The sequence below is a fragment of the Pedobacter sp. KH_004 genome (assembly GCF_057840755.1).
Genome location: NZ_CM174519.1, coordinates 979,326 through 1,902,071, shown reverse-complemented (window position 1 = coordinate 1,902,071; position 922,746 = coordinate 979,326). Strand labels below are relative to the sequence as shown.

Sequence of the window (922,746 nt, the reverse complement as noted above, 5' to 3'; positions counted from 1 at the left end):
ATTTATGTACTGCAAAATCTATTCAGCTTTTTAAGAATGGAAATTATAACATCAACCAAATCAAGGAAAACTTAAGGTTACCCTATTTTGTAAAACCAAATAGTGGTGGAAGTAGTATCGGAATGAGCAAGGTGAAACATGCTGATGATCTGGAAACGGCACTTGAAAAAGCATTCGCCGAAGATACACAAGTGCTAATAGAAGAATTTGTGAGCGGCAGGGAATTTTCGATCGGTGTGTATAGCGCTAAAGGCGAAATCACGGTTTTACCTACTACAGAAGTGATTCCAGCAAACGAATTTTTTGATTTTGAAGCCAAATATACGCCAGGCGCAACTCAGGAAATCACGCCAGGAAATATGAACGAAGAAGAATATGATCGAGTTCATCAAATCGTAAAAAGCGTTTATTCAAAATTAAATTGTAGGGGAGTAGTGCGGATCGATTATTTTTTGGAAAACGAAACAGGAAATTTTTATTTTATTGAAATCAACACTATTCCGGGGCAAACTGCTACCAGTTTTATTCCGCAACAGGTTGCTGCCATGGGCATATCGTTGAAGCAGTTTTACACTAATTTAATGAAAGAAACATTGGGTTAGTGCTTCATGAATATTCAACAACTTATTGATGACGGTTTTGCAATAAAGGTCTATCCGAAAGATGCACCTATTTATGAACCAGGAATGTTACCACGATATGTATATTTTATTAAATCTGGCGAAGTTAGGATGGTCACGGTAAGCGAAGATGGGAAGGAATTTATTCAGGGGATTTTTAAAACGGGACAATATTTTGGTGAACCTGCTCTAATCATAAATAGGAAGTATTTAGCTTACACCATTGCAAATAAACAATCGGAGATTATTCTGGTTGGAAGGAAGCAATTTTTCGACTTAATTGAAACGACACCGGGCTTCGGCATCAACCTTATTCAAACGCTAAGCAACAGGTTGTTTTACAAATCAATGATGCTGGAAGAACTGGCCAATGAAAAAGCAGAACACCGGTTATTAACCGTCATAAATTACCTTCTAAACGATATTGAAGTTGGTGATAGTTTGAAAGTAACCAGACAAGATCTAGCCGATATGACTGGCTTGAGGGTAGAAACGGTTATAAGAGAAATCAAAGCACTGTCCGGCAAAGGATTAATTGAAGTTAAGCGGGGAAAGATCATTCGCCCTAATAAAAAATAGGTTCGCAATCTAATTTCAAAACATGATGTAGATCATAATTTGCATATTTATTAAAATGTAAATTTGTACATTAATAATATTCAATATGGCAGAGTTATCTAAATTTCAGGCATTTATAAATTGTAAATGCCCTCGTTGCCGACAAGGTGATATATTTACCGGAAGCGCTTACTCGTTTAAGTTGCAAAAAACAAATATCAACTGCCCGGTTTGTAACTTAAAATTTGAGCGTGAGCCTGGTTTTTTTTATGTCGCAATGTTTGTGAGCTACGCTATGAATGTAGCTGAGATTATTACTATTGGAGTTGCAGCCTATGTTTTAGGTCTAGAACTTATTTATGAAAACCTCTGGTATTATGTTGGCGTAATTTTATTTGGCGTGTTTTTATGCTCTCCTATAAACTATAGATATTCAAGAGTAATTTTACTCCATTATTTAACACCGGGTTTGCATTATGTTCCCGGAAGCGGAAATAAATAGTCATAAAAAAGCTCCAATTTTTTTGGAGCTTTTTTGTTACATTTTCATAGGGTGCGGCACATATTCTGATAAACCTTGTACCTTCCCATCTTTAATTTTGAAATCGTTATACAATTGAATGGTATCGATTTTTCCATCTTTTGTGGCAGTTACTTGTTTATACCATAAGCTCACCCATTCTTCTGTCTTGTCTTTATTGATTACAGATGCCATATCCTCCATCTCAATTTTGAAGCTGCTCATTTTGGCAAATTCTCCTTGGATTTGATCTAGAAACTGTGTTTTCGTTCTTTTAAATTTGTAGCCATCCAAATTAAACCAAACACTATCTGCAAGCAGTTTCCCCATCGCAGTAGTATCCATATTTTCAAAAGATTTAATCGTACTAAGGGCAATGACACCATTTTTACTGTCTTTATTCTTTCCCCACCCTTGTTCTTTCTTAAAGGTATAGGGATATTTCATAGTGTCTGCTGAGTCAGCTTCAGTAGTTTTTGCGTCTTTATTTTGGCATGCTGCAATAAATAAAGCCATTAACAATAGAGATGAGATTTTTTTATAACAAATTAATTTAGGTATTTAAAATATACTAAATATCTGAACTAAATGATTGAAATTGAATTTTGTAAAACAGTATTACACTTTTGCAATAGAATATTTCATTCTGATTAAACTAACCAACACATTAATAAGAGGAAGGGTTTGAATGACAATGAAAGTCAGTATAATTTGGTTCAGCTTCTTCTGATGATTCAATATATAATCCATCGATCCAGCATCAGTCATTTCTATTAATGCTAATGATTTGTGGAATGAATGGCTAATCCACACGGCAAAAAATGGTAATACTATTGATAGTATGATATGTAGCCATGTTAAGAGTTTGATGGAAAAATATTTCTTTAGATACTTATAAAGTATGGCGAATATGAGCAGAAGCCCACAAACGAATGTCACAATCAATGTGTAATCAATAAAAAAATAAGTGTCGGCTAAATTGATTTCTGTCTTTTGATCTACAAAAACAATCGAAATTAAATATAGCAATGCTGCATACAATAAAACTTTATATGGTTTAAAACTTGCTGCCATTTAATTTCTGTTGATTTCGTCAACCAGCTCTTTCACTTTCTTCACTGAAGTTAATTCGTATTGATATTCGTCTGCAATGCTTCCCATTTTTGTTTCTGTGTTACGAAATTGCATTTTGCTAGGTACATAACTTTTGCATGAAGCGTGGAACTGTTTCGCCCCGGAACTTTGGATTAACTCCTGAATATTAGTGATGTTAATTCCCGCTCCGGGCATAATCGAAATTCTGCCATTTGCTTGTTTAACTAAATTTGCCAAAGTTTCTGCACCCGCCATCGCTGATGTAACGCCACCCGAAGAAAGCACACGGACAATTCGCAGATCAATTAAATCCTCCAGTGCCTGGTGCATATCGTTACACATATCAAAAGCCCTATGGAAAGCCACGGGAAGCGGATTAGCCAGGGCAATTAGTTCGCTGCATCTTTCCTTATCAATGCTTCCATCAGGTTGAAGTATTCCAATCACAACACCATCACAACCTAATGATTTACAAATTTTTATATCTTCTTTCATTAATTCAAACTCGAAGTCAGAATAGAAAAAATCGCCTCCGCGAGGGCGGATGATTGGCCAGATTTCAATTTGCAGAGTTTTTTTGGCAAAAGCAATTTGAGCATAACTAGGTGTTGTGCCACCTTCGGCAAGGTTATCACACAATTCTACTCTTATTGCACCACCAAGTTGTGCGTTAAATGCCGATTCGTATCCGTTAGCACAAACTTCAAGACCCCAAATGTCTACAGGGTGATTTGAAAATTCATTTTTAAACTCATCAATTCCTGAAATGGAACTTGAATTTATATCGTTCATAATAAGTGTCAATTTATTTAGGTGAGCAAAAAATGTCTGCTAGTCCTCTTGTTGTTCCCCATCAGCAGGTTTGGTGCTTACTGGCCCTAATACTTTCCATCCATTGGATGATTTGTAAGTACTCAGCTGTTGAAAAGATTTTCCGTTATCCGGATACCAGCATATTTCTGTGATGATCCAATGCGTTTCACTTACTTTCTGTCTTTCTGGGAAAGCGTTTTTAATTTGCGAAAAATCGGGAAAAACGTGTTCTTCGATGCCTTTGATAAAGGACAACTTTAAAACCTCAGCCGTTTTTTCGATGATTTCTTCGTCAAGTTCAATATTTATTCCACCAAGCATAGTTCTTGCTTCTTCATAAAAATCTTTACAATCAATGGCAGCGTCTATATCTTTGTTACTGTATGCTTTTTCAAGAGATAGGATTGCGCCTTCGGGTGTGTCTCTATTAATTTTGAAGTAATCAACGCCTTCATCTATATATAAACCGATACTCTGATCAAATGCAGGCTGTTCATTTGCTGGAATACCTTCTCGAATTGCCCGAATGGTGTAGCCGCCGATTAGCTTTTCACCTTCGATTATCATCCAATCAGAAATCAAATCACGCTCAATTCCAATTTTCTGATTTAGCTTTACCGTGCTCACATCAACAGGTTCATTTCCAACCGTACCATACAAATTTCCTTCGGCATCAAAATGTGGATCAATTAACCAGATGTGTTCACCCTTATCACCATCAACAATCTTCACTTTAATAGAGAAATACGCTTGTTCAGGTTTTGGATTTTCTAAGCTGTCTTCGAAGTACCAAAGTGTTAAATTGGCCTTTTCAATGGCCCAGTTCATGCGCTCATCTTCATTAGCCACATAAACCAAATCAGGTTCGCCTTTACGTTCCTCGACATTCTTTCTGCCGAATATTTTAGAGAGTAATCCCATAATATATTTTTAGATTTATAATATTTGTTTTGGGATGATTTTAAATTGTTAGTAATAGCTTTTTCCTTTGATTAACAAATCTTGCTTTTCGGCGTTGCAAACCGCATAACTAAATCCTTGCTGAATAGCGTAAGCGCCATATTCACCTTTTTTATTTATGGCCAGGAACCCTACCTGAATATTTTTTGCAGTCTCGGGTTTCTTTTTGATAATACGCATCACGGCCTCTTTACAAGCGGCTTCGGGTGTGTAACCCTGTCGCATTAACTCAACCACCAAAAAAGAACCAACATTTCTTACTACTTCTTCTCCAACACCTGTTGAAGTGGCACCCCCAACCTCATTATCTACATAGAGGCCAGCTCCAATAATCGGGCTATCGCCAATTCTACCATGTAATTTATAAGCCATGCCGCTTGTTGTGCAGGCACCAGAAATATTGCCTTTGCTGTCAATGGCCAACATTCCAATGGTATCGTGATTGTACTGGTTTCCTGGTAATTTTTGTGGTGCTGCCTTTTCGTACAGCATATTTTCGATATTCATTACTGGCTCGTACTTCGCCGTCTTTAACCAATCTTTCCAGGCCTTTTCGCCCGATGGGGTAAGCAAATTTTCTTTTTTAAAACCTTGCTCCAAAGCAAACTGTAAAGCACCATCACCAGCGAGCATTACATGAGGCGTTTTTTCCATAACTTTTCTAGCAACAGAAATTGGATGTTTGATATGCTCCAGTGCTAAAACAGCTCCACAGTTGCCATTTTCGTCCATAATACAAGCGTCGAGCGTTACTTTGCCATCTCTATCGGGCAAGCCACCATAACCTACAGATTGATTTTTTTCATCGGCCTCTGGTACCCAAACGCCCTGTTCTACTGCGTCTAATGCTTTGCCACCTTTAGATAATACCTTCCAGGCATCAGCATTTGCTGCAATTCCAAAATCCCAGGTCGAGATTACAATAGGGAGATTAGCAACTTTATCTTTATGAGACGGAATGGCATCAGCCATGCTGGTTTTATCGAGAACGAGTAAACCTGCAGAAAGGGTAGATGCTTTTATAAATTTGCGACGGTTGAACATGTTGAGGTTAATTATTAATGATTGATTTTTGACGAGTTATTTTTTTGTAAACTAATTAACTAATAGAAAATTGATCAGCGTCCTTTAGGAAAGGAAATTGCCTTCTAATTTTTACCAATTCCTCATAATTAATGGTTACCGTATACATGTCTTCATCCTCTGGTTTGTAATATACGGTGCTGCCATAAGGATCGATTACCATGGAATGTCCGCCGTGATAAATCTGATTTCCATCATGACCAACACGGTTAACGCCAATTACATAACTTTGATTTTCAATGGCTCGAGCCGGAATTAATGCCCTCCAGTGGGCCGAACGTTTATCTGGCCAGCTGGCCACAATAAGTAATATATCATATTCCTCATTAACGTTGCGTAACCAAACAGGGAACCGCAAATCGTAGCAAACCGCTAATCTAATTTTCCAGCCCTTAAGTTCAACAATAAGTTTATCCTTGCCAGCAGTAAAATTTTTATCCTCTTCGCCTAAACCAAATAAATGCCGCTTATCATAATATTTATAATCGCCATTCTGTTCCATCCAAATTAACCTATTATAGTAATTTCCATTCTCTTTAATGATAAGACTTCCCGTAATCACACAATTGTATTGATAGGCTGTTTTTTGCATCCATTGCATGGTAAAACCGTCCATTTCCTCGGCCAGGGCCTCCGAGTTCATGCTAAAACCACTATTAAACATTTCGGGTAAAATGATTAAATCGGTTTTTTCCCGAACGCCCATTGATAATCTCAGGGCAAGGTTTTGAAGGTTTTTTTCGATGTTTTCCCAAAATAGATAAGCCTGGAAAATAGTGATTTTCAGGTTTTCTATTTGAGTGTAAACAGGTGTATCCATATATGTTTATTTTACGGGATGATTAAACATTTTTTAACTTTTCTGCAGCCGAAGCTAGCGTAGCATTTTCTTTTGCAAAACAAAATCTAATAATCTTGTGATCGGTTGATTTTTGATAGAACGCTGAAACAGGGATGGTGGCAACGCCAAACTCCTTAATTAGCCTCATGCTGAAATCTACATCCTTTTCATCGCTGATATTATTATAACTTACACATTGAAAATAGGAACCGTTGCAAGGAAGTAACTGCAATCGGCTAGAAGCCAGTAGCTTTCTAAAGTAATCTCTCTTTTCCTGAAAAAATTTGCCAATACCTAAATAATGTTGGGGTTTTTGAAGGTAGTTAGCGATAGCTTGTTGCATAGGGCTATTAACGCTGAAAACATTAAATTGGTGTACTTTCCTGAATTCTTTTGTAAGTACCTCGGGCGCTAAGCAGTAACCTAATTTCCAGCCGGTAGCATGTAAAAGTTTACCGAAAGACGCGATAACGAAGCTCCGCTCACGCAATTCCGGAAAAAGCATTACGCTTTGATGTTTCTGCCCATCATAAATTAAATGTTCATAAACCTCGTCGCTCAAAATCAGAATATCCGTTCCGTTAATTAATTTGATCAACGATTTCATATCATCCGCTGATAAAATGCTGCCAGTTGGATTATGAGGCGAATTTAAAATAATCATTCTGGTACTCGAAGTGAACAGCTTCTTCACCATTTCCCAATCAATAGTATAATTAGGTGGATCCAGTTCGTAAGTTTTTACTAATCCTCCCAAGAGTTTAATAGTAGGAGCATAGCTGTCATAAGCGGGCTCAAAAATAATTACCTCATCACCAGTATTGATTATTGCTGCAAGCGCAGTAAATATAGCTTGCGTACCGCCAGCGGTAACGGTTATTTCTGTATCAGGGTTATATTTAATATTGTATAGGGTCTCGACTTTTTCAGCAATAGTTTCTTTAAGTAAATTATTGCCAGGCATTGGGGCATATTGGTTGAAACCATCTTTCATAGCTTTGTTAACCAAGTCTGTCAGTTCTGGGTCGCAAGTATAATCAGGAAAACCTTGTGATAAATTAATGGCATTATGTTCCGCTGCAAGTTTAGACATTACCGAGAAAATGGTAGTGCTTACACCAGGAAGTTTCGATTGTATATTCAACATGTTATAAGCGAAAATAGTAAAAAAAACATTAACTGTGTTAAATGGTATAGGGTAGGTAAAACTTAAAACCTTTGATTGGTGTCATCAAACGTTTCCGATAATAACAATCCTTTAAACAACAGGAGGATGTTTTATCGCAATGTCTAAGAAAATTCTATTCGTTTTAGATTAAGGGTAAACATCGTCTTTGCAAATTGCCAAAACAGCAATAAATCAGCTTATTTGGCTCAATTTTTTAACAAAATGTGATTTTTTTGGATAAGATTTTTTAGGCATAACTGCTTTAAAAATTTTACATTTACCGCCATAATCATTTATATAATAAGATGAAGCATAATTTCGGCGCAGGCCCTTGTATTTTACCTCAAGAAGTGTTTAAACAAGCTGCACAGGCAGTTTTAGATTTTAACGATGGATTATCAATTTTAGAAATTTCGCACAGAACAACTGAATTTGAGGCAGTTGTTGCTGAAGCTGATAAGTTGGTTAAAGAGTTATTAAATGTGCCATCGGGTTATTCCGTTTTATTTTTGCAAGGCGGTGCAAGTTTGCAATTTGCAATGGTACCCATGAATTTATTGGGCGATGGACAAACAGCAAGTTATTTAGATTCGGGTGTTTGGGCTACCAAAGCGCTAAAAGAAGCTAAATTTGTTGGTAATGTGAATGTTGTTGCATCATCCAAAGATTCGAATTATACTTTTATTCCAAAAGATTTCGAAATCCCTGCTGATAGTGCTTACTTTCACTATACTTCTAATAATACCATTTACGGAACTGAGCTATTTAATGTTCCTGAAACGAGTGTTCCAATCGTTTGTGATATGTCATCGGATATTATGAGCCGCGTAATTGATGTATCGAAGTTCGATTTAATTTATGCGGGTGCACAAAAAAATGTCGGTCCTGCAGGTTTAACCATTGTGATTGTTAAAGATGAGATTTTAGGCAAAATCGATCGTAAAATTCCGTCGATGTTAAACTATCAATCGCATATTGATAATGGTTCGATGTACAATACGCCTCCAGTTTTTTCAGTGTACGTTTCATTATTAAACCTTCGTTGGTTAAAATCGAAGGGTGGCGTTGCAGAGATCGAAAAAGAGAACAAGCAAAAAGCCGAAGCACTCTACAGAGAAATTGACAGAAACCCATTGTTTAAAGGTACCTGTGCTGTAGAAGATCGTTCTAAAATGAATATTTGTTTCGTAATGGAAAACCCTGAACTGGAAAAACCATTCCTAAAGTTTGCAGAAGAACAAGGGATTATTGGTATTAAAGGACACAGAAGTGTTGGTGGTTTCCGAGCATCGATGTATAACGCACTTCCTATTACCAGCGTTCACGCTTTAATTGATGCAATGCAATCATTTGAAGAAAAACAAGCAAAATCAAATTAAGATTTAAATTATACCGCAGATAAGCTAGGGTAAGTACATTTCTGTTATTAAGATCTGTGTAATCTAAAAATCTGTGTAATCATAGAAGTAACAATGATTAAAATATTAGCAAACGATGGGATAGACCCAATCGGAAAAGAACTACTGGAGAAAGCAGGTTTTCAGGTTGATACCGAAACCATTCCTCAAGATCAATTGGCTGAAGCTTTAAAAAACTATGATGCCATTACGGTTCGTAGTGCAACGAAAGTTAGAAAAGAGTTAATTGATGCTGTTCCAAATATCAAATTGATTGGTAGAGGTGGCGTTGGTATGGATAATATTGATGTTGACTATGCCCGTAGTCAAGGTGTCGCGGTGGTAAATACGCCAGCCGCATCTTCATTATCAGTTGCCGAACTGGTTTTTTCTCACTTATTCACAGGCATAAGATTTTTACAGGATGCCAACCGTAAAATGCCTGTTGAAGGATCTACTCAGTTTAACAACCTTAAAAAAGCATATGCTAAAGGAACTGAGTTAAGCGGAAAAACAATCGGAATTATAGGTTTTGGCCGCATTGGTCGTGCTACGGCAAAAGTGGCTTTAGGTTTAGGGATGAATGTTTTAGCTTACGATTTGTTTCCATCAGAATCTGAAATTACTTTGGAGTTTCAGGGCGGAAAATCGGTAAGTATTCCAATAAAAACAGTTTCACTAGATGAAGTAATTGCTGGTAGTGATTTCTTAAGCTTGCACACCCCATTTGCTGACAAACCAATTTTAGGTACAGAAGAGTTCGCTAAGATGAAAAATGGTGTTGGAATCGTAAACTGCTCTCGTGGCGGAACTATCGATGAGCCAGCTTTAATCGAAGCCTTAAATTCAGGTAAAGTTTCTTTCGCTGGTTTAGATGTTTTTAATAACGAACCGACACCTTTAGCAGAAATTTTAACTCATCCAAAAATCTCATTAACACCGCATATCGGTGCATCAACTAACGAAGCTCAAGAACGTATTGGTACGGAATTGGCGACTTTGATTATTGAGCATTTTAAGAAGTAATACAGTTTGCAGAGTTACTAACTTTTAAAAGTTAGTAACTCTACTCTATTTCTCAATCCAAAGCTTTGGTTAACACCCAATAGCGGTAACTCAGTATCGCTTTTTGAAAAGTGGTCAACTTATTCGGATCCTTTTTTATTAAACTTGGCAAGATTGCATTATTTATCTTTACCAAAACTTTAAATACTGCCTTTCTCATACTTTTTATATCGCTGTAGTTTCTTATTGAAGAAGTAAAATCCGCCAGCCATTATCAGAATTAAGAATATGATAAAATAGGTTGATAAGCCTCCACCATTTTTTTTGGACAGATCGCTGTTTAGTTTTTCGTTTTGATCTTGAAGTTTCTTAATGGTTAACATATAGTTTTCAATTCTTTCTTGCGAATTGTCGGCTACAGCAACCTTCTTTTGATTCTCCAGATCCTTGTAATCCATTAAAACCTTCAGCTCTTTGAAAATATTATTATCCGTTAGTACAACCTGGCGTAGAATTTCATTCGAGTTTTTTATATCCTTTTTAGTTTGCCAGCCGAATATTCCTGTGCGTTGATTTAAGCTTTCATCATATTGACCAAATTTCGCACTTCTTTCTGCAAGCAGTGAATTAACTTTAACACGTTGGGCCGCATAAGATGCTGTATCTTGTTGAGCAAAAGTTTGAAAACTTATGAATAGGATGGAGAGTAAATAAAAATATTTCTTCATGTGGTAATAAACGTGAAAAGAGTAGAAGTTGTTTGAACGCTTTGGTTATTGGTTCATTTGTCATTAGTTCATTGGTTTGCAACGTGGTATTTTGCTTTCGTCATTGCGAGGCACGAAGCAATCTTACAACAATGGTTACAGAAAACGTATTTAGATTGCTTCGTTCCTCGCAATGACGGCCATTCAGGTATGGCGTGCGTGCTAACTTCAGCTTCGTTCTTTAATCTTTCATCTCTTTAAGGATGGAATTCAACCCTAACGATATCGCCTAGGTGCAAACCGAGCAAACCGCTGGCTTTGCCTTTGTTTATTGCAATTTCTAAGTGGTTGCTAATTCCAAACAAGCATAGCTTTTCGCCTTCCTGAACTTCGTTGTAATGCCAGCTTAACTGGGTGATGGTTTCGCTTTTTCTAAAATACAATGTAAAATCGCGATTCTTCTGAATTCTGGTAAAAAGGTCTTTGGTGATGTTAGTAATTACGTTACAAAAAGTATCGATGTAAACTACACTCCCACGAATGATATCACGCTCAATAACAGGATGTAAAAGCATCTTTTGCTCAATTTCTGCTACAGGTAAACCGATGTCCTTCAGTTTCCCGCCTTTTGCCAAATGGGTTGCAGCTTTCACAAAGATATCAACCAATGGGAAGTGAAGATATTTCAAATCCTGCATAATATTTAATTCTACAACATCTTCCGGAACATCATCAAAAAGCAATGAAAAAATACCATTATCAGCGCCAACGAAATAATGATCACGGTGTTTAACTGCAATATACTTGGTGTTTTCACTGTACACTGAATCTATTCCAATCAAGTGTACCGTATTCTTCGGGAAATATGGATAAGCATTCTTTAAAACGAATGCAGCATAAGAAATATTAAAAGATGGAACTTCATGGGTAATATCAACTAAGTTAACGTTAGGCATAAGACTTAACAGACTACCTTTAAGGGCGCTCTGGTAAAAATCTTTTGAACCTAAATCTGTTGTTAAAGTAATTATACCCATTAAAAATTCGTTATTATTGCTTATTCTTGTGTAGAGGCGTAAGCGTCTGCAAATATTCAAATTTTAATTAATATACCCCGATAACTTTTTAAAATACTACAGTTTGAACGAATTAAAATTAACTCTGGATACCGTAAATCCTGCTCACTTTTGGGGGGCAAATAACGAGAATTACGAAATGATTAAAGGTGCTTTCGCGAAATTAAAACTGGTAGCGAGAGGGAGCGATGTTAAGGTTCTCGGTGATGAACAGGAACTTAAGGCATTCGAAGATAAGTTTAACCAGCTGGTGGCTCACCTTGAAAAATATAGCTCATTAACCAATAATGATGTTGAGTCTATTCTAGGCGCAAAGGCTGCCGGCGTTGCAAAAAAAGATGTAGAGCAACCAACTGGTGGCGGTGGAGAAGTAATAGTTTTCGGCACTAACGGCTTGTTGGTGAAAGCAAGAACAGCCAATCAGCGTAGAATGGTAAGCAGTATTGCTAAAAACGATATTCTTTTTGCAATCGGTCCGGCGGGAACTGGTAAAACCTACACTGCGGTTGCGCTAGCTGTAAGAGCGCTAAAAAACAAAGAAATTAAGCGGATCATTTTAACTCGACCGGCGGTTGAGGCAGGAGAGAATCTCGGTTTCTTACCTGGAGATTTAAAAGAGAAAATCGATCCTTATTTACGTCCACTTTACGATGCCTTGGATGATATGATTCCGGCAGAAAAGCTAAAGTTTTATATTGAAAATAGAACCATCGAGATTGCGCCATTAGCTTTTATGCGTGGTCGTACATTAGATAATTGCTTTGTGATTCTGGATGAAGCGCAAAATGCGACAGACATGCAGTTGAAGATGTTTTTAACGCGTATGGGGCCGACGGCTAAATTTATTGTTACAGGTGATGTTACACAAGTCGATTTGCCAAAAAAACAAATGTCTGGCTTGTTTAATGGATTAAGGATTCTTGAAGATATTAAAGGCATCGACATCATTTACCTAAGCGGTGAGGATGTTGTCCGTCATAAATTGGTTAAAGATATATTGAAAGCTTACGGCGATATTCAGTAAGATAGCGGTTGCGAAGGTGGTTGTCCCTTTGGATTTGTTTCAGGGAGTTGATAGCATGAAAGGTGCTGAAATAAATTCAGCATGACGATGAGGAAAAGCTAGATATTATTTATTGTTCTTCAATAAAACTTCAGTTAGATTAATTTTATGGAAACTATTAGCCTTCAAAATGATTTAAAATTTTCGCTTGAGAAATTGCCTCACACCATAAGACTAATCATTTCAAAAGATGACGAAGAATGGGTATGTCGAAAGGAAAAGCTTAAAAAGCTATTTGAATTTACAGAAACTCAGGATGAGTATCTTTTCAAAGGAAGACTGCAACTATTCAAATCAGAAGATAAAGTTAATATTAAAGTTAAAAACGAATTTGTCGCAACGGTTTTAAAAGACGACTTTATCAGAATATTAAACAGATTGAAATAATTTTAACCTGATAGCCAACCGAGCTATCAGGTTTTTTAGTGACTATATTTTTAACTCTTGACTCCAGACTTTCCGACTTCGGACTCCAGACTTTCAAGACTTTTTTACTATTTTTATCGCCTCATGAAAGCACAAAAAGAAACAAACTTCAAATTTCCAAATCAGAGCAATTTTTATAAAGGTAAAGTACGCGATGTGTACACCATAGCTGATAAATTAATGGTGATGGTCGTTTCAGATCGGATCTCTGCATTTGATGTAGTTTTACCAGAAGCCATTCCATTCAAAGGCCAGGTTCTAAACCAAATTGCAGCCAAATTCTTATCTGCAACCCAGGATATCGTTCCAAATTGGGTTTTAGCTGTTCCAGATCCGATGGTAACTATTGGCCGTATTTGCGAACCTTTTAAAGTGGAAATGGTAATAAGAGGCTATTTGGCAGGGCATGCGTGGCGTGAATACAGTGCAGGAAAACGTTCTGTTTGTGGCGTTTCTTTGCCCGATGGCTTAAAGGAAAATGATAAACTACCTCAGCCAATCATCACCCCAACAACTAAAGCATCTGTTGGTCACGATGAAGATATTTCAAGAGAAGATATCCTTGCAAAGGGAATTGTTTCATTGGCTGACTATGAAAAGCTGGAAGAATATACTTACGCTCTATATCAGCGTGGAACAGAAATTGCTGCGAAAAGCGGATTAATTTTAGTTGATACTAAATATGAATTCGGTAAAGCCGATGGTGTAATCTATTTAATTGATGAAATTCATACTCCAGATTCGTCCCGTTATTTTTACGCCGATGGTTACGAAGATCGTCAAAAAGCCGACGAACCTCAAAAACAACTTTCTAAAGAGTTTGTACGGAAATGGTTGATCGAAAATGGCTTTCAAGGCAAAGATGGTCAGGTTATTCCAGAAATGACTCCTGAGATTGTAAATTCAATTTCAGAACGATACATAGAACTTTATGAGCATATTGTTGGAGAAAAATTTGTGAAAGCTGATGCTGATTCCATTTCAAGTCGCATAGAGAGCAATGTTACAAAGGCTTTGGAAACGCTTTAAATTTTTATACATTAGTAAAATAAAGATTAGAAGAGATGAAATTTTCAGTTGACAAACACGATAAATACGTAACCTTAAAGTTAAAAGAACCTAAGTTTACAAATGATAATTCGCCAGGTTTAAAATCTGAATTGTATTTACTTAATGCAGAGGGTTTTAAGAATATTATTGTTGATTTGAGCCATGTTAAAGAATGCACTGATGCGCAGGATTTAAGTTGCTTATTAGTAGGTGACAGACTTTGCAAATCCGCTGGTGGATTATTTATCGTAACTGGTATTAATGATGAAATTGCACCAATTATAGAATTATCAAACATATTTCAATCTGTAACGTTTGTTAATACATTAGAGGAAGCTACTGATTTCATCTTTATGGATGAATTGGAAAAAGAGTTCAGAGGCGCAAAATAACATACTTATAAATACAACACTGGCCTCGTAGTTTTCAAAAACCTACGAGGCTTTTTATATCACTAGAATATGAAATTTGAGGTTACAATTCTTGGAAGCAGTTCGGCAACTCCTGTTTTTAATAGGAATCCATCGGCGCAGCTTTTAAATTGTAATGAAAAATTTTATTTAATTGATTGTGGTGAAGGTACACAACAGCAGCTCACCAAGTATAACTTAAAAGCCGCAAGAATTGACCATATTTTCATTAGCCATTTGCATGGCGATCATTATTTCGGTTTGATTGGTTTGCTTTCCAGTTTACATTTAAACGGTCGAACAAAGTCCATGCAAATTTTTGGACCGAAACCACTTTTAGAAATTCTAGAGATCCAGTTTAAATATTCGGATACGATTTTAAGATACCCGCTGGAATTTTTTGCCATCGGAGCAGACGTATCAAAGCAAATATTTGAAAATCAGGATTTGATTGTGGAAACGATTGTACTCAATCATCGCATTCCTACAACAGGTTTTATTTTTAAGCAAAAGCCAAGACAACGTAAGCTGATAAAGGAAAAAACTGATGAGATTCCGATGGCTTATTACACTGCCTTGAAAAAAGGAGTTGATGTTGAATTGCCTGATGGACAGGTTTTAAAAAGTGAAGACTATACTACGCCTGCAGATCGGCCCAGATCTTATGCTTACTGTTCGGACACGCGGTATGATGAACGCTACTTTTCAAGCATCAAAGACTGTGATACCTTATATCATGAAGCTACCTTTATGCATGAGCTTTTAGATAGGGCAAATGAAACTCACCATACTACTGCGTTACAAGCAGGAGAGGTGGCTAAAATTAATGGCGTGGAGAAATTACTGATTGGTCATTTTTCATCTCGATATAAAACGCTTCAAATGTTATTGGAAGAAACCCAATCTGTTTTCGAAAATACTGAGCTAGCCATTGAGGGAAGAACCTTCCAGTTGTAAACCAAAAGAATTTTTAAACCTTATTTCAGCGGTATCCTTTTAACTTTTTCTGTTAAAAGATTTAGCGGAAAGAAGGAACGAGCTTAAGTATTTGAACTTCAATTGCTTTTCTTAATATTTTAAACGAAAAAAGCCTTTCAACTTAAAATTGCAAGGCTTCTCACTTTTATAGAATAGACTATTTGTCCTTTTTGTTTCCACCGCCAAATACAGAGAAATGAACGTAGCGCTTAGGATTTGCTTTCAAATCTATCATCAACTCATCCAGATTTTTAGATGCATTATTTAGGTTCTGATACATTTTATCATCATTTAATAATAATCCCAAACTTCCTTTTCCATCTTTGATACCGGAAATTACACTTTGTAAATCGGCGATGGCATTATTGGCATTATCTAAAGTTTGTTTAAAATTAGCAGCAGCAAACTTATCTGTAACTGTATTTATGTTTGTTAGGATGTCGCTAATTTTTTGATTGTTATTGTTTAAGTTGGCAGTAATACCTTCAACATTTTTAAAAATAGCCTCTATGCGGGCACTTTCTGATCCTACTAAACCATCAACTTTTTTAGATGTTGTTTCTAATGATGCCAATGTTCCTGCAATACTATTAAAGCTCTTGTCAACATTTTTCTGGAAATTTGGATTTAAGATAGAATTCACGCTACTTAAAATAGAGTCCATTTTTCCAATAATTAATTCCGCTTTCTTCTGTACAGGTTGAACTTGTTCCATCAAGCCTTTTTCTACGTTGGCATTTAATGTGTAGCCATCTTCAGCCATTTTTTTTGAGTTACCTAACGACATTACAATCGCCTTGCTACCTAAAAGGTCAGTTCCCTCTAATCGAGCAATACTATTTTCTGGAATATCATATTTGCTATTGATGCTCAAGGTAGCCAAAATAGTTCCACCAGGTTCTAGCTGCAGTTTTGCAACCCGGCCGATCTGGTATCCGTTAATTAAAACAGGTTTAGAAACGGATAATCCGTCCACTCTGGTATACCTTGCAAACAAGGTAGTTTCGCTAGAAAAAATGGAATTACCTTTTAAAAAATTGTATCCTATAATGAGTAAAGCGATGGCAAATGCTGCTAAAATACCTACTTTGGTTTCGTTTTTAATCTTCATGAGTGTTTATCTTTGACGGATACAAGCGGTAAAATTAGTAATTATTACTTGTCCGAGGCGTAATTCTTTAATTTATAGTGCAAATATATGTTGTTATTACATAATGCTTACACAGTTATTTTTGTTTGGTGAATAAGTGGTTTTATACCACTTAAAAACTAATTCTACTATTATTTTACCTCAACAGATTTTTTGTAGCTCTTAATTGCAGCCAATATCGAATCTGCAATTTCATTCTGACCTTTTTCAGAGTTGATGTATTTCTCTTCTTCTTTATTCGATATGAACCCAACCTCAGTTAACACGGCTGGCATTCCACATCTTTGAAGCACCAAAACCCCCTGTTCTTTAACCCCCCGGCTTGCCCTTTTATCTCTGCTGATGTAACTTGTTTGAATGAGTTTCGCAAATTTAATGCTTTTATCGCGAAACGTATTTTTTAGTAATGATAAAAGAATGAACGTTCCCGGATTATTTGGATCGTAACCATCGTATTTGCTTTTATAGTTTTTCTCCAGTTTAATATCGGCATTTTCTCTAATCGCAGCATCTTGTTCCTTTAATCTATGGGATCCTGCAACAAGTGTTTCGGCACCTTTTATGTGTTTATTTCCGGGAGGCATCGAATTGCAATGAATGGAGATAAAAAGATCAGCATTGGCATCATTGGCTATTTCAGCCCGTTTATATAAGTCCACATCAACATCCTTCGTTCGGGTGTAGATTACTTTAACGTCTGGTAATTCTGCCCTTAACTTTGCGCCTAATTTAAGGGCAACTTTTAATGCAATCGCTTTTTCGGTAGAAAAACTCCCAGATGCACCGGGCTTTTTACCTCCATGGCCAGGGTCGATAACAATTGTCTTAATTTTATATCCTTGAGCAATAGAGTGGCTTGGGATGAAAGGAAATATTAAAAGTAGAAAGGCTAGAAGTTTGATCTTCATTTTGATAGGGATGGGGTAGATTAGAAAGATGTTTCGGCAATACGTTTATAGTTTTTAATCGCTTTAATTATTCCATTAACAATTTCTGTTTGACCTTCTGCGGAGTTCATATAATCTTCCTCATCGGGATTACTTACAAAACCAATTTCAGTTAAAACTGCAGGCATTGATGCTCTCGCTAATACTGCCAAACTTTTTTCCTGCACGCCGCGGTTAATTCTGCCAGCATTGATATATTCTTGCTGTAAAAGCGACGCAAATTTTAAACTTCTTTCTCTATTGGTTTGTTTCATCAAAGAAAGCATAATGTCATTCTCAGGTGTATTGGCAATAAAACCTTCATAGTTTTTCTGATAATTATCCTCTAAAAACATCGAAGCATTTTCCCTTTTGATTACTTCATCTTGCTCTCCTAAACGGCCTGTACCAGATACAAAGGTTTCCGTGCCCCGTGTAGAGGTACTTTTCGAAACGACAGAACGGTAAACAGGAACTTTTCTACCCTTAACTTTTTTATAATAATCAACCACTTTCGATACCCTTACCGGCATATCATTCAAGTGAATAGATATAAATAAATCAGCTTTTGCATTATTAGCGATGTTGATGCGTTCGTACAAGGGAATGAAAACGTCAGTTTGCCTCGTGTAAATTACTTTAATATCTTTTATACTATCTTGAAGTGCTTTACCCAAGTTAAGTGCTGTTTTTAAAGCAACATCTTTTTCTTTAGAATAAACACCATGCGTGGCGCCATCCTTTCCTCCATGACCAGCGTCGATTACGATTGTTTTAATTTTATATTCTTGCGCAAAGGCTTGATTATCAATTGTATTGAATAAAGTAATACAAATAATAAATGTTAAAATGGTTTTAAGATACATCAATGGTATATTTTTCACTAATTTTGAACGTTTTTGATTAAACATTTGTGCAAAAATAACATTCAAATACGAATTTGAAACTTCTTACTAGCTCTATTTTACTAATTTCTGTCATTTTATTAACACATGGTGTTGGTAAAGCTAACGCATTTTCTTCTTTTTCATTGCAACAAATAATCCAGCAAGACACATCAAAAAGAGATACATCGAAAAAAGCATCTCCAAATAATAGTGGTTTGGATCAAAAAGTAGAGTACCGGGCCGATTCAGTTCGTTTCAGCAAGAACAAGAGTATTATATACATGTATGGAAACGCCAGGGTAAATTATGGCGACTTCGAACTCGATGCAGATTATATCCGTTACGATTCGCAAAATAAACTGATTTTTGCCAGTGGAAGAACGGATTCTAAAACCAATAGATACGTTGGTAAACCGATATTTAAATCGGGAACCGATGGTTCTGCAATAGCCGATTCACTTTATTATAATTCTGAAACTACTAAGGCAAAAGTTTACGGTGTATTTTCTGAGCAGGAGGGTGGCTTTTTCTCCGGCGGACAAAGTAAAAAACAAATTGATGATGAGTTGCACATTAAAAATGTGATGTACAGTACCTGTAATTTGCCTCATCCTCACTTCGGGATTTTGATTACAAAAGGTATTGCCACGGAAAAGCAGATTATAAGTGGACCAATGTACATGGTTTTTGAAGGTGTACCTACGCCTATAGGTTTACCATTTGCATTTTTTCCTAAACCTAATAAAAGAACTTCAGGCATAATTTTACCAAGTCCTGGCGAGGATGCAACACGTGGTTTCTTTTTACAAAATGGGGGTTATTATCTTGGTTTAAACGATTACTGGGACGCTAAATTGCTGGGAAGTATTTACACGAATGGTTCTTACGAGACCAATTTGACCAGTAACTACATCAAAAGATATAAATTTAGCGGAAACGTAGGTATTAGCTACAACAGTGTGAAAAACGGTTTAGAGGGCACTGAAGCTTTCGAAAATCCGAATAAGGATTTTAGCATTAGGTGGTCGCACTCGCAAAACGCAAACGCCAACCCCGGAACAACTTTTAGTGCCAGTGTTAACGTTACTTCAAGTAGCTATTACACCAATAGTCCTGCTAATTTGAACTACGATTTAAATGCGATTGCAAACAATACCACCAATAGTAGTATCAGTTATTCCAAAACTTTTTCCAACAATATGAATTATTCGTTATCGATGACGAGTAATCAGACCTTGCGCACAAGGGATGTATCGATTAGGTTACCCGATGCAACTTTTAACGTGCCAACTTTTAGTCCATTCGATTCAAAAACTCGCGTGGGGGAGCAAAAATGGTATCAGAAAATTACCATTGGATATGCTTTACAAGGAACGAATGCCATAGATACAAAGGATAGTTTACTGTTTCAAAACGACGGTTTAAAGCGACTGAGATCTGGTTTCAGTCACAGCATTCCCATCAACATGTCGTTTACAGCCCTAAAATATCTAAACTTCTCTTTGGGTGGTAGCTATAACGAGGTTTGGAATTTTCAACATATCAATAAAAGATTTACAAGTTTCGATGATGGAACCTATACAGAAAGGATAGATACTTTAAGCGGTTTTAAAAGAGCCGGAAGTTATAGTCTTTCTACCAGTATGTCTACCAAAATTTATGGTCAAAAGAAGTTTAAGAATCTGGGGAACATTATGGCTATGCGCCATGTAATTACACCTAACGTTTCATTTAATTATTCGCCAGATTTTACTAAAGCAGGTAGAGGTCCGTTTTTGGCGGCAATTGATCAAAATGGTAAAGAAATAAGAGATACTTATCAGCAGCCGTTAACCTATTCTGTTTTCCAGGGGATGGCTTATCAAGGTTCTTTTCCAGGCAAGGCTGCCGCTATCGGTTTCGGTGTAGATAATACGGTGGAATTAAAAGTTAAATCGAGCAAAGATACCACTGGTACCGGAGAGCGAAAAATTCCAATTATTCAAGGTTTAAGTATTTCTGGTTCTTATAATTTTCTGGCTCCGAGAAATAAACTTTCTACCTTGAGTTTTAACGGTCGTTCTCAGTTTACAGATAAATTAGGAATTAACTACAATGGTACGTTCGATCCTTATGATTTAGATGAAAGTGTAGATCCTGTTACCGGACAAAGAACTTTTACGCGAAGCAATAATTTCACCCTGAGGAGAGGTGGCCGCTTAGCCCGACTAACTAACATCGGATTTTCATTCGATTACAGCTTAAATCCGGATGCCTTGAAAAAGAAAAATGAAGCCAATGATAAATTGAGCGAAACTGCAAAGGAAAAAGGCTTATCGCCATTGCAATCAGAACAATTGGCTGCCATCAGCAGAGATCCAAATGCTTTTGTAGATTTCAATATTCCATGGAATTTCTCATTCTCTTACAGTTTTCAATACAGTAACGATTTTGGCGTAAGTACAACAAGTAATACGCTAAACTTTAATGGAGATTTTAATCTGACACCTAAGTGGAAATTTACTTTCAATTCGGGTTACGATTTTCAAAATAATGGGTTAACACCAATGAACATAGGAATTTACCGCGACTTACATTGTTGGGATATGAGTGTGAATTGGGTTCCTTATGGTGCTTATAAGAGTTATTCTGTAACATTAAAAGTTAAGGCCTCAATTCTTCAAGATTTAAAATTGAGCAAAAGACAAGGTTTCTACAATACATACCAGTAAATTATGCTAGCTGAAATTATAACCATTGGCGATGAAATTCTCATCGGTCAAATTGTTGATACCAATTCGGCCTGGATGGCTAAACAATTAAATTTAATTGGCGTTTCGGTTAAACAGATTACATCAGTTTCTGATGATGAACAACATATTTTATCTGCATTAGCTGATGCTGAAACCAGAGCAGATATCATTTTAATAACCGGCGGTCTAGGTCCGACGAAAGATGATATTACCAAGAAAACTTTGGCTAAATATTTCAATATGGGTTTCAGAAACGATGCAGGAGCCTTAGAAATGGTTCGTCAGATTTTCGAGAAATTCAAACGCCCTTTGTTAGATATTAACATTCAGCAAGCTGATGTACCAGATGGTTGCGAAGTGATCGTTAATAAAAACGGAACCGCTCCATGCATGTGGTTTGAGGAGCACGATAAGATTTTTGTGTCAATGCCTGGAGTTCCGTACGAAATGATGTATTTAATGGACGATGAAGTACTGCCAAGAATTAAATCCCGGTTTAAGTTACCGTCAATTGTACACAAAACTATTCTTACTGCTAATATTGGCGAATCTTTTTTAGCGAAGGAAATTGAAGAAATCGAAGATAGTTTGCCGCCGCATATTAAGCTTGCATATTTACCTAAATTAGGCCAGGTACGTTTGCGTTTATCTGCCAAGGGCGATAATGAATTGACCTTGAAGGCTGAAGTTGAAGTTTATGCTCAACAGATTATCACAAAAGTTAAAAAGTTTGTTGTAATTGATGAAGATCTCCCGCTCGAGCAGGCCATTCTCAATCTAATGAAATCGAAAGGTTTAACCTTATCTACTGCAGAAAGTTGCACCGGTGGATATATTGCCCATTTGATTACTCAACATCCTGGCTGTTCATCTGTGTATTGGGGTGGAGCTGTGGCCTATGCCTACGAACTGAAAGAATCGATTCTGGGCGTGAAAGAAGTTACCTTATCTAAATTTGGTGCGGTGAGTGAAGAAACGGTTACCGAAATGGCCGAAGGCGCAATTAAACATTTCAAAACTGATTATGCTATTGCAGTAAGTGGTATAGCCGGACCCGATGGTGGTACCGAAGATAAGCCTGTTGGAACCGTGTGGATTGCGATTTCATCAACGAATAAAACAGTTGCTAAAGTGTTTAATTTCAGTAACAAACGCCTTCAAAACATCGAACGTTCGGCTGCATCAGCATTAATGATGTTATTAAATCTACTTAGGGAAGACTTTTACAACGAATAAAAACTGTATTTTTGTCGCAATACCAATATATAATACTGTAATTTAATATGGCTCAATACGAACTATTGTTACCAAAAATGGGTGAAAGTGTTGCCGAAGCAACCGTAATTAAATGGGTAAAACAAATTGGAGATTCAATTGATTTGGATGACACAATTTTGGAAATTGCAACAGATAAAGTAGATTCTGAAGTACCTTCACCTGTTGCCGGTAAATTGGTAAAGCAAATATTTAGGGAAGATGAAGTTGCGCAAGTTGGTGATGTAATTGCTATTATAGAAACTGCGGGTGGCGGCGACGCTAAAACCGAAGAACCTGCTCAACAAATCGCTGTCATTGAAGAAGAACAACCTCAAGACATTCCGGGCTTAGCAGAATTACAGCAAGAAAAAACATCTGAAGTGCAAGCTGATTTTGCTTCTCCAAACCGTTTTTATTCTCCTCTGGTCAAAAGCATTGCTTCTCAAGAAAATATTTCCATTGAAGAACTCGATTCAATAAAAGGCTCTGGTGCAGATGGCAGGCTCAACAAAGATGATTTATTAAATTATATTTCAAGCAGAAATGGTGGGCAAGCGAATGCCTCACCAACCATTTCAAATGTTCCCAATCAGCCAGCTGCTGAACCTATTGCCGCATCAACACAAGCACCGGTTGCAACTAAAACATCGACAACATCAGTTTCTGGTGGCGATGAAATTATTGAAATGGATAGAATGCGTAAACTTATTGCCGACCATATGGTGATGAGCAAAACGACATCTCCACATGTAACTTCATTTGTTGAGGCAGATGTGACGAATATGGTTTTATGGCGCAACAAAGTGAAAAATAGCTTTGAGAAACGTGAAAATGAGAAAATAACATTTACGCCAATTTTTGTTGAAGCAGTAGCAAAGGCCATTAAAGATTTCCCAATGATTAACGTTTCTGTTAACGGAACGCAAATTATCAAGAAACGAGATATCAATATTGGTATGGCAGCGGCTTTGCCAAGCGGAAACCTCATTGTTCCTGTGATAAAAAATGCCGATCAGTTAAATTTAGTTGGTTTAACAAAAGCCGTTAACGATCTAGCTGCAAGAGCCAGGATTTCAAAACTTAAACCGGATGAAACACAAGGTGGGACTTTCACATTAACAAATGTTGGTTCATTTGGAAACGTGATGGGTACACCCATTATAAACCAACCGCAAGTTGCTATTTTAGCTGTAGGCGCCATTAAAAAGAAGCCTGCAGTTTTAGAAACTGAACATGGTGATGTTATTGCAATTCGCCACATGATGTTCCTTTCATTGTCTTACGACCATAGAGTTGTGGATGGTTCGTTAGGAGGGATGTTTATTAGAAGAGTGGCTGATTACCTGGAAAACTGGGATTTTAACAGAGAGATTTAATTAGAACAAAAAGAAGTCAAGTTTTGAAAAACTTGACTTCTTTAGTTTAAAACCAAATCACGTTAATGCTGTTTTTTGACTAACGACTAACGACTAACGACTAACGACTAACGACTAACAACTAACGACTAACGACTAACGACTTAAATTATGGCTAAGTTTTCAGAATTAATAAATGGAGAGAAACCAGTTTTGGTAGATTTTTTTGCTGAGTGGTGTGGACCTTGCAAAATGATGAAGCCCATTTTAGAACAATTGAAATCCCAGGTTGGCGACTCCGTTTCGATTATTAAGGTTGATATCGATAAAAATCAGGCTGCAGCGGCTGCATATTCTGTTCAAAGTGTACCTACTCTAATGTTATTTAAACAAGGAAAACAAGTTTGGCGTCAAAGTGGTGTTTTGCAAGCTTCGCAATTGAAACAGATCATCGATTCTCATTCTTAATTATACTTCGACTACTTTATTGGGCGTAACCGCAAATATTTGCTCATTAGTCTTCGGGTAAATGTTATAAAGGCCTGTAAACGTACTGAATGCTGGCAAAACTGCGTACTCTTTTCCAAAGAAGAAACATGGAAATTTTAAACGCTGTTTTGCTTTACCCACCACAGTAACACCAGGATGAATGTGGCCACTTATCGGATACAATTCTTCTTCGGTACATTTTGGAGCATCATGAATAAAGCAAAAAGGCCCTAAACAAAAACTTGGTTCATGTATTTCAATTTGCATTGATTCATAATCAGCATTTGCTAACCTATCATGGTTTCCTTTTACAAGCAAGAAAGTGAGTTCGCTAAATTGCTTTTTCCATGCTGCAAACTCATCGATATCGGTATTTAAACCATGATGAAACATATCACCATTAATCAATAACGTTTTGGGTTTGTACTTTTCAACGAGCAAACCTAATCGCTGTAAATCATTTTGAGCGATGGTAGATGGTACTTGTACACCAGCAGAACGGAAATGTGCAGATTTACCCAAATGCAAATCGCTAATGGCTAAAAGTTGATGTTGTGGTAAGTATAAAGCCCTTTCTTTATCTAAAATCAGTTCTTCTCCGTGGCTTGTGATTGTCATTATTTTTATCTAATATAGTCTGTCATTGCGTACCTCGCAATCACGAAACAGTAAAAGGGTAATTTACTTAAATTTCTCCGATTCAGCTTTCATCCTTGCAATTCGTTGTTCCAATTCTTCCGAACTCATATTTTCCCGTAAACTATCAACCTTAATCGGAAATGATAATGGTGTAAAACTCTGAGGATGGGTAATGATTACCTCACTATTTTGAATTCTTTCTAACGCGGCAGCCAATCTTGGCTCTTCCAACTGCTGATAAAAAACTTCATCGTATGCCTGGCGCAAAAGTAAATTATGTTTATCGTAATCGCTAAAAACATTAAAAAATAAACCTGCAGATGACTGGAGATGTTTATTGGCAACATATTTACCAGGATACCCCTGAAAAACCAAACCTGAAATGCAGGCAATATCGCGGAACTTTCTTCGAGCCATTTCTGTTGAATTGATACTTAGCGTAATGTCTTCTGTTAAATTTTTTGGCGAGAAAACTTCGTAAGCGATAGATTCATCCATAGGAATTTCGGTTTCGCTTAAGAGCTCAAAACCATAATCGTTCATTGCAATAGAAAAACTTATCGGCAAAAGCTTGCTCAAACGGTAGGCTACCAAAGCCGCCAAAACTTCATGAACTAAACGCCCTTCAAATGGGTAAGCAAAAAGATGAAAACCTTCTTTGTTATTAATCAATTCAATTAACAATTCATCATTGCGTGGTACATGAGAACGCTTTTCTTGCAAAAGAAATAATGGATACACAGAATCCAATTCTTCATCGTTATGGGTTTTATCCAATGCCTCATTATATTTTTTCCGCAATACCGAACCCAAGTTTGAAGACAAAGGCAAACGGCCACCATTCCAACTTGGAGAAATGGCATTTTTTTGTTTACTCACGCGAACAATTACCGTCATATCTTTAACATGAACAAACTCCAGAACCCGACCGGCCAAACGGAAATTATCGCCGGCTTTTAAGCGGGTAACAAAATATTCTTCTACCATGCCGATATACCCGCCGGAAAGAAATTTTACCTTTAACATCGCATCACTTACTATAGTACCGATATGCAAACGATGTCGCATAGCCAGCTGTCGGCTCTTAACTTTCCACAATCCGTCTTCATCTTTCGTTACCTTTTTAAACTCATTATAAGCACCTAAGCTATCGCCACCTGAAGTAATAAATTGCATTACCCAAGACCATTCCTCTGGCAAGATTAATTTAAAAGCGTGGGTATTTTTGATTTCCTCATAAATGATCTTGTCATCAAAGCCATCTCCAATAGCTAAAGTAACCAGGTACTGAACCAGAGTATCGAAAACCATAATGAACGGCTCACGGCTTTCTATATTATTGGTTTTGGCCGCTTCTTTAATTGCTGCTGCTTCTACTAATTCTAAAGCATGTGTCGGCAAAAAATAGATCTTCGAAACCTCATGGGGTGAATGCCCCGAACGGCCGGCACGTTGTAAAAACCTGGCAACACCTTTAGGCGAACCCACCTGAACAACGGTATCAACAGGTTTAAAATCTACACCTAAATCCAAGGATGAAGTCGCAATAACAGCCTTCAGTTGCCCCGTATGTAATGCGTCCTCAATCCAGTTTCTGAGTTCAAAATCTATTGAACCGTGGTGAATAGCAATCCTTCCTGCCAATTCGGGTTCGATATTTAGCAAGTGCTGGTACCACATTTCCGATTGCCCGCGGGTATTGATAAAAATAAGAGTGGTTTTGCTTTTCTCAATAATAGGCAGAAGTTTGTAAGCCAGTTTTAAACCCAAATGCCCGGCCCAAGGCAGGGTTTCAATATCATCGGGAAGAATGGATTTAATGATGATTTTCTTTTCTAGGTCGGCCTTGATAATGATTCTTTTCGCCGTTTCATCAGGCTCCAAAACATCCAAAGCCTCTTCAATATTTCCAATGGTCGCCGAAATTCCCCATACTCTTAAAAACTGATTTTTTTCCAATTTTTGCAAACCTTTAATCCGGGAAATAGCAAGTTCTACCAATACACCACGTTTACTTCCCAACAATTCATGCCATTCATCTGCTACTATGCATTTCAGGTTTTTAAATAAAGTTGAAGAGCCTTTTTGTGCCAGCAAAAGATGCAAACTTTCAGGTGTAATCAATAAAATTTCGGGCATCGATTTCTTTTGTTGAACTTTCTCTGCCTGCGATGTATCGCCGTTTCTTACTCCAACATGCCAATCTAATTCAAGTTCGGTAAGTGTTTCACGCATCGCTCTTGCAATATCTTTAGCCAGGGAGCGAAGTGGGGTAATCCAAATGAGTTGCAAACGGTCTTTTGCTTTTTTATTGCTTAATTCTGATGCATTTAGCGCCTCTATGGCTATGGCCAAAAACAACGAAAATGTTTTACCAAATCCTGTTGGAGCATTCACCAATCCGCTGTAACCGTTTAAGTAGTTTTGCCAGGCATCTTCCTGAAATTTAAATGGTTTACGACCATTGGCTTTAAGCCATTGCTTAATTTTTTTGTAGCCTTTGGTTTTCGTTTGGTCCATGTATAATTGTAATTCTAAATTTTTAACTTGAAAAGCAATTTCAGTAATTCTTTGGTAGCATTAGTCCCGCCATTTGCTACAATTCCCGATGAAAAATCGGGATAATTTTCGCTTCTGTCGGGTTTAAAATAGTAAGGTAAACCTAAGTAAAATAAACCTGACAGGAGCGAGCACGAAACCCGATTCTTTTAATCGGGTGAGTAAAGTGTATGGCAGGGCTTTCGGTTCCGATAAACACAGAAACCTGATTTTCTAATCATTTATAAACGTTGATGCTAACAACTGTCGCAAATCATCTAATGTGTTAATTTCAGCAGCTTTTTTATCTTTCCGCCATCTTAAAATCCGTGGAAAACGGAGTGCCAAACCAGCTTTGTGTCTTTTACTTTCTGCAATTCCCTCAAATGCAATTTCGAAAACAAGTTCCGGTTTTACGGTTCTCACTGGTCCAAATTTTTCTATTGCATTTTTGGTTACAAAAGAATTCACTTCTTTAATTTCCTTATCGGTTAGGCCAGAATAAGCCTTTGCAATAGTAACCAGGTTTTCGCCATCGCGAACGGCAAAGGTATAATCGGTGAAAAAATTTGCTCTTCTGCCACTACCTTTTTGGGCATAAATCATCACTGCATCAACGGTATAAGGATTTATTTTCCACTTCCACCAATCGCCACGTTTACGACCACTGTGGTAATGTGAACTCAGTTTTTTAAGCATAATTCCCTCACTGTTAATTGAACGTGAGGTTTGTCTTAACTCCGCTAATTCCTCCCAGGTTTTACACTTTATAACTGGTGATAGAATTACAGCACTTTCATCTAAACTACCAATTAACTGCTCTAATATTTTTCTTCTTTCACTAAGAGGATGTTCGCGAAAATCATTTGCCTCAAACTCCAGAATATCGTAAACGAAGAAACCAATAGGGGCGTCTTCCAGTTGTTTTTTACTGATCGTTTTGCGGTTCAAACGTTGCTGTAAAGTACTAAAAGATAAAACCTGCTTGTCCTGTACCGCTAGTATTTCACCATCTAAAACTGCACCATCTGGCAAAATATTAATTAAAAAATGTAGTTCTGGGAATTGCTCTGTTACCAATTCTTCGCCTCTGCTCCATATAAATAATTCACCATTTCTTTTAACAATTTGTCCGCGGATACCATCCCATTTCCATTCGGCTTGCCATTCGGCAATATCGCCTAACTTTTCTGGCTCTTGCTCCAAAGCATAAGCAAGGCAAAAGGGATACGGCCAGGAGTTATCTGTATTTACATGTGCCCCATTAATCAGCTCGGTAAAAGTAATTTCATAAGGATTCCACTTGCCCATAATGCTATGCATAATTTGGGCACTATCCAAACTACTTTGCTTGGCCAGGGCATTCACCAGCATCTTATTGGAAACCCCAATTCTGAAATTGCCTGAAATAAGTTTATTGAAAATGAATCGTTCTTGTGTTTCTAAGGTATTCCAGGCATTTAAGATGAAATCTTTTTTAGTTTCATCATCTTTACCTTCCAAATCGTGCAAATTTTCAATCCATTTATGTAATTGAATATCTGAAGTTTTCTCTGCAGGCGGGAGGAGCAGGGCAATGGTTTCACTTAAATCGCCCACGTTCGAGTAACTTTCAGAAAATAACCATTCGGGTGTTTGTGTAATTTCTATTGCCCAATATTTAAGCAATGCTGATTTAATTGGTCGACGGGGCTTTTTACCTGTGAACAGGGCGATGACCCAAATCTTATCTTTATCATCGGCAAAATTAAAATAATCTACTAATGCAGCAATTTTGTCATTGGTTTTATTGCTCAATTCAAGCTGCTGAATGAGTTTTGCAAATCTTTTCATTCTGCGCTTATGTTTTCAGTTTCTTTCTTTTGATTCTCTCCGTCAGCAAGATCAACTTTATTTTCTTCATCGTCTTCTTGCCCAAACTTGGTCATTACTTCTTCTGATTCAATGCCCTCATCATTTAAAAACCGACTAAAAGCGGCCGTGAAACCATGGGTAACATAAACTTTTTCTGCGCCGGTTGCAGTAATGGCATCCATTAGCCCTGTCCAATCGGCGTGGTCACTGAGGGCGAAACCCGCATCGGCACTTTGCCAGCGACGGTGTGCCCGAACCTGCATCCAACCTGAGCAAATACCAGTAACCGGATGGGATAAATTCTTAATCCATCGGCTATCACGCATGGCTGGTGGCACAATTACAATTCCCCTCTGTAATTCATCCTTGGTAGTTTCGGGTGTAATTCTAATCGTTTCTGGCAAGTTTACACCAGCATTGATAATTACTTCATTTAGGTTTGCGATACTATTGTGAACATAGATAGGAACACTGCCCGCAAGATTTTTAATTAAACGTTGTGCTTTTCCTAAACTATATGCAATTAATACACTTGTTTTTTGTTGTGGAATATTATCGCTAACCCAACTTTTAATTTTATCGAAAACGAGATCTTGTTTTTGCCATTTATACACAGGTAAACCAAAAGTGCTTTCAGATACAAATGAATGGCATTTTATGGGTTCAAAAATATCACTGATCCCATCATCTTCAGTTTTATAATCGCCGGAAATAACACAGATTTCCCCTTTATATTCTAATCTAACTTGTGCCGAACCAATGATATGGCCTGCAGGATAAAATGAAATATTTACACCGTTACGAACGATGCTTTCGCCATAATTAAGGGTTTCTACATTTAAATCTTCGCTAATGCGGCGTTTAATTATAGGCTTTGTTAAGGTGTGGCAGAGGTAATGTTTATTTCCAAAACGTACATGGTCGCTATGGCCATGTGTGGTTACGGCGTAATCTACAGGCCACCAAGGATCTACATAAAAATCTCCTTGCTTGCAGTAAATACCTCTTTTTGTAAATTCTATTAATGCCATGAGTACTAAACAATAAATCATGCTATAAGTTTTAAATCAATATCGGGTAATTAGCCGATAATTTAAAATATCGGGTAATTAGCCGATAAATAGAAATATCGGGTAATTAGCCGATAATTTTTGGAATATGATTTAATAATCCGATATTGTATTATGATTTGTATTATAACAGGTGATATAATAGGTTCAAGAAAGATAAAGGATAGCTGGTTATTGAGCTTAAAAAATGCTTTAAAAGTAGTTTCAAAGCAGAATAATAAGTGGGAGATTTATCGTGGGGATAGCTTCCAGGTAGAGGTAGAGACAGAAAATGCTATCAAAACTGCAGCTTATCTAAAAGCTTGTATCAGAATAAATAAACCTGCAGATGTGAGGATGGGCATTGGAATCGGTGATATAAAAAGCAAGCGTAAAAAACTTTCAGAATCAAGTGGAGATGCATTTGTAAACTCTGGAGCAGCTTTTGATAGCTTAAAACAAGCAAAAGTTAATCTGGCTATTAAAACTGACTTCCCTGATTTCGATGAAGAAATTAATGTTATGATTAAGCTGTCTTTAATTGCAATGGATAGTTGGGGAATAGTTGCTGCAGAAATGGTCAAACTGGCATTAGAAAACGAAAATGTGTTGCAAAGTGAGCTAGCCGTGCTTTCAGGCAGAACCCAATCTTTGGTAAGTGAGGCTTTAAAACGTGCTCATTATTCTGAATTGATGGAGATGGATAAATTATACCGTAAAAAATTGAACCAAACGCTTTCGAAATAATGGAGATCTATTTAATTAAAATCATTATAGCGCATTTAGTTGGAGATTTTTTTCTGCAACCTAATTCATGGGTGAAAGATAAGGAAAGAAAGAAGCTAAAATCAAGCAAATTATATCTACATGTCCTGGTTCATATAGGATTAATTTTTGTTGTTTTTTTAAGCTTTAATGTTTGGAAAATAGCTTTATCAATCGGTGCCTTGCATCTCATAATTGATGCCTTAAAATCGATCTTTCAAACAAATAAAAATGCCAGAATCTTATTTTTTGTTGACCAGCTTTTGCACTTCAGCTCTATTGTATTAGTATGGAATTTTTTCTATAATGGTTATTTAAATATCAGTTTTATAAATGAAACGCACACGTGGATTATAATTTCGGGCGTTTTATTTTTGACTATGCCAACATCCATCATTATGAAAGTAATTATTGCCAAGTGGTTACCAGAAAGCGACGATGAGAGTCCGAAATCTTTGCAGAATGCAGGGAAATATATTGGTATTTTAGAGCGGACATTGATTTTTGTTTTCATCCTCACCAATCACTTTGAGGCTGTAGGTTTTCTGTTGGCGGCTAAATCTATTTTCCGCTTTGGCGATTTAAAAGAAGCACACGATTTAAAATTAACCGAATATGTACTAATTGGTACCTTGCTGAGTTTCGGAATCGCCATAGTAGTTTCACTAATAATTATGGGATTGATAAAATAAATTTTCCCTGCCGGATGTTAAGCTTTATGCTAAGCTAACATTAAGGAGAATGCAGAACATTGCATTTTAAATCCGATTGAAATGTAATACTTTTTTGAGAAACCTCGCAGGTTTTTAAAACCTGCGAGGTTGTTTTTACAAAAAAGATTAAAATGAAAAGCGGGGCTATCGAAACCGATTCCCCGCTAAATTGCTTTTCAAATATCAATTCTATTTTGCGCCTGGAGGGCAGTTATCTTTCAAAAACCTAGTATAAGTGAGCGATAAATGTTCACTCGTTCCATCGCCCTCAGAAATACTGTGCGTACGATTTGGATAGCTCATTAATTGGAAAACCTTTCTGTTTTTAATCAATTCGTTAATTAACATTTCGGCATTTTGATAATGAACATTATCATCGCCAGTACCGTGAATGTAAAGTAAATTACCCTTCAGGTTTTTGGCATAAGTAATAGGAGAGCCCTTAACATAAGCTTCTTTGCTTGGAAAAGGAGTGCCCATATAACGTTCCTGATAAATATTATCGTAAGTTAATTGGTTACCAACAGCTGCAATGGAGATACCTGTTTTGTAAATTTCAGGATATTGAAACATTAAGTTTAAAGTGGATGAACCACCGCCACTCCAGCCCCAAACGGCAACACGATCTTTATCCATAAATGCATTTGTAGCCAGCAGTTTTTTTGCGGCCATGGCCTGATCGCGGATATTAATTACGCCAATGTTTTTGTAAATACCCTTTCTCCAGGCTGCACCTTTAGGAACAGGCGCACCACGATTATCCATAGAAATATAGATATAACCATCTTTGGCCATATCGCCGGCATACAGCGGATTTCTACCCGCTCCATAAGTATCAGAGGCTGTTGGAGAAGCAGGTTCGCCATAAACATAAAATACTACAGGGTATTTTTTATCGGGATTAAAATTATCTGGTTTTTTCATCCAACCATCCAATTCAACACCATCTTCTGTAGTTACTTTAAAGAATTCTACTTTATTTTTAGGTGCTTCTTGTTTTGATAATTGGTTAGTAATGCTACCATCCATGGTGAATGGATTGCCTGTAGTAAAATTCATCCATTCGGTTACCGGCCTTACTGTAGCGCTATTGTAGGTATGACGAGCGAAAGCTGCATTAGGGGAAATATCATAGCTGTGCGTGCCAGGAAGCAGGATAGATGGCGTAACTTGTTCTAACTTGCCCTTACCATCAAGCTTGGTTTTATACAAATAACGTTGTGTGGCATTATTAGGCGAAGCGATGAAATACAAATAGTTATTCTTATCGTCGATTAATTTTACATCGACAACATCGTAATTTCCTTTTGTTACCAGCGTTTCTTTTTTTCCATCACGACTAATTCTATAAAGGTGTGCCCATCCATCTTTATCAGATAAAATGGTAAACTCCTTATTGTCATTTAACCATTTCCACTCATCTTGGGCATCAATCCATGCTTTTGCTTTTTCGGTATAAATGGCTTTAGCAGCGCCACTGGTTGCATCGCAAATAAATACAATACTTTCATTTTGCTCGCGATTTAATTGTTGGAGAATTACCTCATTGCTATTTGGAACCCATTGCATCCGAGGAATATAATGTTGAATATTATCGCCAGGGATATTTAACCAATTGGTTTTAGCAGTATTTACATCGACAATACCAACTTTACAAGCTGATGGATTTTCGCCCACTTTCGGATATTCTACAGGAATGGTGAAGGGATAAATCGAATCGGTATTATTAATCATTAAAAAATTCTTGATTTTAGTAGCGTCGATTTGCCAATAAGCAATAGATTTTCCATCAGGACTCCATCTAAAACCATCTCTGCAATCGAATTCTTCCTCGTAAACCCAATCAAAAGTGCCGTTAATCATTCGGTCTGTTCCATCGATTGTTAAGGCCTTCATGTTAGTCCCGTCAGTATTTTCCACATACAAATTGTGTTTGCTTACATAAGCAACCTTACTACCATCGGGCGATAACTTTGCAAACATCAACGATGATGCAGGCTTGTCTTTACCTATTTGAGTGATCTTATTCGCTGTTAAATCAGCCAACCAATAATCGCCACGTGTATCGTAACGCCAAACTTTTTTACTATTGGTGTAAATCAAAGCTTTAGTTCCATCGGCAGAAAGTTGAAAACTACGAACTGCAATAGGGGCATCTTTTCCAGAAGGCGTTAAAAGTGCCCGGGAAATAATCGTTTTTTTCTCACTTTTAGGTAGCGTAACAGAAACAATTTCTCCGCTGGTAATTTGATAATAAGAATTGCCATCTTTTGCCCAATTTATGCCTTGAGCTTTTGCATCAACAAGTGCACAAACGGCAATGCAAACAATTGAAAGTTTGAGTAATAAGTTTTTTATCATAGAAAATTAGTCATAAAAAAAGCTTTTTAACTTTTGGGCTAATTTAAATAAAAGCCGGCAGTTAAAAAGCCTTTGATTGTAAGATATAAGTTAGTTATTCTCCGCCACCTTGCATTTTCATTAATTCGTCCATAGTTACTACTTCGTAACCTGCCGGAACGTCTTTCGAAATTGCACCCACTTTACCTTCAGCAATTGATTTTAATGTTGTTGTAGTTTCGATACCGCGTTGAACCATTGTAAACTTTACTGGAAATGCACCTAAACCTGGGAAATAGTTTTGAGAACCTACGTTCGGAAGTTCTACATCTTTTGTTGCCCATAATTCGTGAGCGCCACCTTTATCATCTTTAAATGTATATTTTTCAGCATTGTAACCACCTACAGATTGTTTTTCGCCAGTTGCTTTGAAATCTGAAAACTTAGCGATTGCACCCATAGCTTTTTCTACATCTTCTTTTGATTGTTTTACGGCGAATTGTTTTTGAGCGATAGGCACATCAATTAATAATAAACCAGTTTTTTCGTTGTTATCAGAAACGATACCAATTAAAGCAGGACCTTGTTCCATTTCAATTTTAGTTAAACCATTATTGAATTTAACTTTCATTTCTGCAGGTGGTTCCTGACCACCCATTGCAGCTTTTTGCTCATCAGTTAATTTATATTCCAAGCCGTAAGTAATCGTACCTTCAGCAATTTTTTTTTGCGCATGTGCGATTATTGCACCACTAACTAAGATTAAAGCGACAACGCTTGTTTTGATTGATTTTAACATGTTTTTATTTAAGTTTAGTTTTTTACCAGTTAATTTTTTCTTTATTTAAAAATGAAGCAATTCCTTTTTTAAAATCTTCACTTTCCCTCACTCTAGCATTTATTTGTACTGCAAATTCCAAGCTTTTCTCCAGTAAGGGATTTGTTGTTTGGTTAATTAGCTGTTTTGTGATCATCAACGAATTACCAGAACTCCCGCTACACAAACGTAGTGCAAATTCTTTAACACTTCGATTAATTTCTGCTGAATTTGTTACATAATTTATCAATTTATATTCCAAAGCTTCCTGAGCTGTGAAGGTTTTTCCAGTTAGCAATAATTCTTTAGCTATAGTTTCGTTTACCTTTTGCTTCAAAAAACAAGAAACGATAGCCGGTACGAAGCCGATTTTAACTTCTGTATAGCCAAAACTGCTTTCAGGGGTGGCGAAAATAATATCGCATATTGTGGCTAATCCGCATCCTCCGGCGATTGCATGTCCCTCTACCTGTGCAATAACGATTTTCGGAAGATAATAAATGGTTGTAAAAAGCTTTTTTAAGTTGTTCGAATCTATAACATTTTCTTCAAAGGTATTTTGTTGTAATTGTTGAAGATACTCTAAATCTGCACCCGCACTGAATGAACCTCCATTGGCGTTTAATACGATTACTTTAACCGCATCATCTTCTGATGCGTGAATAAATTTCTCAGTTAATTCCAAAATTAATTGAGGATTTAGTGCGTTTCTTTTTTCGGGTCTGTTGAGGGTTATGGTGGCAATTCTTTCTTCCACACGGTACAAAACCAGGTTTTCCATGTTATTGGGTTAGGTAAACCAAATATGCAGGATTTTTCTTTAAAATATGAGCTTCTATTTTATTATTCTCCGCAAATTTTTTAAAGATTGCTATTTTATAATCTTTATTTGTAGCGTCGATAATTAAATGTCTAAATGTTAATTCTTTAGGAAGATTTTGCAAATTGTATTTGTTATTAGCTGTTAACCAAACGCTTGAAAATTTACTATCGATTACTATCTTTTTATAATTAAGGTGTTCATCAATCAGTAGAATATTGTACTTATAAAATACAATTTGGTTATCTTTTTTAATGAAATTCTTCGAAACGGTGTCTCTTTCCAAATTGGTAAATCTAATTGCATTAATCTGAGATTGTTGCAGTGCGGGCTCAATAAAGAATTCGTAATTTCTATCGTCTGAGCTTAAATCGGTAAGTAAAATTGCGGTTTTACCATCAATAAATGCAGCTGCATAATTTTTTCTTAAGGTGAAAAAGATAATTTTCTTCTGATGGATAGCCGTCCAATCATTATAAAGGGTAATTGCAGAACAGGCGACATAAATCAACGCGGAAAAGATATAAAATTTAGCACTCTTACCGACAAGCCCGTAAATCAATAAGCCCAAAGCAATACTCATCAAGATTAATTCTGGAAGAGTAATCCATACCGATGAAAAAGTAGAAAATGGTAAATCGGCAATCCGTTTTAAAACGGTGTTTGTAGTAACGATTATCCATTCAAAAATTGGGGAAATTTTATCTATAAATGGAACTAGAATAGCAATTCCTAAAACCATAATAAAAATAAGCGGAATAGAGATAAACAAATTCCCTATTAAAAAATAGACAGGAAACTGATGGAAATAATAAATACAAAGCGGAAATGTAACCAATTGTGCCGATAGAGAAAGTGCAATCAATTGCCAGACTTTATTCAGCCATTTATTTTTAACGTAAATCCATTTGTAAATCTTTGGTTGAAGATAAATTAAACCAAAAACGGACAGGTATGACAGTTGAAAACCAACATCCCAAATTAAGAATGGATTGTAAATCAGCTGGCAAAATGCCGCAAATGCTAAAGTGTTATATCCGTTTTTATTTCTGGCGAAAGTTTTAGCTGTGATGAAAATTGTGATCATAATCGTCGCCCGGACGACAGATGGAGATAAACCTGTAATTAATGAATAGCCGCAAATCAGACTACAGATGAGGATAAACTTTAGAATTTTAAGTGAACGTTTTTTGTCCAGAAAAGCTAAACAAAAATCTAGCACAAAGAAAATTATCTCCACATGACTACCGGAAACAGAGAGTGCATGTATCGTTCCAGTTTTAGAATAAGCTGCTAGCGTTTCCTTACTTAAATCAGCCCGATATCCTAAAATGAGTGTCGATGCAACTGCAAAAGCTTCATCATCTTTTATTAGTTTTCGGTATTTTGCCACCTGCTTTTCCCTCAAATCCAAGGCAAACTTTATAATCGGATTTCCAGTATTTCTATTAGTTTTAAGCAAGTGCTTTTGGTTGATAAATGTTTGTTCGTAAACGTTTTTGCTGGCCAGCCACCTTTTAAAATCAAATTCAGCGGGATTATATGGGGGTTCAACTTCCAGATATTTTGCGGACACTATCAACTCATCACCATATTTTAATTTTACTGGGCTTAGGCTATCTACCTTCAAAGCCAGCAATAATTGTCCGCTCAGCTTAACGTGGCTCGAATTCTCGTAACCCGAAACTACGTTTGCCGTAAACCTTAAAATATCATTTGTTTGCTCGGGTTCATCATTTATCCAAATTTTTAAGTAAGTATATTTCTTTTTGGCGAAGTAATCTTGCCTCAGCTTGTGATTATTTAAGAGGCATAGTAATCCTCCCAGTATAAAAAAGAAAATAAAATTAAAGATCCTGTTATGCCTTTAAACTTATAGCCCTTAGCCTTTTTGTAAATTATGTTAATAGTTAATAAAAAAATGAAAATCACTACCAACGTAATCTCAGTAATCAAAATCATTCTTTGCGTTGCGATGAAGTAAAAAATGCCAATCCCAATTAAAAAAGGAATTAGAATCCTTGCGAAAATATATTCTGCTTTAAACATATTTTAAAATTGATACCTCAACTGAATTTTTATCTCTGATTTTTTATTGCCTTGTATTTCGTCCAAATATGAACCAACTGTTTCTTTATTTTTATAAACAAACATGGCGTATCTTGCCCAAATATTTAATTTTTTAGCAAGGTTATATTTCAGGTTTAAGTAAGTCCTGAAACCTTTTCCACTGTACATTCCGAAGGCAAAACTATATAGCACATCATCTTCGTAGGCATAAATCCGGCTGTTGTAACTTGGTGTGTTGAAATATGCAATTCTTAGATTTCCGGTGACTTTAGAAAACATCGGAGAGTAATCTACATCCTGGTAAATCAGATAGCCAAATTCACGATTTGCTTCGCCTTTTTTATATTGAGAAACTTCCATTCGGTTTTGAAAGCTCCATTTTTTATTGAGTTGCCAACTCACTTCTATGCGGTAGCCTTCTTTCTTAACATCATCCAAAAAGTTAATCGGGACATCCAAATCGGTGTTTTGTTGTTTGTGTTCAGTTTTAAATCTTGCTAAAAATTTAAAGGTTTGCTCGGGGTGTAAACCGCCTGACTTAAGATTTCGTAGCCTTTCGATGGTGCATCTACACGATATTTTAACCAAGGAAATTGGAAGTAATCGCCATAAATGGCGAACGCCCATTTTTTGTTTGGAGTGATGTTTAAGCCTGCATACAATCCTTTTTCGTTTATCGCTTCGCTTGCCTCAGCCAATGCCTGATTAAAAAAATTATGATAATCCTTTTCATAATTCCGATACGTTATTGCAGCAGAAACTATAGGAGAAAGACTGATTAAAGCACCATTAACATCAGCTAAACCGCTATTTAAACTTTTTCCAACTTCACCAAAGAAGTAAATATTTTCGTAGGTATAATTATAATAGGCACCTAAATTTGTTAATGAATTTCCTGTAAAACTAAACCGATCGTAAACCGCAGTTTGTGTAATGAAACTATTTCCGTATTTACTATGATAAGCAATGGCACCAAATCCAAATTCATTTTTGGTATATTGAAGTGCTGCTCCATAAACCTGTTGAGTCAAAGAATTTTTGTTTTCGATTTCTGTCGGTGTTCTGTGGTAACCACTTTGATTAATTGTTGCTTGAACTAGATTGCCATCAAAATCTAGCTCCTGACTTGCATCAAGATTTCTAAAAGAGACGAAAGGAGTAATGTCAATATTTTTGTAAAGATTAATTGTCGCGGATGCACCTCTTAAAAATGAATATTCATTAGCTGAAGTATAAGGACGCAAGCCCAAATCTTTTTTTGCCACGCTGGTAACATCTGGCCCTTTACCAAAGGCAAACCCCGACCACATGGTAACACCTTGTCCGAATTGTAAGGTGTAATCTCCAATTACTAACTTTTTAACTTTACCTAATTTAAATAATGCAATATTTCCAGAGTAGAAATCAAATGGTTTACCAACGAATTTTTCACCAGCATCTTTATCCAGGGTGATGGCGGCTGAAACAATTGTTCCATAATGGTAACGATAGCGGGCTTGAAACTTTTCTGGAGATCCTAAATATCGGTTTCCGGGTAAATCTGTAAAACCTTTTTGCGTCTGCAAAGTTTGTGCAAAACGCATCACTAAATCATTCTCTCCTAAAGTTAAGATATTTTTAAAGCTAAGTTTTTCGTATTCTGTTGCAACACTCAAAGTAACAAAGGGTAACAAACTCTCTACAGTTTTGATATCAAATGCATCAATACTTTGAAGCTCCAATACATTAACAAAATCTCCGTTATCTTTTAAATAGGAAAAGAAGTTACTGATTTGAAGAGGAGACAAAAACACAAGCGTCTTCAATTCTTCCGGCGAAGTTTTGTTAAGATTAATTGGATGCTTTTTATATCTCGTCAGCACCTCAATTAGTTCAGTCATATCATAATCGTCAGGAAGATTTTCTGCTACACTTTCCAAAATATCTCGAACATCAACTTCTTGCTCAGCAATTTGAGCGTTTGCAATGAAACCCGTCACTACAAATACCAATGTTATAAGTCTAAAACGCATAAGCAATTGCAATTTGGGGTGCATAACCAAGGTTGGCATCATAGGTAGTTGCCATATCAAACAAGAACTTTTTATAGTTTAAACCGAATCCAGCATATTGCTTAAAAGGTTTTGCACTTAAACCACCGCGTAGGCTCAATAAACTGATAATTTTATAATCGATACCCAAGCTAACATCAATCGATTCATCAAGTTTTTTACTGATAGATGTAGCAATTAATACCTTATCAGAGGCCAGATAACTTGCACCAACATTAATCGATGTTGGAATTTCTATTAATATTTCAGTGTTGCTGAATTTTTGTTTTGATGGATTACTTAAAAATGCTCCGAAAGTAAATTCATTATTAAAATGGTAAAGCGCCCCAACATCTAATGAAAAACCTGTTGAAGCATCATAATTCGCAATTTTAAGTTGATGATAGTTTGCGTTAAGGCCGATTGATAGTTTGTTGCCAAATTTTTTGGCATAAGCAAAACCAATTTTGCTCTCATTGTATTCTGAAAATCCGTAGCGTTGGAAACTAAGTCCAACAAAATTGTTTTTTAAAGGTAGAACAGCAACTAGCGCTTGTGTACTAATTTCATCACTAAAAAGAAGTTTAATGTAGTTTAAGGCAATGGTTGGCTGCTCGAGCGAGGTTATTCCCGATGGATTTGACTGTAGCGCCCAAACATCGGTAACGGCGGTGCCACTGTTGCCCATGGCAGTAAGCCGAGGACCCAGACTGTTTTGACCGAATAAATAAAAAGGCGTAAGGGAGATTAACAATACATTCCATATTTTCATTTGAGGGCGTTAAACCAGTAAATAAAAAATAGGGAGGATTGTGTTTGGTTATTTCAATTTAGTGAAATTAAATTAGAATTGATAACTATAATATTTTTAAAATTCTCAGTAAAAATAAAAACCTCGACTGTTTTCACAATCGAGGCTCTTTTATAATCATTTAATTATTTTTTTGCCTGTTGTTGCTGACGCATGTAATCATCTAAACGTTGTTGAAACTTAGATTTCTTCTTTTTCTCATCAGCTGGTCTTGCTTTATTCTGTTGAATTAAAGCATGGATTTTATCATCATCTACCATTTTACGAATTAAGAACTGCTGTCCGAAAGTCATTAAGTTGGCCAAGAAATAATAATAATTCAAACCTGCCGGATAGCTGTTTAAAACGCCTAAGAAAATGATTGGCATGATGTAACCAATGTATTTCATTTGGCCAGTTGCACCTGAAACCTGATTGTTGAAGTAAGTCATGATTAATGTTGAAACCGTCATCAAAACACACATTAAACTCAAGTGATCGCCAATAAATGGAACTTTAAATCCGAATTTAATAAACTCATCATAAGTTGATAAATCTTTCATCCATAAGAAACTTTCTCCACGTAATTCGAAAAGGTTAGGGAAGAAGAAGAAGAAAGCCATTACCAACGGTAATTGTAAAACCATTGGTAAGCAACCACCAAGTGGATTTACACCAGCCTTTTTGTAAAGTTTTAAATATTCTTGTTGAACCAAGGTTGGATTATCCTCACCTACTTTGGCTTTAATTTCATCCATTTCTGGTTTCAATACCCTCATTTTAGCCATTGATAGGTATGACTTGTAAGTTAATGGAGATAACGCAACTTTTAATAAAATGGTTAATACCAAAATAATTAAACCGAAATTCCAGCCGAAGTTGTTAAGAAAATTAAATACAGGCAATACGATAAAACGGTTGATGTATTTTAACGGCCAGTAACCTAAATCTACTTGTTTCTCTAAATCGTAACCTTGATCTTTTAAAGCAGAGAATTTGTTGGTACCAAAGTAGAATTCCATGCTGTATGCCTGGTTTGCAAGATGCGCATAAGGTAATTGCATATTAGCATCATAAAATTTAACCTGACCAGGAGCTGTTGGGATTTTTACTTCTAAACTTCCTTTTTCGAAACCATCCTTCGAAATTAGCGTTGCAGAGAAAAAATGTTGTTTAAATGAAAACCACTGAATTTTTCCTTTTCCTAAATCTTCTTTTTCATCTTTTGATACACTTAAGTGATCAACATCACCATCTACATATTTATAGTATGGAGCCGAATAACGGTGCTCGCTTTCCAAAGATTTTTCTTGTTGTAGTAAGATAGTTTGCCAGTTTAAAGAAATGTTATTTCCGGCAATTACTTGTTGTAAGCCAACCAGGTTGATGTTAAAGCCAACTTTATTACTTGCAGCTTTTAAATCGTAAACATACTCAACATAAGCATTTGCGCCATAATTAGCACGCATGGTTACGGTATTACCAGCTTTAGTAGGAGTGAAGTATAAATCGTTAGTGTTGATTACTTTGCCAGCAGCATTTAAAGTTAAGCCAAATTTATTGGCATTTCCGTCAAATAATATTAGCGGCTTGCCAGCATAGGTTTTTTGTCCTTTAACTTCTACCGAGATAATTCTACCACCTTTATTACTTAGGTTGATTAATAATTTCTCATTCTCTAAAACTGTTTTTGCATCTATTCCTGTTATTGCAGAACCGAAAGGACCTTTTAAAGCCAAAGAATCTACAGTTGGTGTAGTTGCTACAGCAGTTGTGTCTTTTAAAACTGGTTTAATTCCAGCGTTTTTTAGTGAATCAGCTCTCTTTATAGAGTCGATTCTGGCATTTTCTTTTTTTATTTCAGCATCTTTTGGCCCAAAAAAGTAGAATGATCCCGCCAAGATGATCATAATCAGGAATAATCCTGTAAAGGTATTTCTATCCATTATATTTGTTTGTACTGCTTTTAATTCGTTTTCTTTTTCGCAAACTCCATCGCAGCGGCGACAAATTTAACAAAAAGTGGGTGAGGATTAGCAACTGTTGATTTTAATTCTGGGTGAAACTGTCCTCCAACGAAAAAAGGATGGTTTTTTAACTCTACAATTTCCACCAGATTTGTTTGTGGATTAATTCCAGAAGCAATCATTCCAGCATCTTCGTACTGCTTTAAATAATCGTTGTTAAATTCGTAACGATGACGGTGACGCTCATTTATGTGTGCTTTGCCGTAGATAGCAAATGCTTTCGTTCCTTTCTTAATGTCGCAAGGATATGAACCTAAACGCATGGTACCGCCCATGTTGACAATATTTTTCTGTTCTTCCATCATGTTAATCACAGGATTTTTAGAATCAGCTTCAATTTCGGTAGTATGCGCATCTTTTAAGCCCAAAACATTCCGCCCGAACTCAATAACAGCACATTGCATACCTAAACATATTCCGAAAAATGGAATATTATTTTCGCGGACGTATTTAATGGTATCAATTTTCCCTTCAATACCACGACTTCCGAAACCTGGTGCTACTAAAACGCCATGTAAGTGACCTAATTTTTCTTTTACGTTATCAGGAAAAATGCCTTCAGAGTGGATATATTCAACGCGAACTTTACATTCGTTTTTAGAACCAGCATGCACAAAAGATTCGATAATCGATTTGTAAGCATCTGGTAACTCCACATATTTACCAACCAAACCAATAGTTACATCAGCTGTGGGATTTTTTAAATGTCCTAAAAACTCTTTCCAGCTTTCCATATCTGGTTCGTTTTTAGTTGGGAGTTTTAATTTAGCTAAAACCGTTTTATCCAACTGTTCTTTCATCATCAACAACGGAACATCATAAATAGTAGACGCATCCATAGATTCGACTACGGCGTTGATGTTAACGTTACAAAAAAGAGCAATTTTTTTTCTCAAATCAGAACCTAAGTGATGTTCAGTACGACAAACTAAGATGTCTGGCTGGATACCGTATTCCAATAATGCCTTAACCGAATGTTGTGTTGGTTTAGTTTTTAATTCGCCCGCAGCAGCTAAATAAGGCACTAATGTTAAGTGAATTACAATCGCATTTGAACTTCCTTCTTCCCATTTAAACTGACGAACAGCCTCAATAAATGGTAGAGATTCAATATCACCAACGGTTCCGCCTAGTTCAGTAATAACGATATCGTAATCACCACTATCGCCCAAAATACGCATGTTGCGCTTAATTTCATCGGTTATGTGGGGCACAACCTGAACAGTTTTACCCAGATATTCACCTTTACGTTCTTTGTTAATTACGTTTTGGTAAATACGGCCAGTAGTAATGTTGTTTGCTTGTGAAGTTGGAACGTTCAAGAAACGCTCATAGTGACCAAGATCCAGATCGGTTTCGGCACCATCTTCAGTAACAAAACATTCGCCATGTTCATAAGGATTCAGTGTTCCTGGATCGATATTGATATAAGGATCGAATTTTTGAATGGTTACACGGTAGCCACGTGCCTGTAAAAGTTTAGCTAAAGATGCGGAAATGATGCCCTTACCCAATGAGGAAGTAACACCGCCCGTAACAAAAATATACTTAGTCATGTTTGTGATTTTTTACGGCAAATGGTAAATATTGCCGCTTTTTGTACGGGATACAAAGGTAGGAAAATTCCTTGTTTCTGCTGATTTAAAATTTAGATATTTTAAAAATGATAATGTGATGTTTATCAGAAAATTAGAGATGACTCATCTTCAATTTTTTATAATATGGAAAGCGAATCCTACGTTATTAGTTATTCTTAGCCGTGTTTTTCCTGACTATCCAGTAGGCAATTTTCATATTTTTTAGTTTTTAGCAAGATCAGTTAGATCTATCGATAGCGCTGTTTACAAATGTGAAAGTTTGATAACATTCCAATAAGCTAAAAAAGATTGGTAATTGGGATGTTAACTGTTTTACAACATCCGTTGACCTTTACAAGCAGCGTATTACACTTACGCTTGTCAATTTATTATCCTTATCATAAGAATAGGTTTTCGTCGATCCATCTTTAGCAGTGTAAGTTACAGATATGAAATTCAAGCCTCCAGTTCCATTTCTCCCAATAAAGGTTTGCTTGTTCTTTTCTCTAATAATTTCATTTTGAAGATCAAGCCTTCGGGGATTTAGGCTGTAGGATTTGAAGCCAGAGAAAATAGCATCAGAATCATTTTTATAACTATAAATCATTTCGCTATCTACTTTTCCTTCTCGAATGATACGTCCAAATTTGTCATAAATGTAAGTGATGTCCCAAATGATGGATTGATCGGATCTTTTGGATAACCTACGAACGCATTGCATTTGATCATTTAAAAAGAACGTCTCTAAAGAATAAGGCCTTGAACCACTGAAGCTAATGGTGTGGTATTTATCTTTCTCATAAATAAAAACGGTCGAATCGGTACTTTTTTCATCACCACTAACAATCTTTTTGATTAAGCCATTTTGATCTCTCAAATACTTCGAATATCCACTCGGCTTACCGTTCATTGTATTGTCCATCGATTGCATGATGTTATTTTTATCATAAACATAGTTGCGCCATAAGGAGATTTAGTCGTCATTAAACTATCGCCAAACATTTCAAACACACTATTTGTACAAGTCATTTTGGGACTTCCGTCTTCATAAGTATTACTGTAGTGTACTGAACTCGCATTTTTAATTAGCCTTTGAGCATACGATTGATCGGTTACGAATTTTATTTTTAAAACACCTTGCATTTCTTTAACCGCATCTTTTTGATCTCGTTCATCGAGCGTTTTAGGAACCAAATCATCAGCACTACCAATATTGAGGTAAGTTTTTATAGTTTTCAAATATTGGTCTGGATTGAGAACAAGTATTGGCTTGTCTTTCCCATTGGAAACAATCATTCCAAATTGTCGTTTAGTATTTGGTCTGTAAAAAACAAATTTTCCATTGGAGTTACTATATTCTACAACATGCTCTTTTCCAATGTCCAAGATCGGGAAGTTGCTATAAACCGAACCAAAATAGGCGTTGACTTCTTTTTCTTTTTGCTTATGATTTTTCCAACTATCACTTCCATCATTTACACCAAAAAACATCACACTTGGCGCATGGTCATTGATACTAACTGCAGCTTTTTCGTTAGCTGGTTTTTCTTTTAAAAATACACTTTGCGCATTACTAAGCACAGCACAAAAAACAAAATAGCACAACAAAACAGCTCTTCTCATATTAGATTAGTTTAATAGGACATAGGGATGTTGTACGAAGAATAGGGAGTTTTTTAACAGCAGTTATAGTAGATTTTTACCTTTTTTTCTTTTTCGCTCCAGGCGATATAGAGATTTTTTTCTTTACCTAAACGGTACTTGAAGCCATTTAAGCCAGATTTTTTAAGCTCTTCGTAGAGCGCTTTATCCGGAACATACTTGTCAGGCTTGTCTTCCGGCATCACTGCAGGCTCGAGAAAATTATCTTCAGCAAAAAAATCATCTGCGATGGTTTTTAAGAATACAATCTGCGCTTTTTCTTTTGATAAATCAAGGTTTGGATCTGTATTTCCTAACAAATCCGTTCCTTTTAGTTTTACGTTATAAATTTCTTTTCCATCAAAATTTTTAATGGTAAAGGTTAAAACCATTTCTTCCGGTTTCCTGCCAGTCAGCTCAATTTTAAAAGTATCGAGCTTATTTAGATCAGAAAATGATTGAGCTATACTTTGATTTACATTCTTAAACTCTATAGAATCGTTGTTTTTCTGTTTGTCAGTTTGGCAAGCATATAACAATAAGGCAACGGAAAGTAGGAGCAGCAATTTTCTCATTTCCGAAAATACAAATTTTAAGTTTTTATAAACAATTAAATTATAATTAGAAGCTATAGCCTACTGATAACCATAATTGGAAATCCAAATAACCTTTCGGAGCAGCTCTATCTTGAAATGTTTCTAAGTTGAAATATTTGCCATAACCTAAGCCTGTAGTGGTTTCTATTAAAAATCTTTTGGTTGGGAGATATAAAAAGCCCAAATTCATCCCTGAACGAATTGAATTCGCCTTGAAATTTCTGTTGTTTCCAAACGATAAAAATCCTGTAGGATGAACATAGGCATTGTTTGAAACGATGGTTTTGTTCAGGTTTCCAACATACAATCCCCAAAAGGGAGTGATCTCTTTGACCTCAATATCATAAGCATACATTTTCCCTCTGAGCAAAAAACCACTAAACTTGTAGTCTCTACCCCAGTTTAATTCGCCTGATGAATAGGAAAGCTCCAGACCGTATCTCTGGCGAAAGGTTTTCTCAATAGAAAAAGATGGCTTTTTAGCCAATAAATTTAACAAATTGGATTTTATGGAGATACCGATAGGTTCTTGAGAACTAGCCGTTTGAATAATTAGAAATGATATAAAAATGATTACAATCTTTTTCAACGATTCAAATTTTGAGGGTATTAAATCATATTTAAGTGTAATTTAAGAATATTATTTTATTCTCGCTTCAAAGCCGCTAATAAGTTATTCAACTTTAATAAATCCTCTGGAGTATCTATTGCAACCGTTTCTAAATCTGTAACTTTTGTTTGAATATAAAAACCATTTTCAATCCACCGCAATTGCTCCAGGCTCTCTGCAATTTCTAATGATGATGGTGGTAGTTTGGTAATTTCTTTCAATGATTCTGTTCTATATCCGTAGATACCAATATGCTTATAAAACTGATGTTTCTCTGCCCAAACGCCTGGCTCGCCATTTCTAATAAATGGTATCGGACTTCGGCTAAAGTACATTGCTCTGCCGTTTACATCAATCACCACTTTCGGGCTATTTGGATTGTAAATGCTTTCCTGGCTTTGGATGGGTTTAATGAGCGTGGCCAACTGAACTTTATCCTCAATAAAACAACTTGCTAATAAATCTATTTGGCTAGGCTCTATAAAAGGTTCATCGCCTTGTATGTTGATTACAATATCGAACCCGGGAATTTTATCAATCACCTCGGCACATCGATCGGTACCGCTTTGATGCTGAGCAGATGTAAACACAAACTCACCGCCAAATCTCTTAACCTCATCCGCTATACGCTCATCATCTGTAGCAATGACTACTTTCGATAAACTTTTTGCTTTCAGCGCTTGCTCATATACACGTTGAATCATGCTTTTTCCTGCGATATCCACTAAAGGCTTCCCCGGAAATCGGGTAGAAGCAAACCGGGCAGGAATAATACCTATGGCTAAATTTGCACTATCAATCATGTTTATGGTAGGTTACTTAAGATATATGCTAAAATAAAAATTAGCGTCAACACAACGTAAGACAATGGATGAGCAAAATTCAGTGTCCAACCTAAAATTCTGATCCGCTTGTGCACAAACAAACGTTTATCATTTCGATTGAAATAAAAAATGCCAAGTTTCCAATTCGAATAGTTCTCGTGTGCAAAATTTTTTTCCGTCATCTTTATAATATAACTAAAGCGATAAACAAAAACAAATTTTAAGCAAAAAATGGCTTGTTCCTCAATACATCAGGGTGAAGATGTATTTGAAAATTCAATCTAAAAAACAAAATTAAAACAGACCGTTTATTTCAGCTTCAATTGACTGAATAACAGCACCTAAATCTTCTGGATTGTTGGTGAAGTCCAGTTTGTCTTTATCCAGAATTAATAGTTTACCCAAGTTATAATTTTTGATCCACGCTTCGTATTTTTCATTTAATTTAGATAAATAGTCAATCCGAATGCCTGCCTCGTACTCGCGGCCACGACGTTGGATGTTATTTACCAACGTAGGAACCGACGCTCGTAAGTAGACCAGTAAATCAGGTGGCTTGATGAAAGAAGTGATGTTATCAAATATCGCACGATAGTTGTCATGATCACGAGTGGTCATCAGCGCCATATCATGCAGGTTTTCTGCAAAAATATGTGCATCCTCATAAATGGTTCTATCTTGAATCACATTACGTTTATTTACTTCAATATCAGTAATTTGTTGAAAACGACTGTTGAGGAAATAAATTTGAAGATTAAAGCTCCAACGTTTCATGTCACTATAAAAATCTTCCAGGTAGGGGTTGTTGTCAACCGCTTCATACAAAGCTTCCCATCCATAATTCTTGGCGAGTAAACCCGTTAAAGTCGTTTTTCCGGCGCCTATATTTCCTACAATTGCTATGTGCATATATGTCTAGATATGAGATATGAGATATCAGATATGGAGTCGAGCATTGTCTCAAATCTCATATCAATCTTCTCAAATCTATTTAAAATTACTAAAAACTTTTAAAACCGATTAAACTACGAACCTCTCTGATGGTTTTCTGAGCACTTTCCCGGGCTTTTAATGCACCGTGTTTAGCAACCTGCCTTAAATAAGTTTCGTCTTTCGAAAGTTCTTCAATACGTTCTCTTATAGGGGAGTTAAATACAATCATATCTTCAGCCAGTTGCTTCTTCATATCTCCATAACGGATTTGCATTTTATTGTACAATCCATCAAAATGCTCAATAGTATCAGGCGTAGAGACAATTTTCATCAAATCAAAAAGATTTTGAATCGCTTCTGGTTTTTCCTGATTTTCTTCTGTTGGTCCGCTATCGCTCACTGCTCTGGCTACTTTCTTACGGATAATTTCAGGGCTATCAGATAGATAGATACAGTTTCCATCACCATCTGATTTACTCATTTTGCCTTTTCCTTCCAAACCAGGTACTTTAACTAAATTTTCAGCATAATTAAACGCAAAAGATTCAGGGAAAAAATCGGCGTTATACATCCTGTTAAAACGGTTGCCGAAGTTACGGGTCATTTCTAGATGTTGTTCCTGGTCTTTTCCAACCGGCACTTTAGTAGCTCTGTGAATAAGAATATCTGCAGCCATCAAAGTAGGATAGGTTAATAAACCAGCATTTACATTATCCGGATTAGATCTTATCTTTTCTTTAAAGGAGGCGCTTCGTTCTAATTCTCCTAAATATGCATTCATATTCAGATATAAATAAAGCTCCGAGACTTCTGGAACATCAGATTGAACATATATGGTGGTCTCTTCTGGATTAATTCCGCAAGCTAAATATTCTACTAATACATGGCGAACATAACCATGCAAATCACCCGGAGTAGGATGAGTTGTTAATGAATGTAGATCGGCAATAAAAAAGTAGCAGTTATAATCATACTGCATTTTTACAAAATTGGTTACTGCACCAAAATAATTTCCTAAATGTAGCTTTCCAGTTGGCCTAATGCCACTCACCACTGTTTCTTTCATAATGGCACGAAATTAAAAATAAAAAGCAAGCAACGTATACGATATAATCAATTTTATATGAATAGATTTTTTCGGCTTAATTTGATGGATCAACCTTTTGCTATTCATATTATAAAATAACCAATCATTTAATTGGTGGTGGCTAATCAGTATTTGAAATGATAAAGTATTTTATATTTTTGATTATCTATGATTCACTTTCTAAGGCAAGTACACCGAGTATGGTTTTTATTTTGGATAATTTTCTTCTTTATCCTTTTTTATCCAATGTATTACCTCACATCTCGTAATCCAAAATATTACTCCATTTTAAATCTTTGCAGAAAAGCCAATAGTTTCTGTTGCAGTTTGCTTTCCGGTGTTTGGTACAACTATTATTACGAGGAAAAACTAAATTACAAGCAAACGTATATTTATTGTGCCAACCACTCTTCGAATTTGGATATTATGGTGTTTTGTATCATGTGTCATGGTAAATTCCATTTTATGGGCAAAGATGAATTGTTAAATAATCCTGTTTTAGGAATTTTCTTTAAAACAATTGATATTTCGGTAAACCGTGATAGTAAAATTTCTGCCTTTCGGGCATTTAAAAAAGCTGGTGAAAATTTAGAAAAAGGAATGAGCTTAATTATTTTTCCCGAAGGAAAAATAGATGATCATTATCCGCCACGGTTGGGCGAATTTAAAAATGGTCCTTTTCGTTTAGCCATAGATAAAAACATTTCGCTTGTGCCGGTCAGCATTACCAATGTTTGGAAAATTAACTGGGATGACGGCGCCAAATATGGAAGTAAGCCAGGAATTTGCGATATTTACGTCCACAAACCGATAGACACATCAAAGTTGGCAGACGTTGATTCTGATTTGTTAAAGGAAAAGGTATTCCAACTCATTGAAAGTGAACTAGTAAAATGAATTTAGACGCAAAAACCATTTATAAAATTGCCGATTTGGCCAGAATTCATATTGATGAAAAGGAAGTTGAAACCCTAATTCCTGAAATGAACAAGATACTTTCGTTTATGGAAAAACTCAACGAACTCGATACCTCAACCGTTAAGCCTTTAGTTTATATGAATGAAACGACTAACGCTTGGCGAGAAGACGTTGTGAAACAAGAGATATCGACGGCAGATGGACTTAAGAATGCCGCAAAACATACTGAGCAATTTTTTATGGTTCCAAAAATTATCGAAAAGTAATTTTGTTACTATTGTAACATCTTACCCTTTACGCTTGTCTAAAAACGAAAAAACATGGAGAAACCACTTATTACCATAAAAGAAATTGGCCGTAAATATGTAATCGGATCAGAAGTTATCCATGCTTTAAAATCAGTTTCTTTAGACATTAATAAAGGCGAATTTGTTGCGCTTATGGGCCCTTCAGGTTCGGGAAAATCAACCTTGATGAACATATTAGGCTGCTTGGATACGCCATCAAGTGGCACTTACATCTTAAACGGAACGAATGTGAGCCAAATGACTGATGATGCATTGGCCGAAGTTCGTAATAAAGAGATAGGATTCGTTTTTCAAACTTTTAATCTTTTACCTCGTTCTACAGCGCTGGATAACGTGGCTTTACCTCTAATTTATGCTGGAAGTAGCAAAAAGGACCGCGAGGCTAGGGCGGCAAAGGCATTAGAAAATGTAAATTTAGGTAACCGTATGGATCATAAACCGAACGAGTTATCTGGAGGTCAACGCCAACGTGTGGCTGTAGCACGAGCTTTAATAAACAATCCATCTATTATTCTGGCCGATGAACCAACCGGTAACCTGGATACCAAAACCTCAATAGAGATCATGGGTCTTCTGGAAGAAATACACAGTAAAGGGAACACGATTATCTTGGTTACTCACGAAGAGGATATTGCGCAACATGCTCACAGGATCGTAAGAATGCGTGATGGTTTAATTGAGAACGATTACGTGAATACTGATATCAAAAATGTTTCTCCACGCCTGCAAGCTTTAAATGATAGTGGCAGCGATTGGGAAAAAATAAATTAACCCCTAAATCCCCTAATGGGGACTTTTAGGATTTTGTATAATAATTCCCCTGTAGGGGCTAGGGGTATGAAAATCTACACTAAAACTGGCGATAAAGGACAAACCTCATTAATTGGTGGTACTCGTGTCCCGAAATATCATTTACGCATAGAAACTTATGGAACAGTTGATGAGCTAAACTCTCACATAGGGTTAATCATGTGTCAGGATATCGCTCCCGAATACAAGAAATTATTGAAAGAAATTCAGGATAGGTTATTCACAATAGGGGCAACGTTAGCGGCAGATCCAGAAAAATCGAAGATGAAAATTCCTGATCTACATGAAACTGATATTATTTTATTAGAACAGGAAATGGATTTAATGAATGAAGTGCTGCCTCCTTTAAAGCACTTTGTTTTGCCAGGCGGAAATACTACTGTTTCTTACTGCCACATTGCCAGATGCGTTTGCAGAAGGGCAGAACGCTTAACTGTTGAGCTTGCAGAAAAAAGCTTTGTAGACGAAAAAGTTAGCGTTTATCTAAATCGCTTGAGTGATTATTTGTTTGTTTTGGCACGAAAACTGAACATGGATTTTAGCGCAGAAGAAAACATCTGGATACCTCGTATTTAATGGTGGAAAAATAAGTTTGTTTTGCTCAAAAATTTTAATATACTTTGCGCATTGTTAAGAACAAGAATTTAATTGAATTGAAGATATGTATTGGACATTAGAACTAGCATCGCACTTGGAAGACGCACCTTGGCCTGCAACTAAAGATGAATTAATTGATTATGGTATCCGTTCTGGCGCACCAGTAGAAGTTATTGAGAACTTGCAAGCGTTAGAGGATGATGGCGAACCTTACGAAACTATTGAGGAAATTTGGCCAGATTATCCAACTAAAGAAGACTTCTTCTTTAATGAGGATGAATACTAAATTTTATAAAGCATAAAGAAACCTTTCGCAAAAACGAGAGGTTTTTTTATGACTTCTTTACAACGAAAAGGAGTTTGATTATCAACCAATTAAAAATATAATTTACATTTTTTAAACAAAAGTATTCTAGCTGTGTTAATACATCAACATTTACTTAAAAAATTAACACTATGGGAAATTTATTGTATTTAGTCGCAGTAGTATTGGTTATACTATGGGTGATCGGCTTCGTGTTCCACGGCTTTGGCGATGTGGGTAACATCATTCACGTTTTATTGGTAATCGCAATTATTGCAATCTTGCTTAAAGTTATAGGCAGAGCAACATAAAATATGTTAAGCGAACATTCATCAATTTGTAGCGTAAAATCTTAAATATTGATGAATTAGAAAGGGTGTTTCATTATTATGAAACACCCTTTCTTTTATTAACGCTTTAACAAAAGTTCTGCTAACTCTAAATCAACAGGATAGGTTATCTTAATATTATTTCTTTCGCCTTCCAAAATGTGAATAGCTTCACCAATAGCCTCAACAACGCTGGCGTCATCAGTAAAACTCACCGAATAATCTTGTCGGTAAGCCTCTTTTAAAATTTTTAAACTAAAGGTTTGAGGCGTTTGTACCAGGAAGATTTCATTTCGTTTCAATGCCGATGTTTTATCGTCTTTAAACATTCTTACACTGTCGCTCGATTGAACAGCAGCAATAACGTTACCATGCAGTTCAGCCTCCTTAAAACACCCGTCAATCAATTTTTTCGAAACTAACGGACGAACGGCATCATGAATGGCAACAAAAGATTCTTCATTAATGGAGTTAATTGCATTTTTAACCGAATAAAAGCGTTCGGCGCCACCATCAATCACTTGGTGCGGTATCCTAAAATTGAACTCTTCGCAAAGCCTTTTCCAGTAGCCCTGTTGTTCTTTGTTTAAAACTAATAAAATTTTAGGTTGAGTATCGCTTTGCGCAAAAGCTTTTATGGTGTGCATTAAAACCGGGAGGTTTTTTAGCAACAAAAATTGTTTTGGGGTTTCCGTCTGCATCCGATTGCCAGAACCGCCTGCTACAATTATAGCGTAGTATTTCATTCGAGTATCTAGAGATTAGTATTTAGTACTTAGACCAATTTATCTAAATACTAAATACTAAGTACTAAAATCTATATAATTAGCATGGCATCACCATAACTATAAAATTTATATTTTTCTTTAACTGCTACTTCGTAAGCATTCATTACATTTTCATAACCACCAAATGCACTTACCATCATCAATAATGTTGATTCTGGCGTGTGGAAGTTTGTAATCATTGAATTAGCAATGTTAAACTCGTAAGGAGGGAAGATAAACTTGCTTGTCCAGTCATTTGCAGCCTTTAATGTTCTGTTTGCTGATACCGCAGATTCTATTGAACGCATTGAAGTCGTTCCAACTGCACAAATTCTTCTTTTTTCCTCTATGGCTTTATTTACAATATTAGCATCTTTTTGTTCGATGATAAATTGCTCTGAATCCATTTTATGTTTAGTCAAATCCTCTACCTCAACAGTCCTAAAGGTTCCTAACCCAACATGTAAGGTTACTTCCGCAAATTCTACACCTTTAAGCTCAAGGCGTTTCATCAACTCGCGACTAAAGTGTAGACCCGCAGTTGGAGCTGCTACAGCACCTTCGTGTTTAGCGAAAATGGTTTGGTAACGTTCTTTATCTTCAGCAGTTGCTTTACGTTTAATGTATTTCGGAAGCGGGGTTTCACCTAAAATTTCTACGTTTTTTCTAAATTCTTCGTCTGTTCCTTCAAATAAGAAGCGAATGGTACGCCCACGAGAAGTAGTATTATCAACAACTTCAGCAACCAATAAGTCATCGTCGCCGAAATATAATTTATTACCTACCCGAATTTTACGAGCCGGATCTACTAAAACATCCCATAAACGTAACTCTTTATTTAATTCGCGAAGCAAAAAAACCTCGATAGTAGCGCCAGTTTTCTCTTTATTACCGTATAAACGAGCAGGAAAAACTTTTGTGTTATTCAATATCATTACGTCTTTGTCATCGAAATAACCAAGCACGTCTTTGAAAATTTTATGTTCAATTTTACCACTGTCTTTGTGTAAAACCATCAAACGTGCTTCATCGCGTTGTTCGGCTGGATTGTTTGCAATTAGTGACTCTGGTAGATTGAATTTGAATTGTGATAATTTCATTCTTGATGAATTTTTTGAGGTGCAAAAATACGAATTTAATTTTTCTTTTTCGTATTTTATCAAACGTAATTACAGTATACAATGTTTTGGTTAATTAAATATTGAAAAATAAGTCGCTTAACTCAGAAACGCCACAAAATTAACTAGTTTTGAAAATGAGTTGTAACCTTTTTATATGCTGTGCATCTAACCATTAATTATGATAATCTTTAGGCTAATAGGGGAAAGTTTTCGTTTTGCTTTTGATGCACTACGCCAAAATAAAATGCGTACCATGTTATCGCTTCTTGCGATCACAATAGGGATTTTTACCATCATCGCTGTTTTCTCAGCAGTAGATACCTTTCGTGGTAAACTTCAGTCAAGTGTAGATAAATTGGGATCGAATACGATTTATGTTCAAAAATGGCCTTGGAGTTTTGGCGATAACTACCCTTGGTGGAAATACATGAACAGACCACAGCCTTCGCTTCGTGATTTTGCTGCTTTAAGAGAACGAATGGGGAACGCCCAGGGAATCACCTTTGAAATTTCGACGAGTGATAGGACAATAAAATACAGGAGTAATTCTGTTGAAGGGATAAATGTTTCTGCAGCTTCGCATGATTTTGATAAAACCTGGAATTTCGAACTTCAAGCCGGTCGTTATTTTACTGAAACCGAAAGCAATAACGGCTCACCTGTGTTGTTGATGGGTGCAGATGTCGCTGACGGATTATTTGGTGGAGATGACCCAATAGGTAAACAAGTACAAGTTTTAGGCAGGAGATTAACAGTTATTGGTGTATTTAAAAAAGAAGGTGAGGATATGTTGGGTACTTCTTTGGATAAAAATGTGAATATCCCTATAAATTTTGCCAAGAGCATTCTTGATATTCAAAATGAACGATATGGGCCACAAATTACAGTGCGTGGAAATGATAATGTTTCGCTTGAAGAAGTAGAAAGCGAATTGAAAGGTTTAATGCGATCTATCCATAGAATCAGACCTGGACAGGAAGAAGATTTCGCCCTGAATAAAACAACCATACTTTCCAATCAACTAGATTCGATGTTTACCATGGTAAATTGGGCAGGTTGGATTATTGGAGGTTTCTCAATATTGGTTGGAGGCTTTAGTATTGCAAATATCATGTTCGTGTCCGTTAAAGAGCGAACAAACATTATTGGTATTCAAAAATCATTGGGAGCAAAAAACTATTTTATTCTATTGCAATTTATCTTCGAATCTATCTCCCTATGTATTTTGGGAGGGCTGCTCGGACTTTTGCTGGTCTATTTGATTGCACTATTACTCGGAGCACTTACAGGATTTTATATTATACTGGGAGTAAACAACATATTACTCGGCATTTGGATATCTGTAATTATTGGAACGATATCGGGATTCTGGCCGGCATATTCCGCATCAAGATTAGATCCGGTTGAGGCCATCAGAAGCTAAAATGTTATTCGTCTTGAAGGAATTAGCCAAGACGGATCTTTACTGTCAGTTTCGACCTTTGCTATTTGTTATTCATATTATAATACGAAAACTCTAAAATTAAAAACCCTTCGCCAGATCATTTCTAGCGAAGGGTTTTATATATAAACTGAAAATTCCGAATTACTAACTGCAAATAACTATGCTAGCTTGCCTAGTGCTTCTTTAATTCGTCTTAAAGCTTCTACTAAACTTTCATCCGAAGCTGCATAGGATAAACGGATATAATTATTGTTTCCAAAAGAATCACCACCAACGGTAGCTACGTGGCCAACGTTTAGCAGATACAGCGCTAAATCAGAAGAGTCTTTGATGATATTTCCGTCCGCATCTTGCTTGCCGAAAAATGAACTGATTTCTGGAAAGAAATAGAATGCGCCATCCGGAAGGTTCGTTTTAACACCAGGGATTTCGTTTAGTAAATTGTAAACCAATTCTCTACGACGAAGAAATGCCTCTTTCATGGCTAAAACACTGTCCAGACCCTGCTCATAAGCTACGATGCCCGCTCTTTGTGCGATTGAACAAGTTCCTGAAGTGGTTTGTCCTTGTAATTTATCATTTGCAGCAGCAATTTCTTTGTTTGCTGCAATATAACCCAATCTCCAACCGGTCATTGCGAATGCTTTCGAAAAGCCATTAACGATTATTACTCTATCTTTAATACTCTCAAATTGTGCGATAGATTCGTGCTGATCAACGAAATTGATATGCTCATAAATCTCATCCGACAGGATATAAATGTTAGGATGTTTCTCAAAAACCTCAACTAAAGCTGCCAATTCATCCTTGCTGTAAACTGAACCAGTAGGGTTACATGGCGATGAAAACATAAACAACTTCGATTTTGGCGTTATGGCAGCTTCTAATTGTTCGGGCGTAATTTTGAAATTGCTCTCGATATCTGTATCGATGAAAACTGATTTTCCTTCCGCTAAAACAACCATTTCGGAGTAAGAAACCCAATATGGCGTAGGAATAATCACTTCATCATTTGGATCTATTAATGTTAAAATTACATTCGATAGCGATTGTTTTGCGCCGGTAGAAACTACAATTTGCGAAATATCGTAATCAAGATTATTTTCGGTTTTTAATTTGTTAACAATAGCTTGACGTAAGTCTGGGTATCCTGGTACCGGAGAGTAACGGGTGTAGTTATCATCTAAAGCCTTTTTTGCAGCATTTTTAACGTGATCAGGTGTATTGAAATCGGGTTCGCCAACACTTAAACTTATAATATTAACACCTTTTGAGGCCAATTCACGGCCTAATTTGGTCATTTTAAGTGTCGCAGATTCTGATAGATTGTTGATTCTTTTGGATAAGATGCTCATGGTTAATTACTTTGAACGCAAATATATAAACCAAATATTATTCTGCACTAAAAAAGGCATAGTTTTTCTCATTTAATTTGAGTGATAAGCGTATTTTTGTAAAAAAATCCCGTGACGATTAAAAAACAAGCGATTATCATTTCATTAGTGGTTAGTATTTTTTTAATGCTAGCCAAATTTGTGGCTTATTTCATCACGGGCTCAAATGCCATTTTAACCGATGCAGCCGAAAGCATTGTGAACGTAATTGCTGGCAGTTTTGCGTTCTACAGCATCTATTTAAGTACGCAACCGCGAGATGAAAACCACCCTTATGGCCACGGAAAAGTAGAATTTTTTTCTGTCTTTGTTGAAGGAATTTTGATTCTACTAGCAGGTATAATCATTATATTCAAATCATCTTACAATTTAATTTATCCCCATGCTGTCGGGCAGCTTTTACAGGGAACCATAATTATAGGAATTACTGGTTTGGTAAATATGATCGTTGGTTTGTACCTGGTTAAAGTCGGGAAAGAGCAGCATTCTATAACGCTACAGGCTGACGGAAAGCACTTACTTACAGATACTTATACTAGTGTGGCTATAGTTCTCGGCTTAGTGCTTATTCAAATGACAAATATAATTTGGTTGGATAGTCTGCTTTCTATTATTGTTGGTTTTTACATTGTTTATTCCGGATATAAGTTAACCAGAAGTTCAGTTGGTGGCTTAATGGATGAAAGCGATTTTACCTTAGTGGAAGAAGTTGTTGATGTACTGCAGAATAATAGGCATAATCCCTGGATTGATGTTCACAATCTTCGTACGCAACAATACGGCCCTGATTTTCACATAGATTGCCACGTTACACTGCCTTACTATTTCGACCTGAATCAAGTTCATAGAGAAATCTCACAGATTGATGAACTCATTAATAAAAACGGAATTAGAAAAGCAGAACTATTTATACATGCAGACCCGTGTTTGCCTGCGTGCTGCCATTATTGCCACATGAGCGAATGCCCAGTGAGGGCAGAAGCCTTTAAAAAGGAAATTATCTGGACGCCTGAAATTGTGATCAAGAACAAAAAGCATTACGAAAATGAGTTACTTTAATGTACGAGTTTATGGTTTGCTAATTAATGCTAACCAACAGGTTCTAATTAGCGATGAAGAGGAGCATGGCTTTCGTTTCAGCAAATTCCCTGGTGGTGGTTTAGAAATTGGAGAAGGTCTTATTGATGGGCTGAAGCGAGAATTTATGGAAGAATGTAATGCTGAGATAGAGGTTTTATCACATTTTTACACGACTGATTTTTACGAGAAATCTTCTTTTAACGATAGTCAGGTGATAAGTGTGTATTACCTGGTTAAAGAAAAGGCACCTTTACAACTTGCATTTAAGACCAAAATTTACGATTTCGATGCAGAAGGAGAAATTCTTCAAGCCTTTCGTTGGGTTGCGATAAGTGAACTGGATGTGAACGCAATTACCTTCAAAACGGACAAAACTGTTGCTGAACTACTAAAGAAAGCATTAAAATAGCAAGCAATTATTTATAGAGCTTGTAAGAAATTTTTTAAGGCATCCTTTACAAAGTAATTCCATCCAGCTTTAAAACTTTCTTTTTGAAAATCTTTACCATTGTCGGCAAAGGTTTCAACGCCTGTGTGGGTTAGTTTTAGCCTGGTATTGTTTCCCTGTTCAAAGATTTCCCATTTCACTATAGAGTTGCCCGGGTAGTTATCATATTTCCATGAATAAGCAATTAAAGCTCCTTCATCTACTTCGATGATCTCACAAAGATGTAGGTATTTTGGTCCTTCGTCGCCACCACCAATAAAGTCGAACTTGAATCCAATCCTCGGTTCGAACTGATCCAATTGAAAATACCATTGTTTAAGTTGGTTATTATCCGTTAATGCTTGCCAAACTTTATCAATTGGCACATTGTAAATGCATTCGACTATTAGCGGTTTAGCATCCATATGTTAAGATTTTATGACTTAAATTAACCCAAAGGCATTTTGCTGAAATCCATAAACAAAATGCTCCACCTTTGTCCATCAAGATCTATGAATCCACAGCCGTACATCCAACCATCTTTATAACCAGGTTCGCCATAAATAGAACCACCCGCTTCCACCACTTTTTTAGCCAAATCATCTACTTCCTCCGGACTCTCGGCATCGAATGAAAATAATACCTCGTTTCCAGAAAAATTTTCTGAAACTGCGCTACCGGCAAAACCCTCGTATAACGATTTCTTAAAAAGCATTAAAACCAGACCTGCATCACCAACCAGGAAGCTCGCACTATCTTCGCGAACACCATATTGCAAGTTTAATTTGAAACCCAGTTTAGTAAAAAATTCTTTCGATTTTTTTACATCTTTTACTGGAAGGTTTATCCATAGTGATTTGATCATAGCTATAAAATTTTATTAAACTTAATCAGTTTTTCAAAAGAAAAAGAATGGTATTTAGGAAAATTTACCGGGTGAATTGAGACAATTTGTTACTTCTTAACAGCTTTCTTCTTATATTTCTTAGCTAAATCTTCTGGCGCTACGGCGCAATAAGAAAGTCGAACCGCATCATTAAGAACTTCGTCTTCTATAAAACTTAATTCAAAAATTGTCCATCCTTGTTTGCCCCAGCCTGCCTGTGCAGGATAGATTGCTGATGGGTCTAAATCCGAAAATTTGTTTTGATCTTTTGGCGATAATCTAAAAACTGCTTTTAAGTTTGAATTATCAATTGTAATAAAGATTTTATCGGCAACTTTAAATGAGTTTTTGTTGGCATTTGGTGTTTCTACTACGTCTTCAAAAGACAAGGCAAGTTCTCTAAAAGAATCTGGAGATATCATAATATGTGTTTTTAAAATAACCTTCAATCGAGTTACCATGAAGGATTTGATTTAGCAAACTTACATCAATTTAAGCTTTTAGATCTTTTTATATCTAAATCAAAAGGTAACGGATTGAAAGATAACTGATAAAATTAGCTCGTAAATTTCGAGAGCCTAAATTACAATTTATATAGTTTCTGCGGAAATTCCGCAGCATGATTAAGAATTAAATTAAGAATATAACTGTTGGATTGATAAATTGGCAAGTCGTTTTTGATAGGAGCTAGGCCATCTGCTAAATAGGTTTTATCTTTAAAATATCCCATTCCATAGAATCTTCCATTTTCTACCACAAGACAGCTGAGTTCTTCTGCCTCACGTCCGTCATCAACCAATGCGAAGCTGGGCTGTAAACTCTGGAGGTCAGCTAGCGCATTATTTAAACGTTTATTGTAAACGGCAACTGTTTCTATGCCGCTACAAACGCCAAAGCATTGTCCATTATCATGTGCCGTACATTTTGTAGCCGTTTTTTGAAGATAGCAGAGCTTAGCACAAAGTTGATATTTTTCAATTAGTTGATTCAAAAAATTGTAACCTTCTAACAAGCTATTAAAACTTTGAAGAGATTTATTGTTTGTCTTGTGCTTATCTATCGCCAACCTTAAATAACCATTCTGGTCTTCAAAAACATAAAGATCATACTTATGCTCATAACGTTTCATGGCTCTGTTATTTTCTGGCCAAAGTCTTTTAATCTCGTTCGCTTCTAAAATTAAAGCCATCAACTCGGTGCCGCAAACTACATAATCAACATTATAAATAGTACGTAAAAAATCTTGTCTTTGCTTATTTGGTTTGTTGCCAGTAAAGTGGCTTATCACTCGTTTTTTTAAGTTTTTAGCTTTTCCAACATAAACTATCTTTCCCTTGTTATCCTTGAAATAATATACGCCGGGTTGATTTGGCAACCTTAAAATTGAAGCACGATCTAGATGTGGAGGCAAAACCTGTTCTTTTGAACTCTTCTTTAACATTTCAGCAATAACACCTTCGTGATCGGTTTCTAAAAGCATATTAAACAATATACTGGTTGCATCGGCATCTCCTCCGGCACGGTGTCGATTTTGAATGGAGATATTTAACGCACTGCATAGTTTGCCCAAACTATATGAAGCCTTTCCTGGGATAAGTTTTCTACTTAGCCTTACAGTGCAAAGTTTACGGCAGTTTAAATCATAACCCGCAGCCGCTAAATGATGTTTAAGAAAAGAATAATCGAAATTAACATTATGGGCTACAAAAACTTTTTCATTCAAAAGCTGGTAGATTTGCAATGCGACATCCTCAAAGTAGGGTGCTTCTGCTACCATATCGTTATCTATTCCTGTTAAAGCGGTGATATAAGCAGGTATAAATTGCCTTGGATTGATTAAGGTTGTATAGGATTCTACCACCTGATTTTCATCATGAATATTTATGGCTACCTCAGTAATTCCATTTGCAGAGGCGTGGCCTCCCGTGGTTTCTATATCTACAATTGCGTACAACATCGGCAAATTTTCAAAGACAAATCTATACTAAAATACTTAGTAATGAAAATAATTTTGAGGTATTTTTTGATCGTTTTTTTAGCGTCTTTCCATTTTTAGTAATGCTTTAAAACAAAACCAGCGACTACGTAATAACGCAATCGCTGATTAACTATTATTATATTTTATTAAAGCTTACTCAATAATTTACTCAAATTAGGCTTAATACCCACGCTAACAGGAACGGTATTAAATACGCGATTTTGAATTTTACCAAAGCCATACATATAACTAGCCTCTACGAATAAGTTGGCGCCGCCGATATTGTATTCGATTCCACCGCCACCTTCAGCAATACCTAAGCTATTGGTTTTATTTTCCATATTTACCTGCAATGTATTGGCATTAACACCAGCTTGAGGAGTCAAAATAAAGCCGCCACCTGCACCAGCGAATCCATAAAAAGCCCATTTATCTACTATTTTACGATACCCTAAGGCAATGTTTAATAAATAAGTAGTTGATCTGCCTTTCTGAATGGTATAAGTGTAACCGGGGTCGGCGATCTGTTGGTTAAATGTAAAAGCATGTAAACTCACCTTTGGATAAACGAAAAAGCCTCCGTTACCTACCGCTAAATTTACCCCAAGGGAAGTTGAGAATTTAGGTTTAAAGTAATCTGCTGTTTCGCCCATCGGGAATGCAAAACCAATTCCACTCATAGAATAAAGTTTATCAGGACGGTTACTTTGTGCGCTAGCTTTCATTGATATTGCGGCGCAAAGCAATATAATCGGGGTTAGTAATCTTGAGTTCATATATGGTTTTTTAATTAGCAATTAGCTTATTTACTTTTCGCAGTAAATCTGAAATGTTAAAAGGTTTAACTAAATAATCATCCGGATTTAGTTTTTGCGAGACGATGTAATTTTCATCATAACGGGCAGAGGCCATTATTACCGGGATATTTTCTGTTTCAGGATTTAGTCTTAGCTCTTTGAAAACTGCTCTGCCATCCATTCCGTTCAGCATAATATCCAGAATAATTAAATCTGGCATAAACTCTTTTATTGTTTTAAATATAAATCTTGGAGATAATAAAGGGTAAACGCTGTAATGCTCGGTTTCTAGTGCCATCTGAAAAACCTCCAAAATATCGGGATCATCATCAACAACTAATATTCTTTTCAAAACGGATCTTCAATTAATAAAAAATAGACTATCCCTAATACAAAGAAACATCAGGAATGTTTTAACCGCTATTAAAAACTTAAATTAAATTTCCCGATGGAATCAATTATCAGCTATCTTTCAAAGAATTGTTATTTGCAAATTCGGTAAAAAGCAATTTGTGCGAATCTTCAATTGTGTACAAAACGCCGCTAGCAAGCAAAATCTGGTTACCTAAAACACTTTTAATGTGCTTTTTAGAAATGATTGTATCGGTACTAATCTGAATAAAACCTGGGTGCGATCGCAACATATTAATCATCTTCGCGAAGTTTATTTTTGCACTTGATATAGATAGCTCCGTAGTAATAAAATTAATATCGTGTTTATGATCCTCGACAGCAATCAAATCCTCAAAATTTACTCTTACTAATTCGTCATTTTCATTATGTAATGGAATGTAAAAGTAATGGTCATTAAATATGGATAAAGTTTGATGGTCGGTTTTACCAGTAGGAAATAAGTTGTTAATGGTTTTGGTGAAGTTAAGAATAGAGTAGGGCTTCAATAGGTAAGCGTCTGCCTCAACTCGAAAAGCATCTAATGCATATCTCGGATGAGCTGTTGTAAAGATAAGATGCTTAGCCTTTTGCCTCAATAAGCCAGCGAGCTCAATACCAGAAAGTGCCGGCATCTCTACGTCTATGAAAATAATATCAACAGGATTTGCCATAGATATTTCTGCCAATGCCTGCAGCGGTTCAGTAAAAGTTTGAACTAACTCCAGTTCGGGCAACTTTTCCATGTAAGCAATTAGATTTTCTAAGGAATGGGGATCGTCATCAATGGCGATGCAACTTATAGACATTTTGTGAGTTTTAGATGCTGCAAAATACAATTTAGAGTGATAAAATCGAAAAATAATTTATAATGTATTGGCAAGTAGTAGATTTAATTGTGTAGTGTTAATTTCACGGATATGAATTAATAAACTGCAAGCACATAAATTTTATTAGAGGTATAAATATGCGATTAATAATAATAAATATGTAGTTTTAACATAAATGATTGATGTGATTTACAATTTATTGACCATTTGATAATATTTCGGATTTAAAACCGTAATAATCTTAAGATGATTTCTAAATAAAAATCAGTAATTATCTGCCTAAAATACATTTCTATGAAAAACAGAACCGCCATCACTACTACGTTGAATAAATCTATCACCAGAAAAGTGATTGAATTGCAAGAGTTAGGGTATGATTGTGATTTCCTTTTGCTTGCTAATGGTAATTTACTGTGTATTCAAACCAATCGGAAATACCCAATTAAATCGGTTTCGATAGAAACAATGGAACATGGTTATGATTTTTTTAGTCAAACATATAAACATGTTCACACCATTGTTACGGGAAATGGAGAGAGTGGGGTTCTGCTAACTGAGCGAGCCTACAATTGAGTTTTAATTAGCGTTTCGAGTGCTAAAATTCGCTAGTTTCGACTGAGCATTTCAACGGAGTTGCCTTGCCATTCTTGTGCTTCCAAATTGTAAATTTTGTTTTGGATAGAAAAAAACTATTCGACTTTCTTTTTGTTTAGATTTTATTGAATATATTTAAACAAAAATGACTTATACCATTTCAGATCTAGAGCAGCTTTCGGGCGTACAATCCCACACCATCAGGATTTGGGAACAAAGGTATAATGCTCTGAAGCCTATGCGATCGCAAGGCAATACTAGATTGTATGATGATGAACAGCTTGTAAAGCTATTAAACATCGTTAGCTTAAATCAAGTTGGTTTAAAAATTTCAAAAATCTGTAGTCTCTCCAATGAAGAAATAGAAGATCTTTTGGATCAACAATACGAGCATCAATCTGACGATGATCTGGCCGAGTTCTATCTTTCAAGGTTAATCAAGTTTGGTTTAGAATTTAATCACTTAGCTTTTAACAATCTACTCAACGATTGCCTGCAGATAATGGGTATTACCAATACCTACCGAAGGGTAACATACCCTTTACTTGTTCGTTTAGGATTGATGTGGAGAAAAGATGATATTTGTCCTGCCCACGAACATTTTATCAGCAACATCATTAGACAAAAACTCTTTTCCCAAATCGATAAAATAAGTACCACTAACCAGGATACTGCTACCTGGCTACTTTTTCTACCGGAAGATGAAGACCATGACATCGGTTTAATTTTCGCTTACTACCTGCTAAAACTAAATAATCACAATGTTATTTTTTTAGGCAATAGAACACCATTAGATTCTGTAAGCGCTGTAATTTCTACGATAAATATTGATCATGTTTTGCTTTTCATGGTTAAATCAAGAGCAGAAGAATCAACAAATAAATATATCCTTAACCTCACTAATAAGTGCAAAACTGCTAAAATTCATCTGGCAGGAAATGCAACAGTTATAGAAAAACTAAAAAATATTGATCATATCAATTGGTTTAAATCGCTTGATGAGTTCGAAAAATCAATACAAATCCCTATTTAACATGAAAGAAATTTTCGATCAACTATCGGCCAATTGTAGTAAACTCACCACCACTAGTTATAGTACCAGTTTTTCTTTTGGAATCTATTTTTTAGGTAAAGAGTTGCGCCAACCCATTTATGCTATATATGGTTTCGTTCGTTTAGCGGATGAAATTGTTGACAGCTTTCATAATTTTGATAAAAAGTATTTACTTGAAAAATTTAAACAGGACACCTTCGAATCTATCCAGTTAGGCATCAGCTTAAATCCTGTGATTAATTCTTTTCAGAAAGTAGTTAATGAGTTTAAGATTGATCATGAACTCATTCGTCTTTTTCTAAGAAGTATGGAAATGGATTTAGAGGACAAATTATACACGCAAGATTTATATGATGAATATATTTTGGGTTCAGCGGAAGTAGTAGGGCTTATGTGCTTAAAAGTGTTTACCAATGGCGATGAAAACGAGTATAATAGACTTAAGCCTTATGCGATGAAGCTTGGTTCTGCCTTTCAAAAAGTTAATTTTTTGAGGGATGTGAAAGCAGATCATCAGGCTTTGAACAGGAATTATTTTCCTAATGTGAATTTAGCGGCGTTCTGTGATAACGAGAAACGAAAAATTGAGCAAGAAATAGAGGAGGAGTTTAATGAGTCTTTGGTTGGCATTAAGATGCTCCCATTAAGTTCGAGAAATGGCGTTTATTTATCATATATCTATTATAAAAAGTTATTTAACAAAATAAAGGGATTGAGCGCAGAGAAAATTATGACTGAAAGAATAAGAATACCTAACCACCATAAGATTGGTTTAATGTTCGATTCTATGATTCGCCATAAATTAAATGTGATTTAGTTTAATGGAAGAACACGTAATCTTAGTTGATCAAAATGATATATCGCAAGGTAAAATGGAGAAATTAGAAGCCCATCAAAAAGGTGCTCTGCATAGGGCGTTTTCCATATTTATCTTTAATGATAACAATGAGCTTTTATTGCAGCAACGGGCCGAGGGAAAATACCATTCCGGTGGGTTGTGGACTAACACTTGCTGCAGTCACCCTCGGGAAGGCGAGAGCAATCTCGAAGCCACGCAAAGAAGGTTAGGTGAAGAAATGGGAATGAGCTGTGATTTGAGTTATGCTTTTAACTTTCTTTATAAAGTTAAATTCGAAGATGGATTGACTGAACATGAACTTGATCATGTTTTTTTTGGCAGATCTAATGAGAAGCCCGTAATCAATCTGGAAGAGGTGATGGATTTTAAATACATGAACCTCGATCTGTTGAAAAAAGATATTGAATATAACCCAGAAAACTATACGATTTGGCTGAAAATATGCCTAGAAAAAGTAATTCAGCATATGGAATTCGCTGAAAATAAAAACGGGCATACAGCCTAAGCCATATACCCGTATCTAAATTAACGCTCTCGAGGACAAATATAGAAGTAGTTTATATAATTCCTAAAAGTTTAACAATTCTTTTACTTTAAGATTATAGTTCGCTGTCGTTCTTAAGAAATACAAAGAGAAGCATCTGTATTTTGTCAGAGAAATTATTTTTTAGAATAATTTCTCTGACAAAAATCGCATACATAACATTGCCTGTGTGTCTTCCCGAGTTCTTGTTTAGTAACCTGATGATCTGCAGCGCACTTCTTCTGCAGATACACCTCCCAATGTTTACTCAATGTATTTTCCTTTTTCCAATCCAGAAAATCAAAGCTATATCGCTGGCTTTCATTAATAATCTCTTTAAGTTTAGTTAGAGGAATATCTTCAATTTTACTAAGCGGATGAACTTTAGTTCTGTATAACACTTCGTTTTTTATGATATTGCCAACGCCTCCAAAAATCTTTTGATTTAATAATACATCGCAGATATAGGAAGATGCGGTTTCTTTCAACTTTTTTAGTGCCAGTTTGGGATCCCATGATTTAGACATAACATCAGATTTCCAATCGTAATGTTCGTTAATATCGCCCTCAAGTAGGTCAATTTTACATGTGTAGAAATTTAGCTGATCATTTTTAAAGGAGAGTCCCAGTTTAACTGGTGTTTTTTTACTATCATTTATTAAATATGTTCCGAAAAGCATGAAGTGAATACGGACAGTAAAATCATCAAAACAAATTAAAAAGTGTTTTCCCCAGCTCTTGAAATCATTAACCTTTCGATGCAAAAGCCGGTCTTTATCAATAGTCGCCACATTTCCTATCACTTCCAAAACCTCAGGTTTTCTTAAGTGCAGTCCAGCTACTAAATCTTTTAATATCACAATTGATGGTCCTTCAGGCATTTGCTAGTTTTTTAAATGAGTAATGTTCTTTGATATAATAATTGAAATATTTGCCTTTTGATCTGGCGGCCTTGAACATTTCGAATACCTTCTGCGGCACACCTTCATATTGATAAACCATTCCAGAGACAAAAGTGATATTGAGTGCTTTCGCTTCTGGATTATAACTAAGATGATCTATAACGGATGATGGCATAAAAAGTATTTTCTTAACCCAAATTTTTACTCTCCCTTAAGTTCTGATTCTTCTTTGGCTGCTCGAATTTTCTCTTTCTTTAAGTCAATTCTTATAATATTGTATAGGCTCATGTATACATTTGCAATCCAAACAATTGCAAAGAACGCTATGATATATCCTCTCCAATCTGGATAGATAAGCGTGTATTTGGTAATCAACAGGATAATCAAGGTGATATAGTGGCTGAAACAATATTCGCAAGTGAACACATAAAAAAATTTCCGCTTGATTAGCTTGTCGCAATTTTTAGATCGATCAACACAAAATTCTCTCGCCTCTCTAAAAATTTCTTCTTTGGTAACCGTCCAGGCGATGCAAGCTACGGGGAGCGCTAAAACAAAAATGTAATAGATGTGTGGTTCCATGAAATTGAATTAATTTTAAATACAACCTTCAACCATCGAAAATGTTTAGATCCCGAAGTAAACATTTTCATGCTACAACTGTTTATTAATTCAAAAACCATAATTATGGAAAGATCAGAAATTGTATCTCTATTAGAGGTTATCAATCAGCAAGTAAGTTCTCCAATTTTAGGCGGGATGGAAGATGATTATGAGGTATTGGAAAGTATGGGCTTAGTTAAAATTAACAGGGAAGCTATACAATGGACAGCCGTGATGACGCCGGCAGGCAATGCTTATCTAGGGCATGATTAATTGACCATATAGGTTAATGATATTAATATAAATCTTCTAAATTTGTGGCGAGGGTTAGCACGTGACCTATTTATATATTGTTACGCTAATTAAGCTTATGAATGAAATTCAACTAAGAACGGTTAGTGTTACGCGGTATGTTACGCCTTTGCGAGAGGGCGGATCAATGCCCGCAATTGCTGAAGCCGACGATAATTTCTTATACGTATTAAAATTTCGTGGCGCCGGCCAGGGCACCAGGGCATTAATAGCCGAGCTAATTGGTGGCGAAATAGCAAGAATTTTGGGCTTACGGGTTCCGGAATTAGTTTTTGCTAATCTGGATGAGGCATTTGGAAGAACCGAGCCGGATGAAGAAATTCAAGATTTACTAAAAGCAAGTGTCGGTTTAAATCTCGCACTTCATTACTTATCAGGTGCCGTAACTTTTGATCCAACAGTTACCACTGTTGATGCCAAACTGGCCTCGCAAATTGTGTGGTTAGATTGTTTTTTAACCAATATGGATCGTACATGCCGCAACACCAATATGCTTATTTGGCACAAGGAACTCTGGCTCATCGATCATGGCGCATCGCTATATTTTCATCATTCATGGCAAAACTGGAAAGAACAGGCTACGAGGCCGTTTTTTCTGGTAAAAGACCATGTTTTATTGCCTTGGGCATCTGAGTTAGATGTTGTTGATCAGGAATTTAAATCAATCTTAAATCCAGAAAAAATTCAGGCAGTTATCAACTTAATTCCGGATGATTGGTTGGAAGGGGAGACTAACTTTGAAAGCAATACAGCACACAGGAATGCCTACTCGTATTTTCTGGAAACCCGTTTAGCAAATTCTGAACTATTTTTAAAAGAAGCGCAGCATGCAAGAGAAATTCTTATTTGAGTATGCCGTGATTCGTGTTATGCCTAGGGTAGAGCGTGAAGAATTTATTAATGTGGGCATTATTCTTTTCTGTGCAAAAAAGAAATTCTTGCAAAGCGTTTTCATTGTTGATAAAGTTAAATTAATTGCTTTTTCAGCTAAAATCGATATTGACGAAGTACAGGCAAATCTTTCTGCGTTTGAACGAATTAGCATAGGCGCAAAAAATGCTGGTCCGATTGGTCAATATGATCAGGCCTCCCGTTTTAGATGGCTTACTGCCACAAGAAGTACTGTAATTCAATGCTCAAAGGTACACCCTGGTTTTGCCACAGACCCTTATGAAACGATGATGAGGCTCCATCATGAATTGGTGTTGTAATTGCAAATTAGCCTCATTAATTATATATTCACTTATTTTCTTTAATCTTATCCGTTGCTAAAAGACTATTTTAAAAAGCTTCAAGATCTCCTTAATACAGAGCGTGAGGCAGATCTGCAATCCTATCTAAAGCTTACAGAAAATACTTCGCCTGCCGATCGCCGCTCCCTTGGGCTTACCTGGTATCCAATTGCTATCCGACATAATGAGATCGGAAGGGGCGATTATTTAACTGTGGAGGTAGAACGTACAACACATCAAGATTTTTCTCATCAATTTAGATTTGGATCTTCTGTTGTGTTATTCTCCAATCATGATCCAAAGGTAGATCAGCTAGAAGGAATAATTACCCACCAAACGGGCACTAGAATGAAAATCAACTTTCGGGTTGATGAATTACCAGATTGGACAAGAGATGGTAAACTCGGTGTCGATTTATTATTCGACAACAATAGCTACGATGAAATGCAAAACGCATTGAAACGAGCTTCAGTCCTTGCCGAAGATGACTCAGAAAATAAGCTGATCAGGATATTGATTACAGCTGAGAAACCATCGTTTCAGATTGAGGAAGAGTTTGTCATCCCTAGCACCTTAAATGGTTCGCAAAGGCTTGCGGTAAATAAAATTGTCACCGCTAATCATTTAGCAATTGTTCACGGTCCTCCTGGTACAGGAAAAACGACTACACTAGTTCATGCTATAAAATCATTAATCAAGCATAATAATCAAAAGATTTTAGTAGTTGCCCCTAGCAATACTGCCGTTGATTTATTAACAGAGAAACTTGCGCTGGAGGGGTTAAATACCATCCGTATAGGTAACCCAGCTCGGGTTTCAGAACGACTATTAACCTCGACTCTAGAACACAAAATGGCTGATCATCCGGATATGAAAACCATTAAATCGCTAAAAAAACAGGCCAACGAATATAAGAACATGGCCCATAAGTATAAGCGAAGTTTCGGAAAGGCTGAAAGAGAACAACGAAAAGCTTTATTTAATGAGGCGCATAAAATAGGGAAAGAAGTAGAAAAAATAGAACAGTATATTAGTGATCATTTGTTTGATAAGGCACAAATTATCACTGCAACCTTAGTTGGTGCAAACCATTACAGCGTCCGCAATTTAAAGTATAATACTGTAGTGATTGACGAGGCTGGCCAGGCATTAGAACCCGCCTGCTGGATACCAATTTTAAAAGCAGAGAAGATAATCTTTGCAGGAGATCACTTTCAGCTTTCACCGACAATAAAATCCCAAGAAGCCGGAAGTAATGGCTTAAGAAAAACTTTATTAGAAAAGTTGATCAACATTCACCCTGAGTCAGTTGTGCTTTTGAAAGAACAATATCGAATGCATCAGAACATTATGGGTTATTCCTCTAAAGTTTTTTATCAGAACCAATTAAATGCTCATCATTCTGTTGCAAATCATTTAATTTTTGACGATGACGAACCGCTTATTTATGTCGACACTGCGGGCTGCAGTTTTGATGAAAAACTAGATGGCACAAGTACCATAAATCCTGATGAAGCTGCTTTTTTAGTTAATCATCTCACCTCATTTGTGCAAGAAGTCACTTCCAAAAAGATTGATAATTTTCCATCAATAGCAATTATCTCACCTTATAAACAACAGGTACAATTTATAAAGACCTTAGTTGAAGAAAATCAAGCTTTAATTCCCCTAAAAAATAACATTTCGGTAAATACAATAGACAGTTTTCAGGGGCAGGAAAGAGACATTATTTATATCAGTTTAACCAGAAGCAATTCCGATGCAATAATTGGGTTTTTATCAGATACCAGAAGAATGAATGTGGCTATGACCAGGGCCAGAAAGAAATTGGTAGTAATAGGAGATAGTGCAACATTATCAAAGGCCAAATTTTATGCAGACTTTATTGAATATGCCGACAAATTGGGTGCCTACCATAGCGCTTGGGAATTTATAAATAGCTAACATGTTAGGTAATTTATTTTGCGTATAAATTATTACATTTGAGTAAATCATCCTGGATTTATTTTATCGCTTTAAAATTCCCTCAAACCATCAAGGTAGAAGACTGTGTTATATAAATCTCATTGTAAAAGATGATGGTTTAATAATTAATGGAAATGAAAGTAGGAATTAAAGTTTTAATTGCAGATGATAGTGATTTGATGAGGACGGTTATGAAAGATCTTTTTAAAAAATTTCTTGATAACCCAACTATCACTGAAACTACTAATTTACCAGATACATTTGAGCTGCTAAATCAAACCCAGTTCGATTTCTTGCTTTTGGATATCAATATGCCAAGAGGACATAGTAACCCTGAAACCATAGGAAAAGTTCATGCCATCTAACCTCAAATTAAGGTATGCATGTTTACAGGTAACGATAAGGCTACTTTACAGCAACAATATAAAGATGCAGGGGCGATAGGTTTCATCCAAAAAGATGAAAACATGGGTATCTCGTTTGAGCAAGTGTTAAAAAGCTTTCAATTAAGCTTTCTCTAGTTTTTTATCGTCTAGCTTTCCAGAAATACTGGCTCCCGCAATTAATAATTCGTTGGTAATCATTTTAGTGTATTCCGTAATTTCCGACTTAAAATCAGCCACAGAAGATCCCGATCGAATTTCTTCCAATCGCTTTTCCCATTGTCCGGTTAATTCAGCTTGTGCAATTTGCTTGTCTTTTACCACTTCGTAAACTGCTAAGCCTTTATTAGTGGGCAACAAATTACGTTTTTCGCGTACAATATATTCTCTGGTAATTAAAGTTTCAATAATTGAAGCCCGTGTTGCTGGGGTACCCAAGCCACTGTCTTTCATGGCATAACGCAATTCCTCATCCTCAATTTCTTTTCCACAGGTTTCAAGTGCCTTTAATAACGAAGCTTCGTTGTACATGGCTTTTGGTTTAGTCTGTTTTTCGAGCAAAGACTTTTCTAAAATAGGCAATTGCTCACCTACAACAACTTTAGGCAGCGCCGCATTGTCTTCATCTTTTTTATCTTCATCGGTTTCGTTAAAAACCGAGCGCCATCCTGCAGAGCGGATAACGGTTCCATTAGCAATGAAAGTTAAACCCGACTGGATAGTAATTTTGGTAATTTCCTTAAGGCATTCCTGGTGAAAGGCTTCAATCATCCTCCCAACAACCATATCGTAAACCGCTTGTTTATCACTGCTTAAACCATAGGCTTCTTCGCCGGTGGGCAATACGGCATGGTGATCGGTTACCTTTTTAGCGTTTACACTTCTTTTATTTAGGCTAGCCGTTTGAAGAAACTGTGCTTGTTTACCAAAATCAGGATGATTAGTAAATTTCGAAATTAACGTTGGAACACCAGCAAAAACATCATCGCCAATATACCTTGATCCGGTACGTGGATAGGATACCAATTTACTCTCGTATAAATTTTGCAAAATATTTAAGGTTTGGTCGGCGGTAAATCCCTTCTTCTTATTTGCTTCCTGTTGCAGGCTACTCAAATCGTGCAAAAGGGGCGGTGGTTCTTTACGGGGTTTAGCTTCCACGGCTGTGATGTTTCCTCCCGTGGCAAAATCAGAAGCTACATCTTCTACCAATGCAAAAAGTTTTTCGGCTTCTTCTTTATCCTTATAGTTTGAGGTAGATACCGCCTTAAATTGCTGCTCATCCTTGATCAGTTGGATGGCTATTTGGTAATAAGTTTGGGGAACAAAATTTTTAATTTCCAGGAACCGGGCACAAATCATTGCCAGCGTTGGGGTTTGTACTCTGCCCAAAGATAATACGCTTCTGTTCCCGGCCGAGATGCTTAAAGCCTGTGTGGCGTTCATCCCCACCAACCAGTCAGATTCTGAGCGACAATGTGCCGAATTAAATAAGGTATCGTAATCTGTGCCAGGCTTTAGGTTTCTAAAGCCGTCTTTTATAGCTTCATCCGTTTGAGATGATATCCAGAGTCGTTTGAAAGGCTTTTTACATTTCAGATAATAATAAATATATCTAAAAATTAATTCGCCTTCCCGCCCGGCATCGGTTGCAACAATAATTTCGGTCGCTTCATCAAACAGGCGCTTAATGGTGTCCAACTGTTTTCTAACTGCCGGATCTTCTATAAAACCGTCTTTGGTTTTTACCTTTCTTACCGCTAACTTAAATTTAGCTGGCAACATCGGTAAATGTTGTTTTCTCCAACCAATAAAACCATAATCTTGGGGAGGTGCCAATTGAAGCAGGTGTCCGAAAGCCCAGGTAAATGAATATCCTTTACCTTCGATATATCCATCTTTACGGGTTGTTGCTCCGAAAACTTTAGCAAGTTCACGACCAACAGAGGGCTTTTCGGCAATAACTATCTTCATTAATTAGGCATATTTTTCAAGCTCAAAGATGACTAAAATATTCCTTTCAACCGCTAAAATTTTACTCACAGGGTAACCAGCTGAACTTAAACATTTTCGGCGTCAAGCTGTTTGGAATACATCGTTTAGTAACAATAAATCAATTTTTAAATCCAATATTAAAAAATGGAACAGATTTACGAATTAGTAGCATGCAGGATAAAAGTTGATTTGCAACCGGGCATAATTCGCGTATATAGTGATGCTGAATTGTGGCGCTTTTTGAATGGAAACGTTAACGAAAGATTTAATTTATTAGCACAAACGATTAAGAGTAATTACAAAAATCTGTTTCATAAGGATTTAATCATTTCCAATGACTCGCTAATTGTTGAAATATTGGTACATGTTTACTGCGATTATGTAGGGTTAAAGTTTAATAGCGTTATTAAAATAAAACCTCTGAACAATTTTGTAAAGAAGTTACTGGTGAGAGCAGAAATTGTAGACTGCGGCGAAAAGGAAAAAGACAGCAACCGTTGGGTATGGGATTTTTTGGCCCGGTTTAAACCAATATTTGTTAAGATGCTCCCTAAAAATTTAAATAACACCAACCTCAAAATGTACTAATCCATTTGGGCAGCCATCATATTATTTTGATTTAAAGCTGCATTAGCCGCTAGTGTTTCGTTTAAAAGAGAAGACTGATAAGTGTGTTCTGAACTATTTATAAATAAAACTGTCCGATCTGAAATGGCGTCAATTACTTTATTGGCGAGTTTAGTGGGCACAGCAGGACAGCCTTGACTTCTTCCTAATCTACCCAGTTTATTTATGGTTTCTTGCGACACATAATCTGCCCCATGTATAACAATCGCTCTATCTCTGGCTTTGCTATTAAAACCCTGATCCATTCCGTCTAACTTTAAAGATCTGCCATGTTTCCCAAAATATATTTCTCCAGTAAGATAAAAACCTAAACTACTTTGGTTCGAATTCTGAATATTCGAAAAATTAGAGGGTTTATCCCCACCGCTATTCTGGCCGTGCGCCACCCATGTATTTAAAATTAGTTTCTTTTTATCTATATCAATAATATACAAGCGCTTTTTACGACTTTCCTGATCAAAATCTGCGATGGTTAGCACTGATTTGTCATGCAATAAGCCAGAATATTTCATATTATAATAACCGGTCAATGCTTTCTCAAATACCTGCTCACTCAAACCAGCCGAATCCAAATCGGCCGTTTGATATAAATCCAAAATGTACTGGTTATAAACGCTATCTGCTGCAAAGTTTATTAAAGGTTGAGATTGGGATTGATCAGCTGCTTTAAAACTTGTTCCAATAAGAGCAACACATACTAAAATTATGGAAACAAAGCATAAAATGTATTTATTCATACAGGGATGTTTGGTTTAATACTACATATACGATAGATTAAACCAAATGTTGTCCAAAAAACAGTGTAGCTTTAATAATACAGATTGTTTGACCTTCAAATGACTTATGTATTTATTTTATAGCTTAGTGGAATACAAATTCTTTTAAATCAATTGGAAAAGAAATAACAAAACAGTTTTTAAGGTGTTGTGAAATAAATAATCACTTGATGAAAATACTGCTCACTGGCGCAAACGGATACATTGGTACACGATTACTCCCTTTATTATTGGATGCGAAGCATCAGGTTGTTTGCATGGTGCGTGATAGCAGAAGATTTGCGGCACAATCTGACTTGGTGGATCAGGTTCAGATTATCAATGGTGATTTATTAAATCCAGATTCTTTAAATGAGATTCCGGATGATGTTGATGCAGCTTATTACCTGGTTCACTCCATGTCGTCAAGCGACGAAGGGTTTTCTGATTTAGAGAAAAAATCTTCAGAAAATTTCGCTAACGCAATAAAAAAAACAAAGTGTAAGCAGATCATTTATCTTACTGGTATTGCAAACGATGAACATTTATCCAAACATTTAGGCTCACGCCTGGCGGTAGAAGACGAATTGAAATCTTCAGGTATTGCGTGTACCATACTACGAGCTGCAATTATTATCGGTTCTGGCAGTGCATCTTTCGAAATTATCAGAGATCTAACAGAGAAAATTCCTGTAATGGTGGCTCCAAAATGGGTAAAAACAAAATGCCAGCCTATCGGTATTCGCGACGTATTGGGCTATTTAACAGGTGTTCTCCATAACCAAGAAGCATTTAATGAAACGTTTGATATCGGTGGTCCGGATATTTTAACTTATAAAAATATGTTGTTGGGTTATGCAAAGGAACGCGGCCTCAAAAGGTGGATTATCACCGTACCGGTACTTACTCCACGATTATCATCTTTATGGTTGAATTTAATTACACCTGTACCTTACTCACTGGCAAAAAGCTTGGTTGATAGCATGAAAAACGAAGTCATTTGTAAAGATGACCGGATTAAAGATGTGGTGCCGCGGCAATGCTTAACCTATGCCCAGGCTTTGCATTTGGCTTTTGAAAAAATCGATCAAAATTCTATAGTTTCAAGCTGGAAAGATGCCTTAAATAGAGGCTACCTGCAAACCGATTTTATGGATCAAATTAAAGTTCCACAAAACGGCACGTTGGAATATAAGGTAAAAATGCCTTTTGAACGCAAGGCGGAAGAGGTTTTTGATAATATTTGGAGCATCGGCGGGAGTAGAGGATGGTATTTTATGGACTGGCTTTGGCAGCTAAGAGGCTTTTTAGATAAAATTTTCGGCGGCGTAGGCACACGCAGAGGCAGAACCAGTAATATTGATCTTCAAGCTGGTGATGTGCTTGATTTCTGGCGGGTGCTTTTAGCCGACAAAAAGAATAAACGATTATTACTTTATGCCGAAATGAAAGTGCCTGGTGAAGCTTGGCTAGAATTCAAACTGGTAGAATTTCATGGCCAGGCGTTTCTATCGCAAATTGCTACCTTCAGGCCGAAAGGTTTATGGGGAAGAATGTATTGGTACGCCATGTGGCCATTTCATATTGTATTGTTTAAGGGCATGGCTAAACAGATTACTACTTTTCAACCTGAATCTTAATCCAATTTGTTAGTTTTGCTGCTTAAATGAAAAAAATGCAGAATCAAGACCACGATTATTCCTTCTGGACAAAGTATAAACGCTTTGCAAGTACAGAAATTCTAATGTACTTAATTATGATTGTTGGGATCGCCTTGGGTATTATTTTTTTAAGTTAAGGATCAACTTCAAATTATCGAAAGTATTTACGTCGGTCATAAACTTTGCGAATAAGCTATATTTTTCGGAAGGAAATGTTCCGTCGTTAATTTTGATTTTTCTGTAGTAAATGATTTTTCTACCCTCAACAGTTACCTTCGATTCATAAGACCCAAAATCACTTTCCAGTTTTTTATTCATCGGTAAAATAAAATCAGCTAATACGTTTTCTGGAATCGAATAAGTGATAGTGTCTTCATCAGTATAGCCTCTATTTATATAAACAGGAAGCTTTCTTATTTTTATTTCCGGAACACCTCTCGATATATTAAAAGTATTTAATTGTAGATACATCTTATTGTTTTCGACTGGCGCATATTGACGGATTTTAACTTTAACATCTTCTGTAATCTTCGGGTTATCAGTTTTATCTCTTAAGTAAGTGATGTTTTGGAAATCTATATGATCAAGATTATACCAAATTTTAAGTGCTTTCAGTTGCTCGGTTATTGATTTTTCGATGTTGGATTCATGATTATCGTATTGGGCGCCCGAAAAAACAGTCTGCATATTTCCTAGAGCTGTACCATCATCACTAAGACTCAAATTTACTTTTCTTATCTGAAGATTATTTTGTGCACTTAGTTTAGGTGTTCTAAGTAATTTTCCGCCTTCAGGAGTACAGGCAAATACCAGCCGGTCATCCGTAAAATCTCCTAAAAACCCAAAGGGAATTTTTTGATTCGTACATTCCAGCCAGGTCGTATCGCCTTTAAGTGGTAAACAGAGAATGATGTGATTACCCTGAGCCATATCGGCAAATTGAGGGTCAAGACTAATCTTTTCGCTTCCAGCTTCCACTACGCAATAATAGGATTCAATATCAATAGCTTTCAACATACTTTGCATGTAGTTTACAAGTGCTTTACAATCTCCATATCCTAAACGATCGACCTCACTTACTGCAATAGGCTGCAAACCACCAATACCAATTTGAACACTGATGTATCGTGTTTTATCCTGCAAATACTGATAAATTTTTCTGGCTTTATCTTTATCAGTTTTTTTATCCTTTACCAAATCTTTCACCATGGTTATGGTAGCTGGCGGCAAGGTATTTCGCTGTTTAATCAAATCATCATAAACCCATTTCCCCAACTCCACCCAATTTTGATAACTACCCTTGTGGTTGTAATAAGTAAACTGTTTGGGTGCAACTTGAATGCTTGTTCTATAAGTTTCGGGGTTAGGACTAAAAGGTTCACTTTTAACAGCTAAGATATTGCTGGTTTTCCATACCATTTTTTTTTGCTTTTCATCTGTAAAAACCTCTGGTTCCATAGCATAATTTACAGTTTTTATGCGCACCTCATCAGTTGGTTTACAGATAAATGTGTATGAACTTTTTTCCACCGAAACATCATCGCCAGGCTTTGGGACCCATCTGGGAATAATTAAATTCTGTTTATTACGAATTTCATAATTGTAAACGATGGTATACGGATATTGATTCACATTCGGCAGATAATGCTTTACGCGGCTATCTACAAACAAGGAAAACCCATCTGCTGCACTTACATCACTAAAGTTATTTTGCGTAAACTTGCTTATTGGTTTACCAACAGCATTGTAAACTTCACCCTTTATTGTTTTTATAGCGGTATTTTTATCATAATTTAATACCAGCCTTGCTTCATCTTCTCCATTTTCGTTAAATACAGTAATCGCTTTCTTTACGGTTAACAATACGTTTTCCGGCGAACGCATATCAACTAATATTTCCTCATTTCTGATACAAGAGTTAGCTCTGTTTTTGAGTGTTCCGGGGATTAAATCAACATCGTAATTATCCTGTGAAAAAGCAGCATTAATAAAGGTAATAAGGTATAGTATACTAAGTTTGCATTTCATATTATTCGCCTTTCCTTAATAAATATTCTACCTTTTGATTTTGGATTATTTTACTATAAAATTCCCTTAGAAAGGGATACTCATCAGGTTGATAAACAGCATTGTTAAATTGCAAAATCTGGCTCAATGACAAGTTGTTGTTATCCAATTGTGTTTGCAGCAAATACTTACCACCGCCGTTGGGTAAGGCAATAGCCAGATTTTTTGGTTTCTCTACTAAATTATACTTTGCTGGCAGTTCGATATTGATGATAATCCTTTCATCAGATGCTGCACCCAAATCAACAGGATAAGTTCTAATATTTAAATTAAAAGGGTTTTTAGAAATAGCGTTAATAAAAAACGGACTTAAATAAAACTCATTTTTATTTATTCCATCGTTCATGGTAAACTCTATTTCGTACTTTTCTGTGAGTGGATTTTCTACACTGTCTAAATTGCTAATTACAGGGTCGGAAATCTTTATTTTAACCAACCGTTCGTCCAGTTTTTCTACAAATTCATCAGTGGAGGTGTATCTTTTAATTTCTTTCCTTTTGGCAAAAGCGGCGTAACCTTGATAAATGGTAGTAAGTGTACCCGCTATTTTACCCTCGTTAGTCAGTTTTCCATTTAAAATGTAATTGGTCACCGTTTTCTGGCTAGCCTTTAAATCGATCCAATAAGATGGTTTTTTCAAGTTAATAACCCTGCCTTGATCGTTCATACAGCGCAAAGGCAACAAACCGAAAGGCAGAAGCGGTTCCGTAGCATCAAGAAGGTAACTTTTGTCGCCAATGTTTAATTTGGCAACTACATAATTAAAATCGCTGATTACAGGATAGAGTTTATTTATCGTGCCGTTCTCACGGGTAGATAAAATAACGGCTTCAGCATCAAGGTTTGCAGCAGAAAGTGCAGCAATTAGATTTAAATTCAAATCAGCGACGTTTCCCGATCTGTTATCGAAGGATTTCTTGATGTTTTCCGCACAATAAATTCCGTAATAGTTATCCCACTTAATTTGTTTTTTAATGTAGTTTAAAATGGCTTTCGCTTTAGTCAAATCGTCTGGCGAATCTTTAATTATAGAAGGGATAAGGTCTTTATACATATCCTTACGCTTCATTTGTGATCCAAACGATTTATCACTGGAAAGCTCGTAATCAATATCTTTCCATGTTTTCGTGTATGATGTTTTGCCCCCGGACGGATTGGTAACATCAGAAAGTTCGAAATAAATAGCCGATTTAAAATTACTTGGAGCGGTCATGTTATCTTCCTCAATGAATGCGGGTATATCTTTCATCAGGTAAGTAATTTTGGAGCAATCTATATTTGCCCCATTAATGCGCAAACATTCTTTAGCTAACTCGACCTTTTGATCGCTTAGCTTTTGATAACCCCTAAGGGAAACATTGTAATTGTAAATACCAGGAATGTAAACCAGATACTCACTGATGACCTTTGGTATTTTCCACTGAAACTCCCATGTTTTGAAATTAAACAGGTTTGGAGATTTTAACCTGTAGCTATATTCTATTATTGATCCTTCCTTCAAATTTGGTAACGTAAATTTCAAAAGCTTCGTATACTTCGATCGGTTCTCGAAAAATATAGCTTTTTTATCCATAGGTGTTGCAACAAACTTACCGTCAGTATAGTTAAAGGTCGATGCGGTTAAATCGTTGATGGTTTCTTCCCGAGAATCATCCTTATATAAAGGCACTACGACATTTGCGTTTTCAAACCCTTCTTTGTTATAAATCTTTATTTTTACATGGTAATCGAAAATAAGTTCAAGCCTTCCTGTAGCATCATCAATCTCTATCCTTGCTGTACCAAATTCTTTGAGTACGATTGCATTTGCATTACTATCAAGCTTGTTTCGGTCAAATTCGTAATCATCATAGGTAATGGCTCCAAAATTAAAGTTCTGAGCAAAAACCGGTATATATGCGGAAAATAGTAAGAGAAAAAGTATTAGTTTTTTCATAGAGTGCGTCTTTAAATTTTGCAGCAATTTAAAGCTAGCATTTAATATTCAGAAATAATTTGAAAATTATATTTCGAATTTAATACGGTGTTTTACAAACAAATCAATCCTTTTTAGCACTTTTGGATAAACATAATTTTCGATGCAGTAAGACGCTGTATTCTTTCTCTTATTCAATAAAATGAAATTAAATTTAAAACGTCCATTAGCATTTTTCGATTTAGAAGCTACTGGTATAAATGTAGGTGCTGATAGAATAGTAGAAATTGCGATTTTAAAAGCATATCCAGACGGTAAAGAAGAGGTTAAAACCTGGCGTGTAAATCCAGAAATGCCAATTCCATTACAAACTTCTTTAATTCATGGCATTTACGATGAAGACATTGCAAACGAGCCAACGTTTAAAGTGTTAGCAAAAGAAATTGCCGAATTTATCGGAGAAAGTGATTTGGCGGGCTACAACTCAAATAAGTTTGATATTCCGATGTTGTTGGAAGAATTTTTAAGAGCTGATGTAGATTTTGATATGAACCAACGCAAATTCGTTGACGTTCAGAATATTTTCCACCAGATGGAGCAACGTACATTAAAAGCAGCTTATAAATTTTATTGCCAGGAAGATTTAATAAACGCTCATGCTGCAGAGGCAGATGTAATAGCAACTTATAAAGTTTTGCTTGGTCAGCTAGAGATGTACAAGGAAAAAGAATTTGAAGATAAACAGGGCAACAAAAGCATTCCTGTTGTGAATGATGTAGATGCCTTACACGTATTTACTAACATACATAAGCCAGTAGATTTTGCTGGCAGAATGGTTTATAATGATAAAAATGAGGTTTGTTTTAACTTCGGAAAACACAAAGGAAAAACGACCGAACAAGTTTTTGCTGTTGAACCAAGTTATTATGCCTGGATGAAACAAGGTGATTTTCCTTTATACACGAAGAAAAAACTGGATGAGGAATGGGCAAAATTTAATGCCAAGAAAAACGAAAACCGCACCCCAAAACCACAACCAACGGCTGCTGCGCAAAAGCCACAATATCAACAAAAGCCTCAGCAAAAACCAGATAAGCCTGCACAACCTATTAATAACGATATGCTTGAGCAGCTAAAGATGAAATTTGGTAAGTAAGCAGACGGTATTAAGGTTTGATTTAAAATGAAAGTGATTAAAATATTTAGCATTATACTTTTTTCTGTAGTATATGCAAAGGCTCAGGTTCAATTGCCTATTGAACCGGTTTTTCAGAATACATACAACAAAGAGACCCGTAGTGTTAGTGGAAAACCAGGGAAAAACTATTGGCAAAACTCTTCAAAATACGATTTAAAGGTTGATTTTAATCCCTCAACACGGTTGTTAAAGGGTAAGGTGGATGTAGTTTATACCAACAACAGCCCCGATACACTAAAAGAAATTTGGTTCAAAATCTACCCAAATTTGTATAAAAAGGGTTCGATCAGAAAATCAAAAATAGCAGATTCTGATTTGGGTGAGGGCGTACAAATTACAGCCGCAGCCCTAAACAATAGTCAGTTAGCGTTAGGGAGTTTGCAAATTGACGGCACGAATATGCATATCATGATTCAACCGCTTTTACCTGGTAAAAGCATCAAGTTTAACTTCGACTACAATTATACTTTAAACAAGGGCTCACACATTCGTACCGGACAAGTGGATGATGGCTCGCATTTTATAGCTTATTTCTTTCCTAGAATTGCCGTTTACGATGATGTGGATGGCTGGAACAAATATCCTTATACAGGAGCAGAAGAATTTTACAACGATTTCGATCAGTTTAATGCAGAGATTAAAGTTCCTGGTGGGTATGCCGTTTGGGCTACAGGCGATTTAAAAAATGCTAATGAAGTATTCTATAAAGAGATTGCCGCTAGAATCGCTTCAGCAGAAAAAAATGATGGAATTGTAGATGTGATTACAGAAAAGGATTTGGCAATGAAACAGGTAACTAAGCCCAATACTTTTAACACCTTTAAATTCGAAGCCAAAAATGTTACCGATTTTGTGTTTGCTTTAAGTGATCACTATCTATGGAAATCAACCAGCTTGATGGTTGATCCAAAAACAAAAAGGAGAACCAGGGTTGATGCTGTTTTTAACGCTAAGCACAAAGACTATTATGAAGTGATTGATTTTGCTCGTAAAACTGTTGAATCAATGAGTTACAAATTTCCGAAATGGCCATTTCCATATAATCATGAAACGATTTTCGATGGTTTAGACCAAATGGAATATCCGATGATGGTTAATGATAAGCCAGTTGATAATAGGGAAGATGCGATTACTTTAACAGATCACGAAATTTTCCACACCATGTTCCCATTTTATATGGGTATAAATGAGACCAAATATGGTTGGATGGATGAAGGCTGGGCCACGATAGGTGAGTGGCTAATTTCACCAATGATCGATTCCACCATCGTTGATGAATATGGTATTCAGCCAACAGCAGCTTCATCAGGAAATAAAGATGATTCTCCCATCATGACATTAACACCTGACTTAAAAGGATCTGGAAGTTTTACCAATTCTTATCCGAAACCTGGTTTAGCGTATTTGTATGTTAAAGATTATCTTGGCGAGGAGTTGTTTACTAAAGCGCTTCACAACTACATCAACAATTGGAACGGGAAACACCCAATGCCTTACGATTTCTTTAACAGTATGAATGAAGGAAGTGGAAAAAATTTAAACTGGTTTTGGAAGTCATGGTTTTTTGAGGGCGGCGTTTTGGATATGGCAATTAAATCGGTGGATAAAACAGACACTGGTTATTCAATAAAAATTGAAAATAAAGGGATTAAAGCGTTACCGATTGATTTGGTGTTAAACTATGCAGATGGATCAAAAGAAACCAATCATAGTACGATCGCTGTATGGCAGGATGGCGCAAAGGAAGTGCAAATCGAAATTAAAACTTCGAAAAAACTGAATAAAGTAACAATGGGCAGTAGTCATGTTCCAGACAAAGTGAAAAGTGATAATACTTATAATGTAAACTAATCATAAAAAAAGAGGCTTAAAGCCTCTTTTTTTATTTAACGTCTACCATGTTTTTCTCTATGTCCTCTAGAAAATAAACTAGCATTAACTCTTTGATCGTGACGTCTATAATCTACGCGTTGTGGCCTGTAATGGTTTCGCGGTGCGTTATAACGACCCCTGTTTCCGCCGCCATATGATGAACGAAATACATTCTTATGGTTAGAATATCTAACTCTATGCGTATTGTAACTGCGATATGGGCTGTTTCCATATACAACCACTTTTCTTCCACGGTGTAAATCATAGCCTCTATATCTAGCTGGTAAATATCTAGATCGAGTCCAGCGATTTCCATTTAAATAAACAAACTGGCGTTGCGGAACATAATAATAAGACTGTACTTCAGGTAAGTAATAGTAATTTACGTTTTGATAACCAACAGGAACCCAAGCCGGTTGCGCACCAATGTTAACATTAATACTTACCTGGGCGTTAGATTGATTTGATGTTAAAGCCACGATACCTACAATCGCGGAGATGATAAATAACTTTTTCATAATCGGTTCTATTTGTGTGTTTAATACAAATTCAAACGCTATGCCAAAAAATCTATTGTAACAGAGATATAAAAAAAGAGCTTCTTCGAAGCCCTTCCTTAATCACTTAACAATTATTTGTGTTTTCCCTTTCCGTTTCCTTTGCCATGGTTACCATTTCCTTTGTTCGCTTTACCGTATATTTTTTTCGCTTGTCCAGGTGGCATTCCATGTGGATGACCTTTTACCACGTAGTATTTGCTGTCGCGGCTATCTCTTATGACCAACTGACCTTTGTTACCTTTGAATTTTCCGTATTTAACCTTATCATTCTTAAAATTTAGATAAGGTTTTGGAGAGTTAATTACCACTTTATACCCATTGTATAAATCGTAATTTCCGTATCTCGATGGTAGATTGTTCGCAAAAACCCAGTCGTTTCCATTTAAATATACAAATTGCTTTTTCGGAACATAGTAGTAACTTTCCACATCTGGAAGATAATAGTAATCAACGTGATCATAACCAGTGGGTCCCCAAAGCGGCTGTGAACCAATATTTACATTCAAATTTACTTGAGCCTTTGCCGGCATGCTGAGGAACGAAATCATCATTACTACAGCTACTAAAAATAATCTTTTCATAATCGATTTAATTTGTGTTGATAGACCCATATTTCCAAAAGGCGTGCCACAAAAAAAGGGAGCTTCTTTCGAAACTCCCTAATCACAACTAAATCACGCTATTTACTTCTACCATTTGCTTTATTCCTATTTGGACGATCATTTTCTAGTCTTCTATCGTTGCCACGATTGGCATTTTGAGCTGTTCTTGAGTTTTGATTTATTTTTACAACAGTTTTTTGTGTACGATTTTGGCGATTGCAATTATTACTCACCGCAACAGCTTTATAGTTGGGGTGGTTTTTCACCACATCATATTTACTATCGCGACTATCTCTAATCACCAATTGGCGGCCATTAAAGTTTTTAAATCTACTGTATTTAGCTACATAGACGTTATTTCTTAAATATGGTTTGGGTTCGTTTACAACAACTTTGTATGCTCGGTATAAGTTAAAATTTCTGAATTGACCTGGCAAACTGTTTGTCCAGACCCAATTGCCTTGATTCGAATAGATATATTGTTTGGATGGGACATTGTAATATGCATTGATATCCGGCAGGTAATAGTAATCTACATGATCATAACCTGTAGGCCCCCAAACTGGTTGTTGGCTAATATTAACGTTTAAATTAATTTGAGCTTTTGAATCATCTATGCTGAATAATGAAACCATCAAAACTGCAGCAAATAAAATTAACTTTTTCATAATGTTTTTTAATTAAAGGTTCCTTGTGTGTGTTAATTATTGAAATAGACAAAAGCATTTTCGCGTAGTTTAATTGAGGCAATTCGTTTTAACATTCTTTAACTATATTTGCCAGCTCAATAACATTTAAAGGCATCATTTATCTATGGGTTTAGGGACAACCGAAAACAATTACGAACTAGTTTCAGGACTGGAAATTCACGTTCAATTAAACACCAATACCAAAATATTCTCGGCCGATAGTGCATCTTTCGGGGCTTCGCCTAATCATAATATTTCAACTGTTTCATTGGCGTTACCGGGTGCTTTGCCTAAGCTAAATAAAGAGGTGGTAGCCAAAGCGGTTAGGATTGGCCTGGCCTTAAATTGTACAATCAATCAAACCAATCACTTTGATAGAAAAAATTATTTCTATGCCGACTTACCAAAAGGTTATCAAATTACACAGGACAATCAGCCAATCTGTGTACATGGCTTCCTTGAAGTTGAATTAGCTGATGGCTCAACGAAGAAAATAGGAATCAACAGAATCCATTTAGAAGAAGATGCAGGAAAAAGTATTCACGATCAGGATGATAACTATTCTTTAGTTGATTTAAATCGTGCGGGAGTTCCTTTGATAGAAATTGTGACGGAGCCTGATATTCGTAGCGCCGAAGAAGCATCAGCACTGCTTACTGAAATTAGAAAGTTGGTCCGCCATTTAAATGTGAGTGATGGAAACATGGAGGAGGGGAGTTTGCGTTGCGATGCAAATATTTCTATCCGACCGAATGGTTCCACAGAATTTGGTACCCGTTGCGAAGTAAAAAACCTAAATTCTATGCGTAACGTACGTAGAGCAATGGATTTTGAATTTGGCAGACAAGTGGAGGTAATTGAGAATGGCGGCAAAATCATCCAAAGCACATTAAATTTTGATGCTGATAAAGGCACAACATCGCCAATGCGAACAAAAGAGGAGGCAAACGACTACCGGTATTTCGCTGATCCGGATTTGCAGCCTATTTTTATTTCTGATGATTGGCTGGCAGAAATCACATCGGCCATGCCCGCTTTACCAAATGAAATTTCGAAGCAAATGGTTGCCGAATTTGGTATTACAAAAGCAGACGCAGCTTTATTTGCAGAGGATTTGGATCTGTTAAATTATTTTAATGAAGCTTTACCAATTGTTAATACTAAAAAAACACTTATTAACTGGTTAATTGGCCCGGTTAGGGCTGTATTAAGCGAAAAGGGAATAACTATTAATGATTATAATGTTAAACCAGAACAATTAGCTGCTGCAATTAATTTGGTAGATGATAAAAAGCTTACACAACAAATCGCCATTCAGCAATTATTACCGGCTATTGAAACGGAACCAAAAGCTGATGTGACTAAACTTGCACAATCATTAAATTTACTGATTTCAGAAAACAGCGATGAATTAGGTGCATTTATTGATGAAGTGTTAGCCAAATATCCACAACAAGTTGAGGCATATAAAAAAGGTAAAAAAGGCGTTTTAGGCTTGTTTGTTGGCGATGTAATGAAGTTGGCAAAAGGTAAAGCAGATGCTAAAAAATTGAATGAATTAATACTAGAAAAATTAAAATAATGAGATTAAAAAATTTAAGTCTGATCGTATTAATTGCGATTGCTTTTACAGCATGTAAACCGAAAGATAGTTTTACAATTGACGGAACATTCCAGAACCCTGGAACAGAGAAGAAAGTTTTCCTATACGGGATGCAAAGCAGTCAAATGGTCGCCATCGATTCGACTAATTTATCCGAAAAAGGCGAATTTAAATTTATTCGTAAAACTCCATCTGTAGATTTTTTCCGTGTTTCAATAGGCAATCATGAATTTATGCTAATTGCCAAAAATGGTGATCAAATTAAATTAGAAGCTGATTTAACTGATAAATCAATGGCTTACAAAATATCTGGAGCCAATGAGGTTGAAAAACTATCAGAGTTAAATACCATTCGAAATAATTTCTCAAAACAAGCTGAAAAGTTGCAGGCGGATTTTGAGGCTAAAGTGGCTACTCAACCACAAAACAGAGCTGCGATATTAGAGGAGATGAAGCCTCAGTATCAGTCGTATATTAATCAATTGAACACGCAGATCATCAAGTTTGCTAAAGACAATAAAGGTACGCTTGCTAGCTTTTACGCGATGAATACGCTTAGTCCGCAAGAATATGAGGCGGAACTTGTACAATTTGCAGATGAAGTTAAAGATGAAATTAAAGGTAATGCTACGGTAGATACTTTTGTAAAACAGATGGCGTTATTGAAGGCTGTTCAGGTTGGACAGGTGGCTCCAGATTTTACTATGAATACGGCCGACGGGAAAGCAATTAGTTTAGCAGATTATAAGGGTAAATATGTTCTTTTGGATTTTTGGGCTTCCTGGTGTCAACCATGTCGTCAGGAAAATCCGAATGTGGTAAAAGCTTACAATAAATACAAAGTTAAAAACTTCGACATTTTAGGAATATCCCTAGATACTGATAAAGCTGCATGGTTAGGTGCTGTCAAGGCAGATGGTTTAGCCTGGAATCAGGTGTCTGAATTGAAAGATTTTAACGGAGAAACAGTTAAAAAATATCAGGTTCAGGCAATTCCTACTTCTTATATTATCGACCCGACAGGAAAGATTGCTGCTAAAAACCTCCGTGGAGAGGAGCTGGAAGCTTTTCTAGCTAAAACGTTACGTTAAAAGAAACTAAATGTTAAACTAATTTGAGTCGTTAACAATTTATTAACTTAGGCTTAACTAGAAATTACATCAGAGACAGTACTTTCGTAACAAATATTTAACTATGAACAACGCAGGTCAGAAAATATTAATTGTTGATGATGAACCAGATATTCTGGAACTGATTGAGTACAACCTAAAAAAAGAAGGTTACCAGGTTTTTACCGCTACTAATGGTCAGGAAGGAATTACTGTTGCTAAAAAAGTTCATCCAGATTTAATCATTTTAGATATCATGATGCCTAAAATGGATGGAATTGAGGCTTGCAGACTGATGAGGGCAATTCCAGAGTTTAAAAACACTTTTATGGTTTTCTTAACTGCCAGAAGTGAGGAATATTCAGAAATTGCGGGTTTTAATGTAGGTGCCGATGATTATATTGCAAAACCAATCAAACCTCGGGCTTTAGTAAGTCGCATTAATGCAATTTTAAGAAGGAACACAGGAACTGAAGAAGTATCAGAAAACAAATTAGAAATTGGCGATTTAGTGATCGACCGTGAAGCTTATTTAGTTTTTCAAGGCGGAAATAAAGTTGTTCTTGCCAAAAAAGAATTTGAGTTATTATATCTCTTGGCCTCTAAACCTGGTAAGGTTTACACCCGTGAATCAATCCTTAAAAATATTTGGGAAGATTCTGTTGTGGTTACCAATAGAACCATTGATGTTCACATCCGCAAACTTCGCGAAAAATTAGGCGAAACTTATGTATCAACTGTAAAAGGTGTTGGTTATAAGTTCGAGCTTTCTTAATAAAATATTAACCATAGATGGACACAGATTAACACAGATTCTTGCTGGTGATTAATCTGTGTCTTTTTGTTTGCATCATTTTGAGGCATGAAGCAATTATACCCTGCACTTACTAATCCAGAGCATTAAGATTACTCCATTACTGGCTATAAGGTGAAGTTTAATACGGCTTCCTTATCCGGGTTTATCCTTTTTATCTGTGGTTAAATTCTGAACCAATAAAATAAAATCCGTATTTTTGCGGCTCATTAATAGCACACAGTTTGAAGTACCCGAATTTTAAAGACCTTATTCTTTTTGAAGACAACGATTTTATTGTAATCAATAAACCACCATTCTTAGCCTCTCTCGATGAAAGAGGTGGTTCTGGGGAAACTAATGTATTGCGTTTGGCTAAACAATATAGCGATGATGCACAGGTTTGTCACCGTTTAGATAAGGAAACTTCTGGTGCTTTGATTATTGCTAAAAATCCTGAAGCCTATCGCCATGCATCCATGCAATTCGAACGCAGGAAAGTTGACAAAACCTACCATGCAGTAGTTGATGGCCACGTAATATTCGACAAGTTATTGGTTGATCTACCTATTCTGAATGATGGAAATAAAAACGTAACCATCGACAGAGCAGAAGGAAAAAGAGCAGAGACTGTGTTCGATTCATTAAAATATTATAAACATTATACGTTAGTAGAATGTAAACCGATTACCGGTCGTATGCACCAAATCCGTATCCACCTGGCTACGCAACGTGCTGCTATCGTGGGTGATGACATGTACAAAGGAAAACCTGTATTTTTATCATCAATTAAAAGAGGCTATAGATTATCAAAAGGTGAGGAGGAGCAACCGATTATGAAACGTTTTGCGCTCCATGCCCGACATTTAATTTTTAAAGGTTTAGATGATAAAGACATTGTAATCGATGCACCTTATCCGAAAGATTTTGCCACATTAATCAAACAGCTGGATAAATTTGACGCTTAAAATCAATAACCAGAAAATATAATAACATGTATATCAGATTTGTAAATTACCTTGATAAGATTAACCAATATAGAAAGTCAAAAATATCAAACCGTAATTTCCTAATCATACTTGCTGTTATTGTTGGTATTCTCGCTGGTCTGGCGGCCGCGGCGTTAAAGAGTTTAACACACCATATCGAAGAGTTTCTTCAATCAGACTGGCACTGGAAATATAAGTACTACTTATATTTCATTTTTCCGATGATTGGAATCCTGTTAACTGTTTTATACATCAAATATTTCATCAGAAAAAGCAAGTTTGAAACTGGCTTAACCCCGTTGCTCTACGCTATCTCCAAAAAATCAAGCAGGATAGAGGCGCATAATATTTATTCTCAAATCATCACTGCTGCAGTAACGGTAGGTTTCGGTGGATCAACAGGCTTAGAGGCACCAATTGTTACTAGTGGCTCGGCAATTGGATCTAACTTAGCACGTGTTTTAGGTTTATCCTATCGGGAAATTACCATGCTTGTGGCTTGTGGAGCGGCAGCCGGTATTGCCGGCGCTTTTAATAGTCCTGTTGCCGGAATCGTATTCGCAATCGAAATATTACTTCCTGAATTCACCATACCGGCGTTTATCCCATTGTTGTTGTCGGCTGCAACCGCCGCAGTAGTTGCACGTATATTTTACACCCAACAGTTATTTTTCCTGGTTACAGAAGGATGGCAAATTAACGCCTTATTTTACTATGTACTTCTGGCGGGATTAATTGGTTTGTTTTCAATTTATTTTACCAAGGCAAACTATGCTGTTAAAGGCCTTTTTTATAAAATTAAACATCCTTACACCAAAGTTATTATGGGTGGTTTGATGTTAGGAGCGCTAGTTTTTCTTTTCCCAACGCTTTATGGTGAAGGCTATATTACCATTAAAGGCCTCTTGAAAGGCGACTATTTAACGGTAATTAACAACAGTATCTTTTCCGATTACAGCAGCATTCCGGCAGTGGTTATACTTTTCACAATTGTAACCATATTTATGAAATCGATTGCTACCCTGGTTACTTTGGGTGCAGGAGGCAACGGGGGTACTTTTGCGCCGAGTTTAATCATGGGGGGATTAATTGGTTTTATTTTCGCTTACATGGTCAACTTATCGGGAATTGCCCATTTGAACGTTTCGAATTTCATAGTTGCAGGTATGGCAGCTGCTTTGGGAGCGATCATGCATGCACCATTAACAGGCATTTTTCTGATTGCCGAAATTACCGGGGGTTATATATTAATGGTCCCCTTAATGATAACTACTGCGATTTCCTATGCTATTAACCGTAGTGCGCAGAAACATTCTATCTATACGAAGGTATTAGCGGATAAAGGCGAACTGTTATCACACGAAGATAAAGACACAACAGTTTTGAATCAGATGAAACTAAAATATCTGATAGAGAAAAATTATCCTGCTCTCTATCTTAATGATTTAATTTCCATGAAGATGAACGAAATTGTTCAGTCGCATAAAAATATTTGTGCAGTTATTGATGAGTTAGGAGATTTTAAAGGGATTATCTACGTGGAAGAAATTTTCGGAGAGATGATTAAAGAGGAGCAGAAGGAAAGCCTGACTGTTTCACACTTAGTTCAGCAAGCTCCACTTACCATTAATATTGCTGATGATTTGAAAACAGTTCTGAAGAAAATGGAACAAGAAAATGCGTGGATTTTGCCGGTGATCAATAACGAAAACCAATATCAGGGTTTCGTTTCTAAAACAGCAATTTTCAATAAATACAGGGCTTTATTGATGAGACAGAATGATTATATGGGTTAATTTAAGTTGTAAGTTTTAAGCCCTAAAGCTCATCACTTACAACCTATAATTTTTTGAATTATTCTCTCTTCAAACCAAATTTTTCAATCTTGCTATATAAATGACTTCTTTGAATATCGATTTCATCCGCAGTTTTTGATACGTTCCAATTGTTTTTTTCCAGTTTAAATTTGATAAATTCCTTCTCCGCATGATCTTTATAATCTTGGAAATTATTAAAGCTATCGAAAGAAGAAGACATCCCTGAACCATTCGCAGAACTAGCAATTTGTGTACTTGTTGCCGCACCAATGTTCGTTCCGCCGCCTGGATTGGCGAAAGCACGTACATCATTTTCGGTAATCACCTTATCACTCAAAATAATCAAACGCTCAATCATATTGTGTAACTCACGAACATTACCTGTCCAGGGCAAAGCTTGTAATGCCGCCATACCTCCTTCGTTAATTTTTTTAACAGGCATGCCATAGTCATTGCAAATACTTTCCAGAAAATTCTGTGCAATCACTGGAATATCATCGGTACGTTCTGTTAAGTGAGGCACGTGGATGTTGATTACATTCAAACGGTGGTACAAATCCATACGGAAATTGCCGTCTTCAATCTCTTTTAATAAATCTTTATTGGTTGCCGCTAAAACACGAACATTGACTTCGATTTCCTTTTCGCCACCAACACGAGAAATCTTATGCTCCTGTAAAGCACGAAGCACTTTAGCTTGTGCAGAAAGGCTCATGTCGCCAATTTCATCTAAAAATAATGTTCCGCCATTTGCCAGTTCGAATTTACCAATACGTTGTTTAACAGCCGAAGTAAATGAACCTTTTTCGTGGCCAAACAACTCACTTTCAATTAATTCTGATGGAATTGCAGCGCAGTTCACCTCAATTAGCGGGCTATCAGCACGATTTGATTTTTCATGTAGCCAACGGGCAACCAGTTCTTTACCACTACCATTTGCACCTGTAATTAAAACTCGTGCTTCAGTAGGGGCAACTCGTTCAATCGTTTCTTTAATCTTTGAGATACTTTCAGATTCACCTAAAATTTCGCGGGTTTTACTTGCTTTACGCTTTAAAACTTTTGTTTCAGTAACTAAATTTCCACGATCTAAACCATTACGAACGGTAATTAGTAAACGATTTAGATCTGGTGGTTTCGAAATGAAATCGAAGGCACCTTTTTTACTGGCCTCAATGGCTGTTTCTACAGTTCCGTGACCAGAAATCATGATGAAAGGTAAGTCTGGTTTGATGATTTGTGCCTGTTCAAGCACTTCCATACCGTCCATTTTATTCATCTTGATATCGCAAAGAACCAAGTCGAAATTGGTTTTCTTGATCATTTCAAGGCCGTCGATACCATTATCGATATCTTCAACATCGTAATTTTCGTATTCTAAGATTTCGCGTAGGGTGCTTCGAATTGCCCGCTCATCATCAATAATTAATAGTTTGGCCATTTGGTATTCTTATTCTAATTGAAGTGCTAATATATAATTTTAAATTTATGTATAGTTTATTATACATTCAATTTAGCCTATAAACGAGAAATAGTGAAAAAGGTTTTAAGTTTTTTAGCGGAAAATAGTAGGTAGAATTTGATTAGATAATCCAATCAGATTAAACTTTTTAGGGGATGATAAATATGAATATTGTCAGTTCCGTTAGGTTATTAACGCAATGATGTCTAGTAAACAGCGAATTCTAACTCAATAATTTTTCACACTGCATTAAATAAACTTTTGTATTATACAATTGATAGTATTTTTCCGTGAATTCCGTGTCTCCGTGGCAACCGATAGAAATTTATGATTAGAAAATTCAGAGTTTTGGAGCGTCACCTTGAACATATTGCTTTCAAAAACGAAAAAAATGCAGGTCTATAAGCCGGGTTCTGTTTCCTGATTGCTCAGGATTTCTATCATTAATCCACTATAAACGTTGCCGTTTATCTCTAACGACCTACCCACTAACATCGGACGGGCAGCCCTACATGCGTTAGCCTATTTGGTCTTTCAACTCTCGGGGTTTACAAACCACTGCAGTCGCCTGCAATGCTCGTACGCTCTTACCGCACGTTTTCACCCTTACCTCGATTGCTCGGGGCGGTATATTTTCTGTTGCACTGATCCGTAATTCAGGTTTTCATTCCTGAATTCCTTTCCGTTAGAAAGCGAGATGCCCTGCGTTGCCCGGACTTTCCTCTCTTCCGATAAATCGAAACAGCGATAGAACAACCTGCATTTTGCGCAAATATGGGCTTTTTAAGTCAAATTATTTGAAGAAGTTTGATTATTTACAATTTTGCAATTGGGTAGAAACCTGTGAGTAGGGAACAAAACCCTGATTATTCCCGAACGAATTGGTAACAAAAACCATTACCTGAGCCACATCGATATCTGCCAATTCAGGGAAGCCCGGCATTTTTTCGTTGTAATCTTTACCGTGAATGGTCATTTTTTCATCCGTTCCATTTCTAATAATGCAAGCCAGACGTGCTTTATTGGCTTTCAAAAATACTGAATCGGTAAGTGGAGGAGCGAGCTGACCTAAACCTTCGCCATTTTCACCATGACAGTTCTGGCATTTTGCTTTGTAAATATCTTTTCCATTAGACATGTAGTTCTGCAAGTCGATCGTTTCCTGGTTCTGGCAAGAAACAATGATGGCAACAATCGAAAGTAAACAAATGGAATTAATGATGTATTTGCGCATGGATTTTTATTTAATATCAACCACAGATAAGGAAAGATGAACACAGATTTTGTGTTGTTATCTGTGCTTATCCTTTTCATCTGCGGTTAAAATTTATTTTTTATACTCTGCTAATAAAACCGGAATATCTTTTTTCAACTGTTCAACCTGTTCTTCCTTTGTGCCGTCATAAGCGCCGCGAATCCTTCGGTCTTTATCAACCAGGACTAAATATCCCTGGTGAATATAACCATCTTTTGCTGTGCTATCTTCGCCAACTGCTACCAGGTAGTTTTTCTCCGCAAGCGTGTACACGCTGTCTTTGCTTCCATAAAGAAATTGCCATTTTGGACCATCAACACCGAGTTTCTTTGCATATTTTTTAAGTGCCGAAGGTTTATCGTATTTAAAGTCGATGGTGTGTGATACAAACATCACATCAGGGTTGGTTTTAAATTCGTTGTAAACCGTCATCAAATTACGATGCATGGTTGGGCAGATGGTGGTACAAGAGGTGAAGAAAAAATCGGCTACATAAACTTTTCCGTCAGTAACTTTATTTGTCGTAATCACACTATCTTGATTAAGGAAAGACCAATTTGGAATGGTTTGATAAACCGTGTCTATCTTTTCAACACCTTCAGCATCTCTAACGGTTTCCGCATGTCGTTCGCCATAAAACGGAAGTTTCTTTTCTTGCTGACAAGATGAAAATAAGGTGATTGATAGCATACAAACGGCTATCGAAGAAATCAATTTATTCATGATGATTTTATTAAAATGTAAATATACAACCTCTAGTATAAAGGATGGGATTAATTGTTCTTTTGTTGCCAGTTCAAATCGTTTCCCGCCGATTGAATGAAATGCTGGGTGATTTTTTAAATGGTTTTTGCAAATCTTTCCATCAGCGGGAAAACAATTAGTGCTTATGATTTTTCATTTCTGTGGTTTCTACAGACTTGACATTGTAATTTTTTAGAACAGAATCTGATAACTTTGTTACTTGGATATACTGGTCTTCAATGGCTCTGACTTTAATCATCTGCAATTTGTAGTACGCCATGTTTTCTTGCTCATTTTTACCTTTAAAATCATCTTTAAAGAAATGCATCCAATCCATCATGCGCTCATCCGCTTTGTTTAATTGATTAATCAGGGTAGACATTTTAAGCGAATCTACCGCAGATTTGATTTTTCCACTTTTCAGAATAGAATCTAATTTGATTCTGTTCTTCACTACTTTCTCCCCATCTATCATCAGTTTGTCGTGAATGTTTAGTACTTCTTTCTTTACCGCATTTGCATCTGGTTCGGTTTTACAAGCAGCGAAAAAAAGAAGCGCTAGGCCCAATTGTATTATTATGAAGTTTTTCATTTTCGTTTTTTAAAAATTGTAAGTTATTCCTAAATGAACGCGTCCAGCGCTCATCGGGTGATCAGTTTTGGCTTCCCAAACGTTTTTCTGTAACCCAGCATTTAAGGCCATGTTTTTGTAGAAAACATCTAAACCTACGCCACCCATTAAATTATTCATTACATGTTCGCCGGTTTTAATACCCTGGTATTTTTCTCCGCCAGAATATTCATAGAAGAACTGTGCTGAAGGCATTACCTGTACATCTTTTCCAACTCTTTGGGTATAAAAAATATTCAGAAAACTGGTTGTGCTGTTTGCAATCCCCTCATCACGGCTATTGGTTCCATTCACTTTGTAGGAGGTGTTTAAACTTGCCCCAAACTTTCCTAAACCAACAATATAATTTAGGTATACAAATCCATCTGTACTGCCCGTTCCAGCCTGCATCAGAGATGAATATCGAATTCCTTCGTTATTTTTGAAATCGTTTTTCCCTGTGGGAAGTTTTACACCTATACCGGCAATTAACTGCTGCTTAAAGTTATTTTCCAATTGCTGTACAAGGTGATACCCTGCGTAAAGGTTTACATCACCTATGCCAGAAATAGTTGAGGTATAACCATTGTATCTTTCGCTATTGGAAACATATGGTAAAATTGCATTAATTTCCAGGCGACTAATAATGAAATATCTCCCTCTAATTTCCATTGAACGATATAACTCATAATCTGCCTGATTTCCGGCGTGGCCAGTTATCGGTGAATTTTGTTCCCTTGCGGGGATAAAGAATTTACCTCCTGTAGGAAATAAAGAATGATTTTGACCATCATAACCGTTAAAAGAACGATAGCGATAAAGAAGACTAATGCTATTGCGGTTAAAATAGGGGGTAATCCCCATAAAACAGCCACAAATGTCGCAGGCGAATGTTTGGCTACCTACCAAAACAAATAGTAGAATTAATATTTTACGATTCACTATATAATGTATTTTTAATAAACTCATTGTCTGTTAATGTTTTTAGAAATGATTTGATTTGATCTTTTTCAGTATCATTTAACCTGATTCCGCCTCTCAAACTTTTATCTAGATTCGGGGAATTCTTCACTCCAGAATTATAATGTTCAAGCACCTCATCCAGATTATAAAATCGGCCATCATGCATATACGGACCCGTGTATTCAATGTTACGTAACGTTGGAACGCGAAATGTTCCAAAGTCGGCAGCCGCACCGGTTATATGCGAACGCCCTTCATCTAGACTAACCAAATCCAGCCCATTGCTTCGGTAAGAAAAATCGGTAAAGAGTGGCTCTGCATGGCAGGATGAACATTTTTCTTTAAATAAATTGTAACCTGCCAACTCCGTTGTTGTAAAAGTGAAGCCTTTTTCTTTTCGCATTATCTTATCATATTTGGAATTTCCTGATACCAAAACCCCCATAAAATGAGCAATCGATTTTAGTACTTTTTGCGAATTGATATCGCTAGAACCGAACGCTTTTTTGAATAATTCGGGATAAGGCTGTGTGTTTTGCAAAAACGATACAACTGTTTCTAAATCGGTCTTCATCTCACAGGCATCTGTAAAAGCATTTAAGGGAGATGTTTCGAGGTTTTTTACCCCACCATCCCAAAAGAAAGCCTTTTGCCAGGCCAGGTTGAAAAGAGGTGGAGCATTCCTTTTGCCCTGACAATTATCTACACCATGGCTCACTTTGTGATCAAGATTTGCAAATGCAGCAAACTGCTGGTGGCAACTTCCACATGAAATACTTTTGTTAGCAGATAACCGGGCGTCGTAGAATAATTTTTTACCCAATGCAAAACCCGCATTAGTCAGCTGGTTTTCTTCGAAATTGTATGCCGGCTCAGGAAAATTAGCAGGAATAGAAAATATTATTTTTTCCTCTTCTGGAGATATCCCTGCTTCTTTTTTGCTGCAGGCGTACATTAATGCAATGCTTAAGAAAAGCATTGCAAAAACGTTTAATTTACGCCTCATATTAATTGTGTATGTGGTCTAAACGGAATAACCCTTTCGCATAATTATTTGCTACTACAACGGAGTTGGCGCCGCCCATTGTAAAATTTAAGGTTGCAAAACTAACATCACTAACGCCTGTAAATAGGGATGCAGCATTTACAATAAAGTGCATATTGGGTTTGGCATCAGTTCGAATTCTTAACGGATTTGCTGCGTTAATTTCTGCTGAAAAAGTTCTAATGGTGTTATTTGGATCGATAACACCACCAATATGGAAGGTGATGGCATTGTTCGTAGCTGTCGATTGTGGCGAAGTTCCTTCTAATTTTACAAAAATATAACCGCTATTCCAGGTCCAGAACATGCCGTTAATTGGATCCAATGCACCGGTTTGAGCACCAGCAAAATTTCTGGCATAATCAATGCCGATTGTATATTCGATTTTATCATAATCTCCAGTCGGAACATTATTTAAGGTGATCATCTTTGAGTCACTTTTCGATTCATCAATAAGAAAATAACTTTCTGGTATCAGATAAGTAGTTCCATCAGCTTTGCTTAACTTAATATTGCTGACATAATATTTGAATACGTTGATTTTGAAATCTTCGCCCTTAGCATTTTTGTAGTTTTTTGTATTTAGAGCTAATTCAGCACCATTAACCTGATGTTCGAATTCGATTGTAAAGCTTGACTTTGTATCTGCTGTTATTTCATCGCCGCTTTTTTTACAAGAGGATAAAAGCATAATTGGGCATAATAATGCCAATAGATATTGATGTAATTTCATTGTTTGAAAACTGGAATAAGTAATTAAATAATTGCTGTCATTCTGAATGCAATGAAGAATCTCTAACGTTTTAGCAGAAAACCAGCATTACAGCAGAAGAAAATAATTGTTATTAGCAATGAGATTCTTCGCAATGCTCGGAATGACAATAGACTAAACCTACGATGGCAAAGCCGCCGCATAGAAAAATAAAATTTACTTAAACCGTTTTCGGTGGATGAAAAATAGAAACAGAAAGGTCTTTAATTGGTTTTTCGAGATAACCCCGTTCTGATTTGATAATGAAGTATGGAATTTGATGATTGATAGCGGTAATCTGAAATTTTGGTTCAGCTTCTACAATTCGTTTGAGATTTTCTTGAGCTTGTTTGTTTTTGCTATCTAAGTCCTTTAGTTTTTTTGCTAAAAAACACTGTCCATCGCAATGTAATTCAGGATGTTCTTTATTAATACAGAATACACTCGTGATGTACTCTTTGTTCATTTTGTACCCAGAATAAACCACCAGTTGCATCGCTCCGTTTGAAACCGAGCAAATCACTAAAAGGTATATCAGGATTTTTTTGAACATTATATTTGCTGCAAAAGTATTAAAGAAAATGATTGAAGCAAAGAAAAGAAAGTCATTTTTAAAAAACGTTGATTGAAATCAACAGCAATGAATACCTAATAAAATTGGAATCCAGTGGAGAATCTTTTAATTACCAATAGTAAGATTATACTAAATGCCATTTATACCCGCCAGTTTCAACTGACGGGTATAAAAAAACACAGATGAAATTCTTCATCTGTGTTCATCTTTTTTATCTGTGGCTAAAAACCTAAGCCTGCAAATCGGCCATTACAGCTTTAATTTTATCACCCAGCTCTTCATTTACTTTAGCAAAATCCGATCGATCAGCCAATGGTGCATTTACGCTGCAGTAAAATTTAATTTTTGGCTCGGTACCACTCGGGCGAGCAGAAACGATACTTCCATCTTCAGTTATAAACTGTAAAACATCAGAAGTTGGATAATCCAATTTCGTTATTTTTCCGGTAGTTAAATCAGTTTCCTTGCTCAATTCATAATCTTTTAATACTGAGACTTTAGAACCACCTAGGGTTGCAGGTGGATTCTCACGGAATTTCACCATCATGGCTTTAATTTCTTCAGCACCGGTTTTACCTTTTTTAGTCAATGAAACTAAATCTTCTTTATACAAGCCATATTCAACATACATATCTAACAAAGCATTGTACAAACTTGCTCCCTTATCTTTATAGTAGGCCGTCATTTCTGAAATGAAAGCAGCAGAAACAACCGCATCTTTATCACGAACTAAATCGCCAATCAGGTAGCCATAACTTTCTTCACCACCGCCAATAAAATACTTTTTACCTTCTAATTCAGTCATTAACTGACCAATGTATTTAAATCCAGTTAAGGTATTGTAATAAGTAACATCCTTTTTCTTAGCGATCTCTTCAATAAGGTTCGAGGTCACAATTGTTTTCACAATAAACTGATTACCATCTAATTTACCGCTTTCTTCCCATGCAGATAAAAGATAATTGATCAATAAACTTCCAGTTTGATTTCCATTCAATAATACCCATTCGCCATCATTATCTTTAACAGCTATACCCACGCGATCTGCATCTGGATCAGTTGCCAAAACCAAATCAGCATCAATCTCTTTAGCTTTGTTCATAGCTAAAGTCAAGGCATCTTTTTCTTCAGGATTTGGATACACGACAGTAGGAAAATTACCATCAGGTTTACTTTGCTCTTCAACAATGGTTACGTTAGTAAAGCCAAATTGTTCCAATGCTTTTGGCACCAATGTAATTCCGGTACCATGGATAGGAGAGTAAACAATTTTTAAATCGTGCTGTCTTTTAATCGCTTCGGGTGAAATGGAAAGCGCAGTAATTCCATCTAAGTAAAGTTTATCTACAGCCTCGCCAATTAACTCAACATTGGCATCAACGCGATCAAATTTAACTTCGTCGATGCTTTTGATTTTATTTACTTCATCGATAACCAATTTATCATCAGGAGAGGTGAACTGTCCCCCATCTGCTCCATAAGCTTTGTATCCATTATATTCTTTAGGATTATGGGAAGCGGTAAGCATTACTCCACTTTTGCACCCGAAATGACGGACGGCAAAAGATAACTCGGGAGTTGGTCTTAATGCCTCAAAAAAGTATACGTGAATACCATTTGCTGAAAAAACATCAGCCGTAATTCCTGCAAAATAATCAGAATTATTTCTGCTATCATGAGCAATGGCTACGCTGATTTTCTCACCCGGGTATTTATTATTCAAATAATTTGCTAAACCTTGAGTGGCTGTACCAATAGTATATTTATTGATTCGGTTAGAACCGGCGCCCATTATGCCCCGCAAGCCACCTGTACCAAATTCAAGGCTTTTATAAAAAGCATCGGTAAGTTCTGTAGTTGCATTTTTATCTACAAGTTCCTGAATTTCAGACTTTGTTTTATCGTCGTAGTTTCCGCTTAACCACTGATTTATTGTGGTTTGTGTTGATTGATCAATTGATTGCATTGAGCTCTATTTTTAATTTAATATCTGGTGTTGAACAAATTTAATTGGATGAAGTTTTGTTAAAATATCGAAATTTTAACTAATCCAAATTTTATTTTGTTGAGGATGTTGCTTTTAAGCTGCTTTTGTTTATTTTCACGCCCCGATACAATTATAAGAAAATCCAGTATTATAAATGGGCCGATTGTAACTTTTTCACAATAATTGTAAAGTTCAGGCGGCTCATCCGGTTAACCAATTTATAAATAGATGAAAATATTAAAATTTGGGGGTACTTCTGTAGGTAGTCCCGAGCGCATGACGAAATTATTGGATATCATTAATCCAAATGAAGAACAGATTGTGGTTTTATCAGCAGTGTCTGGTACTACAAATAGTTTGGTAGAAATTTCTAATTATTTTTTAGCTGGGGATAAGAAGAAGGGGAGCGAATGTGTTGAAAATTTATATCAAAAATATAAGGATTTTGTAATTGAGTTATTGCCCGCTGCCGATTTTCAGGAGATGGGCAATGAGGTAATTGATTATCATTTCAGCTTTCTAGCTGTTTTAACCAACGATATTTTTACTTCAATTGAAGAGAAAGTAGTTTTGGCGCAAGGCGAATTATTATCTACTACTTTATATCATATTTATTTAAAGTCAATCGGTGTCGAATCAGTGTTACTTCCAGCATTAGATTTCATGAAGACTGATGAAGACAATGAACCTGATATTCCATTTACAACCAAACATTTAACGCCATTATTAGAAGCAAACAAAGGCAATAAATTGTTCATTACTCAGGGATTTATTTGCCGCAACAGTTTTGGCGAAGTGGATAATTTACGTCGTGGAGGAAGCGATTATACTGCTTCTTTACTTGGAGCAGCAATTTTAGCCGAAGAAGTTCAAATTTGGACAGACATCGACGGGATGCATAACAATGATCCCCGAATTGTAAAAGGGACAAAACCAATTGCGCAACTATCTTTTGATGAGGCTGCAGAATTAGCTTATTTTGGAGCGAAAATTTTGCATCCGCAATCTGTTTTTCCGGCACAGAAATATAAAATTCCTGTTCGTTTGTTAAATACCATGGAGCCTTCTGCCGCTGGTACTTTGATCACGCATAACAGCGAAAAGGGTAAAATCAAATCAATTGCAGCAAAAGATGGCATCACTGCTATTCGCATTCAATCTAGTCGGATGCTTTTAGCTTACGGTTTTTTACGTCGCGTGTTTGAAGTATTTGAGCGTTACAAAACACCGATTGATATGATCACCACCTCTGAGGTTGCGGTATCGTTAACTATCGATGAGACAGGAAATCTTTCAAAAATCATTAAAGAATTAGAGAGCTTCGGCACCGTTGAAGTGGATACTAACCACAGTATTGTTTGCGTTGTTGGCGATTTTGGCTCAGAAAAGCATGGTTTTGCAAGTCGGGTTTTGGAAGGGTTGAAACATATTCCTATTCGTATGATTTCTTATGGAGGAAGCAATTATAATGTTTCGCTACTCATATTGAGCGAGTACAAAACTGAAGCTTTAAGAAGTTTGCACAATAGATTATTTGAATAGCAAATAAAATGCACCCATAATCACCAGCAGGCCGATAAGGAAGTGAAAACCTAAAAAGTTTACTGGTAACAATTGATTTTTGTATTTCTTGTAAGAATTAAATAATCCTAACGAGATAATTAAAATGACAAAAATGGCTGCAATTATTTTCATTTTCTAATAAAGAATAAGAACAATACAATTAAAATAAGAACAAGAGAAAATCTAATTTTTCCATTGTATTGTTTTCGGGTGATGCGTCCATGCTTCAAATCAAGATAGTTGCCCCAGTAAATGAGTACAAAAAATAAAATTAAAACGATTATAAGGAATTTGAACATGTTCGCCGATAAAGATATATCAAAGTTTAACAATATAGAAACGCCTTTTTACTATTACGATACGGATTTATTGCAAAAAACGCTAAGCACTTGTGCTGAAGCCGCCGCACCCTACAAATTTCACATCCATTATGCTTTAAAAGCCAACTTCAATTCTGTTTTACTCGAGCAAATTAAACAGATTGGCTTTGGTGCAGATTGTGTAAGTGCCGGAGAGGTGAGAAGAGCTGTTGAAGTCGGTTTCGATCACAAAAAAATTGTGTTCGCTGGTGTCGGTAAATCCGATAAGGAAATAAATGAGGCTTTGGATTTGGATATCTTCTGCTTCAATGTAGAATCTATTCAAGAGTTGGAAGTTCTGAATGAGTTAGCAGCTGCAAAAGGCAAGACTGCACAGGTAGCTATCCGTATCAACCCTAATGTTGATGCCCATACCCACCACAACATTACTACAGGTTTAGACGAAAATAAGTTTGGAATCAATTCATGGGATTTACCACAATGTGCGGAAACCTTGAAGTTATCTAAAAACCTAAAATTTATTGGGATTCACTTCCATATCGGTTCTCAAATTACCAACCTCGATGTTTATAAAAACCTTTGTGTTCGCGTAAACGAATTCTGTAGTTGGTTTGAAGATAAAGGTTTCGTTGTCGAGATTTTAAACGTCGGTGGTGGTTTAGGTATTGACTATTATAATCCTGATAATCAAATCCCTGACTTCAACTCTTACTTTAAGATATTTAACGATTTCCTGGACGTAAAACCTAATCAGGAAGTTCATTTTGAATTAGGAAGAGCATTGGTTGGCCAATCGGCAGCTTTAATCACCAAAGCATTATATATCAAAAAAGGTAAGAAGAAGAACTTTGTGGTTTTAGATGCCGGAATGACTGAGTTGATGCGTCCTGCCTTATACCAGGCCTACCATAAAATTGAGAATTTAACTCGGGGTAACGGAAATGAAATCAAGTATGATATTGTAGGACCCATTTGCGAAAGCACCGATTGCTTCGGCAAAGAAGTGGAGCAACCAGAATCATTTAGAGGTGACGTTTTCGCCATCCGCAGTGCTGGTGCTTATGGTGAAGTAATGGCATCTAAATATAATTTAAGAGATGCGATAAGATCTGTTTACAGTAACGAACTATAGTTTCAAATTCATCATTGCGAGGCACGAAGCGATCTTAATCAGCAAGATAGATTGCTTCGTACCTCACAATGACATTTAACATTATTTCTTTTTCGAGGCCACAAGTACAACTACACCCGCAACTAAAACTATTCCACCAACATACGGCGGCCAGTTTACCGATTTTTCTTTGTCAGCTGACATCTGAATGGGTCCGGCATCAACTATCTTTTCTTTTTGAGTATATGAAAAACCCGTCCAAACGAGCATAATCACTCCAATTACAATTAAGATAAGTCCTATAGATTTGTTCATGATATTTTTAGTTTTAATAGCTGAACAGCAAACCTGAAATTATGTTTTATTAAAATGAATAGCCCAGTGTAATCTTACCAGAGTTGTTCATTAAATTGGTTCCTGAACCTAGAATTCCGTAAACATTTTTAATCTTGATAAAAAACGACAGGTCAGTTGCTAAGCCAGTAATTTTATCTTCGCTGTAATTAATGTTATTTCTTAAATCAATAGTGCTACCCACAAATAGGCGGAAACCATATTGTCTATCTGTATTTTTACGGCCAGACCAAATAATTTCTGTTGAACCACCCGTTGTAAAAAGTGCAGTTTTATCAGAAGCTATCGATAATGGATCGTTTTTACTTCGCACATCTTTTCTGAATGAAGCATAGCTACCTGCCTCATAAACAAAAGCACTTTCCCAATTCAAAATCCGAAATTCTGTATTTCCAGATTTTTCAGCTATTCCAATTGATGTGCGTAAACCAAAACCATAAAATCCTTGATCATGATATGCTTCGATAATCTTTCTTTGCGTGTTTTCGTAACCTCTGGAAGTGCCTCCAAAATATCCGAACCCGCCATAGGCGAAATTGAAATTCTTAACTACGTGAGACCGGTTATAGTTCAAATAGCCCATGGCCATGTCGCCAACATTATAAGGCAGACTGTTGTTGGCGAAACTAGCGCTAACGTAATTTTTTACTTTAACACTATCTTCCATCATCGGTTTTGGAAGGTAGGACATGTGGTTTGAACTAGCGGGAGGGGTATAAAAAACCGGCAGATTATTTACAACAACGCCACATGAAGATAATAATATGGTTGAAAGTATCGCAATAAAAATTATGGGATGTTTAGAGAGCAGCATAATTAGTTTGAAAATGGTTGATATGTATTTACAATTTATAAAGTTTAGTTTTATTCATCAAAAAAATCAACTAATCCGCCGATAAAATATTCTTCAATTCCTTCTGTGAAATCTTTATAATCTTCTTCTGGGATGTTTGTTTGTTTAAATTCCAACGACGTTCCTTTTTTATCTTCGTGAAGTTTAATCGTTACGATTGACGGTTCGGCATCTTCACCGAAATACCATTGCTGCACAATTTTTTTGTTTTGCTCAAACTCAAGGTTTTTTCCCACAATGTCGCCATCCCAAAATGAAAATTCTGTATCGGGCTTTTCTTCGAATTCAACTTCCGCACCCGTCCATAGTTTGATGCTAATATCTTTTGTAAGTGCTAAATAAACTTCTTCAGGTGAAGCGGGGATGTAAGTGTATTTTTTGTAATCTCTCATTAACTTATATATTGTATCTGCATTATTTAAAAGCATTCAATCCGGTCACATCCATACCTGTAACTAATAAATGGATATCATGCGTTCCTTCATAGGTTACTACCGATTCCAGATTCATCATGTGGCGCATAATAGAATATTCTCCTGTGATTCCCATTCCTCCAAGCATCTGGCGAGCGTTTCTAGCAATATCCAAAGCAATCTCTACGCTATTTCTTTTTGCCATTGATATTTGTTCGGCTGTTGCTCTGTTTTCACTTTTAAGCACACCTAAACGCCAAACCAAAAGCTGACCTTTGGTTATCTCAGTAACCATCTCGGCTAATTTCTTCTGTTGCAATTGAAAACCTCCGATTGGCTTCCCGAACTGGATTCTTTCCTTTGAATAACGAAGAGCAGTATCGTAACAATCCATTGCTGCCCCTAAGGCACCCCAGGCAATACCATAACGTGCTTGATTTAAGCAACCGAGCGGACCTTTCAAACCACTTATTTCTGGAAAAACATTTTCTTTTGGAATTTGGACATTATCAAAAACCAACTCGCCAGTAGCTGAAGCTCTCAAGCTCCATTTGTTGTGTGTTTCAGGAGTTGAAAATCCATCCATTCCACGTTCTACAACCATGCCTCGAATTTTACCAGACTCATCTTTTGCCCAAACCACAGCGATATCGGCAAAAGGAGCATTGCTGATCCACATTTTGGCACCATTTAAAATATAGTGAGATCCCGCATCTTTAATATTGGTGACCATGCCACCAGGATTTGATCCATGATCAGGCTCTGTCAAACCAAAACATCCCATCATTTCGCCACTGGCTAATTTTGGTAAATATTTTTTTCGTTGCTCTTCACTTCCGTAGGCATAAATAGGATACATCACCAGCGATCCTTGAACAGATGCGGTAGAACGTATTCCAGAATCGCCGCGTTCAATCTCTTGCATTAATATTCCATAAGCCGTATAATCTAGGCCAGCGCCACCATATTCTACTGGAATTGTTGGCCCGAAAGCTCCTATATCAGCCAATCCTTTTATCAAATGTTTTGGAAATTCTGCCTTTTGAGCGTAATCTTCGATAATTGGGCTCACTTCCTTCTTAACCCATTCTCTAGCCGATGCTCTAATCAGTTTGTGCTCATCAGTAAGCAACTCATCCAATAGATAATAATCTGGAGCCTCATAAAGGTCTTTTTTCGACGATATACTCATTTAAAATTCTATTATTTGGTTAAGAAATCCGTTCATTTCAAAGGTAACAATTTACCGCAAGGGGCATTATATTCCTGAATAAAAAATTAATTTTGCTACATACAGAAACACACCTATATGAGTCATTTCAAACAAACCGTAGCATTAAAGGAAGTTAGTTGTTTTGCATTGCATGGCTGGTATCCGGAAGAACAAGTAATTGGAAATCATTTTATTCTTGATCTTGAAACTGAATTTACTCCATTGGTTATTGATGATGAGCTTGCCAACACAGTTAATTACGAAGATTTGAATACCATTATATTGGATGAGATGAAGAATACTCAAAAGCTCTTAGAGACAGTTTTAAACAACATCATATTAAAAGTAATCAAGCTTTACCCTTTTGTTGAAACTATAAATGTAAGTATCAAAAAACTTAATCCACCAATGGAAGGGCAAATTGGGCATTCTTTTGTAAAGCTGACTTACAATGCATAAAGCACAGTAACGTAGTTAATCATTTATCGGTGCTAGCCTATTAGTCTAGCTACTAAAAAGTTAGGCTATCCATCGCGGATAGCCTTTGCTAACAACAAAACAAATATAAGATAACCAAATCTTGCCTGATTGAGCAGAATCAGGTTTAAGTGCTATGAGATACACTTAGCGGCCTAGTGTTGGATTCGAACCAACATTTCAAAGTTTATAAAACCTCAACCTTCCCATCGGTCAACTGGCCAATTTCGTTAAACTGGTTTTAAGGATAAAAAATCTTTCATTACAATAATCTCTTCACGATTAATTTTATCTTCATCCTTTATTTGCTTAGCATCGACTGCCGTGATTTCGCTATAATAGCTAAAACTTGGATAGTCGCTGATTGCGGGATATTGAAAATATATTGACATATTCTTTGCCTTTAGTAGTTTAACATATTTTAGTTATCGATTCAACGTTCAACAAATATATAAATAAGTATATAATATCTATAGATTTAGTAGTTATTTTATTCGATAAAATTATAACTATTTGATATAGAATCATTTATTTTATTTCTCCTATGATTTATTCCGTTTTAGGATATACAAACTGAAAGAAAAGATTCCATTTTTAATCTTAAAGCCATAGCTTACAGGGCGGACTTAGCTTTACATATAATACATTCATTACTAAAGCCTGAATTCAATTCTCAAAAGCTAATTATTTTAAGGATATTTGCATTTTCAAATATTAAAACGATAAGCGTGTCATTAGAGAAATTAAAGCTTAGTAAGCCACTTGTTGCAGCCATGACTGATGCAGGATTTTTAACTCCAAAAGAGATTCAAATCAGAACCATGAGCAGAATTTTAGGTGGACAAGATGTTATTGCGATAGCACCAGAAGGAGCAGGAAAAACAACAACTTATGTTTTAGCTACCTTAATGAAGTTGAAATATGCTTTCGAAGAAGCGCCAAGAGCTTTAATTTTGGTTCCAGATGCTGAACATGTTGATCATGTATTAGAACAATTCAAGTTATTAAACCGGAATAATACGTTCAGAATTCTCGGAATCGACAGTCGTGGGGCTGTTGAAACACAAATGAATGAGATTACCGATGGCTGCGATATTATTGTTGCTGTGCCCGATAGGGCTCGTGCCTTGTATTTGAAACTTGCCCTAAACACCAATAAAATTCAATTATTTATCGTAGATAATGCGGAACTGATTGTTAAAAAAGGCTTACAGCTTCCTGTAGTTGAATTAGCAAACAGTGCTTATAAGTCTCAACATGTTGTTTTTACAGAAGTATTCCACGAGAAATTGAATCACATGATTTCTCCCTTTATGAAAGATTCTGCAACAACCATAGAGGTTGATGAAATTGGTGAGCAGCAAGCAGAAGTTTATCCGCAGATGTTATATCAGGTTCCGAACTTCCGTACGAAATTGAATTTGTTAACACTTTTACTAAATGATGCTGAGTTTTTTGATAAAGTAGTTGTGTTTGTAAATACCAGATTAACAGCACAAACGGTTTATAAAAACTTCAATAATCCAAAAGAAGGCGAAATTAGTATTTACCGTTCTTTGTTTTTCGATGATAAGGGTTACGATGACATTGAAGACTTTAAGGAAAATCCTGATGCGAGAGTTCTTATTGTAGCTAATGAGAACCTAGGGGAGCTAGATATTCAGGGAATTCCATTTATCCTTCATTTAGAATTGCCTGAGCAAAAGGAAACGTTAATTCAACGTATTGTTAAAACAGGAGAAGAGGAAGTAGTTGCGATTACATTTTCTACTGATATAGAACTTGTTGAGGTTAAGAAGATCGAACAAGCCATTGGGCAGCGGATGGATGTTATGGAGCTCCCTGAAGATCTAAAAATAATGGATGCCGCCGCAAAACCAAAGAAAAAGAAAAAAGAGGAAGAAGAGGATGTTACCGAACGTGGTGCCGCATTCCATGAGAAAAAAGCAAGTAATTTAAAGAATTACAACTACAGTGCGGGTACGAAAGCCAAAATGACTTATAAGAATAAAAAAGGTTTATCTTAATTGTAAATCGTCATTGCCAGAGATCAGTTGCCTGTGTGATAGCATAGATTGCTTCGTGCCTCTCATTAACGAAAAATTTTAAACGCAAAAAGCCCCGATTTTCATCGGGGCTTTTTCGTATCATTTTACTATTGACTAGTATAATGTAAATTCTACACGACGGTTTTCTTGACGACCCGCTGCAGTTTTGTTTGTTGAAATTGGTTGATCAGGTCCGTAACCAGTAGCTTCAATTCTTGATGCGTTAGCACCTTGAGATACTAAATAAGCTTTAACTGATTCTGCTCTTTCTTTAGATAAACGTAAGTTTAACTCTCTACCACCAGTGTTATCTGTGTGACCAGCTAATTTTAAGCTAAAGTTTTTCTCTACTAATAAACCAGCAACTCTGTTTAATGAAGCATAAGATTTAGAACGGATAGTAGACTTACCTAAATCAAACTCTAAGTTTGAAATCGCATCTTTAACAACTTTACGATCTTCTTCAGTTATTACTTTAGTTTCTCTGATAATTTCGCGTTGAACTTTGATTGGGCAACCTGAACCATCAACTACAGTACCTGTTGGAGTTCCTGGGCATTTATCAAATTTGTTAGCTACACCATCATTATCATCATCAGCTAAATCTTTAGCATATTGCTCTCTGTCTCTGGCTGCATTTTGTTCTGCTGTAGATAATGCTCTTCTTAATTCAGCACTTTCTTCTGCACTTTGCTTACGTAAATCGGCAACAGCGCTATAGTTCTGCAATTGAGAATTTTCTTTGTTTCCTAAAGCAAACTCTAAACCTGCGTGAGCGTAAGAGAATCTGCTTTCATTATAAGCAGCTTTAACTGTTGGTGAAGATTTGATAAAATTGATATCATAACCTAAATCGATGTTAATACCTTTAGAAACACCAATTTTAAATCCAACTCCAGTCGGGATAAACCAACCTTCTCTATCAGCAAATACTTCTGTAGTTCCAATTTGTGAATCAGATGACATGTAACCAGCACCAGCTTTTACGTATGGAATTAACACTGCATTTTCAGTATTTAAACTAAAGTTTGCAATGTTTAAAACTGCTGTTAATGATCCAGACCAGTTAATGCTATTTTTTTGCTCTAAGTTTCCGAAAGCGTTAGCTGTTTTAACCTCGCCACGCAAGAAATCTGCTTGCAAGCCTAAAGCTGGTAAAATTTGTTTCTTAACAAATGCACCATAACCAATACTTTTAAATTCTCTTGCATCTACGCTTCCGCCACCTAAGAAAGTGTTTTGGCTTAAGATACCACCATGAGCACCAACGCTCCAGGTTCTTAATGATTGTTTACCAAATCTACTTGTTGTAGTTGGCGTTTCTTGTGCAAATAATTGTGATGATAGTCCTAATAAGGCAACCAACATTGTTGATTTTGTAATTCTCGAATTCATTTTTATTAATTTATAAATAATAGTCTCTTAACAGTTTTTTTATAATACTGTTTGGTTGCCTCTAAGAAAAAACCTTGCCAAAAAAGAGAAAATCCATTCAACCATCATTAAATCAGATGATTATAATTGATAAAATAATTCACAAAAATGTTACCTAAGAGCCCTTAGCGGGTTAAAAACTGTCTGTAATTGTATACATAGATTAGATTTTGATTAAAAATTAACTTTGCGATGCGCTAGTTTTACCAATAATTATAGTCTTAACTTCGCAAAGAAATCCCAGAATACAATACCTGCAGATATTACAATATTAAAAGAGTGTTTGGTTCCAAACTGAGGAATTTCGATACATTCATCAATGGTTGCCATCACTTCATCACTCACGCCATCAACTTCATTGCCAAAAATTAACGCATATTTTTTGTTGGGATCTGGCCGAAAACTATTTAGCATAGTACTATTTTCTGCCTGCTCAATGGCAACAATTTCATAGTCTTCAATACGTAAGGCATTGATTGCAGATAAAGTGTCAGGATAATAAATCCATTCTACAGATTGTGTTGCCCCTAAAGCAGTTTTTTCGATTTCACGATGTGGAGGTCGTGCGGTAATTCCACACAAAACAACCTTTTCCAGTGCAAAACCATCTGCTGTACGAAAAACAGAACCGACATTATGCATGCTGCGAACATTATCTAAAACCACCACGACTGGAAGTTTCTCTTGCGCTTTAAACGCTGCTATATCTGGACGATTGAGTTCGTCTAATTTTAATTTTTTCATTGTATTAACCGCAAATTTGCAGTTTATCTGGAAGATTATTATTATTGGCTATCTTAAATATTTCAGAGCCTCTTGGGGCCATCTCCAATCTCACTAATGTAAATCGCTGCAGGATAGCCGATTTTCCCCACATAATACGCTGTTAAGTGTTTGGCAAAATCTTCCTCATAACCTTTTTCAAGCAAAGCGATAGCACAACCGCCAAATCCAGCGCCAGTCATTCGGGCACCAATTACATGATCGTAAGTCAAACAAAAATCAACAACTGCATCCAACTCATCTCCGCTAACCTCGTAAAGCTCCTTCAATGATTTATGCGATGCATACATCAAACGGCCGAATTCTTCTAAGTTGCCGTTATTAAGTGCTTTAGCCGCAAGATGAACGCGGTCGTTTTCCTTTACCACATGTGTAGCTCTGTTCAGAATTGTCTCATCATGAATCAAATGACTATGTAGCGCAAACTTCTCTGCGTTTAGTTCACACAAATTGTGAAGCGTAATTTCCTCATTCAACAATCTTAAAGCTTCCTGGCATTCTGCAACACGTTCATTATATTTAGAATCAGCCAATTCTCGGGGCTTATTAGTATTGATAATAGCTAAAGAATATTTACCTAAGTTAACATCAACCATTTTGTATCTCAGCGTTTCGCAATCAAGTACAATGGCTTTGTCCTTTTCACCAATTGCTACTGCAAACTGATCCATAATACCTGAGTTCAAACCGATAAAATCATTTTCAACCTTTTTGGCAATTTTGATTAGCTCCAGTTTATCATAGCCCAAATTCAAGTAATCGTTCAATGCAAATGCCGTAGCGATTTCAATTGATGCTGAAGAAGATAGGCCGGATCCGATTGGAATGTTACCGAAAAACAGAAAATCAAATCCATTGATTTCTTTTCCGTCCTTTAAAAACTCATTGATTATTCCGATAGGATAATTGGCCCACAAACTACCGTTTTTATCATGGATCTTATTGCTCTCTACGTCAACCTGAGCTTCAAAATTTAAACTTTTAAACCTGAATTTGCCATCGTTATTTGAGGCAATAGCAACCCAGGTTCCTAATGTGATGGCGCAAGGCATTACTAGTCCACCATTATAATCTATATGCTCGCCAATCAGGTTGATCCTTCCAGGAGTGAAGTAAACTGCATCAGAATTACGATTATAATTTGCTAAAAAATTTTGCTCAAGTTCGATTTTCATTTGGTTAAAAATATTTATAAAAGCATTAATAATGCTATGTTTGTTACGAAACAAAAATCCTAAGTTACAATTTATGAGCGTTCAGCAAACATCAACAGGAAAATTTATTGATGGCGAAGAAGTTTTCGCACTCGAACTAACCAATAGCAAAGGCACTTACGTTAAGATTTTTAATTACGGTGCTATCATTAATAAATTTATAGTTCAAAATGCCAAAGGTGAGATGCAGGATATTGTATTAGGCTTTGATACTTTTGAGCAATATCTTGATCGTGAATATTTGAAGAACTATCCTTACTTCGGAGCGGTAATTGGTCGTTATGCAAATCGCATCAGAGATGGTCGTTTCAGCATTGGCGATGAGCTTTTCCAATTGGTTCAAAATGCTGGTGCAGCAACGTTGCATGGCGGCACAGTAGGTTTCGATAGAAAAGTTTGGGATATTGTTGAAGTTGAGGAAAATCAAAACTTGGTTACGTTAGAATATGAAAGTGAAGATGGCGAGGAAAATTTTCCAGGCAATTTAGTGATCTCTCTAACTTTTGAATTGACTGAGAATAATGAACTTATTTTAAGCTACGAAGCTGAAACAGATAAAGCTACTCCCATTAATTTAACCCACCATGGCTATTTTAACCTATCTCCTGATGGTGGAAATGTTGCTAATCATCAACTTCAAATTTTTGGGTCGAATTATTTAGAGCAAGATGATAATTATTCAGTAACTGGAAAATTAATTCCGGTAGCTGGAACACCGCTCGATTTTACACACTTAAAGGAAATTGGAAAAGATTGGGACCCTGAAGAAGGTTATGATCAAAGCTTTGTTCTTGATAAAATTTATGGTGATTTATCTCTGGCAAGTGAAACGAGCGAGTCAGAGAGTGGTTTAACTTTAAGTGTTTACACCACCGAGCCTGTTGCACATTTATACACCGCAAAATACGTTGATGTAAAAAATGGCAAAGGCGGAAAAGACTATCAAGCTTACAGCGCTTTTTGCATTGAAACCCAGCACCATCCAAATGGAATCAATATTCCTGAATTTCCAAGTACAATATTACAGCCTGAGGATTTATACACACAAACTACAATTTATAAATTATCACTAGCCAAATAAATATGTTTAGCCTTCAAGATATTAAAACCGCAGAAGCAAAAATAAAAACCGGTGCTGATTTCCCTCAGTTTATTAAAGAAATTAAAGAAATGGGGGTAGTCAGAAATGATGTTTATGTCGCTAACGGACTTTCCATTTATTTTGATGATAAAGACAATGCACAGCAGGCAAGTCCGCCGGAATATCCAGCGCTTATCATTAACGATGAGTCATCTGCAGATAAATTGGCGCATGCTTTAAAAATACATCAAAAGGGAGAAACCGATTATTTGACCTTCTGTAAGCAAGCTGCAGATGCTGGCGTAGAAAAATGGGTGATTGATTTGGGAGCAATGACTTGTACTTATCTAGATAGTGAGGGCAATGAATTGGTACAGGAGAAAATTCCAACTATTTGAAGGCTGGAAATAAAAATGGTGAGTTGCTATTTCGAGGAAAATAAATAATGCTATAAAACAGAATAAGCTAGCGTGACTAAATTCTTTCTAGCACCAGTTTAATAGCCTGCTCTACAATTTTATTAGGTTCTTTACTAAATTCAAAGTTTACGCGGCTTGCCAAAATTGCATTGATCGACAAGGCTTTATGTCCTAGTATTTTAGCCAATGCATAAATACCCGCTGTTTCCATTTCCAAATTGGTAATGCGATATTGATTGCTCTTGAAATTATTTATTAAACTTATGAAGTTAGGGACAGCATTCTCCGCTCTCACTACCCGTCCCTGTGGCGCATAAAATCCAGGAGCAGTAATGGTGATTCCTCGTGGTAAATCTTTTCCAATTGTATTTAGTAAAGTATCATTAGCAGCAGTCAAATAAGGATTGACGTTTTTCAAATGCTCAAAATATCTATTTATATCAGCCATTAAAGTTCTATCATCATTAGCAACTTCCTGAATATAATAGTTCATTAGGGCATCCATTCCCAAACCATAATTCGAAGCCAATATGGTACCCATCGGGATATCGGCCTGAACGGCACCAGAAGTACCTACACGAATAATATTCAGTGACTTAAGATCTTTTTTAACCAATCTGGTTTCAAAATCTATATTGACCAAAGCATCTAATTCGTTAAAAACGATATCTATGTTATCCGTACCAATACCGGTAGAAAGCACCGTTACCCTCTTTTTACCTACATAACCGGTATGCGTGATGAATTCTCTTTTCCCCTTTTTTAATTCTACTTCATCAAAATACTTACTTACTTCAGCCACCCGATCCGGATCGCCAACAGTAATTACTGTTTCTGCAACGTCTTCTGGCAATAAATTCAAATGATAAATGCTCCCGTCTGGATTGATAATTAAGTCGCTTTCGGATATTTTCATAATTGCATAGCTTAAAGTAAATTTTGTTTAGGCACTTAAGTGGTTTGGAGATATTTCAGTTTTACGTTACTTATCTTATCAAACTTACTTAAAACTTGATTCAATTGTGCCTTTCTCACCTCAAGTTTTAAAATGCAATTGGCATCGAAGTGTTGTTGTAGAATAATCAGGTTTTCCTCTTTAACCAGTTTCATCACATCATTCATCTGGAGATAATCAAAATATGCTTCGTACAAATCATTTATTGTTCTAGTAACAATTTTTGCAGAGGTAATCGCCTCTAAACTGGCATTTTTATAAGCATTTATTAAACCAGGAACACCTAGTAATGTACCACCAAAATAACGGACTACCACGATCACTACGTTTGTAAGATCGGCAGATAGTAAGCAATTCAAAATCGGTCTGCCAGCAGTGCCTGAGGGTTCGCCATCATCGTTAATACGAAAAACAGAACGATCGGGAGTTAAACGATAGGCATAACACCAATGTCTAGCCTTGGAATGTTCATTACGAAGATTTGCAATAATAGGCTTTACCTCATCTTCATTGCGGATAGGATAGGAGTAAGCGATGAATTTACTGCCTTTATCACGAAAAATTCCTTCTGAAGGATTTTCTATCGTTTTATAAGAATCATCGAACAGCATTTTGCGACAAGGTAATAAAGATGACAGCAGCAAGGGCTAACACGATTCCGAGGTAATTTATTTTTGTTAATTTCTCCTTGAATATGATTATTCCAATTAAACTTCCTACTACGATTACCCCCATATTCATTGCTGCAAAAACTGTTGATGGATTGCTGGACAAGGCTTTATGGGCTTTCATATAAAACAAAATGTTACCAAAATTAAATAATCCTAAAACCAAGCCGCAAGCCAAATTAACCAGCTGAGTTTTGATTTTTCTACTGATCACTAATACGATTACAATGATGAGCGAAACGATAAACGCTAGGCAAAAAATAACGAAGAGCGAGGTTGTGTATGGAAGTAATTTATATAAGGCAATTTGTTTGAAGAGTACATCTATAACACCAAAACCTATAAAAACCATTAATGGATAAATCCAATTTCCCTGGTTTTCCTTCTGATCAGTTTTTCGAAGGAAAGTTAAAACGATAGCGGGAAACCCGACTAATAAACCAATTATTTTTAGTTGATTAAAATCTTCACGGAATATAAAATAAGCAGCCAAGATGGGGATAAAAAGAGATAATCGCTGGGCGATATCGGTTTTTACGATACCGAGGTTTCTTATTGATGCAGCCAAAAGCAAAAATACCGAAGGCAATAATACTGCTAGCGATAAGTAAATTGACCAGGGAGCACTGGAATTTACAACAGCAACATCTGGCTTAAAGAAAATATAACATAAGATTAAAGCAGCAAAATAATTTACTGTAACTGCCTGAATGATATTGATTTGATAGCGTTTTGCCAATTTTAGCAATACGGCAACTGTAACGCTGCAGCAAATGCTTAATAGTATGTAAATCATTTAGTTGTGCTGATTAATATAGATGGATAGTTGATCAGAACCAACCCGGATTTGCTCTTGTAAACGACCGTTGATCACTGGCGAGGGAATGCCGTTGTTCCAACTGCCCTGAGAACTAAAAATTCTGGCTTCATCCCAGATATTAGCCTCCAGGAATTGCTTTAAAATATTCGCCCCACCTTCAACAATTACCGATTGCATATCCATCAAATAAAGTTGAAAGGCTATTTTTTGAGCCAGATAGAAGTGCATATCTTCCATTTGAATGTAGTGAACATTTCCAACCACATCTGTTTTAATTTCATTGAAGATGATGGTCTTAGCTTCATCATTAAAAATGTAGTTGTTTTGTGGAACGTCGAGATTCTTATCAATTACAAGGCGCGTGGGATTTTTTCCTGGCCACTCTCGTGCTGTGAGTTGAGGATTATCGATGATGGCCGTTTGCTTGCCAATTAAAATGGCATCCTCCTCTGTCCGCCATTGATGGGCCATTCTTTTGGCTAAAGCGCCACTAATCCATTTCTGGTGCCCATCATTGGTTGCAAAATACCCGTTTGCGGTTTCTGCCCATTTAAGGGTGATATACGGTCGCTGCTGCAGAATTCTTGTGAAAAATCTGCGGTTAAAATATTTGCACTCTTCCTCTAAAACACCACTTACTACTTCTATACCCGCATTTCTTAACTTCTCAATCCCTTTGCCATCTACCCCCGAAAACGGATCACGATTGCCAATTACAACTTTTTTCAACTGATGCTTTACAAATAAATCGGCACAGGGAGGGGTTTTACCAAAATGCGCACAGGGTTCTAAGTTTACATAAGCAATGGCTTGCTTTAATAATTCATCACTGTCATCGCCGTACTGATCGAAAACCGATTTTATAGCATTCGGTTCTGCATGGGCCTTACCAAATTCTTGATGATAACCTTCACCGATAAGTTTCCCATTATGAACAATTACGCAGCCAACCATGGGGTTAGGACTTACATTTCCAATTGCTAAGGCCGCCAGCTCTAAGCAGCGTTTCATGTAAAATTCGTCGGTCATTTGCGCAAAAATACTAAAAAATGAGCCATTAGCCTTACAAACATCATCGATATGGTTTCAAAAATATTAATTTTACAACGATGAAATTAGGAGAGTTAGAAGAGCATTTCAAAGAAGAATTAAGTCAACAATATGATGGTGATGAAGCCAGAGCGATGTTTAGTCTGGCTGCAGAACATGTTTTGAAATTTTCACCGGGTAAATTGCGCATGATGGGCGATAGTGTAATGGACTTCGTTCATCTCCAAAAAATGCTAAGTATCTTAAACGATTTGATCATTGGAAAGCCCATTCAATATATATTGGGCGAAGCCCATTTTTATGGTTTAGTCTTTATCGTGAATGAAAATGTACTCATTCCAAGGCCCGAAACAGAAGAGTTGGTAGATTGGATTATTTCAGACCTTAAGCTTAAGCCAACTGACTCGATTAAAATTTTCGATATTGGTACGGGCTCGGGTTGCATTCCAATTACCCTAAAAAAGCACCTGTCGGAAGCATCAGTTTCATCCTTAGATGTTTCTACTGATGCACTCGAAGTAGCGCAAAAAAATGCGGTTCAGCTGAATACACCACTATCATTCATTCATGCGGATATCCTGAAATATTCAAGTGAAGAAAAATATGATGTAATTGTGAGTAACCCACCTTACATCAGAGACTTAGAAAAAGCAGGCATGCATGCTAATGTTTTAGATTATGAGCCACAACTGGCCTTGTTTGTTGATGATAATAATCCATTGATTTTTTATAATGCCATTGCAGATTTTGCCAAAACCAACTTAAAACCAACTGGTAATTTGTACCTCGAAATTAATGAATTTTTATCATCTGAAACTATAGAAATGCTTTCAGCTAAAGGATTTACAAGTATCGATTTGAGAAAAGATATGCAGTTCAAAAACCGAATGATTAAAGCGAGCTTTGATCAGGCAACTACGATCTCGGATGAAACTGTGTAATTACTTCCCGCAAGTAATCCCTGTCGATATGGGTGTAAATTTCAGTTGTTGTAATGCTTGAGTGTCCCAGCATTTCTTGTACTGCTCGTAAATCGGCGCCACCTTCTATTAAATGTGTTGCAAAAGAATGGCGCAAAGTGTGCGGACTAATTGTTTTCTTGAGGCCAGTAGCTACAGCAAGGCTTTTAACGAGATTAAAAACAGAAATACGGGAAAGTTTTGCGCCAAAGCGATTAAGGAAAATAAAATCTTCATTTCCCTTTTTTATCGTCATGTGATTGCGAACTTGATTTAAGTAGATATCCAGTAGTTTTAAAGCAACTCCACCAATAGGAACCAATCGCTCTTTGTTCCCTTTGCCAATAACTTTTATAAATTCAATCTGTGGATATAAGTTCGAAATTTTCAAATCCGTTAATTCAGATACCCTCAATCCGCAACCATAAAGCACTTCTATAATAGCTTTGTTGCGCATTCCTTCTGGTTTCGAAGCATCAATAGCCTCAATAAGACCATTGATTTCGTGAATATTCAGCATATCAGGCAACTTTCGACTAAGTTTTGGCGCTTCGATCAATGCCATCGGATCGATCTGAATGACCTCTTCCAACATTAAATAGGTAAAAAATGCTTTCATACCTGAAATTACCCGGGCTTGCGTACTGGCTAGCATACCCAGGTTATTTAACCAGCTGATAAATGATTTGATATCAGAGGCCTTTATATCCGTTAATTTGGGCTCCTCTTCCATAGCTTCGAAATACTGGCTCAACTTAGCGATATCATTCAGATATGCATGCACAGAATGGTCAGAAAGCGATCTCTCTAATTTCAAGTAAGCTCTAAATCCTTTAATATATGATTGCCAAAGCATGCTTTTATTTAAGATTTTTTATAACATTGCAACGTTACAACATAAAACCATTAATTGATCATGAAAATTCAAATAATTAACGGCCCAAATTTAAATTTACTTGGCGTTCGTGAACCTTCTATTTATGGCAATATCAGCATTGAAGATTATGTGAAGGAGCTTAAATTATTATATCCCAACATAGAAATAGCGTATTTTCAAAGCAATGTAGAAGGCGAATTAATTAATAAATTACATGAAGTTGGCTTTAGTTATGATGGGGTGGTGCTAAATGCAGGCGGTTATACACATACTTCTGTAGCCATTGCTGATGCCATTGCTGCAATTAAAACCCCAGTTGTTGAGGTACACGTATCGAACATTTATGCCCGTGAAGAATATAGACATGTATCTTTAACCGGAAAAAATTGCCAGGGTGTGTTAACCGGGTTTGGAATGAAAGGTTATCGTTTAGCTATTGAAAGTTTAATAACAAGATAATACATCTCAAAATGAAAAAGTCAATCCTGTCACTTTTGTTTTTATTATTTATAAATTTTGGATATGCCCAAAACAAGTCCGTATCAAATTTGCAACCTGATGAAAAATCAATTGTGAAAGGGGAGGATGGCAAATTATATAGTTTTGATGATTGGAAACTGATGTGGTTCTCGGGTAGATACTCAGTAAAATCAACGAATACGACAGATAGTAATGGGAAGCCTGAATTTTTATTGTATAAATTAACTGAAGATCAAACAAAAGCAATGCTTTTCAGCATGCCTAAACCAAACGAAAGTTTGAGTTTCCCTGCTGGAAAACTTTTTAAGGGATTTAAGGTAACCGATTTGAACGGAAACCATTACGACTTATCAGAAATGAAAAATAAAATTATAGTTTTAAATTTTTGGTTTATAAATTGTCCACCCTGTAAGATAGAAATACCCTTTTTAAATGAAATGGTAGATTCTTATAAAACAGACAATAATATTGTATTTCTGGCAGTGGCATTAGATGATAAAAATAAACTGCAAGAATTTTTGAAAAATAATCCCTATAAATATTCAATTATAGACAATGGCAGAGCTATAAGTAATCAACAGACTGTTAATTCATATCCAACGCATGTTGTAATTGATAAGACTGGAAAAATTAAATTTAGCACTAACGGTTTAGCAGCAAATACAGTTTTATGGATTAAGAAATCTATAGACGAAGCGTTGGTGGCAAATTAAAGTTTACTAAAATATTTTATTTTCTTGATGAAGAATGCCCAAACTACGCTATTGTTATATACACCAGCGTGTGCAGCATAAGGCTTCTGTACAGAAGTTCGTTTTTTATTTGTTTTAGCAATCGATTTTATGAAATGCCAATGTCCTTTTGTTACAGCCAATGTAAATTTAGGTTTCCCCGATAATAGGAAGTGCCACCAGGCCACAAAATCTATCCACATTCTAATGCCTATTCTAAAAAAGGCATCACCTGCAGGCAAATTTTTCTGCATAATAATCAGGTTGTTCCTGAAATTTAGATAAGTTTTAAAAGGGTTTTCAGTTTGTAATGTACCGCCACCAACATGAAAAACTTCCGAGGTTGGACAGTACATAATTTTGTAATTTAAATTTTTCAATCGCCAGCACAAATCTATTTCTTCCATGTGGGCAAACAAGTCGGCATCCAGGCCTCCTGTTTCTATCCAGCATCTGCTTTTAATAAAAAACGCTGCACCACTTGCCCAAAATATTTCTTTTTGATCGTTGTATTGGCCCTCATCCGACTCGTAAACATTAAACAAACGACCACGGCAAAATGGATAGGCATAAATATCCAGATAACCACCGGCAGCACCTGCATATTCAAAGTCGCTTTTCTTTAACTGTGATTTGATTTTTGGCTGAGCTGCCGCGATAGAATCATCGCTTTCCATTAAATCGATAACGGGCTTAATCCAGTTGGATGTCACTTCAACATCCGAATTTAAGAGCACAAAATACTCCGCTTCAACCCGCTCCAAAACCTTATTGTAACCACCAGCAAAACCATAATTTAAATCGTTTTTAATGATTTTAACTGTAGGGAAGTTAATTTCTAAAAATGCCACAGAATCATCTGTAGATGCATTATCACCTACAAAAATTTGCAGGTTATCGTATTGGGTAAGTAATATTCCTGGTAAAAATTGTTGTAGAAAAGCCTTTCCATTCCAGTTTAATATGACAACGGCTACTGAAGGATTCATGTTGTTATTCGGGTTTAAATTTCCAGCGTTTATGGCTCCATAACCAATACTGAGGCTGTTCTTTTATAATATCTTCTAAAAATTTAAAGTGCAAGTTAGTAATTTCGTATTCATCCATTAATGACGGATTTAAACACATAGGCAAAACCTCAACATGGTAATAACCTTTCTTCACTACCGTAACTTTAAAATAATAAATTGGTCTGTTGGTTGATTTGGCGATTTTTTCTAATCCCAATAATGCTGCTGTAGGCTGATTTAAAAAATCAACAAAATATTTGGTTTCCTGACGGGTAGGAGCTTGATCAGTTGCAAAACAAAATAATGTAGGTTCGTTTTTATAAGCAGCCAAGCCTCTTAAAGTTTGGCGCATAGCGATAAAAATATTCCCATATTTTGTTCTGAAACCATTAAACCAGGTCTCAACAATTTTATTGCCTAACGGTTTATAGATAACCATCGTTTTAGCCGATATATTTAGACCTAATGCCAAGGTTCCTAATTCCCAATTGCCATAATGCCCGGTACAGGCCAAAACACTTTCGCCAGCATTAAAATGTTTCTCCAATTGTTCCAAGCCAGAAAATTTCACCCTTTTTAAAGTTTCTTGTTCCGAAATGGTGGTCATTTTTATGATCTCAAAAATGAGTTGTGATAAGAAAAGAAAAAACTTTTTCTCTATAGCAATAATTTCATCACTTGATTTTTCAGGAAAAGAGTTCACTAAATTCTGGCGAACAACTTTTTTTCGATAACCGATTACATAATAAAGAAGATAATATAGTAATCTTGCAAAAAAAAATAAGACAGGCAGTGGTAGTAGCGACACGAGGTATAAAAAAAATACGCCAATGTGCGCCATTACTCTTTTAATCATTATTTTTATTGGTTTCAGCTACAAACATAAATTTTCAAATGCAGAATACAGCTATACTACCATTATTTTATCTTCCTCCTGTAGGTTATTTTAGCTTGATACAGCAATTTGGTAATGATTTTTTAATAGAAAAACATGAACATTTAGCAAAGCAAACCTATCGCAATCGAGCAAGTATCTATTCTCCAAATGGTAAATTAGATCTAACAGTTCCTCTGGTAAAAGGATCAAAAACGCATAAAAAAATGAAAGATGTTCGCATCAGCTATGATTTTAATTGGCAACGTTTACATTGGTTGAGTTTAGAAACCTGCTACCGCAGCTCGGCTTATTTTGAATATTATGAGGATGAACTATCGAGATTTTACCAAAATAGGTTTGAATTCCTTTTTGATTATAATATGGAGTTGATGGAATGGCTATTGCAAAAACTCAAGCTAAAAATTGCCTTAGTCACAACAACTTCTTATGAAGATCAAATTGCTCCAGAGTTAGACTTTAGAGGGATGATGAATCCTAAAAAAAATGGCGATATTGTAAACAGTAAGCCATATTATCAGGTTTTTGAAGACAGGTATCAATTTTTAAACAACTTAAGTATAGTTGATTTGTTGTTCAACCAAGGTCCACAAGCCAAGTTGTATTTATAAAATGGGAAAAAACAAACCTCGCAGTCGCCACAAGCATTATAAAGTTCCAGCGCCAGGAACAAGCCCAGGGCTTTATGCAATCGATGATGAGGCTTTGAAGCCCGTGATCGTTCTTCATACTTATAATGATAAATCTCATAAAAAAGAGGAACTGAAAAACATCAATAATATCGAAAAGCTGATTCAGGATAAGAGCTATAATTATTGGTTCGATATAAAAGGTTTGGCAGATCCAACTATGTTCGAAACGCTTTATTCGAAATTCGACATTAGCAGGTTAGTTTTGGAAGACATTACAAGTTCTTATCAAAGGCCAAAACTGGATGAATATGACAACGATAATTATATTTTTTCTGTAAGCAGACATCTTTATTTAGGTGAGGACGGCGTTTTATGTAATGATCAAATCTCTTTTATCTTATCAGAAAGAACCTTAATTACCTTTCAGGAAACCTATTCTGATTGCTTTGAGCCAGTTAGAAAACGATTGGAGATTGGCAAGGGAAATATTCGCATCGGTGGAAGCAGTTATTTGATGTATGCAATAATGGATGTAATTGTCGACAATTATTTTTCACTGTTGAACTTTTGGGGAGAAGAGCTTGACGCTATTGAAGATAGACTTTATGATCGGCCTGATAAGAGAATCATGTACGATACCCAAGCCATTAAACGATCATTAATCACCATTAGGAAAATTGCCTGGCCAGAACGAGATAAGCTGAACGACATTATTAGAACAGACAGCCCGCTGATTTCTGATCTGACCAAAACATATATGAAAGACGCCTACGATCATTGCATCCAAATCATTGATTTTATTGAGTCGTTAAAGGAAATTGCATCAGCAAATATTGATATGAACCTTTCAATCATCAGCAACAGGATGAACGAGATTATGAAAGTGCTGACCATCATTTCTTCTATATTCATTCCTTTAACATTCATTGCAGGTATTTATGGAATGAATTTTAGCCGGGAAGATCCCGTAACTGGCAAAGTAATGCCAGACAATATGCCTGAACTTTACAGCCCGCATGGTTACATCTATACCTGGATTGTGATGGGTATAATTGCTGTGGTACAAGTGATTTATTTTTGGCGCAAGGGCTGGTTTAAGTAAGTAAATTCTATTTGCTTTTTATACCTTAGTAGCTTTAAACACATATTGGTTAGGTCAAAGGAGCGATGCAGTCATTCGAGATAGATAAAAGCGATGTACTAAAGGTAAAAAATGCCATTTTAGCTGGTGATGAAACCTTAAAAGAGGTTTTAGAGGAATACCATGCTTCGGAAATTGCTATTTTATTCGAAAGATTAGACAAATCTGAACAAAGACATATCATCAATATCCTTCCTGCAGAAATTGCATCAGAAATTATTTCTGAAATGGATGAAGAATCACATCCAGAAGACTTGCTATTTGAACTTCATCCTGATAAGCGTACAGAAATTGTAGAAGAACTAGACTATGATGATGCAACCGATATTATTTCTCAACTCGAAGATCACGAGCAGGCAGAAATTCTGGAAGATTTGCAGGATGAACATGCAACAGAGATTAGGAATCTTTTAACCTACGACGAAAAAACTGCAGGTGGTTTAATGAACACAGAAATTATCTGTGTTAATATTAATCTCACTAAAAAAGATGCCATTGAGGAAATCATTCGCCAGAGTGAAGAAATGGAAGAGTTTTACACCATTTATGTAGTAGACGACGAAAAAATATTCAAAGGAATTGTATCATTAAAAGATATCATTAAAGCGAAACATAACGCTCAAATTACCGAGCTGGTTAAAATGGATGCCGTTTATGTTCATCCGGATACTGACCAGGAGGAGGTAGCATATCTAATTTCGCAGTATAACTTAACCAGTATTCCGGTAATTGATGACAACCAAAAATTATTAGGCAGGGTTACATTCGATGACGTGATCGACGTGATGGAAGCAGAGAGCACTGAAGATATCTTGAAAATTTCCGGGGTATCCGAAGATGAAGAACTAAGCGGTAATTGGGTAGAGGCAGTAAAATCACGTTTGCCTTGGTTAATCATTAACCTCGGCACGGCATTTCTAGCTTCTTCTGTTGTACGGTATTTCGACCCAACCATTAAATTGATTCCATCGCTGGCCGCTTACATGACTATTATTGCCGGGATGGGCGGGAACGCAGCAACACAGGCGCTTGCGGTAACCGTTAGGCGTATCTCACTTTACGATTTAACGGATAAGCAGGCTTACAGAACGGTTTTAAAAGAATTTACTGTAGGTTTAATTAATGGAGCTGTAAACGGAATAATCGTATTTATTTTTGCTTTTTTCTTTGATGGAAACCCTATGTTAGGTTTGGTCATATTTTTAGCCATGACAGGAAATCTTTTAATAGCCGGGGTAACAGGAGCGGGGATTCCGTTGATATTAAAACGTGTTGGGATTGATCCAGCTATTGCGTCATCCATCATTATAACCACCTTTACCGATGTTTTTGGTTTTCTCCTCATTCTCGGTTTAGCCAGCAAGTTATTATTACTCTAACACTATTAAATAAAAAAGTCGGAAGAATTTAATCCGCCGACTTATAATCAAAATTGCAGTTGCTTAAACTGCCGTTACTCTAACCTCTATATTGCCTTTAACAGCTTTCGAATAAGGGCAAGCTCTGTGTGCTTTATCAGCAATAGCCTGCGCTTCTTCATGAGATATTCCAGGAATGTGTACATCTAAATCCGCAGATAATACAAATGAATTTCCATCCTTATTGAAAGAAACCAACACTTTAACATTTGCTTCACTCACATCAACGCCTTCACGTTCTGCAACCGAACCTAAAGCACCTAGATAACAAGGTCCCCAAGCCGCAGCAAATAATTCTTCGGGATTAGTAGCTCCGCCTTGCCCACCAAGTTCTTTTGGCTTTCTAAGTTCGAAATCTAAAATTCCATCGCTCGATTTAATGTGTCCATCTCTTCCTCCAGTAGCTGTAACTTCAGCTGTATATAGCTTTTCCATAATAATTTATTTAACTAGATAAACAAACACTATCCGGCATTGTTTGCAACCACGACACGCTTAAAATTATCGCAGTTAAACGTAATTAAAACCTTTTTTAAGCTAAAAATAGATGGGCAAAAATATTTTGTGTAAAAAAGCACAAAAAAACCAAGGTTTTAATAGAGGTGAGTAAGGTACCCGCAACTGGTACAAAAATCGTTATATGGGTTTAAGATTCTATTTATCAATGAGTTATATCTGGTCTTTTATCAATACCGATGGAGATAAAAATCTATTCCAAATAGTGAGCGTCAAATTTCGTGTAATAAAAGGCATTGTAAGGGGTGCTGAAATGTTAAGCAGATACTAAAATAATATTTTTACAATATCACTTTTTAATTATCGTCCCGTTGATTAATAAATTGTTGTTGATGTTGCTGATAGCAGTAGTTGCTATTCCATCAAAATTAAGTGCTCAAACCTGTCCGGAGAATATCGGTTTCGAAAATGGAAATTTTTCGAATTGGAAGCTTTTTACCGGGCTTGCAAGTATCGACAAAAACAAGAATGTAATTTATACCAATGAAGTTAACAGTCCGGCTTCTGGCAGACATACGCTAATCTCTGCTAAAACGGAGAAAGACTTTTATGGAGGCTTTTCGCTGATCCCAAAAAATGGCGGCAACTTTACCGTAAAGTTGGAAAACAATGGTACAGGAGCCCAAGCAGATGGCATATCTTATTTATTAAACGCGCCTGCAGATAGACCAGAATTTACACTATCAGTATGCCGTCGTTTTGGAAGATCCAAATCACCCTTTGGAGGAGCAGCCTAGATTTATAGCCAGAGTTAAAGACTTTGAAAAAAACGCTTATATCCCATGTGCATCCTTTGAGTATGTAGCAACATCATCATTGCCTGGCTTTACAAGATCGAAAGTCAACAACTCAGTAATTTATAAAGAATGGACACCAGTTGCCATTAACTTATCTGGCTATCAGGGCAAAAAATTATTGATGGAATCTATTAGTGCAGATTGTGCGCTAGGTGGTCATTTCGGCTACGCTTATGTAGATGTAAATAATCTTCGTGGCGATTTAATTGTAGGCAATACCTATTGTAAAAGTGCCGACGAGCTAAATATATCTGGACCTAGCGGCTTCAAAAATTACAATTGGTATAATGCAGATAGATCTGTGAAATATGGTTCAGGCCAATCAATTACGTTAAAACCCACACCGGCTGAAGGATCAAAAATTATTCTGGATTTAATGCCATATGATGGATTTGGATGTCCTAGCTCCGTAGAAGCTGTAGTGCATAGTGTCGATTACCAGGTTCTGGTCCAAGAAAAATACACAGTATGCGAAAACACTGAAATTGATTTGACCAGCGCTAATTATATTCTGAATAAAAATGAGGGCTTTACTTATCTGGTTTATCAGGATAGGGATTTAACGCAACAGGTTACTGGCTTAGTTAAGATAACACAAAACAGTAAATATTTCATTAAGGCCACTAATTATAAAGGCTGTGAAAGCTTTGCGACGATTGATGTTGCTGTATTCGATATTGCTAATATCACTGTTAAAAATCCTCCGGCAGTTTGTTATAACGAAACCGTTGATATTACAAACAATCTCCTGTATTCAAACCTAGATGGTATTTCCAGAACTTATTTTAAAGATGAGAAAGCAACTAAAGTTTTGCCAAATCCTAATGCCGTAAACGTCTCTGGTATTTATTATGTTAATTTTTCCAATAATTTAGGTTGCAATAAAATTCTCCCGATTGAAGTTGAAATCAGTTCAAAACCTTTATTAAAGATTAGTAATCCCACTGCAGTATGTTTTCCAGATAAGGTTAACATTTCATCTCCAAGTATTTTTGCCGGTAGCGATGATTCCTTCCAATACAAATTTTTCGAAGATGCAGCCCTAACAATCCCCCTTGCTAATCCAGAAAACGTAACTAAAACCGGAACTTACTACGTCACTGCTACTAATGCACAAGGTTGTTCGGTAAACGGTAAAGTTAACGTGGTAATTAATGATCTACCTGTTTTGGTCGTTAAAGATCCATCTGAAGTGTGTTATCCCGAAAAAATCGATTTAACTAACCCCAATCTTTTCGAAGGAAGTTCTGAGCAATTAAGTTATTCATTCTATACAAACGAGGGGATGACTGAGAAACTGGTGAATCCAAAAACGGTATCTAAATCGGGGATTTACTTTGTTAAGGCTACAAACCCATCTGGTTGCTTCGTTTATAGTAGGCTAAAAGTAACCGTTAATCCATTGCCAACCATTGTTCTTAATAAACCAAGACCTATTTTTGATAACGATTTTATTGATCTTACATCTGCAGAAAATATAAAGGGGAGCAAAGATTATCTGAAGGCTGGGTATTTTCATGATGCATCGTTAAGTCGGCCAATTGTTGATCCTACGAGAATTAATAAAGCTGGCATTTATTATATTTCCCTTCAAAATGACAAGGGATGTTCGGTTTCGGCATCGATAGAACTTAACATTTTACCTCAGCCGAAAATTGTTGTTCCTACAGCGTTTACACCAAATAAGGATACAAATAACCGATTGTATCCATTTCTGGTAAGTATTCAAAAGTTCACAAGTTTCAAGGTCTTCAATAAATGGGGAATTCTCGTTTTTCAGACTGATTTAGCCGCAAATGGTTGGGATGGTCAATTCAAAAGCAAAATGCAACCATTAGAAACATTTTCATGGTTTGCAGAAGGGATTGACACCTTTGGCGGAAAATTTCAAACTACAGGTAAAACCATATTGATATTATAATGTACAAATCGCTTCTCCTTTCATTTTTGTGCTTGGTTACATTATGTTGTTCTGCACAGGATCCAAAGTTTTCACAATACTTTGCGGCTCCTCTATCTTTGAACCCAGCTTTTACAGGTTTTTTTGATGGAGAGTATCGCCTCGCAGTAAACACACGCCAGCAATGGGGAAATTTAGGCGATCCTTACAATACTTATAGTGTTTCTGGCGATGTTAAGCTTGTGGAAGACGAAAATTTCACTAACAGCGTATTCAGTTTAGGTTTAAGCGGGTTGTTTGATGAATCGTTTAACAAGGCGCTAAAGTCGCAGTATATCAGTGCAAGCATGTCTTATTATCAATATCTTGATGTAGATCACCGGTTTAAGTTCGGTTTGGCGCCACAAGTGTCTTATGTTTCTAGATTTTTAGACTATAACAAACTAACTTTTGCATCGCAATATACTGATGGGGGCTTCGACAATTCGCTACCGAATTACCTAGATTTAAAGAACGATAAAACCTCTTACTTCGACGTCAATATCGGCGGTAATTTCTCAGCCACTTTTGATCATGTTAGTTTCGTTTTGGGATATGCGCATTATCATTTAACAAAACCTCAGGAAACACTCTTGAATAATACAAACGAATATGTTCCTTCCAGGCAAACGGTAAATTTTGGGATGCTTTATTTGCTTAGTAATTATCTCGATTTAAATGTAACTGGCGTTTATAATGTTCAGCGAAATAATAAAGACACTATCTTGGGTACTGTCGTGGGATTAAAACCCAATGATGAAACTCGATTGAAATTAAATTTCGGAATGTGGTTCAAGTTTAACGAGGCCTCATTTTATCCTTACTTGGGCGTTACAATGGGCGATGTGAGCGCTGGCTTAAATTACACCGTTTACGGAAACAAATTGATGAGTGCAACGCCACGCACTTATGAATTGTCGCTCATTTACCGCCATAACAATTTCAAAGGCTTCAAGGTTCCTTGTCCAAAATTTTAAATGATGAAAAAATTCTTTCTAATAGTTGTTTTTATTCTGCTAGGCGGATGGGCTTATAGCCAACAAACCAAGCGCACAATAGATTATCAATATTTTCGCAACGAGAATAGTTATTACGCTTATGAATTATTCAAAAACACAGATGCTGCACAGGATAATCAATTAATGATTAATTTTTCTGTCAATGTTAACTATAAAAAAGTCGATAAAATCTACATTAAATCGAAAGAGGTTGAGTTTAAATTAAAATTTAAAGAAAGAGAAGAAACTGTCAAAACGGATAATCCAGAACAGAAATTTTTCCCAATTATTTTTAATGGAGATGATCTGGCGGCTATGAAGTTATCCTGTGAAACGCAAATCATTTTTAAACTCGACAACGGACTTCAATATACATTGCCTTTAAATACTTGTAATATCATCGAGCTTATGAAAAAGAATTAGATTTTGACTTTTAAAGTTAGTTTATAAATATCATAAGCCACTTTTTGTATCAAATCAAATTGTTCGGGAACTAGATCTTTACCTTCGTTAATCGTTACGCCGGTATCAGCCAACCTAATTAACGGAACGTTTCCTATAGCATCCTTTCCCTCAACTAAATTATTGATCGAAGTATCGAGCAAATAATTAGTGTTTTGTGCCATTGGTTTTAATGCATCAAAATTCTCAAATATAAATTCATGCTCTTTATTATACAAAGAAAGCGTAGCTACATACGAAGACAATAAATGACTTAATGCAGTAAATTGATGCACTTCTTTTATGTAAAGCTGCTTGCTCTTTGGCTCAGAAAACATTCTTTGAAATAAGGAAGCTAGATTAGCTGTGGCTACATACACTTCCTTTCTGGCCAATTTATAATCCGTTCTGTTATATACTTTTTCGAAATACAATTTTACCACTTGCTCATAGTAGGCTTTGTTAGCTTTTATAATATCAGTCATGGCTTCTTTTAATTTTTCATGTTCCCATGTGGGAAATAGAGAATAACTGGCTAATAATGCAATGCCTGATCCAATGAAAGTATCATAAATCCTTTCTCGAGCCAATGCAATAGAACCCATACCCAGAAAATCGAAAAGGATAAGAATATAAGGGGTCATAAAGAGCACGCTTACTACGTAATTTTTACGTTGGAAACTATAACTGCCAATCATGCAGATGAGCAAAATAGTAAATAAGGCGTTTTTATCATGAATATAACTTACCACAGCCATCCCTATAAAAGCGCCTACCGTAGTTCCAATTAAGCGCTGATAGTTACGCTCTTTGGTTAAACTGAAACCAGGCTTTGAAATCACCAGTATGGTTAATAAAATCCAATAGCTATGCGAAAAATCAAGTATTTGCGAAACGATAAATCCTAACGTCATTACAACAGTAACCCGTAAGGAGTGCCTAAAAGTAGAAGAACTGTAGGTTAAATTTTCTTTAAAAAGATCAAAATCAAATTTCTGGCGCTTAATAAACTTCTCTGTATCAACTTCCGCTCTTCTAAGATCTTTGTTGGTACGAACTTTAAAATAACTAAATATTGTTTTCACTCTTGCCAGAATATTCTCAATATTCACTTCAATGTTCTTCAAAGCGATGATGCCAATAGTACTATATTCCTGATTGACATTATTTTTTTCCAGATTGTTGATTTTAATTTTTAAACGCTCAATTTCTATTAATAACCTTTTCGAGATTACGGGCTTGCCACCACTTTTTAAGGCGAAAGCAATATCATCCAGGGCGTAAGAAATCCGTTTAATGGCCATTTCGTAATCTGATAGAATTCCTGCCTTGTCAAATTGATCGTGCAACTGTTGATAATTGTAATAGGTAGACATTACCTGCTCAAATAAATCAACCATATCTACAAAAACCAGTAAAAGAAAACGCCCCTCCGGACTAGAATCCCTTACAATTTCCCTTGTTCTGAAAAGTAATTCCCTTACTGCGTCTTGTTTTTCATGAACAGAGACCTGGAGCTGCAGTAAATCCGCATAAGTTTTATCATAATTATTATTCTGGTGATAAAATTTAGCCTTCTCTCTTAAAAACTCCGCTACTTCTAAAATTGAATCGCTTAACGATTGCTGTACAAGCCTGAAGGGGCGAAGGCGGTACACGAAATAACTTAAGCCCGTATACCATAAACTGCCGGCCAAAACCATTAATGCGTGAATAATCACATCCTGCCATGGGCGAACATCATCAATACTCAACACCATGATTAATAAAACTGCAGTTCCAACCGACGCTGCCCGAACGCCATAGATATAAAACATGGAGAATATGAAACTCGAAATCGCCAGTAAAAAGCCAATAAAATAATGACTTTTGTTTGTTAAGCCAGTAATGATGGAAAAAAGAAATATCAATACAGTTGTAACCAACATGGCGTTTCGCCTGTGAACCATTGGCCCCGGACTATCCACTACGCTTACGCACAAAGCACCAAGAGAAAGTGTCATGCCGTAAGTTAACAGGCTAAATTGTGCCAGAATAAGAGAGGGGAGAAGCACGCCAATGGTAATGCGTAAACCATCAGCAAAATAGGTACTCAATAAAAAGTCTTGAATATTTCTGATGGGTTGCCTAATCTGCATGTACAAAAATAACATAATACAGAGGTTTTTTGTTGCCTGTAAAATTAAGTTTTCACAAAAAAAAATAATTTTTAAGCAGAATATCCTTAGTCTGCTGGTTCTCAAATATTTGCCTAGTGTTGATAAACTAGATTTTTATAAATGTTCATAAATCCTCTAATCGTCGTTATTATAGGTAAAATCGCCAATTTATTTAGCTAAAAATGTTGATAATCAGCTGTATTAAGTTGATAATTTTGTTGATAATTTATTTCAGATTTCTCTTGACAAGAATGTGTTTCCCTACTAAATTAGATCATATCAAATACGAAGTACTTTGAATTCTGACAAAACAATCCAAAAGAGACAAGGAACTGAAAAGGGAATTGTTTCGGATAAGTTTACAGGGAAAACAATTAATTTCAGAAAGGGTTAAACTGAGTATGAATATGTAATAACCTGATCGAAAGATCGCTATTATGAAAATTGCACAGGCCCAAACAGAGCTTATTGAAAACTAAGAAGTTTACGGACAGAATAGTTGGAAATAAATTTTCACGAATCGTAAAAGTTGCAAAACCTAGCGAAAACGGAAAAATCAAGGTAACAAGAATTAGATGCTTTAAATTACAACTACGGTTGATTTTAAGGTTAAAACGGGGAACTGAATCGAAAGAAGAAGGACCCCGTTTTTATTTGGCTTCATTTTTAAAATCATTTAAAAAGAATGATCAATCTTTCGGCTATTATTTGCTAAAACAGTAAATTTACCAAATGGCCACAAAAGGTAAATTAACTTCTGACCCCAAGAAAAAGATTTTTGTTTTAGATACATCTGTCATTTTATATGATCATGATGCAATCAATAACTTTCACGAACACGACGTGGCTATTCCTATCCAAGTTTTAGAAGAACTCGATAATTTTAAAAGTGGTAACGACACAAGAAATTTTGAAGCCCGAAGTTTTATCCGATTGATCGATCAAACATCTAAGGAAAAACTGATTAGCGATTGGGTGGCACTAAAAGCTCAAAACGCAGGAAAGTTCAAAGTAATACTGAACGAACAGCCGCTAAAAATAAATGCAGAAGAAATTTTTGGAAAGGGTAAAACCGACCATAAAATCTTGAATGCAGCTTTAAGCTTACGCGAAGAAAATCCGGAGAAAAAAGTAGTATTGGTTTCGAAAGATATCTGCTTACGCTTAAAAGCAAAAGCTCTTGATTTATTTGCTGAGGACTACGAAACAGGTAAAATCAAGAATGTAGATGAGCTTTATGCTGGTAAAACAGAGCTTCTTAACTTCGATGAATCAATAATTGAATCCGTAAAAAAAGATAAAATCTTAAGATCAGCAAATATTGGCCTGCCAGCTAAAGAAGGAAATCATTTCTTCGTTTTAAAAAATAAAAGAAAAACCGCCAACGTTTTTTTTAACCATAATAATCAAACCATTTCTTTAGTTTCAACAGATCCGATTTTTAAAATAAAGCCTAAAAACATTGAACAGGCGTTTGCCATTCACGCTTTATTAGATGAAAATATTAAGCTCGTTAGCATCCAGGGGAATGCCGGCACAGGCAAAACACTTTTAGCACTTGCCAGTGCACTTGAACAGCGCAGAGATTTTAGACAAATTTATATTACCCGTCCCATTGTATCTCTTAGTAATAAGGATATTGGTTTTTTACCTGGAGATGCAAAATCGAAAACAGACCCATTCATGGCCCCAATTTGGGATAACCTACGCTTTATTAAAGATCAGTTTGTTAGCGATGATAAAATGTCGGCGAAAATTGATGAACTGATTACTACAGAAAAGATTGCCATAGCCCCACTGGCGTTTATTAGAGGGAGAACGCTAACCAAAATCTTCTTCATTATTGATGAGGCCCAGAACTTAACGCCTCATGAAGTTAAAACCATTATTTCGAGAGCTGGCGAAAATACAAAAATCGTCTTTACAGGCGATATCTATCAAATAGACACGCCTTACCTGGACTCAGAAAGTAATGGATTATCCTACCTCATCGAGAATGCAAAAAACCATCCTCTTTATGCGCACATTACCCTCCAAAAGGGCGAACGCAGTGAATTGGCAAACTTAGCAAACGTGTTACTCTAACTTAACTAAAACAACAATGTTCTCCATCTTCGTTCTCTTTTTTGGCATCCAGTGGTTAAACAGATACCTTGATAGTGATTCCAATAAACCAACTATCCCCGAAAATCCTGGAATAGAAAATAATCCAATTCAAAACTATTACCCACTATTTTTTCACTCTGTGATTATTCTATTAATCCTAATATCCTTTTTCTCCCCAGCTGTTTTAGATCAAGAGAAAGTGCATGTCTTGATCTCAGATGGTATTTTCCAGTTTGTTAGTACCGTTCTAATTTTGATTATTACCATCATAAATCCTTTTGTAAATCTATCGCCTGAATTGAAAATGAAGATTGAAGATGGGGCGGAAGCCACTAAAGCACGCTGGTTATTCTGGCTCACAAAAGGAAAAAACTGGCAGCTGCTTAAGGCACTCGCGTGTATACTCATTGTTGCCTATTTTATTTATCAAGACTATCTGGTTATTCCTAATTTCAATCAAGGCACAGTTTCGGGTGTCGCTGTAATTTTGATCTTATTTTTCGTGTTCGGAAATATTTTCGAGTTGATCAAAGATCCTGTGCTTTTTAAAAAGAAGACCGTTTTCAGGTTATCAATGCTTTATCGGTCCATCAAATTATCGTTTTTCATATCAATCGTATTAATTATTCTCGGACTAATCATTTCATCAGCCTTTAACAAAGCGCTCGAAAAAGTAGCTAACATCGAAGCTGTTGTACTGCTGATATATAACGTTGTGATGGCAGTTAATGAATTTAAAGTGATACAGGCTCGTAACTAATGATATTTCTGTAGGGACCGAAGTGCAATAAAAAACCCAATTAGGGTAAGCACTGCACTTAAAATGAATGGCGCACCAGGAAAATATACCGGAGCATTTCCTTCAATAAAATAAGCAAAAATATGGGTCATCACCCACGGAGCAATAATGGCAGCCAAACTTTGCAATCCAGTTAAAACACCTTGCATTTCTCCCTGAGCATTTCCCGCCACCTGATTGGAAATAATCCCCTGCATTGCCGGTCCGCCAATCCCTGCCAATCCGTACGGAAGCATAAAAGCAAACATCATCCAACCTTTAGAGGCGAATGCAAAAGCCGTAAATCCGACTACGTAAAGTAATAAACCTATATAAACCGCCCGCTTTTCACCAATTTTCGGAAGGATAATTCTAATCAGGCCTCCCTGAACAATCCCGATGACAAGACCAACAAAGCCCAGTGAGTAGCCAACCCAGGCGGCATCCCAATTGAATTTTTCCATCGTATAAAATGTCCAGTTAGATTGAACTGAATGACTCGAAAAATACAAAAGGAATAATGTAACCATCAAACCGAGTAAGGCAGGATATTTCCCAATGCTGATGAGAGACCCAACTGGGTTCGCTCTTTTCCATTCAAACGGCCTTCTTTTATCCACTGGTAAAGATTCTGGCAATATGAAATATCCATAAAGCCAATTAATGAGCGACAAACCCGCCGCAATCATAAATGGAACCCGTGTTCCAAAATGGCTAAAGATACCACCTAAAACAGGCCCCAGAATGAAACCAACGCCGAAAGCTGCACCTACCAAACCAAAATTCTGAGCTCTTTTTTCGGGTGAAGATATGTCTGCAATGTAAGCTTGTGCTGTGGTAAAACTCGCACCAGTAATTCCAGCGATAATTCTTCCAACAAATAACCAAACGATTGATGGTGCAAAGGCCAGAAAAATATAGTCAATCCCTAACCCGAATAACGAACTTAATAAAATTGGCCTCCTACCAAAACGATCACTCAAGGCCCCGATAATAGGAGAGGATATAAACTGTACCGATGCATATGCCAGTGTAAGCCATCCACCATATTCTGCTGCTAAACCATAGCCACCACCTGTAAAATCCTGAATTAATTTTGGCAAAACGGGAATAATTATTCCAAAACCCGTAAAATCAATGAGTAAGGTAATCATATTAAAACTCATTGCAGATTTTCTTTCCTTGGCCATGTTAAGATTGATTTACCACAAAAATATAATTTTGAACGCAGTATCTCCGCTTAAAATTAAGTAAAAACCGACCGGGCAGGTTAAATGGATGAGCTGTTGAGATTATCTGTAGATAAGACAATTGATTTAATCAAAGACAAATCAATTTAAACTACGCTTAAAAGAATCAAAAACATTTAATGACTTGATGAGCCGAACTAAAGGCCAAAACTTTTCCACAATGCCTTATTTCGGCATATTTTTGCTAAATTCGCAAGGTTATAATAATAGCTTTTTTAAATATCGTTTTTGATAACGAGAATAATAATTTATGGCAGAAGATTTAGAGAATCAACAAAACGACAAAATCATCCAAATTAATATAGAGGAGCAGATGAAATCGGCCTACATTGACTATTCAATGTCGGTAATCGTATCAAGGGCTTTGCCTGATGTACGCGATGGATTGAAACCGGTTCACCGCAGGGTGCTTTACGGTATGCTTGATCTTGGCGTAACCAGTAATAAACCACATAAAAAATCTGCCCGTATTGTGGGTGAGGTTTTGGGTAAGTATCACCCACATGGTGATGCATCTGTATATTTTACTATGGTTCGTATGGCTCAAGATTGGAGCTTACGTTATCCAATGGTAGATGGACAAGGAAACTTTGGCCACATCGATGGAGATTCACCTGCAGCAATGCGTTATACGGAGGCACGTTTTTCAAAAATTGCCGAAGAAATGCTTGCTGATATCAACAAAGATACGGTAGATTTTCAGTTGAACTTTGATGATACGTTACAAGAACCAACAGTTTTACCAGCAAAAATCCCTAACCTTTTGGTTAACGGATCTAGTGGTATTGCGGTGGGTATGGCCACTAACATGGCGCCACATAACTTAACCGAATGTATTGAAGGTATTGTAAACTACATTGATAACAGAGATATTACCATTGAGGAATTAATGAAGTTTGTCAAAGCTCCTGATTTCCCGACAGGTGGTATTATTTATGGCTACACTGGTGTTAAAGAGGCTTTTGAAACCGGTCGTGGACGTATTGTAATGCGTGCTAAAGCTGACATTGAGAACCTTCGAGACCGCGAAGTAATTATTGTTACCGAAATTCCTTACCAGGTTAATAAGGCCCAAATGATTGAGCGTACAGCTGAATTAGTGGGTGAGAAAAAATTGGAAGGTATTTCGAACATTAAAGATGAATCTAACAAAGATGGTATCCGGATCGTTTACGAGATAAAACGCGATGCAAATGCATCGATTGTTTTGAACAATCTATACAAGTACACCGCTCTACAAACATCTTTCAGTGTAAATAATATTGCGTTGGTAAAAGGTCGTCCGCAGATGCTCAATCTGAAAGACCTGATTGTACATTTTGTAGATCACCGCCATGATGTTGTTGTTCGCCGTACGAGATATGAACTAGCAGAAGCTGAAAAACGTGCCCATATCTTGGAAGGTTATTTAATTGCTTTAGACCATTTAGATGAAGTAATTAAATTAATTCGTGCATCAGAAACTCCGGAAGAAGCCCGCGTAGGTTTAATGGAGAAATTTGGCTTAAGCGATATTCAAGCACGTGCTATTCTGGATATGACATTGCGTCGTTTAACAGGACTAGAGCGTGATAAGATTAAAGAAGAGTATGCTGAATTGATGAAAACCATCGAATATTTGCAATCTATTTTAGCTGATGAAGGTTTGCGTATGCAAATTATCAAGGATGAATTGGAAGAAGTAAAACAGAAATTTGGTGATGAACGCAAAACGACCATTGTTCACTCTGCGGAGGATATGAGCATGGAAGATTTCATCGATGATGAGGAAGTGGTGATCACAATCTCTCACGAAGGCTATGTTAAACGTACACCAGCAACCGAATTTAGAGCGCAGGGTAGAGGTGGAAAAGGATCAAAAGGCAGTACCTCGAGAAATGAAGATTTCATTGAGCACATGCTGGTAGCTACTAACCACAACTATATGTTATTCTTTACCGAAGCCGGAAGATGTTTCTGGCTGAGGGTTTACGAAATTCCTGAAGGCTCAAGAACCAGTAAAGGAAGAGCCATTCAAAACATCATCAATATTCCAAAAGATGAAAAAATTAAGGCTTATATCAAAGTTAAGAACCTTAAAGATCAGGAATACCTAGAGAATAACTTCATCATCATGTGTACTAAAAAAGGTACCATTAAGAAAACTTCTCTTGAGGCATATTCTCGTCCGCGTGTTAACGGTATTAATGCAATAAACATTAACGAAGGTGATGTTTTACTAGAAGCATGTTTAACCAACGGCCAAAGCGAAATTGTTATGGCTTTACGTTCAGGAAGAGCAATTCGCTTTAACGAAAGTACTGTTCGTCCGATGGGTAGAACGGCAACCGGTGTACGCGGTGTTAGATTGGCTCACGACAAAGATGAAGTTGTTGGCATGATTGCTGTAAACAATCCAGAGGTTACGGTGTTAGTAGTATCAGAAAAAGGATACGGAAAACGGACTGATATTGAAGATTATCGTGTAACTAACCGTGGCGGTAAAGGAGTTAAAACCATTAACGTTACTGAAAAAACAGGACAATTAGTATCAATTAAAGACGTTACTGATAGCGAAGATTTGATGATCATCAACAGATCTGGAATAGTAATCAGAATCCCTGTTTCTGCATTGAGGGTGATGGGTAGAGCTACTCAAGGCGTTCGTTTAATTTCACTTAAAGGTGATGATGAGATAGCGTCTGTAACAAAAATCGACCACGAAGAAGATGAGGAAGAAACAGTAGATTTAGCTGATGTAGTGGTAACTGACGGTGAAGAAATAGAGCCAGATACTGCCGAAGCTGAAGAAACTGATGATGATGAAACAGACTCAGAGGACGAAACGGAAGAAGAAAATTAACTAAATAACGATTAGAATAAATATTATGAAAAGAGTATTTCTAGGTATAATTTTAGCAGGAGCAGTAAGCTCTGCATTTGCTCAGAAAAGCGAAGTTAACGAAGCAAAAAAGAAGTGGGGTATTTTCCAGTTAACCTCGCAAGGAGCTAGCACGCCATTACCAAAAAAGATGGAAGCGATTAAGGCTGGGTTAGCGCATACAGATAAAGCGATAGCTGATGAAAAGTCTAAAATAATGCCGGAAGCTTGGTCTTACCGTGCTTTATTTGCTTCATCTGCAGCGATTATCGATACTGTTGATGCTGCTAACGCAGATGCTAATCTAAAGATAGCTCAAGATGCTATTGTTGAAGGTAAGAAGATCGATACTAAAGGCGCTGAGAAAGATAATTTTGCTTTGGCAGAAACCAACATCGCTAATGCAGTTAGAAATGCCGGCGTGATGGCTTATAACAAAAAAGATTACAAAACTGCATACACTAAATTTGTTCAAGCTACAGAAATCAATCCACAGGATACAGCAATGTATCTAAATGCTGGTATTGCAGCAAGAAATACTGAAAACTGGCCTGCGACAATTCAACAATTTAAGAAAGTAATTTCATTAAATTCACCACAGTCATCAGACTTGTATAACGAATTGGTTGACATTACGTTGCGTAAGCAAAAAGATACCACTGCTGCTTTAGCTATAATTAAAGAAGCAGCTGCTAAATATCCTGAAAATGTAGAGCTGATTAAAACTGAAACTCAAATTTATATTGATAGGGGTGATGCAGCAAAATCTGAGCAAATGTTAAATTCTTTGGCCGCGAAGGAGCCAAATAATGCAAGTTATCAGGTTTTGTTAGGAAACATTTATTTCTCTCAGGCATTGAAGCTTCAAAATGATAGAAATAAAATTGATGCTAAAAAAGTAAAAGAATTTAATGAGGTAACTGCCAAAATGAACGGTTTGTTAGATAAGTCGTTACCTTATTACAAAAAAGCTTTAGAAATTGATTCCAAAAATGTTGGTGCTTTAGAGACCTTAAAAACCATTTATGGATTTAGAAATGATACCAAAAATTATGAGGATATTAAGAAACGTTTAGATGCGCTTCCAAAACAATAAAAATCTCATAATTCTAAAAAAGAGTCCCGATTTTATCGAGACTCTTTTTTTTTGTTTATTTTTACAGCATTCGCAGTTTTTAATCAATCATTACACAACAATTATCCTATGCAAAGCGGTTCAAAGTTATTATTAGTGCTCTTAATATTTACTTCACTTAATGCTTTAGCTCAAAAAAGTCAAATATTAATCGCCAGGAATTCTGTTGGAAAATTGCAGGCTTCAATTGCAAATAAAGAAGACGAAAAAAAACAATTGGCCATAATTACTGAGGGATTAAAATCAATAGAATCTGCAGAAAAAGACAATAAAACAAAAAATTGGGCAGAAACCTGGGCAATAAAATCTTACCTCACATCTTACGCATCGTTAATCGACACAGATAAAGCAAATGCTGATAAATTTTACGATGCCGCCAATAGCGCAATCAAGCAGGCGAGGGGCTTGGATAAGTATGAAGACAATTCAGGCTTAATAAAGGCATCACATCATAATATTTTAATTAAAAAACAAGAGAAAGCTAATGCATCTTTTTTTAATAACGATTTTACCGAAGCCTATACGGATTTGAAGGAAGTAAGCGATGCTTTTCCCGCTGACACGACCTTAGCGTTAAACACCGGAATTTGTGCTTTGAATATCCAGAATTATGATGAAGCTATCAACTACTTCAAAAGAGCTAAAGAAAACGGAATTCAAAATGCAGCCATGTTTCAAAAACTTGCGCAACTTTATGTAGGCAAATATGATAATGAAACTGCCATTAAAACTTTAGAAGATGGTTTAGTAAAAAATCCTTTTCAAAAAAATTTAACCAACGATTACATCAATCTTTTACTAGATACCGAAAATTACACCAGAGCTGCAACGCTTATTGAAGGTAATTTGAAAGTTGAGAAAGGAAATAAGCTTTTATATTTTCTTTACGGTTATTTGCAACAAATAGGTGGAAATAACTCTACTGCAATTTTAGCTTACGACAAAGCCCTTGATACAGATCAAAATTATTTTGATGCTTTGTATCAGATGAGTTTAGCATACATTAATAGTGCAAATGAAACATTAAGCAAGAACGAAGCAGATAAAACTGCAAAATATAATAACTTAATTAACCGAGCACAGTTTGCTTTGCAACGTGCTAATGAAATAAATCCTAACGATAAAAAGACGGTTCAGCTTTTGGTTGATATCTATACCAAAAAGAATGCAACTGATAAAGTGCAGGAACTAAATCGTAAACTTCAAGAACTTTAATTTCCTAATTAGATTCATAGAAGAGTAGGATGTTCAAAATTATCAACTTAACATAATATTAATTATAAGACAAATGCAGATATCTGTAATAGACTAATTTTACACTTTTATTGTATTGTTAAATTTGAAAATCAATTAGATAAAAAGAATGCGGAATGTATATTCTAAAGAAGTTGCGTAACGCTAATAGTTGGCTAGCATTAATTGCTGAAAATCTGGCGACCATATACAATTTTTCATTTGAGGATTTTCTTAACGCTTAACGAATTTTCCTAAGTTTTAAACCCATTGAATGCCTTTTTTTAGAAATTGCTGTGTTTTATACTCATCTGAATCTACCTCGGGTTGAACATTGTAGCCCCAGTTAGCCTGTGGTGGCAAACTCATTAGTATCGATTCTATTCTACCATTGGTTTCCAAACCGAATTTCGTTCCTGAATCGTAAACCAGGTTAAATTCCACATACCGGCTTCGACGCTGATATTGCCAGTTTTTCTGTGCTTCTGTAAAATCCTTGTCCCTATTTCTATCGATCAATTCTGTGTAGATTGGCAAAAAAGTTTCACCCACATTAGCCGAAAAATCTAAAATTTCTTCCCAGGATAGATTTGTATTCTCTGGCTTCAAACGATCGTAAAAAATACCACCTATACCGCGTGTTTCTTCTCGATGTTTGATGAAAAAGTAATCATCAGCATGATTTCTGAATTTTGGATAAAAATCTGTGCTAAATTCGTCGCAGGCCTGCTTTAGTTTATGGTGAAAAAATCGGGCGTCATTTTCGAAAACATAATGTGGAGTTAAATCTATTCCGCCACCAAACCAACGTGTTTCTTCATTGAGCTCAAAATAGCGAATATTCATGTGAATAATCGGCACTAAAGGGTGATTTGGGTGGATGACGATCGAAACGCCGGTAGCAAAAAAATCATCTTCTGTAACTTGGAAGGCTTTTTTGACCGCTTCAGGAAGTTTTCCGTAGACGGCCGAAAAATTAACACCACCTTTTTCGATAATAGCGCCATTTTGCATAATTCGGGTACGGCCACCTCCCCCACCATTTCTTTCCCAAAGCTCTTCTGCAAATTTCCCTTTGCCATCTGCAATTTCCAAACCTCTACAAATCTCATCCTGTATTTGCTTATAACGTTCTGCTACTTCTTCTTTAAACATGGTGGAATTATTAAGTACACAAATTTAACCCTATTGAAATAGCTAAAGGGATTTATCTTTAGATAGTACATTTTGTTGACATTAACTATTAGAAGCTCTCCAATTGGCTTTAAAGATTTACTCTTCCAGGTAATCCAAATCTTTGCTGAAACTCTCTTTCAACTGACTTAAGCCAAAAACTGCTATAATGGTTAAGATAGCCATCACTAAATATCCAGCAGTGATTAAGCTGTATCTTTTGGCTAAAAATTCAAACAGAAAAGTGATTGGAATAAGTGCCCCACGCACAAAATTCGGTGCGGTAGTGGTTACTGTTGCTCTGATATTTGTTCCGAATTGTTCTGAAGCTATAGTTACAAAAGTAGCCCAGTATCCAACGGAAAAACCCAAAAATAAACTGATCCAAATAAATGTGCTACTGGTTAAACCAAAACTAGTTAAATACACCACTACGCTGATAACTGATAATAAATGAAAAATAAACACAGTCTTTTTTCGCGACTTAAGTGCCTGCGAGAGTAATCCGGTAACTACATCTCCGATGGCGATGCCGAAATAAGTAAACATAATCCCTGTCCCAGCTTTTAATGGTTCTGTAGCGCCTAAAGCTTTGCCAAATTCCGGAGCTAGCGTAACCAGTATGCCTACAACAAACCACAATGGAATACCAATTAATATACAGTACAAATACTTTAAAAACCTCTTCTTGTTATTAAAGAGCATGAAGATGTTTCCTTTAGAGACATCTGTATTGGCTGCATGTTTAAACATCCCAGATTCAAAAGTGCCAACACGTAGTAGAAGAAGGATTAAGCCCATGCCCCCACCAACAAAATAAGAAGTTTGCCAGGTATATTTTGAAGCTACTGTTGCTGCTACCGCTGCTCCAAGTAAACCAATCGCACCAACTATCATCGTTCCATACCCACGTTTTTCCTTATCCATTGTCTCTGCTACAAGGGTAATGCCAGCGCCAAGTTCTCCAGCCAGACCTATACCCGCAATAAACCTAATGATTGCATAACTATTAACCGTGGTTACAAAGCCATTAGCTATGTTCGCTAAAGAATATAAAAGTATCGAGCCAAAAAGAACTTTGATTCTGCCCAGCTTATCTCCCAGAACCCCCCATAGTATTCCGCCAAGCAATAGCCCGAACATTTGTGAGTTAATAATCAAAAAACCGTCGGACTGCATATTTTCTGCAGAAACACCAATTTCAGTTAAACTTTGAACGCGTACCACGGAAAATAAAACAAGATCGTAGATATCTACAAAATAGCCAAGAGCAGCTACAATAACTAAAAAAACTACATTACGATTGTTGGCTTTTGATTCAGGTTTCATTTAATATTTGGTTTATCTGCTGAAAGTACAAATAAGCACAAATAAATAAAATAGTTTATAAAAATAAAAGCCGCTCTATTGGAGCGGCTTTTTATTCTTCTACATAGGAGGCATTTTTTTTGTCGTATCTGGTGGCATCGTTTTGGATGTATCCGTCGGCGTGGTTGTCGAGGTTGTATCCATTGGAGCTGTTGTTGTAGAATCCATCGTAGTACTGTCTGAAGATCCAGCCATGTTTTTAGATGAATTGCATGCTGATGTGGCAATCATTATCGTACCAGCAAAAGCAAGACTTAAAATTATTTTTTTCATAGTTTTTTAATGTTATCTGTAATCTTAACAACCTTGAAATCATTTGGTTTTATTTTTTTCTTCAGAAATATTAAGATGCAATTTTATGTTGCTTATTTACAAGCTCTTCAATCGAAAAAGTATATGACTAGCAGCGTAAATCTCGTGCCAGATGGCAGTGATATCTAACTAAAATGCTGCGAAATCGTGAAATAGCGTCTTTTTTTTAAAGTTGACGAACTTCGTTGTATTGCAAAATCGATTATAGCAACGCAGTCCGATTGTAGCAGCATATATTTTATCAACCTAAACTTGTGCCGCCTTAATTTACCTAATAATTACCAAAACATGCACAGTAAAACTTTAAAAGCTGCCAAATCTTTCTGATATTAGGAAGTATGATTATTTCTCAAAATACCTTGAAATGGGTAATGCGCTTTTATCCCCCTTTATTTTTTCAGCGCATTTGGGTTCAAAAATTTGAAAATGATTTTAGAAGCTGTACCGTTAAATTGAGTAAAAGCTTTTTAAATAAAAACTATAATGGTTCCATCTTTGGAGGAACAATATATGCCGCAACCGATCCATTTTATGCACTGTTATTTGATCAATTAATGCAGCGTAGAGGCTTAAAAGTTAGAGTTTGGTTAAAAAGTGCGTCCATTCAATATCTAAAACCTGGGCGTAGCAATCTCTATTTCACAATCCGTGTTAACAATGAAATGATTGCCGAGGCGGAACACGCTTTAAAAACCATAGGGAAGTTTGTAAAAGCATATCCTATGGAAATTACAAACAAAAACGGAGAGCTTTGTGCTACCGTGATGAATGAAGTTTATATCAGAAACCTGCACCAAGGCGAAACGCCAAGAGTTGCTTACTAATTGTTGACATGCCGAGTATAAAAAGTTTAATTCTACAGGGTGAGGGCGTTATGCTCGATTTTAAAAAAACAATTACCAACACTCAAAAAATTGCTAAAAGCTTAGTTGCTTTTGCTAACAATAAAGGCGGAAAATTATTAATTGGTGTGGCTGATGATGGCACCATCAAGGGCGTAAAATCAGAAGAAGAAGAGAAATATATGATTTTAACTGCTGCTCATCAGTTTTGCAAACCAGCAATAGAACCTTTTTTTGAAGAGATTTACGTTGATGATAAATTGGTTTTAATTGTCAATATTCCAGAGAGTGATCTTAAACCACATTACGCCCTGGATGATCAGAACAAATGGTGGGCCTATATTCGTATAGACGATAAAACTGTTTTGGCAAGTAAAATAATTGTCGAAGTATTAAAAAATGACCATAAAGATCAGGGCGTCCTCATTTCTTATTCTGATAACGAAAAAGTCCTGTTACAATATTTAGCTGATCATGACAGGATTACACTGAAAGAATTTAGCAAACTTTTGAGGTGCTCCTATCGAAAGGCGCAGAAAATTCTAGTGAACCTGATACTCACGAATGTGATAAAACCTTACACGTCAGAAAAAGAAGAATATTTTGTAGCGGTATAAAAGCGTATCCGGAAACTTTCAATTTGTTCCTTCAACATTATCTCTTATTAAATTTCGCTGTTATCGCAGAGCAAATCTTATAAATTAACCTCTTATAGATCTCTTTTTAAAGTTTAAAAAGCCGACCTTTGCAAACTTATGTTTTCTAAAATTTACGCCAGATACAAACCTTACTATAAAGAAAATGTCCATTTGGCCCTCCCAATTGTGGGTTCCCAAGTTGGCCATACTTTGGTACACATGGCCGATAGTGTTATTGTTGGGCACTTTACTGATACAACCCAGCTTGCTGCTGTATCATTGGTAAACAGCATTTTTATTTTGATCATGGTGATAGGCTTAGGAATATCTTATGGCTTAACGCCTTTAATTGCTCAGGAAAATGGTCGCAAGAATGAAGAAGAGTGTGGAAAGTTATTATCCAATAGCTTAATCATCAATATAATTGTCGGTATAGTACTTTATATATTGGTGCATTTCGGTGTTTTGCTTGTCATCGATCATTTGAATCAAACTCCGGAGGTTGTTTTTTATGCGAAGCCTTACTTAGGCTGGCTCTCTATATCTATTATTCCATTACTTATTTTTCAAACATTTAAACAGTTTGCAGAGGGTTTAGGCTTTACCAAACAAGCCATGTACGTCTCTATCTGGGGTAATGCGCTCAACATCACCTTGGGTATCATTTTCGTAAAGGGAATGTTTGGCTTAAAGCCAATGGGTGTTAGCGGTGTAGGTTTAAGCACCTTTATTGATCGTTTTTTAATGGCAATAGTGATGGGTATTTACGTTTTAAGATCTCCTCATTTCAAAAAGTATCTGGTCAATTTTAAAATTACATTTATTGATAAAGTTACCGCTGTCAAGATTATAAAAATTGGAGCACCCGTGGCCATGCAATATTCGTTCGAAATTAGCGCATTTAGTGGTGCGGCAATATTAATTGGAACAATCGGTGCAACTGAACAGGCCGCTCATCAAATCGCTATTAGCTTGGCTGCAATGACTTATATGATTGCGAGTGGAATTGCATCGGCGGCGACAATCAAAACGGGAAATAATTTTGGAAAAAAGAGCTTCAATGATCTCCGTAAATCTGCAATAGCCAGTTATCACGTTATTCTGCTGTTTATGAGCTTCACAGCAATAATTTTTGTAGCAGCCCACCGGGTGATGCCTTTTATTTATACGAACGATTTAAAAGTTGTAGGGATTGCTGGGCAACTGCTTATTATCGCTGGCTTTTTTCAGTTATTTGATGGAACACAGGTTGTAGGTTTGGGTGTACTACGAGGCATTGGCGATGTTAATATGCCAACACTCATTACATTTTTAGCCTATTGGGTTGTAGGTATACCTGTTGGTTATCTGCTTGGTTTTACTTTTGGCCTGGGCGTAAATGGAATATGGTATGGATTAACGTTCGGATTATTAACTGCTTCTATGCTGTTGTTTTGGAGATTTCAAAATAAAACCAGAGAATTGGCTGGTTAAAAGCTTCATGTCTAAAATTATAAGGTTTGAAAAAATAGCTTTAACATTTCTATCCTACTAAAACCACTATTTACCCCCAACGTTTACCACTACACCGATAGTGAAAATAGAATTCCCGGCAGACATGTAATCTCTATTCTTTAAGCCAAAATTACTGCTAGTGGTATATTGTAATTGAATATTTTTGCTCAAGCCCATTCTTGTAAAAAAGATAGGTTCGAAGAAAATATTATCTTCTTTAGGCTGTACTACCCCATTCAAGAAGAACCGGTCCATCTTAACATGGCTTATCCGAAGTGCCGTTCCATAATTAATCGGAAATTCTTTACCAAACAACCTGAAATTATCTTTCTTTTTTGAACTATAATTGATCTGAAGAAACGATTTTCGGTAATCAACTTCCTGCAACTCACTGCTCACTAAAACATCATTCTTGTAATCCCTAAAGGTGATATCACTCCAACCCTTGCCAACACCTGCATAAATCTCAATAATTCGGTTATTATCTGGTCCGAAGGTATCGAAATAGCCGCCGCCTATTTCAATTAGCTTGTGGCCGAAATCTTTTGATTTTCGTTCATTATTCATTCTTGAGCCACTGAAAAGGACTCCTATGTGATTTGAAACTGCATAAGCGCCGTTAATACTAGCATTGCCTTTTAGGGAAATATGCCCGCCGCCACTAAATTCACCTTGTTTGCTTAACATGGGCGTATTGGGTACATTGGGCATATAAACTGAAGAACAACTGCTGGCAAAAAGCGCTAAAATTGGGAAAGCTAAACGTAAGTATTGATTCATAGATGATTTATAAACAGTTTTTAGGGATAAAAATTGTGTTAAAGTTCCATTTTCATAAAACTCATCACTCTTTTAAATTCTTCGTGCAGATCGGCCGTTAAATGGATTTTTGTCGAAGTTTTGGGATGGATGAAACTCAATTCCGATGCATGTAGCAACATGGTTGTCATGTTCCAATGTTCTAGGAAAAGTTTATTTTGCTTGTTGCATCCATGTGTTCTGTCTCCTATTATCGGGTGTAAAATATGACTAAAATGTCTTCGCAGTTGATGCATTCGCCCGGTTTTCGGAGTAGCCTCTACCAATGAATACCTGGAGGTTAAATGTTTTCCGAAAGGAACATTAATCTCGGCATGTGATAGGGTTCTAAATGAAGTATAAGCATCTTGCATCGTTCCGTTCTCTTTAGCTAAAGGATGATCAATATTCATTGCTTCTGGTGTAAAACCTCTAAGAATAGCTAAATATTTTTTTTCTGTTTCTGCATTCATAAATTGTTGATGCATAGCGGTTTCAGATTCCTTATCAAATGCAAACAATAAGATACCACTTGTTTTTCTATCTAACCTGTGCACAGGACTGACGTGTTTCCCAACCTGATCTCGCAGCATTTGCAGCGCAAATTCTGTTGCATCTCTGGCAATTGAAGATTGATGCACCAATAAACCATGAGGTTTATTAATGGCAATCAAATGTTCATCCTGATAAATAATCTCCAACATTCGGCGAAGATAAGGATATTGCTTTAACTAAATAAATCAAAAGCTAAACGATAAGTATTGCAATGCGCATCTACAATATCTTTAATGTCGGTAGAATAACCGCCCCCCATACTCACCTGTAAGGGGATGTTATTATTTTTACAGGTCATGAGTACCATTTTATCCCGTTCTTTACAAGCAGCTTTACTTAATGACAACTTTCCTAATTTATCGGTAGAAAGTACATCAACTCCAGATAAATAAAATACAAATTCCGGTTTTGAGCGCTCGAAAGCAGACTTTAAATTCGTTTCTAGTAACGACAAATAGGCGTCATCTTCAATATTATCATCAAGAGGTACATCTAGATCTGAAGTTTCCTTGCGGAAAGGAAAGTTTTGATCTCCATGCATAGAGAAAGTAAATACATTTGGGTTATTCTGAAAAATTTCAGCTGTGCCATTACCCTGATGAACATCTAAATCAATAATTAATATACGGTTTGCTATTTTTTTGTTTAACAGATAATTAGCAGCAATCGATTGATCATTTAACAAGCAAAAACCTTCTCCCCAGTTACTACCTGCGTGATGCGTTCCGCCGGCTACGTTAAAGGCAATTCCATTTTCAATTGCAAACCTGGTTCCATCAATTGTACCTTGTGTAATATGCAATTCTCTTTCAACCAATTGAGCATTTAATGGAAAACCAACCCTCCTCTGATCTTTTGCAGATAGCGTTAAATCTCGAAGCTGTTCCCAATACGATTTTTCATGTGATAGAAGAATGATGTCTTCTGCTACCTTCTCTGGATAAAATAAATTATCCTTTTCAATCGTCCCTTCATGTAACAGTTGTTCTGGAATCAATTCGTATTTAAGCATCGGAAATCGGTGACCTGCCGGTAGCGGGTGAGCATATAACGGGTGCCAGGCTATTTTAATCATTAACTCAAAATTTCCTCAACGTGTTTCTCGATATTATTTGATATTTTATCTACTGGTAAGTCATTAGGATCATAACCAAATGGGTCTTCTATCTCTTCAGCTATAAGCTCCAAACTAGCTAATACATAGAGGATAAAGGGGACGATTAAGACCAAATAATATCCTAAACTAAAAACCCAACCTATTGGAATGGTGAGCACGTATACAAAGATGAATTTTTTAATGAAAACACTATATGAAAATGGAATTGGCGTGTTTTTGATACGTTCGCAGCCGCCACATATATCGGTAAATTGGTTTACATCGCTGGTAAGCACAATCAGCTGTTCTTGAGTAATCAAACCTTGTCTTGTTAAGTCATACAGTCGGGAAATCATACTGCTTGCGATTTGATTTGGAATATGCTTACTTTCTTCTACCTCAATCAGGAAACTGTTTTTACCAAAATATTTCTTCTCACGAAGATGCTCTTTTAATGCAAAAGCATATTTGGGAATACCATATTCAAAAAATCTAACTTCATCATTTGGCAATTTGAGGGCTTTAATTTTCATCGCAAAGTTGCGACTAACGTTTGTTAACGAACCCAGGAGTCTTCTTCCTTCCCACCATCTGTCATAAGAGGTATTGGTGCGAAATACCAAGAGCATCGAAATTACAAAGCCCAACAAGCTGTGCATCATACCGATATTGCTTACGTAATCACTTTTTGAAAGTTTGAATATATTAAGCTCAAGAAATGCTACAAAGGCAGAAAAAATTGCCATGCTGATCATCAAGGGCCATAACTTTCGAAAGGTATCACCCTTATGAATGTGAAAAATAAATGTAAACCAATCTTTCGGATTATAGTGGATCATAAGTTATATAGCTTTTAATACCTTTTTAGATACTTCAATAAGTGCCTTTCCTGTTAAATAAATATCTTCGAAGGAATTGTACAAAGGAATCGGGCTTAAGCGTATTACATTTGGTTCACGCCAGTCGCCAAGGATACCGGCGTCCACTAATCCATCAAAAACTTCCTTTCCATTATCTTTTGCAATGATAGAAAGCTGTGCGCCACGATCTTTAGAATTCTTCGGTGTAATGATTTTAAACTGTTCGGCATTTAATTCTTTATTCGCCTCATTGATAACGAATTCTAGATAATTAGTTAAATCTATACTTTTGTTTCTCAGGTTATCAATATAGCCTGCCTTTTCAAATATTTGCAACGATGCATGGTATAAAGCCATTGGCATTACCTGAGTACAACTCACCTGCCATCCATCTGCTCCGCTTTCAGGGACAAAGCCTTTTTCCATTTTAAAACGCTTACTTTCCTGATAACCCCACCAACCCGCAAACCTGTTAAGCTTGTCGTTTTCAAAGTGTTTTTCATGTACAAAAATCCCACTAATTCCGCCTGGGCCAGAGTTTTGATATTTATATGAACACCAACAAGCAAAATCTACTCCCCAATCATGAAGTTTAACAGGAACATTACCTGCGGCGTGTGCTAAATCCCAACCTACAATTGCGCCAACGTTATGCCCGGTTTTAGTAATGGCTTCCATATCATACCATTGTCCGGTGTAATAGTTTATTCCGCCGAAAAGCACTAAAGCTATTTCGTCCCCATTTTCGGCTATCTTAGCCAATATATCTTCGGTTCTAAGCGTATCTTCTTCCTCACGAGGGAACACTTCTATAATTGCATCATTAGGATCGAAGCCATGAAATTTTACCTGACTCTCTATTGCGTACTGATCAGAGGGAAATGCTCCACCTTCCATGATAATCTTAAACCTTTTTCCTTTGGGTTGATAAAAACTGACCATCAACAAGTGTAGATTAACAGTAAGGGTATTCATCGGACAAACCTCTGCTGGCGATGCGCCAACAATTGGTGCCATCAGCCGTTTAAGCTCCTTATGATAAAACATCCAAGGCTCTTCACCATCAAACCAACCTTCTACCGCATAATTTGCCCAATTATCCAATTGATTGTTTAATACCTCTTTAGCAATTTTAGGTTGAAGTCCTAAAGAATTGCCACACAGATAGATAAATGACCTGTCTTTATACTTTGGAAAAAGGAATTGGGCTCTGAATTCTTTGAGCTGGTCTTTCTGATCTAAAGCATTCGCAAAAGCTAATGTATTTTCTAATTTCATTGCCTCAATAATACAAAAAAAGCAGGTATTGTTTCCAATCCTGCTTCCTGTAGATGTATTTTAAATTAAAATTTAATCGTGTCGTGCTTACCTAAATCCGGTGTATCTCCTGTCACAGCAGCTTTCAAGATACTAAATAGCACTACAATTTTTGAAGATGATGAATCCCAATACTCAGCTTCAGCTGGTGTAACTTTTATAAGAATCAATCTAGGATCTTCCACCCCGTCTGGAAACCATGCCTTAACAAATGGAGAAAAGTATGCTTCTTTGCGCACCTGATCATCAACCAACTCTGCTTGTCCTTTTACTGTTAGATACGTGTTTTTGGATGGATCGCTATAAGCCAGCAGCACATTATTTTCCTTTGAAATTTCTTTAGATTTTAATGAATATTCGTTCGTGAAGAACCAAATACTCCCATCATCTTCAATCTTTGCGGTCCCCATTGGTCTGCTGCCAAGCTCATCGTTAGCAGAAAAAGTGGTGAACATACAAGTGCGAACACTTTCCGCCATTTCTTTTAATATCGCTATATTTTTTTCGTTTTTCATGATTTTAGATCTTTGAAAGAAAACAGCAGGAAGGATGAAATGTTTGACTGAAGCTAGATCTTATTTGGTTTGCTCACGTATTTATTGCCCTTAACGAAGAACCGTAGTGGAAGTAGAGCATGTTCTTCAGCGTAGGCAATGCCTACCCTGGGCGTTGTTGCAATCTCCTCGTCGTGAAAAGTAATCTGATGGTCTTCTATCCAAACATCATCTCCGGTTAGATATTTAGCATTGAAAGAACGGTCAATGCCGAGCGCCTTGGAAGCCGAGCCTGGACCAGAGGATATGGCAGCCTTTATATAAGGCATATTGCGGCGTTCTTCCATAATCTCCTTGCCTATTAAAGGCTCAATTGCCCTGATTAAGATTGCATGAGGATCGTTAATGTTGGCGCTTACTACATTAAAAAGGTTATGCATGCCATAACATAAATAAACATATGCAATGCCGCCCCTGGCATACATTGTTTCTGTTCGGTTCGTTCTTCTGCCACCATAAGCATGCGAGGCTTTATCTTTGATACCGAAGTAAGCTTCAGTTTCTACAATGGTGCCTCCAGAAATATTACCGTTAACATTAGTAAATAAAACTTTACCTAGTAAATCTTTTGCCAATTTAACGACATCTTCACTGAGGTAATATTCTTCAGGTAACTTCAATTCAAATAAACTATTGATTTAACAAAATTGATATAACTTGCTCTAAATAAACTTGGTCTGTTTTATCAAAATGACTTAAAAATTCACTATCAACATCCAGCACACCGATTACTTCATCACTTTTAATTAGTGGCAATACAATTTCTGACTTTGATGCGGAAGCACAGGCAATGTGTCCCGGAAAGTCATCAACGTTAGGCACTATCAGCGTTCTATTTTTCTCCCATGATGAACCACATACGCCTTTACCTTTCTTGATTCTAGTACAGGCCACAGGACCTTGGAATGGTCCTAAAACAAGCTCATCGTTTTTAACTAGGTAAAACCCTACCCAGAACCAATTAAACTGTTCCTTTAATGCAGCGGCAACATTCGCCATGTTCGCCACGAAATCTGTTTCTCCCGTGAGGAGAGCTTCGATTTGAGGAATTAACGATTGATACTGCTCAGCCTTCGTAGCGGTTTTGATGATAGTTAAGTCTTCTGCCATGGATCAAAGTTAAAAAGGTTTTTGTTGATTTTTACTTCATCAATTGATAATGACAAAAAATTGAATGAAGCACAATCTTAATTTTATTAGTTTTGAAGCACATAATTCTTCAGTATGATTGTTGCCTTAACCATTACCAAATTTAATAGGATTACCATACCATTCGCATTTTTAGGAATGGCGATTTTAAGAATCCCTTTATGGTTGAACAACAAATGTAAATTCTGGAAATTAATGGGCAGCGGCAAAGATGCCCAGGTCGACTTACCACCAGACTTTAGACATTGGGCGATCTTAACAAATTGGGAAACTCGGGACGATTGCGACGGTTTTTATAAAAAATCTTTGCCGATAAAATGGTTCCGTTTATTTGGATCAGAAGAGTTTACAATATTACTTAACCCTTTATCTTCACATGGCTTATGGTCTGGAAAACAACCTTTTGTTGTTAGTAAAGATCCGATAAAATCGACTGATAGAATTGCCGTAATTACCCGAGCGGCTATTAAATTCAGCAAGGTTAAAGATTTTAGGAGTAACATTAAAAGAGCGGCAGCAGCGATGAGAAAAGCAGACGGCTTTATCTTATCGGCCGGAGTCGGTGAAAATCCATTCTTAGACCAAGCCACGTTTTCCATCTGGACAGATGCACAGTCCATGAAAAATTATGCTTATAAATCCCATGACCATTCTGACGTAATCAAACTGACTAGAGAGCGGCAATGGTACTCAGAAGAGTTATTTGCCCGATTTGAAATTATCGAAACCAGCGGAACGCTTAATGGCTTATCAATTACAACTATAAATAACCTTTAAACATGAGAGTAATCGCAGAACTTCCACATCCGGAATGTAAGATTAGCATTTTTGCCATGAATCAAAAATACATCGTAAAATTTGAACAAGGAACTTTTGAGCAAAGCTATAAACTTGCAGAGTTAGATTTGAGTGGCGGCGGTGTTAATGATGTTTTTGAAATCTTAGATGAAGAGTTTATTGCGTCGGTGGTAGATCGGTTTAAAGTAATGCGAAGTGATTTCACTTCAGCTTATAAAAGATATCAATTTTAAACCCGTAACTATTTGGTAATTAATAGTATAATAATGAATTCAAAATTATATTCTGGATATTCTGCCATTTTTAACTATTATAAAATGCTTAATATAAATTTAGAGTTGAGATTAGTATGGATAATTTATTGATTATAAGATAATTAACACACTAAACAGAATAAAATTTTGAGTGCTTATTTCGCCAAATTGATGGGATATCAGTCATTATCATTGGTATGATTCGTTATTATAATAAAAAAGACCTTTATCTACTTAATGTGGATTCAACCTCCAGTGTTATGCCTGAACGTAAAACTTTTTTGAAGATATAAACCAATAGATTACGCCTGGCAATTCATGAATTAATGATCGTATCATGAACCACTACCCTATACCAGTTTTTAGAAAATTTCTCAACTGCATCTAAGTGAGTCGCATCTTCCTGGTAAGCGTTATGATCTTCGATACTATCAAAGGTGATTGTTAATGAGTAGGTGAAAGAATTGTCCGTCACTGATCTTGTGGGTGTGCTCGCCGCTAATCCATAGTGTAAGCTTTTAATCAATTTGATAGACTTTAAACTCTCGAAAAAATTAGTGAAGTCATTAATTTCTTTGGTTGTCAACTGTGGCTTCAGCCAAAACAATACGAAATGTTGAATTTTTTGTTTATTGAGTTGGGTATTTTCTATCATTTGAAAGGGATTCTAAAGTTTGAAATTATATAGGCATAAAAAAAGCGACTGTGATAAGCCGCTTTAAAGTAAATATTATTTTTAAAATTACTGTACTCTACCTGATTTTTTATCTTCACCTCTGCCGATTAGATAACCGCCACCGGCTCCAACTAAACCACCAATAATAGCGCCTCTACCTTTTTTCTTATCAATTAAAGCACCACCAACTGCACCAGCTGCACCACCTATAACGGCACCCTTGGCGCCATCGCTCCAGCCTTTTTTCTTAGCTGTTGGTTGTGTACCACCATAAGAACTAGAACTGCTACCACCTGAACTCGCATAAGAACTTGATGATTTAGATGATGCCGCACCAGCTCTTCTAGCTTCTGCTAATTCAGCTTGATGTTTAGCTTCTTTTTCAGCTTCTACTTTAGCTGTTTCGGCTTTTTTAAAACTATCTAAACGTAAACTATCTTTAACTGCTTTTATGGCAAGTTGTTTTTCTGCCTCTTGCTGTTTTAAAGCAGCTTCCTCTTTTGCTTTATTGTTACAAGCAAACATTACTGAACTCAATGCGATTACTACGAATATCTTTTTCATAACTTTTTGTTTATATGAATCTTGTTTTGCTACCTAACCTCACAAAACAGGTTTCATTGGGATGTGTATTTTAGTTAATTACCTGTACTAAAGAAAAAATGATGCCAAAAAGTTTTAATTAATAAAAATTAATTTAATAAATCGATGTACCAGAAGCCGATAGTCGGAGATTTTGATGCTGCATGTTCTTGATCAACATCATCTGTTTTTGGTGCATTATAGGTTCTAATAACCTTATCGCCTAGCTCGAATGGGATTTTCTTTTTAAAAATAGGGCCTTCGAAAGCAAAAGTGTGAAACTCTCCATTTTCGCCACAGGGATCAATGACTGATGGTAAATTAGAAATTAAAACTTTGGTAATTATTTCTCCACAAAAAGCTTCTAAATTTTCTTGTGCGCAAACAATGATGGTTTTATAGTTCAAGTTAAGAAAGTCATCAATCAGTTGAGTGGTATCTGTTTTCCATAGCGGAAAAATGGCTTTCAACCCAACTTCCGCTAGTTTTGATTCACGATAGCGGCGAAGATCTTCCAAAAAGATGTCTCCAAAAATGGAATGCGTAATACCCTCATCCTTAAATTTTGTTAAGTGAGTATGCATCACCTGATCATAGCTTTCCATGTCAGGCATTTCACCTAAACGAATTTGATATAGTGGAATGCCAATACTTTCGGCCTGAGCGATAAGCAAAGATTCTCTAACGCCATGCATCGAAATCCGGTTATATTGTTCCGTAACCGTTGTAACGAGGTATTTGATTTCTATTGAAGGATCCTGAAGTGCATAATGAAGCGCCAAAGTACTATCCTTCCCTCCGCTCCAATTAAAAATGCAAAGTTTTCTATCGTTCATTAATTAGGATTTCCTTTAGTTGAGCAACGCCCTGAACAGCATTCGCTTCAATCTTGACTACATTTCTATACCTTTTCACATTAGGTATTACGGGATCAATAATATATTTGATAGCTTCGGCGGGAACAAAATCGATTAAACCAGCGGCGGGATAAACTGCCAATGAAGTTCCAATCAAGACGAAGATATCTGCTTGCTGGCAAATATCAGCGGCAACTTCAATCATAGGCACGGCTTCGCCAAACCATACCACATGCGGACGAAGCTGAGAACCCAATTCGCATAACTGGCCCATTTTTAAGTCAGATCCGTCTATAGAATAAGTAAGATCTTCCCGTAGATCTGATTGTGATTTTGTGATGATGCCGTGAAGATGATGCACCTTAGTTGAACCGGCTCGCTCATGTAAGTCATCAATATTTTGCGTAATAATTTCTATATCAAAATCTTGCTCTAGTTCAGCTAAGAGCTGATGCGCTCTGTTGGGTTTTGCTTCGATTACCTGCTTTCTTCGCTCGTTGTAAAATTGCTGCACCAATTCAGGATTACGCTCCCAGGCCTCTGGAGTTGCAACATCATAAACATTATAGCCTTCCCATAAGCCATCAGCATCCCTGAATGTTTTTAATCCACTTTCTGCACTTATTCCTGCACCAGTTAAAACAACTATCTTCATAAACTAATATTAAAATTATTGGATTGGAATGATTTGGCCGACTGTAGATGATTTTTAACGCTTCTTCTCTGCGTAGGAGAATAGTCGTTTAAATTTAAAATGCCCAAGATTGAAACGTCTTTGATTCGGAAAGATTGATAAATTTCACTGCGATTGACTCGTCGGCTTTAAAGATCTCCGGGTGAAACATACAGGCCAATGATTCTATTCCTTCAACCAATGTACCGATGCTGGGTTGTGTAAACATGTCAAAATCTGCAATGTAAACCTGATTTTGTTTTACGGCTGTTAAGTCTGGCCAATTTTTTTTTGCTAGAAGTAGATCTATTTCGGCCAAAGTTCTTGTTTTATCAAAACCGCAAGGGGCGATTACCAATACTTCAGGATTGTATTTTACGACTTTATCCCACTGGGTTACAATTGAATCTCCGGCAGGATTGGAAAGCATATCTACCCCGCCGGCAGCTGCAATTTGAAAAGGAATCCAATGGCCACAGTTGTAGATCGGCTCAATCCATTCCATTAGCATCACTCGTTTTAAAGGCGCTTTATTTGCCCGTAGTTCATCCAAAATAAAGTCGGTTTTCTGTTGAAGATTGGCCAAGTACCTTAAAGCAACTTCTTCCTTCCCTAAAGCCTTTGCAATAGTTATGGCACATTCAAAAACATCCTGAAGGTTATTTGGCGACAATGGAACGAGTGTCGGTTTTTTAGACAGCTTCATTACAGCGGTCTCGGTACACACAGTATCAATATTGCAAACCTCGCATATATCTTGTGTAAAAACAACATCGGGAGCAATGCTTTCTAAAAGTTCATCATCAACCCAATACAAACTTTTACCTTGTGCTTTTGAAGCGGAGAAGATACGATCGATTTCGATACTCGAATAATTTTTACCCTCTAACACACATCTTACTACTTTAGGTTGATCTGCAGCCTCTTTCGGGCATTCAAAAGTTACCCCGTACAAGTATTCTTGCAAACCCATATCGTAAATCATTTTGGTAGCAGCTGGTAAAAAGGAAACAACTTTCATTGGATATAAGATGTATTAGTAGAGAATGGATGATTTTTTTTCAGATGGAGCTTATCCAACGGGAAAATATAAAGTTAAAAAAAATCCTCTTTTGAAACAGATCAAAAGAGGATTAACAAAAATATTGAGAAATTAAATGCTTTGCTTCTGCATTTTAAGGACCGGATATTTTGATTTCAATATTTCAAAGGCACCAAAAATAATAGCACCGTAAATTAAAGTTCCTTCTAAAAACCTTATTTCAAATGGAATTGCTTTAACCAGGCAGCTCCAGTATCCAGCTAACGTTTGTGGATATGATGGATTTTGAAACCATACTCCAAAATCGGTTACAATCCAGTGAATAAAAACAATTGCCAATGCAGATGAGAGTAATGAGACTACATTTATTTTTTTCAATAAAACTCTTCCTACCAAAACCATCAAGGCGAAAGCAAGATAGGTCCAATACCATCCTTCATATAAAAAACCATTACTGTATTTGCTAAAAATTGTACTGGCTAAAATAAAATCGCTTAAAAACAAGCTCACCAATGGAAAAGCAAAAGCCTTTGCATGATCTTTAAAGTATGCGCCACCAAACAGCGCTACCGCTCCAATAGAAGAAAAGTTTGCAAACTGAAGCTCATCTGAGTTAAACGTTACCAGTAAACGAAACAAAGTAATTACCAAGATGATTAGTAACAAAATGAGGTTACGTGGATTAAATTTCAAATTCGACATATATTAATATATAGTAATTAGTATAAAGTATTTAGTTATTAAGACAAGTTGCTTGTGTACGAGTTTTTATCACAACACAAAGTTAAATTTTATTAGCGGATATTAAAACTTAGGCCTGTATTAAAATTGAAACCCATTGCACTGTAACCGATGATTTCATTATAGTTTTCATTTAAAATGTTTTTAGCATCGAAAAAGATTTTAAGACGTTTTTTCGCGAACGCATATTCTGCATAAGCATTTAACAACTTGTAGCTTGGCAATGTTTCTACAACATAGTCCGTAAAATTACCATCCGTACGTGAACCAAAGTACCTCAAATTGGCATTAATGAATAAATTATCAGTTGCCTGAATACCTGTTGTAATGCCAAAAGCGTGTTTAGGTCTTCTAAAAAGAAAATCTTCCACTTTATTATTTACACTGTTATACTCGTTTCCATCAGTAAAAGCATAATAACCATTAAGGGTAAATTTCCATATTTTAACTGCTGGCTCAATTTCAAAACCTCTTACTTTTTGACTTTCCTGATTAATGTACCCAACTGCGAAATCGTAAATGATCGCATCTGTTAAATCGCGTTTGAAAGCCGCTCCACGCAACGAGAATTTATCATCAGCTAAACTTAGATTAAAACCAGCTTCATAGTTCTGAGACTTTTCTGGTTTCAGGTTTAAATTTGATCCGTATTGCCCGAACAGCATATTCAGTGTTGGAATTTTAAAAGCTGTTGAAACCGTACCGAATAATTTTAGTTCTTTAATTACATTAATACTCGGTGTAATGGTGTAAGTGTAGTTTTCACCATATTGCTCGTGTTTGTTATAGCGACCGCCAACTTCTAAATTGAAGATACTTAGATCATGCAAAAAGAGTGAGCCGTAAGCGGCAAAAATATTACTCTCCGGTTTGTTGCCTGCCGAGGATAGCCTCATCACCCTGTTATCAATGCCTACCAATAAATCGAGTTTATCTCCAAGCTTTTGGTTATAAAATAAATCAAGCAAACTTATTCTTCCAGCACCAACACTTTCATATGGAAAACCGTCAAAACTACTTAAGGTATTGTTCGAAGTGCTTTGGTAACTATAATTTAAATTGATCTTGCCCGTTCCAAACTCGTATTTGGAATTTACACCCCCGCTAAAATTTTTCAGCAGTGAATGGTTGGCTGCTATTCCATCAGTAAAAGCAGCTTCATCAATTTTGTAATTACCTTCAAAATATCTGATAAAAGGATTAACAGAAAAATGTTGATCCAACTTTATTCCGAAGTTTGCATTTACCCCATCTGTCTTAAAGCCATCTTTATCAAACGCTGTATTATTTTCCACTGGGTTTGCTGCTTCAGATATCCCATCCGTTTTATGATGGGTGTAGTTTATATTATAGGTAAAAGCATCAACACTGCCATTTAAGCCAATTGTACCTTTATAAGCCTCGTAACTGCCTGCACTGGCTACACCGTAAATTGTATTGCCTTTTGGTCCGCCTTTTTTGGTGATAATATTGATTACCCCAGCAATGGCATCAGAGCCGTAAATAGTAGACTGGCCGCCTCGTAGAATTTCAATGTGATCGATTTGATCGATAGCAAAAAGGCGAAGATCGAAAGCGCCGCCGTTTCCCGAGGGATCATTCTGAACGATTCCATCAATCAATACAACAGCGTAAGCACTTCCCGCTCCGCGGAAAAAAACTGATTTGTTAGCACCAGGATTACTTCCTGAACCTGCTACAATAATACCGGCTTGTTCGCTAATCAATTCTGGAAGAGATTTGCCCTGACTGCGATCCAATACTTCCCTACTGATGATACTAACCACTTTACCTGTTTGTGATTGTTTTTGATCATTCTTGGTGGCAGAAATTACCACATCTTTCAGTTTCAAGGTATCCTGTGCCTTAACTGATTCACCAATTGCGATTTGCCCCAAACCTAAGCCTGCGGCAATTAAAATTTTTGTTTTGTTCATTTGATTGTGAGTTTTGCCCACAGCCAGCAGATAGAAAAGGAAATGAAAATACGAAAACGCTAAGTACTTCAATCCAAGCTTCAATCCCCGAAAGCTATGAAATTATATGCTAAAGGCAGGTCTTCTGACTTACTCCCGATTTTTAGCCTTCCCATTCCATGACTAGAAAAGTGGCGTAGAATTAAAAATCATTATAGAGCTTACAGCTGCGGGACAGTTTTGGATTTACACCAAATTCCCTTTTAATTCTGTGACAACACAGAAACCAAAAGCGGCGCAAAGCTAACAAAATTAAACAAGTTGTAAAATGGATGATGGAGAAAGCATTTCTTCAATCAAAAGTTTAACTTTAAATATCAAAACCAAAATAATGAGAATCCTACTTTTGATCACCCTTTTATTAAACTATTCTGTCGTTATGGCTCAAAAAACTGATACTATAATGCTTAAAAAGTTAATGGAATCAAAGCCGGAATTATTTGGTTCTGTTCTTAACCATCGAGATAAAAATCAGGTTCAGATTTTATACACCCAGATTACCCGTGATGTTAAAAACAAACCACGTTTTAAGAGCTACAGTTTTAATTTAGATCCACACCATTATTTCTATCCTGCAAGCACCGTAAAACTTGCGGCTGTTATTTTTGCTTTGGAAAAAGTAAACCGATTAAAAAGCATAGGCTTAACTGTGAAAAGCATTATGATAACCGATAGCGCTTTCCGTGGACAAACTAAAGTTGAAAAAGATGGCAGTGCGGAAAATGGTCTTCCAACCCTTGAACATTTTATTAAAAAGATTTTGCTTACCAGCGATAATGATGCCTTCAATAGGTTGTTTGAGTTTATCGGACGTGCTGAAATTAATGATAAACTTAAAAAATATGGTTTTAGAGATAGCCGAATTTTGAACCGTTTGGCCATAGGCGATGCGGGAGAAACCGCTAAACATACCAACCCAATTCGTTTTTACAATAACGACCGTTTGGTATATGAGCAAGAAGCGCAATACGATCCGAAAGAATACGAATTGAACTTAACTAACTTGGTAATGGGTAAAGGTTATTTAGATAGCGCAGATAAACTGGTAAATAAACCTTTTAGTTTAGCCAATAAGAACGCATTTGCCATCAATGATCAACATCGTTTAATGCAAAAACTAATGTTTCCAGAAGCTTTACAGGCTCATGAACGATTTAACCTTACCGCTGCAGATTATAAATTGATCTACACTTACATGAGCAAATATCCAACAGAAAGTGATTATCCAAAATATGATGAAAAGGAATTTTGGCCAACATATGCTAAAATGCTTTATTACGGTAGAGAGAAAAATGTAACTCCAGATCCAAACATCAGAATTTTTAACAAATATGGCGACAGTTATGGCTACATTATAGATAACTCCTATTTCGTAGACTTTAAAAATGGAATCGAATATTTACTTACCGCCGTTGTACAGAGTAACGAAGATGGGATTTATAACGACAACAAATATGAATATGATACGGTGTGCTTTCCATTCATGAAGAACTTGGGGCGAACGATTTACGAAATGGAAACCAGTCGTAAAAAGCCTAAACCAGATTTATCTAAATTTAAGATGAATTATCAGTAAGAGCTAATGTATTTTAGCTGTTATGTAAGACTGTTCTTGATTTAATGGCAATCTCATTTCATTCAATTTTATGACCAAAAAGAAGTTGCCACGTTCAAGCAGGTAGAATTATTCGCTTAGTAAAGCCGTTTTAGTTTCCATCAATTTACCTTGTTCAATTTCGTCCAGAACAGGAAATTTGATGTTCAGGCTTTTCAATTTGTCGGCAATTATTTCGCTAATCGCTAATCTGGCAAACCATTTTTTATCTGCTGGAATAATGTGCCATGGCGATTCTTCCGTGCTTGTTTCGTTAATGGCGTCTTCATAAGCCTTCGTATAGTCATCCCACAAAGCTCTTTCCTTAATATCACCAGAAGAAAACTTCCAATTTTTGGTAGGGTCTTCTATCCTATCCAAAAACCGTTGTTTCTGTTCATCCTTACTCACATTCAAAAAGAATTTAAGCACTACTGTTCCATTTGCAGCCAGATGTTCTTCAAAATTTTTGATGCTTTCATAACGCTTCTTCCAAAAATTTTTATTGATTTTCTTTACCTCATCAAAACCTGGGAGGCTTTCACTCAAAATATATTCCGGATGAACCTTGCAAACCAATACGTTTTCATAGTGCGAACGATTATGAATCCCAATTCTTCCGCGTTCTGGTAATGCTTTGATGTGTCGCCACAAAAAATCATGTTTATATTCTTCGGATGTTGGCACTTTAAAACTGAAAACCTGGCACCCCTGCGGGTTTAATCCACTCATTACATGTTCAATGGCGCTATCTTTCCCGGCAGCATCCATCGCCTGAAAAATAATGAGTATAGAATGCGTTGCTGATGCATATAATTTTTCCTGTAAATGATTGACTTCAATTTTTGAGTTTATCAATGCATCTTTGGCCGTTTCTTTATTGTATCCACCGGTAAAATCAGTTTTCGCACTTTTAATCGAAAATTTTTTATCGCCCTGTACAATTAGCTCCTTAAATTCGTTTTTCATTTTTATACCATATTTTTTTGGTGATTGATTCAGTACCTATCTTAATCTCTCAATATTTTTGATCGTAATTAGCATGTCACAATATACAGTTTCGGATTAATCCAGAACCCATGTTTTAAATATAGTACTAAAAAATTAGTAAATTAAAAACGTTAATTTGCATACAGAGTTTTTTATATTTATCGCCACAGCATTTACCAAATTATCAGCACGTTCAATATGTTCAAAGAGATAAAAAACAAGTACTTACGTTATTTTACAATCTTAATATTCTTTATCATTATTTTCTTTTCTGCCCTTCAACTCAATTTTTTGTGGTTGTTTGGCTATTCTCCAAGTTATCGGGATATCAAAACGCCTACATTGCGTGTAGGGTCTGAATTATATACAAGTGATGGAAAACTGATTGGTCGATATTTCAAGGAAAACCGTACTCCGGTAAGTTTCAGTGATATTGCGCCAAGTGTAATTAATGCTTTGGTAGCTACCGAAGATGTTCGCTTTTATAAACACTGGGGGATTGATGCTCAAGCTGTTGGGCGTGCTGTTGTTGGAATGGGTAAAGATGGTGGTGCCAGTACCATTACTCAACAACTGGCCAAAAATTTATACAGAACCAGGTATAATAAATCGCAAGGTTTTTTAGTGAAAATTCCCCTTGTTAGAACGCTTATTGTAAAGCTTAAAGAGTGGTTAACTGCTGTAAAAATTGAATCTAATTACTCTAAAAATGACATCATCACCATGTACCTGAACACGGTTTCTTTCGGTAATAATACTTACGGAATTAAGACCGCTGCTCGAATTTATTTTGATAAGGAAACTAAAGATTTAGCTACCACTGATGCTGCGATGCTTGTCGGTATGCTGAAAGGAACCAGCCTTTATAACCCAACCAAAAATCCAGAAAAAGCTTTGGTACGCAGAAATGTGGTATTGAGTCAGATGAATAAAAACAATAAACTAAGCAAGGATAGCTTGGCCATACTTTCGAAAGAGCCCATCAAACTTAAAGAAGGTAAAATGGAAGACGGAAGCGATGGCGACTCCTATTTGCGTGCCGCAGTATCAAAATATCTGGAGAAGTGGTGTACCGATAATGGATACGATTTAAATGAAGATGGCTTAAAAATATATACCACCATCGATTCGAAACTGCAAAAATATGCTGAAGAAGCTGTTGCAGAGCAGATGAAAACCTTACAGCGCAGGTTCTACAGCGTTTGGGGCAATGAAGATCCCTGGTACGACTCTGAAAAGAAAAAAGTAGATTATCCGGACCGGGCAATGAAAAACCTCCCTATTTATGCCTTGCTTCAGAAAAAATTTCCAAATCAACCAGATTCGGTTGCCGCTTATTTCAACAAGAAGAAAAGAATGCAAATTTTTACCTACAAAGGTGATCGCGATACTTTGTTTTCAACCTTTGATTCTATCCGTTACTACGGCAAAATATTGAACACTGGTATGATGACGATGGAACCAGCCAGTGGAAAAATCAAGGTTTGGGTGGGTGGTATCGATCACAAATTTTTCAAATACGATCACGTTAATCAGGCTAAACGCCAGGCTGGTTCTACATTTAAACCGTTCGCATATTTAACAGCGCTAGAGCAAGGAATGAGTCCTTGCGATAAATTCACAGACAAACCTGTTAAAATTGAATATAAAGATAAAGGCGAAACCAAATATTGGGAGCCCAAAAATGCCGACTACAGTGTTACTTATCAGGAAATGAGTTTGCGTTGGGCAATGGCCAGATCTGTAAATACCATTACAGCGCAAGTAACTGAAAAAGTTGGATGGGATAATGTGGTAAAATATGCTCACGAGTGTGGTATTGATAGTCATTTGGAATCTGTTCCATCGGTAAGTTTGGGTTCAAACGATGTTACGGTTTATGAAATGGTAAAAGCTTATGCCACATTCATGAATAAGGGCATAAAAACTGATCCGATTTTGGTAGAAAAAATTACAGATCTTGATAATAATATCATCGAAGAATTTAAGCCTAAAACCAAAAGAGTATTATCTGAAGAGATCGCCTGGTTAATGACCTACATGTTCCGTGGAGGCATGGAAGAACCAAGAGGCACCTCTCAAGCTTTGTGGGAATGGCCAAATCTATTTAAAAAGAATAACCAAATTGGTGGAAAAACCGGTACTTCATCAGATTATGTTGATGCGTGGTATATGGGGTTAACCAAAGATTTGGTAACCGGTGTTTGGGTAGGTTGCGATGAAAGAACAGCCCATTTTAAAAATGGCGAACAGGGTGAAGGTTCTCGAACAGCGTTGCCAATATTCGCCAAATTTATGGATAAAGTTTACATGGATCCATCAACAGGATATACCTATGGACCATTTCCGAAAGCAACGGTAGAAATTACTAGAACTTATAATTGTCCTAGTCCGCAATATGTTCGCGATACTAGTTCAAATGATAGCGTCGAGGTAGATTCTACAGAGTTTAATCCTACAGAAACTCCTGAGGTAGCAGAACCAACAACAACGACCGAGCAAGAGGTTAAAAAAGATGAAAAGAAACCTGATCCTGTTCAAAACCAACCTGCAACAACGGTTCCGTTAACGAAAAAAGAAGAACGTGAATTAAGAAGAAAACAGAGACAGGAAGAGCGTGATAAGAAAAAAAATGAAAATGGCGGTAATTGATTTTGAACGTGATTTATACTCATGATTTCACTGTTTCAAAACTGTTAAATTTCTGATTGTGATTTTAAGAATTGCTATTATTATCCCTTCGATAGAATCTTCGTTATTAATTATTTGAATAATCAAAAACACACATTTATGAAAATAAGCGCTACTTATTTCAAGCAATACATCCCTTTATTGCTTTTGATTATGATTTCGTTTTCTTCCAAAGCCCAATATTTTGGTCAAAATAAGGTTAGATATAAAAAACTTGATTTTAAAGTTTTGCAGACACCACATTTTGAGATTTATTACTATCTGAAAAATGAAAACATGCTGAAACGTTTTTCTCAGGATGCAGAAACCTGGTATAAAATGCATCAGGAAGTTTTTAGAGATACTTTTTTAACTAAAAATCCTATTATTCTATATAACAATCACCCTGATTTTCAGCAAACTACGGCATTGCAGGGAGAAATAGGGATTGGAACCGGTGGTGTTACTGAAGCATTAAAAAACAGGGTAATTATGCCTGTAATGGAATTGAACAGTCAAACGCGGCATGTTTTAGGCCATGAGTTGGTTCATGCTTTCCAATACCATGTTTTATTGGAAAAAGATTCGATAAGTTTAGAAAACGTAGGTAAAACGCCACTTTGGATGGTTGAAGGAATGGCTGAATATCTATCCATTGGTAAAAAGGATGCCTTTACTTCTATGTGGATGCGTGATGCAATGCTGAATAGAGATATTCCATCGTTGAAAGACCTTACCAATTCAAACAAATATTTTCCGTATCGTTATGGTCAGGCATTCTGGACTTACATCGGTTCGCAGTATGGCGATACCACAATAGTTCCGCTATTTAAAAATACCGCTAAATACGGTTACGAAAATGCGATAAGATATACATTTGGTTATGATGATAAAACGTTATCTGGTTTATGGAAAAATTCGATTGATGCGCATTATAAACCGATGTTAAAAGCAGACAGCTCGCAAATTAAAATAACAGGGACTAAAATTATCGATAATAAAAATGCAGGAAACATGAACGTTGCGCCTGCAATCAGTCCTGATGGTAAATATGTGGCGTTCATGTCTGAGAAGGATTTATTTGGCATTGATTTATTTCTGGCCGATGCCAAAACAGGAAGAATTATTCGGAAGCTTACCAGTCAAATATCCAATGGCCACATCGACGATTTTAACTTTATAGAATCTGCAGGTGCTTGGTCGCCCGATAGTAAACAGTTCGCATTCAGCATTTTTAGCCATGGCAAAAACCAGATGATGATTATCAATGTCGCGAACGGATCAACAGTTTCGCAGACAGCAATGAATCAGGTGCAACAGTTCGGCAACCTTACCTGGTCGCCGAATGGAAAAGATATTGCATTTTCTGGGATGGTTGAAGGGCAAAGTGATATTTTTTCATACAATTTAGATACGAAAGAAATTACACAAATTACCAACGATGTTTATTCAGATTATGCGCCTAGCTATTCTCCAGATGGAAAAAAAATAGTTTTCTCATCAGACAGAGCCGCTATTCAAAATAAAAATATTAATGCGGTATTACCAATCAATTTGGCCATTTACGACATTACGGCCAAGGAAGTAAGGAATCTAGATGTGTTTCCAGGCGCAAATAATTTAAATGCTCAGTTTTCTTCTGACAGTCAAAATATATACTTTTTATCTAACCGAGATGGATTTCGGAATTTATACAAATACAATTTCGATGGCAACACGGTTGATCAATTAACCGATTACTTTACAGGCATAAGCGGAATCACAGAATTCTCTCCTGCCATTTCAGTTTCTGGTACCGATGATATCGTATATAGCTATTACCGCTACCAACGCTACACCCTTTACAACGCAAAAATAAGCAGCTTTAAAGCCAAAAGAATTGGCAATCAAGAAGAGAATTTTGATGCCGCCATTCTTCCACCGATGGAAAATTATGGGGTAAACATCATCAATTCGAATTTGAACAACTTTGATCGCTTCGAAAAAATTGTTGCCGACTCTATGAAAACCGTTGCTTACCGACCAAAATTCAAGTTGGATTATTTGGCCAATAGTGGTGTTGGAGTTTCAACCAGTCGATTTGGAACCGGAGTTTCTGGCGGAATTGTGGGCATGTTCAGTGACATCTTAGGAACCAACCAAATTATTGCCAACATTTCCGTTAACGGAGAGATTTACGATGCTGGTGGTTTGGTAGGTTACATCAATCAGAAGAGCCGAATAAATTGGGGTGCGGCAATTTCGCATATCCCTTATGTATCGGGTTTTAGTTCTTATGGGTATGAAAAACTACCTGCTGATAATAATACCACAGTAGATGCATTAAATGAAAGAACAGATATCATCAGAACTTTTGAAGATCAGGTGCAGCTCTTTGGCGCCTACCCTTTTAGCAAGATACACCGGTTTGAAGTTGGTGGAGCATTCTCAAGATATAGCTACAGAATTGACCGTTACAGTAATTACTATAATACTGCAGGTTACTACATAGGTTCGGATAGAAAGCGCCTCGATAACGAACAAGCTACATTAGATTACGGCGTTCCGTTTAATTCCTTTACACTTTATCAGTTAAACGCTGGCTTTGTTGGCGATAATTCTATTTTCGGTTTAACCGGACCTTTAGATGGTTTTAGATATCGCGTAAGTGGTGAGAAATATTTCGGTACTTATAATTTTGCCGGCGCAACTGCCGACTTAAGAAAATATTGGAGATTGAAGCCCATTACAATTGCGGCGAGGTCTTACAATACTTTTAGAATTGGGAAAGATGCCGATCGATTATATCCAATGTATGTTGGTTATCCTTATTTAATTAGGGGTTACGAATCCAACTCAATTTACAAAACCACTTCAGCACAATCTTCAGAGTCTTTTGACATTAACCAATTAACAGGAAGCAAGATTGCCGTCTTCAATTTTGAATTAAGGTTACCTTTTACCGGGCCTAAAAAATTAGCGGCGATACCCTCTGGATTATTGTTTAGTGATTTAAACTTGTTCTTTGATGCCGGTTTAGCGTGGACAAATGATACAAAAGTTAGATTCAAAAGTGAGCCGACTTACACATCTGAAGTGGTAAGAGACACAAACGGAAACCCTGTATTGGATAGTAAAGGAAATCAGGTTACTTACCAAGCAACAAATGAGCGTGTACCCGCAATGAGCGTTGGTATTTCGCTAAGGGTAAATGTATTTGGATACTTTGTTTTGGAGCCTTACTATGCAATTCCCTTCCAACGGAAGGATGTTAAAGGAGGTGTATTTGGTTTAACTTTCGCTCCTGGATGGTAAATTACTTTGCTTAATATTAAAAGAGTTTGAAATGATTTCTGCTGTTAAGTTTATCGTATTAATCGCTGCATTATTTTTCAGCGGATCAATCTTTGCGCAAAAAGTAAACGAGCCGAAAAATAATCCAAAAGAGTGGTCTAAAAAAACAGAACCGTTTAGAATCGCAGGAAACATATATTATGTTGGCACTTACGATCTTGCCTCCTATTTAATTGTGACCAATAAGGGTAACATTTTAATTAACACGGGTTTGGCCAATTCGCTTCCGATAATTAAGGAGAATATCAAAAAACTAGGATTTGATTATAAAGCAACGAAAATCTTATTACTCACTCAAGCCCATTTTGACCATCTGGGTGCAATGGCTGACATCAAAGGTGAAACAGGCGCTAAGCTTTATGTTGATGAAAAAGATGCTGCTGCCATTATTTCGGGAGGCAAATCAGATTACGAAATGGGTAAATATGGGGTGACTTTTAAACCCATCAAACCTGATCATCTGCTAAAGAATAATGAAAAAGTAACGTTAGGCAATACTACCTTGACTATGCTGCATCATCCTGGGCATACAAAAGGTTCATGTAGTTTCATTTTCAACACAAATGATGATAAAAAAACTTACAGGGTATTAATAGCAAATCTTCCATCCATCATCATTGATAGAAGATTTTCTGAAGTAAAAGATTATCCGGGCATTCAAAACGATTATGCCAAAACTTTTGAAGCAATGAAAAAAATCGATTTCGATTTATGGGTGGCCTCCCACGCCAGTCAGTTCAATCTTCATGAAAAACGTAATCCTGGAGCTGCTTACAATCCGAATGCATTTGCTGATAAAGCAACCTATTTAAAAAACATCAAAGATTTGGAAAATATTTTTCTCAAAAAGATTAAGCAGTAATCATCTAAAAAGAATCTAAACTTTAGACATTAAACTAGTCTAAACTTGATAACTGTTAAGACAAACTGGTAAATGCTAATTTAACCTGGTTAGTCATATTTCTGTGCAGCAAAATATTTTCGAAATCTAAACCAATTGTTAAATCAATCCAATCCGGATTACAAGATCTTACCAACCTTTCTTTTTGCATTCGGGTAAAACGGCTGATCAATTTAAAACGAGCTAATGCCTGTGGCTCGGTTTTAAACTCTTCAAAGTAAACTAAACGCGTTAACTGCTTTCCATTATCGAAAAATAAGTTCGGCATCTGCTTGTAAAAATCCAATGTCTTAATCAAATCAGAACTCATGCCTACATGCATGCTTGTACGGTTTCTGTCGGTAACGATGTAAACAAACTTTTTCATTATAATAGATTTAAATATTAAAACTAAACTATTTAGTATACCCTCTTGCAATTCAAAATAATATTACTAACTTTATGAGCATAAAATTACTAACTATTTTAGTAATTCCAAATTTATTTTAAAATTTATTTTTATGTCGAATATTTCAAATAATTTAAAGTACCTCAGGAAGAAAAAAGGCCATACACAGCAAAATTTCGCCGATGTGATGGAGATTAAGCGTTCGCTTATTGGTGCATACGAGGAAGACCGGGCAGAACCAAAATACGACTTGCTAAAAAAAATAGCAGAGTATTTCGAGCTTACTATTGATGAATTTATCAATGAAAAGATAAGTGACAGCTGGAAACCTAAACCAAAAAGTTCTGGTTCAAACTTGAGAGTGCTAAGTATATCTGTTGACCAAAATGATAGAGAAAATATAGAATTGGTTCCTGTGAAAGCAAGTGCAGGTTATTTAAATGGTTTCTCTGATCCTCAATATATAAGCGATCTCCCAAAATTCCAATTGCCGCTCCCAGCTTTAAGGCAAGGTACTTTTCGTGCTTTTGAAATTATGGGCGATAGTATGTTGCCGGTTCAACCGGGTAGTGTAATAATTGGTGAGTATTTGGATAATTGGAATGAAGTTAAAACCGGCGAAACCTACATCGTGATCAGTAAAAACGAAGGCGTTGTTTATAAAAGAGCGGGTAACCGATTTAAAGAAAACAAAGATTTAAAGTTGATATCAGATAACAAAGTATACGACCCTTATACCATTGCGGCTGATGATATTTTGGAAATCTGGAAAGCAAAAGCCTATATTTCGACTTCATTGCCTGAACCAACCCCAGATCCAACAATGGAAACCTTAACCCAAATGATGTCGCAAATGCAGAAATCCATTTCCCAGCTTAATAAAAATTAACACTTTTTAACTTATCGCGATTAAACCGTTTGCCTTATTTCATATCTATTAGAAAACAAACACATAAAAAACATAGACATGAAAGAAGCAATTTTAACAATAGCAATCGCAGTAATGGGTTTCACTGCTGCATTTGCTCAAGACACTACAAAAAGAGCTAGAAGACAAATGCCGAAAATGACTGCAGAACAGCGGGCGGAAAAGGCAACGGCTAGATTAGAAAAAGAATTAAGCTTAACTGCTGATCAGAAAACGAAAATTTATGCCGTTGAGCTAGAGAATGCTAAAAAGGTAGAAACATGGAGATCTGCTGATCAAGGTGATATGAAAGGCAAGATGAAAGAACGTAAGGAAGCCATGCAAGCTCAGAAAGCCAAAATAGATGGCATTTTGACAGCAGAACAAAAAACCAAAATGGAAGCCATGAGATCAGAAGCGAGAGAGAAAGGTGACAGAATGAGAAAAGGAATGGGCAAAGGCAAAAGAGATAAAGCGCCAGTGGTTTCAAATCCTCCTACACAAGGTTAAGAATTAAGAAAATATTCGATAAATAAGAAAAGCGTTCAATTAATTTGGACGCTTTTTTCGTTTCCTTTAAAATCGAAATCTCATTAATTGAGGTAGCCTGTACTTTTCAAAAAGTCTGCCCATACCTTATAACCTTCTGGTATCAAATGAAGTCCATCTTTAGTAAGCTCGGCACGTAAATGTTTATCTTGATCCGTAAAATTTGAATACAAATCAATAACCGTTACATTTTTAGCGCTAAGCTTTTTAATTTCCTCGTTTAACCATAGAATTTGTTCATCCTTACCATAATGATTTTTGAACTTGGCAAAAGAGCTATTTACAGGTAGCAGCGTATTAAAATAAATTTGAGTTCTTTTCGATCCTTTTCTAATCCGCGAAATCATTGTTTTATAATTCCTTAAAATCACGCTATCTGGGATATTTCTTGAAATATCATTTATTCCGATTAGGATAAAGATTTTTGCTGGTTTACCATCTATAACATCTTGCAGACGCTCTAATACACCGAAGGTAATGTCACCAGAAATACCTCTGTTTTTTGCTTGAGGTAGATCTAACAGTTTTGCCCAATCGGTACCGGCTGTAATGCTATTACCCAAAAACACAAAATCTTTCTTTGATTTACGATCTGCATTAAACCGGTTTACAATTTCTACATATTTGCCCGGCCGATAAGTACTGTCCCATTTGACGCTTTGGGCATTGGCAACATTATATCCTTGTAGAGCGGCTATAATAACGCTAACTAATAATGTGAGATAGTTTCTTCTCATAGTGAATGATTTTTAAAGGCTTGAAGCTACAACTTTGTCTGCACTAAAACATCTGGATAATCAGAAATAATTCCATCAACTTTAAGGGCTTTCAACTTTTTAATATCTTCTGCTGTATTGGCTGTCCATGGCACAATTTTAACGCCATCAGCATGTGCCTTAGTAACCATTTCTTCGTTAACCATCTGCCAAACCGGACTCAAGATAAACGGTTTATAACCTAAATCAGCTATATTTTCTTCGTAACTTTTTTTATTGGCTACCAGAAATGAAGTCTTCACCTTCGGATATTTTTTATTAATGATTTGAATCGTTCTTTTGTCGAAAGATTGAATGACAACATAAGGCATGATTTTCTTTTTCTCAATAACATCCATTAATAGTTTAACAAAAACCTCAGGCTCTGGATTGGTCACTCCATCGCCTTTTTCACTACATTTTGTTTCGATGTTGTAGAAAAATTGCTTGCTTTTAGTTTTCTTGGTTTTGGCTTGAACAGAATCGATCAAACTATTTAATAATGGAATATATTGCTTTGATTTTTGCTGCTTTGGAAACTGATCAAAATATTTGGTTCCAAGATCGAATTTTCGTAGCTCATCATAATTCATTCCGAAAACAGGATATTTTTTCGCATCTGTAACAGGAATCTCCTTTCCCTCAGGCGTAAGCATAAATGCCGGACTTAAATAATCGTCATGCGTGACCACCACTTTGCCATCTTTAGTAATGTGCGTATCCATCTCCAAAGTGGTTATTCCATCAATTTTCATGGTTTGCAACATGGCTGTAATGGTGTTTTCAGGGTAAAGGCCGCGACCTCCCCGGTGGGCTTCTGCGCTGAATGCTGGAAATTTAGCTTGCTGAGAAAATCCAACTGACGCAAATAATGTTGCGCCGCAAAAAACTGATACTGCTACTTTAAACTTCATATTAATTATTTTGAATGCTATAAGTTATCTGCCTTCTAGATTTAAGCTTTGAATTCAGCTTCGAATTTTTCGCCGAAGCGATCTGTTGCTACCACCTTTACTTCTTTTACAGCTGGTGGAAAATGAGCAAGAAATAAATGTTCGGTAGAATGAGGTTCAGGAAAAGTTCTGCCTGCAGGTAGCGTCGCACCTTTGTATAAAGTTACCGTTTGTGGATCATAACCTTTTTGGTTCTCCATCTCTCCCATCGCTTTTCCATCAAGATAATACTCCACCTTCCATTTCGGATCCCAGTTCCATACATTGGCGATCAATCTTCTTTGATTGGTCAATTCATCTACATAAATATGTACCTGCTCTTTCCGATCTAAACCTGTTGATTTATAATACCACTTTAAATTTTTTCCATCTACTTCGTAAACGCCGTAACCTCTTGGTGTTCCGTCTTCACAAACTGGCCCAGTCCACCATGCACCACAAACTGCACCATGATTGTGTTCGAAAATTCCATCGGTAATAACATTACGCATGTAATGCGTATGGCCAGACATGATGTGAACATTGGTAAATCCATTTAAAACTGCATATAAATCTGTATTGTTTTTCACCGAATTATGCACTGGAATATGCAAATTGATGATAACCAGCGCATCTTTATCTACGAACTTTAAATCTTTCGCCAACCAATCTAGTTGAGCTTGAGAGATATAGCCGTCGTATTTACGTTCTTCTCCTAGATAACGTACATCATCCATTACTACATAGTGTGCTTTACCGCGATTGAAAGAATAATAAGTTGGTCCGTAATGCTCTTGAAATGTCTTATCCGAAGTCTCATCGCCACCCATTCTGTAATCCATATCATGGTTACCTAAACATTGAAAAAATGGAATACCCATTTCTTTCACTGCTTGATTATAATCGACAAATAATTCATGGTTATCCCAAACAATATCGCCAACGGTTATTCCGTGTATCGGAATATTTCCCATCGATTGAATTACCTTTTTAGTATCAGGAACCGATGTTGTCATCATTTTCTCGACATCTTTTTTATTCTTCACCTGCGGATCGGCCCAAATGATAAAATTATGGCGATTATCATCTTGTCTCATCGCCTTCAACTCGAAATTTAAATCTGTTTTGGCATTAAGCTGTTCATAATACTTTGCCAAATGACTATCGGTGGTAAACTCGTAACCTGATGGTGTGCTAATCCAAATAAACCTTGCTAAAGGATTTACTTCGATAGTATACTTGCCATTTTTATCAGTTTGGATTACATTAAAACCATCTGATACCACCACATTTGCAATACCTTTTCCTTTAGCGGTTACCCGGCCGCTAATTTTATTACCAACATCTAGAAGAGAAAAAGCTGAGTATGATTTTAAGCTTACAAATAAAGTTGTGGTAAGTAATCCAGTTTTTTGGATAAACGATCTTCTGTTCATTTAGGATGAATATGTATTGGTGATTGATAATTTAATGGGAGATGTTTAGAATTTGAAGTTGCTTTTTTTTTAAATGTTAGGAGAAAATTCAAAGAAATTTTTTCCTAACATTTTGACTTTCATTTAGATGATATAAATCAGCTACCTAATCTCAGTGGCATTTGCGCCTTCTATTTCAGTTATAGTAGAAGTTTTGCTTAAAATAATTGTGGTTTGTGTACGTGCTTTTACCCATTTATTCAATTTCGTATCATAAGCACCACCCAAAACATAAAAGTAGCCTGCATCTGCAGGTAATGCATAAGTTAAAGACTGAGTATTTGTTCCTGCTCTGTAATACGGTTGCGGCACTAAGGTTTGTGGGTTGATGATATCGTAAATATCAGTGTTTCCAATTCTATAACCGGCACCATAATTTGGCGCTGCGCCAATTTGATACAAACTTCCACCACTATGGACCCATAGCACATCAATAGGTGCGGTGGCTTGGGTAACTTCAATTCCTCTAAACAATGCCATGCCAAACGCGTTTCCACTGTTTGCAAATAGTCCCGTGGTTGCATTGCCTGTTACAGTGCTCGATGAATTGAATCTATCGCTTACCTTATTATAATCTAAAGCTCTTATCCATTTTGAGGATGCAATAGAAGTTGAATTTGCACCATTTATAAGTTTATTAATACCGCCAACATAGAAGAATTCTCCTTTTACAACTGTTCCAGATGTAAGATTAATTTTGTAAGTTCTTTGTTGCCCAGTTGCCCAACCTTGTGCCGGTACGCCAGTAGGAACAGATGCACCAGCATTATTACTTACAACTAACGAGAAAGGTGTAACTGCAAAATTAATATCTTTAGTTGCCCGAAGTTGGACATATTCATTATTACCATCGCCTCCATTAACATCGCTGATAAAACCACTAATGATACACTCGGGCGCATCTACAGTTGAACTTAAAGGGTTTATGTCATTAGGATTGATCAAACGATGTTGTGGAACGATCTTATCATTAACCATTTTATTAATGATAATGCCCCTATAATTGCCAGAATAAGGCGGTTTCACATTCGCAAATGTTGCGCTTGGATCGGTTGCTAGTGTCAAATCTGCGGTACCATCATTAATTGTTTTTTCACCTGACAGCGTTTCAGAACTTGGTAAAGTAGGGTTAAACGTACATTTGTAGATGGTAAGTAACGTACAGTCATACCGATCAGGATAGGTGGTAATTAAGTTTCCAAATCCACGCGTATTGAACAGTGTTTTTCCTGAAGCGATTTTAGTTACATCTGCACCCGATTTTCCGGTAATTTGCATTGAGCCATTTACACGCTTTAAAACACCACCATCAATTTTAACGTGAACCGAATCTCCTGGAACATATTTAGCCGCATCGGCACCAATATTAATGGCTATTCCTCTTAAAGAATCTGCTCCTCCAACAATTCTGGTATTTTGAATAATTAGCAAACCTGCAGGTAAATTTCTAGTGGAATGATCGGAGATTACCTGCCCCTTAATCATACTCGCTCCACGCATATTTTCGAGGTTTAAACTTACATCAGCATTAGTATATATCTTCCGCAAATCGAAGTTCGGAATAAAAGAACTTGGAGTAGAAATTACGTAATCGGAATCTCTTTTGCAACTTATTATAAAGGCCATGCAAACTAATGCATACAGCGCATTTTTTAATATCTTTTTCATAATTTTCAAATGAATTTTTTATGATTATGGCTTTTGCCACCACATTAACGTATTAATATCATCAGGTCCCTGTATGGCTATTGCATTACTGTAGCTTGTTGGGTTTGTAGATTGGGTAACCAACGGATAATTTAACCTGGCTGGCATTTTTTGGTTATTTACTAAACCTGGTCCCTTAGGTAGAATTGGATGGCCAGTTCTTCTAAACTCAAACCATTGTTGCATATCTACCAAAAACAAAGCATAATATTTTTGAATGTGGATCATTTCCAGCTGGCTCGTATTGCCTAAGGTTGTATTTTCTAAAGGCAATGTTGGATCCCATTCCAAATCGGCAGCGGTGATATAATCGATAAATCTACTATCAGTTGGGGTACTGATGTAGTTTGGCAGCCAATAGTTAATGGCATCAACCATTCCTTTATAATAATATTTTTCAGTAGGCCCGCTAATCCACCCTTTTGCAGCAGCTTCTGCTAAAATAAAATCAACTTCCGCCGTGTTCATTATAATTCCTGTAAAACGATCGGTTTGTAATGTCGGTTTATTGGAATCAGCATCTGAATTAAAATGTGATAAAACAGTAACGCCAGAACCAGGTGCGTAACCACTTGGAACGCCTACAAAACCTCCATTTGGAGCTTGATCTATGCAAAAGCGGTTAACATTCCCTGTTCCCAAACTTCCATTCATTCTTGGATCACCCCAACTAACTAATTTACTTAGGAAGAAGTCACAGATAGGGATACCTCTAAAGTCGGCGGCACGTATATTTACCATAAACGGCGATGAATAAACTGCTGTGCTGCTATTGGTTCCATTCCATAGTATTTTGGCGGTATGCGTATTGTCTTGCATAATCGGGTATTCTGCCGGATTAGTATCTACAATCTGTTTAATCTTAGCAATTACACTTGTTGAAACCTCGCTTTTGGCCGATACTCTTAATAATAGTCGTAAATATAGAGAATTGCAGAACCTCCTCCATTTAGAAACATCTCCCTGAAAAACAGGGTCACTAGTAGCAACAATAGGAGTTCCTTCTTTTAAAAGTTGATTTGCTTCCTCCAATTGAGCGAACATCGCAGTATAAATATCTTTTTGTCTATCAAATGCAGGCTGTACATTACCTTCTTTCCCCATATTCGCCTGGCTGAAAGGAATATCGCCATAAGTATCGGTTAGTAATTGATATACCCAGGTTTGTGCTACCAATGATATGCCTTGATATGACTTATTAAGTGATTCTGGTTTGCTCGCAATATTGTAAATATCTTTTAAATCAGTAAGATATAGATACCAATTGTTCCAGGTATAATCTGCAAGCGTTCTGCGTACATCATACCTAAAAACCCTACCCTCAGAATCATTAATCTCAACAGTAACTTGCATTAACTGGTTGTTGAAATTCCAGTTTCTGACCATATTAGTATTTAATACTCCTACCAGCGCCGGCGCAAGTAATTGGTTTGCGCTTGTTGTACTTTTGCCAATAGGATCGGTATTTACCTCCGTAAAATCTTTTGTACAAGATGATACCGCCAAACCGATAATGGCCAAAAATGTATATGTTATTTTAAGTTTATAATTTTTCATGATAAATAAAGTTAAAGTCCAACTACTAAACGGGCGCCAAAAGTACGGGTTGAAGGCAACTGCCCAGTTTCAAATCCCTGAACAATATCTGATCCGGCTAAAGTTCCAAACTCTGGATCGAATGCAGGCCAAGGCGACCAAATAAATAAGTTACGGCCATAAACACCTAAGCTTAGTTTGGTGAAACCAAGACCTTTAAGCACTTTTTGACCAAAATTATAAGTTAAATTGGCCTCTCTGAATTTTAAATAATCGGTTCTAAAAACGCTCCCCTCCGCTTGACCGCTACCATATAGAGATTCGTAATAAGCATTCATATCAGTAGCCACTACATCATTTTTTCTATAAGTACCATCTGGATTCGAAAGAACGCCGTCGCCAACAACACCGTTGTATCTTCCTGGTAAAGTGATAGTATGCTTACCCAATGATGCCATTCTAGAAAATGTTAACGAATGTCCAACTGCACCCAACTGTGCATCGAACAGAGCGCCAAGACTTAAATTCTTGTAGGAGATGTTTGATCCGAAACCAAATCTAAATTGTGGTAACGTATTACCCAAATACAATAAATTTGGATTTTCAAGCGCAACACCAGTTTGGGGGTTAAATACGATTTGACCGTCTGGAGATCTTAAATAACCTCTTCCGTACATATCTCCCATGCTTCCGCCAACGTTGGCAACCACCTGGCCACCACCTAGGGCACCAGTGCGTAATACAACTGAACTATCCGCTAACTCTCTAATTTTATTTCTATTGGCCGAAAAATTTGCATTTACTTCCCATTTAAAAACTCTTGATTTCAATGGTGTTCCATTAATAGCCAACTCTATGCCTTTATTATCTACCCTACCTATATTTATAACCTGCAAGTTGTAACCTGTAGATTTGTCGATAATTCTACTGAGTATTTGGTTTTTAGTATTCCCGCTGTATGCAGCAAAATCAAAATTTAATCTATTATTAAATAGTTTTAGTTCCATACCCACTTCAACCGTTGTAGTGATAAGCGGTTTTAAATCAGGATTTGGCAACACACGAGGATTGTTCATCGCACTATCCGGATAAATTCCGTCGCTTGCATACAAGTAATTGTAGGCGGTTCTGTAGGGAACAGTGCTTCCACTACCTACTTGTGCAATTGAAGCTCTTAACTTGGCAAAGCTTACCATCTTAGGTAGCTTCCAATAATCCGAAGCAATAAAAGCCAAACTTGCTGATGGATAGAAAAAACCAACATTATCAGTTCTGGTGATAGTAGCTAAAGTACTGTTCCAATCTTGACGGGCTGTGATATCTAAGAAAAGATAATTCTTATAACTTAAAGAGCCTAGCGCATAAAAACTGTTCAGTCTAAATTGAGCTGTATCTGGAACGTATACCAGTGGATTCTGATTATTTGTTAAATCATAAAGATTTGGAATAATTAACCCATCGGCTCTTTTCTCTAATTTATTATATTGGTTTCTCATTTGACTACCACCTACACTAGCGGTCACTTGAAAATCTTTGGAGATCTTCTTATTATATCTTAATAAAAAGTCAGCACTTATTTCATACGAACGGATGTCGGCTACACGGAAGGAACCCTGTGCAAATTTATTACCGGCAGCATCCCAAGGACGGCGGGTTTCCCGAACATCGTTATTTAAATCGCCAGATGCTCTTAACATCAGACTAAGTTCATCAGTAAATTTATATGTAGCTTGAATATTTCCTAACCAACCATTGCGTCTCTGCCCATTTAAATATTGTTCTGAAATTGCATAAGGCCCTTCAGGAAAAGTTGTGGTTAAGTTCGTAAACTGTCTAAAAACTTGCCCTGGTGCCCAGTAGTCTTTATACCAATCTATATTTACATTAGGTTGCGCAAACATAAACCAATACATTAACGATTGATTACCATATCCTGTTGCAGGCAAATTATCGCTATTTCGATTACTGTATTGTATTTTAGTATTAATATTTAATTTCTTAGTGATGTTGGTTGTTGCATTTAAGGCTACTGTTGTTCTATCTAAGCCCGTATTGGGTACAATCCACTCATTATTTCCATGACTTGCTGATAAACGTAAACCAACTTTTTTAAAAGTACCATCTATACTGAATGAGTTGGATGACTCAAACCCTGTTTTAAAAAATGCATCGACAGGATCAGGCGCAGCCACCCAAGGAGTTCTGGTTAACCCTTGATTTCTGGTCGCAGGGTCATACTGAAAAAACATCATACCTGGAGCAAACTCTGGCCCGTATGTAGAACTTGTGGCACTTGTGTTTGCACCATCAGCACTCGCAGCGTAAGAAAAGTATGAATTTCCGGCAACGCCTGCCCCGTATTGTGTTTGCCTATCAGGACTGCGGTTTATTTCTTCCCATGCACTATTTGATGTAAATGAAATATTAACTTTTTTTCGGTTTAAGCCAGCAGATTTGGTTGTAATAATAATTGCCCCATTTGCACCACGTTGACCATATAATGCTGATGCCGCAGGTCCTTTTAAAATAGTAACGTTCTCAATATCATCGGGATTCAAATCGTTTAAACCACTGCCAAAATCGGCCGGCATTATGTCTCCTGATGTACCGTAAACGCCACCGCCTGTTCCGCCAGTACGCCTGGCCGAACTACTTGCAACCACACCATCGATTACAATTAATGCTTCGTTATCACCTGTTAAATTATTCTCACCACGCAAAATTATTTTGTTTGAACCTGCAGGGCCGCTGTTTCTAACTAAATTTAAACCAGCAACCTTACCAGATAAGGCATCCGTCCAGTTACTTGATACCGCATTGGTGAATGCTGTACTATCTAATTTAGAAACCGCATAACCTAGTGATTTTTCTTCTCGTTTTATGCCTAGAGCAGTTACTACCACTTCATTTAACTGGCTGTTTGATGATTTCAGCCTGATGGTTAGTCCAGTCAGATTACTAGAAATACTTCTGCTTACAACCGTGTATCCAACCATGTTGAATGAAATGGTTCCAGCACCTTGAAGCGTAACCGAAAAATCTCCGCTATCGTTTGTTACTCCCAATACCTTTCTAGCGCCATCGCTTATGGTTGTGCCCACTAAAGGCTGTCCATCTCCATCATCAAGCACTTTTCCATTAACTACAAAGCGTTGTGCCGGCTGCTGCGCAAACAGGCTCAGAGTAGATGAAAGAAATAGCCCAATAAGTAAAATTTTGAAATAAAATGAAAAGGGATGACTTACTACTGCTAGAAAAGACTTCTGTTCATCACACTGAAGACGCTTAGGGATTTCATCAACAGTTTTTGATCCATGCCAAAACATGGACCTAGTTTTAGTAAAAAGTTTGTTCATATTATATCCGGTTATTAGCTTTTTTAATTAGTAATCTTCGTTTGTTACGCTTTCGGAATAGTCGCAAAATACGCCCTTCGAGATTAAGGATATGTTAAGCAACAATTAAGAAAACAAAATAAACGCTCATAAAATTACGAATTGTTCGTTTTGCCATTATTAATGGTTTCGATAAATAAAATTAACAAAACAAATCGAAACTAAAAACAATTTACGAATTTCAGAAAATAATCATCTTTTTCAATCGCTGCAATTCTATATTAAAGAAAATGAAGCGCTAGAATAATTCGATATACGATCAAAGGAAGGTATGATAAAAGAGCTTCAAGCTATATATACATACATTTACAGCATAATTTGCGAACAGGAAGCCACTAAAGAAGAACCGGTAATTATTTGGTTACATTGAAAATATTTCAATATAACTAAAATGTTATTAAAGCATTTTTAATAAAATAAAAGATGTATGTAACATTCTCATGTCAGAGTAAATGAAAGAGAAAGAAATATCAAACACTACGCTCTTACCTATCAAAAACGTATTTAATGTAAATTTTACTTAAAGAAATTGTTCTCTCTAAAATAACAAGTATGAATATTGGCAAAATAACGAAGCTGAAAATATTTAAGCTATAAAACAAGTAAGCCAGAATTAAAATCAAACGAAAGCATTCAAGATAATAGATCCATCTTCGTTGCTCCAGGAGCGCACCAATATTGATTAAAGTAATCAGAATAAAAGACGAGATGGCGATTTTCCCCCACGAATCAATAATATTAAAAAACAATGTTAGCCCCGTAAGCATGGCTACAATCAAAATTAATTGAATATTCAGGTAAGGCCTAAAATTTACCCTAGAATTTTTCTTAATCTTATTTTGTTCAAATCTCTTTTCTAAAATTAGCCTGATATTTTGGTCCATCAATGCAGGACTACCAAAGAGTGCATCCCATTTCGCCCTAAAACCATTTGCTTGCTTGTAGGCCTCTCCTATTTCGAGGTAGTAATGGAAATGTTGCCACAAAAAACTATAACTTTTTAATGGGTGCGTGAGTCCGTATTTTGGGGCCTCCTGCTCCTGCTGAAAAGTACCGAAAAGTTTATCCCAAAAAACGAAAACATCACCATAATTTTTATCCAAATACTTTTCATCACTTGCATGGTGCACTCCATGAAGCGATGGGGTAATGAAAATCTTTTCTAACCAACCCAGTTTCCCTACCATTTGCGTATGGGTAAAAAATGAGTAGGCCCCATGCACCAACAATATGCTAATGATCATAGTAGGATGAAAACCTATGAAGGGCAATATGCACCAGAATACATTTCTAAAAACTGCCTGGAAAGTGGTGATTCTCGCCGCTGCAGAGAGGTTGAATTCTTCGCTTTGGTGATGAACGATGTGTGCAGCCCATAAAAAATTAATTTCATGCCCCAGTCGATGATACCAATACCAAACTAAATCTGTCGCCAACAGTAGCAAAACCCAAACGTACCATTTTGTAGAAATATCAAACAAAGCATAATTACTATATACCCAATCATAAACCTGGTAAAAACTAGCTGCAATAAACAGATTTAATAGGCGCTCGGCTATACCTACACTAAAGTTAGCTACGGTACTTTCATATTTAAAAATTTTCTCCCTTTTTTGCCTTTGAGCGATTTTATATTCAATAAATACAAAAATAAAAAACGCAGGAATTGCAAATGCAAGATAATTTAAGCCCATATTATGAAAGTTCTGTATCAATTTAAAACGTGACAAACATAATAATATTCTACTAAATATATAGATTTAGTAGTTTACTATTTTAAATTAAATACCTTTCTATTCGTTTTATGTTTTTTGATTCTATTAATTTGCATCAATCAGTTTCAGTATAAATAATTGCAACATGGCAACAAAAACAAATAACGATCAATCCAATATTTTATCTATCGATATAGGCGGTACAAGTATTAAAACAGTATTGCTAGACGAGGATGGGAATATGTTATCAGAATATTTAAAAAGTAAAACTCCCGAAGGTGCAACACCAAAAGATATTGTATCCGGTATTGAAGCGTTAATTAAGCCTATCCCTAATACTTTCAATAGGGTTTCAATTGGTTTTCCAGGCTATGTAAAAAATGGGATTGTAAAAACTGCACCTAATCTGGCAAAAAACAAATGGGCTGATGTCGATTTAGCTCAACGTGTAGCAGATGCTCTCAATAAACCAGTAAGATTGGTAAATGATGCCGATCAACAAGGTTTGGGCGTAGTTGAGGGAAAAGGATTCGAAATTGTGTTCACTGTTGGAACCGGCTTTGGAACCGCCCTTCTGTTTGATGGCGAGCTGTTACCCCATTTGGAACTTGCACACTTTCCGTTAAACAAAGAAGAAGATTACGACGATTATATCGGAAATAAAGCTTTTGAAAAGATAGGTGGCGAACGTTGGAACAAACGCCTTAAAAAAGTAATCGAAACTTATAAAACGGTATTCAATTATGATTTGCTTTATATCGGCGGAGGCAACTCGAAACAGATAGACTTTAAGCTAGATGAAAACATGAAACTGGTAACCAATAGAGATGGAATTAAAGGCGGTGCTAAACTTTGGAAATTGGCCGATAAATACAATATATTTACAGTTAATCCCAAAGTGTAAAATATACACTAATTGGTTTTTTTATTACAATCAAATAACAACACAATTAATAATATTAATTTCTAAACCCTAATTTTGGGTAACAAGCAAAAGAGCAAGAAATGTCAAATAACGATTCTAAAAATTACAAATTAGGGATGATAGGTTTGGGCACAATGGGCCGAAACTTATTATTAAACATGGCAGATAAAGGTTTTTCCGTTACGGGTTATGATAAAGATCAGAAGATGATCTCAAAACTTGAAGATGAAGGAAAAGAGCACAATCTTAAGGGATTTAACGATATCAAAGCCTTTATCAGTAGTTTACAAACGCCAAGAACCTTGATTTTGTTAGTGCCGGCCGGCCCAATTGTGGATAGCGTTATTAATGAACTTAAACCTTTGTTGAGTAAAGGCGACATCATTATTGATAGTGGAAATTCGCACTTTACAGATACCAACCGCCGCGTTGACGAATTGGAAAAAGATGGTTTACATTTCTTTGGAATGGGGATTTCTGGTGGCGAAGAAGGTGCAAGGTTTGGACCAAGTATGATGCCTGGAGGAGATAAACAAGCATACAACGTGGTTAAAGATGTTTTCGATGCAGTTGCTGCTAAAGTAGGTAGCGATCCATGTGTTACTTACATTGGTCCAGGTGCTTCCGGTCACTTCGTAAAAATGGTGCATAACGGCATTGAGTACGCTATCATGGAACTTATAGCAGAAGTTTACGGTGTACTTAAAAACGGGATGGGTTATTCTAACAATGAAATTTACAATGTATTTAAGAAATGGAATGAAGGCAGACTACAATCTTTCCTTTTAGAAATTACTGCAGAAATATTCTTGTTTAAAGATACAGAAACACAAAATGATCTCTTAGATCAAATTAAAGATGAAGCCCGCTCAAAAGGAACAGGTAAATGGACTTCAGAAGTTTCAATGGAACTTCAGTTGCCGGTGCCTACCATTAATGAAGCAGTTTCAAATCGCGATTTATCAAAATTTAAAGCACTAAGAGTTTCACTTGAGGATGCTTTTGGTAAAAAAGAAAACAAAATTGATATCACTGTTGATGATTTAGAAAATGCTTTTTATTTTTCTATGATTAGCGCTTACGCACAAGGGATGCACCTGCTAGTACAAGCCTCCAAAGAATATCAATACGATCTTCAACTGCAGGAAATTGCGAAAATTTGGAGGGGTGGTTGTATTATCCGGGCTAAATTTTTAGAAGATATTTACCAGGCTTACGAAAAAGATAATTCGTTGGAACACTTGTTCGGTGATAGCGGTATCCAGGAGATTATTAAATCTACACTTGCCGGTACTCGTAAAAGCATTTCAGCCTGCATCAATGCCGGTATCGGAATTCCAGCTTTTGCCTCTACCCTAACCTATTTCGATACCATTACCACTGCTCGAATGCCTTCAAACTTAATACAGGCACAAAGAGATTTCTTCGGAGCTCACACCTTCGAACGTATAGATAAAGATGGCGTATTCCATGCTGATTGGAACAAATTATCGTAATAAATTTGATTAAGAATCCAAAAATATAATGAAAACCAAAACCGCATTAAACCCCACAATATTTGTAATATTTGGTGGTACAGGTGATTTAAATAAAAGAAAATTAGCACCTGCGCTATACAATTTATTTATTGAGGGTTACATGCCTGATCAATTTGCTATCATTGGCACCGGTAGAACCGAGTATACCGATGAGAGTTACAAAACCGCTCTAGAAGAAGCTGTAAATGAATTTTCTCGCTCGGGTAAAGTTAAAAAAGAAAAATGGGATACGTTTGGTGATACCATTCGATATTGTCCTACAGATTTTGCTCAACCCAAGACCTTCGAGAATTTAAAAGCGGCAGTAGAAAAATACCAAAAAGAATATGGCAAAGATACGCAGGTGATTTTTTACCTGGCCGTGGCTCCAAACTTTTTCCCTGTTATTGCCGAATACCTGCAAAAATATAAACTTACCGAAGATGAAGACAATAGCCGTATCGTAATTGAGAAGCCATTTGGTCATGATTTAGAGTCTGCAAAAGAACTTAATGCATTATTAAGTACTATTTTCACCGAAAAGCAAATCTACCGCATTGATCATTACTTGGGTAAAGAAACGGTGCAAAACATGATGGCGTTTAGGTTTGCAAATGCACTGTTTGAACCATTATGGAATAGATCTTATATCGATCACGTTCAGATTTCGGTTACCGAACAGTTGGGTGTTGCGGATCGGGGTGGTTATTATGAAGGTGCTGGTGCGTTGCGTGATATGATTCAAAACCACCTTTTGCAGTTGTTGTGCTTAATAGGAATGGAAGCGCCAATCAACTTTGATGCCGATGAAATTAGAAACCGTAAGGTCGAGGTTTTAAGAGCCATGCGTCCGTTCTCTGCTGAAGATATCCGTTTCCACACCGTACGTGGCCAATATAGCAAAGGTTGGGTTGAAGGTAAAGAGGTTCCGGGATATCGTCAGGAAAAAGGTGTAGATCCACACTCCAATACAGAAACCTTCGCCGCTGTAAAATTCCATATTGATAACTGGAGATGGCAGGGAATTCCATTTTATTTAAGAACTGGAAAGCGATTAAATCAAACCTCATCTCTCATTACAATTCAGTTCAGAGATGTTCCTCATCAAATTTTTTCTTCTGATGTTACAGAAAGCTGGCAACAAAATCGCCTGGTAATCAGTATTCAGCCAGAAATGAGTATTCGCATGCAGGTGCAAGCAAAAAGACCTGGTTTGGATATGGTTTTAAATCCTGTTGATATGGTATTTGACTATAAAGGAACTTACGAGGGCGACACTCCAGAAGCTTACGAAACTCTATTATTGGATGCCATGATGGGTGATCAAACGTTGTTTATGCGTGGCGATCAGGTAGAAGCTGCCTGGGAATTGGTAATGCCAATCTTAAATACCTGGGAAAGTAAAAAATCAATTAACTTTCCAAATTATCCAGCCGATAGCTGGGGACCAGAAGAAGCAGAGGCACTTATTGCAAGAGATGGCTTCCATTGGTTCAATTTACCATTAAAAAATAAAGAGTAAAAACTCCTCATAGCTGGGCGAAAAGCAATAATCAACTAAAGTGATTGAGGTTGCTTTTTGCCTCGCAATAATGTTTAATATTTAGCAATATGAATTTATTAATATATAAAACGATTGAAGAACTCACTGAAGATTTAGCAGATTACATTATTAAAATTGCTGAGGTTTCTATTGAGGAAAATGATCGTTTTAATTTTGTTTTGACCGGAGGTAGTTCACCCAAAGCACTTTATCATTTTCTGGCGAAAGAATGCGAACATAGAATTGATTGGGAAAAAGTATATTTCTTTTTTGGTGATGAGCGAAATGTTCCGGCAAATGATGAAAATTACAACGGGTTAATGGCAAAAAAGGCACTACTCGATCCATTAAACATTAAAGACGATCATATTTTTTATGTTGATACAACAATGGCTCCAGAAAAAGCTGCAATTGAATATAAAAAAGCAATCGATAATCATTTCAAAGGTGAAGATTTAGTTTTCGATCTAATCTTATTAGGAATGGGTGATGATGCACACACCGCATCAATCTTCCCCCATACTTCATTGGTTAAGGATGAAGAAGTAAATGTAGCTTCTGTTTTCGTAGAAAAGCTAAACACTTATCGCGTTAGTTTTACAGCCCCGTTAATTAATAAAGCCGAAAACATAGCTTTCCTTGTCTTTGGAGAAAATAAAGCCGAAGCCATTAAACATGTAATTGGCGATGAACAAAAGGATTTTGATTTATATCCGTCTCAACTCATTGATCCTATTGATGGTAAGCTTACTTTCTTTACTGATGAGGCTGCCACTAAATTATTAGAAGAATAGTTTCTGGGTAAACCAGATGATTTTTTAAATGGAAAAACGGAATATACCTTAGGTTTATTCCGTTTTTTTATAGCGCAGATAAATGATATTGGCATCGTTCAGCTACATGCAAAAAAATCGATGGTTGCTTTACATTCTACATTTGATTTTGCCTACATCACTCAATTTGGAAAAAACTTTATTCATATCGTTTTACCTTTTAATAAGCCTTTCGATGATAATTTGTGTTTCGTTAAAATCGCTAAAGTACCAGGAGCCTCACAATATAATCACCATTTGAGAATTTACGCCAAAGAAGATTTGAATGAAGAAGTGAGGCATTTTCTTAAACTTGCTTTCGCTGGAAGTTTCCGCTTTTAATCAAGTTTTTCCTCAATTAACAGTTTAATAATTCCATCGGCCATTCCCACTTTTGGAACAAAAATTTGTTTAATACCTGTCCATTTCATTAAGGTCAAATAAATTTCACTTGCAGGAATAATTACGTCAGCACGATCAGGATTTAAACCCAATTCATGTATCCGTTCTTTTAGAGAATAGCTGGTTAATTTATTGTAAAGTGCATTTAGTTTTTGAATTGATAGCGGGGCACCATCCTTTTCATCACTCATTCTAAATAGTTTATTAATATTACCTCCAGTACCAATTGCTGCCAACTGTTTGTAATTCTTGGTATGCTCCTTCACCCATTCTTTCATTTCGTCCCAGGTTTCTTCTTTATCCTGGTTATCCAACATTCTAATCGTACCAATATTAAACGAACGTGAAGCTTCTGGTACGCCTTTTACAAATACCGATAATTCGGTGCTACCACCACCAACGTCGATGTATAAATACGTTTTATTTTCATCCAAATCGGCCTCTATGTGGTTAGCATAAATGATGTTAGCTTCTCTCTGACCCTCAATAATTTCGAGGTTTAAATCCGTTTGTGCCTTAATCATTTTCACGATATCCTGTCCATTGCTAGCCTCACGCATGGCTGAAGTGGCACAGGCCAAATATTCGGAAACGTGATAAACATCCATCAAACTTTTAAAGGCTGACATCGTTTTCACCAAATCTCCCGCTTTTCTTTCAGAAATATGGTGATCTAAAAAAGCATCATCGCCCAAGCGTAAGGGTACTCTAATTAAAGTGTTCTTTTTATATTTATATTTTCCGTCGCTTTTGCTGATGTCGGCAATGAGCAATCTTACTGCGTTCGAGCCAACATCTATAGCTGCATATCTTAACATTATTGGTGCTTGGTTTTTAAGTAGTTATAAATATCAACCTGAGCTCTAATCTTTTTGCTCAATCTATTTTTATGATATCTATTATTATTGGATGCGTTAATTTGTCGTGATTTTGTATTGTCTTGCAACTGAAGATCAATGATGTCTTGAATTTCCTGTTTTACTTCGGGATCAAGAACCGGAAAGCCTACTTCTACCCTATGCTCAAAGTTTCTGCTCATTAAATCTGCAGATGACAAGTACATATCATTTTTGCCATTATTGCTGAAAATGTAAATCCTTGCATGCTCCAGAAACTTATCGATAATACTGATGGCGGTTATGTTTTCACTAAAGCCTTTAACACCAGGAACTAAACAACAAATTCCCCGAACAATGAGTTGAATTTTAACACCAGCATTACTGGCATCGTATAGCTTTGAAATGATGCCTTCATCAGCTAAACTATTCACTTTTAGCATAATATAAGCCAGTTTTCCGGCTTTGGCATTTCTTATTTCTCTATTGATAAAATTGATCAGCTTTGAGCGGCTTTCCAGCGGAGAAACGATTAAATGTTTAAATCCTTTGGTTACTGTTTTTTTGTTTAACGCATCAAATAGTTTTACCAGATCATTTGTAATTTCCTTTTTAGCGGTGAAAATACTGTGATCGCAATATAACCCGGCAGTTTTCTCATTGAAATTTCCTGTAGCTAAATTTGCATAATAAACAGGCTTATCTTTTTCTATTCTTTTAACCAGGCAAATTTTGGAATGAACCTTATAATCTGTTAAGCCATAATTAACTTTTACACCTTCTTCCATCAACCTCGATGTCCAAAAGATATTGGCTTGTTCATCAAACCTGGCTTTTAGTTCCAACACTACAGAAACCGATTTGCCATTTTTTGCCGCATTTATTAAGGCGTTAATTACCTTCGAGTTTTCAGCAAGGCGATATAACGTAATTTGAATTTCAGTAACTTTAGGATCAATTGCTGCTTCCCGTAGAAACAATATAATGTAATCATAAGATTGGTAAGGTAAATTCACCAGGTAATCTCGACGGGCAATTCTGCTAAAAACACTCTGCGTACGTGGCAAATCATGCACCTTTAAAGGTACGTTTGGTGCGTACTCCAATTCTTTCTTACCTACATTAGGAAAAGAGATAAAGTCTCCAAATTTATGATAACTATTGCCCGGTATTAAACTGTCGGCATCTAGTTTAAGTTTGTTTACCAAAACAGTAAGCATGTTCAAAGGCATTGCCGAATCGTAAAGCAAACGCATTGGTTTGCCTTTCTTTCGTTTTTCCAGACTACTCTTTAAGTCTTCAATAAACTTATCATCAATATTTTTATCTATATCCAATTCAGCATCTCGTGTTAACTGAATAGAGTAAGCTTCTAAATGATCGTAAGTAAAAACATAGAAAATATCATCAAGGCAGTAGCGGATAATATCTTCGGCAAGAATAATAAACTTTAAGTCGTTGGTTTCTGGCAAGACCAGGAAACGTGGCAAACTCGGCGGAATCTCGATTAGCGCATACTTCTCTCTAACTTTCGTATCTTTTTTAGATAATTTCACGAAGAAATACAAAAACCGATCTTTTAGTTCTGGAAAAGGTTTATCCATATCCAACATTATCGGAACCAGATTTGATAAAATTTTATCACGAAAGTGGTTCTTCACAAACTCTCCTCTACTCACATTGAGTTGGGTATCATTCAAAATAAAGATTCTATTTTGAGCAAGCTCATTGATAAGCGTAGCCTGAAACAATTGATCGAACTTTCGCTCCTGTTTCACTACGATATTCTTAATCTCATTGAGGATTTTTTTCGGATTGAATCCCAAAAGCGCTTTTGCTTTATCGTTTAAATTGGTTAGCCTTGACATTGTTGCGACCCGCACCCGATAAAACTCTTCCAGATTGGAAGAAAATATAGATAGAAACTTAATCCTTTCGATGAGTGGAACGGTTTCATCGGCCGCTTCTTGTAACACACGATCGTTGAAATACAACCAGCTTATTTCGCGGTTTAAAAATGGTATTTTCTTCTTGCTCATCTAAAAAAATAAAAAATCCCCGTGGGTACAGGGATGCTCAAAGCTGCAAAATAATTTGTTAAATTGATGTTAATAAATCAAAGTGTTAACGTTAACGAATTGTTTAACGTTAATACAAAAAACTAAAACTACAGCAATTTTTTAGCGGCCGTTTTAACACTTTTTGGCTTTGCTGTTTCTTCAGCTGCTTTTGCAACGTCTTTTGCTAACGGTTTTGCCTCATCTTGAACTGCTTTTTTAGTATCGGTAGCGTCTTTCTTTGCTGTTGCTACTTTTTTCTTAGCCGCAGACGTTGTTTTGCTAATAGCTTTTTCTGTTGATTTTGGTACTACAGTTGCAGCAACTTTGCTTATTTCTTTTTTAGCAGGGGCATTTTCTTTCGTTTCAGTCACTTTACTTGCCGTTTCTTTAATGGCTTCTACTGGCTTAGCTAACGCTTTTTCTACTTTTTCCTCTGATGCAATTGCTGCAACTTTAACACTTTGAACAATCGGTTTAGCTTTAGAAACTGCTTTTTTAACCACTTTCGCTGCAGATTTTTCCGCTTTAGTAACAACCTTTGTAACCGGCTTTTTATTGGCCTTTGATTTTGACGACTTTAATAAATCATCAATTTTATGACCCACATCTGATTTGATCACCGTAAACTTTTTAGTCAATTTTTTAGCTACGCGTTTGCTTGCTTTTGCAACTTCTGAACTAATTTCTGATGCATCATGGCCCAAGCTTTTAATTACATCTAAAAACTGCGAAGTAATTGATTGCTCTAACTGTTTTGCAGCATCTTTTTTTGTTGCTTTTTTTTGAGACTTAGCTTTAGTGGTTTTCATATTATTTTTCGTTTTTTTGTGAGATCGATTATTTTCTAATAAATCTACTTAATTTTTTAATTTAAAAGCTAAAACCATGCCTTCTTTTGATATTGTAAGTAAAGTTGATGCGCAAACTCTTGATAATGCGATTAATAATGCCAAGAAAGAAATCCTCAATAGATTTGATTTCAATGGATCGAAAAGTACTGTAGATTTGGATAAAAAAACCAACGTTGTAACCATTGTTACGGAAGATGACATGCGATTAAAAGCCATTGAAGGTTCGATTATATCGAGGATGATGAAACAAAATCTGGATCCAAAAAGTCTTGACTTTGGCAAAGAAATCATCGCTTCCGGCAATATGATTCGCAAGGAAATTACCATTAAAGAAGGATTGGATAAAGAAGCCGCCAAAAAGGTTGTTGCTAAAATTAAAGCGAGTGGTTTAAAAGTACAACCATCAATCATGGACGACCAGGTTCGGGTAACCGCCAAAAAAATCGATGACCTCCAAGCCGTAATTTCTCTATGCCGTGGTGAAGATTTCGACCAGCCATTGCAGTTCATTAACATGAGAAATTAGTTAGTTTAATCTGTTAATGCTTATTAAAATAAAGGAATAAAAATGCAGGTAATTGAAGATGGATTTCTTTTTTCAGACCAGAAAGAACTATTGCAGATAGATCGGATTCATAGGTATTTAAGTAAAGAATCATATTGGGCTAAGGATATCCCTGCAGAAACTGTTGCTGCTTCAATTCAAAATTCGCTTTGTTTCGGCATCTACAAAAGTGGCATTCAAATAGGCTTTGCCCGGTGGATAACCGATAAAGCGACTTTCGGCTGGCTGTGCGATGTTTACGTAGAAGAGGATTATCGTGGTAAGGGATTGGCTAAAAAACTAATATCATTTATGATTTTCCACCCTGATTTACAAAATCTCAGACGATACCAGCTGGCTACCCATGATGCACATGGGCTCTACAAACAATTCGGATTTTCGCAGATAAAAAATCCCGAAAACCAGATGGCAATTTCCATTTCAAATCCTTACAATAAAGACTAACATCAAAAAAACCTTTTCTGCTAATTGGTGTTTTGTTTACGTACAAAACGAAAATAAAATGAGCAATAAATTTTTATATGTAACCGCAATTGCATTAGCAGTAAGTTTCACCGCTTGCCAAACGGCAGATAAAAAATCATCCACTACAAAAGATAGCGTAGTTGGCGATACCAATATGGTAAACGGCAATCACGTTGCAGGAAGTGAAGTGATAGAAACAGGTTTGGATGAAGCTGGCGCAACATTTTTGAGAAAAGCAGCTGTAAGTGGTATTATGGAAGTTGAAGCAGCAAAAATTGCGATGAAGAACGCTTCCAATCAAAAAGTGAAAGATTTCGCAGCTAAAATGCTGACAGATCATACTCAGGCCAACAAAGAACTAAAAGCGTTGGCGACAGATAAAAAAATTATAACTCCGGATGCGCTTCCAGCAGAAGATCAGATCCATCTGGATGAAATGAAGAAAATGACTGGCGCAAGCTTTGATAAACACTATATGGATATGATGGTGACCGATCATCAAAAAACAATTTCTTTGTTTAAAAATGGTATGGAGAACAAAGATGCAAAACTAAAAGAGTGGGCGGGTAAAACCCTTACTGTTATAGAAGGTCATGATCAGGCAGCTAAAGAAATTGTAACCAACCTAAAATAAAAAATCATAAATTATTTAAGATCCTGTTCATTAACTTGAATGGGATCTTTTGTTTATATAGATTCATCATTTTAATTACATTTTCATAAATACGAAAAATTAAAATTATCTTTCCGCGTTAAATACAAAAATACATAAATGAATAAGAGTAGAATTTTTAGAGCGTTGATGAGCGCTGCTGTAATTAGTACAGTACCATTTATAGCCAATGCACAAAAAGCAAATTGGCAAAATCTTGATCTTAAAACTGATTCAACATTTGGAATCAGCACCGAAAAAGCATACAAAGAACTTTTGAAAGGAAAAAAATCGACAAAGGTTATTGTAGCCGTAAACGATGGCGGCGTTGAAAATACACATGAAGATTTAAAAAGAATTATGTGGGTTAACGCTAAAGAAATCGCTGGTAATGGAAAAGATGACGACAAGAATGGTTACACGGATGATATTCACGGTTGGAACTTTATCGGTGGACCAAAAGAGTCTGTTAACTTCGAAACTTTAGAATTAACGCGTTTAGTACGCCGCGATCAAACACGATTTGCAAATACTACAGATGCAACGGTTTCGGCAAAAGATAAGGCAGATTTTGAGGCATTTAAAGCCAGAAGAGCAGATTTGGAAAAACAGTTAGGCGAGGCTAAGGCTGGCTTAGCTAATATTTCTGGTTTTAAAAACGCGTTAGACGCCTTTATTAAGAAATTGGGAAAAGAGAATCCCACTTTGGCCGAAATTAAAGCCTATAAGCCAACAGCAGAAATGGATGGCCGTATTCAAAGCATTTTAGTTGAGCAATTGGCGAATGTAAGTTTTAAAGATTTTTACGAAGATCAAATTAAAGAAGGTTTCGATTATTACACCCGTCAGGCAGAATATAACTTAAATGTTGATTATGATCCCCGTAGCATTGTAGGTGATAATCCTAACGATCTTAAAGAAAAATTTTATGGCAATAATGACGTTGCTGGTCCGGATGCAATGCATGGTTCTCATGTTGCCGGAATTATTGCAGCCGACCGAACAAACAATTTAGGGATTAAAGGTGTGGCCGACAATGTTGTAATTATGGGCGTTAGGGTTACACCAAATGGTGATGAGCGTGATAAAGACGTGGCGAACGGCATTCGTTATGCTGTTGATAACGGCGCAAAAGTAATTAATATGAGCTTTGGCAAAGCTTACAGCTGGGACAAAGCTGTAGTGAATGAAGCTATGAAATATGCAGCTTCTAAAGATGTTTTAATTGTGCAGGCTGCAGGTAATGAAAATAAGGATATCGATACGGAAAATAATTTCCCTAATCATAAAGATTTAGATGCGCAAACAATCGCATCGTGGATTACAGTTGGCGCATCTGGACCTAAAGATGATGAAACTTTAAAAGCAAGTTTCTCGAACTTCGGTAAAACTCAGGTAGATGTTTTTGCTCCAGGTGTGCAAATCTATTCTACTGTTCCAGGATCGAAATACAAAAATTTAAACGGAACAAGTATGGCTTCACCTGTTGTTGCCGGTTTGGCAGGATTAATCCGTTCTTATTATGATAAACTGACTGCCGCACAAGTGAAAGAGATCATTGTAAAATCAGTTACAAAAGTAAATCATAACGTTTCTTATAAAAAAGGAGAAGATGAAAATGCAGAATCGGTGTCAGTACCTTTCTCCGATTTATGCATCAGCGGTGGTATTGTTAATGCGTACGAAGCTTTAAAATTAGCTGCTACCTACAATGGAAAAGCAACTGCTAAATAATACTGTAAATGCTTAGATAAAAAAAGGCGAACTAACGTTCGCCTTTTTTTATGATCTTAACTTCGTAAAGTTTACCTATTGAATTTAAAAAGTCAGATCTAATCTAACTACAATTAAATAGTATCCATGTCAATAACAAAACGATACTTTACATCGCTATTTAACACACGTTCATAAGCTTCATTTACGTAATTGATATTAATAACTTCCACTTCGGAAACAATATCATGTGTTGCACAGAAATCTAGCATTTCTTGCGTTTCTGCAATACCGCCAATACTCGAGGCCGTTAAAGATCGGTTTCCATGCATTAAAGCAGAGCCAGGAAATTTTAAAGGTTCTGGTGGTAATCCAACGCAAATATGAACACCGTTTACATTAAGAAGTTTTAGGTACATTTCATAATCATGCGGAGCAGAAACAGAATCAATGATAAAATCAAAATGCTTTGCATATTTTTTCAGCTCTTCAGGATCCTTGGTAATTACAAAATGATGTGCTCCTAAAGCTTTAGCGTCCTGCTCTTTAGAAGGCGATGTACTTAAAACCGTAACATCTGCACCAAATGCAACTGCAAATTTTACCGCCATGTGCCCAAGACCACCCAAGCCTAAAACGGCCACCTTGTGTGCTTTGCCAATGCCCCATCGTTTAATCGGCGAATAAGTGGTAATTCCCGCACAAAGTAATGGTGCTACTCCTGCTAAAGGCAAACGATCAGAAACGCTTACAACAAATTCTTCTGTGCAAACAATTTTATTTGCATATCCACCGTAAGTTGGCGTTTTCTTATCACGCTCTACACTGTTGTAGGTCCACACCGTTTCGCCTCTTTCGCAAAACTGCTCCTGACCGCCTTTACAGGTTGTACATTCCTTACAACTATCTACCATACAACCTATTCCTGCCAAATCACCAACCCGAAACTTGGTTACTTCCGATCCCACTTCAGTGATTCTACCAACAATCTCATGTCCGGGAACCATTGGATAACGAGCCGGTCCCCATTCGCTGCGCACTTGATGAATATCCGAATGGCAAATACCACTAAACAAAATCTCTATCAAAACGTCTTTTGGTCCAACATTCCTTCTCTCGAAATTCCAGGGCGCTAGTTGATTTGTTTTACTGTGAACAGCATATCCTTTTGCAGCTATCATATAAATTTTCTTATACTATCTTAAATTGATATTTAATTTTCGTTTTTCCTCAACTATCTTTTATCAGGCACTCGCTAAAATCTTATCCGGCGTGATCGGTAAAGTTCTAATCCGTTTCCCGGTGGCATTGAAAACCGCATTTGCAACCGCTGCGGAAAAACCGATTAAAGCAATTTCACCCATTCCTTTTGCACCCATTGGGTTAATGTGTGGATCTGGCTTATTGATAAAATGTACTTCTATTTCAGGTATATCTGCATTGACCGGCACATGATAATCAGCAAAATTATTGTTGATATACCGTCCGTAACGGTGATCGATAACAGACTCTTCGGTAAGTGCCATACCTACGCCACCCACTGCACCGCCAACCATCTGGCTTCGAGCAGTTTTAGGACTAACAATAGTTCCTGAATCACCCACTGATACAATTTTATCTACTTTAACCACACCAGTTAAGCTATGCACTTTTACTTTCACAAAGTGGATGGAAAAAGAATACATGGAATATTCTTCCCGTTCTTTACCTGCCGAACTTTGCTTAGTGACCTCGATAGATGGAAGGTTATTTTTCTTTAAAACATCGACAAAATTGGATGTCGCATCCATGTTCGAATTGGCTGCTAATTCTGCTATGGTCGATTTTAAGCTAACGCAAACATCGTTCACCGCAGAACCCACAGTAGAAAGCGTTGCAGAACCACCCTGGCTTGGCGCTGGTGGCAATGAAGAATCTCCCAACTCGAAAGTAATTTTACCTACGGGAATTCCGGTTACCTTACTGGCAATCAAAGTCATTCCTGTTCCAGTTCCCGGACCGATATCACTGGTTGCACTTTGCAAAACCAAAGTTCCATCGGCTTTTAAAATACCCTTAACACTGGCTCGACCCCTGTTGGCATTAAAAACCCCAATACTTACGCCAAAACCAGTCTTCCATTGGCCTTCAACTAAACTTCCAGGTTTATTTTTTCGTTCACTCCATCCTATTTTCTGAGCACCAATTTTATAAGCCTCTTTAATATTTTTATCCGAAAATGGCTTATCACGCTGTTGATCCCGTTCCGGGTCGTTTTTAATTCTGAACTCAAGTGGGTCCATATCTAAAGCATGAGCCATTTCATCAATTGCACTTTCCAGCGCAAAGGCACCGGTCGCTTCCCCAGGTCCACGCATCCAGATAGGCACACCCAAATCTACAGGAACAACTGTGTATTGCGTATTCACATTATCGCATTGATACATGAATTTCGCCATGTTAACCACCCCTTCAGTAAAGTTTTCGTAGGCAGAGGTTTCTCCAAAAGCACGATGCGTAATTCCAGTTAACTTTCCATCTTTACTGGCGCCTAAACCTATGGTTTGAACAGCTGCCGGGCGATTGCCCACCATAGTAAACATCTGCATTCTGGTAATTACGAGTTTAACAGGTTTACCAAGATGTTTGGAAGCCATTACCGTTGCAATTTCCAAAGGCCATGTACGTAAGGCCATCCCAAAACCACCGCCCACAAACTCAGAATTTACCTGGATGTTTTCAATTGGAATTTTGAATACATTAGCTATTGTTCCCTGAGTTGCTTTTACACCCTGGGTTTTTGCATAAACGGTAACCTGGCTATTAGGTCGCCAATCAGCAATAATCCCATGTAATTCCATCGGATTATGTGTTTCAATAGGCAAATGATATTTAGCCTCAATTTTCACCTCAGCAGTTTTATAGGCATTTTCAACGCCTCGTTTATAATCAGGCTGACCTTGAAGTTTTTTAGCTTTTGAATCGGCAATTGCTTTCTCAAAATCTGTATTGAAATCTTCTTTTGCATAAGTTGCCTTTACTAATGATGCGGCATACGTTGCCCGCTCAAAAGTATTTGCAACCACAATAGCAATTGGCTGTCCGTTAAAAAATATCTTATCAGTATAAAAAATTTTAAATGGTGAGCCGCCCTCCTGTTCGTATCCCGGCGCCGATGGTTTATTTAAATGAGATATCACAGCAAGTACGCCCGGCGCTTTTTCAGCAGCTTTTGTATCAAGCGTTGTAATTTTGCCTTTGGTAATGGTGCTGGTAACTAAAACGCCATAGGTTAAGCCAGGCAATTCGTATTCGGCAAAGTATTTAGCTTTACCTGTAACCTTGTAAACGCCATCTACGCGGTCATTTTCATCTTTAATTATTCGATTTTCCATGATTATGCCTTAGATTTTGCAACGGTTAACGCTTCAATAATTGTGTTGGGAGCCATCTGAAGTTTGAAATCATTCTCTCCAAATCCTTTCGCATCCGTCATTGCCAACTTGGCGGCTTGCTCAAAGTTTTCAAGGCTTGGCTCTTTGCCTTTTAAGAAATTTTCCGATGCCGTTAATCTCCATGGCTTGTGTGCAACGCCGCCCATTGCAAGGCGAACATCACTGATTTTATTGTTAGCGATTTCTAAACCGGCTGCTACAGATACTAAGGCAAAAGCGTAAGATGCCCGGTCTCTTACCTTTAAGTAGTTGGAGTTTTTGGCTAAATTATTTACTGGAATTTCCAGGCGGACGATCATCTCATCTGATTTTAAGTTATTGTCTAACTGCGGAGTATCTCCCGCAAGGCGATGGAAATCTTTAAATAAAACCTTACGTTCGCCTTTGGTACTTGCTAGCACAGCAACTGCATCTAAAGCGACTAAAGCGACGCACATATCACTGGGATGAACGGCAATGCATTTATCTGATGTTCCGAAGATGGCATGCATCCTGTTGAAGCCACCAATAGCGCCGCAACCAGATCCTGGCTGGCGCTTGTTGCAGGGCATTTCAGTATCATAAAAATAGCCACAACGTGTTCGTTGCATCATGTTGCCACCAACTGTAGCCACATTTCTCAATTGTGCTGATGCACCGGCATTTAAAGCCATTGCCAGCAAAGGCAATTTTTCTTTAACCAAAGCATTTTCTGCAACAGCAGTATTCGAAGCCAATGCGCCGATGATAATTTTATCGCCCACAAGTTCAATCTGCTTTAAAGGAACGTGGTTAATGTCTATCAATTTCTCAGGCGCTGTTACGCCCCTTTTCATTAAATCGATCAGGTTTGTACCCCCAGCAAGAAATTTGGAGTTCTTGTCTTTTGTCAATAACGACAAGGCTGATTTTGTTAAGGTCGTTCTTAAGTATTGGAAGTTGATCATGCTTTCATTCCCCCTTTCGAAACTTCAACTATTGCATCAACTATATTAGGGTAAGCACCACAACGACAAATATTTCCACTCATATATTCACTAATCTCTGCTCTTGAATTTGTATGCCCTTCGTTTACACAGGCCACTGCCGACATGATTTGTCCAGGTGTACAATAACCACACTGAAAACCGTCATGTTTGATAAATGCAGCCTGCATAGGATGTAATTCTTCTCCACTTGAAAGCCCCTCTATAGTCGTTATTTTCTTCCCTTCGTTCATCACTGCCAAGCTTAAGCAAGAATTTACGCGTTCTCCATTTACATGAACGGTACAAGCACCGCATTGGCCATGGTCACAACCTTTTTTAGTTCCAGTTAAATGAAGCTCTTCACGCAGGTAATCTAACAGCGTAACACGTGGCTCGATAGAAGCTTTATATGCTTTGTCATTTACCGTTATATTGAGTGGTATTTTTTCGAAAAGTTCAGCGAAACGTTCATCAGCCTGGTTTTCGGCTGCTTTAACAGCAACAGATGGTGTTAAAGCGATTGCAGTAATGAGTGAACTTTTCTTTAAAAAGTCTCTCCTGCTATCGCCCTGATTTGATTCCTTATCAGATGATTGCATAAAGTATGTTTTGAGATGTCTCCTAAGTTCGCTAATCTTAAGCTGAAATTAGCTCGATTTAGAAATTTAGAATAATTCTAATAAGCGATAAAATTGAGGTTTTAAGAGGTGGAGATTTTCCATACTAGAGGCCTGAAAAAGTTTTAACATTCCGATCTGCGTGGGAATGACGGCATACTGGGCATTAGTAGACAGAAATAACCGATACCGACAAAATAATTTCGATAATGTCAACTCAATTTCTATTTTTAGCAAATGGAAGAAATTAAATTGCTACCCGATTTATCTGCAGAAGAACAACGCGTTTTGGGTTCATTAATAGAAAAAAGCCGAACCACGCCAGATTATTACCCAATGACGCTAAACAGTTTAACGGCAGCTTGTAATCAAAAAAGCTCAAGAAATCCAGTGGTAAATTATAGTGAGGAGACCATAACATTAACATTAAATTCACTAAAAATAAAAGGTTTAATTTCAACAGCAACAGGTGGTTCGAGCCGCGTAATTAAATATAAACATAACTTAGCCATTGCCTATCCGTTAATCCCTTCAGAACTTTCTATTCTTTGTCTATTACTTTTGAGAGGACCACTAACACCAGGCGAAATCAATAGTAATTCTGGAAGACTCTTCGAATTTGATAGTATAGAAGAAATTTCAGAACAATTACAAAAGCTTGCGGAGCGAGATCCTACGTTCGTAAAACTGTTGCCCAAAAGACCAGGACAGAAAGAGGCAAGATATGTACACCTATTAGGTGAACAGGCAGATAATCAAGACGAAGAACCGCAAGTAGCGCAAACTACAATTTTCCAACCCAATGAAGCGCTGGAAAATCGTATTGCGAAATTGGAACAGGAACTCGAAGAGTTAAAAGAACTTGTTAACCTGCTAATGGACAAGTAGCTTATCCCTCGAATTTCTTAAAAATGGTGCTGGCTACATGTCCGCCGAAGCCGAATGTATTGTTTAAAACATAGTTGATTTCCTTTTTAATCGGCTGTCCTAAAACAATATTCAATCCCTCAGGGATTTTTTCATCAAGCGTTTTAGTGTTGATTGTTGGTGGAATGATACCATCTCTTATGGCTAAAATACTAATCAGGCTTTCTACAGCGCCGGCGGCGCCAAGCAAGTGACCTGTCATGGATTTTGATGCCCCAATTACCACAGGCAAGCCATCGAAAACATTTTTGATTGCATTTAATTCGCTCAAATCGCCTAAGCCTGTTGAGGTAGCGTGAGCGTTGATGTAATCGATTTTGTCTGCAGAAATATTAGCATCGCTTAAAGCTTTTTGCATCCCTAAAGTTGCTCCGATTCCATCTGGTGGCGTTCCTGTTAAGTGGTAAGCATCAGCAGCCATTCCGCCTCCAACAATTTCTGCATAAATATGAGCGCCACGGCTTAAAGCATGTTCTAACTCTTCTAAAATTAAAGCACCTGCGCCCTCGCCCATCACAAAACCATCACGGGTTTCATCAAATGGTCTTGAAGCTGTTTCGGGACTATCATTTCTTTTAGACAATGCTTGTGCAGCGTTGAAACCGCCAACAGAAGCTTCGGTAATTGCAGCTTCAGAACCTCCGGCAACCATGACACTAGCCTTGCCCAAACGAATCGTATCGAAAGCATTTATAATAGCCGTATTGGAAGAAGCACAAGCCGAAACCGTACAATAATTGGGTCCGCGGAGTTTGTGGCGAATGCTAATGGCACCGGCGGCAATATCTACAATCATTTTCGGGATAAAAAACGGACTGAATCTTGGCGTTCCATCACCTTGGTGAAATTCGGCCAATTGCTGTTCAAAGGTTGTTATTCCTCCATTTCCAGTAGCCCAAATTACACCAACTTCAGCCAATTGAGCATCCGTCATCGCAGTAAAATCCAAGCCCGCATCTTTAATCGCCTGGTCGCTGGATGCGATAGCATATTGGGTAAAGGTATCATACTTTCTCGCTTCTTTTTTATCCAGAAACTCCTCCGCATTGAAATCTTTAACCTCTGCAGCGAAATGTGTTTTAAATTTCGAAGTATCAAATTTAGTAATCGGTCCGACACCACTTTTACCATCCAGAATATTTTTCCAGAAGTCTCCTACAGTGTTTCCAAGTGGCGTTATGGCGCCTAATCCAGTTACAACTACTCGTTTCATTTTATTAGTTTTTATTTTCTCCTGCGTACAGGTAATCTACGAAAGCCTGAACTTTCGGAGCAATGATTAGTATAGCGGGAATGGCCACTACATAAGAAATTGCCCACGATTTGAGCCAGACTTTAATAAATTTCTCGCTAAAACCCAGATTTACGCTTATCGCAGCAAAGGTTACAATTCCTGTTGTAAAAATTGCCATAATAAAGGCGAAAGTTAATTTCTTTTTCATTCCTGCTGTTTTCGATTAATTAGTTTATCGATTCTACCCAAGCTTTTCTGTTCGCATTCATCACATTTAAAGCATCTACAGGAGATTGACGGAACAATTCATAAATTTTAGCGGTATCACCAACCCTAATTTCAAATTCATCTTGCGCTAAAGCAGCAATAAATTCATCAGCAACAACTGATGGCTTAATACCATTGTGTCCACCAATTTCTTTTGAAAATTCGGTATCAACCAGAGGAGGCATCAATTCGAAAACTTTAACTGAACTATTTTCGAGACTTAACCTTAAGGAAGTTGTATAAGAGTGTAAAGCTGCTTTACTGGCTGCATAAGTTGGCAACGTAATGCCAGGAACATAGGCTACAACCGAAGAAACATTTACAATTGCCGATTCTGGCTGCGCTTTTAGAATCGGTAAAAGTTTTTGATTAATTCTGATAATTGATAAATAATTAGTTAACATTTCATCTTCAGCATTTACGAAAGCGTCCTGATTGCTATTAGCCAAATTGTAAACAATTGCTCTCCCTGCATTATTGATCACCATATTTAAATTAGGGAAATCCTTACCAATTCGTTCAACTAATTGATCAACTTCCCCTGCCTTGCTTACATCAAAATGGATAGCGGTAACATTGTCTAATCCGGATAATGCTGAATCCAGGCGCTCTTTGTTTCTGCCCGTTACAATCACATGATTGTTTAATGCTGTTAGCTGTTTAACGATTTCTAATCCGATACCAGCTGTTCCGCCGATAATTAATACTGTGTTTTGTGAAGTTTTCATATTTGCTATTTTTATTATATACCAATCGGTATCTTTTTGTTTAAAATTTTTTAGCCTAAGCTTTTAATATATTTTTTTAAAGAATTCATGATTAATTTCCAATTTTCCATCTTGTTGGTGAGGCGAGAAACCATCACTCCGCCCTCTATCATTGCAATAATTGTTAGCGCAATTTGTTCGGGATTATTATCAGCATTAAGTTCGTGTTTCAAAACCCCCTCTTCTACCAAACTTATAATTCTATTCTTCCAGGACAAGACAGCTTTTAAAACTTTATCCCGAAGAGCGGGATGAGTATCATCGGCATCGATAGCTGTATTCAAAATTGGGCAACCCCCCAGAGAAATCCCATTAATTAAAAGGCTCTGGTAAATATTTATGTAAGCAAGCAATTTTCCTTCCGTGGTATTTTGCCGACTTATTTCTGCCTCGATTTTTGAAACATTCATACTAAAATTATAATCGAAAGCAGCAAGCGCAACCTCATCTTTATTGGCAAAGTTGCCATAAATACTACCCTTTGTTAGCCCCGTTGCAGCAATGATATCATTTAAAGATGTACCAGCATAACCTTTCATATTAAAGATTGGAGCTGTTTTCTCAATAATGAAATTTCTTGTTTTTTCTGCTTTAGTCATGGTTATTTCGAATTGACGATACAAATCTATACCGATTGGTATATTATATGCAAATTTATTTATCATGCTAATGTATTTTTAATAATTCGCGATTTAGATTGAAGCGAAAGAAATCTTTATACAACTTACTTTTATAAAGATTTCTTTGTTGTGGCCGTAATCCCGTCTCTAAAGATCTGGATAATGGTGTTAATGTGAAAAAGATGCTAAAATAAATTTAGCATCACGATTTGGTCAATTTATTCGACGAGCTATTTCTCTGCTAAAGTCTAAATGAAGATTTCTCTATCAGTTTGAATTTTGTAACTTTGGTTCATGAGTAAGTCAGAATCTATAGAGGAGTTTTATAAAAATAAGTTTGATTTCTTGCCTGATACCCTACAAAAAGATATCGGCCATTTTAATGTATTTAGGATGGAAGACTGTGTTGGCGATGATAAACCACCAGTAAAATACAGCCGAAGAGACTTCTATAAAATCGCTTTGAACAGAGGTCACAATATCTACCATTATGCTGATAAAAGTGTTGAGATTAATGGAACGGCACTGATGTTTTTCAATCCTTTAGTGCCCTACAAATGGGAATTGGCGAGTGGTAAATTGAATGATGTGAGAGGTTATTTTTGCATATTTACCGAAGCATTTTTTAATGAAAAAATCCGTGGAAATATTGGCGACTTGCCCATGTTTGCAGTTGGAGGTAAGCCAGCGTATATTTTGGATGCGAAACAAGATGAGCTCATCTCTTCACTCTTCGAAAAGATGCTGGAAGAAATCAATACTGATTACGTGTATAAATATGACCTGCTAAGAAATTATACTACTGAAATAACGCACTTCGCACTCAAAACAGAGCCATCAGAAGTGTTATACAAACATCCCGATGCAAATTCTCGAATTACCTCGGTATTTACAGAGCTTTTGGAAAGACAGTTTCCCATCGAAAACCCTGGACAAAGATTTACCATGCGTTCAGCAAAAGACTTCGCGGCCCAGCTTTCTGTACATGTAAATCACTTAAATAGGGCGATAAAAGAAACAACAGGAAAAACCACAACACATTATATTACAGAGCGTTTATTAAGCGAGGCGATGGCTTTACTTAAACATACAGACTGGAATATCTCTGAAATTGGTTATTGTTTAGGCTTTGAAGAACCGACACACTTCAATAATTTTTTTAAAAAGCTCACTAATCATACGCCTGGTTCTTATCGTATTGTTTGATTTTCGTAATCATCAGTTTGATTGACGTAATAGTAAATTTTAATTCGCGCCGTAATTTTGTCTTAACAAAAAGGATAAAATTATGGGACTTAAAAAAGTTTGGTTTATAACGGGTGCTTCTAAAGGATTAGGACTTAGTTTGGTAAACCAATTGTTAAAAGCAGGTCAATCAGTTGCAGCAACATCAAGAAACGTAAATGACTTAATTTCGGCAGTCAATTTAAATTCAGAAAAATTTCTCCCTCTAGCCGTAAATCTTGCTGATGAGTTAAGTGTAGAAGATGCTATTAATGCAACGGTTGCTCAATTTGGTAGAATCGATGTGGTAATTAATAACGCAGGCTATGGTATTGGGGGAAGCATCGAAGAGCTAACGGATAAAGAAACCAAAGATGCTTTCGATGTAAATGTTTTTGGAACCTTAAATGTGATTAGAAAAGTAAGCCTGCATTTAAGAACACAACGCTCAGGGCATATCATCAACATTGCATCAATCGCTGGTATCATTGGCGCTACGGGTTGGGCCGTTTATTCAGCTGCAAAAGCAGCAGTAATTGCGTTATCTGAAGTGTTAGCTGAAGACCTAAAAGAATTTGGGGTTAAGGTTACGGTTGTAGCCCCTGGAGCATTTAGAACAAGTTTTCTTAAAGAGGAATCTTTAATGCTGGCAAAAAATCCAATCGATGCTTACCAAGAAGTAAGGGTGATACACGAACGATACCTAAAAATGGATGGCACACAAGCTGGCGATCCGGAAAAAGCTGCTGCAGCAATGATTTCTCTGGCAAGTATGCCAAATCCTCCTATCCATTTGCTTTTAGGTAAAGATGCCTTGCAAAGAGCAATTACAAAAACTGATGCACTGACAAAAGAATATCAAGATTGGAAAGCAATTACCATTTCAACTGATTTCGATTAATCTGCTACTATCACCATTTAAGAAATTTAGGATAAGAAGCTAAAATGTTATATGGTATAAATTATCTATAAATATTTAAAACAAAAATCATGGAAAATAAAAAAGTATGGTTCGTAACAGGTGCTTCAAAAGGCCTCGGACTAACCTTAGTAAAAAAATTATTAAGCCGCGGATATAAGGTTGCCGCAACTTCTAGAAACGTAAACGACTTATCGAACGCCGTTGGAGAATTTGAAAATTTCTTACCAATTTCAGTTGACTTGATGAATGAAGAAAGCGTTGAATCGGCAATAAGTCAAACCATTAGTAAGTTCGGAAATTTGGATGTTGTAGTAAATAATGCTGGTTATGGAATGCTTGGTGCTTTGGAAGAATTGAGTGATAAAGAATCTCGTGAGAATTTTGATGTAAACGTTTTCGGTTCTTTAAACGTAATTAGAAAAGCCCTGCCTCAAATGAGGAGACAACAATCTGGTCATATTTTCAACATATCATCAATTGGCGGCTTTTCTGGGAATTTCCCAGGCTTCGGGATTTACTGCGCCACAAAATTTGCTGTAGCAGGTTTCACAGAATCTTTGGCTGCTGAGGTAAAACCGCTTGGTATTAAAGCTACAGTTGTTGAACCTGGTTATTTTAGAACGGATTTTTTAAGTTCCGGATCCTTTGCTATTCCAAAAAAACCGATTGATGCTTATAAGGAAGTGCGTGAATCTCAAGTCGCCCATCAGGAACAGATCAATAATAATCAACCAGGCGATCCTGCCAAGGCAGCAGATGTAATTATTGCAGCAGCAGAAAGCGAAAATTCGCCCCTGCATTTATTCTTAGGTCCGGATGCTTATCAAGTTGCAAATACAAAAATCGCTGATGTACAGAAAGATATGGAAGACTGGAAAGCGTTGGCAACAGCGACTAATTTTGATGAGGTTGGGGCTTAATTAGCTTTTGGTCATTGCGAAGTAGAGCTTTTCCCGACCTTTCGGGATAGCAATCTTAACTTATTTATTGAATGGGATTGCTTCGTGCCTCGCAATGATGGAGCTTTAAGAAAAGGGATAAGCGGTTATCCCTTTTTCCATTTTATACTGCAACCAACAGCTTTAGTACTTGAAATTGTTGGTTTTTTACCAGCTGATAATTCGCTAATCGCGTTCTGAACATAATTAACCTTATCTGGATTTTCACCCTCTGCATCATTATCGATTGCACCGATATATTCCACTACATTTCCTTTATCGGTTTTACTCAACACAAAAACATGAGGTGTTTTTAAAGCGCCAAATTGTTTGGTTACCACATGATTCGGGTCTAACAGATAAGGAAAACTAAAACTCTTTTCTTTAGCAAGAGCCTGCATTTTCTCAAAACTTTCGTCAGGAACGGCAGCAGCATCGTTAGGATTGATAGCCACAACAGGATAACCTTTGCTTGCATACGATGCATTCAAGGCAGAAACTCTTTCCTGATATCCTTTAGCTACAGGACATGTATTGCAGGTAAAAACTACGATATATCCTTTCGCATCTTTGTAATTAGCGAGCGAAACCATTTTCGAATCAACATTTTTTAATGCAAAATCTTTAACTAAATCTCCAATTTTATAACCCTCTGATTGCGCAACGGCAAAGCTGGAAATCAACATAAGACCAATTAGAAATAAATTTTCATAATATTCTACTTTAAGTTTAACAAAGTATTTTTCAGTTCCTGCTCAGTGAATTCCTTTTCGTAAAAACGCCTTATCTTCATATTCACAAACAACGTTGCAGGTATCGCTCCCGACCACTTTTTATCGATTCGTTCGATGTATTGTTGCTGGTCTGGCTCATTTAAAAGGAAAACCTCAGCTTTAATATTATTCTTTTGTGCAAACGGAATAACTTCTTTCTGCAATTTTGATTTAAAATCTAAACTCACCAAAAGGACTTTTACAGGCTTTTTGAGGTTAGCTAATCTTAATTTTTCAAAATTAGGCAACTCTGCCACACATGGCGAACACCAGGTTGCCCAGAAATTAATCACATAAGTGGTATCTTTTCCTTGAGCGATACGTTTATCCAAATCATCAAGCGTAAGTAATTTCACCTGTGCATTAACCGAATAAGTAATTAAAGATAAGCAGATTATAAAAAATATTCGCATAGTTTTATAACGAAGATTGAAGAGTTTTAGTTTGAAAATTATCTTTGCAGTCAGTTAAAGCAGACTGCAATGAAATGGATGCAGCATACAACTGTACAGTGTCATTGCCGTTGGTTTCAACCAACGGATATTAGGATTATTAATTAACCGAACCCGATTTCACCAGAACCCTTTGATAAGCTGGCAAATTCAAATCATCAACAATAACACCTCTATTCGTACTTGCATGTACGAAAAAGCCATTATTCAGATAAACGCCAACATGATCTACGTCATTGCCTCCGAAAGAAAAGAACACTAAATCGCCCTCTTGTAAACGATCGATACTTTTTTTATTTACAGCTTTGGCTTGGTCGCGGGAAATTCGGGGTAAGGTTACGCCATAAATTTCTTTCTCCAATAAAAAAGCAAAACCTGAGCAATCGATTCCATTTTTATCTAATCCACCGAAACGATATTTTACACCAGTCCAATCGGTAATGAATTTGTAAAGTTGTTTACTCTTCAAATTCGACATCGCCTCAGCTGCTTTTGCTGCTTTCGTGTCGTTTTTAACGGTATATTTTCTGGAACCACAGGCAGTTAAAATAAGTGAGAGTATCAGGATTAACCAAAATGAGTTTTTTGTCTTTATCATGCTTTACTATTCTTTAACCGCAGATTTACACAGATAAACACAGATAGTTTTTTTATGTAAATCTGTGTTTATCCTTATTATCTGTGTTAATTTTCCTAATTTTTTATTAACCGTTGTATTTCATCGAGCTTCAACAACGCCTCAACTGGTGTCAATGCATTCACGTCTAAATTGTTCAGTGTATCGCGAATCTTAACCAAAACAGGATCATCGATAGCGAACATTTGCAATTGGTAAGCTTGATTTTGAACCTTTTTGATGCTGTCTTTGATACTTTGCCCCTCTGTCCTATCGATTTCGAGTTTCTTCAAAATCTCATTTGCTCTACCAATTAACTTCGGTGGCATCCCGGCCATTTTCGCCACATGGATACCGAAACTATGCTCACTTCCACCCGGGACCAGTTTTCTTAAGAAGATCACTTTATTAGTCATCTCCTTAACTGAAACGTTGAAGTTTTTAATACGAGGCATCGTGTTAGCCAATTCGTTTAATTCGTGGTAGTGTGTTGCAAATAAAGTTTTCGGACGAGAGGTTGGATGTTGATGCAAAAACTCTGCAATGGCCCAGGCAATCGAAATACCATCATAGGTACTTGTTCCGCGACCTATTTCATCCAACAGAATCAAACTATTATCCGAAATGTTATTTAAAATACTGGCCGTTTCATTCATCTCCACCATAAAGGTACTCTCGCCAGAAGAGATGTTATCAGATGCGCCAACACGAGTGAAAATTTTATCAACCAAACCGACGTCAGCAGCTTTAGCAGGAACAAAACTTCCCATTTGGGCCATTAAAACAATCAAAGCGGTCTGTCTCAAAATTGCTGATTTACCTGCCATGTTTGGGCCCGTAATCATAATAATCTGTTGCGAACCAGTATCTAAATAAACATCATTGGTGATGTATTCTTGGCCAACAGGCAATTGCTTTTCGATAACAGGATGTCGGCCACCCTTAATATCAAGCACTTTTTCTTTATTTACAGTCGGCTTAGTGTAATGGTTTTTCTCGGCCAGTTGAGCAAAACACAACAGGCAATCCAATTGCGCAATCAAAAACGAATTGAGTTGAATCGGTTTGATATAACTAGCCGTTTCGTACATTAATTCGTTATACAACCTAATTTCAATGGCCTGAATTTTCTCTTCAGCACCTAAAATCTGCTCTTCGTATTCCTTAAGTTCTGGCGTAATGTATCGCTCGGCGTTAACCAGGGTTTGTTTCCTAATCCAACCTTCAGGAACTTTATCTTTGTGGGTATGCGTAACCTCTAAATAATAACCAAAAACGTTATTAAAAGAAATTTTTAGTGAGGGAATTCCTGTGGCTTCAGCTTCACGCTTCTGTATTTGCACCAAATAATCTTTACCGCCAAAAGCAATTTTGCGCAAGCGATCCAAGTCTTCATCAATGCCATCATTAATTACATTTCCTTTAACCAATAATGCTGGCGGCTCTGGCTGAAGTTCTCTTTCAATCCGGTCGCGAATTGCCAAACAAGGATTTAGTTGGTCGGCGATTTTGATTAGGAACGGGTTTTTCGACTTGGCGGCAAGGTTCTTAACTGCCTCAATATGAATTAAAGCCCGCTTCAATGCAACCAATTCACGTGGTCCAACACGCTGTAAGCCGACCTTTGAAATCAATCGCTCAATGTCGCCGATTTGTTTGATATGAGTTAGAAATTCCTGTTGGACTTCTTCATTTTTCACAAAAAAATCGACCATGCCCAAGCGTTCTTCTATTGGCTTTAATTCCTTCAAAGGCATGATAATCCATTTCTGCAGCAAACGAGCACCCATTGGCGTACAAGTGTGATCAAGTATATCGAATAAAGTAACTGCGTTGTCGTTTGCAGAGTTTACCAATTCAAGATTCCGGATAGTAAACCTATCTAACCACATGTATCGATCTTCCTCAATTCTACTAATTGAAGTGATGTGCTGCAAATTTCGATGTTCCGTTTCGCCCAGGTAGTGTAAAACAACGCCTGCTGCGATGATTCCACTTTGTAATCGCTCAACTCCGAAACCTTTCAGCGAGGCGACATCAAAATGTTTAGTTAAAGTTTCTTCAGCATAATCAGATGTGTAGGGCCATTCATCCAACCCGAAAGTATAAAACCGATCCCCAAACTGCTCTATAAAAGCCTGACGTTTAGATTTTTGAAAGATTACTTCTGTAGGTTTAAAGCCTTGTAAAAGCTTATCAATATAATCGCTGTTACCTTGAGCAATCATAAATTCTCCCGTGGAGATATCTAAAAACGAAATACCTATCTGCGTTTTATCGAAATAAACAGAAGCCAGATAATTGTTTGATTTCTGATTAACAATATTATCGCCGTAAGCAACACCGGGAGTAACCAGTTCAGTAACACCACGTTTTACGATTGTTTTTGTTGCCTTCGGATCTTCCAATTGATCGCAGATAGCTACCCTTTGCCCAGCCCTAACCAGCTTCGACAAATAATTATCTAAGGAATGGTGAGGAAAACCTGCTAATTCGAGGGCTCCACCGTTGGGTCCTGTGCCTCTTCTTGTGAGTACAATTCCTAAAATCTGGGCAGTTTTTATGGCATCTTCGCCAAAGGTTTCGTAAAAATCTCCAACCCTAAAAAGTAAAAGTGCACCTGGATACTTCGCCTTAATAGCGTTGTATTGTTGCATTAACGGGGTTTCTTTATTCGTGTCTTTAGCCAAAACTGATATTAATTTGCAAAAGCTATAAAGATAACATCATTCATCGTTCTACGGCAGTTTTGTTGAAAAGTTGAAAGATTGTTGAAGATGACAAATAGACATCTGATAGTCTACTTGTCTTTATTTTTAAAAATCATCATAAAAAAATTACTTTAGGATAAATTTTACGCACTCAAAATGAAATCAAGTTTTTTTTTTCCTTATATTTTTTTTGTTTCTTGAATTTGCCGCAACTGCGGATACATTCGTTGTGACAAGCAATTTAGACGCCGGAGCTGGAACACTTCGGGAAGCACTGACGCTTGCCGCCGCAAATGGAACAATTCAGAAAGATGTCATAAGCTTTAATCTTACAGGTAACAGTGAAAATGAAAGAACGATTATATTGAAAAAAGAGCTACCTTTTGTTACATCTAATATAGTAATCGATGCATCTACCCAGCCAGGATCGTTTCTGGGCATTAGCCCTGCTAAAATATGCATAAAAGCAGATAGGTCTGTTTATCAAACCACCGAGTATTACACAGGTTGTTTAAATTTACGAAATGTAGAAAATGTTGAGATTTATAGTCTTTACATTCGCGAATTCTATAGTTTAATAAATCAATATGGTGGTTTTGGTTTAACTCAATCTTCGGCAATCTACTTGCAGTTTGTTAAAAATATTATTGTTGGTGCACCCGGCAAGGGTAATGTTTTTGATCTGGATTACATTTGTGTTAATGCATCAACTAGCGACCAATATCAGATTGTGAACAATAAAATCAAAATCCAATCAAACTGGTTTGGTTTACATACTGATGGGAATCAAGGTATTAGCGTTGGTATTTATATGAGACCATATAGTTTAGGAAATTTATCTGCGGATGACTCTGAATTTGGAGGAGTAGATGAAAGTTTTGGTAATATACTTGGTGGCTATACCTCATCTGGGTTAGCGTTTAGCGGCAAGAATAATAATGTGCGATTCAATAAATTTGGTTTTGAGGCTAGTAGTTTCTCGAATTCAAGTATTATACCTCTTTACTTATCGATAGATGGTGGAGAATTTTCCGATAACAAATCAACCAGATTAAGGGTTGAATTAAATTTTAAAAGCAAAAACTTTAAAATTTTAAGGAACGAAGAATTTTTTGATCCTTCAAAAACATATTATGGTGGAATAGAAATGGCTTACTCAGAAAATATTCAAATCGGCTCTGATGACTTGCAGGATGTTAATATTTTTCTTCAAAATACAAATACCATAAGAAACTTTGGATCTAAAAATATTGAGATCAGAAAAAACGTGATTTATTGCTCTGAATATGCATACTCAATAAGAGATCAGAAAAGTATTTCGATACAAGTTCTGGTAAACAACGATAATGAATATTCTGGAATCGCTACCCCTAACTCAGAGGTATACATTTATAATGACAATACAGGTTGTACATCGTGTAGTCCAGTTAGTTTTTACTCTAAAATCAATGCGGATGCATCTGGTAAATGGGCTATAACAGGAAACTTTAAAAACGATAGATTTGTTGCTAATGCGACCTTAATTAATACTTCCAGTGAATTTACCCAACCTCATATTAGGACTACGAATGGTAGCTGGTATTCAAGCGTAAACCCATCTTGCGGATTAAGTAATGGATCCTTGGAAATGTTGATGCCTGAACATATTTTAAATGTTGAATGGTTTAATTCAAAAGATGAAAAAGTTGGTGAAGGTTTAAAAGTAGAAAATCTACCTGCAGGAACATACTATGCATTAGGTTTTAATGGTAAGTGCTTTACTAAAGCTTCATCCGCCGTTTTGATCAATAATGAACCGACCTTTATTACCAATAATTTAAAGGTACAACAGCCTTCTTGTGGAAAAAACAATGGTTCGATTACTGGAATAATTTATTATTCCGGAGGCTCAGCAAATGGCGTATGGTACGACGAAAATAAAAAGGAAGTTGCTAAAACTAATTTATTAGACTTAACTAATTTATCTCCCGGCAGCTATACTTTAATTGTTACTACTCTCAATGGGTGTTCAAGGTCTTATGGACCAATCATCCTCAAAAGCACAGAGGGACCAAATATAGAAAGATCAAATCAAAAAATTCAGGCTGCAAATTGTAACAGTAGTAATGGTAGTATAAGGGGGATATCTGCTACTGGATTAGGTCTGGTAAATTTTCTGTGGAAAGATAAAAATGGATTGATTTTGTCTAAGTCTGAAGATTTAACGGATGTTCAAAGTGGTGAATACACACTGGAGGTAAGAGATGACAGCACATGCGGATTATTAACAGCAGCATTTCTTATTCCTGAAACAAATTCTATTTCAATTGATGTTACGAGCTTAAATATTGACAATGCAACCTGCAATTTATCTAATGGTTCAATTACAGGTATTAACGTAAGTGCAAATGATGAATTAAAATGGTTTAATGAAAAAGGGGATGTAGTAGGTTTCGAGATAAATTTAAGAAATGTACCATCAGGAAAATACAGGTTACAAATATCAAATAGTTATTGCTCTAAAACAACTGATTTTTATACTATTCAAGAGAACACTAGTAACGAAAATTATTTGGTGATTAGAGAAATTGAAGACTCATTTTGTAATGACAAAAATGGAAAAATAACGATTCGATTTAATGGGTCTAGCCCGAAATCATTAAGATGGGTTGATGAAAACAATAATTTTATTGGTAATCAAACTTCACTATCAAACCTTTCTAAGGGAGGCTACAAACTTTACATCACAAATGATAAAAATTGTGAGAGCTTATTTGACGTGTTTGTGGTTAACGAAATTGAACAGTTAAAAATTAACCATGAAGCGTTAGTACTGGCGAATGATAAATGTAGCTTGAAGACCGGCTTTATAAAAGGTCTTATTGTTCAGGGTGGTATACCTCCGTATCGTTACGAATGGAAAAATATCAAAAATGAACTTGTAGGTAATCAGTTAGAGTTAGCCAATGTTTCAGTTAATAAATATGTTTTAACAGTTTATGATAGTAAAAACTGTACTGCCTTAAGTGATATTTTTAGTATCAATTTTGAATACTCAGAATTAATTCCTCCTAGTGTCATTTTACCGATTCAAATTTGTGCCTCCGGTAATGCCTCCTTCTCTTTGCCTGAAATCAAAAATGGAGATTATTTGCTCTACGATCAGAAAAATTCTTCTTTTCCAATCGCAAAAAGTCGAAATAATTTCTCCGTTAATGTGATGCAGTCACGGAATTATTTTGTTAGTTATTCTGAAGGTGCTTGTGAAAGCGAAAAAACAGTTATTTCAATCGTAGTGGCTGAAAGCTCTTTAGGTATTCCGAATTCATTTAGTCCTAATAATGATAATATAAATGATTCTTGGTCAATAAAAGGATTAAATAGTTATCCAGAATTTATGATCAGATTATTCAATAGAAACGGTATGCTAATTTTCTCATCTACAGATCCAAGTTTTTCTTTTGATGGGAAAATTAAAGGTATCGATTTACCAATAGGCATCTACTACTATACTTTAAAACTTAGAACTGGTTGCTCAATTCTTTCTGGAAGTTTAACTTTACTAAGGTAAAATAAATGAAATCATTTAAAGATCAATTATTTAATAAATAAACTAAAGATTTAAAAACGTTTATTCTTACTATCTGTTACTCTTATAATTTAACTTAATCTTTTTACTATGACGATTCAACTGAATACCGACAAAAATTTAACCATTCACCAGGAATACGAAGATAAAATTAAAGGGGCCATCAATGATGCATTAGGAAGGTTTGATGATTTAATTACCCGCCTAGAGGTGCATCTATCTGACGAGAACGGCAGTAAAGAGGGCTTGGATGACAAACGTTGCTTAATTGAGGCAAAAATTACTGGAAAAGAACCAATCGCAGTAGCAAACTTGGGAAATAACTATGATTTGGCACTTACTGGTGCATTGTCAAAGTTAAAAAGTAAGCTGGAAACCATTGCTGGAAAAATGAAAGCACATTAAAATTTAAAAGGCAATTCTAAAAAATAGGGATTGCTTTTTTTATTAGTTTTGCCACGTTTAAGTTTTCTAAATATTTCGGATAAGATTTAAACTCTTCTAACTGCCTGACGATTTAAATAATATATAAAATCTGGTTTAAACTTTTTCTTTCTCCAACTCCTCAATATAGCCTAAAAATAATTTCATTGCTTTCTTTCTATCTTCGGTAACCTCAAACTGGAGTTTATGATACAAGTAATCTTCTAAATCGAAATTATTTGTGTGTGGTAAGTCTTTCAAAACTTCATTTCTGTTTGCTAATCCAAGTTTTAGAGCAGCATTAAATTCTTCTTTAAAGGCTGTTGATATTTCTTTGTTCGCTACCCAGGCTGCATACATAAAAGGCAGGCCTGTAAAGTTCTTCCACTCCTGCCCCATATCATAAACAAAAGCATAATCATCTTTTTTTCCAAAGGTTCTATCACCTATCAAAACGACGGCATCAGTTTTTGCAGCAGGGTCTTTTGTAAATTCTACTTCCTGGTTCCAATAAAATTTCAACAGCACTTTAGCCAGATTATTAGAAGTTCTTGAATGAGAATCGAGTCTTAAGGTTTTGATTTCGTCAACTGGAACATCACTAAAAATAAACACAGAATTAACTGCGCCATCGCTACCGATACAATAGTCTGCAACAATATTCGCATTTGGAACCAAGGGGATTGCAGCCACAGGCATTAAACCCATATCTACCTCACCACTAATTACTTTGGCAGCGCAATCTGAAGGAATATCTAAACTTAACTCTATCTTATTAATGATATCCGAATGCTCTAATCCGTATATAAAAGCTTTGGTGTTGGTATAGGCAACAGCCGATATTTTAATCTTATTCAATGGTATTATATATGTTTTGCGCTACGCGTTTGGCGTTAAGCAGGTTACCCAATCACTAAACCATCCAAATGAATGGCACTATTAAATTCAAGAACGGTAAACTTTCCATCTTCAAATCCCATTTTATACAAAACCGTATTTTGATGCGGAAACTCTGTCATTTCGCTTAGTGGTTTATCAAGAAGAAGGCAAAGAAACACACGCATTGCCCTGCCATGCATACAAAGTAAAACGGTTTCTTCTTCAGGCCGTGTGGATAGCACTTCCATCGGTTGTTTCAAACGTTCGTAAACATCCTGCACACTTTCGCCGCCTTCAAAATGGGCAGCGTAATTACCGTCTTCCCAAGCTTGCAACATTTCACGAAAAGCATCTCTAGAATCTTCCGTATTCGGCTTACCTTCCCAAACTCCCCAAGCTAATTCATCTAAACCAGAAAGTTTTTCCCACGGTAATCCGGCATCAATAAATTTTTGAACGGTTTGCCAGGTACGTTTTAATTCAGAAGTATAAATTTTATCGAAAGGAATATCCTTATATTTTTGATAAAAAGCCTCAGCCTGTGCCCTTCCTGTATCGTTTAAGTCTGAATTTATACCTCTGCCTTGTACTATTCCCTGTCTGTTAAGTTCTGTTTCGCCGTGGCGGATAATATAAATACTCTTCATTTTTTAAATTTATTGAATGATTAATTTTTGAATTAAACTGAGCATATCGCCATAATTCACTCATTCTGTCATTCACTCATTCTATCATTAATTTACGACTGGCAACTTATAATAAGCTGGTTTCTTTTCTTCTTCAAAAACAACATTTTCGAAGTCGGTAACTACGTTATATAAGGTATCACGTTCTATAGCTCTACGCCCCACCTGCTTAATCAATTCTACTAATTCGCGGGTACTCATTGCAGGGGTTTGCTCCTCAGCACCAGCCATAGAATAAATTTTTGTAGTGTCATCTAAGGTTCCATCAATATCATCGACACCATAATTTAACGACAGTTGGGCCGTTTCGCGACTAATCATCGCCCAATAAGCTTTGATATGGTCGAAATTATCCATGTAAATACGGGCGATGGCATAATTCCTCAAATCTTCTATCACTGAAGATTCGGCTACATTGCTCATTTGATTGTGTTGGTTCCTGAATTTTAGAGGAATAAAGGTTTGAAAACCGCCAGTTCTATCCTGCAAATCACGGAGTTTTTCCATGTGGTCAACACGGTGTTTAAACTCTTCTATGTGGCCATAAAGCATCGTTGCATTACTTCTCATCCCTAATTTATGCCACTCTTCATGTATAGCCAGCCATTGTTCGCCTGTACACTTATCTTTAGCAATTTGCTCGCGTATTTCAGGATGAAAAATCTCAGCACCGCCCCCTGGCATAGATTGTAGACCAGCATCTTTCATCAACTTCATACCTGTAGCATAATCAATTTTAGCTTTCTTGAAAATGTAATGGTATTCAACGGGTGTTAATGCTTTAACATGTAAATCAGGACGATGCGCTCTGATTGCAGTAAATAATGCAAAATAGAAAGCCACATCATATTGAGGCAAAACACCGCCGACGATATGAACTTCGGTAACAGGCTCATCATCGTATTTTTTAACAATATCGAGCATTTGTTCCATCGTTAAAGCCCAGCCTTCTTCTTTTTGCTTTATCAAACGGGAATAAGAACAAAACTTACAATCATAAACACAAAGATTTGTAGGCTCTAAATGGAAATTGCGATTGAAATAAGTCTTATCGCCATGTTTTTCCTCACGGATGAAGTTTGCCAAAACCCCCAGATAACCTAATTCTGCATGCTCGTAAAGATAAACGCCTTCATCAAAAGTAATCCGTTCTTTATGGAGAACTTTATGTGCTATGTTTTGTAGTTCAGTTGATAATGAAGTATCAGCTAATATTTTTTCAACTTGCTCAGTTGTATTCATTCCTGATTTTATTTTGCACAAAAGTACAATATTGGGGCGATTTGAAAATCATTTTGTTGTAACAAACGAATAGTTCACTGGCCGATTGGTTAATTAGTCATTGGACTAGGCGCAGTAAACAATGGTACTAATGAACTATTGAACAAATCAACTTAACAAAAAAAGCACCTCTTTTCAGAAGTGCTTTTACTATTAATCCTTAGGTTTTTTGTTAATTTACTGCCGGCGAAAAAGTCAACACGATATTTGCTGTTTTGCCTCCAAATTCAATCGGAGATTTCATTACCATATTGCCTTTTGAAAGTTGCGTTAACACCAGGCGATATCCTTCTGTGACGTTTTTAGCTTTATCACCTTCATAGATTTTCTTAAATTGAAAAGTTTCTTCTGATGGCGTAGCAGACCAAAAAATAGTTTGCATTACCTCGCCACAAGTGCTTGATGCAGGTAAAGTATATGATCCGTTTCCGCTATTGGTTAATTTCCATGTACTTCCCTGGAAACATTTGTACGATTTTTCTCCAAATAAACCTTGAACAGCTTGATCTGGCAAGCCCTCTAAGGCCACATTGTTTAAAACCCAAGTTCCGGTAACTGTGCTTCTACCGCCACTAATACCTGTTGCAGCGTTTTTAGTTGATGAACAACTTTGTAACATTACTAAAGTAGAACATGCTATTGCGATAGCTATAAATAATCTTTTCATTTTAGTTTAATTTAATTTCGGGAAACTCTTTACATAAATCTTGCCAAAACAATTTCGAACCTTAAATTAGCAGCAAATTATTAATTTGCAATGCGATTATTTCGCACTACAATCAAATCATTATGAAACCCGAAACCCTTGCTATTCACGCATCTAATCTTGTTAAAAATGCTACAGGAGATGTTACCCCGCCAATAAACTTATCGACAACTTTTTTTCGTGATGAGAGTGGAGGCTACCCTGGAGGGCACATGTATAGCCGCGTGAGCAACCCAAACAGGTCTGCTTTAGAAAACACTGTAGCTAAATTAGAATGTGGGGAAGATGCAGCAGCTTTCGCTTCAGGAAATAATTGTGGAATGAGTTTGTTCCAGGCATTAAAACCTGGTAGCCATATTATTGCTCCTGATGATATGTATTGGGGAATAAAAAAGCAGCTTCTCACTATATTTAACGAAGTTTTAGAATTTGATTTTGTTGATCAAACTGATTTGGAATTAATTAAATCGAGTATAAAACCAAATACCAAATTAATTTGGATAGAAACCCCATCAAACCCATTACTAAAAATTACGGATATTGAAGAAATCGGGAAAATTGCAAAGCAGAACAACATTACCTTTGCTTGCGACAGTACCTTCGCCTCTCCTATTCTACAGAATCCAATTTTATTAGGTGCTGATATTGTTATGCATAGCAGCACTAAATATTTGGGTGGCCACAGCGATGTTTTAGGTGGAATCTTGGTTACCGCCAAAAAAGATGAGCTTTGGGAAAAAATCAAAAATATACAACAAACGGGTGGAGCAGTGCCTTCGCCTTTTGATTGTTACCTACTCTGCAGAAGTATAAAAACCCTGGCTTACCGCATGAAGGGCCATTGCGAAAACGGCAAATTAGTTGCGCAATATCTGGTTAACCATCCTAAAGTAGAGGCCGTATTCTTCCCTGGATTGGAAACACATCCTCAATATGAGATTGCTAAAAAACAGATGAAGGATTTTGGTGGAATGATGTCGTTCTTAGTTAAAGGTGATGTGGAAGAAACGAGCAGAGTGGTTAATAATGTAAAGTTGTTTGCGCAAGCAACCAGCTTAGGAGGCGTGGAAAGTTTAATTGAACACCGTTATTCAGTTGAGGGACCAGACAGTAAAACCCCAAAAAACTTATTAAGAATTTCTGTTGGTTTGGAACACGTGGATGATATTATTGCTGATCTAGAACAAGCACTTGGGTAATTTAGCCCGTCATTGCGAGGCACGAAGCAATCTTAAAACTGTGGGTTATTGCAATTGATAAGATTGCTTACTGTGTCTCAAATAGCAACTCTAGTATTGGCTCACAAAAAATCCTTTGTTTTAAGTCCTAGCCGGCGGCTGGCAGGCGGTTTTAGCGTTACGCTTCATTTTCCCCATAGCGGCTACAGCAAAAAGCGGGATTGCAAATTCTTAAGAATCACAATCCCGCTCATATTCAAAATCTATTTAGGATTACAAATCGTTACCAATTTCGTAGAATAATTTGGCTCTAATGGCTCGTTTGTTTGGGCCAACCGCTGGGAACCAGTATTTGCAGGACAAGCAATATCGCCGGCAGCATCATAAACAATTTTGTTTCCATTCGCCAACAACTCCTTCGGCACATAAACCTGAACTTTAGTAACCGAATAACCAGATGGAAAATAACGAACGTAATAACCGTCAGGATGTTTTGTCCAAATGCCACTTGGTACATCGGCCCTTGTTGGCGCCATACCTGCAATAATGGCGTATTTTTCCATATCGGCATAGGTATAGTTGCCAGAAGAAACCAACTGACGGATATTGTTTTCAGCCTCGAAAACAGCTTTAATCCCTGAGGGAAGCTGATCTTTAGCTTTTTCCATAACATCGAAAGGTAAAATACCTAAGGCGCCGCCTTCCAGTTGGGTCAATTGTTTCGGCGTTAAAAGTTTTAATGCTGTTAGCTTTACTGTTCCTGCATAATCTGCAAATTTTGTTCTGGCAATAATCGTCCAAAGCAAAATTTGAATATCATGCTGTTCCACCTCTGGATGTTTCTCGGCGCTCTTTAAAATTGAAACCACAATCTCTTCTTTCGGACCCAAAACAGGAGCAAACATATAGCCATCCCCTTTCGAAGGTGCAAAAGTTCCAGCTTTTAAACAGTAGCTCTTATTGGTCATTTCATAAAACCCTTCACATAATACGAAACCGCCATCAGGGTTTTTAGGCAATAAATATAGCGGCTGAAATTTAGCCTTGGCATTAAAATCAGGCATTTTTTCACCCGCTCTGTTTACATCTTCAAATGCTGTAGTAATAGCAGCGGGTTGCTTTAAAAATTTATCAACACCAAGAGCTTTAGCACCTTGAGACGTTCCAACTTTTAATAGTTTGTCTTTTAATCCCCCAAATTGTGCCTGAGCTGTTAATCCTGATATTGCAATTAGCAGTACTAAGGAAATAGATTTTATTTTTTTCATCATGATTAGATAGGTATCACAAAAATAAAATTTTTAAGGTTAAGTTTATTTTATGATTTCAATTTAAAATTACGTGTATGATTCACAAGTACTTAACAAATTATCAGAATTTAATTTTGTTGTTTCGAAATTAAATTAGATATTTGAAATATTATTTGGTTAACAACTGAATAAAAGTCAATCTTTAATCGGATTGATTTATAAAGAAGTGGCGAGAGACTGGCTCCGTGACCCACTGGCAACCCTCAGAAAGAGAAGGTGCCAATTCCTGACCAAGTAACATGGTGTTATTTGGAGATATAAATTATAACTGATGAAAATACTAAATCTTCAATCGCAAGGCGAACCTAAGCTAAACCTCAATCAGGTAGAGAACTCTTCTATTTCATTGATTTGTTGTGATATGCGGGCGACTACTTGTATGTGCTGTTGCATACAGTAATTTAAAAAATCTTCCTCCTTTGTTTCTTTTTCAAATTGGAAGGTCCCGATAGATCGGGATACGCCCTAGAAAATTATCTTGATTTATGGTGATAAATTTTATAACCATAAGCTTGAAATCAATCTTCAACATTCATTTAATCAATCATTTAGAATTATGTCAACTTCATATAAATTTGAAACACTACAGTTACACGCTGGCCAGGAAATAGACCCAACTACAGGATCAAGAGCAGTTCCAATTTATCAAACTACGTCTTATGGATTTAAAAATGCCGAACATGGCGCTAATCTTTTCGCCTTAAAAGAATTTGGCAACATTTATACGCGTTTGATGAACCCAACGACTGATGTTTTTGAAAAAAGAATTGCGGCGTTGGAAGGCGGCGTTGCAGCGTTAGCCACAGCATCTGGTCAGGCGGCGCAGTTTATTGCATTGCATAATATTTTAGAAGCGGGAGATAGCATTGTTTCCTCAACACATATTTACGGAGGAACTTACAATCAATTTAAGGTGGCTTTCAAACGCCTGGGCATACATGTAGATTTTGCAAATCCAGATGTGCCTGAAGAATTTGAGCAAAAGATAACAGAGAAAACAAAAGCGATCTACTTAGAAACCATTGGAAATCCGGCTTTCAGCATTCCTGATTTTGAGAAGATTGCAGCAATTGCGAAGAAATACGATCTTCCTTTCATCGTGGACAATACTTTTGGTGCTGGAGGTTATTTATTTAAACCTTTGGAACATGGCGCTAATATCGTGGTAGAATCTGCAACAAAATGGATTGGCGGACATGGAACCAGCATTGGAGGCGTAATTGTTGATGGTGGAAATTATAATTGGGGCAACGGAAAATTCCCGCAGTTCACCGAACCATCCGAAGGCTATCATGGATTGGTTTTTAATGATGTTTTTGGCATCGGCGGCCCATTTGGTAACATTCAATTCATCATTCGTGCTCGGGTTGAGGGTTTAAGAGATTTGGGTCCCGCCCTTTCGCCTTTCAATTCATTCCTTTTATTGCAAGGTTTGGAAACGTTATCTCTTCGTGTACAACGCCATGTAGATAATGCCTTGGAGTTGGCCACCTGGTTAGAAAATCATCCGCTTGTTAAAGAAGTTCATTATCCAGGTTTAGCGAGCAGCAAATACAATAATCTGGCAAAAAAATATTTGAGCAATGGTTTCGGTGGTGTTTTATCTTTCGAGTTAAATGGCACCAAGGAAAACGCAACTCAAGTTATAGATCAGCTAAAACTGGTTTCTCACTTGGCAAATGTTGGCGATGCTAAAACGCTGATTATTCAGCCTTCGGCAACCACACATCAACAACTAAGTGAAACAGAACAATTAGCTGCAGGTGTAAAACCAAATGCGTTGAGGGTTTCAGTTGGTATTGAGCATATCGATGACATTAAAGCAGATTTTGAGCAGGCTTTTGCTACTATCAGCGCTCACGCAACTACTGAAAGTTTACAAGCCTAATACTATCCATCCCTTAAAAGGGTTGCAACAAAACATGTTTAAAAATTTACAGTCAATAATATGACCGATAGAAGTTCAAAGACCTCTTCAGAGGTTGGGGTTTATAGTTATCCCAAACAGTTTAAGTTAGAAAGCGGCAAGAAAATTCGAAACCTGCAAATCGCTTATCAAACTTATGGAAAATTAAATACAAAAAAAGACAATGTAATTTGGGTTTGCCATGCTTTAACTGCAAATGCCGATGTTTTTGAGTGGTGGGAAGGTTTGTTTGGGCAAAACGCTTTGTTTAATCCGGAAGAACATTATATTATTTGTGCGAACGTTTTGGGTTCGAACTACGGAACAACCAATCCTTTAAGTACCAATCCTGTAAACGGCTTACCTTATTATCTATCATTCCCACAATTTACTATCCGCGATTTTGTATCTGCTCACCAACTATTGGCCGATCATTTAGGAATTGGAAACATCAAATTATTAATTGGCGGTTCATTAGGTGGTCAGCAGGCAGTAGAATGGGGAATAATTGAGGCAAACAGAATTGAGAATCTTATTTTGGTTGCTACGAATGCAGTTCACTCTCCGTGGGGAATTGCTTTTAATGAAAGTCAGCGTTTGGCGATTACCACCGATAGAACTTTTTACGCCAACCAGCCAGATGGCGGTAGTAAGGGACTTAAAACCGCTCGCAGTATAGCGCTTCTAAGCTACAGAACTTACCATGCCTATGGCAATACGCAAGTAGAAAGCGTAAACGATAAAACGGATAATTTTAGGGCTTCATCATACCAAAATTATCAGGGAGAGAAATTGATAAACCGCTTCAATGCTTATAGTTATTATTATTTAACTAAAGCAATGGATAGCCATAACGTCGGTCGCAACCGTAAATCAATTGCCGAGGCTTTGAAGCTAATTAAAGCAAATACGCTAGTTATAGGAATTGAAAATGACTTCCTGTTTCCAATTTCAGAGCAGAAATTTTTAGCTGATCATATTAACGATGCGGAATTTGCCTCCATTCATTCTGAATATGGTCATGATGGTTTCTTGATTGAAACAAATGCATTAACAAACATCATCGGGAATTTCATTAAAGAGAGCAGAAACAAAAAGATTATCAAACTGCAGCATACTGCTTGACCAGGCAGAAGGTTAAACGGTGGAAGGTTTGAGGCAAAACCCGAGCTTAAAACTTAAAAACAATTAATCAGCCACGAAGAACTACGGCACCTAATTTAGTGTAATCCGCGTTTCCCTGGCAAATAGAAAATAACAAAAACAAATGGTAGCGAAAGCCTTTTTGAGCATCAACTCTTGATACTTTTTCCGCTACTTGATACGATAAAACACCATGAGCAAAAATTTAAAAATCGGATTATTTGGTTTCGGAGTTGTAGGACAAGGTTTATTGGACATCATCCAAAGCCAGAACCTTAACCTTGAAATCATTAAAATAGCGATTAAAGACCCAAGAAAGAAACGTACCCTCAATAAAGATCTATTTACAACGAATAAAAATGAGATTCTCAATAATTCCGAAATCAATACGATTGTAGAGTTGATAAATGATGCTGATGCGGCTTACGAAATTGTAACTACGGCATTGAAGAATGGTAAAAACGTAGTTTCAGCAAATAAAAAGATGATTGCTACGCACTTGAAAGAGTTAGTAGATCTACAACAGCAACATGGCACATCGCTACTTTACGAAGGTGCAGTTTGTGGAAGTATTCCAATCATAAGAAACCTGGAAGAATACTATGATAATGAACTTTTTCATGCCCTGAGCGGAATTTTCAATGGTTCGTCGAATTATATTTTATCGAAAATTTTTAACGAAAATCAGAGTTATGATTCGGCACTAAAAGAAGCACAAGACTTAGGTTTTGCAGAAACTGACCCGATTTTGGACGTTGGTGGATACGACCCAAAGTACAAGCTAGCCATTGCAACAGCACATGCTTATGGCCTGTTCGTAAACCCTGATGCGATATTGAACATTGGTATTCAAAACCTTTCTCATTACGATATTAAATACGCCCGCGAAAAAAACTTCAAAATTAAACTGGTTCCAACAGCTAGAAAAGTAAATACAAAGGATATAGTAACCTATGTATTGCCAAAATTGGTAGCAAAAGATGATTTCTTATACAATGTAGAGAATGAATACAATGCGGTAACGGTTCAGGCGGCTTTTGCTGATAAGCAATTTTTCTTTGGCAAAGGTGCAGGTGGCCACCCAACAGGCGCTGCTGTACTTTCTGATATTGCTGCACTACGTTACGATTATCGTTATGAGTACAAAAAATATCACTCAGAAAATGGTGTAAAACATACTGAAGATATTTTATTAGAGATCTATTTGCGTTATGCTGATGAAGATTTAATCAGCTTACTGGAATTCGATAATATTAGCGAGCGTTATTCAGCCAGCGAATACAAATACGTAATCGGTACTGTGAAATTGGGAAATTTGATTAGTAATCGTGATCTTCTACTAGATAAAAATGTTTTTGTGGCCTATACGGGTAGGCAGATTTACAAACAGGAGCAGGTTGCTGCAAATGTCTTCGCGGAAGAACTAGCGTCGATATAAGAAATTTTTAAGGTTAATTTTTTTATTTGTTTTGTTGTTAAGTACAAAGGTCGGAGCGATTCCGACCTTTTGCGTTATTTAATTTCTTTGATATATTTTTTGATAATTACCCGATCAACACCTTCTTTTTCAACTTTCTCCACTCCTGTTTGAGTAAGCGTATCATTTACTACAGTAATTTTGAAAGCGAATTTTTGGCCTTCCCAATTTTTGTTTTTATAATATTGAAGATGCTCTGTGTAAGCATTGCCATTTAGCGTATAGCTTCCTCCACCAGCATCAAAACCCAAACTGTCTTTAGGATTTGTAGAATGCTTTAAAAAGGCAAAATGTGTATCATTTATAATCTTAATCATTCCAAAATTCATTGGATAGTCGCTGGTTTTGCCAGTGTGTTTATCAATAATTTTTCCTGATATCAGTTTCCAAGTGCCTCTAATATCAATTGGTTCAGCTTCCCCTCCACCAGGTTTTTCCTTACAGGCATATAAAAATGTTAAGGCAGCTATTATTATAAATATCTTTTTCATATTTTATTAAATGAAGCTATCCCCTCCCAGCCATTTCGGTTAGCTTCCTTGCTAAATCTTTCCCTAAATAACCATCAATTATGGCATGAACGATATAGAGAATGGGCGTCATTAGAATAGCGACGATAAATTTATAAGTATAATTAACCAAACCAATAGCAGCAACCATTTGCCAGCTATAATGATATTGAGGGTTCAAATAAAATGCGATGAAAATTACTACGAAACTATCAATCAGTTGAGAAACCAAAGTTGAACCAGTAGCACGTAACCATAGCGACTTCTCTCCTGTTATCTTTTTTATTCGATGGAATATTAAAACATCGGCGAGCTGCCCCACAATAAAAGCAATGATCGAACCCACGATAATCCACATACCTTGGCCAAAAATACCAGCGAAGGCGTTATTCATATTCAAATCTTCACCGTTTATATTTTGATGAACCCAAAAATCGGCTGCGCTTAAATGCATCGAGCCCCAAACCACTAAAAACGCAAAAGCTATCAAAATGGAAGTTAAAATAGATAGAAATCGCACTTGTTTTACCCCAAAATATTCGTTTATGATATCGGTCATGATAAAAATAATTGGCCAGGTAAGCACTCCTGCCGACATTACAAACGAAAGATTAGGCACACCAAATAAATTGATATCAAACTTTTTAAAGCCTAACGTTTCTTCAACACTAAATAATTTTACACCGATAAATTCTGATAATATTGCATTCGCCACAAAAAAACTTCCCAGAACGAGAAGTAAGCGGCTTTCTTTGGTTTTAAAAGTCATAGCGTATAAATCTAAAGATAAATCAAATGAGATTTAGTTTTTAAGCTGTAATTTTTTCCAAGACTTTTACACTCATTCGACCTTAAAAATAGGTTTGCAAAAATAATCTACCAATCTTTGCGACTTCAAAAAAATCGGAATATTCATGGCTAAGAAACAGCACTTTTATCTTATATTAATTTTAGGCTCCTTGGCAGCGCTTGGCCCTTTCTCAATTGACATGTACTTGCCAGGTTTTGTTGATATAGCTAAGGATTTAAAAAGCACAGAATCTACAGTTGCATTATCCCTATCTAGTTTCTTTATCGGAATTTCTGCAGGCCAGCTACTTTATGGCCCGTTGTTAGATAAATACGGAAGAAAGAAACCGCTGTTTTTTGGATTGGCTTTGTATATCGTGTCCTCATTTTTATGCTTAGCCGTTACAGATGTAAATCAATTAATTGTTTTGCGTTTTGTACAAGCTATTGGCAGTTGCGCTACAGCAGTAGCCTCAGTAGCAATGGTTCGCGATTTATTTTCTGTTGAAGAAAGTCCGAAAGTGTTTGCATCGCTGATGCTAGTGATCGCCGTTTCGCCGATGCTTGCACCAACTGCTGGCGGCTATTTGATATCCGCATTAGGTTGGAAATATGTTTTCGTATTTTTAGGCTTTATGGCTATAATAATATTGCTGGCCTCCATTTTCAAACTTCCCGAAAGCTATAAACCTGATCCCAATTATTCGTTAAAGCCGAAACCAATTTTAAAAAATTTCTTCACGGTTTTAAAAGAGCCGCAATTTTCCACTTATGCACTCATCAGCTCAATTACATTTTCTGGTTTGTTTGCCTACGTATCATCGTCGCCACAGGTTTTTATGAAGATTTACTCCGTTAGCAAAACTGGTTATGGGTGGATCTTTGCACTGCTTTCTGTAGCCTTCATTGGTTCGAGCCAACTAAACAGTTTATTTTTACGATGGTTTACGAGCAAAAAAATTGTTACGATAGCGCTTTTAGCTCAATGCGTATTCAGTTTAATATTTTTGATTTTTGCTTTAAACGATTGGTTAAATTTATATTCAACCATTGGTTTTATCGCTTTGTTTCTATGTTGCTTGGGCTTTATCAATCCAAATGCAGCAGCCTTATCATTGGCTCCATTCAGCAAAAATGCAGGGAGTGCATCTGCACTTATGGGCGCTTTGCAAATGGGTCTTGGTGCACTAGCTTCTGTAATGGTGAGTTTATTTAGTGAGCATTCAGTTATTCCTATGCCTTTAGTGATGACCGCTGCAGCATTTATCGCTTTAGTATGCCTGTTGATCGGAAAACGGTTTATTAAAACTGAAATCCAGGCCTCGGAAAATGCAGCAATTGTTGCACATTAGCTTTCCCAGCTATGGGTTATTTTTCAACTTCACGATCAACTTCAGGTTAAACTGTCTCCCAGTTAAATAATTTGGAATTGCGTATTGCACATTATCGACGTCTTTTAACCACAGGTATGATACGGTATTATCGATGTTCAACATATTAAACACCTCGAAAAACAGCATGACAGAGCTGAAGTTTTTATCCAGAAACTTCGGCTTGTGAAGCGCCGCATCGTCAAGAAAATCTTTGGAGAAACCAATATCAACCCGCTTGTAAGATGGAACATAGAACTTATCCAAATAACGCGGCGTTTGCGATGGACCAATTGGTAAGCGAGAGCCGTAAAGGGCGTTTAAGTGTACTTTGTAGGTTGGACTATTTAACAGCTTATCCTGAAAGAAGATCGAAAAATTTAGTCTCTGGTCGGTTGGGCGTTTTAAGTAGCCTGGATAAATCGTTTCTCCATTTTGCATATAGATATCTCCGATAAGATCTTCATTCGCATGCATTACCGACATACGGAAATAAGAAACCAGATCTTTTACAAACTCTCCGCCAATACTAAAATCGGCACCATATGCATAACCTCGTGAAACTTCGTTAGCCAAGTATTTAATTCGCAGATTGTCAATTTTGTATGGGATTAATCTATCAGAATATTTGAAATACGCTTCAGAAGTGAACTTTAACCGCGTTCCAAAAGCATCGAAAGCATAATCGTAACCTAGGGAGGTGTTATAAGAACTTTGTGCCTTTTGGTTGATATTCAGCATCCCTGTAAAATCGCGAATGGTCCGGTACGATGGCGGCTGCTTATAAACCCCAGCTGTAAACCTTAAAATTTTATTATTTGAGTTAGGGCGATAAGCAATCAACAACCTCGGACTAATTAACAGTTGTTTACTTAGTGAACTATAGGTTGCACGGGCACCAAGCTGAAGTTCTGCATAATTTGAAAGCGAATAACTATCTTGAATATAAGCACTGTAATTTTTAATGTCGATGTTGTTTTCTACATTGATGACATTTTTTAATTCAATGTTTTTTGAATGATTAGGCAAAATATATCCAGCAGAATCAATATAGTTGTATTCATTTAGGCGATCATCATATTTAGATTTGTCAAACTTCAATCCCCAGGAAAAAACGTGATTATCAAAATTTTGATCCACTTTAATTTCTGATGCAAAAACCTGGGTATTCAAGCTATTGCGACCATAATTGTAATAACTTCCAATACCTTTGTTTTTAGTAACTGGACCGAAATTTTCTACGGGAAAAGTATTGTCAACTTCATCAAAAATATAACTTCCATCTATATCAAATCGTTCCCTTTCTATGGTATTGAAGTAGCTATTTATAAACTTAATCACCAAATTGGGTTTGGGAGAATAAGTTGCCGTAACTGCAGATCCTAAAGTTTGGTAGTCATCAATTTCCTGCCCGGTATAATCAACGTCCAGGCGAAGTGTGGTATTTAATGTCCCGAATTGAGTTTCGCGATTGGTAGGCTCCAGTTTAAACTGGCCTAAGTTCAAATTTCCCAAAATGTTTATGTTAAATTTTGAGGAGAAATCGTACTGATACATCAACTGTGCATCTGCAAAATTAGGATTATAGCTTCCCATTTCATCTTGTTTAATAAGCACACTTGAATTGTTTTTATACCGTAAACCTGCCAGCAAAAAACTACGCTTAAAAATCCGCTTTGCTGTTAAAGAAGTGTTTAAAAGACTTGTACTTAAAATGGTTTGGTTACTATCAGGCTTATCGTATCTAATATCCAAAACAGACGAAAGTTTATCGCCATATTTTGCCTCAAAACCACCTGCTGAAAATTTTGCTTTGCTAACCAATTCGGAATTTATAAAACTAAGTCCCTCCTGTTGACCGTTGCGAATTAAAACGGGTCGGTTTATTTCAACATCATTAATATAAATGAGATTTTCATCGAAATTTCCACCTCTAACACTGTATTGCGCACTTAATTCATTGTTTGTTGAAACACCAGGTAGGGTTTTAAGCATGGTTTCGAAGTTTCCGGAAACCAAAGGCATTGAAGCAATATCTGCAATGTTAATTGTGGTGGTATTACTGAGCTGATTTTGTTTATTCGTGATGTTTACTTGCTCTAATTCATTAATATTGGCAACTAGCTTTACCTGTTGAGTAATTCTAGCGCCCGAACGCTCATTAAACTTTAAAGTTTGTGGCCGGTATCCGAGCAAGGAATATTTGATACTAAAGCTTCGCGATTTTGAATAGATGGTATAAATACCAAATTCGTCGGTTACAGTTGATTGCGCCTGGCCTAAAACGATAACGGTAACTTGCGACAGTGGCAACTTTTCTTCGTTGTAAACTATCCCCGAAATCCTAACCTGCGGTTGAGCAACAGCTAAACTGCAACCAGCAATAAAAAGGAAAAAGAGCAGCCGAAATTTGAGCATTGGTTAGCGTAGAGATTTGGTTAATTTTTACCACAGATGCACACAGAATTTTGTTGCCACGGAAACACGGATTGATACGGTGTTAAACTTTCAGTGATTTAAGTGTTTCTGTGTCCGATTGTTTTTTACATCTTTATCTGCGTTCATCCTTTTTATTTGTGGTTAAAATTTAAATACTGATACCCGTGGTTGTTAAACTTTTCATTTTAGAAATGATTTCAGTTGGATTTTCATCCGCAAAAATGGCGTTTCCAGCAACAAAAGCATTAGCACCAGCCACTACTAATGATGCCAGATTGGATAATCCTACACCACCATCAACTTCTATAATCAATTCGTCATTTACGCCTTGAATTAAACGCTTTAAATCTTGAATTTTCTTATAAGTATTGTGGATAAATGCCTGTCCGCCAAAACCTGGGTTTACCGACATGATCAAAACCAAATCCAGGTCTTCAATTACATCTTGCAATAAAGTAACTGGTGTATGTGGATTTAAAGCAACGCCAGCTTTACATCCAGATGATTTTATGAGCTGAATGGTTCTATGCAAATGAGTGCAGGCTTCGTAGTGAACGGTAATTCTATCTGCACCAGCGTTGGCAAATTCAGGAATAAATTTGTCAGGTTCAACAATCATTAAATGAACATCCAAAGGTTTTGTTGCATGTTTTTTAACAGCTGCCATCACGGGGAAGCCAAAAGAAATATTGGGCACAAAAACACCATCCATTACATCAACATGAAACCAATCGGCTTCACTTTGGTTAATCATTTCGATATCTCGTTGTAAATTACCAAAATCGGCAGAAAGTATGGATGGAGCAATGATGTATTTCATTTATTTTATTTTGTTGCCATTGCGAGATACGAAGCAATCTCAATCCCACCTATAAAGAGTAAAAAAGGATTGCTTCGTACCTCGCAATGACGAATTAGTTAAAAAATGTTAGCAACAATGCAAGTTACAAAATCATTTCAAACTTAATTATATGTCAACAAAAAACCCCTTCAACTGAAAGGGTTTAATTACTATTTTAATTTAATTTCAAGCGATTGCCCATCCCTTGTAATTTCCACAAACTTTTCAATTCTATCAGTATAATTATTGGTATAACTCTGATATTCGTAATAATCTGTTCGTCCACCATAATTATTATAGCCACTGCCGCGATAAACTGGCGTTGAGCCTGACTTAGAGTAACATGCGATACATTGAAGAAAATATTTACCAGGCTTCATTTTATCAAATTTAAATCTTCCATATTCATCTGTTTGAATGGTAATTCGCCAACGAAAAGCATCTTCAGACATGTAAGCACTCGTTTTCTTGTTCTCTTCACTCTTCCTTAACCGATACCAATCATTGAAATAGGCCGTTACTGGAAATAAGGTTACGGCCACATTTCTGGCGTAAATTTTTTCAGCCCCCCAATTACCTGGCACTTTTACATACGCCAAGCCTTCAATACTCGATGTTCCTAAAGCCAACATCCCCTTAGCTTGTAGTGAATCAAAAGGAACCTGCGGATAATACGCCGTCTTCTGTGCATTCGATTGTATGAAAGTAGTACTGAAAATTAGGGATAGGATAACAATTTTTAGTTTTTTTATAAGCGAAATATAGAATTTGTTTTTTGAAAATGTATTTATATTATTACATAATTAAACTTTTTTGAAATAAAAATCAATAACGATGAATAAATACTTGTACACAATCTTGTTAATTTTCATTTCTAACATTGTCTTTGCCCAAAAAGAAAAGCCTTGTGGAATGAAAGACGGATTACAAGAAGGAACTTGTAAACAGTTTTTCGGCAATGGAAAAGTGAGTTCTATACTTAACTGGAAAAAAGGGAAAAGAGAAGGAACTGCTAGTTATTTCTATGAAAATGGTCAAGTAAAATCAACTGGAAATTTTACTAAAGACAAGCGGAATGGCGAGTGGAAATACTCCTATGATTAATATTAGGCACTTAGAAGAGAACAGGCCAAAACTTTCCTTTAGAACAGCAGACATTCGATATCCGCCGTTCTTCCAGGCATTTGTTTCTCATTACAAATATAATATTTTGCTTCCAATCATTCCCAACCTCCTATTAGTAGTCAACACTTTTGCGCTACAGGTATCAATTTTTTTCTGATTTGGATAAAAGACAGGCTACAAACTTTTTGAATGTATTTTCTTACAGGTATTTCCTAGTAGTCTCTGTCGGTATTATAATGGGATAATCCATGGTAGCAATCTTAACCTATTTTATTATTCCTTTTTCATATCCTTGTTGTTTTAGTAATATATAATAAATCCGATTTAACATCTTTCTTGCAATTCTTATTATGGCTCTTTTACCACTCATCTTTTTTTTGTACTCATTGTATGCGAGCAGCATTGCCGGGTCCAACCTGATCGCTGTCCAGGCAGCCTCTGTTAGTAAACTCCGGAGCAATGAGTGGTGCCTTGGTGTTAGTGGGCCGACACGTTCGGAATCCCCACTTGAAAATTCAGTCGGGCACAGGCCAACAAAAGCGTTAAGCTGATAAAAAGTACGAAATCTTTTCACATCGCCCAGCTCGCTCAAAAGGGTAAGGGCAGTGAGTGCACCGATTCCCGGAACGGTCATTAAAAGGCTCGCCTGTTGAGCGTATACCGTTGAGCGGAGCATGGCCCTCAAATCCCGACTAATCTCCAGTAACTGTCCCTGGAAATATTCAACTTGTCTGATCATTCGTTCTAAGGTCAAATCTGCATGTTCAAAACCCAATTGGGTAGACTTAAGCCAAAGCAGGAATGCCCTGGTCCACTTACCTTTGGTAAATATAGGGGGGATGGTGATTCCAAACTTATAAAGCAGGCTCTTGATTCTTGATTTACATCTGTTCAGGTCACGGGCTATACGATAGCGATAGCGAACAAGCGAGCGGTCGCTTTCCTGTATTAAGCTGGGCACATAGATCCCCTCAAGCATACCCCCTGCCAGGGCAGCACCTATCCTTCGGGAATCGTTGACATCATTCTTGGTGCGAATGCCCTTATCAGTCTGGGGGACATCAGCCGCGTTAACAACCACGCAGTCAATACCAGACTCACTAAAAATCCGCTGTGCCCAGAAACCGCTGAAACCAGCCTCGTAAGCCAGCCTGAAATTGGCATTGGGATAATGATGGCGTAAATGTTTGATAAGAATCCCAGGATTGGATTCCTGCTGGAATTTCCTTAGGTAGACCTGATTGTGGAAGATGGTCACATTCCAATGCTTCAGGTGAACATCAATTCCAACATTTATCTGTTCTCCTGAAAAATCTACAGTTTCACGTATATTTGACATAAGCCTTAGTTTTGAGTATAAAATTATTCTTTTTATTGTAGCAAGTTTGACTACTACTCGAACTAAGGCTTGTTATTAATACATGGATACTTTTATGAAAATGGAATTTTGGAGGCAGATGAATTTTACGTTTTTAGAGATTTTGCAGAATTGAAAGAAGGTACTTTTAAAAAGTTTTTTAAGGATGGTAAAGTAAGCGAAACCTGTGCTTACGTAGATGATAAATTAGAAGGAAACTTTACCTCTTATTTCAGCAACGGCGGTGTATCGCAACAAGGTGCTTACAGCAAAGATAAACAAGTTGGGGATTGGAAAAGCTTTTTTGAAAGCGGCAAGCCTAAGTGCGAATCTACTTATGTAAACGGAAACAAAGAAGGAACGAGAATTTGTAAAGATGAGAAGGGAAAAGTTGTAAGTGAAGAGATTTACAAAAATGGAGTTAAAATAAAATAGTTGATTGCAGCACAGATTTCATCACATACTCACCTACTTTATATTTTTTGAATTATTTTCTCCCCAAGATGGTCGTTACGTTAAATTTATTTCAGAATCTTAATAACAAGAAAAAAAAGCTGAAATAACCTTAGCATGGCGATGAAGTTAAAATTTATATAACTTCAAGTAAATCAATTTTTTAATTCACAAAAAAGCCCTCTCAGTTTTACGCTGAAAGGGCTAATTATTTGTAGTCACTCTGAATTTATTTCAAAGCTTGTTTTTACAGATGCTGAAATAAGTTCAGCATGACAGTATGGCTAAGCCTGTGGCGCAGCTGGTTTTTCTGGTCTAGGTAATAAAACCTTACGCGAAAGTTTCATTTTACCTTGTTTATCGATGTCTAGCAATTTAACCTCGATTTTATCACCTTCTTTTAATACACCGTCCATAGTTTCTAAACGTTCCCATGAAATTTCAGAGATGTGTAATAAACCATCTTTACCTGGCATAACCTCAACAAATGCACCAAATGGCATAATTGATTTTACTTTACCTTGGTAAACTTCACCAATTTCTGGCTTAGCTACGATGTTACGGATACGGGTTACAGCAGCATCAATTGCAGCTTTATTATCAGCAAAAATTTCAACGATGCCTTTACCATCAACTTCTTCGATAGAGATTGAAGCACCGGTTTCGCGTTGCATTTCTTGAATAATTTTACCTCCAGGGCCGATAATTGCACCAATGAATTCTTTCTCAATAGTGATAGAAACGATACGTGGAGCATGTGGCTTCATGTCTTCGTTAGGCTGAGCAATCGTTTTCTTCATCTCGTTTAAGATGTGTAAACGACCTTCTTTAGCTTGCAATAAAGCTTTAGTTAATACTTCGTATGATAAACCATTGATTTTTAAGTCCATTTGACAAGCAACGATACCATTTTCAGTACCCGTTACTTTAAAATCCATATCGCCTAAGTGATCTTCATCACCTAAAATATCAGAAAGGATTGCATATTTACCAGTTTTCTCATCAGTAATTAAACCCATTGCGATACCCGAAACTGGAGATTTAATTTTGATACCAGCATCCATTAATGCTAACGTACCAGCACAAACAGTTGCCATTGATGATGAACCGTTAGATTCTAAAATATCAGAAACAATACGGATAGTATATGGATTAGCTTCACCTTGAGGTAAAACTTTTTTCAACGAACGTTGTGCTAAAGCACCGTGACCAATTTCGCGGCGACCAGCACCTCTGTTAGGTCTAACCTCTCCAGTTGAGAAACCCGGGAAATTATAGTGCAACAAGAATTTTTGGTAACCGTTAAAGAAAGCACCATCAATCATTTGCTCATCATCTTTGCTACCTAAAGTAACTGATGTTAACGATTGAGTTTCGCCACGTGTAAATACAGCCGAACCGTGAGCAGCAGGTAAATAACCAACTTCACTCCAGATAGGACGAATTTCAGTAGTTTTACGACCATCCAAACGAATACCCTCATCTAACAACAGATTTCTAATGGCATCATACTGAACATCATGGTAATAATGTTTAGCCATTGCTTTAGTTAAATCTGCAGTATCTTCTGGCATTGCCTCGAAAAATTCGTTGATAATTGCAGTAAAACCAACTTTACGCTCATCTTTGTTCGAACCAGATTTAGCAACTGCGTAAACTTTATCGTAAGTATCAGCATAAACTTTAGCTTTCAAATCAGCATCATGGTCTTCATGGCTATATTCGCGTTTTACCGTTTTACCGGTAGCCTCAGTTAATTCAACCTGAATCGCACATTGAACTTTAATTGCATCATGTGCAAATTTTAAAGCCTCAACCATTTCATCTTCCTGAATTTCATCACACTCGCCTTCAACCATGCCGATATCGTTAGCCGAACCAGCAACCATAAATTCTAAAGTTGCACGCTCTAAATCGCTAGCATATGGATTGATTACCAATTTGCCATCAATTTTGGCAACACGTACTTCAGAAATTGGACCGTTAAAAGGAATATCAGAAACTGATAAAGCTGCAGATGCTGCTAAACCAGCTAAACAATCTGGCATTATATTTTTATCAGCAGAAATTAATGAGATCATCACCTGAGTATCAGAGTGATAATCAGAAGGAAACATTGGGCGTAAAGCTCTGTCAACCAAACGAGAGATTAAAACCTCGTAATCAGATAACCTTGCCTCACGACGTAAAAAACCTCCAGGAATACGACCAGTAGCCGCATATTTCTCTTGATAATCAACCGATAAAGGTAAAAAATCAGTACCTGGTTTAGCACCAACAGTAGATACAACAGTTGCTAACAACATCGTATCGCCCATTTTTACTACCACCGAACCATCAGCTTGCTTAGCCAATTTACCTGTTTCGATTTCTACAATTCTGCCATCGCCCAAATCGAACGATTTTTTTATTACATTCATTTAAATAGAATTATGGTGTGTTTTCCTCTTTCTACACACCGTTGTTTATATATGTTTTTGTTTTTGCAAACGAAGATAAGATTAAAACACCTATCTATAATAAATCCCGTTAAAATATTTAACAGGAAACGTAAAAAGCCATTCTCTAAAGAATGGCTTTCGTTGATAAAATTCGCTTATTTTTGTTTGATGATATCACGAAGCGATAAAGCTTTAATGATAGCACGATAGCGCTCAATATCTTTTTTGTATAGGTAAGCCAAAATACCGCGGCGTTTACCTACCAATTTTTGAAGTGACAACTGAGTAGAGAAATCTTTACGATTTTTCTTTAAGTGTTCTGTTAAGTGCGCAATACGGTATGTAAATAACGCTACTTGACCTTCTGCAGAACCAGTGTTGGTTTCTACTTCGCCGTGTTGTTTAAAGATTTCGGCTTTCTTTTCTGGACTTAAATACATTTCTTGAATAATATTAAAGCAATAAAAATTAATTAATTGTTCCAAAAAGCATTTCTTTGGAATGCGGCAAAGATAAAGCTATTTTTGATTATTAGCAAGTGTAGTTAGCAGATAGTTAAACGGATCATTTACTGGGTTTAGAATTTGGAAAGCAGATTGTAGTTTTAATCGGTTGCTGCACTCCCGCCCTCGCTGCAATCTTTTTGCCTATAGTACTCCTTTTGTCGTCTTTGCGAGGAGGAACGACGAAGCAATCTCATTCAGCAAGTGTTGCAAAAAGTACTTCAGCTAAGTCGGGTTTAGGGAACTTAAGAATATGCAGGAAATTTAGTTTTATTTAGTCTTTTTTCTTTAATTTAGACATCATTTTTTCAATTTGAATAAAAATGACTTGGCGTTATCATTTTTTTTGTTTATTGTCATTAACAAAGAGAATCCAACTTTCTAATATTTCTTTGAAATCTGTCATACTAATTTCCATATCATCAATTATGACATTAGGATATTCTAGTTCAAGATTTACATCTGACCAATCGTATAGATTTTTCATATGGTAATCCATGCAAAGCCATATTAATCTCAGAACTATCATCTCACATTCGCTTAAATGAAGTTCATTGATATATATAAACTACCAAAGATACTTTGAGAATTTTTAGATATCATATCAATGGAAGAAGTGCCTCCAGTATTAATAAAGATTAAACCAAGTCGTTCAGCAATTTCCATCTTTCTATAGTTAGTTTTTATTATAAAAAATAAAGAATATAATATCTAAAGATTTGATTTACGAATCAAAATCCCTTTTCCTTGAGGGGCTTTGAGAGGTTTTCCTCCATTCATTAAAACAGCTAACTTATTAAGTTTAACCAATTCAAGAAATCTGTCTTCTGACGAAAGAGATAAAAATTTAACTTCACGATTTTTTTTCGATTTCTTCCCTAGCAACATCCAAATGATATATCTTCAATCGACCCATAATTTAAAATTAGACAAAAACTTAAAATGCATCTAATATTAAAAACCCTATTTTTGCACAAAACAATTACCCTTGGAAAAGAATCAATTTAGCATTTTCGAAAGCGAGCTACGTGTGCGTCCCGATGATATAGACATGTTTAATCATGTGCACAACAGCAAATACCTGGATTATGTATTGGCCGCCCGTTATGAGCAAATGGAAAAATTCTATAATATGCCTTGGGAACATTTCACCAAGCAAGGTTTAGGTTGGGTGGTGAGCCATGTGGATATTAATTTCAAACGTCCGCTTTTGATGAACGACCTGATGTTAATACGAACAGGCATTTTAACCATGCATGATAAAGGTTGTTCTGTTCAGTTTGAAATCATCAACAAAAAGACGGGCAAAGTTGCTTCTGATGGGATCTTCGATTATGTGTTAATTGATTTAAACACCAGCCGCGGAACGAAAGTGACAGAAGAAATGATTAAGGCATATAGTGTATAAAGTGATTTTCAGTTTTTATGTAATTCCATAGATTTTAGCCACCTCGGTTCGTGTCATCAATAAATGGGACCGGCAACCTTTAAAACTGCTGTCATTCTGAGGCACGAAGAATCCGCAACCTAGTTGTTCTGTCCTAAAATATTGCACTCACATTTTTCGTAGGTAAATTGGCGGTTGTATTTCATCGCTTGGAGATTCTTCACTGCGTTCAGAATGACAAACCTATAGTCATGTTGCATTTGTACAGTATATGAATAAATGTTTAAATAAAATTCCGTGTTCTTCCGTGTTTCCGTAGCAAACAAATTAATCAATCTGCTAAATATCAGTCATCAAAAATTGACAATTCAAAAATTTATTTATATTTGAGCTATCAAAAAGAACAGAACCATGATAGTATCTTCAATCCGTTTTAGGTTTTAAATAACCGAGGATTCCCTCCCATTTCAATTTAAGATTTGTGCAGCGAGCTGCCTATCTTTTGGTTTATTCATCATAATTTACTTTATATATATGTCACAGTCAGTAAAGACACAGGGCAAACTATCATCTTTTTTTGATGTACTTGTACTATCATTAAAAGGCCACGAAGTTGATTTAACTTCAATCAGTATAAAACGGGCAATTATTTTATTAGCCATTCCAATGATGCTGGAAATGGCAATGGAATCAGTTTTTGCTTTAGTCGATTTATATTTTGTAGGCCACTTAGAAAACAGTAGCCACGCCATACAAACCGTGGGTTTAACCGAGTCGGTTTTAACCATTATTTATTCATTAGCCATTGGTTTAAGTATGGCTGCAACCGCCGTTGTAGCCAGAAGAATTGGCGAGAAAAACCCAGAAGCAGCGGCGAAAGCTGGTATGCAAACTATTGTGATAGCAGTAGCAATTAATATCTTAATCAGCATTGCTGGATTAATTTATGCCCGAGATATCCTTCTCTTAATGGGCGCTTCAATAGAAACTGCAAACCACGGAACCACTTTCGTACGCATTATGATGGGCGGAAGTGTTATCATTGTTTTATTATTTTTAATCAATGGCATTTTTCGCGGTGCTGGAAACGCAGCAATCGCGATGCGAAGTTTATGGATTGCAAACATTGCAAATATCATCCTCTGCCCTATTTTTATCAATGGCTTTGGTCCAATACCAGCATTTGGTCTGACAGGAGCAGCAATTGCAACAACAATCGGACGCGGACTGGGCGTTTGTTACCAGATTTACAATTTATTCAACGGAAAAAATGCTTTAAAGATCCGGATCAGTCAATTTCTTCCTGATTTAGAGCAAATAAAAGCCATTGTTAAAATTGCTGCTCCAGCCATCTTTCAATTCGTAATAGCCAGTTGTAGTTGGGTATTTTTAGCCGAATTAGTTGCAACAACAGGTGGCGATGAAGGTTCAGCAGGCTATCAGACAGCATTACGATTAATGATGTTTTTCATGCTTCCGGCCTGGGGGTTAAGTAATGCTGCTGCAACTTTGGTTGGACAGAATTTGGGTGCCGGACATATTGATAGAGCGGAAAAATCTGTTTTTCAAACGTTAAAATATATCATCATTTTCATGGCTGTGGTAAGTGTTGTATTTTTAACCTGTGGCCATTTATTTGCTTCCTTCTTTACATCGGACTTAAAAGTTATTGAGATTGCAAGTCGTGCTTTAAAAATTCTAAGTATTGGTTTTGTCATTTATGGAGCGGCGATGGTAATTAGCAGTGCTTTTAATGGCGCAGGCGATACCTGGACACCAACCAAAATCAACATATTCGCTTTCTGGTTGTTCCAGATTCCTTTGGCTTACTTTCTGGCTAAATATTTAGAAATGGGCCCAACGGGTGTTTTCATAGCAATTCCAACAGCTGAAGCAGGAATCGCTGTAGCGGCTTTCATCTTATTTAAGAAAGGTAAATGGAAGAAAACGATGGTGTAAGTCTCTTGAAACTTCAAACATTTACATCGTTTGAGAAAAACGTAAAACATTAAAGTTTACGAAGACTTACCTCCTGACTTTGTCGCTATTTCTTCAGTCAATTCATAAACAATTGATTCGCTGTTATTTACAAAAAATGCATCACCAATTTGGGTGACGCAAAGCGATTAAGCGCTATATTTATGAATGTTTGTCCGAAAAAAAAGAATCGTTCTGGCACTACCAGCATCGTTGTAGCGGTAAAGATCCAGGGTAAATTTAAGGAAGTTAAGACCATCGGTGTATCCAGGGATGATTTGGAGATTGAACGCTTCTATAATGAAGCTAAGGTTTGGGCAGATAATCAGGTGAAAGGAGAAGATTTATTTAGGCGGCATACTCAGGATACTGAGGAAGCATATCTTACCAATCTGTTCCTCTCAAATATAGAAAATATCCTTCATAATGGTGCTCAGCTCATATTAAATAGAGTCTATGAATCTATCGGCTTTGATACTATAGATGATTATATCTTGAGACAACTGGTTATCTCAAGATTAACTCAACCGATGAGTAAATCCGCAACCATTGAATATCTAAAATCACATTTTGATGAGGATCTTCAGCTCGGTAAAATTTACCGATATATGGACAAGCTCTATAATGCCCAGCAGGAATCTATTCAAAAAATCAGCGTTGAGCATACCAGAAAGATTCTTGGAGGTAAGATCGGTTTAATGTTCTATGACGTAACCACACTATATTTTGAATCAGATTACGGGGATGGTTTCAGGGAACCCGGCTTCTCCAAAGATGGTAAGCATAGTCAACCACAGATAGTTTTAGGGTTGTTAGTTAGTCAGGATGGCTATCCATTATCATATTCGATGTTCAATGGAACGCAATACGAAGGGCATACAATGATTCCGATTGTAGATGATTTTGTAAGGCGTTTCAAACTGGATGATTTTGTATTGGTCGCTGATTCTGGTCTTATAAATAAGAAGAATATAGATTTTCTAAAGGCACATGGATATAAATATATCATAGGTGCCAGGATAAAAAATGCAAATAAGGTTCAAAAAGATTGGATACTTTCACTACAAAAGGTCGAAGGTAATTTTAATGAAACTCCCGTTGGACAAGGTAGATTGATAGTGGGTTATTCGGAAAAGCGTGCAAAAAAAGATGCTTATAATAGGATCAAGGGAATTAGTCGACTGGAAAAAGCTTTTAGGGCAGGCACCATTTCTAAGGAAAATATAAATAAGCGTGGCTATAACAAGTTCCTGGTGATATCAAAAGATGTGCAGGTGAGCATTGACAAAAGCAATGTTGAGGAGGATGCAAAATGGGATGGATTGAAAGGATACATCACCAATACGGACCTTCCTGCAGCAGAGGTATATGATCAGTATAGCAGTTTATGGCAGGTAGAAAGAGCTTTCAGAATTACCAAAGGGACGGTTGAAATGAGACCGATGTTCCATTTCACACCTAAACGAATAGAAGCCCATGTATGCATCTGTTTTGTTGCTTATAAAGTCTACAAAGAACTTGAACGCATATTAAATGAAAATCACTATAAAATAAGTGTGGACAAAGTCTTGGAAATCGCTAAAACCATTACTACGCTAAAAATAAAATTGCCTCAAAGTGGGAGAACCATCAATAAAACAATGATTATTACTGAAAGGCAAAAGGAAATTGAGTTGTTATTTTCAGACGACTTTTGGAAAACTCAATTTGGGTGACGCATTGGCGAAGTCAGGAAATGGGCCCAACGGGTGTTTTCATAGCAATTCCAACAGCTGAAGCAGGAATCGCTGTAGCGGCTTTCATCTTATTTAAGAAAGGTAAATGGAAGAAAACGATGGTGTAAGTCTCTTGAAACTTCAAACATTTACATCGTTTGAGAAAAACGTAAAACATTAAAGTTTACGAAGACTTACCTGGCCAACAGATGCTTGGCCAGGTAAGTCTTACTTATGTTTAAACCCCACCTTGTGACCTTTAATCGCAAAGTATATAATGTACAGATATGCCGGAAGCATAGCAAACAAAAATGCGTGTTGAAAGTCGATATGCAACTTGTCTTTTAAAAAGCCATAAACCAAAGGCCAAATTGCACCACCTGCAATTCCCATAATCATAATGGCCGATCCGGTCTTGGTAAACTTACCTAACCCCTTAATTCCCAACGGAAAAATAGCTGGCCACATTAGAGAATTTGCCAATCCTAATAAAGCAACGGAATAATAAGAAACATATCCAGTTGTAAAAACTGAGACAATAGTTAATAGCACACCCGAAAGCGCACAAATTCTTAATGCCATTTGCTGTGATACAAAACGAGGGATAGTGGCAATTCCTAGTACGTAACCCACAAGCATACATATTAAAGTAAAAGAAGTTGAGAAACGCAGCAAATCGGCGTCGATATGTAATTCACGACCGTAGGTATTTATTATATCGCCGGCCATCACTTCTACTGCTACGCAACTGAATATGGCCAAAGCGCCTAAAAATAAATGTGGATACTGGAAAATACTTGTTTTAGCAACAATTGGCGTCAGCGACTCATCATTTACTAAAACCTGATCATCGTCTTCTGCATTAATTTCAGGCAAATGCACAAATTTAATAAGGATTGCGAAGAGCACAAATACCACCGCTAAAACAATGTAAGGGGTATGAACCCGATGTAGAAGTTCATCTAAAATTGCATTCTTGGCATTTACATCTATGGTTGTTTCTAATTTTGCGGTAACCTCCTTTGCATTGTCTAGAAATAAAATACCGAAAATAATGGGTACCATAACACCAGCGCCCTTGTTACATAAACCTGCTATTGATATACGAGCTGCTGCACTATCAATGGGGCCAATAATACTTAAATAAGGGTTTACAGCAGTTTGTAAGAGTGCCATAGCAGACCCTTGAACAAATATTCCTGCTAAAAACAGGCTAAAACTTCTATTATCGGCAGCCGGGATAAATATTAAAGAACCAACTCCCAAAATTACCATACCCAATACCAATCCATTTTTAAAGCCTATCTTTTTTAAAATCCATGAACTTGGTAACGCTAGGAAAAAGTAAGCGATGTAGGATGCAAATGTTACAAAGAATGCCTGTAAATCAGTTTTTAGGTTGAGTGCTAATTTCAAAAATGGGATTAAAGTTCCATTAGCCCAGGTTACAAAGCCAAAAATAAAAAACAGGGCACAACAAATTATCATGGGTAATAGTGCCGTTTTCTTTTGCGGTTTAGAGGGATTGATCATTTTTTATAGTTGTTAAAGTTGGTTGGTTTAGTTAATAGTACCAAACTAAGCAATTTAACTATAACTTTTCAACTCAAACGTTTGCGTGATTTTCAGTATTGATTCTGTTGAGTGTCTCTTTTCTAACTGTTAGATAACCCTTTATGTCAAATAAACCAATAAATTCCGATGGTTGACAACCAAACTATTAAAAATGACCATCACGGTTAATTTATTACTATTTTAAATTGAGGTTTTAGTTCAAAATTGTGAGCACGAATAATTAATTGCCTTATAAATCAATACAGTAGCACTTTTTCAATATTTTTATTTGCATGAGATATATGGTAACCCTATATTTGCATCACTTTAAAGGAAACGGACAGCGTTTTTAATAAAGAAGATTCCGTAGCTCAGCTGGTAGAGCATTACACTTTTAATGTAGTGGTCCTGGGTTCGAATCCCAGCGGGATCACGAAATGCCTCAATGAAAATTGGGGCATTTTGCATTAGAAGATATTTAGGAGAATAAAAATTAACTCAATCTAATTGAAATCAATTTATCCACAAAATAGCGGATCAAGCAAAAAAGTTGGGGAGTTGAGAAGTTTATTTAATTTTGTTCAACATTATTATTTTGGACAGCTCAATATTATCTTTTATACTACCAGAAGGGTTAACTGAATACTTTGAACTTGATAAGTTCGAACTTTCTGAAGGCTCTTACCATATTTATCTTTTAGAGAAAAACATTCATCCCGAAGAGTATTCAGGTGAAAAGTTGATTTCTAAGGGCTTTTTCGATGAAATCACCGTTCGTGATTTTCCTTTGCGTGGAAAACCTTGTTTTTTGAAGGTAAAGCGGCGCAAGTGGCAAAATCTCAATACAAAACAGATTGTTTTCAGGGATTGGAACCTGATTGCCGATGGTACCAAGATGACTACTGAGTTTGCATTTTTTTTTGAAAAGCTATTTGGATTCAAGCCCAATAAGCTGTAAAACGTTAGGTCATTTCTTTGGTGTTGACGGCAAACGTCTTGAGGAGCAGTATGCTAGCCATCTGAGTGGATTTACCGTTTGGGATCAGTTGGAACATGCTGGGGACTGGCTTCTATTTCCTGAAAATATGGGAGAATATCTTTCCATAGATGAAACCAGCCTGTCCCAGGGAGAGTTGTATACCGTTCTGACCAATAAGGCTGCAAAAGGTAAAAAAGGTGCCCTTGTTGCCATTATTAAAGGAACTGAAAGCGAATCTGTAATCAAAGTCCTCTCTCAGATCAAGGTGGGCCTGCGTAGAAAAGTGAAAGAAGTTACTCTTGATCTTGCTCCAACAATGTCGCGTATAGTTAAACGGTGCTTCCCTCAGGCCAAACTGGTTTCTGATCGCTTTCACGTACAGCAATTGGCTACCGAAGGCGTCCAGGAAATAAGGATAAGACACAGATGGGAGGCCATAGAACAGGAAAATAAGGAAATGGAGCTGGCCAAGGCTGTAAAAAAACGCTGGGTACCGGAATTGCTGGAAAATGGTGACACTGTAAAACAATTGCTGGCAAGAAGCAGATATCTGCTATTCAAGCGGGAGGTCAACTGGACACCTTCACAATCACATCGGGCTGAGCTTTTATTTGGTTTGTATCCTGATCTTGAACAGGCCTATAAACTGAGTCAGGGCTTGTCCACTATACTCAGTACATCCAAGGACAGGATAATTGCTTTTAAAAAGCTGGCCATTTGGTATAATCAAGTAGAATCCGCTGGATTTAAATCGTTTAACACAATTTCAAGAACAATCCAGAACAACTACGAAACGATACTAAACTACTTTGATAACAGATCAACCAATGCCTCGGCAGAATCTTTCAATGCAAAGATAAAGGCTTTTAGAGCACAGTTCAGAGGTGTGAGAAATGTGAAATTCTTTCTATTCAGGTTATCTAAAATTTATGCTTAAGATTACTCCCCAACTTTTTTGCTTGATCCAAAATAGCTTTTATACTTAATACGAATGTCTGCGTTCACAATCATATTAGAATCGTGATGATCTAATTTCCAAGATTGCTATTTGCTTACCTACTTAAATCTGAAAAAGAAATCAATTAACCTTATGTTCCCTTTTTGGGAACAAATTAGTATATTTGTTAAATATGCGAGTGATAGCCGTAAAAACCCTTAAGGACTATATTGATGAATTCCATCAGGCAGAACAGGCATTATTGAGCTGGCATGAAGAGGCGGTTTCTGCATTATGGAATAATCCGAATGAGCTAAAAGCACAATATAAAAATGCTTCTGTTCTCAATGAAAAAAGAGTTGTTTTTAATATTCACGGCAATAGTTATCGCTTAGTAGTAGATATAGAGTATAGATTAAAAATTGTGTTTGTTGTGTGGTTTGGTTCGCATCAACAGTATGATAAAATAAATGCTAAAACAATTAGTTATGTTAAAACCAATTAAAACTGAGGAAGAATACGATAATGCTCTGGCTCATGTGTATGAGTTGATGCAAACTGATATCATCGAAGGTTCTTTAATTTCTGATGAATTAGAAATTTTGAGCCTATTAATCAAGGAATATGAATTAGTGCATTATCCTGTTTCTTATCCTAATCCAATTGAAGCTATAAAGTTCAGGATGGAACAAATGAACTTGTCTGAAAACGAACTTAGCACTTTATTAGGTACGCGTTCAAGGAAATCAGAGGTTCTATCGGGAAAAAGAAAACTAAGCCTGTCTATGATCCGAAAATTAACTGATGTACTCCACATCCCGGCAAATGTTCTAATTCAAGCTTACTAATTATAGATTTTAGAAAATATTGAAATCAAATGCTTAGCTATTTGGTTAGTCGAATTTGAAATCCACCCATAAAACGATTTAAACTTTCATTTTTAAACTAGGTTAAAGTCTTATAGGGATCACGAAAAACCTCACAGTAATGTGAGTTTTTTTTGTTTAATCACCTTCAAACTGATCAGGCCGAAAAAATTTTCGCTTGGTTGTGAGCATAGGCATCTCAGGCAAAATCTTGCAGATAAATCTACAGCGGTTAAAAGTGTTCTTCGAAAAAACTTCTAATCCATCCGTGAAAGTTTTTCAGCAACTCCTATTCCCTTGATTTTCCAAAAAAATTAACATTCCTTACAGGATAGAACAGGATGGAATAATTGTTTAAAACCGCTAACATCGCATAAGTTTAACCAAATATATATCCGTATCAACGACTAACTTACAGCCCGTAAATCCGCAATCTTATTATTTTTCCACTATGATCGCTGTGTTACCGAAAGGTAAACTACTGGAAGACGTTTCGCAAATCATTGATCGCTTATTAACCAAATATTAATTAAAATCATTACCATGAATTTGAATTTCCAATCAAAATCAAATCATCGGCTAAATGTATCAAGCAGAAAAAAAATCCTGATTGTAGGTGTTTCTGCATTGTCGTTTATGCTCATGAGTAACACCGTTAATGCGGCATCAGGCGCTGAAATTGTGCGCATTGTTCATGCAAAAAACAGTAAAAAACTCGATATTACTGTAAAGGGAAAAATTACTGACGACAAAGGCGAAACCCTGGTAGGCGTTAGTATTAAAATTAAGGGCACAGCTCTGGCAACCACAACAGATGCCAACGGTGCATTTTCAATCAACATCCCTTCAACGGTTACAAACCCTGTTTTAGAGGTAAGTTATATTGGGTATGCAAGCCAGGATGTTCCGGTAAATGGAAGAACAACGATCACTGTCCAGTTGAAAAGTTCAATCAATGATCTTGATGAGGTAGTGATTGTGGGGTATAATACCGTTAAGAAAAGCGATTTAACGGGAGCTGTAGTAAGTGTGGGTGCAGAACAAATTAGATCAAGACCGGTAACCAATGCATTGCAGGCTATTCAGGGTAAAGCAGCCGGCGTTGATATTACATCGAATGAACGCCCAGGGCAATTGGGAAGTATATTGATTCGTGGTGTACGATCACTTACGGCAAGTAATGCTCCGCTATACGTAGTTGATGGAATTCCATTGCAGGCTGGTGGCATTGAGGCAATAAACCCAAATGACATTGAAACAATCGACATTCTTAAGGATGCGTCTGCTACAGCTATTTATGGCTCACGAGGCGCTAATGGTGTCGTTTTGGTATCTACTAAGAAAGGTAAGGCAGGACGATTGACTTTGGACTACGTCGGAACAGCAACGATCGAAAAATTAAACGACAGAGCAGAAATGATGAACTCAGGTCAATATATTGAGTTTCGCCGCGATGCTTACCGCAGAACAGCCTATATCAATTCGATAAACGGAACCAACACTGCTCCTATTTATAATTATCCTGTAGTAGCTACACAAGCTGCAGATAGGGAGATTTTTAAACAAGATCCAAACATGCTGGCCAATCTAGATCAGGGTTGGGTTAATGGGGTATTTGATGGTAGTTTAGTACCCACAACGAATTGGGGAGATTTGGTAACCAGAACTGGCGTAACACAAGATCATGTATTGAGTGTGAGCGGTGGTACTGATAAAATTAAGGCATACGGTTCATTCGGTTATTTAAACCAAGAAGGAACTCAATTGGGTCAGGATTTTGAACGTTACAGCGGAAAGCTGAGCATAGAAATTAATCCGGTAAAATGGTTTAAAATGGGTGCTAACTTAACGGCAACCTATGGATTGCAAAACTATGGTTTCCAGGCGGCGAGTGCTTCTGGAGCAAGCAGCATTTATTTTGCAGCACGTGGCATGCTTCCTTTAGCTATTCCCTTTGATGCTAACGGTAACCGCATTAACTTACCTGGGGGCGATATAAACATTCAAAACCCGGTTTTAGAAGCAGACTACAATATCAACTTGCGCAAAACCTTGCGCACATTAGGTTCTGTATTTGCTGAAGTAAATATTCTAAAAGATTTAAAATACCGTGTCAACTTCGGTCCGGATTTCTCAAATTATTATAATGGAAGATATCAAGATGCGAAATCGGTTAATCGCGATGCTGGGGTACCAGGATCAATTAATAATTATGCGCAATTAAATCAAAATAGCCGATTTGCTTATACGCTTGATCATTTACTATACTATGATAAGACCATTAATAAACACAATTTTGGCGTTACTTTATTACAAAGTTCATCATCTTACCGTGAAGAATCATCATCATTAACGGGAAGCAAAATTTCACTACCAAACTCACTTTGGTATGGTTTAAATACAGGTAACATTACAAATTTAGACGCGTTTGATGCTAATTTAAGGAAGTCAACATTAGTTTCTTATATGGCCAGGGCTAACTACAGCTGGAACAGTAAATATTTGTTAACGGCTTCTGCCCGTTGGGATGGCGCCTCACAGTTAGCTGCAGGTAACAAATGGGATTTCTTCCCTTCTGCAGCGTTGGCATGGAGGTTAGAGCAAGAAGATTTCATGAAAGATGTTAAATGGGTTAACCAGTTAAAATTGAGACTTGGTGTGGGTAGCACAGGTAACTCATCAGTAGATATTGGTAGTACACTTGGTTTGCTTCAACCGCTAACTTACACTTTCGGAACTTCACCGCAAACTGGTTATGTATCTTCAGATGCCTCTCTAGCAAATCCTATCCCGCTCCCTAACAAATTATTAAGCTGGGAAAAAACATTACAATATAACTTAGGTCTTGATTTCGATTTAATTAAAGGCAGAATCTCTGGTTCATTGGATTTATACAAATCGAAAACAACGGATTTAATTTTGTTGAAAAAGATTGCTTCAGTAAACGGCTATACCACATCATTTGATAACGTGGGTTCGACAAAAAACAAAGGACTTGACCTTACTATCAACAGTATAAACATCAAGAGCGATGATTTTACATGGGAATCGACTTTAAACTTCTCCATGAGCAAGGATGAAATTGTAAAACTTGACAACGGTGATATGGTTAACGATCGTTTCTTCATTGGTCAAAGAAATGGTGTGGCTTACGATTATGTGAAGGAAGGGATTTGGCAAAATACACCAGAAGACATGGCAGAGATGGCCAAGTTCAATGCAAATATTGCGGCAAAAACCAGTTGGTTTGCTCCCGGTAGCGTTAAAGTAAAGGATATAAACGGCGATTATAAAATAGATGCCAACAATGATCGCCAGGTATTAGGCCACTACAATCCGAGCTGGACAGGTGGTTTAACAAACACTTTTGCTTACAAAGGTTTCGATTTATCAATTTTTATGGTGGCTCGCTACAATTTCTTAATCCAAACAGGCGCAGAACCTTTACAAGGGCGTTTTGCACAGCGTGTGGTTGATTATTGGACACCCAGTAATCCTACGAATGCTTATCCTGCTCCAAATTATGCTAGCGCAAGTGGCGATCAATACATCAGTGCTTTGAACTACCAGGATGCTTCATTTGTCAAAATAAGAAACATCTCATTGGGTTACAATTTCGCTGCAGACATCGCAAAGAAACTAACATTGTCTCGTTTGAGATTTTATGCACAAGTGATTAATCCAGGATTGATTTATTCAAATGTTAGCTGGATCGATCCCGATTTAGGTGGATCTACTTTTAACAGAGGTTTTGTATTTGGAATTAACGCTAGCTTCTAGCCAAAGAAAAATGAAAATGAAAAAGTTTATAAATATACTATCAGGAATGGCGTTGTTGGGTACATTGATGATCCTTCCAACCTCCTGTAAAAAAAGCTTCTTAGATGAAGAAGTAATTAATTCACATAACACTTCCGATTTTCAAACTACCTTAGGTTTGGATGGTTTGGTAATTGGTATGTATCAAAGTCTAAAATTCCACTTTAATTACACGTGGGCTTATACTACCACGAATTACGGCGTCGATGAATTTACCGTTGGCGGCGATCGTACCGAACAAATGTTTAATTCTTATGATGGAAACTTCAACTCTCTATCGGGTGATATTGCCTCCGTTTGGGACAATATGTATGGCAACATCAACTCGGCAAACATTGTCATTAAAAATGTACCGGTATATTATGATGGTGCAAATAAAAATGTGCGTTTAGGTGAAGGTTACTTCATGCGTGCTTTCGATTACTTTAAGTTAGTTAAACAGTTTGGCGGCGTTCCTTTAAAACTCGAACCTTCAGAAACTATCCAGGAAGAGTTTTCAAGAAGTACAGCAAAAGAGATTTATTCACAAGTAATTCAAGACTTTACGCAAGCTTACGATTTACTCCCTACAACAGCAGCAGAGCCTGGAAGAATTACCAAATGGGCAGCAGCGCATTTCCTTGCAAAGGCCTACCTGTTTCGTGCTAGCGAGATTAACAATGAGTGGAATGGCGAAACTAAAACTGCAGATTTACAAAACGCAGTTAAATATGCTGATTTAGTAATTAATAGCGGGGGCTACACTTTAGCCACTAATTTCAGCGATCTTTGGAACTTTACTGCGGTTGATGGAGCAAACGAATCGAATAAAGAGATTATTTTAGCAGCTCAATTTTCCAATAACACCACAACTCAAGGTCGTTATGGCAACCAAATCCATTTATATTATCCATCGGTTTACCAAACCCTTCCCGGTATGGTGCGTGATCTTGCAGGTGGTCGTGAATTTCAGCGTTTAAGATCAACAGATTATGGTTTAGATGTATTCGACCGTGTAAACGACTCCAGGTTCTGGAAAAGTTTTAAAACCCGCTATGTTTCAAATAATCCGGCAAGTGCACCTAAATGGACTGCGGCTAATGCTCCTACTCCGGCACAAGTTGGTCAGGCCAAATTTGTAGGTGGTGAAGAAGCGGTATTGTACATTGTAAATAATGCTGGCGATACCCGTTACACTGCTTTGGATGCGAATGCTGCAAATCCTCTTCCAACAGATATTGGTCGTAGAAAACCCAGTATGTTTGTAAGATATTTTTCCGGTCAACCGCAAAGCTACCTTGCCGCACACGGAAATTATGGCGTTAGCCAGTTTGTTGCGTTATCGAAATTTATGGATGGCTCTCGCAACTTAGTAGCCTCGCAATTTGGCCAGAGAGATGGAATTTTAGCCCGTTTAGCAGAAACCTACCTCATAGCAGCCGAAGCATATGGCAGATTAGGTCAGTACGCTCAAGCCATTCCTTACTTAAACAGAGTTAGAGATCGTGCCGCTTACAAAGATGGAGAAAATAGAGAAACCTATTTGGATGGCGGAATTTCTTACAAAACAAACCCGGTTACCAATGCCACTGCCCTGTCGTCATACTCTGATAAAAACACCTACTTCGAATCGAATAACTTGGCAGTAACAACTACTAACACCTTAGCATCAATGCACCTCAATAGCGATGGTGATATCTTTAACTCCAATAAAGAGTTTTATGATAAGATCGGTGCTGCTTCGCAGGCTGATAAGTTTACAGCATTCATTTTAAATGAGCGTTCCCGCGAGTTGATGGGCGAGTTGCAAAGATGGGAAGACTTAGCTAGGACCAAAACTCTTGTTGCCCGAACTGCAGCATTTAATGCAGAAGCGAAGCCGATAGATGGAAAACACTATCTTCGACCAATCCCTCAATCTTTCCTTGATGTGATTAAATCTAATGGAAGCGCATTGAGCCCAACTCAAAAACAGGCTCTACAAAATCCAGGCTGGTAAGAATAGCACTATATTGAATTCCAAGAGCAATTAACTTAGAGTTAATTGCTCTTTTTCGTTTGAGAGGGTTCGTATTACACCTATTTTTTCAAACGATTGAAATTTAAGTCTAGTCTCCCGAATCCTTTTTGAACCTACTTTAAACAGGATGGAACAGGATGGTATACCAATTTTTAAACCGTAAAATCGTGTAAGCTATTTAACCAAATATTTGAGTCTTAAGATTGTTGACAACACCATGTTGCGGCATGCTGAAGCATTACATCTTATGAAAATCTTTATCTATAAAAAAATTATCTTCGCTTGCTTGCTTTTAGTTTCCATATTCAGTTTTGCACAACAAAAAGGCACATCATTAATTAATAAACCTCTTTTCAGAGATCCTATATTTGATGGAGCGGCAGATCCAGTCGTCATTTGGAATAAGGGAGAAAAAAAATGGTTCATGTTTTACACCAATAGGCGGGCTAATGCAAAAAACCTTGATGGGGTAAGCTGGGTACATGGAACGAGAATTGGCATCGCCGAATCAAAAGATGGTATAAAATGGAAATACCGCGACACTTGCGACATCCAATATCGCCTAACGGATTACACCCACTGGGCGCCAGAGGTGATAGAAAACAAAGGCACCTATCACATGTACCTCACCTACGTACCGGGAGTTTTTCAAGACTGGCGCCATCCACGGTATATTATTCATTTAACCAGTAAAAACTTAATCAACTGGAAATTCGAATCTAAACTGTCTTTGGCCTCCGATCGTTGCATAGATGCCTGCGTATTTAAGTTGCCCAATAATCAGGGTTGGCGGATGTATTACAATAATGAAGTGGCAGGCAAATCGATCTTCTACGCTGATAGCAAAGACCTTTACCATTGGGTTGATAGCGGGAAAAGAATTGTTGGTGATAAAGGATGCGAAGGGCCAAAGGTTTTCTACTGGAAAAATACCTATTGGATGATTGTTGACAACTGGAAAGGCCTCGGTGTCTATTCCTCAACTGATTTACTAACCTGGAAAAGGCAGGAAAAAAACATTTTGCAAGCGCCAGGCAAAGGCGAAGATGATGGCGTGATGGGCGGTCATTGCGATGTGCTGGTTAACAATGAAAAAGCTTACGTTTATTATTTCACACATCCCGGCAAAAGACCTGAAAACAAAGGCATAGATAATTACACCACCAGAAGAAGCTCCATACAAATGGCTGAACTAAAATATGAAAATGGTGAAATAACTTGCGACAGAGATGTACCACTTTATGCGAAACTAAAACACTAACACATGAAATACTTCTACCTCATTATATTTTTCAGCTTCTCTACCTTCAGCCTTCAGGCACAGAATCAACGAAAAACCTATAATTTTAATCCCGGATGGAAATTATTTGTCGGTGATCCGGATAATGCCAAAAACGTTGACTTTGATGACAACAGTTGGAAATCAATCACCCTTCCCTACGCCTGGAATGAAGATGAGGCATTTAAGAAATCTATCGAACAGCTCTCTACTGGCATCGCCTGGTATAGAAAACATTTCAAAGTTGAGGGCTCGAAAGACCATAAAATTTTCCTTGAATTTGAGGGAATCAGGCAGGCCGGAGAATTTTATTTAAATGGCGTGTTTATTGGTCGGCATGAAAATGGGGTAACTGCTTTCGGCTTTGATATCAGTGATTTAATTCAGCCAGACAAAGACAATGTGCTTGCCGTAAGAATTGATAATGCCTGGAATTACAAGGAGAAGGCTACAAACTCGGGATACCAATGGAGTGATAAAAATTTCAATGCCAATTACGGGGGAATCTCTAAAAATGTTCGCCTGCACCTCACGGGAAAGATTTATCAAACTTTGCCATTAAATGGTTTACTAAAAACAACGGGCAACTATATTTATGCCAAAAACTTTGATATCACAGGTAAAAAAGCAGTAATTGTTTCCGAATCGCAAGTCCGTAATGAAACCTCAGTAATAAGCGAGGTGCAGTATGAGATGCAAATTAAAGATGCATCAGGTAAAGTGATTAAAATTTTTCAATCCACAGCTCAGAACTTAGCGCCAGGAACAACCGAAATACTAAAAGCAGAAGCAATGGTTGAGGGATTGCATTTCTGGAGTTGGGGCTATGGATATTTATACACGGTTACGTCCCGAATTAAAATAAACGGCAATACGGTTGATGAATTAAATACGAAAACCGGATTTAGAAAGGCTGAATTCAAAGATGGTATGGTTTACCTCAATGATCGGGTATTGATGATGAAGGGTTACGCACAACGCACCAGCAACGAATGGCCTGCCATTGGTTTGTCGGTACCCGCCTGGTTGAGTGATTACAGCAATCAATTGATGGTGGAAAGCAATGCCAATTTAGTAAGATGGATGCATATTGCACCATGGAAACAAGATATCGAATCCTGCGACCGGGTAGGTTTAATTCAAGCTATGCCTGCCGGTGATGCAGAAAAAGATGTAACGGGAACCCGGTGGGATCAACGAAAGTCGGTGATGACAGATGCCATTATTTACAATCGAAATAATCCAAGCATCCTGTTCTACGAATGTGGCAATGAATCTATTAGTGCCGCCCACATGGATGAAATGAAGGCGATTCGAAATCAGTACGACCCTAACGGAGGCCGGGCGATCGGATCCAGAGAAATGCTTGACATTCCTTCCGCAGAATATGGCGGGGAAATGCTGTACATCAATAAAAGTGCTTCAAAACCATTGTGGTCGATGGAATATTCCAGAGATGAAGGTTTAAGAAAATACTGGGACGAGTTTTCGCCTCCCTTTCATAAAGATGGTGCGGGTCCGCTTTATAAGGGTGCGGATGCCAGCATTTATAATAGAAATCAGGATACACACGCCATAGAGAACGTAGTGAGATGGAATGAATATTACAAAGAGAGACCAGGGACCGGAAAAAGGGTAAGTTCTGGAGGCGTGAATATCATCTTTTCGGATTCTAACACCCATTACCGTGGAGAAGAAAATTACCGTCGAAGTGGCGAAGTAGATGCCATGAGAATCCCTAAAGATGGATTTTTTGCGCACAAAGTGATTTGGGATGGCTGGGTAAATACGAAGAAAACAGGCATTCATATTATTGGTCACTGGAATTATAAAGCTGGAATTAAAAAGGATATTCATGTCATCGCCGCAGGCGATAAAACTGAACTGTTTGTTAACGGAAAATCATTGGGTTTTGGAGCTAAAAGAGATGGCTTTTTGTATACTTTTAAAGATGTTGCTTACAAATCTGGAAGCTTAAAGGCAATTTCTTATGACGATAAAGGTGCTAAACTAGCTGAAAAGCAAATTAAAACCGCCGGAACGCCTGTTGCCATTAAACTAACCAAGCTACAACATCCCACAGGATTTAAAGCAGATGGTGCCGATTTAGCACTTGTTCAGGTAGAGGTTGTAGACGCCGAAGGAAATAGAAACCCGATCGCATTGAACTTAATTAATTTTGAAATAACTGGTCCGGCAGAGTGGCGTGGTGGTTTAGCGCAAGGACAAGATAACTATATACTATCCAAACAGTTGCCGGTAGAAGGTGGCGTAAACAGGGTATTAATTCGGTCGACCACAACGCCGGGTAAAATCAATATTACTGCCAAAGCTGATGGATTAAAATCCGCTACTATTATCTTAGAAACACTTCCCGTAAATGTTACTGGTGGTTTATCGGTCCAATTTCCAGCTGACGGATTAAAATCAAACTTACAGCGTGGAGAAACACCCGTAGCACAAAGTTACCAGATGAGTAGAACACCTGTAGCCATTTTATCAGCTTCTGCTGGCGCTAATACAGAAAATGCTAAGCTAAGTTATGATGATAATGAGCTCAGCGACTGGGTAAACGATGGTAATTTAAACACCGCCTGGATCAAATACAATTTGGCTAAAGAAACAAGGGTTACAGAAGTTGAATTGAAAGTAAATGGTTTTAGAACTAAAGCGTATCCGATAAGAATTTTGGTGGATGACAAAGAGGTTTTCAAAGGCAATACCATTCCAAGTTTGGGCTATTTTACCGCAGTGTGTAAGCCAACAACAGGCAAAACGGTAACTATTCAGTTGCTCGGTTCGGGAAAAGAGACAGCAGAGAGCGAAAAAATCGGCGTTGAAGTGAATGGCAAAAAGCTTGATGACGGCATCGAGCGGGCTGAAACAAAATCAAAGGGAGGTTTAAGCATTATCGAAACCGAAATCTACGGAGCTAAATAGAAGAGAAATTGCGAGGTGTATACCTGACACAATGAGTTTGCCGCAGTAGCCCAGCGTATCGAAATTCTAGCACTAAAAAATAAAGTCACTTGAAAATTAAATGAGCAAAATAAAAATAAAAAATCGTTTCAAATTACCTGTTCTAATCCTTACATTTTTGCTTTTGCTTACTGCTGTGGAGAATCTACAAGCACAGTTTGCAAACATCAAAAATGATAATTTTTGGAAAACGAAAGATGGCAAGCCAATTTATAGCCAAGGTGGTGGTATTTTTCAGTTTACCGATCCGACATCTGGTGTTAAAAAATATTTCTGGTATGGAGTCAAATATGCTGAAGCCGAACTTTACCTAAACAATCCATCAGTTACCTATCCAAATGCAACATTCGAATCCGTTACTTGCTATAGTTCTACTGATTTGGTGAACTGGACCAGCGAAGGTAACGTGCTAACCAAAGATGAAATAAGCAGAGTGCCTAAAACCTGGGTTGGTAGATTGGGTGTGGCCTATATTGCAGCACTAAAAAAATACGCCATGTTTGTTCAGCATGGTAATCAGGTACTCATTACTACTGCTGATACTCCGAACGGTGCCTTTACCTGGCATCAACGAATAAACATGGAGCCAATGATTGGAACCAGCAATACTGGCGATCAAACTGTTTTTACGGATGAGGATACTGGAAAATCATATCTGGTTTATTCTTATGGTCGCGGTCGCAATAAAATTTATCTTTCAGAAATCGGAGTAAAAAACGGCAAAGTAAACCTGCTTGATTGTGTAGAAATTTTCAAGGGCGAGAGCCGTGAGGGCAATTGCATGTTCAAATATGGAGGGAAATATTACATGTATGCCTCAAATATTTATGGGTGGGATGGCTCGCTGGCTTACTATCTAGTGGCCGATAACATCAGTGGACCGTATTTACCTACCAACAAAATGCTGGTTACGAACGGAAGCGCTGATGATTATGCTCACATTTCACAAACAGGTTTCTTCGTTAACGTTAAAGGTTCAAAAGCAGAAACTGTTATTTTTTGTGGTGATCGCTGGGCTGATTTCGCTGGAAATGGATTGGGTTATAATCAATGGTGTCCACTGTCTTTTGAAGGAAAAATACCATATTTCAATTCGCTGAACTCATGGAATCTCAATATTAAAACAGGCGCCTGGCAAGTTGCTGACGATAATGACTTTGTTAAAAATGGTAGCTTTGAAGCAGATAGAAAGCGGATTCCAAGTGTGGTAAAGCCAGTTCAAATGCAGTTAACAGGTTGGAAAACATCTGTCATTAAAGGCAATCAAATTAGCCTGGATAGTTTAACCTCACCGACGTTAAATCATTTTAACTGCACAGCCGAAAGGAAAATTGTTGTTGGAGAGAAAAGTTTAAATATTAGCGATAAAGTAAATTTCGAGAGAAAAATTAGTCAGATTATTAGCTCAACTACCCGTGTGCAATTGGTTGACGGGTACTATAAATTAACCGCAAAAGTAAAAAACAGTGGCAGATTTAAGAATCTGGAAATGTATGCTGTAAGCAGAGGGAAAAAGCTCAGTCGCCATTTTGAAAAAGAAAGCAATGATTGGAACACTATTATGCTTGAAAGCATTGATATCGCCAATGGTAAGATAGAAATTGGCTTTTTGGCCGAGGGAATGGTTGATGCAAGCTGCTTGATAGACGATGTCTCTTTAATAAAAAATAGATAAAACTGATGCGCAAATGCAAACTTTTGAGTATTCTATGGAGCTAACTATGTGTTTTGAAAATGGGCATATCAATTGGTTTAAAGCAACATCTGTCTAAGGCAGCACAGCAAATAACATCTCCCTATCAAAAATGATTATCAAATAAAAGAATAGATGAATTTTAAACTACTACTTCTGCTGATTGTTTTCTTTGCAGTACCCCAGCTCCTATTTGCCGACTTTATCTTTCGCAAAGAGAAGAATATGGAAATTTCATTGCCTGGCGGAGAAGCAGATGTAGTACAAACGGCAGTTGATATTTTTTCCAGAGATTTCACGGCCGTTTTTAATGCAAATTTATCGAAAGGTTCAAACGCTCAGATTATAGTCGGCACCCTTGGAAATCATTCCCTTGCAGAAAAACAAATTGATCAGGCTTCTTTGGCAAAGCTGAAAATTCATCCTGAAGGTTATGCTTTATGGGTAGAAAATGATAAAATGTACATCCTAGGTAGCGACAAAAGAGGTACCGCCTATGGCATACTCGAATTATCTCGTCGCATCGGCGTTTCACCTTGGGAATGGTGGGCAGATGCGGCCATCGCCAGTAAAAATTCACTAAGCTTTAAAAATGGGTTTCGATTATTGGAACATCCATCGGTAGCATATCGCGGCATATTTATCAACGATGAAGATTTTGGTTTGATGCCCTGGAGTTCCCGCACTTTCGAACCTTCGAAAATTAAAGGGCAAATAGGGCCAAAAACACATGCCCGAATTTTTGAATTGCTGTTGCGTTTAAGAGCAAATGCTTTTTGGCCAGCCATGCACGAAGTTTCTGTAGCTTTCTTTCAAACGCCTGGCAATAGGGAAATGGCTGATAAATATGGAATTGTTGTTGGTTCATCACATTGTGAACCGATGATGCGGAGTGCCAATACAGAATGGAAAATTGATGGTAAAGGCAATTATGACTATGTAAATAACCGTGAAAATGTATTGCGCTTTTGGGAAACCCGAGTGAAGGACCTTAAAAACTCTGACAACATTTACACCTTAGGAATTAGAGGGGTTCACGATGGAAAAATGCAAGGGGCAAATACTTTAAAGGAACAATTTGATGCCATCACCTCGATAATTAAAGATCAACGTAGCATGATCAGTGAGAATTTAAATCCTGATTTGACTAAAGTTCCTCAGGTTTTTATTCCTTACAAAGAGGTTTTGGATGTGTATAACATGGGCCTTAAAGTGCCTGATGATGTGACTTTGATGTGGACAGATGATAATTATGGCTATATCCGCCACTTCCCTACCGAAGCAGAGCGGAACCGCAAAGGCGGAAATGGGATTTACTATCACATTTCTTACTGGGGTCGCCCGCATGATTACCTTTGGCTGTCTACCAATCATCCTGCGCAAATTTACACGCAAATGAAGCTCGCTTATGATAAAGGTGCTAAAGACATGTGGATCCTAAACGTTGGTGATATCAAGCCGGGGGAATATTTAACCGAACTGTTTTTGGACATGGCTTGGAATATCGATTCGATTGAAGATAACAAAAAAGGATTGGATCAACATTTAAAAACATGGCTTACAAGAGAGTTTGGCCAGCAATATGCTGCTGATTTGCTAGCCGTGATGAATGAATACTATCGTTTGGCCTATATCCGAAAACCCGAATTTATGGGCAACACGCGAACTGAGGAAACCGACCCGAAATTTAAAGAAGTTGCAGATTTACCCTGGAGCGAGCAGGAAATAAAAAACCGTATCGCGGATTATGATAGAATTGCCGAAAAAGTAGTCCAGCTTTCTAAAGCTATACCAGCCGACAAGCAAAATTCCTGGTTTGAATTGATTGAATATCCCGTACGTGGAGCAGCCGAGATAAACAAAAAGCTGCTATATGCGCAACTTGCCAGACATGGTCGTGCGAATTGGTCGCAAAGCGATGCAGCTTATGATTCCATTGGAAAACTCACGACTAAGTATACGACTTTGGCGAATGGAAAATGGAAAAACATGATGGATTTCAAACCCAGAAATCTTGCAGTTTTTCAAAAATTACCGCAAGTAAGGTCGGCGACTCCGCTTAAAACCTTCCAAGCCCCTTTTGCAACATTCAATGGAAATCAATTCGTAAAATTTGAAGGTACAAAACCTGTATCACATGGCTTAGGTTACCAAGGTGGAGCGGTATCTATCAAAAAAGGAGATCACGCAGTTTATGAATTTAATAGCCCTGCAACGGATTCGATAAGGGTGGAAGTAGCACTTGCTCCGAATTTACCGGTCGAAGGAAAATTGATTCGGTTTGAAATCAGAATTGATGACCAGGTTCCAAAAATTGTGGATTACCATACCAGCGACCGAAATGAAGAATGGAAAATCAATGTTTTAACCAATCAAGCCAAACGTATAATTCTTACCAGGTTGGACAATAAACAACGCAACCATTCCATTACCATTAAAGCGTTGGATGAGAACGTTGTTTTGGATCAAATAAAAATTTATAAACTATAGATTATCAAATATTAAAACAAAAACAATTACTTTTTCACCACCAATGGTTCACCATTCACAATAACATTTTCGTATTTAACATCATCATACTTAGTTTTAAGTACTGAATTTTTAGTAGTGATCTGCAAATTTTGAAAGGCAAAACCAGAAAGTTTGTCCAGGGGATTGCCGTTCATTTCACCAAATTTATTGGCTTCTACTTTAATATTGCTCATTTTGATATTCCTAATGGTGCCAAAAGGTTGTTCAGTGCTGCCTGCTAAATCAAAGAACTGCTTCCAGGGATTGAGGCTAATTACCGAACCGCATTTGCCGGTTATATTGTCAATGGTAATGTTTTCATAAATTTGAAAAGTATCGCCTCTCATCTTCAAGTTCAAAATCGGACAATTATTTTCCATTACGCAGTTGCGGAGGGTAATGTTGTTGGCATGTACACATTCACTGCCCAAGGTAAGCACCGCATGTGAGTTTCCAAAAGTGCAGTTTTCAATTAATACATCTTCTACCGTTCCGTTTTCTGGCAGCTGATGAGCGGTTGGTCCTTTACCTCCTTTGATAGCAATAGCATCATCATTTACAGAGATATAGCAATTTCTGATGACCACGTTTTTGCATACATCCAAATCAATTCCATCGGTGCTTGGCGCAGGAACGGGTTGATATGGCGATCGGATATCAGTATTTTCTACCAAAATGTTATTGCATTTGTAGAAATGTGTTGTCCAAAAGCCGGCATTGCGAAGTTTAATATTTTGAATTTTGACGTTGTCACTTCCCCAAATAAAAATTAATCTAGGCCTGCTCACTTCCAAATTGGTACTTTCCTTTCCAATTTTGCGAAGCGAATCGCGATGCGACCAAAAAGTTTTCCAAAATTTTAATCCATTGCCATTAATAGTTCCAGGTCCTTCGATACTGAAATCGTTCACTTGATACGCATTTACAACTGCCGCAAAATATTTCAGGCTTCTCCCTTCCATTCTCGATGGAATAAATGGATAATTATTAATATCATCTGACCCTTTTAGTACCGCACCTTCTTTTAAAACCAATTTTGTTTTCTTTTTGAAAAACAAAGCACCAGTCAAGAAAGTGCCTTTAGGTATCACAATCTTTCCTCCACCTCCTGAGGCCGCTCGATCGATTACTTTTTGTATGGCTTTGGTTTGAACGATGTTGCTATCTGCTTTTACGCCAAACTTAGTGATGTCGTATTCTTGCGCATTAAGCTTTAATGCAGTGATGAGAAGGATAACGGCTATTAAATATTTCATATTTGGTTAGGGATCAACATTAAATCGACCCATTTCAAATATCAATAAATGGGCAACGAATTGCGTCCTGTAGTATCCTGCCATTTGAAGAATGCGAAACCTAGGCTAAACGACTTGTGCCCTAACTATGGTTCTCTGCTTAAATATATAGTCTTTACACCCTTGGCAGCTACCTGATTTTTTCCATAAATGAGTTGGGCCTTATCATTAATTTGTGCGGAAATGACCATCACATTGCTCGACTTCTCATCAACTATCCAGTTATTGAAGGTGGCAATGGCAGCATTTTCAATGATAAGCGATCTTGTACCCACCGTATTGAGCACTTTATAATTTGATGTTCTAACATCGGCATTGACATCGTTGAATAATTTAATTTGACTTTGATCAAAGGTCCAATAAGTTTTAATGGCGTCTGCAACGGAATGGCTAACCACTTCTCCCGATGAATTGTAGAGGATGATATCGTAGCCGCCGGTTGACCATTTTCCTTTTATTGTTTCGGTAGTAGTTTCATTGTTGTCTTTTTTACAGGAAAAGAAGCAACAAATCATTACAAAGGCTAGAAAATTATTTCTCATATCATTTTGGATTAATGTTAAAGATAAATATTCTTAATAAAAACACAAAGCTTTCATTTAAAAGCAGTTGGATAATTAGCAGGGGGATAGATTTTTTTTTTATAAAACCTTTAAAAACAGAAAAGGACAATCCATCCGGAACTGTCCCCTTTTCTAACCAAATATATACCTGTTATGAGTCAGGTAATTTTTTATGTTTGCAGCCTCTACGACTGAAATTATCTTGTATATAACGTGATGCAGTTATGCTCTTTATTTCCAGAAATTCATATTTAAAAATCGAAACCAGATGAGTGCTGTTGGTTTGCTTTTGATGAATATTTGGTTAAAGAGCCTTGCTTATTTTCAGAATTTCACTTCCTTCAAAGCCAATTTAAAACGTTAGACAAATCTAAGTTATTTTTTACTAATAAATATATTATTTATATAAAAAATTTTCAATCTAAAAACCTTCATTGCTGATGAAGGTTTTTAGATTGAATCTTCGTGTTTATTTCCATTCAAATGGTAAATACCAATTTTCAGGGTTTAGCAACTTTGCTCTAGCTGCACTAGCTGCTGGATCTCCATCTTTTAAAAGCTTTTGGTAAACCCTTTCCGCTAAAAAAGCAGGGTTATTTTGGCGTCGGGCTATGCGCACTAAATCTGGCCAGCGATTGCCTTCGAAAGCCAATTCTAAAGCACCTTCATCAATCAGCTTTCCTTCTAAACCAATCATATCGGTTTGCAAACTTGCATCAAGCGGAGTTAGGCCAGCCCGGTTACGAATACCTGTATTACGGTACCATGGGCTTTTATAATCATTATTATTTCTGGCATCCAGATAGTACGGTGCCGGATAAGGCGTTTGCATGGTATTGATTTCATCAAATGACACTGGCGTAGGTGCTCCAGCTGATGAACGTGTACCGGTGTAAAAAGTATTGGCAATACCGATGTTTAATAATGCCCAACCCAATTTGCTCTTACCATCACGATTAGCCGCTTCCGAATAACGTAAATGCAATAATCCAGCACGATAAATACCCCATTTACCTCCTTTGTTTAGGTTTGTAACTGGGATAACATTATCTGTTAACTTAGTAATGGCCGGTCCCGAAGCAGTAGTTTCATAAGATAGTCTACCTCTCGCATCGTAAGGAATACCACTGTTCTGTCTTTGCGCATTCCAATTATCGATAGCGGCTTTTGACGGTTTTATCAGGTATTTACCATATACTGGAGAACACAACTCGATCATCGGATTACCCGGCTTGAAACTCGAACTGTAAGGAATACCCCAGAAAAACTCTGAATTCCATACGTTATTGGTGTTCTGAGCACTAAACATGCTTTTCCAGCCTTGATCATACAGCAAAGTACTTTCGTCTTGATATTTCGCATAGCGTACGGCCTGATCATTGTAGGCAGAATTTCCATAATAAACTACTTTATAGGAGTCAAAAGCAATGTTAATATTAGTATTGTTGTTTTCAACGTTCAATATCTTACTATAATTCTCTGCTGCTTTTAAATAGTTATTGCTCCACAAATATAAATCACCAAGTACAAATGGTTTACAAATAAATATCTTTTGTGTATTGTTTCCATCTATTGTAATCACCAATGGATTTCCTGTTGGGTAAGCGTACACTTCCTTGTAAGGTAATTTCTCAGTAAAATCAATAAGTTTTGTTAAAAGCTCCTCAAAAGAAATACGTGGATATGCCGACAGGTTTTTAATATCCTCTACATTCTCTACCGGATTTGTAATATAGGGAACGCTACCATATTGAATCCCCAACTGCAGATAAATCCAGCTCCTTAATGCGCCAATATCAGAGTAGTGTTTGTTGTAATCATCCACACTCATGCGGAAGTCGTCCCGCATCAATTGGAAATTCTTCAAAGCGTCATTACAGTTTAAAATTACTTTGTAATATGGCCTCGGATCTATGTAAGGATTATCTTTAGTAACGCTGTGGTTAGCCAGTTGTTTTAAATAAGGATCGGCATTTGCTGTAACGTTTACCAAATCAGCTCTCAACTCATTTTGAAGGATATATGTTTTTTGTAAACCCAGGAACTGACCGTAAATACCGATCACTGCGGCATCGGCGTCAGTAGAATTTCGGTAAGCATTTGATATATCAAGCGTCGCTTCTGGCTCTTCATCTATTATTTTTTTGCAAGACCATGAACCTGTTGCAAGCAGGGCTACTGCTAAAAGGGCAATAACTTTTTTATTAAAATCCATCTTCATCTTTTTATCAATTATCAATTATAAACCAATTCTAACACCCAATTGAACCGATCTGAACTGTGGCTCTAAAGTGGTATCTACACCTTGAGTGAAAATACTTCCAGTAGCGCTAAACTCAGGATCGTAGCCCAGGTATTTGGTTAGGGTAAGTAAATTATTTCCGGTGGCATAAATTCTAGCATATTTAATCGCTTTCGTTTTTAAAGGCACGTTGTAGGTTAAATTTACCGAACGTAAACGCAGGTACGAACCATCTTCAATCCAACGATCAGAAAACTGAGCATTGCCCATCGGATCGCCAAAGCTGGCTTTAGGTACATTGGTAATCTGCCCCTCGCCTCTCCAACGGTTTCTCATAATTTCTGATTGGTTGTAATAAGCATTTCCCGATTCGAGCACAGAGCGTGTGTAGTTGTAAAGGTCACTTCCTAATACGAAAGAAACCAATACATCCAGTGTCCAGTTTTTGTATCCAACGGTATTATTGAAACTTCCAAAAAGATCTGGATTTGGATTTCCAATCACTACTCGATCAGCTCCGTTGATGATTTTATCGCCATTGGTATCGATAAACCTCATATCGCCACCTTTAAAGGGTTCGGTTACCCCTGCACTATTTACAATAGATAATCCTGAAGCTGTAGCTTCGGCATCCGTAGCGTAAACACCATTGGTGCGCTGACCGTAAAATAAATTAGCTGTTTCGCCAACTCTTGTTAAGTATGTGCCGTTTGCATAACTGGTAACGATATCGTTTCCATTGGATAAACTTTGAATTTTATTTCTGTATAGGCCTAGATTAATGCCTAAATCCCATTTTATTTTTTTGTTTACTACACGGGCATTCAAACCAAAATCAAAGCCATTGGTTTGCATACCTCCTTGATTATCAACGTAAGAATCTACACCAGCAATTGAAGTAACCGGAATATAATTTAGCATTTTACTGGTGGTATGTACATAATAATCCAAACTCATGCTTAAACGCTCATTAAAAAAGGAACCATCTACGCCAACATTAAACTTGGCTACACGTTCCCACTGGATATTTGGATTGGCCACATTGCCGCGAACCACACCTTGGAGACCCAATAAATTTTGCGAAACATAATATTGTCTGTTATTATAGTTTCCGATATCATCATTCCCTACAATGCCATAACTAGCCCGAAGTTTCAGTAGATCTACACCTTTATAACCTTGCATAAAATCTTCTGATGATACAATCCAGGCACCGCTTAACGCCGGTAAAAGAGCCGTTTTGCCACCAAATAAATTTAATCCATAACCACTTTTACTTGCTGATGTGGTACCATCACTTCTACCAAAACGTGATGAGGCATCTGCCGCTACAGCCAGACTTAAAAAGTACTTGTCTTTATAACTGTAATCTGTAGTGAAGTAGGTATTTAGAGAACTCCAATTGCCTATGTCTCCACCAAAAAATCGTAGGGCAGCATTACTGTTGCCAATACTAATCAACACATCAGTTGCAGAATTGTAACCTATGGCAAAATCCTGTTCGCTAGAATTTTTTGAATAACGCGTACCCAAACTCATTTTTAAGTTGTGATCTTTGGCGAATGTTTTGTTGAATGCGAAGCGAAAATCATTAAAAACGTTTGAATAACGAATTACTTGAGAACCCAACTTGCTATCGCCGATGGTATTTTCTAACACCTCATTTGTTACGCCTTTACGAGGGATAAACAAAGTTTCCTGTGTTTTATCGTACGTTAGGCCGGTTAAATTAGATATTTTGAAATTTTTATTGAATTCATAGTTGAACACGATGTTACCAAAGAAACGGTAAGCTTTCTTCTGATTCAATCCCTTTTCTATTAATGCTCTGGGATTACTTACCCCTAGTGTATCCGCCTCTGCAAGATTTGGAGAAACTGCGCCGGTAGCACTAATTTCATTTTTGGCAAGAAAAGGTGCTTTTACCAACGATAAAAATATTGGGTTGGTACGTGGAGCAATCCCCTGGTCTTTTAAGCTTTGCTCCGTATAGCTAAAAGATAAATTTGTACTTGCCTGAAGCTTCTTCGTTAAATTTAAATCACTGTTGAAGCGCATGTGATAGTTTGTGTTATTCGTTGAATCGATAACACTTTTATTTTTCGAGTAACCTGCAGAAAGTGCATATTTAGCGATGTTATCACCACCACTTACTTTAAGAAAATAGTTTTGATTGAAACTACGTTTGAAAACTTCTTTTTGCCAATCGGTATTTTGGTGATACATGGCATAAGTTGGGTTGGTGGCTTGGTTTGGATCATCGTTCATGTAAGGCAATGCTGCAATAGCACTATTGCTCAAACCACGGCTTTGCAAAATATCAGAAAGATAAGTTCTAAAATCACCTCCATTCATTACCGAAAGTTTTTTTGGCACCAGGTTGATACTGCTATAGGCCGCAAAATCTATTTGAGTAGCCAAATCTTTAGCATGGTTGGTGGTAATAATCATTACCCCATTGGCAGCTTTGGTTCCATAAACTGCTGCCGCTGCTGCATCTTTAATTAAGCTCACACTTTCAATATCGTGAACATCAATAAACTGTAGCGGATTATTGCGGTGCCCTGCAGTTAAAGAAGAGCCATAAGAATTGGCGTCGAAAATCATTCCATCAACCACGTACAAAGGCTGATTGGTTGCATAAAGTGAAGTGAAGCCTCTAACGAATAAATCGGCTCCAATTCCAGGGGTTCCTGATCTTCTAATAGAATTTAACCCTGCCATTCTTCCTTGCAAATAACTGTCAGGCGTTTCTGCATTTACTGTCCAGCCACCTTGCGGATTGGCATAAGAAATAGCTGATGAAGTTCTGGCCAGGTTTTGGGTACCCGATGGCAACACCACCTCGGTAAACACGGAAGCAAAAGAGCTCGGGTAAATTTTAATCGTTGCGAGTTTACCTTTGTGAACAGCCAGCAACTTGGTGTGGTAACCAATATTACTAATGGTGATTGTTGCATTATAATCTGGAACAGTAATCGCGAAGCGACCTTTATCATCGGTTAGGGCACCAGAAAAATCTGTTACGGTTAATTTTACACCGGTAACAGGTTTATTGGTTGCGCCATCTACTACGATGCCGGTTATTTTCTGTCCGACAAGCTTTTTAACTTTCACTTTAACCGTTGTGGTATCGGTGCTGTACTTACTTGTATCTGTTGTGGTGGTATCTGTCTGCGCAAAAACCGCAGTAGCAAACATCATTCCGAACAGTGTAAGTGAAATTCTTTTTTTTACGATGGTAAAATTATACATAGTCAATTTATAATTCAGATTATGGAAGAATAGGTTCAAATCTCAAATAATCCAATATGAGCGTACTTACATTTTTAGCTGTGCTAGCGGCACTGGTTAACCTGAGATCTAATAACCCGAATTGCTTAGGCGTAAATTCGCCCATGTAAACCTCATCATAATTGAGTGGCGTTACATTATGAATGGCGAATAAATCATAAACAGGAGCTGTTGGCGTAGAGGTTAATGGGTTGAAGATATGATAGCGCTGTGTAAATGCTGCAACCTGTGCATCGCCTGCGGCACCTGCAACTGCCCGGGCATAAACTTTATATTTAGCCACCGGCACGTTACTTCTTAAGTACCTGATGTAATATTCTGATACGCTGTGGTCATAAACCTCAATATCTTTATATTGAACTCCCTTATTATCTAATTTAGTTCTGTATAGCGTATTTCCATCCCTGTTTATTCTGAAACTAAAAGGAAGTTCTCCCTCAATTTTGAATGTAGGTACTTTATCCTTTAGTCTAAAAGGAAGTGCACTCATTACATGTACAATTCCGTTACTTGCTTTGTAAGATTTTACTATTGCAGCTTTACTGATAGGAATTTTAACGCCTCGTGTTGAAAGCAACGTATCAGGCAATTTATCTGCGGTATATAAGCCTTTCACGGTGAAGTCGCTTACTAATCCCAGTTTATCGAAAAGAGAATAGTATGGCGTAAGCTTTGCTGTTTCACTATTGAAAGCAGCATCCTGAAGCATAAAAAACGTGTACTGTTGATTTTCGGTTCGAAGATCGGCCACGGTAGTCCAGTACAAATTTCTGGAAACCATTGGTGGATTGGCTGCAAAAATCGGGTTACCCGAATTATTATAACCAATGATCACTGCATTAGCGGTATCAATAACCATTGATGAGATATTGCTGATGTAGTTAGTCTGCAGTGGTGCATCCGCACTGCTTAACATGTACTCCCATACATTAAGTTTAGTTGGAACAGCTTTATCAATGGTGTATAACGCACCGTTTTTAACAAATTGACCACCACCTGTAACAGCAGCTTCTTCAAATGTGTTGCCTACCAGTGTAGCGAATTTTTTATTGATCAACTGAATGCGTAAAGTATCTGAAGCGGTTTTTGGAGCCATCACAGTAGTTAAAGCTATGTGGTTCGCTACAAAATCTTTTAGCTTTGCCGGATCGGATGAAATTGCAGCATCTAAAGAATTTAACGCGTCGTTTGTTGGTGCCCAAACCGTATAATTTTGAGATGATGCCAACAGTTTGTCGTAACCTGTACTGCGTACAAAATCACTGAACTTACTTAAATTAGATTGCGCAGATAGTTTCTGAAAAACGTCGATCGTGTTATCAACATTCACAATTTCTGTATGCTCTTCCAATACGTCTTTACATGCACTTAGCCAAAAAATGGTACTAAGCAGCAATATGGTGTGAAGTATATTTCTTTTCATTGATAATTTTCTTTTGGTTAGAATTCGTTTGCCGGAGTGTTGCCACCCCGGCTTAATAAGTTATGGGCGGTTAAACACTGTTCCAAAGGTTGAAAAACGTGGATAATTCTGGTCGGCATCAACAGGAATAAAATGAATCATATCCAAATAGGTTGCATTACTAAGACCGGCGTTGCTTACTACCGTTAACCTTACCCAGTGCCTGTCGGTAGTTTGAATATCGGCTGTGCCCGCAAGTCGACCAACGAGTTGATCCCATCCAGAACCGTTTATAGAAACTTCTCCCCTTGCTGTACCCTGGAAATCGGCAGTTGTTGCCATGTAACGTTTGTAACCGTTAGTTAACATTAAAGCATCTGCTGATGGTAGCGTGGCCGTTGTTGCACTAATACCGGAAGAACCCAAGTATTGTCTAAAATCGACTAAATTTGGCAGAATTTGTTCCCCTGGCCTACCGACATCCACACCAACTTGAAATAAGTTTGAATTTCCGTTTTGAGCATAACATATCCATATTTTGTATTTTCCTTTTACCAACATCGGCGTGCGGATGTCGATGTATTGAAGCCTTGCTGTACTTGCTCCCATCGATAGATTGAAAAAATCGTTGTATGCATACTTACGGGTTGCATTCGGTACGATTACCCTTTCATAATTATTTGGCTGAGTTACTTTAGAAAGGTCGTTTCCAAACTGTAAGCCATTTACCGTGCTTAAGCCGTTTGCGTTAAGAGGTATTGTTCCCGCAGCTGCACCTCTCCACTTAGGGTTAATTCTCAAATCTGCATGATCAGAAACATCAAAATAAACGGCAGATTGTACCCTCACTTTTATTGCAAATGGTTTTTTCACTTCATGCGATACGCCATTTGACGCCGTTACATCGCTAAAGGTTCTATTTAGTTCAACACCAGGTTCTACTACTCCATTAAATTCATCTTCATTCAGCAAAATTTTCTGTCCAGAAAATTTGGTTGTGATCACCTCTTTAGGTGCCAATGTATAAATTGCTGGCGAGCTAATGATATCAGGTGTGTAAGACGGACCTGTAGAAATGTGATAAGCCATGTATAACCATAAACTATCAGCATGATTTTTAGGATCTCCCGTTTTTGAATATCTGCTTTTAAAACTAGCGTAGCTCGAATATCCTGCAGCTTTCAAAGCAGAGTCTGACTCTAAAATTAAGGTTTGAAAGCGACGTGTGGTATCTTTCGCTGCAGCGCCATCAATGTTTAGTGAATCGTAAAACCCTGTTTCTTTTAAGGCCTGAGTAAAATAGCTGTAACGAGAATTGGCTTCAACACTTTTGGCTAATGTTAAAGTTGCTGGTACAAGTACATGATCTAACACATGGATAATTCCATTGCCTACTCTAATATTCGACTTTGTTAATTTGGCAATCTTGTTTACCACGTAACTACTTATCCCGCCTTGGTTAACTGCACCTGTTTGAAGATATTGACCATACAATGTTATCTGCGGTAACTTGCCATCGGTAAAACGGTTCGTTGCTACAGTATCAGGCAGAATATGAAACTTAATCATATCTCTGGCTTCATCTACCGTTAAATCTGCAACCGCAGCTTTTCCTTTTGCTTTTAGCCATGCCGTTACGGCCACGTTATCTGGCGTAAACAAGGTGTATTTTCCGTAGGCACCTAAAAAACCTGTTGTGGCAGATCGGTCCATGATTTGTCTCATCATGGAAAACTGATCAGGATAGCGGTCTAGATATCCTGTAATATTTACATCATCTGTAGTTGTTAAAGTAAGCGATTCTCTTTTACAAGCATTTATAAATACAAATGTAAAAGCTAACACAACCATCATGATGATTGCATTGCGGCCATTTAAATTATTTTTCATCATGCTATTATTTGGTGTAAAATGGATTTTGAACAAGTTGAGGATCAGCAAAAAGTTCTGCCTCATGAATTGGAAAATAGTGACTGTTAACGTCTCTAAACTTAGTAATTGCTGATTGTTGTAGTGCTGGGTTAACGGTTTGAGCCACTATAATTAATAAAAGATCAAGTCGTTTGTAATTATCGCGTTTCGCTATGCGAAGAAGATCGTACCAGCGTTTTCCTTCGAATGCAAATTCTCGGGCACGTTCAGCTAAGATATAATCAGATATTGCATCTTTATCGCCAGGATCTACCGTTTGCGAAGTGGCTACAACGGCTCCTCTTTTTAACCTAATTTCTTCAATTAAAGCAAGTGCCTCTGCACCTCTGCTGGTTTCGGCAAGGGCTTCAGCTTTCATTAGCATCAAATCAGAAATACGGTAAACCTGCCAGTTGATGAATGTTACGGCATCGGTTCCCCATTTAACAACCGCTAAATCCGAACCTCGGTAAAAGGCTTCTTCTCTAATATCATAAAACCTGGTTGGGTCAACATCATCAGGAATAAAAACATCACTACCCAGGTATGAACTAGCCAAAAATCTTTTAGGAGATCTTCCTAATGCATTAAACAAAGGACTGCTAACGGACGACTTATTATTGAACTCAAAAACCGTTTCGATAGAACTTCCGTTAAAAAACACGTTGAAGTACCACGAAGAGGCTGCTGACTGTAAGGCGAAACGTTGCGAATTAATTACTTTATTACATTCCTGAATGCAGCCTTCGTAATTGTCCATCCACAGGTAAACATCAGCCAACACTGAATTTACAGTAAATTTGGTCACCCTGCCTTTATCTGTTACCGTATTGCCAAAAGTAGTAACTGCCCCAGCTTCCGCTTTTTTTAAGTCGTTTACAACTTGAGTTAAAATGGCTGCTGCCGATGTTTTAGGCAAATCTTGTAAATCGGTATCTCTTGTGGTTGCCGTTAATTTTAAAGGCACATCGCGATAGCTTTTTACCAGATAGAAATACATCAGGCTTCTTAACGTTAACACTTCACTTAAATAGGCATTAAGCTGTTCTACACTAAGCGTTGGATCGATTTCACGAACCGATGGTGCATTATCAATAACCGTGTTGCAGAAATTGATGGTGCGGTAAAATGCATTCCAGCGACTCAATGAATTGCTTTGCGTAATATTTACATTAAAAATATCAGTTTCATCATTTAAGGCTCCAGGTCCCGGATCAATCATATCGGCTCTTATCTCACCAAAAACAAAAATGTTTTCGATTAAAGATCTCTCATTTACCCCAGGAGGCGGCGCCAGCAAAGACGCATAGCAACCGGCTACTGCAGCCTGAATATCTTCTTTGGTTTTCCAAAAACCTTGTCTGGTGATGCCATCACGAGGTTGTGTATCCAACCATTTTTTACATGAGCTCGACATGATCAGCACCATGACAACAGCCGCACTATATATAATTTTTTTCATTTTTTGCTGATTAAAAGTTTGCTGTTAAACCTAGGGTGATTGTTTTTATCGGAGGTGTGGTAGAGTTATCTACTACTGTTGAAAAGGTAGATAACTTAACAGGAACCTCGGGATCTTGTCCGGTATATTTGGTGAAGGTTAAGATATTTTCCATCATGATATTGGCACTTAAACCCCTTACCCCGATACGTCTCAATAAATTTTTGCTGAAATCATATTTTAGGGTGATACTTCTCAAACGCAAATAAGAACCATCTTCCACATATCTATCCGATCCTAAAAAGTTATAACCCGTTGCATAAGTAGCACGAGGAATATCGGTGATATCACCTTCTGCCCTCCATCTGCGTAGCACTGCTGTACTTTGATTATTAAAACCGTACATACTGGTGGTATTAATTTTTGTTCCGTTGATGATTTGATACCCCGTTCTGTAGGTAAAGTTGGCACCTAAGCGCAGGTTACCATTAAAAGTGATTGCCGTACCAAAACCACCAGTTAAATTAGGGTTACCATTACCTAGATAGACAATATCTTTATAATCGATATTTCCATCGTGATTAATATCTTCATACATGGCATCGCCTGGCTGGAAAACATAATCGATAGATGGATAAGCGAAACGCATAAATATCTGCTGGCCATTCGGACCTACGATCTGATTACCGTTTTCATCCAGGGCAATTGTTGAATTTTTATCAACATAAACACCTTTAAATTTAAATCCATAGAATGAACCAAATGGGTTATTTTCCTGCAAATAAACCTTGAAAGCGTTATTGGTAGTTATCCGAGCGTTATTTTCTCTAGGCACCAATGGCGAGATCTCACGAATCATATTCTCATTGTGTGAAATGTTAAAATTCACATCAATACGAAGTTTCTTTAATTTGACTGGCGTGTAAAACAAACTGAATTCCCATCCCTGGTTATCCATTGTACCCACATTCATATCTACTCCGGAGTAACCATTGTAGGTAGGAATAGCGATGCCATTATAAAATAAATCAGTTGTACGTTTGCGGTAAACATCAATATCCATATTTAATGAATTCTTTAATAAAACCACCGTTAAACCAACGTTAGACTGCGTTACTTTTTCCCATCTTAAATCTGATAATTCAATATTAGATGGATATACACCCGACGATCCTAAGTAACTGAAACCATAATTCTGGTAAGTATTGAAGTAAGAATAATCGTTTCGTGGAGCATTACCAACCACACCATAACTTGCTCTTAAAGCTAAATTATCAATGTATTTAGTAGTGTTTTTCATGAATGGCTCTCCAGAAATTCTCCAAAGAACAGATGCCGATGGAAATAAACCGTAGCGATTATTAGGGCCAAATTTAGAGTTTCCATCTCCCCTAACTCCACCATTTACAATATAACGATCCATGAATTTATACTGCGCACTTACTAATAAACCAACAGAACGGCTTTGCGAAAATGAAGAATAAGCGGAGCCAGTTTGATTCGTTCTGCCATCAATGGAAGGATCGGCTAAAAAGGAAGAAGCTGTATTGGTTGCAAACATTCCTTGTCCTGTTCTTCTGCTGTCGTTACTATCAAATCTGGCAAAAGTGATTAAATCGTGGTTTTTGCCCAATGTTGGCGTATATGCCAAAGTGATATTGGTAGCCATAGTAAACGAATCACCATCAGAATCTCCGGCATAATTCACTACAGCTTCAGAGAATGGACGACCTGTGGCTACTTGAGGTAAAAACTTTTTAACTTTTGTATTATTGATATCAGCCTGGAAATTTGCATTTAATCTCAACTTATCAGGGATGATTTGATATTGTAAACTAAATTTAGGAATTATCCGCTCTCCCAATTGCTGATTACTTGCTGCGAGCGCCATAGCCAACGGATTATAGGTTCCTAAAACACGGGAATTTGCAAAATCGTATACAAAGCCTCCCTGTGCGGTTGTAGCCGGACTAAAGTAGTTTGAGGTAATGTTTCCATATTCGTCATACTCATACACGGCCTGATTAGGCATTTTGGTATAAGCCACATCTCTCACATTTGCGTCTCTTGATCCACTTGGATAAAGGTTTTTGTTATCAATGTGGGTGTAAGCGATATCTGCACTGAAACGAATCTTGGTTGATACGGTATAATCTAAATTTACCCTTGCACTTAAACGACCCAAACTCGTTCCAACAGTTGTACCATTTTGATTAAAATAATTGACTGATGCACGGTATTTTGCTTTCTCACCACCACCCGAGATCGATAAGTTATGATCTTGTAGATAACCAATTCTGGTAATGCTTTCTAACCAATTGGTGTTATTGCTGTAATTGTAGTAATTGTAAGGATCGTTGCGATCGTACTGAAACTGTTTTGCAAAATCAGAAGTAGCAAATTGTCTGCCCGCATTGTAAAACTCTTCTAAAATTAACGAGGAATATTGATTACCCGTTAACATTGGTATCGCACTTGGCTGCTTTGAATAAGAACCTTTGAAGTTGTACGAAATGCTAGGAGGACCCAAAACACCTCTTTTAGTATTAATTACCAATACGCCGTTTGCAGCTCTCGAACCCCAAACCGCGGTTGCAGCAGCATCTTTTAAAACGCTGATGTCTTTGATATCAGATGGTGCAATGTTTAAAAGCTGACCATAATTATTTTCGTCTGATGTAGCGAAGTTAAAATCAGATGGAATAGTGATGTCGTAAGGCATACCATCTACCACAATTAAAGGATCTACCGCACCATTGATTGACGATGTACCCCGAATCCTGATCTGCATGGGTGCACCTGGATCTCCGCTACTGGCCGCGATATCTAAACCCGCTAACCTTCCTTGCAAAGCCTGATCAATTGATGCAGCTTGCATATCTTCCAATTCTTTTGCATTGATGGTACCTACTGCCGAGGTTTGATCTCGCTTATCGATACTCATACCACTCCCGTTATCCGTTTTAGCCCGCGATACAATTTGAACTTCCTCCATTTGGTTGTCTGCAGATTCTAATTGAAAATTGATCACTGCTTTATCAATGGCAATAGGTGCCGTAGATTTATAGCCAATGTAGGAAACCATGATCCTATAAGTTTTATCATTAACTGGAAGTGAATAGTTTCCATCAATATCAGTGGAAACGCCTTTCATTACCCTGCGGTCTTTATCTACAATGGTTACAGAGGCACCAATAATGGGCTGGCGATCTTTCTTGTCGATTACTTTCCCCTTCACATAATTGATTTGCTGTGCAGATGCGATAGAAGACAACAGCAAACAGCATAGTAAAATAAAAATACTATATGTATATTTCTTAGTCATGTTGGTTAGAATTGATATTTTAGATAAGAGTTGATCTGGTGGATAACTGTTCTATTTGATAGTACGTTACTTCTATCACTAGCACCCAATAGTACATTCACTGTTGCACCGGTTACATCACGCAATGAAAGTGTAGTAGTGGTATTCATGACCACATTTATTTTTGTTGCATCGCCAGAATCACTTTTGAGAAGCGTTTCAAATTCACCTGTTTTTTGGCCATCACTTACTACAGTACTTTTATTGATGAAGTGGTATTGGATAAACTTATTGATCAGTGTAACAGAAGCACCATCGGTAGCGGTGAAATTCGGAACGCCCGTAGTCACATTACCTGGCAGCAAACCATCTTTTACAGCATTAACAATAGCTTCATTTATTGGAATAAATACGGTATAACTTACTCCATCAGTTATTCCTGATATGGCACCAGTTGTTTTGTTATAAAGGGTAGCATTATTAAATAAAAACTGAAAGAAATTATAGTATGGGTCGGTAGCTAATGTACCGTATCTTTCGATGTGTTTACCAACATTAAGTGCGGTATAGGTTAAGGCCTCTTTGCCATAAACTACAGCACCGTTCACAGGGGTAGTGTTAATAGAATCAACAGGGATGGTCTGTCTAGAAACCGCTACGCTATCTTGCGTACCTGCCGATAATAGGGTGTTGCGGTTATATTTGATGTATTCGCCATTAGAAGTTTCCAAAATACCAGACCCAGATCTGAAATCAGGAATTGCCCTGTTGCCTAATGGAATAATATGTGTTTGCAAAATGCGTCTTAGCGCCTGCAAATCGCCACGAATCGGCTGACTTACAAAAAATGGTTCGTAAGAGAAGCCCATTTTCTTCAAAGTAACATCGGGGATCGGAATAATTACATATCTAATTGAAGGTGTTTTAAGCGGAATGGTTAAATTAAAATACAACAATGCCTGTTTCATGATATTGTAATCAGGATCGAGATTTACATTGCCATAAATTGTAGAGAATACGTTAGCATCCTGGCTTTTATTAGAACCATAGAAAAATCCATTGCTCAATACTTGTTTATCAATAATATCGGTAGTGCTTTGCTTGGTTATATCACCCAAAACATTTTGAGTGATGGCAAATTTAGCTGGCCATAAAGTAGTGTTGTAAAGATGAGAATTAACATAATCGCGAATTAAATCTGGCGCAACAACATAAAGTTCATTCAAAGTATTTACGCCTTTTTTTCTCCAGTATTTTAATAATACGTTTTTTGCATAAGCATCAACAGCAGCATTTGTAGGTGCAATTACACTGTAAGAACCTTGCTGAGCATCATTGGCATCTACCTTCAAAAAGTTTTCGTTATTTGGCGAGAAACCTAATAGTGTGCTATAACTCTTCACATATACATTGGCTGCTTTCCCGGTTAATACTTCGTAGCGATGCGATATGTCTGCGTTTAAGCCGTATGTTACAAATTTATCTAACAAACTTTTGAAAGTACTGTATTCTGGTTTAGATCCAACATACTGATCAATGCTTAATGGTGGCGTTAAAACGCGGTCGACCACGTGAATGACGCCGTTTTCTGCAATGATATTTTGTTGATCGCCTAAAATATGAGCGGGACCAACGTTACTGCCATTGTAAGCAATATTAGGATAGAAAAAATTATAATCTGCGGCAGATAAACCAGAGAAAGCCATAAATGGCGCTAAGAAGTAGGTTATACTTTTATTGTTAAAATCGCCTGCGAAGTAAATTCCATTCCTATTGGTAGCAATCGCCTTGATAGGATTGCCGTTGTTGTCTTTCTCATCATAAACGAAATCGTAATAAACAGATCTCCTTCTAAATGCGGTATTTTTGATGAAACCTTTTACAGAGAAAAAATCACTCAGTTTTTCCGTTTTTTCTCCATCATAAATCATTGAATAACGGACAATCTTCGAAGCTAAATCTGCAGTAATCTCTGTAAGCGAATTTTCTTGTAGATAAGTTTTAAACGCCTCATCAGTTGGTGCAAAAACTGTCCAAGAACCGGCCGTACTTAAGGTTTCCTTGTAGCCAGCCTTGTCTATACATTCCAAAAATTTGGTAAAAGTGCCCTTTGCCTGGAGCTGTTGATAGATAGGATCGCCTAGATTTTCAGGACGACCATAAAATTCATCAAACTCTTTCTTCCGGCAACTGCTCAGAATAACAATAAATGTCAAAATGACGATTAAAAATTTTGGTAAAATTTTACTCATAATAATTTTATTGAATGCCAACGGCCATAAAACTAATTGCAAAACAGTACGCTATGAAGGATCGGAAAATGAAATGATGAAAACGGAAAGAGCGTAGAAGTTTATTGCATAGATTCGCTAAACGAACGTTGTTTTAAATATTTGGTTAAAGATTATTTGGTTAGTAAACTTGACTAAAGATAAATAGGCTATCAGTTATTCCCATCCTGTACCATCCTGTCATTTATTATGAAATATTATCATAAATGAAGTATCTGATGGCGAAAGTTAATATAAATCGATTTAGTTGAATACTGGGGTTTGAATAGTAGCACTAATTCATCTAACTATTAGTAAAAAAATATCAAATTCGATCAAAAATAAGGCGTGATTACTACCGGGCCAATCAATCCAGATGGCATTAATGACCAGTTAGAGGCATCAAAATCTTTATAATTTATGTTTACAAAATTAATTTCATGGTATTTTCGCCATTCGATTTTTTTAATATCCATATCACGGATTCGGTTGGCCATTAAATTTACCACTTCAATTTTGATCGTATTATTTCCCTGCTTCAGGTATTTACCTATTCGGGCCTGAAACGGAATACTCCACAAAATTCCGACCTCTTGTCCATTTATCCAAACCCGGGCACTTTCATCAACCTGATTAAGGTTTAATACATACTCTTTAGCCGTTTTCGATTTCAAATTAAATTTGGTCGTGTAAACTCCAGTTCCAGAGAAAGCATCTAGCTTAGGGTCGTTCAGTTTTGTCCAGGAAACCAATTGATTTAGTTTCTGATCTGAGGGAAGCTCTGGTCCTCCTGCAGTAAAGTGTAATAACCATGGTTGGGTAATGGCAAATGGCTGCCCGCTTTTATTCAGATAATGCCAGGCAATGTTATCGGATTGATTTTTGGACATATTAAGAAAGAGCGCCTCTCCTGATCTAATCTGCACACGAACATTTTTACCTTGCATTGCAGCGGAGCCGATAAGCCCACTTTGTGGATCGAGAATAATCGCTTTTCCATCTGCGTTTATAGGAATCTGGGTATCGATATCTTTTGCAGTATGGTTTACCAAATAGTAATAAGTATCGCTATTCACTTTTCTTCTGATGAATTGCAAACCAGAATCAGTTAAGGTTTCTCTATTGATCGCAAGATTCGAAAGCGCTTGGGAAATATCAGCAGACAAAAGCACTTTACCCGCACCTATTGTATAACTAAGTGAGCCGTTTGCAGAAGGCTTAAACACTATTTTAGACAAAGTCGCCATCAATTTAGCTCTTCTATTTTCAAGGTTAGCTAAACCCGGAACATCTTTAGGCAATTCCTGAAAAATAACCGTTGCACCATTGTTCGCCAATTGTAGGATATTATCCAAAGTTTCGGGGCTCATCAAATTACAAGAAGGGATAATCAAGACCTTAAAAGGAGAAGCATTTTCTGCAGTACGAAGCACTCCGTTCTCTGCCTTAGTTTTCGCCAATAACCTATCTGAAGCGAAATCGAACGAATACCCGGATTTTGAAAGATTTTTAGCTAGTTTATAAAAAGCACTTGGATGGAGCCATTCATCCACATCGTGAACTTTTAGTGCCATATCCAATCCCTTCGCCTTGTTCCAAACATCGTAAACCGGCCAGTAAATAAGCAGTTCATTATCAGATGTACCCGATTGTAAGATGGATTGACAACGGGCAATGTAATGATTTAATCCCTGAGCATGTGGCCATAAACTGTTGTTCGGATTCATCTCAACAGAGGCATAAAACAGCCAACCTGGCCAAGGCACATTTTCAGGAGAATTTGTAGTACCGTGATAAAAAATATGATTCACGCCAGATAAGAACAATTGTTCGGCTTCAGGCTTACATTGTGAATATGATGTTTTAAAATGCTCGGTAAGCCAGGTAAAAGTTTCAGAAGATACTAGCTTTTTCCCGCCGGTGTGCGCTGCTGACGATGCAAATTTACTCATCATCGGATCAGGATCGACGTTTCTAATATCAGCAGAATCTCTCCTCAAACCAGGAATAGCAAAGGCACTCGAGCCAAAAGTTTCGGTTTCCGGGATATCAACAGCACCATAAAGATCAAGCAAATTGCCTGGTGAACCATGAGATTGGTTTTTTGTTAATGATTTTAACGCATGTGCCCAGTTCGTCCAATTTATTGTGAAATTTTCCAGCAACAATTCATCCATGGTTTCACGGTAGTCGGACTTTAAACGAGCAATATTTTCATTCGTCGAATCTTTGCTTACCAAATCTTTCAAATGCGTGGCTAAATCATACCCTCGGTTCTTTTTAAATTGAGCGAAAAAAGTTGGGGTCCAGGTAGCGCCATATACTTCATAACTATCGTTAAAAAATGACCTTATTCCCTGTGGCTTATTCCGAAATGAATCGGTAAAGCGTTTTAAGTAAACATCTACCGAAGGTTTATCAAGGTGATCTAGTGTAAACCCCTCACCGCCAGGAGCGGCACGTTTTACCATTTGTCGGGTTTTACCGGCAAAAGCTGCATAAATTTGCCAAACACCAGATTTCGGCGACCAGTTCAAACTCCCATCCTGATTTACAGTAGCAAATAAATCAGCTGTTTCACCATTTGGCCCGTAAGCAATAACCGCCTGCAACTTGGCGAAATCCTGTTTAGTTTCCTTTACTTTTATTACCTCATTCAGCTTTTCCCCAGCAGTTAATTTATATTCTTGAACAATTAATTTTGTTGCAGCATTTTCTGGCTTTACCTGCGGACCACCAAAGGGCCAGCCTGTTCCGGTATTCATATCTACGCCCATTCCGAGCGAATTGACCTGATTAACAGTGTATTTTAATGCATTTATCCATTGGGGCGAAAGGAACGACAGATATTGCTTTTCATAACCCATGGCACCATAAATCGGCGTAATCTCTACCCCACCCAAACCTGCAGCAGCATATTTTTGCAAAACAATTTTCAGGTTCTTTTCATCTACGGCATTTCCCATCCACCACCACCTCGTCCATGGTTTCATTTGGCGCTCTATCTTAGGCCAGGTTACTTCCTTTTTAGATACAGATTGGGCACTAGTGATATGATAAAATAAAAAGCCTATAAAAAGCAGCGAGACGAATCGTTTAGTTTGCATGATTTTTAATCTAAATGGAATACCTGTTCTAATGGAATTGATATGGGAGATTGGTCTGCATTCGTTTCCATGATATCGGCCATGTATGCCCACCATTTCTTGACTATTGCTGTACTGCCTAAATCTTGTGATGAATTTCCATTTTGTTGTTGTACGGCAAATAAGGTATCGGTTTCTTCATCTAAAAAAATAGAATAATCACTAATCCCGTTTTCTCTGAGCCATTCAGCCAACTCGGGCCAAATTGCATCATGACGGGTTTTATATTCATCCTTAAATCCAGGCTTAAGTTTCATTTTAAATGCAATTTTCATCTTTTTTTATTTCTATGTTTTAGGATAACAAACCCAACACTATCATCCAGAAGTTAATCTACTTCATAAAATCGATATGAGCGACGTTTTAAGGGCGGTCGTCGTTGCGAGCGAGTATTTCTTGACTGTTACAATCTTCTCTTTTACGAATGAGATTGTGCCAAAGGCATTCCTCTGGAGCTTCTCCGATAAAGAATCGGGATCGCCTGCCTGCCGCAGGCAGGCAATGACGAAAATAAAAACATCAATGGTAGATACAAAGCGTCCTTACCTTTCATCCCTACATTAATTTACTTTCAAACTAATATCCCTGTCATTATTGCCAGTAGATTTTATCCAAACAAGATCTGCTTTAGTATCGTAGTACCAACCAGCAGCTTTATCCAACGAGTCGACGGATTTTAGCTTTGCCACCCTATTCCCATTTTCGGAAACTGATTGTGGAGCTGTTCTACCATTCCAGTGAATCTTTGCTAAATAAAAATGACGACTCGGGTTATACTTTCCTTCAGGTTTTGAAATGTTTATAATTAAACGATTATCCTTTAAAGAAGATGTGATTTTAGTAATCGAAAAATCACCTTCTTTATACTTTGAAGTTAAGTTATCATCTTCGTAAAAATCATATTTTGAATCTCCGTAAGGAAAAACATCCAGTGTGATCACATCAACAGGCTTTTCTCCAGCGTAAATCATTTCTGGTTGCATTGGAATAATGCTTCCAGCCTTTACAAAAAGTGGGATTGTATCTAACGGAGCAACTACATGATGGTAACTTTTGCCGGCAAACTTTTCTCCATTATAATAATTAAACCAGGTGCCTTCGGGTAAATAAATAGACCGCGTAATAGCACCTTTGGTAGTTACCGGGGCAACCATAAAGTTGTCGCCAAACATATATTGATCGCCAATTTCGTAAACATTTTCATCATCCTGATGGTTCAAAACCAGAGCCCGCATCATTGGCAAACCTGTTGCATATTGTTGATGCATACTGCTGTATAGATATGGAAACAAACGGTAACGTAGCAGATCATATTTTTTAAAATTCTGTAACGCCTGCTCTCCATAATTCCAGGGCTCTTTATAACCGGGATGGTCCATCCCAAATACAAGTGCAATCGGACTAAACATCCCAAACTGAACCCAACGAATGTATAACTCAGGATCTGCCTGATGTTCGAAACCGCCCATACAATGCGCCCATGAACCCACACCTGAAAGTCCAACATTTAAGCCTGCCTTTATTACGGGTGCAAAATACTGCCATTCACTAGGCCAGTCGCCAGCGAAAATATAAGGATAACGTTGGATACCTGAATAACCCTCACGAGTTTGATTCAATCCACGAAAACCATTAAGCTTTTCAAATTCTAAAAAAGGTGCTTTGGCATAGGCTACGGGAAATAAATTATGTAGTCTTTCTGCTTCTTTACCTGTTGGCCCAACTTTTTCACTCTCATTTGCCAGTGCACCAAAAGCACTTCCTTCATCGGTTTTAAGAAATTTCGCCCCTAATTTTGCAACCCGCATCACCCCGTTATCCCACCACCATTGGGTCGCTTTGTCATCGAAAAAGTTAACGAATTCTCCTGGTTTTCCATTTTCAGGATAGGTAAAGCCTTTAGCTTGTGCTTGATCCAATAGATTTAATTTCTTTGCATTATCAAACCGCGGACGAAGGTGTAATCCCACCATTTTGTAGTTCATGGCATAAATACTGTCAAACATTCCCTTTGGATTTTTGAAAGTTTCCCTCCATTCGAAAGAGGTAGCCCCTTTCCCACCCTTTTCGCCAAACAATCTCCAGGTAGAATCAAGCCAAAGCAAATCAACAGGAATCCCTAATGCTCTATATTTTCTGGCCAATTCAACCACGTATTGATCTGAAGTTTTATCTTCATGTCCCCAAGTTCCGCCGCTGTAGGTACCGGCATGCAAACCGAGTGCAAACTGCGGTAACATGGGCGATTTTCCAGTGATGGATGTATAAGAATTTAATATCTCTGGAAAAGTGGGTCCGTAAATAAAATAGTAATCCAGTTCTCCATCGGCCGCTTTGAAGCTGTATTGATCTTTGTTTGATGAGCCCATATCCCACTCCGTGGCAAAAGAATTGTGGAAGAAAATGCCATAACCTTTTGTGCTCATAAAAAACGGAACAGGACAATAGTTTGCCTCTAAAATATTATAGGCGCCAATGGCATGGGGCAAACCTTTACCACGACCAACATTTAAAGTAACTTTTTTAAACCGGCGATCCATAAAATCCATCCTTTCGCCAAAGCCGAAAAAATGCTCATCAGACTGAAGCTTCTTGGTTACGCCAACTTTTGAAGCAGACTTAGCAATCGACCCATTATTTTCAGCACTTAAAAGTTTTCCTTGCAAATCAAAAACATCGATTTTAAATGGAGTTTTATAAATTTTAATTGAAAGTTTGGCTGTGGAGATGGTAAACTGATCTTTCTTTTCTTCTACTTTAGCAGTAACATTCGGCCAGCTATATTTAATGACCATTAAATTTTCATTTGCCTCGTATTTTCCGTTCCAGCTTGATCTGATTCGGAACATTTCCGGGGTACAAAAATCAAGCTTCACCTCGCCGTTTGTGGTTAGGAATGAAATTGCATTACCATCTTTTTTAAAGCCCGATTTATAGTTTCCAATGGTTTGACTGGAAGCTGTAAACGAGATCAACAGAAAAGCAAAAGCCAGATATTTTTTCAACATAGTGTTTGTGATGGAGTATTGCTATTTTTTCAATTTATAAATCTCGGTACCGGCCAGTAAAAAGCAGCCTAATCCATAATCCTCAAAATCTGGATTGCTGATATAGGTTACTGGCTGTCCATCTTTTGGCTCTTTGCCTGTACCCTGTGTATACCCCAGGAAGCCATCTTTTTGAACCGCGTATTTTGCCATGCCATTCCAGGCCTTATTGATAATTGGCAAATAAGTTTTCTGATCTAAAATACCTTTGTTAACACCCCAAGCCATCCCATAGATAAATAAGGCAGTTCCTGAAGTTTCCTTGCCCCCAAAATGATTCGGATCATGTAAACTTACATTCCAAAATCCGTCTGTGCGTTGTAATGGAACCAAAGCTTTAATCATTTCATGGTAGGTTTTCAAATATTCATCATAACCAGCGGCATCTTTTGGCATAATATCCAATACCCTCACCAGTGCTGCAATTACCCATCCATTTCCCCGCGACCAATAACAATCTTCGCCATTTGGCTCTTTATAAGGCGGAACGAAGTCTTTATCTCGCCACCAAAGGCCATCCTTTGGGTTGTATAAACCGCCACCCTGCACATTTTTGCTGTGCAAATACATTTTATACATGTAATCGTAATAGCTGTTATCGTTGTACAGATTCCCTAACTTTGCAAAAACAGGCATTCCCATTTGCAAAGCATCTATCCAGGTCCAATCGTCTACTTTACCAGATTTAACCACCATATCAATCGATGCCTTTATATCTTTTATACGCTCTGGCTTTTTGTCGATGTTATAAAGGTCAATATAAGTCTGACCACAAGCATGATTGTCTGCATCTCGGGTTTTCACGCCATCTCTTAATCCCCAATGATGTTTTTCGCCCCATTGAACGGCGTAGTCATAATATTTCTGTTCACGATTAACTTCATACAAGGCCATTAATCCTTCATAATAAACCGCCCTTGTCCAAAGGTTACTTGGCCGCTCTTTGTTGGTGATGATAGATTTACCAGCATCGGGCCATTTGTTCATGAAATAGGTATTGGTTAATTGCATGGCCTTTAAAACCGCTTTTTTATTTGGAATTTTCTGCGCAAAAACTAGCTGTGCTGATAAGCCAATGATGAGGGAGAACAGGAATGTGAATTTCTTCATATTATTAATTTATGGTTGTCATAAGGTTTATATCGGGAACAATCTCTTCAACGTTGGTGCTTTCAGATTGCCGCCTTAGGCGCTATGACAACAGGTTTTCTAATTTGAATTTGGTTTAGGTTTTAACTCGTCAGGACTATCTTTTGTAAAAGTATCGAACTGAATTTTAGATGGACTTTCGAAAATATCTTTTACAGTATTATAGGCTACTTCATATTTAGGCTTAAAGTTTTCAGACATCATGTATCGCTGCAAGCTAAAATAAAGTTGCTCGGCCGCAGGCGAATCTTTCAAATCGGGACTGAGATTGGCACTTGAAATAATCAATTTGCCTTTACCCACTTTTGCCTCTAAAACTAAAGCCAATTTACGATTGAGAAACCAGGTATCAATCGGTTGAACGATCGGCTTAAATCCTTTAGGGAAATCTTCCAAATTCATTACCTGCGCTTTATTTACAATTTCCCACCATTGCATATTGCTGTAGCTTTCAGTCGGGAAGTTTTCAAAGGCTGGGTTTGCCGGATCGCAAAGAATCCCTAATGTATGCGGCGGACGCATTTTGAACCAAGATGTATTCCAGAAAACAGGCAAAAATGTTTGAACCACTTCCTTACCCTTGATTACTTTGCCTGCCGCGTTTAAGAATACATTTCCGCCTTCATCCAATATCTTTTTTGCCTGCTCATCTAATTTGTCTGTATAATAAAAACTGGTTTTAAATTTTGGAAGTTCTGCCGGATAAACCCAAAAACTCCAATCATTGGCAAACTCGGTACCTTCAATGCTTACCTCTACATTTAACTTGGTGGCTTTTTGGATAGTTTTCAAATCAAATTTGATATCGCCAATTCTAATTCCATTTGCAACAGGTAATGTTTGCGGACTAAAAGCGCCTTGAGCCAATGTTACTCCCGAAGCATCTTTTATAGTCCATAAAACCTTGGCATCTTTTAATGGCGCTTTGCCAAAGTGAGCAACCTGAACAGCCGCAGTTAGCGTTTCGTTGTTGGTGTAAACAAATTTGGGAACGTTAAGCAATGGAACTGTGCTGTTCGAAAAACGTCTGAATTCTTTAGCGGTGATGTATCCTTTTTCATCCCAAAAAGCATCCAGAACACCAACCAAAGCTGTTCCCTGGCCAGGATAATCATTTAAAGAAAGTAATTGATAACCATTGTAATTTGGGGTTCTTAAAGCTTTCTCGATTTCATTTTTATAACAAAGGGCTTGTAACTTTCCCGAAGCCATTAAAAAATCTTTGGCCTGGTCGGCCATATCATGATCGGCTAAATCTTCCTGAAACATCTCGAAGTTTTTCGGCTTGTAAACACCGGTATATTTTTTCATCTCCGCAAAATTTGGAAATGCACAATATTGGCCCATTTCGTGGGCTACAAATGGAACTGTAAATTGTTCAATTTGCTTGGCGTAAGTAGAAATGCTCTCCGGTTTCTTACCCCAATCTAAGCCCCGGGCACCAGCACGAACCATGTATTCATTATTTGGAATTACCGGCCAACTGCCTCCTACTGATGCTCCTGTGTACAATCTTCTCGAATCTTTTGCTTTCCAATAATTATTAAACTTTGTTAAAAATTCTACCTGTCTGCCCCGTGGCTCGTTGCCGTAAGCCATCATACAAAACGAGGCATAGTTGCCGTAGTTTTTAGTCATCCGATTTGTTTCATCATAGATGAATTGATCAATTGGCTTCCCTTCTCCTATTGATGTACCATGGTTGGCCCAACTTGGTCCTTCAGGTTGCAAATAAAATCCAATTAAATCGGCGGCAATAAAAGCCGCTTCAGGTGGGCACCAGGAGTGGAAACGCATGTGGTTTAATCCATTTGCTTTAGATATTTTGAAAATTCGTTCCCAGGCAGCAACATCCATAGATGGATAACCGGTTAATGGAAATTCGCAATTATTAGCTGTTCCACGTAAGAATACCGGGCGACCATTAATTTCGAAACTTCTGCCAACAGCCTTAAACTCACGCATGCCAAACTGCACTTGTTTAGTGTCCTTTTTACCATCGTTAGCAGTTAGAGAAGCTGTTAAGCGATATAAAGTGGGATCAAATTCATCCCAAGTGGCAATGTTATCGCCCATTGGAAAATCGATTTCTAAAGTACCCACTCCCTTTTTAATTTGATACGGAACCGTAATCGGCTTTACAGTAATGATATTTTTGGAGTTGAAGCTTTTTGCAGATAAGGTAACTTTCCCGCTGGAAGAAATGTTGGAACCTGCCTTTAGCTCAATTTTTACTTTTGCAGATTTTTTCTTTAAGTCTGGATAAATTTGAACATCTTCAAAATATACAGGAGAACCAGCCTGTAAAAACATTTTGCCCACTACACCATTCCAGTTTCCCTGCGTATGATCGGTTAAACTGTGAGAATCCTGACCGACATTAATGGCTTTAATCCGATTGTCTATCAACAATGTAATGGTGTGTTTTCCAGGTTTTAAATTTGCTGGCAACTCAAAATTTTGTGCCACCACAAAGGTGTATTGCGTGCCAATTTCCACATCATCAATCCAAACACGTGTTTCTGAGTGGGGATATTCGAGAGATAGAACCACCCGCTGCCCTTTCCAGTTTTCCGGAATTTCTACATCTTTCTGATACCATGCGGCACCTGTATAATGTTTTGCAGGGGTTAACCAGAAGGGAATTTTAAGGTTTCCTGGTTTGCGATATTTTTCCAAACGTGGATGATAAAAATAAGAACTATCGTAAATACTTCCCGTCCATTTTGTTTTAAGCGTAATATCGTCGCCCTTTAAATTTTCTGCCATAGAGCCAGGCAAGTTGATGGTTTCAGGCAATTTGGTATTGTACCATTTAGCATTCACGCCTTCGTCACCAGCATCAATTTTAAACCTCCACTTCCCTGAAACAGAAATGGTTTGACCGAAGCTGCTCGTTGAAAAAACGGTTAGGAAACATATAGCCAGTGCTACATATTTTGCAAACGACAATACTTTTATCTGCATAATTTTATCTGAAATGAATGCTAAAGCATTCTATATATTTGGTTAAGGGCACTATAATAGCATTAAATATAGATATGGGCAACCTGTAGTGTCCTGTTAAACCGTATTTATTCGTAGTGATTTTGAACTGTGTTCAAAGTAAAAATTGCATTGTTCGAGATCTTATTAATCAGTTTTTGTATAAAGAGATCGCTCCGCTGTGAAAAACAGCGTTCGAGACGATCAATTAGACATAAGAATCATCCTCTCTACTTCAAGTAAGCTTTCAGCTTATTTTTTTTCAATGTTTTCAAGCCCTCCACAACTAGTGCAGCGTTTACTTTGGCGCCATCTTCATTGGTGTGTGTGTGGTCCTTTTCAGTGAAATAGCTTTTAATTTGATCTGCTGATAAAACCGAATACTTATCTTTAATCAACTGGTTTAAGGGAATAAAATCTACGTTTTCTGCCTTTGCAACTTCTTGCGCCCATCCGGCATAACTATCATTAACTAAAACTACCCTACCATCTTTAACCGGATTTCTTGGAATCGAGGAGCAAACAATTGGCGTTGCGCCTTTAGCCTTGATATCGTTTATAAACTTCCGCATATACCAGCCATAGGTATAAACAATTTCCTGTTTCTTTTTGATGGGGTTGAAAGTATCTTTGCTTTCCATGCCGATACCTTTTATAGTACCACGGGCTCGGGCAGTATCATCAAGCGGACTGCTGTCGTTGTGCCCAAACTGCATCATCACAAAATCCCCTTTTTTTACCTTGGCTAAAACGGCATCCCATAAACCATTGGTTTGAAATGTCCTGCTGCTTGTTCCGCCTAAGGCATCATTTTCAATATTAATTTTTTCGGTATTGAAAAAATTTTCAATAAAACTTCCCCATCCCCACAAAGCGCCATCGCCTTTACCCTTTCCGTTTTTTACAGTAGAATCTCCAATTAAAAATAAGGTTGGTTTCTGTTTTTGTCTTAAGATCATGCAAGAAGAAAAGACGAGAAAAGCACTCGTCAAGATAAGGGTGAGATATGTTTGTTTCGATTTCATAAGAGTTTATTTTAAAAGGATAATGGTGAAAATTTTAAGACTTCTATTTTTTGTTAGGTCGTGTTTTGCAAAAGATCGTGATTAATTTGATGGTCCTTCGACAAGCTACAATTGACGTTTTAAACTTTCCGTCATTGCCTGCCTGCGGCAGGCAGGCGAAATCGATTTTTCATCGGGAGAAGCTCCGGAGGAATGCCTTTGGCACAATTTCATTTTTTGCATTATTTTATTAAAGGAGATTGCTTCGTGCCTCGCAATGACGACCGTTCTTAACATCATTTATATTGATTTTCATGAAATGAATTACCCCTCAGCATGACAATCGTAACTGATGATACAGCCAAGCTCATTTACAATAAATAATTTTTCAGTTTACAGCCCTTCAATTTCTTAATTCCTTCTACTACCGATTGTGCATTTAGTTTAGCACCTTCCAAATTGGTATGTGTATGGTCGCCGGGAAAAAAGGCTTTAACTTTTTCAGGTCCCATTTTGTCATATTTATCGCCAGTAATTTTGTTGAGATCGACAAAATAAGCTTGCTCTTGCTGGGCTACTTCTGAGGCCCATTTTCCAAAGCTTTGATCAGCCCGGAGCACTTTCCCATCTTTAAATTGATTTCTGGGAATCATAGAAACCACAATTGGCGTGGCGCCTTTGGCCTTCGTTTCGCGAACGAACTTGCGAATATACCAACCATAAGTATGTACAGTTTCCACCTTTCCATCAGGCCAGGTTAACACCTTTGTTTCTTCGCCAGTTCCTTTCAAAACACCCCTTCTGCCTGCTTTTGTAGTGTCGGGTTCGCTACCATCGTTATGCCCAAACTGCATCGTTACAAAATCACCAGGCTTTAACGTTTCCAAAACTTTATCCCATCTTCCTTCCGAAAGAAAAGTTCTGGTACTTCTGCCAGCCATGGCATTATTTTCTACATGAATTTTGGTGGTATCAAAAAGTGCGGCAATTGGTGTGCCCCAACCCCAGGTTTCTTTATTTGAGTTACGTACGGTAGAATCGCCAATGGTATGAAGTGCTGGTTTTTCTGGCTTAACAAATGCTGATGCAACAATAAGTAATGCTGCAGCTGTTAACAGTTTTATGGATGTTGATTTCATTTTAATATTTTATGCTGATGATTATAATTAGATCCTGAATGTTGATTCAATTTCTTACTTTATTTACTTCACCTCTAACTTTATAGCGCCACCTTCTAATCCATCTGAAGTAGCTTTTACATCGATATTCCCAATTGCATTTCCTTTGATGTTTGCCATTACTACTCCATGATAAGCGTGTCTTTGTTGTGACTTATACATTTCATGGCTTGCAATATTTCCATTGTCAACTGCATCAATAACACCTGCTCCTGAAATTGTAAACTTAATAAGGTTATCGGCATTCGGACAAATATTTCCCTTTTCGTCATAAACTTTTGCGGTTACAAAAGCTACCTCATCCCAAGTATTTTTGATTTTAGCTTTATCAACTGAAAGCACAATTTTAGCAGGTGGGCCAGCGGTTTTCAATTCTTCGGAAACAACCTCTTTACTTTTATTTCTGCCCACAGCTTTTATCGTTCCCTTTTCAAAAGTAACATCAAATAATCGTGGAGAATCATCAGTAGGCTTAGGTTTGATACCAAGCGATTTCCCATTCAAAAACAACTCAACCTCATCGCAATTGCTATAAATGGCAACTTTTGCATCATCATAAGTATCAAAATCTGTTGGTGTCCAATTGCCGATCCAATCGCCAGCGCCTGCATTATCCTCTTTCCTAACTATGTGAACGGTTGGTTTTTCAGACCACCAGCTTTGGCGTTGCAAACTTTGCTGTTTCCAGCTTCCAATGCGATCAAATAATCCTTGTCCATTTGTAATTTGTGGCCAATCGGCTTCTCCCAAATAATCAAAACCTGTCCATAAAAATTGGCCTGCCATAAATGGATTATCCCGAAGGGCTAAATATTGTTGAATTACATGTGTATTTTCTGTCCCAATAACTTTTAAATTAGGTTTTTGGTTGTGCAAGGCCACTAATTCATTTTCTCTGTAATTTTGACCAACAACATCCATCGTTTCAGCAAAACCATTGGTATAAACTTTTGAATTTGCAGGTCGGAAAAGCGCCATGGTAACTGGCCTAGTCGGGTCTAACTGGTGAACCAAATCTTGCTGATCTTTATATTTTTTAAATCCTTCGGGATTATCTAAATTATCATGGATTTCATTACCCACACTATAAATCACTATGGAAGGATGATTGCGATCTCTCAACACCATATCTCTAGTATCTTGTTCCCACCATTCTGTCCAAAAGCGATTGTAACCCTTTTCGCCATTGTTTTTGGCTGATGTCCAGGTATCAAAAGTTTCATCCATTACTAAAAACCCCATCTGGTCACACAAATCCAAAAACTCCGGAGCCACCGGATTATGAGCCGTTCGAATGGCGTTAACACCAACTTCCTGAAGTTTTTTTAAACGAAATTCCCATACGCTTAAAGGAACCGCAGCACCCACAGCACCGCCATCATGATGCAAACAAGCACCTTTTAATTTGAAATTTTTGCCGTTTAGCCAAAAGCCAGTAGCTGCATCAAACTTAAAAGTTCTGATGCCGAATTGATTAATCTGATCATCGATGATCTTACCACTAACACTAACTTTTGTAAGTGTTTTATACAAGCTCGGTGTTTCTACACTCCAAAGTTTTGGGTTGCCTATCTCCACAGACTGATCGAGCTTAATGGATTTATTGGCCGCGATGGTTTGTTTATTCTGAACTGTTTTAATCACTTTATCATTAGCATCCAACACAGAAGTTTCTACGGTAATTTGAGCAGCCTTAGCAGATTCATTAGAAACTGAAGTTTGAATTTTTACCATTGCTTTCTGAGCTGAAGCATCAGGAGTGGTAATAAAAACACCCCAGTTATCAATGTGGATCAAATCTGTAGCTACCAAACGAACATGCCTGTAAATGCCAGCACCAGTGTAATAGCGGGATGCAGGCTGAACCGTATTATCAGCCTTTACTGCTATTACGTTGGTTTTTCCTTTTCCAAAATTGAGGTGTTTGCTCAAATCGTAATTAAAACTAATGTATCCGTATGGGCGTTTCCCTAAATGAAAACCGTTGATCCAAACATCGCTATTGGCCATTATTCCATCAAATTCAATGCTAATTTTCTTACCCGAAAAACTATCATCAAGATTAAAAGTTTTACGGTACCAACCTATTCCCGAAGGAAGATATCCACCACCTCTAGCAGTCAAGTTTGTCTTATCATAAGCGCCTTCAATGCTCCAATCATGAGGTACATTTAATTTCCTCCACTTGGAGCTATCGAAGTTAGTTTTCTCAGCGCCATTAGCATCTTCCTGAATAAAAGACCAATCGTTATCAAAATTATTGATCACTCGCACTGGCTTGGCCAATTGCGCAAAAACAGCATTTTGTAACAATAGCAAAGTGCAAAACAAGATAATTTTAAAAGATTTAATCATTTGAAGGGATTATTTAAAAGACTTAACAAGTATAATATTTGGTTTCGGTGCCTTTTTCATTCCATAACCAAAATAAAAACCAGTATGCGGCGGCTGGTTGTAGCCAACATTTTGCCATGCAATGCTCAGGCGATATTGTGGATCATGCATCAAGGTGTAATTTCTATGCTCTGTTGGAATAGTCGTGGTGTAAATTCGGAGACTTTGATTGTCATACGACCGAAGAATAAGCTCTTCACGCCAATCGCCAAAAAGGTCTGCACTTAATGTTGGTGTGGACTTTGTCCAGTTATTCGCAATAGCACCATCAGCGGTCAAAAGTCTTCCGCCATTGTATTTATCGATATGATTGCCATCTAAAAGTTCTCTGGAAAGATCTCCATCCCAGTAAATCAAAAAGTTGGTAGATCTTGGCTGCGCTCCAATTCTATTGCCCTTAATATCGAATAAACCGTTGGAACCCGACCACCACATTTGCGCACCAACCCGGGTATTGTCTATGTTATCTGCAACACCTCTGCCCACGTCTTCATCTTCGGATCCATGCCACAATATCTCACCGGTTTTTGCGTCATAAACCGCCACTCCAGGCCCTTTTGTTCCTTCTTCAATTTCGTGAACACCAAAAACTTCTAGTCCGGGTCTTTCGGGATCAAGATCGGAAACATGCAACGCATCGCCATGGCGTAAACCAGTTGTGTATAAACCTTTTCCATTATCGTCCACACACATCGACCCGAAAATAATTTCATCCTTTCCATCCCCATCTACATCGGCTACGCTTAAATTATGGTTTCCCATTCCTGAAAAGGGATTTTTTCGATCCTTTGAGTCAAAAACCCATCTGGAGGAAAGCTTGCCCCCTCGCCAATCCCAGGCTGCTAAAACGGTTCTACCGTAATAACCTCTGGCCATCACAACACTCGGGTGGATGCCATCAAGGTAGACGATACATGCTGTAAAACGATCAACCCGATTTCCTGAATTATCATTTTTGCCATTACCACCTTTTCCACCCCAAGCGCTAATGTCGCCTCTCGCAGGAATGTAATCTGTAGTGGCCAAAGCTTCGCCTGTTTTGCCGCTAAAAATGGTAAAAAATTCTGGGCCTTCTAAAATCCGGCCATTGCGATTGCGATAATCTTTTGTTGAATCGCCTATTACTTTCCCTATGCCATCAATAGTACCATCAGCAGTTTTACAGGCGAATTCGGCAATTCCGTCTCCATCTAAATCGTAAACCATAAACTGTGTATAATGAGCACCTTCTCTGATGTTCTTGCCCAAATTAATCTCCCACAAAAAATTACCATCAATTTTGTAAGCCTGAAAAATTGGTGGATCCGTTATTCCATTTGATGAATTATCACGACTTCTACCCGTTTGGTGCAAAACGATATCATATTCCCCATCGCCATCGAGATCACCTACCGATGCATCATTTGGTGTATATCCGGCTGGAGTTTTTAATGGAATAGTCAGATATTGATTTACAGCGCTTTTAGCCTTCAATAAGAAGGGTTTGCTCGCATCTTGCTCCTGATTTTTTATTATCGCCTTTACAAAATAACTATTATCCAAATCAGGATTTATCGCAACGTCAACAAAATTTGTTCCTTTGGATAGCGGGGTTTGATTCAACTTTTTAGCTATTGTATTGGCCGTTTTTCGATAAATATTAAAAGTGATGTCATCAGGTTCAGTCCCTAAAATCCTCCAGCTGATAAATACAGAATCAGCACCCTGGCGAACGGCAACCACTCCTCTACCCAGGTTTTCCATTTGGCGCTGGGCAGAAACATACAATGATGAAATGATCATCAGCAGCAGAAAGCCGAATTTCAAAACGACTGGTTTATCTTTCATCAAATTGTCTTCTTTTGGTTTTTGTTTTATTGAACAACATATGTACTTTTTGCAGTAACTGCCGATCCTTTTTCTGTGATTCCATCTGTCTTAATTACAACCGTTCCTTTATTATCGCCATTGTAGAAAACTACGTTTGCTTCTCCTTTGGCATTGGTTTCTACTTTTGGTGTCCAAAAAATGGTTGTCCTCAAATCTTTATTTTTATTTGCAGGATTGCTATAATTGGGAGAGTAAAATGTTCTTGCATTATAATATCCGGTTAAGTCGAGGTTTAGTAAATGAAGATTTGTTGCACCGAGCGCATCCTGTTTTAAGTTAAGACTGATCACATAAACATCGGTACCCGAATTATTAATCAGGTGCTGCACTTTAACCTGATTAATTTTATCCATCCTCAAACTATAATAGTCCCGCCTTTCGCCTACCAACTCTTCACGATTATTGACTCTTATGATTGGCGTGATTTTTTTGCCATTTGAAATAAATGCAATCCCCTCTGATCCTACTGAATCTACATCTTCGCGAGGGTAAGCTCCACTTACTTTGGTGAGCAAGAAATGCTCGAGCCCGTTAAAAGCGTAATCGGCAGGAGTGATATTGAAAACCTGCTCAGGATAGCCAAACGTCATTACAGTTTCATTAAAGAGCACAACTTTCTTCTTATTTGGATCTGCCTTAATTTGAATATCATTTAACGTAATTGAATCGCCGAACTTATAAATTTTATTATAATCCATGCGTTTACTGATTTCTGCGTCGATATTTTTAGCAAAATCTTGTAATCCTCTTTTAAAAGTGATGGATATGGGTTTGGTTGCCGAATCAATTTCAAGCCATCCGCCCTTCTTGCCTTTGGCATCTTGCGAAGAAATTTTTATAGGCTGATCGCCATACCACTTTAGTCCATCAATAAAATAATTTCCATTTTGATCTGTTGTGGTGGTAAATAACTTGTCGCCAGTAAAGCCAGATCCAAATAATGTGATGTTCATATTTGGGAGCGGTTTATTACCCACTTTTTCTCTTACAAAGCCTTTTATTGATAGTGCAGGTTCAGGCAAATAACTTACAGACATAGTTGTATCGGCAAATTTTCGCCATAAATACGCTCTCCAACCCTGTGTTAGCAAAAGCAAATCCAACTGCTTTAACCGTGAAGGATTTTTAACATCAAAATATTGGTCCGGATTTTTAATCTCGCCTTTAATTTCTGATTGAAGCAACAAGTAAGTCCGTATATCACTGCCATCATCTGGAATCAAACCATCAACAGCGGCCAGTGAAAAATGAGTTTTTACCGGCATACCAAAAACATCAGTAGCTTTTACATTAAGAACTACTTTTTCCCGAGCTTGATAAGCCGTTTTGTTGGGTTTAAGGGTATAGGAGATTTTCTTTTCGTCGGCGATAAAAATCAAACGCTCACAGTGTGGTTTTCCTAAGTCATCAACTAAAGTAATTACAGCAATACCGCCTGGAAGACCCTTGGTCGGAATAGAAACTGAAATACCTTGCTTTGCCATTTTAACTGCTCCTGTGTAAATCTTGTCTCCCGCGTGTTTAATCACCACTGATAAAGTCTTTCCAGCAATTTCACTAAACATCATCTCATTGGCGGTAATAGATGCTTTTAAGTAAAGCGAATCGGCAGTTAAATGTAACGACAAACCTTTTTTAAGTATCTCTGGAAGTGGCGTCGAAAATTTCTCATTGCCAAAAACCCCTACCGCTCGATAGGTTTCATTTATTTTGGGCGTGAAAGTAAATAATCCCATTCCCACGGCAGTGCTTTGAAAACTTGCTACTGTATCGCCTTTGTTAGACACAATACTACCTGAAGCTTTGAGACCATTGCCTAAATCATCGTTCGTTTTAAAAGCCACCAAACTGTTTACCCCCTCAACGAGTGCCCCTCCTTCAGGAAAAAATGTAATTGTTTTTTTGTTCCCACTTTCGGCAATGCCAACAGGTTTTTTGTTTGCATTTCGCGTAGCATAAGTGGCATTTTCTTTCAAGTTGTTGGTGATATAGATACTTTTCTGGAATACGAATTCATCGCCAAAATTCCGCATCCAGTTGGTGTAAGCACGTATGTTATACCAGCCTGTAGCGATGGAATCTGGTAATTTGAAATCTCCATTCCCTAACCCTTTGCTTAATAAAATCGTTTTTTTATCTAATATCGCCGATTGGGGAGAAACGAGTTCTACATATAAGTTCGCACTACTCGATGTAAGACTTGTGCTTTTTCCGTTCACCAAATAGGCGCTAAACCAAACATCCTCACCAGTGCTGAAATAGTTCCTGTCTGTTTGCAGATAGACCTTTTCAAAAAATAACTTCATTGTTTTAGCATCGGGAAGCGGCTTTGCTGATTTTTGCTGTGCCATACCCAAGCAGGAATAGCAACTCACTACGACAAGAACAATGAGATGTTTGATTTTCATAAGCGCTTAAATAGAATCAATTTCGAAATTAATTTTACCAACAATCAAATTCAGTGTATTATAGTACAATTTGCCCTGCGTTGTTCGCCTTATGCTTTCAGCTTGGAGGCTAACATGCGCTAAAGGTTTAATTGTATTAGAGGTAACGGTATATTTTGGTAGTTGTCCCTTTCCAATTGACAAAGCTTCATCGCCATTTTTTGCTGAACTTTTAAACATTAATGTGCTGCCTAAAGATTGCCGCTGTCCGTAAGAAATCGCACAGAAACAGATCATCATTAACAAAAGACTGATACAAGGGAGTCTCATAAAAAAGATATTGGTTAGAAAAACGTCTCCAAATTAAATTAAAACGCTCTTTAAGTCGACAATTTAAAGACTAAATCATAAACTGGCATCCTGTGGTATCCTGTAATTAGATGTTAACATGCTACAGTAACGATCTGAACCCTTTAAAGCGAGATGAAATTATAATTGAGATATTAATGTTACCAAATTTAATGGAAACATCTTTTTAATGATAGAAACAAGGACCAACCATGCAAAACCTAGATGGCAATATTGTAGAATAACATTCGCAAAAAAATAATCGTACAATTAACGTTTATTATTTTAAAAACTTTACATTTACAATTAGTACTGACCAAATATTATATAATGAAACTCATTGCACCTGTAAAAAGTGTTTTAATTACATGCTTAACTGCTTTCTTTGTGATTCCGTTAAATGCACAGCAGCCAAAAATCGTCAAAGTTAAGTTAGATCAACCCATTGCAAAGGTTCAACCCAATATGTGGGGTGTATTTTTCGAGGATATTAATTTTGGTGCCGATGGCGGAATTTACGCGGAACTCATTAAAAACAGATCTTTCGAATTTGCTAAACCTTTAATGGGCTGGTCGATTTACAGAAATAAGCCGAGAGAAGGTGAAGTGTTGGTTGTGAACCGCAAAGAAACCAATGAAGCGAATCCCCGCTACCTCCAGATTAAAAAATTAACTGATGATTTCGAATTGATTAATGAAGGCTTCAAAGGCATAGGAGTTAAAAAAGGGATGCGATACGATTTTTCAGCGATGTACCGTCAGTTGCAACCAGGAGTGAAAATGGTGTTGATTTTGAAGGATGAAAACAGAAAAATTATTGGTCAGGGCAGTTTCATTCCTGAAAGCACCGGTAGCGACTGGAAAAAGCAATCGGTAAGTTTCGTAGCTACTGAAACCAACCCAAAAGCAAAATTCGGCATTATCTTTCAAGGGAAAGGAAATATCGATTTAGATATGATTTCGCTATTTCCTGGTGATACCTGGAAGAATCGCAAACAAGGATTGAGGGCAGACATGGTTCAGTTGCTGGCGGATATGAAACCAGGATTTATCCGGTTTCCGGGTGGATGTATTGTGGAAGGAACTGATTTGGCAAACCGCTATCAATGGAAAAATACCATTGGCCCTATTGAGGAGCGGAAACTGCTGATCAACCGTTGGAATACCGAATTTGCCCATCGCCCTGCCCCAGATTACTATCAAACTTTTGGTCTGGGCTTTTTTGAATATTTCCAGCTGGCAGAAGATATTGGATCGGATGCTTTGCCGATTCTTAATTGCGGAATGGCCTGCCAGTTTAATACCGGCGAGGTAGCGGCTTTAGATGAATTACAACCTTATGTTCAGGATGCGCTCGATTTAATTGAGTTTGCAAATGGTGATGTGAGTACCACCTGGGGAAAAAAGCGAGCCGAGCTTGGTCATCCAAAACCATTTAACCTAAAAATGATGGGGGTCGGCAACGAAAACTGGGGACCGCAATATCTAGAGCGCCTGGCGATTTTTACAAAAGCGATCAAAGCAAAATATCCCGATTTTAAATTGATTAATAGCTCCGGAACCGATCCTGATGGCGATCGTTTCAATCTATTGAATACCTCACTGCGTGAAAATAAAGCCGATTTTATTGATGAACATTATTATCGCCCGGCAGATTGGTTTTTGAAAAACGCTGGCCGTTACGATAATTATCCTAGAAATGACACCAAAATTTTTGTCGGGGAATATGCTGTTCATGCCGATAAAAACGTAATTGGCAGCAATAGGAACAACTGGGAAAGCGCACTGGCATCGGCTTCATTAATGACGGGATTAGAGCGCAATGCCGATGTAGTTCAAATGGCATCGTACGCACCGCTTTTTGCCCATATCGATGGCTGGCAATGGGCGCCAGATATGATCTGGGTTGATAATCTAAATTCCTACGGTACGCCAGATTATTATGTTCAGAAACTGTTTTCTACCAACAAAGGCACCGATGTAGTTTCCATCACACTTGATGACAAGAACATCATCGGACAAAATGGTCTTTTTGCTTCATCCGTAATCGACAAAACAAAAAAAGAACTGATCATTAAGATTGCAAATAACACCAAAGAAAGCCAAAGCATAATTTTTGATCTGGAAGGAAAAACTAAATTGAAAACCAAGGGGACAATTGAGGAATTGGCAAGTGAGCAGTTAAGTCAACTAAATTCTTTCGAGAACCCGGTTGCCGTGACTCCGAAGGCAGCTGCTATCAGTATAAAAGACAAGAAGCTGAGCACCTCGCTAAAGCCATATTCATTCAACGTTATTAAAATTCCATTCATCTCATACGCCAAACCATGAAGAAATTAATGTTCTCTTTCGCAATGCTTTGCATTAGCTATTTTGCAAATGCGCAAAGCGAAACGTTATTATCCGTTAAGCCTGCGGGCGATCAAATTGTTAGTAAACACATTTATGGTCATTTCTCAGAACATTTAGGAAGATGTATCTACGATGGTTTTTGGGTAGATGAAAACTCTCCTATCCCAAATAAGGGCAGAATAAGATTGGATGTGGTAGCGGCTTTGAAAAAAATAAATGTACCTAATTTACGTTGGCCAGGTGGTTGTTTTGCCGATGAATACCACTGGAGAGATGGTATTGGACCACGAAATGAGCGCCCGAAAATGATTAACACCAACTGGGGCGGCGTAACCGAAGACAACAGTTTTGGCACACATGAATTTTTGGAGCTCTGCCAAATGCTAAACTGCGAGCCCTACATTGCAGGAAATGTGGGCAGTGGAACGGTTGAGGAAATGGCCAAATGGGTGGAATATCTCAATTTCGACGGCGTGAGCCCAATGACGGCAATCAGGAAGCAAAACGGAATGGATAAACCCTGGAAAGTTTCATTTTGGGGTGTAGGAAACGAAAGCTGGGGCTGTGGCGGCAACATGACGGCTGATTACTACAGCGATTTATACCGCCGATATGCTACTTATGCCCGTGATTATCCTGGTGCTCCGTTGAAAAGAATTGCCAGTGGTGCTAATGCAGAAGATTACCGTTGGACGGAAACCTGCATGAAAAACATTGGCCCAAATAGAATGTGGGGCTTAACACTCCATTATTATACCCTACCGACAGGGAACTGGGGCGTAAAAGGCTCGGCAACAAAATTCGATGAAGCACAATACTTCAATACGATGAAAAATTGTATTCGTATGGAAGAAATTGTAGCTAAACATTCGGCAATTATGGACAAATACGACCCCAAGAAAAAAGTTGCTTTAATTGTTGATGAGTGGGGAATTTGGACTGACGTAGAACCGGGAACAAATCCGGGCTTTCTTTATCAGCAGAATAGCTTACGCGATGCGCTAATTGCCGGCACAACCTTGAATATCTTTAACAATCATTCTGATAGGGTGCGAATGGCAAACCTGGCGCAAACCGTAAATGTTTTGCAGGCCATGATTTTAACAGAAAAAGATAAAATGCTGCTCACTCCTACCTATCATGTTTTCGATTTATTCAAAGTACACATGGATGCCAAGTATCTTCCGATAAATTTTACAAGTCCGGATTATACAATGGGTGATCAAAAAATTGCAGCATTGAATGTTTCAGCTTCGCAGGATTCAACCGGAGCCATTCACGTTTCGCTGGTAAATCTCGACCCGAAAAATAAAATCTCTATCAACACAGATTTAGGTGATTTCAAATGGAAAACGGTAACTGGCCAGATTCTTACTTCGGCAAAAGTAACGGATATCAACACGTTTTCTGATCCAAATAAAATACACAACGCAAAATTTAATGGTGCAAAAAAATCAGGTAAAGCACTTAAAGTAGATATTCCAGCTCAGTCTGTGGTGGTGCTTGAGCTGAAATAAACAGTATAAAAATGAAAAAGATATATATCCTTTTAGCAGCAATGATGTGTTGCGCCTCCAACCTATTTGCACAATCAAATAAAGCCGTATATCTGTTTGCCTATTTTAAAAATAACGGTAAAGATGGCCTGCACTTGGCTTACAGTAAAGATGCTTACCAATGGACTGCCCTAAAAAATGATTCTTCTTTTTTGAAACCAACAGTAAGTAAAGATCAATTGATGAGAGACCCCTGCGTTATTCGTGGCGCAGACGGTTTATTTCATATGGTTTGGACAGTAAGCTGGAAAGATAAAGGAATTGGATATGCAAGTTCAAAAGATTTAATCCATTGGAGCGAACAACAATTTTTGCCAGTAATGGCTAAACAGGAAGGCGCAAGAAATACCTGGGCCCCTGAAATTACCTATGATAGCCTTACCAAAACCTATATTATTTATTGGGCAAGTACTATAACAGGAAAATTTAATGAAACCGCTTCGAGCTTAGAAGATGGTTATAATCACAGAATTTATTTTGTAAGCACTAAAGATTTCAAAACCTATTCGGAAACAAAACTTCTTTATGATCCAGGTTTTAACGTAATCGATGCAACCATTGTAAAGGATAATGGAAAGTTTATTATGTTTTTAAAAGATGAAACCCGCGAACCCGTTCAAAAAAACATCAAAATTGCAACTGCCGATAATTTGACTGGTCCTTACTCAAAAGCTGGTCAAGCTATAACCGGAAAATACTGGGCTGAAGGGCCAACGGCAATCAAAGTAGGCAGCGAATGGCTTATTTATTTTGATAAGTATCGCGATCATCAATATGGCGCCATCTTATCATCAGATTTAAAAAACTGGACCGATGTTTCTTTCAAAACTTTACTACCGAAAGGTTTGAGGCACGGAACCATCCTCACCATAAAAGAAAAAGAACTTAAAAAATTATTAAAGCAATAATATGATATTAAGACGATTAGGCCTATCAACAGTAGTGCTTTTAACGATGCAATTTGGCAGTAATGCGCAAGAGAAGATTATCGTAGCCAAAGGCAATCCAATTATCACGGATAAATATACGGCAGACCCTGCGGCCTATGTTTACGGCGATTCAGTTTATTTATACACCGGACATGATGTAGCGCCGAAGGGTAAGGAGAATTATGAAATGCATGATTGGTTAGTATATTCTTCAGCAGATATGATCAATTGGAAGGAACATCCTTCACCGCTAAACGTTAAAAACTTTGCATGGGCAAAAAACGATGCCTGGGCTTCACAAGTAATTGAACGCGATGGAAAGTTTTATTGGTATGTAGCTATTTCTCACGGAACTATACATGGAAAATCTATCGGAGTAGCGGTTTCTGACAGTCCTAGGGGACCTTTTAAGGATGCGATTGGTAAAGCACTGATCACAAATGATATGACTACTGATGTCAAAATCAGCTGGGACGACATTGATCCATCTGTAATTATTGATCATGATGGACAGGCTTATCTATTTTGGGGCAACCAAAGATGCTATTATGCCAAGCTTAAAAAGAACATGATCGAATTAGACGGTCCGATACAAAAAATTGACATTCCTGAATTTACCGAGGCACCTTGGATACACAAACGCAAAAACTGGTATTATCTTTCTTATGCATCGGGTTTCCCTGAAAAGATTGTTTACGCCATGAGCAAAAATGTAAATGGACCATGGGAATATAAAGGCATTTTAAATGAAATAGCTGGAAATTCGAATACCAATCATCAGGCTATAATCGATTTCAAAGGAAAATCATATTTCATTTACCACAATGGCGCCATTAATACTGACGGCGGCAGTTTCAGAAGATCTGTTTGCATCGATTATTTAAACTATAATAGCGACGGAACGATAAAAAGAATAGTGATGACCAGCGAAGGAGTAAAAAAAGCAAAATAACACCTTGATTAGTGGTGAAGATTATTATCTAGCTTTCGCTTACAGTACCTGAACTATTTTTGCTAAAACTGCTTCTTTTTCTTCCGCTGATGCGGAAGAGAAAGAAGCAGATAAATAAACTTCGTTAACTAACTATTGGTTGCTAAGATTTGCTAACCTTTAAATCTTATCGCATCAGTCTTACTTCGTAAATATTGGCAATTCTGGAACCTTTGCTAGCTTCAAATTTTACGGTGATTTCTTTATTCATTAGAGATTCTGGTATTAAGATATCCTTCGAGAAAAACACATTCCCAATACCTCCATCCATTGAGATTTGCGTTACAAGTTTGCTATTAATAATCACATCGAAAGTTCGGTTTTTTTCGGCTCCATATAATAATAGCCTCACTTTTCGAGCTTGTAAAGCTTTGTTTTTCAACACATAACTGAACCAACCAGATCCATTTCTAAAATGTTGATCGTTGAAAGTTCCATTTTCCGTTTTCTCACCTTTAAAATCGTGATCAGTCTCGGGTTGCTGTTCACCAGTATTTACAAGATCAATTGTTGCCAATTCTAACACCTGTTTCTCCTTTTCGGCAAGCTGAATAGCCTTCGCCCGTTCTGGCAAACCTTCTATCGTAGCATAAGGGAAATAAATGACGTATCTTTTCTCCTCTAAATTATAAAAAGGAACAAGCTTTAAATCTTTGTATTTCGGTTGATAAATCAATGTTGCAGCACTAAATTCCAATGCATCGTTGGGTAAAGGTTTTACCTGACTGGCAAGGGTGCTTTTAGTTCCAGTTACCAAAGGCGCTTCGTTTATTGGCAAAAGCTTGCCTGTTGCAATATGTCCCATTCTGCTTCCGTCGGCAGTGATATTCGACTGGTCCAGCGTATCTAATGCTGCCGCCAATACCACCGGACCATGTACAAAGGAAACCCAGTCAGATCCATCAGGCATAAATTCTGTCGTGGTATGCATTGGTAAAACTACCTTGATCCGATCGCCTGTTGACCAAAGTCTCTTAACACTTACATAACCATTTTTTAAATCTTTCACTTCAACAGATTTTTCGTTAACAAAAACCTGCATTTTATTTTTTTCAACCCAAGAAGGATAGCGGAAGTTCACAGCGAATTGCTGTTTTTTTGTCAGCGAAATTTCAAGCGTGGTGAAATCGGTGTTTGGAAATGATGTTCTTTGAACAGCTTTTATCCCACGTTCTTTCCAATCAACTTGCGATGGAATGAAGAGGTTTACAAATAGATTTTTTTCATCATGAGCATAAATCAACTCGCCGTATTTACCATGATTTTCCAATCCTGATCCCACACAACACCAAAAACTTTCCTGAGGATTTGAATAAGTTCGATAATGCCCCGGACGCATCGGGGTAAAATACACAAATCCACCTTTGCTACGTTGCGAAGTAAGAATATGGTTATAAAGCGTTCGTTCGTAATAATCTAAATAAGTGTTTGATGGATTGGCAAGAAACAGCTGCTTTGTGAGCTTCAGCATATTGTAAGAATTACAAGTTTCCGGTCCTTCCCTCGACTCAAGCATCGAAGAAAAATCGTTTGAAGGATGAAAATGTTCCCTCACACTGTTTCCACCAATGGAGGTGGTTCGGTGGTTTACAACTGTTTTCCAAAAAAAATCTGCAGCGTTTGCCATTTCCGTATCGGCTGCTACCAGGGCAATTTGTTCAAACCCAATTACCTTCGGAATTTGAGTATTGGCATGCAAACCATTTAAAGAATCTTTATTGTCTTCAAGCGGATTTAAAATAGAGTGATCTGAAAACTGCCTGGCTAATTTAAGATATTTTTTATCTTTAGTAATTGAATATACGTTGGCAAAAACCTCATTTAAGCCGCCGTGTTCACTTTTTAACAAAGTTTGAATTTGCTCATCGGTTAAACACGACACCAAATCAATGCACCAATCGGTGAGCTTAATGAGCATTCCTTTCGCCCTAATGTTTCCAGCAATAGCATAAGCATCATAAAGGCCGGCGTAAATTTTATGAATGTTGTACAATGGAACCCATCTATCATTTAGCGAGAAACTTGATGATTTTATATTGCCTGCTTTGATCTGCTCCCAAATTTTCTTTCCGTCAGGCACCCCGGAAAGATAACCATTACCATTTTTAATTTGACATTTCTCCAGCTCATCGATCATATAATCAAGCCGCTGCTTTACTTTTAAATCGCCAGTTGAGGCATACATTAGTGAGAGTGCCGAAACATAGTGGCCACCAATGTGCCCATCTAAACCCGTATTTTCCCAGTTACCGTACGAAGTTGATTTTGGTGTTAAGCCAGCCTCTACATGGTATGGTGCTAAAAGTTTATCGGCATTTAGCGAGAGCATATAATTTTGATCGGTTTGCTGAGCAGCCAAAAAAGGACTTTCTAGTAAACGCACATCTCTCAACTGAAAAGCGGTGAGCTTCTGTTGCGCCATACAGCATACGTTAACAGTAAAGAAACAAATAAGGGATAGAATGACTTTCATGATCGTTTATTAATTACCATCAGGTTTGATTAAGCTGCTATTAGGGCTTTCAGGCCATTTCCAAACTGATGGGTCATCTGGTTTTGATGGATCAAAATTAGGAAAATCGTTCACAATATATTTTGCAATGCCAAGCTGCTGAGCTTTAATTCCTAAAACCACGCACTTTGCAATTTCATAAGCCCCGTACGGGTTGAAATGTGTATTGTCTGCCAATGGTTTATCTTGGTCGGGATAGCTATTTGCTGGATAATGAACAAAAGCTTTTTTAGATTTTTCCTCGCCCAATGCATCGTACAATTTGGCTGTCATCACATTAAGATCAATTAACGCAACGTTTTCCTCTTTAGCTACCTTCCTTGCGGCATCTGGATAATCGCCAAGTGTATTCTGTGTTTTTCCATCTACTCCAAAAGATCTTCTGCTAGTGGAAGTAACAATTACAGGGATTCCACCAATTTTCTTAAATTCCGAAACGAAGGTCTTCATCCGCTCCGTATAGGATTTATAAGCTCCATCATTGATGCCTTTTTCCTTTTGATCGTTGTGGCCAAATTCGATAAACAGGTAATCGCCTGGCTTTGCAATACTCAGAATTTTATCCAACCTTCTGCTTCCTTGGAACGAGCCCAACGTAAGACCCGACTCTGCATGGTTGGCAATGGCAACGCCAGGCTTAAAAAAACGGGGAATCATTTGCCCCCAAGAGGCCCAAGGTTCATTTTCCTGATTGACAACCGTAGAATTGCCAGCCAGAAAAATAGTAATCTGATCTTCAACTTTTGTAATTTCTAAGCCTGCTAATGCTGTTTGGTGATCAAACTCTAAAGTTAATTTATCGTCCCAATCTAGTTTGGTAAGCTCACGGGGTTTCAGCCCGACAAGCCTCCCATCTTTAATGTTTTTATTTTTTACATTGACAATGAACGATTTGACCACATATTGGCCTGGTTTCGTTTGCACGTCTTCTAACATCAAGCGGCGGGATTCTGCTTTAACCGTAGTTAACGACGATTCTTTTGAATCGCCCAATGTTAAGGTTACCCTATAATTTCCCTCTGGTACCGCAACCGAAAAATAAAATGGCTTATTGCTTCGAACCAAATCGGCATTGAGCAGGTTTTTGCCTCCCCGGTCGATTCCTTCTACCTTACTATCAAAATCGAAACCATATTTTCTATTATTTGAAAAGCTGGTTGTTGGTAAAATTTTGATGTAGTTTTTTGCTGCCTTGCCTGGCCCAAAGTCAAACTTATAATCAATTGTACTTTGCGCTTTTAATTGGTGGCAGAAAAACACAACGCCGCTAATTAATATCAGTTTTTTAAAATTCATTTGCCTTTTTGTTGGTTATTTTCCGTGGGTAGATGTTTTTTTTCCGGCGATGCCTAAATCGATCTTATCCGCACTGATATTGGTGGCATAGTTAGTCCATAAATCATCCGCAAATAAAATTATTGTACTCATAAATTGAATGTCCAGACCACAATCAGTACTGAAAAAATATATTTGGTTAAACAACTGAAAACTCAATTGCAACCAAATATGCAGAAACAATTTTTATTTACCATCCTGTAGCCACCCGTCCAAATGAATCAAAAAAAATCAAACTAAAGCTATTTTACTTTGGAAATAATTTCTGTTTGCGCCGCCTTTAAACCACCACCATTTACGTTTAATTTTATTTTTCCTGGATTAACAGTCGACTCTACCAGAACAACCAGTTTTCCACTAAATAATTTCATGGTAGGTTTCTCAAAACTCTCTAAAGAAGTGGCGTCGCCATTACACACAGCTTTAAATTTTCCATTACCACTCACATCAAACTTGAGTTGCTGGCTGGCTGTTGGACATAGATTTCCGTTTTTATCAACGACCGAAACGGTAACAAAAGACAAATCTTTTCCATCTGCATCAACTACGCTCCGATCTGGAGTAAGTACAATCTTATAAGGCTTACCTGCAGTTACTATTTTCTCTTCCGCAGCTGGTTTACCCTGTGCATCGAAAGCTACAACTTTAAGCGTTCCCGGTTGATATTTTACATCCATCCACATCAGCCTGTATCTGTTTTGAGGAGAGGTTTTGTCTTTTTTACGAATCCCGAGGCTTTTTCCATTCAAAAAAAGTTCAGCGCTGTCATAGCTGGTGTAAACAAAAACAGGTGTGGTTTCTCCAGTTCTATTTTCCCAACTCCAATGTGGAAGTATGTGCAATGTTGGTTTAGTCTTGTTCCATCGGCTTCGGTATAAATAGAACCGGTCTTTTGGCAAACCTGCTAAATCAGAAATTCCGAAATATGAACTTCTTGAAGGCCAGCTGTTGTCGTAAGGGGTAGGTTCGCCCAGATAATCGAAGCCAGTCCATACAAACTCCCCGATCACCCATGGCTTATCATCCTGCATCACAAAATCATCATCGGGAAGATTAGACCAGCTGCAGTATTCCATATCGTAAGATGAAGATTGAAAATCATCATATTGCTTATCTTTGGCCTTAACTACCGGAAATTTATAAACTCCTCGCGAACTTACTGTAGAGGCCGTTTCAGAGCCTAAAATAAAACCTTGTGGGAAAGCCTTGTTGGCCTCCTCGTAAAGATGCACCCGATAATTTAGTCCTGGAATATCAAGAAGTGCCCCAAAGCCCGATTGCATAGTGGCCTTAACCTGATCCATACCAACGGTTACCGGACGAGTGGGATCTTCACGATGGAAAATTTCCTGTAACCATTTGGCTCGTTTAACCCCTTCGGCTCCAAACTGATCTGGCACTTCATTTCCTGAACTCCACATCACAATACTCGGGTGGTTTTTATTTGCCTGTACAAGATTTACGATATCTTTCTCAGCATCAGTATTGAAATACAAATGATAACCATTTTCTACCTTTGCTTTTGCCCATTCATCAAAACTTTCTGCCAGGAACATAAATCCCATTTCATCGCAAAGCTCCAATTGTTCAGGCGAAGGCATATTATGTGAACTCCTGATTGCATCGCAACCCATATCTTTCAAGATGGTTAGTTGTCTGCGTAACGCGGCCACATTGATCGCGGCTCCGAGCGGACCTAAATCATGATGTAAACAAACGCCTTTAAATTTTCGTACTTGTCCGTTTAAACTGAAACCCTGATTGGCCTTAAAACTAATGGTTCTGATGCCAAAACGAGTTTTAACAATATCTTTTATTTGGCCACCATCGTATAGTGTAGAAACAAGTGTGTATAGATATGGGTTTTCGGGGCTCCATAATCTTGGTTCGGAAACGCTAATATTCTGATCTGCCTCCTGTCCAAAAAAAGATTTTGTAGTATCTACAGCAACCTGTTTACCCGAACTATCCAAAACCTGATTAACCAGGCGCAAGTTCGAGCCAGTTAGTTTAGTTTTTACGTTCACCTTGGCGAATCCCTTTTCTACCACCGGTGTAGTGATGGTAATGCCCCATTGATCGATGCTTTTCTCTTCTTTGATAATGAGGTGAACATTGCGATACAACCCTGCACCAGGATACCAACGGGAAGATTTTGGCTTGTTATTAAGGTGAATGGCCAGTATATTATCTTTTGATTTTAGTTCATTGGTAATGTCTATATAAAAATAATTGTAACCATAATTCCACTGCCCTACTTGCTTTCCGTTAAGGTAAACCCGGGGTTCGCTCATTGCACCATCGATTTGCAGCAACACTTTTTGCGTTGAAGTAACGGCTGGAAGAATAAGTTTTTTTCTGTACCAACCTTCCCCAATATAGGGTAATGCACCTGTTCTACCTGTTTTTTCTGTAGGCTTTGTTTCACCGTTCTGCGTGATGGCAGTCACTTGTTTGTCTATTTCCTTATCGAAAGGACCAGAAATAGCCCAATCATGAGGAACCCGAACGCTTTGCCATTTACTGTCGTCAAAACCTGGTGCAGCTGCATCGGCAAAAGTGCCTTTAGAAAATTTCCAACCATCGTTAAGTGTGATTTGGTTTCTTTGCGCTAAACCTTGAAAATAAACGGATAGAAGAAGCGATAGGATTAAGATTACTTTGGATTTGAACATTGGCTTATTGCCTTTTACCGGCGTGGTTATGGTTAGGATTTTATCGGTTTGTGAAGAAACGAAAGATTTAACAGAAAGTCAATTAAAATGAGTAAAAATAATGATTAGCTAAAGTGAATCAACCTTTCGGAAAAATAATCAAATACAATTGGTGCTGACCAAAGTACAGATGTTAGCCATGAAAAAAGCCCAGTAAATTAACATCTACTGGGCTATTTGGTTAAATTTCTATTTTTTTATAGCGTTGCCATATCAATTACAAATCTATAACGAACGTCGCCTTTTTCCATACGTTCATAAGCAGTCTGAATGTCTTTCATATCAATCATTTCAATATCAGAAACGATGTTGTTTTCCGCACAGAAATCTAACATCTCCTGAGTTTCGGCAATGCCTCCAATCCCAGAACCTGCCAAACTTTTTCTACCACCTAATAAACTAAACGCAGCAATTTCTGCCGGTTTTGGTGGAACACCTACGCAAATATGAACACCGTTAGTTCTAAGTAGCGATAAAAACATATTGAAGTCGTGTTCCGCTGAAACGGTATCCAAAATGAAATCGAAAGTTCCAGTAGCCGCTTTAACCTGTTCAGCATCTGTAGTCACCACAAAGTGATGAGCACCGAGTTTTTTCGCGTCTTCTTCTTTTTTAGGCGATGTACTTAAAACTGTTACCTCAGCACCAAAAGCCACACCAAATTTAACGGCCATATGCCCCAAACCACCTAGACCAAGAACGGCAAGTTTATGTCCTTTACCTACTTTCCAATGGCGTAGTGGAGAGTATGTAGTGATCCCAGCACATAACAGTGGAGCAACAGCTGCAAGATCCAATTTATCAGATACATGCAATACAAATTCTTCTCTTACCACGATCGAATCAGAGTAACCGCCATAAGTGGGAGTTTTCCCATCTCTTTCCAAGCCATTGTAAGTTTGGGTATTTCCTTCCAGACAATATTGTTCCAGATCTTGCTTACAATTTTCGCAAACCTGACAAGAATCAACCATACAGCCTGTTCCAGCTAAATCACCTACTTTAAATTTCTTTACGTGGTCTCCAACTTTTATTACTCTACCTACTATTTCGTGACCAGGAACCATCGGAAAAATTCCAGGAAACCAATCATTTTTAATTTGGTGTAAATCTGAATGGCAAACGCCACAGAATAAAATTTCAAATTGAACATCGTGTGGTCCAACTTCTCGGCGTTCGAAATTCCAGGGTGCTAAATCTGTACCTGGGTTTTGTGCCGCGTATCCTTTTGTTGCAATCATTTTCTAAATTTTAGGTAATTATACTTCAACAAAAGTAATGGCAAATTGTTAGTCTCCTATTGCAATATTCAAAGTATTACTTACAAAATTCAAACAATAAGTGGATTGATCTCAAACTCCTCCAATAAATAGCGATAACCAATGCAGCCCAGGTATCGACACATCATTCTGCCTGCAAGTCAATTATCCTGCAATTAGCTGTTTTTTAACTTGAAGACGGTGACCATCCCATAAAAAAATCCATGTCCATTGGTATTCTTCACAAACCTCTTCCTCATCTGGATGTTGCTGTCTGGAAGCATCATCAGAATTTGTTCCATAAGAAATGATGACTTCTTTATTTATCACCTTAATGGAATAAATATAATAGCAGCCATCATCTTTGATATGATGGGTATTACTGATGTTATCTTTATCCTCCAGTTCTTTCAAATTCAAATGCTTGAAAAGATTTGAGAACTCAGTTAAATCCCAATAGTCGTACAATCTTGAAAAGTGGTTGATTAACATTTCTTTGGTTAATTGATTATTATTGGCTGACCGTTGTTGATCAAAATCTGGGTTTACCTCAGAAATAATTAAAGCAGTATCTCTTACGGGGAACGGAAAATAGTTCCCTAATTCTTCTGGATTTTTATTTTCTAGCGCAGATTGTAGCTTCGTCAACTCTTCAATCAATTTATGTTGATTGAGCATCTTTCCTTCAGCTTTTTTAGAAGGTAAAACCTTTGCGGTATCTCCAACTGTAACTGTCTTGCTCTCTGTTTTTTTACTTTCAGTGCATGCAATAAAAGAACAGCTAAATACTATTGCTATAATTAAATTCTTCATTCTATTTTGCTTCTAAAATACAGAAATGATTTTGTTCTTCCGTTTGCTTTGTCAATTTTAAAAGCTTTAACAATAAAGGTTTGATCATCGATCCATTTTATTTTTTCTACTGCCCAATTTTTAGTTTCGAAGCTCGAGTATTCTCTCAAAAATTTTTGTGGCTGTTGTCTATCTCCCACTTTTAACAGGCCAATAAAGCAACTATTGGGGTCGTAAATCCAGTTATAAAAGTAAAGTAAATACTTGCCGTTAGGGGAAGCAATGGGCGTTTCTACTGGGCCATCACCTATTGAAATTATTTGGTATTGGTAAGCTGTTACACTATCAATTAGTACCATGGTGCCAAATCCTAAATTTTCTACAGTGGAATTATCGCTAAGTGCATACATTTTCAGGTTTGAATAGTATCCTAAATACTCATAGCCGCTAAAACCTCCTGCTAACCCATAATCTTTGTACTTTTTTAACTGGAAAAGTTTTTCTTTAATTGGAATAAGATGATGTGTTTTTGATGGTTTAAGTAATGGTTTTGAAAATTTTTTAGCTGGTTTAATTTGATCGAATTCGGCCTGATTGCTTTGCTCGAATTTTATGTTTGGAAGCTGATCATAAGTGGCTGTAAACCCAACTGAAACAACCTTTTTCTGCTGCCCTGAAGTGGATATCGCATAGCATAAAAACAAAATTAAAGTGAATCCTTTCATAGGGTTAATTGAGCTTTTAACTCTTAATTAATATCCGGTAACCAATAAATTTTTAGATGCTTTTAAACTGCACTTCTGAAATTTGGTATAAGCAATAGCACCTTTGGTGCGGATTTGATCGGCAGTTCCACCAGCAATATAACTGCTCAAAGCATCATGCAAAGTATAAGCTTCGGGTGCCATTAATCCGGTTGTCCACAATAGTGGGTTTGCTTTTGCCTGGCTTAAATGGGGTTCAAAATATTTTTTGCTGATGCAGGCCAAAATAATGGCATCTCGTTGTTTGCCATCAGCGTTGCTAAAATTTTCATTCAGCTGAAAATCCATTAAACCATCATGGCCAATGTAAGCCACCATTTTTGCATTACCGTTTATCCCAATGGTTGTTTTGTCTATGTTGATGGTGTCTTTCAACTGCCCCGCGGCACTGTAAAGAAAATCTGTAGTTGTTTTTTTGATGAATTGTCCGTCATACGCATCTGCAACCAGGTAGCAATTTTTGTTAACGTGTTTAAAAACCAAACGCTCCATCCTAATTTTATCCAACTTTTGCGTTTTCAGCAACTTCCACTCTTTACTGTTTTTGAAATAGTTCCTGATTCCATTTGCACATCCCCAATACAAATTATTATCTGGATCTTGTCCATTGCCAATGGCTTTTGGTACAGGAACAATGCGTTGATATTTGTTATCGCAAAGCGCTACAAAAACATGAATAGTTTTGGTAGCTGTGTCGAACTTAGATACATTGATATTGCTTTTTTTCTTAGCTTCAATAGGTTTTGGCTCACTATGGCAACTTGAAGCCAAAAGACCAAAAACCATGCACAGTATTAAATATTTCTTCACCATTTTATTGCTTATTTATTTTTGTACAACTTCTTTATTACCTATCTCCAGCATTGCGCTAATGGCCGCAAAAACTATTGCCAATGGCAAAAGAGCCGATAAAGCGAAATTAAAAAAGTAACTAACATAATCATGGAAATTGTATTGTTGAAAAGCCTCGATCAGGGGATCGTCTCCAGTATTTACAGCAATCCAAATCACCAGCGAGATCACTAAAAATGGAACCGAAAACCTAAAAATAAAATGTGGCGCCAATAAACCTGCATTATCGAAAAATTTAATGATATAACAATAAACCACTACACCAACTAATATAGCTGGGCTAATGCTTAAAAAAAACAGGCCACCATAACCGCTATTTAACTCAGGATTTATGAATACATAAATCAGAAAACCAATGGTAGTTGTTAATGCAATTAAAAAGGCTTTAATAAATGACAGCTTAATTTTCATTGCTATTTTTGGGTTTAATTATATAATAAACATCATCTTCATAGAGGAGTGCGTATGGCAGATTTTTAGGTTTATAGTAGCCAAAATTGTATGTGGGATACTTCCCTTGATCGTTTTTAGGCTTTTCATTCTGGAATAACTTCGCCTTAATTTTAATTGTATCTGTTTTATAAAATAAATTGATGTAAGCGAACCCATACCAGTTGTTTTCTTTTACCCGGTTTATTTTTTGATAATCAGCAACATAGACGATTGAGTTGGATTTGTCAAAGGCTTTACTATCGGGAACCAGATTTGGTAGCTGAGCGTCAGGAAGGTCATCAAGATTTACATACAATTTCTTACCATAAAGTGCAACCCATTTTCCGTTAATTAAAAATATGGCCTTATCTATTTCACGATTTCTATTTGGATCATCGTACTTCCATAAGCGATCGAATTTGAAATAGAACACGTCTGTCGCTTTTTGATTTAGTCTGGAAAATTCCTCTTCAACTTTATCTTCCGTCCAGTCAACACTGGCATTAAGCTTAATGTATTTTTTAGTGGTCGTACCGCCATCTAATATCCAGCTTGAATATCCTGTGTTTTGCAAAATATAATCGCCACGGAGAATAGTACTATAATCGTTGTTGAACGTAATGCTATCGGCCACATTTCCTGAGCTATCTAATTTATAAAATGATTGTTTCCTCTTATCTTCATCATGCTTAATAAAAATGATATTTTTTCTTGAAGCGAAATAATAAGGCTTCGAAAGATTATCTCTGTAGGAATTTTCGAAAAGACGAGTCACACTGTATCTTTCCGTCTTTACCCCTTCTGGCAGCAATTTATATTGGCTGTCTTTCAACTTGAAGTCAGGTTGATGGATGAAATTGCGAAAAAAATATCCATAGGCAATACTTAAGGTAAATCCGGCAATTGCCAGTAAGATTACTAAGATATTTTTCCTATAAATAGCCATCACATTAGTTATTTATCCAAATTTCTGTTCCATTAAACTTCTTTGTTTTAATGTGTTTTTGTTCCATTAAAAACGACCTAAATTCTTTCAACTCAGCAATACTTAAAAACGATGACTTGGGCAAAATTGAATGCTTTCTGCCGATGAATAGCAAGATAAACTCATCGTTTTCGGTTTTTTTGGTAAATGCTCCCCAATCAACAAAGCCATCTTTTTCGCTTCTGATTTTTTCTTCAAAAATCTGTTGTTTGTAAGCCAGTCCTTCCTCTAATAAATTAACGGTAAAATTACCTCTGTAAAACGGGCTTTGTTTAAAAGTATAGATTGGCAGGTAATAATAATTTAGTGCAACAGCGAGCAGCACAGACAACCAAATTAACATGTCGCTAGTATTATGTTTTTTAAAGCTTTTATAAGCAGGATATTTGATGTAGATGGCTCAGATATAAACAAGTATGAAATGGCCTACCCCAAAAATAAAACAGCTTAGAAATAGTAAAAGAACTTCGCCCGTGGCGTTGGGAAAACGTTAAAGCGGTAAGCTCGTTTAAGCCGGTCTTGATTGTAAGCGTAATTTAAAGTGATTTGCATTTTTTGGGGAGGTTAATTTTTGTTTCTGGCTTGGCTCTCTCGTCATATCGAACGCAGCGTAGCGAGGAGATATCTGTTCCCTATTTTCACTGCTTTAACACCATTTTGTGCTCATAGCATGGAGATTCCTCCTCGTGAAAACTCGTTCGGAATGACGCGTTAAACGGTTGTATCTACTTCACTTCCTGCCATTTCATGGATAACTTGGCCAAATACAGGGCAAACTGCTGTTTCTGTTCTGACGATTCTAGCTTTTGAATTAAACCTGCTGATCTACTACTCCAATCCATATAGGCTTGTTCCTTTGCTTCAATTTCGGCTTTGTTTTTATTTTTAAAGGTAGTTGAATACTCTTGTAAAAGTGTTTCGAAAGCAGCGAAATGCTGATCAACTTCTGGATTACCGAAATCCGGTTTTTCCATGGCATTGATTTTATCAATTCCCTTTTGTCGGTTTTCTTCCGAAGTTTTCACTAAATCTTCTGTACTCGTTTTTTTCTTTCCCGTAAAAATTAAAATCGAGAAAAACAGTGCAAGCGAGGCCAACGAAACTAACGCGTATAAGCCAGTTTTCCCTCCATGGCCCATCCATTTTCTAAGGCCGAAAAGCAATAGTGCAAGCCCAAGCAAAACCATTGTTACCGCCAGACCAGTATTTCCTAAATAAATAAATACAGGATATAAAATACGGGGAATGTTGTAGTTTGATTGAGGTTGGAAATACAATGTACCCTGACTAAATATTCCGGCGCCAATAAATCCGATCGCAGCAGACTTTATTCGCTCAGCAGTTTGAATTGCCTTGTTATTTTCCATATTTGAGAGTTTTTTTATTGAAGATAACCTCCTTTTCTATTCTCTCTATAGATAATAATTATTCGCTCTAGCATTGTATAAATGTGTTGCTCTTGATTTATTATTCGCAAAAATAAATGCCTTAAACCCCTTACTTTTTCTTTTCGGTTTTAACCAATACAGATTTTCCGTTTTCGATCTTGTAATAGGTTAAATGCGTGTAGCTGTCATTTTCGTAAACCCGTTCTTCTTTCACCAGAAACAGTTTTCCATTTTGCCAGCGGTAATATTGAGTTCCTTCGTTTCCGCTTCCATCTGCATCTATGGTTTGGGCTTGTTTTTTAACGGCATCAAAAAATATTACACCTAAATCATTCAACTGTTTGCTTTGGGTAAATCCACGTTTTTCGGGTTGATAGATAAAATACAAGAAAGAGTAATCGCCTTTGGCTACGCCTGGGTAATAGATGGGAATTTTAATATCGAGGTAACCATCAAAATTCAGATCCTCGAGCAAAACTTCGGCTTCTTTCATAAAAACGTCATGAAAATCTGTAAAAATCCAGCGCTGGCTTTTGTTTACGAAGACCTTAAGCAAAACCAAATTGAAATAATATTGCGCATCGGCGGGAAGGTTATCTATCTTCGCTCGATTTCTGGCGTACTGAAAAACGTAATTGGAAGGATTAAATGCCTTTAAATTTTCTCTACCTGTCAGTTTTACGGTTAGATATGCTGCGTTTTTACCAGGTTTTTGCCAACTACCGCTCAAATAAATCTGGTCTATATAATTAAGTCTGAATTTCCCTGTGATTTCATATTTCCGCTTTGCGATGTTGTAGGTGCTTTCTTGCAGGTTTAGTTCGCCATCTATTAATTTGCCCTCAAGAATTATTTTCTCGGTATTGCCATTCTTTTTGTAGTAATATTCACCAGCTATACTATCGTTCTTTTGGTTCATTTCCAATTTCATTTCTATCGGATATTTATCGATTAATCCAGTGAAATTTATAATTGAAGTAACTTTGGCATCTTGGGCTTTTAATTCAAAAGACAGTGCTGTTAATAGTATGATAAGTATTTTTTTCATTGTTTGTTTTTCAGTGTATGTTGTTTAATCTTCGCTGCTTCCTCCTCAATGTCATCAAGTTAAAAAGCTTCGTCATTGCGAGGGTCAATTTTTCATCGTCCGAAGCAATCTCCTTTTCGGAAGTAGAACGCTAAACAGGAATGAGATTGCTTCGTTCCTCACAATGACGACCGCTTTAAAAACCTTAGCTTAATTAAGCGGGACACATGACCAATACCTTTCTATTAGAGAATTCAACCGTTTTTAATAATCGAACCATTCTAAAATATACGCTTCATTTCTCCCCTCTGCTAATTGATACATATCAATCGGTTTGCCGTAAAACAACTGCATCGCTTTGGCATCAAATTTTGCAACACAATCATCTATAGTTAACCTGCAATAAATTTTTACCGGCACCAGAAACTGTCCCTCGTTGTTGGCATTATAACCTCCATAAACTCTCTCGTTTTTATCAGCTGTTGTAAAATAATGTTCGCAACGATTATATTCGATAGTCCTACTTCTAATACTGTTCTCGAATTTCTCTTTACCATTAGCACGATAAAATTCAGCAGGATCATAATCTGCTAACTTTGAGGGCAAGGCCGTTAATTCGGCAAGAGTTAAAGGGATATGCAATAAAATACAGGAAGTATTTACTCGTCCCGTGTTCAATAAAGAACGTTTTCTTTCATACATCTCCCTTCATTAGATTTTTCAAGTTCTTTTCGCTTGGCTACATAATTCGCTTCATTCTCAATAATTTCTTTATGGTATTTAAGCTTTTTAAAAATTTTCGGGTCGAGGTTTTTCGGGTCGATATTTAATACATATTGCGCATTGGTGTAGACATTTCTGCCTTCCTTGTAATAACTAATGTAGGCGTTCCAACTTGGAATACTGCTCATCCAACTCACATCTAAAACTAATGGCACTAAGTCGGAAGATTTAATGGCGTATTGCTGATTACCAATTTTTGCAATTAGAAAATCTGTTTCTACATTAAAATCGGGAATAAAATCGCCAACTGGTTTACGCTGTTTAATTAAACCTAAAGGTTCTACAGAAACTGTGCTCGTTTTCTCTTCCATTTTTGTAGGTTTTACTTCTTGCCCGATGCAGCTAAACGAGACAAACAACAGGAAAAGAGAAGTTATTTTAAATCGCATATTGTCTGTTTATTTTCTATTTTCGTCTATCTGCTTTGATCTTTAGTTTTTCAGCTTTATTCTTAAATTTCATATTGTTTGTTTATTTTTTCTTCGGGTTTTGCACTACACAAGTACAGCACCATCAAAAAGAAATATTCTAAAGGTTTCATTAAGATATAAACTGCGTTTGAAGCCTTAGCTGTTGTAATTTTTCGCGATAGCGGATAACCATATTTATCGTAAAAATCTCTAATCACTTTGTGTAAACGAGGTGCATTTTCTTGTATCAGCTCCTCAAAAGCATTGGCGATTAACAACTGTCTGTTCACAATAATTTCATGTCCATGTCTTTTGCCAAGGCGTAAAGGTTTTACAATTGAAGGCGTTCCACACACGGCAACAGTGCATAAATAATGTCCATTATGATCTAAAAATGGCGGATGTGTTTTTTGTGAAAATGCCCATGTGGTGGTTTCGGTAAACACTTTGGTTATGGAGTTGGCATCTTGACCAAAAAGCATTAAGATAGCCACTATGATTGCGAAAACAGGAATGAGCATGGCAAAAATCAATAAGGGTTGCCTTCCTGTTTTAGCTAATTTTTGATTTAAGTAATTTAAAAATTTATTTCGATAAGTTTTGGTATTGGCTGTACCTGCTTCGGCAATAACTATTTTAGTTAATACCACGACGGCAGTAACAATATAGGAGAAAGGCAAGAGTGCAAATAAAAATGTTTCGCCACTTTGCTCTGTATTGGTACTGGCTTGCATAATTACAGCAATGCTAATTGGGATGCCGATGATTACAAAAACCACAAATAGCGAAAATAGTAAAGGCGGCAATGACCTGCCTTTATACCAAAGTTTAATTAAGCCAAAAACTGCGAGTACAAAAAACACTAAAAGCGTTGGCAAATGTCTGGACGCAAAAGGGGTATAACCACCATCTACAGGGTCTATTGCATCGTAATAGTCATCTCCATTAATTAGCCATCCTAAACCAAATAAACCGGCAGACAGGATAAAAAGACTTATAAAAATAAACTCCCCAACTACAATTGCAGGTTTTGCATTTTGCCTCAATGTTTTGTAAAAAAAGTAGCCCACAACTGGGCAAATAATAAAAAACAAGATGATGATTACCGTCATTTTAATTCCCTCTTGGTGCTTCTAGTTCTTTTTTATATGGATCGATACCATCAATATAAAAACCAATTTTATAAATATGTCTTCCAAAATCATTTTCCCATCTAAAGAAAAATTAATGTTTTTCTGTTGTAATTTTTCGAATAAGCTTTCGAATAATTTAAATTGGCAATCTGTAGCAATTCATTATCTGTCTTCCGCAACCTAAACCTGTAAGATCCATATCTACCATAACCACTAATTTGATGGGCCATATCAATTGCTTTCTTATTAAATGCATCCGTGGTTTCTATTGGATCATGGTTATGCGTTACCGGAAACCCATCGACCAATATAATACCATAATTTTTTACTTCCCTGTCATTCAATTTACTGTCATTAACCTGCATTTCAACGATATAATCAACACCTTTATATTTAACAGTGGAAAGGCTAACCAAACCATTTTTGGAACGAAAATTTTTACCATCATCTGAGTTCAATTCCAATGTTGGACACATGGAGATCACCTGTTTAATAGGTTTAAAAAGTTCAATTTTGATGTTCTTATTGAGATAGAGAACTTATCTCCAAATGTTTCGATCCTATCTTTTTGCAGTTTAAAAAGTGATAAGGCCCAATTGTAGCTGACCTCATTAAAAGGTTTGGGTTTGATACTATCCGTATAAATAATCCTTACCGGATCGTATTCATAGGGGTTATCGATGCTATAAACCAAACGAGCGAGTTCATCAGCTTTTTTATATAAACTGTTTGTTTTAGTTTGGGCCGTAACTATTTTTGCTAAGCCAAATAAAACGCATAAGAGTAAGCCGATTTTTTTCATTTCACCTTCGTTAATTTCATTTGATATAAATCTACATCAGAGATATTGTATTTCCCCGTAAGCTCTTTGAGTTTACCTGCATCGAATAGCATTTTCGTATTGTTCAAAACCTGATAGCTCCCTTTTGAATTTGTGGTATCTGCTGGTCTGTTTGGCCCATCAAAAGTGCTATTATATTCGCAAATCATATTTATTTTAAATGGTGATTTTTCTGCATCAAACCTCACCTCTATCATTCTCCTAATCATTCCCTCTGGAAGATTTTTAGCACCAGTATAGGCGTTGTCTACAAGCCCTTGATACTCGCTGTAAAACGGACTGCACCTATCTGTTTTACACCATTCTCTAAAACCATCTTTAAGCAAATAAACGGTATCAGCCTGTTTGGTAAAGGCTAATTTCCAATCGCTATTTTTTAGCAAAGCTGATATATCAAATGTTTGGTTGGTTCTTCTTAAAAAAATAGTATCAATTTTATATTTCGCACCTTTTGATTGCCCACCGCCTCTTGTACTATACATTGAAACTGCATCTTTTTCAAAGCCTTCTTTTTCTACCGGCTCAAAAACCATTAAGGGAGGAGCTTCCATAGCAAATATTTCAGTCAACAAAAATGCCTTGTAACGTTCTTCAGCAAGCTTAAACCTTCCATTTTTATCTGTTAAAGCTTCTCCAACCTTGCAATTGGCAATGGGGTTTTTATCGTAATCTACAATTACGCCAGTAATTTCTGGTCGCCTGAGCCGCGAAACGCAAGATTGCTGGCTTATAGCAATAAAGCTGAGGAATAAACAAATTAATGCCCTAATTTTTATCATAGTTGAAAAATAAGCGGTAAACGTTAGCACAGTTTAATTTAAAATATCACTATGTATTCTTCCAATCTCATCATCAGATGCCATAAAATCGTATTTATCTGTGAACACCCAATATTCATTACTTATTTGTGTATCCCTGTAAAGTGTGAGATGAAAAGTTTTTATTTTCTTGTTCACTATTGTCAAACCCATACCTTCTCCATAACCAGAATGATGAGAATTATAGTCTTTCATTTTTAGTATTTCATTTTTCAGTTCTTTCGAAGAGAATTTGCCAAAAACATCATCTTGTTGGTAAATTTTAGTATCCGCATCATTTACTATCATTTTAACTTCGTTTCTAATCTTTTCTATCATATTTGTATAGATGTTGTAGGTTAAAAAGCCGAAAAAAATCGCATTGAATATTAATATAATTCCAACTTTTCTATATTTCAAAAACTTAATTTCGAACTGCGAAATAAAGGCAATTGAAAAACCAATCAGTCCAAAAAAAACTGAAATAGCAAAAATCAATTTTATAGTTAAGTAGAGTTCAGAATATTCATCTATGCTCATTTTTTTAAACGTTTTTCAGTTTCGATGCCAATCAGATTTGTTGATCAGTGCTTTTTAACTTTTAAGCAAATTTAAGGTTGTGTATTTACCATTTTTAAAGTTTTTTATCAATTAACTTGCCTTTCCTATCGTAATATTTCCATTCACCAATCTGCTTTCCATTACTAGATTTTCCGATACTTTCCAGTTTTCCGTTATCGTGATATGTTTTCCATTCGCCTGTTCGTTTTCCATTTTCATCATATTGCCCAATTTTTTCTAATTGCTCATTTTCATGGTAAGCTCGCCACTCGCCAGCGCTTTTTCCATTAATATAACTACCAACAGTTTTCAGTTTTCCATTATCATGAAACCATTTCCATTCGCCAGTTTGTTTGCCATCTTCATAGTTCCCAATTATCCATAATTGGTTATTTTCGTGATATCTTTTTGACAGCCCAATCAGCTGTCCATTGTTGTATGTCTCTATACTTGCAAGTTTTCCATCCTCGTAAAACGATTTCCATTCTTCAACTTCAATACCATTTTTATAATGTTCAATTCGTTCTAATTGTCCACTTTCATAGTAATATTTCCACTCTCCCGTTTTGTTTTGGTTTTCGTAATTTCCAATAGATAAGAGTTGTCCGTTTTCGTGGTATTTTTTCCACTCACCAGTTTCCAGTTCATTTTCATAGTTTCCCACTTCCATTAGCTTACCATTATCGTAAAATACATTCCAATCATTTATTTTATTGCCTTCATATATTCCTGTTTTATATATTTTACCATCAATATAGTAGCTTTCCCATTTTCCTCTTAGTTTTCCATTATCCCAACTTCCTATTTCGCTTAATTTTCCATTTGGGAAATAAACTTTCCATTCGCCTGTTTGCTTATCATTTTCATACTTTCCAATCGTCGCTAGTTTTCCATTTTCATGATACTGTTTCCATTCACCAGTTTTTTGGCTATTGGCATCGTATAAGCCTAGCTGCCTTAATTGTCCATTGTCGTAATAGCTTTTCTCTTCACTTTGTCCAAAAGCAAAAGATTGCACCAGTAAGAGCATTGTAAGTATCCATATATTTTTCATTCGTAATTATTTGTCTTCAAAGGTGATGAAGCTATCATGATTTTTTTCATTTAACTGTGGGTTTTGAAAAATCATGATGGTTTCATTTGCGTTTCTTAAATGGTGTTATTGAGATACTTAATTATTTTATCTTCCTGTCAATTATTCCTCTATCAACGTAACCAGTAACATTAGACTAATTTTTCTTATAATTATCGAGGTTTAAACCATTTGTTTTAAAAACCAAGCCTTCATCATTAATAAATATCTCTGCCATTTCTCCATTGGTGCGCATAGATAAATGGTATTCTTTTTTATTAATAGCAAACGTTACCGCCTTTGCACCAATTTTAATGTCTTGGTTTGGCTCGTAACTCAATTTTTTCAATGCTGTTTTCAGGTTTTCGAGCTGTGTTTTGTTCAGTAAAAATGTTCCATAATTATTATGGATTTCCGCTTTTTCTATAGCGTCGATATCTAAAAAATCAGCAAGCATTTTATCTTTTATAAATATTGGGTTTTGGCTGCATCCATAAAACAAAGCGATAATTAAGATTATGATCAGTTTTTTCATCATTACTTCTTATCCGTCAATTCCAGTTCATCTAAAGTTGCTTTGGTTTCTTTAAGTGCTTTAATTTCTTCGTTTAGCTTTTTAATTTCCATATCAAAATAAGCTGTATCCGCTTTTGGTCTTTCAATAGTTCCACCTTTTTTGGTTGTTATTTTAGTGGCGTAAGCTTTGATTACCAAATCATATGGAGAAAAATCGGTGATAGGAAATTTTGCAGTTTTCCATAAGTTAGAATGCTGAACCGCATTATGTAGCAAGGGTTGGTGATAATCATAACTTTCATTGGGTTTTAAAACATAATCATTATTCCAAGTACCTCCCTGACCTTCTGAAGCTATTAATTCTCCAGTTTTTTTGGAATAAATATTAATGTAAAACATATACTCTCCGATTAAATTTTCTTTAAAAGTGTTTGTAAAGGTCAAATCCAAAAAAGGCTGTTTGGGATCATCGGAAAAAAACACATCTTCACTAACGGAGATTTTAGTCAATTTAAAAGCATCTATCTGCTGAGTTATTTTAGCCGCCTTCAGTTTATCTTTTTCTAAACTATCTATTTCGGCTGTTTTGTTCGCAATTTTTTCATCCCTGTCGGCTTTTAAAAAGTCTTCAGCATAGCTGATGATTGCGCTATAGCTTTTGCCATCAATCATTTCTATCGAGATTTTGTCGAATGATTTTCCTTCATATTTCTCTGGAGAATTCCATTTCTCTTTCATGGCTTTTACAACGATTATCCGCAAAGCTTTCTCAAGGTTTTCTTTTTCTTCTTTGTCTAGCTTTTCTTCCATCTTAGCTTTCGATGTTTTAAAAGCTTGCTCATCTTTGCCAGAAATAGTTGGACCACAAGCAGTAAAAAGCATTATGATTAGCGAAAGCATTAAAACTGAACAGGAATTTTTCATTTTGATTTCTTTAGATGATAAGCCTAAGCTTGTTGAATACTTTTTGCGTTATTAAATATTGCGTTGGTTAGTTCAGTTGTGTCTTCTGCCGAAAAATGACTGTGTCCAATTCCTACCAGTTGGGCATTAACCCCTTCTGTTGGTTGTAAAAAAGTATCGTAGGCAAAGTCAATTAAACCACTTACATATTTTTCTGCAGCCCCTAGTTCTATTAATTTATGTTTTACAAACGCATTTATTTCGGTTGGGTCTAAAAAGCATAATAAATTTCCGACGCCGAAACTATAGCCATAATAACTTAAAGCAAAAACATTAAACAAGGTTTGGTTATTGATATCCCACCTTTCATCGGTTGTTACCTGATTAAATAATTGTTCACTTTTTTGTTTAAAAATTTCTATCATTTTTTTGCTGGATTTTTATCCGTTCAACTTTGTTAATCTCGATAGCTCATCGAACTCGGCTGTAATCGTTTCTCCGTTTTTTGTAGCAACTAACTTGGTTCCATTCTCAGAAATTTGGTAACCTTTTGCGGTTAAATAATTGGTTAGCGCCAAATTGTGGTTCATCTCAAATTGCGAAATCAATTGCGGAAAAACTGTGGCAATTCTGTGGTGATTGTGCTGACGAATTTTATCTACTTTTTCACTTTGTATGGTAACAACCATTGCACCTTCACCATAATCGGCGATGTAATAACCACTGGTGTTAAACATGCCCGAAGCCACCGATCCAATTAAGTTTAAATTTTCAATTGTTGCATCAAATTGGTTAATAATTAATAAGTCTATTTCGTTTTCCTCACCGTATTGTTTTAGTTGGTTTGCTTGTTGCATAATGCTTTCAGGCAATTCTGATTTTGTATTTGCCCAGGCCCAAAGCCAAGTTTGAGATGAATGTGAGAATGTTCCTAAAACCTGGATAGGAAACACCAAGTCTGCGCCAAAGCTAATTTCTCCTTTCGTCATGTCAACATTCCAATTATTGCTGCCGATTACATCGCCTAAAACAATTTGTTTATCGAACGCAATACCGCCAAACTGTTCTATAAGTTCTTGTTCGGTTTTACAGATTGGTATACTTGGTGTCGGCAATGTTTCTTTTGGCTGTTCAGCTTTATCGTTTTGTCCAAATATTTTATCAAAAAATCCCATAAGAAAATGTTTAAATTATGTTGTTTCTAAGGCAAGAAGCAATCGATTTTACTGCCGTTTACTTTTGCGCTTGCTTGTAAATTGCTTCTGATACTTTTTCTCCATTGAGGTAATAATGTGTAAAAAGCACTGATCCATCTGGTTTGTACATGTGTGAAACGCCATGACGTTTTCCGTTCAAAAATTCGGCATCCAATTTTTTTTTGCCCAAAGCATAATTGGTGGATAAACCGTTTTGCAAATCATCCTTATAATTGGTTTCAGTCATGATTTGTCCATCGTTATAAACTCGATAAACACCATTTCGCTTATCATCTTTGTAATTAATTTCTATAGTTAATTTCCCATCTGAACCATAAGTTTTAGAAGTTCCATTCTTCAAATCGTTTTCATAATAAGCTTCGGTTATCACTTGGTCGCCTGAAAAGGTTTGAGATAAACCGTGTTTTTTATCGGCTTTGTATACAGATTTATTGGATAATTTACCACCGCTGTACATTTCGCTGGCACCGTTTTTTTTGCCATCCTTATACTCCTGGCGTAACCAAACTTTGCCTTCGTTATTGTAATTTTCTTTTATCCCGTTACGAACGCCGTTTTTGTAGTAAAGTTTGCATTCCATTCTTCCGCCTTGCGAATACCAAAACGCCTCGCCAGTAATTATTCCTTTTTTAATATTGTACAGCGCAAATCCACCTTCATCAAAAGGTATTTTATATTTGCCTTGTAAGAGTTTGTTATTTAAGCTGAGCACCAATTCGCTACTATCGGCATTGTAATCCTTTTGCAAATGTTTCCATTTTATTTCTTCGGGCAGTTGTGCAAAAATTGGTTTAGCCAAACAAAGCAGCAGGGATAAAGGAGTAATCTTCAAAATCATTTTTGGAGCCATTTTAATTAATCTAGTTTGTCTCTTTTTTCATCCCACTTTTTAGTAAGGTCCTCTATAAATCCGTAATACGTTTTGCGTTCATCACGTTTAAGCTTATCTTCTAATTTAAGTGCCTTTATTGTCCAGTCAGAAAACTGGATGCTTAACTCCGGAGAATATGATTTGTCATCATTTTTCACCGCAGTTGAGAGTACATTCCAAAGATCTTTGAAATCATTTAGATGATTATTTACTTCATCATTACTATATTTCGGGATTTCGATACCAGATTTGGAGAAGTAATCAACTCCATCGCTTTTAGGCGAATTTGAACAGGCGGAAACAAGTGATAGGACAATAAATAGGAAGAAAAAATTTAGCGTTCTCATGCTTATATCATTTTATAAACACCAAACTATAAATTTTCATTTGATCGAAATCGCTCAATTATTATTTGCAAGGAATTGTTTATTATTCGCTTATGCTTTATATACTTTACAACCCTTAGAATGTTTGATTAACAGATTTCGAATGATTAACCTGCCGCAGTAAAGCCTTTAAAAATGATTCGTTTATTGTCGACCACTTCAAACATATAAATGTTGTTGTGTTCTCCCTCACTTACATGCTCTCCGTTTTCATCAACACCAGTGTTGCCAAAACTCATATTTAAATACAGGGCGTTTTGTTCTTCTACGTAAAAATCAGCTAACATTTGATAGGTATAGTCTCCTTTGGTAAATATTGGTGATTCTGAATGCTGCTCATTCAAAAGCTTAGCGGTTTTTATTTTGGTGATGGTCTTCACAAAGTCGGCATCGAAAATCAGGTTAAGGTAACGGTCGAGATCCTCTTCGTAAAAGAAATCGGCTTTGCTTCCATATTTTAACTTTCGCTTCTTCCACTCCCCATCGCTCAATTGAATTAAATACCACAAACTAGAATTTTCGGTAGTTACTACAGGAAATTTAAAATAGGTTTTAAGCTTGGCCTTATCCTTTGTTAAAACAGCAGACCTAAAATTTTTAAAATCATCAACCCAGGTTTTCACCGGGATGTATTTTGACGTATTAGCTATCTTTATTTGAGTGGTATCGGCAACTTTTTCCTGCACCACATTTTGGGTATTCGCATCTTTCTTTTTGTCGCCACCATTACATGCAAATAATAGCGACGCTGCAAAAAGCATCAATATTTTCTTCATTTTCGATTTTTATCTGAAATATCTTTGATCTTACCATCCAATACCTCCTCGTCTCCGTCGAAATCATCCTCAAAACTTGCACCAATTTGGTAAACCTTGTTGGCTTTGGAAATTTTATAAACGCTATAGTTGTTTGTTCCAGAATAACCATAACCTAGAATTATATTATATTTCTTGTTATATTCTGGATTAACAATATTCTCAAAATCTAGTACGCGATTAACTTTATGATTTTTGCTATCTACCAGATATAAAAAATAATGTGAGTTTGAACCTCTGGCACCCGTTTCTGAAAAGATAAGAATATCATTTACATCATCTCCATTGAAATCTTTGTATTCTATAAAATCTTTTTGGGTTTTGATAAGTACATTTTCTCCCCAGATTATTTTATCAGTTTGCCCCCTATCTATACCAAAATAAATTCGAGCTGTTTTTCCTTTTTCCAGGTATTCTTCCCCACAATTTTGAACTGCAAAAACATAACTAGTATCTGCAAACGGATGGTAATATTCCCAGATACAATTTGGATCGCACTGATAAAAGACCTTACTATCACTCGTATTTCCCACAATAGGATTTTCGATTTTGATTTGCTTTTTCTGTTGTTTCGGAAAAGCCTTCACCTCTTTACCTGAGTGTTTCTTCTCCTCTGATTGACAAGCAGCTATACTAAACAAAAATATAAGTATAATTAAATTTCTCATTTCACTTATTTTATGGTTTGATCTGAATTTCCGCTCCTAATTTCACGGAGCGATATAACTCATCGACCTCAGAATTCGTTAAGGCAACACATCCATTCGTCCAGTTAAACCACCTTTGAAATTTGTTAATCATACCTAGACCATTTCGTAAACCATGAATTTTTATATCGCCACCTGGAGACTTTCCTATCGACGTTGCATAATTGATATCTTGCACATTAGGATAAGAAATACCTAAATTTTTATTGTAGCCGCTTTTATCATTCTTGGCCTTGATAGTATAATGTCCCTCAGGTGTTTTTTCATCACCTTCAAATTGTTTATGTCCAACCGGATTATCGCCAAAAGAAACTTGGTAGGTTTTAAGCAATTTCCCTTGCTGATAAACGAACATTTTATGTTGAGATTTAGAAACTACCAACGAATCTACCAACACATCTGATGGAAGTTTATTTTCTGGGTATATGTTGTAAACCAAACCAGCAAAAAACACAATGACCAATAGCAATAATATCTTTCTCATTTTCTAGTTTTCCTTTTTTGGCGCTGGTTGCAAAGTTGGTGCGCCCTCTGTTGCCTCAACCGACTTCTTATCATCCGTTAGATTGTACAAATCAATTTTATAAAGCAACTGATTTTTATCACTGTATTCATATAGCCAAATTCCACTTACAGTTCCCTTGGCGTTAATCATATCATATTTTATCTTTCTATTTTTAGCATCATAGCTGGTTTTATAAGTATACGCTAATTGCTTATCTCTAAACAATTTTCAACAATGAGCCTACCTTTTTCATCGTATTTAAATAACATTTTACCACCAACGTTGCCGTTAGTTATTTCAGTACGTTCCAACAATCTGCCAAATTTATCGTAAACGAAGTGTTCCTCATATTTGTAATTATCACTAGAAAAAACGGTTTTCACAACCTGTTTTTTTGTATTGTAAGTCTTTGAAGTTTTACCATGCTCGTTGTCATCAGACAAGTCATAAACTTCATCTCCACCAGTGTAACGTGTAACTTTTGTCACGCTATCAACTTTGTTGTAATAAAAAGTATCCTCGCAACTTAACTCTGGCAAAGGAATGTAGTCGAAATCGAAACCTGTTTCTTTAAACACCTTACCTTTTTCATTATATTGATATTTAATAACCCGGCCAAGGCGATGATTTACAGTGGCTAATTTTTTAAACTTTTCTATTTCAGCTTCACTAAGTTTCGGTGTAATAATGATTGTTTTAGGCTGAAGCGGCAAGCCTACAATGATTTGGTTACCGTACTTATCAATAAATAATCTTTGATCAGTTTTGATGTTTCGGAAGCCCAAAAAACCTTCTTTGGAATAGCAATAAGCCAACCTGTAATACCCGTTCGGGATAGTTACAGTTTTATTAGTTTCAATAAAATAATAATATTTGTAACGATCTAATTCTATAAAATGGTGGTCAGCATCATTTATTTCTTTGGAAATTTCTGTAATTTCTTTTCCATCACTATTAATGAGAAACAATGTTCGGGCATCTGGGTTAGTATTACCTGGATCTTTTACTGCACCTGTATAAAATTCGGAAGGGCGTGATCGATGAAAATACGCCATATCATAATCATAATCTTTGGATATTTTTTCGCCCTTTTTATTTACTAAATATGCTACATCACTTTTAAGTATAATTTTGGCTTTAGGCTCTCTATCCTCAACCAGACTTTGCTTTGCACGATATCCTTTTAACAACCCTAGCTGGCTGTAAATAATTTCATCTGCTTGACTTGCACCACCCTCATGGTAAGCATAACCATCATTTAATGCATTGCTGGTATTATTATAAACTATTGGTGATAAAATTTGTGTATTGGTATTGAACACGCCAAACTTATTCCCCATTTGTACTGTAAGTAAACTGTCTGGTAGCGCCACAAAAACACTGCCTATTCTATCGTATTGAAAATTGAGAATGATTTTTCCGGTGTCGTTTATCAACCCAAATACTTCTTTGCCTAAATTATTAAGCTGGCATATCGCGATATATTTACCATATGATTTAATGAAACCAGAAATTTCTTTTTGAGCCGGAAAAATAATCTCTCCGGTTTTTTTATTTGCAACGCCATAACCGTAATTAATAGAAGCGCTTTCTTTGGTTTGATATTGTATAAAGTTGCTGTCTATTTCATGAATAAAATGGAATTTAGCTAGTTTTTCAATTAGGGCTTTGTTGTCTTCTAAAATATTAGGCTGTGCGTGTACTTTTTGTTTTATGAAAATTGAAAAACAGATCAAGAAAAAACTATATTTAGATAATATATTTCTCATAGCGTTAATCTATAAATCCGTTTTTCTTTTGGTAATCCCAAAGTTCTTTGTTGTTCTCTATATATCGAGAAGGCGAATCGATATAGTTTGCATCTTTGTCATAGCCATTTTTAAGCAGCGTTTTCACACTATCTGATAGTTTGCTGAAAGCTTCTTCAAAATACGCTTCTTTCGATATTTTTCCATCGAAGTAAAAATCAGCTGCCTTTGGGATTTTTGGTTTTAATTTGACACGCAAAATTTCCTGCTCCAAATTTACTCCCCTTAACCATATAATTACATTGCCTTTATTTGCAACTCCAACCATAAACGACAAACCTTTCCGCCTGCCGGCATAATCAGATAACACTAAAAACTGCTTATTCTGACGAGCTGAATCGAATATTTTTTCTATGCTACGTTTTGGCAGTTGCAGGCTATCACTATAAAAGAGCTTATCCTTGAATGAAAAATAACTTATTTTAATACTGCTTGGCAATCTTTGTGTTTTCGCATGTGTGCTGGCCGTGTAATCAATTTGCCAATTTGCTGAAAAACTAGACAAGTATTCAGAATCTATATGCTCGAAATCATCATTTGGCGTGATCAAGTACAACTCAGAAATTGCTATCGGAAATGTATTTGGCGCAGTAACAGTTGCCGAATAATCATATCTCTCCCAGCTCTTGTAAGTCAAAACACGATAAGTGATACCTGCAAGCAGTAAGACACCAAAACCAATATACAACTTGTTGATGTGATTGATCTTCATACTATTAATGGTTAAAGCCCTTACTTAGTTGCCATGAATACCATAACAAACCAAAGAAAACAATAGCGATGATTAGCGCAATGCCAAATAGCCATTTACCAATTCTGTAACCTTTTCCATGATAGCTAAATGCGTAGCCACCTAACAAAAACAAGATACCAATCCCCAAAACGCCTAAGCCCAGCTCTTTTCCTTCTTCGCCTCCGCTGAAAGCAAAAGCCACTAACAAGGAAAAATTTGCTAAAATTAAGACAATACTAAGGTTACTATTTTTCGTTTTATTTAATTCGAGTTCATCCTGTTCCATCAACATGGAAATTAAAGTTTCTTTGATTTAACCAAACTATCGAGCAAAACATCAAAGGTGTCTGTGTTCCCGCCACACCCGTTGTAAACTACTTTACCTTTCGGATCAATCAGGATTTTTGCCGGTGTGCAATAAACGTTCTCTTTAATTGCCTTCTCTCTGCCTGGCCCCTGTGTATTGTCAATTTGTTTGAAACTGAACTTAGCGTCTATGATACTTTTCGTCATAGTTGCAGCATCATCAGAAAACCCATTCACAATTCCAACCATTGGAAACTGATTGCCATATTTTTGGTGCAGTGTATTTAGTTCAGCCACCAGATCATAACTTTCTGATTTTTTGAGGTAGCTATTTTGATAAACGAACACAATCCAGTACTTACCATCATGCTCTGCAGAATTAAATGTGCTTCCATCAACCGTTTTTGCCGAAAAATTTTTCGGACTGCTGCCAAGCAGCAAATCGACATCAGCTTTGTTTGCCGCAATAATTTCCTTCATTTCATCGGCTTTCGTTTTTTCCTGCGATTCGCCATTGCAAGCAAGCAGGGCAAGAAGCATAAAATTTGCTAAGATAAATTTCTTCATAAATAGTAGTTTAGTTCAATCGTGTTTTCATGGTACATTCATTACGAGACATCTCCAACCCTTCTTTTGACTTTGGTTAATACCTTTTTAGCGTCAAACTTTCAACTGCGTTTTTTTCTTGTCAGATCAAACACTAATCATTTTTGTTTCTAATTCGTACGCTTTTCAGGTGCTGGTGGCAATGGTGGAGCAGCTTCCATTACTTCCATTTTTTTTTCTTCGGGCATTCCATACAAATCAATTTTATACTGCAATTGGCCGTTACCATTATATCTGTAAAACCAAATGCTTGTGCTTATTCCCCGGCTGTCGATCATATCGTATTTTATTTTTCGGTCTTGCTTATCGTAACTAGTAGTATAAGTGTAATCATGTTTACCATCGCGAAAAACCTCCTTAACTAAAACCTGTCTTTTGGCATTGTATTTAAACATACTTTTCGAAATCAACTTTCCATCATACCACTTGGTTGTTTCTTTTACATTGCCAAAATTATCATAGGTAAATCGTTCTTCATATTTTGTTTCTCCAACTGTACTGGTGGTACTTACCAATTGTTTTTTGGCGTTATATACTTTTTTTACCGCAGGGGCTGCTTCATTCAGGTCCAAATCAATGGCTCATCAACACCCTGATATCTCGTGATCCTTTTTACCTTATTATTGTTATCATAATAGTAAGTGTCTTCCAATCCTAGTATGGGCTGGTCGGAACCTTCACAATTGAAACTGGTTTCTTTAAACAGTTTGCCAGTATTGGTGTACTGATATTTCGTAACACTCCCTAAATACAGCTGCTTTGTAACCAATTTCTTAAAATCATTGGTTTCTGAATCAGTTAATTGCTGAGTTAAAATGGCTTTTTTGGGCACTGGCGGTTCGCCAATAGTGAGTTGATTTCCGTATTGATCGACAAATAATTTCTGTTTGGTTTTTAAGTTTACAAAACCAATAAAACCCTCAGACAAATACAGCTCAACAAATTTCTCATAACCATCAGGAATGGTGATTATTTTCTCGGTATTGATGAAATAATAGCTTCGCTTGGGGATCAAATCGATAAGATAGCGATTGCCACTATTTCGATGAGATGAAATTTCGGCAACTTCCTGGCCAAGACCATTAATGAGAAATAATTTTCGAGCCCCTGGATTTTTACTTCCAGTATCTTTCACAGCGCCTAAATAAAATTCATAAGGATGCGCCTTATAAAAAGACTCCAAATCGTAATCATAGTTTTTTGATATTTTATCGCCCTTTTTGTTGATCAGATAAGCAATATTGTCGTTTACAATAATCTTTGCATTAGGCTCGATATAATCTACGCTAACTGGCTGAATATAAAAACCGTCTAAGCCTAATTGGCTATAAATACTTTTGGCCGCTTCAATCGAAGTACCATTACGACTGGCGTCAAAGTCGTTCAAAACATTGTTTGTGTTATCATAAATTATCGGCGATAAAAGTGCAGTATTCGTATTAAAAACCCCAAATTTATTTCCCACTTGCACAATCACTAAACTATCGGGCATCGGAACTAAAAAGTTGCCTATCAAATCATATTTAAAGTCGAGAATAACTTTTCCCTTTTCGTCTATTAAACCAAATAATTCGTTTCCCAAACTACTACGCTTTCCTATGGCAAGGTATTTTCCGTAGGACGCCATTGAATAGCTATTACCATTTTTTGAAGGAAAAATTACTGTTCCTGTTTTTCGAGATGCAATACCATAACCAGAGCTACTTTGGGCTTTGTATTTGATGAAGTTGCTGTCCAATTTACCAACATAAGCAAATTGTGCAAGTTTGTTGAGGAGTGCTCTGTTATTTTCCAGGATGTTAACCTGTGCTTGAACACTCTGTATAAAGACGATTAATAGAATGAAAAATTTAATGAGGCGTTTAAACATATTTTATTAATTAATAACATTGAAAATTGATGCATCCAGAGAGATCTATCAAGTATCTTTTAACAATCATAATTTTCATAGTGTGTTCGTTCTAAACCCTCTTCCAATTCTTCCTTCAACTTTGGCGATAATGCTTGTTTCTTCAGTACAACTTTTAATTGTGTTTTGCCGTCAGGACTAATCCAAATTCCTTCCAAACCACCGGGAGTTTTTTTCAAGATTAACATTCCTGTAAACCGATACTCTGTCATCCCGAAGCGGCCTTTTTCATCACTTTGAATCAATAATTCGATCCAGTTTTTGCCATTGCCGTATTGATAAATGCCAGAATATAGTGGGGTTGCTCCACAATCATTTCCCTCTTCTTTTAAATACAATCTAACCGATCGGTTATTAACTTTACCGGTATAAAAGGTTGTTTTCACTTCCTGTGCGAAACCAATAGTGAAAAATAAAAAACAACTGGTACAAGAGATTAAAAATTTCATGATCTTAAGAAGTAATAAATGTGTGTTCGATATACATAATTAGAAAAAGCAGTACTCCAAGTAAAGCTGCTGCATAAATATTTTGCAGTCCATCACTAACTATCTTTTTGACAAAAAAATATAGCGCTTGAGCAATCAAAAAAGTTTCTAAAATTAAAAAAGCAACAAAAGGTATAAACTTTTGCAACTTGAGTGACATGCCACTATTCCCACTCTCGCCTTTGTCAAATAAAGAGACGAAGAAGAAAGCCAGGAGGACTAATCCAATCAGCACTATCGAAATAAATCGCTTACCAAACACTTGTTTCATGTATCGAATTAAGGTATTTAAAGAGAATTTCTTTAATTATACAATTAAAGAAGACAAAAATTTTCTTTGATGAATATCCGCCTGTAGGTTTTAATTATTCGCCATCCTTCAATTGGTATTTGTAAAACATTAACGCCTACGCGGAACAATTCTAAACTGTAAACTAATAAGGGAAATCAATTCTGTTTAAGTTAATTTTGTAACATACTAACAAAACATTTATGTCAAAAACAAAACTAACGATCAACAATAACGGATCAGTGAAAATTGAAGGTGATTTTGAAATTGTAGATAGAAACGGTAATGCTTATGGTTTGCAAGGCAGAGAAATTGTTTCTATTTGCCGTTGCGGATTATCAAAAAACAAACCTTTTTGCGATGGCGCACATAACGGCCATTTTGAACATGAAGCTATAGCATTCGATCTTCCTCCAAAAAAGGTATAATTTTAAAATATTACTAAAAGCCTTGCAGCAATGCAGGGCTTTCGCATGTAAAAACAATATTGTAATTAAGTTAACATATTCTGCATATTTAAGCCCAAAAGTGCTTAAACGCCTGCAAACAAGCTTACTTCTTAATTGTGGATTAAAAAAATGTTTAAAATTTTTTAGTTTAGATAAATAAACGTTAATTTGACGATTATTTATTGTTATGAGCACTGCAAACTATGTAATTGGCGTTGATTACGGGACGGATTCTGTTCGGTCCGTTTTAGTAGATACTGCTAACGGAAAAGAAATTTCTGCATCCGTTTTTCTATACCCACGGTGGCAAAAGGGTTTATATTGTAAGCCATCCATCAATCAATTCAGACAACATCCTTTAGATTATGTTGAGGGTTTAACCCACACCATTAAAGATTGTTTGGCAAAAGCAGGTGGAGCGGATATTGCCCATTTGGTTAAAGGCATTTCCATTGATACCACTGGATCCAGTCCGGTTGCTGTCGATGCATCAGGCACTCCCCTTGCATTAAAGCCAGGTTTCGAGGAAAATCCAAATGCCATGTTTGTGCTTTGGAAAGACCATACTGCAGTTAAAGAGGCTGCTGAAATTAATGAACATGCCACGAAATTTCCTGTAAACTATTTAAAATACGTTGGCGGCATCTATTCTTCTGAATGGTTTTGGTCTAAACTATTGCGCATTTTAAGAATTGATTCGTCTATCGAAAAAAACGCAGAATCTTGGGTGGAACATTGCGACTGGATTCCTTTTTTATTAACAGGAGGAACTGATGTGGCAACGATGAAACGCAGTCGTTGCGCTGCCGGACATAAAGCTTTATGGGCAGAAGAGTTCGACGGGTTACCGCCGGAAAGTTTCTTCAGCAGTTTAGACCCACTTTTGGCTGGCTTTAGAGAAAAGCTTTTTGTAGATACCTACACTTCTGATGTTTCAGCTGGAACCTTAAGCGAGGAATGGGCCAATAAATTAGGCTTAAATACTGATGTAGTCATAGGCGTTGGCGCTTTCGATGCCCACATGGGCGCTGTTGGCGGACAGATTGAACCTTATTATTTAAGCAAAGTAATGGGAACCAGCACTTGCGATATTTTGGTTGCCCCAAATCAAGATTTACGTGGTAAACTGATTAATGGTATTTGTGGTCAGGTGAATGGCTCCGTAATTCCAGGTATGGCGGGCTTGGAAGCTGGTCAATCCGCTTTTGGCGATGTTTACGCATGGTTCAAAAACTTAATCAGCTGGCCTTTAAATCATCTGTTAACTGAATCTGAACTTATTGATGAAGCAACAGCAGTTGCTTTGAAAGAAGAATTGGAAGGCAAAATAATTGCTAATTTGAGTAAACAAGCTGAGGTACTTGAAGACGACGACTACGCTGAGTTAGCAATAGATTGGTTGAATGGCAGAAGAACTCCAGATGCCAATCAGGAGCTTAAAGGCGCCATTACCGGTTTAGGCCTGGGTACCGATGCGCCTCGTTTCTTCCGTGCCTTAGCTGCTGCAACATGCTTCGGAGCTAAAGCAATTGTAGATCGTTTTAAAGAACAAGGCGTTCCGGTTAAAGGGATTATCGGCATTGGTGGTGTAGCTAAAAAATCATCATACATTATGCAAATGATGGCCGATGTTTTGGAAATGCCAATCAGAATCCATCGTTTCGAACATACCTGTGCTTTGGGTGCAGCGATGTTTGCAGCTGTTGCCGCTGGCATTTATCCAACCATTGAGGATGCCATGGCTGCTATGGGAACTGGTTTTGAAAAAGAGTACAAGCCAAATGTAAAGAAACAAAAAATGTACCGCATGCATTACCAGCAGTATCTTGGTTTAGGCCGATACCTGGAGCGTTATAATAAAAAAGATGTTAAGCCGTATTTATCATGAGCAACTATCAGGATATAAAGGAACAGGCTTATTTAGCCAACATGCAGTTGCCTAAACTGGGTTTGGTATTGTTCACTTTCGGAAATGTAAGTGCCGCTGATCGTGCTAAAGGTGTATTTGCCATTAAACCGAGCGGTGTGCCTTACGAAGATTTATCAGCCGATAAAATGGTGATTGTTGATTTCGATGGCAATACCGTTGAAGGAAGTTTACGTCCATCATCTGACACCAAAACCCATGCGGTGTTGTATAAACATTGGGAAGATGTAGGTGGAATTGTTCACACGCATTCTACTTATGGAACAGCCTGGGCACAAGCGCAAAAGGCAATTCCAATTTATGGAACTACCCATGCCGACCATTTAACGGTTGATATTCCTTGTGCACCACCAATGGACGATGCGATGATAAAAGGCAACTACGAATATGAAACCGGCTTTCAGATTATGAATCATTTCGAAAGTTTGGGTTTGAGTTATCAAGAAGTGGAGATGATTTTAGTGGGTAACCACGCTCCTTTTACCTGGGGAAAAACGGCCGAGAAAGCAGTTTATAACAGCGCTGTTTTAGAAGCCGTTGCGCAAATGGCATTGTTAACCAAGCAGATCAATCCACAAGCGCCGAAGTTAAAAGATTCGTTAATTGAAAAGCATTATGAACGCAAACACGGTGCAGGCGCTTATTACGGACAATAATTGAGTCTGGAGTTGAGAGTTCGGAGTTGGGAATGTTGAGCGTACACAGTTTTCTGGAGATCTCAGTCTGAAAATGATTTGGAAAGCAATTGCAGTGGTGATTCGGTTACGATAGTCCCGCCATTTGCTACAATCTTTTTCTAATTTCTGTCATGCTGAGCAACGAAGAATCTGCAACCGATGAATCAGATGAGAAAATAGTTTAAGTTGCTGCAAGAAAAAGTATTTCCGCTACTGTCGCGTTTAGGATTGAAAGGTTTACCGAAGTAAAATAAACCTGATTGGAGTGAGCATCCCGATAGTTCATCGGGATAAAACGGAAAGCAGGACTAGCGGAACCGATAGAAATAGAAACCTGCTTTTCAAAAACGATAAAGCTATTATCTGCACCTAGAAATGATAAATCTTTTGGTCTGTGAGCATACAGACTGAGAAGAATTGAATAAAATTAAAATAACATAGAGTAATGATTGATTTAAAAAAATTACAGGTTTGGTTTATCACAGGTACACAACATTTGTATGGTGAAGAAACCTTAAAACAAGTTGCAGCGCATGCACAAGAAGTTGCTGATTCACTAAACCAGAATGGAAAAATCTCTGTTTCGGTTGTTTACAAGCCTATTGTGAAAAGCACTGAAGAGATTTTCGAAACATTGCAACAAGCCAATATCGATAAAAACTGTATCGGTGTAATTACCTGGATGCACACCTTTTCTCCTGCTAAAATGTGGATTAGAGGCCTAAATGTTTTGCAGAAACCACTGTTGCATTTGCATACGCAATTTAATCGCGACATTCCATGGAGTACCATCGACATGGATTTCATGAACCTGAACCAGAGTGCACACGGTGATCGTGAGTTTGGTTTTATGGTAACCAGAATGCGCAAAGATCGTAAAGTTGTAGTTGGCCATTGGCAAGATGAAGAAGTAGCCAAACAAATTGATACTTGGTGCCGTGCCGCTGCTGGTTGGAACGATTGGCAGGGAGCAAAATTCGCCCGCTTCGGAGATAACATGCGTTTTGTTGCCGTAACCGATGGCGATAAAGTGGAAGCTGAAATGAAGTTTGGATTCTCTGTAAACACCTATGGTATAGGTGATTTAGTATCGGTAATTAATGCGATACCTGAAGATGCTATTCAGAATTTGTTAAAGGAATACGAAGAAACTTATGAAATGGCTGCCGACTTAAAAGCTGGCGGTGCCAGACATCAGTCTGTTTATGATGCAGCTAAAATTGAACTGGGTTTACGTAAATTTTTAGAGGATGGCGGTTTCAAGGGCTTCTCAGATACTTTTGAAGATTTGCATGGCATGATCCAGCTTCCGGGTATTGCGGCACAACGTTTAATGGCCGATGGTTATGGATTTGCTGGCGAAGGAGACTGGAAAACAGCAGCCTTGGTACGTGCTTGTAAAGTAATGGGCGCTGGTTTAGCTGGCGGAAACGCTTTTATGGAAGATTACACCTACCATTTTGATCCTTCAAATTCAATGGTTTTGGGATCGCACATGCTTGAAGTTGATGCAAGTTTGGCATCTGGCAAGGCAAGTTTAGAAGTCCATCAATTGGGAATTGGCGGCAAAGCTGATCCCGCTCGTTTGGTATTTAATGTTGCTGGAGGCGATGCTTTAAATGCATCTTTAATTGATATGGGAAATCGTTTCCGCCTGTTAGTTAACGAAGTAACCGCTGTTGAAGTAGAAAATGACTTACCTAATTTACCAGTAGCCCGTGTACTTTGGAAACCACTTCCAGATATGAAAACAGGCTGTGCTGCCTGGATTTATGCTGGTGGTGCACACCATACGGCTTACAGTCAGAATTTAACAACCGAGCACCTATTGGATTTTGCCAACATTGCGGGATTAGAATATGTGAACATTGGTGCAGATACCAAAATTAACCAGTTCAGAAATGAATTACACTGGAATGAGGTTTTCTATAAATAATATTATTTAAACGCTCAAACCTTAAAGCCGATAGTTTTTGCTATCGGCTTTTTTGATTGTATCTGGTTCGTGGAGACAGTTTCCGGGTTTCATATTTCTGGTTGGTGGAGATACCAACCAGTAGGAATAATCTCCAAAAAGCAAAGCTAATCTATACTTACCATTGCTTTTATTACCCCTGTTTTAGGATCTAACCAACTCTCAAACTCGTCTTTTACCTCATCAAATTTAACCTGGTGCGTAATGTAGTTTGTAGGATTCACCAACCCTGCCTTCATTGATTTAATTACATGCTCGAAATCTTCGATGGTCGCATTTCTACTGCTCATTAATGTCGATTCACGTTTATGAAATTCCGGATGGTTGAAAATTAAATCACCTTTTTGCAAGCCTATTAATACGAATCGTGCTCCGTGAGCCATATAATTAATGGCGTTATTGATTGCCTTTTGATTCCCTGTAGCGTCAATTACCACTGTTGGCATATCGCCGTTCGTAATGTCGCTAAGTTGTTGAGTTACATCAGGCGCAAGTGCGTTAACCACGTGGGCAACTTTTAATTTTTCCTTACAAAATGTCAACCGATCTTCGTTGATATCCAAAGCAATAACATTTGCACCAGCGATCCGGGCAAATTCCATCGTCCCTAAACCAATCGGACCAGCTCCTATTACCAGTACAAATTCACCTGACTGAACATCTGCCCTCCGAACGCCATGCGCACCAATTGCCAAAGGCTCAACTAAAGCGAGCTCATCATAACTTAAACCTTCGCCGTGCAGAAGCGTTTTCGACGGTACCTGCAAATATTCACGCATGCCACCATCTACATGTACGCCACAAACCTGCATTTTAACGCAGCAGTTTGGTTTGTTCATGCGACAAGCAATACATTCGCCACAGTTAAAATAAGGAATAAAAGTTACGGCTTCACCTATTTCAAAACTATTAGCACCATCTGCTTCCACTAACTCACCCGAAAGTTCATGCCCTAAAACCCGTGGATAATTAAAAAAAGGCTGCGTACCTTCAAAAGCGTGTAAATCAGTTCCACAAATACCAATTCGCTTAATTTTAATAATGGAGTGGTCTTTCTTTAACTCCGGTTTTTCCGTTTCGGAATAAGTAAAAGTACCAGGTGTTGTACAGGTAAGGGTTTTCATTTTTTAGTGACTGATGTTTGAATGATTGAATGAGTAAATTTTAAATGAGTGAATGAGTAAGTGGTATTTAAAACAATGTGCAATCATTCTCTCACGCGCTCTATCTCTCATTCACTAATTAATTAAATTATGCATTGGCTAAAGCTCTGTCTAAATGGACATAACCACCGTCTACATGGATAATTTGCCCCGTAGTATGGCTCGATTTTGCCGACATCAAGAAAGCAGTCATGTTAGCAATTTCTTCTGCAGTCGTCATTCTATTTTCCAAAGGAATTTTAGCCGTAATTTCGTCCAATTTAGCTTGTGCATCTGGTAAAGTTTCAATCCAGGTTTCGTACGCTGGCGTCCAACATTCGGCCACCACCACAGCATTTACACGGATTCCATATTTTAGAAGCTCTACTGCCCATTCGCGGGTTAAAGCGTTTCGCCCACCGTTTGCTGCTGCATAGGCTGAAGTATTTCCTTGACCGGTTTCGGCTGTTTTTGAAGTGATATTAACGATTGCACCTTTGCTTTTAATTAATTCTGCCAAGGCGTGATGTGCCATTAAATAATAGTGAACCACGTTCTTGTGTAATGAAGCCATAAAATCTTCGTAATTACCGCTTTCTAAACCCACTCCATCATTTACACCTGCGTTGTTTACCAAACCATCAATTCTTCCAAATTGAGCAATAATTTCAGCAACAACTTTCTTACAATCATCAGGATTGGATAATTCGGCAACAAATTGTGCCGCCTTTCTACCCTCTGCGGCAATTGCATCAACAACTTTTTGGTTATCATCTGCCTTTCTACCAACAACTACTGCGATGGCATTTTCCTTTGCGAAAACTTCTGCAATGCTACGTCCGATGCCTTTTGCAGCACCAGTAATTACGATCACTTTTTCTTTTAACTGTAAATCCATATTTTTCTATTTAGTGAATGATTGAATTTTGAATGAATGGATGTTCCCTGGCAACTCGCTAACACATTCCCTCATTCAATCATCTGCTCACTCTAACATTTTATTAATTACATCTGCCCTTCTTGATTCTGGCAAAACTTTTAAATCTACTAATTTTCCGTCTTTCAAAGTCCCTTCAACTATTGTTTTAAATGGCGCATGAAGTTTAAAATGAACATCCCAATCTTTAGGCCAGGCAGGAAACAAATAAATGCTTTTTCCGTCTGCTTGGAGCAGCATTTCCTGCAAACCGATCATCCCAGATCCACCCCAGTTATGGTCTGGAACCCAATCAAAACCCGGTCCCCAGAAAGCGGGAAAGCGTCTGCCAGAATCTTTCAGTTTAGCGGTTGTTAGTTTTGTCGCCTCATCCGTCAATCCTAATCTAGCAGCAAAAATATTATCTTGTTTCCATCCTACATGACTTCGGAATTTTAAAACTTCTGTATCATATTTGAAAGTATTTATTGCCGTATCTAAACCCGGTCTTCCTATTCCATAAATTCCCCAGGGATAAACCGGGTATAATTGCGGACTTTCTGTATTGTTAATTCGCTCCCAAAGTTTCGCTGGAGAAATTGTGGCATGACCATTAAACTCCCTGAAACTCATTGGCGGGATGGTTTTTAGCATTTCCTGCCAATCTGTTTTTTGTTTTTCGGATAAACCGGGATACGTAATCAATCTTTCCAGAACCGTTTTCAAAGCCGCAAGTGTAGATGTGGAGTTATAAGCCATCTTATAAGTCTCCGCTCCCGAACCCGGATATAAAACTAAATGTCCATTGGCATCCAACGCCTTTGCTCCTCTTTGCTTCGCCAGGTATGTATAATGCTCTTTGAAAAATGTGAGTGAGCTTTCAATTAAAGGAAGATATTTTTCAATGTTTGCGCCATCATATCTTTCAGTTTCCAAAATCATCATACAAAACTCCAAAACGGTATCCCATTCATATTCCAACCAGGCATTGTATTCCATGCCTTTGTTAAAATCAGCAGGCCGTTTCCAGCCGTATTCTGCCGGATTTGGCAACCCAAAGTTCTCTAATTGCTCCGTAAAACTTGCTCCCTTATGCCCCCAGGCAGCTTGAGTTCTAATCTCCGCGTTTTTCAATAGATTGAGATAGAAATCAAATTGTGGTTTCATCATTTCGAAGTCGCCACTTTTTAACATTGGCCAGTAAACCAACCGCTGGTTTTGTGCCGTGTGTGTTCCTCCTCCCCAGTTTCTGAAATCGGGCGTGTATTTCAAAGCAGAATCTGTAAGTTGCGGATCATAAGTAAATAAGCCACCGTTAAACTTAGTAGGATAATTTCCAAATGCGTTGCAGCCCAACATATACCGAAATAATTGATAGTTTTTTGATGACTGATTCGCCGTCTCGTCTTTTGAGCTGATGTTGATAAAACTCCTTTTCCAGTAATCATTCCACCATTTAACACTTGCTTTTTGATTGATTTTTTTTGGTACTGCATTTAATTTTCTTTCCCATTCCTGAAGCGATTTGTTTTTTGCAGTAGTTAGGGTAATAGAAATATTAGCCGATTTGGAGGGCTTCTTACTTTTCAAAGTCCAGGCCTTAAATGGCGTATTCAAATATTTTCCCTGGTAATTTCCGGCTGCCAGTAAGTTATCACCTTCCATTGTTCCGCCAAAAATCAGGTCATTTAGAGGGTTATATAGTTCTTCTTTCCTGTCGGCAAGTCCCTGTTGCTTTACGGCGACGTCGAAAACGGTTTCTGCTTTGTTCTGGTGATAAAATTGAACTGCATTATTCTTAAATACAACCTCATCTTTGAAGGTCTTTACTATCCCTTGAGGCGCCCATTTATACGAATTCTGGTTATTTTCCTTGCCTTTACTTATGCGATCTTCAAACCGCCAGCTTTCATAACTTGCTTCTGTTGTAATGTTCTGATTTGATTTAATACCCAAATGAATAATTGGATTAAAAACATCGACCCAAACTTTAATTTGAGTGTTCAAATTCCCATTAACGCCGAAAATCTGAGCATATCCGTCTTTTAAAATTAATTCTTGCTTAAAAGTTTTGCCCTCAAACGGATTAGGACTGAATTTAAGTTTTACCCGACCTAGTTTGAGCAGCGTGTTATTCTCATCAAATGTTCCACTACGAGATAGATACAAGTAAACTTTACCTTTTTCTACCCATAAATTTAGCCCAATGTCTCCTCCGCCCACTGGCATCGATTCTGATGAATTATCGCTTTGAGAAGTCCATACTACGTTATTGAGCTCTTTGTCTTGTGAAAAACCATTAATCGTGATCAGACACAAAAACACGGAGAAAGGATTCAAAAGTTTTGACCCACTTAGACACTTGACAACATCCAAGCAGAATACCGAGAATTTTGACCATATAACGAGTGTAAGAACAATTAAGTTTTTAACAAAAATTCTTGGTGTAAATAGTATCTTAGTGGCTAAATTCATATAACTATTAATTATCCCAATCATCAGTAAGGAAAGAAGATACGGGCAAACCATCATTACCGAATAAATCGCCTATCACAAAATCTTTAAAAGCATAACGAACCGCAACTGGCGTTTTAACCTGATCGGCGGATACTGTAACGCTACTCCCGGTAATTGCCGCTTTCGCAGGATAAAATTTCCGATCTGCACCGGCTACTTCGAAAAGACTTAATTCTTTACCGAACGCGGTCAAACCGTTTGATACATTTTGAAATTTAATCACCGCTTTATTTTTATCAATGGTTAAAGATTCATAGGCGGGACTTAGTGCGCCAAAGCCTTTTAAACCATAACTTTGTGCCAAGGCAAGATAAGCCAAACGTTCACCACCTTGTTTTTTGTTCGCTGGATGAATGGATTTTTCCTCACCGATATCCATCAAAACAGCCATTCCTGAATTAGGAATTTTGACTAAAGATTTCCGCTGGGCATCTCTCAAAAACGCGGAGTTAAATTTTCCTCCAATGTGGTAAGGCGGAAGCTGCGCATAATTGTAGGGAGCAATTTGTGCATAGTAAAATGGAAACTCTCCGTTATCCCAATTTTTTCTCCATGAAGAAACCATTGCTGGAAATAATTCTTCATATCGATCTGGTCGCTCGTAGTTAGATTCGCCCTGATACCAAATTGCACCCTTGATTCCGTAACCAATGACAGGATAAAGCATTCCGTTATAGAGCGTTGTTGGTGTTCGGCTCACTTCCTTTATCGTATCGCCTTTGGCGGGAATTTTGACTTCCGGAAACGCCTTTAAATCTTCAGGCGACATCCAGGCCTCAATGGAAGAGCCGCCATAACTATCATTTATAATACCGATAGGCACTTGCAATAAATCACTTAATAAGGAGGAAAAATAGTAGGCAGTTGCGCTGAAGTTGGAAACCGTTTCGGGTGCCGCCAGTTTCCATTGCGATGCTTTGCTATTTTCCTGGCGTTCGGTAATAGAAGAACGCGGAACGGTATAAAGCCTTATATTTTTATTTGACGATTTAAGAATGGCTTCGTTTGAACCAATTATTGGCTGACTTTTGAAGCCTTTCATTGGCATTTCCATATTCGATTGACCACCACAAAACCAAACCTCGCCGATTAAAATATCTGTTAGAATCAGCTTTTCTCCATCATTTAATTCCATTTCATATGGTCCGCCAGCAGATGGTGTGGCCACTTTTACTTTCCACTTCCCATCTTGATCAGCTATTACTGAATAGTTTTTGTTGTTCCAGGAAGTGATGATTTTTACTTTGGTCGACGCCTTGGCCCAACCCCAAATCGCCACATTACTTTGTTGTTGCAAAACCATGTGGTCGGTAAAGATGGAGGCAGGTTTAACCGTTGCCGATGCGATGATGCAGCAAGCGAAGTTTAAAAGTAAGGTGAGTTTTAGTTTCATTTTTATCACATTATTTCGTCATTGCGAGGCTTGAAGCAATCTCATAGTAAAAATAGATTGCTTCGTACCTGGCAATGACGATTTATTTTTATTTACTCACTGGTAACCAAACCGACATTTCTGAATGCCCACGGTTTCCCCACGCAAAATAAGGTACCAGTTTAATTTCAGCATCACTGTTATTGTTATTAACCGGGCGATACAATACGTTTTTCCAGTTATTCGGTTCCACAATTTTAGCATTACCAACCAAACTCATCATCTCTGCACCATCAATATTTATTGGTTGAGCGGTAAATTTCGTTGAGGTAGGAATAAAAGCATTAAAGATATTTTTGCCAGGTAAATCTGTAGATTCCAGGCAATAAACAATTGGTCCGCGTTTTACTGCAATTTGGTTTCTGTTTTCTTCAACTAAAGGATTGGCCTCAATCAAAGTAGCCTCCATCGGGAGATTCAATTCTATTACATCGCCTTTTTTCCAAACCCGATTTATTTCGGCGTATGTTCCGGAAGTGGCTTTAATATTTTCTGTTTTACCATTAACGCTAATTTGAGCATTTTGAGTCCAGGCTGGTATTCGAAGGAAAACTGAATACGGTTTATTTCCAATTTCCTCAACAGTGATTTTAATACTTCCATCCCACGGATAGTTGGTAGTCTGAACTAGTGAAACCTTACTTCCATCAGCTAATTTAGTAGTTAAGTTATTTCCACCGTACAAATTGAACCACAACCCTTTATCAGAAATGCTGTAAGCATAGTCACTTACTTCGGCAATGGTCCTCACCACATTCGGTGGGCAGCAATTCGACAAGCCAATATAAGGTACTCTATCTTTAGACCAGCGCTGTTTGAAAGGCAAATCATCAGATTGAGCTAATGGATTAGTGTATAAAAAATTCTTTCCATCTAAACTTATTCCTGATAAAACGCTGTTGTGTAAAGCCAGTTCCATCACATCTGCATATTTTGCATCGCCTGTAATTTGGAGCATTCGCCAGTTCCAAAGTACGTTGCCAATATTTGCACAGGTTTCATTATGAGCGGTAAAATTCGGTAACTGGTAATCGCGACCAAATGCCTGATGAACTTTCTGAACATCAGCGGGATTGTATGATGTTCCATCAGGAGAAGTTCCGTCATAAAGTGAACCGCAACCACCTGTGATATACATCTTATGCTGATTTACATCATCCCACATCAAATTCAAGGTTTTCAACAGCGAATCTTTTCCTGTTTCGGCATATAAATCGGCTACGCCAGCATATAAATAGTTCGCCCTCACCGCATGCCCCATCGCCTTGGTTTGCTGCAAAAAAGGAATTCTATCCTGATTATCATCAGTTCCGTCATCAATTTTGCCTTTAATGGCGATTAAATGATTGGCCAATTCTAAATACCGAGGGTCTTTAGTTGTGCGGTACATTTCTACAACGCCCATATAGTGAGAAGGACAAATGGCATTTCTGGCCAGTGTTGGAGAAGCCGATTTGTAGAAATTATACAAATAGTCAGTAGCTTTTTTAGCGATATTTAACAAAGTGGTTTTTCCAGTAGCACGATAATGGATGCAACCGGCAGTCATTAAATGCCCGATATTATAGGATTCAAAACTTAACCTATCCTGAAACTGATTATTAGAACCTGTTTTCCGCTGCTCAATCATCGCTTTGGTGTAGATATAACCATCTTCTCGCTGCGATTTCCCAATTACGACAATGGCTTTATCCATCATTTCATTCAGCCTTGGATTTTTGGTTGAGGCGTATAGACTTGCCACAGCCTCCAAAGTTTTGTAATAATCGCCATCGTGAAAAGACGGCCCAAAATGCGAACCCGTATCTAAACCAGCAGCAATTTCAAAATTTTTAAATGCATGGCTTATTTTTGGATCGTTGTAAATGGCCCACATATTTGGCACCATCGTTTCCGTAGCCACCTTAAATCTATCGGCCCAAAAACCTTTCGTCCATGTCACGTCGCTCATATTCACACTGCGTAGCTTGGCATATTTACTGTTTGATGTATTAACTAGAGCCTTATCCTGTGCAAAGCAAATCGTTGACATGCACAAAACAACTAGACTAACTTTAATGATTTTCATATCTTATTTCTCCTCCACTTGAATAACTACTGGCCCTAATAATCCTGCAGGGTTTAAAGGTTTACCCTCTAAACGGAAAGGTGCAGTAGTTTTAGTAATTCTTTTATTTTCAGGCAATTTACTATCTCCAATTAAACGATTAGCCCAAGTATTTGTCACTTCAATTTCTATTTTATTATTGCCCTTTTTTATCGCTTTACTGATGTCTAAACGATGAGGTGCTGTCCATAATGTGCCGCAATTAATCCCATTGATTTTCACTTCAGCCATGCTGGAAAACCCACCCAAATCAATCCAGGCATTTTTTATATCTCCATTGAATGTAAAACTCTTCGAATAAATAGCAGTCCCAGAGTAGTAATTTATGGAGCTGTCCGTATGTTTAGTCCAGTCAGTTAAATCTTTAAATACAACTGGCTTTGACGGACCACCAAGAGCTGGATCAAATTGAACTTGCCAGTCTTTAGAAATATCCTGACCAGTTTTAAACTTATTGAAATTTGACCCAGCTTGCAGTTGAGTTAAATTTGTCTTTTCATTAAAAATTACGAATACAGAACCATTTGCTGGCAATTTTAAGCGAAAATAAGTCCTTCCGTCTCTAATCGACCAGCTTTTAAGAGCGGTTGTATCATTGGTTACCGAATTGTAGATTTTTGGCACCATTCCATTTATTCTAAAAGAAAAATTAAATTCTCTTTCTTTAGCTTCTTGGTTTGATATAAAATAGATTTCAGAGTCGGTCGTTTTTCTATGACCAAATGCTACTTTTTTTGTTGGCAAAATTATTGAACTTAACAACATTGATCCTGTAGGGATTTCAGTGATATCCAAATCCTTTTCCAATCCTAAACTATTAAAATCATTTCCCTCGAAAGGTGCTCTATAAATTTGCCCTAAATCAAGTTTCTTTATATAGATAGGTTTTCCACCACTCTTAAATGAATCAAAATACCCACCCCAAATTTCATCAACAATTTTGTCAAATTGAGCTACTTTAACTTGCTTGTTTCCATTTTGATACATTGGCTTATCTGCTAAAATGACTTTAGCTCCACTCTTAATCAATTCCGATAGCTTTTCAACAATTTCAAAACTCATGTATTGATAGTTCGGATTCATTTTCATCGCTCCGGGAAAAATCAAAATTTTATAAGTTGCGCCACTTTCAAAAACTACCTCCCCATTTTTTACCGTAGCAGTAGCCAATACATCAGGGTTAAAACTGTCGTAAGCGTAACCGCGTAGCGGATTTACCCAGTTTTCTGGATCCGCGATATTTGCAGAATGCGTTACGCCAGACGGAATCTGACGCAAAGGTTCGCCAACATTGGCCAAACGTTTCTTTTCTGATTCCACAACATCAGCACCGAAAATACCAGGTAAGGTTTCAACTAACCGATCGGGCAGAACTGAACGTCGGGGTAATTCTTCTCCTGTAAAAACAGCGATATCGACCACAGGCTTACCCTGCTGTAACAGGTTTTGTGTTCGCTCTGCGTAGTCTACCCATGCTTTGCCCGGTTTCCACCAGGTTTGGTCTCTTTGAAAATATAAACCCACACCATCTAGCGTCATCCCTGGCTTTCTATCTATCCACGGATTATGGGTAAAAACATGATAAACCAATTTGTTAATCCCAAGCGCATAATTCCTATCCTGCAAGGTTTTCATATTCGAAGGATTTTCATTCCAATCCATGCGAACGGTGGTAAAAGCTTCTGCTTGAACAATATTTTTGCCATAGATATGAGCACCAGAAATGGCATCTAACATATCATTTGGCTTATCGTGAGTCGGGCTGTTCAACCAGAATTCTCCCATCGGCACATCAACAGTTTTGTAATGCAACAAGCCATCGCTTATCATCGTTGGCGCAATGCTTTCAGCAGTGAAGGTTACCCCTTGTTCTCTAGCTAATTTTGCCAAAGTTTTGTAAAACTGATCTACTACCAATTCGGAGATTGTTTTACGAATGTCGTAGAGAAAATTTTCAGAGACTGCAGCGCTTTCTACAGGCAATCCAGTCATAATTGGCAAGTATGGCGTTAAATCGTAACCTCTGCGTTTTTTAAATTCTGCCTTAAATAATGGCGACCAATTCTGGCTGCCACATTCCCAACTATCTACATGGAAAACGCTTAAAACTTTCTTAGCTATTTCTGGTCCACCATGTTTTAGCGCTTCACCATACCAATTTTCGAATTGCAGTTTAACGGCTTCGGGATTAAACTTATCGCACTCCAACCCTTTTCCACCACCTGCTGTTGCATTGGTATGGCCAGTAGTAGTATGCCCAACTCTTAAAATCGTCCAGCTCGTCTGTCCGGCAGGCAGGTTCCCTTCCGGTGCTTTCCAGTTTAAAGTTCCATCTGGATTTAATTTATCCGTTAGGTTGATGATTTTATTTAATGGAATACACAGGTCTTTGGCGATTTGTTCATCCGTACTTCTCCTGCTAATTCTCCAAACCGAACCATTTTTCCCTTCAAACTGATTAATTTGTGCAGCTGAAGTTAACTCAAGATTTACCAGTTTTAAAGAAGGTTTCCATTTAGCAGCATCCAAATCTTCGGCTCCTGGTTCCGAATCCTTCTTATCATAGATAAACCTGAAAAATTTAGCCGCTGTTGGATTAATAGAATGCGTTACATCTTCGTCGGTATCTTGCCAACCATGACGTGGTGCTTCCAGCCTGCCAATCGACCGAAAACTTTTTCCATCATCACTTACCTCGATAGCTAGTCGCTGTGCCTGATAATTATTTCCACTAATTTTAATGGTTACCGTTCTGCAAGTAAATGGTTTTGCAAACTCATACTGAATATAACACGGTTCGTTGGAACCAAAGTTTTTCTTATTTCCGGGCTGAATCAAACCTGTGGCATCAGCACCATTGCTAGCCGTAATTTTAGGTATAACCGTTCTTGTAGAAATGTTTTCGCCCACAGGCGAAGGATAAGCATAAACTGCGATATCTTTATAGTAGTTCTCGTTCGATTCAGGTTTTGAAAGGATGATTTTTGCAGTTGAATTATTTACCACAGACTTTGACCAAACCACCTTTTGCATAGAAAGTTCGGGTGTAATCCAAGGTCCACCAGCCAAGGCGAAACCATCACTCACATGCATCCCAAGTTTTAAGTTTAGCCGTTTTGCCTCACTCATGGCAAACTCCACCAGTTTCCACCATTCGGGTGTAAGTTGAACTGCAGGTGGCGAATAAACAGGCGTTTTATCAGGACCTTGAATACTCATCAAGTAAGCACCCCCAATTCCATTGGCTTTCATAGCCTCCAAGTCGGCGGTAATACCAGGTTTAGAAACCGCACCTTTTACCCAATACCAAAATACCCAAGGTTTTGCATTTTCGTTTTGTTGTGCATTAAGCTTAAAGCTAAAATTACAGAGTAGAAAGAACAGGAATATTTTACTAAACACTAGTTTCATTTTGATTTTTTTTTGTCATTGCCATATTCGATTTTAAGCGAAATGAACCATTGATGGTGTATTGGCCAATTGATATCTTTCGCTGCTCCTGGCAATGTGTTTTGTGCCTTGCCTGCAACTACGGGCAGGCAATGGCGAATAGTTTATGATCTATTTATGAGCGATTTTATAACCTCTTATTCCGAAATAGAGAATAATTAAATAACAAACTAACGGGATACTGTAACCTATTTGGATATTATCTCCATAATGATCGATTAGGGATCCCATTCCAAATGGTAATATAGCACCGCCAACAATTGACATAATGAGCCAAGATGAACCCGGTTTTGTATCCTCTCCTATACCATCTATTCCCAAGGCAAAAATGGTTGGGAACATAATCGACATGAAGAAACCCAAACCGCCCAAAGCGTAAACTACTACTACTCCTGTTCCAGTTATAGCAACAATACTAAGTAAAACACATATTACAGCGTAAATAGCCAATAGTTTGTTTGATGCGATGTAGCGTAATAAAGCTGTCCCCACAAATCGCCCAACTAAAAATAATGTACCATATAACCCTAGATAATTCAATGCTGTATACTCATCAAAACCACCAGCCTGTTGTGCTGCCCTGATGAAAAAGCTAGTTACACAAACCTGTGCACCTACGTAAAAAAACTGTGCAATTACTGCCCAACGTAAATGTTTATGTTTTAAAGCGCCCAAAAAACTACCTTGAGAAATACCATCTTTACTGGCTGTTTTCACCTCTGGAAGTTTCATAAAATAAAATAGCAAGGCCACTAAAACCAAAATAGTTCCCAAAATAATATATGGTGTTTTTACTGTTGATGCTTCGGTTAGAAAATAATTGTTTCTAACAGTTTCCGTCATTGCCGCTAATTCTTCTTTGGTGTGAGATTTACCAGAAAGAATAAATCGACCTACAACTGTTGCCAAAGGTGCTGCTAAACCATTAAATGTTGCTGCAAGGTTTAGTCGCCATGCAGCTTTATCAGGACTACCTAATATTGCTGCGTAAGGATTTGCAGAGGTTTCTAACAACGTTAAACCGCAACCAATGATGAAAAGCGCTATTAAGAATGTAATGTAAGACAAATTATTTGCTGCAGGAACGAATAAAAAAGCGCCGAAAGCGAAGGCCAGCAATCCAGTAATCATGGTTGATTTATACCCGAACCGTTTTAGAAGTACACCTGCAGGAATTGCCATTAAAAAATAAGCTAAAAATACTGAAGTATCAATCAATGTAGATTGACTATTGCTCAGGTTACACGCCTTTTTTAAGTGTGGAATTAAAATTGAATCCAGATTATGCGCCATTCCCCAAAGGAAGAAAAGACTTACGACTAATATAAATGGCAATAAATATTTTTTCCCTGCTGAAGGATCACCTTCGGTTACAATTTCTGGCTGTGTGTTGTGGTTCATTATATTTGGTTTATTTGTTCGTTCATTGGTTTATTAGTCATTGGTTCATTAGGGCGTATCTCTACTTATATGTTCGTTCACTGGGTGGTATTTACGTTTTACTACAACTATCAATATCGGCACCCAAACCAATGAACTATTGGCTAATGAACTAATGATTTTTCTTTACTACTAGCAAATGGTCGCAGACTAAAACTACGTCTCCATGCTGATTGATTATTTCTACATGTTCGGTTACTGTTCCGTATTCGGGTCTTTTGCTATCTCCCTTTTCAGAGATTGTGATTTCTGAATGTATGGTATCGCCAATGAAAACTGGTTTTACAAAACGCAATTTATCGTAGCCTTTGCTCATCGCCTCAGGATTAATTTCTGATGCCGTTAATCCGATTCCTATGCTAAAAATCATCGTTCCATGGGCAATTCTTTGTTTAAAAGGTTGCGTAGCGCACCATTCTGCATCCATGTGGTGTGGAAAAAAATCACCCGTATGGCCGGCGTGAACTACGAAATCGGTTTCTGTGATCGTACGCCCAAGCGTTATACGTTTATCTTGTAATTGGTAATCTTCAAAAAATGTTGATTTGAAATACATTTTATTTTTTTTTAAAAAAATTTTCGTTGTCTTGGCCAGACGGGCTTTTTTCTTTTGATCGTAAAAGAAACAAAACTCCCAGCTTAAAATTTTTCTATTTAAGTTAATGCTTTGGCTTTAACTGTGCATCCCGAAAAATTTGTTAGGCTGGATTTTAGTAGAACGACTTTAAGTGCTTTGGCTCTTCAAATCGCCTATATCCGAAATTAAAACTTATAACTTATAACCTAAAACATTTACCCCTCCAGTATCACTTGATTGATATGCACTTTCCACAACAGCCATCGTTTGAATTACATCCTCAACACTGGTATACAACACATCACTCGAACCCTCGTTATACCTCATCAAATTCGCCATCGTTCCAATAAAAGCTTCCGGAAACCAAGAACCTTCCAGTTTTACAGTTTGCCATTCAGGCGATTTGCCTTCTTCTACAATACAGTACTCGAAAACGTCCGGCACACCATGAGGATAATCCATCAATAAGCCTATTTTTGCCACAATTGCACCTTTTGTACCCTCCCATTTAATATAACTCTCCTGGTGGTTTGGTCCGAAATCATGATCATGGTTGGTGTTAATCACCGCATGGAGCGTATCCCCGTAATCTAACAAAATTGTAGACCGTGAAGATGATAAATTTTTCGCGGGATGCTTCAAAGTTTTTGCTAAAACAGTGTTGGGATTACCCAAAAACGATCTGATCAGATCTACATAATGGATGCTATGGTATTGAATTTCAAGCCTTGGATGAATGATTACATGTGGAAAAATTTCCCATGGCGTTTTAATCGTTACCCGAACTTCCATATCGTAAAGTTCACCAATGAGCCCCTTATCAATCAGGTCTCTTGCTGCACTTACAAAAGGCGCAAAGCGAAGTTGAAAGTTAATAGCTGCTTTCAAGTTCTTAGACCGGCAAAGCGCTAAAATCTCATTTGCCTGGGCAAAATCATCACCCATAGGCTTCTGAATTAATACAGCGCTTCCATCTGGCAATTGATTTAAAGCATCGATATATTGCGCAGGCATTGTTGTTAAATCATAAACTGTATTTTCTGGTGCATTAGCCACAGCTTCTGCTACAGAATTGTACACATTTGGAATACCAAAAGCATCTGCTAATTTTTGGGCTCGTTCTTTGGTTCGGTTTACGATGCCGTGTACTTCAAAACCCGCAATTTTATAGGCAGGTAGATGCGCATCTGCCACGATTCCACCAGCACCAATAATGATAATTGGTTGCTTGGTAAGCGGTAATTCTGGTTTATATTTTATATCAATACTCATTTATCAATTTTATTTATCTGGTTTTGTGCTTCTAAAATAAGCGCTTCACTTGGCGTTTCAGTATTTACCGCCTGCAAAACCATTTGATCAATAATAGCGGCAATTGCTGCCCAATTTTGTTTTTGCGGTAGCATGTTTGCCACCTCATGCAACGTTTCCAATTTGTGGTAATAAGGAATAATGGCGTTGATTTCAGGATCATTCCAGGTTGAAATTCTGCAACCAATTCCGCCTTCCATTGTAAGTTGTTTATCTTGTTCCTGAGCTAAAGCAAAGCGAAGGAAATCATAAGCAAGATCCTTATTTTTACTGCCTTTGGCGATGGTGTAAAGCCAGTAAACATTTAACGAAGCGGAAGTCTTACCCTCCGCTGCAGGTAACAAGCCGACATCAACTTTTCCTTTAACTTTAGAATTTGCATCTACTTCACACATCGCTGCAAAGCCAAACCAGTTGATCATCATGGCAGCTTCTCCTTGCGAAAATGCAATTCCTGCGGCTACCGATTCGAATTCGGCTGATTTTGGATGGACCGCAGTTTTATCATTAACAATTTTTCGGTAGAAATCTAACCCGCTGATTGCGGCCTCAGTATTAATTTGGATAAATCCATTTTTATCTGTTAAGCTCCCGCCCCTGGTCCACAATTGTAGGCAAAAATCAAATACCGTATTATGCCCATCAGGATAGCAGGCAAAAATGCTTCCGTATAAACTATCTTCCGGACGGTTAAAAAATTGGGCAATTTGATGGAAGTCTTCCCAGGTTTTTGGCGCTTCCAACGGCTTGCCATACTTTGCCAAAAATCTTGTTTGCTCAAGGTCGCTTTCAAATAAATCTTTTCTGTAGATGAAACATTCGGGCCCATCGTGAAAGGGCAAGCCTACTACTTCCCAACCGAAACGCTGCAACGTTAATAGCGACTTACTCCATCCTCTCGGAAAATCCTCAGGTTTATTTTTGTTGATGTAAGGATTCAGTACTTCAAAATCATGATGGGAATAACCTTCCAAAACCCAATCTGTACTGATGTGGGCAATGTCAAAATCTCCATTTGCTAAACCTTTTTTTGAAATGGTTTTATCATAGAGTTCGTGTAAATCCATCACCACCATTTCCAACTTTATGGTGCAGCCAGAAAATTCACAATACTGATCCCAGAATTTCTGTATGGCCGATTCAAAAGGAGCAAATTTGCGAACAGCTATTTTAAAAGTTTCTATCTGGTTATGCATTAGCAATCGTATTCTGAGTGATGAATTCTTTGATAATCCTTTCGTTGTCCTGCCCCAATTTTGGAGAACCTTTACTGGAAGTTAATAGCTCGCCATCAATACGAATCGGACATCTGGTGGTTTCATATTTGTAACCGTCTATCATCTCCACTTCCTGTATCATATTTAACACCTTGAAACCCTCGTGAGCCATTAGTGCATTCCAGTTTAATACATCTGCACACCAAATATCTGCCGGCTCTAAAACAGAAAGCCACGTTTCAGTAGTTGCAGTAAGCAGATGTGCTGCTAAAATCGTTTTAATTTCGTCTCTTTTATCAAAAGCTTCTTTCAATTCTACGTAATCTTCCAACTTTTCGCAACCCAATAATTGGCCTAACTGAGGAATTGAACCCATTGCTAAAGCCAAATAGCCGTTTTCCGTTTGATAGATACCATAGGGTGCACCGAGATAAGCATTGGCATTATTTCTTTTTGAACGTTCTGGTAAGGCGCCTCCATCATTCATGAAGGTGGTAATCGTCTCAAACTGAAAATCATAGGCCGATTCCATCATGCTTACTTGCACAAAACCGCCCTCATTTTTTATCACTTTGCGATACAGACAAGCTAAAAGCCCTTGCGCCAAATGTGCACCGGCCAGCATATCAACAATAGATAAACCCATTGCCACAGGACCGCTATCCGCATTTCCTGTTAGGGATGTGAGTCCGGTAACTGATTGTAATAGTAAATCCTGACCAGGTTTATTTTTCCATTCTGTATTTGTTCCATAGCCTGAAACTTCACCATAAATAATTTCTGGATTTAAAGCGCAAACTGAAGGATAATCAAAGCCCAGACGTTCCATCACACCGGGGCGAAAATTGTGGATCATCACATCTGCTTTCTTTAGCAGCTCACGCACCATATCTCTGTCTTCTTCATTCTTTAAATCTACCTCAAAGCTCTCCTTATTTCTATTGATGGCATGAAAAACAGACGATTCTCCGTTCATAATCAGGTTAGAAGTATATAGGGTACGACAGATATCGCCAATCCCTAAACGTTCAATTTTGATTACCCGAGCGCCCATGTCCGCCAGGCGTAAACTCGCCGATGGACCTGATAGAAACTGGCTGAAATCGATAACTAAATAATCTTCAAGCGGTCTCATAATTTTGTTTATTTCTACTACTATAACTTGCTGTCATTCTGAGGGTAACCAAGAATCCCTAACCTATTTACACTGTACTCATTTCAACCACCAAAATGTTCGATGATGTTATCATTCAGTCTTTTATAGCTTGCTGATTCTTAACTGTATTCAGAATGACAACCTATTAAGTATGATTCTCTAATTCAAACTCTTTATTAATATCTGGCGTGTTAAAACCCAATTTTGGCGCCGCTTTCGGGGCCAATAACTTTTCATGATCCAAACGAATTGGGCTAACGGTTGTCTTTATTTTTACACCATTACCCAAATCTAACTGCTGTTCAATTTGCAGACTTTTATAAGTATTTAACGTCGTGGCGGTTTGGTAATTCAATACCTCTGCACACCAAATTCCGTGGCTTTCTAAAAGATTGACCCATTTTTTCGTTTCTTCTTTTTTGAAAGTTTCGGCTAAACGAACAATCAGTTTATCTCGATTCTCGAAGGCTGAACCAGCCTCAACATACAAATCGGAAATATCACATTTAATAATGGCACAAATATTCGGAAGATTTCCCATCGCCATGGCAATATAGCCATCTTTGGTTTCATACATCCCGTAAGGTGCACTTAAATAGGCATGTGCGCTACCCTTCGCCCCACTTCTGTCTGGCAATTTCCCACCATCATTTAAATAGGTGGTGATCACCTCAAACTGCACATCTAAAATGGACTCCAGTAAACTCACCTCAACCAAAACACTTTTATTGGTTTTTGCTCTCTTAATTAAGCCGGCTAAAATGCCCTGAGCCAGATGATTTCCGCACATAATATCAGAAACCGAAAGACCGAAAGGAACAGGCCCATCGGTATCAACGCCCGATAAAAATGTTAATCCCGAAACTGCCTGAACCAATAAATCCTGACCTGGTTTATTTTTCCAGGGGCCTTCGTTTCCATAACCGGTTACTACTCCATAAATAATTTTAGGATTGAGAGTCTGAACATGTTCATAATCCAAGCCTATTTTTTCCATTACTCCAGGGCGGAAATTATGCGTCATTACATCAGCCTTGCTGATTAATTTCTTCAACCTTTCTAAATCATCCGGATTTTTTAAGTCGGCTGCATAGCTTTCCTTATTGCGGTTAATAGTATGGAAAAGCAAGCTATCATCATCAACAAAAAGATTTTTTATCGATAACTGACGACAAGCGTCGCCGGTTTTCGGGCGTTCGATTTTAATTACCCGGGCACCTAAATCTGCTAGTTTTAAGCCGGCAGATGGTCCTGCCAGAAACTGGCAAAACTCCAAAACTAAAAGTCCTTCTAGCGGCCTGTTCATGATAATACCAAAGTTTTAGATTTTTGATATAATTCGTTCATCTTCGATAACACTGCAATTTCGTCTCCACCATTCATTAAATAATCCCGAACTACATCGCCTGAGTGATCTTGAAAAAACATAGAGCCATGATAACGAGGACGAAGAAATGCCCGTTGTAAAGCAGGTAAAGTATTTAAAAAATAATTGTGACTTTGGCGGTTAACCTCTTCATTTTTCCAGGCTGATAAATGCCCAGGCTGCCCACCGTTTTCGAAAAACAAGGTAGATTGACAGGCTGGAGAACCCACAAATTCCACATACTTGGCTGCTACGTCAAGCTCCTTACATTTAGATGATATGGCCAAACCGGTTCCACCTAAAGTACTTCTTAAATTCGTTTTTCCATCAAGGGAAATCATATCGTGAAAATGTAAGGTTTTGCGGGCATATCCGTTTCTTGAATAATTTGAGTAGCCATACGCAAACGGACAATAGGCAATTTCATCTGTTAAAGTCATCGCTTCATAAACCTGAATTGGATTTCTATTGAAGTTTGCCTGATCTATTTTCGAGGCTAGTTCGCGATACATTCCTAAGGCCTTAACACCCGTTTGCTGCGACACTACTTCATCATCACCTTGACAAGGATCTTCGCCCAAAGAGCAACAGAGGGTATAAAAGTTCATGAGCACATCGATTGGAATTCCAGCAAAGGCAACCAATCCCCTATCGGCAAGTCTTAATAAATCGTCGAATGATTTCGGAAATTCCAAATCTTTATTGACAAATAAATCTGGCCGGGAAGCCGCCACAGGGGTTGCTGCATCTATCGGAAGTGCCCATAAATGTTCATCATAGAAATAGCTTTCGTAGGACTGACCCACCGAATTTCGTTCCTGATCAGCAAGATAATCATCAGAAAGATAAAAATCTAAGGGCACGATCGACTGTGTTTTCGCAGCAAAACCAGCCCAGGGATGATCAATTACGAGTAAATCGAATCGTTCTGCCAGTTCCTGAATGGAGAAATCGGCAAACTGTTGCAAACTCCTTTTCTCCCAGGTGATGTTAACATTTGGATATAATTCGGAAAAACGCTGGGCCGTAGCCACCATAGGCAAAAGCCCGCGACTATGATTCCAGGTTATTCCTTTTAAGTTAATTGTCTTCTCCACTTATCTTAATTTTATTAGTATTTTATCAGGTGGGTAACCCAACCGCTATGTTTCTTTTATTTCTCTTATTCCTCATGGCCGGTGTCTTCACCAACCATTTTAATTTTTATGGCATCACCAATGGGCTAAATTCAAACTATCATTTCCCAGTTTTAATTGTAATTGATGCTGATGTTAAACCTCCGGCTGTAGCAGTCAGTTTTATAATCCCTGCCTTCTCCTTTGATTGAAGAATGGCCAGGCATAAACCATGAAATGCTTTTCGGTAGTTTGCCTTAAATGGCTCCAAACTTGCCTGGAAACCATTGTCAACGCCAGCGATAAAACCATCGCCTTCTACCTTGAAGTCCACTAAATGATCCGCATTCGGCACTAAATTACCAGCAGCATCTAAAACCCGAACCGTTACAAATGATAAGTCGGTACCATCAGCTTTAATATCTTTCCTATCAGCGATTAATTCTATTTTGGCTGCTGCGCCCGTGGTTTTCACTTCTTTAACTAAAACTTCTTTACCATTTTTTCTGGAAACTGCTTTCAGTGTTCCCGGCTCGAAGTTGACATTCCAAAGCACATGTAAATCATCATCCTTTTTTGATCTTTTACCCAATGATTTCCCGTTAAGGTACAACTCCACTTCATCGGCATTGTTGTAATACGCCCAAACCTCAACGGATTTGCCTGATTCCCAATTCCAATGAGGCAAAATATGTAAAACAGGTTTATTGGTCCATTCGCTTTGATACATGTAATAAGAATCTTTCGGGAAACCTGCTAAATCCACAATTCCGAAATAGGAACTTCTGGCCGGCCATGGATAAGGCAAGGGCTCTCCTAGGTAATCAAAACCTGTCCAAACGAATAAACCGGAAACGTGATCATATTTTTTTGCTTCCTTCCAGGTTTCTTCATGTGTAGAACCCCAATAGGCCGAAACATTGTCGTATGATGATGCAGACCATTCCTTATTGCCTTCGGTAAATTTGGTTTTTCCATCTTTAGGCCAACGGCGAATGGTATCTGCCGTATCGTAAAAACCTCTAGTTTCTAAAGCAGATGTCGTTTCTGTAGCAAGAAATTTTACTCCTGGATAGTTTTTTGGGAAATCTGCATATTTTTTATGATTGTAATTTAGTCCGTAAACATCAAGCGCATTTGCCTGGTAAATAAAGTTCTTTTTTGCATCAGTTTCTGTTAATGCTGAAATCACCGGACGAGAAGTGTCTAAATTTTTAACGATACCTACCAACTCTTTGGTAATCGCAATGCCCGTACTATCAAATTGCTCACGAATTTCGTTACCAACACTCCAAAGAATAATGGATGGATGATTACGGTCGCGTTTAATCATGTCTTCCAAATCACGTTTGTGCCATTCTGGAAAATTTAAATGGTAATCGTTTTTGGTTTTCTTCTTTGCCCACATATCAAAAGCCTCGTCCATTACCAAGAAACCCATTCTATCGCATAAATCTAAAAACTCGGGTGCTGGTGGATTATGAGCAGTACGAATGGCATTAACGCCCATTTCTTTCATAATTTCGAGCTGACGTTCCATTGCCCTAACATTAACGGCAGCACCCAAAGCGCCCAAATCATGATGGAGGCAAACCCCTAAAATCTTCGTTGGTTTACCGTTTAAAGAAAAGCCTTTTTCAGCGTCAAAATTGAAAGATCGGATGCCAAATTTGGTTTCATATTTATCAATTATTTTTCCATTCTGAACTATTTGGGTAACCATTTTGTATTGATAAGGATTTTTAACAGACCATAAAGTAGGATTTTTAACCTCGAAAATCCTGTTGATCAATGAACCTGGTGTATCAATTTTTAGCACTTGCTGGACAGTAGCAGAAATTACTTTACCCTCGGCATTATGAATGGTATTCGTTATTGAAACAGCTTGTGATTTTAAGGTTTTATTCTGGATCTGAATCTGCAATTCAACTTTACCAGATTGATCTGCAGTTACAAAAGTTCCCCATTTTGCTACTGCAATTTTGGCTGTAGAGCTTAACCAGACGTTTCTGTAAATTCCAGAACCGGAATACCAGCGGGAATCCGGCTGTGCTGAATTATCAACTTTAACTGCAATGATGTTTTTACCTGATTTTAGAAACTTGCTTATTTCATAAGAAAAAGAAGAATAACCGTAAGGTCTTTTGCCCAAGTATTTACCATTAATCCAGACTTCACTATTTTTATACACCCCGTCGAATTCGATGCTGATTACTCGGTTTTGAAAATCTGCAGGCGCTGTAAATTCTTTTCTATACCAACCAATTCCTGTTGGAAGACCACCGCCTTCGGGTTTAGCGGGATTTTTTTCGTCAAATTTCCCTTCAATGCTCCAATCGTGGGGTAAGGTAAGTTTTCTCCATTTTAAATCGCTGTATGCTGGAGATTTTGCTCCTGGCTCGTCACCTAAAAAGAATTTCCAGTTTTTATTGAAATTTGTTCTGGTGCGGGATTCAGAAATCGCCTTTACTGGGCGAGTCGTCATTTCGAGGCTGGGATTGAGTGAGCCGAAGCAATCTGATTCTACAAATGAGATTGCTTCGTACCTCGCAATGACGGTGTTGGTTGATTTTGCCTCGCAATAACGAGACACCGACAACGTCGCTATCAAAAAAAACAAAACCCTAAAATTTTTCAACATCTTCATTCTAATTTTCACCTACAAAGTTCATTTTACTTTTACCTAAATCTTTCGAGGTTGCCACCGCGATTCCGCGTTGATCTTGCTTGTTTACCGCACAATAAAAATGATAAACTATTCCTTTATACTTTAATACGAAAGATTTATGAGCATACAACTCATCATATTTCTCTGATGATTCAATCAAATTATCTCCGGTCCAATCGGTCCAGTTAATTAAATCTTTAGATACCGCAAAACGATTGAATGATCCTTTTCTATCTTGCCAAAAAGCACCAAAATAGAACATCACGTAGTTGGCGCCTATCTTTTGGATTACCGCATCGCCCGTAATTCCAACAGGATGATGTACCACAGGATTTTTGTTGAAACGCTGCCAATGAACCATATCATCTGAAACTGCCATTCCAATTCGTTCGTACCAACGTGTTTTTTTATTATTCACCAAAGAATCGCCAACGGCATTATAATACATTACAAAGGGGTGTCCAGTCAACCGTTTTGGGTCTTCAATAACTGTACTTTTGAAGAGTTTGTTTCTATTTTCCCACCAACGAACATCCTTATCCCCCGATGTTAAAACAGGCTTATCCAGCCTACTCCACTCTTGCACGACTGATGGATGATTTTTTGCGTAAGCCATCCCTATTGAAAGTGGTTCTACTTCGTAGCCCTTCTCTTTTCCACCAAAGTACGACATCCAATATTTGCCATCAAACCGGTTTACACCATAGTTTCCACCCCATTTAATATCTAGCAATGCGTTGTAACCCGCTTTCTGATTATCATCCCACAAACCATCGTTGCCAAATGCCATCAATTTGCCTTGATTTTCCCAGTGCAAAAGGTCTTCACTTTTTGCTAACCAAGTTTCGTAACCACGTCCGCTAAAGATAAGATAAGTCATAAACCAGTATTTTCCCTTTCTAAATATAGTCGGGCAATCCATTTTATGGTCATTATCTTGAGGAACCATTACCAGGCCATACTTAAAAGGCGTTTTAACTTCCTGGTATATCTTTTCCATATCTGCCTGAGGAACAGAGTTTGCAACCTGAGCTTGCACACTGAATGCCTCAAAAACCAAAAAGAGAATGATGATAAACTTATTCATTTGTACAGATAAACTTATAATGTCCAGAACCTATTGTAATTTTTGCCTTGCCGTTCAAGGCATTCATCTTTGGATTTAACTCATCTGTAATGGTTTGTTTTGTTTTACCTGGAAAGTATATATCAGCTTTCGTATTAACCGGAATATTTACCTCAATCGTAAAGTTTTTGTCAATTTTGTTCCATTGCGTTGCTATTTTCCCGTAAGGAGAATCGTAACTTACATTTGCAGAAGTTAAGTCTCCAACTACTTCCGGCTCAATCACAATATGCTTAAAAGCAACTGAATGTTCAGCCTGACGAATACCACCGATGCCGCTGTAAAGCCATTCCATTAAGTGCCCAAGCATAAAATGATTATTCGAAACCGTTGGAAGTGCAGCCCACGATTCTGTTAAAGCGGTTGCACCTTTGGCAATTTGCATTCCATAACCAGGTACGTCAGAGCGGCTATTCATGTCGAAAATCACATCTGATCTTCCTGCCTCTTCTAAAACTCGAAGAACATAGCGGTAGCCGATATCGCCAGCTGTTAAACTGTTTTTCCGATCTCTAATATCCTTTACTAAATTATCAATCACTGCTTTTTTATCCTGATCTGCTACCAACCCCATGTAAATCGCCATGGCATTCGCGGCTTGCGAACCCGTTGCATATTGCTTGGTTTTAGGATCGAAAAACTTATCATTAAAAGATTTTCTTACCTCAACCGCCAATTTTGAATAACTTAAAGCATCTGCTTTTTTACCCAGAAGTATAGCCATTTTTTCTAAAATTTTTAAGTCGTAATAATAGATCGCCGTGCCGGTAACCCCCATTGGAGTGAGTTGAGAAACACCTGGAGGTTTTGTCCCTAAATCATACCAATCTCCCAAACCTTGTGATAAAATATGGTTGTTAGCTTTGGTTGCAAGGTAGTTAATGTAGCCTTGCATCATTGGATAATAAGCAATCATTGCTTGCTTATCGCCATACCATTGATATAAATACCAGGGAAGTAGAATGCCACTGCTTCCCCACTCTGGAGAATCGCGGAACATATCGCCTCCCCATTCAAATTTCACATATTCTGGCGCAATTTCTGGAATAAGGCCGTTAGGCAATTGCGAATTCCTCATATCCTCCAGGGCTTTTTTGAATAGTGGCGCCGCAGCGTAGTTGTAGCCTACGGAATTACCCATTAAATGCAATTGCTCTAACCATCCAAGTTTTTCGCGATGCGGACAATCGGTAAAAACACTCACCATGTTGCTTTTGATCGACCAATCAATCAACTTAAAGGTTTTATTAAAAAGGTCGTTTGATGTATTGAATTCTCCCACCTGTTCTGCAGCATTTCGAACATGATAGGCTCTTATATTTAAAATTGCAGTTTTATTTGGATCATTTTCCGTGTAGAAGGGGTTAGCGCCTTTCACTTGCAAATATCTAAATCCGGTGTAGAAGAACTTTGGTCTCCATATTTCAATTCCATCACCTTTTAAGATGTAGGTAAAGTAAGATGGGCCACCGATATTTTTTTGCGTCACCGAGCCATCTTCTTTAATTAACTCTGCTGGTGTAATGCGAATAGTATCGCCTTTTTTACCGCGAACTTTCAATTCTATTATCGATGATGAATTCTGCCTCATATCGTAAACCCATTCACCGTTAGGAACACGAGTAGTTTTTATAGAAGAGGTATATTCAAAAACTTTTACAGGATCTTCGTTTTGGGCATTTAATTTCGGTCCATCGACCAACAAAGCCGATTTCCATTGCTGATCATCAAATCCTGCTACATTCCAGTTTTTTTGCTCGAGGTTTGCGTTGTAATCTTCACCGCCATAAATACTTGAAAATGTAACCGGTGAAGGAGCCGTTCTCCAACTCTTGTTACTGATGATATTTGCAGAAGTACCGTCTGTATATTTAACCAAAACACGGCAAATCACTTTCGGATAACCATAAGCTACCTTTAGTTTTCTATATCGTTCTTTAACCGGAGGAACATAATAAAAACCATTTCCAAGCATTACACCAACAGCATTTTGCCCTTTTTTAATCTGTTTGGTTACATCGTAAGTAACATACAGTGCTTCTTTATCGTATTTCGTCCATCCCGGCGCAAGAAAATCATCGCCAACCTTTTCGCCGTTTAAACTCATTTCGAAATGACCTAAACCCGAAATAAAAGCCGTTGCTTTTTTTATGGTTTTAGTAACAAAGAAATCTTTACGGAACATTGGCAGTACATTGGTCCCGGTATATTTATCTTTTTTACCATCAACAGGTAAAACATTGATGTTCGAATCTGCCAGTTTTTCGTACGCAATCCATTTTGCGCCCTTCCAATCCTCAATATTTAGCAAACCCATTTGCCAATAAGCAGTGGCGCTCCAGGGAGATACATTTCCAAAATTATCCCATACCTTAACTTTCCAGTAATAGGTTTTGGTTGATAAAAGTTTAGCGCCTTGATATTCTATCTGAATGGATTGTGCAGAATTTACTTTCCGGGTATCCCAAACATCGCCAATATTTTGATTCAACTTTGTAACGCTGCTCGAAACCAGAACCTGGTATGCTGCCTGCGTCACATTTCGTTGATCAGATTGTAATTTCCAACTTAGGCTTGGCGAAGTAAAATCTACTCCGATCGGATTATTACGATAGCCTAAACTTAGACGAGCAACCGTAATTTCTTCCGCGTACAGCGAAAAACTAAATAAGAATAGCCAGGAAAAGATGAATAGTTTGCTCATTAAATAACTTACATCTTTTGGATGTTTTACCTAGGTTTATAATTGGTTATCAGCTTCAAAAACAACAAAAGAAATTAATTCTTTATGTCAACATTCAGGTTTATAGTTAAACGTTAAACCTAGTTACGCTACTAATTCAAATATAAATAATTTTTTTAAATATGAAAAGTGATAACGTTGTAATAATTCTGTAGCGAAATAAGTAGCAGCAGCTAATTATTAATACTTAGCTGCTGCTGGTAATTTAATAATTAGGATTTTGAATCAATTTCGGATTATTATCTAGTTCTGATGATGGAAATGGCAATACATAATTTTTGGTCTCAAAAATCAATGCTGTTCCGGCTGGTGTGCGCAAAGTAGGCAATTTTATATGCGCAATATTCCATCGTTTTAAATCATTATAACGCTGGCCTTCAAGCGCAAATTCAATTCTTCTTTCATGGCGGATATAATTTCTAAGCAAAGCCTGGGTATTATATTTCGTTTGATCAGTAGCTGGCATTGCTATACCGATACGTTGTCTCACATCATTAATTGCTTTATAAACTGTAGCGTCGGGGCCACTAACTTCATTTTGCGCTTCGGCATACATTAACAATATATCAGCATATCGTAAATGAATGTAATCCTGATCAGTTAATGTAGCAGTTCCAGAGGTAATTGGCGCTCTTGATAAATCGACATATTTTTCCATTAAAAACCCGGTAAAAGATTGTGCAAATCCATTCCAAATTACATTTGATGTATTTCTCCAAATTTCATCAGGGAGTTTCATGGTTAAATTTAGCCGGGGATCGCGATTATTGTAGGGATTTGCAGCACTAAAAAGAGGTGATTCTGCACTTGGTTTTCCATCTGTCATTTCGTAATCATCGGCTAAATCTTTATAAGGTTGAATGAGAGAAAACCATCCCAATTCAATGTCCATACCACCTGCGCCAGGAGAAGTTCTTTGCGGATTGGTTGGCGCAAGGTACTGGGTAGAAAACATAATTTCGGTATTTACAGCTGCCGTAGCTTGTCCGCTTGTTTTAAATAACGCTGCATAATTATTAGAAAGTGCAAATTTATTGTCAGTCATAATTTCTTTTAAAACCGGAATAGCTTCTGCCCATTTTTGCTGGGTAATTAAAACTCTGGCTTTAATACCTTCTGCACTCCCCTTTACTGCATGACCATTATATTTATCATTTGGAAGATTAGCAATAGCAAAGTCTAGATCTTGTTGTATAAAAGAATAAACCTGCTCTTTTGTACTCTTCGGAATTTTTACATCCTCAACAGTTTTTGGGTAATGCTCATTAATTGGCACACCTCCAAAATTCTGCACCAAATCAAAATAAGCTAAAGCCCTTATAAAACGAACTTCCGCTTTATAAACATTCTTCTTTGCTTCTGTTACAGGGGCCCGATCTACATTATCTAAAAAATAATTACAAGAAGTAATTGCTCTGTATGGAGATGAATAAAGATTTGGTAAAACGCCACTTAATCCTGGCGAAATACTTCCAGTTGTCATTTCAAGCAAATTTGCTTGATTGGTATTTTGATATGGAAAAGCATTATCGCTTAATGCATCTAGATATACTCTTTCGTAACCCAAAAAATTTTGCTGTAAGCGAGAATACACACCAGCCAAAGCAGTTTGCACATCAGTTTCTGAACCCCAAAAGATTTCAGAAGAAACACTGTTTAATGGATTTTTATCTAAAAAATCTTTTTTGCATGATCCGAATGTTAGTAATCCGAATACAAAACACAATATTATATTTTTATTTTTCATGAGATATCTCTTAGAATTTAACATTTAAGCCAACATTAAAAATTTTCGTTTGCGGATATTGCGCCAGATTTCCAGTAGAACTGGCTCTCTCCGGATCTCCTCCTTCGTACTTTGTAATGGTGAATAGGTTATCGGCAGATACGTAAACACCTAAGCTTTTGATTCCGATTTTAGAAATAGCACTAACCGGTACATCGAAACCAAGCATTACATTTTTAAGTCGTAAATAAGATGCATCTTGCAAATAGTAAGTTGATGCCGCATAAGGTGCCACTCCGCTATAACCAGCAACATAAATGGCAGGCACCGTATTACTTCTGTTTTCTGGTGTCCAAGCATTTAAAAACTTTGTAGTTGGTGCTGTACCTTGTTGAAAAGGGTCGACACCCCAGTTATTTACACGGTTTTTTATACCCTCAACTCCTTGAAAAAATGCACTGAAACTAAATCTTTTATAACCTAAATTTAGACCGAAAGAATAGTTAAAATCAGGATAAGCACCATCTACCACTATTCTATCGTTTGCGTTTACGATTCCATCACCGTTTACATCCTTCATTTTTAAATCTCCCGCTTTCGGACTACGATTTAGCTCATGTACAGGTACACTTGGGTTACCAATATCTTCAACCTGGAAAATACCATCCCATTGATATAAATAGAATGAAGAGTAAGGTAATCCAACTTCGTTAATGGTACTGCCTTTTGCTGGTGTTCTCAGTTCTATCACTTTATTTTTAGCAGTAGAAATTAGCGCATTTAAGCTATAAGTAAATTCGCCGATTTTGTTTTGGTGCGTTAAAGCCAACTCAACACCCTGGCTTCTCATTTTTCCATCGTTAACAGTTGATGCACCTAAACCTAAGCTTAATGGTACGGTTGGTCTGGCTAAAATATCGAAAGTAGAACGTCTGAACCAATCGAAGGTTGCTCCAAAAAGACCATTTTTAATATTGAGATCGAAACCAACATCAATACTTCTGGTTGATTCCCATCTTAAACTAACATCTTTGAAATCATTTATCACCCCACCTTGTTGAAGTGCGCTATTACCGAAAGGATAATTAACGTTATTAATGATAATATTATCCTGATAGAGATAAGTTCCAATATCCTGATTGCCCAGTGTACCGTAAGAAGCCCTGATTTTAAAACTACTTAACCAGCTTAATTTATCTTTTAAAAAGCTTTCTTCAGATACCTGCCATCCGGCAGAAAAGGATGGAAATACGCCCCAGCGGTAATCTGGCGAAACTTTCGATGTTCCATCGTAACGTAAGTTAGCCTCCAATAAATATTTCCCTTTAAAATCGTAGTTAATTCTTCCGAATAATGATCTCATACCCCATTCTGATGGTGCGGCTAAAGACGGTAACCTCGGATGCGTAAAATATAACGATTCTCCTGAGGCAGAATAACCTGTAAGATCTTCCAGAATTGGTGCTACAGAATTAATTCTTCTGCCTCTTAAATTTTGATTTTTATAGGACAACTGTTCAAAACCCGCTAAAGCTTTAAGGTTATGCCCTGTACCCAAGGTTTTTTCGTAGGTTAATGTGGAGTATACAGTTGGATTTAAAACCTTCGAATACTGATCGGTAACACCTAAAATATCAGGACCGAAAGAATTTGCAACGTATTCATTGGTCAAAGGTGCTCGATCTTGTAAGAGAAAGGCAGAGTAAGGATGCTGATACATTTTGTAATATTCATCAACATAATTTATTGCAACTTTTGAGCTCCAGGTTAAGCCTTCAAAAGGTTTAATATCGATATACGCCTGGGCATTCACATTATACTCCTTGGTCGTTTGTTCTCCCATGGCGTAAGCTTCTTGTGGGTTACGGTTTCTGCCCTCGTTTGCATAAGCTCTCGAAACTACCCTACCGCTACCATCAGGCAAAAACGGGCCATAAAGCGGACCTGCAGCATACACCAGTAAGGCCATGTTTTCGCCAGTAAAAGGTGGTTCCTTGCGGTCTTTATAAGTCATGTTGATAATTGTACCAACACTGATGCTTTTGGTTAGGTTGTTATTATAGTTTAGCAATGCATTGTAACGCTTAAATTTATAGCCTTTAAAAACGGCATTCTGATCTAAATAACCTGCTGAAATGTTGAAAGTACTTTTATCACTTCCGCCAGAGATTGAAAGGTTATGCTGCATTACATTAGCAGGATTAATATAGTAATCCAGATTATCAAAATCAGGATATTGCGCTTTATCTGGCGAGTTACGATATAAATCTATATCTGCCTGTGGGTATCTGAAAGCGATACCGGAGCGGGCTGCTGCTGTATTATACATTTCCATGTATTGGGCAGAATTCGTAATTAAATCGGGTAGTGCTGTAGGGGTATGTCTGGCGAAATTGGCCCGGTAGCTAAACACCGTTTCACCTCGTTTACCTTTTTTAGTAGTTACTAATATTACTCCGTTGGCAGCCCTTGCGCCGTAAATTGCGGCAGATGATGCATCTTTTAATACGGTAACATTCTCAATATCATCAGGAGATAAATTATTGAAGGAACCCGCCACACCATCAATTAAAACTAGTGGATCGGTGCTTCCGCCATAGGTAGAACGCCCTCTGATTAAAAAATTCGGGTTATCTCTTCCTGGTTCGCCCGAGGGTTGCGTTACCTGAACGCCAGTTATACGACCCTGAATTAAATTTGCTGCATTTGGAGCTGGTCTTTCAGTGAGTGTTTTTCCGCTAACTGTAGCTACCGCACCTGTTAAATTTATTTTCTTTTGTGTGCCATAACCCACAACAATTACATCCTCTAAGTCGTTTTGCTCTTCGGCAAGCGCTAAATTGACAGTTGTACGGTTATTTACCGCCACCTCCTGAACGGTAAAACCCACGAAAGAAAAAATTAAAGTTACATTACCCGAAGGGGCAGAAATGGAATACTTTCCATCGGTATCGGTTGTTGCACCAATGTCGGTACCTTTCACTTTCACACTCACGCCGGGTAAAGTTTCTCCTTTTTGTGAGGAAACCACTCCTTTGATAATAAATTTACTTGGTAAGGTTTGGGCAAATCCAGTTGTCGCGATAACCATGAGGATGGTTAAAATTTTTGCGATTAAAACATGGCGTAGCCTAAACAAGCAATAGCTTTTGCAGTTAATTAGGTTCATAATCGAATTTATTTGGTTAGGTTTTTTTTTGATAATTGATTAGCAATTATCTTGATTGTTTAAAAAAAAATAGGAAGATTTTTTAGGGTAAATATTTGGTTAATAATTTTACGGTTAATCGAATACTGAAATTGCTCAACGGTTAGTGCTGAGCTCAAATCTCATATCTATCTTTTTAATATCTGATTAACTCAAATATAAATATTTATTTCATATATAAAAACAATTTTTATACTATAACTCCTTTTGATTTTTAATTTTTATTTGCTTCAAATTATTAAGTTTGTTTAAATTACTTTCAATGAATAACGATACGAAATACCAGGCCCCTGCATTAGATAAGGGATTAGACATACTTGAACATCTTTCTGCGCAGTCCATCCCCCTTTCACAAACTGAAATTGCCATTGGCATTGAAAAAACGCCGAATGAAATTTACCGGATGTTAATGAGTTTGGAGAGTCGTGGATATATTTTACGTGATGAAGTTTCCGGAAAGTACAGGCTTTCACTAAAGCTGTTTTACCTTTCGCACAGGCATTCGCCAATGGACGAGTTGCGCAAAGCAGCGCAATTTCCATTAGAAGAACTGGCCAATACCATTCGCCAATCTTGCCACTTAAGTATCTTGTATATGAACCAGGTGATGGTGATTATCCATGCAAAAAGTCCGGGGCCTATTGCCCTATCTATTGAAGAAGGAAATTTGTTCCCCTTGCCATTAACGGCATCAGGAAAGGTTTTGCTGGCCTATATGCCCGATATTGAAAAGCGAACAACTTTAAGAAATAATTCAATCTTTAAGAAATATAGCAAAGCGCAGCAAGAAGATTTCATGCTTTCGCTCGACGACATTAAGAAAACTGGTTCTTATTTTAAAAACAGTGATTCCGTTTCGGGTGTAACGGATATTTCTATTCCGATTGGCGTAGATAGCAACAATGGTATTATTGCCTGTTTAACTATTTCGATGTTAAATGCTTTGAATAATGATAAGGCGATTGGAAATGATATCATTCTTGCGGAAGCAAATAAGTGTGTTAAAAAGATTGAGCAAAGAATTGGAGTGTAAACTCTTTTAAAAGTCGTCATTGGCTCGAAGCAATCCTACTTGGATTGGATAACAACCGCATTAAGATTGCTTCGTGCCTCGCAGTGACGAAAAACAAAAACATACATTATCCAGAATATTTCACACTATAATCTCTCCCTTTCTCAATCGTTATCTCATAAACACCTTTCGAAACTTCCTTAACTTCTGCACCTTTTACCACAGGCTTGGTTTTGCTGCCTATTCTTAATTTTCCTGTTCCCACGGCAGACGAAATTTTAATTTCTTTTTTACTGCAGTACAAGGAGACATCGCCATTAGCAGTCGGTACCTTTCCCTCCATCCATTCTAAGCCACCTAAATTTGGCGTGATAGTGTAAGTTTCATAACCCGGTGTAGTGGGTTCAACACCCAAATAATACTTGCCCAATAAATAGATCGGACTAGCGCCCCAGGCATGGCAAAGGCTTTTTCCAAATGGCCTGCCATACATTTCTAAATGCTCTGCTCCTTTTTTATCTGGATTATATTCTTCCCAAAAAGACGTTGCACCGAGCTTCAACATTCCACCCCAATAACTTTTCATTTCTTTTAAAACGTAGCTTTGTTCACCCATGGCACAAAGAGCTTCAAGTTCGTAGAAACGCATGTAAGGGGTGGTAATTTTTGCGACCTTATCGTTGAGGAGTACATTCTTTTTCACACCAAGTTTTTGTTCAGGCGTAAAATAATCGAAAAAGATTCCAAACATATTGGCGTAACGCGTTACATTATCCGTTTGCTTACCATCTATCCTACTGTGAACTAACGCGTTTTTATTTTGGTTCCAATACAAATCAAATATTTTAGCTTTTAACTCTTTTGCTTGTTGATCGTATTTTGTAGCACCTTCAGTATCATTGGCCAGTTTGGCGCATGAAGCCATCGTTTCTAAGCTTCGGGCATATAATAACTGTTCGAAACTTACTTCACCATCTTTACTCAGTTTGTCTGCCCAATCAATAAAAATCCAATCGCCTGGCATCCATTCCAGCAAACCATCTTTATTTTTTCTTCCATCGATATACGTCATTAAAGACTGCATACGAGGATAAATATCCTGCACAAATTTTTGATCACCTGTAAATTTATAGTAATCATAAATCCCTAAAAACCAATAGAAAGAGTAATCCATTATGGTATTGATGTGGGCAGTAACCGGATCTTTTCCACGTTGTGCCAACAAGGTTCTTTTTACTGTTGGTGCATCAAAAAACGAATAATAATTCATTAGATAACTCTGGTAGGCATCACCACTCCAAACCCAACGGTCGCGTTTAATTCCATCGATAAAAAATTCACGGGTATTCAAGTGAAAGGTGTATTTAGCCACATCGTAAATTTTATTCAGTTCGGTATCAGATGATTTAAAACTCCCTCTTTCGGTTACAGGTGCGTACTCGTAAAGCATGGAGATGGAATCAATAGTCACATTTCCACTGGTTTGGCGATTTACGTATCTGAATGCTTTCGAAAGTGGCATTACCGAATCTTTCTTTTGCGCTATATCAATATCTAGATAATCCAACGTTTCACATCTTTCTTCTGATGAAGCCTCTTCAGGCGATTCGCCATAGTATAAACTCAAACGCCCCTTGCCTTTCAGGCCATGTACTTTAATGAAACCAAATGTTTCCCTGCCAAAATCAAGCAATTCGCCGCCATCGTTTTTCTTTCTCGAAACTGCAGCCATCGGTTTCACTGGCAATTTAAATTGCGATGGCAACTGATTGGGATCATTCAAATTCCACGAACCTGCCGAAACGAATGTCGTTCCTGATTTGTCTGAAACCTTTCCACTTTGATCAATCCATTCCTTATCTTCAAAAGTAGATAACCAGGTTTCATCTGAAACAATTGTTTTTCCTTGTACAAAAATCGCTGGAACATGTGCCTGATTGTAAACTTTAAGGCTCAATTTATGCTTCCCGGGAGGAATTTGGATGGTTTTAGGAAAACCAGAAATGGCCTGTCCGTCGATCTTAACATTATAAGTTCCTTCTACAAAAAGCTTAACTTCTTCAGGTTGAGAAAGGTTAAATTCCTTATGAAAATCTACCAGAACATAGTGGCTATCCATTTTCCAAAAGACTGGAAAAAACGACCCCCGTTCGGTTCTACGGTTTTGCATCACATTGCTCATGTAGATATCAAGGTCACCCGGATACCAAATCCATGAGGCTTTTTGGGCTAAAGCTGGCATCACAAAACAGCTTAAAAGGCCCAGAATAATTATTTTTTTAAAGTTTTTCATAATATGTATTTTTTGCTCGATACCAGTTCTTGTAATCATCGGACCTCAGACTTCTTTTAATGTCCGTTAAAGAAAATATAAAGTATAACCATGACAATGGCCAATGCACCAAAGGATATCCACACCCTTCGACTTGGCTTTTCGATATTTGCCTGATGTGATTCATTTACGATGTAAACAGATGGTGAACGATCTGCAAGAGAAATAATAATCGACAAAATCATCAGCAATGCAAAAATCAGGAAGGACAAAACCAGATAATGTGGCCAGAATGTATATTCAGACGAGGGCAAGATCCACAGGTAACAAACGCCTATACCTAAACTTATGATTGAGCCAATTGAAAGTGTGAAATTAACGGCTTTTCTAGTGGTTCTTTTCCAAAATACCGTTGATAAAAACACTACAGACAATGGTGGAGCAATGAAACCTAAAACGGCCTGAAAAACATCGAACAATTTCAAGCCCTGAATATTATCTATTGCTAATGCAACTAGTATGGCAAAAATGCAACCTGCAACTACTGTTAACCTGCCCGTTTTAATAATTTCTTTTGTTGTAGCATTGGGGTTAATTTTTTTCACATACACATCCATGGTAAAAACAGTACTTAAAGAATTAAGGCAAGATCCAATCGTACCTACCAAAACCGCTATGAGTACCACGATTACCAGGCCATTCATTCCCGGAGGAAACAAATTGGTAACCATCGTCATGTATGCCATATCTGCATTACCCAAATTAGGATATAAGACGTAACACAAAATCCCGGTGAGAATAAAAAGTGGTAAAGAAAGTATTTTAAGCCAGCCAATAAAACTCACGCCTAACTGTCCCTGTTCTAAATTCTTGGCTCCAAGTACCGATTGAACCATCGATTGATCGGTGCAGAAGAAAGCCACCGCAGAAACAGGATAACCCAGCAGAATGGCATACCATGGATATTGCGGATCGCTTCCAGGCTGAACGAGGTTCCAGAAATTCTTTGGTGTTTTTTGGTATAGTGCACTTATTCCTCCAACTTTCTCCAAACCTAAATAAGTAAGTGCGAATGAAACGCATATCAGTAAAATCATTTGAAAAACGTTGACTTTGGCGATAGCTTTAAGTCCTCCAAAAAATGCGAACAGGCCAGCAAAAGCTACTAAAACGGTAACCGATTGCCACATCGGAACGCCCAAAATCTGCCTCACCAAAACACCACCAGCAAACAAACCCAATGATAGCCATGAAATTAAAATTTTAATCAGGGCATACCACGCAAGTATATTTTGTGTTGAATCGCCGTAACGGTTGCCCATAAATTCGGGCATGGTACTTACTTTAGCCGCCAGATATTTTGGGGCAAATACAATGGCAAGCAAGAATAAGAAGATAAAGGCATACCACTCAAAATTAACCGCCACAATGCCTGTAGAATAACCAATACTTGCAAACGCAACCAACATGGATGGACCAACATTTGTGCCCCACATGTTAAAACCAATACTGGACCAATTGAGTGATTTGTTGGCCAGGAACAAGTTTTCATCTTCGTTTTTCTTCTTCGAGAAACTTGCCCTATAACCGATAATAATTAAAATTACGAGGTAAGCGGCGACGATAAAGTAATCTAAGTTGGTTAAACGTTCTACAATATTTCCCATTAATTCATTTGGTTAGTTTTTTTATTGGTTATTGTTTTTTACTACAGATGCACACAGATAAACACAGATCAAAGTTTGTATCCGTGTTTATCCTTTCTATCTGTGGTTAATATTATTCCTTTAGCTGTGGCACAAACTACAAGCCAATCGACTCCCTTGTAATATTGTTTGCTTTCAAAATCTCATCAATCTTTACGGGCAAACCGATTTCCATTGATTTATCCATCGCCTGCAATAATGCAACCGTTCCAATTCCCTCCTTCAAATCCGGATATGCCGTAAATTTGTTATTTATACTGTCTGCAAAATAATCGAGATAGTTCTGGTATTCGCCCGCATGATGACTTTGTCCCTCGAAACGGAAATAGTGTTTCAATGTAGCATCACCCCAAGTAATAATTTTTTCTTCACCGGTTTTGGTTGTAACAGAATAACGTAACTCATGGTAATCGGCCTGACTCGCTCCTTCTGTTCCGCGGAGAATGCAACTCATTCCGCTATCGCGACTTGCAGGTTGCGTTGGGCCTGTATATGCACCGCTTACCCTTGCAATTCTTCCATCTTTAGCCTTGAATATAAAATGCATTGTATCTACATTTTTCAATCCGGCTTTTAAGCCGTTGCTGCTCAACATGCCATAACCCATTACTTCTTCAATATCGGGCATATACCAGCGAACGAAATCAACCGGATGACTTAAGCCGCCGTACAACCATTTAAATGATTGTTTTAAGGACCAACCTTTCTCTAAAAACCAACGGTGATCGGCATGGTAATGACTTTCGATAGTAATTAGTTCTCCGATTAGACCTTTATCAAAATCCTTTTTCTGGCGCATTGCAGGTTCGAAAAAACGAGAACTTTGTCCTACAAAAATTTTCTTTCTTGATTTTTTAGCCAATTCTAAAAGTTCATTTGCCTGAGACAGATCATCAATAAAAGGCTTTGTACAAACCACGTGTTTTCCATGTTGCAAGGCCAGTTTAATGTGCTCAAAATGCAAATGATCTGGTGTGTAAATCGCAATCATATCGATTTTATCACTCGTTAACATGTCCTCATAATTGGTAGTCCAATTTTGAAAATCAAATTCCAATGAGCGTTCTTCACAAAGCTTTTTATTCGCATCGCAAATCTGAATGAGCTTAAATTTCTTGCTCGCTAATGATGCAGAAATCGTGCTTCTGCCTTCTCCTAAACCTAAAATCCCTAATCTTAACATGATGATATTTTTTTATTTCTTAAGTCGTCATTGCGAGGTACGAAGCAATCTTAATGCAAAAAATAGCAATAGTTTAGGATTGCTTCGTGCCTCGCAATGACGGTTATTTATCTATTCAATCGGTTTAAAAAACACCCAAACCTCACCGGGATTTGTTCCTGCTATACCTTCCTGGTATTTTTTCATGATGCCATTCCATTCATCCACCTTCGGATTATTCAAAGTTGTTTTCGGATTTAGATCGTCAAGGTTTTTGCCTTTAGGAATACTGATAATTAATATCAGTTGTCTGCCGTTTTTAAAAATTGCCAGGCGCTGAAACTCGGCATTGCAAAATCCCTTAGATATCTCCGGCCACTTTTCAAATTGCGTTTTGTGGTAATCCAAATACTCCTTTTGCATCTTTTCATCCTCAACCAAATTGGCTGAAAGAATCACCTTATCCCATTCGGCAACCGGTTTCTCCCCACAATTTTTCTCTCTGTTAAAGTCGTAAAAAATATCGTCATAAAGCTTAACTTCTGTCGCATTTAAGCGTTTCAAAGTTTGCTGTAAACTTTCTACTTTTAAGCTTGAGGTATAAATAACCAATCTATTACTCCATTTATAGATAGCGCTAGTTAACAGATTGTTCTCTTTTGCAAATTCATCCAGAGCTTGGTTTCCCGGTAAATGATCATCTTTAAATATCAATTCAAAAACAACCGTTTTATCTTCCGCCTGATTGATATCGCGATTTAAATACGTGTTTTTCTCTTTGAGCAGATACCTATAGGGTAACTCCAAACCTGCATTTTTTTTGATGTTTTCAGCAACCTTAGGTCCGTTGTTTTCCCATAAATTTCCCGGCCCGTTCGCATTCTGAAGATATTTTTCAGTAGGCGTCCAGTTGTTTTTAATGGTAAAATCAGAAGACCCCTCATCCGTATACAAATAAAACCAGTGATCAGGAAGGTGAGCATAAGGTGCCTTATAAATACTATCGACTACATTTTCGGTAATGAAAGATTCCGGTTGAGCAGAGAGCGTATAAATTCCTGCAACATCATACATGTGTTTCCCATAGTGATGGATTTTGTTTGAGCTGATGGTGTTATTCTTCATCGCATTTTGCGTTCTAGTCCAGCCCCAGCCCATGCTGATGCCTGAATAGGAAACATCGCTAATCTCATTATGGATAATTTTAAGGCCTTTAACATAGCCTGCACCAATGCCAACGGCACCCCAATCTTCATTGGTAACATCTGTAATCAGGTTGTTTTCTATCCTGTCATTCGTTGAAATTTCCCGTTTATCTTTAGGATTGTAAGGCAAATGAACTTCTGTGGCTTCATCAGAAAATATGCCCACCAATATCGCTGAGCCTCCAATATCTTTAAATAAATTGCCTCTAATTAAATTTTCTGATGTTCCTTTTTTGAAGTCTAAACCCGTAGAGGCTAGATGTTGGAAACGGCAGTTTTCAAAGCTAATATGATTGGCAAAATTTACTTCAACAGCTGCTAATGGCCTGCCAACCCAAGCCTGATTTTCTAACGTGGGCTTATCTGGAGTTCCGGGTGTTGCAAGTTTATACGCATCGAGCATGTACATACCAGCCTGATGTGGAACATGTCCTTCCCTGGATGGCCTCAGCCAGGTAGCGTGTTCGAATGAAATCCCTTGGAAGCTTACAAAAGAAACCGGATCATCAATTGTTCCTTCAATTTTTAGCAGATTTTCTAATGAAGGGGCCATCACAACTGCCTTTTGCATATTTTCTGATGCCTTCGGCCAATAATAAATTTTATGGTTTTTTAGATCTGCAAACCATTCGCCTGGCTCATCTAAAAACTGGATGGCATTGGATAAATAGAAAGCAGAGTTTCCTGTTTTTTCAGAAATCCAGGGCGCTGGCCAGGGATGTTCGGATTGAATTCTACTTTCAGGCTGCATGAAAGAAAGCTCTACAGCATTACCAATCACTTTAACCGATTTTACCCGAAGATTGGCGATTGCCCACCATTGATGGATTAACATTTCCATCCCGGCAATTTTGCTTAAATCCGTGTTTTGTTGAAGCGGTATTCTACAGGTTTGATTTTTTTTATCCCAGGATAAAATTCTACCCATGGCATCTCCATTATAATTTTTTGCCCGGATCGCCTTAGTTCCGTTTACCCAAAGCTGGCGAAATGGCAAATCGCTGACACCGTCGTTAGGAAGGTCAGCAACCCAAATTTTTCCCAGAGACTTTTTTGGTAATCCTGGAACGGCTCCATTGACCTTTTTCCAACCCGCGATTCTAACCCCACCACTTAAAACAACTTTTTCAGTGGCGAAAATCTGTGTGGGGCTACTTTTAGTTCCAGCATCTTCAGGGCGAAGAACGATGGGCTCATGTAATTGATAAATGCCCGCTCCAACGAAAATTTTGATTCCATCTTTCGTAGATGGATCCTTTAAACGCCTCAATTCCCGGGCTTTCCTAATTGCAGCATGAAGCGTTGCAAGAGGTTGTTCCTTATTTCCATTGTTAGTATCAACACCATTTTTCGCAACATAAATTTCTACTGCAGCAACTCGAAAGTGCAATAAAATCAATAGCAATAAAAAGTTTATACTAATCTGTTTCATAAATTATTTCGCTTGAAAAACGGACTTAAGGTAACTGGTATTGGCACTAAAATTATATTTCACATTTGTAGGTTGGCTTGCATCTCTGCTTCTCTCAACAACCAGCCATCCGCTCCAACCCATATCATCCAGCGTTGCCCTTACCTGCTTTAAATCAATCTTTGAATCATTCTGTAACCAAACTCCATCGTCATTTGTAGCATGGATTTGAACGATATTTTTTCTGCCCAGTATTCTCAATTCCTGCTGTAAATCTCTCCCATTTTTAATCGGGTTGGAAAAATTGAAATAACTTTTAATGTATTTGCATCCAATATCTTTAAGTAATTTGAGTTCCGCTGTGGCCTCAAGGGCTGTCTCAATTCCGATCACAATACCCGCTTTTGCGGCCATCTTGCCAGCAACTTTTAGCCTTCTTACAATAGGTTCGCGCAATTCAGGGTTTCTAACAAGATCGCCCTGAACACCCAGCGGTAAGAATACCACTTTTACGTTCATTGCCTTTGCTGTATCCAAACAATCCTGAATCATTTTTTGATAAGTAGGCCGTGTTGCGAAGGATTGCGCATAGAAACCCGTCATTGCTAAAGAACAAATTTCCAGGTTCAATTCTTTCGCTTTATCAAGGTATTCTTGACGCACTTTCGGGTCGGCCAACTTGTTATCAAAGGTTTCCCGATTCCCGAGACCGCCCATATCGATTTCCAGTCCATCTGCGCCTATCTCTTTTGCAAGAGGCAAAGCACTAATTTTCTGACGCTTCAAAATCATTAAATCAATTACAGCAACTTTGTATTTACCCACTTTTTCGGCAGCTAAAAGTAGCTGATCAGGAATTAATGCGGCGCCCGTTAATAGGACTACGTTGGCGATAAAAGTTCGTCTGTTCTGCTGCATTTGCATTATCTCGTTGCGTTTAAGGGAAATAATTTTTCCAAGTTCTCAAATCCCATCACTGCGTTTTTTGGTAACTTTTCGCCTTTATCTCCAAAAACATACAGGGCATTTTCTTTTTCGATGGTCACTTTGCTTTCATCATATTTCCCTGCTTTGTCTTTTACCAAACTGCCATTCAGTTTAAAGTTTTTAATCAGAAAATCGTAGAGGGCAATGCGTTTATTTATCCCAAAATCGTGCTTCTCCGATGGAAGATGAACATTCTCAACCTTGTTGCTCACCCCATAATATCCATACATTTTTTGCAGGTAACGGAAATCATGTTCGGGTGTGTGGGCCGTCCAATCGCTACCATCTGAAACCAAAAGTTGTGGTCGTGGTGCTGCCATTGCCGCTAACTCTACATTGTCCGTACCGCCACCGCATTGATGAATAGGCATTCCGCTTTCACATGGGCAACCACCGTAGAAATAGGATGACATGGCCACCACAGGTGCACTTAATTTAATTCTATCGTCCATTGCGGTCATTAAAATCGAATGACTTCCAGCTCCCGAACCACCACTAATTCCGATTCTGCTAGTGTCTGTTTCTTTGAGAGAAGAAAAATAATCGAGGATTCTAATTCCGCCCAAAGTTTGTACTGTTTGGGCTAAACTCCGGCGGTGGTCTTCGTACTTAAACTGCAGCATCGATTCGCCCCATGCAAATAAATCGTAGCTGAAAGCCATTGCTCCCATACGTGCAATCGTTGCGCAACGAAGCTGACAATCGGCTCTGTAACGCTGTTTTTCCCAGTGACCATCAGGACTGAGAATTACAGGGATTCTGCCTTTAACATTTAGCGGTTTATAAAGTGATCCATTGATCCAAACCCCAGGCAAAATTTCCAAAGCAATATTTTCTACCGAATAGCCATCAAAAACTCTCTTCGCTGTAGTGATTGGTTTTGAATTCAGTTTTGCTGGCAAAGGGGAGAGTAACAAGGCTTTGTAAAGCTCGGGCTTTATCTCAGCCTTCCGTTTTTCCCAACTGCTTTTGTCGCTGTATTTTTTTGCCAGCGTATCCAGGTAGGCCCAGCCGTCTTTTGGCTCCCATCGGTAATATTCGTATTCTTTCAACTTGTAAACGCCTGGTTTCTCTTTGTTTACCTTCATATCCAAAGGAGCAAGAACGTTTGTTAGTGTTTCATCTACATCAGCACGAAAACGCCATTCTGCATAGTTCAGCCATTTGTCTTTAACCTGTGGTTCAGAATATTTAATCTGAACGTTAAATCGCGTCTGGATTTCTTTTAAAACGTCGACTAATGGTTTTTTGTAAAGGTTATCGGTATTCTGCGTTTGGGCAGATAATTTTGTAAACAACAATAAAAAAATAACAATTCCCATTGTTTTCGCCGATAGCTTAGAACTCTGTGAAACTGATTTAAAAAATTTCTCCATTGCGGTCGAAATGACGGTTGGAATAAATGCAAACTTGCCTACTCTCATGGCTCTTCGTTTTTCGTTTCTGTAATCACAGGTGCTGCATAGCCGTTAAGTTTCGGCCAAACGCCATTCTCAATTTTTTTCAATTTCAACTTAGAAGGATCTACAACCACATGTTTTATTTTTTGCCTTCTCCAGGTGTAAATGAAATGAAGCATACCATCCGATGTTTGAATTACGGCAGGATAGGAATACTGACTAATCGGTGAATCTTCCAAAATCAAAGCTGCAGACCAGTTTTTTCCATCTCTAGAGACCGAAACGTTTAATGGAGTTCGCGGACCCTTGGCTAAATCGCCAGGAGGCAAAACATGATTGTAAACCAGAACCTGCCGACCATCTTTCATCGTTACTGCATCTGTGCCAGAATTATTATTCGGCAATGAGGTTTTCGTTAAAGGAGACCAGCTTTCGCCGTTATCTTCCGACCATGATTCAACAATAGCCCGGTTCGCTGTTCTGGCTAAAATTTGCAGCTTACCGTTTCCATGTTGTAAAATGCTTGGCTGAATGGCTTTGATGCCATTTTCTGGTAAAGGGCCAACCGTTCTCCATGTTTTGCCATTATCTTTAGTTACCTCAAAGTGGATCTTCCAGCCATCACCTTCCCTACTTGAGGGCGCAAATAGATTTCCATTACTTAGTAAAACAGGTTTGTTTTTCACCGGGCCAATATAACCATCTGGCAATTTGGTAGCATCCGACCAGGTAACTCCGCCGTCTTTCGAAGTTTTCATCAACCCCCACCATTCAGATGGTTTAGGGCCGATTTTATAGAATAAGATTAAGTCTCCTCCCGGAATTTGATATAGAACCGGGTTCCAGGTAGGTAATCTTTTCCCATCGGGTTGAACACCATTGGCCACTGATACCGGCGCTAACCATTTTCCTCCTACAAAACGACTGATGTAAATTTCAACATCAGGGTTCCGCTCTTTTGTTCCTCCGAAATAGGAAGCAACCAAGCCCGTTGGTGTTTCAACAATCGTTGCTGAATGACAGGATGGAAACGGCGCCTGATCGTAGAGGAATTCTTGCTTTACCACCCCTTTTTGCCACTTTTCAACTTGTGCATTGGCACTTAACCCTAATGCTAATGCAATTCCTAGTGTGATGTATATCTTTCTTTTTAACATAGTTTTTTTTTGTTCTGGGGTAAATGGAGAATAGAAAATTCTGAATAGTTTCGAATCCTTTCTATTCCCTATTCCCTGCTTTAGATTTATTCGCTTTCTCTTCTTTTATTTTTTTGGTATAGGCGCTGTAAAGGGCTCTCCAACTGCGACCATTATTGTTTAACATTTGCTCTGCCTTGGTTTTGTAAATCTCGAAAATGGCAGAAATCTGTTTCATGTTTTTATAATCGACAGCCTGTTCTCTTGCCTGTTTCATAAAACCCAAAATTTTAGCCTCTTCATCCGCAGTCAAATCCGGAACGATGGCTTTGTAACCTTTCATTGTGAAATCGACTTTACCAATGGTGTATTTGTCTAGAATTACCTCTACTTGTTCTGCAGATAAGTTTTTGTTTAAACCATCCATTAAAGATTGATGAACGGTTGAGGGCATAGCAGAATCGGCAATAATCTGTTTATCAAGATCAGTCAATTTGCTTCCAGTAACCGGATTGATTCCATCTGGAACAGTTGATGAAGGATGGTTGTTATGCCAATCTCTCACAGCCGTTAAATGAACGGCGATAAGGTTTTCTACGGCTGTTTTTTTAGCAGCATCTGTTAGGTTTAATGCTGAAACCCACTCCTTCGCCTTAGTCAGAATTTCTGCATTAGCAATCGCATCCTGTGCTTGGCTGAAGGAAGTGACTGTGGTTAGCAGCATCAACAATATCATTATCGGTTTTAAAATCTTTGTCATCATTCTATTAATTATAGGTTTCTATTTTTAATTGCTCTATCAACTTAGTAATTACGAGCTAAGAAGAATTTTAGCGCATGGCGATCGTTTTAAGATTGCTTCGTGCCCCGCAATGACGATCTGTTTTCTTTTTTATTCTCTTACTTCCTATTCTCCACTTTCTATCTCCCATTCCCTTTTCCCTATTCCCCATCTCCTACTTCCCATCCGCTACAAATTCATAGTCACCCGAACCTATCTCATAAATCGCCCGGTTATTCTCCATTTTAACAAATTTCAAATCTTTTATTGATCTGATCTTTTCCGAAACCTCGCTTTTGCTTTTTGCAGGAATATAAACCATTGCCGTTGTATTTGGCGGAACGCTTAAACTCCAGGTAAAGGTGTTTCCTGTTTTATTATAATTGCTTTTGATCATGCCATAAATTGAATTATAACTGGCATTTACAGTGTTGAGCCCTTCAATCATTTCAGGCTTCATCGTGATCTGTTTAAAAGCAGCACTTTCAGTTTTAATCCCTGCAAGGTTTTCATAATACCAAATCAGTAAATCGCCAAGCATCATCACATGGTTTTGCGAATTCATTTTCGGATCTGCGGTATTACCATTCCATAATTCCCAAATGGTAGTGGCACCATTTTCGACCATGTAACCCCAACTTGGATAGCTTTTTTGGGTAGCAACGGTATAGGCGAGATCTGGTCTGCCATAGTCATTCAAACAACGCATTAACCATTGAATCCCCACCAAACCATTACTTAAATGCCCTTTATTGGTCACTTCAACAGTGTGGGTGATATTTCTAAAAACAGTCTCTACCTTATCTTTCGGAACCATGCCAAAGTAAAGCGGAATAATATTATCGGTCAAAGCATTTGTAGCATAATATCCTTGCTGATTATAATACTTTTCATTGAAAGCATTTTTGATCTTCTCTCCCAAAACTTCGTAGGTTTTTACATCGTCCTCCTTACCAATTGCTTTTCCAAATTGTATCATCAGGTTTGTAAAGTGGTAATAATATGCTGTTGAAATCAATTCAGAAGGATATTTTTTATCAGCACTTTTGCCTCGCCCAAATTCAATTGTAATGGGCGGCATACACCAATCGCCATAACTATCTTTAGTTAAAATATAATCTTTCATGTAGCGATCTTGCATATAAGAAAGCCATTTTTTCATCGCCGGATAATTATCGCGAACAGAAGATACGTCGCCGGTTTGCTTGTAAAGCATCTCTGTTACCAGAAGCATTGCCCCTGGCCAAGTCATGTTATCGCTGTAATAACGCCAGAAAGCAGGCGCAACATCAGGAATTGCACCATCTTCTTTTTGCGAATTTCTAATATCCTGTAACCATTTAGCATAAAACCTGCCATTATCAAACAAGAAATTCTCACCATAAGCTACTGCGCCTCTATCGCCCAACCATGGCATACGCTCGTTGCGTTGCGGACAATCAACCGGAATGCCCTTATAGCTTCCTGCAATTCCCCACCAGGCATTTTTGAATATCTGATTGGTTAAGACATTCGAAGTTTCAAAAGTTCCAACAGTTTTCATATTGTCGTAAACCATTTTACCAACAAAATCATTCACTGATGGTTGGTAACTATATCCCGAAAGTTCTACAAACCTAAAGCCCCTGTAAGTGAACGTGGGCTCCCAGGTTTCGGTTTCCCCACCTTTCAAAGTGTACAAATCTGTACATTTCGCATTGCGAAGATTGGCCGTAAAGAGTTCTCCGTTGTCTTGCAACGACTCAGCAAAACGCATTTTGATTTGCTTCCCTTTTAATCCTCTAACCTTTATTTGCAACCAACCAACCATGTTTTGCCCCATATCAAGAATATATCTTCCACCAGAAAGTTTCGAAATTGAAACCGGCTTCAAGGTATTCATCACCTTCATATTCTCATTCATTTGAGCCTCAATCACTCCGCTAGGTTCCTGCACAAATTCCGCTTTCAGCCACTTGCTATCATCAAAACCCACTGTATTCCAACCAGCTGCTTCTTTGGTCGCATCATATTCTTCACCGTCGTATTCGTTATTCGTTCTAATAGGGCCATCGGCAGTACCTTTCCAGCTATTATCAGTATCAATATTTGCCGTGCTCCCGTCTGTATAAACAATGTTGATATTCATCAGCATCTTCGGGAAACCAAATGTTTTTATTTTATAAGGCTTTTCATTCTGGCGCATGGCGAAAAAACGTCCGTTACCCAATATCGCACCAACAGCGTTTTTCCCGTTTTTGATGTAACTGGTTACATCGTAAGTGTTGTACTTTACATTCTTGGTGTAATCAGTTGGGGATGGCGATAGAACGTCGTTTCCCACTTTTTTTCCGTTGATAAAAAGCTCGTACAAGCCCAAACCAATGATAGATGCAGTGGCGCTTTTAACCTGCTTAGTATTTTGAAATTCCTTTCTAAAATATCTTGCCGAGAGGCGTGAGTCAGTCTTGATATTATCCCAGGCAAATGCCCTGTCGAAACCGATCCAACCTTTTGGCCAATCTTTGTAGTACAGCAGGCCCATAGAAAAATAATTTGGTGTAGACCACTCGCTTTGACCCGCGCTTGTCCAAACTTTTACCTTCCAAAATGCCTTTGCTCTACTTTTTAATGGCTTTCCATTGTAGCTTATATGAATTGATTCTGCCGTATTAACTTTTTGCGAATCCCATAAATCGCCTTCATTTACACTTAGTTTTTCTGCAGTTGATGAAACCAATATTTGATAAGCGGTCTGCATTACATTTCGGTCTTTTGAAATAATATGCCATGCAAAACGAGGTTTTTGAACATCGATTCCAAGTGGATTTTCGAGCATTTCGCAGGTTGTATTCTGCAAAGAAACTTGCGCCACCACTTTTGTTAATGGTAGTAACCAAATACTTATTATCGCTATGTAGATGTTAATGTTCATTTATATTTAATTAGGAGAATAGAGAGTAGGAAATTGATATAAATTTAACGCCTATTTGCAATTCTCCACTGACCATTGATTATCTTATCTATTCTCTATTGTCAATTCCCTAAATCCTATTTCCCTGAGAAATCAAAATACAAAGTCATATCCAATGCCCTACTCTGGTCCTTATCAAAATCATAAAACACATGTTTCATTCCCATTGGTCCGGTGGTTTCTGGTTTCTGTGTTTTGGTTCCTATTGCCGAGATTCCGTTCATAAAAGAAATATCGCCGTTTGGAAATGTCGGGCTCATATTATCCCACTCGGTATCTTTCGATTTCTTTGGTGTAAATAACCTTAAAAATACGTCTTCTCTATCCGTTACGACTTTAAAAGATTGTTGTTTTCCAACAAATTCACACCAATACATATTGGAATAATAACCTTTAAATTCAGGATATTGCCAGCTTGGTTCGCCAGTTGCCGAATCGTTATAATCCTTTTTCCAGATGCCAAACTGCTGTCCTTTCATCCTGTTTTTCCAAACTCGGTAAGGCCCATTGCCTTTATATTCTACACTTTTCATCTCCGTTTCAGGATACGAAAAATTTAATCCAACAAATGTGGTAAAATAGGCCGAGGGAAAATATTTAACCTCCATTTTTAACCATCCAGAAGGATAAATTGTCCACTGTAAAGTATTCCAGCTTTCTTTCTTATCGAATTTAGATGAAATTACCAGATTTTGACCATCCATTTTAGTGGTAAAATTTTTGAAGTTGTTTTCAGCTTCCTGTAATACAGGCCCGTTTGTAAACGGAATTACCCCATTTGAATTTTTAGCTTGTTGCAATAATCCTGTTGTTTTATTGAATATGAAGTCAATACCATTTGCCGACACCTGATACGATTTCGCATCTTCCTTTAAAATTATTTTCGATGGCCCAGTGGTTACCACTATTTTATCTGCGTCAGCTTTTGGCAAGGTAATCGGGAAACTCCAGGTAAATAATTCTTTGCCATAAACATCCTTTATGGTGAGGTAAAGCGCATCAAAACTTCTCCAATCTGCAGGAAGATTGATTTGCAATTTTCCTTTTTCAAAAGGTTTAATGTTTGGCGCATCTGCTTTACCGGCCTTAAATTCAGCATCAGCTCCACCAGACTTCAGCATTCTCAATTTCCATTCGTAAGTACATTGATTAAGGTTCGTAAACGCATAACGGTTCTCCAATAAAAAGGAGCCATCAAAACCAGCGGTCATCTCTCTTTTCTCGACAAAAACAGGACTCCAAACTTCCTTAATTGTAAAGAAGCTGCCCTCCTTTTCATGGTAAGGACCCACAATACCATCGGGGCCGTGATTTCCATCCGTATCCAGTTCCCCGTTTTTATCAGTACGAACAACGGCCTGGTCGGCAAAATCCCAAAGAAAACCTCCTGCTGAAAGCGGGTTGTTCCACATCGCGTTCCAATAATCTTCTATCCCAGCACCATGTCCTCCATCCCACATACCATGCAAAAATTCTGTTGGCATTAAAATATTATGCCCATGATCATAATTTCCTATTCCGTAATTGAATTCACGGTAATGTGTGGTTTCAAATCCATTAAAAACTTCCCATGGATGAATCAACGGCCGCTTCTGAATATCTTCTTCAGCAAAAAGATGATCAAGTTCGCGGTTATGTCCACCCTCGTTTCCATTTGCCCAGAATATAATTGATGGATGATTTTCATCGTTCAGCATCATTTCTTTCATCAATTTTGTGCCTGTTGGCGTGTCGTAAGTACCGTGCCAGCCAGCTAGTTCATCCATCACAAATAAACCGAGCGAATCGCAAACCTCTAAAAAGTGGCCATCTGGAGGATAATGCGACATGCGTACTGCATTCATGTTCATTTCTTTCATGAGCTCAACATCAGCAATGCTGATTTTTTTACTTGTTGTTCTGCCCGATGTTGGATAAAATGAATGCCTGTTTACTCCTTTAAATTTTATTTTAACTCCATTTACATAAACGCCATCACGCTCTTTCACTTCGACTGTTCTAAAACCAATTTTTTTAGAAAGCTGATGGATGATTTTCCCTTTTTTAATGAGCGAAAAGGTGGCAGTATAAAGATTTGGAAATTCTGAGGACCAAAGTTCTGGCTGAGAAAACTGCTGGTTTAACGTCAATTTTTGAGTTCCTTTTTTAACTGCCGTTGTAAATCTGTCACCAAAACGTTTCCCATCTTTAGTAAAAACCTCTACTTCAACCTTGTCGGCATCACCAGTGAAGGCCATTTGAGCGTTTAAGTTTCCATCGGCTTTAGCATCGATTTGTATTCTGTCAAAATGTGTTTGTGGCAAAGCTTCGAGGTAAACAGGCCTGAAAATCCCGCCAAAAATCCAGAAATCGGCTTTACGCTCTGCTTCGTTTACTGATTTATTTGCCGAATGTTTTGAAACCTTTACTTCCAGTAAATTCTCACCATCAAGTTTAACCAGGTTGGAAATATTATATCTAAACACATAAAAGGATCCCTGGTGCACAGTTCCGGCTAATTTTCCGTTTATTTTGACTTCGGTATCCGTCATCGAACCCTCAAAGACAATATTGATTTGCTGACTCTTCCAGTTGCCCGGAACTTTAAATTTATACTTGTAAAGGCCTTCTTCCTTTCCTTTGTTTTCCTCTTTGTTAAAGCCGTAGTTATATTTACCGAAACCCTGTAATTCCCAATTGGATGGCATCGGAATGGTTGTCCACTTACCCGAATTTGCACCAGCAGTACAGAAAAAATCCCAGTTCACAGTATCATCATTTCCCGTTCCAGAAAGATATGATTTTTCCGTTTGCTGCGCACTTGCAACACCAAACAACATAATCGAACAAAAGAAAAGTATAAATCTAAGTTTCATTAATTGGTTTTAAATTGACTGGTTAAAGGATTATCAGTTCTGAAAGGTAGTGCAGGTAAACCATTACTATATAAGTTACCAGTAGGGTTTTCTGTCCAATTGTAACGCACTGCTTTTGGATTAGGAACTTCATTCGAAGAAACGATCACTTTTCCTTCTCTAATGTTAGCTTTGGCTGCAACAAATTTTCCATCACTGCCTGCGATAGTAAAACCAGTGATAATGTTACCTGCAATCGGTCTTAAATAATCGAAATCCATAATAGCCATATTGTTTTTAAAAGCAATGGTTTTATAAACCGGACCGGAAAACTCTATTTTCTGATTGTATGTTTTGCCTAATGCTAAGAGTGCCAAGCGCCTTCCCACCTCCCATTTGTAGGTAGGATGCAAATCTGCTCCGTTGTCATTTAAATCGGATGTTGCAATTATACCTGTATTTGGCAAACGTAAAACTTGCTGTTGAGCCTCCCAAAAATTAGGTTCCGTATCTGGCGTGAGCACAACTTTATCGCTTTTTTGCTTGCTGTAATCGTAAGGTGCAATTTGAACGTAGTAAAATGGCACTTGTTCCCCCCAGGCCTTTCGCCATAAGTTAACCAATGTTTTAAGCTTGTAGGAATAACCAATGGTTTCATTTAAAAAGCAGTTGGTTTCTCCCTGGTACCACAAAAAACCGCGGACTTTAAACTTGGTTAGTGGCTCAATCATTGGTGTATAAAACTTGCCGGGGTCGTTGCTTACCTTTTGATTTTTGAAATATTCCTCCTGCGCAAAAGCCTCCGGAGAAACCCAGGGTTCAATGGCACTGCCAGAAACAGCAGAAGAAATCATTCCAACCGGAATACCCAATTTCTCTTGGATTTCTTTCGCGAAAAAATAACCTACAGCCGAAAATGCCCTTAAAGCAGAATCTTCTGCAACGGCCCAACTTTTATGAATAGAATCGGGTTTTGCCAACTGCTTGCGGTTGACCAGGAAAATCCTGATCTGTTGATTCTTGGCCTTTTCTACCGCATCTGCAGGAAAACGCAGTTTCTCATTTTTTGGTTTAAGAATTTTCGCCAGTTTACGCATTTGATATTCCATGTTCGATTGACCGGAACATAGCCAAACTTCACCGACTAAAATATTCGTCAATTCAATTTTGTTAGTGCCTGAAATCGTCATCGTCTGAGGCTGTGCAGAAGTTTTTAATGGTGATAATAACACAGACCAATTGCCATTTTTATCCGTTATGGCTTGCGTTCTTTGTCCTGCAAAAGTAACCTCTACTTTTTCATCAGGTGAAGCAAATCCCCAGATGTTAATGGGCTTATCTCGCTGCAGAACCATATTACTCGATAAAATTTGCGGCAAAAGAATTTTGGCGTTGGCAGAAAAAGAAAGTACAAGGAGAACTAATGTCAAGAAAGATTGCTTCGTTCCTCGCAATGACGGTGAGGCGGTCGTCATTGCCAAGCCGGGCTGGTGCGAGCTGAAGCAATCTGATTGATCTAATGAAATTGCTTTGTCGTGCCTCCTCGCGATGAGGATGTGTTTATCAATATTCCCCATCCTAAAACCCTTCCGTTTTGACATATTTAATCAAATAAACAGCTTCTTTCTTCTCAGATTCTCCTGCATTTTTCAAATCGTAAGTCTGATCGGCAGGTGTATCCACGTTTGGAAAGCGACGAACATCTCCAGTTCGGAAAACAATACGAGAAACATCAGCCACAGGCTGAAAAGCTAAACTTAGTGAAGTTTCTTTTCCATTAACGGTAAGCGAATAGAACCTGGTGTGTGCATCTAACTTCAATTTGATATCGTAACTTTTTCCAGCCTCATACTTCATGAAATTTTTGTACCGGGCGCCAGCTTTTCCACTCAAATTTCCAGCGGTATCAAATGTCAAACGAACACTTGCTGTTCCTTTTGCATCCTGTAATTCGATCTCTAAAAGACCAAAATAATTTTGCTTTGGTGTAACTGAAAATGAAGTAATTATTTTTTTAGATACAGGAAATAAACGCTCGGCTTTTGCATAATCAAAGGGATCTTTATCTCTTAAAACCAAAGCACCATTTTCAACTTTTACAGGTGCCCAAAGCGGACTGTAAATATTCCAATTTTCTAGTGCTTTTTCTTTAGAAAGTTTATCGAAATCATCGTTAACATGTTGCGTAGCTTTATCATTAACAGGTAAAGGAACTGATGAAACCCAGATATCTTCCTTGTTCATGCTGTAGGTTACCCATAATTTTCCATCGGCGGGTTTTCCATTTCCTTCGATAATACCACGAACATACTGCGGACCATAAGATTTGTAGTTTCCACCATACCGCATCGGGGTAATTTCGCCATTTATCAACAGCAAATTGGTATAATCCAAACCATTTTTGCTGGTTGATATGGCTAGAGGCCACCGGTATTCCGAGGGATTATAAACTGTTGCGTAGTTGCCATCAGCAGTTTTTTGACCCCAAATTTTGGCGTTACTGTTTACAAAACCTGGAGCACGAAAAGCACTCTCAGGCCAGCTTTTCCCATTATCAGTGCTGATTGCCGTTAAAGCATTTTTCCATAAACCAACCACTCTTCCATCAGGCAAATGGTAATAACTGAAAGCTTTATATTGCTTTTGCAAAGTAATAAGCGGATCTTTTCTGTCGGCTTCTTCATTCCATTGTTGCGTCATTAGTTTGTTCGCTAACAATTCATTACAAGCAGAAACGAATGCTTTATTTTTGCTTTTTGTAAAGTATGGATACTTGGTGTTTTTCTCTGTGTAACCAGGATTGTAGTGAATAAAATAAATGGGACCATACTTTCCATCAGCTTGAATTTCGCGAACTGCTCTACCAATTCCATGGCCATCGTTAGGGTCGTCTTTAGCATCAAAACTGATTGCATAAAAACCTAAAACCAGAAATACATTTTTAGTGGAAACGTAAAAACCCATGCGCTGATGCATTACCGCATCTAAATCTTTAGCCACATCGGTTCTGCCTTCTTTAGTGGTACCATCTGCAATTCTATAAATAGGAAAAATCACATCAGGTTTAGTCCAAGTATAACCATCTGGTGAGGATTGCAATAGAGTTTGCCCTGGCGGAATACTTTCGCCAACCTTATCACTTAGATATTCTACGTAAAATTTATTGTTCCAATAGGCCAACATTGGTGCATGGTTATAGGTCCAGCCAAAGTTTTCAGCTAATTCCGGGTGTTCTCTATTCGCTCTAAAAGTTTGAATATTATGAACCCCCATAACCGGCGAAAGTTGTCCATGATGATAATCTGCGTTCACTAAAGTCTTCCCGGTGTAGCGTACTGTATCCTGTGCTTGCGATGTTGATGATGCAAGTGCAAGTGATAAGATGATATATAGCCTATTCAATTTCATTCTTCTTTTATTTTGCCGTCATTGCGAGTTTCCGATTTGTCATCGAAACGAAACAATCTTACAACGGAGGTTTTCTCATTTCATGCCAACGCTTTAGGATTGCTTCGTACCTCGCAAAGACGAATTTTATTTTCGGCTGGTGAGACACCAACCGAAAGTCCTTTTATTTCTTCAATCCTTCAATCACTTTCCTTTTTACTTTAATAATGGTTCCGTGTTTATGTCCTTCTGGTACCGACACCTCCGAAGTCACATCTTTAAAGTTTTTAAAATCTGATGTTTTGTAAGCTGAATAAATTTTTTGGCCATAAGCATCAAAATAAATCAACCAATCGTTTTTCACTTTAACCACAGTTGGCCCTTCAGTTAGCTTAGGACTGAAAGTTTCTGAAACATCTTTATAAGGACCTAAAGCATCCTGCCCAAAAGCTACCTTTAAATTTCTGTTCGGACGAGTATTATCCTTCAACACTAAAACATAATCGTTTACCGTCCGTTTCACAATTACCGCATCAATTACACTAAAACCAGGATCTAAAAACAATTTAGGTTTTGAGAAATTGATAAAGTCTTTGGTGGTAATACTGTACATCCGGTGATTATTCTCTTCTTCTTCAATACCTTTAGAAAAACGGAATGGAATGGTTGATGCCCAGATCATTACGAATTCAGCTTTCTCCTTATCATAAAAAATTTCTGGTGCCCAAACGTTTACCGTTTTAGGTTCACTTTCCATTACCGGAAGAAATTTCTGCTCGCTCCAGGTAATCAAATCCTTTGAGCTGGCATAACCAAACCCTTCGTCGCCTTTCCAGCTGCATGTCCACACTAAATGAAAAGTTCCATCTGGTCCTTGTGCAATGGATGGGTCGCGTAAAACTTTCTGTGTACCAACTTCCGGTTTTAAGAAAGTTTTATTTAAATCTGTCCAATGATAAGCGTCATAACTGTATAAAAAGCGTAATCCATCAGTTGCTGGTTCATGGAACGACGTAAATAGATACCCTTGTTTTGAACAAGATGTTAATCCGCACAACGACAGTCCGATGATGGCTAAACGTAATGTTGATATGAACTTTGCTTTAAACATTTATTATTTTTTATTTTAACTCTGTCTTTCCCGCGTAGGCGGGAATCTTAATGCAATAGCCAAGTAATGGTTGCAATCGCTTTAAGATTCCCAACTAAATTGGGAATGACGACCGCTCTAACAAACCATTTAAGGCTTTGCCTTGAACCTCGCACCAGCGACAAACCAAATTTTTAAACCTTATCCAAAACCAAAACCCAGTCATTACCATTTGCAGGTTCTCCTGGCGGATTGAATTCTTTTGTTCCCTTATTCTCAAACTCACCAATTGTTGTGAATTTTCCTGTCCGTGGATCGTACCAAGAAGCCTTCACCTCATCACCATCTATTTTGCCAAGCTGCACACCAAAAGTCTTACCGGTATAGGTGTAAAACATCGCGAATTCCTCTCCTCGTGTGGCTAAAACTTTATCATATCGTTCTCCATTGGTTCCTGCAACCATCGTTTGATCAGGTACCCGATCAAAGTAAGAACGTGATAACATTAAGTCTTTCAAAAATTTCATTTGCTGCGCTCCCGGAGCGTTTATTGCAGTAATCCATTGATCTTTCGGACCGTATGCTGGTTTCAAATCGGTTTTTTTGTACATCTGCATTACTGAATTGTGACCATATGTGTAGCCGAAGGCTCCAGCAAAAACCGACCAATAGCCATATCTTCTTACATCAGCATCGTTCCAGCGTGGCTGTGTAACATCATGCAATCCTTGCGGAATATCTTCGTATGACGGTTCACCATCAATGGTAGGTTTTGCTGGCTTCAGTTTATAATCGCTTGCAATGTATCTCCAGTTATCTTCCCCGTAGTGTAATTTTTCTTTTGCTGAGGTATCTTGCTCATAACGGCGGTGACCAGATTGAATCATGTCAAAATCATTCCATTTTGCATCGTGAAACCATCCCGAAGAGGCCGTTCTGCCCCTTGGGTGAAAAGTGATCAAATGATTTGGATCATTTGCTCGCAGCGCTTCCCCAATCGCATTCCAAACCTTTAAACCGTCAGTTCCTTTAATATCACCACCATTTAACCAGATAATATTCCACTTATCTCGATATCTTTTTGCGAGGAATTCAGCATACTTTTTTGCCTGAGCCTCATTTACTTTTCTCTCTTTCACATTTGTTCCCCAAACTGGAACAAGGGCCATGTAAAGTCCTTTTTCGGCAGCCTTGTCAACTACATAATCAATATGATCCCAATAATCATAAGCAGCAGAATCCTTGTAATCGTTTTTGTCGGTTAACACTGGTTTGGAAACATCCTTGTTCAGCAGAGCTGAATCACCGTAGATATTTTTTGCCGCAACATCATGCAAAACCATCACCTGAATTACATTAAAGCCCTTTTGTTTTCTGTCTTCGAGATAAGTATTGGTTTCTTCGCGATTTAAGCGGCTAAATAATAACCAACCCGTATCGCCTAACCAAAAGAATGGTTTCCCATCTCCGGTAGAAAAATATCTTCCATTTTCAGAAATCAGTAGACTTTTATCACCAAAATGTGGTTTATCCTTGCATCCAAATGCTAGGATTGATACTAAGAAAACCAGAGATAGTTTAAATTTTAAATTCATGTATTAAATTTTATTGATGATGATTACTTCATCGCCCGCTCCGACCTTACTTAGTTTTACATTTGCTCCTGCGTTTATTTTTTCTTCTTTCAGGATCTTACCATTTCGAGTATTTAAAACTTTCATACTAAACTTCCCAGCCACTTTACTGAGGTCGAGATTGATTGATTCGCCAGATGCATTGTACAAAATGTAGGCTTTGCCTGTATTTCCCAAGCCATATTGCCCGGCAGACTTCCCGGCAGGAAGAAATGCTTTCATGGAGGAAGCAGTGCTTAAGAAATTTTTATCAAACCCTTGAATATTGGAAAGTGAACCGCCAGCCATGAAAGTAGCCCAACCAAAAGAATCGTAATTATCACCCGAATAGATAACAGCTTTCGCTGGAAACTTTTCCTTGTATTCTGAAACTGCATGGTAAACTTCTTCAAACGAAGTTTTCTTTGGTTTCAACAAACGGGCATGTTGCCTTGGCGCCAAATTAAGGCCGCCTTTAGGTGCATAAGCAGTTCCGTCTGCCTGGTAATGCCAATATCTGATATCGATTAAATCGACAACATCTGCCCTTGCCTTATCGGCCAAGATTGCATCCTGAACATCCTTAGTTACACTTAAACCAATAATAGGGTGCTTACCGGTTTCCTTTTCCCATTCTTTAATGGTGTCAATCCAGAATTGTACAAAATATAGCGGACCGGTAAATTCTGCACCGATAAGTTGAATTACACCAGAGTTTCCATCAAAGTTTTCCAGACATTTTCTGATGTATGCTTTGTGGATCGCTTTGCGATTTTCGTTACTGATATCGTAAAACTGCTCGGCCATAAAAATTCTCTTGTCGCCAGCATAGGGCACAGGCTCTGGGAAACCAGTATGGTTAATGTTGTTGGCCGTACGCCACGGAAAATCAGCGTAGTGCGCACCCGCTTCTATAATATTATGCTGAAAATAATTTTGATGAATCAAGACAAGGCTTTTTTGATCAGCAAGGTTTGCAAAAGTTTTTAGCCTGTTCCAATACCAAAGATTATACTTCGTGATGTCGTACTTACTCAAACCGTCCCAAGCCTTTTCCTGTCCGCTACGGGCGAAAGGCAACTCATAAAATGGAGCCCAAACTTCACCGTCCATCCTGCGAATGCGTTCGTGATCATCTCTCCTTCTATCATACCATAGTCCATAATTATGATCCAAAACTTTTACAGAACCATTTTGCATAGAGTCGGTAATCTCGCTCAAATCATCTGTAAGGCCATTTCCTTCGCGACCAGGAACGAAACGGGTAGCGTGGAATTTAGTTTTCTTCAAACCATACGGGCGGGCACTTCCATTCCACCAGGGTACATCCTGTCGATTGCCCACAACCACTTCGTTACCGCGAACCAGCCAGCCATTTTTGATGGTCATCGCCTCAGCAAGTGTTGGTTGAATTACTTTCTCTACGCCAATTTTTTCAATGCTTTTTGCTTGATTTACGTCGGTAGAAATTTTATTTCTCTCTGTTGCTGAATCGATATATTCGGAAATGGTAAGCGCTGGCTTATAAGCTAACTTGGTTAATTTTTGAGCCACATCAACAGGCGGACTACTCGAGGCCTCGGTTTCTACCGGAAGTAAAAATGTCCTTCCTTCAACTTCATTTCCTAATCTATCTTTAAGCTGCGCATAATACAAACTCCTTGGCTGAATCTGTTCATTCGACATGTCCCAATAACCATTTCCAGAAAACTGTGCCCATGTTCCAAACGCCCAGTTTTGAGCAGTTGGTGGCTGAGGATTATCAACCCTTGCCGCACTGCATTGCCAAAAAACACTGTTAGCTGCAGTCCAGCCAGCGCCCTGCCCGTCTTGACCACGGTTTAAATAACTTAAAGCTTGTCCATCTATGTTTACGATATCAAACAAAACGCCAGATGCCCAACTATCTATGGCACCACTAAAGCTGAAAGGCAGATAGGATTGGCATTGTACAAAAGCATTTGGTCCTGGTGCACAAAAGCCAACGGCAAAATCGTGGTAACCAAATTCAGCATACAATCTTTGAAACAGCGTTTGTTGTCCTGTGGTAAAAAAAGTATTTCTTCTTTCTCCGCCAATCTCTGAAATCGGTGCAAATGATTTGCAATCTTCAACAGTAATGCGTTTTGAGGTTTCTAAAACATTTACCGCTGAGCCGGCGAAGTGTTTAAAAACAACCTTTCGAACCCAGGCATCTTGCGCATTCTCAAGGCAAATAGCCGTCCAGCGATGGTATTCATCTTTAATATTTTCTTTGTGATAATCGGATTCTATCTTTAAATTTTCAACTCCTGCATTGTTGATTCTTCCATTCCAGTCATATTTGGAAACGGTTGCGCCACCAAATTTCGCATCTAATGAAGTGGTAAGCGGCGCATCTAAAGTGATGGTAGAGCCATTTATTGCCATAATTTTTCTATCCCAGCGGATATCTCTTGTCCCGGGTTTCCAGCCCAAAGCACTCTCGCCACCGCCAAACTCAGCGGTTTTTAAGGTTTCAATCCATTCTTTAGTTGATGGACGGTTGATCAGGATCTGATCGCCAACTTTAAAACCATTGATACTAGACAAGGTGAGCTGATTTGCGTTTACAGGAACATAATTATTGGTGATGGCCACTGGATTTTGTTCTGACCGATCATTTTTGCCCAATATTCTAATTACCCCAATCCGATCTAAGCCAGTTGCAAAAATTTCAGTGCCACCAACGCCAAAGCCACTACCACGAAGAACCACACCTGAAGCTGAAATTTTCAGGGTGCCTGCCACCTCGTAAGTTCCTTTTTCGAGTAAAATAGCACCACGCAAGCCATCTTTCCCGATACGTAACTTTGAAACATAATTAATCGCAGATTGAATTCTTATCGTGGCATCTCCCTTCGAAACCGGAACCACTACTTTGATTGTGGCATCTGGAATCGCTTTTTCACCAGCCATGTAACCTGCATAAGAAAAATCTGGAATGCGATTTCCCTCGGCATCAGGAGTGTAGGCCAATTTGCCATCCTTGCCTTTGTAAAGCGGTTTGGGTAGTTCAACTGGTTTTGTTTTTTGAGCAAAAGAAACACTGATCAACAAAAAAAGTAAGGCCAGAATAGACAGTACTTTAGAATAATATATGTGGTTAGTTTTTGGCATTAATGTTATTCTATTTATGCTTATGGTCATTGCGAGGCAGGAAGCAATCATACTACGGTAGCCTTCGCTTTAAGGTTGCTTAGTGCATCGCAATGACGACACGGTCATACATGGTGCTTAGTATTATTTATTTTTCACGTTAAACTTTTCAATTCAACTTCCTTTAAGGCCTTACCTTACTTACATCAACCAAACTATTTAAATATACTTCGATATTGGCATAACCTGATTTCGAAATTTTTGCTGCGTCACTGGCATCCTTGGGGTTCAAACCATTTTTAGTTTCCCAGGCATCTGGAATCCCATCTTTATCCGAATCGAGGTAAGCTTTACCTTTGTATTCAGGATAACCACCAACTTGTCCAATATCAGAAATAATTCCTTTTTTGTATGAATCAGCTGGCAAGCGGCGTTTCACATAATTCTGAGCAGCCGGAAGTTTTCCATCTTCTACATGCTCAATTTTACCTGTTGATACCTGTTTTACAATACGCTTGTCTACCGCATCACGAATAGGTAAAGATGCACCAGCATTTGCTAAAACATACTCATACGCTTTTTTGGTTTCGATGATCGAAATTTTTGCCATTGTAAGTGGTTTGTCAGCACGGATAGAATCTAACAACTTCTGCCTATCACGTTTGCTTTCTGGCTGAACCCCACCATCCCAATTGTTTTTGGTTACTTTTTCATTGCCTTCAACAATATTTCCTATCACGTAAGCCTTGCCAAACTCATTTTTGAACCTGATATCTCTTCCCGATTCTGGCTTCAAAATGCGATAAGAAATTGGCTGACCTGCAGGCGTTATTGGACCTGGTTTATAATAATTGTTCACAAAGCTATAAAATGAAGCATTGTCGCCACCATCGGCACTTCTATTCCACCAGTTAAAAATTAGGTTGTTCGCGAAACCAAAATCACCATACATCCCCACAGAAGGATTTCTTGCAATATTCGAAGCCCAAAGGTTACGCATGAACGTAGAATTTAATCCACCAATTGTACTTCCGAAGGCATGGTTATAAGTGTCTAAGGCTTCAGAAAAGATCGAATTTTGAATGGTTACATTCACCGTTGGAAGTTTTTCTGGTTTAGAACCGTCTTTCGGATCATAAACATGGCGGTAAATAGACATGTTTTCATCTAATCCCCAACTTGCTGAAACGTGATCAATCATGATATTTCCAACAGGATTGCCGCCGATTGCGTCATCTCTACGGGTAACATCTGTAGCACCACGGCGGAAACGCATGTAACGAATCACTACATCGTGCGTATTAATCCAAACCGATTCTCCCGCAATACAAACCCCATCGCCAGGTGCACTTTGACCAGCGATGGTAACGTATGGCGCGCGAATAATCAGTGGTGTTTTTAATTTGATAATTCCTGCAACGTTAAACACAATAATGCGGGCACCACCTTGCTCGCAAGCTTCACGTAAAGTTCCTTTACCTGAATCTTCCAGACTGGTCACTACATAAACTTTTCCACCGCGACCGCCAAATGAGTAGGCTCCTCCACCTTCAGCACCTGGAAAAGCAACCATTTTTGCCTGAGGTAAATCACTTGGTTTCGCAGCCCAAGGAATGTAAGGTTTACCTTGTTTTGCCTCAGCATCAACGATGGGTTTTACTTTTAGAAACTGTCGTTCCGATTGCTCTTCAATACTTTTTAAAAGTGAATCGGCTCTTTTTTCCATTGCTTCGGGGATAACCGGGTACTGCGCAAAAGCAACATTTCCAATACCCCATAACGCAGCAATGCTAAAAATAGAATTCCACTTACGCATATTAGTTAGGTTTTACGGTTGAAACTTTTACAACGCTGTTCAAATAAATTTCGATGTTTGAATAGCCGGTTTTGGAAATTTTTGCAGCGTCAGATGCATCTTTAGGATTTAATCCGTTTTTCAATTCGTATGCATCTGGCATACCATCGTTATCAGCATCTTTGTATGGCGTACCTCTATATTCTGGATAACCGCCCACTTGACTTACATCGGTTATAATACCCATTTTGTAAGAATCTCTTGGTAAACGACGGTGCTCAAAATCCTTCTCTGGTAACTTTACCCCTTCAATAAAATCAATTTTACCAGTTGTAACCTGCTTAAGCACCCGTGTATCCACCGGATCTCTTTTTGGTAAATTAGCACCAACATGCGTAAGAACGTAATCTTTGGCTTGTAAAGTTGGTAAAATGGTAATTTTTGCCATTGGGAAGGGCTTTCTCACCCTCATTGCCGCAAAATAAGGAGAAGCCTGCTCAAATGTCATTAGCTCGCCTTTTTTATCTTCAAGCTGCACACCACCATCCCAGTTATTTTTAGTTACTTTATCATTTCCTTCGATAATATTTCCTTCTACGTAAGCACGACCGAAAACCACATAAGGCAATTTACTACGACCGCTTTCTGGTTTTAGAATCCGGTAGCTGATCGGTTCTTTTAAGTTGGTCACCGGTCCAGGTTTATAATAGTTATTTACGATATTAAATAAAGCAGTGTAATCACCACCATCTGTAGAGCGGTTATTCCAGTTGAAAACGACATTATTCGCGAAATTGAATATTCCATTCCAGCCAATTGATGGATTTCTGGCACCATTATCGGCCCAAAGGTTACGCATAAATGTACAGTTTTCACCGCCTAAGGTACTACCGAAAGCGTGGTTCCAGGTATCTAATGCTTCAGAGAAGATTGAGTTTTGAATGGTGATGTTGACCGTTGCTAATTTATCCTCTATTTTACCTGTACTGTCATTGTACATGTGACGGTACATCGACATATTCTCATCTAAACCCCAACTTGCCGAAACGTGGTCGATCATGATGTTTCCAACAGGATTGCCACCAATCGCATCATCGCGGCGACCCACAAAAGTCTCACCTCTTCTAAAACGCATGAACCGAACAATTACATCGTGTGTATTTAACCACACCGATTCTCCAGCCACACAAACGCCATCACCAGGAGCGGTTTGACCTGCAATAGTAATATAAGGTGCACGAATAATTAACGGCGTTTTTAATCGAATGATACCAGCAACGTTAAAAACAACGATACGGGCTCCCCCTTGTTCACAGGCATCGCGTAACGACCCAGGACCACTGTCATTTAGATTTTTCACTACAATAACTCTTCCACCGCGACCGCCAAAACTGTAAGCGCCGCCACCTTCAGCACCAGGAAAGGCAATGATATCCGATTGAGGCAAGTCAGTTGGACGACCAGCCCAAGGAATATACGGTTTACCTTGCTTAGCTTCCTGCTCTATAATCGATTTTGCTTTTTCCCATGCAATATCCGATTGGCGATAGGCCTCTTTCATCATCGAATCGGATTCTTTTTTTACATTATCAGGAATTTTTGGGTATTGCGCAAAAGCTGAACCAGCTGAGAGAATTAATGCTGATGAAAATAGTAGTTTAAAAAAGTTTTTTTTCATATTGTTTTACTCGTAGGAAAAGCAAAGAATTGAAGCTAATATCTTTAACTGAAAAAATATTAATAACTGTGGCTCATTTCTTTGTCAGTTCAAATAAAAAATTTTGGTTAGAAAGTGTATTAAAATTTAAAGTTAACCGTTAAATGTGGCTGTTTTGTGCAACATTTTGACTTAAAAGTATATCATATTAGCAATACCTGCCGAATATGCATTTAAACCTGCTGTTATAACTTAGCCACGATACAAGGTAGAAATAATTTTCATATATAAATGTAACATTCTTAAATGAAAAAGGAAGCACTCGCTGCTTCCTGTTTTCAAACCAAATATATATAAAATTATGGCGGTGTTTAACCGCCGAGAAAAGTGTTATCGTTGCACTTTTACACTGACGTTGATGAATGGTCTTTTTTGCAAATCTGAAGTAACTGTGTTAATATATATTATTCCATACTTACCTTCCGGCGTAAGAAAATACACGGCATTACCAGGTGCTAGTCCATTTGCTGGAACAGTTTGTGTAGTCTCATCAAAGGTAATTGCTCTTGCTTTAGCTAAAGTTTCTATGGAAGAGCCAGAAATTGCCGTGGTTAGAAATGCATTTGCCTGTCCAGTAACAGGTTGACTAAATTTTGTCGCTTTTTTAGGACTAAAGCTACTAACGTCATACACAGTTAATGGGTTAGTTGCAACATTTAATGAATACAGATTAACGACCCAAGTTGGCGTTTGTGTGGTTGAGTTAGAACCAGGTTTCCTGTAAATACCAAAATCAATTTTTCCAGCATTGGTTGCAGCACTATTATAACTAAAACCCGTTGCATCATTAAGAGAAAAGAAACTTGGTAAAGATTTTCCCACTGTATCTGGTAAATAGATATCTCTATTTGCATAAATCATAAAACTTGGATTTACCTCAACTGTAACCTTTTTATAACCATCACCAATGAAGATTCCTTTCTCATTCAAGGCACAAATGCGATAGCTCTGTTTTCCGTCACGAATTGCAGCAGCTGGAAAGGCGCTATTTGGAAGCTTTATGACTGCTGAAAGATTTCTGCGTTGGGAAGGGTCGCTAATTACGACGGTGTAACGTGTTGCCTCCTTTGTACCTGATGAAACCTCAAAAATGTAAGAGTACATATCTTCTTTCGCAGAGTTAAGTGTGAAATCAATCCATACCTCTTCTTTATCGTTTATTACCTTATAATCGGTAACACAACGTGGATCGCTATTATTGAATGTTATGGTAACATCTTCAAACATGTTAAAGATGTTCTCCGATTCTTTTTTACAAGAGATACAAAGAATCAAACAGAACCAAATGAGTAACTTATTAATATATTTAGTTTTCATTATTTTATTTTTTTAATCAGATCGACTGAAAATTTATACTTCAAATACTAATCAAGGGGATCAAACGTACCACCAGCCCAACCAACTGTCGGAAGAATTTTGTTACCAAAACTCACAAAATCATTGTGGAATGTATAGAAGTAATGAAATTCAGGAACATTGTATGGCAGATAGGTAGTGTTGGTGATTACGACGTTTTTAAAGTACTTGGTATATATGGCTTTGTCATTAACGTTTAGAGTCTCTCTGAACGGAGTTGTTGTTCCTGGAACAGGATCTTCTAATACTTTTTTATCTTTTTGATCTGATCCCGATGGCGGATTTATTAACTGAATTTCCAATTTAGACATATTACCTGTTAACAAATGCATTGTACGAGATCTTCTCAGATCTGAGTTACGTTTGTTCTCGAAAGCGAATTCAATTTGTCTTTCGTTAAGGATTAAGTTACGCAATTGAGAAGTACTTCCAGCCAATCCCAATCCGTAATCTGAATCACCAGCCACTACTCCTGCTCTCATGCGAATCTGTCTTACCAAATCTTTCGCACCTGCGATATTTCCTGTTTCATTTAGACAATCAGCATAATTTAACATGATTTCTGCAAATCTGAGTTCAATCCAATCCATTCCACTACCGCCGCCTATAGAACTGTTATAGACAGAAGCACTTGCTGTTAGAGTTGGTGTAGAAAAACGCTTGACATATACTGCATTTCCATTGCTTTCGCCAACCGCCAGATTATAATTCCATTGTTTTCGATTCGCATTTCCACTTAGTGGATATAGCGATCCATTCGTTGCAAAAGTGGCTTCAAACCTAGGATCTCTATTTTGCCAAAACATGGTTGGATCATAAGGAAAAGCGTTAGAAGTATTTAATGGTTTTCCATCTCTCATTGGATAAGCATCCAACATTTTTGTGGTAGGCATGAAGTATGTATTAGGACTTCCACCTTCAGAGGTTGGCCTTACACGCTGTTCGGTTCCATTTCCTCTATTTGGTACCGTATTAGAATATGTTCTAACCAAAATTGCCTCAGTGTTTGCTGAGCCTTCAACTCGAAAAATGTCTAAATAATTTGTCATTAATTTTTTACCAGCTGAAACACACATGTCATAAGCTTCTTTATTAGCGGTTAAAGCATCTGCCCATCTCGACTCTTGATAAGGGTGTTTTGGATCGTTAGTCGGATTAAATTGAGGACTAGCCCAATACAATAACACTTTAGCTTTCAAACAGGCAGCAATTAACTTCGTCATTTTACCTCTTCCATCAGCATCGCCAGGATTAAAGCCTTCTAATAAAATGATGGCGTTATTTAAATCGCTAAGAATTGCCGCAAAACATTCCTTAGCTGGCCTTCTACCCTCATCATAAACGGTATCAGCTCCTTGGGGTGTTAAAGGTAGCGGAACACCACCATACACTTTAACTAATTCAAAATAAGTGATTGCTCTTAACGCATAATACTGCCCCAATAATTCATTTTTTTTAGGGGTAGCCATTTTACTTCCAGGAAGATTTGCAATAGCATCATTACATCTAGCTATATCCCAGTATTTATTCTGACCAGGATTACCACTATAGTTATTACCAGTATATCTTACATCGTTATTTCCTAAAATCCCTTGCAACCCAAGCGCTGCTTTTGCATTGGCATCTGCATCGGGCAGATAATTTTCATCACTTGCATAATGCACACCGTAACGGTCTGGAGTTAATTGCATCGGAAATTGATACATCGCTACATCATATACCCTGTTCAAGTGCAATTGTACAGAACCATCACTATCCCAGATTGCCTGATCGACACCTCCAGTATCTGGTAATAAGAAAAATTCGTCTTTATTCACACAAGCTGGCAAAAGTGCAGCTAATGTCAAAATAGCTACTGCCTTTTTTATATTGTTTTTTATTTGATTAATCATTGCTCAAAAAATTATAAGTTAACACTTAATCCCAGAGATAGTGTTCTCAACATTGGATAATCCCATGCACTTGAAGTGTACGGGTCTTTGTATGGAAGTGGATTAACGATTGTCCACAAGTTATTTCCTGTTAATAGAATACGAGCACCACCGATGCCTAATTTATTCGCGAATGCGGTTGGAGCCTTATAGCTCAGTGTCATTGTATTGATGCGAATCATTGTTCCGTCAACAGCCCAAAAATCAGAATTTATTCCCAATGTCGGATCATCAAATCTAGGATATTTACCTTCCATTGGATTATCTAAAGTCCAACGATCGGTCCAGATTTCTAAGGTGTTTCTTGTTCTCGATGGAGCTGTTCTTGCCCTGCTATCGTAGAATATTTTACCGCCGAATCTCGCATTGATGTTAGTATTTAAACTAAAATTTTTATAAGTCAGGTTTAATGTGATACCCGAAGACAAAAATGCATTGGTGTTGTTGTATAAAGGCGCTAAATCGCTGTCAGATACCACACCATCACCATTTGTATCTTCATAATATAACCATCCCGCTTGCGGAATTCTATCGTAGATTCTATAGTTAGGATATTTTGCCATCCATGCATCAACATCACCTTGAGTTCTAAACATTCCCAGATTAGTTAAGCCATAATTGCTAGTATTGTACTTGCGTGGATCCGTTCCAAATAATTGCAAATTAGGGAATGTATTGTTAATTAAGTTTCCAGGAGTATAGAGAATCCTGTCGGTAACAGAGTTACCATAAGAGAAGTTCATGCTGGCACTAAGATTCCAATCTTTCGCAAGTTTTGCTTTGTATCCAATACTGAACTCTGAACCCCAGTTATAAAGTTGTCTATAATTTAACACTGGTGCTGGTGTACCAAAATATTGCGGATATTGATTATTTGCTCCTAATTCGAAACCATCGTAAGTATAGTTTTGGAAGGCCTCAATACTAATATCCAACTTATTATTAAACATTGAAGTTTCTAAACCGACATTAATCGTTCTTTTTTTCTCCCAGGTGATATCAGGATTAGCCAAACGATTACGGTTTAAGCTGTTTCCATTTGAGTTCCCATAGATATAGCCATTGGTTACATCAATCAAAAATCTATCTTGCCACAAGCGAACTCCAACTCTATCATCACCTGTTATACCAACATTTGCTTTAATTTTTAAAAAGTTGATAAAGCTAAATGCATCTGTGTTTTTAAAGAAATTTTCCTGACTCACTACCCATCCAACTCCGATATTTGGTGATACACCCCAACGGTTACCTAATGCAAAGTTAGACGATGCATCAATACGGGCGATACCCTCAATTAGATATTTTTTATCGAAATCATAGCTAAATCTTGCAAAACCCGAACGTTTAGAAACCGCCGTCCTTTCTAAGTTTGATGCTACTAATGTGTTGATATCGTAGGCAAAAAATTGATCCACACCAGGGATAAGCTGATTAGTATATCGAACTTGTGACTGTTGAGTATTCCCTTCACTTTGCTCTCCACCCGCTAGAACACTAAAAGTGTGTTTGCCAATAGTTTTATTGTATTGCAGCGTTAAGAAAAATTGATAGCTATTATTATCAATGAGACCGGGTGTGAAAGTAGAATTTGCAGCACTGGTTGGCTGAAAAGTAGCTGCAGTGGTAGTTGGTAATTGATTAGTAAATAATTCTAAATTATTCCCTCTTTTGACAAAATTATACAATGTAAAGGGTGGTATATACTGTGTATTTTTTGAAGATCCGCTTGATTGAGATACCTGACCCCGGATAACAAGACCTTTTAAGAAAGTTGGTTCATAAGTTAACGAGGCATTAATGCGATAAGACTTATTGGAACCATTATTATAATAACCAGACTCGGAAATGGCTAACGGATTAATATTACTAACGTTCACAGAATTCACATTGTAGTTAACAAATTTTCCATCAATACTAATGGGTACCCATCTTGGAACCGTGATCAGTCTTTCAAAAAAGGCAGCATCGTTCTCTTGGGCATTATGATGAAGTTCTTTGGTACCATAATCAACGTTAAAATTAACATCAGCTTTTAAGCCATTGGCTACTGTCGCAACTAAACCACTTCTGAATGAATATTTATTAAATTTCATTCCAGCATAGTTTCCATTTTCACCCTGATAACTACCTCCAGCGAAGAAAGTAACTTTATCGCTACCGCCAGAAATTCCAATATTGTGTCTTTGTGTGGTAGCTGCTTGCCATACTTCATCGTACCAGCTTTTATAGTCCAAAGTTTTAATATAATCTAAATCCTCTGGAGCAAAGTATTCTGACGCAGCAGCACCTTGGGAACGAAATGTGTCGTTTAATAATAAAGCATGATCGTATCCAGATAACATTTTAGGAACTTTAATCGCGTCAGACACACCTAAATAGCCGTTATAAGTAATACTTGGCTTACCCACTTTCCCTCTCTTTGTAGTAACTAAAATAACACCTTTTGCTCCAGCAGCACCATAAATGGCAGCAGAAGCATCTTTCAAGAATGTTAGATTTTCAATCATTGAAGCATCTATATTATCGAAAGCCTCTCTGGTAACTGTTATATTATCTACCACATAAAGCGGCTCCGCCGTAGTACCGGCAGCTGCCGTTGTCGTAGTGGAGTTTCTTATGTTTAAAGTAATAGCCGAACCTGGACGCCCTGATTCTTGACTAACACCTACACCGGCAATTCTGTTTCTCAATGCGCCGGCCAAATTCGGAGCAGGAACATCTTGAATTTCAGCGCCGGTAATTGTCGCTACCGAACCTAGAATCTCAGATTTTTTCTTAACTCCATAACCCACCACAACCACCGCATCATTGTCGAGGCTTTGAGCATCTTCAACGAAGCTAATAGTGACATTTGTTTTTCCTGCTAATGGCACTATTTGCCTTACGTAGCCGATATACGAAAACACCAATGCATCAGTGGCAGGGTCTGCGATTAACGCAAAATCACCTTTGTCATTCGTACTTACATTGTTTGTTTTACCTCGTATTCCTACAGTCACTCCAGGAAGCGGTTGACCGTCCTTTTTATCAACAACTTTACCAGTAATTTGTCGTTGCTGCGCAAACACCGAAGTACTGATAATTGTCATGAGTGCTAATACCCAAGATAATTTGCGTAAAAATTTTAAGTTCATATTTATTATTTGGTTAGTTTTTAATACTAATTACATTCAATTTAGGGTTGAACAAGTTGGCTTGTATCAAATTTATTTTGTGAGGTATTTTTATGTTAAAAAAAATTTATTTTGACTTTACAGATGAATTGATGCTAGTTATCTTCTGAAGAAATGAATGGATGCGTTATATTTTGATCTTTCGTTTCTACTTGTTAGTTAAACAATGGTTACGGTTGCTTCTTTTTTACTTAGTATGCTGATCAAACTTTAGCAAAGATGGCTCATATTTCGTTAATGTTTTGTTTGGTTAGAAAGTATAATAAAACTACTAAATAAAGTAAAGTTATAATGTCTTAGTAAAAATTTAAAGTTGTTACTATACTATATTATCAAAAAGCATAAACATCAATGGTTACTGTTTATACAATTTTTAATTAGGATACAATATAGAAACAAAATTCATATATAAATGAAATATTCTTAAATAAAAAATATTAAAAAAAATTTAGCTGTTTAATCATCCATAATTAAGCAGCTAAAAGCTAATTTCCTTGCGCCTTCGCTTTACGTCTTTTCTCCCACTCAATGCCTTCTTTTTTCAAATCGTAGCCAGCAGCAGAAAGGTAATTATTAATTTTTCCCTTATATTTTCCAAACCAGGCATGTTTCTTATCTGATGATTCTGCATCCATTGCATATTCACGAGCTTCAGTAAGCCAAACCAAAATCTGTTTTTCCTGATCTTCAGTTAGTGTTAAAATCTCTTCCTGGTAAGCTTTATAAGTAATTGGCAAAACGTTGTAAGTCATTCCATTTTTTACCAAATCAATTTGATCCTGGCTCAAATGAGCAGAAAGCTTGCTGATATATTTATTATGAAGTTTGGCCAACGATTCCATCACCCCTCTATTTTGCTTAACCAAAGCAGAATCTCTTTCTACCTTGTTGCCTTCCAGTTTGCTTTTAATTTCTTTTGCTTTTAAATCTCTAACAGCATAAATATCATTTAGGTTGCTGTATTGATCTCTGATGATGTTTCTAACCTTTTCCGCTTTTTTCGCATCTGCAATTCCCAGGTTTGCCACAATTTTATCAGCACGTTCGGTAATCGATTTTACATACTTCGCTTTTTCTTCAGGAGTCATTTTTTGAGCAAAAGTTGTTGCTACAGTAGAAAACGTTAACAGCAAAGCTAATATTGATAATTTCATGTTTGAGTATATTTAAATTAAATTCTATTTTTTGATAAGTTGACATCACCACAAAAGTGCACTTTTAAACCCAATTCATCCAAAGCTGCAGCCTTAATTCTACAAGCTTCATGCGCATTGGCTTCATAATTTGTGTAAACCACCTGAATGTGGTTGGCCTGATGCCTGGCCATTAACTGATCGCGACTTACACCTTTTAATATGGCATGCATAATTGGCCACTCTGGTGTGGTTCCATTCCACCTTCTTTCAGTTTCTTCTTTCGGCAGGGCGACCACTTCTCCCACTCCTAAATCGCAATGTAATTCGTTATCCTTCACATATACCCTACTCCAAACGATAAAGCCGGGTTTACTTATGCCTTTTAAAGACCCACCGCCCAAGCGAAAATACATTGCCGGTTGCCGATCGCTACTGGCACCAGTGTAACCATCAATAAAATGTGCCGGTGGAGCAGCACCCGAAATTAAGAATAACCAGACAAAACCATCAACCTCGCCACCTTTGTAATATTCTCCCCAACGGATATCGTGTAAAGTTGTTTCACCAGACATTCCCAACTCATTCCAAAGTTGATAAGTTACCAAAGCATCTAAACCAGCACATTCATCAACTTCGTTAAAATGTGGCAATGCTTTTTGAGGATAAAGTTCTTTCCCTGACTTTGAATAAACCGGAGGACGATCCTGATTATTGAGTAATCCCTCCACCAAATCGCTGGCAACGGTTAAATCTTTTAAACCCTGTTGATATTGGATTCCAATGGTGTCGCAACTAAAATCATCAGCAATGCGCAAGGCTGCAATATACATTTTGCACTGCTCTAATGTTTGTTTGCGGGTAAGTTGGGTCACTTTATCTGTTCCCCAATTAAAAGTCATTCTTTTTTTGAGCAACCATTGAAGAACCTCTTCAGCCTCATTCTCGGTAACTTCCAGCATCGCTGCGTAAAGTGCCGATTGACTCAATCGTTCCTTAAAGAAACCGGTTTTATGGAGCAGCTCATCAGGGATGATGGCATTGTACATTCCCATGCAACCTTCATCGAAAACACCCATTATAACCTTACGTTCTTTTAACGAACGGGCAAATGCTCTTCCTACTTTTTCATCTTCTGCCGGTATTTTGTTTAGCGCTAAGCTTTTAACATGACTTTGATCGTAAGTGATTTTACCAGTTAAAATCCATTCTTGTAAGCCGTCGATAAAAAATTCATCGGTAAAATTTTCGCTCCACAAAGTGCTATAAGAAACGCCCGCTTTGGTTAAGCACCCATTTAAATTGAGCATTCCTACTAAACCAGGCCATTGTCCACTCCAGTTGGCTACCGTTAATATCGGACCTTTATGCGTGATTAAACCTGCAAGAACGTGATGAGAATATTGCCAAACACTTTCAGCAACTATTAAAGGTTGGTTTGGATCAATATTTCTAAAAATATCCATACCCATTCTTTGCGAGTCGATAAAACCGTGTTTTTTCTCTGAATTATATTGATGAGCTCTTTTAACTTTCCCACCTAGTTTTTCAATGGCAGCAGTTAAATCTTTCTCCATTGCAACTTGCGCCGGCCAGCAATTCTGATTTGCTGAAAGTCGTAAATCTCCGCTAGAAACAAGCAGAATTTCTCCTTGATAACCTTCTCTCATAATTTATTAATGAACAAAAAATTTATATAAAAATAATTTGTCAGCTTATATTTTGGTTAAACCTTATTGGGCTATATACAAAACTCAACAATAGAAAACGTTATTTAATAATAGTTTTTATCAAATTAATATAGGATATTACCATAAAAATTACTAACTTTAAGTCAATTAGCAGCACGATTAAATAATAATGATATTTAATCTTAACCAAATATTAGTTCAATAAATATGAAACCTCACTTTCATAAAGTTCCCGTTACGCTTCAAAGTTCATTTAGTATCCGTCATGATATTAAACCTGATTTTGGAAACATTTGGCATTACCATCCAGAACTGGAATTGCATTATGTAATCAAAGGAGAAGGTGTTCGGTTTATTGGGGATAACATCAGTAATTTTGAGCCGGATGAAATGATTCTGCTAGGCGAAAACTTACCTCACACTTGGCGTTGTAAGGATGAGTACTTTCAAAATAACCGGGAGCTTAACACCGAAGCGATGGTGATTCACTTTTTGCCTGATTGCCTGGGAAAATATATGCTCAATTTACCCGAAGCCTATTTATTGCCAAAGCTATTTGAAAAAGCGAAAAGTGGAATGGTTATTAATGGAATGGCAAAAGAAAAGTTGGTTAAGCTAATGCGTTCTGCTATTGATGCGACAAATTTAGACCGCATTATTATTTTGTTATCCATACTGAAAACATTGGCCGAAACTGACGAGTATTCGACCATCGTGACGAGCAAAAATACTTTCTATCGATCGAACGAATCAGAGACTTTGCGTATCAATAAAATCTGTAATTATACTTTAAGCAACTATAAAAAGGACATTACACTTGAAGAGGTGGCTAATTTGAGTAATTTGAGCGTAACCTCGTTTTGCCGTTATTTTAAGTTGATGACCAAAAAGACTTTCTATGATTTCCTGATTGAAATAAGGGTAAGCCACGCCTGCAGGTTTTTAATAGAAAACAAGCTCCCTACCGAAATAATCTGTTTTGATTGCGGTTTCAACAACGTTTCGAACTTTTACCGGCATTTTAAGAAAGTTACCGGGATGACGCCGCTGGACTATAAAAGAAAATATTTGAATTAGCATCATAATATCTGGGCCGCAGATTCGCAGATTGATTAAGAATAATTAATTATGATTTTTTGATTCACCTGATACGAAATCACAAAAAATCGTTGTTTGGAATACTAAAGTGCTGAGATTTAAAATTAACAATTATCATCTTCGAATCTGCGGCCAAACTAAATAAATACCTGGATATTTAAATCCGTTCTTAAAGCAGTGTAATCGTCATATAATTTCTCTACCTCCTTAACTATGGTCGGTGTAAATGATCCTACATTTCTCCTCGTAAATGTTGAGATATTTAACCCTCTTTTTTGAAGAAAATATTTCGAAACTATTGGATAAACATTGTGCATTACATCCATATTATCGATTAAAAATTGCTGAACAGCATTTACTTCTTGAACCAGACTTTCATCATTATAGCGGTCGCAAAGCCATACGATTAACTCCGGAAAATAATTACCCTGAATGCAGGATAAACCAGACGACCCCGCCTTTAAAGATTCTACGGCATGCACAATATACGCATCATATAAACCAAAAGCGTTGCCTTCCGTAAGCCGAAGTTTTTCTTTAATCTGTGTTAAATCCAGACAGGTATCTTTGTGGTAGATCACTCTTCCTGTCGATACAAAATCTGCCAACTGTTCAGGTTTCAAAACCCTTTTGTAAGGCACAGGACATTCATAAAAACCGATCGGAATTTTGCCAGTTTGATTCAGCAAGTCATAAACCCGATCATTAAAAACAGCATCGCTTTCTTGCTCATCTGCCAACAAACCTGTGATGGCAATTACAGCTTCAACGCCTAAATCGCTCACTTCTTTAACAAAATCTGCTTGTTTAGTAATTGGACCACCGAAAGTTCCGGTAGCCATCACCGGTACCGAACCATCTGCTACTTTTATTACATGTTTAATGGCTTGGATACGTTCCTTATCAGTTAATTCAAACATTTCGCTCGAAAGGCAATTGGCAAATAAACCAGAAGAACCCGCTTGCAAATAGATTTCGGTTAATTGCGTGAGGGCAGGATAATCTATCTCGCCGTTACTTAAAAAAGGTGTGAGCATTACCGGGATGAACCCTTTTTGTGCATTTTCCATTTTATATTGATGTGGGATTTAATATGATAATTTGTGCAATCAAATGATATTAATTTGCAGTTTCTATTTTTCTCTTCTTGATTTTTGTAACGAAAATTCCAACTAAAAATATGGTCAGCGTGCCGATTACGATAATCATGTTTTTATGCAAAGGGTTCCTGAAATTTTCATATTCCGGTGGCAATAGGGTGGAAAATGTCATCCAGATAATGACGACAATTCCGATGATGGTTGCGATTATCGCCTCGTGGTTTTTTGTTTGTTTACTAATAATTCCAAGTAAAAATAAACCCAGCATACCAGCAGCAAATATCCCCGAAAGTTCCCACCAAACATCCAAAATGCTTTTAACCCCAATCATTGCAATTCCGGCAATCATCCCCAATAAGCCAAAACCAATCGTTGCAATGTGTAGCAGCGACAGGTTCTGTTTTTCCGTTACATCGGGTTTGATGTATCGCTTGTAAATATCTTCAGAGAAAACCGTTGCAGATGCATTCATACCAGAACTGATAGTACTCATTGCTGCCGATAAAATTGCTGAAACGATTAATCCAACCAACCCTACCGGAATTTTCGTGACCATGAAATGCGGCATAATCTTATCGCCGTAATCTGATGGAAGCAATGCATTTTGCAGTTTCAAAACCTCTGAAGCATTTGTACCCACGGGCAATCTTTCAAGTGCTACCTGGTGTTTAATGGATTGCACCAAGTCCGGATTAACTTCGTAGTAGGCGAACAAGCAAGATCCTATAATAAAAAATAATAGCGATGCTGGAATATATAACCATACACAAAGCCATATTGATTTAGATGCAGCTTTACTTGATGATGCGGTATGGTAACGTTGGATATAGTTTTGATCCATCCCGAAATTGTTCAGATTGATAAAGAACCCATACAACAACACTACCCAAAACGAAGAGCCGACGAAATCCATTTTAAAACTTCCCAGACTAAATTTATCTGCCGATTTACCAATTTCTACGATTTTAGAAACGCCGCCTGGCATATTGGTAATGATGAGGTACAGGATAAGTAGAGCGCCGAATGTTTTCACTACAGCCTGCACCACTTCGGTCCAGATTACTGCTTCAATTCCACCTAACACGGTATAAAAAATAATGCAGATGCCCATCACAATCATGATCATTTGCATGGAATACCCGGTTAACGCTTGTAAACTTAGTGCAATGCCGAAGAATATGGACCCCATTCTGGCCAGTTGCGTAAGTAAAAAACAAAGCACTGCGTAAACCCTCGCCCAGGCGCCGAATCGTTTTTCTAAATGTGTATAGGCAGAAATTTCTCCTGTATTGCGGTAAAAAGGAACAAAATATTTTGAGGCTACCCAAGCGGCAAGCGGCATAGAAATACTAAAAACAAATGCATTCCAGTTGCTTCCAAAGGCTTTCCCAGGAACCCCCAAAAAAGTATTGCTGCTTAGAAACGTTGCATAAATTGATAAACCTATTGCCCATCCGGGAATAAGGCCCGAAGCTTTTGTAAATTGTTCGGAGTTTTTATTTTTTCTTGAAAAATAAACCCCAACTAATATCATCCCAACAAGGTATATGAAGATTATCGCAAGATCGAAAATAGGAAGACCTTTCATTACTTATTGGCTCGTTTATTAATTTGGTTAAAACAAATATGCATTTCTAAACATCAGCATTCATATAAGATTTTGGCTACATCTTGTACCATCTTATCTTTAAGGATAGTGTTACGGGTAACGAGTTAGCAGTTACATATCTGTAAGCCGAAAAATGAAACACTTATCCAATATAAGTTTATATCTCCTCGCGATCATTAAAAGGACTAGCTGTATTTTACGAAGTCTTAACTTGTAACCTTCAACCTTCAACCCGTAACTAATAAAAACCCAAACAGGTAATTCGCAAATGATAACTCCTAACTGATACCCTATTGCACATCTAAAGCATCAATCGCCAACTCTTTCGCATCTATTGCAATTAAACGCACTTTATAACTTCCTGCATTGATCATGCTGCCCGTATTGGTATTCAGATAATTCCATTTACCTGATTTTGTTGGGGCAAATTCGGCCTGTTCTGTTTTCATTAAAGTGCCATCCGCAGAAAGAAATTCGATTTTAGCTCTTGAAACTTTTGAAAATGGATTATGGTATTTGATGGTTAAAGAATACGTATCGGCCACTCCAACGCCTATCGACCATTCTAAAATCCCTCCGCTACTTTCTTTAAAAATAACGCGTTGCTTATCCATTAAATTTTGTTTAACAATACTCTGACCTGCCAGTTTTGCATCAGTTGCTTTGTAACTAGTCACTGTTTTTAAATCGTATGCTGGCTCGAGTTCACTTGGCGGAACAATGGCTATCGCTCTCACGTTGCCTCTCACTGTGACCTGGTCATTTGCTGAAAACCTTTTGCGGAAGACCATAAAGTTTTCTTCATCGCTATTTGTAATCTGCGTTTTGGTATCCTCGTAATCGACTGGCTTGGCATCGCTATCATTTAAAGCCACGAAAACATCAGCTACTGCATTTAGCTTAAAAACAAAATCTTTATCCACTTTACTGGTTTGAATCCACTCTGCGCCATATAAATTTGGTGGCAAGGAAGTAAATTCCACAGACGAATCATTAAATTGTTTATCGCCAATATCCATCCAGCTATTTAATTTGTAGTTTTTGCTAGTCTGAATATTCACAATCGAATTAGATTGATTTTCAGGAATTTGAATTTTATCTAAGCTCGCAACGGCGATCGCCGAAATAAGCGCCTGCCCAACTTTGGTCTGCGGAAACGATATCGTCAATTGTCCCGCTTTGCTGAAAATTTTTATTGCTTTCTTTAAAACAGCATTAGCACCTGCTTCTTTCCAGATGTCAACATCTTTTAGCACGGTTTTGTCGTTAACGGCTACATCAAACAACCTCATTTTTTCAGCATTCATGCCACCACCTATTCCCAGCCAAGGTTCAATAAAATATAGCTCTACTAAATATTCGCCATCTTTTGGGACAGGAAAACTAAACTTCAACTGATCTCTACCATAACGGAAGGATTGGAAGAGCTTCCAATCTGAACTGCCCGCGATTGGCGAAAAGGTTCTTCGCTGACTAGCAAAAAATGACGGTACTCCAGGAAAACTGGAAGTCCAGGAGGTTGAACCGTAATTTTTAGTATTGGAAGATAACTGTTGATCTGCCAGCCATTGGTTCCCGAAATGATCTTGATAAGATGGTCCACCACAATTTAACCGATATAAATACTTGTACTTATCTTGAGGTTTTAAAACATCGGTATTAATTACCAAGCGATCAAAATTTGGAGATTTCGGTAGGCTATTTAACACCATTTGATCTTTGGCGACAGCCTTTCCATTAACATATCCGACTGAGTAAAGCACATTATATTTTATATTTGGCTTATTCCATTGGAAATGTGTTCCGATAGCGCCACGTTTTTGCTTGCCTAATGATGCTCCATCTACATCATTAAAAAGCTCTACCTCATCGCAGTTGGAATAAACCACAATGCTGTCTTTTATCCCTGGTATTGACCAGCGATTTGGCCAGGTATGGGAAACAATATAAACCATAGGCTCGGTAGCTTTTGGCGCATAATTGGCTCTGAACATGTAAAAAACGTCAGTCGGCTCTTCCCACGGGGTAAACATTCCTTTATAATTTACCGGACCAATTCGGTCTAAATCTCGCAGGCCTTCTCCCCCCTGTACCCGCCCAGGATTATCATGTGAACTATATAGCCAGAAGAAATGGCCAGCAGTTTGATCTTTTACCGTTTCTGCCAAACGAACTTTGGTTTCCATCAAATCGGTCATTTTGTTTTCAGTAAAACCTTTTCCGTTTGCATCAACCTCATGAAGATCAATCGTTCTCCAGGCACCATATTCGCCAACCAAAACCTGTCTTTTTAAATCTTCTCCATAAGTTGCAGGATTGCCGCCGTAAGTTCCTGTCCAGTTTTGCGGCACATCCCAATCGGTCCCTTTACCCCCATTACAAGTGGTTACTTTTCTTTGCGATGATGCCGTCGGATCTAATTTCCTGATCAGTTCGGTGCATTCTTTTGCAAAATCTTCGGGTAAAGTACTCTCATTTTCTAAGCCCCACAATACAACCGACGGACTATTTCTGCGTTCCTTAACCCAGTCGACCAGTAATGATTTGAAGTTTTTTCTAAACTCAGGCGTATCATACCAGATATGAGCTGCCATTTGGGTCCAGCTTAAAATACCAAGTTCATCCCAATAGGTTTGGTAAAGTAAATTATGCGGTTGGTGTGCATCGCGGAAAGCGTTGAAACCCGCAGATTTAATTTGTATTACTCGCGAGCGAATCTGCTCATTGCTAAAAGCATGACTGTTGCCAATTAAGTGCTCATATTCTGCAATTCCATTGATAAAAACTGGCTTTCCATTTAAAAGAAATACTTTTTGATTTGCTTGTTCACCAATTGGCCAGCTAATCCATCTGATTCCGTAAGGCGTTTTTATTTCATCTATTACCTTACCATTTTCGATAATGGATGTTTTCAAAGTATATAAATATGGGTTCTCGAGCGACCATAATTTGGGATTAATAATCTCATCGGTTTCTTGATTTATTACAACCTCTTTGCCTGCCGGGATAACTATTTTTTTAGGCAGTGCTTTTTCGATAGTGCCTTCAGCATCTAACAACTGGTTGTAGATTGTTACTGATTTAGGTTTTGAACCATAATTTTTGACAGTAGTAGCAAAATTCAGCAGGGCAGATTTTTCTGAAATCCTATTATCATTCCAAATGTGAACACCAAAAGGCTCAATTCGCAACTCATTGGTCACGATGAGATGTACTGGTCTGAAAATACCCATAGGCTGCGAACCTTCGGAAAAGCCTCTTTCGGTAGAGCAACCTCCATCTACCCAGGGTAAATCCTGGATGTTTGCAGGGTGATCTGCCCTAACAGCCAATAAGTTTTCCTGATTATTTGATTTGATAATGTCGGTCACATCTAAAGTAAACGTAGTTCTTCCACCAGCATGATAACCAACTTTGTTTCCATTTAGCCAAATGGTGGCGTAAGAGCCAACACCTTCAAAGTATAAGAAAAACCTTTTGCCAGCTTTAATTTCGTTGCTTTTGAAGGTTTTTCTATACCAGGCGTAACCATGTTTATTGCCGTGAAGTTTTCTTTGATATCCTTCGTATTGGTCCCAGTTGTGGGGAACGTTTAGGGTTTTCCAGTTATTGGTTTTAAAGGTGGTATTTTCAAACCCATTGTAGGCATTGATGTTTTTTTCATCAGCAATGCTTACCCAGTTGGCATTAAGTAGAATGTCTTTTCGGTTGTTTTGCGAGAAAGCACCGGATGCTAAACAAAGGAAAATGGCAAGAAATGATACTTTTAAATTTTTCATACAATAACGTTATGCGTTATCCCGAGGCACGAAGCAGTCTTATTCATTAATTTAATTTTGCAGTTGCTTTAAGATTGCTTCGTACCTCGCAATGACGATTTACATAAGATTTAAAGCGTTTTTAAATCCCCACTTAACTTATAAACTTCACCTGGCTGGGTCGAAATACTAATGGTTTGATTTTTATAGCGAATTAAACATGTTCCGCCAGCGTTAGAATTCACCTCGAGTGCTTCCAGTTTTCCGTCCTTCCACTTAATATCTAGCTCGAAACCACCTCTGGCCTGCAATCCACTAATCTCTCCCTGAGGGATTTCTGTTGGTAAGGCAGGTAGAATATCGATAAATCCCTGGTGGCTTTGGACAATCATTTCTGCGATGCCGGCTGCACCACCAAAATTTCCGTCAATCTGAAATGGTGGGTGGGCATCGAATAAGTTTACATAGGATCCAGCTCCACTTTTCGCTGGTTTTAGCAACATTTTTACCAGTTCCATGGCATGGTCGCCATCTTTAAATCTTGCCCAAAAGTTAATTTTCCATGCCAAGCTCCAGCCAGTGGCTTCATCGCCGCGATAAAGCAGAGATTGTTTTGCGGCATTCATCATCTTTTCATCCTGACTCCAGGTGATGTCATTTCCAGGAAATACACCCCATAAATGGGAAACGTGACGATGTTTATTTGTGGTATCGTCTTTATCCTCTAACCATTCTTGCAACTGCCCGTATTTTCCGATTTGGTTTGGTGCAATTAACTTCAGCTTTACTGCCAATGAATTTCTCAGTTCACGATCAACACCTAAAATATCGGCAGCAGCAATGCAATTTTTAAATAAGGTACGGATGATTTGATGATCCATCGTTGGCCCGGCAACTAAGCCACCGTTTTCTGGCGAGTTGGAAGGCGTACTGATTAACCAACCTGTTTTCGGATCGTTAACCAAAAAAGCATCAAAAAACAACGCCGCTCCTTTCATCAAGGGATAAGCTTCTTCACTTAAGAATTTTTTATCCTGGCTAAATGCATAATGTTCCCACAAATGCTGACTTAACCAGGCAGCACCGCTTACCCAAATTCCATGATTGGAGGCATTTATTGGCGCTGTAGCATTCCAAATATCAGTATTGTGGTGCAAAATCCAACCCGGTGCATCATAATACTCACGAGCAGTTTCTGCCCCTGCCTTCGCCAGACCTTCTATTTTCTTAACCAAAGGCTCATTTAATGGCGAAAGATTTAGAATTTCCGTTGGCCAGTAATTCATCTCCATGTTAATGTTTGTGGTGTATTTACTCCCCCATGGTGGCGTAAGTAAATCATTCCAAATCCCTTGAAGATTTGCGGGTTGTGTACCAGGCCTTGAACTGGAAATCAACAAATACCGACCATATTGTATGTAAAGTGCAGCGAAAGCAGGATCATTTGAAGTTGCAAACTTTACTAAACGTTCATTAGTTGGCAGTATCTCATTTTCCGAGGCACCAAAATTTACTTTGAATTTACTGTAATAAGCCTGATATTCCTGAACATGATTTTTCTTCACTTCTGCGTACGACTTACCTGTCAACGAGGTTAGCGCTTGGATATTTGCCTTGGCTGGATCGCCAGAAACGTTTTGAGCATTTATAAAATTAGTTCCCGCCGTTAAATATAATGTGGCTTCATCAGCATTAATCACCTGAACTTTTTCACCGATTGTTTTTATCGATCCATTTTTAACCTGGATAGTCAACCTGCTTTCGCCCCTCAATACGCCATCTTTCACATTTACGGTAAGTGAAAGTGTGTTATTCGGCAACACTTTTACCACAGACTTTTGATGTAAACTAGATAAAACAGCAGTGAAACTGATTGATTTTTTACGGTCGGCAGTAAGATTTATCACGATCGCCTGGTTAGGCTGACTCGCAAAATATTCTCTAATAAAATTCACTCCATTTGCCTGATAAGCAGTGCGAACGGTTGCAGTTGCTAAATCAAGAGAACGCTTGTACTTACTAATTGAACCTTGCTGAGCAAATTGTAAATTCAAATCACCAAAAGGCTGATAACTGGCTTGATACTGCGGAACGGCTGGAGGATTTTGATCTTGAATTTTATATTTCCAATTTTTCACTAACGAAACGCCTTGTTCAATTGTTGCACCTACGGGATAAACACCGATCTTTTTACTCGTATCCTTATATCCACCTATCCCACCACGATCGTAGTAGTTAAGCACCTGGATAGCAATTACGTTCTTACCAGGTTTAATCAGTTTTGAAGGCACAGTATATCTTCTGGAATCGGGGCCATCGGTATTGCCAACCAATTGGCCGTTTACGTAAGTAAAGTCCTGATCGAAAATTTTGTTAAGATCGAGTACCAAATCTTTACCTGCCCAGCTCTGTGCTACATCAAAAGTTGTTCTAAACCAAACTGAACCATCAACATTAGCTAAACCTACAGTTTCCCAACCTTCATAAGCGGGTACCGCAATTGTTTTCCAAAGTTTGTCGTCATAATTCGCTGAAGCAGGGTTACCGGTGATTCCCTTACCTTTCTTCATTTCCGCCACCCAGGCCTTACGATCGCCTGCTTCACTTTGCAGACCCATAAATTCTTTCTGCGCAAGTGCTTCAGCCTCTTTTTGCTTCCCATCGAAAAGTAGTTTTCTAATCTCCGGAAGGTATTTATAGGCGCCTTTCCGATTATAGTCACGAGGCTTTCCGGTCCATAAAGTTTCTTCGTTAAACTGAATATGATCGTGAGTTACACCGCCATAAATCATTGCTCCAATTCTGCCGTTTCCAATTGGTAAGGCATCGGTCCATTTCTCTGCAGATTGTTTATACCAAAGTTCCTGCTTGGCTTGTTGAGCAACAGAAACCTTGATGGTACATAAGAGCGTAGCTATAAAAATAATCGATTTAACTTTCATCAGGTTCTATTGTCCTTTATCACCAGAAACATAGTCTATCGCTTCGAAGGCGTCCTTTTCTTTTCTTACACCCACCCTGGCGTTTCTAAAATTGTTATTTCCTAAAGAGATATTTTTCGTTCCGGCACCGCTTAACCTCAAATAAGTGCCTGTTCCTACCATTGGAAAAGAGTTGTAAAGAAATAAATTACTTACATTTTTTAAGTCTACCACTGCTGCATCGTTATGGGGAGTATACGTTTTAAGATTATTAATTACCAGATTATTTACTCTAGATGCCTTTAAAGAAGCACCCATTTCTGTGTTCACCTGTACATTATGAAATTCAATTTTATTTGAAAAACTGATATCAAAACCAGTTTTTGCATCCATATTAATATCGTTAAACGTGATATTTTCAATCGGCATTTCTTCTAAGCCATTAAGGTAAGCTGCCTGGTTTACCTGGCCTGTGATATTACTGAAGTGGATATTTCTGAATTTTGGGGTTCGATCAGACAGGGGTTCTACATTGGTTTTAGCGTACTGCATATCTAAGACAATGGCTTGCTGCTTAATATCTTTCATGATGATGTTGCTCACCCGAATTTCTTCCACTACACCACCTCTTCCTCTTGCAGTTTTAATTCTGATTCCTCTATCCGTTCCATCAAAAACGCAATTAGATATGGTAATTTTTCGCACATCGCCAGACATTTCGCTGCCAATCACCACACCGCCATGACCAGATAACATTGTACAATTGGTAATTACATAATTTTCGGCAGGAATTGCCATTCTTCTTCCAGGTTCATCCTTACCCGATTTAATCGTGATACAGTCGTCGCCAACGCTAATATGGCAATCTGAAATGTGAACATTTTTACACGATTCCGGGTTAATTCCATCCGTATTTGGGGAGTGCGGATTATTAATCGTTACTGCATGAATTTTTACATTTTCGCAAAACTCAGGGTTAACCGTCCAGAATGGAGAATTCCGTATGGTGATGCCTTCGATTAATACGTTTTTACAAAACATGGTTTGAATAAACGGCGGACGAAGAAAACCTCGTTTCATCTGCTTTGGATCATCTGGCAAAAGAATGTCTTTGTTTAATTTATCGAATTCATATTGCCATTTAGATCGAGCTTGCCCTTCTTTATAACCTTCCACAAAATCCCACCACTTCTTGCCATGGCCGTCAATTAGTCCACGCCCGATGATGGAAATATTCTCCGCTTTGTAAGCATAAAATAATGGCGAGAAACTTTTAACATCAACCCCTTCGTATCTACTTTCTACCATTGGCAAATAATCATCAAAGTTATCGCTGAAGTGCAATTCAGCACCAGCATCAATAAAAATGGTGATATTACTTTTTAAATGTATAGCCCCAGTGAGATATTTTCCTGCTGGGAAATAAACCGTTCCGCCACCTGCTTTTGATGCCGCATCAATTGCCTTTTTGATGGCAGCGGTAGCCAATTTACTGCTATCGTTTCTCGCACCATATTTGGTAACATTATAAAACGATTGTGCGTTAACGGATAAATAAAAACCTATTAATAGTAAAAAGATTAGCGACTTTAGGATGTGTTTCATTTTGTTTATTACTATTTATATTTTTAATTTATGATGTGATCATTTATAATTAACTAAGCCTAAAGCATAACATGCTGCTTTATGAGTTTCGCCGTCGCGAAAATGACGAACTGCCAAACCACTTATTGGCTTTAGTTCATCTCAACTTTTACAGGCTTCAATGTTTTAGATCTATAAATTTCTTCTCCATCAACAAACACCGTAAAACCTTTTCCTTTGTTGTACTTTTTCCCGGTTTTATCCCAGATTAAAGTCACTATTTTATTATGGTAAGTTAGATTATCCAAAGCAAACCAATCCCATTTATTTTTTGGAATTAATGGGTAGATTTCTAACATATTATCCTGGCGAGGTTTTACTCCAATCAGGTCGTTAATGATCAAATCGTTAAAAGTGGAGTGATTATAAAAACTACTTCTAGGATTATCACCTTTTAGCCATTCTCCCGTTTTTTCATCCTGATATTCGCCAATGTACGGTTTGCCGTTTTTCACATGAGAAGCCGCATATTGATGCAACTCCTGATAAAAGACCTGTGCATTCATTTTACCGTGATTTTTGTAGTTTGTGAGCAAATTCGAAAGCCCTTTTAAGGTTTGCGAGCTTGCAAAGGGCCAAAGTGCACCATCCCATTCGCAGCTATGGCCCGTACCACGGGTTCTAAAAGTTGGCTCCCGACGCTCCGCAGTGGTTAATCCCCAAGGCGCTTTGAAGCCGGCGGTATCCAGTAATTGATTCCATGCCTTTGCGTATTCTGCCTTATCATCAGGCAGGTTGAAATCCCAGGGTGTAAAACCAATTGCTTCGCGTACATCAGACGAACCACCTTTTGCTTTCCTTGTTTCGAAAAATGATTCAGACGAATTCCACAAACTATCCTGCACTAATTTTTTAATCGCTTTAGCCTTTGATTGATATTTTGAAACCAAATTCTGATCGCTAGACATTTCAGCAATCTTCGCCAAAGCCACAGCATTTCCATACATATAACTGTTAATGGTAGGGCGTTGATTTTGATCTTTCCTTGAGCCGCTCACTGATTCTTCCATTCCATCTTTCACATCATGTTGCCAGAACAAGCCATTTTTAAGTTGTCGCTGAGTTTCCCATTTGGAATAATCTTCATCAAGTGCCGGAAGAATTTCTTTTAAAAAACCCTGATCAGGTTTTACCAGATAGTTCTGATAAACGGCATCATCAACCCAACTGCTAAATTGATGAAAACGTTGCTTTGTTTGACCAACATCGGCCTTGTAAAGCCAAAATTTGATATAATCTTTTAAATAGCTATTGTCTTTTAACCAACGGCCTTCATAAATATGATGTCCTAGGGCACAACTGATGGAGTTATATTTCCCAGCGTGTTTTACTGGTTCAATAAATTCGGTAAAAATGAATCCTTCTGGTGTTTTAACCAAATGCTTTCTAAAGGTCCACCAACGGTAATAATAATTTTGTTCCAGAACAGAATCAGGGCATTCGAATAAAGGCGCCTGATCTGCCAGCCAATTAAAAGCGTCGGCATTTGGAATATAATTTTTTACCGCTTCATCATCAATTGAATTAAAATACGACACATATTTATTTAATTTCTCAGTGCCTAAAATAGATTTTTGCTGTGCAAAGCCTGTAAACGCCATAACCGACAAGGAAATGGTTGCTATAAAATTTCGTGTATTTCTCATTATTCAAATAACCAGTCTATATCTTTTCCTCTACCATCTAAGCCTGCATTGAAGATACGCAGTTCTTGTTTATCATCAATAAAACCTAATATTAAACATTCACCCTTGCCCAGATTTAGCATATGCGTTCCTGCCGGGAATGAATAAGCATGTACGTTTGCAGGCGGAAAGCCATTTAGCACCAAGGCATTCGAAATTTTAATTTCCGACTGGCCATAGTTATTTGCACTTGCATCGGTTTCCAACTGCGGTGGCGCCAGGTATTTTGGGTTTTTCTGATTGAAAAATCCCACCAATAACTTTACCGGAGCTTTAGTCGAAAATTTGATTTCGGTACCCGTTTTAACTTGCTTTTCCTTTGAAATTTTTATTCCTTTCAAACCGATTAATTGTTCGGTAACTTCTTTGATTTGAACGGTGGTATCTGTAAATACCTCCACATTTTTGTTGATGATGTAGTTTGCAGATTCGTTAAGTACATTTACTTCAGCAGCTTTGTAAGGCATAACTTTAGCAACAGCTGCCCCATTTAATGATTTTAAAGAATCGATGCTCTTCTTAAAATGGTTTAATTCCTTTGTAAAAACAGGCAACATTTCTTTCCAATGGATAAAAGTTTTATCAACCCCTCGCATCGGAATTTTTCTTTGTTTGGTTTGCATGCTATTGGCATATAAATAACTGCTTTCAGTAAGCTCTACCAGTTTAGCATAATGATCCACACTTTTTTGGAGAAAAGGCAATGCCTGCTCCAAATCTGCAACGTTGTTAGAGTATTTATATCTCAAAATCCAAAGTGCTGATTTTACCTTTTCTGCATAGAAATTAGCCATTTCATCATAGCAATACATGTCGTTTTTAAGGCGATTAAACTCTTCAACATCTTTGGTTGCTTTTACCTTTTCGATAGATGCCAATGCCTTTTTACCATGTTCCACCACCTCTTTAGCAACCTGAACAGGCGTTTCGCCAATATGACCTTGTTTTTTCCATTCCTTTTCAGCGTACTCAATAATCATCTCGCCTTCTGGCGCTTCCGATTCGTACATCAAGGTAAATAAACCATAACGGAAAGGGTTAATTAACTGCGTCATCAGCATACCTAAAGTTAAGGTTTGGCGGTTGCCATCGGTAATGCCGTACCGACGCAATAATTTTGGCGATATCTCTCCAGACGCTTCATAGGCGTTCAAAATTGATTTTCCATCCGCCAAGCTCGAACCATATTTATCAGCAAGCTGCTTGCCCCAATAATTAATTTCCTGTGGGCGATCACGTTCTGATTTCCAGGCGTATCTTGCCCATTCCTTGTACCAAATCCAGTCGCGATCTACCTCTAAAATCCTTCCTTTCACGTCATCGGCGGCATAAGGCCAATCCCAATAGCTGTGTTGAGGATACAAATGCAAACCTTTCGCGTTGTATATTTTATTCATCGCTATAACCGATTTCTGAATAAAATCTGCAGATCCATATCTAAAAGGCTCCAGATTTGCAAGGATGTGAACGTTTGAAATGTTCACCGTGCCAATGGCTGCCAATTTCCGGTTGAGCTCTGCCCATGCTCCACGAGGTTCGTAAGTTGTTAAAGCCTCGCCATTAAATTTATTTTCGGTATATAAGTTTTTATAAAAAGGTAAAGCCGCCTTCATCACCGCTGGTGCATCGGTATCATGCGCCCGTAAAACAATTGGCGGCTCTTCTTTAATGCCGGCTGCCTTCAAACCATCTTTCACACCTGGTATAATCGTTTTGGTAAACCAGTCGATATCATCCTGCCCGACACCTTCCATGGCCTCGCCTAGCGCAACCATTAAACCAACATTTGGATATTTGGCTACAAAGGCAGAAATAGATTGCTGTGTATAATCAGCAATCAAAGGAATAATCGGGCGGTTCCTGTCTTGGGTTTTTAAGCCATGCTTATCGGCAAAAGGCTTTGGAATAATGATGTTGTAAAACATCTGAATGACCCAAATTCCACGTTTATCAGCCTCACTGGTTAGAAAACGGAAAATTTCTTCGTTCTTTTTTAGAGTCGCATCATCAACTTCAACCGCATAAGGATATTCTTTAAGCCTTAATAAGGATGAAAATGGATGCCCGTTCCATAAATAAAGAGAATTATAACGGTTTTCAACCATCATATCCAGATATTTTATCCATAGCTTTTTATCATATAACCATGGAAAAGACTCCTCCGTATAAGGATATTCATAAACATCATGCCCTGGGAGATAATCCGGTTTTTGAAGGCCAATGCAGGTTCCCCTTAACACCATTTCCGGATGATCGGTATAGGAAAGCTTTGCGGGGAGAACTTTGTTTTCAGCAATTTTATCGGTCAAATCCAAACAACCATAAAGGGTTCCTGAATGGTCTGCACCTATAATATAAAGGGTACCATATTGATCATAAGAGATAGAAAAACCTTCTTTACCAGTTGTAGAAGCCTTTTTGAGAATTGAAACCGGGAATTGCGGTTTAAAAATTTTGTCGTCTGCAGTGCCGATAACAATAGAATTTTTACCCTTTACAAACTTTTGGCGATAATCAATCACACTAAACTTAACGTTATAACCGCTTGCAACTAAAGCATCGGTTAGGCGTTTCAAGCCAAACTTTTCACGTGTACCACTTTGCGAGGATAAATAAATGGTTTTTGATTTTGCTGCTGGCGTTACTGAATTCGCTATCGCACTACTGGAAATAAAAAGGAAAATTAAAATCAGAAAATTTCTCATTCGGTTGGCTCTAATAACAAACCTTGAAAACAAGGCTAAGGAAATAACATTTGGTTAAAAAGCTTATTTAAATATAAATAAATTATTCAAATATAAGTATTATAGCTTTTGGATTATGTAATATTTCTGCAAGGTAAACCATCTTTTAATAACTTTAAAGGCAATATGACAACATAAGCAAGTATTTTGATAATAAGATCAAATTTTTAATCAAGAATATCTGCTTTATTTGTAAGTGTAAAAACAACAACAAAGAGAAGCGTTGTATATATTTGCTTCTTACTAAGATTTCGATCAGGATTTTAACCAAATTATCAATTATTAATCTGAAAAAAAAATATGTTTTCATTACAAAATAAACGGGCTGTAGTTACAGGTGGTGGAAGTGGAATTGGAAAAGCCATAGCAACCATATTGGCAAAACAGGGTGCAGAAGTGCACATCATCGAGCTGGGTATAGAACAAGCTGCCGGAGCGTTATCAGAAATTGAAGCGGCTGGTGGCAAGGCTTTTAGTTATGCTTGCGACGTTGCTGATCATCAGGCCGTAAAAGAAATTTTTAATCAAATCGGAGCGATTAACATTTTGATAAACAACGCTGGCATTGCCCATATTGGTAAGGCCGACACCACTGAAGAATCTGATTTCGACAGGGTAATGCGTGTAAATGTAAAAGGCGTATATAATTGTTTGTACGCTGCTATCCCACAATTGCGGGCAGCTGGCGGTGGTGTGATTATCAATATGGCTTCCATTGCTGCATTAATCGGACTACCAGATCGTTTTGTTTATAGTACCGCAAAGGGTGCAGTTAAAGCGATGACGATGAGCGTTGCAAAAGATTATATCAGCGAAAATATCAGATGCAACTCTATTTCTCCAGCCAGGGTGCATACCCCTTTTGTTGATGGGTTTCTACAAAAGAACTATCCGGATAACATCGATGAAATGTTTGAGAAACTTTCGAAAACTCAACCGATTGGAAGAATGGCGAAGCCGGAGGAAGTTGGTGCACTTGCCTTATATTTATGTAGCGATGAGGCTTCTTTTATAACCGGCTGCGATTATCCTATTGATGGCGGCTTTACCACATTAAATAATTAGATAAAATACAATATAAATACTTCCTAAAATGAAATTAATACGATTTGGCGAGCCAGGATTTGAAAAACCAGGTGTGATTATCAATGAAAAATATTACGATGCTTCATCATTGGTTGATGATTATAACGAGGCCTTTTTTGGTGGCGACGGTTTGGAAAAATTAAAGAAAGATCTTGAGTCGGCTGATTTACCAGAAATTGATCAAAATGTACGTTTGGGAGCAGCCCTTGCTCGCCCATCAAAACTTATTTGCGTAGGCTTAAACTATAAAGATCATGCTGCCGAAACCAATGCGGCCATTCCAACTGAACCTATTTTGTTTTTTAAAGCAACCTCGGCAATCGTTGGGCCGAATGACGATTTAGTGATTCCAAAAAACAGCAAAAAAACTGACTGGGAAGTGGAATTGGCTATCGTGATTGGCAAAAAAGCCAGTTATGTTTCTGAAGAAAATGCCTTGGATCATGTTGCAGGTTATGTTTTGCATAATGATTACAGCGAACGCGAATTCCAACTGGAAAGAAACGGACAATGGGTTAAGGGTAAAAGCTGCGACACATTCGCCCCTATTGGCCCATTTCTTGCCACGCAAGATGAAATTGCTGATGTCCACAATCTTCGCCTGTGGCTAACCGTGAATGGTAAAACATTACAAGATGGAAACACATCGAATCTGATTTTCAATGTTCCTTTCATGATTTCCTACATCAGCCAGTTTATGACACTTTTACCTGGTGATGTGATTACTACCGGAACACCTGCAGGTGTTGGTTTGGGCCAAAAACCTGAACCATGGTATTTGAAAGCCGGTGATGTGGTAGAATTAGGCATTGATGGCTTAGGCAGCAGCAAACAAACTGTTAAAGTTTACAGCGGAAACTAACATGAAAAGATACTGCTTTACGCTCGATTTGATCGACAATGACGAACTAATTGCTGCTTACAAGCAGTATCATCAATCGGTTTGGCCTGAAATTTTAGAAAGCATTAAATCTTCTGGGATAGATGACATGGAAATTTACCTTTCCGGAACCCGCCTTTTCATGGTAATGGATGTAAACGACAGCTTTACTTTTGAAAAGAAAACAGCAGCCGATTTGCAAAATGTGAAAGTGCAGGAATGGGAAGCGTTGATGTGGAAATATCAGCAAGCCTTGCACGGTGCTTTACCCGGCGAAAAATGGAGATTGATGGACCAGATTTTTAAACTATAACAATTTTTATGATTGACTCTCACGTACATTTCTGGAATTTCGACCCTGTTAGAGACAGTTGGATTTCAGAGGAAATGAATGCCATCCGCAAAGACTTTTCTCCAAAAAATTTAATGCGAACTTACAATGAGCTTCAAATTTCAGGTTGTGTTGCGGTTCAGGCAAACCAGTCGGAAGCTGAAAATGATTTTTTGCTTACGCTTGCGGAACAAAATGAAATGATCAAAGGAATAGTGGGATGGGTTGATTTGAAAGACAAATATTTACCAGATCGATTAAGTCATTGGAAAAATTTTAAAAAGATTAAGGGTTTCAGGCATGTTTTGCAGGCCGAAAACCACGAGTTTATTGTCGATCCGAAATTTGTTAATGGCGTAAAGCAGCTTAATGAGTTTGCATTCACCTATGATTTACTTTGCTACCATAACCAATTGGAAAGTATTTTGGAGCTTGTTGACCAACTTCCAGATCAACCGCTGGTTTTAGATCATTGTGCTAAACCCGATGTAAAATCTCAAGACCTCAAAAAATGGTCTGGTCATATCAAAACGCTTGCGCAAAATACAAATGTATCATGCAAAGTTTCCGGATTATTAGTAGAAGCGGATTGGAAAAACTGGAAGGAAGTCGAAATATCTAATTGTTTCGATGTGATTTTTGAAAATTTTGGCTGCGAAAGGGTGATGTATGGCAGCGATTGGCCGGTAATGCTCATCAGTCGCCCATACCAGGATTGGTTTACCTTGGTAAGTAAGTATGCGATGCAATTTACTGAGGCCGAAAGAAAACTTATTTTTGGAGAGAATGCAAGTGCTTTTTACAAACTCTGATCAGTTAAACCAGGCCGATAGAGCAGGATGGAAAATTTAATTTAAAATATTAGTTTTCGCCTCTAGAACCAAATAATAGATAATGAACAAATTAATATGAGTAAAAAGATCACATTCCCTTATAATCCACAATATCCCTCCATTGCCGATTTAAGAGTTAAGGCGAAGTCAAGAATTCCAAAGTTTGCTTTCGACTATCTAGAAGGGGGTTGCAATGAAGGACTCAACCTCATTAGAAACGAAAACGATTTTGATGACATTTATTTAAAACCAAACTACTTAAAAGTGGGTGGTGATATTGACATGTCTGTCGAACTTTTCGGTCGCCGTTATAGTGCACCGTTTGGAATTTCTCCGATTGGTTTGCAAGGTTTAATGTGGCCAAACGCACCAGAAATTTTAGCGAGGGCCGCAGCAAAAGCAGATATCCCATATACGCTCAGTACGGTATCTACGAGCAGCATCGAACGTATTGCTGAAGTATCGGATGGAAAAGCCTGGTTCCAATTATATCATCCGACAGAAAATAGCCTAAGAGATGATATCCTTAAACGATTAAAAGCAGTAGAGTGCCCGGTTCTGGTCGTTTTAGTTGATGTACCGGCTTTTGGTTTACGATACAAAGAGATCAAGAGTGGACTTTCTATCCCACCAAAAATGTCTGTCAATAATATTCTGCAAGCTTTTGCCCGTCCACTATGGGGAATAAAAACGCTGCAACATGGCATTCCTTCTTTCGCAACATTAAAACCTTATATGGGAAAAGGCATGGATATGTCGCAGTTGGGGCAATTCATGAACAAAACCTTCACCGGAAAAGTTGATATCGAAAAAGTTTCGGCTATCCGCGAGATTTGGAAAGGCCCTTTGGTACTTAAAGGAATTGCTACCGATGAAGATATGCAGGCAGCGATTCAAATTGGTGTAGATGGCGTAATTGTATCTAACCATGGCGGCAGACAAATTGATGCAGGCGAATCCTCTATCAATTCGTTAATCAAACTCGCCGCTAATCCGGCATACAAATCAAAGCTTAAAATTATGATGGACGGAGGTATTCGTTCAGGTGTAGATTTAGCAAGGGCACATGCCGTAGGTTCGGAATTTAATTTTATGGGCCGCCCTTTTATGTATGGCGTAGGTGCATTGGGCAACGAAGGTGGTGATCACACCGTCAACATGTTCAAAACGCATTTGTATCAGATTATGCAACAGTTAACGATTGAGAAAATCACTCAGTTTCCTGATCGGTTACTACAACATTAAGATTCCTGAAGAAAACTTTTCGGACTTAGATTGAATAATAAAATAAAAAAGCAAGGCCAATCAGTCTTGCTTTTTCTTTAAATGCAGATTTCAATTCACTCCATTGCGCTTCTTATAAAAGCTTTGACCTTATTTAGAAAACTTATAAGTAGAGCTGGTTTTGTAAGTTTCACCAGGTTTTAACACCGTTGAAGCAAAGTTCGGGTGATTCGGTGCATCTGGAAAATGTTGCGTTTCCAGGCAAAAGGCCGAACGGTGAGGATACGATTTTCCACCTTTACCATCTTTATCTGCACCTGTTAAAAAGTTCCCGCTGTAAAACTGTAATCCAGGCTCAGTTGTAAAAACTTCTAATATAATTCCTGTCGATGGACTTTTAACCTTTGCAACAGCAGTTTTGCCATCATTTGCTTTAAGTGCGAAATTATGATCGTAGCCTTTACCGTACTTTAATTGCTGGTCATTTTCATCAATTGATTTGCCTATGGCTTTGGCGGTATTAAAATCAAAAGCAGTGCCTTTAACTAGCTGTAACTTACCTGTAGGAATCAAGGTTGAATCAACTGGGGTATACGCATCAGCAGCAATCATTAACTCATGATCTAAAATCGTTTTATCTCCTTCACCACTTAAATTGAAGTAGGCATGGTTAGTTAAGTTTACCACCGTTGCTTTATCTGTGGTAGCAGTATAATCAATTGTTAATGAATTATCTTCCGTTAGGCTGTAAACAACTTTCACATCAAGCTTTCCAGGATAACCCGCCTCGCCATCTTTAGAAATGTAATTAAGTTCTAATTTCTGTCCGTCTAACTGCTTGGCTTCCCACACTTTTGAAAAGAAACCATCTGTTCCACCATGTAAAGTGTTTACCCCATCATTTAACTGAAGTTGATACTCCTTGCCTTCAAGGGTAAATTTTCCCTTAGCAATTCTGTTACCATATCTACCGATTAAAGCACCGAAAAAAGGCTCTCCTTTTTTGCGATAGGCTCCGATGCTATCATATCCCAAAACTACATCGGTAAGTTTGTTATCCTTATCAGGCACCTTAAGTGATACGATTCGACCACCATAATTGGAAATTGTAACCACTGCACCTTGCTTATTCTTTAAGGTAAAAAGATTCACTTCCTTGCCATCAAGTGTGGTATTATATTTTGATGAATCAGCCTTAACGCTTGCTTCATCCTTTTTTTCACTTTTTGGATTGCAGGAATATAATGTGGCCGCTAAGCAAATTGCTGCAATTGGAAGGCCTTTTAAAAAAATTCGTTTCATAAGATTTATTTTGGTTAAGGCTAAAGTATGAAAAATAAATTAACGTTATTACAACGATTATCAATTAAATTTAAGGTAATATTGATTGGATTAGCTCACATCTAAAAATTTCACATAATTTAGCGGCTTATGCAGAATTTCGACTTCAAACCTAAAGCATTTCTGTTTGATTTGAATGGCACCATGATCAACGATATGCAATATCACACCATGGCCTGGCATTCCATTATGAACGAAGATTTAGGTGCAAATTTAGATTACGAAACCGTTAAGCAGGAGATGTATGGCAAAAACCACGAAGTTTTAGAGCGGGTATTTGGTCGCAATAAATTTTCTCCATCAGAAATAGAAAAGCTTTCTATGGATAAGGAGAAAAAATATCAGGAAGGCTATTTTCCGCACCTGGCTTTAATTTCCGGATTAGACAAGTTTTTAGATTTGACCAGGCAAAAAAATATCGCGATGGCCATTGGTTCTGCAGCAATTCCGTTTAATATCGACTTCGTTGTTGATGGATTAAACATTCGTAATTACCTTAATGCGATAGTGAGTGCAGATGACGTCGAAATTAGCAAGCCAGATCCTGAAACATTTTTAAAGGCCGCAGCAGCATTAAATATTTCACCGCAAGATTGTTTGGTTTTTGAAGATGCGCCGAAAGGCGTTGAATCAGCATTAAATGCTGGAATGAAATGCATCGTGCTCACTACCACCCACAGCATCGAGGAATTTGATGGATACCCGAACATCTTAGGCTATATTAGTGATTATAACGACGAAAAACTAAACTCTCTTTTTTAATGGGAAAATATTTAAATCAAAAACCTGTCCTTGTTGCTGTAGATTGCATTATTTTTGGTTACGATGGTGATCAACTTAAACTATTAGTAATTAAAAGGGCGATTGAACCGGTCAAAGATCAGTGGAGTTTAATGGGTGGTTTTATCGGCGACACCGAAGATTTAGATGGCGCTGCAAAAAGGATTCTTTTAGAATTAACAGGCTTGCATGATGTTTATCTGGAGCAGCTCCACTCCTATGGTCGCCCAGACCGTGACCCCATTGAACGCACCATTTCGGTTGTTTACTTTGCTTTGATTGATATTAATAAATATAACAAACAGATCAACGATCAATACCATGCAGAATGGTTTAAGATAAAAGAAGTACCCGAACTGATTTTCGACCATAACGAAATGGTTAAGGCTGCTATGGCCAAGATCCGTTACCAGGCAGCACTGCACCCTATTTTGTTTGAACTGCTGCCAAAGAAATTTACTATCCCGCAGTTACAAGCACTATACGAGCAGGTTTACGACTCACCGATTGATAACCGCAACTTCATTCGTAAAATTACCGCCAGCGGACTGCTAATTAAACAAACCGAGAAAGACAAATCAAATTCGAGGCGTGGTGCATTTTATTTCAAGTTAGATAAAAACAAGCACAAGGCACAATTTCAATCTTTTTTGAACTTTATACCAAAGACTATAAAATAATTTTGAAAAATTTTTCACACACTATGTAAGCTTACGAAATTCAAAATCAGTCAGTTGGCTTAACAATTTTTTAACGCTTCACTGAAAGCATTAATAATTATTTAAAAATATTTGTTCAATTAATTTTTATCTCTATATTTGCACCTCCTTAAACAAAAGGAAATGATTCCGTAGCTCAGCTGGTAGAGCATTACACTTTTAATGTAGTGGTCCTGGGTTCGAATCCCAGCGGGATCACAGAAGATGGTATCAAAACTACGTAAAAGCTTGCAAATCAAATGATTGCAAGCTTTTTTGTTTTAACGGAAAAATCAAAATACTCACCTATTCTCATATTAAAAGTGTGTAATTCGGTGAGTAATTTAGGTACTTAAAGAACTCACCGAATTATTTACAACCACTTGTTTAACAAGATGTTCGACCATCGAACATCTTGACGTTTTCAGACTGCGAGGCTAATTTTGTTAACCTTAATTCAGTTTATATGAAAACTAATTTTAGCCTGCTTTTTTATCTTAAAAAGCAGAAAAACTATTGTGGCGGCAATGTCCCAGTTTATTTAAGAATAACTGTTGGCGGAAAAAGATCAGAAATGACCAGCGGGCTTGAATGCGATCCTTTAAAGTGGAATACCAAATCTGGTAGACAGGATGGAAAAAAAGAAGATGTAAGAAGCTTTAACGCTTTTTTGGACAATCTCCAGTCAATGATTTATCAAGTTCACAGGGATCTTTTTGATGCTGGCGAAGTCATTACCTCCGAAAGCATTAAGTGCAGATTTATCGGGCGGGAAGTACGGAAACATACTTTGATAGAAGGCGTCAAAATTCATAACGAAAAAATGAAGGCTTTGGTAGGAAAGGAATATGCCATCGGTACCTTGAAGCGCTTTCAGGTCTTGGAAAGACACCTAACCGCTTTCATGAATGAGAAATACCAACTAACAGATATTAATATCAAAGACATTGACCACGCATTTATAAGAGACTTTGATTTTTTCCTGAGATCAGTTAATGGTTGCGCTAACAACACCACAGTAAGATATCTGAAAAGCCTTGGAAAGATTTTACGCATTTCAATGAGCTTGAAATGGATCGACAGAGATCCAATGCTTGGATACAAACTAAGAAGCAAGAATGTAGAGCGGTCGTTTCTCACAGAGGATGAGTTAACAAAAATTTCTGAAAAGCAGTTTTTAACTGAGCGGTTAGGTCAGGTACGTGATGTCTTTATCTTCTGCTGTTTTACAGGTCTTGCCTATTCTGACATAGAAAAATTACGCTTATCTAATATTAAAACTGGAGTGGATGGCAAAAAATGGGTTTATGTAAATAGAACCAAGACGGGAACCCGGTCTGCTGTCCCCCTATTATTACCTGCAATGGTAGTTTTAGAAAGATATAGCGATCATCCTTATTGCGTCACAAAAGATCGGGCATTACCAGTTTCCAGCAACCAGAAGATGAACGAGTATTTGAAAGAAATCGCTACTGTATGCGGAATTGATAAGCCCTTAAGCTCACATATTGCGAGGCACACATTCGCTACCACCGTTACCCTTCTTAATGGGGTGCCAATGGAAAGCGTATCGAAGATGCTTGGGCATACAAATATCAGGACTACACAGATATATGCAAAGGTCTTGGATATCAAGGTAAGTGCAGATATGGCGCTTCTAAATGATAAATATAATTAGACAAACAACCGTTAATTGACAAATATTTAAAAATATTAGGCATTAACTTCTGTTTTGGTTAAGTTTGTATGATGTTAAAGGAATTGAATAAAAGAGTAATCGTTGTGCACTGGAAGAGATTTGCCAGTACGGACATCGACGTGTTTTCAAGTCTGAAGGGATTTTGCGACAGCTACCCCGCTTATAACTATCATACATTGAACAACTATCTTTCCAAAAAGAAGGTTCCATTCGAAAATGACGAAATCAAAATCGAAAGACAGCCCCTGATACAAAAAGTTAGAAGACCCGACCTGCCCAAGGTATTGTTCTGGGACTTTGATTTTGACAAACTTGACTGGAACAGAAGTTATAGAACCGTAATGGAACGGGTGCTTGATAAAGGCAACCCCAAGGATTGGGAGGAGATGATCAGGTTTTACGGAATGGAAAATGTGGTAAACGCTCTTAAAAATGACATTACCTATCTTTCCGATATGACCATGGAAGCCGTTTGCGAATATTTTCAGTTGAGTAAAGAAAAACTCAGATGTTACACAAAGAAACAGTTAAACCAGGGACACTGGATCTAATCCAGGCTTTGATGAAAGACAATCAGCTCAATTCTTTTTACCTCGTAGGCGGTACAGCACTATCGCTGAGGATTGGGCACAGGGAATCCATAGACATTGATTTGTTCAGCTCTTCGGATTTTGATGGAAACGAACTGGCCGAACACTTACGAAATAAATACGGTGCAGACGTAAAACGCCACAAGGAAAATTATGTCAGTGGAAGTATTGGCGAAGTGGATTTTGATTTTATTTCGCACAAGTATCCATCCATCAGACCTATCGAAAATATAGAGGGGATTAGGATGATGTCCAATCAGGACATATCGGCCATGAAGATAAACGCAATCGTTAATAGCGGACAGCGAATCAAGGATTTTATCGATATACACTACCTTTTAAAGGAAATGCCATTGGATGAAATCATTGGTTTCTACTGCCAAAAATATCCAAATGTAGATCCTAACACCGCCAAGTCGTCTTTAATGTACCATAATGATATCGACTTCAACGTTCCAGTAAAACTGATGGATGGAAAATTAAAGTGGCAGGATGTTCAGGGCAGTATAGTAAAAGCAGTACGGGAATACACCCGTATTCAGGAAATCAAAGCGCTGAACAATAAACTGAAAGAAACAAGGAACGACAACAAAAATGAGCGAGGCAGAGGAATGGGTCGCTAAGTTGGCGAATGCACCACTCCAATCTTTTTGGTAAACACCGCTCCTGAACACAATCCATTTTCAAGACAAGGCTTTGCGAAAAAAAATACCTCGCCAGCTCTGCTGGCAGGGAAGATTTTTTTCCAGCAAAGCCGCAGGGCATGGCCTTGTCGGAAATGGATTGTTCAGTAATTTGTGCAACAAAAAGTTGAGTGGAACAAGTACCTAAATTATTCATTTGTTGTCTTTTGATGCCTTCTCCTTAAATATATAGCAGAGATTCAGCAGTTCGACCATTTGGTTATAGAAAAATATCATATCCTTCAGCTCTTCTCCATCGGGAGATTCAGAAGCAAGATACGTCCAGCCTTCGTAAAGTTTCCATAGCATAGCCCTTGATTCATGCAAAGGATGGTTTACAAAAAAGTAGCTTATTCCCGATAAGGGATCTTCAAGGTCGCTGTCATAAATATCGGCTGGCTGATAGTTCAGCACTTTCATTATCTCTTCCATAATTTTTCATCTATTATAAAACCTGAATATTTTTCTCAAACTGGCAACAAATTCTCTACAGTAAAGCTCGTAATGTGGCTTAAGCATCAGCAACTGAAAACTTCTCCTACTGAAAAAAGCAATCAGGTCGCATTCTGTTACCGACTGCAATAAGTAGAATATCTTCTGGTGCCCCCCTGCGGAAATGAAAAAAGACGTACAATAAAAACTCGAAACCTCGTACATTACTCCCTTAACCATAAACCTTAGTTCAAGCTTGAAGTAATCTCCCCTGTCTTTCCACAGGAAACAGATTTCTGGAACCTCACTACTAAAAACACATGCGCTCATGTCCTGCTTAAGCGGTTTCCCTTTTATGTTCCGCATACCGTATGTAAATCGGCGATGTGTAAAGGTGCTTCCCGCAAGCAATGGCAGTGCCTGATGCCAAAGTTCAAGCAGTTCGCAAAAATTATCCCTATTGCTTTTCCTCTTATGTTCTTCCGCCAATTCATCATCACGGAATTCACGGTATTTGACTAGGGCAATCTTCTTCATTTCAAAACAGATATCAATGAGTTCCTGCTGAAGATTGTCGATTTCTCTATCAGGAAGATCGGCACTCCCCAATACATATTTTTTAAAGCCCTTGACCGAATCCAAGCGTTTGTTTAAAATCCCAGTATATGGAACAAGGAATGGAAAATGGTTGCTGTGCCATTTTTCCAAACTTGTATAAGCCAAACAGAAGCCAATTATATCCTGCGCATCTTTTTGAGGTCTTTCGGGTATAACTACGCCTGTAGATTCTCTTTTCCCAATACGGCTAATATCCAATGGAAGCAATTGGCTTGGTTTAAACATTCCTTTGTAACGCAATTTTGGCTGGATGGTCAAATAGCCTCCATAAAGCTTTATCCTCAGATATTTGCTATTTCCATTCCCATCAAAAAATCCTGGCCAATAATAATCCTCAAAATCAACTTCGTTATAGATGGACATCATATCATACAGCGCAAAGTAGGCATATCTGCTCAGGTAGCTATCAGTTGTGTCCACACTACAGCAAACTAAAAGTTCACTTGCCATTACTTTAATGTAGACCTTTTCTTCATCCTCGCTGTCAAGAGTTAACCCGATAGTTAAAAGCTCATTGGAAAATGAAATCTTCCGACGCTTTATCCGTAGATAAGGGCGTCTTGGCCGTCTGAAATCCGAATATCTGTTCAGGGTATCAACCGTCAGTGCCCTTGTCCCATCCTTTAATGGTAAGCGAAAAAATTTTTCTTCGGCTATATGATAATTGCTAACCATTTTCGGCCTCACTTTCTTTTTTGCTTTGCCTATAGGCAACTGCCTCCAATGCAAGTTTTTCTATCTTCTGCTTACAGAGGACTTCTGTAAGTTTGATAAACTTGAATGCCTTTGAGACAAGCTGTTCCGCATCGGCTTGGCATACTTTGAAATCGTCCTTATAGCGTGCGGACGAATAACTTTTGACCATGATCTCCATGAGCCGTTTATCGTCTTTTTTGCCTGAGAGTAAAAGTTTGGAAGGAGCGGATGAAAAGCTATCGCAGATACTCAATTGCCTATAAATATTATGTATGTCGCAACGGTAGGCCAAATGAACCCGTATCAGGGCTATTCCGCATTGTTCAACTACCTGATGCGCCATAAATGCGCTGAGATGATAATGCTGGTTGGCAAGGCATTCCTTTGCACTGGCGAAAAAGCCTGTAGCCAATGGCAGGCGGTGGTTATAATGTTTTTGAGCTTTTACCGATGCTTGGGTTGGGATATAATCTGCAACTCCATCAGTTTGCAACATTCCATCCTTATTGTAGATCAATCGTCCACTGTTTAAAACCGTGATAAAAAACCTGCTGTTTGCTCTTATCGCCTCTTGGATGGCATCCCTTCCGTGAACCAATATGGTAACCTTTCCGCAGTAGTAGCTGTGGTTTGAAAAGTCCTGTACCTGATGCTCAATTCTGGTGGCACTTTTGGTAACCATCAATAAAAAATGATGATAGGTTTCTTCTCGTCTGTTATTGATAAAACAGCCGTCTCGGCTATTAAAATCCATTATCTTACCAAACCGGTAGATCTGCTCAGGTTCAAACTTTTGAACCAGCTTTTTAATAAAGGCCGATAAATTTTCATTCTGGCCTTGCCCAGATGTTTTGAATTGTGCTTCCATAATCTCTCTATTTTTAGTTGACAGATTAAATTTGCAGACATGTATTGCTGTAACCTACCAATAAAGCTGGTATCTTACCACTGTACATTGGTTCATTACTATCTTAGGAATTTATTATATTTGCTTTATGGAAACGCCTACAAAATCTAACAAAGTGCATCTCGGCAGAAAGATCAGCCGTATCAGGGAAATTCGTGGTATTAAGCAGGATTTTCTTGCTATCGAACTTGGTGTAAGCCAGCAGACCATTTCCAAGATAGAGCAAAGTGAAGAAGTTGAAGATGCAATGTTGGAAAAGATTGCGGGTGTATTAGGTGTGAGCGCTGAAGCAATAAAAAATTTCAGTGAAGAGGTTCTTATCTTCCACATTCAAAATATGCATGATAACGCATCGGCATACCAGTATAATTACCAATGTCATTACAATCCGCTAGACAAAGTAGTAGAACTCTACGAACGTTTACTTCAGAGTGAACGGGAAAAGGTAGAGCTTCTCAAAAAAGGAAATCGGTAATATTTTTATTTGGTTTACAAAAATATAAAGAGGTGGTTTTATAATAAAACCACCTCTTTATATTTGTATATTTCACATATCTTCAATCATATATTTACTTGTCATTTTTGCTAATCATTTATTATATCTAGTTTTTTCTTTAAATAAAGTCCTCGGAAGATCAATTTATAATTGTCGTGAAAATTATGATATACTAAATCAAGCTTATTTGAAGGAATTCCATAGCTAGTACATATAAGATCTTTAATTCCGAATTTTGTGAATTCAGCTTGATAAATTTCAATTCTATTAGCAGAATCATCTGTTAACAATTCAAGCTCATTATATGTAATTTTTTCTATTTTATTGAAAAGAACCTTTCCATCTAACCAGTCTTCGACTTCGATTAAATTTTCCGAAATAACAACCTCCATCTGAATTTGTACGTTTGAAAAAGGTATATAAATTAAATTCTTGTTATATGGCAACAGCTTTTCGATAATGAAACCTCTTGCAATCATTAACCTTGGATTGCTATCTATTATATGTAACTCGTTTATAAATTGTGATTTCAATCTATTTTCTCTAAATAGATTTTCTGAGTTAAAATAAATCTCATATACCATCCCTGCAATAACCAAATTAATTAAGTAATCATTCTTTCTCTGAATGAACTGGTTTAAATTATCAGATAGTAGTCTTATAGCACTAGCAGAACTTCCGCACGCTGCTTGGTAAATATTTCGACCAATAACGAACAATTTATTTTGTTCTTCTACACTTTTATTAAAAGCATAATTATTCACTTCTTCTATAAAATTGTCTATCGTTGGGTTTTGTGTATACCAATTATATGATTTTAATCCTATAATTGTTCTAGATAGTAGATCATCCTCATTAGATAAATCAATGTATTTATCTGCAAATGCTGTATCGTCTAAGTTAAAAGAATCCGCACTATCAACTATCTCTGGATTAATAACAATTTCAGAAGTTTCTACAATTGGTAATTCAGATAGCGGGCTATTTTCTGAATCTGTATTGTTAGTTTGTTCTTGGGGATTATCAAGATTATTAATTAGCTGAAGAGATCTGCCTAATTCAATAAAGTTTCCTGGGTGTTTTTGAATTAACAATTTAATGAAATTGTCGAAAGAAATGATTTCAATATCATCTGAAGCCGTACTTATGCGAAATTCATGAACTAACCTTGGGTCTATTATTTTATACTTCGGTTCCGAATTATTTTTAATTCTGCCATTTTCTGTAATTTTAATTGGAGCATACACCCAATCTTTTTTTGCATCATTTGTAAGAAATAAAACTTTTTTATTGTTATTATTCTGAGAATGTATTAAAATTTCTTTCCAAATTATCAAGTCTCCAAATTCATTTAGATCTTTAGTAGAATCTTGGAATCCAGGAGGAAGTTTATGATTATACCTGAAATTTGCTGATAATGAAATTTCGGATAATATTGCGCCTAAATCAGACTCAATATGACAAGTATTAAGTATCGTTTCAATATTTGAATGAATTTTATGTACGTAATCAGCACTTTTGTTTTTTGAAATGAAACTAATTTTCGTGAAAATATTTTTTAATTCATTTATATCCGATTTTAATTCATTAATGTCTGAATATGTATTCCTTCTATCACCATCTAACACCTCTTCATCAATATGCATGTTTAAAAAGTCAAAAATATTATTGTATTCTTTGGTGATTGTTTTTAGCGAACCAAGTGGTGATAAATAATCCAATATCTGTTCACGTATGAATCTATTAGAATATTCATTTACTACCCAATTAGGAACTTTGACTTTATTTTGTTCAATAAAAGGTTTCAAAAAATTAAAAAGCTCTTCTCTCGATTTATTATTTAGCCTATATAAAAGCGCAATAATGTTGGTGTCAATAAAAATGATTGTTTCCGGATCATTCAATAAATCATAGACGAGATTTTGATGATCATCGATATTGATGTGTGATACTGGTAATTTCATGTTTTTTTTGCGTAATTTTAGATATGAATTGATAGTAATATGTAAATAATAAAACCTTAATTAGCCGTTTTATCTAGAATACAATAAGTGAAATATTCATGATTTTTGATAGAGCTTGAGTAGATAATGATTTCTAAGCTATGGTTTATATTCAATAACTACAAGCGACTTAATAAATCTTTGGTAAGCTAATTTAAACTTCTTTTACAGACTATTGATTTTTTTATATACCCATTTAACGGCTTAAACCTCGACCTTTCTCTATACCTTTCTTCTTTTTTTTCTTTTTATTTCCTTGCAAAGTAGATGATTGTGGCGTAACGTAAATGGGTTCCATAAGTATGCTGAGCAAATCAGTAGAAAATTTACTTGTAGCACTGACCATCTGCTCAATACTTTCAAACGTTCCTTCGGCAACTCCTGTAGCTAGTTCCTTGATGATTTGATCAGATTTCCCCTGATGATTTTGCATGTTATCCAAAGTCTGAATCTGTATTTTTTGTTCAGCAGTACCATTTTTCATGGTGCTTGAATAGGCAATGGTCTCTTTTAATCCACGGTTGAAGCCAAACGCTTTATCGAAAAGTAATTCTCCAGACTGTTTGAAAGCGGTACGATTAAATTCGCCAAGTTTTGCGGAATGTTCCTTATTCTTTCCTTTGGACGTATTCTGTGGACTAAGCTTGATTTTATTGGTAATATCCTTACGACTGACGATGATCTGAATATGGTCTTGTTTTCCCTTCTTACGTTCGCCATTTTGCCTTATACCTTCCTTTACTTCTTTGTCAGTATGTTTGTAATAACGGTAGTTTTCGTGCTTGCCGTACCAGAGCAAATCTTGATGGCTGTTAATGCCAGGTCTTTTAAAGTTCTTGGCATACTCATCCATCACCTTCACCGCAAAATCCTTTAGTTTTTCCTTTGTACCCTTCTCCCCGCACATTTCGTACAGGTGCGCCAGTTCCTTTTGGCTTGGACTAATATTGATTAGAAAAAACTTGCTATCATTTCGGCCGAGCTTGGCGATATTCCTGTCAATCCTTATCCTCACTTCCTGCCTGCTGATTTCGTTGCCTATACCATTAAACCAGTTTTCCTGAAAAAGACCTCTACCTTTTTCAATCTGCAATTGGTTCTCTTTTTCAAGATAATTGACCAATGCCCCACTGCTACCTTTGTTATTTCCAGTTTCTGATGCTGTAATGTTGATGAACATTGAATTATATATTTTCGAGTGACTGCCTTACGTGTAACTGCAATTCTTCTTTCTTTGCATTTGATACAGGCCAACCTAAGTTTTCCCTTTGATTGATGTAGTATTCAAGTATCTTTTTAAATCGGAGTTTTAGTACTGATTTTTCATCCAAATATTTCTGGGTCTTGACAATGGCCTGATCCAACGACACCATACGTTTCGCCAGTTCCTTTGTATTTTCTTCGTTATTCGCTAGGTACTGACCAATAGCCTTGAAATAAGTGGTGTGTTCTTTTGCGATAATCGTTAAGCCTGCGGTATCAGTAAAGATGGGTAGCAAAAAATCTCCTTCCTGCCGTTTTACAAATGACAAAACCCTATTGATTCCATTGGCGAGTTCTTTTTTTAGCAGTTCGTCGTTTAGATCAATGGGATCTTTTTTGCTACGGTAGAAATAATCAACCATCTGCATAACCACCAGTTTTTTTGGTCTTCCCAATTTCAACGAGATTTTTTCCAGTTTTTCATCGGTTGCTTTTGGGTAACGCACTGATTTACTATTAATATCCTCCATTGCCATTCCCCTAAAAGTTTTTCTCTAATTCGATATTTAGTTTTACTTCGCTTCCAAGCTTTGGATGCCATGAGGGTGTATACTTAATAAATCCACTTTCTCTCAACTCACGAATGTTTTTGTGGTACGTTGAAATGGACTTTATTTTGGAAAACCGCATAAGCTTTTTTCTGCTTACATTAAATGGAAGTAGAGGCTTCTGATGATTACAATAATGCACCAGTGCCATTAATATGGTTAAATGTGTTGGATAAAACTGCGACTGCCTTGAGGCATGCTCAAAGTACTTATTGAGTGCATTTCGGTATAGGTTTTCATTTTCCTTCATCTCATTTTCCCTCCATCATTTTTTCAATCTGCTCTCTACTGTAAAACATAGTCCCGCCAACTTTGCGAAATGGCAAAGTGCCATTAATACGTAGATTCTGTAGTGTTCCAGGTGAAATATTCAGCATTTTGCGCACTTCGATGCTTCTCAACCAAGATTTGTTTGATACACCGCTGTTAGTACTTAAAATCGTTTTCATTTCATTTAGCATTTCACTTTTGAATTGCTGTAAATCATCCATTGTTATGATGTCCATTTTCATATTTAACTCCTTTCTGTTTCTGTTCAGATATGAATTCACAGATTCATATATTTTTATCTCTATAAATCCAGTATACTTAGAAGTATACTATTTAATTATTCTCAGAGGCTTTTAAAGCCTCAAAGTATCCCTGGAGGATACTTAAAACCCCTGTCGCGATAGCGCAGGGGCAAGCAAGTAGGGCTCTGCCCAACTTCCGCTTGCTCAGCCCCCGAAAAGGGGCTGACTGCCTGAACCGCCTTTCTACCGCCAATAACCGCACTCTGAAAGCGCCAGAACCCTTTGGGCTGTCCCGAATTATCATGCTGTGCCAGTGGTTATTGTTACACATAAACCTTTTTTATGTAGATATATGTGTATGTTGTTATATGCAGATATATCTAGTTGGCTATATGGATATATAGTTATTATGTTGGTGGTATGACACCGTTAGTTGGTGAATTTATTTCTTCCGAGGTTTTCTTCCTTCCGGATCTTACCCATTCTGACAGTTCCACCGTGGAGAAATAAAGTCTTTTGCCCCGCTTGTTCACGGGGATTTCCTTCCGGCTCACTTTGGTGTAAAGGGTGGATACGGACAGGCTGAGAAATTCGGCAGCCTGTTTGATGTTCAATAAATCGTCTCGGGGACGTTGGGAATTTTGCAACCTGTTTTCCAGCAACAGGTCTTTAATACAATCTACCTTTTCGTGCAGTACGCTAATGGCCTGCGGTAGTTCTTCAAATGTGTACTTCATAAGCGGTATCTTTTGTTTTGATACCGCAATGTTAGCAGCTTGTTTTGTAGGGTTACAACACGTTAAACTGCATCCTTACCGTTTCCCTACTAATATTTACTGTTTTTTTTGTTTCGGACTGTTGGAACCAGAAAAGGAACTTTGTCTTTTATCTTTACCTCTAAAATCGGTGATTTGCAAACCTTGGTATCGGAAGATATTATCGCACTTAGCCAGCCCTCCGAATATTCGTTTACTTTATCTCCATTGCTATATAAGAAGTGTTTTAGAATCCATTTTTCAAGTTCTGCTTTATTGCATCCCACAATCAGGTTAGCTTCATAGAGCTGCTTAAAAGCATCGGCCAGTTTATTACTGTTTCCGTTGAAGATGAACTGGCTTGCAGGTTGTTCGTCCAATTTTATCAGTGCGGTAAGTTGGTTGAAATGTTCCTCTGAAAGATAAGTCCTTATAAGTTGCAAAAAGTCATCTATATACTGATGATTGAATTTTGGCCGACCCGCATCGGGATTATATGGGATTTTTTTGGGTTGTTCAGGCGTGACATCTTCAGTTTGTTGCGGGCTTTTCTGCTTGGCCATCCATTCCTCGAACGTTTCACGGGGATGTAGGATTTCATCAACTTCGCTTATTAGTTCACTTAGGAATTTGTCCCTGATCTTCAAAGTATCATGAAAACTTTCCACGAACTCATCGCCTATATAAGTATCACTATGGTCTGGTTGCAGGTTATTAACTATAAACAAATAATCGAGTTGGATCGAAAATATGAAGTTTCGGGGATATTCCTCCCTAAATTCATTATAGTACTCGTGGAAATTTGTCCATATTAATTTAAACCTTTCCTTTAATTTTTTGAGCTGCTCAAATTCTCTTTTTAAACTGATGTCATTAAGTGAAAGCAGGTCAATTAAAGCCATGTCTTTTAATACCCTGATTTCACTCTTATAAGTAAAAGAATCATAGTAGTGTGTTTCGTGCGCAAGGCTATAAGCTGGCCTATTTCCATCTTGTTTTATTGGGCTCTTAAGTTCACTTTTGTTAATGAGAAGGAGATTAAAGGTTTGTAAACGAGTTAAAAAATTGGCCAGACTTTGCATAACTGAATTAAATTTTAGTAGTTATAACTCTTAAAGATATAGATAATTTAATCTATTTATGTTTGATTAGATTATTTGAAATGAGGCGATTTTTATAAAACAGTCATTAGCTTCATTTTATTTGTCTAATACCTGCAAGTTAGGCATGAATTGTAGGTTGTTATATACTTATATTATCGGCAAATCGACAAAGCTCCTGCGAGAACTTTCAGAAGAAGAATATTTCAAAGTTTCAATCGATTGGGGTGTTAGGGATGCCAGAATGAAAGACAGAGAGGTCGTACTAAGGTATTTAGCCTTTCGCTGGCTTGATTATCGTAAAGAATACACTGGCGACACGAGTGAATATGTGGAAAGTGCGCTCTTTCAGGTAAGCTTCCAGCAGCGGATTACAGCCAAGAGGCTTCACCGCGATCACCTCGAAACTCGGCACCTTCTCCGCCTTTCTGGGACGGGCTTCCCGCGGCGTGTTCTCTGCGAACTGCAGTTTTTGCATCGGCAGATCATAGACCTCACGGATCTTCTGCAACTGCTGATAAAAATTCAGCGCCGGCCAGTACAGATTGGCAAAGCTCAGCAGATTCCCACCTCCGGGTAGACCGAAATCGTTCCAGACCTGTTTCACGGGATTGACGGTAAAGGAAGGCGTTCGGTCCCCAATTCTTACCGGGCTATGGTATTTGAATTTCCCGCCCGACTTTCCAACAGGCTGGTGCCCCAGTTTTCTCAGCAGCTCCACCAGGTCCACCTCCGCCACGAGCGCTTCGGCATCAATATAATTATTCATAGGTTCAGTTTTTTTCCTTGGTTATTGATCGATCTTTTTTCCAGGCCTCTATATAGTTACCGTAGCCCTCGTTCAGCTCGGCATAGTTCACCGAATAGTCCGTTTGCTCCCCGTACCTGGCATGGATGCGCCTGAACAGCCGCTCGGAATGATAGAACAGTTCAGCCTGCCGAAAAAAACGGCACAGGAATATCCCTGCATCCAAAAAATCGGTAGAGTTCAATACGATCACCGTGTGGCTTGGTCTTTTAAAAGCCACCATCCGCCTTAGGTATTCCATATAATGTTCGAACACCGCCACGTGCTCTCCATCTCCCGGGATAATGGTGATCGCCTTGGGGCCCACAAGCCCATGCCAACACGGATTCTGCAGCACCCAGCCACCCGCTTCGTTCTGCCAGCCGAGCGCATAATAGCGCACGTCAGGATCGCAGGTCAACCGGTAATGCACTTCCACTAAAAGGTCACCGGCCACAGTCCACAGTTTGCGCTGCTTCAGGTAACGGCTCGGCTGGTAGGTCGTACCCACCGGCAGCAGGTCATAGATAATAAAGGACTTTTCTAAAAGATCAACGCGTGGCCTCAGCCAGCGTACAGCCCGGGGATCGCTAGGATCACCACCCAGGGCAACAAAAGAATTCAATGAGATTACCGACATAACAAGCTTTTTAAATACCGGAAAACACAAAAGGGGCACATGGCCCCTTTGTGATCGATCCGGAAGGCAAACGCAAAGCCCCGGAAAGATTATAGCAATGGAACTACCCGCGTAGGGATCTACCTCCCCGCCAAAACTGGCTGCCTGCGGCTCAGCACAAAATAAAAAACTCCGTCCCTGCACACAATTTACTGCACCGCTGCAGCAAACGCTTCGTTCCATGATGTCAAAGATCCTGTTGATTAACAGGACCAAAAATGGGAAAGCCCTAAAAAACAAATTCCCAAGTTTTGCAACTTGGGAACGATTTTATTTTGGAGTTGATTAAAGTGGTCTACATTCGATCAATGGATACAGCCGATATACACCGTACCAAAAGTAGCCTTGGCGGCTGCCGCCAGCTCGGGCGAACAAAATTTCGAAATAAACAAACCAGCATCGCCAACCTGCATAACAGCATCGATAAACTGATCGCCAGTCTGAGGATTGGAATTACCTTCATTAAAAATTGAATACCTCAAAGACGCGAACAACTCGAAGCTGAGCTCAATTTCATCATCAGGGTCATATCCAGAATCAGGACCAGCTTTCACCATCTTGTCAATCAGTCCCATATCGCATTTCAGCCGGACTGATGCGGTATGTGCGACCAGGTCGGCCAACTGTATACCCCTGATCAGCCTGGAATCCTGCTCAGGAAAAAAATTGGCGTCAATTTCAGTTGCTTTAAAAGATGAGAGCGCAGCATTCTCGGAGGAAAAAAGTCCTTGGTCCATGAATACCGAAATCGGTGTGTTTATTTTGTTCACATCAATAAACTGTGCTATCGCAAGCAGACACTCTTCTCCAGCTTTTTCTCTATGTGTTCTTGGTAATACGACAACCCCATAGCGGCAATGCTCATGAATGAGGCTACGAAGTTTGATCCTAAAATCTCTCAATTCGGGACTTTTCGAATAATTCGCCGAACTTTTATATTCAAATTTATCCGGATCTAGCCCGTTAGCCAGCATTAGACCGACAATTTGTTGCTCTATATCATCTGGTGCAGATACACAGGCACATAACACAAATCCCGCCTCATCGTGGACGCTGTCATCTACATAAAAATTAGCCATGAGTCTTCTATTATTAATAAAATACGAGATTAAAACCTTTTCGGGAACGGAATCTTCCTATTATCTACAGCAGCCAATCCACAAAGCACCTGGTTAACCCCCAATCATTATCCAAGATGCAATTTAGCAGCGTGAATATCAATTTTTTTAATGGGTATATTGACTTCGCCTAGCGCCTTGAAAGCATGTGGGAGACAATTATGAAACCAGATGGTCAAAACAGTCTCAGTGAAAGTATAAGGAAGATCGTGGCAATCGTACTCTTCCAGACAGCCAATTACAATCTCCCGAGCATCTTCTTCAGCATATGTTGAAAGGAGATACTTCAGATATTCCTTCAAATTCAGGTGCTTTTCATAAGAAAGAATGTTGAACAGTGCAAGCCAGCGATCTGGAGAAAAAGCAAAATTCAGCGCATAAAAGTAGTAGTTAGGATGCATAGCCCCCATCTCAGAATAATTGCTAAATTGAATGCTCAACAGTTTATCATCAAAATATTTGATCGTATATCTCACCGTTAGCTCAAAACCATTAATGCCACTCCTTTCAAGAGCCCAATCCAAATCCTGTTGGACAAATTCCCTTGCATCTTTAATGATGCTATGACCTAGCGATTGGATAAGGCCGTTAATGAATGTATTGGAAAACCGGCTATTTTGGTTGAAGAACGGCACCTTTATATTACTGGTGATCTGCACTTCCTGCGGAAGGTCCAAACTGAGTTGTAAATCCTGATAGGTTACGTCCGTGCTGGGGGCCTGCAAAGCAAAGCTGAAACTTCCTCCCCTGTGGCCCGAACCTGTCAAGGCACCAAAAATTGGTGTCTGGATCGCCCCTGCATCAAAATCCAAAATAACCTGTTCGGAAAAATCATTGAAGGTAAGCATCGCTTTGATATTTGCAATCAGTACTTTTTGAATAGAAAGGTTGAACTGACTATGCTGCCCCTCCCCGTCTGATACTTTTTCTATTCCCCCTGAAGTAAGTGCCTGCCGCGAGACCTTGGAATCCAAAGCGGCAAAACCACCTCCCCTGAAAGTCTCGAAAATAGCACCAGAAAAACAACTGTCAGAAATCAGCGCAATATGTTTTGCAGGAGAAACCTTTAAAAAATCATTCAATGTGGAAATGTTAAACCAGCTGGTAATGTTATTTTTCTTAGAATCCGAACACATCCAGTAGGAACCGCCAATGGTGGGATGATATTCACCGTGACCAGCAAAATAAATCAAAAGGCTATCATCCGGCATCGCGTTTATGATCTGATCATAAAGATTGTAATAAATGGCTGTAAGCGTAGTGGATTCCACTGAAGAAAAAAGCTCGATATTCTCGAATTTATATTTTTGTGTCAGGATATCAATTACTGCGTTTACATCGGCAACACAATTGCTCAAGTCAGGAATCTGAGGATCTTTATAATGATTGATAGCAATCGCTATGAGTCTATTCATATTCTTTCAACTTTCGATATAGGCTAAACTTTAATATCCTTACTTTCGGGAGATGAAACGACGCCGCCTCCTGCATCTGCTTTAACCCCGTTAGTTTAAGATTTGGTCTGTATGTTTCGATCAGACTTGTATCGCCTAAAATAGCAAAATAATCAATCACGAATTGACCTTTCATTTTTCGGTCCAATATCGCTCATCTGTCATCTAACTGATCCATTTTTGGAATTCCAATCCGTTAATAAAAGTCCGTTTACAGTAAACTGAGATCTTCCAAGGTATCCAACAATTTAAACTGGATATCATCTTCGTCGATAACCTGTTTGGCCTTTTCGTAAAATTCTTTGGATTTATCTTTATCTCCCAAACTTTCGTAGTAGTTCCGAAATAGTAGAGCAGTTCCACATTGCGTTACCTCATCAACAACAGTGGGGTTTTCTGCTTCCAGAGCCAGCATTCGATCATAAAGGGAAAGTGCTGCTTCTGTATCAAAATTTGCTAAATGGAATTCTATGCCTTTTTTAAAAGTCATCCAGATCAAATTTGCAGTACGCTCAGTCAGGTCATGCCTTTTCAGCAGCCCTTCTACCTTGACTAAAATCAATTCAGCCACGCTCCGATCCCGAAAAAAAACAGGCTTTAAAAGTCTTTCCTGCGACGCTGTCCATTCCTCGATAGCTTCTGGCGATGCAATGGATAATGCAAGTTTATGGTAATCCTCCAAAAGATTCACCGGGGAACTGTTATTAATAAGTGAAAACCGTACCATATTTTCCATGGCTAAAAAGAATTTCCATCGGTTTTCAACCGTTGAATCTTGCTCGAATAAAAACCTAACCCTCTCAAAATTAAAGAATACCTTTTGCGGATCGTTTTCAATCAGTGCCATTTCCAGCAATATATTCCGCATATTGCTCTCGTCCGGATGACATACTGGATCTTGAGCAGATGAAATCGGATGTTTTATTGTAAAGGGCTCTGCCCGCTCAAACTCTCTTGCTGAATAATCTAAAATTCTGGCCTGGTTTTCCAGCTTCATCGTCAATTCCAACGTTCCAGCATTCCGATGGACGGCATGCATTCTTCTCATCGATGATCGAAAGTGGTCAAACTTAGTTCTTTCTCGCAGCCCACTGTAATGTTTGCCCAATCTCAAAAATGTGTAACAGCAATCCAGCGCAAGTCCATTCTCCCACAACTCACTTTCTCCAAGTTCACTGAGCTCCGCTGAATACTCACCTGCCAGCGTATCGTGATCATTTCTTGCAGCTGTCTCCAGCATACCGCATAATAACCTGACCTTAAATGAATTGTAGCTTTCTGATTCAGATATCAACTGATAGGTATATTGTAAACTATCAGCCAGTTCAGGACTTTCCAGTCCCTCCCCAGAAACCATGTTAATAATTTTGGCCTCGAAAATTTCAAATAAATCGTCCTTGGATTCAAATGCGTTACCCAGGGATAAAGGTGAAATTAATGCTTGAATGTCATCTCCCGGGAAGCGTTGGACGTATTCCTTCAAAAAAGCTTTTGTGCTTTGCGGATTTATTCTCCAGGCCAGATTCAGAATTTTGTCGAGTCCGGATATATTTTGAAGGACATTGGTTGGTGCAACAAATTCCAGGCGGACAAAGTAAATGCCAAGGTCAATTGGTTGCCTCGGGTAAACTTCACCCAAATTGTACATACCCAATTGTTGCAATAGGTCTGCATTGACATTGGTAGGAAAAAGTGCTGGTTCATCACCAATAATCTGGGTCAGATTACCCGCATCTATTTTCCCAACTATATTAATAAAAGCCACCAGTCGCTTATGGGTAATGATCTCCTGCAATGAAAGCCGACTCATATTCCATACCCGTTCCTTGTCTAGGTCCAGACTGGTTTTGACCACGTCGGATCCCTCAATTGTGTCATTCTGCGCGATATTAGTCATGCCCATCAGCGCGTAGAGTGGCAGGTTATGATGATCATTACCAGTGAGCAAATGCTCAATTTCAATGACGCTTTTTGTTTGTAGCTTGTCAGTATCTGCCTTAAAATTTTGTATTAATTCGATTAGGCCTGACTTCGAAAGAGGACCGATTTGGAGCGGAGCACTTTTAAATGGAGATCTTATTGTACCCGCTGATATGGAATTAGATATGGACTGCCACGAGCTATCCACAAACGCTCTTTCAACGACCAGAATACGTATCTGCTTATCATCTAAGCTTGTTTTTTGACTGCATAATCTAAGTATTCTTTGGATTTCAGCAGCGTGCATATGTGCTTCATCAATGACGATCAACGTATCATGAGCGGGAACCCAATTTTGAAAATCAAAGGTGGTGGTAGGTTCTAAAAACCCGGCATTCCAGCCTCCATTCTTGATAAGTTTAATAGCCAATTCAAGAGCGACCCTGCTTTTGCCCGATCCTGCAGGTCCATTTAACGACCACCATTCAAAAAATTCCCTGCTCTCGGCAAATTCAATAAGGTCCTGGAGCTCGTTTTGCCTACCGCTCAATAACCAGGAACGGCTTCTGAAAGCGAATGGGTCCGGAGCTCCATAAAATCCATTGTCGAGTACTGGCTGATTCTTTCCTTGCCTATTGAGTTTAGCCACGACAGCTATCAACTCCTGCCTTGGATCATGCTCAGGCCCGTTCAAGATAGCCTGCTGATCCAACTCTACAATTTTTAAAAATTCGTTTGCAGAGTTTTTCCAGGTATAGCCATCTAAAAGTTTATCCCGCAACCTAAGTATACCAGATTTGAAATGCGCGGAATTGTTATGGACGGTATCAAAAGCCTTTTTAACTGATGCAATATCCTGTTCATTGGTTTCTTCACTATCGCTCCCTGCAACCGAAACCGAAACAACACCAAAGTCCTCAAATGCCGCATCGCCGATAATGCTTTCTAGAAACTGATAAAGTCCCGTATTGATCGATAAGATCAGCGGCACGCCTGCCGATATCGCTTCCAAACCGACCAGGCCAAAACCCTCATGAACTGAAAGCATCAAACAGACACTGTGCCCTGAAAGCAGGGTAATAAGTGCCTCCCGGTTACTTTCGTATTCACGCACAACAATATTGTTATATCTCGAAACGGTACCTTCAATTGCTTTGGTCTTAAACTCTAATGCTTCCTCTGGTTGCGAGGTTCCGATGACGTTTAAGGTAGAGTCGTCATACCCACCCTCGATTTCCAGGTTATGTGCGACAAATGCCTTAGCAGCGAGTAACATTTGTTTAAGAGCATCATTTCGACGATCATATCTGCCAAATGTAATTGCCCTAAATTTCCCGGGAAGATCACTAACCGCACAATGTGATAAACCAGGATTGAGTTGATAGACATCTATGCTGTTCCCACGTTTGGTCTTTGCAGACGAAAAAAGCTTAGGACCGATAGCAATGACCAGGTTTGCCTGCTGAATATTTCCTTCCTGCGAAATAAATTTTAAATTATTCTGCAGCACATCTGGATCCACCTTCATATTGATATAAGATTCGTAATCCATATGATGTACAAAAATTGAACGGCCCAAAGTACCTGTCAACTCATGAAGCCGGATCGCATTGTGACCCGTAAACACGTCATGTCCCACACAATAAGAATCGGTCAAATCTGCCAGCCCGTTTAAAATTTCCTTAATCGCTATCCATTGATCGGTAGGATAAGCAAGCCCGTCGCCACCTACAGACTTGAGGATTATGTTGTGATCAGCCGCCTGATTTTCATTATCAGAGGTCACCGGGGCGGAGCTGATACACAAAACGCCCAGGTTTTTCTGCGCGCTAGCGTCTCCGATAGCGCAAACCAGATCATGGTTTAGGGAGTTGATCCCTCCGTGGATATGCCCCCATGCGGGAACTAAAAAAATCAGATAAGTCATAGGATTGAGGCATATCGCAAGTCAAACCGATGAAAACTTCGGGAGAATCGCAATTCGTAAAAGTCGTACATTTCAAACAAAATGGCAAAAAGAAACAAGAAAATAGCTTAATCAATTGAAGACTCAGGTCATTGATACCTCATCAAAACCGAACCATCAACGTCCTTTTCTCAGACAACTCCTTCAACTTGCGCTGCCGTTCATGTTTGTAGTCGAACCAGGCATCAATCATGCCGACAAACTTGGACTGGTTAAAATACCAGTTATGTATTCCACCATCTTCAAGCACAAGATAATCTCCAACAACATGCTGGGGCACGGAATTGAACAGGAATACGATCACTGAAGAGTAAACCTTTTCTAGCAGTGCATTCAACTCCCTCAACGCATCGGTTCCTTCGTAACCCATAGTGCGGCCGGCAACTGCTTGCATCAATCTTTCCTCAATCTGGTGCGTAGAAGCATGGACATATTTACAGAGAAAGCCGTAAAGCCTTCTCACAGAGTCCTTGAATTCTGCTTGCTGTGCCTCGTCAAGATAACTGATTGGCATTGCAGCAATCAAATTGATATTGGGTGAGTTTAGCGTTTTATCGTATTTCTTTATCTGGCGTTCAAATTCCTCGCTAGGTGCTGATATCACGATAAAGTTCGCCATAAGGGCAAGTTCAAGCAGATATCGAAGTTCTCTTTTACAATTGTTCATGAAACCCTGAAGAGCCAAGTGTTCCACCGAAGTAATTGACTGGATAAGATCGTCAAAAACGCGCAGGATAAAGTTCTTCCGTGCGGATTCAGAATCTCTCGCGGTATCCATATAACAGTACAGCAGACACTCGATCATGCTCACCCTCATGGACACCATTTTTTCTAATTCGGCTTTATATTCCGGAGAGTTGAGCTCCGCGTAGATGTCTTCTTTGTTCATATGGATTAGTTCTCTTTATCGACCTTGGAGCTGTATTCTATAGCCTGGTAAAATGAGGAGCGAAAAGTATCTTTCCTGCGCCGCATGACTTCGTCCCAGTCACCATCCTCTGGATAATAGTCGCGTTCTCCCCATATAATCTGGAACATCGTCAGCTCGTTATCTACAAGATATTGCTTCAACAGATCCCGCCTAAGGTAGGTGAAAGTCTCCTGGTCCACATACTCCACTTCGTAGCTGTAATTGAAACAGGCCAGTAGTCCATCCGAATCTAGAAGATCGGTACTGTGCTGTGGGCTGGACAATTCCAGTTCATCAATCAAGTCCTTGCACAGGTAAACCTTTCCCATATGGTATCGCACCGGAACGAAAACCTCAATTTCATCCTCTACAGGTTCAATTTCCTGCTTGGTAAACTTTTCCTCCAACACTTCGATACCCATTCGCTCCAGCGCTTCTTCGATGGTTTCCTGTTGATCTCCGTTCTCTTTCCTGAACTTCACCAAATGCTCGTGATAAGCGGAAGAAGCAGTCCGGGGCAGGAAGATTACCCGAACATTGTCTACAACAGACTTCCAAAGCAGATCAGATTCGTCTTCAGAAAGCCGTTCTCCATTTTGGATCAGCGCCAGTCTGGTATATTCGTTTTCCACAGGCCGCTCCGAAAGGCTGTAACGCCACTGTTTCCATTCGTTGTGCGGGATACTTTCTCCATCGGGAACCTCCGAAGCGAGCACATGCTCAGTATAGGGAATAGCATTGGCAGCCCTGCCAAGTTCAGTTTCATCACAGAACGCCATCCGGGCTTTGGATAGCTCAACGTTTTTCACAAACACAGTGTCTATCTTGAAATAGAACTGCCGTTGGGCAGACTTATCGTGCTGATGAACTAGTGAATCCATCAAAATCCAGTCTCCCGCTTTTCCCTGGAAATCATCCCTTTGCAGAAAGTCCGAAAGGTCCGGAACAGCGGTATCAGTGCCCCAGGCCTCCAGCGAAAACTGGGTATCTATAAAATTTCTTACTTCAAATCGCTCCTGAGGCATGTAATCCTCATCCAGTTCATCAATAGCCATCGGATCATAATTCGGTTTGAACGTCCGCAAGTAGCCCATGTCCTGGTAATTTTCAAACGAATCCCTGGAATCCAAAAAACCGCAATATTCCTGGAAGGCGATATCGATGTATTTATCAGCATAGCGATCAGTCTCAGAAAACTCCCCGCCCCAATGCTTGCTATTTGCAATCTTTTTGTCCAGTTCCCTGAAGCGTTCAAACTCATATCCCAGCTGATAGGCCCGCCAGCGCAGCTTAGCCTGTATAGCCAGGTATTCTGGAGTTTTGTTAAAATCTGATCCCAACCCCCTGTAAATACGCGGCATCTTTTCCTTATTGAAATAGTAATCTATCAATGAGTTGCCGTCGCGGTATTCATCTTCATTAGGATCTTCCGACTCCTGCCAAACAACAATCCCCAGGTTTTCTAAGCCCTGTAAGACCTGGTCCAGATCAATTGCATCACCGATCTCTGGAACTTTTTTAACCAGCGTCCTCAAAGTCTGAACACAATAGTTGCGTATCCCCAAGTGATTGGTAGCAAAACGACCATTAGGGCTGAGTATCTGATCACGGAGAAACTCAGCCAATTCCCTCAGATCACCCCTGATACCCTCCAAACGGCCTTTGACCAGATAAATCGTAGCAGTATACAGCGCTCCGCACATCCATTCAAAAACAACAGGATCTCCAATTGCAGCCGCTGAATAGAACTGCTCAAAAAATAATTTTGGCAAACTGATGCCCATGGCGAACAAAGCACCACCGGATTTTTCCTTTAGGCTTCTATTGGTCGTGGTTAGCGACCATTTCAGAAATTCTGACACCAGGACTATCTTTTCGAGTTGCTCTTTGGTATGCTCAGGGAAGGAAAGAAGTTCTTCGAACTCCATAACAAGTTCCTCCATAAAACTTTCCCTCAAACTGCCGCGAAGGTATTCGCTCCAAAGACTATCCCGCTGGTTCATAGACATTTTTGACAGCTGAGATGCACAGAAATTGAAATTAAAGGGATGATTGCTGACGAACAACACCCCCTCGGCAAAGGCGAACATTCTCACAAAGTTATTCGGGTTTTCAGCCAGCTCGCGTAAAAAATCAACTTGTGCAGCAGGAATATATGCTGGAGAGAGCAATAGCGTTGCCTGGATAGATTTGGAAAAAAGATGAGATTCCACCGAACTCATTTTTTTCCGATTGGTCGAAAAAAGATCATGCAGGAATACCTGCTTTTTGATCGGCAATAGACTACAGATCACTTCCAGAATGTCCTCATGATTGGGATGGAGGTGCTGATAGTCATCTCCCACCAGGAGTTTGGCCTGATCACTCGCAAAGAACACCGCGAAATCATCGGTTACCTCCAAAAGGTGTTTAGCGATAAAATACCCAGCCAAAAGATCATAAGTCAAATGGACATGTTCTTCCCCATCATTCCAATTGCGGACAAACAGCAGCTCCTCATCCAACAGCGCCTTGGTCACCGAATGCTGGTAATCATCTACCATCTTGCCATCGGCCATCACCATCAGGTCCTCCAGCGGTATCGCACGCTGGTGCTGTTCCCAAAGTTGTTGACCCAATTTATCCAGCACCCTGGAAGCGAGCTTTTTGTTGGCAGCGGTAGGCGGTAACTTTCCCGCCTTCTGAATCCTTCGAAAAACGTTTGCATCGCAAAGCGCTACAAAATCCTCAAAAATCTGATATATCGAATCAAAGCCCAGCGTAACCTGTTTAAGTTCACTACGCATACTGTTTACCGATTCGCAGAAAAGCTTCAGGTACAAAGGTTTGGTAAATCGTTCCAGTGAAAGAAAAGAAAGATCTGCCTGGATCTTATAATGCCTGAAATAGGTTTTGACCAGCTTTTTCTTATCCTCGTGGTTGGTAAAACCATAAAGAAAGTGGAACCTTGGGTCATCATAGGCGTTAGTTCCCCAGATACCCTGCTGATAAGATATCCTGCAGGTTGTTATCAGCACCAGGTTTCGTCGCTCCAGAAAATCCAGTTCCAGCTGTGGCAGATCCAGCGAAAGCCTTTCGTTCAATGCGCCCCTGGAATCGATCGCCTCGTTCAGACCGTCCAGTATAAAAGGAATCCTACGGTTATTAATCCTGCCCAGTTCATCCAGGCAATCCAAAAACTCTGCAAAAGAATACTCCGCCTTGATGTCCAGTAAAGCAAGAAACTGATCGGCTAATGGATTGGAACTGGTTAACAAAATCGCTGGCAGAAATATAGCCGGTAAATCTGCATCAAGGTATTCCTTTGCCAAAGCAACTGCAAAATTAGTCTTACCATCACCACCATTGCCCAGAAAATGGGCCAAACGCCACTTCAGGGGCAGTCTGCTATGGCTCACATAATACTTCAGTTCCTCGATAAATTCAGAATAGATACGATCAACATCGGAAACCTTGGAAAACTGATCGATATTTTGCCTCTCCTTTTCCTTGTCGGTTTGGTCTATATGCTGCTGATACCAGTTTCTTCTGAAATCGTCGAGTTCGGACACAATCGCCCTGAATGCCTCCAGCTCGGCAGAAAAATCCTGATCTGCCAGTTTATCTACAGAATTGGGAGTCAGATTATCCAGCCTTTCCTTAAACTTCGGCAATAGCCCATCAGCTATGCCATTGAACTCCCCATATCGTTCCAGGTATTTGTTAAACAGGGACCTGTAAATATCGTTGGTATAATTCAGTTTTTTCAGCTTCTTCTTTCCCTCATCCAGAAGCTCCGAAAGCTTTCTCGGGTAATAAGCGATGCGCTGGGTATTGAATTTCTCATTGCAAAGCAAGGGATTGACGTAATTGTACTCGAACTCCTCATTTGCAGTATACAAAAAGCTATCAAACTTGTTCTCCACCAGCGTATAAGCTTTTTTAAAAGCCAGAGAAAACCACTGCGGACTGAGTTCTAGGGCGTTGAAAAATGCTTGCTTTAATCCATTGAACATCGGCTGGTTCAAACGCTCGTGAATAAAACTTTCATTCCACACCACGGTTTTGGCAGGATGTCCCGATGGTATATGCTTGCTCAGTTCGGACTTTACCCAAGTGTGCTCGTCCGGTGTCAAGTCCATAGGAAGGCAGAGGAACCATACCTTTATTAAAGGATGCAGGGAAGTTGCGCGCTGGAGAGAGGAAACGATCGCAGCTTTCCTCCCGCTCACGCTTAGCCTTGGAGAACCTTCGTAATATTTGGCCTGCCAACCCCATTCTCTCCCATCCGGAAATGTCAGGTAAAATTCCACGCCATCTCCACCACCACTGTCATCTATTGGGGTGAATACACCATCTTCGCCATGCATCCTGAAAGCAATTTGATAACACAGCTGCTCAAAACTCTTGGTTTTAGTGGTCTTATATGGCTGTAATCTATTCCAGTTTATACTCATCAGTTCTTTCGATAAAATTAGTTGTCCCTAGCCAAAGGTAAGTCGCCCTGGTGCTACAAAACTCCAGATGAAGCAGGAATTTATTAACACAGGATTAACAGCATCAATTACTCCAAGGAATCCTCAAAGTCCCTGCGAAACTCCTGATCAATGCTTCGTTTCATGTATTCGGTATATTCATCCAGATATTTAATGTGTTCCGCGTAGTCAAGTACCCCCGGAAGGCTCATGACCATCTGCTTAAGGTCCTTTACCAACTGCTGCTCAGCTTTCAGCTTTGGGATGAAGCTGCCGGATATCGCACTGATCGACACAGAAAAGTAAATGCTGCGCAGGATCTCCAAGTCTTTGTTCAACAGCAGCAACCTCCTCATGACCGGAACAAATTCTTCAGGATGTATGCTTAGCAGAATGTTTCCCACCATCATCATTTTCTGGCGCTCTGCAAAATACTTGTCTACGTACCTTTCGATGACCTCCATCGCCTTTGTCTTGGCCTGCTCAGTATTAGGATTGCGAACAAACAGCGTACTGGAACCGTGGCTCGAATTAGACCATACCGGTGATTTGGCAATGATGATGTCCAGGCATCGGGTAATGATCGAATGATAGTCCTTCAGCTCCCAAAGACAATCCAGCTTGAACCGTTCAAACCTAAAGTTCAGGTAAGAATCGTTGACAGCCTTTCGCTCCAGGTATTCGATGATAAACTCATTGTCCAGCCTGATTACTGCCTCGAGCTGCTTACCATTGTAATCAAAGTTCCTGTCCAGATCCTTCAACTTGAAAAAAGCCCTTTTTAACAAATCCACCTGACCTTCCAGGTGTTTTGCATTCTCGCTACAGAACTCGTACCCAAAAGCAATATGCTCGTCTTTCTTCTCCAGCATGAGCTGAGTCAGATACGATATGATGTTATGGTCCTCCAGCTCCGCCAAACCGGTGGATGGCTTGTACTGATGCTGAAAACAGTTTTCAAATTTTAGGAAATCGGCAAAGCGGTGGATATCCAGTTTTTTTTCCTGCTGTTTAAAACAGCCGATCAGAAATTGCGTGTAATCCAGGTTAACCTCCTCTTCGGGCAGTGCTTGCAAGAAGGCCATCGTCCAGAACGTTAATCCCTCAAAGCTGCGTCCTGCAAAAGTTGCAAGCAGTTCAGCAGGGCTTAACCACCCCTGGTTGATGATCCAATGAAACAGCCTGGTCTGGAGTGAAAATACCACATCCCTCGAGAAAAACATCTCCAGTGCCAGCAGCAGTTCCTGCTTTCCTTTTTTGCCAATAGCGATGTAGACCTCCGTTGAAGCGCCTTCCAGCGTCCAATCGCCCTTTGAGCTCGATTGCAGCAGCAGATGGTCCATCGCAAGGATGAATTCCCTGATCTCTGTCCAGTTCATTTCATGGATATGATCCGCCAATTGCGCTTGCTTACGCTTCTGTTTCTCCTCCCAACCCAACACTTCATCATAATCAAAGTCATTCCTCAATATTTTGGCCAGGGTCATCACCGGGGCGTCGATGAACGACTGCCAACTGGCAGGAACAGTCTCACCGGCATGCTCCAGATGCTCAGCAAGCTGGCGAACAAACCGGCAGTCCCTGTAGTTCTCATTGCTCAAAAAGCCGCTCACCAACCTTTCGTAAATTGGAGCCTCAGCGATCCTTAGCTGTTCTGGAAAGTTGCCGTTGGGATGTTTCAACTGACCAAGGATCTCCCAGGTCAATTTTTCCGACACAAAAAAACGGTCCAGCACACCTTCCAGCAACTGCTTTCTGAGAGCCTCCAGCTGCGGGGAATAGTGCAGATCGAAGTTTGTGATGTTGAACGTATGTCCCCTTCCCGACCGGAAGTCGGTAAAATGGATTCCCAACAGGACCTTAGCGACCTGTAGATATGCACCGTCTGCAATTTGTTTTTCCTTATCCCCCTGGAAATTCTGAGAAAGAAAATCAACCAAGACCTGTTGCCGCCCAAAGCCATGCTCCACATCCTCCCATTTATAGCCAAAATTGTCGACCATGAATTTTAGAAATTCCGGCAGCCTGGCCGGTTCCTTGGATACAAGCTCAAAACCGATCTCCAGCGAAGGCCTCAGCATCTCGGTATGGTGTGCCCAGAAATTGGTGATCAGTTCAAAATATTCGGTTTCCCTCAGGAAATCGTTAGCCTGAAAATCAAAATCCAGAAAAGGCGGTGGATCCGCTGGCGCATCGCTTAGCGATTTCACCCAGGAGCGTAAAAACAAGATCGCATCCATCTGCACGTAGAACCAGAATAGCTTATAAAACTCATACATTTGCTCATCTGCTGAAATGCCCTGAGATACTTTTTTCAAGTGCGGGACCACCAGGTCCCTTACAAATTCATAGTTGAAGGTATTGTTGACATCGATCAGTGTGCTTCGCAGACGCGAGGGATGACTGGACAAAAACTCCCCTATCCAATCAGCGTAATTGAGAACACTGCTTTTTGGGTCCAGGAAACATTTATAGAACGCATAGGTGGCTAGCACCTGGTCAGAAACCTTGGCCGTATCCTCTGCATATACATCCAGCACCTCGTGCCCGTGGAGCTCCAGGATCGCCGACCAGAGTTCAGACCAATCGATTCCGATTTTTTTACCCAGCAGCTCCTCTAGCTTGGCATTGTTACGCTCCAGCACCCCAAAGAAAGAAACGATAGCAATGGCCTGAAGACCGATCGGCTTTTGGAACAGCTCAATCTCCAGGGCAAGCTTTTCGAAGTACTTTTCGTACAGCTGAAGTGGTGAATCCAGGTAATTGGTCTGCGAATCCGGCTGTACGGACGCAGTAGCCATCAGCGCCATTCTTGCATTCCCCTTGGCAAGTTCTACAATTTTGTCGCGTACCATAGGATGGTATTTCAGCGCAGGAAGGGCAGCCAAAATGATTTCCCTAATGGTTTCATCTTTAAAACTTCCTATGCTAAGTTCCTGGTACCTGGAATCCATAAGCTTTCGCTCGACCAGATGCTTGACATAATCCCTAGAGGTGATCACAAGTTTGAGTTTACTGGTCATGGGCTTTTGCATGAAATCCAGCAGGTAGCTCAGGTTTTGGGCACTCTTGTTCGCATCGTCGAACAAAATGATGTAATCCTTTCCGTTCTGGAAAAGGTTCACAAAATCATCCCATAGCGGAACAGCAGAACTTTGGATAACGATCGGGATAAAATCGTTCTTTTCGGTAAACGTAGACAGCACAGCTACCGCTAATTTGGATTTTCCGACACCTGCCGGCCCCGACAGCAGCAGGATATCGCTGGAAGTCAGAAACTTTTCGGCCTGTTCCAGCTCATCCTTGCGTCCGACAAAAGCATTGGTCAGCGACGGCTGCAGGCCACGGTTGGTCTTCTCCAAAAAATCTGGCAGGTTATAAATCTCTCCCTTCACGATCGTGACGCCCACATATTGTTCAGAAAGCCCCGGAAACCCGTAAATCTGCAATGGAAGGTTCTGAATATCAAAAACAGTTAGCTCCGCTGAGGCATTGAACGAATGAACACGATCAGAAAGCGCTTTATGCTCTTCGGCCGATATTGTGTTGGTAAATGCCAGCACAACCTCCGTAATCTCTGCAGCCTGGATCCCAGTTTTGGACTCATCAAAACAATGGTCCACATCTTTGAGCAGCTTATTGAAAAAGGTCTTTGATTCCCCAACCCGCTCCAGGGTAGTACATTCCACAAAACAGTATTTCCCATTATCCTGGAAAAAAGAATCAGGCGCACCCTTGCTGGTTTTTTCCTTGGCCACTACCGAACCGGGAGCAGAAATAAAAGTTTTCCCCTGTACATGCAGCAGGTGGTTGATCAGATCCTGGAAACGGGCCTGATTGATACCGGTAAGTCCGGCCTCAAGCTGTTTAATCAAATTCATAAGCGCTATCAATAAATGGTACGGCTAAACTACTGAATTCGCTGAACGCTAAAAACCTATCACCGAAATACTTTTTCACAAAAGCCGCTTAAAATGCCAACCAAATGAAAAATCATTAACTTAGCCAGAAAACCGACAAACAAAAACACGACCATTTAATGCACGCTCAAATCTATCTCAACATCCTGCTTCTTGCAATGGCTGCCATTGTACTATTTATACTCGGCAGGTTAAACCAGCTGAACGCCAAATTAGAACAGCACATCAAAAAATCAAGCTCAAAAATGGAAAGGGAAAGCAAATCTAAATGGTACATCTATGTACTGCTCATCTTCGCTTTCCTGGCTGTCATCTTCGCCTTTTGTGCACCGTACCTATACACAGACATCAGTGGGCTGAGTGATACCAAAGATACCGGTGCTATGGGAGATACTGTTGGAGGATTGATGAACCCCTATATTGCCCTGGCCGGAGTTATTTTAACAGGACTTGCATTCTATATGCAATACGAGGCCAACAAACAGCAACGTGCACTTTTTCTGATCGAACAGGAAGAAAATAAGACGGAACTACAAGATCAGATTGACAGACAAAAGGATGAACGTAAGTTACAACAGTTTGAAGCTCAGTTTTACGAAATGATCCGACTCCACCGTGAGAATGTATCCGAAATGAAAATAGAAGGCTACGACTTTACCCAAGATGATATCTTAATGTCGCAGCCAATGATAAAATTTGAAACTTCAACCGAAGGACGAAAAGTATTTATCACTATGAAAACTGAATTTGAAGCAATATTGAGTGCTTATACCAAACTCACCACACTCGATGATGAAGGTTTCAAGGCCTGTTACCATTTGTTTTTCTCAGGAATTGATAAATTTCAAACAAATTATCCCAACCTGCGCCCCTTTGAGATTATCCTAAGATCCGCGCGCCAGGCACATCAATCTCCAACACTAAGTGAGGTTTTTGAAAATTCCGAAAGGAAAGAATTTGTCAAAGGAGTAGTGCTAAAATTTAACTACAAGCCGTTTGCAGGCCATGCCTCTAGATTGGGCCACTATTTTAGACATCTTTACCTCACTGTTAAGTCCGTCGTATTTAGTGATATACTGAAAACTGATGAAGAGAAAATGAGGTACCTGAAAATTCTGAGGGCGCAATTGTCGAACCACGAACAGATCATGTTGTTCTACAACTGGCTAAGCACGTTCGGCGGTGGATGGGAGAACAATGAACATCATTTTTTCACCGAATATAATATGATCCACAACCTCTGGCACGATGAACTGCACCCGGATCCGTTCATCAAATCCAAGGTTGATTTCCTCAGGGAAAAAGCAAAATCTCTAGGTAATGATGATATCTATGAAATAGGCTAAGTTAGCTAAAGCAAATCCAGCAAAGCTAAACTGCTGGATTTGTCTTTCTACTTTTCAATCTGTGTGCCTCCTCGATACTCGCACGGATCGCCTCGATCATCTCTTCCAAAAACTTCGTATAACTTTTTCCCTTGCTGCTGAAATTTAAAGCAGAATAGCTGAGCACGGATTATATACAACCCCCCTTTCACGAAAATTTCAATTTTAGTTATTCACACAGCAACACTTCCGGGTTAAACGAAACCAAAAATCTCCTCTTTATTGCGTAGATTTGATAAATTACCATTCTCAACATGCAAACTTTGAATCCTTATTTCATTCCCGGCATAGCCGCATTCATTTCCCTGGCAGCTGCCGTGATCAGCTATTACAATTTTACGCTGAATAAGACCTTGAACATCAAAAATCAGCTGTTCAACGAAAAACTCAAAAAGTACATTGAGCTCAGCCGGAAGCTTGCCGAATTTATCGAACTACTGGATGTTGCTGGTCCAACACTCAACCAGTCGCAACATGATCCCAGTGTCAAAGAACTGCTATTGGAACAGGCAGCAAAGGCAGATCGCTTGGGCAAGGAGATAGAATACCTGGTGATCGATGCGCATATGCTGGTACCTGAAAAAATCATTAAGCAACTGATGGAATTTGTGACCACCCAGAACATGGGCGGAAGTGATATCTCCGGAACGACAAATGAGCTGTATTGGAAAAACGATGAACTTTTCCGTGAAAAGGCAGAAGCATTAATCCTTGCTTTTCGTGAGGACTTACATGTCGAAAAACTGAGTTTCACGCTTTCAAAATTCAAATAGCACAAAAGACACATGTATATTTCTGCTTCAATATCCGACAAAATTGTCCAAGGACTGATGTTTTCCAGAAAAGTGTTTGTACTAGCGGCATTTTCAATCCTGTTTAGTGGTGTCCCGATATACGCGCTCGCCAAACAAAGTATCTGTTTAGTGATTATGGTTCTTTTTTGTGGCGGGTTCTTCGGCAACCTTTCTATTTGGAAAAAGCACCCTTTGGGCTTTATCTTCGGGTTACAAATATGAATCTAGAAGAAACGCCATTTTACCGCTATTGCTTTAGCACAGAAGAACCAGAAGACAAATACCAACTGGTGATCCGCAAGGATATGTATTCCGATGGAACAATCGTCTATCCGGATAATGACGCGCTGTTCGAAGCTTTTTTTTCCCTTCTCATCAAAGGCAGGAAGGTCGGAGGCAAAGCAGATCCCCTGTTCAGACAACGCAATTGTCTGAACTTTCACTACTTGGAATATACCGGCGATAAGCAGGATTGGCTCAGGTATACCAAACGAAGGTATCTTTCCAGAAAGGAAAACCTGAAGCCCACGCCGCTCCTTGCCGAGATAGACCAAGAGATCATGGAGTGGTTTTCAGAAAAAGAAAAAAAATCCAGCCAGTACGAGGACACCATCCGGATCTACACCACAGCCGATGAGCGCGAGGCGGAACGCATGGAGATCCCCGAGGGTACAAAGTACACCTATATCCCTGAGGCGAAAAGCTTTTCCGAAGCACTCGAGCGGCTCAAAAATCTAGGTGCCCAACAATATTGCGAGTATCTTCAGCGCGAATTCTTCCGAAAATACGCGCAGCTGGACCTGGAGCTCATCTCCGACGAGCTCACCCCAATCAGATCCTTCATTGAGAAGGCAGAAAAACTGTCCCGAAAAGAAGCCTTCGGCAAAGCCGACCAGGATCCCAGCAACGAGTACCTCCGCCTAAAGCACGGCTATTACCTGAACCATATGTGCGATTGGATCTTTGGAGGGCTGCCCTCAATGATATATGGCGAGTATTTTCTGTTCCGAGAATGGCTAGAGGCACAAATGCAGGCCTATGCCCCAAAATCATTTGCCGATTGGTTCCTCGGCGAGACAGCCTGGGCAGAAGTTGCCTGGCAGCGAAATACAGGTAACGGGTACCAGCATAAACAAGACCTGGCCGCCGTATTCCTGAATGCCTACCGTCCCTTGCAGCAAAAGATCCCAAGCTATTTCCAAAAATATAAGCAGATCGACCGCGAATACCTTACATATCAAATCTTCCGGTTCAGGGAACATTTCCCCCTTAAGGGCCGGATCGAGGATATTTCCTATTTCGATGACCTGATCGAAATGCTCATGGATCAATATCCATCCGCTGACAATGCAAAAGAAAAAAGCGGACCTGGGCTGGTCGCAGGGGACAAATCTTTCGCCGTGACCGAACTATACAGACTCGACGATACGGCGATCATTGAAAAGGGCGAAGGGAAATACATCGAATTCAAGTCCACATTTTCCTACGACCTTAGGCAGAACAAAAAATCAGCAGAGGTCGAGCACTCTGCCCTGAAGACCATCGCGGCCTTCCTCAATAGCTACGGTGGGATCCTGCTGATCGGCGTAGAAGACAATAGGAACGTGATCGGAATGGAATCAGAATACAAGCTGCTCAGCAAACCTGACAAGCAGGACCAGTTCTGTACACGCTTTGATGACATTGTATCTAAAAATTTGGGTTCCGGTACTCATAAGGATTTTGACCTAAGTTTCGTGAAAGTTGGTGATAAAGAGGTATGCAGGATCGTTGTCCCATCCCGCGCTGCAGCCCCGGTATTCCTGGTACATAATGGCGACCACCATTTTTACATCAGAAGGCAGGCATCCACTGAAAAGCTCAACATCAGCCAAGTTACCCAGTACATTAACACCCACTGGAAACAATCCTGAACGAATATTAACCGCTAGCGATGAACGAAAAACAGCCCATATCAGACGCCACTAAACAAAGTATGGCAGATATTACCCAACTGACCATTGACCAGGCCTGGAACCAGATCCGGGTGCTGAGAAAGACAGTTGAACAGATCAAGATGGTGCAGGCCTTCTATGAGCAGAACCATATGAGCCCTTCTCAGGCCAACCATTACCTGGGCAGGGTAACAGAATATGCGATACTCATCCACCTGTTATCGGCGGACCTGAGCGTAGCCTACAGGATATATCTGAATGCCAAGACAGGTTACGAGGTGCAATATGCTGGAAGACAGTTAATATTGATCATCAATGAAGGATTTAAGCAGATCTACCACTATGTCTGGCCGGATAAAAAAGAAGGCAATATGGTCACATCCAAACGCAATGATTCCTTCTGGGTAAAGGACATTGGGGGATTGGTGAGATTGATGCTGCCGGGACTGGCTGACCGTTACCAGGAACTGACCGAAAAGCTAAACAGCTATGACGACCCGGAACTTGCAGCAATGACACCGACAAGAAATCTGTTCGTACATTATGATCGCATCACCTCAGATGTAGTCGACGCTATCGAAGCCCTGGACATTGAAGTCCTAAGCCAAAAGGTAATGCCATTTATGCTCATCCTCCAGCAGATGACCAGCTTTTGCATGGAGCTGGTACAGGCCGTGGCCGTTACCAGTGAACAGATGAACGTGGACCTGCACAAAAGGGATAGCGAGAAACTGGCCGCACTGCGCGAGCAGCACAAGGACCGTGCAGACCTGGTGCAGATGATCGACACGCAAAAAGCGTTCATCGATGAGTTCTTGGGATGAAATAAATGACAACCATAAAACAGACTACAGCCGAAAATAAACCAACATGCAAGATCTAGAACGCGAATTCCAGCAGAGACTATCCGATTATTTAAAGCAGCGAGACCTGGACGTCAAATACAAGGTGATTGCTCAGCCCCAATTGCGGCCATACCCACAGCAAGGCAGGCGGCTGGGCAATAGCAATCCAGACTTTCTGATCACCAAAGGCGGCTATCCTTTCATGGTGGTAGAGATCACCGGACGAAACCGGCCGGTTGCAGAATGGCTTTCCAGGTACCGCTTTTCCGTTTCAGACATGCAGGAACTTGGCCTGGACTATTTTGTGGTTACGGATCTGGAAAAGTTCATCCTCATTGAAGGCAGCGAAGGGCAATATATGGAGTCGGAAAATTTCGAGTCTTTCTTTGATGTATTCCAGGAAGCAGATCAAAACGACATCAACCACTACGCCAGGCAGATCATGGATATCATCCGGCAAACTGTCGAACAGCATTACACCCAGCATGAACGTCCGGTGGAGCAGAAACTACAGCTGCTACAGCTATTGGGTGCCGATAGCCGCAGTACTGCCATATCCTATAACCATGAAGGCAGGTTCTTCCATTTTGCCAGCAATGCCGAAGCCGGACTGCATGATTTTGAAAATCTTTTTTTCCAGAACCTGCTTGAAGAGGTACAGGATCAGACGGTCTGTAGGTATACCTCGATGGATACACTTTTCCATACACTTAATGGCAGTTCATTCCGTATGGGTTCTCACCTGGCCATGAACGACCGGGGCGAAATGGATTATGTGGACAAATATGTGGGCGCCTATTACAAGCCAATCGGCTCGATGACCATGACTGAAATGCAACAGATGAACGGCAGTTTCATCTCCAGCTGTACCGAAAGCAGCAATGAGGATGATCTGACCATGTACAGGCTGTACGGGGATGACAGCAAAGGTGTGTGCCTTCGCTTCGCGGTGACCAGCAGCATACAGAACAAATACATGCTGATCCGCAAGATCTCCTATGGAACCTCGCGGACCTTCCATTTTGAACTGGAACTGATCCGGTCCATTATCGCATCCATTTCCGCTACCCTTTCGGCCAGGTTCAAGTTCCTATACCTGGATATCTGGAAGCACTTCTTCAAGAGCTTTGATTATAAGATGGAGCAGGAAGTACGGCTCCTGTATGTGGACAACCAAACTGTTGAACCAAAAAAACGGGATTGGGTTATTGCCCATCCCGACAGGATCATAAGCAAATATGTGCTGTTCGAACTGGGGGATAAAGAATTTCCGCTACAACTGGAGAAAATCATCCTCGGACCTAACCTGCCGGAGAAGGCATTGAACCAGAAACAAATCGAGCTCCTGCTAGAAGAAAAAAAGGTGAAGGGAGTACAGGTTACCCTATCGGAGATTGAGTCCTATAGAAAATCCTAACGGGAGCTAATATCGCAAACAAATGGAGTACCATGCAAACCATCGATAAAATTAATGGCAAAGAAAAAGATAGCAAACGGACCTGATGGCATAATCACCCCACCGGTCGTAGTAAATATTAGCAGTCTCCCCTATGGGCAACTGAGGTGGGACGATTTTGAGCGACTGTGCCTTAGCTTGGCTGCAGCGCAGAACCATATTCAGGAATCGCGTCCCTATGGCAGGCCCGGGGACAGGCAGCACGGTATTGATATCTATGGGGTTTCGTCCAACCAGAGCTACACCACCTACCAATGCAAAAAGGTTAAAAGTTTCACCGCCCGGGATATCGAGGATGCCTTTATCCTGTTTATCAAGGGCGACTGGTATGAAAGGTCAGCCACATTCGTGCTCTGCACCGCGCTGGATCTGACCGGCACCAAACAGTCCGACGCCATTGAGGCAAACCGCGAAAAATTGAAAGCGGATAACAAAAACGTCGAAATATGGGACTCGATCAGGCTCAATTTGATATTAAAGGATCACCCCCAGTTGGTCTATGACTTTTTCGGAAGGGAATGGTTTGCATCATTCATGGGAAACGACCGGCTCTCAGAGGTTATCATACCAAGGCCTATCCCAAAAAAGCAGCAGTATGGCCCACCAGCAATCTACCTTTACAGAACAGTGCGAAAGCTCGATGACGATGTTTTCAGGGGTATGTGGGCGGAACCTGTAGACCTTTTAGAGGTGCTCAAAAAAGATAAGCGTATAGCTCTGCTGGCCTGGGGACAAGACGGGAAAAGCACAGAACTTCAACAGCTTGCACACCTGCTTTCAGCTGAAGATTCCGGATTTCATCCATTTCTGACCACGCTAAAATCACATGACCGTACCCCGATCGAAAGCCTTTTCCCCACCATTGCAGACACACCTCAGGATCAGGCGGTGGTCTTGTTGGATGGTCTGGATGAGGTGCTCAATAAAGACGTCAAAGGGGTAAGCAAACTTATTATGGAATTTGTTGGGGCCTATCCTCAGGCAATGCTGGTCGTATCGTGCAGAACAAATTTCTATGTGACCGATTCCGATAAACAGGGCTTGGAATCCCTTGGCAGCTTCCAGTCATACTCCCTTGACCATCTTGTTCCTGATGTCATCGAAAACTACGTCATCGAAAAACTTGGCAATAGGTCCGGTAACTTTTGGCAGGAAGCCAATTCGGCCGACATATCCTCTTACCTGGTGAAGCCCTATTACCTGGTCCGGCTGACCAGTCAATTCGATGATAATAATCGTTTCAATGCGGGAAAGGCAGAGCTTTTCCGCGAAGAGACCATGGCGCTTTTGCATCTGGACATCAAGCGCATGGGGCTTAAGGAGCCTGAGCCAATTGAGAAAAAGGCTTATGAATTGCTACAGAAAACCGCTTTTGTCATGACTGCCGCCGCCAGGGCAAAACTTACCTCACTGCAAATGAATCAGGTGATCGCTGATCCTGAAGACCGGAAATTGATCGGAGAGTGCGGATCGATCATTTCTTTTGGCGAGGGGGACACCGGGTGGACGTTCAATGCGCAGGGAACCCAGGAATATCTGGCCTCTACCCTGCTGGCCAAACATTCGGTTAGAAGCATCAAAAGAATTGTTTCTTCCACGGCCAACAAAAACAGGGTCGCCAAACATTGGTCAAACGCGCTGCTTTTTCTAGGCAGCATGAAGCTGGAAAACAGAAATAAGAACAAACTATTCCAATGGCTAAAAAGGGACAACATCGAACTGTTGGTACAATTGCAGGTACAGGATATGGCCGAGGCCAGGCGACTGGAAATTTTCAGCCAGATATTGGACTACCACCAAAAACAAGGGATCAGGCTGATGCATGACCGGTTCAAACCGGCCGATATGGCCGGCTTTTCACAAGGCAAATTAGCGCTGAAATTCCTGATGCAAAGGCTAGAAAAAGAGCAGGATGAATCCGCTCTTTTCAATTTGCTGGAGCTCGTTCCTCATTATCATTTCTACAAATTTCCTGAGCTGCGAGCTCCTTATGCGAAGGTTCTGGAAAAACTCATGGAAGCAGAAGAAAAATTTCCATCCTTGCAGTGGCTCCTGTTGACAGCCTATAACAATCTTCAAAAACATTCAGATGGGGATTGCGATAGGATTTTCAATAGATTCTCAACTTCTCCCGATACGAATATACGCTCTTCGCTCTTTTATTTTGTTGTCGAACAAAAGCAGCACGAGCGCTTTTTGAACTACATCCTTCAAGAGGCTTTCAAGTTGGTCAAAGAGGACAACGATATCCGCAACAGGTCAAACAAGCCATTTAGATTGGGAAACGAATTCAGAGAGCTGAACAGGGCCATGGCAGCAGTCTCTACCAGGGATGGGCTGCTAACACTCCTCTCGTTCATGGCCCAAGAGAACAGGCTAGGACAATTTCTGTACAGCACCTATTTCAAAAAGAGTGTGCTTACTGCCTTGGAAAGATCGATTGCATTCGCAGGCGACAAGGAGCTGGATGTGCTGTTCGCTGCGATCTTTCGTCAGCACCACTCGTATATCATTCAACACCAAATGGCTGATATTTTTCTCAGGTATTTTGAAAGAGCAGGAACTACTGGTACAGTATTCCTGGAAATATATAGTCAGGCTGCCGGCCCCCTGGGGGCATTGTCTGCTCCGTTAACCCTTCTTGCTGGAACGAACGAATTGAAGTTTTTAAAAGCGGAAAACCAGTCGGGAGGGATTAGCGAACAGGAAATCTCAACACTGGCCTATTATTTTGAAAAACAGGGCTATAAACTGCTTGATGACTTTCGTACGCTTTTCAACATTCAGCAGCTGGCGGTGACTGCAGGCGTTGATTTCGAAGAGATGAAACGGCAACGGCATGCACGCACCTTAGCCGCGCTATTCGATAAAGAGGTATTTAGAAGTGAGATCATGTTGATTTTTGACGGCATGAAGACCGAGGAGATCAGTAGAAAACATGTTGACAATTACGAGCTGGACTACTATGGAGAAAAATTCCTCGGCGTCTCCAGGGATTTTATTGACATCCATGCACGAGCCAGGGTGAGGCTTGATGAGCTGCTGGAGTACATGGATCAGGTCTGGGAGCTGGGATTCCTCGAACGGATATATGAATGGCTATTGAGACACCCCGATGCTGTTCTCACACCCGAGCAGATCGGAGTGATCAGGGCATGGTGCGATCAGAAGGTGCAGACTTTAGATTTCCGGAACGCAGTTCAGGCGGATGATTACCAAAGTTGGACGATCATTCCGGATGCGATATATCTTTGCTACTTTTTAAGGCGGTTCAATTTCGTGAACTACGCCCAAGATCTGTATCTTGATATGCTCTCTATATCCAGATACCAAGACACCCTGATCGGGATATTTGAATTTGTCGCTATGACTGTCGACAATCAGAGAATCATCGAGCGAACACTGGTAAATCTACAGGAAGGTATCAGTTTTCCGTCCGTGCTGGAAAATCACCTGAACTTCATATCCCAGAATCACCTGGATGTTGCTATACCATACCTGCTGGATTACCTAAAAAATGACCACCTGGGAAACCGGGCCGAAATCCTAAAAATATACCTAGACCTGGGCGGGGCCGTCGAACCGTTGGCAGCAATGCTTCCGAATGTAAACGGGTATTTCTCCGATACCCTTACAGGAACCCTGGTTTCTTCAAGTCCACAACTGATCAGGCCATACCTAATTTCCAGATTTGTGGCCGAAGCAGATGCCAAAATCAAATTGCAGCTTTGCAAATACCTGATTCCCCTGGATCATCTACCAGCACTTAAATTCTACAAGCAGCGGATTGAATCCAGCGGTATTGTCCCTGATACTTCATCCCCGACCAATCCTTTATATCGTATCGCGGCGCCATCAGCGGCATTGACCCTCTTAAAAATGGCAGTTCTCTCTGAAAGACCTTTCATCAAGTATGACCGGATGAGCGACCTGTTCAGCATTAGCATCAGTTCCCTTCGCAACCTTGCGGCTAAGCCGGGCAACTATCCGCATGTTGCCCTAAGGTACCATGCATTCGTGTTCTGGACAAGGATCAAAAACTCATTTTCAAGCGAAAAGACCAGTGAGGAGCTGCTCAGGAGCCTTAGGGAACAATGGGAGTTCATCAGGCATACCCGTGATCATCAGGACGAACAGGGATTAAACCTAGATGCTGCGATTGGTCTTTATCAAAGCAACAGTAAATAGGCCGATACTTTTTGCCTACCGCTGGAATCCAAATGCGTTAGCCTTTGAGCTAACGGCATTTGAATAGCAGACCGCGCGGTTTTACCGCTCATTTACGACCAATTCCCGCTCAGAAAAGTTTTCCAGCCACTCTGCTATCGGGTCGGGGCGGGGCTCCTGGTCACGATTGGTAAAATAACGGACCACGTTTTGCTCCCCTTCAGGATCAAGGCAGGCGCACCAGAGATTGCCTCGTTGATCTAGCACGACTATCGACTCGCATACGGTGTACAGACCTTTAACCGCCCCAGTAATAGTTGTCAGTTCTTCTCCGTCATGGTAACGGTCACCGCTTATGTGCTGAAAATTATCCAGGAAGACGTAAAGATATTTTCCGGTGATACGCTCAATCTCGTTCATATCGATTTCATCAAGGTACCCCCAGTTGATGACCGATTCGTTTTGGTGCCAGTAAGTACCCGAGAAAGTTGTGCTCAATCCATGGTAGCGGTCACAGCCGTCGCCCTCCTCAACCTCTATACACCATGCGTTGTCTTGAAGCCTTCTCCTGAAGATGATTTCGCCGTCCTGCTCGCCGGAGGACCTCAACCTGGCATAAGCAGAATGTGTAGTTAAAATCTGGGCCTTTCCACTTATCATCCCCCTCCTTTTGCCATCGTATATACTCAATGTGAAAAAGAAAGCATCGGAGGAAACCCTGCTGATGTGAAGGTTGCCTCCAACAGCTTTAATCTTGTTTCGCACCTGCCAGTGGCCCCACCAAATTACCTTTTCCTTTGTTCCAACAATATCCTGGCTGTAATACTTCAGTGCGCTTTCGAAGGTATCGACAAGTTGCTTTTTCAGTTTGAGCTTTTCTTCCGGTTTGTTTTCTGCCGCATCGTCGAGTGTATAAGTCAGTATCCGTCTGCCCCTGAGATCAAATGGCAAAGACTCCGGACCTCCGAAAGCAGCGTTTTGAACCAAAATGATCCTGTCCCAGCCCAGGATAGCCGATGCGAATCCCAGTTCGTAAAGGACATTAGGGTTGGGCATCTTGCGGTCTGCAGAATTGGGATTGATGATCGATATATCACAGACGAACACGTCGGACTTGGCGATCTTTCCAGTGATGGATTCCACAATCGATGGACTGCCGGGTATGCCATAGGTGTCCCGGTCAATGACTGCCTCGAGGGAAAATTCTTCCGATCTGGAAACAATTCTTATTGCCTTCTCCAGCGCGTCGGCAATGAAAGAGCGGTTAAGATTTCCGCTGAGGTCCGATTGCCATGAGTAAAAGACGGTATAGTTCATAAAAGAGCTTAATTAAAAATGGTTAACGCAGATCCGGAAGCTGCTGAAATAAGCGCCTGGCCTCTGGCCATCCGGCATCGACGAATACCGCCAGGCAGTCAATCAATTGCTTGCGTCTTGCAGGATCAGCAAAAATGTAACGGTAATCTGCTAGAAATATCCCAACCAGATTCACAAAAAGCTTTGCTCCCATTTGTTCGTATTCATATTTTGCCACTCCAGAAGTCCTGAGCATCGCTTCGCTGATCAGCTCAAAACATTGCTCTGGATCTGCCGCAATGAACCTTTCAAGCACCTGCAAGCAGTCATGTACAGTTTTAGGTGAACCCAATGTGGTCAACTTGGAAATGAGCGGACCATATTCCCGAAGAAAGACGCGCTGCTGCTCTATAGAGAGTGATACGCCCTCACGATGACCTATTGCGAAATAAAACTGCTGGCCGATAGCTGTGAAAATCTTCAATGCAGAGATCTGCTCAGCCGTTGGCTCACGATCAGTTGGCCAGTTAACGATAAATGGTTCCAATACCTCGATCAGTTCCCATAGAAAGGCGATGACATTTTTTCTGCTAAAGGCCAGCTGCTCCTGTCCAGGAGCAAATCCTGCGGCAAAGTAATCCCTTAAACTGAATAGCGCGCTTTGGATAGCAGATTCATTGTCCTTAAAATCTGCTATCCAAAGCTGGAAGATCGCTTTAGAGCCTGAGAGTCCCTTTACCACCGCAAAATAAGCGATGGTAGCAGGAACGGCGCTTTCGCCGCCCATCTTCGAAACTTTTTTCCCTGCAAGCTTTACAAACAAGGGTTCGATGTTCTCTACAGCCGCTGATCGCATACGTGTAAGTTCTCCAGCACCATAACCCAGAACCGAGCTGTTGGATTCTGAGTCTACAAATTTCTCAGCTATCTCCCAAAGGGCGTCACGGTCGGTATCCCAAAGCCCCAGCATGCGGATGATCGCCTGCATGCGAACTGCCGGATGGGGATCGGAAAAAATGATTTCGATGTATCGATCTCTGACCTTTGGCCAAAGGGCGGGAACCTTGGTCATCCCGCCAAGGATCTCAGCGACTTCAACCCTTACCGAGTTTCCGGACCAAACGGCTGCACGCGTAAAATCAGCTTCGGTCTGAACATCGGTTGTTGGGGTGCTGTGTTTGCTTAATGAAATCAGCCTGGCAATAACTGCATCAATCCGTTCGGCAGGTATCCAACCAGCCTTAAACGACTTACCCAAGGCCTTGGCAAGTGTTCCGGCAGTTTCGGTATCCAAGTCACCAGAAATTTGGTCGATTAAACCAATAAACTTTTCCACCTTCGCCCATAACAGTCCCGCCAGCTCTCCATCAGGTTTATCTGCCATTAAATTACGGATAGCTCCGCCCAACCCGGATACGGTATCCTCTACCTCTCTAGCTGCCGCCATCTTTGGCGTCTCATCAGGCAACGCAACAAGTATCTTTCTTTTTTCGGCCGGTTCCGGGTCAATCACTTCTATTTTTTCTTCCAGCGACTTTTTTAAATACTCCTTTGCTGCTGTACTTACCAGATTGGCTTCTCCTATTGCATCAAAAACAGAAGTTATGGTGTGTTTTGAATAATATTCAGAATCTCTGGTGTGGGCAAAGTCGTAGGCCAGAATCTTGGCCTCGGCATCTCGCCGCTGATGCTCACTGACCAGTGGATAGGTGGCCACGATCAATCGGATGGCGGCCTGCCGGGTGTTCATCGAACTGAGCACGACGGTATCGATGGCTGAATTCCACATGACCGTGCCCAATATTTCTGGGCGTTTGGCCCCAATTTCCAGCAGTGCCTTCCAGGCCAGGGCTTTCCCGCTTTCTGCAAGGAGTATATCCGGAGCATCCTTCAGCAGCGATTCATCCGCAGTTTCAGCCCACTGCTGAAAAATCCGGTAAATGTTCTCCTCGCCGTCTCCACCAAAATCATCATCGAACGCCCAAAATGCACTGTGATCCTCTTTAAAAATCCTTTCTCCGTTTCCATAGGAAACCTGGTACTCGACATCCGGGTCAGTCTGCCATCTTCTTTCTTTGACATCTATTGCAGATCCCAGTGCCCTGATGGCTGTTTTTGGTGACTGTTCAAGTAACTTGAGAAAGTCGATACTGAGCGCGTATTCGGCCATATGAAAATCCTGCGCCGCATTGGACCTAAACCCCATGATCCAGCTTGGGCTACCCAGCGTGGTTGCATGTTCGTTGCTAAATTCGCCACCGGCAAAAACCCGGCGGTAAAGTTTGGCTACCAGCTCATCATCATAGGCGGCCAGCGAGAGCGCCTGGTCAGCAAGGGCCGGCACTTCAAAATAACCAAACTTTTTAAAACGTTCATCGGCAAATATCTGCTCTAGCCGCTGTTTGGAACCTTCTGGATCTGATGGGAAGGTTTTAGCTACAAGAGGTATCACACCAGCTGACAACCAATAGATCAATCGGTCGTCTTTGGACATTTCATCGAAAAGTGCCCTGGAAACCTTTCCTAATGCTGACATCGCTGCCGGTGTGAGTGCCGAGTCACCCAGGGTGTAGATGATCACCTTAATGCTCTGAAGCCGGTAAGGTTCGGCGATGTCCGTTATTTCAGAAATCATATTCGCCCAGCTCTCTACTGTGTCATCACCTGCACCATAAGTGCTCAGGGTACCCGCAAGTTGAATGATTGCCTTTTTTTGCCCGGGATCTTCCCCGGACAGTACTTTGGCAAGTTCAGAAAGATCATCGCCAGCCACAACACCCTGAACTGCAATCCTGGCCACTTCGACCCTGATCACCGGATCTGTTTGTTCTGAGGACATCAGCGTTGCCATCAGTTTCCAGTAGTCTGGTGCCGGAAGGTTTTGTTTTAGGTGTTCCAGCCAATATTCAAGTGAAGGAGCAATCAATAGTCCTGCTCCATCGGCCCTTGAAAGTCTTGGGATAGCCTTTGAGGTGTCAGGTTCCAAAATCAGCCTGGAAACAGCAAAATCAAAAAGTATATGGTGCCTAAATGCGATCCTTTTAGCTGGCTCGGTTACCAGCACTCCCCTTGCCTGAACCTGCTGGATCATTGCAGAGGCATCCATCGGCACTTCAGTTTCAGGGAGATCGATGGACCTTTCAGATAAGATAAGATCTACATATTTCTTCAGGGCAACGGTAGCTGGAAGGCCAAGATCACCCAGCCGCTCTTCCCAATACCTGGATAGCAGTTCGGAACGTGTACCTACTTCCGAAAGAGAGGCAGGTGGTACACCGCCGCTGATCAATTCGCCAATGAGCGAAAGGTTAAAGGGATTTTTCGCAAGGGTAGCCATCTTGGTGCCACCGGCAGCAAGGGCTGTTTTCAGCGATGGTGACTTTGCTTCTATTTCTTTGATCTCTGCCTCGCCCAGCAATGTGACATGAACGTGCCGAACAGTGCGGAAGCTCGCTTCCGAAAATACGGGATTGGGCGCAGCTCCCCGGAAGAGCTTTTTCCATTCGACGCCCAGTTTCAGATCGAAGGTTCTTACAGAGGCAACGACCTGCCAGTTAGGAATTAAGGAAACCTCCTCAATCAGCTTCTTATATGTGGACTCCGCGATCCCTCCTCTTGTCGCATCAAGTGCGTCCAGTATCAGGAAGCCTTTGCCTTCAAGCGGAATATTTTTCAGTACTTCAAGTAAAGGGTGTTCAAGTCCAATTTCTTCCTTCAGAACATCAAAATTCGTAACGTTGTTCTCCACCGTTAAGGTCACAACGAACGCATCCTTGGACAATTCTTTTGAAAGGTCATGCATGATACCTGATTTGCCTGATCCCGGATCGCCGGTCAGGGCAAGCGATCCTGTTTTTGCTTCAGCTATTACAATGGCGCTAACAGGGCGGGAAAAACTGATCTCTCCGGAATCGGTGTTGATCTTCGTAAAACGTTCCAGCCGTTTCACCACTTTCTGGCTATGTTGCGTCAATTTAGCCACATCGCTTTGAAAGCTGGGTGGCTCTTTGACCGCAATCTGGCCTTGCAAATAGCGCATAATGGCACCACGTTCGCCACCTGTGCCGTTTTGAGCAGCTTCGACTGCCCATTGCGAAAGCAGTTTAAATAAAGCCGTCTCTTCTCCTGGGGTTTTTACCACTTCGGTCAAGGCGTCGGTAGCTATTTGCTTCTGATTTTGATCAAGGACAGCAACAGCGCATAGCTTTAGGATTTCCTGGGATTTTGCTGGTGTGATTGCTGTACCTTGTTCCGCCAACCAAGAGGCGGCGATTAGTTTTTCAGCCGAATCCAGTGCATTCTTCAGGTTCGACGGCAACGCAGTAGCAGCCCCGGTTCTGTTTCTGGATAAGGCCTCGCTCAGGTCGTTGCGTACGGTAGCAGGAGCATTCTCACTCACCACAAGCACTAACCTGTCCCTGGACAGGTCCATTTCCCTGGTTTTTGAGCCGTCGAGTACTCCCTGGAGATATTGTCTAACAAACTGATCGAAGACAGACCCCAGCTCGCTTGCCGGGTTATCTGATAGTGACAGGCTTGTTTTTGCCTGGAAATATACGAATCCTCTATCAGTGACAACATTAACGTCATCGACTGCAGATGGTGATTCCATAAAAATCTTCAGGGGTTTTCCCGGAAGGTTGTCGCCAAGACGACTTAAAGGACGTTCAGTTAGCAGGAGAGCGGCTGCATAAGCACCGACTTCTGACTGGAAAAGAACGCCCGCTGATGTTCCTCTTCCACTCATAGGCCTAAGATAAATTAAAGTGTTGAACGTTACAAGACAATCGGTTACTCATTTGAAATGACAACTTTAAATGCAGGGTGAGAATTCTGGAATTCTCTGCCAGTGCGATCAAGCAGGCATCAAATCTGGCAGGCCATCACTTTTTCTTTCAGGAAGTTATTCGGCAAAAAAACGAGCCAAAAAAAACGCAAGCCGATCCCTCCGGACTGGCAGCGCTCACTATACTACCTAAATTTATGTTCCCATAGCGGGATTTTATGGCAATCCGGATGATTGCAGAACTTCTACTTTCTCTGACAATATCTTAACGCGATAGCAATATCTTTCCCTACTTGTAATTCTTTTTGACCTATTCACTAACGACCAGCCTCCCCCCGGTCACCTAAGGGACTGGATCGGGATAGAGGTAGCCGCACTATTAACTAACTATTCAATTTTTTAATACCTGATTTTTATCAATCGCATTCTGGAAAGCGTCTTTTTCCTCTTGCCTGGTATGTGTATCATACTTCTCCAGGTAAGCTTTTGGAGTCTCCTTATAACTGTACCAGTCCTGCTGGTTCATTAGTATGGATATGAACATCTTAAAGATGTAAGGGAAATCTATAATGATCTGTCTAGTTTGAATCCACACGATTGGAAATATTTTAAACCAATCTTCGCTCAGTTAACTGACGAAGTGCTACAAAGTTATGAAGATCACAAATTTCTCTCATCACAGAATGAGGCTATTTTTTTTGGTTGGCTTACGCAATTCAATAGCCCTTTGAGAATTGTAATTGGATATGAAGGCTTCAAAAATGAATCTTCTTTTCTTGAAAAGTCCTACGCATATCTGCTAACTAAAGTTAAAGCCGATAGCTTTGGCCCTTTCAACGTACCGGATTTGATTATATGTGGAGAATCGTATATCGTCAAATTAAATGGAAGCCATATTCACCCTTTTTTCAATAATGGAAAAATGGAGTTTTTTGGGACAAATACCGGACACACCATAGAGATTCTTTGCGAAACTATTGTCATGAATTTCAAGGATTACTCCAATTGATTTTTCAGAAGATAAGGATTGTGAGTTACTAAGTTATTTTATGAATACTCAATTTATAAGTGAAGGTCCGATCCAAGGCTGGGCTTATATGATGAATGAACTGGATGACTCTGAACTTAATCAGCGAAATGAATTGCAGCCTTGGAAACCATTGGGACTCTCCTAACCTATATTTGCATGTTTAAAGTCCTTCTGACATGTAACATCCCAATAAACTTTTTCAACACCGACCAAGACCTTTTATTTGAATTCCTAGACACACATTAACTGCAGGACTGGTGAAGAATTTACATTAATTAACCCGACAATTGAAGATAGGAGAGTATGAGGGTAGTCAACGTTTTGTTGGTGAAAATGAAGATTGATATTTCGATTATGGGGAGCTGTATATAGAAATAAGCCAAGTGGTGACTTGTTGTGATGAAAATGGGGGCCTTTAGTTTGGATACCGGGAATTATGCTGTTCTTTAACTAAATGCTTTCTTTCACTGAAGTATTTACTAGAATATTTTATGATTACAACATATTCTTTATTCTAATATCTTTGCAAAATAAAGAAAAGAGATCAACTTAAACCATATATTACTTGTAATTGGCTCTCTACCTAATTTGGTCTAACATTTTAAACCCCTAGACTGTGAATTCATATGCAAAACGATATTGTAAGGAATAAATTATCGAAGAAGATAGGGGCATTAAGTCTTGATAAAGATGACTTGAGAAAGCTTTTGGATATTCTTCAACAGCGGGCCAAAACTGCCAGCGAAATTGAGTATAAGCGGTTTGAAGAAAAACAAGTTGAAAATTTAGAACAGGTGAAACATAACGTGGAGATATGCGCTACGTTAAAAATCACCGTAGTTGGTTTTAAAAGCGAGGAATTATTTGGAACTATTGAAGATGTATTTGGCTCTGTTTCTTTTCCAGACAGCGTAAAAACCATTTACGTGAACAGTGATGTTGTTTACCGAGCCAATTTCAACTACTACCCGAGTAATCATTTTCAATTATACATCGATTTTTCAAAACCTAAAGTCTTTGATTTTTCCTTTCAACCAAGCGACCGAACACCAAACGACTCAGAGTTTATTGTCCAGGGAGACGATAGCATGTGGGTAAATGGGGTATTCCACGAAATTGATGCATTTGTAAAAGACCGGCCATCTAAGGCCCCAAAAATTCATCGAGGAAGTGTGTATGACATTTTGGTTTGGCTGGTTGGACTTCCATTAGGTTTTTATGTCTGCAATAAGTACCAACAGTCGCCCTTTTTGGCTTCTCAGGAAAGCTCATTTTTGAATAACCTGGCAATGACGTATTTTTTCTTCTTAAGCTTATTCCTGTTAAGAGTCTTATTCCATTATTTCAGGTGGGTATACCCAATGATTGAATATAAAAGCAAAAGGGATCAGTCTGCAGTTCATCAAGCTGCCGTGTTGTCCATAACTTTAGGTATCCTTGGAAAAGTCTTGTATGATGTTTTTCAAAATATCCTTAGGTAATTTGAGCGTGGCGCAGGAATGATTTTTCCTCTATAAATCAAACTTTTCCCTCCTCATAACGCACCCAAACGAAGCTAAAGGAACAACACAATTACCTATGTTGGATTTAGAATTAAAATTAGAACTAAATCCAATTCGGAACCTATTGCCAGTTCGGAACCGAACAGTGATTAGTAAATTAAATCATTTTTAATTGTTAAAGAAAATGATTATATTCACATATAGCAATTGCAGTTAAAAACGTACAAATTAAATGGTGAGCGATTAGGTGAGTCTAATTTTAAACCGCATAAAATACTATTTAAACGCTGGTTTTAGCACTAGGTGCAAATCCCAGCGGGATCACGAAAGACGCAAGAGATTGCGTCTTTTTTGTTTAAAAGACCTTTTAAACGACGATTCGCGAAAAAATAATAGGTAATTTCTAACCATAATAATAATCCAATACAAATGGTTCCCAAATGTATTCGGTAAATTTGGGCACCAGTTATCGAGAATACCTTAAATAACATTTGACGGACAATCTGAAAACAACATGTTTACCAAAAGATTGAGAAACGAAAAGTAACTTCACCCTAAAAATCCTGTTCTGGCAGCGCAAATCAAAAGCGGATTTAAAAGATTATGCCCCTATCATTTGTAGAATTTCTATTGATGGCAAGGGCGCTGAGTTTTCTACTGGTCAAAAAGTCCATATTAACAATTGGAACATCGAACTTAAAAAGGTCATCAGATCAGAAAATGCTAAGAAAATCAATTCCGAACTCATTCGTATATCCAGTGTCTTGGAAGTCAACTTCGCATTTTAAAAACAAAGTATGAATTTATCACTCCAACAATGCTAAAAAATTCATAACATCAAGATTGAAAGCAAAGGACAAATCAAATCGCAGACTCTGAACAAGGTTCCTTCATTATTGGAATTAGTCGATTCATATTAAGGTATTTGAAAGGTAATTGAAAAGGCTTTGAGGTCAAAGGAAACGCTAAAACAATGGAACGCCACTGGGAAGAAGATTGCAAAATTCCTGAAAGAGAAATTAAAGATAGACGATATTGACTTATCAGATATTGAATATTGCTTTGCTCAAAAATTCTATAACTACCTCGTTCTAGACAGATTTTCCCTATCAAAGATGCTGCAATCAAGCAGATTAAAAACCTAAAACAGTTATTAAATACAGCTGAAGCAAATCAATGGATATTAAAAAATCCTATTGAAAAATTCAAGTGTGGTTCGGAAGATCCAGAAATAATACATCTTGAAATCTCTGAGGTTGAAAAGATATGGCGTAAGAAACTTACAATTGATTGTCTAGCAAAGGTCAGAGACGCATTCATTTTCCAATGCTTCACGGGTTTGAGCATCCCTTACGAAAAACAGGGGAAGCCTAGGTGATTAAGGACGCAGAAAGGCAAACTTAATGTACGCCAATTTTATTCGCCACCTGTTACATCCATTCAAATAACGTGATTTTTTTTTCCGGCTTTGCTTCTACAATAACTTTTCGATTTTCAACAACAGCAATTTCTTGCTGATGCGACAGTAGTTCTTCCTAACAAATCTTATTTCAGCATCCGGGTCTAGCATCTGATTTGCCGCTAGCCTTAAGTTTGCATCGACACTAAATCTATAACCTTCAGATCAATAAATATTTAATGTACATACATTTTTTTGAATGCACGGATTCGAAATTGAGATCAATGCATAAAAGTCTAGCGAGGCACCCGGCGCATCATAGTGAATTTAATAGTTTGACGGTGTAACTGTACGAAAAAGTTTTATCCAACAATAAATAGGGTTTGTGTGGATAGGCCCCCCAGCTATCATCGCCACCTACGCCCCGCTGCTTCAAATCGATCGAAAGAAAAACTTCATCTCTAACCGGAAGTTCCGTTGGGTGCTGCTGTTTTTTAGTTAATCCAGGATCCAGATCTTCAGCGCTATGTTTGATTGCGGTGAACGATAGAGGTTGGCTGCCTTCAACTTGTAGTGTATTCCCCGCATCGTCTTTTAATCTCAGCCACCTCACATCGGTTTTATTTCCACTTTCCTGCGGTCGTATATAACCTGAGTAATATTGATTTTGAACTTTATCCTGGTATAACCCTATGAATGAAGCATCATGTCTGTCGCTGTAATTTTCAAATGGCCCTCGCCCATAATATTCCAGATTAGCAAATTTATCAGACAAGGTAGTTCTCATTCCAAAACGTGGCAACTCTGGCAAAGTCCTGTCTCCCATATTCATAGATGCCGTCACTTTAATCGATCCGTCATTACCAATTAAGTAGTTAATATGATAAGGCAGCTGTATGGCCGTAAGTTCATATGCCACTTTAATTACCACTCCGCTATCAGTCTGCTTGCTTACATCAACTGATTTAAGTGTTTTATTTTCATGAGCAGATCTCCAGATTCCTAGTCGTGATGGCATGTTATTTCCGAAATCATTATCAGTTGGCGCTCGCCAAAAATAGGGTTCCGGAAAACTTCTCAAAACACTTGTGTTGTTAATGGCATACCTGCTAAAATGCCCAGTCTTGGTATCAAACTCACCAGAAATGTTTCCAGCCGAAAATTTCAATTTGCTATTCTCGGCATTAAGCTTAAGCTGGTTTTCTATTTTTGCAGACTTTTCAAAGTAGTTTCCGGCATATTTGAATTGTTCCTTTGCCACTTCAAAACCTATATTTAACATGGGGATTTCCTTTTTTACTAATGCAAATACATTCAAATAATATTCAGTGCCCTCCACTGATTTGAATTGTGGCAGGTTAAGTTTGATTGTTGTTTTGCTATGGGGGGCAAGGTTAACGTTGAATCTTCCTTCTTTTATTTTGAGCCCATCAGCGAGCATCTCCCATTTAAACTGGTAATCACTTAGATTGGTGAAATCAAAAATGTTTTCAATGTTTAAATTTCCTTTGCTGATGTCATCACTTGAGAAAAGAATATTCTGGTAAACTTTTTTTACTTCGTAAGCACCCGGATCAGGAGTACGGTCGGCACTTAAAATTCCATCAGCTACACCATTTTCATCATTTTGCCAATAGAAACCACCCAGGTCACCTCCGTAGGCCCAGAAAGTCTTTCCATTGGCATCTTTGGTTTTAATTCCCTGATCAACCCAATCCCAAATGAAGCCGCCCTGCATGTGCTCGCCCGTGCGAATAATATCAAAATATTCCTGGAAATTGCCGTTGCTATTGCCCATTGCATGCGCATACTCGCACATAATGTATGGCCTGGTTTTAGTTTTATCGGCCGCATATCTTTTCATACTTCCGATGCTTGGGTACATTGGGCAAACGATGTCGGTATTCCAATCTTCTCCGGCTTGCTCAAACTGCACAGGCCTGCTATTATCCCTCGCTTTTATCCATTTATAATTATCATGAAAAACAGGACCATTTCCGCACTCATTTCCAAGCGACCAAATAATAATTGAGGGATGGTTTTTATCTCTCTCTACCATACGAACCGTACGATCTGTATGTGCGGCAGCCCACTCTGGTAAATATGCGGGGTGCTTGGTTTTATCAAACCATGATTGAAACTCCGCTCCCATTCCATGGGTTTCGATATTGGCCTCATCCACCAAATACAAACCATACTGATCACATAATTTGTACCAAAGGGGGTCGTTTGGATAGTGCGACAAACGAACCGAATTGATGTTTAGCTCTTTCATTAACCTAATGTCTTTTAACATCAGCTCTCTGGTTGTGGTATGCCCGGTAACATCATCGTGCTCATGTCTGTTAACGCCATGAATCATTGTCGCCACACCATTCACAAGCAATTGTGCGTTTTTTATTTCCACTTTTCTAAAGCCGACTTTGGCGCCGGTAATTGCTAGCGTTTTTCCCTGTTCATCTTCCAGCTCTATGATGCAGGTGTATAAGGTCGGTTGCTCGGCACTCCATTTCGATGGTTTATCCACCACACCATTTAATTTAATCGTTTGTAAATCATTCGTTGAGGTGGTGAAATTTTGGCGCTTACTCAGAACTACTTTACCATCCCTATTCAAAAGTTTAACACTTAATTTTCCTGCTGGAGTAACATTGCCTTTAAATTTTCTTAGGTCGATATCTGCACTAAAAACTCCATTTTTATAATTCGCATCCAAATCACCTTTTAAAAAGAAATCCCAAATGGTAAGCTTTGGCAGCGAAAACAGATAAACATCTCGTTCTATGCCACTTAATCTCCAAAAATCCTGATCTTCTAAGTAACTTCCATCATGCCAGCGAAAAACCTGTACGGCTAACTGGTTATTACCTGCTTTTAAGAATGGTGTGATATTAAATTCTGCAGGTGTTTTAGCTGCTTTGGTCATACCCACTTTTTTGCCGTTTACATAAATAAAAGCACAGCCTGAAATGGAACCGAAGTGGATAAATGTTTCCTGATTTTTCCAGTCTGCAGGAACAGTAAAACTTTTCCTGTAAGTACCTACCGGATTATTTTCTCCAATGAAAGGAGGATTTTTAGGATGAGGATAGGTGATATTTGTGTATATAGGGATACCAAAACCATTCAGTTCCCAGTTAGATGGTACAGGGATATTTGCCCATAACTGATCATTGATATCTTCACGATAAAAATCTTTTATACGATCTGCGTGTTTGTCTACATAGTTAAACTTCCATGTACCGTTGAGCAGTTTATAGCGATTTGATTTTGAATAATCGTCATCAATTACGTCTTTTTCATTTTCAAAAAGCATAAAAGGTACATGTGGTCGTTCCTTTCCCTGATCTACGAGTGTCGGATTTTCCCAATCGTTATTTTGGGCTTTTGCCCCAACGAAATTCATCAAAAGCAGAATGAGTAAAAATTTAAGTTTCATGTGTATTCAATCTTATCTCCAAACATGATCTGGAAATTGGTTTATATTTGCTGGTTAAGGTTCACGATAAAGAAAAGGTTATTCTCAAAGCCTAAAGTTGACGGGCTTTTTGCCTACGCTTTCCTTTAACTTATGCCACAAATAAAATGATAAAACGCCTGGGATGTAAGGGGTAATTTGGCATATAACAGGGGATAAATCCTATTTCATAATATTTACGCCCTAAATAGATCCTGATATTATTTTTTCCAAACCGACAGATCCCACCTATCATTCCACGAAATTTCCATTTTCCCTTCATTAAAATCGATAGGCAACCAAAGATATTTTCCATCTATCGGATTTTTAGGTGTCCATTGATCAGCCATAAAAATAAATTGGTTTTTCGTACCTGGCGCTTTGAAAATGTGCGTACTCTGCCCGCCAAAGGTTAAAGCTGAACCTTCACCTATACAAGGGTTCCCCATGTATTTCCACGGTCCCCAAATGCTATCCGCAACAAACCACCTGGCAGGATTTGGCGCCCAACCGGTACAACCCGATCCCACCATATAATATTTACCGTCTTTTTTAAATAAAGCCGGTGCTTCGGTTTGTTGTCCGATATAAATTCTGATAAACTTACCGGTATGCGAGAGATAATCATCACTTAATTCGGCAAGATGAAGGGTAAAATTTTCTTCCGAAGAAAAAATATGGTAAGCTTTGCCATCATCATCTACATAAACCGTCATATCTCTGGCCATTTGGCCTCCCGGCATATCCCGACAGAAAAACCCATCGCTTTTATTGGCAGGACTGCTACAGTTAACCGCCTGCTTTTGTGATTCTGCATTAGGGTAAACAGGAAGCTTGTTTGGATTGGGACGATAACTTCTCGCGAACAGAAAGGGACCTGATGCTCGATCAGCAATGGCCACACCAGCTCTAGCAGCTTCGTAGCCTTTACCTAACAACTCCAGATGGAACCACATTACAAACTTCTTCGTTCTTTTATTGAACACAACTTTGGGCCGCTCCAAAATACACCCCTTAGCAATGTCGCTGGATAGATCATCAGAAACTTTTAAGGCTATGCCCTCATCTTTCCAATTGTACAGATCTTTTGAAGAATAGCAATGAACGCCTACCTGCGCGGTATTTCCAATATTTCCTGCCACCTTATGCTCTCCATACCAATAGTAAACGCCATCAATTTCGGTAATCCCACCACCGTGTGCGTTGATGTGTTTCCCCTTGTTATCTTCCCAGATTTTGCCTGGCTTGAAGTTATTATATCGCTGTTGCGCAAATGCATGGTGGAAAATCAGGGGCAGGAATAATACCAAAAAAATGGTAAATACCTTTTTTAAGTTTAAAAGCATGAGGAAGTTTGGATTTGGATGTTTCTAAATTTGTATTTACTTTAAACTCGCACTATGGTCATTCTGAAAGTCTTCTCCACCCCAAATCTTTTGTGCCGACCATTTTTCTGCAGGACTTGCCCAAAAGGGATCATTTTCTGATAATCCTAATGGAAGAAATATGTTTGTTGCAATGTAAGGGCTACCTTGATTATTATAAAAATCGCCCAACGAAGGCTGTGCTCCATACAATCCGATAGTTAACCAGCCTGCTTTGTAGGTCGTTGGGCTTTCTAGAGTTTTCTTGATAACCGCAGTTAATGCACCTCTAACTTGCGCAGGACTAAGCTGTTTCGGCAATGCCTTTCTTAGCGCAACATCGGCCAGATGATGAAAAGCTGCACCACGATAAATAATAGATCGACCCGTAGCAGGATAACTTCCATCTGCATTAATTAATCGCTCCTGTATAATGGCGTAACGCTCATTTCGCTTGCGAATTTTCTCGAACATCGCATTGTAAGCGTTGGTCTTTTTACCAATGATATCGGCAATCTCTGCCAGATAAGGATGAATGACATAGCTGTTGTAATAATCAAAAGCGAAACTTGTTCCGTCTGTGTACATACCGTCGCCAGTGTACCATTGTTCCATCTGCTGTAGTGCATAATCAACACGCATCGGATCCCAATCAAAGCCGAACCTGGCCATAAAAGCTTCGTTCATTGCAGAAAAAAGGAGCCAGTTAGAAAATACTGGTTTAAACCTTCGCGTTGTTGCGATTGATTTAACCAATAACGACTGATTTTTTTTATCTAGATTTTCCCAAAGCCATGGCGCCCGGGTAAATGCAATGGCCAAATACGAAGCATCTACAAGTTGTTGCCCGCCAATATCAAAATTCATAAAATCCTTGGCATTAGAGTCTAAAGCATTTTTCACTCCTTGCAAGGCCCATTCCCGATATTGATTTCTGAGTTCAACTTCTTGCTTGCTCCCCCCTTCTAGCTGTAGCCAGGGTGCAATTCCACTTAATACGCGACCTAAAACCTCAACATATTGAACTTTAATCCGATTTGCCTTGTTATCGACATGGATGGAAGTTACCTGCGGCATGGCAATACGTAAACTGTCTTTTGCCAGATTATGGATTACAGGCCGAACCATCTTATCCATCTGGGCCAACCAAAACTGACGGTCGCTAAGCACTTGGTTTTGTTTAATTCTGGTTTTCTTTTGCGCAAAAGTGATGGAAGTCATCATGCTCAGGACGAGCAAAATCAGGTATTTACTTTTTATAGTCATGGAAAATTTATTTGTGTTTGGTTAGAAAACGATAATATTCACAGCCAGCAAGTAAAAATGCGCCTACTCCAAAATTTGCAGTAGAGTTTGCATCAACAATTTGCCCCGGGATAGCTTTTTCTCCTATTGGCTGTACGAAACCAACCCTTCCGTCCTTTTGAAGCGCAGTTTGAGAGAGATAATTCCATGCTAATTTAGCTGATGGTAGAAATTGTTTTTCTTTTAAAATCCCGTTATTTATGCCCCAAAATAAGCCGTAAGTAAAAAATGCGGTTCCACTGGTTTCTGGTCCTGGTGCATGTTGTGGATCAAGTATACTTCTGGTCCAATAGCCCTCCTTTTGTTGCGAATTAAGAATAGCGGTGGCCATACTTTTATAAATTTTAAGATATTCCTTCCGGTGAGGATCATTTTTAGGTAAGTCTTTAAGCACCTTTGCTAATCCAGCGAAAACCCATCCATCCCCTCGGGCCCAGAAATCCTTTCCGCCATTGCTCGATTTATGTTTTGGATATACATATTTGGCATCACGATAGTAAAGCCTCGCCTGCTTATCGTACATGATACTGTTGGAATAAGTGAGATACTCATGGAGTTTTTCCAGGTATTTTTTATCTCCGGTAAGCTTATAAAGTTTGGTCATTACCGGCATCACCATATACAATCCATCGGCCCACCACCAGTAATCATTTTTATCCGTATTTATTTGATAGCCCATTACCTCTTTCGCCCGGGCTATTTTATGTTCATCAGGTTGAATATTGTATAAATCGATATAGGTTTGAAAACAGATTTGCCAGTCGCCGAAAAGGACATAATCGTCTTTCTCACCGTATGTATATTTCCATTGAGATTTATCAGTTGACTTGGCACCCATCCAATTGTTATGGTTAGCCCAATCTTCCGAATACTTCCTGTAAGTTTCATTTTTGGTGAGTTGATAAATTTCCATGTTCCCTGTGTGGTAGGCCGCGTGGTCCCAAAATGCCCTTACCTGCGGTTTGTTATTGGATTGCCAATAATGATTTGCCAGATTTATTTGAGCAAGAACAGCTTCACTTTCCTGGGCATGGGTAAATGAAAATGCAAAAAGTACCTGGAACAAAATCAGCTTGATGGTTTTATTTTTTCTCATTGTTTTGGTTGATCATTTTATTTGGTTATCAAGCTTTTCTATTACTCAATTTGAGATCTCTGTCTCATCTTTATCTTAAATCATTAGAGCCCCATCAGATCGGAAGTTCTTTGCATATGTCAAAATAGAGAAATAATTTACTTAAAAAAAAGGGGGTAAATTTGATTTTTTGAATGGACAATTTATAAATAAGCGAACATAGCACTTTTGCTTTAGCGATTGATAGCTAGTGTTCCTGAACATTTCCGAACACACGAGGGATTTTTAAGCTCTCAGTACCCTTATTAGATGTATGATTTTATGACGTAAGTATGTCAATATCTTTAAGTGTCTTATTTTACCAGTAGCAGAAAGTTCGTATTTTATTAGTTTCGTTCAATGGGGCTTCTGGCAATTTATCCCCTCATTTATGCGGATATGTCCCTCCTATCTAATATAAAATACCACTTACTTTATCCTAACCAGATATAACAGAATCAACATGCCACAGACCCCTATTACGGATGATAGTTAAAAATAATCTGATGCTTGTTATCCAGGACTAGTATAACAGGTGATTCAACTTTTCAATCCATTATTTACCGGAATCTATTCCCTTAAAGTAGATCCTAACCAAATAAATATGACTAATTATTACTTAAAATTTAGAGAGAAGCGGGAGTTTAAAATCCTGTTTAATTTGTTTCTATGTTTTGTGTTGCTCACTTCCTTTCCAGGTATTGGCCTCGCTCAAAACAAAACACTCACCGGAACTATAAAAGATGCCAAGAACGGCGAATTACTACCGGGTGTAGTTGTTAAAGTTCAAAACGGAACTGCGGGAACCAGTACCGATGCGCAGGGAAAATTTCAAATACAGGTGCGCAGTACAGATGTGATCGTAATTTCTTTTGTTGGTTATGTAACCAAAACAGTTCCGGTCCCAGCTACAAACAGCTTAGAAGTTAGCATTAGCGAAGACACCCAAAACTTAAACGATGTGGTAGTAATTGGCTACGGTACGATGAAAAAGAAAGATCTAACGGGGGCAATCACGCAAATTAGGCCTGATAAAATTGCCGACCAAAACCCAAATACTACACAGGATATTCTTCGTGGTACGCCAGGTGTCACTGTAGGTTTTGATGCATCTGCCAAAGGCGGAGGTTCTATTCAAATTAGAGGGCAAAGATCTGTTTATACCGCTGGTGGGCATAACGATCCATTGTTGGTTTTAGATGGCGCATTATTCTATGGTGAACTTTCTGAAATTAACCCCGATGACATTGAAGCCATTGACGTTTTAAAAGATGCTTCGGCTGCTGCGGTTTACGGGGCTAAATCAGCTAACGGTGTATTAATCATTACCACGAAAAAAGGTAAAACTGGTAAACCAAGAATAACATTTTCTACCAACTTCGCTTTGGCAACTATGGGCGCCAACCGCGATGTTTTTGATGGTGATGGTTACATGAAATACCGTGAAGATTGGTATACCTCCCCAACTTATGGCGTAAACCCAACTACAGGAAATTATGAAGCTTATCAATCTACTTTTAGAACACAGCCTGGATATTATGATAATCCAACTCAAGAAAACCTAAGCAGATATGGCATTAACCTGGCTCAATGGAAAGCATATACTGCTAATGGAAATGGATCCGCATCAGACAATGAGATATGGGCCAAACGACTATTGTTGCAAGGCACCGCTTTAAATAATTTTCTTGGCGGACAAACATTCGATTGGTACGACCATAGTTTCAGAACTGGGAAAAACCAGGACTACAACCTAAGTGTTTCAGGCGCCAGCGAAAAAATGAACTATTACCTTTCTATGGGTTACCTGCAAAATGAGGGTGTGGTTGTTGGCAATAATTATAGAGCTATCCGCTCCAACTTAAAAGTTGAAGGTAAGATTACAGATTGGCTGGAAATTGGTGCCAACGTCAACTTTCAAAACCGTACTGATGGAGATTTAGCAGTTGATTGGGGAAGACAAATCATCAATAATGCCCCTTATGCCAGTTATCAAGATGCCAACGGAAATCTTTTGGTACATCCTATGGGTGATAATATGGTTAACAATTATGGATATAATTATGATTTTGATCGGGATTTTAGGGATTTAGATAAAGGTTATACCGTGTTCAATACCATTTTAACAGCCAAGGTTAAGCTTCCATTTAATATCAATTACTCCTTCAATGGCTCACCTCGCTATCAATTTTTTCACGATCGCTACTGGGAATCTGCCAGCCATCCCGATTGGAGAACAACGAATGGTTTAGTAAATCGTGAGCAAACTCAACGTTACGATTGGTCGTTAAATAACACCTTAAGCTGGGAACATACTTTCGGTCAAAAACATCGTTTTAGCGTAACACTGGTTCAGGAAGCTGAAAAAAAACAATCGTGGCTGGATAGAATCGAAGCAAGAAATATCCTTCCTAGTGATGCTTTGGGATTTCATGAAACATTTTATGGAGATAAGAATAGAAGTAGCTACGATTCTAACGACGTAAAAGAAACCGCTGATGGCTTACTTGGACGTCTATTTTATTCTTACGATGACCGATACATGCTCACCACTTCAATCAGAAGAGATGGGTATTCTGCATTTGGAACTTCAAACCCAAGAGCAAATTTCTTTTCTACAGCATTCGCCTGGACGTTCACCAACGAAAAGTTTTTTAACTGGAAACCCTTAAATAACGGGAAATTAAGACTTTCGTGGGGTCAAAACGGAAACCGTCAGCTTGACGACCCCTACCTTGCTTTGGCAAATTTAGGTGCTGGCGTTGGTGCTACGACCGGATATTTAGATAATAACGGGAACTTAATTCAATACCGCTATTTAACCGTTGGCCGCTTGGCTAACCCTGATCTACATTGGGAAAAAACAGAATCTTTTAACGTTGGTTTAGACCTGGTCTTCTTTGAAGACAGGTTAACAGCTTCGATGGATTACTATATTACCCCTACAGTGGATATGATTATGAACCGAAGTTTGCCTGGTTTTACCGGTTTTGGAAGCATTACCACCAACCTGGGTAAGGTAGAGAACAGAGGTTTTGAGATCAGTCTTAACTCCTTAAACATTAAAAACAGCAATTTTAGCTGGAGCACTACTCTTGGTTTTTCTAAATATAAAAACACCATTAAACACTTATATTACGTTTACGACAATATCCTCGATGCCCAAGGTAACGTAACCGGCACAAAAGAACGTGATGATATTGGTAATGGTTGGTTCATCGGGCAGCCGATCGGCGCAATCTGGAACTACCGCGTTACCGGAATCTGGCAAGCAAACGAAGCAACCGAGGCCGCACGTTACAACCAACGCCCCGGTGATCCAAAAGTGGCCAATAATTTCACCGGCGATGATATTGTAAACGCCAATGGCACCACCACTCCGGTGTACAATGATAATGACAAAGAATTTTTGGGTCAAACGGCGCCACCAATTATGTGGTCAATGCGTAACGATTTTACTTATAAAAATTTTAACTTCTCCTTTAATATGTATTCGTATTGGGGACATAAAAGCTTAAGTGGTGCTTATTTAAATCAAGATAACGGAAGCTCTCTGGTGACCAACCTGGCCAATGCTTATCAGAAAGAATACTGGACTTTAGAAAATCCTTCAACAGAGTTTGCCCGTTTAGATGCAAAGGGGCCAAGCGGTGTCAATTCACCTGGTCGACTTTTCGACAGATCTTTCATCAGGTTGGAAAATGTTACCCTGGGTTACACTGTTCCTCAAAAATGGGCATCGCAACTGGCGCTGGAGAAAGTTAAACTTTACGCTACTGTAAGGAACGTAGCTGTATGGGCTAAAGATAAAGACTGGGATTACTGGGATATTGAAACTTTTAGCGCAAGTGAAGCAAATAGAGGCATCGCGCCAAGAATTTACACATTCGGATTAAACGTTACTTTTTAGATGAAACCGATGAAAAAGAATATATTACAATCAAAAATAGCTCGCAACATTACTAAATTGTCTTTGTTGCTTACGATAGGCGTGACGGTTTTTCCAGCATGTAAACGCTCTTATTTGGACCCTGATCCACTTTCTCTGTACGAGCCAGGAAAAACATTTTCTACCAAAAGTGGTCTGGATGCGGCAATGGCCATTTGCGACAGGCATTTAAGATCATACTGGACCTACTTTGAATACACTGATTTAAGTCTCCCGATTAGCACTGAATATATGTTCTCTGATGTGGCCGTAGCGGCGAAGACTGATGATGGAAATATTTTTGCCGATATCGCAACCAGGTTAACGCCAACAGACTTACCCGAACGAGTTCCATATTTCTGGAATGAGAGTTACAACGGAATCAAATATGCCAATACCATCCTTAGTTTTATAGGAAATGTGGAGGGTTTGGATGAAAACACTAAAAATCAGTATCGTGGAAGAGCGCTTTTTCATCGCTCATTCCGATATCTGGCATTATGTTTCGAATTCAAGGATGTTCCGCTGGTAACAAAGATTCTTCAAATTCCAAAAATAAACTATCGTTCTACAAAAAGAGAAGCGATTTTGCAAATGATTACTGCAGATATGGAGCAGGCGGTCGCATGGGTTCCAGATCAGGCACAAACAAATTTAATTGGTTTAGTTAATAAAGGTGCATGCCGCCAGTTGCTAATTAAATGTTACCTGGCTACCGGTCAATATGATAAAGCGATTCAACAGGCAGATATTTTAATAAACAGCTCTGGTTATTCATTGATGACAAATACCTTTGGAAACTTTGTTAGTCCATATTCGGCTACATGGCCAGTAACCAGAAATGTGGTTTGGGATTTACACCGACCAGAAAACAAAGCCATTAATGCTAACAAAGAAAACATTTTGGTGATGCTTAATCGTAATGCTACCGATATGGGTATTAAAATGAATACCATGAGAAACTGGTTGCCGTTAATGGATGGTACGGGAGTTACCTCGCCAGATGGCAGGCAAGCACTTCGATATTTTGCTACATCGAACGCTAATTACCGGGCGCAATATGATTATACACATGCACATGGAAGAGGGATTGGTCATATCAGACCAACGTATTATGCTCAAAAAGCGGTTTGGTATGTAAACGGTGTAAATGATGCGGGAGATTTGAGGCACAATACTGTTGTAGGCAATTGGGTCTCGCCAGAATCATTAAAATATAATGACCCTACTAACGCGACATGGTTTGGTCAGAATGTGCGTTTGCGTAGTACAACAGGGACCTTATTATCAAACGATACGATCAGAACCTACTTCGAATGGCCACATTATAAATACTATGTTGAAGATCCGCTGGAAACACAAAATGCAAATGAGGCCAACCACAGGGGTGGTGCAGGCGATTGGTATTGCTATCGCCTGGCAGAAACGTACCTTTTGCGGGCCGAAGCTAAATTTTATGCTGGTGACATTGCCGGTGCAACTGCTGATGTAAATACTATTCGCCGACGTGCTCAATGTACGCAATTGTATACCACTGTGAATATTGGAGACATCATGGATGAACGTGCCCGCGAACTCAACATGGAAGAATGGAGGTTTACCGAAATGAGCAGGGTTTCATATTGTTTGGCCATGAGCGGAAAACCGGATGAACGCGGAACTACCTATACTGTGGCAAACCTGGCACAAAACAGTTACTGGTTTCAAAGAATTGAACGCTACAGTGATTTCTACAACAAAGGAAAAGTTACGGTAAGAAGTCGCTCATACACGATGGCACCAAAAAACATTAACTGGCCAATTCCACAGAGTGCAATAAACTCAAACGGAGGGGCAAGATTAAGCCAAAATCCAGGCTACAGCGGTTACAATGCAGGCATAGAGCTGTGGCAGACCTGGCAGGACGCCGTTGCAGATGAAGACAAAAACTAGCAAAAAAAGGGCGAATCCAATTAGATTCGCCCTTTTTACTTAGTTAGATTTAAAAATTCCGGATTACCCTATGCTTTGATGAAAGGTTGGTTCTATACTTTTTAATATAATCCGATGGCCGCATTCCGAAAACCTTGTTAAACTGCTCCCTAAAATATTTTATATCGTTAAAACCACAATGAATGGCAGTTTGATTGATATTATAATCAGAATTAATTAACAGTTGGGCAGCTTTTCTTAACCTGATATATCTGATAAATTCGTTCGTTGTTTTCCCAGAGATGGCCTTAACTTTCTTATAAAGTAGAGATGGAGAAGTTGCAAGCTCATCCGCTAGGGTTTTCACACTAAAACCAGGGTTATCTAAATGTTTTTCTGTAATGGAAATACATCGTTCTAAAAACTCCTTATATTCAGTGGAGATCTTAAAATCATCCGCTTTAAGGGTGATTTCATTCAAAAAATATTGTTGAAGCGCATTTCTACTTTTTAATAAGTTTACTACACGGGCAATCAAAATGTCCTGATCAAAAGGCTTGGTAATAAAATCATCAGCCCCCTGTTCAATTCCTTTAAGTTTAATTTCTGATGATGAACTGGATGTTAATATGATTACTGGAATATGGCTTAGTTCAGGGTTTGATTTAATGTTTGTACATAAATCCAGGCCATCCCCCCCATTCATTACCACATCGGTAATTACAATATCGGGCACATATTTTTTCACTAGAGTAAAGCCTTCGGTTCCATTTTCCGCCTCATAAACCAAATAGTCATTCGTAAAAATCTTTTTCACATAATTTCTGATATCGGCACTGTCCTCCACAATCAGGATCGCTTTCTTTTCGGTAGTGGGATCAAATGTACCAGCCTTCGCTGGTAAATGATCCTCATTTGGTTGATCATTTTCTGTTAACGTTAAACTGTAACTATTAAAAGTTGTATTGTTAGTAACAGGCGGTGGAGCAATTTCTACAATTTCTTCGGGTGTAAAATGTGAAGATCCCAACAACAAGCTAAATATTAATTCGGTTCCTTCGCCAGGCGTACTTTGGTAAGTAACTGTTCCGTGATGGGCATCTATTAATTTTTTAACTAAAAAAAGTCCAATGCCAAAACCACTGCTGGCATGTTGTTTTGAGTCTTGATAAAATCTTTCAAAAATTTTTGACCCCGCTTCTTTTGAAATACCTGTACCCGTATCAATCACTTTTACAACTACATAATCATGTTCCAAAAGGGCTGATAAAGTGATACTGCCGCCATTTGGTGTAAATTTAAAAGCGTTAGCAAGGAGGTTAAACAACACAATTTCCAATTTCTCCCGATCTCCAAAAATATAAACCTCCTCTTCAGCGGCAATAAATGAATAGGCTATTCGTTTAGATTTTGCTTGTTGGCTAAAAGAAGTAAAAATTTCTCTGCTAAAAGCAACAATATCAAACTGCGACACTTTAATATTTTGAGTTTCCGATTTCCTGAAAGACAATAGTTGATCAACCAATGATAAAAGTCTTCGGGCATTTCTGTAAACTATAATCAGTTCTTTAGGGTCTACATAACTATCTTTACTATTTAAAAATTCCTTTATAGGGTTAATAATCAGCGTTAAAGGAGTTCTAAACTCATGTGAAATATTGGTAAAGAAAGTAAGTTTATTTTCACTAAGCTCCTTTTCCTGCTCTACCCTTAAGTTAGCAAGCTCCACCTGATACCGCAAAAATGACTGATGCTTTTGATAACGTAAAAATAAATATCCTGTAACAACAGCAAGAATTACATAAAATGAAAACGCCCACCATGAGCGGTACCAGGGCGGTAAAATGGTAACAAGAATTACTTTTTCTGTGGGGGACCAGGCGCCGTCAGCATTGGTCGATTTGATTCTCAAACGATAATCTCCATCTGCCAGTTTAGTGTAGGTTGCTGTTCTCAATTTGCCTGCAGTACTCCATCCTCTATCCCAACCTTCCATAAAATAAGCGTAAGATATTTTCCCTGGAACACTGTATTCAAGCGCCGCAAAATCAACAGCCAACCCTTCGTTGTAGGGAATTTCGAGCTTTTCTATCTCACCATATCTCATTCCGGCTACTATAGCATTCCCTGGTGAAACCGCCGTATTGTTAATCCGGATGGCTGTGATAACGATTGGAGCAGCTGTGGCAGTAACTTTGTTACTATCGGGATGAAAAATACTAAAGCCCCGCAAGCCTCCAAACACCAATTCTCCAGATCGCAATTTTAAGGAGGAATTATCAAGAAACTGATTACTCTGAAGTCCGTCGTCCTGATAAAAATTCGAAAATGTTTGCTTTTTGATGTCGAATTTGGAAAGCCCGCTAAAGGTGCTTAACCACAAACTGCCCTCGGTTTCTACGATGCCGATCACAGAATTATTGGAAAGCCCATCCGAGGTAGAAAATCGTTTCACTATTTTTTTCTTTTTCCGGTCGAAGAGCAAGAGCCCGCCCCCTTCAGAACCAATCCAGAAATTGCCAAAGCGATCTTCAAAAATCACCCGAACCGGTTTGCCAATATCATAATATTCATGTTTCTTTTTGGTACTATCAATTTTAATAAGCGCTGATGCGTTGCCACCCCAAAGATTATAGTTGCGATCTTCTTTAAGTGATAGCAGATTTTCGTTTAGATTTCGATCAAAGACTTCAAAACGATCTTTATTCCTATTTAAAAAATACAGTGTTCCGTGAGAAAAAGTTGTAGCCCAAAACACTTTATTATGCCCCTCTAACAATTGCCAAACATTTTCATTTTCCTTTCCTGTAAACTGGTTGATGCATTTATAGTGTTTAAAATAACGAGTATCCCCAATAGCTTTATTAATACCGCCACCATAAGTAGCCACCCAAATATTTCCCAGGTAATCTTCTTTAATAGCACTAATTGCGTTGCTACTTAACGATGAAGGATTTTGTGGAACAGACTTGAGATTGCCGAAGGTATTTTGAGTACGATTCCATATGCTGATACCGCCTGCATCTGTTCCAATCCAAAGCTTTCCATTTCTCTCTTCGTAAAAAGCAGAAACAAAATTGCTCACTAAGCTTGTTTTTAGCTGTGGATTGCTAGAAATTGTTTTAAATTTCGCGCTCTTCGAGTCCAAAATAATTACGCCTTCTTTCGAGGTACCGATCCATTTTCTACCGACCTCGTCTTCATAAATTGTTAGAATGAGTTGATTTTGAATAGCGCCACTTAAAGGCCATATATATTTACCTCCAGTTACCTGTGTTTTAACTTTCAAACCATCAGCATTTGTTCCTAGCCACAGCTGTTTCTGTTTATCAAGATGCATGGTCGAAATGAGTTCTGCATTCGATGGAATAACGAAGTTTTCACCTAAAGCCTGCTGCTGATGTGACAGAATATTTAAACGAATAATGCCTTTGCTGGAACTGATTAACAAATTTTCGTTGTCTTCAACTTCCATGCACTGGGTAATTACCGAAAGTGTTTCTAAAACTTCTACCTGTTTAGCTTTTTGTTTGTAAACGCATAATCCAACACCCTCTATTAGTAAGTAAATTGTTTTATTTCCGGCAATTTTAATATCAAGAACATTATAATTTGCAGTGCTCATCCCATCTTTTAATTTGAGCATAATTTGTATCCCTTCGTTTTGAGCGGCAGGTTTTACAATTAACCCTAGTCCGTTCGTAGCCACAATCATTTCACCACTACCAGTTGCTATGATTTCATTGATCTGAGAAGTTATTGCCAATCTGGCTCGATCGGAATGTCTTTTAAAATAAGCAGCAGTGAAATGATTATTCAATGGATTGTAAATTCCAATTCCCTGTCCAGTGCCAATCCATAAGTTATGCGCCCTGTCTTCGCTAATGCTATAAATGTAATTATGTGGGAGAGATTTTTTATCTCCTAAAATATTCCTGAAAATTTTGAACTCGTAACCATCATACCTATTTAAACCATCGTGGGTACCAAACCACATAAAGCCTTTTGAATCTTTAAAAATTGCCCTTACCGCATTATTAGACAGTCCCTTCTCGATGCCTAAGGTAGAGAACGGTAGATTTTCTGTGCCATAAAGCCGTATGCCGATCAAGAAAAACAAAACAATCAAAAAGTACCTTTTCAGCTTAAGATGCATATCATTTGGTTAGTGATTTGGGATAGAAATTGCCTTTTTTCAAAAGGATGAAAAGGTCAAGCAAAAACCAAAAATAACTATCTTTTGTTATTATAAGGAAGTTTTTTTTTATGGATTTCTGCTCAAAATATAGTCATGACAAGTACCTGTAGCATGCGCATTTCATAGCGCACAGAACGAACCTAGCTAGATTTGCACAAACTTATTATCTGCTAATAATTAAGAACACCTCTTGACAGATCAATTACAAATGTGAGCATAATACAAAAAATATCTCTATTTTTTACTACTTAAATACAATCCGACTAATGTATTAGCTGGTAGTTTCTACTGACATCGGCTTTAATTTTGAGGATGTTAGCTGGATACTGAATAGCTCTAAATATATTTGAAGATATTGTTTAGATTACGGTCGGACGGGGTTGGAAAATGGAAAGATGCTAATAGTCAAACATGAAAGTTGACGCTGATCTAATTGATTCCTTGAGCATCAATCTTATATCTGACACTATGCCCCTATTAAATACGATCAGCGGAAATTGTTAAGGAATAAGTGAAAATCAAAAATAAAATTTATGAAAATTCTGTGGCAATCTTGGTTTTTTTATTGATTTAATCCATATAATTTCCACCGTAATAATTATGCCTCAATCCGAATCCGGACTGGGGCATAATTCCCAAAACAGTAATCTTAATTGATTACTTGGTATTTTTCTTTTCTGTGACCTCAGCTCTGATTTCCTGAGCAAGGTTTTTCAGATCCTGCATACCTTTACGAACACGCGTTCCGACAGCAGCGATACCTGCGTTGTAGAACTTTTCAGCATCAGCTTCAACCGATGCTACAAGCTCGCTAATTTTTGCATATTTTTCTATGATAAGTGATATTTAAGCGGCAAATATATCAGAATCCCTTAAATCACAAAAAAATTAGCCAAACTCAAGTAGCAGGGGCATTTGCCCCCTGCTAAGCCTCAACAAAACAAAAACTTAATACAAAGACAATCTGCCCCTGCCCTTTTTGTCTCCATAGCAACTTCAGGCTCCTGGACAACTGCCTCACTGGCCATTGCCTTCTGGTCCACAGCCTTGCTGTACACCGACTTCATACCCGCGTCAGAAAAGTCCAAAGTCTTATACTGTGGGTAGGCAGCAACAAATCCCTTTGTTTCCCTGCCAACCTTGAAAAAAGAAACCTCATGCACATTACCACGCTGCAATGACTTCATTAACTGATACTTAAAACCTAGCTTTTCAAGATCAGAGATCATAAAACTGTCAATGGTTATGTGCAGAGAGATCAAATCCGCACTTTCGCCAAAGTTCTTCATGACATATCCCCCATCCACTTTTTCAGCAAAGTCCAGCTTTAGCCACAGGTTCGCTTTCTCCCCACTTTACTACGTCCTTATTGACCGCACGGTCAGAAATGAGATTAAATGATTCCTTGGCGGTTACTCCCTTACCCTTATTGATATAGAAGACCTGCGAAAGCGCATCAACAGCGCCTCCTTTTTGCAAAGTCGCTTCAAAGTTGTTAAAGAAATACACATCAGTCACCTTACTTTTTGAAAAGTTCAGCGCATAAGATATCTTATCAGCTAATTCCGGCTTATCCTTATTAACAGGATCGGCCATCACAACGGACGTCTCCAATTTAAATTTAAATTCAGGCAAAGCCTTTCCGATGGATTCTTTTAGCGCCGCATTCAGCTGCTCCCCAAAACCCAGGTATTTTAGATTATTCTGCAAATACCCAACATTCTCTTCATTCATAGATTAAAGACTTATATATTGTTATTATATTCAGCGACCAAAACGCAGTTGATCCAGGAAACTGCCCGCACCCACAGGCCTTTTCCAATGCGAATAGTCCTGAAAGCCCGTAGCCTGCTTAAAGCGGAAAAGACTGAAGCCTTCGACTGTAAAAAAATATGAGCGGCCAGGAAAACGGCAGTAAAGCTGATCTTCACAAAGCCGGAAATGAAAGGAGAAACAGGAGATTTCAATCCCCTGGAATGTATGAAATGAAAGGCTTTCCGAAAGAGAAACTGGATTTCCAAACTCCTCTGGCGGCTGATGAGAAATCAGGGAATGTACAACAACGTGGTAAAGCGCTCAAAGGCATTTGGCATCAACAAAGTAGTGTTATTTGCTGGGCAAACCATAGAAAATAAATGCAGGATATTTTCGACCGGATGCCCGGGATAAGAGTAACAAGTATTATTAAAGTGGAATAATTTCTAATTTTCTGTCAACTATCTTCTTCGATATCTTAATACCTTTTTGAGAAAAATCAATTTATCAAGGTCATAATACCAAAATTTAAAGCTAGATTTTTAGAGATCAGCAGCATTTTTTTTCAGAAATTTTCTTTATCTCTATTCCCGGATGATTACACCATGTACTGGCTTCCCGAATAAAAGATCTTCATACCCATAGCCTTTGTGATTATTTTATCCTGTCTTGAATGTCATCGCTAGCTGTTTTACGGGCACCATTTTCAAACTGCTTTCCAAACCTGTAGGTAAATGAAAGGATTGCTCTTCGGCTATCAATCCAAATTCTGCTGTACATATTGATATTTTCATAGCGGGTATCATTTCTAAAGTTATTGGTCTGAAAAATATCATTCACTGCTAACTTGATACTGCCTTTATCATTGAGTATGCTTTTTTGCAAGGCGGCAGAAACTGCCCAGTAAGATTGCTCGATCATCATACCATAAGCTGATTTTGAGTTATAAAAAGCATTCAGCTCTGCGCCGAAACCTTTAGCTAATTTAAACGAATTCTGGGTATTTGCACTAAAGCTGGTTTGTTTGTTCTTGCTATTTTGCAGATCGTATTCGTTACGAAAAACATTTACAAAATTTGTTGCCGACCACCACTTGAAATAGTCAACCTGGGCGGTAAAACTCACACCCATATTCACTAAACTTGGGAGGTTTTTTGGCGCTTCGAAAGTCGTATTTGCAGCATCATTCTGTCCCGTTACCCAAGTAATTACATCACTGGTTCTGCTGTAGTTTAAAGACGTAGTAAACTTGTTCTTGAATACATAATTAAATACAATGTTTTGTGTTAGTTCTGGTTTTAGATATGGATTTCCTTCATAGTATAAAGATGGGTCTCTGAACATACGAAAAGGGTTTAAGGAACTATAATTTGGCCTTTCAATTCTACGACTATAAGAAAGTTGAACCTGGTTGTTGGCATTGATATTTTGGTTTACCGCCACATTGGGAAACAATTGAAAGTAATCTCTTGCAAAAACCTGATTGGCAGTGATTTGATTTCCGTTGGTATTGGTGTACTCGCCACGTAAACCCGCTTGTATTGAGGTTTTTCCAAACTCCGCCATCACATTTAAGTAAGCCGCATGAATTTGCTCTCTGTATTTAAAATGATGACTTGACGTTGCATCATACTCCCAATTGTTATTGATGAACCGATGATATACCAAATTATTATCCGCTTGGATGAACGAACTCTTTGCTCCAGTTTCCCATTTTATAGCTTCGCTAAATACGTCGGTGTAATCAAACTTAGCTACATAAACATCGGTTTTAGCAGGCACAGTTCCGCGTCTTCTGGCTAAATTTCCATCAGGAAAATCAGTATTAGGTTTGGAACGGGTATCCAAATTTAAATTAGAGTTGAAACGATTAGGCGCAAAGTCTAAATCTGCAGAGAGCGCTCTACCTTTTTTTCCAAAACGATGCAAGTAGTTTAAGTTGTAGGTTAAACTCTCCCAGCTTTGTTTATCGTAGTTTTGGGTAAACATATCACTTAACAAAGTTCCCTGATTATTTCTAATCAGGTTGCTGGTTTCACTATCGTGGATATAGCTCCCTAAATTTCCGTTCACCAAAAGCCCAATAACATGACTGCTATCAATTTCATAATCGATACCAGCACGAAAATTATGGGTATTTAGTGGCTCATTGGTTTCGGTACGCTGGGTAGATGTTCGAAAATTTGAAACTTGTCCATCGGCAAAACGCCTGATAAAATCCAGGTATTCGGTTTCGCCACGATAAGCGTAGTTATAATTACCATAAATGTTAAATTTTGCAGAACGATAATTCAGGTTAAATCCACCGCCATACCTTGCATTACGACCAGCGCCAGCATTTGTATTGATGGAACCGTTAAACCCTCTTGCTTGGTTTTTCTTAATCACAATGTTGATCATCCCAACATTACCCGCAGCATCAAATTTAGCAGACGGACTGTTGATGATTTCAATTTTAGAGATGGATGAAGAATTGGTTGCTTTTAATAGTATTGCCAGTTCTGCTGCATTTAAATAGGTCAGCTTGCCATTGATCATTACGTTTACACCACTTCTTCCTTTTAGGGAAATGTTACCATCACCATCTACCTTCACCCCTGGCGCTCTTTCCAACAATTCTAAGGCTGTACTGCCTTCGGCTAAAATGCTATGCTCTACGTTTAAAGTCATTTTATCCATACTTTGCTCTATCACTTTCCTTTGCCCAGTAACCTGTACCGCTGCTAATTGTTTCGCATCATCCGCCAGTTGAATATCTGAGAAATTAAAGACCTTATTTGAAGCATTAACCTGGAAGTTAGGTAAGGTTTGGTTGATATGACCCATGCTAGAAATTACCAATTTATAAGTTCCGTTTGGCAAATTTGCAAACGAAAATTTACCAACAGAATCTGTTAATACGCCCTTAAAAATTTTATCATCGCTTTGCTTTAAGGCTACCGAGGCATATTCTATGGGTTTGCCCAAAGTAGTTTTTACTACTCCCAAAATACGCCCCTCTTGTTGTGCAACAGCAATTTGTGTCCACAGCAATAAAGCAATAAACCCTAAAATTTTGCGCAAAAAGATATCCTTGACAGCCAATTTAGCTGTAGTACACGTACATTTCATTCTGTATGATTTTAATTGATAAGCGCTTAATTGGGTTCGCTTAAGCTGCTGAATTTCTTTTTTGATTTTTTCCTTTTGCCCCACCAAACGTAAAAGCCGGTAACGGGCAAACTGGCGCAAATTAAGCTAACTATGAAGTAGATTATTTTAGTCGTAGTTCCGCCAATTTCGCCAACGTGTAAGCCATAATTAGAGCGTCTAATCCAAGCGGCGAGGTCTTCATTTCTAAGTCTATTTCTCGATGCTGGAAGTTCTTTTAAGGTATATTGATCTAGGTAAACATCACGCCAGGTACCTTTATACATATCAACACAGATGTAAAGTGCATCAGATGCGCTCTCGGGGAAGTTGACAATAATTTGATCTGTATTATGTTCGCCAATTTTGGAAACTCCTAAGTAAAAGGCCTTGTTTACCTGCTCTAACATATTTGTTTTAAGATTTGTGGTGGTGTCAGAAACAGCTTCAATTCTTTTTTTCTCTGTGCTATCTCCTCCAGCCAACCAATATACACCAGCATTAACCCAGGCAAAACTCATAATTAAACCGGTAAAAGCTAAAATAAGTGCAACAATAATGGAGTAGAAACCTAAAACGTTGTGTAAATCGTAATTTACACGCTTAAACTTACCGCTCCATTTAATTTTAAAGCTCTTATTAACATTAGCTTTTTTCAGGTTTTTGGGCCACCATAAAATCAATCCGCTAATGAGCAGTAGAAAAAATATAAACGTGCCCCAGCCTGTTACTTGACGACCAATTTTTTGTGGCAACCACAAATAATAATGGCCGTCTTCAAAAAAGTGAAAAAAATCATTTAACTGGCCAATAGCTACAACTTCTGCATTGTATGGATTAACAAAAACGGTAGAATCCATTTCATGAATCCTGAACCTTGAGGTCATTCCTTGGCCATGGTACCAAACTGATTCTATTTCTCTATTGGGCACCGCTTTTTCTACCGCCTTGTAAAGTACTGAAGGTGGCAACATTTTACCGCCTTCAGGAATTTCTACCCGTGTCCAAGGTGAGGCATATTTGTTAATTTCTACCTTAAAAACAAGTATGCAGCCCGTAATTCCGAGTATAAACACAACAATACCAGATGCTAACCCTAGCCATAAATGCAGCCACGCATTAATCTTCTTAAATGTCATTGTAAGCTGCTGGTATTATTTTAGTTTTTCTATTCTCAGGATGTAATCGATACCTCCTATAAACTCAACCCCTTTGGTAAGCTCATCGGTTGCGGGATTGTACTGCCAGATGTAATCTTTATCCGCAGAATTTACTGCAATAAAAACTTTTCCATCTTCAACAATTACGGCATTTACCATCCGTTCTCCTTTATCCACAGGTAAGTTTAGTTTTTTAATAAATGACCCGTTTCTAGCATCTACTATACAGAAATAATGGTCGGTATCGATAGATTGACCTGCAATTCTTGAACGCACAATGGCTTTTCCATTACCGATGTACCACATTGCCGGCACCATTTCGTTATTAGTAACTGCAGAAAAATTGAAGAAGTAAGTTGGATCGATCACTGTGGTTCCACTTTTGATACGGTACATTACCGATGGAGAATTGTAATCGTAATTATTTACCGGATCACTGATAAAATAAAGATCGCCCAACTCATCTACAAATGAAGATGGCGCATATACATTTGGACCGCCTAAACCAGTAGTACGAGTATCAGACAGAGATTTTTCTACCGTCATGGTTGCATAGTCTATTATCGCTACTAACGACTCCTGGTATACCGGCATGTTAGGATATTTGGTAAAATCTGTCGAAGAAAACCCATAACCTAAATATAGTTTGTTAGCGCTGTATTGTGCGAAACCGATGTTGTAACCATCGAAACCCGTTGGAATGCTTTTGAGGCTTAGTTTACCCGTTTTAATCGCCATTCTGTCTACGTTAACAACAGCGTAACGCCCCTCATTATTGCCAACCCCGAAGATGACCAAAGTACTTGCATCTTCCCAAGCATACGAGCTCCACTCTAACCACGAAAAAGGAATTTCTTTATCGGTTACCAACACCCCATTTTCAACGTGATATTTGCCTAATTTTCCACTGGATGCGTTGGCGTGATAATAAAAACCATCCCTTTGGATAATATCTTGCGCATGAACTTTACCCGTCATTTCGGCGCCGTTATTAGCCAAACTAATGGTACCGCTGGTTAACGACCCTATGCCGGCAATGTAATAAGCGGTATTTGGCCAGCTACCAATGCATAGTACTGCCGAATATTTAGTTTCGCCTTGGTCTGAACCTCCTGCTGGCTTTTTACAGCTGTTGATAACAACAATCAATAATACTAGCGCAATAGCCTTTATGGCACTACTTATATATTTTTTCATCTTTTAAAAAATTTATTTACTAATGAATGAAATACCTCAATTTCACGGCAAATGATCTGCCTGGTTTTTGTACACTATAGTTATCAAAAGCTACTACATCAGTTAAGTTTCTGCACTCGGCAGATAGGTTGTATTTACCATCTTGAAGCGCATAATTTACAGATGCGTTGTGTATAAACTGGGTAGGTACAAATTGTTTTCCGTTTAAACTGCCACTACCTTCCCAGGTTAAATAGAACCAGTTTACATATTGTGTAAGCCAGTTAAATTGTATACGTGTGTTTTTACCTAACAGGTTGTCTTTACCAATGGTGAAATCTGCATTACCGAATAAGAAAGGTTGGTTTGGCAGTTTATTTAGGTAGGTGCTTTCATAGTTGATAGATTCGGTTCTACCATATTGTGTTGTACTAATTGCGTTTTGGTAAGTTAAGTTTAAGTTTACCGTAATTAACTGATCATAGGCGTATCTTAGTTCGCTTTCGAAACCTGTAATTCTAACTGCCGATACGTTTTGATTTTTGATGACCTTTGTGCGTTGATCTGGCAGTGGAGCAATAAAATCTTGCGCATTACGATAAAAACCAGAAGCCTCTATAAAAAACCTGCTCTTTCCAATTGTTAAGCCATAATACGCCCCCAAATTTACGTTGTCGCTGTTTTCGGGCCTCAAATCTGGATTACCCTGTACATTTAAGCCATCGCCGAACATTTCTTCTGCTTCTTGTAACCGATAAGCATGCTCGAAGGAAGCCTTAATTCCTAAATCAGGTAAAATTTTGTATCTGGTTGCAATACCGTAACCTAAATTGCTAAAAGTAGTATCTAACTTAGTTAAAACAGCGTTGATATACTTATTACGTTCTAAGCCCAAATGATAATATTTTACGAATGCCGTATTCACCAATCTCTTATCTAAAAGGTCTTGTTGATAGGCAAAACCAGCAATCTGCTTCCTGAGCAAACCTGGCATATCATCATGATCTGTAACTAAAGCGTTGAAATTTCTATTCTTTAAATGATCTAAAGTGTAGTTTAAATTGAAAGAATGCTCGCTGTTGATTGTATAGCTTGCGTTAGCCATGGCATAGGTTCTTGGTCTAACCATGTGCGTAATATTCTTAATATTATTCATCTCGGTAGTGCCTCTATCAGGAGAATAGGAACCATCCCAGAAATACAATCTGGTTGCAGTATCTGTAGTAATGTAGGTATCTTTTGATTTTGCCGCAAAGGCTGTTAAGCTTAAACCCTTGGTAAACAGGTTATCTTTCTTGTAGCGCAAGGTTAAATTTTTGGCATTGCTTGCTCTGGTAACCATTCCGTAAACAATATCCTGCTCAAAACCGGTCTGTAATTCCTGGTCAACTCTGTTATAACCCGCACCTACAAATAAAACATCGGCCCAGCTCTTGTTGGTTACTCCAGCTTCTAACTGACCTGATACCGACCTATAATCGTCGTGGAAACGCCTTGCATCTGCTTTTACATAATCAGCACCGTTTAAATCGGTAATTTCTTTCCCGTTTCTGACACCACCGACTACAACATCTACGTCTTTCATCAGATAGTTGTTTTTAGAGTAGTTAAAGAATCCTGATGCCTTAACTACGATCCCTGTTTTTTTATCAACAAATTGACCAAGCAAAGCTGATCTGTTGGTTGCAAAAGAACCATAACTGTGGCTTACATCTAAATAGTTATTAACGTTTTGGTTGGTAATTACGTTTACCGCACCCCCCATTGCATCGGCTCCCAAAGTTACAGGCACAACACCTTTGTAAACTTCCAGACGATCAGCAAGGTTTACAGGAATGTTGTTCAAGGTAATTGCACTTCCCATTACATCCATTGGTATCCCATCAATAAAGAATTTAACCTGCTTACCAGATAAACCATTAATTGAGAATTTAAAATCGGATCCTAAACCACCCTGCTCGCGAACACGAACGCCGGTACTGCGGTTTAAAATCTGACTTAAATCGGCGGTGGTGTTTGCCAACTTTTTAGTGTCGATGGCGTTTACTGCAAATCCAGACTCTTTAATCTGTTGTGTAGCGGTTTTACCAGTTACATTCACATCATGCATTTGTTGTGATGTACTTTTAAGTGAGAAGTTAACATTTAGTTTCTCGCCTGCTTTTAGGCTTACCTGTTTTTGTTGGGTTTCGAAACCCATTATTGATATGACAACTGTATAAGTACCGGGAGCAACTTCAGTAAACTCAAAATAACCGCTACTATTAGTTGTTGTGCCCATTTTAGTGCCTTTAAATATTACAGATGCGCCACTAAGTGGCCCCGAGCTATCTGTGATTATACCACTTAGGCTACTGTTTTGTTGCGCTTGCGCAATTGATAAATGAAAGGAGAAAATGATAATTAGAAGAAGTTTAAAACGAAACATTTTTATGGTTTTTTAAACATAGTAGCCTAACTTCCCCTTACCCGAAGGTGGAAAATGAAAATATCTAAAATTAGTCTAAATTAATTTAATAACCGATCTATACGAACGATGAAGGCAGATACCCCTCCCAACTGCTGGCCCTTTCTTAGTTCATCAGTTTTGAGGTTATATTGCCAGATGAAGTTGCCATCGGTAGTAGAATTTACGGCAATATGAACTGTATCGCCATTTACCAAAACACATTCCTTGCGGGTTCCTTTATCCAAAGGCAAATCCAATTTTTTAATTACTTTCTGATGAACGATATCCAGTAGGTAAAATTCGAAATGTGAAGTGCTGTAATGGTCAGAAAGGCCTTTATACAAATCCTTTCGCTCCGAACGAACAATTGCTTTTCCATTTCCAACATACCATAAGCCGTAAGCATGGTTTTTGATCGTTGACGAGGAAAGATTGAAAAAATACGTTGAGTCTACTAATGAACTGTTGGCATTGATCTTAAAAATAGCCGTTGGTAAATCGGCTCGGTTACCCATAGCAATGCCCGGACAGGACATAAAATAGAAATTACCATACTCGTCTGTAAACTCATTGTGCTGCACCGTATTGATCCCTGCCGGATAAGTTGACCTGATTTCCTTTTGAATACCAACACGCTTCATTTGCGGGTAGGTTAACCGGGAGATGTACATGGTATCGCTGGTTGTATAATTGGCACCGTGGATTATAGGATGAAAAGTGTAGCCAATAAACAGTGTGTCTTTTCTCTTATGCACAAAACCAATAGAAGTAGTTTTAAATTTCCCTTGTGGCTTATTAATATCCAATAGTCCAGCAGCGAGTGTTTTCATACCCTTGGTATCAACCAAATAATATTTCGCTTCGTTAGCCTGATTATTCAGACCGCTCAACAATAGGGAGTCTTTTCCCATCCATAAAAAATTCTCTTCATTGTAATCTTGCAACTGCAAATGGGCAACAGCAAAAAGCTTTCTATCTTTTAAAGTATACTTGGTTAAAATATCTGATTTCCGCTGTAATGAGTAATAAAAGCCATCTTTCACAATAATATTTCTGGAGATAGAATCGGGCAGTGCCTCAGTTATTTCTTCTGGCTTAAGTAAACCTGCATCCAAATTGTTGGTAGTTACAACATATTCTTTGGCATCCATATCCATAATATGAATACTATATTTCTCCCTGTGATTTGTAGAAGAAGAGCTTCTACAGGCGATGAAACAAACGATGCCAAAGAATACAAAAATAAAGTTTAACAGTCTGACAATGCTTGGTTTCATATTGGATAAGGCAGTAATGAGGATTAAATGGATACTAGATATCAAACTCCTGAATTAACTTTTTCTGAATAACGGGAGGCAAACTGATCAGATTTTTTTCGTTTACGATAATTAAACCATGATTTCCAGTTTTACTATTTAGGATGATATAGGTCTGTCCCCCCTTCAGCTTCACTTTTTCTTTTTCACCATCAAAACTTAACTCGATGTCCTTTTTGGGTGAAATCAAGATACTGCCACTCAATTCAATAATGCCGCTATGTCGGTTCACCTCAGCAAAAGTTTCCGGTGCAATCGTCAGGTTGTATTCTTTAGAACTGATGTGATTAACCTTTAAGCTTGATTTGTTGTGAAATGCAACGAATTCGACAGCTGTCTGTCTGCTTTGATTAAAATAGTAAAAAGAGAGACCAAATAACCCGATCACTAAACTTGCTGCAATTGCGCCTTTCCACATATAAAATGATGCAAAATTTGGTGCTACTTTAACAACTTCTTCTTTAGGTAAAATCGCATCCAATTCCTCCCAAATATCAGCTTTGGCAATCTGTTTGTCTTTTTCACTGTGAAACTCCAGATCATCAACATCACTACTTAGCAACCAAGCTTCAAGCGCTGTACGCTCTTCAGGCGTGCAGCGATTTTCGTGATATTTCGCTAAAAGATCGGCATTTACTTTCATCAACCTAATTTATAAAACAAAACTAATATTTCTGATACTTTTCAAGAATAGTAGCGCTAACATAAAATTTCCGTAAGTGAAGCTTGTTTTTTATTGAAAACAGCAAGCTTCATTTTTAAAGTAGTCATCGCTCTGGTAATGTGATATTCTACCGCCCTTTCAGAAATCATGAGCATTTCAGAGATTTCTTTGTTACTCAAACCATCTTCCCTACTCATTTTGTAGACCTTTTTACATTGACAGGGCAAGGTATCTACCAGTAAATCTACATTTTCTTTCAAATTATTGAAGAATACCTGCTCTTCAGTACAATTACTCGAGTTTATGCAGCCCTGATAGTTAAATTCATCTATCTTCTGCCTGCTTGTTTTATTTCTGATAAATTCAAAAGCTTTGTACTTCGCAGATCGGACGAGGTAGCGTTCAACATTATCAAGTTCGAGTTCTGCTCTTCTTTCCCATAAAGACCTGAAGATGTCCTGTACCATTTCCTTGTCAATCTCTATGTCTTTAATGTTGTTGTAGCACACCGCATATACTTTTTCCCAATAGCGGTTGTAAACATCCTCGAATGTTCTTCTGTTAATGGAAATGATACGATTTGCTGTTTCTGCCGACAATTTTAACGAATTTCGACAAATATAGCTTATTTAGATTAATTATAAACAGAGTTTTCATAAATCTCTTTTTATGTTTTCTGTCGAATTGTGATAGCCCTGATGAATTTACCATGTTAGCTAATTATTATTGATTTCTCCGCTGCTCTTCCTCAGATCCCGCACTCCTTTTTCTGGTTTCGATTTTCGAAATTCCAAATCGATATGAAAAATTTAAACGTACATTCCTACTATCGTATTTACTTTTCAAATCATAAACAATATTGCCATAATTAGCTTCACTTCTGGTAATCCCTGTATAAAAAATATCATTGATATTTAAGTTTAGGCTCCCCTTTCGCTGAAATATTTTTTTTCCGAAGCTCAAACTGGTTGTGCTAAATGGCAGGTTCACAGTGTTGCCATAAGTTACCTTAGATTGACCATAAAAAAATACTTCGGCCCATAATGTTGGTGAAATCTCAATGTTATTTCCCAATGAAAGATATCCAGTAGTTTGATTAATGTTTTCACGAGCAGCATTATACAAAAAATCGTAGTTACTGTTCGAAATGCCTAAACTATAATTAAGCTGCAGAATTTTAAAGAGTTTATTGCTGTAAGAAGTGTTAAAACCTATGTTACGATAGGCACTTAAATTGGTTTTAAAACTATTGGTGATCTGGGTTTGAGGATCCCGTGTTCGCAGATCTGTGATTACATTTTTAGCAAAACTATAAGAAGTTGCAAGGGTGAATTTGCTTTGTAGTGTGAAAGCTAACCTGAGATTATCTGTATAAGATGGACTAAGGTTCGGATTACCACTCCTGGTAGTAAAAGCACTTGTAACCATTACAAATGGGTTCAACTCATTATACAAGGGTCGTCCAATCCTTTTTGAATAGCCCAAAGAAATAGAACTGTTATTTAGCTTTAAGCCAAGCGTAGCATTTGGAAAAAGATTAAGATATTGTCTTTTTACTTCCTTGTTTAAGGTAATCGAATTACCATTGGTAAAGGTCTGTTCCCCTCTCAGCCCCAGCAGCATCGAAAACTTCCCTAAAGCCAACCTTTGATTTGCATAAGCCGCCAAGATGGTTTCTCGATATAAAAAATCATTGCTACCCATATCTCTGGCTTGCTCAGTATCATTGCTAAACAAGGAAATGAAATTATTTTCGATCTTTACATTACTGATTTTGAGACCGGTTTCGAAAACACCTTTGCTTAACTTTTTGGTATAATCACTTTTAAAACTATAGATTTCAGATTTTGTAAGCCCATTTTGCATGTACGCTTGGTTTTGATTTGTAGTTAAGAGATTGATGATGGCAATGTTGTTCGTATTTTGATTGTGGTAATCGAAAGTACCTGCATCGGCATCAAAACTAAGCTCTTGTTGATTTTTAGCATCAATTACATGTTTATAGTTCAAGTTTACATTTATCCCTCTTCCAGTGGTTGAGTTTTTGTTGTTAGACCGTGTAAGTGCTTTAGGGCTAAATTGGTTTACGCCATAGGTTTCTGTGTCAGAAAAATAATTGGGATTACGAAGATTGTGAGATCCAGTGATCAGCACACCAAATACATCGGTTTTATTTAAAGAATGGTCAAAACCTAAACGGATATTATTAGATTCGTACCTACTCCTATAAGTAGAAGAGTCCTGTAATCTTTGGTTAAGATCACTTTGATACGTATTCGCTTGTATTTCTTGGTATTGTTTGCCCAAACCAAAACTATATGAACCATAAAAATTGGTATTTCCCGTTTTATAATTGAGCCCAACTGAATTACTGGTGTTTGGAAATTTCCAGCCATGACCACCAGTTATGCTGATGTTGGCATCATAACCAGGTTTATCCCGTTTAATCGTCTTAATGTTAATTAAACCACCAGAGCCGGCAGCATCATATTTTGCAGAAGGATTATAGATGATTTCGAACTGACTGATGTTGGCAGAAGCAGTACCTTCTAATAACGACATTAGATTAGCTCCTGATAATCGGGTTAGTTTACCATCCATCATTACAGCAACCCCTTTCCCTTCTACCATTAGCTCTTCATTATTTTTGAGCACAACACCAGGTATTTTCTTTAAAATGTCTATCGCATTTACGCCAGCTTTTGCATCGCCGTTAACATTAACAACCATTTTGTCTAGTTGTTGTTCAACAAATGGCCTGGTTGTACTAATACCAACTTCATTAAGTTGCACATTTTTATTTTTTAGGGTGATGATGATACTGTCACCATTAAACTCATCTACTCTAAATGGAATATACCCTAAATAATTGATGCTGACATAAAATTTTTGGAAGGGTTTCACAAAAGAGAACAAACCACTTTCATTGGTAAGTAATTTGAGTATAGGTTGATCTGTTGCCGAAAATAAGGACACCGTAGCGTTAGCAATGGCCGCCCGGTTTTCATCTAACACCTTGCCTTTTATAGTTATATTTTGCTGGGATAGTGCTGGTAAGCAGCATAGACTAATAACAATTAACAGATAGATCTTCTTCATTCTCTTTTTTTATAAAGTTGAAGACCCTCATCCTGATCAAAGAATGAATTCTTTGAAAGGCGCAATTCAAACTGCAAGATGAAGGATATCATCTGCAAAATTTTGTATCAAATAAGATCCTAAAAATAATTAAAGAAATGCTTGGATTAGCTGTTTTGAATACTGTAGATTTGAATAATGCGCCTTAAAATACCTATTCTTATTGCCTGCTTTTGTACATTTTATTTCCTTAGCCATAGTGCAGGGTGGTTAAATCGTACAGATAAAACCTGGGGTTTTGCTGTATTTATTAGTGATATCACTAAGGTTTTTATAAGCCCTTCTTTTTTGGTGTTTCTGTTAGATAACATATTAACCTATTTGCTATTCTATTTCCTATACCCAAACAAGGGAATTATTGTTACCCTTAGCCTGTACCTATTAGTTGGCCTACCCATTATGATTGGGCTGCGCTTTGTTGTTGAAGAGGTAATCTTATTTTATATAACCGGGCATCATAATTATAACCCGAAATATCTTACGCTAAAGTATTATGTTTTCGACAACCTATACTTTACCATCTATTATAATTTTGTGTCAATTGCTTTTTTTGGTGTACAGTACGAACGATTTATGAAGTTAAAAGAAAAAGAGTTAAAGCTTCAGGCTCGTAATGCAGAACTGTCATTCCTTAAATCTCAGATTAATCCTCACTTCTTGTTTAACAATCTCAACAATATTTATACATTGGTTTATCAGCATTCGGCGAATGCACTTCCAGCGATCAGCAAACTCTCTGATTTATTACGGTACATGTTGTATCAAAAAGATGATTTTGTACCCTTGCTTAGGGAAGTTGAATATTTACACAACTTTATAGATTTGCAATTGATGAGGTATGATTACATCCCCGAAAGAGCGATAAATATTCAAGCTGATATTGACCCAGCAATAAAAATTATTCCCCTATCACTCATTCCATTTGTAGAGAATGCTTTTAAACATGGAAACCTGAAAGACCCTGAGCATCCACTAACTATTAGCCTGGAAATTAAAGAAGATACGCTGATTTTTAAGGTAGGTAATCAAAAAAACGAAAACAGAAAAGATGCAACAGGTGGAATTGGTTTGGAGAACATCAAAAAAAGATTAGAGTTACTGAACCCTACAAAATATAACCTGATCATAGATGAAACTGCAACTTACTTTCATATTGAACTTAAAATGATAATTAATGGCTGAAAATCTAAATTGCATGGTGGTTGATGATGAGCCCTTGGCCTTATCACTTTTATCTGATTACATTTCGAAGATGCCAGGTTTAAACCTGGTACGGGCCGTATCCAATCCATTAGCCGCAATCAGTTATCTGAAAATTGAAGAAATCGACCTGATTTTTCTCGATATGCAGATGCCTGAATTAAATGGGATTGAATTTTTAAACCTGCTGCAAAAAAAATGTATGGTCATTGTAACTACCGCGTATAGTGAATATGCATTGGATGGCTATAATTTTGAGGTGATTGATTATTTGCTAAAACCGATCACGATGGCTCGTTTCATGGTTGCTATTGAAAAAGCAGCAGACCGATTTAAGATGAACAAGGCATTAGCAGACACCTCTATTTCAATAAATACAAATACGGTAAACCATATTTTCATTAAGACTGAGAACAGGATCATAAAGATGAATCTCTCTGATATTTACTATTTTGAGGGCGCTAGGGATTATATCGTGATCCATACCCAAACAGAGGTAATCTTGACACTTCAAAGCATGAAAAGCATCCAGCAACTTTTACCTGCAGATCAATTTATCCGGGTGCATAAATCATATATCGTTGCGTTCGACAAAATTAGATTCATTGAAAGAAACAGGATTAGCATCAAGGAAAAACTAATACCTATAACCGAGACCTACAAAGATAATTTCTTTAAAAGAATTGGCCGTGATATTACCTCAGGCTGATTTCATAGGGCTCTCTGGCTTCGAACTCAAAAGATTTTAAGCCTGGAAAACCGTATCCATCCAAACTTAATTATATCGTAACCGCAATATTTAACTAAACTGAATGTATATTAACCAAACGTTAATTAGCGATAAAACATTGATATGAAAATGTTCTTGTTGTCCATGCAGAGCTCTAATCAAGAATCAGCTTGAACCAGACCATTCGACCCATAAAAAACACTAAGCACGAAATGCCTTTTGAAATCTCTTTACGCGCTTACGGCTCAGTTAGGAAACTAATTCGAACCATTCTGGACCAATTATTGAAACAGTTGGTCTTTACTCTCACCCTTTAGATATGTCATTGCCATCGTGGTATTCCAATGTAGTTTACTCACAGCAGTTGTAACTTATAATAAAATAGCTGAAGATATTCCATATCTTGCACGGCCCTAATACCTGACCCACGCGGCGGAAATCGATGAACAACAAAAACGAACAGATCAGTTCATTAATTGAGCTCAATGAGGAACTGGAAAACTATTTTAGGAACACCATTATTCCCCAGCTTTTTATCGATGCACACCTGATTCTGCGAAAGTTCACGCCACCGGCGATGCGTCAATTCAGTCTTCAGCTTACCGATGTGGGCAGACCACTTACCGAAATCCACGAAAACTTCCGTTTTCCTACCATTATGGAAAATATTCAGCACGTAATTGATTCCGGAGAGGTGCTGGAAAAAGAAATACAAACCACCGATTTAAGGTGGTACCAGATGAATATTCTGCCTTATATCGTCCAAAAGAATAAAAAAACCAACGGGGTAATCGTCACTTTCGTCGAAATCACCATGCGGATACGTGACCTGAAGGAGCAGGAGAAACTAATTGCAGAGCATGAGCTTTTGCTTGATACCATCTCGCATGATATCAAGACGCCATTGACCAGCCTGGGGTTAACCATTGAAATGCTCAAGCAGTTGCCTGAAAAAGGCATGCAGCGATTCCCTGTACTGCTTGAAAAAGTGGAGAACAGTCTGATCAAGATGCAGCACATTATCCATGATCTCACCGACGCCCGTGAAAACGAACACCGGTACAAACCTGTTGAAGAACTTTTGGATTTCGAGCATATTATTGAGGATGTAAGACTGACCCTGGCCCCACAGATCAAAGAGTCCAAAGCAGTCATCAAAAGCGAAATAGGACATTCAGAAATCAAGTTTGTCCGCCGAAAGCTGAGAAGCGCAGTATATAACCTGGTGAACAATTCCATTAAATACCGTTCAAAAGCACGAACACCTGAAATCCACATCAAAACCTATCAAAAGGATGATTATATGGTGATCCAGGTTTCAGATAACGGCATGGGAATTCCTGAGGCCGAACTGGGCAATATTTTCAAAAAATATGAAAGGATATCAAGGTCCGGAGAGGGCTCCGGTATCGGATTGTACCTGGTCAAAGAAATTATCGAAGCATCGGGAGGCAAGATCGAGGTAGAAAGCAGCTTAGGCGAAGGGACAGTGTTTCGCTTGCACGTAAAGCTGTAAAATATCAGCAAAAGAATATCAGGTTTTAGCTATATGATTTAGGCAGCGCATCCCCGGATCCCGCAAAATGAACTGCTCATTCACCAAAGTAATTTTTTCCAGAAGTTTGGTTGCGATGTCTTTTGGCGAGAGCACATAGTCAGGATGGTCGTTGGCAACAAGTGATCCCGGCATTAATCCGAACTCGGCGGTATCCGGATCCTGCACGATGATCAGACCTTGCTGATCTTCTATGTCCATCGCACCTTGCAATCCATCCAGCCCTGCTCCGGAAAGGATCACTCCTATCGCATGATGCCCTACGTCCTTTGGAAGACTGATAAAAAATTCATCGATTCCCCTATTGATATTTTCCTCTTCTGAACGATCTCTTAACCTCAGCGTACCGTTTACGACCGTCATGATTTTGCCTATACCCAGTGCATAGATCTTCCCCTTTTCTACTTTTGTATCCTCAACAACTTTTATAACCGGTATATCTGTTACCCTTTGAAGAATCAATGCAAGGTTACTGTTATTTTCTTTTGCAATACAATGGATCAAAACGATGGCAGCATTAAAGGGATGAGCTAACTGACTTAGTATATTTTGTAGCGGCTCAAGGCCCCTGCTGCTGAGCAGATTGCAATAACAATAAATGCTGACATGTATACTAAATCAATCGCGATGTATTTTTGTTTTGGCCCGGTCTCAGCTCAAACACTTATGCATAAAAAATGTTAAGAATACAGTAGCATAAAATATGAAAAAAGATAGTGAAAAGCATGGCTTCGAGCAACGTTTTAGGGAGTGTGATGCAAAGTTCAATAGTATATTTGAACTCAGCAGCGTTGCCACAAAGATCATAAACTCAGATCTCACCATTTTAAAGGTTAATAAAGCACTCTGTGAGCTGCTCGGTTATACAGCTGAGGAAATTCTAGGCACAAGAATTCTGGATCACGCCTGCGAAGAATATATAGACCACTGGCATCATCTGCAGGAAGAATTATGGGCTAAACAGGTACCGCACTTTAAACTTAAAGCCTGTCTTTACCGGAAAGACCGGGAAATCGTATGGGTTGATGTGACTACGATTTTATACAACGACGAGGGTGAAACCTTCGGCTTTACCGTGCTCGACGACATCACCGGACTGAAACATTTTGAAAATAGCCAAAAGCGGTTAAATGTTGCGTTAAAATATTCAGGAACGGCCATATGGGAGCTTGATATCAAATCGAGTGAAGTATTCCGCTCACCTGATCACGACCAGCTCTTTGGTTATGATTCCAATAAGAAAAAATGGTTTTTGGAAGATTACTACCCTCACCTGTCAGAGCGTGATCTGGAAGGCTTTAAAAGCGCTTTACAAAAGATCAACCAAACGGATGGTCTGGATGTACAGGCCCGGGTACTGCGAAACGACGGACAACTACAATGGCTGAACATTAAGGGTACGCCCGAAAGGGATGATTCCGGTCAGGTCGTCAGGGTGATTGGCGTAATCAATGATATCACCAAAGACAAATTGATAGAGCGGCATAAAGATGACTTCATCAGTATTGCCAGTCACGAGCTGAAAACACCCGTTACCAGCCTTAAAGCTTCACTACAACTTCTCAACCGTAGTCAGGACGGTTCTTCCGAGCGTGTTAAATCGCTGATCCTCCAGGCCAATAAGGGAATCAACAGGATCACCGCAATTATTGACGACCTGTTGAATGCCGGGAAAAATTATGAAGAGCAGCTCTCGCTAAGAAAAGAAAAGTTCGACATCTACCTGTTGGCCGAGGAAGTGATAGATCAGTTTGAAGCGTTGCCCACTCAATCGATTGAGCTACTGGGACACAAAAACAGTATGCTTAGGGCAGACGCGGAAAGAATAGGGCGTGTCTTAACCAACCTGATCGGCAATGCCATCAAATACGCCCCTAAATCCAGCAAGATAAAAGTCAACATTGAAAACCAGCAGGAAAGCATCCGGGTTTCGGTTATCGATAAAGGCCCCGGAATACCCCAAGATAAGATACCACTTCTTTTTGACCGCTATTATCAGGCAACAGATAACCAGAACAGCGCTTCAGGTTTAGGCCTCGGGTTGTTCATCAGTGCAAACATTGTCCGCAAGCATCTTGGAAAAATCGGGGTGAGCAGTGATCCGCTCTCCGGTACGAACTTTTGGTTTGAGCTGCCAAAGTAAAAACCTTTTTTTTTACAAAATAACATAATCTAACACGTATTTTCAGAAATAAAAAACCGTACATGAGCGCGTAAAATACGCATCTTTCCTGCCTGCAATTTTTTTAATATTGCAGATGCACTTTTTTATTGACCAGTCTTCCTGTGGAAATTTCAAGCGGGAATTCAATAATATTTCAGATGGGATCAAGCAACGCATTCATTCCCAAACCACCGAGAAGTTGATATGCATCATCGACCGAGAATATAACCGCTTTATATCAGTGCGGAGATTCGACTGGCATCTTAACGATTTAAAAACCGGCGTAAATACTAGCCTTCTATTATTATTATTCTATTCCCACGATTAACTGAATGATCATAACAGATCACTGATCCCAAACTCAGGTATACCAGATCAGGAACCCAGTAACTTTTTTTCTTTATTCTAGCTCAGTCGAATGTTTACAAGTATTGATTCGATATCTTTTTGGATATAAAAAAATAAAGATTTCCAGACACCCGGCCGATGAATGGGAAACCAAAGTTATGTCCATTGGAATTCTTAAGATAACAGAAGAAAAATTCTTGCTCCAGTTTAGCTTATAAACCCTGGTTGCGCTTTATTTTTGAAGTAAGTGTTTCAATCAGAAATCTACACTGCTGAACCTGCATTTCCATATCAGAGATGATCCGATTGGAGGATTGTATAAGCCTTTCTGATCGGTCAAGATGATCCTTATTATTAACTTCTCCATCCCACTCAAACTCTTTCTTGATTATCATCAGTCAATTCTAAAACAATGACACTGCGTTGCCATGAGATGGTAAGGAACATGCAGGTCTTCTCATGAAGCAGGAAGATAAAATAATATTATGCTGAACTTGTGTAAAGCTGAACAAGTTAATCAACCTATTAAGTCTTAAAACTCTATAATAATGTAATTAAATCCATCCCATATCATCTCAGGATCTCTACTGGTATTTACCAGCTCAGGGTTTTGACAGTTTTACTATCAAACTGGTACTGCAGCCACTCTAAAACAACATTTTGGTATTTATACTCTCTTTTGTTTTAAAAAATGTATACCGGAAGATATTGGGTACATTTAAACATGCATAACATTCCTGTTTCCGCACGTCCAGTAATTGTTTTTAATCCCAGGGAACTAATGATTTTGAACATGATTGCTGAAGGATTAACAAATATGGAAATAGGAGAAAAAATATTTTCCAGTAAGCGAACAGTGGATTCAATACGAATAAGTATGCTTCGAAAGTTAAAGAGTAGAAACACTGCTGCATTAATAGCCTGCTCATTCAGGTTAGGTATTCTTAGTTGAAATATCAATATACATGCTGACATGAAGCGATTCGGAATCATTTTATCTTACAATAGCCTGTTGTACTGTGGGATAATCAAAGACAATAATGGTCAGAAGATCCGCTTTCATAATGAGAATAACAGAGTTGTCTATAACAGATTTGAAGTCATTCAGTTTTGTATTGGAATGGTAAATAATCGCCTGCTGGCACTACATCTAATTAAAACATTAAATAGCGAAGGCAAAGCAATATCAACTGCTCATCTTATCAACTAAAAAGATTACTAACAGCTGCCAGGAGAAAACTTTTCTCAAACTTTACCTTCCTCCAATATAGAGAAATAGCACAAGCGCGGTAAGAATATTCCAGGTTGACAGGAACTTACAATCAAGCATTATACTCTACTCAGGAATATGCCTATATCAGATTTTTGACCGTAATACATCCATTTCATCATTAATGCTTTGACAAAGTTTTAGTATTCCTTTTTCTCTTGTTCGCTGTGGATGTATGGCAAAAGCGTATTTCACCGGTAATAAAAGGGCATCTCTGGTAAATCCCCTGGGATACTCTATAAGATGATGACTTTATAGCGCACAAATGCTTTACAACTATTATGAATATTCTTGTTAACTTTGGGCCCATCAACCTATGATAAAAGCTTTATTGAACGAAAGAAATGCCATATTAGCGGCAATTGTAGCGAATTCTGATGATACGATTATCAGCAAAACGCTCGATGGCATCATTATGAGCTGGAATCCCGCGGCCGAAAAAATGTTCGGCTACCTGGAAGTTGAAGCTATTGGCAAGCATATTTCGCTAATCATTCCACCCGATCGCCTTGAGGAAGAAACATTTATCATTTCACAGATCAAGGCAGGTCAAAAAGTAGCTCATTTCGAAACGGTTAGACTAACCAAATTCGGCACACTGATTCCGATTTCAGTGACCGTTTCCCCGGTCATTGCTGAAGATGGCAAAATCATCGGGGCATCAAAGATTGCCAGAAACATTAGCGAGCAGATCCTCTTACAGCAGGAAAAAGCACGCCTTTATGAGCAGGTGAAAACGCTCAGTGAGAGACAAAATGAATTCATAGGATTAGCAAGCCATGAGCTGAAAACGCCGCTGACCAGTATAAACGGCTATTTACAAATACTTAAAAAAACAAGTGGAGACCAGAAGTCAACGCACATTATTGACAGGGCTGCCCAGCAGGTAAAAAAAATAACGGCCCTGATCGATGACTTGTTGGATATCACAAAGATACAAGCCGGAAAGCTAATGTTGACGACCGAAGCCAACGATATCAAACGCATTATCGAAGACGGCATTGAGCTCATGGTACATGCCCATCCCCAGCATAAGTTTAAATTCCACACTGATATTGATGTTTTAAGCATAGTGCTCGATGCGCAAAGGATAGAACAGGTACTGGTGAATCTGTTGACCAACGCGATCCGGTATTCGCCTTCATCAAACCTTGTGGAGATCTTCCTTGAAGTGAATGATAACCAGGCGACCATCAGTGTCCGTGATCAGGGACCAGGTATACCGGATGATAAATTTGAGCTGATTTTCTCTCGGTTCTACCGCATGCAGGAAAGCAGTACGCAGGGTCTCGGACTTGGTTTATTTCTATGTAGCGAAATCATACAACGCCATGCCGGAAAGATCTGGGTAGAAAGCAAACTAGGCGAAGGAAGCACCTTCCATTTTAGTTTGCCCCTGAAGGCCGATTAATGCATGACCAACTTGCTGAAGCAATGCCCACGCCTGACAATACAGGCAGATCCTATGTGGCTTTACTTTTTTTTAAAATAAGCAGTAACTTTAATCGCCTCATGCTGGCTATTCATTTTTAAGTTCATTGATAAATTCCTCTACAATTAGCAAATGCTTGACTCCTCCAGAACTCCGAACTTCGATGATCGGCTCCTTACAATAGGTAAAATGGGTAAACATAACCCTCATTTTCCAATTCGTCAGCCAAATCCATACTTGGCTGTAGAGGGACAGTGCGGTCTTTCGAGCCGTGTTAGTACCTTTCAGCATTCGCTCAAGAACATAAATGTCAATGTCCCCTAAGAGTACTAAAAGGTTTTGCCTAGATTCCATGTATGCAGGTAAAGATAAAAAAATGATGCCACGCCAAAACCATAAATTAGCGATCCTCCTTCTTCTCATCATTCTTTCTTTTATCATCGGTTGTAGAGCTAAATCCTCATGACCCAAATGTCAGCCTAATTGAACAAGGTCAGGTCAGGCCCTGAAGGTTTGTTGTTGTCCTCATCCTTTTTTCTGGCATTGTTGATCTTTTATTCCACCTGCCAGACCTTTAACAAGTCATTGTTTACCAGATGCAACACTTATAAACGCTCGGCAACCGGCAGCTCCCGGTCTTGCCAGATCGCATTCTCGGCCTGAGAGAGAAAACAGGGCATGAACAATCCAAAGGATATTTTTTAGATTGATTTTCTCTTCCCACCAAATACCCTTATTTCTGAAAATTTACATTTCACAGGCCTGAAGGCTACAAACTTAATTCACAATAATTTAATCTTAAGGTAATTGATAATAGGCTTTGTAATGATAATTTTGGGCTCATAGAATATTGTCTATGGTAAAGGATTACTCAAAATTAGCTGATAGCGTTTTAATGCAAGAATGCAGCCTGGATAACATGCTCGCGTTTAATCAGTTATTCGATCGTTATTTTGAGCCGTTATACCGATTTGCGACCACATATGTAAAAAACACAGATGCCGCAGAAGAGCTTGTAATGGACCTGATGCATAATATCTGGAAAAAAAGAGCGCAGCTAGTTATTAGGGGCGAAGTAAAAATTTACCTTTTCTCAGCGCTAAAAAATATTGTGTTTAATCATATCCGCAAACGCGAATTACAAACAGTAGCCATCCACACAATTCCAGAAATAACAAATTTTGCTCATACTAGTTTAGAAGAGGCAATTGATGGAAAAGAACTGGAAAAAATTTACCAGCTAAAACTCGAAAAGCTAAGTCCGCAGCGAAAAAAAATCTTCAAGTTAAGTAGGGAAGAAAATATGACCTACCCTCAAATAGCTGAGCAGATGAACCTTTCTATCAATACCATTAAAACCCAGATGGTGGTAAGCCTTAAATATTTGCGAGAGCAAATGAAAGAGCATGTCGATATTAGCATTTGCTTGGTTCTTTATCATTTTTTATAATTTTTTTATTTCCACTCATCCTATCCTGCTATAAGTTGTGTCTTTATAGTTGAAGGATAAAATACCATGAGTTTAGAAATAGATAAAGCGCTGATTAAAAAATACCTCAACGGAGATTGTAGTCCAGAAGAATTACAGTTAGTACGCATAATTTTAGAGCAGGCAAATGCTCAAGCCACTTTTGATGAGGTTTGGGATGAGCAATGGTCTGATAAGATATATCCGGATTCAAATCAAGCAGACAGTATCCAAAAGCAGATATGGAAAACCAAAATCGGGGAAAGAATCTATAACGATGCGTTTTCAACCCCAATAACTAAAAAGCTTTATCAAAAACCCAAATTTTGGAGCTACGCAGCTATATGGTTTGTAGCCATTATTGGTGCTGGCTTGTTTGTGGCTAATCATAACAAAAAAGAGAACGCTGGGCCTTTAATGGTTTACGATGAAATGATTAATCCAAAAGGTCAGAGAACATTAATTACCCTACCCGATAGTTCCGAAGTTTACCTTGGTGCATTGAGCAAAATTCGCTTTGCTAAAAATTTTGATGGTAAAACCAGAGAAGTACTGCTGGAAGGCGAAGCCTTTTTTAACGTAGCCAAAAATCCAAAACGCCCTTTTATTATCCAAACCGAAAACATCAGGACACAAGTATTGGGAACCTCTTTTAAAGTAGAAGCATTTAAAGGCAAACCGATTAGTGTACAAGTAAGTACTGGTAAAGTACGTGTTGATAGAAAGTTTGATAACGACTTAATACCTATAGCCATGTTGCTGCCAGGCCAGGCCGTAGTTTGGAATGAACAAAAACAGCAGAAAACACTTGCTCAGGTTGCTATAGAAGATGTGATTGACTGGAAAGAGGGCCACTTGAATTTTGAGCAGACGCAATTGGCAGAAATCACTTCAATTTTAGAGCGGTGGTACGACGTTAAGATTACGATAGAAAACGACAGGCTTGCGAAAAAATTGATAAAGGTTAACCTGACAACCAATATCGCTATCGATAAAATAATGAAAATTCTGTCAGCAGCAGGCAGCTTTAATTATAATATTCATGAAAACCACATCACGATTAAAAAATAATGCAGAAAGGAAAGCATATGTAAGATATAGACTCAAACAAAAAACGTCCTCCTAAACCTAGGAGGACGAAATATCATAAGGTTGGTTGTTTTCGAAGACGCATCAACCCTCAGATAACATGAAAGATATCCGCCAAAGGCGAAAACCAATAACGAACAAAAATATGCAAAAATTATTACATCTGCATATTTCCACTGAGCGTAATGGTCATTCTATATGGAAAGGCCACTACATAAAGCAGAAATATGATCAGGTGGTCAGTAACCGTCTTTTATTAGATAAAATCTATTTCTTTATGAAGTGCTCGATTCTTCTGATTGCAATTAAGTTGACATTCGCAGGAGTACTTTTGGCCAGTAGTGTAAATGGCCAAAATTTAAATCAGAAAATAAAGCTGAAATTAGAAAACGCTACGCTCGGTAACAGTTTATCCGTTATTGAAAAACAAAGTAAAGTACAAATAAATGCGCAAATTGATTTATTAAGTAACATTCACAAAAAAATTAATGTTTATGAAAAAGACATTAGTGTAGCTGATGCATTAAACCTCGTACTTTCAAATACCAATCTACAATACAAAGTAATTGAAGGATATGTGGTTATTACCAAAAAACCTGTACAAAGGGTAATTGTTGGAACAGTTATAGATGCTAAAACCAAAGAAACCTTAATTGGCGTTAGCATTCGTTTAAAAGGTCTCAATGTTGCCGTTTCAACTGATGTGGACGGTAAATTTAGGGTTACTGTACCAGAAGCTGGTGCTACTGTAGTGGTTTCTTATATTGGCTACCAGACAAAAGAAGTTAAGGTAGATGGTAACACCAGGGAGATTACCATCTCAATTTCTCCATCATCAACACAGCTCGGCGAAGTTGTGGTACAAGCTCGCAGGCGAGCAAATACGGAATCCTCGGTACTCGAAGAACGTAAAAATTCGGCAATTGTGCAAGATGCAATATCGGCCCAAATGATTGAAAGAACAGCCAGTATCACAACAACGCAGGCTTTGCAACGCGTTTCGGGTGTAACCGTTACCGATGATAAATATGTGGCAATACGGGGTTTGGGCGACAGAAGTGTAATTGGACAGTTAAACGGTGTTCGTTTAGCATCATCAAATCCAGATCGAAGTGCAATACCTTTAGATTTGGTACCCGCTTCTCTACTGGATAACATTACCATCTATAAAACAGTTACGCCAGATAAACCTGCCGATGCTGCAGCTGGTATTGTAGAGCTGAAAACCAAATCAGTTCCCGAAAAAGAAACTTTCGAAATTACCGCCCAAACTGGATTGAATTCTAATGTTGGCATCAGCGGTAAGTACAATAGTTTTTATAACAGCGATATGGGGGCTTTTGCTACTAAAATCAACGACAAAAACTTATCTCAGGAATTTAAAAATCTGGCCCAGCAATACCCAGGAGGTTTAAGTTCGGTTCATAAAATGATTGCCAATAGCAATTTTAGTCCAGATGCTTACCAGGAGGTCAACCGTATCAATAATATTATGCAGAGTTTCGATCCGGCAATGAAACCACAGTACAAAAAAGCACCCTTAAACCAATTGTATTCGGCAACTTATGGCAACAGTTATAAAATATTTAAAAAACATACAATAGGTTTAATTCTGGGCGGTAATTACTATCGCCGTATTACTGATATCAGTGGCGGCGATCTTAATCAGTACAGTATTTATCAAGGTGTGGTAACCGGAAATCCTGATGTGTACAGTTTCCGTAACATCCCTAACTATATTACGCCAAACAGTCTCTTTATGGGTAAATACCAAACCTATAAAGAAAATACAGGAACCGAAACGCTTAATTATGGTACATTGGTTGGCCTCACTTATCGCTTTAATTCGCAGCACGAAATAAGCATGCAATATTTAGGCAGCTGGGGCGGCGAAAGTACGGCAACACACTTAAGTGGTCGTTACGAATATACCGGTTTACCGGGCGAGGTAGCAAGTAATACCTATTCGCTAAAACAAACTTTTAGAGATTTAAATACATTCAATTTGCAAGGTGAACATAAGTTCTTTGATAAGGAGCTTTCACCACGTTTAAGCTATAATGTTGCTAAATCATTATCTAAACAAAACGATCCTGATTTTAGATTTGCAAGTTTAGCAGACTATACCCCCAGGGGCGGCGGATGGTACAATCGCCCTGCTGTTGGTGCACAAAATGGTGGCGGAGAACCAACATACACCAATCACCTCTATGCATTAACTTCTGGTTATGTAAACGGTTTTGGTAGCTACGGCATTATACAGGCAGAACCCAACGGACGTAGATGGCGTAATTTAGAGGAGGACAATAGCAATTACAAAGCGGATTTAAGTGTTCCCTTTAAACTATTTGGCCAAACACAACAGTTCAAAACCGGAGTTAATTATTTATTTAGAGATAGATCGTTTACTGAAAATCAGCTTTTCCTTCCCGGATCTAATTTCACAGCAAACAAAGCAATTCCTTTGTACGATGCGGAAGGTAATTTGGATCGTTTGGTGAGCAATGAGATCATAGGCGTAAAAATTCCGGGCGCAGGCCAGGGTGAAGGAATGATGCCGGTAGCCGGATTTTTATACAACAGCCAGAAATCGCCAAATAACTATAAAGGTTATTTTGAAACCAATGCCTTTTATGGAATGCTAGATTTAAAAATAACCGAAAAGCTACGCATAGCGGGCGGTGTGCGTTTCGAAATGACGAATATCGGCTCTGCTGTAGATACCGTGGGTGTTTTCTTAGATCCGGCCTTAACAGCGGGAAGCGGTGGTGTTCCTTTAAACCCCATCAATCCGAATTCGGTTTACAAAACAGGTTATAAGCCTTTCTATTCGGTAAATGCTACTTATACGCTCAATCAGAACATGAACTTCCGTACGGCATTTAATACGACGTTGGCCCGCCCGGAATTAAGGGAAATTACCAACGTATTCGAATTTGATGCGTTTCAGATGGGCTTAGTGGTGGGTAATCCAAACTTAGTAAATCAGCAAACGCAGAACCTCGATTTCAGATGGGAATGGTTCCCCTCAAAGGGAGAGGTTATAGCTGTTTCGGCATTTGGTAAACGCATAGAAAACCAATTGGTAAAGGTATTTAGTTTAAAAACAGAAGGTTTAGCGGCCACTTATCCAGAGTTTCCAACTATCCAATTTCAGAACGATCCTAACGTGGGTAAGGTGTGGGGTATAGAGTTAGAGATTACCAAAAATTTGGGTACTGTTTTCGATCCTTTAAAGAGCTTTTATTTTGGTGCAAACTTGTTGTTGGCACAAAGTGACATTCAGAAAACCGCCGAACGTTACGAAGCTAACCGCTCCCTAGACAGGCATTCTCCAGGAAACAGCCCGCTTTTTGAACAGGCACCGTACTCTATCAATGCTTATCTGAATTACAACAACGAAAAATCCGGAACCGATTTAACCGCAACATTTAATATGGTTGGCGAACGTTTGGTTCAAATTAACCTTACCGGAGAGCCAGATTTGTATACACAGCCCGTACCGTATTTAGATTTTGTTTTCAGCCAGAAGATAAACAAACGTATCCTTTTTAAAGGTTATGCAAAAAATGTCCTTAACCCAAGCATCAAAACTGTTTATGCCAATCCGCAGACAGGAGGTAATTGGTATGGTAACCAGTACATCAACCGCAGTTTTAAGCGTGGTGCAGAAATAATGATTGGTTTTACCTATAAAATGTTTAAATAATGAACACAGCAAAATATAAAATTTTCAGTCTGGGCTTGGCCTTACTGTTATTCGTTCTGGGCTGCAAAAAAGATAAGCTCGATATTAAAATAGATAATAGGGAACTCACAGAAAACAGGGTTAATTCTACCGTTCGTATTATCAATTTAGATGAATATAATCAGGTGATAGCCAATGGAGATAGTTTAACGAATTTTGTAGTGAGAGCCAGCAATGGGCCAGACTCCTATAAATATCCGGGCACTTCTTATTTTCCGTTAGATGGTCGATTGACTAAAAGTTGGTTTATTCCGCAAAATTTATTCAATGAGAAAGAAGAGGTCCGATTACAATTTGCTCTAAGAGAATATCTGGGCAATGGAAATCGTGAGCTTGATGTAAGCCTCAAAAACGACTTCGCCAAGCCAACCGATTATTTCTTGATGCCTCATCTTTTTGTGAATGGGCAACCAGAGGTAGTTGCCGTTCCTCGAGGCGTTACTTTACCATCAAAACCAGATCATTTTAAAATCAGGATCATAAACATTGGCGCAAACATTACCAGGCCAGCTTCAGGTTTAACAGGTCTTCAGGAGGACTTAACAGGTCCGGTATCTTTAGCGTTTGCCGATGGCACTTTAGTAGATGCGAAAACCAATGGTATTTCGACAGCTAATATAGCTTCAGAATATGTAGAGGTTCCTTACGGTACCTATCAATTCAGGATCCTGTTGCGAGATGGTAGACAATTGCCGGCTCGGGGTAGTGAAATGTACGAGTTTGGCGTGATTGACCCCGCAAGTTCGACATTGCCAGAAAGCAGCAAAAGATTAACCAATTTAAGTTATGCGCCAATAAAAACGTATCAGCCGGGTGGCGTTTATACCATTTTGGTAGCGCCACAAAGTTTCAATTACCTTATCAATGATTTAGATGAAACCACTTTCACCTATCAGAACTCTTTTCAGGTCATTACAGATGTTAGTGCAGCTGTTAACCAAACATATTGCCGAATTCAAGGTGCGAACGCACTTGCTGATCAAGCAGTAAGCTTCAAAGCCAGCAATACGGCCTTAGGTAGCAACCTGGCATTTGGGATGGCTGGTGATTACAGCAACTTGGTACAGGGCTACCACAAGATAGAAGCCCTGGATGCCAATGGTAAAGTGCTGGCGAGTACAATCCAAGTGTTAAGAGCCAACCAAAATTATACGGCGTGGCTTCATCCAGATCAGCGTGGCCAGCCTAAGTTGGTATTGGTCAGTAACGATCTAAGTGGAACAGCTTATACTGGTGCACAAGATGATGCATCTTTTGGCAGATTAGCTTTCAATTTTTTTTTCTATAAAAGGTTTTTAAATCTTTCAGTTGGTAACCCTTACGTCACCTTTACTACAAATGATGGGCAAACACCGGCTACAGGAACCGATAATGTAAGTGCCGCGACCAATTTACAACCTGGTCTTCCGATCTTTGATCAGCCTTATTTTAAATCTGTATATAACTTACAAAGTTATCAGATTATGGCCTACCGTTCTAAGCCGAATGTTATACCTGGTGTATGGGCAAGTGATATTGATGTACTGCCAAGCGATTCATTTATCGCAAACAAAACACTTTATCAAAAAGCGAACAGACCTGTTCCGGTGCACGAAGCTGGGGTTTATACAGTTGCGCTGATTGGCAATAGCAGTACAAATGCCAATTCGGCAAATAAAGCAAGAATGATCATCGTTAAACATACCAAATAATGAAGAAACAGACATTAAATATTTATTTAGGACTCATTGCATTAGCGCTATTGATGGTTGCAGGATGCAGTAAGGTAGAATATACCAAAATACATGAGCCAGCTTATTTAAGGGTTTTTAATAACCTTAACTATGTGCAAACATTAGGCAGTAAAGATGATAAAACACCATTTTTCTGCATGCTGATTAATCCGACTACCGATGCCAGTGGAAAACTAAGCGGTGGCGAAGTGGTTGTCGATTTCTTAGATAAAAGAGATGCTTATGCACCTCCCTACCCTTCGCATGTTGGTAACAGTACATCGGTAAATAATCCAGAATACCCTGGCAAAGAGAATGTTTTGGTTGCACCAATTGTCAATGGTTTTGATATGAGTAGCTGGGCGCAGGTTCCATCAGGAAAGATAAGAATTTTGTTTGCCTACCGTCCAAAAAATGCGATCCCATTTTTCCAGTTAGAGGATAACCTGAAAAAAGATATTCTGATTGACACCACCATTGAATTGAGAAGCAGGGAAGTTTATACCCTGCATGTATTACAAAAAGATTTTGTGACTAAACAAACGGGTGTTTTACTTCGTGAAGAGAATTTCCATAAGCTGCCGTTATCAGACTCGCTGGTTTATGTTAATTTTTACAACATGAGCGCGAAAGGTTTCTGGCAGGCCGATGCAGCCTTAAAAGACAACGATTTTAATTTGAAAAGCTTCAAGGGCGGCATTAAAGATGATATGAATGTTTTCGTTTCCTTGTACCAAAGCCAGGGAGAGCTGAGCCACACGGGCCCTACCGTATCAGGCTTTAAAGGGAAATATTTAGCCAATGTAAAGCGTAATACTATTTCTAATGCCGTGAATCCTTACGCTAGTTTTCCAATTTGGGCAAGTAATAAGGCAAATGGGATCCAAACAGACATTTGGCAACGATTTGATTTTTTTGTACCTGGTATGGACATCACTAATAATCCTATTTACCCAAGCGAAACCAATACGGCAAGTAATTGGGCGGTAGTTAATTGTTTGTTGAATGGCAAGGTTGATCTCCAAAGCAATGAAAACGGAATAATACTACCCAATCTACTGGTTAATGTTCACTCTGGTAAAAACAATCCACAAACGTTTGCTACAGTAAATACAATAGAAGTGGTCAATGGTCGGGTTTACCTCACCACCATTCAGCGAAAATATGCACCACCTGTTTATTAATAGATGAATAGAATGAAATTAACAAAATATTCGAAAACCCAACAAGGCCAGGCCTTCTTGGGTTTGATCTTCGCTTTTTCAATGTTGATCAACGCATGCAAACGGGATGATTTAACTGTAATAAAACCGAACGAAAATATACGCCCGGCTGCAGATTTTATTAAAAATAATTATGAAATGACGCTGTTTAGCCAGGCATTAACCAAAGCGGGCTTAACAACACAACTTAACGGTGCTGGTCCTTTTACGGTACTAGTGCCTACCGATGCAGCTTTTAACGAACTGGGCATTTACAAAGCATCAGATTTGGATAAAATAAATGCAGACAGTCTAAAAAAGTTGATTTCCTACCATATTTTACCCAGAAGATTAACCACAAGGGAAATTCCAACAAACGGTGTGGATGTTCGGTATGCAACCTTGGAAGGCAGCGAACTATACACTTCATATGGTGCTTTAAATCCTAATGGAGGTTCCGCTGAGGAACTATATTTTAGCGGAGCAAAAGTTACAAGGAATGACGTTGTGATGGCTAACGGAGTACTACATGTGGTAAACAAATTGATGAAACCTCAGTTTAAGAACAATATACAGCAATGGTTATTGGCCCGAAAAGAATATAGTGTTTTTGTAGAAGGATTGAAGAAATTTGATTTATGGGCTCAGCTGGCACAAAATGGTCCATACACCATTTTTGCGCCTACCAACGATGCACTGGCAAAATCAGACCTCACCTCTGCTTCTTTAGCCTCTTTAGAGAAATCAAAATATGATGGGGATTTATTGTTTGGTTCTTATATCATTTACGGCAGGCACTTTTTCATATCTGATGGTCAAGTATTCAGCATTATCAACTCCAATGGAACCTACAGTTATAAGTTGAAGAACAATATCCAACTGATGGAATTTAGTTCGGGCGAAAGCTATCCCAGTTATATTTTAGGTTATAGCCTATTAATAAGAAGCGGCAGCGGTATTTTCGATCCAATAGTTAACTCGGTGCGCTATGAAATCCCTTCTAAAGTTGATTACCTGTGTAGTAACGGCTTATTACATAATCTGGAAGACGGTTTAGTTACGCCTTCACAAGCTTTAAAACCTTAACAATCATGAAACAAATCACATATAAATCCTTGGCATTAGCCTTCTCATGCGCTATATTTTTGCTCAGTTTTATGTCTTGTAAAAAAACAGAGTTTTTACCAGAACCAGAGGGCACGAAAGTGCCTTATAAAGATGATGCAACACAAACTGTAGAACAACTTTTGGCTGCATCGCCGGCAAAATTATTTTTTACAGCGTGGCAAAAAAGTAACCTGCCAGCACAGTTGAAGGAAAATGGCAAAAATACACAATTCACCCTCTTAGTTCCCAGCGATGCAGCTTTGAATGCCGCCGGAATAAGCGCAACGGTGATCAGTCAGATGCCAGTTAAAGAATTAGATAGTTTGGTCATGTTTTATACCAGTATTGGTAAGGTAAACAAAGAATCACTGAACAGCACCAGTTTAATGGTAAAAACCTTGCTGGAGCATAAGGGACTACGTGTTAAATATTTTGACAGCAAATTAGACAACCAGCAGCAATATGACCCCTATTTCTACAAACAATACTTGGCCATTAAGGGCGACGAATTGTTGGCGAATGGTAAATCGATGGGTAAACTCAATTACCTTCCTGCGACTAATGGTGCTGTTTATCTATTGGAAAAAGTAATACAACGCCCTGATAAAACCCTCGCTGAGGTACTGAAGGCCGATGGGAGGTTCAACACTTACCTCGAACTTTTGCGTCAAACCGATGAGCAGTATTTAGAGATCATGATTACGCAATTGGAGCCATTATTCGGCTACAGAATGAGCGTTGAAGAATATAAAGACAATTTTAGTGGCAGACGTATGTTTTTTGGTGATGAATGGGGTGGCATCAACAGACCACCATACGCTAGCTATAATGGACCGAATATCACTGTATCTACCTATTTCGCGCCCACCGACGATGCCTTTAAGAAAGCTGGCTTTCAATCTATAACAGCCATCATGAAGTTTAATGAGCGAAATAATGTTCGTTTTGATGATAATACTTTCGAACCTTCAGGCTCATTTGCAACCGACAGCATTTTAACTTACCACCAAGATTGGGGAAGAATGTTTGCAACAAAAGATCCCTCTTATGGCATAAACGCGCCGAATAATACGGTCTTTTTTAGCAACGATTTAGTGCCAGCACTGAACGATTATTATGTAAATACCGGCGGTACAGCCAATGCTATCTACAGTTATAAAAACCCCATCCGGTTCACTACAGGAGCAAATGGCGTCGAGCTTCAGGTAAAAGAAAGCAGCTTCGAGCCTGCTCACGTCGTAGAAACAGACCTTAATTCGCTTAACGGACCCATCCACGTGGTCGAACACTTACTTATTCCTAAGGGATTTAAACTAAACTAACACATGGTACAAATTCTCCGTTTTTCAAAAACTAAAAAACTATATGCAATCTGTGCACTGGGCATTTTATTCGCTTCTTGCAGTAAAGATGAAAGTGTACACAGTTTTGACAACAATAAAATTAACCTGGTAATTGCGGATAACTTTAATCTTTCTGCTTTCAGCGCTTCGCTTCGCAGAGCAAGTTTAGATCAGGAACTGCAAAATGGACAAGGCCCATACACTACCTTGGCTCCATCAGATGTTGCATTTGCCAACGCCGGTTATTCAGGTGCGGTTTCTGTATTATCCGCTGATGCTGGTGTGATATCTCGCATTGCTAGGTACCATACTTTAGACGGTAAATATGAGCTGAATAAACTGCCATTTCTGTTCAATCAGGAATTGCGTTCGCGTGGGGGCAGAATGTACGCCACGCATTGGATTAAAGGTACCGATACCGTACTTACCTTGAACGGCGCAAGGGTTTTGGCTAAAAATATTCCTGCCTCCAACGGCTTGATACAGGTGATTGACAAAGTACTTACACCATATCTGCATGATTTGATCACCGACGCGATTTCAGCTGATGCGAGCATTACTTTATTTGCTGAAGCTTTGAGAACTTCTGGCATAATGCAAACCCTAAGTGATAAAGGAACCTATACCATTTTTGCGCCAAATAATTCGGCCATGCAAGCCTTAGGCTATCACAGTGTAGAACAAATTAGCGCTACAAATCCAGCTGTTTTAAAAACATTGGTCAATTATCACATTGTAAACGATAGACGTTTTATTTACGATTACATTCTAAGTACGGGCGGTTCAAATACAACTCGTCAGGCTACTGCCGAAGGCAATTCCATTACCATTAAACTTACTTCAAATCCAAACGTCCCAGGTGGTTTTAGCGGCATCACGCTTCGTGGTATTGGTAATACGGCAGATGTTAATATAGTCAAACAAGATGCACTTGCTGGAAATGGGATATTACACATCATAGACAGTGGTTTGCGTATCACTCAGTAAATCACCGCTATTAAGAAAAGAAAAATGAACAAACATATCACTCAAAGTTCCATGCGAGGATTATTAAGTTGCGCAAAGCAATATTGTACTGCCCGCGTTGGCTTAATATTAATCTTACTACTGGCCACGGCCTTAAGTAGTTATGCACAAGAAACCAGCGGTGCTCTAACTGGGCAGGTTAAAGATGCACAAAAGTTGCCATTGCCCGGCACAACAATTACGGCTCTACACACCCCATCGGGCACCAAGTATGCTATTTCAGCTGATGCAAACGGACGCTATTTCTTGAATAACTTAAGAATCGGAGGGCCGTACAGTGTTACGGTTTCCCTGACCGGGATGAAAAACGAAGTCCTGAGTAATATCAACATCAGGTTAGGTGCTGCGCAGCAATTGGATTTTATTTTGCAGGAAAATGCCCAACAATTAGGTACGGTAACGATTGCAGGAAGAACCAAAACTCAGCGGGCGGATGGTTACGGAACGGGTAAAAACATTAGCGCAGATCAGGTAAAAGATATGCCGACACTGAATAGAAGCATTACTGATGTGACGCGTTTAACACCGCAGGCCAGTAAAGACAATAGTTTCGGTGGCGCGAACTTTCGCTACAACAACGTAACGATTGATGGTGCAATTAACAACGATGCCATAGGTTTTAGTCCGTCTGCAGGTGGTCAAACTGGCACTTCTGGTATGGCTGGTAGCAGTACCAGAACCAACCCATTATCTCTAGATGCTATTGAAGACATGCAGGTTTACCTTGCACCATTTGATGTGAAGATCGGGAATTTTACGGGGGGATCGGTTAACGCGGTTACGCGTAGCGGTACCAATACCGTAAGCGGGTCGGCTTATGGTTACGGCCGTAATGCTGCTGTTACTGGTAAAGACAAGGTTGGTAGCTTAGGCAAGATGAATAGCGATTTTTACGATTATCAAGCTGGTTTTCGTATCGGCTTTCCCATCATCAAAAACAAATTATTCTTCTTTAGTAATCAGGAAATTACCCGTCGAGAAGATCCAACGCAACTATTTGTTGGCACCCCAGAAACCAATCATATCTTAAGTGTTGCAGATGCAAATGCGATTTCTAACGCAACTATTTCTCGTTACGGAGGTATTTTCGATGCAGGTACTGCTGGTGTGTATACCAATTGGAGTAAATCTCAAAAGTTTTTCAACAGGTTAGATTGGAACATTGGCGATAAACATCAGCTCGCGGTACGTAATAACACCATTTTCAGTAAAGCTACACATATGGACCGTGACCAGCAGGACTTCCGTTTTAGCAGCATGGCCTTTGAGCAAAAGAACAACCAAAGCAGTACGGTTGCCGAACTAAAAAGCCGATTTAATAACGAGCTTTCGGGTAATGTGGTAATAGGTTACACTCAGGTGAACGACAGCCGTAATCCTTTGAGCGACCCAAGCTTACCACAAGTGCAAATTATGGGCCGTACACCGGGTACAACCATTTATCTAGGAACAGACAGGGAAGCCAGTATTTTTAATATGAAGCAAAAAACCCTCGAACTTACCGCCAACTTAAATTGGGTAAAAGGTAGGCACAAGTTTCTTTTTGGTACACACAACGAACTTTACAACATCGACTATGGTTTTGTAAATTCGTGGAATGGTCGTGTAAATTATTTAAGTATCGAAGACTTTATCGTCAACAATCCTTACCGTGTGAGCGGAAGTTATAACTATAACAATAATACCAGAGATCATCTGTTAAATAATCCAACGGCGGATTTCAGTGTAAATATGTACAGCATTTACCTACAGGATGAAATCCGCGTAAGCGATAGATTTAAGGTTACGCCAGGTTTAAGAGCCGATATGTCGCATTTGCCGCAAATGCCCAAATTAAGCGAAAAGTTAAGCACCATTAACGCCGATCCAAATTTTGGTTCGACCTTTACTTACACACCATTAAATCGCATCAAAAATGATTTTTTGAATAGGGTGCAACTCTCGCCACGTGTGGGTTTCAGGTACGATGCCCTGGGTAATCAGAAACTGGTTTTTAGAGGAGGTGTGGGTATATTCACAGGTCGTATACCATTTGCATGGTTGGCATATGCCTACTATAATACTGGCGACACTTTTGGCGCCATCGATCAACGAGCAGACCAGAAACCTTTTGTCCCGGGTAGCGATGCCATCAAACCTAACCCTAATGGTATTGGAAATTTTGTTGAGCAGAACGGTTCGGTAATCAATAATCCAAACAGCGGCCGTACGCAAATAGATTTGGTAGATAATGGCTTTGTAATGCCACAGGTACTGCGTGGTAGTTTGGGTATCGATTACGAGACTGAAACCAATTGGCGTTTTACATTAGAAGGAATGTACACCAAGAACATCAAAGACATACTTTTTCAGCAACTAAACACACAGGACAATCCATTGTATTATGGTTACGATAAAAATCTGGAGCAACCGGTTTACAGCGGTACGGTGGATAATCGTTTCTCGAACATCTATTTATTAAGCAACACCAACCAAGGTTACAGGTACAACATTACCGCAACAATTGCTAAAAATTTTTTTCAGAAATTGAATGTAAGTACTTCCTACACTTATGGTCAATCTAAAGATTTGAGCAATGGCGTACGTAACTCGATGGAAAGCAATTGGCAGTTAAACCAGGCGTTGGTACCTAATAATCCGGGTTTAGCCTATAGTAATTTCGATGTTAGGAATCGTATCATAGCAACCATTGGTTATCAGCAGAGCTGGAAAAAGGCTGGCAAAACAAATATCAACCTATTTTTCAGTGCACAATCCGGCAGTCCATTTACTTATGGCATCGTAAATAACAGTATCCAAGGTTTACCGCAACAAGTGTCTTTAGCGTATATTCCGCAGGCTAGCGAGGCTTCGCTTTACTTTAAAGACATTGCCGGAAAAACAGCCCTGCAACAAGCTAGTACATTTAATCAGTTTATCGATGGTAACGAATATTTAAGAAGCAGAAGAGGCCAGTTCACAGGGCGCAACGAAGGACGTACACCGTGGAATATCCAAGCCGATCTTCATATTGCACACGAGCTTTACGTGAACAGAAGCAAGAAACAGTCGGTAAGTATGACCATAGATATAACCAACCTGACCAATTTTGTAAACAAGGATTGGGGCATCCAGTATTTCTCGCCAAATACCTTCAATTCCACCAGTAGTGTGGGCTTAACACCTTCGCTTTTCCCACCACAACAAAACGCAGGTAACTATCCGGTATTTACTTTCAATAACCCTGGCATGCCTTACAGCATAGATTATTTCGCATCCAGAGCGCAAATGCAGTTTGGCTTAAGATATACATTTTAATTACATCATATAACAAATATGAAAACGAAAAAAAGTAAATGGAATTTGAGCATTGGCTTAATGCTGATTTTTACACTGTCAATTGGTGCTTGTAAAAAAGACAAGAACGAAATTCCCCCAGTGCCTTTCAAAATAATCAGTTTTTACCCAAATAGTGGTAAAGCAGGTACTTTGGTAACCATAGAGGGCGAAGGATTTGGTACTTCTGTGGGTGAATATAGTGCAAGTATAGCGGGCAAAAATGCCGAGATAATTAGCGCAACGGCGACCGTTATTGTATTGCGAATACCCGAGGGCGGAAGTACAGGGGGCCTTTCGCTGAAACATAATAGTGAGCTTTACGAGGTAGGCGCTTATACTTACCAGAGTTTAAGCATCGCTGATGTTTTCCCTGCAAATGGCCCGGCAGGTTCGCAGATAAAAATTACCGGAACTGGATTTGGAAGCATTAAAGGCCCGGCAACGGTATTAATTAACGGGAAACCTGCTCTGGTGGTGAGTGTTTCTGATACGATGATTGTGGCCGAAGTGCCTGACGATGCGGGTTTTGGTGCCATTACGGTAAAAGTTGATGGATTGGAATCAAGAGGGAAGAATTTTACCTATCAGGCGATAAGCAGCATTAAACCTTTAAGCGGTGGTAAGAATACCCGAGTTGTAATCAAAGGAGAGGGTTTTGAAACTTTGGTAACCGGTAACGTGGTTGATTTTAATGGTAAACAAGCGGTCGTGATCAGTTCAAGTGCGAGCGAATTGGTGGTAACTGCACCAGAAGGCGTAAGTACCGGGCCATTATCGGTAAGCATTAACGGGCAAAAAACAACTGGTCCGGCATTTACTGTCGTCGAGGCACCAAATATTAGTGCAGTTTCACCACTAAGTGGTCCTAAAGGTGCAGAAATGACAATTTCAGGGGCCATGTTTAGTCAGGTTTTAGATGAAAACAAAGTATTCATCAACAATGTTGAAATACCTATTACCTCAGTGAATGCCAGTCAAATTAAGTTAACCATTCCTGGTGGTACCGGCAGTGGTGTGGTTCGTGTAGTGGTCAACGATCAAGCAACTACAGGCCCGCAGTTCAAAGACCAAAATTTGGGTATCATATCACTTACCCCAGATAATGGATTAACCGGAACCACGGTAACCATTAAAGGTTCAGGTTTCAGTAGTACGCCTTCAGATAATAGAGTTTACTTCAATGGTATTTTGACGACTGTAAAGACAGCCACAGAAAATACTTTGGTGTTAGATGCGCCCACAAATTTAAGCACAGGAGATTTGAAGGTAGTAGTTGGCAGTCAGGAAGCCTTAGCACCACAACCATTTAGAAGAGCAGGAATAACGACTTTCGCAGGAGGCCCTAACAGTAATGTTTTTGGTAGTTTTATGACTGCAATGGCCATTGATCAAAATGATAATATTTACGTTGCAGATCCGGCAAATAAAGTAGTGAAGAAGATTACACCAGCTGGGGTGGTAAGTGTTTTGCAATCAAATGGGGTAAATATTACTTTCAATAATCCATCTGGAATTACCATTGACAAACAAAATAACATTTATGTTGGCGATCTGAGCACAAACAACATTAGAAAAATCACACCAGCTGGCCAAAGCACCATATTTGCCTCAGGTTTTGCGCCAAGTAAAATGACCGTTGATGATAGCGGAACATTATACGTAGGTGTATCAGCCTTTGGTGGTGGAATGAGGAAAGTTAACGCAACCGGAAGCGTGACCACCATCACAGGACCAAGTTGGGTAACAACAGTCCCCGCAGTAACGCCAAATGGTAATTTATACCATTCAGATCAGAACATCAACAGTAATAACGGGATATTGTTACTGGAAGCCGGTGGCAACCGATCTAATAACTATGCAGGTAACGCTGAGGCTGGGTATCAGGATGGAAGGGGATTTAACGTGATGTTTAACGGCATAACCGGCGGAGTGGTAATCGTTGGTAATAAGATGTATGTCGGTGATGGGAATAACTATGCCATTAGAGCGGTAGATATGACAACCGTTATGGTAACTACCGTTCTGAAAGGAAGTCGGGGGTATCAAGATGGTACATTGTCTGCCGCAAAAATAGGCGATCACATGGCGGATATTGTTGTCGATAAAGATGGAGCGTTTTACATCTTAGATGCCGCAAATAAAGCGGTCAGAAAAGTTTTTTTGAAATAACAGATATGATTGATCCTGAGGCTTATTTTTAGCATTGAGCCTCAGGATTTTTATAAACAACTTAATTTTGGCAATAGGGATTGATAGAAGTATGCATCGAAAACTTTTGGAAGGTTTGGGTCAACTCTCTGAAGAAAATGATGATTTAACCTGCCAATGGCAGGAAGTGTCGTTCGAATTACAAACTTCGTACAATGAGGCTTATGATCTTCTCCGAAAAGCAGAACAAGGTGCCAGGGCTTATAATCAGTTACAAGCGCTGATACGCACCAAAGTATCTATCGGCTTAAAAAATAAGAAAAAGCGAATTATTTAAAAGTAATGCCAGTGCATTCACTCTGAAATTAATAAATTACAACTTGCAATCAGGAGGTTTAAAAAACCTCAAAACTGAATCTGCAAACAATCCTTTTCGAAAACTATGCACACGAGTGACATTGCCATCATTATTTTATTTTTTTTAGATATGATCGTTTTAATCATCGGCTATAACGTTGATAAACAAGTGTTAAAGAACTTTACCAGCAACCCTAAAAAGCACACTAATTGGGCTAAAAAAGGGATTTACGCTAAATCTAAATGATGATGTGATGCTGAATAGCTTAGCTCAGCATTCATAATCGACTACTGTCTTTTTTAAGGTTTTTTCTTTACATCTTGAGCGATTAAAATGCGCGGGTGTAAAGATAAATAATGGACTTATATTTTTACCATCGAATGCTTTTAAACAGGTAACAGTGAAAAGCCTCTTTGCATATGAAATCCAAGATACCAAAAGTCCCAGTTGCAGGATTCAACATTTTTTCAAGCCCAAAACCCGGAACAAATGATTCGGAAAGAACGAGATCATTGATCTCCGAAGGATAACATGCGTAAGTCCATGCTACCGTGTTACCGATATCCATCCCAACCAAACTGATTGTCTCAATCTCAGCCTTTCAGCCCGATAAGTCCCTTAGCTACAAAGCGCTTAATTATTGGCAAAGCTACCCGAAAGAACTCAGCGGCAAACTTAAACACCAAACAGAAAGAGCACACTTTGGAGCTCCTACTCCGCTAATAAGTGACCGAAAACTGCATTTCGGGCGTGAAATGAGCAGACCCCTATAGCTATCATTGGTCATCATCATATTGACTCTCGGAATGGATGGCCACGCCAAATCAGCATTACGTTGAATCCAAGCTCTAGCATCAGTGATCCTTCAATTAAGTTAGTAGCATCAGTTCCTTAAACACTGTCCATATTAAGCCAACATTAACTTATGACTTTTAATTGCATGGGTCATGGTTCTGTGCTACCTTCACATCGGAGTAGATGATCTATTTCCAGGCAGCGCGCTAGTAACATGGGGCTTCAAAGGTTCGAATCCTTGCGTTGCAACTAATTGCATCAAGATGAAGATAGACTATTTTGTGGTGGCAGTGGTCGCGTTGGCTATCGCTGGATTAATGATCTGGTTGATCAAAAGAAACGTCCATGATGAGAAAAAGATAGAAGGGAAAGGTAATCCTACGAAAACAGATCCCGAAAAAACAATGGAAGAGCTTTGAGTTAGGGTGCTCAAAAAAGTTATGAGACAAAAGGCCTGATTTTATTATCCATATAAATAAAGCCTATATCAATAACAAGATTCTATGAGAAAGAAAATCCTGATCGTCGAGGACGAAATCTCCAACATGGAGGTCCTGAAAATTACGATGGAGATGGACGGTCATATCGTAATGGGACTGACTAAAGCGGAAAGTCTACTGACTCAAGCGAGAAACTGGAAACCTGATCTGCTGGTCCTGGACATACAACTGGGGGATTTCGATGGACGAGAACTATGCCATTACATCAAACAAGAAAGAAATTTAAAACACCTACCCGTCATCATCACCTCAGCTTCAAACGCTAAAAAGCTTAAATACTCGTTGGATTATGGAGCAGATGCGATCCTGTTTTGACCAGACCGTAAAGGAATCTTAGGGTAACAAAAAATGATTCAGAAATTATTCTAAGTCTGCTCGTGCGCAAAAACTTAGTCCACAAGTACCCCCTACTTGCTTAAAGCCGGGAAATGATTTATAACCTTGATTCTTCTCGCACTTATATTTTTAATCCTGACATAACCTTTGTCTTTCACCACAAAATACAAGGGATTCAATGAACTATAATTTAAACAAACTTATGATCTATCATGAAGTTCACCAAATGGAAAGAGCAGGTTTTTCCATCAGAAGATTGCCGAGCACCTGGTTATGGACTGGTGTATCGTTAAACGTCTATTGCTTTTGAGAGAGGAAGCTTATTTTCAACAGCTAGAAGCGCCACTGGGGAGAAAATGTTCCCTTGATGCCTATGAGGAGTTCGTTCGGGAAAAGCTTATCCTTTAGCCGTCTACTTCTGCAGCCCAGATGCACGACTGGTTGAAGGAGCACGATGGTAATTTCCCACCTTTTACCCAAAGGCCGCCTTCAATTTTGTGCGTTCTGTCAGAAACAAATACAATATCCCAAAGACTGAATCGCAAAGAGATTATTCCTCTGTTCCAGAGCTGGTCAACACCCTCTTTGTTTAGAAAGATTGCTTAGATAATTGAATGTAAAACGTGCAGGTTTGTGAAAGCGTTAAACTGAATTTTGGTTATTAAAGTCCAAATAAAGAGGGTGTTATTGGGATATCATAATAAAACACAAGATAATTCTCTTATGTGAGAATTATTTATTCATCCGTTCAACCTCTCTTCAATAAGTTGTCGACGGCAACCTTTGAAAAATTGGTTTAAGCTAACGAAATGTACGAATGCAGCCGTGTTTCCGTACATACAAGCACTACTTCATATCTGTATTTTCACTTAGCAGGATTGAAGAAAACCTAATCGGCCTTTTTTGAAAATTGATTTTTCTTTCCCTATAAAGATTCATGACTATCTAACTCTTTGTCCTGCTCAAATCCACAATTACGAAAAACAGCCATCACATAACTGTATCTAAAATTGTCCGTCGCAAAGAAAGCAGGTTTTATCAATGCCTTATTATATCCCCGAATTTTGGGTAACTTTAATATTGGCATTCGACACAATACTAGGTAATTCTACAAACTCATATTATAAATGAGCAAAAACAATACAATATAATTTATTCTGATCATAATCATTTTACTTTTCACCCTGTTTTCAATTTCCATCAGCTCGGCCGGTCTCAACATTACAAACAACAACAAATTAAATTATTTTGGCTTAACCCGTCCACACCACTTGTTTTGTTTTAAATCTGCATAGTGCAGATTTTTGTGCAATTGGTTTTAACGATAGTGGCAATAGTAAACCTTAATACATCGATACTGAATTCATATTCGCTATCCTTAACTCCTCTGGAAAATAACATTCAAACTAAAATAAAAATTCTAATCATCAAATATATATCACACTATTATGATATAAAATTATTATTACTTTTGCTCAAGAAAAATCCCTCGCATTGATAACCAGAATTATTTAAAATGAAGAAGTAAATACAGCACAGCTCTGAATAGCGATAAAACCGATCATGACCGAAAGCCATATGAAGGAGTTATATCCGATTTGTTTCTTGACAAAGCCTTTGAAGAGTTCGATAGCTGCCATCGTCAGCGATACTGCGAAGTATCACATTGATAATACCCAACCTCAAACCAACTCTATGAAAATTAAGTTTCTTAACCCTATTGTTCTGATGCTAACATTTACATGCCAGTATATTAAAGCCCAGGAAAGCTTGCCAATACTCAAAAGCAATATATCCACCTTAAGCATCAAAGAAGGGAATGCCGAGTATAAAGAAGTATGGTCATTTTCGCCAGAAGTAAAACCGGACATTTTCATCACAAATCCATTTACCGGTAAAAAGAGAATTACGTTTTACTCAGATATTGACAGTATTTCATTTCTCGTGAAGCCAAACAGGAAATACGACTTTATTATCTTACTAAAAGGAATTGAAAAAGCCTATACCCAAATAAATACAGATCAGAAAGCAATACCATCTTTGGATCCTAAAATGACTTTTTCAAGGATAAAAAAAATACTTCAAACAACAGACACCATTCCATTCACGCTTGCAAAAGATAACCGCATTCATTTAAAAGGCAAAATCAATAATTCAGATCCGCTGGATTTCTTATTCGATACTGGAGCTGGTTCCTGTGTTATTACCTCATCACTGGTGAATAAAAAAGTGACCGTTGCAATAGACGGAAGTCAGGAAAACGGAGGCGCAGATGGCATAGCGAGAGTAGAAAAAAGTTCAAGAAACACCATTGAAATCAATAATCTTAAATGGGAAGCTGTCCCGTTGCTATCCATTGATTACCAACAACCTTCATTTGATGCGGTACTGGGATGGATTGCATTCGAAAACAATATCATTGAAATCGATTATGAAAAAAAGATTCTTGTGGTTCACCAATCCTTGCCAATAATATCTGCCCAATATTCCAGACTCCAGTTCAAATTAATAGAAGGGATACCTTACGTGAAATTGAAGTTGGTCGTAAATGGAAACGAAAGCGAAGATTGGTTTGATTTTGATACGGGTTCGGACGGTTTATTGGTGATCGGGCAAAAATTTGCCAGGGAGCACGGGCTCAACGATGCCATGAAAAAAATAGGGAAAGTTACATCGGTAGGCTCCACCGGAAAAGAGATCATCAGTACATTGGTCATGTTACCTAAGATGAAATTAGGAGATTTTGAAATGTATCAGATTCCCCTTTCGATTCAAGCCCAGGAGATAGAAAATGTCGAGCATAGTGAAAACATCGGTAATAAAATCTTAAAAAGGTTCAACACCATCATAGATTTCAGGAATAATAATGTGTACCTAAAACCCAATAATTTATTCTACACCCCTATTCTTAAGGATTAATATCTACATCACAGTGAAAACATAGTTTAATAAAATCAAGGCCCACGTTAAGATATGTTCTAGGATTTCCAGCATTGACAATTGTTATTCATTGTACCGGCGCTGTATTCATTGGGGAGGAAACCGGCGGGGGCTATTATGGGAATACCAGTGGCAGATTCCTGAATTTTACCCTTCCCGAAACATGGACCACAGGGTGCATACCTCTGATTAAATATTCGCTGGTAACCAGCATCAACACTATTCCATTCGGAAGGGGGCTAATTCCCGATCACATTATCCATCCGGATATCGCAGATTATTTGAACCATAGAGACCCGGAACTTGAATACGTAAAGAGCCTTATTCTTGTCCAGCCAAAACAAGCCAAGAACTTTGCACTCATTAAAAAAAATTACAGTAATACATAAGCGCTGAACGATAAAAACCAAGATTCCCATCGAATCATTTCTCTGAGAATTACCAACATCAGCCGTTGCCTTTTTATATTGAATAAAGCGACTTAATCTTACTCATCTGCCTTCTCGAAACCGGCACTTCTTCCCCTGTAGAGAGCCTCAAAATCAGCTTTCCATCTGGATTTTTGAAAATTTCAGCAATAAATTCTGTATTGACAAGCTGTCTACGGTTGGCCCTTAAAAATAGTCCGTCTTTGAGGCAATCAGAAATCTGTTGCAGGCTTCGTTGGAACAAAGGACGATAACCATTGAAGTAAACCTGTGTATAATTACCATGAGACTCCCACATTCGAATCTCCTTAATCTCAACCAGCCAGCTTAAGTTCCTGTCTTTGATAAATATTTTATCGCTCAGGCCAAGCCTCCTTTCCGCTACCAAGGCCTTATCTTTTTTCATGAAGGTTTCCGACTTTTGGATTGCCCTTTTCAGTTTATCCGGTACAATGGGCTTGAGCAAATAATCTATTGTGTTGTATTCAAAAGATTCAAGCGCATATGCATCAAATGCGGTCGTGAAGATTACCATTGGTACAGCTTCAATATTTGATAAAACATCAAACCCGCTTCCCCCAGGCATGTGAATATCCAGGAAAATCAAGTCAGGAGAAAGGGTATTGATCAGTTCAATGGCAGTTTTAACCGAATCGGCTTCTCCCATGACATCCAGATCCGGAAATTCGGCCAAAAGCGCTTTGAGTTCTAACCGGGCCAATCTCGAGTCTTCAATAATCACTACCTTGATCATCTATCAATGCTTATCGTAACCACTACAAATGAAGACTCTTCCGCCATATCCAGTTTGGCATGGTTGCCGTAAGTAAGCAAAAGCCTTTCTTTTATATTTTGGAGCCCAATGCCGAGGCTTCCCTCCAGGTTGGTGCCTGAAGACAACTTTCCGGTATTTTTGACCTGAAGTATCAAAGTAGTTTGTTGTTTGTAAATATCTATAAAAATTTCCCCGCCATCCACACTCATACCAATTCCATGTTTAATAGAATTTTCAACCAGCAGCTGAAGAACCATGGGGGGTATCATTTGGTTTTGCAAATGCTCCTGCAGATTAATGCTATATTTAAGCCGTTCCTCGAAATGCAGTTTATGAATCTCCAAATAATGGGTCAATACGTGCAACTCTTCTCCTATAGTAATCAACTGCTCACTGGAATATTGGAGCGCATGCCTGAATATTTCTGCGAACTTGGTTAACATATCCCTGGCCAGAACCGGATTCTCCAAAATCAATGCACGGATATTGTTAATGGCATTGAACATAAAGTGAGGATTGACCTGCGATTTTAGCGCCCCTAATTGTGCTTTCTGGAACTCAGACTCCAGTTTCCATCTTTCAACCTCATTGCTGTGGTGGGTGAGAATAAGGTGATATCCCAGATAAACCAGGTTCCATGCAAAAATGATCACGTAAATCGGAACCAGATTCAGTAATACCCTGAAGAAATCGATGCTGTAGGTTTTTGCAAAGGGCCAGCTGAGCAACAGCATGATCAACATCCAGAGCAATGACTGGAATAATGATGAGGCCAGAACGTGAAAGATCATCCCCTTCCATCTTATTTTAAGTTTAGCACCACGGAAATAAGTTCGGTAAAGTGTACTGGAAATCAACCCACCAATAGACAGGCCTGTAAAATTCAGCACAGCAAGCGTCAGATCCAACCCACCAAAAAAATACTGTGCACAGAAATTGACCCCTCCAATTAGAAACCAAAAAAGCAATTGGAGGGGCCAAAACCAGCTCCTTATTTTCATCATATTTTTTCTATCCAGAAGCTTACTTTTTCCAGGGCCTGCGGGTTTACAGTTTCTTCAATCTGGGCATATTCTGTAACTGAACCGGTTTGAGACAACTGTAGTAAATGATTCAGGTTTTTGATCGGGAATATCTCGAATTTTTTATTTCCCGCCTTTAAAAGACTTTCACGAATGCCGCCAAGATTACTATCGCTGGATACTTGCATATCCAGTGTTCCGTTGATTGCCAAAACCGGGCATCTCAATTTCTGCAGATAGGTCTGTGGGTTAAAAGCTATAAAATATCGGAACCAGGGGTCAGTTAATTGCTTTGAAGTGCTTTTCACCCGTTCTGCAACGACAGTCTCACTGACCGTCGCCCCTGCGTTTTCGCGAAATACCTGCGCCAAAGCCGAATCCAGTTTTTCTTTGAAATCATTATTGTTCAGCTTTTGATGCTGAACCGCTGCAGCATATATTTTACGGTTTATCGCAGAATTGGCAACTATTGCGGAATCACTCAGACCAGACATCATCATCTGGTCTCTGCCCTGCTGAACCATCAGTTCGGAAATCGGTATACCTGGCCCCGCCAACAGGACAATGAATTTGACAGAAGGGTCCTTGGTGGCGACTATAGGAGCTATCATCCCACCTTCGCTGTGACCGACCAACCCAAGTTTAAGTGATCTTAAATCCTGGCGTGACTTTATATACTGAATCGCTGCCTGAACATCCTCCGCAAAATCAGCCGAGGTTGCACCGGAGAATTTTCCTGTTGATTTTCCAACGCCCCTGTCGTCATACCTCAGTACCGCGATCCCTTTTTTGGTCAGGTGGTCACTCCATACCAAAAAAGGTTTATGCTTAAATTGTCCAGCTTCCTCATTCCTGTCCTGCGGACCTGAGCCGGAGATCATAATTACGATCTTGGACATCCTGCCATCACTCGGCAATGTTAAAGTCCCGGAAAGTTCATTGCCGGATCTTATGTTTTTAAAGCTTACCTCCTCTTGTCGGTATGGAAAATTCACAGGTTCCTGGGGCCTTTTCACCATTACTTTTTCAGTGCTTTTTTTTGTTCTTGAAAGATTGAGCGGAATACTTCCGGGCCCCTGGGTGAAGGTTCCTTTGAGCTCATTGCTTTCTGGATCAAAGCTTCCCCTGTATGTGAGTCCAAGTTTGGAGGCTTCGATGCTGATTTCCTTTCCCTGAACAGTAGTTTTGTCTGTCGGAAGGCCGTTGGCTCCCTGATCCGGGCTATCCATGGTGGTGATAAAGCCTGTTCCAGCCTCCTTGACATGAAAGTTAATGCGTAATTTGGAACCGGGAACTTCAAGTATACCATACCAGCTTCCGGTAAAGCTTTGTGCATATAAAAAATTTGTGATCGCCATGGTGACCATCAGGCCAATTAATCTCTTCATTGTCTTATCAAATATGCTCAAATATAATTCATCTCAGACGAAGCATAGCGAAATTGTGTCGAACGGCCAGATAAAATGATAAACGGTTGCTGAGGACGGTTGTCCAAAAAAACATGAAATCAATTTTGAAAAAGGCATCAGCTTAACAGGTTTGATGATGTGCATAAAACACTAAAAAACGAAACTTTATTTTTTAAGATTACCGCAAATCGTGCTAATGATTACTTGAGTGATAACTGTGCTACCCACAGTGTAATTAGTTGATTCCAAAAAATCTCTATTAATCGACATCTAAATTATACCTATCTCTTACATCCCAAGAAGACTGAAATTAACGAATACAAATTCCAAAATCAACAATTGTTTGCCACACTTTCAGCATTCCTGCGACTACCATAAAAGACTTTATCATTATGTATCGTACACTTACCCTGATTACCTTCTTGCTTTTAAGCCTCAACACATTTTCTCAAGATGCGGCAAAACAAAAACTGGACAGTGTGTTCAGTATGATGCTTGCTCAAAATCAGTTCAATGGGACTGCGCTTGTAGCAGAAGGCGGAAAGATTATCCTTTCAAAAGGCTATGGTTACCAGGATACCCAGATGATGAAGAAAAACAGCAGCAAAACCCTCTATGACCTCGCCTCCTGTTCGAAGCAGTTTACTGCCGCCGCTGTTGTATTACTGTATAGAAAAGGGCGCCTTAGCTATGAAGACAGCCTTAGCAAATTTATTCCAGAACTTGCACATTGGGGCAGGGTAACCATTTATGATCTGCTGAGACATACCAGCGGCATACCTGAATACCTTATCGATATGTCAAAAGGATTGAACCATAGTAAGATCGCCACTAATGATGATTTAGTCAGTTTTTACGCTACAAGAAAGGATACACTGATGTTTGCACCCGGGAGCAGACATAGGTATTGTAATACCAATTATGCATTTTTAGCAACTATCGTATCGCGCGTCTCGGGAATGAGCTTAGCAGAGTTTTTGAAAAAAAATATTTTCTCACCCCTTAAAATGAATCATACGTTCATCTACAACAGTCGTCAACATCCACAGAACATTCGAAATCGTGCCACCGGATATGTTTGGAAGAAAAACTCATTTAACAGAATCACTTCCGAAAATCCGGATTATGGCGACAGCCTGGTTTACTATCTTGATGGTATCGTTGGGAACGCAAAGGTAAATTCCACAGTAACCGATATTTTTAAATGGTTTAATGTGCTTAAAAACAATTCCTTTTTTACCTCAGAAGAATTTAGCCTAATGACCCGCCAGGTTAAAACAAGTAATGGAAAGTCTGTTCCATATGGTTTTGGTCTTGATTTATCAAGCAGTGGTAACAATCTCTCGTTTGGTCACACAGGAAGCTGGGATGGATACTCCACATTCACTTATCACAACATGGGAAAAGACCGTACAATCATCACCTTGCAAAATTTCAAGATGGGTGCCTATCCATTCAATACAATTAACCAGATACTTGACAAAAAGCCAATTGATGTTGAATACGTTCAAAGGGTATTGTTGCCTTGGCCAGATGTTAGCAAGTTTGTCGGTATTTACATCGACAAGGATAATAATCACGAAAAGCAGGAAATTTCGTTCCTGGAAGGTTACCTGATCTATAATACCCAGACCGTCAAATGGGATATGAGATTCTTTCCAATCAATAACAATCGTTTCAAAGCCATACGTCAGGGCGGCTCAGACGGAGAACTCAGGTTTACAGAGATGACGAATGGAGAGATAAAACTCGAAATGTTACAATCTGGAAAAATAATCGGAACAAGTTTTAAAAAGACCGGTCATTGATTAAAAGCAATTCAGACCCAAGCACTCAGATTTCAATCTATCAAATTCAGAAGGCCAAGTATTATTGTAGGAAATCAGTGACCCTGTGAAAATGATTCAACTGTCTACCAAACCAAACCAGACCTTTCAGGACTGGCAAAGCGAATTCCTCTCTGTTTTTTTAATCGTGATTCTGACCATTTATCTCGAAAAAAGGGCTCACCAGAGTCCAGGCCCGTCGATAGTCCACATACGAATATGGGAAAGTAATGCATCACCGCAACTTCGAATCTTCGTCTCAGGTGCTAAGCCCTACCGCATCACCAAGCATCGCACTGGCAATATGCCAGATATTTGCGTGAATTACCTGAAATTATCCCCAAAACAACCACTGGCAACACATTTGCGTAAATTAACAAACACACAAATATTACCTTATGAATAGAAAGATCACCATTTTGGAGGATGATATGGATATCCGCGAAATATGCACCTTTATTTTTTCTGAAGAAGGCTACCAGGTACAGGGTTTTGCCGATGTCGCGAGCTTCAACAGCTCACCCACCCTACCCAGTATCTTCCTGCTGGACATCAGATTGCCCGACGGCGACGGCCGTGAAGTCTGCAACCGACTAAAGTCCGATCCAATCTACGCCGCAATTCCGGTTGTTATGATGTCTGCAAACACCGATCTGGCCAGTGTAATGGCGGAGTGTAGCGCCGATGACTTTATCCAAAAGCCATTTGACATCGAAAACATGCTCCAAAAGGTAGGCAGGTTGGTAGATTAAAGCCGCTGCATACCAAGAATTCATTGTATGTTTCTTTGGTGCAGAGGCGCTTGAAATCATAAGTCCTACATAGCGCGGTACCTGGTTAAATACTTTTTTAAACCCAATCTGGCCTGATGGATATACGTTTTGACCGTGCCAACAGGCATCTCAAGCTCTTCGGCAATTTCTACATATTTGTATCCCTCAAAAAATTTCTGGAATGCAAATCTGTATTCAAATTTCAATGTTGCCATCGCTTTTTGAATATCAGCCATTGCAAATGCCGTCTCTGCATCATTAGTCTCAGAATTATTGATATGGATGGAATTATCAGCCCCTGATTCCACTACAAAAGGAATTGCGCTTTGCAGCCTTTTTGAAATTATTGAGGTAGGTATTACGGATGTACAAGGTAGATACAGCTTAGATCAGCTGAACCACTAAAAAGAGAACCTGAACTTATCCAGAGGCTAAAAGTGCAATTTTCAAGGCTAAAACACCATCTTCTATGGTTACCTTAAGTTTATGGTCTTTATTCTCTATTTTTTGTATCAGATCACTCAATATAGATTGCACACACTTCCCATACACCTCGCCTTTAGATTGATTAATTTCAAAAGTACCCCTAATCACTTCATCTATGGGATAAGCAATTCCACCAAAAAGTTTGGTGGCTGTATCCTTGCTGTTGTTAGCGCTACCCCATCCCTCAGGTCTCGACATGTCTTCGGATGATTCCAATGACTCACTTTTTTGAATTATCCAACCCGGTAGCTCACTGATTTCTGCCTTGGTCTTGTTAGTTACCATTGCGTGTATTTTTCCTTTCAAGGGCATCCAGCCTTCAATTTCTATTCTCGCCAGGTCATATGCAAGTTGTATAGTCGTCTGTTCAAACATTCCCGGTCCCGAGAAAGCATGATAATAATTACCAATCAGCCCGTCATCATATACAACCATAGCCGCTACCCGGTCGCGCTGCTTACTGTTCCGTTGATGTGAAGCTCCAAATACCTGCTGAAAATTTTGTTTGGTTAGTGAATTCACAATATCAAAAAAATGTACACCATGTTCCACCAGGATGCCACCGGACATCTCTTCATCCCAGAACCAGTGTTCTATCGGCAAGGCCTCATCCTGGGCATAATTATTCACCACAACATGTCTTAATTCTCCAAAAGCACCACTTTCACCCAGCTTTTTAACTTTTTGCATGATGCTATTATACCGGATCATGTGATTTACAGTGATGATTTTGCCGGTTTCTTTCTGTACTCTAAGAATTTCTTCTGCCGTCTTTTCAGTTATGGCTACTGGTTTTTCGAGTAAGACATGTTTGCCTGCCTTCATTGCTTCGCATGCCATCTCCGCATGTAAGCCCGGTGGAGTAACAATACTTACAATATCGATGTCCGGATCGCCAAGCAGCTCTTTCCAATCGTAGTAAACCCTGCAGCCAGGAATATCATGGGTGCGCTGACCGGTTTCAGCGATGGCAACAACCTTTGTATTTTCCATCTTATCAAACCAATGGTGAAGAAACTTTCCGAATCCACCGTAACCAATTATTCCTATTCTATAGTTTTCCATGTGCAAATGCGTGATCAGTTGTATGACTATTTTCAATATATTCTAACCAGTGTTGTACGCAATTGGTTTTACCTTTCGTAGATATACGGTAGAGAAAGTGTGCGGATAGGGACACCAACTGTAAGTGAATAGATGAGGAACATAAAAATATTCATTCCAGCTTATAGGATCTAACAGTATGCAACTTAAACATATCTTAAAGCGTTTGCTCAATTGCCATTCCTGCAAAAGCATGGTCATCCACCCGGACACCAGCACCCATTTGAGCAGCCCGATCTATAATATTCATTTTAAATGGCTGAAGGTATGCGGTTGAATTCTTAAAAATCGGTTCCTGTTATCTCCTCATTCGCCTTTGAATCAATAATGTCGGCACCTACCGTGATTTCCCTCTATGGATCCATGACCTCAAGATCTTCAGGTTGAACACATTTGAAATCCTCATCAGGCCAAGCAGCTTGAATCTTGTATTAATGCAGCAGGTGTCGAAAGAAGATCCGTAAGTGCAGTAGTTCCATCAAACAAGAATAGCCTAAACACCTCGAGCGATAATTGGCCTAAATTTATTTGGCTCAGGTGGTAAGTTATCAAAACATTATTGTTTTAAACGGATTGTATTCTTACAACAACTCCTTACACTATGAAAACGAAAATTTTTATATTAACTGTTGCACTAGGTCTGGCACTAAGTGCATGCAATGGCAAACAGGCGGATGAGAAGAATGCTGACGAAATGAATCAATATACTGATAGTACAACAGGTCAAGATTCATTGAGTGCCGACACTACTCACGATAAAACCACCAACGCACCGGCCGATGCTGGCACAGAGCAGAAACAATAACCATTTTTCCGTGGTTAATTGGCGTCCAGTTTGAGAAGGCTGGGCGTTTTTTTGGGTTGATGCCTAGAGTTGGTATATTCTGCTCAAATTTATGACCAGGATATGTAAAGTTTTAAACCAGACAAATCCTGTCAATACTCTGAAATCTAAATCTTTTACGATAAATGGAGTGCACCATTTGGAAAATGATAAGAGCTGGATTTCGTAGATCTGAATGATGCTTTATTTGGAGGATTGATGAAATAGATGAGGCGCTTTTAAATCAGCTTAAAACAATTAACAAAGCAATCTTACCTTAGAAAAATCAAAGTGGTTTTTCTTTTAGCCACATCTGGCAACAGCTCAACAACACCCCAAGCCACTGCATAGATACGGTTAGGTGCCTTCTCGCCTTTTATTGCTGCCCAGGTTGTCTGTTCATATTCAGCCTATACAAACCTATGAACGTGATGGGATGTGCATTTCGGCGAAACGGGGTGACAGTTTAAATGCGGAACGGCGACCATTTTTGCCCAGATTGCCCTTGCCAAAAACCAAAATACAGACTCATCGCCAGCTATTGAAATTTCATCCTGTCCAACAGATCCATGAAGTATTGCTCACTCCAGATTTCCAGCATTCTGTCATCTTTAATAAATGGTCTCACATCTTCCTTTACATTTTCAAATGAGACAGTGCTAAACTTCTCTTTCAACATGTGCAACACATCTTTTTCCTTTAGTTCATCCTCCTTCCACTCGCCAGTATCTTTAGCACGCTTTGCAAAATGATTTAGGTCAAGCGGAATTCCTTTTTTTATATATTTGTTTTGGGTCGGACCCTGAGTTTGAGTCGATTTTAGAAGCCTGGGAGAAAAGAGAAAAGGGAAGTAGCACGACAAATGATAACAGCAAGAATTTGGAACGATTAAGCATGGAGATAGAATTTAAATTAAGTAGTTAGGTTATTTATTTTGTATCAGGGCGTTGTGTAAATCAATTGACTGTTACTTCATGATGATGAATCAGAATAATCTGTATGCTTATTTATTTTTTAAATTTAAAGAGCTCCTAATCTTGCCTGGAGAGAATAATGATGGTTACATTTACCCGCTATTTTAGCTGTAACGGTCAGCAATTTTATTCTTTACCGGTCTTTTCATTGACCAAAAAAGGGAAAATCTGGGTCGTTTCTTCAAGAGAAATAATTTTTTGCTCAAAAATCAGCCATTCCTTTTCAGAGACACCAGCCTGACGTGCCAACTTCGACAGGAACTTATAGTCTGTGCGTTCTCCTTTGTGCTTCAGGGCCGCTTTCAGCAGTTTATAGGTCTTCTGCTCTCCAAAAGTCCGCTCAAAGGCAAGCAAGATCATAGGGCCATAAGTGTAACGGTAAAGCTCATCAATTTCACCTGCTGCGTTAATTTTCGATAAAGGCGTTATCTTTTTCTGCCCAAGCAGTTTCTTTGCATTGGCAATGTAAGCTGTCGTGGAATCCTTTCCGTATTCATGCTCGGCAGCTTTTAGGGACATATATTCAGCAGTAGATTCCAAAAAGAACCACTTCAAGGCAGCATTGGGAATGAGCTGGGTTCCGAAATAATAATGGCCCAGTTCATGTGCATAAAAAGAGTATTTGATGATGTGATTGAATTTGCCTGTCCGCATATCGATCTGCTGATTAAAACGGCCGCCTGCTACCGCTATGCTGGGAAAAGTCACAAATCCCCAGGAACGGTTGGGACCAAATGGCTCGACGGCCTTATGCTGAACAAATGAAATCTTTTGCTGATAAGGTAGCCCGAGGGTTTTCTCATAGAAACGCTTGATCTGGTTGATCTGCTTGTTAAATGCAGTTGCCACGGGTACGGGCATTTCCGCATTTAGAAAGTCGCTGCCGTCAAATTCCTGTTTCTGATAATCGCCGGCAAACAGAAGCAGTTTATAGGGCATTTTACTGGTGAAGCTGGCAATTGGTCCCGGTTTTGCGGCAGAACCATTCAGGTAAAGCGTCTTGCAATCCTGACACTCCACCTGAATATCGTAGCTGACAGCGGCAATTTCGCGATCGTTTCTCGTATCATAAATCACCGGATACCAGCATCCGGAATCTGCTGCCCTTAAAGTCTTCCCGTTAAAAGCAATCACGCCCTGATAGTCAAAAAAGCTAAGCGTATCGGTATAGACCGGAAAAGCTCCAGAATAAACAACCCTCAATGAACCGGGAAGTGGGATATAATCTTTCCCATTGTGCATCCTGTACTTTAATACATCATCCCCCGGCGAGTCATTATACCGCAGGACACCGGTACTGTCCTTGATGAACTTCATGTTCATCCCCCTATTTAAAAAGACCCTAAAGCCTGTATCCAGCTTAGGGAGATTGGACAGGTTAAACTCGGCTTTGATCAGCCCCTCTTTCATGTTGATGGTCAGTTTTCCAGACAGATGGGGAACGGTAAGTTGTGCAAACAAGTTAAAGGAAAATAGAAAAAGAACGGAAGTAAGAGCTATTATTTTTGAGCGCATAAATAAATGGTTTGGCAATAAGTTAAGTTTGATTTTTTCGATAAAAATCAGACGTGATAAAATAAATTCAAAGATAACGGATATGTTCCTTTTTCCGGTTAAAGAAAAAAGCTTTCCTGAATATATAAATCGCGATCAAGAAAATGACCAGGCTAAGCAGTAGTCCTATAACTATTGGGAGAAATATAGAAGCGGCATCGAAAAACCGTCCCCAGTCCATACCCGAAAACAAAAAATACATTATCAACGCAAAGCTGATCATTAAAAGCGAACATAAAAAATAAAGAAGCGGAGGTTTCAGATCGTTCATATAGAGTTAAACGAGGTTTTTAGCAGATACGCAACAACAACATTGAATTATATTTTATCACCCGATTATTAGTCCTTGCTCAACATTATAATTCATATAAGATACAGCATCCGTCTTGTTCTTTGAGGCTTTGAGCTTTCGAATGTTGTTCACGTATTTTCTGACAAAGTGCAAATGGGTTTAAAAAGACAATAGCATTTCGCTCATCAGCTTAGCAGAATAATTTTTGACTAAGCTGATGATAGCAGGGTATTTCCAGTCTATTAATGCCGACACGTTTTTCTACATTATAAGTCCAAATGATTTAATGTGTTCCATTTATCCTTCCATAACGGCAACCTGCAGACCTTAGATATGGCTTTTTACTATCACTCCTCATTAAGAAATGTAATACCGAATGGTATGATCTGTCAACTTGAAAAACGTAATTGTTATTATGAAAAGAAATGTAAATATAACTTTGAGTAAAAATGTATTTGAAGGTTTCATTCAGATCTAAGGGTTCAAGTAGTCTTTCATCCATGGAGGTTCTCTAGCATAACTTCGTCGTTCTCATGGGCCAGTAAATTAAATAAAGAATTCCGCTGGTATAATTAATCAGATGACTTACCTGTAATCGGTTCCGAGCATCATAATTAACCTATCGTTTCCTGGCTGTTGTTCTAACATATGGAATACAAATCAGATAACGGATCTATTTTGTATTATTGCGATATGCACCGGTATTTATGATATTATGAAAGGTTAGGGAGTTGAGAATGTTGGCTGTTTTTAGTTGTCGGGTAAAATTCCTCTAGCGCGAGTTCGATTATCCCGATCAGGATAAGCAGATACCCATACAACTCCAGACATTCTTCTGCTGCGTTCTTTACTGCTCTAAAATACTGACCTTCCATTACTGCATGCCAAAATATCTTTCGTCCGAATAACCTGGAGAACACAAACGTAGTTATGAATCCTAACATCAGCATTCCTGAAGAGGAAAGTTTTACAAAAGAGTTTAATTCAGAAATCACTTTTTTGCGATTCCTGATCAAGAGAATTACTGCTGTAAAAAGAATGACTAAAACAGGATAAAACCAGGTTGTACGGCCAAAGTATTGTTCAAAGTAGACATCCTGTTCTCTTATAATAGAGACCATCGAAATTGTGGCCAGCATAAACCCTAGGTATCGATACCTTTGGCCTTTAAAGAAGATTGCTAAAGAAAGAGATGCAGATAATACAAGTAAGCCGGTCTGGGCCAATTCAGTGTAAGAGTCTTCCGAAAATCGTCTTTCAAGTGAGGCCTGCAATGCGTCGTATCTAATAAATTCGGCAAGGAGAAACACCAGTAGCGCGTAAAGTATATAGCGGATTAAGGTTAATATTGAATAATCTTTTTTCAAAGTGAATTTCATAGTAATATGTATTATTTGTTTAGTAAAACAAGAGTTATTGCTGGATTCTGGTTTATGGAATCATTTTTTGGATATTATGGTATGGTTTATTTCGGATTGTAATGCATTTTTTCTTTTCGTCAATCGTCTTTCAAATGAGATAATCATCTTACCAAATTGCGTCTTGCGAGCAGCCATTCGAAAAGTAAATATTCCAATTCCTGCGCAGCCAATCCCTCCTAATACGTCCAACGTGTAGTGGTGAGAAGAGTAAATGGCGGAAAACCATATACCGAGCATTACGATCAGAAAGAACAGGTTGATCATTCCGCGTCTGTTTTTCAAACCGAAATAGAATACAATTACAGGATATGCAGAATGCAAGGAGGGCATTGCGGCAAAAACATTTGAGCCTTTACTATAAATTCCTTTGAAAAGAGAAATATTGAAATAGCTATCGAACCGGGCTAGCCCCGCCGTATTGCCACGGGTTTGGGCTATAAATTTGAAGCCATGTTCTTGTACATACCATGGTGGGGCAGCCGGATAAAGATAGTAAATTACAAATCCTATTAAATTTACCCAGACAAATACCAGGGAGAACAACAAAAACTGGTGCTTATTTTTAAAAAATAGAAAGATGGCAAAAACCAGCGGAACAGGAACCCACATCAGATAGAATATACCTGACAAGATATCTAAAAAGCTATTGCTATAGATCTTCCAAAACTCATTAGGTGTTAAAATCAATCCATGAACGTTAATGCCAAAAATCTTTTTTTCTGCATCATATAAATCCTCAATATGCACCCGATTGTACAGGTAATTTGGAAAAGCCTTCATGTAGTCGAACAAGATCCAGTAAACGATGAAAATTGAAAAGCCGATAATGAATCTCCTCGTGCTATCCAATAAGTAAAACATCAGGTTGAAAATCAAAACCAATACGAGTTGATCGAATTTAAAACCAACGAGAAAGTAAGAAAGCAATAAATAAGCTACCGAGACGAACGAGGTGGTATAAATATCGTTCAAGCGGTAAAGATTTCTGTTAAAAAACTGATCTCCCATCCTACTTCTTCTCAAAATTTGATCTGAAAATATGATCCCAGAAAGTCCAGCTTACGCCATAACCCTTCGTGGCATCGGAATAATGGTGTAACATATGGTGGTGTTTTAATTTTTTCCAAAAGCCACTTTTAAAATTAGCATGATGAAGGGCGTAATGAACCATATCGTAGAATAAATAACCAATCATAAATCCTGCAAAAAAAGGATAATTGCAGTTTTGAGGAAGTAGCCATTCGAATAGAAAATAAAAGCCCATTGCCATCGGAATACTGGCGGAAGGCGGCATCACTAAACGTTTTGAATCATTTGGATAATCGTGGTGAACACCATGAAAAATAAAGTGAATTTTTTGTCCCCATGCCGCTTTAGGTTCAAAATGAAAAACATATCTATGCAAAACATATTCAGTGATTGTCCAGATGCCCAGTCCTAATAAAAACCAACCGACAAAATGAAATACCGGCATTTGTTCTAACCAGAGCGACTGGTAAGACAGAAATGCAATGACCGGAATATAAACGATTAAGGGGACATAATAGCGGACTTTCGACAGGCTTTCCATAAAATCGCTTTTAAACATCCTGATGGATTCAGTTGAATTCGAAACGAAATTCTTTTTCATGCTAGCTAAACTTTAATTCTTTCTGTTATTTGCTTTGATGGCACTGAGGCATCGCGGCCTTTAATTTCGACATATTTCACATTAGGGAACCAAAAAGAACCACCATCAATTCTTAAAAAAATGCGTTCCAGTTCCATTTTTTTATCATTAATGGTTGCGTAGACATGGTATTTTTTATCAAGCACTGATTTACTGAGGTACATTGGCAGCTTTTTGTGCGATGTAAACCGAAGTTCGAACTGACCGTTACCCAGGTCTTTGCTGATTATTCCATAGGCAAATTTCCGCTGAATGTAACTGAGTTCCTTCTTTTCACCCTTGTCTGCATAACGTATCCAGAAAACATTTACAGGCTTATCTTTAACTACCTCTCCATGTTTATCTACGTTTAACTGGCAAATGATGCTGTTGGTATTTGGATCACGCTGGAGATAAAAAAGCTGATTGGAAATTCCCTGAGGCAGCGGAAAAACGAGCGGCGACGGATCTGCGCCCTGAGCCAACACTTTTGAAGGTGATGCGAAGCCCAATGTTAATAAAACTAAAATCCCTGCAACAAAAGCCGCCTGGCTATTACCGCCTTTCTCATTTTTCTCCTGTTCGTCTAACCCTTTTTTCGCCTCCTGAAGCCTTTTTATGGCGGTTATATTGGTGAGAAAAGCCATTAAAGTAATTGGCAATGTAAAAATCGACATCGTTTCGAACACATGAAAAGAAATGCCAGGTATATAGATTTTATAATCACCCCCAATAAAATGCCCGGCAATACCACTTGCTATGGCAAAAACACCGATGGTTACCACTCTTTCCGGGCGTTGCATTAAGCCACCTTTGCACTCTACCCCCAGACCCTCTGCACGGGCACGGGTGTAACTCACCATCATAGAACCAATTAAAGCGATAAACGCAAAAAGTGAACTCAAAAAATAATGGTGTGCAACCAGGTAATAGCAAATGCCGAGAAACATAATCATTTCGCTGTAACGATCCAGAACAGAATCGTACAAAGCGCCAAACTTCGAGCTCATGTTTCCTAATCGGGCTACCTGGCCGTCAAGCATATCGAATAATCCGGCGAAAAGTACCAGCGCACCTCCCCATCCGATGTATGACATGTCGCCACGATTGGATTTTTCAGCCCCTAGTACAAAAATCACGGCTACGCCTATATTTAAAGCAAGGCCAATCGTAGTTACCGCATTAGGTGTCAGCCCGATTCTAATAAGCCCCCTGACAAAAGGATTTATAACGTTGTAGATGCCCAACTGTAGGCGATCTCTCAATTTTACGCTCTGCATAATATTTTGTTTAAAAATCAAATTTAACCCTCGCTCTTACTCCCCATTTAGAAACTTCCGGATTATCGAGATAGGTAAAACGCCGAACCATATCCACCCGCAATAATTTGAAGATATTCCCAATCCCCACACTTCCTTCAATATAAGGATCGTTGGCCAACGAATACGTTCTTTGTAAACCATTATCAAACTTGGGAAGCTGGTAAATTCCTGCCCCGATTGCCGGATCGTTCTCAACCCTTAAACCACCATAAAGTGCTTTAACGGAAAATACCTCCCGCAACTTTAATTTCTTAATTAACGGCAGCTTGTTAAAGAAAAAACCATTAAAATTATGATCGATATTGATGCTGACATAATGATCGCTCACAAACTCCAGAAAGTTCATTAGGTTATAAGAATTAAGCTGGTAAGCATAAGTTTGGTTTGCTCTGTGAATGGCCAATAACGGAAATGGAACTTTACCCGCAATATAGCTTCCCTCAAAAGTGACATCACTGTAGCCCAGCTGGGAAAGGTAAAAACGTTTATCAACTGTTCCTGTTATGTTGTGGTAATTGTATTCGCCACCCAATAAGCCCTTAATTCCGGCTGTATAACGCAGGTTGAAAACAGGGTAACGATCAGGAATGGGCGATCTGTAAATTTTGCCCTGAATAAACTTCTCATTTGGGGCATAACGCAGGGCCAAAAAAAGTTCGCTGGTGGTTAATCGGTTAACAGGTTCTGCAGAATTGGTTTGATAAGATAACCCTCCGGCCGGAGTCTGGCTCCATTTTTTAAAGCCAAGTGCGTAAGAAAAATGATTTTCATATTCATGAACATAATCCAGCCGGTAAAAATCATTGTAAAGCAGCATATCATTTACGCCACGCTTAAAAGACAGCAAAAAGTTATCTTCCTGCACAAACTGAAGCTCCTGACCCGGAATTTTGGTATCCCGCTGGAAACTTGCCCGCACATAATTTTGTGGAAACTGATAGATGGATTTATTATTTAACGAATAGGTTCCTGAAAGAAAAAATTTCCACTTCTCATCCTTGAAACCATATGCCGCGTAGTTTTCGAAGTAGAACCGCTTGCTCAACTCAGGCGTTGTTCTCCCGCCGAAACGTAAGCGAAAACCTTCTACATTGTTAAAGCTGTAAAAAGTATTTATCGGGCCGATTTCGTATGGACCAAGGTTGCCGTAACCCGCAAAAAGCAGGGTTGCAATTTTTATGGTTCGCTGAAAAGAGGGAATTTTTTGAAGTGTATCAATGTTGCGGTAAATCTTCGCCTGCTCTTTTGATAAGGGGTCTAATCGATTCGTTTCCCAGTATTTCTCGTCTCTTGTATCTGCTCCGGCAACGGAAACAACGCTTTTGCCCTGAAAAACAGTATCCGCCAGCTTAACATCATACTGGTAATTTTTGTACGTTGATGAACGCTCACCTGTAAAACCGATACCTTTAGTTTTGCCAATACCAAAATCGGCGATAAGCTTGCTTCTGCTCAAACTGTATTTGCCCGAATCTGTAGGTTCGAAATCAATATCAATCTTCAAAGCCCTTACAAAATTCAGGTTGATATTTTTATTTACCCCCATGCTTACTCCGGTGACAGCGTAGTGCGCATCATTGCTCACATACAATTTTCCCTCGAATAGCATATCGGTGGTATTTCTTGGGGTAAAAGAAAGTTCAATCACTTGATGATTTCCGGTTTTTATGGTATCTGTAATAAAAAATTTGTAAAAGGTTGGCGCAGCGTTTGCTATCGGACTCAAAAACTCATTACTGATGACCGAAATATTGTTTTTATAGATATCAATATCCTGGTACATCCGCTCAAAATAGACTTTCATTCCGTTGTTATCGATAAGCTGCTGATCGAAATTAACCTGCTTTTCGCCAATGATGACGGATTTATTCCTGGTAGGATCATTGGCAAAATACTTATCAGTGAGTTTCTCCTGGATGTAGATGGGTAGCAGATTTTTCCCGCCAATTAAGGTAGAATCCTGCTCCTGGAAAAGGAACTGATAATTTCTGAATATCTTTTTGTTTTTAAACTTTTCAGATACATTGCTCATCGAGAAAAGCATTTTATCGTACTGACGAAAGGACGCGGTGTTAAAATTCGAAATCCGGTTTTCATCCTTATGGACAATTACCTGGCGAATAAGTTCTACCGCAGGATTGTCTTTATTGCGGTATCTTATTTTTCTACCACCCACAACAACTACTTCGTCAAGCGATTTCGCATCTGGCGACATTGCTACATCTATTTGCTGCGATACTTTTGGAAGCAGGTTTTTTGAAACGCTAACATAACCCACGTAATTAAAAGTTAATCCGGTTGGGGTGCCCGATGAACTTAATCTGTAGTGCCCGTTAAGGTCGGTTTGAGTACCAATGGTTGTCCCTTTAAAAAAAACAGACACGTAAGGCAGCGTTTCTTTGGTAACGGCGTCTCGAACGGTCCCTGTAACAATAGTTTGCTGTGCATTAGCACATAAACTGTGAATTAACAGAAATATAGATAGAAAAAATGAATAACTAATTTTCATTTTGTGGGAAAATAAACTGCTTCTGCATATAGTAATTGTAGCTCAGTCCCATCACTATGGAAACTGCCATTTTTGAGAGCAAATAATTGAGATTTAAAAACCGGGTAAGCAGGTATACAAATAAAGTAACCAGCAATAAATTACCCAACCAAACCAAAATATATCTGATTACCTGCGGGTAAATGTTCTTTAAACCAGCATTGAATACCCAGTTCCGGTTGATGTAAAAATTGACAACGCCACCAGAAAAGGTACCTATTATGCTTCCGGCCACAAACCACAACCCAAAAATGCTTACGCAAAGAGCGGTAATCAGAAAGTCGCTTGCAGAAGCGGTTAGCGATGAGGCTTGTGCCTTGAAAAACGTGACCATACTTAAAACAACCCGAGCAAAACGATAGACTGCAGTACCAGATTGCCATAAATTCCAGCCAGCACATCATCAGCCATTACGCCCCACCCGCCTGGCAAAGCCTCTAAACGCCGGATATATAGTGGTTTTACGATGTCAAAAAACCTGAAAAGGATGAATGCTATGATGTAATATTGCCACTTTAATGGAATAAGCAATAATGCAATGCCCATTCCTGCTACCTCATCTATCACTACACGCCCATGATCTTTTCCCCAAACCGACTCCACTACATCTCCGGAAATTATGCCCATCAGCACAATCAGTATTGTTGATAGAAATGGCCAGAGATAAGGGTTGGAATATTCTGTTTGCAAAAGCCACCAAATGGCGCAGGTAGCCGCCGCGGCGACTGTACCTGCGCCCTTGCCTATATAGCCAATGCCGAAGAAAGTTGATATGATTTTGTGAAAGAACACTATGCCGTTTCTATAACTTCTTCTTCGTAATCCTGCCCTAAATGCGTAATTAATTCTTCGCCCATGATGTAACGCAATGTGTTCTGAAGCTTAATCAACTGTTTAAAAATATCATTTTCTGCAGGTACGCCAGGTATGGTTTGTGGCGATTTTAAATAGAATGAAAGCCATTCCTGAATGCCAGACATGTGGGCACGTTTAGCCAAATCCATAAACAAGGCAAGATCCAAAACGATCGGTGCAGCCAGAATAGAATCGCGGCAAAGAAAGTTTATTTTAATCTGCATTTTATAGCCCAACCAACCGAAAATGTCGATATTATCCCAGCTCTCTTTGTTATCACCGTGTGGCGGATAATAGTTAATTCTGATTTTATGGTACATATCGCCATATAAATCGGGGTTGAGTTCCGGTTTGAAAATATCTTCCAACACTCCTAATTTTGAAACCTCTTTCGTTTTAAAATTATCTGGATCATCTAAAACCAAACCGTCACGGTTACCTAAAATATTATCAGAAAACCAACCACTGACACCTAGTGAGCGGGCAGCTAATCCTGGCGCTAAAATCGTTTTCATCAAAGTTTGACCAGTTTTAAAATCTTTACCTGCGATCGGGGTATTGGTTTCTTTTGCAAGTTCAATTAATGCTGGGATATCAACCGTTAAGTTAGGTGCACCATTAGCGAAAGGAATGCCAAGCTTTAAGGCAGCGTAAGCGTAAATCATACTTGGAGCAATTAGCGGGTCATTGTCTTTCAAACCTTGTTCAAAAACAGCTAACGATTGGTGTACTGCTGATGGCTCGAAATAAATCTCGGTAGAGCCACACCAAACCAGAACGATACGATCACAATTGTTATCGGCCTTAAAATTTCTAATATCATCCATTACAGCTAAGGCAAGCTCATAACGGTTATCAATATCCTTTACAAATTTACCATCCAGGTTTTTAACATAATTACGGTCGAAAGCTGCTCTCATTGGCGTAATGGCCTGCAATTCTTCTTTCACATCACGCAAAAGATTGGCATCCAGTACGCGGGCATTCATTGCAGCCTCGTAAACGTTATCTTCATAAACGTCCCATCCGCCAAAAACTAAATCTTCCAATGCAGCCAAAGGCACAAAATCCTTAATTTTCGGCTCCTTTTTTTCAGTGCGTTTTCCGATGCGGATTGTTCCCATTTGCGTTAGTGAACCGATGGGTTTCGATAGTCCTTTTTTTACTGCTGCAACACCCGAAATCATCGTGGTAGCCACAGCGCCCAATCCTGGCATTAAAATACCAAGCTTTCCATTTGCTGATTTTACTTGTTCTGTCATCTTATTTTTTCCTAAAGTCTTATAACCATTTATTAGTCTTGTACCATTTTATTGTTTCCTCTAAACCTTGCTGTAGCTGGTACTGCGGACTAAAACCAAGGTCTTTTTTAATACTTCTAATGTCGCATGCCCAGTTAATTCCGGTCAGTTCATTCACCTTATCTATGTTTAATGTGGGCATCTTACCTGTACATTTGTATGCCTTTTCCATCGACCAGGCAATGCCCTTAATAAGCGGCAATGGCACGGTTAGCTTGAAAGTTTTTTTTTGCATAATGCGTCTTGCACTTTCCGATAAGGAAGCTCTGCCATAAACATTTCCGTCAGTGACGTTATACGTCCTGTTAACGACATTTGATTGTAATGAACTGATCATGATTTTAGCCAAATCCTTTACGTAAATAAAGCTGAGTTTTTGGTTAGCGTTGCCCATATAAACTTCAAAACCACGACTAATGGCTCTCAGTACCATCAATATATCTTTTTCTCGCGGGCCGTAAACTGCTGTTGGACGAAAAACCAATAAAGGCAGATTTTGAATATTGCTTAAATAAGTTTCGGCCAGCGCTTTACTTTTACCATAATAGGTGACCGGGTTTAACGCACCCTGCTCATTTATTAGCTCACTTGTATTTTTTAACGGTCCCATTGCTGCAAGGCTGCTTACAAACACAAATTTTTCTACTTTATGCGTTGCATTTGAGACAGCAATAGCCAGATTTCTTGCGTACAATGCATTGTATTTATTGTATTCCTCGAGATTTTTCGCCTTGGTTACCGCAGCAGCATGGATCACATAATCGTATTTGTTTTCTTCAATATTTTTACCCAGGGCGTAAATGGATTCGAAATCAAGTTCTACAAAATCAATATTTAAGCTCTGCAAATGTTCAACTTTGCTAGATAGGCGTGTATTTGCAAACACGTGCAGATCGCTGGAAAGTGCAGATTCAATTAAATGGAAGCCAACAAAGCCCGTAGCGCCAGTAATTAAAATTCGCTTTTTCATAGCTCCCTCTCCAGAATTCTATACTTTCTGTACAGTTTTCCACCAATATCTTCAATAGGCCTATTTACCATATCATTATGATCGAGTGTCCAGCTTGCCTCTGCATACTTCATCTTCTTCTCCTGAAATCGTTTAATAATTCCACCGTATAGGCAGGCCTCTATGCCCATTTTCCGGTAGCCATCAACTACACCCAAAAGCATAATCCTGATGCCATCAATTTTTCCCTTTCCGGTTAATAACTTAATCAAGCCTGTTGGAAATAACCTTCCTTTTTTTATTTTGATGAGTATTTGATTGATATCCGGAATTGCTAAAGCAAACCCGACAATTTTTCCATGTTGCTCGGCCATAATGCAAAATTTTGGGTCGAGTATCAATTTCAGATCATTAGCCGTGTATTCAAATTCTGCATCAGTCATGGGCACAAAGCCAAGGTTTTTATCCCAGGCTTTATTGTAAACCTCACGAAGGGCGTCGCGTTCCTGAGGAAAATTTTTCATGTTGATGGTCCGTATGGTAATGTCATTCCTCAACAACCTTTCTTTAATGCGGTCCACAAGCTGAAGCGATCGGTCGCTATAATCGCCAGCAGTGTAGCGATAAGCCCTTAAATCAACATTTTTTGTAAAGCCTAGTGCTTCTAGCAACATTAAATAATAGGGAGGATTATAAGGCATCATGGCTACGGGCGGACCGTCAAAACCTTCGATAAGTAAACCACAAACCTCATTTGTAGAAAAATTTACCGGCCCAAACACTCTTGTCATTTGCCTCGCCTTCAGCCAATTGTTAACGCTTTCCATTAACTGTTTCGCTGCAGAAACCTCGTTAATACAGTCGAAGAAACCAAAGAAACCTTCTTTACCGCCATATACCTCATTGTGATGGGTATTATCTATCGCTGCAATGCGGCCGACAATCTTATCACCATCTAAAAGCAAAAACAATGCAATGGTAGAATGTTTAAAAAACGGATGCTTTCCTAGCGTTAATAAATCCCGTTGCGCTATAAAAAGCTCAGGAACATAATTTGGGTCTCCAGCATGTAAATCATGGGGAAAATCGATAAAGGCCTGAAGGTCTTTCTTGCCTGAAACTTCTTTTGTAACCCTCATAACCGAATATTTAGCAGATTAACATTAACCGCTTCAAATGCAGCTTTCAATTTGTCGACAGCACTTTTTATTTGCTCAAAAGTATGCGTTGCCATAAGTGAAAAGCGAATCAGTGAGGAATCGGAAGGCACCGCCGGAGATACTACCGGATTTACAAAAACGCCGTTTTCCTGAAGGATATTGGTGATCATAAAAGTAGCGGTATTGTCCCTGATATAAACCGGAATAATCGGGCTGTTGCTATGGCCGATATCAAAGCCGGCTTCTACAAGCAGTTGTTTTGCGTAATTTGTGTTCGCCCAAAGTTTATCTATTCGCTCCGGCTCCCTTTCAATAATATCGAGTGCTGCAATTACACTGGCGACGGCCGATGGCGGCATGCTTGCGCTGAACATAAGCGACCTTGCCCTGTGTTTGATAAACTCAATGGTATCGGTATCTCCGGCTATAAAACCGCCAAGCGAAGCGAGCGATTTGCTAAAGGTGCCCATGATCAGGTCTACATCATTGTTTAGGTTAAAATGGGATGCAGTACCAGCGCCATTAAATCCGATTACGCCTAAGCTATGTGCATCATCCATCATGATGTTTGCACCGAATTCATTCGCAATCTCTACCATTCCTGGCAGGTTAACCAAATCGCCTTCCATACTAAAAATCCCATCTGAAACAATAAGCTTTGCAGCATCTGCCGGCAAACGACTAAGTTTGCTTCGCAAATCATTCATATCATTATGGGCATATTTTATAGTTCTTGAGAACGACAGACGGCTTCCATCAATAATCGAAGCATGGTCATATTCATCCAGAATCAGGTAATCATTTCTATCGAGTAAACAGGAAATTACACCCAGGTTAACCTGAAAACCAGTGCTAAAAAGCACTGCGGCCTTCTTGCCAACATAATCGGCCAGGCGTTGTTCCAGTTTGAGATGAATATCCAGCGATCCGTTTAAAAAGCGTGATCCGGCACAACCTGTTCCATACTTATCTATTGCATTTTTTGAGGCTAATTTTATTTCGGGATGATTGGTAAGCCCTAGATAGGAGTTGGAGCCAAACATCAATACTTTTTTACCATTTATAACCACTTCCGTGTCCTGAGCGGATTGGATTGATCTGAAATATGGATATAATCCCTTATCCTTAATCTGTTTGGCATCAGTGAATGATGCGACTCTGTCATATAATTTTTTATGCATATAAATGCCGGTTTTCTCTCATGGATTTGCAAATCCTCTAAATTGTTGTACTTTTCCTTGGAGGTGAAATAAAAAAGCCCAAATTATTTGATGATTTGTTAATGCAATTTTAACATCGTCTCCCACTTAAAAAAAGGTGTGTAAGTGGGATTTGCTGGTCAAAAAGTTGGATGAACCAATTATGACAATTAGATGAACTGACCATTTGACCTCCTGACTTTTTAAATTAAATAGTAGAATTTAAATTTGTAGACCAAAACTATTGCTCACAGGAGTCATCACAACGCAATCATCACATTAACAGATATTTATAAGTGTATAAAAATATTCATAGTTAATCAATTGATTGATTAATCATCATCAATAAGTCAATTTTTTTTATAAATTATTGTATAAATGACTTTGAAACATACATTTGATGAGGTGCGAATTAAGTGAATATCATATTCTAAACATCAATAGAAAGGCAGCACAAAATATGCGAAAAATCGACTATTCAGATTATGGTAAATGTCAATAAAGGTAGTGGACAGATTAATCAGCTAGATTTTGGAGAAGGGGAAGATTCTCAACTTCTGGTAGCAACCTATGATAAAGGTCAGACAGGTGAATGTCCCAAATCAGCTTTCCGATCATCAGGATTTGGCATTTTGCTTGTCACAAGTGGCTCACTAAAAATAAAAATTAACTTCATTGAGCATTTGATAAGGCATCGGGAAGTGCTATGTATCATTCCAGATCAGATTTACGAGATTCCTCTGGAGCAACTGGCTTCCGTTATTTGCACTTATTTTAGTAAGCATTACCTTTTCAAAAAAGGAATTTTCTTCAATATCGCAGATAAATATAATTTATTCGGCGATAGTGATTTTTTAAAGTTTTCACTGTCAAAGAAGGAGTATGGACTCATCCATGCCAACATGTTCTCCCTCCAAAGCCGGCTGGCAATTCCCAAGACTACGCCGTATTTTAAAGATATTATCCATAATAGTTTTCTAGCTGTCTTATTCGATATTTTCCTGATCAATCAAAAGCAGCAAAAAATAAAGACCACTCCCCTATCGACGAAGATTGAATTAACAAATAGATTTTTATCTCTGGTTTCCGAACAGTTCAGAACAGAAAAAAGAGTGATATATTATGCAGACTGCCTTCGACTTACTCCAAGACATTTGTCTCAGGTTGTTAAAGAGGTTACAGGCAGAACAGCAGGCGAGCATATTGATGGATTTGTTGTACGGGAAGCAAAAATATTATTGTCAAGTCACTCGATGAACATCTCTGAAGTCGCAACTCATTTATGTTTCAGCAATCCATCATTCTTTGGGAAGTACTTTAAGAAGCATACTGGATTATCTCCAATCCTTTTCAAAAGAGATACTTCGCTTGCCATTTAGATGTCTAACATAGTTTTACTTCCCTTTGATATTGAGGTGCTGATGTCCAATTGAGCTGAATCCTTTACATATTGGCCAGGTATCTTCTGAAATCTGTGTCAAAATCGACAATACGGGTATTACGATTGCTCTTCTATTTCAAAATAGACCATCTTCTCTTCCCGGTAACCCTATGATGAATATTCATCCAAGGAAAATTGGCCGTTATTGTGGCAATTAAACAGTTGAGGCAACATCCCAAGGAATTTGCGCCTAGTGATCAACGAATTGTTATAGGTATGATAACCGCATCCCGCTCCTCAATAGTATCAATTAACCTCGCGGTGAAGATGCCTTTCGCCCACCAGCATTGTTCGCCGCACGGTACATATATTTCCACGCAATCGTTTGGAGTGCAGAAAAGTACCTCGAGGTTATTCAAAAAGAGCATGAAAGTTTCGCCTCAAACATATCGGATCTTGCGCAGAAGAAAAACCGAAGGCCCGGAGTAGATCTTCGTAATCTACCGATTCCTACCCCAAACTTGATCTAATAGTCCAGTGTTTATTCAGAATGAGTTAATTTAGGCGGCATCAACCAAACCGTTAAAAGAAATAATATTTGAGGGTTATTGCCATTTGACAAACTTTTAGGCTTTAAGGCAGGAAGATAATATAATCCATCGTCCAAAGAGCAAAATTCAATAAACGTAAGCAGACCTTCGATCAAATATAAGATGGTCCAAGTAGCCCCCTGTGCAATCTTAAACCAAAATAAAAAGTCTATGATAATGATTTACATCTCCGTTATGACAGCGGCATATCCCCCATTTCTACTTAATTTAATGGAGATGCTTGTGTCTGATTTTATAGTTTGAACACTCTTTTTATAATCCATTGCCTGACGATTGGCGTTAACTCCATCTGAAAATGAAATAAGTTGATAAGATTTTCCTTTTGCTAGAAAACTTAAGTCTAAATTAAACTGTCTCTCTTTTCCATTTGTGATCCCTCCAATATACCACTTATTGCCTTTCCTTTTCGCTACTACAGCAACTTCACCAAGCGCTGCAGACAACGCCTTGGTCTCATCCCATGTTACAGGCACCTGAGTGATAAAGTCTGTGCATTCCTGATTTTTATAATATAAGGTCGGATTATCACACAGCATCTGTACGCCACTCTCAAAAAGGACAAAAAGCGCCAATTGATATGCCCGTGTGCCAACACTTGCCGAATTAGGTCGTATGCCCCCATACACTTCAGGCTGCATATTTATCATTGCCCCCGGTGTAAAATCCATTGGACCCACGATATTTCTCATGAATGGCAGGAAAATCGTATTGGATGGTTGGCAACCTTCCATTTGCTCCAGCCCTCTTACCCCTTCATAGGATATCACATTGGGGTATTTTTGCTCTAAACCTTTTGGCGTAAATGAACCGTGAAAATCTACCAGAATGTTATATTTAGCTGCTTCTTTTGCCACACGCTCATAGTAATTGACCATCCACTGATCATTTCTATCCATAAAATCAATCTTCACGCCTTTAATTCCCCATTCAGCAAATTTCTTAAACAGATCCATGTTTTTTTCCACGGTGAGCCATGTGAGCCACAATATGATACCCACTTTTTTTTCCTTACCATATCGGATCAGTTCGTGAAGATCCACTTTCTTATTTGGTATGTAAGGATCATGAACGCTTTCCGCCCAGCCCTCATCCATTATAATATAAGGAACCCTATTTTTTGACGCAAAGTCAATAAAATATTTATAGGTTTCCAGATTAAACCCAGCAACAAAATCAACTTCGGGGCCATATGGAGATGCAGCATTCCACCACTCCCAGCTCACCTGTCCAGGTTTAATCCATTCCGTATTTTTTATTTCTGATCGGGGTGCCAACTTGACCGGAAGGGTACTTTCCAGTAATTCGCGGTCGTCTTTGGAAATAATGAAATATCTCCAGGGATAGGATCTTTTACCATTTGTCTGAGCGATATAATCAGCTTCTTTAGTGATACGGATAAACCTGTCGCCTTCTTGTTTTTCTTCCAGAGCTACCTTTGAAAAAGTCGATCTCAGTCCATCGGAGCTGTTAGCCTTTAAAAACATACAAGGATAATCTGAGAGATCAGTTTCCGCAAAAAGTAATTTAAATCCTTTTTGGGTATCTATGAGCGCAGGTAAAGTAGCCATTTGATCAGTAGCCTTCCATTTTTTCGCATCTAAGTGAATATAGTTGGTTTCATAGTTCGAAGTGAAATCTTTTGCGGGCTGCAAATGCAGCATATAGTTGTCAGGGATATTTAGCGTTACATCTTCATCCTTTATTTTTATCCTGCCATTTTTATCTCCACGAGCATTACTTATAATTCGATAGGCCATCCCCTCGTTATAGGCGCGAAACTCGACAGAAAAACCGTTCTTGAAAGTAAACACCACTACATTACATAGATCGGCTATTTTGGAAAATTTCATGGGCACAACCGGGTTTATTTCCCGGGATATCCTTGATGATTTCGTTTTCAGAATTTTCAGATTTTTATCAGTTGATATGCCGTCCATATTTATACCGAGGTGGCATTGTTCAAGAAGCGCAACACCATCACGGAACACGCTATAATAGATCCGGTCTGAGACAGTTATTTTTACGCTTACCATCCCATTTGGAGATTTTAACTCTGCACCTTTAAGAGTAATGATTGTGAGGACTGATAATAACAAAAGGAATAAAAATTTTTTCATAAAATATTGGGCTTTTAAATACTTGTGATTACCCCTAAGGCTAACTGACCATTTATTGAACGAACTTGATTTAACATATTGTATTGGCGTCAATTATAGGCTTCACAAAGGAAAAAAGCAAATGATAAACAAAGATATCTCAACTTGACCATCATAGTTCACTGATATATTAACATTCCTCCTCCTATTGGTAATAAATACATCTAAACAGAACAAGCCGCCCCAATAAGTGCGGCGTCCTCGCCTTTTGATGATATAAATATCGGAACATTGATTCCCATTGTTTGAACGTGATATTTCAATTGCGGCAAGAAAAGTTGTTCGGCCTTGGCAATGTTTCCTCCGAGTACTACACAATCAAACTTTCGTTTTTTATGAAGTTGTGTAAGAAAAGCACTTAAATTAATGCTGAACTCATCAAAAACCTGCAACATAGGTGCTCCAAAATCAATATTGTCAATGAGCTCTTTAACATTATTCACTTTTAATGTGGCATACTCATTGTATTTTGAAACAAACCATCGCGAGGAGAAAAAATCTTCGCAAATGCCGCCCATAAAAGGGTGGCACCAATAGTTGCCATCTGTAGCAAACCCCGCGAGACCAAATGCAGAACCAAAACCTGTACCCAAAGTAAAACCTGCAACAGCATCATAACTGGCCGCTGGGCCATGGCTGATTTCGCCCTGGAGAAAACAGCCGGCATCATTAATAAAATGAAGCTCATTTACTTCGTGTTTTAATTCCGACAAGATTAACTTACGGATATCCATTCCATAAAGCGCATCATACTTCCCCATATTTTTCATGTAAGAAATGCCGTTTTGATAATCAAATGGGCCGGGCATTGCGATTGCGATTTTGCCGCCGTTGTCATCAGATTGAAGACTTTTATCCATCACTTTGCACCACGCTGAAATGATGTGCCCGGCATCAGCCATAGCATCGATTTTTTCGCGTTGAAGAGAACCTGTTAAAATAGTGCCGTCCTTCACATTAACCAGTGCAGAAGTAATGTGGGATCCACCGATATCAACGCCGAGTATAATATGCTTAGCCATCTAGTGTTTTAATTTTTTAATTTTCAATAATCCAATCCGGGCATAGAGCTCGGCAATGCAGGCTTCGTCCAGTAACCATTTCGGTTTCTGTTTTGCCACCTTGTCGGTAGCCCACCTGGCAGTTAGAAAACCATCTTGATCGACCGATTTTTTCCAGGCCACATCCAAATCTGAGGCGATGGCTTTGATATAGACCGGATTCTGATCAACCTTATATAAGGCCTCATAACCACGAAAAAGTACCGTAACAAACCAGGGAAGGTCGACCTTGAACATCCGTATACCTTTCTCATTTTTGGAAAAGAAAGCATAAGAATTTTTAGCCACCAGTTGCGCTTCATTGAGGTAAAGTTTATCTTTAGTGATCACATAAAGTAAAACGGCAGATTCCAGCATCGAACCGGTATTGTAGGTATAATAAGTTGGATTGGGCTTTCCATCCATTTTTACATCATTATAATAAATGCCATCTGGATTTCGAAGCCTTGAATGCATCCATTGATAAAATTTTTTCGCCCAGATTAAGTATATCTGATCTTGTGTAGCCTGATAAAGTTTTAATGCAGCCAAAGTGGCCATACCGTTGCTACAGGCTGGTTTTTGATCTTTGTGACCTTCTAGCCAATAAACGCCGCCATCGAGTCTCTCATCCCAACCGCTGATGATAAACTGGAATACCTCTCTGGCTTTAGTTACATAAGCCTCATCCTTTGTATTTAAGTAAGCCTCTGCATAATCGATACAAACCAGCGCATTATCATCATAGTAACGATCGGATTTTTCCAGGCTGGCCGGATAAGCCTGATAACCCACGGGCATACGGGTAGTATCCCGGTACGCCAAAACACCAACCGCCAGGGTATCTAGATAATGTTCATATTTTTCCTTCAAATCAGGATATCTGATCAAAATATTGGCTGCAGAAAACATACCTGAAAAAGGCCATAGGAAACTCACTTCTTTTTCTTTCACTTGAGCACCCTGGAAATAATCCAGATTCGCCTGCTCACCTTCAGGGAAATGTTCAATAAAAAGACCTGGATGGTTCTTCGATCGATAATGCGACCAGACTTTATCAAAGAACAAATCGGCTTTTTGTTTATAAACCGTAGCAGACTGAAAATCCTGGGCAAAACTCTCCCCAGACAACATCAAAATGATGATGATCAATACATATTTCATATATCGTTGCGATAAATTATCTAATGAATAGCTGTTGACTTATTGCACAGAAGGTGGTTGATTATCAACACCCCATTTCTCATTGGGCTTATTACCCATCACAAAGTTTAGAGTGCCCCCCTTCATCAGTTCATCTCTATAAAGCCAGGCCTGAAGAAGGACTTTTCCGTTCCAGGTAGCCGACTGAACATACACGTTTTGTTTGCTGTTATTTTTTGTGGTGATAATGAGTTGTTTTCCGTTGGCGAGCTTAATATCCGACCGGTCAAAAATCGGACTTCCGATCTGGATGGTCGGTTTAGCATCGGTCAATCCTTTTACATCAAACAGTCCCATCGAAGCCATTACGTACCAGGAACCCAATTGTCCCTGATCTTCATCTTGCCCGTAACCATAACCGTGGATACTTTCCGTTCCATAAAATTCATCACAAATTGCCCTTGTCCATTTTTGGGTTAGCCACGGTGCGCTGGAATAATTAAACAACCAGCTGATATGTAAATTCGGTTGATTTCCATGATTGTAAAGAGATTGAATTCCGGCAAAGGCATCAATGGTTTTACCGCCACCAAAGGCATTTTGTTGCGAAGTTTCGAAAATGTTATTCAGTCGTTCATTAAAAGTTTTTGTGCCAATCTCCTGAATCAAAGCCTGCGGATTTTGCGGAACATAGAAAGTGTATTGTGTAGCATTTCCTTCCTGAAAACCACGCCACGCTTCTAAAGGATTAAATTTGTCTATAAATTTTCCATCGGCAGTTTTGGGTCTCACCAGCTTCAGTTCCTGATCGAAAATCATTCGCCAGCCGTTTGACAACTGGATCAACCGTTTATAATCTTCATTTTTACCGAGCTTTTTGGCTAACTGAGCCGCAGCAAAAGCGCTGTAACTATATTCCAGCGTATGAGAACCTGAAAAATGAGAACCTGTGGAATCGGTTTTATCGGCATCTAAATAGGGAACATAACCCTTGTTAACAAAACTGCGGTTATCCATTTTACCCGATCCAACCAACCGGTTCTGAAAACCTAATTCATTACCAAGAACCGCTTTGTAAGCAAGGTTCAAATCATACTCTCTGATATTGGCCTGGTAGGCGCCCGCGATAGCCAAACCTACAAAGTTTGTGCCCACGCCCGAGACGAAGTTACTGTTTGCAATTCCATCTCCAAACCAGCCTCTTTCTTTATAAATTTCTAACTGCGTGTGTACAAAATCACTGTAATGCGAAGGATAAGATAACGCCCATAGCTGGGTCAAATTCCAGAATCCACCCCAAATGGCATCGGTATTCATAAAATTATAACTGAATTTTCCTTTTGCATCTTTAGGTAATTGACCGATACTTCCATCATGCCTTGGAAAATTGCCATTCACATCACTGGCGATTCCTCTACCAAGTAAGGCATGGTATAAACCGGTGTAAAATTTTGTCTTATCAGATTCGTTTTTCCCCGATACTTTTAGCTTTCCCAGCTGGGCATTCCATTCTGCCTGAGCAGCGGCTTTTGCATCAGCAAATGTTAAGTTTTCTGCTTCGGTTTTCAGGTTGAGTTTCGCATTTGCAACGGAGGTATAAGAAAGACCAACCTTGATTTCAATACTCTCATTTGCAGCAGTTTTGTAGTCTAAATATAAGCCTGCCCCTACTCCCTTAGCATATCTCTGATTCGCGGTAGCAACATCTTTGCCTAAGGCGCCAACGGCTGCAGGTTTTTTATTAAGCTTTCCATAAAAGTACATCGCCACGCGACCTCCTTCGTCATAAGTTTTTACATATTTAGGATAAGTAATAACAAAGCCCTGAAAATGTGTTTCATCGATCATTTCCACAGATGCATCTGTTATCGGGCCACTTTCTCCCTGAACCTGACCAATGGATAACATGATCCGCGAACTATTGCTTTGGGGAAAGGTATAACGATGAAAACCAACGCGTTTAGTAGCCGTAAGTTCTGCTTTGATCTTGAAATCATCCAACAACACCCCGTAATACCCGGGTTGCGCAACCTCATTCTTCCGATCAAAGGCGGAGCGATATCCGCTTCCAGGCTTCTCCAGTTCTCCCGGCACAGTTTTTAATTTTCCTCCGGTAGGCATAAAACTGATGCCACCAACCTGCCATTCATGGAAATGTACAAACCCCTCAATAGAATGATGGCGGGTATCGTAGCCTACTGCTTCCCAGCCTTGCAAATTACCATAGCTGCCATTTGTAGAGGGAGCAAGTTTGGCCATGCCATAAGGAACTGCCGCTGGTGTGTAAAAAAACCACCTGCTATGCGCTGTTCCGATGTTTGGGTTAACATATTTCAGTAAATCCTGGGCAAACGTTGCAAGTGAAGAAACGAAAAGAAAGAGAATGATCAATACTGGTTTAGAGGCTGTTTTCATAAAATATGGAATCTTGTTATTGGTATTTTGACAACATGGCCTGAAGGCGCTGCATCCAGGCCTGATCTACCGTTTCCATTTCAGGAGAACGGCTTTGGCCATCGAAACCAGCAAAAAAATAGTAACCCATGTTGGTGGTATTTCGGTTCGCGATGTTTAAGCGATTAATGTTTTCTTTGGCATAAACCAGCCATTCGGGATTTTTATCGGCTTCATACAGGCGGATCATGGCTTGCGAACCCCATGCACACCAGGCAGGATTAATTCTTGTTTCTGCAGTGTTGAAAACATAACCTTTATATATCGCATTCCATAAAGTGTTGTTCATCGCTTTACCCAAATTCTGTGCTTTGGTGAGGTAAGCCGGGTCGTTCATAATCTTACTGTATAAAATAAATGCCTCAATCATAATGGCATTGTCGTAAGTAAATTTTTGAGTCCTTTTAGTCCCTTCGCCAGCTCCATCTATTTTCCAAATATACAATCCCGTATTAGGATCGAACATTTTTGCCGTCAGCCAGGTATCAACCTGCCGGGCCCAATCTCTGTAAATGGATTCGCCGGTTAAACTATATAGTTTTAAAAACAACTGTAATGTTAACCCATTGGTTTGAGTTGGTTTTTCTGGTTTGAGCGTATTCCAGTAGAAGCCACCTCCATACACATTATCCCAAAGTCCGCTGTTAATCAACCAATCTCCACAGGCTTTGGCTTTGGCTAAATAAGCCTGTTTATCTGCACCTGTAGTAATATCATAAGCCTCGAGGTAGACCATTCCGCTTAAGGCATTATCATCTACATATTTATCGCCGCCCGCACCGGTGCCATCAAGGTTTACCGAGGCAAAATATCCACCTCGCAAATCCTTTTTATCCCACATGTTATCCATGAACTTGAAGGTGTTGTTCATGTCAACCAGGTAACTGGATTCTCCTGCAGCAACCATTGCAGCATCGGCATAAATCTGACTCACATTATACCATTCAAAACAATTGTTTGATTTTGAAGTGGTATTGGCCCGGTAACCATAGCTTGCAGTGAGCAGGTTATTCACCGTAAAAGTGTGGGTATCCTTTGCTTGCTGAAGATAGTTAACCGGAGCACCCGGTACCACCGGCGGAACTACCGGTGGTGGTGTTACAGGTGCCGGATCCGGCCCTTTTTTACAGGCAGCGGCACCCAGGAGAGCGATAACCAACAGTGTATTTTTAATTATTTTTTTCATAGTACAATATGTTTCGCCTTGCGATCGCTCACAAACGGAATATTAAATTAGTTATTGGGTAACAATGCTGTGCGTATATGGACCCGAAGCCCCTAAATTTACTGTAGCTTTTATACCCTTATTGTCAGCAGATGGATTGAACTTGTAAGTATTGTTCCATTGGTCATTGCTTACTGAATTGAGGTAAAAATAGGAAGCAGCCTGCCCAACAGGGCTTACATTGTTTACGTTACTGCTGCCCATATATTTGATACCGCCAGAAGTATGGAGTGCAAACTTGTAACGTTCATCTCTGCCCCATGAAAATTGATAAAACACTACAGGGATAATGCCAGATTGCCAGGTACCCCCCGAAGTATAACTGAGCTGACCAATCTCATTGCCGTAAGCAGACATATAAAGACCTACACTTTGTACCTCGCTCACTTCAATTACGCTGGCTACATTGAAATCATATTTCATGTAAAAGGCTTTTGTATTGCCACTAATCGTGATGGTTGATGTTCCCTCTTTTATGGAAGCACCTTCCGCAAAAAACTTTCTTCCTGCCGGGGTCATTTTATCTGTCAGGCTATATGTTCCGGCCTTTAGTGACGTATATACTTCGAAGATACCTTCTTCTAACTTTTTAAATTTTACTGCCTTTGCCAGATCATCACCACCCTCGCTGGCAGAACCAGTTAAATAAAGATCTGTGGGTACCTCCGCAAAACCAGCGGGGCGCTCAAGTTGTAGCGTTCTGGTTTCCTGTCCAACTTTTTTGCTGCTGGCTTTTGAAGCAATAACCGTCCAGTTTACTTTTCCTGTTGAGGAAGAACTGATTCCGCATAATGCAGCAATTTTGGTTAAATCTTTGTGAGAAATGGTCACCTGAGGCTGTACGCCGCCACCATCCGATACCACTTTAAAAACTGGGGCAGAGAAGTTGCCGCCTTCTTTATCAAATGCAACCTCGTAGAGGATAAGCCCGCCATCTTCAGGCGTTGCAGCAGTCCATTTAAACTGCTGTGAAGCTGCAGCATTAGAAGGCGTGAGTTTGATTGCAGCCTGATTTAAAGGCGTACTTAGTGTGCCAACAGGGCCAATGTTTTCATTCAAATCTTTTTCATCCTTTTTGCAGGAGAACACTGCAACGGAGGCCAGCAGCATCATGGCGAATATAGTTTTTAGATTTTTCATGTTAGATGTTTTAATAGCCTGGGTTTTGTGTTAAATTTTTGTTGAGGCCAATTTCACTGGACGGCACTGCCCATAAATAATCTCTTTGCGGATTAAATTTACGTTGCTGCGTTCTGATGTAACCGCCATCAACATTTTGATCGGTTGCAAATTTAGCGCCGTGTGCAAAGCCATTCATGGTTATTTCTGCCACTTTCCATCGCCTGATATCGTCTACCCTTAAGCCTTCCATCGCTAATTCTGCCCGACGTTCTCGTCGGATTACATTGGTCAGGTCGCCGGAAGGAAAACTCAATGCGCCTGCATCGGTAAAGCCCGCTCTTGAGCGGAGTGCGCCAATTGTTTTTGCCCAAACTGCAGCATCCATTTGGCCAAGACTATTTTTGGCTTCTGCATAGGTCAACAGTACTTCCGCATAGCGAAAAAGATGCAAATTATTACCAGAAACGAAACTCGATAACGCAATTGGGTCAAAATATTTGCGCCAATAATAACCTGTCGCCGAAGCACTTTGTGAACCAGGAGAATATTCATCAAGGCCAGGCTGAACCGGATCAGAACCAGGTTTAATATAGATGGTTTTGGTTGTATTGTTCGGATTTACCCAGCTGTATCTGTCGTAAACTACGGTTGCGGTAAGTCTGGGATCGCGATTTATATAAGGATTGCTTTCTACATAACCGGATCCGTTTTCTTTGATTCCCCTGCCGTTCAGCATGATGTAATCATCAACGAGTTCCTGAGTTGGCGCCATGGCACTCACCCTGCCACCCACGGTTCTTGGTGCAAAATCCCAAAAATTCTGCCACGTCCTTACCGTAGGTACATATTGAAGCGACAAAATACTTTCGCTATTGTTTTTATTTGTAGCCGGATCGCTAAACAGGGCACTATAGCTTGGCGTTAAAGTGTAAGTTCCGTAGGTAGACTGGTTATTAATGAGCTTCTCGCAAACTGCGATCACCTCATTCATTTTATTTCCCTGGTAAAGCAGTGTTCTCATTTGCAGGGCAAGTGCAGCGCCTTTGGTAATTCTACCATTTTCACTCGCTGGAAGCTGATCTTTGCTTGGCAAATTCGGAATTGCAGCCTCTAGTTGAGCAATAATAAAATCACTTACTGCAGCCTTTGGAGTTCGCGGAATTACCTGCGCTTCTTCTGGCGTTAAATCATGATCAGGAAGAGGTACATCGCCATACCATTTGCTCAGATTAAACAAAGCAAAAGCCCGCATAAATTGATTTTCTGCTTTCATTCTGGCAATTGTTGCCGCAGGAAGGGTTTTGTTCTGATCAATATTTTCAAGGAAAATGTTGACCGATTTGATGGTGCGGTAGTAGCTGGCCCAGTCTCCGGCAAACTTGGCCGTAAGCGAAGTGGCATTTCCACTGGCAATCAAATTTAAATCGCCTGATGGCGAATAAGCATTATCAGACAATGCTTCGGGTTCGAAATAAAGCGAACTGTTATAAAGCAAACTGTAATTGTTATTGAGTGCGTTGTTTACATTCACATCCACAGTCCAGAAGGTTAAGTCTGAAAATCTATCGGTGGGTGCAATATCTAGCTTTTTGCAACCTGCAACAGCAAGGATGGCAAACGCCATCATGAGGTTTTTGAATATCGATTTCATATAAGTAATGCTAACCGTGTGATTAAAAGGTGATGTCTAAACCGGCGCCATAAAATATTGGCAATGGATACTGGCGGGCGCTGTTTGAGCTGGAACCTGTGCTTACATTATTTCCAAACTCTGAGGTTTCGGGATCAATAAATTTGAGTTTGCTCAGGGTAAACAGGTTTTGGCCAATTAAAGAAATCCTTAGGCGGCTAATACCAACTTTACTGGTTACCGCCTGTGGCAACGTGTAGCCAATGTTTACATTCTTCAAGCGGGCATAAGCAGCATCGTATTTGTATAAATCAGAACCTGTTCTCCAGTTATTGGTATTGGATGGCGAACCGATGTTGGCAAAAATCGGGTAACGGGCATCCGGATTGCCTGGGCTCCAATAGTCTGTCATGTGCTCATATACTGTTGCTCCGTAGCCGTAATGGAAAGGCTCTACTAACTCACCTCGCAAAAATGTTTCGCGTTTGCCTACACCCTGAATAAATAACTGGAGGTCAAAACCTTTTACGGCCAGGCGATAAGTAAACCCAAAAGTATAGCGTGGAAAAGGATTGCCCAGAACAGTTTTATCATTGGCATCAATTACCCCATCGTTATTTAAATCTTTAAACTTCACATCGCCGGGAACTACAGCATTACCAGCTATCTTTGGGGAGTTATTAATATCGGCCTGATTTTGGAAAAAACCATTGGTTTGGTAGCCATAATATTGGGTAATAGGCTCACCTACTCGCCTTAGCAGCTGGAATACATCCTGGTTGATGATCTGCTCAGTAGCACCACCAGAGAGCTGAAGCAACTTATTTTGATTATCTGCTACGTTAACGCTGAAACTCTGAGTTACATTTTCTCCCCGCAGGTTATAGGTTAGTGAAGCCTCCCAGCCTTTACTCCGAACTTTTGCAACATTAAAATCTGGCGTAGCAGCTCCGAAAATTGCTGGAATATCCTGTCTCGGCTGAAGAATATCTCTGGTTACCTTATTAAAATATTCAAATGTGGCTGTTAGTTTATTATCAAAAAAGCCGGCATCTAAACCAATGTTAAAAGTTGATGCTTTTTCCCAGGTTAAATCTCGGTTTGAAAGTAAGGTACCCGCCCCACCCACAGAAACATCATTAAAGCCGTAAGCACTTGCATAATTGAAATAGGTGGTTTGGTATTGAAAATTACCCACATTCTGATTTCCCACAACGCCATAAGAAAGGCGAAGTTTAAGCAGGTTTACCGTTTTTGCAATTGATTGCATAAAAGATTCCTGAGAGATAATCCAACCAGCACTTACTGCCGGGAAGAAACTGCCGCGATTACCTTTTGCAAACTTAGAAGAAGCATCATACCTGGCATTTGCTTCTAAAATATAGCGGTCTTTGAAACTGTAATTCAATCTGCCCAACGCAGAAACCAGGCTATAAGCGTTTATGCCTAGGCTATTATTAGAGTTGATCTGATCTACCAGGGTACCTGTAGTTGGCGTTCCCAACAGCTGATCGGTAAGCGTTTTTTGTAACTGGAATCCGCGTTGCGAATAATTTTCGCTTTCTGCACCTACCTGGACTTTAAAATCGTGATCGGCGATTTTCTTCCCGTATTCAAGGTAAACTTTTGTATTGAAAAGCTGCGATTTGCTATTGGCATCCAACACCGATCGATCATCACCATATACTCCCGAGGGAAGGTAATTTACCTGCGTTCTACGGAAAAACGTACCATTATTTTGTAAGGTTCCACCAAACTGTCCGGTTAACCTTAAGTCTTTGGTAATCTCCAGCTGACCATTGAATGATCCGAAAATCTCATCGTTATCCGCCTGATTGAAACCCCCTTTTTCCAGTACGCCGTATTCGTTGTATTGCGAAGCAAAAGGATTGGTGAGGTAATTTCCGTTTTCATCCTGCCAGTTAAAATTTCCGGGAACACGGTTGGCATCTGCAAAAATATTATTATCGCCTACGCTGTTGGTTTTATTCCTGGTTTTTGTATATAAGAGAATGAAATTGGTTCTTAGCTTTCCAATCACATTGGTTTGGTTTAATCTCAAATTATATTTTTGATAGCCAAAATTCGCCCCTTCGCCCCCGTTTCCAATAAAATTACTCTCCTGATCCTGAAAACCTGCCGAGACAAAAAAAGCACTTTTCTCTCCGCCGCCAGCAATGTTCACATTGTGCGACTGTTGTGGTGCCGTACGCAAAAGATTCTCAATATTCCAGGTTCCGTCGCCCTGATCTTTCAACTGCTGGATCTGGTCGGGTGTGTATGCCGGACTAAGCCCGGAATTCACTAAAGATTCATTTTTATAATAAGCATTCTGCCAGGCCGGAACTTTGTGTACCAAAACGTTTGCATCCTGTACTCCATAACTGCCATTATAAGAAATAGTGGTTTTCTGGTTCAGCTTGCCTGCTTTTGTAGTGATCAATATTACGCCATTTGCAGCCCTCGAACCATAAATGGCTGCCGCACCCGCATCTTTCAAAACCGATACACTGGCAATATCATTCGGATTGATGGTGTTCAGGTTGCCGCCAACAATACCATCTACCACCACAAGCGGCGTATTATCGCCAAGCGTACCTACGCCCCTGATATTAACCGTTACGTTACTGCCGGGATTAAGATTGGTTTGTTGGATAATCAGGTTTGGAGATTCCCCCTGCAAAGCCTGATAAGCATTTAACACAGGTTTGTTTTCTATATTTTTAGCATCAATGGTGCTCACCGCTCCGGTAATCGAAACTCTTTTCTGGGTTCCGTAACCTACTACAACAACTTCATCAAGGGCATTTTCTCCACCAGGTTTCAGTTGTACGTTAATGGTCTTTTTGCCAGCAATGGGAATATCCTGACTAACGTAGCCCAGGTAGGAAAATGTCAGGTTTCTGGAAGCTAGGTTATCTGGAACAGTAATGCTGTAGTTACCATTGGCATCTGTTAAGGCACCAATTGAAGTACCCTTAATTTGCACACTTACACCGGGAAGGCCTATACCTTTTTCATCTAACACTTTACCGTTTAAGGTAATTTCTCGCGTATTGAGATATGTTATTGGTTTAGCTGACGATCTCGCCTCGAGATATCCTGGGCTAAAAGGAACCAGTATCGAAACCAGTACCACAAGCTGCCGGAAGGGCAATCGCTTTAGTTTTTTAATTTGGTAAAGTTTATGTCTCATAACATTTAGTTTAAGGGTGATGCCAGATGCATCTGAATATTAGGTTAGTGGTTGAGGTATTTTTCAATGTTTTAGGTGATCTTTTTGCCAGTATTGGTCTATTTCTTCAAGCGTTCTGCCCTTGGTTTCGGGAATGAGTTTCCAGGTGAGGTAAAGTGCCGGTGAGCAGCAAATTGCAAATATCCAAAACGTCCATGATGAACCGAGTCCCTGAAGCATTATGGGGGTAAGCTGACCAACGAAGAAATTTCCGATCCAAAGTGTGAGGGTTGCCAGAGACATTGCCTTGCCGCGAATCCCGTTTGGGAATATTTCTCCAATCACTACCCAACAAACCGGACCAAAAGAGAAAGCGAAGCAGGCGATGAAAGCCAGGATGAAAATCAATATCCACGGACCTGAAATCACTCCGAACTGAAACAACAGACCAATAATAATCAGCGATATTACAGCGCCACCGATACCTACATAAAGCAGCGGCTTCCTGCCCCATTTATCAACAGTAAAAATGGCTACAAAAGTAAAAACTACGTTTACCAAACCAATGGTTACCTGACCACCAAGGGCATTATTTAGGGTGAAGCCCGCTTGCTCCAATATTCGTGGTCCATAGTAGATCACCGCATTAATCCCGCAAACCTGTGAAAGAAATGGCAGCAACAAACCAATCCACAATGCTTTGCGGTAAACAGGTTTAAACAAGGTTTTCAGCGATCCTTCTTCCATTGTTCCTTCCTGTGTGAAAGCATCCAGTTCTTTCCGGGCTGCGCTTTCACCATCAATTTTAATCAGAATCTTTTCTGCTTTACCCTTTTGTCCTCTGGAAAGTAACCATCTTGGTGATTCAGGAACAAGAAACAGGGAGAATAAAAAAATGAGTGCCGGAAGGGCTCCCAAACCCAGCATTGCCCGCCAAACTTCTTGCGATAGTATTTTGGTGGCACTTAGGCTGGCAAAATTATCCCCACTATGATTGGAGAGGTAGGCGTTGGTAAAATAAGCAGTTACAATACCAATGGTTAATGCCAACTGGTATAAGGAAACCATTGTTCCTCTAAGCCTTGATGGGGCAAATTCGGAAATGTAAAGCGGTGAAACCATCGAAGCTACGCCGATTCCAACACCTCCGATTAACCTGAACGCAATTAACCAGGTGAATGAAGTTGCGTACATGCAGCCTAAGGCAGAAGTAAGAAAAAGAAATGCAGAAAGGATCAAGACGATTTTACGACCAAATTTGTCGCTTAGCTTGCCAGAAATAATTACGCCGATAATGCAGCCTAAAAGTGCACAACTCACAAACCACCCTTCGCTAATGGCATTCAACCCAAAATCCCTTGTCACCAGACTTATTGTTCCTGAAATTACTGCGGTATCAAAGCCGAACAGGAAGCCCCCCAAAGCGGCAACCAGGCAAACCAGGTACAAATATGAACTGCTTTTTTGTATTGATGTATATTGATCTTGCTTAACCATAGTATTTATTTTAAAAAGGCTTTGATCACTTTTGCTTGTTGGTTGGATTGGTTAACGATGGTATAACTTCCGGCAGCAGCTGGCACAACAAATGTTTCGGCATATTGGCAAGTCATCGTCGAACCATTCGCTGTAGTAACCAAAACCGAAGAACCTTCTACCAGCATTAAAACATGACATACATCGTCTGTTTGCACTTCTACTGATGAATCAAAATCTAGCCTGTGTATATCATAAAAATGATCTTGGTGTGTAGGCAGGTGATAACAGGTGGTGCCTTCAGTTTCGAAAATCACTTTTGGCTTTGCTATCAATTCTTGCGCTACTTTTGCTCCTTTTCTGGAGAAATCAAGATTTTTGAAAGCATGCTCAATGTTAATGGGCCGAGGTTTACCGTTTAAATCCAGCCTTAACCAATCGTACATCTTAAAAGTAAAAATGTATGGTGTGGCGCTGATTTCAAGCACCAGATTTTGCGCACCTGCACTGTGGATGGTTTGATTCGGAATTAAAAAAAGGTCGTGCTTTTTAGCTTGATGAACCTGCACATATTTTTCAATCTCAACCTCCACTCCATTCAAATTGCTGTCTTCCAATACCGTTTTAAATTCAGCCTGGTTAATATCTTCCTGAAAGCCCAGGTAAACCTGTGCATCATCTTTACAATCCAATATGTAGTAGGTTTCATCCTGGGTGATGTTTTCTCCAAATTCTTTTTGGATATAATCAAGACTGGGATGACATTGAATGGAAAGGTTTCCACCATCAAAAGTATCCAGAAAGTCGAACCTGATTGGGAATTCATCGCCAAACTGATCGGCATGGCGACCGAGAATATTTCTATTTTGGGCAAACATCAGCACATCAAAAGAAACTTCGAGCAGCAAACCACTACTCTGAAATACGATACCGTTTTCAGGCACAATCAATTCGAAAGACCATGCGTAGTTCACTTCATTCTGATCGAGCTGAGGCATGTGTTTCTTCATCCACTGCCCTCCCCAGGCGCCCGGTGCAAACCATGGCCTTGCCCTGAATACCGAAGCAGACATTTCCTGCAAGCCCTTGCGGATATCATCTCCATGAGCCCAATTCAGGTTGATATCCCATTGCGCATCTACAAAAACATCAATAAGGCCAGCTAAATCTTTTTTATGCTGATTTAAAATTACCCAGTCTACAAAATAGAAACGCTTATACATCTCTACCTGTTCCAGCACGGTTGTCATTCCTAGATTACAGATGGAACCTGCACTCATGCGATGCTGCAGTTCATTTTTAGGCAGATCTATATAGATAAGCTTAGCGTCCCAGCCAGCTAATGAAGCGCCGGAACCAATCAAGATGTTAATTCCTGCCTCTTGATTTGAAGATAGAGACTTTAGATGTTGCTCGTCAAAATAATCGCGAAGCGATAAATTAGTTTTTTTGCCCCAAACCGAGTCTTCCTCACCTACAAAAGGCGCTGTAATACGAACTATTTCTGCCTCGGACTTCATTGCTTTGCGAATGTCCACTACCTTGTGTTGCAAAGTCCTGGTTTGGAGTTCAGTGTTGATAGCGGTCATTAAATTATCCCAATAAACACCTATATAGCCATCAATGACAACAGTTTGGTGTTTTATGATGTAATCGCATAACGTTTCAATACCAGAGAAAATCTGACTATCACCCAGGTTAAAAAATGGATAAATATCGTAGCCTTTAACTCTTGTAATTTCGTCAAGGTGTGCTGGCATGATTTCCTGTTCGGTTTTTCTTAAAGGTTCTTCGATAGACATGTTGGTCTTAAAAAAAGGATTATTGGAAAAATTATTTTGCTGCATGTTGTGATTGTATATACATAACCATATGACGTTTTAAGACTGCAGGTCTTAAGTTCGATTTAATAAATAAAATATAATGTTCTTACTAAGCCTGAAGTGCAATTAGTTTTTAACGAACAATGATGTTGAGTAAGGTAAACTGTCTTCGACGGCATCAATCTAAAACGGCTGGTTGAATTAAAGAACATTATATAAATTTGGTTAGATCATACATTCAGTAGTATGTACATACAAATGTATTATTTATAAATTATTTTCCAAATGTTTTTATTTTTTTTTGATTAAAAACCGCTTCTGTACTCCTAGAGGAAGCAAATAAAACCAAACTTTGTATATACATACTTTAAAAAGGTATTTTTTTTTTAATATTGTCGTAATTATGAAACTTAAGATCGATCATGAAAGCCAGGTTCCGCTTCACATCCAGGCAGAAGAACTGCTCAGGAAACTGATTGAATCTCCTGAATATATTGATGGTAAACTGTTGCCAAACGAGGTAGAACTGTCAAAAGATCTGAATATCTCGCGTACAACATTGAGGCAGTCTATCAATAAACTGGTTTACGATGGGCTGTTGATCCGCAAGAAAGGTGTCGGCACCAGAGTGGTGGAATCGAAATCGCTAAGTTCCAAGTCCAAAAACTGGATGAGTTTTTCTCAGGAAATGAGCGCCAGAGGTATTCCGATCAAAAATTTTGAGCTCCATGTAAGTTGGGTGCTGCCCGAAAAGCGGATTGCCAGTTTCTTTGGAATCAAAGAAGATAAAAAAATACTTAAACTCGTTCGGCTCCGGGGCAGACCGGAAGGGCCATTTGTTTATTTCGAATCTTATTTCCACCCGATAGTTGGCCTTACAGGTGATGAAGATTATAAGGCGCCGCTATACGAAATGCTCGAAAAATCACATGGAATTGTTGCCATGATTTCAAAAGAAGAAATTAGTGCTTTACTGGCAGATGACTTTATTGCGGCAAAATTAGAAACGAATGTTGGTTCCCCTATCCTGTTTCGAAAGCGTTTTGTTTACGATATCGAAGAACGACCTATTGAATATAATCTGGGTTACTATAAAGCTGACAGTTTTGTGTACACCGTAGAGAGCAGGCGCGAATAATTATTTTTATGGCATAGGAACACAGGTTTAAAGCCTGATTTTAAATGCTTAACTCTTCAAGCCTATCGGCTTAGATAAACCTGCGTTTTTTAAGCGCTTTAGTTACTTCTTTTAGCATGTATCCGCTTTTAAAATAAGAATAGATCTCTTCTCCGGGGCAAGTGGTTTGGCTGCTATGGTCTCGATGGGTAGAGATTTCGTTTGCGGCTATGTTATACTTGATGCATTGATCTGCCAAAAGATTGACCAATACCTTTCGCAATCTTCTATCCAGTTTCTGCTGGCTGTAATTTCCTAGAAAGCAGATCAGTAAATGACCGGTCGGATCATATTTCGTATTGGTCTCGCCTACTGTAAGCGGGTTTCTTCCCTGGTAAACGGTTCCATCCGTAGCAATCAGCAAATGATAAGGAACATCTGCCCACTTTCGATCTGGTCCCATACCCCAGCTTTGAATGTTTTTGAGCCGCTGTTTTGCATCATCAGTTTTTATTAAAACTTTGCCACCCTCATGATGTACCGTAATCTTGATCGGAACCTGTTGCTTGTAAGGCTTCCCCTCTACTCCTTTCCATTCACTTTTTGGAACTATGAAGACCGTATCTCGGTTAGCGAAACTTTTTGACTGGGCATTAACCACAGGGACAGCCAAACAAAAGGACAAGAGAAGTGAAACAATCCGGTGTTTAAACATGGCTCAAAAATAAGAAACAGTGTAAATCTATGGATTAATCAGCGGTATTATAAACCATATTTTAGTTAGCCTGATTAAAAATAATTTAAACACTTGTTGCAGTGGTAAGACCTGATTCAGATGACCCTAAACCTTTTAAGCTCAGTTTTTCACAGCTTTGAATAATGATAACCGATTATTTCAGGATCTTATATAGCTTGTCGGAGCTGATTGTTCAGGTTGACGGACACATCCAACGTTAAGAATTCGCAAGAGCGCAACAAAAAGTAGAATTTCAGCCAGATCAAATGCATTTAAGCCGCACTCATACGAGGAAAGAATAATTACACGGAAACACATGATCAAATACTCAGGCCCGGATATGGGCCGATCATTCAGCAGATGATTCATATTGTTTATTTGCAGGATATGGATAAGATTACATCATCCCCTCATCGGCAAAACTATAATAGCCATAAGCCGAAATGATAATATGATCATGCACCTTAATACCCAATAGCTCCCCACCCTCGACCATTTTCCTGGTAAGCTTCACATCTGCTTCACTCGGACGAAGTTCCGAACTCGGGTGATTGTGGCTTAATACGATTCCACTTGCGCAGGCCTTCAGCGCCGCGGAGAATATGACCTTTGGATCCACCATCACTTCTGATAATCCCCCCTGCGCAACATTCAGCACACCCAATACCCTGTTCTGCCTGTTCAACAGTATCACCTTGAACTCTTCCAGCAGCTCCAGTTTATTCTGATCCCAACTCTGTTCCAGGATCTGATAAGCCAAATGAGATGAAGTCACTTTGGGTTTTTCCGAAAGCTTAAATGCAGGACGGTAACTGATTTCGATTTCTGAAACTTTAAATTGCTTTTCCATATTATTTAAGATTTAATTATGGTGCAGTTAAAGGTTCAGCCATTGCGCCAAAGCAAAAGGAGGAACGGAATAAATGGAACAGCGTTGAATAGGCCACAGGCGGGTTTATGCCGGAAATTCCTTTGCGTGCCGCAACTGAACCTTAAATTTGTGGCAGAATTGGATTGATCAACTCCCTAAGCCCTATCCAGCCATGCCCTCCAAAAAACCATCACCATCGCCAGTATACCAAAACCAATTCCCACCCATGGCGTAATAGCTATCCCGTAATGACTGATGAACCAGCCGCCAGTTGCTGTACCGAGCGAAACCCCGAGATTTCCAAACGAAGTCTGCAGGCTATTTGCAAATTCCCTGGCATCCTGCGCCGCAGAGACCATATATCCCACTCCAATAAGAAAACAAGGTCCATACATCACTCCCCAAAGACCGACCACCAGCGCAATATTAAAAAATGAACCCGGCACATATTGGAATGCAAACGGTAAGACGAAAGTGCCCGCAAGAAAAAACAGCGTCGTACCAACCATATATTTACCCAATAACCGGCCAGCGATAAAATTAGAGATTACCCCCATTACGCCAAACAACAACAACATGTAGCTGATCTCCTGAGCACTTAACCCTTTTGCTTTTGAAAGGTAATCCGCAAAATAACTGTAGGAACAAAACCAGGCCGTGATCAGAAACAAGTTCAGCCCAGTTCCGGCAATAAACACCGGCCTTTTAAGTATGCTCAACTGGTTTTTGGAAGACTTCACCTCCGTGTTCGGCATAGCAGGTAATTTCATGAAAATGATCACTATGGTGAACAAAATCACCAAAGCCTGGATCACATAACTGAACTGCCAGGCATAAATACTGGCGATAAAAGTGGTAAAGGGAATCAGCGTTACCTGCGCCAGCGCTATTCCGCCGATGATGATACTGGTCAGGCGCATCTGCATCTGGGGGGAAGTATCCTTGCCTGCCGCAGCAATGGCCATCGAAAAAAATGCCGGATGTAAAATCGTTGGCAAAATCCGCAATACCATCAGCAACCAGAACGGCGGGCTGAAAACCGAACCAACATTGGAAATCAAAAATAATCCCATCGCATAAAGCATGATTTTCTTTTTATCAAACCGAGAGGCATATAAAACCATAAATGGTCCGGTCAGCGCAATAGTCAGTGCAAACAGACTCAATAAATATCCAGCCGTGCCAATATTGATGTGATAATGATCCGCTATCTGCGGCAGGATGCCAATTACCCCAAACTCTGTACTGATAATTCCGATAACGCCCAGACATCCAACATAGGCCACTTTTTTGTTTACACTTAAATTCATATTAAACCGATCAGTTTAAAAAAGATTAAAAAAATATTTATTATTATGGGTTGATTTTAAAAGATCCTCAATTGCTTATGCTTTGACCATATTGATCAGGTTCTCTATCATATCATAAACCGCTTTCTGGTCTTTATTCAATGCGTAATTCTTGAATAGCGCACTGGATGAGGCCGCAAAGAAATCAGCGGTCAGTTTAGCATCCAGATCAGCTTTAACCGATCCTTTCTCCTGGCCGCTTTCCAAAACCTTAAGATAAACCTGCTCGATCTTTTTCTCATTGCTCAGCAATACCCCCCTGATATCTTCATCACTTAGCGATATTTCAAAAGCCATCTTAACCGCTAGGCAGGTTCTGCCTTCTTTGATACTTTGATCAACCGCCAGCCTGAAAATGTTCCTCAAGTCTTCAACTGCATCCGAGTGATCCCCTCCGCTAATAGCCGTATATTCAGCAACCTTAGCCTTCAGGTATTTCGTGAGGCATTTGAGCAGCAATGCCTTCTTGTCTCCGTAAGTGGGGTAAATACTACTGCGATTAATCCCCATCTCCCGCTCCAGGTCAGTGATCGAAGTGACATGATAGCCTTGTGTCCAGAACAGTTCCAGCGCAATGTCAAGCTTTTGCTCATAATCAAATTCCTTATTTCGTCCCATGATGCTACAAAGATATATTTTAAACCGATCAGTTTAAAATATAAAACCAAATAAAATTGACCTCCCATTTTTGAACTTATCATCACAATCAATTGATGCTATTCAATTCGATATTGCTCAGCATACTCGAAAACCAGTACATGAAAATGACTTTGATAAAGCGATGAAGAATCTATCAGATATTAATCTCCTGTCATGGAAATATCAGCATGCTTTTGATCCAAAAAACATAGGAGATAAGGATCTACAAGCATTTCTCTGTGCGCCAATATTATCCAATTTTGACCCAGAATTTGTTTGAGCAAAAACTCCCCGATTCGCAGAAAACAAGATTATTAATAGTTATTTTCTTTTCACCTGCAACCAGATTTTGCATCATAAAAAACTTTTCCCCCCGTTACTTTTCCTTTCATAATTTCTTTAAAAAAGCAAATCGTATTGCTCATTGTTATTTTACTATAAAATTGTTTAGGACCATGGTTTTCACCTGTAGCGACATTTAGCACAGCAGCCTTGCCAGCGGCAATAGTTCTTCGATATATGCATGCCGATCCAAACATAAGTGGATAATTACTACAATATGACCCAAATCTTCCGGCATCAAAAGGCACCACAATATCATCGGTGCCATGGAACAAAATTGTTGGTACCGCGTTTTCTTTTGTAATGAGTGTGGAATCAGCCAATGCTCCCCACATATTACATATACCTTTGATAGTAAAATTTTGCTTAATTGTATTTGAAGAAGAATTCAATGATCCCAAATCTTTATTGATGTTAGGAAAAAGTTTAGCGATGTGATCTTGCTTTACATACGCCAAATTGAGCGCCAATACACCCCCAGCACTGCTTCCGCCAGCAAAAATCCAAGAGGTATCAATCCCATAATCATCTCTTTTATCTACCAGAAAACGTAATGCAGCCCTAGCATCTTGCGTAGCACGATAAACGGCTTCCTGCAACTGAGTAATATTTCCCTCGCAACCAAGAGTATTTGTTCCACGATCCCAGCCTTTTCGATAATTAATAGACACCGCTATGAAGCCAGAATCAGCCAATATTTTACAATGGGCTTTCATTGCTTCTTTACTTCCGTTAGAAAAGCCTCCGCCATGCATCATCAAAACCATCGGATATTTCTTACCTGTTTGCTTTATAGGAAAAAAACAATCCAATGTTAGCATTTGCTGATTGCCTGTGTAGGTGTTAGCCTTGCCATAAGTAACATTCAGTAAACTATCTGCTGGCCGGGCCATTAATTCTTTGTAACTTAATAACACTAAAACAATGGCTAATACTTGTATTTTCATCATTAGATTTTTAATGTTCTAAAAAATCCAAATCACGATCGTGTGTTTCTGGAATGGTAAGTACGGCATAAAAACCAAGCACAAAAGCAATTATACCTACAATTGCGCCCGCCATTAGAACACCTGTACCAGGTTTTAAGTAGGCAAATAGAGAGGTCATCAAAACCAATGCTCCACGAACCATGTTGGGCACAGTAGTGGCCGCTGTTGCCCTTAAATTTGTGCCAAATTGCTCGGCACTGATGGTAACAAACATCGCCCAGTAACCAATCCCCAATCCCATCCATAAACAAAAAGCATACAACCAGAAGGCTGAGTGGATTATTCCCGATAAAAAAACTATGGTACCGATTAAGGTAAATACCATCATGAGCGCTACCGCTTTTTTTCTGGATTTTAGTCCATGACTAATAAATCCACTCATTAAGTCGCCAGCTGCCAACCCAATGTAACACCACATAATAGATAGACCTGGCTTTATAGGTTCGCTGATACCCAATGCAGTTCCAAATTCATTTGAGAAAGTAGAAAGGATACCAATTACGAACCAGGTTGGTAAGCCAATGGCGATGCATTTTAAATAGATCACAAAACGCCTACGATTGGTAAAAAAAGCCAAAAAGTTACCTTTAGCAATTGTAGATTCATGCTTGATGGATTTGAACATTCCAGATTCAAAAACGCCAACCCTCAATAATAATAAAGTAATACCCAATCCGCCTCCGATAAAATAAGCAGTTCGCCAGCTACCAAATAATTCCACAGTAAAGTAGGCAACAACAGCTCCGCAAAGTCCAACACCGGCAACGAGCGATGTTCCAATTGCCCGTAGTTTTTTTGGTAATATCTCAGACACCAAGGTAATTCCAGCTCCTAGTTCTCCGGCAAGGCCTATGCCTGCTACAAATCTTAATATCTTATAAACTTCCGCATCTTGTACAAATCCACAGGCAATATTGGCTATAGAATAAGTTAGGATAGAACCAAATAATACGGATAACCTTCCTTTTTTATCTCCTATTATGCCCCATAAAATACCTCCAATTAGCAAACCTATCATTTGCCAATTTAAGATTGAGGCACCGACAATTGAGCGCTGCTCTTCATTGAGCCCCATATCCGATAGGCTTGGAATTCTTACAATACCAAATAGTAGTAAATCATATATATCTACAAAATATCCTAAGGCAGCCACAATCACAGGAATGCTTAAAAGATGCTTTACGTTTGTTTTTTCTTCCATTTTTTAATTTAAGGCTTTTATCATTTTCAATTAGGGCTTAGCCAGTTCAGCTTTTAAAGCAGCATCATCTGGAACTTTATTGCTGTATATTTTCAAATCATCCCATAAAATTTCCATTGGCGTATTGTTCGCTTTCATGTAATCTGCAATCTGCTTATTGGTGTAAAATTTCATAGGATGATATACAGTTAAGCCATCTGGTTTAGTAGCATTTGGATGTATTGTAGCAACTCTTTCATTAAACAATACAATTTTCTTACCTCCTTCGATTTGAACTGTCATGTAAAAATGCCCAGCCGGACGAGTTTCAGTAGCTTTCCAATTTCCTTCTTGTAAATAATACTCAACTGTTATCCAAGTATTTGAAGGAATGTGGAATGTTTCGTTATTGGCATTTTTTATATCAGTGGGAATATACTTTTCTGGTGTTTTACCATCCTCCTTAAACTGGATTCTATATTTATCGCAACTAAAATGGAAATAAAAAGGGTTTTGTTCTCCTGGATGGTGTCCTATACCCACTGTTAGCCTGTAAGGATCGGCAGGAACACTTCCCCAAGCGGCATTGTTCCAAAATTCGGCCAGAGAATACCAATTGATTTGTTCAGGGAATTTCTTCAATAAATTCATTGTACTTGATGGAAAATACATTTTAACCGATTGATAATAGCGCTGTATGCCCTCAGACACATTATTCACCTGACCTTGCACTCTTGTTTTATAGGCACTCGTATCATTCTCCTTTTTTACTGCATTCGATTCGAAAACTGTAAATCTTAGCACCGTGTTTTTGGGATTCATTGGATCAGGCACGAGCGATGATTTCCTCTTGGTACTATCCCCTCCTTCATAAAAAATTCTAAACTCACCAGCTGATGGATAACCACCCTTATTACTAAATTTTGTCCAATCATTAGGGGCAGTAACAGATTGATCTATTCCAACTAAAATATCACTTTGTGCATTTGATTTACTTAGTTTAGTACCATTTTCAAACCCTGAATGAAACAACAGCTTCTCTTCCCCTTTTTGCTGGGCAGATGCATTTATGATCAGCATCCCGAGAAACACCATTAAATTTATTTTCATTCTCATAATCTCTCGAATTTCATATTCACATTCCCAACTGTAGCTTTATCATTTAATTTTATGGCAATCCTATAGTATGGTTTTGGCCCTTCATCAATCACCTCATCACTAAAGGTAAAGCCTCCAGCGGCTGAGGTAATCGTTACCTTCAATTTTTCTTTCTGCCCAATAATTTCTATGATGTTATCGCTAACTTTTTTCCATTTAAAACGAGTAATCAACGAGGTTTCAAATTGACCTTCTGCGTTAAAAGAAAAAGTATCATTTACCATTAAATACCCCTTTGAAGTGCGATCATAAGTAAATGTTCTTAACAACTGTTTTAACGATGGGTTTTTGTAAGCAGAAGTGATATCCAATTCAAATACATCTTTTCTGGTAGTGAAATTTGCTTTGGTAACAACTGCTCGGGCATCTTTTCCAAAATGTTGCTGTATCCCATTTACCAATGGTACATTGTGACCATAAGATGCTGTTGTTTTATACAAATCATACCTTTCCTTACCAAAATATTTTGGCGTGTAGGTAGCCAAACCTACATCACCTGTAAGCAGTTCATTGCCAACAACAACAGTATAAGAAGCTACATCGTTATGGTTGTGATGTTCGGCATTACACCCACCCTTCAAGGTTGCTCCCATGTTTAATGTTGAACCTTTCAAAGGGCGAACAGTTAACACACCAGCTTTCTCGAAATAATCTCTAACAGAAGTTTCTTTTACCTTATCACTCCGCTTTGCCAAAGAGGCTGCATTCGGAAAATAATACATCAAATAACAAAGTGCAGGTTGCTCCATATAGGCTGGAGCATCATTATATTGCTTTAAGCCCAAACCAAAGTCTTTGTTTAGATATTGCATCAATTGCCCTTCTGGTTTGGCATATTGAATGCAATCGCCAATGGCAGGAAAGATATTATTGATGATCTGCGCTCTTGGTGCGAACATGGCCATTTTAGCAACTTTAGGGTCTGAGAACAAATCAATTTTGCCTTTTGTAGCTTGCAAAAGGGCTTCTCTCAAAAAAGTATAATGCCCAAAGCCATAACTATAATACCCGATACCTTCGGTGCAGTAACCATCCGCTAGATAACCTCGCAAAAAATTCCTTGAATATCTTTCGGCAATAGTGGCGAATATGGCTCTTTGCTGCTTATCTTCAATCACTGCCAAAGCAGCCATGGTTACATAGGCAAGGGTTACCGAATTGTGATTGCCCGTATCCATTAATGAAGTAAATTCGCCATTTGCGTTCTTATTCTTAATGGCATTTAGCGTGGGTTCAAAAACCCGCTGTTGTAGTAACAAAAGCATTTGTGCTTTCATTGGAGCCGTCAATTTACTTTTCAGTAAATAATATGATTCAGCGATATCACACCCATAGGCTGAAGAACTTAATCCGATGGTATACAATTTTCCATCATAGTTCAATTTCTTCTGATCTTCGGCAGGAAAAGTCCATGTTTGGGTATTCAAAATCTCGGATAATGCATTTACAATGGCTGGCATATACTTGCCCTTGCTTGTTAAACATTCTGCCCAAACCATTTTGGTAAGTAACATTCGGCGTTTCATGATGAACCTTTTTGAGGTTTCTGAGTCCTTGCCACCAAAATAGCTCATGTAAATTTCTGGGGTAAGTTTCGGGAAAGGCAATAGACTAATCGAATCAGCTTCTGCTATTAACTTTTGGAACTTATTGGTTTTATACAAGCTATCCCATCTATAGCGCACTTCAATTGGATCTCCAATTCCACGAGCTTGATTAGGTAACATGCGCTCGATCTCTTTAACCCGTACCATGTTAACTGGCTGCAAGGTCATTAAGGCATATGGATCTGTTTGGGCATTGACTGACGTAAGCATAACCAACAATATCAAACCGGAAAACGATATTTTCATTCTGTGATCCATAACTATTTTTTTTTATTACTAGCTGCAATAACAGTTTTCACCGCTGTTTCTTTTAAAAATTTGGCAAAGTTATCGTCTACGGTTTTTGGCTGAAAAGTTAGCTTTAAAGGGTCTTGTTTCAATAGCATTTTATACCAGATTAGCCCTGCCAAATAACAACCAGCATCGTTTGCGTGATTTGGATCAAATTTTATTTTTTTATCAACTCCCCAACTGTAACCAACATTGATCGAATTTTTTTCATTTGGTAATGCTGGATAGATCGGGTTGTTGTAATCATAACTTTCATCTTTTTGAAAAGTCCAATTAGCATCGGTAGCCACAGTATAGAAAGCATCTCCTGATGGCAAAATTCTTAAATTACCTAGTTTTGCTGCCGTTTTATAATAGGCAGACCTGGACTTTTGCCACATTTCTTGTTGGGTTTTTGCTCGCTTTTCTCCTTCAATTTTTCCGAAGCTTTTTGCATCTGCACGATATGCCCAGGTTTGGTGTATAAAAATTTCAGCAGTTGGCTGATAAGTTTTCACTAAATCGTATAAATTTTTGGCATATGGGAAATAGGTTTTTTCATCGCCAGATAACAATGAATACTGCTGTAATGTCACAATATCCCACTTTTGTGAGGATAGAAGTTGCCTTAAGGATTTACCATTGTAAGCCTTGCCCCTATTCGTATCGAGATTATTTACAACAACAGAATCCCAATGGCGTTGGAGTGAACATCCGCCCATTTCTGCTCGCCCTAAAACTAATTTTATATTTGCCTCTTTTGCCATTTGCGGTAGAAATCGACTTGCATTTTGCGAAAAACTATTGCCAATCATCAATACATGTAATGTTTTGCCGGGTTGCGCATTGGCATAGAAGCCTAGCAGGATGGCCAGTATGAAAAATATTTTAACTTTAATTATCAATCTCATCTTTCAATTATTTTAGTTGATACAATACAGCACCATGTGCAGCAACTTTAGCGGTGATGTTATTTTGAAACTCCAGTTCAGCACCTGTCCAAAGGTTTTTTGCATTATACTGCTGTGCAATTTTTAGTTTTTGGAATGGAATGCTAACCTCTTCGTCTTGGTCATTTAAATTAAAAACCGCTACATACTTGCCACCCTGTTTGGCGTTAGCTATCCATACTATAATACCCTTTTCACTAAAAACTTCTTTTTGCATTGAACCTTGTTGATTTACAGCAATTACTTCTTTATTGGTTAATAATTTCAGCGTAAAATCATCGTTTTGTGTCAAATCATTACTGATTATTAATGGAGAGCGAGAAATACTCCACAAAGTAAGCAGCGTATATTGTTCGTCTTCGGTAAATCTGGTGAAACGTTCACCACCGGCATCACCACTTCTCGTGGCAATTTTACCTACTGGAAGCATATCTAAATCAGGCCAGCGCCCGGGTGCGTTTACCGCAAATGTTGCCCAGGATTTGGCGTAAGCAAATTGCTGTTTCAACTGTGGCCACGTGTCCCAAAAATCTGATGATACCCTAAACATATCTGAATTGTTAAGCACATGATATCTAGCCGATACTGGTGTAGAACCTGGTGAGGTGCTAAACAAAATATTTCTTCCGGATTTTTCTATTGCTTTGCGTATCGCAGTTATTTCATCTGCATGATAAGGCATAGAAAGGTCATCCACTTTTACAAAATCTACACCCCAGCTTGCATAAAGCTCAAATAAAGAGTTATAATATTCCTGAGCGCCAGAAACACTCATATCAATACCATAGGTTGCGTTAAACCATAAGCACAAGTCTGCCGGATTTGCAATATCTTTTGCCCTCCTATTACTACCTCTAATTGGTAAATCTTGCTCAACAGCTTGCCAAGGAATACCTCGTTGTATATGCAAACCGAATTTTAAACCTTTGTTATGGGCATAATCTGCCATGTACTTAAATGAACCTTTCGCAGAAGGAAACTTATTATTGGCAGGCAGGTAGCGTCCATATTCATCTATCACCGCATCATGTTTCGCATAAGATGCGTGATGGAATTCACTTTTTTTATCTGCTGATACGCTTGGTGAGTACCAGCTCGCATCAATTACCACATAGGTGTAACCAAAAGGTTTTAATTTCTCTGCAACGTAATCAACCTGTTTCTTAAACTCATCTTCAGTAATTTGCAAACCAAAGTTATTCCATGAATTCCATCCCATTGGGGGTGTAGCTGATGCAATAGCCTTAGGTGTATTATTTAACCGTTGGGTTTTTTCGTTAACTGGCAATTGTGTATTTGCAATTCTGGGCATACCCCAGTTAGGTGTTTGTGCAGCAGCATTTAAGCTACACATTGTTACTAATGCCCATGTTAAATACTGTTTCTTTTCCATCCCTAATTGATCATTGGCTTATAGTTGGCCTTGTACGCTTTAATCATTTCACTCGCAGCTAACAAAAATGCACCTGCCCCGTGGTAATCATTTAATTTAACTGGTCTATCATAATAAAATTTAATGTTTTCTCTCATCCCTGTTCCAATACACACATCTTCCAGTTCACCTTTTGGGGTTACTTTTTTCATTAATCCTTTCCAACCGTCATCCGCTATGCCCAAATACGAGCTTGGTATCCAACCTTCATTTATAGCTTTTGCCACAGCGTAGATAAACATGGCAGAGCCTGATGTTTCTAAATATGAATCTGGTTTATCAATTACCTGATGCCACAATCCAGAAGTATCCTGATAACGGGCAAATCCAATAATCTGTCTTTGCAGTAATTTAATCAACTCCTTACGCTTTGGATGATTTTTATCCAGTCCGTCAATCAATTCTACCTGTGCCATGGCAATCCATCCGTTACAACGTAACCAATGTGCAACGCCGTTACTTTGTTCTGCACTGTACCAATTATGAAAATATAATCCTGTGTGGACATTAAAAAGATATTCGTTGTACTTAATTACCTGATTTATGGCATCATCTATATATTCTTTTTGATTATTTGATTTGCCATAAGCCACAAGAAATGGTACACTCATGTACAAATCATCTGCCCAAACCGTCATTTCACGAGGTTCTGGTCTGTTTAAAGTGCCATCTTTAAACCGCGTTTGTTTTGTACTGATATATTCTATTGCTTTTTTTAGATAAGCCGAGTAAGAAGCATGACGTTCTGAAACATTATATCTGGTTAAAGCAGCAGACAATGCCCCCATGTCATCTAACCTATTCATCCTGATCAGGTTATAAAACTCAGTTTTGGGATTACTTTGATATTGTTTTTCGAAGTAGGAAATGTTATCGAATATGAAACTAAAATTTTTACCTACATAATTTTTATAGACTGTATCAATCAGTGTTTTACCTAATTCCATCATACCCATAGCCATTACACCATTAGAATAGTCCCATTTGTTATAAATACTTACCGTTTTTATTGATGCATTTTCGGGTAATCCGCTGGTGGTTTGATAAACCGATTTTGTTTTTGCATCGATAAATTGATACGATGTGTTTTTTACGATATAATCTGCTACATTTTTAGCTACATCTATTGTTGGCTGTATTTGAGCAGAAACTGTTCTACTAAAACAAAAAACAAAGATGAGCAGCGTTATCACTTTAATTCTCTTCATCTATTTAATTTTATTGACGGGATAATTTTAAAATTTCTTCTGCTTTTAACGCTTTATCGAATATGGCTATTCCACCAATTTCACCCTTAAAAAAATTTCCCATTCCTTTTTTAAGCTGAACACCGCCAACAGTAAAATCAGACCCATTATTTCCCATCCCATCTGGATAGTGATATGGGTTTTTGACCTGTATTAATCCTTCTGGTTCTTCTTTAATAAAACCCTTTGTATTTTTGATCAGTTCTGGTTCGCTGGATTTGAATTTGCCATTAAAATAAGATTTGATGTATGTTCCATCATACGTAAAGGCTACACACACCCAGGTATTTAATGGTACTTTTTGTGGGCTTGCCGCATAATCTATGCTATAAGGAAATGGTGGAGTTGCACCTCCATTTTTCGAAATGTGTCCACAAACCTCACTATCTCCATTATAATGAGGCAGCGAAACAAACAAACCATATTGGCGTTTGCCTCCATTTTCAGATTCATTCCATTTGCCAGCCACAAATCCAGTTCCGCCATTCCATTTTACCCAGGCAATAACAGTTACCGAATTAGTTTTAATATCAAGTGTTGAACTTTTTTGATGTTTAATGTACCAATAATCAGTCTTGCCATCTAATACAATGGATTTTCCAGATAGCGGACCTTCACTCCCATATTTTGGTTTCTCGAAGGGTAAAAGTTTAACACCCTTTGCTGTACCAGCGATCGGCATTCCTGTTGTATCTGCAAAATTCCAAAGTGCGACTAAGCTTTTGTGCTTTTTAATTATTGCCATTACCGCATTAGATCTTACATTTTGCGCCTTGGAGCGCTTGATTGAAGTAATAAAAAACCCTAATGCAATTAATAGATGGAGAATTTTGTTTTTCATAATGATTTAAATACGATTTGCATGGTCTCTTTTTGTCTCTGTTGCACAAATGCTTTGGCTTTTAAAGCTTTTGCTTTCGCAGCTTTCGGATTTTTAGCGATTGCCAATACCGTTGGCACTAACTTATCAACCTGCGAAGGTTCATCCATATCAAAAAGCCAATCGCTTAAGCCAATGTCTTTCCACATCAATCCTTTGGTACTTTGCTCATAAAAGCGGCAAACAACTGCTGGAATACCTTGGCCAATGCAAATAATGGGCGAATGCATTTCTAGTCCGAATAATCCTGCAGACCGTTTATAGGTACTTAACGCTTCATCGGTTAACCAGTATTTATTTCGCCAAACCACTTTTTTCTTTACATCTTCTGGTAATAAATCTAACAGCAAAGATTTTCCCAAGGCTACATGTGTTTCATCTTCCGGGCAAATTAATATCTTCATATCCGTATGCCTCACCACTGCCGTAATTGCATCTCTTAACGGACCATTATCATGATCTTTCATCTTATTGTTGTAATCTACATGTGATTGATTAAATGGTCTATTTTTACCCTTTGCCAACCATTCTTCGGTAAATCTATACCTTGGAATGCAGCACATAAATTTTCCTTCTTCTAAACCATTTTCTCTCATAAAAGATAGTGCTGCAGTATCATTATGTAAGTCGACAGCAAATGTACCATCAGGAGCAAACTCCATAATTGGGCAGGTTAAACCATTATTTTTGGCAAATTTTAAAGAAACTGAATCCCTAAAAAAGGCAAATGCAGCTTTATTAATTAGTTCGATATCCAGTTCAGAGGCTTTAACCACTACGTTTTTGGCAGCATAAACTCCTGGAAAAGTGATACCATAAACGCCATAAGGTTTTCCGGTTGCTTTTACCCATTTTACAATACTGTTTCTACCAACAAGTGAGGGGCCGCTACCATGTAACAAAAGGTCTGCTTTTTGAAACGCGGCTGATACATCTGTTTCACTTTGTACGATTTTATATTTAGGAAAACGCTTTTCTAAGATTTCCTTCACACCATTTGCAACGTCATGAGGCCATAATATTACGTCTACCTCTGGTAATTGTTTTTCGAGTATAGCCAGCACGCCTGGTGTATGCGCAATATCCCCGATATTAAATGTTTGCCACGAAGAGCAAAGCAACACAGTTTTTTTAGCATTTGCGCTTGCCAGGAAATGAGTAGCGTCACCAACAGCAGATAATAATGCCATTGCTGCTGTGCTTTTAATGAAACTTCTTCTCTTTAGCATATCATAATTTTTATTAGCCTACTAATTTTTTAATAACCTGCAGGGTATGTTTTTGTATACTCACTACATAATCAAATGCCTGTTTAGTCATCTTTTTTGCTTCAGCGTAATTATTGTGTATTTCTAGCAATTTTGCAGAAATTTGCGAAGCAGGCGTTTCATCCATTAAAAAATACCAATCACCAAGGCCTATATCCCTCCACATTTGTCCTTTTCTGGTATCTTGAGCTTGTTTTACATGAATACTTGGAATATTATTTGCAACTGCCATAATGAGTGAATGGGGTTCGCAACATACCATTGCCCTAGCATTTTTATAAACGCTGGTGGCTTCATCAGGCCCCCAAAAACTATCTCTCCAAACCACATTCTTTTTCACATCTGGTGGAAGGGGATCATATAACGTCTCTTTACCAAGCGCTACCTGATAAGTTACTTCCGGGCAGATCAGTACCTGAAGGTTGGTCGCTTTTACCCATGCGATGATTACATTTCGCATTTTTTCACCGTCGCCTTTTTTATGTGCCATAGATATGGCATATTTTTCTTTTTCACTTTCAGAAGGCGCTCTACCAACCAATTGCCAGTAAGCCGTGTGGCGTATTTTTGGAATTACACAAATAAACTCTTTCTTTTTCAAACCCACTTTATCAAGGTAGGCGTTTGCTTTTTCATCATCATAAAGTTTAATTCCAAAGGTAGAATCTGGTGCAAAACCCTGTATTGGGCAGCTGTTTTTGAGCGATTTGAAATATTTTAGAGATTCGGTATCGCGGCAGTAAAAAAATGATGCCTTCGCGATTAAGTTCTGTAAGTCAGTTCCGACTTCATCTAAAGAAACACCATAAATTCCAAAAGGCTTTTTGGTAGTATCAGACCAGATCTGAAGTTCTTTTTGAGCAGTTACAAATGGACCAGAACTGTGAATCATAAATGCACATTCATCAAATGCTTTTTGGAGTTCTGGCGATATTTCTTCTATTTTACTTTTGATTACTTGTACTTTAGGAAAGTTCTTTTGCAATAAAGGTTCTACTCCTCTATCATAAGATTTGATCCAAAGTACTAATCCAATCTCTGGAAGAAATTGTTCCATAATAGCTAACAAACCAAAAGTATGTCCAATATCACCAATGTTTATGGTTTGCCAACCTGAACGAATTAATATTTTTTTTCCTTTAAAGTTGCCAGCAGCAAGGGGATCAGTTATTGGCAATAATATGGCTCCTGCAGTTGCCATTGATATATTTTTTACAAATCTTCTTCTATCGTAATTCATGTCTCTGCTTAATCTTTTCAGTTAACTAATGTATCCAGGTAGCGCTGATCTTTAATTTCCCTGCTGTCGTTAAATACGCCAAATTGTTTTCTGTATCCCCAAACGGTATATGGAACATTATTTTCTTTAAATATTGATACAATATCCTGCATCCAACGCAGCTGAAGATTTTTATCTGGATAGGCGAAATTGCTGCCAAATTCTCCGCAATGAATTCTTAAGCCAGCTTTTTTTGCGATATCGAGTGCAGGCTTCATTAGGGCATACATCGTCTCTTTATTGTTAATACCATTATAATTCTTCATTACTTTTTTGCCATCTTCGTTTAGTGTATTTACTATACTGTCTGCAACAATTTGTCCGGGATAACTGATAGGAACATCAATATCTTTAATTGCTTTATAAAAGTCTGCTTTGTAATGTGTTAGCAGATAAGGATAATAAAAATGAAAGCTTAAAATGATATTAGGATCGTTTTTTGGAATTTGAAGATCTGGAAAGGTGGTTACTCGATTTGCTTTGTTTGATCCAAGAAAGATAATTCTTTCCGGCTCTAGCTTTCTAATTACTTCAACAATTTTATTGGCTACAACATTCCAAGATACAGGGTCTTTTGAATTGGGCTCATTTAGTATTTCGTAGGCAACCAGCTCATTTGGATATTTTCCAAATTCGGCACTCAATTTTTGCCACAGTACCTCAAATCTTTCCTGTGCTTCGGGCGCTGTAAAAAGTACAATGCTATTATACTTAGAAAAATCGTGATCGTAAGTTTGGTGACAATCCAATATCAAACGCATGTTAGCCATTTTGCACCATTTTATCACGTTGTGGATGAGCAAAAACGTTTCTTCATGGCGTTTGCCATCACTATCATACAACTGATTTTCATTAAACGGTAGTCTAATGTGATCAAAACCAAGGCTTGCCAATTGCTGCAAATCTTTTTGTGTAAAATAAGCTATTTTAGCCTTGTCGGTTAAATTGGCTTGAGCCAACCAAGCACTAATGTTTATCCCTTTTTGAAATATAAAGGTGGTTAATTTGGGTTTTGGATCTGTACTAACCTTAAAACTAAATAAAGGCAAGATGATCAGAAGCAAAACAGACCTACGGATGATGCTAAACTTTTTCATATGCTCTGTTGATAGGTTCATATTATTCTCCCAAAAAGTTTTTTCCTGCAGCTATTCTTTTATAACGCATCATAGCTTCCACATAGTAATAATCAGCATAGGTTAGTGGCACATCGATTTCTGAATGATGAGGAAAACTTCCAACGCTATGTTTTAACAAAAACCCCTTATCATCTTTGAATTTATTAAAGTATGTTTCACTTGATAAAGATGTAATCATTTCTTCTGATGCGCTCAAATACTTTTTACTAGCTATGCCTTTGTTATAGGTAGCCAATTCAATTAATGCTGAAGACATTACAGCCGCAGCAGATGCATCTCTTAATGCATTTGGAATTCCTGGCGCATCAAAGTCCCAATAAGGGACTTTGTCTTTTGGTAAGTTAGGATGATGTAAAATAAATTCAGCAATATTATTTGCCAGATCAAGGTATTTCTGCTGCTTTGTTTCACGGTACATAACAGTATAACCATACAGCCCCCAGGCTTGACCTCTAGCCCATGCTGAAGAATCTGCAGCTCCTTGGTGAGTTCTCTTTTCTGTAATAGCACCGTTTGCTGGATTATAGTCAACCACATGATAAGAGCTGTAATCTTTTCTGAAGTGATTTTTTAGGGTTTGATCAGCATGGCTGACGGCTATTTTGTAGAATGATGAATCACCAGTAACCTTAGTTGCATAAAACAAAAGCTCCAAATTCATCATGTTATCAATAATTACAATGAAATCTCCGGGTTTTTTAGCATTCCACGAACGAATAGTGCCTGTCGTGGTATTAAATCTAGTGGATAACGACTTTGCACTTTGAACAAGGATATTTTGATAGTTTTGATCTGGCGTTAATCGTTGCGCATTGCCGTAACTGCAATACATCATAAATCCTAAATCATGCGTTCCTTTATTGTTTTTTTCTCTTTCCAATAACTTTAATCGATGCGTAATTTCTTTACCTAAAACAACATCAGCTTTGTTCTCATTTAAGTAGAGTAAAGTGCCTGGGAAAAATCCACTGCACCACCAATAGCTTTTGCTGCTTTCTAGGGTTCCATCTTTTTTTAGCGTTTTTGGAAAAAGAGAATCTACTACTTGGGTGGTAAAATATTTGTATTGATCAGCAGCAAGAATTAATTTTTGATCAATTAATGAAACTAACTCCTTTTTTGTAGTTAAGGAATTAGCTTTCTGGGCTTTAGCCGAAAACCCAAAAAAAGCTAAGAATATGATTATTAAAAGTCTTGTATTCATCTTTTAAATTGATTATAATTTTACTTATTTATCTGTATTTTAACCTCCTGCAAATCCTTATCATCAGATGAACCACCTACCAGGATTTTAAATTCTCCTGGTTCGACGACATAATCCAAGTTGATGTCATAACTTTTGAATGTTTCTGGAGATAAATTAAAAACAACTTGTTTGGTCTCACCAGCTTTAAGTGTTACTCGCTGAAAACCTTTTAATTCTTTTACAGGCTTGCTAACCGCACTTACAGAACCATTTACGTAAAGTTGTACAATCTCATCCCCAGTTATCTGGCCATTATTGGTAACATCAATGGTTAATTTTACGGGCTGGATAGTTTTAATTACTGATTTATCTAACTGAATGTTGTGGTAAGTGAAACTTGTATAACTTAGTCCAAATCCGAAAGGATATAATGGTCCGGTAGCTTTGCCAATATATTTCAAAGCATATTGAGAAGGCCTATGGTTGTAATAATTTCCTATCTGGCCTACATTTCTCAGTAAACTAACTGTTAGTTTTCCAGATGGATTTACTTGTCCGAATAATATTTCAGCTATGGCTTTACCGCCAAAACTGCCAGGTTCCCATGCCTCAACAATGGCAGGTAAATTTTCATCTAACCAGGGAATGGCAAGTGGTCTTCCATTAATCATTACGGCAATAACAGGCTTTCCGCTAGCATGTAAGTCTTTCAAGAATGTCGGTTGCAGCCCAGGTAAAATGATATCGTCTAAGTCTGTATTTTCTCCTGCAGTTCTCTTATTTCCCTCAAAACGAAGTGAATTATCTCCTATTACTGCAATTATCAAATCAAAATCTTTTGCACTTTTTGCAACATCCTCTAATAAACTATCTTTCAATTCTGGGATAAATTTTCCAGAGTTAAGAAAAATAACTTCGCAGCCTTTCGGTACTGCTGCCTTAACGCCTTCATATACTGTTGTAATATTTTCATCGGGCTGTTGTTGTGTCCAATCTCCCAACATTGCCTGATTATCTGCATTAGGGCCTGTAACCAATATTCTTTTATATTTACCTACCTGTAAAGGCAAAATGCCATTATTCTTAAGCAAAACGATTGACTTCCTTGCTGCATCTAAGGCTAAATCCTGATTTTCTTTTGAAAATATTATTTGTCCATCTTTATCAACAAATTCATTTTCGAACAAACCAATCTTGAATTTCACCTCCAAAATCCTTCTTGCAGACTCGGTAACTCGTTCTTCAGTAAGTTTGCCTTCCTTAACCAATTGCAAAACACTATTAAAAAAATCAGGACCATGCATGTGCATGTCCATCCCTCCAACAACAGAAGCTAAAACAGCATCTTTATCATTTGATACTGTACGATGTAAATCTGCCATACGCTCAATATCCATCCAATCACTAATGTAAAAACCATTAAAAGCCCATTTTTTTCTCAATAGATCTTCCATTAATGGTTTATTAGCGTGAGATGGAATACCATTCAACTCATTGTGAGCTGGCATAATGGTCATTACATTAGCAGCAACTGCAGCGTGGTATGGAGGTAAAAAAATTTCATTCAGCGTACGGTCAGATATATCGCTCGGCGCTTTATTTAATCCATTAACAGGCTGGCTGCCAGCAATTAAGTGCTTTGCGCTTGCGGCAACCCCAGCATTTTGCAAACCTTCTATTGTGGCCACCCCCATCTGGGAAACTAAATAAGGATCTTCTCCAAATGTTTCACCTGTTCTCCCCCAACGCGGATCTCTGGCTATATCTAAATTGGGGCTAAATGCCCATTGAGAACCAGTAGCTTTCATTTCTTTGGCTGTAGCTTTCGCGATTTCTTTTTGCAAAGAGATATCCCATGAAGATGAAATGCTGATTGGCGATGGAAATATTGTACTTCCTTTTACCATGCCATTGCCGTGTATAGCATCGATTCCAATAAGCAATGGAATTTTTAAGCGACTTTTTTGGGCAAGTGACTGTAGATAATTTGCTTCTTTAGCAGTAAGTACATGCAAAAATGATCCAATTTCACCATTAATAATTTTCTGTTCAATATCGCTGACTTTAAGATTGGGATAAAAAGCCTGCGCATCATTAGAAAGCTTTTTATTCGCAATTCGTTTTTTCTCAGCATTCTTTATATGCTCAAGACCAACATACTGACACATTTGGGCAACTTTCTCTTTTAGTGTCATTCTATTTAGTAAATCTTGAACACGGGTTTCTACTGATAACTTAGAATTTTGATACGGAGATTGAGCAAAAACCATGTTGCAATAAAAAAACATGATCAAAATAAATAAAGAAGGGAGGGTAATTTTGAACACAATATATCGTCTGATTTGCATTGAGGCTTATACTATAAGTTTTTATGGCACTTTAACTATTAATATTTTATAGCTCCAGTCTAATTAATATGGAAAAATAGATTTGCAGGCAATCTCACCTGCAAACCCCAGTTTAATATTTGATCGTTGTTAATAACCATAATCTTGTGTCATCGCACCATGTGAGGCTTCGATAATCGCTGTAGCAATAGGATATAATTCTGATTTATTCGGTACAAAATTTGCCGCAAATTTCTCTACAGAGTTACCAGAGTTAATTCCAGCTAGCCAGTTAATACCCGTAAAACCTGTCAACGATGCCGGAGATGGTTTGTAAAAAGAGTTACCCCATGTAAGTGTGGTAGAATTTGTTCTGAAATACATTCTTTGCGCATACTGATCATATGGAGCAGTTCTATTAATCATTTTTGTTAATTCAGCTCGTGTTGAAGCGATTTTGGCAGATAATAAATTCCATCTGATCAAGTCGTATTTGCGTATGCCTTCTCCAACAAATTCAAACAACCTTTCATCTTGTATGGCACTTAAAAAAGCTGTTTTAGAAGCAGTTTCAGCAGTGGATAATTCTCCTTCCGCGGTGGTTGTTAAAGTTGAGGAAGTTGTTACGCCAGTACCACCACCTCCGGTAAATGTAATTGTTGGCGCAGAAGTGTAACCACTTCCAGCACTTACTATATCAACCGCAGTAACTCTACCGCCACTTACTGTAGCAACCGCAGTAGCCCCACTACCATTTCCCCCACCAGTTATGGCTATTGTTGGGGCAGTAGTGTAATTTGCTCCTCCATTAACTACTGTAATTGTTTTTAAAGCACCAACGGTCCAACTTCTTCTACGCACCTGGTTTACAGCGTCAATAGCTTCAGCAGTAGGGCCATTATTTACTTCGTTGGTAGCTTCCGCAAACATTAACAACACATCAGCATAACGCATAATCGGCCAGTTAATTCCATAATAGGTTCTGGCTGAAGTAATTGCCGGAGTTACCCAATCTACTCTCCATTTTCCATCCGCAGCTGCCGATAATGAGCTACCTACGTAAGTTCCATTTGTATAATTAAATGGTGCAATAGATACATCACGACGTTTATCATAGGGGTTGAACTGATAAAATAAAGATGGAGTAACGTAATTTCTATTGTTACCTGAAACTGTGGTACCAAGCGTTAATCTAATCCCATTCCATGTGCCTATTCTAGAGTCGGATGCTGCATTATTACCCTCCATTGCCACTTCAAATAATACTTCATTGGCTTCAATTTTACCATCCAGTATAAAATCTTGCCAAATTGCCTGAAAACTTGGGTTTAAATTATGATATGTACTAGCGATGATTTCGGCACATTCATCTTTTGCGATAGTGTAATATTTTAAAAAATCTGGTCTTCTTTCCATTTGTCGGCTATCTCTGCGTAAAGAATAGCCACCTCTAAATAATGCAATTCTAGCTCTTATTGCTTTTACCGCACCTTTAGACAAGCGTTCATCGTTTGTTGCCCCTGGTTGTGTACGCCATGGCACTAATGTAGCGGCTAAAGCTAAATCATCCAATATTTTATCATAGATAAGATCTCTGTCGGTCTTTGGCACATCAAATGTTTCTGCGGTTGCAGATGGCTGATAAATCGCGGGAACATCTCCCCATAATTTGATCAGCTCCGAGTAATATAAAGCCCTAAGCGTTAGTGCCTCGCCATGCAAACGCATTAAATCTCTCTTCTGCGCATCAGAACCATTGGTATAAAGGTTCATTGACGGAATGTTTTTGATGCATACGTTTGCCCGCTCAATGCCAGTATACAATACATTGAAAGTACTTGTTAAATAGCTATTACTCGGAAGAATGTCGTATGCACTTAGTCTTCGCTGATCTTCGGTAGAAACCCCATTGATATTACCAATCATTTCGTCGGTATCGAAAGGATAAGCAATGCTTAGCCTTGTGCCATAACCTGCATCTCCAGACATTATCGCATATACACCAAGAACAGCTTGTAATGCGCTATTTGGATTGTTAAAAAGGATATTTTCTGGTGTAGCTGAAACAGGTTGCTGATCAAGAAACTTTTTGCATGATACCGTTCCGATTATGAACAGTATTGCTGGTATATATATAAATTTATGATATGTTTTCATTTTCTATAATTTTATAAAGACAGATTTAAACCAAAGATGTAGCCTCTACTTCTAGGATATGCAGAATAATCTACCCCAGGTGTAACACCGGTAGAACGACGTGTATTTACCTCTGGATCATATCCAGAATAGTTTGTAAGAATGGCGATATTATTTACTGTCGCATAAGCACGAAGACGCTTTATTTTTAATTTACTCAGTAGACTTTTACTAAATGTATATCCAACAGTAATGTTATTTAACCTCAAGAACGAACCGTCCTCCACTGCGTAACTTGTTAAATAATAACCTGGTGTACTACGAACAGGTTGAAATAATGTGGCTCCGGCATTGGTGGCTCTGATTGTTTCTGGATCGACACCAATAACATTTGTTCCGGAAACACGCTGGATCAGATTGCCACTTGCATCAATCGTTTTCCACCTGTCTGCCATTTCGCTTAACAGGTTGTTATTGTTTAGGTATCCATTGGTAAATTCTATTTTATTTGCATTTAAGATATCTCCACCAAAAGAAAAGTTGACAAATACACTTGCATCGAAATTTTTATAGCTAAACTGCTGGTTAAAACCTCCAAAGAATTTTGGAATTCCGTTGCCGATTACCTGTTTATCTGCTTCGGTTATAAAGCCATCACCATTTGTATCTTTCACTTTCATTGCTCCAGGCTGCGCCAAAGAAAAAGAGGTTGATGGATCTGCTACTCCGCTTTTAAGTTTATATATAAATGGAAAAGCGGCAGCAGTTGTGCCCGTGTTCGGGGTCACATCAAAATCATCTACTGTATAAAAACCATCAGCAACAAAACCCCACATTGCACCAACTTTGCCGCCAGCTTTTACAATATAATCGCCATTGCTAACCAGGTTAGACCAACTTGAACTTTGCAGATAATAATCAAGTCCATTTGCTAAAGAGCGAATGGTGTTGTTGTTGAATGAGATGTTAAAATCAGCAGAGTAGTTGAAGTTTTTAGCTTTAACTACTACACCAGATAATTGCAGCTCAAGTCCATTGTTTTTTGTATTGGCTGTATTTTGTAATTGGGTAGAATATCCAGATGTTGTAGAAACCGGGACTCTAGTAATTACATCATTGGTTAAGTTGCTGTAAAACTCTGCGGTGAATTGCAATCGATTTTTAAAGAAAGATAAATCCAGGCCAATGTTTCTGGAAACTGTCGTTTCCCATTTCAAATCTGGATTCGCTAATCCTACTGCACTATACCCAAATGTGGTTAAACTATTGTTTAATGGATAGAGTACATCAGCCTGATAGGTAGTTTGGTAGAGGTAGTCAGGAATTCTATTGTTACCTGAGGTACCATAACTTAGCCTTAATTTTGCATTGGAGATGAATTTCACGTCCTTCATGAAATTTTCATTTGAAAAAGTCCAAGCTACTGCTGCAGATGGGAAATATCCCCAACGATTACCCGGTCTGAATTTAGATGAACCATCAGCCCTCACAGTAAAAGATGCTAAATATCTGCTGTTAAATGAATAGTTCGCACGAGCGAAATAGGAGAACAGTGTGCTTTTAATTAAGGACCTATTTGGATAACCTGGTACAACAGTTCCTTGTGTAAGTTGGCTTAACGCCACATCAGCGGTGATACCTCTGGGATACAAATTGAAACGGTTTTCTAAATCATCGCTTTGCGAGATGTAAATCTCCTGTCCTGCCAATAAGGTAATCGAATTCTTTTTTGAGAATGCCGATTTGCTTTCGCTATTGCTATAATTTAATACGTTAGACCAGTTCAGTGTCCTATCTTTAGAGGTAGTAAATGTGGTACTCGGATTCCCTATGCTTCTTAATACATCATTAAAACCTTTAATATCGAGATTGGTATTGTTCATACCAGCAGTACCTGTATAAGATAGTCCCTTAATTATTTTATAGTTTAAGTTACCACCGAGATTAAAAATAGAAGTAGCCCCTTTACGATATTTTGCCAGTGACCATGCTACCGGATTTTGAAGCCCAAGACCTCCGCCTTGATTGGTAAGGTTGAAATATTCTTCGTCAAATTCTTCTGCACTTTCATTATCATTTAAATAAGGTTTGTATTTCACAAAATTACGCAGCCCATTCACTTGGGCGTTACCAGCATCTGAAAGGCCTGCACCATTTGTACTGGTTTCTGTATAACGCGTAGTAAACGAAACTCTTAACTTATCACTTACTTTTTGATCGAGTTTGAGTGCGAAAATGTTTCTCTTGTAATCCGTGTTAAGTACTATCCCGTCCTGGTTGTTATTGGTGTAACTAAAATTAAAACGGGTGTCTCCTTTTCCACCGTTTATGCTTACATTATTGGTCAGCATTTGAGCATTATTACCCATCACTTCTTCTTGCCAATTAACCGGATTCACGTTGTAAAACCTGTCTATATCTGCAAAAGTATTTACCTTATAAATACCAGAAAAAGAAGTTTGATTAGCGGCACTCTCTATCCTTGTACGTTCCCACTGATAAACTACAAATTCATAAGGTGTCATTACAGGTAAAGTGCTATTTAATTTATTAATCCCAAAAATTCCGTTGTATGAAACAGTTGTTGTTCCCGCTTTTCCGCTTTTCGTGGTAATTAATACTACACCATTGGCACCTCGAGAACCATATATAGCAGTTGATGATGCATCTTTAAGTACATCGATACGTTCGATATCTTGAGGGGAAAGCGATTTTAAACCATCTTCTACTTGAATACCATCAATAATGTATAAAGGAGAATTATCTTGGGTGATTGATCCACCTCCACGTATTACGATACGATAATCTGCATCTAATGATCCTTCGGAAGCGCCAATCTGCACCCCTGCTAAACGACCCACTAAAGCTTGTTCCGCAGAATTATTGGGAATATCTTTTAATTGTTTTTCCGCGTCGAAACTCGTTACCGCACCCGTGTTATCCTTTTTAGATTGTGTTCCATATCCAATAATCGTTACCTCATCCATAGTATTTGAAACAGGTTTTAATGAAATGCTGATCTGGTTGCTGGTACCTACACTAACTTCCCGCGTAATGAAACCAATATAAGAAACAACTAGTACCGTTGTGCTACCCGGTACGGTAATGCTAAACTTTCCGTTGGCATCTGTAGTCACACTTTTAGTTGTCCCTTTAATTTTTATACCGGCTCCTGGGAGGGTTTCGTCGGTTCCGCTTTCTAATACCCTGCCAGTTAATTGGCGGGTTTGTGCGGAGCAGAAGTTTACTGATAAGCATACACTTATTAGCAAGAGTAATCTTCTAATCATAAGCTGTTCAATTTGGTTAGTTTTGTTGTTTGTTCATTCAGTGGCAGGACATCAGATTTACAAAATAAATAGTAAAATCATTTTATTCTCTTGGCTGATATGCCGTGCCAACTATACAAATTTTCATAATTAAAATTGTAAGAAGGGGTAGTAAACATAAATAAATGGGGTATCAAATCATTCGAGACAGTTGAAATGAAAAAAAATTAGCTTAAAAATCTTGTATCATCCAATGGAAAGATTTCTTTCCTCTAATAAATTAACAAGAAAGGAATTAATCAAAACTTCAAGCTAAAAATATTATTATTAATACATAACCGTAGCCAACAAAACTGATAATGGATAGGTATTATTTATTCCATTTCCTCTTCTAATTCTACTCGGGTTTGTTGGATGATAAAATTGGTTGGGCTTAAATCAAATTGTTTGCGGAATTCTTTGCTAAAATGTTTGCGATTATTAAATCCTACAGCAAATGCAACATCAGCAATGCTCATTTTATTTTGCACCAGTAACAAAGCGGCTCTTTTTAAGCGGATAGACTTAATAAAATCTGCTACAGAAAGATCAGTTAAAGCCTTAACCTTTCTGTATAATACGGGTTGGCTCATGCCAATCTCTGCTGCAAGTTCGGCCACTCCAAAAGCAGCGTTTTCCATGTTATCTTCTAAGATATTGATTAATTTACTTAAATATTTACCGTCGCTTGAAGGTATGACTACATCTTTGGGCAACAAAGTAACTTGCTCACTAAACTTATTTTGCATGGCGCTTCGCAATGCCAAAAGGTTTTTAATGCTGAGTTGAAGTACTTGCAAACTAAAAGGTTTTGCAATGTATAAATCAGCGCCATTTTCCAACCCATTAATTTGGTGTATGGGTGCAGCTTGGGCAGTAAGTAAAATAACCGGAATATGATTTGTTCTTTGATCTGATTTTATTTTGGCACATAGTTCTAATCCATCCATTTCTGGCATCATCACATCAGTAATTATCAAATCAGGGATTGTTGCCGTCGCTGAATCGAAACCCTTCCTACCATTTTCACAGCCTATTACTTGATAATGATTTTTCAACGATTCAATGATAAACCCGCGAACCTCATGATTATCTTCTACGACCAAAATCAGTCTTTTTGAAGCGTCAGCGTCTGAAGCTATATTTTCAGAAATCTGATGATCAATATTTACATCCAACACTTGATTAAATAAATCTGAAATTTTATGACTTTCTATACTATTTACTTCTCCGTTTACAAAATGGCTAGTTCCCATTAACAAGGAGACTTTAAATGTGGTTTCCCGTTTATTTAATGAGCCTTCCGTATTACTGGTAAAAGATATTTCACCATGATGCAAATCGATTATACTTTTAGAAAATGCCAGTCCTATCCCCGTTCCAATGTGTTTGGGATTATGGGCGCCACCTTGGTAAAAATCCGTAAAAATATCCTTCTGGTCTTCTTGTGGAATGCCTGGCCCATTATCAATGATGATCAGTTCAACTTTATCATTTGTTTTGGCCACAACTAATTTGATTTCACCATGTGAGGGTGTAAATTTAAATGCGTTACTCAATAAATTGAATAATACCTTTTCCATGTGGTTATGATCAAAGTAAACTAAAACCGGCTCTTGTAGTCCATGAAAAGAGTAATTAACATGATTGGCACTTGCCAAATCCGTAAAAAAGTCAAACGCCTGCAAAGCAAAAGCATTGATATCCATTTCCTGAACATTCAATGCCATCTTACCAGTTTCTGTTTTACGAAAATCCATCAGTTCATTGATGAGCTTTAATAACCTATTGGTATTACTTTGAATCATACTCAATTGCCTGTTCAGGTAAGAGTTTTTCTCCGTTTCCATTACCAATTTCTCAATAGGTGCAGCAATTAATGTTAGAGGTGTTCTAATTTCATGAGATATATTAGTAAAAAAACTCAATTTCATTTGGTGCAATTCCTGCTGTCTCTCAAACTGTAAGTGTTCATAATATAGGTCTCGCTCTAACTTTTCCTGTCTCCTAAAAAATCTAACAATCAAATAGAATACTGTACAAAAAACAAGCACGTAAAATACATATGCCCACCAGGTAAGCCATAAAGGAGGCAAAATGGTAATCTTTATAGTTCTTGGCGATCTACTCCAAACGCCATCATTATTGGCTGCTTTTACCTTAAAAGTATAGGTTCCCGGAGCTAATCCTGTATATACTGCCAATCGCTGCCCACCGATGTAGTTCCAGTCTTGATTATAGCTTAGTCCTTCCATTTTGTAGGCGTAACTATTCTTTTGCGAGTTGATGTAATTTAGTGCGGAAAATTTGAATGAGATTGAATTTTGATCGTATTTAAGTACAATTGAATTGGTAAATTCGACTGGCTTAGTAAGTGGTGAGCCTGCAGCATTAACAATAACAGATTCATTTCTGATCAAAAAATCAGTTATTACAACCAAGGGCTTATGGATATTCTTAATAATTTTAGTGGGATCAAATGAATTGATTCCATTTACTCCGCCAAAAAAAATCTGACCAGTATTACTTTTATATACTGCATTCGCCATCCACAAATTACTCGATAATCCGTTAACAGCTGTGTAGGTGGAAATTTTATAATCCTTAATACCTGGTTTTAAAACATTTTTTCTAAAAGTTATTTTAGAAATGCCATTATTGGTACTTGTCCAGATGTTTCCCAGATTATCCTCAATTACTGATTGAACAATGTTATCAGCCAGGCCATCGGCTTGTGTAATGATCATCCCCTTAGCCGAATTATAATTAAACAACCTCAAACCTACATGCGTACCCAACCACATTCTCTGCTTAGAATCTTTATATATTGCTGTAACGATGTCATTTGTATAAATACCCTTATCAATATCAAGTTTATAAGGAGTAAATTTATCAGTTGCGATTTCCAAGTAGCAAAGACCATTGTTTGTACCTATCCAAATTCCCTTTTTATCGACATCTTCCAATAAGCTATTGACATGGTTGCTACTGATACTATTGGCACCAACTGAATAACGATATTCTTTAATTCTTCCATCGTAACCCCAAAATTTCAATCCATCTACATCCCCTGCTGCCCAAATTCCCTCATCAGTACACAACAGCCCATTGGTACGAAAAACCTTATTTTTCGATTTGAAATCAATATAATTGACCTTACCAGTTGCTTTACTGAATTTTGCAATTCCATCTAGCGTAGCAAGCCACAAATCACCAAATTTATCTCTTGCTAAACCTTTTACAATATTGCTGGTTCTATTTTTTTTTATTTCTTGTACGGAAAAATATTTGGAAATATTTTTCATGGTATTGATATAATTTAATCCACCTCCATCTGTCCCCGCCCATATACCCCCATCAGGATCTCCTAAGATGGCATTTACAAGCAGTTTATTTAAACCTATTCCGTTTCCAACTCGTTCATTTATGCTAGTAAAATTCGCATTAATGGGATTGTAAATATTTAATCCGCCTGCATAGGTAGTAAGCCAAATACTTCCGGCTCTATCTTTCATTATTTTCCATATGGTATTGTAGCTTAAACTTCCCTTATCCTCACTACGATGCTCATAATTAGAAAATCTTTTTGTTTCCTTATTGAAAATACTTAACCCATTACGTGTACCTATCCAAAGCTCATCGGGTTTGTTTACAAAAATGTCTCTCACAAAATCAGAGAGTATAGCATTTTTATCTCCGTAAGTATGAGAAAAATTTAAACATTCACCTGTTGATTTTTTATACCAAAACAATCCAGAATCTTCAGTTCCGAACCAAATGTCTCCATCAAAATCCTCTTTTATACCCACAATCCTTCTTACCGGAGCATTCAATTTAGTTTGTAGGCTAGCCGGAATTGACAGCATTTTGCCGGTTCTTGCATCAAATCTTTTCAAACCTGCTGCAGAGCCAGACCATAAGCTACCACCTCTGTCTTTACAAATCGCATGTACAAACGAACCGCTCTGCATCTGCGAAACAAAATTTTTAACTCTTTTGGTTTTACAGTCTAGTAACCTGATTCCTTTATCAGTAGCAATATAAATTATATTTTTACCTGCGGGATAAAGTACAGAGGTGAATCTGACACTATCCATTGGGATTTTGAGGAATTTTTCCGTATGTCTTATAAACTGATATAACCCACCAGAAGTTGCCAGCCAAAGGTTATGATCATCATCTTCGAACATAGAGTTGACATCACGCTGGCTAGTTGGCTTTTCTGTATCATAGTTATTGAATATTTTATATTCATAACCATCAAACCTTGTTAAACCACTTCTACTGCCAATCCACATGAACCCCTGTTGATCTTGAAAGATAGAAAATATAGGGCTTTGAGATAATCCTTCCTTTAGGGATAAGTGCTTAAACTTGATATTAAAATCCTGGGCGTGCAAAAAACCACATTGTGAGATGATAAAAATCAACAGTGCCGAGCAGATTTTGACAAGCATAAACTAGGGTGTGATTTGGTTAGGAATTATTTTGATATACTACAATATATATAGAAAATCTGGTATGACAAATTGATTAAGTAAAAGTAATTGTAGAAGTTTTGGACGGAAAATTATCTTTTAATCAGACATCTAAGCATATCAGGAATTCATGATGGTGGGCATTTCCGGATTTTAAAATTTTATTTTCTGAGCACCACCAACTAATTGAACTTCCTTACCATTCCATTTAAATACACCTGAAAGATTTGCTGGCAACTCTACGTCGCCCTCTATTCCTTCGCCACTTCTTTTTAGGGAAAGGTTAATCATTCCAGCGGGATGAGGCATATGAGCAGTGACTTGCTTTAATTCACCTAAAGCCGGCTGAATCAATACGCGTTTAAATCCGGCATCAGCCGGCATAATCCCGCAAATGGTGGACAGAAAATCGTAATTCGGGCTGGCGCTCCAGGCATGGCAATCTGACCGGGTAGGATCCGGATTTTCCGCAAATGTGGTTAATCCGTTTTGCAACATCTCCCTCCATGGCTTCAGCTGAGCATAATATAAGTTTGCCATTCCAGCTTTCTTTAAAGCCTGGTTTAGATAAAACCTATAGTAAAAGGTAGCCTGACTTAGCGTTGTATCCATCAAAACCTTGTTTAATAAAACCTTTTCTTCCTCCCCAGGAACTGCGCCCGCCAGCACAGCCATGATGCTGGCATGCTGACTAAAGCTATCTTTTAGCGGAGTATTAGCTACTACGCCTTTTTTTGAATCGAAACACAATTTGTATGATGCTGCCCCCAGACGTTCGGCAATTTCAGCGTAATGCCGGGCCTGCTCATTTTTACCATAGTGCTGAAATACTTTAGCTGCCTGCCTTAGGGTATAAACATATTGAAAAGTTATAATGGAGGAGTTTCCATCGTTTGCGCCATCAGGTACTCCAAAGTTGAATGCAGTGTTCCAATCGGTAAAGTTCCACCATTTCATTGGCCCAAGCATTTGTTTTTTCTGATCGATCTGATTTTCATACCATTTTAAAACCTCTTCCATGGGCAACAGAAACTGTTCTAAAAAAGCTTCGTCATCACGATGGAGCCAGTAATCATGAATCATGGAAACCCAGTAAAGCGAGAATGGTGGAATCACCTGTAGCCTGTTACTCGGATACCTGCCCTGAGTAAGTCCTTCAGGAACTCTGGAATGGTAAAAATCCAGTAACGCCTTACGCATCAACCGGTCGTCACCAGTTACATACAACGATATAAGTGCTTGAATGCGGGTATCTCCTTCGTATTGCAACTGTTCATAGTACGGGCAGTCGTAGTAGGTTTCTCCAGCACACAGTCCAGCGGTTCGCCACCCTACATTCCAAATATCCTGCAAAGATTCATCATTACTGGTAAAGCTCGCCACTGCTTTAAAAGGATAGCCGCTTTGCATACCATAGAAATCATTAATAATTAGCGGCTGTGCTTTGGTTACGATATCTAGTTGAACGAAGCGATAGGTTCGCAGCCATAGCGGCCTGAATAATCTTTTGTTTTCACCATCGGGATGGAAAATATCAAAGTTGCCAACAATTTCTTTACCGGCAATATCATTTCGATTGCCTTTAATGCCGTTTTTAAAAAGCGCCTCTGCATAAGTAACCTTAACAGAAGAACCTTTTCCCTTGCTTAATATCAGCTCAGGGTAAGCGACAGTGTTGAAATTCTGATCGATCAAAATACTGACATTGCTATTGGCAGGTATAGTTAATGAGGCTTTACCATGTAGGAAATTATTTGAGTTTTGTAACCCTGATAACCGGGCAATCTTTCCGAAACGCTGTTGTTTCTCGGTGATTAACGGAATATTTCGCGGAGCCAAAGTCCATTGGTTATCTGTACCGTAGCCTACCGTAACCGGGTTTGCAACTTGTAGGGGTTTTAACCAGTTTGCCGCATTGTATCCGGGCATTTCCCATCCCCAGGGGTATCTTCCGCCCATTACCTCATCACCCGGGCCAATCACCATGTAAGTTTTTAGCCGTTCTCCGTTATCAATAGAGCAAGGCCTATAAGCTTTATTTTGAATTACTTTCCAACCCGAATTGGTATTGATTATGGATTCCTGTTCTGTATCACCCTGCAGCACAAATGCAGTCTGGTTTGATATTTGAGCTACAGGCGCAAGCGTACCCATGTTCCAAACCTGTGCAGCAATTACATTATGACCTGCTTTTAAATATGGAGCAATATCAATACTTTCGAAATACCAATTATACAAATCGCCACGTGCAGGGCCGCTACAAATATCCTGTCCATTTACAAACAGGCGGTATCTGTTGTCGGCTGAAACATGAATAATAAATTTTTCGACAGCTTTATTTAAGGCAAAATCTTTGCGAAAATGATAAACGCCGTAATCGCGTTGAGGCACGTTTGGACAGGTAATCCAATAGGCTGTCCACTGGTTCTTTAATAGCTCTGGATTAATCTGAACCTCTTGTGCTTTGGATAAAATGCCAAAACAAACAAAAGAAAGTAAGAAAAGCAGTTCTTTGGAGGAGATCATGTTAAATATTTTTATTCGTAATCGCACAGGTATAACTGGGAATTGACCTTGGGCAATTTTTCGATTTTTGCGCCAACTTTACTGCTGTTTTTCACTTTTGATCTCAGTTGGAGATCAAAGGATTTCCAGTGCTCAAAATACTCATTTAATTTTTTACCATCTACTTTTATGTTCCCTGATTCAGCAATTACGCCCTTCATTTCGCTGAATCCGGTTGCGAAATTATTCATGACAGTGTTCCCCAAACTTAGGCCCAACTTTTTGTGGTTATAGATTCCGATCCAAGGAATAAATGGTTTTCCAACAAATGGGTTACTCGCTACGGTGTTGTTAGCGATTTTAACATTTTTGGCACCATAGAAGGAGATGCCGTGCCACATATTGGTTAAAACTACATTGTTTTCTACAGTCCAGTTTTCAAAAAACCCATCGAAGCAACCAATGCCCTGCATTCCGGTTTCCTGCGGAAAAGGCTGATCAGGATCAAGCTGACTGATAAAAATATTGTTTCTTAAAATTACATTTGACACTTTGCCCATTCCAACCTTTCCCTGTGCATCGGTGCTCCAGCTCTGAAAGCCATCATCATGATTGTTGTCAATTCCGTAGGAACCTGCAACCAGATTGAACTCAAATACTGAATCATCTGATAAACCTCTAATGCCATCATGAAGAAACCCGTAAATGATATTCCCACTGACCTGGGTCCTTATTGCCGTTTTTGCAACCACAATGCCAAAACTCACCTGCTTCAGGGTATTATTGATAAGCGAACAATCTGTACCCTCTACCCTTATTCCCAAACCTGCCCTGGTCAACATTTTTGATACCGACCAGTTATTCACGCAGCTATCTGTTGAGCTGATATCAAAATTTTCAATCAAAATAAAACTGGAATTCGCTTTAATGGCTATAAAATCCCGTTTTTCAAGCCGTCCGGTTTCATCAGGGCAAACCTTTAAGCCGTAGATTTTCCAATATTTCCCATTTGTAACCTGCAGACTATTAACCCGGGGAAATTGTCTTTCTCCTGGCAGAATCGTAATGGGTTGATTACCCTTTAAGTTGCCAGAAATAACCGGATTGCCATGATTGCCAGACAGCAAGATGATGCTATCTCCGGGCAGGAACTTCTTGTTGGCTAGGAATACCGAATCCAGCGTACTCCAGGGGGAGTCAAATGTCCCTGCGTTTGCCATTCTGCCATTTTTTGGGCTGCAATAGTATTTAGCAGCGAAACATTGGTTTAAGCAAAACACAGCAATACACAACCAGATAATCTTTTTCATAAACGAAATTCTACTTCAGTTGATTATAACTCATTAATTTGAGCCCCAGCTTATTGATTACCTGGTGTGCCCATTCCAATTTCTTACGGTCTTCTGCCCGTTCTTTATTTAAGGATGAAACCACATCTTCATCGTACATACCAAGATGAAATACCATTTCGAGTGTTTCATTCGATTTCATTACATTCAGCCGCTCCTCAATACTGTTCAGACTCTCTGAGGAGGCAATGAACATGTCGTCTGGCGCTTTAAGTTTAACCGTTGTTTCCTTGTATTTTCTAAAGGCCACCTTTTTTTCTATACAAAAACCAGCAATATCATCATAATGATTTCTGAACAGATGATCTTTATGAATATCGATATAATCTGGTTCAAGACCGAGTATATTTATAAATTTATTCCATTGACTGAGGCACAATTCCCTGATATCACTCTGATTGATGCCAATCTCCAGATGTAAGCCTAAACTGACATTTTTTTCTTTTGCAAGTAATTTTAACGTAAGCACCTGTTGCTGTTGCCTAAATAGATGTCCATCAACCATAATGGATACTGATGTGAGCAGATCAGACTGTAAAGCCAGTAAAATTTCTCTGTTGTATATCTTGCTTAACCCAAAATCGTCTGAAGTGAGAATAATGTTGCCCATGTATCGGTATAAGGATTTTTTATTGGATTAATTTTTCTTTGAAATGATTTGATTTGAGTTCAACCAGCTGATAAGCCTTAAAAACCAGTCGTCGTTATTTGTTTTATTATTTAAGCCAAACCCATGGCCGCCTGTTTGATAAAGGTGCATTTCCGCAGGAACCTTTTTATTAATCAAAGCCTGATAAAATAAAATACTATGCTCAGCTTTGACCACCGGATCATCAGAGGCATGAAGGAGGAATGTTTTCGGGGTATTAGCAGTAACGTGTTTATCGACAGAAAAAAAAGCCATTTTATCTTTTTTAAATTCAGGGCCCAGCAGGTTTTTAGCTGAACTTGATTCTACGCCAACTTCAAACGAAATTCGCGGATAGAGCAGCACCATAAAGTCAGGCCTAAGGTTAACCTTTAACGGATTGGGCACATAAGACTGACCGAAATGAGTAGCCAGGGACGCAGCTAAATGTCCTCCGGCAGATGCGCCTACCACCCCTATCCTATTCTTATCCAAGTTCCATTTGGCATACTGGCTTCTCACCAAAATCATTGCCTGTTGCGCATCCTGCAATGGCGCCATACTTTTATCTCTCATAATGGCATCATTAGGCAAGCGATATTTCACCACAAAAGCCGTTATCCCAAATTCATTAAACCTTTTGGCTAATTCCTCTCCTTCATGTTCAATAGCCAATACCTGGTAACCCCCACCCGGCAAGATGATTACGGCAGCACCGTTCGCAGTTCCTTTGTCTGGCACAAAAACAGTCAGGCTTGGTTCGCTAACAAAAGAAATATAGCGTTTTCCGTCATCGCCTCTGTGCTCCTTTTCCACATAACTGGCATCCGTTTTTGACCCGGGTATAGTAGCGTTATATAATAGAATCGTTTCCTGTGACCAAGCCATAAATACCATGACCAAACACAGCAAGGATGTTATAGCAATTCTTTTTTTCATAAATTTTGATTTACCGTTGTTCCGTCTGCAGGAAGATCAAACCTTAATTTTTTTCCACTTATCTGGATTTCCAGTTTTCCGCCAATTTTAAGTGGGTCACTTGCATATATCTTATCTGAATCGATTAAAATCAGACAGGCTCTGTCTACACTGATGATGGTTTTTGGAAGCTTTAAAGTATTTTTCTGATGGAATGAAGCCATCGTAATGCCATCACTGAAATTGATGGCCTGACAAATGCTGGTATTTTGCAGTATCTTCCAGTCTGGTCTGGCTAGTTTTTTTTGAACCTGATTTAAGGGCGTTATGCCATCAACCATATAGGCTGCAGATGTATTGTTCTGATGATGGAGCACTAATTTAAAAACTTTTTCTTCTCCTATATCCTTTGATCCTGATTTCGATAGGTCCGACCAGCTTCCCTTTACCCCCCCAACGCTCAGATCCATTAGCCCTTGAGTTAACGGAATGTAAGTTAAACCATGGTGGTGTATCCATTTTACCGGTTCCATTATAGCATTGGTGATAAGAATATTATCGACAGAATTTAAGAACGTTAATCCCTGGATTCGGCTTTGCTCTAATGTGGTAAAAATGCTATCAGCAGATCCTTTTAAAGCGATGTCTGCAATTAAACAGAACACCCTGCCCTTATGCATCGACCAAAATTTGCTTGCAGAAAGCTTCGAATCTGATCCTATCGTCTCAACGTCCATCACCACAACACCACTGCCATCCGCCTGCACCCCTCCCGCAAAACCTGATCGGGAAATACTTGTAGCAGATTCAAAATTTGTTACACCCGGCAATTTATTCCAGTCCCAAAACGGCATCAAATCAGTATATTCTTTTCCGTTTCTAATAAAATAAGTATTTCCTAAATTCAGGAAAGTACCCTTTTGGTTCTCACCGTTGATTCGTTCGGTTACTTCCGTTTTATTGGAAATGGTTTTGAGGAAAAAACTAAATTCAGGTTGCTGATAGGCAGCAAAATCCGAAAAAGGGAAATATTTAAAGCCTTTTAAACCCTGCTTACCCCCTTTTTGGACTTGAAGCATTGCATCAAAATCCAGGCTTCTGTATCCCCTATCGAGTTGAGATAAATAAGGGATCAACCTGGAAATATCCTGCTTTAAAAAACCTTTACGGCTTACTGCCCGATCAATACTGCCTGGGGTAAGGTAAATGCCACGCTCCGTCCATTGCCACCCTTCTAATAAAAAATCCTTCAGCACGACTATTTTTTCTGCTGGGAATGCCCAGGGAGTTCCATTCAGTTCATAGGCCAACCTAATATTCTCTTTCAAAAAAGCAGCGCCATAGTGGTGGGTTTGCAACCTGCTACCATGTTGGTGATAACTAAAATCAGGCCTTATGCCCTCGCCATTGCTGACCTTGATTTCCTTGGCCAGTAATTTGGTCGCCTGGATTATCAATGAGTCATTCTGGGTAAACAAACCATAATGCAGACTAAGATCGACGCTCCAGGTTAAATTGGCACCGGTAAAATTCGGCTTGAGTTTAAACTGTCGCAAAACATTTAATGCTTTGGTACGCTGCTGGCCTTTCAGGAAATCCCCGTCCAATGTGATTATATCCCGCCAAAACTGCGGCACACCAATTTCGTTATACCACCAGTTTGGATTTCTGTAAACTTTGGTCATCCAATGATCCAGGGCCTTGGAAATGACCTTTCTTGCTGAATCATTCTGATAGAACGGACTTCCTCTTTTTTGATAGGCTACAGATATTTTTACCAACCGATCGAGGTGTTCAGTGGTTTTCCATGAGGATGAATTTTGATCTCTATAATCCACATCCCCCCATTTTCCACTCTCATCTACAGTGGCTAACCAGTTTTTTACGCTCTGAGTCGAAGTTGTATCTAAGTCAATTAAAAAAGCTTTGTACCTATTGATTACCTGATGATATGGCAGCTGACTTTGAGCTACTTGAAAGCCCAAAGTCAATACTACCAATAACCAACCAAGTTTAAATTTTTGCATTATTTAATTTTTAAAAGCTCGGCACCAGCCATCAAAAACGCCCCGGAACCATACTCCTGATTGTCCTCACTTTTTACTGTTTCAGGTTTCGATCCAATTTTCTGTACCCATGTTAGTTTTCCCTCAGGCGTTACTTGAGCGTTCAGTCCCCTCCATCCCTTCAAAATAATTGGTAAGTATTCCTTTTTAGTCAAATATCCCTGATTGATTCCCCAGGTGAGGGCGAAAACATAAAATGCTGATCCACTGGTTTCCTTATTAGTATATTCTGCAGGATCAGCAAGGTTTGGTCGCCAAAGGCCATCTTCCTGTTGAATACCTGCTATTTTCTTTGCCATCTTCAAATACAAATCCTCGAATCTTTTATAGTTGGGATCCCCTTTTGGCAAATGCTCCAATACCTGAACCAAGCCTCCTAATACCCATCCATTGCCTCTGGACCAGAATATTTTCTTTCCATTAGGTGATCGGCGCTGAAAAAAGCTTTTATCCCTGTAGAACAGATTTTCATCCTGATCAAAAAGGAAGTCGGTGGTATCCCACCACATTTTGCTCATAAACTCGTTGTATTTCTGGTTTCCAGTGGCTTCAGCCAACCGTACTAAAACTGGTGGAGACATAAAAAGGGCATCGCACCACCACCATTCTTCTCTGCCTGGCTTGGGGTTGCTGATTAGGGAATCAAAAACACTTTTGGTATCCAAAATTGCTTTTGGATTTTTCGTGACGGCATAAATTCCCAAGTAGGTTTGCCCACGGGTATGATCATCGGCATGGCGATACCGTTCTGCTAATTTATAATTCAAACTTTCCGACCAGCGAACAGCCTCGTTGAAATAATTTTTATCTTTTGTGGTTTCGTATGCACGAATAATTCCCGCATAAAATACGCCTCTTGCCCAATCGTCGTGATTTTTCGCATTGCCTACAACCGGATTGGCAATTTGCCAATTGAATACCTTTTGCATGGCCGTTTCAATAGATTTATGATCAAGCTCCGGGGTATTTTTCTTAAGGGAAGCACAAGCTGAAATCAATATCACTGCAATCAATAATACTGGAATGCCGATTTTCTTTAACATGTTTTTCAATTAGGGTTCAATGGTTAACTTAATCTGTTTGATGATCTGGCTACTCTCATCGCGACTTGCATTAGCGGCGATAAAAGTAACAGTATAAGTTCCAGGAACCGTGTACGCATAAGTGTAATTACTTAAATAAGTGGTTGCAGTTTTTAAACCAAGGCCGGTGTCTGTGGAAACAGCGGCTAAATTAAAAGGCCTGCTGATTACCCAATCCTCGTTGTCTTCATTGATAGCATCTGTTCCCGTACCATTAATGGTTATCTGACCTGTGGTCGGTACGCCCCAAACTACTGTTGGGTTTTTAATGTCTACACCAACCCATCCTACCTGACCAATAGCTGCAATAACGGATGTTCTTCCCTCTGGCAAAACATTGTTTACGTTAAAAGTACGTAAGAACCAAGAGGGCTGTTTAAGTGTAGGATGAAAATAACCCTGGTATTTAAAGGCCAGATACAAAGGTTGATTGGCAGATTTAAAATCAGAGAGATCGATCGTTCCAGAGGCTGTATTATCCGTTCCTGTAGATAATGTGGCTCTTGAGGTAATATCTGTCCATAATGCAGCTGCAACACCGGTAGCGTCATATTTACCGGCAAAGTTGGTTGATGCCATAAGCCTTAGCGTATTGGTTTCACCTGCATTTTGTATAAATGTAGTGAAATTAAGCTGAGGTAATCCCTCTGCTGTGGTTCTACTCCTGAAATCATAATTTTCGCCGGCAATGCCTCGGTAAACGGAAATCAAATCAGGATTTCCGGTAAATCTGAAATTCACTTCCTCACCCACTTTGTAAGTTGTTTTGTCTGTAACCACATCGAATTCAGGCGCCTCAACCGTTAACTTCTTGCAGCTAACAAGGGCAATCAAAGCGATAAGACCAATATATATGTTTTGTTTCATTTTTTCGTCGTTTAAAGGTTCACCTCGGCTTATAACCAACCTGGGTTTTGGGTTAGCAATCTGTTCAATGAGATTTCTGACAATGGAATTGGCAAGAGATTGTGCTTTTCAGAAATATTATCTCCCGGGCGTGATGCGTATTTGAATGCGGCAATATAACGCAAAGTTGCAACTGAAGCCGAATTTTTCATACGCTCTACAAATATACCCCATCTGATCAGGTCGCCCCTCCGAAGGCCTTCATAGCACAACTCACGCGACCTTTCATCAATAATGGTTGATTTGAATGCAGCTTGATTTGCTGTTTCGGCAGGAATCAAATCCGCATCTGTAGCTGTTGATAGGGTTACGTTCGCTGTGGCACCCGTGCCGGTAGTTCCCGATATGGTAACTGTTGGTACTGAAGCGTAAAAAGATCCTGGTGTAACGACGGTTATGGCACTTACTCTACCGTTGGCTATTGATGCAGTAGCTGTTGCCTGTGTGGCAAAACCACCTCCGTTAATCGTAACATTTGGAACTGTGGTGTAGCCCGAACCACCGTTCACTACATTCACAGTGAATACATTGGTTCCATTTAAAACTTTACCTGCGCCACGTTGCCTTACCAGATTCACATAGTTTATACTCTCTGCATCCGGTCCCGAGATTTCATTTTGTGCCTCCGCGTACATCAGCAACACATCCGAATAACGCAACAGCGGGAAATTGGCACCGTTGTAATTTCTGTTTTTCGGTGTCAATAACTCATATTCCCTGCGCCATTTTCCAACACTTTTTGCTTCTGCAACGGTTTGAAAAACTTTGTTTTTAGTTGCTCCACTATAATAATAAGATCCGATGTTCCAGTCCCGGCGTAAATCCTGTGGTTTATAGATATCATACAATACACGGGTTCCGTTCCACTGGCCATAACTATTTCCAATTTCATCGTTTGTTCCAGCCAATCCGCCCAAAACGCCCAGCCTGCCTGTTTCATTCACGCCCGATTGCAATAAGTTACCTGTAAATTCAACTTCCCAAATGCCTTCCTTAATATCATATTTATCTTGCATATGGTTGATAAAAATCTGTTCATAAGAAGGATTTAGGCTATGAAGTCCAGAGTTGATTACCATTTTAGCCCACTTCGCGGCATCTGCATATTTGGTTTTATCATTTAACGGGTTTCCTGCCATTTTTAAACAAACGCGGGCCAGTATACCTTGAACTGCGCTTTTACTTACTCTACCTGCAAAATTGTAAGCGGTAATGGGTTTTACCAACCCTTCAGCGGTAGTCATGTCAGACAATATCTGGGCATAAACTTCTTTCAGGGGCGTACGTGCTATTTCAGGATTGTTAACGGATTTTGTGGGTTCCAGGATCAATGGTACATCGCCAAAGTTGGAAGTGAGCAAATAGTAATAGTATGCCCTTAAAAAAAGTGCTTCCCCTCTTACCACGCTTCTGTTTGCTTCCGACATAGAAGGTTTATCTATATTTGCCAATAGAATGTTCGCCCGCTCAATACCGGCATAAAGTGCTTTCCAGATTCCGGCAACAGAACTATTGTTGGAATCGTAGTTGTAAACCTGCACACCCAAGGTTGTTGTGGATTGCCTGTAAAAACTTTCATCGGTAGCCACTTCAAATTGCGACCATAAAATCTCTCCGTATAGGGCTGCGCTGCCCATAATATCATATACCCCAACCAAAGCAGTATTGAGTTCTGTTTCGTTGTTGAAATAATTTTCAGGGGATACGAAATCCTTTGGAAGCACCTCTAAATATTTTTTGCAAGAACTTATACTGAAGAGCAATACAAGTAAAAGCAGTGACAGTTTTGTTTTCATCGTTCTGACTTTATATTTTAAACTAAAAAGTTGCATTGATACCAAAAGTTAAAGTTCTGGCTCTAGGATATGCTGAATAATCAAATCCAGGCGTAAGGGTAGAATTTTTGACAGATACTTCTGGATCAGGGCCGCTGTAGCCGGTAATGGTAAAGATGTTCTGTGCCGATAAATAGGCTCTTAGTGATCTGATTTTAATGTTCTTTAAAACCGCTGATCCTAAACTATAGCCCAGGGAAACAGTTTTCAGCCTCAAATAAGAACCATCTTCAATCACTCTTGAAGAATAATAAGCAGGTCCTTGTCCGCCTACCCGATTGAGTGTATTGCTAGGATTGGCTGGCGTCCAACGGTCGGCATAGCTTGCATACTGATTCAATCCCACTGCTCCTGTTGCATTCCCTTCAAAAACCAATCTGTTTGCATTTACGATATCGTTTCCATAAGACCATTGCAAAAACACGTTTAAATCGAAGTTTTTATAGTTGAAATTATTTGAGAAACCACCAACATGAATGGGATAAGCCCTACCGATCTGTGTTTGATCCAATGTATTCACCACACCATCACCGTTCAGATCCTTGTATTTGATATCTCCGGGCTGAACCGCTGTCCGGGCGCTTCCATTATTAACCACATCTGCCCTTAAAGAGTATCTTCCATCCGGTAACTGATCAAAATCACTGAACTGATAAATCCCGTCGAAAACAAAACCATACATGGCCGCAATAGGATTGTTCAATTTAGCCACATACAATGGAACGCCGGTATATCTTCTTTCCCAAACAATCGGCGTTTGCAAAGACTCCTGATTATCCGCCAGTCCGAGCAATTTGTTCTCATTAAAACTAATGTTGAAATTGGATGACCAGGTGAAATCTTTCGTTTTAATGTTTACGGTGTTCAGTGTAAACTCTAAACCTTGGTTGCGCACTTTGCCAATATTTTTAAAAGCATTGGCATACCCTGTTGTGGTTGGTAAACTTGCATTCAGTAACAAATCAAAAGTTGTTTTCCTGTAAGCATCAAAAGTAAACTGAATCCTATCTTGAAATAAAGATAGATCATAACCAATATTTGTGGTTGCAGTAGTTTCCCATTTTAAACCTGGATTGCCAATGGCCATGGGAATAATTCCTTTTACGATACTGTTGTTGAATGCATAAGCTGCCATCGGCTCGATGATGAAGGTGGAGTAGGTTGAAAAATCACCTATTCTGTTGTTTCCTGTCTCACCATAACTGATCCTTAATTTTGCATCGTTAATAAATTTAATATTTTTCATAAATGGCTCATCGCTCATTCTCCATGCAAACGCACCCGAAGTAAATACGCTCCATTTATTGTCATCCCTAAATTTTGATGATCCGTCTGCCCTCACCGTGGCGGTGAACAGATACCTGGATTTGTAATTATAATTTACACGGGCCAAACCTGAAGCCAGTGTTGATCCTGTAGCGGTTGAAGTAATCGTTCTTGGCGTTCCTTCATCTAATCCATTAATTCCTAAACTCTCATTTGGAACTGCTACAGCGGTATAGCCGTAACCCGTAGCATTGATTCCCTGCAAGGTGGCTCCCAAAAGTACGTTCAGGCTATGGTTTTTATTAAAACTATTGTTGTATGTCAACGTGTTTTCATTTACCCAGTTATTCACCTGACGATAAGCAATGCCGCCGTTCACGCCTGATGCGCCTAATGGACCAAACGGACTTCCTGAGCGTGTAAGCGTATTGTTGAAACTTTCGCTTCTATTCTGGTTGTTATTCAAACCTCCAGTCACCCTCAGTTTCAGCTTTGAGGTAATTGCGTAGTCAACGTAGGCGTTGGCAATAATACTGTTGTTTACGTTTTTGCGGTATTCGTTATTTACCGATGATATTGGATTGAAACGGTAATTTACAGTCTCGTCTATCTCTGGATCGAACAGTTCATTTAACAGATCAGCGTTGCTTCCACTAACTGGTCTGTAGCCCCAAACACTGTACATTAGATTGGTACTGGCGTTGATTTGTGAGGTAGAAGATGATGGTGTGGTTCCAGTAATGTTGATACTGCTGTAGTTGGCATTGATTCCAATCTTGACTTTTGAATTTAGTTCCTGATCCAGCGTGACCCTACCCTGGTAACGGGAAAATCCTGAATTGATGATGACCCCTCCCTGACCCAGCGCTGAAGCTGAAACACTATAACGGGTTTTGGCAGTTCCACCGCTGATTGATAAATTATTGCTATGCATTAATGCGTCCCTGTAAAGCTCATTTTGAAAATCGACACCCTGAACATTGCGATAAGATTCTAAGTTTCGGCCGTTACTGAAGTATACCGCGGCCGTGGTAATTGGATCAAGGTCGTTCTGCAGGCGGACAAATTCATATGGACCCATCATTTCCTCCCTTTCAGACACCCGCTGTACAGCTACGTAACCATTATATTTTACAACAGGTTCGCCAATTGCACCTCGTTTGGTGGTGATCACGATTACGCCATTTGCTCCCCTTGATCCGTAAATAGCAGTAGACGAAGCATCCTTTAATACTGTAATGGTTTCAATCTCTTCAGGATTGATAACATTGTTGTTGGGATTATCAATTGGAAATCCATCAATTACATACAATGGCGTATTATCTTGTGTAACAGAGTTGTTTCCTCTAATTACGATGTTATTGGATATACCAGGCTGTCCTTCATTGGACGATACTTCTACCCCAGCCACACGACCCGCTAAAGCATCATCAAAAGATTTTACCGGTGCCTTTTGCATATCCGTGATATTTACCTGAGCTACTGAACCAGTCAAATCTTGTTTTTTTACTGCCCCGTACCCAACAACTACAACATCATCGAGCCCCTGAGATAAACTGATTAACCGGACATTGATCTCGGTCCGGGATCCGATCTGGATGGTTTGCGGTATATAACCTACATACGACACCGATAGTGGACCAGCATTTGAACTTGGAATATTAAGGGAGAAGTTGCCATTTTGGTCACTAACCGTCCTGGCGTTCTCGCCAGCTTTGACGTTTACGCCAGGTAGCGATTCTCCGGTTTTTTCGTCTGTTATTTTTCCCTTAAGTTGCCTTGTTTGAGCATCAGCATAATGAATGATCAATAGCGGAAATATTAACAATAATAGAAATTTTCTCATACGCGTTTAGGATTATGATTTGGTTATAATTTAAGGACCAACAAAGGTGGTCATTTTCTATTTGCTATAATAAGAAGGGGTAAATTGCCGAAACAACCAGAATCCAGACTTAAAGTAACGGTTTATATTGGTTAAATTTTATAATATAAAATCATATTTTATATTAATAACTAAAATTAAAGATATTATTTAGATAAACAAATTATTTTCTTTTTTTTTTGAAACACAAAAAAGAATTAACTAATCCAATTGGCAAAAAAAAACCCATCGGTTTAGGATGGGTTCTCTAGCTGACATGATGTAGTCTAACCGGGATTTAATTTTTGGTTTATTGATTTACCAGTTTCAATAATGGATTGCAAAATTCGTTCGTGCCCCAACATATCATATCTGTAAGTTGGCATATACATGCCCAAACAGGCTATGATTTTCTCATCTTTAAACAATGGCACCGCCAAGCCCACAATTTGGTTTACGCTGATTTGAATAGCATATCCAATCTCCCTTATTTTTGAGAGCTCTACAAAAAAAGAAGAAAGTGATTTTGCTTCAGTCCATTCATCAGCCTTCGGCAGTCCAAATTTTTGCACAAATGCCTCCAGTTCAGAATCGGCCAAATAGGCTAACATAATCCTCCCTGCAGCAGTATCATATGCTCTTTTCTCCGAGGCTGTCCGAGCCTGAACATCATGATCACTTTTCACTCTGAGAAGTACCAAACGGAGGTCGTTCTGTAAGACCGATAATTCCGAATTCTCGTTTAGCTCTAATGTTAAATGCTCCATATCGGATCTGGAAACATCTATGAGTCCCTTACGGTATCCCTCATTTCCAGTAAGATTATATGCAGCAGATCCGAGAATATATCCCTTTTTGAATTCGGCCTTTTCAATGTACTTCCTGTTCATCATAGTTTTGATAATGTTGGAACAGGTTCCGGCATTAAGATTTAAGGCTTGTGAAATTTCTCCAAGAACCTTAGGTTTATCCGGCTCTCGGGCAATAAATTCCAATATGTCAAAAGCCCTGTTAATTACTTGTATCATCGAAAGTTTTAAAGTATAGAACCAAATATATAAAGTTTACATTATAAAATGTTATTTTATAATGCAGGTTTTAAAACTTCAATGGTACTGAACTCATTTTCCTAACTCCGCGATTGAAATATGAACATCAGAATCAATCAACAAAGAAGAATTATTTCAGCTTAATTAGATATATTGTTACTTTTAAGGTATCATTCGTAGCCTTAACAAATATAATATCAGCAGAACTCATACCAACAAATTTTATCTGCTCCACAAGACTAGCCTACCCTTTAACTGATCAACTAATGAATTGGGTAGATCAACTCCTTAATTCCTACCCAGCCATGCACTCCATAAACATTACTATCGCCAGCATACAAAAATAATCTCCACCCATCGCATAAATACTATACCACAGTGACTGATGAACCAGCCACCAATTGATGTTTCGAGCGAAACTTCGAGACTTCCAAATGACGTCTGCAGGCTAAGTAAATAAAAATATATCTCTCAGTTCTAAACTTATCAAAACAATCAATTAATCCTCTTCAATTCTGTATTGATCAGCAGAAAAGGAAATTGGTAGATGAAAATTACCTTGATTAAGGATTGTAGAACCTAACAGATAACAATCTTCTTTCAGGGAAAACTGTGGCATCCTTTTAGTCCAAAAATATAGGGATAGCCAGTCCAAAACTGAGGACAGCAATCAAAAAAACTTAATCAACTAAACCTGTCGATAAAAATGAAGCTTTGCTAAACCTTTTCTCTACTCCCCGCTACCGCATTAGCCTTCCAAAGAATAAAGCCCAACCTTCCGCAGCATTCCGCCACAAAATACTCAATATCAGCGGTCACATCATTAACGATATGGAAGCGGATTTTATATTTGGGATTATAACTGATATAAACGACCAGATCATCGGAAGAAAAACCCCTACCCGAGAGTGGTTTAAAATGAACCTCCTGCAGATCCCTTGCCACCCTAACCAAACGTTCATTCATTACCTTCGCCAGGTTCTTCTCCGGCTTGAAATCAGTCTCCAATATGGCCAGTACAGTTACAGTCATGGCGCAAAAATAAATTCCTTTTTTAAATCTGCAAACCTGCAAAAGTAACCAGCTGAAAATGAACTACAATAATTTCACAGGACAAATTCAGCTCTTAAAAACATTAGTATCCATTTATTGAGAGTAGGGTATTGCTTTTTAATGCTTGATTCCAATCTTTCTCCCATTGCTTCGCGGCAATAGGATGAATAATAATGAGCAACTCTTAAATCCTGACCAATAAAACCTGTAAAACACGCTAATACCACTTCTTGCAAGTTTTTCTTTAGCTCTTCCATCAACGTACCCTGGGGTTCTCTTGCACAGAAAATCTTCGAATATGCATAAGTTTTCCTATAAGCTTCTAATCAAAGCGAATTGATGTTCAAGCTTTAGTGCTGGATTTAATTTCATATAATCATCGATGAGGGTTTTTTTCATTTAAGCGATCCACTTGTGAAAGACTTTAAATGCAGATTAATCTCACTGAGTTTAATCTGCTTTTCTAACACGGATAAATCATCAACCCTATGATCAAAAGTACCCACCGACCAAAGATTGGCGCAGGATGAATTGAGAGGATAGTTAAAGCCATTCCATTATTAATTAGAATTTGGTGCAACGTTCTATTTCTAAGTTGAGCTTCTAACCTAAAAAGGATTACACTACCATAAAATCAATATTTTGTAGTTTTAGTTAGTCGGTATGAGAACCATAATTTTATTATTATCATATGTTGGCATATGGATTTAAATAATCAAGCAGTTCCGAGTTTTATGGGAATGGATTCTGAGGAAATCAAAACAATAGAATATATCGCAGAAGGATTGACTTGCGCTGAGATTGGATTGAAATTAAAAGTTAAAACCAGTAGAATTGACAATATCCGAAAAAACCTAATATCAAAGACCCGAAGCAAAAACACAGCTTCGTTGATTTCGTTTGCCTACAAATACGGATTGTTGAAGCTATAACCTTGGGAAAACAAAAATAATTTCACTTAAAAACTCATTCCCGAAGATAAAAATTTATCGAAGCATCAATCCCATCCAAAATTTCCGCAATAAGGACAATCAATGGATGTTACCTTTAAAATATAGAATCCCGCTGCCGAAAACAGATTTATAGGTCAGCCCTCTCCAAGAATTTGTCTATATTTTCTCGATGATCCCTTCACTGACAGCAAATGGCAATATCGATTTGCAGAAATCAGCGGCTTTGACAGCAAATCACGGCCTACATCAAGATTTAATAATTCGCTAACACCATTGGGTATTGTAGAAATTAATTTTGCAAATCAAAACTTTTAAAAATTCATGAAACAAACCTTAGTAATCATTGGCCTGCTGTTATCAGGCGCAGCCTTTTCACAACAGAAGCTCGACGTACAGGCACATCGCGGAGGTATGGCGTTGCTACCAGAGAACACGATTCCTGCCATGCTCAATGCGGTAAAACTAGGCTGCAAAACCTTGGAGCTTGATGTAGTCATCTCCCAGGACGGAAAGGTGGTGGTATCACATGATCCTTATATGTCTGCAGCATTTATGAGCAAACCCGATGGTACTGAGGTGCTCAAAAGCGAAGAAAAAAATCTGAGTATCTACCAGATGCCCTATGATACCGTAAAATCCTACAGCTCGGGCCAAAGACCCCATCCGTTGTTCCCCAATCAGCAAAAACTTAAAACACACAAGCCCTTGCTAAGCGACTTGATCGACAGCGTCGAAACCTATGTCAAAAAAAACAAGCTTAAGCCCGTGTTTTATAACATCGAAACCAAATCATCCCCAATGGGAGACGGAAAATATAATCCTTCTCCAGAGGTCTTCGTGGAAAAGCTGATGAATGTGGTCAATCAAAAGAATATTCAAAGCCGCCTGATCATTCAGTCTTTCGATGTGAGAACATTAAAGATCCTGCACCAGAGATCGCCCAAAGTAAAGCTATCATTATTGGTTCAGGGAAAAATGAATCTAACCGAAGAACAGCTTAGAAAGTATGGACTTACGGAAAAAGAAGTTGCTGACTATTTTAAACAGATGAACGCTAAAAAAGGTGGAATGGAAGAAGAGCTCGCTAATCTGGGCTTCGTTCCCGACATTTACAGCCCTTATTTCAGTGGTGTGGATGAGCAAATGGTTCAAAAAGCCCACCAGAAAAAAATGCTAATATTGCCATGGACCGTGGATAAGGAAGAAGATATGATTTCATTGGCCAAAATTGGTGTCGACGGGATAATTACCAATAGCCCTGATATAATGGTCCGCCTGTTTGGAGATTATCAAAAAAAGTAAAATAAAGTAGGATAATGAGAAGCATTTAGACTAAGATCTAAATGCTTCTGCTTTTTAAACATGTTTAGTTTAAACTTATACTGTTAACTTGCCATCAACAAAAATGTATAAAGTTCATTCACAACTCTACTTGATCATGAGTTGCTGACTCATGAAAAGAAATTTCATCTCTGCCGCAACTTTTTTCTGCTTTACTTTAGAATAAATCTGCGTTGTGCGGATACTAGAATGCCCTAACATATGAGATACACTTTCAATGGAAATTCCTTTTTCTAGTGTAACAGTTGTAGCAAATGTATGTCTGGCTACATGAAAAGTTAGATTCTTATTTATACCAGCCTTTTCCGCGACAACTTTTAAAGCTCTGTTCGTGTATTGATTTGACGGACATGGAAAAACTGTTTCTCTATGAATTGCATCTGGCGAAAATCTATATTTTTGAATTAATGCCAAAGCAATAGGCAAGACCATCACATGAAAACTTCGCTCATTTGTAGTAAGAGTTTTTTTCCTCTTCATAACCAGCCAAACACCCCCTTCGTTATCTGTTGTGATATGGCATGGAGACAGCGAATTGATTTCACTGTATGCAAGCCCGGTATAGCAGCTAAAAACAAACATATCTCTCACAGCAGCCTGAACAACATCTGGTAGATCAATGTTTTGGATAAGGCGTAATTCATCGTCGTCCAAAACCTCCCTGTCTTTTGTCACTAATTTTCTGCTAAAATGAATGAATGGATCACGTATTATCCATCCAAACTTAAGTGCAAGTCCCATTAATTTTTGCAACCGTTCCATATGTTTCATTACTGTGTTGTTAGTACAAACCCTTTGTCCTTTATCCGGAGTCTTTGTTCGCAGGTATACCCCAAAATCTGTAAGAAACTTAAAGTCGATTTTCGCTAACTGGATGTCCGATAACTTTTTTTTCTTTAGAAATTCAGTAAGAAACCGCTCAGTTGAGTAGTAGTTTTTTAAAGTTCCTGCAGCCAATAATTTTCCTGGTTGATCAAAATGATATTTAATTAAGGCTTTCAAAGTCTTACCCTGATCCTCGCCTTCAACCTTGGCTTTAATTTTCTCAGCAGTAATTAGCTCCTTTTGAAATCTCAATTCATCATAAGCTGCTCCAATTTCATTTATCAATTGTCGCATCCTGTCTCGAATTGAATTGTTTTCCATAGAAGTCCCCTTTAACCGCTGGGCTTTTTGGTCCCATTGCGATGGATCTACGGACTTTTTAGTAGCGAAATAAACCATCTTTCCATCGACAGTAATTCTAACATACAACGGAGCGGTCCCAAAGGCCTTCCTGTCACTTCTAACGTAGAAATTAACACTAAAACTGTGCTTTGATTTCATCGAATTTCCTCCTATTTTTTTTACCAAATCCGGATCAAGCAAAAAAGTTGGGGAGTAATCTTAAGCATAAATTTTAGATAACCTGAATAGAAAGAATTTCACATTTCTCACACCTCTGAACTGTGCTCTAAAAGCCTTTATCTTTGCATTGAAAGATTCTGCCGAGGCATTGGTTGATCTGTTATCAAAGTAGTTTAGTATCGTTTCGTAGTTGTTCTGGATTGTTCTTGAAATTGTGTTAAACGATTTAAATCCAGCGGCTTCTACTTGATTATACCAAATGGCCAGCTTTTTAAAAGCAATTATCCTGTCCTTGGATGTACTGAGTATAGTGGACAAGCCCTGACTCAGTTTATAGGCCTGTTCAAGATCAGGATACAAACCAAATAAAAGCTCAGCCCGATGTGATTGTGAAGGTGTCCAGTTGACCTCCCGCTTGAATAGCAGATATCTGCTTCTTGCCAGCAATTGTTTTACAGTGTCACCATTTTCCAGCAATTCCGGTACCCAGCGTTTTTTTACAGCCTTGGCCAGCTCCATTTCCTTATTTTCCTGTTCTATGGCCTCCCATCTGTGTCTTATCCTTATTTCCTGGACGCCTTCGGTAGCCAATTGCTGTACGTGAAAGCGATCAGAAACCAGTTTGGCCTGAGGGAAGCACCGTTTAACTATACGCGACATTGTTGGAGCAAGATCAAGAGTAACTTCTTTCACTTTTCTACGCAGGCCCACCTTGATCTGAGAGAGGACTTTGATTACAGATTCGCTTTCAGTTCCTTTAATAATGGCAACAAGGGCACCTTTTTTACCTTTTGCAGCCTTATTGGTCAGAACGGTATACAACTCTCCCTGGGACAGGCTGGTTTCATCTATGGAAAGATATTCTCCCATATTTTCAGGAAATAGAAGCCAGTCCCCAGCATGTTCCAACTGATCCCAAACGGTAAATCCACTCAGATGGCTAGCATACTGCTCCTCAAGACGTTTGCCGTCAACACCAAAGAAATGACCTAACGTTTTACAGCTTATTGGGCTTGAATCCAAATAGCTTTTCAAAAAAAAATGCAAACTCAGTAGTCATCTTGGTACCATCGGCAATCAGGTTCCAATCCCTGAAAACAATCTGTTTTGTATTGAGATTTTGCCACTTGCGCCGCTTTACCTTCAAAAAACAAGGTTTTCCACGCAAAGGAAAATCACGAACGGTGATTTCATCGAAAAAGCCCTTAGAAATCAACTTTTCACCTGAATACTCTTCGGGATGAATGTTTTTCTCTAAAAGATAAATATGGTAAGAGCCTTCAGAAAGTTCGAACTTATCAAGTTCAAAGTATTCAGTTAACCCTTCTGGTAGTATAAAAGATAATATTGAGCTGTCCAAAATAATAATGTTGAACAAAATTAAATAAACTTCTCAACTCCCCAACTTTTTTGCTTGATCCATATTCTCCCATATTTTCAGGAAATAGAAGCCAGTCCCCAGCATGTTCCAACTGATCCCAAACGGTAAATCCACTCAGATGGCTAGCATACTGCTCCTCAAGACGTTTGCCGTCAACACCAAAGAAATGACCTAGCGTTTTACAGCTTATTGGGCTTGAATCCAAATAGCTTTTCAAAAAAAAATGCAAACTCGGTAGTCATCTTGGTACCATCGGCAACCAGGTTCCAATCCCTGAAAACAATCTGTTTTGTATTGAGATTTTGCCACTTGCGCCGCTTTACCTTCAAAAAACAAGGTTTTCCACGCAAAGGAAAATCACGAACGGTGATTTCATCGAAAAAGCCCTTAGAAATCAACTTTTCACCTGAATACTCTTCGGGATGAATGTTTTTCTCTAAAAGATAAATATGGTAAGAGCCTTCAGAAAGTTCGAACTTATCAAGTTCAAAGTATTCAGTTAACCCTTCTGGTAGTATAAAAGATAATATTGAGCTGTCCAAAATAATAATGTTGAACAAAATTAAATAAACTTCTCAACTCCCCAACTTTTTTGCTTGATCCCCTTCTGGTAGTATAAAAGATAATATTGAGCTGTCCAAAATAATAATGTTGAACAAAATTAAATAAACTTCTCAACTCCCCAACTTTTTTGCTTGATCCCCAAATCCAATACCAAAAGCAGATAAAAAACGGATACGTGGACCTGGTACTTTTGTTCAAAAAAAATATGTCTAAAAAAATTTCGATTTTGTTGAGAGGACAATAATACTGAGAAAAGTCTGGTATTGGATTTGGTAAAAAAAACATTGATATTCTTTTACCCAAACTGATACCAATAAAAAAACAAAACCCCCTAAATTCACCATTTAGAGGGTTTTTGATACAAATTGTATCTGTAGTTGTCGGGATGGCAGGATTCGAACCTACGACCTCCTGCTCCCAAAGCAGGCGCGATACCGGGCTACGCTACATCCCGAACTTAGGTATCACCTTTTTTAAACCCTTTTTTGAAAGTAGGTTTGAACTTTTTGTCGGGATGGCAGGATTCGAACCTACGACCTCCTGCTCCCAAAGCAGGCGCGATACCGGGCTACGCTACATCCCGAACTTGGTATCTTCTTTTGTTAACCCCTTTTTCGAAGGGTTGGCAAAGAAACGATTTTTAAATGATAAATCAATTTTTTTGCCAAATTATTTTTTCTTTTTGCGGAGAGGGCGGGATTCGAACCCGCGGTACCGTTACCAGTACGACAGTTTAGCAAACTGTTCCTTTCGGCCACTCAGGCACCTCTCCAACTTCCTCTAATTTCTGTCCTACCGACGTTGTTTTGAGGTCTGCAAATATAGTAAAACAACCTATTCTACAAAAAAAAATTACAAAACTTGTTGATAATCTATTCGTACATGATAGATACTCATTAGCATCGTCTTGAAAATCAATTTGATAGTTTCAATATCTTTTAATGTTAAATCGCAATTATCTAACTGATTTTGCTCCAATTTATAGTTAATTATCCTTTCAACTATGTCATTTATGTTCTGAGCATCGGGATTTTTTAGACTTCGAGACGCTGCTTCTACCGAATCTGCTAACATTAGAACGCCTTGTTCTTTGCTAAAGGGGATTGGTCCAGGGTATCTAAAAATATTCTCATCAACGAATTTTTCTGGTGTGTTTTTTAAGAAAGACTGATAAAAATAATCCACCCGGGTATTTCCATGATGTGTTCTAATAAAATCTATGATAGCTTCGGGAATCTGATTTTTCCTGAGAATTTCAATTCCTTTATGAACGTGCTGAATAATAATCTGTGCACTTTGCTCGTAAGGCAATTTGTCATGTGGACTTATGGCAGTGTTTTGGTTTTCTATGAAATACTGTGGATTATCAACTTTACCAATGTCGTGATAAAGCGCTCCTGCCCTAACCAATACGGAGTTTCCTCCAATTTTGAAAATTGCCGCTTCTGCAAGATTTGCAACTTGTAATGAGTGCTGGAACGTTCCGGGTGCTTTGAAGGCAAGCTCGCGAAGCAATTTGTTATTAGTATTTGTAAGTTCTATTAGGGCAACATCAGAAGTAATACCAAAAATACGCTCGAAAAGGTAAATTAAGGGATAAGCCAAAAGGGAAAGTAAAACACTAAAAACAAATGGTATAAAATTGATCCATTCAATTTCCCTGAAACTACCTTCTCTTAATAAAGCAATACCAACAAAAGCAACGAAGTATGAGAACAGTATAAACATGGCAGAAACTAGAAACCGCTCCCTTTTTACGAAGTTTTTAATACTGAAAATGGCAACCATACCAGCGGTTACCTGATAAAAAACAAATTCAAAGCTGTTGGCCACAAAGAAACCTGCAATCAGAATCACCAGCATATGCAGGTAAAGTGCCAAACGTGTATCAAAAAGAATCCTTATTATAATGGGGACGACACAGAATGGAATGTAATATAAACTTGGAATCTCCATTTTGATAGCCCAAGTAAGTGCCAAAAGCATTCCCGTAGTTACAATAAGTATTAACGATAGCTGGCGATTATCAGCAAAAATATCTTTCCTAAATAGAAAAAGAAAGGACATCAAAATGGCTAGAATGAAACTTACCAAAACCACCTGGCCAAAATACACGAGCACACTACTACCTATAGTTTTTGTTTGCGCATCGTAAGTAGTTTTGTAAGATTCGAGTTTCTGATAAATTTCTTCATCAATCACATCATTTTTAGAAACAATCAACTCGCCCTTTTGCACCATCCCTTTGGTAGTAGAGATATTGCTAATCGTATTATCTTGAATAACCTGAGTTAGCCTTTCATCAAAGACGATATTGGGTGCTATATGGTCCATTGCAAGGTTCGCTACCAGATCAACCATTACTTGATTTGTAGCTTTAAAGTTAGCCTTGAAAAACAAGAGCGCACTTTCTGCAGTAAAAACGTCTTGAGTATTTCGAGTTTTTGACACGTTATTTTCCATCAAAGAAAAATCGTAATTTTTTGCGCCGCCCTGATGTTTCACATTTAAGCCGATAACTCCTTTTTGATAGATGCTTTTTAAAAGATTATAGACTTCAGTTTTAAATTGAATACGATCTTTTTCGTCAAGTTGCGTTGATTTCCATTTAATATCGAAGTCGTTCGAAAATTCTTCTAAAGCGTTTTCCGAAATCGATTTATCAAATTGGTAAACAGGCAGAATATTTTTTAGGGCATTTTTTTTATCATTACTAACCTGTGGATTGGTTTTTAGTATAGCGAAGCTAAATGGCGAAATCAGGTCTTTGTTTTTCCATACTGTGTTCTTTTCGAATTCATATCGAAAACGCGGCTGTTTAGGAAGAAAAAGCGTAATGATGAACACGGTAAAAATCATCATCACATACTTCAAGTTTGACGAATATTTACGGTAAAGGATTTTATGTGAATTTTTCTTGATTTTGGCCAAAACGATAGGATTATTGTGCTTTCAAAATTAACATTTTTATCTAATATACATTTTACTGAATTTGTTTGCAATTACCATCTTTTATAATTTACTTTATGATATCAAATTAATATCAATTATGTATCAAGAAAAGATTATCAGTCCTCCATCAGGTTATTTAACCTTTGTATTATTTTTAGCGCTTATTGGTGCTGCTATTTTTTGTTTCGTTACTGAAAGCTTTCTATGGGGAGGTTTACTACTGGCGCTAGATATTTTCCTAATCTTTCCAGGTTTCTTAATTATCAACCCAAATCAATCTATGGTATTAACATTATTTGGTAAATATATTGGCACCGTTAAGGCCGATGGATTTTTTTGGGTTAACCCATTAACCGCTAAAAGAAGGTTATCGTTAAAAGCCAACAACTTAAACGGTCAGCAGCTTAAGGTAAATGATAAATTGGGAAACCCCATAGAAATAGCTGCCGTTGTGGTATGGAAGGTAAATGAAACTGCAAAAGCTGTTTTTTCGGTAGAAAACTACATGCAATACGTTAATATTCAAAGTGAAGCTGCTGTAAGACACCTGGCCAATATTTTTCCTTATGATCATTCTGAAGGCGAAGAAGACAGTATCACTTTAAAAGACGGTGCTGATAAAGTAAGTGAGTTGCTGGAAAACGAACTAAATGATAGGCTGTCAAGAGCTGGCATTGAAGTTTTGGAGGCAAGGATATCACATTTGGCTTATGCACCAGAAATTGCAAGTGCCATGTTGCAACGTCAGCAAGCAACTGCCGTAATTGCTGCCCGGAAGCTAATTGTTGAAGGTGCCGTAGGCATGGTAGAAATGGCTTTGGCAAAATTATCACAGAAAGGAATTGTTGATTTAGATGAAGAGAGAAAAGCTGCGATGGTGAGTAATTTATTAGTTGTTTTATGTGGAGATCGCCATGTACAGCCTGTAGTAAACACCGGCACACTTTACAATTAATGCCATGGAATTTGAAGAAAAACAGCAGTTAAACCTGTGGTGGCTTTATATTTTAATCGGCGTGGATGCCATAATGGTAGGTTCTATTGTGCTGTTCGATAAGGGCGGAATGAATTTCCAGGATTTAAAAAATGTATACTTCGCTCCCATCTGGGCTATTTTACTTCCTTTTTTGGTAGTTTATATTATTCAAAAAAACGTTTTGACCTTGAGAATAAATCAAGACGGAATCTTTTATAAATACTTTGCCTTCAAAACCAAATTAACACCTATCGAGTGGAATAGTGTAGAAAATGTTTACATCACAAAGTATGATGCTTTCGGCGATTATGGCGGTTATGGAGTGAAAAACAGACTCTGGTTTAAACGAAACGATAAGGCTTACCTTTTAAATGATAAATCGAAGGGGTTACAGATAGAATTTAAAAACGGGAAGAAGTTATTGTTCAGTTCTAATAAAATTGAAGAAATGGAATTATTCCTCATTAATTTGAAAACAAGATATCAAATACCGGCAATAAGTTAAGGATGGCAGAGAAAGATAAAAAGGCTTTTGTTTTGAGAATTAGTCCTGCGTTGTTAAAGGAAGTAGAAACGTGGGCGGCTGATGAGTTTAGAAGTACAAACGGACAGATTGAATTCTTGCTCAATCAGGCGCTTAAATTGCGAAAAAAGGGGAAAACAAAGGAAGACTAGCAATAAACAGATTGGCACCTCAAAGCATCATCATTGAGATGGTGTCAACCGTTATTAATTTTAATGCGACTAAGCTGACATTTCCTTCATGCTAAAATGGCCGCGTATTCGTTATTGCAACATTAAAAAATGTATAACTTAGCGAACTAACCAAAAATTCATAAAAATATTTATTCATGAAAGAAGTTGTAATTGCATCAGCTACTAGAACACCCATTGGAAGCTTTGGCGGTTCATTAAATCAATTTTCTGCTACACAATTAGGTGGCTTTGCTATTAAAGCTGCCATTGAGAAAGCTGGTTTAAAACCGGAAGATATAGAGGAAGTTTATATGGGCAACGTGCTATCTGCAAATTTAGGACAGGCCCCGGCCACCCAGGCTGCAAAATTTGCGGGTTTACCAGATCTTCCTGCCACTACCATTAATAAAGTTTGCGCATCGGGAACGAAGGCGATTATGTTGGCCGCACAAAGCATTGCCAACGGTGATCATGAGATTATTGTTGCCGGCGGGATGGAAAGCATGAGCAATGTTCCTTATTATTTGGATAAAGCAAGAAATGGTTATCGCTTAGGCCACGGGCAGCTTACTGATGGTTTGGTTAAAGATGGATTGTGGGACGTTTACAACGATTATCACATGGGTTCTGCTGCTGAACTTTGCGCTTCAGAATGTAACATCAGTCGTGAAGATCAGGATAAGTTCGCAATAGAATCTTACAAACGAGCTCAGAGCGCCCAAACAGAAGGGAAATTTGCAGTTGAAATTACGTCAATTGAAGTGAAAGACAGAAAGGGTGAAACAACCCTTATTGATACTGATGATGAACCAACCGCCGTAAAGTTCGAAAAAATTCCCGGTTTAAAATCGGTATTTAAGAAAGATGGAACAGTTACTGCAGCCAATGCATCAACCTTAAATGATGGTGCAGCAGCATTGGTGTTAATGAGTGCAGATAAAGCGAGAGAAATGGGGATTAAACCATTGGCGAAAATTTTAGCTTATGCGGATGCACAACAAGCGCCAGAATGGTTTACCACTTCACCATCAAAAGCGATTCCACTGGCCTTACAAAAAGCCAATATTGACATCAAACAGGTCGATTATTTCGAAATCAATGAAGCGTTTTCTGTAGTATCGATTGCCAATAATCGACTGTTAGAACTGTCAAACGATAAAGTGAATATTAATGGTGGAGCAGTATCGTTAGGGCATCCACTTGGTGCTTCTGGTGCTCGTATTGTGGTTACTTTACTTTCTGTATTGGAACAGAATAACGGTAAAATTGGCGTCGCTGGAATATGTAATGGCGGTGGTGGCGCAAGTGCGATTGTTATCGAAAAAATTTAAAATTTGCCGGGCTTTTGCCCGGCATTCTTAATGTAAATGAAAATAAAAAAAATATATCTTTTATTAATTTTTCTCTTTGCGGGATTTCATGCTGATGCCCAGCAAAACACAAAGGCACTTGAAAATTTCCAGGATACACTAGTTAAGATATCGAAGGCTACCACCGCAGAAACTTTTGATATAAAGAAGCTAGAATTGAATGGAAAATTTGTTAAAACGTTAGTTGATGCATTGAAGACACCTCATTCTTTTGGTTTTTCTTTCGATTCATTAAAAAATGTTTCCATCATTAAATCTCCAGATCAGGCTTTTAGAGTGATCAGTTGGTACCTTTTATTGGAAAATGGCACCTACCGATACTATGGAGCCATCCAAATGAATAGCAACAATGGTCCGCTGAAACTTTTTCCCTTGATCGATCAAACTGAAAACCTTAATGATCCAAATATTATAACTGACAACCAAAAATGGTTTGGGGCCCGTTATTACGAGATTATACCTGTTACCAGTGGTAGCCGCCTGCCCTACTACATCTTGTTGGGATGGAAAGGCAACAATCAAACGACCACCAAAAAGGTAATCGAAATTCTTTCCTTTAGTAAGGATAAGTTAACATTTGGCGCACAAGTTTTCGATGGAAAAAGCATAAAGGATAAAAATAGATTCATTTTTGAATACACCAAATCAAATGCGATGCTTTTGAAAACAGATCACAAAGCAGGCATGATAGTATTTGATCATTTGGCGCCTTTCGATTCTCAGATGACTGGCAGATATGAATTTTATGGATCAGACGGAACATTTGATGGCTTTAAAATAATCGATGGGAAACTAAAACTGATGGAAAGTTTAGAATTAAATAACGATCCAAATGCGATGGATGAGTTATACGCCGATCCAAAGAAAAATATTAAACCAGAACGAAAGTTTTAAAATCTAACGCTGCTTAACAACATCATTACTATTCCTATACGGTAAAAATTTGTGAGTTTGCCAATCGCTACCTATATTGCGCCTTGGAAACAGGCTTAAACAACACACAAATTCTGAATTCATAAACTAAAACCAACAAATGTTTTATGCAAACATCCATTGAAACCAAAGACGATTTCTTTAGCAGCAAAGTATTGGGTCATCCGGCAGGGTTATTCGTGCTTTTCTTCACGGAAATGTGGGAGAGATTTTCGTACTACGGTATGCGTGCCTTACTTGTTCTATTTCTTACTTCTTCTATGTTTGGCGATAATCCAGGATGGGGCTGGCCAAGAGAACATGCGCTTGCAATTTATGGCTCTTATACTTCTTTGGCTTATTTAACGCCTATTTTGGGCGGCTTTATTGCCGATAGATTTATCGGTTATCGTTGGGCGGTTATCTTGGGGGCGCTTTTAATGACCCTGGGACACCTATCTATGGCCTTCGAGTTCAATCCAATTTTCATGTACCTGGGATTATGCCTGTTGGTGGTTGGAAACGGTTTCTTTAAACCAAACATGACTTCGATTTTATCACACATGTACAAAAAACATCCAGAGAAAAAAGATGGAGCATACACTATTTTTTACATGGGTGTCAACTCTGGAGCGTTTTTAGGAATGTTGTTATGCGGTTACATTGGCGAAAATCCAAATTGGGGTTGGAGCTATGGTTTTGGTTTGGCCGGTATTTTCATGTTTGTTGGCATGCTCCAATTCTATTTCACTAAGAATATATTTGGTTCAATTGGGCTTAAACCTGAGAAAAACAATGTAGTTATTGATGAAGATGAAGACCCGGCAGAGGCACAAAAGAATCCTTTTTCCCTATTCGATATCGTACTTATTGGGTTAATATCAATCATTGGGTTAATTTGGATTATAAATGATCCGGTATCAAAAATTACCGGTTCAACGGTGTTTAATTTTAAAATCGGTAGTTTAACGGGAGATAACTTTGCTATTATCATCGCACTGGCCTTGTTTATTTTTATCTTGATTAAAAGGATTGCACAATACTCACCTAAGCTGAGAGATAAAATGATTGTTGTAATCGTACTTGCTTTTATCACTATCTTCTTTTGGGCTTCGTTTGAGCAAGCCGGCGGTTCGATGACGATTTTCGCAAAAGACTACACTGCAAGGTTATTAGAAGGAAATGCTAAAATTATCTTCAATGTTGCCAACACATTGATTACGGTAGTTCCTTTGGTTATCATTACTTATGTTCTTTTTAGTTTATTCAGAAAAACATTCGCAAATTTTGCGTTAGGGAATATTATTCTTGCAGCCGGTTTTGCTATCATTTGGGGATTGGTAATTTACATGCTGAAAAACCAATATAGCGATGTTAAAGCTGAAGTTCCTGCAACCTGGTTTGGGGTATTAAACTCCTTGTTTATTATTTCCTGTGCACCTATTGTTTCAAAACTTTGGGAGAGCAAATTCAACCCTACCGCCACTGTAAAAAACGGTATCGGAATGATTTTATTAGGTATCGGCTTCGCAGCCTTGGCTTATGGTTCGAGTTCAATTCCACCAGGTGCAAAAATTGCCTCGGTGAGTATGATCTGGTTAATTCTGGCTTACTTTTTCCATACCATGGGTGAGCTTTTTATCTCACCTGTTGGCTTATCTTATGTTTCCAAATTAGTTCCGGGAAGAATGATTGGAATCATGTTCGGAATATGGTATTTAGCCATAGCCATTGGAAACAAAATTGCAGGCACCATGGGCGGAATGATTGATAAAATTACAGCACAGTATTCAATGTCGACTTTCTTTTTAATTTTCACGTTGATCCCAGTTGGATTAGGTATTTTCATTATGCTGTTAACGCCGATCATCAAAAAACTAATGCACGGGGTTAAATAGCATGCAAATCGCTACAGAAAAAACGCCTTCTATTGAAACATTAGAAGCGATTCAGAATTTTGATGGTAAATACCCGAAGCAACTTTGGTATTTATCATTAGTAGAGATGTGGGAACGCTTCTGTTTTTATGGGATGCGAGGTGTCCTGGCCTTTTTTATGGTTGATCAATTGGGATTAACTGATCAAAAATCGAATCTACAATACGGTGCAATTCAGGCTTTCGTTTATGCATTTACTTTTATTGGCGGTATCTTTGCCGATAAGATTTTAGGTTTTAGGAAATCGCTCTTTTGGGGCGGATCGTTAATGATTATCGGAAACCTGATTTTAGCTTTTTCTCCGCAGGATTTATTTTATGTAGGGATTACGCTTTCAATCATTGGAACTGGTTTTTTCAAGCCAAATATTTCATCGATGGTCGGCGAACTTTACCATGAAAAAGACAATCGAAGAGATGCAGGTTATGGTCTTTTTTATGCCGGGATAAATGTTGGGGGCCTTTTAGGTGGCGCGATGTGCATTTACTTGGGTAAATATGTTTCATGGCACTTATGTTTCCTTTCTGCAGCTGTTGTAATGGCTTTCGGATTGGGAACCTTTATTTTTACCAAAAAGTTCTTAGGCCCTATTGGAAATTCTCCATTGCTTAATTTGGAAAAATCAAAAAGAACTGCGTACGAAATAGCCGTTTACATAGGCTCTTTACTTTGTATTCCATTGATCTTTATCATGGTTAAAAACACAGCCTATACTGACTATTTCATGTACACTATCGGCATTGTAGCTTTGATCTATTTCATCTACGAAACCGCGATGATTAAAGACATTAAGGCACAATATAAACTGATTGCTGCGTTCGTATTCATATTTTGCTACTTCATTTTTATGGCAATATCAGAGCAAAGTGGCGGTTCCTTATCTCTTTTTGCTAAAGACAATTTAGATCACAGTTTGCTTTTTTTTAACATTGACCCCAATGTGGTGAACAACAGCGTAAACTCATTCTTCGTAATTGTTTTCAGTCCTTTGGTGGGTTTGCTATGGATTGGGATGTACAAACGCAAAATAGAACCGAATACGGTTGTTAAATTTGGAATTGGTTTTCTTTTGTTGGCGCTGAGCTTTTACGTTTTTTACGCCACGAGATTTTTTTCCAATGAGCAAGGGATAAGTTCGCTAAATATTTTCACCCTGGCCTATCTCCTACTTACTTTGGGCGAGCTATGCTTGGGTCCAATTGGCATGTCGATTATTACCAAACTTTCGCCAAAGAAAATGTTTGGTATGATGATGGGACTTTGGTTTCTCTCGAGCGCATTTGGCCAGCTTGCTGCCGGAAAACTAGGTGCAGAAATGTCGAGCATTGATAATGCTTCATTAATGACGAAACTCGTAGCTTACACCGAAGGGTATAAAGCGTTAGCACTTTATTCGCTTATTGCGGGTGTAGCCTTAATCGCTTTTTCACAATTGGTTAAAAAGCTAATGGGAGAAGTAAGATAAATACTTCAATACAACACAATCAAAAGCCTGAAAGAAAATTTCGGGCTTTTGGTTTTTAATAACTAATTTCGCCCCCATACAACAATTACTCAATCGTAATTTTAAAATTATACCAACACGTGTCTGATAGTTTAGTAATCATCCCTACCTATAATGAAAAGGAAAACATTGAAAAGATCATTAGAAAGGTTTTTTCATTAACGCAACCTTTTCATGTGCTTATTGTTGATGATGGATCTCCGGATGGCACCGCAAACATTGTGAAATCGCTGCAAGTTGAATTCGGCGGGAAATTATTCATAGAGGAACGGGCGGGCAAACAAGGCTTGGGTACAGCTTATATTTATGGTTTTAATTGGGCTTTGCAGCGTGATTATGATTACATTTTTGAAATGGATGCTGATTTTTCCCATAACCCGGATGATTTATTCAGGCTTCGCGAAGCTTGTGTGAATAGTGCTGATCTTGCTATTGGATCTCGTTATGTTAGAGGGGTTAATGTTGTAAATTGGCCAATGGGAAGGGTTCTCATGTCGTATTTTGCATCAATGTACGTTCGTTTTATTACTCGAATTACCATTCAGGATGCGACAGCAGGCTTTAAGTGCTATCGTAGAGTTGTACTACAAACCATCCCTCTAGAAAAAATACGATTTGTAGGCTATGCTTTTCAAATTGAGATGAAATTTACAGCCGTTAAGTTTGGATTTACGGTAGTTGAGGTTCCAATTATTTTTACAGATAGAACAGAAGGAACATCAAAAATGAGTACCCGTATTTTTAGAGAAGCTTTTTTAGGGGTAATTCAAATGAAGGTGAGCAGCTGGTTTAGAAATTACAGTCGGGAGAAAAGTTAAATGTTGAAAGTTAAAAGTTGAAGGTATCGACCAACTTATGGCTCGATCCTATTGACTTAGGACTCAAGACTTCTTCTTTGGCTTGCCCTGATCATTGCTCCAAAGTCTTGCCCTTTCTCCATCGCCATAACCGTCATTGTGAGGCGCTTCGTTCTCGTCTGTTCGGTTTTAGCTTCGTTGATGTATTTAATAAAATAGTTTTGATGTGATTTTGAAAGTTTAAGGAATCGCTCCAACAAATCATCAACATCGGCCAGGCACATTTCTAAATCTTCGGGCATTTCTATTTTAAAGTTTTGATCTTCTTCCAGCCACAATTCTACTTTTGCTCCAGCTTCTTTTTTTAATTTTTTTCGAAGTTCGGCTCGAAGTGCAATAATGAAATCGCCTTCCCCCATTGGAACTGTGGCAACCCCTGCGATTTCCACATCGTCTATTTTTCCTCTTACCCTAAAAGAAACCTTACAATCAGCTTTAATTTGATTAGCTATCATCGCTGGAATAAAAACATAGCTCCAGCCCGTTTTATCGGCCATTTGTTCAAACTTTTCTATTTCGGCTTTGATGTGGATCATGGATTAAAAGTAATAAATATATTATTCGGCTCAAAAAACACCCAAATCATGAGCCGATTAGCGAAATTAATCGGCTCAACCTAATCAACCGCTACCGGATTCATCCTAATATCCAACTTGGCAAACTTTAAAACTTCCACACTGTGAAAACCGAAGTCTTCAACAATTTTACCTAATATCAGATAACAGCCCTTGCCTTTGAAAGGATATATTGGAGTTGAGTTAGGAAAATGGGTGGTATCAAAAAAATCGCCATTACTATCTAAAAAAGTTCCAAACCACATTTCAGTGTTTTTTATGGTTCGAACGGTTTTTTCGCAAACGTAATTCCCTACCATTCTAACTGTTTTTCCTACGTTCTTATTCATATCAGCCGCCATTATTTCTCCGCGGTAACTGGTCTTCAAAAAATCGAACATTTGGTAGTTTAGCGGAAAACCCAATAGTTCCCATTCTACGTACGCATCTTCAATCGGTGAGTTGGCCAGTTCCGGCAGCGTATATTCTTTGCGTTCAAGGCTAAACAATTCGGCTGCATTTATAATTTTGTTCTTGTGCCCTAAATAGTTGTAAATATCCCAGAGAAGTGTTTTCTTATCTTTCCCGGTAAACCTAAGCGCGCCTAGCCGAATCAACAGTATTGCTTGCTCTAATGTAATTTGAGTTCGTTTTACGAAATTCTCTAAATCTTTGAAAGGTCCATTCAACCTGCGTTCCTGAGGAATACTTTCAATGAATTTATGCTCCAAACCCTGAACTCCCGTGAAGCCTAAAAAAGCATCATTTCCTTTTATATTCACCACTTCATCGCTTTGGTTTACGCAAGGCAAATGTACTTTTGCCCCAGTTTTTTGAAGCTCGTGAACATATACCCACCTATTGTAAAAACCGCCATAATTATTCAAAACCGCCACCATAAACTCTTTTGGATAATAAGTTTTTAGGTATAAACTTTGGTAACTTTCTACAGCAAAAGAGGCAGAATGTGCCTTAGAAAAACTGTAGCCGGCAAAGGAGGATATCTGTCGCCAAACTTCGGTAATTAATTCTTCACTGTGTCCCTGTTTGCGGGCAGAAACAAAAAACTTATTTACCAATTCATCAAAAGCGAGTTTCGATCGGTATTTACCGCTCATCGCTTTACGAAGCACATCTGCATCAGCTAAATCAAGGCCGGCAAAATAATGGCAAACTTTAATCACATCTTCCTGGTAAACCATTACCCCGTACGTTTCTTTAAGCTGCTCTTTCATCTCTTCGCAGAGATAGACCACCTTATCAGGCGCATGGTAACGCTCAATAAAAGATTTCATCATGCCAGAACTCGCCACTCCCGGACGAATAATTGAACTCGCCGCTACCAGGGTTAAGTAATCTTCGCACTTCAATTTCTTTAGTAATTGCCGCATGGCTGGCGACTCGATATAAAAACAACCAATGGGCTGACCTTCACGTAAAATCGCATTGAGGTTTGGATCATTTTTAAAAGTTTTAAAATCATGGATATCGATATCACGACCGCAATTACTGTTGATCAGTTGTACCGCCTCACGGATGTGACCGATTCCCCGTTGGCTCAACACATCAAACTTTTCATAACCTATTGCCTCTGCCTCGTACATATCCCATTGTACCGTTACAAAACCTTTTGGAGGTAAATCCAAAGCAGTGTAATAGGTAATAGGTTCTTCGGAGATGAGAATGCCGCCAGCATGAATGGAACGTTGATTTGGCATATTTTGCATGTGATGGTGAACGGCAGCTAATTTCTGATAGGTAGCATTTAGCTGATTTTCACGTTCCTTTGTTGGGTCGATGAAACCATCAATTTCCTCTTTGGGCAAACCCAGCACTTTACCAATTTCTCGAATAATGGCCCGGTCTTTAAACGTGCTCATCGTACCTAAAAAAGCAACATGCCACTTCGGGTACTTATTAAAAATATATTTCTGAATGGTTTCTCGCTCATCCCAGGCAAAATCTATATCAAAATCTGGGGGGCTGGTACGTTTCTCATGTAAAAACCTTTCGAAGTATAAATCAAGATCAATGGGATCTACATCAGTAATCCGCAAACAATAAGCAACGATGCTGTTTGCACCCGACCCTCTACCTACATGGTAAAACTTGCATTTCCCCATGGCGTAGCGAACAATATCGAACGTGATTAAAAAGTAAGCGCAGTAGTGTTTCAATTCGATGATGCGCAACTCTTTTTCCATTCGCTCCCTTGCAAATGGATTATTTTTGCCGTAACGATTTTCTAAACCTTTATATGCAATTCGCCTCAGCAATACCTTATCTAACCCCTCACCTTCCTTACAATAGGAAAACCGGTTTTTAGACATAGGTTGGGGCCCGGGCTCAAAATAACTACTTAAATCGCAAGCGTTTAACAAATTCTGTGTGTTTTCAATGATAAAGGGAAATGCTTCAAATTTAAGTTTCAACTCTTCTTCGGAAATCAAAACTTCATTGCATCCGCATTTTGCATCTTCTGGCACCAGGGTTAATAAGGTGTTCAATTCAATCGCTCGTAGATATTCATGTAAGCGATGTTCTACCCGACTACCTACCGTAACTGGATGCCAGATCACCAACTTTTCCTTTTTCTCTAGCAAAGGGTGTTTATAAAGGTGATTTAACTGATCGCTTTTTATTCCGATAAACTCATTCGATTTTAATGTCCGATTAGATTTTTTTGTAAAAGGATAAATAAAGAAAACATCGTTAAGAATGGGCGCAGTATCCGGAAGTGGAATATTTTCGATATTATGGAAACTCAAAAACTCGTTAAGGGCCCGCATCCCTTCTCTGTTTCTTGCAATACCGATATATAAAAGTTGCTGATCGCTTTTAAATTCAATTCCAGTGATGGGTTTGAGTGGATAGGGAATATTTCCTTTTTGAACATCATCTGCTTCTTTCGCAACTCCTTGTCGATAACATTCCCGAATGAATTCAACAGCTCCGGTAGAATTGTTGATATCTGTTAAAATAAGCTGACCAATATTTAAAGCACGGGCTTTGGCAACGATTGTTTGGATATCCATCGTTCCATATTTTAAGCTATATGATGAATGTAGGTTAAGAAACATTTCAGTTTACAGTTCTCAGTTGCCGATTGCCGGTTTCCAGTTACCGGTTGATAATGATAGTTGCTGGTTGACAGTTTCCGGGTTTCGGGTTAAGGTTAGATTATTAAAGATTAACCAATTATAGCAAAAGCTATCCGTCTAATTTGTTAGCTGTTCCTAAGTCAGCGTTAATAAAAGTTCTAATTCTCGATCGCTTTCTTTCTTCGCCGTTTTCATTTTCAGGTCCAGGCAACTTTTTCTTTCGGGGATTATATTTGATGACTTTTCCATATTCATCTCTTTCCGGGCCTTTAACAATACAGGCTTTTACAACCGATTCAATACCATAGTGATTTCTCACTTTATCCATCGCCTGGTATAAATCATATTCTTCTTCTGAGGTATGATATAAACCAATCTGTTCAAAACCGCTTACCAGATGGGATAACCTCACGCCGATTAAGCGTAATAACATTCTCTTGCTATATAGCTTTTTAAATAACTCATGTGCCTTGGAAATCAGAAACGAATCGAGTGCCGTATAAGGAATTCGGGCCTGTTGCGTTACGGTTTCAAAATTAGAATAACGAATAGTGACGGTAATGCAGGCCGTTAACTTCTGCTGACTCCGGAGCTCGTAAGTGAGGTTAGTGACCATGCCGCTTAAAATCGCCTTCATCTTTTCGATATCCATACTGTCGCTTTCAAAAGTAGTCTGTGTACCGATCGATTTCCGTTCACGGTAAGGAACCACCGGCGAAAAGTCGATACCGTTGGCTTTCTGCCAAATTGCCAAGCCCTGCTGGCCTAAAATTTTAAACATTAAATCCTGAGGAACTTCGGCTAAAGTTTGAATTTTTCGAACCCCCATTTCACTCAATTTTTTGTAGGTTGCATCACCAATACCTGGAATTTTATGTACTGGTAAGGGGTTTAAAAAGGGTCGAACTTCTGGAAAGGGAATTTCCAACTCGCCATTTGGCTTACATTCATTAGTGCCGATTTTAGAGACGGTCTTATTTACCGACAAGCCGAATGAAATTGGCAATCCCATTTCTTTGATAATCGTCTGCCGGAGTTCGGAAGCAAATTTCATACAGCCGAAAAACTTGTCCATACCCGTCATATCGATATAATGTTCATCAATACTTGCTTTCTCGAACAAAGGAACACGATCGGCTATAATTTCGGTAATTTCATGTGAAGCCCTGGAATAGTCATCCATATTTCCCCTCACAAAAATAGCCTGTGGACAAAGCTGCTTTGCCATTCGCCCCGGCATTGCGGCATGCACGCCAAATTTACGGGCTTCGTAACTGCAGGAAGTCACTACGCCCCGATCTGCACTGCCACCAACAATTACTGGTTTGCCAAGTAATTTAGGGTTCTTCCGCAGTTCGACTGATACAAAAAATGCATCTTGATCCATATGGATGATATGTTTGTTTTTGTCCGTCATGATTCCAACCTTATAAATTGCTGCAGATTACTTGCAACTCGAAAACAAAAATACTAATTAATTTAGTTTTTTAACGCAAGTAGATCTGGTTTTTTATCAACAAAATACTAATATATTTAGTTCCAGAATAAGCTTAGTAACGCCTATTAAAAATGTAAGGGTGATAAAAGCTAACCTTTTATGCGAGTCGGCAGAGTATTTAATCAGACTTTCCTGATATCCAACCGCCTTGATAAAATTCAGTTCATGAGCAAACAATTTCGTTAGCTATATGTATTCTTAAAATGAGAATAATTTTGGCGTTTCCAATTGCTCTTTTAGCCATCGCTTGTCACAACACCAATCCAGAAAAGGGTTCGGGCGGGAATAGGGTTGATAAACAGGTCACATTATCAAATGATGCTATTGTAGATTCGACCAAAGCACTGTTGGATCAATCCTTCGAATTGGATAAAAAACATATCAATGGTATCATTTCAAGTACCGAATACAATCAAAAGAAAAAATCATTAATGACTACCTACACTGTGCTTTATAAAAGCTTGGCTCCAGCTGATACTCTAAAGGTTAATGAGTATCGCATTAAGAAAGAGGCAACAATTAAACAAGATTCTACTAAAAAGACTAAAGCATCGAGATGGGAATAGAAAAAATGGAAGATCCCAAAGATCATCCAAAGCCTGTTGGAAAATTCGCTCAAACATTCATAAACCTCTACGAGGTTTTCCGTTTTATTGGCCGTTTTTTCAAGGAAGCATTTTTGCCTCCGTACGAGTTTAAGGAATTAATGCGTCAATGTTACGAAATTGGTTACCGTTCGGCTTTATTGATTTCTACCACCGGCTTTATTACAGGCTTGGTTTTTACAAAACAATCGCGTCCATCCTTGTCAGAATTTGGTGCAACATCCTGGCTTCCATCGTTAGTGGGCATTGCTTTGCTAAGAACCCTTGCTCCATTACTTACAGGATTAATTGCCGCTGGTAAAGTTGGCTCGAGCATTGGTGCAGAGCTTGGATCAATGAAGGTAAGCGAACAGATCGATGCCATGGAGGTTTCGGCGACAAATCCATTCAAATTCCTGGTATCAACCCGGGTGATGGCCGCTACCATCACCATGCCTATACTCACCTTTTATACAGCCATGGTTGGCATGTTAGGCGCTTTACTTAACGTGTCCGTTAACGAAGGTACTAGCGCAACCACATTTTTCCAAAGCGCCTTAGAAAGCATCACTTTTCTCGATATCATTGCATCAACCTTCAAAGCCATTCTTTTTGGTTTCACTATTGCAATAGTCGGTTGTTATCAGGGTTACAATTCATCAAAAGGGACTGAAGGTGTAGGTAAGGCTGCTAATTCATCGGTAGTAACGGCAATGTTCCTTATTTTTATTGAGGAAGTAGTTTGCGTACAAATTTTCAGTCTGTTTAACAGCTAATCGCATGGTACAAAAAGAAATCTTAAATAGCACCGAAAAGGTGATCGAGATAAAAAATCTTTATAAGGCGTTCGGCAGCTACCAGGTATTGGAAAATGCTTCTCTCGATCTTTACAAGGGAGAAAATCTGGTAGTTCTGGGTAAATCCGGAACAGGAAAATCAGTATTGATTAAGATCATTATCGGTCTGCTCAAACCAGATTCAGGTCTGGTAAATGTGTTGAATCATATTGTAGACGATATTTCTTACGAACAATTATTGGCGCTACGCCTTCGGGTGGGATTCTCTTTTCAAAACAGTGCGCTTTATGATAGTATGACTGTAAGGGAAAATCTGGAGTTTCCATTGGTAAGAAATCGCAGGGATTTGAGCAAACAGGAAGTTAAAGATTTAGTTGAAGAAATGCTTGATGCGGTTGGATTATCTCAAACCATCAACCAAATGCCTTCCGAGCTTTCTGGTGGACAGCGGAAACGGATCGGGATTGCCCGAACCTTGATTTTGAAACCAGAAATCATGCTTTATGATGAGCCTACCGCAGGACTAGACCCGATTACATCTAAAGAAATAAACAAACTTATCAATACAGTACAGGAACGTTACCATACCAGCGCAATTGTAATTACCCACGACTTAACCTGTGCTAAAGAAACGGGAAACAGGGTAGCGATGTTGGTCGAACGTAGTTTCGAACGTCAGGGATCTTTCGACGATATTTTCAACTCCGGAGATCCGCAAGCACAACCATTTTTTGATTATAATTTTATACAGTAACCATGAACGAAAATAAGAAGAAAATAACGGTCGGAATATTTATTGCCATTGGCATTTTGATATTTCTTTTTGCCATTTTTACCCTAGGTAGCCAAAAGAAAACCTTTGTTAAAAGCTTTACATTGAGTGTTGTTTTTAATGACATCCAGGGATTAAAGAAAGGAAACAATGTATGGTTTTCTGGTGTTAAAATAGGCACAATCAAAAAGATTGAGTTCTTTGGAACCTCACAAGTGCGTGTATTTCTGAGCATAGAAGAAGATGTGCACAAGTACATACATAAAGATGCCGGTGCAAGCATTGGTGCCGACGGTTTAATCGGAAATAAAATTGTGGTGATCACAGGTGGAAATCCGAAATTTCCTTTTGTAGAGGATGGCGACGTACTGAAGGTAAATAATTCTTTATCTACCGATGACATCATGAAAACCCTTCAGGTGAATAATAAAAACTTAGTCGATGTAACCGGTGATTTCAAGATTCTTGCGCATAACCTGGTAGATGGAAAAGGCGCTGCTGGTGCACTTCTTTCTGATGAAAAGTTGGCCCAGGATTTTAAAACAATGGTTTCCAATCTGAATAGAATAACTGCTTCAACTGCGCAAACAGCGCAAAGCTTAAACACCTTCGGTAAGACACTGAATACTAAAAATGGCTTGATGGATAAAATCATGACGGACACCGCGGTATTTGCCAAGTTGGATCGATCTGCCAGCACACTGCAAAAAACTGCTCAATCGGCATCTGTAATGGCTGCTAACTTAGAAAAAGCTTCTGGTAAATTGAATAATAACGATAATGCTGCAGGGTTACTTCTTAACGATGCTAAAACTGCCGACCAGTTAAGGGCGATTATGACAAATTTGGAGAAAAGCAGCAAAAAGCTAGATGAAGATCTGGAAGCTTTACAAAGCAACTTCCTTCTTCGCGGTTTCTTTAAAAAACGTGCCCGTGACTCAATAAAGAACAAGTAGAAGATAATTCAATCTTTCATTTATTCAAAACATCACCAAAATGATGCAGATTGGCGAGTGATTAGTGGCGTAATTTTGATCTCTCTAATCGGCTTGTTCTTTACTCAAGGAATGCATTTGCTAGAAATTAGAAGAAGTCATGGCTCATCTAACAGTCCTTTAAAGAGAATCTCGATTAGCTAAAACTTTTAACTTTCTAAATTTGTTAAACAGTTAAATAATATAAACATCATGAAAACGAAGGAAAAAGATCAAGATAAAGGGAAAGCTAAAACTTCAGGAACATCGAAGGAGAAAGCGAGTTTTGACCAAAATGGAAAGGGCGCTTCCGAAAAATATGGTCAGGCAGGAGATAGTCCTAACGAATCTGGTGAAGAAGGTACTGGAACAACGAATGAAAATAAAAATAAGGATGCCTAGAGCAATCCTTATTTTTCGTAAATGCTCATCTTCTCGGCTAGTTCAATAATACTTTTGATTTTCAGCTTTTGGAACAACCTTAATTTATACGTACTTACGGTTCCCATTTGCAAGTTAAGTTGATTGGAAATTTCCAAAACGCCAACACCTTTGGTCAGCAGTTCGGCAACTTCCAGCTCTCTTCCAGAGAGTTTTGTAAACGGATTGTCGGCGTCGTTACCTAAAATACTATTAAACATATTTTCCTTTACGTTCCGGCTAGAATAACGGCTGCCTGCTAAAATTGTCGTAATAGCTGTTACAATTTCAGACTCTTCGGCATTTTTAGTTAAATAACCTGAGGCACCTGATTTCAGGTAAGGTACTGCGTAAATGTTTTCATTTAGGGAGGAGAACACTAATATTTTAGCATTGGGTTGAACCATTTTAATTTGATCGATTACCTTTAAATTATTGCCTCCAGGCAGATTGACATCGATAATGATTAGGTTAGGTAACTTCTCGGTTTCTATCAGCGCTTCCTCGAGTGTTGCAGCTTGTATAATTTCGACCCCAGCCCAAAAATCAGATATTAAGCTTTTTAAGCCTCTTCGAATAATCTCATGGTCATCGGCAATTAGCACAGTAAAGGTAGTTCCAGTATTCTTTGCTTTCATGTTAATTAGATATTTTGCAATTTAATAAATTGTTTCGTTTTTCTATTATTTTGTCTGTTTTTTTATTCAAAAAAAGACACTTTTTTGTTAGTTTAATCTGTAAGTCTTATCTTACAGATTACAGGATCTGTATCTAAAACATTCGTGTCGCCATCCTGATATTTTGCCTGATGAAAGAATATGCAATCGAAATTTCGCGTGTGCTTCCGCTATAGCTTTGAAACTGACCGATTGAAAATCGTAACCATAACCCTATTCTTAACCTCTCTGATCGGGAATCAGAATAGCGGCTACTGCCGAATTACGTTGAGATAAATCTTTTTTTAGAACAACTCTTAGCGTCACGCCTGTTACGGTACGATTCGCCAACTCACAAAAACTCTTTGATCATAAAATGTATTTACATCCAAACTTTGTTGGTCGCCCACTATCATCTTTTAAAAGAAAGGAAGGCTTAATCTGGAAATTCTCATTTATAGGGAACAAAGCATCAGCAGTTAAATAAAAAATATGGCTTTGGCTGTGGTGAGAACGCATAACGATCTACATAGGCAGTAGTTAAATTATCAGCAGAAAAACTTGCAGAAAACTTATCGTGTGCAAAACATATACCTGCTTTGGCATCGTGCAAGACGGTACTTTTGACGCCAACTGGCTCAAAAATTTCCGGATCGTTTAGATTCAACATTGAACCATCAATACTCAAATAAACCATACCAACAACTAGAACCAAAGCCAACCGGGAGCTACCGTCATCCATCTAATCCGGTAAGCGTAGTTCCATATGGCCAAATTGGTTTGTGCACCTAGTCTATTGCTAGATACCATTACCAAGCTTTTTCCATCTGTATAGCTTAACTTCTTTGTAACCTTGGTAAAGGCAAATACCGTTAAAGCTTCTTCGATGCAATGAGATCCTTGACGGGGGATGGTCGTTGCATTTTCCTTTGGATCCGTATAAGTTAAAACCTTATTGGTGTTATCGTAAACCAGAGCAGTAGCATTCAATGGAAATGATGTAAATAAACCTTTCGCATCTTTGCAGTTTAAAGTGTTCGTAGCTTTATCGTAAGTCAAAGCGCCGTTGTTCAGATCAAGATCGATTTTCAAACCTTTCTCATCTGTATAGCTTAACTTGTTTGTGACCTTGTCTTGGACAAGTACGGTCAAAGTTTCGTTTAATGCAACAAGATCTTTGACAGCGATTGTTGTTGAAACCCCTTTTGAATCGGTATAGGTGAAAACATTTTTCGTTTTATCGTAAACCAAAGCGGTGATTTTCAGTGTCAATGAAGTCACCAAACCTTTTTCATCTGTGTAGTTTAATGTGTTGGTAGCTTTATCATAAACAAAAGCATCCCTGTTCAGATCAAGATCAGTTTTCAAATCTTTCGCATTATTGGCCAACTTGTTTGTAATCTTGTGATTAGCAAGAACGGTCAACGTTTCGTTCGCCTTTAGAATTTGTGCAATGTTTATGGTTTGCTTTCCATTATCCAATACTACAAGTTAGATTAAAATTGAATATTAGTTTCCTAGGCCGAAACTATAGGGCGAAATTTAGGATAGATTATTTGACAATAATCAGCAATTTACTAACAAGATGTCGTATTATATTACAGAAAATGGCTGATTTGCAATTATTACCAAAACAAAAAGGGATAAATTCAAAACTTAACCATCTCAAATACAGTTGACCAATGTATTCGTTTAATGAGCTTACTAAATTTTTGCTCTTATTCTGCTTAATGTTTCCAATCGTATTGCTAAAAAGGACGCAATGTGTTTCAATGGTACACGATTGATTAAATTAGGGAAAGACAGCAAGAAACGCTTGTATCGTTTTTCGGCAGACGAGATGCGGCATAAGAAAGCTCTCTCTTCTGCAGAACGGTAATAAAGCTCCATCATCTTTCGTCCAACAACGTTTGCTTCGGCGAAATTTTGATATAAATACTCTGAAAGCACATGAGGAATAGCAATGAGATCAACATCTTCTAGTGCCTGCAAATATTCTTCTGAATTTCCAACTATCCATAAATTCCTGATAGTGCCAACAATTTCATTCTCCACAGCAATCCAGGTAGTGACTTCAGAAGCACCATCTTTAACAACCCCCCTTACCACGCCTTTAACAATTAAAAAAAGGTATTTATTTCGATCTACAGGAGAAACCAGGAATTTATTTTTCTTGTAACTTATCGGAAAAGTATGCTGATTAATGCGCTTTTCAATTTCATCATTGAGTGGATGAAATTTTTTAAATATTGAAATTAATGGAGAAAAATTGTTGTATTTCTTCCAACTATTTTCCTCAGAAAAATTAACTGCAATCATTTATAAAATACTGGGACAGATAAATTGTTAATATCTATTGAAATTACCATGTAAGTATAAGAAGATAGATTGTAAAAAAGAAGTTTTCCCTGCATTTTCTAGCTTATAGGGGTATTAAAGTATTTTCTCTACTCCTAAACCGAATAAAGCGAAATCATATTTCACTGGATCGCTATGATCAAACTGTTTTAACTTGTTAGTTAGTTCAATTGCCGTCAGCCAATCGGTTTGCTTTCGGGTGATTAAAACCAGTAACCGCGCCACCCTATCAACATGAACATCACAAGGACAGATCAAATGCTCAGGTTTTAAAGTTTTCCAAATCCCAAAGTCAACTCCCTTATTATCCTTCCGCACCATCCATCGTAAAAACATATTTAGTCGCTTACAAGTTGATTTTTGTGCCGGTGAAGAAATGTGCTTTTTAGTTCGGCGAGGAAAATCTTCAAGAGAAAAAAAGTAGCTTCTGAAATAGTTTAAAGATTGTTCAATTGTGAAATTCAAATCCCTTGCAAAACACACTGCTGACGACATTTCAATGGAAGGCAAGTCAGACATTGTTTCCAAATAACCATTTTGAAATGCACCTTGGGGAACAAAAGCATTTTCTAAACTATTAAATTTCACATAATGTGCTTTGAAAAAAGCTATAAAATAGAGTAGATCTGTATCGTTAAATGTTCTGTGCTTAAATTGCAGGAGCTGTTTCAGATCAGTATCTTGATGATTCAAAATGAAATCATGCGGCGAGTTATCCATTCTACCCAACAACTCCCTGCACTTATTGATGATGGTTTTACGTTGTCCCCATGCTAGAATCGCAGCGAAAAAACCTGCAATTTCAATATCTTGCTTTTTAGCAAATAAGTGAGGAATACAAATTGGATCGTTAGCAATGAACTCTGGTCGATTATACTGTTCTACCTTACCATCCAGAAAGTTTTGAAGTGCTAAAAAATCCATTCCGTTCACGCTAAAAAGTCATCCATCCGACCGTTCAAAAGCCGGTCAAATGGATGACTAAATTTTATTAATTGTTTTTTTTTAAACGCTTATTTTAAAGCACTTGCTAAGTCTTCAAGCAAATCATCTACATCTTCAACTCCTACACTTAAACGCAGAAGGCTATCGATAACACCGACTTTTTCTCGTTCCTCTTTAGGAATTGATCCATGGGTCATCGTTGCAGGGTGATTAATTAAAGATTCTACACCACCTAATGATTCTGCCAAGGTAAATACTTTAAAATTTGATGCGATTCTAAATGTTTCCTGTAAATCAGCTCCCTTTAAAGTAATGGAAATCATACCTCCGAAACCTCTCATTTGCTTTTTTGCAACATCGTGGTTAGGATGATCTTCAAACCCTGGCCAATAAATTTTGTCTACTTTTGGATGTGCTTTGAGGTAATGGGCAATGCGTTCGCCATTTTCACAATGCGCTTTCATCCGCAAATGTAGTGTCTTTATTCCACGTAAAACCAAAAACGAATCTTGTGGCCCAGGCGTTGCACCACAAGCATTATAGATAAACCACAAATCTTTGTACAATTGATCATCATTAGTAACCAATGCACCCATTACCACATCTGAATGGCCTCCAATATATTTTGTAACCGAATGCATTACGATATCTGCTCCCAAATCGATAGGATTTTGCAAATAAGGCGAAGCAAAAGTGTTATCAACTGTTAATATGATCTTTTTCTCTTTTGTGATCTTTGCAACACCTTCAATATCAACAACCTGCATGGTGGGATTTGTGGGTGTTTCAATCCAAACCAATTTAGTCTTATCATTAATATAGTCTACAATATTTTCTGGTTTGGATAAATCTAAAAAGTGGAATTTTATTCCATACTTAGAGAAGATTTTAGTAAACATCCTGTAAGATCCACCATATAGATCATTTCCGGTAATCACTTCATCCCCCGGTTGAAGTAGTTTTAAAACTGCATCTGTAGCACCCATACCGCTAGAAAAAGCCAATCCATATTTGGCATTTTCTAAAGCTGCTAAGCAATCTTCCAATGCTTTACGTGTAGGGTTTGTTCCCCTAGAGTACTCATAACCCTTGTTATCACCTGGCGATTTTTGCCAATAGGTTGAAGTTTGGTAAATTGGTGTCATTACAGCACCAGTTGTTGGATCAGGTTCTTGACCTGCATGTATAGCTTTTGTTCCGAATTTCATTTTTTCTTTTGAGATGTGCGCTTCAAGTATCGAGATAAGATTGAGATTTCTCAACCTTATCTAAACAGTTTTACATTAATATTTCAATCGTTTAGAAGACTCAAGACTACTGACTCAAGACTTCTTAATATGCTCTCGCAAATAAAACACGTTGTATTGATGGCTTCCCAGAATAGATACAAACCCCATCTTCCAATTTATTATCTAAAGGAATACAACGAATGGTTGCTTTGGTTTCTTCTTTAATTTTTTGTTCTGTTTCTGGAGTTCCATCCCAGTGGGCGGAAATAAAACCAGCTTTGCCATCCAACAACCCCTTAAACTCTTCGTAGCTGTTCGCTTCAGTAATATGCTCATCACGATAAGCTAGGGCCTTGTTAAACATACTGGTTTGAATATCTTCAAGTAACTTCGCAATGTATATATCTAAACCCTCCTGTGGAACAGTTTGTTTAACTTTCGTATCTCTACGGGCAATTTCCACTGTCTTGTTTTCTAAGTCGCGGCCACCAATAGCAATACGTACTGGTACGCCTTTCAATTCGTAATCAGCAAATTTAAAGCCCGGACGTTGTGTATCTCTGTCATCGTATTTTACCGAAACCCCCATCCCTTTTAAGCGCATTGTTAACTCATTCACATAAGCCGAAATTTTCGCTAAGTCTTCATCTCCCTTGTAAATTGGAACAATTACCACTTGAATTGGTGCCAATTTAGGTGGGATAATAAGTCCTGAATCATCACTGTGAGCCATAATAAGTGCTCCCATTAAACGGGTAGAAACACCCCATGATGTTGCCCAAACATAATCGAGCTTACCATCTTTTCCGGTGAACTTTACATCAAAAGCTTTGGCAAAATTCTGACCTAAGAAATGGGAAGTACCCGCCTGTAAAGCCTTTCCATCTTGCATCAGGGCTTCAATACAGTAGGTATCTAAAGCACCAGCAAATCTTTCATTTGGGGATTTTCTTCCCCTAACTACTGGAACAGCCAACCAATTTTCAGCAAAATCAGCATAGATGTGCAACATACGTTCTGTTTCTTCAATCGCTTCTTCAGCGGTTGCATGAGCGGTATGCCCTTCCTGCCATAAGAATTCGGCTGTACGAAGAAACAACCTGGTGCGCATTTCCCATCGAACCACATTTGCCCATTGATTAATTAGAATTGGCAAATCACGATAAGATTGAATCCATCCTCTATAAGTATTCCAGATGATAGTCTCCGAGGTTGGGCGAACGATAAGCTCCTCTTCTAATTTGGCAGTTTCATCCACGACAATATTGCCATTGCCGTCATTTTTTAGACGGTAATGTGTCACTACAGCACATTCTGTGGCAAAACCCTCAACGTGTGAGGCCTCCTTTGAAAAAAATGACTTCGGAATGAACAATGGAAAATAGGCATTTTGATGGCCTGTATCCTTAAACATTTTATCCAATACGGCCTGCATTTTTTCCCATATAGCATAACCATTGGGTTTAATTACCATGCAGCCTCTAACTGCCGAATGCTCAGCCAGATCGGCTTTTATAACGATATCATTATACCATTGAGAATAATCTGCATCTCTGCTTGTAATTTCTTTGCTCATCTTATGTATTTGGAACGTAATTTGTGTGTTAAAAAAGGTGAAATTAGATCACAAATTTATAAATTTATGCCTACAAAACGATTATAGAGAGAAGGCATTTGCATTAATACATAAATCTGACTGATTAAATAGTTGGTTTTTAGTAAATTTGATCCATTTTTAGTAAATTAGTGAACACACACAACTAAATATAAACACAATGAAACCAATTAAATTTTTACCCATTGTAATGATTGCTGCTGCAGGGTTGGTGGCATCATGCTCAACAACAAAATTGGCCCAAACCAAAGCCAATGATGATGTATATAATTCCGTGGCAAAGGCGAGAGAGGTAGAAGCTTACGTTCCTCCTCAAAATCAAGTTCAAGCACAAGCTCAAGGACAAACCGAAGATTACGATGAATATTACGGTACTAGTAATCCTTATTACGATATGGATTACTCTTCCAGAATTAATCGTTTCTACAATGGCAGTAGCTTTCGTGGCTATTACGATCCGTATTACGAAAACTTTAATTATGGCAACAGTTATGGCGCAACCACTTATTTAGGTTATGGCATGGGTTGGAATAATGGCTACGGTTTAGGTGGCTGGGGTGGTGGTTTCGGTTGGGGCGGTGGCTTCGGTTACGGCAGCATCTGGAATAATCCTTTCTACTATGGCAACATGGGCTACGGTTGGAATAACTGGGGCTGGAACAATTGGGGGCCATATTCATATTACGATCGCTTCGGTTGGGGCGGCGGTGGCTGGTACGGTGGTGGCTGGGGCTTAGGCGGCGGCTATTATGGCGGCGGCGTTATTACCAATAACAATTACAGACCTAGACCAGGGAGTAACGATAGAGGTGTTCCAAGATCTTATGGAAATGGTAGCGCAGGGAATGTTGGAAGACCAAGTAGATCAGGTATTGCAAATCCAAACAGCCAAATAGGTCAAAGCTATGCACCAAATTATAACGCAGGAAGACCTACCCGTAATCAAGGATCAGTTAGTAATAATGCTGGAAGAGGCTACACTCCGCAAGGAACACAAGGTAGTAGACCGACCAGAAACGAAAATTATACACCTCAACAACCTCAAAGAACTGAAATGAGCAGACCAACATATTCTCCACCTCCATCAAGTAGTGGAAGCAGCGGCGGCGGTTCTAATGGCGGTGGCGGTGGTTCCAGACCATCAAGAGCAGGACGAGGTTAATATCTTACTAATAAAGCACATTAAATGAAAAAATATATATTGGCATCCATGGTAGCTACAGTAGCTACCATTGGTTCAGCATACGCACAGAGTTATGCCCCTGACGCGTTCCGATTTTCGCAAACAAATTATGGGAGTTCATCACGTTTTAAAGGAATGGCTGGTGCTCAAATTGGTGTTGGTGGAGACATAGGATCAATCAATGCGAATCCTGCGGGACTTGGATTATTTACCAAATCAGAATTTAACATTACCCCTGAATTTAATAGCGTTTCCAACGAAAGTTCTTATTTAGGCAACAACATTAAATCCAACAAAAGTCAAATCAATCTAAATAACCTAGGTGTTGTATTTTATAACCCAGCCACAAAACTAAAAGGTTCTGATGTTAATAAAGGCTTGGTTAGTACTGTGTTCGGCCTTAGCTATACCAGGAACAATGATTTTCTTAATAACATCGACTATAATGGCATTAACACTAATAGTTCAATAAGAGACTCTTACGTTGATCAGGCTAATAGTTTTGGTACTGAAAATTCAGTTGCGGGTGATGCCTATGACAGTTATTTAATTAATAAAAATGCCCCAAACTATCCAAATGGTTTCTCGGCAGAACCTTATAATAATGCAAACTTCAATCAAAACTGGACAGAAAGCAGACTTGGATCTACTTCAGAATTCAATATAGCTGGCGCACTTAATTTTTCGAATAAGTTATATATAGGTGGAACAGCGAGTTTTGTGAATGTTAAATATACTAGTGATGCTTCTTTTACAGAATCTGGTATTGTTAATTCTTATGATGACGCGATTCCTGCTTACACTGGCAACGAAAATTACACCTTAACTCATATTAGATATCAACAGTCTCGGGGTAATGGATTCAATTTAAAGTTAGGAATGATTTATCGCCCGGTTCCAGAGTTGAGGATTGGATTAAACTTCCAGACTCCAACATGGCTTAATATCCAGGATAATACAACCGAAACTTTGCAAGCAAGATTAGCAGGTAATGCAACTAATGCCGCTTCATCAATTAATAGCCCAAGCAGGTATTACGACTTTACTTATAATCTGCGTACGCCATTAAAAGCATCGGCAGGTTTAAGCTATGTAATTAGTAATATCGCTCTAATCTCTGCAGATGTTGATTATATTGACTATTCATCAATGCGTTTCTCGGCAGATGGTGGTGGAAGTTCATCAACAATTAGCGATAACAATGCATTTGTAAAAGCTTCGTACAAAGAAGCTATAAACTATAGAGTTGGTGCAGAAGTTAAAGTAAGCAATGAAGTAAGTTTGAGAGGCGGTTATGGTGTAAATGGAAATGGTATTCAAGGTGGATCGAATTCTTTTTACCAAAGCCAGTTTTTAACAGGCGGTATTGGTTACCGCGTTGATAACTACTATTTCGATTTAGCTTATCAAAATTATAAAACGAATTTCAACTCTAGTCCTTATTTACTAGATGATTATTCTGAACCTGTTGCAGATGTTAAGAGCAATAGAAACAATGTATTCTTAACTTTCGGAGTTAGATTTTAAGAATAGATAACATTTATTAAAAGCTCTCGATTTGCATCGAGAGCTTTTTTTATGGCCGCTTGATGGTGATGTAATGCTCACCATAAATTGGACCATTGGCAGTAACACCTTGAACTACAATTTTGAAACGGCCGGTTAAATCACCAGTTGTAAAATTTAGAACAGCCTTTCCTTCAGAATCTAAAACTGTTGGTAATTCCAAAATATAGTTGACATGTTAATAGGTTCATCCTTATTATCCAACTCGAATTTATAAAACTCCTTTCCGAGTTTTATCCCCCTTAAAATAGAAATATTGGCATCTTTCTTATGCTCTACACAACCATGATAAATGGTAACTCCACCGTTTTGATTCCGATACTGACCTCCCTCTTTAGGGCTTTTGTTCTCAGAATTTCCAAAATGGTTTACACAATTTAAAATGTTATTAGGACAGACATAATCACCACAATTATTCATATAACCATTATTGGCAAAATCAATTTTTTCGCCTTTATCACTCTTGATCACTACTTCTTTTAGATTTATACCACGAGGATCAGTAAACGCTTGATTAATTGCTGGTTTTGATAAGTTAGCAACTACTTCTTCATAATGCTGCGCTTTGATATTTTTTTTCAGCTCTTCAGCCGGATCATGAATTTCTAATGTATAATCGGATGCGTTTTTACGGTTAAGGTTCACCCATACGTCGTCTTTATCATCGGTAATTAAATTCGAGTAAGGGATTTTGAATTTCCCGGTACTATCTGATGAAATGGTATGAACACTACTCTTCGCTATGGTAAATAATTCCATAGGTAGCATTACGTTTTTCTTCCCTTTTCTGATCTGGCCGCTAACTTCCTCATTAATTATTTTCTTTTGCGCAAATAAGCCATCCCTTAACAGTGGCCAATGATACCGCCTCCACCCTTTCACCAGGAGAATATTATTTAAATACTCACGATCCGTAACTTTGATTCCCATCGGGTTTGCTGGTAAGTGTATCAATTCCCTTTCTAGCAATGCATAGTCTACAATATTTTTATTGTCTAATTCAGAGAATCGGTTAGCTTGTGTACACGAAATGGATACCAAACCTTGGAGGGAATTTTTGCTTCTGGTAATCGTATGGATATCCAATCTAACACTATCCCTCGTACCATATACATCCTTATCAGTTGAAATTTGCAATTGGTTCGTTTGATCGTAGTGGCTAAAAAAAATCCGTTCGGCAAGAGGCTTGAAATCACTATCTAATAAGGTTATGGCATTTAACCCCATCGGTACAGAATCTAGATCAAGTCTAACATTTTGAGTGACACCATCCTTCAAGGCGATCTCACTGTGCAAATAGAGATCGTTATAATTATGAACCACAACATGAACTGGAGTATCAAAACTACTTTGCAATTTTAAACGAAAGTCCTTTTCAGCGATTACATTATTGGCATGCATCGCCACACCCGCACTCAAAATAGGTGGCAAATCATAATGATCTACTTCAATATCATCAGTTAATATTTTTAGGCTGTATTTGAATTTGATATTGGGTATGATAGAGAAAAAACCAAGCCCAGTAGAATTCGTACTAACTGTATCGATAGCTTTATCATTTTCATACAAAACTGCCGTTGTAAGAAGAGGAGTACGGATTAGGTCTTTAATTTCAATCCCCACTTTACTAAACAATCCATTAACCAAATAGCCACTTTCAGGATAGAAATTAATTTGAAATTTTTTCCCGTTGATTATTGGCAATTCGTGCTTGAGGTATTTAACCTGGTCATCTTTTTTTATAGCAATGCTTAATAAATTGTTCTTCGCGTTAATTTTGTTTACCGGGAAATCAATCATTAGTTCTCCAATCACGCTCGTTTTTGACGAAGCTCTTTTCCAAATCGAATCACGACCAATGGTGTACTTCACTTCAGCATTTTCAACAAAACGATTATCACTCGTCAAAACTTTAAGCAACATGGTGCCATTTTGAGTTTTATCATTGTGAGATTTAAAAAGGGAAATACTGGGTTGCAAAAGACTTTTTGTGGTCGATTTTATAGTAATGGGCTGAATAAAATCAGAAACGTTAAAGCCAGCTACCCTAATATTGGTATTCACTACAAAACGGTAAGATCCTCCGGGCAGCGAATCTGGCAAAACTAAATCTCCGAATGCAAAACCTTCATGAATTAAAAATTTCTTTTGAAGGACCACCGAACTATCAGCATTGTTTACTAATGTAAGATGTAAAGTATGGTAATCGCCTATTGGTGCAATACCTTCGAGTAAATATCCGGTAAACCAAACCTGATCGTTATTGGAATAAACGTTTTTATCAAAGTGAACAAATATGCTGGAGGTCGCATTTCTCTTTCCATACTGACGAATTACCTTTATCAAACTATCAACCTGTTGAGCGGACAACCTCATCGAGCAACAAAGTATCAATAAAGTAATGGCGAAGGCACGCGAAAGTTGAGGTAAAATGCAAAACATGTACCTAAAAATGGCTAAATATTTTCAAATATTCAACTAAATTATTCCATGTAGCGGCATTCCTGGCTTAGCCAATGTATCAATCTTTTCCTCCACATTTTTGTCTTTAAGAAGTTCAGGAGCATGATGAGGTTTTTTTCTTGCATCAATAATCATTGGGCCTTTGCAGCCCCAGTGTTTATTGATAGTAAAATCATTAACGCCATAAATATCGGCAGCGGGATTACTTCGGGTAAAAGTAATCCAAACTAAATTATCAATATTTGCTGCTGTAAATTCAGAATCATCGGCCAGTACAATCAATGGTAATCCGGAAAGATCCTGATCAGTTAAGGTAATGTTTAACAAAGCAATTTCTGCCGCTGTTTTTTCCGCACTGATATATTTGTCGCATTCAATAACTAAAACACCAGGGATAGCCAGATGAGATTGATAGCAACCATCCCCTAACTTTAAGCCTTCAGGCTTTTTATTCCACAAATTTCGCTTCTTCTCCCCTGCTGCCGCAATAACAACCTTCGATCCACTATTTAAACCATCGCCACTGTAATCCAGGGTATCGATTGTGGTGTTGGTATAGAAATGGATATCTCTGGTTAAATCTACCCTTTCCAAAATATGAGTAATAAAATCCTGAATGTGATGTGTACTTAATTTTTCATCATCCTCTTTAGCGGCGATGAAAACATATTTAGCTAAACTGAGTTGATTTTTACCCAGGATATGGTTGGCTATCGTTAAGATTTCCTGTGGTCTTCGCTCCTTTAAATATGGCGTGTAACGTTCGCTTCCGATTGCAAACAGCAAAGGATGAACACCTGCTGCATCAACAGCATGTACCTCTTTCAATCCATGAATTTCTTGTGGAATGGCCGATCCTGTAATTTCGTGAATTAATGCACCAAAGCTTGTGTCTTCCTGCGGCGGCCTTCCGACAACTGTGAATGACCAGATGGCGTCTTTTTTATGGTATACGTTATGCACCTTCATCAAAGGAAAAGGGTGCGTAAGGCTATAATAACCTAAATGATCGCCGAAAGGACCTTCTGGCTTATTTTCATTTGGATAAACAGTTCCCGTGATAATAAAATCGGCATCAGCAGAAATGCAAAATCCTTCATCATCGTAAAAGTAGCGGAATCTCCTATCGCCTAATGCACCGGCAAACGTCATTTCTGATAAACCTTCTGGCAATGGCATTACCGCAGCCAGAGGATGAGATGGAGGACCACCGACGAAAATGCTCACCTTAAGTGGTAAACCTGCTTTATTTGCTTTAGATTGGTGAACACCAATGCCCCGGTGAATTTGATAATGGAGACCGATCTCCTTGTCTTCAATATAATCGTTCCCGCCCAATTGAATGCGGTACATCCCTAAATTTGCATTTAGAACTCCGGGCTTATCAATGTCTTCAGTATAAACTTGAGGCATCGTTACAAAAGGGCCTCCATCCATGGGCCAGTTTACAATTTGTGGCAATTTACTGATAGAGGTTTTCAGAAAGTTATTTTTCGCAGATGGTGTTTTCATGGGCAACGACGACAATGCCGACATTGCTGATCCTGCATACTTGAAAGGATTTTTCAATGCTTTTATTGGATCATTTCTCAAAGAAACCAATTGCTGCACTTTTGGCAAGGTGTCTCTGAATATGAATTTCGACCGCTCCAAAGTTCCAAACAAATTAGAAACCGCCGGAAAGGGACTACCCTTCACATTCTCAAACAACAAAGCAGGTCCTTGTTTCTCATAGACCCTTAAATGGATGGCGGCCATTTCTAAATGAGGATCTACTTCTTCTTTAATCCTTATTAGATGACCGTGTTTTTCAAGGTCGGAAACACACTCTGCTAAACTTTTATATGCCATGCCCAAAGATAAATAAATAGCTATTCTATACCACAAAAAAGCCTCAGATAAACAGATTTGACAATTCATCCATTTAACTGAGGCTTTTAAAACCTACTTCAAAGTATTATTTCTTTCCAGCGAAAGAACGTAACATCCAGGTATTTTTTTCTTTAAACTGCATGAACCGATTTACCATATCATTCGACCCATCATCGCCAGCTTTATCCGTAGCTTCTAATAGTTCTCTTTCAATTTCAATCAATTTAGCCATATCATCCAATACCGCATCAACCATATCTAAATCTTTCATACCAATTGTGTCGATTTCTTTGATTTCAGATTCACTTATATAATCTGCAAAACGACTATGAGGTGGTTTACCTAAGGTTAAAACACGCTCGGCAATTTCATCAATGGTGAGTTGTGCATTGGTATATAATTCTTCAAACTTAACATGAAGCGTAAAAAAATTCTGACCTTTTATATTCCAGTGACAACCTCTTAATTTCTGATAATGAATATGATAATTTGCCAAATAATCGTTCAAAAGATCAACCACTGGTTTTACTTCTTTTTCATTTAAGCTTATTTCTTTAGCGTCCATTTTATTAATTTTTATGTGATGTTAATGTGTACGTAACAACCCAAATTTATAAATGTTTTAATCTAAATTCCCATCTGTACAATACCTTATTTATTAGTTCGTTTATTAATCAACACGAAGCCAATTGTTTTCTTTCACAAGATATTGTGAATGAATATCATGACCATTTTTTTGAAATAAAGTTATCTTATTTTTACTCAAAAACGGGTTGATTAACTCGACAGGGTTAAATATTTTATTCGTATAATTGCTTCCTTTGACTAAGAAATTTATAGAAAATAAATGCACAAAATATACTTATCTGCTTTTGTTCTATTTGCTCTAAATATCGCAAATGCTAAAGCAAACACACTTAGAGACTCTATCGGCGTTGAAAATAATAACGGAAAGAAACTTATCGTTCATCAAATTGTAGCCAAAGACACGTATTATTCTGTTGGAAGAAGATACAACGTTTCGCCAAAAGATATTATGAGCTACAATGAGAACAAATACCTTCAAGTTGGCGTCATTATAAAAGTTCCAACCAATATTCCCTGGGGAACAACAAGCAGCACACCCCTTGTTTCTTCGGGCAAAGACGGCGGCATCATTGAGCATACTGTTAAAGCAAAAGAAAATTTAAATATGCTCGCCGAAAAGTATGGAACAACTATTAATGAAATTAAAAGGCTGAACAACCTTACCGGAAATAACTTAAGTATTGGGCAGGTTTTAAAGATCGCTACCAAAAACAATACAGATGTTCCTGCTACGAGCGAGCCAGTAAAACCAGCTAAAACCACGGTAACCACTCCTGCTATTGAAAGTACTGTTGCAGAGCAAACCATGATTGAGCATACCATAGCGCCTAAAGAGTTTCTTGGGAAAATAGCAGAAAAATATGGCACTACCGTAGAAGAGGTTAAAAAGGCAAATAATTTATCAAACAATAATCTTAGAATTGGTCAGAAATTAAAGATTCCGGCTACAAAGAATGTTGATGAAAATAAAGTAATCAGCACTGCTGAACAACCCACAACCGAAGCAGCCAAAACCCCAACCGAAGCAGCCAAAACTTCAGATGCTGTAGGTACCCATACGGTTTTGCGTAACGAAACCATCTTTACGGTTGCCAAGCAATATGGTATTACTGCTTACCAATTAAGGAAATTAAATAATTTGCCAGATAATGCGATTACGATTGGGCAAGTATTGAAAGTGCCCGGAGGAATAGTTGCTGAAGTAGAAGTGCCGAAAGAAAAACAAGCTGAACCGGTTAAAGCCTCATCTGCTTCACCTTCAAAAGAAGAAAGTTTTATTCATACTGTAGCAACTGGAGAAAATATTTTTAGCATTGCGAAGAAGTATAATTTAACGGCTTATCAAATCAGAACAGCTAATAAATTGGATGATAACGCCATTAAAGTAGATCAGAAATTAATTATTCCTAAGCCACCTCAACCAAAATCTGTAAATGAGGCATCTAAAGAAGAGCAGGAAAGTGAACCAGATAGCACAATGGTTAAAGATCCAAAACTTCGTCGCGACCCAAGCGTTTATGGCCTAAGCCAAATCGAAGAAAAAGGTGCAGCCGTTTGGATTGCTGACGCAGATTTAGACGGCTCGAAAATGCTAGTTTTACACCGTACAGCACCAGTAGGCAGAGTAATAAAAATTACAAACCCAATGACTAACAAAACAACATTCGCAAAGGTTGTTGGTAAATTTACAGAGAACGAATCCACAAAAGACGTTATCATTGTAATGACTAAAGCGGTAGCCGATTCATTAGGTGCTTTAGACAAACGTTTTTTCTGCAATCTAACATATAGTGCTCAATGAGTTTGAATAAAAAACCTTTTATAATTGGTATTGCCGGTGGAAGTGGATCGGGTAAAACATTCTTCTTAAACTGCTTTTTACATCACTTTAAGCAAGATGAAGTAACTTTGGTATCCCAGGATGATTATTACATTCCTGCAGGCGATATGACCCAGGAAGAAAATAAACTATACAATTTTGATCTTCCATCAACCATTGATAGTGAGCAGTTTTTAAGGGATATAAAACAACTTACAAGCGGAGAGGTTGTCTATAAAAAGGAATATAATTTCAATAATCCCCTTGCTGTAGTTAAAATTTTAGAAATTAAATCAGCACCTATAATCATTGTTGAAGGCCTTTTTATTTTGCATTTCAAAGAAATTGCAGCCTTGCTAGATCATACCATTTTTGTTGATGCTGATGAACAAGTTGCTTTAGATCGCCGGATAAAAAGAGATGGCCTGGAACGTGGATACCCCGAAGATGACGTACTTTACAAGTGGCATAACCATGTGGTTCCTGCCTACAAGGAATATTTGTTACCTTATCGAGAGCAATGTGATAAGGTGATTATGAATAACACCAATGAGCCTGATGAAATCATCGCCATCACCGAGAATATCTCAAATGACTTAAGGAACAGTATTCTTGTTGATATAAATTAAAATAATAGTTATCAACAAAATGGGGTCAAGCTTTAAAAACTTGACCCCATTTTTATTTTAATCCAATCGCATTTCCGGAATATCGCCTTCAGCAATTAATCTTCCTGCTGTAGATTGTTTAATAAAATCAACGCTCACCCCGGGCGCTCGTTCTAAAAGTTTGAAACCTCCTTCGGGTAGAATGTCTAAAACAGCTAATTCAGTAACAATTTTTTTAATACACTTTACCCCAGTCAATGGAAGCGTACATTTGGATAGCAACTTGCTCTCTCCCGCTTTATTTACATGCTGCATGGCTACAATGATATTTTTTGCTGATGCCACTAAATCCATTGCACCACCCATTCCTTTAACCATTTTGCCAGGAATTTTCCAATTGGCAATATCGCCATTCTCAGAAACCTCCATTGCACCTAAAATGGTTAAATCAACCTTTTGCGCCCTGATCATTCCAAAGCTCATTGCCGAATCGAAAATTGAGGAGCCAGGTAATGTAGTGATGGTTTGCTTACCCGCATTAATTAAATCGGCATCCTCTTCGCCTTCAAATGGAAATGGTCCCATTCCAAGCAGTCCATTTTCGGATTGCAATACAACATTTATTCCCTTTGGAATATAATTGGCCACTAAGGTTGGTATACCAATGCCAAGGTTAACATAATAACCGTCTTTTATTTCTTGCGCTATACGTTGCGCTATTTCTTCTTTAGTAAACATAGATATTTGATGTGATATTGAGAGGATATACTACAGACTAACGACTTCAGACTCCGGACTTTCTAACCGTTCTTTGCTCAATTCTTTTCTCGTAATCTTTACCCTGAAAAATTCTGTGAACATAAATTCCTGGTGTATGAATATAATCTGGATCCAGTTCACCTGCCTCAACCAATTCTTCCACCTCTGCGATGGTTATCTTGCCAGCCATTGCCATTACTGGATTAAAGTTTCTGCTGGTCGATCTAAAAATCAAATTCCCTGCGGTATCGCCCTTCCAAGCTTTTACAATAGCAAAGTCAGCATCGAAGGCATATTCCATTAAATAATCTTTACCGCCAAAGTTTCTGATTTCTTTTCCTTCTGCAACTTCTGTTCCTACTCCTGCTGGTGTAAAAATAGCAGGCATTCCATATCCAGCCGCTAAACATCTTGTCGCTAAAGTTCCTTGCGGAATCAAATCGACCTCTAATTCGCCACTTAGTAATTGCCGTTCAAACTCTGCATTTTCGCCGACATAAGAAGAGATCATTTTTTTAACCTGACGCTGTTTTAACATCAATCCAATGCCAAAGTCATCAACCCCAGCATTATTCGAAATACAGGTTAAATTCTTTACTCCTTTTTCTACTAAAGCGTTTATACAATTCTCGGGAATTCCGCAAAGTCCAAAACCACCAAGCATTAAGGTTGCGCCATCTGATACATCATCAATCGCCTCTTTAGCGTCTGATACCACTTTATTAATCATTTTATGAATTTTTGGTTAGTTCGCTAATTTACAAATTGCGGCTACAAACCTAGCATGAAATCAGTTTAAATCTTCTACGAATAACTTTTAATTGGAATTGATCTAAACAAGCATTACCTTTGTACTGCAATGATTTACGAGAGAGAAGAAAACAATTTTATCCTACCTACCGATCCTGAGTTTCAAAAGGGAATGGGTTTCATTTTAAGCTGCACTGCGGAACATAAGAAATGTTGTGAGAAGTTTAAAAAAGGTAAACGTTGTAAGAAATGTCCTGGGAATAAAAAGTAACAATTTTTCATTCCATCATTTACAAAGCTCAACTTAACAATCCTTCCAGCAATTCACATTAGCGTGAGCATACCAAAAATATCAGCGACGAAGAATCGTAAAATGTTTTCGTAATGACGGCAAGAGAGTGGTATTAAAACTTCAAAATCTACCTTCTTCATATAAGAAATTTAAGAGAAACCTTAATTCAGATAAACATAGGTTATCCCATCACCGCCTCTATCTGCGTGTTCATCTTCCATCCTATTCACCTGACTATATTTCCTCAAATACTCCCGAATCATTTTCCTCAATATCCCATCTCCTTTACCATGAATAAGTTTGATAGATGGAAAGCCCAACATAATCGCTTTATCTAAATATTTCTCTACTTCGAATAAAGCATCTTCCGTTCTTTTTCCGCGAAGATCTAATTCAGCTCTAAAGCCCGACACAGCATCATTCATTCTCCCCGCAAACGAACCAGCACTGCTTTGAATCACTTTTTTCGCTTCCTTATGGCTGATTTTTTGAACACGATTTTTTTTCACGTTCGAGCGTAAATCGCCGATAGCCAAAACAAGTTCGTTTCTGTTAATTTCCAGCACTTGCCCGGTTGTTTCGCTGTCCGTAAATTTCACCCAATCTCCAACCGTAATTTCGCCACCAACTATTACTTGAACAGGTTTTGGCTTTTCTTTTGGAACGGTGTTCTTAACTAACTCCTGATGCAAATTTTGCCTTAGTTGTTTGGTTACTTCTTTATCAGCCTGCTTTTCTTTAATTTCAGCAATCGTATTTTCTACCAGTTTATTGGCATTTTTAATGATGTTTTGCGCTTCTTGCTTTGCTTCTTTGATTAAAACCCTTCTGTTTTCATCCAAAAAAGCTCTTAATTTTTCATTTTCGGCAACTAAATTTTTAGCCTTATTTTGTTGATTCGCCAGGCTCACTTTTGCATCGTAAATCGTTTTCTTTTCACGCTCTAAATCTACCAACATGGTATCGACGCGATTTTGATTCGAACCGGTTTTTTCCCTGGCAAGCTGAATCACTTCTTTAGGCAAACCGATGTTTTGAGCAATTTCAAACGCGTAAGAACTTCCGGGTTTGCCCATCTCTAGAATGTACAAAGGTTTCATTTTAGCGTTATCGAAAAGCATTGACGCATTTTCTAAACCAGGCGTGTTGCCAGCAAAAAGTTTCAAATTAGAATAATGTGTGGTAATTACGCCACGCACTTTTTTATTGTTGAGTACTTCCAATACTGCCTCGGCCATTGGTCCTCCAAATTGTGGATCAGTACCCGTACCGAATTCATCAATCAAAACCATCGTTTTTGGCGAAGCATGCTCAACGAAATAACGCATTTTCTTTAAGTGGGCACTGTAGGTACTCAAATCACTTTCTATCGATTGATCATCACCAATATCAGCAAATATATTTTCAAAAATACCCACTTCACTATTGGCATCAACCGGGATTAGTAAGCCCGTTTGCAACATAATCTGGAGTAAACCAACCGTTTTCATGCAAACTGATTTACCTCCAGCATTTGGCCCAGAAACTAAAACTACACGTGTTTCAGCATCAATATGGATATTTAATGGCGTTACTGTCTTTTTTTCGGCTGCGAAAGAAATAGATAATAGCGGGTGCCTAGCATTTATTAATTTGGTTTTTGGTTCTTTTAATAAACCAGGCATTTCGGCCTCAATATCCAAAGCAAACAAAGCCTTGGCCCTAACAAAATCAAGTTTGGTTAAAAAACCATGATAGGAAAGAAATAGTGGCGAATAAGGACGTAATTCATCAGTCAATGAAATCAGAATTTTAATAATTTCTCTGCGCTTATCAAATTCCAAATCACGAAGTTTATTGTTAAGGGTAAAAACTTCTTCTGGCTCGATATAAACAGTTTGACCAGTGGCCGACTCATCGTGAATAAATCCCTTAAGCTTCCTTTTATTTTCGGCTAAAACAGGAATACACATTCTGCCATCGCGAATGGTTAAGCTACCATCGGCTACCCAATTATTGGCAATAGCTTGTTTGTAAATCGAGTCCATCCGCTTGCGCACATCTTGCTCGGCTTTAGCAATAGATGAAGTGATTTCTTGCAATTCTTTAGATGCATTTGGCTTAATTTTACCTTTCGCATCAATAACTGTCTCTATCTTTCGAAGGATATTTTTCTCAATCGGCAAATGTTCAAATAAGGCCTCGAGTGTTGGATACACTTCTGCTCTTTCCTCAAAAAAACGCAAAACAGAAAAAACGGTCTGCAGGGAAGTATAAACCTGAAACCACTCATCTTCCAAAAGGTAAGTGCCTTCCACTCTAATCTTTTCGACAAGCGATTTGATATCAAAAAAAGTATTGATTTGTAGCGGTTCCTGATGTTGCAGGATGCTTTTAAATTCGTTGGTTTGGCGTAAAAATTTATCGATCTGGTCAAAACGACTCATCACCTGCATCTTTTGCACCATTGTCTGACCCATTGGGCTTAAGCAATGTTTGCTAATCAGCTGTCTTATCTCTACAAATCCTAAACGTTCTAAACAATTATCAGGGTATAACATATTATTGTACTGCAGCGGGCGCTAGTTGTAACGCTCCGCTAAAATTTCTTTTTGAGTTTAATACCGAATCAGCCTTCGCTTTCTTCTTTTTAATTTGGTTTTCTGCTGACGCTTTCGATGCAGAATCCGGTTTCATTTTTTTTCTGATGGCCACAGAGTCAGCTTTGAAGGCTTTAGTAATTTTAACAGAATCTTTTACAAAGGCTTTTCGTACCATTAACGAGTCTGCTTTTTTTAAGCTTACTTTTTGATTCTCCAATTTTTTTGAAATCGCTTTATAGATCTCCTGCAATTGATCGGGGTTGCTGTTGTAATAATTTAAGCTTTTTGTATATTGAACAGAATCCGTATTGTACTTTTTATAAATGCCGCTATAATACGCTGCGCCAACTTTTCTTGCTGAATCTTGTAAGTAAATGGTCGATAGATAGCCATCTACCAAATGTACATCATACAATATCTGCTCCATCGTTTCTCTATCAATAACGCCCTCTGGCGCTTTTGGCTTGCAACCGAACATAAAAAACAGGACTACTAAAGTCCAGACTAATCTCCTCATTATTAATTTAACATTATTTTTTTGCCCAAATTGCAGCAAGGTTGTTAATTTTACCCAAAAATAGTTATAAATGAGCATAGCTGATAATCTTAAACAATATAAAAGCGAAGTAGAGTCTGGTGGAGTTAAGCTAATTGCTGTTTCAAAAACCCAAACGGTAGAAGTTGTCCAAGAGGCTTACAATGCTGGACAACGTATTTTTGGCGAAAACCATGTACAGGAAATGGTGGAAAAGGAAGAAAAACTTCCAAAGGATATTGAATGGCATTTAATTGGTCATCTCCAAACCAACAAGGTGAAATATATTGCACCCTTTGTAAAGATGATACACGGTGTGGACAGTCTTAAACTTCTCCAGGAAATTAACAAGCAGGCTTTGAAGAACAAGCGAGTAATTGATTGTTTATTACAAGTTTACATTGCTGATGAAGATACTAAATTTGGTTTGGGCTATGATGAAGTGATTGAACTATTGAGGTCTGATGAATATCAGCAGCTCAAAAATATTCGCATAGTTGGTTTGATGGGTATTGCTACAAATACCAAAAACGAGAAACAGATCACCATCGAATTTCATGAACTTAGGGTCTTTTTTGATGGCCTTAAGGCTAGTTTTTTTCCGAACGAAGATTCTTTTAAGGAGATCTCGATAGGCATGAGCGCCGATTACAAAATTGCCATACAAGAAGGGAGTACAATGGTTCGTATAGGAAGCAGTATTTTCGGTAAAAGAATAATCAAGCATTTTAAAAATATCTCACCAAACTAATGAACTTAAATATTAGAATAGCCAAAGCAGATGATTGCCCAAGGATTTTGGAATTGATCCATGAATTGGCAGTATATGAAAAAGCTCCTGAAGAGGTAACCGTAAATATCAATCACTTTATCGATGCTGGTTTTGGAGAAAATCCTGTTTGGAAAGCTTTCGTTGCAGAAGTAGATACGGAAATCGTAGGTTTCACCTTATTTTACACGAGATACTCTACCTGGAAAGGCTGTAGATTGTACTTAGAAGATTTTATCGTCACAGAAGAAATGCGTGGCAAAGGTATAGGTAAAATACTTTTTGAAAAGGTGATTGAAGAAGCCAAAAGTGAAAAATATACCGGAATGGTTTGGCAAGTATTGGATTGGAATGAGCCGGCAATAAATTTTTACAATAAATATGCAGCACATTTAGAAGGTGGCTGGTTAAACGCAGCACTTTCTAAAGAACAAATAAAGGCATTTTAATATGGATATTTTTAAGTTTGGGGGTGCATCGGTTAAGGATGCAGCAGGAGTAAAAAATTTAGCCAATATTGTTCGCGATTATAGAAAAGGGAACCTTTTGATTGTGGTTTCTGCAATGGGAAAAATCACCAATCAACTGGAAGATTTAACCAAAGCCTATTTAGCACAAAGTGATGAAACACATGCTATTTTCGACGAGATAAAAAAATTTCACTTTCAGATAATAGAAGCGCTTTTTGAAGGCAAAGCAAATCCGGTTTATGATGACGTAGCAAATTCTTTCGTAGAAATTGATTGGTTGATTGAAGATGAACCAGATAATGACGTCGACTATACTTACGATCAGATTGTTTCCATTGGCGAGGTGGTTTCAACTAAAATTGTAGCGGCATGGTTAAATGAAACCGAGAATAAATCACTTTGGGTGGATGCCAGAAATTATATTCAAACCGACAACACCTATCGGGAAGGAAAAGTAGATTGGCTGAAAACGAATCAAATTATCCAGCGTGACTTGGTGCCGATATTAGCGGATAATATAGTGGTTACCCAAGGTTTTATCGGTGGAACAAGCGAAAATTATACGACCACGCTAGGTAGGGAAGGCTCTGATTATTCTGCTGCAATTTTTGCATCCTGCCTTGATGCCGCTGCACTAACCATTTGGAAAGATGTACCTGGGGTTTTGAATGCTGATCCTAAATGGTTTGATGAAACAGAGAAAATTCCGCAATTGTCTTATCATGATGCGATTGAACTGACTTATTATGGCGCAACTGTTATTCATCCAAAAACCATTAAACCATTACAAAATAAAGGGATTCCTTTATTGGTTAAATCATTTATTCAGCCGGAAGGATCAGGTACTGCGATTACGGGCGAGAACAATCCCCTACCCATCCCCTCTTTTATTTTCAAAGTAAATCAGGCGTTAATTTCCATATTTCCGAAAGACTATTCATTCATTATTGAAGAGAATTTGAGCAACATTTTCGAACTCTTTCATAAGCATAAAATCAAAATCAACACCATGCTGAATTCCGCTATTAGCTTTTCTGTTAGTGTTGATGATCATCCGGCCCAGATTGAAAAACTGATTAAAGACCTATCAGCAGAATTTACAGTAAAATATAATAAAGGCCTGGAATTAGTTACCATCAGATATTACAACCAAAATACGATTGATCGGGTTACGGTTGATAAAGATATTTTATTAGAGGTTAAAAGCCGTCATACCTGCCAAATGGTAATGAGGGGCAAAAATAAAATTGACTCAATTTAAGTGCTACTGAAAAAGAATGAACAAGAATATTTTAGATGATGCAATTCAAAAATACATCGATGCAAACCTGAATGCTGATGTAAATAAAATTGTTTTAGCTAAAAGTAGTTTTGAAAAAATTTCTTCCGTTGAATTGGCTCAACAAATTAGTGCAAAGAAAAAAGCACAAAAGAAATTGTCTACCTGGTACAACACACCAAAAATTTATTATCCAGCGCCACTCTCGATTGAGCAAACCTCATCTGAAGTTACCGCCAAATACAAATCAAAACTTGCAAAAGGCAATACTTTAATCGATATAACTGGAGGTTTTGGTGTAGACGTGTATTACTTTGCGCAAGAAATCAAAGAGGTAACGCATGTTGAATACAATGAAGATCTATCGCAAATTGCTGAATACAATGCCTCGATTTTAAATGTTAGAAACATCGGTTTTTATGCTGGAGATGGAATCGAATATTTGAGAACAACGCCAAAAAGTTTCGATACCATTTATGTAGATCCAGCAAGAAGAGCTGATAGCGGCAAAGTTTTCATGCTGAAAGATTGTACGCCTGATGTAGTTAGCAATATTGATTTATTGTTATCTAAATCATCAAGGATTATCATTAAAACCGCTCCACTGTTAGACATTTCTGCAGGTTTATCAGAATTAAGAAACGTAAGTGAAATACATATTGTAAGTGTAAAAAATGAGTGTAAAGAATTGCTTTGGGTTATCGACAGCAACTCGGATAAAGAAGTAAAAATCCAAGCTGTGACAATAAACGATACTGAAAAAACCTTTTCTTTTCTACAACATGAATCAAACATCTCCGCCACTTTTATCGAAAGTGTTTTACCACAAGATTATTTATATGAGCCTGATGCCGCATTACTTAAATCAGGTGCCTTTAATCTGATAGGAGAAAAATATGGCTTAAAAAAGCTTCATCCGCAAACACAACTCTATACCTCCGCAAAACTAAACACTGATTTTCCTGGAAGAATATTTATGATAAATGAAATTTTATCACCCAAAGATTTGAAAAAAGGCGCAAAATTAATTGGAAATATTATTGTAAGAAACTACCCTGCAAAACCGGAAGATTTAGCTAAAAAGTATAAAATAAAAGCGGGAAAAGATGAGTTTCTTATTTTCACTAAAGATATCTTAGGAAATAATATTATCCTAAAATCAACTATTCTTCAATACTACTAAGATGCAAAAAGCCTCTCCATAGAAAGGCTTAGTTTGAGGATGATTAAGTTTATATATTTTCGCTTAAATCTTTTTAACGTTTACTGCTTGTAAACCTTTTCTGCCTTCAGCTACTTCAAATTCTACTGTGTCATTCTCTTTGATGCTTTCAATTCCGCCCAAAACATCTTTAAAATGGACAAATAAATCTTTATTGTCTTCTTGAACAATAAATCCAAAGCCCTTTTGTGTGTTGAACCATTTAACTTTTCCGGTTGCCATAAAAAATAAAAAATTGTATAAAAAATAAACCGTTATGCTTTGATTCACCTCTTAATTAATCATTTTTTATCAAAAAAAATAAGCAACAACCAGATTAAGCGCCAATTCCGAAACAAAACTATCAAATATAATGATTCACAACTTCAAAACAACCTACCTAGCGCAAATCAACAAAAATGTTGCGAACAAAATCACCGATTTTCAAAATTACTTATTAGGCTGAGGTGTTGTACGTAAATATGGCTTAATCACCTGGTGTCCTTTGGGAAATTTTGCCGGTATATCTTCCGTTTTTATACTGTTTACCACAATTACATCTTCCCCATCTTTCCAATCGGCTGGCGTTGCCACACTATAATTTGCAGTTAGTTGAAGGGAATCGATTACCCTCAACACCTCGTTAAAATTTCTACCCGTCGAGGCTGGATAAGTAATGATGAGTTTAACTTTTTTATCAGGGCTAATGACAAAGAGAGATCGAACGGTTAAGGTTTCTGATGCATTGGGATGAATCATGTCATACAAATTAGCAACTACTCTTTCAGGGTCAGCAATAATTGGAAATTCAACAGAGGTATTCTGCGTTTCATTAATATCACTAATCCATCCTTTATGCGATTCAGCAGTGTCTACACTAATAGCCAAGACTTTTACATTACGTTTTTCAAATTCATCTTTCAGTGCTGCTGTGCGCCCAAGTTCGGTAGTGCAAACGGGTGTATAATCTGCCGGGTGAGAAAACAAAACACCCCAGCTATCGCCCAGGTAATCGTAAAAATCTATTTCACCAATGGAAGTATTTGCTTGAAAATTTGGTGCGGTATCGCCTAATCGTATACTCATAATATTCTTATTTTATAGTTGATTTAAACAAATCTAAACATTACTATAGTAAATACATAGACTTTATATTATTTTAGTACACTCAAATTATAAATGCAGCAAAAAACCCTGAAGAGGTAATCAACAGGGTTTCAAGAATATTAATTTGTTTGGGTAATTAATTATAAACTTTAATCATGAACACATAATCTTGCAATTTTTCAATCTGTTTAGTACGTTTTAAACCAGAAAGCAAACTTTTTTTACTACTTGCCGATAGTTTATTGGTACCTAAAGAATCTTGAGGGATTGCTCTCATAGCTTCTAAGATATATTTTGACTTGATAGCAAAAGCAGCACCTTCAGTTTGGTCTGGTTTGCCACTGATAATACCAACCAAGTTGCCATTATTATCAAGCAGCGGTCCGCCACTGTTACCTGGATTCACAGGGATAGATACCTGATATTGCGTAGTATCGCCAATAAATCCATTTTTCGAACTCACATATCCCTCACCTAAAACAGCATCATCTTTCGGATAACCTAACGTATAAACCGTTTCGCCAATACTACTTGTTGTTTTTTTAATCGAATACGGAATAGAAGAAAGATGGCTAAAGTTTTTATCGCTGATTTTAAGGATAGCGATATCATTTTGCGAATCGGTGTAAATTGATTTCACTTTGAAAGATTCGCCTTTATTGTTTTGAACATATAAAGAATCTGCGCCGTTGATAACATGAAGATTCGTTAAAATGTAACCATTTGTAGATATGGCAAACCCAGTACCACCAAAGCTATTTTGTACAGCAGGTTTACCAGCGGTGTTGGTGGTATTATTAATTTTTCTAATTAAATTATTTTGCGTTTTAATCGCTTTATTAACCTGGTTGCTTAATAACACAAGTTGTTCTTTCTGTTTCGAGTTATGCTGAATAGAATAAACAGAAACCAGCGACAATACTAAAAACGAAGCGGCTACAGCAATGGCAGATTTATGTTTTCTCCATAATTGAACCACTTTTGACGGATGAGGCCTCAAAGCAGAAGCTAAACCTTCTACATCGATCTCACTATGAATGTTATTCAACTGATCTTTTAAGCGTGATTGCGCAGCAAACACTTCCATCGATTCTAAAAAGAATTTATGAGAAACAACCTTATGATCAACTGCTGCATCGTTGCGACGCAAAGTTTCAAAGGCTTCCGTTTCTTGTGGATTAAGTTTACCTAAAAGATAATCTTCAATAATTGCATCTAACTCCAAATCGTTTCTCATTTCAATTACTATGGTTGAAAAAATATTTTCTTTAACCTTTGCAGACATTTATACTTTTGTGTTTTTGCGTTATCAGTATTGGTATAACCAAACTTTTCGCAAATATCCTGCATGGATAAATTGTGGATATAAAAATCCTGAATAATGGTTTTACAGGGTTCGCCTAAATGATCGAGAGCCGATTGCATTTTAACAAATTGCAAATCCTTTTCCTCGTGCTCCTCCACATCTTCCTCAACAATTAAAACATCTTCGTAATCAGTGACGTTGCCGGCTTTTTTACTATTTAAGCTTAACTTTTTAAGCCAAATGCGCCTGCAAACTGAATAAATATATGTTTTAAGCTTACTGCTGAGTTCAAAATTACCTTCCTTAATTTTGTTATATAAGATTATTATAGCCTCCTGGTAAACATCTTTTGCATCATCCTCATCTCCATTATTATTGAGAATAAACTGCAAAACCATTGTATAATAAGCCTTGTATAACTTGTTAAGTGTATCTTCTGAGTTATTTAGAATACCTAAAATAACCTCTCTATCTGTTGGAACTGAACTCTTTAAACTGTTACTCACTAGTTAATACATTTTTCTAAAAATAGTAACCCAATATTAGATAAAAAATTATTTATAGCTACTATCAAAACTTAATACAATCTCCACAAATGTGGTAACCCAAGCCGGATAAAAAATATTTTCAATTTTTTGAAAATTGTTGGGTTACCTTTTTACCTTTGCGGCATTAACAAGAAAATTAATTACTTAAAAAAATTCAAAAATGAAAAATGCATTCAAATTAGGCTTTTTAGCTATCGCTTTATCTTTATCAGTTGTTGCTTGTAACTCAGAGAAAAAAGCTGAAGGCGCAGATACTTTAGGTGCTGATACTACTATCACTGCTGATACAACTGTTAAAGCTGATACTACTGTTGCTGATACAGTTGTTAAAACTGATACTACTGTTGTAAAACACTAGTTAATAGTCTAATAAGATATAGAAAAGCTTCAATCCTTTAGGGGTTGAAGCTTTTTTTTATTTTCACGGGTTACCTTTTTAGGTTTCGCGTATTAACAGTAAATTAATTAATCACTAAAACGAAATTTCAAAATGAAAAATGCATTCAAATTAGGCTTCTTAGCTATCGCTTTATCTTTATCATTTGTTGCTTGTAACTCAGAGAAAAAAGCTGAAGGTACAGATACTTTAGGTGCTGATACTACTATCACTGCTGATACTACTGTCAAAGCTGATACTACTGTTGCTGATACAGTTGTTAAAACTGATACTACTGTTGTAAAACACTAGTTAATAGTTTATAAAATATAGAAAACTTCAATCCTACTGGATTGGAGTTTTTTTTTATTTAAATTAATTTTTCTGGGTTACCTTTTTCCTTTTTAGGTATTAAGGGTAAATTGATTAATCACCTAAAACAAAATTAAAATGAAAAATGCATTCAAATTAGGCTTCTTAGCTATCGCTTTATCTTTATCAGTTGCTGCTTGTAACTCAGAGAAAAAAGGCGAAGGTACTGATACTTTAGGCGCTGATACTACTATCACTGCTGATACTACTGTTAAAGCTGACACTACTGTTGCTGATACAGTTGTTAAAACTGATACTACTGTTGTTAAAAACTAATTAACGGTTTATATAAAAAAGCTCCAATCGTAACTGATTGGAGCTTTTTTCGTTTATATCTTCGACCACAAAAAATGAAATAATCCTGTAGGCTCAAATTTTATTTCATTCAGTCTATTTAATCCATCAATTGTAGTAAATTTGCGGCAAAATTATAATCCGCATAATGAATTTAACTTCGCTACAAGCAATCTCACCTATTGATGGTCGTTACAGAATAACTACCGAACGTTTATCTAGCTATTTTTCTGAGGAAGCGCTAATAAAATATCGTGTTTTTGTTGAAATTGAATACTTTATTGCCTTATGCGAAATTAATTTACCCGGTTTAGAAAATTTCGACAAATCGTTGTACACTAAATTAAGAACGATACACGAGAATTTTTCAGAAACTGATGCGCTCGCAATTAAGGAAACTGAAAAAGTTACCAATCACGATGTTAAAGCTGTGGAGTATTTTATCAAAGCAAAATTTGATGCACTTTTCTTACAAGACTATAAAGAATTTATCCATTTCGGCTTAACGTCGCAAGACATCAATAATACAGCCATTCCATATTCAATAAAACTGGCCTTAAACGAAAGTTATTATCCAGCGATTGATTCACTAATTCAGAAAATAAACGAGCTGGCTACTGAATGGAAGGATATTCCAATGTTGGCGCACACGCATGGGCAACCCGCCTCTCCTACTAAATTAGGAAAGGAATTTTTAGTGTTTTCAGAAAGATTAAGTATTCAATTAGAAAGCCTGAAGGCCATTCCAAACAGCGCAAAATTTGGTGGCGCAACAGGAAATTTTAACGCACACCACATTGCTTACCCTCAAGTTAATTGGGTTGATTTCTCAAACAATTTCGTAAACTCAGTGCTAGGCTTAACAAGAGCGCAACACACCACCCAAATTGAACATTATGATCAGTTTGCAGCACAGTGTGATGCTTTAAAGCGCATTAATAACATTATTATTGATTTAGACCGCGATATCTGGACTTATATATCGAAGAATTATTTCAAACAAAAAATAAAGGCGGGTGAAATTGGTTCATCAGCGATGCCACATAAGGTTAATCCAATCGATTTTGAAAATGCGGAAGGAAACGCAGGAATCGCAAATGCCTTATTTGAGTTTTTTGCAGCAAAACTTCCCATCTCAAGGTTACAGAGAGATTTAACAGATTCTACTGTATTAAGGAATGTAGGTGTTCCCTTTGGGCATACTTTAATCGCAATCAATTCTACTTTACGTGGTTTAAATAAAATTTTATTAAACGAAGCTGCTTTACACGCAGATTTAGATGATAATTGGGCTGTCGTTGCGGAGGCTATCCAAACAGTGTTACGTAGAGAAAACTTTCCAAACCCATACGAGGCATTAAAAGAATTGACCAGAACAAATTCGAAAATTAATGCAGCAAGTATTGCAGAATTTATTGAAGGTTTGGCAGTTATTGAGGACGTTAAAGTACAGTTAAGGACTATAACTCCATTTAATTACACTGGCGTTTTTTAGCAAAATTAAATTGACGCTAAACAGACAGCAGTGAAAAGTATTATTGGCCACTAATTGTTAATTTTGTTTATTCAAATTGATTAAGACATGACGATTAACGTATATACAGAGCAAACTCCAAATCCGGCGACCATGAAATTCATGGTTAATAAGCTTTTAATTAACGGTAGTGAAGATTTCGCAACTAAAGAAAGCGCTGAGCATTCTCCTTTCGCAAAGGAATTGTTCAAGTTTAATTTTGTTTCTGGTGTTTTTTTCGCCAGTAATTTCGTAACCATTACGAAAACTGACGATGCAGATTGGGCTGATATCGAAGCTATTTTAAAGGAATTTGTTAAGGGTGCGGTAGAATCTGAATTAAAGATAAAAGAAGCAACAGCCGAAGAAGCTCCAGCATTCGAAGGTTCGGAAACGGAGATTAAAATTCAACAAATTTTGCATGATTACGTTCGCCCTGCAGTTGAACAAGATGGTGGTGCGATCACTTACAAATCTTTTGACGAAGGCGTGGTAACTGTAGAATTACGTGGATCTTGCAGTGGTTGTCCTTCATCAACCATAACGCTTAAATCTGGTATTCAAAATTTATTACAAAGAATGGTTCCTGAAGTTACTGATGTGGTTTCTGAAGCTTTATAACCAAGCATATTTATCAAACAATAAAGGCTCACTTTTTCAAGTGAGCCTTTATTGTTTATGTTCTTTTTATTTAACTGAAATGCCTTTTTATTGCTTCTAAAATTTCTTTGGTCAACTTGCGGTTAGTGGCTAGAATTTCTCTTTTCGTGAAGTATTCATCTCCGCCCGAAAAATCATAAACCTCTCCGCCAGCTTGCTGAACGATAAAACATCCGGCAGCAAAATCCCACTGTTGTAAATTGTATTCAAAAAATGCATCGAAACGGCCGCATGCGGTATAAACTAAATCTATCGCCGCCGCTCCTATCCTTCGGACACCGTGGCTTTTTTGCATCATTTCTGCCAGCAACTTCAAATACTGCGCTTGCTTATCGAACTGATAATAAGGAAAACCGGTCGCTAAAAGACTGGATTTTAAATCAGGGTTTACAGAAACCTGAATCTCTTTCTTATTTAAAAAAGCTTTTGCACCTTTATACGAGTAAAACATCTCGGCTCTATTAAGTTCGTAAACTACACCAATAACAGGCAAACCATCTTCGTAAAGTGCCACGCTTATTCCATACGCAGGTATGCCATGAATGAAGTTGGTAGTTCCATCTAAAGGGTCAATAATCCAGGTATGGCTTTTACCTTCTCTGGAAATGGTTTTCTCTTCGGTGAGAAAGCCAGCATCGGGAATCAATTTTTCAAGGTTTTGAACCAATTTCAGCTCCGCAGTTTTATCAACGTAGGAAACCATATCATTTAACCCTTTGTATTCAATTTTTGTAGCATCAAATTGCATCGACTCTTTACGGATAAAATTTCCGGTAAGCCTTACAATTGATATTACTTTATTGCATAGTAATTCGTAATTCATAGCTGTTTAACAAAAACCTAGCGAGGTTGTTGGATTTAAAATAAATTTTTGGCAAGGAATTTAGGCTAGTTTATTCTTATTCCTTAAAGCATAAATACTTAAGGCGATACCGCCTACCACTAAAAAGGTAGAAATCATTTCAGCCTGAGTAAACCTCAAACCGAATACATGATATTTTGAATTTACACGAATCAATTCAATACAGAAACGTTCTATTCCATTCAAAATCATATAAATACCGAACATTAATCCTGGTGCTTTTATTTTATCACGGATGCTCCATAGAAATGCAAAAAGAATAAGACAAACAATTACTTCATATAACGGTGTTGGATATACTCCTTGTGCAAGCTCGCTACAAAATTTGCCAGTACAGCCCGGAATCGGAATCCCTTCCCCCACCACATTGTTTGGGTAAGTATAAGACCACATCCAGTCTGGCAACCAAGAAAATGGTTTCGGATTTGGATTTACAATTCCCCAATCGCCATCGCCAGATAAATGACAACCAATACGGCCAACAGCGTAAGCCAGCATCATACCCGGCCCGCCAACATCCAGCATGTGTAAAGGTTTTATTCCATTTCTTTTGGCAATGATAAGTACTGCTGCACCGCCACAAATTAAACCGCCATAAAAGGTGAGGCCACTAAAAGATAACAATCTCTCAATTGGATTTTTAACAAAATCATCCCAATACTCTAAATTATCGAAAAATTTAGCACCCAAAAAACCCCAAATGGCAGCCCAAACAATTAAATTACTCATTAATTGATACGGATGAACCGTAACCTGCGTCTCTTTCGGCTTATCTAACTTGTTTTTATCCTTCTCTTTATAATCCCAGTAAGCAAACAGACAAGCAAAAAATAACCCCCCAATAATGTTCCCCTTGGTAGACATTAAAATAGATTGAGCATCACTTACAAAAAGTGAATAATTTAGAAGTGCATAAACCAGCTTATAACCGATAATGAAGCCAAAAAGTGCATTCATTACAATTTCTGATGTGGTAGCGGGTTTACCAATAACAACGGTTTTCTTTATTGGATGAAGAATTCCCAGTGCTTCTTTGCGTTTCAATTCTTTAGTGAAAGCCCAATAACCTGCTATAAATGCAATGGCAACAAAAACGCCAAAAGTGTTAAATGGCAATGGCAAATTAATACCAAATAGATATTCTAAAAAATGCGAAACGGTAGGAAACATAAAAATAATTTGTTGCGAAGATAGGAAAGAAAGACCAAAGCTGAAAGGTATGGCGTAACTCTTAATTAGCAATGTTAAATTGAAAGATTCTGTTACTACATTGAAGATTTGTTATGATTTGGAAAGCAACCTTCGGCTCAAATTGGTTGCCTCTGTCCTGCTCTACACTTTATTCGCCAGCAGCCAGAAAAAGGCTGTTGCTCATGTTCGCTTCGATAACGTTTAGATTACGTAACCAAGTAATTCTTGGCTTAACGAGGGGATCATACCAGAGTTTATAGCAATTTTTTGGGTGTATAGACGGGATAGCAGCGATATCCTTTTTGTTTCATTCACTTATATTAATTACTGAAAATTTGCAAAAGATTTAGCAGATAGCCCGGGTAGCGTTAAAAGCAGCCTATAGATTGCTCTCTAGAAAATTAAATTCAGTTTAATGATGTGCGTATGTAGTTTCCAGTTCAGCCACTTCAACTTCTCCATCAGCTGTCATTTCCAAAAGCTTGACAGCCTTAAGTTCATTAACCATAATGGGATCGTATTTGGCACGTACTTTAACATAGTTTTTGGTAAACCCATGCATGTAACCCATTTTTTGATCAGCTTCAAAAAGCACTTCAGCCTCGCTTCCAATTTGCGATTCGTAGAAAGCTCTGCGTTTCTTATCAGAAAGAATATGGAGCATTTTACTCCGTTCGTTTCTTTGACTTCCGGGAACAACACCAGCCATTTCAGCAGCTACTGTTAATTCACGCTCAGAGTAAGTAAAAACATGCAAGTAGCTAATATCTAACTGGTTCAGAAACTGGTAAGTGTCGAGAAAGTCCTCTTTTGTTTCTCCAGGAAAACCTACAATAACATCAACGCCGATACAGCAATGAGGCATTACTTCTTTAATTTTAGCAACACGCTCTACATACAAATCTGTACGGTAGCGACGGCGCATTAGACCTAAAATTTTATCAGAACCAGATTGTAACGGGATATGAAAATGTGGAACAAAACGTTTCGAAGTAGAAACAAATTCAATAATTTCATTACTCAATAGATTCGGTTCTATAGAGGAAATACGAATTCTTTCAATACCATCGACTTCGTCCAAAGCTTTAACCAAGTCAAAAAATTTATCTTCGCGTTCGCCATTACGGATACCAAAATCGCCAAGATTAACGCCGGTCAGTACAATTTCTTTAACACCACTTTCTGCTATCATCCTCGCTCTACTTACTACATTTTCAATAGTATCGCTACGACTAGCGCCACGAGCTAATGGAATTGTACAATAAGTGCATGGATAATCGCAACCATCCTGAACTTTTAGGAATGTTCGAGTTCTATCTCCGATAGAATATGATGCAATGAAGTTATGATTTACCTTTTCAATGTTTTGTTGGTGAACTATAGCTTTAGGATTTTTCGTTAAGTCGGTGATGAAATCAACAATTCTAAATTTTTCCGCAGCGCCCAAAACCATATCAACACCTTCAATTTCGGCAATTTCCTGCGGTTTCAGCTGTGCATAACAACCAACAATCGTCACGAATGCATTTGGTGAATATTTTAAAGCTTCTTTAACAACTTTACGGCATTTTTTATCAGCGTGTTCGGTAACAGAGCAAGTATTGATCACATAAACATCGGCCTGATCCTGAAATTCGACAACAGCATAGCCCGCATCGGTAAACAACCGACCGATTGTGGAAGTTTCAGAGAAATTTAATTTACAACCTAATGTATAAAATGCGACCTTTTTCATTGAGCCTGCAAAGATAGGAAAATAGATTAGAGTATTGGAATATGAGATTTGAGATATAAAGTAAATTACAGTGAATCAACATTCGACAGCAGGCTGCTCCCATAAAAATCAAAACATCAAATTCTATTGTTTTTCATTCCAGCGGTAACTTTTTTGCTCAAAACCGGCCAAGTCTAGCACCCGGCTAATTACAGTTCCAGCTACTTCTTCAATTGTTTTTGGAAGGCTGTAAAACGATGGATTTGCCGGACATATGATTCCTCCTGCTTCTGTAACCACTTTCATGTTATTGATATGGATTAAGCTGAATGGCGTATCCCGAACCACTGCAATTAGTTTTCTTCGTTCTTTTAATACCACATCTGCAGCTCTCGAAATTAAGTCATTCGAGATACCGTGAGCGATTCGACCTAATGTACCCATTGAGCATGGAACAATTATCATAGTATCGTATTTTGCTGAACCAGAGGCGAATGGTGCATTAAAATCGTTTTTATTATAAAAAGTAAAGTCTTGATAGCTGCTGTAATCTTGGTTTCCGAGTTCGAACTGCCAAACCTCTTTAGCATTATCGCTCATCACTACCCCAACTGCTGCAATCTGATCGCTTAATTGTGCCAGCTTATCAAACAATACCTTTGCATAAATTGAACCGCTTGCTCCTGTTACCGCAACTACAACTTTCTTTCTATTCATAGTACAAAATTAGCGTTTTATAAATAGAATTAGCGACTATAAAAAAGGGCCAGAACAATGTTCTGACCCTACATCTACCTATGAAAAACATACCCTCGAAAGGGTAAGAACAAATATATATAAATTTTTAAAAAAAGATAATCAAGAAGTATTAAATGGTAAAAATCAGATATTTGAGCTTGGACACATCTTAACAAACTGAATTATAACAGTTTATAGAAATTTAATTCTTATCTTTTTAACGATCAGCGTATTTTTCTTGCACAATTGCAACATTGGAAGTAAAAATTAAATGGATTAAGGCTTAAAAAAACGTATAAATACTTAAAATATCGGCTGAATAAATAAGACTATAAGAAGGACTGATTAGCTTTATTAACTTTCAGCTGAGATTTTAGTCCTCAATCTACTTAAAGTCTCCAATCGCATGCACAGAAAAGATGCAATATATTTTAGTGGTACACGATTGACCAGTTCAGGGTAGCTCTGCGAAAAACGCTTGTATCTCTTTTCAGCTGACTGCAATCTAGATATATAAGCCCTTTCGCAGGCAGATAAGTAATGGATTTGTGTTATCTTTCTTCCTACATAATTGGCAATTTCGAAGTTATTATAAAGTTGCCTCGACATCGCATGCGGAACAGCAATAGCCTCTACGTCTTCCAAAGCTTGTACATACTCTTCTGTTGGCTGCTGCTCATCCCACAAGTTTCTGATGTTGCCCACAAGTTCATGTTCCTTTGCAATCCAGGTGGTTATTTCTTTATCTTCCTCCTTCATATACCCCCTGGCAACTCCCTTTAACAATAAAAAGATGAATTTATTGCGATGTAATGGAGATGAAATAAATTTGTTTTTTTTAAAAGCTACCGGAAATGTTTGCTCGTTTATGATCTGTTCAATTTCGGGAGACAAAACGTGAAAGGTACGAAAGACAGTAATTAAAGGTGAAAATCCGCCATACGCTAACCACTTATCTGCATTATAGATTTCTTCGGGATTCATTTTAAAAATTTAGGGACGTGGAAAATGTTTTCGAGCCGTAAATTAGATATTAGGGAATAATGAATAACAATAATAAGAAAAAGTTTTAGAATGTGGAGTTCATAATATCAGGTTTGATGAATTGCTGTTAAAATCCTTTTCGATTTAGAAATATTTGAGAGTGGAGAAGAGATATAGAAACTATTTATCTAAAGAATTGAGATATTGATGGCTTTTAAACTATCGTCTAATGTAATTTCGAAAGAAACCTGATCATCCACCTTCACAAAGTCATTAACGAATTCCATACTAAATTTAATATCTTGAGCATTCTCGTCTACGATTACGCCCGATTGTTTCTCGCTGTCAATGTAGACAATAGTTCCTACTCTCAATTTACTCATTTATATCATCCTAAAAATTCGACGAAAATAATTAAATATGTAGAATTAAAAATACATTATATTTGATTTTGAACAACTTTTAGCTATAATAAGATGTCAATATGCAAAGAGATAAAAAATTACCGAGAGCAATTAACCTGAAAAATTTCGAAAAAAGTTTCACAGGGCACAATAAATAGACAAAATAATTACTAACTTAGAATTTAAAGCTACATTTTCTTAATTATTGTTTAATAAATACCAAAAAAAATGTTATTATGAATAATTCACCCTCAACAACTAACCAAAAAACAGAAATTGTAAGTATTTCCGAAGAAAAAGATCTAATTTATTGGACCATTAGGCTTGGAATCACAACGGAAGTACTTAAATCTGCGATCAGAGCAACCAGATGCGTTACTTTAAATGATATTTTCGTTTACCTGGACAAGAAGAACATCAAGCACTTTGCGTGAATGTATCCACGTTATTTTGTTCTGCCGTAAGTTGAAGTAATATCTGCAAGCCAATGTTTGATTGCTTTGAGCTTTTCCAGATCCAATCGCCATAACCAGTTGCCATTTGCGTTACCTGGAATATTCATTCTTGCTTCTTCATTTAAACCTAAAACATCCTGGATCGGCACAATGGCTATTTTAGCAGTCGATGAAAATGCAAGTCTGATAAATTCCTTATGAATTTCCTTTTCATCAATTTGGCGATCAAAATATCTTGTTATGCGCTCTTTTGTTTGTTGGTCTACATCTTTCTCATACCAACCAACTAATGTATTATTATCATGTGTACCAGAATACACGATACAATTTTGGCTTGTAAAGTTATGCGGAATATGCGAAGATGCAGAAAGATCACTTCCAAAAGCGAACTGTAGTACTTTCATTCCAGGCAATTTAAATTCATCCCTAAGCTGCTCTACTTCGGTGCTTATTTCCCCCAAATCTTCGGCAATGAAAGGCATGTCTGGAAATTTCGCTTTAATTACCTTAAAGAAATTTTCGCCCCCTCCTTTTTCCCATTTCCCGTTAATAGCATTTTCTCTATCTGCAGGTATTTCCCAATAGGACGAAAAAGCAATAAAGTGGTCTAAACGGAGCAGATCGAACATTTCCATATTCTTCTGTAACCTTTTAATCCACCACTCATAATTACTACTTTCCAGTACAGTCCAGTTAAAAACAGGCATCCCCCATAATTGGCCATTCTCATTAAAGTAATCTGGAGGAACACCAGCTACAAACGTGGGTTTCAAATTAGCATCCAATTTAAAAAGCTCGGGATCAGACCAAACTTCCACAGAATCATAATCTAAATAAAATGGCAAATCTCCAATTATTTTAATACCCTTTGAGTTTGAATAATCTTTGAGTTTATGCCACTGCTTAAAAAATACATACTGCTGCCATTTTACCTCGTCAATTTCTTCAGCAAATTCACTACGAAAAACATCGATTTGTTTCGTTTCCCTTTTTTTAAATTCTGCCCGCCAATTATACCATTCTAATTGTTGATGATGATTTTTTATAGCGGTATATAAACCAAAATCGTCAAGCCATTCTCTTTCTTTGGTACAGAAGTTGAAAAATTCTAAGTCAGTATTTTCCGTTTTGTTCTTTTTAAAAGCTTTGTAAGCTTTTTTGAGCAACTTGAATTTTGCTTCCTCGACTTGAGAAAATTCAACTTCATCTTCGAAAGGCAAAACGGAAGCGCTCAAATCATCAACCGTAAGCCCACCTTCGTCTACCAATTGTTCTAAATCGATTAGTAAAATATTACCCGCCTTAGCCGAATTGCTTGAGTATGGACTATAGCCATTTCCAACTTTCGTGGGATTTAGTGGTAATATTTGCCAGTATTGTTGGTTTGTTTCTGCTAAAAAATCGACAAATCTATTGGCTTCAGATCCAAAATCACCAATTCCGTATTTAGAAGGCAAGGAAGTAATGTGCATCAGGATACCAGCAGATCGCTCAATGGGTTTGCGTTTTAACTCAATTAAACCAATTTGCAATTCACCAAATAACTGGTTGACCAAAAAATTTTCATTTAGGATATCTTTTACTTCATCTTTTTCAGTTATAATATTGCGCCAGCTAGTAGGAAACTCTTTCGGAAGTATAATCTGGGTATCTAACCAATTAAATTCCACAATTTCTTCAGCTTTGCTTATCGTTGCTAAACCTAAAGGAACCGCAATAACAACATATCTATCCTTGTATTTACGAGCAAAAGCTAAAATATTATCGTGATAAGTACCTTCTACTTTTAACGGAATATAATCCCCTTGAGTGAAAAGATCCTGATTTTCTTTTCTAAAATTGATGAGTTTTTTAGTTAACCATAATTTGATTTTCCCGGAATACCTTGAAGACCAAAGTTCTTTTAGTGATGATTCTTCTTGTATAAACTGATTCCGTTTTTCATAATCAACCGGCCTGCGATTGTCTGGATCAACCAAGCTCAAGTCCCAAAGTTCTGTTCCCTGGTAAACATCCGGAATACCTGGACAAACGAATTTCAAAACCAGTTGAGACAAACTATTTAGAATTCCAAAATCTGCAATGCGATTGAGAAGTTTCGAAATTATGGCGAAGCTTTCTTCATTTTCATCAATTAACTGAAGTGCGAAATCCTGTAATAGTTTTTCATATTCTTCATTCGGTTCTGCCCAATCAGATCTTTTCTTGGCTTCTCTTAAGGCCTTTTCTATAAACTGAACCAAACGATTATCAAACTCATCTGCATCCTCGCCGGGATAAGGGATAGCGCCTAAAATAGTCTGAAAAATAAGATAAAAATCATTGTTGTGGATTAACTTATAGATTTCGTTTAGTTTTTCGGAGTTTTTTATCGCTGAACTGAAATCCTGAATGGCTACCTGCCATACCTTAGGAAGATCAGTAAGTACATTTATTCTAGCTCGAAAGTCTTCTCCCTTCTTGGTATCGTGAGTAGAACTTCCGTTTAACGACAATGGCCAATGCAACTGTCGATCAACCATTTTCTGATGGAATTCGGTGACACTGAAACCAAATGCATCGGGTGCATCGCCAACTTCCGAGTGCCCAACAAAACGATTATAGGTAAACATTACGGTATCTTCTACCCCTTTAGCCATTAACGGCCCGCTAAATTGCATTAACCGCTGGTAAAATTTGCTCAGTTTGCCATTATATTCAGCATCCGAATGTAATGGTACCGCTAAAAACATCTGTTTTAAAGCTAAAGTCGCTTCTTTTAAGCCTTCCTGATTTGCAGCGATATCCAATAACGCTTTTAAATTTTCGCTATCGTTGTCTGGAAGTGGAAAATTGTAATTGTAATAGCGATAAACAGGCATTTGAATCAATAGCTCTGCGATTGCCCGTTTTAATTTTTCAGGTTTAACCCTGTCAATTTCTTCAGTTGAAAGAAGCTTTAAATCAGTAAATAAATCAAATAAATTGTTTAGCTCTCCTTGCATGTATTGAAACAGGAAAGTTTCTTTTTTTTCATTTATTAATATTTTTGGATCAAGATTTTTGCCAGTGATTTCTTTATAAATTTCATCGAACTTGCCCCTATTCGTTTGGTTGGTGAATAGATTATTTGTCATGGCCAAAAAGTCATATCCTGTGTTGCCTTGTACCGGCCAATCGGACGGCAATTGTTCATCTCGTTCCAAAATCTTCTCTACAACAATATAAACTTCATCACCAACAACCTTTCTCAATCTTTCTAAATAGCCTTTTGGATCATAAAGTCCATCAATATGATCAATGCGTAGACCTTGAAAAATATCCTTTTTAACTAGCTCTAAAATGTATTCATGGTAAATGTCGAAGTTTTCCTGATCCTGAATATTCAAACAGATTAGTGCATTTACCGTAAAAAACCTTCTGTAATTGATGGTATGATTTGTTTCTTGCCAGTTATACAGGCGATAAAACTGCTTATTCGCAATTTCTTTAATCAGTTTCTTGTCGATGATTTCATCCTCATTTTTACCAGCAAGCCTTTCCTGACTAACTATATTTAAAGGCCAGTTTGAATCTCCATTGTTGAGAAAGTATTCACCTTTAATTTTGATTAATTTTAACGCTGAGCTTTCAATAGCATCTTCCAGATCTGAACCTAAAAAAGGTACCATCAGTTTTTGGTCATTCGAAATATCGATATCAAAAAAAGAGGCATATTTTGACATGCTCCCATTTTTCAAGACATCCATTAACCATTTATTTTTTGGTGAGAATGCCATATGATTAGGAACAATATCCTGAATCCAGCTAATTTTGGCCGCCTTTAGTCCTGTGGAGATTTCTAACAATTCATCCTCGGTACCAATTTCTGGGTTCACCCGAAGTGGATTTACAACATCATAACCATGAGTGCTACCCTCAACAGCTTCAAATATCGGTGAGGCATAAATGGTATCGATCCCTAGTTTTTGTAAATACGGAATGATGTTATTTAATGATTTAAAATTAAAATCTTTATGAAATTGAATGCGATATGTTGAAGTTGGTTTAAACATTTTGGCTACTAAAAATTAGGATCGATTCTGGAAAAATAGTGAGCTTATTATCAGTAAAATCTACATCGTTATTGTCGTTTCCTCCCCACTGATTGGCTGCAGAATTTAAAACGAGGTTATAATCCAATCCATTTGAGACTGGCAAAACTTGCTGTTGCTTTGAAAAATTTAATGCGCATAATACTTTTTGTTTTTGATGCCATCGGATCATCGTTAAACAATTTTGATCTCGATAAACATCAACCTTTAATTGTTGACGGTCAAGATGGGCCAATGCAGGTGAGGACTTTCGCAGCTTTATAATTGCCTTGTAAAATGCATGCATGATCTGATGTTTGCCCTGAATCTGGCTTTGCCAATTTAGTTTTGAATGATTAAATGTTTCCTCACTTTGCGGATCAGGAACTTCTTCACCGTTATGGAATGCGGCAAATTCTCTTTTTCTCCCTTCCCTTACCAGCCCAACCAGTTCTTCGTCAATATGTGAGATAAAAAACATAAATGGATTTTCTTCAGCGTATTCTTCACCCATAAAAATGAGTGGTAAATAAGGGCTCACAAACACAGTGGCAGCCATCAGCTTTAGCATTTCAAAACTTACCAGCTGGCTTGTACGCTCACCAAGCATTCTATTGCCTACCTGATCGTGGTTTTGAGAGAAAACGATAAATTGCTTTCCAGGATTGTCTTTGGCTTTTGTTCCAAAGCACTTTTCTCGATGAGTCGAAAACTGACCATCATATACGTAGGCATCAGTTAAAGCTTTACCCAAATGCTCAATTCCATCGAAATCAGAATAATAGCCGTATTTCGCTTGACCGGCAGTTACACGAAGCGCATGATGGAATTCGTCGATCCATTGTGCATCCATGCCGTAACCACCCTGCTCTATTGGATTGATGTATTTATTATCATTTAAATCAAGTTCAACTATAAGGTTGAAATCCCTGCCAACAGTTTCAGAAAGAAGGTTTACGTTTTCCTTAATTTCTCTTAAAATGTGCTTGGCACTTCCATCTTTAATCGCATGAACGGCATCTAGTCTCAATGCATCAATGTGAAAATCGCGGAACCACATCAATACGTTTTCGATATAATACTGCCTTACGGGATCGCATTTTTCATCATCAAGATTGATTGCGCTGCCCCAGGGAGTATGATATTTATCGGTAAAATAGGCACCAAAATCGCTGAAGTAATTTCCTTCCGGTCCTAAATGATTGTAAACTACATCCAAAATCACTGCAATGCCCTTTTCGTGACAAAGGTTTACCAGATGCTGTAATTCTTTTGGTCCGCCATAGGTATTTTGTACAGCAAAGGGATATACACCATCGTAACCCCAATTTCGGTTGCCAGGAAATTGTGCCACAGGCATGATTTCGATCGCATTTATGCCCAAATCAACTAAATAATCCAGCTTGTTTTCAATGGATTTAAAATCTCCATCAGGAGTAAAAGTACCAGTGTGAAGCTCGTAGATAATATAATCTTCTAACGAAACACCCTTCCAATCTGTATCTGTCCAATGGAATGATTTCAAATTTAACGCAGTTGACATTCCGGAGATGCCATCTTTTTGGTAAATTGATGCAGGATCTGCTCTTGTGATGGGTTTTGCAGCAGAAAGATCGTCTTCCGTTTCACCCGATTGCCAGATTTTAAAAGAGTATTGATCACCCTCGGAAATATAGGATGAGAGCGCATACCAATAACCAAAATTTTGTTTCAATAATGGTATTTCTAACTCTTTTTCTGGAATAAATAACAATACATTATTAGCATTTGGAGCCCAAAGCCAGATTTCGACTTTATTACCTTCCAAAAAATTCAAACCAATGCTTCGCTTTCGGATATCTATTTTCATAATACCTGATGTTATTGGTTTAGCGCAAAGCTGTAAAGTTCCTTTCCTTCGGGGGTAACAAAATCAATTTTTGCTAACGTGATTCCATCTACAATTCCTCCAATATGAGTTTTAAGATCAGTCGAAATCTGATCAACATCTTCCATTTCCCCGATAACTATTTCCACCTCGGCAGGTCCTTTGCTTCGCACTTCTTCAACCCTGTTTCCTAAATATTTTTTTAATTGATTGATTAGCTCTTCCATAATTTTGTATATGAACAATCGCTAAAGGATAGAAAATGTTTGAAGGAATTTTGAAGCAGATGAAATTTTTTATTGAGTAGGTTGCAATAGTTATGAGTTTGATAGAATTTGTGATAAAAAAAGAGCCTGCACTTCAAAATGACCAGGCTCTTAATTTAACTGATTCGTTATTTTATTTTTGAGATGCTTCGGGTGCTTTCCCAATCAGATCCATGAATTGATCTAATTTAGGGGTAATGATAATTTGAGTACGTCTATTTTTAGCCTTACCAGCTGGTGTGCTATTATCAGCTACCGGATTGTATTCTCCTCTACCACCTGCTGTCAAGCGTTTTGGATCAACAGAATATTTATTTTGCAATACCTGAACAACAGAAGAAGCACGTAAAGCACTTAAATCCCAATTGTTGCGAATATTAGGCTGCGAAATTGGAACATTATCTGTGTTACCTTCGATTAGTACATCATAAGAACTGTAATCCTGAATAATTTTAGCGATTTTACTTAGGGTTTCTCCTGCTTTATCGCTTACTTCAAATCCACCTGATTTATATAACATATTGTCGGCCAGAGAGATGTACACTACGCCTTTTAATACTTGAACATCAACATCACTCAATTCTTCCCTACTTAATGAGCGGGTTAAGTTATTTGTTAACACCATGTTGAGTGAGTCGCTTTTGTTCTTCGCATTCACCAATTGTTTGATGTATTTATTTGAACTATTGATTTCATCAACCAATTTCGAAATGTTAACATTTCCCTGGCTGCTTGAACTTAAACATTTGTTCAATGCATCTTGAAGGGCCGTTACATTTGCTTTTTCTGATGCAATTTGCTCTTCTAAACTTTTAACCCTGCTGGTTGCGCCAGTTAATTCTCTTTGGCTATCCTGATATTTATTACTCATCTCCTGGTTCCGTTCTCTGAGTTTAGCATAAGTATCCTGCAACTCTGTATATTTTTTGTTGCTAACACAACCAGATACCAGTACAATTGCCAGAAGCACTAATGGGAATGATTTGTATATTTTCATAATCTTATTTTTTCCAAATCCTTAACAAATTCCTTGCCGTAATATCAAAAACCCACTTTCAAGCCGATTGAAGCATGCTGGCTCTTAGAGAAAGAACTCATTCTTCTTGAAAAAGTAATCTAAAGTTCATCTATTCTGATTAGAAGCGGCGATCGATTATAAATTTTAAATATCTGGGGTGATAGTCAATACCAAATAAAATGATTGGTAGTAAAGCGTATTTAAAGAGATGTTGAACCTTCAGCACAAATAAATCGCCTTACTGATTTTTCAAACAATATTAAACTAATATAATTCAATAAGTTTTGCAAAAAAAGAGGACAATTACATTTGTTTCTGCTTTAATATTGCTTATTTTGCAACATTATTAATATAAAAGGTAGTTATCAAGACATATTAATAATTAAAATTATCCTTAAATTAACTTTCTTAATATGATTAAGCTTTTTGTCGGTGGTTTAGCAGATAATATCCAGGAAATGGATCTGGCAATTTTTATCAGCCTACATGGTAAAATTGAAACCATAAAAATTGTTAGAGATAGAGCAACCGGAAAATGTAAGGGTTATGCGTTTATAGAAGTGCTCAATCAATCAGATGCTAGCAATATTATTTCTATGCTAAATGGTGAAACATTTAAGGGAAATATAATTACAGTGAAACAAAGCGCTGAAGAAGCACCAAAGAAAGTATTTAAGCCAAAACCTTCTGGTTCACAGCCTCAAAAAAGTAAAAGGCCAAGAATGCAACGTTAAAATTGCAGTGTTAAATTGATTACAAACAGAATAAATAAGGCCTATTTTATTTAAACCTTATTTATCACCTAAAATTTAATTCACCAACTCAGATCCATTATCTGTTTGTACCACGTAGGCATCAAGTTCCAAATTAAATCTCTGTTTGTAGTCTATTTTCGCCCGATCAATCAGTTCGTCAATAGCTTCATCTTCTACAATGTTGATGGTACAGCCTCCAAAACCGCCCCCCATCATTCGTGCGCCGAGAACAGCATTATCATTTTTTACAAGTTCTACCAGAAAATCAAGTTCAGCGCAGCTCACCTCATAATCTTTGCTCAGGCCTTCATGGGTTTGGAACATCAGATGACCTAAAGCGGCAAGATCGCCATTTGCAAGTTGATCAGCGGCTTTCACTACCCTTTCAATTTCCTCTACTACGAAGTTACATTTCTGGAAAACCTCCAAACTTTTTGGCTTTACGTATTGCTCAAGCATAGCCCGATTAACATCCCTTAAGCTTGTTACACCCGCAACAAATTCGCCTACCCAAGCTACCCCTTGTTCGCATTGCGATCTTCTGGTGTTGTATGCAGAGTCGGAAAGTGAATGTTTAACATTCGTATTTAATAAAACCAATTTATAGCCATCTAATTTCAAGGGGATGTAAACGTATTTCATTGAACGGCAATCCAGCATTACAGCATAGTCTTTTTTACCAAAAACGGAAGCAAATTGATCCATAATCCCGCAGTTCACGCCTGCAAAAACATGTTCAGCTTTCTGTGAGATTAGCGCCCTATCCATTTGAGAGATACCGAGGTTGTTGAGATAATCGATGGCAAATACGGTTGCACATTCTAATGCAGCAGAAGAAGACAAACCGGCTCCCAAAGGTACGTTACCATCCAGATAAAGATTAAATCCACCAAACTTATAACCTCTCTTCTTTAGCTGATCTGCAACACCTAAGATATAGTTAGCCCAGCCTTTGTCTGATTTTTCAATGCTTTCAATACTACAATTATGAAATTGCTGATAGCTTTCTGAATAAAGATGGATCTCGTCATCTATTCGTTTAGAAACAGCAACATAAATCGCTTTATTTATGGCAGCAGGCATCACAAAGCCTCCATTGTAATCGGTATGTTCGCCAATAATATTGATTCTACCAGGCGATTTTACAATTATTGATTCAGTATTAAAAGTTTTTACAAATGAGGCTTTTAAAGATTCTATGTCCATAACTATTTCTTTGTGTTTTGAATTGAGCGTATTTTCGTTAATCTAATAATAACAAAGCTATATATAATATATTAAATGTCAAAACGACAATTAATAATTTTATTAATATTTTATATTTTAGTGGAAATTTAAATCATCACCCGATAATTATTAAAAATGTTAGAATATTCTAGTCAACCTCATTATTTAGTCGCTGTAGATTGCATTGTGTTTGGATTTGACGGAGAACACTTGAAAATTTTACTCGTGAAGCGAGGCTTGCAACCAGAAATCAACAAGTGGAGTTTAATTGGAGGCTTTGTGGGCAGTAATGAAAGTCCGGATGAAGCTGCTCAACGTGTTTTAAAAAAGAATACTGGCTTGGAAGGAATTTACCTGGAACAATTGCAAATCTACGGAGAGCCTGCCCGCGACCCGATCGAGCGAACGCTTTCCGTTGGTTATTTTGCATTGATTGATATTAATAAATACAAAACGCAACTAAATGATGATTACCATGCAGAATGGTTTTTAATCAGTGAGCGACCTAGACTCATTTTCGACCACGACAGGATGGTTGCAGATGCGAGAGAAAAATTACGCTATAAAGCAGCCTTACACCCTATTTTGTTCGAAATGTTACCGAAAAAATTCACCATTCCCCAGTTACAGATTCTATTTGAGGAGGTAAATGATACCAAGATCGACACCAGAAACTTCAGCAGGAAGATCAGCTCAACGGGCTTACTGATTAAGTTAGAAGAAAAAGACAAATCCGGTTCTAAAAAAGGGGCCTATTATTTTAAACTGGATAAGAAAAAATATCAGGCAAACCTTCAGGCGTTTTTAAACCTGATTCCAAACCTAAAACCCCTTTAGCACTATCATTTTAATACCGTTTTAAGATCATATCACTATTTTTGTAAATGCTTAAAATAGGAATAGCTGAAGATGATCCAAAAATTGCGGCGTTGTTACAAACTGCATTGGAAGAAAACGGCTATCAGATAAATGTTGTTTCCAACGGAATTGATGCGCTCGAGCACTTCGGTCAGGAACAATTTAACCTGCTAATTATCGACATTATGATGCCGGGTTTAAGTGGCATCCAGGTTTGCAAACGCCTTCGCGAAAAAAAAATCCAAACTCCTATCTTGATGCTTACCGCTATGGGTACCGTTGATGATAAAGTTACTGGCTTAGATGCTGGCGCTGATGATTACCTGGTCAAACCTTTTCATTTAAAAGAACTGCTGGCCCGTGTTTCAGCACTTCTAAGAAGACAAACTTCTTTCGAAAATATTCCAAATCATCAACTTATTTTCGAGGATTTGACAATGGATACCTTAAGCAAAGAGGTAAGCAGGGCCGGGAAAATCATCGACCTCAGTGCCAAAGAATTTGTTTTATTAGAGTTGTTTTTACGAAATCCCAACCGTTTATTATCGCGTCGGTATATTGCTGAAATGGCCTGGGATATTAATTTCGATACAGGGACGAACGTAATAGATGTTTATGTTAATTTCCTGCGAAAGAAAATAGACAAAGACTTCGACAGAAAATTAATTCACACGAAAATAAACATGGGCTACATTTTTAAATAATGAAAATAAAAGATCGCATTGCGTTGTATTTTACTTTGATCAGCACTTCTTTGCTCTTCGCGGTGCTTTGCGTAGTGTATTTTACTTTCATGAAATTTCTGCAGGCTGATTTTTTTGAGCGCCTTACAGATAGAACAATGGTCACGGCGAAATTGTATCTGGAGGCCGACGAAATTAGCAGAGATGCCTTAAATGAGGTGCGGCATAAATACCTGCAAAAGTTAAATGGTGAAGTTACCCGTATTTACGACTATAAAAACCGGGCAACCTTTATTGGCGATTCCGCACAATATTGGACAAAAGCTACAATAGAAAATGTTAGAAAAAACAAACGCCTAAAATATACCGATGGAGAGCGGCAGGTTGTTGGCATTTATTACAAAGATAATCAGGGCGATTTTGTTATCCTGGCTTCGGCAACCGACCAAGGCTCTCATGACAGGCTTGTAAAGCTTTTGAAAATTATGGTTTTTGTTTTCGTAATGATTTCCATTATCGTTTTGCTTTTGAGTAGATGGATTGCTGAAAAAATGCTGCAGCCATTAAAAAAGTTTATGACCGAAGTGAAACAAATTGGTTTGAAAAACATGGAATTTAGAGTTGAAGAGCGCAACACGGAAGACGAAATCGGTCTTATCGCAAAAAACTTCAATCAGTTGATGAACGAATTGGAGCAGGCTTTTATCCTTCAGAAAACTTTTGTAGCGAATGCTTCGCATGAGTTGCGCACACCCGTTACGAGGATGATGATGGCTGCAGAACTGGCGCTATCTAAAGAGCGTGATAGTGATTCCTATCAAAAAGCGATTCAATCCATGCTGGACGATGCTGAAAAGATGGACCATATTATTACCGGATTATTGGCCCTGGCAAAAATGGATGTAGAACTGATCCAGTCGCAGCTTTCCCCTATTCAGGTAGATGAGCTGTTGATAAAAATTCAGCAGGAATGGCAGCATCAAAAAAATCTGGAGATTGAAATAATAAATAATTTGGCTAGCAGCCAGCTACAGGTATCGGCAAACATTGTGTTACTGCAGATTGTGTTTGATAACATTATTTCAAATGCCTTTAAGTTCTCCGAAAACAAAAAGGTAACCTGTACGTTGGAGCGAAATGGTCAAAATTTAGTTGTCAAAATAAGTGATCAGGGAAAAGGAATTTCTGCTTTGGAGCAAGAAGAAGTTTTTAAACCATTTTATACCCGCTCTAAAGAATTAGGGAAAACCGGTGAAGGAATGGGCTTATATATGGCTCAAAAAATTATACACCTATTTAAAGGAAAAATTGAGATTTCAAGCTCAAGCACTCAAAAAAGTGCTTTTATTATTACCCTACCTTTATTTTAATCCGCTTTTAATTTCGATTTAATTCCTGTTTAATTCGGCAAAGATAGTTTTGCCGCATGATGAGAATAAGTATTTTTCTACTTTTTATAATTACTGTTTCTACCAAGCTAAGCTTAGCACAAACTAACACTTTAAAGCTCAATTTGAAACAGGCCGAAGTTCTTTTTCTAAAGAATAATTTTGACCTGTTATCCCGTAATTACGAAATAGATGCCGCCAAAGCCGAAGTAATTACGGCAAAGCTTTTCGATAATCCGGAGCTTGAATACGAAAATCTTTTTTACAACCACGAAACAAAGAAATTCCTGCAAACATCCTTTGAGTATGGGCAATATGCGGCTTCAGTTTCTCAATTAATTAAACTCGCCGGCAAGCGAAACAAAAACATTAAGCTTGCCCAAACAGGCGTAAAATTGGCGGAACTGGAATATTTCGATTTGATACGCACACTTAAGTTTGAGTTACGCAATACTTTTTACAAGACTTACTTCTCCAACCAAACGATAAAGGTTTATGATGAACAGATCAAATCGACTGAAAGCCTATTAAAGGCTTACAATTTGCAGTTGAAAGTGGGTAATGTTGCACTAAAAGATGTAATCAGAATAAAATCATTAATTATTGGTTTAAAATCAGAAAGGGTAAACCTGCTGAATGATTTAGAAGATCATTACAAAGATTTAAGGTTATTGTGTGGCCTGGAACCCAATGCTTCCCTGGTTTTAGAACTTCCAGAAAAAGCGGAAAAGGATATTTCCTTAAATCAAATCCGCTATTCCAATCTGCTCGACTCTGCCAGAACACACAGGGCAGATTTAAAGCTTGCCAAAACTGATCTTGAATATAACGAACTCAATTTAAAGCTTCAAAAAGCAATGGCCATTCCTGATGTCGAAATCTCATTGTCTTACGATTTAAAAGGCAATTATCCGGAAAAATATATGGGTATTGGCCTCAAGATTCCTATTCCCTTATTCAATAGAAACCAGGGAGAAATTAAAAAGGCTAAAGTTGAAATTGATGCTGCTACTTCGAATATAACAAAGCAGGAGATCTTACTATCGAACGAGGTTTTTAACAGCTATCGCACTGCGTTGAGAAATGAAAAACTTTATTTAGAAATCGATCCTGCCTTCAATGGCGAATTTGATAAACTGATCAATGGGTTAATCAAAAACTTCAGAGAAAGAAACATTAGTTTGATCGAATTCCTCGATTTATATGAATCCTACAAGGAAAATATCCTGCAAATAAACAATCTGAAATTCGAAAGAATGAGTTCGAGAGAGGAATTAAACTACGTTACCGGCACCAACATTTTTAACTAATTATTATGCAAACCATTCAAAAAAATATCATTAAGGCACTTCTATTAATAGCAGTAAGTTTCGGCTTTGGCTGTAGTGATAAAAAAGCAGTGCCTCCATCTGAAAAATTCGCCATTACAGATTCGCTGTTGAACAGGCTTACTATCGACACTGTTCAGCAGGCAGATGGCAAAGCAGACATTATATTTTCTGCTAAAATCACAGCCAATGAAGATAGAAAATCAGAGCTCTTCCCCATGGTTAGCGGTTCGGTAAACCGAGTAAATGTGCATTTAGGTGACCAGGTTAAGGCTGGACAAATCCTGGCAACAGTAAACAGTGCTGAAATGGCTGGCTTTGATAAAGAAGTAATTGCCGCCGAAGCTGAACTTAAAACCGCAGATAGAACTTTTAAGCAAGCCGAACAACTTTATGAAAGTGGTTTATCATCGGCTAAAGAATTAGAAGAAGCGAAAAACGATTATCAAATTAAGAAAGCGGAGCTGAAAAGGGCCAATTCTGTTTTAAAAATAAACGGAGGTAGTAGCACGGGTTTATATGCCATAAAATCGCCATTGAATGGCTTCGTGATCGAAAAAAAAGTTAACGATAATATGCAGTTGCGTGGAGATAACGACAAAAGTTTATTTACAGTTGCTGATCTTTCTAATGTTTGGGCAATGATTAACATTTACGAATCGGATATCTCAAGAATTAAAGCTGGCGATGAAGTGAATTTGTCGACCCTATCCTATCCGGAGAAAACTTTTAAGGGAAAAATCGACAAAATTTATAACCTGATAGATCAAGATAGCAAGGTTATGAACGCAAGGGTTATCATTGCAAATCCTGATTTTTTATTGAAGCCAGGTATGCTCGGTACGGTAAGGGTTTCAGCTAGTTCGGATGTAAATTTACCTGTGGTAAACGCTAGGGCGGTAATTTTTGATGAGAATAAAAATTATGTTTTACTATTAAGCAGCGATAATAAGGTCCGCATTCAAGAGATCGAAATTGGCCGCAAAACTGCCGACAAGATCTTTATCAGCAAGGGTGTGAAAGCTGGCGATCGTGTAATTGCGTCGAAACAAGTTTTCTTATTTGAAAACCTGAAAACCCAGTAAAATCCCTTCATCATCAAACTTTAATCATGAACAAATTCATTAAAAGTATCATCGGCTTTGCGCTGAAAAATAAATATTTTATATTTTTCGCCACGTTCATCCTCGTCCTGGCCGGTTATTTCAGCTTCAAAAGCACCACAATAGATGCCTTTCCTGATGTTACCAATACCAACATTACTATTATTACGCAGTGGCCAGGCAGAAGTGCCGAAGAGGTAGAGAAATTCGTAAGTAGGCCACTGGAAATTGCGATGAATCCAACCGAAAAAAGAACCAGCATTCGTTCATCATCCTTATTTGGATTATCGATAGTTAAAGTGAGCTTTGAAGATGATGTTGATTACGCCGAAGCGAGGGTTCAGGTAAACAACCACCTGGATGAAGCCGATTTGCCTGAGGGAATCCAGCCTGAGGTGCAGCCGCCATACGGACCCACGGGAGAAATTTTTCGCTACACTTTAAGCAGTGATCAGAAATCGGTTCGGGAGTTGAAAACATTGCAGGATTGGGTGATCCAGCGTGAACTCCTATCCGTATCAGGCATTGCTGACGTAGTTAGTTTTGGCGGAGAGGTAAAAACCTACCAAATCACAGTTGATCCTCAGAAATCAATTCAATATGGCGTAACGGCTACCGAACTTTTTGAAGCTGTTTCAAAAAGTAACATCAACGTAGGCGGCGACGTTATTGTTCAAAGCGGGCAGGCATACGTGGTGCGTGGAATCGGTGTGCTCAACAATATAGATGAGATTAGAAACGTGGTAGTGGATAACGTAAACGGAACTCCGGTTTACGTAAAAACAATTGCCGAAGTTGCGGAATCGGCTTTGCCGAGATTAGGTCAGGTAGGTAGAGATTATGATCCAGATGTAGTTGAAGGTATTGTGGTGATGCGCAAAGGTGGCAATCCGAGTGAAGTAATTGCCCGTTTAAAAGAGAAAATCAATGTAATTAACGGCTCGATCCTGCCCGACGATGTGAAGATCAAGCCTTTCTACGACCGGGAAGATCTGGTTAACTATTCTGTACACACAGTAATGGGAAACATGCTCGAAGGAATCCTATTTGTTACTTTAATCGTTTTCCTCTTTATGGCCGATTGGCGAACCACGCTAATCGTATCAATCATCATTCCGTTAGCGCTTTTATTTGCGTTTATCTGTCTTAAACTGAAAGGAATGCCTGCAAATTTGTTATCTATGGGGGCGATCGATTTCGGGATCATTATTGATGGTGCAGTGGTAATGGTCGAAGGAATTTTTGTTACCCTGGATATGCGGGCAAAGAAACTGGGCATGGATCGTTTTAACAAAATGAGCAAGCTCGGGTTCATCAAAAAAGCATGTATGGAAAATGGTAAGGGAATCCTTTTTGCCAAACTGATTATCATTACGGGCTTGTTGCCGATCTTCACTTTTGAAAAAGTAGAGGGCAAAATGTTTTCTCCACTCGCCTGGACACTGAGTTTTGCGCTGTTAGGTGCGCTTATTTTAACCTTTACATTGGTGCCTGCGATGGCGAGTGTATTGCTGAAGAAAAATGTAAAAGAAAAACATAATGTTTTTCTGGAATGGATGACCAAAGCCACCCTAAAATTTTACAATATCTGTTTCAGCAAGAAAAAATTGGTTTTTTCCATCTCTATTATCGTGTTGCTGATGGGCGCATTTAGCTTTAAGTTTTTAGGCACAGAATTTCTGCCGAGCTTAGACGAGGGCTCTATTTACGTTCGGGCAACAGGGCCGCTGAGTATTTCTTTAGACGAAACCAAAAAGCTTTCTAATGATATGAGAAAGATATTTTTAAGCTTTGAAGAGGTTAAACAGGTCATGTCGCAAACTGGCCGACCGAACGATGGTACCGATGCAACGGGATTTTACAACATGGAATTTCACGTCGATATTTATCCACGGAAAGAATGGAAAAGAAAACAGAGCAAAGAGCAACTGATTGAACGGATGCAGGAGAAGCTCAAAACATTTCCAGGCATCAGTCTCAACTTTTCGCAACCCATTTCTGATAATGTGGAAGAAGCCGTTTCCGGCGTCAAAGGATCTATTGTGGTAAAAATGTTTGGTGAAAACTTCGAATTCATCGAACAGGAAGAAGAAAAAATTGAAAAGATTTTAAAAACAGTTGAGGGCATCGAAGACCTTGGAATTTTGCGCAATCTTGGTCAGCCAGAGTTACAAATTAACCTCGATCAAAAGAAAATGGCACTTTATGGGGTGAGCACTGCTGATGCAAATGCGGTTATCGAAATGGCAATTGGCGGTAAAGCAGCCACGCAAATTTATGAAGGTGAGCGAAAGTTTGACCTTATTATTCGCTATCCAGAAGATTTCAGGAATGATGAAAGTTCGATCTGTAAACTAAGGATACCGACTTTATCAGGTTCAAATGTACAACTTGGTGAAATATCGAGCATCAGAAAAATTACCGGACCGAGCATGATTTACCGCGATAAACACAAACGTTACGGCGCCATTAAATTTTCCATCCGTGGTCGAGACATGGGCAGCGTAGTTGCGGAAGCACAACAAAAGGTAAATGCACAAATAAAGCTTCCTAAAGAGTACAAACTAGAATGGGCTGGAGATTTTGAAAATCAGCAACGAGCCATTTCCCGATTATCGCAAGCCGTTCCAGTGAGTTTGTTGCTAATCTTCTTCATTCTGTTTGTCCTTTTCGGAAATATCAGAGATGCTTTGCTGGTATTAAACAATGTTCCATTTGCCATGATTGGTGGAATTTTGGCTTTGTTGTTTGCAGGTGTAAACTTTAACATTTCTGCAGGTATCGGCTTTATTGCCTTATCTGGGATCTGTGTACAAAATGGAGTAATTCTGATTACCCGTTTCAAAACCAATATTGCCGAACTGAAACACCACGAAACCTGGACATTTACCGATGCCATGAGAGATGGTATTGCAAGTAGATTCAGACCAGTTTTAATGACTGCTTTAATGGCAGCGATTGGATTAATGCCCGCTGCTTTATCAACCGGAATTGGATCTGAAGCTTCGAAACCCTTAGCCATTGTTGTAATAGGAGGCTTAATTACCAATACACTTTTCAACCTTTTTGTTTATCCGATCGTATTCTACTGGTCGTACAAGAAGAAAGTTGAAAAGATTAATCCTGCACAGGCATAAAAGCACAAAGCCTTTCGGAACCCGAAAGGCTTTGTCGATTAAAATAATTTTTTTCTAATATTGTCATTTGAGCTCATCTAAACATTGCTTCAGGAAATTTTAATAAATCCGTCTAGAAGGTCAGGATGACATCGATGTTTTTGATATGCCCGCTGCTTGTTAATCCAGTTTCCAATCTGGTCTTTCAAAGTGGCAGGTATAACCATAAGGAATTTTTTGCAAGTAATCCTGATGATCTTCTTCCGCATTCCAGAAATCTCCGGCAGGAACAACCTCTGTAACAAACTTTCCAGGCCATTTGCCCGAATTTTCGAGTTCCTGAATCAATTCAAGCGCCGTATTTTTTTGATCCTCACTCAGATAAAAAATCGCCGAACGATAAGATGTACCTACATCATTCCCTTGACGGTTTTTTGTTGTCGGATCATGAATTTGAAAAAAATACTCCAATAATTTTCGATATGATATTTCTTCAGGATTAAATACAATTTCTATTCCTTCGGCGTGGGTGCCATGATTTCGGTATGTAGCATTCGGCACGTCGCCGCCAGTATAACCCACTACTGTTGAAATTACGCCTGGTTGATGACGGATCAATTCCTCTACCCCCCAGAAACAACCTCCTGCTAATATGGCTTTTTCAGTATTCATAATTATATTCTAATGTGTTATGTTATAAAATTGAACGGATTAAGCCGCCTTCTACACGTATTGCTGCCCCGTTTGTGCCAGAAGCCAATGGACTTGAATAATAAGTTACTGCATTGGCAATCTCACTTACATCCAAAAACCGCTGGATTAACGACGTTGGACGCATGTTTTTAAAGAAATCTTCTTCAACTTCGGCGATACTGATATTTCCCTTTTTTGCTAAATCTTCAATAAAGCCTCCAACACCTTTTGATTTTGTGGGTCCAGGCAAAATTGAATTTACGGTAACATTTGTACCTTTGCTTAGCTCAGCTAAACCTCTGCTCACACCCAATTGGGCGGTTTTTGTCATTCCATAATGGATCATTTCATCGGGAATGAACACAGCAGACTCACTGGAAATGAAGATAATCCTACCCCAATTGTTTTCCAGCATCTTTGGAAAAATATGACGTGATAAACGAATTCCGCTCATCACATTCACTTCAAAAAAGCGAAACCAATCTTCATCATTAATTTCTTCAAATGATTTTGGTTCGAAGATCCCGGCGTTATTTATTAAAATATCAATCTGTGGCAAAGCAGCGATTAAATCATTCACCTCTTCTACCTTTGAAAAATCTGCAGCAATTCCACTTACCGCGTTACTTCCAGTAGTTTTTTTCAAGTCTTCTACGGCAGTATCAACAGTATCTTTCGATCTTCCGTTGATAATTACATTGACCCCTTCTTTTAAAAAACTTTCGGCAATAGCATAACCAATACCAGCTGTTGAGCCGCTGATAAAAGCTGTTTTATTTTTTAGATTTAAATCCATTTTGTATCTCCTTTAAAAACGTAATAATAACAAATACGTATTGAATCTGTTTATGCGAAAATGCATATTGATGTAAAAATCAATTAGCTGATTTTGTAGCACTCGTTAAGGTTAGCAGATAAGGATAGAATGATAAGTAATTTTTGATACAATGCATTATTGCCAACTACTTCGCCGATGGACTGTTGATTAGATTCAAGTCTATTAACAGAACTTTCCGAACTTAAGTTTAGATTGAAATGGATCTCGTTAAATATTTGATCATTAAAATTTTGATTGACTCTTTCTCCTGATAAAAAGATAGAAGTAACCATAGCATTAATTTTATAAATGATCACCTGCAACTCGTAGAAGTTCTTCAAATCTATTGACGATTGCTGAGGTTCCTGACTGGCAGATTCGATAGACTCAGACAAGCTTGAAAGGCTAAGGTTTGCATTCTTGCGTGCGAGTCTCGCCGTATTTTCACCCTGATTAGATTCCGTTGTGGCGATCATGAAGTACTTCAAGCTGGCATCTGCTGCTTCCTTTATCTTTTGATGTAGGTTTTTGCTATCCCAGATGGGAAAAAGATAAGTAGCCATAATCGCTATGGCACATCCGATAGCGGTATATAAGATTCTAGCATTTACAATATGATCAAAATGACCATGATAACTCCCTAAAGTAAGAATAACTGCAGGCGTAATAAAAAGCACGCTAATGGTATAATTGATTCTGTTGAAAGCATAAAAACCAAGCAGACAAATTGCAGAAGTACACAACAGAACTGCCGGACTTTTAATGATGTAAACCAACACCAAACCAATTACAATCCCCCCTAAACTGCCTTTGAGTCTTTGAAAATTTCGTTTCCAGGTGATGGAAAATTTTGGGCGGGCGACAATTACCAGGGTTAGAAACAGCCAGTAGCTATATTTACTATCTTGAAATTGACTGATTAAGATAAAACCAAAAAGAAAGCAAATCGCCATCCGCAAAGAAAAGCGAAAAATCGGTGATTTTAAAGTGAGATGATCACTTAAGGCAAAACGGTCGGAACTTAAAAAACGAGGAAAAGCAATTTTTTCACGACCAGCTTTGTGGTGCGCAGTAAAAGTTTGTTTATTACGAATGGAAGCTATAATACTGCTGATCTCGTCGACATTTGCTAAGACATTTTTGACAAATTCTGTTTGAGTTTCAGTAAGCGCTGGAAGTTTTTGGATCAAAAGTACTCTACTTTCTAAAAACCTGCTCACCTCTTTTGATGAACTTGGTCGATTATTCTTTGAACGGATCTGCTGCTCAAGCGCTTCAATTTCTTCTGCAAGTTCAGCTATCAAACTGGCAATCAACGGCAGCACATCAGTTCCCGCCAAGGTTTGCCTCACGTTTTCGTAATCAAAATGCACCGCGTTAAGTTGCTCATACAAATCAATAAGAAAGCCGGCCCGGGCCAGCAAAATTTGTCCGTTGTTATTCTCTGGATCCATTGCATAGCGATCAGTTAAAAGCAAATTCCGGATCAGTTCGTGCTTTTGATTAACACGAATATGAAGTTTGATGATCTCCTTTTGTTGATGATCCAGCGGGATACTGGGATCATAATTTTTAGCTTTTGCCTTTAAAAATTCGGCACTAGCCATCAGGCACTCAAAAATAGCATGATTCAACGAACGATACGGTCTGATGACTGTCTGAATCAAACTGATCATGTAATACCAAATTCCTCCAAGTAACATGTATCCACTAAAATAAATTGGCCGTGGCGGATGAAGCCCCATTACAAAGGCGCATACAATAAGCGACATGGTTCCTATCAAACCCATTTTTTGACCGTAAACACTTAGAAGTGAAAATGCGAAGGCCAGAAAGGTAATCACAAGGGCCTTAAAAATAGGATAATCTAACACCTGTGAAACCAGAAAAGTGGTAAATGAGAAAAACGCAAGACTTAATAAAGCCGTTCTAAACTTATTAAAACGGTTATCGGGCAAATCTGTTAAACTAATGAGCAATGCACCTACGCCAATACCGGTTGCAGCTTCCCTATTTCCAAGATAAAAGAAAAATATAATCGGAATGATCACTGTGAGCGTGGTGCGCAGCGCATCTGAAAAATATTCTCCAAGAAAAAAATAGGTGATAGATGAAATTACTCGTTTGCCTTTAGTAATCAAGATGAATATGGATGATTTTGTTAGTACCGCAAAGGTAAGGGATCAAAGCAATTTATTCGTCAGGAATGTGTGTTTATAGCTGACAAATTTAGCTTTTCCGATTTCTAAATCTATTACTGTACCGAAATGCTATTGAGCCAACTTTATGGGTTCACGCAAATTCTTATCATCTACAACAAAACCTGCATCGCCAATGAAAAGTGCTGCTTTTGTATTTCCACGATGCTGATCTACATCAACACCAATTACTTTGAAATTGTAATAAGCGGCAATATTTTGTTTTGTAATGGTATGACCAACAAAAATCTGTTTTGCCCCAAACTTTTTCAACGTAGAATCTACAGTGGAAACGGCTACATTATTTTCACCGAAATATCCTCTAAACCAAAATGGGCCTTTGCTACTCATTAACAACGTACCTTCATCATTTAATTGTTTAGTTGGCATACCGTAAAATGCTCTACATCTCTTGTTAAGCTCTGCCAAAGTTAAGTCTGCCGCATTTATTTCCGGAGATATACCAGCATGCAAAAATAAACGATTTCCAATCTTTTCTACCGCATTTTTGCTCCTCAGCCACTTTCCAATTTCGGTGCTTTCTCCAATTAAATCACCATACGCAACTCCAAATAATTGAGCTGAAGCAGGGTACTTGCTGGCTAAATAACGTAAGTCACCAGCCATGTTCATCACATCATGGTTCCCCAATAGTACATGCAAAAAGCCACCCTTCTCTATTGCATCTGCCTCTAATCTGTAGAGCAACCATAAATATGGAATCACGTCTCTACCTCTATCAAACAGGTCGCCACAAATTACTACATGTGCTTTACCAAAAATCCAGTTATAGTTTACGTCCATCACTTTATTGGCGATCATTAGCGCTCTGAACGCTTCAAATTCTCCTTCGATATCAGAAAGAACTAAGAATTTATCTACCGATTTATAGCTTGTTGCTGGTATAGAAATAGATTTACGAAGGCGAAATTTGAAATTCCAATCTGGATTAGCTGAGAAAGAAACGGGGATTGAATCCGTTTCGTTCAAGGTATCGATCTTGACGACATCGTTTACAATTGATCGGGAAATAACTTTATTGCCTTCTTTAACTAGATAAGGACCATCTTGTTCCATTTGTGCACAAGAAGAAAAACAAATTAACAAGCCGATTAAGGTAAAGGCGTATTTAAGCATGGTTTTAAATATGAAAGATCAGAAGATTTTTTAAATACAATCTGCCAAAAGGTAAATAATAGACTCATAATTTTTCCCGACTGCCTCAGACATTGCTATTTCGCAGGTTTTACCAGAAGAATAGTAACCTTCATAATTGTCTTTTTTTACTTCTGTTGCCTCAGGCAATGTCGCAGAAGCCGTAAGTTCAGGGAAAAGAAATCCACGATCGCCGGCCATTCCGCAACAACCCGAATGAACAGGTAGCAGCACTTCATCAGCCAGTTGCTGGGCGATCTTTACAAACTTACCTTCTAAACCCATTTTTTGTAAGGAACAGACCGGGTGGAGCGCAATCTTGTTTTTCTTACGCACCACATTTGCCCTTGGCAATAAATAATCCAAAATATAGTCTACACTATCAATTATGGTTAAAGCATCATATTTAACTTTGTTATCCTCAGTTAAAGAAGGGCGACATTCTTGAAGCGTATAAGTACAGGAAGTAATGTCTAGAACAATCGGGTTCTTGCCACCCTCACTCCACTCCCATAATCTATTAACCGTATCATTCACAGTATGTTTGAACGCCTCATTGAAACCTTTTGATGAGAAGATTTGCCCGCAACATGTGTTCTGAATATTTTGAGGAATATGGAAGTTGATATTTAGTTTTTCGGAAACCTGAAGAAATGTTTCGATAATATTTTTTTGATCCGTTACCGCTCCACCCATGGTCCTGCTGATGCAGGTTGGGTAATAAACTACAGTTGGGGCATCACTAACATTTGATTTTGATATCCTGCTTCCTTTTGCATGGGTCGGTTTTATTTGGTTCGACCAAAGCGGCACTCCAGGAATTATCTTTCTGGCGCCCTTAGTTAAGTTAGTCATGGCGTTTGCACCAAATACCGAATTCATTCCGGAAGCAACTTCAATGCCGAATTTAATAATAGAAGTTACCGGCTTAAAATTTTTGGCAACCATCAGGGCCAGCCCGTTAGCAAATTTGCTATGGCTTTCTCTTCTCAAACGCTTTATTAATGAACCTGTATTAATATCCACCGGACAAGCCGTTGCACAAAGGCCATCAACGGCACAGGTTTCCAGTCCGTCATATTCATACTCCTTAAGAAGCTCCTTGTAAGTAGCATTATCGTTATTTCGCTTTAGCTTAAGTAACTCACGTCTCACTACGATCCGACGTCGAGGGGTTAAGGTAATATTTCTGCTCGGGCATTTGTATTCGCAAAAGCCACATTCCATACATTTGTCAACCTCTTCTTCAACCTTAGGTAGATCTTTTAAGTTCTTGATATGGGCATGTTTATCTTCATTAATGATTACTCCAGGGTTTAGCAGATTTCGTGGGTCAATCAGTTGTTTCAACGCCTTCATCACCTGGTAAATTCCCTCACCCCATTCAGTTGCAACAAATGGCGCCATGTTCCTGCCCGTTCCATGTTCTGCCTTAAGCGCACCCTTATATTTTTCAGTTACCAGTGTAACTACATCACGTAAAAAACGATCGTAACGGTCAATTTCAGTTGCTGTTTCAAATGCCTGCGTTACTACAAAATGAATATTTCCATCTTTAGCGTGGCCAAAAATAATCGCATTGCTATACTCAAACTTACTAAAAAGCGCTTGCAGGTCTAAAATAGCATTTCCCAATTCAGCTACAGGCACAGCAATATCTTCCAGAATTACGGTTGTACCGCTTGCCCTAACAGAACCAACAGAGGGGAACATCCCTTTCCTGATCTTCCATAAAAATGCCTGCTCAATAGGATCGTTAGTAAACTCTGGTGCCAGCATAAGTTCAAGTGCATCAGCAACGGCAAGAAATTGTGCTAATTTAAAATCAATAGCAGTTTGCGTATGATCCTGATACTCGACCAAAAGCGCTGCAGCCTCCTCTGGTAATGATTTAAGAATTGTTGGAACACCTTTAATATCTTCCACAGAGCGGAGTGATGCCCGATCCATCAGCTCCACAGCTTCAGCACCAGAATGCGTTAGTGGAACAATTGCATTACAAGCGGCATAAATATTTGGAAAATACAGCAAAGCCGTGGTTTTTAGCGGATAATCTGGCACGGTGTTAAGTACTGCTTCAGCAATAAATCCTAGCGTACCTTCCGCTCCAATCAAAATATGGGCGAGAATATCCAGCGGATGAGCATAATCGATAAAGGCATTTACCGAATAACCTACCGTATTTTTGGTTTTATATTTATTTCTGATGAGATTGAAAATTTCCTTATCAGATGTGATTTGCTCTTTTAACGCCAGGATGCCCAAACAGATGTCTTTACACTCGTTTTCAAAACGCACATAATCATCCTTCTGCTCCGTTGAATATCGCTTACCATTCGGTAAAACGAAGTTGATATACTTAATAGTGTGGTAAGAATTTTTACTAACACCGCAGCACATTCCGCTTGCGTTGTTTGACAGTATTCCACCCATCATGGCGGAGTTAATACTGGCCGGATCTGGCCCAATTTTTTTAGAGTATTTTTTTAACTCTGAATTGACGACAGCGCCTGTAACGCCTGGATACACGCGAACTTGCTCGCCACTGTCTTCTACCCGAACCAGGTTCCAGTATTGGCTTAAATCGACCAAAATACCATCAGAAACCGACTGACCTGATAAACTTGTACCCGCAGCACGAAAAGTAATGGGAACGTTATACTGATGGGAAAATCCGAACAACGTGATTACTTCATCTATAGAAATAGGCTGAACAACTGCTTTTGGTCTCAAGTAATAAAATCCGGCATCCGAAGCGTATGAAACCAGATCGATTAACCTGGTTTTGATTCGGTCTTCAGCAATTATTTTGCTAAGCAATTTTCCAATCTCGTTCATCTTTAATTCACAATAGTCTTTCTAGAACAAAGATAGTTTAAACTATCAATCATGTGCAACAACAAATCCCACGATTGGTAACAATATAAAGAGGAAATCCGAAAACTAAAAAGCTGCAGAAAACATCCGTTATTCTGCAGCAGTCTATCATTAACTATTATTTAAAATCTTTCTGTTATTTCTCCGCAATCACCTCTCCACAAGTCAGCATATTTTTAGGGTAATAAGGATTTGCAATTTTCTTTTCATCGCTCACCCAGGTTGTTCCCATCATAGGGCATTTTTGCTGATAAAGAACAATGTTTGCTGGTTTATACTTTTCGATATTTGCCCAAAACTTAGTCGACAGCTTTTCCATCAGCTTTCTCTGTTCATTGATAGATGGAGCGACAATGATGCTATCTGAAAGCGCTTTAATGCTTTGTCTGGCAACTGTCGCGTTGTTCATCTCCTCTAGCGTCAGTTTTTTAAACTTGAATAACGTAAGCGAATTAGAGAATTCTTTGGCAAAAGCAGCTGTTTTTTTCTCATCAGAAAGCACGAGGCTATTTTTCATACCTAAATAATTTGCGATCACTTGCTTTTTAAGTAATTCCCTTTTCTCTGCCAGTTCTGGCGTAGCTACTTCTTGTGCCGATGTTTTTACCTGGGCAGATGCCGAAAAGCCAAAGGCAGCAATAGAAAGCAAACCTGTTAAAATGTATTTTTTCATGTTATGGATTTATGGTTGTCTTTTTAATAATTTTATCGATTTCGATGCGCATATCTTGCAAATGAAGGTTATTTATGCCCGTTGTTTGTGGGATGATTTCCTCTAACTTTCTTCTGAGGGCTTTAATATGCGCCAATGCTTCCAGCCGAATATCGCTCCGCTGGGCACTACTCATCATCTTACCATCTGCAACATCTTTTGGGTTGATGACCATGCCTACTTTTTCTACATACGAACGCTGTAAATTCCTTAAATAGGTATCCTGCTGAATATCGAGTGAAGGTTTTTTCCAAACTGTTACCATTAAATCATCCAGAAATTCACTTACGGGATATGGATTAGCAGAGGTTAGTGCTTTTTGACTTAAGTTATAAAGCATCCCCGGACTAAGAAACATATTTAACATCTGCGATTGCTGATCAGAAATTTGTTCCATGGGCTTTAAATCGATGTATTTAGCCAGATCAGTCGGGTACATCCAAAGTGGTGCCTCAAAAACCTGGCGACCAACATAGCTCACCACGCTTTTCACTTTCTTTTTAGGAACCTCACTGTAAACCACTCCTTTTTCATCTACACTTCGGGTAGTCACGTAGCGATTGCCAATGTTTTTCATTACATGGTACAAATAACGACTGTATTGCTTAACAACTTCCTTGTGAAGCTCAGCCAGGTTATTATACTGATCTCCAGGTTCATATGTCCAATGTTTCAGATTAGCCACTACCCTCTTCAAATTCTTGATTCCGTAGTCGCTGGCAACAATGGCATCGTCACCTAAATCTTCCGACTGGCTACGTGGGTCTTCATCTTTACCTTCACCTCCGAACCATAATCTTGGGTTATTGGTGAGGGTATCGGTGGTCATCTTATCCAACAACTTTTCCTCTGCATATTCATCTTTTTGACCATCAAAATATCGGTAGCCCCAGTTTATTGCCCATTTATCGTAGGCACCAATCCGGGCATAAATGCCTTTTGGAGAAATATTGTCTTCAGGCTGCGCCACATAATTGAAGCGGGCATAATCCATGATCGAAACCGTGTGTCCGTTCTTTTCCACCCAAGCCTTATCACGAAGTTTTTCTACCGGAGTTTGGCTGCTTGCACCCATGTTATGCCTTAATCCAAGCGTATGCCCAAGCTCGTGTGAGGAAACAAAGCGAATTAACTGCCCCATCAATTCATCATCAAACTGCATTTTTTGCGCTCTTTTATCTAGCGGACCAGCTTGAATCATATACCAGTTGTGCACCAGTTTCATCACATTGTGATACCAACCCACATGGCTTTCCATAATTTCACCGCTGCGAGGGTCGCTAATTCGTGGACCATAGGCATTCGGCGTTTCCGAAGCGTAATATCTGATCACCGAAAAGCGGGCATCCTCTAAACTCATCGTCGTATCTGCAACAGGCCATTCTTTACCAATGATGGCATTTTTAAAACCCGCCTGCTCAAATGCTTTTTGCCAATCGTTTATCCCCTGGATTAAATAAGGACGCCATTTTTTTGGTGTGGCCGGATCTATATAATAGACAATTGGTTTTTTTGGCTCAACCAAAATGCCCTTTTTGTACTTTGCAATATCTTCCTGCTTCGGCTCTAAGCGATAGCGTTGCACCAAATATTTGGTTTGCGTACGTTGATAGTCATCATCAAAAAGGATGTATTTGTTATTGAAATATCCAACCCGCTCATCAGAAATACGCTTTCTCATGGGCACTTTTGGCAAAAGAATAAAGGAGGTATTTAAACGGAGGGTAACGGCGCCAGTTAAAGCTCCGGCAGGAATGCCCAAACCAGCACTGGCATATGTTTTGGTGGTTTTAATTTCGGTGTTAATTGGATAGCATGATATCTTCTCAATAAAAGAACGATCGTCTGCTAAACTATTTAACTTTTTCGTTGATTTTTCATCAGCAGAAATTGAAACCACGGCCACGTCTTTCTTAAAAAAATCGGTAACATCAATTACATAATTTCCCGTAACCGGATTCTTGGCTTTTATATCGAAACTGGCCACAATCGGACTTTCCTGCGATTGCATCATCGCTTGAAAGATAGGTCCATCGAGGCTTTTAGCTTCCTGGCGATAAACAACACCTTTAAGAAACAAGTTATTGCTATTCCCTTTTTGAAAATATAATGTTTGTTCGTTCACTTTTTCACCACCGAAACTCCCAAATCCTTGAGGAGTGGTCACATACCGGGTAACGGCAAGCAAATATCTGCCGAGCAAACTATCAGGAATCTCAAAAAACCATTTTTGATCAACCTGACGAACATTGAAAAGTCCATCTTGCCCAATGGCACTGGCAGGGATAATTTTGCTGTACTCAACAGGAGCTTTTTTAACTGTGCTATCGGGTTTTGCAACCGGTTTTTGACCAAATGCTGTTAGGGAGAGCGCAAATGAAATCGGAAGTAAAATTTGTTTAAAATTCATCTTAAAACGGAAGTTTTTCGTCGGTATTTAAAGTTATGTTTGGATTTTTCTTTAGAATGTTAAGAGGAAACGGAATCACATACAATCTTGATGTTGGCAAGAGCGTATAGGTTTGCTGAGGAACAGTTTTGTTCACCACAGGATAGGTACGAACTACTGTCTTTGCATATTCTGTTTCGGTGTTTAATCTTTTTAAATCGAAAAAGCGATTAAAGCCTAACACCATCTCTTTCCTCCGCTCATTGATAATAATTTCCATAGTTTCTTTCCGCGTTGCCGGAACAGGAAGATTAATGGTGCCAGAAAGAATACGCTTCTCCCGCAACTTATTTACAACGGCCATTGCTCCTGCCAAATCATTCTGACGGGCCAAACATTCAGCCTGCATTAAATAGACCTCCGTAGTTTTCAAACCCACTGTTGGATAAAAAAAGCGGGTATAAGCGATACTGTAATAGGCAGCACCAGAACCAATATCCAAAAAGCTTGCGCTTGTAGTGTTAAAAAACATGTTAAAGCGAGCATCATTTGTTCCAAATAAAGCTCTTAACTCAGGACTAATTAACCAGGTAAAACCAAAATTAGTTTCGTTGTAGCCCTGAATGTATTGATAACTTAATACTTCCGGATTATTAGGTGCTATAATTGGCACAACAGCTGGCCCACCTTGAATAGTATATTTTACTAAATCAAAAATCTGGTTATTATAAGAAAGTGACTTTTCGCATGCTTCTTTTGCCTGTGCAATTTCTCTTTTAAACAAATGGATTTTCGCTTTTAGCGCCCAGGCGAAAGCCAAAGATGGATGATATGGATCGCTGGGCTGAACCTGTAAAAATGGAATAGCTTCATCGATATCTTTTTGAATGAAATCGTAAACCTGCGCCACTGTTGATTTGGTAGGTTGCGCCTCTAAATCATATTTATCCATGATGCAAATTCCACCATCGGTAGCCGCAGTAGCCGGATTATAAGCTTTAGCATAAACATTAACCAAAAGAAAATGATCAAAGGCTCTCAATGCTTTGGCTTCAGCTTTGGCCAAATCTTTAACGTTTTGTTCGCCCTTACTTGCATCTACTGATGAAATGATGGTGTTCCAGCGATTGATATATAAGTAGGCACGATCGTAAAAGTTAGATGAACTGATCATTGATACCCGATCAATATTTTCGTTGAAACTGAAATGGACAGTATTGATATTTGGCGTAATACCGATGAAATTGGATTCCTTAATCCACATATCATCCACCAGGTATTGAAAATTACTGATGAGATATGCTCTATTTGGAAAAGAAACTAATTCATAATAATCTTGAGCATTCTCTATTACCAACGATCCTTTTGGCGTTAAATCGGTATATTTTTTACACCCAGAAATTGCGAAGACAATTAGAAAAGATGCAAGTATTGCTATATTTTTTTTCATGACGTTAAAAAGTTAAGTTGATGCCCAATACAAATGATTTCGGATTTTGAAGGGTTCTTGTACCCGAGTTCAGTGAATATGATTCTGGATCAATATCATCTCCGGCAGCACTTGCATACCACAAATTGTTAACCTGTGCCGTAAATTTAGCTGATGGAATATTGAACTTCTTGATAAACTGTTTTGGCAAACTGTAACCAAGAGAAATACTTCTCAGTTTAACGTAATCAGCTTTCACCACATTCACATCTGCTTTCTGCCACAAAGTTGAGATTGTAGACGCTCTCGTTAGCATCGCTTCTGAATAATCAACATATAACCTCGGCAATTCAGGCGTGATCCCGTTTTTATAACGTTGTGTAATATCTAAATCGGAGATATCGTTTGAACCTAATGGCGTCACATCCTTTCTCATCACGTTGCCACCAGAGAAAACCAATAAGGCACTTAAATCAAAATTTTTATAGGAAACACGTTGAGAGAATGACCCATTGTAGGTTGGTATCAAAGAACCCATACTTACCAAAGCAGCATAGTTATTGATATCTCTACTTGTAGATACTATTGGGGTTCCCGTCGCATCAAATTCGAGCGTTGCCCTACCATTTTCATCCAAGAAATAAGGATAACCATTAACCATACCACCATAACGGTAAGCATACAAAGTATTATAGTCTGTACCTTCTGTATAATAGGTTTGTGGAGAGCTTACATATGAAGTAGCAGTTGCCAGCGCTCTATTTACCCTGCCAATTTTACTTCTATTAAAACCCAAAACAAAAGTAGAACTTAACGTCAAATCGCCTGATTTAAACCAATCGCCATTTACTGTAAACTCGATTCCTTTATTTCTTAAAATACCATTATTAATGGTTAATGATGCTGTACCAACAGTTGGATCTAAATCAGTCGTTACCATTAAATCGGTACTTTTTCTATCATAAAAATCAATAGTTCCGCGTAGCCGATTACCCAAGAAAGCCATATCCAAACCTAAGTTGTAAGTTTCTGTCTTTTCCCATCTCAATTTCGGGTTTGGCAAACCAATAATGTTTAAATATTGAAGTGATGTAAATAGATTATCATTAACTCTTCTTGCAGTTAAGAACTTTGTGGTTTCCGTATTTTGATTTCCATTTACACCATATGTAGCCCGAAGTTTGAGCAAATTAACCCAACCAAGCGATTCGATAAACTTTTCGTTGCTAGCGTTCCACCCTAAACCAACTGACCATAATGGCCTGTTTTTAAATTCTGGATCAGCTCCAAATAAATCTGCCTGATCTATCCTGAAACTACCAGTTACGTTGTAACGATTTAAATAAGTATAGCTGGCATTTGAAAAATAAGAAAGATTTCTGTGTTTAGTTTCTTGGAAGCTTCGACCAGCAATACCGAGAGTTTTATTACCACCAAAAATGTAACTCGGTAAGCCTGTTTGACTCACAATTTGATTATTAATTATTGTTGATGTTAACGTAACCGGATCGTAACCATATCTAATATCGCTCATTCCGATAGGTGAAAAGGTTTGACGCATCTCTGTACCTGCAATAGCAGCTATGGAATGTTTTCCATCACCGAAGGATCGATCAAAACTCAATTGATTCCTAAAGGTATAAGAGTTTTTTTGCTGCATATTTTGGCTTATTCTACCACCTGTAGGTAATCCATATGTGTAAGTATTGGTAGCGGGGGTAAAATTCACTAATGCGTTGTATGCAGCTCGCATTTTATAGGAGTTTACATCGTAAATCTGCTCTGATTTTGTTGTTCCCATTTCATACTGAATCTGGCTGGAGAAATTCAAACCATCCATAATTTTAGCTTGAACGTTGGCAAAAGCTCTTAAAGAAACCGTATTGACATCTGTTAAACCTTCATTCAGCGATTCCAAAATATTAAATCGGTATGATTTATATTGTGGCATGTTACTAAGTGCTCCTGCAACTGCACCATTAATAATAGAACCCGCAATACCGTCCTGAAGACTAACATAATTTGAGTAAACCAAACTCCCGTCAGGATTTACTATGAAAGCATATCGAGGGGAGATAGCGGTATGAGAATCATAACTTCCTTCAGTTGAAGTAGATGTTGAGTAAGCACCATTAAAACCGATGTTGGTTGATAACCATTTTTTTATGTTATAAGTATTTTTGAAATAAAGTGTAAATTTTTGACTGTTATTTCCTACTATACGTTCAGCAGAGCGATCGTAGTTGATGGATGCAAAAGTATTCGATTTAGAACCTGCTGAACTCAAAGACAAGTTGTAACGTTGACGAAAAGCATTCTGCCATACGTTATCGCGATATTGCTCGTAGTAATCTGCGGTTTTAAAAGAAGTTATTTGTTGGTTAAACTGATCTGTGGACACTTTGCCTGCATCTCTATCTCTAAATAACTGATATAAGGGACTGTAATATTTGATACTTCCGTTAGCAACTGTTCCATAAGCGGCAAACATGGTTTCAGTATTGGCATAACGGGCACGTTCTCTGTTATAAACATCTGTTTCAAAATCTACAATATCAGCAGTTGATGCGTAATGCATACTTTCGAAAGTCGGTTTTGTATCGATGAAAAAGTCGGTATTTAAAGAAATTTTAAACGGCTCTTTTCCTTTTTTAGTCGTTAATACAATCACCCCATTTGCCGATCTTGATCCGTAAATTGAAGCGGCAGCACCATCTTTTAAAACAGTAACTGATTCAATATCATAAGGATTAATTTCTTCTAAAGGGGTTTCTGTTGGCAAACCATCAATTACAACTAAGGGAGCGTTTCCTCCTACTATTGTAAATGTAGCCTGCCCTCTTAACACTGGCTGATCAGGACCCTGCCCGTTTGGATTTTTATTATAAACCAATCCTGCCACACGGCCTTCAAGCGCACTAAGTATGTCAATATTAATATTTTCGTTTAGCTTTTTCTCGTCAATGATGGTTGCTGCTCCAGTTGATCGCTCTTTGCTAATAGATTGAAAACCATTTACCACCACATCAGCTAGCAAAGATGAATTTGCATTCAATTTTACCGTTACCACTCTCAAAGCAGCATTTCTATCAAATTTTTGTGTGGTTGAGAGGTATCCAATGTAGTTTATATCCAAAGTATTAAACTGGCTATTTAAATTCACATTGAAATGCCCATTACCATCTGTGGTGGTATATTTATTGGTACCCTTGATTTTTACCGATGCTCCTGGAAGCGGCCCACCAATACTATCGGTAACCATTCCATGAACAGTGTATTCTTCCAGATTTTGAGCAACCGCTTTTAGTACAATTGTTTTGTTGTTGTTAATCTCATACGTAAAATCTTGCCCCTTAACCACCGCATCCATTAATATTCTGATACTGTTGGTACTAAGGCTTAAACTAATGGGCTTAGCTTTTTTCACCAGTTCCGCATCATATACAAATTCATATGAGGTTTTGGTCGAAATTTCCGAAATAACGGTATTCAGCGGTGCTTTAACAAAATTGTACTGGTTGTTTTGCGCCGATACATTTAGCGAAACTAGCATCGCTATGCATAGAAATGCCGACCAGTTTAATAAATAGCCGCATCCCGATCGGACGAAGCGAAAGTAGTGGTTTGTCATAAAATTTAGTTTGGTTGGTTGTTAACTGACGACGACGGGTATCTTACTTCTCTAAAACAATCTTATTCGATTCGATCTCGAATTGGTAACCGGTGGCTTTTGAAATGTTTTCTAAAACCTCATCAATATCCGCCTTGCGGGATATTTTGATGTAGAGGTTTTTCTGCGGCATCGCAGCTAAATCGACTTCAACTTTGTACCAGCGCCCAAGTTTTTGCATCACTACATTCAGCGGAACATCGTTAAACAAAAATTCACCTTTGGTCCATGCTGCAAAATCGTCGGCCGAAACATTTCTCACCTCTAATTTGCTGTAACCTGCAGAAACTTGTTGGTTTGGTTTTAAAATAACCTCGCGACCAGCATTTGAAAACCGAATGCTTCCCTCTAACAGTGTTGTGGTTGTTTCCCGATCTTCGGGGTAACTGCTTACGTTAAACTGCGTCCCTAAAACCTTAATTTCACTGCCAGCAATGGCGACAATAAATGGTTTTGCGGCATTTTTGACCACTTGGAAAAAGGCCTCACCTTCGACAGAAACCTTCCTTTCAGTTCCTCTAAAATCTGTTGGAAAAGTTAGCTTCGAGCCGGCGTTTAGCATTACAATTGAGCCGTCGCCCAAAGTAACTTTGTACTCGCCACCTTTCGGAGTTTCCAGCGTGTTCAACCTCGAGGCCGTTGCCGAATCAGCATTTACAGCCATGTAAACAATAGTGCCATCGGCTTTTGTACTTACCTGAATGCCATTGTTCTGATAAATCGTTGTGTCATGTCCTACCCCAAGTCTAGTCTTTTTACCATCAAAACTTAATGTGGCAATTGCAGTTCCTGGAGTAATTTGGTGACCCGGATTTAAAAGCCTGTACGCCAGTAAGCCAAATAGTGAAATGATGAGGAGACTTGCAGCAATTTTAAGCAAGCTGCCAGTTCTTACAAAGGTTAAAACTTTACTTTTCTTCTTCTCAAAAAGATGTTCAGTAAGTTTGGCATGAACAGCATCCAGACGCTTCTGGTTTCCAAGTGCATCAAAGTCTTCGGCTCCACTTTCAATTTCAGCGGCAATTAAGTTTTTCAACTCCAATTCATCAGCAACTTCAAAATACTGAAAAAGCTGGTTAAGCTCCGCAGCATTGCTCTCATTAGCAATAAATCTTTCGAATAGTTCTGGTTTTATTGAGTTTTTCTCCATCGTTGTCATTATATATTATGCACGAGATGAACAAACACACTATCGCACTTTGATTTTTTTTGTTATTTTTTTAAATAAGCCAGAATACAGAGCATAATAAACTCCTGGGAATGAAAAAAAACATATCGCTTTACGTATTTCGTTGCGTTTACCAGTTGATTACTGACAGTTGAAGGACTTATTGCTAGAATTTCGGCAGCTTCCTTATAACTTTTACCTTCTAACCTACAAAGTTTAAAAATTTCCTTGCGTTGCGCTGGTAATTTATCTATCGCTGAATTTAATAAGGCGTAACGTTCTTTGTTAAAAATGTAATCTTCAGTTTGATTATAGAATTCTGCAAAGGTTTCGATCAGGTATTTTTGCATCTTAATGTGTAAGGCTAATTTTCGATAGTAACCATAAACCGTATTTTGCGCAATGGTAAAAATCCAGCCTTTAAAAGATTTAGATAAGTCGATATCATTCCTGTTTATCCAAACTTTGAGAAAAATATCCTGCAAAAGCTCATCAGCAACTTCATTATTTTTAACCATGCGCTGTAGTTTAGGCAATAGCAGCCGGCTATAGGTGGAATAAATGAAGTCAAAACCCTCCCTGCGACCACTTTTTAAGTATTCGAGGTATCTTAATTCGTCGCTATCGTTCAGATTTTCAAGGGACATTTTGTCAAAGCTACAAATTATGCTAATTAAATATTAAGAAATCCTGAAAGCACAACCAATATGAATTAAATTTCAAGAATTTTGGCCATATTTTACATTAAACAGATGCCCTTGAGGAATTTATAATTGAGGTTGGGGTTTGAAAATTTTCATTATTTTTCAGTCGAACATTCAGATAGATTAAAAATTCAAGGTTGGATCAAGTATTTCACGCAGTCAAAACAAACAAAGCGGTGTTAAATACGTTCTAAAAATTGTAAACTAAACTTAAAGCGCTCGGTCGCCTGCCGAACTTTCCTATTTGATGCATTCAGTTCTATTTTCTCTTAGTTTGTTGATTATCATTTCAACACTGATTCCGTTCATCCGTCACGACTTCTGGATTTTCAGGGTGTTTGAATACCCAAGGTTGCAAAAGCTGGCATTAAACCTGGTGCTGGTTGGGATTATATTTTTATTTGATTTTCCAAAAACCACAGTTGATCTCGTTATTATAGTTGCTTTATTGCTTAACCTTTTTTATTTATTATATCTGATTATTCCCTTCACCATTTTTGGTAAAAAACAGATTATTGATTCTAAAAACAAGGAAACTTCTTCTACCCTAAAATTATTCATCGGAAACGTTTTTCAGGAGAATAGAAAAGCGAATGAATATCTTACAATCATCGCCGAGTGCAAGCCAGATGTGGTTCTATTGGTAGAAACCGATTTATGGTGGCAGCAGGAAATGGATTTTCTAAGCAACGATTATCCACATCAAGTTAAAATTCCGCTGGAAAATACCTACGGAATGCTGTTATACTCTAAATATGAATTAATTGATGGTCAGGTAAATTACCTCGTCAAAAGTGATATTCCCTCTATGGAAACTCTGGTGAAATTACCATCAGGACAGTTGATTAAATTGTTTTGTTTACATCCCGAGCCACCAGTACCGCAAGAAAATCCTCGATCGACAGAGCGGGACAAAGAGATTTTGTTGGTGGCAAACAAAGCAAAAGATGATAAATACCCAGTGATTGTGATGGGCGATTTGAATGATGTCGCCTGGAGTTATACCACTGAATTATTCGGTAAAATTAGCGGATTGCTTGACCCAAGACGCGGCAGAGGATTTTTCAACTCTTTTAATGCCAATTATTTTTTCTTGCGTTTTCCTTTAGATCATATCTTTTGTTCAACAGATTTTACGCTTAACGCTATCAAACGCCTGGAAAATTGTGGCTCCGATCACTTCCCTATGTGCGTGGAATTGCAACATAACCCGAAGGCAGAAAGCCAAAATGAAAAACCGCAAGCCACACAAGAAGATCTTGAACTGGCAGAAGAGAAAGTTAATGCAGAAGTAGAGTAAATTACTTCATTCGATGGTAAACCTTTTTGCTATTGTTGGTAGATAACATCATTCGGGCTGGCTCCGCATAAAAGCTGACCGATGATTGCTTTTTACTTAAAGTATCAACAAAAAATAGACTTTTACCTTGCGTGTACCATTCCATTTTTTGCGCTTTACCATTTCCATTGGCATCAACCATAACATCTTTGGTTCCGCCAGCGCTTTTTCCAGACCAAGCAAAGGCGCTTCCATCCGCATTGAGCGTAAGAAAATAATCGGTAGAAAAAGATGAATAAAACTCTCCACTCCCACTGCTGATGACTTCGGTGTTGCGCCAGGTGCCAAATAATCTCGAATCTCTTTGCTTGGTTAAAATGGCAGTGTTTAGCGCATTGATTTTAGTGAGCTCCATTTTAACCACCTGATTATTATACTCTGGAAAAGTAATCGAAAAGAATATTGTGTTTGATTTTCGTTCTGCATTAAAAGCATAGACTTTACCACTAATATCTTCGATAATTTTCCCACTGGCAATATTTTTTGAAGCAATGCCCGAAATTTTCGCTGATTCTCCATTCATCATTAATGATCCTGAAACCTTAGCTCCATCGGCTTTCAAATTAATTGAAATGGCTTTAGCATTATTGATTCCTTCATAATTGCCTACAAATAATGGCGAAACTTGCTTTACCACAATTGCTTTTTTAACCACTTTTTTGTTTTGTGCATCTGTTTCACCGCAAGGAGAAAGCATCATAACCAGCACTAGTATTTTGTGTAACATAACCCTCTTTTATTTTTACTAAAATTGCCACACATCACGGTAGGATGCAATACCTCAAAGGGTGATTTCCATAAAAGTTTGTATCGGGATTTTAAATTTTATATTTTGCTAATCATCCTCCAAATTCAAAACATGAAATACATTTTGTCCACTACATTGCTTTTTGCTGCATTATCTCTAAAGGCTCAAAGTACCAGTTTGAAAGAGATATGGAAGTCTAAAGGTCAGCTTGCTGTACCTGAATCGGTTGTTTATATCCCCCAAAAACAACAAATGTATGTATCGATGATTGATGGTGCGGCGAATAAAAAAGACGCCAAAGGGGGTATCGCCATTTTAAATCGAGATGGTAGCACTAAAAATTCAACCTGGATTACGGGTTTAAATGCGCCGAAAGGAATGGCAATTTACAGTGGAAAGCTTTATGTAGCCGACCTTGATGTGGTACATGAGATCGATACGGCCACTGCTAAAATCACCGCAACAATAAGAGTTCCGGAAGCAGTTTTTCTGAATGATATTGCGATAGATAAACGTGGGATAATTTATGTTTCAGATACGAGAACAAATAAAATTCATCGGATAATTAATAACAAAAGCGAAATCTATTTGGAAAATGTAACAGCTGCTAACGGTTTAAAATTTATTAACAATGAACTTCATGTGTTGTCAGGTACAAAATTATTAAAGTTTGATAATCATAAAGTTGCAACTCAAATAGCTGAAGGTTTGGAAGCTTCTGGCGATGGCCTCGAACCTGATGGAAAGGGGAATTTTATTGTTACCTGCTGGGAAGGAATCATTTACCACATCAAGAAAGATGGCACTAAGCAAAAGCTTTTGGATGTGAGAGGTAAAATGAACACTGCAGATATCGGCTACGATCCGAAAAGCAAAATGCTATACGTACCCACATTCAATGCCAATTCACTGATCGCCTATAAAATGGAATTTTAGCATTATGCAATAAATAAAAAAACCGCATCGAAACATTTCGATGCGGTTTAACATTACTATAGGGGTGATTATTTTGGCATTAAAACGGTATCGATTACATGGATAACACCATTTTTTTGATACACGTCACCGATTGTAACGGTACTCATACCACCTTTTTCGTCTTTCAACATTAATTTTTTGCCTTCCATCCAAGCCCAAAGTTTACCACCTTCAACTGTAGTTAGTTCAGCTTTTCCTTTACCAGCTTTAATTGCTTTTGCAATTGCTTTGCTATCTAGCTTTCCTGATACCACATGATAGGTTAAGATTTTGGTTAACGTTGCTTTATTTTCTGGTTTAACCAATGTTTCAACTGTACCTGCTGGTAATTTACCAAAAGCACTGTTTGTTGGTGCAAACACCGTGAACGGGCCTGCTCCTTTTAATGTTTCTACTAAACCTGCTGCTTTAACTGCTGCAACCAAGGTAGTATGGTCTTTTGAGTTCACTGCATTGTCTACAATGTCTTTCGATGGATACATTGCAGCGCCGCCAACCATTTTGGTTTTTTCCTGAGCCTGAACTGATGTGTTTGATGCGATTGCGATAGCTACTATAGCCACTGCCGATAAAAATAATTTTTTCATGGTTTTTTGTTTCTGTTATGACATCATTTACGCAAAAGTGATTAACCCTGGATTTTTAAAAATCAATTTTAACATCAAACAGTTGATTAACAGAATTTTAAATTGAAATAAATTAATCAGAAGGGGATTTGAAGAGGTAGAAAAAGCCAATTAGACTGGATATATAAAATAAATTAAATACTTTACATCAGTTATCTAAAGTTAACAATACTCTTTATGAAAAAAATTTTATTGATGATCGGCTTCCAGGCAGCATTTAACGCATTTGCTCAAACCGATAGCCTAAAATTAACCGGCCATATTAAATTTACCGCGAACAATAAGTATGTTTTCATTTATGATCTAAACTCAAGAAAGCAATATTTTCAACCGATAAATGGGAAAGATTTCGCGTTTGCATTTAAAAAACCATGTGAAATGGAAATAAGGAAATCACTATTTTTCTCAGCCCGGATTCGACTAAAACTTATGAAGAAGCCAGAAAGATTTATGCTTTCCTGCCGAGATCTTACCGAATGTTGATTTTTGAAAATAACACCACCATTAACATTGCCGATGAAATTGATAGCGCTCGAGTTAGAGGTGGACAGTTAAATATCGATCTGGATGATATGAGGGCGAGGATCAGGAATAAAAAATACCTGGAGTTTTTCTAATCACATCCTGATGCTGCAATTGCAATTAGCTTTCTGAAAGCCTTATTAAAACTTCGGGGTCACCGGATGTTTAATGAACGTATTGACTATGAAAAGTGCTTTTCGGCTTTGGGCAATACACTGAAGCAAAGTACGGAAGGGAAAGAATTAAAGATACTTGTGTACGGAAAATAGTTTTTAAAACTTTTAAATCATAGCAAGGTTGTATGAACATGAACGACATAAACTTACTCATTATACCAGCTGCAAGAAAAGGAGAAATTGAAGTTTTAAAGGAATTGATTCACCGCAATGCAGACTTAAATTTTCAAGATGAAAAGGGATATACGCCTCTGATCATCGCTTGTTATAATAATCAACCGGAAGCAGCCAAATTATTAATTGAGCATGGTGCCGATATTGATGCTGCTGATTTTGGCGGCAATACCGCTTTAATGGGTTCGGCATTTAAGGGTTATATCGGCATTGCCGAATTATTAATTGAGCATGGTGCAAACTTAGATTTGAAACATGGAAACGGAGGAACGGCATTAATGTTTGCAGCGATGTTTGGTAGAAATGACGTTTTGCAATTACTACTGGCTAGCGGTGCTGATGCCAGTTTACTTGATAATAGAGGGCAACATGCGTTAGATTTTGCGGCGATGCAGGGGAATGAAAAAGGAATTGAGTTCCTGGAAGCACACTTGGCAAAAATAGCAGGATAACATTAACTATTTACAAAACCTTAAAACAAAAAAATGGCGACCAATGGCGCCATTTGCTTATAACTATGCTGGGATTTTCCGTGGATTCTCACGTTCCCAAAAGCGATGTAGGGCAATTATTTCAATAAATGTGCTTGTTAGTTCTTTCACATCTCCCGAAACTATAACCCCTTCTCTCAACACCGTTTCTTTCGAATATTCAGCCGGTAACTTCTTATCGAAATAAGTAGATTCTAACACCTGTATGGCTTCATCATCTGCGGCAATGGCCTTGCAATGCTTAAACGCTTCGTTTAAAAAGTGTACGGCGTTAGCCTCTGCTTCTAAAGTGGCTACACTATTCGCACCACCAGGAACATAAACCGCATCATACAATACCGAAGCTGCTGTAAGGAAACTTTCATCAGGTACAATTTTTTGATCTCCTTTAGAAATGATTTCTCCTAATTTTGGAGCAATGATGTGTACTATGGCTCCTCCTGCTAACAAAGCAGTTTTAACGGTACTTAATGCCTTTTCATCTACACCATCCGCTGCCAGAATTGCGATCTTTCTTGTTTTAATGGTGTCCTTCACTGTTCCGGCCATACTCAATGCATCAGATTTTGCCAAACTTCCTTCCGGATTTTCAGAAGCATAATCTGCTCGATCAGCATCTGCTGGAATACTGTTATTTAGATCTTCCAAAGCAATTTCTGGAATATGCAATCCTAGTGCATAAGCAACTTCCGCAGCTAAGCCTTTATCAATTTGCGCCAAAACGGCCAGCATACGCTCACGAATTTCTACCGCTTTAACCTTACCAAGCTCAAAACTTAGCGCATCGATAATGTGGTTTTTCTCTGGATCACTTTGCGAATTAAAAAACAATCTCGCTTGCGAGAAATGATCAAAGAAGCTTCTGCTTCTTGCCCGGATTTTCTTGGCATCGATTCGTTCGTTATAACTCACGAAACCACCATCAGCAGCTTTTACTTGCTGAGGATCTTGATTGGCGATACCGTTCGGACCGTAACTTGTTTTGCCGCGGTTTATCGTTTGGCGCATATAACCATCTCGTTGATTGTTGTGCACCGGAACTACCGGACGGTTAATTGGAATTTCGTGAAAATTTGGTCCACCTAAACGAATAAGTTGCGTATCAGTGTATGAAAACAACCTGCCTTGCAATAATGGATCATTGGTAAAATCAATCCCAGGCACTACATGACCAACATGGAAGGCCACCTGTTCTGTTTCTGCAAAGAAGTTATCCGGGTTCCGATTTAAGGTCATTTTTCCAATTCTTTGAACAGGAACCAGCTCTTCCGGGATAATTTTCGTTGGATCAAGAATGTCAAATTCGAACTTAAATTCATCAGCCTCTGGAACAATTTGAACGCCTAATTCCCACTCAGGAAATGCACCTGCTTCGATGGCATCCCATAAATCTCTTCTGTGAAAATCCGGATCTTTACCAGAAATGTTCTGGGCTTCATCCCAAGCTACGGCATGAACTCCCAATAAAGGTTTCCAATGGAATTTAACAAAGTTGGAAACGCCTTCTGCATTTACGAAACGAAAAGTATGCACACCAAAACCTTCCATCATCCGGTAACTTCTTGGCAACGCCCTATCGCTCATTGCCCACATAATCATGTGCGCAGACTCCGGTAGCTGTGAAATAAAATCCCAAAAAGTATCGTGAGCAGAAGCTGCCTGAGGCATTTCGTTATCTGGCTCTGGCTTAACAGCATGTATCAAGTCTGGAAACTTAACAGCATCCTGAATAAAAAATACCGGCATATTATTTCCCACAAGGTCAAAATTGCCTTCCTGGGTATAAAATTTCACGGCAAATCCGCGTACGTCCCTTGCAAGATCTGTCGATCCTCTCGAACCTGCTACGGTAGAAAACCGAACAAAAACCGGGGTTTCAGCACCAGGATCGCATAAAAAAGCGGCACGGGTAAGTTCAGACATATCTTCGTACACCTTAAATATACCGTGTGCTGCTGATCCCCGAGCGTGTACAACACGTTCCGGAATTCTCTCGTGATCGAAATGAGTAATCTTTTCCCGAAGGATGAAATCTTCGAGAAGTGTGGCTCCTCTATCTCCTGCCTTTAGTGAATTTTGGTCGTCATTAATTTTAACGCCGTGGTTGGTGGTGAGCTTTTGCCCAGTCGAATCGGCCACAAAAGCCTCTAGTTTATTGGTTTTATCATTTTCCTGCTGTGCAGGCGCTGGATTATTTTCAGCATTTTTCTTAGCCATATTTTTAATCTTTATGCCTCCTCAGCCGCGTTGTAATTGATTTCGTTTTCTGCAATATCAGTTAGTTTTGTATCCGCTAACTTTTCCTCTTCAAGCGTTTGCGCCAATACATCAGCAACATCTGTTAAACCCAAAGTAATGGCCAATTGATGAAGGCCGCCATAACTGGCAATTTCATAATGCTCTACTTTCTGCGAAGCGAGAATAATACCCACATCTCTTGTTGCAGTTCCAGGTGGCGTTTCTTCAACAATTCCTTCCGCTTCTTTTGTTAAACCTTCCATGGCGTCGCATTTCTTGGCGATAGCCTTTTCGCCCATCAGCTCAAAAACCTGCTCTAGTCTTTTTACATGTGTTTTAGTTTCTTCTAGATGAGAGGTGATCGCTTTCTTAAGCGAATCTGCTGTAGCTGCCGAAATCATTTTTGGCAAGGCCTTAACCAGATGGTTTTCTGCCCAATATAAATCTGCAATTGAATCCTTAAATAAATCGTTTAAGGCCGGAGAATCGTCAACAGTTGTTTTAGATGCGAATTTTGGATCGCTTCCTGTGTCTTTTGTTTTCATGGTATGTTCTGTAGGGTTGCTTTCTTTTACAACCATAGATTTTACCATTAAGTTTTGCTAATTAATTAAATCTGAAAATGGATAAAATTCTTAGAGGCTATCGAAAACTGGAATAGCTATTTACAAACTGAATTTTGGAATGAAAGCCAGTGTCTGCAGCTCGCTAAAGGCTGATTTGCTACTTATGAGTAGTTTCTTAATTGAAATTCGGCAATGAATTTATCAAAGACATATCAATCTGATAGAGAAAAAAACTAAATAAGAATGGTAGTAAAGGGCTATATACCGCAATAGCTACAATAGGTAAATTTACAATGTCAAATTAGGAGCATCTAGTTTAACACGGGACGATCTATGCCTGGATAGGATAGAAAGATAGATTGCAAACCATACCATCTATAATATGGTTTGTTTCAGATAAAGCCTTTCAGAAATGAAAGGCTTTATTTTTATATAAGTAATTGGTAATGAAGTTACCAAAATTTTATGACTATGCTTCAATAAACTCCAAAAGATCTTTATTTATTGTCGCTGCTTCAGTTGTTGGCATTCCATGAGGGAAACCAGGATACGTTTTTATGGTACCGTTTTTCAATAATTTAATTGATTTTAAAGCGGCATTTTGATAAGGTACAATCTGATCATCTTCGCCATGCAAAACCAACACAGGAATATCCACTGCTTTTAAATCTTCTCTGAAATCGGTTTCAGAAAATGCTTTGATTCCTTCATAGTGCGCCACAATTCCGCCCATCATGCCTTGTCTCCACCAGTTTCTCTGTACGCCTTCTTTCACATTAGCGCCTTCTCGGTTATAGCCGTAAAAAGGAAAAGTCAAATCGATATAAAATTGCTGTCTGTTGTTCAAAGTCTGTTCTCTGATACCGTCAAAAACCGATATCGGAACTCCATCAGGATTGCTATCGTTAGCTACCATTATTGGTGGAACTGCACTGATTAAAACTGCTTTTTTGGCTCTGCCATTGGCATATTTGTTCACATAGCGAATCACTTCGCCACCGCCTGTTGAGTGCCCGATGTGGATCACATCTTTCAGATCAAGAAACGCTACCAGTTCAGCTGCATCAGACGCATATTGCTCGATGGTATGGCCATAAATATCCTGACTAGAGCGACCATGTCCTCTCCTGTCGTGAGTGACTACGCGATAACCTTTCTGTAAGAAAAATATCACTTGCGCATCCCAATCATCTGATGATAGCGGCCATCCGTGGTGAAACATTAAAGTTTGTCCTTTACCTTGGTCTTTGTAAAAAATCTCTGTTCCGTCTTTTAATTTTAGTGTACTCATGGTTTCTAAGTTTTAAGTTTATGATCAATATTTATAGGGTTTTTTAATTACTTCTAGTACAAATGTAGCTTTGAGAATTTCAGATCAAATTGATCTATGATAAAAATCCATCGCTTTCGGCATTAATTTTAAGTATCGCAGCTGTTGTACCAATGCTATTCTTCTTCGGCGCTAATCAGTTGCAGTAAATCTTCTGCACCACCATCGAATTTTTTTCCGTTTACGTAAAACGATGGGGTACCATTTACGCCGCTCATCACCCCGCTTTCAAAGTCTGAATCGACTTTTTCTCCCACCTTTTGACTTTGTATGTCTTCCTCAAATTGAGAAATGTTGAGTTTTAATTTTTCAGCTAGCTTCATCAGTAACATTTCGTTTAGCGCTCGCTGGTTTTCGTAAATAGCATCATGCATCTCCCAAAATTTACCTTGCAAACCAGCGGCTTCTGCAGCCAGCGCCGCAGCTCTGGCATATTGATGCATTTCTGAAAGTGGAAAATTCCTGAACACAAATTTGATTTGATCTCCAAATTGACTCATTAATTTTTTAAGGATAGGATACGCTGCTCCGCAGTATGGACATTGATAATCGCCATATTCTACAATAACAAGGTCTGCATCCATATTGCCTTGTGCATGGTCAGCATTGCTGACGATTGGTTTTAGTGACATCATTATTTAGTTTTAAGGGTTTCTAAAGTTTCCAGAATTCCATCAGCACCGGGATTAATTGCGGTTGGTTTATAAAACAGTGAGCAAATAAGCAATACCGATGCAGGCAATAGCAAGATCCAGGCACCAAAAATAATTAAGGCATAATGCGCCATAAATGCACCGGATAAAAAGCCAAGCCAAACCAGTAAAAGGTGTGTGGCGTTTGATTTATACTTTGTATTTTCTAATTCGTCATTGCTCATGGTAAGCATTGCCGTATTCCTGGCGAGACTATTCAATGTCCCGGTTACAAAATCGGTATTCACATTCTGGTTGCCAACGGCGGTTACGATTGTGTTCATTAATCCCATCGCCAATCCAATAATGGCAACAGATGGAATAGCTGGTATCGCAAAAATATTGGCGGCCGCGGTGTAAACGATTAACATTCCAGAAACGAGATAAAATGTTAAAGCTTTCGTTTTGTTAAGTTTCGATAATGATAAGCAGGTTCCCAAGTAAATGCCGCATACAAAACAGCCGATAACAGTAAGCGATATGATCATCGTTCCGAATTGATCCGAAGAAATCGCTGATCCTAACTGCGTGGTATTTCCACTCATAAACGATACGTAAGTTTTCCACTTAATCAGTCCCGTTGCATCAACAAATCCGGCAACTACAGCCAGGCATATGGCTAACTTTTCTTGTAAGGCTATCTGTGCCGGCAGTAAGGAGCTATTAACTGAAGAAACCATTGGCTGTTGCATTTTAGAATTTAACTTTATAACCGACTCTCAATTATTTTAAAGCTGTAATGGCCTGGCTAATACCTTCTCCAGCAGTTGTAAAGTAAGCTGGGCCAGCCAATAACGTTATTTTTTGAATCGGTTTAAAGTTTGCCATCTTCTTCGTTTTCAAAAACACCTGGGTTCTGTAGGCATTAACAGCACCAGTTACACCATAACCCGCAACTTCCGCTGTAGGAGAATCAATTCCCGCATCTTTAAGGTCGCTTGCGAATGCATATTGAGTAACTCCTAATCGCAATGCTTCCTCCATACCTACGCTAGCCACTTGCTTCATTAACTCGGGTGTAAATTTATTTCGATCGCCTAAACCGATTAGCAATAGTTTTTTTGCTCCGATAGTTCCGGCTGGTGGCGTAATTAAAAAGGTTTCTAAAGAATGGCCCGCAAATTTGCCTGACTTACGGATTTCAGTGATCAAACCATTCAGACTTTTATCAAGATGCACCATTCCATTTACCGCTTCGGGCAATGCTGGTGGAGAGTTGAAAATATCGCCTTCGGTATATTCAAAAACGCAGGCAATTTGTAGCGGCGTAACTTCGGTAGAAGGACCTTGAACCATCCCTTCGATGGCAATTCCATCTACAGCACCCCAAATTTTTGAGGTATTGGCATTTACAGTCGGTACTGAAGTTTGAGCCAGAGAAAATTGTACCGAGCCCAAAAGCATCACTAAAAATAAGCTGATGCGGGCTGTAATTTTGATTTGTGTCGTTTTCATAATCAATAGTTTAAATGAGGTTTGAAATTATATTTTAGGTTGAATAAAGATTTTTTCAGTCGGAAATTTTGCAATTTCACCGTCTTTTAATCCGAAGTTAGTTACCACTACATCTTTAGGATTTCCAGCCAGCCACTCGCTTAAATCAATAGATTGATAGGTTCCGCTATTGAAGCCAATGAGGATTTTGCAAACTGTATCTCCTGTGTTTTTGATATAATGCCCCGCTCCCATTGGCACATAACCTACATCTCCAGCGTTAAATTGTTCGGGTACCACAGTAGATTCCGCCAGGAAAACCGACATCTCTGCCTGACCAGATATGTAATATTGCCATTCGTCTGCATTTGGGTGCCAATGCATTTCTCTTAGCGCACCAGGTTGCAATTCGATAATAGAACCAGACATGGTACTGCTGATTGGAAATTCTTTACTGCTAACCAATCGCTGTAATCCTCCACCAGGTACAATTCTTGGTTGTTGCGCATGTAAAGGGTATCTATGAAAACTTGTTAACTGAATATCTTTTTCATCGGGGCGAGCTTGCGCAACAAACGACATTTCATCAGGAACCACTCCAGCTGCAAAATAAGCTTCTTTTTGAGGTAGCGCAGCAACCTCTTCTAGCGTTAAACCCAAGTTTTGAGCTACAATTTCTGGCGGCATACAAGAAACAAAATCGGTAACACTGAAAGTATGGTCTTCAGAAAAATTTCCATTATCAAATATCAAAATGAAATGGCATTCTTCCGTTCCGGTTGCCTGGATGGAATGACCGTAACCTTTAGGAAAATACCAAACATCTCCAGGCTCGAAATTGTCAATGTAACTATGTCCATCAGGATGAATGATGGTAGTACGAACCGTTCCTGAAATTACATACGCCCATTCTGCAGCGTTGGCATGCCAATGTAATTCACGCATACTTCCAGGTTGCAATCTCATCGAAACTCCGGCAATACCGATTGATGCTGGAAAATCAGTAACAGATGCACCCCTCGTAGTTCCTCCATCGTTGGTACGTGGTTCTTTTTTTTCCAGTTCGTATCTAAAACTTAGTGATGTTGTTTTCATAGTCGTATTTTTTTTGGTTCTTGTTTTTTTCTATTGTAAATCTATCTCAGAAACCTATCATTTTAATTTTCAATTCGGTGAATGGGCGAAAGTAATCGTTGAGATCAGCTGAGATAGATTTTAGAACTTGTTAAGGTTGTTTAATGATTGAGCGTATTGAACTACGCTCGTGATCGGTTTAAAAAGGTTGGTTATACTTTCCCGTTAATGCTTTGTTTTCGATACTTTTTGCAAAGTTTGGCGTTTCTTCATGGTTATGCTCATCAGAAGCGGCTTGTCTGGAAGCGGCAGCATCCGCTAAATTTATGTTATGCGCTTTTAAATATTCGAACATTTCTGGTGTCGCAGTGGCGTGAATTTCGTTGGTATACAAGGTGGTTTGTTCGTCTATTTTTGTGGCTTTAAGTTCCCAAAGTACCTGAACTTTTGTACGGCCCCCTTTTGTAATCGAATTAGAAATGGAAAGCATCCGGCAATAATCCGGGCGGTGCTCAACAGCTACATAATGTTGAACCATCAACGCATCACCGATAGTTTCGACGTTTAGTGATACAGGCTGCCCATCGTAGGTTGAAGAAATGGCGGCGCCAATATGTTGGGTGGAGCACCTTTGATATTCGGCATCAGGAAGGTTTAATAACCAATCGGCGATATTTACTTTTTCAAACGGCGCATTGATGATGGCTGTTACTGTTGAATGAGACAATGCATTTTCTGGGGTTTGTAGGATTTCCATAATGTTAGGGTTTTTAATTGTATTAACTTGATGGTGTAAAACTAATACGAGTCTCGAGCCAAATAAATCACCCTTCGATGAACGGGCAAAAAATGTCGTTAAATACAGGGGTATGGCGATAAATAGGTGAGATTACCTTTAATTCTACATGAAAGTTTCCAGTCAATCTGGGCATTACCCAAGCTACACAAGGGTCCGGCTTTGCAGGGCTCCGCTTCGCTACGGTACCAATAAAGAATTGGTACTAAACCCTTTCAATCCCTAACGCAAAACCCACCGAAGGCAGGATCAAAAAGAATTGATTAAGTTTCTGTTCTAAGGAAAAGCGCAAAAAAAAACAGCAGACAAATAGAATAATGTCTGCTGCTTTTTGAACAACTTGAAATGATAAAGCGAATAATGCTATCTATAAAGCCACTTCTTAATGAGTTTAGTGTAATTCGGCATCACCACGTAAACCATTGCCAGCACAATGCATCCGGAATTTATAAATGCATCGAAATAATGATTTACAGGAATATTCAACAGTCTTAACACAGGCAATGAGAGTAGCGGCACTAAGATTGACAATGGGTAAATGACCGACCAGGTGGCCAAAAATTGTTTCCAGCGGACAGGCGTTTTGTTGCCTTCACTTTCATTGTTAAATAAAAAATCTAAACCTGATTTGATTTGATACCGATCATTTTTTCTAAAGAATGGCTGTGCCTTATCGATCATTCTTTTTCGATCGTCAGATTCCATCCAAACTTTGAGATGCTCAATAGTATCAAAACGAATAATTACGGTGTACACAAAGGTAAGCTTCGGAATGGGCCTTACAATCTGTAAATCTATAAAGCCTTCAGAATGATTGGAGATAGGAATGATTTCACTGAGCCATTGTTCATATTCTTTCTGTTTATCGTTTAAAATATGATGGGTAATTACAACCGAAGCACCGTCTTTTTCCATGTTGAAATTAATTAATACAAACTAAAAGCTCTTTTATACTGCCAAGGGACTTCTATATCAACACCCAAAGCTTTAGCCGAGTGGAGAGCAAAATACGGATCGCGTAAATGTTCTCTGGCAATAAAGATCAAATCTGCCTTACCACTAGCCACAATTTCATTTGCCTGCTCGGCTGTGTTGATCATCCCGACAGCACCAGTGGCGATGTTCACTTGCTCTTTAATGGCAGCTGCAAAGGGAACCTGGTAACCAGGAAAAACCTTGTCTTTACTTACATTGGTAAATCCTCCACCAGAGGCGGTAATAAAATCCACCCCGTTTTCTTTAAGTGTTTTCGAAAGCGTTATACTATCTTCCAAAGTCCATCCTTCAGCGGTATCGATGTAATCTACAGCCGAAATTCTAACCAATAGCGGCATGCCTTCTGGAATTACACTTCTTATTTCTTTAACGGTTTCTACCAAAAAACGAATTCGGTTTTCCAAGCTGCCGCCGTATTCATCTTGTCGCTTATTAATCACGGCAGAATAAAACTGGTGAAATAGGTAACCATGCCCCGCGTGGATCTCTATGGCATCAAAGCCGGCTTCGACCGCACGTATTGCTGCATCAGCAAAATCCCTTTTTAATTCAGAAATTTCTTCGAGGGTAAATTCTTGCCAGGCTACTCCGTTCATCTCTATTGCAGAGCACGATTTCACCGTCCATCCGCCTTCTTCTGGCGTTAATGGTTTCATCCCTTCATTTGGATGTTTTAAACTTCCCTTTCCTCCCGAATGCCACAGCTGAATCGCAATTTTAGCATCTTGCTCATGAACAAAATCTACAATAGTTTTCCAGGCATTTTTTTGTTCCTCATTCCAAATCCCTACATCACTTAAAGTGGCTAAACCTTTAGGCGCTACCGCTGTGCATTCGGTGATTATTAAACCAGCACCACCAACTGCCCGGCTTCCTAAATGTACCAAATGCCAGTTTCCAGGAATGCCATTTTTCGCACTGTATTGCTGCATTGGAGAAAGCACCACCCTATTCTTTAACGTTAAGTTGCGTAGTTTAAAAGGAGAAAACAAATCCATAATCTAATCTTTTTAAAGTTGTTGTAAAAATATTTTTGCTTCAGCAACTGCTTGCATTAACACGTATTCTAAATCTTTTATAGTCTGTTCCGTCACTTCATTTTGTTCAGAAACCAATTGAATAGAATCTAGTTTTTCTGCCAGGATATTTAATAAGCCGAGCATAGCAATACTGGTTTTAAAATCGTGCGCCCGCATGTTTACCGTAGCAAAATCATTATTTTGATAGGCAGTTTTTAACTGCTGTAAATGCTTGGGTACATTGGTTATAAATTGCTGTGTAACTGTTTTTTCAAAATCGACATCGCCTCCACTGATTGATCGCATGTAATCAAGATCGATAAATTTAAAACTATTTTGAACAGTTACATTTTCTACCGTTTGTTGATGACGCTCTTGCAATCCAAAACTAGAAATCAGCTTAAAAAGTTCTTCTTCTTTAATTGGTTTAGAAATATAATCGTTCATACCCCTGCTCAAGCATTTTTCTCGCTCACCTGCCATTGCATGTGCCGTCATCGCAATTATTGGAGTATCTAATTGCAACACCTCCCGAATTTGCTGCGTTGCCGTATAACCGTCCATCTGTGGCATTTGTATGTCCATCAAAATTAGATCGTAAACATAATCACGCAACCGGTTAACGGCCTCAAGTCCGTTAGCAACAATGTCAAAATCTACGTTCCACTGCAACAACAAATGCCGCATTAAACTCTGGTTAATGGCATTATCATCTACCACTAAAACCCGCCAAGGCATATTATTTTTTTCCTTAAAATGATTGACATCTAATGCCGGTACATTTTGTATTTGTTCAGCAGAAATGCCATAAGGGATGTAGAAATTAAAAGTTGTCCCCTTACCTTGTTCACTACTCACTTCGATGTTTCCGTGCTGTAGCAAAATCAGATTTTTTACAATTGATAGGCCTAAACCCGTTCCACCGTAGTTTCTGGTGATGGAATCTTCACCCTGATTAAATCGTTCGAAAACTTCAGTTAATTTTTCTTTATCAATTCCAATCCCTGTATCAGAAACCTTAAAACCGACAGTAACTTGACCATCAAGCTGTACTTTATTATAAACTTCAATATTTACGTTTCCCTGCTGTGTAAATTTAATGGCGTTTCCGATGAGGTTGACCAGAATTTGTGTAAGTCTGGTAGCATCTCCAATTAATGTATCTGGAATAGAAGGATCTACCTGACTTGATATGGTCAGTTTTTTCTCTTTCACACGCTCGGAAAACAGGGTTTCAACAGAGTTGATTAAACCGTTAACACTGAACAGGCCTGGTGTGATGCGCATCATTCCAGCTTCAATTTTGGAGAGATCAAGAATATCGTTGATGATGGCCATCAGATTTTCTCCCGAACGCTGAATAGAGGAAACAAATTCCGCAGCGGTATCATCCAAGGGTCTTTTTTGTAATAGATTGGTAAAGCCCAATATTCCACTCAAAGGCGTTCGGATTTCGTGGCTCATATTGGCCAAAAAGTTTTCTTTGGTTTGAGCAGCCACGGTAGCATTCTTTTCGGCAACATCCAGCTCCTTAATTAAAAGGTGTTGCCTACGAAATTGGCGAATGATATGGAAGCCAACAACCGCACCGCCAATAACAAGCAAAATCAAAATGTAGATATCATACAACCGCGATTTATCTCCCATTTCCTCGCTTTTCTTACTCAGCTCGATCATGTGTAATTGACGGCTCCGATAAATCTTCGCGGTGATAGAAGTAATCTCGTTAGATATTTTTCTAGCCCGGGGATTTGCAATCGAAGTTTGATCATTCATATTCCCCAGCTCGTGGTAACGATGTAAGAGTTTTTCCTTCACCACTTTTTTATCCATGGCAAGCACACTCAAACGGGTAATCAGATGTTCTTCGGCAGTATCTGCATTGTCTTTAGAAAGCGAATCTAAAAAAGTTTCAATCTGGTTGATCTTCTGATCAATACCCTCCAAATGTGTGGTATCGTTCGTCGCAATAGATGCTCTTATCCGACTTTCTACGCCTAGAATATCCCGATCAATCTCCCGCAAATGATTGCTTGCGTGGAGTTCGTGCAATAGCGTATTATTGTTATTAATGAGCGCTTTGGTATTTCTGGCCGAATTTATTTGTACTGCAATTAGTAAAGCAGACCCTGCAACAAAGGTAAGTACAATCAAATAAGCAAATCGTTTATTGCCCATAACTGTCGAAATGTTGATCATAAATTAAAATATAAAGTCGATAATTATGATTGTATCAGCCTTAGACCTGGTAAAATTTCAAAAGCGAAACTTAAGCTAAAAAACGTTCATTCTAGTGTTCAATGCTTTGCGATAAGCATCGGCTACGGGAATAAATTTCCCGTTGATGATGATTCCCCCGTCTTGCAAAGTATCTATTTTACCTACGGCAACAATATACGAACGGTGAACCCTGATGAAATTATCTCGTAGCAAACGCTCTTCGGCTGCTTTCATGGTTCCATGAATGGCAAACATTTTTTCCCTGGTATAAAACTTCACATAATCGCCCATGGCCTCCGCATAAAAAATATCGTCTAGCTTCAATCGCCTGGTAATATTGGCATCTCTAACAAAAAGAAATTCGTCCTTTTCATATTCTACACTTTCTTTTTTACTATCAAATATAGCCTGGGCTTTAGTCACCGCCTGTAAAAATCTGGCTGGCGTAAAAGGCTTAAGCAAATAATCTGCAATATTTAACTCGAAGGCTTCCAGCGCATATTCTTTTTTAGAAGATGTAAAAATGATAATGACATCCTTTCCCGACAGATTTTTTGTAAGTTCAATTCCTGTCATTTCGGGCATTTCGATATCTAGAAATATCAAATCTACTGGTTGCGATAGTATATGGCTATAAGCTTCAATGGCATTAGCATATTCATTTACGATAGTAAGATTTGGAATTTTCTTCGCCAAGTGTGCCAAAGTAGTTCTGGCAATGTCGTTATCATCAACAATTAGGGCTTTCATAGAGATGTTTATTTATGATTTGCACCAAATATAATTACTCTATTTTGTTTTGAAGACCCTGAAAATGATTATCTGAAATATGAACGAATCATCCAAGCCATTTCTTCGTGAGTTTCCATTAAACCTGTAATAAAATCGCTCGTACCATAATCTTTATACTTCTCTGCAAAAGGAACAATGTTGCCACGTAAAAACTCGATAATGCTTTCATGGTCTTGCAACAAATCCTTCATAAAGCCAAGGCCATCATTGCTTCTTTCACTATACTCGGTTAGTTGGGTTAGCTCTAAATAGCTTTTTATTGTTGCTGGAGCGAAATGACCTATCTTTCTCATGCGCTCGGCCACGCTATCGATCAGTTCATCAAGTTGTTTATACTGATTTTCGAAGAAAATATGATTAGCATGAAAATTATCGCCAGTAACATTCCAATGTGCGTTTCTTGTTTTAGTGTACAACACAAATTCATCAGCTAATAATTTTGCTAATTCTACAGCAACAGCGTCTGTGTTTTTTTCGGTGATTCCAATGTTGGTTTTCATGGTTTTAAGTTTTAATTTAAGCGGTATTGCTTCGTTTTATAATCTAAAGATGCGACTGTGATGAGCGAAAATGATTTACCTTTCGGTAAACAGGCAAAAACAATCGTTGAAATATAAGCTCGAAAAGATGAGTTACATTATCAATGGCAGATTGCGAAAGTTGTAAACCCTGTTATTGATTCACTTTATCTAGCGACATGGAAAGGTTTACGATGCGACCTGTCCGTTAAGAGCCTCGCTGGTATTGCTAAGCGGCAAATGGACATTGATGATCATTTATCAAATCAACGAAAATGTGATGCGGTACGGCGAACTAAAAAGAGCAGTTACTGGCATCAGTGAAAAGATGCTGATACAGGAACTAAATATGCTCGTTGAAAATAAATTGGTCAGCAAAAAAATATATCCCGAAATTCCACCTAAAGTAGAATATAGGTTGACCGATCTGGGATTAAAAACTCTGCCGATTGTAGATAAGCTGGCTGAATTTGGACTGGAAAATCTGGTTTAAAGAAGACGGTTTCGAGCCAGAACTTAGATTTTAATTTAGTCAACCCAATTCATTTTGAAATAGAAGTTAGCTCATCGACTGCTTATTTCCTAAAAACTTCTTCCCTATGTTTTATTCCCCACGCTTTCAACGCATCAATTATTGGTGTTAAAGTTTTGGCGTAGGGCGTCCATTTGTAGGTAATTTTTACGGGATAATCATTGGTGACAATCCGCTCTATTAATTTGTGCTGCTCCAGCTCTTTCAGTTCTTTGGCCATCGCTTTTGGCGTAATGCCTGGAATGCTGTCCTGAATATCGGTAAATCTCTCGTTGCCCACCCCTACAGAAATGATAATCGGCAATTTCCATTTTCCATTAATTACATCCAGCGCATCTCTTACTGGTTTCACGCTGTCCAGGCACGATAAATAAGGTTTTTTCCCAGCCATATCAATTTCATTTTTAAAACAAATGCACTTTCCTTTTGGAAACTACTATACAAAGTAAAGCAATTTTAATTTAATTTTGTAGAAGTAATTTAAAAATCTTCAAAATGAAAATAGGAATTATAGGCGTTGGCCACATCGGAAAAACATTAGCCGTAAAATTAGCCGCGGCCGGTCATCAGCTATCAGTGGCCAACTCAGGAGCTCCGGAAAACATCAATCCTGATGTGCTTGCAGCTGGCGCAAAGGCCGTAACTGCTCAGGAAGCAGTATTGGATAAAGAGGTGATTATTCTATCAGTTCCTTTAAACAGCATACCGGCTGTTTCGCCGCTTCTAACATCTGTACCGGAAAATGTTACAGTAATAGATACGTCAAATTACTATCCCGCTAGAGACCAAAAAATTGAAACTGTGGAAGCCGGATTGGCAGAAAGCTTATGGGTTACAGAACAGTTGGGACGACCTATTGCTAAAGCCTGGAATGCAATTGGGTCTCAGTCACTCGAAATAAATGGGAAACCATCCGGAACTGATTCCCGCCTTGCTATTCCTTTTGCTGCTGACCGTGAGAATGATATAGTAGTTACAGAACAGTTGATTGAAGAAACAGGTTTCGACGCTTTTTATTCCGGCCCGATTGCTGATTCGTGGAGACAGCAGCCTGGTGCGCCCGTTTACTGTACGGATCTTAGTCTGTATGAAATGCAATCGCTGATTAATAAAGCAGAAAAAGAACGTTTGCCGGGAAGACGCGATTTAGCCTTCGCAGCAATGATGGAAAGAATGAGTAGCGAAGAAACAAATCCGGAAGCTGGTTTTGCATTGCGTCTGAGCCGTGTTCTGTATATCTAATTCTAAATGATTAAAAATGAGTGATTTGGAAGATAATAATGATAATTTGAGCACTGACAAAAAGCAGATGCTCATCGGTCTTCATCTTGGAAACGGTTATGGCTCCCAACCCGGTGCGTGGCGAATGCCTGGAGTTGACCCCAAAAGCTATACGAGTTTTGATGCCCGGGTAAAACAGGCTCAGGCTGCAGAAAGAGGGAAATTTCAATTTTTATTTCTGCCGGATGGTCCAGGAGCAGTGATGACGGATATTGAAACCGAATCTCCTGCTTTTAATCTTGATGTGATGATGACGCTTGCTGCTGTGGCAAGAGAAACAGAATATCTTGGCCTGGTTGCTACAGGCTCTACCACGTTTAATGAACCTTTCAATCTGGCAAGACAGTTTAAAGCTTTGGATGTAATGAGCCACGGAAGAGCAGGCTGGAATGCCATCACATCGAGCGGAGAAGATGTCGCTGCGAATTATGGCAGAAGAATTCTATCAAGCGAAGAACGTTATGGCCGTGCTCACGAAACAATTCAGCTGATTCAGGCACTTTGGGGAAGTTGGGGAAAAGACGCGTGGATTCATAACCAAGAAACCGGACAGTTTGCTGATACAGAAAAGATACTTCCCATTAATTTACAGGGAAAATATGTGGGTTCAAGAGGTCCGCTTTATATTCCGCCTTCAGAACAGGGGCAGCCCATTATTTTTCACGCCGGCGGAAGTCCGAATGCACACGAGCTGGCGGGACGATTTGCCAACGTGGTAATCGGCGCAGCATTCACCATTGAAGACGCAAAAGCACAGCGAAATGCGTTTAGGGAATCCGCTAAAAGCTACGGCCGTGACCCAAATGAAATCAAATATATTGCAGGACTGATGACTACAATTACTAAAGACAGACGCACCGCACTCGACCGCCGCATTCAGCTGACAGGAAATCAGTTTCCTCAGCGAATTGCCTATCTTCAGCAAATGCTGGGCATCCCTTTGGATACTTCAAATCTGGATAAACCAATTCCTGAATCACTATTGAAAAATGCCCGTCCGTCCCCTTACGACCCGCGTTCGGCCAATGCTTTAAAAATTGCAAAAGAAGGCTGGAGTCTTCAGGATATTCTGGCACACGGTGTGATCGATTATCATCCTGTAATCGTAGGTCCCGGCGTAGATGCGGCAGACCATATGCAAGCCTGGTTTGAAGCGGGCGCAGCCGATGGATTTTGGATTTCGCCCGATGTAAATGCTGACGGAATTGATGCTTTTGTAGATGAAGTTGTTCCCATTTTACAGGAACGCGGCATTTTCAACAAAGAATATGAAGGGAAAACTTTAAGGGAAAACATAGGTGCACCCGAACAGTATGGAATTGACCCACGGGTTTAGCTTAAAATTTAAATAAATAAAAAAATTATATCAAATGAAGATAGGAATTATCGGCACAGGTGCCATTGGTGGAACCATTGCTAAAAAAATGGTTAAAGCCGGACATACCGTAAAAATAAGCAACTCTAAACAGGGGGCAGAACTAGACGCCAAAGCTGAAGAACTTGGAGCAATAGCGTCGACAACTGAAAATGTGGTACGCGACGTAGATGTTTTCGTAATTTCCATACCAACAGTCGCCATTCCAACTTTGCCGAAAGATTTATTTGCAGATGTTCCGGAAACTGTGATTGTGGTTGATACCTCAAACTACTACCCTTTTCGGGATGCTGATATTGAAGAAATCAAAAACGGAAAAGTGGAAAGTATCTGGGTTTCTGAACAATTGGGTAGACCTGTTGTAAAGGCTTTCAACAATTTGTTGGCGGAAACACTGGAAAATGGCGGAAAAGAACCCGATGCAGAAGACAGAATTGCAATGGCAGTTGCAGCAGATGACGCTTCATCAAAAAAAGTGCTTGCAGAATTGATTAATGATGCGGGTTTTGATACAGTTGATGCCGGAAATCTTTCGGAATCCTGGAGACATCAACCGGGAACACCTGCGTATTGCACAGAACTTAATTCAGAAGAATTAAAACAGGCCTTATCTGACGGCGTGAGAGAAGAAGCTCCGGTGAAAAGAGACGAAGCGATTGCCGGACTTTCTGCAATGAAGTCTTATCCTTCTCATCCTGAAGTTGTTGCGTTTAACCGGGCTTTGTTTGAGAAAAATCCTAAATTTGGATAAGAAAACTGAGTTGGAAATGAGCACCAGCCTTTCGTAATTCTAGCTAATATCAAAACGAATTGGAAACGATTGAACTCCTAAAATCATCCGGAAGTATTACAGTGGGAATTGATCTGACAGGTTCTGAAATAAAACCTTCCGGCTGGGCAGTTTTCCAAAATGGCGTGGTGGAAACAAAAAGAATCCGATCTGACGAGGAATTAATTGAGCAAACTATCGCAAGAAATCCACAGGTGATTTGTATAGATGCACCTTTAACTCTGCCACAAGGAAGAATTTCTGTTTTTGATGAGGATCCCGGACGGCAGGAATTTGGGATAACCCGATTATGTGAACGGTTACTGTTGAAACGAGGCATCAGATCCTATCCACCGCTTATCAAAAGTATGCAAAAACTTACGCTGAGAGGTATTGTACTTAGCTCAAAATTCAGGCAGCTGGGATTTAATGTTGTAGAAACTTTCCCCGGCGGATGTCAGGATATTCTTGGCCTGACGCGGAAACAGATAGGTTTATCAGAGTTAATTGCGGGAATTAGCCGTTTGGGTCTACAGGGAAACTATCTGAAAACCAAAATCAGTCACGATGAAGCTGATGCCATTACCGCCGCACTCGCCGGATTGTTTTATTTAAACGGACAATATGAATCCATTGGCGATACTGACGAAGGCGTGATTATACTTCCGAAATTGAATAGTCAGAATTAGGCTTTGTATGATTGTATTCAATGTTAAGATTCAATTTAGATATTTGATGTAATGAAAGAATTATTAGAAAATAAGAAACTTAAGATTCAGCACGAACCCGGAAAAGGCGCCTGGACTTATCATTTAGTAATTCCGGGAACTAAAGACATTAGAGGCAGATGGGGTTTTATGAAAGTTTCAGGCACCATAGATGGTTACGAATTCAAAGACCTGAATTTAGCTCCGTTAAAAAATAAGGATAAACGGATTTCGATAAACGGTACGATTCGGAAAGCGATTAATAAAAGTGGCGGCGATGAAGTAACCGTTACCATGATCAAGACCTCTGATGATAGACTTACCAATGAACAGGGAATAAAAGATTGCCTGAAAGATGCAGATGTTTACCAAAAATTTAAAGCCCTGGCCGAAAGTGAACAAACTGCCATCATCGAAGATATTATTTCACAACAAACGGAAGATGCACAGGAGAAAAAAATTATTTCATTTATCAATAAACTCGCTTCCCATTAATAGAAATATCATCAACAAAGAGGCGTACATTTCTGCATTTGAAATCACAAAAAAGCGCCCAACACTTAGTGTATCGGGCGCCGAAATTCTGTATCGCTTTTAAGCTTGACCAAAAAGATCAAAAAAATTTTGAAGGGTTACTTTTTAGCTTTTAGGTTTAAACCAATTTCTACATCTTTCGATATCATCCAGTTTTCCGGACTACCTTCGGCTTTATAATTGATTCCCCAGGCACTTCTATCAATTACAAACTTAGCAGTTGCAGTAACGCCCGAAGCGGAAACTTCTACCTTTGATGGGAAAGTGATATTCAAAGTACTGTCTTTTAAAGTCAGATTACCGCTGATCAAATAATTAGGATCTTTCAACAGATTAGATGTTTGAGTTCCAGAAAATGGCTCAACTTTAGTAATCACAAATTTAGCAGTCGGATATTTAGCTACATCAAAGAAATCAGGACTTTTCAAATGTCCTTCTAAATCACTTGCTTTTTTATCTTTTTCAGTAACTGAAGCAGGATCAACTTTTAACGAACCTAAATTAATAACGAATTCTCCACCACTTAAAGAATCTTTATCAATCGAGATGGATCCAGAGTCTACACTGATTTTGCCCCAACGTGGCGCTAAACCACCTTTGTGTGCCGCTTTCCAATCAACTGAAGTGCCAGCAGTATCTAATGTTAGGGTTTCACCTTTTTGCGCTGCAGCGGTTTGCTCAGTCGTTGTTTTTGCATTATCAGTTGAAGATCCTCCGCAAGATGCGAGTAAAAATAGCGCCGGAAGCGCAAAAAATAATTTTCTCATGGTTTGAAATTTAAATTAAATATAAGTTTGATTTCTTGAACGACTCTTTCGTCAAAAGTAGTGCCCAAATTTCATTCTTCAATTGATGTATGATAATAAATTACCCGCACCTAATGACTTAGCTTTAAAAATAAAGATGAATGGCCTGGAATCTATCCATACAAAATCCTCTCCTATTTGAACGCCGTTATCGGGTGGAAGATATCTTCGAGGAGCCGTCCTCCTTCTGTTTTAAGTCCCAATATGATTAACTATTAATGAAATTCTTGCTCCGATAATATATCAAAGATTTTTACAATTAGAGGCATGGGGGCGGATTCGAACCGCCATGAAAGGTTTTGCAGACCCCTGCCTACCCCTTCAGCCACCCTGCCAATAGAGGCGACTCGCTATCGCCTCAAAATTTATCTGTTTCCTCCTCCAATCAGATTCCCAAAAAAGATAGCGTTCAAAAATAACCTCGCTGTTCCAAGCCAGTAGCCCCTGTAAGTAGGGTCATCTGCAAAAAGAATTACCTCACCGCTGCCGCTTCCGGTAGCAATTATGGCGGCAGAGTTGGCCACCTTTAAGGTATTTGCTTTAGAAGAATAGCCATTGATAAGCGGTTTGACGGTGTATTGTGCAACGGTTGCATATTTATTGGCACTAGGCAACAATAAAGTAGAACCGTTTTTATTGATGAATAACTTCCTTGAAGTCACTCCAAATGCTATTGGATGAGTAATATCCAGATCGGATACAAAAATAGCCCCGTTTATTCTTTTCGAACCTTCCACATCTTCTTGCCGTGAGTAGTCTAACCTCTCTTCGTTTTGTTTTGGCAATTTAGATACTTCAGCTGATGTTTTTGATTGATCTTTTTTGCGTTCCTCGCTTTGTTTATCTGTCGGAGCTACCACCGAAGGAACTTCCCCACGCCTCGCAAAAGCTTCGGTTTGAGAGAGTTTTTCCTTAACGATTTCCTGCTGCACTGCCCAGGCAGTTGCCGTTTGGAAAGTGATTAAAGTACCACCATCATTTACCCAGGCTTTAATTTTATCAACAGTTGCCTTATCCCATGCGGTGTAATTTCCAGCGGGCAAAACGAGCACATTGTATCTGTTTAAAGATATCCGGGCAAAACTCTGCAAATCGAGTTTCGTAACAGGAAGGTCCAATTGCTGATTTAAGAGAAACCAAACCTGTCCGGCCTCTGATGAAGTTACACCTTGACCGAATGCAAGGGCAACTTCTGGCTTGCGGACGGCTTTAATATTGCTACTTCCCAAATCGATACCTTCTGCACTAAAGCCGCTTGAAACCGGTGTAATATCAACACTTGCTGATTTGGCAACACTATTAAGCGCAGCCAGAAGTGAATCTGCCGGAATAGTTTGCCCCACCACTGGTATAACAAGCGTACCTGGCAAATATGATTTTTTCCCACCCGATGTATTTGCTGTAAAAGATTTGAAGGCAGTTTTTACAAGAACATTTTTGAGCTGTAACTGGTAAAGCGCTTTAGTAAAGTTGTAATCGCCAGAGTTAATCAGGTAAGCATAGGCAGCACGTTCCACGCTTAACGATTCATTTTCTGAAGGAAGATTCTTAACGATTTCGCCCTTTGAAAAAGTTCCGTTTAACTTGGCATATTTTAAACCATAGGCATGAATAATACTCCAGCCGGTATTGTCATAAAAAATACTATCCTTTAAGGTATTCTCTTCAAAGATGGAATGAACGATTAAGAAATTCGGCTGAGCAGCGGGTACAACATAAGATTTACCTTTGTCGAATGTTTTTCCATCCTGAGTAATATTGCTGGTCGTTTGGTAAACTTCTACATGATGCTCTAAAAGCAAACCCAAGAACTTCTTTGTTAGGTTCGGGTCGTTTGTATCGCCAAATACAAATCCTTTAGCGGGATTTTTTTGCCCTTGGTTGAGTGCATATTTGAAAAAATCCTTTTGCACTTTAAACAGCCCGGCTTTTTCGGCAATTGCACCTTTAATGGTAGAAAAACTAGTTGCCAGGTGATTGCGAATGGTAAATGCAAAAGTTAGCGGCCCATTGGTTGATTCCTGTACAATTCCAAGCGACCTTGCCTGCTCAAAAGTGGCGGCTACCGAGCCGAAAAATTTAGGGTATGTGGAACCATAAATTGGAGATAGATTATCGTAATTCTCCTTCGTGAAATAAAAAGAGCCAATATCATCCAATGCTTTTGCATGGTATTTTGCCAGAATAACCTGATAATCATAAAGAAATTGTGGAATAATTGGGCTCTCGTGGCTTTTAGGTGTAGGCTCGAAATAGTACGTTGCATTGGTGCCTTGCTCATGGAAATCAATCTGCACATTTGGGTACCATTTATGAAAAAAAGTTAACCTGTTACGGCTTTCTACCTGTACCAGGTTAAGCCAATCGCGGTTCAAATCAGTAAAATAATGATTTGTTCTTCCGCCCGGCCAGCCTTCCTGATGCTCTTTATCGGATGGGTCGGCTACTGGCGGAAAGGAATGATATGCGTTTAACCAATTTGCCGCTCTATCTCTCCCATCCGGATTTAAGGATGGGTCGACAAAGATGACCGATTCGGAAAGCCATTTTTGCGTTTCAGCATCATTGCTTGCTGCAAGATAATATCCTGTCAACAAACTGGTTTCAGTACTTGAAGTCTCATTTCCATGTACGCCATAACCCAAATTGATAATTACTGGGGCATTTGTGCCCAGTACAGGCTTCGAAGGATCTATTTGCGAAAGGTGCTCCTGCCTGATTTGTTCGAGCTTTTGATAATTTGATGGGGCAGTGATTGTTACAATAATCTGTTCCCTTTGCTCATAAGTTTTACCAAGGCTTTCCACATGTACGCGATCAGAGACTTTTTCCAGTTGGCGAAAATACGCCACTACCTGATCGTGCCTGGTTAAATAACTTCCGATTGGATAACCTAAAAAAGCTTCAGGCGTGGGTATTTTCGCATCCAGACTAGTTGCCTTTGGAAAGAAATAACTGTTTTGAGCATTGGCTTGTTGTACCAGTACAACGCTTAATACCAAAACTATTTTTAGGGATTTTAATAGTGCTTTCATTGTTTTTATATTTTAATAGCCAGGGTTTTGAGTTACATCAGGATCAGATTGTACATCTGAATATGGGATTGGGAAAAGCCAGAAATTTTTATTTGTGATTCCCAGCACCGCTCCTGCCCTTTCGGTTCTTACCAAATCAAACCAGCGATGTGCTTCAAAAGCAAATTCAATTGCATTTTCATCTTCAATCGCTTGTAACAATCCGCTTTGCGTAACCGCTGTGGTTACACCAACATCTGCCCGTGCCCGTACAACATTTAAATCGGAAGCCGCCTCTGTTAGTTTATTTTGCTGCGCTCTTGCTTCTGCCCGAATTAAATAGAGTTCAGCAATCCTGATCAGATAAGATGGATCGGTGCTGGTTGCAGTAGTGTTGTAAAGTACCCCGTAAACGGTAGTTCCACTGCCTGCAATAAGGCTGTTTCTGGCACCGCCAACAGCCGGATTATTCAATTTTGCAACCAAACCATCAGATGGTTTTAAGGTAAATTGGCCACCTGCAGAACTAGGGTACCATAAATTCCAGTAACTGTTTCTATCATTAACAGAATAGGCAAGTTCCAGAACCGATTCAGCAGTTTGAAAAGGAGCAGTAAAGAATGATTTATAAGGCTTTACGAGTGAATATTTCGGATTACTAATTACCTGGGTGGTATAGGTTTCGGCATCTGCCCACTGTTTACGGTACAAGTGTAACCTGGCTCGAAGTGCCCGTGCTGCACTTTTCTGAGCACGATTTCTCGTTGTTGCATCTTCGGGAAGCAACTGCTCTGCCTGTACTAAATCTGCAAGTACCTGATCATAGGTTTGCTCCAGCGTACTTCTTTTAATTCCTTTTAAAACACTTAATTCTGTAGTGGGCTTTAGCTGAAGTTGTACCCCTCCCCAACCACGAGCCAGGTCGAAGTAAGACAATGCCCTGATAAAATAAGCTTCGCCCAAAATTTTATTTTTTTCTGCAGATGTTAACAGCGGGTCGTTCACCAGGGGAACATAAGCGATTACACTGTTTGCCGAATTTATAGTGCGGTAAATCCCCTGGTAGGCAGAAACGGTAATTACATTATCTGTAGGGATAGCATTTTGATCGAGCTGTAAATATTCACTCAAGGTTCCGTTAAAAATTACATTATCAGTTGTAATGGTTCCTAATGTCGGGTAACTTGAAGCGTAATAACCTTGTAACCTGTCGTAAGCACCAATAATTGCAGCTCTGGCGGTACTGGCATCGGTAATTGAGCTTTCAGTTGGCAAGGCATTATTGGGTACTTCTTCCAGATATTTTTTGCAGGATACTGATAGCAACACTACAGCCAGGACAATTGCATTTTTTAAATATGTTGTTTTCATTTTCTTAAGTTTTTGTTAAAATATTACGCTGGCACCAATCTGAAAAGTTTTCGGTTGCGGCACCGTTGCCCAGTCATAACCAGCTGTATTCTGGTTATTGGATTGGGAACTTACCTCTGGATCGAGCCCACCATAGTTTGTAAAAGTTAGAAGATTAGTGCCTTGAGCGTAAATTCTTAATTTACTTACACCGATTTTACTCAAAACATCTTTAGGGAGAGTATAACCAAACGTTAAGGTTTTAAGCCTGATAAATGATCCGTCTTCTAGATAACGTGATGATAGACTGGCAACATTTCCACCATAATTATTGGCTGCACCCCCATTTTGAGTTGGATTTGCACTATAGGTGGTCAACCTTGGGATATCTGTGACATCGCCAGGTTTTTGCCACCTTTCTAACTGACGTGGAAGGAAGCCAATATTGGCCTGCGTACCTCCGTGAACCATGAAAAAATCGTTCATATTCATGATTTTATTCCCTTGTTGGAAATAAAAGAAAAAGCTTAAATCAAACCCTTTAAAAGTAAAGTTATTGGTTAGCCCTCCTGTATATTTTGGCAGTGCATTACCCACAATCTGGCGATCTGCGGAGGTAATTAATCCATCACCATTTACGTCCTCATAAACTGCATTTCCGGTTTGGGGATCTACATAAAGTTGATTATATAACTGAAATGAATTGGTAGAATAACCTTGTCTTAAAATCGAAATATTTCTTCCGGAAGCGCCTAAACTAATATCTGAAGCCAGTTTTTCTATTTTGTTATTATTAAATGAAATGTTGAAGTTGGTCGTCCACTGAAACGCATCTGTTTCTATGTTTGTGGAGTTTATACCGAGTTCGAAGCCCTTATTTCTAACTGCACCGTAATTTTGAAGGTAAGAAGCAAAGCCAGAACGATATGGAACCGGAACGTTAAGCAATAAATCATAGGTGTATTTATTGTAATAGTCGGCAATGATGCTAAGTCTGTTTTTGAAAATACCAAACTCGGCACCAACGTTAAATTGTCTGGTCGTTTCCCATGTTAAATCTGGGTTAGCCAACTGCGTTGGTGCGATGCCTGGCTGCTCGAGGTAATTGGCACCCGACGACCATAATCCCTGAGCAGCATATGCGCCAATTCCATTCTGATTTCCTGATAACCCTAAACTTGCCCTTAGTTTCAGCTCATCAAAAAAGTTTAGATTTTTAATAAACTCTTCCTGACTTAAACGCCAGGCCACGCCTCCCGAAGGGAAATAACCCCAGCGGTTATTGGTGCCAAATTTTGATGATGCATCAGCCCGAATACTTCCATCAATGGTATATTTACCGTCGTAGGTATAACTCACTTTACTGAAAAAAGATACAAGTTTCGATTCTGCCCTTGATGCTGAGCCCGAGCGGGTAGCCGCTACTGAAACCGACCTTAAACTATTTGCTGCAAAACCGGTTCCGCTTGCACTGGTACTTTCGTTTAAAACCGTATTTATGGTGTTTCCTACAAGCGCATTGATGTTATGTTTTTTATCAGCACCAAATGATTTTACAAAATTTAAAACCTGCTCATTAGTCAAAACCAGGTTTTTATTTTCAATAGATGATGCCGAACCATTTGTTGCAATACCAGCACTGATCAGCGTATTTGAATAACTGTTATCGTATTCGCTGCTGTTATCAATACTCCAACTGGTGCGGAGTTTTAGCCCGGGCAGAAAGGTATATTCTCCAAAAATATTTCCAATGGTTCTCCAACCTACGGCTTTACTATCCAGGTTTTCGATTAAAGCCAGATGGTTATCGAAACTACCGTAACGGGCATAAGTTCCATCTGCACTGTATATGGGCAAATAAGAACGGGGGAACAATGCCGAATTGATTACGCCTGTTGGGTTATTATCACTACCACTCAAATTTCTGTCAGATCGGGTAAAGTTGATACTTGTTCCTACTTTTAGTTTGTCGGTCAAATAGGTATCATAATTCAGCCTTGCCGAATAACGCTTGTAATCAGATGGTTTTACGATAGATTCCTGTGCTAAATAACCCAAACCAATGTAGTAGGTGCTTTTATCTGTTCCGCCATGAGTAGAGACTTCATAATTAGAAGTTCTTGCGGTTCTAAACAAACCACTTATCCGATCGTAAGTTGGCTGACTGGCAGGGTTTGGAAACGGCAATATCACTGTCGAAGGGTTTAAGCCATTATCGATGGCGGTGTTGATCCGGGATTCGTTTGTAAGTAAGGCAACATCTGGTCCTGAGGCGACTTCAAATTGCTTTACCGCGGTAGACCAACCCTGGAAAGTATTCAGGTTTATGTTTGCTTTTGTATTTCTTTTTCCCCTTTTAGTGGTTACAATAATAACACCGTTGGCACCAAGTGAACCATAAATCGCCGTTGCGTTGGCATCCTTAAGGATTTGGATGTCTTCAATATCCGAAGGATTTAAGTCGGCTATAGGATTGGAGGCTTGCTGATTACCGAGACCTGCCGAAATTGGATCAGAATTGCTTACAAAAACACCATCAATAATGTAAAGCGGATCAACTGAAGCATTAATTGAATTGTTTCCACGAACGCGAAACGTAATCCCACCTCCCGGAACACCAGAGTTTGATGTTACCTGAACACCGGTTGTTTTTCCCTGGAGCAGCTGATTAAACCCACCTGAAGGCTGATTCTGAACAACGGAGCCACTCACACTACTAATGGAACCAGCAATGTATTTTCTTTCCTGTGTACTATAACCCGTTACTACTACGTCGTCTAACTGGCTCTGAATTTCCTGTAAACGTATGGTAACCGGGCTACCGTTAACAACTTGAGTTTTCTGTTCAAAACCGATAAAACTGACAATAAGGATGTAAGGAAATTTCTGCCCGGTGATAAAACTAAAGCGGCCATCAGGATCCGTTGAAACGCTGTGGGTTGTTCCTTTTATTTTAACCACAGCCCCAGGTAATGGCTGGCCACCGGCGGCATCGAGCACCACTCCATTTAAACGAGATTGAATACTTGGCGTTACTTGGGCCACGGCCAACGAAGACCAAAAGACGCAGAGGAATATGTAAAATCCTGTTCTGTAGATTTTTTTCATTTTTAATGATTTATAAATTTTTGGACATACTCTTCCCACTCCCTTCAGAAAGGGTTATGAAAACAGCAAAACATAAATTAGAGGAAGCAGACGAAATGCTGCAGGTTGCAAGTTATTGCAGATTTGTTACCGCATGGAACAGCAACACATGGGATGTGAAGAGAATTTTTGACGAGGTTGAATGGAATTCGTTGTTTGAAACTGACTAAGCAAACTGTGGTGTAAAAGATGTTTCATAAATAATATCTATAAATTCTATGGATTTAGTAGTACAAATAAAAACAATAAAAAGTTTAGATCAAAATATTAGGGTGAAAGGCAAATAATTTAACATTTGCTTATCAGAATAATATTTTGCAAAATGAGGAAGTAGTACTAAATGAAGTCGAATTTAACCTTGAAAATTTTGTTTTATATCAAAAGTAAGCGGATAATAATTTTCCAATTTCTAAAGTATCTGTTGTTTGCAGCATAGCATTTGAAGGCTAACTTGGCTAAATAAATTAATTCGGTAAATGATTACGATGACCTTTTAAAAAATATAGATAGACAATCGGTTTTAGATGATGAAGGATGTTGGAGACACTCTATTTCAACTTCAATTCCATCTCGTACTGTTTAATGTAAATATCCATTCCTATATCCTTAAAAAATTTCAGTGTTTCTTCTGAAGTATTGTCAACATTTATAATAGAAACATCTTTTCCGTAATTTGTTGCCATGTATGCTAAAAGGTGCCGACCAACGCCTTTTCTTCGGTAATTTTTGTCAACTGCAAGTTGATGTATCCTTTTTATTTTCGGATTAAAAATCGTGTAACCTATTAATTTTTCCCCGTCATATATTCCGATAGAAATGTTGGATTTTTTTAGCTTTTCGACCGCTGTAATTGAATTTTGCCAGGATGGTTTCAAATCCCAAAAGGATTGAAGCTTTTGCCAATCATACGCATTCAATTCCCGAATTTCAAAATCATTATTGGTGTTGATTATATTTAATGAACCTTTATAACAATTCAATTTCCGGATGATTTTGAACCCTATATTTTTGTAAGTTTTGATTGCTGGCTCATTGGTGGTGATCACTTCCAATAACAATTTGTCAATATCATTTTCGTGCAAAATTGGCAAAATATAGTCATACAATTTCGCGGTCAATTTATTTCCTCTTTTCGCTGGAATTACGCCTGTTCCTGCATTATAAACAATTTTTAAGTTGTCGATAGTGTCATATCCATGAAGGATGAAGGCAATTAATTGATCATCCTCGAACGCTCCTACAGAAAATTCAAGTTTGATACTGTCGCTTTTTATTTTGTCTTCGAGTTGTTCTTTAGTCAGGCAAAAAGGGACAACGTAACCTGAAAATGATAAATTGAAAACTTCTAGAAGTTTCTCAGTCGTAATCTTCTCTAATGTTTTTAGGATAATCATAAATTATATGCAAGGTCGGTTCTTTTAAAATGAAAGTTGGTTAATTTTTAAAACCTACTTTGAATGATATAGTTGATTAGGGACGCTAAAATAGTTAAATTAAAAGTGTACTAATTTTAAGAAAAAACACAACGACAAAACGCAGGGTTAATTTTATCTGATTTACTCCGTTTTCAAGCTGAAAGCCGTTCTTAACAGTTTCTAAAACTGCAAACTGTGGCGCTGTTTTCAATTTGAACGGTAGGATGCTGGATGTTGTATTTTTGCATCAGTTGAATGATTTTGTTCATAATATTTGGTTCCGGTTTTCCTGCTAAATCCGTTGTAACTGCGTGTACAGAGCCTACATTGTAACTGCCGTCCAAACTCCAAATGTGTACATCATGAATATTGGTTACACCTTCAACCTGGTTAAGTTCTTCCGTTAATTCAGTTATATTCACATTTTCAGGAACAGATTGCAACATCACTTTCACTGTGGCAATCAGGTTTTTAATAGCATTGAAACCTACATACAGCGCAATACCAATGGTTAATACCCCGTCAATCCAATTCCAACCTGTAAAGTAAATAATCACCGCACCAAGTAAAACAGCGGCCCAACCCAAAACATCTTCCAATAAATGCAGCATGATGGATTGGCTGTTATGATTATGCCCGCCGTGACTATGTCCGTGATGGTTATGTCCACCACCATTTTTAATTTTAAGGAAGGCAAAACCATTTACAGCAAGGCCAAGAACTGCCAATCCTAACATACCGACACTGTGAACTTCTTTCTCTGAAAATAAGGAATTATAGCCTGCAATAGTCATCGTTACCGAACCTGCAAACAAAAAAATGGATAGACCCAATGCGGACAACAGCGAAAATCGTTTATAACCGTATGAGAATTTTGCACTCCGTTTTTTACCCGATACTTTTTCTAAAATTATCGCAAGACCGATGGCTACGGCATCCATTAAATCGTGAAAAGCATCAGCAATAATGGCTATTGAATTCGTTAAAACGCCACCAATGACCTCAACGATGGAAAATGCCAGATTGAGCCAAAAGGCGAAAGATAATGCATTGCCTTTTGAGTGGTTATGCCCATTATGCTCGTGCCCTTCGTGTGAATGATTATGGTCGTGGTTGTCGTGTTCGTCGTCGTTGTGGTCGTGTTGATGTGCCATTATTTTTGAACTTAATTTTATATTTTTTTTGTGTTCCGGTTTTAATAATTCAAAGACAGCCCCACGCCAAAGCCCATATCGCTATCATAATGGGTACGGATGCCGATATTTTTAGTAATGATGTATTTTAAATCTGCCATAAACTCTTTATCGGTATTGACCATAAATCCAGCCCTCAATCTTTTTGAAATTGGAATGTCCTCACGCATTAATGATAATCGAACAATTCCATCATGATAGACTTCCGCCTGAAAATTAACCAGCATTGGTAAAGTGTACATAAATCCTAAACTAACGGCTCTACGGGTATCTTTTTTGTTTTTTTGTCCGAATAAATTGGTTTCTTGTTCGTCCATTCCCATCTTTCTATATCGATAATCAAAACCGATGAACGGCATCAACCATTGCATTTTTCCGATATATCTTCCCAGGTGTGTTTCTACTTCATAACCGTGCATATCGCTGTACCCTAAACGCCATTCCGTACCCAAACTCCATCTGGCATTTTGAAACATTGCTTCTCCATCATTACCGTTGGTGGCAAAATCATTTTGTGCCATAAAGTGGGGCATATTGCTTTCGTGTTGCAACATTTTGTAGGCTTTTTCTTTTTCTGGAAGCAATGGATTTTTGTAATCGCCTACTGCAAAAACCCTGTCCATACCCGCCATCATGTGGTAAAGGATATGACAGTGGAAAAACCAATCGCCTTCTTTGTTTGCGAGAAATTCTATGGTATCGGTTTCCATCGGCATGATGTCCAGCACATTTTTGAGCGGTGATTTTTCGCCTTTGCCGTTGATTACCCTAAAATCAAATCCGTGCAAATGCATCGGGTGTCGCATCATCGAATTATTGTAAATGGTAATGCGTAAAACCTCTCCTTTTTTTACTGGAATTTTATCCACTTCAGAAAGGACTTTATTGTCCATGCTCCACACATAGCGGTTCATATTTCCGGTAAGGGTAAAGTTTAATTTTTTTACATGAGCATCTTTGGGAAGTTCAGTGTTATGAGGTGATGAAAGCATAGCATAATTCAGCGTTTTAATTTTGCCTAAAGCGTTTGCATTATAACGATTTTCATCCTCAATATTGTGTTTGTTATGGCCTTCTTTTTGTTCAATTTCGCCCGTTATTTCAGGATACATCACCACATTCATATCCATCTTGTTCAGGCTCATTTTCATCCCCATATCATCCAAATCGCCATTCATCTTCATCATATCGTTCATCATTTTCATCCCTTCAAAATATTTCAATTTCGGAAGCGGGGCAATCAGCTTTTTAACGCCGTTACCTATAAAATAACTTGAAGAATTGGTGCGGTCTTCGGTAGTGGCCATAAACTCGTATGCATTGCCATCTTCGGGAATGGTTACTACCACATCATAGGTTTCTGATACCGCAATGATTAATCGATCCACTTCCACCGGTGATACATCATTACCATCGTTGGCTACCACAGTAATTTTTCCACCGGCATATCGCAACCAAAAATAAGAGGAAGCACCACCGTTTGAAATTCTTAACCTCACTTTATCGCCCGCTTTAAGTGTTTTGCCATCAACCGTTTTTAAATCTGTGGAAGCATTACCATTCATTAAAATTTTATCATAGTACACATCGCTTACGTCCATGGCCAACATCCGTTTCCATTCGTTGGCAATTTTAGTTTTGAAATGCCCTGCCCGAATGGCTTCTGCATACGACTGTGTGGCTCCTTTTTTTATCGCCGACCAATCGTTTGCGTTATGCAACATCCGGTGTACGTTATTCGGATTTAAATTGGTCCATTCGCTCAAAACAATGGGTACAGTCGGCAAATCATCTATCCCTTTTCTAAAAGTTTTATCACCAGCTTTCTTTAGAAATACAAGGTTGCCATACATCCCGATTTGCTCCTGTAAACCCGAATGCGAGTGATACCAGTGCGTACCATTCTGAATAACGGGGAAACGGTATGTATGCGTAGTTCCAGGTGAGATTTGAGGTTGCGTAAGATAAGGCACGCCGTCTTCTTTATTGGGTAAAAACACGCCGTGCCAATGCAGTGAGGTGCCTTCTTTCAATTGGTTATGCACTACAATTTCTGCCGTGTCGCCTTCTGTAAAAGTGAGTGTGGGCATTGGTATTTGTCCGTTTACGGCGATGGCTCTTTTTTCTTTTCCGGCGTAATTTACCAGCGTGTCTTTAACGTACAAATCGTATCGCACTGCTTTTTGGGCAAATGCGGAGGAAGCCGTTAACAACAAAACTGCCGTTAGAAGTAAGGAGTTATTTTTCGCTTTCATTGTTCTGATATTTAGATACAAAATTGGAATTAAACCGTATGATAATCGTTGTGGTATTTTGGTTAATATTTGTAAGATTTACGTCATCGTTGGTCAAATAGAAAGCTCCATGACTTTTTACCAAATGGTAAATCTCTAATTAAAGCCATTTGCTACCTTTACAGAAATGGAAAAATTAATTGAATATATACTGCGTTTTGGCAATTTGAACCAACAGCAAATCGACTTTATCAAGAGCAAGACAACGGAACTGGAACTGAAAAAAGATGATTATTTTTCCGAAGCAGGAAAAATTCCAAAATACATTGGTTTTGTTTTAGAAGGTGTTTTTCGGTGTTGCTATTACAATAATAAAGGTGAAGAGATAACCAATTACTTTATTGACGAATACAGCTTTGTTTCAGACCAGCAAAAATTTGAGGCACAGGCAACAGCAACAGATTATATTCAGGCTGTTACCGATTGCAAATTGCTCGCTTTTACTAAAAAAGATTGGGATGCACTCTCAAACACAATAGTTGATTGGGACAGGATTGGAGCAAAAATAACCCAAAAATATTTAACAGATGCGATGGATAGAAGAAGTCCGTTAGTTTCGGAAGATGGCACAACTCGTTACCTCTCATTCCTTGAAAAATATCCAATGCTTATCAATCGTGTTCCGCTATCATTAGTCGCTTCGTACTTGGGCGTTACCCAACAGTCGTTGAGTAGAATTAGAAAAAACATCCTGTAAAAATCTCTTTTTACCAAATGGTAAATGTTTTAGTTTTTAAAGCTCGGAACTTTGTATCATCAATTTTAAACAAAAAATAATGAACAAAAAAGTTGTATTAATTACAGGAACAAATAGCGGATTTGGATGGCTTACTGCAAAAAGCGTTGCAGCCTTAGGACATCAAGTTTACGCAACAATGAGAGATACAAACGGTAAAAATTCAGATAAAGCAAAAGTCCTCTCCGAGATAGGAAACATTACCGTTCTGGATGTTGCACTTACGGATGAAAACAGTGTGCAGCAAGCCATAGATACCATCAGCGCAAAAGAAGGAACAATAGATGTTTTGGTAAATAATGCGGGTTTTAGCAGAAATGGCGTGGCCGAAAGTTTTACAACCGCCGATGTTCAAGAAATGTTCGATATCAATGTCATCGCACCTTGGCGATTGATGAAATTGGTGTTGCCATTTATGCGTAAACAATCCGAAGGTCTCATCATCAATATCACCAGCGGATTTGGCGCCGTTTCGTTTCCTTTTGCAACAATGTATAGTGCTTCAAAATTTGGTTTGGAAGGCATTAGCGAAGGTTTGCATTACGAAGTAAGACCATTAGGTGTTGACGTTGCCATCCTACAACCTGGTGCTTTTCCGACGGAGATGTCACAAAAATTCAATCCCGGTTCCGATGCTTCGGTTAATGATGCTTACGAAGTCATAGCAGATTATCCTAATAAAATGGGTGCGGCTGTTGGCAAGGCATTTGAAACCTTAAATCCTAATCCGCAAGATGTTGCAGATGCAGTGGTAAATTTAATCAGCTTACCCAAAGGTCAGCGTCCGATAAGAACCAATGTTGATCCATTCACAGGGCAATACCTTAAAGCTGCAAATGATGCCGTTCAAGTTCAATATGAGAAAGCGTTGACTGCCTTTGGAATGGGCGGTTTGTTGAAGTAAAAAATTGAAACCATCAAATTTTTATTGCAGCATTAAAAATAAAACCTTCATTCTGTGGAAGGTTTTATTTTTTTGGCGACAAGTTCTGATAGAATTTAAAAACTCGTTATATTGATGATTGCCAAATGGCAAACGCCCAACTAAAGACAATTTTTAACGCTGCGTAATGGATAATTATAACGATGTTAAATACCGCTGTTGGGTGAGGTATTTTTAGAATTACTTTATCGGTTCTATCTTAAACCCAGCTTTTTGAACGGTTTCGATTATTTCCTGTTCAGTAATTCCTTCAGATTTTAGGGTGAGAATTTTTTCTCTATTCGTAGTATCTACTTCCCAGCGTCCTATACCTTTGGCATCATTTAAAAAAGGGGTTACTTTTGCTACGCAGCTGCTGCAATTGATATTTGTCTTGAATTGTAAATCTTGATTATTATTTTCCATTATGTTATATTTTATTTGATAGTACAAATTTGCGTCAATTAACCCGTTTTGTCGTTGTAGTTTTCTTTATTTGATTTATAATATTTACTGATTTATTTCTTCCATTTCAACCTTAAGCTGTTACTCACCACGCTTACGCTACTCAAAGCCATAGCCGCTCCGGCTATCATTGGGTTTAGCAAGAAACCGTTGATCGGAAATAACAATCCGGCAGCCAGGGGTATGCCAATCAGGTTGTAAATAAATGCCCAAAAAAGATTTTGCTTAATGGTAGCCACGGTTTGTTTTGATAAACGTATTGCCTGTGCTATCTTGGCAAGGTCTGATGAGATGATGGTCATTTTGGCTACGTCCATTGCGATGTCGCTGCCTTTTCCCATTGCAATACTTACGTCGGCTGTTGCCAGAGCGGTACTGTCATTAATTCCGTCGCCCACCATGGCTACTACTTTACCTTGCTGCTGCAGTTCTTTTACAAAATCGGCTTTGTGCTGTGGCAATACTTCGGCTTTGTAATGCAGGATGCCTGTTTGCTCGGCAATTGCTTTAGCGGTGGCTTCATTGTCGCCTGTAAGCATATACAATTCGATACCCATTTCCTGCATTTCTTTGATTGCCTGAACCGATGTTTCTTTGATTTTATCGGAAATAGCGATTACAGAAAGTGCCTGTTTGCTGTTTGCAAACCAAATGACTGTTTTAGACTGTTTACCCCAATCATCGGCCTGGGTTTTTAATTGTTCTGCAATCGCAATATTGTTTTCAGCCAGGAGCTTTTTATTTCCTACAAAATAGGTTTCGTTATCGTGTTCTGCCTTAGCACCTTTACCCGTGATACTGTCGAAGTTGGCTAAAGGCGCGGTAGCAACGCCTTCCAAATGTTTCACTACAGCTTCCGCCAATGGATGCTCTGATTGTTTTTCGATGCTCAGTAAAATAGTTTTTGTTGTGTCATTATTGTTCAGCCATTGGATACTTGTTACTTCAGGCCTTCCTTGTGTTATTGTTCCGGTTTTATCCAAAACAATTGCATTCACTTTCTTGGCCAATTCAAGGCTTTCTGCATCTTTAATTAAAATACCATTTTCTGCACCATTGCCCACTCCGACCATAATAGCCGTTGGTGTAGCCAAGCCCAACGCACACGGACAAGCGATGACCAATACCGTAACGGCCGCTAATAATCCTTTTACTAAACCATTTTCGCCACCTAAAATAATCCATAAAATGAAAGTAAGAACGGCAATGCCAATCACCACCGGAACGAAAATGCCGGCAATTTTATCCACCAATTTTTGAACGGGCGCTTTACTGCCTTGTGCATCCTGCACCATTTTAATGATTTGGGCAAGCATAGTTTCCTTACCCACTTTCACTGCTTTGAATTGAAAACTTCCTTTTTGGTTAATGGTTCCGGCAAATACTTTTTCATTTTCTGTTTTTAATACCGGAACGGGTTCGCCACTCAGCATACTTTCGTCTACATACGAATTACCGGAAGTAACCATTCCATCCACAGCAATTTTTTCGCCGGGCTTTACCAGAATTATATCATCTACGTTTACGGATTCAATAGCGGTTTGTTTTTCTGTTCCGTCTGGTGCTATTACCATTACCGTTTTAGGTTGCAAGCCCATCAGTTTTTTAATGGCAGTAGAGGTGTTTCCTTTGGCTTTTTCTTCCAATAATTTACCTAAAAGGATAAAGGCGATGACCACTGCAGCTGCTTCAAAATAGACGTGTGCGTGCAATCCTCTCTGGTGCCAGAAATCCATAAAAAGCATATTAAATACGCTGAATATATACGCAATTCCTGTACTCAAAGCGACCAAAGTGTCCATATTGGCAGAACGGTGTTTGGCTTGTTTCCACGCGTTGATGAAGAAATCTTTACCCAGCCAAAGTACCACAGGGGTAGAAAAGAACCACATAATTTCGTTTACATAAGGCATATCCATAAAAAACATACCGATGGTTACCACGGGTAATGATAATATAACCGCCCAGATCGTTTTGTTTTTTAGCTTTTTGAATTTTTCTGCATGGATGGTCTCCAGGGATTCCTGCTGCTTTGCTTCTTCAACGATGAGCAGGTCATAACCAACACCCTGAACCGCTTTTTGCAGTTTGTTAGCGTCCGTCATATTGGGAAGGTACTCAACGGTGAGGTTTCCGGTTGCGTAGTTGACAGAGGCGTCAATCACACCCGGCTCATACTTTACGATACTTTCTGCACTTCCCGCACAAGAAGCACAGGTCATTCCCAAAACAGGAAAGGTATTTTTTATAGATGAAACACCATAGCCCAAGTCTTTAATAGCCGCAACGGCTTTACCAACTGTCTCATTATTTGTAACCGTAATGGCTGCTCTGCGGTTGTTGAGTTCTACTTTCGGGGATGCAACACCATCAACCTTGGCCAATCCTTTTTCAACGATTAATGCACAATGTTCGCTTTCTACATCTTCTAAAGGAATGTAAACCGTTTCTCTATTGTTATTTGTAGCCATAATTTCTATTGCTTTATTTGCACTACAAAATTGGCGACAATATGGAGAATAGTTATTGTGGAATTATGGAATTGATTTGTAAGATTTACTAAACCTGATCCAACGGCTTACGTTTATCTTCCCTTATTTGTTTGAAATGACTTGGCGTCAATCCAGTTACTTTTTTAAATTGGTTACTTAAATAGGCTACGCTTGAATAGTTCAGTCTAAAAGCAATTTCGCTTAATGACAGCTCATCATAAACCAATAGTTCTTTTACCTTTTCAATTTTCTGTGCGATAAAATATTTTTCTATTGTAGTACTTTCCACATCAGAAAATAAGTTAGAAAGATAATTGTAATCATGGTGCAGCTTTTCACTTAAAACATCTGACAAGTTGGTTTTAGTATCATTATCCTGATGATGAACTAACTCAATGATTACATTTTTGATCTGTTCTATAATCCTGCTTTTTTTATCATCTATTACCTGAAAACCTAATGACACCAGCGCACCTTCCAACGCAGTTCTTTCACTAGCAGTTGGTTCTTTTTCAAGTGTAACTTCTCCTAGATTTATATGTTCTACGGCTAATCCAAGCTTATCCATTTCATTTTGAACCACCATAATGCAGCGATTGCAAACCATATTTTTTATAAAGAGTACGCTCATATTTATAGTCTTAGTATAGTTAAAATGTGGGGATAAATCTACGATATAATTCAAAGAGTAATTAGAGGCATTAAAAAATTGACTATCCATTGATTTGCAGGACAGTAAAACTAAACGAAACCTCGATGGTCTAAAAATGGAAGACGAATATCAATGCCTTAAAATCTGCCAGAATTAACTGGCTAATTTCCGATTTCTTTGAGATAGGCTTTTAAGATTAGCCTCAGAAATAATTGTAGCTAAAAAAATCAGTCCACCACCAACAAGTAAGCGTATAGAAAGACTTTCATCAAGAATGAAAAAAGCCGCAAAAGCCCCAAATACAGGTTCAAATAGATAGATTACAGATACCCTTTCTGCACTGATATATCTTTGTGCAATGTTTGAGATTGAATACATGTAAGCTGTGGCAAACAATGCGCAATAAACAACACCTATCCAAAAGGTGTTGGTTTCAGGATACCAATAAGCATTTGCATCGGTAATTGCTAAACCAAAGGTGAGGATTGCGCATGTAGCAAACATAGGAACGATGGTTGGAACTAAACTTTTTCCAGATGCCTTTTTTTCGACTGCAATTAAATAAATGGCAAAACCAAATGCACCAATAATCGTATACAAATCTCCCTCACCTATTTTTAATTGCCCATTTATGGAAATCACAAATAATCCGCTCAGTGCAATAATGGCAGCAATCCAAATTTTAGCTGATGCAGCTTTGCGATAGAATATCAACTTCAATAATGGCACCATAACTACGGTCACACCAGCAATGAAGGCGCATTGTGAAGCGCTAGATAGTTTAATACCCAATGTTTGTAGGTGTATGCCTAGAAACAAAGGTATAGCCAATAGCACACCAGTTTTAATATCTGATAATTTGGTCTTCATCACATGTTTCCAAAAGACTATAGAGAGCACCAATGTGGCCAGTAAAAATCGATAAAAAAGGAATGTAGATGGTGACCCCGTCCCTATCGCTAACTTGGTTACAGAGAATGAAATACCCCAAAAAGCAGTTCCAAATATTAATAAAATCAGTAGTAAGTTTCTTTTTTCCATCTACAAAAACAAGTTTTATAAGTCTAGTTCGTAATTCAGCCAATCAGTGTTTTTATGAGCACCCAACCTTTCATAAAACCGTTGTCCAGCTTCATTCCAATTCGCCACTGTCCATTTAATCCGTCCACAGTTATGCAACAGCGCTTCTTCTTTTAGCGCCTGCATTAACTGCTCACCAATTTTCTGTCCTCTGTAGTTTTCATCTACATACAGTTCTTTTATATAGATGGCTGGTTTGTTTTGAGCGGTGTAAGGAAGAAAATAATAGACCAGAATTCCTGCTATCACCCCCTCATCTTCAGCCAAAGGCAATAGAAATCTGGTGGGCTTTTATGGAAGCCACTTTCCTTTACAATTTCTGGCGTAATGGCAAAGCTATCTATGTATCTTTCAAATATGGCCAGCTCTTTCATCAGCATCCACATTTTCTCACTGTCGGCTTCTGTTGCTTTACGTATTACGATGCTCATGTCAATCTTTTATTTGTTCTTAGCTAATTCTAGTTTCATTAAGATGTCAATCTGCCTGTCATCGCCCAGCATAAACACATGTTGATCAAATGCTACAAAGCCATTCTTTTTATAAAAGGCAATAGCTTTAAAATTCTTCTCCCATACGCCCAACCAAACGTAATCTGCACCAATTTCATCAGCTATTTTAATAGCGTGGAGATAGAGCAACTGCCCCACTTTCTTACCTTGAAAATCTTGCAATACATATATGCGTTCTATTTCGAGAGCGTTGTCATTTTGGTTTTCTTTTTGAGCTTCGCCTACATTCAGTTTCATATAACCAATCACTTCATTTTCCAACTTTGCAAAATAAAATTGTGAGAATTCATTATTCAATTCTTCTTTCAACTGATCAATGGAAAAGCTCTCCTCAAGATATTTGTCCATGTTCTCTTTTGTATTGATTTCTGAGAAAGTTTGCAAGAAAGTATCTTTACTGATATGTTGAAGATGAAGTACATCTTTAGCGGTTACCGGGAGTATTTCTATGTTTTCCATATTACAAATCTACACAGTCAACAAATGCAATAAAATGCTATTTTTTCATTTATTAATGATTAAATTGCATTAATGAACATTCAACAGATCAAGTATTTTTTAGCACTTGCAGGCAAGCTCCATTATTGGAATACAGCAGCAGAAATGAACATTACGCAATCTGCCCTAACCCGCCAAATTCAATCATTAGAAAATGAATTGGGGCTTTTACTATTTGAGCGTAACAAAAGGAATGTAAAACTAACACCTGCCGGTAAGTTCTTAAGAGATAAATGGGAAGTGCAATTGAGCGAGATCGAGTATATCCATCAGTTGGCAAAGCAGATCCATCTTGGAGAAAGTGGTACCATAAAAATTGCACATCCCGATTCAATTTCCGCTTCTATCATGCCCGATATTTTGGCAAATATTTCTACCGACTACCCCAAATTACAGGTTGAGTTAGTTCAGATATTATATGAAAACCAACATGAATTTTTGAGGAACTATAAGATTGATTTGGCGATAACCAGAGATATCAATACCATACCTGGCATTAAATCTAAGAAAATCTACACCGATCATTTAGCTTTGGTGATACCAGAAAATCATCCCTATCAAACCTTTGAAGATCTAACAAAGGAAACACTTGAAAAACAAAAATTTATCCTGCCAACTATAGACGAGGGAAGTAGCTATGGTTACATTATCCAAAAGCTATTTAACTCATTTGATTTCGTGCCAGAGGTTTATCTCTATTCTGAATTTGGTTCAACTATTATTGCCTTAGTGCGAAAGGGTTTGGGAATAGCCGTGTTGCCAGATTCTTACTCGTATCATGAAAGTCCAGGTTTGCGATTTATTAAACTTCCGTTTCAAACTGACCTATATCTTAATTGGCGGGCCGATGATCATAATCCGATTCTTTCTAATGTATTGAAGTTAATTTTGTAATCGACTGCCATTGAGATTAACTAAGCTAATACTCAAAAGCAGTCGCTTTTATTCTGAAATGTAATGCATTCAGCTGGTTATGTATAGAAATTATTTGCTGAGCGTCACTACTTTCTCTGAAGCGCCATTTTTTAGTTCCAGATTCTTATTTGCCTTCTTCAAATCTGTATTGGTAATCACAATATCCCTATTTTTATCTCCATCAATTGACAATAGCAGCGGTGTTCCTGTAGAAAACTTTAATTTATCCAGATGAACGTTCCTAACCCCTGCAACAGATATCAATGGTGCTTTATTCTGCGTAAACACTCCAACATTATCAAAACGAATTCCGGATGCATCTGTAAGTTCGATGCCTTTTTCGGCAACTAAATTCGAGTTGAGTATGGCGATATTCTGAACAGGCATTTCAGATAAACCCCGGATAAATACGGCAACCTTGGCTCCCTGGCAGGTAATATTTTCAAATAACATATTTTTGAAAATTGGAGTACCCTCGTTAACTATCGGAGAATCGTTACGCTTACCATCTGTTGCAAATTTTACGAAATAAAACATGTCGAAGAAAATCGCCTCCTGGTGAATATCTTTCATTTTGATATTTCTGGCATAAATTCGCTCCACCACACCACCTCTTCCCCGGGTCGATTTAAAGCGCAACCCTTTATCGGTACCTATAAAAGTGCAGTTTTCTATAAAAATATCTCTTGCACCACCACTCATCTCGCTTCCTATCACCACCGCTCCATGTCCGCTATAAACCGTATTTCCACGAATTACCCCTTCGGCACAGGCTACTCCCCTCTTTCTACCTTCTTCATCTTTTCCCGATTTGATACAAATGGCATCATCTCCAACATCTAACACACAGTTCTCAACCAGAAACCGTGTACAGGATTCTATGTCGATGCCGTCGCCATTTTGTGCATATTGAGGATTTTTGATCGTCACATTTTCGACAGTCAGATCCTCACACAAAAGCGGGTGAATGCACCAGGCTGGCGAATTTTGAAAAGTAACTCCAGCCAGCAATACCTTTTTACAGTTTTTAAGCACCAACAGATTGGGGCGCAGGTAATCTTTCATATCATTAAAAGATTCCAGCGGTTTACCAGCCTGAAGCAGCATGCTTTTACCTTCTAAATGTGTCTTTTTAAATTGCTCGCTTGGAAACCAGGTCTTTTTGTCATCACTCAACACCCCACCGGAGGCCACTTTCGCAGACCATTGTGAAGTTGTAAGTTGCGTCTGCCCTACAGCACGCCATACATCACCGTTTGCATCAATAATGCCAGTCCCGGTGATGGCCACATTTACCAGATCATTTCCGTTAATCGGTGATTCATTTCTGGCAGCCGGTTTACCCTCATAATCTCCCTCTATCAGTTTATACAATGATTTGTCTTTACTAAAAATCAAATTTGCCCCTCTATCCAGGTGCAACTCAACGTTACTTTTCAAATATAACGGACCTGTAAGCCATATACCCTGAGGTATCAGAACAGTGCCGCCGCCATTCTTACTGCATGTTGCAATCGCAGCATTGATGATTTCGGTGTTTAAAAATGTACCATCGCTTTTAGCGCCCAATTTTGCAATAGAAAGGGTATCAGCCTTAAATATTGGTCTGCTGATTTTTGGTAGATTTTCCCAGGAAAATGAGCTGGTTTTATTTTGAGCGAATGTGGAACAAGTAAGGGTTAATAATGTGAGTAATAATATCCTTGATTTCATAATTAGTGTGCTGATGTTTTCAATCGAAAATTTCTGTTATTTTATTTTAGTGCTATCGGAATGATATCCATTTCATACATCCATTTTTCGCAGAGTGCTGTCCATAGTTCTGCACTTCCCGGGTTGTTTCTCAAAGCGATAGCATGCGCCCCTTGTGGAAACACATGTAAACTGCTCGGAACTTTGTGTTCGAGCAGAGCCTGATAAAAAAGCAGGCTATTGTGTGGATCTACGGCTTGATCGTTAAATGCGACAGCAATAAAGCTGGATGGGGTTTCTTTGGTTACTAGTAACTGTGTAGAAAATTTAGCCTCCAATGCAGCATCTGCTCCTGGTCCAAGCAGGTTCTTTTTGCTGCCTTTATGGGCGTATTTTCCCATATCAATTACGGGAGACACCAAAATCATGAAATTTGGCCGGGCCGATATCTGATCTAAACTATCACCAATTTTCGATATATCGCTTAGGCTGGTTCCTGCCATACTAGCCAGATGCCCTCCGGCCGAAGAACCCTGTATTCCGATTTTGTCGGGCTTGATTCCCCATTTTAAAGCATTGCTTCGAACAACCTTGAGTGCCCGTTGTGCATCCTGTAGCGGAGCCTTCGCCTTTTCTATTAAATCGGCATCATTTGGCAAACGGTAATTGAGTACAAACGCCGAAATGCCAATTGTATTGAACCATTTGGCCAATTGTATTCCGCTAATAACATAGGCCAACCGCTCGTAACCGCCTCCAGGACAAATCACTATCGCTGCCCCCTTATTTTCTTGCTTTGAAGGAAAGTAACAGTACATCCCGGGATTTGCCACCCGAAATATCCGTTCATTCGCAATACTGTCCTTTCTATCGGTACCCTTCGAATTTGGAATTTTATCTTTAGGATATAGTGGAATGAACTCCTGGGCACTAGCAAAACTTAACCAGGAGGCAACTAAAAACGCAGCTATTTTTATCGAATACATTTTAAAGAGATTTAAAAGTTGGCAACCAGTTACCTAAAATATTTTTGATTGTATAGCGCCCTGCCTCTCTTTTAGAAAGCTGCTTTGACCATGCCACTCTACCCGTTAGTTTAGCTCCTGGCCCAACATTTCCGTACTCCGCATAAAATGCAGTTTTATCTTTATCTGGAAATAACGGATCTCCAGGCCAGGCATGCCATCCTTCAGGAACAATATGTGATCCCATATCACAACAGATAAAAACGGTTTTTGCAAATGGCCGCCAAGGACGGCCGAGGTAAACTTTTTGAACGCCTGGAGCGGCGATCAGCTTACATTCTAAAAATACATATCCGAAAGCCTGCTCTTTGGTGGTTGATGCCGCCGTGATATAAGAGTTAGCCAGACTTTTGATCATACACTTGTAAAACACTGCTGTAGCTTCACCAAAGATAAAGTCGGTAGTACCTTCAATATAACAGTTTTCAAAATAACACCTCCCATCTTTGGAAGTGTAAAGCGTATCCTGATGACCCAAAATCGAGCAGTCTTTGGCACTGAAACGATCGGCTTCAATGGTCAGCGCTACTGCCTGTCCAACCGTACCAGCCGTATTTTCAATGGTCATATTTTCTATACTGCAATCATTTCCCTGTACCAGTACGGTATATGAAGTGTAGGTGCCGTATTTCGGATTGCCTGTAAAGTCTTTGCTGGGAAAAGGTTTCCCCGTATAATCACCATTGGTGATAATTGTTTTTTCCTTGTCCTCTCCTATAAGCATGATATTCTTTTTCCAGGCAGGAATCACCAGTTTTTCACGATAGGTTCCCGCTTTGACAAAAATTAAAACCTTAAACTGCATGTGATCGCGAACGGCGTTGACGGCTTCCTGGATAGTCTTGAAATCACCTTTTCCATCCTGCGATACCGTGAATTTAATATCAGGTTGCTTGGCGATAACGGACTGGCTTAGCAGTATCAATAAAAAAAGGAATAGTTGAAGTTTTCTCATATATCTATTTTGTCTATCTCTAACAGATAGGGTATTTTTTCGATTGATTTTCTTTAAAACACTGACCTGGATTTTACTACATTTTTTTTTCTGATGATATAAACGCTCAAACCACTAATATTTCTAACGAAATTGACAGGCGTAAAAGCCAGACTGTTAGGGCCAGAAACATAATAGCCATCGGTTTGGTTATTCTGTGTAAGTACCGAATCGGCTTGATGAAAGTTAGATAGAATGTCCTCTTCATAAATAAACAGCTTTGCGAAACGGCATTGGTTTAGCAATTGGAGTTGGATCATATCTGGCTTAGTGATGAACAACGCACCATGAGAAGCCACACCTGCAGCAACACGAAAATTGAAATTGGTATAGGTTCGTATCCTTAAGAATGCAAGTGATTTTCGGATATCTCTTCTGGTCTTTCCTTTTAAGCGTTCAGAAATGGGGCCAAATGCTCTCGAGAAAAAATAGTCATCATTGTTGATAAATACCCGGGCTCCCGAAATCCTCAGGTGTTTAACGAACTGATTAAGTGGGGAATTTGTATCTGATCGGCTTAATTCCGGACAACCTATTGAAGGTAATGCTCCATATAAATTAAGTACAGCCTTCTGAACAAATTCTGTTAGCGACTGCGACTGAAGATCTCGAGATAAAATTTTTGACATCATTTCTCAGTTTTTTAAATGTTTAGCAACTCCAATGGGATCAATTGAAAAACAACGATTGTGTACATGTTAATTAGGTTTAGCTAATAGTTATTCAGCTTTGCAAAAACGATTTGAAGCTTTTGTAAAACAAGCAGATCAAGCATTCTCCATTCCAATCATACATTCGAAGATTATTTCATACTGAAAACTTTCTTCATGAAATCGGAAATATAATTAGCGGTTTCATCAGCCCAGGGATGAAATAACCAAAACGGGTGAATCTTCACATTAAACTTATGCACTTCCTGGTAAATACCCCATTCTTTAAGGCTGCCTACCAACTCATCCTGACCGGCATGAAAACGGGAAAAACCGCTATTGATGAACAACATTGGAACGGTAGATTCATTTGCCCAATAACCTGCAGAAGCTTGACGCCATATCTCAGGCTTTTGCTGGAAACTGCCACCGAGCCAGGCAATATCTGGAGAGTCTGGTTTGCGATTGAGGTTAAGTGAACTTGGAGCTATAAAACTGATCACACCATCTATATCAATAATGGCATTAACTTTACTCGAAGCAATGGAATTAGCCCTATCTCCTTCGAATTGAGCTAAACCGTTTGTGGTGCCAACAAGCGCTGCAAGCTGACCGCCAGCAGATGTTCCGGAAATTGCAATTTTATTGGTATCGACACCATATTTTTCCCAGTTTGTTTTTAACCAACGAACAGCCGCCTTCAAATTATGAACGGCCGCCGGATACGGCGCTTCCAAAGAGAGCTGATATTCAACCGGAACGGTAACAAAGCCTTGTTTTGCGATCAATTGTGCCAACGGAACTTCCATTGATTTATCTCCAGACCGCCAGCCTCCACCGTGAACCATAATCAATGCCGGCAAAAGCTTCTTGGTTTTCGGTCTAAAAATATCTGCATGTAAATCTCTTTTCCCAAAACGCGTATTAGGCAACGTAGTGTAAATCACATCCCTGAATTGGCTAAAGTTAGCAGGCAATTCATCTTTAACCAATGTGGCGTAAGGATAATCTTTGTGAATTTGACTGTAAACTTTTTGCGCATTGTAAGAGGTATCTTTTGGTATGGTTGTGCTATTCTGCGCAAAACATACAGTTAAATTAATGGCAGTTACAGCAAAGCCCAACAAAACTTTTATTCTCATATTTTCCTGAATGATAGCGATAGCATGATATATTCCCGAGATCATAATGGAAAAACCTTTGTCTCCATTGCATTAAGGGTACAAAGCCAGGCCGTTGAATTTCTCAACCTTCAGGCCGGGCATTGTATTTTAATCATCAGCTTTCAGAGTCGATTTTGCAATTAATATCCATAATCTTGTTTAAGGTTGGGGTTCAAATCCAAAATACTCCTATGAATAGGTAAAACTTCGGAATGGTTAGATTGAAAAGTACGCCCCAATTTTTCTATTGCGCCACCAGCTGTAGTGGTTAAATTCTGCCTCCAATCTATACGGATATATCCCGTTGGATTGGTGGTGGCATTGTATAATGGCGCAGGTGCTACGGCAGGATCAGGCAGATAATAACCTGTTCCCGGCAGGAATTCAAACTCTTCCCCCACATTTCTGTAATACAAATACCTCGCATATTTCGCTGGCGTATTCACAATCGCCGTCATTTCTGCTTTGGCTTGAGCAAGTTTTGCTCCCAATAAGTTCCATCGTATTAAATCATATTTCCTGATTCCTTCGCCACCTAACTCCCATGATCTTTCCTGTACGATTGCATTAAAAAAAGCCGTTTTAGAAGTCGGGGTTACACCTACTTTACCAGGATTTGCTGAGAAAGCCCGCTTGCGCACATCTTCATAGGCTTTTATTGCCGATGCATCAGGCGATCCATTAATTTCGTTTACCGCTTCGGCATACATCAATAATATATCAGAATAGCGTAGCATAATCCAGTTAATTCCCAGCGTTTGGGTAGCGCCTGCAATGATAGGTCTCCAGTCTCTACGGTATTTTCCGTCGTTCATTTCCGTTATTCTGGCTGGGCTTTTCAAATTATTCGCATCGATATTATAATGAGCAATCGTCACCTCTTTTCTAGGATCGGATACATCAAAAGAATAAAAATAACTAGCCGTTGGGTTTAATGCGCCACCACCAGGTCCGTAGCGAGATCCATCAGCAATACGGGTACCGCTAGCTCTTCCTAATTTACTGTCATAGTTGGCATTTCCACCAGCCTGCGCCACTTCGAGCATGCGTTCGCCATATACGTTATCCAAAGTGAGCTCGTTGGCTTTTTTGAATACATCATAAAAACTTGGGTTAAGGGCATGTTGATTCGATTTCATTATCGTATCGCACTCATCTCTCGCCATCGTGTAATATTTCAAATAATCAGGTAAACGCTCCATTACTTTTGACGACCGGCGCAGCTGATACCCGCCTCTGAATAAAGCAATTCTGGCCCTCATTCCACGGGCAGCACCCTGGGTAATACGCTCATCACTGGTGGTTTCTTTGCGCCAAGGCAACATGCGTTCAGCAATTGCGATATCACCTAAAATCTGATCGTAAATGACATCACTATTGGTTTTACTAAGGTTAAAATCCATTCCTGAAACCGAAGGTTCCAATTGCATGGGCACATCGCCCCAGTTTTTAACCAGATCAAAATAATAGATTGCTCTAAGCACCAGGGCTTCGGCATAAAGTCTTCTCAATTCTTTTTTATCTGAAACAGACCCATTGCTATAAGCTGCCATTTGAGGGATATATTTGATGCATAAGTTAGCACGTTCAATTCCCTGAAACCCTCTGGTGAAAGTAGCGGCAAGCTCACTATTTCCGGCATCGGCACTGTAGCGGGCAAGTCCTCGGGCACCGGCATCAACATCGCCACTTCTTGAAAACTCATCGGTATCGTTTACAAACACCAATGATTGGCGCTGGCCATAACCATCATCTCCGGCTAAAAGCTGATAAACGCCCATGATAGCCGAATTGGCACTGGAAACATTGCTGAAAATATCTTCAGGAGAAAAAGCAGATTCTGGTTTAATTTCCAAATACTTTTTACAAGCGCCTAAGCTGAATATGGCAGAGGCCAACATCGCTCCGAAGGCAAATCTTTTAATATTGTTGAATTTCATATGCTGAAATTTTAGTTTTTAAAAAGTTAAGTTAATTCCTAAAAGGATAGTTCTAGATCTTGGATATGCAGAATAATCTACTCCAGGCGTTAATCCTCCATTTGTACGGGTATTTACTTCAGGATCAAAACCTGAATAACCGGTAATGGTAGCCAAATTGTTTACCGTAGCATAGAAACGAAGGCTAGACAACTTGATTTTCTTCGCCAGAACAGTAGGTAGCGTATAACCTAGCGTAATATTGTTGATCCTTAAAAACGATCCGTCTTCTACAGCCCAATCGGTAAACAAATTACTGTTTTCATACGGGCGCCAGGTAGTTGCATTAGCGTTATATTCCTCTAGCTTTGCAGGGTTGTTGTAAATCGACTTACCATTTTGATCTATCGTGGTAAATCTGCCATTCACAGATTCTAATAAGTTTACACCGCGTAATCTCGAGTTTGTTAACTCAATTTTATTCGCATTATAAATATCATTCCCTACACTAAAGTTCACGAAAATACTCATGTCCCAGTTCTTGTAAGAAAATTGTTGATTCAAGCCTCCAATAAATTTTGGTGCCGCATTTCCTATCACAGTCCTGTCTTCATCAGTATGGATCGCTGGACTACCGTCAGGATTTTTTATTGAACCACCCAAATCCAAAAGTTTCATCGTGCCTGGTTGAATGGTGCTTCTGGTAACACCAAAAAAGGAAGCAACATCTGGCTTGAGGGTATAAACCCCTGTAGTTGCATTAAAATTGAAATCACTTACCTTATAATAACCGTCTGATCGGTATCCATACATCTGGCCAAGTGGCTTCCCAACCTCAACTAAATAGTCGTTTCCTGTATTAGTATCCCAACCTGATGCATAGCCTTTACTTGTGATGCCGTCATTGAGCTTTTCAACCTTGTTCCGATTGAAAGACATATTATAACTTGCTGAATAACTGAAATCTTTGGTTTGAACAATCAATCCAGATAATTGAAATTCGATACCGCGATTAGATGTGGCCGCAATATTTTGGGTTTGTTGCGTATATCCAGAGGTTTGTGGAATAGGATTTTGCAGTAATAAATCTTTGGTACTGTTGTAATAAATATCAGTTGTAAACTGCACTCTGTTTTTGAAAAAACTTAAATCAAGGCCAAGGTTTCTTGACACTGTAGTTTCCCATTTCACGTTAGGATTAGCCAACTGCGTAGGTACCACGCCTGGAACAAGTTGCTCATTCAATCCATAATAAGTGTTGGAAGAATAAAGCGGTAAGTAACTAAAATCATTGATCCGGTTATTACCTGTAGAACCATAACTTAATCTCAGCTTGGCATCAGAAACCACAGGTTTGATAGATTGTGCAAATTTCTCATCAGAAATTCTCCAGGCAAGTGCTCCTGAAGGGAAAAATCCCCAGCGTTGCCCATCCAGAAACTTTGAGCTACCATCGGCCCTGGCCGTTAATGTGAGCAGGTATTTTTTGTCTAGCCCATAATTCACACGTCCAAAAAACGAAAAGGTTCTGGCCATCACATTGTTCGTTGTAGGTCGCGGCTGTGCCTGGCCTGCAGGTGGATTTCCCAAATTCATATTGGAAAGTGCCTTTTCCGGACTAATCCCTAAAGGGAAATACCTGGTCTCGGCGTTAAACTGCTCATTTCTGGTTTGATAGGATTCCTGACCAATCAATACATCGATATCATGATGTTTTGCGATATTTTTCTTGCTGTAAGTAACAGTGTTCGAATTGTTTAGCGAATTTACTACACCCGTTAATATTGAAGCAATTGGCATTGCGGAATAAAGCGAGGCCTGACCAGTAATTTCTGAATAAAAATTGTTTGTTCTGGAATTGTTATTGTCATAACCTACGGTCACTCTTGCGGTGATTTCAGGAGTTAATGCATAACTTAGATAACCAGACAAGTTGTATCTCTTCCCAAAAGTTTTCCGGTAAACCGCGGTGGCATTAATTACCGGGTTTCTCAGGTCGGAAACTGCAAGATACTGGGCATCATAAAAATCGATATCTGTTGGATTTTTACTATCTATCGGGCGATAGGAAAGTGTATTCTTCAGGAAATTATCCCTGGCCAAACCCGGGCTTGATACGCCGGCACCATTAATTCGCTCATCAGTATATCTTACATTGAAACCAGCTCTAAATTTTTGATTCGGCCTTAACTCCATTTTGAAACCTAAAAGCTTACGGTCGAAGTCTGAATTGATCATCACCCCTTCCTGGCCATTGGTGGTTAAGCTTAGGTTATAGTTAATTTTTTCGTCTCCCCCGTTTAAACTCAAGTTATGCGTTTGCTGCAAAGCGACTTTTCCGAAAACCTCATTTTGCCAGTCGCGGCCTTTATCACGATAAACTTCAAGGGTATCAAATGGACCATAATTATTCACGAACGAAGTACTATCAAGCACATTGCCGCGGCTGCGTTCATATTGATATTTAAGGTAATCAGTCGCATCCAGCACATCTAACTTACCCAGAATTTTACTTGCGCCAACAAAACCATTGTAGCTAGCGGTCATTTTCCCACGCTTACCGGTTTTAGTGGTAATCAATACTACCCCATTTGCACCTCTCGCACCGTAAATGGCGGTAGAGGCTGCGTCTTTTAGCACATCAATAGATTCTATATCCTGAGGTGACAATGCCCGCAATGCATTTTCAACTTGCACCCCGTCAACAATATATAATGGAGAATTATCTTGTGTGATAGAACTTCCACCCCTAATTCTGATCTGTACGTTGGTTCCAGGAGCGCCATCGGTAGCGGTTACCTGCACCCCCGCAAGCCGACCTGCAAGAGCCTGTTCGGCAGAATTAATTGGAATATCCTTAATCTGATCAGCACGAAGAGAAGAAACAGAACCGGTTAAGGCTTCTCGCGAGACTGTACCGTAACCGACGTTTACGATGGTCACTTCCTGGAGGACATTAACATCATCCTGAAGCGTAATTTTAGCAGTCGTACCATCGGCAGCAATATTCACCTCCTTTTTAACATAACCTACAAACTGAACCACTAAAGTGGCCACACCCGATGGAACTGCGATTGAAAATTTTCCTTCGCTATCTGTATTAATTCCCCGGTTGGTGCCTTTTATGGATATGGTTGCTCCTACTATTATACCGCCTTTTTCATCGGTTACCTGCCCTTTAATTGTTCGATTTTGTGCCCATGCAAATTGTGCTGAACACAAAATCAGGGTTATAAAAATGTATATGTATTTCATAATCGATCAGTTGATTGGTGAACAATTAAATAACTGTAAGCAGAAATTATCATGGCTTAGCTCTCTTGGGGTCTTCAATAATCGCACTCGCTGAAAAGCCTCTTTTTTGAAATAGATGTTGTAGTTTTTCCTCATAATTTAATTGGTTAGCTTGGGCCCTCGAAGATGAAAACCCGGGTTTTTATTTTGATAATGATTTCAATGCAAACGGTTGCATAAGTAGAATCTAAAATTGGTTATAAATCTGATGTTGTAAAAAAATAAGTTGACTTGTGAATTTATTACTTAAGAAGATTCTCTTAAACGATTAACAATTTGAAAATTTGGTTAGCAATAAAATGTGACAAGGGCGAAGCCTTAGTCCATTTTTGATAAACAAATTTAAATTGAGCTACAAAAAATAGGGTAAAAAAATTGACCAAAATAGTCTGTTTTCTGTGCAAATCCACTCTATTACTCTTAAAACCAAATTTATTGAAGTTTAATTCGGATTAGCGAGCATTAAAAATATATTTCTTGCCAGCAACGGTATCAAAATCAAACAGGTTAGTTTTCGGAATTGCTATGCCTTTTAATTTTGCTTCTGTAGATAACATCGGACTTTTGATTTTATTTACCTGATAGAACTTATTCGTATTCTCTCCTTTTGATTTTACAAGCTTTGCGTTTCCGTTTAAACTTACCTGATCTGAAAGTCTTAATCTGCAGTTTCCGCCGATGGTGGATTGAACAATGAGCTTCTTCAATTTGCCATCTTTCCACTCCATATCAACCTCGAAGCCACCCCGAGCTTTAAGCCCTGTTATTTTCCCACTAGCCAAAGCATCGGGTAAAGCTGGCAACACGTAAATATTGCCATCATAACTCTGTAGCAACATTTCGGCAATACCCGCAGTACAACCAAAATTACCGTCAATTTGAAACGGTGGGTGTGCATCCAAAAGATTTGGATAAGTACCACCAGACTGGCCTTTGGTTTCCATCGGGGCTGGAGTTAACTGATCGGAAATCAGCTTGTAAGCTTTATTTCCATCCAGCATTCGGGCCCACCAATTCACCTTCCAGCCCATAGACCATCCTGTTGATTTATCTCCACGGTAAATCAGAGAATTCTTGGCAGCTTCCAGCAATTGCGGATTCCGAAACGGGGAAATCTGTCCAGAAGGATACAAGCCATAAAGATGAGAAATGTGTCGATGTTTATCATCTGGTCGATCTAAATCCTGTAACCACTCTTGCAATTGATTATATTTACCGATTTGCATAGGTGGCATTTTAGCTAATGCGGTCGATACAGAATCAGAGAACGATCCGTCGGTTTTTAAGATTTTCGCTGCATTCACCAGGTTGTTAAACGTATCGAAAATAAGCTGGTTATCCATAGTGGTTCCGGCAGCAACGCCTACGTTTTTTTCATAAGTATTTTCTGGCGACATCGAAGGTGCCATTAACATCCATTTAGTTTTAGGCTCTTCCTTTAATACATCCAGATAAAACATGGCCGCACCCTTTAAAATTGGATAGTTTTCTCTTAAGAATTTGTCATCGCCGGTAAAAAGATAGTGTTGCCACAAATGTTGTGTAAGCCATGCGCCACCCATTGGCCACATGCCGTAAAAACCACCATCCACAATGCCGGTAATTCGCCACAAATCGGTATTGTGGTGCATGTTCCAGCCTCTCGCATGATACATTTGAGATGCGCTTTCCTTGCCAGTGGTGGCCAGATCTTTTAGCATGGAAAACAATGGCTCATGCATTTCAGATAAGTTGGTAATCTCAGCAGGCCAGTAATTCATTTCCGTATTGATGTTTACGGTATATTTGCTATCCCAGGGAGGCGAATTTTTATCATTCCAAATTCCTTGAAGGTTTGCTGGCTGACCGCCGGGCTGTGAACTTGAAATTAAAAGGTATCGTCCGAATTGAAAATAAAGTGCCACAAGCTGTGGATCTTTATGATCGGCAAATTCCCTCACCCGAACATCAGTTGTTTTTTTAGATTGCTCTGAATCTCCCAATTCTAATGTTACGCGATTAAAAAATGAATGGTATTTCTTCTGATGTGTGGCAAGAGCCTCGTCGTATTTTTTAGCAATGGCTTTATTTAAAATTGATTTTGCTTTTACCAATGGCTCCGCAGTCAAATCTTTATAGTTTTTAAAGTTTGTAGCAATGGAGATATAAAAGATTACCGAATTAGCTTTGCTAACCGTTATTGATGAATCAGTTTTATTAACCAATCCACCTTGTACAACAGGGGCCACTAATGCCTCGAATTTAATTTTTCCTTTTTTATTATCTACACTGCCACTATTGCCCGAGAGTTGAAGATAACTTCCGTCATTTATAATCTGGTGATCTTTTTGGGTACTGGATAAGCCTAATGTGAAATTGATGCTATTAGGCTTGTCGGCAGTAATTTTCATCACAATGACATCATCAGTAAGAGACGCGAACACTTTTCTTGTAAATGTGGTATGGTCTACCTGATAGCTTACTGTTGATGTAGCATTGCTGATATCCAAATCGCGATAGTAATTGCTATAGTTTTGGTGACTTGGGAAAGTGATCCACAAATCTCCTACGGTTTGATAAGGCATACCGTAATTGAGATCAGCAGGTGCCTGACGGGGAAAGGTTTGATTGGAAAGGGCTTGAGCTTGTTGGTTTTTACCCTGGAAAAGTAAATTCCTGATTTCATTTATTTGGCTCGAGGTATTCACTGGCACATTATTTCCAGGTTCACCTGCCCAAACCGTTTCCTCATTCAACTGTAAATGTTCCCTTTCAGGATTTCCAAAAGCCATTAAACCCAATCGGCCATTGCCGAGCGGTAGTGCTTCGTTCCAATTTTGAGCCGGTTTATCATAGTGCAATTTAAGGAGCTGCTGTGCAACTGCATTAAAGGAGCTGACCGTAAAGGCTAAAAGGAGGAATAGGCCAAAAATAATTTTGCTAGGGTGAATGCTGGTTTTTATGCTTCTCATATCTTTCTTATCCATTGCAGACTGATGAATACTGAACACATTCAACAGTCTTTATATTTGGTTAGTAATGAGGCAAAAATATCATCAGAAGGATAAAAAGGGGTTTAAAAAATGTGCAAAGGGGTTTAAGTATTAGGCAAAATCAACTACTCACCTATTGATTTCAAATATTCTGAAGGAGACAGTTTGTATTTCTCCTTGAAGCAAGTGCTGAAGTATTTGGCATTGGTAAAGCCCACGGTATAGGCAATTACCGAAATACTTTTTTCTCCGCCATCAAGAAATTGTTTTGCTCTCTGTAAACGCATGTGGCGTACAAATTCTACCGGGGCGAAATCTGTCAAACTTTTAAATTTCCGGTAAAAGGTAGAACGCCCCATGCCAATGGCTTCTGCAACAGAATCGATGTTGAAATCGGTGTTTTCCATGTTCTGCTCCACTATTTCAATTACCTTTTCCATAAACAGCTTATCTTTGTCGGTAATCACAATATCCGAAGGTTCAAGCGGCGGCAAATGTTTGTTTTCTACTAACTCGGTAAAAATCCTTTTTCGTTGCTTTATTAAACCAGCAATAGCGGCCATTAAAAACTCGTTATTAAAAGGCTTGGTGATATAATAATCAGCTCCATATTGCAAGCCTTTAATCTGGTCTTCAATTGAAAATTTTGCAGATAACAATACCACAGGGATGTGACTGGTAGAAATATCATTTTTTAATTGGTCAAGCATATCAATACCGCTCATTACCGGCATCATCACATCACTTAAAATTAAATCGGGTATTAATTTCTGGGCTTTTTGCAGACCCTCGGCGCCATCTCCAGCCGTCTCCACCTCATAAAACCGATTAAGTTGGGTAGTCAGAAAGTTTCTTAAATCATCATTGTCCTCCACCAGTAACAGCTTCGCTTTCGGTTGTAAATCATCACTAAGCACTGGGGCTTTCCCCTCTCCTTTCATCGCCTGTTTAACTGGCAGGCTAACCTGTTGGCTTTCTATAAACTCTATATTTTCTCCAACGAAATGAGATTTATCAGTTAGCAAAGCCACTTTTACAGTCAGGCCTCGATCTTCGTTTTGATGTGCAAAAATCTGCCCTTTATGCAGTTCAATTATTTCTTTTGAAAGCGCCAAACCAATGCCCGAGCCTTTTTGATTCATATCATTCTGATGATCGACTTGGTAGTAGAGGTTAAATATCTCTTTAAGTTGATTTGCTGGCACACCAACGCCCTGATCCTCAACTGAGACATTAACATGCTTCATTGAGGGGTCACTATCAATTTTCACACAAATATTTGAATGATCAGCACTAAATTTAAAAGCATTGGAAAGCAGGTTATAAATTACAATCTCTAATTTGTCCTTATCACCCCAGATATTAAAGGCTAAATCACTTGGTATAAGGCTAAGGCTAATATTGCGTTGCAATGCAGTTTCGCGAAAATAAGTCAATACATCCTTAACCAGCATAGTTAAATCGAAATGAGCGATTTGCAACTTCGCCTTACCACTTTCCAGCTTTCTAAAATCCAAAAGCTGATTGATAAAACGTATCATTCGGTGAGAATTCTTTTTTACAATTTCAATCTGATTAAATCCCTGAGGACTTAAAGCTTCGTTTTTTCCAATTTCTTCAATGGGATTCAAAATTAGCGTGAGTGGGGTGCGTAATTCATGAGATATATTATTAAAAAAGTTGCTTTTTAATTCTGCCATCTTCCGCTCAACGGTAATTTTGTTTCGAAGGTTGATCATGGTTAAGATAATTCTCCTGGCTCCCTCTATAAGCCCCAAGGCAATTAAAATATAAATCAAGTAAGCCCACCATGTTTTCCAAGGTGGAGGTAAAATGGTAACGGCCAACTGTTTGTATGGGAGATGGATGAAACTTTCGTTATCCAGGCTTTTTACCTCAAATACATATTTACCTGGAGGCAAATTGGTGTAGGTAGCTCTTCGCCTTTCTCTATTAATATTCCAATTCTGTTCAAAGCCCCGTAAACGATAAGCATACAATTGCTTAGCTCCTTTCTTCGAATCCAGCACGGCGTAATCAATGCTTAAAATATTTTGATCATAATTTAGCCCCAGTTTATTTAAGTAATTAATATCGGCGTTGATTAATCCATTCGAATCTGGAAATTGATCGACATTGTTTACCTGCAAATTAGTGAACACCATTTTTGCAGCACTTTTCTTATTCACAATACTATCCGGATAGAAATGAATATAACCGCGATTGGTGCCAAACACAATAGATTGATCAGCAAAACGCTGGCTTGCCGACTCAGAGAAAGTGACTTTAGGTAAGCCGTTATAAGTACCATAATTGGTAAACTCTTCTTTTAAAGGATCAAATTTTGATAGTCCGTTTTGCGTAGCGGCCCAGATATAGCCGTGGCGATCCTCTGTACAGCTTAGTACGTAGTCATTCGGAAGCCCCTGCTGGGTAGTATAGTTTTTAAAACTCACTTTTTTGAAAGGATTCTGTACGAATGCTTTATCCAAACCACCACCAGAGGTACTTAACCACAAGCTATTCTTATGGTCTCGGAAAATAAATTGGATATCATTATTTCCAAGGCTATTTTTTACACCAGGCATTTTAGCATAGTTCGCAAATCGCAAACCTGGAGCACCAGCAGAACCCGCATCCTTAACCACTAAACCACTCGTAGTTCCAATCCATATATTTCCAGCGCCGTCTGATGCCAAGGTTCTAATCTTTTGAAAACCTTCGTGCGGGTAGCCTTTTAAACCATTTTGCTTATTTAAGAACTTAGTACTCCCCCCATTAACAATGGCTACATTTAAACCTTCATCGAAAGTACCGATCCAAATTTTTCCAAATTTATCTTCCAAAAGAGAATAGATTTCATTGCTATTTAAGGAATAGGGCTGCGATTGATTTTTTTTGAAATGAGTGAGTGAATAACTGGTCCTTTCTGCATTCAAGGGCTTAGCCAGATATAAACCATTTGCCTTTGTACCCAACCAAATATTGTTTTTACTATCTTCTAAAATGCAGTATACCGCACCTAAAGCATTCTTTTCATGATCAACAAATTTAATAGGGACTTGCTTTCCATCCTTTAGCACATAAATGTTCCTACTTTTCTGCCCAAGCCAAAGGCGGTTTTTACGGTCTACCAAAATACCACGTACATCATTATCCGATCTTTGTATCGTTTTTTCTGTAGGAAATTTTTGTTTAAAATACCCCTCCTGGAGCACTACTTTATTTACACCCCGATCTACACTGCTAAACCAGATTACGCCGTCACCTTCATAAAATAACGCTGTAACGGCATTTGGCAGATTATCGAATGACGGATTTTTACCGCTATTGAATATTTTAAATTTGGTTTTATCGCCTTCCAGATAACCTAATCCGGCATTCTTCATACTCACCCAAACCCTTCCTTTGTTATCTTCAAAGGCCCTAAAGTATGTTCCATTATAAGTATAGCCATCATCGCTTGTTGCCGTTATTTTGTTGAAAACATTGGTTTTTGGATTATAGGAGATTACGCCATTATTTTCAGGTTCGATCCAGATTAAGCCTGTTTTATCTTCGAACATCCAAGCCAATTTCTCGCCTGCCTGGCTTGTTCGAACAACCTTAAATGGATTAGCGGTTACGGTAACGAGTTCTCCAACAGAGGTTGAAGCATAAATATTTTCACTAAACTTCGACGCTAAAATGCTATTAATTTTGCCTCTGGATATCCGGTTTATAGTTACCGACAGATTTGATTTATTTACCACGAGTAGTTTTCCAGTGGCTGATCCGAAATAAAGGCTGGATTTACTTTCTGCAGAGGACGCAAAATCCTCGCCACTAAAAATGCTGGCATTAAGTTTTTGCTGCACAAAACTTTTGTTCCGCTTCATTAAACAGATAAGACCTTTGTCAGTAGATATCCAAATTTTCTTTTGATCATCCTCCTGAACAAAGTTGACAACGTTAGATGGAAATATTACTGAAGATGAGGAACTCGTAGAGAAATGCTCATACTTTTCGGGGAATTTCGGATCTGGGATCACAACTAAACCATCATTTTTGGTAATTAAAAATATTTCGCCCCCGTTTCCAACCTTTATCCTATTAAAAAGTATCTTTTTGCCATGTTTGAGGCTGAACAGGTTAAATTGTTCTTTAACTTTATCGAAACGGTAGATCTGATTATCATAAGCTTTAATCCACAAATTTGTTCCAAAATCTTCTACAATTTGATCAATCCTATCGTTTTTTAACCGCGAAAGATCTCCTGGAAAAGATTTAAATGATCTAAAATGATGGCCATCGAAACGGTTAATTCCATTCCAGGTGCCAACCCAAATGAAACCTTCACGATCTTTCATGATGTTTGTCACCGCATCATGAGAAAGGCCATTTTCTGTTGAATAAAAATCACTTTTGAAAGTCAGTTGGGCGTTTACCTGAATGCATGAGAGTAGAAACAAAAAAGAAAAGAGAAAGGTTAAGCGGCTCATATCCGGTTTAGGAAACTGTACTTTATTTGGTAAATCTGTAGTGCCGAAAAATATTATGGACTACGGTTAAATGTAGTGAATAATTCAAAACAATCAATTTTAGTTTCGTTTTAAATTAGCGTCATCTGCTCAATCCCTTTAAGCCTATTTACAGCTTTAGTTGAAGTGCTAATTTATAATTAAGTCTTTTCTTGTATCCATGAGAATAAGCATCCTGAAAAAGAGGAATATTAACTGGCATGACATTTAATTTCTATTATTGAGTTAACTTACTAATTGTAAGTATATTAATGTCGAAAAAATGTTTATTTTTAAATAAATATTAATATCTCAAACTTAAAAAAATCCCTACAATGAAAACAATCTTTAGCACGGCTATACTTTTCCTGCTGACCCTTATTGCGCAGGCGCAGGTAGATACAACCAGTTATCAGAAAGAGCGGTTAGAAGTTAAACAACTGCTGCGCAGCCAGAAACCCGGTACAGTAATCGATTGTGATGATTTTATTGCAGTTGGGCCAAAAGGCGATATTTCTTTCACCCGCCAGCAATGGATAGAAGCACAGAAAAAAGAAAAAGTTGTCTTTAAATCTGTCATGCCCATTCCTGGACAAGAAATCATTAGGATTTACGAAGGAACGATGGCAGTTGTGAATGTACTCATCCAAGTTAAGCTAGAAATTGAAGGCAAAGATGTAGATATTAAGGTTAGACGGCTGGAAGTTTATCATAAAAAGCAAGGCAAATGGTGCAGAGTAGCCGGCCAGGGCACCCAGGTAGATGAAAATTTGTTTCCCATAAATGCTACCGGCAAATTATAGTGATTGTTGAGAGTCAAATTTTAAGAAGGAGGCGTTAGGTTAGTGTAGCTGTTTGAGTCTATCCTTAGTAAAAAACGCAATACAAGGTAGTGAATTTCAAAGCCATGTACATGTGTATTTGCATAATCGGAATTGAGTAGATCTACTCTAAAATGAATTTGGCCAGGTTTTCGTCATCGCTGCCCATTTGGAAACGTTTAGCTTGCCGAAGAAACCCGACTTTCAAAAGCAATAGCAACAGGAAACCGGTCCGTTTAAAAATCAGAATAATCTGCTGAATATAAAAATAAGGTAACGTTTTTGGACACATTATGTTCATACTGTGGCAAACCGCTGATCTTTTTATACTCTGGACCGAAAGCTGCCCAATGTGCATCCCGATCAGCCTTCTTAGTGAAAGTAGTCAAATACATTAAATTGGGCATTTTGCCGCCGGAAATCACCTGCCCATAAAAAACAGTATTGAAATTTAACCTCAAAAAAATGCAACTTCATAATCTTTGAACATTTCAATTTTGTTGAGAGAAAGACTTTCCGTTGCCGCTTCGTAGCTTCTTAATTCATACACCCGTTCATTGTTAGGTGTAGTGAGTTTTGGAAGCTAACATTCTGGCATTGCAGAAAACGCCTTTAAATGATCGATTCTATTGGGGATAAGGCGCTTCATTCTATGCTGCATTCAAATAAAATTTTCCACTGTCAGCAAACGACTTATCCTTGCCAATTGCCATATTGACCCTATCCAGATCGGTCAGCTTTTTAAGCGGTATAAAACGTAAATCAGCCTGTCCGAAGTATCTTTGGCAATCGGTTTGAAAACACCAACATCCCTGATACCTGCGCTGTGCAAAGCGGCAAGAAAGCAGCTTTTAAACACCCGTCAATGATATTCTCCTGCTGATCGGCTTTAAAATGATAAACTTTAATCTGGTAATAAAACGACGGATTAACGGCTTAAACATGAGTTGATAAAGCTATAAAAGAAACAATCGAAAAAGTATTTTACCAAAGAAGGATTTCACGATATTTAATTAATTTAGATTCAATATTGACACATTTAACTACAAACTGATGTTGAGCCCAAATTTGAAATAATCCTCGTTTAAAAATTATTTATTTTTAAATTCGAATCATACTCGCAGCCATAATCCATTCGCCATCAAAAACCCACTTCGATTGTGATCAGATATGGCTTTGTACCTTATCAGAGTTTTCAATCAGTGGCAATAAAAACGTAAATGGAAACTTTATAAAAAAGCGAGCGTATGGCAACATTCCATCAGCAAGCCAACAGCTATAGCGAGTGAAAAGTGAATTTGAAAATTAATATTTGATGACTAGGCATCACTATGATTGAAGCTATTTATTTATTTTTCCCAATTATCTGTACGAAAAGGACCAGCTGGCAATCCTTCTACATTGTAAAGATTTCCGCTTAGGTTATCTCTAAAACAATACCTTACCGCAATAGGCTGTTTCACCTGATCATTGCTAACGACTACAGTTTTACCAACTATGGCTGCATCTGCAGCAACAAAAATTTTATCTGCACCAGCAATTTCAAATCCTGTTAATTTTTGATCATAAGCTGTAAGGCCAAGTGGAATGTGATCAAAACTAAGAATTGCCTTATCAGCAGTTATTTTTAGCGAATTATAAACCGGGCCCATATAAGCAATACCTTCTTTGTTATAGGTTTTCGCCAATGCCCAATAAGCTAATCTTTTAGCAATAATGGTTTTATTTGGTGGATGAATGGTCTTTTGACTGCCAGCATCTACGCTTACCACCATACCAGAATTACCAATTAAAGACATTGCCCTGGTCTGTGCTTCGTAAAATAACGGAATATTATCCTTATAATCTTTATATACATTGGGAGCAATTTGAACATAATAAAATGGCCAATTACCGACATTCCAAAGGCTACGCCATTCCTTTACCATTGCCGCCATTTTACGGTCGTAGGTTAAAGGGTTTACCCTGTTATTTTCTCCCTGATACCAAATTACACCTTTAATTGTAAAACCAATGATAGGATTTATCATTGCATTAAAAAGTACAGCCGGATCATTTTTTATCATCTTGGCACTATCTGGCGGATTTTTAAAATCATCAAATGCAGCTAAGCTTTTTTTAGTCATCCATGCTTCAATATCAGTACCTCCATAAGCCGTTTGAATAATGCCAACTGGAACTTTTAGCGCCTGCTGTAAAAGCCTGGCATATTGATAACCTACTGCACTAAATTCTTTAACTGATTTGGCATCAGCATGTTCCCATTTAGTTTGAATAGAAGTTAATGGAACTCTGCTCATATTTTTCTCTATTCTAAAAAGCCTAACTCCAGGATCTTCAGCGGCCAGCAAAATATCATTGGCATTTAAAATTGGCTGGTTACCAAATCCTTTAACCGGCATTTCCATGTTAGATTGACCAGAACACACCCAAACTTCACCAATCAGCACGTCAGTTAAGATAATCTTTTGGCCATCATTAAGGGTAATATTAAATGGACCTCCAGCTTGGGGAGTAGTAATTGAAGTTTTCCAACTGCCGTCTGCTTTTACATTAACCGTATATGTTTTTTTATTCCACGATGTGGTTATTGATAACGATGCGTTTGGTTTTGCGTTGCCCCAAAAACTCACTGCTTCTTTTTGCTGTAGAACCATACCGTTGCCAAATATGGCTGGCAAAACTACTTCGGCTTTTGCCAAACGCATAAAACAAACAAAAAGAAGTGTAATGATTAAAGACCTTTTCATCAACTGGTTTTTTTAATTTTTATCGCAAACAAACTCCATGTTGCGATTAACATGATGACCGCAGCAACTTGGTAAATTACCGAAAGATCAATCTGTGCATCTTTTAAAGCACCACCCACATATACCATAGAACCGCCTACAATGGTGCTTAAAAAATTTAGTAAGCCATAACCTGTTGCAATAAAACGACCATCAGCCACTTGTCTTAAAATTGGCATTAGGTTAGCATCATTAAATCCTCTAGCCAATCCAAATATCAGCATGGCTACAATTGCAATGGCAAACACATTGGTAGAGGCCATTAAAAACAAAAACGGAGCACCTAAGGTGAAACCAATAATCAGCATGTATAATCTACCTTTTTCATTTTTACGTGTCCACCGATCTGCCAATATCCCTCCTGCTACCACGCCTATAAACGAACCTATTTGAATATAACCTGTCGCAGAAAATCCGGCAGCGCCAAGGTCTAATTTAAAATGATCTTTCAAAAACGTAGGTAACCAACCATTGACTAACCAGTTCACCATACCCAATACTGCAAAATAAAACAACAAAATATAAAATGACCGCTCACTAAAAAGCACCTTTAAAGCACTAATAGGCGTAATCTTTTCAGCAATTGGCAATTCTTCTGTTTTAGCGAATGGCTCTTTTTGATCTTTTAAAACATATAATAAAATGAAAGAGTAAATTATACCAAATGCACCAAATGCATGGAAACCGAAACGCCAACCCCAAATAGTAGCAATGTAACCACCTAAACCACCAAGTGCTAGACCAGCATATAATCCACTCATGTGTAAGCCAGTTGCTAAAGATCGGGTTCGTCCTTTGTGGTAATCGGTAATTAATGCCAAAGCTGCCGGAATGTAACACGCTTCGCTTATTCCCATTAAAAACCTTGTCAGTAACATTTCATAAAATGAAGAGGCATAACCTGTCCACAAGGTAACTAACGACCATACAAAAACACTAAAGACAATTACCTTTTTACGGCTATATTTATCAGCAATAAACCCTCCAAACGGACTGAATATTCCATAAGACCACAGGAACACTGCTGTAAGTAAACCAAACTGTGCATCTGTAAGTGAGAAATCTGCAACAATTGGATCTCTCATTGAAGTAATTTGGATACGATCAAGATAATTGAGGAAGGCTACTATCCATAACAGACCTACAATTAGCCATGCATAACTAGAAACTTTATTTGTTGAATTATTCATGAATTTGATGGATAGTTATTATTTAACTTTAAACTATTTATTGAGGCATTGCCACTAATACATTTGGTGTTCTTGTAGCCGGTCTCACTTCTCCCCCTGGTACAATAACCTTACCATGCCAAACCGTTAAGGTAGTAGTTACTGATGCCCATAAACTTCCATTTGGATTTTTAGCAGCATCTTCTTTGATATCAGTTTTGATTTCCCCTATTTTATTCCAACTATTTGTTTTAGGATTATAGCTTAAAACTTCTGTTGAAAAGCCAGGGTGTTTCCCTTTTAACTCCGCCGCTTTTGAAGCCAATTCACCATTATCTCCTCCAAAAATGAGAAGTTGCTTTTTATTCGAAAAGGCTGGCGTTGGTGCAGCGGCTACAGAACTCGGTAAATCTGCTAGTTTTTCCCATCCTTTATTAGCAGTGTAGCGGTAAGCGTCGTTCAAATACTTTCGCTCGCCGTTAATTAAAGTTACCCCACTAAAAAGATAGATAGCATTCGCAATAGAACCGGCAACACTTAACATTCTTGGCTCACCTGGCCAACTTGGTAAAAGCTTCCAAACTTTTTTATCTGCGGCAAGATCGAGTGCCCAAAAGTTGTTGCCTGCAATTTTGGCATCTGGTGTTTTTATACCACCCATTACATAAATTACGTTTCCAGCTAAAACACCGCAGGTATTGGCAATGGGTTCTGGTAAATTTGGTAAATGATCAAATCTGATTTGACCATGTTCATAGTGAAGCTGAAAAACATCCTGGTGATGTCCTTCTTGGTTACTTCCACCTATAATTATTAAAGTATTTTTATAGTTTACCGATACACCATAACCCATTTTTTTTGGGAGTTTGGAAAGCGATTTCCAGCTACCATCAGGTTTTTCCAATACAAAAATTTCATCTGTCCATGCCTTTTTTGATCCTGACCATGGGGCGCCACCATCTGGAAAATTAGCCCCTCCAGCTACAATTAATGCATCTCCCGCTACACCTGCAAATGAGCCTGCAAAACCTATTTTATTAGGGATGGCTGGTAATTGCTGCCAATCAAATTTCTGAACAGACTGCGCCTGCACCACACTTTCATTTAAAGTTGTAAGCATCATAAAGAAGACAAATAAATATTTAAGGTTAATCATTATAAATTTTTAAGTGCAGTAACTTCGGCCTGAGTAAGGGCTTTTTTGTAGATAATTAGATCGTCGATTAAGCCATTATATTGATTGCTGTAACCAGCTGTCCCTTCTTGCATGCCAACTTTAAACGTTCCGTTGTTAGATGTAGTTTTTACAGCAGTAGCAGTTGCTTCTCTTATTTTAACCCCATCTATATAAAAAGTTGTTGTAACACCTTGTCGAACCGTTACAAAGTGATGCCAAACCCCATCATTTGTGGTAGAAACAGCGCCATTTGATGCGGTGGTTAAGTTTATGGTAGAACCTCCAGCAGCATCTTCAGTAGAAAATGATGTTAAGTTGGTAGCGGTTCCCAAAATACGTACCCAGGTTTGGTTATCTCCACTCCCTTTTGCACCACTTTCCTGCCAAATCATTCCTCGTTGCTGAGTTGAGGTTTTCATCCATACTGATACCGAATAATCGCCAGTTCCAAAGTTCATTGCCTCATTATCAGGCGCGATAAAACCACCAGTAGTATTAAAAACTCCAGTTCTACCAGCAGCTGCATTTCTATCGGCATCAAAAGTTATGGTACCAATCGAGGTAGACACCAATTTTGATGGTCCAGCATCATTAATACTTCCATTGAGTGGATAAAATGCCGTTAGTGAGCCTCCAGGAACAACCAATACATAAGCTGTTTTCTCTATAGTTGATGTTTTTGCTGTGTTAGAGGCAACCAGTTTTACTTTATAACGACCAGCATTTGGGTAAGTAACCGTAGGATTTTGACTAGTTGAACTGGTAACCGAAGCACCTTCAAATGTCCATGCCCAAGAAGCGGCAGTTCCAATAGATTTATCGTTAAATTTAATGCTTCCTCCTGTATAGGTAGCAGTTTGGTCACTATCAAAATTTGCTTCAACAGAGGTGATATCTATAACCGTAAGCAAATTAGGCTTTGAAACGGTTTGCGATCCCTTTGGATTGGTAGCCGTTAACGTTACTGTGTAAATCCCTGGAACAGGAAAAGTCATCGCAGGATTTTGTTCTGTTGAGGTGAGTACTGTCGCACCAGATTTAAATTCCCATACCCATTTCGTTGGCATACCTAAACTTTTATCAGTAAAAATTACGCTTTCATTCTGCTTTACTGAAGTTGCACCAACCCTAAAATCGGCTGTAATGTCTCTATAGCCTACTGTGATATAACCAACCTTCTCCTCAACCGCAGTATTTTCACTATTTTTAATTGTTAAACTTACTGCATACGTACCCGGCTGATTGTAAGTTACCGTAGGACCCGAAAGTTCGGAAGTTGCCGGAGTACCCCCTTCAAATTCCCAGCTCCATGAAGATGCTTGCCCTTCAGAAATATCTGTAAAAACAATAGTTTCTCCAGCCAAAATCTGTGTAGAAACCACACTGAAATTTGGCGTTAACTCCATCGAAAGTTTATCTTTTTTGCAGCCCAAAGCAAACATAATTAGGCCGATTAATGGTAAAAATTTAAGTTTCATACGATTAGTATTTTAATGTGGATGCATCCTTAACTACATTGAAAAAATCGATTTCTTCTAAAGATTTTTTGAAATTACCTTCATCTTCTCCACTTAAAGCCACCAGCGGCAATCTACAGTTACCTAATTCGAAACCGTCCATTTTCATGATGGCTCTTTGTGCCGGAATTGGCGGATATTTCACCAGACAACGTACCATGTTTACCGAGTTAAGCTGCATCGCTGCCGCTTCATCTGCTCTCCCTTGCTCATAAAGCTCCATCACCTTTAAATAGAGCGGTGCTGCAAAAGTATAAGTACTGCCTATTGCACCTTTTGCGCCAACAGCTAAAGCTGGAAGCAACATTTCATCAAAGCCAAAAAGTATATCATACTTTCCATTTTTATAGGCCAAACAAGCCTGATATTCATGTAAGGTTGAAGCTGTATATTTAATACCAGCAAGGTTAGGTATAGCTTTTTCTGCTTGTTCTAAAAAATCTACCATGTCCATTGCAACACCCGTTAAAGTAGGGATGTTATAATAGTAAAATGGGGTCTTTGGCGCTGCTGATGCTATTTCGGCAATACAAGCCACCAAGTTTTTAACAGAATTTGGTTTAAAGTAAAAAGCCGCGACAGACGATATGGCATCTGCGCCAATTTGTTCGGCATGGGCCGCTAACTTTCTGCATTCTGTGATAGAGCTATGACCAACATGTACCAAAACCAAAATACGCTTATTTGCAGCTTTAACATAAGCTTCAGCAATTTGCATTCTCTCCTCTATTGTCAGATTTGGTCCCTCGCCATTGGTTCCACAGATGAAAACGCCAGTTAATCCATCTTCGATCATTTTATCAACTATTGCTGGAATAATCAATAAATTAACACTTCCATCTATATTGTAAGCTGCAAAAGTTGCAGCGATTAGTCCTTTTATCTTCTTCATTTTTTTGATCTAAATCTATTATAGCAAATCTTTTAATTTAACTGTTTGAAAGACAAGATCTGCCTGACTGCTTTCATACAATACGCCAATTGTTTGTTCATCCACACTAGTGATACAAGAATATCCTCTACCCTTCCATTCATCAAAAAGCACTTTTCTTTCCCATGATTTGCCATCATCATTACTCATTTTGAGTGTGATGTAATTTCGGGCCACTTTCGAATCTGGATTGCAGAATAGAAGTGTTGATTTTTTAGTTTTACCAACTGTATAATCATGGCGTAAAATACTTGCCATGCAGGTTGGCTCTTGCAAAGCTTTGTGCGAAGTAGGATGTATTGTCCAGCTTTTACCCAAATCTTTTGTTACCGCTATTGCCCTGCCGTTATTATCACTTGTATCTGTGCGATTTGAGTTTGCCCTCATGTTTAACATCACCGAACCATCTACTAATTCTACCGCCATATTTTCTGTTGTAGATTCTTCAGTAGCTGCACTGCTGGTTTGCCAGGTTACACCATGATCTTTACTGTAGGTTATATTTGAAAATGGCTTACCCGTAGCATCTCTTCCCTGCGTAGGAAATAGCAACGTACCATCTTTTAAAGTTATCCCGGCACCTGGTGCAGGTGCCCAAAGCCACCATTCTTCCTTTTTGCACATTTTTGTAATGTTTAAAGGCTTGCTCCATGTTTTTCCGTTGTCAGTACTTTTGGTAATCATAAATTGTGAGGTCTGTTTCACATCAAAACCTGGTTGCGATCCCCTATCTCGCCATTGATGGTTCCAATCTGTACTTTGCTCATTTAATCCTTCCACCCATTTACCATCTTTGTTGATGACGCCATACATCCAAAGTCCGGCGACGAAAATGTCGCCAGTATTTTTATCTACCAGAATACAAGCATCAGAAACACCATTAAATTTTTCTGGAAGCCCACCCCATGCACCCATATCTAAAACAACTTGCATTGGGAGCCAAGTTTTACCTTTGTCGACACTTCTAGATAAACCGATATCAATATCACCTTGCAAATCGCCACCTTTTGTTCTTCGAGCGTCGTAAACGGCTAACAAGCTGCCATCTTTTGCTGTTGCGATACCCGGAATGCGATGAGTGTGAACATTTTCTTGATTGTGCTGACGCAAAGCCACCGCAACATATTGGCTAATGCTTTTATTAGATGGAGTAACCTTTATTTTTTTACCATCTAAAACAACTGAACAGATTGTTAAATTGATTTGATGTTGAAGATCTGTATTGTTTTTTAGCTTTAAAGTAAGCCAGAAAAAATGCTGCCCAGATTTTAAAACTTTATTTAACTTGAGCGTAAGCACTTTTGAGCTATTCCCATTAACTGTAGCAATAGGTGATAATTTGTCCAGCTTGGCTGAAGTAATAAAAGTAGTATCCTGATCCAATGCAAAAAGCTGGACCTGATCTATATCTCCACCATGGGTAGGCACGTTAATTTCGAGTCCATTTAGTGTTTTATCCTTAGAGATATTAACGGCTAAACGTAATACCGGACTAAACTCTTTTCCAATTAAAAGAGGTAACTGATATTTCTGTTGCGTAATCTTTTCTTGAGCATCTACTGATGTAAAAGCTAGCATCAAGCAGAATAATAGCGATATCTTAAGTTGATTGATCATATTATTTGATTTCTGATACATTTACATTTCTAAAGGCAATTCCATCTGAGAACCTAGCTGTTCCTGCCTCATACAATATTCCAACTTCATTGTTTTCGATCATCACAAGATCTGAATAAGCCGACATCCCCGTAAATACAGAATAAGCTTTGGGCCAGGAAACACCATTATCTGTACTCATCTTAATGGTCATATTTGTTCTGGTAATGCTTGATGGATTGGAAAACAGAAGCGTATGTTGCGCACCAACTGTGGTAGAAATTATGCTACCCTGGCAAACTGGATCTACCAGTCCGAGGGCATCAACAGGTACCGACCACGTTATTCCTCCATCAGTACTTATACTTTTCATTCTTAAATTATCATTACCTGACACCCTCATATTAAGCATCAAACTTCCATCTGCAAGTTCGGCTACTGTGCTTTCGTTAGGATTTACAGCAATTAGTGGTGTTACGCCACCAAGCTTCCAAGTTTCGCCATTATTATCTGAGTAGATTACATGTGAATAGCCTTTTCTACCAGCACCTTTTTCTATGTTATCACAAGGAATTACAAGCCTGCCTTTAAAAGTACCCTTGCTAATTTGAATTCCATGACAAGGCCCAGTTGCATACCAACCCCATGCGGCCAGTTTAACATCAGTAGTAATTTCTTGTGGCGAAGCCCAACTTACACCATCATCAACCGATGAGGTTTTGTAAACCCTTCTAGTATCTTTACTGGTTCCATTATTTATGGTAGAAATATCATCAGTCCCTAAATTCCAGGTCATTAGTAAATGTATCTTCCCTGTTGCTTCATCTACTACAGGAGCTGGATTCCCACAAGTATTTTCTCCATCAGTCCATACAACACTTAATGCGCTCCAAGTTTTACCTTTATCAGTAGAGCGCTTTACCACCATATCAATATCGCCTTCATCACCGCAATTGTTTTTGCGGGCTTCAGCAAATGCTAATAAAGTACCTTGTTTAGTTTTGATGATTGCTGGAATTCTAAAACAGAAATAACCTCCTTCGTTTGATTTGTAGATATGGTTATAGCTGGTATTGCCTGTAGTTGGCGCAGGCGCTGGTTTAGGTTCCGCAATTGGCCCTGTTTCTTTACCACAGCTTTCCAGAATAGCTATCGCAGCAAACAAGCAGATGATCAACCGATATTTATATTTTTGTTTAGTTAGCATAACCTTCTGTTTGTTTTAAGTTCGGGTTTAAAAATATTTGTGTATTTGGGATTGGAGAAAACAATGGAATAGATTTACCCAAAAGATTTGGCACTTCATTGTATACATCAATTGTACCACCGAAATGGAACCTCACCAAATCTGGCCATCTTTTAAGTTCCATCCAAAATTCCCTTCCACGTTCGTTCAGCAATTCTTTTTCGAATGACAACTTATCCATCGCACCTGTATAAACTCCTATTCCTGATCTTAAACGCACCTTATCTAACTCTGTTTTAGCCTCTGGAATTCTATTTAATGCCGCTAAAGCTTCTGCCTTAAATAAGATCATTTCTGCTGCTCTGTATAGTACAATCTCATTTTCATAATAACGGTCATCTGGATAAACTGTACCTCTAAACTTATTATCGAAAACGCCAATTACATTATTTGCCGCATCAACCGCTGTAATAAAAGAATTTGCCTTTCTAACATCGTTTGCCGCAAAAAGACTTTGAATTTTCATACTTGGTGCATATACGCTACGAGCTCCATTTTTTGAAAAAGGCAATTGGGCAACGTTTGTAGCTGCTGCAACAAAAATATCTCGAGGTTTTAATCTGCTTCCATATTGGTCAGATTTTTCATCACGTAAGAAATAGAATGAAAATATGATTTCTGCATTTTTTCTCTTCTCAGTTGCATGAATTTCACTAAAATTACCTAACAAAGAAACGCCCGAAGCCAATGCTAAATCAGCTGCTGTAATGGCTGCCTCGAGGTCGCTTGTGGTACCCGCCAACACTTTATTTTTCCATAGTAAAGCATCTGCCTTTAGCGCATAAACTGCAGGTTTAGAAACCCTATTTTTATTCACAAATCCTTTTTCTGGAAAATTCTTTAGTGCCTCTTCGATATCAGAAAGAATTAACGTCATCACTTCGCTTGCAGGTGCACGAGCCGGCAAATCTCTTTCTGCACTTTCTGTTGGCTGCAATACAATTGGAACATTACCCCAAGTTCTAATTAAAGAGAAATAGGTATGGGCCCTGATAAAATAAGCTTGTGCAAGCGCTCTATTGATATTAGCAGCGGTACCTGTAGTAATAGTAGGTGCATATTTGATCACCAGATTACAATGATGGATTAGGTTATAAAAGTTGATCCAATTTGGTGCATTTAGTGGCGTTAAATTTTGCGCCCAAGCTGTAGTTGTTGCGCCTTCTAAGCCTAAAACAAATACATCACTTCGGTCTTCAAAGTATAGGGTTGTATTCATTAAGTTCCTAAAATCAGCGTTGATACCTGTCATGTATCCAGTTACGTCTCCCTCAGCTTTCCAATAAGATTCATTGGTTATGCTCGATACAGGTGGCGCATCTAGTATTTTTTTACAACTTGCAAAAGTTACTAAACAGCAAATAGCGGTGTATATATATAATTGCTTTCTCATTCTATATTTCTTTAACATCATGATTTAAAATGTAACTGTTGCACCAAAATTGTATTGTCTTGGTCGTGGATATGAACCCTGATCGTTACCTGTAAATATTTCTGGCATTAAACCATCGTATTTGGTGATGTAACCGATATTGTAAACTCCCGCGAATAGATTTATGCCAGCAATATGTGCTTTTCTTAAAAAATTTGCTTGCAACCTGTAGCTTAATGAAACTTCTCTAAAGGCAAGGAAATCTCCTTTAGAATGGTAAGCTGAGTTTGCAGTAATATAGCCTGATGAAGATGCCAATCCATTGCCACTCCTTAAATGGTTTCTGTAGTTATAATCGGCATCACTCTGTACAGTATATTTGGGTATGCTTGCATTGTCTCCTTGGTTTTTCCATATTTTATCACTCATCACATCACTCAAAGTCATGTTGTTATTCCTGGCACTACCAAGCGATCTTCCTCTAAAAGAGTTATCAATTACATGGCCGACTGCAAAATCGGCTACCACACGCATCGAAAGTCCTTTATAAGTAAAAGTATTTACAATGCCACCCGTTCTATCTGGTCTGATGTAACCCATAAAAACCATATCCCTGCTGTCTATAATTCCATTTCCATCAACATCTTCCCAAATAGCATCGCCCCCTTTTTTAACGCGGTTATTTGTTTCGCTATCCTTAGGTGCTTTAGCTGCATCGGCATCAGTTGCGTAAACACCAATCATATGGTATGCCCATCTACCACCATATCTTTCTCCTTCCGCAGTTCCTCCCACTTTAACATAGTCGTTTAAATTTTTGTCGAATACGATATTACCGCCAATTCTATTTTTTAGTTCTCCATTATTTGGTAGGTCGATAATTATCGATTTATTAAAGGATAGGGTTAAGTTTACATCCCAAGAAAAGTTTTTGGTTTTTATGGCTTTTCCGGCAATTTCGAAATCAAAACCGGCAGATTGGATGGTGCCAAAATTACTTTTGATTGAAGGAAAACCAGATGTCGCATCCAAAGGTTTATCAAAAAGCCTATCGCTTGTTCTTTTGTTGTAATAATCAACCAATACTGTTACTCTATCTTTAAATAAACCAATATCTGCACCAACATCAAATGATGTTGTAGTTTCCCAAATCAAGTCTTTGTTGGCTAACTTTGTATTTAAAATACCCACTTCTCCTAAATAAGTATTTCCGATACTATATTGGCCTTGCGTGTCGAAAATGGATAGTTCATTTTGTCCGGCCTGGCCCCAGCTTGTACGTAATTTAAAAGTTGAAACATATTTTTTTATGGCATCAAAAAACTTTTCACTATGCACGTTCCATCCGGCAGATACACCTGGGAATATGCCCCATTTATTAGATTCTGCAAATTTAGATGAACCATCGCCCCTTAAACTTGCTGAGAATAAATATTTGCGGTCATAATCATAATTTACACGACCGAAATAACTCATTATAATATCAGAGCTAATCTCCGAACTACTTCTTTGTGTTAACAGCGCTGTTGCATTCACTGTTCTGATGTTATCTGTTGGCGCACCATAACCCGATGCATTTACACCATAATTATAATTGTTGATGTAACTGGTACCTAGCACAGAACTAGTGTGGTGTTTCGATCCAAAATCCTTTACATAATTGAATACTCCGTCAACCTGTGCCTGTCTGATAAATGTATGCTCAGCTGCAGCATTCCTATTGATATTTACTTCATTATATGCTTCGAAAGAATTGGTTAAACCTTCTGTAGTAAACCAATACACTGCAGGTTTAAAGCTTAGACCGGGTAAAATATCCCAGGTAGCACCTAAATTAAAAGTAGAACGATACACTTTATTGTCGCTATACTGATCACGATAGTAAATTTCATGCTGTCTATTTCTAAATGAGGCAACACCTTCTCCGGGTGCAGGCAAACCATTTTCGTAAACATCACGATAGGTGAAGGGCATTGTTACCGATCTTGAGAGCACATTTTGAATGTTGCCAATGCCATTACTTTGACGGAGCAGGTAGTTTATATTTGTATTTAATGCCCATTTATCGCTTAGTTTATAAGTAGCATTAATCAAGAAATTATAGTTTTTATAATCTGTTCCAGAAACGATACCAGTTTGATTGAGGTGGCCTAAACTTACGTAATAGGTAGATTTTTCTGTACCGCCGCTTACGTTGAAATCATATTCATTTCGTCTGGCGTTTTGAAAAGTCTCATTTTGGTAGTTGGTTTCCTTGAAGATTAATTTCTTGCCTGTAACTGGATCTGTCATTGTAGTCCAGCCTTGGTTATCAATTAAATTACTGACATAATCTTTACCATAATTTGTAATGTAGGTATCTAAAAACTCTAAGGTATTTTTACTATTTCTAGGATTTCCTGTCGACATGCCATAGGTACCGTTAGCCAGGAATTGATTTGGATTGCTTGTATTGAATTTTTGTGTATTTAACCTGCTCACATATATATAATCGGCAGCGCTCGTAAAATCATACTCGCTACCTTGCTGCTCAACACCACTGGTATATCTAAAATTGATGCTTGGTTTGGTGTTGAGCTTTCCTGATTTGGTTTTGATGATAATTACACCATTTGCAGCTCTGGCTCCATAAATTGCAGTAGAAGCTGCATCTTTTAACACTTGCATGGACTCGATATCGTCTGCATTAATATCACTGATGTTTCTCATGCTCCCTACAATACCATCCACAATAAACAAGGGAGAATCGCCTTCTGGCGATGTAGATGCACCACCTCTAATAAATATCTGTGGATTTGCACCTGGTTGTCCACTTGAAACTTGCAACGAAAGGCCGGCAACTTTTCCTTGCAACTGATTTAAAGGATTAGCAGCGGGTGCATTTTCAAATTCTTTTGCGCTTACTCTAGTGATTGAATTGGTAACCGTAGCTCTAGATTGTTCTCCATATCCAACAACCACAACCTCGTTAAGGCTGTTCTCATTTTCGTCTAAAGTGACGTCGAGCACCGTCTGCCCATTAATAAACACTTCTTTGCTTTGACTACCAACATAAGAAAATGCGAGTGTGCCTTTGCCCTCTGGCACATTGATAGAGAATTTGCCATCCAAGTCAGTCGTTACAACCACATTTGTTCCTTTTAGTTTAACACTTACCCCTGGCAGAGTTTCCTTTTGCATGCCCGATCTTACCACCCCAGAAACTAAAACAGATTTTTGCGCCCAGGTTTCAAGTGCAAAAAGACATAATATGGCCAGCAGCCAAATCGTAATTTTTTTGTTCATAACAGTTTTTGTATTTGGTAATTAGTCTTTATGTAGGACATATCAAATGTGAGAAGTATTCTTTATAATTCCAAATTGAATTAGTGTAACAAATTAATTATCAACCTGAATTAGTAAAAAAAAGCCCGTAAGTGAGGCTTACGGGCAATAAATTAATGTAATGATTAAACTAATTTTACTTGAGTCTATTAAAGTGGGGTTGCAAATGAGCTTGCATACCTTTTTTAAAATCATCAACTGAACCAGATTTTAAAATTTCTACAAGATCTAAATGGCTTACTAAGCCACGGGTTGGTTTCTGTTCAAGCGTTACGACATAATCAAAAATTGGCATCAGCATAATCTGAAATCTCTTCAGAGTATCGTTTCCCGACATCTCGTAAAGCTTTCCATGAAAAGCAATCTCATTTTTTATGCGAAATGAATGGTCATGGTTGATCTCTTTTTTGGCAATATTCTCTAGCTCCAATATATCCTTTGGCGTTTTTCGGATATATAAGAGGTCTGCTATTCCCATTTCCAATACCAAACGAAGTTCAAATATGTCCTGCAGGGTGCTGTTGTCGATAATTAGCGGGTCCAATACACGTTCAAAAGTCCCGAGTATGTCAGGTCTTGCCAGAACCATTCCCCGTTTCTTACGTGTTTCAATCATACCCAGCATTCTCAAACGGCTTAACGCTTCCCTGAGCACATTCCTGCTCACGCCTAGTGCTTCTGCAAGTTCGAGTTCTTTGGGGAGTGCGTCACCAGGCTTAAAGGATTTTCTTTTTAGATATTCCCTCAACTTCAATTCCACTACATCAGCCATGGTGTTTGAAATGATTGGCGGTAGATCCTTACTTAAATTACTTATATCCATAAACCTTTGCTAAGCCACAAAGCACAACATATGCCCTATTATGTAGTACAAATAAAATAATATTTAAATGAACCGCAAAACGGAATTTATTGCTGGCATGCTAATAACTTAAAATCTCAGCATTGATTGGACTCCCAATTTTCGATAAAAAAGGCTGGCATAGTACAATAGCTTTAAATATACCGATCAAAAAGCAAAAAATTATCCGAGGCTTAAAATACTCACCAATGTCATCTTGAATTACGTTATAATATATAGCGTATCATTCACCGTCTTAAAATTATCAAATCAACAATATATTATTGAATTAATATTAATATAAGATTAAGCACACTCCAAAAGATTGGTTTTACCGACTATTTCAACGGAAAATCCATTCGCCAATCGGCTGACAGAAAGGCTACCGCTTGATGAAAACAATAAAATCATTAGGTTTGCAAGAAAAAAAGGATCATGAAACAAGGACTTCTTATTGACATGGATGGAGTGATTTATAGTGGCGAAGCGCTGATTACGGGTGCGGACAAATTCATCAAACATCTTACTGAAGAAAACATTCCCTTCGCTTTCATGACCAATAACAGTCAGCGAACATCACTTGAAGTGGTAAGAAAACTTAAAGGGTTGGGCATCAAAGTTGAGGAAAGCCATGTTTATACCAGCGCAATGGCAACGGCAAAATTTCTGAGTGACCAAAGCCCTAAGGGCACCGCTTATGTACTTGGAGAAGGTGGCCTGCTGAGCAGCTTGCATGACCAGGGCATCACCCTGGTGAACACAGATCCTGAGTTTGTGGTACTTGGAGAAGGTAGAAATTTTACATTGGAAATGGTTCAGCGGGCAGTAGATATGATTCTTGCTGGGGCTAAATTCATCACTACAAACAGAGACCCTTCACCCAAAAAACCAGGTTGGAATAATTTAGGAATTGCGGCAACAACCGCGATGATTGAAGAGGCCACTGGAAGAAAAGCATTTGTTACCGGAAAACCAAGTCCGGTGATGATGCGTTCGGCAAGGAAATTTTTAGGTCTTGAAACCGGTGAAACCACAGTAATAGGCGATACCATGGAGACCGATATTCAAGGTGGGGTGCAAATGGGATACAAAACAATTCTGGTGCTATCGGGTATCTCCAGCAAAGACACCCTTGGACATTATGCTTTTAAACCTGATATGATTGCCAGCTCAGTAGATGAGATCAAATTTCCATTGTCCTGGTGGACATAAAAAATCATTAGTTTCTACGAAGCCTGATAACGTAATTGTGAAAAGCCTGCCAGATTTACGAATAACAAAAATAATGTTCAGCACCTACTGCGGCAACTTAAAAAACATATCTTCACTATATGTACTGGTATGAAGATGAAGTCCGGCATCTCGAAGAGATCCCGCAAGGAGGTAGAGAAGCACATTCCATCCTGTTTTACGGGAGCTCCTCTCTCCGTTTGTGGCATTCTTTAAAGATGGATTTTCCGACCGAAACGCCCTGCAATCTGGCATTCGGAGGCTCTACTTTGGCCGCATGTGTCTGGTTTTTCGACAGGATCATGGTGGGTTACAGACCTCAGGCTTTTGTTTTTTATGCAGGTGATAATGATCTGGGTGATGGCCGTAATCCGGAAGAGGTTTATATATTCTTTCTGCAATTAATGGTTAAGGTAGAAGCACGCTTTGGCAATGTGCCCTGTTATTTTATTTCCCTTAAGCCGAGTCTTTCCAGATGGCACATGGCAGAGCAATTCAAATACACAAATAATTTGATAGAAAGTGAGATCATCAAAAGAAGTGGGAACTGGCATTTTATCGATATCTTTAAGAAAATGCTTGACAGATCGGGAAAACCAGATCCGACATATTATGACCAGGATGGATTGCATTTAAGCCCGAAAGGTTACCAGTTGTGGAAGCTGCTCATTCAGCAGAAATTAGGCTAAGCATGATGATTTGTTAACTTTCAACTAACACAAAAACCACTATCTTCCCTAAACATTCAAACATGCACAGGGAATACCATAAATGGCATAGCGATCATTTGGGTCGCGAAATGGAACTGTTGATTTTCGGAACAGGCGGAAGGGCAGTACTTTTGTTTCCGACCAGAATAGCGAGATTTTATGATTATGAAAACTGGGGAATCATTCATGCACTTTCCAGTCAGATTAACAATGGAGAAATTCAACTTTTCTGTGTGGACAGTATCGATGGCGAAAGTTTCTACAACCATTCGGTCTTTCCTTCAGTCCGCATAGATAGACACTTACAGTATGAAGCCTACTTGCTCAATGAGGTTATTCCGCTGATCCATCAAAAAAACGGGTCTACCCGGCTGCAATCGGTTGGCTTTAGTATGGGCGCATATCATGCGGCAAATATTGCCTTGAAACATCCCCATCTTTTTAATAAAATCGTCGGGATCAGTGGCAGATATGATCTTACTCAATACATCCACCCATTTGGTGATCTGATGAGCGGATTCCGAAGTGACCAGGTTTACCACAACATGCCTATTCAATTTCTTCCGCATCTACACGACAGTGAGCAGCTCAACAACATGCATGCAATGGAAATTATTTTAGTTGTTGGCAAAGAGGACCCTTTTTTGGAAAGCAACAAATCCCTCAGTAATTTGCTTTGGGAAAAAGGGATAAACAATCAGTTCTATGTATGGGAAGAGGAAGCACATCGCCCCTATTATTGGCGAATAATGGCCCCATTATACATTTGAAAGGTATAAAATCCTCCTAAATTAATCTCCCTTTTTTTGGCTTTTATAAAAGCCTCCCTATCTAATCCAGAATATTGTCCAAAAATACCAAGAACAAAACAGAGTAACTAAATGCAGGTAGGAAAATAATTTTCATAATGATTTCATTTTTGGCAAAGAAAGAGCAGCGATGTTAAGTAAAAATTAATAAAAAAAAACAACCTATAAAGGAAGTAAAAAGCGCCCATACAACTAAGGCTGCCCAAAATTAGACAGCCTTAAATGAAATGATAAACAATTCTGGTTAAGCCTTCATCAAAGTTGTTTCATAAATATTTTTGCCTGTATGATCAATAATTTTCGCGTTTAATCGATTTTGATCAATAGAAAAATACATGAAACCATAATCTGAGGCTTCAAATTTACTATAAGATATTCCGCTGGTTACCGGCGTAATCTCAGAACCTGCACCCGATATAAACTGATGCGTCATTCCCGGAGTGACTAAATGTTGCAGCGAATGATCGTGACCGGAGAGATAAACATCAACCTGATTTTGCTCGAATATATCCTCAAGAACCTTTCTCACTGCCAGGGTATCATAATTTTTAATGCGGGGCCCTACCGTATAAATGGGATGATGCCCCATCACCATTTTCCATTTTACATCAGGACCAGCATTTTTCAACGTTTGATCCAGCCACTTCAACTGTTTTTCAGGCTGTTGATCCTGCACCCAGGGCTTGTACTGCTCACTCTGATGAAATTCAGGAATAAGCGGACACGTATCAATATAAACCATCAGCACCTTCCCACCACCTTTAATCGGCACTTCTTTTGAATAATAACGCGATGGCATTTTCCATCTCCGGCTAATTTTGCTGTACCTCACCTGTGCATCGGGATCAGAAATATAATCATGGTTACCTAAAATCGGATACCAATCCCATTGCAATGCAAAATCGGTATAGATATTTTCAAACGAATAATGCCAAAGTGGATCATGCTCGCTGGTGACGCCTTTTGGATAAAAATTATCGCCCAGAGAGATAATAAAATCATTGGGATTTTCAGTTGCCCACTTTCCCATTTGCCTGGCCACATGAACCTGATGATCAGCTCCGTTTCGGCCCCAATCCCCTACCGCCATAAAGTGTACGGGATAATCATCTTTTAATTCGTTACGTGGCGCAACATCCTCACTTTCCAGATGTGTTGTCACGTTTCCCGCAAGCGACTGCAATGGCGCCAGCATACCTGCACCAATTGCACCAAGGGCGGTTCCCTTTACAAAATCTCTTCTTTTCATCTATCAAGTAAACCCAGGTATTTCAACCTGAGATTCTCACAGAACCGTACGTGATGGTCTCCCATCATACGGCTCTTATTATCGTAATTCCATAGTGGGTCTCGAGCCAAATGTCCAATGTGCAAATGAGTTTGGCTTTCGTTTATGTAAACGCTTTATCCATTTTATCGCACTGGTCAAACTTACCCTTAACCCTTTGTATTTCCTGATTGCCCAGTTGGCCAGCTTTGCGTTAACCCTACGCAAAAAGTCTTTCAACTTAGTGCTATAGAACTTCCCGTAATAGTTGATCAAACCCTGCAATACCGGATTCATTTCTTTGGCAACTGCTTCTATCTCAATACCTGCAATTCGTAGTATTGGCATATTATTCAACTTTTCATTTATCGCTTTCATTGCTTTTGTACTTACTGCCGGAAGAAAGTTCGTAAAGCTGACGTTCCTCTTGGTGTTCAATGCCTGTCTGGGCTTGAATGTATAACCAAGGAAATCAAACGTTACGGCTTCATCCGTTTTCCCCCTGCGGTTAGTGTCCTTGCAATAGACAATTTTGGTCTTGTCTTCATGCATCTCCAAACCGCATTCCTTTAGCCGTTGCCCTAATGTTTCCTTCAAGTGGATGGCCTGTTCCTCTGTTCTGCAATGTATGACTGCATCATCGGCATAACGTTCAAAAGCATGCTCAGGGTAATTGGCTTTTAGCCACATATCCATTGCATAATGCAGGTAAAGATTTGAAAGAACCGGACCAATTACAGAACCTTGCGGAACTCCTTTAGTCCTCGGAACTACTGTCCCATCTTCCAGTTGTAAAGATGCCACTAACCATCTTTTGATGTATAGTACCATCCAATCCTCTTCTGTATACTTTTCAACTGCCAACATCAGCAAATCGTGCGGAATATTGTCGAAGAACCCTTTGATATCGACATCCAGTAACCAGTTGTATGCCCAGCACCTTTCACGTGCTTTGGCAACTGCCTGTAACGCTGATTTCTTTGGGCGGTAGCCGTAAGAGTCTTCATGGAATAAGTTGTCGACCACTTCTCCCAGTCTTGCTGCTACCACAGCCTGTCCAATCCGGTCGGTTATCGTGGGAATGCCCAATGGCCTTTTACCACCATCTTTCTTGGGGATCTCTACCAGCTTAATGGCAGGTGGCATGTAGCTACCAGAACTCATCTGGTTCCATAGTTTATAAAGGTATTTCTGGGATTGCATGTCAAATGCTTCCATACTCATCTTGTCTACACCCGCTGCGCCTTTGTTGGCTTTGATCTTCAAGTAGGCTTCCTGAACCGACTTTCTTGAAGTACAATATGGTTTTGGCCTGTACATCTTTTATACCTCCTGTAGTATTAACCTTGAACAGTTTCTATCAATGTACAGCGCCTGATAATGCCACTCCTTCGCTCCAGTCAAGTTTCCAAGACCATCACCACTACTACGGGTGGCTCTGCCCCCGTGGAAGGCATCGGTACTTTCGGCCTTGCGGGTTCTTCCGCTTGGACTTTTCCCTTCACATCCTCCCGACAGGTTCACAAGTTCCATCTGATTGCCTGTATAAAGCTCATGCTGCCTATACGCCGGATGCCACAGAGACGGTAAACAGGTCGTCCTCTCTGATGATAATAAAGTGATACTGTACTTTAGTTTTGACATCATCTAATCCTTTCGACGCCTCTTCGGCAGTTCATTTGCATTCATCTTCTTTATACTTAACTGACACCTTTAAGATGCCTTTTTCCTATGACGCTCACCACCAGGACACTTAATCCAAGCGGCTCAGAGGCGGTTTGGTACCTGCTCCTGTAAGCCGATACCGAGGGGACAGCCCTCATCAATCAGACAGCACTGATTTGCTAGCGCAAATCATTCATGTCGCTCAATATCCCGGGTTTTGTTTGAGGTTTTTGTTCAAAACCAGTTCTGTTGCCGGAATTGGAAAAATATCCCGGTAAGCACCTTCGTTACCGGCTTTAAATCCCCACTTGCCCTGGTATTTTCCAAAACGGATCAAATCATTGCGGCGCCATCCTTCCCATGCCAGTTCACGTCCGCGTTCCTCCAATATTCCATCCAAAGTAATGGTGGTCACTTCTGCTGCTTTCGCACGAACACGTACCCTGTTTACCAGTTTCACAGCTTCGGCCATTGATCCATTTGTTCTGAGCAAAGCCTCAGCTTTCAACAGGTAAACATCGGCCAACCTAAAAATTGGCATATCATTATTCTGAAACCTCGTGCTGCTGTTTGTATTCGGGTCTGGATAGAATTTAATCGAACGAACGCCCCTTGAAATACCATTTACTTCTGCACCCACATCCATGGTTTGATCATTGGTTAAAATGATCTCAGGAGTGAAATTTAATTGAGCCGAACCGTTCATGATCGGCGTAACACCGTCTGCCAGAAATTGCCGGCCCGCAAGCCATGTTGCATTCCGCACATCACCAGGGAGATTGAAGGTATCATAAAACTCTTTCAAAGTACATTGAGCATTACTCGGACTAAATGGAAGGTTATATTTTGCCCTAAGGGTACTGTGCAGCGTATAACGTGTTATGGCATTTCCGGCAGAATAATTGGCATCATAAATCGCAGCGAAAATAGTCTCTGTATTGGCACCGTTAGTTGGCGAAAACAAGGTATTGTAATCACTTACCAATGTCATCGAGGTGCCGTTGATGATTTTATCGCCGTAAGTAATCGATTCGGCATACATCGCTTTACCGATATATTGTTCTGCATTGACGTAGAGTTTTTGCAAAAGTGCATAAGCCATCCATTTGGTAGGGCGACCATAAAACTCTGCAGTTACGGTAGCGGGAGCTGATAAACCTTCAGAAACCGCCAGGAGTTCTTTTTCGATGAAAGCGAACACTTCTGCTTTGGTGGATTGTTTGGGAAGTTCTGCGGTGCCAAAACTGGTAATGGGCACATTTCCGAACATATCCATAATGTAGAAATAATACAAAGCCCTCATGGTTCTGATTTCATTCAGAAACTGAGTTTTGGTTGGACTGTCTACAGACTTCTCCAACAGATTCAATACTCGGTTACAATCGCTGATTCCGGCATAACCCCACTGCCATGCAGCCTGAACAATTGGCTGATCGGGTAACCAGTTGTGTTTATGTAAAGTCTGGTACCTGCCCTGATCATAATATCCACCGTTGCGGGCGGTAATAATAGCCTCTTCACTGGTCAGTTCATACATCCTCCAGATATCGACCCCGAAACCGGCATTAAATTTTTGATAGACAGTTCCTGTTGCCGCCACAAATGCATCTGGCGTCACCGGAAAATTTTCACTGGTCAACTGTGATTCCACAGCTACATCCAATTTTGTACAGGCAGTTAAGCTCAAAGCCATCAATGCCGCAGCTGTAATATATTTTTTCATCTCGATATCTAGATTTTATAAGTTGAAGTTTAGTCCAAAAATAGCTGAACGGGTTTTTGGGTAAAAGTTGCGGTAATCAATTCCTGGTGTCTGGCCGGCCATATTTATTTCGGGGTCTACACCTTTGTATTTGGTAATGATAAATAAATTGTTCCCTGATGCATAAAGACGCAGGCTTCTACTGCCTTTCATTTTGAAAGTATAACCTAAAGTGGCGTTATCCAAACGCAGGTAAGAGCCGCTTTCCAGGTAACGATCGGAAACAAACTGCGCTTTATCATCATTGATCGATTCACTAAGTGCTTCTTTGGCAATATTGGTTTGGAAAGCATAAATCGGAGCGGTCATGTCAGCTAATGTGGCATTCAGGATTTGATTGCCATAAACCCCACGGATGAAAAAATTGAAGTCGAACTGCTTATACCTGAATGTATTGTTCCAGCCATACAATAACTTTGGTTGTGCTGAACCGGTGACTTCAAAATTTTCAAAGCCGGTATTGGCTGTTGATGCATTTCCAGCCTTATCGTAAAACATCGATTTTCCGGCAGCATCTTTTCCTGCATATCTTAAGGTGTAAAAAGAACCCAAAGGCAATCCTTCTCTAATAATCTGATAACCCAATGCACCCGATTGCCCGCGTCCGCCTACATTTGCCGTGTAGAATTCGCTTGCTTGAAAGAGATCATTAGATATGGAAGTGATTTCATTCTTGTTGTGTGACAGGTTAATGGATGTGTTCCAACTGAAATTTTTGTTTTTAACAGGCGTTGTATTCAGGGTAAATTCGATACCCTTGTTAGTCATTGCACCAACATTTGCTGTTAACACATTAAATGGATATTGCGTTGTTGATACCGAATAAGGTGCAATTAGATCTGTTGTTTTTTTATTGTATACATCAACTGAACCATTCAACTTATTTTTGAAGAGACCGAAATCCAAACCAACGTTCAGGGTAGCGGTTCGTTCCCATTTTAAATTTGGATTATCATTTTGGGTCGGACCGATTGCTGTTAACCACTTTCCGTTTGAGTAAAAATAAGATCCACTTTGTGCCCCATATATCAGCCTTGCTGTGTAAGCATCGAAACCTATGGAATTTCCGGAAACGCCATAGCCCCCACGCAATTTCAGGTTATCAATAAAAGTTACGTTTTCCATAAAGGCCTCCCGATCAATGTTCCATCCGGCAGAAACTGAAGGAAACATTCCCCATCTGTTATTGATACCAAATGCTGAAGATCCATCTCTACGAATAGTAGCCTGCAATAGGTATTTTCCCTTGTAATTATATATCGCCCTACCGTAAAAAGATATCAAACGAAGTGTTGAAATGTAATTATTTCCATAATTTACCACGGTTGAACCATTCCCATTGCTTAGCCCCAGGTTGTTCCATAACAGATCATCTGAAACGAAGTTTTGCCCGGAGGTTTGAAAACCATCGCCATTTCGGTTTTCCTGCCAGGAGTATCCTGCCAGCAATTTGAGATTGTGATCTCCAAAGCTTTTATCATAATTGAAATATCCCTCGAAAACTTTCTGAGTGTTTTTTACCGACGAACGTTCGGCATATCCATTGAAACCTTGTTTTAACATAGAAAACCTGTTATTGTAAAGGTTTTCGCTGATCTGTTCACTTTGAACGGAAACCATGGCGTTGAAATCCAATCCGTTTAAAATATTGGCTTTAAGGTTTCCGTTGATCAGATAGAGATTAGTTTTTCCCTGAAAAGTATTGTTTTCCAATAAAGCCACGGGATTGTAGTATCCTCCGGTGCCTGTAGTTCGGCTGGGGTCTTCATAAAAGCTTCCGTCAGCTTTTCTTACTCCGACAGTGGGCAGATAGGTAAACATGTTGTTGTAGACCTGGCTTGCGATTCTATCATTTGTAGTACTGCTATTGGTTAAGTTTAAATTTATCTTCAGGCGGTTATCAAATAATCTCTGCTCCATATTTGCCCTGGCAATAAAACGTTCCATAGCTGAGGTTTTGATAATCCCCTGATTATCAAAATAGTTTAAACTTGCGCCGTAAGAAGAATTCTCTCCGCCACCGTTGAAGTTTAAATTGTGATTCTGTGAAATGCCCGTTCTGGTTACCTCATCCAACCAGTGCGTATTGCTGCCGTCATCACTGATCTTATCCAGAACTTTTCCATTATCACGAAGATAGCTTCTTAGTTCATCGCCGGTGGCCATACCGATGCTATTGGAAATAGTTTCGCTGGCCGCGTAAGCACTGTAAGATAGCTTGCCAAGTCCTTTTCCTGAATTTCTGGTGTTCACCATAATCACACCATTTGCCGCTCTGGAACCATAAATCGCAGTTGATGAGGCATCTTTTAAAACTTCCATACTGATGATATCATCCGGAGCGACCAAATCGATCGAAGCGCCCGGTACGCCATCTATTACATAAAAAGGTTCCTGTGCACCCTCTCTAAAACTCGAAGGGCCACGCAGGATAACAGCAGGCTTATCAGTTGGATTACCACTTCTGGTAATGTTCAGTCCTGCCACCTTTCCCTGGAGCAACTGCCCCGGAGAACTCACCACTCCACGGTTAAACTCATCAGGCTTAATAGAAGTTACGGCACCTGTTATCTCATTTCTTTTACTTTTTCCGTAACCGATTACGACTTCCTGCAGATCGTTAGATGCCTCTTTGAGTTTTATACTCAAGGCGATCTGCTGTCCGCTGGCGAGCATATAACCTGAGAGCGTATCAGATCTAAAGCCGATCGAGCTGAAAATGAAACGATATGGTCCACCTGTAGCCAGATTTGAAAAACTGAACAAACCTGTACCCGATGACGTGGTAACTGTAGATTTACGGGTTTTTTCATGTTCTGCTTTAATGGTTACCCCCGGAATACCCTGCCCGGACATATCCAGAACCATTCCTTTTACAGGCAGCTCCTGCGCTAAGAGGGGACTTGCCCAACCTATCATGGCCAGGCATAGCATACGTTTTAGCATTTTTAATTTTGTTGAGTACATCATAATTTGTCTGGATGCTTTTTGATTTTATTATTTGGATCTTTTGATAAAAAATTCTTTGTCAGAGATTTTACTGAATGTCATATTGTTGATCAGGCATATTACTTTAAGAATATCCTCTGGTTGGTCTTTAACCGTATCAACATTTCCCGTGAAGGTGATATTGTTGATCTCATTCTGGTCTGCAGTGATGCTGATTCCATAGGCAACATGCAACTGATCGAAAACTTTTGATAGTTGAATATTTTTCATTATGATGAGATTGCCATCATGTTTGAGGATTTCTGGTGCTGTTTCAGCTATCTTTAAAGGCTTAATAATTTTTGTTGTCGCTGAAATCGGGTCATAGACCAAGGTGCTACCAGCATTGGAGAGATACATCAGTCGCGTTTTGGCTTCGCTATTGGCCACTACAATTTTGCCTGTATGTAGCCTCACTGAAATGCGGGATCCCAGCGTATTTATGGTAAATGAGGTTCCGAGCGCAGTGGTTTTCAAGGCTCCCGAATACACGCTGAATGGTCTGGCGATATCTCGTTTTACCTTAAATCTGGCTTTCCCATGGAGATAAACATTTCGAAATTTCTGATCAAATGCCCTTTTAAACTTTATTGTTGAGCGTGGATAGATGCTCACAAAGGAGTAATCCGGTAACTGATAGCTTAGAATCTTAGTGGATGGGTTGCTGATTGTCTTCCAGGTATTCGCCGATTTTATTGCGCTGGTTCCTGTTTTCTTAACAGGAAGATTAGCTGTTCGCTCATTGCTCCCATTATTCAGACCAACGTATAAACTGAAGCCTAATAAAATAGTTACGCAGGCTGCAGATGCATATCGCGTCAATTTGACCAGGCGGATTCGTTTAAGAGTTTTGTTGTACTGACTCACTGAGATATGGCTCAACACTGAACGGTACATCTCTTCTGACTTGGCTGCCGGGATTTCTTCTTTTGAATCGAAAGACTGCCACTCCTGATCACTAAAATTTTCCTGGATAAACGTACTGCTGTCTGGCTTTCGTTTTCGTCCCTTGTTTGGCTTCATACTATAATTACGCATGCCACCGGGTTATCCCTTACGGGTTAACAATAACTTAATATTGCTACATCAGAATGGTAAACATATAGTGCTTTAACCGGGAGAGTACTTTACCGATATGACTCTCTACAGTTTTTGCGGAGATACCGAGCATCTCCGCAATCTCCAGGTATGAGAGTCCATTATCGCGGCTCAGTGTGAAAACCATCTTTCGCATGGGAGGCATAGCTTCTATTTCCTTCTCAAAGTGTTTCAACATATCCTTGCTCTCGATCATCTTCATCAGATTATCGGTAAATGGATACTGACTGGATTGGGTATTGTATTTCAATCTGGTGGCCTCTTTACGAAGCTCATCAATCATTACCTGCCTGGCCATACCAAAAAGTTGTACGTTCAGCGAAACGACTTCACTTAAGGTACTTCTCTTTTCCCATAACCGGATAAAGCAAAGCTGAACAACCTCCGTGGCAATGTATTCTGATTGAGTTTTCTTAAAAACGAATTGATAAATCTGGCCATGATAGCGGGTGTAGGCCTCATTAAAAGCCGACAGCTCACCTGCCTTGATTTCGTATATCTTATCCTGGTCCATTGAAGGCACAAAACTAGGTGCTTAGATCTTATCGTATTTTAAGTTAATATTATCAATGTGTGAAGTATAGGCCGAGACAGTTGTTAGAAAATGATCTTAATCGGAAATATACTCTTATCCGAAATTCCATCTAAAAAAAATGAATCGAAGCACACTCAGCGCATTCATCGCCATGATCCTCCCCGCAAGAACCAATTACAACCCATTAGAAATAACGTCTACCTTTATTTCAAAACTTTTTTCAGGTTATAATTTGTCCTTAAAAGCATTATTAACTTACTGGGTTTGTTTATTTCCGAGAACATACATGCTGATAAGCAACAAGAAAATGATAAAAAATTTGACTTTTTTAGTCAAAATGTCAGTTAAAAGAAATATTGTGAACCAGATCCAACCCAAGGGAAACTTTGGTCTAATCTTTGAAAACTTATCATTCAAAACATGCCCGAATGAAAAAGTTCATCCCATTTCTATCTGCCATCGCTATTTCTATGGTTGCGATTCTATCTTCATTAACCTATAGCGAACCTGAGCTGGGTATTTCTACGGCTATATTAGCCTGGACAGGTTGCTTATGGATCGTCTCTGGAAAAAAGGAATTCGAAAGTTGCTTCTCTTGACGCTTACCATCGCCGACCGAAAGTAAATTATTGTTAACTGATAGGCATGTCAGAAGCGGATTGCTGAATCCTTATATCTATTATTTGCATTATATTTACATGATGTCGTTAACGAGATAATCAAAGGATGCCAATAAATCTACGATCATTATTTGTGCCGGTCCAGCCTACGGTAAAACAATCTTCAGACAGGGTTAGTTATCATGAATTTCTCCCTCATCCTGACTTGCAGGATTATATTTATTGCTATTGGCAATTAAGTGCTCCGGAATCCCTGGAAAAGGATTTTATTTATCGGGTGGTATCCGACGGCTGTATCGATATATTCTTCGACCTAAATATTCCACAGGAGAACTTTGTGATGGGCTTCTGTAAACAACACACAGAATTTCAGCTTGAAAATAGTTTCAATTATATAGGGATACGCTTTTTGCCAACTGCGTTTCCACGGATATTTAACGTCAGTGCCAGTGAACTGAGTAACCGTTCACAGTATCTCAACGCCGTTGTACCTGAAACCGCTGCATTTATAGCCTCCAATTTTCACAGTGCTTTGCAAATGCTGCAAATCCATGAACTTCTGGACACCCATTTTATCCAACTGTTAAAAGACATCGCTATTAAACCGGACGCCCGTCTTTACGATGCTATCGCTATCATCCTTAAAAACCATGGTGTAGTCAATGTAGAGAAGGAGCTCGACACAGGGATAAGTCTAAGACAATTGCGCCGGCTTTTTGGATTTTATATCTGTACTACCGCTAAGACCTTTAGTAAAGTAGTGCGGTTTCAGAATATGCTTTGTCCTAAGCCTTCTACACAGCGTTCGCTGGAAAATAAACTTTTTTATGGTGCCGGATATTACGATCAGGCGCACTTCATCAAGGAATTCAAAAACCTTTATGGCCTTACTCCGGGAAAGGCCCTTGAGAGATAGTTGTCCGATTTTTACAATGCTACTTTAAAACAAGTGTGCAACTTTGCCCATAACAAAGTGTATCACTGTGAAAAAGTTATTAATTGTATTGACCCTGATCTGTACGGCATTTGTGGTTGATGCACAGACTAAAAAAGTAAAGAAGATGAAATTGAACGCAGGTATTATCACCACCAAGCTGGCTGAAAGCAAGGCTTTTTACACCGGCATGTTAGGCTTCGGCGTAACTTTTGAAAATGAGTTTTATTTGTTGTTGCATGCCCCGGACGGCAGCAGTGAGATAAGCTTTCTGCTACCTCACCACCCCTCGCAGCAATCCCTGTTTCACAAACCTTTCAAAGGAGAGGGTATATATTTGACCATAGAGGTTGATGATGTGGAAAGTATTTACAGAGAAGTTAAAAAGAAAGGAGTAGCGATCAAGATCGAACTCCGTGATGAGCCATGGGGAGACCGGCACTTTGCCATCTCAGATCCCAATGGCGTCAATATCGACATTGTGAAGTACCAAGAACAGAAATAGCGTCCGAATACCTATTGACACTTGATCAATTGGTGAATGATGTTCTGCTTTTGGTTTGCTAATTATACTAAAGATAATTTTAAAATTTAATTGAGGATCCTTCTGAATGACCGAAGCTATAGCACCGCTTTATCTGTTAATAAGTAAGAGGCAAAACATACCCGCCAAAAACCTTTAGAGTATCTTTTTAATTCACCTGATTGAATTGGAATTTGAGTCCCACAGAAATAAGGCTGTATTATGATCAGTGGCTGCAAAAACCGTTGCAGCCACTATTAACAAAATGAGAAAAAAACGAAAAGCTGCAAAATCCATTGCAGCTTCTTCACTAACTAACCAAATTTAATATAAACCATAATATTTACGTACCAAAGCTAAAACCTCGATGTAAACATGGCTTTATTAAGCTGTAAAATCTTTCTTAAATAAACTTCTGGTGAGAAATGGATTTCCCAGAATCTAATACGCTATCATGCGTGGAGTTCACTTTACCTTAATCATAACTTCACAGGCTGAGCATAATTTTGCAGCTGTTATGAAGTCTTACTCTGATCATAGTTTATTTGAATTGGTTAAAAAAGATAATCACCTGGCTTACACCTTTCTGATTGACCGGTATTGGGAGAACCTCTACAGACATATTTATCAGAAGATCAGAAATGAGGAAGACGCCAGGGACATTGTACAGGATATTTTCCTCAGCCTTTGGAAAAACAGATCAGAAATCAATTCAGAAGAGAAAACCAGCCTTGCACCCTATTTGTTCACCGCTGCTAAGTATGCGGTTATCAATCGTTTTTCCCGTTCTAATATCATTATTGCTGACGAAGAGATGCTGGAAAAAAGCCTCAATCTGGTTTCAAGCACAAAAACTGATGAACAACTTCTTACCAAGGAACTAAGAGGGATCGTGGACCACGAGGTGAATAAATTACCAGATCGTCTTCAGATGCCTTACCGAATGAGTAGAGAAGAGCAGCTATCAATCCGTGAAATTGCACTTAAACTTTCCCTCTCAGAACAGACCGTAAAAAACAATATCAGTACTGCCCTCCATATTGTTCGCACTAGGGTGGGCAAATATAACGCTGAGCCATCTTTTCAATTGATTCTGGCCATCACCGCATTTTTGCATCATAAATAGTTAATGTTTTGATAACCTTGACTTAAAGTACCTCTTGCTATTTCTGTGATATCTATTATAACAATGTCACACACAAACAAAGAAAGCGGTTTAAAACATCTGCTAGAAAAGTATCTGCAAGGCCAGTGCAGCGTTAAAGAAAATCAGGCTATAGAAGACTGGTATGATCAACTGGGAAAAGGAGATCACAAGGTCCCCCCTCTGGAATCTTCCAAACGGAAAGCTGAACTGAAGCTGGAGATTAAGCAATATCTAATCAACCGGATAGTAGATAGAACAACACGAAAGAGGGCGTTTCAATACATTAAATATGCAGCAATTTTCCTTTTGCTGATTGGAGGAGCATTGATTGGCCGTAATGTTACTATCAACAGTAAAAAAGACAGGCACGATATTATTTTTGAATCGAGCGATAAAACCGCAAAACTGATCACCCTCAAAGACGGATCTTCAGTACTGCTCAACGTAGGGAGCAGCCTTACTGTTTCAAAAGACTTTGGCGACAGCATTCGCCAAGTCAGGCTTACGGGTGAAGCCTTCTTTGAAATTGCAAAAGATACCAAACATCCTTTCATTGTACAAGCCGGAAAACTGAAAACAAGGGTTCTTGGCACATCATTCAATATCAATGCCTATGAAGATCTCGACCAGATCAAAGTTGGCGTACTGACAGGCAAAGTTCAGGTTTCAACAGCCGATGGGCTATTGGCCAGTGGAATGACCAAAGGAAAAGTACTATTTTTTAATAAAAACTCCGGAACGACAACACTTAAAACTGAACAAACTGATTACATCGCGATCTGGCGTGACAGTAAGCTCAACATCGAAAGCGCCACAATCAGAGAAATTGCCAGCCAGCTTCAACGATACTACCATGTAAAGGTAAATTATGATAATAGCTTCGACAATGAAAAACGTTACAGCATCCGCTTTGACCGGGAACCCGCTGACCGGGTTATGGAGATCCTATCCATACTAACCAAAAAGAAATTTACTTATAAAAGCAATCAAATTACCATCAAATAAGCCGTTATGTAAAATCAACCGTAAAAAAGCCGGAAATGCGCTAACACTTCCGGTCTTATCTGAGCATTGAAGCAATGCTCAATAGTTCCAATGAATTCTTCAAAAACATTAAAAACTTATTTCAAATATGCAAAAATATTATCCGGGCACCAAACACCCGAAATGGTTACTTTTTAATTTAAAAATGAAACTCACACTTGTACTGCTCTTTCTCTCGAATGCTTTGCTATATGCTGAAACCAGCTTAGGGCAATCGATGAGCGAAATCAAAATCGATCTATCGGCAAAAAACTTGTCTATGAGAAAATTCCTTGATCTGATAGAGAAACGAACTCCGTTTGTTTTCGGTTACGAAAGCGAACTAGCTAATGTACATACCTACAGCATCGAGGCGAAGCAACAATCCGTAGCGGAGATCCTAAGGCAGTTGACAAAAGGCAGAAACATCAAAATCAGCCAGATTAGTGATAAATATATCCTGATCAACGCCCAGAAAAATTTCCCTCCGATGATCATTTCCGGCATTGTTACTGATAAGCGGACCGGTGAAACGCTTCCCGGCATCAGCATCAAACTTAAGGGATCTTCATCCGCAACCCAGACTGATAGCAAAGGTGCTTACAAACTCTCCATCCCAAATAACCAGGACGAGGTAGTTATAGAAGCCAGGTCAATCGGCTATAAAACAAGAGAATTTAAGGTCGCCCGAAATAGTACGGCACCTATCCTCAACATACAGTTGGAGGAAGACCTTTTAGGCCTCGACGAAGTAGTGGTAACCGGACAGGGGATCGATGTGAGCAAACGCAGGTTATCATCGAATGTGGTAAGTATTTCGGAAAAAGACCTTCGGGATATTCCGGCCTCAAGGATTGATCAGCTATTACAGGCGAAATTACCAAATGCACAGATCCGTCTGACCGGTGGTCAGGCTGGCGCCACCTCAATTATCAGGTCAAGGGGAGTCAATTCTGCGTTTATCAGTTCCACACCCATCATCTATGTTGATGGCGTTCGAATGGACAACTTGAACACCAGGGCTGCGTTGGGCGGCGGAAGTGCTTCTGGTGCGGCCATCAGCTCTATTGCAGATATTCCAATGGACAATATTGAGAAAATAGAATTTGTAAACGGAGGCGCTGCAACTACGCTTTATGGATCGGATGCTGCTAACGGCGTTATACAGATTATTACAAAAAAAGGTGGTGCGGATAAAACCGATGTTACCCTGGAAACCCAGATCGGACTGGAAACCCCCACAACAGACTTTCTTTATTTTAAAAGAACTAAAGATCTGCTCATGCAGAACGGATTATACCAGAAACACAACCTGGCCTTAAATGGTGGTGACGGTAAATTTGGCTATAGTTTTTCTGGTGGTTTGCAGAACAGCTCTGGAACACAGATTTATAACCAGAACAGCAATCGCAGAATAGACTTACGAACCGGCCTCAGGGCATCGCTAGGTACCAAAGTGACTTATGAAAGCTCGTTCAGCTTTATTAACAACAAATATAAAAGATCAAGGAACGGTAACCAAGGAGGATATACCGGATTATGGTTTGCCGAAAGCGGTGCCTCTTCCATTACAGGGCCAAGGTTCAAAAGTGATATAGACGCAATGAGCGACGAAGAATATGCAGCCATCAAGGGTTTTGTGGATCAGGCAGAAGCACTGCAAGATAACGGAATTAATGTCAACAGATTCCAAACCTCTCAGGTTTTTAAATACCAACCCATGAAAAACCTAACTTTCAAAGCCACGGGCGGTATTGATTATCGTACGCAAAGACAACAGATTATCACAACCAACCAATACCTGTCTCATACCACGAATACGGCCATCACCAACCAGGGAAGTATCGACAACTTCGATAGAAACTACCTTGGCCTGACCTTTGAGTTCAATGGTCAGCATGAGGCAAAAGTGGGTGACTTCTCATTTATCACTACCGCCGGCGGTCAGTTCTTTAGAAACGAAGACCATCAGATACAATACACGGGAACCAACATTAGGGACGGGGCACAGACCATTAGCATAGCGGCTAACCGTACAGGAGATGAATATTATTCTGCGGTGACCAGTTATGGGATTTATCTTCAGGAGAATGCAGGCTACAAAAACAAATTATTTCTGGATCTGGGTCTACGGGGAGATGAGAATTCGGCATTTGGTAAAAACATTGGCATTCAGTATTATCCAAAAATCGGCTTATCATATATTCCGAGTGCAGAACCCTACTTCCAGCCAATATCTAAAATTTTGTCTTCAGCCAAGGTGCGTGGAAATTACGGTATTGCCGGAAACTTCCCAACCCCATTTGCAAACGAACGCACCATTGCTTTCGTCGGCTTTAATGGTGAACAGGCCGCCTCTTTTGGACAGGCCGGAAATGCTGATCTGAAACCGGAAAAAACAACCACCATTGAGGCGGGTGTTGACCTTGGTTTTTTAGACGACAGGATCATTTTATCAGCAGGTTTCTATCATTCCATTACCAATGACGCCTTATTTGTGGTGCCACCTGCGCCATCTACCGGCGAAACAAGCCAGTTGCAGAACACTGGTCGCATTTTAAACAGAGGCCTGGAGTTCAATACGGTATTAACGCCAATTAAAACAGCAAGTACCAGCCTAAGATTCAACCTATCGGTTAACACCCTTTACAATAAGGTGATCAGTTCAGGGGGAGCAGCGCCGTTCAATATCAACGGTTTTAGCGCCAGGACTGTACAGACTGTAGTGCAGGAAGGTGAACCTGTTGGATTCATAAGGGGGAATTACGGTGTATTTAATGAACAAGGCTTACTGATCAGCACAACCGCACAGCAGCCACTTGGAACCACTATTCCTGATCTTTTTGGAAGTATGGGGATGAATTTCCAGTACAGATCTTTCAATCTATTCGCTAATGCGGATTATCAGAAAGGCGCCTATGCCGTTTCTTTCGATAGACAGTTCAGATTCAACTATGGTACTTCGACCGAAGGGATTCCTCAGGCGGAAATAGATAAAAGCGGAAGAACCAGATGGCTTGATGTGACCAATAGGTTTGTGGAGAAAACCGACTACATTAAGATCAGGACTATTGGCGTTGGCTATAATTTTAAACCAGAAGCTTGGAAAAAGGTCGTGAAAAGTATCAACATTGGATTTTCCGTAGTCAATCCACTCAACTTCTCAGCTTCAAGTTTTGATCCTGAGGCCACAATCAGTGGCAGTTCACAAGGACAGAATGGTGCAACAACCGGAGGCGTTTCTTATGCCACCTATTCTGCACCAAGACAATTCATCGGCACACTCAGGGTAAATTTTTAACAATAAGAGAATGAAAACATATATCAGAAATTTTTGCCTGGCAGCCATTGGCTGTATGGGCCTACTTGGCTGCGCCAAGGATAATCCCAATATTACGGATGACGTTTATTTAACGACTACGAATGTATCTACCACCTGGTTGACCGGAATGAGGCGCCAAATGGCATTGACCTTGAATCAGGTTATCCCGAATACCGAGTTGGTGTCAGACAATTACTTCAACAACAGAACGCTGAGCAATAAAGTATTTGACATCCCACAGATCGATAATTTTGATCTTGATGTGAACACGTTACAATCTGCCATCCAGCGTTTACGTGAAATGGCCGAATACGGACTCACCACTGTTGCAGCGACGGATCAGGCAACAACAAATCTGCAAAAAGCGGAAATGCACTTTATCTATGCCTATGCGCATCTGCTCAGCGGTGAACTTTTTGTAGGTTTACCAGGCACAGCTAAAGGACCAGTTCTTAGTCCGGCGGAGCACTTTGCCAAGGCCCTCACAGAACTAGACCAGGCCATTGCGCTGCAGAGCAATGCTACAGAAAAGCTTATTTACACCCTTTTTAAAGCCAGAGTATATTATAATCTGGGCGATGCACAGCAGGCAAGAACATTCGCAACAGCAGCGATGGCAAACCCGCTATTGTTAAAACAGCAGGCATTTGACGGGCAAAACGGTGCTGCAAATACTTTCCAGACTTATATATTTTCTTCCACCACCAATGAATTTGCCCCACTCCCACGCCTTGATTTTCTTGATCCAAAATATTATCATACCGGAACCATTGCACTCGATCAGAAGCCGATCAGCTACATCAAAGCAGAAGAAGCATACCTCATCTTGGCAGAGATCCAGGCTTCAGTAAACGACCTCCCCGGCAGCAAAACAACACTAAAAAACCTGTTAACTGAAGTCATTGCCAAACGTCCGATCATATCGATCAGTGATGCGAATGAAACCCGTAATGGTGGAAACCGGAACGATTATCCGTTAACCGCGGCAAGAGTAAAATTTGATGAAACGGATGCTGAACGTAGCGGATATGTACTCAACAGGAAAGCCGGAAATGTCACCGTCTACCAGGTCTCAGGAACTAAAGTAACGCCGACCGATATCGATGCTGCTGCCACACAGGATGCGTTGCTATATACCATATACCGGATGCGACAGGAAATATTTTTCGCGGAGGGCAGAAGAATGACTGATCTGGGAATCAAGTTTCCTGTTTCACAAACCGAACAGCTGAACAATCCGAACGTCAAAGGCGCTCATCTCAGTGCACAGATCCCAACTTTCATCCCGCTTAATCGAGGGATGGATGACTTTATAAACAATGCTGCAGCCGGTGTTGTAACCATGAAGTATGACATGAACAAAGTTTTGGTGAGCAATAAAACTGCAAAAGAAATCTTCCCTTTCATCAATTAACACAAAAATCAAATGAACAAAAAATATCTGGCGATAATTTTCGCTGCCGCATTCGCTTTAAATGTTAGCGCACAGACTTCAAAACATGTCATCTTAGTCAGTATAGATGGATTCAGACCTGACTTCTACCTTGATAAAAGCTGGCCGACGCCCAACCTGCAACAATTGGTAGGCAGCGGATCACATGCAGCAGGTGTTCGCTGCATCTTCCCGAGCGTCACCTACCCTTCCCATACTACGCTGATCACCGGAACATTCCCAAACAAACACGGAATTACCTACAATACCATGCCGGATGAGAACCGTAAATACGTATGGACCACAGAAAGCAAAAAAATCAAGACTGAAACGCTTTGGCAAGCTGCCAAAAAAGCCGGATTAAAATCCGCCTCTGTATCCTGGCCGATTTCAGTGGGAGCTGAAATTGACTATAACCTTCCCGAAATCTGGTCAGCCACAAATATGTCTGATCGAAAAAGTGCGATTTCGGAATATGCAACACCAAAAGGACTATTGGAGGAAATGGAAAAGTTCGCCATTGGCGATGTGGACATGGAAGACCTCAATCTAAGCTCATTAGCTATGGATGAAAATAACAGCAGAATGGCAGCTTACATTTTCCGGAAATATAAACCCGCTTTATTGAGTATTCATATCGCGGGCGTAGATGGTGCGCAGCATAAAAATGGCCGCTCTGGCCCGGAAGTGCAGATCGCTGTTGCATCTGCGGATCATGCCGTGATGAACCTTATGGATGCAGTGGAAAAAGCCGGACTGAAAGACAGTACCACCATCATCATTACCGGAGACCATGGATTTGTAGATATTGAAAAAAGTCTTTCACCAAATCTCTGGCTGTCAGAAATCGGTATTGACTCTAAAGTGGGAAAAGAGGAGCCCGTGGCGAAATTCCAGGCCGCAGGCGGATCAACTTTTTTTCACTTGAAGGACGTAAATGACAAAGCCACATTAGAGAAAGTCAGAAAGAAGATGGCTTCTCTTCCAAACGATATCCAGCAGATGTTCAGGATCGTCGAACGTACTGAACTGGATAAAATTGGGGCCGACCCGCATGCCAGTTTCGCCCTCGCAGCGGCGAATGGCGTATACATCCAGGATGCTAATTCAGGAAAGCTAGTTAACATTAAAAAAGGAGGTGCTCACGGATACTTTCCAGACAGCAAAGAAATCAGAACAGGGTTTATCATTGCCGGTGCTGGTGTTAAAGCGGGAATTGCACTAGACTCCATTAACCTGGAAGACGTTGCTCCTACTGTTGCAAGAATATTGGGTTTCCAATTGCCTCAGGCAGATGGCAGGCCAGTTATTCAGGTATTAAAATAAATCAAAAACATTTTACTCCCGGTCTGCATTTTTGGAGACCGGGAATTTTTAATTTAAGCCTTTGAAGAAGTTATCGTTTTAATTCAGATTCTGAAAAACAGAATTCCTCAGATAATAATTAAATGAGCTTTATATTTGCCTTTGCATAATAGAAGTGAGCTATTTCATGGTTCAAGCCTCAAAAAAAATGCTAATCAACTACCTAAACTTAAGAGTGAAATTGGGATAATCGTCTGGTCGATCAAAAGAGAGACCATTGATAAGAGAAAAATCAAAGAAAAACTAAAGCTAAGCGAAAAGATTTTAAAAATACGATGGAAGAAAGCTTAATAAAATTCGTAAAACCTAAAATTTATAGACAAAATAAATACCGTCAAATGCCCATCTGTTTAAGAAATCGCATGTAAGCCATGCTTTAACAGTCGGCGTAAGTTTAAAAACTCAGATTTCTCTTTTCAAGGCACTAATCGTTTCCAGCACATAACGGATAGCTGGATTATCCAGATCTGGACCACGCAACACCTCGCGAAGTTGATCATTCCAGTCCATAAGCGCATCTTCAGGTGTTTCTCCTTTTCCGCATATGCCATTTTTCAGATCAGAATCTAAAACGGCAAAATATACTTCACCGTTTTTGAAAAGCAGCGGTTTAAACTCATTAACATATTGTGGTAAGCGAAAGCGACTAAATTCAAAACTCACTATTTGTTCCGGCTGAACATACATTTGTTCCATCATGATTGATTCATTTATGTAATTTAACACAATTAATCTTTGCTTGTTTTGTAAGAGACATTAAGAAAATATTAATTATTATCCTTCGAAACAGTAAGCTTAGGGTAAGAAAGTTCGCACGTTGTTGTAACAGAATCATCGAGCGATACATGCTGTTCTGTTGTATTTGAAGCAAACAAAACTACCTTTTGCTTTCCATAAAATGCTGTGACATTTCAGCAGTTTCAAGCATAAAGTTGTGCAATTCATAATTCTTGACGAAAGGCTTTAGTTTCGTTGAGCCTGGGCCAAACATCGTCAGTTCTACATAATCACCGGAATGATTCATGCCTGCCCATTGCACATCCGTATATTTACCTAAAATCCTCCCGTATTCATAAAACGGAAGATTGGATTCATTGTATAGCTGATTCGGACTGATATCTTTAAAATGATTCAAAAGGAATTTTGCGTCCTCAGGCGTCATTACAAAACCCTGATTCTCCTTAATCAGGTCAATGATCTTCTGTTCGCCAAAAGACTGGTTCAGTTTTGACAATAACCAGGTGTTGCTATGTTTAAAATGTTGCAATCCATCAAACTTTTTATTATCGTCATCTGCATTGAACAAACCCGGATTAGAATTTCCGTGGTCAGTTGTGATGATGACCAAGGTATTGCCGTCTTTTTCCGCAAATTCGATTGCTTTACCAACCGCCTCATCAAATGCAAGCTGATCGAAAATCAAACCGCTTACATCATTTGAATGTGCTGCCCAATCCACCTTGCCGCCTTCTACCTGCAGTACAAAACCATTTTTATGATCCTTCATCAGTTCGATGGCCTTAACAGTCATTTCAGCCAGAGAAGGTGTGGATTTCATTAATTCCTCATCATGCCTGCGATCCACTTCATAAGGCAATCCATCATCAGCGAACAAGCCCAAAACGGGTTTGGCGCCATTCAAATGCATCATCTCATCTCTATTTTCAGCTAGCTGATAACCTTGAGTTAAATATTTCGGAAGCAGATTCCCACCTTTTCTTTTGTCTGCAAAATACTTGTGACCACCACCCATCATGACATCAAACTTCAGTTCCAGGTACAGTTCTGCAATGATGTCCTGTCCGCCCCGGTTATCGATATTTACACAAAACCCTGCAGGCGTGGCGTGTGTAATAGGAACCGTCGTTACGCAACCAACTTTCTTTCCAGCTTCTTTAAACTTTTGAAGAATCGGTTGTGGCTTTTCTCCGCGTGGCCCAACGTTGAGCGCACCATTGTTAACCCTCATTCCACCACCCCATGATGAACTTGCTGCAGCAGAATCTGTTACCATAGAATTGGCAGATGCCGTATCCATTAAGGCTCGTACCGCTTTATTATCGCGATATAAATCCAACCACTTGCTACCCACTCCCAGTATTCTTTTTGCATAAATGTCGGCCATATTCAATGTGCCGGTACTCATGCCATCACTTACCAGCATGATAATATTTTTAGCTTTTTCAGCCGAAGAATTCTTCGTGCTTCCCGTTACGTCTTTTAATCCAACGAATGGCAAACCAATTCCGGCAAGCAGGCCCCCTTTTAGTAATGATCTTCTATTCATTTGTGTGTATTTTTTGTTGCTTTGCTCTTTGTAGATTCAGGCTAACCTAAATGCATGGAAAAAATCAGCATCCTAAGCCTGGTCGAAAGACAGGTTGTTGTTTGTTTTTGAGCATTGAAAGGCCTTAAAAAACATTAGACTGAGAACACTTATGATAACTTAGTGATATCTGCCTCATTCTCGCTATCATAATTTTTTGAATTTAGCGGGTGCCGCCATATCAATTGCAGTTTCCCTTCAATTAACAAACCAAGCAATATGGTCCATCTAATCACTCATCCTACAAATTTAACACTGGCAGATAAACAGAATTTTACCAAGTTGTTAAGTTATAAAACCCGAACTGTGGTAAACTTAAAACGGCGACTCGATGGGACGCTGTTGGTTATTACCGTTTAAATAAGCTCCAAGGGATTATACTGATTTTCAACACTTCCATCAGCGTATAGTTTCATGATTGCATAGCCAGGAGGCGTTTCCTGATAATAATATTTGCCTGCCGATTCTTGATCGCCTTCACCCCACCAAAAACCGCTCAATGAGCCATTGCAAAAGTAGGATATACCATTATAGCTTACTTCATCCGCCAAATGCTGATGTCCACTCAGGCAAACTTTTACTTTACCCTATATTGAAAAAAAAGCGATTTTAATTCTTTATAATCTCCATGCTGGCCGCCACTCCAGGCACAAGTTGACGAAAGTATTGGATAATGGGACATGATCAGCACTGGCGTATTGGGCTGTAGCTTAGCTAAATCACTTTTGAGCCAGTCCATTTGCTCAACATCCAACCTGGTTCCCTTCTGATTGCCATCAAGAATAAGAAAGTGCCAACCTTTTTTGTCAAAGCTGTAATAACGGTGCGGCATTTTTAAGCGTTTCGCGGCGTAATCAAGTCCATACATCTCATCTGTTTTAGACGGCGCTTTCCACCAGGGATCATGGTTTCCGATACAGCTATACACTTCCATATCAGTTCCAACAATGAACTTATCCCAGACCGCCCACTGCTCGGTAACCATCTCGCGGGTAACATCGTCATAAGATGCATCAAAAATAGCATCACCACCATTTAAATAAAGTCAACCTCATGAGCGGATAAAGCCTTTTTTAAATATCCGGCTGCTCTTTTGGGGATATTATCACTGGATTTAATATGAACGTCGGTAATGTGGGCAATTGTCAAAACCGGCTTTTGCTTTTCAACCTCTTTTATGCTGACTTTTGTTAGCACGCTCCCAAAGCCAAGGGCTAGCGAGCCCTGAAGAAAACCTCTCCTTTCCATTATGAATCTGGTTTATTTTTTTTTATCTGATCATTATACATTCCATAACCTGCTATAATTGCCCAGGCAAGATTAACAAAAGTTGCAGGGTAGGAAGTGTCGTAAAGTGTACTTGCACTTAATAAAACACCTCCAAGTATATTGCAGAGATGGAAAGCAAACGATGTAGCTAACCACCGCTTACTAATGAGCAGAAAGTAAGAAATCAGGAAAAGCAATGCACCAATCCATCCGAGGGTATCAAATATTGAATTCAAAACTAATTGGTGCATAGCATTTAAGATTATTTGTTATTAACGATCCAACGGTTTACCGTGTTGTGAGCCCCTTCAATTATCACTTTATAAATTTCGGATTTAGGGTACTGAGACAGATCGATATCAAAACTGCCCTTGTTTACTGGCACTTCTGCCAAAAAAGTATAGCTATCGCCCTTTCCCATTTGTTTATAATTGTTGGTATTTGCGAGGAATATCTTCACTTTTTCATCATCTTCTCCACTCAACCATTTTAACTTTACCATATTTCCCGTTCGTTTTGCTTCAACATTATAGAGCGAAACCTTTCCTATCAGACTTACACCATCCAATTCACGTTTTTGATCATCTGATAGCGATATGCCTAAATGTGTGGCCAAAGTTGGCAGAATATCCACCACACTAACCTTTTCTCCTTGGGCAACAACGTTTAAAGGTTCAGCATCCGTTGCAATCCATGAGGAACGCTCCCGATCAGACTGTCCCCCGTGACCGCGACCGTTTTTTGGATCACGGCCATGATCAGTAGTCACTACAATGATCCAATCTTCATTGAACTGTTTTTCGCGTTCCTTTACAGCTGCCCAAATCTGCCCGATTCTCTGATCCGCAGCAACAACGGCATCATTATACTGTTTACTGTCGCCAAAAGCATGCCCCATATCATCCGTGAATTCCAAATAGACCCATGATAAATCTGGCGCCTGCTCTCGGATGCAACGGGCAGCTTCTTCGGTTACCGCCTGATCGATTTTTGCCATGAACTGGCGGGCTTTATCGTGAGGATATTCAAGAGTGTCAAGCTCCAGACCGTCAAATTTATAATCTATCTTAATGTTACCCGTTTGCGGCAGAGCATCACCAACCAGTTTAGTCCTGTTGTCTTCCCAACTGGAGAAAATGCCCACCTTTTTATCCGGATATTGGGTTTTAAAGAATCTAAATATCGTAGGATAGAAATAGTTAGGATTCTTGATATCGTTATCAGGAACATTATGTTTGTTAAACCATACCCCTGTAAGCACATTGTTATAACCCGGCGCAGAAATGGTAGGCGTTTGATTATACTCCCCACGTTCTCCACCCTGATATGCACTAATCAACGCGCCTTCTTTAGCAATAGCATGAATGTTTGGCGTTGCCAGTTTCTCTATAACATCTTTACCTACACCATCAATAATGATGAATACAGCTTTCTTCTTTTGAGCATTTACATTTAGTGCTATTCCCGCAAAAAGTGCAATTAAAGTTATTTTTTTCATGTGTTTTATCAATCCGTTTACCAGCCGAATATCTGTTTTAAATTAGGGTTCAGCAACACCTGGCTTTGAGGAATTGGTCTGTAATAATATTTAGGCTCCAAGAAAATACCGTTGTCTGCGATGGTCTGTATCGTACCAGAGGTTCCATTTTTCAAAAATACACCAGCGTCCTGCCCAATGGTTCCGGTGCGGTAGTAAATAAAATCTTTACCTAATGAATTTTTTTCTTTAACAGCAGGAATAGATTCATTGTTGGCCAGTAAAATAATATCCGGAACATCATCACCCGTTAAATCGTGCCTGCCCAGACCAGAAAAATAAATACCTTCCTGTTCTTTTTCCAACAACTTCCCTGCGTTCCAGCGCATTAAATCATCAAAGCGATAACCTTCCAATGCCATTTCAATTCTGCGTTCCCTGCGAATCTCCAATAAAACCGCCTTTTGTGCCCCCGAAACATTTGCATAACGGGCATTTTGGACCGGATCAATAGTAGGATTAAGAGGCATTGCCGGCATTCCTGCACGGGTTCGGATCAGGTTGATACTCTGATCAAGATCTGATTGAGTCAGCTCACCAAGTTCTGCTCTGGATTCAGCAAAAATTAACAATATCTCCGCATATCGAAGAATTGGCACATCTACGGTTTGCATGGCGGCCGTTGTAGGGTCATTTACAAAGCCTTTCACCTGATGATAGCCCGTAAAGTTTTTCGCCAGTTGTTGTACATATAAACCACCACCTTGAGAGTAAGTACGCACATTAGCAAGATTGAAACCCGGGTAAGCATAGGTTTGGCTTAACCGGGGATCGCGGTTCTGAAACTCCTGTACAAATGAAAAGGTAGCATAACCTGGCTGATTGGTATAATAACTTCCATCTTTCATCAGGTAATCCTGTAACAGATCTTTCGCCGGAGAAACCTCATAGTTCCCGAACACCGTTTCACTCCAGCCACTGTTGCGAATACCACTTTCGTTGTAAACGGCCAGTAAAACTTCTGGATTGCTGAGCAAACTTGGCTGGATAAACAGATTCATGTAATCCTGAGCCGGATTGCCAGTGCTGTAAAGTCTGTACTTGGCACTTGTCATGATATCCCGCGACACATCCCTGGCGACCTGAAGGAACTGTGGCGCAGTACTGGCCAGATTCAACTCACTATGATAACGCCTGTAGGTTCCCTCATAAAGGGCAAATTTAGCTCTGTAAGCCTTAACAACAGCACGGTTGATAGCGCCTGTTTCGGCAGTCTCTCTCACATATTGAGCCGCGAAAGCATAGTCCTCCATAATTTTATCTACCACCGCAGCACGTGGATCCCGGCTCTTCATCAACAGCTCATTATCATTGGTACCTATTGTTTTATCATAAAAAGGGATATCTGAATAGCGTTTCAACTTTGCCACATAAAATTGAGCCCTAAAAAATCTGGCCAGGCCCTCGTAATGATTGAGGACTTCCGTTCCCAATGCTGCTTTTCTAAAATTATCAAGAAAATAGTTGGCACTTCGCAACTGCCCCCAGTCCCATCCGCCTGTGATGGTAGATGGACCCGGATTTCCGACCATCATGGTTTTAATTTCCACGTTTCCGGTTGTTGCCGCATTATCGGTTGCCCGGTCATCGTTAAAAATCCCCACGCCTGCAAAGTTGTATAAATTGGTGATGTATAGCTTTAAATCCTGTTCGTTGTTGAAAAAATTGTCGCTACCAATAGAAGTTTGTGGTTGTCTGTCTAAAAAGTCTTTTTTGCAACCACTTAAGCTCAGTGTTGCCAAAGCAACACCAACAATATATTTATTAAAGTTTTTCATTTTGCTTTGTTTAGAAATTAAGATTTAAACCCACCGAGAACCTTCTTTGCCACGGGTATGCGTACCCGTTTCCTGAACGGTTGGTGTTTGTGGCCTGTGGGTTGAGTACATCATTTACATTAATTGATTCCGGGTCGTAGAATTTTTTAAGTGCAGACCACTCATAAATATTTTCACCACTCACATAAAACCTCAGGTTGGAAATGTGCCATTTTTTGGTAATTGAAGCCGGAATGGTATAACCAATGGTTACGTTTTTCAGACGAAGATAAGAACCATTGAGCATGTACCCTGTTTGTGGGATAGCCAACCCTTTGGCATCTCTGATATTTGTACCCAGGTTTACATCAGCCAGCCAGGATTGCAAAATCGGGTATCGGGCATCCAGATTTTGATTGGCCAACCCTGCATTGATATAGGCCTGCGAATGCTTTGCCATATCCACCGGGCTGTCATTGTTTGGACGATAAAAATCAAGCAAGTGAGAATAACCACCAGCATAGGGCTGCTGGTAAAATCCCCAGTATAGGTAATCCAAAGGATAATAATCCCGTTTGGCAACCCCCTGAAAAAATGCCCTCACATCGAATCCTTTCCAACTTGCGTTAAGGTCCAGACCAAAACGGAACCGAGGTGCAGAATTTCCAATGATTGATAAATCCTTTGCGGCATCAGCGGTCAAACCGGTTTCAATTTTGCCATTGCCATCCTGATCGATAAACTTAGGCCATCCCGGCACAATGGAGAGTGCTCCCCATGGAATAATAGAAGACTGATCCAGCGCATTAATTTCCGCCTGGTTTTGGAACAATCCGTTGCTTTGCAACCCCCAGATTTCTCCAAGTTCCATGCCCTCACGATATTGTGTTAAACTCTGGTTTGGGTTTTCAAATCTTGTGATATACGATCTGCTATCAGACAACAAGAACCGGGCATTAAAGTTAATGGGATCTTTAGCGGTTTTAAAACTTGTTTGGTAAGCAAGCGACAATTCCCATCCGCGGTTGCGCAAATCAGCAGCATTTTCACGGGGCTCTGTAGCGCCCAGCACATCTGGTAAATCTCTTCCGTTAGCCAGCATGCCTTTGGTATTTCGCTGATAAATATCAAACGTTAAATTAAATTTGTTGTTGAACAGGCCAATATCAGTTCCAAGGTTTGCGGTGTTCACCTTTTCCCAGGTATAATCCGGGCTTACCAGGCCTGGTGTGGTAACCGTCAAGGGAAGAGAACCTCCGATAAGATAGCCCGAGCGTACCGGGTTAAAGGTAGAAATATAGCCGTAGTTTGATGCAGCCTGATTTCCTAAAGAACCATATGAAGCACGCAATTTAAAGTTACTGATTACCGGGCGCAGACTTTCCATAAATGCTTCCTGATCAATCCGCCAGGCAGCAGAAGCGGAAGGAAAGAAACCCCATCTCTTGTCAGTTGGGAAGCGGGAACTTCCATCATAACGGCCGTTAAGCTCCAGGATATATTTATCGTTAAATATGTAATTCAGGCGAAAAAACAAGCCCTGTACTGCCCAATCGTTAATCGATTGAGTAGAGGAAAGTTCTCCGGTCGCCAGGCCTATCGTTGGATAGGATGAAGAGATTAAATTGGTTCTCCTGGTATCATTTTCTTCTGACCTGAAATATTCCTGGTTATAACCTATCAGAGCCGTGAAATCATGCTTTTGCCAACGTTTGTTAAAGGTGAGGTAAGCATTCAGTACCGTATAATCTTCAAAACCTGTCCATTTTCTGGCGTAACTGTTTCCTTCTTCCCTCACATCATCAGGACCAAAGCCGATTTTATAAGGTACCGTACTCTCATCATAGTTCGTTGCTCCCCTGCGATAAGTAAAATCGGTATTAAATTTCAACATGTTTTTCAATAATGAAGCTTCGCCATTAAACTGGGTTTGAAGACTAAAATATTTATCACTTGCTTTTCCACCGTTTGTAAGTTGTGCACCGGTGCGGCCAACCGCATTATTTGCCCATGTTCCGTCGGGATTTTTATCATAATCAGTAGGAAAAAGGTTATAAATACCTGTGATGGAATATTGACTCGGGTTTTCTCTTTGTGTCTTAGTTAGGAATGTGTTATTACCAAAACTTAACCAGGGCGTTATCTGATAATTTACTTTACTACGCAGATTATAGCGGTCGAAATAGTCATCAGCAATCTTGAGCATTCCATTTTGCTTGTTGTAATTTCCAGAGATGTAATACTGCGCCTTTTCAGATTTTCCACTTACCGATAATGCGTGGTCATGTGAATAGGTTTGATCATTAAAAAAATAGCGGGTCCAATCCTGGTTGCCCATATATTCCCAAAGTTTATTATCACTGGGATTGACCCTCACACCAGAAATATCAGGATTGTCAGACCTTTCTTTTGCATATTGGTAGGACTGGTCGCTATAGTTTACATTATCCCATGGGGTATTGTTGGTGGAGAGTTCCAATAACCGAGAATAGATATAGGGATCGGTAACTTTATCAGGAATGATAGTAGGTTTGTTCAGTGAGATAAAATTACTATAGCTTACTGTTACGCCGTCTTGGGTGCCCGTTTTGGTCTTGATCAGAATCACCCCAAAGGCCGCCCTGGCGCCATAAATAGCAGAGGCCGATGCATCTTTGATCACCGAAATGTTCTCAATGTCCTGTGTAGCCAAACGATTAAGTTCTGCAGCATCAGATGGCACATTATCAATCAAAATCAGCGGATCTCCACCATTGATTGAAGTAATACCACGAATATTGATCTTTGCTGTAGCACCCGGTGCGCCGGACCCAAAGTCGATGTTCAGGTTTGGCACCAGACCCTGTAATCCCTGAGCCACATTTGCAATAGGTCTGCTGGCCAGTGTTTTCGCATTCACCTGATCTACAGCGCCCGAAAGGTTTACCTTTTTCTGGGTTCCATAACCTACTACAACCACCTCGCTAAGATCAGCATCGTTTTTCTTTAAAATTACATCTACTGTTTTGCGGCTCCCAATGGCAACCTCCTGTTTGATGTAACCGATATAGGTAAAAATTAATACCGCATCGGGATTACTCACCGTCAATGAGTAGTGCCCATCGACATCTGTCTGGGTACCATTAGTTTTTCCTTTTTCCTGTATGGAAGCACCCACCAGCGTTTCACCAAGGTCATCTTTTACAGTTCCGCTTATTTTTTGCTGTGCAAAAACATTAACAGAACCAAGTAAAAAACATACCAATAGGGATAAGTAAATTCTTTTCATGTTGTTTGATTTATGCTGCAAAGGAACCATCGGAATGTTAAGGCATCATAAAATCTTTATTAAATAAATTGACCATTCAGTAAATCTATTTTAAAACGTGTTAATTCGCAGAAAATTTATAGTTTAGGATTCTTATGGGAAGAAAAAGCTTAAAGGAAGGTCAGCAAAAAAAAATTATACAGGCCTTCTATGAAATCGCCAGATTAGAAGGCATTGAGAATGTTTCCTTTGGCAAAATTGCCAAAGAGCTTGATATGCACCAGAGCCTGGTGGTACACTATTTCTCCAACAAAGAGGAAATGTTGCTTGGCCTGATTGATTTTATTGTTACCGGTTACCAAAACGTCTATGAACCCCAGCAAGAATATGCAGATCCACTGAGCAAACTAAAACTGGTGATGGAAAATATTTTTTCAAGAAAGTGGAACAGTTATGTAGATGACAGTATTTTTTACAACTGCTTTGCCCTGATTTTCAGGAATGAGAAAATCCTGGAACATTTCAGGGACTTGCATTTGATATTGAGGAAATGGCTTGAAAAGCTGATACAAAACTGTATAGATAAAGAATTAATCCAAATTCAGGATGCAGCGGAAGCTGCTGATATTATTTTTGTCATTTCTGATGGTGCCTATTATTTCCTGAGTATGATTGCTGATCAGGAATCCTATAACAAACACTTACAGAGATACAAAAAGGAGGCATACAAAGTGCTTGGTTTTGAACTATAGGTCATCATTAAAGGCACTCACTTAACATCTTCCCAATTAAATTATAATCATTTCACCAGCTATCAAAATCAACTCATTTGAGTGATATAGCCTCAGAATCGTAAATTTTTGAAACGTCAACCGCTCTTAATGAACCGTTAACAAAAGCAATATCAAATTGAACAAAATCTAAACGGCTGACCTGCTCTTTTCTTTCCAAGTGAAATTTTATTTTCTGGTTATTGGTATCTTTAATAATTCCATGCCCAATTTTATTATTGTAAGCAATGATTGTCCCTTTTCTCATTTCAAATATAAAATTTTGTGTAAACGAAACCGGGACAAGTAAATAAAACCGATTAATAAGGATTTGGTTTTAAAAAATCCCAAGAAATAATTTCCATAGTAGGTAACCTTTTCGAAATTCCTATGTATTATAACTGAAGTATCTCACGAAACCCCATTCGTAAAATTAACTTTAATATTAGAGTTGCTCTTCTGAAAAAACTGTCTGTCGACTAGAGATTTCATCTTCAGTAACCAACAGCTTCCGTAGTGGATCTTAGAGTCCTGAATTTACTTGTCATCTTATTACAGATAAAGCTTCCAAAAAAACGATCACTTTTTCAAATTAATACGAAGGCAGGTTATTACATTTAATTTATTTAATACAGTAAGAATCGCATAATACAAGTATTTAATAAAATAAAGGAAAGAAATATTTTATCAGTTATAAGCTTTGGAGTTTTTTGCTTACAAAATATTATTTAAAAAAGTACGGTATCCCTAAGGGAATACCGTACGATTGGGTCGATAATGGTTCGAATTAGTAATAAATTTATTGCTGATTTGAAGAGAATTGCAGAACTAGACACTAAGATGACAGAGTACAATGAGCTCGGTAGGTTGATGAAATTACGAAAAGAAAGAGAAAAGCTAATTCCCAAAGTTGTAGACAAAAAGAAAAAAATCAGAGCTAAGCGAAAATCCAGAAAAGTGGCACTCCAGAAATGGATAATAAATATTTCTGATGATTAACAGGATGACACAATCAGGTTAATCCCTTTTCACTAAATCGCTAATTAATTGACAAACAATACTTAACAGAAAATCTACTCTTGGTACAGTGGGGTCAATCCATACTGTTTATCTAATTATAATGACAAATGTTTTTTAACATATTTCAAAAATTTCGGAGAGACTGTATCTGGCAATTCTTCTGCTCTACCCTGGGCTTACAACAAGCCATTAGCACTATATCGTGAGTTAATACGAAAATTTGCGCATCTTCATGTGCAAGCCACAATAGCTTGATAATATAAACACACGTTAATGGCTACCGTTGTTACGATAAATGCAGTAATGCTTTTGAAATGTTTTTTTTTAAACAATCGCCAGCATCCCACCCGGATCTTTTATCTATAAATAGAACGGGATAAACTATCCAATTTATCCCGTATCTAACCAAATAATAAACGCAGCATCGGTTACTAGATACCAGTTTAGCTTTTGAATTTTTTTCTACCTATGAGGAGAATTCGGTTTTCCCGAAGGAGGTTAGTTGATAAAACTGTTCTTAAACACTTTAGGTGTCATACCAGCTATATTTTTAAAATGACGATAAAAATTTGAGACATTTTTGAATCCGCATTCAAAACAGATAACGTCTATGGGAAACTTGTTTTCAATGATCATCCTGCATGCGTGACCGATTCGGATCTCTTGGAGAAACTCATTAAAGGTTTTATTGGTCACAAGCTTGAAGTAACGGCAAAATGAGGTAGTGCTTAGATTGCTGATAGCGGCAGCATCTTCCAAACAGATATCATTCTTGTAGTTCTTCAAAACAAAATCGGTAATTCTTTCATGTCTGGATCCATCCTGTTCCATTGGAACTGTCAATCTGAAGGGGGAGGTGATTTCCTCAAATTCTTCCGTTTCTGAAATAGCTGAAAGAATGGATAACAGTATCACAATCCGTTCCATGCCGGTAGAATTAACCGAAGACCTGATCAGGGCGGCCAGCTTTTTGCTCGTATTGCCATTGAAAATCATTCCTCTTTTCGCCCGTTCAATCACTTTACCGACCAATTTCGCTTCAGGTAACGACAGAAAAAATGAACCCAGAAAATCCGCCTCAAAATGCAGGATAATGGATTCCCGCGAGCAAGTGCTGTCAGATGAAAAAGTTTCGTCAAACTTCCACTTATGCGGCAGATTCGCCCCAAGAAGTATGACCTCCCCGGCAGAAAACGGAGCAACATTGTTTCCTATAAACCTTGTTCCCGTTCCTCTAATTACATAGTGAAGTTCCAGTTCATGATGAAAGTGCCATTGGGACAGGTTTTGGGCATTCCCGTTTGACACACTATAACTGCTGTTGTTCAGCAAGTGAACCTTTTGAAATTGTGCTCTCATACTTGATTGTCTATAATGCCATCGCTTGAATATGGCATATTAAAACGTGAAATAAATTTGGTTAACGATTTTGCGATAGTTTCGCCTGAAAGAATATATCGTTGGCTTATAAAATTATCGACGTCCAAACCTACCCATGTTATGCAGATATGAGGTGTATAAAATGGTCGAAACAGTGTTATTTTTGATATTTTAAACCACTGGACAGGATCGATTAACAGATATTGCCAACTTATTGGATCCCAGCAGAAGCGCTGCAGAGCCGTGCGGTCAAGCACATATGGTAGAAATCTCATTAATAAAAGCAATGGCCTTAAATCATTCTGCGGGCTAAACATGCAAATATCATTATAGTATGATATTAAGACGTATGCTTTTCTTTTAAATACTCACTTGGTGTTTTGCCGACAAGTTGTTTAAAACACCTGCTAAAATATTTACCATCATTGAAGCCTACGGCGTAGGCTACGCTGGAGATGTTGTTCTCCCCAGCATCAAGATATGCCTTTGCACGGTTAATGCGCATCTCTTTGATAAATTCTACCGGTGCAAGTGATGTTAGTGCTTTAAATTTTTTGAAGAAAGCCGACCTACTCATCCCGATTGTTTCCGCTACATATTCAATAGTAAATTCAGGATCCGTCATTTTTTCACTTACAACATCGACCACTTTTTTTAGGAAAAGCTCATCTTGGGTAGTTATCACCAGTTCCTCTGGTTCAGGCAATAAACGCTTTGGTCCATCCAGGGTATTCTGGAAAGCATTCTTCCGTTTGGTGATCAGCCCCTTTATTGATGCCAGTAAAAGTTCGTTATTAAAAGGCTTACTGATGTAAAGATCAGCGCCATATTCCAGACCCTGTATCTGGCTATCCACAGATTGCTTTGCTGAAAGCAGTACTATTGGAATGTGGCTGGTTTTGATATCCGCCTTTAATTTTTTCAGCATTTCAAAGCCATTCAGCACCGGCATCATCACGTCGCTTAAAATCAAGTCCGGCCGGGCCTGGATCGCCATCTTAAATCCCTGTTCGCCATTCTCTGCTGTCAATACGCGGAAGTGCTCACTTAATTGTATTTGCATAAATTTTCGCAGGTCATGATTGTCTTCAACAAGTAACACTACCGGTTTATGGTCATCATTTGGCAAATCGTTATCTGACAATCTGTAATCGGATCTAAAGGATGATGTCCGGTTCACAATGGCTCCTGATCCGGATGCAAAAGCGTCACTGTTGAAATGCGATCTTCCATACAACAACTTGAGTGTAACCGTTAGGCCACCATCCGGGTTATTAGTAGCGAATGCTTCACCGTGATGCAATTCAATAAGGGCCTTCGAAAAAGCAAGTCCAATACCGGTACCTGTAGAATTTTGTGATCCAGCCTCCGTTTGATAATATAGTTCGAAAATCTTGTCCAGTTCGGACTCGGGAACCCCCTTACCCTGATCGGCTACGTCAATAGTAAAATAGTGATTCCCCTGATGGTATTCAATCGTAATAAACAAATCACAATTTTCAGGGCTGAACTTAATCGCATTGGCCAGTAGATTGACTAATACGACATCTATTTTGTCTGAGTCCAGCCAGACAAAAAGTACGTCAACATTCGATGAGGTATTAATGGAAATATTTTTCTCATTTGCTATTTCGGTGAAAAGGCTGCACGTGTTTCTGACAAATGCAATTAACTCTATCTCGGAAATTTTAAGTTCCAACTTATTATTCTGAATTTTTCTCAACTCTAAAAACTGATTCACAAACCTGACCATTCGCTCGGTATTTTTTCTGGCGAGCATGAGAAAATTCTTTCCCTGCTCGGAGAGAGGCTCTTTTCGCAATACCTGCTCCAGAGGATTTAAGATCAAAGTAAGCGGTGTTCGCAACTCATGGGACATATTGGTGAAAAAATCCTGCCTTAAGTCGGCAATCCGCTTTTCCACAATGATTTTGTTTCGCAAAGCAAACATGGTCAGAATGGTTTTGCGAATGATATGTGCGAGTATGAGCGCAATACAGAAATAAATGAGATAGGCCCACCACGTTCTCCAAAAAGGAGGAAGGATTTCGATTGCTACGCTCCTGTAAGGGGTTTTTAGGTATAGCCCGGGATTGCGAGCCTTTACTTCAAAAATATATCTCCCCGGTGGCAGATTGGTATAACTGACCAGTTGTTTATTGTCATTATCTTTCCATTCATCATCAAAGCCTTTCAGGCGGTACCAATAATTTGGCTTTCTTTCAGATTTATAATCTACCAAAGAAAAACTGATACTGAAAATATTCTGATCATGATTAAGTCGAATGAATGAACTGTAATTGATATTTTGCTCCAAAGTTTTCTGCGAGGCATATTGGGATGCATCCTTGTTATTGATTTGAAGTTTGGTAAATACCAATTTTGTAAGCGTAGGGCGACTTTTGATCTGAGCAGGCTTGAACATCACCAAACCTTCTACCGATCCGAAAGCAATCATGCCATCTTTTAGTTGGCCGGACGATGCCTCAGAAAAATGCTGAACATTCAGCGCATCATCTTCATCGAAATTCCTTACCTTATTTAAATCAGGATCAAAGTTGGTAATTCCGTTATGAGTGGAAATCCATAGGCCCGTCGTGGAATCTCCGAGTATGCTGACCGCAAAATTACTTGCAAAGCCATCTTCAACAGTATACTTTCTGAACTGAAGGCCATCAAACGGTCTCCTGCCGAGCGCTAAATTGAGACCCCCACCCAGGGTAGCCAACCAAATTCTGCCTTTGGCGTCTTTATAAATGTCCTGGATATCGTTACTGCTCAGACTGGTAGAGTCTCCAGACTTATTGGAATAGGATACTATTGGATAAGAATCAGCCCTATCTCCTGAGGGATTTAATATCAAAAGGCCTTCAGAAGTACCTGCCCAAATATTCCCCTGACTATCTTCTTCCAGATTTCTAAGGAATGAAAACGAATTTTTAGGATAATTCCTGAAGCTGTTTATAAATATCGTCTTGCTCTTACGTGTGGAGATCAGATTGATTCCGCCTGAGCCTGTAGCAACCCAGATTCTTCCCCGCCTATCTTCCAGAATATCGTAAATAACATTGCTGCTGATGCTAAATGGATCTTTTCCATCGTGCTTAAAATTGACTAGTCTATAGCTGGAACGCCCCCCGTTAACTGGCTCGGCTTTGAAAAGACCATTTTCCCTTGTTCCAAACCATAGATTTCCTTTTGAATCTTCCAGGATATCATAAATCCGACCCATATCCCCCAATGGATAGTTAACGAATGGCAGCTTGATTTTTTGGTCAACTTTATAACAATACAGTTTTCTAAATTTTGTCGCAAGCCATAGTCTTCCTTCTTTATCTTGCAATACGGCCTTTACCTCATTTTCATATTTTGCATGGCTGTTTTCAACGAGTTTCCTGACTTTAAAATCATTTCTCTGAAAGGTGATTTTATGTAAACCTATTGATTCCTCACTTAGCCAGACCAGTCCCTGCCTGTCATATAAAAGGCTTGTAATAATATTGGAAAATTGATGTGCCGCTTCGCCAGGCCTGTTCGTTATGGCAGCAATCTTGTTTAATCTTGGATCATAGTATCCGAATCCTCCCCCTTTCAGGCAGGCCCAGATAGTGCCACTATCATCCTGAAAGACTTTATAATAATCTTTGGAAAGATTTACAGCAGCATTCTTTGTCCCGCTGAAGATCTGAAAACTTCTGTCACTTTTTTGAAATCGTATTATACCCTGCTTTTCCGGCTCCACCCAAAGGGCTCCGATTTTATCTTCAAAAATCGTAAATAATGGCTTACTAGTAATTGATGTTTGGCCAACCTGCCTCATCTCCCTATCGATTTCGAGAATAGCGCCTCCAGAAGTAGTGAGGAAAAGATTCCCTCCGTGAACCGAAACCATCAAGCCGTTTATAGAAAACTTTGATAGTCTCTTTTTAACTAAGGCTGAACTATTTTTGGAATATCGGACGAGTGTGCCATCAGCTGTACCAAACCATAGGTATTCCTTGTCTTCGGCGACGCTTCTCAAATCAGAATTGGCAAGAAGGTGCCTGGACCGATAAGGTCTGTTGGTTTTTCCGGTTCTATTCAGAATCGTCAGACCGTTTGTGGTTCCTACCCAAATTTTTAAATTGCGGTCCTCATGAAAAAAACTGATCTGATTTGATTGTATACTGGTCTGTCCTTTAGAAGTGGCACTGTAATTATGATATCGTGGTCTTGTTTTTCTATCACTGGCAATATAATTAATGCCGTTTTTTTTTGTAAAGAGCCAAATGCCGCTAACCTTAGAGGCAATGATATTCACATATTCCACACGATCACTGTTACGCATATTCTTTTCGACCGATAAAAATTGCTCGGTCCGCTTGTCAAAACGATAGACTCTTTTATCTTTTGCCCTAAGCCAGAGATAGCCCGCAAGGTCTTCAACTATTTTGTCGAACCTATTATTCTTGGAAGAGGAATGATCGTTGCTTCTGGATCGATAAGTCAGAAAATCCTGGCCATCATACCTGCTCAGGCCTTCCATGGAACCAAACCACATAAAACCCTCTCTGTCTTTCGCAATACTTAAAACGGTATTGTGGGGCAGTCCGTCTTTGGAGGTATAACGGGCTAATTTTGGCGGAATCTGGGCAAATGTTTGTGCAGCAAACAAACAGAACAGATAGATAAAAAACAATTTCCCGAACACCGCCCTCATATCTTTACAATTTTGGTTTTAGGCAGATGGGTATGCCTTGATTAATGCATTTGATTAGTGATCCTAAGTTAGTGAATTCCACTCAGAGGAAAAACTTCCGTAAACATTTTTCGATTGCAACAGATTTAAAAATTGCAAACGTTTCACCTAATCTTTGTTCAATATCGTTCAACAACCAGGTCTATTATTATTGGAGAAATGCAATGGCTAAGAAATTTATTTACCAGAAATTAAAGAAAGAGAAATTTAAGTGATTTTGTACTTGGCAAATTTGTACAAAGACTTGGTAAAAAAAAGTAAAAATCCATTCTCTGCTTTTCGGAATTTTATGACAGAATAACGGGAGGTCCTTTTGAATTTCGATGTCTGTTGAAGTTTGATTGACAAACAGCTGATTCTTTGTTATTCCAATGGAGTGGCGCAAAATGATGGAAGCGAGGAACGGATATGAATTCATTTACCTAAAATTAGGCATATGTATTTATCTAAAAAAACCGTCATATTTCATATTTTAATTAACAGGCTGATTGGACAAATAAAAAAGAAAGATGAAGTGGTCGGCATTGGGAAATATTGCCCGGGCCGTGAATATTACGAACCGAAATGAAAATAAATATTTACGGAGTTTTAAAATGGGTATCGATCCATTTCTGCGACCAAAGTTTACTCGCTTCTGTTTATATATTGCTTAATGCGACACCGGAAGACTTTTACTTATGCATTATCAATACGCCAAGGGTATTAATCAGCGGAGATAGCGCCTCTTCACAAAATCCACTAAAGAAGGCTTTGCCGAATGGTTCAAAAGATTGTACCATAAAATTCGGCGTATCAACTTTAAATCCAATTAATACCACCATAAAGAAGCAGTCCATCCTCAATCCCCTATGCAAAAGCAAAATTGAAATAATAAAATCCAGAGAAACCTTAATATGAAAATTACAATAATCACTTACTTTATTACTGCTCTGATGGTGATCACAGTGAGAGCCCAGTCCAATAAACGCTATGCTGAAACCGCAAATGATCGGGCGACAAAAATAGTCGAAACACTCCAGATCAATCCTTCAAAAAAGCAAGAGGTCAAGAAACTCATTGCAAGACAATATATTGATTTGAACGCGATCCAAACCGAACGGAATAAATTATCGAACAAAAACACATCGAACACCGGCATAATCAATAAAAGCACGGCAAAGCATACAGCTCAACTGCACCGCACTTTTCTATCCAGGCTCGGTGCACTGCTTGGTGCCGAGGATATAGAAGAAGTAAAAGATGGAATGACTTATCATACCGCCCCCCTTACCTATGCCAATTACCTGCTGATGCTCCCCTATCTGACCGATAACGAGAAGGCAAGCATCATGACGCTACTTAAAATGGCCCGTGAGACTGCTATGGATGGTGGTTCTGCAAAAGAGAAACATGCGATTTTCAATAAATACAAAGGCAAAATCGCTAATTATCTTTCAGCCGGCGGTTACCAGCTAAAACAGGAGGGGGAGTATTGGGCAAAAAGAAGGGACACAACATCCTCAGCACTCGAAATTACAGCGTCCAACCGGATAATTTCCATCCTGGGCCTGAAGAATAGTGAAAAAAACGAAATCATCAGGAACCTAATTGCTTTTCAGTATCAGAAAATTTCGAGGATACAGGGCCTAAAACTCGCCAAGCAGGAGGCTATCAAGAAGACTGCAAAAACCACGGACGAAGTGGAGCAGGACAACCAAAACGGCTGGGAAGAAAGCAAAAGCAAACTGGATCAGCAGCGTGATGCGTTCACAGCTGCATTGCAATCGCAGCTCACCCTGGAACAGGTCGAAGTTATTAAAAATGAAATGACTGCTCAAAGTTTAAAAAAAGAGTATGAAAAATTTATGGCTCTGCTTCCTGATCTGACCCTTGAACAAAAGAAAAAAGTGTTTGATTATCTGATTGAGGCAAGAGAAAACGCCATAAACGTACTGACCAGCAGGGAAAGAAATCAGTGGTTTGCAAAATTCAGAGGAAGGGCAAATAATTATCTCTCAGCGCAGGGTTATGATTTGCGCAAGGCAACCGAAGCACTTGAAAACAAAGCCAATACAGCACAATAGAGTTAAAAGTTAATTACAACGCGTTTGCTGCACCTGCGCAGCAAACTGTTTCACCCAATCAAACCAATGGTAATGAATTACAGCTTACCTTTATTAAAGCGAATAGCGTTCACGTTTCGTAATATATTAGGATTTACAGTAAATACATACAAAATGCGTACACTTTTCGTAGCAGGGATGCTAGCTCTTGCATTATTGATCTTAGCAAAAGGCGTTGATGCACAGGAACCCAATATTGCCAATACACTACCTGAAATCGGCCAGATCCCTCCTCACCCACCCCGGTTGCCCGAAGGGGTGATACCGGCTTTTCCCGGTGCGTGGGGTGGCGGTATGTTTACCTCTGGTGGACGTGGTGGAAAAGTCTTTGCCGTGACCAACCTTAATGATTCGGGAAAGGGCAGTTTACGTGAGGCATTGGAAGCCAAAGGTCCCAGGATGGTATTGTTTCGTATTGCCGGTACAATTAAGATTGTGACGGATATAAACATCAATCACCCTGATATTACTCTGGCTGGGCAGTCAGCGCCTGGTGACGGGATATGCATTGCAGGCACTTTAAATATCAATACATACAATGTTATCATTCGGCATATTCGCGTGAGAAGAGGTGTCCCCTCTGGTGGGCAGGGAGATGACAACATCGGGGGAAATCCCTTTCATCATATCATCATTGACCATTGTTCGACCAGTTGGGGAATGGATGAAAACATCTCACTGTATCGCCATATGCGATCCTCATTAGATGGAAAGAGCCAGATAAAAGATCCCGCGGAACATATCACTGTTCAATGGACCATCTCCAGTGAAGCGCTTGATGCCAGGGGTCACGCTTTTGGTGGGACGTGGGGTGGAAACCCGTCGACATTCCATCATAATCTATTCGCCTGTAACACGGCCAGAAACCCTTCGATCGGCATGTCAGGCGCATTTGATTTCAGGAACAATGTAATCTTCAACTGGCGACACCGATCTATTGATGGTGGTGATGAAACATCGAACATTAATCTCATCAATAATTATTTTAAACCCGGTCCCGCTACGAATGAAAATATGCGTGGCGTATTTGCCCGCATTGAACAGCGCAGTCAGTATTCTCCAGGAAGCGCATGGGCTGAAGGTGACTGGTACACAAAAGCCGCCGCAAGACCGGGCAAATGGTATGTTGCAGGAAATATAATGGATGGTAACAAAGAAGTAATAGCCAATAACTGGACAGGAATGCGCATGACCTCAACATTAGGTCAGCAGCCAGGATCCAGTCTGGCCAGGGTAAATACTCCTTTCGAGGGTTGGCCGGTATCGCCACATCAAACAGCTGATCTGGCTTATGAATCAGTGCTGGCGAAGGCAGGCGCCACTTTACCTAAACGGGATGCAGTAGATATACGGGTAACCGAAATGGTGAGATCGGGTAAGCCCTTAACCCGAATAGGAATCATTAAAGATATAGCCGAAGTAGGTGGCTACCCCAACTTAACCTATCAATCAGCGCAGGTTGCCAGTGATAGCGATGGCGATGGCATGCCAGATGAATGGGAGAAAAAAAACAAACTGAACCCTATGGATGCGGAAGATGGCGCAGTGGATACGGATGGTGACGGATATACTAACCTGGAAGAATTTTTAAATGGTTCGAACCCCAATGAGCGAATAAATTATCGCAATCTCGCCAATAACGTAGACACAATAAGCTAGGGACCCCGCATACGCCAAGGTAAAAACCCTTTTGCATCTTTAGAAGGGTTCGAAATCATCCTTGGAAAATCCTTATAGGTTGTTGCCTTCAAAGGAGTCATTCAAAAAATCAACCTTGATTATGTGCATCATCTTTACCAATATGATGCCTCTTTGCGGGTAGTGGTTCCGTTAAATGAATGTATACATCTAATTTAGTCCATAAGGAAATTATTTAAACTGATCAACACAAAATCGACCAAACCCTGCCAGGTGTTAGATGACTTTCTCGAAAGGACGCGCGCATGATCTATCCAGACACGGACTTTACTTTGAATCTGCTCTTTACTTTATCTAAATCTCCTTGCCAGATAATATAAAGATCATAATGATGCTTGACGAAGATTTACAAGATAAAAATAATTCCAGTTTTTAATTGAGATTAAAGGTTTTAAAAGAAATGCTTCAAAAAGTATTTGTTTAAAATGTATCTGAATCTTCTAATTTCCCAAGACAATAATTTCTGGTATGCTTGTCAATATCTGATTGTTGATAAACACAATAACCCCCAGTTTTATATCAAGTAATGTCCCCTACTGAAAAGATTGGAAGAAATTAACGTTGACGAAATTTGGCTTTATTACAAACAATACCCGTTAGGAAAATTGCGCTGGTTCTATTTTTTTATTTTCTATCGATAATTTTTCTTTTATCAGACTATCCTGATTTGACTTTCGCCCATTCAGCTATAACACAATTTCAAACGGATCATTGATTGTCTTCGACAAAACAATCTATCGGATTATTTTAAAGGCTGCCTAAAGTAGGTAAAATTGTATAAAAAGATGGTAAATAATCATCCGCAAACCAAATCCTCTTTGCAGAATTTTATAGCACTTGATCACACCGTGTTTCTTATATAAAGAAGTTGTTTATTGATAAATGAAAATAAGCATCTCTATTGAAAAACATTGTGATAGTTTAAGGAAATGATATGCAGAACATTTCAATATTGTGATGAGATATAAGGTAAGTATCTGTCGAAAATTTCTCAGCAAGTTATTCATCAAACACTCTGGTGAATGACCTGTCGGGTATCAGATGGAGAACAGCGCTCAGTTCCATAATCTATCACTCACATGATTGACAGTTTTACCAGGAAATTAACCAAATATGAAGAGTAAATTATTTACAAATTCCCGTTGGGCAATAATTGATTGCTCTGGATCCGTCCATTGCAATAAACTTATAACAATGGTTGCTTCATGCAAATCTGCCAGGCTAACTTATCGCTCCGCTTTTGATCCGCAAGTCAACCTGATTCAAGTTTGATGCTAGGCAATATCGATCGGCAATTTGAAGGGGTCGCAACATCTTATTCGCATAGCCACTTATTAGGAACCAAGCTTTTGATAATTATAATTTAATAGGAAATGAAGAAACTTTTACTATGTCTGCTACTCTCTACTATAACGGGACTGGCAATTGGACAAATCAGAACAATAACCGGATCGGTAAAGAGCGCTGAAGACAGCGAACCTCTTGTCGGGGTTACCGTGCAGATCAAAGACAGTCCAGTGCTTACACAGACCGACAAGAATGGTCGGTTTGTGATAAATGCTACCAATGCACAGAATATCGTTTTGATGATAAGATATGTAGGTTACGTCAGCCAGGAGCGAGCGCTTCGCCAAAATGAAACCAGCTGGGATGTAAAGCTTACGCAATCGAACGACAACAATTTAAACGAAGTGGTGGTAGTAGGTTATGGCACACAAAAAAAAATACACTTGACCGGTGCAGTATCCCAGGTCAATCTTAAGGCTGTTGAAGACATCCCTACCACCAATCTTGCCTCTGCGATACGCGGGACATTGCCCAACGTTATTGTTTCGGGTGGCGATACAAGACCTGGCGTAAATGCGGGCATTACTATTCGCAACCCTCAATTCGGGACAGTAAGAAATACAACAGATCCACTCTATATTATTGATGATGCCTTTCGCACCCTTCAGGACTTCAATCTCCTGGATCAAAGTGAGGTGGAGAGCCTCACAATACTAAAGGACGCCTCAGCGGCTATCTATGGTATCCAGGGGGCTAATGGTGTAATTATTGTCAAGACAAAAAGAGGTAAGACCGGTGCGCCGAAAGTCAATTATTCAGGTTCGCTGGGCTTGAGCGATGCAACACAGTTGCCCAAAATGATGAGTGGTAGCGAATTGGCCACATTCGTGAATGATTACTATCAGGCTGCAAACAACTACACTTTGAACGATTTAGGTGTTTCGCCCACTGGCACGAGGGTTCCAGGCTACTATACCCCTGATGAGCTGGCCTATTTTTCAGACCCGGCAAACAATACAAACTGGCTGGAACAGGCATTCAAGACTGCAGTCCTGCAGCGCCATGCACTTGACGTCAGTGGTGGCAGTGATAAAGCGACCTATTTCGCAGGAGCAACATACGTAAAACAGGGTTCCAACTTTGAAGGTGTTAAATCTGACCGGTGGACCTACAGAGCAAGCGCTGATGCCCGCGTGGCAAATGGTTTAAAGGTTGGTTTATCTTTAAGCGGCGCCATTAATGAGAACAGCAAGTATTTGTTCAAGCAAGCTTCTACCAGTGACAATGATGATTTCCTCAGCTTATTACGTGTTGCACCCTGGCAAAAATACTATATCGACGGAAACCCTGTACTCCTAAGTCAAGGATCCGGTGCAGCTAAAGAAAACATTAATTTCTTTGCCATTCAGGCATCGGACAACTATGCCATGAGCAGAACCTACTTGTTGAATATCAACGCCAATGTCAGATATGATGTACCTTTCATTAAAGGATTGAGTTTAACTGGAACATACAACAAAAATTATAATATCACACTCGGAAAGGAGTTTGGCACTTACACTGATTTTTACCAATACAGTGGATTAGGCATAAACAGGCATATCCCAGGCGGCACAATCATCAATATCCCTCGAATAAACAATAGCGACCGGATCCGTATAAACCCCACATTTGCCAACAACTATCAATTGAACGGGATAGTTGATTATAGCCGCAAGTTTGGCAAGCATGACTTTTCAGTTATGGCCCTGTATGAACAGGCCGAACGCTATTCCGAAGGAGTTGTTGCGCAGCAAGATGGAATCTACCCCAACGGTTTGGACAACTTTAACTTTGCTTATGGCGAAAAAGAGGCACATCAGGTCGGATTGCTGAGAGAATATGGACGATTGGCCTATGCCTTTCGGTTGAACTATAATTATGCAAATAAATATTTACTGGAACTCGCCTGGCGTGCAGACGCCAATACAAACTTTGCTCCCGGTAAAGAATGGGGATACTTTCCCTCAGGTTCCGTTGGCTGGGTACTTTCGGAGGAATCTTTTATCAAAAAAGGTCTGGCTTTTGTAAACTACCTGAAGCTTAGGGCTTCGATTGGACTCTTGGGCAATGATAACAGCAATGCCTTTCAGTATCTTCGCAACTATCAGTTTGCGATTGGCCATGCAGCTGTGTTTGGACAGCCCACTGGCGTTCGTGGTTCAACAGTAGAACCAAGCATTCTGCTGGCCAACGCGGATGCCAGGTGGGATGATAATCTCAAAACCAATCTGGGCCTAGATGCCCAGTTTCTAGATAACCGTTTATCATTCACAGTCGATGGATACTTTGAACGTCGCACAAACCTACTGACCCAACTGTCAGCTGCAGTGCCATTTATAGTGGGCGCAAGACTTCCGGTAGAGAACTATCTTGATATCAACAACTACGGGTTCGAGATTTCATTTGGCTGGAAAGACAAAATAGGTAAGGACCTTTCGTACAACTTTACCCCCTTTTTATCATGGTTTGATGCAAAAAATGTAAAGATTGATCAGCAAGCAGGCATAAATGGCACTTATTTGGACAGGAACGGCAGATCCACTGATATCGGTACACTTCGTTATGACTATGCTGGTATGATCCGTACGCCTGCCGATGCTGAACGGGTAAAAAATGAGATGGGAGCAGCAGCGGGAATTAGCCCTGCCGATGTTCGCATCTTTGGTCTGGTGCCACAGCCAGGTATGTTGTATTACAAAGACAAACGTGGACCAATCAATGCAAATGGTCAGTATTCAGCGCCAGACGGAAGGATCAACACCGAAGATCAGGATTACGTTAAACGCTCAGGCAACAACTATAATCTGGGTTTGAATCTGGGTATTACCTTTAAATGGTTCAGTCTAAACGCAATAACCAGCGTACAATGGGGCGGCAGTACTTTTGTTGAAGGAGATGCGTTTGGATATGCGATCAGCAGCTCGACCAATATTACCAACCGGCCAGAGTTCTGGAAAGATCACTGGACACCATCCAATCCCGATGCTGCTTTTCCATCCCCCTATTTTCGGGAGTCCTACAATGTGACCTCTCAATTCTGGGAAAGAAGTTCAACAGTATTCCGACTGACCAACCTAAACCTTTCGTATGCCGTACCGGACTTTATCGCAAAGAAATTGGGAGTTGCCAATATAAGAGCCTATTTCAACGGACAAAACCTGATCAATTTCTATAATCCTTTCAGTTACAGAGACAATGGCTCACCTTATACAAGTTACCCTGTTTTAAAAAATTATTCATTCGGATTAAATGTTGGATTTTAACAATAAAAATATGAGACCTCTATCTACCATAATAACAATCGCTACCGGATTATTCTTCTTACTGCCAAGCTGCAAGAAAGTCTTGGACAAACAGGACCTGAACAAAGTATCACCTCAATTCGTTTTCAGCGACTCCATACTTGTGAAGCAACAACTCGACTACATTTACGATCAGAACCTCCCCACCTGGTTTGGAAATGTAACGGGAAGTTTAGGAGCCAGTAATGACAAGTCTGATGAGGGATGGTCAGAGAATGCATTTGTACAAGGTACTCTAACGATCAACAGTGTATCCGATCTCGGCAGTAGCAATACCTCTGGCAACTATTTTAAGATACGCATAATCAACCAATTTATTCAGGATCTGAAAAGCAGTCCTCTGCCACTGGGTCAAAAAAAACGGTTTGAAGCTCAGGCGCTCTTTTTCCGAGCATTCCGCTACCATAACTTGGTAAGATTATATGGTGGAGTTCCTCTGGTGTTATTGCCACTTGATGCTGTTGGAGATGAGGCTAAAGAAGCAGCCCGCATTCCAAGAAACAAAACCTCAGACTGCATCAAGCAGATATCAGCCGATCTGGATACCGCAGCCAAGTATCTACCGAAAAAGTGGCTCACAGCAGATTATGGCCGTATTACAGCAGGTGCTGCTTTGGCTTATAAAGGCAGGGTTTTACTGGAATATGCAAGTCCTCAATACCTGGAGGGTGATCACACCGCGACAAATCCTGGCAGATGGGATGCAGCCTATGCAGCCAATAAATCAGCTTACGATCTATTGATCGCAAACGGCTATGGCTTACACCCTTCATATGATAACATGTGGTTCAGTGAAGGGAACAGTAACCCCGAAGCGATAATGGTTACCGGCTTCAACAACTCACCCGGGGATCAGACCAGTAAGCCGAACGGTTATGATGCTTCCACCCGCCCGGCATACTTAAGTACCGGTACCTCTTCCGCAGCCAACCAGCCCACCTGGAACCTAGTTCAGGCCTACCCCATGAAGGATGGCAAAACACCAGATGCAAATCCTGCAACAAATAAATCAGCCTATTTATATAACCAGAACACCTTCTATAAAAACCGTGATCCCCGTTATGATAAAACTATCGCTTTTAATGGCAGTACATGGGCGATTAACAACAATACAAATTATAGATTATGGACTTATTTTGCGCCGCTGGCAAATGGTACATTGAGGTCAGTTGAGCCTACCGGCTCGACCACAACCGGTTTATATCTGCGCAAAGCCATTGATCCCAATCTTGGCCTGAACAGCGTGCCCTTTGCCGGCGCTGACTGGATGGAAATCCGTTTTGCCGAGGTGATTCTTAATTTGGCAGAGTCTGCTGCCGAGACAGGAAGGATGGACGAAGCTTTCGAAGGGATTAAATCAATAAGACGACGGGCGGGTATTGAACCTGGCGTTGATGGTAATTTTGGCCTGGATCCAATTATCAAAACCGATCGTCTGCGGATGATCAGTATGCTGATGCTTGAACGCCAGATTGAGTTTGCTTTTGAAGGGAAACGCTTTTTCGACCTACGCCGCAGAAAGCTGCTGCTTTCGCTGAATGGAAGCAGAAGAATGGGCATTCGCATTGTTACGACCAACAATGCACCACCAAGCCTCACCGCCCCACCTTATGCGGGTCGGGATGGTCTTTCTGTAGATCAGGCATATGCTTTTTTTACTGTTTCGACGGTCAATTTAGATACCAGGTTTACCCTTAATTATCAGTCTGGCTCATATTTTTATGGAATTCCCCTGGCATCAATCAACAGTAATCCCGCAATGTCTCAAAACAATAACTGGGGTGGAACTTTCGACCCATTACAATAACTACCAACCAGATACGGATACCCGTACAAATCAGGTTACTATCTTCTCCATTGATCTGTAAAACAAAAAAATGATGATAAGTAATCTCATAAATGAAAACCCTTAATATATAAGACAAATTGCCCGAAATATGAAAACAAGAAACCTTATTACCATACTTTTTTTATCAGCACTCCCCTTTTCGTCAAAAGCCCAGTTGTCTACCACTAAAAAGGCCACATCAGAGCAGATATCCTATGAAATTGCTGCAATAGAAAAAAACGCCCATGATTGGACCGCATCATTGAGGCTTAATGATGCAGAAAAAAACAAACGTATCAGCTCACTGATCAGCAAACATTTAAAAGCCGTTCATGACTGGCATTACTCAAATAGCTATGAAACTGTGCCTGCCGGAATAAATCCCGCCACAGGAAGACCTTTAGGGCCGTTGGACCGTCAGTTGATCGCGTCATCAGCGATGCCTAAAACTTTTCATGAGGAACTGATGAGGGGTCTGCATGAACAGCTTACCGAACAACAGATTGAGGTGATCCTGGACAAATATACAGGTGGCAGGCTGGCATCTACACTGAAAAAATACAAAACGATTGTTTCAGACCTTACGCCGGATGAGGAGGAGGTTATCTTGTCTAATTTAAAGAAAGCGCGTGAACAGTCTATCGATTATAAAACTGTCAAACTTGCAATCGAGATATTTGAAATATATCGCACGAAAAACGAAGAGTATCTGATTTCAAAGGGCCGGGACTGGAATCGATTATATAAGAAGTATATTGAAATAGCTGAGCCGCCCAGATAATTCAGTTATTGGGAAGCGATCAGTGCAAATTTATTGATGGTCCCTCAAATATCGGGTTCTTATTCATTGCCTGGCATATTATTATCATATAAAGTTGAGCTGTATATACCAGATAACAATAGTCTTAAGCCCCTTTTAATAGCCAGTAAACCATTACAGAAAAATAAAGCAAAAACCCCCATGATATGAGAAACATTCTATTCATTTTATTAATTGCCATCTGTTGTTTTGCCGAAAATGCAATTGCACAATATCCATTGCTGACCTCAACCGAGACACCCTCCAGCGATAACGTTCTGAAAGATACCAAGGCAGCCTCAGACAAGGCATGGCAGGAGGCACTTCCTATAATTGACCACGACCGACGAAATGGTAAACCGTACATCACCTGGGCATCTTCACCCAATGATCTTCCTCAGGCAGATATCCCGGCTTTTCCCGGCGCACAAGGTGGTGGCGCATACACCTTTGGTGGCCGCGGTGGAAAGGTATATGTCGTGACCAGTTTAGCCGATAGCGGACCCGGTACCCTGAGAGAGGCATGTGAGAAAGGCGGAGCACGCATAGTTGTATTTAATGTAGCTGGTATTATCAGATTAAAAAGCCCTCTTATTGTCAGGGCACCATATATTACCATAGTTGGCAACACTGCTCCTGGTGACGGCGTCTGTATTGCCGGTGAATCGATATGGATGAATACCCACGACGTAGTTATTCGCCATATGCGTTTCCGACGTGGAGAAATCAACCATGATCGCCGTGATGATGCAATTGGAGGTAATCCGATAGGCAATATCATGGTCGATCACGTTTCGGCCAGTTGGGGACTAGATGAAAATATGTCCTGGTATCGGCATATGTATGAATCAAACAAAGCTGGCATTCCTCCAGAAAAAATGCCCACTGTCAACATCAGCATACAGAATAGTATATTTTCTGAAGCACTGAACAAATACAACCACGCTTTTGGCAGTACTATAGGTGGTCTTAATAGCACTTTTATGCGGAATCTTTGGGCAAACAATATAGCCCGTAACCCTTCCATTGGGATGTATGGAGATTTTACGCTCATCAATAACATTATCTATAACTGGAAAGTGCGTTCTGCGGATGGCGGAGATCACCGATCTATGTTCAATATCATCAACAATTATTATAAACCGGGGCCAGCCACGGTAAGGAATAAACCATCTGGTTTCCGCATCTTAAAACCCGAAGGGGACCGCACCCGTCAGGATACATTGATAATAGGCCGCGCTTATGTGAATGGAAACATTATGGAAGGAAATGAGCGTGTAACAAGGGATAACTGGGATGGAGGTGTTCAGATTGCCGAACTGGCGGACGCAGGAAAATACAAAGATTACATAAAAGTGAGCAAGCCCTTCGTTTATCAAAAGTTTAAAGTGATGACCGCTCAAAATACATATGACTATGTGCTTAAACACGCCGGTGCAGTTCTACCTAAACGTGATGCCGTGGACATTCGTGTCATCACTGAAGCACAAACAGGAAAAGCAAGCTACAAAGACGGAATCATAACTGACATCAGCCAGGTAGGAGGCTACCCAGAATATAATGGCATCCCCTATAAGGATGTTGACAATGACGGGATGCCAGATGAATGGGAGAAAAAGTTCGGACTCAACCCAAAGGACCCAAAAGATGCCATCGGTGATCTCAACGGTGACGGATATACAAATATTGAAAAATTCATTTACGGAATAGATGTCACCAAAAAGATAGACTGGAAAGATCCGAAAAATAACTACGACCCGCTTGAACTGAAATAGCCAGAGGGGTGACCCAAGGAGGAAACAGGAGTTAATGATTTTAAAAGATCAATAATCCAGTTTTTATAGTTCCTGAGGAAATCAATTATAATTAACTGGTGAATGTCTGGCTAATGGAGGCGTCAGCTAATATGCTTCAGCTACATATATAGGGATCTGACTGTGATTGGTTTTAAAGTCGAACAGATATACTGAATTGTCTACTTGGCATACAAGCCCTGTGAAATGTATGCTATCTTTCATAAAACTTCTACCGGTAATGGTATTCGTCTGACATTGAGTTTATTCAGGAATTTATGAAGGATTTTGAGTTCATGTAAACGGTTACATAGCACCGTTTACATGAACTGATATTACCTCGATGACAGGTGCCAGTTGTGAACAGAAAAAAGTTTCTTAAAGAGGAAAGACAGATTTAACACATGTCTATTTAGCTTGAAGAATGCCCACCATTGCTCCCCAGAAATGAGCAGCTGAAACTCCAGCTAATCTGGAACCGTTCAATGAAAGAGTAGCCAAATAGAAAATATTTCGCTCTTAGACATTACCGCAGGACGTTTCGAGGGCTTCACCAGAAGAAAATGGCTATTAGTTTTATTGAAATCTTTGAAGAACTCATCTACAAAACAAAAAACATCACTAATATTAGAGTAGTCAATAATAAAATAAATATACATAACTACTTACTTATGAAACACCTAATGTAATATTTTGTCTTTTGATTGACTATTTTTTACCTTATTGTACTAATTGAACTCGGGTAATTAAATAACCTTATGATGAGTATTATGGAGCCTATCCAAAAAGTTTATTGTCACTCTTATATCGCTTAAATAAAGTCAGTATCTCGAAGTTGTAATCTCAATCAAATTGTTTATGTTTTTTTTATCAATTATCCATACTTTGAAAAAAGAGCAGCCAACAACCTTAACATCGAATTATCAACCGTACACGTGTGACTTTCTGAAAGGGTTTTTGTATTTATCGCTCTATAAGGAAAGAAATTTCCAAAGTTAAATGCTTTCCGAAGCTTTTTAAGTCACTTCCTCTCTATCAGTTCAAAATATTGGATTAGGATCTTTTCTTATTTGATCTATAAGGTATTCAAATAAGGCTTTTGTACTTCCACGCTTGCTTTGTGACACCGACTGTCCAGCCCAGAGCGAAATAATATCAGCAATTCCGCGTGACTTTCCGTATTCTCTCAACGCCGATGTTAAGCTGTTTTGATAGGTATAATAGGGTATTATCAATCCTGAACTTTTCATCTCTTTCATAAAATTGTTCCTTATCCCCCTTGCCCATTTACCGGTAAATGCCTGGGTGAGTTCCGTTGAGGTATCTCTAGAAGTGAGTACACTTTCTTTGTAAACCTCACTAGCCGCACTTTCTTCTGCCGCAATAAAGAAGCTACCCAATTGAGCACCTGCCGCCCCAAGGGCAAATGCCGCTTTAAGTGTACGCTGGTCAAATATTCCTCCAGCAGCAATGACCGGAACGGACACTGCATCCACCATCTGGGGAACAAGTGATATTAAGCCTATCTGTGGCAGGGGTTCATCTTCAATAAAGCTTCCTCGGTGCCCGCCGGCTTCAATACCCTGAGCAACGATGACATCCACCTCGGCTTTATCCAGCAATGTCGCTTCATTGACACTTGTTGCGGTTCCTATCAGTTTAACGCCCCGGTCTCTAAACTTTGAGATTACTTCCGGCTCAAGCAAACCAAAAGTAAAGCTTACGATGGGAACCTGTTCATCCAGCACAACATCCACCAAGTCGAGGTGATTATAAAACTGATAAGCGGCAATTGGCTTACGTTCAAAGGGCAAACTGTATTTTTGATGAAGCGCTTCGAGGTACGTCTCCATTTTTTGAAAGTTCTCTTCAGTAACCTTTTTTGCAAGTGAATGAGCAAAAAGGTTTACTGCGAAAGGCCTATTGGTTTTATCCTTCGTTTCTCTGATAAGAGCTATGGTTTTTTCCGGTGAAAGTCCACCTAATGGCAAACAACCTAAGCCGCCTGCATTGGCTACCGCTGCTACCATTGCAGGTGTGGTAACCCCTAGCATAGGGGCTTGAACAATTGGATAACTGATATTCAGCAACTGATTAAGATCTTTCATAAACGATACATCAAACTTAATTCAAAATTGTTTATTATATTCCTAAATTAAGATAACTGATTAAGAAATGAAAAATCTCGATCTCATCAGTTATTTATCACCTGATCTTTAATTTACAAAACCTGTCATAGGTAAAGAGGAGTATGAATAATATGAGAAGGGAGAATTTCGAATACGAAGCAAAAAATTGTCAGTTGATCCTGATGAGGGCAGAAATAATAAAACTGGGGTTCGACTCAACATTTACCGACGCGGCAGCTATTGAACAATTAAAGCCCAAATTTTTAAGTTAATCGATTCCTTTCCACATTCATATGAGATGATGGCATTGTGGATCTTTTTTTGGTTTTTTGCTGAAGTGAAAAATTCTCATAAACGCTTTTCTACCAAAATGCCTTTGACTTATATCAACTACTTCAATATAAATAAATCCTATTTATTATTTGTAAGTAAGAAGATTATTTAAGCTTTCAACAGTCCATATCTGTAGGCGAAAGACACTAATGATGCTGCGTTTTTAGTTCGGGTCTTTGAGATCAGATTTTTGCGTAGACTTTCAACCTTGGAGGGTATAACATTTAACTCTGCACCAATCTCACTGTATGTTAATCCTTGCGCGATCAATTCTATCATTCTAATATCCTGGGTATTAATGCCCATTATATTTGGTAGGATGTTTTTATCGGGATTCATGAACCAAAGATAATTAAACAATACACTCCTTATCAATATTTGACTAACTAAAGCTACAAATAATTGTTTTTTTGACAATTATTATACCTATTTCATCTTAGTATGTAACAAGCATATAGATAGGCTACCTGTCGTTGAGCTTAAGACTGTAAAGATATTTAAAGCTTTAATGGACTTATTGGAAATATGAGGTTTCTAGCTACCTTTTACATGGTACAATAAAGCCGGGCTATTAGTCAAGACGAAATTAATGATCAGCCAATATATCATTATTACAAGAATTTTTGCATTATTATTAGTAAAGCAACTGATCAAAAAGGCAATCAAACGGACAAATCATTTCTGGCTCAAATTCTAGTAAAACAGAAAGGCCGGCATCCACCGGCCTTGCCAGTCACAACTAAACTAGTTAATCATTCTTTTTATGATTCGATAACTAAATCCATCTACCATCACTGTGCTCATTCCGCTTCTGACGCTTCAGGACAATCCAATTTAACACGGTAGTTATCAGGTAAATCATCAGAAGAATAACTACCAAAATTTCTTCAGGCTCCATAAAACTTTCTATTCTAATTACGAGTTATAAGATCCGACTCATATTCCCTCATGATGTCAATAAGCGAGATAAGCTCTTTTTCTTTGGTAGAACAGATCATGACCAAAAAGTCGTTCTGGCTACTCCAGGTTACAGATGAAAAGTTTCCGGCGCTAAGCAAAGAAGCGAATAGAAGTTTTTCCTTTGGCTCGAATAGGCAAAATCGTACCGCAAGATTCGATCGGTACGCGGGCATGACCGGCGCGTAAAATTTAAGGTTGCGCTCGATTTCACTGTACAGGGCTTTGGCAGATTTTTCCAGATGAAGCTTATTAATGGCAATTCCACCCGTTTTCTCTAAACTTTTCAATGCAGTACAGGCAAACAGGATGCTCTTTAAACACCGTGTAGTCAAATTGGTATGTTCATCGATCAGTAAACTGCTTTGCAACATTTTTGAAGCCCTACCGGTCAAAAAACTATTTTTAACAATTATCAAACATAGATGATCGGAAACAAAAGGGTTACCTGCATGGGCATATACCAGGTCAAAGGATTTAATGTCATTACCGGAAAGAAATAAATCAGCAGACATATCACAGATTAAAGGGATGCCGATTCGAGGATACCGGGGTATTGTATTTCCCTGCTGTTCATTGGTTGAGGTGACATGCAAAAAGGAAACATTTTGGGGAATCCAGTCCATTCCAGGAATATAAGAGTAGGCTGATTCCCTTGAAGAACCGGTTATTTCCACCTCCAGATAGGCTCTGGCACTTCTTATCGTCGCGGACGATCGCTGACCGGAGTCGAGGTAGGCTGCCCGGTTAGTTCTGTGATCATTCAATAAAGATGCAATACTAAAATCTTTTTCATTTTCTGTATTCAGAATCAGGATATGATAATCATCGGGTATATCTAATAATTCTCCAATTAAGGAGCGGGCCTCAAACAATTTCTCAAGCAGGCGTAGACTTCGACCAGGTGTTGAACCCGGGATTCTCTGCAATCGATCTGAAGTAGGTCCTAGAGCTGATGCGCTGTTCTTAAAGTTTCCGTTATCCATGGATTTGCATTTATTTCGACAAAGGTCACCAGTATGCTTTTTATCAGAAAAAAATAACTAAAAAATGGTCAAAAATACTTTTATGGTAAATTTGAAAGGAACAATATTTTGCAGGCAACACAACAAACCAGGGACAATAAAATTATATTCTATTGTGCGGATCCGAAAACCGAGACATACTGTAATAGGTACACTATCAACGTTTTAACAATTAACAAAATATCGGTAAGTGGTGATAGCGGCGTAATTTTGATATCTTTGGCTCAACCAAATATCAAAGACCATACTATAAAAATGACAAAATTCTATTTAGACGATATCGACAGCGGGATTTTGAATTTATTACAGGTTGACGGGGAACTAACCTACAAGGAACTCTCCTGCAAACTGCAACGGAGCAAAACGAACATAGTTGACCGGATCAAAAACTTAAAGGCGAAGGGCCTGATCGAAAAGCAGGTGGTACTGGTCGATGTTCAGAAAATCAGAAATATTTTTACTGCGTTTCCTCATGTGCAGCTAAATAGCCATGCGCAGGATGCGATTGATTCCTTTAAAGAGCAGATGAGTTTTCATTGTGAAGTAATGGAATGTTATCATGTCACGGGAAATTTTGATTTTATGCTCAAAATAGTCACCAGTGATATGGTATCCTATAATGAGTTTCTGAGAGACAAAATCGCTTCGAACCCTCTGGTCGGTGCGATACAGAGTTTTATGGTATTATCTCAAAGCAAACGGGAAACAGCCTATATAATTTAGGTTATCAGTGCAAGATAACTGTGATAGCTCCAGGATTGGAATGTGCGTGACAGGACTTAATGCTGACCTGAAGCGCGGAGCGCTCCCGGGAATGCTAAAGAATTTTAAGGAAACTGCATGACCGTTTGTTCCTCAGTGCGCTGAAATTAAAAATGAGGTGGCATAAGCCACCTTCATTTAAAAGGGCATGATCTGATGATGGGTTGAGAAATACATACTGAGGTCAAAAGCCCGTTGTGCACGTTGTAGACCTGTGCCAAACATGATACTTTTAAGCTTACTTTGTTCATCTGGAAACTTACGCACATTTTGAAAATATCCGGTAATGGCGTTGTAAGCGCCGAAAACTGTTCCTTTCGTCGTAAGCTGTTGCTGGGAAGGTGCTGACAGTGCATATTCATAGACATCTTCTACCATGTTGAGATAATGACTGGAAAGGTGGTGAAAATCTTCATTTTTGAGACTTTTTAGCACCTCCTTCCCTGGTGCCATTGCCACTTCTATTAATTTTCGTACCTGCTGATCCGAAATTCGAACATTTGACCAAAGATTAAAAATCTGTTCCATTTCTGTAGCAAGCTGATCGGTGATCCCGAGCAGCTGATGTGCCTGTTTGAGCCGGTCTACGGCGCTGGCGGTATGCCGGATCTTTATGCTATTACTCTTATTGCGGAATGCGGCATTCAGAGGTTAGGGTGAGGTCACGGGTCGCCCCGCAACCTTCCCCACAGATCTGGACGTGCCCCTTTCAGGGCATCCAGCTCCCAGACTTAACTTATCCGCATAATGTTGTCTGCGGTGACAACGCTTGTGAACTAATTGCATGTTTGATAATTTGTTGTCCATTCGATTCTTGTTCTTATGGTGTCTTTCCCATGATTCATACCAGTGCAACTTACTTGTACACAGGGGACAGTAGCCCTCTTGTTTCCTGTAAAGTTTCTCTGCCATTGACCCCGTTAATATTGCGTTTCTGCAACTCCAATACTCGGTATCTCCATCAAAAGGGCTCCTTGCCGTTTTAACTTTCTTCCATAGAACAGCAGTACTTATATCAAATATGCCAAATGCGACATCTCCTAAAATGTAACGGTCAACTAACCTTCCTTTTCGTTCTACTTTCCCCACATACCGTTTCATAAAGTCATGTCGGCTACTACGATGTTTATGCACATCTTCATACGCTTTATAGAGAATTGAATCCAACTCCCGTCTTAGCTTCATAAATCCATGTGACGCATCCATAGCCCATTTGTAATAATTCAGCCACCCGTTGACCATCATTCTCAAATGGTCTGCCTTTTTAGTAAGTTCACTTTTGTTACTGTACTCAAATAACCGAATCATTTTCGTCCATTCTCTGATTTTCTTTGCGAAAGCATACACTTTATCAGGGTCGGGGTAAAACGTAACTTTTTGTAATTTGTCATGCTTTCCACTTCTCCATTTATCGAATACAAAGCCAAGGAACTTGAAGCTTTCGCCTTTGTGGAATTCTACCTGTCGGGTCTTGGATTCACTAAGTTTTAGCCCTCGTTTTTCCAATATCTTGGGTAGTACTTCCATTACCCTTTCTAAGTAGTCTTTATTTTCGCATACAATGACAAAATCATCTGCATACTGCATAAATCCTACTGATGGTGAGTGTTGCCTATGTCTGTTTTTAACATTGGTAACAAAACTCACAAAGGGTTTAAGGTTCCTGTCCTTTGGTGTCCTTGTTATTATCAAGTGATTATAGAGTTCAAAATCAATTCCCCATAATCCGATATTACACAATAGAGGGCTAATTACTCCGCCTTGCGGAGTTCCAGCTTCGGTCTCATGTAATATTCCATCATCAATATAACCGCATTTAAACCACTGGTTGACGGCACGTAGAATGTTACTGCTTGTACCCTTTAACTTGTCCAGTATATACTGGTGGTTGAGGTTATCAAAACATCCTTCAATATCGGCATCTATCACCATAACATCGCCTTTGCGACATTTCAGATTATGCCAAACCGCCATACAGGCATCTAGGGTACATCGTCCAGGTCTAAACCCATAAATGTTCTCACTGAATTTTGCTTCCCATTCGGGTTCTAATGCAATCTTGACTAATGCCTGATAGGCTCTGTCATCGATTGTCGGAATTCCCAACGGTCTTAACTTACCGTTTGATTTCGGGATGTAGGTTCTTTTCAACGGTTTTGCCTTGTAATCTTTATCAAGGTTCAGCCTTTGAGCCAATAACAATCTTTCCTCATTACTTCGGATAACTGTCTTATCTACACCCGCAGTGTTCTTTCCTGTGTTTTCAGAGGTAACTCTTTTGACACTTAGTAATCTGGCATACGGATCTTTCAGTAAATCCCTTTGTAATCTTCTTACTTCGGTGATATTACTGGCAAGCGTTGCCCGATACATTTGATTTTGCTTTCGGAAGATACTTTGCTCGACTGTTTTCCAGTCGATGTCTTCCCATCTGTTTACTTTCAGCATTTTAGTTACTTTCATTTGTATCTTTTGTTAAATCCACAACGAATTTGGCGTATCTGGTCAACCGTAGCCAACCAGCCTTTGCTTGGTCGTTGTTCCTACCCGATATATCACATTCGTTCAAGAGTACTTATTGCTTCCCAGCAAAGTGATATTCGGTTTCCTCGTTCCTTTAACCAATGTTTGCCTAAACTTAGACCCCTCTCTATACCGCCAGTCGTGTACAAGCTTATGGATAACCCTCGAACAGACTGGGCTCCTGTTGACTGGAATACTGTACCATACGATGTGGGTACAGCGTGCTTGCTCTCGATACCTTAACGAGGTTATCATATTTAGTTCGTCCCATCTTTCTCTTGCAGCATCGCTCCGCTGGATTGACTTTTCTCCGAGCTTCCCACTCCCTGTTCTCTTGGCAGGTTAAGGGTCGGATGGACTTTGTTAGATAAGCCGCTAACACCAGCATTTCACTGAATTGGTTAAAAGTTAAATCCACCCATCCGGGTGAGACCCGTACAGCTTATTAGGCTGCACAACGAGTCGCACTATTTTGACAGACAATTCTTACCGGGGTAAATGCGGCAGAAATACTGCCATAACCATCATGGGAAGTTGTTAAAAAAATATACTGTTCGATGAGATCCACTTTTCCCACTTTAATGTAATCAGGTAGTTTTGCAGTAATGAATATTCGTTCCCCTATTCCGAGTCCCCCGACCGTTTCATATTTGATGTCGTTACTATTTTTTACAATGCTGTCGAAAAATAAAAAGGCATCGGCATTCTGAACGACCTGATAGTCCCTGCCGACAACGCCTAAAACCTGCTCAGTATCTGTTCGTACAGTAGCATAATAATTTGAAACTGGTAAGTCAGGGTGAATCATATTTTCCGCTGAGTGATTGATATGGGCGAAATTGGCATTATCCAGGCTATACAGCGGCCTTTTCTCGACCATATAATTCAGTCCTGCCAGTTGGATCGCTTCAGCACTGCTAGGATGGTCTTCCAGCACAGTGCCGAGACCGTGCCATGGTTTTTCACGAACTGAAAAGAAATTATGTCTTTTGGTTCGCTCGTTATAATTAAGGTTATGCGCCATGTTTTCTATTTTTAAGGTTTCTGATTTGGGTGGTTAGGATTTCGCAGTGTATGACCTTTACCTTTGGGGTATTGGTCATTAAAAATCTGGAGCTGTTTTCCATCTTCTGTAATGTTTCTGCAATATGTCCGTGTTGGGTATTGACTTCAACACGAACGATAAAAAAGATTTCTTCATTTTTCATAATATGCTATTCTATTTAAGTCTTTAGGATTGAAATAAATGATATCCTGCCCATAGTGCTCAAGATATAAAATTGTTAAGCCGGGATAATGATTTCTGCCTCGATTTCTGCTAAACGGTTCGTGCAGAGCTCACGGACATATAGTGCCACTGGTTTGATGATTACAGGATTTTTGGTAGAAAATTTATTTCGTTTATCATCTGTGATCTCCAGTTCGCAGCCCTGATAATAGTTGGACATGGTGTCATCTGCTTCCTGCTTCTGTTCGATTTCGAATTTATCAAGGTTATCGATGGTGTGTACCAGCCTGCCACGTTGGACCATTCTTCGGTGAAGCTCCTCTACCAGCTTCAATGTTCCTTCAAGATTGAGTGCAGGCTTATCGAAAATGTCTTTTGTTATTGACTCTTCGCTCTTTTCCCCTTTTATAGGCACGGGTGGGTTAACACTTTCAGAGGATTCCTTGTGAAATAATTTATCTTCGGCATTGATTTTTGTCTTTCCTGCCATGGGCTGATAAAACGGATTTTTCGCCGTTTTTAGGTCTATAAAGTCGGCTTTGCCGTTTGCACTGTCAATATTTTGATTTTTCATGATTTTTGATTTAGATACGGATTATAAATTCTCACTGATGCACTGGCAACCAGGGATTGGCCCAGCTTAATACAAAGCGGACAAGGGCGGACTTCTTATTTTTAATGAGTACATGGCTTAACTATTTACTTTAGTATTAAAAGTCAGTCGGCAAGAGCCTTCTGGCTTTTTGTTAAGCCACCTCTCCTTGATACAATCCAGAGGTCAAGGCAAGACTTTGCGAAAAAAAATACGCTCCCGAAGGGAGGAAGATTTTATTTCAGCAAACCCCTTGGGGCCTGGTCTTTCCGGACATCGGATTGTTCAGAAATTTGCAACTCAAAATGCCTGCAGTACTTTAGAAAAAAAAGTCCAGGAAAAAATAGAACACAGCAAAATTACCGGTCAGGGAAGTTTGAACGCTCGTGGCAGGAAGGGATGAATGAGTTGGCCATTTCTTCTGTGAGTGTTGAGGCCATAAGGCAAAGGAAATGCGTATAAAAAAAGCTCCTGTAAATCCTCGGGATTCACGGGAGCTTGAGCTATATTATTCCCTCATCAAGAAAGCTAAAAAATCCATCTGTGCAAACAATAATGTGGTCGAAGACCCTGATATCAAGCAATGCTCCCACTTCTGCGAGTTTTCTGGTCAGTTTGATATCCGCTTCACTTGGACTGGATTCCCCTGAGGGATGACTATAAGAAAGAATGATGCCACTTGCACATGCCTTGAGGGCAACGGCAAAAATAATTTTGGGGTCTGCTACAGTTCCTGCCATTCCTCCCTGAGAAATATTGACCATACCCAGTACCCGGTTTCTTCTGTTGAGAAGGATAATCTTAAATTCTTCTACGAGCTCTATTTTATCCTGATTCCAGTTTTGTAGAAGTATTTGATAGGCCTTGGCTGAACTATCAATCTGTGGTCTTTCCGAAGCTTTAAATTTTGGGCGGTAGCTGATCTCGATCTCTGCGAGCTGATAAATTGTATTTTCCATAATATTTTGAATTAATTATGGTGCCCTAAGCGGTTTTATTGACCGCCAAAGCCAAAGAAGCAACGGAATAAATGGAAAAGAGAAAGGCCGGCTGAGCGTTTATGCCGGAATTTCTTTTGCGTGCCGGGCATCAAACCTAACTTGGCACCGGATTAAATGAAACTAATTCACTTCAATGTAGAGTAAAGTTATTTTGCAAGCTATCAATATTTTTATAACTAAGGAACCAACAAGTTAAACCAGGCTGCGTCCCTTTTACCAGTGGTAGCTGTACGGCACGGAAAAGGATCAGCAGATTAATAAAAAGGGCTGAAAGAAAAAAACAATCCGGATGCATTCTTTCCTGTTTACATCTACTTTGATAAAACAAAAAACCAGCACGCTCTCATTTTTTTTTGAAATTTTATGATTTTAAATTCTGCAGCACCTTCCAGGCACTCATCTGAATCAGCGCTTTCTGTTATAAAAGAACCGGTTCAGTTGAGCACCTACAAAGACTTTTAGATAGAAATATGCCAGGAAATATCCTGGCCAGAGATCCTGGAATTCCCTATCCGGATAATTATGTAGTCTCTCTTTAGACTCCTGCCATGGAACCTCCATCAATCTGGTATACTGCGCCTGTGATATAACTGGCTTCATCTGAAACAAGGAATCTCACTAAGTTCCCGATCTCTTCGGGTTCCGCAGGTCTTCCCAGCGGAACGCCTCCGAGTTTTTCGATCAATGACTGCGTAGCTTCTTCAACGGTAATATTCAATGATTTAGCCATATTCTCCATTGCTTGGTGCATTTGGGGTGTTTTGACCAACCCGGGCGAAACAGTATTCACGCGTATCCCTTTATTTCCCAGCTCAGAAGCTAAAGCTTTACTGTAGACATTCAATGCAGCTTTTGCTGCCGAGTATGCCATCGTCATATCCCATATTGGCTGGATAGCGGGATTCATTGATATATTAATGATCACCCCACTTTTCCTTTCGACCATTAAGGGCAGAAGTGCTTTATTGATCCGTACAGCCGACATCAAATTCAATTGTAGTTCATTGTCCCAGTCTTCATCTGTTAGCGAACCGTATCCGCCGCTCGGCGTTAAATTAGCACCGGCATTATTTACGATGATATCCAGGCGACCATATTTTTCAATAATTTCCGTTGACACTATTTGAGCACCCGCTGCATTTGATAGGTCAGCGGCTATGAAATATTGTCCACCTGAACTGTCTTCAGGATTTCCCCTTGCAGTAATAACCACTGTCGCGCCGGCTTCACTTAGCTTATCTGCGATAGCTTTACCTATCCCCTTTGTTCCACCTGTAACAAGTGCAATTTTTCCGTTTAATTTGTTAGTCATAGAATTGATTTTAAATTATTTTCAAAATTAAATCTATTACTTTACTTTTGGAAGTAGTTACACAAATGGTAAGTAATACCACAATGTAAAGTATTACTATCAATCAGTTACTTAAATCATGAAAAAAATAAATAATTTTGAAGAACAGTGTGCATTTCAGGAGATACTCAAAATAATCGGCGGCAAATGGTCAATGTCCGTCATCTATATCCTGTTTTCTGGAAAGAAAAGATTTAGTGAACTGGAACGTACTGTTCCGCATATCAATACCAGGATGTTGGTTAAAGAGCTGAAGAATCTTGCCGAACACAAAATTATCACCAGAGAAGTTTTTGCCACTGTTCCGCCAACCGTGGAATATACCCTCACGGAAAGAGGTAAAAAACTAGAGCCGATAATCAATGACTTTTATAATTGGGGAGTTGAAAACCTGTAGTCGGACATTACACGAGGTAAATTCAACTCGCTGTAGCCAGACAGGTCTGGCAGTCAGGCGTTATTTCGATGCTCCGGGCCATTCATCGTAGCCATAGTAAAAGCCTAAAAACAATTTACTTGCTTTAAGAACTTGCCGAAGAGAATACATAATATTCTGTAGACCCCGCTTGTAAGTTTCTGGGTTTGATTGCCGAAAGCAGCAATCAAAAATCTCCGCTCACAGATACTTATTGTTTAATTGATCATGATAAAAAAATTCCCCGGCAATGCGGGGAATTAAACTGCTGTTTTGTGTACTTGTTTCAGATGACAAAGGATTTTACCTGATGGATCAGCCCGTCCCGGAAATTCCAGATATCGCAATAGGAACTCTTTTTGGATTCTCCATTTTTATCAAGGACTATCTCACCGAGCTCAACCAGAAAGTTTTCTTCCCGGATATATCTTTCGGTTGTGAATGTCAGCCCATCATAGGCTGTGCCGATGTACTCAAGCAGTTCCACCTTTCCGTTGAGTATTTTCTCACCCACACGCTCCCATCGTATATCATCGCTGCAGTAAGTGAGAAATTCCCTGTAGCTTCCTGCTGCCAAAGCCTGGTTGGCCGCTATGAAAATTTGTTTAATATCCATATGAACACCAGTTAATTTGCGCTTTCATCCCCGATCTGAATACCTATCTTGCCATAGAAGTCCTCATCCCCATCTCTGAACTCCAGCAGGCTGTGCGCCCTGCCTATTTCCGAAAGCGGAAAAACTTTGTTCACTACGGGCTTCAGCTTTCCCGATTCCACCAGTTTGGTAATCTCATCAAGCTTGTTCCTGTTCTGTCTGGTAAATACAAAGTGGTAGGTCGCATTTTTACCCCATGCATGGATCAGGTTCTGCGGTTTGTCAATGTCCACCAAGGTAACCACCTGGCCCAGCTGGTTCAAAACCTTTCCGCTGTCGGATAGCGTGGTACCGCCGATGGTATCGATAACAACATCCACTCCCACGTTATCGGTAAGGGCCAGAACCGCATCGATATAATTCTCTTTTTCATAATCAATGGTATAATCTGCACCAAGTTCCTTTAAAAACCGGTGGTGTATCCCCCTGGCAGTAGTATAGACAGTGGCCCCCATGGCCTTGGCGATCTGTATGGTGGGAATTCCAACACCGCCGGCGCCTCCATGTATCAATATCGTCTGGTTGATCTTCAGCTGCGCCCGTGTATAGAGCATTTCCCAGGCCGTACCGCCTGCAAGTGGAAATGTTGCCGCCTCCAGGTGGCTTATGTTTTTAGGTTTGATACCGATGATGGATTCCTTGGCCACATGGTATTCTACATAGCTCCCGGGTCCGTTAAAGATTTCAGGCGTATAATAGACCTCATCACCGACCTTGAAATTTTTGACACCTGCCCCAATCTCCACAACTACACCCGATACATCATGACCGGTGATGACAGGAAGCTGAAGCTCATTTTTATAGTCACCGCGGCGAACCTGAAAATCCAGGGGATTCACAGAGGAGGCCAATACTTTTACCAAGACCTCGCCAACGCCCGGTTGAGGGGTTGGAAGCTCTAGTATTTCAAACTTTTCTACCGAGCCGAACTCGTTTAAAACTGCTGCTTTCATATCTGTTATTTATTAATTTACTTGTTTATATATTTAGCTATTTAGGTAATTACCTAATAACGAGATCAAAAATTTTATAACTCTTCTTTGATCACCCTGGCCAACTCTTGTATGGCTTTTTCGTTGCGTTTATAATAAGTCCACTGATCTTTTCTGGTCGCCATCAAAACATTTGCGGCAGACATATTTTTAAGATATACAGAAACCGTTGGAATCGACATTTTTGCTTTTTTTGCAATGTCAGATACACAAACACCTAAGTCTGGCTTGTAGTCAACCATATCTTCCGCTGGAAAAGATCCTATAGGATCTTTTAACCAAGAGAGTATGTTCAGTCGCGTAGGGTTGGATATCGATTTTATTACTTCCAATAATTTCATGAAACAAATTTAGGCTTTTACCTAAATCCCTACAAACAAATCATTTCATTTTAACATTTTTTTGACAAAACCCCTATCATCCGACTGACTAAAGTTTATACATCCCTGTGATTATCGATTTACCCATGTTTTTTGAATCCGTATTGCATCATTGTTCTTTGGAAGTAAAATGCATAGGCAAAGACCTAGTATTTTACCTCCTTAGTACTATTCCTTGTACTTTATATCTATCTCGGTTAGAATATCGGTAATCTAAAGAAGCTGCATTCCTTGCTATTTTACAACTCCCAGAGAAGTTAAAGGAAACATTATTTCAAAACACATTTACGCTTTACACGGCTCAGGGTATCCTTGTTAATACCCAGATATGAGGCAATAATAGTCTGTGGGAAACGCTGTGAGAATTCCGGATAGCGTTCTAAAAGATCAGCGTAACGCTTCTCTGCATCGTCGCTTATCGCGGAAATAATACGGAGATTATTTGCAATTTCGTTATTTTGATCAAGCTTCACTTTCATCTGCGCATAGGCCGGAACCTGTTTAATCAGGTTAGTTTCTCCCTGACAGGTAATACAGAGGAACTCACAATCTTCCAATGCATCAATATAATACCTGCTCGGCGTGGAGTGTGAAAAACTCTCACGATCACCCAGCCACCATTCCTCGATGCCCAGGGTAACGGTTCGCTCTACCCCCTTTTCATCAACCGTATACATTCTCATAGAACCTTTTGTGATAAAGGCATATTTTCTGCAGATTTCGCCGGGCCGCAATAAAGTTTGTCTCTTTCTCAGCTTATGAGGCGTAAAGGTTTGCCTGATCAATGATTTTTCATCCTCACTGAGCGGCTCATCGGTGTATTTCTTCAGGTAGTTAAAGTAGTTGTTGTACATGATCACTGCTTAAATTGTTAAATCTTATTATTCCGAGCAATAATTTAAAAATCTCTTACACTTCCCAGGCGTAGTCTCAACGGTATGCAAAACGAATACTGCATTTATCCATGCGTCTTCGGCGCAAACGGAGTGTGTATAATTACCTATTTTCCCTAATAGTCCGATAAATCCGGGGGATACCTAGTCCATTGATTCTTTTTGGAGAAAAAAAAATCGGGAAGTAAAGAAGATTTTGTAGAATCAGAAATACGATGTATTATGTTCGAATTTTGCGTTCAATCTACAGAGTGACCGTTTTGTAGATCTACATCATCTTTTATACCTCATTGTTCTTCCTATTTTTAGCCTTCTCAAAACTATTGGAAAAAAAAGGCCTTCGAAGTTTGGAAGATTTACACTTAAGGAGTTTCTACATTTCTGAAACGACCAACGCATTGGCCCGATTGGCGGCAGCTGTATCATTAGAAAAAAACATAAGCAACCTAACGGGTGATGTCAGCCTTATTTATTAATTGATAATTAAAGACAATTTAATATGTTAGAAAACACTCATAATACAGCAGATTTTTGGAAAAAAAAGCTGGAATTATCTTCACATCCGGAAGGTGGCTACTATAAGGAAATATTTAGATCAAAACAGGAGATTTCCCGTTTCAACGAAAACAAGAAGCGAGATGCCTGTACCTCAATTTACTACTTGCTGGAAAGTAATGACTTTTCTGGTTTTCACCGGTTAAAATCAGACGAATTGTGGTATTTCCATAAGGGTAGTCCACTGTTTATTCACATCATTAATGAAAACGGAAATTATGACTGCACCGAGTTGAGCGATTCAGCTTCTGGTCAGCTTCAGGTGGTCGTGGAATCGAATTGTTGGTTTGCGGCTGAAATTCCTTCTAAATCAGGTTTCACATTAGTGAGCTGCGCGGTTGCCCCGGGATTTGATTTTGCAGAATTTGAAATGGCTGAGAGACAATATTTACTCAATCATTATCCTGATCAGGAGTTAATCATAAAAAAATTTTGCAGGATTTAAGGAAATCAATCATTTACGGAAGGAACTGACACTCTTTCGATACACCTGCACTAGGTTATACATTTGGTTTATCTGACTATAATATAAACAACAGCGTATGAAAAGCAATAATAAAAAAAGTTATCACCTTGCCGGGACAGATGGCTTTGGTTCGGAAAAGAATGTGAACGGGGCTAAAGGAAAAGGTTGCAAAATCAGTCCTACAAGTTTGTTTATACTGAGCGGCCGAAAGAACAATAAACCGGTTTTGCAACGGGGAGAAATAAGGGTTCTGAAGATCATCGTTCCAAAAAACGGACTTCGTGGACTACTATGATTGTTCACTGAAGAATCTGAATATAGATGCACCAAAGCCTCAATCCCAGCTTGTTTTACAGGAATTTTGTTTTCGGACGCAAAGTATCTGCGTTAAAACATTTGATAAGCCGGGCATTCTATAGCGGCCAACGGGGTTGAATTATTGCAGTCCGTCATCTAAAATTACCGCCTCTACCTGAACCGATCTGGTTTGCTCCACCGATTGATCATTTGTCAGTTTATTTACCCGCCACATCAAAGCTATACTGATTATCGAGATGCCAACAATTACATATCCTACAGTATCATAGTGTTCAAGAGGTGTACTTTTACCCTTTTGGGTAACAATGAGTCCTGCCACCGCAGCAGCTATTCCACCGGCAATCTGCTGCATTGAAGCATTGATACTCATAAAAGCCCCGCGATCCGCCGCGTCCGGGATTGAACTTGTCAGTGCAGAGGAGGGCACTATCCGGCTCATCATACCTATCATCATCAGGATATTCAGCAGAATAACTATAAGAAAGGGCGTAAAACCTAAGTTGGTATAGACCACACAGATCAACAGCATCCACAAGGTGGCGCCGGTAAATATTTTAAACTTATCTAATCTGTCACTAAGTTTACCGATAAGGGGCATGATGATTAGGGAACATATTCCCGAAATCATAAACAGTACAGGCAACTGAGCATTGGTCAACCCTAAGTTATTGATGGCAAAAGCACTGCCAAATGGCATCATCATAAATCCGCCGATAGAGAGCAATGCCGTAGCGGCAAATCCGATCCGGTATGTGCTCCGTGCAATGGTCTTCCACAAGTGTTTAAGTACGGACTCTTTTTGGAGTATTGAAAGGTGTGCGGCGACAGGGTTTAGCTTAAAAGCAATCAACAAGGCAATGAGGGTGCTTAGGGCTGCTATCATCCAGAACGGGGCTTCCCATCCCCAGTTATTTGCCAGATATAATCCGATGGGTACACCTAATACCTGACTGGCTCCAAAACCCATTTGAACAAAACCCATCACCCGCCCTCTTTGATGGATTTCAAACAGATCAGCAACAATTGCCATGGAAATGGATCCGATAACGCCTCCGAAAAGACCTGTAATAATCCGGGCGGTCACAAGTACCGGATAAGTTGTTGCAATGCCGCAGAAAACGGTTCCGCCGATAAAGCCAAGATAGAAAAAAAGCAATAATTTCTTTCGGTCAAAACGGTCAGCAAATCCCGCTGTAAATAAACCCGATATGCCGGCGCTGAAAGCATAGGCTGAAACTGCAAATCCGAAATCCTGCGGTTTCAGCGACATTGACCTCATCAGCATATCACCAAGGGGCGACATGACCATAAAATCAAGGATAACAGTAAACTGGGTAATAGCTAAGATGAATATTATAAATTTTTGTTTTGACGTAAATGGACTTGACTGTTTTTGTTTCATGATATTATAAGGCCTTTTTATTGCCTTGAGCGTTTAAAGTTAATTTATAGAAAAGTGCTGAGTGGTCAAAGTTTTGCATGATATACAAAAAAGGCGTCCTCTATTTCACTTAAGGTACGCCAGTTCGCTAGCCGCATGGTGTTAATGTTGTCTCCAAGTCCGCCAACTTTAAAATTCCAACGAAAATCCCCTTGTTCCGCCGTATGCCGGCAATACGTATATGGAGCTATTCCTAAATGGTAACGATAATTTTGCCCACCGTTCTTCCCGATTCCACTGCCTGGTGTGCTTTTGATATTTCCATAAATGGAAAAGTCGCTGAGACGTAGGGTTTTAAAATACCCCTGGTCAACAATTCAGCAATTTCATGCATATCCGCTCCACTTGATTCTACCAGAAAGAAATAAGCATCGATACCTGATGCTTCAGCTAATGCTTTTGTCGAAGGATCGATACTGGTTGGGAGACTGATCAGCGTTCCTCCCTTCTTTAGAAGCGGAAGTGATCGTTCGATGTTTCTCCCGCCGATCGCATCAAGCACAAAATCAAACTGGGTGAGTCTGGTATCGAGTTCACCGTTTGTATAATCAATATGTTCATCTGCGCCCAAAGTCAGCACAAAGCCTTTGTTTTTCGCTGATGAAGTGGCTACAACATAGGCGCCCAAATGCTTGGCTATCTGCACTGCAAAGTGTCCTACCCCACCTGATGCCGCATGAATCAAGACTTTCTGCTCGCTTTTTATGTTGGCCTTTTTAACGAGTGCCTGATAGGCAGTAAGGGCTGCGAGCGTAGAAGCCGCAGCATGCTGAAAAGTGGTATCCCTGGGTTTTCTTGCGAGCTGGTCTTCCGGAACAGATATGTATTCAGCATACGCTTTCCCATGTCCGGGAAAGTTTACCATTCCGAAAACTTCATCACCTGCCTTGAATTGGGATAAGTGACTACCTACCTTTTCGACAACTCCGGCAATATCCCAACCGATAATTAATGGCTTTTCATCCTTGATTCTCCCATATATACCTTTGCCCTCTCTTGTCTTGATGTCTACCGGATTAATACTGATTGCTTTTACGCGCACGAGTACATCCTGGCTACCGATTTCCGGAGTGTCTGTTTCTTGAATTTGTAAACGAGATGCATCTCCCGGTTGATCTAAAATAATTGCTTTCATTAGTGATTTTGTTTTAAACAGTCATTCCCCCGCAATGCGGGGAATTAAACTGCTGTTTTGTGTACTTGTTTCAGATGACGAAGGACTTTACCTGATGGATCAGCCCGTCCCGGAAATTCCAGATATCGCAATAGGAACTCTTTTTGGATTCTCCATTTTTATCGAGGACTATCTCACCAAGCTCAACCAGAAAGTTTTCTTCCCGGATATATCTTTCGGTTGTGAATGTCAGCCCATCATAGGCTGTGCCGATGTACTCAAGCAGTTCCACCTTTCCGTTGAGTATTTTCTCACCCACACGCTCCCATCGTATATCATCGCTGCAGTAAGTGAGAAATTCCCTGTAGCTTCCTGCTGCCAAAGCCTGGTTGGCCGCTATGAAAATTTGTTTAATATCCATATGAACACCAGTTAATTTGCGCTTTCATCCCCGATCTGAATACCTATCTTGCCATAGAAGTCCTCATCCCCATCTCTGAACTCCAGCAGGCTGTGCGCCCTGCCTATTTCCGAAAGCGGAAAAACTTTGTTCACTACGGGCTTCAGCTTTCCCGATTCCACCAGTTTGGTAATCTCATCAAGCTTGTTCCTGTTCTGTCTGGTAAATACAAAGTGGTAGGTCGCATTTTTACCCCATGCATGGATCAGGTTCTGCGGTTTGTCAATGTCCACCAAGGTAACCACCTGGCCCAGCTGGTTCAAAACCTTTCCGCTGTCGGATAGCGTGGTACCGCCGATGGTATCGATAACAACATCCACTCCCACGTTATCGGTAAGGGCCAGAACCGCATCGATATAATTCTCTTTTTCATAATCAATGGTATAATCTGCACCAAGTTCCTTTAAAAACCGGTGGTGTATCCCCCTGGCAGTAGTATAGACAGTGGCCCCCATGGCCTTGGCGATCTGTATGGTGGGAATTCCAACACCGCCGGCGCCTCCATGTATCAATATCGTCTGGTTGATCTTCAGCTGCGCCCGTGTATAGAGCATTTCCCAGGCCGTACCGCCTGCAAGTGGAAATGTTGCCGCCTCCAGGTGGCTTATGTTTTTAGGTTTGATACCGATGATGGATTCCTTGGCCACATGGTATTCTACATAGCTCCCGGGTCCGTTAAAGATTTCAGGCGTATAATAGACCTCATCACCGACCTTGAAATTTTTGACACCTGCCCCAATCTCCACAACTACACCCGATACATCATGACCGGTGATGACAGGAAGCTGAAGCTCATTTTTATAGTCACCGCGGCGAACCTGAAAATCCAGGGGATTCACAGAGGAGGCCAATACTTTTACCAAGACCTCGCCAACGCCCGGTTGAGGGGTTGGAAGCTCTAGTATTTCAAACTTTTCTACCGAGCCGAACTCGTTTAAAACTGCTGCTTTCATATCTGTTTATAATTTTTATCTTTAATAATCGGGTGGGCTGAATGACTGTTCCACGGAACCCTTCCCTTCTTTGGACGGCATAACAAATATCCTAAACGAACGGCTACAGAAAGTTGACTTTAATCGAAAAAGAAGATAGATATTTATCTATAGCACAGCTATTTTTAGGCCGGTGGCACCAAGGGTTGCCATAGCGTCAAATCAGATGGCAATCAATGGTGCGGGCCCAGGTGAAATGCGTGTAAAATTCTGTACCTATTGCTTTCCGCCATCGAACAGTGGCAGTAGATGATGCAGCTTTAATATTCCACCCTTTAGAGTGCGCAATAGCCATTTAATTGATACATTGAGCGAACTTGCAGCATCGCGAAATGTTACTTCGGCTCAACTTGCACTGGCATGGATACTCAGCCAAGACAACCAGTACGTACCTATTCTGAGTACGGTCAATGCGAACAGACTGCTGGAAAATATTGCAGTTGCAAGCATTCAACTTTCCCCAGGCGAGATCAACGCCCTAAATATCGTAACGCCACAAAAAAACGCGGCGGGACTGTTACCTGGTCAAGAAGCTTATGAAATTCCAGACCTAGGGTAAACTGGAATCATTTTGTAAAGTTTAGAATTTCCATGGGCTTATGCGACATTGGTTGGTATACACCCCGCTAGTTTCTTTACAGGTGTGAGATCGTGTAATTGATCAGCATATAGCTTGTCAGGCAAAAAACTACAGCAAGCAAAATATTGCACGCTGAATCACTATCCATTCCATGGCATTTGGTGGCGGGGCTCTCAAACAGTTGATGGAAGATTTTCCAATATCCCAATCAAACCCGTTAAAAACTTCGGCTTTGCTTGCGGTATTTAGGCCTCATTGATGAAGAGTTTCGTATCAGGTCAGCTGATGATTTGATTACTTTCATGGGGGTTAAATCGTCTTTTACCGGAAGACTTTTTTACCCGGCTGAGCGTTTCCTTTTGTATACCGACAAAGGATGCAATGATATGAGAAGGAAACCGGTTGAAGAGGGATGGATAACGTTCCAGGAAAGCTGAGTACCGCTGCTCAGCAGAGAGGCTGATGTATGCATTTAATCTGAACTGTGTAGAGATTGCGTTTCTTTCTTCCATAGCAAGTAGGGTTAGCGCGAATGCGGGTGATTTTTTCACCAAGTGATCAAAACTGGGATATGTAATTGCAAATAGCTCCGTGTCTTCCCTTGCTTCAATATTGTAATCGGACGTTTTTTTTGAGGCAAAGCTTTCCATATCTCCTATCCACCAATTTTCTATTGCCAGTTTGACGGTATGTTCACTCCCCTTGTCGCAAACGTAATACTGCCTCATAGCACCCAAGGAAATAAAACCAAAATACCGGTTTATTTCGCCAGCTCTCAAAAGAAGTTCACGTTTCTTGAATTTCATGATCTGAAAAGAAGAATTTATCAGCTCTGTTTCCGCTGGCTCGGGCGTGGTTCCTGAATATTCAATGACGTAATTTAAAATGGCATTGTGCATAAGATTATAGGGCTTTTCTGATTATCGGCTAAAACAGTAAGGATTTCGTCCTGAACTTTGAGTACTTATAGAATGGGAAATTCAACCCCCGAAGGTTTTGAAGATCTGGCTTCCGTATACAAATATCAAGTATAATATCGATAAAAAAGCAAGGCTTATGTCGATAAATTATATCGACATTTATCTACAATAATATCGTGATCATTCTATTTGGCGCTTTAGAAAGCATGCATCTGAATGTTAACTGATATGATTTTCCAGTCAGATGTTAGAGCCAATCAGCCTTATATATTAGATAAGCCCCTAAATTATCATAAACCCATTCCGATGAACTTTGATTATCCTTTCCACTGCCAAGGCCAACTTATTCAATACCCGGAAACGTCTGGATGGATTACAAATCTGTGAGGGTGTAAGAACATGTGATTTTGGTTAGAAGTTTGGCACCTGAGAGGAGCCCTTATCAGCATCTACTGCTTTCGCTGTAATTTAACACGGCTTAGCGTGTCTTTGGTTATACCGAGATAAGAGGCAATGATATGCTGGGGAAATCTTGATACCAGTTGAGGGTACCAGGCGAGGAAGCCCGCGTACCGTTTCTCCGCAGTTAAATTGATCAGGGACATGACCCGCTTTTGATTGGCAATATTATTTCTATCATCAAGCTGGCTGATCATCGCTGCGATGGCAGGAATGCTTTTGATTTTGATCGAGTCGGCTCTGGTGATGGTCAGCATTTCAGTATCTTCCCAGGCGTCGATGTGGTACAGGCTTGGCGTCGAATATACAAAACTTTCTCTATCACCCATCCACCAGTCTTCGATGCCTATACCCACAACTTGTTCTACACCCTTTTCATTAACGATGTATTGCCTCATTGCGCCTTTTACAATAAATGCGAATTGTTTGCACTCGTTACCTGCCTGCAAGAAGTATTGCCTTTTCCTTAGTTTTAGCGGAGAAAAGGAACTGAAAATCAATGCCTTCTCAGACTTCGAAAGAGGCTTTGGACTGAACTGTTTTAAGTACTCTAAAAATAACTCGTGCATAATTTCCCTTTTTTTTAAGATCAAAGGTTTTCATTCATTATGGAACCAAAAACTCCAGGAATTCCGGCAACCACCAGACAATGGCAAACAACCGCCCAACATGAAAGGTTAAACTCCGTTGCCCAATTGCAGCCACCAAATTGGCGGAAAATATGCATAAAACGATTGATATTTATCTACTTTTTTAGCCGTCATTTTCCGTCTTGTGCGCTTGAATAACCGTTACAGTCCAACTGACTACTTATCGTCGCAATTCCTGTTTGCCATGGCTAAACTCAAAGACGGTAAAAGGCAATATTGACAGGAAGCATAAACCGAAAAGCGTCAGGTGGTAAAAATAACTGTTTTTAAAAGGCACAAATTTGGTCTGTAACACCGCAAATGCGATCAATCAAACACCCGACAGGCAAAATAAAGTTTAGTTCAATAATTCCTGGTAAATATACTTATCATAAAAAAGCCTGCCGAAAATAACGTTCATTGGCAGGCTTTTCTGTTATCGATTGCTTGTTTTGCGGGTCTGCCTATTCAGTATCGCAGCTTATTTCTTCAGTTCTTTGATCTTGATGCTTCTGAAGCTTACCCGGTTTCCATGGTCTTGCAAAAGAATATGTCCGCTTACTGATTGTCCGAAGTCTTTCCAGTTCCTGTATTTACTCTCAGCAACGAGTGCTTTGAAATTAGCGTCACCGCGAATATATTCCACTGTTTTAATTCCGTTAAGATAATGCTCTACACGGTTATCAGGGTAGACAACAACTCGTCCGGTATTCCATTCACCAATTTTACGGATATTATTGCCGTCTTTTTTTCCTTTTATCAGATCATATAATGAGGAAAGGGTGCGATTCCCGTTTTTACCGAGTTTCGCATCCGGGTGTTTTTCATCGTCCAGCACCTGAAACTCCAGTCCAAGTGCCGAACCTTTGTTTCCTTCGCTCAAGGTGACAAAATATTTTACGCCGCTGTTTGCACCCTCGGTAAGCCTGAAATCAAAAGTGAGATCGAAGGCACTAAACTGCTTTTCTGTGACAATGTCACCTCCGTTTGTACTCTCTCCACCGTCTGAGGGCTGTACGGTAATTGTCCCGTTCCCTACCTGCCATCCCTTTTCCGGGAATGCATTTTTGTAGGCTCCCTTCCACCCCTTAGAACTTTTGCCGTCGAAAAGCAGTTCATAACCATTTTTCTTTTCGTATTCTGATAATGAATTAGGTGCATAATTTACCTGATAGAGCCCATCGGGAAACGCTTGTGGCTTTAAGTTCTCGCTTTGAATAGTGATATTTTTAAAATAAACCCTTTTACCCTCCAGTTCTGACTTGTTTCCGATGCCGTGAATCTGCAGACCGATAAAACCGGCCTGATCAACCGTATCTTTTAAATAGGCTACCGGCTTGCCGTTTAACCAGGTTTTGGTTTCATTTCCAATACACTCTATTCTGTAATGATTAAAAGCTTCCCTTTTAAACAGGGATTTTGCTTCGGGATGCAATGATAAAGGATAAAGCCATAGCCTTCGTGCTTCATCATATATTCCTCCAGACCAGGCACGCTCTGAGGGGTCTATTTCAATTTGGCGGCCATAAACTTTACCTTTTCCCTCATCCCCTTCCGGGTCAATATGACTTCGGGTCTGCACCCCGGAGTTATTGGAAGCCCCTTCCAGTTTTACATCAAACTCGAGGGCAAAATCCCCATATTCTTTATCGGTAACCAAATAAGAATTTGGAGAATCTTTAACGGACGTTCCGATAATCATTCCGTCTTTGGCCACATATTTTGCCTTCCCCACTACTTGCTTCCATCCTTTGAGAGATTTCCCATCAAAAAGCGGGCGTGGCTTTTGTGCAACAGCTGAATAAGAAAATAATGAGCAGCTGATTAAGGTGTATATTTTTAATTTTAACATTTTTTTTTATCGTTTGTTGTTGTCATCTATATCTGGCTAACCAGGAAGCATTTATAATTGGTTTTACCATCCGATCCAGTGAGCAGTCTCTTCGTTTAATATTTAAAAACTTTGCCGTTGGCCATCACCAGCTGTTTCGCCTCATCAAAAGTGGCTTTTGCGCCTGTCCTTACCGCTGCATTTGTCATCATCAGGGCTATTGAATGATAATAACCTGCCTCCACGGGAGCGTTAGGGGTTTTTCGGCTCCTGATGCATTCCATCCAGTTGCGCATGTGTGCGGACGTCAATGGATCGCCTCCCATATTTGCACCGGTTGCTGCTTTAATGGCTGTTTTAGATAGATCAAATTCGGGCAAAAGATTGGCCTTCATCCCCATCGCGCGAGCTTCGTTTTCTTTCAGACCACCTTTGGGAGACACTTTGTTGGTCATTAAATTCAACTCTCCTCCATTCGAATAGTAAACCTCTCCAACATCACCAACACTGTTTTGCATCCGGGAGGTGAAGGTTACCTGAAAGCCATCTGTTGTATCCGGCTGACCATAGTCAAACACAGCTACCATGCTATCCCAGTTTTTTCTTCCATCCTTCCAGGTATAGATACCTCCGTTGGCAACTACGCTACGGGGGTGTTTTAAACCGGTGAACCAGTGTACGGTGTCAATCTGGTGCGACATCCATTGGCCGGGCATCCCTGAAGACAAAGGCCAGAAAAGTCTGTATTCCAGGTATTTTCTTGGGTCCCATTCCTGGAATGGACGGTTCATCAAAAACCGCTTCCAATCGGTGTCCTCCTGTTTGAGTTTAGCCACCAGATCAGGCCGGCGCCACCTGCCCGGCTGGTTCACGTTCCACACCAGATCTACCGCAGTCAGTGGACCAAATTTCCCGTCCTGAATAAATTTCGAGGCATTCACATAATTTTCCCCGCTTCGCCTCTGCGAACCGATCTGTACGATTTTGTTCGTTTCCTTTACTGCTTTCAACGCGGCCTTAGCGTCGTCCATCGTTTCAGCGAAGGGTTTTTCAACATAGGCATCACAGCCGGCTTTCACCGCTTCCACGGTATGCAGTGCGTGTTGAAAATCTGAGGAGCTGATGATCACCGCATCGAGATCTTTCATGGCATAAAGCTCATCATTGTTCCGGCAGCTTTTCACATCGGCACCGGTTTTATTTTTAATATGAGCTACGCCCAGATCCCGGCGATAGCTCCATAAATCGGATAGGCCTACAAGATCAAAGTTTAGTTCTTTGCTATGATTTAAAAAGCAAGGGAAAAGGGTATCCTTGAATCTGTCAGAAAAAGCAACAGCTCCTACCCTTACCCTATCGTTGGCACCAATTATTCGACTGTAACTCTTTGCACTACTGGTCAGGGTACCGGCATAGCCGGCAGCAGCTATTAACGCCGATTGTTTGATAAATTTTCTTCTGGAATTTTCCATTATAAAGTTTTGTTTTGTTTAATAGCCTGGGTTCTGTTCAAGTTTGGCACCATTGTTCCGCTCTATTTCTGAAGCCGGTATCGGCCAGAGGTTGTAGGTTGCCGCAATGTCTGTGTAATAGGGATTGAACCGTTTAACCCTGTCGAAAATAAGCCCGAGGCGCATCAGGGTAATCCTGCGTTTTTCTTCCGAACCAAGTTCTCTCATACGCTCATCCAATATATAATCAATGTTTACGTTTGCCGGAAGCACATTCGAGGCATTCGAACGGCCTCTCACAGCGTTGATATCAGCGGCGGCATTTGAGAGCTGGCTCAGACCCAGATAGGCTTCAGCACGCAGCAGATAGGTTTCGGCCAATCTGAACATATACTGATCAGCATAAGTTGCTCCGGCACTGGCCTTCAACAATAAGGTGGCCTTGTTTTCGAACATTCCATCGGGATGATCTCCAGGTGTGGTTATTTTGGACTGAAAAGCGTAAAAATCCCGTCTTGGAACAGTGATTCCCGCAGGTGGATTAATCGTGGAGATGGTCTGACCGAACCTGGGATGTGCCGGATTGGTCACTTTGAATTCGCGAACAAAATTGAAAGGGGCATTCCTCAGGTCGTTGTTAAAATCACTGGTCCAGACCACATCAGAAAAGTGTTTTGTCGGAATTGCCCATCCGATGCCTCTGCCACCGGTATAATCGCTGACCGGATATAAAAACGGCTGAACGTTACTTCCGGGCAATCTGAAATTGATGAACTGGGGACCGAAAAGACGTTCAAACTGATAGGACCCGCCGACACCTGTCGATACCGTTCCTCCGCCGGGAATATCAGTCTCAAACTGGATCACCCAAAGCCCTTCCTTGTTGATTCCGTTTTTTCTGTTTTGATTGCCCTGCTGGAAAAGATCCCAATAGACATTTTTAGTGGCATCAGATTGTTTAACGCCAAATCTGGTTGTCATTAACGCCACATTGGGATTACTGATGACTGCAGAGGCGGCGTCAACTGAATTTTGGAATTGTCCCAATGCAAGGTATACTTCGGAAAGCAGGTGCTGTGCAGCAAGGTTATTGATCTGCCCATCCTGGACAGCGTTTATCGCCGGAAGGTTTGCTGCAGCAAATTTAAGATCGCTGACCACCTGTTCCAGCACTGCGGTTTTAGATGCCCGGACGAAATCGGTTTTAGGAGACAGTACTTCATTGAGGTTTAACGGAACCCCACCATACAGATAAGCCAGCGTCCGGTAAGCCAGCCCCCGAAAAAATTTCGCTCTGGCTTCCATCAGTGTCTTATCCGCAGCGGGCATGGAAGAATTGGGAATTCTATCGATGATCGTATTTGATTCTGCCACGATTTTATAAAGTGACACCCAGTGACTCAACGGGATTTCATTACTAAGGGGCGAATAGGCAGCGACCATATTGGTGTGTCGGACGGCAGAGGGCTGTCCATCAAAAACCAGATCGGTCCCAAACACATAATCAAAGGGACGTTGTTCCCCGTTAGCAAAAAACTCGGTCCGGACACGGCTGTAAAGGTTGTTAACGGCAGCATCAAAATCTTTTGTATTCACGTAGGCATTTGATGTGCTCAGGAAATCAAGTGGCTCCTCATCCAGAAAGTTCTTTTTGCAGGATGAGCTGACGATACTTATTGCGCACAATATGATAATAACTATCTTTTTCATATTCTTTAAATTAAAATGTAACATTAAGTCCTATAGCGTAACTTCTCAGTACAGGTCTCCCGTTGTTTAAGAGCCCCTGTGTCTGTCCATCAATTACATTCTCCGGATCCCATCCTTCCCAATCGGTCCACGTGGCAAGGTTTCGGCCGCTTACAAAGAGGTTTAGATTCTGGAGATTGAGTTTCTCGATTACTTTTCCGCTAAACTTGTAGGATAGAGAAACATCCTGCAGCCTCACAAAACTCCTGTTCTGATAAAGTGATGGGCTGAGTGTAGCAGAAACGATCGAGCGTGGATATTTTCCATTCGGATTGTCGGGCGACCAGAAATCGATACCACTGAGATAATTCTCGCGGATAGCGTTATCATCCCTGATCCTGCGCGGGGTATTTCCGGCAAGATACGATCGGTCACTTCCCTGGACTGCGTTTAGAAATACGGTGAGGGTAAAGTTTTTATATTGAAAGTTATTCAACAGGCTCATTCTGTAACCGGGATTGCTCGTACCTAAAATAGTCCGGTCACTGGCGTTGATGAGTCCATCACCATTTTGATCCACGATACGATAAGTGCCGGGAGAATACCCGGCAGGAATTTTCTCTCCTATCTGCCATATCCCATTGGTCTGATAATCATAGATCACACCTGTAGACTGACCAATGAAAAGTCCGGATTGCGGAAGGTCATCCTCGACGCCGTCACCGTTGCTGTCGCCCAGAAGCTTTGACACCTTATTTACATTTCGGGCGAAATTAAATGTTGAACTCCATTGAAAATCCTTTCCAACAATATTTTTTGAGCTCAGTGAAAGCTCAATTCCTTTATTCTTTAACTCCCCTACATTTGTCCGGATGTTTGTAAAGCCGGTTGCATTCGGGATATTGACTAAATATAAAAGGTCAGTTGTTTTGGTATCATAATATTCCAGCACTCCCGAAAGCCTGCTTTTCAATAAAGTAAATTCAAGTCCCAGGTTAAGGCCTATTGTTTTTTCCCACCTCAGATCTGGATTGGCCAATGAATTCACCTGTTGTCCGAACTGTGTGGAGCCACCGTCTCCAAATACATAAGCGGCGCTTACCCCCACATTGGCCAGTGAGGAATATCGGGTAGTTTGGTTACCGGCTACGCCATAACCCGCACGAAGCTTTAGGTTATCCACCCAGGAGATTTTAAAAAACGGTTCCCTGGAAATATCCCAGCCCATAGAGACAGAAGGAAATATACCATACTTATTATTCTCCGCAAATCCTGAAAAACCATCTCTGCGCACGGTTCCTGTAAACAGATATTTACTATCAAAATTGTAGTTTACCCGGAACATTTGATAATTCAAGGATTCCCGGTATGCATTTGAAATGGCAAATCTGTTTACCCCCTGTTGCAGGTTATTATAGCCCAGGGTAATTCGTGAAAAACCGTTAGCATAGGCCCTTGTGTAGCTGTTTTCTCTTTCGATAGCCCCATATAGCAGGGTCCCCGTGAAATTATGCTTGCCTATACTTTTCGTGTAGGTCAATAAATTATCAATGGTATAGTCATAGTAGATGGTATTTTCTTTCGAAGCCTCTCCGGTAAGGTTGGCATCATACTGATTGGAGATGTTTTTGAGTTCTACCCGGTAGTTATTACCGTAGTTTATTTTGTAGGTCAGCCCCTTAAGTGGCAACTTTACATCCGCGTAGACATTGGCAAAGAAATAGTTTTTTACATCAAAGTCATCTGCCTGATAACTAAGAAGCGGGTTGGTTACGTTGGTGTTGTAGGGATTGATTTTCAGGTTCCCATTCTGATCATAAGGCAGTATGATCGGCGACATGGAGTTGATCGTTCCAAAGCTGGGCTCCACGCCACTTTCATTTACGAAGCTCCCAAAAGACTGAAGACCGATGGTCAGCCAACTGGTTGCTTTGGTCTCAATATTGGCCCTTATTCCTTTTCTCTTAAACAGATCGTTATTGATAAACCCGGCATTTCTGGTCAGATTTCCAGATAACAGATAGCTGATCTTGTCTGTGCCGCCGGACACACTCAGCTGATTATCGGATACAGAACCCCGGCGGGTCGCTTCATCGAACCAGCTGAAATCATGAGGCAACAGGTTGCCCTGTGCATCTCTCATTGAAGGATCCACCTTACTGGCGAGATCGAAAGCGGGATTAGGTTCGGTGTAGTTCGGTGCGAGAAATGCCTGGTCATAGAACAGATATCTGATGTTGTTTAGATACTCTTCCCTGCCCATTGGTTTTAGATCAACATTAGGGCTCTGTATGGCATATTGGGTGGAAAACGCTATGCGCGTCTTACCATTTGCCCCTTTCCTGCTGGTGATCAGTAACACGCCGTTAGCCGCCTGCGCCCCATATACTGCTGTGGCGCTGGCATCTTTCAAAACATCAATAGAGGCAATATCATCAGGATTGATTGAGGTTAGCGAGCCGTTATATTGGACACCATCCAGGATGATGAGCACGTTTTGATTTCCGCCCAGCGTGTTTTGCCCGCGTATACCAATGCTTGGTGTGGCTCCGGCCCTTGACACCTGTCCAATATTAAGCCCCGGAACGGTACCCTGCAACAGGTTGGCTATGTTAGTGGTTGGGGAATTCCGGAAATCATCTAAATTGGCTCTCACGACAGAGCCGGTCACGTCAGCTTTTTTCTGAGTTCCGTACCCTACCACCACTACTTCTTCCAAATCAGACTGACTGGATGTTAAAGCGATGTTGATAACCTTTTGCTGACCGATCTGTTTTTCCTGTGCATCATATCCAATATAGTTAAACACGAGAACGGATTGTTCATTTGGAACAGTGATTCTATAACGACCATCATTATCCGTTACCGTTACAGTTTCGGTATTTTTAATCTTTATGGTTACTCCGGGGATAGGTGAACTGGTCTTTTGATCCACAACTATCCCGGTTACCACAATTTCGATGCGCCTATCAATCGAAGGGAAAGATGCCGGTAACGCGCTTACACGGCCTAGTAAACAGGTGCTGAGCAAAACAACCAGAGGGATCAAAATGACCCACTTTGACTGTAGAGTGAAAGTACTTGTATTCATAATATTAGGTTTATTATTGGTTAGATATAGTTAAGGCGTTCGTCCTTTGGGCAAGTTCTTTTCCTGAAGAAAAGACCTCGGTTTAAAACTTAATTAAAGCGGCAAAAGCCAGAGCGAGAGGGTTGTTAAGGAAATTGCCGAACCACTATTTGCCATTTAGTTTTTTAATCAGATCGGTTTCATCCTTTCGGTAGGGGGTGCCATTTTGATTGAAGATTTCGTGAAACCACTCCACCGGCTCGCTCCCATCAGAAAGCGGAGTGTCCCAGGCAAATTTGGTATTGGTTTTACCGTCCACAAATCCCCAGTTGATTGCCCCTACCCCTTCCTTTTTTAACAATGGCAGAATATTGGAAAAACGGCTATTGCGTATTCTGGCCATATACTCAGTACAAATGAGCGGTCTGCCACTCGCTTTCAGTAAATCGATCGTTCTCTGATGCCACTCCGGCGCTTCATAATTGTGATAAGTGATGATATCAGAATTTGCCAATTGTATTTCATTGAGTTTCTCAAACCCCCAGCTCCACAAGCCAATGGTTATGGGCTGGCTTGCATTAACGCTACGTGCCCATTCTATGGTTTTGTTAAGTAAAGGAATCGTTGTTTCCAACTTACCCTGGTTTCCCGGTTCATTATAAAGGTCCCACAGTAAGACTCTTTTATCAGTTTTGAAACGGTTCATCACTGCTTTTACATAGATTTCCAGGTCTGGAAAGCTGGCTTCTGTTTTTGAATCAGGATCTCCGGGATCCTGAAGCCACCCCGAGTTGTGTATACCTGTTCTCGGTGCGGGCTGTATTCCGATCTTGGCAGTCTTGTTCCAGCAGTCATCAAAGAAGACAAACATCGGACTGATGTGGTGTTTGTCGGCAATCGCCAAAAATTGATCCATTCGTTTAAGAAACCCTGCCGGATCCTGTTTGTATGCCTTGCTGTAAAGAAAAACCCTTAGGGTGTTGAAGCCAATCCCTTCAGCTAAAGCAAGCTCTTTGTCAATAAGATCCGGGCTGAAAGTGGCCTCTTGCCACATTTCAAGTTGATTGATCGCGTTGGCGGGGATATAATTTGCTCCGGTAAGCCATTTGTGGTTGCTATACCATTCATTTGCTTTCTGAATCGGCCAGACTTGAGAACCAAAAGCTTTTTTTTGTTGTGAAAAGGCACACGTGGTTAGTGAAACCATCAGGAATGCCAGTAATGAAAAATGTTTGAACATGATATAAAAATTGGTTAACAGTTAATTGGAAGGATCTGAAAGGGCTACGCCTGTTTTTACCGGAATACCAAAAATTGGGGTACCATCACTATTCCAGGTAAACCGTTGCGCTCTCGGCGAGCGAAACCCTCCGCATCCCTGACCCGGTTTATCGTTCGCATGATAGAGAATCCAATCTTCTTTCCCGTCCGGGGATTTAAAGAAAGAATTATGGCCTGGCGCATACACACCGTTTGTTTCGGATTTACTGAACAATGATTTTGGATGTTTCAGCCATGATTTTGGATCCAGGAGATTGGAATTAATACTGGTGGACAGCATTCCAAGTGCATATTGATCTGTCCAGCATCCACTGGCAGAGTATATAATAAAAAGCTTGTCATTTTTCACCAAAAACTGGGGACCTTCATTCACATCAACATGAGCTGGGTTGCCGGCAGACTGTAAATCACCGAATTTTTCCCAATCGAAAGTTGGTGTTGAAATTTTCACCCTTTCTGAACTCACAGTCCATGGATTTTCGAGTTTGGCAATAAAAATTTCCTGTTTGCCATTGGTGTCTCCTTCCCAGCCGGACCAGACCATATACAACTGTTCTTTTAGCGAAATCACATCTCCATCAATAGCCCACTTATTTGTTTTATCGGTAATTTGTCCTTTAAAAGCCCACTCTCCTTCGAATGGATCAGAAGAAGCATTCTCCAGCACGAACATCCTATGGTTGGCATTTTTTCCGTCGTCGGCAGCGAAATAGGCATACCATTTCCCTTGCAGGAACATGACCTCAGGTGCCCAGATCTCTTTAGAATAAGGTCCCTTTTCGGGCGCTTTCCAAATGGTCTTGTGGTACGCCTCTTTCAGTCCCTGAAGCGTTTTTGTTTTCCAAAGCTCTATTCTGTTGCCTGTGGTATGGGTGTAGTAATAATACCCATCTTTGTAGTAACTATATGGATCAGCGCCCGAAGGAAGCAACGGATTGGTAAAGGTCTGAGCATAAGAAGTGGTAGAAAACAAAAGAAAAAGGAGTAATAATTCTCTCATAATATTTGGTTAAGTTTTGAGAAGTATACAAATGTCTGGCTGTAATAGAATATTTAGTCTAAACCACCTGTATAACCGTTTTCAAATATGACAGATTTAAAGATTCTACCCAGCACATATCCTTTCAATATTTACCCTTTTTGATTCTTTTTTTTATCAGTGCTATGGCTAAACCTCATGAAACGGCCTTGAGCCAGACCTGAGGCGCTCCCTGTTTATGTTGGCATCCAGACTTTGTATGGCAGATTTGGATTGGTGTTGATTTTGATCAGCTGGAATTGATATATTTGAATAATCACTCTAATCAAATTGAAACGAACGATTTTTTTTCTCTTGTTCAGTTTTGCTGTTGCGTATTGCACAGCGCAGCCATACTACTTCCGCCATTACCAGGTCGAGAATGGCCTGTCCAACAACACTGTTTTTTGCAGCGCACAAGACAAGGACGGATTCATGTGGTTTGGCACAAAGGATGGATTGAACCGCTTCGACGGTTATCAGTTCAAGACCTACCGCCATGATGCGGATCGGCCAGGCAGTTTGGGAAATGACCTGGTATATGCGCTTCACTATGACATCGCTAACCGGTTATGGGTGGGGACTAACCGCGGGATTTATCTTTATATACCCGAAACTGAAAAATTTCTTGTGGTGAAGGGAACGGAAGGACTGCGTATCAATGATATCAAAACAGATCACAACGGAAATCTTTGGTTTATTTCCATCAAACGAACCTATATTTTTGGGATTGCAAGCGCAAAATTAAGTCAATTAAAAAGCGCGAATTTTGATGCTACATCCGTTTCGGTGATGCAAGATGGAAGTGTCTGGATTACCACCATGCAGGGAACTCTTGAACAGTACAATGTATCCTCCGGCCAATTCAGATCCCATTACGTGATGAGCAGGCTGAGACCAACTGAAAACAGTTGGGTAAGCTGTGCGCTTGATATTGGAAGCAATGAGATTCTGATTGGCACTGCTAACCAAGGGATAAAACGTTTCAACAGAAACACCGGATATACCAAAGAGCTGCTTACATTCAATCCGGATAAAACTTCCATTTATGTCCGACAAATGATCCGGGTGTCTGATCAGGAACAGTGGATAGCAACCGAATCGGGCATTTATGTCTGCAGCAAAGATAAAATTACCCGGCTAAAAAAAGACTTTGCAAATCAGTACTCTGTTTCGGATAATGCCATTTATAGTTTATTCAAAGATCAAGAGCGTGGAATTTGGGCAGGCACATATTTTGGGGGTATTAATTACTGTTCGAGCGAGTATTCCATCTTCACAAAATACTTCCCCCAAAAAGGCGTAAATGCTATAAGCGGTAGCGCGGTGAGGGAAATTACAAAGGATAAGCAAGGAAACTTGTGGATCGGGACGGAGGACGCGGGATTAAACCAGCTGGAGATCGCCACCGGCAAGTTCCGGAATTACTTGCCTGACGGCAAATCCGGAAGCTTGTCGTATTCGAATATCCATGGACTTTTGATAGATCAAGGTAAGCTTTGGATAGGCACATTTGAACATGGTCTGGACATCATGGACCTGAAGAGTAAAAAAGTTATCAGGCATTATACCCATGGCAAAGGAAATGGTCTGAAAAACGGCTTTATACTAAGCTTTTGTAAAACAAAAAGTGGCGAAATCTTACTGGCCACCATTGTCGGGCTATATCGGTATGACCGTAAGAAAGACAACTTTTCATTAATAGAGGGCTTACCGTTTATATCTTACACCGTAATCACTCAGGATTCAGAAGGTAAGATTTGGGCAGGAACGTTTAATCACGGAGCAGTTGTATTTGACTTAAAAGAAAAGGGCTATATTCAATACCAGAATTTACAACATCAGCCTTCGAGCATTTCCCATAATACGGTTAACGGCATATTCGAAGACAGTATGAAGCAGATCTGGCTAACTACGGATGGAGGAGGACTCAATCGCTATAAAAAAATCAGCAAAAATTTTGAGCGCATTACAGTCAAAGACGGATTACCCAGTAACTTCCTCTTCAAGATAATTGAGGACGAGGACCAAAAACTGTGGATAACCAGCAGCAGGGGACTGATTCACTTCGATCCGATCAAAAAAAACATGCAGGTTTACTCCAGTTCCAATGGATTGCTGTCGGACCAATTCAATTACAATTCCGGATTCAAGGATGATGATGGACAGATCTACTTTGGCAGCTTAAGGGGAATGATCAGCTTTCATCCTAAAGATTTCAATCGAAAAAGACCAAAACCCTCGCTTAAAATAACAGGCTTTCAAATCAACAATCGGGAAGCGGGGGTGAGTTCCGATTCTGTGCTGAAAAAATCGATCCTTGAGACAGATGAAATTGTACTGAACGATGCGCAATCATCTTTCAGTTTTGATTTTGCGGCCATTAGTTTCCTATCGCCCGAGATGACCCAGTATGCCTATCGGATGAAAGGTATCAGTGAGGATTGGAACCTGCTGAAGACCAATAGAAAGGTTTATTTCACGAAGCTTTCTCCCGGGGAATATAATTTTGAGATTCGCGCACTGATCAATGGAAACTCAGACTGGACGATCGGTAATCCGAAGATCAAAATTATCATTAAACCACCTTACTATAAAAGCAACCTGGCATTCTTCTTATATACCATGACCTTACTGGGGGCTTTTGTCTATACATTTCGTTCCTATCATAAAAGAATAGAAAATCGCAGCCGAGTGAGAATGGAACGTTTCGAGAACAAGAAGGAAAAAGAGATCTACCATGCGAAAATCGAGTTCTTCACCAACATCGCCCATGAGATCAGGACCCCGCTGACGTTGATCAAAGGTCCGATGGGTGATTTGTTAAAGCAGGCCTCCAGTGCCCCACACCTTGAAAAAAAACTCAAAATAATGGAACGAAATACGGACAGACTATTGAAGCTTACCAATCAACTGCTCGATTTTCGCAAAACAGAAGTACATAGCTTCTCTTTGAATTTTGTAAAGGCAGACATCTCTGATTTTTTAAGGGAAGTCTTTATCATCTTTCAGCCCGCCGCTGAATCAAGGAACCTTACCTATGAGCTGGAGCTTCCCAAATATCAGATAGAAGCCTATATCGATACGGAGGCTTTGTACAAGATATTAAGCAACCTGATCGACAATGCAATAAAGTATAGTGAAACGACTATCAGTATCGGTATAAAAATTTCTGATGACGATAAAGCTTTTTTTGAGATTTCTGTTGCCAATGACGGGATTGCTATTCCCTCAGAAATCCATCAAAAAATATTTGAACCTTTTTACCGCGCAACAGAAACTCAGATCAAGCAGGGATCTGGTATCGGTCTTTCGCTATCAAAATCTCTGGCGGAACTCCACGGGGGGCAAATCAGGGTGATCAATAGTGCGGATGGATATAACTTATTTTTACTGGAATTACCTATTCACCAAGCTATTGAATTCAATTTAAAAGGAAAATGGAAAAAACGAATATGACGGAGACAGTTACAAAGAAAACACGGGCCGATAAATTCATTGTCCTGTTAGTAGACGATGAAGAAGATATACTGGAATACGTGAATGATGTACTAAGTGATAGATACCATGTTTTAACGGCCAGAAATGGTACCGAAGCTTTGAATGTTCTCAACAATGAAATTATCCAATTGGTAATCAGTGATGTGATGATGCCTGAAATGGATGGTTTTGAGCTTTGCGAAAAGATTAAGTCCAATCTGGAATTCAGCCACATTCCGGTGATTTTATTGACTGCAAAGACGGGACTTCAGGCGACTATTCAGGGACTTGAAATTGGCGCAGATGCCTATGTAGAAAAACCATTCCATACGGATTTTCTTCAGGTCCAGGTAGCCTCATTACTGAAGAACAGAGATAAAATCAAAGCCTACTTTGCAAGTTCTCCCCTTATACACATTAAAAGCATGGCGCATTCAAAAGGCGACGAACTTTTTCTGGAAAAGCTTCAAAACCTGATTAATGAGCGCCTGGATGATCCAGCTCTTGATGTTGATTATCTGGCTGACCGCATGAATATGAGCAGGCCAACGCTTTATCGTAAGATCAAGTCGATATCGAATTTAAGTGCAAATGAGCTCATCAATATTACCCGGTTAAAAAAAGCAGCTCAATTGTTGAGTGAGGGTATGCTACGGATTTATGAAATCTCCGAAATGGTGGGCTTTAGTTCACACAAGCACTTCGGAAGAACCTTCTCCAAGCAGTTCGGGATGTCACCAAAGGAATATATTCAATCCCTACAGCGCAACGCAGGCGAGCTCCATTAAACCGGCAGGGCTAGAAATTCAATTCGCTGGGCCAGCGCACAATCTTTTGATCATAAAGCGCCTCATTTGCCAGATGGACACTGATTGCGGTCCTTGCACCCGTTATTACATTGCTGTCGGGCTGTGTGCCATCCAGAATCCGTCTGTGAAAATCGTCAAAAGCATACCAGGTTCCGTCTTTGGTTTTTTCCGGCAAAATAGGCGTACCGCCATTCTTATCCCATGTTATCTCACTCGCGCCGCTTACTCCATCCACTGTAGCTCTCTTAACCACTGCTTTTTTTTCAGGATAAAAAATCCCCTCATCAGTCAATAGTGACAGCGTACCCTTGGTTCCCTTGATCTTAAAAAGATATCCGTCGTAAGCATTACCACAAGTGGCCCCAAAGTTACCGATGAGGCCCAAGTTGGAATACCGTAACATAACCTGAACATTATCAAATGTCTCTCTACCATCTGCATAAATGTCAATGCCACCTGAAGCGCTGAACTGATCAGGATGAACATCAAACAACCAATTGATAAAGTCAATTTGGTGAGATAGCAGCTCTGCCACCAGACCTCCCGAATAAGCTTTATACATCCTCCAATTGATCAGCCGTTCCAACTTTCGGTCTTCCACGGGCCTACGCCAGTCCCCATTTCTGTCCCACCTGCAGTCTATCTGAGTGATCTTGCCTAGGTAACCTTTATCAATCATGTCTTTGACCTTGTAATAAAGTGGAGAATAACGATACTGATGTCCTACCTGTAATATCTGCCCTTTTCGATTTTCCATTAGCCGAACCAGATTAAGTGACTGGTCGATACTATAGGTCATGGTTTTTTCAAGATACAAATGCAATCCTTTAAGGATGGCTGCTACAGCAATAGGATAGTGAAGGTGTAAAGGAACAGCAACGACAACTGCGTCGAGTTTTTCTACCCTCAACATTTTATCGAAATCCTGGTAAGCTTGCCATAGCCCGCTCTGGTCCATTTTTTTCGCCTGAGTGATTTTAGAGGTCAAAACATCACAAATTGCCGTTATCTGAAAATTTTTAGGCATCGACTTTAGAATATGGATGATGCCCTTTCCCCTGTCTCCACAACCAATGATTGCTACTTTAATTAACTCAGGGGGATGATGCATGGCTGTCAGTCTTTGACCGGCCACCAATCCTCCCAGCCCCAGACCCGTTTGTTTTAAAAAGATTCTTCTGTGCATATTCATATCGTAAAAAGACCGGTCTTCACTAATTTCCGAGCGAATAATGTGAATCGTGTTCATCAGCGATCTTAACTTCACAAATTAAAAGAAACAAAGGATTAAAATTATTTCAATCTCTTCCCTTATCATCTCAAATCATCAAAACCCGAAACAGTGCGAACCGATAAAACAAAAACTCCGCTTTTTTATTTTTTTCGTGACTGAGAGGATGGTCATCTATTTGAAAATTTCATTGGTGATGCGTGCTTTGGCAAAGATCAGAATTTAGTCAAATGAGCCAAGGGATCCTGTGGAACCGGATATTTCAACAGGAATTCCGAGATCACCATATCATTTCTGCAAGCGCGGAAGAGTTATTAAAACCCGTAGCTAATCCGATTTCGGGGAAACTGGCCCTATAAATCGATTTGATCGATATCATACGCTTATTAGATCGCAATCAACCAAAATTCTTTGGTAGTCCAGTAAACCGATGCGGTTATTGATTAACTTCAGGATCAGTACCATCGCCTGGTAGCCCAGAAATTCAGCGTTTTCGTCTACTGAGCGCCATGGTGGATTTGGCAAATATTGCGAAAGTGATGTATTGCCGAAAATTATACATTTGATATGCTGTGCAAGATCGGGGTTCAGTGTATTCAGTTTGCCAAAGGCCTCAAAAAAAACAGATTCGTTACCTATAAGCAGTGCAGTCGGCAAATGTTTCGGTTTGAGAAAGAGATTTTCAATTACTTCGTCCAATCTTTTATTCTCAAAATCCGTACAGGCATTTAAATCCCCTGAAGTGAATAGATTATTTTCTTTGAGTGCACTTATATATCCATTAAGTCTATCACCGGTGCGCCTTTCGGAAGTCATTCCATTCAGGAAGGCAATATTGCTATGGCCGTTATCTATCAAATATTGAGTGGCCTGAAAGCCTGCCTGAAAGGTATTGACCAATACTTTGTGACAATCTGTAATATAGAGTGGATCTTTACCGAAATAAACAACGGGTATTTTATTCCTTTCGAAATCTTTGAAATGATCAAAACAGGTGGTATTTGCAGAGACTGCTACAAATAGACCATCCACTTTAATATCGAAAAATTTCTTAGCTAATCTGATCTCCTCTTCCGTGCTATCAAAAGTCTGTGAGATCACCAGCTGATAGCCGTTTTTGGAAGCATACTGCTCCAAGCCGCAAAATACCTTGACAGTGAAATGATCCATCAGGCTTGGGACGACTATACCGATAATTCCTGTTCGTCCCTTTCGAAGGTTGATTGCCCAGTTATTTGGCGTATAGCGCAATTGCTCAGCCATTTTTTGTACACGGGACCTGGTGCCTTCATTCATTGAAGGGTGGTTACTTAAAGCCTTTGATATCGAAGACACTGACATCTGAAGTTTCATAGCCAATAGCTTTAGGGTCACTGCGGGTTTTTCTGATAGGTTCATATGCTGAGAAAAGTCATTAGGAAAGATTTAGTCAGATTTTTGCTATGTTCGGTACGGCACCAGGTGCAGGTCAGTTTTGCAACACCTGGGTGCTCAAGTTCGATGATTCATGTCGTGGCAATGAAAGGTTTCGTTTAGTGCATCAATCCCATAATTCCCCAAATCTGATCAGGATCCATGTTTTACCGATTTCACGTCAAGCGATTCTGATATTCATGGTTTATACATATCCTGCCAGACCAAATATCACTTAATATCAAAAAAATTATGAGACAAAATTGTTCAATGTCTCTGCTTTTTGTATCTAAATGAGCTGCGAAAACAACATCAGAATCTTGACATACCGAAACAAATTTTGTTTGATTCGGTGTCAGGGCAAACAAATGCCGGTATTAAATCCGGCTTCCTACAGTTCAACCGTCTTGTATACGCCCTATCGTATTCATTTTGAAATTTAAGGGAAAAGCAAGAGCATCCAACAACCCCTGAGCCCGGTACCAGTGGGAAGTCAAGAAAATATAGAGGATATTATTTATCTTTATCTCATCTGAAAATGTTTCGCCACATGAGGGGATGCAGAAACTGTTCAGAGAAAGCTGTCTGAAAACGAGGCACATAATAACCTGTCACTTTGAATCACATTATGCCTGGATTTAATTTTATAACCTGTTTTCTATCCATAATGATCCCTGTTACAATGATTTGCAGCCCTCTGAATCAGTCTGGGGGAACAGCAGTTCCAAGGACGGATGAAACCATTCGGCTGGCCGATCCAACCATTTTCGCAGACAAAGGAAGATATTATTTGTATGGTACAAGTGGAAACCAGGGGTTTCTGGTATACGAATCATCAGATCTGGTCAGATGGAAGGGACCGGTAGGCAAAAGTAAAGGATATGCATTGTCAAAGGGCGATTCATTTGGTCGCTCCGGTTTTTGGGCTCCGCAAGTATTCAGGTATCGTGGCATTTACTATATGGCTTATACAGCCGATGAGCAAATCGCCATCGCAAGCAGCGATAGCCCGCTTGGTCCTTTTAAACAGAATGAGATCAGGCCTTTGTCGGGAATTGGAAAACAGATAGATCCTTTTATTTTTTTTGACACGGACGGCAAAGCTTATTTATACCACGTAAAACTTAAAGAAGGAAACAAAATCTTTATTTCAGAAATGGAGTCCAATCTTACGGACATTATAAAGGGGACCGAAAATGAATGTATTACTGCAACGGAAAACTGGGAGAACACAGCATTTTCTTCCTGGTCAGTTACCGAGGGGCCAACTGTCCTAAAGGTGAACAGTGTTTACTACATGCTTTATTCGGCGAATGATTTTCGAAACAAGGACTATGCTGTGGGGTATGCCACATCAGATTCTGCCAGGGGTCCATGGAAAAAACATAAGGCAAATCCGCTGATCAGCCGGGCCAATTTCAATCGTAACGGTACAGGTCATGGTGATGTTTTCACTGATGCATTAGGTCAGTTGAAGTACGTAATGCATACACATTTTAGTAATGAAAATGTGTCTCCACGGCTAACAGGAATCGTAGATCTCAAATTGAGTAAGGTGAAAGGAATCCGGGATCTGGAATTAGCAGTTGATACAAGTACTTTCAATCTGCTGATGCTAGAATCAAAAAGGTTATAAGATAGCAACTATTTAAATTAAATAACCAAGCGAAGAAATCAAATGGAAAATCACCGACGGTGACCTCTACCTTGATCAATAGAATTCGTAGCAGTCCAAATTCGGAGGGAAGCTGCTCTGCTAATCATCGCGAAACTGAAGTACTCTAAGCTTTATCGCCCATAGCCATCGTGACCCTGGTTCCGTTTAAGAAAACTAAAGATACCGTTTCTTAGATACGCTTGACCACTAATGCTGATGCCCCAAAGGATATTTCAAACTAGCGCCCTGTGAAATATGTGAAAGCACCGGATTTTTTTTTATTATGAATACTTTTTCATTTCGGATATACCGACAGGCTATAGTGTAGCAACACTGGTAATCCACTCATGTTGCACACTATGCGCTGCAGCTTTTTGACTTGATCCTGATATCTTGCGATGGCTATAGACCAACTATAGGTATCCACTTCTGGGTACTTGTAGCGGTGGAACTAGCAATTGCATCTTCTCCCTGACCATTCTCATTGAGGGAAAAATTTGTTAATAATTGCCCTGATTGAATATTCAGTTTGGATCTTGGAATAGCGATTTCGACAATGTATCCGTGGTCTTTGTCGGTGTTCTGAGAAGGTGTTCCCCTATAACCGGATTTAACCGTTGCATCCAGGTTTCCGTTTACCCAATTGCCGTTGTACACTTGAACATCCTTGAGTCCGGTATGAGAAAACCTTAACTTAAAGGCGCCTGTACTCAAATTATTACTGGCGGGGCTTAAAAATAAAGTCACAAAGTCCTCAACAGCAAGGGATTCATCTAGCACTTCGATCAGGAAATATATATTACCACTGTCCTGTGCAGTCCGCAGAGTCGCCTGTGCCTGTGACTTCTCTCCCACAAAAAGCGCTTCATCCGTTTTTAGCCACTCTTTGTTATTTCCATCGGGCGTAACGGTAATTTGCGTTGCCCTGATGCTATGATTAAGTATGAATTTAGCCAGCGATACTTCCTTTTTGTCCGTATTTGGCATCACCCCTATTATCTGATGGTTATCTAAAAGTTCTAATGATCCCCAATACCCACTTGTGAACAGAGGAGGTAAATAATCTTCACCAAAATTCCGAGCCTTCGCGTCTCCCATTTTTAGCCTAAACCTTGACGCCTGATTATAGGAAAGAATAGTTTCGCCAGACTTGAATTGTCTAAGGTAGGGTGCACTTCCCAGAAAGGCCAGGTCATTTCGGTCTGTTGGTCCCTGCTGGTCCACGCGGAGCCGCGGCCATTGACCGGTATCACCCGAATAAGCAAATGAAATATGGTAACCTCCGATATTAGCTTCCATAGCTGCCGCCAATTCATTGCTGTTGTTTAATTTAATTACTGACGGCATCTGATTATTAAAATATTTGTTCCCATTTACAATGTGCTCGGTGCGCAACACATAATAAGGTACCGAGCCAAAGGATGGCGTCCAGGTATTCCCTCCATCGCTTGACAATACCATTGCT

General features: G+C 38.7%; 738 protein-coding genes, 7 tRNA genes, 1 other RNA gene, 3 pseudogenes and 2 riboswitches (2 of these 751 running past the window's edge). Of the genes and pseudogenes, 256 read left to right on the top strand and 493 right to left on the bottom strand.

The features are described 5' to 3' along the window. The 3 genes from AC3ITD_RS08140 to AC3ITD_RS08130 all read left to right on the top strand — a co-directional run. Positions 1-602 carry the 3' portion of a D-alanine--D-alanine ligase gene (locus AC3ITD_RS08140; protein ID WP_489365565.1) on the top strand. Its footprint begins 385 nt before the window's first position, so the window shows 602 of its 987 coding nt (coding positions 386-987); its start codon lies beyond the left edge, outside the window; its stop codon occupies positions 600-602. Between the two features lie 6 nt (positions 603-608). Beyond that, positions 609-1,199, top strand: coding sequence for a Crp/Fnr family transcriptional regulator (locus tag AC3ITD_RS08135; RefSeq protein WP_489365563.1), 591 nt, complete (start codon positions 609-611; stop codon positions 1,197-1,199). Positions 1,200-1,284: 85 nt separating this feature from the next. After that, positions 1,285-1,680, top strand: a complete 396-nt coding sequence (locus AC3ITD_RS08130; RefSeq protein ID WP_489365561.1) for a DUF983 domain-containing protein — start codon at positions 1,285-1,287, stop codon at positions 1,678-1,680. A gap of 36 nt (positions 1,681-1,716) precedes the next feature. On the opposite strand, the gene AC3ITD_RS08125 is transcribed toward AC3ITD_RS08130, so the two are convergent. The 7 genes from AC3ITD_RS08125 to AC3ITD_RS08095 form a co-directional block, all read right to left on the bottom strand. Further along, on the bottom strand, positions 1,717-2,214 hold the full coding sequence (locus tag AC3ITD_RS08125) for a nuclear transport factor 2-like protein (RefSeq protein WP_489365559.1): 498 nt from the start codon (positions 2,212-2,214) through the stop codon (positions 1,717-1,719). Between the two features lie 102 nt (positions 2,215-2,316). Further along, positions 2,317-2,772, bottom strand: coding sequence for a hypothetical protein (locus AC3ITD_RS08120; RefSeq protein ID WP_489365557.1), 456 nt, complete (start codon positions 2,770-2,772; stop codon positions 2,317-2,319). Further along, a complete protein-coding gene (locus tag AC3ITD_RS08115) occupies positions 2,773-3,585 on the bottom strand; it encodes a copper homeostasis protein CutC (RefSeq protein WP_489365555.1) in 813 nt (270 codons plus the stop codon). 39 nt (positions 3,586-3,624) lie between these two features. Continuing rightward, complete coding sequence (locus AC3ITD_RS08110; RefSeq protein ID WP_489365553.1) at positions 3,625-4,527, bottom strand: YegJ family protein; 903 nt, start codon at positions 4,525-4,527, stop codon at positions 3,625-3,627. Positions 4,528-4,575: 48 nt separating this feature from the next. Next, the gene (locus AC3ITD_RS08105) at positions 4,576-5,610 is read right to left on the bottom strand and encodes a glycosylasparaginase (protein ID WP_489365551.1); all 1,035 of its coding nucleotides are present in this window, start codon (positions 5,608-5,610) and stop codon (positions 4,576-4,578) included. Positions 5,611-5,665: 55 nt separating this feature from the next. After that, positions 5,666-6,469 carry a nitrilase family protein gene (locus AC3ITD_RS08100; protein ID WP_489365549.1) on the bottom strand — a complete coding sequence of 268 codons (804 nt, stop codon included), beginning with the start codon at positions 6,467-6,469 and terminating at the stop codon, positions 5,666-5,668. Positions 6,470-6,491: 22 nt separating this feature from the next. After that, a complete protein-coding gene (locus AC3ITD_RS08095) occupies positions 6,492-7,637 on the bottom strand; it encodes a methionine aminotransferase (protein WP_489365547.1) in 1,146 nt (381 codons plus the stop codon). 326 nt (positions 7,638-7,963) lie between these two features. Here AC3ITD_RS08095 and serC point away from each other — a divergent pair, with 326 nt between their 5' ends. Together serC and AC3ITD_RS08085 are read left to right on the top strand one after the other, a co-directional pair. Next, the gene (gene serC, locus AC3ITD_RS08090) at positions 7,964-9,037 is read left to right on the top strand and encodes a 3-phosphoserine/phosphohydroxythreonine transaminase (RefSeq protein ID WP_265798730.1); all 1,074 of its coding nucleotides are present in this window, start codon (positions 7,964-7,966) and stop codon (positions 9,035-9,037) included. A 93-nt stretch (positions 9,038-9,130) separates the two neighbouring features. Further along, positions 9,131-10,081 (top strand): D-2-hydroxyacid dehydrogenase, encoded by a 951-nt coding sequence (locus AC3ITD_RS08085; protein WP_265798731.1) that lies wholly within the window; start codon positions 9,131-9,133, stop codon positions 10,079-10,081. A gap of 179 nt (positions 10,082-10,260) precedes the next feature. Here AC3ITD_RS08085 and AC3ITD_RS08080 read toward each other — a convergent pair whose 3' ends face one another. Together AC3ITD_RS08080 and AC3ITD_RS08075 are read right to left on the bottom strand one after the other, a co-directional pair. Further along, the gene (locus tag AC3ITD_RS08080; protein WP_265798732.1) at positions 10,261-10,788 is read right to left on the bottom strand and encodes a hypothetical protein; all 528 of its coding nucleotides are present in this window, start codon (positions 10,786-10,788) and stop codon (positions 10,261-10,263) included. A 236-nt stretch (positions 10,789-11,024) separates the two neighbouring features. Next, positions 11,025-11,804 (bottom strand): SAM hydrolase/SAM-dependent halogenase family protein, encoded by a 780-nt coding sequence (locus AC3ITD_RS08075; RefSeq protein WP_056848893.1) that lies wholly within the window; start codon positions 11,802-11,804, stop codon positions 11,025-11,027. A gap of 103 nt (positions 11,805-11,907) precedes the next feature. Here AC3ITD_RS08075 and AC3ITD_RS08070 point away from each other — a divergent pair, with 103 nt between their 5' ends. From AC3ITD_RS08070 to AC3ITD_RS08050, 5 genes are all read left to right on the top strand, one after another. After that, positions 11,908-12,867 carry a PhoH family protein gene (locus tag AC3ITD_RS08070; RefSeq protein ID WP_489365543.1) on the top strand — a complete coding sequence of 320 codons (960 nt, stop codon included), beginning with the start codon at positions 11,908-11,910 and terminating at the stop codon, positions 12,865-12,867. Positions 12,868-13,014: 147 nt separating this feature from the next. Further along, positions 13,015-13,293 carry a hypothetical protein gene (locus AC3ITD_RS08065; protein ID WP_265798734.1) on the top strand — a complete coding sequence of 93 codons (279 nt, stop codon included), beginning with the start codon at positions 13,015-13,017 and terminating at the stop codon, positions 13,291-13,293. Between the two features lie 123 nt (positions 13,294-13,416). Further along, positions 13,417-14,361: a phosphoribosylaminoimidazolesuccinocarboxamide synthase gene (locus AC3ITD_RS08060; RefSeq protein ID WP_265798735.1), complete on the top strand. Its 945-nt coding sequence runs from the start codon at positions 13,417-13,419 to the stop codon at positions 14,359-14,361. Between the two features lie 35 nt (positions 14,362-14,396). After that, on the top strand, positions 14,397-14,774 hold the full coding sequence (locus AC3ITD_RS08055) for an STAS domain-containing protein (RefSeq protein WP_056848896.1): 378 nt from the start codon (positions 14,397-14,399) through the stop codon (positions 14,772-14,774). Between the two features lie 69 nt (positions 14,775-14,843). Continuing rightward, on the top strand, positions 14,844-15,749 hold the full coding sequence (locus AC3ITD_RS08050; protein ID WP_489365540.1) for a ribonuclease Z: 906 nt from the start codon (positions 14,844-14,846) through the stop codon (positions 15,747-15,749). A gap of 178 nt (positions 15,750-15,927) precedes the next feature. On the opposite strand, the gene AC3ITD_RS08045 is transcribed toward AC3ITD_RS08050, so the two are convergent. From AC3ITD_RS08045 to AC3ITD_RS08035, 3 genes are all read right to left on the bottom strand, one after another. After that, complete coding sequence (locus tag AC3ITD_RS08045) at positions 15,928-16,881, bottom strand: MlaD family protein (RefSeq protein WP_489365538.1); 954 nt, start codon at positions 16,879-16,881, stop codon at positions 15,928-15,930. A gap of 170 nt (positions 16,882-17,051) precedes the next feature. Next, positions 17,052-17,828, bottom strand: coding sequence for an N-acetylmuramoyl-L-alanine amidase family protein (locus tag AC3ITD_RS08040; RefSeq protein WP_265798737.1), 777 nt, complete (start codon positions 17,826-17,828; stop codon positions 17,052-17,054). A gap of 20 nt (positions 17,829-17,848) precedes the next feature. Beyond that, positions 17,849-18,712, bottom strand: a complete 864-nt coding sequence (locus AC3ITD_RS08035; protein WP_489366649.1) for an N-acetylmuramoyl-L-alanine amidase family protein — start codon at positions 18,710-18,712, stop codon at positions 17,849-17,851. Between the two features lie 74 nt (positions 18,713-18,786). Here AC3ITD_RS08035 and AC3ITD_RS08030 point away from each other — a divergent pair, with 74 nt between their 5' ends. The 4 genes from AC3ITD_RS08030 to trxA all read left to right on the top strand — a co-directional run bounded on the left by AC3ITD_RS08030 (position 18,787) and on the right by trxA (position 24,545). Beyond that, positions 18,787-21,444, top strand: a complete 2,658-nt coding sequence (locus AC3ITD_RS08030) for a putative LPS assembly protein LptD (RefSeq protein ID WP_489365535.1) — start codon at positions 18,787-18,789, stop codon at positions 21,442-21,444. Positions 21,445-21,447: 3 nt separating this feature from the next. Next, positions 21,448-22,701, top strand: a complete 1,254-nt coding sequence (locus tag AC3ITD_RS08025; RefSeq protein ID WP_265798739.1) for a competence/damage-inducible protein A — start codon at positions 21,448-21,450, stop codon at positions 22,699-22,701. A 47-nt stretch (positions 22,702-22,748) separates the two neighbouring features. Beyond that, the gene (locus tag AC3ITD_RS08020; RefSeq protein ID WP_489365531.1) at positions 22,749-24,098 is read left to right on the top strand and encodes a dihydrolipoamide acetyltransferase family protein; all 1,350 of its coding nucleotides are present in this window, start codon (positions 22,749-22,751) and stop codon (positions 24,096-24,098) included. Between the two features lie 150 nt (positions 24,099-24,248). Then, positions 24,249-24,545 carry a thioredoxin gene (gene trxA / locus AC3ITD_RS08015; RefSeq protein ID WP_056848903.1) on the top strand — a complete coding sequence of 99 codons (297 nt, stop codon included), beginning with the start codon at positions 24,249-24,251 and terminating at the stop codon, positions 24,543-24,545. On the opposite strand, the gene pdeM is transcribed toward trxA, so the two are convergent. From pdeM to AC3ITD_RS07995, 4 genes are all read right to left on the bottom strand, one after another. Further along, on the bottom strand, positions 24,546-25,184 hold the full coding sequence (gene pdeM, locus AC3ITD_RS08010) for a ligase-associated DNA damage response endonuclease PdeM (RefSeq protein ID WP_265798741.1): 639 nt from the start codon (positions 25,182-25,184) through the stop codon (positions 24,546-24,548). A 63-nt stretch (positions 25,185-25,247) separates the two neighbouring features. Then, a complete protein-coding gene (locus AC3ITD_RS08005) occupies positions 25,248-27,725 on the bottom strand; it encodes a ligase-associated DNA damage response DEXH box helicase (protein ID WP_265798742.1) in 2,478 nt (825 codons plus the stop codon). A 252-nt stretch (positions 27,726-27,977) separates the two neighbouring features. Beyond that, positions 27,978-29,576, bottom strand: coding sequence for an ATP-dependent DNA ligase (locus AC3ITD_RS08000; RefSeq protein ID WP_265798743.1), 1,599 nt, complete (start codon positions 29,574-29,576; stop codon positions 27,978-27,980). Further along, entirely contained in the window at positions 29,573-30,649 is a 1,077-nt protein-coding gene (locus AC3ITD_RS07995; RefSeq protein WP_265798744.1) for a ligase-associated DNA damage response exonuclease, read from the bottom strand. Before AC3ITD_RS07995 ends, AC3ITD_RS08000 begins: the two co-directional genes overlap by 4 nt. Before the next feature lie 132 nt (positions 30,650-30,781). Here AC3ITD_RS07995 and AC3ITD_RS07990 point away from each other — a divergent pair, with 132 nt between their 5' ends. The 3 genes and pseudogenes from AC3ITD_RS07990 to AC3ITD_RS07980 all read left to right on the top strand — a co-directional run bounded on the left by AC3ITD_RS07990 (position 30,782) and on the right by AC3ITD_RS07980 (position 32,103). Further along, positions 30,782-31,393, top strand: a complete 612-nt coding sequence (locus AC3ITD_RS07990; protein WP_265798746.1) for a SatD family protein — start codon at positions 30,782-30,784, stop codon at positions 31,391-31,393. Next, positions 31,393-31,746: pseudogene (locus tag AC3ITD_RS07985) on the top strand (DUF3307 domain-containing protein); the annotation flags it as partial. The gene AC3ITD_RS07990 and the pseudogene AC3ITD_RS07985, both read left to right, overlap by 1 nt. A gap of 63 nt (positions 31,747-31,809) precedes the next feature. Next, complete coding sequence (locus tag AC3ITD_RS07980) at positions 31,810-32,103, top strand: hypothetical protein (RefSeq protein WP_489366746.1); 294 nt, start codon at positions 31,810-31,812, stop codon at positions 32,101-32,103. A 210-nt stretch (positions 32,104-32,313) separates the two neighbouring features. On the opposite strand, the gene AC3ITD_RS07975 is transcribed toward AC3ITD_RS07980, so the two are convergent. The 17 genes from AC3ITD_RS07975 to trpS form a co-directional block, all read right to left on the bottom strand. Next, positions 32,314-34,485 carry a S9 family peptidase gene (locus AC3ITD_RS07975; protein ID WP_489365526.1) on the bottom strand — a complete coding sequence of 724 codons (2,172 nt, stop codon included), beginning with the start codon at positions 34,483-34,485 and terminating at the stop codon, positions 32,314-32,316. A 94-nt stretch (positions 34,486-34,579) separates the two neighbouring features. Further along, positions 34,580-35,263, bottom strand: a complete 684-nt coding sequence (locus AC3ITD_RS07970) for a DUF4412 domain-containing protein (RefSeq protein ID WP_489365524.1) — start codon at positions 35,261-35,263, stop codon at positions 34,580-34,582. A gap of 22 nt (positions 35,264-35,285) precedes the next feature. After that, positions 35,286-36,062 (bottom strand): enoyl-CoA hydratase/isomerase family protein, encoded by a 777-nt coding sequence (locus AC3ITD_RS07965; protein ID WP_489365522.1) that lies wholly within the window; start codon positions 36,060-36,062, stop codon positions 35,286-35,288. Between the two features lies 1 nt (position 36,063). Then, positions 36,064-37,944, bottom strand: coding sequence for a ComEC/Rec2 family competence protein (locus AC3ITD_RS07960; protein WP_489366647.1), 1,881 nt, complete (start codon positions 37,942-37,944; stop codon positions 36,064-36,066). Between the two features lie 209 nt (positions 37,945-38,153). After that, positions 38,154-38,630: a hypothetical protein gene (locus AC3ITD_RS07955; RefSeq protein WP_489365520.1), complete on the bottom strand. Its 477-nt coding sequence runs from the start codon at positions 38,628-38,630 to the stop codon at positions 38,154-38,156. A gap of 38 nt (positions 38,631-38,668) precedes the next feature. Beyond that, a complete protein-coding gene (locus AC3ITD_RS07950) occupies positions 38,669-40,183 on the bottom strand; it encodes a helix-hairpin-helix domain-containing protein (protein WP_489365518.1) in 1,515 nt (504 codons plus the stop codon). After that, positions 40,173-40,973 (bottom strand): PorV/PorQ family protein, encoded by an 801-nt coding sequence (locus tag AC3ITD_RS07945; RefSeq protein WP_489365516.1) that lies wholly within the window; start codon positions 40,971-40,973, stop codon positions 40,173-40,175. The genes AC3ITD_RS07950 and AC3ITD_RS07945 overlap by 11 nt, the downstream gene beginning before the upstream one ends. A gap of 164 nt (positions 40,974-41,137) precedes the next feature. Beyond that, positions 41,138-42,937, bottom strand: a complete 1,800-nt coding sequence (yidC, locus tag AC3ITD_RS07940; protein WP_265798753.1) for a membrane protein insertase YidC — start codon at positions 42,935-42,937, stop codon at positions 41,138-41,140. 20 nt (positions 42,938-42,957) lie between these two features. After that, on the bottom strand, positions 42,958-44,574 hold the full coding sequence (gene pyrG / locus AC3ITD_RS07935) for a CTP synthase (RefSeq protein WP_056848918.1): 1,617 nt from the start codon (positions 44,572-44,574) through the stop codon (positions 42,958-42,960). A gap of 373 nt (positions 44,575-44,947) precedes the next feature. After that, positions 44,948-45,517, bottom strand: coding sequence for a hypothetical protein (locus AC3ITD_RS07930; protein ID WP_489365513.1), 570 nt, complete (start codon positions 45,515-45,517; stop codon positions 44,948-44,950). Then, on the bottom strand, positions 45,502-46,218 hold the full coding sequence (locus AC3ITD_RS07925) for a hypothetical protein (protein WP_489365511.1): 717 nt from the start codon (positions 46,216-46,218) through the stop codon (positions 45,502-45,504). The genes AC3ITD_RS07930 and AC3ITD_RS07925 overlap by 16 nt, the downstream gene beginning before the upstream one ends. A gap of 53 nt (positions 46,219-46,271) precedes the next feature. Further along, positions 46,272-46,811, bottom strand: coding sequence for a hypothetical protein (locus tag AC3ITD_RS07920; protein ID WP_265798755.1), 540 nt, complete (start codon positions 46,809-46,811; stop codon positions 46,272-46,274). Positions 46,812-46,857: 46 nt separating this feature from the next. Next, complete coding sequence (locus tag AC3ITD_RS07915; RefSeq protein ID WP_489365509.1) at positions 46,858-47,421, bottom strand: DUF3575 domain-containing protein; 564 nt, start codon at positions 47,419-47,421, stop codon at positions 46,858-46,860. Positions 47,422-47,477: 56 nt separating this feature from the next. After that, positions 47,478-48,245 (bottom strand): 3-deoxy-manno-octulosonate cytidylyltransferase, encoded by a 768-nt coding sequence (gene kdsB, locus AC3ITD_RS07910; RefSeq protein WP_265798757.1) that lies wholly within the window; start codon positions 48,243-48,245, stop codon positions 47,478-47,480. Between the two features lie 2 nt (positions 48,246-48,247). Then, the gene (locus tag AC3ITD_RS07905; protein WP_265798758.1) at positions 48,248-48,448 is read right to left on the bottom strand and encodes a DUF5808 domain-containing protein; all 201 of its coding nucleotides are present in this window, start codon (positions 48,446-48,448) and stop codon (positions 48,248-48,250) included. A gap of 112 nt (positions 48,449-48,560) precedes the next feature. Then, positions 48,561-49,175 carry a deoxynucleoside kinase gene (locus AC3ITD_RS07900; RefSeq protein ID WP_265798760.1) on the bottom strand — a complete coding sequence of 205 codons (615 nt, stop codon included), beginning with the start codon at positions 49,173-49,175 and terminating at the stop codon, positions 48,561-48,563. Positions 49,176-49,266: 91 nt separating this feature from the next. Continuing rightward, positions 49,267-50,265, bottom strand: coding sequence for a tryptophan--tRNA ligase (gene trpS / locus AC3ITD_RS07895; RefSeq protein ID WP_265798761.1), 999 nt, complete (start codon positions 50,263-50,265; stop codon positions 49,267-49,269). Between the two features lie 267 nt (positions 50,266-50,532). Between trpS and AC3ITD_RS07890 the strand changes: the two genes are divergently transcribed. The 6 genes from AC3ITD_RS07890 (at position 50,533) to AC3ITD_RS07865 (ending at position 53,534) form a co-directional block, all read left to right on the top strand. Next, positions 50,533-51,183 carry a lysophospholipid acyltransferase family protein gene (locus AC3ITD_RS07890; protein WP_322975032.1) on the top strand — a complete coding sequence of 217 codons (651 nt, stop codon included), beginning with the start codon at positions 50,533-50,535 and terminating at the stop codon, positions 51,181-51,183. Beyond that, positions 51,180-51,470 (top strand): Asp-tRNA(Asn)/Glu-tRNA(Gln) amidotransferase subunit GatC, encoded by a 291-nt coding sequence (gene gatC, locus AC3ITD_RS07885; protein ID WP_265798763.1) that lies wholly within the window; start codon positions 51,180-51,182, stop codon positions 51,468-51,470. The genes AC3ITD_RS07890 and gatC overlap by 4 nt, the downstream gene beginning before the upstream one ends. 54 nt (positions 51,471-51,524) lie before the next feature. After that, entirely contained in the window at positions 51,525-52,283 is a 759-nt protein-coding gene (locus AC3ITD_RS07880; RefSeq protein WP_056848927.1) for an ABC transporter ATP-binding protein, read from the top strand. Positions 52,284-52,349: 66 nt separating this feature from the next. Continuing rightward, positions 52,350-52,898 (top strand): cob(I)yrinic acid a,c-diamide adenosyltransferase, encoded by a 549-nt coding sequence (locus AC3ITD_RS07875; protein ID WP_489365505.1) that lies wholly within the window; start codon positions 52,350-52,352, stop codon positions 52,896-52,898. An 85-nt stretch (positions 52,899-52,983) separates the two neighbouring features. Beyond that, positions 52,984-53,205, top strand: a complete 222-nt coding sequence (locus AC3ITD_RS07870) for a DUF2795 domain-containing protein (protein ID WP_010603503.1) — start codon at positions 52,984-52,986, stop codon at positions 53,203-53,205. A gap of 170 nt (positions 53,206-53,375) precedes the next feature. Then, entirely contained in the window at positions 53,376-53,534 is a 159-nt protein-coding gene (locus tag AC3ITD_RS07865; RefSeq protein ID WP_131557824.1) for a lmo0937 family membrane protein, read from the top strand. 98 nt (positions 53,535-53,632) lie between these two features. Here AC3ITD_RS07865 and AC3ITD_RS07860 read toward each other — a convergent pair whose 3' ends face one another. Beyond that, entirely contained in the window at positions 53,633-54,298 is a 666-nt protein-coding gene (locus AC3ITD_RS07860; RefSeq protein ID WP_265798765.1) for a 2-C-methyl-D-erythritol 4-phosphate cytidylyltransferase, read from the bottom strand. A 71-nt stretch (positions 54,299-54,369) separates the two neighbouring features. After that, positions 54,370-55,419 carry a tRNA preQ1(34) S-adenosylmethionine ribosyltransferase-isomerase QueA gene (gene queA, locus AC3ITD_RS07855; protein ID WP_265798766.1) on the bottom strand — a complete coding sequence of 350 codons (1,050 nt, stop codon included), beginning with the start codon at positions 55,417-55,419 and terminating at the stop codon, positions 54,370-54,372. Between the two features lie 199 nt (positions 55,420-55,618). On the opposite strand from queA, the gene AC3ITD_RS07850 reads away from it, so the two are divergent. Continuing rightward, entirely contained in the window at positions 55,619-56,863 is a 1,245-nt protein-coding gene (locus tag AC3ITD_RS07850; protein ID WP_265798767.1) for an ABC transporter permease, read from the top strand. A 179-nt stretch (positions 56,864-57,042) separates the two neighbouring features. Here the strand turns inward: AC3ITD_RS07850 and AC3ITD_RS07845 are convergent, their stop codons facing one another. Beyond that, the gene (locus AC3ITD_RS07845) at positions 57,043-58,239 is read right to left on the bottom strand and encodes a pyridoxal phosphate-dependent aminotransferase (protein WP_489365499.1); all 1,197 of its coding nucleotides are present in this window, start codon (positions 58,237-58,239) and stop codon (positions 57,043-57,045) included. Between the two features lie 111 nt (positions 58,240-58,350). Here AC3ITD_RS07845 and AC3ITD_RS07840 point away from each other — a divergent pair, with 111 nt between their 5' ends. After that, on the top strand, positions 58,351-59,337 hold the full coding sequence (locus AC3ITD_RS07840; protein ID WP_489365497.1) for a cation diffusion facilitator family transporter: 987 nt from the start codon (positions 58,351-58,353) through the stop codon (positions 59,335-59,337). Further along, positions 59,324-59,767, top strand: coding sequence for an NUDIX domain-containing protein (locus AC3ITD_RS07835; RefSeq protein ID WP_489365495.1), 444 nt, complete (start codon positions 59,324-59,326; stop codon positions 59,765-59,767). Before AC3ITD_RS07840 ends, AC3ITD_RS07835 begins: the two co-directional genes overlap by 14 nt. Positions 59,768-59,778: 11 nt before the next feature. Here AC3ITD_RS07835 and AC3ITD_RS07830 read toward each other — a convergent pair whose 3' ends face one another. The 7 genes from AC3ITD_RS07830 to AC3ITD_RS07800 all read right to left on the bottom strand — a co-directional run bounded on the left by AC3ITD_RS07830 (position 59,779) and on the right by AC3ITD_RS07800 (position 64,645). Then, positions 59,779-60,210 (bottom strand): SRPBCC family protein, encoded by a 432-nt coding sequence (locus tag AC3ITD_RS07830; RefSeq protein WP_489365493.1) that lies wholly within the window; start codon positions 60,208-60,210, stop codon positions 59,779-59,781. Between the two features lie 23 nt (positions 60,211-60,233). Next, a complete protein-coding gene (locus tag AC3ITD_RS07825) occupies positions 60,234-60,650 on the bottom strand; it encodes a VOC family protein (RefSeq protein ID WP_265798773.1) in 417 nt (138 codons plus the stop codon). An 89-nt stretch (positions 60,651-60,739) separates the two neighbouring features. Beyond that, entirely contained in the window at positions 60,740-61,120 is a 381-nt protein-coding gene (locus AC3ITD_RS07820; protein ID WP_265798774.1) for an MmcQ/YjbR family DNA-binding protein, read from the bottom strand. 134 nt (positions 61,121-61,254) lie between these two features. Next, complete coding sequence (locus AC3ITD_RS07815) at positions 61,255-62,628, bottom strand: exonuclease domain-containing protein (RefSeq protein WP_489365490.1); 1,374 nt, start codon at positions 62,626-62,628, stop codon at positions 61,255-61,257. Between the two features lie 167 nt (positions 62,629-62,795). Further along, positions 62,796-63,425 carry an autotransporter outer membrane beta-barrel domain-containing protein gene (locus AC3ITD_RS07810; protein ID WP_265798776.1) on the bottom strand — a complete coding sequence of 210 codons (630 nt, stop codon included), beginning with the start codon at positions 63,423-63,425 and terminating at the stop codon, positions 62,796-62,798. Positions 63,426-63,435: 10 nt separating this feature from the next. Continuing rightward, positions 63,436-63,798, bottom strand: coding sequence for a response regulator transcription factor (locus AC3ITD_RS07805; RefSeq protein WP_056848937.1), 363 nt, complete (start codon positions 63,796-63,798; stop codon positions 63,436-63,438). A 109-nt stretch (positions 63,799-63,907) separates the two neighbouring features. After that, complete coding sequence (locus tag AC3ITD_RS07800; protein ID WP_489365487.1) at positions 63,908-64,645, bottom strand: LytR/AlgR family response regulator transcription factor; 738 nt, start codon at positions 64,643-64,645, stop codon at positions 63,908-63,910. A gap of 315 nt (positions 64,646-64,960) precedes the next feature. On the opposite strand from AC3ITD_RS07800, the gene AC3ITD_RS07795 reads away from it, so the two are divergent. The 4 genes from AC3ITD_RS07795 (at position 64,961) to idi (ending at position 67,678) form a co-directional block, all read left to right on the top strand. Then, positions 64,961-65,239, top strand: a complete 279-nt coding sequence (locus AC3ITD_RS07795; RefSeq protein ID WP_056848939.1) for a hypothetical protein — start codon at positions 64,961-64,963, stop codon at positions 65,237-65,239. Between the two features lie 166 nt (positions 65,240-65,405). Next, positions 65,406-66,293 carry a MerR family transcriptional regulator gene (locus tag AC3ITD_RS07790; protein WP_489365485.1) on the top strand — a complete coding sequence of 296 codons (888 nt, stop codon included), beginning with the start codon at positions 65,406-65,408 and terminating at the stop codon, positions 66,291-66,293. A 1-nt stretch (position 66,294) separates the two neighbouring features. Further along, positions 66,295-67,131, top strand: coding sequence for a phytoene/squalene synthase family protein (locus AC3ITD_RS07785; RefSeq protein ID WP_265798779.1), 837 nt, complete (start codon positions 66,295-66,297; stop codon positions 67,129-67,131). Between the two features lie 4 nt (positions 67,132-67,135). Beyond that, the gene (gene idi, locus AC3ITD_RS07780; RefSeq protein WP_489365482.1) at positions 67,136-67,678 is read left to right on the top strand and encodes an isopentenyl-diphosphate Delta-isomerase; all 543 of its coding nucleotides are present in this window, start codon (positions 67,136-67,138) and stop codon (positions 67,676-67,678) included. Positions 67,679-67,833: 155 nt separating this feature from the next. Here idi and AC3ITD_RS07775 read toward each other — a convergent pair whose 3' ends face one another. Genes AC3ITD_RS07775 through AC3ITD_RS07765 form a run of 3 tightly spaced genes read right to left on the bottom strand, consistent with a single transcriptional unit; the run spans position 67,834 to position 69,180 of the window. Further along, on the bottom strand, positions 67,834-68,577 hold the full coding sequence (locus AC3ITD_RS07775; RefSeq protein WP_489365480.1) for an endonuclease: 744 nt from the start codon (positions 68,575-68,577) through the stop codon (positions 67,834-67,836). After that, on the bottom strand, positions 68,570-68,773 hold the full coding sequence (locus AC3ITD_RS07770) for a KTSC domain-containing protein (RefSeq protein ID WP_265798782.1): 204 nt from the start codon (positions 68,771-68,773) through the stop codon (positions 68,570-68,572). The genes AC3ITD_RS07775 and AC3ITD_RS07770 overlap by 8 nt, the downstream gene beginning before the upstream one ends. 26 nt (positions 68,774-68,799) lie before the next feature. After that, positions 68,800-69,180, bottom strand: a complete 381-nt coding sequence (locus AC3ITD_RS07765; RefSeq protein ID WP_265798783.1) for a hypothetical protein — start codon at positions 69,178-69,180, stop codon at positions 68,800-68,802. A gap of 105 nt (positions 69,181-69,285) precedes the next feature. On the opposite strand from AC3ITD_RS07765, the gene AC3ITD_RS07760 reads away from it, so the two are divergent. The 6 genes from AC3ITD_RS07760 (at position 69,286) to AC3ITD_RS07735 (ending at position 73,231) form a co-directional block, all read left to right on the top strand. Next, positions 69,286-69,474, top strand: coding sequence for a hypothetical protein (locus AC3ITD_RS07760; protein WP_265798784.1), 189 nt, complete (start codon positions 69,286-69,288; stop codon positions 69,472-69,474). Between the two features lie 97 nt (positions 69,475-69,571). Continuing rightward, a complete protein-coding gene (locus AC3ITD_RS07755) occupies positions 69,572-70,363 on the top strand; it encodes a HipA family kinase (protein ID WP_489365477.1) in 792 nt (263 codons plus the stop codon). Further along, positions 70,341-70,724: a DUF3037 domain-containing protein gene (locus tag AC3ITD_RS07750; protein WP_489365475.1), complete on the top strand. Its 384-nt coding sequence runs from the start codon at positions 70,341-70,343 to the stop codon at positions 70,722-70,724. The genes AC3ITD_RS07755 and AC3ITD_RS07750 overlap by 23 nt, the downstream gene beginning before the upstream one ends. A gap of 54 nt (positions 70,725-70,778) precedes the next feature. Continuing rightward, the gene (locus AC3ITD_RS07745) at positions 70,779-72,689 is read left to right on the top strand and encodes an AAA domain-containing protein (RefSeq protein WP_489365473.1); all 1,911 of its coding nucleotides are present in this window, start codon (positions 70,779-70,781) and stop codon (positions 72,687-72,689) included. Positions 72,690-72,844: 155 nt separating this feature from the next. After that, positions 72,845-73,075 (top strand): response regulator transcription factor, encoded by a 231-nt coding sequence (locus AC3ITD_RS07740; RefSeq protein ID WP_489365471.1) that lies wholly within the window; start codon positions 72,845-72,847, stop codon positions 73,073-73,075. An 18-nt stretch (positions 73,076-73,093) separates the two neighbouring features. Beyond that, a complete protein-coding gene (locus tag AC3ITD_RS07735; protein WP_489365469.1) occupies positions 73,094-73,231 on the top strand; it encodes a hypothetical protein in 138 nt (45 codons plus the stop codon). Here the strand turns inward: AC3ITD_RS07735 and AC3ITD_RS07730 are convergent. Continuing rightward, complete coding sequence (locus tag AC3ITD_RS07730; protein WP_489365467.1) at positions 73,217-75,067, bottom strand: DNA topoisomerase 3; 1,851 nt, start codon at positions 75,065-75,067, stop codon at positions 73,217-73,219. The two genes, AC3ITD_RS07735 and AC3ITD_RS07730, sit on opposite strands and share 15 nt — an antisense overlap. A 165-nt stretch (positions 75,068-75,232) precedes the next feature. On the opposite strand from AC3ITD_RS07730, the gene AC3ITD_RS07725 reads away from it, so the two are divergent. After that, entirely contained in the window at positions 75,233-75,676 is a 444-nt protein-coding gene (locus tag AC3ITD_RS07725) for a hypothetical protein (protein ID WP_489365465.1), read from the top strand. Here AC3ITD_RS07725 and AC3ITD_RS07720 read toward each other — a convergent pair. Beyond that, positions 75,673-76,452, bottom strand: coding sequence for a murein L,D-transpeptidase catalytic domain family protein (locus AC3ITD_RS07720; RefSeq protein ID WP_489365463.1), 780 nt, complete (start codon positions 76,450-76,452; stop codon positions 75,673-75,675). The genes AC3ITD_RS07725 and AC3ITD_RS07720 overlap by 4 nt on opposite strands. A 209-nt stretch (positions 76,453-76,661) precedes the next feature. On the opposite strand from AC3ITD_RS07720, the gene AC3ITD_RS07715 reads away from it, so the two are divergent. Next, positions 76,662-78,110, top strand: coding sequence for an SDR family oxidoreductase (locus AC3ITD_RS07715; protein WP_489365460.1), 1,449 nt, complete (start codon positions 76,662-76,664; stop codon positions 78,108-78,110). A 141-nt stretch (positions 78,111-78,251) separates the two neighbouring features. On the opposite strand, the gene AC3ITD_RS07710 is transcribed toward AC3ITD_RS07715, so the two are convergent. Both AC3ITD_RS07710 and AC3ITD_RS07705 read right to left on the bottom strand, forming a co-directional pair. Then, positions 78,252-80,159 (bottom strand): DUF3857 domain-containing protein, encoded by a 1,908-nt coding sequence (locus tag AC3ITD_RS07710; protein ID WP_489365458.1) that lies wholly within the window; start codon positions 80,157-80,159, stop codon positions 78,252-78,254. Between the two features lies 1 nt (position 80,160). After that, the gene (locus tag AC3ITD_RS07705) at positions 80,161-82,134 is read right to left on the bottom strand and encodes a DUF3858 domain-containing protein (protein ID WP_489365456.1); all 1,974 of its coding nucleotides are present in this window, start codon (positions 82,132-82,134) and stop codon (positions 80,161-80,163) included. A 181-nt stretch (positions 82,135-82,315) separates the two neighbouring features. Between AC3ITD_RS07705 and AC3ITD_RS07700 the strand changes: the two genes are divergently transcribed. Both AC3ITD_RS07700 and AC3ITD_RS07695 read left to right on the top strand, forming a co-directional pair. Continuing rightward, positions 82,316-83,269 carry a 3'-5' exonuclease gene (locus AC3ITD_RS07700; protein WP_265798794.1) on the top strand — a complete coding sequence of 318 codons (954 nt, stop codon included), beginning with the start codon at positions 82,316-82,318 and terminating at the stop codon, positions 83,267-83,269. A 27-nt stretch (positions 83,270-83,296) separates the two neighbouring features. Beyond that, the gene (locus AC3ITD_RS07695; protein ID WP_489365453.1) at positions 83,297-85,162 is read left to right on the top strand and encodes a M1 family metallopeptidase; all 1,866 of its coding nucleotides are present in this window, start codon (positions 83,297-83,299) and stop codon (positions 85,160-85,162) included. 35 nt (positions 85,163-85,197) lie between these two features. On the opposite strand, the gene AC3ITD_RS07690 is transcribed toward AC3ITD_RS07695, so the two are convergent. The 3 genes from AC3ITD_RS07690 to AC3ITD_RS07680 form a co-directional block, all read right to left on the bottom strand. Continuing rightward, complete coding sequence (locus AC3ITD_RS07690) at positions 85,198-85,701, bottom strand: hypothetical protein (protein ID WP_265798796.1); 504 nt, start codon at positions 85,699-85,701, stop codon at positions 85,198-85,200. Positions 85,702-85,814: 113 nt separating this feature from the next. Continuing rightward, complete coding sequence (locus AC3ITD_RS07685; protein WP_265798797.1) at positions 85,815-86,324, bottom strand: hypothetical protein; 510 nt, start codon at positions 86,322-86,324, stop codon at positions 85,815-85,817. A 98-nt stretch (positions 86,325-86,422) separates the two neighbouring features. Then, entirely contained in the window at positions 86,423-87,013 is a 591-nt protein-coding gene (locus AC3ITD_RS07680; RefSeq protein ID WP_489365451.1) for a hypothetical protein, read from the bottom strand. Between the two features lie 145 nt (positions 87,014-87,158). Between AC3ITD_RS07680 and gatB the strand changes: the two genes are divergently transcribed. The 5 genes from gatB (at position 87,159) to AC3ITD_RS07655 (ending at position 93,324) form a co-directional block, all read left to right on the top strand. Further along, positions 87,159-88,616, top strand: coding sequence for an Asp-tRNA(Asn)/Glu-tRNA(Gln) amidotransferase subunit GatB (gatB, locus tag AC3ITD_RS07675; protein WP_489365449.1), 1,458 nt, complete (start codon positions 87,159-87,161; stop codon positions 88,614-88,616). Continuing rightward, positions 88,616-89,728, top strand: a complete 1,113-nt coding sequence (locus AC3ITD_RS07670; RefSeq protein WP_265798800.1) for a TlpA disulfide reductase family protein — start codon at positions 88,616-88,618, stop codon at positions 89,726-89,728. Before gatB ends, AC3ITD_RS07670 begins: the two co-directional genes overlap by 1 nt. A gap of 103 nt (positions 89,729-89,831) precedes the next feature. Continuing rightward, entirely contained in the window at positions 89,832-90,521 is a 690-nt protein-coding gene (locus tag AC3ITD_RS07665; RefSeq protein ID WP_029274338.1) for a response regulator transcription factor, read from the top strand. 263 nt (positions 90,522-90,784) lie between these two features. Continuing rightward, positions 90,785-91,507 (top strand): RluA family pseudouridine synthase, encoded by a 723-nt coding sequence (locus AC3ITD_RS07660; RefSeq protein WP_056848962.1) that lies wholly within the window; start codon positions 90,785-90,787, stop codon positions 91,505-91,507. A 26-nt stretch (positions 91,508-91,533) separates the two neighbouring features. Beyond that, complete coding sequence (locus AC3ITD_RS07655; protein ID WP_489365445.1) at positions 91,534-93,324, top strand: chloride channel protein; 1,791 nt, start codon at positions 91,534-91,536, stop codon at positions 93,322-93,324. A 58-nt stretch (positions 93,325-93,382) separates the two neighbouring features. Here the strand turns inward: AC3ITD_RS07655 and AC3ITD_RS07650 are convergent, their stop codons facing one another. The 10 genes from AC3ITD_RS07650 to AC3ITD_RS07605 all read right to left on the bottom strand — a co-directional run bounded on the left by AC3ITD_RS07650 (position 93,383) and on the right by AC3ITD_RS07605 (position 102,715). Then, positions 93,383-94,786 carry a sigma-54-dependent transcriptional regulator gene (locus AC3ITD_RS07650; RefSeq protein WP_265798802.1) on the bottom strand — a complete coding sequence of 468 codons (1,404 nt, stop codon included), beginning with the start codon at positions 94,784-94,786 and terminating at the stop codon, positions 93,383-93,385. A gap of 407 nt (positions 94,787-95,193) precedes the next feature. Then, positions 95,194-95,571, bottom strand: an RNA gene (gene rnpB / locus AC3ITD_RS07645) — RNase P RNA component class A. 47 nt (positions 95,572-95,618) lie between these two features. After that, positions 95,619-96,041, bottom strand: a complete 423-nt coding sequence (locus tag AC3ITD_RS07640) for a c-type cytochrome (protein ID WP_489365442.1) — start codon at positions 96,039-96,041, stop codon at positions 95,619-95,621. Positions 96,042-96,134: 93 nt separating this feature from the next. Further along, complete coding sequence (locus tag AC3ITD_RS07635; protein ID WP_489365440.1) at positions 96,135-96,785, bottom strand: SCO family protein; 651 nt, start codon at positions 96,783-96,785, stop codon at positions 96,135-96,137. Between the two features lie 157 nt (positions 96,786-96,942). Further along, the gene (locus AC3ITD_RS07630; protein WP_489365438.1) at positions 96,943-97,398 is read right to left on the bottom strand and encodes a hypothetical protein; all 456 of its coding nucleotides are present in this window, start codon (positions 97,396-97,398) and stop codon (positions 96,943-96,945) included. A gap of 9 nt (positions 97,399-97,407) precedes the next feature. After that, a complete protein-coding gene (locus AC3ITD_RS07625) occupies positions 97,408-98,385 on the bottom strand; it encodes a transporter (protein WP_489365436.1) in 978 nt (325 codons plus the stop codon). Then, the gene (locus AC3ITD_RS07620) at positions 98,348-99,358 is read right to left on the bottom strand and encodes a cytochrome-c peroxidase (RefSeq protein ID WP_489365434.1); all 1,011 of its coding nucleotides are present in this window, start codon (positions 99,356-99,358) and stop codon (positions 98,348-98,350) included. Before AC3ITD_RS07620 ends, AC3ITD_RS07625 begins: the two co-directional genes overlap by 38 nt. A 28-nt stretch (positions 99,359-99,386) precedes the next feature. Continuing rightward, a complete protein-coding gene (locus tag AC3ITD_RS07615; protein WP_265798808.1) occupies positions 99,387-100,157 on the bottom strand; it encodes an MbnP family protein in 771 nt (256 codons plus the stop codon). Between the two features lie 199 nt (positions 100,158-100,356). After that, positions 100,357-100,728: a hypothetical protein gene (locus AC3ITD_RS07610; protein ID WP_265798809.1), complete on the bottom strand. Its 372-nt coding sequence runs from the start codon at positions 100,726-100,728 to the stop codon at positions 100,357-100,359. Between the two features lie 250 nt (positions 100,729-100,978). Continuing rightward, a complete protein-coding gene (locus AC3ITD_RS07605; RefSeq protein ID WP_265798810.1) occupies positions 100,979-102,715 on the bottom strand; it encodes a phospho-sugar mutase in 1,737 nt (578 codons plus the stop codon). A 249-nt stretch (positions 102,716-102,964) separates the two neighbouring features. Here AC3ITD_RS07605 and AC3ITD_RS07600 point away from each other — a divergent pair, with 249 nt between their 5' ends. After that, entirely contained in the window at positions 102,965-104,278 is a 1,314-nt protein-coding gene (locus AC3ITD_RS07600) for an aspartate kinase (protein ID WP_265798811.1), read from the top strand. A gap of 318 nt (positions 104,279-104,596) precedes the next feature. Further along, positions 104,597-105,751, top strand: a complete 1,155-nt coding sequence (gene lysA, locus AC3ITD_RS07595) for a diaminopimelate decarboxylase (RefSeq protein WP_265798812.1) — start codon at positions 104,597-104,599, stop codon at positions 105,749-105,751. Positions 105,752-105,832: 81 nt separating this feature from the next. Here the strand turns inward: lysA and AC3ITD_RS07590 are convergent, their stop codons facing one another. The 4 genes from AC3ITD_RS07590 to AC3ITD_RS07575 form a co-directional block, all read right to left on the bottom strand. Then, entirely contained in the window at positions 105,833-106,045 is a 213-nt protein-coding gene (locus AC3ITD_RS07590; RefSeq protein WP_489365431.1) for a hypothetical protein, read from the bottom strand. 49 nt (positions 106,046-106,094) lie between these two features. Beyond that, positions 106,095-106,775 carry a hypothetical protein gene (locus tag AC3ITD_RS07585; RefSeq protein WP_265798813.1) on the bottom strand — a complete coding sequence of 227 codons (681 nt, stop codon included), beginning with the start codon at positions 106,773-106,775 and terminating at the stop codon, positions 106,095-106,097. A 173-nt stretch (positions 106,776-106,948) separates the two neighbouring features. After that, positions 106,949-107,329, bottom strand: coding sequence for an SRPBCC domain-containing protein (locus tag AC3ITD_RS07580; RefSeq protein ID WP_265798814.1), 381 nt, complete (start codon positions 107,327-107,329; stop codon positions 106,949-106,951). A gap of 22 nt (positions 107,330-107,351) precedes the next feature. Beyond that, positions 107,352-108,542: an acyl-CoA dehydrogenase family protein gene (locus AC3ITD_RS07575; protein WP_265798815.1), complete on the bottom strand. Its 1,191-nt coding sequence runs from the start codon at positions 108,540-108,542 to the stop codon at positions 107,352-107,354. Positions 108,543-108,659: 117 nt separating this feature from the next. On the opposite strand from AC3ITD_RS07575, the gene AC3ITD_RS07570 reads away from it, so the two are divergent. Continuing rightward, positions 108,660-109,022 (top strand): dihydroneopterin aldolase, encoded by a 363-nt coding sequence (locus AC3ITD_RS07570; RefSeq protein WP_265798816.1) that lies wholly within the window; start codon positions 108,660-108,662, stop codon positions 109,020-109,022. 169 nt (positions 109,023-109,191) lie between these two features. Here the strand turns inward: AC3ITD_RS07570 and AC3ITD_RS07565 are convergent. Together AC3ITD_RS07565 and AC3ITD_RS07560 are read right to left on the bottom strand one after the other, a co-directional pair. After that, a tRNA-Ile gene (locus tag AC3ITD_RS07565) sits at positions 109,192-109,263 on the bottom strand. Positions 109,264-109,270: 7 nt separating this feature from the next. After that, complete coding sequence (locus tag AC3ITD_RS07560; RefSeq protein ID WP_265798817.1) at positions 109,271-109,432, bottom strand: hypothetical protein; 162 nt, start codon at positions 109,430-109,432, stop codon at positions 109,271-109,273. A gap of 336 nt (positions 109,433-109,768) precedes the next feature. Here AC3ITD_RS07560 and AC3ITD_RS07555 point away from each other — a divergent pair, with 336 nt between their 5' ends. Further along, positions 109,769-111,067, top strand: a complete 1,299-nt coding sequence (locus AC3ITD_RS07555; protein WP_489365427.1) for a DEAD/DEAH box helicase — start codon at positions 109,769-109,771, stop codon at positions 111,065-111,067. Between the two features lie 135 nt (positions 111,068-111,202). Here the strand turns inward: AC3ITD_RS07555 and AC3ITD_RS07550 are convergent, their stop codons facing one another. From AC3ITD_RS07550 to AC3ITD_RS07540, 3 genes are all read right to left on the bottom strand, one after another. After that, positions 111,203-112,483, bottom strand: coding sequence for an OmpA family protein (locus AC3ITD_RS07550; RefSeq protein WP_265798819.1), 1,281 nt, complete (start codon positions 112,481-112,483; stop codon positions 111,203-111,205). A 252-nt stretch (positions 112,484-112,735) separates the two neighbouring features. Further along, positions 112,736-113,266, bottom strand: a complete 531-nt coding sequence (locus tag AC3ITD_RS07545; protein ID WP_489365425.1) for an RNA methyltransferase — start codon at positions 113,264-113,266, stop codon at positions 112,736-112,738. 62 nt (positions 113,267-113,328) lie between these two features. After that, entirely contained in the window at positions 113,329-114,480 is a 1,152-nt protein-coding gene (locus AC3ITD_RS07540) for a galactokinase (protein WP_489365423.1), read from the bottom strand. 73 nt (positions 114,481-114,553) lie between these two features. On the opposite strand from AC3ITD_RS07540, the gene AC3ITD_RS07535 reads away from it, so the two are divergent. Together AC3ITD_RS07535 and AC3ITD_RS07530 are read left to right on the top strand one after the other, a co-directional pair. Next, positions 114,554-115,600 (top strand): aldose epimerase family protein, encoded by a 1,047-nt coding sequence (locus AC3ITD_RS07535; protein WP_265798822.1) that lies wholly within the window; start codon positions 114,554-114,556, stop codon positions 115,598-115,600. Between the two features lie 2 nt (positions 115,601-115,602). Then, on the top strand, positions 115,603-115,998 hold the full coding sequence (locus AC3ITD_RS07530; RefSeq protein ID WP_265798823.1) for a DUF1398 domain-containing protein: 396 nt from the start codon (positions 115,603-115,605) through the stop codon (positions 115,996-115,998). Between the two features lie 76 nt (positions 115,999-116,074). Here the strand turns inward: AC3ITD_RS07530 and AC3ITD_RS07525 are convergent, their stop codons facing one another. From AC3ITD_RS07525 to ribD, 4 genes are read right to left on the bottom strand one after another with little or no spacing between them, the layout of a single operon-like run. Beyond that, a complete protein-coding gene (locus AC3ITD_RS07525) occupies positions 116,075-116,935 on the bottom strand; it encodes a nucleoside phosphorylase (RefSeq protein WP_265798824.1) in 861 nt (286 codons plus the stop codon). A gap of 35 nt (positions 116,936-116,970) precedes the next feature. Next, positions 116,971-117,585, bottom strand: a complete 615-nt coding sequence (locus tag AC3ITD_RS07520; protein WP_265798825.1) for an IMPACT family protein — start codon at positions 117,583-117,585, stop codon at positions 116,971-116,973. Continuing rightward, positions 117,572-118,438 carry an EamA family transporter gene (locus AC3ITD_RS07515; protein WP_489365420.1) on the bottom strand — a complete coding sequence of 289 codons (867 nt, stop codon included), beginning with the start codon at positions 118,436-118,438 and terminating at the stop codon, positions 117,572-117,574. Before AC3ITD_RS07515 ends, AC3ITD_RS07520 begins: the two co-directional genes overlap by 14 nt. Next, positions 118,439-119,491, bottom strand: coding sequence for a bifunctional diaminohydroxyphosphoribosylaminopyrimidine deaminase/5-amino-6-(5-phosphoribosylamino)uracil reductase RibD (ribD, locus tag AC3ITD_RS07510; protein ID WP_265798827.1), 1,053 nt, complete (start codon positions 119,489-119,491; stop codon positions 118,439-118,441). It abuts the gene before it with no gap. 80 nt (positions 119,492-119,571) lie between these two features. Here ribD and prmC point away from each other — a divergent pair, with 80 nt between their 5' ends. Then, entirely contained in the window at positions 119,572-120,453 is an 882-nt protein-coding gene (prmC, locus tag AC3ITD_RS07505) for a peptide chain release factor N(5)-glutamine methyltransferase (RefSeq protein ID WP_489365418.1), read from the top strand. On the opposite strand, the gene xerD is transcribed toward prmC, so the two are convergent. Continuing rightward, the gene (xerD, locus tag AC3ITD_RS07500; protein WP_265798829.1) at positions 120,428-121,327 is read right to left on the bottom strand and encodes a site-specific tyrosine recombinase XerD; all 900 of its coding nucleotides are present in this window, start codon (positions 121,325-121,327) and stop codon (positions 120,428-120,430) included. The genes prmC and xerD overlap by 26 nt on opposite strands. A gap of 60 nt (positions 121,328-121,387) precedes the next feature. Here xerD and aroQ point away from each other — a divergent pair, with 60 nt between their 5' ends. Beyond that, a complete protein-coding gene (gene aroQ / locus AC3ITD_RS07495) occupies positions 121,388-121,807 on the top strand; it encodes a type II 3-dehydroquinate dehydratase (protein WP_489365416.1) in 420 nt (139 codons plus the stop codon). Between the two features lie 11 nt (positions 121,808-121,818). Then, a complete protein-coding gene (locus AC3ITD_RS07490; RefSeq protein ID WP_265798831.1) occupies positions 121,819-122,541 on the top strand; it encodes a TlpA family protein disulfide reductase in 723 nt (240 codons plus the stop codon). Here the strand turns inward: AC3ITD_RS07490 and AC3ITD_RS07485 are convergent. Further along, on the bottom strand, positions 122,538-123,548 hold the full coding sequence (locus AC3ITD_RS07485; protein WP_265798832.1) for a glycosyltransferase family 2 protein: 1,011 nt from the start codon (positions 123,546-123,548) through the stop codon (positions 122,538-122,540). The two genes, AC3ITD_RS07490 and AC3ITD_RS07485, sit on opposite strands and share 4 nt — an antisense overlap. Before the next feature lie 4 nt (positions 123,549-123,552). Further along, a complete protein-coding gene (locus tag AC3ITD_RS07480) occupies positions 123,553-124,425 on the bottom strand; it encodes a lysophospholipid acyltransferase family protein (protein WP_489365413.1) in 873 nt (290 codons plus the stop codon). A 38-nt stretch (positions 124,426-124,463) separates the two neighbouring features. Here AC3ITD_RS07480 and AC3ITD_RS07475 point away from each other — a divergent pair, with 38 nt between their 5' ends. The 3 genes from AC3ITD_RS07475 (at position 124,464) to mgtE (ending at position 127,616) form a co-directional block, all read left to right on the top strand. Next, on the top strand, positions 124,464-125,075 hold the full coding sequence (locus tag AC3ITD_RS07475; RefSeq protein ID WP_265798834.1) for a WbqC family protein: 612 nt from the start codon (positions 124,464-124,466) through the stop codon (positions 125,073-125,075). A 1-nt stretch (position 125,076) separates the two neighbouring features. Then, positions 125,077-126,198, top strand: a complete 1,122-nt coding sequence (gene corA, locus AC3ITD_RS07470) for a magnesium/cobalt transporter CorA (RefSeq protein ID WP_265798835.1) — start codon at positions 125,077-125,079, stop codon at positions 126,196-126,198. 65 nt (positions 126,199-126,263) lie between these two features. Further along, positions 126,264-127,616 carry a magnesium transporter gene (gene mgtE / locus AC3ITD_RS07465; protein ID WP_265798836.1) on the top strand — a complete coding sequence of 451 codons (1,353 nt, stop codon included), beginning with the start codon at positions 126,264-126,266 and terminating at the stop codon, positions 127,614-127,616. A 63-nt stretch (positions 127,617-127,679) separates the two neighbouring features. Here mgtE and AC3ITD_RS07460 read toward each other — a convergent pair whose 3' ends face one another. After that, complete coding sequence (locus AC3ITD_RS07460; protein ID WP_265798837.1) at positions 127,680-128,090, bottom strand: organic hydroperoxide resistance protein; 411 nt, start codon at positions 128,088-128,090, stop codon at positions 127,680-127,682. A gap of 413 nt (positions 128,091-128,503) precedes the next feature. On the opposite strand from AC3ITD_RS07460, the gene AC3ITD_RS07455 reads away from it, so the two are divergent. The 4 genes from AC3ITD_RS07455 to AC3ITD_RS07440 are packed head-to-tail and all read left to right on the top strand — an operon-like array spanning position 128,504 to position 132,328. Beyond that, the gene (locus AC3ITD_RS07455) at positions 128,504-128,908 is read left to right on the top strand and encodes a hypothetical protein (RefSeq protein WP_489365410.1); all 405 of its coding nucleotides are present in this window, start codon (positions 128,504-128,506) and stop codon (positions 128,906-128,908) included. Continuing rightward, entirely contained in the window at positions 128,871-130,889 is a 2,019-nt protein-coding gene (locus AC3ITD_RS07450) for a T9SS type B sorting domain-containing protein (RefSeq protein WP_489365408.1), read from the top strand. The genes AC3ITD_RS07455 and AC3ITD_RS07450 overlap by 38 nt, the downstream gene beginning before the upstream one ends. Further along, positions 130,889-131,884 carry a PorP/SprF family type IX secretion system membrane protein gene (locus tag AC3ITD_RS07445; protein ID WP_489365406.1) on the top strand — a complete coding sequence of 332 codons (996 nt, stop codon included), beginning with the start codon at positions 130,889-130,891 and terminating at the stop codon, positions 131,882-131,884. Before AC3ITD_RS07450 ends, AC3ITD_RS07445 begins: the two co-directional genes overlap by 1 nt. Continuing rightward, positions 131,885-132,328: a hypothetical protein gene (locus AC3ITD_RS07440; RefSeq protein WP_265798841.1), complete on the top strand. Its 444-nt coding sequence runs from the start codon at positions 131,885-131,887 to the stop codon at positions 132,326-132,328. It begins immediately after the preceding gene. Here AC3ITD_RS07440 and AC3ITD_RS07435 read toward each other — a convergent pair. Beyond that, positions 132,325-134,499, bottom strand: coding sequence for an FUSC family protein (locus AC3ITD_RS07435; protein ID WP_489365404.1), 2,175 nt, complete (start codon positions 134,497-134,499; stop codon positions 132,325-132,327). The two genes, AC3ITD_RS07440 and AC3ITD_RS07435, sit on opposite strands and share 4 nt — an antisense overlap. A gap of 738 nt (positions 134,500-135,237) precedes the next feature. Here AC3ITD_RS07435 and AC3ITD_RS07430 point away from each other — a divergent pair. Both AC3ITD_RS07430 and AC3ITD_RS07425 read left to right on the top strand, forming a co-directional pair. Beyond that, positions 135,238-136,590: a PhoH family protein gene (locus AC3ITD_RS07430; protein ID WP_489365402.1), complete on the top strand. Its 1,353-nt coding sequence runs from the start codon at positions 135,238-135,240 to the stop codon at positions 136,588-136,590. Positions 136,591-136,606: 16 nt separating this feature from the next. Then, positions 136,607-137,371: a hypothetical protein gene (locus AC3ITD_RS07425; RefSeq protein WP_489365400.1), complete on the top strand. Its 765-nt coding sequence runs from the start codon at positions 136,607-136,609 to the stop codon at positions 137,369-137,371. Here AC3ITD_RS07425 and AC3ITD_RS07420 read toward each other — a convergent pair. After that, on the bottom strand, positions 137,368-138,579 hold the full coding sequence (locus tag AC3ITD_RS07420) for a TCR/Tet family MFS transporter (protein WP_489365398.1): 1,212 nt from the start codon (positions 138,577-138,579) through the stop codon (positions 137,368-137,370). The two genes, AC3ITD_RS07425 and AC3ITD_RS07420, sit on opposite strands and share 4 nt — an antisense overlap. Before the next feature lie 310 nt (positions 138,580-138,889). On the opposite strand from AC3ITD_RS07420, the gene gyrA reads away from it, so the two are divergent. The 3 genes from gyrA (at position 138,890) to AC3ITD_RS07405 (ending at position 143,849) form a co-directional block, all read left to right on the top strand. Continuing rightward, complete coding sequence (gene gyrA, locus AC3ITD_RS07415) at positions 138,890-141,481, top strand: DNA gyrase subunit A (RefSeq protein WP_489365396.1); 2,592 nt, start codon at positions 138,890-138,892, stop codon at positions 141,479-141,481. A gap of 25 nt (positions 141,482-141,506) precedes the next feature. Then, positions 141,507-142,595 carry a tetratricopeptide repeat protein gene (locus AC3ITD_RS07410; protein WP_265798847.1) on the top strand — a complete coding sequence of 363 codons (1,089 nt, stop codon included), beginning with the start codon at positions 141,507-141,509 and terminating at the stop codon, positions 142,593-142,595. A gap of 108 nt (positions 142,596-142,703) precedes the next feature. Continuing rightward, positions 142,704-143,849 (top strand): tetratricopeptide repeat protein, encoded by a 1,146-nt coding sequence (locus tag AC3ITD_RS07405; RefSeq protein ID WP_265798848.1) that lies wholly within the window; start codon positions 142,704-142,706, stop codon positions 143,847-143,849. Between the two features lie 279 nt (positions 143,850-144,128). Here the strand turns inward: AC3ITD_RS07405 and hemF are convergent, their stop codons facing one another. The 3 genes from hemF to AC3ITD_RS07390 form a co-directional block, all read right to left on the bottom strand. Continuing rightward, a complete protein-coding gene (gene hemF / locus AC3ITD_RS07400) occupies positions 144,129-145,022 on the bottom strand; it encodes an oxygen-dependent coproporphyrinogen oxidase (RefSeq protein WP_489365393.1) in 894 nt (297 codons plus the stop codon). Positions 145,023-145,139: 117 nt separating this feature from the next. Further along, complete coding sequence (locus AC3ITD_RS07395; protein ID WP_489365391.1) at positions 145,140-146,369, bottom strand: MFS transporter; 1,230 nt, start codon at positions 146,367-146,369, stop codon at positions 145,140-145,142. A gap of 99 nt (positions 146,370-146,468) precedes the next feature. Continuing rightward, positions 146,469-146,681 (bottom strand): coproporphyrinogen III oxidase, encoded by a 213-nt coding sequence (locus tag AC3ITD_RS07390; protein ID WP_082454911.1) that lies wholly within the window; start codon positions 146,679-146,681, stop codon positions 146,469-146,471. Between the two features lie 377 nt (positions 146,682-147,058). Here AC3ITD_RS07390 and AC3ITD_RS07385 point away from each other — a divergent pair, with 377 nt between their 5' ends. From AC3ITD_RS07385 to AC3ITD_RS07375, 3 genes are all read left to right on the top strand, one after another. Further along, entirely contained in the window at positions 147,059-147,544 is a 486-nt protein-coding gene (locus AC3ITD_RS07385; protein WP_489365388.1) for a PaaI family thioesterase, read from the top strand. Positions 147,545-147,552: 8 nt separating this feature from the next. Further along, positions 147,553-148,179, top strand: a complete 627-nt coding sequence (locus tag AC3ITD_RS07380) for an AlbA family DNA-binding domain-containing protein (RefSeq protein ID WP_489365386.1) — start codon at positions 147,553-147,555, stop codon at positions 148,177-148,179. A gap of 138 nt (positions 148,180-148,317) precedes the next feature. Then, positions 148,318-149,673 carry an MATE family efflux transporter gene (locus AC3ITD_RS07375; protein WP_489365384.1) on the top strand — a complete coding sequence of 452 codons (1,356 nt, stop codon included), beginning with the start codon at positions 148,318-148,320 and terminating at the stop codon, positions 149,671-149,673. A gap of 66 nt (positions 149,674-149,739) precedes the next feature. Here the strand turns inward: AC3ITD_RS07375 and AC3ITD_RS07370 are convergent, their stop codons facing one another. The 8 genes from AC3ITD_RS07370 to AC3ITD_RS07335 all read right to left on the bottom strand — a co-directional run bounded on the left by AC3ITD_RS07370 (position 149,740) and on the right by AC3ITD_RS07335 (position 155,984). Beyond that, on the bottom strand, positions 149,740-150,474 hold the full coding sequence (locus tag AC3ITD_RS07370) for a hypothetical protein (protein ID WP_489365382.1): 735 nt from the start codon (positions 150,472-150,474) through the stop codon (positions 149,740-149,742). Between the two features lie 38 nt (positions 150,475-150,512). Beyond that, on the bottom strand, positions 150,513-151,196 hold the full coding sequence (locus AC3ITD_RS07365) for a pseudouridine synthase (protein WP_489365380.1): 684 nt from the start codon (positions 151,194-151,196) through the stop codon (positions 150,513-150,515). Positions 151,197-151,219: 23 nt separating this feature from the next. Then, positions 151,220-152,122 (bottom strand): histone deacetylase family protein, encoded by a 903-nt coding sequence (locus AC3ITD_RS07360; RefSeq protein ID WP_489365378.1) that lies wholly within the window; start codon positions 152,120-152,122, stop codon positions 151,220-151,222. Then, positions 152,122-152,982 (bottom strand): bestrophin family protein, encoded by an 861-nt coding sequence (locus AC3ITD_RS07355; protein ID WP_489365376.1) that lies wholly within the window; start codon positions 152,980-152,982, stop codon positions 152,122-152,124. Before AC3ITD_RS07355 ends, AC3ITD_RS07360 begins: the two co-directional genes overlap by 1 nt. Before the next feature lie 3 nt (positions 152,983-152,985). Beyond that, positions 152,986-154,281 (bottom strand): kynureninase, encoded by a 1,296-nt coding sequence (gene kynU, locus AC3ITD_RS07350; protein ID WP_489365374.1) that lies wholly within the window; start codon positions 154,279-154,281, stop codon positions 152,986-152,988. Between the two features lie 65 nt (positions 154,282-154,346). Next, positions 154,347-154,835 (bottom strand): pyridoxamine 5'-phosphate oxidase family protein, encoded by a 489-nt coding sequence (locus AC3ITD_RS07345; RefSeq protein WP_056849020.1) that lies wholly within the window; start codon positions 154,833-154,835, stop codon positions 154,347-154,349. Positions 154,836-154,888: 53 nt separating this feature from the next. Further along, positions 154,889-155,494 (bottom strand): DNA-3-methyladenine glycosylase, encoded by a 606-nt coding sequence (locus AC3ITD_RS07340; RefSeq protein ID WP_489365371.1) that lies wholly within the window; start codon positions 155,492-155,494, stop codon positions 154,889-154,891. Between the two features lie 10 nt (positions 155,495-155,504). Beyond that, positions 155,505-155,984, bottom strand: a complete 480-nt coding sequence (locus tag AC3ITD_RS07335; protein ID WP_489365369.1) for a GAF domain-containing protein — start codon at positions 155,982-155,984, stop codon at positions 155,505-155,507. A 114-nt stretch (positions 155,985-156,098) separates the two neighbouring features. On the opposite strand from AC3ITD_RS07335, the gene AC3ITD_RS07330 reads away from it, so the two are divergent. Continuing rightward, the gene (locus tag AC3ITD_RS07330; RefSeq protein ID WP_489365367.1) at positions 156,099-156,800 is read left to right on the top strand and encodes a DUF3291 domain-containing protein; all 702 of its coding nucleotides are present in this window, start codon (positions 156,099-156,101) and stop codon (positions 156,798-156,800) included. Positions 156,801-156,802: 2 nt separating this feature from the next. Then, positions 156,803-157,054, top strand: a complete 252-nt coding sequence (locus AC3ITD_RS07325) for a hypothetical protein (RefSeq protein WP_489365365.1) — start codon at positions 156,803-156,805, stop codon at positions 157,052-157,054. 337 nt (positions 157,055-157,391) lie between these two features. On the opposite strand, the gene AC3ITD_RS07320 is transcribed toward AC3ITD_RS07325, so the two are convergent. The 7 genes from AC3ITD_RS07320 to AC3ITD_RS07290 all read right to left on the bottom strand — a co-directional run bounded on the left by AC3ITD_RS07320 (position 157,392) and on the right by AC3ITD_RS07290 (position 163,583). Beyond that, the gene (locus AC3ITD_RS07320) at positions 157,392-157,730 is read right to left on the bottom strand and encodes a Dabb family protein (protein ID WP_489365363.1); all 339 of its coding nucleotides are present in this window, start codon (positions 157,728-157,730) and stop codon (positions 157,392-157,394) included. 87 nt (positions 157,731-157,817) lie between these two features. Then, positions 157,818-158,315 carry a glycine zipper domain-containing protein gene (locus AC3ITD_RS07315; protein ID WP_489365361.1) on the bottom strand — a complete coding sequence of 166 codons (498 nt, stop codon included), beginning with the start codon at positions 158,313-158,315 and terminating at the stop codon, positions 157,818-157,820. A 128-nt stretch (positions 158,316-158,443) separates the two neighbouring features. Beyond that, positions 158,444-159,169, bottom strand: coding sequence for a Dph6-related ATP pyrophosphatase (locus AC3ITD_RS07310; protein ID WP_489365359.1), 726 nt, complete (start codon positions 159,167-159,169; stop codon positions 158,444-158,446). Next, complete coding sequence (locus AC3ITD_RS07305; protein ID WP_489365357.1) at positions 159,159-159,845, bottom strand: SIR2 family NAD-dependent protein deacylase; 687 nt, start codon at positions 159,843-159,845, stop codon at positions 159,159-159,161. The genes AC3ITD_RS07310 and AC3ITD_RS07305 overlap by 11 nt, the downstream gene beginning before the upstream one ends. Before the next feature lie 94 nt (positions 159,846-159,939). Beyond that, positions 159,940-160,884, bottom strand: coding sequence for an ABC transporter substrate-binding protein (locus AC3ITD_RS07300; RefSeq protein ID WP_489365355.1), 945 nt, complete (start codon positions 160,882-160,884; stop codon positions 159,940-159,942). Between the two features lie 132 nt (positions 160,885-161,016). Continuing rightward, positions 161,017-161,607 (bottom strand): DUF6580 family putative transport protein, encoded by a 591-nt coding sequence (locus AC3ITD_RS07295; protein WP_489365353.1) that lies wholly within the window; start codon positions 161,605-161,607, stop codon positions 161,017-161,019. A 92-nt stretch (positions 161,608-161,699) separates the two neighbouring features. Beyond that, on the bottom strand, positions 161,700-163,583 hold the full coding sequence (locus AC3ITD_RS07290; RefSeq protein ID WP_489365352.1) for a TonB-dependent receptor plug domain-containing protein: 1,884 nt from the start codon (positions 163,581-163,583) through the stop codon (positions 161,700-161,702). 97 nt (positions 163,584-163,680) lie between these two features. Further along, positions 163,681-163,868: riboswitch (cobalamin riboswitch) on the bottom strand. Positions 163,869-163,953: 85 nt separating this feature from the next. Between AC3ITD_RS07290 and AC3ITD_RS07285 the strand changes: the two genes are divergently transcribed. Further along, positions 163,954-165,198, top strand: a complete 1,245-nt coding sequence (locus AC3ITD_RS07285; protein ID WP_489365350.1) for a serine hydrolase — start codon at positions 163,954-163,956, stop codon at positions 165,196-165,198. 108 nt (positions 165,199-165,306) lie between these two features. Here AC3ITD_RS07285 and AC3ITD_RS07280 read toward each other — a convergent pair whose 3' ends face one another. Then, a complete protein-coding gene (locus AC3ITD_RS07280) occupies positions 165,307-166,185 on the bottom strand; it encodes a polyphosphate kinase 2 family protein (protein ID WP_489365348.1) in 879 nt (292 codons plus the stop codon). A gap of 219 nt (positions 166,186-166,404) precedes the next feature. On the opposite strand from AC3ITD_RS07280, the gene AC3ITD_RS07275 reads away from it, so the two are divergent. The 3 genes from AC3ITD_RS07275 to bla all read left to right on the top strand — a co-directional run bounded on the left by AC3ITD_RS07275 (position 166,405) and on the right by bla (position 173,071). Next, positions 166,405-168,858, top strand: coding sequence for a transglycosylase domain-containing protein (locus AC3ITD_RS07275; protein WP_489365346.1), 2,454 nt, complete (start codon positions 166,405-166,407; stop codon positions 168,856-168,858). Between the two features lie 138 nt (positions 168,859-168,996). Further along, a complete protein-coding gene (locus tag AC3ITD_RS07270; RefSeq protein WP_489365344.1) occupies positions 168,997-172,170 on the top strand; it encodes a TolB family protein in 3,174 nt (1,057 codons plus the stop codon). Positions 172,171-172,201: 31 nt separating this feature from the next. After that, the gene (bla, locus tag AC3ITD_RS07265; RefSeq protein ID WP_489365342.1) at positions 172,202-173,071 is read left to right on the top strand and encodes a subclass B3 metallo-beta-lactamase; all 870 of its coding nucleotides are present in this window, start codon (positions 172,202-172,204) and stop codon (positions 173,069-173,071) included. Positions 173,072-173,126: 55 nt separating this feature from the next. On the opposite strand, the gene AC3ITD_RS07260 is transcribed toward bla, so the two are convergent. Further along, entirely contained in the window at positions 173,127-173,477 is a 351-nt protein-coding gene (locus AC3ITD_RS07260) for a GIY-YIG nuclease family protein (protein ID WP_265798877.1), read from the bottom strand. 133 nt (positions 173,478-173,610) lie between these two features. Here AC3ITD_RS07260 and AC3ITD_RS07255 point away from each other — a divergent pair, with 133 nt between their 5' ends. Together AC3ITD_RS07255 and AC3ITD_RS07250 are read left to right on the top strand one after the other, a co-directional pair. After that, positions 173,611-174,387: a LexA family transcriptional regulator gene (locus AC3ITD_RS07255; RefSeq protein ID WP_265798878.1), complete on the top strand. Its 777-nt coding sequence runs from the start codon at positions 173,611-173,613 to the stop codon at positions 174,385-174,387. Between the two features lie 78 nt (positions 174,388-174,465). After that, the gene (locus AC3ITD_RS07250; protein WP_489365340.1) at positions 174,466-174,915 is read left to right on the top strand and encodes a DUF4890 domain-containing protein; all 450 of its coding nucleotides are present in this window, start codon (positions 174,466-174,468) and stop codon (positions 174,913-174,915) included. A gap of 83 nt (positions 174,916-174,998) precedes the next feature. On the opposite strand, the gene AC3ITD_RS07245 is transcribed toward AC3ITD_RS07250, so the two are convergent. From AC3ITD_RS07245 to AC3ITD_RS07215, 7 genes are all read right to left on the bottom strand, one after another. Continuing rightward, a complete protein-coding gene (locus tag AC3ITD_RS07245) occupies positions 174,999-175,691 on the bottom strand; it encodes a GDSL-type esterase/lipase family protein (protein WP_489365338.1) in 693 nt (230 codons plus the stop codon). A gap of 26 nt (positions 175,692-175,717) precedes the next feature. Then, on the bottom strand, positions 175,718-176,623 hold the full coding sequence (locus AC3ITD_RS07240) for a glycerophosphodiester phosphodiesterase family protein (protein ID WP_489365336.1): 906 nt from the start codon (positions 176,621-176,623) through the stop codon (positions 175,718-175,720). A 41-nt stretch (positions 176,624-176,664) separates the two neighbouring features. Further along, a complete protein-coding gene (locus AC3ITD_RS07235) occupies positions 176,665-178,077 on the bottom strand; it encodes a calcineurin-like phosphoesterase C-terminal domain-containing protein (protein WP_489365334.1) in 1,413 nt (470 codons plus the stop codon). 141 nt (positions 178,078-178,218) lie between these two features. Further along, a complete protein-coding gene (locus tag AC3ITD_RS07230) occupies positions 178,219-179,784 on the bottom strand; it encodes a DUF5689 domain-containing protein (RefSeq protein ID WP_265800502.1) in 1,566 nt (521 codons plus the stop codon). 24 nt (positions 179,785-179,808) lie between these two features. Beyond that, the gene (locus tag AC3ITD_RS07225) at positions 179,809-181,380 is read right to left on the bottom strand and encodes a SusD/RagB family nutrient-binding outer membrane lipoprotein (RefSeq protein ID WP_489365331.1); all 1,572 of its coding nucleotides are present in this window, start codon (positions 181,378-181,380) and stop codon (positions 179,809-179,811) included. Positions 181,381-181,391: 11 nt separating this feature from the next. After that, positions 181,392-184,715: a SusC/RagA family TonB-linked outer membrane protein gene (locus AC3ITD_RS07220; protein ID WP_489365329.1), complete on the bottom strand. Its 3,324-nt coding sequence runs from the start codon at positions 184,713-184,715 to the stop codon at positions 181,392-181,394. 524 nt (positions 184,716-185,239) lie between these two features. Beyond that, a complete protein-coding gene (locus tag AC3ITD_RS07215; RefSeq protein ID WP_489365327.1) occupies positions 185,240-186,448 on the bottom strand; it encodes a sterol desaturase family protein in 1,209 nt (402 codons plus the stop codon). Between the two features lie 166 nt (positions 186,449-186,614). Here AC3ITD_RS07215 and AC3ITD_RS07210 point away from each other — a divergent pair, with 166 nt between their 5' ends. The 5 genes from AC3ITD_RS07210 (at position 186,615) to AC3ITD_RS07190 (ending at position 191,608) form a co-directional block, all read left to right on the top strand. Beyond that, the gene (locus AC3ITD_RS07210; RefSeq protein ID WP_489365325.1) at positions 186,615-187,373 is read left to right on the top strand and encodes an ROK family protein; all 759 of its coding nucleotides are present in this window, start codon (positions 186,615-186,617) and stop codon (positions 187,371-187,373) included. A gap of 101 nt (positions 187,374-187,474) precedes the next feature. After that, complete coding sequence (gene gndA, locus AC3ITD_RS07205; RefSeq protein WP_489365323.1) at positions 187,475-188,890, top strand: NADP-dependent phosphogluconate dehydrogenase; 1,416 nt, start codon at positions 187,475-187,477, stop codon at positions 188,888-188,890. 28 nt (positions 188,891-188,918) lie between these two features. Beyond that, the gene (gene zwf, locus AC3ITD_RS07200; RefSeq protein WP_489365321.1) at positions 188,919-190,433 is read left to right on the top strand and encodes a glucose-6-phosphate dehydrogenase; all 1,515 of its coding nucleotides are present in this window, start codon (positions 188,919-188,921) and stop codon (positions 190,431-190,433) included. A gap of 89 nt (positions 190,434-190,522) precedes the next feature. After that, positions 190,523-191,248, top strand: a complete 726-nt coding sequence (gene pgl, locus AC3ITD_RS07195; protein WP_489365319.1) for a 6-phosphogluconolactonase — start codon at positions 190,523-190,525, stop codon at positions 191,246-191,248. 3 nt (positions 191,249-191,251) lie between these two features. After that, positions 191,252-191,608 (top strand): DUF5655 domain-containing protein, encoded by a 357-nt coding sequence (locus AC3ITD_RS07190; RefSeq protein WP_489366645.1) that lies wholly within the window; start codon positions 191,252-191,254, stop codon positions 191,606-191,608. Here AC3ITD_RS07190 and AC3ITD_RS07185 read toward each other — a convergent pair. The 3 genes from AC3ITD_RS07185 to AC3ITD_RS07175 form a co-directional block, all read right to left on the bottom strand. Beyond that, a complete protein-coding gene (locus AC3ITD_RS07185; RefSeq protein ID WP_489365317.1) occupies positions 191,605-192,486 on the bottom strand; it encodes a Ppx/GppA phosphatase family protein in 882 nt (293 codons plus the stop codon). The genes AC3ITD_RS07190 and AC3ITD_RS07185 overlap by 4 nt on opposite strands. Further along, complete coding sequence (gene ppk1, locus AC3ITD_RS07180; RefSeq protein WP_489365315.1) at positions 192,486-194,543, bottom strand: polyphosphate kinase 1; 2,058 nt, start codon at positions 194,541-194,543, stop codon at positions 192,486-192,488. The genes AC3ITD_RS07185 and ppk1 overlap by 1 nt, the downstream gene beginning before the upstream one ends. A gap of 128 nt (positions 194,544-194,671) precedes the next feature. Then, a complete protein-coding gene (locus tag AC3ITD_RS07175; protein ID WP_489365313.1) occupies positions 194,672-195,184 on the bottom strand; it encodes a hypothetical protein in 513 nt (170 codons plus the stop codon). 265 nt (positions 195,185-195,449) lie between these two features. Here AC3ITD_RS07175 and AC3ITD_RS07170 point away from each other — a divergent pair, with 265 nt between their 5' ends. The 4 genes from AC3ITD_RS07170 (at position 195,450) to AC3ITD_RS07155 (ending at position 198,831) form a co-directional block, all read left to right on the top strand. Next, a complete protein-coding gene (locus AC3ITD_RS07170; RefSeq protein WP_463482491.1) occupies positions 195,450-195,941 on the top strand; it encodes a YajQ family cyclic di-GMP-binding protein in 492 nt (163 codons plus the stop codon). Between the two features lie 42 nt (positions 195,942-195,983). Beyond that, on the top strand, positions 195,984-196,424 hold the full coding sequence (locus tag AC3ITD_RS07165; RefSeq protein ID WP_489365311.1) for a GNAT family N-acetyltransferase: 441 nt from the start codon (positions 195,984-195,986) through the stop codon (positions 196,422-196,424). 58 nt (positions 196,425-196,482) lie between these two features. Then, positions 196,483-197,079, top strand: coding sequence for a DUF4142 domain-containing protein (locus AC3ITD_RS07160; RefSeq protein ID WP_489365309.1), 597 nt, complete (start codon positions 196,483-196,485; stop codon positions 197,077-197,079). A gap of 138 nt (positions 197,080-197,217) precedes the next feature. Continuing rightward, entirely contained in the window at positions 197,218-198,831 is a 1,614-nt protein-coding gene (locus tag AC3ITD_RS07155; protein WP_489365307.1) for a S8 family peptidase, read from the top strand. A gap of 113 nt (positions 198,832-198,944) precedes the next feature. On the opposite strand, the gene AC3ITD_RS07150 is transcribed toward AC3ITD_RS07155, so the two are convergent. From AC3ITD_RS07150 to AC3ITD_RS07135, 4 genes are all read right to left on the bottom strand, one after another. Further along, on the bottom strand, positions 198,945-199,991 hold the full coding sequence (locus tag AC3ITD_RS07150) for an NAD(P)-dependent alcohol dehydrogenase (RefSeq protein WP_489365306.1): 1,047 nt from the start codon (positions 199,989-199,991) through the stop codon (positions 198,945-198,947). Positions 199,992-200,054: 63 nt separating this feature from the next. Further along, positions 200,055-202,184, bottom strand: a complete 2,130-nt coding sequence (locus tag AC3ITD_RS07145) for a xanthine dehydrogenase family protein molybdopterin-binding subunit (protein WP_489365304.1) — start codon at positions 202,182-202,184, stop codon at positions 200,055-200,057. Between the two features lie 2 nt (positions 202,185-202,186). After that, positions 202,187-203,170 carry an FAD binding domain-containing protein gene (locus AC3ITD_RS07140; protein WP_489365302.1) on the bottom strand — a complete coding sequence of 328 codons (984 nt, stop codon included), beginning with the start codon at positions 203,168-203,170 and terminating at the stop codon, positions 202,187-202,189. Then, on the bottom strand, positions 203,167-203,790 hold the full coding sequence (locus AC3ITD_RS07135; protein ID WP_489365301.1) for a (2Fe-2S)-binding protein: 624 nt from the start codon (positions 203,788-203,790) through the stop codon (positions 203,167-203,169). The genes AC3ITD_RS07140 and AC3ITD_RS07135 overlap by 4 nt, the downstream gene beginning before the upstream one ends. Positions 203,791-204,045: 255 nt before the next feature. On the opposite strand from AC3ITD_RS07135, the gene AC3ITD_RS07130 reads away from it, so the two are divergent. Further along, positions 204,046-204,696 (top strand): YceH family protein, encoded by a 651-nt coding sequence (locus AC3ITD_RS07130; protein ID WP_489365299.1) that lies wholly within the window; start codon positions 204,046-204,048, stop codon positions 204,694-204,696. Position 204,697: 1 nt separating this feature from the next. Here the strand turns inward: AC3ITD_RS07130 and fabF are convergent, their stop codons facing one another. From fabF to AC3ITD_RS07110, 4 genes are read right to left on the bottom strand one after another with little or no spacing between them, the layout of a single operon-like run. Beyond that, positions 204,698-205,948 (bottom strand): beta-ketoacyl-ACP synthase II, encoded by a 1,251-nt coding sequence (gene fabF, locus AC3ITD_RS07125; RefSeq protein WP_489365297.1) that lies wholly within the window; start codon positions 205,946-205,948, stop codon positions 204,698-204,700. 4 nt (positions 205,949-205,952) lie between these two features. Further along, on the bottom strand, positions 205,953-206,177 hold the full coding sequence (locus AC3ITD_RS07120; RefSeq protein WP_463482501.1) for a DUF2798 domain-containing protein: 225 nt from the start codon (positions 206,175-206,177) through the stop codon (positions 205,953-205,955). Positions 206,178-206,196: 19 nt separating this feature from the next. Beyond that, entirely contained in the window at positions 206,197-206,964 is a 768-nt protein-coding gene (locus AC3ITD_RS07115; RefSeq protein ID WP_489365295.1) for an SDR family oxidoreductase, read from the bottom strand. A 50-nt stretch (positions 206,965-207,014) separates the two neighbouring features. After that, on the bottom strand, positions 207,015-207,668 hold the full coding sequence (locus AC3ITD_RS07110) for a TetR/AcrR family transcriptional regulator (protein ID WP_489365293.1): 654 nt from the start codon (positions 207,666-207,668) through the stop codon (positions 207,015-207,017). Positions 207,669-207,917: 249 nt separating this feature from the next. On the opposite strand from AC3ITD_RS07110, the gene AC3ITD_RS07105 reads away from it, so the two are divergent. The 3 genes from AC3ITD_RS07105 (at position 207,918) to AC3ITD_RS07095 (ending at position 210,689) form a co-directional block, all read left to right on the top strand. After that, a complete protein-coding gene (locus AC3ITD_RS07105; protein ID WP_489365291.1) occupies positions 207,918-208,829 on the top strand; it encodes a helix-turn-helix domain-containing protein in 912 nt (303 codons plus the stop codon). Positions 208,830-208,911: 82 nt separating this feature from the next. After that, the gene (locus tag AC3ITD_RS07100; protein WP_489365289.1) at positions 208,912-209,748 is read left to right on the top strand and encodes an SDR family NAD(P)-dependent oxidoreductase; all 837 of its coding nucleotides are present in this window, start codon (positions 208,912-208,914) and stop codon (positions 209,746-209,748) included. Positions 209,749-209,837: 89 nt separating this feature from the next. Then, complete coding sequence (locus AC3ITD_RS07095) at positions 209,838-210,689, top strand: oxidoreductase (RefSeq protein ID WP_489365287.1); 852 nt, start codon at positions 209,838-209,840, stop codon at positions 210,687-210,689. 125 nt (positions 210,690-210,814) lie between these two features. Here the strand turns inward: AC3ITD_RS07095 and AC3ITD_RS07090 are convergent, their stop codons facing one another. The 4 genes from AC3ITD_RS07090 to mutS all read right to left on the bottom strand — a co-directional run bounded on the left by AC3ITD_RS07090 (position 210,815) and on the right by mutS (position 215,205). After that, positions 210,815-211,393 carry a thioredoxin family protein gene (locus AC3ITD_RS07090; protein WP_489365285.1) on the bottom strand — a complete coding sequence of 193 codons (579 nt, stop codon included), beginning with the start codon at positions 211,391-211,393 and terminating at the stop codon, positions 210,815-210,817. 32 nt (positions 211,394-211,425) lie between these two features. Beyond that, a complete protein-coding gene (locus AC3ITD_RS07085) occupies positions 211,426-211,893 on the bottom strand; it encodes a TlpA disulfide reductase family protein (protein WP_489365283.1) in 468 nt (155 codons plus the stop codon). 139 nt (positions 211,894-212,032) lie between these two features. After that, complete coding sequence (locus tag AC3ITD_RS07080; protein ID WP_489365281.1) at positions 212,033-212,530, bottom strand: C40 family peptidase; 498 nt, start codon at positions 212,528-212,530, stop codon at positions 212,033-212,035. A 95-nt stretch (positions 212,531-212,625) separates the two neighbouring features. Next, positions 212,626-215,205, bottom strand: a complete 2,580-nt coding sequence (mutS, locus tag AC3ITD_RS07075) for a DNA mismatch repair protein MutS (protein ID WP_489365279.1) — start codon at positions 215,203-215,205, stop codon at positions 212,626-212,628. A 244-nt stretch (positions 215,206-215,449) separates the two neighbouring features. On the opposite strand from mutS, the gene AC3ITD_RS07070 reads away from it, so the two are divergent. Then, positions 215,450-218,809, top strand: a complete 3,360-nt coding sequence (locus AC3ITD_RS07070) for a T9SS type B sorting domain-containing protein (RefSeq protein WP_489365277.1) — start codon at positions 215,450-215,452, stop codon at positions 218,807-218,809. A gap of 108 nt (positions 218,810-218,917) precedes the next feature. After that, positions 218,918-219,232: an HPF/RaiA family ribosome-associated protein gene (locus tag AC3ITD_RS07065; protein ID WP_489365275.1), complete on the top strand. Its 315-nt coding sequence runs from the start codon at positions 218,918-218,920 to the stop codon at positions 219,230-219,232. Between the two features lie 135 nt (positions 219,233-219,367). Here AC3ITD_RS07065 and AC3ITD_RS07060 read toward each other — a convergent pair whose 3' ends face one another. The 4 genes from AC3ITD_RS07060 to AC3ITD_RS07045 form a co-directional block, all read right to left on the bottom strand. Further along, the gene (locus tag AC3ITD_RS07060; protein WP_489365274.1) at positions 219,368-220,108 is read right to left on the bottom strand and encodes a menaquinone biosynthetic enzyme MqnA/MqnD family protein; all 741 of its coding nucleotides are present in this window, start codon (positions 220,106-220,108) and stop codon (positions 219,368-219,370) included. A gap of 44 nt (positions 220,109-220,152) precedes the next feature. Continuing rightward, a complete protein-coding gene (locus AC3ITD_RS07055; protein WP_265800461.1) occupies positions 220,153-220,776 on the bottom strand; it encodes a histidine phosphatase family protein in 624 nt (207 codons plus the stop codon). Between the two features lie 87 nt (positions 220,777-220,863). Beyond that, positions 220,864-222,057 (bottom strand): aminofutalosine synthase MqnE, encoded by a 1,194-nt coding sequence (gene mqnE / locus AC3ITD_RS07050; protein ID WP_489365271.1) that lies wholly within the window; start codon positions 222,055-222,057, stop codon positions 220,864-220,866. Between the two features lie 211 nt (positions 222,058-222,268). After that, positions 222,269-222,763, bottom strand: coding sequence for a hypothetical protein (locus AC3ITD_RS07045; protein WP_489365269.1), 495 nt, complete (start codon positions 222,761-222,763; stop codon positions 222,269-222,271). Positions 222,764-222,885: 122 nt separating this feature from the next. Here AC3ITD_RS07045 and AC3ITD_RS07040 point away from each other — a divergent pair, with 122 nt between their 5' ends. Beyond that, positions 222,886-224,001 (top strand): trans-sulfuration enzyme family protein, encoded by a 1,116-nt coding sequence (locus AC3ITD_RS07040; RefSeq protein ID WP_489365267.1) that lies wholly within the window; start codon positions 222,886-222,888, stop codon positions 223,999-224,001. 242 nt (positions 224,002-224,243) lie between these two features. On the opposite strand, the gene AC3ITD_RS07035 is transcribed toward AC3ITD_RS07040, so the two are convergent. Beyond that, a complete protein-coding gene (locus tag AC3ITD_RS07035; protein ID WP_489365265.1) occupies positions 224,244-225,251 on the bottom strand; it encodes a hypothetical protein in 1,008 nt (335 codons plus the stop codon). 192 nt (positions 225,252-225,443) lie between these two features. Then, a riboswitch (SAM riboswitch) is annotated at positions 225,444-225,554 on the top strand. Between the two features lie 292 nt (positions 225,555-225,846). Between AC3ITD_RS07035 and AC3ITD_RS07030 the strand changes: the two genes are divergently transcribed. The 3 genes from AC3ITD_RS07030 to AC3ITD_RS07020 all read left to right on the top strand — a co-directional run bounded on the left by AC3ITD_RS07030 (position 225,847) and on the right by AC3ITD_RS07020 (position 229,777). Next, positions 225,847-227,178: an O-acetylhomoserine aminocarboxypropyltransferase/cysteine synthase family protein gene (locus AC3ITD_RS07030; RefSeq protein WP_489365263.1), complete on the top strand. Its 1,332-nt coding sequence runs from the start codon at positions 225,847-225,849 to the stop codon at positions 227,176-227,178. A gap of 60 nt (positions 227,179-227,238) precedes the next feature. Then, positions 227,239-228,321: a homoserine O-acetyltransferase family protein gene (locus tag AC3ITD_RS07025; RefSeq protein ID WP_489365261.1), complete on the top strand. Its 1,083-nt coding sequence runs from the start codon at positions 227,239-227,241 to the stop codon at positions 228,319-228,321. A 211-nt stretch (positions 228,322-228,532) separates the two neighbouring features. Further along, complete coding sequence (locus AC3ITD_RS07020) at positions 228,533-229,777, top strand: homoserine dehydrogenase (protein ID WP_489365259.1); 1,245 nt, start codon at positions 228,533-228,535, stop codon at positions 229,775-229,777. Between the two features lie 74 nt (positions 229,778-229,851). Here the strand turns inward: AC3ITD_RS07020 and AC3ITD_RS07015 are convergent, their stop codons facing one another. Together AC3ITD_RS07015 and AC3ITD_RS07010 are read right to left on the bottom strand one after the other, a co-directional pair. Next, positions 229,852-230,307 carry a hypothetical protein gene (locus AC3ITD_RS07015; protein WP_489365257.1) on the bottom strand — a complete coding sequence of 152 codons (456 nt, stop codon included), beginning with the start codon at positions 230,305-230,307 and terminating at the stop codon, positions 229,852-229,854. A 16-nt stretch (positions 230,308-230,323) separates the two neighbouring features. Further along, complete coding sequence (locus tag AC3ITD_RS07010; protein ID WP_489365255.1) at positions 230,324-231,094, bottom strand: queuosine precursor transporter; 771 nt, start codon at positions 231,092-231,094, stop codon at positions 230,324-230,326. Positions 231,095-231,239: 145 nt separating this feature from the next. Here AC3ITD_RS07010 and AC3ITD_RS07005 point away from each other — a divergent pair, with 145 nt between their 5' ends. Next, positions 231,240-232,466, top strand: coding sequence for a multidrug effflux MFS transporter (locus AC3ITD_RS07005; protein ID WP_489365253.1), 1,227 nt, complete (start codon positions 231,240-231,242; stop codon positions 232,464-232,466). Between the two features lie 9 nt (positions 232,467-232,475). Here AC3ITD_RS07005 and AC3ITD_RS07000 read toward each other — a convergent pair whose 3' ends face one another. From AC3ITD_RS07000 to AC3ITD_RS06990, 3 genes are all read right to left on the bottom strand, one after another. After that, the gene (locus AC3ITD_RS07000) at positions 232,476-234,902 is read right to left on the bottom strand and encodes a TonB-dependent receptor (RefSeq protein ID WP_489365251.1); all 2,427 of its coding nucleotides are present in this window, start codon (positions 234,900-234,902) and stop codon (positions 232,476-232,478) included. Positions 234,903-235,071: 169 nt separating this feature from the next. Next, positions 235,072-235,743, bottom strand: coding sequence for a ribulose-phosphate 3-epimerase (gene rpe, locus AC3ITD_RS06995; protein WP_489365249.1), 672 nt, complete (start codon positions 235,741-235,743; stop codon positions 235,072-235,074). Positions 235,744-235,934: 191 nt separating this feature from the next. After that, on the bottom strand, positions 235,935-236,396 hold the full coding sequence (locus tag AC3ITD_RS06990; protein WP_489365247.1) for a hypothetical protein: 462 nt from the start codon (positions 236,394-236,396) through the stop codon (positions 235,935-235,937). 202 nt (positions 236,397-236,598) lie between these two features. Between AC3ITD_RS06990 and AC3ITD_RS06985 the strand changes: the two genes are divergently transcribed. Continuing rightward, positions 236,599-236,868 carry a toxin-antitoxin system YwqK family antitoxin gene (locus AC3ITD_RS06985; protein ID WP_489365245.1) on the top strand — a complete coding sequence of 90 codons (270 nt, stop codon included), beginning with the start codon at positions 236,599-236,601 and terminating at the stop codon, positions 236,866-236,868. A 286-nt stretch (positions 236,869-237,154) separates the two neighbouring features. On the opposite strand, the gene AC3ITD_RS06980 is transcribed toward AC3ITD_RS06985, so the two are convergent. Then, positions 237,155-238,228, bottom strand: coding sequence for an IS110 family RNA-guided transposase (locus AC3ITD_RS06980; RefSeq protein WP_489365243.1), 1,074 nt, complete (start codon positions 238,226-238,228; stop codon positions 237,155-237,157). Positions 238,229-238,297: 69 nt separating this feature from the next. Here AC3ITD_RS06980 and AC3ITD_RS06975 point away from each other — a divergent pair, with 69 nt between their 5' ends. Then, positions 238,298-238,681: a toxin-antitoxin system YwqK family antitoxin gene (locus tag AC3ITD_RS06975; RefSeq protein WP_489365241.1), complete on the top strand. Its 384-nt coding sequence runs from the start codon at positions 238,298-238,300 to the stop codon at positions 238,679-238,681. Positions 238,682-238,983: 302 nt separating this feature from the next. Here the strand turns inward: AC3ITD_RS06975 and pnp are convergent, their stop codons facing one another. Next, on the bottom strand, positions 238,984-241,119 hold the full coding sequence (pnp, locus tag AC3ITD_RS06970) for a polyribonucleotide nucleotidyltransferase (RefSeq protein WP_056849083.1): 2,136 nt from the start codon (positions 241,117-241,119) through the stop codon (positions 238,984-238,986). A 176-nt stretch (positions 241,120-241,295) separates the two neighbouring features. Then, on the bottom strand, positions 241,296-241,580 hold the full coding sequence (rpsO, locus tag AC3ITD_RS06965) for a 30S ribosomal protein S15 (protein WP_025146265.1): 285 nt from the start codon (positions 241,578-241,580) through the stop codon (positions 241,296-241,298). Positions 241,581-242,631: 1,051 nt separating this feature from the next. Between rpsO and AC3ITD_RS06960 the strand changes: the two genes are divergently transcribed. The 4 genes from AC3ITD_RS06960 (at position 242,632) to AC3ITD_RS06945 (ending at position 246,850) form a co-directional block, all read left to right on the top strand. Then, positions 242,632-243,051, top strand: a complete 420-nt coding sequence (locus tag AC3ITD_RS06960; RefSeq protein WP_056849084.1) for an acyl-CoA thioesterase — start codon at positions 242,632-242,634, stop codon at positions 243,049-243,051. A gap of 513 nt (positions 243,052-243,564) precedes the next feature. Beyond that, positions 243,565-244,989 carry an MATE family efflux transporter gene (locus tag AC3ITD_RS06955; RefSeq protein ID WP_489365238.1) on the top strand — a complete coding sequence of 475 codons (1,425 nt, stop codon included), beginning with the start codon at positions 243,565-243,567 and terminating at the stop codon, positions 244,987-244,989. Positions 244,990-245,171: 182 nt separating this feature from the next. Next, positions 245,172-246,722, top strand: a complete 1,551-nt coding sequence (locus AC3ITD_RS06950) for an IS1634 family transposase (protein ID WP_489361489.1) — start codon at positions 245,172-245,174, stop codon at positions 246,720-246,722. Further along, positions 246,701-246,850 (top strand): hypothetical protein, encoded by a 150-nt coding sequence (locus AC3ITD_RS06945; protein ID WP_489365236.1) that lies wholly within the window; start codon positions 246,701-246,703, stop codon positions 246,848-246,850. The genes AC3ITD_RS06950 and AC3ITD_RS06945 overlap by 22 nt, the downstream gene beginning before the upstream one ends. Positions 246,851-246,950: 100 nt before the next feature. Here AC3ITD_RS06945 and AC3ITD_RS06940 read toward each other — a convergent pair whose 3' ends face one another. Next, positions 246,951-248,255: a sugar MFS transporter gene (locus AC3ITD_RS06940; RefSeq protein WP_489365234.1), complete on the bottom strand. Its 1,305-nt coding sequence runs from the start codon at positions 248,253-248,255 to the stop codon at positions 246,951-246,953. 381 nt (positions 248,256-248,636) lie between these two features. Between AC3ITD_RS06940 and AC3ITD_RS06935 the strand changes: the two genes are divergently transcribed. From AC3ITD_RS06935 to AC3ITD_RS06885, 11 genes are all read left to right on the top strand, one after another. Next, a tRNA-Lys gene (locus AC3ITD_RS06935) sits at positions 248,637-248,709 on the top strand. Between the two features lie 162 nt (positions 248,710-248,871). After that, positions 248,872-249,234 (top strand): ISAon1 family transposase N-terminal region protein, encoded by a 363-nt coding sequence (locus AC3ITD_RS06930; protein WP_489364711.1) that lies wholly within the window; start codon positions 248,872-248,874, stop codon positions 249,232-249,234. Continuing rightward, positions 249,209-250,192 (top strand): ISAon1 family transposase, encoded by a 984-nt coding sequence (locus AC3ITD_RS06925; protein ID WP_322975152.1) that lies wholly within the window; start codon positions 249,209-249,211, stop codon positions 250,190-250,192. Before AC3ITD_RS06930 ends, AC3ITD_RS06925 begins: the two co-directional genes overlap by 26 nt. Positions 250,193-250,385: 193 nt before the next feature. Beyond that, positions 250,386-250,697 (top strand): type II toxin-antitoxin system HigB family toxin, encoded by a 312-nt coding sequence (locus tag AC3ITD_RS06920; protein WP_489365232.1) that lies wholly within the window; start codon positions 250,386-250,388, stop codon positions 250,695-250,697. After that, positions 250,681-251,040 carry a helix-turn-helix domain-containing protein gene (locus AC3ITD_RS06915; RefSeq protein ID WP_489365230.1) on the top strand — a complete coding sequence of 120 codons (360 nt, stop codon included), beginning with the start codon at positions 250,681-250,683 and terminating at the stop codon, positions 251,038-251,040. The genes AC3ITD_RS06920 and AC3ITD_RS06915 overlap by 17 nt, the downstream gene beginning before the upstream one ends. A gap of 561 nt (positions 251,041-251,601) precedes the next feature. Beyond that, positions 251,602-254,838 carry a SusC/RagA family TonB-linked outer membrane protein gene (locus AC3ITD_RS06910; protein ID WP_489365228.1) on the top strand — a complete coding sequence of 1,079 codons (3,237 nt, stop codon included), beginning with the start codon at positions 251,602-251,604 and terminating at the stop codon, positions 254,836-254,838. 16 nt (positions 254,839-254,854) lie between these two features. Next, on the top strand, positions 254,855-256,855 hold the full coding sequence (locus AC3ITD_RS06905; protein WP_489365226.1) for a RagB/SusD family nutrient uptake outer membrane protein: 2,001 nt from the start codon (positions 254,855-254,857) through the stop codon (positions 256,853-256,855). 268 nt (positions 256,856-257,123) lie between these two features. Then, positions 257,124-258,137 carry a family 43 glycosylhydrolase gene (locus AC3ITD_RS06900; protein ID WP_489365224.1) on the top strand — a complete coding sequence of 338 codons (1,014 nt, stop codon included), beginning with the start codon at positions 257,124-257,126 and terminating at the stop codon, positions 258,135-258,137. A gap of 3 nt (positions 258,138-258,140) precedes the next feature. Continuing rightward, positions 258,141-261,095, top strand: a complete 2,955-nt coding sequence (locus tag AC3ITD_RS06895) for a glycoside hydrolase family 2 protein (protein ID WP_489365222.1) — start codon at positions 258,141-258,143, stop codon at positions 261,093-261,095. 100 nt (positions 261,096-261,195) lie between these two features. Continuing rightward, positions 261,196-262,809 carry a family 43 glycosylhydrolase gene (locus AC3ITD_RS06890; RefSeq protein ID WP_489365220.1) on the top strand — a complete coding sequence of 538 codons (1,614 nt, stop codon included), beginning with the start codon at positions 261,196-261,198 and terminating at the stop codon, positions 262,807-262,809. A gap of 153 nt (positions 262,810-262,962) precedes the next feature. After that, the gene (locus tag AC3ITD_RS06885) at positions 262,963-265,317 is read left to right on the top strand and encodes a glycosyl hydrolase 115 family protein (protein ID WP_489365218.1); all 2,355 of its coding nucleotides are present in this window, start codon (positions 262,963-262,965) and stop codon (positions 265,315-265,317) included. 26 nt (positions 265,318-265,343) lie between these two features. On the opposite strand, the gene AC3ITD_RS06880 is transcribed toward AC3ITD_RS06885, so the two are convergent. The 19 genes from AC3ITD_RS06880 to AC3ITD_RS06790 all read right to left on the bottom strand — a co-directional run bounded on the left by AC3ITD_RS06880 (position 265,344) and on the right by AC3ITD_RS06790 (position 302,240). Next, complete coding sequence (locus tag AC3ITD_RS06880) at positions 265,344-266,594, bottom strand: glycoside hydrolase family 28 protein (RefSeq protein WP_489365216.1); 1,251 nt, start codon at positions 266,592-266,594, stop codon at positions 265,344-265,346. Between the two features lie 125 nt (positions 266,595-266,719). Further along, positions 266,720-267,175: a hypothetical protein gene (locus AC3ITD_RS06875; protein WP_489365214.1), complete on the bottom strand. Its 456-nt coding sequence runs from the start codon at positions 267,173-267,175 to the stop codon at positions 266,720-266,722. Positions 267,176-267,665: 490 nt separating this feature from the next. Further along, positions 267,666-269,411 (bottom strand): RagB/SusD family nutrient uptake outer membrane protein, encoded by a 1,746-nt coding sequence (locus tag AC3ITD_RS06870; RefSeq protein WP_489365212.1) that lies wholly within the window; start codon positions 269,409-269,411, stop codon positions 267,666-267,668. 24 nt (positions 269,412-269,435) lie between these two features. Continuing rightward, positions 269,436-272,693 carry a SusC/RagA family TonB-linked outer membrane protein gene (locus AC3ITD_RS06865; RefSeq protein WP_489365210.1) on the bottom strand — a complete coding sequence of 1,086 codons (3,258 nt, stop codon included), beginning with the start codon at positions 272,691-272,693 and terminating at the stop codon, positions 269,436-269,438. Between the two features lie 19 nt (positions 272,694-272,712). Further along, positions 272,713-274,155 (bottom strand): fasciclin domain-containing protein, encoded by a 1,443-nt coding sequence (locus AC3ITD_RS06860; RefSeq protein ID WP_489365208.1) that lies wholly within the window; start codon positions 274,153-274,155, stop codon positions 272,713-272,715. Positions 274,156-274,215: 60 nt separating this feature from the next. Beyond that, positions 274,216-276,027: a fasciclin domain-containing protein gene (locus AC3ITD_RS06855; RefSeq protein WP_489365206.1), complete on the bottom strand. Its 1,812-nt coding sequence runs from the start codon at positions 276,025-276,027 to the stop codon at positions 274,216-274,218. 4 nt (positions 276,028-276,031) lie between these two features. Beyond that, on the bottom strand, positions 276,032-277,507 hold the full coding sequence (locus tag AC3ITD_RS06850; RefSeq protein ID WP_489365204.1) for a RagB/SusD family nutrient uptake outer membrane protein: 1,476 nt from the start codon (positions 277,505-277,507) through the stop codon (positions 276,032-276,034). Positions 277,508-277,517: 10 nt separating this feature from the next. Then, on the bottom strand, positions 277,518-280,811 hold the full coding sequence (locus AC3ITD_RS06845; protein WP_489365202.1) for a SusC/RagA family TonB-linked outer membrane protein: 3,294 nt from the start codon (positions 280,809-280,811) through the stop codon (positions 277,518-277,520). Positions 280,812-280,816: 5 nt separating this feature from the next. After that, entirely contained in the window at positions 280,817-283,042 is a 2,226-nt protein-coding gene (locus AC3ITD_RS06840; protein WP_489365200.1) for a fasciclin domain-containing protein, read from the bottom strand. 353 nt (positions 283,043-283,395) lie between these two features. Further along, on the bottom strand, positions 283,396-286,167 hold the full coding sequence (locus tag AC3ITD_RS06835; RefSeq protein ID WP_489365198.1) for a glycosyl hydrolase: 2,772 nt from the start codon (positions 286,165-286,167) through the stop codon (positions 283,396-283,398). 5 nt (positions 286,168-286,172) lie between these two features. Then, positions 286,173-286,481, bottom strand: coding sequence for an L-rhamnose mutarotase (rhaM, locus tag AC3ITD_RS06830; protein WP_489365196.1), 309 nt, complete (start codon positions 286,479-286,481; stop codon positions 286,173-286,175). Positions 286,482-286,766: 285 nt separating this feature from the next. Then, a complete protein-coding gene (locus AC3ITD_RS06825) occupies positions 286,767-289,214 on the bottom strand; it encodes a glycoside hydrolase family 31 protein (RefSeq protein WP_489365194.1) in 2,448 nt (815 codons plus the stop codon). A gap of 21 nt (positions 289,215-289,235) precedes the next feature. Then, on the bottom strand, positions 289,236-290,363 hold the full coding sequence (locus AC3ITD_RS06820; protein ID WP_489365192.1) for a glycoside hydrolase family 88/105 protein: 1,128 nt from the start codon (positions 290,361-290,363) through the stop codon (positions 289,236-289,238). A gap of 99 nt (positions 290,364-290,462) precedes the next feature. Beyond that, positions 290,463-293,369 carry an exo-beta-1,4-galactosidase gene (locus AC3ITD_RS06815; protein ID WP_489365190.1) on the bottom strand — a complete coding sequence of 969 codons (2,907 nt, stop codon included), beginning with the start codon at positions 293,367-293,369 and terminating at the stop codon, positions 290,463-290,465. A 248-nt stretch (positions 293,370-293,617) separates the two neighbouring features. Next, a complete protein-coding gene (locus AC3ITD_RS06810) occupies positions 293,618-294,412 on the bottom strand; it encodes a rhamnogalacturonan acetylesterase (protein ID WP_489365188.1) in 795 nt (264 codons plus the stop codon). 350 nt (positions 294,413-294,762) lie between these two features. Then, the gene (locus AC3ITD_RS06805) at positions 294,763-295,530 is read right to left on the bottom strand and encodes a rhamnogalacturonan acetylesterase (RefSeq protein ID WP_489365186.1); all 768 of its coding nucleotides are present in this window, start codon (positions 295,528-295,530) and stop codon (positions 294,763-294,765) included. A gap of 63 nt (positions 295,531-295,593) precedes the next feature. Next, positions 295,594-297,924, bottom strand: a complete 2,331-nt coding sequence (locus AC3ITD_RS06800) for a glycoside hydrolase family 2 TIM barrel-domain containing protein (protein ID WP_489365184.1) — start codon at positions 297,922-297,924, stop codon at positions 295,594-295,596. 9 nt (positions 297,925-297,933) lie between these two features. Continuing rightward, on the bottom strand, positions 297,934-299,790 hold the full coding sequence (locus tag AC3ITD_RS06795; protein ID WP_489365182.1) for a rhamnogalacturonan lyase: 1,857 nt from the start codon (positions 299,788-299,790) through the stop codon (positions 297,934-297,936). 26 nt (positions 299,791-299,816) lie between these two features. Further along, positions 299,817-302,240 carry an MG2 domain-containing protein gene (locus AC3ITD_RS06790; protein WP_489365180.1) on the bottom strand — a complete coding sequence of 808 codons (2,424 nt, stop codon included), beginning with the start codon at positions 302,238-302,240 and terminating at the stop codon, positions 299,817-299,819. Between the two features lie 657 nt (positions 302,241-302,897). Between AC3ITD_RS06790 and AC3ITD_RS06785 the strand changes: the two genes are divergently transcribed. Genes AC3ITD_RS06785 through AC3ITD_RS06770 form a run of 4 tightly spaced genes read left to right on the top strand, consistent with a single transcriptional unit; the run spans position 302,898 to position 308,356 of the window. Continuing rightward, positions 302,898-304,898 (top strand): alpha-L-arabinofuranosidase C-terminal domain-containing protein, encoded by a 2,001-nt coding sequence (locus AC3ITD_RS06785; protein ID WP_489365178.1) that lies wholly within the window; start codon positions 302,898-302,900, stop codon positions 304,896-304,898. Beyond that, positions 304,895-306,436, top strand: a complete 1,542-nt coding sequence (locus tag AC3ITD_RS06780) for an alpha-N-arabinofuranosidase (protein WP_489365176.1) — start codon at positions 304,895-304,897, stop codon at positions 306,434-306,436. The genes AC3ITD_RS06785 and AC3ITD_RS06780 overlap by 4 nt, the downstream gene beginning before the upstream one ends. Positions 306,437-306,447: 11 nt before the next feature. After that, positions 306,448-307,383, top strand: a complete 936-nt coding sequence (locus tag AC3ITD_RS06775; protein WP_489365174.1) for a glycoside hydrolase family 43 protein — start codon at positions 306,448-306,450, stop codon at positions 307,381-307,383. 1 nt (position 307,384) lies between these two features. Next, positions 307,385-308,356: a glycoside hydrolase family 43 protein gene (locus tag AC3ITD_RS06770; RefSeq protein WP_489365172.1), complete on the top strand. Its 972-nt coding sequence runs from the start codon at positions 307,385-307,387 to the stop codon at positions 308,354-308,356. A gap of 166 nt (positions 308,357-308,522) precedes the next feature. Here the strand turns inward: AC3ITD_RS06770 and AC3ITD_RS06765 are convergent, their stop codons facing one another. The 38 genes from AC3ITD_RS06765 to AC3ITD_RS06580 all read right to left on the bottom strand — a co-directional run bounded on the left by AC3ITD_RS06765 (position 308,523) and on the right by AC3ITD_RS06580 (position 340,093). Continuing rightward, the gene (locus AC3ITD_RS06765) at positions 308,523-310,868 is read right to left on the bottom strand and encodes a beta-L-arabinofuranosidase domain-containing protein (RefSeq protein WP_489365170.1); all 2,346 of its coding nucleotides are present in this window, start codon (positions 310,866-310,868) and stop codon (positions 308,523-308,525) included. A 9-nt stretch (positions 310,869-310,877) separates the two neighbouring features. Beyond that, positions 310,878-312,203, bottom strand: a complete 1,326-nt coding sequence (locus AC3ITD_RS06760; RefSeq protein ID WP_489365168.1) for a rhamnogalacturonan acetylesterase — start codon at positions 312,201-312,203, stop codon at positions 310,878-310,880. 281 nt (positions 312,204-312,484) lie between these two features. Further along, positions 312,485-314,917: a glycoside hydrolase family 2 TIM barrel-domain containing protein gene (locus AC3ITD_RS06755; protein ID WP_489365166.1), complete on the bottom strand. Its 2,433-nt coding sequence runs from the start codon at positions 314,915-314,917 to the stop codon at positions 312,485-312,487. 236 nt (positions 314,918-315,153) lie between these two features. After that, entirely contained in the window at positions 315,154-316,197 is a 1,044-nt protein-coding gene (locus tag AC3ITD_RS06750) for an NAD(P)-dependent alcohol dehydrogenase (RefSeq protein ID WP_489365165.1), read from the bottom strand. A gap of 183 nt (positions 316,198-316,380) precedes the next feature. Beyond that, a complete protein-coding gene (locus AC3ITD_RS06745; protein WP_489365163.1) occupies positions 316,381-317,028 on the bottom strand; it encodes a hypothetical protein in 648 nt (215 codons plus the stop codon). Next, positions 317,025-317,732 carry a hypothetical protein gene (locus tag AC3ITD_RS06740; protein WP_489365161.1) on the bottom strand — a complete coding sequence of 236 codons (708 nt, stop codon included), beginning with the start codon at positions 317,730-317,732 and terminating at the stop codon, positions 317,025-317,027. The genes AC3ITD_RS06745 and AC3ITD_RS06740 overlap by 4 nt, the downstream gene beginning before the upstream one ends. A gap of 27 nt (positions 317,733-317,759) precedes the next feature. Then, a complete protein-coding gene (locus tag AC3ITD_RS06735) occupies positions 317,760-318,584 on the bottom strand; it encodes a hypothetical protein (protein ID WP_265801349.1) in 825 nt (274 codons plus the stop codon). 12 nt (positions 318,585-318,596) lie between these two features. Next, entirely contained in the window at positions 318,597-319,034 is a 438-nt protein-coding gene (locus tag AC3ITD_RS06730) for a hypothetical protein (protein WP_489365159.1), read from the bottom strand. Further along, on the bottom strand, positions 319,024-320,001 hold the full coding sequence (locus AC3ITD_RS06725) for a hypothetical protein (RefSeq protein ID WP_489365157.1): 978 nt from the start codon (positions 319,999-320,001) through the stop codon (positions 319,024-319,026). The genes AC3ITD_RS06730 and AC3ITD_RS06725 overlap by 11 nt, the downstream gene beginning before the upstream one ends. Positions 320,002-320,005: 4 nt before the next feature. Continuing rightward, positions 320,006-320,383, bottom strand: coding sequence for a YcxB family protein (locus tag AC3ITD_RS06720; RefSeq protein ID WP_265801346.1), 378 nt, complete (start codon positions 320,381-320,383; stop codon positions 320,006-320,008). Between the two features lie 382 nt (positions 320,384-320,765). After that, complete coding sequence (locus AC3ITD_RS06715; protein ID WP_489365154.1) at positions 320,766-321,407, bottom strand: hypothetical protein; 642 nt, start codon at positions 321,405-321,407, stop codon at positions 320,766-320,768. A 130-nt stretch (positions 321,408-321,537) separates the two neighbouring features. Then, positions 321,538-322,476, bottom strand: coding sequence for an XAC2610-related protein (locus AC3ITD_RS06710; RefSeq protein WP_489365152.1), 939 nt, complete (start codon positions 322,474-322,476; stop codon positions 321,538-321,540). Positions 322,477-322,719: 243 nt separating this feature from the next. Beyond that, on the bottom strand, positions 322,720-323,157 hold the full coding sequence (locus AC3ITD_RS06705; RefSeq protein WP_489365150.1) for a hypothetical protein: 438 nt from the start codon (positions 323,155-323,157) through the stop codon (positions 322,720-322,722). Beyond that, entirely contained in the window at positions 323,130-323,549 is a 420-nt protein-coding gene (locus tag AC3ITD_RS06700) for a hypothetical protein (protein WP_489365148.1), read from the bottom strand. The genes AC3ITD_RS06705 and AC3ITD_RS06700 overlap by 28 nt, the downstream gene beginning before the upstream one ends. 140 nt (positions 323,550-323,689) lie before the next feature. Then, complete coding sequence (locus AC3ITD_RS06695) at positions 323,690-324,760, bottom strand: DUF6688 domain-containing protein (protein WP_265801340.1); 1,071 nt, start codon at positions 324,758-324,760, stop codon at positions 323,690-323,692. Between the two features lie 101 nt (positions 324,761-324,861). Continuing rightward, positions 324,862-325,245: a hypothetical protein gene (locus tag AC3ITD_RS06690; RefSeq protein WP_489365146.1), complete on the bottom strand. Its 384-nt coding sequence runs from the start codon at positions 325,243-325,245 to the stop codon at positions 324,862-324,864. 17 nt (positions 325,246-325,262) lie between these two features. Next, a complete protein-coding gene (locus AC3ITD_RS06685; RefSeq protein WP_265801338.1) occupies positions 325,263-325,583 on the bottom strand; it encodes a hypothetical protein in 321 nt (106 codons plus the stop codon). Beyond that, positions 325,580-326,401, bottom strand: coding sequence for a hypothetical protein (locus tag AC3ITD_RS06680; protein WP_489365144.1), 822 nt, complete (start codon positions 326,399-326,401; stop codon positions 325,580-325,582). Before AC3ITD_RS06680 ends, AC3ITD_RS06685 begins: the two co-directional genes overlap by 4 nt. 33 nt (positions 326,402-326,434) lie before the next feature. After that, entirely contained in the window at positions 326,435-326,959 is a 525-nt protein-coding gene (locus AC3ITD_RS06675; RefSeq protein WP_489365142.1) for a hypothetical protein, read from the bottom strand. A 94-nt stretch (positions 326,960-327,053) separates the two neighbouring features. Further along, complete coding sequence (locus AC3ITD_RS06670; protein WP_489365140.1) at positions 327,054-328,034, bottom strand: toxin-antitoxin system YwqK family antitoxin; 981 nt, start codon at positions 328,032-328,034, stop codon at positions 327,054-327,056. A 175-nt stretch (positions 328,035-328,209) separates the two neighbouring features. Continuing rightward, the gene (locus AC3ITD_RS06665; RefSeq protein ID WP_489365138.1) at positions 328,210-328,590 is read right to left on the bottom strand and encodes a hypothetical protein; all 381 of its coding nucleotides are present in this window, start codon (positions 328,588-328,590) and stop codon (positions 328,210-328,212) included. After that, positions 328,590-329,492 carry a hypothetical protein gene (locus AC3ITD_RS06660; protein ID WP_489365136.1) on the bottom strand — a complete coding sequence of 301 codons (903 nt, stop codon included), beginning with the start codon at positions 329,490-329,492 and terminating at the stop codon, positions 328,590-328,592. Before AC3ITD_RS06660 ends, AC3ITD_RS06665 begins: the two co-directional genes overlap by 1 nt. 23 nt (positions 329,493-329,515) lie before the next feature. Continuing rightward, positions 329,516-329,896, bottom strand: coding sequence for a hypothetical protein (locus AC3ITD_RS06655; RefSeq protein WP_489365134.1), 381 nt, complete (start codon positions 329,894-329,896; stop codon positions 329,516-329,518). A 15-nt stretch (positions 329,897-329,911) separates the two neighbouring features. Continuing rightward, positions 329,912-330,646: a DUF6882 domain-containing protein gene (locus tag AC3ITD_RS06650; RefSeq protein ID WP_489365132.1), complete on the bottom strand. Its 735-nt coding sequence runs from the start codon at positions 330,644-330,646 to the stop codon at positions 329,912-329,914. 58 nt (positions 330,647-330,704) lie between these two features. Next, complete coding sequence (locus AC3ITD_RS06645) at positions 330,705-331,526, bottom strand: toxin-antitoxin system YwqK family antitoxin (protein ID WP_489365130.1); 822 nt, start codon at positions 331,524-331,526, stop codon at positions 330,705-330,707. 17 nt (positions 331,527-331,543) lie between these two features. Beyond that, entirely contained in the window at positions 331,544-331,906 is a 363-nt protein-coding gene (locus AC3ITD_RS06640; protein WP_489365128.1) for a hypothetical protein, read from the bottom strand. 146 nt (positions 331,907-332,052) lie between these two features. Next, positions 332,053-332,721, bottom strand: coding sequence for a hypothetical protein (locus tag AC3ITD_RS06635; protein ID WP_489365126.1), 669 nt, complete (start codon positions 332,719-332,721; stop codon positions 332,053-332,055). Then, complete coding sequence (locus AC3ITD_RS06630; protein WP_489365124.1) at positions 332,718-333,428, bottom strand: XAC2610-related protein; 711 nt, start codon at positions 333,426-333,428, stop codon at positions 332,718-332,720. Before AC3ITD_RS06630 ends, AC3ITD_RS06635 begins: the two co-directional genes overlap by 4 nt. A gap of 10 nt (positions 333,429-333,438) precedes the next feature. Further along, positions 333,439-333,951 carry a L,D-transpeptidase family protein gene (locus AC3ITD_RS06625; protein WP_489365122.1) on the bottom strand — a complete coding sequence of 171 codons (513 nt, stop codon included), beginning with the start codon at positions 333,949-333,951 and terminating at the stop codon, positions 333,439-333,441. A 3-nt stretch (positions 333,952-333,954) separates the two neighbouring features. Then, entirely contained in the window at positions 333,955-334,197 is a 243-nt protein-coding gene (locus AC3ITD_RS06620) for a hypothetical protein (protein ID WP_489365120.1), read from the bottom strand. Further along, positions 334,176-335,741, bottom strand: a complete 1,566-nt coding sequence (locus AC3ITD_RS06615; protein WP_489365118.1) for a WG repeat-containing protein — start codon at positions 335,739-335,741, stop codon at positions 334,176-334,178. Before AC3ITD_RS06615 ends, AC3ITD_RS06620 begins: the two co-directional genes overlap by 22 nt. Before the next feature lie 4 nt (positions 335,742-335,745). Beyond that, complete coding sequence (locus AC3ITD_RS06610; RefSeq protein ID WP_489365116.1) at positions 335,746-336,492, bottom strand: DUF2931 family protein; 747 nt, start codon at positions 336,490-336,492, stop codon at positions 335,746-335,748. A 4-nt stretch (positions 336,493-336,496) separates the two neighbouring features. Continuing rightward, the gene (locus AC3ITD_RS06605) at positions 336,497-336,805 is read right to left on the bottom strand and encodes a hypothetical protein (protein WP_489365115.1); all 309 of its coding nucleotides are present in this window, start codon (positions 336,803-336,805) and stop codon (positions 336,497-336,499) included. A 5-nt stretch (positions 336,806-336,810) separates the two neighbouring features. Then, a complete protein-coding gene (locus tag AC3ITD_RS06600) occupies positions 336,811-337,386 on the bottom strand; it encodes a peroxiredoxin family protein (RefSeq protein ID WP_489365114.1) in 576 nt (191 codons plus the stop codon). 149 nt (positions 337,387-337,535) lie between these two features. Next, a complete protein-coding gene (locus AC3ITD_RS06595; RefSeq protein ID WP_489365112.1) occupies positions 337,536-337,997 on the bottom strand; it encodes a hypothetical protein in 462 nt (153 codons plus the stop codon). After that, a complete protein-coding gene (locus AC3ITD_RS06590; protein ID WP_489365110.1) occupies positions 337,988-339,295 on the bottom strand; it encodes a WG repeat-containing protein in 1,308 nt (435 codons plus the stop codon). The genes AC3ITD_RS06595 and AC3ITD_RS06590 overlap by 10 nt, the downstream gene beginning before the upstream one ends. 59 nt (positions 339,296-339,354) lie before the next feature. After that, positions 339,355-339,783 carry a hypothetical protein gene (locus AC3ITD_RS06585; protein ID WP_489365108.1) on the bottom strand — a complete coding sequence of 143 codons (429 nt, stop codon included), beginning with the start codon at positions 339,781-339,783 and terminating at the stop codon, positions 339,355-339,357. Positions 339,784-339,787: 4 nt separating this feature from the next. Beyond that, positions 339,788-340,093 (bottom strand): hypothetical protein, encoded by a 306-nt coding sequence (locus AC3ITD_RS06580; protein WP_489365106.1) that lies wholly within the window; start codon positions 340,091-340,093, stop codon positions 339,788-339,790. Positions 340,094-340,314: 221 nt separating this feature from the next. Between AC3ITD_RS06580 and AC3ITD_RS06575 the strand changes: the two genes are divergently transcribed. From AC3ITD_RS06575 to araA, 4 genes are all read left to right on the top strand, one after another. Next, the gene (locus tag AC3ITD_RS06575; RefSeq protein ID WP_056849153.1) at positions 340,315-340,539 is read left to right on the top strand and encodes a CDGSH iron-sulfur domain-containing protein; all 225 of its coding nucleotides are present in this window, start codon (positions 340,315-340,317) and stop codon (positions 340,537-340,539) included. Positions 340,540-340,747: 208 nt separating this feature from the next. Next, the gene (locus AC3ITD_RS06570) at positions 340,748-342,448 is read left to right on the top strand and encodes a ribulokinase (RefSeq protein WP_489365103.1); all 1,701 of its coding nucleotides are present in this window, start codon (positions 340,748-340,750) and stop codon (positions 342,446-342,448) included. Then, a complete protein-coding gene (locus AC3ITD_RS06565; RefSeq protein ID WP_489365101.1) occupies positions 342,445-343,143 on the top strand; it encodes an L-ribulose-5-phosphate 4-epimerase in 699 nt (232 codons plus the stop codon). The genes AC3ITD_RS06570 and AC3ITD_RS06565 overlap by 4 nt, the downstream gene beginning before the upstream one ends. Before the next feature lie 466 nt (positions 343,144-343,609). Then, positions 343,610-345,100, top strand: coding sequence for an L-arabinose isomerase (gene araA, locus AC3ITD_RS06560; protein ID WP_489365099.1), 1,491 nt, complete (start codon positions 343,610-343,612; stop codon positions 345,098-345,100). 146 nt (positions 345,101-345,246) lie between these two features. Here the strand turns inward: araA and AC3ITD_RS06555 are convergent, their stop codons facing one another. The 18 genes from AC3ITD_RS06555 to AC3ITD_RS06470 all read right to left on the bottom strand — a co-directional run bounded on the left by AC3ITD_RS06555 (position 345,247) and on the right by AC3ITD_RS06470 (position 376,317). After that, positions 345,247-346,263, bottom strand: a complete 1,017-nt coding sequence (locus AC3ITD_RS06555; RefSeq protein ID WP_489365097.1) for a zinc-binding alcohol dehydrogenase family protein — start codon at positions 346,261-346,263, stop codon at positions 345,247-345,249. 127 nt (positions 346,264-346,390) lie between these two features. After that, the gene (locus AC3ITD_RS06550) at positions 346,391-347,179 is read right to left on the bottom strand and encodes an L-fucose dehydrogenase (protein WP_489365095.1); all 789 of its coding nucleotides are present in this window, start codon (positions 347,177-347,179) and stop codon (positions 346,391-346,393) included. 87 nt (positions 347,180-347,266) lie between these two features. Further along, complete coding sequence (locus AC3ITD_RS06545; protein WP_489365093.1) at positions 347,267-349,537, bottom strand: DUF5703 domain-containing protein; 2,271 nt, start codon at positions 349,535-349,537, stop codon at positions 347,267-347,269. Positions 349,538-349,679: 142 nt separating this feature from the next. Then, positions 349,680-351,107: a sialate O-acetylesterase gene (locus AC3ITD_RS06540; protein WP_489365091.1), complete on the bottom strand. Its 1,428-nt coding sequence runs from the start codon at positions 351,105-351,107 to the stop codon at positions 349,680-349,682. 88 nt (positions 351,108-351,195) lie between these two features. After that, a complete protein-coding gene (locus tag AC3ITD_RS06535; protein ID WP_489365089.1) occupies positions 351,196-353,178 on the bottom strand; it encodes an aceric acid hydrolase in 1,983 nt (660 codons plus the stop codon). Between the two features lie 39 nt (positions 353,179-353,217). Continuing rightward, complete coding sequence (locus tag AC3ITD_RS06530; protein ID WP_489365087.1) at positions 353,218-356,664, bottom strand: glycosyl hydrolase; 3,447 nt, start codon at positions 356,662-356,664, stop codon at positions 353,218-353,220. A 150-nt stretch (positions 356,665-356,814) separates the two neighbouring features. After that, positions 356,815-358,104 carry an L-fucose:H+ symporter permease gene (fucP, locus tag AC3ITD_RS06525; RefSeq protein WP_265801125.1) on the bottom strand — a complete coding sequence of 430 codons (1,290 nt, stop codon included), beginning with the start codon at positions 358,102-358,104 and terminating at the stop codon, positions 356,815-356,817. Positions 358,105-358,255: 151 nt separating this feature from the next. Next, positions 358,256-358,699, bottom strand: a complete 444-nt coding sequence (locus AC3ITD_RS06520; protein WP_265801126.1) for a MaoC/PaaZ C-terminal domain-containing protein — start codon at positions 358,697-358,699, stop codon at positions 358,256-358,258. Positions 358,700-358,912: 213 nt separating this feature from the next. Continuing rightward, positions 358,913-359,992, bottom strand: coding sequence for a Gfo/Idh/MocA family protein (locus AC3ITD_RS06515; protein WP_489365084.1), 1,080 nt, complete (start codon positions 359,990-359,992; stop codon positions 358,913-358,915). Further along, entirely contained in the window at positions 359,989-361,227 is a 1,239-nt protein-coding gene (locus tag AC3ITD_RS06510) for an extracellular solute-binding protein (protein WP_489365082.1), read from the bottom strand. The genes AC3ITD_RS06515 and AC3ITD_RS06510 overlap by 4 nt, the downstream gene beginning before the upstream one ends. Beyond that, a complete protein-coding gene (locus AC3ITD_RS06505; RefSeq protein ID WP_265801129.1) occupies positions 361,220-362,383 on the bottom strand; it encodes a CaiB/BaiF CoA transferase family protein in 1,164 nt (387 codons plus the stop codon). Before AC3ITD_RS06505 ends, AC3ITD_RS06510 begins: the two co-directional genes overlap by 8 nt. 166 nt (positions 362,384-362,549) lie before the next feature. Next, positions 362,550-363,710 carry a CaiB/BaiF CoA transferase family protein gene (locus AC3ITD_RS06500; RefSeq protein ID WP_489365080.1) on the bottom strand — a complete coding sequence of 387 codons (1,161 nt, stop codon included), beginning with the start codon at positions 363,708-363,710 and terminating at the stop codon, positions 362,550-362,552. Further along, entirely contained in the window at positions 363,707-364,867 is a 1,161-nt protein-coding gene (locus AC3ITD_RS06495; RefSeq protein WP_489365078.1) for an ABC transporter substrate-binding protein, read from the bottom strand. The genes AC3ITD_RS06500 and AC3ITD_RS06495 overlap by 4 nt, the downstream gene beginning before the upstream one ends. A gap of 139 nt (positions 364,868-365,006) precedes the next feature. Continuing rightward, a complete protein-coding gene (gene galB / locus AC3ITD_RS06490; protein WP_489365077.1) occupies positions 365,007-367,370 on the bottom strand; it encodes a beta-galactosidase GalB in 2,364 nt (787 codons plus the stop codon). Positions 367,371-367,533: 163 nt separating this feature from the next. Then, complete coding sequence (locus tag AC3ITD_RS06485; protein ID WP_489365075.1) at positions 367,534-368,640, bottom strand: glycoside hydrolase family protein; 1,107 nt, start codon at positions 368,638-368,640, stop codon at positions 367,534-367,536. Continuing rightward, positions 368,633-371,383, bottom strand: a complete 2,751-nt coding sequence (locus AC3ITD_RS06480) for a family 78 glycoside hydrolase catalytic domain (protein ID WP_489365073.1) — start codon at positions 371,381-371,383, stop codon at positions 368,633-368,635. Before AC3ITD_RS06480 ends, AC3ITD_RS06485 begins: the two co-directional genes overlap by 8 nt. Before the next feature lie 244 nt (positions 371,384-371,627). After that, complete coding sequence (locus tag AC3ITD_RS06475; protein WP_489365071.1) at positions 371,628-373,169, bottom strand: RagB/SusD family nutrient uptake outer membrane protein; 1,542 nt, start codon at positions 373,167-373,169, stop codon at positions 371,628-371,630. A gap of 10 nt (positions 373,170-373,179) precedes the next feature. Next, on the bottom strand, positions 373,180-376,317 hold the full coding sequence (locus tag AC3ITD_RS06470; RefSeq protein ID WP_489365069.1) for a SusC/RagA family TonB-linked outer membrane protein: 3,138 nt from the start codon (positions 376,315-376,317) through the stop codon (positions 373,180-373,182). Between the two features lie 301 nt (positions 376,318-376,618). On the opposite strand from AC3ITD_RS06470, the gene AC3ITD_RS06465 reads away from it, so the two are divergent. Beyond that, positions 376,619-377,389, top strand: coding sequence for an IclR family transcriptional regulator (locus AC3ITD_RS06465; RefSeq protein WP_265801137.1), 771 nt, complete (start codon positions 376,619-376,621; stop codon positions 377,387-377,389). Between the two features lie 106 nt (positions 377,390-377,495). On the opposite strand, the gene AC3ITD_RS06460 is transcribed toward AC3ITD_RS06465, so the two are convergent. The 22 genes from AC3ITD_RS06460 to AC3ITD_RS06355 all read right to left on the bottom strand — a co-directional run bounded on the left by AC3ITD_RS06460 (position 377,496) and on the right by AC3ITD_RS06355 (position 417,197). Beyond that, positions 377,496-379,661 (bottom strand): alpha-L-rhamnosidase-related protein, encoded by a 2,166-nt coding sequence (locus AC3ITD_RS06460; protein ID WP_489365067.1) that lies wholly within the window; start codon positions 379,659-379,661, stop codon positions 377,496-377,498. 56 nt (positions 379,662-379,717) lie between these two features. Beyond that, a complete protein-coding gene (locus AC3ITD_RS06455) occupies positions 379,718-381,307 on the bottom strand; it encodes a sodium:solute symporter family transporter (protein ID WP_265801139.1) in 1,590 nt (529 codons plus the stop codon). 136 nt (positions 381,308-381,443) lie between these two features. After that, the gene (locus AC3ITD_RS06450; RefSeq protein ID WP_265801140.1) at positions 381,444-382,529 is read right to left on the bottom strand and encodes a Gfo/Idh/MocA family protein; all 1,086 of its coding nucleotides are present in this window, start codon (positions 382,527-382,529) and stop codon (positions 381,444-381,446) included. 111 nt (positions 382,530-382,640) lie between these two features. After that, positions 382,641-385,145, bottom strand: coding sequence for an L-rhamnose mutarotase (locus AC3ITD_RS06445; protein WP_489365064.1), 2,505 nt, complete (start codon positions 385,143-385,145; stop codon positions 382,641-382,643). A 3-nt stretch (positions 385,146-385,148) separates the two neighbouring features. Further along, complete coding sequence (locus AC3ITD_RS06440) at positions 385,149-386,048, bottom strand: sugar phosphate isomerase/epimerase family protein (protein WP_489365063.1); 900 nt, start codon at positions 386,046-386,048, stop codon at positions 385,149-385,151. Next, positions 386,048-387,535 carry an acetylxylan esterase gene (locus tag AC3ITD_RS06435; protein WP_489365061.1) on the bottom strand — a complete coding sequence of 496 codons (1,488 nt, stop codon included), beginning with the start codon at positions 387,533-387,535 and terminating at the stop codon, positions 386,048-386,050. The genes AC3ITD_RS06440 and AC3ITD_RS06435 overlap by 1 nt, the downstream gene beginning before the upstream one ends. Next, positions 387,532-388,668 carry a sialidase family protein gene (locus AC3ITD_RS06430; RefSeq protein WP_489365059.1) on the bottom strand — a complete coding sequence of 379 codons (1,137 nt, stop codon included), beginning with the start codon at positions 388,666-388,668 and terminating at the stop codon, positions 387,532-387,534. Before AC3ITD_RS06430 ends, AC3ITD_RS06435 begins: the two co-directional genes overlap by 4 nt. Positions 388,669-388,729: 61 nt before the next feature. Next, positions 388,730-389,410, bottom strand: a complete 681-nt coding sequence (locus AC3ITD_RS06425) for a DUF3826 domain-containing protein (RefSeq protein WP_489365057.1) — start codon at positions 389,408-389,410, stop codon at positions 388,730-388,732. 193 nt (positions 389,411-389,603) lie between these two features. Then, positions 389,604-392,342, bottom strand: a complete 2,739-nt coding sequence (locus AC3ITD_RS06420) for an alpha-L-rhamnosidase (RefSeq protein WP_489365055.1) — start codon at positions 392,340-392,342, stop codon at positions 389,604-389,606. Between the two features lie 116 nt (positions 392,343-392,458). Next, positions 392,459-395,236, bottom strand: a complete 2,778-nt coding sequence (locus AC3ITD_RS06415; RefSeq protein WP_489365053.1) for a glycoside hydrolase family 2 protein — start codon at positions 395,234-395,236, stop codon at positions 392,459-392,461. After that, a complete protein-coding gene (locus AC3ITD_RS06410) occupies positions 395,236-396,816 on the bottom strand; it encodes a sialate O-acetylesterase (RefSeq protein WP_489365048.1) in 1,581 nt (526 codons plus the stop codon). Before AC3ITD_RS06410 ends, AC3ITD_RS06415 begins: the two co-directional genes overlap by 1 nt. Then, a complete protein-coding gene (locus tag AC3ITD_RS06405) occupies positions 396,794-398,623 on the bottom strand; it encodes a six-hairpin glycosidase (protein WP_489365046.1) in 1,830 nt (609 codons plus the stop codon). Before AC3ITD_RS06405 ends, AC3ITD_RS06410 begins: the two co-directional genes overlap by 23 nt. Before the next feature lie 163 nt (positions 398,624-398,786). Continuing rightward, positions 398,787-399,713, bottom strand: a complete 927-nt coding sequence (locus AC3ITD_RS06400; protein WP_489365044.1) for a glycoside hydrolase family 43 protein — start codon at positions 399,711-399,713, stop codon at positions 398,787-398,789. Between the two features lie 173 nt (positions 399,714-399,886). After that, positions 399,887-401,287, bottom strand: a complete 1,401-nt coding sequence (locus AC3ITD_RS06395; RefSeq protein ID WP_489365042.1) for a glycoside hydrolase family 140 protein — start codon at positions 401,285-401,287, stop codon at positions 399,887-399,889. Positions 401,288-401,290: 3 nt separating this feature from the next. After that, the gene (locus AC3ITD_RS06390; RefSeq protein ID WP_489365040.1) at positions 401,291-404,443 is read right to left on the bottom strand and encodes a DUF6298 domain-containing protein; all 3,153 of its coding nucleotides are present in this window, start codon (positions 404,441-404,443) and stop codon (positions 401,291-401,293) included. Positions 404,444-404,606: 163 nt separating this feature from the next. After that, positions 404,607-406,238, bottom strand: coding sequence for a pectate lyase family protein (locus tag AC3ITD_RS06385; RefSeq protein ID WP_489365038.1), 1,632 nt, complete (start codon positions 406,236-406,238; stop codon positions 404,607-404,609). A 1-nt stretch (position 406,239) separates the two neighbouring features. After that, positions 406,240-407,895 (bottom strand): pectate lyase family protein, encoded by a 1,656-nt coding sequence (locus AC3ITD_RS06380; RefSeq protein ID WP_489365036.1) that lies wholly within the window; start codon positions 407,893-407,895, stop codon positions 406,240-406,242. 369 nt (positions 407,896-408,264) lie between these two features. Continuing rightward, positions 408,265-409,251, bottom strand: coding sequence for a hypothetical protein (locus tag AC3ITD_RS06375; RefSeq protein WP_489365034.1), 987 nt, complete (start codon positions 409,249-409,251; stop codon positions 408,265-408,267). Positions 409,252-409,298: 47 nt separating this feature from the next. Further along, positions 409,299-411,182 carry a RagB/SusD family nutrient uptake outer membrane protein gene (locus AC3ITD_RS06370; protein ID WP_489365032.1) on the bottom strand — a complete coding sequence of 628 codons (1,884 nt, stop codon included), beginning with the start codon at positions 411,180-411,182 and terminating at the stop codon, positions 409,299-409,301. 11 nt (positions 411,183-411,193) lie between these two features. Then, a complete protein-coding gene (locus AC3ITD_RS06365; RefSeq protein WP_489365030.1) occupies positions 411,194-414,355 on the bottom strand; it encodes a SusC/RagA family TonB-linked outer membrane protein in 3,162 nt (1,053 codons plus the stop codon). 524 nt (positions 414,356-414,879) lie between these two features. Then, entirely contained in the window at positions 414,880-415,548 is a 669-nt protein-coding gene (locus AC3ITD_RS06360) for a DUF3826 domain-containing protein (protein WP_489365028.1), read from the bottom strand. 17 nt (positions 415,549-415,565) lie between these two features. Further along, a complete protein-coding gene (locus AC3ITD_RS06355) occupies positions 415,566-417,197 on the bottom strand; it encodes a fucose isomerase (protein ID WP_489365026.1) in 1,632 nt (543 codons plus the stop codon). Between the two features lie 228 nt (positions 417,198-417,425). Here AC3ITD_RS06355 and AC3ITD_RS06350 point away from each other — a divergent pair, with 228 nt between their 5' ends. Next, positions 417,426-418,295: an AraC family transcriptional regulator gene (locus AC3ITD_RS06350; protein WP_489365024.1), complete on the top strand. Its 870-nt coding sequence runs from the start codon at positions 417,426-417,428 to the stop codon at positions 418,293-418,295. Between the two features lie 158 nt (positions 418,296-418,453). Here the strand turns inward: AC3ITD_RS06350 and AC3ITD_RS06345 are convergent, their stop codons facing one another. The 7 genes from AC3ITD_RS06345 to AC3ITD_RS06315 all read right to left on the bottom strand — a co-directional run bounded on the left by AC3ITD_RS06345 (position 418,454) and on the right by AC3ITD_RS06315 (position 433,738). Continuing rightward, positions 418,454-419,386 (bottom strand): dihydrodipicolinate synthase family protein, encoded by a 933-nt coding sequence (locus AC3ITD_RS06345; protein WP_489365021.1) that lies wholly within the window; start codon positions 419,384-419,386, stop codon positions 418,454-418,456. Between the two features lie 49 nt (positions 419,387-419,435). Further along, positions 419,436-421,004 (bottom strand): sodium:solute symporter family protein, encoded by a 1,569-nt coding sequence (locus AC3ITD_RS06340; RefSeq protein ID WP_489365019.1) that lies wholly within the window; start codon positions 421,002-421,004, stop codon positions 419,436-419,438. Positions 421,005-421,315: 311 nt separating this feature from the next. After that, a complete protein-coding gene (locus AC3ITD_RS06335; RefSeq protein WP_489365017.1) occupies positions 421,316-424,804 on the bottom strand; it encodes a malectin domain-containing carbohydrate-binding protein in 3,489 nt (1,162 codons plus the stop codon). Positions 424,805-424,914: 110 nt separating this feature from the next. Further along, complete coding sequence (locus tag AC3ITD_RS06330) at positions 424,915-427,725, bottom strand: glycoside hydrolase family 95 protein (protein WP_489365015.1); 2,811 nt, start codon at positions 427,723-427,725, stop codon at positions 424,915-424,917. A gap of 6 nt (positions 427,726-427,731) precedes the next feature. Further along, positions 427,732-429,309 carry a glycoside hydrolase family 28 protein gene (locus tag AC3ITD_RS06325; protein ID WP_489365013.1) on the bottom strand — a complete coding sequence of 526 codons (1,578 nt, stop codon included), beginning with the start codon at positions 429,307-429,309 and terminating at the stop codon, positions 427,732-427,734. Positions 429,310-429,440: 131 nt separating this feature from the next. After that, entirely contained in the window at positions 429,441-430,994 is a 1,554-nt protein-coding gene (locus AC3ITD_RS06320) for an MGH1-like glycoside hydrolase domain-containing protein (RefSeq protein ID WP_489365010.1), read from the bottom strand. Then, a complete protein-coding gene (locus AC3ITD_RS06315; RefSeq protein WP_489365008.1) occupies positions 430,994-433,738 on the bottom strand; it encodes an alpha-d-galacturonidase in 2,745 nt (914 codons plus the stop codon). Before AC3ITD_RS06315 ends, AC3ITD_RS06320 begins: the two co-directional genes overlap by 1 nt. A gap of 339 nt (positions 433,739-434,077) precedes the next feature. Here AC3ITD_RS06315 and AC3ITD_RS06310 point away from each other — a divergent pair, with 339 nt between their 5' ends. The 5 genes from AC3ITD_RS06310 (at position 434,078) to AC3ITD_RS06290 (ending at position 438,152) form a co-directional block, all read left to right on the top strand. Further along, positions 434,078-434,842: an SDR family NAD(P)-dependent oxidoreductase gene (locus AC3ITD_RS06310; protein WP_489365006.1), complete on the top strand. Its 765-nt coding sequence runs from the start codon at positions 434,078-434,080 to the stop codon at positions 434,840-434,842. Between the two features lie 28 nt (positions 434,843-434,870). After that, positions 434,871-435,725, top strand: a complete 855-nt coding sequence (locus AC3ITD_RS06305; protein ID WP_489365004.1) for a fumarylacetoacetate hydrolase family protein — start codon at positions 434,871-434,873, stop codon at positions 435,723-435,725. Between the two features lies 1 nt (position 435,726). After that, positions 435,727-436,056, top strand: a complete 330-nt coding sequence (locus AC3ITD_RS06300; RefSeq protein WP_265801177.1) for an L-rhamnose mutarotase — start codon at positions 435,727-435,729, stop codon at positions 436,054-436,056. 8 nt (positions 436,057-436,064) lie between these two features. After that, positions 436,065-436,886: an amidohydrolase family protein gene (locus AC3ITD_RS06295; RefSeq protein ID WP_489365001.1), complete on the top strand. Its 822-nt coding sequence runs from the start codon at positions 436,065-436,067 to the stop codon at positions 436,884-436,886. A 96-nt stretch (positions 436,887-436,982) separates the two neighbouring features. Further along, positions 436,983-438,152: an alpha-hydroxy acid oxidase gene (locus AC3ITD_RS06290; protein WP_489364999.1), complete on the top strand. Its 1,170-nt coding sequence runs from the start codon at positions 436,983-436,985 to the stop codon at positions 438,150-438,152. Between the two features lie 129 nt (positions 438,153-438,281). Here the strand turns inward: AC3ITD_RS06290 and AC3ITD_RS06285 are convergent, their stop codons facing one another. Beyond that, entirely contained in the window at positions 438,282-439,433 is a 1,152-nt protein-coding gene (locus AC3ITD_RS06285) for an aldose epimerase family protein (protein ID WP_489364997.1), read from the bottom strand. 129 nt (positions 439,434-439,562) lie between these two features. Here AC3ITD_RS06285 and AC3ITD_RS06280 point away from each other — a divergent pair, with 129 nt between their 5' ends. From AC3ITD_RS06280 to AC3ITD_RS06255, 6 genes are all read left to right on the top strand, one after another. Further along, positions 439,563-440,234 carry an HAD family hydrolase gene (locus AC3ITD_RS06280; protein ID WP_265801183.1) on the top strand — a complete coding sequence of 224 codons (672 nt, stop codon included), beginning with the start codon at positions 439,563-439,565 and terminating at the stop codon, positions 440,232-440,234. Beyond that, positions 440,234-440,932: an NUDIX hydrolase gene (locus tag AC3ITD_RS06275; RefSeq protein WP_265801184.1), complete on the top strand. Its 699-nt coding sequence runs from the start codon at positions 440,234-440,236 to the stop codon at positions 440,930-440,932. The genes AC3ITD_RS06280 and AC3ITD_RS06275 overlap by 1 nt, the downstream gene beginning before the upstream one ends. Positions 440,933-441,096: 164 nt before the next feature. Beyond that, a tRNA-Lys gene (locus AC3ITD_RS06270) sits at positions 441,097-441,169 on the top strand. A gap of 247 nt (positions 441,170-441,416) precedes the next feature. After that, positions 441,417-442,628, top strand: a complete 1,212-nt coding sequence (locus tag AC3ITD_RS06265; protein ID WP_489364994.1) for a site-specific integrase — start codon at positions 441,417-441,419, stop codon at positions 442,626-442,628. 68 nt (positions 442,629-442,696) lie between these two features. Beyond that, on the top strand, positions 442,697-443,200 hold the full coding sequence (locus tag AC3ITD_RS06260; protein WP_489364992.1) for a DUF6922 domain-containing protein: 504 nt from the start codon (positions 442,697-442,699) through the stop codon (positions 443,198-443,200). Continuing rightward, positions 443,158-443,862, top strand: a complete 705-nt coding sequence (locus AC3ITD_RS06255) for a nucleotidyl transferase AbiEii/AbiGii toxin family protein (RefSeq protein ID WP_489364990.1) — start codon at positions 443,158-443,160, stop codon at positions 443,860-443,862. The genes AC3ITD_RS06260 and AC3ITD_RS06255 overlap by 43 nt, the downstream gene beginning before the upstream one ends. 213 nt (positions 443,863-444,075) lie before the next feature. On the opposite strand, the gene AC3ITD_RS06250 is transcribed toward AC3ITD_RS06255, so the two are convergent. Genes AC3ITD_RS06250 through AC3ITD_RS06240 form a run of 3 tightly spaced genes read right to left on the bottom strand, consistent with a single transcriptional unit; the run spans position 444,076 to position 446,536 of the window. Further along, a complete protein-coding gene (locus tag AC3ITD_RS06250; protein WP_489364988.1) occupies positions 444,076-444,354 on the bottom strand; it encodes a hypothetical protein in 279 nt (92 codons plus the stop codon). A 6-nt stretch (positions 444,355-444,360) separates the two neighbouring features. Then, positions 444,361-445,647, bottom strand: a complete 1,287-nt coding sequence (locus AC3ITD_RS06245; protein ID WP_489364986.1) for a hypothetical protein — start codon at positions 445,645-445,647, stop codon at positions 444,361-444,363. After that, on the bottom strand, positions 445,640-446,536 hold the full coding sequence (locus AC3ITD_RS06240; protein ID WP_489364984.1) for a HEPN domain-containing protein: 897 nt from the start codon (positions 446,534-446,536) through the stop codon (positions 445,640-445,642). Before AC3ITD_RS06240 ends, AC3ITD_RS06245 begins: the two co-directional genes overlap by 8 nt. 127 nt (positions 446,537-446,663) lie before the next feature. Here AC3ITD_RS06240 and AC3ITD_RS06235 point away from each other — a divergent pair, with 127 nt between their 5' ends. After that, the gene (locus AC3ITD_RS06235; RefSeq protein ID WP_489364982.1) at positions 446,664-447,050 is read left to right on the top strand and encodes a helix-turn-helix domain-containing protein; all 387 of its coding nucleotides are present in this window, start codon (positions 446,664-446,666) and stop codon (positions 447,048-447,050) included. A 110-nt stretch (positions 447,051-447,160) separates the two neighbouring features. Here AC3ITD_RS06235 and AC3ITD_RS06230 read toward each other — a convergent pair whose 3' ends face one another. From AC3ITD_RS06230 to AC3ITD_RS06160, 15 genes are all read right to left on the bottom strand, one after another. Further along, positions 447,161-449,035, bottom strand: a complete 1,875-nt coding sequence (locus AC3ITD_RS06230; protein ID WP_489364980.1) for a PIN-like domain-containing protein — start codon at positions 449,033-449,035, stop codon at positions 447,161-447,163. A gap of 235 nt (positions 449,036-449,270) precedes the next feature. Beyond that, entirely contained in the window at positions 449,271-450,254 is a 984-nt protein-coding gene (locus tag AC3ITD_RS06225; RefSeq protein WP_489364978.1) for a DUF5712 family protein, read from the bottom strand. A gap of 4 nt (positions 450,255-450,258) precedes the next feature. Then, on the bottom strand, positions 450,259-450,813 hold the full coding sequence (locus AC3ITD_RS06220) for a BfmA/BtgA family mobilization protein (protein ID WP_489364976.1): 555 nt from the start codon (positions 450,811-450,813) through the stop codon (positions 450,259-450,261). A 323-nt stretch (positions 450,814-451,136) separates the two neighbouring features. Beyond that, positions 451,137-451,391: a helix-turn-helix domain-containing protein gene (locus AC3ITD_RS06215; RefSeq protein WP_489364974.1), complete on the bottom strand. Its 255-nt coding sequence runs from the start codon at positions 451,389-451,391 to the stop codon at positions 451,137-451,139. Positions 451,392-451,804: 413 nt separating this feature from the next. Beyond that, positions 451,805-452,134 (bottom strand): helix-turn-helix domain-containing protein, encoded by a 330-nt coding sequence (locus tag AC3ITD_RS06210; RefSeq protein ID WP_489364972.1) that lies wholly within the window; start codon positions 452,132-452,134, stop codon positions 451,805-451,807. 89 nt (positions 452,135-452,223) lie between these two features. Continuing rightward, positions 452,224-453,234 carry a hypothetical protein gene (locus AC3ITD_RS06205; protein ID WP_489364970.1) on the bottom strand — a complete coding sequence of 337 codons (1,011 nt, stop codon included), beginning with the start codon at positions 453,232-453,234 and terminating at the stop codon, positions 452,224-452,226. A gap of 292 nt (positions 453,235-453,526) precedes the next feature. Then, positions 453,527-454,021 carry a CHC2 zinc finger domain-containing protein gene (locus tag AC3ITD_RS06200; RefSeq protein ID WP_489364968.1) on the bottom strand — a complete coding sequence of 165 codons (495 nt, stop codon included), beginning with the start codon at positions 454,019-454,021 and terminating at the stop codon, positions 453,527-453,529. A gap of 4 nt (positions 454,022-454,025) precedes the next feature. Beyond that, entirely contained in the window at positions 454,026-454,679 is a 654-nt protein-coding gene (locus AC3ITD_RS06195) for a DUF8464 domain-containing protein (protein ID WP_489364966.1), read from the bottom strand. A 344-nt stretch (positions 454,680-455,023) separates the two neighbouring features. Continuing rightward, positions 455,024-455,797 carry a DUF3800 domain-containing protein gene (locus AC3ITD_RS06190; RefSeq protein WP_489364964.1) on the bottom strand — a complete coding sequence of 258 codons (774 nt, stop codon included), beginning with the start codon at positions 455,795-455,797 and terminating at the stop codon, positions 455,024-455,026. 107 nt (positions 455,798-455,904) lie between these two features. Then, complete coding sequence (locus AC3ITD_RS06185) at positions 455,905-457,251, bottom strand: caspase family protein (protein WP_489364962.1); 1,347 nt, start codon at positions 457,249-457,251, stop codon at positions 455,905-455,907. Beyond that, positions 457,244-457,426: a hypothetical protein gene (locus tag AC3ITD_RS06180; RefSeq protein WP_489364960.1), complete on the bottom strand. Its 183-nt coding sequence runs from the start codon at positions 457,424-457,426 to the stop codon at positions 457,244-457,246. The genes AC3ITD_RS06185 and AC3ITD_RS06180 overlap by 8 nt, the downstream gene beginning before the upstream one ends. Positions 457,427-457,501: 75 nt before the next feature. Further along, positions 457,502-461,137, bottom strand: a complete 3,636-nt coding sequence (locus AC3ITD_RS06175; RefSeq protein ID WP_489364958.1) for a glycosyltransferase — start codon at positions 461,135-461,137, stop codon at positions 457,502-457,504. 142 nt (positions 461,138-461,279) lie between these two features. Beyond that, positions 461,280-462,065 (bottom strand): hypothetical protein, encoded by a 786-nt coding sequence (locus AC3ITD_RS06170; RefSeq protein ID WP_489364956.1) that lies wholly within the window; start codon positions 462,063-462,065, stop codon positions 461,280-461,282. Positions 462,066-462,070: 5 nt separating this feature from the next. Next, the gene (locus AC3ITD_RS06165) at positions 462,071-466,093 is read right to left on the bottom strand and encodes an NACHT domain-containing protein (RefSeq protein WP_489364954.1); all 4,023 of its coding nucleotides are present in this window, start codon (positions 466,091-466,093) and stop codon (positions 462,071-462,073) included. Between the two features lie 536 nt (positions 466,094-466,629). Further along, positions 466,630-470,421 (bottom strand): nSTAND3 domain-containing NTPase, encoded by a 3,792-nt coding sequence (locus tag AC3ITD_RS06160; protein ID WP_489364952.1) that lies wholly within the window; start codon positions 470,419-470,421, stop codon positions 466,630-466,632. 158 nt (positions 470,422-470,579) lie between these two features. On the opposite strand from AC3ITD_RS06160, the gene AC3ITD_RS06155 reads away from it, so the two are divergent. The 6 genes from AC3ITD_RS06155 to AC3ITD_RS06130 all read left to right on the top strand — a co-directional run bounded on the left by AC3ITD_RS06155 (position 470,580) and on the right by AC3ITD_RS06130 (position 481,062). Continuing rightward, the gene (locus tag AC3ITD_RS06155; protein ID WP_489364950.1) at positions 470,580-471,806 is read left to right on the top strand and encodes a putative phage abortive infection protein; all 1,227 of its coding nucleotides are present in this window, start codon (positions 470,580-470,582) and stop codon (positions 471,804-471,806) included. A 293-nt stretch (positions 471,807-472,099) separates the two neighbouring features. Next, complete coding sequence (locus AC3ITD_RS06150) at positions 472,100-472,618, top strand: hypothetical protein (RefSeq protein WP_489364948.1); 519 nt, start codon at positions 472,100-472,102, stop codon at positions 472,616-472,618. A 239-nt stretch (positions 472,619-472,857) separates the two neighbouring features. Further along, entirely contained in the window at positions 472,858-474,552 is a 1,695-nt protein-coding gene (locus tag AC3ITD_RS06145) for an AlbA family DNA-binding domain-containing protein (protein ID WP_489364946.1), read from the top strand. A gap of 20 nt (positions 474,553-474,572) precedes the next feature. Then, positions 474,573-475,397 (top strand): hypothetical protein, encoded by an 825-nt coding sequence (locus AC3ITD_RS06140; protein ID WP_489364944.1) that lies wholly within the window; start codon positions 474,573-474,575, stop codon positions 475,395-475,397. A 46-nt stretch (positions 475,398-475,443) separates the two neighbouring features. Beyond that, positions 475,444-476,835 (top strand): DUF2971 domain-containing protein, encoded by a 1,392-nt coding sequence (locus tag AC3ITD_RS06135; RefSeq protein WP_489364942.1) that lies wholly within the window; start codon positions 475,444-475,446, stop codon positions 476,833-476,835. 54 nt (positions 476,836-476,889) lie between these two features. Continuing rightward, a complete protein-coding gene (locus AC3ITD_RS06130; RefSeq protein ID WP_489364940.1) occupies positions 476,890-481,062 on the top strand; it encodes an NACHT domain-containing protein in 4,173 nt (1,390 codons plus the stop codon). A gap of 81 nt (positions 481,063-481,143) precedes the next feature. Here the strand turns inward: AC3ITD_RS06130 and AC3ITD_RS06125 are convergent, their stop codons facing one another. The 3 genes from AC3ITD_RS06125 to AC3ITD_RS06115 all read right to left on the bottom strand — a co-directional run bounded on the left by AC3ITD_RS06125 (position 481,144) and on the right by AC3ITD_RS06115 (position 487,667). After that, positions 481,144-482,358, bottom strand: coding sequence for a hypothetical protein (locus tag AC3ITD_RS06125; RefSeq protein ID WP_489364938.1), 1,215 nt, complete (start codon positions 482,356-482,358; stop codon positions 481,144-481,146). Positions 482,359-482,380: 22 nt separating this feature from the next. Further along, positions 482,381-487,084: an NACHT domain-containing protein gene (locus AC3ITD_RS06120; protein ID WP_489364936.1), complete on the bottom strand. Its 4,704-nt coding sequence runs from the start codon at positions 487,082-487,084 to the stop codon at positions 482,381-482,383. A 430-nt stretch (positions 487,085-487,514) separates the two neighbouring features. Continuing rightward, positions 487,515-487,667, bottom strand: a complete 153-nt coding sequence (locus tag AC3ITD_RS06115) for a hypothetical protein (RefSeq protein WP_489364934.1) — start codon at positions 487,665-487,667, stop codon at positions 487,515-487,517. A gap of 39 nt (positions 487,668-487,706) precedes the next feature. Here AC3ITD_RS06115 and AC3ITD_RS06110 point away from each other — a divergent pair, with 39 nt between their 5' ends. The 4 genes from AC3ITD_RS06110 to AC3ITD_RS06095 all read left to right on the top strand — a co-directional run bounded on the left by AC3ITD_RS06110 (position 487,707) and on the right by AC3ITD_RS06095 (position 490,800). Continuing rightward, positions 487,707-488,132: a hypothetical protein gene (locus AC3ITD_RS06110; RefSeq protein WP_489364932.1), complete on the top strand. Its 426-nt coding sequence runs from the start codon at positions 487,707-487,709 to the stop codon at positions 488,130-488,132. 647 nt (positions 488,133-488,779) lie between these two features. Next, positions 488,780-489,634 carry a hypothetical protein gene (locus tag AC3ITD_RS06105; protein WP_489364930.1) on the top strand — a complete coding sequence of 285 codons (855 nt, stop codon included), beginning with the start codon at positions 488,780-488,782 and terminating at the stop codon, positions 489,632-489,634. Positions 489,635-490,215: 581 nt separating this feature from the next. Next, positions 490,216-490,443 carry an Arm DNA-binding domain-containing protein gene (locus AC3ITD_RS06100; protein WP_489366642.1) on the top strand — a complete coding sequence of 76 codons (228 nt, stop codon included), beginning with the start codon at positions 490,216-490,218 and terminating at the stop codon, positions 490,441-490,443. A 159-nt stretch (positions 490,444-490,602) separates the two neighbouring features. Continuing rightward, a complete protein-coding gene (locus tag AC3ITD_RS06095) occupies positions 490,603-490,800 on the top strand; it encodes a phage integrase SAM-like domain-containing protein (RefSeq protein ID WP_416338767.1) in 198 nt (65 codons plus the stop codon). Between the two features lie 570 nt (positions 490,801-491,370). Here AC3ITD_RS06095 and lacZ read toward each other — a convergent pair. The 4 genes from lacZ to AC3ITD_RS06075 all read right to left on the bottom strand — a co-directional run bounded on the left by lacZ (position 491,371) and on the right by AC3ITD_RS06075 (position 498,276). After that, positions 491,371-494,493 carry a beta-galactosidase, LacZ type gene (gene lacZ, locus AC3ITD_RS06090; protein ID WP_489364927.1) on the bottom strand — a complete coding sequence of 1,041 codons (3,123 nt, stop codon included), beginning with the start codon at positions 494,491-494,493 and terminating at the stop codon, positions 491,371-491,373. Between the two features lie 239 nt (positions 494,494-494,732). Further along, positions 494,733-495,857, bottom strand: a complete 1,125-nt coding sequence (locus AC3ITD_RS06085; protein ID WP_489364925.1) for a glycoside hydrolase family 43 protein — start codon at positions 495,855-495,857, stop codon at positions 494,733-494,735. 36 nt (positions 495,858-495,893) lie between these two features. After that, positions 495,894-497,141, bottom strand: a complete 1,248-nt coding sequence (locus AC3ITD_RS06080) for a DUF2264 domain-containing protein (protein WP_489364923.1) — start codon at positions 497,139-497,141, stop codon at positions 495,894-495,896. A 7-nt stretch (positions 497,142-497,148) separates the two neighbouring features. Continuing rightward, complete coding sequence (locus AC3ITD_RS06075; RefSeq protein ID WP_489364921.1) at positions 497,149-498,276, bottom strand: glycoside hydrolase family 88/105 protein; 1,128 nt, start codon at positions 498,274-498,276, stop codon at positions 497,149-497,151. Between the two features lie 622 nt (positions 498,277-498,898). On the opposite strand from AC3ITD_RS06075, the gene AC3ITD_RS06070 reads away from it, so the two are divergent. Together AC3ITD_RS06070 and AC3ITD_RS06065 are read left to right on the top strand one after the other, a co-directional pair. After that, positions 498,899-502,204 carry a SusC/RagA family TonB-linked outer membrane protein gene (locus AC3ITD_RS06070; protein WP_489364919.1) on the top strand — a complete coding sequence of 1,102 codons (3,306 nt, stop codon included), beginning with the start codon at positions 498,899-498,901 and terminating at the stop codon, positions 502,202-502,204. Positions 502,205-502,213: 9 nt separating this feature from the next. Next, the gene (locus AC3ITD_RS06065) at positions 502,214-504,154 is read left to right on the top strand and encodes a RagB/SusD family nutrient uptake outer membrane protein (RefSeq protein ID WP_489364917.1); all 1,941 of its coding nucleotides are present in this window, start codon (positions 502,214-502,216) and stop codon (positions 504,152-504,154) included. A gap of 49 nt (positions 504,155-504,203) precedes the next feature. Here AC3ITD_RS06065 and AC3ITD_RS06060 read toward each other — a convergent pair whose 3' ends face one another. The 4 genes from AC3ITD_RS06060 to AC3ITD_RS06045 form a co-directional block, all read right to left on the bottom strand. Beyond that, a complete protein-coding gene (locus AC3ITD_RS06060; protein WP_489364915.1) occupies positions 504,204-508,289 on the bottom strand; it encodes a hybrid sensor histidine kinase/response regulator transcription factor in 4,086 nt (1,361 codons plus the stop codon). Between the two features lie 699 nt (positions 508,290-508,988). Further along, positions 508,989-509,165: a histone H1 gene (locus tag AC3ITD_RS06055; protein ID WP_265801582.1), complete on the bottom strand. Its 177-nt coding sequence runs from the start codon at positions 509,163-509,165 to the stop codon at positions 508,989-508,991. Positions 509,166-509,263: 98 nt separating this feature from the next. Next, entirely contained in the window at positions 509,264-509,620 is a 357-nt protein-coding gene (locus AC3ITD_RS06050) for a hypothetical protein (RefSeq protein ID WP_489364913.1), read from the bottom strand. A gap of 22 nt (positions 509,621-509,642) precedes the next feature. Then, the gene (locus AC3ITD_RS06045; protein ID WP_265801574.1) at positions 509,643-510,065 is read right to left on the bottom strand and encodes a hypothetical protein; all 423 of its coding nucleotides are present in this window, start codon (positions 510,063-510,065) and stop codon (positions 509,643-509,645) included. A gap of 158 nt (positions 510,066-510,223) precedes the next feature. Between AC3ITD_RS06045 and AC3ITD_RS06040 the strand changes: the two genes are divergently transcribed. After that, entirely contained in the window at positions 510,224-510,466 is a 243-nt protein-coding gene (locus tag AC3ITD_RS06040) for a hypothetical protein (protein WP_265801572.1), read from the top strand. Positions 510,467-510,740: 274 nt separating this feature from the next. Here AC3ITD_RS06040 and AC3ITD_RS06035 read toward each other — a convergent pair whose 3' ends face one another. The 8 genes from AC3ITD_RS06035 to AC3ITD_RS06000 form a co-directional block, all read right to left on the bottom strand. Next, complete coding sequence (locus tag AC3ITD_RS06035; protein WP_489364910.1) at positions 510,741-513,197, bottom strand: outer membrane beta-barrel family protein; 2,457 nt, start codon at positions 513,195-513,197, stop codon at positions 510,741-510,743. Between the two features lie 26 nt (positions 513,198-513,223). Further along, on the bottom strand, positions 513,224-514,354 hold the full coding sequence (locus tag AC3ITD_RS06030) for a PepSY-associated TM helix domain-containing protein (protein WP_265801570.1): 1,131 nt from the start codon (positions 514,352-514,354) through the stop codon (positions 513,224-513,226). Between the two features lie 15 nt (positions 514,355-514,369). Beyond that, positions 514,370-515,572, bottom strand: coding sequence for a DUF4374 domain-containing protein (locus AC3ITD_RS06025; protein ID WP_489364908.1), 1,203 nt, complete (start codon positions 515,570-515,572; stop codon positions 514,370-514,372). Between the two features lie 19 nt (positions 515,573-515,591). After that, positions 515,592-517,979, bottom strand: coding sequence for a TonB-dependent receptor (locus AC3ITD_RS06020; protein ID WP_489364906.1), 2,388 nt, complete (start codon positions 517,977-517,979; stop codon positions 515,592-515,594). Between the two features lie 80 nt (positions 517,980-518,059). Further along, positions 518,060-519,277 (bottom strand): DUF4374 domain-containing protein, encoded by a 1,218-nt coding sequence (locus tag AC3ITD_RS06015; RefSeq protein WP_489364905.1) that lies wholly within the window; start codon positions 519,275-519,277, stop codon positions 518,060-518,062. A gap of 34 nt (positions 519,278-519,311) precedes the next feature. After that, positions 519,312-519,959 carry a hypothetical protein gene (locus tag AC3ITD_RS06010; protein ID WP_265801565.1) on the bottom strand — a complete coding sequence of 216 codons (648 nt, stop codon included), beginning with the start codon at positions 519,957-519,959 and terminating at the stop codon, positions 519,312-519,314. A gap of 56 nt (positions 519,960-520,015) precedes the next feature. Continuing rightward, positions 520,016-520,579, bottom strand: a complete 564-nt coding sequence (locus AC3ITD_RS06005; protein ID WP_489364902.1) for a sigma-70 family RNA polymerase sigma factor — start codon at positions 520,577-520,579, stop codon at positions 520,016-520,018. 124 nt (positions 520,580-520,703) lie between these two features. Beyond that, positions 520,704-523,079 (bottom strand): outer membrane beta-barrel protein, encoded by a 2,376-nt coding sequence (locus AC3ITD_RS06000; RefSeq protein ID WP_489364900.1) that lies wholly within the window; start codon positions 523,077-523,079, stop codon positions 520,704-520,706. Positions 523,080-523,256: 177 nt separating this feature from the next. Between AC3ITD_RS06000 and AC3ITD_RS05995 the strand changes: the two genes are divergently transcribed. From AC3ITD_RS05995 to AC3ITD_RS05985, 3 genes are all read left to right on the top strand, one after another. Beyond that, positions 523,257-524,300 (top strand): sensor histidine kinase, encoded by a 1,044-nt coding sequence (locus AC3ITD_RS05995; protein WP_489364898.1) that lies wholly within the window; start codon positions 523,257-523,259, stop codon positions 524,298-524,300. Next, positions 524,293-525,027 carry a LytR/AlgR family response regulator transcription factor gene (locus AC3ITD_RS05990; RefSeq protein ID WP_489364896.1) on the top strand — a complete coding sequence of 245 codons (735 nt, stop codon included), beginning with the start codon at positions 524,293-524,295 and terminating at the stop codon, positions 525,025-525,027. Before AC3ITD_RS05995 ends, AC3ITD_RS05990 begins: the two co-directional genes overlap by 8 nt. A 463-nt stretch (positions 525,028-525,490) precedes the next feature. Next, positions 525,491-526,564, top strand: a complete 1,074-nt coding sequence (locus AC3ITD_RS05985) for a sensor histidine kinase (RefSeq protein ID WP_489364893.1) — start codon at positions 525,491-525,493, stop codon at positions 526,562-526,564. Between the two features lie 18 nt (positions 526,565-526,582). Here the strand turns inward: AC3ITD_RS05985 and AC3ITD_RS05980 are convergent, their stop codons facing one another. Further along, the gene (locus tag AC3ITD_RS05980) at positions 526,583-527,185 is read right to left on the bottom strand and encodes a chemotaxis protein CheB (protein ID WP_489366640.1); all 603 of its coding nucleotides are present in this window, start codon (positions 527,183-527,185) and stop codon (positions 526,583-526,585) included. Positions 527,186-527,306: 121 nt separating this feature from the next. Here AC3ITD_RS05980 and AC3ITD_RS05975 point away from each other — a divergent pair, with 121 nt between their 5' ends. The 18 genes from AC3ITD_RS05975 (at position 527,307) to AC3ITD_RS05890 (ending at position 555,296) form a co-directional block, all read left to right on the top strand. Further along, the gene (locus AC3ITD_RS05975) at positions 527,307-528,746 is read left to right on the top strand and encodes a sensor histidine kinase (RefSeq protein ID WP_489364891.1); all 1,440 of its coding nucleotides are present in this window, start codon (positions 527,307-527,309) and stop codon (positions 528,744-528,746) included. A 1,060-nt stretch (positions 528,747-529,806) separates the two neighbouring features. After that, entirely contained in the window at positions 529,807-530,067 is a 261-nt protein-coding gene (locus AC3ITD_RS05970) for a LuxR C-terminal-related transcriptional regulator (RefSeq protein ID WP_489364889.1), read from the top strand. 634 nt (positions 530,068-530,701) lie between these two features. Further along, positions 530,702-531,796, top strand: coding sequence for a PAS domain-containing sensor histidine kinase (locus tag AC3ITD_RS05965; RefSeq protein ID WP_489364886.1), 1,095 nt, complete (start codon positions 530,702-530,704; stop codon positions 531,794-531,796). 877 nt (positions 531,797-532,673) lie between these two features. After that, positions 532,674-533,267 carry an RNA polymerase sigma-70 factor gene (locus AC3ITD_RS05960; RefSeq protein WP_489364885.1) on the top strand — a complete coding sequence of 198 codons (594 nt, stop codon included), beginning with the start codon at positions 532,674-532,676 and terminating at the stop codon, positions 533,265-533,267. A 66-nt stretch (positions 533,268-533,333) separates the two neighbouring features. Next, entirely contained in the window at positions 533,334-534,356 is a 1,023-nt protein-coding gene (locus tag AC3ITD_RS05955; RefSeq protein ID WP_489364883.1) for a FecR family protein, read from the top strand. A gap of 163 nt (positions 534,357-534,519) precedes the next feature. Next, entirely contained in the window at positions 534,520-538,083 is a 3,564-nt protein-coding gene (locus AC3ITD_RS05950) for a TonB-dependent receptor (protein WP_489364881.1), read from the top strand. Next, positions 538,083-539,813 (top strand): DUF4397 domain-containing protein, encoded by a 1,731-nt coding sequence (locus AC3ITD_RS05945; protein ID WP_489364879.1) that lies wholly within the window; start codon positions 538,083-538,085, stop codon positions 539,811-539,813. Before AC3ITD_RS05950 ends, AC3ITD_RS05945 begins: the two co-directional genes overlap by 1 nt. Then, positions 539,813-541,018, top strand: a complete 1,206-nt coding sequence (locus AC3ITD_RS05940) for a hypothetical protein (RefSeq protein WP_489364877.1) — start codon at positions 539,813-539,815, stop codon at positions 541,016-541,018. Before AC3ITD_RS05945 ends, AC3ITD_RS05940 begins: the two co-directional genes overlap by 1 nt. A 12-nt stretch (positions 541,019-541,030) precedes the next feature. Further along, complete coding sequence (locus tag AC3ITD_RS05935) at positions 541,031-542,122, top strand: fasciclin domain-containing protein (RefSeq protein WP_489364875.1); 1,092 nt, start codon at positions 541,031-541,033, stop codon at positions 542,120-542,122. A 5-nt stretch (positions 542,123-542,127) separates the two neighbouring features. Further along, on the top strand, positions 542,128-543,465 hold the full coding sequence (locus AC3ITD_RS05930) for a fasciclin domain-containing protein (RefSeq protein WP_489364873.1): 1,338 nt from the start codon (positions 542,128-542,130) through the stop codon (positions 543,463-543,465). A 3-nt stretch (positions 543,466-543,468) separates the two neighbouring features. Further along, complete coding sequence (locus tag AC3ITD_RS05925) at positions 543,469-544,473, top strand: fasciclin domain-containing protein (protein WP_489364871.1); 1,005 nt, start codon at positions 543,469-543,471, stop codon at positions 544,471-544,473. A 51-nt stretch (positions 544,474-544,524) separates the two neighbouring features. Continuing rightward, a complete protein-coding gene (locus AC3ITD_RS05920) occupies positions 544,525-547,809 on the top strand; it encodes a TonB-dependent receptor (RefSeq protein ID WP_489366638.1) in 3,285 nt (1,094 codons plus the stop codon). Positions 547,810-547,827: 18 nt separating this feature from the next. Continuing rightward, positions 547,828-549,999 (top strand): IPT/TIG domain-containing protein, encoded by a 2,172-nt coding sequence (locus tag AC3ITD_RS05915; RefSeq protein WP_489364869.1) that lies wholly within the window; start codon positions 547,828-547,830, stop codon positions 549,997-549,999. Positions 550,000-550,066: 67 nt separating this feature from the next. After that, a complete protein-coding gene (locus tag AC3ITD_RS05910) occupies positions 550,067-550,315 on the top strand; it encodes a hypothetical protein (RefSeq protein WP_489364867.1) in 249 nt (82 codons plus the stop codon). 1,079 nt (positions 550,316-551,394) lie between these two features. Next, positions 551,395-551,550: a hypothetical protein gene (locus tag AC3ITD_RS05905; RefSeq protein WP_489364865.1), complete on the top strand. Its 156-nt coding sequence runs from the start codon at positions 551,395-551,397 to the stop codon at positions 551,548-551,550. Between the two features lie 84 nt (positions 551,551-551,634). Continuing rightward, complete coding sequence (locus AC3ITD_RS05900; protein WP_489364863.1) at positions 551,635-551,946, top strand: response regulator; 312 nt, start codon at positions 551,635-551,637, stop codon at positions 551,944-551,946. Positions 551,947-553,662: 1,716 nt separating this feature from the next. After that, positions 553,663-554,886 carry a retropepsin-like aspartic protease gene (locus tag AC3ITD_RS05895; protein ID WP_489364861.1) on the top strand — a complete coding sequence of 408 codons (1,224 nt, stop codon included), beginning with the start codon at positions 553,663-553,665 and terminating at the stop codon, positions 554,884-554,886. A gap of 74 nt (positions 554,887-554,960) precedes the next feature. Then, a complete protein-coding gene (locus AC3ITD_RS05890; RefSeq protein ID WP_489364859.1) occupies positions 554,961-555,296 on the top strand; it encodes a hypothetical protein in 336 nt (111 codons plus the stop codon). A gap of 73 nt (positions 555,297-555,369) precedes the next feature. On the opposite strand, the gene AC3ITD_RS05885 is transcribed toward AC3ITD_RS05890, so the two are convergent. The 3 genes from AC3ITD_RS05885 to AC3ITD_RS05875 are packed head-to-tail and all read right to left on the bottom strand — an operon-like array spanning position 555,370 to position 558,520. Continuing rightward, positions 555,370-556,089 carry a LytR/AlgR family response regulator transcription factor gene (locus AC3ITD_RS05885; protein WP_489364857.1) on the bottom strand — a complete coding sequence of 240 codons (720 nt, stop codon included), beginning with the start codon at positions 556,087-556,089 and terminating at the stop codon, positions 555,370-555,372. After that, entirely contained in the window at positions 556,086-557,114 is a 1,029-nt protein-coding gene (locus AC3ITD_RS05880) for a sensor histidine kinase (protein WP_489364855.1), read from the bottom strand. Before AC3ITD_RS05880 ends, AC3ITD_RS05885 begins: the two co-directional genes overlap by 4 nt. Next, positions 557,111-558,520: an alpha/beta hydrolase family protein gene (locus AC3ITD_RS05875; protein WP_489364853.1), complete on the bottom strand. Its 1,410-nt coding sequence runs from the start codon at positions 558,518-558,520 to the stop codon at positions 557,111-557,113. The genes AC3ITD_RS05880 and AC3ITD_RS05875 overlap by 4 nt, the downstream gene beginning before the upstream one ends. Before the next feature lie 413 nt (positions 558,521-558,933). Here AC3ITD_RS05875 and AC3ITD_RS05870 point away from each other — a divergent pair, with 413 nt between their 5' ends. From AC3ITD_RS05870 to AC3ITD_RS05860, 3 genes are all read left to right on the top strand, one after another. After that, the gene (locus AC3ITD_RS05870) at positions 558,934-560,349 is read left to right on the top strand and encodes a serine hydrolase domain-containing protein (RefSeq protein WP_489364851.1); all 1,416 of its coding nucleotides are present in this window, start codon (positions 558,934-558,936) and stop codon (positions 560,347-560,349) included. 91 nt (positions 560,350-560,440) lie between these two features. Continuing rightward, positions 560,441-560,773 carry a DUF6766 family protein gene (locus tag AC3ITD_RS05865; RefSeq protein ID WP_489364849.1) on the top strand — a complete coding sequence of 111 codons (333 nt, stop codon included), beginning with the start codon at positions 560,441-560,443 and terminating at the stop codon, positions 560,771-560,773. Beyond that, entirely contained in the window at positions 560,766-561,119 is a 354-nt protein-coding gene (locus tag AC3ITD_RS05860) for a response regulator transcription factor (protein WP_489364847.1), read from the top strand. The genes AC3ITD_RS05865 and AC3ITD_RS05860 overlap by 8 nt, the downstream gene beginning before the upstream one ends. A 65-nt stretch (positions 561,120-561,184) precedes the next feature. Here the strand turns inward: AC3ITD_RS05860 and AC3ITD_RS05855 are convergent, their stop codons facing one another. Both AC3ITD_RS05855 and AC3ITD_RS05850 read right to left on the bottom strand, forming a co-directional pair. Beyond that, a complete protein-coding gene (locus AC3ITD_RS05855; RefSeq protein ID WP_489364846.1) occupies positions 561,185-561,448 on the bottom strand; it encodes an RNA polymerase sigma factor in 264 nt (87 codons plus the stop codon). Between the two features lie 112 nt (positions 561,449-561,560). Beyond that, a complete protein-coding gene (locus AC3ITD_RS05850; RefSeq protein ID WP_489364844.1) occupies positions 561,561-562,691 on the bottom strand; it encodes a Gfo/Idh/MocA family protein in 1,131 nt (376 codons plus the stop codon). 640 nt (positions 562,692-563,331) lie between these two features. On the opposite strand from AC3ITD_RS05850, the gene AC3ITD_RS05845 reads away from it, so the two are divergent. Further along, positions 563,332-563,535 (top strand): hypothetical protein, encoded by a 204-nt coding sequence (locus AC3ITD_RS05845; protein WP_489364842.1) that lies wholly within the window; start codon positions 563,332-563,334, stop codon positions 563,533-563,535. 556 nt (positions 563,536-564,091) lie between these two features. Here the strand turns inward: AC3ITD_RS05845 and AC3ITD_RS05840 are convergent. The 13 genes from AC3ITD_RS05840 to spt form a co-directional block, all read right to left on the bottom strand. Next, the gene (locus tag AC3ITD_RS05840) at positions 564,092-564,415 is read right to left on the bottom strand and encodes a hypothetical protein (RefSeq protein ID WP_489364840.1); all 324 of its coding nucleotides are present in this window, start codon (positions 564,413-564,415) and stop codon (positions 564,092-564,094) included. 238 nt (positions 564,416-564,653) lie between these two features. Beyond that, positions 564,654-566,042 carry a M1 aminopeptidase family protein gene (locus tag AC3ITD_RS05835; protein WP_489364838.1) on the bottom strand — a complete coding sequence of 463 codons (1,389 nt, stop codon included), beginning with the start codon at positions 566,040-566,042 and terminating at the stop codon, positions 564,654-564,656. A gap of 1,044 nt (positions 566,043-567,086) precedes the next feature. Then, positions 567,087-567,752, bottom strand: a complete 666-nt coding sequence (locus AC3ITD_RS05830) for a hypothetical protein (protein WP_489364836.1) — start codon at positions 567,750-567,752, stop codon at positions 567,087-567,089. A 60-nt stretch (positions 567,753-567,812) separates the two neighbouring features. Then, positions 567,813-568,817: a phosphatase PAP2 family protein gene (locus tag AC3ITD_RS05825; RefSeq protein WP_489364834.1), complete on the bottom strand. Its 1,005-nt coding sequence runs from the start codon at positions 568,815-568,817 to the stop codon at positions 567,813-567,815. Next, positions 568,804-569,424: a sterol desaturase family protein gene (locus AC3ITD_RS05820; RefSeq protein WP_489364832.1), complete on the bottom strand. Its 621-nt coding sequence runs from the start codon at positions 569,422-569,424 to the stop codon at positions 568,804-568,806. Before AC3ITD_RS05820 ends, AC3ITD_RS05825 begins: the two co-directional genes overlap by 14 nt. Before the next feature lie 5 nt (positions 569,425-569,429). Continuing rightward, complete coding sequence (locus AC3ITD_RS05815; RefSeq protein WP_489364830.1) at positions 569,430-570,722, bottom strand: DUF4833 domain-containing protein; 1,293 nt, start codon at positions 570,720-570,722, stop codon at positions 569,430-569,432. Positions 570,723-570,732: 10 nt separating this feature from the next. Next, positions 570,733-573,273, bottom strand: coding sequence for a DUF5686 and carboxypeptidase-like regulatory domain-containing protein (locus AC3ITD_RS05810; RefSeq protein WP_489364828.1), 2,541 nt, complete (start codon positions 573,271-573,273; stop codon positions 570,733-570,735). Beyond that, entirely contained in the window at positions 573,263-573,646 is a 384-nt protein-coding gene (locus AC3ITD_RS05805; RefSeq protein WP_489364826.1) for a GtrA family protein, read from the bottom strand. The genes AC3ITD_RS05810 and AC3ITD_RS05805 overlap by 11 nt, the downstream gene beginning before the upstream one ends. 2 nt (positions 573,647-573,648) lie before the next feature. After that, complete coding sequence (locus AC3ITD_RS05800; protein ID WP_489364824.1) at positions 573,649-574,104, bottom strand: phosphatidylglycerophosphatase A family protein; 456 nt, start codon at positions 574,102-574,104, stop codon at positions 573,649-573,651. Further along, entirely contained in the window at positions 574,104-575,429 is a 1,326-nt protein-coding gene (locus tag AC3ITD_RS05795) for an inositol-3-phosphate synthase (protein ID WP_489364822.1), read from the bottom strand. The genes AC3ITD_RS05800 and AC3ITD_RS05795 overlap by 1 nt, the downstream gene beginning before the upstream one ends. Positions 575,430-575,448: 19 nt before the next feature. Continuing rightward, positions 575,449-576,438: an NAD-dependent epimerase/dehydratase family protein gene (locus tag AC3ITD_RS05790; protein WP_489364820.1), complete on the bottom strand. Its 990-nt coding sequence runs from the start codon at positions 576,436-576,438 to the stop codon at positions 575,449-575,451. Next, entirely contained in the window at positions 576,435-577,556 is a 1,122-nt protein-coding gene (locus AC3ITD_RS05785; protein WP_489364818.1) for a hypothetical protein, read from the bottom strand. Before AC3ITD_RS05785 ends, AC3ITD_RS05790 begins: the two co-directional genes overlap by 4 nt. After that, positions 577,553-578,758 (bottom strand): serine palmitoyltransferase, encoded by a 1,206-nt coding sequence (spt, locus tag AC3ITD_RS05780; RefSeq protein WP_489364816.1) that lies wholly within the window; start codon positions 578,756-578,758, stop codon positions 577,553-577,555. Before spt ends, AC3ITD_RS05785 begins: the two co-directional genes overlap by 4 nt. A 503-nt stretch (positions 578,759-579,261) precedes the next feature. On the opposite strand from spt, the gene AC3ITD_RS05775 reads away from it, so the two are divergent. Next, complete coding sequence (locus AC3ITD_RS05775) at positions 579,262-580,155, top strand: AraC family transcriptional regulator (RefSeq protein ID WP_489364814.1); 894 nt, start codon at positions 579,262-579,264, stop codon at positions 580,153-580,155. Positions 580,156-580,929: 774 nt separating this feature from the next. Here AC3ITD_RS05775 and AC3ITD_RS05770 read toward each other — a convergent pair. From AC3ITD_RS05770 to AC3ITD_RS05725, 10 genes are all read right to left on the bottom strand, one after another. After that, on the bottom strand, positions 580,930-582,885 hold the full coding sequence (locus AC3ITD_RS05770) for a glycoside hydrolase family 97 protein (RefSeq protein WP_489364812.1): 1,956 nt from the start codon (positions 582,883-582,885) through the stop codon (positions 580,930-580,932). 203 nt (positions 582,886-583,088) lie between these two features. After that, on the bottom strand, positions 583,089-583,946 hold the full coding sequence (locus AC3ITD_RS05765) for an ROK family protein (RefSeq protein WP_489364810.1): 858 nt from the start codon (positions 583,944-583,946) through the stop codon (positions 583,089-583,091). Next, positions 583,947-585,128 carry a glycoside hydrolase family 76 protein gene (locus tag AC3ITD_RS05760; protein ID WP_489364808.1) on the bottom strand — a complete coding sequence of 394 codons (1,182 nt, stop codon included), beginning with the start codon at positions 585,126-585,128 and terminating at the stop codon, positions 583,947-583,949. It lies immediately after the preceding gene. 39 nt (positions 585,129-585,167) lie between these two features. Then, positions 585,168-587,522 carry a GH92 family glycosyl hydrolase gene (locus AC3ITD_RS05755; protein WP_489364806.1) on the bottom strand — a complete coding sequence of 785 codons (2,355 nt, stop codon included), beginning with the start codon at positions 587,520-587,522 and terminating at the stop codon, positions 585,168-585,170. A 16-nt stretch (positions 587,523-587,538) separates the two neighbouring features. Continuing rightward, a complete protein-coding gene (locus tag AC3ITD_RS05750; RefSeq protein ID WP_489364804.1) occupies positions 587,539-588,747 on the bottom strand; it encodes a glycoside hydrolase family 76 protein in 1,209 nt (402 codons plus the stop codon). 51 nt (positions 588,748-588,798) lie between these two features. Next, entirely contained in the window at positions 588,799-589,926 is a 1,128-nt protein-coding gene (locus AC3ITD_RS05745) for a SusE domain-containing protein (RefSeq protein WP_489364802.1), read from the bottom strand. 10 nt (positions 589,927-589,936) lie between these two features. Continuing rightward, positions 589,937-591,559, bottom strand: a complete 1,623-nt coding sequence (locus tag AC3ITD_RS05740) for a RagB/SusD family nutrient uptake outer membrane protein (protein ID WP_489364800.1) — start codon at positions 591,557-591,559, stop codon at positions 589,937-589,939. A gap of 22 nt (positions 591,560-591,581) precedes the next feature. Then, positions 591,582-594,734 carry a SusC/RagA family TonB-linked outer membrane protein gene (locus AC3ITD_RS05735; protein WP_489364797.1) on the bottom strand — a complete coding sequence of 1,051 codons (3,153 nt, stop codon included), beginning with the start codon at positions 594,732-594,734 and terminating at the stop codon, positions 591,582-591,584. A gap of 63 nt (positions 594,735-594,797) precedes the next feature. Continuing rightward, on the bottom strand, positions 594,798-596,210 hold the full coding sequence (locus AC3ITD_RS05730; RefSeq protein ID WP_489364795.1) for a sugar porter family MFS transporter: 1,413 nt from the start codon (positions 596,208-596,210) through the stop codon (positions 594,798-594,800). 5 nt (positions 596,211-596,215) lie between these two features. Then, entirely contained in the window at positions 596,216-597,991 is a 1,776-nt protein-coding gene (locus tag AC3ITD_RS05725) for a class I mannose-6-phosphate isomerase (protein WP_489364792.1), read from the bottom strand. A gap of 424 nt (positions 597,992-598,415) precedes the next feature. Here AC3ITD_RS05725 and AC3ITD_RS05720 point away from each other — a divergent pair, with 424 nt between their 5' ends. Further along, the gene (locus tag AC3ITD_RS05720; protein WP_489364790.1) at positions 598,416-599,150 is read left to right on the top strand and encodes a GntR family transcriptional regulator; all 735 of its coding nucleotides are present in this window, start codon (positions 598,416-598,418) and stop codon (positions 599,148-599,150) included. A gap of 70 nt (positions 599,151-599,220) precedes the next feature. Here AC3ITD_RS05720 and AC3ITD_RS05715 read toward each other — a convergent pair whose 3' ends face one another. From AC3ITD_RS05715 to AC3ITD_RS05700, 4 genes are all read right to left on the bottom strand, one after another. Then, positions 599,221-599,844 carry a peptidoglycan recognition protein family protein gene (locus AC3ITD_RS05715; protein ID WP_489364788.1) on the bottom strand — a complete coding sequence of 208 codons (624 nt, stop codon included), beginning with the start codon at positions 599,842-599,844 and terminating at the stop codon, positions 599,221-599,223. A 418-nt stretch (positions 599,845-600,262) separates the two neighbouring features. Next, positions 600,263-600,715, bottom strand: a complete 453-nt coding sequence (locus AC3ITD_RS05710; RefSeq protein ID WP_489364786.1) for a JAB domain-containing protein — start codon at positions 600,713-600,715, stop codon at positions 600,263-600,265. Between the two features lie 176 nt (positions 600,716-600,891). Further along, on the bottom strand, positions 600,892-602,046 hold the full coding sequence (locus AC3ITD_RS05705; RefSeq protein ID WP_489364784.1) for an MFS transporter: 1,155 nt from the start codon (positions 602,044-602,046) through the stop codon (positions 600,892-600,894). A gap of 75 nt (positions 602,047-602,121) precedes the next feature. Beyond that, positions 602,122-602,703: a TetR/AcrR family transcriptional regulator gene (locus AC3ITD_RS05700; RefSeq protein WP_489364782.1), complete on the bottom strand. Its 582-nt coding sequence runs from the start codon at positions 602,701-602,703 to the stop codon at positions 602,122-602,124. A 70-nt stretch (positions 602,704-602,773) separates the two neighbouring features. On the opposite strand from AC3ITD_RS05700, the gene AC3ITD_RS05695 reads away from it, so the two are divergent. Then, entirely contained in the window at positions 602,774-603,004 is a 231-nt protein-coding gene (locus AC3ITD_RS05695) for a hypothetical protein (RefSeq protein WP_489364780.1), read from the top strand. Positions 603,005-603,056: 52 nt separating this feature from the next. On the opposite strand, the gene AC3ITD_RS05690 is transcribed toward AC3ITD_RS05695, so the two are convergent. The 28 genes from AC3ITD_RS05690 to AC3ITD_RS05555 all read right to left on the bottom strand — a co-directional run bounded on the left by AC3ITD_RS05690 (position 603,057) and on the right by AC3ITD_RS05555 (position 646,678). Next, a complete protein-coding gene (locus AC3ITD_RS05690) occupies positions 603,057-604,016 on the bottom strand; it encodes an alpha/beta hydrolase fold domain-containing protein (protein WP_489364778.1) in 960 nt (319 codons plus the stop codon). 7 nt (positions 604,017-604,023) lie between these two features. Then, positions 604,024-605,256 (bottom strand): MFS transporter, encoded by a 1,233-nt coding sequence (locus AC3ITD_RS05685; RefSeq protein WP_489364776.1) that lies wholly within the window; start codon positions 605,254-605,256, stop codon positions 604,024-604,026. Positions 605,257-605,286: 30 nt separating this feature from the next. Next, complete coding sequence (locus AC3ITD_RS05680; protein WP_489364774.1) at positions 605,287-606,345, bottom strand: hypothetical protein; 1,059 nt, start codon at positions 606,343-606,345, stop codon at positions 605,287-605,289. 2 nt (positions 606,346-606,347) lie between these two features. Beyond that, entirely contained in the window at positions 606,348-608,210 is a 1,863-nt protein-coding gene (locus AC3ITD_RS05675; RefSeq protein WP_489364772.1) for a heparinase II/III domain-containing protein, read from the bottom strand. A 50-nt stretch (positions 608,211-608,260) separates the two neighbouring features. Further along, a complete protein-coding gene (locus tag AC3ITD_RS05670; RefSeq protein ID WP_489364770.1) occupies positions 608,261-609,181 on the bottom strand; it encodes a DUF4886 domain-containing protein in 921 nt (306 codons plus the stop codon). A gap of 7 nt (positions 609,182-609,188) precedes the next feature. After that, on the bottom strand, positions 609,189-610,613 hold the full coding sequence (locus tag AC3ITD_RS05665) for a glycoside hydrolase family 27 protein (protein ID WP_489364768.1): 1,425 nt from the start codon (positions 610,611-610,613) through the stop codon (positions 609,189-609,191). Positions 610,614-610,615: 2 nt separating this feature from the next. Further along, positions 610,616-611,860 (bottom strand): glycoside hydrolase family 88/105 protein, encoded by a 1,245-nt coding sequence (locus AC3ITD_RS05660; protein ID WP_489364766.1) that lies wholly within the window; start codon positions 611,858-611,860, stop codon positions 610,616-610,618. A gap of 10 nt (positions 611,861-611,870) precedes the next feature. Further along, the gene (locus AC3ITD_RS05655; protein ID WP_489364764.1) at positions 611,871-612,740 is read right to left on the bottom strand and encodes a LamG domain-containing protein; all 870 of its coding nucleotides are present in this window, start codon (positions 612,738-612,740) and stop codon (positions 611,871-611,873) included. Further along, a complete protein-coding gene (locus AC3ITD_RS05650; RefSeq protein ID WP_489364762.1) occupies positions 612,737-614,008 on the bottom strand; it encodes a polysaccharide pyruvyl transferase family protein in 1,272 nt (423 codons plus the stop codon). The genes AC3ITD_RS05655 and AC3ITD_RS05650 overlap by 4 nt, the downstream gene beginning before the upstream one ends. Before the next feature lie 13 nt (positions 614,009-614,021). Continuing rightward, the gene (locus AC3ITD_RS05645) at positions 614,022-615,248 is read right to left on the bottom strand and encodes a polysaccharide pyruvyl transferase family protein (protein ID WP_489364760.1); all 1,227 of its coding nucleotides are present in this window, start codon (positions 615,246-615,248) and stop codon (positions 614,022-614,024) included. 56 nt (positions 615,249-615,304) lie between these two features. Then, the gene (locus tag AC3ITD_RS05640; protein WP_489364758.1) at positions 615,305-616,423 is read right to left on the bottom strand and encodes a glycoside hydrolase family 5 protein; all 1,119 of its coding nucleotides are present in this window, start codon (positions 616,421-616,423) and stop codon (positions 615,305-615,307) included. 22 nt (positions 616,424-616,445) lie between these two features. Beyond that, the gene (locus AC3ITD_RS05635) at positions 616,446-617,669 is read right to left on the bottom strand and encodes a glycoside hydrolase family 88 protein (RefSeq protein WP_489364756.1); all 1,224 of its coding nucleotides are present in this window, start codon (positions 617,667-617,669) and stop codon (positions 616,446-616,448) included. A gap of 20 nt (positions 617,670-617,689) precedes the next feature. Then, positions 617,690-619,921 carry a glycoside hydrolase family 3 N-terminal domain-containing protein gene (locus AC3ITD_RS05630; protein ID WP_489364754.1) on the bottom strand — a complete coding sequence of 744 codons (2,232 nt, stop codon included), beginning with the start codon at positions 619,919-619,921 and terminating at the stop codon, positions 617,690-617,692. A 207-nt stretch (positions 619,922-620,128) separates the two neighbouring features. Then, complete coding sequence (locus AC3ITD_RS05625; protein ID WP_489364752.1) at positions 620,129-622,135, bottom strand: RagB/SusD family nutrient uptake outer membrane protein; 2,007 nt, start codon at positions 622,133-622,135, stop codon at positions 620,129-620,131. An 11-nt stretch (positions 622,136-622,146) separates the two neighbouring features. Further along, positions 622,147-625,404: a SusC/RagA family TonB-linked outer membrane protein gene (locus tag AC3ITD_RS05620; protein ID WP_489364749.1), complete on the bottom strand. Its 3,258-nt coding sequence runs from the start codon at positions 625,402-625,404 to the stop codon at positions 622,147-622,149. Between the two features lie 353 nt (positions 625,405-625,757). After that, positions 625,758-629,879, bottom strand: coding sequence for a hybrid sensor histidine kinase/response regulator transcription factor (locus AC3ITD_RS05615; protein ID WP_489364747.1), 4,122 nt, complete (start codon positions 629,877-629,879; stop codon positions 625,758-625,760). A gap of 174 nt (positions 629,880-630,053) precedes the next feature. Next, entirely contained in the window at positions 630,054-632,426 is a 2,373-nt protein-coding gene (locus AC3ITD_RS05610) for an alpha-L-rhamnosidase-related protein (protein WP_489364744.1), read from the bottom strand. An 11-nt stretch (positions 632,427-632,437) separates the two neighbouring features. Next, on the bottom strand, positions 632,438-633,625 hold the full coding sequence (locus AC3ITD_RS05605; RefSeq protein ID WP_489364742.1) for a right-handed parallel beta-helix repeat-containing protein: 1,188 nt from the start codon (positions 633,623-633,625) through the stop codon (positions 632,438-632,440). A gap of 100 nt (positions 633,626-633,725) precedes the next feature. Beyond that, positions 633,726-634,364 (bottom strand): ChbG/HpnK family deacetylase, encoded by a 639-nt coding sequence (locus tag AC3ITD_RS05600; protein WP_489364740.1) that lies wholly within the window; start codon positions 634,362-634,364, stop codon positions 633,726-633,728. Positions 634,365-634,391: 27 nt separating this feature from the next. After that, positions 634,392-635,321, bottom strand: coding sequence for an alpha/beta hydrolase (locus AC3ITD_RS05595; protein ID WP_489364738.1), 930 nt, complete (start codon positions 635,319-635,321; stop codon positions 634,392-634,394). Then, the gene (locus tag AC3ITD_RS05590) at positions 635,318-637,327 is read right to left on the bottom strand and encodes a polysaccharide lyase family 8 super-sandwich domain-containing protein (RefSeq protein WP_489364735.1); all 2,010 of its coding nucleotides are present in this window, start codon (positions 637,325-637,327) and stop codon (positions 635,318-635,320) included. Before AC3ITD_RS05590 ends, AC3ITD_RS05595 begins: the two co-directional genes overlap by 4 nt. Then, entirely contained in the window at positions 637,327-638,409 is a 1,083-nt protein-coding gene (locus AC3ITD_RS05585) for a glycoside hydrolase family 88/105 protein (protein WP_489364733.1), read from the bottom strand. The genes AC3ITD_RS05590 and AC3ITD_RS05585 overlap by 1 nt, the downstream gene beginning before the upstream one ends. Before the next feature lie 9 nt (positions 638,410-638,418). Continuing rightward, the gene (locus tag AC3ITD_RS05580) at positions 638,419-639,315 is read right to left on the bottom strand and encodes a DUF5017 domain-containing protein (RefSeq protein WP_489364731.1); all 897 of its coding nucleotides are present in this window, start codon (positions 639,313-639,315) and stop codon (positions 638,419-638,421) included. 29 nt (positions 639,316-639,344) lie between these two features. Next, the gene (locus tag AC3ITD_RS05575) at positions 639,345-641,150 is read right to left on the bottom strand and encodes a RagB/SusD family nutrient uptake outer membrane protein (protein WP_489364729.1); all 1,806 of its coding nucleotides are present in this window, start codon (positions 641,148-641,150) and stop codon (positions 639,345-639,347) included. Between the two features lie 22 nt (positions 641,151-641,172). Next, positions 641,173-644,301, bottom strand: coding sequence for a SusC/RagA family TonB-linked outer membrane protein (locus tag AC3ITD_RS05570; RefSeq protein ID WP_489364727.1), 3,129 nt, complete (start codon positions 644,299-644,301; stop codon positions 641,173-641,175). A gap of 305 nt (positions 644,302-644,606) precedes the next feature. After that, complete coding sequence (locus AC3ITD_RS05565) at positions 644,607-645,347, bottom strand: IclR family transcriptional regulator (RefSeq protein ID WP_489364725.1); 741 nt, start codon at positions 645,345-645,347, stop codon at positions 644,607-644,609. Between the two features lie 738 nt (positions 645,348-646,085). Beyond that, complete coding sequence (locus AC3ITD_RS05560; protein WP_489364723.1) at positions 646,086-646,400, bottom strand: hypothetical protein; 315 nt, start codon at positions 646,398-646,400, stop codon at positions 646,086-646,088. 74 nt (positions 646,401-646,474) lie between these two features. Then, positions 646,475-646,678 carry a hypothetical protein gene (locus AC3ITD_RS05555; protein WP_489364721.1) on the bottom strand — a complete coding sequence of 68 codons (204 nt, stop codon included), beginning with the start codon at positions 646,676-646,678 and terminating at the stop codon, positions 646,475-646,477. Between the two features lie 444 nt (positions 646,679-647,122). Between AC3ITD_RS05555 and AC3ITD_RS05550 the strand changes: the two genes are divergently transcribed. Continuing rightward, a complete protein-coding gene (locus AC3ITD_RS05550; protein ID WP_489364719.1) occupies positions 647,123-647,353 on the top strand; it encodes a helix-turn-helix transcriptional regulator in 231 nt (76 codons plus the stop codon). 342 nt (positions 647,354-647,695) lie between these two features. Beyond that, complete coding sequence (locus AC3ITD_RS05545; RefSeq protein WP_489364717.1) at positions 647,696-648,676, top strand: glycerophosphodiester phosphodiesterase family protein; 981 nt, start codon at positions 647,696-647,698, stop codon at positions 648,674-648,676. 126 nt (positions 648,677-648,802) lie between these two features. On the opposite strand, the gene AC3ITD_RS05540 is transcribed toward AC3ITD_RS05545, so the two are convergent. The 8 genes from AC3ITD_RS05540 to AC3ITD_RS05505 all read right to left on the bottom strand — a co-directional run bounded on the left by AC3ITD_RS05540 (position 648,803) and on the right by AC3ITD_RS05505 (position 654,866). After that, positions 648,803-650,041 (bottom strand): site-specific integrase, encoded by a 1,239-nt coding sequence (locus tag AC3ITD_RS05540; RefSeq protein WP_489364715.1) that lies wholly within the window; start codon positions 650,039-650,041, stop codon positions 648,803-648,805. Between the two features lie 60 nt (positions 650,042-650,101). Further along, complete coding sequence (locus tag AC3ITD_RS05535; protein WP_489364713.1) at positions 650,102-651,085, bottom strand: ISAon1 family transposase; 984 nt, start codon at positions 651,083-651,085, stop codon at positions 650,102-650,104. Beyond that, a complete protein-coding gene (locus AC3ITD_RS05530; RefSeq protein WP_489364711.1) occupies positions 651,060-651,422 on the bottom strand; it encodes an ISAon1 family transposase N-terminal region protein in 363 nt (120 codons plus the stop codon). The genes AC3ITD_RS05535 and AC3ITD_RS05530 overlap by 26 nt, the downstream gene beginning before the upstream one ends. 200 nt (positions 651,423-651,622) lie before the next feature. Next, positions 651,623-651,985: an ISAon1 family transposase N-terminal region protein gene (locus AC3ITD_RS05525; protein WP_489364709.1), complete on the bottom strand. Its 363-nt coding sequence runs from the start codon at positions 651,983-651,985 to the stop codon at positions 651,623-651,625. Positions 651,986-652,387: 402 nt separating this feature from the next. Next, positions 652,388-652,461: transfer RNA gene (locus AC3ITD_RS05520), tRNA-Pro, on the bottom strand. A 55-nt stretch (positions 652,462-652,516) separates the two neighbouring features. Next, positions 652,517-652,590, bottom strand: a tRNA-Pro gene (locus tag AC3ITD_RS05515). A gap of 102 nt (positions 652,591-652,692) precedes the next feature. Next, positions 652,693-652,779, bottom strand: a tRNA-Ser gene (locus tag AC3ITD_RS05510). A gap of 80 nt (positions 652,780-652,859) precedes the next feature. Then, positions 652,860-654,866: an HD family phosphohydrolase gene (locus AC3ITD_RS05505; RefSeq protein ID WP_489366636.1), complete on the bottom strand. Its 2,007-nt coding sequence runs from the start codon at positions 654,864-654,866 to the stop codon at positions 652,860-652,862. A 190-nt stretch (positions 654,867-655,056) separates the two neighbouring features. On the opposite strand from AC3ITD_RS05505, the gene AC3ITD_RS05500 reads away from it, so the two are divergent. The 8 genes from AC3ITD_RS05500 (at position 655,057) to AC3ITD_RS05465 (ending at position 663,172) form a co-directional block, all read left to right on the top strand. Further along, entirely contained in the window at positions 655,057-655,914 is an 858-nt protein-coding gene (locus AC3ITD_RS05500) for an SPFH domain-containing protein (RefSeq protein ID WP_056849385.1), read from the top strand. A 4-nt stretch (positions 655,915-655,918) separates the two neighbouring features. Next, on the top strand, positions 655,919-656,440 hold the full coding sequence (locus AC3ITD_RS05495; RefSeq protein ID WP_489364707.1) for a hypothetical protein: 522 nt from the start codon (positions 655,919-655,921) through the stop codon (positions 656,438-656,440). A 2-nt stretch (positions 656,441-656,442) separates the two neighbouring features. Continuing rightward, on the top strand, positions 656,443-656,610 hold the full coding sequence (locus AC3ITD_RS05490; RefSeq protein WP_265799284.1) for a type II toxin-antitoxin system antitoxin: 168 nt from the start codon (positions 656,443-656,445) through the stop codon (positions 656,608-656,610). Between the two features lie 176 nt (positions 656,611-656,786). Beyond that, on the top strand, positions 656,787-657,962 hold the full coding sequence (locus AC3ITD_RS05485; protein ID WP_489364704.1) for an acetyl-CoA C-acyltransferase: 1,176 nt from the start codon (positions 656,787-656,789) through the stop codon (positions 657,960-657,962). A 36-nt stretch (positions 657,963-657,998) separates the two neighbouring features. Further along, positions 657,999-658,895: a hypothetical protein gene (locus tag AC3ITD_RS05480; RefSeq protein ID WP_489364702.1), complete on the top strand. Its 897-nt coding sequence runs from the start codon at positions 657,999-658,001 to the stop codon at positions 658,893-658,895. A 146-nt stretch (positions 658,896-659,041) separates the two neighbouring features. Further along, positions 659,042-660,811 carry a peptide MFS transporter gene (locus tag AC3ITD_RS05475; protein WP_489364700.1) on the top strand — a complete coding sequence of 590 codons (1,770 nt, stop codon included), beginning with the start codon at positions 659,042-659,044 and terminating at the stop codon, positions 660,809-660,811. Between the two features lies 1 nt (position 660,812). After that, on the top strand, positions 660,813-662,315 hold the full coding sequence (locus tag AC3ITD_RS05470; protein WP_489364698.1) for a peptide MFS transporter: 1,503 nt from the start codon (positions 660,813-660,815) through the stop codon (positions 662,313-662,315). Between the two features lie 119 nt (positions 662,316-662,434). Next, positions 662,435-663,172, top strand: coding sequence for a polyprenol monophosphomannose synthase (locus tag AC3ITD_RS05465; RefSeq protein WP_489364696.1), 738 nt, complete (start codon positions 662,435-662,437; stop codon positions 663,170-663,172). A 56-nt stretch (positions 663,173-663,228) separates the two neighbouring features. Here the strand turns inward: AC3ITD_RS05465 and AC3ITD_RS05460 are convergent, their stop codons facing one another. From AC3ITD_RS05460 to dinB, 3 genes are all read right to left on the bottom strand, one after another. Beyond that, the gene (locus AC3ITD_RS05460; protein WP_489364694.1) at positions 663,229-663,747 is read right to left on the bottom strand and encodes a YdeI/OmpD-associated family protein; all 519 of its coding nucleotides are present in this window, start codon (positions 663,745-663,747) and stop codon (positions 663,229-663,231) included. Between the two features lie 80 nt (positions 663,748-663,827). Continuing rightward, entirely contained in the window at positions 663,828-666,845 is a 3,018-nt protein-coding gene (gene dnaE / locus AC3ITD_RS05455) for a DNA polymerase III subunit alpha (RefSeq protein WP_489364692.1), read from the bottom strand. A 130-nt stretch (positions 666,846-666,975) separates the two neighbouring features. After that, complete coding sequence (gene dinB / locus AC3ITD_RS05450) at positions 666,976-668,283, bottom strand: DNA polymerase IV (RefSeq protein ID WP_265799276.1); 1,308 nt, start codon at positions 668,281-668,283, stop codon at positions 666,976-666,978. A 284-nt stretch (positions 668,284-668,567) separates the two neighbouring features. On the opposite strand from dinB, the gene AC3ITD_RS05445 reads away from it, so the two are divergent. The 5 genes from AC3ITD_RS05445 (at position 668,568) to AC3ITD_RS05425 (ending at position 671,893) form a co-directional block, all read left to right on the top strand. Continuing rightward, positions 668,568-668,930 carry a hypothetical protein gene (locus AC3ITD_RS05445; RefSeq protein ID WP_265799275.1) on the top strand — a complete coding sequence of 121 codons (363 nt, stop codon included), beginning with the start codon at positions 668,568-668,570 and terminating at the stop codon, positions 668,928-668,930. Then, positions 668,921-669,724 carry an MlaE family ABC transporter permease gene (locus AC3ITD_RS05440; RefSeq protein WP_265799274.1) on the top strand — a complete coding sequence of 268 codons (804 nt, stop codon included), beginning with the start codon at positions 668,921-668,923 and terminating at the stop codon, positions 669,722-669,724. The genes AC3ITD_RS05445 and AC3ITD_RS05440 overlap by 10 nt, the downstream gene beginning before the upstream one ends. Before the next feature lie 4 nt (positions 669,725-669,728). Continuing rightward, positions 669,729-670,499, top strand: a complete 771-nt coding sequence (locus AC3ITD_RS05435; protein ID WP_265799273.1) for an ABC transporter ATP-binding protein — start codon at positions 669,729-669,731, stop codon at positions 670,497-670,499. Positions 670,500-670,501: 2 nt separating this feature from the next. Then, on the top strand, positions 670,502-671,473 hold the full coding sequence (locus tag AC3ITD_RS05430; RefSeq protein ID WP_265799272.1) for an MlaD family protein: 972 nt from the start codon (positions 670,502-670,504) through the stop codon (positions 671,471-671,473). Between the two features lie 231 nt (positions 671,474-671,704). Next, positions 671,705-671,893: a hypothetical protein gene (locus tag AC3ITD_RS05425; RefSeq protein ID WP_265799271.1), complete on the top strand. Its 189-nt coding sequence runs from the start codon at positions 671,705-671,707 to the stop codon at positions 671,891-671,893. Positions 671,894-671,901: 8 nt separating this feature from the next. On the opposite strand, the gene AC3ITD_RS05420 is transcribed toward AC3ITD_RS05425, so the two are convergent. From AC3ITD_RS05420 to proS, 7 genes are all read right to left on the bottom strand, one after another. Further along, on the bottom strand, positions 671,902-672,549 hold the full coding sequence (locus AC3ITD_RS05420) for a response regulator (RefSeq protein WP_265799270.1): 648 nt from the start codon (positions 672,547-672,549) through the stop codon (positions 671,902-671,904). Between the two features lie 490 nt (positions 672,550-673,039). After that, positions 673,040-673,309: a type IX secretion system membrane protein PorP/SprF gene (locus AC3ITD_RS05415; protein ID WP_489364687.1), complete on the bottom strand. Its 270-nt coding sequence runs from the start codon at positions 673,307-673,309 to the stop codon at positions 673,040-673,042. Then, positions 673,273-674,049: a hypothetical protein gene (locus AC3ITD_RS05410; RefSeq protein ID WP_489364685.1), complete on the bottom strand. Its 777-nt coding sequence runs from the start codon at positions 674,047-674,049 to the stop codon at positions 673,273-673,275. The genes AC3ITD_RS05415 and AC3ITD_RS05410 overlap by 37 nt, the downstream gene beginning before the upstream one ends. Before the next feature lie 222 nt (positions 674,050-674,271). Next, positions 674,272-674,886: a Crp/Fnr family transcriptional regulator gene (locus AC3ITD_RS05405; protein ID WP_265799267.1), complete on the bottom strand. Its 615-nt coding sequence runs from the start codon at positions 674,884-674,886 to the stop codon at positions 674,272-674,274. A 114-nt stretch (positions 674,887-675,000) separates the two neighbouring features. Then, positions 675,001-675,849: a TIGR02757 family protein gene (locus AC3ITD_RS05400; RefSeq protein ID WP_489364684.1), complete on the bottom strand. Its 849-nt coding sequence runs from the start codon at positions 675,847-675,849 to the stop codon at positions 675,001-675,003. An 89-nt stretch (positions 675,850-675,938) separates the two neighbouring features. Continuing rightward, positions 675,939-677,078 carry a cystathionine gamma-synthase gene (locus AC3ITD_RS05395; protein WP_489364682.1) on the bottom strand — a complete coding sequence of 380 codons (1,140 nt, stop codon included), beginning with the start codon at positions 677,076-677,078 and terminating at the stop codon, positions 675,939-675,941. Positions 677,079-677,202: 124 nt separating this feature from the next. Further along, entirely contained in the window at positions 677,203-678,675 is a 1,473-nt protein-coding gene (proS, locus tag AC3ITD_RS05390) for a proline--tRNA ligase (protein ID WP_265799264.1), read from the bottom strand. A gap of 199 nt (positions 678,676-678,874) precedes the next feature. On the opposite strand from proS, the gene AC3ITD_RS05385 reads away from it, so the two are divergent. Both AC3ITD_RS05385 and AC3ITD_RS05380 read left to right on the top strand, forming a co-directional pair. Then, entirely contained in the window at positions 678,875-679,876 is a 1,002-nt protein-coding gene (locus AC3ITD_RS05385) for a hypothetical protein (protein ID WP_489364679.1), read from the top strand. A gap of 24 nt (positions 679,877-679,900) precedes the next feature. After that, entirely contained in the window at positions 679,901-681,424 is a 1,524-nt protein-coding gene (locus AC3ITD_RS05380) for an OmpP1/FadL family transporter (protein WP_489364677.1), read from the top strand. Between the two features lie 49 nt (positions 681,425-681,473). Here AC3ITD_RS05380 and AC3ITD_RS05375 read toward each other — a convergent pair whose 3' ends face one another. The 4 genes from AC3ITD_RS05375 to AC3ITD_RS05360 all read right to left on the bottom strand — a co-directional run bounded on the left by AC3ITD_RS05375 (position 681,474) and on the right by AC3ITD_RS05360 (position 686,363). Next, positions 681,474-681,626, bottom strand: a complete 153-nt coding sequence (locus tag AC3ITD_RS05375) for a hypothetical protein (protein ID WP_489364675.1) — start codon at positions 681,624-681,626, stop codon at positions 681,474-681,476. Next, on the bottom strand, positions 681,605-683,809 hold the full coding sequence (locus AC3ITD_RS05370) for a hypothetical protein (RefSeq protein WP_489364673.1): 2,205 nt from the start codon (positions 683,807-683,809) through the stop codon (positions 681,605-681,607). Before AC3ITD_RS05370 ends, AC3ITD_RS05375 begins: the two co-directional genes overlap by 22 nt. Positions 683,810-683,941: 132 nt before the next feature. Continuing rightward, positions 683,942-685,777, bottom strand: a complete 1,836-nt coding sequence (locus AC3ITD_RS05365; RefSeq protein WP_265799260.1) for a UbiD family decarboxylase — start codon at positions 685,775-685,777, stop codon at positions 683,942-683,944. Positions 685,778-685,883: 106 nt separating this feature from the next. Beyond that, positions 685,884-686,363, bottom strand: a complete 480-nt coding sequence (locus AC3ITD_RS05360) for a Dps family protein (RefSeq protein WP_265799259.1) — start codon at positions 686,361-686,363, stop codon at positions 685,884-685,886. A 282-nt stretch (positions 686,364-686,645) separates the two neighbouring features. On the opposite strand from AC3ITD_RS05360, the gene AC3ITD_RS05355 reads away from it, so the two are divergent. Further along, positions 686,646-688,187: a LysM peptidoglycan-binding domain-containing protein gene (locus tag AC3ITD_RS05355; RefSeq protein ID WP_489364670.1), complete on the top strand. Its 1,542-nt coding sequence runs from the start codon at positions 686,646-686,648 to the stop codon at positions 688,185-688,187. 2 nt (positions 688,188-688,189) lie between these two features. Further along, entirely contained in the window at positions 688,190-688,834 is a 645-nt protein-coding gene (locus AC3ITD_RS05350; RefSeq protein WP_489366634.1) for a uridine kinase family protein, read from the top strand. A gap of 57 nt (positions 688,835-688,891) precedes the next feature. Here the strand turns inward: AC3ITD_RS05350 and AC3ITD_RS05345 are convergent, their stop codons facing one another. The 4 genes from AC3ITD_RS05345 to AC3ITD_RS05330 form a co-directional block, all read right to left on the bottom strand. Beyond that, positions 688,892-689,551: a CoA transferase subunit B gene (locus AC3ITD_RS05345; protein ID WP_489364668.1), complete on the bottom strand. Its 660-nt coding sequence runs from the start codon at positions 689,549-689,551 to the stop codon at positions 688,892-688,894. 46 nt (positions 689,552-689,597) lie between these two features. Continuing rightward, positions 689,598-690,302 carry a CoA transferase subunit A gene (locus tag AC3ITD_RS05340; protein ID WP_489364666.1) on the bottom strand — a complete coding sequence of 235 codons (705 nt, stop codon included), beginning with the start codon at positions 690,300-690,302 and terminating at the stop codon, positions 689,598-689,600. Between the two features lie 473 nt (positions 690,303-690,775). Next, positions 690,776-693,154 (bottom strand): endonuclease MutS2, encoded by a 2,379-nt coding sequence (locus tag AC3ITD_RS05335; RefSeq protein WP_489364664.1) that lies wholly within the window; start codon positions 693,152-693,154, stop codon positions 690,776-690,778. Position 693,155: 1 nt separating this feature from the next. Further along, positions 693,156-693,713 (bottom strand): DUF4296 domain-containing protein, encoded by a 558-nt coding sequence (locus tag AC3ITD_RS05330; RefSeq protein ID WP_489364662.1) that lies wholly within the window; start codon positions 693,711-693,713, stop codon positions 693,156-693,158. 70 nt (positions 693,714-693,783) lie between these two features. On the opposite strand from AC3ITD_RS05330, the gene AC3ITD_RS05325 reads away from it, so the two are divergent. From AC3ITD_RS05325 to AC3ITD_RS05310, 4 genes are read left to right on the top strand one after another with little or no spacing between them, the layout of a single operon-like run. Continuing rightward, a complete protein-coding gene (locus tag AC3ITD_RS05325; protein ID WP_265799253.1) occupies positions 693,784-694,482 on the top strand; it encodes a YggS family pyridoxal phosphate-dependent enzyme in 699 nt (232 codons plus the stop codon). After that, positions 694,482-694,949 (top strand): GNAT family N-acetyltransferase, encoded by a 468-nt coding sequence (locus tag AC3ITD_RS05320; protein WP_489364659.1) that lies wholly within the window; start codon positions 694,482-694,484, stop codon positions 694,947-694,949. Before AC3ITD_RS05325 ends, AC3ITD_RS05320 begins: the two co-directional genes overlap by 1 nt. A gap of 1 nt (position 694,950) precedes the next feature. Further along, positions 694,951-696,231, top strand: a complete 1,281-nt coding sequence (locus AC3ITD_RS05315) for an aspartate kinase (protein WP_489364657.1) — start codon at positions 694,951-694,953, stop codon at positions 696,229-696,231. Between the two features lie 16 nt (positions 696,232-696,247). Further along, positions 696,248-697,432, top strand: coding sequence for a class I SAM-dependent methyltransferase (locus tag AC3ITD_RS05310; protein ID WP_489364655.1), 1,185 nt, complete (start codon positions 696,248-696,250; stop codon positions 697,430-697,432). 63 nt (positions 697,433-697,495) lie between these two features. Here the strand turns inward: AC3ITD_RS05310 and AC3ITD_RS05305 are convergent, their stop codons facing one another. From AC3ITD_RS05305 to AC3ITD_RS05290, 4 genes are all read right to left on the bottom strand, one after another. Then, the gene (locus tag AC3ITD_RS05305; protein ID WP_056849985.1) at positions 697,496-697,693 is read right to left on the bottom strand and encodes a cold-shock protein; all 198 of its coding nucleotides are present in this window, start codon (positions 697,691-697,693) and stop codon (positions 697,496-697,498) included. 207 nt (positions 697,694-697,900) lie between these two features. Next, positions 697,901-698,536, bottom strand: a complete 636-nt coding sequence (locus tag AC3ITD_RS05300) for a peroxiredoxin (RefSeq protein ID WP_265799249.1) — start codon at positions 698,534-698,536, stop codon at positions 697,901-697,903. Between the two features lie 157 nt (positions 698,537-698,693). Further along, positions 698,694-699,842: a S1C family serine protease gene (locus tag AC3ITD_RS05295; RefSeq protein WP_489364652.1), complete on the bottom strand. Its 1,149-nt coding sequence runs from the start codon at positions 699,840-699,842 to the stop codon at positions 698,694-698,696. Next, entirely contained in the window at positions 699,803-700,369 is a 567-nt protein-coding gene (locus AC3ITD_RS05290; RefSeq protein WP_265799247.1) for an RNA polymerase sigma factor, read from the bottom strand. The genes AC3ITD_RS05295 and AC3ITD_RS05290 overlap by 40 nt, the downstream gene beginning before the upstream one ends. Before the next feature lie 202 nt (positions 700,370-700,571). Between AC3ITD_RS05290 and AC3ITD_RS05285 the strand changes: the two genes are divergently transcribed. The 5 genes from AC3ITD_RS05285 to AC3ITD_RS05265 all read left to right on the top strand — a co-directional run bounded on the left by AC3ITD_RS05285 (position 700,572) and on the right by AC3ITD_RS05265 (position 703,587). Next, complete coding sequence (locus AC3ITD_RS05285; protein WP_265799246.1) at positions 700,572-700,769, top strand: hypothetical protein; 198 nt, start codon at positions 700,572-700,574, stop codon at positions 700,767-700,769. Between the two features lie 132 nt (positions 700,770-700,901). Then, positions 700,902-701,099: a hypothetical protein gene (locus AC3ITD_RS05280; RefSeq protein WP_265799245.1), complete on the top strand. Its 198-nt coding sequence runs from the start codon at positions 700,902-700,904 to the stop codon at positions 701,097-701,099. Positions 701,100-701,237: 138 nt separating this feature from the next. Continuing rightward, a complete protein-coding gene (locus AC3ITD_RS05275; protein ID WP_056849980.1) occupies positions 701,238-701,435 on the top strand; it encodes a hypothetical protein in 198 nt (65 codons plus the stop codon). A 166-nt stretch (positions 701,436-701,601) separates the two neighbouring features. Continuing rightward, the gene (gene purB / locus AC3ITD_RS05270) at positions 701,602-702,948 is read left to right on the top strand and encodes an adenylosuccinate lyase (RefSeq protein WP_489364649.1); all 1,347 of its coding nucleotides are present in this window, start codon (positions 701,602-701,604) and stop codon (positions 702,946-702,948) included. 87 nt (positions 702,949-703,035) lie between these two features. Next, positions 703,036-703,587, top strand: a complete 552-nt coding sequence (locus AC3ITD_RS05265) for a NifU family protein (RefSeq protein ID WP_010601945.1) — start codon at positions 703,036-703,038, stop codon at positions 703,585-703,587. A 70-nt stretch (positions 703,588-703,657) separates the two neighbouring features. Here the strand turns inward: AC3ITD_RS05265 and AC3ITD_RS05260 are convergent, their stop codons facing one another. From AC3ITD_RS05260 to AC3ITD_RS05235, 6 genes are all read right to left on the bottom strand, one after another. Then, a complete protein-coding gene (locus AC3ITD_RS05260) occupies positions 703,658-704,449 on the bottom strand; it encodes an inositol monophosphatase family protein (protein ID WP_489364646.1) in 792 nt (263 codons plus the stop codon). A 60-nt stretch (positions 704,450-704,509) separates the two neighbouring features. Continuing rightward, positions 704,510-705,658, bottom strand: a complete 1,149-nt coding sequence (locus AC3ITD_RS05255; protein ID WP_489364644.1) for a prolipoprotein diacylglyceryl transferase — start codon at positions 705,656-705,658, stop codon at positions 704,510-704,512. A gap of 433 nt (positions 705,659-706,091) precedes the next feature. Further along, complete coding sequence (gene mtaB, locus AC3ITD_RS05250; RefSeq protein WP_489364642.1) at positions 706,092-707,414, bottom strand: tRNA (N(6)-L-threonylcarbamoyladenosine(37)-C(2))-methylthiotransferase MtaB; 1,323 nt, start codon at positions 707,412-707,414, stop codon at positions 706,092-706,094. A gap of 123 nt (positions 707,415-707,537) precedes the next feature. After that, entirely contained in the window at positions 707,538-708,110 is a 573-nt protein-coding gene (locus tag AC3ITD_RS05245) for a UbiX family flavin prenyltransferase (RefSeq protein ID WP_489364640.1), read from the bottom strand. A 375-nt stretch (positions 708,111-708,485) separates the two neighbouring features. Next, the gene (locus AC3ITD_RS05240) at positions 708,486-709,115 is read right to left on the bottom strand and encodes a Crp/Fnr family transcriptional regulator (RefSeq protein ID WP_489364638.1); all 630 of its coding nucleotides are present in this window, start codon (positions 709,113-709,115) and stop codon (positions 708,486-708,488) included. A gap of 188 nt (positions 709,116-709,303) precedes the next feature. Continuing rightward, on the bottom strand, positions 709,304-709,498 hold the full coding sequence (locus tag AC3ITD_RS05235; protein ID WP_489364636.1) for a hypothetical protein: 195 nt from the start codon (positions 709,496-709,498) through the stop codon (positions 709,304-709,306). Positions 709,499-709,755: 257 nt separating this feature from the next. Between AC3ITD_RS05235 and AC3ITD_RS05230 the strand changes: the two genes are divergently transcribed. Continuing rightward, positions 709,756-709,953 carry a hypothetical protein gene (locus AC3ITD_RS05230; RefSeq protein ID WP_489364634.1) on the top strand — a complete coding sequence of 66 codons (198 nt, stop codon included), beginning with the start codon at positions 709,756-709,758 and terminating at the stop codon, positions 709,951-709,953. An 11-nt stretch (positions 709,954-709,964) separates the two neighbouring features. Here the strand turns inward: AC3ITD_RS05230 and treY are convergent, their stop codons facing one another. The 4 genes from treY to AC3ITD_RS05210 all read right to left on the bottom strand — a co-directional run bounded on the left by treY (position 709,965) and on the right by AC3ITD_RS05210 (position 717,156). Beyond that, positions 709,965-714,008 (bottom strand): malto-oligosyltrehalose synthase, encoded by a 4,044-nt coding sequence (gene treY, locus AC3ITD_RS05225; protein ID WP_489364632.1) that lies wholly within the window; start codon positions 714,006-714,008, stop codon positions 709,965-709,967. Then, the gene (treZ, locus tag AC3ITD_RS05220) at positions 714,001-715,875 is read right to left on the bottom strand and encodes a malto-oligosyltrehalose trehalohydrolase (RefSeq protein WP_489364630.1); all 1,875 of its coding nucleotides are present in this window, start codon (positions 715,873-715,875) and stop codon (positions 714,001-714,003) included. The genes treY and treZ overlap by 8 nt, the downstream gene beginning before the upstream one ends. An 11-nt stretch (positions 715,876-715,886) precedes the next feature. Further along, complete coding sequence (locus tag AC3ITD_RS05215) at positions 715,887-716,120, bottom strand: hypothetical protein (RefSeq protein WP_265799234.1); 234 nt, start codon at positions 716,118-716,120, stop codon at positions 715,887-715,889. A 172-nt stretch (positions 716,121-716,292) separates the two neighbouring features. After that, complete coding sequence (locus tag AC3ITD_RS05210; protein ID WP_489364627.1) at positions 716,293-717,156, bottom strand: OmpA/MotB family protein; 864 nt, start codon at positions 717,154-717,156, stop codon at positions 716,293-716,295. A 434-nt stretch (positions 717,157-717,590) separates the two neighbouring features. Between AC3ITD_RS05210 and AC3ITD_RS05205 the strand changes: the two genes are divergently transcribed. Next, entirely contained in the window at positions 717,591-717,911 is a 321-nt protein-coding gene (locus AC3ITD_RS05205; protein ID WP_489364626.1) for an RNA recognition motif domain-containing protein, read from the top strand. Between the two features lie 75 nt (positions 717,912-717,986). Here the strand turns inward: AC3ITD_RS05205 and galK are convergent, their stop codons facing one another. Next, a complete protein-coding gene (galK, locus tag AC3ITD_RS05200) occupies positions 717,987-719,138 on the bottom strand; it encodes a galactokinase (protein WP_265799232.1) in 1,152 nt (383 codons plus the stop codon). A 156-nt stretch (positions 719,139-719,294) separates the two neighbouring features. Here galK and AC3ITD_RS05195 point away from each other — a divergent pair, with 156 nt between their 5' ends. From AC3ITD_RS05195 to AC3ITD_RS05170, 6 genes are read left to right on the top strand one after another with little or no spacing between them, the layout of a single operon-like run. Next, a complete protein-coding gene (locus AC3ITD_RS05195) occupies positions 719,295-719,996 on the top strand; it encodes an NUDIX hydrolase (RefSeq protein ID WP_265799231.1) in 702 nt (233 codons plus the stop codon). A gap of 47 nt (positions 719,997-720,043) precedes the next feature. After that, positions 720,044-720,721, top strand: a complete 678-nt coding sequence (locus AC3ITD_RS05190; RefSeq protein WP_489364622.1) for a response regulator — start codon at positions 720,044-720,046, stop codon at positions 720,719-720,721. After that, the gene (locus tag AC3ITD_RS05185; RefSeq protein WP_489364620.1) at positions 720,721-722,070 is read left to right on the top strand and encodes a HAMP domain-containing sensor histidine kinase; all 1,350 of its coding nucleotides are present in this window, start codon (positions 720,721-720,723) and stop codon (positions 722,068-722,070) included. The genes AC3ITD_RS05190 and AC3ITD_RS05185 overlap by 1 nt, the downstream gene beginning before the upstream one ends. Before the next feature lie 56 nt (positions 722,071-722,126). Then, a complete protein-coding gene (locus AC3ITD_RS05180; RefSeq protein WP_489364617.1) occupies positions 722,127-723,398 on the top strand; it encodes a TolC family protein in 1,272 nt (423 codons plus the stop codon). Between the two features lie 5 nt (positions 723,399-723,403). Then, positions 723,404-724,501 carry an efflux RND transporter periplasmic adaptor subunit gene (locus AC3ITD_RS05175; RefSeq protein WP_489364615.1) on the top strand — a complete coding sequence of 366 codons (1,098 nt, stop codon included), beginning with the start codon at positions 723,404-723,406 and terminating at the stop codon, positions 724,499-724,501. A 26-nt stretch (positions 724,502-724,527) separates the two neighbouring features. Continuing rightward, positions 724,528-727,656, top strand: coding sequence for an efflux RND transporter permease subunit (locus AC3ITD_RS05170; protein ID WP_489364613.1), 3,129 nt, complete (start codon positions 724,528-724,530; stop codon positions 727,654-727,656). 159 nt (positions 727,657-727,815) lie between these two features. Here AC3ITD_RS05170 and msrA read toward each other — a convergent pair whose 3' ends face one another. From msrA to AC3ITD_RS05115, 11 genes are all read right to left on the bottom strand, one after another. Then, entirely contained in the window at positions 727,816-728,307 is a 492-nt protein-coding gene (msrA, locus tag AC3ITD_RS05165) for a peptide-methionine (S)-S-oxide reductase MsrA (protein WP_489364611.1), read from the bottom strand. A 22-nt stretch (positions 728,308-728,329) separates the two neighbouring features. Continuing rightward, a complete protein-coding gene (locus AC3ITD_RS05160) occupies positions 728,330-729,124 on the bottom strand; it encodes an SDR family NAD(P)-dependent oxidoreductase (protein ID WP_489364609.1) in 795 nt (264 codons plus the stop codon). A gap of 83 nt (positions 729,125-729,207) precedes the next feature. Next, on the bottom strand, positions 729,208-731,286 hold the full coding sequence (locus tag AC3ITD_RS05155) for an FUSC family protein (RefSeq protein WP_489364607.1): 2,079 nt from the start codon (positions 731,284-731,286) through the stop codon (positions 729,208-729,210). A 129-nt stretch (positions 731,287-731,415) separates the two neighbouring features. Further along, positions 731,416-732,480, bottom strand: a complete 1,065-nt coding sequence (locus AC3ITD_RS05150) for a metallophosphoesterase (RefSeq protein ID WP_489364605.1) — start codon at positions 732,478-732,480, stop codon at positions 731,416-731,418. Between the two features lie 30 nt (positions 732,481-732,510). Beyond that, positions 732,511-735,336, bottom strand: a complete 2,826-nt coding sequence (locus tag AC3ITD_RS05145; RefSeq protein ID WP_489364603.1) for an FAD-binding and (Fe-S)-binding domain-containing protein — start codon at positions 735,334-735,336, stop codon at positions 732,511-732,513. 175 nt (positions 735,337-735,511) lie between these two features. Next, positions 735,512-736,048, bottom strand: a complete 537-nt coding sequence (locus AC3ITD_RS05140; protein WP_489364601.1) for a DUF3347 domain-containing protein — start codon at positions 736,046-736,048, stop codon at positions 735,512-735,514. Between the two features lies 1 nt (position 736,049). Beyond that, on the bottom strand, positions 736,050-738,497 hold the full coding sequence (locus tag AC3ITD_RS05135; RefSeq protein ID WP_489364599.1) for a zinc-dependent metalloprotease: 2,448 nt from the start codon (positions 738,495-738,497) through the stop codon (positions 736,050-736,052). A 1-nt stretch (position 738,498) separates the two neighbouring features. Continuing rightward, positions 738,499-739,926 carry a RagB/SusD family nutrient uptake outer membrane protein gene (locus tag AC3ITD_RS05130; protein WP_489364597.1) on the bottom strand — a complete coding sequence of 476 codons (1,428 nt, stop codon included), beginning with the start codon at positions 739,924-739,926 and terminating at the stop codon, positions 738,499-738,501. 4 nt (positions 739,927-739,930) lie between these two features. Next, positions 739,931-743,536: a SusC/RagA family TonB-linked outer membrane protein gene (locus AC3ITD_RS05125; protein ID WP_489364595.1), complete on the bottom strand. Its 3,606-nt coding sequence runs from the start codon at positions 743,534-743,536 to the stop codon at positions 739,931-739,933. Between the two features lie 43 nt (positions 743,537-743,579). After that, on the bottom strand, positions 743,580-744,725 hold the full coding sequence (locus AC3ITD_RS05120) for a FecR family protein (RefSeq protein WP_489364593.1): 1,146 nt from the start codon (positions 744,723-744,725) through the stop codon (positions 743,580-743,582). 62 nt (positions 744,726-744,787) lie between these two features. After that, on the bottom strand, positions 744,788-745,390 hold the full coding sequence (locus tag AC3ITD_RS05115) for an RNA polymerase sigma factor (RefSeq protein ID WP_489364591.1): 603 nt from the start codon (positions 745,388-745,390) through the stop codon (positions 744,788-744,790). Positions 745,391-745,694: 304 nt separating this feature from the next. Here AC3ITD_RS05115 and AC3ITD_RS05110 point away from each other — a divergent pair, with 304 nt between their 5' ends. Continuing rightward, a complete protein-coding gene (locus tag AC3ITD_RS05110) occupies positions 745,695-746,747 on the top strand; it encodes an endonuclease/exonuclease/phosphatase family protein (protein WP_489364589.1) in 1,053 nt (350 codons plus the stop codon). A gap of 1 nt (position 746,748) precedes the next feature. On the opposite strand, the gene AC3ITD_RS05105 is transcribed toward AC3ITD_RS05110, so the two are convergent. Continuing rightward, positions 746,749-747,513 (bottom strand): hypothetical protein, encoded by a 765-nt coding sequence (locus AC3ITD_RS05105; RefSeq protein WP_489364587.1) that lies wholly within the window; start codon positions 747,511-747,513, stop codon positions 746,749-746,751. Positions 747,514-747,645: 132 nt separating this feature from the next. Between AC3ITD_RS05105 and AC3ITD_RS05100 the strand changes: the two genes are divergently transcribed. After that, on the top strand, positions 747,646-748,470 hold the full coding sequence (locus tag AC3ITD_RS05100; RefSeq protein WP_489364585.1) for an SMP-30/gluconolactonase/LRE family protein: 825 nt from the start codon (positions 747,646-747,648) through the stop codon (positions 748,468-748,470). 68 nt (positions 748,471-748,538) lie between these two features. Here AC3ITD_RS05100 and AC3ITD_RS05095 read toward each other — a convergent pair whose 3' ends face one another. Next, the gene (locus AC3ITD_RS05095) at positions 748,539-749,099 is read right to left on the bottom strand and encodes a fasciclin domain-containing protein (protein WP_489364583.1); all 561 of its coding nucleotides are present in this window, start codon (positions 749,097-749,099) and stop codon (positions 748,539-748,541) included. A 216-nt stretch (positions 749,100-749,315) separates the two neighbouring features. On the opposite strand from AC3ITD_RS05095, the gene AC3ITD_RS05090 reads away from it, so the two are divergent. The 3 genes from AC3ITD_RS05090 (at position 749,316) to AC3ITD_RS05080 (ending at position 750,462) form a co-directional block, all read left to right on the top strand. Further along, positions 749,316-749,621, top strand: a complete 306-nt coding sequence (locus tag AC3ITD_RS05090; RefSeq protein ID WP_489364581.1) for a hypothetical protein — start codon at positions 749,316-749,318, stop codon at positions 749,619-749,621. Beyond that, entirely contained in the window at positions 749,615-749,755 is a 141-nt protein-coding gene (locus AC3ITD_RS05085) for a hypothetical protein (protein WP_489364579.1), read from the top strand. The genes AC3ITD_RS05090 and AC3ITD_RS05085 overlap by 7 nt, the downstream gene beginning before the upstream one ends. A 212-nt stretch (positions 749,756-749,967) precedes the next feature. Continuing rightward, positions 749,968-750,462: an ankyrin repeat domain-containing protein gene (locus tag AC3ITD_RS05080; RefSeq protein WP_489364577.1), complete on the top strand. Its 495-nt coding sequence runs from the start codon at positions 749,968-749,970 to the stop codon at positions 750,460-750,462. 63 nt (positions 750,463-750,525) lie between these two features. Here AC3ITD_RS05080 and AC3ITD_RS05075 read toward each other — a convergent pair whose 3' ends face one another. The 13 genes from AC3ITD_RS05075 to AC3ITD_RS05015 all read right to left on the bottom strand — a co-directional run bounded on the left by AC3ITD_RS05075 (position 750,526) and on the right by AC3ITD_RS05015 (position 764,158). Beyond that, positions 750,526-752,718, bottom strand: coding sequence for a catalase (locus AC3ITD_RS05075; RefSeq protein WP_489364575.1), 2,193 nt, complete (start codon positions 752,716-752,718; stop codon positions 750,526-750,528). An 11-nt stretch (positions 752,719-752,729) separates the two neighbouring features. Next, on the bottom strand, positions 752,730-753,332 hold the full coding sequence (locus tag AC3ITD_RS05070; protein ID WP_265799203.1) for a YciE/YciF ferroxidase family protein: 603 nt from the start codon (positions 753,330-753,332) through the stop codon (positions 752,730-752,732). A 442-nt stretch (positions 753,333-753,774) separates the two neighbouring features. Continuing rightward, a complete protein-coding gene (locus tag AC3ITD_RS05065) occupies positions 753,775-754,596 on the bottom strand; it encodes an alpha/beta fold hydrolase (RefSeq protein ID WP_489364572.1) in 822 nt (273 codons plus the stop codon). Between the two features lie 155 nt (positions 754,597-754,751). Beyond that, the gene (locus tag AC3ITD_RS05060) at positions 754,752-755,270 is read right to left on the bottom strand and encodes a DsbA family protein (RefSeq protein WP_489364570.1); all 519 of its coding nucleotides are present in this window, start codon (positions 755,268-755,270) and stop codon (positions 754,752-754,754) included. Next, complete coding sequence (locus AC3ITD_RS05055; RefSeq protein ID WP_489364568.1) at positions 755,270-756,007, bottom strand: YoaK family protein; 738 nt, start codon at positions 756,005-756,007, stop codon at positions 755,270-755,272. The genes AC3ITD_RS05060 and AC3ITD_RS05055 overlap by 1 nt, the downstream gene beginning before the upstream one ends. A 43-nt stretch (positions 756,008-756,050) precedes the next feature. Then, complete coding sequence (locus tag AC3ITD_RS05050; RefSeq protein WP_489364566.1) at positions 756,051-756,782, bottom strand: M17 family peptidase N-terminal domain-containing protein; 732 nt, start codon at positions 756,780-756,782, stop codon at positions 756,051-756,053. A gap of 27 nt (positions 756,783-756,809) precedes the next feature. Further along, positions 756,810-757,856, bottom strand: coding sequence for a cupin domain-containing protein (locus AC3ITD_RS05045; protein WP_489364563.1), 1,047 nt, complete (start codon positions 757,854-757,856; stop codon positions 756,810-756,812). 178 nt (positions 757,857-758,034) lie between these two features. Beyond that, a complete protein-coding gene (locus tag AC3ITD_RS05040; protein WP_489364561.1) occupies positions 758,035-758,592 on the bottom strand; it encodes a hypothetical protein in 558 nt (185 codons plus the stop codon). 402 nt (positions 758,593-758,994) lie between these two features. Next, the gene (locus tag AC3ITD_RS05035; protein ID WP_489364559.1) at positions 758,995-759,546 is read right to left on the bottom strand and encodes an antibiotic biosynthesis monooxygenase; all 552 of its coding nucleotides are present in this window, start codon (positions 759,544-759,546) and stop codon (positions 758,995-758,997) included. Between the two features lie 11 nt (positions 759,547-759,557). Continuing rightward, the gene (locus AC3ITD_RS05030; RefSeq protein WP_489364557.1) at positions 759,558-760,625 is read right to left on the bottom strand and encodes an NADH:flavin oxidoreductase/NADH oxidase; all 1,068 of its coding nucleotides are present in this window, start codon (positions 760,623-760,625) and stop codon (positions 759,558-759,560) included. 12 nt (positions 760,626-760,637) lie between these two features. Then, complete coding sequence (locus tag AC3ITD_RS05025; protein WP_489364555.1) at positions 760,638-762,845, bottom strand: ATP-binding protein; 2,208 nt, start codon at positions 762,843-762,845, stop codon at positions 760,638-760,640. 75 nt (positions 762,846-762,920) lie between these two features. Then, entirely contained in the window at positions 762,921-763,616 is a 696-nt protein-coding gene (locus AC3ITD_RS05020; RefSeq protein ID WP_056849935.1) for a LytR/AlgR family response regulator transcription factor, read from the bottom strand. A gap of 68 nt (positions 763,617-763,684) precedes the next feature. Beyond that, positions 763,685-764,158 (bottom strand): Dps family protein, encoded by a 474-nt coding sequence (locus tag AC3ITD_RS05015; protein ID WP_056849934.1) that lies wholly within the window; start codon positions 764,156-764,158, stop codon positions 763,685-763,687. 244 nt (positions 764,159-764,402) lie between these two features. Here AC3ITD_RS05015 and AC3ITD_RS05010 point away from each other — a divergent pair, with 244 nt between their 5' ends. Next, entirely contained in the window at positions 764,403-764,669 is a 267-nt protein-coding gene (locus tag AC3ITD_RS05010; RefSeq protein ID WP_489364552.1) for a winged helix-turn-helix transcriptional regulator, read from the top strand. An 82-nt stretch (positions 764,670-764,751) separates the two neighbouring features. On the opposite strand, the gene AC3ITD_RS05005 is transcribed toward AC3ITD_RS05010, so the two are convergent. Beyond that, a complete protein-coding gene (locus tag AC3ITD_RS05005; RefSeq protein WP_489364550.1) occupies positions 764,752-765,099 on the bottom strand; it encodes a winged helix-turn-helix transcriptional regulator in 348 nt (115 codons plus the stop codon). A gap of 104 nt (positions 765,100-765,203) precedes the next feature. Between AC3ITD_RS05005 and AC3ITD_RS05000 the strand changes: the two genes are divergently transcribed. From AC3ITD_RS05000 to AC3ITD_RS04980, 5 genes are read left to right on the top strand one after another with little or no spacing between them, the layout of a single operon-like run. Then, entirely contained in the window at positions 765,204-765,950 is a 747-nt protein-coding gene (locus AC3ITD_RS05000; RefSeq protein WP_489364548.1) for an NADPH-dependent F420 reductase, read from the top strand. Positions 765,951-765,966: 16 nt separating this feature from the next. Continuing rightward, a complete protein-coding gene (locus AC3ITD_RS04995) occupies positions 765,967-767,325 on the top strand; it encodes an NtaA/DmoA family FMN-dependent monooxygenase (protein ID WP_489364546.1) in 1,359 nt (452 codons plus the stop codon). A 16-nt stretch (positions 767,326-767,341) separates the two neighbouring features. Continuing rightward, positions 767,342-768,115, top strand: a complete 774-nt coding sequence (locus AC3ITD_RS04990; RefSeq protein ID WP_489366632.1) for an NADPH-dependent F420 reductase — start codon at positions 767,342-767,344, stop codon at positions 768,113-768,115. 59 nt (positions 768,116-768,174) lie between these two features. Then, entirely contained in the window at positions 768,175-768,822 is a 648-nt protein-coding gene (locus AC3ITD_RS04985; protein WP_489364544.1) for a DUF429 domain-containing protein, read from the top strand. A gap of 51 nt (positions 768,823-768,873) precedes the next feature. Next, on the top strand, positions 768,874-769,335 hold the full coding sequence (locus AC3ITD_RS04980) for a DUF1905 domain-containing protein (protein WP_489364542.1): 462 nt from the start codon (positions 768,874-768,876) through the stop codon (positions 769,333-769,335). Between the two features lie 137 nt (positions 769,336-769,472). Here AC3ITD_RS04980 and AC3ITD_RS04975 read toward each other — a convergent pair whose 3' ends face one another. From AC3ITD_RS04975 to AC3ITD_RS04955, 5 genes are all read right to left on the bottom strand, one after another. Next, the gene (locus AC3ITD_RS04975) at positions 769,473-770,141 is read right to left on the bottom strand and encodes a YceI family protein (RefSeq protein WP_489364540.1); all 669 of its coding nucleotides are present in this window, start codon (positions 770,139-770,141) and stop codon (positions 769,473-769,475) included. Positions 770,142-770,443: 302 nt separating this feature from the next. Beyond that, a tRNA-Cys gene (locus AC3ITD_RS04970) sits at positions 770,444-770,515 on the bottom strand. A 30-nt stretch (positions 770,516-770,545) separates the two neighbouring features. After that, entirely contained in the window at positions 770,546-773,215 is a 2,670-nt protein-coding gene (locus AC3ITD_RS04965) for a M14 family zinc carboxypeptidase (protein ID WP_489364538.1), read from the bottom strand. 12 nt (positions 773,216-773,227) lie between these two features. Then, complete coding sequence (locus AC3ITD_RS04960; protein WP_489364536.1) at positions 773,228-774,565, bottom strand: RagB/SusD family nutrient uptake outer membrane protein; 1,338 nt, start codon at positions 774,563-774,565, stop codon at positions 773,228-773,230. A gap of 15 nt (positions 774,566-774,580) precedes the next feature. After that, positions 774,581-777,652 carry a SusC/RagA family TonB-linked outer membrane protein gene (locus tag AC3ITD_RS04955; protein WP_489364534.1) on the bottom strand — a complete coding sequence of 1,024 codons (3,072 nt, stop codon included), beginning with the start codon at positions 777,650-777,652 and terminating at the stop codon, positions 774,581-774,583. Between the two features lie 56 nt (positions 777,653-777,708). Between AC3ITD_RS04955 and AC3ITD_RS04950 the strand changes: the two genes are divergently transcribed. After that, the gene (locus AC3ITD_RS04950) at positions 777,709-777,861 is read left to right on the top strand and encodes a hypothetical protein (protein WP_489364532.1); all 153 of its coding nucleotides are present in this window, start codon (positions 777,709-777,711) and stop codon (positions 777,859-777,861) included. Between the two features lie 378 nt (positions 777,862-778,239). Here AC3ITD_RS04950 and AC3ITD_RS04945 read toward each other — a convergent pair whose 3' ends face one another. From AC3ITD_RS04945 to AC3ITD_RS04935, 3 genes are all read right to left on the bottom strand, one after another. Beyond that, entirely contained in the window at positions 778,240-779,085 is an 846-nt protein-coding gene (locus AC3ITD_RS04945; protein ID WP_489364530.1) for a GNAT family N-acetyltransferase, read from the bottom strand. Positions 779,086-779,276: 191 nt separating this feature from the next. Beyond that, complete coding sequence (locus tag AC3ITD_RS04940; RefSeq protein ID WP_489364528.1) at positions 779,277-780,260, bottom strand: cation diffusion facilitator family transporter; 984 nt, start codon at positions 780,258-780,260, stop codon at positions 779,277-779,279. Positions 780,261-780,301: 41 nt separating this feature from the next. Further along, entirely contained in the window at positions 780,302-782,554 is a 2,253-nt protein-coding gene (locus AC3ITD_RS04935) for a multicopper oxidase family protein (protein WP_489364526.1), read from the bottom strand. 166 nt (positions 782,555-782,720) lie between these two features. On the opposite strand from AC3ITD_RS04935, the gene AC3ITD_RS04930 reads away from it, so the two are divergent. Both AC3ITD_RS04930 and AC3ITD_RS04925 read left to right on the top strand, forming a co-directional pair. Beyond that, on the top strand, positions 782,721-783,290 hold the full coding sequence (locus tag AC3ITD_RS04930; RefSeq protein WP_489364524.1) for a Crp/Fnr family transcriptional regulator: 570 nt from the start codon (positions 782,721-782,723) through the stop codon (positions 783,288-783,290). A 79-nt stretch (positions 783,291-783,369) separates the two neighbouring features. After that, on the top strand, positions 783,370-784,233 hold the full coding sequence (locus AC3ITD_RS04925) for an SDR family oxidoreductase (protein ID WP_489364522.1): 864 nt from the start codon (positions 783,370-783,372) through the stop codon (positions 784,231-784,233). A 219-nt stretch (positions 784,234-784,452) separates the two neighbouring features. Here AC3ITD_RS04925 and AC3ITD_RS04920 read toward each other — a convergent pair whose 3' ends face one another. The 7 genes from AC3ITD_RS04920 to AC3ITD_RS04890 all read right to left on the bottom strand — a co-directional run bounded on the left by AC3ITD_RS04920 (position 784,453) and on the right by AC3ITD_RS04890 (position 789,911). Beyond that, positions 784,453-784,677 carry a heavy-metal-associated domain-containing protein gene (locus AC3ITD_RS04920; RefSeq protein WP_489364520.1) on the bottom strand — a complete coding sequence of 75 codons (225 nt, stop codon included), beginning with the start codon at positions 784,675-784,677 and terminating at the stop codon, positions 784,453-784,455. A 92-nt stretch (positions 784,678-784,769) separates the two neighbouring features. Further along, the gene (locus AC3ITD_RS04915) at positions 784,770-787,187 is read right to left on the bottom strand and encodes a heavy metal translocating P-type ATPase (RefSeq protein WP_489364518.1); all 2,418 of its coding nucleotides are present in this window, start codon (positions 787,185-787,187) and stop codon (positions 784,770-784,772) included. A gap of 88 nt (positions 787,188-787,275) precedes the next feature. Then, a complete protein-coding gene (locus AC3ITD_RS04910; protein WP_489364516.1) occupies positions 787,276-787,929 on the bottom strand; it encodes a helix-turn-helix domain-containing protein in 654 nt (217 codons plus the stop codon). 84 nt (positions 787,930-788,013) lie between these two features. Further along, positions 788,014-788,901 (bottom strand): DMT family transporter, encoded by an 888-nt coding sequence (locus AC3ITD_RS04905; RefSeq protein WP_489364514.1) that lies wholly within the window; start codon positions 788,899-788,901, stop codon positions 788,014-788,016. A gap of 15 nt (positions 788,902-788,916) precedes the next feature. Next, positions 788,917-789,207, bottom strand: coding sequence for a GNAT family N-acetyltransferase (locus tag AC3ITD_RS04900; protein WP_489364512.1), 291 nt, complete (start codon positions 789,205-789,207; stop codon positions 788,917-788,919). Further along, positions 789,186-789,371 (bottom strand): hypothetical protein, encoded by a 186-nt coding sequence (locus AC3ITD_RS04895; protein ID WP_489364510.1) that lies wholly within the window; start codon positions 789,369-789,371, stop codon positions 789,186-789,188. The genes AC3ITD_RS04900 and AC3ITD_RS04895 overlap by 22 nt, the downstream gene beginning before the upstream one ends. Positions 789,372-789,380: 9 nt before the next feature. Beyond that, the gene (locus AC3ITD_RS04890) at positions 789,381-789,911 is read right to left on the bottom strand and encodes a GNAT family N-acetyltransferase (RefSeq protein WP_489364508.1); all 531 of its coding nucleotides are present in this window, start codon (positions 789,909-789,911) and stop codon (positions 789,381-789,383) included. 72 nt (positions 789,912-789,983) lie between these two features. Between AC3ITD_RS04890 and AC3ITD_RS04885 the strand changes: the two genes are divergently transcribed. Next, a complete protein-coding gene (locus AC3ITD_RS04885; protein WP_489364507.1) occupies positions 789,984-790,844 on the top strand; it encodes a LysR family transcriptional regulator in 861 nt (286 codons plus the stop codon). Between the two features lie 90 nt (positions 790,845-790,934). On the opposite strand, the gene AC3ITD_RS04880 is transcribed toward AC3ITD_RS04885, so the two are convergent. The 9 genes from AC3ITD_RS04880 to AC3ITD_RS04840 all read right to left on the bottom strand — a co-directional run bounded on the left by AC3ITD_RS04880 (position 790,935) and on the right by AC3ITD_RS04840 (position 809,055). Then, the gene (locus AC3ITD_RS04880; protein ID WP_489364505.1) at positions 790,935-792,578 is read right to left on the bottom strand and encodes a glycoside hydrolase family 28 protein; all 1,644 of its coding nucleotides are present in this window, start codon (positions 792,576-792,578) and stop codon (positions 790,935-790,937) included. A gap of 41 nt (positions 792,579-792,619) precedes the next feature. Continuing rightward, on the bottom strand, positions 792,620-793,543 hold the full coding sequence (locus AC3ITD_RS04875) for an alpha/beta hydrolase (protein WP_489364503.1): 924 nt from the start codon (positions 793,541-793,543) through the stop codon (positions 792,620-792,622). A 1-nt stretch (position 793,544) separates the two neighbouring features. Further along, positions 793,545-794,537 (bottom strand): pectinesterase family protein, encoded by a 993-nt coding sequence (locus AC3ITD_RS04870; protein WP_489364501.1) that lies wholly within the window; start codon positions 794,535-794,537, stop codon positions 793,545-793,547. 53 nt (positions 794,538-794,590) lie between these two features. Next, the gene (locus AC3ITD_RS04865; RefSeq protein WP_489364499.1) at positions 794,591-795,208 is read right to left on the bottom strand and encodes a hypothetical protein; all 618 of its coding nucleotides are present in this window, start codon (positions 795,206-795,208) and stop codon (positions 794,591-794,593) included. A gap of 170 nt (positions 795,209-795,378) precedes the next feature. Further along, positions 795,379-796,368 carry an alpha/beta hydrolase fold domain-containing protein gene (locus tag AC3ITD_RS04860; RefSeq protein ID WP_489364497.1) on the bottom strand — a complete coding sequence of 330 codons (990 nt, stop codon included), beginning with the start codon at positions 796,366-796,368 and terminating at the stop codon, positions 795,379-795,381. 161 nt (positions 796,369-796,529) lie between these two features. Next, complete coding sequence (locus AC3ITD_RS04855) at positions 796,530-798,329, bottom strand: RagB/SusD family nutrient uptake outer membrane protein (protein ID WP_489364495.1); 1,800 nt, start codon at positions 798,327-798,329, stop codon at positions 796,530-796,532. An 18-nt stretch (positions 798,330-798,347) separates the two neighbouring features. Continuing rightward, positions 798,348-801,563, bottom strand: coding sequence for a SusC/RagA family TonB-linked outer membrane protein (locus tag AC3ITD_RS04850; RefSeq protein WP_489364493.1), 3,216 nt, complete (start codon positions 801,561-801,563; stop codon positions 798,348-798,350). 491 nt (positions 801,564-802,054) lie between these two features. Next, positions 802,055-804,568, bottom strand: a complete 2,514-nt coding sequence (locus AC3ITD_RS04845) for a glycoside hydrolase family 95 protein (protein WP_489364491.1) — start codon at positions 804,566-804,568, stop codon at positions 802,055-802,057. A 131-nt stretch (positions 804,569-804,699) separates the two neighbouring features. Further along, entirely contained in the window at positions 804,700-809,055 is a 4,356-nt protein-coding gene (locus AC3ITD_RS04840) for a hybrid sensor histidine kinase/response regulator transcription factor (RefSeq protein WP_489364488.1), read from the bottom strand. Positions 809,056-809,408: 353 nt separating this feature from the next. Here AC3ITD_RS04840 and AC3ITD_RS04835 point away from each other — a divergent pair, with 353 nt between their 5' ends. Continuing rightward, positions 809,409-809,876: a nuclear transport factor 2 family protein gene (locus AC3ITD_RS04835; protein WP_489364487.1), complete on the top strand. Its 468-nt coding sequence runs from the start codon at positions 809,409-809,411 to the stop codon at positions 809,874-809,876. Positions 809,877-810,130: 254 nt separating this feature from the next. Here AC3ITD_RS04835 and AC3ITD_RS04830 read toward each other — a convergent pair whose 3' ends face one another. The 11 genes from AC3ITD_RS04830 to AC3ITD_RS04780 all read right to left on the bottom strand — a co-directional run bounded on the left by AC3ITD_RS04830 (position 810,131) and on the right by AC3ITD_RS04780 (position 825,838). Next, positions 810,131-810,355, bottom strand: coding sequence for a hypothetical protein (locus tag AC3ITD_RS04830; protein WP_489364485.1), 225 nt, complete (start codon positions 810,353-810,355; stop codon positions 810,131-810,133). An 888-nt stretch (positions 810,356-811,243) separates the two neighbouring features. After that, positions 811,244-812,644, bottom strand: coding sequence for a sialate O-acetylesterase (locus tag AC3ITD_RS04825; RefSeq protein WP_489364483.1), 1,401 nt, complete (start codon positions 812,642-812,644; stop codon positions 811,244-811,246). Continuing rightward, entirely contained in the window at positions 812,644-813,873 is a 1,230-nt protein-coding gene (locus tag AC3ITD_RS04820; protein WP_489364481.1) for an MFS transporter, read from the bottom strand. The genes AC3ITD_RS04825 and AC3ITD_RS04820 overlap by 1 nt, the downstream gene beginning before the upstream one ends. 37 nt (positions 813,874-813,910) lie before the next feature. Beyond that, positions 813,911-815,008, bottom strand: a complete 1,098-nt coding sequence (locus AC3ITD_RS04815) for a Kelch repeat-containing protein (protein WP_489364479.1) — start codon at positions 815,006-815,008, stop codon at positions 813,911-813,913. Continuing rightward, positions 815,008-816,507, bottom strand: coding sequence for a LamG domain-containing protein (locus AC3ITD_RS04810; RefSeq protein WP_489364477.1), 1,500 nt, complete (start codon positions 816,505-816,507; stop codon positions 815,008-815,010). Before AC3ITD_RS04810 ends, AC3ITD_RS04815 begins: the two co-directional genes overlap by 1 nt. Positions 816,508-816,511: 4 nt before the next feature. Continuing rightward, on the bottom strand, positions 816,512-817,438 hold the full coding sequence (locus tag AC3ITD_RS04805; protein ID WP_489364475.1) for a dihydrodipicolinate synthase family protein: 927 nt from the start codon (positions 817,436-817,438) through the stop codon (positions 816,512-816,514). A gap of 18 nt (positions 817,439-817,456) precedes the next feature. After that, positions 817,457-819,094, bottom strand: coding sequence for an exo-alpha-sialidase (locus AC3ITD_RS04800; RefSeq protein ID WP_489364473.1), 1,638 nt, complete (start codon positions 819,092-819,094; stop codon positions 817,457-817,459). 1 nt (position 819,095) lies between these two features. Next, on the bottom strand, positions 819,096-820,280 hold the full coding sequence (locus AC3ITD_RS04795; RefSeq protein WP_489364471.1) for a sialidase family protein: 1,185 nt from the start codon (positions 820,278-820,280) through the stop codon (positions 819,096-819,098). Further along, positions 820,270-821,712: a RagB/SusD family nutrient uptake outer membrane protein gene (locus tag AC3ITD_RS04790; RefSeq protein WP_489364468.1), complete on the bottom strand. Its 1,443-nt coding sequence runs from the start codon at positions 821,710-821,712 to the stop codon at positions 820,270-820,272. Before AC3ITD_RS04790 ends, AC3ITD_RS04795 begins: the two co-directional genes overlap by 11 nt. A 24-nt stretch (positions 821,713-821,736) precedes the next feature. Continuing rightward, positions 821,737-824,976, bottom strand: coding sequence for a SusC/RagA family TonB-linked outer membrane protein (locus AC3ITD_RS04785; RefSeq protein WP_489364466.1), 3,240 nt, complete (start codon positions 824,974-824,976; stop codon positions 821,737-821,739). A 175-nt stretch (positions 824,977-825,151) separates the two neighbouring features. Further along, positions 825,152-825,838, bottom strand: a complete 687-nt coding sequence (locus tag AC3ITD_RS04780; protein ID WP_489364464.1) for a FadR/GntR family transcriptional regulator — start codon at positions 825,836-825,838, stop codon at positions 825,152-825,154. A gap of 453 nt (positions 825,839-826,291) precedes the next feature. Here AC3ITD_RS04780 and AC3ITD_RS04775 point away from each other — a divergent pair, with 453 nt between their 5' ends. The 3 genes from AC3ITD_RS04775 to AC3ITD_RS04765 all read left to right on the top strand — a co-directional run bounded on the left by AC3ITD_RS04775 (position 826,292) and on the right by AC3ITD_RS04765 (position 828,566). Further along, positions 826,292-827,068, top strand: coding sequence for an HAD-IIA family hydrolase (locus tag AC3ITD_RS04775; protein WP_489364462.1), 777 nt, complete (start codon positions 826,292-826,294; stop codon positions 827,066-827,068). Positions 827,069-827,187: 119 nt separating this feature from the next. Further along, complete coding sequence (locus AC3ITD_RS04770) at positions 827,188-827,775, top strand: GDSL-type esterase/lipase family protein (protein WP_489364460.1); 588 nt, start codon at positions 827,188-827,190, stop codon at positions 827,773-827,775. A 62-nt stretch (positions 827,776-827,837) separates the two neighbouring features. Beyond that, a complete protein-coding gene (locus tag AC3ITD_RS04765; protein WP_489364458.1) occupies positions 827,838-828,566 on the top strand; it encodes an esterase family protein in 729 nt (242 codons plus the stop codon). 283 nt (positions 828,567-828,849) lie between these two features. On the opposite strand, the gene AC3ITD_RS04760 is transcribed toward AC3ITD_RS04765, so the two are convergent. From AC3ITD_RS04760 to AC3ITD_RS04730, 7 genes are all read right to left on the bottom strand, one after another. Beyond that, positions 828,850-829,854, bottom strand: a complete 1,005-nt coding sequence (locus AC3ITD_RS04760; protein WP_489364456.1) for a metallophosphoesterase — start codon at positions 829,852-829,854, stop codon at positions 828,850-828,852. A gap of 78 nt (positions 829,855-829,932) precedes the next feature. Then, a complete protein-coding gene (ltrA, locus tag AC3ITD_RS04755) occupies positions 829,933-831,192 on the bottom strand; it encodes a group II intron reverse transcriptase/maturase (RefSeq protein WP_489364454.1) in 1,260 nt (419 codons plus the stop codon). A gap of 3 nt (positions 831,193-831,195) precedes the next feature. After that, positions 831,196-831,396: a hypothetical protein gene (locus tag AC3ITD_RS04750; RefSeq protein WP_489364452.1), complete on the bottom strand. Its 201-nt coding sequence runs from the start codon at positions 831,394-831,396 to the stop codon at positions 831,196-831,198. Between the two features lie 343 nt (positions 831,397-831,739). Next, positions 831,740-833,260 (bottom strand): RagB/SusD family nutrient uptake outer membrane protein, encoded by a 1,521-nt coding sequence (locus tag AC3ITD_RS04745; RefSeq protein ID WP_489364450.1) that lies wholly within the window; start codon positions 833,258-833,260, stop codon positions 831,740-831,742. A gap of 15 nt (positions 833,261-833,275) precedes the next feature. After that, the gene (locus AC3ITD_RS04740) at positions 833,276-836,269 is read right to left on the bottom strand and encodes a SusC/RagA family TonB-linked outer membrane protein (RefSeq protein ID WP_489364448.1); all 2,994 of its coding nucleotides are present in this window, start codon (positions 836,267-836,269) and stop codon (positions 833,276-833,278) included. A gap of 27 nt (positions 836,270-836,296) precedes the next feature. Then, a complete protein-coding gene (locus AC3ITD_RS04735; RefSeq protein WP_489364446.1) occupies positions 836,297-837,325 on the bottom strand; it encodes a FecR family protein in 1,029 nt (342 codons plus the stop codon). Positions 837,326-837,368: 43 nt separating this feature from the next. Further along, positions 837,369-837,899: an RNA polymerase sigma factor gene (locus tag AC3ITD_RS04730; protein WP_489364444.1), complete on the bottom strand. Its 531-nt coding sequence runs from the start codon at positions 837,897-837,899 to the stop codon at positions 837,369-837,371. Positions 837,900-838,348: 449 nt separating this feature from the next. On the opposite strand from AC3ITD_RS04730, the gene AC3ITD_RS04725 reads away from it, so the two are divergent. From AC3ITD_RS04725 to AC3ITD_RS04690, 8 genes are all read left to right on the top strand, one after another. Beyond that, positions 838,349-838,519 carry a hypothetical protein gene (locus AC3ITD_RS04725; protein WP_489364442.1) on the top strand — a complete coding sequence of 57 codons (171 nt, stop codon included), beginning with the start codon at positions 838,349-838,351 and terminating at the stop codon, positions 838,517-838,519. Between the two features lie 154 nt (positions 838,520-838,673). After that, positions 838,674-839,456, top strand: a complete 783-nt coding sequence (locus tag AC3ITD_RS04720) for an AraC family transcriptional regulator (RefSeq protein ID WP_489364440.1) — start codon at positions 838,674-838,676, stop codon at positions 839,454-839,456. A 67-nt stretch (positions 839,457-839,523) separates the two neighbouring features. Further along, positions 839,524-839,979, top strand: a complete 456-nt coding sequence (locus AC3ITD_RS04715; RefSeq protein ID WP_489364438.1) for a VOC family protein — start codon at positions 839,524-839,526, stop codon at positions 839,977-839,979. Between the two features lie 535 nt (positions 839,980-840,514). Beyond that, on the top strand, positions 840,515-841,123 hold the full coding sequence (locus AC3ITD_RS04710) for an RNA polymerase sigma factor (protein ID WP_489364436.1): 609 nt from the start codon (positions 840,515-840,517) through the stop codon (positions 841,121-841,123). Between the two features lie 63 nt (positions 841,124-841,186). Continuing rightward, a complete protein-coding gene (locus AC3ITD_RS04705; protein ID WP_489364434.1) occupies positions 841,187-842,149 on the top strand; it encodes a FecR family protein in 963 nt (320 codons plus the stop codon). A gap of 184 nt (positions 842,150-842,333) precedes the next feature. Then, complete coding sequence (locus AC3ITD_RS04700; RefSeq protein ID WP_489364432.1) at positions 842,334-845,468, top strand: TonB-dependent receptor domain-containing protein; 3,135 nt, start codon at positions 842,334-842,336, stop codon at positions 845,466-845,468. A 10-nt stretch (positions 845,469-845,478) separates the two neighbouring features. Further along, positions 845,479-846,903, top strand: a complete 1,425-nt coding sequence (locus AC3ITD_RS04695) for a RagB/SusD family nutrient uptake outer membrane protein (RefSeq protein WP_489364430.1) — start codon at positions 845,479-845,481, stop codon at positions 846,901-846,903. Between the two features lie 12 nt (positions 846,904-846,915). Further along, the gene (locus tag AC3ITD_RS04690) at positions 846,916-848,247 is read left to right on the top strand and encodes an alkaline phosphatase family protein (RefSeq protein WP_489364428.1); all 1,332 of its coding nucleotides are present in this window, start codon (positions 846,916-846,918) and stop codon (positions 848,245-848,247) included. Between the two features lie 441 nt (positions 848,248-848,688). Here AC3ITD_RS04690 and AC3ITD_RS04685 read toward each other — a convergent pair whose 3' ends face one another. The 9 genes from AC3ITD_RS04685 to AC3ITD_RS04645 form a co-directional block, all read right to left on the bottom strand. Further along, the gene (locus tag AC3ITD_RS04685) at positions 848,689-848,985 is read right to left on the bottom strand and encodes a hypothetical protein (RefSeq protein ID WP_489364426.1); all 297 of its coding nucleotides are present in this window, start codon (positions 848,983-848,985) and stop codon (positions 848,689-848,691) included. A 178-nt stretch (positions 848,986-849,163) separates the two neighbouring features. Further along, entirely contained in the window at positions 849,164-850,573 is a 1,410-nt protein-coding gene (locus AC3ITD_RS04680; RefSeq protein ID WP_489364424.1) for an alkaline phosphatase, read from the bottom strand. A 395-nt stretch (positions 850,574-850,968) separates the two neighbouring features. Further along, positions 850,969-851,163 (bottom strand): hypothetical protein, encoded by a 195-nt coding sequence (locus AC3ITD_RS04675; protein ID WP_489364422.1) that lies wholly within the window; start codon positions 851,161-851,163, stop codon positions 850,969-850,971. Positions 851,164-851,189: 26 nt separating this feature from the next. Beyond that, positions 851,190-851,597: a metallophosphoesterase family protein gene (locus AC3ITD_RS04670; RefSeq protein WP_489364420.1), complete on the bottom strand. Its 408-nt coding sequence runs from the start codon at positions 851,595-851,597 to the stop codon at positions 851,190-851,192. Positions 851,598-851,647: 50 nt separating this feature from the next. Beyond that, positions 851,648-851,860 carry a hypothetical protein gene (locus AC3ITD_RS04665; protein ID WP_489364418.1) on the bottom strand — a complete coding sequence of 71 codons (213 nt, stop codon included), beginning with the start codon at positions 851,858-851,860 and terminating at the stop codon, positions 851,648-851,650. Continuing rightward, the gene (locus AC3ITD_RS04660; RefSeq protein ID WP_489364417.1) at positions 851,860-852,132 is read right to left on the bottom strand and encodes a CBU_0592 family membrane protein; all 273 of its coding nucleotides are present in this window, start codon (positions 852,130-852,132) and stop codon (positions 851,860-851,862) included. The genes AC3ITD_RS04665 and AC3ITD_RS04660 overlap by 1 nt, the downstream gene beginning before the upstream one ends. Positions 852,133-852,143: 11 nt before the next feature. After that, complete coding sequence (locus tag AC3ITD_RS04655; protein ID WP_489364416.1) at positions 852,144-853,379, bottom strand: alkaline phosphatase family protein; 1,236 nt, start codon at positions 853,377-853,379, stop codon at positions 852,144-852,146. Between the two features lie 17 nt (positions 853,380-853,396). Next, the gene (locus tag AC3ITD_RS04650; RefSeq protein WP_489364415.1) at positions 853,397-855,196 is read right to left on the bottom strand and encodes a RagB/SusD family nutrient uptake outer membrane protein; all 1,800 of its coding nucleotides are present in this window, start codon (positions 855,194-855,196) and stop codon (positions 853,397-853,399) included. A gap of 10 nt (positions 855,197-855,206) precedes the next feature. Further along, positions 855,207-858,443 carry a SusC/RagA family TonB-linked outer membrane protein gene (locus tag AC3ITD_RS04645; protein ID WP_489364413.1) on the bottom strand — a complete coding sequence of 1,079 codons (3,237 nt, stop codon included), beginning with the start codon at positions 858,441-858,443 and terminating at the stop codon, positions 855,207-855,209. A 134-nt stretch (positions 858,444-858,577) separates the two neighbouring features. On the opposite strand from AC3ITD_RS04645, the gene AC3ITD_RS04640 reads away from it, so the two are divergent. After that, positions 858,578-859,174 (top strand): TetR family transcriptional regulator, encoded by a 597-nt coding sequence (locus AC3ITD_RS04640; protein ID WP_489364411.1) that lies wholly within the window; start codon positions 858,578-858,580, stop codon positions 859,172-859,174. 73 nt (positions 859,175-859,247) lie between these two features. On the opposite strand, the gene AC3ITD_RS04635 is transcribed toward AC3ITD_RS04640, so the two are convergent. The 3 genes from AC3ITD_RS04635 to AC3ITD_RS04625 all read right to left on the bottom strand — a co-directional run bounded on the left by AC3ITD_RS04635 (position 859,248) and on the right by AC3ITD_RS04625 (position 866,291). Further along, the gene (locus AC3ITD_RS04635; RefSeq protein WP_489364409.1) at positions 859,248-859,460 is read right to left on the bottom strand and encodes a hypothetical protein; all 213 of its coding nucleotides are present in this window, start codon (positions 859,458-859,460) and stop codon (positions 859,248-859,250) included. 1,250 nt (positions 859,461-860,710) lie between these two features. Then, positions 860,711-861,571 (bottom strand): AraC family transcriptional regulator, encoded by an 861-nt coding sequence (locus AC3ITD_RS04630; RefSeq protein ID WP_489364407.1) that lies wholly within the window; start codon positions 861,569-861,571, stop codon positions 860,711-860,713. Positions 861,572-861,932: 361 nt separating this feature from the next. Continuing rightward, the gene (locus AC3ITD_RS04625; RefSeq protein WP_489364405.1) at positions 861,933-866,291 is read right to left on the bottom strand and encodes a hybrid sensor histidine kinase/response regulator transcription factor; all 4,359 of its coding nucleotides are present in this window, start codon (positions 866,289-866,291) and stop codon (positions 861,933-861,935) included. A gap of 603 nt (positions 866,292-866,894) precedes the next feature. Here AC3ITD_RS04625 and AC3ITD_RS04620 point away from each other — a divergent pair. From AC3ITD_RS04620 to AC3ITD_RS04590, 7 genes are all read left to right on the top strand, one after another. Further along, positions 866,895-867,227, top strand: coding sequence for a hypothetical protein (locus AC3ITD_RS04620; protein ID WP_489364403.1), 333 nt, complete (start codon positions 866,895-866,897; stop codon positions 867,225-867,227). Then, entirely contained in the window at positions 867,224-868,393 is a 1,170-nt protein-coding gene (locus AC3ITD_RS04615) for a DUF3826 domain-containing protein (RefSeq protein WP_489364401.1), read from the top strand. The genes AC3ITD_RS04620 and AC3ITD_RS04615 overlap by 4 nt, the downstream gene beginning before the upstream one ends. Before the next feature lie 153 nt (positions 868,394-868,546). Further along, positions 868,547-870,091, top strand: a complete 1,545-nt coding sequence (locus tag AC3ITD_RS04610; protein ID WP_489364399.1) for a polysaccharide lyase — start codon at positions 868,547-868,549, stop codon at positions 870,089-870,091. Positions 870,092-871,503: 1,412 nt separating this feature from the next. Next, positions 871,504-874,722, top strand: a complete 3,219-nt coding sequence (locus AC3ITD_RS04605; RefSeq protein ID WP_489364397.1) for a SusC/RagA family TonB-linked outer membrane protein — start codon at positions 871,504-871,506, stop codon at positions 874,720-874,722. 10 nt (positions 874,723-874,732) lie between these two features. Then, positions 874,733-876,568, top strand: coding sequence for a RagB/SusD family nutrient uptake outer membrane protein (locus AC3ITD_RS04600; protein WP_489364395.1), 1,836 nt, complete (start codon positions 874,733-874,735; stop codon positions 876,566-876,568). A gap of 130 nt (positions 876,569-876,698) precedes the next feature. After that, positions 876,699-877,370, top strand: a complete 672-nt coding sequence (locus tag AC3ITD_RS04595) for a DUF3826 domain-containing protein (RefSeq protein ID WP_489364394.1) — start codon at positions 876,699-876,701, stop codon at positions 877,368-877,370. 185 nt (positions 877,371-877,555) lie between these two features. Next, on the top strand, positions 877,556-879,163 hold the full coding sequence (locus AC3ITD_RS04590) for a pectate lyase family protein (protein ID WP_489364392.1): 1,608 nt from the start codon (positions 877,556-877,558) through the stop codon (positions 879,161-879,163). Positions 879,164-879,666: 503 nt separating this feature from the next. Here the strand turns inward: AC3ITD_RS04590 and AC3ITD_RS04585 are convergent. The 4 genes and pseudogenes from AC3ITD_RS04585 to AC3ITD_RS04570 all read right to left on the bottom strand — a co-directional run. Next, positions 879,667-879,825: pseudogene (locus AC3ITD_RS04585) on the bottom strand (IS982 family transposase); the annotation flags it as partial. A gap of 396 nt (positions 879,826-880,221) precedes the next feature. Beyond that, positions 880,222-881,289: an NAD(P)H-dependent flavin oxidoreductase gene (locus AC3ITD_RS04580; protein WP_489364390.1), complete on the bottom strand. Its 1,068-nt coding sequence runs from the start codon at positions 881,287-881,289 to the stop codon at positions 880,222-880,224. Positions 881,290-881,751: 462 nt separating this feature from the next. Then, on the bottom strand, positions 881,752-881,922 hold the full coding sequence (locus tag AC3ITD_RS04575) for a LuxR C-terminal-related transcriptional regulator (RefSeq protein ID WP_489364388.1): 171 nt from the start codon (positions 881,920-881,922) through the stop codon (positions 881,752-881,754). Between the two features lie 632 nt (positions 881,923-882,554). Further along, entirely contained in the window at positions 882,555-883,586 is a 1,032-nt protein-coding gene (locus tag AC3ITD_RS04570; protein WP_489364386.1) for a hypothetical protein, read from the bottom strand. Positions 883,587-883,880: 294 nt separating this feature from the next. Between AC3ITD_RS04570 and AC3ITD_RS04565 the strand changes: the two genes are divergently transcribed. Further along, the gene (locus AC3ITD_RS04565; RefSeq protein ID WP_489364384.1) at positions 883,881-884,348 is read left to right on the top strand and encodes an Lrp/AsnC family transcriptional regulator; all 468 of its coding nucleotides are present in this window, start codon (positions 883,881-883,883) and stop codon (positions 884,346-884,348) included. Positions 884,349-884,525: 177 nt separating this feature from the next. On the opposite strand, the gene AC3ITD_RS04560 is transcribed toward AC3ITD_RS04565, so the two are convergent. The 7 genes and pseudogenes from AC3ITD_RS04560 to AC3ITD_RS04530 form a co-directional block, all read right to left on the bottom strand. After that, on the bottom strand, positions 884,526-885,035 hold the full coding sequence (locus AC3ITD_RS04560) for a DUF932 domain-containing protein (RefSeq protein ID WP_489366630.1): 510 nt from the start codon (positions 885,033-885,035) through the stop codon (positions 884,526-884,528). Between the two features lie 3 nt (positions 885,036-885,038). Beyond that, positions 885,039-886,850 (bottom strand): group II intron reverse transcriptase/maturase, encoded by a 1,812-nt coding sequence (gene ltrA / locus AC3ITD_RS04555; RefSeq protein ID WP_489364382.1) that lies wholly within the window; start codon positions 886,848-886,850, stop codon positions 885,039-885,041. 526 nt (positions 886,851-887,376) lie between these two features. Next, a pseudogene (locus AC3ITD_RS04550) lies at positions 887,377-887,934 on the bottom strand (DUF932 domain-containing protein); the annotation flags it as partial. Continuing rightward, complete coding sequence (locus tag AC3ITD_RS04545; protein WP_489364380.1) at positions 887,924-888,118, bottom strand: hypothetical protein; 195 nt, start codon at positions 888,116-888,118, stop codon at positions 887,924-887,926. The pseudogene AC3ITD_RS04550 and the gene AC3ITD_RS04545, both read right to left, overlap by 11 nt. A 75-nt stretch (positions 888,119-888,193) precedes the next feature. Next, positions 888,194-888,712, bottom strand: coding sequence for a hypothetical protein (locus AC3ITD_RS04540; RefSeq protein WP_489364378.1), 519 nt, complete (start codon positions 888,710-888,712; stop codon positions 888,194-888,196). A gap of 521 nt (positions 888,713-889,233) precedes the next feature. Beyond that, complete coding sequence (locus AC3ITD_RS04535) at positions 889,234-889,689, bottom strand: JAB domain-containing protein (protein ID WP_489364376.1); 456 nt, start codon at positions 889,687-889,689, stop codon at positions 889,234-889,236. A 577-nt stretch (positions 889,690-890,266) separates the two neighbouring features. Beyond that, positions 890,267-891,043 (bottom strand): SDR family oxidoreductase, encoded by a 777-nt coding sequence (locus AC3ITD_RS04530; protein WP_489364374.1) that lies wholly within the window; start codon positions 891,041-891,043, stop codon positions 890,267-890,269. 118 nt (positions 891,044-891,161) lie between these two features. On the opposite strand from AC3ITD_RS04530, the gene AC3ITD_RS04525 reads away from it, so the two are divergent. Further along, on the top strand, positions 891,162-891,479 hold the full coding sequence (locus AC3ITD_RS04525; RefSeq protein WP_489364372.1) for a winged helix-turn-helix transcriptional regulator: 318 nt from the start codon (positions 891,162-891,164) through the stop codon (positions 891,477-891,479). 304 nt (positions 891,480-891,783) lie between these two features. On the opposite strand, the gene AC3ITD_RS04520 is transcribed toward AC3ITD_RS04525, so the two are convergent. The 4 genes from AC3ITD_RS04520 to AC3ITD_RS04505 form a co-directional block, all read right to left on the bottom strand. Continuing rightward, positions 891,784-892,113 carry a nuclear transport factor 2 family protein gene (locus tag AC3ITD_RS04520; RefSeq protein ID WP_489364358.1) on the bottom strand — a complete coding sequence of 110 codons (330 nt, stop codon included), beginning with the start codon at positions 892,111-892,113 and terminating at the stop codon, positions 891,784-891,786. Positions 892,114-892,124: 11 nt separating this feature from the next. Continuing rightward, on the bottom strand, positions 892,125-893,105 hold the full coding sequence (locus AC3ITD_RS04515; RefSeq protein ID WP_489364356.1) for a zinc-dependent alcohol dehydrogenase family protein: 981 nt from the start codon (positions 893,103-893,105) through the stop codon (positions 892,125-892,127). Between the two features lie 74 nt (positions 893,106-893,179). Further along, entirely contained in the window at positions 893,180-893,485 is a 306-nt protein-coding gene (locus AC3ITD_RS04510) for an ArsR/SmtB family transcription factor (protein ID WP_489364370.1), read from the bottom strand. 308 nt (positions 893,486-893,793) lie between these two features. Beyond that, positions 893,794-894,378, bottom strand: a complete 585-nt coding sequence (locus AC3ITD_RS04505) for a Crp/Fnr family transcriptional regulator (RefSeq protein WP_489364368.1) — start codon at positions 894,376-894,378, stop codon at positions 893,794-893,796. Between the two features lie 538 nt (positions 894,379-894,916). Here AC3ITD_RS04505 and AC3ITD_RS04500 point away from each other — a divergent pair. Both AC3ITD_RS04500 and AC3ITD_RS04495 read left to right on the top strand, forming a co-directional pair. Further along, positions 894,917-895,417 (top strand): cupin domain-containing protein, encoded by a 501-nt coding sequence (locus AC3ITD_RS04500; RefSeq protein ID WP_489364366.1) that lies wholly within the window; start codon positions 894,917-894,919, stop codon positions 895,415-895,417. Positions 895,418-895,514: 97 nt separating this feature from the next. After that, positions 895,515-895,733, top strand: a complete 219-nt coding sequence (locus tag AC3ITD_RS04495) for a hypothetical protein (protein WP_489364364.1) — start codon at positions 895,515-895,517, stop codon at positions 895,731-895,733. Between the two features lie 141 nt (positions 895,734-895,874). Here the strand turns inward: AC3ITD_RS04495 and AC3ITD_RS04490 are convergent, their stop codons facing one another. The 4 genes from AC3ITD_RS04490 to AC3ITD_RS04475 all read right to left on the bottom strand — a co-directional run bounded on the left by AC3ITD_RS04490 (position 895,875) and on the right by AC3ITD_RS04475 (position 899,724). After that, positions 895,875-897,158, bottom strand: coding sequence for an MFS transporter (locus AC3ITD_RS04490; RefSeq protein ID WP_489364362.1), 1,284 nt, complete (start codon positions 897,156-897,158; stop codon positions 895,875-895,877). 232 nt (positions 897,159-897,390) lie between these two features. Then, positions 897,391-898,332 (bottom strand): NADP-dependent oxidoreductase, encoded by a 942-nt coding sequence (locus tag AC3ITD_RS04485; RefSeq protein WP_489364360.1) that lies wholly within the window; start codon positions 898,330-898,332, stop codon positions 897,391-897,393. A 70-nt stretch (positions 898,333-898,402) separates the two neighbouring features. After that, positions 898,403-898,732, bottom strand: a complete 330-nt coding sequence (locus AC3ITD_RS04480) for a nuclear transport factor 2 family protein (protein WP_489364358.1) — start codon at positions 898,730-898,732, stop codon at positions 898,403-898,405. 11 nt (positions 898,733-898,743) lie between these two features. After that, entirely contained in the window at positions 898,744-899,724 is a 981-nt protein-coding gene (locus AC3ITD_RS04475) for a zinc-dependent alcohol dehydrogenase family protein (RefSeq protein WP_489364356.1), read from the bottom strand. Positions 899,725-900,043: 319 nt separating this feature from the next. Between AC3ITD_RS04475 and AC3ITD_RS04470 the strand changes: the two genes are divergently transcribed. Further along, on the top strand, positions 900,044-900,322 hold the full coding sequence (locus AC3ITD_RS04470; RefSeq protein ID WP_489364354.1) for an aldo/keto reductase: 279 nt from the start codon (positions 900,044-900,046) through the stop codon (positions 900,320-900,322). 299 nt (positions 900,323-900,621) lie between these two features. Here the strand turns inward: AC3ITD_RS04470 and AC3ITD_RS04465 are convergent, their stop codons facing one another. The 8 genes from AC3ITD_RS04465 to AC3ITD_RS04430 form a co-directional block, all read right to left on the bottom strand. Next, complete coding sequence (locus AC3ITD_RS04465; RefSeq protein WP_489364352.1) at positions 900,622-901,242, bottom strand: Crp/Fnr family transcriptional regulator; 621 nt, start codon at positions 901,240-901,242, stop codon at positions 900,622-900,624. 470 nt (positions 901,243-901,712) lie between these two features. Further along, the gene (locus AC3ITD_RS04460) at positions 901,713-902,291 is read right to left on the bottom strand and encodes a Crp/Fnr family transcriptional regulator (RefSeq protein ID WP_489364350.1); all 579 of its coding nucleotides are present in this window, start codon (positions 902,289-902,291) and stop codon (positions 901,713-901,715) included. A gap of 541 nt (positions 902,292-902,832) precedes the next feature. After that, on the bottom strand, positions 902,833-904,203 hold the full coding sequence (locus tag AC3ITD_RS04455; RefSeq protein ID WP_489364348.1) for a 3-keto-disaccharide hydrolase: 1,371 nt from the start codon (positions 904,201-904,203) through the stop codon (positions 902,833-902,835). 95 nt (positions 904,204-904,298) lie between these two features. Beyond that, the gene (locus AC3ITD_RS04450; protein WP_489364346.1) at positions 904,299-905,654 is read right to left on the bottom strand and encodes a Gfo/Idh/MocA family protein; all 1,356 of its coding nucleotides are present in this window, start codon (positions 905,652-905,654) and stop codon (positions 904,299-904,301) included. A gap of 18 nt (positions 905,655-905,672) precedes the next feature. Continuing rightward, positions 905,673-907,076, bottom strand: a complete 1,404-nt coding sequence (locus tag AC3ITD_RS04445) for a RagB/SusD family nutrient uptake outer membrane protein (protein WP_489366629.1) — start codon at positions 907,074-907,076, stop codon at positions 905,673-905,675. 277 nt (positions 907,077-907,353) lie between these two features. Continuing rightward, complete coding sequence (locus AC3ITD_RS04440; RefSeq protein ID WP_489364344.1) at positions 907,354-910,413, bottom strand: SusC/RagA family TonB-linked outer membrane protein; 3,060 nt, start codon at positions 910,411-910,413, stop codon at positions 907,354-907,356. A gap of 145 nt (positions 910,414-910,558) precedes the next feature. Continuing rightward, a complete protein-coding gene (locus tag AC3ITD_RS04435; RefSeq protein WP_489364342.1) occupies positions 910,559-911,632 on the bottom strand; it encodes a cellulase family glycosylhydrolase in 1,074 nt (357 codons plus the stop codon). Between the two features lie 21 nt (positions 911,633-911,653). Next, positions 911,654-912,673: a glycoside hydrolase family 43 protein gene (locus AC3ITD_RS04430; protein ID WP_489364340.1), complete on the bottom strand. Its 1,020-nt coding sequence runs from the start codon at positions 912,671-912,673 to the stop codon at positions 911,654-911,656. 309 nt (positions 912,674-912,982) lie between these two features. Here AC3ITD_RS04430 and AC3ITD_RS04425 point away from each other — a divergent pair, with 309 nt between their 5' ends. Continuing rightward, entirely contained in the window at positions 912,983-916,150 is a 3,168-nt protein-coding gene (locus tag AC3ITD_RS04425; protein WP_489364338.1) for a ligand-binding sensor domain-containing protein, read from the top strand. Next, positions 916,132-916,959, top strand: a complete 828-nt coding sequence (locus AC3ITD_RS04420) for a response regulator transcription factor (protein WP_489364336.1) — start codon at positions 916,132-916,134, stop codon at positions 916,957-916,959. The genes AC3ITD_RS04425 and AC3ITD_RS04420 overlap by 19 nt, the downstream gene beginning before the upstream one ends. A 10-nt stretch (positions 916,960-916,969) precedes the next feature. Here the strand turns inward: AC3ITD_RS04420 and AC3ITD_RS04415 are convergent, their stop codons facing one another. Continuing rightward, positions 916,970-918,229: a Gfo/Idh/MocA family protein gene (locus AC3ITD_RS04415; protein WP_489364333.1), complete on the bottom strand. Its 1,260-nt coding sequence runs from the start codon at positions 918,227-918,229 to the stop codon at positions 916,970-916,972. A 357-nt stretch (positions 918,230-918,586) separates the two neighbouring features. After that, positions 918,587-919,564 (bottom strand): LacI family DNA-binding transcriptional regulator, encoded by a 978-nt coding sequence (locus AC3ITD_RS04410; RefSeq protein WP_489364331.1) that lies wholly within the window; start codon positions 919,562-919,564, stop codon positions 918,587-918,589. A gap of 742 nt (positions 919,565-920,306) precedes the next feature. On the opposite strand from AC3ITD_RS04410, the gene AC3ITD_RS04405 reads away from it, so the two are divergent. Continuing rightward, entirely contained in the window at positions 920,307-921,260 is a 954-nt protein-coding gene (locus AC3ITD_RS04405) for a glycoside hydrolase family 43 protein (RefSeq protein WP_489364329.1), read from the top strand. A gap of 423 nt (positions 921,261-921,683) precedes the next feature. Here AC3ITD_RS04405 and AC3ITD_RS04400 read toward each other — a convergent pair whose 3' ends face one another. Then, positions 921,684-922,746: the 3' portion of a hypothetical protein gene (locus AC3ITD_RS04400; protein ID WP_489364327.1), read on the bottom strand. The gene runs 734 nt beyond the window's last position; only the last 1,063 of its 1,797 coding nucleotides appear in the window; the start codon falls outside the window, past its right edge — the gene reads right to left on this strand; the stop codon is at positions 921,684-921,686.

What these genes read in the sequence shown, in the direction of transcription:
- AC3ITD_RS06520 (WP_265801126.1), bottom strand. Translation starts at nt 358,699, where the DNA reads ATGTATTTCAAATCAACATTTTTTGAAGATTACCAATTACAAGATAAA.
- AC3ITD_RS07705 (WP_489365456.1), bottom strand. Translation starts at nt 82,134, where the DNA reads ATGAAAAAACTAATACTTTTTCTCTTACTATTTTCCGCATATATACCG.
- AC3ITD_RS06300 (WP_265801177.1), top strand. Translation starts at nt 435,727, where the DNA reads ATGAAAAGATACTGCTTTACGCTCGATTTGATCGACAATGACGAACTA.
- AC3ITD_RS05470 (WP_489364698.1), top strand. Translation starts at nt 660,813, where the DNA reads ATGCAAATCGCTACAGAAAAAACGCCTTCTATTGAAACATTAGAAGCG.
- rhaM (WP_489365196.1), bottom strand. Translation starts at nt 286,481, where the DNA reads ATGAAAATTGCATTTAAAATGAAACTTAAGCCTGGATTTAAGGATGAA.
- AC3ITD_RS04660 (WP_489364417.1), bottom strand. Translation starts at nt 852,132, where the DNA reads ATGCACCAATTAGTTTTGAATTCAATATTTGATACCCTCGGATGGATT.
- AC3ITD_RS05820 (WP_489364832.1), bottom strand. Translation starts at nt 569,424, where the DNA reads ATGAAAAAGAATTTCGTTTCGAATTCAACTGAATCCATCAGGATGTTT.
- AC3ITD_RS05960 (WP_489364885.1), top strand. Translation starts at nt 532,674, where the DNA reads ATGGTAAAGGATTACTCAAAATTAGCTGATAGCGTTTTAATGCAAGAA.
- AC3ITD_RS04520 (WP_489364358.1), bottom strand. Translation starts at nt 892,113, where the DNA reads ATGGATATTAAACAAATTTTCATAGCGGCCAACCAGGCTTTGGCAGCA.
- AC3ITD_RS05680 (WP_489364774.1), bottom strand. Translation starts at nt 606,345, where the DNA reads ATGAAAATAAATTTAATGGTGTTTCTCGGGATGCTGATCATAAATGCA.
- AC3ITD_RS07585 (WP_265798813.1), bottom strand. Translation starts at nt 106,775, where the DNA reads ATGTCCTACCTTCCAAAACCGATGATGGAAGATAGTGTTAAAGTAAAA.
- AC3ITD_RS05215 (WP_265799234.1), bottom strand. Translation starts at nt 716,120, where the DNA reads ATGGAAGAGCTAATCAATCAATTAAAAAAATATTTAGGAAACAGGGTT.
- AC3ITD_RS07620 (WP_489365434.1), bottom strand. Translation starts at nt 99,358, where the DNA reads ATGCTTTTCTTAAGCATTGCATTAATGTACGCCTGCAGCAAAAAAGAA.
- ppk1 (WP_489365315.1), bottom strand. Translation starts at nt 194,543, where the DNA reads ATGAGCAAGAAGAAAATACCATTTTTAAACCGCGAAATAAGCTGGTTG.
- AC3ITD_RS04925 (WP_489364522.1), top strand. Translation starts at nt 783,370, where the DNA reads ATGAACAAAAAAGTTGTATTAATTACAGGAACAAATAGCGGATTTGGA.
- AC3ITD_RS05080 (WP_489364577.1), top strand. Translation starts at nt 749,968, where the DNA reads ATGAACGACATAAACTTACTCATTATACCAGCTGCAAGAAAAGGAGAA.
- AC3ITD_RS07775 (WP_489365480.1), bottom strand. Translation starts at nt 68,577, where the DNA reads ATGCCTGAAGGACCATCAATTGTGATATTAAAAGATTTAGTAGCTGGA.
- AC3ITD_RS07830 (WP_489365493.1), bottom strand. Translation starts at nt 60,210, where the DNA reads ATGGATGCTAAACCGCTAATAGTCGAATGCATTTACAATGTGCCAATT.
- AC3ITD_RS07560 (WP_265798817.1), bottom strand. Translation starts at nt 109,432, where the DNA reads ATGTCAATATATTTTCAATATCCCGCAATCAGCGACTATCCAAGTTTT.
- AC3ITD_RS06915 (WP_489365230.1), top strand. Translation starts at nt 250,681, where the DNA reads ATGTTAAAACCAATTAAAACTGAGGAAGAATACGATAATGCTCTGGCT.
- bla (WP_489365342.1), top strand. Translation starts at nt 172,202, where the DNA reads ATGATTTCTGCTGTTAAGTTTATCGTATTAATCGCTGCATTATTTTTC.
- AC3ITD_RS06340 (WP_489365019.1), bottom strand. Translation starts at nt 421,004, where the DNA reads ATGAAAGGTCTTCCTATTTTCGATCTTGCGATAATCTTCATATACCTT.
- AC3ITD_RS06570 (WP_489365103.1), top strand. Translation starts at nt 340,748, where the DNA reads ATGAGCACTGCAAACTATGTAATTGGCGTTGATTACGGGACGGATTCT.
- AC3ITD_RS05310 (WP_489364655.1), top strand. Translation starts at nt 696,248, where the DNA reads ATGAACAAGAATATTTTAGATGATGCAATTCAAAAATACATCGATGCA.
- AC3ITD_RS06665 (WP_489365138.1), bottom strand. Translation starts at nt 328,590, where the DNA reads ATGATGAAAAAACTGATCATAATCTTAATTATCGCTTTGTTTTATGGA.
- AC3ITD_RS04765 (WP_489364458.1), top strand. Translation starts at nt 827,838, where the DNA reads ATGCACAGGGAATACCATAAATGGCATAGCGATCATTTGGGTCGCGAA.
- AC3ITD_RS07785 (WP_265798779.1), top strand. Translation starts at nt 66,295, where the DNA reads ATGAAAGAAATTTTCGATCAACTATCGGCCAATTGTAGTAAACTCACC.
- AC3ITD_RS06695 (WP_265801340.1), bottom strand. Translation starts at nt 324,760, where the DNA reads ATGACGGTAATCATCATCTTGTTTTTTATTATTTGCCCAGTTGTGGGC.
- AC3ITD_RS06105 (WP_489364930.1), top strand. Translation starts at nt 488,780, where the DNA reads ATGCAAAACGATATTGTAAGGAATAAATTATCGAAGAAGATAGGGGCA.
- AC3ITD_RS07120 (WP_463482501.1), bottom strand. Translation starts at nt 206,177, where the DNA reads ATGAAAAAGAAATTAACTTTCGCCTTTATTATGGCAATTTTTACAACA.
- AC3ITD_RS08120 (WP_489365557.1), bottom strand. Translation starts at nt 2,772, where the DNA reads ATGGCAGCAAGTTTTAAACCATATAAAGTTTTATTGTATGCAGCATTG.
- AC3ITD_RS06810 (WP_489365188.1), bottom strand. Translation starts at nt 294,412, where the DNA reads ATGAAATCGAAACAAACATATCTCACCCTTATCTTGACGAGTGCTTTT.
- AC3ITD_RS06950 (WP_489361489.1), top strand. Translation starts at nt 245,172, where the DNA reads ATGAATGTTTGTCCGAAAAAAAAGAATCGTTCTGGCACTACCAGCATC.
- AC3ITD_RS05950 (WP_489364881.1), top strand. Translation starts at nt 534,520, where the DNA reads ATGCAAAAATTATTACATCTGCATATTTCCACTGAGCGTAATGGTCAT.
- mutS (WP_489365279.1), bottom strand. Translation starts at nt 215,205, where the DNA reads ATGCAACAATACAACGCTATTAAGGCGAAGTATCCAGGTGCACTTTTA.
- AC3ITD_RS06745 (WP_489365163.1), bottom strand. Translation starts at nt 317,028, where the DNA reads ATGAAGAATTTAATTATAGCAATAGTATTTAGCTGTTCTTTTATTGCA.
- AC3ITD_RS06390 (WP_489365040.1), bottom strand. Translation starts at nt 404,443, where the DNA reads ATGCCAAAAACTAACCACATATATTATTCTAAAGTACTGTCTATTCTG.
- AC3ITD_RS04665 (WP_489364418.1), bottom strand. Translation starts at nt 851,860, where the DNA reads ATGGAAAGGAGAGGTTTTCTTCAGGGCTCGCTAGCCCTTGGCTTTGGG.
- AC3ITD_RS07040 (WP_489365267.1), top strand. Translation starts at nt 222,886, where the DNA reads ATGAAACCCGAAACCCTTGCTATTCACGCATCTAATCTTGTTAAAAAT.
- AC3ITD_RS05125 (WP_489364595.1), bottom strand. Translation starts at nt 743,536, where the DNA reads ATGACAAACCACTACTTTCGCTTCGTCCGATCGGGATGCGGCTATTTA.
- AC3ITD_RS05920 (WP_489366638.1), top strand. Translation starts at nt 544,525, where the DNA reads ATGCGAGGATTATTAAGTTGCGCAAAGCAATATTGTACTGCCCGCGTT.
- AC3ITD_RS06115 (WP_489364934.1), bottom strand. Translation starts at nt 487,667, where the DNA reads ATGTTCATATCCATACTAATGAACCAGCAGGACTGGTACAGTTATAAG.
- AC3ITD_RS05935 (WP_489364875.1), top strand. Translation starts at nt 541,031, where the DNA reads ATGAAATTAACAAAATATTCGAAAACCCAACAAGGCCAGGCCTTCTTG.
- AC3ITD_RS08110 (WP_489365553.1), bottom strand. Translation starts at nt 4,527, where the DNA reads ATGGGATTACTCTCTAAAATATTCGGCAGAAAGAATGTCGAGGAACGT.
- AC3ITD_RS07550 (WP_265798819.1), bottom strand. Translation starts at nt 112,483, where the DNA reads ATGAATTCGAGAATTACAAAATCAACAATGTTGGTTGCCTTATTAGGA.
- AC3ITD_RS06835 (WP_489365198.1), bottom strand. Translation starts at nt 286,167, where the DNA reads ATGCAAACTAAACGATTCGTCTCGCTGCTTTTTATAGGCTTTTTATTT.
- AC3ITD_RS06080 (WP_489364923.1), bottom strand. Translation starts at nt 497,141, where the DNA reads ATGACTATAAAAAGTAAATACCTGATTTTGCTCGTCCTGAGCATGATG.
- AC3ITD_RS06955 (WP_489365238.1), top strand. Translation starts at nt 243,565, where the DNA reads ATGTCACAGTCAGTAAAGACACAGGGCAAACTATCATCTTTTTTTGAT.
- AC3ITD_RS06170 (WP_489364956.1), bottom strand. Translation starts at nt 462,065, where the DNA reads ATGAACAAAGAAGACATCTACGCGGAGCTCAACTCTCCGGAATATAAA.
- gatB (WP_489365449.1), top strand. Translation starts at nt 87,159, where the DNA reads ATGGGTTTAGGGACAACCGAAAACAATTACGAACTAGTTTCAGGACTG.
- AC3ITD_RS05595 (WP_489364738.1), bottom strand. Translation starts at nt 635,321, where the DNA reads ATGAAAAAAAGAATTGCTATAACATCCTTGCTGTGTTTGGTCATGGTA.
- AC3ITD_RS05835 (WP_489364838.1), bottom strand. Translation starts at nt 566,042, where the DNA reads ATGCGCTCAAAAATAATAGCTCTTACTTCCGTTCTTTTTCTATTTTCC.
- AC3ITD_RS06605 (WP_489365115.1), bottom strand. Translation starts at nt 336,805, where the DNA reads ATGTTGATGGAACAGGATGAACTCGAATTAAATAAAACGAAAAATAGT.
- AC3ITD_RS05460 (WP_489364694.1), bottom strand. Translation starts at nt 663,747, where the DNA reads ATGATCCACATCAAAGCCGAAATAGAAAAGTTTGAACAAATGGCCGAT.
- AC3ITD_RS08065 (WP_265798734.1), top strand. Translation starts at nt 13,015, where the DNA reads ATGGAAACTATTAGCCTTCAAAATGATTTAAAATTTTCGCTTGAGAAA.
- AC3ITD_RS07515 (WP_489365420.1), bottom strand. Translation starts at nt 118,438, where the DNA reads ATGATTTACATACTATTAAGCATTTGCTGCAGCGTTACAGTTGCCGTA.
- AC3ITD_RS07520 (WP_265798825.1), bottom strand. Translation starts at nt 117,585, where the DNA reads ATGCTGTTCGATGATTCTTATAAAACGATAGAAAATCCTTCAGAAGGA.
- AC3ITD_RS04450 (WP_489364346.1), bottom strand. Translation starts at nt 905,654, where the DNA reads ATGGAAAATTCCAGAAGAAAATTTATCAAACAATCGGCGTTAATAGCT.
- AC3ITD_RS04940 (WP_489364528.1), bottom strand. Translation starts at nt 780,260, where the DNA reads ATGGCACATCAACACGACCACAACGACGACGAACACGACAACCACGAC.
- AC3ITD_RS05180 (WP_489364617.1), top strand. Translation starts at nt 722,127, where the DNA reads ATGATGAGAATAAGTATTTTTCTACTTTTTATAATTACTGTTTCTACC.
- AC3ITD_RS07095 (WP_489365287.1), top strand. Translation starts at nt 209,838, where the DNA reads ATGGAAAATAAAAAAGTATGGTTCGTAACAGGTGCTTCAAAAGGCCTC.
- AC3ITD_RS06335 (WP_489365017.1), bottom strand. Translation starts at nt 424,804, where the DNA reads ATGAAAAATTTAAAAGTATCATTTCTTGCCATTTTCCTTTGTTTAGCA.
- AC3ITD_RS06145 (WP_489364946.1), top strand. Translation starts at nt 472,858, where the DNA reads ATGAATCTAGAAGAAACGCCATTTTACCGCTATTGCTTTAGCACAGAA.
- AC3ITD_RS07485 (WP_265798832.1), bottom strand. Translation starts at nt 123,548, where the DNA reads ATGAATCCTTCAGTAGCCGTTGTCATATTAAACTGGAATGGAAAGGCT.
- AC3ITD_RS04725 (WP_489364442.1), top strand. Translation starts at nt 838,349, where the DNA reads ATGAAAAAGTTCATCCCATTTCTATCTGCCATCGCTATTTCTATGGTT.
- AC3ITD_RS07810 (WP_265798776.1), bottom strand. Translation starts at nt 63,425, where the DNA reads ATGAACTCAAGATTACTAACCCCGATTATATTGCTTTGCGCCGCAATA.
- AC3ITD_RS07800 (WP_489365487.1), bottom strand. Translation starts at nt 64,645, where the DNA reads ATGTCTATAAGTTGCATCGCCATTGATGACGATCCCCATTCCTTAGAA.
- AC3ITD_RS07325 (WP_489365365.1), top strand. Translation starts at nt 156,803, where the DNA reads ATGAGAGTAATCGCAGAACTTCCACATCCGGAATGTAAGATTAGCATT.
- AC3ITD_RS06505 (WP_265801129.1), bottom strand. Translation starts at nt 362,383, where the DNA reads ATGAGACCGCTTGAAGATTATTTAGTTATCGATTTCAGCCAGTTTCTA.
- AC3ITD_RS06435 (WP_489365061.1), bottom strand. Translation starts at nt 387,535, where the DNA reads ATGAGAGTAGGCAAGTTTGCATTTATTCCAACCGTCATTTCGACCGCA.
- AC3ITD_RS07260 (WP_265798877.1), bottom strand. Translation starts at nt 173,477, where the DNA reads ATGAAAAAGTTTGTTTACATCGTTACCGACAGAAACCGTACAAGCATG.
- AC3ITD_RS07140 (WP_489365302.1), bottom strand. Translation starts at nt 203,170, where the DNA reads ATGATCAACTTCCAATACTTAAGAACGACCTTAACAAAATCAGCCTTG.
- AC3ITD_RS06125 (WP_489364938.1), bottom strand. Translation starts at nt 482,358, where the DNA reads ATGAACTATACCGTCTTTTACTCATGGCAATCGGACCTCAGCGGAAAT.
- AC3ITD_RS06855 (WP_489365206.1), bottom strand. Translation starts at nt 276,027, where the DNA reads ATGATGAAAAATAATTTAAATGGCCGCAATGCAATCATCATGATGGTT.
- AC3ITD_RS04965 (WP_489364538.1), bottom strand. Translation starts at nt 773,215, where the DNA reads ATGAAAGCACTATTAAAATCCCTAAAAATAGTTTTGGTATTAAGCGTT.
- AC3ITD_RS04415 (WP_489364333.1), bottom strand. Translation starts at nt 918,229, where the DNA reads ATGAACACGATTCACATTATTCGCTCGGAAATTAGTGAAGACCGGTCT.
- AC3ITD_RS04510 (WP_489364370.1), bottom strand. Translation starts at nt 893,485, where the DNA reads ATGAAATTATTGGAAGTAATAAAATCGATATCCAACCCTACGCGACTG.
- AC3ITD_RS04805 (WP_489364475.1), bottom strand. Translation starts at nt 817,438, where the DNA reads ATGAAGAAGATAAAAGGACTAATCGCTGCAACTTTTGCAGCTTACAAT.
- AC3ITD_RS07765 (WP_265798783.1), bottom strand. Translation starts at nt 69,180, where the DNA reads ATGGAACCACACATCTATTACATTTTTGTTTTAGCGCTCCCCGTAGCT.
- AC3ITD_RS06770 (WP_489365172.1), top strand. Translation starts at nt 307,385, where the DNA reads ATGATATTAAGACGATTAGGCCTATCAACAGTAGTGCTTTTAACGATG.
- AC3ITD_RS04800 (WP_489364473.1), bottom strand. Translation starts at nt 819,094, where the DNA reads ATGATCAATCAACTTAAGATATCGCTATTATTCTGCTTGATGCTAGCT.
- AC3ITD_RS05830 (WP_489364836.1), bottom strand. Translation starts at nt 567,752, where the DNA reads ATGAAATTCACTTTGAAAAAAGATTATTCAATATTAACCTTAATCCGC.
- AC3ITD_RS05275 (WP_056849980.1), top strand. Translation starts at nt 701,238, where the DNA reads ATGAAAAATGCATTCAAATTAGGCTTCTTAGCTATCGCTTTATCTTTA.
- AC3ITD_RS07790 (WP_489365485.1), top strand. Translation starts at nt 65,406, where the DNA reads ATGACTTATACCATTTCAGATCTAGAGCAGCTTTCGGGCGTACAATCC.
- AC3ITD_RS06610 (WP_489365116.1), bottom strand. Translation starts at nt 336,492, where the DNA reads ATGAAGATCAATCACATCAACAAGTTGTATATTGGTTTTGGTGTCTTA.
- AC3ITD_RS07055 (WP_265800461.1), bottom strand. Translation starts at nt 220,776, where the DNA reads ATGAAGAGTATTTATATTATCCGCCACGGCGAAACAGAACTTAACAGA.
- AC3ITD_RS07720 (WP_489365463.1), bottom strand. Translation starts at nt 76,452, where the DNA reads ATGAATAAATACATTTTATGCTTTGTTTCCATAATTTTAGTATGTGTT.
- AC3ITD_RS06250 (WP_489364988.1), bottom strand. Translation starts at nt 444,354, where the DNA reads ATGGAAGAGATAATGAAAGTGCTGAACTATCAGCCAGCCGATATTTAT.
- AC3ITD_RS07875 (WP_489365505.1), top strand. Translation starts at nt 52,350, where the DNA reads ATGAAAATCTACACTAAAACTGGCGATAAAGGACAAACCTCATTAATT.
- AC3ITD_RS04885 (WP_489364507.1), top strand. Translation starts at nt 789,984, where the DNA reads ATGAACATTCAACAGATCAAGTATTTTTTAGCACTTGCAGGCAAGCTC.
- AC3ITD_RS05685 (WP_489364776.1), bottom strand. Translation starts at nt 605,256, where the DNA reads ATGGAAGAAAAAACAAACGTAAAGCATCTTTTAAGCATTCCTGTGATT.
- AC3ITD_RS05945 (WP_489364879.1), top strand. Translation starts at nt 538,083, where the DNA reads ATGAACACAGCAAAATATAAAATTTTCAGTCTGGGCTTGGCCTTACTG.
- AC3ITD_RS07460 (WP_265798837.1), bottom strand. Translation starts at nt 128,090, where the DNA reads ATGGAAAAGCTATATACAGCTGAAGTTACAGCTACTGGAGGAAGAGAT.
- AC3ITD_RS07270 (WP_489365344.1), top strand. Translation starts at nt 168,997, where the DNA reads ATGAAAATAAGCGCTACTTATTTCAAGCAATACATCCCTTTATTGCTT.
- AC3ITD_RS05440 (WP_265799274.1), top strand. Translation starts at nt 668,921, where the DNA reads ATGGGAATAGAAAAAATGGAAGATCCCAAAGATCATCCAAAGCCTGTT.
- AC3ITD_RS07870 (WP_010603503.1), top strand. Translation starts at nt 52,984, where the DNA reads ATGTATTGGACATTAGAACTAGCATCGCACTTGGAAGACGCACCTTGG.
- AC3ITD_RS05430 (WP_265799272.1), top strand. Translation starts at nt 670,502, where the DNA reads ATGAACGAAAATAAGAAGAAAATAACGGTCGGAATATTTATTGCCATT.
- AC3ITD_RS05575 (WP_489364729.1), bottom strand. Translation starts at nt 641,150, where the DNA reads ATGAAAACAAAACTGTCACTGCTTTTACTTGTATTGCTCTTCAGTATA.
- AC3ITD_RS07030 (WP_489365263.1), top strand. Translation starts at nt 225,847, where the DNA reads ATGTCAACTTCATATAAATTTGAAACACTACAGTTACACGCTGGCCAG.
- AC3ITD_RS07950 (WP_489365518.1), bottom strand. Translation starts at nt 40,183, where the DNA reads ATGCGTTTTAGACTTATAACATTGGTATTTGTAGTGACGGGTTTCATT.
- AC3ITD_RS07635 (WP_489365440.1), bottom strand. Translation starts at nt 96,785, where the DNA reads ATGAATAAATTGATTTCTTCGATAGCCGTTTGTATGCTATCAATCACC.
- AC3ITD_RS05550 (WP_489364719.1), top strand. Translation starts at nt 647,123, where the DNA reads ATGGATTTAAATAATCAAGCAGTTCCGAGTTTTATGGGAATGGATTCT.
- AC3ITD_RS06630 (WP_489365124.1), bottom strand. Translation starts at nt 333,428, where the DNA reads ATGAGAAATTTAATTATACTTATATTTTTGTTTAGTATAGCTGCTTGT.
- AC3ITD_RS07020 (WP_489365259.1), top strand. Translation starts at nt 228,533, where the DNA reads ATGAGCAAAAATTTAAAAATCGGATTATTTGGTTTCGGAGTTGTAGGA.
- corA (WP_265798835.1), top strand. Translation starts at nt 125,077, where the DNA reads ATGGGAAAAAACAAACCTCGCAGTCGCCACAAGCATTATAAAGTTCCA.
- AC3ITD_RS07245 (WP_489365338.1), bottom strand. Translation starts at nt 175,691, where the DNA reads ATGAGAAGAAACTATCTCACATTATTAGTTAGCGTTATTATAGCCGCT.
- lysA (WP_265798812.1), top strand. Translation starts at nt 104,597, where the DNA reads ATGTTCGCCGATAAAGATATATCAAAGTTTAACAATATAGAAACGCCT.
- AC3ITD_RS06585 (WP_489365108.1), bottom strand. Translation starts at nt 339,783, where the DNA reads ATGAAATTTTTAATCTCTTGTACCAGTTGTTTTTTATTTTTCACTATT.
- AC3ITD_RS07335 (WP_489365369.1), bottom strand. Translation starts at nt 155,984, where the DNA reads ATGGCAGAAGACTTAACTATCATCAAAACCGCTACGAAGGCTGAGCAG.
- AC3ITD_RS06035 (WP_489364910.1), bottom strand. Translation starts at nt 513,197, where the DNA reads ATGAAATGTACGTGTACTACAGCTAAATTGGCTGTCAAGGATATCTTT.
- AC3ITD_RS04620 (WP_489364403.1), top strand. Translation starts at nt 866,895, where the DNA reads ATGAAAATAAATATTTACGGAGTTTTAAAATGGGTATCGATCCATTTC.
- AC3ITD_RS05655 (WP_489364764.1), bottom strand. Translation starts at nt 612,740, where the DNA reads ATGAAAAACAAAATTCTCCATCTATTAATTGCATTAGGGTTTTTTATT.
- AC3ITD_RS06030 (WP_265801570.1), bottom strand. Translation starts at nt 514,354, where the DNA reads ATGACATTTAAGAAGATTAATGCGTGGCTGCATTTATGGCTAGGGTTA.
- AC3ITD_RS04535 (WP_489364376.1), bottom strand. Translation starts at nt 889,689, where the DNA reads ATGGAAAATACAATTTATCAGCTCGCAGAGATCGAGATCAGCTACCGC.
- AC3ITD_RS04785 (WP_489364466.1), bottom strand. Translation starts at nt 824,976, where the DNA reads ATGAACAAAAAAATTACGATTTGGCTGCTGGCCATATTATGTCTTTTT.
- AC3ITD_RS06580 (WP_489365106.1), bottom strand. Translation starts at nt 340,093, where the DNA reads ATGAAACAAGTGTTTGGTAAGCGATTTATTTCGATAGTGCTGATTGGA.
- AC3ITD_RS06425 (WP_489365057.1), bottom strand. Translation starts at nt 389,410, where the DNA reads ATGATGACAAAGATTTTAAAACCGATAATGATATTGTTGATGCTGCTA.
- AC3ITD_RS04430 (WP_489364340.1), bottom strand. Translation starts at nt 912,673, where the DNA reads ATGAGAGAATTATTACTCCTTTTTCTTTTGTTTTCTACCACTTCTTAT.
- AC3ITD_RS04445 (WP_489366629.1), bottom strand. Translation starts at nt 907,076, where the DNA reads ATGGTCGCTGCCTATTCGCCCCTTAGTAATGAAATCCCGTTGAGTCAC.
- araA (WP_489365099.1), top strand. Translation starts at nt 343,610, where the DNA reads ATGATTGATTTAAAAAAATTACAGGTTTGGTTTATCACAGGTACACAA.
- AC3ITD_RS06185 (WP_489364962.1), bottom strand. Translation starts at nt 457,251, where the DNA reads ATGAATAGACTCATAGCGATTGCTATCAATCATTATAAAGATCCTCAG.
- proS (WP_265799264.1), bottom strand. Translation starts at nt 678,675, where the DNA reads ATGAGCAAAGAAATTACAAGCAGAGATGCAGATTATTCTCAATGGTAT.
- AC3ITD_RS07305 (WP_489365357.1), bottom strand. Translation starts at nt 159,845, where the DNA reads ATGAAGATAGTTGTTTTAACTGGTGCAGGAATAAGTGCAGAAAGTGGA.
- AC3ITD_RS08020 (WP_489365531.1), top strand. Translation starts at nt 22,749, where the DNA reads ATGGCTCAATACGAACTATTGTTACCAAAAATGGGTGAAAGTGTTGCC.
- AC3ITD_RS05885 (WP_489364857.1), bottom strand. Translation starts at nt 556,089, where the DNA reads ATGATCAAGGTAGTGATTATTGAAGACTCGAGATTGGCCCGGTTAGAA.
- galK (WP_265799232.1), bottom strand. Translation starts at nt 719,138, where the DNA reads ATGGACATAGAATCTTTAAAAGCCTCATTTGTAAAAACTTTTAATACT.
- AC3ITD_RS06895 (WP_489365222.1), top strand. Translation starts at nt 258,141, where the DNA reads ATGAAATACTTCTACCTCATTATATTTTTCAGCTTCTCTACCTTCAGC.
- AC3ITD_RS06645 (WP_489365130.1), bottom strand. Translation starts at nt 331,526, where the DNA reads ATGATTTTGAAGATTACTCCTTTATCCCTGCTGCTTTGTTTGGCTAAA.
- AC3ITD_RS05285 (WP_265799246.1), top strand. Translation starts at nt 700,572, where the DNA reads ATGAAAAATGCATTCAAATTAGGCTTTTTAGCTATCGCTTTATCTTTA.
- AC3ITD_RS07015 (WP_489365257.1), bottom strand. Translation starts at nt 230,307, where the DNA reads ATGAAAAAGATATTTATAATAATAGCTGCCTTAACATTTTTATATGCC.
- AC3ITD_RS05605 (WP_489364742.1), bottom strand. Translation starts at nt 633,625, where the DNA reads ATGGCAAACGCAGGGACATTTGACTCCCCCTGGAGTACGCTGGATTCG.
- AC3ITD_RS05190 (WP_489364622.1), top strand. Translation starts at nt 720,044, where the DNA reads ATGCTTAAAATAGGAATAGCTGAAGATGATCCAAAAATTGCGGCGTTG.
- AC3ITD_RS04525 (WP_489364372.1), top strand. Translation starts at nt 891,162, where the DNA reads ATGAAAAAAATAAATAATTTTGAAGAACAGTGTGCATTTCAGGAGATA.
- mqnE (WP_489365271.1), bottom strand. Translation starts at nt 222,057, where the DNA reads ATGAATACAACTGAGCAAGTTGAAAAAATATTAGCTGATACTTCATTA.
- AC3ITD_RS04905 (WP_489364514.1), bottom strand. Translation starts at nt 788,901, where the DNA reads ATGGAAAAAAGAAACTTACTACTGATTTTATTAATATTTGGAACTGCT.
- AC3ITD_RS05895 (WP_489364861.1), top strand. Translation starts at nt 553,663, where the DNA reads ATGAAAATTAAGTTTCTTAACCCTATTGTTCTGATGCTAACATTTACA.
- AC3ITD_RS06230 (WP_489364980.1), bottom strand. Translation starts at nt 449,035, where the DNA reads ATGAAATTACCAGTATCACACATCAATATCGATGATCATCAAAATCTC.
- AC3ITD_RS04460 (WP_489364350.1), bottom strand. Translation starts at nt 902,291, where the DNA reads ATGCACGAGTTATTTTTAGAGTACTTAAAACAGTTCAGTCCAAAGCCT.
- AC3ITD_RS04705 (WP_489364434.1), top strand. Translation starts at nt 841,187, where the DNA reads ATGTCACACACAAACAAAGAAAGCGGTTTAAAACATCTGCTAGAAAAG.
- AC3ITD_RS05075 (WP_489364575.1), bottom strand. Translation starts at nt 752,718, where the DNA reads ATGGCTAAGAAAAATGCTGAAAATAATCCAGCGCCTGCACAGCAGGAA.
- AC3ITD_RS06465 (WP_265801137.1), top strand. Translation starts at nt 376,619, where the DNA reads ATGAATAACGATACGAAATACCAGGCCCCTGCATTAGATAAGGGATTA.
- AC3ITD_RS05490 (WP_265799284.1), top strand. Translation starts at nt 656,443, where the DNA reads ATGGCAGAGAAAGATAAAAAGGCTTTTGTTTTGAGAATTAGTCCTGCG.
- AC3ITD_RS04575 (WP_489364388.1), bottom strand. Translation starts at nt 881,922, where the DNA reads ATGATAGAATTGATCGCGCAAGGATTAACATACAGTGAGATTGGTGCA.
- AC3ITD_RS07150 (WP_489365306.1), bottom strand. Translation starts at nt 199,991, where the DNA reads ATGATAGCTGCAAAAGGATATGCTGTTCACAGTAAAACAAATCAACTA.
- AC3ITD_RS05675 (WP_489364772.1), bottom strand. Translation starts at nt 608,210, where the DNA reads ATGCTTACGTCAGTCAATGCCCAAACAGATCCATATGCCTTAATGACC.
- AC3ITD_RS07280 (WP_489365348.1), bottom strand. Translation starts at nt 166,185, where the DNA reads ATGAAAAACGAATTTAAGGAGCTAATTGTACAGGGCGATAAAAAATTT.
- AC3ITD_RS05585 (WP_489364733.1), bottom strand. Translation starts at nt 638,409, where the DNA reads ATGTTAAAGAAAATCGGCATTCCAGTATTATTGATTGCAGTGATATTG.
- AC3ITD_RS05120 (WP_489364593.1), bottom strand. Translation starts at nt 744,725, where the DNA reads ATGGAGAAAAACTCAATAAAACCAGAACTATTCGAAAGATTTATTGCT.
- AC3ITD_RS06470 (WP_489365069.1), bottom strand. Translation starts at nt 376,317, where the DNA reads ATGAACCTAATTAACTGCAAAAGCTATTGCTTGTTTAGGCTACGCCAT.
- AC3ITD_RS06685 (WP_265801338.1), bottom strand. Translation starts at nt 325,583, where the DNA reads ATGAAAAAAATCGGCTTACTCTTATGCGTTTTATTTGGCTTAGCAAAA.
- AC3ITD_RS06440 (WP_489365063.1), bottom strand. Translation starts at nt 386,048, where the DNA reads ATGCAAATGCAGCAGAACAGACGAACTTTTATCGCCAACGTAGTCCTA.
- AC3ITD_RS04455 (WP_489364348.1), bottom strand. Translation starts at nt 904,203, where the DNA reads ATGTTAAAATTAAAAATATACACCTTAATCAGCTGCTCATTATTTTCT.
- AC3ITD_RS07760 (WP_265798784.1), top strand. Translation starts at nt 69,286, where the DNA reads ATGGAAAGATCAGAAATTGTATCTCTATTAGAGGTTATCAATCAGCAA.
- AC3ITD_RS05185 (WP_489364620.1), top strand. Translation starts at nt 720,721, where the DNA reads ATGAAAATAAAAGATCGCATTGCGTTGTATTTTACTTTGATCAGCACT.
- AC3ITD_RS06700 (WP_489365148.1), bottom strand. Translation starts at nt 323,549, where the DNA reads ATGGAAGAGAAAACGAGCACAGTTTCTGTAGAACCTTTAGGTTTAATT.
- AC3ITD_RS05325 (WP_265799253.1), top strand. Translation starts at nt 693,784, where the DNA reads ATGAGCATAGCTGATAATCTTAAACAATATAAAAGCGAAGTAGAGTCT.
- AC3ITD_RS06865 (WP_489365210.1), bottom strand. Translation starts at nt 272,693, where the DNA reads ATGTATAATTTTACCATCGTAAAAAAAAGAATTTCACTTACACTGTTC.
- AC3ITD_RS05355 (WP_489364670.1), top strand. Translation starts at nt 686,646, where the DNA reads ATGCACAAAATATACTTATCTGCTTTTGTTCTATTTGCTCTAAATATC.
- AC3ITD_RS05600 (WP_489364740.1), bottom strand. Translation starts at nt 634,364, where the DNA reads ATGGGCAACATTATTCTCACTTCAGACGATTTTGGGTTAAGCAAGATA.
- AC3ITD_RS07185 (WP_489365317.1), bottom strand. Translation starts at nt 192,486, where the DNA reads ATGTTAAGATATGCAGCTATAGATGTTGGCTCGAACGCAGTAAGATTG.
- AC3ITD_RS04945 (WP_489364530.1), bottom strand. Translation starts at nt 779,085, where the DNA reads ATGATTATCCTAAAAACATTAGAGAAGATTACGACTGAGAAACTTCTA.
- AC3ITD_RS07420 (WP_489365398.1), bottom strand. Translation starts at nt 138,579, where the DNA reads ATGGCCAAGGAAAGAAAATCTGCAATGAGTTTTAATATGATTACCTTA.
- AC3ITD_RS06415 (WP_489365053.1), bottom strand. Translation starts at nt 395,236, where the DNA reads ATGAAACTTAGATTTATACTTTTCTTTTGTTCGATTATGTTGTTTGGT.
- AC3ITD_RS06530 (WP_489365087.1), bottom strand. Translation starts at nt 356,664, where the DNA reads ATGAAACTAGTGTTTAGTAAAATATTCCTGTTCTTTCTACTCTGTAAT.
- AC3ITD_RS05145 (WP_489364603.1), bottom strand. Translation starts at nt 735,336, where the DNA reads ATGAACGAGATTGGAAAATTGCTTAGCAAAATAATTGCTGAAGACCGA.
- AC3ITD_RS05000 (WP_489364548.1), top strand. Translation starts at nt 765,204, where the DNA reads ATGAAAATAGGAATTATAGGCGTTGGCCACATCGGAAAAACATTAGCC.
- AC3ITD_RS04480 (WP_489364358.1), bottom strand. Translation starts at nt 898,732, where the DNA reads ATGGATATTAAACAAATTTTCATAGCGGCCAACCAGGCTTTGGCAGCA.
- AC3ITD_RS07100 (WP_489365289.1), top strand. Translation starts at nt 208,912, where the DNA reads ATGGGACTTAAAAAAGTTTGGTTTATAACGGGTGCTTCTAAAGGATTA.
- AC3ITD_RS05335 (WP_489364664.1), bottom strand. Translation starts at nt 693,154, where the DNA reads ATGTTATACCCTGATAATTGTTTAGAACGTTTAGGATTTGTAGAGATA.
- AC3ITD_RS06575 (WP_056849153.1), top strand. Translation starts at nt 340,315, where the DNA reads ATGTCAAAAACAAAACTAACGATCAACAATAACGGATCAGTGAAAATT.
- AC3ITD_RS05365 (WP_265799260.1), bottom strand. Translation starts at nt 685,777, where the DNA reads ATGGCATATAAAAGTTTAGCAGAGTGTGTTTCCGACCTTGAAAAACAC.
- AC3ITD_RS04860 (WP_489364497.1), bottom strand. Translation starts at nt 796,368, where the DNA reads ATGAGAATAAAAGTTTTGTTGGGCTTTGCTGTAACTGCCATTAATTTA.
- AC3ITD_RS07540 (WP_489365423.1), bottom strand. Translation starts at nt 114,480, where the DNA reads ATGAAAATCGAACTTGAGCAAAATTTTTTAGCAAATTATAATCGTAAT.
- AC3ITD_RS06880 (WP_489365216.1), bottom strand. Translation starts at nt 266,594, where the DNA reads ATGAAATATTTAATAGCCGTTATCCTTCTCATCACTGCATTAAAGCTT.
- AC3ITD_RS05850 (WP_489364844.1), bottom strand. Translation starts at nt 562,691, where the DNA reads ATGGAAAACTATAGAATAGGAATAATTGGTTACGGTGGATTCGGAAAG.
- lacZ (WP_489364927.1), bottom strand. Translation starts at nt 494,493, where the DNA reads ATGAAACTTAAATTTTTACTCATTCTGCTTTTGATGAATTTCGTTGGG.
- AC3ITD_RS07650 (WP_265798802.1), bottom strand. Translation starts at nt 94,786, where the DNA reads ATGGCCAAACTATTAATTATTGATGATGAGCGGGCAATTCGAAGCACC.
- AC3ITD_RS08095 (WP_489365547.1), bottom strand. Translation starts at nt 7,637, where the DNA reads ATGTTGAATATACAATCGAAACTTCCTGGTGTAAGCACTACCATTTTC.
- AC3ITD_RS08100 (WP_489365549.1), bottom strand. Translation starts at nt 6,469, where the DNA reads ATGGATACACCTGTTTACACTCAAATAGAAAACCTGAAAATCACTATT.
- AC3ITD_RS04690 (WP_489364428.1), top strand. Translation starts at nt 846,916, where the DNA reads ATGAACAAAAAATATCTGGCGATAATTTTCGCTGCCGCATTCGCTTTA.
- ltrA (WP_489364454.1), bottom strand. Translation starts at nt 831,192, where the DNA reads ATGTACAGGCCAAAACCATATTGTACTTCAAGAAAGTCGGTTCAGGAA.
- AC3ITD_RS06660 (WP_489365136.1), bottom strand. Translation starts at nt 329,492, where the DNA reads ATGAAAAATTCCTGTTCAGTTTTAATGCTTTCGCTAATCATAATGCTT.
- AC3ITD_RS07575 (WP_265798815.1), bottom strand. Translation starts at nt 108,542, where the DNA reads ATGAGTATATCGTCGAAAAAAGACCTTTATGAGGCTCCAGATTATTAT.
- AC3ITD_RS05150 (WP_489364605.1), bottom strand. Translation starts at nt 732,480, where the DNA reads ATGCTTAAATACGCCTTTACCTTAATCGGCTTGTTAATTTGTTTTTCT.
- AC3ITD_RS07835 (WP_489365495.1), top strand. Translation starts at nt 59,324, where the DNA reads ATGAGTTACTTTAATGTACGAGTTTATGGTTTGCTAATTAATGCTAAC.
- ltrA (WP_489364382.1), bottom strand. Translation starts at nt 886,850, where the DNA reads ATGAAAGTAACTAAAATGCTGAAAGTAAACAGATGGGAAGACATCGAC.
- AC3ITD_RS07900 (WP_265798760.1), bottom strand. Translation starts at nt 49,175, where the DNA reads ATGCACATAGCAATTGTAGGAAATATAGGCGCCGGAAAAACGACTTTA.
- AC3ITD_RS06200 (WP_489364968.1), bottom strand. Translation starts at nt 454,021, where the DNA reads ATGAATAATTATATTGATGCCGAAGCGCTCGTGGCGGAGGTGGACCTG.
- fucP (WP_265801125.1), bottom strand. Translation starts at nt 358,104, where the DNA reads ATGAACCACAACACACAGCCAGAAATTGTAACCGAAGGTGATCCTTCA.
- AC3ITD_RS06310 (WP_489365006.1), top strand. Translation starts at nt 434,078, where the DNA reads ATGTTTTCATTACAAAATAAACGGGCTGTAGTTACAGGTGGTGGAAGT.
- AC3ITD_RS07975 (WP_489365526.1), bottom strand. Translation starts at nt 34,485, where the DNA reads ATGATAAAAAACTTATTACTCAAACTTTCAATTGTTTGCATTGCCGTT.
- AC3ITD_RS04760 (WP_489364456.1), bottom strand. Translation starts at nt 829,854, where the DNA reads ATGAAAAGAAGAGATTTTGTAAAGGGAACCGCCCTTGGTGCAATTGGT.
- AC3ITD_RS06720 (WP_265801346.1), bottom strand. Translation starts at nt 320,383, where the DNA reads ATGTTAATTTGGTTGTCTGTGCTGCTCGCTGTTGCACTAAATTATTAT.
- AC3ITD_RS05730 (WP_489364795.1), bottom strand. Translation starts at nt 596,210, where the DNA reads ATGGTTAAGCAAGATCAATATACATCAATACAAAAAAGCAGTTCATAT.
- AC3ITD_RS05615 (WP_489364747.1), bottom strand. Translation starts at nt 629,879, where the DNA reads ATGCTTGTCAAAATCTGCTCGGCACTGTTGATTTTTATCATCTCACAA.
- AC3ITD_RS07680 (WP_489365451.1), bottom strand. Translation starts at nt 87,013, where the DNA reads ATGAAAAAGTTAATTTTATTTGCTGCAGTTTTGATGGTTTCATTATTC.
- AC3ITD_RS06500 (WP_489365080.1), bottom strand. Translation starts at nt 363,710, where the DNA reads ATGAACAGGCCGCTAGAAGGACTTTTAGTTTTGGAGTTTTGCCAGTTT.
- AC3ITD_RS05360 (WP_265799259.1), bottom strand. Translation starts at nt 686,363, where the DNA reads ATGGACGCTAAAGAAATAAGCTTAAATGAAAAAGAAGTAAAACCAGTG.
- msrA (WP_489364611.1), bottom strand. Translation starts at nt 728,307, where the DNA reads ATGAATACTGAAAAAGCCATATTAGCAGGAGGTTGTTTCTGGGGGGTA.
- AC3ITD_RS08080 (WP_265798732.1), bottom strand. Translation starts at nt 10,788, where the DNA reads ATGAAGAAATATTTTTATTTACTCTCCATCCTATTCATAAGTTTTCAA.
- AC3ITD_RS04465 (WP_489364352.1), bottom strand. Translation starts at nt 901,242, where the DNA reads ATGCACAATGCCATTTTAAATTACGTCATTGAATATTCAGGAACCACG.
- AC3ITD_RS05175 (WP_489364615.1), top strand. Translation starts at nt 723,404, where the DNA reads ATGCAAACCATTCAAAAAAATATCATTAAGGCACTTCTATTAATAGCA.
- AC3ITD_RS08060 (WP_265798735.1), top strand. Translation starts at nt 13,417, where the DNA reads ATGAAAGCACAAAAAGAAACAAACTTCAAATTTCCAAATCAGAGCAAT.
- AC3ITD_RS07580 (WP_265798814.1), bottom strand. Translation starts at nt 107,329, where the DNA reads ATGAGAGATTACAAAAAATACACTTACATCCCCGCTTCACCTGAAGAA.
- AC3ITD_RS05245 (WP_489364640.1), bottom strand. Translation starts at nt 708,110, where the DNA reads ATGAATAGAAAGAAAGTTGTAGTTGCGGTAACAGGAGCAAGCGGTTCA.
- fabF (WP_489365297.1), bottom strand. Translation starts at nt 205,948, where the DNA reads ATGAAACGAGTAGTTGTAACTGGATTAGGCGCCATAACGCCACTTGGA.
- trxA (WP_056848903.1), top strand. Translation starts at nt 24,249, where the DNA reads ATGGCTAAGTTTTCAGAATTAATAAATGGAGAGAAACCAGTTTTGGTA.
- AC3ITD_RS06085 (WP_489364925.1), bottom strand. Translation starts at nt 495,857, where the DNA reads ATGCTTTTAAACTTAAAAAAGGTATTTACCATTTTTTTGGTATTATTC.
- AC3ITD_RS05990 (WP_489364896.1), top strand. Translation starts at nt 524,293, where the DNA reads ATGGCTGAAAATCTAAATTGCATGGTGGTTGATGATGAGCCCTTGGCC.
- AC3ITD_RS04865 (WP_489364499.1), bottom strand. Translation starts at nt 795,208, where the DNA reads ATGATGTCAAAAATTTTATCTCGAGATCTTCAGTCGCAGTCGCTAACA.
- AC3ITD_RS06255 (WP_489364990.1), top strand. Translation starts at nt 443,158, where the DNA reads ATGTTACACAAAGAAACAGTTAAACCAGGGACACTGGATCTAATCCAG.
- AC3ITD_RS05970 (WP_489364889.1), top strand. Translation starts at nt 529,807, where the DNA reads ATGTATACCGGAAGATATTGGGTACATTTAAACATGCATAACATTCCT.
- AC3ITD_RS06780 (WP_489365176.1), top strand. Translation starts at nt 304,895, where the DNA reads ATGAAGAAATTAATGTTCTCTTTCGCAATGCTTTGCATTAGCTATTTT.
- AC3ITD_RS05815 (WP_489364830.1), bottom strand. Translation starts at nt 570,722, where the DNA reads ATGCAGAGCGTAAAATTGAGAGATCGCCTACAGTTGGGCATCTACAAC.
- AC3ITD_RS04875 (WP_489364503.1), bottom strand. Translation starts at nt 793,543, where the DNA reads ATGTATTCGATAAAAATAGCTGCGTTTTTAGTTGCCTCCTGGTTAAGT.
- AC3ITD_RS04605 (WP_489364397.1), top strand. Translation starts at nt 871,504, where the DNA reads ATGAAGAAACTTTTACTATGTCTGCTACTCTCTACTATAACGGGACTG.
- AC3ITD_RS04405 (WP_489364329.1), top strand. Translation starts at nt 920,307, where the DNA reads ATGATTTGCAGCCCTCTGAATCAGTCTGGGGGAACAGCAGTTCCAAGG.
- AC3ITD_RS05300 (WP_265799249.1), bottom strand. Translation starts at nt 698,536, where the DNA reads ATGAGTATACGATTAGGCGATACCGCACCAAATTTTCAAGCAAATACT.
- AC3ITD_RS06360 (WP_489365028.1), bottom strand. Translation starts at nt 415,548, where the DNA reads ATGAAATTATCAATATTAGCTTTGCTGTTAACGTTTTCTACTGTAGCA.
- AC3ITD_RS06305 (WP_489365004.1), top strand. Translation starts at nt 434,871, where the DNA reads ATGAAATTAATACGATTTGGCGAGCCAGGATTTGAAAAACCAGGTGTG.
- AC3ITD_RS06020 (WP_489364906.1), bottom strand. Translation starts at nt 517,979, where the DNA reads ATGTTTCGTTTTAAACTTCTTCTAATTATCATTTTCTCCTTTCATTTA.
- AC3ITD_RS06800 (WP_489365184.1), bottom strand. Translation starts at nt 297,924, where the DNA reads ATGATTAAATCTTTTAAAATTATCTTGTTTTGCACTTTGCTATTGTTA.
- AC3ITD_RS07320 (WP_489365363.1), bottom strand. Translation starts at nt 157,730, where the DNA reads ATGATAGAAAATACCCAACTCAATAAACAAAAAATTCAACATTTCGTA.
- AC3ITD_RS05035 (WP_489364559.1), bottom strand. Translation starts at nt 759,546, where the DNA reads ATGGAAAAAGACGGTGCTTCGGTTGTAATTACCCATCATATTTTAAAC.
- AC3ITD_RS04670 (WP_489364420.1), bottom strand. Translation starts at nt 851,597, where the DNA reads ATGGTTACCGAGCAGTGGGCGGTCTGGGATAAGTTCATTGTTGGAACT.
- AC3ITD_RS06870 (WP_489365212.1), bottom strand. Translation starts at nt 269,411, where the DNA reads ATGGATTTTAATAAAAAAGTTATTGCCCTTTTAGCAGTAGCCCTGCTT.
- AC3ITD_RS05625 (WP_489364752.1), bottom strand. Translation starts at nt 622,135, where the DNA reads ATGAAAACATATCATAAATTTATATATATACCAGCAATACTGTTCATA.
- AC3ITD_RS07625 (WP_489365436.1), bottom strand. Translation starts at nt 98,385, where the DNA reads ATGAGTTTATTAAAAATACATTATATAGTGAATCGTAAAATATTAATT.
- xerD (WP_265798829.1), bottom strand. Translation starts at nt 121,327, where the DNA reads ATGCTTTGGCAATCATATATTAAAGGATTTAGAGCTTACTTGAAATTA.
- AC3ITD_RS05255 (WP_489364644.1), bottom strand. Translation starts at nt 705,658, where the DNA reads ATGTTTCCTACCGTTTCGCATTTTTTAGAATATCTATTTGGTATTAAT.
- AC3ITD_RS05965 (WP_489364886.1), top strand. Translation starts at nt 530,702, where the DNA reads ATGATAAAAGCTTTATTGAACGAAAGAAATGCCATATTAGCGGCAATT.
- AC3ITD_RS07130 (WP_489365299.1), top strand. Translation starts at nt 204,046, where the DNA reads ATGGAAGAAATTAAATTGCTACCCGATTTATCTGCAGAAGAACAACGC.
- AC3ITD_RS06850 (WP_489365204.1), bottom strand. Translation starts at nt 277,507, where the DNA reads ATGAAAAAAATTATATATAGTGCGGCTGTTGTCATGGTGCTGATCATG.
- AC3ITD_RS06910 (WP_489365228.1), top strand. Translation starts at nt 251,602, where the DNA reads ATGAATTTGAATTTCCAATCAAAATCAAATCATCGGCTAAATGTATCA.
- AC3ITD_RS07965 (WP_489365522.1), bottom strand. Translation starts at nt 36,062, where the DNA reads ATGGAAAACCTGGTTTTGTACCGTGTGGAAGAAAGAATTGCCACCATA.
- AC3ITD_RS05330 (WP_489364662.1), bottom strand. Translation starts at nt 693,713, where the DNA reads ATGAGGAGATTAGTCTGGACTTTAGTAGTCCTGTTTTTTATGTTCGGT.
- AC3ITD_RS05790 (WP_489364820.1), bottom strand. Translation starts at nt 576,438, where the DNA reads ATGAAAAAGCGAATTTTAATTACTGGCGCTACGGGCTTTGTTGGCTTC.
- AC3ITD_RS06515 (WP_489365084.1), bottom strand. Translation starts at nt 359,992, where the DNA reads ATGAGTATTGATATAAAATATAAACCAGAATTACCGCTTACCAAGCAA.
- AC3ITD_RS04635 (WP_489364409.1), bottom strand. Translation starts at nt 859,460, where the DNA reads ATGAGAAAAGGGACAATCATTGCTTACAATAATAAAATTGGGCATGGA.
- AC3ITD_RS04655 (WP_489364416.1), bottom strand. Translation starts at nt 853,379, where the DNA reads ATGAAAAAAATAACTTTAATTGCACTTTTTGCGGGAATAGCACTAAAT.
- AC3ITD_RS07380 (WP_489365386.1), top strand. Translation starts at nt 147,553, where the DNA reads ATGCCGAGTATAAAAAGTTTAATTCTACAGGGTGAGGGCGTTATGCTC.
- AC3ITD_RS06210 (WP_489364972.1), bottom strand. Translation starts at nt 452,134, where the DNA reads ATGAAGTACACATTTGAAGAACTACCGCAGGCCATTAGCGTACTGCAC.
- AC3ITD_RS06325 (WP_489365013.1), bottom strand. Translation starts at nt 429,309, where the DNA reads ATGAAACACATCCTAAAGTCGCTAATCTTTTTACTATTAATAGGTTTT.
- AC3ITD_RS04420 (WP_489364336.1), top strand. Translation starts at nt 916,132, where the DNA reads ATGGAAAAAACGAATATGACGGAGACAGTTACAAAGAAAACACGGGCC.
- AC3ITD_RS07220 (WP_489365329.1), bottom strand. Translation starts at nt 184,715, where the DNA reads ATGAACAAACTTTTTACTAAAACTAGGTCCATGTTTTGGCATGGATCA.
- AC3ITD_RS05580 (WP_489364731.1), bottom strand. Translation starts at nt 639,315, where the DNA reads ATGAAACAAAACATATATATTGGTCTTATCGCTTTGATTGCCCTTGTT.
- AC3ITD_RS05565 (WP_489364725.1), bottom strand. Translation starts at nt 645,347, where the DNA reads ATGATACAAGTAATTAACAGGGCTTTTGACATATTGGAATTTATTGCC.
- AC3ITD_RS04530 (WP_489364374.1), bottom strand. Translation starts at nt 891,043, where the DNA reads ATGACTAACAAATTAAACGGAAAAATTGCACTTGTTACAGGTGGAACA.
- AC3ITD_RS06460 (WP_489365067.1), bottom strand. Translation starts at nt 379,661, where the DNA reads ATGAAAAACTTTAAAAAAATAATTATTCTGGGCCTTTTAAGCTGTTTT.
- AC3ITD_RS05985 (WP_489364893.1), top strand. Translation starts at nt 525,491, where the DNA reads ATGAACAACAAAAACGAACAGATCAGTTCATTAATTGAGCTCAATGAG.
- AC3ITD_RS06015 (WP_489364905.1), bottom strand. Translation starts at nt 519,277, where the DNA reads ATGAAACCAAGCATTGTCAGACTGTTAAACTTTATTTTTGTATTCTTT.
- AC3ITD_RS05380 (WP_489364677.1), top strand. Translation starts at nt 679,901, where the DNA reads ATGAAAAAATATATATTGGCATCCATGGTAGCTACAGTAGCTACCATT.
- AC3ITD_RS06370 (WP_489365032.1), bottom strand. Translation starts at nt 411,182, where the DNA reads ATGATTAATCAAATAAAAAACAATATAAAAAAGGCAGTAGCTATTTTG.
- AC3ITD_RS06395 (WP_489365042.1), bottom strand. Translation starts at nt 401,287, where the DNA reads ATGAATTTAAAATTTAAACTATCTCTGGTTTTCTTAGTATCAATCCTA.
- AC3ITD_RS04915 (WP_489364518.1), bottom strand. Translation starts at nt 787,187, where the DNA reads ATGGCTACAAATAACAATAGAGAAACGGTTTACATTCCTTTAGAAGAT.
- treZ (WP_489364630.1), bottom strand. Translation starts at nt 715,875, where the DNA reads ATGAAAATAGATATCCGAAAGCGAAGCATTGGTTTGAATTTTTTGGAA.
- AC3ITD_RS05445 (WP_265799275.1), top strand. Translation starts at nt 668,568, where the DNA reads ATGAGAATAATTTTGGCGTTTCCAATTGCTCTTTTAGCCATCGCTTGT.
- AC3ITD_RS05140 (WP_489364601.1), bottom strand. Translation starts at nt 736,048, where the DNA reads ATGAAAAAATACATTTTAACAGGTTTGCTTTCTATTGCTGCCTTTGGC.
- AC3ITD_RS06385 (WP_489365038.1), bottom strand. Translation starts at nt 406,238, where the DNA reads ATGCGTAAGTGGAATTCTATTTTTAGCATTGCTGCGTTATGGGGTATT.
- AC3ITD_RS07085 (WP_489365283.1), bottom strand. Translation starts at nt 211,893, where the DNA reads ATGCGAATATTTTTTATAATCTGCTTATCTTTAATTACTTATTCGGTT.
- AC3ITD_RS07430 (WP_489365402.1), top strand. Translation starts at nt 135,238, where the DNA reads ATGGCCACAAAAGGTAAATTAACTTCTGACCCCAAGAAAAAGATTTTT.
- AC3ITD_RS06350 (WP_489365024.1), top strand. Translation starts at nt 417,426, where the DNA reads ATGAAACCTCACTTTCATAAAGTTCCCGTTACGCTTCAAAGTTCATTT.
- AC3ITD_RS04735 (WP_489364446.1), bottom strand. Translation starts at nt 837,325, where the DNA reads ATGCGTAATTATAGTATGAAGCCAAACAAGGGACGAAAACGAAAGCCA.
- AC3ITD_RS07610 (WP_265798809.1), bottom strand. Translation starts at nt 100,728, where the DNA reads ATGTTCAAAAAAATCCTGATATACCTTTTAGTGATTTGCTCGGTTTCA.
- AC3ITD_RS06900 (WP_489365224.1), top strand. Translation starts at nt 257,124, where the DNA reads ATGAAAATCTTTATCTATAAAAAAATTATCTTCGCTTGCTTGCTTTTA.
- AC3ITD_RS07105 (WP_489365291.1), top strand. Translation starts at nt 207,918, where the DNA reads ATGAGTAAGTCAGAATCTATAGAGGAGTTTTATAAAAATAAGTTTGAT.
- AC3ITD_RS06330 (WP_489365015.1), bottom strand. Translation starts at nt 427,725, where the DNA reads ATGAAAGTTAAATCGATTATTTTTATAGCTACGCTCTTATGTACCATC.
- AC3ITD_RS07090 (WP_489365285.1), bottom strand. Translation starts at nt 211,393, where the DNA reads ATGTTGATTTCCAGCTTTGCCGTTGCGCAATCAGAGGGTTATAAAATT.
- AC3ITD_RS05725 (WP_489364792.1), bottom strand. Translation starts at nt 597,991, where the DNA reads ATGTCTATCGAAGAACCTTTAAGAAAAACCGAACAGGAAATCATGCCA.
- AC3ITD_RS04980 (WP_489364542.1), top strand. Translation starts at nt 768,874, where the DNA reads ATGAAAGAATTATTAGAAAATAAGAAACTTAAGATTCAGCACGAACCC.
- mgtE (WP_265798836.1), top strand. Translation starts at nt 126,264, where the DNA reads ATGCAGTCATTCGAGATAGATAAAAGCGATGTACTAAAGGTAAAAAAT.
- AC3ITD_RS07730 (WP_489365467.1), bottom strand. Translation starts at nt 75,067, where the DNA reads ATGAAGATAGTTATTGCCGAAAAGCCCTCTGTTGGTCGTGAACTTGCT.
- AC3ITD_RS06195 (WP_489364966.1), bottom strand. Translation starts at nt 454,679, where the DNA reads ATGTCGGTAATCTCATTGAATTCTTTTGTTGCCCTGGGTGGTGATCCT.
- AC3ITD_RS05940 (WP_489364877.1), top strand. Translation starts at nt 539,813, where the DNA reads ATGAAGAAACAGACATTAAATATTTATTTAGGACTCATTGCATTAGCG.
- AC3ITD_RS05770 (WP_489364812.1), bottom strand. Translation starts at nt 582,885, where the DNA reads ATGAAAAAATTTTTATTCCTTTTGTTATTATCAGTCCTCACAATCATT.
- AC3ITD_RS05205 (WP_489364626.1), top strand. Translation starts at nt 717,591, where the DNA reads ATGATTAAGCTTTTTGTCGGTGGTTTAGCAGATAATATCCAGGAAATG.
- AC3ITD_RS05640 (WP_489364758.1), bottom strand. Translation starts at nt 616,423, where the DNA reads ATGAAAAAGTTTAGCATCATCCGTAGGTCTGTTTTGCTTCTGATCATC.
- AC3ITD_RS06040 (WP_265801572.1), top strand. Translation starts at nt 510,224, where the DNA reads ATGAGCGGCCAGGAAAACGGCAGTAAAGCTGATCTTCACAAAGCCGGA.
- AC3ITD_RS06860 (WP_489365208.1), bottom strand. Translation starts at nt 274,155, where the DNA reads ATGAAAAGAAATATACTTCACACCATATTGCTGCTTAGTACCATTTTT.
- AC3ITD_RS05005 (WP_489364550.1), bottom strand. Translation starts at nt 765,099, where the DNA reads ATGGCTGGGAAAAAACCTTATTTATCGTGCCTGGACAGCGTGAAACCA.
- AC3ITD_RS06890 (WP_489365220.1), top strand. Translation starts at nt 261,196, where the DNA reads ATGAGCAAAATAAAAATAAAAAATCGTTTCAAATTACCTGTTCTAATC.
- AC3ITD_RS04790 (WP_489364468.1), bottom strand. Translation starts at nt 821,712, where the DNA reads ATGAGAAAGCAATTATATATATACACCGCTATTTGCTGTTTAGTAACT.
- AC3ITD_RS05115 (WP_489364591.1), bottom strand. Translation starts at nt 745,390, where the DNA reads ATGTCCCTTGAAAATCTGAACGATAGCGACGAATTAAGATACCTCGAA.
- AC3ITD_RS07970 (WP_489365524.1), bottom strand. Translation starts at nt 35,263, where the DNA reads ATGTTAAAATCAATCAAAACAAGCGTTGTCGCTTTAATCTTAGTTAGT.
- AC3ITD_RS06540 (WP_489365091.1), bottom strand. Translation starts at nt 351,107, where the DNA reads ATGAAACTAAAACTCACCTTACTTTTAAACTTCGCTTGCTGCATCATC.
- AC3ITD_RS08130 (WP_489365561.1), top strand. Translation starts at nt 1,285, where the DNA reads ATGGCAGAGTTATCTAAATTTCAGGCATTTATAAATTGTAAATGCCCT.
- AC3ITD_RS06445 (WP_489365064.1), bottom strand. Translation starts at nt 385,145, where the DNA reads ATGAAACAGATTAGTATAAACTTTTTATTGCTATTGATTTTATTGCAC.
- AC3ITD_RS04475 (WP_489364356.1), bottom strand. Translation starts at nt 899,724, where the DNA reads ATGAAAGCAGCAGTTTTAAACGAGTTCGGCTCGGTAGAAAAGTTTGAA.
- AC3ITD_RS08000 (WP_265798743.1), bottom strand. Translation starts at nt 29,576, where the DNA reads ATGAAAAGATTTGCAAAACTCATTCAGCAGCTTGAATTGAGCAATAAA.
- AC3ITD_RS07080 (WP_489365281.1), bottom strand. Translation starts at nt 212,530, where the DNA reads ATGATAAAGACAAAAAACTCATTTTGGTTAATCCTGATACTCTCACTT.
- AC3ITD_RS06450 (WP_265801140.1), bottom strand. Translation starts at nt 382,529, where the DNA reads ATGTTAAGATTAGGGATTTTAGGTTTAGGAGAAGGCAGAAGCACGATT.
- galB (WP_489365077.1), bottom strand. Translation starts at nt 367,370, where the DNA reads ATGACGACTCGCCCAGTAAAGGCGATTTCTGAATCCCGCACCAGAACA.
- AC3ITD_RS07945 (WP_489365516.1), bottom strand. Translation starts at nt 40,973, where the DNA reads ATGAAAATATGGAATGTATTGTTAATCTCCCTTACGCCTTTTTATTTA.
- AC3ITD_RS06280 (WP_265801183.1), top strand. Translation starts at nt 439,563, where the DNA reads ATGCAGAATTTCGACTTCAAACCTAAAGCATTTCTGTTTGATTTGAAT.
- AC3ITD_RS06755 (WP_489365166.1), bottom strand. Translation starts at nt 314,917, where the DNA reads ATGTTCAAATCCAAAGTAATCTTAATCCTATCGCTTCTTCTATCCGTT.
- AC3ITD_RS05785 (WP_489364818.1), bottom strand. Translation starts at nt 577,556, where the DNA reads ATGAGGGTTACAAAAGAAGTTTCAGGCAAGAAAGACCTTCAGGCCTTT.
- AC3ITD_RS05505 (WP_489366636.1), bottom strand. Translation starts at nt 654,866, where the DNA reads ATGATTTTTACCGTGTTCATCATTACGCTTTTTCTTCCTAAACAGCCG.
- AC3ITD_RS05540 (WP_489364715.1), bottom strand. Translation starts at nt 650,041, where the DNA reads ATGAAATCAAAGCACAGTTTTAGTGTTAATTTCTACGTTAGAAGTGAC.
- AC3ITD_RS07440 (WP_265798841.1), top strand. Translation starts at nt 131,885, where the DNA reads ATGATGAAAAAATTCTTTCTAATAGTTGTTTTTATTCTGCTAGGCGGA.
- AC3ITD_RS04680 (WP_489364424.1), bottom strand. Translation starts at nt 850,573, where the DNA reads ATGAATAGAAGATCATTACTAAAAGGGGGCCTGCTTGCCGGAATTGGT.
- AC3ITD_RS06190 (WP_489364964.1), bottom strand. Translation starts at nt 455,797, where the DNA reads ATGGCTAATTTTTATGTAGATGACAGCGTCCACGATGAGGCGGGATTT.
- AC3ITD_RS06420 (WP_489365055.1), bottom strand. Translation starts at nt 392,342, where the DNA reads ATGAACATTAACATCTACATAGCGATAATAAGTATTTGGTTACTACCA.
- AC3ITD_RS07250 (WP_489365340.1), top strand. Translation starts at nt 174,466, where the DNA reads ATGAAAGAAGCAATTTTAACAATAGCAATCGCAGTAATGGGTTTCACT.
- AC3ITD_RS06875 (WP_489365214.1), bottom strand. Translation starts at nt 267,175, where the DNA reads ATGAGAAATAATTTTCTAGCCTTTGTAATGATTTGTTGCTTCTTTTCC.
- AC3ITD_RS07670 (WP_265798800.1), top strand. Translation starts at nt 88,616, where the DNA reads ATGAGATTAAAAAATTTAAGTCTGATCGTATTAATTGCGATTGCTTTT.
- AC3ITD_RS07655 (WP_489365445.1), top strand. Translation starts at nt 91,534, where the DNA reads ATGTATATCAGATTTGTAAATTACCTTGATAAGATTAACCAATATAGA.
- spt (WP_489364816.1), bottom strand. Translation starts at nt 578,758, where the DNA reads ATGCATAAAAAATTATATGACAGAGTCGCATCATTCACTGATGCCAAA.
- AC3ITD_RS05315 (WP_489364657.1), top strand. Translation starts at nt 694,951, where the DNA reads ATGGATATTTTTAAGTTTGGGGGTGCATCGGTTAAGGATGCAGCAGGA.
- AC3ITD_RS06765 (WP_489365170.1), bottom strand. Translation starts at nt 310,868, where the DNA reads ATGAAAGTCATTCTATCCCTTATTTGTTTCTTTACTGTTAACGTATGC.
- AC3ITD_RS06070 (WP_489364919.1), top strand. Translation starts at nt 498,899, where the DNA reads ATGACTAATTATTACTTAAAATTTAGAGAGAAGCGGGAGTTTAAAATC.
- kdsB (WP_265798757.1), bottom strand. Translation starts at nt 48,245, where the DNA reads ATGATTGATAGTGCAAATTTAGCCATAGGTATTATTCCTGCCCGGTTT.
- AC3ITD_RS06050 (WP_489364913.1), bottom strand. Translation starts at nt 509,620, where the DNA reads ATGAAGAACTTTGGCGAAAGTGCGGATTTGATCTCTCTGCACATAACC.
- AC3ITD_RS07240 (WP_489365336.1), bottom strand. Translation starts at nt 176,623, where the DNA reads ATGAAGTTTAAAGTAGCAGTATCAGTTTTTTGCGGCGCAACATTATTT.
- ribD (WP_265798827.1), bottom strand. Translation starts at nt 119,491, where the DNA reads ATGACCGACGAATTTTACATGAAACGCTGCTTAGAGCTGGCGGCCTTA.
- AC3ITD_RS07685 (WP_265798797.1), bottom strand. Translation starts at nt 86,324, where the DNA reads ATGAAAAGATTATTTTTAGTAGCTGTAGTAATGATGATTTCGTTCCTC.
- AC3ITD_RS06775 (WP_489365174.1), top strand. Translation starts at nt 306,448, where the DNA reads ATGAAAAAGATATATATCCTTTTAGCAGCAATGATGTGTTGCGCCTCC.
- AC3ITD_RS05425 (WP_265799271.1), top strand. Translation starts at nt 671,705, where the DNA reads ATGAAAACGAAGGAAAAAGATCAAGATAAAGGGAAAGCTAAAACTTCA.
- AC3ITD_RS06220 (WP_489364976.1), bottom strand. Translation starts at nt 450,813, where the DNA reads ATGGCAATGGAGGATATTAATAGTAAATCAGTGCGTTACCCAAAAGCA.
- AC3ITD_RS05070 (WP_265799203.1), bottom strand. Translation starts at nt 753,332, where the DNA reads ATGGTAAAATCTATGGTTGTAAAAGAAAGCAACCCTACAGAACATACC.
- AC3ITD_RS05635 (WP_489364756.1), bottom strand. Translation starts at nt 617,669, where the DNA reads ATGAATACAAGACTTTTAATAATCATATTCTTAGCTTTTTTTGGGTTT.
- AC3ITD_RS06430 (WP_489365059.1), bottom strand. Translation starts at nt 388,668, where the DNA reads ATGTTAAAAAGAAAGATATACATCACACTAGGAATTGCATTAGCATTA.
- AC3ITD_RS05040 (WP_489364561.1), bottom strand. Translation starts at nt 758,592, where the DNA reads ATGGAAATCCTACAAACCCCAGAAAATGCATTGTCTCATTCAACAGTA.
- AC3ITD_RS05090 (WP_489364581.1), top strand. Translation starts at nt 749,316, where the DNA reads ATGAAAAAAATTTTATTGATGATCGGCTTCCAGGCAGCATTTAACGCA.
- AC3ITD_RS05320 (WP_489364659.1), top strand. Translation starts at nt 694,482, where the DNA reads ATGAACTTAAATATTAGAATAGCCAAAGCAGATGATTGCCCAAGGATT.
- AC3ITD_RS07770 (WP_265798782.1), bottom strand. Translation starts at nt 68,773, where the DNA reads ATGCCATCATCCGTTATAGATCATCTTAGTTATAATCCAGAAGCGAAA.
- AC3ITD_RS05415 (WP_489364687.1), bottom strand. Translation starts at nt 673,309, where the DNA reads ATGGATGACGGTAGCTCCCGGTTGGCTTTGGTTCTAGTTGTTGGTATG.
- AC3ITD_RS04540 (WP_489364378.1), bottom strand. Translation starts at nt 888,712, where the DNA reads ATGAAAAATCAAAATATTGACAGTGCAAACGGCAAAGCCGACTTTATA.
- AC3ITD_RS07750 (WP_489365475.1), top strand. Translation starts at nt 70,341, where the DNA reads ATGCAAGAGAAATTCTTATTTGAGTATGCCGTGATTCGTGTTATGCCT.
- AC3ITD_RS04650 (WP_489364415.1), bottom strand. Translation starts at nt 855,196, where the DNA reads ATGAAAAACTTTAATAAATATATTGTTGGTGTTGCTTTGGCAACACTG.
- AC3ITD_RS07990 (WP_265798746.1), top strand. Translation starts at nt 30,782, where the DNA reads ATGATTTGTATTATAACAGGTGATATAATAGGTTCAAGAAAGATAAAG.
- AC3ITD_RS06130 (WP_489364940.1), top strand. Translation starts at nt 476,890, where the DNA reads ATGGCAAAGAAAAAGATAGCAAACGGACCTGATGGCATAATCACCCCA.
- AC3ITD_RS04595 (WP_489364394.1), top strand. Translation starts at nt 876,699, where the DNA reads ATGAAAACAAGAAACCTTATTACCATACTTTTTTTATCAGCACTCCCC.
- AC3ITD_RS04780 (WP_489364464.1), bottom strand. Translation starts at nt 825,838, where the DNA reads ATGGATATAAGTAATTTAAGTAAGGATCTACCGCCAATCATTTCAAAC.
- AC3ITD_RS06840 (WP_489365200.1), bottom strand. Translation starts at nt 283,042, where the DNA reads ATGAGTAAAATTTTACCAAAATTTTTAATCGTCATTTTGACATTTATT.
- AC3ITD_RS07155 (WP_489365307.1), top strand. Translation starts at nt 197,218, where the DNA reads ATGAATAAGAGTAGAATTTTTAGAGCGTTGATGAGCGCTGCTGTAATT.
- AC3ITD_RS07530 (WP_265798823.1), top strand. Translation starts at nt 115,603, where the DNA reads ATGTTTAGCCTTCAAGATATTAAAACCGCAGAAGCAAAAATAAAAACC.
- AC3ITD_RS08135 (WP_489365563.1), top strand. Translation starts at nt 609, where the DNA reads ATGAATATTCAACAACTTATTGATGACGGTTTTGCAATAAAGGTCTAT.
- AC3ITD_RS06150 (WP_489364948.1), top strand. Translation starts at nt 472,100, where the DNA reads ATGCAAACTTTGAATCCTTATTTCATTCCCGGCATAGCCGCATTCATT.
- AC3ITD_RS04820 (WP_489364481.1), bottom strand. Translation starts at nt 813,873, where the DNA reads ATGAATAATTCAACAAATAAAGTTTCTAGTTATGCATGGCTAATTGTA.
- AC3ITD_RS06985 (WP_489365245.1), top strand. Translation starts at nt 236,599, where the DNA reads ATGAATAAATACTTGTACACAATCTTGTTAATTTTCATTTCTAACATT.
- AC3ITD_RS05710 (WP_489364786.1), bottom strand. Translation starts at nt 600,715, where the DNA reads ATGGAAAAGCAATTTAAAGTTTCAGAAATCGAAATCAGTTACCGTCCT.
- dinB (WP_265799276.1), bottom strand. Translation starts at nt 668,283, where the DNA reads ATGACGGACAAAAACAAACATATCATCCATATGGATCAAGATGCATTT.
- AC3ITD_RS07845 (WP_489365499.1), bottom strand. Translation starts at nt 58,239, where the DNA reads ATGAGCATCTTATCCAAAAGAATCAACAATCTATCAGAATCTGCGACA.
- AC3ITD_RS05610 (WP_489364744.1), bottom strand. Translation starts at nt 632,426, where the DNA reads ATGATCTCCTCCAAAGAACTGCTTTTCTTACTTTCTTTTGTTTGTTTT.
- AC3ITD_RS05810 (WP_489364828.1), bottom strand. Translation starts at nt 573,273, where the DNA reads ATGAAAATTAGTTATTCATTTTTTCTATCTATATTTCTGTTAATTCAC.
- AC3ITD_RS04695 (WP_489364430.1), top strand. Translation starts at nt 845,479, where the DNA reads ATGAAAACATATATCAGAAATTTTTGCCTGGCAGCCATTGGCTGTATG.
- AC3ITD_RS06155 (WP_489364950.1), top strand. Translation starts at nt 470,580, where the DNA reads ATGCACGCTCAAATCTATCTCAACATCCTGCTTCTTGCAATGGCTGCC.
- AC3ITD_RS05170 (WP_489364613.1), top strand. Translation starts at nt 724,528, where the DNA reads ATGAACAAATTCATTAAAAGTATCATCGGCTTTGCGCTGAAAAATAAA.
- AC3ITD_RS04590 (WP_489364392.1), top strand. Translation starts at nt 877,556, where the DNA reads ATGAGAAACATTCTATTCATTTTATTAATTGCCATCTGTTGTTTTGCC.
- AC3ITD_RS06295 (WP_489365001.1), top strand. Translation starts at nt 436,065, where the DNA reads ATGATTGACTCTCACGTACATTTCTGGAATTTCGACCCTGTTAGAGAC.
- AC3ITD_RS04615 (WP_489364401.1), top strand. Translation starts at nt 867,224, where the DNA reads ATGAAAATTACAATAATCACTTACTTTATTACTGCTCTGATGGTGATC.
- AC3ITD_RS05995 (WP_489364898.1), top strand. Translation starts at nt 523,257, where the DNA reads ATGCGCCTTAAAATACCTATTCTTATTGCCTGCTTTTGTACATTTTAT.
- AC3ITD_RS05715 (WP_489364788.1), bottom strand. Translation starts at nt 599,844, where the DNA reads ATGTTTAAACACCGGATTGTTTCACTTCTCTTGTCCTTTTGTTTGGCT.
- AC3ITD_RS05735 (WP_489364797.1), bottom strand. Translation starts at nt 594,734, where the DNA reads ATGAGACATAAACTTTACCAAATTAAAAAACTAAAGCGATTGCCCTTC.
- AC3ITD_RS06025 (WP_489364908.1), bottom strand. Translation starts at nt 515,572, where the DNA reads ATGAAAAAATATATAAGTAGTGCCATAAAGGCTATTGCGCTAGTATTA.
- purB (WP_489364649.1), top strand. Translation starts at nt 701,602, where the DNA reads ATGAATTTAACTTCGCTACAAGCAATCTCACCTATTGATGGTCGTTAC.
- AC3ITD_RS04770 (WP_489364460.1), top strand. Translation starts at nt 827,188, where the DNA reads ATGTACTGGTATGAAGATGAAGTCCGGCATCTCGAAGAGATCCCGCAA.
- gatC (WP_265798763.1), top strand. Translation starts at nt 51,180, where the DNA reads ATGAATTTAGACGCAAAAACCATTTATAAAATTGCCGATTTGGCCAGA.
- AC3ITD_RS05100 (WP_489364585.1), top strand. Translation starts at nt 747,646, where the DNA reads ATGAAATACATTTTGTCCACTACATTGCTTTTTGCTGCATTATCTCTA.
- AC3ITD_RS06355 (WP_489365026.1), bottom strand. Translation starts at nt 417,197, where the DNA reads ATGAGAGAAGGTTATCAAGGAGAAATTCTGCTTGTTTCTAGCGGAGAT.
- AC3ITD_RS04740 (WP_489364448.1), bottom strand. Translation starts at nt 836,269, where the DNA reads ATGATGTACTCAACAAAATTAAAAATGCTAAAACGTATGCTATGCCTG.
- AC3ITD_RS06175 (WP_489364958.1), bottom strand. Translation starts at nt 461,137, where the DNA reads ATGACTTATCTGATTTTTTTAGTTCCCGCATGGGGGCATATCCACGGA.
- AC3ITD_RS06060 (WP_489364915.1), bottom strand. Translation starts at nt 508,289, where the DNA reads ATGCATCTTAAGCTGAAAAGGTACTTTTTGATTGTTTTGTTTTTCTTG.
- AC3ITD_RS07410 (WP_265798847.1), top strand. Translation starts at nt 141,507, where the DNA reads ATGAAAAGAGTATTTCTAGGTATAATTTTAGCAGGAGCAGTAAGCTCT.
- AC3ITD_RS07605 (WP_265798810.1), bottom strand. Translation starts at nt 102,715, where the DNA reads ATGCAATCAATTGATCAATCAACACAAACCACAATAAATCAGTGGTTA.
- AC3ITD_RS07590 (WP_489365431.1), bottom strand. Translation starts at nt 106,045, where the DNA reads ATGAACAAATCTATAGGACTTATCTTAATTGTAATTGGAGTGATTATG.
- zwf (WP_489365321.1), top strand. Translation starts at nt 188,919, where the DNA reads ATGAAAACCAAAACCGCATTAAACCCCACAATATTTGTAATATTTGGT.
- AC3ITD_RS05305 (WP_056849985.1), bottom strand. Translation starts at nt 697,693, where the DNA reads ATGGCAACCGGAAAAGTTAAATGGTTCAACACACAAAAGGGCTTTGGA.
- AC3ITD_RS06980 (WP_489365243.1), bottom strand. Translation starts at nt 238,228, where the DNA reads ATGTCAAATATACGTGAAACTGTAGATTTTTCAGGAGAACAGATAAAT.
- AC3ITD_RS08035 (WP_489366649.1), bottom strand. Translation starts at nt 18,712, where the DNA reads ATGTATCTTAAAACCATTTTAACATTTATTATTTGTATTACTTTATTC.
- AC3ITD_RS04950 (WP_489364532.1), top strand. Translation starts at nt 777,709, where the DNA reads ATGAAAACAGCAAAACATAAATTAGAGGAAGCAGACGAAATGCTGCAG.
- AC3ITD_RS07215 (WP_489365327.1), bottom strand. Translation starts at nt 186,448, where the DNA reads ATGGGCTTAAATTATCTTGCATTTGCAATTCCTGCGTTTTTTATTTTT.
- AC3ITD_RS06715 (WP_489365154.1), bottom strand. Translation starts at nt 321,407, where the DNA reads ATGGAAAATAACAAGGCAATTCAAACTGCTGAGCGAATAAAGTCTGCT.
- AC3ITD_RS04570 (WP_489364386.1), bottom strand. Translation starts at nt 883,586, where the DNA reads ATGGATAACGGAAACTTTAAGAACAGCGCATCAGCTCTAGGACCTACT.
- AC3ITD_RS05555 (WP_489364721.1), bottom strand. Translation starts at nt 646,678, where the DNA reads ATGGAAGAGCTAAAGAAAAACTTGCAAGAAGTGGTATTAGCGTGTTTT.
- AC3ITD_RS07700 (WP_265798794.1), top strand. Translation starts at nt 82,316, where the DNA reads ATGAAATTAAATTTAAAACGTCCATTAGCATTTTTCGATTTAGAAGCT.
- AC3ITD_RS06485 (WP_489365075.1), bottom strand. Translation starts at nt 368,640, where the DNA reads ATGAATAAGTTTATCATCATTCTCTTTTTGGTTTTTGAGGCATTCAGT.
- pnp (WP_056849083.1), bottom strand. Translation starts at nt 241,119, where the DNA reads ATGAATGTAATAAAAAAATCGTTCGATTTGGGCGATGGCAGAATTGTA.
- AC3ITD_RS07475 (WP_265798834.1), top strand. Translation starts at nt 124,464, where the DNA reads ATGCAGAATACAGCTATACTACCATTATTTTATCTTCCTCCTGTAGGT.
- AC3ITD_RS05055 (WP_489364568.1), bottom strand. Translation starts at nt 756,007, where the DNA reads ATGGTTTCTTCAGTTAATAGCTCCTTACTGCCGGCACAGATAGCCTTA.
- AC3ITD_RS07165 (WP_489365311.1), top strand. Translation starts at nt 195,984, where the DNA reads ATGCAGGTAATTGAAGATGGATTTCTTTTTTCAGACCAGAAAGAACTA.
- pgl (WP_489365319.1), top strand. Translation starts at nt 190,523, where the DNA reads ATGAATTTATTAATATATAAAACGATTGAAGAACTCACTGAAGATTTA.
- AC3ITD_RS06820 (WP_489365192.1), bottom strand. Translation starts at nt 290,363, where the DNA reads ATGAAGAAATTCACATTCCTGTTCTCCCTCATCATTGGCTTATCAGCA.
- AC3ITD_RS06140 (WP_489364944.1), top strand. Translation starts at nt 474,573, where the DNA reads ATGAACGAAAAACAGCCCATATCAGACGCCACTAAACAAAGTATGGCA.
- AC3ITD_RS06535 (WP_489365089.1), bottom strand. Translation starts at nt 353,178, where the DNA reads ATGTCAACGATTTGCTTTGCACAGGATAAGGCTCTAGTTAATACATCA.
- AC3ITD_RS04880 (WP_489364505.1), bottom strand. Translation starts at nt 792,578, where the DNA reads ATGAAATCAAGGATATTATTACTCACATTATTAACCCTTACTTGTTCC.
- AC3ITD_RS07570 (WP_265798816.1), top strand. Translation starts at nt 108,660, where the DNA reads ATGAGTCATTTCAAACAAACCGTAGCATTAAAGGAAGTTAGTTGTTTT.
- AC3ITD_RS04710 (WP_489364436.1), top strand. Translation starts at nt 840,515, where the DNA reads ATGAAGTCTTACTCTGATCATAGTTTATTTGAATTGGTTAAAAAAGAT.
- AC3ITD_RS04855 (WP_489364495.1), bottom strand. Translation starts at nt 798,329, where the DNA reads ATGAAATTCAACAATATTAAAAGATTTGCCTTCGGAGCGATGTTGGCC.
- AC3ITD_RS05545 (WP_489364717.1), top strand. Translation starts at nt 647,696, where the DNA reads ATGAAACAAACCTTAGTAATCATTGGCCTGCTGTTATCAGGCGCAGCC.
- AC3ITD_RS08025 (WP_265798739.1), top strand. Translation starts at nt 21,448, where the DNA reads ATGCTAGCTGAAATTATAACCATTGGCGATGAAATTCTCATCGGTCAA.
- AC3ITD_RS06590 (WP_489365110.1), bottom strand. Translation starts at nt 339,295, where the DNA reads ATGTTTAAACGCCTCATTAAATTTTTCATTCTATTAATCGTCTTTATA.
- hemF (WP_489365393.1), bottom strand. Translation starts at nt 145,022, where the DNA reads ATGTTTAAAGAAGAAGTAGCAGAACGTTATAAGCAAATACAGGATGAG.
- AC3ITD_RS07170 (WP_463482491.1), top strand. Translation starts at nt 195,450, where the DNA reads ATGCCTTCTTTTGATATTGTAAGTAAAGTTGATGCGCAAACTCTTGAT.
- AC3ITD_RS07860 (WP_265798765.1), bottom strand. Translation starts at nt 54,298, where the DNA reads ATGAAATACTACGCTATAATTGTAGCAGGCGGTTCTGGCAATCGGATG.
- AC3ITD_RS05340 (WP_489364666.1), bottom strand. Translation starts at nt 690,302, where the DNA reads ATGATTAATAAAGTGGTATCAGACGCTAAAGAGGCGATTGATGATGTA.
- AC3ITD_RS04835 (WP_489364487.1), top strand. Translation starts at nt 809,409, where the DNA reads ATGAAAACAATCTTTAGCACGGCTATACTTTTCCTGCTGACCCTTATT.
- AC3ITD_RS05435 (WP_265799273.1), top strand. Translation starts at nt 669,729, where the DNA reads ATGGTACAAAAAGAAATCTTAAATAGCACCGAAAAGGTGATCGAGATA.
- AC3ITD_RS06275 (WP_265801184.1), top strand. Translation starts at nt 440,234, where the DNA reads ATGGGAAAATATTTAAATCAAAAACCTGTCCTTGTTGCTGTAGATTGC.
- AC3ITD_RS07525 (WP_265798824.1), bottom strand. Translation starts at nt 116,935, where the DNA reads ATGAAAATATCCGAAAGCGACTTAATTATCAATCCAGACGGGAGCATT.
- AC3ITD_RS05050 (WP_489364566.1), bottom strand. Translation starts at nt 756,782, where the DNA reads ATGAAAACGACACAAATCAAAATTACAGCCCGCATCAGCTTATTTTTA.
- AC3ITD_RS06680 (WP_489365144.1), bottom strand. Translation starts at nt 326,401, where the DNA reads ATGATAAAAATTAGGGCATTAATTTGTTTATTCCTCAGCTTTATTGCT.
- rpe (WP_489365249.1), bottom strand. Translation starts at nt 235,743, where the DNA reads ATGAAATACATCATTGCTCCATCCATACTTTCTGCCGATTTTGGTAAT.
- AC3ITD_RS05260 (WP_489364646.1), bottom strand. Translation starts at nt 704,449, where the DNA reads ATGAATTACGAATTACTATGCAATAAAGTAATATCAATTGTAAGGCTT.
- AC3ITD_RS07360 (WP_489365378.1), bottom strand. Translation starts at nt 152,122, where the DNA reads ATGATTAAAATAGCCTGGCACCCGTTATATGCTCACCCGCTACCGGCA.
- AC3ITD_RS05025 (WP_489364555.1), bottom strand. Translation starts at nt 762,845, where the DNA reads ATGATCAACATTTCGACAGTTATGGGCAATAAACGATTTGCTTATTTG.
- AC3ITD_RS05065 (WP_489364572.1), bottom strand. Translation starts at nt 754,596, where the DNA reads ATGAGTACACTAAAATTAAAAGACGGAACAGAGATTTTTTACAAAGAC.
- AC3ITD_RS07365 (WP_489365380.1), bottom strand. Translation starts at nt 151,196, where the DNA reads ATGTTGGAGATTATTTATCAGGATGAACATTTGATTGCCATTAATAAA.
- AC3ITD_RS07025 (WP_489365261.1), top strand. Translation starts at nt 227,239, where the DNA reads ATGACCGATAGAAGTTCAAAGACCTCTTCAGAGGTTGGGGTTTATAGT.
- AC3ITD_RS07315 (WP_489365361.1), bottom strand. Translation starts at nt 158,315, where the DNA reads ATGAAAAAGATATTCGTAGTAATCGCATTGAGTTCAGTAATGTTTGCT.
- AC3ITD_RS05745 (WP_489364802.1), bottom strand. Translation starts at nt 589,926, where the DNA reads ATGAAAAATCTAAAAACTATATTCGCCATGATGCTGCTGGCCTCCGTT.
- AC3ITD_RS05845 (WP_489364842.1), top strand. Translation starts at nt 563,332, where the DNA reads ATGAAAACGAAAATTTTTATATTAACTGTTGCACTAGGTCTGGCACTA.
- AC3ITD_RS06635 (WP_489365126.1), bottom strand. Translation starts at nt 332,721, where the DNA reads ATGAAGAAAATATTGATGCTTTTTGCAGCGTCGCTATTATTTGCATGT.
- AC3ITD_RS05700 (WP_489364782.1), bottom strand. Translation starts at nt 602,703, where the DNA reads ATGGGACGAAATAAGGAATTTGATTATGAGCAAAAGCTTGACATTGCG.
- AC3ITD_RS06225 (WP_489364978.1), bottom strand. Translation starts at nt 450,254, where the DNA reads ATGTTCATCAACATTACAGCATCAGAAACTGGAAATAACAAAGGTAGC.
- AC3ITD_RS05915 (WP_489364869.1), top strand. Translation starts at nt 547,828, where the DNA reads ATGAAAACGAAAAAAAGTAAATGGAATTTGAGCATTGGCTTAATGCTG.
- AC3ITD_RS04440 (WP_489364344.1), bottom strand. Translation starts at nt 910,413, where the DNA reads ATGAATACAAGTACTTTCACTCTACAGTCAAAGTGGGTCATTTTGATC.
- AC3ITD_RS05870 (WP_489364851.1), top strand. Translation starts at nt 558,934, where the DNA reads ATGTATCGTACACTTACCCTGATTACCTTCTTGCTTTTAAGCCTCAAC.
- AC3ITD_RS06845 (WP_489365202.1), bottom strand. Translation starts at nt 280,811, where the DNA reads ATGACTAAGAAATATACATATAGTATTTTTATTTTACTATGCTGTTTG.
- AC3ITD_RS04565 (WP_489364384.1), top strand. Translation starts at nt 883,881, where the DNA reads ATGACAAAATTCTATTTAGACGATATCGACAGCGGGATTTTGAATTTA.
- AC3ITD_RS05485 (WP_489364704.1), top strand. Translation starts at nt 656,787, where the DNA reads ATGAAAGAAGTTGTAATTGCATCAGCTACTAGAACACCCATTGGAAGC.
- AC3ITD_RS05570 (WP_489364727.1), bottom strand. Translation starts at nt 644,301, where the DNA reads ATGAGAAAATTTCTATTATTGTTAATATTTCCGCTATTGATCATTCAT.
- AC3ITD_RS07135 (WP_489365301.1), bottom strand. Translation starts at nt 203,790, where the DNA reads ATGCAATCATCTGATAAGGAATCAAATCAGGGCGATAGCAGGAGAGAC.
- AC3ITD_RS08045 (WP_489365538.1), bottom strand. Translation starts at nt 16,881, where the DNA reads ATGAAGATTAAAAACGAAACCAAAGTAGGTATTTTAGCAGCATTTGCC.
- AC3ITD_RS06600 (WP_489365114.1), bottom strand. Translation starts at nt 337,386, where the DNA reads ATGAAGAAATTTATCTTAGCAAATTTTATGCTTCTTGCCCTGCTTGCT.
- AC3ITD_RS04640 (WP_489364411.1), top strand. Translation starts at nt 858,578, where the DNA reads ATGGGAAGAAAAAGCTTAAAGGAAGGTCAGCAAAAAAAAATTATACAG.
- yidC (WP_265798753.1), bottom strand. Translation starts at nt 42,937, where the DNA reads ATGGATAGAAATACCTTTACAGGATTATTCCTGATTATGATCATCTTG.
- AC3ITD_RS04995 (WP_489364546.1), top strand. Translation starts at nt 765,967, where the DNA reads ATGAGTGATTTGGAAGATAATAATGATAATTTGAGCACTGACAAAAAG.
- AC3ITD_RS05345 (WP_489364668.1), bottom strand. Translation starts at nt 689,551, where the DNA reads ATGTTTACTAAAGAAGAAATAGCGCAACGTATAGCGCAAGAAATAAAA.
- AC3ITD_RS06750 (WP_489365165.1), bottom strand. Translation starts at nt 316,197, where the DNA reads ATGATTGCAACAAAAGGATACGCGGCACAAAACCCAGGTACAGATTTA.
- AC3ITD_RS05405 (WP_265799267.1), bottom strand. Translation starts at nt 674,886, where the DNA reads ATGATTGCAGTTAATTTTTCTGAGGAAAATAGTTGGAAGAAATACAAC.
- AC3ITD_RS05045 (WP_489364563.1), bottom strand. Translation starts at nt 757,856, where the DNA reads ATGAAAACAACATCACTAAGTTTTAGATACGAACTGGAAAAAAAAGAA.
- AC3ITD_RS05690 (WP_489364778.1), bottom strand. Translation starts at nt 604,016, where the DNA reads ATGATGAAAATACAAGTATTAGCCATTGTTTTAGTGTTATTAAGTTAC.
- AC3ITD_RS05160 (WP_489364609.1), bottom strand. Translation starts at nt 729,124, where the DNA reads ATGGATTTAAATCTAAAAAATAAAACAGCTTTTATCAGCGGCTCAACA.
- AC3ITD_RS06740 (WP_489365161.1), bottom strand. Translation starts at nt 317,732, where the DNA reads ATGAAAGGATTCACTTTAATTTTGTTTTTATGCTATGCGATATCCACT.
- AC3ITD_RS06215 (WP_489364974.1), bottom strand. Translation starts at nt 451,391, where the DNA reads ATGGACATCATAACAATGGATGATTTACAGCAATTCAAAAGTGAAATG.
- AC3ITD_RS06730 (WP_489365159.1), bottom strand. Translation starts at nt 319,034, where the DNA reads ATGAAAATTAAGCTGTCATTTATTAAAGCCTTTTTAATTGCATTAACA.
- AC3ITD_RS06760 (WP_489365168.1), bottom strand. Translation starts at nt 312,203, where the DNA reads ATGAATTTTAAAAAACTGATATTAATTAGCGGCGTTGTGTTTTTCTGC.
- AC3ITD_RS05095 (WP_489364583.1), bottom strand. Translation starts at nt 749,099, where the DNA reads ATGAAAAAATTATTTTTATCGGCAGTGGCTATAGTAGCTATCGCAATC.
- AC3ITD_RS08105 (WP_489365551.1), bottom strand. Translation starts at nt 5,610, where the DNA reads ATGTTCAACCGTCGCAAATTTATAAAAGCATCTACCCTTTCTGCAGGT.
- AC3ITD_RS05705 (WP_489364784.1), bottom strand. Translation starts at nt 602,046, where the DNA reads ATGAATTTAAGTGTAAACAAAAAAGTGGCCTATGTTGGATGTCTGGGC.
- AC3ITD_RS07995 (WP_265798744.1), bottom strand. Translation starts at nt 30,649, where the DNA reads ATGATTTATTGTTTAGTACTCATGGCATTAATAGAATTTACAAAAAGA.
- AC3ITD_RS04795 (WP_489364471.1), bottom strand. Translation starts at nt 820,280, where the DNA reads ATGCTAACTAAACAAAAATATAAATATCGGTTGATCATCTGCTTGTTT.
- AC3ITD_RS07355 (WP_489365376.1), bottom strand. Translation starts at nt 152,982, where the DNA reads ATGATCCACTATAATCCGAAAGATTGGTTTACATTTATTTTTCACATT.
- AC3ITD_RS07480 (WP_489365413.1), bottom strand. Translation starts at nt 124,425, where the DNA reads ATGATTAAAAGAGTAATGGCGCACATTGGCGTATTTTTTTTATACCTC.
- AC3ITD_RS06805 (WP_489365186.1), bottom strand. Translation starts at nt 295,530, where the DNA reads ATGAAATCAACATCCATAAAACTGTTAACAGCTGCAGCATTACTTATT.
- AC3ITD_RS06550 (WP_489365095.1), bottom strand. Translation starts at nt 347,179, where the DNA reads ATGGATTTACAGTTAAAAGAAAAAGTGATCGTAATTACTGGTGCTGCA.
- AC3ITD_RS04700 (WP_489364432.1), top strand. Translation starts at nt 842,334, where the DNA reads ATGAAACTCACACTTGTACTGCTCTTTCTCTCGAATGCTTTGCTATAT.
- AC3ITD_RS06380 (WP_489365036.1), bottom strand. Translation starts at nt 407,895, where the DNA reads ATGAAAAAAAACTTTTTTAAACTACTATTTTCATCAGCATTAATTCTC.
- AC3ITD_RS06265 (WP_489364994.1), top strand. Translation starts at nt 441,417, where the DNA reads ATGAAAACTAATTTTAGCCTGCTTTTTTATCTTAAAAAGCAGAAAAAC.
- AC3ITD_RS05060 (WP_489364570.1), bottom strand. Translation starts at nt 755,270, where the DNA reads ATGATGTCACTAAAACCAATCGTCAGCAATGCTGACCATGCACAAGGC.
- AC3ITD_RS05875 (WP_489364853.1), bottom strand. Translation starts at nt 558,520, where the DNA reads ATGAAGAGATTAATTGGCCTGATGGTCACCATGGCGATCACAAATTTT.
- AC3ITD_RS07405 (WP_265798848.1), top strand. Translation starts at nt 142,704, where the DNA reads ATGCAAAGCGGTTCAAAGTTATTATTAGTGCTCTTAATATTTACTTCA.
- AC3ITD_RS06260 (WP_489364992.1), top strand. Translation starts at nt 442,697, where the DNA reads ATGATGTTAAAGGAATTGAATAAAAGAGTAATCGTTGTGCACTGGAAG.
- AC3ITD_RS07690 (WP_265798796.1), bottom strand. Translation starts at nt 85,701, where the DNA reads ATGAAAAAGTTATTTATCATCTCCGCGATTGTAGGTATCGTGGCTTTA.
- AC3ITD_RS07535 (WP_265798822.1), top strand. Translation starts at nt 114,554, where the DNA reads ATGAGCGTTCAGCAAACATCAACAGGAAAATTTATTGATGGCGAAGAA.
- AC3ITD_RS06290 (WP_489364999.1), top strand. Translation starts at nt 436,983, where the DNA reads ATGAGTAAAAAGATCACATTCCCTTATAATCCACAATATCCCTCCATT.
- AC3ITD_RS07145 (WP_489365304.1), bottom strand. Translation starts at nt 202,184, where the DNA reads ATGGAAAATCGAATAATTAAAGATGAAAATGACCGCGTAGATGGCGTT.
- AC3ITD_RS07455 (WP_489365410.1), top strand. Translation starts at nt 128,504, where the DNA reads ATGTTGCTGATAGCAGTAGTTGCTATTCCATCAAAATTAAGTGCTCAA.
- AC3ITD_RS05755 (WP_489364806.1), bottom strand. Translation starts at nt 587,522, where the DNA reads ATGAAAACAGCCTCTAAACCAGTATTGATCATTCTCTTTCTTTTCGTT.
- AC3ITD_RS05630 (WP_489364754.1), bottom strand. Translation starts at nt 619,921, where the DNA reads ATGGTTTTTGCTCAATCTCCGTATCAAAATTCTAAGTTATCAGTAGAA.
- AC3ITD_RS04850 (WP_489364493.1), bottom strand. Translation starts at nt 801,563, where the DNA reads ATGAAATACATATACATTTTTATAACCCTGATTTTGTGTTCAGCACAA.
- AC3ITD_RS05240 (WP_489364638.1), bottom strand. Translation starts at nt 709,115, where the DNA reads ATGAATCCCGAAGAAATCTATAATGCAGATAAGTGGTTAGCGTATGGC.
- AC3ITD_RS07425 (WP_489365400.1), top strand. Translation starts at nt 136,607, where the DNA reads ATGTTCTCCATCTTCGTTCTCTTTTTTGGCATCCAGTGGTTAAACAGA.
- AC3ITD_RS07110 (WP_489365293.1), bottom strand. Translation starts at nt 207,668, where the DNA reads ATGATAAATAAATTTGCATATAATATACCAATCGGTATAGATTTGTAT.
- dnaE (WP_489364692.1), bottom strand. Translation starts at nt 666,845, where the DNA reads ATGTTTCTTAACCTACATTCATCATATAGCTTAAAATATGGAACGATG.
- AC3ITD_RS06065 (WP_489364917.1), top strand. Translation starts at nt 502,214, where the DNA reads ATGAAAAAGAATATATTACAATCAAAAATAGCTCGCAACATTACTAAA.
- AC3ITD_RS04625 (WP_489364405.1), bottom strand. Translation starts at nt 866,291, where the DNA reads ATGAGGGCGGTGTTCGGGAAATTGTTTTTTATCTATCTGTTCTGTTTG.
- AC3ITD_RS06160 (WP_489364952.1), bottom strand. Translation starts at nt 470,421, where the DNA reads ATGAATTTGATTAAACAGCTTGAGGCCGGACTTACCGGTATCAATCAG.
- AC3ITD_RS07390 (WP_082454911.1), bottom strand. Translation starts at nt 146,681, where the DNA reads ATGAAAAAAATAATTTTAAGTCTTGCTTTTGCTGGTACGATAATGATT.
- AC3ITD_RS06625 (WP_489365122.1), bottom strand. Translation starts at nt 333,951, where the DNA reads ATGAGAAAGATATTATTGCTATTGGTCATTGTGTTTTTTGCTGGTTTG.
- AC3ITD_RS08085 (WP_265798731.1), top strand. Translation starts at nt 9,131, where the DNA reads ATGATTAAAATATTAGCAAACGATGGGATAGACCCAATCGGAAAAGAA.
- AC3ITD_RS05420 (WP_265799270.1), bottom strand. Translation starts at nt 672,549, where the DNA reads ATGAAAGCAAAGAATACTGGAACTACCTTTACTGTGCTAATTGCCGAT.
- serC (WP_265798730.1), top strand. Translation starts at nt 7,964, where the DNA reads ATGAAGCATAATTTCGGCGCAGGCCCTTGTATTTTACCTCAAGAAGTG.
- AC3ITD_RS06075 (WP_489364921.1), bottom strand. Translation starts at nt 498,276, where the DNA reads ATGAGAAAAAATAAAACCATCAAGCTGATTTTGTTCCAGGTACTTTTT.
- AC3ITD_RS04490 (WP_489364362.1), bottom strand. Translation starts at nt 897,158, where the DNA reads ATGAAACAAAAACAGTCAAGTCCATTTACGTCAAAACAAAAATTTATA.
- AC3ITD_RS05860 (WP_489364847.1), top strand. Translation starts at nt 560,766, where the DNA reads ATGAATAGAAAGATCACCATTTTGGAGGATGATATGGATATCCGCGAA.
- AC3ITD_RS07850 (WP_265798767.1), top strand. Translation starts at nt 55,619, where the DNA reads ATGATAATCTTTAGGCTAATAGGGGAAAGTTTTCGTTTTGCTTTTGAT.
- AC3ITD_RS07490 (WP_265798831.1), top strand. Translation starts at nt 121,819, where the DNA reads ATGAAAAAGTCAATCCTGTCACTTTTGTTTTTATTATTTATAAATTTT.
- AC3ITD_RS04485 (WP_489364360.1), bottom strand. Translation starts at nt 898,332, where the DNA reads ATGAAAGCAATTATTTTAGATCAACCGGGAGATGCATCTCGTTTACAA.
- AC3ITD_RS07815 (WP_489365490.1), bottom strand. Translation starts at nt 62,628, where the DNA reads ATGTTGTACGCAATTGTAGATATAGAAACCACGGGAGGCCACGCCTCT.
- AC3ITD_RS06725 (WP_489365157.1), bottom strand. Translation starts at nt 320,001, where the DNA reads ATGGCTATTTATAGGAAAAATATCTTAGTAATCTTACTGGCAATTGCC.
- AC3ITD_RS04910 (WP_489364516.1), bottom strand. Translation starts at nt 787,929, where the DNA reads ATGGATAGTCAATTTTTTAATGCCTCTAATTACTCTTTGAATTATATC.
- AC3ITD_RS04840 (WP_489364488.1), bottom strand. Translation starts at nt 809,055, where the DNA reads ATGAGCCGCTTAACCTTTCTCTTTTCTTTTTTGTTTCTACTCTCATGC.
- AC3ITD_RS07285 (WP_489365350.1), top strand. Translation starts at nt 163,954, where the DNA reads ATGAGAATCCTACTTTTGATCACCCTTTTATTAAACTATTCTGTCGTT.
- AC3ITD_RS06235 (WP_489364982.1), top strand. Translation starts at nt 446,664, where the DNA reads ATGGAAACGCCTACAAAATCTAACAAAGTGCATCTCGGCAGAAAGATC.
- kynU (WP_489365374.1), bottom strand. Translation starts at nt 154,281, where the DNA reads ATGAAATTAGAAAATACATTAGCTTTTGCGAATGCTTTAGATCAGAAA.
- AC3ITD_RS05265 (WP_010601945.1), top strand. Translation starts at nt 703,036, where the DNA reads ATGACGATTAACGTATATACAGAGCAAACTCCAAATCCGGCGACCATG.
- AC3ITD_RS07330 (WP_489365367.1), top strand. Translation starts at nt 156,099, where the DNA reads ATGATTGTTGCCTTAACCATTACCAAATTTAATAGGATTACCATACCA.
- AC3ITD_RS05775 (WP_489364814.1), top strand. Translation starts at nt 579,262, where the DNA reads ATGGTAAATGTCAATAAAGGTAGTGGACAGATTAATCAGCTAGATTTT.
- AC3ITD_RS05560 (WP_489364723.1), bottom strand. Translation starts at nt 646,400, where the DNA reads ATGACTGTAACTGTACTGGCCATATTGGAGACTGATTTCAAGCCGGAG.
- prmC (WP_489365418.1), top strand. Translation starts at nt 119,572, where the DNA reads ATGAAATTAGGAGAGTTAGAAGAGCATTTCAAAGAAGAATTAAGTCAA.
- AC3ITD_RS05015 (WP_056849934.1), bottom strand. Translation starts at nt 764,158, where the DNA reads ATGAAAACCAACATTGGAATCACCGAAAAAAACACAGACGCTGTTGCT.
- AC3ITD_RS07630 (WP_489365438.1), bottom strand. Translation starts at nt 97,398, where the DNA reads ATGAAAAACTTCATAATAATACAATTGGGCCTAGCGCTTCTTTTTTTC.
- AC3ITD_RS06410 (WP_489365048.1), bottom strand. Translation starts at nt 396,816, where the DNA reads ATGTCAAAACGGAAGGGTTTTAGGATGGGGAATATTGATAAACACATC.
- AC3ITD_RS05650 (WP_489364762.1), bottom strand. Translation starts at nt 614,008, where the DNA reads ATGCTAAAGAGAAGAAGTTTCATTAAAAGCACAGCAGCAATGGCATTA.
- AC3ITD_RS07290 (WP_489365352.1), bottom strand. Translation starts at nt 163,583, where the DNA reads ATGAACAAAACAAAAATTTTAATTGCCGCAGGCTTAGGTTTGGGGCAA.
- AC3ITD_RS07115 (WP_489365295.1), bottom strand. Translation starts at nt 206,964, where the DNA reads ATGAAAACTTCACAAAACACAGTATTAATTATCGGCGGAACAGCTGGT.
- AC3ITD_RS05295 (WP_489364652.1), bottom strand. Translation starts at nt 699,842, where the DNA reads ATGTCTGCAAAGGTTAAAGAAAATATTTTTTCAACCATAGTAATTGAA.
- AC3ITD_RS06710 (WP_489365152.1), bottom strand. Translation starts at nt 322,476, where the DNA reads ATGAAAAAAATACTTATCATACTATTAACAGCACTGTCTTTTGAATTA.
- trpS (WP_265798761.1), bottom strand. Translation starts at nt 50,265, where the DNA reads ATGAAAGAAACAGTGGTGAGTGGCATTAGGCCAACTGGAAAGCTACAT.
- AC3ITD_RS08125 (WP_489365559.1), bottom strand. Translation starts at nt 2,214, where the DNA reads ATGGCTTTATTTATTGCAGCATGCCAAAATAAAGACGCAAAAACTACT.
- AC3ITD_RS07385 (WP_489365388.1), top strand. Translation starts at nt 147,059, where the DNA reads ATGATTATTTCTCAAAATACCTTGAAATGGGTAATGCGCTTTTATCCC.
- AC3ITD_RS06675 (WP_489365142.1), bottom strand. Translation starts at nt 326,959, where the DNA reads ATGAGCATAGATGAATATTCTGAACTCTACTTAACTATAAAATTGATT.
- AC3ITD_RS07930 (WP_489365513.1), bottom strand. Translation starts at nt 45,517, where the DNA reads ATGGACAATACAATGAACGGTAAGCCGAGTGGATATTCGAAGTATTTG.
- AC3ITD_RS06480 (WP_489365073.1), bottom strand. Translation starts at nt 371,383, where the DNA reads ATGAGCAAACTATTCATCTTTTCCTGGCTATTCTTATTTAGTTTTTCG.
- AC3ITD_RS07160 (WP_489365309.1), top strand. Translation starts at nt 196,483, where the DNA reads ATGAGCAATAAATTTTTATATGTAACCGCAATTGCATTAGCAGTAAGT.
- AC3ITD_RS05740 (WP_489364800.1), bottom strand. Translation starts at nt 591,559, where the DNA reads ATGAAATCGATATTCAAAAACCTCATGATGGCGTTTGCCATCCTTGCT.
- AC3ITD_RS04580 (WP_489364390.1), bottom strand. Translation starts at nt 881,289, where the DNA reads ATGAAAGATCTTAATCAGTTGCTGAATATCAGTTATCCAATTGTTCAA.
- AC3ITD_RS07980 (WP_489366746.1), top strand. Translation starts at nt 31,810, where the DNA reads ATGAAAGTAATTATTGCCAAGTGGTTACCAGAAAGCGACGATGAGAGT.
- AC3ITD_RS06045 (WP_265801574.1), bottom strand. Translation starts at nt 510,065, where the DNA reads ATGAATGAAGAGAATGTTGGGTATTTGCAGAATAATCTAAAATACCTG.
- AC3ITD_RS05105 (WP_489364587.1), bottom strand. Translation starts at nt 747,513, where the DNA reads ATGTTACACAAAATACTAGTGCTGGTTATGATGCTTTCTCCTTGCGGT.
- AC3ITD_RS06375 (WP_489365034.1), bottom strand. Translation starts at nt 409,251, where the DNA reads ATGAAAACTAAATATATTAATAAGTTACTCATTTGGTTCTGTTTGATT.
- AC3ITD_RS05085 (WP_489364579.1), top strand. Translation starts at nt 749,615, where the DNA reads ATGTTGATTTTTGAAAATAACACCACCATTAACATTGCCGATGAAATT.
- AC3ITD_RS05030 (WP_489364557.1), bottom strand. Translation starts at nt 760,625, where the DNA reads ATGGATTTGTTTTCTCCTTTTAAACTACGCAACTTAACGTTAAAGAAT.
- AC3ITD_RS05660 (WP_489364766.1), bottom strand. Translation starts at nt 611,860, where the DNA reads ATGAAGAGAATTAAAGTGATAACGCTGCTCATCTTTGTTTTTTGTTTT.
- aroQ (WP_489365416.1), top strand. Translation starts at nt 121,388, where the DNA reads ATGAAAATTCAAATAATTAACGGCCCAAATTTAAATTTACTTGGCGTT.
- AC3ITD_RS08040 (WP_265798737.1), bottom strand. Translation starts at nt 17,828, where the DNA reads ATGAAGATCAAACTTCTAGCCTTTCTACTTTTAATATTTCCTTTCATC.
- AC3ITD_RS05480 (WP_489364702.1), top strand. Translation starts at nt 657,999, where the DNA reads ATGAAAATAAAAAAAATATATCTTTTATTAATTTTTCTCTTTGCGGGA.
- AC3ITD_RS04545 (WP_489364380.1), bottom strand. Translation starts at nt 888,118, where the DNA reads ATGAAAAATGAAGAAATCTTTTTTATCGTTCGTGTTGAAGTCAATACC.
- AC3ITD_RS07795 (WP_056848939.1), top strand. Translation starts at nt 64,961, where the DNA reads ATGAAAAACAGAACCGCCATCACTACTACGTTGAATAAATCTATCACC.
- AC3ITD_RS04515 (WP_489364356.1), bottom strand. Translation starts at nt 893,105, where the DNA reads ATGAAAGCAGCAGTTTTAAACGAGTTCGGCTCGGTAGAAAAGTTTGAA.
- AC3ITD_RS06365 (WP_489365030.1), bottom strand. Translation starts at nt 414,355, where the DNA reads ATGAACTTAAAATTTTTACGCAAATTATCTTGGGTATTAGCACTCATG.
- AC3ITD_RS05670 (WP_489364770.1), bottom strand. Translation starts at nt 609,181, where the DNA reads ATGAGATTGATAATTAAAGTTAAAATATTTTTCATACTGGCCATCCTG.
- AC3ITD_RS04960 (WP_489364536.1), bottom strand. Translation starts at nt 774,565, where the DNA reads ATGAAAACAACATATTTAAAAAATGCAATTGTCCTGGCTGTAGTGTTG.
- AC3ITD_RS07235 (WP_489365334.1), bottom strand. Translation starts at nt 178,077, where the DNA reads ATGAACAGAAGATCGTTTATCCAAAAAACTGGATTACTTACCACAACT.
- treY (WP_489364632.1), bottom strand. Translation starts at nt 714,008, where the DNA reads ATGTTTAAACCAACTTCAACATATCGCATTCAATTTCATAAAGATTTT.
- AC3ITD_RS07755 (WP_489365477.1), top strand. Translation starts at nt 69,572, where the DNA reads ATGAATGAAATTCAACTAAGAACGGTTAGTGTTACGCGGTATGTTACG.
- AC3ITD_RS07445 (WP_489365406.1), top strand. Translation starts at nt 130,889, where the DNA reads ATGTACAAATCGCTTCTCCTTTCATTTTTGTGCTTGGTTACATTATGT.
- AC3ITD_RS06670 (WP_489365140.1), bottom strand. Translation starts at nt 328,034, where the DNA reads ATGAAAAATATATGGATACTTACAATGCTCTTACTGGTGCAATCTTTT.
- AC3ITD_RS05130 (WP_489364597.1), bottom strand. Translation starts at nt 739,926, where the DNA reads ATGAAAAAAAATATAGCAATACTTGCATCTTTTCTAATTGTCTTCGCA.
- AC3ITD_RS05795 (WP_489364822.1), bottom strand. Translation starts at nt 575,429, where the DNA reads ATGACAGAACAAGTAAAATCAGCAAATGGAAAGCTTGGTATTTTAATG.
- AC3ITD_RS07725 (WP_489365465.1), top strand. Translation starts at nt 75,233, where the DNA reads ATGGAACAGATTTACGAATTAGTAGCATGCAGGATAAAAGTTGATTTG.
- AC3ITD_RS05930 (WP_489364873.1), top strand. Translation starts at nt 542,128, where the DNA reads ATGAAACAAATCACATATAAATCCTTGGCATTAGCCTTCTCATGCGCT.
- AC3ITD_RS07210 (WP_489365325.1), top strand. Translation starts at nt 186,615, where the DNA reads ATGGCAACAAAAACAAATAACGATCAATCCAATATTTTATCTATCGAT.
- AC3ITD_RS06655 (WP_489365134.1), bottom strand. Translation starts at nt 329,896, where the DNA reads ATGATAGAAATTTTTAAACAAAAAAGTGAACAATTATTTAATCAGGTA.
- AC3ITD_RS07435 (WP_489365404.1), bottom strand. Translation starts at nt 134,499, where the DNA reads ATGTTATTTTTGTACATGCAGATTAGGCAACCCATCAGAAATATTCAA.
- AC3ITD_RS06905 (WP_489365226.1), top strand. Translation starts at nt 254,855, where the DNA reads ATGAAAAAGTTTATAAATATACTATCAGGAATGGCGTTGTTGGGTACA.
- AC3ITD_RS07600 (WP_265798811.1), top strand. Translation starts at nt 102,965, where the DNA reads ATGAAAATATTAAAATTTGGGGGTACTTCTGTAGGTAGTCCCGAGCGC.
- AC3ITD_RS05495 (WP_489364707.1), top strand. Translation starts at nt 655,919, where the DNA reads ATGGAATTTGAAGAAAAACAGCAGTTAAACCTGTGGTGGCTTTATATT.
- AC3ITD_RS04610 (WP_489364399.1), top strand. Translation starts at nt 868,547, where the DNA reads ATGCGTACACTTTTCGTAGCAGGGATGCTAGCTCTTGCATTATTGATC.
- AC3ITD_RS07640 (WP_489365442.1), bottom strand. Translation starts at nt 96,041, where the DNA reads ATGCGCAAATACATCATTAATTCCATTTGTTTACTTTCGATTGTTGCC.
- AC3ITD_RS06010 (WP_265801565.1), bottom strand. Translation starts at nt 519,959, where the DNA reads ATGAAAGTAAATGCCGATCTTTTAGCGAAATATCACGAAAATCGCTGC.
- AC3ITD_RS06400 (WP_489365044.1), bottom strand. Translation starts at nt 399,713, where the DNA reads ATGTTTAAAGCAAAGTTCATATCAACATTACGTTTAGCCATCATCGGA.
- AC3ITD_RS07735 (WP_489365469.1), top strand. Translation starts at nt 73,094, where the DNA reads ATGTTTACAGGTAACGATAAGGCTACTTTACAGCAACAATATAAAGAT.
- AC3ITD_RS06345 (WP_489365021.1), bottom strand. Translation starts at nt 419,386, where the DNA reads ATGGAAAATGCACAAAAAGGGTTCATCCCGGTAATGCTCACACCTTTT.
- AC3ITD_RS04745 (WP_489364450.1), bottom strand. Translation starts at nt 833,260, where the DNA reads ATGAAAAAATATATTACAGCTGCGGCATTGATGGCTTTGAGCTTAACT.
- AC3ITD_RS07345 (WP_056849020.1), bottom strand. Translation starts at nt 154,835, where the DNA reads ATGAAAAACGAAAAAAATATAGCGATATTAAAAGAAATGGCGGAAAGT.
- AC3ITD_RS06640 (WP_489365128.1), bottom strand. Translation starts at nt 331,906, where the DNA reads ATGAGAACGCTAAATTTTTTCTTCCTATTTATTGTCCTATCACTTGTT.
- AC3ITD_RS05395 (WP_489364682.1), bottom strand. Translation starts at nt 677,078, where the DNA reads ATGAAATTCGGAACAAAAGCTATACATGCAGGTCAAGAACCTGATCCA.
- AC3ITD_RS05235 (WP_489364636.1), bottom strand. Translation starts at nt 709,498, where the DNA reads ATGAGTAAATTGAGAGTAGGAACTATTGTCTACATTGACAGCGAGAAA.
- AC3ITD_RS05210 (WP_489364627.1), bottom strand. Translation starts at nt 717,156, where the DNA reads ATGAAAATATACAAATCATTCCCATTAGTGCTTCTGGCAATTGTACTG.
- AC3ITD_RS06735 (WP_265801349.1), bottom strand. Translation starts at nt 318,584, where the DNA reads ATGGTGAAGAAATATTTAATACTGTGCATGGTTTTTGGTCTTTTGGCT.
- AC3ITD_RS06795 (WP_489365182.1), bottom strand. Translation starts at nt 299,790, where the DNA reads ATGAAAGATAAACCAGTCGTTTTGAAATTCGGCTTTCTGCTGCTGATG.
- gndA (WP_489365323.1), top strand. Translation starts at nt 187,475, where the DNA reads ATGTCAAATAACGATTCTAAAAATTACAAATTAGGGATGATAGGTTTG.
- AC3ITD_RS07005 (WP_489365253.1), top strand. Translation starts at nt 231,240, where the DNA reads ATGGCTAAGAAACAGCACTTTTATCTTATATTAATTTTAGGCTCCTTG.
- AC3ITD_RS07615 (WP_265798808.1), bottom strand. Translation starts at nt 100,157, where the DNA reads ATGAAATTACATCAATATCTATTGGCATTATTATGCCCAATTATGCTT.
- AC3ITD_RS07905 (WP_265798758.1), bottom strand. Translation starts at nt 48,448, where the DNA reads ATGACGGAAAAAAATTTTGCACACGAGAACTATTCGAATTGGAAACTT.
- AC3ITD_RS05500 (WP_056849385.1), top strand. Translation starts at nt 655,057, where the DNA reads ATGTATCAAGAAAAGATTATCAGTCCTCCATCAGGTTATTTAACCTTT.
- AC3ITD_RS04825 (WP_489364483.1), bottom strand. Translation starts at nt 812,644, where the DNA reads ATGAAAAGGTCTTTAATCATTACACTTCTTTTTGTTTGTTTTATGCGT.
- pdeM (WP_265798741.1), bottom strand. Translation starts at nt 25,184, where the DNA reads ATGACAATCACAAGCCACGGAGAAGAACTGATTTTAGATAAAGAAAGG.
- AC3ITD_RS07230 (WP_265800502.1), bottom strand. Translation starts at nt 179,784, where the DNA reads ATGAAAAAGATATTAAAAAATGCGCTGTATGCATTAGTTTGCATGGCC.
- AC3ITD_RS07300 (WP_489365355.1), bottom strand. Translation starts at nt 160,884, where the DNA reads ATGAAAGTTGTTTCCTTTTTACCAGCTGCTACCAAAATGATTTACGAT.
- AC3ITD_RS06455 (WP_265801139.1), bottom strand. Translation starts at nt 381,307, where the DNA reads ATGGGAAATATTGTAGAACGTTTAACCAACTTAGATTACTTTATCGTC.
- AC3ITD_RS04895 (WP_489364510.1), bottom strand. Translation starts at nt 789,371, where the DNA reads ATGAGCATCGTAATACGTAAAGCAACAGAAGCCGACAGTGAGAAAATG.
- AC3ITD_RS06510 (WP_489365082.1), bottom strand. Translation starts at nt 361,227, where the DNA reads ATGCATAACCAGATAGAAACTTTTAAAATAGCTGTTCGCAAATTTGCT.
- queA (WP_265798766.1), bottom strand. Translation starts at nt 55,419, where the DNA reads ATGAAATTATCACAATTCAAATTCAATCTACCAGAGTCACTAATTGCA.
- AC3ITD_RS04410 (WP_489364331.1), bottom strand. Translation starts at nt 919,564, where the DNA reads ATGAAACTTCAGATGTCAGTGTCTTCGATATCAAAGGCTTTAAGTAAC.
- AC3ITD_RS05750 (WP_489364804.1), bottom strand. Translation starts at nt 588,747, where the DNA reads ATGAAAAAAATAATTAAAAATACACTGTTGGTTATCGCTCTCCTGGGT.
- idi (WP_489365482.1), top strand. Translation starts at nt 67,136, where the DNA reads ATGGAAGAACACGTAATCTTAGTTGATCAAAATGATATATCGCAAGGT.
- AC3ITD_RS05230 (WP_489364634.1), top strand. Translation starts at nt 709,756, where the DNA reads ATGAATAATTCACCCTCAACAACTAACCAAAAAACAGAAATTGTAAGT.
- AC3ITD_RS07740 (WP_489365471.1), top strand. Translation starts at nt 72,845, where the DNA reads ATGAAAGTAGGAATTAAAGTTTTAATTGCAGATGATAGTGATTTGATG.
- AC3ITD_RS04685 (WP_489364426.1), bottom strand. Translation starts at nt 848,985, where the DNA reads ATGATGGAACAAATGTATGTTCAGCCGGAACAAATAGTGAGTTTTGAA.
- AC3ITD_RS06565 (WP_489365101.1), top strand. Translation starts at nt 342,445, where the DNA reads ATGAGCAACTATCAGGATATAAAGGAACAGGCTTATTTAGCCAACATG.
- AC3ITD_RS06920 (WP_489365232.1), top strand. Translation starts at nt 250,386, where the DNA reads ATGCGAGTGATAGCCGTAAAAACCCTTAAGGACTATATTGATGAATTC.
- AC3ITD_RS04815 (WP_489364479.1), bottom strand. Translation starts at nt 815,008, where the DNA reads ATGATTAACCTTAAATATTTATTTGTCTTCTTTATGATGCTTACAACT.
- AC3ITD_RS06240 (WP_489364984.1), bottom strand. Translation starts at nt 446,536, where the DNA reads ATGGAAGCACAATTCAAAACATCTGGGCAAGGCCAGAATGAAAATTTA.
- AC3ITD_RS08005 (WP_265798742.1), bottom strand. Translation starts at nt 27,725, where the DNA reads ATGGACCAAACGAAAACCAAAGGCTACAAAAAAATTAAGCAATGGCTT.
- AC3ITD_RS04500 (WP_489364366.1), top strand. Translation starts at nt 894,917, where the DNA reads ATGTTAGAAAACACTCATAATACAGCAGATTTTTGGAAAAAAAAGCTG.
- AC3ITD_RS05400 (WP_489364684.1), bottom strand. Translation starts at nt 675,849, where the DNA reads ATGGATTTTTTAGCACTTCAAAACTTTCTGGATGGTAAGGTAGAACAG.
- AC3ITD_RS07045 (WP_489365269.1), bottom strand. Translation starts at nt 222,763, where the DNA reads ATGAAAAGATTATTTATAGCTATCGCAATAGCATGTTCTACTTTAGTA.
- AC3ITD_RS06405 (WP_489365046.1), bottom strand. Translation starts at nt 398,623, where the DNA reads ATGAAATTGAATAGGCTATATATCATCTTATCACTTGCACTTGCATCA.
- AC3ITD_RS06650 (WP_489365132.1), bottom strand. Translation starts at nt 330,646, where the DNA reads ATGGGATTTTTTGATAAAATATTTGGACAAAACGATAAAGCTGAACAG.
- AC3ITD_RS04435 (WP_489364342.1), bottom strand. Translation starts at nt 911,632, where the DNA reads ATGTTCAAACATTTTTCATTACTGGCATTCCTGATGGTTTCACTAACC.
- AC3ITD_RS05955 (WP_489364883.1), top strand. Translation starts at nt 533,334, where the DNA reads ATGAGTTTAGAAATAGATAAAGCGCTGATTAAAAAATACCTCAACGGA.
- AC3ITD_RS05925 (WP_489364871.1), top strand. Translation starts at nt 543,469, where the DNA reads ATGGTACAAATTCTCCGTTTTTCAAAAACTAAAAAACTATATGCAATC.
- AC3ITD_RS04930 (WP_489364524.1), top strand. Translation starts at nt 782,721, where the DNA reads ATGGAAAAATTAATTGAATATATACTGCGTTTTGGCAATTTGAACCAA.
- AC3ITD_RS07000 (WP_489365251.1), bottom strand. Translation starts at nt 234,902, where the DNA reads ATGCTCAAATTTCGGCTGCTCTTTTTCCTTTTTATTGCTGGTTGCAGT.
- AC3ITD_RS07710 (WP_489365458.1), bottom strand. Translation starts at nt 80,159, where the DNA reads ATGAAATGCAAACTTAGTATACTATACCTTATTACCTTTATTAATGCT.
- AC3ITD_RS04775 (WP_489364462.1), top strand. Translation starts at nt 826,292, where the DNA reads ATGAAACAAGGACTTCTTATTGACATGGATGGAGTGATTTATAGTGGC.
- AC3ITD_RS07825 (WP_265798773.1), bottom strand. Translation starts at nt 60,650, where the DNA reads ATGATCAAATCACTATGGATAAACCTTCCAGTAAAAGATGTAAAAAAA.
- AC3ITD_RS07395 (WP_489365391.1), bottom strand. Translation starts at nt 146,369, where the DNA reads ATGAAACCTGAATCAAAAGCCAACAATCGTAATGTAGTTTTTTTAGTT.
- AC3ITD_RS04890 (WP_489364508.1), bottom strand. Translation starts at nt 789,911, where the DNA reads ATGGAAAACATAGAAATACTCCCGGTAACCGCTAAAGATGTACTTCAT.
- AC3ITD_RS04935 (WP_489364526.1), bottom strand. Translation starts at nt 782,554, where the DNA reads ATGAAAGCGAAAAATAACTCCTTACTTCTAACGGCAGTTTTGTTGTTA.
- AC3ITD_RS06245 (WP_489364986.1), bottom strand. Translation starts at nt 445,647, where the DNA reads ATGGTTAGCAATTATCATATAGCCGAAGAAAAATTTTTTCGCTTACCA.
- AC3ITD_RS06000 (WP_489364900.1), bottom strand. Translation starts at nt 523,079, where the DNA reads ATGAAGAAGATCTATCTGTTAATTGTTATTAGTCTATGCTGCTTACCA.
- AC3ITD_RS06135 (WP_489364942.1), top strand. Translation starts at nt 475,444, where the DNA reads ATGCAAGATCTAGAACGCGAATTCCAGCAGAGACTATCCGATTATTTA.
- AC3ITD_RS05720 (WP_489364790.1), top strand. Translation starts at nt 598,416, where the DNA reads ATGAAACTTAAGATCGATCATGAAAGCCAGGTTCCGCTTCACATCCAG.
- AC3ITD_RS06705 (WP_489365150.1), bottom strand. Translation starts at nt 323,157, where the DNA reads ATGTATGAAAGAAAACGTTCTTTATTGAACACGGGACGAGTAAATACT.
- AC3ITD_RS06815 (WP_489365190.1), bottom strand. Translation starts at nt 293,369, where the DNA reads ATGCAGATAAAAGTATTGTCGTTTGCAAAATATGTAGCACTGGCTATA.
- AC3ITD_RS05385 (WP_489364679.1), top strand. Translation starts at nt 678,875, where the DNA reads ATGAAACCAATTAAATTTTTACCCATTGTAATGATTGCTGCTGCAGGG.
- AC3ITD_RS08075 (WP_056848893.1), bottom strand. Translation starts at nt 11,804, where the DNA reads ATGGGTATAATTACTTTAACAACAGATTTAGGTTCAAAAGATTTTTAC.
- rpsO (WP_025146265.1), bottom strand. Translation starts at nt 241,580, where the DNA reads ATGTATTTAAGTCCAGAAAAGAAAGCCGAAATCTTTAAACAACACGGC.
- AC3ITD_RS07225 (WP_489365331.1), bottom strand. Translation starts at nt 181,380, where the DNA reads ATGAAAAATTATAAACTTAAAATAACATATACATTTTTGGCCATTATC.
- AC3ITD_RS04505 (WP_489364368.1), bottom strand. Translation starts at nt 894,378, where the DNA reads ATGTACAACAACTACTTTAACTACCTGAAGAAATACACCGATGAGCCG.
- gyrA (WP_489365396.1), top strand. Translation starts at nt 138,890, where the DNA reads ATGGCAGAAGATTTAGAGAATCAACAAAACGACAAAATCATCCAAATT.
- AC3ITD_RS04630 (WP_489364407.1), bottom strand. Translation starts at nt 861,571, where the DNA reads ATGAGAGCACAATTTCAAAAGGTTCACTTGCTGAACAACAGCAGTTAT.
- AC3ITD_RS07920 (WP_265798755.1), bottom strand. Translation starts at nt 46,811, where the DNA reads ATGAGAAAATTGCTGCTCCTACTTTCCGTTGCCTTATTGTTATATGCT.
- AC3ITD_RS06555 (WP_489365097.1), bottom strand. Translation starts at nt 346,263, where the DNA reads ATGAAAACCCTTACCTGTACAACACCTGGTACTTTTACTTATTCCGAA.
- AC3ITD_RS05135 (WP_489364599.1), bottom strand. Translation starts at nt 738,497, where the DNA reads ATGAATTTTAAACAAATTTTACTTCCGATTTCATTTGCGCTCTCCCTA.
- AC3ITD_RS06180 (WP_489364960.1), bottom strand. Translation starts at nt 457,426, where the DNA reads ATGAAAGGTCAATTCGTGATTGATTATTTTGCTATTTTAGGCGATACA.
- AC3ITD_RS04730 (WP_489364444.1), bottom strand. Translation starts at nt 837,899, where the DNA reads ATGGACCAGGATAAGATATACGAAATCAAGGCAGGTGAGCTGTCGGCT.
- AC3ITD_RS06475 (WP_489365071.1), bottom strand. Translation starts at nt 373,169, where the DNA reads ATGAAAAATAAAAATATAATATTGTGTTTTGTATTCGGATTACTAACA.
- AC3ITD_RS04920 (WP_489364520.1), bottom strand. Translation starts at nt 784,677, where the DNA reads ATGGAAAATAATAATCAAGATTTACAATTCAAGACAAATATCAATTGC.
- AC3ITD_RS05665 (WP_489364768.1), bottom strand. Translation starts at nt 610,613, where the DNA reads ATGGAAAAGAAACAGTATTTAACATGGGCATTAGTAACAATGTGTAGC.
- AC3ITD_RS08115 (WP_489365555.1), bottom strand. Translation starts at nt 3,585, where the DNA reads ATGAACGATATAAATTCAAGTTCCATTTCAGGAATTGATGAGTTTAAA.
- AC3ITD_RS07925 (WP_489365511.1), bottom strand. Translation starts at nt 46,218, where the DNA reads ATGAGAAGAGCTGTTTTGTTGTGCTATTTTGTTTTTTGTGCTGTGCTT.
- pyrG (WP_056848918.1), bottom strand. Translation starts at nt 44,574, where the DNA reads ATGACTAAGTATATTTTTGTTACGGGCGGTGTTACTTCCTCATTGGGT.
- AC3ITD_RS05590 (WP_489364735.1), bottom strand. Translation starts at nt 637,327, where the DNA reads ATGCAAAAATTTAAACTTGGTTGGTTATTGGTAGTATTGACTTTGGGC.
- AC3ITD_RS05805 (WP_489364826.1), bottom strand. Translation starts at nt 573,646, where the DNA reads ATGGTCACGTTTTTCAAGGCACAAGCCTCATCGCTAACCGCTTCTGCA.
- AC3ITD_RS05900 (WP_489364863.1), top strand. Translation starts at nt 551,635, where the DNA reads ATGAGAAAGAAAATCCTGATCGTCGAGGACGAAATCTCCAACATGGAG.
- AC3ITD_RS06285 (WP_489364997.1), bottom strand. Translation starts at nt 439,433, where the DNA reads ATGAAACGAATTTTTTTAAAAGGCCTTCCAATTGCAGCAATTTGCTTA.
- AC3ITD_RS04870 (WP_489364501.1), bottom strand. Translation starts at nt 794,537, where the DNA reads ATGAGAAAACTTCAACTATTCCTTTTTTTATTGATACTGCTAAGCCAG.
- AC3ITD_RS07545 (WP_489365425.1), bottom strand. Translation starts at nt 113,266, where the DNA reads ATGAAAAAATTAAAATTAGACGAACTCAATCGTCCAGATATAGCAGCG.
- AC3ITD_RS07695 (WP_489365453.1), top strand. Translation starts at nt 83,297, where the DNA reads ATGAAAGTGATTAAAATATTTAGCATTATACTTTTTTCTGTAGTATAT.
- AC3ITD_RS04600 (WP_489364395.1), top strand. Translation starts at nt 874,733, where the DNA reads ATGAGACCTCTATCTACCATAATAACAATCGCTACCGGATTATTCTTC.
- AC3ITD_RS06615 (WP_489365118.1), bottom strand. Translation starts at nt 335,741, where the DNA reads ATGAGAAATATATTATCTAAATATAGTTTTTTCTTGATCTGTTTTTCA.
- AC3ITD_RS06885 (WP_489365218.1), top strand. Translation starts at nt 262,963, where the DNA reads ATGAATTTTAAACTACTACTTCTGCTGATTGTTTTCTTTGCAGTACCC.
- AC3ITD_RS07715 (WP_489365460.1), top strand. Translation starts at nt 76,662, where the DNA reads ATGAAAATACTGCTCACTGGCGCAAACGGATACATTGGTACACGATTA.
- AC3ITD_RS06205 (WP_489364970.1), bottom strand. Translation starts at nt 453,234, where the DNA reads ATGCAAAGTCTGGCCAATTTTTTAACTCGTTTACAAACCTTTAATCTC.
- AC3ITD_RS05280 (WP_265799245.1), top strand. Translation starts at nt 700,902, where the DNA reads ATGAAAAATGCATTCAAATTAGGCTTCTTAGCTATCGCTTTATCTTTA.
- AC3ITD_RS05975 (WP_489364891.1), top strand. Translation starts at nt 527,307, where the DNA reads ATGAAAAAAGATAGTGAAAAGCATGGCTTCGAGCAACGTTTTAGGGAG.
- AC3ITD_RS08055 (WP_056848896.1), top strand. Translation starts at nt 14,397, where the DNA reads ATGAAATTTTCAGTTGACAAACACGATAAATACGTAACCTTAAAGTTA.
- AC3ITD_RS07890 (WP_322975032.1), top strand. Translation starts at nt 50,533, where the DNA reads ATGTATTACCTCACATCTCGTAATCCAAAATATTACTCCATTTTAAAT.
- AC3ITD_RS06120 (WP_489364936.1), bottom strand. Translation starts at nt 487,084, where the DNA reads ATGAGTGGAAGAGGAACATCAGCGGGCGTTCTTTTCCAGTCAGAAGTC.
- AC3ITD_RS04645 (WP_489364413.1), bottom strand. Translation starts at nt 858,443, where the DNA reads ATGAAAAGAATTTACTTATCCCTATTGGTATGTTTTTTACTTGGTTCT.
- AC3ITD_RS07370 (WP_489365382.1), bottom strand. Translation starts at nt 150,474, where the DNA reads ATGAATCAATACTTACGTTTAGCTTTCCCAATTTTAGCGCTTTTTGCC.
- AC3ITD_RS05760 (WP_489364808.1), bottom strand. Translation starts at nt 585,128, where the DNA reads ATGAAATATGTATTGATCATCATCATTTTGATGTTGTCTGGGGAGAGT.
- mtaB (WP_489364642.1), bottom strand. Translation starts at nt 707,414, where the DNA reads ATGAAAAAGGTCGCATTTTATACATTAGGTTGTAAATTAAATTTCTCT.
- AC3ITD_RS05110 (WP_489364589.1), top strand. Translation starts at nt 745,695, where the DNA reads ATGCATTCAGTTCTATTTTCTCTTAGTTTGTTGATTATCATTTCAACA.
- AC3ITD_RS05620 (WP_489364749.1), bottom strand. Translation starts at nt 625,404, where the DNA reads ATGATTAGAAGATTACTCTTGCTAATAAGTGTATGCTTATCAGTAAAC.
- AC3ITD_RS07310 (WP_489365359.1), bottom strand. Translation starts at nt 159,169, where the DNA reads ATGAACGATAGAAAACTTTGCATTTTTAATTGGAGCGGAGGGAAGGAT.
- AC3ITD_RS05195 (WP_265799231.1), top strand. Translation starts at nt 719,295, where the DNA reads ATGTTAGAATATTCTAGTCAACCTCATTATTTAGTCGCTGTAGATTGC.
- AC3ITD_RS07375 (WP_489365384.1), top strand. Translation starts at nt 148,318, where the DNA reads ATGTTTTCTAAAATTTACGCCAGATACAAACCTTACTATAAAGAAAAT.
- AC3ITD_RS06315 (WP_489365008.1), bottom strand. Translation starts at nt 433,738, where the DNA reads ATGAGAAATTTTCTGATTTTAATTTTCCTTTTTATTTCCAGTAGTGCG.
- AC3ITD_RS07295 (WP_489365353.1), bottom strand. Translation starts at nt 161,607, where the DNA reads ATGTCGAATTTGAAATTTAATCCACGTAACCTCATTTTGTTACTAATC.
- AC3ITD_RS06790 (WP_489365180.1), bottom strand. Translation starts at nt 302,240, where the DNA reads ATGAAAATCAAACATCTCATTGTTCTTGTCGTAGTGAGTTGCTATTCC.
- AC3ITD_RS06785 (WP_489365178.1), top strand. Translation starts at nt 302,898, where the DNA reads ATGAAACTCATTGCACCTGTAAAAAGTGTTTTAATTACATGCTTAACT.
- AC3ITD_RS07065 (WP_489365275.1), top strand. Translation starts at nt 218,918, where the DNA reads ATGACGATTCAACTGAATACCGACAAAAATTTAACCATTCACCAGGAA.
- AC3ITD_RS08050 (WP_489365540.1), top strand. Translation starts at nt 14,844, where the DNA reads ATGAAATTTGAGGTTACAATTCTTGGAAGCAGTTCGGCAACTCCTGTT.
- AC3ITD_RS06940 (WP_489365234.1), bottom strand. Translation starts at nt 248,255, where the DNA reads ATGATCAATCCCTCTAAACCGCAAAAGAAAACGGCACTATTACCCATG.
- AC3ITD_RS04845 (WP_489364491.1), bottom strand. Translation starts at nt 804,568, where the DNA reads ATGGATAAGAAAGATATGAGAAGCATAAAAACCAGCATTCACCCTAGC.
- AC3ITD_RS04975 (WP_489364540.1), bottom strand. Translation starts at nt 770,141, where the DNA reads ATGAGAAAATTATTTTTTGCGCTTCCGGCGCTATTTTTACTCGCATCT.
- AC3ITD_RS05020 (WP_056849935.1), bottom strand. Translation starts at nt 763,616, where the DNA reads ATGAAAGCCCTAATTGTTGATGATAACGACATTGCCAGAACTACTTTG.
- AC3ITD_RS07035 (WP_489365265.1), bottom strand. Translation starts at nt 225,251, where the DNA reads ATGATGAAAAAAATAAAATCTATTTCCTTAGTACTGCTAATTGCAATA.
- AC3ITD_RS05905 (WP_489364865.1), top strand. Translation starts at nt 551,395, where the DNA reads ATGAAGATAGACTATTTTGTGGTGGCAGTGGTCGCGTTGGCTATCGCT.
- AC3ITD_RS04495 (WP_489364364.1), top strand. Translation starts at nt 895,515, where the DNA reads ATGAAAAGCAATAATAAAAAAAGTTATCACCTTGCCGGGACAGATGGC.
- AC3ITD_RS05475 (WP_489364700.1), top strand. Translation starts at nt 659,042, where the DNA reads ATGCAAACATCCATTGAAACCAAAGACGATTTCTTTAGCAGCAAAGTA.
- AC3ITD_RS04810 (WP_489364477.1), bottom strand. Translation starts at nt 816,507, where the DNA reads ATGAAACTTAAATTTTTACCATTAATCGGCCTAATTATGTTTGCTTTG.
- AC3ITD_RS07010 (WP_489365255.1), bottom strand. Translation starts at nt 231,094, where the DNA reads ATGACTTTTAAAACCAAAGAAAGCCGCTTACTTCTCGTTCTGGGAAGT.
- AC3ITD_RS07275 (WP_489365346.1), top strand. Translation starts at nt 166,405, where the DNA reads ATGTTCAAAGAGATAAAAAACAAGTACTTACGTTATTTTACAATCTTA.
- AC3ITD_RS04955 (WP_489364534.1), bottom strand. Translation starts at nt 777,652, where the DNA reads ATGAAAAAAATCTACAGAACAGGATTTTACATATTCCTCTGCGTCTTT.
- AC3ITD_RS05645 (WP_489364760.1), bottom strand. Translation starts at nt 615,248, where the DNA reads ATGGCAACTGCAGGAGCCATATTATTGCCAATAACTGATCCCCTTGCT.
- AC3ITD_RS07665 (WP_029274338.1), top strand. Translation starts at nt 89,832, where the DNA reads ATGAACAACGCAGGTCAGAAAATATTAATTGTTGATGATGAACCAGAT.
- AC3ITD_RS05765 (WP_489364810.1), bottom strand. Translation starts at nt 583,946, where the DNA reads ATGGCTAAGCATATTATACTCGGCGTTGATATCGGTGGATCCCACATT.
- AC3ITD_RS06825 (WP_489365194.1), bottom strand. Translation starts at nt 289,214, where the DNA reads ATGTTGAAAAAATATCTGGCTTTTGCTTTTCTGTTGATCTCGTTTACA.
- AC3ITD_RS07880 (WP_056848927.1), top strand. Translation starts at nt 51,525, where the DNA reads ATGGAGAAACCACTTATTACCATAAAAGAAATTGGCCGTAAATATGTA.
- AC3ITD_RS06320 (WP_489365010.1), bottom strand. Translation starts at nt 430,994, where the DNA reads ATGAGAAATACACGAAATTTTATAGCAACCATTTCCTTGTCGGTTATG.
- AC3ITD_RS05865 (WP_489364849.1), top strand. Translation starts at nt 560,441, where the DNA reads ATGATTCAACTGTCTACCAAACCAAACCAGACCTTTCAGGACTGGCAA.
- AC3ITD_RS07255 (WP_265798878.1), top strand. Translation starts at nt 173,611, where the DNA reads ATGTCGAATATTTCAAATAATTTAAAGTACCTCAGGAAGAAAAAAGGC.
- AC3ITD_RS07865 (WP_131557824.1), top strand. Translation starts at nt 53,376, where the DNA reads ATGGGAAATTTATTGTATTTAGTCGCAGTAGTATTGGTTATACTATGG.
- AC3ITD_RS05880 (WP_489364855.1), bottom strand. Translation starts at nt 557,114, where the DNA reads ATGATGAAAATAAGGAGCTGGTTTTGGCCCCTCCAATTGCTTTTTTGG.
- AC3ITD_RS06990 (WP_489365247.1), bottom strand. Translation starts at nt 236,396, where the DNA reads ATGTTGGCTTTAGGAACATCGAGTATTGAAGGCTTGGCGTATGTAAAA.